This window comes from Pseudomonas sp. C7.1 (assembly GCF_056312395.1).
This window is the reverse complement of record NZ_JBWDTL010000003.1, coordinates 3123893-4029200: the sequence shown is the minus strand read 5'-3', so window position 1 is coordinate 4029200 and position 905308 is coordinate 3123893. Positions and strand designations below refer to the sequence as shown.

Sequence of the window (905308 nt, the reverse complement as noted above, 5' to 3'; positions counted from 1 at the left end):
ACGACGAAGACGGCCGTGTGCTGTTCTGCAGCTCGTTTTCCAAAACCCTGGCGCCCGGTCTGCGCGCTGGCTGGATTGCCCCAGGTCGCTACCTGCAACAGGTACTGCACCTGAAATACATGAACACCGGCATGGCCGCACAGTTGCCGCAATTGGCACTGGCCGAATTTATCGAGAACGGCCACTACGAACCGCATCTGCGGCGCATGCGCAGCCAGTACGCGCGCGGGCTGGAGATGATGACCGACTGGGTCAGCCGGTACTTCCCGGCGAGCACTCGGGTCAGCAGGCCGCAAGGCGGCTTTATGTTATGGCTTGAACTGCCGGTGGGCTTCGATAGTCAACGCCTGAACCGCATGCTGCTACCGCACAAAATCCAGGTCGCACCCGGCAGCATCTTTTCCGCCGCCGGCAAATACCGCAATTGCCTGCGCATCAACTACGCCGGCAAACCCACTCCTGAGCTTGAACAGGCCATTCGCCGAGCCGGCGAATGCGTGGCCGCGCTGCTTAGCGAACAGCAGATCGCCGAAACAGCGGCAGACGCCATGCTCACATCCTGGCGCTAGCCACCTCGCTAAACGCGCCGCGCTGAAACGCCAGCCAGACAAACACCGCCGCGCCAACCGCCATCAGAATCGGCAAGGCATGGCCGCTGACCCACTGGCTGGCGGCGCCGGTCGACAGCGGCCCGAGCAGGCAACCGGCGCCCCAGAGCAAGGCGATATGCGAGTTGGCGCGTACCAGTGCATCGTCGCGGTAACGCTGGCCGACCAGGATCAGTGACAGGGTATAGAGGCCGCCTGCGCTAGCGCCGAACAGCACCAGCACCACCCAGATCAGCGGCGTATGCAGCAATGACGGAATGCTCAGGCTCGACAGCAGCAGTACCACCCCGCAGCAACGGAACAGCGTCTGCCGTGGCACACGGTCGGCCATCCAGCCAATCGGCAGCTGCAAGGCGGCATCGCCGACCACCACCGCACTGACCATGATCAACGCCAGCTGCTGAGCAAAGCCTTCGCGCACCAGGTACACCGGCAGCAGGGTCAGCACCATGGCTTCGAACGCAGCAAACAGCACCACCGCCCAGGCAATCGCCGGCGAGGTGCGGCAAAACGCCAGGACGCCACGCCCAGACGCACTCTGCGCATCGACCTTGGGTGCGCCATCGCGGCCCAACAGCAGCAGGCTACCGCCCACCAGCAGCGCGGCGGAGAACCAGAAACCATGATCGCTCTCGGTGCCTATCAAGGTCAGCAGTAGCGGCCCACACAGCTGGCTCAAGGCAAAGCCGGTGCCGTACAGCGCCACCAGACGGCCACGCAGACGGTCTTCGACCAGCTGATTGATCCAGCTTTCGCCGAGTACAAACACCACAGTCAAGGAGACTCCAATCAGCAGACGCAGCAGCAGCCAAAGCGGATAGCTCGGCATCACGCTAAGCAGCGCCACCGACGCGGCGCTAGCCAACAGGCACAGCCGCAAGGTCTGCGGCGTACCGAACCAGCCGGCCAGGTGCCCGGTCAGCCGCGCGCCGAGCAACACGCCAACGGCCGGCATACCCGCCATCACGCCAATGGCAAAGGGGCCATAACCCCAGGCCTCGAGGCGAAACGACACCAGCGGCAGGGTCACACCCAGCGACAGCCCGACTATCACCACCGCCGCGCTGACGGCGAAATAGGTTGCCCACTTCATCTGCTCAACTCCCATCCCGTGGAGCCAATCACTCACGGCCCAGCCGCGCAAAAACCAACGGCCGAGCTCCTATTCAGGAACCCGGCCGCAGGTTTGGCTCATATAGCAGGCCCTGCCTGGGCCGACCTACACCAGTGCGACTTACAGCTTGATCCAGGTCGCCTTAATCTCGGTGTACTTGTCGAAAGCATGCAGCGACTTGTCGCGGCCGTTGCCGGACTGCTTGAAGCCGCCGAACGGCGCGGTCATATCGCCGCCGTCATATTGGTTGACCCACATGCTGCCGACGCGCAGCGCCTTGGCTGCCAGGTGCGCCTTGGACAGGTTGCTGGTCCAGATCGCCGCAGCCAGGCCATAAATGCTGTCGTTGGCGATCTGGATGGCTTCTTCGGTGCTGTCGAAGGCAATTACCGTCAGCACCGGGCCGAAGATCTCTTCCTGGGCGATGCGCATGGCGTTGTGCGCGTCATCGAAGATGGTCGGCTCAACGTACTGGCCGCCGGTCTCTTCCAGAGTGCGCTTGCCGCCGCAGAGCAGCTTGGCCTGATCCTTGTGGCCGGCGTCGATATAACCGAGCACGGCATTCAAGTGGCCAGCATCGACCAGTGCGCCGACCTTGGTGTCCGGGTCCAGGGCGTGGCCGGCTTTCCAGCCCTGCATGGCTTCCAGCACCATGGGCATAAATTGCTCCTTGATCGAGCGCTCGACCAGCAAGCGCGAACCGGCAGTGCACATCTCGCCCTGGTTAAAGCAGATCGCTGCCGCTGCGGCCTCTGCCGCAGCCTTGAGGTCCGGCGCGTCGGCGAAGACGATATTGGCGCTCTTGCCGCCCGCCTCCAGCCAGACGCGTTTCATGTTCGATTCGCCAGCGTAGATCATCAGCTGCTTGGCAATTTTGGTCGACCCGGTGAACACCAGGGTGTCGACATCCATATGCAGCGCCAGCGCCTTGCCGACGGTATGACCGTAACCTGGCAGCACGTTGAGCACACCCGCAGGGATGCCGGCATCTAACGCTAACTGCGCTATGCGCAGGGCAGTCAGCGGCGATTTTTCCGAGGGTTTGACGATCACCGAGTTGCCGGTGGCCAGGGCCGGGCCGAGCTTCCAGCAGGTCATGATCATCGGGAAGTTCCACGGCACGATGGCGGCAACCACGCCGACCGGCTCACGGGTCACCAGACCCAGCTCGTCGTGTGGCGTTGCTGCCACTTCGTCGTAAATCTTGTCGACCGCTTCGCCGCTCCAGCGAATCGCCCGCGAGGCACCGGGCACGTCGACACCCAGGGCGTCGCTGATTGGCTTACCCATATCGAGGGTTTCCAGCAGTGCCAACTCTTCAGCGTGCTGATCCAGCAGATCGGCGAAACGGATCATTACGCGCTTACGCTGCGCCGGGGCCATGCGCGACCAAACACCGGACTCGAAGGTGGCGCGGGCATCCGCTACGGCCAACTCGGCATCGGCCAGGTCACAGCTGGCCACCAGACCGAGCAAGCGACCGTCGACCGGGCTGATGCACTCGAAGGTGGCGCCGGAGACGGCGGCGCGGTATTGGCCATGAACAAAGGCGCGGCCTTCGATCTTCAGGTCTTTGGCGCGTTGCTCCCAGTCGGCACGAGTCAGGCTAGTCATTCGTACATCCTCTATCACGAGTAGAGCGCGGCAGCTTGGCCGCACGCGCTGTCAAAAATTTCGCAAGGCTTTACACAAGCCCAATCCTGCCGGCAACACTAAACCAGAGGCCTGCACACTTCCAATATTTTTTACAAAAACTGGCAAAGCCGCCTTGTTATGTGTGCTTTATTAAACATAGACTGCCGAAATCACCACCCCAACCAACAACAAGCCTGGCCTTAACAGGCGCTCAATCCCTACCGGACATGCTTATGAATATCGAAAAGATCGTCGACTTCGCCACCGCCACCACCACGCCCGAACCCTACCGCCCGGCGGCGGAAAAGGTGCTCCAGGGCGACCCCGCGCAAAGTGTGCGTAACCACTACGGCAGCCCGTGCGGCCAATTCAATGCGGGGATCTGGGAAGGCGATATCGGCCACTGGACCATCAACTACACCGAACACGAATACTGCGAGATTCTGCAAGGCGTCTCGGTGCTGCGCGACAAGGACGGCAACGCCAAGACCCTGCGCGCGGGCGACCGTTTCGTGATCCCGGCCGGCTTCTCCGGCACCTGGGAAGTCCTGGAGCCCTGCCGCAAGGTCTATGTGATCTTCGAGCAAGCCAGCAACTGATCGCTATTCATACGTCACCCCTTCGCCCGCCTTGCGCGGGCTTTTTATCGCCTGCCATCCCTGGCGGCCACCTTACCTAGGCTTACCAGGCCAAATCGCAGGCAAGAAAAAGCCCGCTATAAAAGCGGGCTTTTTCGGCAAGGAGCCAGATCAATTACTTGATCTTGCCTTCTTTGTAGATCACGTGCTTACGCACAACCGGATCGAATTTTTTAATTTCGATTTTGTCCGGAGTGGTGCGCTTGTTTTTGTCGGTAGTGTAGAAGTGACCAGTACCGGCACTCGAGATCAAACGGATCAATTCACGCATGACTTTCTCCTTAAACCTTTTCGCCGCGAGCGCGCAGCTCGGACAGAACGACGTCAATACCACGCTTGTCGATGCAACGCATGCCTTTGGCAGAAACGCGCAGACGCACGAAACGGTTCTCAGACTCGACCCAGAAGCGGTGATGCTGCAGGTTCGGCAGGAAACGACGACGGGTTTTGTTGTTTGCGTGGGAAATGTTATTCCCGGTTACCGGACCCTTACCGGTAACTTGACAGACTCTCGACATGCCTCAGCCCTCTAAAACCACATGCCCAACCCGGCATGGGTTGGCCGCTAATTATTCAATCTTGGCGCGCAGCGCCGCGTATCTCGAGGGTCTTACCGGCCGTACCTGAAAGCGCAAGAACCGGGCCCCTACAAAAGAGCGCTGCTTTATACCAGAAAGACCCCAGCACAACAAGGTTAAACGCACTTTTCCCGGCAGACGCCAACCTGCGATTACGGTGCCCAGGCCTGCCAGCAACGGCAATAGCGCAGATTGACCGCTCGTCGCCATGACTGATTGCCCTGCCGCCAGTTAATGGCCTAGGGTAAGAGCTGCGCCAGCGCACCCACCGCTATTCAGGAGTTTGCCATGCGTCTCGCCGCCCTCCCCCTGCTGCTCGCCCCGCTTCTTGCGCCCGGCGTGGTGCAGGCCAGTACGCTCAGCGTCTGCACTGAAGCCAGTCCAGACGGCTTCGACGTGGTGCAGTACAACTCACTGACCACCACCAATGCCTCCGCCGACGTGCTGATGAACCGCCTGGTGGATTTCGACGCAACCAGCGGCACCCTGCAGCCGAGCCTGGCGCAAGCCTGGGAGGTCAGCCCGGACGGCCTGAGCTACAGCTTCACCTTGCGCCCGGACGTGCAATTTCACAGCACCGAGTACTTCAGCCCCAGCCGCGCGCTGAATGCCGATGACGTGCTGTTCAGCTTTCAGCGCATGCTCGATCCGGCCCACCCCTGGCATAAGGTCGCGCCCAGTGGTTACCCCCATGCGCAATCGATGCAGCTGCCGAGCCTGATCAAGAACATCGACAAGACCGGCGAGCACAGCCTGCGCTTCAACCTTAATCGCCCGGATGCGACCTTCCTCGCCACCCTGAGCATGGGCTTCGCCTCTATTTATTCCGCCGAGTACGCCGCGCAACTGCTGGCCGCCGGCACGCAGGAAGCGCTCAACAGCCAGCCAATCGGCACGGGGCCGTTTATCTTCAAGCGTTTCCAGAAGGACGCCAGCGTGCGTTACAGCGCCAACCCGAGTTACTTCGCGGGCAAACCTGCGGTGGACAACCTGGTGTTCGCCATTACGCCGGACGCCAACGTGCGCCTGCAGAAGCTGCGTCGCGGCGAGTGCCATATCGCCTTATCGCCAAAACCGCAGGACGTGCAGGCCATCAGCGGCGATAACACCCTGCAGAGCGCCCACACCGCTGCCTTTATGACCGCCTTCGTCGGCATCAACAGCCAACACCCGCCGCTGGACCAGCCAGCCGTGCGCCAGGCGATCAACCTGGCCTTCGATAAGGCCAGCTACCTGAAAGCGGTATTCGAGAGCAGCGCCGAAGCCGCCAATGGCCCCTACCCGCCCAATACCTGGAGCTACGCCAGCGAACTGCCCGGCTACCCACATGACCCGCAGAAGGCCCGCGAACTGCTCAAGTCAGCCGGCCTGGCCGATGGTTTCAGCACCACCATCTGGACCCGCCCCACCGGCAGCGTGCTCAACCCCAACCCGAGCCTGGGCGCGCAGCTGCTGCAGGCGGACCTGGCCAAGGTCGGCATCAAGGCCGAGATTCGCGTGATCGAATGGGGCGAGCTGATTCGCCGCGCTAAAGCCGGCGAGCATGACCTGCTATTTATGGGCTGGGCCGGTGACAACGGCGACCCGGATAACTTCCTCACCCCACAGTTCGCCTGCGCCTCGCTCGAATCCGGGCTGAACTTCGCCCGCTATTGCGACCCGCAGCTGGACAAGCTGATCGCCGATGGCAAAAGCACCAGCGACCAGGCGCAGCGCAGCCAAATATATAAAGAAGCGCAGCAAATCATCCAGCAGCAGGCGCTGTGGCTACCGCTGGCCCACCCAACCGCCTACGCGCTGACGCGTAAGCAGGTCGAGGGTTATCAGGTCAGTCCGTTCGGTCGCCAGGACTTTTCTAAAGTGCGCCTGACACCTTAAAGCCAGCCGTACTCGGCCATCGACAGCGGCTCACCGTCGCCGACGATAAAGTGGTCGAGTACGCGCACATCCACCAGCTCCAGCGCCTCTTTCAGCCGACGGGTCAGCACCCGGTCGGCCTGGCTGGGTTCGGCGACGCCTGATGGATGGTTATGGGTCAAAATCAGCGCCGCTGCATTATGTGCGAGCGCACGCTTGACCACCTGCCGGGGATAAACGCTGGCACTGTCGATGGAGCCATGAAACAGCGCCTCGAATGCCAACACACGGTGTTTGGCATCGAGAAACAGGCAGCCGAACACCTCATGCGGCTCATGGCGCAGCAGCGCTTTCAGGTAATCACGCACGGCTTGTGGGCTTTCCAGCGCCGAGTCGCGGCGCAGTTGCTCGGCCAGGTGCCGACGCGCCATCTCCAGCACCGCCTGCAACTGGGCAAATTTGGCCGGTCCCAGGCCGAGGCGCTGACTGAACGACGGTAAATCCGCCTGCAGCAAGGCTCGCAGGCTGCCGAAATCGCCCAATAGATGGCGCGCTAGGTCAACCGCGCTCTGCCCGGCCACGCCTGTGCGCAGGAAAATCGCCAATAACTCCGCATCAGTCAGAGTCCCTGCGCCCTGAGCCAGTAATTTCTCCCGCGGGCGCTCTGCCGCAGGCCAATCACGAATACTCATCACACCTCCTTGTGTTTTATCAGACGCGACAAAGCGCCGCGCCAGAGTGCCGCAAAGCCAAGCCTGGCAAGCACTTGGCAGCGCTACTCCGCTGCAGGCTCTGTGCTATCGTAGCCCAACTTTTGCGCGGCGCCTGGCCTGGGGAGGTGCCGGCGTCGCGGTGTATATCCATCTTTTATAAAAGGCAGGCCTATGCAGCGGCTGTATCGGAAACGCATCATTGTTGGCGTGGGCGGTGGTATTGCCGCGTATAAAAGTGCCGAGCTGATTCGCCGACTCAAGGACCAAGACGCCGACGTGCGCGTGGTCATGACCAAAGGCGGTCGTGAATTCATCACCCCACTGACCCTGCAGGCGCTCTCCGGCCACCCGGTACACCTCGACCTGCTCGACCCCGAAGCCGAAGCGGCCATGGGCCATATCGAACTGGCGCGTTGGGCCGATCTGGTGCTGATTGCCCCGGCTACCGCCGACCTGATGGCGCGCCTGGCCCAGGGCGTCGCCGATGACCTGCTGACCACCTTGGTGCTGGCCACCGACGCCCCCGTCGCCCTGGCCCCGGCCATGAACCAGGCCATGTGGCGCGACCCGGCGACCCAGGCCAACGCCCAACTGCTGACCCAGCGCGGCCTGCACCTGTTTGGCCCCGCCGCCGGCAGCCAGGCCTGCGGCGATGTCGGCTTGGGCCGCATGCTCGAAGCCGAACAGCTGGTGCAATGCGCCGCTGACTGCTTCCAGCACCAGGCGCTGACCGGCAAGCATGTGTTGATTACCGCCGGTCCGACCCAGGAAAACATCGACCCGGTGCGCTATATCACCAACCACAGCTCCGGCAAGATGGGCTTTGCCCTTGCCGAAGCCGCCGCCGAAGCCGGCGCCAAGGTCACCCTGATCAGCGGCCCGGTGCACCTGCCGACACCTGAGCGAGTCACTCGCATCAATGTCACCAGCGCCCGCGACATGCTCGCCGCCTGTGAAGCCGTGATGCCTTGTGACCTGCTGATCGCCGCCGCTGCCGTGGCCGATTACCGCCCCGAAGTGGTCGCCCAGCACAAATTGAAAAAAGACCCGAGCAGTGGCGACGGTCTACTCCTGCAAATGGTGCGTAACCCAGATATTCTCGCCACCCTGGCAGGGCGCAGCGACCGGCCGTTCAGCGTCGGTTTTGCCGCCGAAACCGAGAACCTGCTGGAGTACGCCTCGCGCAAGCTGCGCGACAAGAACCTCGACCTTATCGTCGCCAATGACGTGGCCAACCCCAGCATCGGCTTCAACAGCGAAGAGAACGCCATCACCATCATCGACCGTGAGCTCCAGCAGAGCAGCTTCGCCCAGACCAGCAAAAGCAAGATTGCCCGCCAGTTGGTGAGCTTTATTGCCGAACGCCTGAATCGCAGCGAACGCCCACTCACCGACCACAGAGCCTGATATGCACGCCTTACAAGCCAAGATCCTCGACCCACGCCTGGGCGACGAATTTCCCCTGCCGCACTACGCCACCCCAGGCTCCGCCGGCCTCGACCTGCGCGCCATGCTCAAGCAGGAGCTGGTACTCGAACCTGGGCAAACCGTGCTGATCCCTACCGGCCTGTCGATCTATATCGGCGACCCCGGTCTGGCCGCGATGATCCTGCCGCGCTCGGGCCTGGGTCATAAGCACGGTATCGTCCTTGGCAATCTGGTCGGCTTGATCGACTCGGATTACCAGGGCGAATTGATGGTGTCCTGCTGGAACCGTGGGCAGAGCGCCTTCACCATCGCCATTGGCGAACGTATCGCCCAGTTGATTCTGGTGCCAGTGGTGCAGGCGCATTTCGAGCTGGTTGAACAGTTCGACGAGAGCCAGCGCGGCGCAGGCGGCTTCGGCCACTCCGGTAGCCATTGACTGACTTAATCTAATTGCAGGATGAATTGCCGAGGAGGCGCTGCATGAAACTCTTCAAGCGCACGGCCAAGGAGGCTGATGGGGCCACCCCCAACACCCAGCCGACCAGTGCCACCGCCAAACCCAAAGCGGCCAAAAACAGCCTCAACGCCCTGTTGCCCGGCGTGCTGGCGGCGGTTGTCGGCATCATCCTGGCCGGCGCACTGCTCTGGTTCGGCCCGCTTAACAGCGCCCATCAGCAGCAGCTGCAACAACTCAGTCAGGCCTGGGGTGGCGGCCAGGCGACGGTGCTGCACAAAGCCCTGCAGCAACTGAGTGCCGACACCCAGGCCGCCGCACGCAACCCAGAACTGCTGCAGGCTCTGCAAAGCCAAGACATCAACCAGATCCGCGCCGCCGAGCGCAACCTCAGCTATTGGCATGCTGTGGTCGATGTTCACCTCAACGCCCGAGGTCAGGCCGTGCAGGACATGAGCCGCAGCGCACCGATGAACTTTGCCGCACTGGACATGCTGCGCCGCGCAGAAAACGGCCAGACACCCGCCCCCGAGGCTTATAAGGTGGGCCAGCGCTGGCTGGTCTACAGCGCCGCGCCGTTGCGCCTGAGCGAAGGTGAGCCGCTGCATGGCACCCTGCTGCTGGCCGTCGACCTTGAGCGCCTGCTCGCCAGCCTGCCGGCGATGCCTGCCGAAATCGGCCAGATCCAGCTGATCCAGCAGTTCAACAACACCGCCGCCCAGGTCCTCGCCCAACGCGGCGACGCGCAAGGCACCGCACAAACATTCAGCACCGGCAACCCCAATTGGACCGTCAGTTTTACCCCCGGCCCATCGCTGACCCACTCAGTGTTCTCGCCGTTGCTGCTGGCCATCGCCGGGCTGCTGGCCCTAGCTGGCGCTATTGTCGGCCTGTATCTGCTGCAGGGCAGCCTACAACGTCATCTGCGCGCGGATGTGCTGCAGCTGGGGCAGATGCTCAAGGAACTGTCTGCCGGCAAGGCCGTCAAAGCGTTCAGCCTGAGCCTGCCCGCTTTGGATACCCTCGCGCAGAACCTCGCGCGCATGCCGCGCCGCGCCACTGAACAGGCAGCCACCCCAGCTGCCAGCCCAAGCGCAGCCAATCCGGGACTCACTGCCATGCAAACGCCCGCCAGCGCCATGGTCGCCCCTCTATTTCAAGACACGGACATCCTCGACATCGATATTCTTGACGAAGACCAGGACCTGCTCGGCCTGGATGAACCAGCACCTAGCCCGGTGCAGGCAAAAGCGCCCAAGCTGCCCGCAGACATCTTCCGCGCCTACGATATTCGCGGCGTAGTCGGCAAAACACTGAACGCCGAAACCGCTTACTGGATCGGCCGCGCCATCGGCTCGCAGAGCCTGGCCCAGGGCGAGCCGAATATCGCCGTCGGCCGCGACGGCCGCCTGTCCGGCCCGGAGCTGGCGCAGCAACTGATCCAGGGCCTGCTCGATTGCGGCTGTACGGTCAGTGATGTCGGCATGGTGCCGACGCCTGTGGTGTATTACGCCGGGCATATCCTCACCGGCAAATCGGCAGTGATGCTCACCGGCAGCCATAACCCGCGCGACTACAACGGCTTCAAGATCGTCATCGCCGGCGACACCCTGGCCAACGAACAGATCCAGGCTCTGAAAGTACGCATCGACAACAACGACCTGGCCAGCGGCGTCGGTACGGTCGAACAGGTCGATGTGCTAGAGCGCTACTTCAAGCAGATCCGCGACGACATCGCCATGGCTAAGCCCATGCGCGTAGTGGTCGATTGCGGTAACGGCGTGGCCGGGGTAATCGCCCCGCAATTGATCGAAGCCCTGGGCTGCTCAGTGATTCCGCTGTACTGCGAGGTCGACGGCAACTTCCCCAACCACCACCCGGACCCCGGCAAGCCGGAAAACCTGGTGGACCTGATCGCCAAGGTGAAAAGCGAGAAAGCCGACATTGGCCTGGCCTTCGACGGCGACGGTGATCGCGTTGGCGTGGTGACCAATACCGGCACCGTCGTCTACCCGGACCGTCTGCTGATGCTGTTCGCCAAGGACGTGGTGTCACGCAACCCCGGCGCCGACATCATCTTCGACGTCAAATGCACACGCCGCCTGACCCCACTGATCAGCGGCTACGGCGGCCGCCCGGTAATGTGGAAAACCGGCCACTCGCTGATCAAAAAGAAAATGAAGGAAACCGGCGCTCTGCTGGCGGGCGAAATGAGCGGGCATATTTTCTTCAAGGAGCGCTGGTTCGGCTTCGACGACGGCATCTATGCCGCCGCCCGTCTGCTGGAAATCCTCAGCCAGGACCGCCGCGACGCCGAGCACGTATTCAGCGCCTTCCCCAACGATATTTCCACCCCGGAAATCAACATCCAGGTCACCGAGCAGAGCAAGTTCAGCATCATCGAACGCCTGCAACGCGATGGCGTATGGGGCGAAGGCAATATCACCAACCTTGATGGTGTGCGCGTCGACTACCCTAAAGGCTGGGGCCTGGTACGCGCCTCCAACACCACACCGGTGCTGGTGCTGCGCTTTGAGGCAGAAACCGAAGAAGAACTCGAACGGATCAAGGAAGTCTTTCGCGCCCAGCTCTACAGCGCGGTACCTGACCTCGACCTGCCGTTCTGATTGATTAGCGAATTGCCTACTGGAGCCCCGCATGACCCTCGAACATGATGCCGCCACCAACGTCGCCAAGGTACTGTCCGAAGCGTTGCCGTATATCCGTCGCTTTGTCGGCAAGACGCTGGTGATCAAATACGGCGGCAACGCCATGGAAAGCGAAGAACTCAAGCAAGGCTTCGCACGCGACATCGTGCTGATGAAAGCGGTCGGCATCAACCCGGTGGTCGTCCATGGCGGCGGCCCGCAGATCGGCGATTTGCTCAAGCGCCTGTCCATCGAAAGCCACTTTGTCGACGGCATGCGTGTCACCGACACCGCCACCATGGACGTGGTGGAAATGGTGCTCGGCGGCCAGGTCAACAAAAGCATCGTCAACCTGATCAACCAGCACGGCGGCAGCGCCATTGGCCTGACCGGCAAAGACGCCCAGCTGATTCGCGCGAAGAAACTGACCGTGACCCGGAAGACACCCGATATGACCCAGCCGGAAATCATCGATATCGGCCATGTCGGCGAAGTCACTGGGATCAACATCGACCTGCTGAACATGCTGGCCAAGGGCGACTTTATCCCGGTGATCGCGCCGATCGGTGTCGGCCCGGATGGAGAGTCCTACAACATCAACGCCGACCTGGTGGCCGGCAAAGTGGCCGAAGCACTGAAGGCCGAGAAGCTGATGCTGCTGACCAATATCGCCGGCCTGATGAACAAGCAGGGCGAGGTGCTCACTGGGCTGACCACCGAACAGGTCGACAGCCTGATCGCCGACGGCACCATCTACGGCGGCATGCTGCCGAAGATCCGCTGCGCCCTGGAAGCCGTGCAAGGCGGCGTGACCAGCGCGCACATCATTGACGGCCGTGTGCCGAATGCAGTGCTGCTGGAAATCTTCACCGACAGCGGTGTGGGTACCCAGATCTGCAATCGCAAGCGTCACTAAGCTCAATAGAAACGCGAATCAGCCGGATAATCCTGGCTGATTCGCGCGCCGCAGCAATAGCCTACTGGTTGCGGCCCAGCAGTTCCTGGAGCCGATCACGGTCAGCATTGAAGCTGCTGTCCGCCTCTTTACGCGCAGCCTGGTAACGCAGGATGTCGCCCTTGAGGCGCTCTTGTTCGGCCTTCTGGTTATCGATCTGCGCCAACAGATGCGCCGGCACCGCTCGTCCGGCGCGCTCATGGTCGGCGGCCTGGCTCTGCAGATTAGCCTGCTGCGTACGCACCGACTGTAGATTGCCGCGCGCCACACCAATCAAACCATCCAGCTCGGCCAGCTTGCGCTCACGCGCGCGCTGGACATCTTCAGGTGTGCTGTACAGGCGCAGCAACTGCGCATCGGTGCTGGCGCGGGCCTTCTCGGCGAGGATGCGCCGCATCTCCTCCGGGCTGGGTGCAGGTGGAATCACCTGGATCACCCGCCCCTGGTCATTCAGCACTTCATAGCCTCTGCCGATATGCTCCGGCGGCACGCCCTGACGGCTGAGCACCGTGGTGCCTTTGTCATCGACGTAGCGGTACAAGTCAGCCGCACCCGCCACAACCGGCAGCAGTAGGCCTAGCAACAGCGAACAGCGGGTCAGGGCAGGTCTATGCATCAATGGAGCACCTTATCGGCAGGTTAGATTCCGTATTCGGCGCGGTAGGCTTGTACCGCTGGCAGATACTGCTTGAGTTCAGCATCCTCTGCCAGATATTCCAGTACCTGTTCGAGTGACACAATGCTCACCACCGGCATGCCATAGTCGCGCTCGACTTCCTGGATTGCCGACAGCTCGCCTTTGCCGCGCTCCTGACGGTTCAGCGCGATCAGCACACCGGCCGCTTGCGCGCCCTGCGCCTGGATGATCTGCATCACTTCCCGAATCGCCGTACCGGCGGTAATCACGTCATCAATGATCAGCACCCGGCCCGCCAGCGCTGCGCCGACTAGCGTGCCACCTTCGCCGTGGTCCTTGGCTTCCTTGCGGTTGAAACACCAGGGCATATCGCGCTGGTGATACTCAGCCAACGCCACCGCAGTGGTCGCCGCCAGTGGAATACCTTTATAGGCCGGACCAAACAACACGTCGAAGTCGATACCGCTGTCCACTACGGCCGCCGCGTAAAAACGCCCGAGCTGGGCCAAGGCCAAGCCGCTGTCAAACAGCCCGGCATTGAAGAAATAAGGACTGATACGCCCGGACTTGAGGGTGAACTTGCCAAAACGCAGAACCCCACGCTCGATGGCAAAACGGATGAAATCGCGTTGATACGCTTGCATGAAAAAGCCCCGGACCGCACGGTTTTGCTAGGAAATTACTTATTAGACACGAGCTCGGGTATCATACACGCACGTGATTTTTGGGGCCATTTATGCGGATCATCAGTGTGAACGTGAATGGTATTCATGCGGCAGTCGAGCGCGGTTTGCTCAGTTGGCTGCAAGCACAGAATGCCGACGTCATCTGCCTGCAGGACACCCGCGCCTCCGCCTTTGAGCTGGACGACCAAGCCCTCCAACTGGATGGCTATTTCCTCTATGCCTGCGATGCAGAAGTGCCCAGCCAAGGTGGCGTGGCGCTGTATTCGCGATTGCAACCCAAGGCGGTAATCAGCGGTCTGGGCTTTGAAATGGCCGATCGCTATGGGCGCTACCTGCAGGCCGATTTTGACAAAGTAAGTATCGCCACCTTGCTCATGCCTTCGGGGCAGCAAGGTGATGAGAGCTTGAATCAGAAATTCAAGTTTATGGACGACTTCACCCATTATTTGGACAAACAGCGCCGCAAGCGCCGCGAGTACATCTATTGCGGCTCGTTCTATGTGGCGCACCAGAAGCTCGATGTGAAAAACTGGCGCGACTGCCAGCAATCACCGGGCTTCCTCGCACCCGAGCGCGCCTGGCTGGATGAAGTGATTGGCACCATGGGTTATGTCGATGCGCTGCGCGAGGTCAGTCGTGAAGGCGATCAGTTCAGCTGGTGGCCGGACAGCGAGCAGGCTGAGCTGCTCAACCTCGGCTATCGCTTCGACTATCAGCTACTCACGCCCGGCATGCGCCGCAGCATCCGCAGCGCACGCCTGCCGCGTCAGCCTCGCTTCTCCCAGCACGCGCCGCTGATCGTCGATTACGACTGGATGCTCAGCGTATAACCCGTTCAACAGACAGCAAAAAGCCGGCAGATGTGCCGGCTTTTTATTATCCGCACAACGCTTATTTCACCAAGCGCCAGGCAAAGGGATACCGATACGCCTGACCTTCATTGGCCTTGATCCCGGCGATGATGGTCAACACCAACGCCGCGATGCTGACCAGCACCAGCAGCGGAAAACCGATCACCACCACCATCAGCAGGAAACACAGCAGCGCGGCCAAGGCCACACTGATCTGGAAGTTCAGCGCTTCCTTGCCTTGAGCATCGACGAACGGATCGAGATCCTTCTTGATCTGCCAGACGATCAACGGCCCAAGCAGGTTACCAAAGGGAATCACCAGCCCGAGAAAGGCGGCAAAGTGGCAGAACATGGCCCACTGGCGGGCTTCTGGTCCGGGAATCGGTTGTGGTGCTTGGGACTCGTCGCTCATGGTGCTTCTCCGTGCGTGATGGGCGTGGATTACAGCTCAATCAGTCAGCCAGAGCCGCTTGCTGCAGCTCGAACAGCTCAGTCATGCCTTTCTGCGCCAACGCCAACATGGCATTTAGCTCAGCCGGCTGGAACGGTGCGCCCTCGGCAGTGCCCTGCACTTCGATAAAGCCACCAGTGCTGGTCATCACTACGTTGAGGTCGGTTTCCGCAGCCGAATCTTCCAGGTAATCCAGATCCAGTACCGGCTCGCCCTGATACATGCCCACCGACACGGCGGCAATCATCTGCTTGAGCGGGTCGCCGCCTTTCAGGCCGCCACGCTTCTTGATCACTTTCAGCGCATCAATCACAGCCACCATGGCACCTGTGATGGATGCAGTGCGGGTGCCGCCGTCAGCCTGGATCACGTCGCAGTCGACGTACAGGGTGTTCTCACCCAGTTTGGACATATCCAGCGCAGCGCGCAGCGAACGGCCGATCAGGCGCTGGATTTCCAGAGTACGGCCGCCCTGCTTGCCACGGCTGGCTTCACGCTGGTTACGGTCGCCGGTGGCGCGCGGCAGCATGCCGTACTCGGCAGTCAACCAACCCTGGCCCTGGCCTTTGAGGAAACGCGGCACGCCCGACTCGACACTGACCGTGCAAATCACTTTGGTATCGCCAAACTCCACCAGCACCGAACCCTCGGCATGCTTGGTGTAGTTGCGGGTGATGCGAATCGAGCGCAACTGATCGGCGGCGCGGCCACTGGGACGTTTCATCTAGGAATTCCTGCTCTGAATAAAAAATCTGCCCGGTATTATAGGGCCGTAAGCCCGTAGCGGGTGTGTCGAATTGGGAGCGGCCGACGCACTGCGCTACAATCCTGCGCTTTCAGCTCCGACTTTTCCCGAGGTTCGCCCCATGATCCATAGCATGACTGCCTTTGCCCGCGCCGAGCAGGCCGGCGCCAACGGCACCCTGAGCTGGGAGCTGCGCTCGGTCAACCATCGCTACCTGGAACCCCATCTGCGCTTGCCGGAAAGTTTCCGCGACCTCGAAGGTGCGGTGCGCGAGGCCCTGCGCAACGGCCTGTCGCGCGGCAAAGTCGAATGCACCCTGCGCTTTAGCGATGACAATGCCGGTAAAGCCCTGCAAGTCGACCCGGAGCGTGCCGCCCAGCTGATCGCCGCCGCCGAGAGCGTAGCTGGCCTGATCAAGCAGCCCGCCGCACTCAACCCGCTGGAAGTGCTCGGCTGGCCCGGCGTACTGGTGGCCGATGCCGCCGATCCGCAGGCACTGAATCAAAGCGCCCTGAGCCTGTTCAGCCAAGCGCTGATCGAGCTGAAACAAAGCCGCGAGCGTGAAGGCAGTGAGCTGGCCAAGCTGCTTAATGAGCGCTTGGACAGCATCCTCGAACAGGTGGTCGCCCTGCGTGAACTGGTGCCGCAGATGCTGGCCGGGCAACGGCAGAAGATTCTCGACCGCTGCGCCGAAATGCAAGCTGAACTGGACCCACAGCGCCTGGAGCAGGAACTGGTGATACTGGCGCAGAAAAGCGATGTAGCCGAAGAGCTGGACCGCCTCAGCACCCACGTCAGCGAAGTACGCCGTGTGCTAAAAACCGGCGGCCAAGCCGGCCGGCGCCTGGATTTCCTGATGCAGGAACTCAACCGCGAAGCCAACACCCTCGGCTCCAAGGCTTTCGACACTCGCAGCACCCAAGCGGCAGTCAACCTGAAAGTGCTGATCGAGCAGATGCGCGAACAAGTGCAGAACATCGAGTAAGGCAAACCGCCACTGCTACTCTTCGAACAACGCTTTCCAGGATTGATCCATGAGCATAACCACCGGCACCCTTTACATCATTTCCGCCCCGTCCGGCGCGGGCAAAACCAGCCTGGTCAAGGCGCTGATCGACAGCGAGGCGCAGATCCGTGTCTCCGTCTCGCACACCACCCGCGCCATGCGCCAGGGTGAAGTGGATGGGGTGAACTATCACTTCGTCAGCCGCGAGCAGTTTCACGCCATGCTCGACAAGACCGAATTTCTTGAACACGCGGAAGTCTTCGGCAACCTCTATGGCACCTCGCAAGAATGGGTCAAACAGACCCTGCGCGACGGCTTCGACCTGATTCTGGAAATCGACTGGCAAGGCGCACAGCAGGTACGCCGGCTGATGCCGGAAGCCAAGTCCATCTTTATTCTGCCTCCGACCCAGGAAGCGCTGCGCCATCGCCTGACCAATCGCGGCCAGGACAGCGGCGAGATCATCGAGCGGCGCATGCGTGAAGCCGTCAGCGAGATGAGCCACTACGTCGAATACGACTACCTGCTGATCAACGATGATTTCGCCCACGCACTGAGCGATCTGAAGGCGATTTTTCGCGCCAATCAGCTGCTGCAAAGCCCGCAACAGCAACGCCACAGCGGCCTGCTCAGCGAGTTACTGGTCTGACTTATCGCACGGCGGCAAATCAAAGCTTCCCTTAATGCTGGTGATTTTTTAGACTATCCAGTCCGCTCGCCCATTTGGGCCCAGCTCTATTACGCATTTGCTACGAGGAACACCATGGCCCGCGTTACCGTCGAAGATTGCCTGGATCACGTTGATAACCGCTTTGAGCTGGTCATGCTCGCCACCAAGCGTTCGCGCCAACTGGCTACCGGTGGCAAAGAGCCGAAGCTGGCTTGGGAAAATGACAAGCCAACCGTAGTCGCACTGCGTGAAATCGCCGCTGGCCTGATGAGCTATGACGTCATCGCCCAAGACGATATCGTCGAAGAAGAACCACTGTTTGCTGCATTCGAGGAAGAGGCGAACGAGCCTCTGTAAGCCTATGCCGGGTCGACGTCGTCAGGCGCAGGGTCATCTGAATCGGCACGGGGAACGCCCATGCCGAGCATAGACGCCCTCGCCGACAGACTTTTGACCTACCTCGACGGCGACCAGGTCAACCTGGTGCGCCGCGCTTATTTCTACGCCGAACAAGCCCACGACGGCCAACGCCGCCGCAGCGGCGAAGCCTACGTCACCCATCCTCTGGCAGTGGCGTGCATCCTGGCTGATATGCACATGGACCATCAGAGCCTGATGGCCGCGATGCTGCATGACGTGATCGAAGACACCGGCATTGCCAAAGAAGCCCTGGACGCGCAGTTCGGCGAATCCGTGGCGGAACTGGTCGATGGGGTCAGCAAACTGACCCAGATGAACTTCGAGACCAAGGCCGAGGCCCAGGCTGAAAACTTCCAGAAAATGGCCATGGCCATGGCCCGCGATATCCGCGTGATCCTGGTCAAACTGGCCGACCGCCTGCACAACATGCGCACCCTGGAAGTGCTGTCCGGCGAGAAACGCCGACGTATCGCCAAAGAAACCCTGGAAATCTACGCACCGATTGCCAACCGCCTGGGCATGCACAGCATGCGCATCGAGTTCGAAGACTTGGGTTTCAAGGCCATGCACCCGATGCGCTCCGAGCGCATCCGCACAGCGGTCAAGCGTGCTCGGGGCAACCGTAAGGAAATCGTCAACAAGATCGAAGAGTCGATCACCCACTGCCTGGCCCGCGAAGGCATGGAAGGCGAGGTGATGGGCCGCGAGAAGCACCTCTACGGCATCTACCAGAAGATGCGCGGCAAGCGCCGGGCGTTCAACGAAATCATGGACGTCTACGCCTTCCGCATCATCGTCGACAAGGTCGACACCTGCTACCGCGTGCTCGGCGCCGTGCATAACCTGTACAAGCCCTTGCCCGGCCGCTTCAAGGATTACATCGCGATCCCCAAGGCCAACGGCTACCAGTCGCTGCACACCACGTTGTTCGGTATGCACGGCGTACCGATCGAGATTCAGATCCGCACCCGTGAGATGGAAGAGCTGGCCAACAACGGCATTGCCGCGCACTGGCTGTACAAATCCAACGAGGAAGACCAGCCCAAAGGCAGCCATGCCCGCGCGCGACAGTGGGTCAAGGGCGTACTGGAAATGCAGCAACGCGCCGGCAATTCGCTGGAATTTATCGAGAGCGTAAAGATCGACCTGTTCCCCGACGAGGTCTACGTGTTCACGCCCAAGGGCCGCATCATGGAGCTGCCGAAAGGCTCCACGGCGGTGGACTTCGCCTACGCCGTGCACACAGACGTCGGCAACACCTGCATCGCCTGCCGCATCAACCGCCGTCTGGCGCCGCTGTCGCAAGCATTGGAAAGCGGCTCGACGGTGGAAATTGTCACCGCGCCTGGTGCACGGCCAAACCCGGCCTGGTTGAGTTTTGTGGTCACCGGCAAGGCGCGCACGCACATTCGCCATGCGCTAAAGCTGCAGCGGCGCTCGGAATCCATCAGCCTTGGCGAGCGCCTGCTGAACAAGGTGCTGACCGGCTTCGACAGCCGTATCGACAAGCTCTCGCCCGAGCGAGTCAAGGCTGTGCTCACCGAATACCATCAGGACGTCATCGAAGACCTGCTGGAAGACATCGGCCTGGGCAACCGCATGGCCTATGTGGTGGCGCGCCGCCTGCTCAGCGACACCAACGAAGCCCTGCCGAGCAGCGAAGGCCCACTGGCGATTCGCGGCACCGAAGGCCTGGTGCTGAGTTACGCCAAATGCTGCACGCCGATTCCGGGCGATCCGATTGTTGGCCACCTGTCCGCCGGCAAAGGCATGGTGGTGCACCTGGACGGCTGCAAAAACATCGGTGAAATCCGCCACAACCCGGAAAAATGCATCCAGTTGTCCTGGGCCAAGGACGTGGTCGGCGAGTTCAATGTCGAACTGCGCATCGAACTGGAACACCAGCGCGGCCTGATCGCCCTGCTGGCCGGCAGCGTCAACGCCGCCGATGGCAATATCGAGAAGATCAGCATGGACGAACGCGATGGCCGCACCAGCGTCGTGCAGCTGGTGGTCAGCGTGCATGACCGCGTGCACCTGGCCCGCGTGATCAAGAAGCTGCGCGCCTTGGCCGGAGTAATTCGCATCACCCGTGCGCGCGCCTAACCGGCCAACACCAAAATTGCACAGCGTAATCAGCCGCCAGCTGTACTTTGACAGCCGCTGTGGCTTTCACCGAGCCTAGGCAATCTAACTGGCAGTGCGCCCATGCGTGCCGCCGTGTTTTTCCCATCAGCTTTGCAGGAGTTCCCATGAGCAAGAGCGTTATCACCAGCGACAAAGCCCCAGCCGCCATCGGCACCTATTCCCAAGCGATCAAGGCGGGCAACACCGTCTACATGTCCGGGCAAATCCCGCTGGACCCGAAAACCATGGAGCTAGTGGAAGGCTTTGAAGCCCAGACCGTGCAGGTCTTCGAGAACCTCAAGGCGGTGATGGAGGCGGCGGGCGGCTCGTTCAGGGACGTGGTCAAGCTCAATATCTTCCTCACCGACCTGTCGCACTTCGCCACCGTCAACGAAGTCATGGGCCGCTACTTCCAGCAGCCCTATCCGGCGCGTGCCGCCATCGGCGTGGCCGCACTGCCCAAGGGTGCCCAGGTCGAAATGGACGCTATTCTGGTTCTCGAATAAGTCCCTCGCGGGGCCGCTGCCCCGCCCTTCCCTCTTGAGGACGCCCCATGCGTTGCCTGTCTGTTGCTTTGCTCTCCGGCGTCCTGCTCAGCGGTTGCGCCACGCCTTCGCCCGATCCCAGCGGCACCTGGATCAACCAGGCCGCCATTGAAGCAGCCGTAGAAGGTGGCAGCCTACGCGAAGCTCTGCTGGCCTACGGTCCCAATCTGGAGTGGCAGCTCGACAATCCGCGCCAGCTGGCCAGCTTCAGCAATGGTTTCGAGCGCGGCGAAGGCCGTTTCGAACGCCAGGCCGATGGCCAGCTGCGCGTGCAGTTCTACGGTGACTTTCAGGAAAGCCTGAGCCTCAACGGCGATGAACTGGTTCAGGCGCAGAGCGACACCTGGCCGGAACAACGCTTTGTCCGCACACCCGTCACACCCGGCCTGCTTGCGCCACCGGGTAGCAGCTTCGAGCAAGCGTTGTACAGCGCTTACCTGGGCGGCACCTGGCTAATCAAGGAAGGCTTGGGCGAAGGCGGTCTGGTGCTGTTCCAGGCCGATGGCGGCCTGCAGGGCCTGCCAGGCGCGGACCGCTATGCGCTATGCCTGGCAGGTGACTGCGCGACCATGAGCGGTGAATTCGACAGCCTCTGGCTGCAACTGGGCGATCAGGGGCAAAGCTGGCTATTCGAGCGTGAAGGCGAACAAATGCGCGTTTTCGAAGCGCTCAACCGCTCACAGATCGATGAAATGCCCAGCTACTACAAAGGCCAGCAGCGCTGGCTGCTGGTCAAACGCTAGGCCGCACTGAACGCTAGCAGGCCGTTGAAAAACGCAGGCGAGGCAGGCAAGACAAGGCGCTGCGCCAGTAGCAGCCTCCGACTGGTCAAAGCGACCGAGGAAGCGAACTGGGCTCGCATACAAGTTTACTGGCTGTAAATGAGCATTCCGAGGCCGGTTTTAAGGCCGGCGCGGCCCCGACTCCAGGCTGCAGCAGCAGATCGAGAAGGTTCGCCAACTGCCCCGCGCCAAACAGCAGTTTGTGATGGAAATGCTCGACACGGTTATTCAGCAAACGGCGACATAAAAACCAGCAGCTAAAAAGAACCACAAAAAAGCCCAGCGATTAGCTGGGCTTAGGGCGTTGCTTTTTTAATTAAAAAGAACAGGCCGGCAATAAATTAAACAATCCAGCATTAACCGGCAGACCGATCAGTGCGGGTCAATGACCCGCGCTACCGGGCTCGGTCACCGAGGTGGAATGTTTAAATAAATCCGTCCCCTTTTCCCCTGCGGGGTTCACCTGCCCTACCAAGTTAAATATATATAGCTATCGCCACTACATAGCCAATAAACACCCATACACTAGCGGCGATAGAAAACATCAGTATGCTTTTTCGCCTCAATGCAATTACAAATGGTAGTAAGGCGATAATTGCAATCACCACCACAAAGACAATATCAACTATTGTTTTCTTTTCACCCCACATCATTGCCAGCGCATAGCATGGACCACTAAGGACGCTAACAGACAACCAAAGCCATCGACTAAATTCAAAAGACTGGGCTAGCTCTTGGCGAGCAACCAACATGCTCGCCAAAGCAGCCACAGCCACGACAGAAAAATATTTTGTGTTATTTATGCTTTTCAAAACGGTGTCGGAACCTTAGTGTTTGTAAGTCCATCTGCATAAGAACCGTCTGCAGGGCCATAGTAAAAGTGAGGAACAACATCCTGCCATATATGCAGTGGATTCCACGGGAAGGTGCCACCTGCATAATTGTGGGAGTAATTTTGCTCTCCATTAGAAACGGTATCGGGTAACAAATCTCCATTTCCATCATATTTACACTCCCAACCATTCGGCGCCCTGTACTTGCCTGTTCCACCATTATCCTGATCCCAGAAACCGCACTCTTTGGGTTCTTTCTGCGGGCAGGAATTATTTCTATTACGGTTGAAGTGCTCATCAGGAGTCGGGAAACCCCGACCGCCCCAATCCTCTAAAGCGAGTCCATAAGGATCAACATACCTAAGGGGATTTCCAGCTACATACCCATAGGTATTCAATCCCCCATTCAACCCAATCGGATCGCTTTCGACGTACCGCCCCGTCTCGGGGTCGTAATCGCGGAAGTAGTTGTAGTGAAGTCCACTTTCCTGATCGAAGTACTGTCCTGGAAAACGCAGGTTCATGGCCAAAGTACCGCTGGCTTGACCCACACCAAACGCATCCGACTGCCATTGCCAAATATTCTGTTGAGTTTGGTTGGTGGCCATACGCGGTGTATTCAGGTGGTCGCTGTGCAAGTAGAACGGCTCGCTGCTGGCAATAGCGCCTTGGCCGTCAAACGTGATGCTCACGCCACCCAGCGGCATGCTGTCTAGCCAAATGTAGTACTGAGCGCTAAGTTTGCTGCCTTGGCTGTTGAACTGCTGCTCTCCTAGCAACTGATCATCCGGCCCGTACAGAAAGATGGTGGTGCCTTGCGCGTTGCGTTTGTGGGTGCGTTGGCCCAAGGCGTTGTAGCGGAATTCAGCCACGGTGTTGCCGGCAAGCTTGACGCTGGTCAGGCGGTTTTGTGCGTCGTACTCCAGTTCGCGGTTGGTGCGATCCTGAGTCAGATTACCCACAGCATCGGTGACAACATCCTGTTCATCAAACTGGGTCAGGCGATTGCTGCCGCTGGCGTACTGGTAGGTTTGCAATGTGCTGGTTTGTGCTTCGCCATCGACGATTGGCGTGACGGTTTTGCCTGTCCGGTTGCCGACGGCATCGTAGCTATAAGACTGCTGACGATCAGCGCGCTGCTCAGCCGTCAGGCGATCAAGGGCGTCGTAGCTGTAATTGAGCTCACCCAGCAGGCTGCTGCTCAGGGAGGTGATGTTGCTGTTAGCGTCATAGCCGTAAGTGCTATTCCAGCCGGCTACGCCTTGCTGGAATAGGCGGTAGTCCTGATCGTAACTGCGGCTCAGGCTGACGCCGTTGCCCCAGGTAAGGTTATTGAGTGGACCGAAAGGCAGGTAGCTGATGTTGCTGGCCACCGCAAAAGGTTGGCCGCTCCCCACTCGTAATAGCACCTGGCTGACCTGGCCGGCGGCATTGCGCGGGTAAAGGACACTAAAACCCACTGGATAGTCGATGCGGGCTAGTTGGTTGGCCCCGTCATAGTCATAGCCAAGGCTGTCGTAGTGATCGCCATTGCTAAGCGCTACCGAACGTAGCTGGCCGATCAGGTTGCCACGCTCGTCATAGCTGTAGCCGAGCACACCACTGGCATCCTGTACGGCAGTTAGGCGACCAATACCTTTATTACCATCGGCAGTCATGTCGTAGTGGTACTGCACGTTTAGCGCTGGGCTGGCCGGATACTGACGACCGGTCAGGCGATTGAGTGCGTCATAGGTGTAGGTGGTGACCACACCACGCGCATCGGTTTTGCTGATGACGTTACCGGCTGCATCGTGACTAAAGGTTGTGGTGCCACTGTCCGGGCTGATCTGTTTGGTGAGGTTACCGAGGCCGTCGTACTGATACTGGGTGGTAACGCCACGCGGGTCTTGCACCTGGGTTAGGTTGTCCTGGGCATCGTACGCTAGGGCGGTTACGCCGCTGAGAGGATCGGTGCTGCTGACAACGCGATTAAGGGCGTCGTAGGCTTGGGTACTACTGTGCTGCTTGGGGTTGGTGCTGACCGTCGGGTTGTCGTTGAGGTCGTATTGTTGGGCGCTAGTTTGCCCGCCAGCACCGACCGAACGCAGCAGGCGACCGAGCTCGTCATACACCCAGGTTTGCTGCTGGGTGAGACTGCTAGAGGCATCCTTGAGATTCTGGGCAGTGCGATTACCCATGGCGTCGAGGCTGTACTCGATGGTTTCGCCGAGGTTGTTAGTGATTTTGGTCAGACGGCGCGCGCCATCCCAGGTGTAACTAAGCCAGCTGCCATCGCCCCGAATGACCTTGGTGATCAAGCCAACGGCGTCGTGTTCAAAACTGGTGGTGCTGCCAGCGGTACTGGCTGAAGCCAACCAACCTTGCGGCGTATAGGTAAGGCTGGTTTGCACGCCATTGGCGTCGGTAAGACTCTGCGGATTGCCATAGCTGTCGAAGTTGGACAGCTGGGTGATATGGCCAAGGGCATTGGTGACGGTTGTCAGGTGGCCTTGGGCGTCATAACCGTAGGTGGTGACATCCTGCACATCAGTGCGCGGGCCGTCGGCTGTTTCGATCAGACCAAGGCTGTTGTAGATGTAGCTCCAGTTGCGCTCGACTGCCTGGGCGTGGGACACGCCTAAAGAGGCTGCCAGAGCCAGGGCGAGCAGGCTCATACGATGCGAAGTATTCATTCGTCAGTTCCTTCTGATCAAAGCCCAGTGATGGTCTGGCTGAGCTGATTTCCTTGGGCGTCATACTCAAACTGCATCACGCGTCCCGGCTCGGTGATAGATACCGGCAAATAGAGGGTTGGGTGCCATTCGGTAGTGACCGTACGTGCTTGAGGTGTGCCGGAAGACTCTGTACGGGATACCTCCAGACCACGTGCGTTGTAGTCGTAGCTCGTGATGTAACCCTTATTGTCTGTTCGGGTCTTAATCAGGCCACGACTGTCATAGGTAAACGTCGAGTTGCTGCTCGGGCAGTTGGGGGAGGCAACACCTGCCAGAGCGGTGATGCGCTTGGCACCTGCAATCGTTTGAAAGGTGTAGGTGGACTGCTTGTTAAGCGGGTTTGTGATCGTGGTAGAGCCATTAGCGTTGTAGGTGAACAGGAACTTGTTCTGCGCACCATTCAGCTCATTTCTGATCACACGACCTTGGGCGTCGTAAGCCCACGTCACGTACCGGATGTTGCGTTCATCGGTGATGCCGGTCAGCCAGCCACCTTCACGGGCGTCCTCATAGTGGTAGGTACGCGCCAGGCTCTGCCCGCCTTGAGTGCGGGTCGCCTTAGTTACCCGGCCAGCGGTACTGTAGGTATACGCCACTTGATAGGTGCCGGCTGCCAGGGTGATCAGCCGTTTGGCGGTGTTGAATGTCAGTGTCATGGTTCTGCCGAGCGAGTCGGTGACCACAATATTGTTGGTGCCGTACACCAACGTCTCGTACGTGCCGTTAGCACGGTCGATTCGAGTTAACTGCCCTGCTGCGTTGAAATGCAGGTGTTCATTTCGCGTACTGTCATAGCGCCACCCGGAAGCAGTTTGCTCCAGACGGCCCAACTCCTTCGGTGAAGCAGTGACGGTCGTTCCGGAGACACTGAACAGGCTTTCTCGCCCGTCAATATCAACCAGCAGCACTTGGGTCGGTGAAGTCTTTAGCTTGGCCGAGTAGGTGTTCGTCCAGTTTGCCGTCTTGCTGTTGTAGTGACGTGCAAAATGCATCTGGGTGCCGGGAAGACCGGCGTAATCGACTTCGACCTGGTAGCTGTTTCCGTTAGAAACGTTAACAGGATCGGCTTTTAGCAAGCTCGGGATTGCTGGGCCGGCAAGCAGCCCATTGGCCGTTTGCACCGGGCAGGTGCCTGGTATGCTTGGATCGCCTAGACCAGGAGTCTCAGGACAGGTCAGCTCGGCAGGACGGTTATAGAAAACAGCGCCGGCGAACACATCAAAGTGAGTTTGCTTGGCAACGGCGTAACTGGTGGCCGGAACCCCATCGACTGACCCAGTAAAGTTGTCGTGCAGCAGCACGGCATGGGTCTTACAGATGTTGGGGAAAACCCGTTTCATGTTGGGGTTGCTAGTTTTAAGGGTTTCGATCATCTGGTCTGGCGTGTACCAGGCGCTATTTTCCAACCATTTGATGACCTTGCCACCAGAGCACCGAAGGGCTGCTATTTGGTAAAGATACTGCCCGGATCCGTTCGGTATTTGCGGAGCCGCATAGACTTCAGTCCCGAAGTAACTGACGCCTCCAGTTGTGCAGTTAGCGGCTGCAAATGAGGACTGATGAGCAAGGGCACAAGCTGAGAAAACGAGGGCGAGGCTGAGCCCGCGAGAGGAACGATCCATGTTCTGAATCCTGCCGTGGATAAGTTCGAGGTCTTAACGTAGAGCTAAGGAGCGGGTATTGCCATTAAGCAATTGAGTACAGGTGCTCAAAACGCATCATTGCCTGTGCACCAGGCGCTCGGGCTCGGCATAACCGCTGTGGACCTCCAGCGGATTTATCAGAGACCGGGTGCCGGCCGACAGGGCATGCAACTGGTAACCACCAACGCCCTGCAGGATAGCCCGACGGCAAAAGCATCGTGGCTGTGGCGCGCAAACGCCTGACCGGAAAAATCAGCATGAAACAGCTCCATGCCCGGCAACCAGACTTTGGCTAGCAGACGGTTGGCATCCGTGCTCACAACTGCGCCAGAATCGCCCGGTAACCTTCGCGGTAGCTCGGGTACTGCGGCGCCCAACCCAGAGCGCGGGCGCGGGCGTTGCTGCAGCGTTTGCTGCCGGAGCGGCGCACCCTTGAGTCTTCGGACCAATGGCTGACATCCAGCTGCTCGCGCAACCAGGCCACCACCTCATGCAGCGGCGCAGGCTGATCATCGACGCCGATATAGCAGTCATCCAGCGCCACACCACGGGCATCGGCCTGCAGCAGATAGGCCAGTAGCCCGGCCGCGTCATCGACATGGATGCGGTTGCCGTACAGCGGCGGCTCACTGGCCACCCGATAACCCTGGCGCACCTGCTTGAGCAACCATTCGCGGCCCGGGCCGTAGATGCCGGTGAGGCGTACCAGGCTAGCGGGCAGGCCGCTATGCAAGGCCAGCTGCTCAGCCTCGCGCATAATCCGTCCGGAGTAGCTGTCGGCTTCTGCAGGCGAGCGTTCATCCACCCACTCGCCGAGCTGTTGGCCATACACGCCACTGCTGGAGACAAACAGCAGGCGCTTGGGCCGCTGACCCTGTTGCGCCAGCCAACCGAGCACGCGGCGCAGGCCGTCGACATAAGCGGCGCGGTAACCGGCCTCGTCGTGTTCGGTGGCGGCCGCGCAATACACCAGATAATCCAGCGCCTCGCTCGGCCAGGCGGCCGGGCAGGCATCGGCATGCAGATCACCGGCAACCGGGCGAATGCCCTGTGGCAACAGCTGAATGCTGCGGCGCAGGCCGTACACCGTCCAGCCCGCAGCATTCAGCTGCTGACCCAGACGGCTGCCGACATCACCACAGCCGGCAATCATCAGTGTCTTACTCATCGTTGCGTATTCCTTAGGGTCTGTTGCTTATCAGGGCAACAGTGCCACCAAGCTGGCCTGTTGCACCAGCTCCAATAGCGGCTGCGGATACACACCGAGGAAGAACGCCAGCACGGCGACAAACAGCAGCATCATGCCGCCGGCGCGCTGCGCCCAGTTGAAGGGGGCATCGTGCCGGCGCAGGTTCGGCTCGACCATAAACAGGGTGACCATCACTCGCAGGTAATAAAACACGCCGATAGCACTGCCGATCACCAACGCACCGAGCAGCCACCATTGCTGCGATTGCACGCCGGCGGCGACCACGTAGAACTTGCCGATAAAGCCGGCCGTCAGCGGAATACCGGCCAGCGAGAGCATCATCACGGTAAGCACCGCAGTCAGATACGGGCGGCGCCAGAACAGCCCACGGTATTCGTACAACGCATCGCAATCGCGACCGTTGTAGGGCGTCGACATCAGGGTGATCACGCCGAACGCGCCGAGGCTGGTCAGCACGTAGGTGGCCAGGTACACGCCCACCGCTTCCACGGCCAGGCCCTTGCTGGCGATCAGCGCCACCAGCAGGTAGCCGAAGTGGGCGATGGAGGAATAACCGAGCAGGCGCTTGAGGTTGTTCTGCAACAGCGCCAGCAGGTTGCCGAAGATGATCGAGGCGATGGCAATCAGCGTCAGCAGGTCATTCAACCAGCCGCCTGCGGTGGCTGGTGACATCTGATACAGACGCAGCAGCACGGCAAATACCGCAACCTTGCTGGCCGTGGCGAGGAAGGCTGCCACCGGCGCCGGCGCGCCCTCGTAAACGTCCGGCGTCCACAGATGGAACGGCACCAGCGACAGCTTGAAGGACAGACCGACCAACATCATGCCCACGCCCAGCTGCGCCAGCATGCTCGGCAGGCCATCGGCGGCCAACTTGGCACCGATGCCGGCGAAGGTCAGGTTGCCCGATTCGGCATACAGCAGCGCCATGCCGAACAGCAGAAACGCTGAACCGGCGGCAGACAGCACCATGTACTTGATGCCGGCTTCCAGCGAACGCTTGTTGAAGAAGGCGTAGGCGATCATGCCGTAGGTCGGCACCGAAAGCAGTTCCAGGCCAATAAATAGGCCCGCCAGATGCTGCGCACTGACCAATACCAGGCCGCCAGCGGCAGACAGCAGCATCAGCAGGTACAGCTCTTCACGGTTGCCCGGGTAACCCTTGCCGGACTCACCGCCCAGGTAGGCGTGGGTCAGCGTCACGCAGGCCAGGGTCGCGGCCAGCACCAGGGCCATGTAGTAGCAGGCGAATTTATCCACCAGCAGCAGCGGCGTGACCTCGATCGGCGTGACGCCCAGGGCCGGCAGCAGCGACAGCAGCGCCAGGTTAAGGCCCAGCACCGAGAGGCCGAAGGTCATGGTGTGATTGCGCTTCCAGGCAATCGCCAGCATCACCACCACGGCGGTAGCGCTGGTGATCAGTAGCGGCAGCAGCGCGATAAAGTGTTGAGTCGTGAATTCCATACGCTACTTACCGGGCCGGAACAGGTTGATTGAGGGCGCTACCCAGCCACTGCTGCACGCCTTGCATGCTGGCGGCGGAGGTGTCGAGCACCGGCTGCGGGTACACACCGAGCAGGATCAGCAGCACAGCCAGGCCGAGCACCATGCTCAACTCGCGCAGCTGCAGGCCAGGCAAGGCGGTGTCGGCTTTGGCCGGGCCGAAGTAGGCGCGGTGAATCATGATCAGCGCGTAGACCGAGCCGAACACCAGGCCGGTGGCTGCAAACACAACGACCCACGGCGCACTCTGGAAGCTGCCAAGCAGAATCAGAAATTCGCCGACAAAGTTGCCAGTGCCCGGTAGACCCAGCGCCGCCGCAGCAAAGAACAGGCTCAGCGCCGGCAACCAGGGCATACGCGCCCAGATACCGCCCATCTCGCGCATATCGCGGGTGTGCAGGCGCTCATACAGCTGGCCGCAGAGGATAAACAGCGCCGCTGCGGACAAACCGTGCGCGAGCATCTGCACCACCGCGCCCTGCAGGGCGATCTCGCTGGCGGAATAGATGGCGATGAGCACAAAGCCCATATGCGACACGCTGGAGTAGGCCACCAGGCGCTTGATATCGGTCTGCGCGAACGACAGCAGCGCGCCGTAGATGATGGCGAACACGCCAAGCCACTGGGCAATCGGCGCAAACTCGGCCGAGGCATTAGGGAACAGCGGCAGGGCAAAACGCATCAGGCCGTAAGCGGCGGTTTTCAGGAGGATACCGGCCAGGTCCACCGAGCCTGCGGTCGGCGCCTGAGCGTGGGCATCCGGCAGCCAGGAGTGGAACGGCACCACCGGAAACTTCACCGCAAAGGCGATAAAGAAGCCGAGCATCAGGATGTACTCGGTGCCGGCGGCCATCTTGGTGTTGAGCAGTTCGGCGTAGCTGAAGGTCAGCACGCCGGTCTGGTCGAAGTGCACAAACACCAGGCCGAGAATCGCCAGCAACATGATCAGACCGCTGGCCTGGGTGAAGATAAAAAACTTGGTGGCGGCGGTGATGCGCGTCTTGCCGTCACTGCCACTATGACCCCAGAGCGCGATGAGGAAGTACATCGGCACCAGCATCATTTCCCAGAAGAAGAAGAACAGAAACAGGTCGACGGCGAGGAATACGCCGACCACGCCGCCGAGAATCCACATCAGGTTGAGGTGGAAAAAGCCGACGCGGTTCTGGATCTCGTTCCACGAACACAGCACCGAAAGCACACCGAGCAGGCCGGTGAGGCTGATCATCAGCACCGACAAGCCATCCAGCGCCAGATGAACGCTAATGCCGAAACGCTCGATCCACGGCACTTGGAACTCGGCCGCCCATTGCGGCGTAGCGCCCGGCCCATTACTAGGAGCGGGAGCCAGACTGAAATCACCAGTGGCCCACAGCCACAGGCTCAGGCCGAATAGCAGGGCCATGGTCAGCAGGGCGATCCAGCGCGGCAGAATGTTGCCGAAACGCTCGCACTGCCAGCACAGCAGGCCGCCGATAAAGGGGATCAGGATTAGCCAGGGCAGAATCATGACGGGCTATTTTCCTTAATTCAGAAACAGAAGAACGGCGAGCACCAGCACGGCGCCCCCGGCTATCGATGTGGCGTACCAGCGCACCTGGCCAGTTTCGCTACTGGCCAGCAGGGCATTACCGCCCCTTACCAGACGCGGAATCAGGCCAATGCTGCGGTCAATCGGGTCACGCCCGAGCAACCGGCAAAGCAACAGATACGGCTGCACAAACAGCTTGTCGTAAAGCCAGTCGAAGCCCCAGGCAGCAAACCACCAGGCCGAGAGGAAGCGCCCTGGCGCACTCTGCGCCACTGCGGTGGCGAAGCTGCGCTTGCCGAGAAACAGCAGCGCGGCGAGAACGATGCCGATGATCGCGATGGCCCCCGAGGCGATTTCCAGGCTGTGCTTGGCCTCGCCGCCGGCATGGCCGACGCTCTGCGGCAGCACGCCCGCCAGCGGTGGGCTGATCAGCGCGCCAATAAAGGTCGACAGTACGATCAGGGTTACCAGCGGCAGCCAGTGCGCGACGCCATGGCCGGCATGGGCTTCGGTCTTCTGCTCGCCATGGAAGGCGATAAAGATCAGGCGGAAGGTGTAGAGCGAAGTCAGGAAGGCACCGGTCAGGCCGGCATACAGCAGCCACTGATGACCGCTGGCAAAGGCTTCCCAAAGGATTTCATCCTTGGAGTAGAAACCCGCCGTGATCAACGGCAACGCCGCCAGGGCCGCGCCGCCGACGATAAAGCTGGCGTAGGCCAACGGCAGTTTCTTCCACAGACCGCCCATCTTGAAGATGTTCTGCTCATGATGGCAGGCGTTGATCACCGCACCGGAAGCGAGGAACAGCAGGGCTTTGAAGAAGGCGTGGGTCATCAGGTGGAAGATCGCTGCGTCCCAGGCGCCCACACCCAGGGCGAGGAACATATAGCCGATCTGGCTCATGGTCGAGTAGGCAAGGATGCGCTTGATGTCGGTCTGCACCAGCGCGGCAAAACCAGCCAGCACAAGGGTCACGCCGCCGACGATGCCGACCAGCTCGAGGATATCCGGGGTCAGCAGAAACAGGCCATGGGTACGAGCGATCAGGTATACACCGGCGGTGACCATGGTCGCCGCGTGGATCAGTGCCGACACCGGAGTCGGGCCGGCCATTGCATCGGCCAACCAGGTTTGCAGCGGCAGCTGGGCGGATTTACCCACCGCGCCGCCGAGCAGCATCAGCGTGGCGATCCACAGCCAGCTGTCGCCTTCCACATACTTCTGCGGCGCCAGCGCCATCAGCTCCTGAATATTCAGGGTGCCCAGATGGAGGAACAGGATAAACAGGCCGATGGCCATAAACACATCGCCGATACGGGTGACGATAAAAGCCTTTAGCGCCGCGTTGCCGTTGGCGGTGTGCTTAAAGTAGAAGCCGATCAGCAGGTAGGAGCACAGCCCCACGCCTTCCCAGCCGAAGTACAGCACCAGCAAGTTATCGCCCAGCACCAGCAACAGCATGCTGAAGATAAACAGGTTGGTGTAGGCGAAGAAGCGCGAGTAGCCCTCCTCCCCGCGCATGTACCAGCTGGCGAACAGGTGGATCAGAAAACCCACTCCGGTAACCACGCCGAGCATGGTCAGCGACAGGCCATCCAGGTACAGGGTGAAGCTCGGCGCAAAACCGGCCACGCTCATCCACTGCCACAGCACCTGGGTGAACACGCCGTCTGCTGGCGGATTAAGGTTGAACTGCAGGATCACCCAGGCGGCGGTCAGCGCGGACAGGCCCACCGAGCCAACACCAATCAGCGCCGAGAGATTTTCGGAGAAACGCCCGCGCGAGAAGGCCAGGAGAAACCAGCCCAGCAGCGGAAAGACACAGGTCAGCAATAGAAGGTTCATCCGCGCATCTCGCTGGCAGCGTCGACATCGAGGGTGTTGAAGCGGCGATACAGCTGCAACAGGATCGCCAGGCCGATACTGGCTTCGGCGGCCGCCAGGGTGATCACCAGAATAAACATCACCTGGCCGTCAGGCTGAGCCCAACGGCTGCCCGCCACCACAAAGGCCAGGGCAGTGGCGTTCATCATCACTTCCAGGCTCATCAAGATAAAAAGGATGTTACGCCGCACCATCAGACCAATCAGGCCGAGGCTGAACAGCACACCGGCCAGCGCCAGGCCGTGCTCCATGGGAATCGCATTCATGCCGTTGGCTCCTTGGCATCGTGACGGCCGAGGTGATAGGCCGCGACCAGCGCGGCGAGCAGCAGCATCGACGCCAGCTCCACCGCCAGCAGGTAAGGCCCGTATAGGGCGATACCGACCGCCTTGGCATCAATGGTCTGCAAGCCGAGGGCCGCGCCGCTGGGCGACTGGAACAGCACATAGAGCAATTGCCCCAGCAACAACGCCGAGAGAATCGCCGGGCCAGTCCAGATGCCAGGCGTCAACCACTGGCGCTCTTGCTCGACCGCCGCTGGGCCGAGGTTAAGCATCATCACCACGAAGACGAACAGCACCATGATTGCGCCAGCGTAAACGATGATCTCCAACGCACCGGCAAAGGGCGCACCGAGGGCGAAGAAGGTCATCGCCACCGCCAGCAGCGAGAGAATCAGGTACAGCAGGGCATGCACCGGATTGCTCGCGGTGATCACCCTGAATGTGGCCGCCACGGCAACGCCGGCGGCGAGGTAGAAAGCGAATTCCATATAGATCCTCTATATCTCCGTAGGAGTCTGTTAAGGCCGTCGCGAGCGCAGCTGAGACAAGGCGAAAACAGGCGAGGAAGCGGAGTGTACTTTTGTACATGAGCATTCCGAGTCTGTTTTCAACGCAGTATCAGCAAGCGCAGCAGGCATTAAACGGGCTCCTTAGGGCAGCAGGCCTTTGACGTTGATAGGTTCGGCTTCGTTTTGCGCGGCGCCTTTCGGCTTGCCGGCAATGGCCATACCGGCGACGCGGTAGAAGTTGTAGTCCGGGTTCTTGCCCGGGCCGCTGATCAGCAGGTCTTCCTTCTCGTACACCAGGTCCTGGCGCTTGAACTCGCCCATCTCGAAATCCGGGGTGAGCTGGATCGCCGTGGTCGGACAGGCCTCTTCGCACAGGCCGCAGAAGATGCAGCGCGAGAAGTTGATGCGGAAGAAATCCGGATACCAGCGGCCATCCGGCGTCTCGGCCTTCTGCAGCGAGATGCAGCCCACCGGGCAGGCCACCGCGCAGAGGTTGCAGGCCACGCAGCGCTCTTCGCCGTCGGGGTCGCGGGTCAGCACGATGCGGCCGCGATAGCGTGGCGGCAGGTACACCGCCTCTTCCGGGTACTGCAGGGTGTCGCGCTTGCGAAAGCCATGGCTGAACACCATGGCCATGCTGCGCAGTTGGGTGCCGGTACCGACCAGCACATCCCATATGTATTTGAACATTCTGTAGTTCTCCTTACTGGGCCGCGGCCAGCACAAGTGCGCCGGTCACCAGCAGGTTGATCAGGGTCAGCGGCAGGCAGAACTTCCAGCTGAAGGCCATAACCTGGTCATACCGTGGGCGCGGAATCGAGGCGCGCAACAGAATGAAGATCATGATGAAGAAGCAGGTTTTCAGGGCGAACCAGAAGAACGGAATCTGCGGCAGGATGCCAAACGGGCCGTGCCAGCCGCCGAAGAACAGCGTGACCAGCAACGCCGACACCGTGACGATGGCGACATATTCACCGACGAAGAACATGCCCCATTTCATCCCGGCATATTCGATGTGGTAACCGTCGGCCAACTCCTGCTCAGCCTCGGGCTGGTCGAAGGGGTGACGGTGAGTCACGGCCACGGCGGCAATAAAGAAGGTACAGAAGCCGAGGAACTGCGGAATGATGAACCACATGTTCTCGGCCTGGTAATCAACGATGTCGCGCATGTTGAACGAACCGACCTGGGCCACCACGCCCATCAGCGCTAGCGCCAGAAACACCTCGTAGGACACCGTTTGCGCCGAAGCGCGCAGCGCACCGAGCAGGGCGAACTTGTTGTTACTGGCCCAGCCGGCGAATAGCACCGCGTACACCGACAAACCCGCCATGGCGAAGAAAAACAGGATGCCGATGTTCAGGTCCGCCACGCCCCAGGTCGGGGTGATCGGGATAATCGCGAAGGCCATCAGCATGGCCGAGAAGGCAATCATCGGCGCGAGGATAAAGATAAATTTGTCGGCGAACGGCGGCGTCCAGTCCTCCTTGAAGAACATCTTGATCATGTCGGCCGCGATCTGAAACATGCCGAACGGCCCGACCCGATTGGGGCCGTAGCGGTCCTGCCACCAGCCCAGCAGGCGCCGCTCGACAAAGCTCAGCAGCGCGCCACAAACCACCACTACCAGCAGAATCACGATGGCCTTGAGCACGGCGATCAGCACGTCCAGCACTTCGGGGGTCAGCCAACTCATTGCGCGGCCTCCTCAATGCGGGTGACCACGCGACCTGCGACCAGCGCCGGCATACCCGCCAAGCCGACGGGCAAACCGACCACGCCGATGGCCAACTCTTCGGTGATCTGCAGCGGCAGACGCAGGGTCTGCCCCGCCACTGTCAGACTCAGCAGCGCGCCGTCATTCACGCCCAGCCGATCCGCTTCGGCCTTGGCCAACAGCGCGTAAGGTGCGGGAATGCGCTCTTGCAGCGGCGCGGCGCCGGCGGAGGTTTCCTCACTGCCGAACAGGTGATGCAGCGCCACGGCCTGCAAGGTGCCCGGCGCCGGGTTAAAGGCGGCCGGTACGCTAAACCACGGCAGCACTGTGCCTTTGGCTTCCAGCAGACGTACACCCGGATCGCCAGCGCGCAGATGGCCGCCGACTTCGTCTTGAAACTTGTTCCAGGCCTGCGGCGAGTTCCAACCTGGCGACCAGGCGAAGGGAATCTGCTGACGGTCTTCCTTACTGCCGGAATAGCCTTCCATGGAGAAGGCAAAGGCCGAGTCTTGGTCCTGCGGCTGACGCGGCTCGTGCACGCTGATATTGGCGCGCATGGCGGTGCGACCGCTGTAGCGGTGCGGTTCGCGGGCCAGCTTGAGGCCCTTGATGCGGAAGGTGGCGTTGGGCGCCGCTTCACCGATACGCGCCAGCAAGCTGTTGCTGGCAGCAACGGCAGCGGTCACCGCATCCAGCTGGGTCCAGTCGAGCGGCTTGCTTTGCAGGGTGCTGTGCAGGGCATGCAGCCAGCGCCAGCCTTCGCGAATCAGGATGTTGGCGTCGTAGTAGCTCGGCTCGAACACCTGGAAGAAGCGCTGAGCACGGCCTTCAAAGCTGACCAGAGTGCCATCGCCTTCGGCGAAGCTGGCCACAGGCAGCAGCAGGTGGGCTTTTTCACTGGTGGCGGTGTGCTGATGGTCGGCGACGATCACCACCTGCGCAGCCGCCAATGCGGCATCAACCTGGACCGCATCAGCGCGGCGGTACAGGTCATTTTCCAGCACGATCACGGCATCGGCCTGGCCGGACGTCAGCGCCTGCAGCGCATCATCGACGGACTTCCCTGCGCACTCTTCACCCAAAAGCAGCGCCAGGCCCATGCTGTTGGCTTCCGGCACCACCAGGCTGATGGAGGCGTTCTTTTCACGATTCTTCAGCGCGCTGGCGATATTGGCAGCTGCTTCGATCAGGCTCTTTTCGCCCAGAGAAGCACCCGCAACAATCAGCGGACGCTTGGCTTCTAACAGCGCATCGGCAATCAGCTGCACCAACTCGCCAACATCCGCATCCAGACCGTTAACCGCCGGTGCGCTCGGGTCGATGGCGTGGGCTACGGCGAAACCGATACGCGCCAGGTCGGTTGGGGCCGCGTGCACGCAGGCTTCGGCGATGTCATCCAGGCGGGTGGCGGTGACGCTGGCGATAAACAGCGGATGCAGCGCGTCCTGAGCGACGTTTTGCACGGCGGCCATGTGCCAGTCCTGAATTTTCATCGACGCAGCGATTTCAGTCGCTTTGCCCTTGACCGTCTGACGCAGGGCCAGGGCCATACGTGCGGCGGTCTGGGTCAGGTCTTCACCGAGGATAAACACCGCGTCGTGCAGCTCAACTTCACGCAGGGTCGGCACCGGCAGCGGGCCATTTTGAAGGATGTCGCGGATCAGGCGGATATTGTCCAGCTCACCCGCAGCGATACCGGAGTAGAAATTGGCCTCGCCGACCAGCTCACGCAGGGCGAAGTTGCTTTCCAGGCTGGCGCGCGGCGAGCCGATGCCGATTACGCGCTTGCCCTTGAGCAGCTCGGCGGCCTTGTCCAGCGCGGCGTCGATGCCGAGCTTTTCGCCACCCTCTTTATTCAGCAGCAGCGGTTGGCGTGGACGATCAGTGCGGTTGACGTAGCCGTAACCGAAGCGGCCACGGTCGCAGAGGAAGTACTGGTTTACATCGCCATTGAAGCGGTTTTCGATGCGCCGCAGTTCGCCGTAGCGCTCGCCGGGGCTGGTGTTGCAGCCGCTGGCGCAACCGTGGCAGATGCTCGGGGCAAACTGCATGTCCCACTTGCGGTTGTAGCGCTCGGAGTGGGTCTTGTCGGTGAATACACCAGTCGGGCAGACCTCGACCAGGTTGCCGGAGAACTCGCTTTCCAGCACGCCGTCTTCGACCCGGCCGAAGTACACGTTGTCGTGCGCGCCATACACACCCAGATCGGTGCCGCCTGCGTAATCCTTGTAGTAACGCACACAGCGGTAGCAGGCGATGCAGCGGTTCATCTCATGAGAGATAAACGGGCCGAGCTGCTGATTCTGGTGGGTGCGTTTGGTGAAGCGATAACGGCGCTGGTTGTGGCCAGTCATCACCGTCATGTCCTGCAGGTGGCAATGGCCGCCCTCCTCGCACACCGGGCAGTCGTGCGGGTGGTTGGTCATCAGCCACTCGACGACGCTGGCGCGGAACGCCTTGGACTCTTCATCGTCGATGCTGATCCAGGTGTTGTCGGTGGCCGGCGTCATGCACGACATGACGATGCGCCCGCGCGTGTCGTTTTCATCGGTGTATTGCTTGACCGCGCACTGGCGGCAGGCGCCGACGCTACCGAGCGCCGGGTGCCAGCAGAAGTAAGGGATATCGAGACCGAGGGACAGGCAGGCCTGCAGTAGGTTGTCCGCCCCATCGACTTCGAAATCTTTGCCGTCTACGTGGATAGTGGCCATGGTTCAGGTTTCTTCTTTGCCCACCGAAGCGGGCTTGGCTAATGGAATCACGGTGTGCTGCGGGGCCAGGTCAGTGGCCGCCAGAGCGCCATTTTTACGCGGGGACGAATTGCCCCGTCGTCGCCGGAGACGCCGAGCTGGCGATGCCAGCCTCAAACTCCGAACGGAAATACTTGATCGCACTGCCCAACGGTTCAACCGCACCCGGTGCATGGGCGCAGAAGGTTTTGCCGGGGCCAAGGAAATTGACCAGACCGAGCAGCGTGTCGATGTCCTGCTGCGTGCCTTGCTTGCGCTCCAGGGCGCGGAGAATCTTCACGCTCCAGGGTAGGCCATCGCGGCACGGGGTACACCAGCCACAGGATTCGCGGGCGAAGAACTCTTCCATATTGCGCAACAGCGAAACCATGCTGATGCTGTCGTCCACCGCCAGTGCCAGGCCGGTGCCCATGCGCGTACCGACCTTGCCGATACCGCCGGCATACATCAGCGCATCAAGGTGCTCGGGCAGCAGGAAGCCGGTGCCGGCACCGCCGGGTTGCCAGCACTTGAGGGTATAGCCATCGCGCATGCCGCCGGCGTAGTCCTCGAACAGCTCGCGGGCGCTTACGCCGAAGGGCAGCTCCCACAAGCCGGGGCTCTTCACCTTGCCGGAGAAGCCCATCAGCTTGGTGCCGTGGTCTTCACTCTCCGGGCGGGCCAGGCTCTTGTACCAGTCCACGCCATTACCGACGATGGCTGGCACGTTGCACAGAGTCTCGACGTTATTCACGCAAGTCGGCTTGCCCCACACGCCAACAGCAGCAGGGAACGGCGGCTTGGCGCGCGGGTTGGCGCGACGGCCTTCGAGGGAGTTGATCAGCGCGGTTTCTTCACCGCAGATATAGCGCCCAGCGCCGGTGTGCACGAACAGCTCAAAGTCGAAACCACTGCCGAGGATGTTCTTGCCCAGCAGGCCGGCGGCTTTGGCTTCCTCAATGGCGCGATTGAGATTGGTCGCAGCATCGACGTATTCGCCGCGCAGGAAGATGTAACCGCGATAGGCCTTGAGCGCCCGCGCGGAAATCAGCATGCCTTCCACCAGCAGGTGCGGCAGCTGCTCCATCAGCATGCGGTCCTTCCAGGTGTTCGGCTCCATCTCATCGGCGTTGCACAGCAGGTAGCGGATGTTCATCGACTCGTCGGCGGGCATCAGGCCCCACTTCACCCCGGTAGGGAAGCCAGCACCGCCACGGCCTTTGAGGCCGGAGTCCTTCACCGTTTGCACGATGTCGGCCTGGGCCATTTCGCTCAGCGCCATGCGCGCGGCGGTGTAGCCATTCTTCTGCTGGTATTCCTCCAGCCACACCGGCTGGGCGTCGTCACGCAGGCGCCAGGTCAGCGGATGGCTTTCCTCGCTGCGGGCGATCTTATTGGCCGGGCCGATGGAGGCCAGCGTTTGCATACTACTCATTGATAGGCCTCCAGCAGTTTGGCGACGCCATCAGGTTGCACGTCGCCAAAGGTGTCGTCGTCGATCATCAGCGCCGGCGCCTTGTCGCAGTTACCCAGGCAGCACACCGGCAGCAGGGTAAAGCGGCTATCGTGGGTGGTCTCGCCGAGGCCGATACCTAGCTGTTTGTGCATCTCGGCAACGACCGACTCATGACCACCGACATAGCAGGTCATGCTGTCGCACACGCGGATGATGTGACGGCCCACCGGCTGACGGAAAATCTGACTATAGAAGGTGGCCACGCCTTCGACGTCGCTAGCCGGAATACCGAGGATTTCGCCGATGGCATCGGCGGCGCCATCCGGCACCCAGCCACGGACCTTCTGCACGATTTTCAGCGCTTCGATCGACGCCGCGCGCGGGTCTTCGTAGTGGTGCATCTCGTGCTCGATGGCCGCCTGTTCGGCTTCGCTCAGAGCAAAACGGTCGGTTTGAATCAGGGTTGTCTGGCTCATATCAGCGGTCCACGTCAGCCATAACGAAGTCGATACTGCCCAGGTACGCAATCAGGTCGGCGACCATGCTGCCGCGAATCACCGAAGGGATCTGCTGCAGGTGCGGGAAGCTCGGCGTACGGATGCGCGTGCGGTAGCTCATGGTGCTGCCGTCGCTGGTCAGGTAGTAGCTGTTGATGCCCTTGGTCGCCTCGATCATCTGGAAAGATTCGTTGGCCGGCATCACCGGACCCCACGAGACCTGCAAGAAGTGCGTGATCAGGGTTTCGATGTGCTGCAACGTGCGCTCTTTCGGCGGCGGCGTGGTCAGCGGGTGATCGGCCTTGTACGGGCCTTCCGGCATATTGCGCAGGCACTGGTCGATGATCTTGATGCTCTGGCGCATCTCCTCCACGCGCACGATGCAGCGGTCGTAGGCATCGCCATTGGCGGCCAGCGGCACTTCGAACTCGAAGTTCTCGTAACCGGAATACGGCCGCGCCTTGCGCAGGTCGAAGTCGCAGCCCGTAGCGCGCAAGCCGGCGCCGGTAGTGCCCCACTCCAGCGCTTCCTTGGTGTTGTACTGCGCCACACCAATGGTCCGCGCCTTGAGGATGCTGTTCTTCAGCGCGGCTTTCTCATATTCGTCGAGGCGCTTGGGCAGCCAGTCAACGAATTCTTTAACCAGACGATCCCAGCCACGCGGCAGGTCGTGGGCCACGCCACCGATGCGGTACCAGGCCGGGTGCAGGCGGAAACCGGTGATGGCCTCGATCACCTTGTAGGCGCGCTGACGGTCGGTGAAGGTAAAAAACACCGGGGTCATCGCGCCGACGTCCTGAATATAAGTACCGAGGAACAGCAAGTGGCTGGTGATGCGGAAGAACTCGGCCAGCATGATGCGAATCACATCGACCCGCTGCGGCACGGTGATGCCCGCAAGTTTCTCCACGGCCAGCACGTACGGCAGGTTGTTCATCACCCCGCCGAGGTAGTCGATGCGGTCGGTGTAGGGAATAAAGCTGTGCCAGCTTTGGCGTTCAGCCATCTTCTCGGCACCACGGTGGTGGTAGCCGATTTCCGGTACGCAATCGACGATCTCTTCGCCGTCGAGTTGCAGGATGATGCGGAACGCACCGTGGGCCGAGGGGTGGTTGGGGCCAAGGTTGAGGAACATATAGTCCTCGTGCTCGCTGCCACGCTTCATGCCCCAGTCTTCCGGCTTGAAGCGCGCGGCTTCCTCTTCCAGCTGCTGCTTGGCCAAGGTCAGGCTGAACGGGTCAAACTCGGTGGCACGCGCCGGGTAGTCCTTGCGCAGCGGGTGACCTTCCCAAGTCGGCGGCATCATGATCCGCGTCAGGTGCGGGTGGCCGCTGAAGTGGATGCCGTAGAGGTCCCAGACTTCGCGCTCATACCAGTTGGCATTGGGCCAGATGCTGGTGACGCTGGGCACATTAAGGTCGCGCTCGCTCAGGGCGACCTTGAGCATAATGTCGCTGTTCCGCTCCAGCGACATCAGGTGATAGAACACAGTAAAGTCCGCACCCGGCAGCCCACGGCGCTGGGTGCGCAGGCGCTCATCGACGCCGTGCAGGTCGTACAGCATGACGTAGGGGCGAGGCAGGTTGCGCAGGAAGGTCAGGATCTCGACCAGCCGCTCGCGGGCCACCCACAACACCGGCATACCGGTACGGGTGCTCTGTGCAGTAAAGGCATCAGCGCCAAAACGGGAATTCAGTTCGACGACCACATCGTGGTCGTCTGCCTTGTACGGCGGTATGGACAGAATGCTGTCTGCAGTCATGGTCTCGGTCGCTATCGGTCGCTATCAGGCCTATCGGGCCTATCGATCATCGGCGTCAGTAGGCGGGCGGGGTCGTGCCCAGGCTTACACGTCGTCGGGGCTGCGCAGATTGGTTACGGCGATGCGTTCAGCGCGTCGCTGCTCTTTCTGCGACGGCATCTCGGCACGGTAAACCCCCTGATCACCGACGACCCAGGACAACGGCCGACGCTCCTGACCGATGGACTCCTGCAGCAGCATCAAGCCCTGCAGAAAGGCCTCGGGACGCGGTGGGCAACCGGGAATATAGACGTCGACCGGCAGGAACTTGTCGACCCCCTGGACCACGGAATAGATGTCATACATGCCGCCGGAATTGGCGCAAGAGCCCATCGAGATCACCCACTTGGGTTCCAGCATCTGCTCGTACAGGCGCTGGATGACCGGAGCCATTTTGATAAAGCAGGTGCCGGCGATGACCATAAAGTCTGCTTGACGCGGGGAGGCCCGGATAACTTCCGCACCAAACCGTGCCACGTCATGCGGCGCGGTAAAGGCGGTGGTCATTTCCACATAGCAGCAGGACAGGCCGAAGTTATACGGCCACAGGGAGTTCTTGCGCCCCCAGTTCACTGCGCCATTGAGTACATCGGCAAGCTTGCCCATGTAGATGTTCTTGTGGACTTGATCATCTAGCAGCGGGTCGGAAACAGTCTCCCGCTCGCCGACCGGATAGCGCTCGTTAGGCGCATCCGGATCAATCCGAGTAAGTTTGTAGTGCATCGCCAAAGCCTCATTGTTTTAGCTTCGCCTGCCGCTCACGACGGCCCTGGGGTGCCCAATCGAGCGCCCCGATCCGCCATAGGTAGACAAGACCTGCCAACAGAATTGCTATAAAGACTGTAGCTTCGATTAGCCCCGCCCAGCCGCTTTCGCGCACTGAAACGGCCCAAGCGAAGAGAAAGAGGGCTTCAACGTCGAAGATCACGAAGAGCATCGCGACCAGATAGAATTTGGCTGACAGGCGCAAGCGCGCGCTGCCGACGGGCAACATGCCGGACTCAAAAGGTTCGTTCTTGCTGCGGCCCCAGGCTTTGCTACCCAGCAAGCTGGACAGGCCAAGCATAAAGCCGATAAGCCCGAAAACACCGAGCAAAAACACAGCAAAAGCCCAGTTATGGGACATGGTCGTTACCGCATCAGGCATGCCGGTACTCCTTGGGTAAAAGGAACGGCTTGTATAATTTTATGGTGGCGAGCGCGACCCCCAAGCTGGGTCGCCCGCAAAGTATGGTCGCAATTCTATGCGCGCTACAAATTAGTAACTAATTATTTTATGTTCACAAAGCGACATAAATGCGTAGCCAATCGCCAAACCCCGTTCAACACATCAAGCACGGGGGCTGAACCGCATCAGCAGTTGGTTCCATTGAATACAGCCGCTATGCTTGGCTGCATCTCAATGGATAAAGACTATGACCCTCACCGAACTGCGCTACATAGTCACCCTCGCTCAGGAACAGCACTTCGGCCGCGCCGCCGAGCGCTGTCATGTCAGCCAGCCGACGCTGTCGGTGGGGGTGAAGAAACTCGAAGATGAGCTGGGCGTGCTGATCTTCGAACGCAGCAAAAGCGCAGTGCGCCTAACTCCGGTCGGTGAAGGCATCGTTACCCAGGCGCAGAAGGTGCTGGAACAGGCCCAGGGCATCCGTGAGCTGGCCCAGGCCGGCAAGAACCAGATGGCCGCGCCGCTGAAGATCGGCGCGATCTACACCGTCGGCCCCTACCTGTTTCCCCATTTGATTCCGCAACTGCACCGCGTCGCGCCGCAAATGCCGCTGTATATCGAAGAAAACTTCACCCACGTGCTGCGCGACAAGCTGCGCAATGGCGAGCTGGACGCGATCATCATCGCCCTGCCGTTCCATGAAGCCGATGTGCTGACCAAGCCGCTGTACGACGAGCCCTTCTACGCCCTGCTACCCGCCGGCCACCCCTGGGCCGCTATGAAAACCATCGACAGCAAGCTGCTCAATGACAAGAGTCTGTTGCTGCTCGGCGAAGGCCACTGCTTCCGCGATCAGGTGCTGGAAGCCTGCCCAACCCTGCGCAAGGGCGGCGAAGACAGCGCCAAACACACCACGGTGGAATCCAGTTCACTGGAAACCATCCGCCATATGGTTGCTTCGGGCCTTGGCGTGTCGATCCTGCCGTTCTCCGCCGTCGACAGCCACCACTACGCCCCCGGCGTGATCGAAGTGCGCCCACTCAGCGCGCCAGCGCCGTTCCGCACCGTGGCCATTGCCTGGCGCGCCAGCTTCCCACGGCCGAACGCCATCGAAGTGCTGACCGACTCGATCCGCCTGTGCTCGGTGGCCAAGCCACTGCCCAAGAGCCGCTAACACAGGCCATGACCGAACTGGCTGCGGTTTCTGTCACCGCGCTGAAAGGCGTGGGTGCGGCCCTGGCCGAAAAGCTCGCCAAGGTCGGCTTGGAAACCCTGCAGGATGTGCTGTTCCACCTGCCGCTGCGTTATCAGGACCGCACCCGCATCGTGCCGATTGGCGCGCTGCGCCCCGGTCAGGATGCGGTGGTGGAAGGCATCGTTGCCGGCGCCGATGTGGTCATGGGTCGCCGCCGCAGTCTGCTGGTACGCCTACAGGACGGCAGCGGCACCCTCTCCTTGCGCTTCTATCACTTCAGTAACGCGCAGAAAGAAGGCCTCAAGCGCGGCACCCAGGTGCGCTGCTACGGTGAGGTGCGGCCCGGCTCTTCGGGTCTGGAGATCTACCACCCGGAATACCGCGCGCTGTCCGGCAGCGAACCGATTGCCGTGGAGCAGACCCTGACGCCAATCTACCCGACCACCGAAGGCCTGACCCAGCAGCGCCTGCGCCAACTCAGCGAACAGGCCCTGGCGCGCCTCGGTCCGCATAGCCTGCCGGACTGGCTGCCACGCGAACTGGCCGACGATTACCAGCTCAGCCCGCTCGATCAAGCGATTCGCTATCTGCACCGGCCGCCTCCGGATGCCGACCTGGAAGAACTCGCCGAAGGTCGCCACTGGGCGCAGCACCGCCTGGCTTTCGAGGAGCTGCTGACCCATCAGCTATCGCTGCAACGCCTGCGCGAGAGCGTTCGTGCGCAGCAAGCACCGGCGCTGCCCCTGGCGAAAAGCCTGCCGCAGCAGTACCTGGCCAACCTGGGCTTTACCCCCACTGGCGCGCAGCAGCGGGTCGGCGCGGAAATCGCCTACGACCTCAGCCAGAGCGAGCCGATGCTGCGCCTGGTACAGGGCGATGTGGGCGCTGGTAAGACCGTGGTCGCTGCCTTTGCCGCGCTGCAGGCGCTGGAAGCCGGTTATCAGGTGGCGCTGATGGCGCCGACCGAAATTCTTGCCGAGCAGCACTTTATCAACTTCAGCAAATGGCTCGCACCGCTGGGCATTGAAGTCGCCTGGCTGGCCGGCAAGCTCAAGGGCAAGGCCCGCGTCAGCGCCCTAGAGCAGATCGCTGGCGGCGCTCCGATGGTGGTCGGCACCCACGCGCTGTTTCAGGATGAAGTACAGTTTCAGAAGCTCGCGCTGGTAATTATCGATGAGCAGCACCGCTTCGGCGTGCAGCAACGCCTGGCTCTGCGGCAGAAAGGCATCGGCGGGCGTATGTGCCCGCACCAACTGATCATGACAGCGACGCCAATCCCACGAACCCTGGCGATGAGCGCCTACGCCGACCTCGATACCTCAATCCTCGACGAACTGCCGCCGGGCCGTACCCCGGTAAACACCCTGGTGATCGCCGACAGCCGCCGCTTGGAAGTGGTCGAGCGGGTGCGCCTGGCCTGCAACGAAGGGCGCCAGGCCTACTGGGTGTGCACGCTGATCGAAGAATCCGAAGAGCTGACCTGCCAGGCCGCCGAAACCACCTTCGTCGACCTGACCGCAGCGCTCGGCGGGCTGAATGTCGGCCTGATTCACGGACGCATGAAGCCGGCAGAAAAGGCCGCGGTGATGGACCAGTTCAAACAGGGTCAGCTGCAGCTGCTGGTGGCCACCACGGTGATCGAAGTCGGCGTCGACGTGCCCAACGCCAGCCTCATGATCATCGAGAACCCGGAGCGCCTGGGCCTGGCCCAGTTGCACCAGCTGCGCGGGCGGGTCGGCCGGGGCAGCGCCGCCAGCCATTGCCTGCTGCTTTATCACCCACCGCTGTCGCAGCTGGGCCGCGAGCGCCTGGGGATCATGCGCGAGACCTGTGATGGTTTCGTGATTGCCGAAAAAGACCTGGAGTTGCGCGGCCCTGGCGAGATGCTGGGCACCCGCCAGACTGGCCTGCTGCAGTTCAAGGTCGCTGACCTGATGCGCGATGCCGACCTACTACCCGCCGTACGCGACGCCGCGCAGGCACTGCTGGAGCACTGGCCGCAGCATGTCAGCCCGCTACTTGAACGCTGGCTGCGGCATGGCCAACAATACGGGCAAGTGTGAACCTGCACACAGGACAACCGTCGCCTGCGCCGCATTTTACTCATCCCGCTGTTTATACTCGGGGTAATGCTACTTCTGCTGGATACCGCCATGACTGAACTTGCCCTAGCTACCGACACCGCCCCGCAGCCGCCAGCGGTGATTCTGCAATTGCTGGAGAAGCTCGGCCTGCCCTACCAAATCTGCCGTGATGTGCCCGGTCTGCCGGTCGCACAGCGTCTACAGGCGGTATTGCTGGATGACGCCGTGGGCGCGCTGCTGGTGCTCTATCCGCAGAGCCAGTTGCTCGATCTCAATCGCCTGACCGAACTGACCGGCCGCCAGCTGACGGCGGTCAAACCAGAGCGCCTGGAGCGCATGCTCGGCAAGCACAGCCTGAAAGTACTGCCCGGCCTGCCGCCGCTGACCAGCTCGCCATGCCTGTATGACGAGCGCCTGCTGCAGGTGCCGAGTCTGTATATCGAGTCCGGCCAGCGCGGCGTGCTATTGAAGCTGAACACCGAGGCCTTCAAAACCCTGCTGAGCAAAGCCAGCGCCGCACGTTTCGGCGAACCCCTGAGCAATATCCGCCTGAACCTCGACCGCCCGGACGATGACCGCGCCGAAATCACCCTGGCGGTACAAACCTTTACCGCGCGGCGCATCCAGCAACGCCTAGAAGAAACCATCGAGATTCCGCCGCTGCCCGAAACCGCGCAGAAGATCATCAAGCTGCGCGTCGACCCGGAGGCCACGGTGGATGACATCACCGGCGTGGTCGAAACCGACCCAGCGCTGGCCGCCCAGGTGGTCAGCTGGGCGGCCTCGCCCTACTACGCAGCACCCGGCAAGATCCGCTCGGTAGAAGACGCCATCGTCCGCGTGCTGGGTTTTGATCTGGTGATCAACCTGGCCCTCGGCCTGGCTCTGGGCAAAACCCTGAGCCTGCCAAAGGACCATCCACAACAGGCCACGCCGTACTGGCAACAGGCGATCTACAGCGCTGCGGTGATCGAGGGCCTGACCCGCGCCATCCCCCGCGCCCAGCGCCCGGAAGCCGGCCTGACCTACCTCGCCGGCTTGCTACACAACTTCGGCTATCTAGTGCTCGCGCATGTGTTTCCGCCGCATTTCTCGCTGATCTGCCGCCATCTGGAAGTCAATCCGCACCTGCCTTCCAGCTATATCGAGCAGCATTTGCTCGGTATCAGCCGCGAGCAGATCGGCGCCTGGCTGATGCGTTACTGGGATATGCCGGAAGAACTGGCCAGCGCCCTGCGCTTCCAACACGACCCCGAGTACAGCGGCGCGCATGCCACCTACCCGAACCTGGTGTGCCTGTCGGTCAGCCTGTTGCGCAACCGTGGTATCGGCGCCGGCCCACAGAGCGAAATCCCACAAAGCCTGTTCGACAACCTCGGCATCAGCCGGGAACAAGCCGAAGAGGCGGTGAGCAAGGTACTCACCGCTGAAATCGCGCTGCGCGAACTGGCGGCGCAATTCCACCCAGCACACTAAAGCTGCAGAAAACATAAAGGGGCCTACGGGCCCCTTTGTCGTTTCAGTCGAATGATTACTTCTTCAGCTGCGCGCGCCGTGCGGCGAACAGCTCCGGCAGCGCCTGCACGCTACCATCGAGCAACTGCGCCACGGCTGGCTGCTCATACAAGGCCGCATATTCAGCCAGCTTCTCACTGGGCATCTGCCGGTAGGCGTACAGCATAAAGGACTCCACCGCTTCAGCACTGGAAGCCCGCAACGCGTCTTCCTGGGCCTTGGTCTGCGTGCTCAGGGCCTTTTCGTCTATGGTCTCGCCACGGCCCTGCAAGGCCAGAAACGCCTGGGTCTTGCCAACCTCATAGCGCAACAGGGTGGCCAGGGCGGTGGTGTGTGCGGCGGCATCCAGTCGTCGCACCAGGGCCAGTCGCTCCTCACGCGGCGGGCGTTCGCCCAGTTGTTTACGATAGGCTGCCAGGCCTTCTGCACCACCCTCACCCACCGAGCGTTCGGCGGCGGTAAAGCCCTGCGCCAGCGGACTGTCCAGCAGATTCTTGGCCTGCTCCAGCTGGGCGTGATCGAGCTTGCTGGTCAGCTTCTTGGCCAGGTCCAGGCACAGGCCGTCGGCGGCAAACACCTTGGCCAACTGCGCTTGCTGTTTATCGCCCAAACCGCGCTGCACCAGCGGCGCGCTCTGTTCGCAAAGCAAACGAATGCCGGCCAGCTCGAATAACGGCGCAAAGGCTTCGGCTTTGGGAGGGGAGGCATGGGCAAGGGAGGTAGAGAACAGCAGAACACTCAGCAGCAGACGCATGGGCAAACTCTCACTAGGGCTATGCCCAGCCTAGCGAATGCGGTGCGCGCAGGCCAGCCCTGGCGCGCACCGCTGCGGATCAAGCAGCTTTTTTGGCGGCGTCTTTCTTTTTCGGCATCAGGTATTTGGTCAGGCCCTGGAACCAGATCACCAGCGCCGGGTTGCCCTGGATCTGGATGTCCTTGTTCTGAATGCCCTGCATAAATGCCAGCTGCTTGTTCTTCGCACTCATGGTGGCGAAACCGTAGGCGGCATCTTTGAAGCCGAGGGCAAACGCCGGCTCAGCAGCCGGGCCGCGCTTGCTGCTGATGCGCTGGTCTTTAACGATGAAGTGACGGGCAACTTTGCCGTCCAGGGTGTGCAGCTGGAAAACCATATCGCGGTCAACCAGTTGCTGTTGGAATGCCGGGTTTTCGCGGCTGGCCTTGGCCATCAGGCGACCCAGCATCCACAGAAGAAAACGAAATTTCATGCGCGAGGCCTCGCTAAGGATAGGGAAAAGGCGGCGCATTGTAGCGGGTTGCGGCGGGGACTACATCCGGCGAAAAGAAGGGCGTGCACAGGCTGGCCGGCTGGAGCAACCCGGAGCCGAGGACTCCGGGCTGAAGACTCAGTTGACCGCGTCTTTCAGGGACTTGCCCGGTTTGAAGGCGACGGTGTTGCTGGCCTTGATCTTTACCGGCTCACCGGTTTGCGGGTTTTTACCGGTGCGAGCACCGCGGTGGCGTTGCACGAAAGTACCGAAGCCCACCAGAGTGACGCTGTCCTTGCGGTTCAGTGCGTTGGTAATTTCTTCGAGTACCGCGTTAAGTACACGGTTTGCCTGATCTTTAGTCAGATCCGCCTTATCGGCGATGGCGGCGGCGAGTTCCGGTTTACGCATAAATGCCTCTTTCGGTTTTTGTTGTTGTATCCGGGCTGCTCTGCGCGAGCAGATACCAAGGCGCCACAACAGCTCTAGACTGCGGCAGACTGAAGGAGGATGGCATGCCATCCGGCCCTACGCCAGTCTTGTCCGACAGTTAAACCAGGCAATTTTGTGGCATATCCGACAGAACGACCGTCATTCAGGCCAAAAGCGAAGGCAGCAGCTTATTCAAGGCCAATTTATCCTGCACGGCCGTACCGGTGAGGGCGTAACCGAGCAGCGCACCGCTGCTGTCATGGCACAACGCCTTGATGTCGGCGCCGCTGCCCTCCACGCTCCATTCACCTTGCAAGCCGCGCGGTGGCGGCGATACCACCAGCGGGCAGACCGGGGTTTTTACCGTCACCGGCATCGGCCCGTAGCTCACCGCCGCTGGATTGCCGGCCAGGGTTTGCGCCAGGGCACGGGCGCTGGTCATCAGCGGCATCACGTAGAGCAGGTTGATCCCGTCGACCTCGGCGCAGTCGCCAAGGGCGTAGATATTGGCATGGGAGGTGCGCAGCTGACGGTCAACCACCACGCCACGATTGACCGCCAGGCCCGCCGCCGCCGCCAGGTCGATACGCGGGCGCAGACCTACGGCAGACAGCACCAGGTCGCACTCAATCAACGTGCCGCCGGACAAGTGCGCCTGCAGTGCATCGCCCTGGTGATTAAGGCTGGCTAGCACCGGCCCCAGGTGAAAACGCGCGCCGAGACCTTCCAGCCCCGCCTGCACGGCTGCGGCAGCCGCTGGATGCAGCAGGCCTGGCATCACCTGCTCACAGGGTGCGACCAACTCAACCTGATAACCGCCCAGGCTCAGATCATTAGCAAACTCGCAGCCGATCAGCCCGGCGCCCAGCAGCAGGACGCGCTGCTTGCCGGCAGCAGCCGTGCGAAAGCGCGCGTAGTCTTCAAGGTCGTTGATCGAGAAGATTGCATCGTCGGCATCGCCTTCCACCGGCACGCGAATCACCTCGGCGCCCACAGCTAGCACCAGGTCGCGGTAGGGCACAGCCTCTTCACCGATCCACAGCTGCTTGTGGCCGGGGTCGATGCCGCTGATACGGGTACGGGTGCGGATCTCGGCTTTAAGTTGATCGGCCATGGCGCCCGGCTCAGCCATGCTCAGGCCATCGGCATCCTTGTTCTTGGCAAACCCGGTGGACAGCATTGGCTTGGAATACGAGCGCCCGTCGTCGGCAGTGATCAGCAGCAGCGGGGTTTCGCTGTCGAACTTGCGAAATTCACGGGCCAGGTTGTAGCCGGCCAGGCCGGTGCCGATGATAACGACAGGTGCACTCATACTGCATTCCTCACACAGACCGCGCATTGCTGCGGCCGTAATAAATTTCGAAACGAGCGCAGCTCAACCGATTTCGATCATTTCAAAGTCCAGCTTGCCTACGCCACAGTCGGGGCAGAGCCAGTCTTCGGGGACATCCTGCCAGAGCGTGCCGGCGGCGATGCCGTCATCAGGCCAGCCTTGGCTCTCGTCGTAAATCAGTCCACAGACTACACATTGCCACTTCTTCATAACTACCTCAGGCGGATCACACGGCTATTGCGCCGGGGAAGCTACCGCATATGTGCAGGTGCGCCAAGCCGCGCGGCGATGAATAGCGTGCCATCGCGGCCAACCAAAGTCGGGTTTTGCCCGGCGTAGCGGCCAATCGACGCGGCCGGAGTCACCTGTCTGGCCGCAAGGGCCATGTTAGACTCGCGCACCTCTGCCTACGGTGAAACCTGCTCGTGTCCCACGCCGCCCTCGCCCATCCGCCGCGCTGGCTGACCGCCAGCCAACTGCACCCTGCGCCCACTGCTGCGGTACGCGACTGGCTGTTCAATGAGGATTCGCTGACGCGGCGGCTGACCGCGTTGTCGGCCGCTGGCTTTAGCGTCACCCCGCTGCAGGAAGGCTGGCAACGCCTGCGCAGCGATGAATGCAGCGCGCTGGGCGTGGTCAACGGTAGTCAGGGCTGGGTGCGCGAGGTGTATTTGCGCGGCCACGGCCAGCCCTGGGTATTCGCCCGTAGCGTGGCGGCGCGCAGTGCGCTGGAAGGCTCCGGCCTGGCACTGGAGCAACTGGGCAGTCGCTCGCTGGGTGAGCTGCTGTTCAGCGACCGCGCCTTTGAGCGTGGTGAGTTGCAGGTATGCCGCTACCCAGCGAACTGGCTGCCAGCGGAGGCCAGCAGCGAGCGTCTGTGGGCACGTCGCTCGTGCTTTAGTCGTGGCACGCTGGGGGTGCTAGTGGCCGAGGTGTTCCTCCCCGAATTCTGGGCCGCTGCCGCCATCGAACCGTAGGATGGGTTAGCCGCAGGCGTAACCCATCAATAAACCAGCACCACCCGCACCACCCGCACCTTGCACCGCATGGGTATCGCTGCGCTCAACCCATCCTACAACTGCCGTCTTCCCCCGTATAATCAGCCGCAACTCGCATGGAGACGCGCTCGATGTATACCCGCCTGCTGCATTCGCTCAATCGCCTGCACCCGCGCGCCTGGGACTTTATCCAGCTGATGCGCCTGGACAAGCCCATCGGCATCTACCTGCTGCTGTGGCCAACGCTGTGGGCCTTGTGGGTGGCGGCCGAGGGTGTGCCGAGCGCGAAGAACCTGTTTATCTTCGTGGTTGGCGTATTGCTGATGCGCGCCGCCGGCTGCGTGATCAATGACTACGCCGACCGCAACTTCGACGGCCACGTCAAGCGCACCAAGGCCCGGCCGCTGGCCAGTGGCAAGATCCAACCGCGTGAAGCGCTGATCCTGTTCGCCGTGCTGGTGGCGCTAAGCTTTGTGCTGGTGCTGTTTACCAACGCCACCACCATCTGGCTGTCGTTCGGCGGCCTGGCCCTGGCCGCCTGCTACCCCTTTATGAAGCGCTACACCTTCTACCCGCAGGTGGTGCTGGGCGCGGCGTTTTCCTGGGGCATGCCGATGGCCTTCAGCGCTGTGACTGGAGAGATGCCGCCGCCGGAAGCCTGGCTGCTGTATATCGCCAACCTGCTGTGGACGGTGGCCTACGACACCTACTACGCCATGGCCGACCGCGACGAAGACTTGAAGATCGGCGTGCGCTCCACCGCCATCCTGTTTGGCGATGCCGACCGCCTGATCATCGTCATCCTCCAGGGCCTGGCGCTGCTCTGCCTGCTGCTGGCGGCGGCACGTTTCGAGTTGGGCCTGTACTTCCACCTCGGCCTGCTGGCGGCGGCTGGTTGCTTTGCCTGGGAGTTTCACAAGACGCGCAACCGCAAGCCGATGGCCTGCCTCAATGCCTTTTTGCATAACCACTGGGCCGGCTTGGCGATCTTTATCGGCCTGGTGTTGGATTACGCTTTGCGTAGCTAGAAAGAAGCTTTGCCGCGCACCTGTCATATCGCTGCAATAATTCCGTTATCTAATGCAGCCCATTACAGCGAGATGACCCGAGGCTTGACCCATGGTTGGCAAGAACATCCTGATCGTCGATGACGAAGCACCGATCCGTGAAATGATCGCCGTGGCCCTGGAAATGGCCGGCTACGAGTGCCTGGAAGCGGAGAATACCCAGCAGGCGCACGCCATCATCGTCGACCGTAAACCCGATCTGATCCTGCTCGACTGGATGCTCCCCGGCACCAGCGGCATCGAACTGGCGCGCCGCCTCAAACGCGATGAACTGACCGGCGATATCCCGATCATCATGCTGACCGCCAAGGGCGAAGAGGACAACAAAATCCAGGGCCTGGAAGTCGGCGCCGATGACTACATCACCAAGCCGTTCTCCCCGCGCGAACTGGTGGCGCGCCTGAAGGCCGTGCTGCGCCGCGCCGGGCCGATCGACAGCGAAGGGCCGATCGAAGTCGGCGGCCTGCTGCTTGACCCGGTCAGCCACCGCGTCACCATCGACGGTAAACCCGCCGAGATGGGCCCCACCGAGTACCGCCTGCTGCAGTTCTTTATGACTCACCAGGAGCGCGCCTACACCCGTGGCCAGCTGCTTGATCAGGTGTGGGGCGGCAATGTGTATGTCGAAGAGCGCACCGTCGATGTGCATATCCGCCGCCTACGCAAAGCCCTAGGCGAAGTTTACGAAAACCTGGTGCAAACCGTGCGTGGCACGGGTTACCGTTTCTCCACCAAGAGCTAGGCCGCGCATCGGCATGATGCCCGGCAAACACGGATTGATTGGCGGATGAGTTTCAATTGAATCAAGACTGGCGCGGCTCCCTGATACGTCGCTTGTTGCTACTGGTCAGTGTCTGCCTGCTGCTCGGGCTGATCACCGGCGAATACGCCTGGACCCTGCTCATCGGCCTGGCCGGCTACCTCGGCTGGCACCTGCAGCAACTGCTGCGTCTGCACAAATGGCTGCGCACCCGCCAGAGTGACGAAGCGCCGCCCGATGGCTACGGCCTGTGGGGCGAAGTATTCGACAGCATCTATCACCTGCAACGCCGCGACCAGAAAGTTCGTGGCCGCATGCAGGCGGTGATTGATCGGGTGCAAGAGTCCACCGCTGCGCTAAAAGATGCAGTGATCATGCTCGACCGCGACGGCAACCTGGAATGGTGGAACATCGCCGCCGAGAAACTTCTGGGCCTGAAAACCCCACAGGACAGCGGTCAGCAGATCACCAACCTGGTGCGTGACCCGCGCTTTATCGAATATTTCGAGAACCACAATTACAACGAGCCGCTGGAGCTGCCCTCACCGGTCAGCGGCCGCGTACGCCTGCAATTCCATATCACCCAGTACGGCAACCGCGAACACCTGATGCTGGTGCGCGACATCACCCGGTTGTTCCAGCTAGAGCAGATGCGCAAAGACTTCGTCGCCAACGTCTCCCACGAGCTGCGCACACCGTTGACGGTAATCGCCGGCTATCTGGAAACCCTGCTCGATAACGTCGAGGACGTTAATCCGCGCTGGCTGCGTGCTCTGCAGCAGATGCAGCAGCAAGGCGGACGCATGCAGAACCTGCTCAACGACCTGCTCTTGCTGGCCAAGCTGGAAGCCACCGACTACCCCTCGGACAACCAGCCGGTGGCCGTCGATTTGCTGCTGCTCTCCATCAAGAACGACGCCCTGGCGTTGTCTGGCGAGCGCCATCACCGCATCAGCCTGGAAGCCGACCCACACCTCAAGCTCAAGGGTAGCGAGACGGAGCTACGCAGCGCCTTTTCCAACCTGGTGTTCAACGCTGTGAAATACACCCCGGATGAAGGTGAAATTCGCATTCGCTGGTGGTGCGATGAACAGGGCGCGCACCTGGCCGTACAGGATAGCGGCCTGGGCATCGAGGCCAAGCATCTGCCGCGCCTGACCGAGCGCTTCTATCGGGTCGACTCCAGCCGCGCCAGCAATACCGGCGGTACTGGCCTGGGCCTGGCCATCGTCAAGCATGTGCTGCTGCGTCACCGCGCGCGGCTGGATATTGCCAGCCACCTGGGCAAGGGCAGCACCTTCACCTGCCACTTCCCAACGCTGCAGGTGGTACGGCGCGGCCAGTAATCGCGGCCTGCTTGCAAAGCCGGCGATCAGCCCCCACCCTTTAGCGGTCATTCACTACCCGAACCCTCTATGGACCCCTCCACGAGTTACACCGCAGCCAGCTATTTCGCCGATTTCGGCCTCGTTCTCTTCGCCCTGTTTCTGGTGCTGCTTAACGGCTTTTTCGTAGCAGCCGAGTTCGCCATCGTTCGCCTACGCGCCACCAAGGTCGACGCCCTGGCCGAAGCGCATGGCTGGCGCGGGCATATCCTGCGCACCGTGCACAACCAGATGGACGCCTACCTGTCTGCCTGCCAACTGGGCATCACCCTGGCATCGCTCGGCCTCGGCTGGGTCGGCGAACCGGCCTTTGCCCACCTGCTCGAACCGCTGCTGGCGGGTATCGGCATCGAATCGCCGAAACTGATACATGGCATCGCCTTCTTCACTGCCTTCGCGATCATTTCCTACCTGCATATCGTGGTCGGTGAGCTGGCGCCCAAGTCTTGGGCCATTCGCAAACCCGAGCTGCTCTCGCTATGGACGGCCGTGCCGCTGTATCTGTTCTACTGGGCCATGTACCCGGCGATCTTCCTGCTCAACGCCAGTGCCAACGCCATTCTGCGCGTGGCTGGCCAGGGCGAACCGGGGCCACACCATGAGCACCACTACAGCCGCGACGAACTCAAACTGATCCTCCACTCCAGCCGCGCCAGTGACTCTAGCGACCAGGACATGCGCGTACTGGCCTCGGCCGTGGAGCTGGGTGAACTGGAAGTAGTGGACTGGGCCAACTCCCGCGAGGACCTGGTGTCGCTGCCGCTGGCGGCCGCACTGGACGAGGTATTCAGCGTGTTCCGCCGGCACAAGTACAGCCGCTACCCGATTTACGACGACACCAGCGGCGAGTATGTCGGCGTACTGCATATCAAGGACCTGCTGCTGCACCTGTCGCTGCTGGAGATGCTGCCCTCGGCGTTGAAACTGGCCGAGCTGATGCACCCCATCGAGCGCGTCGGCCGGCATATGCCACTGTCCACTCTGTTGGAGCAGTTCCGCACCGGCGGCTCGCACTTCGCCCTGGTCGAAGAGGCTGACGGCAAGGTGATCGGCTACCTGACCATGGAAGACGTGCTCGAAGCCCTAGTCGGCGATATTCAGGACGAACACCGCAAGGCCGAACGCGGCATCCTCGCCTACCAGCCGGGCAAGCTGCTGGTACGCGGCGACACGCCGCTGGCCAAGGTCGAACGCCTGCTCGGCGTCGACCTCGATCACGTTGAAGCGGAAACCCTAGCCGGGCTGATCTACGAAACCCTCAAGCGCATGCCCGAGGAAGAGGAAGTGCTGGAAGTCGACGGCCTGCGCATCATCGTCAAGAAGATGAAGGGGCCTAAGATCGTCCTGGCCAAGGTGCTCAAGTTGGATTGAGCATTCTCGCCACCTTGTAGGATGGGTTGAGTGGAGCGATACCCATCATCCCGTACCGATCTGGCTATTCACCACCCACCGCAAAGTTGGGCAGGCTGTTGACCGGCTGGGCGAAGTTGAAGGGAATCGATTCCAGCGCCAGGCCAACGTTGCGCTGCACCACGAAGTGCAGGTGCGGGCCGGTGCTGTTGCCGGTATTGCCGGAGCGCGCAAGCAGGCTGCCGGCACGCACGCGAGTACCTTCGCTGACCGCCACCGAACCCTTCATCAGGTGCAAGTAGACGCCCATGGTGCCGTCGTCATGCAGGATGCGCACATAGTTGCCGGACGGGTTGTTGCCGCGACCGCTCTGCCGATTCTCGGTTCTCACCACAATACCGCCGCGCGCCGCGACAATCGGCGTGCCTTCGGGCATGGCGATATCCATGGCGTAACGGCCTTTGGGAGTGAAGTGACTGTACTGGCCGTTGGCGCCCTGGGTCAGGCGGAACGGGCCGCCACGCCACGGCAGCGGGTAGCTCTTCTGCGTCGGCAGCAAGCGCGGATCACCCATGGCGTAGCGTAGCTTGGGGGTGTAACGCATGGGTTTGCTGGCATCGCGCGGGGCCAGGGTGGCCAGGCGGATATTGCTGCGTGGTGGTAACACCCAGCTGATCGGCTTATCCGGAACGCCCGTGACGTTGTCAGTGGCTTCCAGGCGTAGCTCGATCTGCACCGGGGCAAACAAGTCGTTGCGTACCAACAGGGTTTCACCGGCTTCGTGCTTCTTGGTTTCCAGCTTTACCTGGTTGTCCAGGCGCTCGACCATGCGGTCGCGAAACACGAACACCTGTGCACCGGGCGCGGCCTGGTCGGTATAGGTGACCACACCATTAGCATCGGTGTACTTATAAATAGTCAACGCCGCTGCCTGGCCGGCAAGGGTCAACAAACTGCAGAGAAGTATCAGACGCCCTAGCATAACGACTCAGATTTTATGATTTGTGTGTCCGGACCCTTGAGATTAGCAGCCGATCCCGCGCTAAGCGAACCGACGCGCCAGGGTTGTGAGCCATCTCGCATGCACCGGCAGAGCTGGGGTTGCTTAGGCGCCGGGGCTAAAGTGCTTCTGCGCGGTGCCCCGGGCGATCAGCCGGGAGATGTAGTCGAGCTTCTGCGGGTCACGGTCGACGAATCTAAAGGTCAGTTGCAGCCACTCGCTGTCCGGTTTCGGTTCGAAGGCCGCGACGGCATGCAGGTAGCCGTTTAGCCGTGCGGTTTCCGCCGCCTCGCCCTGCTCCAGATCGAGCACCGCGCTTTCCAGCACCTGCGGCAGCACCTCGGTGCGCTTGACCACCAGCAGTGCTTCCTTAAGGCTCAGCGCTTTGATCACGCAGGACATGGTGGCGCCGCCCGGCAAGCGCAACTGACCCTGCCCCCGCCCGCTGGGCGCGTTTGTAGCCGCTGCTTTGGCGGCAGGTTTACCGGCAAACGCGGCGGCAGCCGTTACGGCTGGTGCAGCCGACTTGGCCGTATCGGCTTTGCCACCGGTCAGGGCGGACAGCGAGTCGTTGGCAAAAGAACCGCTGCTGAGCATTTTCGGCGGTGCGCTGGACATCAGCGCCTGCAATTTGCCGGCGCGGCTGAGGGCCTTTTTCACCTTAGTGATCAGCTGTTCGCTGGAAAAGGGCTTGCCGATAAAGTCGGAAACGCCAGCCTGAATCGCCTGTACGACGTTTTCCTTGTCACCACGGCTGGTGACCATGATAAATGGGACGATCTTCAGGGCTTCTTGTTCGCGGCACCAAGTGAGCAGTTCCAGGCCGGACATTTCCGGCATTTCCCAGTCACAGAGAATCAGGTCAACCGGCTGGCGCGTCAGCATCTGCAGGGCTTTGCGCCCGTTGACGGCTTCCTCGATCTGGATACCTGGAAAGTGGTCGCGCAGTCCCTTTTTCACCAAATCGCGGATAAAGGTTGCGTCGTCCACTACCAGCACGCTGACTTTGCTCATCGGCCACTCCTGTTCTGATGGCCTTAAGCATAGTCATGGCTGCCAGCCAAAGGCCAACCGAAATACAGGAATTACCCCACTCTGCTGATTTTTTGCCCTGCGCGCCGCGCGTCAACGCGGCCCGCAATAGCCAGGCTCAGTTGCCCTTGTTGGCGCCCTGCACTTCTTCTTGCATGCGCTTGAGGCCCATGTGCTTAACGTCAGTACCGTGTACCAGGTAAATCACCAGCTCGGCGATGTTACGGGCGTGGTCACCAATACGCTCCAGCGAACGCAGGGCCCAGATGATATTGAGCACGCGCGAGATTGAACGCGGGTCTTCCATCATAAAGGTCACTAGCTCACGCAACGCACTCTTGTACTCGCGGTCGATGGTTTTGTCGTACTGGGCCACCGACAATGCCAAGTCGGCATCAAAACGGGCGAAGGCGTCGAGTGCTTCCTGCACCATCTTGCGCACCTGATCGCCGATATGCCGCACTTCCACGTAGCCGCGCGGAGCTTCGCCCTCTTCACACAGCAGGATCGCGCGCTTGGCGATCTTGGTGGCTTCGTCGCCGATGCGCTCCAGGTCGATCACCGACTTGCTGATGCTGATGATCAGCCGCAGGTCAGACGCCGCCGGCTGACGACGAGCGAGAATACGCACGCATTCTTCGTCGATATTGCGTTCCATCTGGTTTATCTGGTCATCGATCTCGCGCACTTGCTGAGCCAGCCCGGAGTCGGCGTCGATCAGCGCGGTGACCGCGTCGTTGACCTGCTTTTCGACCAGGCCGCCCATGGCCAGTAGGTGGCTGCGCACCTCCTCCAGCTCGACGTTGAACTGCTGGGAGATATGCTGGGTAAGGTTTTCTTTGTTGATCATGTGAAAATCCTGAGCAGAGTTTTGACTCCCCTCTCCCCCTTCGTTCATGAAAAGCGGGAGAGGGGCCGGGGGTGAGGGCCGCACCGTACGCGCATGCTCCCCCTCACCCTAACCCTCTCCCGGAAGGAGAGGGGGCTGATCGCCATCAGCCATAACGGCCGGTGATGTAATCCTCGGTCTGCTTCTTGGCCGGGTTGGTGAACAGGGTATCGGTATCACCGAACTCGATCAGTTTGCCCATGTACATAAACGCCGTGTAATCCGAGACCCGCGCCGCCTGCTGCATGTTGTGGGTAACGATGACGATGGTGTACTTGGATTTCAGTTCGTAGATCAGCTCTTCAACTTTCAGCGTGGAGATCGGGTCCAGCGCCGAGCACGGTTCGTCGAGCAGCAGCACTTCGGGCTGTACCGCCACGGTACGGGCGATCACCAGACGCTGCTGCTGACCACCAGACAGGCCGAGCGCCGACTCGTGCAGGCGGTCTTTGACCTCATCCCACAGCGCCGCGCTTTTCAGTGCCCATTCCACGGCTTCATCGAGCACGCGCTTCTGGTTGATTCCCTGGATGCGCAGGCCGTAGACCACGTTCTCGTAGATGCTCTTGGGGAAGGGGTTGGGCTTCTGAAACACCATACCTACACGGCGACGCAGCTCGGCCACGTCTTCGCCTTTGCGGTAGATGTTGGTGCCGTCGAGGTTGATTTCACCTTCCACTCGGCAGCCATCGACCAGATCATTCATTCGGTTAAAGGTGCGCAGCAGGGTCGACTTACCGCAACCGCTTGGTCCGATAAAGGCCGTCACACGCTGGTTGGGAATAGTCATCTTGACGTCGAACAACGCCTGCTTGTCGCCGTAGTACAGGTTCAGACCCGGCACGTCGATGGCCACGCGCTCGTTAGCCATATTCAGGCCCTGGCGGTCGCGGCCAAGGGCCGCCATGTCGATACCGCGTGTATGTGCTTCGTGCTGCATGGGATGCTCCCTACGCTAACAAATTCGTTAAGCCGTTGCGGCCAGCAGGCCGCAACGCGATGATTAATGATCCAGCGCCTTGTACTTCTCGCGCAGGTGGTTGCGGATATACACCGCACTGAAATTCAGGGTGGCAATCACGATCACCAGCAGCAGCGCGGTGGCGTACACCAGCGGTCGCGCGGCCTCGACGTTGGGGCTCTGGAAGCCGACGTCGTAGATGTGGAAGCCCAGGTGCATGATCTTCTGATCAAGGTGCAGATACGGGTAGTTGCCATCCAGCGGCAGCGAGGGTGCCAACTTGACCACGCCCACCAGCATCAGCGGTGCCACCTCACCCGCAGCGCGGGCCACGGCGAGGATCAGGCCGGTCATCATCGCTGGGCTGGCCATTGGCACCACCACTTTCCACAGGGTTTCCGACTTGGTCGCGCCGAGCGCCAGCGAGCCTTCACGTACAGCCCGTGGAATTCGCGCCAGGCCTTCTTCGGTGGCCACGATCACCACCGGCAGCGTAAGGATCGCCAGCGTCAGCGAGGCCCACATCAAGCCCGGCGTACCAAAGGTCGGCGCCGGCGCCGCTTCCGGGAAAAACAGACTGTCGAGCGAGCCGCCCAGCACATAGACAAAGAAGCCCAGGCCGAACACCCCGTAAACAATCGACGGCACCCCGGCCAGATTGTTTACCGCGATGCGAATCACCCGAGTCAGCGGGCCCTGCTTGGCGTATTCACGCAGATAGACCGCCGCCATGACGCCAAACGGGGTCACCAGCACGGCCATTAGCATCACCATTAGTACGGTGCCAAAAATCGCTGGGAAGATACCGCCCTCAGTATTTGCCTCACGCGGGTCGTCGCTGACGAACTCGCCAATCTTGGCAAAGTAGAAACCGACTTTCTGCAGTGTTGACATTGCATTGGGGCGATAAGCGTTAACCACTTTACTGAGGTTCAACTCCACCTCACGGCCATCGCTGACGCGCATCAGAATGCTGTCACGGGACAGCGCCTGGTTCAGCTCCGCCAGACGCACTTCCAGTTTCTTGTACTGCTCATCGAGCACCGCACGTTCTGCATCCAACTCCGCCTGAGCGGCAGCATCCAACCGGCCTTGCAGTTGCAGCTTGCGCGTGCCCAGACGAATACGCTCCATGCCGTAATTGATGGCACCGATCTCGCTTTTCTCAATCTGATACAGCTCACCATAGAGGTTCGAGGCGCGCGCCAGGCGCGCTTCAAGCGCGGGCCAGGCTGCATCACCCTCAGCAATCACTTGGCCCTGCTCTTTGACGGCTAGCAAGTTGCCATAAAAGTTGCCCCACTCGCGCCGCTCAATAGCCAGCAAACCCTCAGGCTTCTGGATGTCGTTCAACCACTCGGCCACCAGCCAGGTGAAGTCCGCACCGAACAACTCACGGTTACCGACCTTGAGCAGCTCACGGTTCATAAACTCCGGGCCATTCTCCACATCAACTGGCAGACCGGCACTGGATAAGCGGGCAGTTGGCACTTCTTCCATCTGCACCACTTCACCAATCAGAACCTTTGGTTCCTGACCGGGGATGCGGTACTCGGCCTGAATAATGTCCGCAGGCCAGAAGTGCACCAGGCCACGGCTGGCGATCACAAGCAGCAGGCCGATGGTCATGATGATGGTAATAGCAACCGCACCACCACTCATCCACACGCCAGGAGAGCCGCTCTTGACCCAGCCTTTAAGGGAATCACGCTTGATTGACATCGTTACTTCCTCAACTGCTTAGAGCGACGAATATTTAACGCGAAGGCGCTGACGCACCAATTCCGCCGCAGTGTTCATCACAAAGGTGAACGACAACAGCACCAGCGCCGCCAGGAACAGCACCCGGAAGTGCGTACCACCGACTTCCGACTCCGGCATTTCCACCGCCACGTTGGCAGCCAGGGTGCGCATGCCTTCAAAGATGTTCATTTCCATGATCGCCGTATTGCCGGTGGCCATCAGTACGATCATGGTTTCACCAACGGCGCGCCCCATGCCGATCATCAGTGCCGAGAAAATGCCTGGGCTGGCGGTAAGGATCACCACGCGGGTCAGGGTTTGCCAAGGCGTGGCACCCAGGGCCAGGGAGCCAAACGTCAGGCTCTTCGGCACGCTGAACACGGCGTCTTCAGCAATCGAATAGATATTCGGGATCACCGCAAAACCCATGGCGATGCCGACTACCAGCGCATTACGCTGATCGAAGGTGATGCCCACGTCATTGGCCAGCCACAACGGCATATTGCCGCCGAACAGCCAGTTTTCTAAATAGCCACTGATGAAGATCGAAAACCAACCAACCACCAACACCACGGGGATCAGCAGTGCCGATTCCCAGCCGTCCGGCACACTCAGGCGAATCCGCTCGGGCAAGCGGCTCCAGGCATAGCCGGCGCCAAGAATGGCAAAGGGCATAAATAGCAGCAGGCTAAAAATGCCGGGGAGGTGGTTTTCCAAAAATGGGGCGAGGAACAGGCCGGCAAAGAAGCCGAGAATCACCGTCGGCAACGCTTCCATCAGCTCGATCACCGGCTTGACCTTGGTGCGCATGCGCGGCGCCATAAAGTAGGCGGTGTAAATGGCTGCCGCGATGGCCAGCGGCGCCGACAGCAACATGGCGTAGAAAGCCGCTTTCAAGGTACCAAAGGCCAGTGGCGAAAGGCTCAGCTTGGGCTCGAAGTCCTCGCTGGCCGAAGTCGATTGCCAGACATGCTTGGGCTCGTCATAACTCTCGTACCAGACCTTTTCCCATAGCGAACTCCAGGACACTTCCGGGTGCTTGTTATCCACCACAAAGCGGCGCAGCGTATCGCCGTCCTCAACCATAATGCGATTGGCCCGTGGCGACAGCGCAATCAGCTCGCCTGGCTCAGCCACCTGCAGGGTTTTCAGCTTGCGTTCGGCGGTACTGTGGAATAACCCCATCTGGCCCTGATCATCCAGAGCAATAAAGCCTTTGCGGCGCTCTTCAGCTGCGATTTTGACGATAGGTGCATCATTCAACTGGAACTGGCGAATATGTTTGAACTGCGATTGACCGTCCGGCTCGCGAGCCATGAACCACTGACCGACACCACCCTTGGCATCACCCACCATCAGAGAAATGCCACCCAGTAGAAAGGTGCTGGTGGTGACACGGTTTTCACCGTCTTCTAGCAGCTTGTAGCGACCATTCAAGCTACGGGTGCGCAGGTTGATCACGTCCGCAGTGGCACGACCGTTGACCACGTACATCCACTGATGGCGCGAGTCGATATGAATAGCCTGAATCGGATCAGAAATCTGCGGCAGGTCCAGACGCTCTTCGCTAAGGCTGACCTCGCCGGTCATCATGTTCTCTTCGCGCCCCAAACCCAGCACATGCAATTGCTTACCGCTGGAGCCGGCTAATAGCAGACTGCCAGAGTTGACGCTCATGCCGATGCGCTCAATCGCACCGCCAGTCGCGTCGAGGGTGATGGGCTCTTCGCCGTAGGGGTACTCAATAAGCGGATTGACCGTCTTCACATCGTTCGGGTACGTGACTTTGTAGCTATGGGAGATCACCAGCGCCTGACCATTGGTCAGGCCCAGGGCCAAACGGCGGCTCCCCGGAATATCTTCGGCGTAGGACTGCACCGTCACGCCTTGCGGAATATTCAATCGCTGCTGGCTGATCAAGCTCGCGTCTTTGGTATTGAAAAAGCTGATATCGCCCATATCGGTAAGGCGCATGCCGACCTGGTTCTGCTCCTCTAGGGCCAGCAACAATGGCTTGCCCTGCTCCTCGCTGAGCCATACCGCCTGGTTAGCCTTGCGCTCTTCAATCGAGGCACCGGAGAACAGCGGAGCGACTTCATAGAACAGATAGAAGAAGATCAACGTGATGGCAACCAATACACCAAGGCCACCAATAGACACGTACCAACCGGTCAGTCGGTCCTTAAGGGCGCGCATGCGGCGCTTGCGTTTGAGCGTTGGCGTATTGAAATCAATGCCCAGGGCGTTCTGTTTTGGAGTCATGGCAGCTTCGGTCAAGTCGTTCATGCGCGACACCCTAACGGGATATTGTGACAGTCACATGACAGTGCAGTGACGAAAAAGCCCACCTGCATCACTGCATGCGGGCCTTAGGAATTCTTTGGGCAACAAAGCAGGCATGGCCCAGCGGGCCATGCCTATTCGGTATTACATACCCAGGTCTTTCAGAGCCTTCTCAACGACGCGAGCTGGCATCGGGATATAGCCGTCCTTCACCACAACTTCCTGACCTTCCTTGGACATCACCAGACGCACAAACTCGGCTTCCAGCGGGTTCAGCGGCTTGTTTGGCGCCTTGTTGACGTAAACATAGAGGAAGCGCGCCAGCGGGAACTTGCCAGCCACTGCGTTATCTTCGTCGGCCTCATAAGCGGTTTCACCGGCTTTCTTGGCCAATGGCACAGCGCGCACGCTGGAAGTCTTGTAACCAATGCCCGAGTAACCGATAGCGGTCAACGAACTGGAAACCGACTGCACCACGGAAGCCGAACCCGGCTGCTCGTTGACGTTAGCCTTGAAGTCGCCTTTGCACAGGGCTTCTTCTTTGAAGTAACCGTAGGTGCCGGATACCGAGTTACGACCGAACAACTGCATAGGCTTAGCGGCCCATTCGCCGGTCATGCCCACATCGCCCCAGGTCGCAACGTCTTTGGCATTGCCGCACAGCCGGGTGCTAGAGAAGATCGCATCGACCTGCTGCATGGTCAGCTCTTTGATCGGGTTATCCTTGTGCACATAGACCGCCAGGGCGTCGATGGCTACCGGGATGGCCGTCGGCTTGTAACCGTACTTTTCTTCGAAGGCTTGCAGTTCCTGGTCCTTCATCTTGCGGCTCATTGGGCCCAGGTTGGAGGTACCTTCAGCCAATGCAGGTGGCGCGGTGGAAGAACCGGCGGCCTGGATCTGGATGTTGACGTTAGGGTACTGACGCTTGAACTCTTCAGCCCACAGAGTCATCAGGTTGGCCAGGGTATCGGAACCGACGCTGGACAGGTTGCCCGACACGCCGCTGGCTTTTTGGTAGGCCGGCAGAGCCGGATCGACAGCAGCAACCGCAGTGGCGGTAGCCACGCCAGCGGCGACAAATGTCATGGCCGCCATCAAACGCTTAAGTTTCATGCCTTACTCCTGGAAAACTAGTGTTGGATTGAACGGGGCCAAGTATCTGTAGGCCGCATGACGACTCTATGTATGCAATGTGACAGTTAGATGAATGACGGCGCGTTTTCTCGCCATCCCATACAAAGGGCTGGAATGGCCAGTGGGCCGAGTGCCATGGTCGCCCTGCGACTGCCGAGTCGCTATACTCGCTGCGCACGCACTCCTGCGGGCCTGCTGGGCCCACCCGCGATAGCCGCAAAGCCTGACTCGCCGCCACCGCCAAGCCCCGCATTGAGCTAATAACAACCGCGCCGCGAGCCTATCCGATGCACGATTTCGAACAGGAAGACCCCATCCCGCAAGGCGACCTAGCTTTGCAGATCACCGCACTGCCGCGTGAAACCAACGGTTTTGGTGATATTTACGGCGGCTGGCTGGTATCGCAGATGGATTTAGCCGGCACCGCCATGGCCAGCAAGGTCGCGGGCGGCCGCGTCGCTACTGTAGCCATTGACCGCATGGCCTTTCTGGTGCCGGTGGCCGTGGGCGCGCAGCTGTCCTTCTATACGCAAACCGTGGAAGTGGGCCGCAGCTCGATCCAGATGCTGGTTGAGGTATGGAGCGACGATCCACTGTCCAGCGAATGGCGCAAGGTCACCGAAGCGGTGTTCGTGTTTGTCGCCATCGACGGCAGCGGCCGTACGCGCCCAGTGCCAGCACGGCGCTAGGGCGCTCGCTGGGCGCCTTGCTGCACAGCTAATAGCCCCCTGGCGCTTGCCCCCGAAAAACCCTGAAACATTTGCCAAAGCGTATATTCAAATCTGTAACCATTCCGTCATATCGGGCTTTTAATTTCTGCGCTGTTGCCAACCCACTACGCAGGAATAGCCATGAAAAAAATAACCCTGAGCGCCATGCTGCTGGCCAGCCTGTTCGCAGGTTCCGTTGTTGCCTCTGAATTCAACAAGCCTGGCTTCGTCACTGAAGTTGAAGATGGCCGCCTGTGGGTATTCCGTGAGGACTCGCAGGAGCTGAAAGACTTCAAAGAGCATGGCGAGCCGGCCAAGCAATTCACCGAAATCGGCACCGGGCCTAACGGCATGACCGTCAAAGCCGCCGATGAGCAAGCGCTGAAGGATTACCTGCAACTGTTGAAGAAGTAAGCACCCGCAACGAAAACGCCGGCTCAAGAGCCGGCGTTTTGCTTTCCGTGAAAAATCAGCCGCGGATGTTGTAGATGTCTTTTTCGTTCAGCTCGGCGTAGTCGTACAGGCGCTGCAGATAAGCCTTCTGCTGAGCCCAGACCTTGCTCGCCACCGGGTCGGCGGCGGCGCTGGCGTCGACCACTTCAGCGGCCACTTCCTTGAGCTTGGCCAGCACTTCGTCCGGCAGACGGCGTACTTCCACACCCTCACCTTTGAGCTGCTCCAGGGCCTCCATGTTCTTGGCGTTGTAATCGTCGAGCATGTCGCCATTCACATCACGAGCGGCGGCGCGGACGATAGCCTGCAAATCCGCCGGCAGGGTTTCCCAAGCCTTGATGTTGACATCCAGTTCGAAGGTCACGTTTGGCTCTTGCCAGCCCGGGGTGTAGTAGTACTTGGCGGCCTTGTGCAGGCCCAGGGCCTGGTCGTTGTATGGGCCGATCCACTCGGTGGCGTCGATGGCGCCGGTTTGCAGCGCAGTGAAGATTTCACCGGCCGGCATGTTGACCACGGTACCGCCCATCTTGGTCAGCACTTCGCCGCCCAGGCCCGGAGTGCGCATCTTCAGGCCCTTGAAGTCATCAACGCCATTGATTTCCTTGTTGAACCAACCAGCCGTCTGCACGCCGGTCGCGCCGCAAGCCATCGGTAGCACGCCGAATGGCTTGTAGGTTTCTTCCCACAGTTGCATGCCGCCGCCTTTGTGCAGCCAGGCATTCATTTCCTGGGCGTTGGGGCCAAACGGCAGGGCACAGAAGAACTGCGCGGCTGGCACTTTGCCCTTCCAGTAGTAAGGCGCGCCATGGCCCATTTCGGCGGTGCCACGGCTGACTGCATCGAACACTTCCAGCGCGGGCACCAATTCGCCAGCGGCATAGACTTTGACCTTCAAGCGGCCGTTACTCATTTCATCAACCAGCTTGGCGAAGCGCTCGGCACCGACGCCTACGCCGGGGAAGTTCTTCGGCCAGGAGGTGACCATTTTCCAGCTAAAGGTTTGGCTGCTCGCGCCTTCTTGGGGCTTGCCAGCGGTTTCAGCTTCTTGTTTGCAGCCGGCCAGTGCCGTGGCTGCAAGGCCTACGCCTGCTGCTGCGAGAATTTGACGACGTTTCATGCAAAGCTCCTTTTATTGTTGTAGTGGTATGACCACAGGATCGCTGCGGAACCACCGCGCCTGAGTAACATAGGGGGAAGTGACTCTCAAGCCTAGCGGATACGACTAAAGTTGTAGTGCCATTGCCGCACGCACACAGGCCTGCCTAGAATCGCCGGCCTGCCTGCCCACAACGCCCATAACCATAAGGACTCAAAATGTCCGATAAACCGCCTCTGCTGCTCGACCTTGCTCATCTGATTGATTCTTTTAACGCCCGTTTCGGCAAAGCCTGTGCCTGGCTGACCCTGTTCCTGGTGCTGGGTACCGCCATCGTAGTGGTCCTACGCTACGGTTTCGGCATCGGCGCAACCGCTCTGCAGGAAGCTGTGCTGTACGCCCACGCCCTGGTATTTATGGGCGCTGCGGCCTGGGTGCTGCAACGCAACGGCCATGTGCGCGTCGACATCTTCTACCAGAAATTCAGCCCCAAACGTAAAGCCCTGGTCGACAGCCTCGGCACCTTGTTGTTTCTGCTGCCGGTGTGCCTGTTTCTCGGCTGGTCCAGCTGGGATTACGTGACTAATTCCTGGTCGACCCTGGAAGGCTCCAGCGAATCGGGCGGGCTGAAATTCGTCTACCTGCAGAAGAGCATCATCCTGGTGCTGGTGATCAGCCTGGTCTTACAAGGACTCTCCGACTTAATCAAATTCGCCAATATCCTCACCGGCCGCCTGCCAGCCGTGGAGGTGAAGCATGGCTGAATTGATGGCAATTCTGCTGTTTATCAGCATCTGCGCGGCCCTGATGGCCGGCTATCCGGTGGCCTTTACCCTGGGCGGCGTGTCGCTGCTGTTCGCCGGTATCGGCATCCTCACCGGCACCTTCGATGGCGGTTACCTGAACGCCCTGCCTAACCGCCTGTTCGGCATCATGAACAACCAGACCATGCTGGCGGTGCCGCTGTTCGTGTTTATGGGGGTGATGCTGGAGAAGTCCAGGGTTGCCGAAGACCTGCTGGAGTCCATGTCGCGGCTGTTCGGCACCCTGCGCGGCGGTCTGGCGATTTCCGTGTGTGTGGTCGGCGCGCTGCTGGCGGCCTCCACCGGTATCGTCGGCGCCACCGTGGTCACCATGGGCTTGCTGGCCCTGCCAACCATGTTGCGCCGTGGTTATGACCCGGCGATTGCCACCGGCACCCTGGCCGCCACCGGCACCCTGGGACAGATCATTCCGCCATCCATCGTACTGGTGCTGCTGGGTGACGTGATGTCCAGCGCCTACCAACAGGCACAGCTGAAGATGGGCATTTTCTCACCGAAGACCGTCTCGGTCGGCGATCTGTTCGTTGGCGCGCTGCTGCCCGGCCTGCTGCTGGTGGGCATGTACATTCTCTACATCATCGGCGTAGCAATCCTGCAGCCGAAGAAGCTGCCTGCGTTACCGCAGGAAGAGTTGGGGCCAATCGAGTGGGGCAAGCTGATCAACGCCCTAGTGCCACCACTGCTGTTGATCGGCGCGGTACTCGGTTCGATCCTCGCCGGCTACGCCACCCCAACCGAAGCCGCAGCCCTCGGCGCACTCGGCGCCATGCTGCTGGCCTTCTACAAGGGCAAGCTGAACTTCGGCCAGCTGCGCGAAGTGGCCTACGGCACCACCGAAATCAGCGCCATGGTGTTCCTCATCCTGATCGGCGCCTCGCTGTTCTCCCTGGTGTTCCGTGGCTTCGGCGGCGAAGCGATGATCGAGGACATCTTCGCCCAGTTGCCCGGCGGCGTGCTTGGCGCGTTCTTCCTGGTGATGGTGGTGATTTTCCTGCTCGGCTTTATCCTCGACTTTATCGAGATCACCTTCGTGGTGGTGCCGATTGTCGGCCCGGTATTGCTGGCCATGGGCCTGGACCCGGTGTGGCTGGGCGTGATGATCGCGCTGAACCTGCAGACGTCCTTCCTCACCCCGCCGTTCGGCTTCGCGCTGTTCTACCTGCGCGGCGTCACCCCGGCATCGATACCCACCAGCACCATCTATAAAGGTGTGCTGCCGTTTATCCTGATCCAGATCCTGATGTTGGTGATTGCCTACCAGTTCCCGGGGCTAATCACTTGGCTGCCAGAGCAGGTATACGGCAAGTAAGCCAGGCTCCAGCCACAGAACGCCCGTCATTGACGGGCGTTTTGCTTTCTACGCGCAAGCTGCGCTCCAATAGCCCTCTTTATTACTATCTCTACGAGTACGCCGATGGCCAGATCCCACGTTGAACGCCTCGAACTGGACCAACTGACCTGTTGGCGTGCGCGCTATGGCGCCTATCAACTGCTGATCAGCCAGCAGGGCGCGCAGATCCTCAGCTACCAAGCAGATGACCAGCCGCCGTTGATCTGGCTCAGCGAGCAAGCCGCCTACAAGCGCGGCCAGGGCGTACGTGGTGGCGTGCCGGTGTGCTGGCCTTGGTTCGGCAGCCTGCAACGCAACCCGCAGGCGGTGCAGGCCATGCACCTGCAGCCAGACAGCGCGCCGGCCCACGGCCTGGTGCGCACCCTCGACTGGCACCTGCAAAGCATCGACAGCCGTGACGACGGTATTCACCTGGAATTCGTCTACAACAGCACCACCCAACCCCTGACCGACTGGCCCCACGCCGCCGAACTGCGTTTGTCCATTCGCCTGGATGAACGCCTGCATATCCAGCTAAGCAGCCGCAACCTGGGCGACGCGCCGCTAACCATCAGCCAGGCGCTGCACAGCTACTTTGCCGTCAGCGATGTTCGTCACGTCGCAGTCGAAGGCTTGCACGGCTGCCGCTATATCGAAACCCTGGAGGATTGGCAGCAACGCCAGCAGGAAGGCCTACTGCATTTCAGCGGTGAGACCGACCGCATTTACCAGGGCACTCCGGCGCAGCTGAGCATCCTCGACCGCGCCTGGCAACGACGCATCCAGCTGCACAGCAACGGCTCGAATTCGGCCGTGCTATGGAACCCCTGGACCGACAAGGCGCAACGCCTCTCGCAATTCGCCGCTGATGCCTGGCCTGGCATGCTGTGTATCGAACACGCCAACGTGCTGGATGACATCTGCGTGTTGGCGGCAGGTGAGCAACATCAGCTGAGCGTCAGTATCAGCAGCCAGCCGCTTTAGCAGCTTGCTCTACAGGTCGTCTTCCTGCACCACGCGCACCTGACTGGCCTCCAGCGCATACGCCGCATCCGCCAGTTCGTTATTGACCTGTTCGATCTTCAGCGTGCCACTGACCCAGAGTGGGTTGTAGATGTCTTCGAGCTCGATGCCTTTGGGGTAACGAACGAGTACAAGCTGGTTGGGTGGCGGTGGTGGGACGTGGATGCAGGCGCCGGGGTAGGGAACTAGGAAGAAGAGCGTGCTGCGGCCTTGGCTGTCGGTTTCCAGCGGCACCGGGTAGCCGCCGAGGCGGATGGGTTTGCCGTCGAAGGCGGCGACGGTTTTCGTCGAATACATCACTGCGGGCAGGTTCTGATTCTGCTGCTTGAGGCCGCCGGGGTTGTAAAAGCCGCTTTCCATCTCTGCGCCCTGGTGGCTGATTTCGGGCATGTCCTCCAGGGCCTGGCGGTCTTCCGGTGGCATCAGCTCAAGCCAATCGGTTTCCGGCAGTTCGGCGCAGGCCAGGGTGCTGATAAATAGCAGGGGTAACAGCAGATAGCGCATCGACGGGCTCACAAAGCAGCGGAGTGAAAGGGCATTAGTCCTTTCTGACAGCGGCGTAGATTACCAGCAGCACCACTGCGCCGGTCACTGCGCCGATAAAACCGGCGGTTTCGCCTACCTTGTAGATGCCCAGCGCCTGGCCGCCGTAGGTGGCGGCAATTGAGCCGCCAACACCCAGCAGGATGGTCATGATCCAGCCCATGCTGTCGTTGCCGGGTTTGATAAAGCGCGCGATCAGACCGACGATCAGACCGATAAAAATGATGCCGATAATGCTCATGCGAGCCTCCTCAAGTGAACGGTAGATTTTACGACCGTTGATCTGACCACAGGAAAAGCTGGCAGTTCGCTATTGCTCGGTCTCCGGCGGTGCGGCGCCGTAGCGGTGGTAGATGCGGGCAATTTCGCCACTCTCGCGCATGCCGCGCAGCATCTGCCCCAGCTGCTCGTAGATGACCGCTTTGTCGCCCTGATAATGGCGTTTAGACGCACCGTAATAATTACCGACGGACTGCTCGTACTGGTACTCGGCATAGCTGTAGTCGCTAAAGCCGATCTTGTGAAACTGCGCCTCAATGGCTTCAGCGTCCAGCACCACCATCACATCCAGGCGCCCGGCGCGAAACATCCCGGCCAGCAGGTAGTCATCAGTGGCCAGGCTTTTTTGCAGGCTGTTGTCGCCGTCAAACTGGTCGAAGTAGGCGGTGCCGCGCTTGACCCCGATCACCTTGCCATACAGGTCTGCATAGCTATGCAGGCTGGCCTCTTGGCCAGCTCTGACGATAAACCGGATGCTTTTGCGCTGGGAGCCGATTGCTGGCAGGTAGTGCACGTAGGCCGTGCGCTCGGCGGTAAACAGCACCCGTGGCACCAGGTCGATACGCCCGCTCTTGAGGTCTGCCAGGCTGCGAGCGAACGGTGCATAGCGCCACTCGATGCGCGCGCCGACACGTTGCGCGGCGGTGTCCAGAACCTCAATCAGCGGGCCGACGGGCAGCGAGTCGAGGGCCTGCATCTCCGGCGGGCGCTCGCGGTAATCAGCGCGCAACACTTGGTCGGCATGGCAAAGCGGCAGGTACAGCAAAGACAGCAGCAACAGATACTTCATGACGCAGCTCTTGTGTATGTCGTACGCAAGAGCTTAGTCACAAAGCCGGCTTCAGGCCTTGGCGATCAGCGCCTCGACCACGGCGATCTGCTGGTCCAGAGTCGCGCGGTCCTTGCAGCGCAGGGTGGCGTGGCCAACCTTGCGGCCGGCCTTGAAGGCCTTGCCGTAGTGATGCAGGCGGCAATCGGCGACGGCGATCACCTGCTCCACCGGCGGCACCACACCGATAAAGTTGAGCATCGCGCTCTCCCCGACCTTGGCGGTCGAGCCCAGCGGCAGGCCGGCGACGGCGCGCAGGTGGTTCTCGAACTGGCTGCACTCGGCGCCTTCGATGGTCCAGTGCCCGGAGTTGTGCACGCGCGGGGCGATTTCGTTGGCTTTCAGGCCGCCATCGACTTCGAAGAACTCGAAGGCCAGCACGCCGACGTAATCAAGCTTGGTCAGCACGCGGCTGACGTAATCTTCGGCCAGGGCCTGCAGCGGGTGATCGGTGCTGGCGATAGACAGCGCCAGCACACCGCTGTCGTGGCGGTTATGCACCAGCGGGTAGAAGCGCGTTTCGCCATCACGGGCACGCACCGCCACCAGCGACACTTCGCCGCTAAACGGCACGAAGCCTTCGAGGATGCACGGCACGCTGCCCAGCTCGGCAAAGGCTCCGACGACATCTTCAGCCTTGCGCAGGACCTTCTGGCCCTTGCCGTCGTAGCCCAGGGTGCGGGTCTTCATCACCGCAGGCAGGCCGATGCTGGCCACGGCGGCGTCGAGGTCGGCTTGCGATTGGATATCAGCGAAGTCCGGGGTGGGGATGCCGAGGTCCTTGAACATGGATTTTTCAAACCAGCGATCACGGGCGATGCGCAGGGCGGAGGCAGACGGGTACACCGGGACGAACTGCGAGAGGAAGGCCACGGTCTCGGCCGGTACGCTTTCGAACTCGAAGGTCACCAGATCGACTTCATCGGCCAGCTGACGCAGGTGATCCTGATCGCCGTAATCGGCGCGGATATGTTCGCCCAGCGCTTGCGCACAGGCATCCGGCGCGGGGTCGAGGAAGGCGAAGTTCATCCCCAGTGGCGTGCCTGCCAGGGCCAACATGCGGCCCAACTGGCCGCCACCGATTACACCGATTTTCATGGGTCGATCTGCTCCTGATGCTCGGGGCTACAACAAATGGGCTTAACCGCGTGGGTCCGGGTTGTCCAACACGGTCTCAGTCTGCTCCTGGCGGAACTGCTTGAGCGCGGCGTGGAAATGCGGGTGCTGGTGGCCAAGAATGCTGGCAGCGAGCAGCGCGGCGTTAATCGCGCCGGCCTTGCCTATAGCCAGGGTGGCGACCGGAATACCGGCGGGCATCTGCACGATCGACAACAGCGAATCGACGCCCGAGAGCACCGCCGATTGCACCGGCACGCCGAGGACCGGCAGGTGGGTCTTGGCCGCACACATGCCAGGCAGGTGGGCTGCACCGCCGGCACCGGCGATGATCACCTGAATGCCACGGCCTTCCGCCTGTTCGGCGTACTGGAACAGCAGGTCCGGCGTGCGGTGGGCGGAAACCACCTTCACTTCGTACGCAATGCCCAGCTTGTCCAGCATCTCGGCGGTGTGGCTAAGGGTGGACCAATCGGACTTGGAGCCCATGATCACGCCAACCAGTGCGCTCATCGTCGTGCCTCTTCTTCATCAAGTGCCCGTAGGCGCTGCAGAAACTAACAAGCCACGCTGGAGACCAGGCGTGGCTTGTTAGGGAATGAGTTATGGCGATGCGGACCGCCAAAGGCCGCGAAGTATAGCGTAAAGCCTGGGCTGGCGTGCACCCCGGTGCGCCGTTTGTCGCGGGCCGCCCGACGCGACGACAGGCTATCGCAGCACCGGGTGAGCGCCACGAGCAGACCTGGCGCACAAATCTCGGCTGTTGGCATGGTTATACTGGGCGCTCTTTTAATGACTAAGGACACCACCATGACAAGGCTGTCACTGCTACTCGCCACTTCGCTGCTCACCCTCAACGCCAGCGCCATTGAGCTGGCCAAATACCCGCAGGTATTCGGTGCCGGCAACGGCATCAGCGTGACCGTCGCACCCAGTAGCGATAACACGCAGGCCTTGGTTCAGGTCAGCGGCATCAACCACCCGCTGGATGAAGTGGTGTTGCTCACCATGATCAAAGACCGTGGCAACGATGAGCGCGATTACAGCACCACGCTTAACGGCAGCGCTTACAACATGCTGGTCAAGCGCCAGGGCTGGGGCGGCGAGCGCTTCCAGCTGTACCTGCCCAATACCGACGGTTTTGAGCTGGGCTTCGATGAAACCAAGAGTAAAGACGCCAAACCGGCCAACCTGCTGGCCTTGTACGAGCAGCAGAAGAAAAAGGGCATCCAAGACAAGCTGAGCCGCTTCGACCGCGAACAGCGCGTGAGCGACTTCAGCGCACAGCTGCAGCAAATTGACCAGGACGCCTCGAAAGCCTGCGGCACGCCACTGAGCACGGCAGTCGATTGGCAAGCCATTGATGACGACAAACTCAAGCGCCTCGGCGTGCCAAGCTTCTGCGGCGAAGTTGTTCGCCAGATGGCCAGCCTGTGCGAGAACAACGCAGATTTCAAAGCCCAGGCAGCAGAGCTGAAACCCGTACAGTGCAGCTTTGACGCGCAACTCAAATTGCGCGAAAGCGATGCCGCCCTACTGTTCACTACCCACGAAAAAGCACCAAACCAGGGCGACTTTATCAACGCATTCCTGCGTAATCGCTAATCTGCCCAGGCGGCTTATCTCGCGGCGTAAGCTAATTTCCGGCGAGTCGCCGTCAAAGGGTTGGCAGCTCTTTACGCCAACAGCCTGACAAGCTGTTGTCTATTTCAAGCCATGGGCAAGGGCATAGGCATGCGCCTCGCGCACCAGCCAGTCGCGCAGCAGCAACAATGCCGCCGACTCCAGCTTGCGCTCGGGGATCATCAGGTAATACGCCTTGTCGGTCGGCAGGCTCAGCGGTGCGGCAATCACCAGGCGCCCGTCATCCAGCTCACGGCGGATCAGAAACGGCGGAATCAGCGCCACGCCCATCTCATGCATGGCCGCCTGGGCCAGCATGGAGAACAGCTCATATCGCGGCCCGGCCATGTCCCACGCAGTATTCAGCCCCTGGGCGTTGAACCACTGCCGCCAGGCGTAAGGCCGGGTGGTTTGCTGCAACAGCGGCAGGCTGGCGATCTGCTCGGCACTTAGCTGTGCCTTATCGCCCAGTACCGCTGGGCTACACACCGGCATCGGGTTCTCGCCCATCAGCAGGTGCGCTTGGGTACCGGACCAATCACCATCGCCGAAGTACACCGCCGCGTCGAACTCAGTATCAGCAAACAGAAAGGGCCGCGTGCGGTTGGTCAGGTTGACCGTGATCTCTGGATGCAGCCGCTGAAAATCCTTCAAGCGCGGCAGTAACCATTGCGTGCCGAAGGTCGGCACCACCGCCAGCTCGATGCTCATTGCGCCCTGCTGGCCCATCACCGCCAGGGTGTCACGCTCCACCGCGTCGAGCTGGCCAGCCACTCGCCGCGCGTAGGATTGCCCGGCTTCGGTGAGCACCACGCCACGGCGCGAACGGCGAAACAGCTCGATATTAAGGAAGGCCTCCAGCGCGGCAATCTGCCGGCACACCGCGCCCTGGGTCAGGCTCAGTTCCTGCGCCGCCTTGGTAAAGCTCTGGTGCCGCGCGGCGGACTCGAACGCGATCAGGGCAGCGGTGCTGGGAATTTTGCGGCGCATCTGTGCGTCACTCTCACTTTGATTGATTAGATAGACTGGTCAAAGCTATCTCGAAGTGAGCAAAGCGCACAACTAGGTGCGTATTAGTCGTTTGCAGGCCCGTCACAAGCCGCCTAGGATCAATCCACGCTTAGCGGGTGCTTGTTCCCGCACCCTTATTGTTCTGATTCGAGGTTTTTCGCATGGCCAAGGCAAGCTTTAACTGGATCGACCCGCTGCTGCTCGACCAGCAACTGACCGAAGAAGAACGCATGGTGCAGGGCAGCGCCCAACAGTTCGCCGCCGACAAGCTGGCCCCGCGCGTGCTCGAAGCCTTCCGCCATGAGCAGACCGACCCGAAGATCTTTCGCGAGATGGGCGACACCGGCCTGCTCGGCGCGACCATTCCCGCCGAGTACGGCGGCAGCGGCCTGAACTACGTGTGCTACGGCCTGATCGCCCGCGAAGTCGAGCGCATCGACTCCGGCTACCGCTCGATGATGAGCGTGCAATCGTCGCTGGTGATGGTGCCGATCTTCGAATTCGGCAACGAAGCGACCAAGCAGAAATACCTACCCAAGCTCGCCAGCGGCGAATACATCGGCTGCTTCGGCCTGACCGAGCCAGATCACGGCTCCGACCCTGGCTCGATGATCACCCGTGCGAAAAAAGTCGACGGCGGCTACCGCCTGACTGGCGCGAAGATGTGGATCACCAACAGCCCGATCGCCGATGTGTTTGTGGTCTGGGCCAAGGATGATGCCGGCGAGATTCGCGGCTTCGTTCTGGAAAAAGGCTGGCAGGGGCTGAGCACCCCGGCGATTCACGGCAAGGTCGGCCTGCGCGCGTCGGTCACCGGCGAGATCGTCATGGACAACGTATTCTGCCCGGAAGAAAACGCCTTCCCCGACGTGCGCGGCCTGAAAGGCCCGTTTACCTGCCTCAACTCCGCCCGTTACGGCATCAGCTGGGGCGCGCTGGGTGCCGCCGAGTTTTGCTGGCACACCGCGCGTCAGTACACCCTGGATCGCAAACAGTTCGGTCGCCCGCTGGCGCAAACTCAGCTGATCCAGAAGAAGCTCGCCGACATGCAGACCGAGATCACCCTGGCCCTGCAAGGCTGCCTGCGCCTCGGCCGGATGAAGGATGAAGGCACCGCCGCAGTGGAAATCACCTCAATGATGAAGCGCAACAGCTGCGGCAAGTCCCTGGATATCGCGCGCATGGCCCGCGACATGCTCGGCGGCAACGGCATCAGCGACGAGTACGGCGTGGCCCGCCACCTGGTCAACCTGGAAGTGGTAAACACCTATGAAGGCACCCACGATGTGCACGCGCTAATCCTCGGCAGAGCTCAGACCGGCCTGCAAGCGTTCTTCTAAGAACCTGTTTACGATCTGCTGCGCGTCGGCCCTGCTGCGCTAAAACAGGCTCGGAATGCTCATGTACAAAAGTACACTCCGCTTCCTCGCCTGTTTTTGCCTTGCATGGCTCTAGCTCGCGAGATCGTAAGCAGGTTCTAAGCGACTTCGTAGGATGGGTTAGCCGCGCAGCGGCGTAACCCATCACTAGGCCCGATGGGTATCGCTGCGCTCAACCTGCGCGGTCCGCCCATCCTACATTTTGATCACCGAGGTTTCTCATGCCCGGCGCCCTATCCCATATCCGCGTACTCGACCTATCCCGCGTACTGGCCGGGCCTTGGGCCGGGCAGATTCTTGGTGATCTGGGTGCCGAAGTGATCAAGGTCGAACGCCCCGGCAGCGGTGACGACACCCGCCACTGGGGCCCGCCCTATGTGAAGGACAGCGAAGGTAACGACTCGCGCGAAGCGGCCTATTTCCAAAGCGCCAACCGCAACAAGCAGTCGGTGACCCTGGACTTCACCCAGCCCGAAGGCCAACGCCTGGTGCGTGAGCTGGTACAGAACTGCGATGTGCTGCTGGAGAACTTCAAGGTCGGCGGCCTGGCGGCTTACGGCCTCGACTACGCCACGCTAAAGGCCATCAACCCACGGCTGATTTATTGCTCGATCACCGGCTTTGGCCAGAACGGCCCTTACGCCAAACGCGCCGGTTATGACTTTATGATCCAGGGCCTCGGCGGACTGATGAGCCTGACCGGCAAGCCCGATGGCGAAGACGGGGCTGGACCGATGAAAGTCGGCGTCGCGCTCACCGATATCCTCACCGGCCTGTACGCCACGGTCGGCGTGCTGGCGGCACTTAACCAGCGCGAACAATCCGGTATCGGCCAGCATATCGATGTAGCACTGCTCGACGTACAGGTGGCCTGCCTGGCCAACCAGGCGATGAATTATTTGAACACAGGCGTCTCGCCCAAACGCCTGGGCAACGCCCACCCGAATATTGTGCCCTACCAGGATTTCCCCTCGGCCGATGGCAACTTCATCATCGCCGTGGGCAACGACGGGCAGTTCCGCAAACTGTGCGAGGTTGCAGACTGTGCGGCTTTGGCAGATAACCCGCGTTTTGCCACCAATAAGGCCCGCGTCGCCCACCGCGCCGAGCTGATCCCACTGCTGCGCCAGGCCACGGTGTTCAAGAGCACCGCCGAATGGATCGCCCTGCTGGAGCAGGCCGGCGTGCCCTGCGGGCCGATCAACGACCTGGCCCAGGTCTTTGCCGATCCACAGGTGCAAGCCCGTGGCCTACGCCTCGACCTACCCAACAGCCTGGGCAGCACAACGCCGCAAGTCGCCAGCCCGCTGCGCCTGTCCGAGACCCCGGTGGAATACCGCAACGCACCGCCGCTGCTCGGCGAACACACCGAACAAGTGCTGAACCGTCATCTGGGCTTGAGCGCCGAACAGATCGCTACGCTGCGTGAAGCGGGCGTGCTGTAACCGTCCGCTGAGCGAACGGCCTGCTGCCACGCCTAGGCAGTAGATGCTTCAGAGCACCTCAAGGTAGCGGCTCAACGCCATGGCAAAACATAACCTCGCAAAGCCATCCAGCGCAGCAGAGCCGCGCCAGACAGCAACCAAGCTTAAAGCCTGAGACTCATGCTGGGCTGTGTAAAATGCGGCAAAAATCGGCATGATGACGCTACTTACTGGGAATCATGTAGGATCTGCCGCAAAAGTCACGGACGCAGTCCCGCTCACTGTGCGCCAGGCTTTTAAGTCATGGATATTAATAACAATTAATGCGCTGACCGAACCAATGGGTACGGCGTAGAGGAGTTTTACGCGCAGCATGATCATCCTCGTGGGATCGAAAATCGATCAGGCCAGCATTCATGGCTCTCTCGGCAAACCGGAATACAGTTACTTTTTCCTGATGAAGGATTTCCTTCCGGCGCTCGAGCGCCTGGGGACTGTGCTGCCGGTAAAAAGCACCGATGAGATAGAGCGGTTGTGTGAGCAGTACAGGGCGGCCGGCGAAGAGGTGGTATTTCTCAGCTTCAGCCCGCCTCACCAAGTTCCGCTTGGCCTGAGCTGCCCAACCGTAGTGGTCTTCGCCTGGGAGTTCGACTCTCTGCCGTCGGTCGCCTGGGATGATAATCCGCAGAATGATTGGCGCTATGCACTGGCCAACCTGCAAGGGGCCATCTGCACCAGTCAGGAAACTGCCAGCCTGGTTAAACAAGCAATGGCTGAAGGCTTTCCGGTCATATCGCTACCAGCGCCTGTCTGGGATCGCTATAAAAGCCTTGGCGACGCGGACGTGTCATCCGCAGAGCTGGGCGAGCGGGTATTCCCATTCGTCGGCATCGTTATTGATAGCCCCATCTTGGGGCTGTCCGCCGATGGCTTGGTACGCAAGCCAAGCGAAGTACCGGTTGAACCCGAGCCTGAGCCTGAATCTGAATCTGAGCTTCCGCCACCACCAGGAGCGCTTACCCAGGCCTGGCAACTTAGCAAAGCGCTGTTTAAAGGCTGGTTGGAGGAAATTCGCCTCCCTCTGGAGTCCACTGAAGATATTGCCTCCACGACAGGGGCTTCAACACCTGCCGTTGCGCCAGTCGATAACGCAGAACCTGCAGAAGCACCGCCGTTGCACCTGATCAATGTCTCCGGCGTGGTCTACACAACGGTGCTCAACCCTGCGGACAGTCGCAAAAACTGGGTCGAGTTGATTACCGCCTTCTGCTGGGCATTCAAGGAGCGCGAGGATGCCACCCTGATCGTGAAAATGACCCATCACGATCTGGAGTATTACCGTATCGTATTGATCACCTTGTTATCGCGACTGGCCCCCTTCAGCTGCCGGGTAATTGTGCTGCATGGTTTTCTCGAGGATGAGCAATACCGTGAGCTTATAAAGGCATCGACCTATTACGTGAATGCTTCTTCCGGTGAGGGCCTGTGCCTGCCTCTTATGGAATTCTTGTCCGCCGGTAAACCCGGCATTGCGCCCGTGCATAGCGCTATGAGCGACTACATCGACGAGCAGTTGGCATTTCCCCTCAAGTGCTCGCTCGAGCCCTTTTGCTGGCCCCATGATCCTACGGGCGTGTTTATGACCCACCGGCATCGACTGAACTGGCAGTCGCTGGTCGAGGCTTACCAAGATAGCTATCAGGTTGCTCAATCGAAACCTGAGCATTACCGCAGCATGTCACAGCATGCTTTTAACAGAATGCAGGCATTCGCCTCTGTTGATGTAGTGGCTGTGCCATTGGAGGTTTTTTTGCGCGCGTTGGTACGTGATCGCAACAGCGAAACTCTCGCGCAACGGGAAGAGGGGATGCTGCCATGAAGTTCCTGGTTTACTCGGAAGTCACGGCTGCACGTATCGCCACGAGCATGGGGTTACCGGAGTACAGCTATTACTTCGTCCTGCGTGATTTTCTGCCTGTATTGAAAGCCATAGGCGATGTCCAGGTGGTCGAAGATCCCGCCCTGGAAGTCGATGCGCTCTATGATCAAGCCTGCGCAGCAGGTGAACGCTGTCTGTTCCTGTCATTCTCGCCACCCCAGAAGACTTTGTTGGGGCTGCGCTGTCCGACCCTTCCGGTATTTGCCTGGGAATTTGCCAGTATTCCTAATGAACACTGGCTGGATGAACAACAGCAGGATTGGCGGTATGTCTTGCAGGCTTGCGGCAGTGGCATCACGCACTCGCAGATGATCGTCGATGCTGTGCGCAAGGAAATGGGCCCGCAGTTCCCGATCGTGGCGATTCCTTCCCCGGTCTGGGACAAATTTGCCGCAATCAGGGCGCGGCCCGCCGAATTACCGCTCACCAGCGCTGTGACAATCAGCGTCCGTGCGGGAGTAGTGGTGGATAGCCACGACCCAGCATTAAGCCCCTACATCTTTGGTCAGCATGCGACGGCCAGAGTGGTACAGGCCATTCGCGAGCATGGACAAGCCATGGCGCGCCAACAACCCGCAGGGAGCGCCGTTGCGGCGCCCGCCACTCGCCGGCAATCACGCGCCCAAGTAACTCGACGCTATCTGGGCGAGTGGTACCTGAAGGTGCTGCGCGAAAACATGCCCTTTCTGCCCAACGCCAAAGAGAAATCACTTCCTCTGTTAGAGCTGGTTCGTGAAGACCCCGACAAGCGCTTAGAACCTCGCAACACCGTGGAGCCGCCGCACCCACTCGCCACGGGCGTCAAACCGCGAATGCCCGAGTGGCTGCCGGCTGACTCTGAACTGAAATTGTCTGGGGTGATTTTTACCGCGCTGTTCAATCCCTATGACGGCCGTAAGAACTGGGCCGATATGCTGACCGCATTCTGTGCAGCATTCCGCGACACCCCTGATGCCACGTTAGTGTTCAAGCTTGGGCATAACGAATATCTATCCGCCATGCACGACATGCTGATCTGGATGGCGCGCATGCCCCGCTTCAAATGCCGGGTAGTCCTGCTTCACGGCTATCTCGACGGCAGTGAGTTCGATGCCCTGATCCGGGCGAGCGCCTTCGCAGTTAATGCCTCCCACGGCGAAGGTCAGTGCCTGCCATTGATGGAGTTCCTTTCCTGCGGCAAACCAGCGATTGCACCCCGTCACTCGGCAATGGTCGACTACATAGATGAGGAAGTTGGGTTTGTTGTCGACAGCTGGCTGGACTCAACCGCTTGGTCCCATGATCCGCGCCTGGCTTATCGCACGCTGCGCCACCAGATCGACTGGGCATCTTTAGTTCGCGCCTACCAGGCGGCGTATCAATGCGCGAAAAACGACCCCGTGCGCTATCAACAGATGTCAGCTGCGGCCATCGAGCGCATGCGCGGCCACTGCTCCCGGCATGCTGCGCAAGAAGCGCTGTCCGCATTTCTTAAGGTGGATCAAAGGGTGAGCGCATGAGGCGGGTATTGGCCTGGTGGCATCGGCTGATCGGCGGTTCCACTTTGCCGAGCCCCCCCACGCAGGCGCAAGCTCCACTGCCCAACCATGTCGACTCCCGTGATTGCGGCTTGGTGGATGCGGTGATGGGAGGCTGGTTTCAGAATGCGACGGATGAATTATTCCGTGGTTTTCACATAGCAGCCGACGATGTCGTGCTGGACCTGGGTTGCGGGCATGGAGGTTCGACGTTGTTCTGCGCCAGACGCGGCGCGCACGTCATCTTCACCGATAGCGAGGCAGATAAGGTCGCAGCGTTGCGCGAAAAGGTCGGCGAGACACCGGCGCGGCAGGCTCAGGGTATCGTTTCCGACAGCTTACCGCTGCCCCTGGCAGACGGCCTTGCGACCAAGGTCATTGCGCTGGAAGTGTTAGAGCATGTCGAACAGCCCTTGGCGATACTCCAAGAGCTGGTCCGGGTTGGCCGTCCCGGTGCGCAGTATTTTATTTCAGTACCCGATCAGGCGAGTGAAGAGGCGCAGCGGACGGTGGCTCCAGCACTGCATTTCCAACAGCCTAACCATATCAAAGTGTATTCGCGTGAAGCATTTTCCGAGCTGGTGCAAAGTGCCGGGCTGATCATCGAGACGCGAGATTATTACGGCTTTTATTGGACCCTGTGGATGATGCTGTTCTGGGGCACCAAGCAGGCTGAAGGGCATGTGTTTAGCGGCGCAACCCACGACCAAATCGAAGCACCTTTTCATCCGTTACTGAACAGTTGGGCCACCCTCTGGCACGCAACTATAAATCTGCCAGGTGGCGAAAAGATCCGTGCGGCTCTAGATCAGTCCTTACCCAAAACGCAGATCATCCTGGCGCGCAAACCAATGCCCGGTGAAGGAATAAAATGAGCAAGCGAATCGACGACATCGAGATCTTGCGCGGTTTTGCTGTGCTCTTTGTGGTGCTGCACCATGCGCTGGGTAACTTATTCACATGGACCACGCCTGGTTTGGCACGCGTTGCCGTCTATTTCAGCGGCGGCTTTGGGGTCGACCTGTTTTTTGCCATCTCAGGATTCGTCATCGCCCGCGATCTGGTGCCACGACTGCAAGCGAGCAGCGGATCAGATACTGCATTCAGGATCACTGTTGCCTTCTGGATTCGACGCGCCTGGCGCTTGCTGCCATCAGCTTGGACGTGGTTGGCGCTGACCTTGTTGGCGGTGGTGCTATTCAATCAATCCGGGGTATTCGGTACCTTCCGCATCAACCTGGAAGCGACCGTGGCGGGAGTGCTGCAGGTGGCGAACGTGCGCTTCGCTGAGACCTTTGGGCGGAGCGATTATGGTGCCAGCTTCGTCTACTGGACCCTATCTCTGGAGGAGCAGTTTTATCTGGTTCTGCCTCTACTGGTGTTGATTTCTCGGCGCTTTTTGCCTTACGTGCTGATAGCCCTGGTGATTATCCAGCTTGTTTCGACTCGTACGTTGATGACGGTAATGTTTCGGACTGATGCAATTGCCCTCGGCGTTCTCCTGGCCATCTGGAGCCAACACAGCACTTACTTCGTGGCCCGACCTACGTTTCTCACGCGCACAAAGTGGATCGGTACAGCAGCTATGGCCGGGCTGCTATTTTGCATGGGCGTTGTGGGCTCGGAAGTGCTACATGTTGTTTCCTACAAATTCAGCTTGTTCGCCGTGCTATCGGTGCTGCTAGTCTGGATAGCCTCTTACAATCTTGACCTGTTTGTCCCTGCAAGACCTTTGAAACGGCTATTACTTTGGGTCGGGACACGCTCTTATGCCATCTACCTGATCCATATCCCTGCGTTTTTTCTAACCCGCGAGATCTGGTTCCGCCTACGCCCTGGAACTGTTCCAGGCGATGAATTTTTCTTCCAGTACCTACTCACAGCAAGCGCACTGATTATTCTTCTGAGTGAATTAAATTACCGCCTGATCGAAACGCCATTCCGCCAGCGCGGCGCGGCTATTTCCAAGCGCTTTCTAGCGGCAGAGTCAGGAGAAAATACTCAGCCTGAGCTTTCATACAACAAGACAAGGGCTAGCAATGATTAGCGCTATTAAGAATCTCTTCTGGCCATCCAGTTCGACCAGCATGAACAACCCCACAGCTAATGCCGTAAAACCCGAGGCATTGGTTAACGATTTCGCGCTAGTCGATGCCAGCATGAGTGGCTGGTTCAACACCGACACCGGAGAGCTACTTAAAGGGTTTCCAATACGCGCTGAAGATACCGTGCTAGATGTCGGTTGCGGGGAGGGGCCGTTCACCCACTTCTGCGCAAAGATGAAGGCCGAGGTCATCTTTGCCGACATCGATCCGCAACGTGTCAGCATGGTCGGACAATTGCTAAAAGACTCGCCTGCCCGCGCACTGCATCCTCTGGTTACCGACGGCAATCCCTTGCCATTACCCGATGCTCATGTCGATAAGGTGATCGCGATGGAGGTATTGGAGCATGTCGATGTCCCGTCAGATTTCATGAGGGAATTAGTGCGCGTAGGCAAGCCGGGCGCGCTGTATCTGATCACCGTGCCCGATGCGGCAAGCGAGAGCGTGCAGCAACAGGTTGCGCCTTCAGCGCACTTCGAAAAACCTAACCATATCAATATATTCAGTCGAGACGACTTTGAGCGACTGGTGCTCGATGCAGGCTTAGTAATCGAACGACGTACCTATTACGGTTTTTATTGGGCCGTATGGTGGGCATTTTTTTGGGTCTGCAAAAAAGATCTTTCCTCACCCGAACACCCGCTGTTGGATAATTGGGCTAGAACGTGGGCAGCCTTATTGGAAACACCAGGTGGCGAACAAGTGAAAAGCGCGCTTGATCGTGTGATGCCTAAAAGCCAGGCGATTATTGCGCGCAAACCGATGGCGTGTTGACGCGCTCTACTGCACCGCTTAGCTACCAGCCTCGCACGCTTTCCTAGTTCGAAAAGTTGCCATGCAGTATCAGCTGAGTTTATAAAGTATAGGAATTCCCAGTATGACACTCATTTCCTACGCACAGAATTTTGAAGATGTGGCCTTGTGGCGAACGCTACGGCTTTTTGGCCCCGGATTCTATATCGACATCGGCGCCAACCACCCAACGCGTGACTCAGTAACCCGTTCGCTTTACGAGCGCGGTTGGCGCGGCATTAATATCGAGCCAGTTCTCCACTACCATCAGGCTCTGTGTGCGGAGCGCCCTGACGACGTGAATCTATGCGTGGCGGTAGGTGATGAAGAAAATGAATTAGTATTTTTCGAGCAACCAGAAACAGGTCTCTCGACTCTTAATGTAGAGGTAGCAGAAAGACAGAAAGCTGAAGGTATTTCATTTATTCAGCGCACAGTCAAAACTCGGACACTTACCAGTATCTGCGAGGAGCATCTCAGCTCAGAAAAGCCGCTACAGTTCCTAAAAATCGATGTCGAAGGCTTCGAAGAGCACGTTTTGTGGGGCATGGATTTTCAAAGATGGCGCCCTTGGGTAATTCTGATTGAGTCTGCATTTAACATTGACCCACAATGGACGTCCCTGATTATTGATGCCGGCTATCAATTTGCATTATGTGACGGGGTAAATCGTTATTACGTTGCGCAAGAGCGGCTTGAGCTTCTTGTGCCGCTTTCTCTGCCGCCGAATATCTTAGATGGCTTTAAGCTTTGCAGCGGGCATTTACTTAGTTTTCCATTAGCAGAAACATCTACGACTCAGGCAGAGCTGAATTTTGCTCGGCAGCGTGCAGAATTTGCTGAGGAGAAACTAGCCGCAATTTATAGCAGTCGCTTGTGGGTGGTTGCAAGGCGGGTTACATCACTAAAGCGTATGTTGAAGCTCAAAAACAAAGAGGGGCGTAATGTTTAAAAATTTTGGCAACCTAAAAGGCAAGAAATTGCCAGTGCATACGCCGATAGGGCCACTTTTTTTGTTACTAAGCCTCGCTTTGCTCTTTGTCGAAGGTTGGACTTATAGCGAGCAGCTAGATGATGCATTTATTACATATAGGTATGCTGCAAATTTAGTAAATGGTAACGGATTGGTTTTTAACGTAGGTGAATATGTTGAAGGCTACACCAATCTGAGTTGGACTTTGTTGGTAGCGCTAGGCTTGCTGTTTGATTTTCCTGCTTGGTTAATAGGGCATTATTTGCAACTATTTTCTGCAGCATTATTGTTAATCGGTAGCTATAAGTACACGAACACTATTTTGCCTCGTGCTAAGTGGCTTGCCGGGTGCGTACCACTGGCGCTGTTAGCCTCAAATACATTCGCAACTTGGACGTCGTCTGGGTTAGAAACGCCGTTGTTCGCAGCGCTGGTTGTTTGGGCGTTTTATTTTTTCAATAAGAACAGAATGTTTGTAGTCTCTTTCTTGTGTGTGTTGGCTACTATGACCCGGCCAGAGGGCGGGCTGGTGGCTGTCATATTGATTTGCAGTAACTGGGTCGGCTCTGTTGCTTGTAGGCGGCCAACTTCTATGGCTGAACTCTTGCATATTTCGACCCCAGGATTACTGTTCACGCTTTACGTCACTGCGCACACTTTTTTTAGACTTTACTATTATGGAGACGTGGTGCCTAACACCTTCCATGCGAAGGTGGGTGGAATTCCCCTTGCTAGTGGCATTGGCTACGCTCGTAATTTTTTAGCGGACGGCTCTTTTGCATTGACGTTACCTGCAATTTTAGCGGCCATGTATATTCGAAAATTTCGAATAGCATTTTTTTACTCACTGCTGACAATTTCCTATGTAATATATATTGGTGGAGATGTCTTCAAGCTGGGTCGTTTCTTTTTGCAAGTATTACCGCTATTGATTGCAGGCTCTGTAGCTGCAGGAGCAGTCTTGTATTATAAGAGTAAAGTATTCGGGATTTTTATCTTGGTTAGCGTCCCGTGCTTTGCGCTGTTGTCCATGTATAGTACTTGGCCCGGCAGTATCGAATTTTATGGGTTAGTTCAGAAAGAGTTTCCTTCTTCTGCAAAGCGTGAAGCTGCCCGCAATCACGTTTTTTTTGACCCGCAGGATGCGCTGAAAGCTAAGGCTCAAGAAATAGCAGAGTTGACCCCGAGAGTAGAAGTAATAGCCTCTGTCGGCATAGGCAAGCTTGGGTTCTACTCAATGCATACTAAAATTTTAGATCTTGTAGGGTTGGTAGATAAGACAGTAGCTAAGAGCTCAAGAGTTATTCCTGCAACTTTGATCCTGCCGGGGCACCAACGGACTGACGCACCTTATATACTTGACCAACAACCAGATATTATATGGATCCCTAAAAAGCCAGAAGAAGACTCTCCCCGAGGTCTGACTTTGCCTGCCATGGAAGACTTGTGGCATCAAGAAAGACTGAAAAACGAATATTATTGGGATGAGCGCCTAAATTTTTATCGAAGAAAGTAAATCTTGAGCTCAATGTTCTGCAAGAACTCAGATGCAGTTGCGTTGCTTTATCCACAGTTATTATATTTGGTTATGCTATGGGCACTTTAGTACGCTTACGCTCAACAATGAGCTTTTCACTACTAGTATTAATATGTTTCGGGGGGACGTTTTTTCATGTGAGATATGGATATTCATGGCCTTCTAGCGGCCATGCTTTCGGATCTGATGATGCCTTTATCAGCTATCGATACGCGGCAAATTTATTTGCCGGCCATGGGCTTGTTTTTAATCCTGGCGAGACCGTTGAGGGTTATTCAAATTTTCTCTACGTTCTGCTGATGACACCTGGGATGTTATTGGGTTATGAGCGGATTTATTCATATAGCGTGCTGGTGAACTCCACACTTTTCTTTTTTTGTTGCGTGGTGCTTTCTCGAATAGTTAAACAGACTCTAGGAAGCATGTATGGTGTTATCGGCGGGGTAATGCTTGCGTTGACGCCTGCACTTTGGGTTAATGCCGCAACAGGCCTAGAAAGCGTATTAGTCCTGTTAATATATTTGTCAATGTGGCTGGTGTTGGCGCAGCCAAGTCCTAAATTAATAGTTTTGTGTTTGGTTTCCCTTGCGTCAATTCTGACCCGAGTTGATGGGTTTATCTTGCCGTTAATTACAGTAGGCGTGCTCTGGCTTACGGATAAACGGAGAGAAGCATATTGGTTGTTAGGCTTTGTTGTTATTAGTATGCTGGTTTATACGGCGGTGCGCATGTCCTATTATGGCGACTATATAGCTAATACGTACCATGCAAAAATAACAGGTGAGTTGTTTGGGCGCATCATAAGTGGCGGCCAGATATTATACCGGCAGGGTATTTTAAATGGCGTGTTTGTTTACGTTGCTATTACTGCGGCTGTCCTGTTGTTTTGTCGAGATGTTGTCGGTAGGAATTTATTTCCTTTAATTATTTTAGCCGTCACTCTGCTCTACTTCATCTATATTGGCGGGGATATCTACTATGAGCGATTTTTATTAGTTGTTTATCCTGTAGGTATATTCTTCACCTTAATTGCATCAAAAAAGATGAACTCAAATGCTTTAAAATCAGCATTCCCTTTAATCGCGCTGTCGGCTGCCTTTATTCTAATTTTTCAGGATGCAAGATTTTCATACCACGTCAAAACTTACGACATGTGGAATAATCTCGGTCGCTTTTTAGCCAAGGTAGATCCTGGATCACTTTTAGCTATTGATGCAGCGGGGAAAGTGCCTTATTACTCAGGACTTTCGACTTTAGATATGCTGGGACTAAATGACAGGCATATCGGACAGCGCTCAATGCCAATAGAACCGTTCATTGTGGGGCACGCTAAGTATGATGCAGATTATGTATTATCGAAACGCCCCACTTTGATCGCGGCGTGGGTGTTACAGGGGCAAGACTTACGCTGGGGTCTCACACGAGATAAATACGGCGCCAACTATGAAATTAAGTACTTAGTGAACTCACTTTTTGAAACTAAAGGCAATGATATTCTTGATGTTCAGGGGCTCTCCCAAGATGAAATTAATGACCTAATAACATCTGGATATAACTATGCTGTATTGGGGCGACGGGACCAGCTCAATAAAATGCCGCTGGTAAAATAAGAAATATTATATTCGGGTTACTTAATTGTTTCGCCGCTGCACTCTTTCTACATGCTTTGCTTACTGCTTAATCTGCTGCATGTCAGATTTTACAGACTGGCATGCGTTAATAGAGTAATTATTTGTAATTTTACGGCCGTGTAACCTGCACGGTTTTTCTATATATCGAAATGTTAACTCGGCAAATAGCAGACTGGATAAGCACCAGGCAAGAGTGAAAACAATAGCGGTAATTATTTGAGGTTCCTCGCTTAAATTCGGAGGGAAAAATAGTATTCTCAGTACGCAGTAAATTGGCCAGTGCGCGAGATATAGAGCGTAGGATCGGGAGCCTAACCAACTCAGAGCCCTCCCCGCAAGGCCTGATGGTGTTAGAGAATTTCCGCTAATACACAGAAAAACAAGCGCTGCGCCCACGAGAGAGATCAGGCCAATCGTAGACACCGGCGACTCTATATTCTCAACAAGTGAGGGCGTCGAGACTAAGGCTAGGATTAGAAGCATAAGAACCAAAGCCTTTTTTCTGCCGGCTGTGATGTACTTAATGGTGGCCAGTTTTTTGATTTTATCCCCATGCATTGCAAGTAGAACACCCCAGATCAATCCATCTGGACGTACATACCAGCCCAAGCTGAATACTGGTCGATGCAGGAAGAATAAAATTACAATAGATAAAAGCAGAATCAGTGTAAGTGCGCGCTTTTTTATAACTAATATCAGCAAGGGTAACAATAAATAAAACTGCTCCTCCTGAGATAGGCTCCAATAGACTCCGAGTACTCCAGCGCGACTGCAGAATTCGCCCCAGTGTATTGTGCCAATGCAGTACGCCCAGTAAAGGTTAGCGGTATTTGTGAATGCGGCAAGCGCATCCCTTAAAACTGTTTCGAGTGAGCCTATAAGTGGATGATTTTGCCAAATAGCAGCCATCGCAACGGGAATGCAAATCCACAGCCAAGCTGCCGGAAGCAAACGAAAGGACCGACGCACCCAAAAAGCCTTCAGATCGTTTTTCCAAGGCACCTGATTATCAAATTTGCACTTTACTGTCTGCAATAAGCCGGCAATCAAATACCCAGATACAACAAAAAACAAGTCGACGCCTTGCCACAATTGGAGGTGGGGCAGCCTGTCTACAAGTAAATCCCTTGTGAAATAAAGCAGATGAGAAGCTAGTACGAGAATAATCGCTAATGCTCTTAGGGATTCAATATCAATGTTTCGCTTTTTTTCGTGCATGCCAGGCAGCTCGCTAAATATTAATTATCGGAATATCCGATATGGCTTTTACAGGATATTTTTTATACAGTGCTGCATCTCATCTCAAAGACAGCTTACGAAACGCCATCGCTAATATTCTCGGATCTTCGTTGGCAGGTTTGTGTGCATCTGGCAGACGGAAGGTGAACGTATTCAACCCAGCGTTTAGCAGTTCTGGGGCGAAACTGAAGCGAATCTCCCGCTCCCCTCCGGCAAAGCGCCCTTCGTAAACTTGTTGGCCATTGAGCTCGATAGTAAGGGCTTGATTACCCAGAAAACCTGCCTGCAAATTGGCCTCACCGCTTAGGCTGTGCTTGCTAAGCATCAGGGTTAGGCTGGCATATTGTCCTTCACTCCAGCGAAAACCTGCTTCTAAGCCGTAAAAGCTTTTGAAGATCGCTTGGGCAGAGTCATAGGGAATGTCGATAAGGCCACTGAAGGACGGAAGTTTATGGCTGCGGAACTCAGCCAATCGTTCTTCGTGGCGACCTTTACTGTGGAGAAATTGGGGGTAGCGCCAATCGAATAAATATTCGGGGTATTGATCAACGTTGGGCTCGACGTTCCACTTCGAGCTGTAGGGATTAAATAACCCCTGATAGGTATTGATGTAGATGGCAAGCAGGCCGCTGACCATCAAAACCGCGTACATGGGACGTCTCTGCTGACCTAGCGCAGCCAAACTACTGAAAAGGCCCACGAAGAGGCCAGGCAAGGCATCGACCATCAAGCGAGCGCCGAAGGAGTAGCCTGCCCACCAATGAGGGAACTGGCTAATCGACAATAGATGGGCGAGCGGCCAAGCGAGGCTGATCAGGCTCAGCTTCGCCAAGGTCTTGTTTCGTGGCGCTAGCCTAATGGTCAAAAGTAGAGATAGCAGCAGGAAGGGCGAAAAAATCAATAGTCCGCGAGCGGGACTGAGCAGGTTGCCGTACAGGGCTGTTGCAAAGTCGCCGGCTTCCAAGCGCTTCGGTAAATAGTAGTCCGGCAGAATCTGTGCGAACTCGTGCAGGCTCCACCCCATAAAACCAAGCAGAAGCAGACCCAGGGTAACGCCTGCGAGCACTGCAGATTTTTTATCTTGAAGGAAGTAATACAGCAGCAGGAAGGGCGCCAGTAGCGCCAGGGTCGGCCGACAGAGATAGGCCAGAAACAAGCTCAACCCGATTAGCGCCGGAGCGAGTAAAGCCTCCGGTTGCCGGTGACGGAGCACCAGGAAGATAGCTGCACTGGAAAAGACCAAGGCGAAGTCATGTGACCACAGCGCGGTTCCCACCGTGCTCGCGAGTGAGCTACCGAACCAACAAAGCCCTGCCAATAGAATGCTTCCGATCTGGCGCAGGTAGAGCCTGGCGGTCTTGTAAAGGATGAAGGTGATAAGCAGGGCGGCCAGTGTGGCTAACACCATTTGAATAAGAGGCTCATCCTTGGTCATGTCGAAGCCAAAGGAATTAGCGATGGCCACAAAAGGCGTGCTGACTAGGGCGGTGCCAATGGGGAAGTAGTTATAGAAATGTCCGCCTTTACGGTGGATGACGTACCCATAGCTGTCGAGAAACGTCTCACCATAAGCATCAAGCTTCACGCTGCCATGCTGTGCTATGGCCTGACTAACCAGCAGTGTGCCGTGAGGGTCGCTACCGGTAGCATTTATTTTCTGTCCAGCGATCACCACCACGATCAGAAAGGCGAGAAGCCAGCCAAGCCAGCGATGGTTGCCGAGAGCGAGTTTGTTGCCGTCCCTATCGGTTCTAAAGAAGTGCTTTGGCATTTTTATTTTTGCTCTTGATGGCAATATTCGAACAGTTTCAGGAGTTCAAAAATAGATTGCTAAACGGATTTTATGAAGTGTTTTTGATAAGTGTCAAAAGGTGAGCGCTATGTGCCACTGGTCTGCCGCTATAGAATAATTGTATATAGCGGAAGCTGAACACATACTAAATTGAAGATTTGATCGTATTATTATTTTTTATCGGGATTAGTTGGTTGGGCTTGAATTAATTGGCTGCTAAATATGAGCAGCCCAATCAATAACGCAACAGCTAGGGGCATGAAAGTTCTGAATTCCTCTACTCTCGAGATAAGATAATGGCCAATTACAAACAGAGGGCATACCAAGGCTGTTGCCTGAATAATTTTAGGTTGCCACTTCCAGGAATAAAAAATGCAGGCCATTGGTACAAGTGAAACTAGGATAAAGGGTAGGTTTTGAGGGGCTAGATTCAGAATCTGCTGGGTATTGTAGGTGTATTGCCAAAATCCGCCCAAATAATCGCGGGGTCCTGAGTAGTGCTGAGCGATACCGGCAGCGATAGCGACAATTACACCGGAGAGTACGCTGGTTTCCAATACGGTGCGAGCGAGCGGGCGGCGAGCAAGTAAGCAAAATATAAAGTAGATCGGGGCAATAAATATAATGGTGGTCTTGATTGTTGCGCCAACGGCCGCAGTCAACAGCAGCCACCCAAAGCGGTTGCTGTCTATCAGGAGGAAACAGAGTGCAAAGATAAAAATATTAATTTCCTCGGCAGGTTGGATGTGCGCTAACGAGGAGAGGTTGTAAAACATGAAAAACAGAACAAGCGCAGTCAGGGATTTTTCGGTTGAGACAAAGCGAACTGCGAGAATGAACATTGCACCTCCGGCAAGTGCCAAAAAAGCAAAGCGCTCCAGTAGATAAGAATGAAGGATGCTCAAGCCGAGGCCCTGGTGCAGCGCCTCGGGAATCAAGAATGAAAGTACTCGCTGTTGCAGTGGCGATGGCGCTTGGCCTGTCATGTTGGCGTAATGCCAGCCGTCCCATGCGGCAAAAATGCCACCTGCCACTTTGACGTACTCAATCATAGATAGAAAACTGAGCAAGACAGACAGCGCTATGCCTATTATTAAAGGTCGATAACTCAGTGCTTGAGCAGTGCCGGCTGTATGAGTCTGCATGCTGATCTCCTGATGGTCGAGTTTGACCGTCACAGTGACAGCCTTTTGAAAAGTGCTTCGGGGATGTTTTTGATAACAGCCATGATCAGCCACCAGAATCCGGGCGTATAGAGCACGTCCTTCTTCTTCTCAAGGGCCTTGTCGATATCCTGAGCAACTTTCTCCGGTGTGGCCCACAGCGGACCTTTGGGAAAGGAAGCGGTCATTGGGGTGTCGACGAAGCCGGGTTTGATGGTAAGCACTTGCACGCCGCTTTTTTGCAGTCGGTTGCGCAAGCCCTGAAGGAAGATGCCCAGAGCACCTTTGGCGGTGCCGTAGATGTAGTTAGATTGTCGGCCGCGGTCGCCTGCTACTGAGCCGATCACGGCGATGCTGCCATGCCGTTGCGGCTCGAAGTGATTGGCTAGCAGTGTCAGCAGGGCAATGACGCTGAGGGCATTGGTTTGCAACTCCTGCAGGGTTAGCTCGACGCTTTGCTCACAGGCCTTTTGGTCGCTAAGGGTGCCATGTGCGATCAGTACCCGATCCAAGCCGTTTAGTTCGACTTTTACCTGTTCCAATAAGGCCTCATGAGTTTCCAGTGCGTTTGCCTCGAAGGGGGCGCAATGCACGGCTGCAGCGCCCCGGACGCGCAGATCCTGCGCCAGGCTCTCCAGGCGCGAACTGTTGCGCGCGAGTAAATACAGACTGTGCCCTTGGGCGGCGAAACGTTTGGCGCAGGCTTCGGCAATCGCCGAGGTGGCGCCGATGATCAGAATTTTTTGCATGGGTTTAGTCCAGGCCGAGCCGGCGCGATTGCAGGGAGGCGAATTTGCCGAGGGCGCCATAGTGGGCGCGAACTTCTTGGAATTGCTGCCAGTTGGGTTGGCTTTGTTTAAACGTGGCCTCACTCATGCGCGCATCTTTGGCCAGATACAGGCGGCCACCATAGGCCAAGACCATGCTGTCCAATTCGTCCAACAACTCCAGCAGGCCCGTCTCCAGTTTGAAGTCCAGCGCCAGGGTGTAACCTTCCATGGGGAATGAAAGCAGGTTGTTGTTGGCGACGCCGAAGGTTTTCAGTACGGCCAGGAAGGAGCCGCGATGGGAGGCCGAGATACGTTCAAGAATTGCGCGCATGCCTTGCAGGCCGGCGGCTTTGGGGATAACAAATTGATACTGTACAAAGCCCTGTTTGCCATACAGACGATTCCACTGCTGGATGCCGTCCAGCGGGTAGAAAAAACTCTCAAAAGATACCCGTTGTTTGGACTCTGGCTTGCGGATGCGTTGGTAGTACAGCTCGTTAAAGGCTTGTACGGAGTATCGGTTAAGCAGTGCGGCGGGCATGTCCGCAGGCACGCTCAGTGCTCGTTTTTTTGGCAGGAGCATTTGGCCGTCGCGGGCGTGCTCACCCACCATTAATAGTGAGCGGCCTAATGCCTGGCCTTTGGCCAGGCAATCGATCCAGGCCACTGAATAGGTGCTGGCGTTATGGGTCTCAAATAGCTCCAGCGCTTCTTCGAGGTTGGCGGCCTTGAAGGTGGTTTGGTGGACATAGGCGCTTTCGATACGCAGCAGACGTAGCGTAGCGGTCACGATTAGCCCGGTCAGGCCCATGCCGCCGCAGGTGGCGTGAAACAGTTCGGGGCGTTCAGTACGCGAACACTGAACCTGCGAACCGTCGACCAACACTAGCTCAATGCTGTCGACGTATTCGCTGAAGCAGCCATGCAGGTGATGGTTTTTACCATGTACGTCACTGGCAATTGCACCGCCGACGCTGACGAACTTAGTGCCGGGAGTGATGGGCAGAAACCAGCCGCGCGGGACAAATACATCCAGCAGCTCGCCTAGGCTGATACCGGTCGCGCAGGTCAGTAGGCCGCTTTGCGTATCGAAGCTGTGCAGGCGATTGAGGTGTCGCGTGCTGATCAGCGTATCGGCCAGCGCGCTATCTCCATAACTGCGACCCATGCCGCGACCAAGCACGGTCCCCTCTTCGCTCAGAATCGCTAAGGCTTCTGGCGTGGTCTGCGGCTGAATCAGTTGTGCGTCATGCAGTGGGTAGCGGCCCCAGCCGTGAGTCAGCATGTTGGTTGCACCTGTTGGCGAAATACAAAGCGTTTGTCCAGTTCGTACTTGGTCACATAACCAATTGCTAGACCCAGTACACCGCCGAGATAGCGCATCAAGTCATTGCCGAAAAATAGGTGAAAGGACAACTCGAGCCCCCAGAAGATGGCGGTAGTAATCACACCGGTGGAGGCGTACAGGGCGAAAATCTTGCCATCATGGGCTGCGCTCTCAGCCTTAAAGCTGAAAATGTAGCGTTTATCGAGGGCGTATTTAACAATTAAGCCAATGCCTGTTCCGGCAATGATCGACAGTGCGATAGCATGACTGCCGTTGTAGGCGAGCAGGAAACCAGCTTGCGCACCTATGTTGGTTGCTGTCGCGATCGCAGCAAGAAGCGCGTAGATAGCTGCCAGTTTCATAACTCTTCCCTAACACCCAGCCGAGGCAAATAGCATGCATGCTACCGTAGCGCCGCGCTCGTCTCTAGCGCAAATTCGTGGGATGTTCGCGTTGTTGCGCCCGCGCCAGTGGGTGAAGAATGTATTTGTTTTCGCCCCTTTAATTTTCGCGGGCGAGTTTCTCAAGCTGCAGTCCATCGAAAAAGTGGCGTTGGCGGCACTGATTTTCTGCGTGGCCTCATCGGCCACTTATATCCTTAACGATCTGACAGATATCGAGCGTGATCGTCGTCATCCGAAAAAATCCAAGAGCAGGCCATTAGCTTCGGGCCTTGTCTCGGTACCGCAGGCAATAACATTATTGCTGGTTTTATATGTTGCACTTTTGGCCGCCTGGCTTGTAATGCCTGCGGTACTTTATGTGGTGCTGGGATATTTGCTGCTTAACCTGGCTTACACATTCGTGCTCAAACATCAGCCGGTAATTGATATTTTCACGATTGCGATTGGTTTCGTCCTGCGCGTGTATGCGGGTGCCATGGCGTTGTCAGTGCCGGTATCGTCTTGGATGTTTGTTACCACGCTGTGCCTCGCACTGTATTTGGCGGCGGTAAAGCGCGGCCAAGAGCTTGCCAGTAACGGTAGTGACAGCCGCGAAGTACTGCAGCACTACACGCCGGCATTGATTGATCGCTATGCCCAAATGGCTGCCACCGGCGCTCTATTGTTTTACAGCCTGTTCGTCATGACTGCGCGTCCCGAGATGGTGATGACCATTCCGCTAGTGCTTTATGGGTTGTATCGCTACTGGTTCATTGTCGAGTCTAAAGACTGTGGCGAATCACCGACTGACGCCTTGCTGGGTGACTGGCAATTGCTGCTGACAGTCGCTATCTGGGGCGTTGTGTCTGCTGTTTCGATCTGGCCGGAGCAGCCGTTATGACGTTTGATATTTCATATGGGCTCATGCCCTTTGTCGCCTGGCTGCTGGCCGGTTGTAGCAAATTTGCCATCAACAGTATGCGTGCTCGGCGTCTAGCGTTCGATTTGATTGGCTATGGCGGAATGCCGAGTAATCACAGCGCCATCGTTTGCAGCATGGCGGTATTGATTGCTTTGCGCGAAGGTGTGGCGCATCCGGCGTTTGGTGTGGCCGTGACGCTGGCCTTTATCGTGCTGCTTGACGCTAATAGCCTGCGCAAACAAGTTGGCCTGCATGCGCAGGCTATCAATGCGCTGTCGACTGAGGAGCAGAAAGCTCCCCTGCGTGAGCGTATGGGACACAGTCGCGGTGAAATACTTGTAGGGTTGCTGGTTGGCGCTGTGGCGGCCTGGCTGGTGTGGCGCTGGTGTGGAAGTCTGCTCGGCGGGTTGTTGGCAGCCTTGGGTTGAGAGGAATCGCAGAGTGAAGAAGTTACTGGTAACAGGCTTAAAAGGCTTTGTCGGGCGCCATTTGCAGGCACTGCTTGAGGGGGCGGGGTCCTCTTGGCAGTTGCTTGAATCGCCGGCCCATAACCTGCTTGAGCCGGCCTCGCTGGATGCCTGGCTGCAGGATGAATGCCCAGATGCCGTTATCCACCTGGCCGGGCAAACTTTCGTGCCCGAAGCCTTCCGCGACCCAGCGCACACCTTGCAGGTCAATCTGCTCGGCACGCTCAATCTGCTGCAGGCTCTCAAGCATCGAGGCTTCAGTGGTACCTTCCTCTATGTCAGTTCGGGCGATGTATACGGCCAGGTTGCAGAGACTGACTTGCCAGTCGTCGAAACCCTGACACCGCAGCCGCGCAACCCCTATGCAGTGAGCAAAGTTTCCGCTGAACTGCTTTGCCAACAGTGGAGCTATACCGAGCCGTGGCGCATCATAGTGGCTCGCCCGTTCAACCATATCGGTGCGGGTCAGGGCGACTCTTTTGTGATCGCCAATATGGCCAGACAACTAGTTCGGGTGCGCCAAGGGTTGCAGCCACCGCATCTGGAAGTGGGCGATATAGACGTAACCCGCGACTTTCTGGATGTTAGGGATGTCATCGAGGCTTATCTACTGCTGATAGAACATGGCCGTAATGGCGAGATCTACAACGTATGCTCTGGCCAAGAACGTAAAGTTCGTGACCTGATCAGCGAGATGGCCGAGCTGGCTGGGGTGGAGGTGGAGTTGCTGCAAGACTCGGCACGAATGCGCAAGGCCGAACAACGGCGAGTTGTCGGCAGTTCAGAAAAACTACAAAAAGAGACCGGGTGGAAGCCTGGCGTCAATATCACGGAAACCCTGCGCAGAGTGCTCTCTGACTGGGAAGAAAGAGAACGACAATAAAATGACAAAAAGTGCATTGGTTACGGGTGTTACAGGCCAGGATGGCGCGTATCTGGCAAAACTGTTGTTGAGCAAAGGCTATGAAGTTCATGGCCTGGTGGCACGACGTAGCAGCGATACCCGCTGGCGCTTGCGCGAGCTGGGTATCGAGTCGCAGATTAGCTACCTGGATGGCGACTTGGCAGATGCCTGCTCGATTCAGCGCGCGGTGATCAAGGCCAAGCCACAGGAAGTCTACAACCTCGGCGCTCAGAGCTTTGTCGGCAGCTCCTGGGATCAGCCGGTGACCACCGGCATAGTCGATGGCCTTGGAGTCACCCACCTGCTTGAGGCAATACGCCAGTTCAGCCCAGAGGCGCGTTTTTATCAGGCCTCGACCAGCGAAATGTTCGGCCTGATCCAGGCCGAGCGCCAGGATGAAAACACCCCGTTCTATCCGCGCAGCCCCTATGGCGTGGCCAAGCTTTATGGCCACTGGATTACCGTCAATTACCGCGAAAGCTTCGGGCTGCACGCCTCCAGCGGCATTCTGTTCAACCATGAGTCGCCGCTGCGCGGCATCGAGTTTGTCACCCGCAAGGTCACCGACGCAGTAGCGCGGATCAAGCTGGGTAAGCAGCGGGAATTGCGTCTGGGCAATATTGACGCCAAGCGCGATTGGGGCTTTGCCGGCGACTATGTTGAGGCGATGTGGTTGATGCTGCAGCAAGACAAGGCCGATGACTATGTGGTGGCGACAGGCGTAACCACTACGGTGCGGGAGATGTGCCGCATTGCCTTTGCTCATGTGGAACTGGACTACCAAGAGCATGTGGTTATCGACCCTGCGTTCTTCCGCCCTGCGGAAGTGGAAGTGCTTTTGGGTAATCCAGGTAAGGCCGAGCGGGTATTAGGTTGGACGCCGAAAACCAGCCTCGAAAGGCTGATCCAGTCGATGGTGCAAGCCGATCTTAAGCGCGTGTCCAAGGAGTAGGTCCATGCTAGTTCCCGTGATCCTCTCCGGCGGCGCCGGAACCCGTTTGTGGCCGGTCTCCCGCGAAGGGCAACCCAAGCCCTTTATGCAGTTACCCGATGGTGAGTCGCTGCTGCAAAAGACCTATCGCCGGGCTGCCGAATTGGTCGCACAGGGTGGTGAAATAGTCACGGTGACCAACCGCGACTATTACTTTCAAAGCAAAGATCATTTTCTTGCTGCCAAGCTCCCCAGCCTCCACGCGCACTTTATTCTCGAGCCTTTGGGGCGCAACACTGCCCCTGCCATAGCGGCGGCGGCGCTGGTGATGCGTGAGCGCTACGGTGATGAGGTGATGATGGTGGTGATGCCGGCCGACCATCTGATCCAAGATGCTGAGGCGTTTATGGCGGCGGTTACACAGGCGTCCGCGCTGGCGGCGGATGGTTATCTGGTGACCTTCGGTATTCGTCCTACGGCACCCGAGACCGGCTTTGGTTATATCGAGGTGGGCACAGCTCTGGGTCAGGATGGCGCTGCTCTAGTCGAACGTTTCGTCGAGAAGCCCGACCAAGAGACAGCCGAGCGCTACCTGGCCAGCGGCACCTTTCTGTGGAACTCGGGGATGTTCTGCTTCACCGCCAGTACGCTGCTAGAGGAGCTCGCAACCCATGCCCCCGAGCTGCTCGAACTGGCCGCTGCCTGTGTGAGCGCAAGCCCAGCCCAGGATCTGGGCGCGGTGATGCAACAGGAACTGAATGCCAAGCACTTCGCGGCCCTGCCGGATATTTCCATCGACTATGCACTTATGGAGCGCTCAACCAAGGTCGCAGTGGTGCCTGGCGCCTTCGGCTGGAGTGATATCGGTTCCTGGGGAGCCATGAGCGATCTGGTCGAGCCGGATGCGCAGAACAATCGGGCGACGGGCGAGGCGATCTTTATCGACAGCCGCAATACCTTCGTACAGAGCGATGGCCGTCTGGTGGCCGCCGTCGGGGTAGACGACCTGATCGTCATCGATACCGCCGACGCTATTCTGGTAGCGCATGTTGATCGCGCCCAAGATGTGCGTCAGGTGGTCAAGCGCCTGAAAGACAGCAACCACGATGCTTACCGTCTGCACCGTACGGTGAGCCGACCCTGGGGTACCTATACGGTGCTAGAGGAAGGGCCACGTTTCAAGATCAAGCGGATCGTCGTCAAACCGAATGCCGCTCTGTCGCTGCAGATGCACCATCATCGTAGCGAGCATTGGGTCGTGGTGCAGGGGATGGCCAAGGTCACCAATGGTGAGGGTGCCCGCCTGGTCAACAGCAACGAATCCACCTATATCCCGGCCGGGCATAAACATCGCCTGGAGAATCCGGGGGTGATCGATCTGGTTATGATCGAAGTGCAGAGCGGCGAGTACCTGGGCGAGGACGATATTGTCCGCTTCGAAGATCAATACGGTAGGGCTCTGTAGTGGCCATCGGTATGGCGCGCGCGGTGTGGAATTATCGCGGATTCGTGCTGGGCAGCGTCAAGCGTGAGTTTCAGACGCGCTACCGTAACTCGTTGCTGGGCGCGACCTGGACCATCCTCAATCCGCTGTCGATGATCATCGTCTACACGGTGATCTTCTCCCAATTGATGAAAGCCCGCCTGCCCGGCGTGGATAACAGTCTGGCCTACGGTATTTATCTGTGCGCGGGGATTCTCGCCTGGGGCTTTTTCGCCGAGGTGATCGGACGTAGCCAGTCGGTGTTTCTTGAACACGCCAACCTGATCAAGAAACTCAGCTTCCCGCGGATCTGCCTGCCGCTAATCGTGGTGCTGAATGCCGGGGTCAACTTCGCGATCATCTTCGCGCTGTTTCTCGGCTTTCTATTGGTAACTCAAAACTTTCCCGGCTGGGCCATTCTCGGCGTGATTCCGGTGCTGCTGATTCAGATCGCCTTCTCCATTGGCCTGGGCATTATCCTCGGCGTGCTCAATGTGTTCTTTCGCGACGTTGGGCAATTCACCGGGATTTTTCTGCAATTCTGGTTCTGGTTTACCCCCATCGTCTATCCGTTGTCGGTTCTCCCCGAAGAGATTCAACCCTGGATCGCGATGAACCCGATGGTGCCGCTGATCTCTGCGTACCAGGGGATTTTTGTCTATGGCCAATGGCCTGACTGGTCTGCGCTTTGGCCGACTGCGCTGCTCGCGGCAGCACTGTGCCTACTGGGTATGCGCCTGTTCCGCAAACGCTCCGGTGAAATGGTGGACGAACTCTGATGGGCAGTATTCGCGTTAGCCAGCTGGGCAAGGCCTACAAAAAGTACCCCACGCGCTGGTCGCGCCTGGCCGAATGGCTGATCCCCTTTTCGCGGCCGCGGCACCAGCTGCACTGGGTGCTGCAGGACGTGTCCTTTCATGTTTACCCCGGCGAGGCGCTGGGTATTATCGGGGTCAACGGCGCGGGCAAGAGCACGCTGCTGAAAATGATCACTGGCACCACTCAGCCCAATGCCGGGCATATCCAGATCGAAGGCCGTGTCGCCGCGCTGCTCGAACTGGGCATGGGTTTTCACCCGGATTTCAGCGGCCGGCAAAACGTCTTTATGGCGGGTCAATTACTGGGCCTTAGCATGGAGGAACTGCATGCGCTGATGCCCGAGATCGAAGCCTTCGCCGAGATCGGTGAATATATCGACCATCCGGTGCGCACTTACTCCAGCGGCATGCAGATGCGCCTGGCCTTTAGCGTGGCGACGGCGCGCCGTCCGGATGTGTTGATCGTCGATGAAGCACTGTCGGTGGGCGACGCCTATTTCCAACACAAGAGCTTCGACCGCATCCGCGAGTTCCGCAAAGCGGGCACCACACTGCTGATTGTTTCCCATGACCGCCAGGCCATTCAGTCCCTCTGCGACCGCGCAATCCTGTTGGTCGGTGGCCAGTTGGCGCTGGAAGGCACGCCCGAGGAGGTGATGGATTTCTACAGCGCCATGTTGGCAGAAAAGGAGCAACAAACGGTGCGTCAGGAGCGCCTGGCAGGCGGTCAGATCCGCACCATCTCCGGTACCGGCGAGGCAGGTTTTGCTGATGTGGCCTTGATCAATGAACAAGGGCAGCGTATCGAAGTTGTCTCCGTCGGTAGCACGGTTACGCTGCAGGTGGTCGTTGATATCAAGGCCGATATCCCACGCCTGGTGCTGGGCTTTATGATCAAGGACCGCATGGGGCAGGCCATTTATGGCATCAATACCCATCGCCTGAATAAGCCGCTGGAAAATCTTAGGGCGGGTGAACAGGTGACTTACCGCTTCGAGTTTCCTGCGCGTCTGGGTAAGGGCAATTATTCCATCGCCTTATCGCTGTCACGTCTTGATTCGCACCTGGATACCAACTATGAGTGGCGCGATTTCGCCCTGGTATTCCATGTCATCAATATCCGCCAGCCGGACTTTGTCGGCTGCGCCTGGCTGGATTCGCACGTATTGATCGAGCGTACGTCGCCTTCGGCAATGCCTCAAATAACCAAAGGCTCGAAAGAAAACCATGCGCTTCCTGATTGAATGTACCTACGTCTACGAGCATCCGCAGGACAACTCCGGTATTCAGCGGGTCGTGCGCAATATTGTCAACAATCTGAATACGTTAGATGGCTCTGCCGAATGTATTCCGGTCATTCTTAAAAATGACAAGGTTTATAGCGTGACCCAGCTTAGCCCGCTTGCGGGGCAAGATGTGCGCGCGCGCGCGCAGACTTGGTTGTCGCGTCAGCATGACCGGCTGGGTCGCCTGCGCAATCGCATCTGGTTGGCCTACGGGCAGCGTGAGCGCAAGTGGCCGTTTCATCATTCGCCAGTGCTGCGATTTTTCTTGCGCTTGAACTGCAAGGCCCTCAGCTTTTGTTTGGCGCTACCGCAAAAGTTACTGGCTGTAGTATCGCTGAGCTATGTAGACAAATCGCGTGCATTTGAGATGGAGCCCCGGCCGGGTGACGTGCTGGTATTACTGGATTCGTCTTGGCATGCCGACTTCTTCCCAGTCGCCGAGCGGCTGCAAGAAGAAGGCATCGGTATTGTCTCGGTTATCTATGACCTGATTCCGCTGACCCATCCGCAATTTTGTGATGAGGGTTTGGTGCGCGTCTTCGAGCAATGGTTCGACTGGATTGCACGCACCGCCGACGGCTTCATTGCTATCTCACAGACCATCAGTGATCAGGTACGCAGCGAAGTGCAGTGGCGTCTGGGGCGTGATATGGCGGAGCAGCGTTGGTTCGATCATTTCCATCTAGGGAGCGAGCTTGATCAAGCACACCCTGGTGCTGTTGTGCGTCAAGATATACAACGCATGTGCGCAGCGCATTCGGTTTACCTGATGGTCAGCACTATCGAGCCACGGAAAAATCACGCCTATTTGCTTAATGCGTTTGAGCTCTTGTGGGATGAAGGCAGTGATGTGGCGTTGTGCTTTGTTGGCAAAATAGGTTGGAAGACCGAAAAATTGATCGAGCGAATCAAGCAACATCCGCAACTGAACAAGCGCTTGTTTATGTTCAACGATCTCAGCGATCGCGAGCTCGAATATTGCTATAGCCATTCCCGGGCACTGGTCTTTCCGTCCTATGTCGAGGGCTTCGGCTTGCCGCTGGTGGAAGCCATGCAGCGCGGTCTGCCGGCAATGGCCAGTGATATTCCAGTATTTCGTGAGATCGGTGGTGACACCATGGCTTATTTTGGCCTGTCTGAACCAGAGTCTTTGTGCCGACTGGTGCGTCGGTTCGAGGCCAATGGTCAGTTTCCTGCACCTCTTAGCTTAGATAACTGGTCTTGGCTGTCTTGGTGTGACTCCGCCATGCAGTTGATTGGCCGCGTTCAAGGGCAAACTGAGAGACAGTTGGAAAAGCGCGCCGGCACGAAAGCTTATGCCGACTTCGGTCGTCCTTAACGCCAGCATCCTGCGCGCGCCACGCACCGGCATCGGCCAGTATCTGGTCGAGCTGGTTCAGGCGCTGGCGGTCGATCCGGATCTGGAGCTGGAACTATTCAATGGCTGGAGCTGGCAGCTTGAGTTACCCGCCGCCGCACTACCGGGCTATCCCCGAGCGAGTGGACTGATCAAGCGCTGGGTGCCGAATGCCTATGCTTTGCGCCGGCTGATCGAGCAGCAGCGCTTTAGCCGCGGCTGTAATGGTGCCGATCTTTATCATGAGCCGAGCCTGTGGCCATTCGAGTTCGCCGGGCCTATGGTCATGACCCTGCATGACCTGACCCATGTGCACTATCCGCAAACCCAGCCGCGTGACCGCCTGGCCGAAATCGAACGGCGCATCGGGCCGGCGATTGAACGGGCGGGGTGCATTTTGGCGGACTCGCAGTTCGTCGCGGATGAAATTTGCCGGTATTACGGCGTAGCAGCCGAACGCGTGAGAGTCGCACCTTTGGGCTACGCGTCGCGCTTCCATCCCCGCCAGCCGGAGCAGTTGCAGGGCTGTTTGTCCGCGTTAGGGCTTGAGCCAGGCGGCTATTTGTTGTGCGTCGGCACCCTGGAGCCGCGCAAGAATCTGGTTCAGGCGCTGCGTGCCCATGCCTTGCTGCCCAAGGCCCTGCGCACACGTTTTCCCTTGCTGATCGCTGGCATGGCAGGCTGGCGCAGCGACTGTTTCGCCGCCGAGTTGCAAACGGCGTTGGCCAGCGGCTATGTGCGCCTGCTCGGCTACCAGAGTGACCAGGCATTGGCCGAACTGCTGGCCGGCGCGCGTTTGCTGCTGTTCCCGTCACTCTACGAAGGTTTCGGCCTGCCTGTGCTGGAGGCAATGGCCAGTGGCGTGCCGGTGCTGCTGTCGCCGCAAGCGGCCTTGCCCGAGGTGGCCGGCCCCGCCGGCATCTATCTAGAGGCGGGCGATGACCAGGGCTGGAGCGAGGCGATTATCCGTTTCATCGAGGATGACGCAGAGTGGCAACGGCACCGGACAATGGGTTTACAACAGGCGCAGCAGTTCTCCTGGAAACGCTGCGCAACTATCACTACTGCCGCCTATCGGCAGGCGCTGGAGCACTGAATGCGGATTCTGCACGTCTTCAAGACATACTTGCCGGAAACCGTAGGCGGTATCGAACAAGTGATCTATCAGATCTGCCAGAGCGGTATTGCCCACGGTATCGAGAGCCATGTGCTGACGCTGAGCGCCAACCCGGAGCCGCGTGACCTGATGCTCGCCGATCACCATGTGCATCGGGCCAAGCTGGATCTGCAACTGGCCTCCACCGGGTTTTCCTACAGCGTATTGGGTCGCCTGAAGGCGTTGGCCGCCGAAGCCGACGTGATTAACTATCACTTCCCCTGGCCCTATATGGACGTGCTGCATTTTGCTGCACGGATCAAGAAACCGACGGTGGTCACCTATCACTCGGACATCATTCGCCAGAAGCACTTGCTCAAGCTCTACCGTCCGCTGATGAACCGCTTTCTAAATAGCGCCGACCGCATAGTGGCGGCCTCGCCAAACTACCTGGCGACCAGCGATGTGCTGACGCATTACCGTGACAAGACCTCGGTCATCCCCTACGGCCTGGAGAAGGCAGCCTACCCGGCACCCTCTGCGCAATGCAGCGCGCAGTGGCGACAGCGTTTCGGCGAGCGCTTTTTCCTGTTCGTTGGAGTGATGCGCTATTACAAAGGCCTGCATATTCTGCTCGAGGCCTTACAAGGCACACCGTATCCGGTGGTGATTGTCGGTGCAGGCCCCCTGGAGTTGGAGTTACGTGCGCAAGCGCTGGCCTTAGGCTTGGTCCATGTGCATTTTGTCGGGCGTGTGGGCGATGAAGACAAGGTGGCTTTGTTACAGCTGTGTAGCGCCATCGTCTTTCCCTCGCATCTGCGCTCCGAGGCGTTCGGCATCTCCCTGCTGGAAGGCGCAATGTATGGCAAGCCGATGATCTCTAGCGAGATAGGCACCGGCACCAGCTATATCAACATTCATAACCAGACCGGCTTGGTAGTGCCGCCGAGCGACCCGTGGGCCTTCCGCGAGGCCATGCGCACGCTGTGGGAAAACCCCGCATTGGCGCAGCAGATGGGCCAACAGGCCGAGCGGCGCTATGAACAACTGTTTACTGCCGAACGCATGGGACAGCAGACAGCTGCGCTATACCGTGAGCTGCTAGAAAGCAAACAATCACCGACTTAGCTAGCAATCTTTCGCGCGGCTATTTCGACGACGAAAAACTAGCAATTGCTTACCGCTGACTACTCACTTTCCGTTGCACGGTAGGTCTGCATCTGATGCATGGGCGTGGTGGGCAACCCAATGAGACGCTGTCCTATATGGGCCAGTCGCTGTCCTTGCCCAATGCGTTGTGCGGCAGTGTTGTACTGAAGGTGAAGGCTTTGGGCCGCTCCGGCGCTGTCAGATTGGCCGCGCACCATACCTGCAGAAGTGCCGCAAGGGCTGCGCTGTCATCCTGGCCTTCGGCGGGCACGATAAAGGCTTTCAGGCGCTCGCCTTCAGCGGGGGACATCAGCCGAACAGCCGCTGCGGTAACCTCGGGCAAGCTCTGCAGGCGCTCGCTAATGCTGGCGGGGAACACATTGATTCCGCCGACCTGCACCGCTTTGTCGCGACGGCCTAGGGGGCGGAAATAGCGCTGATCCAGCCACTGCAGTTGGTCGTTCAGCGGATAGTCAACGCCGCTGACGCCTTCGCTCAGGGTGTCTCCGTGACTGCCGCGCTGCCAGCGCGGCAGCAGTTTGAAAGGCGCCTCGGGGTCGCTGCGCAGGCCGATCCCGGCGGTCTCACTTGAGCCGTATACCTCGATCATGCATTCGATGCCCTGCTGTTGCAGTTGGCGAATGATGCCGGGGTCACAGGGGCCGGTGGAGGTAATGGCAGTAACCCCCGGCGCAAAGCTGACGCCCTGGCGACTCAGTTGACCCCAGATAAACGGAAAACCGATCAGCACATCGCCCGCCTGCAGCTTGCGCTGGTTGATCAGTGCCATTGCCTGCGGGCCACGTATAACCGGCAGTTGCAGCCGCAGGGGCAGCAGTACGCTAAAGATAAAGCCATAAATATGGTGGCACGGGCTGAGCGCGATAATGCGCTGCGCCGGCTGCTCGGCGCCCGGACCAAGGTATTCGGCAAAAAAACCGGCCTCGTTGACCAGGGCATCCCACTGCTGCAGGCATTGTTTGGGGGTGCCGGTGCTGCCGGATGTGGCAAAGGTGAGGTTCTTGGAGCCGCGCTCGCGGGCGTTAACAACCAGCTCTGCCCACTCACCAAGGGTCTTGAAGCGCAGCAGGTAGTCTTCAAGACCGCTGTCATAGATGCTGAAGAAGGTGGCAACACGAGTAGCCAGGCTAAGCAGCTCCAGGGAGTCTGCGCCTATGGCAATCGGCTGCCGCTCAGGCTCAACAATGCCGTGCGCCTCACCGAGCAGAGTCGACGAATCCCAGCCCTGGCTACCTGTCTGGTGTGCGGACAGGTGACGCAGGGATTTTAGCTCTTCAGCGAGTAGTGAAACAATCACGGGCAGAATGCTGGCCTGATCTAGCTCAGGTCCGTTCAAGCTGACCCCGTCAAGTTGCTGAGCCATGGCCAGTGAATCACAGGCGCTTGACGAAAACCCAATAGGTGTCGCCGGTCAGGGCCTTCTTCATGTGCACTTTTACTTTGGTGGGCTTCATTTGGTAGTCGAATACATATTCGAACATCGTGTTGAGGCTGCCACTTTTTACGCCTTCGGCGAAACGGCCCTGGAACTCGGGGCGGTTGGTGCAAGGCGCCACATCACGGAAAAAGCTTTTGCCAATTACCTCGCTCGGCTTACGGCCGGTGATGTCACCTTCAGCAGCGTTGTACTGCAGGATTTTGCCGGAGGCATCGAGCTGAATGGCACCAAACGCCACCTTGTCGAGTTGCCCGGCGGTCATCTTGGAGAGGGTGTTTTCAATGTCGTTCGAACCGAAACTGACTAATTCCATGACGTGTTACCTCTAGGGCTATGCAGCGATTATGTTGTACAGCATGCTATATTTGTACAAGTCATGCAAAGCTATTTATGAGCCGTTTTCGCATGCATAGGTCCGTGGGCGGAAACCGCATGTTCGCTGTGCGCACCTAGCGCACATGCAACCCAGTCAGTTCTCGTGCTGCAGCACTTGCAGCGCATGGGCCAGGCTGGCCTTCGAGAACTCGCCCAGTTGACTGCCAACCTGACGACCTTCCGCGTCATAGAATAGCGTGCTCGGTAAGGCTGTCGAACCGACATGCTGGCCAAGGCGGCTGTTGCTGTCGAAGAGTAGGTTATCCAGGTTCAGGCCAGCGGCTGCCAGGTACTGATTGACCACAGTTGGTCCTTCACCTTGGTTGCCCGTGCACGACTGCCTCGGTTGCCCGCTGTATGTACAGGACCAGCCTTGGGGACTGCGCACCAATACCAATACCGCATGGCGAGATTACTCGCACAAGCTAAGGAGTCAGGTCGTAAACAACAGCCCCAAAGGCGCGTTACAACGGCCGGAAAAGACCAAGCGGCTGAGGGCGTGACACGCTACGCGCCTGCCTTGTCAGATAACCGCTTCGAGCGCCTTGAGTAGCTGCGCAATACTGGCCTCATTGCGCTTGTAGTACGTCCAAGGGCCAATGCGCTGTGAGCTGACCAGTTGGGCGCGCTGCAGGGCCGCCAGGTAGTTGGAGACAGTGGACTGCGAGAGCCCAACGCGTTCCTGAATGATGCTCACGCACACGCCAAATTGCTCGGGATTGGCTTCCTGTTCGGGGAAGTTTTCTCGCGGGTTCTTCAGCAAGTTGAGGATGGCTAGGCGGGTTGGATTGTCCAACGCCTTAAGCGCTTCGGTAACGTCAATGCTCATGGGCACGGCATACAGTGATTTTTCGCGACTCTACCAGATTGCGACTTGACCCGCTGCACGCCCTCTCACCGAGCGCGCGCAGCGGGGTTACTTAGCCCTGGTAAGCCGGGTAGTCGCTGTACCCGCGCTCAGTGCCGCCATACATGCTCGTTGCATCAACCTCGTTCAGCGGCCAGTCGTTGGCAATTCGCTCGGGAAGGTCGGGGTTGGCAATAAAGGGCCGACCGAATGCAACCAGATCAGCCCAGCCTGCCGTGATCGCTGCCTCAGCCCGTTGTGGGGTGTACTTTCCCGCATACAGGATGCGGCCACTGAAGGTTTCCCGAACCGCACGGCGGAAGGTTTCTGGTAACTCCGGGGCAGCGTCCCAGTCCGCTTCGGCCAATGACAGATAAGCAATGCCGACCGCCTCCAGCACCTTGATCGCCTCGATGTAGGTCTCGTGCGGGTTCTCTTCCACCAGGCCCAGGTACACGCGCTCTTCGTCAGTGCTGACGAACAAGGGGGCAAAACGCACACCCAAGCGATCGGCCCCCACCACATCGGCAACGGCTTGGGTTATTTCAGCGAGAAAGCGCAAGCGATTCGGCAAGGAGCCGCCATATTCATCCGTACGCACATTGCTGTGTGCCGAGATGAACTGATTGACCAGATACCCATTGGCGCAGTGCAGCTCCACGCCATCAAAGCCCGCTTCAAGGGCATTACGCGCCGCCTGCGCATAAAGCCGCACCAACTCTTTAACCTCAGCGGTGGATAAAGCCCTCGGGGTGGACGGCTCTGCTAAAGCCCCCGCACCGGGTGCGGTTTCAATGAAGACTTTAACGTTACGCGCCGGCAGCGCGGACGGCCCCACCGGCTCACCGCCATGTGGTTGCAGCGAGGTGTGGGATACCCGACCCACGTGCCAAAGTTGGGCAAAAATAACCCCGCCTTCGGCATGCACCGCCGTGGTGACTTTCTTCCAGCCTTCGATTTGCTCGGGGCTATAAATACCCGGTGTCCAGGCATAGCCCTGACCGCGTGGCTCGATCTGCGTGCCCTCCGTGACCATAAAACCGGCACCCGCGCGCTGGCCGTAATAAGTGGCCATCAGGTCATTAGCGATGTTACCCGGCTGAGAACTGCGCGAGCGAGTCAGGGGCGGCAACACGATGCGGTTGCGCAGCCAGTAAGGGCCAAGCTGAGTGGGGGTGAAGAGGGGTTCATGTGCCATTTGATTTAATCCATATATCGCGAATTATAGATATGCAAGGTTAAGATCATCACGCCTCGATGCGGCTCCCCAGCGGGGGATTTATCTGCCAAACCGACTGGCACGAGATGATGGATGGGGCGGCATTCTAATCGCCATATCGATAAATGCAAATATCTAGATTTCAGGTATCAGTGCTCAATTCCAAATTGAGCACTGCAGTGGTCAAAATGGTGTAGGTTCAAGGTGTTGGAAAAAGCGCTCATTTGACTGAAAAGGGAGTTCTAGACGAATTAGTTGCGGATTCCACGCCATTCGGACACTCAGCCCACGCTGATCCGGACACCTGTTCCACGGTCATCCGGACAGGCAGTCGGAGCGCAGCGACGCAGGATATGCATTGTTAGTCTGAGGTGCCCGGCGTCGTCAATTTCTTCGCCCGCCTGCGCATCGACTCTCCCTTCAGGTTGATCCGGTAGGCGTTGTGCACCAGGCGGTCGAGGATGGCGTCGGCCAGGGTCGGATCGCCGATCAGTTCGTGCCAGTTGTCCACCGGCATCTGACTGGTCACGATGGTTGAGCGTTGGCCGTAGCGGTCGTCCAGCAGCTCCAGCATGTCGCGGCGCTGTTCGGTGGTGAACGGTGCCAGGCCCCAGTCATCGAGGATCAGCAGGTCGGTCTTGGCGTAGCTGCTCATCAGCTTGACGAAGCGGCCGTCGCCATGTGCCAGGCCCAGTTCTTCCAGCAGCCGTGGCAGGCGCAGATAGCGCACGCTGCAGCCGTCCCGGCAGGCCTGGTGGGCCAGGGCGCAGGCCAGCCAGGTTTTGCCGACGCCGGTGGGGCCGCCGATGATCAGGTTGAGGCCGTCGCGCAGCCACTGGCCGCTGCGCAGTTGCAGGATCAGCGCCTTGTCCAGCCCGCGCGGGGCGCGGTAGTCGATGTCTTCGAGGCAGGCGTTGTGCTTGAGCCGGGCCTGGCGTAGGCGGCTGCTCAGGCGCTTGTCGTCGCGCTCGGTCAGCTCGCGATCGACCAACAGGCCGAGGCGTTCTTCGAAGCTCAGGCTGTCGATGTCGGGTGTTTTCAGTTGCTCGGCGAGGGCTTTGAGCATGCCGTGCAGGCGCAGGGTTTGCAGCTTGTCCAGGGTCGGGTGAGGCAGCATGGTGGGATTCCTTTGTTCAGTGGTAGTAGCCGGGGCCGCGCAGGTTGGCGTGGTCGTCCGGTAGTAGGGGTAGGTTCTGTTGAGCCAGCGGCAGGTTTTCCAGGCCTTGGCGCAGAATCGATTCGAGGCTTTTGTAGCTACAGGCACCGAGGCTTAGGGCGCGCTGGCAGGCGGCTTCCAGCCGTTCTTCGCCGTGGTGCTTGCCCAGGCGCAGGATGCCCAGGCAAGCGCGGTAGCCATGCTGCGGATGCACGCGCCGTTCGAGGATGTGGCTGATTACGCCGGCGGTGTTCGGGCCGGTCTGCTCGGCCCAGCGGATCAGCCGTTGAGGCGTCCACTCGGCATGCTCGCGATGGCTCTTGGGCATGTGCTCGGTCTGCGTGCTGTGCCGGCCTTTGTGCAGGGAGCGTACGTGGCTGGCCACCCGCTGGTTGGCGTGGAAGCACTCCACGGTGCGGGCCGTCAGACGCACCTCCAGCTGCTTCTTCACCAACTGGTAGGGCACCGAGTAGTAATGCCCATCGACCTCGACGTGGTAGTCGATATGCACCCGCGCCTTCTTCCACTCGGCATAGACGTAGGGCTGCTCCGGCAACGGGCGCAGAGCCGGGCGATCCAGGCTGGCGAAAGCCGCCTGGCGGGAGCCCGGTAGCTTCTTGAACGGCCGTTGGTTGAGTCGCTCCAGCAGCACGGCGATGGCCCGGTTGAGTTCGTCCAGGGAGAAGAACTGGCGATGGCGCAAGGCGGCGAGGATCCAGCGCTCGACCACCTGCACGCCGACCTCGGCCTTGGCCTTGTCGCGCGGCTTACGGGCCCGCGCCGGCACCACCGCCACACCATAGTGCTCGGCCAGATCGCGGTAACTGGGGTTGATGTCCGGTTCGTAGCGATGGGCCTTGCTCACCGCACTGCGCAGGTTGTCCGGCACCACGATCTCCGGTACCCCGCCGAGGAAGGCGAAGCAGCGGGCATGGGAGCCCAGCCAGTCGGGCAACTGCTGCGACCAGGTGGCCTCGGCGAAGGTGTAGCTGGAGGCACCGAGCACCGCGACGAACACCTGCGCCTGACGGATCTCGCCGCTGTGCCGGTCGATCACCGGCACCGTCTGGCCGGCATAGTCGACGAACAGCTTCTCGCCGACGCGGTGCTCCTGGCGCATCACCACATCCAGTTTGCCCTGCCAGGTCCGGTAGTGGTCGCAGAACCAGCTGTACTGGAAGCCCTGTGGCTGGCCCAGCCGATACTCCTGCCAGAGCAGCGCCAGGGTCACGCCTGGTCGGCGCAGCTCGGCATGCACCCAGGCCCAGTCGGGAGTTGGTCGTTGCTCAGAGGGGATCTCCGGCGGTGGCGGGAACAGGCGCCGCTCCAGCTCGGCGTCGGACAACTCAGTAGGGAGCGGCCAGGAGAGGCCGCAGGCCGTGAATCGGCAAAGGTAATCACCGGCACTGCTGTGACCTATGCCCAGACTGCGGGAGATCTTACGGACAGACAGCCCGCAATCGAACTTGAGGCGCAACACTTCACGGATTTTACGCATGGATAAACGCTCCACGACGACCTCTCTGCTTCGAAAAAGAGGCCAATGGTAGTGAATAAATCCTGCGTAGCTGCCTGCCAGAAAGTGTCCGGATGGCTGTGGAATCAGTGTCCGGATGCTCGTGGAATGGGTGTCCGGATCAGCGTGGAATCACTGTCCGGATGTGCGTGGAATGGGTGTCCGAGTCAGCGCGGAATCCGCAAATTAGTCGAGCCATTAGACATTCAGCTGGTTGTCAGCCAGCCCTGCTCTAGCCTGTAACTATATATAAATCAACGGATTAGCGGTAATACAGGTGGGTGGCGGCGAATGTCTAAATCCTGTGGGTTGGATATTGTTAGACATTTGCACCTGATGCCACGCTAGCCTGCCGCGGCAAGATGGGACAGGTACAAGGAAGCCGGCATAGTAAACAAGGCTAACGAATCGGCGCTGGAAGCGAACATCGAAAAATACCTGACCGGTTTGATCAGCCCAATCTATGCGCCATGTAAGTGGGCAAGACGCTGCAGTACCTGCTCGCAGCGCATCCGTCACCCATCGCGAAGCTCACGAAACGAAGCCCCTCCAGTTGGCAGTTGGGGTGACGACTACGTGGTTAGCTCAAACGCCAGCATGTTGGCAATACACACTTTTGGCCCAGCATTGGCTATGTGCCCTACGACAGTATGAGGTCGGTGGTTGGGGCCTTTTGCGTTCACGATCAAGTCTTGCGCACTCACTTGTGTGAAGCGCACATCTGCCCTCATGCAAGTTTCCGTTTCGTTCATCATGGAAATGGTTTGCGCAGGCTCAACGTAACCCAGTAGACCGACGACGCCATTGGTCTCATAGGGATCCATTGCACGGACAAAGCATCCGAAGCCTGCCTCACCAAGCAGATCATTTGCGATATCAGTTGCCGAACGAATGATCTTGGCTTCCATAGCGAATTGGAGTTGCAGCGCTGGATTAGCGGGGAAGAACACAAGGTCTGGACGCTTGGAACTCGACCCAGTAGCAATGTCGCTGGGGGCAGTGTGGTCGGCAATAACAAAAGCAATACTGATTCCCGGCACCAGTGTTTTGGCTCCCCCACGCTCTTGTAGTAAGCGCTGAGCTTCAATCGAGAGGTGGGCTGTAATGGCCGTTTCGGAGATGTTGGCTGGCGCTGCAGTTGCCCGCTTTCGCTTGGTTGTAGCACCGCGTGTTGCACAGAACTGTCCCCACCTAGTGGGCTGCACCAAGGCGTGATGCGCTGACAGAAGGACGTCGTAGCACTGTGTGACGAACCTTGCGACCGCTGATGCGCGATAGGGATTAAAGCCCGCATCAATCAGGGACCGATGAAGCTTTTCTGAGAAGTTTCCGGGGGTCATTGAGCAGCCAATAGAAGGTTCGCAACTCGCAGTGCATCGCCATACGCACGGTCAAGCGAAAAGTTGAGGAGCCCAGCTGGCTTGTAGACTTGTATTTGTCGCCCACCTTCAGTCCACATGACACGCGCTGAGTCGTGGAACTGAAACGCGGTCAAGTGGGCCGCTGGCGGCTTCGGCAGCGGCTCGGTCATGTCAATTACGACTCGAGCTGAAGAGTCGCCAATGCAACTCGAACTACAGCGTAGGAAAAGCGTGCCAAAGCTACCGTGCAAGGAGGCACTCAACACCGCCAAGTAGTCGTCAGGTACCTTGTCAATACGTTTGTTTGCATTGACAGGCGTGAGGCCATTTTCAAATTGAAGACGCATGTCAAGGTAGTCCTGCATGGCAGCTGCGACGTCCTGGACTTGCATTGCTGCCATAAGGTCCTGCGTGTCAGCGGCATCATCAGGTTGCAGGAAGTATTCCGGTCGAGGCACCGCAATCTCGTTCAAGTCGCGCCTCTCAACGCGAGTGCGATCCACCTGCCAAAGTTGTCCGAACAATGCGAATTGAAAACGTGCGAAGTCGCTCATCAGGAAGCGACCCAGTTTGGACAGCACAGTGGCGCGCTCAGTGAGCGTCAAATGGGCCGGGTTGTCTTTCCAGTAGATCACGTTCATTGACGAGTTGACTGCTAGAGGAAATCTGACCTTCAAGGCCTGGGCCAGGCTTCGCGAGACCAGCAACCGCTCGCCCTGAAACTTTTGGCGATGTTGTGCGCTGCAGGCTTTGAGCCTCTGTTCAGATAATTGCTTGGGATGACCCGCTAGCGTTGTGAATCCTTCACCGTATTTGGCGAAGTCGTTGATGCTGCAAATCTCGTCGGCGCATAAAAGAGTTCTTGCCGGCGTACTGCCTCCCGCCGACACCAGCCCCAACTGCACCAGCAATTCACCGAATGTGGTCGCTGTGCCTTGTGACACGGCTTGGCGTAGTCTGTTCTTTGCGGCGCGATCCAGGGGGCGAAGCGCGTAAGCATCGAAGATCTGCCCCTGATCACGAAAGACGAGGGCGCTGGGCATCCATTGCACGTCGGAGCAGTCGATCGCCAGCGTCCACATCGCCTTGGGCGTGAAAGGTTGAGTCCACAAAGCAGGCGAATAGAATGCTGTCCGGCTCGCATATGTAACTGCACGCGCAGAGACGAACAGCAAAGCAGCAGGCTGCTCCGCGTTTTCGAAAAGATGTCGACGCCATTGCGACAAATTGACGATGGCCCGAACATGGAATGTCTGCCCCAGCGCAGTTAGGAATGTCTTCGCGGAAGGGCTCGAAATCGACTTTGACGGCATGACGAGGCCCAGCACGCCGTCAGACTCCAGATAGCGCCTTAAGCTCAACCACGTTATATGCTCAGACGCTTCTTGGCCATCGACCGGGTCATCGCTGTCGACAGTGAAGGTTGTGACCCTCCCTAGTGGCTTCCAAGGCGGGTTGCCTGCCACGCATGTGAACTTGATCTCTTCAAAATGTCTCGGCGCACTGAAGAAGTCTGCCACCAAGATGTTCTTACCGATAAGAGGCGGGAAGACCTTCGGTCGCCGCCTCTCGGTAACGATGGCCTGCAACTCGGCCGGATCCGCGTACTCAAGGAGATTTAAATAAAGGCTGAATGCAGCTACTGCCGCTGCCGATGCAGCTTTCTCAACTCCGTAAATGCATTGCACTAGGATCTGGCGCAATTCTTCCATGGGAAGACGTTGCAGTCGACGCTCGACAAGAACGCGCTCAACGATCCGCCGGAAGGCAGCTACAAGAAAGACGCCGGATCCGGCAGTGGGATCCAGAACGCGTGAGTCCTTCGAGAACTCACGATCATCGTCAAGTCGATTGACGACGAAGTCCACGAGAAACGGTGGTGTGTAGACAACACCGTCGTTGCGCACGCTAGTGGGACTCTCGCTCCTCAGGAACTCCTCGTAAACCGCCGAGAGTGTCTCGATCTGGATCGCCGTTAGGTCAATTTCAAAGAGCTCAGTCTGCTCACCTCCCTTGTGCAGCGTTGTGCCTCCGCGCAGGTAATCGATCGCAAGATCAAGATGCTCTTGCCGGATTTTGAGTCGTTGATCGGAGTCCAATACAAAGACTGCACCGTTGAAGATGTCGTCGATCCGATCCTGCAGCGCCCAAAACTGGACGAGAGTGATTGCTGGTCGGGTGACATGCAATGAGCCGTCGACTGCGACCAGCCCTTGCGCCCACTCGCTGGGCATAACCCCTCGATCCAATAGGAGGAATGTATATAGGACGCGCCCGATCAGTCGGTTGACGATCGCGGCAGGAAGCTCTCCGCCCTTGATTGCGGAGGCCAGGCGTTTATGAAGATGCTCCAATCCTCGCAGCAAGCGCTTGTCCACTGTACCTGCCGACTGCAGCCTGAAATCGCGCCATTGCAGCGATGATCGCAGGCGCACTGCAGCGAAATCCTTGAGGTCAGAGCCTGCACTCATCTTCTCTAGATTATCGACGTCGGTAAAAACTACGAGTCTTGCCCAGTCGCCTTCAGACGCGAAATCAAAACCAGGACAGATAATGAAGCGCTTTTGGACTGCAATTATGAGCCACGGTGCGAGACCTTGACTCCATACCCATCGATGGTGTCGCCGTGCTTCCTCGACGCTATCGGCGTGAGCGAGGTAAACAATGGGAACGAATCGGCCGGTGGCCCTGTCACCAAATCCAGGCTCCCATGCGCCGAAACAGGCTTGCAGCTTGATCGCGTCCACAGCAGCGTGCAACGCATGAGCACTACCAACCGCCCGGGAAAAATCTGACGGTCCCTGAAGTAGTCCCTCATCGCCGGAGTAACCGAGCTTTCCGATAAGCCAGTCGATGTGAGTACTCACAGCAGCCCCCCGACCTGATGAGGCTCAGCAGCACCGTGACTACCGCCAGGTACCAAGAGGCATGACAAGTTGCTAGATATCGCTCCTAGTTGAATCCGCGCGAGGGATAACACCGAACCCCCCCAAAAACTGGGCACTATTGACGCCACGGTCAGCGGCCTCGCCAAGAAGGATAGGAGTGATGGCGCAGGTGCAAGAAGCCACTCCGACTTCGAATAGTTCGGCACAGGCGCGGGCCGAATGCACAGGTACTACGCAGCGAAGTCATTGATGGTCATCCCTGTCTTACCAAGATGGCGTCGAAACTCAGCGTAAAGCACTGATCCACCTAAGTAAATCTTATTATCCTGTGGAAGTTCCACCGGACTGTAAACGATGCTTAGCTCCATATGATGTCCTGTATGCATGCGCTGTAACTGCGGCCCTTTAAATTCACTGTAGAGGCTTTGCCATTGCAGTACCGATGACTTGGTTACCACGCCGGACTCTAAAGAATCTAGCCTCGAACTCAACAGGCACTCGCGCGTAAAGGCCTCAGCTGCGCCGCAACCTTCAACCGACAGGACCTTTGGGATCAATGACCCTTGTCTCACAGCATGCATTGACCGAGACAACCCACCGTGAAAACTGAATCGCTTTCATGATCAATCCCTCGTATTCGGAGATATCACAACTCAGTTTAGGCCACTGCAATAGTTAACTTAGAGAGAGCCAACTTAAAAGGCCCCGCTTGATCTCTCAAACGGGGCCTTTTCGTTACTGCTGCAGTCACGCTGCTGTCACCGTGTCTAAATTTACCGGGATGAAACAGCGTAACCTGCTGATTTATTTGGCGCACCAGGCGGGATTCGAACCCACGACCCCTGCCTTCGGAGGGCAGTACTCTATCCAGCTGAGCTACTGGTGCAGCGCGGGCGCAATCATACGCATGTCGCTGGCGGGCGTCCATGCTGCTGCCTTGTTCGCAATTCTGCACGGCAGCGGCCGACTAGCTGTCTAGCCATATAAGGCGGGTGAATACGTTCAATATCCCGTTAATTTTTTCGAACAGACTATTGCCCTTTGCCCTTCGCGACCCTAGGATTCGTTTGAGATTTCAAACGCTCTTGCTGAAAATGTGTGCAATTCCCGGTGAATGTTCATCCGCGAGGCATACATCAGCTGCAAGGGTGCACACACCGAACCGATACGCGCCGCTTGGCGGCGCACCCAGCGCACGTGCCGATACCAGGGTGTCGGATTAAGGAGACTGCCATGCAACTGAAAGACACCCAGCTGTTCCGTCAGCAGGCGTATATCGACGGCACTTGGCTGGACGCCGACAGCGGCCAGACCATCAAGGTCAACAACCCGGCCACCGGCGAAATCATCGGCACGGTGCCGAAGATGGGCGCTGCGGAAACCCGTCGCGCCATCGAAGCGGCTGACCGTGCGCTGCCGGCCTGGCGTGCGCTGACTGCCAAGGAGCGCTCGAACAAGCTGCGTCGCTGGTTTGAACTGCTGATCGAAAACCAGGATGACCTCGGCCGCCTGATGACCCTGGAGCAGGGCAAGCCACTGGCCGAAGCCAAGGGCGAGATTGTCTACGCCGCTTCCTTTATCGAGTGGTTCGCCGAAGAAGCCAAGCGCGTGTATGGCGACGTGATTCCGGGCCACCAGCCGGACAAGCGCCTGATCGTGATCAAGCAGCCGATTGGCGTGACTGCCGCGATTACCCCGTGGAACTTCCCGGCGGCGATGATCACTCGTAAAGCCGGTCCGGCCCTGGCCGCCGGTTGCACCATGGTGATCAAGCCGGCTTCGCAGACGCCATTCTCCGCCCTGGCCCTGGTTGCTCTGGCCGAGCGCGCCGGCATTCCGAAAGGCGTGCTGAGCGTGGTCACAGGATCAGCCGGCGATATCGGCAGCGAGCTGACCAGCAACCCCATCGTGCGCAAGCTGAGCTTTACCGGCTCCACCGAAATCGGTCGCCAGCTAATGGCCGAATGCGCCAAGGACATCAAGAAGGTCTCGCTGGAACTGGGCGGCAACGCGCCGTTTATCGTGTTTGACGACGCCGATCTGGATAAGGCCGTCGAAGGCGCGCTGATCTCCAAATACCGCAACAATGGCCAGACCTGCGTCTGCGCCAACCGTCTGTATATTCAGGACGGCGTGTACGATGCCTTCGCCGAAAAGCTGGTCGCCGCCGTGGCCAAGCTGCAGATCGGCAACGGTCTGGATGAAGGCACCACCACTGGCCCGCTGATCGACGACAAGGCTGTGGCCAAGGTTCAGGAACACATCGCCGACGCCCTGAGCAAAGGCGCGCGCCTGCTCGCTGGCGGCAAGCCGCATGCGCTGGGTGGCAGCTTCTTCGAGCCAACCATTCTGGTTGACGTGCCGAAGAATGCCGCCGTGGCCAAGGAAGAAACCTTTGGCCCGCTGGCGCCGCTGTTCCGCTTCAAGGACGAGGCCGAAGTGATCGCCATGTCCAACGACACCGAGTTCGGCCTGGCTTCGTATTTCTACGCCCGTGACCTGGGTCGCGTGTTCCGTGTGGCGGAAGCCCTGGAATACGGCATGGTCGGCGTCAACACCGGGTTGATCTCCAATGAAGTCGCACCGTTCGGCGGCGTGAAAGCCTCGGGCCTGGGCCGCGAAGGCTCGAAGTACGGTATTGAGGATTATTTGGAAATTAAGTACCTGTGTTTGGGTATCTAAGACATTGACCCGTAGGAGCCACGGGGACGCCTAGTCCTTGCTGGTGATCCGGCAGCCCCTGATCGCCAGCAAGCTGGCTCCTACCTTGTAGCTAGTGCAGCTTGCCGCCAGTAGCGGCGAATGAGGACATCATGAGCAAGACCAACGAATCTTTGATGCAACGCCGCACCGCTGCCGTTCCGCGCGGCGTGGGCCAGATCCACCCGATCTTCGCCGAATCGGCGAAAAACGCCACAGTAACCGACGTTGAAGGTCGCGAGTTTATCGACTTCGCCGGCGGCATTGCGGTGCTCAACACCGGCCACCTGCATCCGAAAGTGATTGCTGCGGTGCAGGAGCAACTGACCAAGCTGACCCACACTTGCTTCCAGGTGTTGGCCTACGAGCCTTACGTCGAGCTGTGCGAGAAGGTTAACGCCAAGGTGCCGGGCGACTTTGCCAAGAAGACCCTGCTGGTGACCACCGGCTCCGAAGCAGTAGAAAACGCCGTGAAAATTGCCCGTGCTGCCACTGGCCGCGCCGGGGTGATTGCCTTCACCGGCGGCTACCACGGCCGCACCATGATGACTCTGGGTCTGACCGGCAAGGTCGTGCCGTACTCGGCCGGCATGGGCCTGATGCCCGGCGGCATCTTCCGCGCCCAATATCCGTGTGAACTGCACGGCGTGAGCACCGATGACGCCATCGCCAGCATCGAGCGCATCTTCAAGAACGACGCCGAGCCGCGCGATATTGCAGCGATCATCATCGAGCCGGTACAGGGCGAGGGTGGTTTCTACGTCGCCCCGAAAGACTTTATGCAGCGCCTGCGCGCCCTGTGTGATCAGCACGGCATCCTGCTGATTGCCGACGAAGTGCAGACCGGCGCTGGTCGTACCGGCACCTTCTTCGCCATGGAACAGATGGGTGTTGCTGCCGACCTGACCACCTTCGCCAAATCCATCGCCGGCGGTTTCCCGGTGGCCGGTGTGTGCGGCAAGGCCGAATACATGGACGCCATCGCCCCTGGCGGTTTGGGCGGCACTTATGCCGGTAGCCCGATTGCCTGCGCCGCTGCCCTGGCCGTGATGCAAGTGTTCGAGGAAGAGCAGCTGCTGGATCGCTGTAAAGCGGTTGGCGAGCGCCTGGTTACTGGCCTCAAAGCCATCCAGGCCAAGCATAAGGCCATCGGTGATGTGCGCGCCCTCGGTGCGATGATCGCCATGGAGCTGTTCGAAGACGGCGATCTGCACAAGCCCAACGCCGCACTGACCGCCGCTGTAGTGGCCAAGGCGCGCGACAAGGGCCTGATCCTGCTGTCGTGCGGCACCTATGGCAACGTGCTGCGCGTGCTGGTACCGCTGACCGCCGAAGATGCCTTGTTGGATAAGGGCCTGGCGATCATCGCCGAGTGCTTCGACGAACTGGCGTAAGCGCAACTGCTGTATGGAAAACCCGCTGCGGCGGGTTTTCTTTTGCTCGGGATTATGTGGCGAGCGTTATTGGCTTACGTGTTGTGTCGCCTTATTCGCCCGAATGCAATCTGGGAGCGGTTGTTCAGGGCGTCGATCCCGCCGACGAGCGGGTTAATTCCGCCTCACTCAGCCGGGCATCGGCCAGCCCGGCAAGCGGTTGCGGATGGCCAATGCAGTAACCCTGGGCGTAGTCGAGCCCCAGGGCGCGCACGCAGTCCAGGGTGGTCTGGGTTTCGACGAACTCGGCCACGGTGCTCAGGCCCAGCTGGCGGGCGATCTGTTGCATCGAGCCGACCATGGCCTGGTTGATCGGGTCTTTCTCCAGACCGCGAATAAAGCTGCCGTCGATTTTTACGATATCCAGCGGCAGGTGGCGCAGGTAGGCGTAGGAGGCGAAGCCGCTGCCGAAGTCATCCAGCGCCACTTTCAGGCCCAGGCTGCGCAGTTGCTTGATCCACTGCGACGACACGCCCAGCTCGCCCAAGGCGACCATTTCGGTTACTTCAATGCACAGCTTGTGCGCGGGTAGGTTGTGTCGCAGCAGCTCACTGTGGAGCATCTCGTGGAAGTGCGCGTTAAGCAGCGAGGTGGCGGTCAGGTTGAAGTTCACCTGGGCCAGTTGCTGTACGTGCCTCGGATTGTCTGCCAGCCATTGCAGCAGGCGCATCACCACCCAGCGGTCGATAGCCCCAAGAAAGCCATAGCGCTCGGCAGCGCCGAGGAACTGCCCAGGGCTGACCCACTCGCCGCTGTGCGGGTCGCGGTAACGCAGCAGCACTTCATAGCGCAGGCCATCGCTGGCGTTCTGCAGCGCCACTACCGGCTGGTAGAACAACTCGAAATGGCCCAGCTCGATGGCCTCACGCAGGCGCGTGATCCATTGCAGCTGGCGCTGATGCTCCAGCAACACACCATCGGCCGGGTTGAACTGCTGCACGCGGTTACGGCCCAGATGTTTGGCCAGCTGGCTCGCGCTGTCGGCCCAGTTCAGTGCGGTTTCCCAGTCGCTGACGCCGCTGTCCAGCTCCAGCATGCCGATGCTGACCTGCACGCGGAATGGCCGCCCCTGCCAATTGAAGACGAATTGCTCGACGCAGAGGCGCAGGCTTTCGGCATGTTCCAGGGCTGCTTCGTTATTGATTTCACGCAGTAGCACGGCGAATTCGTCGCCACCGATGCGCGCCAGTTCGGCATGCCGTGGCAGGTGATGCAGCAGGTGGCTGGACAGCTGGCGCAGCAGCTGATCACCCGCCGAATGCCCGCAGAGGTCATTAACCTGTTTGAACTGATCCAGATCCAGGCACAGCATATGGCTGTAGCGCGGCTTGTTCTGGCCCTTGAGGCTTTCGCGCAACAGGCGCTCCAACTCACGGCGATTAAGCAGACCGGTCAGCGAATCATGGGCAGCCAGGTACTGCAGGCGCTCTTCCAGGGCGCGGCGCTCGCTGAGGTCGACCACGATGCCTTCGATGCAATCCTGGGTCGGCCGCAGGTGCAGTGATAGATAGACCCAATGGCTTTGCCCATCGAGCCCGTGAACCTGGCACTCCTGACTGATCGCTGGCTGCTCGTTATGCAGCTGCGCCACCTGCTTGGCCCATTGCTCGGCGCCCAATAGCTGCTGCATGGACGGCGCACTACTGTCCTGCTCAAGCCCCAACAGCGCGGCAAAACTCGGGTTGGTCTCAAGCAACGTGCCACTGCGGGTACAGCGGAAAATCCCCTCGCCACTGCTGCTGAACAGCGCCTGATATTGCTCCAGATTACCCAGCGCCTGGGCTTTGCTACGCAGCAGGGCACGGCGAATCTGCTCCAGCTGTTTATCAAGAATGCCGCCAAACAGCAGCATGCTCAGCACCGGCAGGTAGGCATGCATGTAATTGAAGCCCGGCGGCAGCGGAATCACCCCGCTGCGCCCCAACGGCACCAGCAACATCAGCAGCAGCGCCGAACTCCAGCACAGCAGGTAGCCGATGGCGTATGGCCGGCGCTGGCGCACGCCGAGGATCAGCAGCAACAGCTGGAACGCTCCGTTGAGCAGGATCAGCACGTTCAGCGTCTGGTAGGCGCGGAAGTGACCGTAGCTGAGCATGGTCCAGCCGCACACCAGCAGAGTCACGGCAAATAGCGCGTTGCGCAGATGACGCACGCGGCCCAGCGCAAGCTTCAGCGCACTGGCGAGAAACAGGCTGCTGAAGATCAGCATGCCGGGGTTGGCCAAGTTGGCCAGCTGGGTCGACAGCCATACCCACTGCGGTGCCAGCAGGCTGGTAACGCCATGCAGGCTAGCGTTGTACAGCGTCACACTGGCCACTGTCAGGCAGAACCACACCAACTGCGTCTCGCGCAGGGCGCTGTATTTCACTAGAAAGAACAGCGTCAGGCTGAGCAACGCACCCAGCAGCAGGCCGCTGCGCATCCAGTGCTCGGCCAGCAGCAGCGGGCTTTGCTCGGCCGCCACCAGCTGCATCGGCACACTCACCGCCGAGCCGCTTTGCACCCGCAGCAACAGGGTGTGCGGGCCTTCGCCGAGGCGCGGCAGGTTAAGCAGAAAGTGCGGCGATGGCGCGCCACGCAGAAGAAAATCGCGGTGGTCGCCGCTGTAGAACGGCGCGATCAGCCGTTCGCGGTCATACAGCCAGACTTCGATGTCGTCGAGAAAGGGCCGGTCGATGATCAGATCGAGGCGTTCGGCCACCGGCGCATCGAGGCGAAACGCCAGCCACCAGGCACTGGCCGAGTAACCCAGGCGCGGCACACCATCAACTAGCTTGCCCTCGCTGGCAATGCGCTGCTGCACCTCGCCGGCAGTCAGGTTGCCACTGGGGTCTTCCAGCACCAGGCTGGCGGGCACCTCAACCGGTTGCTTGAGCTGCTCGCTGCTCAGTGCCAGCAATGGCAGCTCGGCGTGCACCTGGGCGCTGCCCAGTGCAAAGCAGAGCAGCACAGCCAGCAGTGAAAGGTTGAGCAGACGGAACATCCTGTCGCCTCAATAAACTACGAGGTGCGCCAAGGCTCAGGGTGAACACCGCCCGCCGGTTCGGCGAGTTGACGCTCGGGAATTCTAGCTGAGAACGGGGGATTTGATTGCGCTGACGGTCTCACTCAGCTCCAGCAGCAGGCCGGTAATTTGCTCGGCACTCATGTTGAAGGGGTCGAAACGATCGCTGGCCGAATACTTCAGAAACAGCTCGCGGTTGGCCTGCTTGGCCCCGGCCCAGCCCATGCTCCAGTTGCTGTAGCGGCGCATGCTGATTTCCGCATAGTCGAGGATGGTCAGGTCTTTGTGCCGAGTGTCATCCGCCAGGCGGTTGTACAGGGCGTTTACTTCTGCACGCGGGCCTTCCAGCGCCTGCAGAAAGATATCGGCGTTGCAGCAGAGTATCCCGGTCAGCCCTTTACCTGGATTGTTGCGCTGCGAGCTGTCGAGAATCTCGCGGATCAGCTCGGAAGAAACACCATGACTGGCACGGCTAGCATAGGTAAGGCGGACTAACATAAACAGATCCTCGCAGGCGGCGGGCAGGGTAATAGCTGCAGATTCTGCATTATCTGTATAAGATTTGTATAACTAATTACGTAACATTCTTCTGCCTGCGCGCGTAACAAAAGCCCTCGGCCACTCTCTATAGTGACTACTTAGCGGCTGACTCGCTCAGCTGGCGCACCAGCACCAAGGAAACAGACACCGTGCATGCCATGCTTCCCTTGCTCGACCAACTGGCTTTTCCGGCAATCCGCCGGGGCCAGCTGGAAGCGCTGCAAATCAACCTGACCTACCGCTGCAACCAGCGCTGCCTGCATTGCCACGTCAATGCCGGGCCGACCCGCACCGAGGCCATGACTGACGAGAGCTTGGCCCTGCTGCATCAGGTGATTGACGCGCACCCGGTGCACACCCTCGACCTCACCGGCGGCGCACCAGAGATGCACCCGCGTTTTCGCGAGATCGTGCTGCACGCGCGCCGTGAAGGCCTGCGGGTGATTGACCGCTGCAACCTGACCATCCTCAGCGAGCCGGGTTATGAGGACCTGGCGCAGTTTCTCGCCGAGCAGGGCGTCGAAGTCAGCGCCTCCTTGCCCTGTTATTCACGCGATAACGTCGATAAGCAGCGCGGCGATGGCGTATTCGACGCCAGCATCAAGGGCCTGCAACAGCTCAATGCCCTGGGCTACGGCCAGCCCGGTAGCGGCTTGATCCTCAATCTGGTGTACAACCCCCAGGGGCCGAGCCTGCCACCACCGCAGGCGGCGCTGGAAGCCGATTACAAACGCCACCTGGCTGAGGACTTCGGCATCGTCTTCAACCACCTGCTGACCATCACCAACCAGCCGATTGCGCGCTTTGGCAGCACCCTGGTCAGCAAAGGCCAGTTTAACGATTACATGCAGCTGCTGCGTGACAGTTACAGGCCGGAAAACCTCGAGCCGCTGATGTGCCGCAGCCTGGTCAGTGTCGACTGGCAGGGCTATCTGTACGACTGCGACTTCAATCAAATGCTCGATCTGCCGCTGCCGCTGCCTGAGGTGATTGGTCGTGATCGGCCGCACCAGCGTGATCTGCTCAACGCATCGCTGGCGGGCAATTGCATCGTGACCCGTGATCACTGCTTTGCCTGCACCGCAGGGCAAGGCTCCAGCTGCGGTGGTGCGCTTAATGATTAACCGACCAGGCGTGCAGGCCGGCGCTGTACCCGTCAATTAAGGATTGATCCATGCAACCCACCAGTATCACCGGGCTGTTCTTCTGGGGCTTTCTGCTGGCTTACGGCGCGCTAATGCTGGCCTTGTCGCCGCGCGCGGTAACCCTGGGCGGCTTCTTTAATGGCGAGGACGGTCAGGGCCGCAGCGCGTCACCCTGGCTGATCACCTCCAGCATTTTTATCAGCTGGATCTTCGCCAAATCGGTGACCAACGCCGCCAATCTGGGGGCGACTTACGGCCTTGTCGGCGGCTTGGCCTATGCCATGTACTGGCTGTCGATCCCGCTCACCGGCTTTGTCATCTACCGCCTGCGCCGGCGCTATGCGGCGACTGGTCTGGTGAGCTTTTTGAGCAGCCATTACGGCCGTGGCGCGGCGCTGGCGTTTTCGGCGGCGATTCTGATCCGCCTGTTTAGCGTGAAAGAATCCATCTGACAGACGAGCGCGAACCTGCCGGACACCAGCAAAAAAACACTCGGGGGTGGTTTAGCTCGGCAGGTAGCCGAACTTCTCCAGTGCCCTGAGCCAGCGAGCTGAATTGCGTTTGACCGACAAGGCTTCATAGTCCAGGGCGCTGTCCCGGTAGTGTTCGCGCCGCTTGAGCATGTAGTAGACGGTACGTAGCAGTTTGTGAGCCAAGGCGATGATCGCGCGCTTGTAGCCACGTCGAATCACCAGTGCCTGGAACTTGGTTTTGAATACCGATGCAGTGCGGCTGGCCGAGTGCGAGAATTCGCATAACAACCGCCGCACATGAGCATTGCCCTTACGTATCTTTCCAGGTTTGTGTTTACCTGCAGACTCGTTGTTGCCTGGACAGATGCCCACCCAGGAGGCTAATCGATCAGCGCTACCAAAGGCGTCCATGTCACTGCCGATCTCAACGATGAGTAGCGCCGCGCCGATCAAGTCAACGCCGGGCAGGGTCTGCAAAAGAGACAGGGCATTGCGCTCGCTATCGAGTTCGCTGAGCAGGCGGGCTTCGAAACGGGAAATCCGCGCTTCAAGCTCTTCAATGTGCTGCATCAACTCGTCGAGCACAAAACAGTGGCTGGCCGTCGGTTCTCCTTGCAGCGCCTCGAACAGCTCTTCACGGCTGGCCTTCAGGCGGCGCGTGGCGAACTTGAGCACTTCGTGTACGGGCTGACCCGCAATGATCGCCTTGACCATGGCCCGCGCAGAACGCCCATGCAGGTCGCTCACCACGACGCCGAGACGCACCCCGCTGTCGCTCAACACCTTGTGCAAGCGGTTCTTCTCCGAGGCCAACTGGCTGACCAGCTTCTGCCGCTGCCTGGCAATCAGGCGCAACTCGCGCAGCTTGGCCGGCGGCACAAACGAGCCACGCAAGAGCCCAGCGCGCGCCAGGATCGCCAGCCAGTGAGCATCGGCTATGTCCGTTTTGCGCCCAGGTACATTTTTGACATGCCGAGCATTGACCACCTTGGCCCTGATACCCACCGCTTCCAGGGCCGCATAGGGGCTCTTCCAGTAAACGCCGGTGCTCTCCATCACCACATCGTCCGGCTGCAGAGCCGCTACCCACTCGGCCAGCGCCCGACGATCACGCTTGAACGCGCCAAACTGACGGTGCTCGACTGTGATGCGACCATCCGTCTCTTCAATCACCGCGCAGGCAGTGATCTGGGCCTGATGCACATCCAGTCCAACCACACGTTTATAAAGGGCAATCAATTCCATACCCCACCCCTCTGCTGTCTACACTCAAGATCGGGAAGGTGGCGGTGATCGAACTGAATGAGCCTGAAGGGAACAAGTCCCCAACGGCCTATTTAGCGTTCGCTCTCGAAAGAGGCAATCCGGGGTACGAGTCAGTTCGCTGGATCATGTTAACGACGGGGTGTCTCCGCCAAAAAAACTAGCGACCTCTCACCGCCACCTTCCCTATCTATAGCTCTCTTTCATCATCAGGGGTGGCGGGGCTGCCATGACTGTTAACGAGGTGTGGAGCAATACGGCGGTAGTCGGCGGTTACTACGGCGACTCCGGCAGCATCGAATTTATCGGCGCCGCTCTGCTGTTTACCGCCGTAACCCTGGCCTACAGCCTGCGCGACGGCCTGCGTAGCTCAATCCTCACCGATGCAGCGCAGGCGGCGATCTTCGTGATTGCCCTGGTTTGGGTGCTCGGCCTGGTGCTGCCGCAGCATTCGCCAAGTGAACTGGCCAGCACCAGCAATTGGGCGCTGAATGCCGGGGTGGATTTGCTGCTGGTCGCCGGCCTGCAGGCCTTTAGCTACGGCTTCCATGACCCAGTGCTGACTGATCGCGGCTTTATCAGCGAAGAGAAGACCATGCGTCGCTCCTTTGTGATCGCCGGCATTCTCGGCTTTATCGCCATCCTGGCCTTTAGCCTGATCGGCGTGCACGCCCAGCTGGTGGGCATCGCCGCCTCCGATAACGTACCCGCCGCCCTGGCCAAGAGCCTGGGCATCGGCGCGCTGCTGGTGATGACAGTGGTGATGGTTTCGGCTGCCGGTTCTACCCTGGATTCGACCTTCTCCAGCCTGGCCAAGCTGGCCGGGCGCGAGCTGCCGAAACTGGCCAGCCGTGACCTCGGGCAGAAAGCCATAGGCGTGGGCATGGCAGTGATGGTGGTGTTCGCCCTGCTCGGCAACCTGCCGATGATCGCCGGCACCGACATTCTCAAGGCCACCACCATCAGCGGCACCATGGTCATCGGTCTGGCCCCGGTGTTTGTCCTGCACGGACTGACCAGGCCGACGCGGCTGGGCTTTCACCTGAGTTTCTGGACTGGCCTGGGCCTGGGTGTGGCTCTGACCCTGGGCTGGATTCCGCAGAGTTGGGCCATCGGCGACGGCAAATATGCGCTGCTGCTCGGCACTAACCTCTATGGCCTGGGGCTCTGCGTGTTGGGTTATCTGCTGCCGGGCTGGCTGCTTACCGCCAAGCGAGGCGATGCCTGATGCGCGCCGGCCGCGACTGCCCGCTGGATTACCGCCTGGCCCAGGATGCGTTCAGTGGCGAGCCACTGTTCGACTGCGACGTGCTCTATGTGGTCGGCGGCCTGTATGGCAATCGCCAGGCCCTGGCGGCGTTAGAGCGGCGCCTGGCTGCCGAGCCCAATGCGCGGGTGGTGTTTAACGGTGATGCGCACTGGTTTGACCGCGACAGCGAAATCTTCCAGCACATCGAAGAAGGCCTGAGCCCGCACCTGGCCTTGCGCGGCAATGTCGAAACCGAGCTGGGCCGCGCCGATGCCAGCGGTGCCGGTTGCGGCTGTGCTTATCCAATGACGGTGGATGAAGCAGTGGTCGAGCGCTCCAATGCCATCCAGCAGAAATTGAACCAAACTGTAAAAGGCTTGCCGGGAATGGCCGAGCGCCTGGCCGCACGCCCGAGCACCGCGCTGGTCAGCGTAGCCGGGCAGCGCGTGGCGATCAGCCATGGCGACGAGCAATCCCTGGCCGGCTGGAACTGCTCGCGGGAATCCCTCAGCGAACCGGCACGCCAGCAGCAGCTGGATGCCTGGTTCGCCGCACATAAAGTGCAGGTATTGGCCACCAGCCATAGCTGCTCGGCCGTGGCGCTGAACCTTGAGCACGGCGCACTAATCAATAACGGCGCGGCCGGGCTGCCGAACTTTGCCGGCGGCCATTATGGCCTGCTGAGCCGTATCGCCAGCACGCCACACCCGGCAGCGCTGTACCGCTGCCAGCGCGATGGTTTGTTTGTCGAAGCCTTGGCGCTGAACTACGACCACACTGCTTTTCTCGCCGACTTCGACCGCCAGTGGCCTGCCGATAGCCCGGCGGCGTTGTCCTATCGTTCCCGTATTCTTGGCGCTGTGACGGATCAACCGAGCCACGCCATGTTGGCTGGTTTCAGCCTGTGCCAAAGCCTGTGCGCTCTGGAGGCGCTGACTGATGAATAGCCGCAAACTCGCCCTGATGGGCTTGATCCTCGCGCTGCTAGGCAGCTTCTTTGTCTTTGATATTGGCCAGTACCTCAACTTGGACGCGCTTAAGGCGCAACAGACAGCACTGAATGCTCAGGTAGCCGCGCAGCCCTGGCTGGCGGCTGGGGTGTTCTTCCTGGCCTATGTGGCGGTCACGGCGCTGTCCTTACCCGGCGCGGCGCTGATGACCCTGCTGGCCGGTGCGCTGTTCGGCTTGCTCGAAGGCTTTGTGCTGGTGTCGTTCGCCTCGACCCTAGGCGCCAACCTGGCCATGCTTAGCAGTCGTTTTCTGCTGCGCGATTGGGTGCAGACGCGTTTTGGCCAGCGACTGGCGGGCATCGATGCGGGCATCGAGCGCGAAGGCGCGTTCTATTCAAGGTGGATTACCGGGTGATCCCGCACTGCACCTTCACCGATCCAGAAGTGGCGCGTGTCGGCCTCTCGGAAACAGAAGCGCAGGCACAAGGCATCGTTTACGAGGTGACGCGCTACGGTATCGACGACCTTGATCGCGCGATTGCCGATGAAGCGGCCCACGGCTTTGTCAAAGTGCTCACCGTACCGGGCAAGGATAAAATTCTCGGTGTGAGCATCGTCGGCGAACACGCCGGCGAACTGCTGGCCGAATATGTGCTGGCGATAAAACATAACCTCGGACTCAATAAAATACTCGGCACCATCCACAGCTACCCGACCATGGCCGAGGCCAATAAATACGCCGCTGGGGAGTGGAAGCGCGCGCACGCACCGCAAGGATTATTACGCCTGGTCGAGCGTTTTCATAACTGGCGCAGAAGCTGATGCGCGCCCTGCTAATCACCCTGCTGCTGACCGCGCCACTGGCCCAGGCCGATAACCAACTAACACCCTGGACAGCCGGTCCGCCCAGCGGTGAATGGTCGACGCCCTGGAAGCTGGCGGACATTCCCAAGCTCAAACCGTCGCAACGCAGCCTGGTCGAGCAGGACGGTCAGCAGGTGCTGCGGATCAAGGCCGATGCCGCCGCCGGTGGCCTGCTGCATCCGCTGGATCTACCCGGCGCTCAGCCCTGGCAACTGAGCTGGCAGTGGCGCACTGAGCACAAACTGGAGCAGGCGCGCTTCGCCACCCGCGAAGGCGACGACTACGCCGCCCGGGTCTATGTGCTGCTGGATTACCCGTTGGATTCCCTGAGCTTTGTCACCCGGCAGAAGCTGCGCCTGGCGCGCACCTTTTTCGACCCCGAGCTGCCGGCGGCGACCCTCAGCTACGTCTGGGATAACCGTGCCGCACCCGGCACTCAGGCCCGCAGCGCCTACACCGAAACGGTGGAGATGATGGTGCTGCGCGGCCCACAAGCGCCGCTGGGACAGTGGCTGGAAGAATCGCGCGACCTGCGCAGCGACGCCATCGCCGCCTTTGGCAGCGCACCGCGCAAGATCCTCGGCGTGGTGTTTGCCGCCGACAGCGACAACACCGGTGAATCGGTCGAGAGCTACTTCGCCGCGCCGCAGTTGCGCGGCAAACCCTGACAGACGGCCGCGCAAGTCCGTACCATAGCCGCACATCGTTTGACCCATGGGTACATGCGTTTGAGCAATCACTATGACCTGCTATTGATTGGCGCCGGCCACGCCCACCTCGGCGTGCTGCGGCGCTGGGCCTTGGTTGAGCGGCCACCGGGGCGGATTGCCCTGCTCAGCGCCGGACCGGTGGCCTGGTATTCCGGCATGTTACCGGGGCTGTTGGCGGGGCGGCATCGGCCAGAGGATTGTCAGGTAGAGCTGCAGGCGTTGTGCCGCGCGGCCAAGGTCGAGTTGGTCATCAGCCCGGTGGAGAGCCTGTCCGCTGCCCAGCAACAAGTGCAACTGGCCAATGGGCAAACCCTCAGCGCCAGCTGGCTGTCACTGAATGTCGGCGCGCACGTTTCTGCACCAACGCAGCAGGGCGATGCCATGCAGCTGTTGGCGGTAAAGCCCTTCGCGGAATTTCTTGAGGGCTGGCAACGCTGGCAGGCTGAGCCGCAGCCTCTGGCGATTCTCGGCGGCGGCGCGGCGGGGGTTGAGCTGGCACTGGCCTTGGCCGGAAAGGTGCCGCAGCTGGCGCTGTTCTGCGCCGGCCATCTGCTCGATGGGTTATCAGCTGGCGTACGCTTGCGTGCCCTCGGTCATCTGCGCCAACGCGGCGTGTGGGTGCGTGAGGATTGCCCGATCAGCCGCATCGACAACGACTGCCTGTTCAGCGGCGACGAGCCGGTCTGGCGTGGCCGGCGCCTGTTGCTTGCCAGCGGCGCCAAGGCCTTTGCCTGGCCGGCGCACAGCGGGCTTGGCTGCGATGAGCAGGGCTTTGTGCTGATCGCGCCAACACTGCAGAGCTACACCCACCCGACCATTTTCGCCGTGGGCGACTGCGCCAGCCTACCCGGCGCGCGCAAGAGCGGGGTGTATTCGGTACGCCAGGGTCCGGTGCTTGCCACTAACCTGAATGCCGCGCTGCGTGGCCTGCCACTCAAGCGCTACCGTCCGCAACGGCAGAGCCTGGCCCTGCTGGCCACCGGCGACGGTGGCGCACTGCTGGACTGGCATGGCCACAGTGCCGGCGGGCGCTTCTATGGCCGCTGGAAAGATTTTCTCGACAAGGGTTTTATTCAACGCCATCGCTTATAAACGCTGATCCACCTGCGACCAAAGTGCCATGGCCGAATGCCGCCATGGGTGCTCGAATCAACCTCCCATCAAAGGTTGGCCGCAGGGAGCCTCACCCGCTATGGTCTATAGATTCGCCGACAGTGGCCGATTGCCTACCCAAGCATCTGCAGCTGCACGCACACCGGCTTCAGCAGGCATGGCCCGCCCACTCCACGGCGGCGCGCCACAGGCAGTTTCTGGTGGTGGTTCGACCAGAATAAAAATAATGAGGTTTGTCATGCGCTCTGCGTTTATTACCTATCCCAAGGCCTGCCTGCTGCATGCCATCGGGCTGGCCGGTTTGATGGTGATGTACCAGCAGATTCAGCTGCCGTGGTTTATCAGCATTCCGTCCTTTTTGCTGCTAGCCCTTTGGCCGTGGCTCGGGCCCTGGCAGCGCCAGCATGAGGCGCTACCTTCACCGGCCGAAGCACCGACCACCGCCTTCAGCAGCCTGAGCCAGAGCCTGTCGCGGCACACCTGCCACAATGCCCTGTCCGCCGCCGAAGTGGCACATGCAGCGCAGCAACTGGCCGACAAGCTGCAATCGCAGCTGGGCGCCACCGAGCAGATCAACCAAGCCGCCGAGGCCATCACCCACACCGAACAAGGCAACGCCCAACGCGCCGAGCAAACCCTGCTGGCGGCGCAGAGCGTGCGGCAGAACAGCAGCAACGGGCAGCAGGAGTTGCGTCAGGCGATAGACGCCATGCAACACCTGAGCACCCAGACCGCCACCAGCCGCGAGCTGATTGACGGCCTCAGTAGCCGCACCGAGCAGATCGAGAAAGTCACCCAGGTGATCCAGTCGATTGCCAGCCAGACCAACTTGCTGGCGCTGAATGCCGCCATCGAAGCAGCCCGCGCCGGCGATCTGGGGCGCGGCTTCGCCGTGGTCGCCGATGAGGTGCGCAACCTCGCCGGGCGCACCAGCAGCGCCACCGAAGAGGTTGGGCAGATCGTCAGCGATATCCGCCAGCAGAGCGCGGCGGTGGTCAGCCATATGCAGCAACAGGCCGAGCAGCTAACCCTGGCCGCGCAGCAGGTCGAGCACACTGGCGAGCAATTGCAGGGGATTGCCGAACTGGCGGTGGACGTGGAGAACCAGGTCAGCCAGATCGACAGCGGCACCCGGCAGAACCACGAACGCCTGGCCGAACTGTCCGTAGCGGTCGGCCAGCTGCGCAGCGATGTCAGCGACAGCGAAGGGCAGACCCGTCAGCTCAGCAGCGCAGCCGAACGTTTAGTCGCGCAGGCCGAAAGCGTCAGCGAACAGCTCGCCGAGGTCGGCCTGGATGACTACCACCAGCGCATCTACGACCTGGCCCGCAGCGCGGCGGCGCAGATTGCCGCGCAGTTCGAGGCGGACCTGCACAGCGGCCGCATCAGCGCCAGCGACCTGTTCGACCGCCACTACCAGCCGATCCCCAATAGCTTCCCGGCCAAGTACAAGACGCGCTTCGACAGCTATGCCGATCAGGTGCTGCCGGCGATTCAGGAGCCGTTGCTCAGCCAGCACGAAGGCCTGGTCTTCGCCATCGCCTGCACCGCCGAAGGCTATGTGCCAACCCATAACAAAGCATTCAACCACGCCCCCACAGGCGACCGCGCCGTGGACACCCTGAAAAGCCGCAGCAAACGCCTGTTCAATGACCGCACCGGCATCCGCTGCGGCAGCCACCAGAAGTCAGTCTTGCTACAGACCTATATGCGCGATACCGGCGAACTGATGCACGATCTGTCGGTGCCGATCATGCTCCAGGGCCGGCATTGGGGCGGGCTGCGCCTGGGTTACAAGCCGGAGCCTTGATCAGCCCCTTATGCCTGGCCTTGATAGGCACCATCACGACGTTCGAATTATCGCCAGCAGCCAACGTGCGTAAGCTACGCGCCTGTTTGCTCATCACGGCCTGCGCCTCAAGGAATACACCATGAATATCCTGATCGTATTGACCTCTCACGACCAACTGGGCAACACCGGACACAAAACCGGCTTCTGGCTGGAGGAATTCGCCTCGCCTTATTACGTATTCAAGGATGCCGGCGCGCAGCTAACCCTGGCCTCGCCCAAAGGCGGCCAGCCGCCGCTGGACCCGAAAAGCGATGAGCCGGATGCACAAACCGCCGCTACCGAGCGCTTCCGCGCTGATCCGGCGGCGCAGCACGCGCTCGCCAACACCCTGCCGCTGACCCAGATCAACGCCGATGACTACGACGCAGTGTTCTATCCCGGCGGCCACGGCCCGCTCTGGGATCTGGCCGAAGACCCGGCCTCAATTGCCCTGATCGAACGCTTCCAGGCACAGAACAAACCGGTAGCGGCGGTCTGCCACGCTCCGGGTGTGCTGCGTCATGTCAAAGCGGCCAACGGGCTGCCGCTGGTCAGCGGCAAGAAAGTCACCGGCTTTAGCAACAGTGAAGAGGCTGCGGTACAGCTGACCGACGTGGTGCCATTCCTGGTGCAAGATATGCTCATCGCCAACGGTGGTCATTACACCAGCACGAACGATTGGCAGAGCCATGTAGCGGTTGATGGCTTGCTTATCACTGGGCAAAACCCGGGCTCATCGGATGCCACCGCCGAAGCGCTGATTCACCTGCTCAAGCAGGCCTGAATCGCACGGGGTGAAGGGGTGTGAGCATGCAACTGAATGCCGACTTTACTCAGCGCGCCCTTATTCGGCCGGCCGACAGCCCTTGGCTGGCCTCGCCCATGCCCGGTGTGGAACGGCGCATGCTGGACCGCGTCGGTGATGAAGTGGCGCGCGCCACCAGTATCGTGCGCTACGCAGCAGGGTCACACTTCAGCGAGCATCACCACCCCGGCGGCGAGGAGTTTCTCGTGCTCGACGGGGTGTTCTCCGATGAACGCGGTGATTACCCCGCCGGCACCTATGTACGTAATCCAATTGGTAGCCATCACGCGCCCTTCAGCCGTGAAGGCTGCACCATCTTCGTCAAACTAATGCAGTTTGATCAGGCCGATAATCAGCTTGTGGTGATCGACAGCACACAGGCGCAATGGCGGCCCGGCATGGTGTCGGGCTTGCAGGTTTTGCCGTTGCACCAGCACGGTACTGAGCACGTAGCGCTGGTGCGTTGGGCACCCGGCACCACCTTCAATGCGCACCGGCACTGGGGCGGCGAAGAAATCCTGGTGCTCGAAGGTACCTTTCAGGATGAGGTCGGCGACTACCCCACCGGCACCTGGCTGCGCAGCCCGCACTTGTCACAGCACACGCCGTTCAGCGAAGCAGGCTGCCTGATCTGGGTGAAGACCGGGCATTTACCGGCCTAGCAGTCCGTTGGAAAACGTAGGCGAGGCAGGCAAGACAAGGCAAACGCCTGCGCCAAAACTAGTCAGCCCACCTGAAACGGGCTACCCGTTGGATAAAAGGTGCCGCCGCCGGAATAGTGAATCGTGCGCAGTTCGTCGTCTGGAAAATGCCAGCGGCCATTGCTGAACGCACGCTCGTCGGCATAGGCCGCCACCACTTCGGCGATAAACAGGTCATAACGCTGCTGGATGTGCGGCTCCTCGATCACCCGACACTCCAGGTAAGCCAGACAACCCGGAATGATCGGGGCCTGTACCACCTGGGCGCGTGCTTCGCCGATGCCGAAGGTGGCGAACTTATCGACATCGCTACCGCTGCACGAGCCTACGGCCAGGGTCAGCTCCGCCTGCATGCGCGAGGGCAGGTTGAGCACAAAGCTGCCGGAGCCCTCCAGCAGCGGGCGGCTAAAGGTGCTGCCATCCAGAACCAGCAGCACCTTGGGCGGATCGAAATCCAGCGGCATGGCCCAGGAAGCGGCCATCACGTTGCGTACCCCAGCATGCTCGAAGGTCACCAGCGTGGTCGGGCCATGGTTGAGCAGGCGGTCGGCGGATTTGGCCAGCTCCAGGTTCTTCAGATGGTTCATTGAATGGCTCAGGCAAAAAGTTCGGCGAGAAAGGTGCTGGCGACTTCAACATAGCGGTCGATATCGCCCTCGGTGTGGGCAAAGGATACCTGCGGACCGGCGGAAAGAATGCCATCCCAGATACCACGATTGGCCATAAACAAGCGCCGGCAGTCGATGAATTCGGCGTCCATCGACAGGTTGGCCTCGGCACCGTTGCGCGGCAGTTCGGCCGTCAGGCAGAAGCCCGAGCGCGGGCCGAGCTGAAATGCTTGCCAGGGCAGGTCATAGGTCGCAAAAGCCAAACGCAGGCCTTCGGCCAGGCGACGGCCGAGTTGTTCGATGCGCTGGTAATTGGCCGCCGTCAGCACCTGCTCCAGGCTGGCGCGGGCGACGCTCACCGCGAGGGCGGAGGCATACAGGGTGCCGCCGGTGGCCAAGCCAGGCGGGCCGATATCACTGTCGGTAAAGCGTTCCAGATGGCGGGCAATCTCTGCACTCATGCCGTACAGGGCAAACGCAATACCCGAACCCAGCCCCTTGCCGAGCACCACGAAATCGGGCTGCAAGCCCCAGGCACCGGTCAAGCCGCCATGGGCGAACTGAAAGGTATGCGCTTCATCCAGGCACAGCAGGCTGCCGTATTGCTGGGTCAGGCGGCGCACGCCCTCCAGGTAGCCGGGGGCGGGTTGCACCAGGGTGCAGTTGGTCAGCGCCGGCTCCGTCAGCACCAGGGCTACGTCACCTTTTGCCAACACCTGCTCCAGCGCATCCAGATCATTGAACGGCAGAATCAGGGTGTTGGCTGCACTGCCCTTGGCCAGGCCCAGCTGCTGATGCACCACGCCCTGTTCGCTTTGGCTGACCATGGTTTCGTCGATATGGCCGTGGTAATGGCCGTCGAAGATGACGATTTTCTCGCGCCCGGTTATATGCCGGGCGATACGCATGACCTCAACATTCGCCCCGGAAGCAGACAGGGTGAATTGCCAACAGGGCAGGCCGACCTGTTCGGCCAACAGGCGACCGACCACCACCGCGTCTTCGGTGGGCAGCAGAAACTGCGCGCCCTGGCGAACCTGACGGCTTACCGCCTCGACGATGGGGGCCGGGCCGTAGCCCATGGTCATACTCAGGTCGGCGACGTTGAAATCCAGGTAATCGTTGCCATCCACATCGGTAAACACCGCGCCGCTGGCCGAGCGAATAAAAGGCGGGCTGAAGCGGTTGAGCGAAATCATCCAGGCCATCGGTACGCCCTGTGGCATGAACTGACGGGTTTCTGCGCGCAAGGCCTGGGAACCCGGCGTGCGTTGTGCGAAGCACGCCTCTTCGCGGGCGCGCAAAGCTGCCAGACGAGAACGGTCGAAGGGGAATGGCGCATAAGAGGACATGGTGCAGATTCCGCAGGCTGGTAATCTGCCCACCTTAGTGAGCGCCGCCTCACGCGGGAACGCTCAGCAACGTGGAATGGCTATGCATAAATCGACGGACACCTCGGCAGATTGGGACCTGTACCGCTACTTTCTCGCGGTGCAGGAATGCGGCAGCCTCAGCGCTGCCGCTCGCCGCCTGTTGACCACACAGCCAACGGTAAGCCGCCAGATTGCGCGCCTGGAGCAGCAGCTGGGCACCAAGCTGTTTACTCGCTCGCCCGAGGGCCTGGTGTCGACCGAGGCCGCATTGCGCTTGCATGAGTCGGTGGTGGCGATGGCCAGTGCCGTGGCGGCCATCCAGCGCAGCGCGTTGGATGAGGGTGAAGCCGGCATCCTGCGCATCACGGTGCCCGAGGTGATTGGCGTGGAGGTGCTGACGCCGCTGCTGGCGGAGTTCCAGGCCAATCACCCGACGCTGCGCCTGGAGCTGTCGATTGCCGAGCACAACGAAGACCTGCTGCGCCGCGAAGCCGACCTGGCCGTGCGCATGCTCCGGCCACAACAAAGTGCCTTACTGGCACGAGGTCTGGGAAGCAGTCGGGTCAGCCTGTATGCGCATCGCGATTACCTGACACAACACGGCATGCCGCTCAGCCGCGAAGCATTAGCCACCCACCGGCTGATTGGCTACGACCGTCATCTGAACCTGCATGCGCAGTGGCAGGCCAAGGGTTTTCCACTGCCGATTGAGGCCCTGATGTTCCGCTCCGACTGCGCCATGGCACGCCTGGCAGCGCTGCGCGCAGGCGTGGGAATCGGCCTTTGCCATACCAGCCTGGCAACGCGTGAGCCCGAACTTGTGGCCCTGCCAGTCGAGCTGTTCAGTTTTGAGCTGGAGGTGTGGCTGGCGATGCATGAAGACCAGAGCCAGCGCCACGGGCTGCGTGCGCTGTTTGATTTTCTCGGCCAACGCCTGCCCCTGGAATTGCAGCTGACACGCTGATTCGCCATCAACCATAAGTCGGCTCGGGTCATGATTGTTTAGCCAGATGCAATCTGAATATGTGAAAAACACAATTTAACCAACAGTCGCCGGCGTGCGAGTCTGCCGGCATGAGTGAACCGATAGCCGACCTGCGCCGCGTCTTCCGCTTCTGCCTGTGCAAGGCCGAGAAGCGTTTTGGCCTGGATCGACTCAATCCGTTATTACCCGAAATCCTCGCCTTCTGGGCCCTGTGGCATTGCCGTCACGCGCGCCCGCCAGATGCCTTGCGCGTCACCCTCTGAATTGCCTTGCAGCCAGCAGCGCTGGTTGCCGACGCTGAGCCCTGTGCGCTCACGCCCCGCTAGTCGTACCCAGGAAGCTGCTTATGAACGCCGCCATCAAACTCGTCACGCCCGCCGCCGAGCGCTGCCCGTCCTACTACAGCGCCACCCTCAATGAAGAAACCGACTACCCGACCCTGCAAGGCGAGGTCAGCGTCGATGTGGTGATCATCGGTGGCGGTTTTACCGGCGTGGCGTCTGCCGTGGAGCTGGCCGAGCGCGGCCTGAAAGTCGCCATAGTCGAAGCCAACAAGATCGGCTGGGGGGCCACCGGGCGCAACGGCGGCCAGGTCACCGGCAGCCTGTCGGGCGATGCGGCGATGACCAAGCAGATGCGCAACATCTTGGGCGAGGAGGTTGAAGACTTTATCTGGCACCTGCGCTGGCGCGGCCACGCCATCATCAAGCAACGCGTGGAGAAGTACGGCATCCAGTGCGACCTCAAGCACGGCCATCTGCACGCGGCGATGAAGCCGGTGCATATGCAGGAACTGCAGGCCACCTACGCCGAAGCGCAGCGCCGTGGCATGGGCGCTGATGTGACCCTGCTCGACCGCGATGGCGTGCGCAGCCATCTGGCCAGCGACCTGTACAACGGCGCGCTAAAGAACACCCGCAATATGCACCTGCATCCGCTGAACCTGTGCATCGGCGAGGCCAAGGCCGCCGCCAGCCTGGGCGCGTTGATTTTCGAACATTCCGAGGTGCTGGAAATCATCCACGGCGCAACGCCAGCAGTGGTGACCGCCCAAGGGCGGATCAACGCCAAGCAGGTGCTGTTGGCCGGCGACGTGTACCACAAGCTGGAGCCGAAAAAGCTCAAGGGCATGATCTTCCCGGCCATGGGCGGCATCGTCACCACCGCGCCGCTGGGTGAGCTGGCGAAGGAAATCAATCCGCAGGATCTGGCCGTGTACGACTGCCGCTTCGTCCTCGATTACTACCGCATGACCGCCGACGGCCGCCTGCTATTCGGTGGCGGCTGCAACTACTCCGGGCGCGATTCGCGGGACATTGCGGCGGAACTGCGCCCCGGCATCGAACAGACCTTCCCGCAGCTCAAGGGCGTCGATATCGACTTCCAGTGGAGCTGCGCCATGGGCATCGTGATCAACCGCATTCCGCAGCTGGGCAAACTCTCGGACAATGTCTGGTACTGCCAGGGCTACTCCGGCCACGGCATTGCCACCACCCATATCATGGGCGAGATCATGGCCAACGCATTGACCGGCACGCTGGGCCACTACGACACTTTCGCCGCCTGCACACATATCAAGGTGCCGCTGGGGGATGTGTTCGGCAACCCGATGCTGGCCGCCGGCATGTGGTACTACCAGATGCTGGAAAAGCTGCGTTGAGGCTGCTGTTGCGCTGACGCATGAGTACAGCCCGCTGATCAGCTGCCGGAGCTCAAAGGCACCGGCAGCATTGAGTTTTTAATAATAATTATCATGTGCGCCTGCGTAGCCATCCGGCTGACCGGAGCTCACTGTGCCCGCCTCTGATTTTGACCTGTCCAAAGACCTCGACACCCTCTATCGCCAGCACCATGGCTGGCTGGAAAGCTGGCTGCGGCGCAAGCTGAGCGATGCCTTTACTGCGGCAGACCTGGCCCAGGACACCTTCGTCAGCGTTATCCATTCCGGCAAGGCTCATGAGATCCGCGAGCCACGGCCGTTTCTGGCGACCATCGCCCGCAGGTTGATCGCCCATCGTCATCGCCGCCAACGCCTGGAAGACGCTTACTTCAAGATGCTCGCCAGCCTGCCGGCAGAGGTTTCTCCTCCACCGGAAGAACAGCTGCAGGCGTTAGAAACCCTGCGCCAGATCGACTGCGCTCTCGACGGCTTGCCTAGCCGGGTCAAGGAAGCCTTCCTGCTCGCTCACCTGGAAGAACTCAGTTACGCCGAGATTGCCGAGCGCCTGGGCGTTTCCAGCAGTTCGGTGAAGCAATACCTGATGCGCGCGAACAAGCAGTACCTGTTCGCGCTGGCCGGTTGAGCACGGCCATGCGACAGAGCGACATTTATCTGGGCAACCACGTACAACCTCAGCTTGATGGCCCGGCGATCTGCGAAGTGGTAGCCGATCAGGCGGTGGAATGGCTGACTATGCTGATGTCCGGCGAATGCACCGAGCAGGAGCAACTGGCTTGGCGGGCCTGGCGGGCCGCCAACCCGGAACATGAGCGCGCTTGGTGCCATATAGAGACCATGACCGGAAGGCTCAAGACTCTGCCCGCCAAGAGTACCTACCAAACACTCTCGCCCTACGCCAGAGCGCACGACCCCAATAGCCGCCGCAACCTGCTGCGGTCGTTGTTTTGGGGAGGGCTACTGGCCGGCTCCGGGCTGCTAGCCAGTCGCACCAGCACCTGGCAGGAGCAGTTGGCCGACCATCGCACCGGCACTGGTGAGCAACGCACTGTGACACTGAGCGACGGCAGCCGGCTGACCCTAAACACGGCCACAGCGGTCGATCTACAGTTCGACGCACACACCCGCCTGCTGCATCTGCGCGCCGGCGAGATCATGCTCATCACAGCAACGGCCCAAGGCATGCAGCCCGTCGATCCGCGCCCGCTGGAAGTACACACCGCACATGGGCGCATCCGCGCACTGGGCACCCGCTTCAGCGTGCGCCAGGACGACGGTCACACCCAAGTGGCCGTGCAGGAGAGTGCCGTGCAGATCCAGCCCGCCAGAAGTCACCGTACTCAGGTGCTGCTGGCAGGCCAGCGGGCGGTTTTCAGCCCGAGTCATATCGACCCGCTGCGTGCTCTGAGCGACGCAGACCTAGCCTGGACCCATGGGCAAATCATTGCCGACGAGTTAGCCCTGGGCGACTTTATCGCCGAACTCGCGCGCTACCGTCCGGGCGTGCTGCGCTGCGACCCGGCGGTGGCTGGGTTGCGCTTGTCTGGGGTGTTCCCTGTGCACGACAGCCAGCGAATTCTCGCCACCCTGCCCAGCGTCTTGCCGGTGCGAGTTCGCTCACGCAGCCGCTATTGGGTGCTGATCGAAAAGGCCAGCTGATTCCGCCCGCCAGACGCGACCGAACAGTTGCAGAAAAATAATTTAGCGGCGTACTGACCGATTGCGATTCTCGCGACACCTACACAGCAAACCCTCATTTTGCTTTCTGTGTCAGGAGCCTCTATGCACCACCCAAACAGCCCCGCCGCTGCCAACCGGCGCGCCGCGCGCAAAACCCCAGGCCTGCCAAGTGCTCGTCTGCTGCTGGCGCTGACCTGCAGCCTGGCCCTCCAACAATGGCCAGGCGTGGCCCTGGCCGCAGCAACAGCGCCAGCCCAGCAGCAGGCACACCAAGCGTTCACGATTGCCGCCGGGCCATTGGCACCAGCGCTGCGCAGCCTGTCGAGCAGCGCCAACCTGCTGCTCAGCTTTACCGCCGAGCAGACTGCCAACAAGGTGACCCCAGGCATTCAGGGCCATTTCACAGCGCCCGAGGCACTGGCGGCGCTGCTGGCCGGCACCGGCTTGCAAGCCGAACAGGTGCAAGACGGCGGTTATGTGCTACGGCCGGTGCCAGAGCACAATCGCGACGCAGCGGCGCGCACCGAGCTGCCCGCCATGACCATTTCCGGCAAGGCCAGCCGTTACCAGAGCAGCGTGCCGGTGAGCAGCGCCACCCGCTCCGATGCCAACTCGCTGGATGTGCCGCAGACGGTTGATGCAGTGCCGGCAGCGGTGCTGCGTGATCGCGGCGCGCGCTCAATCAAAGAAGCCCTGGCCTACACCCCAGGCGTGACCAGCAGCACCGGCGAAGGCATTCGCGAGCAGTTCGTGATCCGTGGCTTCTCGGCCATTTCTGATACCTATGTCGATGGTATGCGCGATGGCGGCAATACCTTCCGCGATACCTTCAACCTGGAGCAGGTCGAAGTGGTCAAAGGCCCCAGCGGCGTGCTCTACGGCCGTGGCTCGGCCGGCGGTTTGATCAACCTGGTGAGCAAACGGCCACAGCCGCTCGCGCAGACTGACCTGGCCGCCAGCCTGGGTTCCTACGATGCCCGGCGCCTGACCCTCGATGTCAACCAACCGCTGAACGAAGCGGTGCAGGTGCGTATCAATGCCATGGCCGACGAAGGCAACTCGTATCGCGATGAGGTCTGGTACAAGAAAAACGGCCTGGCGCTGGCGTCCACCCTGCGCTTCAACGATGACATAACCCTCGACCTACGCGCCCAGCACCTGGCGGATGAGCGGGTGTTCGACGCCGGTATTCCCGGCATCAACGGCAAGCCAGCCGACGTTTCGCGCTCGACCTATTACGGCTCGGCCAACCCCGGCGACAACGACAGCGGCACCAGCGCCGACAGCACCTTCCAGGCCGACCTCAAGATGGACCTGAGCGACAGCCTGCAACTGCGCAACACCCTGAGTTATCGCACCCTGGACATGGAGCGCAACCAGACCACCATCAGCCGCCTGCTGCTCAACACCGCCACGCCCACCGTGCGCCTGTCGCGCAGCAACTTCGACAGCCAGCAGACCGACCTGGCCAACAAGCTGGAGCTGAGCAAGCAGGTCGATTGGCTCGGCATTCGGCACGAGCTGATGGTCGGCGCCGAATACGCCATCGAAGAGCGCGACACCCTGTCACGCGGTGGCGACCTGCCGGCGGCCTACAACCTGTCTGTGTATAACCCACGGCTCAAGACCGTGCCCTACAGCGCCGCCTCAGTGCGCCGCGATGGCATCTACGAGACCCATACCGCCGGTTACTACATCCAGGACCTGATGCGTTTCAACGAGCACTGGGTGATGCTGCTGGGGCTGCGCGAAGACCAGCTGGAGCGCGACTTCGACAACCGCGTGGGCAGTGATTACAGCCGGGAAGATGATTACCGCAGCCCGCGCGCCGGCCTGGTCTATCAGCCCAATGACTGGTCGTCCTACTACCTGTCCGCCTCACGCTCCTACCAGCCTGGCAGCGCCACCGGGATGATCGATCCCCGCAGTGCAATTCAGCCGCCGGAGATCACCACCAGCTATGAACTGGGCAGCAAGCTGCGCCTGAACGACGGCGCCCTGGAGCTGGGCCTGAGCCTGTTCCAAATCATCAAGGAAAACGTACCAACCCGTGATCCCAGTGACCCTACTGGCCCATCGTTGTATGTCGGTGAAATCACCGCTGAAGGCGTCGAGCTTTCTGCGCTCGGCGATCTCGGCCACGGTCTGAGCCTGCAGGGCGGGATCACCTACCTGGATGCGCGAGTGACCCAATCCAATAACACCACCGCACCGGCGATCACCCCGACGCAGCCGGCCACCCCGTTGGAAGGCAAACGGGCGGCCAACGCCCCACGCTTTAGCGCCACGCTGTGGGGCGTCAAGGAACTGGGTAACGGCTGGCGCGCCGGCCTCGGTGTACGCCACCAGGCGGATTCCTTCGCCTCAACCACCAACGCTGTGACCCTGCCAGCCTACACCGTACTGGATGCTGGGCTGTTCCATGAGCGCGGGCCGTGGGCATTTGCCCTCAACGCCCGCAACCTGGCCAACAAAACCTACTACGAGTCAGCCACCAATGACCTGGGCATCCTGCCGGGCGAACCGCGTTCGCTGCAGTTCACCACCAGCTACCGTTTTGAGTGAGGCCGCCATGCACCTGCGCGATGTTATCCAACCCACCGCGACGGCCAGCCACGTTGTCGGCCTGTGCGCGCTGGCCTACTTCGCCAGTGCGCAACTGGTCGGTCTAAGCGGCCTGTTAGCCTGGTGGGCCGGCATGCGCCAAGGCGATGCGGTGATGCTGGCGATCATGCTCGGCTTTATTTACCTGCTGGTGTTGCTGCTCTGGGCTTTTTCCCGCGAGCGCCGGCGTAACGCCTGGCTGTTGCTCGGCGGCATGAGTTTGCTGGCCTGGGGCACGCCACTGCTGATGCAGGGGCAAGCATGAAAACAGGATTTAGAAGCCGCATGGGCGAGCTGCACACCTGGGCCGGCGTGGTGCTTGGCACCTTGCTGTTCGCCATATTCTGGACCGGCAGCCTGTCGGTGTTTGACAAGGAAATCGACCGCTGGATGATGCCCAGCACTCGCCTGCACTGGGATGACAGCATGCAGCGGCCGTCGCTGGACCGCGACATTCGCCCGCTGCTGGAACAACGCGCAGCCAACTCACCGGTCTGGACCATTATCCTGCCCCTGGAACGCACGCCGTTTCTAACCCTCAGCTATGGCAGCGAGGAATCGCGCAAGAGCAGCCGCGACCTGTTCCACCCGATCACTCTTGAGCCGCTGGCCAAGCCGTTGACCCTGGGCGCCAGTGGCTTTATCTACCCCTTCCACCACAACCTGACGCTGCGCTACAAAAACATCGGTGCCTGGCTGGTAGGGATTGCCGGCATGGCCATGCTCTGCCTGTTGGTGTCCGGCGTAGTGATCCATCGCAAGCTGTTCAGCGAGTTTTTCACCCTGCGCCTGCACCGCGCCTTCGGCCGCAGCACCCTGGATGTGCATAACGTGGTCGGTGTGGCGCTGCTGCCGTTCCACCTGCTGATCACCCTGTCGGGGCTGATCATCGCGTTCGCCATCTACTACCCCGACGCGCCGCAGCAGACTTACCGCGAGCAGGTAAAAACGGGCGTCAGCGCCGAACGCGCCTTCCTCGGCGAAGCACTCGAGCGTATCCGCCTGCGGGCCGCCAAAGAGCCGGGTGAGCTGGCGCCGCTGGAACCCATGGTGGCCCAGGCTGAACAGCACTGGGGGCCGGGCTCGGTGTACCTGCTGCGGGTCAACAACCCCAAGGATGCCAACGGCAATGTGCTGCTGCGCCGCACCAGCCACAGCAGCGTGACCAAGGACATCGACAACTTCCGCTTTGCCAGCGTCAGCGGTGACGTGATGGGCCGCTTTCAGGCCTCGACCACGGTGAATACCTGGAACTTCATCGCCGGCCTGCATTACATCCAGTTCCGCCACAATGCCCTGCGCTGGCTGTACTTCCTCGGCGGGCTGGGCGGCTGTGTGGTGATCGCCACCGGGCTGTTCTTCTGGACCCAGGCCCGCCGTAAAAAGCAGCAGCGCCAAGGCCATCTCGGTGTATCGCTGCTGGATGCCCTGAGCATTGCCGGCGTGTGCGGGGTGATTCTCGCCACCCTGGCGTTCCTGCTAGCCAACCGCTGGCTGCCCATGCAGGAGCAACTGTTCGGCCTGGGCCGCGCCCGCGTCGAAGTGCTGAGTTTCTATGCCCTCTGGCTGCTCGCTACTGCCCATGCCGTAATGCGCGTGCTGCAGGACTCACGTCTCGGTTACCTGCACGCCTGGCGCGAGCAGTGCACGGCGATTGCGCTGCTGGCGGTACTGGCCGTAATCGCCAACTGGCTAACCACCGGTGACCACCTGCTGGCCACCCTGCGCAATGGCAACGGTCCGGTAGCAGGCACGGACCTGTGCCTGCTCGCTGCGGCAGCCCTTGGGCTGATGGCCGCGTACAAACTGCGTCGACATATACCGCAAGAACACGCTCTGGAGGCCGCCCGTGTCTGACGCCACCCTGTACTCGCTGTTGGCCCTGTTGCTGGCGGTGCTGGGCTGTGCCTGGCTCGCCCTGGCCTTGCCCAACCACTGGCGTCAGGTGCATCACGGCGTGCAACAGACGGCGGCGCGGCAAGTCGCTCTGCGCAGCGGCGCCAGCCTGATGCTCGGGCTGTCATTGATCTGTAGCCTGGCGGGGGATTCGCCGGCCATGGCCATCCTGCTGTGGCTGATGCTGCTCGGCGTCGCCACGCTGATCGTCGCACTGACCTTAAGCTGGCGCGCGCAATGGCTGGCCCTGCTCTGGCCAGCCCGGCATCAGGCGGAACGGTCAGCCGACTGAATAGCCGTGCTGCTTGCGGGCGAATTGCCTGACGCCGTGTCCGGCGCCTTATCGCGGTCATCAACAAAGGCCACCGCCTCCGAGCCATCGGCATTCAGCTGGTAGATCGCGTTCGGCTGGCCTTGCTCGTTGAAGAATACCTGGCCCAGCCCTGCGCCGTTCCACAGGCGCTCGCCGGCCTTGCTGCGCGAAGGAATGCGCGGCGTGACTTGCATGCGCCGACGCTTGGTCAGCCAGTTAAGCGGCGACCAGGGCGCGTAAAGCCAGCGGTTGAGGCGGTCGAACCAGTCGAGCAGGCGCGGCGGGAATTCGTTTTTCAGGCCACTGCTGGTGATTTGCCAGACTTGCGGCCCGCGTTTGCGCTGGCGGATCAGCACCTCGTAGACAAACGAATAATGCACGTCGCCGGAGAGAATCGTGTAGTTACCCGGCGTACGCGAGTGGCGGAAGATATTCAGCATCACTTTTGCCGCGCCACGGTGCGCCATCCAGTTTTCCGCATCGACCATCAACGGATGACCGGCCCAGCTGAAGACTTTCTGGATGGCCTCGATCAGCTTGACGCCGAACATCGGTGCGGGGGACACGATGATCGCCGACGGCTGATCGAGCAGCGCCTGCTGAAACTCGCACAGCGCTTCCCAGTCCAGCAGACCGGATGGCCGCTTGAGGTTGCGCTCGCTGCGCCAGCGCCGGGTACGGGTGTCCAGAACCACCAACGTTGGCGTGGTCGGCAGCACGAACTGCCACTGGTGAAAGCACAGCAGCGCATCGATCAGCGCGTCCTGCGGCGGGCTGTGCATATGGTTGGCGGCATCACGGCCCTCGGTCATCGCACGGATCATCTGCAGGGGCTTGGCGAACACATCCGGGTTGTTGCCCCAGCCCTGGCACAGCAGGTAGGCGATCAGCGCATTGCCGATGATGCGCTTGGAAAACGGGTGGCCGTAGGCGGTTTCCTCCCACTGGGCGGAGAGGTTCCAGTCATCGGTGATGTCGTGGTCATCGAAGATCATCAGCGTCGGCAGGTGGGCGAGGGCGCGGGCGACCTGGCCCAGGCCATTACGAAACGCCTCGATACGCCCACGCTCGGCCTGGTAGCGCGGCACTTCCTCGGCGCTCAGCGCGGGCATTTCCGCATCCAGCAACGTCCAGGGTACCGGCGACCAGACGAGCAGGTACATGGCCAGCACTTCGGCGCAGGTGACCAGATGGTTGTCGGCGCTGCTGGTGGTGAACACCGGCTTCTCCACCCCGCCGAAAAACCGCTCGCGCAGGGTGTCGTTGTTTTTCAGCGCTGGCAGCAACTCGGCGCGCTGGTAGTAGCTGGCCGGGTGCTGGTACAGCGCGGTGCTGTCATCGACTACCGCGCCTTCCAGATGTTCGCCGAACAGGCCCAGGCGTTCGATCACCTGGTGAATCGCCCGCAACATCGGCCCGCTGACGTCATCGGCGTAGATCTGGTCGCCGCTCATCAGCAGCAACGCCGGGCGCTGTTCGGGGGCATGCGCGTCGGCCAGCAGGCGGTCAGCGCAGAGCAGACCATCGGCAGCCGGGTAATGCGGCTTGCGGCAGGAACCGTGCAGCAGATGATCCAGCTGCGCGCGCAGAACAAAGTTGGCCTGGGTCGCACCGTCGTACAGCAGATGCGGCGCCCAATCGGCGATACCCAGCGCGGCCTGGCCGGGTTGTTCGATCAGCAGGTCGTAGTCGATCTGCACATCGCAGGGCAGCGGCGCCTCCAGCTTCAGGTCGATCAGGTGGATAAATGCCTGCTCGCCGACCTGAATCACCTGGCAGCTGTCATCAGCTAGCGGGAGGCGCTGCGGGCCTGCAGCTTCGCTGTGCGTAAGCTGCAGGCTCAGCGTGAGTGGTTGACTGCCGACCAGCCAGAGCACCAAGCGCTGCGCTTCCATGCGGCGCAGCAGCGGGCCGGCCAGTACCAGGGGCAGGTCAGTGGGGTCGGCAGTGGGTGTAACAGCGGTTATCGGCATCAGGACATCGGGCTCTGGTGGCATGCAGGTCGGCAATAGAGCGCCATTCTGCGCCACCGGTTCATTCTTTGCAGCCTGGCGGGCCGGTTTAGCTTACTGCGCCGCCTGGCGCAGGCGCGGCAGATCAAGGAGTTCGATCTCGCCATAAGTCAGGCGCAGGATGCCCAGGCTTTCCAGCTCCTTGAGGATCTGGTTGGTGGTTTGCCGGGAGATCGCCAGCATCAGCGCCAGCTGTTCCTGGGGCAGGTGCAGCACGCGGCGCGGCTCGCCTTCGCCGTAGTTCTCGACAATTAGCAGCAGGCGCCGGGCCAGTCGTGGGGCGGCGGGCAGCAGGCTCATCTCTTCCAGGGCGATAAAGGCCAGGCGCAGTTTGTGGCTCATCAGCAGGGCGATGTCGCGCCAGTACTGCGGCTGCTGTTCGAGCAGCGCCAGCAGGCGCGCCTGTGGCACCAACAGCAGAGTGGCGGGACCTTCGGCAAAGGCATCGTGGGTGCGCGGTTGGCCGTCAAACAGGGAAATCTCGCCAAACCAGTAAGGCGGCTCGACCAGGGTCAGTAGCGCTTCCTTGCCGGTGGCGCTGACCGCACCGATGCGCATGCCGCCCTCGACCACCGCATACAGGCCGCAAGGTTTGTCGCCCCGGCGAAACAGCACCTGGCCGGCCGCCAGCTGTTGTACCTGAGCAGCGGCCAGCAGCGCCTCCTGCAGGGCAGCGGGCAGGGCGCTAAACCAGTGACCCTGACGCAGGCGCGCCTGATAGCTGTGAGCGCTGTTCATCGACGGCAGCCTATTTGTCGGCTAGCTGACAGAGCGCTGCGCGGGCGGGGGTTCATGCTGGCCACCTGTCTTGCATAAGGAAAATAATAATGAAAACTCTGGTTGATCATCTGGCCCAATACGCGGCCTATCACCGCGACCCACGCAATATTCTCAGCCACTTTATCGGTATTCCACTGATCGTTGTGGCAGTCGCCGTGCTGCTGTCACGCCCCGGCTTTGAGCTGCTCGGCCTGTGGCTGTCCCCAGCGCTGCTGGTGGCGCTGGCTGCGGGGATCTTCTACCTGCGCCTGGACCTGCGTTTCGGCCTACTGATGGCGCTGCTGCTGGCGCTCAGTTTGTGGGCGGCTGCGGGCCTGGCTGTGCAATCGACGGCGGTGTGGCTCAGTAGCGGCATCGGCCTGTTCGTGATCGGCTGGATCATCCAGTTTGTCGGCCATTACTACGAAGGGCGCAAACCGGCATTTGTCGATGATGTGATGGGCCTGGTGATCGGTCCATTGTTCGTCGCCGCCGAAGCGGCCTTCCTACTGGGCCTGCGCAAAGAGGTCGAACAGGCCGTCGCTGAACGTGCCGGCCCGACCTGTATTCGCGAGAAGAAAGCCACGGCCTGAGGCAACCAAGATCTGTTAGTCCGTAGCCCGGATGCAATCCGGGAAGAGTTATGCGGCTCGCCCAAATTTCCCGGATTGCATCCGGGCTACAAAACGGCCGCCTACCTGGTTATATCCCTATCGCCGACGCGCAGCAGATCGTAGACGAACCTAGTACATCGCCATCCATTGCGTGGTCAGTGACCGTGTATGGCGATACACGGTGATCGGCGCAAATGGCCGGCCCGAGGCGCTTTGCAGGGCGCTGCTCTGGCTGTTGAGGTCGACCAGCGCGGCCTTGAGGTAATCCCAGCGGATTTTCAGCTTGCCGACTTGCGGGTCGGCCTTACCGTCCAGCACGGCCAGCTGCGCATCCACCGACGGCACGATCTTGCGTTCGTCCTGGCCTAGGTAGGTGTCGGGCTGCTCGCGGGCGGTTTCGAAATTGCCGAAGTAGGCGCGGCTGAGGTACTGCACCGAGAGGTATTCGAGCTTGGCGGACAGCTCGCTGTCATCCGGGCCGGCCAGCCTGCGGGTTTCTTCAAGCACGCCAAGCAGTGCTTTGCTGAGGTCCTCGGGGTAGCGCCAGGGCATATCATCTTCGCTTGGGCCGAAGGCTACGCCACGGCGAATCTGCACCACCAGCTCCTGATGGGCGCTGCGCAGGGCATCGCTGTTTTGCGGCAGGCTCTGCACCGCTGCGGCCAGGGCCTGCAGATCGGTTTCCAGGGCGTCCTGGTGTTTCTTTTGGAAACCCTCACCGCGTAACAGCATCAGGCTGCTGGTAACCCGGCTGGCCTGCACCTGCACCTGCTCCTGAGGGGTTACGGCCTGAGCAAAGGTCAGCGGCGAGAGGCCAGCCAACAGCCCGATAACTGCGAGCAATAGCGGGCGACACAGCGTTGTAGAACGCATACGTGGGGTGCTCCTTATTATTTTTGTGAGCAGTGCTGAACGAGGTCAGCTTAATACAAGCGCGCGCACAGGGTACTGCACTGAATTCGGGATAAAAGCAGCCTAAAGAGTGATTTCGTCGGAAAGATACGTCGATTCGGCCAGCTTGGTAGGCCGTGCAATCTGCTCACGCCAGCCTCAGCCAGCACTCAGCAGTGACACCGACTTGACCTGTGCCCACAGCAGCTGCTCGCGCTGGATCTGCAGGCGGTCGAAGGAGTAGCGGGTGATACGCGCGATCAGTTGCTCGCCACCCACCTGCACGCGCACCAGCACATGGGCCTGCTCGGCGACGTTGATCCAGTCCAGCACCCGTGCCGGCAACAGGTTGAGCACGCTGCTGTCCTCGGCCTGCTGCAAGCTCAGGCTGACATCGCGGGCCTTGATCTTGATCCGCACCGACTGACCCTGCGGCAGCGGCCCGTGAGGCAAGCGCAGGTTGATCTGGCTATCCGGCAATTGCAGGTAGAGCAGCCCGTAGGCATGGTCATGGGCGGTGACCACGCCATCGACCACCGCTTCGGCATCGTCCTCAAAGACAAACGGCAAGTCGGCGCGCAGTAGGGTTTCCTTTAGCGGGCCACTGGCGCTGACCTTACCGTCTTCCAGCAGCACCAGGTGATCGGCCAGGCGCGCCACCTCATCCGGCGAATGGCTGACGTAAACAATCGGAATCTCCAGCTCCTGATGCAGGCGCTCCAGATAGGGCAGCACCTCCTGCTTGCGCTTGAGATCGAGGGATGCCAGCGGCTCATCCAGCAGCAGCAGGCGCGGGCTGGTCAGCAGAGCGCGGGCAATGCCAACGCGTTGCTGCTCACCGCCAGACAGCTTGCCCGGCAAGCGTTCCAGCAGGTGCTCAATGCCCAGCAGCTCGACCGCCTGTTCCAGGGCAATCCGCCGCTGCGCTGCGGGGATGCGCTTCAAGCCGTACTGCAGATTGCGCCGCACGGTGAGGTGGGCAAACAGGTTGGCACTCTGAAACACATAACCCACGGCGCGTTGATGGGCTGGGACGAAAATGCCCTGGGCGCTGTCCTGCCACAGCTCGCCGTTAACCTGCAGATAACCTGCGCGCGGCTGATCCAGCCCAGCAAAGCAGCGCAGGCAGCTGGTCTTGCCCGAGCCGGAATGGCCGAACAGCGCGCTGACACCACGACCGGGCAGGTTCAGCTCAACATCCAGGGTGAAGTCGGCATGCTCGACCTTGAAGCGCGCGTGGATTTCGCCCAGTCCAGCGACTGTGCGAATCGCCGGATTGCGCCGCGCCAATGGCCAGATCATTGCCACACCCGCGTGCGGCTACGCCCGGAATAGAGGGCCAGCAGCACGATAAAGGAGAACAGCAGCATGCCACCTGCCAGCCAGTGGGCCTGGGCGTACTCCATGGTTTCCACATGGTTGTAGATCTGCACCGAAGCCACCTGAGTCTGGCCGGGGATATTGCCGCCAATCATCAACACCACACCAAACTCGCCCACGGTATGGGCGAAACCAAGAATCGCCGCCGTAACGAAGCCCGGTTTGGCCAGCGGCAACACCACCGTAAAGAACGCATCCCACGGCCCGGCGCGCAGCGTCGCCGCCGCCTCCAGCGGGGCACGGCCAATTGCCTCGAAGGCGTTCTGCAGCGGCTGCACGACAAAGGGCAGGGAATAGAACACCGAACCGATCACCAGCCCGGTAAAGGTAAACGTCAGGGTGCCAAGGCCGAGGCTCTGGGTCAGTTGGCCGATAAAGCCGTGCGGGCCCATGCTCACCAGCAGGTAGAAGCCGATCACCGTCGGCGGCAACACCAGCGGCAGCGCGACGATGGCGCCAATCGGCTGCTTCCAGCGCGAATCAGTGCGCGCCAGCCACCAGGCAATCGGCGTACCGATCAGCAGCAGCAACAGGGTGGTCAGCGATGCCAGCTCCAGGGTCAGCAGAACGGCGGCGAGATCGGCTTTAGTCAGTGGCATGGCTGCGTCCCTCTACAGCCTGTAGCCATAGGACTTGATAATCGCCGCCGCTTTTTCACCCTTTAGGTAATCCATAAAAGCCGCAGCAGCTGGGTTGTGCTCGCCCTGCTTGAGGATCAACGCATCCTGCCTGATCGGCGTATGCAGCTCAGCCGGCACGATCCAAGCCGAGCCGCTACTGAGCTGGCCGTTTTGATACACCTGCGACAGCGCGACAAAGCCCAGCTCGGCATTGCCGGTGGCAATAAAGTGCAAGGCCTTGGCGATGCTTTGCCCAGTCACCAGCTTGCCCTGCACGGCCTCGGTCAAACCGAGCTTACCCAGCACCTGGGTGGCCGCCAGACCATAGGGTGCGGTTTGCGGCTCGGCAATCGCCAGATGCCTGAATTGATTGGCCTTGAGTGCCGCGTCGCTGCCATCCAGATAGCCCGGCGTGGCCGACCACAGCACCAGCCTGCCGACCGCATAGGTAAAGCGCGAGCCGCTGACGCCCAGGCCTTCGCTGTCGAGCTTGGCCGGGGTGCTTACATCGGCGCTGAGCAACAGCTCGAATGGCGCGCCATGCTGAATCTGCGCATACAGCTGCCCGGTGGCGCCGAAGGAGGCGACCACGCTGTGCCCGCTGTCCTTCTCGAACTCGCTGGCAATCGCCTGCAGTGGCGCGGTGAAGTTGGCGGCCACGGCGACGTGAACCTGCTCAGCCAGGGAGTGACTGCTGAATACTAGGGCGGCGAATAGCGCCGCGATACGCGCGTGCATGGATAACTCCTGGGTGTGCGGCCACGAACAACGGCTACTCTACCTTCGCTATATCCCACGAGATACAGCGATTTGCGCAATAAGCCACTCGGCACAGCAACAAAAACAGGGTTGCCGAGATAATCGACAACCCTGTTACGCAGGCAGCAGCGCTGCGGGCTGAGCTGCATAAAGCCAATTACTGACTCACACTCAAGTAGCGCCCTGTTCAGCCCCGTTCACCCAGCGCCTTAGCTCAAGCCGATTTCCACCCGGTTACCCTGCAAGCGTACCGGCCAGGTGCGCAGCTGCTGCTCGGGGTATTCCAGGCAGGTGCCGTCTTCCAGGCGGTAGTGCTGTTTGTACAGCGGCGCAGCGATCACCAGGTCGCCTGCCAGACTGCCGACAATGCCTCGCCCAATAACGTTGGCACCGGACTTGGGGTCGCGGTTGTCCAGGGCAAACAGCTGCTTGCCACTGGCCTGGCCTGGCAGGTAGAACAGCGCGACCTGGGCGCCATCGACCCAGGCGACCACGCCGGAGTTGGCCACTAGGTCTTCAAGACCGCATACGGCGCGCCACTGCACGCTGGTGTGTTCGACTGTTGCGGTTGCGCTCGACTGGCCCATCAGACCACCTCCTCGGCTGGAATACGTTGCAGTTCGGCGGCGCTGATCGGGCGGCGCTGGCCGCGCTCCTCGACAAACTGGATACCCGGGTCACCGCCCTTTTGGTTGACGAAGGTGCGAAAGCGCTTGAGCTTCTCTGGGTCCTTCAGGGCGTTGGCCCACTCACATTCGTAGCGGTCGATCACCAGCTGCATCTGCGCCTCCAGTTCGGCGCCGAGATTGAGGCTGTCGTCGATGATCACTTCTTTCAGGTAATCCAGGCCGCCTTCCAGCGACTCGCGCCACACCGAGGTGCGTTGCAGGCGGTCGGCGGTGCGCACGTAGAACATCAGGAAGCGGTCGATGTAGCGGATCAGGGTTTCGTCATCCAGATCGGTGGCGAACAGCTCGGCATGGCGTGGACGCATGCCGCCGTTACCGGCCACATAAAGGTTCCAGCCGTTCTCGGTAGCGATCACGCCAACGTCCTTGCTCTGCGCCTCGGCACATTCGCGGGTGCAGCCGGAGACGGCGAACTTGATCTTGTGCGGCGAGCGCAGACCCTTGTAGCGGTCCTCCAGCAGCAGCGCCATGGCCACGCTGTCCTGCACGCCGTAACGGCACCAGGTGCTGCCCACGCAGCTCTTCACCGTGCGCAGCGACTTGCCATAGGCGTGGCCGGTTTCGAAGCCGGCGGCAATCAGCTCGGCCCAGATACCCGGCAGCTCATGCAGCTGTGCGCCAAACAGGTCGATGCGCTGGCCGCCGGTGATCTTGGTGTAGAGGTCGTATTTCTTCGCCACCGCGCCGATGGCCAGCAGGCCGTCCGGGGTGATTTCGCCACCGGGAATACGCGGCACCACCGAGTAGGTGCCGTTCTTCTGCATGTTGGCCATAAAGGTGTCGTTGGTGTCCTGCAGCGGCACCAGCGCGGGGTCGGTGATCGAGCGGTTCCAGCAGGAGGCGAGGATTGAGCCCACCGCCGGCTTGCAGATGTCGCAACCCACATGGCCACGGCCGTGCTTGGCCAGCAGGGTTTCGAAGGTTTCGATGCCTTCCACGCGAACGATGCCGTACAGCTCCTGGCGGGTGTAGGCGAAGTGTTCGCACAGGCTTTTGTCGACCACCACGCCGCGCGCGGTCAGCTCGTGTTCGAACACCTGTTTAAGCAACGCCGAACAGCCGCCGCAGCCGGTGGCCGCCTTGGTACAGGCCTTGAGGCCGGCGAGGTCGCCGCAGCCGGCATCAATGGACGAGCAGATCGCGCCCTTGCTGACGTTGTGACAGGAGCAGATGGTCGCGGTGTCCGGCAGGGCGTCGGCACCCAGCGCCGGCGCGCCTTCGCCTTGCGGCAGGATCAGGCAGGACGGATCGGCCGGCAGCGTGATGCCGTTCTGCACGTACTGCAGGAGGGTGTCGTAGTAGCTGTTATCGCCGACCAGCACAGCGCCGATGGCCTGTTTACCGTCGGCGGATACGACCAAGCGCCGGTAGCTGGCGTTGGCTTCATCGATAAAGCGGTAGCTGCGCGAACCAGCGGTGGCGCCGTGGGCATCGCCGATGGAGCCAACGTCGACGCCGAGCAGCTTGAGCTTGGTCGACATGTCCGCACCCATAAAGGGTTCGCTGTCTTCGCCACAGAGCTGGGTGGCGACGCTTCGGGCCATCTGGTAGCCCGGCGCAACCAGGCCGAAGATGCCGCCGTTCCACGCCGCGCATTCGCCGATGGCGTAGATGGCCGGGTCGCTGGTGCGGCACTGGCTGTCGATAGCCACGCCGCCGCGCGGGCCGAGTTCCAGGCCGCACTGCTTGGCGATGGCGTCCTGCGGGCGGATGCCGGCGGAGAACACGATCAGGTCGGTCTCCAGGAATTCTTCTCCGGCGAAGTTCATCCGGTAGCGGTACTCGCTGCCTGGGGTGATCGACTGGGTGCCGCGCGACAGGTGCACGCTGACGCCCAGGGCTTCGATCTGCGCCTTCAGCGCCAGGCCGCCGTGGTCATCCAGCTGCACCGGCATCAGCCGTGGGGCGAATTCCACCACATGGGCTTCCAGGCCCAGAGATTTCAGCGCGTTGGCCGCTTCCAGGCCGAGCAGGCCACCACCAACCACCACACCCCGGCGCGCGTTCTTGGCGGCGGTCTGAATGGTGTCGAGGTCGGCCAGAGTGCGGTAGACCAGACGCGAATCGCCTTCGGCGCCTTCAATCGGCGGCACGAACGGGTAGGAGCCGCTGGCCAGCACCAACTGGTCGTAGGGGAAGCTGCCTGCGGCGGTGATCACTTCGCGGCGTTCGCGGTCGATCTCCAGCACCGGCACACCCAGGTGCAGGCTCACACCCGGCGTCTGGTACAGCGCCGCGCCACTGAGGGCCAGGGATTCGGCATCGCGGCCAGTGAAATACTCGGAGAGGTGCACGCGGTCATAGGCGCGCAGCGGCTCTTCGCTGAAGACATGCACGCGGTACTGCGCCAGCGCGCCACGCTCGATCAGTTGCTCGACGCAATGATGGCCGACCATGCCGTTGCCGATGATGATCAGCCGCTGCTGGTCTGTGGAGGTATCTGTGCTGTTCATGGCATTTCCCGGCCGAAGCTCATCAGGTTTTTCTGCGGCAATAAAAAAGCGCCTGAAACCTTGCGGTTTCAGGCGCCTTTGCCTGTTCTGTGCGGTGCCTGCGAATGGCACCTGAATTACCCATTGCCTGTGCAGGCTAACGATCGCCATTGATCGAATGGGCGGCCCTGCTGTTGCGGGCTCGCTAGGGCTCATGCAGCGCTTGTGCCAGTTTCCGCGCAGTGGCCTGCAGCCCGCATAGCAACGGGCTGCAGGCGCTGATTGAGGGAACAGAAGCCGGCGCGATAAAGACCCAAAAAGAGGCGAGCAGAACAGCCTGCGCCCCATTATGAGTCGCGCAAAATCCGGCCAGCAGCCCCGCACACACCCCGCCAGGCCTTGCCGCGCGGGCATTCAAGCCGCCCTGACAAACCCTGGCGCGTGCCTTGCTATAGACCCACCCAGGTAATCAACGCTGATTGCCAATCCACGACAAAGACGCCGTGCCGCTCCCGTTTCGACGGAGGGTTGCATGGCGTTTTGCGTTTCAGGTGCAGGAGAGGGGTGTGGCGAACAAAACCGTGCGGAGTGTCTGTCCCTATTGCGGCGTCGGCTGCGGCATCGTCATGCAGGTGGAAAATGGCAAGATCGCCAAGGTCAGCGGTGACCAACAGCATCCGAGCAACTTCGGCCGCCTGTGCACCAAGGGCAGCACCTGCGCCCAGCCGCTGAGCGAATCCGGCCGCATGGAGCACGCCTACCTGCGCAGCGAACGTAACCGCGACCCGGGGCAAATCGGCATGGACGCCGCCATCCGCGCAGCCGCCGCCCGCCTGCGCGCGATTCTCGACGAACACGGCCCGGACGCCATCGCCCTGTATGTCTCCGGGCAAATGTCGCTGGAGGCGCAGTACCTGGCCAACAAGCTGGTCAAGGGTTACCTGGGCAGCAACCAGATCGAATCCAACTCACGCCTGTGCATGGCCAGCGCCGGCAGTGGCTACAAGCTGTCGCTGGGCGCCGACGGCCCGCCCGGCTCGTACCAGGATTTCGACCGCGCGGATGTGCTGCTGGTGATCGGCGCAAATATGGCCGACTGTCACCCGATCCTGTTTCTACGCCTGATGGCGCGGGTCAAGGCCGGCGCCAAGCTGATCGTCGTCGACCCCCGGCGCAACGCCACGGCAGACAAGGCCGACCTGTTTCTGCAGATCAAACCGGGCAGCGACCTGCTGCTGCTCAACGGCCTGCTGCACCTGCAGCACAAGAACGGCCACACCGATCCGGCCTTTATTAGCGAATTCACCGAAGGCTGGGAGGTCATGCCGGACTTCCTCGAAAGCTACACCCCCGACTACGTCGCCGCCCACACCGGGCTCAGTGAAGCAGCGATCCGCCAGGCCGCACGCTGGATTGGCGAAGCCGGCGAGTGGATGAGCTGCTGGACCATGGGCCTCAACCAGAGCACCCACGGCACCTGGAACACCAACGCCCTGTGCAACCTGCACCTGGCCACCGGCAAGATCTGCCGTCCCGGCAGCGGGCCGTTCTCCCTTACCGGCCAGCCCAACGCCATGGGCGGCCGCGAGATGGGCTATATGGGCCCCGGCCTGCCGGGCCAGCGCAGCGTGCTGGTGGACGACGACCGCGCCTTTGTCGAGCAGATCTGGGGCGTGCCGGCCGGCACCCTGCATACCCGCCTGGGCGGCGGCAGCGTGACGCTGTTCGAGGACCTGGCAGCCGGCAAGGTCAAAGCCTGCTGGATCATCTGCACCAATCCGGTGGCGAGCATGGCCAACCGTGGCAAGGTGATCGAGGGGCTCAAGGCCGCCGAACTGGTGATCGCCCAGGACGCCTTCCTCGACACCGAAACCAATCGCTACGCCGACATCCTCCTGCCCGGCGCGCTGTGGGCCGAAGCCGAAGGGGTGATGGTCAACTCCGAACGCAACCTGACCCTAATGCCGCAAGCCGTTGAGCCGCCCGGCGAGGCCATGGCCGACTGGCGGATCATCGCCGAAGTGGCCTGCGCCATGGGCTTTGCCGACGGCTTCAGCTACGAATCAGCCGAGCAGGTGTTCGAGGAAATCAAACGCTTCCACAATCCCAAAACCGGTTATGACCTGCGCGGCGCCAGCTACCCTCGCCTGCGCCAAACGCCGCTGCAATGGCCCTGCGCCAGTGAAGCGGGTGATGGGCGTATGCCACTGCGCTACATCAACGACGGAATCAGCCAGCATCTGCACATTCGCAAAGATGGAAGCACGCCGCGCCTGGCTTTTGCCACGCCCAGCGGCAGGGCGCAGTTCTTCCCGCGCCCGCATCTGGACCCGGCGGAAATGCCCGATGAGGATTTCCCCTTCGTGCTCAACACCGGGCGCCTGCAGCACCAGTGGCACACCCTGACCAAGACTGGCAAGGTCACCACGCTGAACAAGCTCAACCCCGGCCCCTTTATCGAAGTGCACCCGCAGGACGCCGCCACCCTCGGCGTGCGCGACCGCGATCAGCTGGAAGTGCGCTCACGGCGTGGCCATGCCGTGTTGCCGGTGCAGATCAGCGACCGCGTGCTGCCCGGCGGCTGCTTTGCGCCGTTCCACTGGAACGATGTGTACGGCGACAACCTGGCGATCAACGCGGTGACCAGCGACGCCATCGATCCCATTTCGCAGCAACCGGAATTCAAATTCTGCGCGGTCAGCCTGCGGCGTATCGAGCTGATCGCCCATCAACGCCTCTACTCGCCCGCCGCCGAGGCAGTCGACAGCGCTCGCCTATCTCACCCGCCCGAGGAACTCGCGATGTCGAGCATCGAAACCTTTGCGGCCCTGGTCGGCGTAGATTGCAGCGCGCCGCCGCCCCTCAGTGAGCGCGAGCGCACCTATATGGCCGGCTATATCAGCGGCCTGCGCAGCAACCCCAGCGGCGGTGTACCTAGCCTGCCAAGTCAGGCGCCCCTGGCCGAGCCTACCCGCCTGTGGCTCGACGGCATGCTCGCCGGAATCTTCAGCCGCGTCACGCCATCAACCTTGACCGAGAGCCCCGCAGTAACCCTGCTGTGGGCCTCGCAAACCGGCAATACCGAGGCGCTGGCCGAACGCCTTGCGGCGCACCTGAACGAGGCCGGGGTAGCCGTGGCACTGAGCTGCATGGCCGATTATCCGCCGGAAAAACTAACCAGCGCCGGATCGGTGCTGCTACTGAGCAGCACCTTCGGCGACGGCGATGCGCCGGACAATGGCCAGGCCTTCTGGAGCGCGCTGCAGAGCAGGGAGATGCGCCTGGAAAATCTGCGTTATGCGGTACTGGCGCTTGGCGACCCGAATTACGAGCAGTTCTGCCAGCACGGCAAAAACCTCGACCGTCGCCTGGCCGAACTCGGCGCCACGCCACTGCGCCCCTGCCTGGATTGCGACAGCGACTTCGATGACGCAGCCGCAAACTGGCTAAGCGAGCTGCTGCCGTTGCTGCGCCCAGCTGAAACGACAGCTGCACATAGCTCCGCAACCGAACCCGTCAGCACACAGCGGGTGAGCAAGGCCCAGCCACTGCCCGCGCGCCTGGCACTGAATCTGCGCCTGAACGCCGAAGGCGCGAGCAAGGACACCCGCCAGTTCGCCTTCGCCCTGGGCGACTCTGGCCTCACCTACGAAGCCGGCGATGCCCTCGGCGTATGGCCGCGCAACTGCCCGGAGCTGGTCGAGGAAGTGCTCGAACTGGCGCGCCTGGACGGTGAGCAAGTGGTCAAGCTGGCCAAGGTCGGCGAGCTGCCGCTGCGCGAGGCGCTGACCAGCCATTTCGAAATCGCCCGCCCAAGCAACGAGGCCCTCGCCCTGGTCGCCGAACGCAGCGCCAGCAGCGAGCTGCGCAGCCTGCTTGGCGAGCGCAAAGCCGAGCTGAAGGACTGGCTGTGGGGCCGCCAGCTGGCCGACGTGCTGCAGGCCTATCCGGCTGAACATTCGGCTGGCGAATTGCTGGGCAGCCTCAAGCGTCTGCAACCGCGCCTGTATTCCATCTCCTCAAGCCCCAAAGCGCATGCCGGCGAAGTGCACCTGACCGTGTCCACCGTGCGCTACGGCAAGCGCAAGGGCGTGGCCTCGACCTTTCTCGCCGACCGTGCAGATAACGTCGAGGTGCCGCTGTTTGTGCAGAGCAATAAATACTTCCGCGTGCCACACGATGGCGACGTGCCGATGATCATGATCGGTCCCGGTACCGGCGTGGCGCCGTTTCGCGGCTTCCTCCACGAACGCCGCGCGCGCGGCGATACCGGCAAGAACTGGCTGTTCTTCGGCGAGCAGCATGCGGCCAGCGACTTCTACTACCGCGACGAGCTAACCGCGATGCAGCACGACGGCCTGCTGACCCACCTCAGCCTGGCCTTCTCCCGCGATCAGACGCAGAAGATTTATGTGCAGGACCGTATTCGTGAACAGGGCTCCGAGCTTTGGCGCTGGCTGGAAGAGGGCGCGCAGCTGTATGTCTGCGGTGACGCCAGCCGCATGGCGCGGGATGTCGAGCAGGCACTACGCGATGTGGCGCGCGAGCACGGCGGTTTGAGCGAGGAAAAAGCCGCCGAACATATCCGCCGTTTGGCCGAGCAGAAGCGCTATCTGCGTGATGTGTATTGAGTAGGGTGGATCACGCTTCATCGATCCACCATTGCGGTGGACGTGAAAAGCGACGTCCGCCCTACGGACTTGCTGGCGATCAGAATCACCGTAGGGTGGGTTAGCGACGCCAAACTCCAAACAATCAGACGCCACCATCTTGGTGCGTCGCGTAACCCACCAGGCGATCTCCCTGTTACGGGGATCGCAGTAAGTAGGTTGGGTTGAGGAGCGAAGCGACGAAGCCCAACAGGCGATGGCCGGCGCAACACCGAGCCTGGGCCGGGCACCGCCGTTGGGCTTCGCGCAGCTCAGCCCAACCTACGGGACGGCACCAATCTCGCAATCAGGTAAACCGAACCGACATTTCATGGTTGGTCCTAAGCCTTGCGCCACACACTGGCCAACCAGGGCTGCTGCTCGCGCGGCAAGCCCGCCGGGCGGTAGTAATGCTGCAGTTCGCTAAAGCCGGCGGTGCTGAGCAACACGCGCCAGTTGGCCAGATCGTGATAGGCACCGTAGCGCTCGCCATTCCAGCCTTCCTGATTGTCACCACGGGGGTTGGAGCTAAACAGCACGCCGCCGGGTTTGAGGGTGGCATGCAGCTGCTTCAGCACCCGTGGCAGTTCCTGCCGGGGAATATGAAACAGCGAGGCATTGGCAAACACCCCGTCGAAGCGCTCCGCCGGCAGATCCAAGGCGAGAAAGTCCTGCTGCCAAGCTTCGCAGCCACTGTCGGCGCGGGCCATTTCGACAAAGCGCGCGCAGCCGTCCAAACCGACAGCGCTATGCCCCAGGGCGCTAAAGGTGCGCAGATCGCGGCCTGGGCCGCAGCCGAAATCGAGAATCTGGTAGGGCGCAGTCGCCTGAATATGCGCGAGCAGGGCGGCGATATTCTGGCTGACATCGTGCTCGCGGGTGCCCTCGCGAAAGTCTTCGGCACAGTCCTGATAATGGCGCAGGGTCAGTGTGCTGATTTGCGCCAGTTCGTCAGCGCTCAATCCCACGGCCTCAGCCCTCGGCCAGCAGGCGACGCAGTTCGGCCAACACCAGCGCGCTGGCCGGACGCACGTCGCGCCACAGGGCAAAGGCTTCGGCGGCCTGTTCGACCAGCATACCCAGGCCGTCCAGGGTACGCGCCGCGCCGTGCTCGGCGGCCCAGCGGTTAAAAGCGGTCTGCTGCTTGCCATACATCATGTCGTAGCACTGGGTATGGCCGGGCTGGATCAGACTCGGCGCAATCGGCGGCAACTCGCCGGCCAGGCTGGCCGAGGTGCCGTTGATGATCAGATCCACCGGCGCATCGATCCAGTCATAACCACTGGCAACCACCGGGCCCAGGTCGGCGAATTCACGGGCCAACTGCTCGGCTTTTTCTACCGTGCGATTGGCGATCACCAACGCCACCGGCTGCTCGGCCAACAGCGGCTCCAGCACCCCACGCACCGCACCGCCCGCACCGAGCAGCAAAATGCGTTTGCCCTTGAGGATTAGCCCGGCGTTCACCGTTAGATCGCGCACCAGGCCGGCACCGTCGGTGTTGTCGCCAAGCAGGGTGCCGTCGGCAAGCTTCTTCAGGGTATTTACCGCCCCGGCGCGTTGGGCACGGGCGCTGAGCTGATCAGCGAGAGCAAACGCCTGCTCCTTAAACGGCACGGTGACATTGGCACCCAAACCTTCGGCAAAGAACGCCCGGGCAAATTCGGGGAAATCCTCCAGCGGCGCAAGCAGGGCTTCATAACTCAGCTGCTCGCCGGTCTGCGCGGCAAATAGGCCGTGGATTAGCGGCGACTTGCTGTGGCCGATGGGGTTGCCGAATACGCCGTAGCGGTCCATGGAAAATCCTTTGTAAAAGTCGATAAGCCCGTAACAACGTAGGTTGGGTTAGCGGCGCACACGAACGCAAGAACGAAGACCATTTAACCCGCCGCGTAACCCAACAGAACGTCAGCAGGCGCAACGCATTGATGGGTTACGCCGCCGCACAAACCGCGCTGCGGCTTCAAGTACGATACGGGCGGCTAACCCATCCTACGGCCTAGCTCAGCCAGTTCGTAGCCCGGATAAAATCCGGGAGCGGTCGTCGAATTCCCCGGATTTCATCCGGGCTACGCAATTACGCTTTGGCCGAGAGCCAGTCACGATCGGTGAGGAAGTATTCAGTCAACCGCGCCTCTTCACTGCCCGGCTCCGGCTTCCAGTCATAGCCCCAGCGTACGTGGGGCGGCAGCGACATCAGGATCGACTCGGTACGCCCGCCGGACTGCAGGCCGAACAAAGTGCCACGGTCGAACACCAGGTTGAACTCGACATAACGGCCCCGGCGGAAGGCCTGGAACTCACGCTCGCGCTCGCCATAGGGCGTCAGTTTGCGGCGCTGCACGATGGGCAGGTAGGCCGCGATATAGGCATCGCCGATGGCGCGCATAAAGGCGAAGCTGGTGTCGAAATCCCACTGATTGAGGTCATCGAAAAACAGCCCACCAATGCCGCGCGGCTCGCCACGGTGCTTGAGGTGGAAGTAGCGATCACACCACTCCTTGAACTTCGGATAGACCTCGGCGCCGAAGGGCGCGCAGGCGTCGAAGGCGACCTGGTGCCAGTGCCGGCAGTCTTCTTCATTGCCGTAGTAGGGCGTCAGGTCGAAGCCACCGCCAAACCACCAGACCGGCTCTTCGCCTGCCTTTTCGGCACTAAAGAAACGCACGTTGGCGTGGGAAGTCGGCACGTAGGGGTTTTCCGGGTGGATCACCAGCGATACGCCGAGGGCCTCGAAACCGCGCCCGGCCAGTTCCGGACGGTGAGCGCTGGCCGAGGGCGGCAGGCTGTCGCCGAACACATGGGAGAAGTTCACCCCGCCCTTTTCGATCAGCGCGCCATTCTCCATCACCCGCGTGCGCCCGCCACCGCCGGCTGGCCGTTGCCAGGCATCCTCGAAGAATTCAGCACCGCCATCTTCGGCTTGCAGGGCAGTACAGATACGGTCTTGCAGATCCAGCAGGTAGGCTTTGACGGCCTCAGTACGGTCACTCACGGCGGCACCTTGAAAGCGGGTTAAGGCCAGGCGGCACGTGGCCGCAGGGAAAAAATGGGCGGCCAGCATAACACCAGCCACCCCATGGCCGCAGTTGACGGCGGTCAATGCAGACGATTGGATAACGGCACTTTTCTGCCCATGCGGGCATCATCCAGGCATTCAATTGCTAAGGAGCTCGAAAATGGCTAAGCGAATCCAGTTCAGCCGCCACGGCGGCCCAGACGTTCTCGACTACAGCGACTACAGCCCCGCCAGCCCAGGACCCCATGAGGTGCGGGTACACAACCAGGCCATCGGCCTGAATTTTATCGACACCTATTTCCGCAGTGGCCTGTACCCACCAGCGGCCCTGCCTTCCGGGCTGGGTAACGAAGGGGCAGGCATAGTCGAGGCCGTGAGCTCTGCAGTGAGCGGCTTTCAGGTGGGCGACCGCGTGGCCTATGCCACCGGACCGCTGGGCGCCTACAGCGAGCTGCATGTGCTGCCGGCGGAGAAGCTGGTGAAACTGCCGGATGCGATCAGCTTCGAGCAGGCCGCTGCGGTGATGCTCAAGGGCCTGACGGTGCAATACCTGTTGCGCCAGACGTTCCCTCTACAAGGCGGCGAAACCATTCTGTTTCATGCCGCCGCCGGCGGGGTTGGCTCCTTAGCCTGTCAATGGGCCAGGGCACTGGGCGTTAAGCTGATTGGCACCGTCAGCTCCGCCGAGAAAGCCGCGCGGGCCATGGAGCAGGGCGCCTGGGCGACCATCGACTACAGCCATGAGAACGTTGCCCAGCGCGTGCTGGAACTGACCGACGGCAAGAAGTGCCCGGTGGTCTACGACGGCGTCGGCAAGGACACCTGGGAAACCTCGCTGGACTGCGTGGCCCCGCGCGGCCTGCTGGTCAGCTTCGGCAACGCCTCGGGGGCGGTGAGCGGAGTCAACCTGGGCATCCTGGCGCAGAAGGGCTCACTGTTCGTCACCCGCCCAACCCTGGCTGGCTACGCCGACACACCTTCCCGGCTGCAAGCCATGGCTGACGAACTGTTCAGCATGATCGCCAGCGGCCAGCTGCAGGTGGAGATCAGCAACCGCTATGCACTCAAGGATGCCGCGCTGGCGCAGACGGCACTAAGCGCTAGGCAGACCACCGGTTCGACCATTCTGCTGCCTTGAAACTACGTAGCCCGGATGCAATCCGGGACGGTGTCGGCCATCCCCGGATTGCATCCGGGCTACGAGATAAATCGCAACCTAGGACGCCCTGACCACATCGCCCGTGATCAGGTCACGGATCAGGCTGGGGTTCTTGCGGCCACCCAAGGCGCCGCCAAGCACAGCATCCAGCTGACCGGGGAAGTATTGCTCGACACGTAAACGACTGCGCGCGGACGGACGGCCTGCCGGATTGGCCGAGGTCGACACCAGTGGCCCGGTCAGCCGGCACAGCGCCTGTACCTGCGGATGATCGCTAACGCGCAAGGCAACACTGTCATGCTGGCCGCTGATCCATTCGGGCAGCCGATGCTGATGTGGCACCAGCCAGGTGTTAGGCCCCGGCCAGCTGCCGGCCAGGCGCACCAGCCAGATTTCCGGCAGATCATCGAGAATAAAGTCGAACTGCTGGATATCGGCGGCCACCAGAATCAGCCCCTTGTGCACGGGCCGCTCCTTCAGCGCCAGCAAACGCTCCACCGCTTCGTCATTCCAGGGATCACAGCCCAGCCCCCATACCGCTTCGGTCGGATAAGCAATAACCCCACCATTGCGCACCACCTGTGCGGCCTGTTGTATCTGCCAGTTGCTGACCATTCACTGCTCTCCGCTAAACACTTGACGGGCAGTGTATCCAAGCCAAGACCCTGTTCAAGGTGTGCGGCCCACCCAGCGACCATTTTCGCAGACCACCTGCCCCTCCAGCTCCAGTTCGGTCAGCGCTGCCAACACCTCGGCCAACGGCAAACCGCTGGCGGCCACCAGCGCCTCGCTGCTGTGCGGCGCGGCATGCAGCAGGGCCAGCAAGGGGTGGCTGGGCGGCTGCTCTGGCTTTAGCGCTGTACTTACGGGTGGCTGCGCCTGCCAACCGCGCAGGGCCTGGAGAATATCCTCGATACTTTCCACCAGCGTGGCGCCTTCACGGATCAACTGATGGCAACCGCGCGCGCCGGGGTGATGGATCGAGCCGGGGATCGCATACACCTCACGGCCCTGTTCGGCGGCCAGGCGCGCGGTGATCAGCGAACCACTGGAAGGGCTGGCTTCCACCACCAGCACACCCACGGAAAGGCCGCTGATAATGCGATTGCGCCGAGGAAAGTTACTCGCCTGGGGCGGACAGTCCAGCGGCAACTCGGAGACCAGCGCACCACCACAGGCGACGATATCCGCCGCGAGTTTCTTGTGCCGCGCCGGATACAAACACTTCAAGCCGGTACCGAGCACCCCCACCGTCTTGCCGCCAGCATCCAGTGCGCCCTGATGGGCCGCGCCATCGATGCCCAGGGCCAAACCGCTGGTAATCACAAAGCCGCCAGCGGCCAGGCTGCGGGCGAAGCTCTGCGCGGTATCCAGCCCCGGCCGCGATGCGCGCCGACTGCCAACCATGGCCAGTTGCGGCTGCTCCAGCAGCGTCGGGTCACCTTCAATAAACAGTAGCGGCGGAGCATCCACCAGCTCGGCCAGCAACCCCGGATAAATCGCCTCATCCCACATCAGCAGGTGATGCGTATCGGCGTCCAACCAGGCCAGGCTTTGCGCCGCACGCTCACGCACCTCGGCGCTGCGCCGCCCGTCACTGCAGGCCTGCGGCAAACCCAGGGAGCGCCAGGCGCTGGCCGGCGCGCTAAGCGCGGCAGAGGCACTGTCGAAGGCACTGAGGAGTTTGCGAAAGCGCCGAGGCCCCAACTCCGGCAAGCAGTGCAAACGCAGACGGGCTTCCAGTTCAGCTGGAGAAACGGCAGGGGAAATAGCAGAGAGTAGCGACATCCGAATCATCCTTGATCGGTCGCGCCGCGTGGGCGGCAGGGGAATCTTACACGCATCGAGTAGGAGGCGGATTCACATCCGCCGTCCTCTCACACCACCGTACGTACGGTTCCGTATACGGCGGTTCCTGCCTACTGATAAACAACGTCAGCGAGCTTGGTTCCGTTGATGTGTCGCCTGTGGTATCTAAGCGCCCAGACCGGCCCTCGGAGCTTCCGGCTCCTACCTCCTGATGGTCTCGACCCCCGCTATGCGGAGTTTCTGCTTTACGCTCCAACAGAGATCACACCCGACTATCCACTCATGGCAGGTTCAGCCCTTCATTGCTCCGGTTTCGAGCAGCTACTACGGCCTCTGCTGACTTCTGTCGCCCATCCCGTCATCTCACGACGCCGGTAGCACTTGGCAGGCTAAACAGATCTCCCAGGGTAATTCGCGCGACCTTCCTGCTTATGCCTGTCGGATATACGTCGCAGCGTTCCGTGCAAGTATTGGGCTTTGACGATTATGGCCGTCTTACCCCGCTACGCCGCCTCTATCCGCTTCCTGTACGTCAGGCCAGCATTTTGCCTCGGGCTTCCTTCAGATTCGCAGTCACCCGCGACACCCTTGCCTCTGGCTAACACTTCCCCTTGCCGGGTGTGTAGAGGACTTTCACCTCCAAGTCGTCCGACTCACCACCACAGTGACCCGAACAGCGCCAGTCACGGCGCTACGCGCCATGCCTGGCGCACCATAAAAAGCCCCGCATTTGCGGGGCCTCTCGGTGTTACGGGTTACGCACTTTGTCCATGATCGCCAGTGAGCGAGACGCCCCCAGCACCAGGCCATAGCTGAGCTTGTCGTAGGTGCGGAACACCATCAGCAGGCCCGAACGTTCGTCCGGAATCTTCACCGACTCACCGGTTACGCGGTCACGTACGGTTTCACCGGTCTTGTAGATGGCCAGCACGTTGCCTTCACTCAGGCCGTCACGGACGCCCTTGTTGATAGTCACCACATCGAACTGACCAATCTGGGTTACACCGCGCGGCACATCAAGGATCACCCCGTTGACCTCACCAGCAGGTTCACTCGGCATAAAGGTCGAGTTGATGGCACGCTCTTCGGTAGGGAACAGGCGATCACCGAGGCGCACTTCTTGAGTCGAGCGGGTCAGCATCATAGTGCCAACATCGCCTTCCTCGGCAACGATCTCACCCGAGCCAATGTCGTCGGCGTTGATCCCGAGAAACTCTTTGGTCTCAGGGTCCGTGTAGGTTTTGCCCTGACGGAAGATGCCGTAGATCGGAGCGGACTCATCAAACACACCGCGGGCATATACGCGATCACCGGCGCCACTGACGACACGCTCGGCATTGCCAGCAACGATATAGGGCGCGCCCTGAAACTGCTCAGGGGTATCAACGATGCGGTTACTCAACAGGAAGCTGTTGATCGCCTCCAGCGGAATCGCCGGAATCGCCTCAGCCATCGGCGTGCTGCGTATCTGCGGCGACAGCTTGATGGTGCCGCGCGACTCGCCACGGTTAAGCATCAGGCGCGGCTGGCCATCGATATACACCAGGCTGAGTTGGTCGCCCGGATAAATCAGATGAGGGTTTTCCACCTGTGGGTTGGCGTGCCAGATTTCTGGCCACTTCCACGGCTGGCTGAGAAATTTACCGGAGATATCCCAGAGGGTATCGCCCTTGACCACGGTATAACGGTCTGGGTGACCGTTCTTGAGTTGCACGTCGGCCTGGGCCAAGCCACTTGCCGCAAGCAGCAGCAGGGCGAGTAGTGATTTCCTCATGCGGTGAATCCCTTTATTATGTGCCTTCACGTGGAGCGCCCTAGCGCCGCGACAAAACCCAGTCGTGCTGCGGCGTGAAGCCGTTTTTCAATGCTGCTCATCATCTTAGCAGCGGTTTTTGACTTTATTCCACAAGTGCATCACAAACGCATATGGCGATCCTGAATATCCTCGAATTTCCCGATCCGCGCCTGCGCACCATCGCCAAGCCGGTGGACGTGGTCGATGACGCCTTGCGTCAGCTGATCGATGACATGTTTGAAACCATGTACGACGCACCAGGCATCGGCCTAGCGGCGACGCAGGTCAACGAGCACAAACGTCTGGTGGTGATGGACCTATCCGAAGACAGGTCCGAGCCACGGGTGTTTATCAACCCCGAGTTCGAGCCGCTGACTGATGAAATGGATCAGTATCAGGAAGGCTGCCTGTCGGTGCCGGGCTTCTTTGAGAACGTCGACCGCCCGCAGAAGGTCAAGATCAAGGCGCTGGACCGCGATGGCCAGCCCTATGAGCTGATCGCCGAGGGCCTGCTTGCCGTGTGCATCCAACACGAATGCGACCACCTCAACGGCAAGCTGTTTGTTGATTACCTGTCTAATCTCAAACGCGACCGGATCAAGAAGAAGCTGGAAAAGCAGCACCGCCAGCAGGCTTGAGCCACACCTTTTAAAGGCGATGTCCCAATTACATGTTGTGCGCAGCTTTTGTAGGGTGGGTTAGCGACGCCAAACACTGCTCGATAATCCAAATGCGATAGCGGCGCGGCGCGTAACCCACCAGGCGATAGAATGCGTGCGTCGATGGTGGGTTACGCCGCGACCCGAGTAGCGTGATGCTTGGCAGTGCTGGCATGCGGCTAACCCACCCTACGAATTACCGCGCCCTAGAAGGCAACGCCGCACGATGCAACACACAACGGGTACATAGCCTTTTCAAAGGCTTGCTACGGCAAGCCTTTTTCTTTCTAGCAGTGAGAACCCATGTCTGAGTCTTTGCGTATTGTTTTTGCCGGCACCCCGGAATTTGCCGCCGAACACCTCAAGGCCTTGCTCGACACGCCACACCAGATCATTGCCGTGTACAGCCAGCCGGATCGCCCCGCCGGCCGTGGGCAGAAGCTCACGGCCAGCCCGGTCAAACAGCTCGCCGTGCAGCATGAAATTCCCGTGTACCAGCCACAGACCCTGCGTGACCCTGCTGCCCAAGCCGAGCTGGCAGCACTCAAGCCCGACCTGATGGTGGTGGTGGCCTACGGCCTGATTCTGCCGCAGGTGGTGCTTGATACCCCGCGCCTCGGCTGCATCAACAGTCATGCCTCACTGCTGCCGCGCTGGCGTGGCGCCGCGCCGATCCAGCGCGCGGTGCAAGCCGGTGATGCTGAGTCCGGCGTCACCGTGATGCAGATGGAAGCAGGCCTGGATACCGGGCCGATGTTGCTGAAAGTCAGCACGCCGATTGCTGCCACCGATACCGGCGGCAGCCTGCATGATCGCCTGGCCGCGCTCGGCCCACAGGCGGTGATCGAGGCTATAAGCGGTCTAGCCGCTGGCAACCTGGTCGGCGAAGTGCAGGACGACAGCCTGGCCACCTACGCCCACAAGCTGAACAAGGACGAGGCACGGCTGGACTGGAGCCGACCGGCCATTGAGCTGGAGCGCCTGGTACGGGCCTTTCATCCGTGGCCGATCTGCCACAGCACGCTCAATAGCGAAGCCATCAAGGTTCATGCAGCCGAGCTGGGCGAGGGCAGTGGCGCTCCCGGCAGTATTCTCGTTGCCGATAAGTCTGGCCTGACCGTCGCCTGCGGCGAAGGTGCGCTGCGTTTGACCCACTTACAGCTGCCCGGCGGCAAGGCGCTGAATTTCAGCGACCTGTATAACAGCCGCCGCGAGCAATTCGCCATCGGCCTGGTGCTCGGTCAATGAACCCACGTCTGGCAGCCGCCCGCGCCCTGGCCGTGGTGCTCAATGGCAAAGCCTCGCTAGGCAGCAGCCTGCCGCCGCTGCTGGATAAGGTCGAACAACGCGACCGGGGCCTGGCCCAGGATCTGGCCTTTGGCACCGCCCGCTGGCAGCCGCGCCTGGTGTTGATCGCGGAAAAGCTGCTGCAAAAACCCTTCAAAGCCGCCGACCGTGATGTCGAGGCGCTGCTGCTGATCGGCCTGTATCAGCTGTTCTATACACGCATCCCGGCCCATGCCGCCATCGGCGAAACGGTGGCCTGCGTCGACAAGCTGAAGAAGCCTTCGCTCAAAGGTCTGCTCAATGCAGTGCTGCGCAGTGCCCAGCGTGAGCATGAGGCGCTGCTGGCCGAGCTGGACCGCGACCCGGTACTGCACACTGCCCACCCACGCTGGCTGCAGAAAGCCCTAAAGGCTCAATGGCCAGAGCAATGGGAAACCATCTGCGCGGCTAACAACGCCCACCCGCCGCTAATTCTGCGGGCCAACCGCCGCCTCGGCAGCCGTGATGACTACCTGACCGAACTGCGCCGCGTCGGCTTTGAGGCCGAAGCCTGCACCTTTAGCCGTGACGGCATTCGTTTGCTGCAAGCCTGCGATGTCACCACCCTGCCGGGCTTTGCCGAAGGCCGGGTCAGCGTGCAGGACGAAGCGGCGCAACTGGCTGCCGAACTGCTCGATCTGGCCCCCGGCCAGCGCGTGCTGGACGCCTGCGCCGCGCCCGGCGGCAAGACCTGTCATCTGCTGGAAGCCGAACCCAAACTGGCCGGCGTAGTGGCGGTGGATCTGGAAGAAAAGCGCCTGGTGCGCGTGCGCGAAAACCTCAAACGTCTGGGCCTACACGCCGAGCTGATCGCCGCCGATGGCCGTGACCTGGCAGCCTGGTGGGACGGCACGCCGTTCCAGCGTATTTTGCTCGACGCACCCTGCTCGGCCACCGGGGTGATCCGTCGTCACCCGGATATCAAGCTGACTCGCCAGGCTGACGACATCCCCGCCCTGGCCAAGCTGCAAGGCGAACTGCTGGATAGCCTGTGGCAGACCCTGGAAGTCGGCGGCGTCCTGCTCTACGCCACCTGCTCGGTGATGCCTGCGGAAAACAGCGAAAATATCGCCGCCTTCCTGGCGCGCACCCCAGGTGCCCGTGAGCTGGATATTGCCGGCCCGTTTGGCATCAAGACGCCCCACGGTCGCCAGCTATTCCCGCAAGTAGACGGCCACGACGGCTTCTACTATGCCAAGCTGATGAAAATCGCTGCCGCTCCCCGTGCGGCTGAGGAACAGACTGCATGAAGATCATCATTCTCGGCGCCGGCCAGGTTGGCGGCACCCTGGCCGAACACCTGGCCAGCGAAGCCAACGACATCACCGTGGTCGACACCGACGGCGAACGCCTGCGTGACCTCGGCGACCGTCTGGATATCCGCACCGTGCAGGGCCGTGGCTCGTTCCCCACAGTGCTGCGCCAGGCCGGCGCGGACGATGCCGATATGCTGGTGGCAGTAACCAACAGCGATGAAATCAACATGATCGCCTGCCAGGTGGCCTACAGCCTGTTTCACACCCCGACCAAGATTGCCCGGGTACGTGAAGCGGCCTACCTAACCCGCAGCGGCCTGTTCAGCAACGAGTCGATCCCGGTCGACGTGCTGATCAGCCCCGAGCAGGTGGTGACCAACTACATCAAGCGTCTGATTGAATACCCAGGCGCCCTGCAGGTGATCGACTTCGCCGAAGGCAAGGCCCAGCTGGTGGCGGTGAAGGCTTATTACGGCGGGCCGCTGGTCGGTCAGCAACTGCGTCAGCTGCGCGAACATATGCCCAATGTCGACACCCGCGTGGCAGCGATCTTCCGCCGCAACCGGGCGATCATGCCCCAGGGCGACACGGTGATCGAAGCCGATGACGAAGTGTTCTTTATCGCCGCCAAAGCGCATATCCGCGCGGTGATGAGCGAAATGCGCCGCATGGAAGACGGCTACAAGAAGGTGGTGATCGCCGGCGGCGGGCATATCGGTGAGCGCCTGGCCGAGGCCATCGAAAGCCGCTACCAGGTGAAGATCATCGAGATGAACCCGGCGCGCTGCCGTTACCTTTCGGAAACCCTGGACAGCACCATCGTGCTGCAGGGCAGCGCTTCCGACCGCGATCTGCTGGTAGAAGAAAACATCAGCGACGCCGACATCTTCCTCGCCCTGACCAACGACGACGAGGCCAACATCATGTCGTCGCTATTGGCCAAGCGCCTGGGCGCGCGCAAGGTGATGACCATTATCAATAACCCGGCCTACGTTGACCTGGTGCAGGGCGGCGAGATCGACATCGCCATCAGCCCGCAGATGGCCACCATCGGCACCCTGCTAACCCACGTGCGCCGTGGTGATATCGAAAGCGTGCACAGCCTGCGCCGTGGTGCGGCCGAGGCCATCGAGGCGATTGCCCATGGCGACTCCAAATCCAGCAAGGTGGTCGGCCGTGCCATCGCCGATATCGCACTGCCGCCGGGCACCACCATCGGTGCGATCATCCGCAACGAAGAGGTGTTGATCGCCCATGACAACACAGTGATCGAGACGGGCGACCATGTGATCCTATTTCTGGTCGACAAGAAATATATCCGCGATGCCGAGCGGCTTTTCCAGGTCGGCCTGACATTCTTTTAGTGGCAAGCCGTACCCCGGATGAAATCCGGGGATACACGACACGATACCCCCGGATTGCATCCGGGCTACAAAGCAGGATCTGCCATGAGCACTGAAGCCCTAGAGAAGATGCTGGCCAAGGGCATGGACAACGCCCTGCTGCGCTTTGGCCTAGGTAAGGGTTATCTGGATGCGGCTGAGTTCGCCCTTGCTGCGGAGCATTTTCAGCACTGCGTGGCGTTCGATACACAGTATTCAGCCGCCTGGAAACTGCTCGGCCAGGCACTGAACAAACAGGGACTGCGCGATGAGGCGCGGGCGGCCTGGATGCAAGGCATGCGGGCGGCAGAAGAGAAGGGAGACAAGCAGGCAGAAAAGGAAATCAGCGTATTTCTCAAGCGGCTGGACAAGCCTGCCCGCTAATCGGCGTTCTGCTCGCTCTGAACAAAGCGCAGCCCCACACCCAGGGGTTCAACGCGCACCACTTCGAGGGTAAGAATCGGTGCTTCCATGGGCAAACCCTGCACCTGACCCTGAACCTGCTCACCCATAACGAGCATATTCTGCGCTTGATCCATCAGCACATAGACGCCGCATTCGGAAATATCCCGGGTACTCACCAGCAGTTCACCGTGAACCGGATGATCGATGCGCAGGCGCACTTTGAGAGGTGTACGGACATTCTGTCGCTGATTGCTCATGCTGCATCCATCCCGGTCGGTTTTTGCAGACTAGCCGAGAGCTGGTCGTACTAGCAAATCAATAGCTGCATGACCTATCACCGCGCAGGCTCAGTACCACTTGGCCTCGCCTTCCGGACGCTTCTTGAAGCGCTTCATGCTCCACATATATTGGCTCGGGTAGCTGCGTACATATCCCTCAATCACCTTACTCATTGCCGCAACGGCGGTTGGCGTATCGGTGCTGTACATCTCATCCGGCGCCGCTTCCAGGATGACCTTGAAGCCTGAGCCATCCGGCAGACGCAGCGCATGCAGGAACACCCCGCAGGCCTTGCCGCCACTCAACATGCCAGCCACAAACTTGCTGGTCAGCGCTTCAGTGCCGAGGAAGGGCACAAACACTCCCGCCGACAGACTTGGCTCGGGATCAGCCGGAATGCCCACCGCACCGCCTTTGCGCACTTCCTTGATGACGCTGAGGATGCCTTCCTTGGTCGACGGCGCAACACGGTTACCCAACTGCACACGCTGCTGGCGCAGCAAATCGTCGACCGCTTTGAGCTTGGGCGGACGGTAGAAGATGATCGGTTTGCACTGCGCGCAATAGAAGTGGTTGAGCACTTCCCAGTTGCCCAGATGGCTGGTGATGCCGACCACACCTTTGCCGCTGGCCAATGCCTGCTGCAGTACCTCCAGGCCTTCGACTTCACGCACCAGGTCGATGGATTTTTGCGCCGGCCAGATCCAGGCACAGGCGCTTTCGGTCAGGGTTCTGCCGATATCCATAAGGGATTGGCGCAGCAGACGCTGGTGCGCGGCTTCATCAAGCTCGGGAAAACACTTGCGCAGGTTGATGCTGGCAACGTCGCGTGAGCCGTTCGGCAGCTTCCACATCAACCAGCCAATCGCCGCACCAACGGCCTGTACGGCGCGCCACGGCAGCAGGGCGAACAAACGCAGAAAGCCCACCACCAAGGCACCTTTGAGCTTTTCCACAGGCAACTCCAGAGGTTAAAAGGGGGCTATTGTAACCAGAGGGCGTAGGTTGGTGCTGAGCACAGCGAAGCCCAACAGGGAGCCGTTTACGGCTCCGCTCGACAATTCTATAAATGTTGGGCTTCGCCGCTACGCGGCTCAACCCAACCTACGTCAGCTCGGCGTAGCGGTCACAGTCGGTGGTGTGATCCATGACCATGCCGGTGGCCTGCATATAGGCGTAGCAGATGGTTGGGCCGACAAAGGTGAAGCCGGCTTTCTTCAGTGCCTTGCTCATCGCTTCGGCCTCGGCGGTGACCGCTGGCACCTGGCCGCGCTCGCTAAAGTGGTTGATCTTCGGCGCACCGCCAACAAAGGACCAGAGCAGCGCAACCGGGTCTTCCTGCTTGAGCCAGGCCTGGGCATTCTTGCGCGCGGCCTTGAGTTTGAGGCGGTTGCGGATGATGCCGGGGTCCTGCATCAGGGTGTCTTCGATGTATTCGTCGGTCAGTGCCGCCAAGCGCTGCACATCGAAGCCGAACAACACCTCGCGATAGCGCTCGCGCTTCTTCAGCACCGTGATCCACGACAGGCCGGCCTGGAACCCCTCAAGCAGGAGCATCTCGAACAGGTGCTGCGGATCGTGCGAGGGCACGCCCCACTCTTCATCGTGATAGGCGATATACAGGGGATCATCGGTACACCAGAAACAGCGTGGCATGCGGGTTTTCCTAGGGTCTGAGCGTTTCATCGCGAGTCGAACAGGGCGGCAACAGGCACTAGGGTCTGCTACCGCTTCGTCGCGGCCGCGCCGGAGCCAGTTTTAGCGCGAGGCAAGGCACGAGATGCGAAGTTTAGCCCGTTAAATGAGCCATCGAGAAACGCAGTATCGCGCTAAAACTGGCCCGGCCCTGCGGGTTGCGCGAAAAATCTCGCCATGCGGTGTTGGAGGACTTGGCAAGGGAACAACCATTACCTGCGTCCTCCGCCTAGCCTGGCGAGATTTTTCGCGGCAACGCGGCTCGCGCCGAAACGGCAACAGACCCTAAGCTTCGGTATACTCGCGGACTTTCTGTCACCGCCAAAGTACGGGTGAAATTTGTGAGCCAGACTACGCCTGCCGTGCGCACCTTCCAAGACTTGATCCTCGCCCTGCAACAGTACTGGGCCGAGCAGGGCTGTGTGGTGTTGCAGCCCTACGATATGGAAGTTGGCGCGGGCACCTTCCACACCGCCACGTTTCTCCGTGCCATCGGCCCAGAGACCTGGAACGCCGCCTACGTGCAGCCTTCCCGTCGCCCGGCTGACGGCCGTTATGGTGAAAACCCCAACCGCCTGCAGCACTACTACCAGTTCCAGGTGGTGCTCAAGCCGAATCCGGAAAACTTCCAGGAGCTGTACTTAGGCTCGCTGAAAGCCATCGGCATCGACCCGCTGGTGCACGACATCCGCTTTGTCGAAGACAACTGGGAATCGCCAACCCTTGGCGCCTGGGGCCTGGGCTGGGAAATTTGGCTGAACGGTATGGAAGTCACCCAGTTCACCTACTTCCAGCAGGTGGGCGGCATCGAGTGCTACCCGGTGACCGGCGAGATCACCTACGGTCTTGAGCGCTTAGCCATGTATATCCAGGGTGTTGACTCAGTGTACGACCTGGTGTGGACAGACGGCCAGTTCGGCAAGGTGACCTATGGCGATGTGTTCCACCAGAACGAGGTGGAGCAATCCACCTACAACTTCGAACACGCCAACGTCGACAAGCTGTTCGAGCTGTTCGACTTCTATGAAAGCGAAGCCAACCGCCTGATCGAGCTGGAGCTGCCGCTGCCGACCTACGAAATGGTGCTCAAGGCCTCGCACACCTTCAACCTGCTGGATGCGCGCCGGGCCATCTCGGTGACTGCGCGTCAGCAGTACATCCTGCGTGTACGTGCCCTGGCCCGTTCGGTGGCGCAGAGCTACCTGCAAGCGCGGCGCAAACTCGGCTTCCCGCTCGCCGCCCCCGACCTGCGTGATGAAGTGCTAGCTAAGCTGGAGGCTGCAGAATGAGTACCCGTGATTTCCTGGTAGAACTGGGCACTGAAGAGCTGCCACCGAAAGCCCTGAAAACCCTCGGCGAAGCCTTCCTGGCCGGTATCGAGAAAGGCCTGAAAAGTGCCGGCCTGGCCTACAGCGCCACGCGCTATTACGCCGCGCCGCGTCGTCTGGCCGTACTGATCGAGCAGCTTGAAGAGCAGCAAGCCGATCGCACCCAGAACCTCGACGGCCCGCCCATCCAGGCCGCATTCGATAAAGACGGCAATCCGACGCAAGCCGCGCTGGGCTTCGCCAAGAAGTGTGGCGTTGAGCTGAGCCAGATCGACCAGAGCGGACCCAAGCTGAAATTCAGCCAGAGCATTCCAGGCCAGGCCGCTGCCGGCCTGCTGCCGGCTATCGTCGAAACCTCGCTGAACGAACTGCCTATCCCTAAGCGTATGCGCTGGGGCGCACGCAAGACCGAGTTCGTCCGCCCAAGCCAGTGGCTGGTGATGCTGTTCGGTGACGAGGTGATCGACTGCGAAATCCTCGCCCAGCAAGCCGGTCGCGTATCCCGTGGCCACCGCTTCCACGCCAACCACGAAGTGCGCATCAGCGCGCCGGCCAACTACGCCGAAGACCTGCGCAGCGCCTATGTGATTGCCGATTTTGCCGAGCGCCGCGATCAGATTGCTGCCCGTGTCGACCAGCTCGCTGCTGAGCAGCAGGGCACTGCCATCGTGCCGCAGGCTTTGCTGGATGAAGTAAGTGCCCTGGTCGAATGGCCGGTGCCGCTGGTCTGCTCCTTCGAGGAACGCTTCCTTGAAGTGCCGCAGGAAGCGCTGATCACCACCATGCAGGACAACCAGAAGTACTTCTGCCTGCTGGATGCTAACGGCAAGCTGCTGCCACGCTTTATCACCGTGGCTAACATCGAGAGCAAGGACCCGGCGCAGATCATTTCCGGCAACGAGAAAGTCGTGCGTCCGCGCCTGACCGATGCCGAGTTCTTCTTCAAGCAGGACAAAAAGCACAAACTCGAAACCTTCAACCAGCGCCTGGCCAATGTGGTGTTCCAGGCTCAGCTCGGTTCGGTCTACGACAAGGCCCAGCGCGTCTCCGTTCTGGCCTCCTTTATTGCTCAGCGCATCGGTGGCGACGCCATCCGTGCCGCGCGTGCCGGTATCCTCTGCAAGTGCGACCTGGCCAGTGAGATGGTCGGCGAATTCCCGGAGATGCAGGGCATCGCCGGTTACTACTACGCTAAGCATGACGGCGAAACCGAAGACGTCGCCCTGGCGCTGAACGAGCAATATATGCCGCGCGGTGCCGGTGCCGAGTTGCCGAGCACCCTCACCGGTGCCGCCGTGGCCCTGGCCGACAAGCTGGACACCCTGGTCGGCATCTTCGGCATCGGCATGCTGCCCACCGGCAGTAAAGATCCTTACGCCCTTCGTCGTGCGGCCCTTGGCGTGCTGCGCATTCTGATCGAGAAGCAGCTGGATCTGGATCTGGCCGATACCATCGCCTTCGCCATCCAGCAGTTCGGCGACAAGATCAAGGCCGCCGGCCTGGCCCCACAGGTGCAGGACTTTATCTTCGACCGGCTGCGCGCCCGTTATGAAGACGAAGGCGTGGATGTCGCCGTGTACCAGGCCGTGCGCGCCGTCAACCCGACCTCGCCGCTGGACTTCGATCAGCGCGTGCAGGCCGTGCAAATCTTCCGTGCACTGCCGCAAGCAGCTGCTCTGGCTGCGGCGAACAAGCGCGTGTCCAACCTGCTGAGCAAGGCCGAAGGCCAGGTGGCTGCCAGTGTCGAAGCGCACTACTTCGACAACCCCAGCGAGTTCGCCCTCAACGCGGCCATCCAGCAAGCCGAGCATGCGGTACGGCCACTGGCCGAAGCGCGGCAGTACAACCTGGCATTGAGCCAGCTGGCCAGCCTGCGTGAGCCGGTGGACGCCTTCTTCGTGGCCGTACTGGTCAACGCCGAAGACTCTGCCGTGCGGGCCAACCGCTATGCACTGCTGGCCAAGCTGCGCGGTCTGTTCCTCGGTGTGGCCGATATCTCGGTACTGGGCTAACGGAACGTAGGATGGGTTAGCCGCGTAGCGGCGTAACCCATCGTCTCACCGCATGGGTATCGCTGCGCTCAACCCATCCTACGATCCTCAACTCATCCTACAAAACTGTACCGCTATGAAACTGCTAATTCTCGACCGCGACGGCGTGATCAATTACGACTCCGACGCCTATATCAAAAGCGTCGCCGAATGGATTCCGCTGCCCGGTGCCATCAAAGCCATCGCGCGCCTGTCGCAAGCTGGCTGGACCGTCGCCGTAGCCACCAATCAGTCGGGGGTTGCCCGCGGCTATTACGACCTGGCCACCCTAGAAGCCATGCACGCGCGCCTGCGCGAACTGGTGGCAGCGCAGGGTGGTGAGCTGGGCCTGATCGTGCACTGCATCCATGGCCCGGATGAGGGCTGCGCCTGCCGCAAACCGAAACCCGGCATGCTCAAGCAGATTGCTGGGTACTATGGCGTAGCACTCCAGGGCGTCTGGTTTGTTGGCGACAGCAGCGGTGACCTGAGCGCCGCGCAGGCCGTCGACTGTCAGCCAGTGTTGGTAAAGACCGGCAAAGGCGAACGCACCCTGGCCAAAGGATTGCCAGCGGGCACCCTGGTATTCGATGATCTGGCGACGGTTGCCGATCAGCTTCTCCACTTATAAAGCAGGCGCTGCCTGCGACGGTAAAAGCTCCCATGTCGACAGTGCAGACCCTCAGAACCTTCCTCTTCTACCTGCTGCTGGCTTCCACCTCCTTCTTCTGGTGCACCCTCAGCGTCTTCGTCGCACCCTTTCTGCCGTTTCGTGCGCGTTACCGTTTCGTCAACCAGACCTGGTGCCGCTGTGCCGTCTGGCTGGCCAAGGTGGTGGTCGGCATCAAGTACGAAATCAAAGGTCTGGAGAATATCCCCCAGCAACCCTGTGTGATTCTCGCCAAACACCAGAGCACCTGGGAAACCTTGTTCCTCTCGGCACTGTTCGAACCCCTGAGCCAGGTGATCAAGCGCGAACTGCTGTATGTGCCGTTCTTCGGCTGGGCCATGGCCATGCTAAAGCCCATCGCCATTGACCGCAGCAATCCCAAGGCGGCGCTCAAACAGTTGGCCAAGCAGGGCCACGAGCGTCTGGAGCAGGGCGCCTGGGTGCTGGTATTCCCGGAAGGTACACGGATCGCTACCGGCCAGATTGGCAAGTTCGGTCGCGGCGGCGCGGCCCTGGCCGTAAATGCCAACCTACCCGTGTTGCCGATTGCCCACAACGCCGGGGAGTTCTGGCCCAAGCAGGGCTGGCGCAAAACCCCTGGCACCATCCAGGTCATTATTGGCCCAGCGATGTACGCCGAAGGCACGGGCCCCCGCGCCATCGCCGAACTCAACGACCGCGCCTTTGCCTGGGTCAGCCAGGCACAACGCGATATCGGCTCGCTGGATGCGCAAAATCAGCCGCTGCAAACCCAGGCATCGGCCTAGGCCAATTGTGGATAACCTGTGCATCAAATAGCGTCAAAGTGCTATTACGCGGCGTAACCAATTGATTTAGCGCGAGTTAATGCCTGAAATGGAATATCAGGCGATTGGGGATAAAAAGTGGCCTGTACCACCTGACCCGCCAGCGCCCCAATGTCGAACTGGTGCCGGTGTGGATCGCCAACCTTAACCGCGTCATGCCCAAGGGCAGGACGCGGCCGTTGCTGTGCTGGATCACCTCGTTTAGTTTCTGGCAGGCCGCCTAAATAGCCCTGACCGTCAACCTGCTGGGCTTCGCCGGTGGCTTGGTATGTTTCGCCGCGCCGATCTTCTTTCACTTCGTGAGGTATTGGTGGGTGCCGTTGGCTTAGCCAAACACCATCTCCAGACTATGCGGCTGGTTGACCCTATTGCAGTAACTTAGGGTCACACAGGCGCGGCAACAGTATCGCGAGCAAAGCGCCGTGACTTATCTGCTGACCCATACCAGCTGATCGTCGGAAAGCACCTCTTCACCGTTCCAGCGATAAGCACATAACTTCGCGTTAAGCGCATTGCTGCCCGCAACGCTCCAGTCCAAACAGGCAATATGATCGTTGATCAACTTGGGAACGCCGCTCATCCAGTAATGCCCGATAAACAGCGGCTTGATGCCGTCATAGCCCGGCTGCAGCTCCACGGGCACCGGCTCATGGGGAATTTGTGCAATCAACTCTGGCGGCACCATTGCCAGCTCCCGATAGGTGAGCCCGTCCTTGGTTTGCCACCAATAGGTGCGTGTACGCGTGCGCACATGGCCATCCTTGTCCTGGTACTCCACACCCGCTGGAAGCGGTATTTCCATGCCCTTGAGGATAGTTTCCAATGCCTCGTATGGCGCACTTCCTTCATGGCAAAGCGCCGCCCAGGACGCCTCCCTGACGCTGTTGCCCTCATCCATATAAGGGCCAAGTACCTCGATATGAGCAGGATGCCAGCAGGCGTGCACCACGCGTAGGCCGTCGAGATCAAGAAACAGAGGCAGAGTTTTGAACCAGGCTATGGCTGCCAGGTATTCGGGGGTACCTTCACCAATCTGATCCAGGAACGCCACATGTTGATGGCGATTCTTGCTGCTATGGGCGCGAAGAAACGCTCCGGGCCGGGCATCATCCGCAGTCGCCCAGGCAACGGCATTGAACTCATGGTTGCCCATCACCGCCAACGCATGACCAGCCTCAACCATCCGCTGCGCAATGTTGATCACTTCGACTTGCTCGGGCCCTCGGTCAACGAAGTCGCCAAGAAAAATCACTTTGCGCTGCGAATGCTGCCAAACCCCATCACGCTCGGCATAGCCAAGTTTGATCAACAGGCGCTTGAGCACTGCTGCATAGCCATGAATATCGCCAATGATGTCGTACATATGGGTTCTCCTAAATCGATGTATCGGCCTTGGTCTTTTTGCCATGCATCCTGGTTTAGAAATAGTCGCTTTCACGGACACCCCACAATCCTTCCCAGATAACGAAAAAACCCCGGAGACCTGTCGATCAACCGGGGTTTGTCAGCAGGGCAGTGGAGGACGTTAAAGTTGGCCTGAGCCACTTAACTTCTCCCACCTAAACAACTTGTCGACGGGCGACAAAGGTGTCATTCAAAGAATGGATAAAATCTATATAAATCAACGACTTATAAAATCGAATGGGCGCAATTATTGGCATGACTGAGCCACATAAAATGGCATTTTCTGTCGAAATGACCGCAATTAGTGTCATTTTCCGCAAGCCCCTGAAACGAGCCGCTCGCAGCACTACATTTCGGTAAGACAGCCTGCATGCTGGAGTCAGGCCTCAAGCCACGACCTGAATTGACAACCTGCCAATACTGAATAGCGTAGCGAGGTTCCAAGATCAACGGAATGCCCACCCGTCGCGGGCTTCGAGAACTCTTTCACTATCACCGGGACAGCGATCAGCTGACTACTTGATGCGCTCGGCAGCCTTCCGATAAGCCTGCTCACGCTCACGGCGATCAACCGCGACCACAAACACCACCACCTCATGGTCGATAACCTGATACACCAAGCGGTAGCCGCTGCTGCGCAGCTTAATCTTGTAGCAGTCCGGCAGCGAATGGAGCCGGTTGGCCTCGATGCGCGGATTGACCAACACCTCAACGAGCTTTTTCTTCAACTGCTGGCGAACAGTATCACCCAGCTTTTGCCACTCCTTCAGTGCCCGCGCATCAAACTCAAGGCTATAGGTCATCCAGCGCAACCTTCACGCGCTGAGGAGCGGCCAGGCGTTCACGAACTGTGGCGATTAACGCTTCATCTTCCTCGGTCATCAGCACGGGACGAAATGGCAGCTGTCCGCGCTCGGCCACATACTGCAAGGCTTGGCGCATCAGCTCAGAAGGCGTGACGCCAAGCTTTTCCAGCTCCTGGTAAGCACGCGCCTTAAGTTCATCGTCGATGCGGATATTGATGGACGCCATGGTGCGGCCCTCACTGTAATGACATTTGTATTTACAGTGACAGGGTAGCCGTCGTTTGGCAAGTGGGTTGGCACCCCGCCAGCAGTAGGCACCGACCAAGTGACGCCTGGCTGCGGCGCCACACCCCAGGTGCCCGGTAGCCACATAGCGTTGAAGGGGTCGCCAGCACCCTGTCCGCAGCGGGGCTGCCATTGAACATAGCGCCCGATATATGCACTGCATGGGGCGGGAATTTATTAACGTTTTTGTTAATAATTTTGCGCGTCACTTGAACTGCCCCCGGCTTTCCAGAGACCGCCCTCTCTCAGAAATGACTTCGCTTTGGGGCCGAACAGCCCGGCACAATAAAAAACCCGCCGAAGCGGGTTTGTACAAGCACAACGGGTCAGGTGAGATCTACCGTCGGAGCAGTCGGGCCGTACGCTTTAACCGCCGTGATACCACCATCACGTGCTTGAGCGGACGTATACATTTCACTCTTGCCGATTACCTGCCCATTGCTTGCGTGCAGGGTGAAGTAGTACTGGGAGTTAATGGACGTCAGCTTCTTGTAGTTGGCATCGTGTGGGGAGTTGGTCTTCACCGACTGGATACCATTCTGGCAGTTCGCCTTGGTGGTATACGCCAAGTATTGAACGGGAGCGCATCCAATGCGGTTATGCTCCGCTGGAACGGCTGGCTAAGCTCTGGTCGACCGCACCAGACATGGCTCAAGAGCTACTCGACGCGGTGCTGAGTAATCAACTTAAGCTGGCCGATCTAGAACCCTTGATGCGCGGCGATGCTCAACCGTTGCCAGACACTGACGCCGCCCGCCCCAGTCGCAACACCGCACAGAAATATGCACTGTTCTACCGACTGGAATCGTATTTTGATTCGTCAAAATTGCACCCCTTCGATACGTATAAAGGGCGCGTGCTCCGACGACGAGGCACGCTGGGCAGTCCGGGCGGCTACTACCTCTATGATGCACAGGGAGAACTAAAGTGCCTGGTGCTATGTATCCAGCCTAGCGCTTGGCGCGACCCGGCTACAGCTGCACGAGAGCTGTATGAGCATGCCCTCTCACAGCGTCACCGAGCGCCCACGATTTGGTTTGTGTTCCTGCGCGATAACGTGGTGCTTCAGCGTTTGGCGGAGCTGAGCCTTTACTGGGGGGGGCTCACCCTATGACAAAAAAGGCCACTGGTTGTTCTTATCGCACTTTATTGACAAAGACTATTTGAAGGTCTTGTTTGAAGACTACTTTGCTCAGCTCATTGGTCAGATTCAGGCAGGAGCTGGGCTGGTAGAAAAGGCGGAACTGTATTGTGCGCTGGAGTCGATGGATGGGCAGCCCGCTCCAGAATCTGAGCCTTTGCGACCGATTTACAAGCTGCCTGAGCCAGACAGAATCCGTACTTACCGCGAGATTGTTCAGGCACGAATTCAAGCAGCAGGCAAAGCTGCCTCGGCCACTCCAGAAGAGTTGCGCGACCGCTTGGGAAGTGAATTGGACATCTGACTCTTGGTCAATTGAGGCCGATCAGATTCGCCACTTCGCGTAATAGGACGTTATGGTCAATCAGACCCCGCAGCCGAACCAGGATCGGTGACCGCTCGACGAGCTGCGGTGACCGGCCTTCAGCCCTGCGCTATACCAGATCCCAGTGAACTGGCTGAGCAGGAGAGCAGGGGCGATGAAAAAGGCAGTTGAGCAGTGCACCTTGCAGGCGCTGGTCGAGACAGGAGCCGCACGTGAATTTCGCGTGCTTCGCGATGGTGATGACTGTCGGTTGGAGCTGCGCCTCGGCGTCAAATGGCTACCGGTGCACTCGCGACGTGAACCGGTTAGGCACTGGCGCTCGCTGACAGCGGTGGGACGGTTTTGCGAAGGGGTGGGGATCAAAGCGCTGACGGTAGAGCTTTAATTAGCGTCTCGAATCAGAACCGCTCAACGTTCTCCAACCTGATTAGTTCTAGTGTCTGGCCAGCAGCCAGTTCTCCCAATCTAAAAATCAGTCGTTTTACCGCACGCTCCAACCATTCCCGCTCAATATGCGAAAGCTCATCAAAGTCCGTCGACTGCGCTTTCCGAGCCGTCAAAGCACTACCTCGCTCGCTGCACAGATCGCCCATTTTCTTGCGCACTTCCATATCGATCTTAAACAGCTCACAGGCTTTTGCCCTGCCGCCACCCGCGATACTTTCCATGAGCGTTATGACGAAGTAAGCCATGGCCTGCAATGGCTCACGCCCACTTCGATACCCGAGCCATCGACGATAGGCATGCTGGGCGTACTCTGAGGCGCTAAAGTGCTCTGGTGGTTGAGGATAGCGACTGAGCGTGAGGTGGCAGGTAGCACTGGAGTTGAGGGTGACCACTGAACACCCTTCTAAAGTGACGGCCAGAGGCTCGCCTGGAGGGGGCGGGTCGCGATCAACCACATCTGCACGGCTGTACGTGAATCTGATCGTGCCTAGGTTGCGCTTGAGATCCGTCTCGATCTCCCATGCTCGAAGAAATCCGTCCATGGCCTGCCTGGCTTCCTGATCGCTGCAAAAATGCTCGGCAGGGACAACCTTCAATACCCCATCTACCAGAGAGAATTCTCCCAGGTGGTTCGAGAACGACAATGGCTCCGGATTCTCGTAGAAGATATCCTCGGTGGAACCTACCTTGAAGTACACCGCAGCTACATGTGGATCTCTCACGCTGCCCCCCTATCAGGTACCTTTGGGTGTCCAGACTAGCTGTCATCACGGGCTAGGGCAGATTCAGTGGGCCGTTGGGTTGCCCTTGATGGCCCAGTCGTTGGGATCATCGACGAACCTGCTCCAATTGTTTACGCACGAAAAGCTAACAGATCGACCCGATTACTCCAGGCCTCTATGGTTTCACCCACAACGACCAGGAGGTGCCCTATGTGGATGATCAGCTCAATTGATGCAGGATTGCTCGCAACAACCTTGGGTGGCGTATTTTGGTTGCTTGCCCGGATTGCCTACGGCCCAGCGGAATAACGCCCTCGCCTCTATGAGTAAAGCCAGATGGATAGCTCATCAAGGTTGCTGACCACAATCTGCTGGGCGCTGGCCTTGGTCTGCACTTTATGCGGATCAATCTGGTAGCGCTGTAGTACGTACTGCACCAGCGCCCCGCGAGTCGCCACTTTCAGCTGTCCGGCCTGCATCCCAAAGTCCACCTCGATGATGCTGCGTTGATCGGGTTTCAGCCGAGGATCAGGCTCTATCACCACTTCGACCTCACTATTCCAACCGTCATCCGCGTCGCAGCCTTGGTCGGACTCACCAAGCACGTCTAGCTCACCCCTGAAGCGACTCAAGACAAAGTCGCGGTAGTCGCGGTTCTTTTCGCAGTAGGCCCGCACGTGCCAGCGCATGCCGGTATAGACCAAGGTGTGCGGTGCGATCAGGCGTGTTTCGGCCACAGGGTTGGCCAAAGAAACATAGTCGCACTCCAGGCGAAGTCCCTCTCGGCAGGCACGCAACAGCGGACGCAAGACTTCAGGCCTAACCGAACGATCCGGCACATTCAGCACTTCGGTATGCGCGTAAGCCAGCGCTAAGCCTTCGATGTGAGGTGCCCGCTCGCTGTTTTGGTTCAGTAAATGCAAATAGGCACTGGCGCTGTCATCAATGAACAGCGGGCTGAATCGGCGACTGGGTACATAGCCTTTGATGTGCTTGTCGTAATCCAAGTTGCCGGGCGCGTAGTCAGCCAGATAGCTGTTGATGTCTTTCGAAGCTTGTTGCCGACTGATACCGAAGCTCTGCATCAAATGGCCCGTGGTCAGACGCCCTTCCCACAAAGCGACTGTCTCAATCAGTCGGTACCGTAGCGCCAGATCCCAACGGACACTGGCTATGGATTGCTTGCGTTTCATACGGGGCATCCTGCTCGGAAAGTTTACCTGTTCATGTAACCAATATTTCTATGTCGTCAAACCTTACATAAGGTGTTGCTGGCAGTTCAATTCGATCTGCGGAAATGTCACGGGAGACCACATGGAACCGTGGGTTTATGGAGAGCTAGTTATTCTCGCCCTCGCAGTCTCTGGGTTGATTTGCCTGGTCATGCAGCAAAAAAATCTGGCCGTCCACGCTCTGCTCACCGGCCAGACTCAAATAAGCGAGTTACGCCGCCGCACGATCATTGGGCTAGAGCATGAAAACGCAGAGCTGAAAGCCATGCTTCGAGCACACGAGGCTCAGTTGCTACAGCTCTCAAAGCGCATTGAGTCAAACGAGTACGCCCTGGCCAGTCAGACAAGAAATTAACGTTCTGATGGCTGTTTGCCTTTACCCACAAGGTCGGTCTGGATAATGTGATGGACGACACAGGCCACACCCCTATGAGGCAGTGCTAACCCTACGCGCCAAGATTTGCGCAGAGCTGGGCTGTGTCGTCACGGAGTCGGTATAGAAATGGATTGGGAATCGCTGTTAGACGAACTGTGGAGCTACGCTGCATCGGATCCAAATGAGCTGGAGACGAAGATCCGTTCGTGCCTAAAAGGTCACTCCTCGGAAGGCTTACTCCAAGCTATTTCGCTCCTGCTGACTCAGGGGCAACACGCCACAGCCAGAACACTTCTTACCGAATTCCTGAAAAGCCATCAGTCAGCGGATGATATCCAGCGCAGGCTTGAACTGATTCTTCATTTCAAAAAACATCGCGCCCCGCAGATGCTCTCGATCAAGAGCAAGCAACGCAGCAAAGAACTGTTCATAAAAGACGTAAACGACCTGGTCGCGTCTGGCAAATTGCAGGCTGCCGAGTCGCTTCTCCTGGAAGCCATTGAAACGGTTGAAGAACCTGACTTCCTAAATCTGCTCAGCCGTGTGTACATGCTGCAACGCCGCCCCATAGATGGGGCAAAGGCCATGCAGCGTGCCCTCCTTTTGAAACGCCAGCAGCAGGCCTTTGTCGAGATTGAGCCTGAAGAGTCGACAGACGACCTGCCAACAGACAGTGACCTGGCATTCCTCAATGACTCAGCCGAGCATCTGACGACCCTAGAAATCCCATCAGCTCCGACCAACAAGGCGTTGACCGCGACCGTCGATGATTCGCTAACCTTCATTCAGAACACGGCCTCTCAATACCCCTCTTTGAAAACTGACGGCTGGTGGGAGGGCCAATCAGAATCAACGCCATCTGAAGCCTCAACACTCCACGATGAGCCCAAAGCCGTTGACGCGCCTGATAATGCTACGGCGGCTATAAACGACTCCACCGATGAGCATTCGGTTGGGGATGAGAACGCTCAGCCCTCCGCGAAAAACATTCTCAAGCTTGCCCATCCACGAAAGGAGGCAGAGGCGGAAGAAGGGTTAGCCAAGGTCAAGATATTCAACAAATCAGGGCGCACACTTATCTCTGTCCAGCCAACAGGTTTGGGCGCTGAAGAGCCATCGAGTTCTGATGAATCACTATTAAATCCAGACGATTCAGCTGCGACATCGTCAACCCCGGAGGTTCCTGCTTCTGACCCCCAACCTCACGATCAAATATCAGACGAGAATGATGAGGACGAGGATGCTGAAGACCTCGCGCTGAGTGATCTAGAACTTAATATCCCGGTTTCCCCTCAGCTGCAATTGGGGCTTGAAGATCCTGAAGACCCCATCGACTTCGATCATGACTTACAGGATCTGTCGATTTACGAGCTTGGGGCTGAGCAGGAAGACGGTAACCAGAATGATGTCGACGACTTCCGTGACCTGGATGACGACTACGCGGCATACGCCTTTGACCCAGATGAAATCTTTGACGGTGAGGAAGCTTTCACTCCCGAACCCGAAGATTGGCTTACAGGCAAAATATCTCGCGAAGACCGTGCGCTCCAGAAAGCCGCTGAGTTGATCGGAAAGGCAAACTGGCCACTCAGCACGCTGGCTCTGATCCAACAAATTTTCGTCATGAGTGGCTGGGGACAGACTCGCCTAGCCCTTGAGAGAGAAATCGATAAAGGGCTCACTCCTGACGAGTTAATCCTGGCTGCTCATATCAAAGTGATCTGGTCTGAAAACGACATCTACTGGATCGCGTTTGATAAAACCGGCAGTAGCCGCCTTTCCCACTACGTACTGTCATGGCCGACAGCCTTGCTGATCGTCCGCTCTTTTGAGTCTCTGCCTCAGGTGGAGGAAATCGAGGTCTTCCTCGAAAACCTCTTTACATCTTGGTACGAGAACATTGCCTTGCGCCGCGCATTTAAAGCCTTTGGCAGGTATCTGTGGTTCCGGTTTGCCAATTTGGAAGGTTGCTTACCTGCCAATCAGCCCTTTGACTTCTGCGACCCTCACGAACTGCCTGCTGAGGAATACAGCGATCTGGGTCTGTGCGACACACTGGAGTATGAGAAAACCGAGATTCTTCGGGCCTATGGCGTATTTCAAACCAAACACCCGCAGGAGCCCGGTTGTTACTTCAGTGACAAGCCGCCAGTTGTAGTGGAAACACCACCGATCTTTCCCAAAAAGCGTTCAAAGAAACCAGCTGAAGAAGCTGAGATGCCTAGCGACATTGAGGCCGAGGAAGAGGGCATTGACGATGATATTGGTGAAGCATCGCCACAATGGTCAGCAGAGCCGCTCGCATCTGCTTTGCACGCACACAATCTCGACCACCCCTCGCCAAGCATTGAGCCGTAAGGATAAAGGACTAGCCCATGAAGCCCCTCAGACTTAACCACGTTCCAGGTTGCTGGGTCAGCCAAACATTACCCAGCGGACAGAGTGAGCGCCGGGGCATCGTCAAAATGGCCATTGCTAAAGAGGCCGAAGATCAGCTTCAGGTTCACTGGTTCAGCCCAGAGAAGAAGCTGGGCTATGTCGATGCATCTGCCGTGCGCTCGGGCTTTCAAAATGGCATGGACGTGGTCGACGAAACCCCTGGTAGCGGTGTTCGCTCACTAGGGCAGGGCGTCATCATGCAGCAGCGTACCTTGGCAGGCAGCGAGCAAGTATTGGTCGACTTTCCTGAGCGAGGTGAGCGCCATTGGCTGCCTTATCAATATCTACGTCAGGTGAAAGGCGTTAAGCATCGCTTTGTCACCGCCAGCAAAAGCGAAGCACACGATGCCGAGCGTATGCGCCTGCGCATGCTGGCCCATGCCATCAAAGTATGGAATGAAAACACCGGTGCCCTTTCCCACCTAGATATTGAGCCGCTACCTCATCAGATTCACTTGGTGCACCACATCCTCGCTTCCGGCAACTTCAACTGGTTGATCGCAGACGACGTGGGGTTAGGTAAGACCATCGAGACCGGCATGCTGCTGCATGCACTGCGGCAACGAGACCTGGTCAAACGCATCCTGCTGATTACCCCCGCTGGCCTGACCAAGCAGTGGCAGGAAGAGCTGTATCACAAGTTCAAGATCGAAGACTTCGAGATCTATGGCGAGGACTTCCGTATCAACGAACCCCGCCAGTGGAAGATGCACGACTGTGTTATCGGCTCCATGGATCGACTCAAGCAGGAAGGCCACCTGGAAAGTCTGCTCCAGGCTGAGCCTTGGGATCTGGTGATTTTTGACGAAGGGCATCGGCTCAGCCGCCGCCAGTACGGGCAAAAGCTGGACAGCTCTGAGCGCTATGACCTGGCGAAAAACTTACGCAGCCAAACCAAGCACATGCTCCTGTTGAGCGCGACCCCTCACCAGGGCATGCAGGACAAGTTCGTCGCACTGCTAGAGCTGCTTCGTCCTGAACGCCGTACCGAACTGATGGCGCTCAACCTGAAGCCTGAAATCCTTCACGACATGGTATTCCGCAACCACAAAGCCGACGTAACGGACGCAGAAGGGAACTTCATCTTCCAAGGTAAGATCACCAAGGCTTTGCAGGTGCCCAGTAGCCTGGAGTCCGTCGAGTTCGATAAAACGCTTCAGGACTATCTGCGCAAAGGCTATACCGCAGGTGAATTGCTAGGCCGCACCGGTAACGCCATTGGGTTCGTGATGACGGTTTACCGCAAACTGGCGGCCTCCAGCGCAGCGGCCATTCACCGGGCCCTGTGTAATCGCCTCCAACGCCTGCTTAACGATCAAGCAAACGGCACATCTGCTGACGAGCCCAGCGATGAGCGCTATCTGGGTGAGTGGGAAGAACAGTTCACCAGCGAGGCACGCGAGTTCTTCGCCGGCGAAGTGCAGCTGCTGAAAGACCTGATTGCTGAAGCCGCCGCGCTAAAGGCCAATGACCTTAAGCTGAAGCTATTTATCGAAGAAATCATCGGCAAAATTCATGCTGCCAATGCCGATGAGAAAGTGCTGATTTTTACCGAATACCGTACGACCCAAAGCTATCTGCGGGATGCCCTGGCCAACCAATATGGGCTCGACCAAGTCGAGCTGATCAATGGCTCCATGCAGCATGCCGAACGGCGTGAAGCCATCAAGCGCTTTGAAGAACAAGGGCGTTTTCTGATTTCGACTGAGGCTGGCGGGGAGGGCATCAACCTCCAGAGCAAGTGCCACATCATGGTCAACTATGACCTGCCTTGGAACCCTATGCGCCTTGTACAGCGCATTGGCCGTCTGTATCGCTATGGGCAGAAGAAGAAAGTCGTCGTGTTCAACATTCAGCAAACCGACAGCCTGGATCAGAATATCGTCGACCTGATGTATGAGCGAATCGACAGCGTTGTGACTGACCTGGCCGAGGTTCAACAGCATGAATTCAATGATGGCCTGAAAGACGAAATTCTCGGTCAACTGGCCGAGTTGATAGATGTGGAAGAAATCCTGCAACAAGCCACAAAACTCGGCATCGACCGAACCCGTGAGCGTATCGATGAGGCGCTAAAGCAGGCGCGTACGGCTGCCGCCAAACAACGAGAACTGTTTGTCCACGCTGCCACCAGCGACCCTAATGAGCTACGCGACGAGCTGGAAATCACCGTCGAGCATCTCTACAGCTTCGTCTTGGGCATGTTCGAACAACTGGGCATCGAGGTCGCGGAGCGCAGCCATAAAGAGCGGCTTTTGCGTATTCGATTATCCGAGCAGGTGATGCGTGACATGGGGCTTTCCCCCAAAGCTTCTCAACGCATGGACGTGACATTAGATCGCATGCTGGCAGCCAACCGGCCTGACACCCACATGCTCGACCTCAACTCCAAGCTAATGCAGTACCTGCTGGGTAAAGCCTGCGAGCACGACTTTGGCGGTTTGGCTGCGATGCTAAAAGAACCAGAGCTAGGAGAGGGTGCTTTGCTTGGAGCCATGCTGCGCTGGCAAGGCCCGCAGGGCAAACGCATGCGGCAGGAATTTGTGGCCATTCAGGTCAACGACGGCAAAGCCAAACTGAACCCTGCAATAGCCAGCCAATGGTTGCTGACATCTGCTGAGCACAGCACCCTGATCACAGATACTGAAGCCTCCAAATGGCTGTTTAAAGCAGCAGAAGAGATGGCTAACCAGCGACTGGCCGATGCCAGTAACCGCTACCTGATACCCGAGAATTTAGACTGGGCTGCCGCAGGCTGGACGCAGTCAGGTTAAGTCCTCCAAATCAGAACAAGGGGTAAGTCATGGCAATGGTCGGTGATCCTACGTTCGGATCGTGACAACCAATTCACCAATACGGACTAGCAGCGCATTCTGAATCGCAACACGCTGATCTGTAGCATGAGTGCTGTCGGGCATTGTGGCGACAACGTCGCCTGCGAAGGCTTCTTCGGCCAGCTCAAGCAGGAGCGTGTTGTCCATCAGTCGTATCGAACGCGTGATGAGGCTCGGGCGGATTTATTCGATTACATCATGCTGTTTCATAACCCACTAATGCGTCGTAGAGTCGCCCGACAAGATTTGAAGTTTTCAGCCCTTTTCAAGCCGTCCGTGAAAATGGGGTAGACCCCCTGTGCATGTACGTTATACGGAGTTTATTCGTGGAAGATTTGCTTAATGTATTTTTAGCTATCTTGGCCGCCAGCTGCGGATTCCGCGCTGACTCGGACACCCATTCCACGCACATCCGGACAGTGATTCCACGCTGATCCGGACACCCATTCCACGAGCATCCGGACACTGATTCCACAGCCATCCGGACACTTTCTGGCAGGCAGCTACGCAGGATTTATTCACTACCATTGGCCTCTTTTTCGAAGCAGAGAGGTCGTCGTGGAGCGTTTATCCATGCGTAAAATCCGTGAAGTGTTGCGCCTCAAGTTCGATTGCGGGCTGTCTGTCCGTAAGATCTCCCGCAGTCTGGGCATAGGTCACAGCAGTGCCGGTGATTACCTTTGCCGATTCACGGCCTGCGGCCTCTCCTGGCCGCTCCCTACTGAGTTGTCCGACGCCGAGCTGGAGCGGCGCCTGTTCCCGCCACCGCCGGAGATCCCCTCTGAGCAACGACCAACTCCCGACTGGGCCTGGGTGCATGCCGAGCTGCGCCGACCAGGCGTGACCCTGGCGCTGCTCTGGCAGGAGTATCGGCTGGGCCAGCCACAGGGCTTCCAGTACAGCTGGTTCTGCGAGCACTACCGGGCCTGGGCCGGCAAGGTCGATGTGGTGATGCGCCAGGAGCACCGCGTCGGCGAGAAGCTGTTCGTCGACTATGCCGGCCAGACGGTGCCGGTGATCGACCGGCACAGCGGCGAGATCCGTCAGGCGCAGGTGTTCGTCGCGGTGCTCGGTGCCTCCAGCTACACCTTCGCCGAGGCCACCTGGTCGCAGCAGTTGCCCGACTGGCTGGGCTCCCATGCCCGCTGCTTCGCCTTCCTCGGCGGGGTACCGGAGATCGTGGTGCCGGACAACCTGCGCAGTGCGGTGAGCAAGGCCCATCGCTACGAACCGGACATCAACTGTTGGCGCTGATGGAAAATTGACCCACCCTGCCGATTGAAATTTGACCCAGGGCGGATTGCTGATTTCTGCATCAGCAACTGTGGATAAGTCTATCAGCGCAGCTGCTCTTAATCCCCCCTCCGTCGATAGCCCAGTTCAGTTGTTTAAGACCTGCCACATGCAGTCATGCAGCAGGTCACCCTCTCGACATGCTCAGAACGGCTCGTCGTCCTCCGGCCGCTGGTCGCCCTTAGGTTTTCGTTCGCGTGCTTTGATCTTCGCCTGGGCCGCCAAGCTGCTGTGTTGCAAGCGGTAGGACTCGTTGCCCGTTTCGACGATGTGGCAGTGGTGGGTCAGCCGATCCAGCAGGGCTGTGGTCATCTTGGCGTCGCCGAACACACTCGACCATTCGGCGAAGCTCAGGTTGGTGGTGATCACCACGCTGGTGTGTTCGTACAGCTTGGACAGCAGGTGAAACAGCAGAGCACCACCGGCCTGGCTGAAGGGCAGATACCCTAGCTCGTCGAGGATGATCAGATCCATGCGCAGCAGTGCCTGGGCGATGCGCCCGGCCTTGCCGTCGTGCTTCTCGCGCTCCAGCAGATTGACTAGGTCAACCGTGGAGTAGAAGCGCACGCGCTTGCCGTGCAGGGTGATGCCGGACACGGCCAGCGCGGTGGCCAGGTGGGTCTTGCCGGTGCCCGGTCCGCCGATCAGCACCAGGTTCTGGGCGGTGTCGGTAAAGGCCAGGCTGGCCAGCTCTTTGATCAGGCGTGCGTCGGCGCTGGAGGAGCTGAAGTCGAAGCCGGCCAGATCGCGGTGCATCGGCAGCTTGGCCATGTTCATCTGGTGGCTCACCGAGCGCATGGCGCGATCTGTGTGCTCCTGTTGCAGCAGGTGTTCGAGCAACCATCTGGAGGACGCCGTTGCCGACTCGCCCTGGGCGATCAACTCCGCCCAGGCAGTGGCCATGCCGTGCAGGCGCAGTTCCTTGAGTTCAGCCATAAGATCACGCATGACCGATTTCCTCGGCATGGCTACGCAGGAGGTCGTAGCGCGCCGTGTTGGCGACGGGGGCTTCCTTGAGCGGCAAGTGGGTTTCGACGGTGGGCGGCGGTTCGCTCGATGTCAGCCGCGCCACGACATTGAGGATGTGTTCGGCGCTCAGGCTGCCGCTCTCAAGCACCAGCTCAACAGCCACCAGCACCGCATCGAGCCCGGCGACCGGTACGGCGGCCAGGACTTGCGCCATGATCCGGTCACCGCCGGCATGCCGCCCCAGGCCGTGCCTGAGCCGACGCAGCGGCGCTGGCAGATCGGCAAAGGGCGCGCCGTTGCGCAGCGCGCCGGGCTTGCGCTCAATCAGCGGGATGTAGTGCTGCCAGTCATAGCTGACCTGGTCGCGATCCAGTAAACGCGCATGGCTGGCAATCAACAGGTCATCGGCCACCACCTCAATCCGGGTCGGATACAGGCGGCTGCTGACCCACCGGCCGGCGCGCTCACAGGGCACCGAGTAGCGGTTGCGCCCCACGCTGACCAGGCAGGTACTGGAAACCCGCGCCGCACGCTCGACGTAACCGTCGAAGGCCGTGGGCATGGGCATCATTTCGGCCCGCTCCAACTCCAGCACCTCGGCCACACTGAGCCCGCCGTACTGCGGGTGCGCCAGCTCGCTCCAGAGTGCGCGGCAGCGCTGGCCGAGCCAGGCATTGAGTTCTTCGAAGGAGTGAAATTGGCCGTCCTGGGCGTCGAGCCAGATGCGTCGCCGGCTGTCTTGCACGTTCTTCTCGACGATGCCCTTTTCCCAGCCCGAGGCGACGTTGCAGAAGTCCGGGTCGAACAGGTAGTGCGCACACATCACCGCGAAACGCGCATTCACCGTGCGGCCTTTGCCCTTATTGACCTTGTCGACGGCCGTCTTCATGTTGTCGTAAATACCCCGGCGCGGCACGCCGCCCAAGGCGCTGAACGAGCGCGTATGCGCGTCGAACAACATCTCGTGGCCTTGGCTCGGATAAGCCACCAGCCAGAATGCACGGCTGGCGCAGAGCTTCAGGTGCGCCACCTGCATACGCCGGTAAATGCCGCCGATCAGCAAACCCTCTTCGCTCCAGTCGAACTGAAACGCCTCGCCCAGCGCAAAGGTCAGCGGCACAAAGGCGTGCAACGCCTTGCCCTGCTCCCCGCGCCAGGCACGGATAAACGCGGTGAGCTGGCTGTAGCCACCGTCGTACCCCTCGGCCTTGATTTGCGCCAACAGCGCCTTGGCACTGCGCCGCTGTTGCTTGGAACGCAGCGAGTCGGCCTTCAGCGCCTGCTCCAGCGTGGCGTGAAAAGCACTGAGCTTGTTGAATACCGCCCGGCGCTGGTACGCCGGCTGCTTCGCCTCGGGTGCTCTGACCCATTTGCGAATGGTGTTGCGCGCCAACCCGGTGCGCTTGGTTATCTCATGCAGCGACAGCTTGTCGCGAAAATACATCCGGCGAATTTTGCCCATCATTTCCATACTGATCACCCTGTGTTCTCCTGCTCAGAAATTGAGCAGAAGCAGTTGAACACCTGGGTCAGTTTTCAGTCGGCAGAACAGCCTCTACTGGGTCAGTTTTCGGTCAGCGGCAACAGCTAAGGCGCTACTTGAGTCTTGTGATCAGATAATTGCCAAGGCTAATAACAAAGCTGAACTGATACTCATTGAAGCGATATCAGTTCAATCTCAGGTTATTAGTGCTGCTAAGTCTAGGTCTGACTTTATGGATTTGAACGCAAGCACTGAGCGGGACTCGATTCTTGCGGAGGTAAAAGTTCAGAGTAACCACATTCTCAAACAGGCACTTGATAGAGCCAAGAGCGCAAAATTCTCTGCTGACGCAGCTGCTCTAATACTGGAAAGCCAGTTGAAGGATCTTGCCAATAGGGAAGAAAGGCTGCAAAGCGAGGTAGCATTGCACAATCAGGCTGTTGATGATTGGCAAACAGAAGAAGCTCTTTTTGAACAGCGCATGCAGCGATTAAGAAACGCCTATCGGGCTAAAAAAACAATCTACGATGCATTAGGTGCAGAAGTCGTAAGTCTACGGAACTCTCTTGGCTTTATAGAGTCGGGGCTTTATGAGCCCTTATTTAATTTTGATGAAAGCAGCCAGTACAGGGAACGAATCTCTGAAATCAAGTCTCGTCAGAAAGAGATTTTAAGAAATAAGTTGGCTGTTGTTTGCAATACTCCTTGGCGGCTAAATAATAGCATGGCGCAAGGTAGGGTAATGACTAGCAAGCAAATCAGAATTGCTCTCAGGGCATTTAATGGAGAGTCTGATGCTGCAATCGCCAAGGTACGCTGGAACAACATTGAAACAATGCTTAGTCGTATTGAGCAATCCAGAGAAGCCATCGACAAATTAACCTCGGTAAACCAGATAATTATTACGGACGAATACTATTCGCTGAAGGTTGAGGAGCTAAGGGCCACACACGAGTACAAGTGCAAGCAGAAAAGCGAGCGCGAGGAAAAATCTGAGTTGCTACGGGCCAAGAAAGAAGAAGAAAAACTGCGCGAAGATCTTGAACAAGCCGAAGAAGAGCAAGAGAAGTACGCGGAGCTGTTGGAGGCAGCGAGGTTGGAGGCCACCAAGCAAACGGGTATAGAGCTGGAGCTTTTCCAGTCCAAGATACAGGTATTGGAAAAAAGACTGTCTCAAGTGACCGAGGTTGTGGTGAGAGCACAGTCAATGGCTGAAATGACTAGATCAGGCTGGGTTTACGTTATTTCTAACGTGGGATCGTTTGGTGATGGTGTCGTGAAAATTGGCTTAACCAGAAGGCTCGATCCAGCAGATCGGGTTCGTGAACTGGGTACGGCTAGTGTCCCGTTTTTGTTCGACACACACGCAATGATTTTCAGTGAGGACGCCCCTTCCTTAGAGAGGGCGCTGCACAGTAGATTCCACAGCAGTCGTGTTAACACTGCGAATACAAGAAAATAGTTCTTTCGCGTTTCCTTGGATGAGGTGGAGCTTGCAGTTCAAGTACTAGCCCCAGATTCAACATTCTTTAGTGACATTGAGGCTCAAGAGTTTAAAGAAACCCAAGCGCTCAGGAATGCACGTCTGATCAGTAAGCCGCTGCCAGTGGAACCGGTATTCCCTGATGAGCTATAGGTGTGTCTACAAAAACTAGGGGCGATTCATTCAGCAGTTTCACAGCAGCTCTCTCATAAAATTCACTGGCCATTTTACCGGATGGTTTTGGTAGTAAGGACAAGGAGTAAGTCATGGCAACGCATGTCCCCTTCGCCAAAGCAGTCAACGCCGCAGAAGAGTGGGCATTTTCTCTGCTGAAAAACGCCCTTCCAGATCACTATTGGCTGCTAACCAATATCGAACTGCTGACAGAAACCGGTCAGGCAATGGAAATCGATGCAGTTGTTGTCGGTGACTGGGGCGTGTATTTGATCGACGTGAAGGGCTACAGCGGCACGCTAGAGGCGGGCAAGGACGTCTGGCTATTGGATGGTCGCCCTGTTGATAAAGCTTTGCGCAAGGCCAACCAGAACGCCCGTGTGCTCGCAGGCCGTATCGTAACCGAGCTGGAATCGGCTTGTATGCGCCGTGGTGTCAGGGTGTGGTACTTGTGACCGGCGACAAAGGTCATAGCATCTCGCTCATTAAAGATGAGCCTTCTCAACAAGTGTGGACACCAAACGGGATCATCAAGGCGTTAACCAGTGCTGAGGGGCTGACCGCTACCAAAGCCTACGAGTTGATCGATGCTCAGCGTGAACTTGTCCTCGCCACTCTTGGGCAATTGCGTCAGCAGATAGCCGAAAACAATAGATTCCAGCAGTACCAAAAAACACAGTGCCTGCTGGATCAGAATGGCCTTGAGCTATGGATGGCTGAATATCGCCTGGAGAACTGGAACTCCAAGTGGATGCTGAAAATCGTGAACCGCCCCAATTGCGAGAGCCAGGAGCGGCGCGAACAACTGCAAGCGCAATTGCGTGACGAGTTTCGGTTACTGCAAGAGCTGGCTGGCTTAACCGGCGTGACCTATAGCGCGCCGCTGATTGATGATGGTGAGCTGATGGTTCTGCCAATCAGCATGCCCAAAGGTAAACCGCTCTCGCTGGTTGATCTCTCGAAGCATTCCGAGGAATCAGCCAGATCGACGCTTATTTCTGCCTTAACAGCGATTCAAGGTATCCATCGCCGTGGCGCCACCCTGGGCAGGGTTTCCGTGAATTCAATCTATCTCACTGATGCGGGTGAGGTTTGCTTTATCGATGTCCTGAACAACCATAGCGCTGGCGACGATATCGACCTCATCTCCTCGCTGTTTAAGCCCTTGGTCGACACGCTTCATTTGGAAATCTCCGGAAGCAATGATGCAGAAGGGCAGGAGACCTCAGAGCGCCTATCACAGTTGATAGCGAACCTTATGAGCGAGCGAGCTTCAACTGCACTTGCGCCATCAGGCGCTCCTTTTGAGGCTGAGCCAGGAGCAGTTCTCGACAATCGTTATGAATTGGTCGAGCAGGTCGATGAGGATGCTTTCTCAAGCATCTGGCGATCTCGTCATGTCGCTGGACGCTTCGATTGCGCGGTTCAGATTTACGACGATGCAGATGAAGTTTGGGAGCTTGTGGCTGATCAATATCATCGGCTCGCTCAGATTTATCATCCCGCATTGGAGCGGGTATTCGATCTTGCTCGAATCCCTAACAGCGATGCTTACTTCATCAGTCGAGCATGGGCGAGTGGTGAGACGCTGTTTGACCAAGCGTCTATCAGTGCCGAGGAGTTCCGGCACTGGCTGGAGCAATTACTCGCGGGGCTTGGCTATCTACACAGACTGGGGTTCACCCATCGGAACATAACCCCGCTCAACATCCTAGTGGATGGCGCTCGGGCTACCTTGGTCGGCATGAGTTCCCTCCCAGCCGAAGATCGTCGAGTGGGTGATCTTCGATACAAATTTCCAGGCGTTATCGAGCAGGGCTGGTCTGCTTTTGCAGACTTGTATGCGCTTTGGACTTCATTGCTGGATGGCCTACAGCCCGGCCTATTGAAGCAAGCAGGGGGCGATCTTGAGCGTGCGATACAGCAAGCCACTCACCCTGCGCTCAATGATGGCCTGAAAGCCAAAGTAGCGAAGCTGCTGCACGAAGGCACTGAGTTCAATGCTGATGACTACGTCGCATGGTTTGGTTTGGACATCACTGCCCAGCAGACCAAAGATCTACCCGACGCGTTTGCCAAAAAATGGGGCATCAGCAAGGGCTACATGACGTTCTTGGTTGTGGACATGTTGAACGATCAACGGCCACGCATTCGTAGCCAATGGGTTATTGATGCATTGAGAACCAGGCGCATACCAGGAAACAAAGCTAACAAAGCCTCGATGAACTCAACCTTCAGCAAGATGAAATCTGCCGGGATCGTTGAGGAGTTCAAGACCAAGCACCGCCTGACTGAAGCTTTCTTGGCCAACTGGAACACCAGCCAGTAGCGACTTCAGGCTAAGCAAAAAGCCCCTGCGGACTTGCGTCAGCAGGGGCTTTTAGTTTCAAGCTACTGGCAAATTACTTTGGCCGAACCGCTTAACTTTGGCGGAATGGGCAAATAACTTTAGCCACCTCCAGCAGGTTGGCAGGTTGGCAGGTTGGCAGGTTGGCAGGTTGGCAGGTTGGCACAGCATGCGGTTCGTTTTGATGAAGCCGCAAGCGAGTCGCACCCGACTACCCATCATGATTTTTGAAGGCTGATGGGCGACGCTGTTTTGATCGGCTTAAATTGCCGCGCGTCACTAGCTCAAAAAATCTCCCAGAATTTGCACCCTCGAAAGCGAGATTTTTCGAGTTCTCCCTGTAGCTTCACTACATAAGCTGCTTACTGGTCACTACTAGGCTGTATCTAAAGTACTGACCCATAAAGAAAAACCCCGGCGCTAGACCGGGGTAGTGACAGAAATTGTCATGACAATAACTCGTTAAATCATGCCAATTAACCTGCCCCTCGACAACAACCTTAGAAATCCAAGTTAGACACCGCCAGTGCGTTGGTCTCAATAAAGTCCCTACGCGGTTCTACAGCGTCGCCCATCAGGGTGTTGAAGATCTGATCGGCAGCGATCGCGTCTTCGATACGCACCTTAAGCATACGGCGCACTTCTGGGTCCATGGTGGTTTCCCAGAGTTGATCCGGGTTCATCTCGCCGAGACCTTTATAACGCTGGATGCTGTGACGCTTGGTGCTTTCCGCCATCAGCCAGGCCAGCGCATCCTTGAAGGTAGTTACAGCCTTCTTGCGCTCGCCGCGCTGCACGTAGGCACCTTCTTCGAGCAGGCTGTTGAGCTGATCACCGAGGGTGGTAACGGTCTTGTAGTCGTTACTGGCGAAGAAGTCGCGGTTGAAGATGATGTAGCTGGAGACCCCATGGGAAACCAGTTCCACCTGCGGCAGCCAGAGGTGACGCTCCTGATCTTCGTGCAGACTGGTCTTGTAGATCAGACCGGACTTCTCCATACCTTTGAGACGGCCATCGAGCAGACCGAGCCATTGTTGCATGGCCTCTTTATCGGCCAACTGCTCGACTTCCACGCGCGGGATGTAAACGAAGTGCTCGGTGAGTTCCAGCGGGTAGAGGCGCGACAAACGGTTGAGGGTCTTCATCACCAGACGGTAATCGTTGACCAGGGTTTCCAGCGCCGCGCCAGACAAACCTGGCGCGCTTTCGTTTACGTGCAGGCTGGCGTCTTCCAGGGCCGACTGGGTCATGTATTCATCCATGGCCTCGTCGTCCTTGATGTACTGCTCCTGCTTGCCCTTTTTGACCTTGTACAGCGGCGGCTGGGCGATATAGATGTAGCCGCGCTCGACCAACTCCGGCAGCTGACGGAAGAAGAAGGTCAGCAGCAGGGTTCGGATGTGCGAGCCGTCGACGTCGGCGTCGGTCATGATGATGATGTTGTGGTAGCGCAGTTTGTCGATGTTGTACTCATCGCGGCCGATACCACAGCCCAGGGCGGTGATCAGGGTGCCGACTTCCTGGGAGGAAATCATCTTGTCGAAACGGGCTTTCTCGACGTTGAGGATCTTGCCCTTGAGCGGCAGGATGGCCTGGGTCTTGCGGTTACGGCCCTGCTTGGCAGAACCGCCCGCAGAGTCCCCTTCCACGATGTAGAGTTCGGAAAGGGCAGGGTCTTTCTCCTGGCAGTCGGCCAGTTTGCCCGGCAGCCCGGCGATATCTAACGCACCTTTACGGCGGGTCATTTCACGGGCTTTACGCGCCGCCTCACGAGCACGGGCGGCGTCGATCATTTTGCCGACGACGGCTTTGGCTTCGTTGGGGTTTTCCAGCAGGAAGTCGGAGAAGTGCTTGCCCATTTCCTGTTCGACCGCAGTTTTTACTTCGCTGGAAACCAGCTTGTCTTTGGTCTGCGAGCTGAACTTAGGGTCCGGTACTTTTACCGAAATGATCGCGGTCAGGCCCTCACGTGCATCGTCACCGGTGGTGGCGATCTTGTGTTTCTTGGCCAGACCTTCCTGCTCGATGTAGGTGTTCAGGTTGCGCGTCAAAGCCGAACGGAAGCCCGCCAGGTGGGTGCCTCCGTCGCGCTGTGGAATATTGTTGGTGAAGCACAACAGGTTCTCGTTAAAGCTGTCGTTCCACTGCAGGGCTACTTCTACGCCAATACCGTCTTCACGTTGGATGGTGAAGTGGAACACCTGGTTGACCGCAGTTTTGTTGACGTTGAGGTATTCGACGAAGGCACGCAAACCACCTTCATACTTGAACAACTCTTCCTTGCCTGTGCGCTCATCCTTGAGATAAATGCCTACACCGGAGTTGAGAAACGACAACTCACGCAAACGCTTGGCCAGAATATCCCAGCTGAAATGGATATTGGCGAAGGTGTCTGCGGAAGGCTTGAAGTGGATCTGGGTACCGGTAGTTTCTGAGTCACCAACGATGCGCATGGGCTCTTGCGGAACACCATGCACGTAGGTCTGCTCCCAGATATGGCCACTGCGGCGCACAGTGAGCAACAGCTGCTCGGAGAGGGCGTTTACCACCGAAACACCAACACCGTGCAAACCACCGGAGACCTTGTAAGAGTTGTCATCGAACTTACCGCCGGCGTGCAGCACAGTCATGATCACTTCGGCGGCAGATACACCTTCTTCCTTGTGTATATCCACCGGAATGCCACGACCGTTATCGCTTACGCTAACGGACTCATCCGGGTGAATGGTGATGGTGATATCGCTGCAATGACCGGCTAGGGCCTCGTCGATCGAGTTATCGACCACCTCGAATACCATGTGGTGCAGACCGCTTCCATCGTCTGTATCGCCGATGTACATGCCAGGCCGCTTGCGTACGGCATCCAAGCCCTTGAGGACCTTAATGTTATTGGAGTCGTACGTTTGGTTTTCGCTCATGCCTTCACTCCCGGTGGTCGTGGGTCTGGGTAATGCCACCATGTTCCACGTGGAACATGGCAACTGGCGTATCCGTGCGCCAGCCTTCCCTCAACAATTCATGGTCTACACAGGTGATAAACACCTGGCAGTGCAAGTCTTCCAACAATCGGCACAACGCACGGCGGTGCTGCTCATCCAGTTCTGACGGCAGGTCATCCACCAGATAGATACATTGACCGTGCTTGGCCTGATTGACTAAATGGCCCTGTGCAATGCGCAGGGCACATACAACTAATTTTTGCTGGCCGCGCGAGAGTATCTCGGCGGCATTGTGCGCCCCCAAACGTAGCCTTAAATCGGCACGTTGCGGACCTGCCTGGGTATGGCCCAATTGCTGATCGCGGGAGAGGGTAGAGGCAAGCACTGTATTGAGCTCACGCTCTTTATCCCAACCACGGTAGTAACTGAGGGTCAAACCTTGCAGCTCAACCAGCTCATTCAGGGTGCGTTCGAAAACCGGTTTCAGGGCCTGGATATAGGCACGCCGATAACCGTCAATTTCATCGCCGGCCAGGCACAATTCTCGGTCCCAGGCCGCCTGCGAAGCGGCGTCAAGTGTACCATGCCGTAGCCATGAGTTCCGCTGACGCAGGGCCTTCTGCAGGCGCTGCCAGGCGGGCAGAAAGCGAGGTTCCACGTGGAACACTCCCCAATCGAGAAACTGCCTGCGGATTTTCGGCGAACCCTCGAGCAGACGGAAACTGTCCGGATTGATCAGCTGCAGCGGCAAGGTTTCAGCAAGCTGTGCGGCACTGCGCGCATTCTGCCCGTCGATGCGGATCTGAAACTCGCCCTGGCGATCCCGCGAAATACCCAGATTGCTTTGCCGACCATCAGACATCTGCACCTGACCGAAAATCGTGCAGGCGAGCTGATCGTATTGAATAACCGGAAGCAGTCGAGTGCTGCGAAAGGAGCGCGCCAGACCCAGCAGATGAATGGCTTCAAGCAGGCTGGTTTTGCCGCTGCCATTGTCGCCGGAAAGGATATTGATACGCGGGGAGGGGGAGAGGGTCACCGGGTGCAGGTTACGCACCGCGGTGACGGTAAAGCGAGTAAGGGACATTCAGCGGTTACAGACGCATCGGCATAACAACATAGGAAGAATCGTCGTTATCGGCTTCCTGCACCAGGGCACTGCTGTTGGCATCGGAGAGAATCAGACGCACCTGGTCGGTGGTCATCACGCTCAGCACGTCGAGCAGGTAGCTGACGTTAAAACCGATTTCCAGCGCACTGCCGTTGTAGTCAACCGCGATCTCCTCTTCGGCCTCTTCCTGCTCTGGGTTGTTGGCCTGAATTTTCAGCAGACCGGATTCCAGTTGCAAACGAATACCACGGTATTTTTCGTTGGAGAGAATCGCAGTACGGCTAAAGGCTTCACGCAGGCCCTGACGATCTGCCACCACCAACTTGTCACCACCACGCGGCAATACGCGCTCGTAGTCAGGAAATTTACCGTCGACCAGTTTCGAGGTGAAGGTGAACTCGCCAGTAGTCGCGCGGATATGGTGTTGGCCAAGAACGATGCTGACGCTGCCGTCCTGTTCGGTGAGCAGACGCGCCAGTTCGAGAATACCCTTGCGCGGCACGATGACCTGATGACGCTCGACCTGCTCAATATCAGCGGCCATGGAGCACATGGCTAGACGGTGACCGTCGGTGGCGACAGCGCGAAGCACGCCGGTCTGCACTTCGATGAGCATGCCGTTGAGGTAGTAACGTACGTCCTGCTGAGCCATGGCAAAGCTGGTACGTTCGATCAGACGGCGCAGTTTGCTTTGCACCAGGTTGAAGGTCAGCGAACCTGGGCCTTCCTCAACAGTCGGGAAATCATTGGCGGGCAGGGTGGACAGGCTGAAGCGGCTGCGGCCGGCCTTGACCAGCAGCTTCTGCTCGTCGATGCGAATATCGATCAGCGCATCAGCCGGCAGGCTTTTGCAGATGTCCATCAGCTTGCGCGCCGGTACGGTGATCTCACCGGGTTGCGCAGGCTCTTCCAGAGTGACACGACCCACCAGCTCGACTTCCAGGTCGGTACCGGTCAGCGACAGCTGCTGGCCTTCAACCACCAGCAGCACGTTAGAGAGCACCGGCAAGGTCTGACGGCGTTCCACGACGCCGGCGACCAGTTGCAGAGGTTTCAACAAGGCTTCGCGTTGAATGGTGAAATGCATGGTCTAGTCCCTTGCCCTAGTGGAGTTGCGTATTTAGAACCTGCTTAAAGCCGACTTTAGCTGGTCTAAGTTGTCAGCGTACGCAGCAAATTCTTATAGTCCTCGCGGATGTCCGCGTCGGATTCCTTAAGTTCAGCAATCTTACGGCATGCATGCAATACCGTTGTGTGATCGCGCCCGCCGAAGGCATCACCAATTTCCGGCAGGCTGTGGTTGGTCAGCTCTTTCGACAAGGCCATGGCCACCTGACGGGGCCGCGCGACCGAACGCGAGCGGCGCTTGGAGAGCAGATCAGAAATCTTGATCTTGTAGTACTCGGCCACGGTGCGCTGGATATTGTCGATGCTGACCAGCTTGTCCTGCAGGGCCAACAGGTCCTTGAGCGATTCGCGGATTAGCTCGATGGTAATGTCCCGGCCCATGAAGTGCGAGTGAGCAATCACCCGCTTCAAGGCGCCTTCCAGCTCACGCACATTGGAGCGGATGCGCTGAGCAATAAAAAAGGCAGCATCGTGGGGCAGGTCGACTTTGGCCTGATCGGCCTTCTTCATCAGAATCGCCACACGAGTTTCCAGCTCAGGCGGTTCGACGGCTACCGTCAGTCCCCACCCGAAACGCGACTTAAGACGTTCTTCCAGCCCTTCGATTTCTTTCGGGTAGCGGTCGCTGGTGAGAATCACCTGCTGGCCACCTTCAAGCAAGGCATTGAAGGTGTGGAAGAACTCCTCCTGGGAGCGCTCTTTCTTGGCAAAAAACTGAATATCATCGATCAGCAGCGCATCCACCGAACGGTAGAAGCGCTTGAATTCGTTGATCGCATTCAGCTGCAAAGCCTTAACCATGTCCGCAACGAAACGCTCGGAATGCAGGTACACCACCTTGGCATTTGGGTTCTTCGCCAGCAGGTGATTACCCACCGCATGCATCAAGTGAGTCTTACCCAGGCCCACGCCGCCATAAAGGAACAGCGGGTTGTAACCGTGCTTGGGGTTATCCGCCACCTGCCAGGCAGCAGCGCGGGCCAGCTGGTTGGATTTACCTTCGACGAAGTTATCAAAGGTAAAGGTGCGATTCAGGTAGCTGGTGTGCTTCAAACCACCTTCGACCTGCACCGTGCGCTCAGTGCGTGCCGGCGCCTGCTGACTGGCCGCACCGGCCATGGGATCGAAGCTCGCCCGCGAGGGTTCGGCTTGTGCAGGGCTGGCTGTTGTTGGCACAACTGCAGTGGGTGCCGGCGTACGCGGCGCTGCGTTTGCTGTACTGACAGCCGCCGCACGCGATGCGGCGCTGCGTTTGCTGCCTATTAATAAGGAGAGCGCAGGGACCAGACCGTTGGTCCGTTCGCTAAGCAACTCAAGCAAGCGGCTGAGGTACTTATCGTTGACCCAATCGAGCACAAAACGGTTCGGCGCATAGACGCGAAGCTCGTCGCCTTCGGCTTCGACCTGCAGCGGACGGATCCAGGTGTTGAATTGCTGAGCAGGCAACTCATCGCGCAAAAGCTCGACGCACTGCTGCCAAAGTTCCACAGACACGGACTATCCCCTAAATCGCACGGCGCGAGGCAAAAAACAGCCGCCATTGTAGCCGCCGAGGCTTGAGTTATCCACATGTAAGCGTGCTTATGCGCAAGGAAAATCAACGTGTTATTAGCATTGAGGGCTTATAACGCATGGTGGATAAAGGCTGTGGATAACCGCCCGCAAGGTACTGGGATAACCCAGGGTAAAAACCGGTGGAAAACCCTGCTGTGGGTAAAATGGCATTCCATCCTCAGCTTGTGGACTGCTTCCACACAGCTGCAGCACGCCTTTTCGACAGACTTACCCTTGGCTGAACAACGCTAATCTATTGGCCTTCAAGCACTTATGCACAGATCGATGGCTAGCTAATAGTTACTAACATTACTAAACATCTTTAAATATTCTCTTCTTTATATTTCTTTATGCAGGAAAAGCTTGGTTGGAAATTGACCTGACCCTCGGGTTTCTCTAGAATTGCCGGTCTCTTAAAACGGGGGCCATTCCGGCCCGTAGTCGACCACCCAGGTACCGCCTCATGAAACGTACTTTCCAACCCAGCACTATCAAACGCGCTCGCACCCACGGTTTCCGTGCTCGTATGGCCACCAAGAACGGCCGTGCTGTCCTGTCGCGTCGCCGCGCCAAGGGCCGTAAGCGTCTCGCCGTCTAAATTTCGGTCTTGTGGTGAGTCGAGACTTCAGTCGGGAAAAGCGTCTGCTAACCCCCCGGCAATTCAAGGCAGTCTTCGACTCCCCTAGCGGCAAAGCTCCGGGCAAAAATGTCCTGCTGCTGGCGCGCAACAACGAGCTTGATCACCCCCGTCTGGGATTGGTAATCGGCAAAAAGAGCGTCAAGCTCTCAGTTGAGCGCAATCGCCTGAAACGCCAGATCCGCGAATCGTTCCGTCTCAATCAGGACAACCTGGTGGGATGGGACATCGTGGTGGTTGCGCGTAAAGGCCTTGGTGATTTGGAGAACGTCGAACTGGCTCGCCAGTTTGGCAAACTCTGGAAACGCCTCGAACGCAGTAAGCCAAGCCCGGAAGCCGTCGCAACACCTGGGGTGAACGACAGTCCCCATGCGTAAACTGGTTTTGCTTCCTATCCAGTTCTACCGCTACGCCATCAGCCCCTTGATGGCCAGCCACTGTCGTTTCTACCCAAGCTGTTCTTGCTACGCGCTTGAAGCCATTGAACATCATGGCGTCATGCGCGGTGGCTGGCTGACCCTGCGTCGGCTTGGCCGCTGTCACCCGTGGAATCCCGGTGGCTACGACCCGGTTCCCTGCGCCAAAACCTCCCGTTCCTCTTCGATGGCCGAATAATCATGGATATTCAACGCTCGATCCTGATCGTCGCCCTGGCAATCGTGTCCTATATGATGGTTCTCCAGTGGAACCAGGACTACGGTCAAGCTGCCCTGCCGACAGAAATTGCCGCGACCAGCAGCACTGTACCCGGCTTGCCGGATACCACTGCCACCCCCTCAACTTCAGCTGGCAGCGACGATATTCCGAGCGCCACCACTGCCGTTGAGCCAAGCGCCATCAGTGCTGCACCTGCTGCTACCGGCGATGAGCTGATTCGGGTTAAGACTGATGTGCTGGATCTGGCCATCGACCCACGTGGTGGTGATGTAGTGCAACTGCGTCTGCCGCAGTATCCACGTCGTCAGGATCGTCCGGATGTACCCTTCCAGCTGTTTGATAACGGTGGCGAGCGTACCTACCTGGCACAAAGCGGTCTGATCGGCAGCAACGCGCCGGACAAATCCAGCGGTCGTGCCCTGTGGAGCAGCGCGCAGAAAAGCTATGAGCTGGCAGACGGTCAGGAGCAGCTGCAGGTTGACCTTACCCTCAGTGAAGACGGCGTCAACTACATCAAGCGCTTCACCTTCAAGCGTGGTCTGAACGCTGAATGTTCCGCCAAGGAGCAGCAGCAGAAGAAACCCGGCTGCGTTGATCCTTCGTCCTATCAGGTGACCGTCAGTTACCTGATCGACAACCAGAGCGCTCAAGCCTGGAGCGGCAACATGTTTGCCCAGCTCAAGCGTGATGGCAGTGACGATCCGTCCTCCACCACTGCAACCGGCACTGCGACTTACCTCGGTGGCGCACTGTGGACCACCGAAGAGCCGTACAAAAAAGTGTCGATGAAAGACATCGATAAACAAGCCTTCAAAGAAACCGTTCAAGGAGGCTGGGTTGCCTGGCTACAGCATTACTTCGTCACTGCCTGGATCCCAAGCAAAGACAGCACTAACCAAGTACAGACCCGTAAAGACAGCCAAGGCAACTACATTGTCGGCTTTACCGGTCCGGCCATTCAGGTTGCTGCCGGCGCTCAGGGCGAAACAAGTGCCGTTCTGTATGCCGGCCCGAAATTACAAGGGCATCTGAAGACCCTGTCTCCAGGTCTTGAGCTGACTGTCGACTACGGCATCCTGTGGTTCCTGGCTCAGCCGATCTTCTGGCTGCTGGAAGTTATCCACAACCTGGTGGGCAACTGGGGCTGGTCGATCATATTCCTGACCATGGTCATCAAGCTGATCTTCTTCCCGCTGTCCGCTGCCAGCTACAAATCCATGGCGCGCATGCGTGCCGTTGCACCGAAACTCGCTCAGCTGAAAGAGCAGCACGGTGATGATCGCCAGAAGATGTCCCAGGCGATGATGGAGCTGTACAAGAAAGAGAAGATCAACCCGCTGGGCGGCTGCTTGCCGATCCTGGTGCAGATGCCAGTATTCCTTGCGCTCTACTGGGTGCTGCTGGAATCGGTAGAAATGCGCCAAGCGCCGTGGCTGCTGTGGATAACTGACCTGGCTATTAAAGACCCGTTCTTTATCCTGCCGATCATCATGGGCGCGACCATGTTTATCCAGCAGCAGCTCAACCCGACTCCGCCGGACCCGATGCAAGCCAAGGTGCTGAAAATGATGCCGATCATTTTCACCTTCTTCTTCCTCTGGTTCCCGGCGGGTCTGGTGCTGTACTGGGTGGTCAACAACGTCTTGTCCATCGCCCAGCAGTGGTACATTACCCGCAAGATCGAAGCCGCAGCCAAGGCCGCGGACGCCTAGCAGTGGAGCCTGTCTGGCTCCCGACTTCTAAGCTGTAACAAACGCCCCTTTTCAGGGGCGTTTTGCTATGTCGTATTCAGGAGAAGCGCATGCCACCCGTTGCTGAAACCATTGCCGCCGTCGCCACCGCCCAAGGCCGAGGCGGCGTGGGTATCGTGCGTGTATCCGGGCCGCTGGCCGGCACCTTGGCGCAGGCGATCTGCCAACGCGAGTTGCAACCGCGCTACGCCCACTACGGGCCGTTCTTCGCCGACGCCCAGCAGGTGCTGGATGAAGGCCTGGCCCTATACTTCCCCGGACCCAACTCCTTTACCGGTGAGGATGTGCTGGAACTGCAGGGCCATGGCGGGCCGGTGGTGCTCGATTTGCTGCTGCGCCGCTGTGTACAACTCGGCGCACGCCTGGCGCGCCCCGGTGAATTCAGCGAGCGGGCCTTTCTCAATGACAAACTTGACCTGGCCCAGGCCGAGGCGATTGCCGACCTGATCGAAGCCAGCTCCGAGCAGGCCGCGCGCAATGCCTTGCGCTCGCTGCAGGGCGAGTTCTCACGGCGCGTGCATGGCCTGACCGAGCGCCTGATCAGCCTGCGTATCTATGTTGAGGCGGCCATCGACTTCCCTGAGGAGGAAATCGACTTTCTCGCCGATGGCCACGTACTCAACCTGCTTGATGGCGTGCGCACAGACCTTGCCGGTGTACTGCGTGAGGCCGGCCAAGGTGCCCTGCTGCGTGACGGCATGACGGTGGTGATCGCCGGCCGCCCCAATGCGGGTAAGTCCAGCTTGCTCAACGCCCTGGCCGGTCGCGAGGCAGCCATCGTCACTGAGATCGCCGGCACCACTCGCGACGTGCTGCGCGAACATATCCACATCGATGGCATGCCGTTGCACGTGGTGGACACAGCCGGCCTGCGCGATACCGAAGATCAAGTCGAACGCATCGGCGTCGAGCGTGCGCTGAAAGCCATTGGTGAAGCCGACCGCATTTTGCTCGTGGTGGATGCTACAGCCCCCGAAGCCGACGACCCTTTTGCCCTGTGGCCAGAGTTTCTCGACCAGCGCCCTGATCCGGCCAAGGTCACCCTGATTCGCAACAAGGCCGACCTGTCTGGCGAGTCGGTGGTGCTGGAAGTCTGCAATGATGGCCACGTGACCATCAGCCTATCGGCCAAATCCACCGAGGGCCTGGACCTGCTCCGCGAACACCTCAAAGCCTGCATGGGCTATGAACAGACCTCTGAGAGCAGCTTCAGTGCACGCAGGCGCCATCTGGAGGCACTACGGCAGGCCTCCACCCATCTGGAGCATGGTCATGCTCAACTGACCCAGGCCGGTGCCGGCGAACTACTGGCTGAAGACCTGCGTATGGCTCAGCAAGCCCTGGGGGAAATCACCGGTGCGTTCAGCTCTGATGACCTGCTGGGGCGGATTTTCTCCAGCTTCTGTATCGGCAAGTAGGATGGGTTAGCGACGCAGGACACCTAACCTGCGAGCAACACAAGTCCTCCCGCGTCGCGTAACCCATCATGATGTGGCGCATTCCTGATGGGTTACGGCGCATCGAATCATGCGCTGCATCCGCAATTTCCTCCCTGCGCCTAACCCATCCTACGTAGCGACCCTATCTAAAACCTCATTTATGCCATCCAGGCAGGCTTTCGCCTGGGCGAAATGCGTACGTCAAACTACTTATTTATCCACCTAAGCCCTGTGGAAAACCCGGCCTAAGCCCTGCCTATAACCCGGTGATAAAACTGAGGATAAAAGGCCCTGTGGATAACCATCGGTTTCATCCACAGCTTGCGTACGGCAACTGAACAGGCAGATGGCAGGATCAGCACAGACTTTCAAAACGCTGTACACATTGAATCTATTGGCCTGTAGCAATCTATCCACAGAAAAGCTGTTACTAAGTAATAAACATATAAACAAAGCTTTATAAAAAATCTCTCTTTTATTCTCTATTAACCGACACACCGAAACAGAACCCAAACGAGCTGGCTATTTTTTGTGCAAAAGGCTTCTTTCACACCGGCTAAATCCCTATACTTGCCGCCTTTCCCGCTTTTCAACCCAAAAAGCCCCCCATTTCTCAACAGGCACGAGGTGCGTGGTGGATTTCCCTTCCCGTTTTCAGGTGATCGTCATCGGCGGCGGTCATGCCGGTACCGAGGCTGCGCTGGCAGCTGCACGCATGGGGGTAAAAACCCTGCTGCTGACCCACAACGTGGAAACACTCGGGCAGATGAGCTGCAACCCGGCGATTGGCGGGATCGGCAAGAGCCATCTGGTCAAGGAAATCGACGCCCTCGGCGGCGCCATGGCTGAAGCCACCGACAAAGGTGGTATCCAGTTCCGTGTGCTGAACAGCCGCAAGGGCCCAGCAGTACGCGCCACTAGGGCTCAAGCTGATCGTGTGCTGTACAAAGCGGCGATTCGCGAAACCTTGGAAAATCAGGCCAACCTGTGGATATTTCAGCAGGCAGCGGATGACCTGATCGTCGAAAATGGCGAAGTCAAAGGCGTTGTCACCCAGATGGGCCTGCGTTTCCTCGCGGACTCTGTGGTGTTGACCACGGGTACCTTCCTCGGTGGACTTATCCACATAGGCTTGCAGAACTACTCCGGCGGCCGCGCTGGCGATCCCCCCTCGATTGCCCTCGCACAGCGTTTGCGTGAATTGCCCCTGCGTGTAGGCCGTTTGAAAACCGGTACACCACCACGTATCGATGGCCGTTCGGTGGATTTCTCGGTGATGACCGAACAACCGGGCGATACGCCGACGCCGCTGATGTCGTTCCTCGGTCGCGCCGAACAGCAACCGCGCCAGGTCAGCTGCTGGATTACCCACACCAACGCCCGTACCCACGAAATCATCGCGGCCAACCTCGATCGTTCACCGATGTATTCCGGGGTGATCGAAGGCGTCGGCCCGCGTTATTGCCCGTCGATCGAAGACAAGATCCACCGCTTCGCCGACAAGGACAGCCACCAGGTATTTATCGAGCCCGAAGGCCTGAATACTCACGAGCTGTACCCAAACGGCATCTCCACCTCACTGCCGTTCGATGTGCAATTGCAGATCGTGCGCAGTATTCGTGGCATGGAGAACGCGCATATCGTGCGGCCTGGCTACGCCATCGAGTACGACTACTTCGACCCGCGTGATCTCAAGTACAGCCTGGAAACCAAGGTGATCGCCGGGCTGTTCTTCGCCGGGCAGATCAACGGCACCACGGGTTACGAAGAAGCCGGTGCGCAAGGTTTGCTAGCTGGTTGCAACGCCGCGCTGCGTGCTCAGGGCAAAGACAGCTGGTGCCCGCGTCGCGATGAGGCTTACATCGGCGTGCTGGTCGACGACCTGATTACCCTGGGTACTCAAGAGCCGTACCGCATGTTCACTTCGCGTGCCGAATACCGCTTGATCCTGCGCGAAGACAACGCCGACTTGCGCCTGACCGAGAAAGGCCGCGAGCTGGGCCTGGTCGATGACGTGCGCTGGGCGGCCTTCGAGAGCAAGCGCGAAGCAATCGTGCAGGAAGAACAGCGTCTGAAAAGTACTTGGGTACGCCCAGGCACCACCCAAGGCGATGCGATTGCCGCCCACTTCGGCACGCCGCTGACCCACGAATACAACCTGCTTAACCTGCTGGCGCGCCCGGAAATCGATTACGCCGGCCTGGTGACCATCACCGGCGGCGGTGTACTGGACCCGCAGGTGGCCGAACAGGTGGAGATCAAGACCAAGTACGCCGGTTATATCGACCGCCAGCAGGATGAAATCGCCCGCCTACGCGCCAGCGAGGACACCAAGCTGCCGCTCGATATCGACTACGCAGGCATTTCCGGGTTGTCCAAGGAAATCCAGCACAAGCTCGGCAACAGCCGCCCGCAAACCCTGGGCCAGGCCTCGCGGATTCCCGGCGTCACCCCGGCAGCGATTTCCCTGTTGCTGATCCATTTGAAAAAGCGCACTGCCGGTCAGCAGTTGGAGCACAGCGCCTGATGTCCGTTACCCCCCGTCACGCCGAAGAATTGAGCCAGGGCGCGCTTGAGCTGGGTGTCGAACTCAGCGCGCAGCAGCACGAACAGTTGCTGGCCTACCTGGCTCTGCTGATCAAGTGGAACAAGGCCTACAACCTCACCGCAGTACGCGACCCGGATGAAATGGTTTCGCGCCATCTGCTCGACAGCCTGTCCGTGGTGCCTTTTGTCGCGGCGGCTGGGGATAACTGGCTGGACGTTGGCAGCGGCGGCGGCATGCCGGGTATTCCCCTGGCCATCCTGTTTCCCGAGCGGCAGTTCACCCTGCTGGATTCCAACGGCAAGAAAACCCGCTTCCTGACCCAGGTTAAGCTGGAGTTGAAACTGACCAACCTGCAAGTTATCCACAGCCGGGTTGAAGAATTCACCCCGGCTGTGCCGTTCAACGGCATCTGCTCAAGGGCGTTCAGCTCGCTGGAAGATTTCAGCAACTGGACCCGCCATCTCGGTGATGGCAACACCCAGTGGCTTGCGATGAAAGGCGTGCACCCGGACGATGAGCTACAGGCCCTGCCGGCGGACTTTCGTCTCAGCGCCACCCATGTACTCAAGGTTCCCGGTTGCCAAGGTCAGCGCCATCTGCTGATACTGCGTCGCTCGGCTTAGGGGGAACGCAGCATGGCTAAGGTATTCGCAATCGCTAACCAGAAAGGCGGCGTGGGCAAAACCACCACCTGCATCAACCTGGCTGCCTCGCTGGTGGCGACCAAGCGCCGTGTGCTGCTGATCGACCTTGACCCCCAAGGCAACGCGACCATGGGCAGCGGTGTGGATAAGCATGGCCTGGAGCACTCGATCTACGATGTGCTGATCGGCGAATGCAACCTGGTCGAGGCCATGCAGTACTCCGAGCACGGCGGCTACCAGCTGCTGCCGGCCAACCGCGACCTCACAGCAGCCGAAGTCTCTCTGCTGGAAATGAAAATGAAGGAAAGCCGCCTGCGCTATGCCCTGGCGCCGATCCGCGAGAATTACGATTACATCCTGATCGACTGCCCTCCCGCGCTGTCGATGCTGACCATCAACGCCCTGGTCGCCGCTGATGGCGTGATCATCCCCATGCAGTGCGAGTACTACGCGCTTGAGGGCTTGAGCGACCTGGTCAACAGCATTCAGCGCATTGCCGAGCTATTGAATCCCAAGCTGAAGATCGAAGGCTTGCTGCGCACCATGTATGACCCGCGCATCAGCCTGACCAACGATGTGTCGGCGCAGCTCAAGCAACACTTCCCTGACCAGCTCTACGACGTGGTCATCCCGCGTAACGTGCGCCTGGCCGAGGCACCGAGCTTCGGTATGCCGGCGCTGGTGTATGACAAGCAATCCCGTGGTGCCATTGCCTACCTGGCGTTGGCCGGCGAACTGGTCCGTCGTCAGCGCGCCAGCGCCCACACTGCAACCGCATAAGGAAATACCCATGGCTTTGAAAAAACGAGGACTGGGACGCGGTCTCGATGCCCTGCTGGGCGGTACCAGTGTTAGCGCCTTGCAGGAAGAGGCCGCGCACGTCGACAGCCGTGAACTGCAATACGTGCCGCTGGACCTGATCCAGCGCGGCAAATACCAGCCGCGCCGCGACATGGACGCCACCGCCCTCGAAGAGCTTGCGCAGTCGATCAAGGCCCACGGCGTGATGCAGCCGATCGTGGTAAGGCCGCTGGCCGAGGGTCGTTTCGAGATCGTCGCCGGTGAACGCCGCTGGCGTGCCAGCCAGCAAGCTGGCCTGGACAAAATTCCTGCCATGGTCCGCGAACTGCCGGATGAAGCCGCCATCGCCATGGCGCTGATCGAGAACATCCAGCGCGAAGACCTCAACCCCATCGAAGAAGCCATGGCCTTGCAGCGCCTGCAGCAGGAATTCCAGCTGACCCAGCAACAGGTTGCCGATGCCGTGGGCAAGTCCCGTGTAACCATCAGCAACTTACTGCGCCTGATTGCCCTGCCGGAAGAGATCAAGATTCTGCTCTCCCATGGCGATCTGGAAATGGGCCATGCCCGTGCCTTGCTCGGTCTACCCGCAGAACAGCAAACTGAAGGGGCGCGACATGTTGTCGCACGCGGCCTCACGGTACGGCAAACCGAAGCACTGGTGCGCCAGTGGCTGAACAGCAAAGAGAAGCCGGCGACGGTGGTCAAGGCCGACCCGGATATCACCCGTTTGGAACAGCGTCTAGCTGAGCGCCTTGGCTCGCCGGTGCAGATCAAGCATGGGCAGAAAGGCAAAGGTCAGCTGGTGATCAGTTACAGCTCGCTGGATGAGCTGCAGGGTGTACTCGCCCACATTCGTTGAAACAATTGTTTCTGTAGTATTGCCAACCTGGGCACTACAGCAGGTTGATCGGCAACAGAGCTGCACCTATACTCGCCGCGCTGTTTTGTATGCTTCAAGTTGGTTAATTTTTGCAGCTTGAATCGGGGTGTCGCTGGCTTGGCTATTCGCAATAAAACGCCGTTTATCCAGCAACCCGGATTTCCTGTTCTGCTTGCGCAGGCAAGTATCTGCCTGCTGGTTGCCCTGCTTTTTGTTCTGGGCAAAGGGTTAACCGCAGGTTACTCGGCCTTATTGGGCGGCGTGATTGCCCTGCTCCCGAATGCGTTTTTTGCGTATAAAGCCTTTCGTTTTTTTGGCGCGCGTTCGGCAAGAGAGATTGTTCAGTCCATCTGGTCTGGGGCAATGGGTAAATGGATTCTCACAGCAGTGCTGTTTGCGCTGGTGTTTGTGGGCATTAGGCAGCTGGATATCGCGGCGTTGTTCGTCGGCTATCTGCTGGCTGTGGCGGCAGCCGCCAGTGCTCCACTACTGATAAAAAATTTCTGAAGCATTAGAGCGTTTGAGGCGTTTATGGCAAACACCCCGGCAGAGTACATCCAGCATCACTTGCAAAACCTGGTCTATGGCGAACATCCGGAGAAGGGCTGGATTTTGGCCCAGACTCCTGAAGATGTTGCGCAAATGGGCTTTTGGGCCGTTCACGTAGACACCATGGGTTGGTCGGTGTTTATGGGCCTGATTTTCCTAGCCTTCTTCCGTATGGCGGCTACCAAGGCCACCACCGGTATCCCGGGCGGCCTGCAGAACGTTGCAGAAATGTGCATCGAATTCGTCCAGGGCATCGTCAAGGACACTTTCCACGGCCGCAACTCGTTGGTTGCTCCGCTGGCTTTGACGATCTTCATCTGGGTTCTGCTGATGAACAGCCTGAAGTGGATCCCGGTTGACTACATCCCCGGCCTGGCTCATGCGCTGGGTCTTGAGTACTTCAAGATCGTTCCGACCGCAGATCCAAACGGCACCTTCGGCATCGCCCTGGGTGTGTTCATCCTGATCATTTTCTACAGCATCAAGGTCAAGGGTATCGGTGGTTTTACCAAGGAGCTGTCGTTTACTCCGTTCAATCACTGGGCATTGATCCCCTTTAACCTATTTCTCGAAATCATCGGCCTGCTGACCAAGCCTTTGAGCTTGGCTCTGCGTCTGTTCGGCAACATGTATGCCGGCGAAGTGGTGTTCATCCTGATCGCGCTGCTGCCCTTCTATCTGCAATTCGGGCTCAACGTGCCATGGGCGATCTTCCACATTCTGGTGATCCCGCTGCAGGCCTTTATTTTCATGGTGCTGACGGTGGTGTATCTGAGTGCTGCGCACGAAGATCATCATTGATAGCAACTTGATGCCAGTAACCTGTTCAACAAAAAACCTTAACTTTTGAAACTCCGGAGCTTTATTTATGGAACTCGTCTATATCGCTGCTGCCCTCATGATCGGCCTGGGTGCACTGGGCACTGGTATCGGTTTCGCCCTGCTGGGCGGCAAGCTGCTTGAATCCACCGCGCGTCAGCCTGAGCTGGGTCCAATGCTGCAAACCAAGACCTTCCTGATGGCTGGTCTGCTCGACGCCGTACCGATGATCGGTGTTGGTATCGCGATGTACCTGATCTTCGTTGTTGCTCCGGCTGCTGGTGCTTAATCACTTTCCAGTGTGATGTGGGATTCGCCTCGGTGGGTCCCCATAGCTGTGAAATTGACACCGCTCATACGAGATAGCACGAGGTAAATCGCTGTGAACATAAACCTGACCCTGTTCGGTCAAACGATTTCCTTCGCTATTTTCGTCTGGTTTTGCATGAAGTTCGTATGGCCGCCGCTGACCAGCGCCATGCAAGAACGCCAGAAGAAAATCGCCGAAGGTCTGGATGCTGCAGGACGCGCTGAGCGTGATCTGCATCTTGCCCAGGAACGCGCTGCTCAATTACTGCGTGAAAGTAAAGAGCAGGCCAGCGCAATCATCGACCGTGCGAATAAAACCGCTAATTCGATTGTTGAAGAAGCCAAGACCCAGGCTCGCACCGAAGGTGAGAAGTTGATTGCCGGTGCCAAAGCCGAAATCGATCTGGAAGTGAACCGTGCCAAGGATCAACTGCGTGCTCAAGTAGCGGTTCTTGCCGTTGCCGGTGCCGAGAAGATTCTCGAGTCTTCGATAGATGGCGCAGCACACAATGATTTGGTCGCAAAACTGGCCTCACAACTCTAAGCGAGGCAAGCGATGATCAATACCATTACGCTTGGCCGGCCTTACGCCAAAGCCGCTTTTGAGTTTGCCAGCGGTGCCGGTCAGGCTGATGCCTGGTTGGCGATGTTGTCTTTTTCCGCTGCCGCCGTGCAGACCCCGGAAGTAGCACAGCAACTGGCTAATCCAGCGCTGACCAGCGAGCAGAAAGTTAACATGCTGACTCAGGTGTGCAGTGGCCACGTTGATGACATGTTCATCAGCTACCTCGCCATCCTGAGCAGCAATGATCGTCTGTCGCTACTTCCGGTCATACTTGAGCAATTCACCGTTTTGAAAGCTGAAGCTGAAAGCACCCTCGACGTTGAGGTGCAAACAGCCTTCGAGCTCAGCGCGGAACAACTACAAACCCTGGCTGCCGCACTTTCCAAGCGGCTTGCTCGAACTGTCCAACCTAAGCCGGTTGTCAATGCTGCCCTTATTGGCGGCCTGTTGATCCGCGCGGGTGACCTGGTCATCGACAGTTCGGTACGCGGCAAATTGAACAAGCTGGCCGAAGCGTTGAAATCCTGATTTGAGGGAACTGGCATGCAGCAACTGAATCCTTCCGAAATTAGCGAAATCATCAAGCAGCGCATTGGCGCGCTGGATGTGACCGCACAAGCCCGTAATGAAGGCACCATCGTCAGCGTTTCCGACGGTATCGTGCGTATTTACGGCCTCGCCGACGTGATGTACGGCGAAATGATCGAATTCCCTGGTGGCGTTTTCGGTATGGCCCTGAACCTGGAGCAAGACTCCGTGGGTGCAGTGGTACTGGGCGCGTACACCACGCTCGCCGAAGGCATGAGCGCCAAGTGCACCGGCCGTATCCTGGAAGTTCCGGTTGGTCCGGAACTGCTGGGTCGCGTTGTTGATGCTCTGGGTAACCCGGTTGACGGCAAAGGCCCACTGAACAACGTCGCTACCGACGCGGTTGAGAAGGTTGCGCCGGGCGTGATCTGGCGTAAGTCGGTCGACCAGCCGGTGCAGACCGGTTACAAGTCGGTTGACGCCATGATTCCGGTTGGTCGTGGCCAGCGTGAGCTGATCATCGGTGACCGTCAGATCGGTAAGACCGCTCTGGCCATCGACGCCATCATCAACCAGAAGAACAGCGGCATTAAGTGCGTCTACGTTGCCATTGGTCAGAAGCAATCGACCATCGCCAACGTGGTACGCAAGCTGGAAGAAAACGGCGCGTTGGCTAACACCATCATCGTTGCTGCTTCCGCTTCCGAATCCGCTGCGCTGCAGTTCATCGCACCGTACGCCGGTTGCACCATGGGCGAATATTTCCGCGACCGCGGCGAAGACGCGCTGATCGTGTATGACGATCTGTCCAAGCAGGCTGTGGCTTACCGCCAGATTTCCCTGCTGCTGCGCCGTCCGCCAGGCCGTGAAGCCTACCCAGGCGACGTGTTCTATCTCCACAGCCGTCTGCTGGAGCGTGCATCGCGCGTATCCGAAGAGTACGTCGAGAAGTTCACCAATGGCGCTGTGACTGGCAAAACCGGTTCCCTGACTGCGCTGCCGATCATCGAAACCCAGGCGGGCGACGTTTCCGCGTTCGTTCCGACCAACGTGATCTCGATCACCGACGGTCAGATCTTCCTGGAATCGGCCATGTTCAACTCGGGCATCCGTCCTGCAGTTAACGCCGGTATTTCGGTATCCCGCGTCGGTGGTGCTGCACAGACCAAGATCATCAAGAAGCTCTCCGGTGGTATCCGTACCGCTCTGGCTCAGTACCGTGAACTGGCGGCATTCGCCCAGTTTGCTTCTGACCTGGACGAAGCCACCCGTAAGCAGCTTGAGCACGGTCAGCGCGTTACCGAGCTGATGAAGCAGAAGCAGTACGAGCCGATGTCCATCGCGCAAATGTCGGTATCGCTGTACGCCGCCGAGCGTGGCTTTCTGACCGACGTGGACGTGAAGAAGGTAGGTGCCTTCGAAGCGGCGCTGCTTGCCTACTTCAACCGTGATCACGCCGCTCTGATGGCGAAGATCAACGAGAAGGGTGACTTCAACGACGAAATCGATTCTGGCCTCAAAGCCGGTATCGAGAAGTTTAAAGCCACCCAAACCTGGTAACCGCAGCGGGGGCTTATGCCCCCGCCTGCTTGAACCAAAAGGTGTGAAATGGCAGGCGCAAAAGAGATTCGCAGTAAGATCGCGAGCATCAAAAGCACGCAGAAGATCACCAGCGCCATGGAAAAAGTGGCGGTCAGCAAGATGCGCAGAGCTCAATCGCGCATGGCTTCTGGTCGTCCTTATGCCGAGCGTATCCGTCAGGTTATTGGCCATTTGGCCCATGCCAATCCGGAATACCGCCACCCGTTTATGGTGGAGCGCGAAGTTAAGCGCGTCGGCTACATCGTGGTATCGAGTGACCGTGGTCTGTGTGGTGGTTTGAACATCAACCTGTTCAAGGCACTGCTGAAAAGTATGACCGGCTGGCGTGAAGCCAAGGTCGAAGCAGACTTCTGTGTTGTGGGCGGCAAGGGCGCGAGCTTTTTCCGCAGCTACGGCGGTAATGTGGTTGCAGCCATCAGCAAGCTGGGTGAAGAGCCTTCACTCAACGACCTGATCGGCAGTGTTAAGGTCATGCTCGACGCCTATAGCGACGGCCGAATTGATCGCCTGTATCTGGTGTCGAACAAGTTCGTCAACACCATGACGCAGAAACCGGAAGTGCAGCAATTGCTGCCGCTGGCCGCGACCGAAGAAGAAGGCGTGCAGAAAGGGCTGTGGGATTACCTCTACGAGCCTGATGCACAGTCGCTGCTTGATAGCCTGATGGTTCGCTTTATCGAATCCCAGGTGTATCAGTCCGTGTTGGAAAACAACGCGTGCGAACAAGCGGCCCGGATGATCGCGATGAAGAATGCTACCGACAACGCCGGTGACCTGATCAGTGGTTTGCAACTGGTCTACAACAAGGCGCGTCAGGCAGCGATCACCCAGGAAATTTCGGAAATCGTCGGCGGCGCTGCCGCGGTTTAAGAACGGTTCAAATATTCGAGGAACCAAAGATGAGTAGCGGACGTATCGTTCAAATCATCGGCGCCGTTATCGACGTGGAATTTCCGCGTGATCAAGTGCCGAATATTTATGAAGCGCTGAAAGTAGTCGGCGCCGAAACCACCCTGGAAGTTCAGCAGCAGCTGGGCGACGGCGTGGTACGTACCATTGCGATGGGTTCGACCGAAGGCCTCAAGCGTGGCCTGAATGTCGACAGCACCGGTGCAGTAATCCAGGTTCCGGTCGGGGTGAAAACCCTGGGCCGGATCATGGACGTACTGGGTAACCCAATCGACGAAGCCGGCCCGATTGGCGAAGAAGAGCGTTGGGGCATTCACCGCCCAGCACCTTCCTACGCTGAGCAGGCGAGCTCCAACGAACTGCTGGAAACCGGCATCAAGGTTATCGACTTGGTGTGCCCGTTCGCCAAGGGCGGTAAAGTAGGTCTGTTCGGTGGTGCCGGTGTAGGCAAGACCGTAAACATGATGGAACTGATCCGTAACATCGCCATCGAGCACAGCGGTTATTCCGTGTTCGCCGGTGTGGGTGAGCGTACTCGTGAGGGTAACGACTTCTACCACGAGATGAAGGACTCCAACGTTCTCGACAAGGTAGCCCTGGTTTACGGTCAGATGAACGAGCCACCAGGCAACCGTCTGCGCGTCGCACTGACCGGCCTGACCATGGCCGAGAAATTCCGTGACGAAGGCCGTGACGTACTGTTGTTCGTCGACAACATCTACCGTTACACCCTGGCCGGTACTGAAGTATCCGCACTGCTGGGCCGTATGCCTTCTGCAGTGGGCTATCAGCCGACCCTGGCCGAAGAAATGGGCGTTCTGCAAGAGCGTATTACGTCGACCAAGACCGGTTCGATCACCTCGATCCAGGCCGTATACGTACCTGCGGACGACCTGACTGACCCAAGCCCGGCGACCACCTTCGCCCACTTGGACGCCACCGTCGTACTGTCCCGTGACATCGCTTCCCTGGGTATCTACCCAGCGGTCGATCCACTCGACTCGACGTCGCGTCAGCTGGATCCGCTGGTTATCGGCCAGGAGCACTACGACACCGCTCGCGGCGTACAGTACGTGCTGCAGCGTTACAAAGAGCTGAAGGACATCATCGCGATCCTCGGCATGGACGAGCTGTCTGAAGAAGACAAGCTGCTGGTATCCCGTGCTCGTAAGATTCAGCGCTTCCTGTCCCAGCCGTTCTTCGTGGCAGAAGTATTTACCGGTTCGCCGGGCAAGTACGTTTCCCTGAAGGACACCATCGCTGGTTTCAGCGGCATTCTTAACGGCGACTATGACCACCTGCCAGAGCAGGCGTTCTACATGGTTGGCGGTATCGAAGAAGCCGTCGAAAAAGCCAAGAAGCTGTAATCGGTGCGCCCGGCAACGGGCGCTCACGTGAGGTTAGATATGGCCATGACAGTCCATTGCGATATCGTCAGTGCGGAGGGAGAAATCTTCTCCGGCCTGGTGGAAATGGTGATCGCACACGGCAACTTGGGCGACCTGGGTATTGCACCCGGCCACGCGCCTCTGTTGACCGATCTCAAGCCAGGTCCCATCCGCTTGATCAAGCTGGGTGGCCAGGCTGAGGTGTTCTACATCTCTGGCGGCTTCCTCGAAGTCCAGCCGCACATGGTGAAGGTCCTGGCCGACACCGTGCAGCGTGCTGCCGACATCGACGAAGCGGCCGCTCAGGAAGCTCTCAAGGCTGCTGAGAAGGCATTGCACGAGAAAGGCGCGGAGTTCGACTACGGTTCCGCAGCCGCTCACCTGGCTGAGGTTGCAGCTCAGCTGCGTACCGTCCAGCAGTTGCGCAAGAAGTTCGGCGGTTAATTCCGACGCTTCATCGCAAACGAGTAAAAGGGTAGCCTTGGCTACCCTTTTTCTTTGCCTGCTGTTTTTACCTTTTCAGTTGGCCGGGCTAGGGATTTAGCCCGCCTTCGTCTGCCTGGAATCCGCTCTTATGTCGCTCGATATCGTTATCCTCGCCGCCGGCCAAGGCACTCGTATGCGTTCCGCCTTGCCGAAAGTCCTGCACCCGGTTGCTGGCAAAGCCATGCTTGGCCATGTGATAGACACCGCCCGCCAGCTCAAGCCGCAAGGTATACATGTGGTGATCGGCCATGGCGCGGAACGGGTGCGTGAGCAACTGGCGGCGGATGACCTGAACTTTGTGCTGCAGAGCGAGCAGCTCGGCACTGGCCATGCGGTAGCCCAGGCGCTGCCGGGACTGACTGCCGAGCGCGTGCTGATTCTCTATGGCGATGTGCCGTTAATTGAGGTCGAGACGCTGCAGCGCCTGTTGCAACAGGTCAGCGAGCAGCAGCTGGGGTTGCTCACAGTCAATTTGAATGACCCGACTGGCTACGGCCGAATCGTGCGCGATGACAACGGCGTGGTTAAAGCGATTGTCGAGCACAAGGACGCCAGCGCTGATCAGCGCCTCATCAGTGAAGGCAACACCGGCATCCTCGCCGTACCGGGGAAAAAACTCGGCGACTGGCTCGGCCGACTGTCCAACAGCAACGCCCAGGGCGAGTACTACCTCACCGACGTGATCGCCATGGCCGTGGCCGATGGCCTGGTGGTTGCCACCGAACAGGCAGCCGACGAGCTGGAAGTGCTGGGTGCCAACGACCGTATCCAGCTCGCTCAGTTGGAGCGCCACTATCAATACCGCGCCGCGCGCCGGCTGATGGTAAAGGGCGTGACCCTGATCGACCCGGCCCGCTTCGATCTGCGCGGTGAAGTCACAGTGGGTCGTGATGTCACCATCGACGTCAATGTGATCCTCGAAGGCAAGGTGGTGATCGAGGATGGTGTGCAGATTGGCCCGAACTGCGTGATCAAGAACTCGATTCTGCGCAAAGGTGCCATCGTCAAAGCCAACAGCCATCTGGAGGGCGCCGAAATGGGCGAGGGCGCCGATTGCGGTCCGTTCGCGCGTCTGCGTCCGGGTTCAGTGCTGGGCGCCAAAGCCCATGTGGGTAACTTCGTTGAACTGAAGAACGCCAAGCTGGGCGAGGGCGCCAAGGCCGGGCACCTGAGCTACCTGGGCGATGCCGAGATTGGCGCGCGGACCAATATCGGCGCCGGCACCATCACCTGCAATTACGATGGCGCCAACAAGTTCAAGACGGTGCTGGGTGAGGACGTGTTTATCGGCTCCAACAGCGCTCTTGTGGCTCCGGTGACGCTGGGCGACCGCGCCACCACCGGCGCGGGTTCGGTGATTACCGGCGATGTGCCGGACAACACCCTGGCCGTCGGCCGCGCCAAGCAGCGCAATATCGAAGGCTGGAAGCGCCCCGTTAAGAAGTGATGCCGAGTAGGGCGGACATGGCGCAGCCTTTTCCGCCGTCACAGCGCACTGGGTGGACAAGCCTTCGGCATGTCCACCCTACGTCGATTACCACTTGACGAATAACTTCGTTTAGGTTTTGATTCGCGCCATTATCTTTCGAATCGAAACTTAGCATGTCGAAACGCAACACTCTGCAACGTCGCCATACCATTCTTGCCCTGCTCGCCGAGCAGGGTGAGGTGAGCGTGGATGAATTGTCGAAAGCGTTTTCCACCTCCGAAGTGACTATTCGCAAAGACCTCGCGGCCTTGGAAAAAAGCGGCCTGCTGCTGCGTCGTTACGGCGGTGCAGTGCCCATGCCGCAGGAGCTGATCAGCGATATCCAGCCGATCTCCCAGTACAAGCAGGCCATCGCCCGCGCCGGAGTGGCGCGGATTCGCGAACATGCGCGGATCATCATCGACAGCGGCACCACCACCGCAGCGATGATCCCGCAGCTCGGCCACAAGCCCGGCCTGGTGGTGATGACCAATTCGTTGAACGTGGCACGCGCCATCAGCGAACTGGAGCATGAGCCAGTGTTGCTGATGACCGGCGGCACCTGGGACCCGCATTCTGAGTCGTTCCAGGGCCAGGTCGCCGAGCAGGTGCTGCGCTCCTACGATTTCGATCAGCTGTTTATTGGTGCCGATGGCATCGACCTGAACCGTGGCACCACCACCTTCAATGAACTGCTTGGGCTTAGCCGGGTGATGGCGGATGTGGCCCGCGAAGTGGTGGTGATGGTCGAGAGCGACAAAATCGGTCGGAAGATTCCCAACCTGGAGCTGCCCTGGAGCGGCATCCATACCCTGATAACCGACGAACGCCTCAGCCCTGAGGCCCGTGAACAATTGACCGAGCGCGGCATCAAGCTGATCTGTGCGGCTGTTGAAACTTAAGGAGAAGACTATGTGTGGAATTGTAGGCGCAGTCGCCGAACGTAATATCACCGCCGTGCTGGTTGAAGGCCTCAAGCGCCTGGAATACCGCGGTTACGACAGCGCCGGCGTGGCGTTGCTGACAGATAAAGGCGACCTCGACCGTCGCCGCCGCGTCGGCAAGGTCAGCGAGCTGGAAAGCGCGCTAACCGCCGAACCGCTAGCGGGCCGTCTAGGCATCGCCCACACCCGCTGGGCCACCCACGGCGCGCCGAGCGAGCGCAATGCCCACCCGCATTTTTCTGGTAAAGAGCCCAGCCAGGCGCTGGCGGTGGTGCATAACGGCATTATCGAGAACCACGAAGAATTGCGTGCCCAGCTCAAGGACCAGGGTTACGTATTTAGCTCCGATACCGACACTGAAGTGATCGTGCACCTGCTCGATCACACGCTGAAAACCCAACCGGACCTGACCGCAGCACTGAAAGACGCAGTCAAGCAACTGCACGGTGCCTACGGCCTGGCGGTGATCAGCGCCAAGCAGCCGGATCGCCTTATCGCCGCACGCAGCGGTAGCCCGCTGGTGGTCGGCTTGGGTCTGGGCGAGAACTTCCTCGCGTCCGACCAACTGGCCCTACGCCAAGTCACCGACCGCTTTATGTACCTGGAAGAAGGCGATATCGCCGAGATCCAGCGCGACAGCGTGCAGATCTGGGACGCCTCCGGCCAGCCGGTGACGCGCGAGAGCGTGCAATACCACGAAGGCGCGGAAGCTGCGGACAAGGGCGAGTACCGCCACTTTATGCTCAAGGAAATCCATGAGCAGCCCAAGGTCGTGCAGCGCACCCTGGAAGGTCGTTTGGGTAGCGACCATGTTCTGGTCCAGGCCTTCGGCCCACAGGCTGCCGAGCTGTTTGCCAAGGTACGCAACGTGCAGATCGTCGCCTGCGGCACCAGCTACCACGCCGGTATGGTCGCCCGTTACTGGCTGGAAGGCCTGGCCGGGATTCCCTGCCAGATTGAAGTGGCCAGCGAGTTCCGCTACCGCAAGGTGGTGGTGCAGCCGGACACCCTGTTTGTCAGCATCTCCCAGTCCGGCGAAACCGCCGACACCCTGGCCGCGCTGCGCAACGCCAAGGAACATGCGCCCGGTCAGGGCGGCTACCTGGCTAGTCTGGCCATCTGCAACGTCGGCATCAGCTCGCTGGTGCGCGAATCCGACCTGACCCTGCTGACCCAGGCCGGCCCGGAAATCGGCGTGGCCTCGACCAAGGCCTTCACCACCCAGCTGGTTGCGCTGATGCTGCTGACCCTGTCCCTCGGTCAGGTGCGCGGCACTCTGGATAAAGGCCTGGAAGCCGAGCTGGTCGACGAACTGCGCCGCCTGCCAACCCGCCTGGGTGAAGCCCTGGCCATGGACAGCGTGGTGGAGAAAGTCTCCGAGCTGTTCGCCGAGAAGCACCACAGCCTGTTCCTCGGCCGTGGCGCGCAGTACCCGGTGGCGATGGAAGGTGCGCTCAAGCTCAAAGAAATCTCCTATATCCACGCCGAAGCCTACCCAGCTGGCGAGCTTAAGCACGGGCCGTTGGCGCTGGTCGACAGCGATATGCCGGTGGTCACCGTTGCGCCGAACAACGAGCTGCTGGAAAAGCTCAAATCCAACCTGCAGGAAGTGCGCGCCCGTGGCGGCGAGCTGCTGGTGTTTGCCGACGAGCAGGCCGGTATGAGCAACGGCGAAGGCACCCACGTGGTGAACATGCCGCATATCCACGACGCCCTGGCGCCGATCCTCTACACCATCCCGCTGCAGCTGCTGTCCTACTACGTTGCCGTGCTCAAGGGCACTGACGTTGACCAGCCGCGTAATCTGGCCAAGAGTGTAACGGTTGAGTAAGCAGGAACCAGCTGATGCGGCGTGAAGATATACAGAGCAAGCAGGCCCAGGGCGTGGTTTTTGATACCCATATCATCGCCAACCCGGCCAACACCCGGGAATGGATCGTGCTGTTGAAGAAAGGCGCGGGCACCAGCTTCTTTCTGGTCGATGACCAGGAGCAGGTGGAGTCCTTCGCTGACCTCAATGGGTTGATTGAAGAGTTACGCCTACTCGGTATCAAAGGTGCGGAGATTCATCTCTAACAGGCTGTACACCAGGGTCATTCAATGCCCATTAAATACGCGAGAAGTCTGACGGGCCGCACTCGCAGTACGGCTGCCAACCGGCATCTAGGCTTTGCCCTGGCCTTTGTTGCTGGCGCGATCAATGCCGGTGGCTTTCTTGCCGTACAGCAATACACCTCGCACATGACCGGTATTGTTTCGGCCATGGCCGACAATATCGTTCTGGGCGCTTATGGCCTGGTGTGGAGTGGCCTTGGTGGTGTGCTGTCGTTTCTGTTAGGTGCAGCCTGCTCAACGGTAATGATCAATTACGCGCGCCGCCGCCAGCTGCATAGCGAATATGCCCTGCCATTGTTGCTCGAAGCCGCACTGTTGCTGTGTTTTGGTTTTCTTGGCGCGTCGCTGGCACAGATTACCGGCTTGTTTGTACCGCTGACGGTGATGCTGCTGTGCTTCATCATGGGCCTGCAGAACGCGCTGATCACCAAGCTTTCCAGGGCTGAAATCCGCACCACCCATATCACTGGAATCATCACCGATATCGGTATCGAGCTGGGCAAGCTGTTCTATTGGAATCGTAGGTGCGGTCCCGATATTGCTCGGGTGATGGCCGACCGTCAGCGGTTGTGGTCACTCAGTCTTTTGGCGCTGAACTTCTTTCTCGGTGGGGTGATCGGCGCACTGGGCTTCAACCACTTGGGTTATATCGCTACCGTGCCGCTGGCCTTGCTGCTGGTGTTATTGGCCAGCGTCCCGGCGCTGGATGATTTGCTGCTGCTCACACGGCGCTTACTGCGCCGATAAGCTTGGCCGACTGCCTGCAGCTCAGTCTTCTGCCGATCTGAACAGGTGCCGATGCTCGGCGTTGTACAGCGCCGAGTCGGCGAACTGTTCGGCGTGCAGCACGCGACCGACAAGGATCAGCGCGGTGCGGCGAAAGCCCTTGGTGCGTACTTGTTCCTCGATGGTGGCCAGGGTGCCGCTGACCCAATCCTGATCCGGCCAGCTGGCGCGATGGACCACGGCAATCGGGCAATCCGCGCCGTAATGCGGCAGCAATTCAGCGACTATCTTGTTCAGATGCACCACGCCCAGGTGGATAGCCATGGTTGCGCCGTGGCGGGCCAGGTCACCCAGTGCTTCGCCCTCGGGCATGTTCGACTTGCTCGCGTAGCGGGTGAGTATCAGCGTTTGCGATACCTCAGGCAGGGTCAGCTCGCTTTCCAGTAGCGCGGCGCAGGCGGCGGTGGCGGTGACGCCGGGAATGATCTCAAAGGCAATGCCCAGCCGGCGCAAGTGGCGAATCTGCTCGCCAATTGCGCCATACAAAGACGGGTCGCCGGAGTGTACGCGGGCCACATCCTGGCCTTGGTCGTGGGCCTGGCGGATCAGCTCGATGATTTCATCCAGGTGCAGCTCGGCGGTGTTGATCACCAACTCAGCGCTGTGGCCTTCGAGCACTGCTGCCGGCACCAGTGAGCCGGCATAGAGAATCACCGGGCAGCTGCGCAGCAGGCGCTGGCCTTTGACGGTGATCAGCTCGGGGTCGCCGGGGCCGGCGCCGATAAAGTAGACGGTCATGGCAATTCCTTGGGTGCAATCGACGCCAAGGCGCAGGTGGCGCTGGCGTTACGTTTTTTTTCGCCGAGCAGACGGGCCGGTTGGCCGCCCAGGCGTTCAGCCAGGGCCAGGGCGCAGGGTTCGGCGACGGCAGGGCTGCCGGTGGCGGCCAGGGTGAGCGGCGAGCCTTGCACGCGGTACTGATAGGGCAGCAGTTCTTCGGCGCTAAAGCAGCTCAACTGCAAGCCGAGGCGCTGAGCCAGAGCCAGCAGTCCCGGCTCGTCACGTTTGTGCGCGATGCTGGCCAGTCCGGCCACGTTATCCACAGTCAGGCCATGGGCCTGCAGGCCGTGAACCAGCAATGTGGATAAATCTTCAACGCTGCAGCCGCTACGGCAACCAAGCCCAGCGACCACTTGAGTGGCGGCAGCGGGACGAGTATCGGCAGGGCAGATCATCATCTAAAAGCGCTCGGTGAATGCGGCGGCGTAGCTCAACATGGCGGCCGGCAGTGGTCAACCGCGATTGACCGGCCGCCATGGCCTGCGTAGCCTTGTCGCGTTCGAGGTTCTTCGTGGGCATACCCATGAAGCTAAGAGGGAACAAGGTTGATGCCTTGGCTGCCCCCGCAACTGTAAACGACTCGTCCCCTTGCGTTGTTCTGCCGCTCAAGCGCTGCAGCACAACAGCCACTGCGTCAGCGCGGGAAGGCGAAGGGCATAGCCGGCGCATCTACGCCAGCCCGGTCGTGAGCCAGGAGACCTGCCTCGTCACGTTTTCGACAACCGGGCGGGGTGATCCGGTGGTGTTGGCTGACGCCCCGTGGCTGTCATGTCTGTGCCGCCTCCTGCTCGTCTTTCTTTCGACGTCATGCAGGACTCGCCATGCAAACCCTCGGCAAACTTCCCGTCACCATCGTTACCGGCTTTCTCGGCGCCGGCAAAACCACGTTGCTGCGTCACCTGCTGGCCCATGCCGGTGGCCGGCGTATCGCGGTGATCGTCAACGAGTTTGGCGAGCTGGGTATCGACGGCGACCTGCTCAAGCAGTGCTCCATCGGTTGCAGCGAAGAAGAAGCCAACGGCCGTGTCTTTGAGCTGGCCAACGGTTGTCTGTGCTGCACCGTGCAGGAAGAGTTCTTCCCGGTGATGCGCGAGCTGGTGGCGCGTCGCGGCGACCTCGACCATATCCTGATTGAAACCTCCGGCCTGGCTCTGCCCAAGCCGCTGGTGCAGGCCTTTAATTGGCCGGAAATTCGCAACGCCTGCACGGTGGACGCGGTGATCACTGTGGTCGACAGCCCGGCGGTGGCCGCCGGCACCTTCGCGGCTTTCCCGGAGCAGGTTGATGCGCAGCGCAAGCTCGACCCGAATCTGGACCACGAATCGCCGCTGCACGAGCTGTTCGCCGACCAATTGGCCAGCGCTGACCTGGTGATCCTCAATAAGGCCGACTTGCTCGATGCCGCTGCGCTGGCTGCGGTGCGCGCGGAAGTGGCCGAGGAGCTGCCGCCGGCGGTGAAAATCATCGAAGCCCGTGGCGGCGAGCTGCCGCTGGATGTGCTGCTGGGTCTGAATTGTGAGGCCGAGCTGCATATCGAGGGCCGCAAAACTCACCATGATCTGGAAGGCCATGAAGACCACGATCACGACGAATTCGCCTCGTTCCACGTGGAACTACCGGAAGCCGAGGAAGCCCGTTTGCTGCAAGCGCTGAAGGATGCGGTCAGCAAACACGGCATTCTGCGCATCAAGGGTTTTGCCGCGATTCCCGGCAAACCTATGCGCCTGCTGCTGCAAGGCGTCGGCCAGCGCTTCGACAAACACTTCGACCGCGCCTGGCAGGCCGATGAGCCGCGTATCACCCGCCTGGTGGTGATTGGCCAGCAGCTTGATCAGGCGGTGATTGAGGCCGAGCTGCAGGCGGCGTTGGCCTGATAGGAATGTGGGAGGGGCTTTAGCCGCGACTGGGCCCGATACGGCTCGCGGCTAAAGCCCCTCCTACGAGAAAAGCGATCATGCATCTACTCCGCACCCAACCCGGCAGCCAGGTCCCGGCTGACAGCATCGCCGACCTCGGCCAGACCCCGGCCGAGCTGGTGATTCTGTGCACCGGCGATTCGCAGTTGTCGCTGCTGGCCGAGGTGGCGCGGCAGCTACCGGCGGACTACCCCAGCCTGCGCCTGGCCAGCCCGGCGCAACTGAGCAATCACGCCTCGGTGGATCTGTATGTCGAGCAGGTGCTGCAGCACGCCAAGGTCATCCTGATTGCCGTGCATGGCGGCGTCAGTTACTGGCGCTACGGCATCGAGCGGCTGGTCGAGTTGGCCGAGCGTGGCGCGCGGGTAGCGATGATGCCCGGCTGCGACAATCCCGACCCGGAGCTGATGGGCCTGAGCAACGTGCCGGCCGCTGAGTGCGAGCGGCTCTGGCAGTACCTGCGCCAGGGCGGCGCGCAGAATGCTCGGCAGCTGTTCAATTGCATCGCCAGTCACTGGCTGCAGCGAGACTATGCCTGGGGCGAACCGCAGCCGTTGCCGCGCGTTGGCCTGTATCACTCGCAGCATGCCACCCCGGAGCTGGCTGACTGGCAAGCTAATTGGCAAGCGGCTGCACCGGTGGTGGCGCTGCTGTTTTATCGCACCCAAGTGCAGGCGGCGAACACCGGCTTTATCGATGTGTTCTGCCAGCGCCTGCAGGCCCAAGGCCTTAATCCGCTGCCGATTGCCGTGGCCAGCCTTAAGGAAGCCGCTTGCCTGAGTCAGGTCGAGGACTGGCTGGACGAGACCGACTGCGCGCTGATTATCAACACCACCGCCTTTGCCCTGTCCAACCCGGAGGCACCGAGTGCACGGCCCTTCCGCCGGGATATTCCGGTGCTGCAGGCCATCTGCGCGCTGGACAATCTCGAGCAGTGGCAAGCCAGTGCCCAGGGCCTGGGTTCCCGCGATCTGGCCATGCATATCGTGCTGCCCGAGCTGGATGGCCGGCTGATTACCCAGCCGATCAGCTTCAAGGGCCTGGCCTGGCGTAGCGAGCGTAGCCAGAGCGATGTGGTCTGTTATCAGCCAAACCTGCCGGGGATGGATTTTGTCGCCGCGCTGGCGCGCAACTGGATGGCCCTGGCGCGCAAAAGCAACGCTGACAAGCGCATTGCCCTGATCCTCGCCAATTACCCGACCCGCGACGGGCGCATCGGTAATGGTGTGGGCCTGGATACGCCGGCGGCGGCGCTGAATATCCTCAAGGCGCTGCAGGCCCAGGGCTACCCTGTGGATAACCTGCCGGCGAGCGGTACGGCGCTTATCCACCAGCTGCTGGGCGGGGTGACCAACGACCTTGATAACCTCGACCTGCGGCCCTGCGCGCAAAGCCTGACTCTGGCCGACTACCTGGCGTTTTTCCATAGCCTGCCTGAGGTTAACCAACAGGCGGTGCTGGCGCGTTGGGGAAGCCCGGAGCAAGATCCGATGTTCCGTAGCGGCCGGCTGATGATCGCCGGCCTGCGCTTTGGCCTGACCTTTGTCGGCATTCAGCCGGCGCGTGGTTATCAGGTCGATGCGGCGGCGGTGTATCACGACCCCGACTTGGTGCCGCCCCACGGCTACCTGGCGTTTTATTGCTGGATTCGTACGGCATTTGCCGCGAATGCCGTGATCCACGTCGGCAAGCACGGCAACCTGGAGTGGCTGCCGGGCAAGAGCGTGGGGCTGTCCGAGCAGTGCTGGCCGAGCGCGATTCTTGGCCCGCTGCCCAACGTCTACCCCTTTATCGTCAACGACCCCGGCGAAGGCGCCCAGGCCAAGCGGCGTACCCAGGCGGTGATCATCGACCACCTGATGCCGCCGCTGACCCGTGCCGAAAGCTACGGGCCGCTGCGCGATATCGAGCGCCTGGCCGATGAGTATTACGACGCCAGCCAGCTCGACCTGCGCCGCGCTGCCGAGCTGCGCGGCGAAATTCTGCTCAAGGTGCGCGAAGCCAGCCTGGACCGCGAACTGGGCCTGCAGCTCAACGAAGACCCTAACAGTTGGCTGCCGCAACTCGACGCCTACCTGTGTGACCTCAAGGAGTCGCAGATCCGCGATGGCCTGCATGTGTTCGGCGAATCACCGGCTGGCACCCTGCGCCGCGACACCCTGCTGGCGCTGCTGCGTATTCCCCGTGGCGATGGCCTGGGCGGCAACGCCAGCCTGCTGCGCGCCCTGGCCAGCGATCTTGCGTTGGCCTTCGACCCGCTCGACTGCGACATGGCCGCGCCCTGGAGCGGGCCGCGTCCGGCGGCGTTGCAGGCTGTGGATAACAGTGCCTGGCGGACCACAGGCGACAGCCGCGAGCGCCTGGAATTACTGGCCTTGCAACTGATTGAGGACGCCGCGCGGCCCGCCATGGGCGCCGCCAGCCAGCAGGTGCTGCACAGCCTGCGTGATCAGGTCGCGCCGCTGCTCGATGCCTGCGGCCCTGCAGAAATGCACGGCCTGCTCGCGGCGCTGGATGGGCGCTTTGTCCCCGCTGGGCCGAGTGGCGCGCCCAGCCGTGGCCGGCTGGATGTGCTGCCCACCGGGCGCAACTTCTTTACCGTCGATGTGCGCAACCTGCCCACGCCGACTGCCTGGCGCATCGGCGTGCAGGCGGCGGATCGGCTGCTGGAGCGGCATCTGCAGGACCACGGCGACCATCTGCGTCAGCTTGGCCTGTCGATGTGGGGCACGGCGACCATGCGCACCGGCGGCGATGACATGGCCCAAGCCCTGGCGCTGCTCGGCGTGCGCCCGGTGTGGCAGGCCGGCAGCCAGCGCGTCGAGCGTTTTGAAATCATGCCCCTGGAGCAACTGGGCCGTCCGCGTGTAGACGTGACCCTGCGCGTGTCCGGCTTCTTCCGCGATGCCTTTAGCAACCTGATTCGCCTGTTCGATGAGGCGGTGCAGGCGGTGGTCGACCTCGATGAGCCGGAAGACATGAACCCACTGTCGGCGCGGGTCTGGCGCGAATCCCTGGCCCTGCAGGACAGTGGCCTGGACGAATTTGAGGCGCGTAAACAGGCGGGCTGGCGGGTGTTCGGCAGCAAACCGGGCGCCTATGGTGCCGGCGTGCAGAACGCCATCGACCAGCGCCTCTGGGAAACCCGCGCAGACCTCGCCGAGGTGTACCTGAACTGGGGCGGCTATGCCTACGGTGCCCACAGCGAGGGCGCCCCGGCGCGCGCGCAGTTCGCCGAGCGCCTGGAGCAGATGCAGGCGGTGCTGCACAACCAGGACAACCGCGAGCACGACATCCTCGATTCCAACGACTACTACCAGTTCCAGGGCGGCATGCTCGCGGCGGTGGAAACCCTGCGCGGGGCCAAGGTGGCGAGTTATCACGGCGACAACAGCCAGCCCGATAACCCACGCATCCGCACCCTCAAGGAAGAACTCAACCGGGTGGTACGCGCCCGCGCCGCCAACCCCAAGTGGATCGACGGCATGAAGCGCCACGGCTACAAGGGCGCGTTCGAGCTGGCGGCGACCATCGACTACCTGTTCGCCTTCGACGCCACCAGCGAACTGGTCGACGACCACCAGTACGCCCTGCTCACCGATACTTATTTGCTCGACAAAGACACCCGCGACTTTATCCAGCAACACAACCCCGGCGCCCTGCAGGATATTCTCGAACGCCTGCTCGAAGCCCAGCAACGCGGCCTCTGGCAGGAGCCGGGGGAGTACCGTGAAGCGCTGGAAAATATGTTGATCGACAGCGAGGAAGCATGAATCGACGCGTTCCCGTTGATCCCGTAGGGTGGGTTAGCCGCTTGTCGCCATTTTCAAACATCACGCCTTTCGGGGTGCGGCGTAACCCACCATCGGCGCAACGCATACCATCGTCTGGTGGGTTACGCGGCGCGCCACTGTCGCATGCGGGTTCCCGTCCGGCGTTTCGCGTCGCTAACCCACCCTACGCACCGCTCTTCGCCCTTACGGATGCCTGCCATGACCGATAGCCATTTCCCCCTCGCCGCCGTGGTCGGCGCCGATGACTTGAAACTGGCGCTGTCTCTTGCGGCCATCGACCCGGCGATTGGCGGCGTGCTGATCGAAGGGCCGCGCGGCATGGCCAAATCGACCCTGGCCCGTGGTTTGGCCGATCTGCTCGATGGCGGACGCTTTGTCACCCTGCCGTTAGGCGCGAGCGAGGAGCGCATCGTCGGCACCCTCGATCTCGACGCCGCCCTGGGCGAAGGCCGCGCGCAGTTCAGCCCCGGTTTACTGGCCAAGGCCAATGGCGGCGTGCTGTATGTCGATGAAGTCAACCTGCTGCCCGATCACCTGGTCGACCTGCTGCTGGATGCCGCCGCCAGCGGGGTAAACCACGTTGAGCGCGACGGTATTTCCCATCGCCATGCCGCGCGTTTTGTGCTGATCGGCACCATGAACGCCGAGGAAGGCGAGCTGCGCCCGCAACTGCTCGACCGCTTCGGCCTTAACCTGGCCCTGGATGCCCAGCCGCAACCGGCCCAGCGTGCCGAGATCGTCCGCCGTCGATTGGCGTTCGATGCCGATCCCCAGGCATTTCTGGCGTGCTGGCAGAGTGAGCAGAACGCGCTGCGCGAGCGCTGCCAAAGTGCCCGTGCCCGGCTTGCGGCGATACCCCTGGATGACGCCGCTTTGGAGCAGATCAGCCAGCGCTGCTTCGCCGCCGCCGTCGACGGTTTGCGTGCCGATTTGGTCTGGCTGCGCGCCGCCCGCGCCCATGCCGCCTGGCGCAGTGCTGAGCGCATCGAGCTTGTTGATATCGATGCGGTGGAAGATTTCGTGCTGCGTCACCGTCGCCGGCATACTCCGCCGCCGGCGGCGCAGCCGCCACAGCCTCAGCCCGAATCCTCGCCCAGCAATAGCGCACCCAGCGAGCAGCCTCAAGGCGAAGGCCAGTGGGGCGAATTACCCGCCCAGGCGCAGAGCGCAGGCCCCCGGCGTGAACCGCCGCGCTGGGCAAAAAAGCCCTAGGCATCCGCCCGCGCACAGCCCCAGGCGCGGATGCCCGGGCCGCTCCCGGTACACTCGGCGGTGGTCGTAACGGTGCCAGTCGCAGTGGCGCGGCGGGTTGTATCGACTGGTCTGCGAGCCTGCTTAAAGGCCGCCCACGCAGTCGGCAGGATCTGCTTTTACGCCCCCGCAGTGCCAGGCCGTCCGAACTCTGGCTGGTAATCGTCGATGCCTCGGCCTCGACCCGTCGCCATGGCGCGCTGAGCAAAGCCAAGGGCTTGCTCAGTGAAGTGTTCGAGCAGGCCCGCCGCCAGCGTGCGCGCCTGGCCGTTTTGCACGCCACCGGCCGTCAGGCGCAGTGGCTGTGGCAAGGGCAGAAAGCCTCCCAGGCGTTGCAGCAGTGGGTGGCTGAGTTGGGCGCAGGCGGCGGCACACCGCTGTTTGATGCCTTGCAGCAGGCCGCCGACTGGCAAGCGCGGCGTCAGCGCCTGCACCCGGCCGAGCGCCAGCGTTTGCTGATCATCACCGATGGCCGCCTGCGCGACTGGCCGGTGTTAACCCCGAGCGCCTGCCCGGCGCTGCTGGTGGATATCGAAAGCGCGCCGATCCGCCTCGGCCGCGCGCGCCAATTGGCTGCCGAACTGGGCGCCGACTACCGACATATCGATTCGCTGCCGGTTGTAGCCGGCAGCCTGGAGACAGCCTTATGAAAATCCTGTTGATAATCGGCATCGGTGCCGGTGACCCGGACTACCTGACGGTGCAGGCGATCAACGCGCTGAACCGCACGGACGTGTTCTTTCTGATGGACAAGGGCAGCGCCAAGGACAGCCTGATCGGCCTGCGCAAAACCATCTGCGAGCGCTTTATCCAGGGCCGCGACTACCGCTTCGCCAGCGCCGACTGCCCGGAACGGGTGCGTGATGTGCCGGACTATCGCGGCAGCGTGGTGGATCTCAATCAGGATAAGCAGCAGGTGTTCGAGGGCATGATCCGCGAGCAGCTGCGCGACGGCGAAACCGGCGCTTTTCTGGTCTGGGGCGACCCGGCGCTGTACGACAGCACCCTGCGTATCGTCGAACAGATCGTGGCCAACAGCAGCGAGCAGATTGCGTACGAAGTGATCCCCGGCATCACCAGCCTGCAAGCCCTGGCGGCCAAGCATAAGGTCTGCTTTAACAGCATCGGCCAGGCCTTCCAGATCACCCCGGCGCGCCGTCTGGCCGAAGGTGGCTTTCCCGAGGGCGTGGACAGCGTGCTGGTGATGCTCGACGCCCAGGACACCTATCAACGCTTTGTCGACCAGCCCATGCACATCTATTGGGGGGCGTATATCGGCACCCCGGATGAAGTGCTGATCGCTGGGCCACTAAGCGAGGTCGCGGAGACCATCCGCAGCCGCCGCGCGCAGCTGCGTGAGCAGCATGGGTGGATTATGGATAGCTATTTGCTGCGTAGAAGTGGCACGAGCTGAGGCCGTTACGAAAAGCGCGACGCTTCCAGCGACACCGGAAGCCACTCAACAGAAAGTGATGAAAAGTGTCACTTTCTGTTGAGTTATAAATTTATTGTAGAAATGGCTAGCAGTAGAAAGCTAGTGAATTCATATATGTAGATATTTACTTAGAGAATTTTTTATTACATATTCTTTCGCGTTTAAAACTGCTTCTTCCAGAACAGGAATTCCAACGGAACACTGAACTTTCTTGAATCCAAATTTTGCGTAATTTTTATAATAGCCAAGAATCATCTCAATAATAGATATTTCTTCTTCTGTAAACTTTACAGATCCTTTCATGGTAAATCTCTTACCAATAAATCTATGGAGATTCATTAGGTCTTCGCCATTAGATGAGACTAAAAATCCCATAATTTTTTCTTTACCTATAATCTCAAGTACAGGAACGTCAAACTCGCTACTTGATTTCATAAGTATATGCGGATTTTTCTCCCACCTTTCTAATTCAGATTTAATTCTATCAATTTTCGTAAGATAATCTTTTGAAAAAATTATTTCCCCGATTAATTTTTTTATCTTTTCAGGGCACTCATCTATGCGGTATGTATAAATGTCTTCAGGAGCTAATGCATGAGTTCTGGTTTTAATACCATTAATAAATATTGTTAATCCGGAAATTATTTTGGTTTCAATATGGTTTTGATCAAGAGGTACTCCGCCATGGGAGTGGTCAAAAAATAATATGTTTATTGCAGAGACAAGTTGGGAGTAATTATATATGCCTGGTTTTGGGTTGCTAATAAATTCAAGAGTATCTTCATAACGAGTGATATATTCATTTTCGGAAATATTACGCCGTTCACCTAGGAAGCTAATAATGTTTTCAGGGGGTAGTATGTCTGCACTATCTGAACGGTTAAGTAGAAAGTCCTTAAGTTTTTCTATTTCAATAAGTCCTGAGTCGATATAGTTGTATGCAAAATCAAATGAATATCTATCACATAAAAATTCTGGAAGTGTATCTATGAAAATCTCTTCATCACTCAGATCTTCCTCTGTTTTTCCTCCGTATGATTTAGCAGTATAAATATGAACTCGGATGCTTGATATTCCGGCAGCCATATTTCTGAGCAAGGTATCACTGCGGCCATTAATATAAACGATCAGTCGTGCTAAAAATAAAAATTGATATAAGGCACTTTTTGCTTTCTGATCTATATCGTCGCCGAGTTCTTGGAGCTCTCCGTGTATGCTTCGAATTGAATCAAGCGCTATATGAATAGCCCTTATGTTATTCACATCAAGCGCACGCGCTACCTCTTGGAAAAGACTTTCATCAATGCGTAAATCCTCAGCAAAGTCTCGGTCTAGCAAACTAAATGAGTATTCGAGCGCTTTTTCTGGTGGAACAGCTAGCCTAATAGCCTTCCAAACGTTTTTTTCATAATTTCTGTCAAACACGGTCTTGGATGGAAGCTGCTTCTCATCAATTAATATTATGGCTTTCCGGTTGTTCAACTCAACGAAGTAATTTACTTCGCTCCAAAGCTTATATTTATGGTCTTCAGGCACCCTGTCGATATCATCAAAACAAAAAACGTAGTCCTGAAGTCCCTGTACTACACGCTTTTTAACTGCGCCCCCAAGGGCTATTATTGCGGCGCTTATAACACCACTTTTCCCGGTATCACAGGTTATTTCTGAGAATAGTGATGTGAGAATATTTTTTGCACTATCTTTTCCCGAGTCATCAATATCCCGAATTCCTACCATTTCTTCAATTACAAAATCATCTAGGCTTTTTTGAGCTACTCCGTATGAATATAGGGATACATATAATTTATTAAATTTTAGTTGGTCAAGTATTGGAGCGATTTCATTATGGTAGATATGTGTTTTACCGCTCCCCCACTCGCCAATTATTACTAATGCTCCCGGTCGCTTTGAAGACATGTATTCCCGAAGTGTTTTTTCCCAATTATATGGATATGTCTGCATACGCCACCTGAAATATAGATATTGGCTTTTGGTTACTATGTAAAAATAAGTGAGCAGAAAGGAGATGTATAATGTCCAGTTATAGTAGCTCACAGTAGGGATTAAGCACTGCTATATCATTAGCTGCCGACAATGCATCGCTTTTTGAGAGCCACAATCCCTGATGGGTATCGCAAGCTCAACCCATCCTACAGCTGCGGATAACTCCTCGGCGTATACACCCACTCGCCGCCCTCGGCGCGGGGAAGCGGCAGGTTTGGCTGGAGCCGATTATTACCAGGGTGCGCATATCGACCATCTCTGGGGTGAGTTCGCCCAGCGTCAGGGTGCGCAGGGTTTCGCCGGGGCGGCCGATGTCGCGGCCGAGCACCACGAGGGTTTCCGGGGTGCGTTGCTGGCGGACAATGTCCAGGGCAGAGCCGAGCTGCCAGGGGCGGGCTTTGGAGATGGGGTTGTAGAAGGCCATCACCAAGTCGGCGGCGGCGGCATGGGCCAGGCGCTTTTCGATAATCGCCCAGGGCTTGAGGTTGTCCGACAGGGAGATCAGGCAGAAGTCGTGGCCCAGCGGTGCGCCAGCCTTGGCGGCGGTGGCCAGGGCAGCGGAAACGCCGGGGAATATCTGCAAGTCGACCCGCTGCCATTCGGCGTCGCTCGATTCATGCAGCGCTTCCAGCACGGCGGCGGCCATGGCAAATACGCCGGGGTCGCCGGACGACACCACCACCACGCGCCGACCGCTGGCGGCCAGCTCAAAGGCATGGCGGGCGCGCTGCATTTCCTCGCGGTTATCGGTGCAGTGGCGCACCTGCTCCGGGCGCAGTGGGCCGGCCATCTTGATATAGGTTTCGTAGCCGAGCAGGTCTTGCGCTTCATCCAGCGCCTGGCGCGCAGCGGGCACCATAAATTCGGCGGCACCGGGGCCGAGGCCGATCACCGTCAGGCGACCACGGGGGCGGCCGAGTTGCGCAGCGTGTATCGGCGCAGCGGCCAGCAGCAGGCGCAGGTTGGTGTGTTGGCTGTGCAGCGGCGGCAGTTGCGTGTCGTCGTCGATAAAGCGCAGCGGCAGTTTGAGCTGTGCGGCGAAGTGGTGCAGTTCGGCATTGGCCATCAGCTCTGGCGCGGCCAGCAGGCAGGCCAGGCTTTGCCCAGCCAGGTTGCTGCTGTGCAGCGCCTGTTGCAGCTCGCTAAGCAATTCGGCGCTGGCGCGTTCGACCCATACGGCCACCTGTTGTGGGTGGATCAGCAGTTCGTCTGTATTGGCCGCACGGCTATGCGGGCTGATATGGATCACCCGTACGGCTTTGTCAGCTACAGGCAGTTTGGCCTGAGCCAGCCAGGGCGCATCGCCTTCGATCCGCACCGGCTGGCCACCGAGCAGGTCGCTGACAAAGCCTTTGCCCTGTTCCAGGTCGGCCAGCACATAGCCAGCCGGCGGCTCCAGCAGGCAGGTGCCGAAACGCAGTTCGCCGCTGGTAGTGATCGCCGCGCTGACCTGCAGGTGCGCGGCAAGCTCACGCGCCATCCGGTTGACCCCACCGAGGCCGCCAAGCAGCGGCACCACGGCGCTGCCATCTTCGGCCACGGCCAGCACTGGCGGTTCGCTGTCTTTCTCACCGAGCACGGCGGCCAGGCTGCGAATCACGATGCCGGCGGCGCACAACACAATCAGCGGTGTGCCGGCGCGGTAGAGCGCGCGCAGGGTGTCGCCGAAGTCTGCATAAGTGCGCTCGACGTCCGCCACTCGGCTGTGCAGGCCGTGGATCTCGGCCTGGGGATAAAGCGCTTGGATACGCCGCGCGCAGGGCAGTGCGGAGGGGCCGAGGATGATGATGGCGGGGGCGGTGGTCATGACGGTTCCATCTGTTCTGTGGCAGTGGGTAGGGTGGATGACGCTGTTTTCATCCACCATCGCGGTTGGTGGATGGGTGAAGCGTCATCCACCCTACGGTCTGCGTACGGGCGGAGTAGGTTGGTGTTGAGTGCAGCGAAGCCCAACATAGGCGTTGGTGGCGTTTTGTTGGGCTTCGGCGCTGCGCTTCTCAACCCAACCTACATTTCTGCTAACCGCGCCATTTCTCGCCGGGAATCACGATCATCGAGAAGTACGGCGAGGACATCGGCTCCACTTCATCCAACGGTACGATGCGCTGGTTGCCCATGGTCGCGCGTTCGACGTAGTGGGCGCGGCCGTCAATGCCCAGCTCTTGCAGCACGCGGCGGACTTTCTCGAAGTTACGCCCCAGCTTCATCACCACGGCGGCTTCGGCGTCGCGTAGGCGCTGCTTGAGTTCATCTTCCGGCAGCACACCGGAGAGCACGCTCAAGCTCTGGTTGCGGTACACCAGCGGGGTGCCGAGCACCGAGGCGCAGCCGAGCATGGAGCACACGCCGGGCACCACTTCCACCTCGTAACGGTCGGCCAGGCGGTCGTGCAGGTACATGTAGGAGCCGTAGAAGAACGGGTCGCCTTCGCAGATCACCGCGACATCGTGGCCAGCATCCAGGCGGGCGGCGATCTGCACCGCGCAGGTGTCGTAGAAGTCGCTGATCACATCTTCATAGCTGAGCGGCGCGGCGAGCTTTTCCGTGGTCACCGGGTAGACCAGCGGCAGGCGCTGCTGCGCGTCGGTGAGGTGCTGCTCGATGATGCCGAAGGCGTTGCCGCCATGGCCTTTGTTGGCTTTAGCCTTGGCCACGAAGTAGCCGACCACCGCCGCCGATTGCAGCAGGCGCAGGGCCTTGAGGGTGATCAGCTCGGGGTCGCCGGGACCGACGCCGATGCCGAGCAGACGGCCTTTTTGTACCGTCATCATTCCACCTCCGTGGCCAGGGCGTTGACCGCCGCCACCGCCATGGCGCTGCCGCCACGGCGGCCACGCACGATCACATAGGGCACGCCACGGCTGTCTGCGGCGAGGGCGTCCTTGGATTCCGCCGCGCCGATAAAACCCACCGGCATGCCGATAATCAGCGCCGGTTTCGGTGCGCCGGCGTCGAGCATTTCCAGCAGATAGAACAGCGCGGTAGGAGCGTTGCCGATCACCACTACGCTGCCTTCCAGGTGCTCGCGCCAATGTTCCAATGCGACGGCCGAGCGGGTATTGCCGATTGCGCGGGCCTGCTCAATCACGCCGTCGTTATGCAGGGTGCAGATCACCGGGTTGTTGGCGGCCAGGCGCGGGCGGGTGATGCCTTCGGCGACCATCCGCGCGTCGCAGAGAATCGCTGCGCCCTTGGCCAGGGCTGCGCGGCCGGCAGCACCGGCACCAGGGGAGAAACGCAAATCCTGCACCACATCGACCATGCCGCAGGCGTGGATGACGCGTACGGCGAGCTTTTCCAGGTCCGCCGGAATCGCCGACAGATCAGCCTCGGCGCGGATGGTGGCGAAGGACTGGCGGTAGATTTCCTGGCCGTCGCGGATGTACTCAAGCATCGCTGTTTCCTGTTGCGCAGTGGGCGGCGAACCAGTCGCCGGCCTCGTCGATAGTCATGGCGCTGGCCTGCAGCTGGCCGAAACCGGCCGCCTTGGGCGTGCGTTGATAGAGCTGGTAATACCCGGCGCTGCTGGCCAGCAAGGTAAAGGGTGCCGTGTGCGCGGCGGCGCAGGAGCGCGGGCAGGCGCTTAGATGTACTTGCGGCCGGGCGCTGATGGCGCGCAGGCGCTCGGCCAGGTGCAGGGCATCGGCTTTGCTGTCGGCCAGGCCCTTGGCGCAGGCGGTTGAGCCGGTGCAGGCGATTAGCTGGCCAAGTGGTTCCTGCGCATCTGTGAGCAGGCCGAGTTCGGTCAGTGCGTGCAGCAATCGGTCTGCTGATTGCTCGGGGATATTCGGCAGCAGCAAGCCCTGCCAAGGCGTCAGGCGCAGGTTGGCATCGCCCTGCTGCTCAGCCAGATCGGCCAGGGCGCGCAGTTGCGCGGCGTCGATCCGTCCCAGGGGCGCACCTGCGGCAACCATGCACAGACCGCTTTGCAGCTGTGGATAAATGCCCATCGGCGCGCGTTGGCTGGTTGCAGTGCGTTGCCAATTGCTCGGCGGCGCTTGTATGGCAAAGGGCAGGCGCGTTTGCAGTTGTTGCAGCAGTTGGCTGGGCGGCATCACGGCAAGCAGCTGGCGCATACGGCTGTGTTCGTTGCCGGCCAGATCGAGAAACAGCCTAAGTAGTTGTTCGATGAATACGGGTGTCTGCTCGACGTCGATCACGCCCAGCGGCCTATCCCCAGGGCAGCCGGCCAGGCCAAACACCAGTCGGGCCGGCGATCCCGGTAGGGCGCTAAGCCAGATGTCGTGGGGGTGTTCGAGCATCGCCAGGGCTTCGCCGCCGTCCAGCTGAATGGCAAATTTGGCCGACAGCCCATGCAGCGTCGGGGTATTCTGCAACAGGTCGAGCAGCGCGGCGGCCAGCGGGCGGGTGTCGAGCAGGGCCTGCGGATCGAGGCCGGCTGCGGGGCTAAGTAGCAGGTTGCGCACATCGTCGGCGGCCGGGTTGCTCGGGCCGAGGCCGGCGGCGAGCAGGCGTTCGATCAACTCGTCTTGCTGGCCTGGCAGTACGCCACGAATCTGCAAATTGCTGCGGTTGGTCAGCTCCAGCACACCGCTGGCGCAGCGCTCGGCCGCCTCAGCGATAGCCCGTGCCTGTTGGCTGCTAAGCACGCCGCCGGCCAGCTTGATCCGGCAGATGCCACCGTCCAGCGCCTGCACGATACGCAGCAGGCCGGGGCACGCGCTTGGGCGTGGGGCGGGCAGATCGGCAAAGACTTGATGGTCGCGCAACGGTTTCACCAGCTACTACGACGCGGCGACCGAACCAGCGAAATCCGCCCACAGGGGATTTCATGGCATCGGTACACCCCGCCCGATGTTGGCACTCGCGACTAGCGTCGTCGGCAGGTCTCCTGGCTGACAGGTCATCATCTGGCGCGGCCTTCCCGGTTTCCCAGTGGCACAGTGGCGGCAGACTCGCTGTTTACAGTTGCGGGGGCAGCTCGGTCACGATTGGCAGATCGCTCCGGATTCCCTCTTAGGCCCCTCGCACCATGGCGGTGGGCACCGACGAAGACTGTATTATGCCCGCTTTGTTTGATGCGCTGACACCCTAGCTTGTCGGGCGGGGGCAGAGGAGTGGGTATGACGGCCTGGTTAACCCTGGTGGGCATTGGTGAAGACGGTTACGCCGGGCTGGGTGAGGCAGCGCGCCAGGCGCTGGGCGAGGCGCAGTGGATTGTTGGCAGCCCACGGCAGCTGGCGCTGTTGCCCAGCGATCTGCCAGGGCAGCACGAACGCTGGCCCAGCCCCTTTAGCCTGGAGCCGGTAATGGCGCGGCGCGGGATGCCGGTGTGTGTACTGGCCAGCGGCGACCCGTTGTTCTATGGCGTGGGTGCGAGCCTGGCGCGGCAGCTGCCGGCGGATGAATTGCGGGTGTTCTCTGCGCCCTCATCCGTCTCACTGGCTGCTGCTCGCCTGGGTTGGCCACTGCAGGACGTGACGGTGCTGTCGCTGGTGGCGCGGCCGTTGGCGGCGCTGCAGGCGCAGATTTTCCCCGGCGCGCACTTGCTGCTGCTGAGCAACGACGGCGACAGCCCGGCAGCGGTGGCTGAGTTGCTGCGTGCACGCGGTTTCGGCCCCAGCCGTTTGACCGTGCTGGAGCATCTGGGCGGCAATCAGGAGCGGCGCATCGACGGGTTGGCCAGTGACTGGGCGTTGCCGCGCGTTGCCGATCTCAATCTGCTGGCGGTCGAGTGCGTGGCTGGCACCGATGCACGACTGCTGCCGCTGACGCCAGGTTTGCCGGATGACGCCTATCTGCACGACGGTCAGCTGACCAAGCGCGACGTGCGTGCAATCACCCTGGCGCGCCTGGCCCCGCAACCCGGCGAGCTGCTCTGGGATGTCGGCGCCGGCTGCGGCTCCATTGGCATCGAATGGATGCGCGCGCACCCCAGCTGTCGGGCGTTGGCGATTGAGGCTGATGCCGGTCGTCAGGCGCATATTCAGCACAACCGCGATGCCCTCGGCGTGCCCGCGCTGCAACTGGTCGCCGGCCGTGCGCCCGAGGCATTGGCCGGCTTGGCTGCGCCGGATGTGATCTTTATCGGTGGCGGCGTCACCGTGCCTGGCGTGCTGGAGCAGTGCTGGGCCAGCCTCAAGCCGGGCGGGCGTTTGGTGGCCAATGCGGTGACCCTGCAAAGCGAAGCGGCGCTGGTGGCCTGGCGCGAGCAGGTGGGCGGCGAGCTGACCCGCATCAGCGTGGCCCAGGCACAGCCCCTGGGCGGTTTCGACACCTGGCGCAGCGCCTTGCCGATTACCTTGCTGGTGGTGCGCAAGCTGTGAGCCCGCGCATTCTGCTGTTGGGCGGCACCACCGAGGCGCTGCGTTTGGCCCGCCGTTTAAGTCCCGAAGCCATCTACAGCCTGGTCGGGCTGGGCCGGGTGCCGGATGACTTGCCCTGCCAGGTGCGCGTGGGCGGCTTTGGTGGAGCCGAAGGGCTGGCGGGGTATATCCGCGAGCAGGGCATCGAACTGCTGTTGGATCTGACCCACCCCTATGCCGCACAGATCAGCGCCAATGCCGCCCGCGCCGCCGAGCTGAGCGGGATTGCCTGCTGGGCGCTGCGCCGCCCCGGCTGGCAGGCCGGCGAGGGTGATGACTGGCGTGAAGTGGATAACTGGGCCGGTTTGGTCGAAGCCCTGAAGGATTTCCGCCGTCCGCTATTCACCCTCGGCCGCGAGCCGCTGGAGCATCTGCATGAGATTCCCCTGCATCAGCACTGGACCGTCCGCTGCCTAACGGCCCAGCAAGCCGTGCCGCGTGCCGAGATTATCGGCGCGCGGGGGCCGTTCGCGCTGGACGAGGAGCGCGCGCTATTCGCCCGTTTGCGCACTGATGTGCTGATCAGCAAGAACAGCGGCAGCCAGTCCACCGAGCCAAAACTGCAGGTGGCGCGGGAGTTGGGTTTACCGGTGTTGTTTTTACGGCGGCCGAGTTTACCGAGTGTGGAGCGCGAGTTTGTCAGCCTCGAAGCGCTGGCCGAGGTGCTGCAGTTGTAGAGCGAGCAAGGTAGGGTGGATGACGCTGTTTTCATCCACCATTGCAGTTGGTGGATGGGTGAAGCGTCATCCACCCTACGCCTAACCCCCTGCTAGACTGCCGCCCCGCTTTGGAGGCTGCCATGACCACGCCCGTTTCGCCCTACGCCCGCATTCTGTTTGTCGGCCCGGACCTGGCTGAGGGCTCGTTTGCCGAGCTGTTTCGCCGTCGTCTGGTTGAGTTGCGCGGGGAAGCGGCGCTGGCCGATATCGTCGACACCAGCGCAGGCTATGCGCCGCTCTGGCAGCGCGTGGCCGAGTGTGAGCGGCCGCTACTGGTGATCGATCTGGAGCCTGCGAGCAGCAGCCCGCACCTCGATTGGCTGCGTAGCGAGCTAAGTCAGCAGGCCAACCCCGAGCAGCTGTTTGTCGCCAGTGCGATGGGCCAGGCCGAGGGCTTGCCAGTGGAGGCCGCTTGCGCGCTGATCGAGCACCCCGAGCTGCATCTGCCCTGCGTCGGTGTGGCTGCTGTGCCGGGGCATCACGCCTGGTCGCAGATTCCGCCCCACGCCCAGCGCCTGCTGTTGTGCAACGGCCCGCGCTGCACCCGGCGTGGTGCGCTGGACCTGTGGAAATCCCTGCGCCAACGGCTCAAGGCCGCCGGTAAACTGGAGTGCGAGGGCGGGGTGCATATCACCCGCAGCCAGTGCCAGTTCCCCTGCGATCTGGGCCCGACGGCCAGCCTTTATCCAGCCGGTGAGTGGTTCCGCGTGCGTGATGAAGCCGAGCTGATCCGCCTGGTCGATGAGCGGCTGGTGGCGGGTCGCCCGGTGCCCGAGCTGCGGATTGATCAGGGCTGAGTCGCTACGCCATGCATGGTGGACAAGCTTCGCGTTGTCCACCCTACGTTTGCTGCAGCCATTGTTTGCCCCGCACAAATTGCCGCTAAAGCGGGATGCCGCCCGCACCTCCCACAGATGTAAAGCCTCGCCCTTGAGCGGCTGGTCTTGTCGAGCTGATGCCTTGACTTGTGCTGGCGCGGATGGTCATATCCGCGCCGTTTCAGGTGTCTTACGCCGCCGTGCGTAAGGTTAAACGGGAAGTCGGTGCGCCCTTTGGGCTAGTCCGACGCTGCCCCCGCAACGGTAAGCGAGCGACGTTGTCATGATGCCACTGTGCACTTTGTGCATGGGAAGGCGATGACGTCATGACCCTCGCGAGCCCGGAGACCGGCCTGATTCTTAGGGATGTTGTGCGCTGCCCATGATGCAGCGGCAACTCCCAACTGTTTGGCAACCCGCGGTGGGCGGGCGTTGACGCCGATCGTGGGTGCCTGCGCGCCCGTGTTTTGCTGTTGCGCGTTTCCATCGGGATTGCCGTGCCTATCCCTTTTGCGATGGAAGCATCATGGCGCGCTATCCCCTGTCTCAACTCTCTGTTTCCCTTGCCCTGTGCCTGGCCGGTACGGCTGTGGCGGGCGAATCTCCAGTCAATCTGCCGGCCACGACCGTGCAGGCCAAGGCTGCTGCGGAGGGTGCAAGCGATCTGCATACGCCCACCAGCAGCGGTTCGCGTCTGGGCCTGAGCGCCCTGCAAACCCCGGCCAGCACCAGCAGCCTGAGCGGCGCGCAGGTGCGCGGGCGCAACAACCTCAGCGTGCAGGACGCGGTCACCCGCACCCCTGGCATCAGCAGCATCGGCAGCCCCGGCAATGGCGGCACCGCGCTGTCGGCGCGCGGGTTTACCGGGCACAGCGCGACCATGCAGCTGTACGACGGCACCCGCCAGTACGTCGGCGCAGGCACCGTGACCTTCCCGGTCGACACCTGGTCGGTGGAGCGCGTTGACGTGCTGCGCGGCCCGGCGTCGGTGCTTTACGGTGAAGGCGCGACCGGCGCGGTAATCAACGTGGTGCCGAAAAAGCCCTTTGCCGGCGCCATCAGCAACCAGCTGCGCCTCGGCTACGGCAGCGATGACCGTCGCCAGGCCGCGCTGGACAGTGGCGGCTCGCTGACCGATACGCTGAGCTACCGCCTCAACCTCAATCAACAGGCCAGCAATGGCTGGGTCGATGATGGCGAGTCGCAGAGCCAGGCGCTCAGCGCGGTCCTGCGCTGGGATGCCAGCGATGCGCTGAGTTTCACCCTGTCCCATGATCAGGGCGATCAGGACCCGCAGCGTTACCTAGGCACACCGCTGGTCGCCGGCCAGTACCGCGAGAGCCTGCGCGAGCGTAACTACAACGTCGCTAACGCCGAAGTTCGTTACAACGACCAGATCACCCGACTGGTCAGTGACTGGCGCATCAACGACGCGCTGACGGCCAGCAACCAGCTGTACTACATAAAAACCCAGCGCTACTGGCGCAATGCCGAGTCCTACCGCTGGCAGCCGGGTGACCAGGTCAGACGCAGCGATTTCTACGAGATCAAGCACACCCAGGAGCAGGTCGGCGACCGTCAGACCTTCACCCTGGAGCACGCGCTGTTCGGCCTCGACAGCCGCACCGTGGTGGGCGTGGATTACAACCGCATTCACTTCGCTCGCCAGCATGATTTCGCCAGCAGCTTCACTGATACAGTGCCGCTTGCCGGCTCCAGTGGCGGCCAGTACCAGAGCACCGACCCGCTGGGTTATGGCCCGCGTGAGCGCAACCTGGCGCGGCAATTCTCGCTGTTCGCCGAGAACCGCACCCAGCTGACTGAGCGCCTGTCGCTGGTCAGCGGCGTGCGCCGTGATCAGGTGCATATCCAGCGCGATAACCTGCTGACCGACAGCAGCGCCGACCGCAGCCTGACGGGCGACAACTGGCGCGTCGGGTTGGTCTTCGAGGTCACGCCCGAGCTGTCGCTGTACGGCCAGTACGCCACCAGCACCGAGGGCGTCAGCAACCTGCTGACGCTTAATCCGAGCCAGCAGCAGTTCGACCTGAGCGAGGCCAAGCAGACCGAAATCGGCCTTAAGCAGGCGTTCTGGAATGGCCAGGGCGAATGGACGCTGGCCGCTTACCACATCGTCAAGGAGAAGCTGCTCAGCCGCGCCACCCCGACCGCGCCGACCGAGCAGATCGGCCAGCAGTCTTCCGATGGTCTGGAAGCCACCTTGGAACTGGCCCTGGGGCAGGATTGGCAGGTCTCGGCCAACGCCGCGTTTGTGCGCGCCGAGTACGACGACTTCACGGAGGCCGGTGGCGATCGCAGCGGCAATCGACCCACCAACGTGCCACGGCGCACCGCCAACCTGTGGCTGAGCAAGGCGCTGAGCGAGCAGGTGCAGGTCGGTATCGGCGCGCGTTATGTCGATTCGCGCTACGCCGACACGGCGAACAATGTGGAGGTGCCGAGCTACACCCTGGTCGATGCCACTATCGGCTGGCAGGTGCTGGCGGATGTGCGTTTGGGCCTAGAGCTGAACAACCTGTTCGACCGCCAGTACGCCACCACCGGCAGCAGCGATGGCCAGCAGTGGTACCTGGGCGCGCCGCGTTCGGTGTTCGTCACTGCCGATTACCGTTTCTGATGGCGCGCTTGCAGATCAGCGACTTGGCCTGGTCGCCCAATGGAGAGCAGGTGTTGCTCGACGGCATCGAGCTAGCGGTGGGAGACGGCCAGCTGGTCGGTCTGCTCGGCCCCAACGGCAGCGGCAAGACTAGCCTGCTGCGCTGCGCCTACCGCTTTCAGCGGCCCGATCAGGGCCGTGTCGAGCTGGACGGCGAAGCGCTGTGGAGCCGTTCGCCGCGCTGGTGTGCGCAGCGGGTGGCGGTGGTGTTGCAGGAGTTTCCCCAGGACTTCGGCCTCACTGTGGCCGAAGTCGCCGCCATGGGCCGCACGCCGCACAAGGGCCTGTTTGATGGCGATGACCAGGCCGATCTCGCCCTAATCGAGCAGGCGCTGGCGCGGGTGGGTTTGACTGAGCACAAGCGCCAGGCCTTCGCTTATCTCTCCGGCGGCGAGAAGCAGCGCGTGCTGCTGGCCCGCGCGCTGGTGCAGCAGCCGACGCTGCTGATTCTCGACGAGCCGACCAATCACCTTGACCCGCGCTATCAGCTTGATCTGCTGCGGCTGATCAAAACCCTCGGCCTGGCGACCCTGGCCAGCTTCCATGACCTCAACCTGGCGGCGGCCTTCTGCGACCGCCTGTATGTGCTCGACCACGGCCGCATGGTGGCCAGCGGCACACCGGCCGAGGTGCTGACCGAAGCGCTGCTGGCCGAGGTGTATGGCGTGCAGGCGCTGGTCGACCTTCATCCCCTCGCGGGGCACCCGCGTATTACCTGGATCAATCCATGAACAGTTTTCTGCGTTACGCCCTGTGCCTACCATTGTTGGGCGCTGCCCTGTCCGCCCAGGCGGTTACCGTCACCAGCTGCGACCGTCAGCTGACCATCGAGCAGCCGCCGCAGCGCGCAGTCAGTCAGGACATCAACCTGACCGGCATGCTCCTGGCCCTCGGGCTGAAATCGCGGATGGTCGGTTACAGCGGCATCAGCGCCTGGAAAACCCCCAACCCCGAGCTGATGGCGCAGCTGGCTGATTTGCCGGAGCTGGCCGCGCGGCAGCCGTCGCTGGAAAACCTGCTCAACGCCGAGGCGGATTTCTTCTTTGCCGGCTGGAACTACGGCATGCGTGTGGGTGGTGAAGTCACCCCGGCGAGCCTGGCGCGTTTCGGCATCCCGGTGTACGAGCTGAGCGAGTCCTGCGCCCATGTCATGCCACGCCGAGTGGCCAGCCTGGAGGATGTCTACAACGACCTGCACAACCTTGGCCGCATCTTCGCCGTTGAGTCGAGTGCCGAGGCGCTGGTGCAGGGCATGCAGCAACGGGTGGCGGTGGTGCGCGCCCGCCTGGCGAACAGCGGCCCGGCGCCACGGGTGTTTCTCTACGACAGCGGCGAGGAAAGCCCCTTTACCGCCGGCCGCCTGGCCATGCCGCAGGCGCTGATCGAAGCCGCTGGCGGGCGCAATGTGATGGATGAGCTGGCCGCGAGCTGGGTGCGGGTCGGCTGGGAAGCGGTGATCAGCAGCGACCCCGAGGTGATTCTGATCGTCGATTACGGCGAGCGCAGTGCGGCGCAGAAACGTGACTTCCTGCTGCAGCACCCGGCCTTGCAGGGGCTGACGGCGATCCGTGAGCAGCGCTTTGTGGTGCTGCCGTACCTGGCCGTCACGCCGAGTATGGAAAACGCCGCCGCCATCGAAACCCTGGCCGCCGCGCTGCACCCGCAGGCGTTCGGCCAATGATTCGCAGCCCACACGCTTACCGCCTGTTACTGCTGTTGCTGGCTTTGGCACTGGCACTGTCCTGCGCCGCCTCCCTGGGCTTTGGCGCAGCGCCAGTGCCGTTGGCGCAGGTGTTGGAGATTCTCGGCCAACGCCTGTTTGATCTGCAGCCGACGCAGGCCGTGAGCAGTGCCCAGGACAGCATCGTCTGGCTGATCCGCGCGCCACGGGTGGTGCTCGGTGCGTTGGTCGGTGCCGGGCTGGCGCTGGTCGGCACGGCGCTGCAGGCGGTGACGCGCAACCCTCTGGCCGACCCGCATCTGCTCGGGGTCAGCTCCGGCGCGGCTTTGGGTGCGGTGATTGTGGTGCTGTATCTGGGTGAATTTATCGGCCTGCTCAGCCTGCCGCTGGCGGCCTTTATCGGCGCGCTGGTGAGCATGCTGCTGGTGCTGGCGATTGCCAGTCGCGGTGGCCGGCTGGAGAGTGATCGCCTGCTGCTGGCTGGGGTGGCGGTGTCGTTTGTGATGATGGCGGCGAGCAACCTGCTGCTGTTTCTTGGCGACCATCACGCCGCCAGTTCGGTGATCTTCTGGATGCTCGGCGGCCTTGGTCTGGCGCGCTGGGAACTGCTGTGGCTGCCGGCGTTGTGCCTGGCGCTGGCGGTGCTGCTGTTGTTGGGGTTGGCGCGGGCGCTGAATGCGCTGATGGCCGGTGAACACAGCGCGGTCAGCCTCGGTCTGGAACCACGCCGGGTGCGCCTGTTGGTGTTTGTTTGCGCTTCGCTGCTGACCGGGGTGCTGGTGTCGCTCAGTGGCGCGATCGGTTTTGTCGGGCTGATCCTGCCGCATGTCGCACGCTTTCTGGTGGGGGCCGAACACCGTCGTCTGCTGCCGGTGAGTGCGCTGCTTGGCGCGCTGTTTCTGGTCTGGGTGGATGTCGCCGCGCGCACCTTGCTGGCGCCGCAGGACCTGCCCATCGGCATCGCCACGGCGGCGATTGGCGGGGTGTTTTTCGTGGCGTTGTTGCGTCGACGCTAGGAGCCTGTCGGGCTTTTCCGCAGTAGAACAGTGTCAAGTCCGACAGGCTCCTAGACGCGGGTGGACACGCCATGCGCTGTCCACCCGCAATGCCTGCGCTTGAGCGTCTTAGGCCTCTGCCCTGCGCTGCTCCTTGATCCCGTAGAACACGCAATACAGCACTGGCAGCACCACCAGGGTCAGCAGGGTGGCGAAGCCCAGGCCGAACATGATCACCACCGCCATGCTTTGGAAGAAGGCATCGGTGAGCAGCGGGCTCATGCCCAGGATGGTGGTCAGGGCGGCCATGGCCACCGGCCGTACACGGCTGATGGAAGCCTCTTCCACGGCCTGCAGGGCATCCTTGCCGCTGGCCAGCTGCAGTTGGATTTCATCCACCAGAACGATGCCATTCTTCACCAGCATGCCGCTCAGGCTGAGCAGGCCGAGTAGGGCCATAAAGCCGAAAGGGATGCCGGTGATGAGAAAGCCCAGGGTCACGCCGATCATCGCCAGCGGGACGGTGAGCCAGATCACCGCCGCGCGTTTGAACGAGTCAAACAGCAGGATGGTGATCATAAACATCACCAGGTAACCCAGGGGCAGGCTGCCGAATACCGCTGCCTTCGCGTCGCGGGAGCTTTCGTACTCGCCGCCCCATTCCAGGCTGTAACCCTCGGGCAGGGCGATGGCTTCGATCTGTGGCTTGAGGCGCTGGAACAGCTGGGCCGCGGTTTCGCCACTGAGCAGCGCCGGGTCGGCCTGTACGGTGAGGGTGCGCTTGCGGTCCAGGCGCATGATCAGCGGGTCTTCCCACTCGGTATTGAAACCCAGTAGCACCTGTTCAATGGGCAGGTAACCACCCCGGGCGTTGCTCCACACCTGCAGGTCGTTGAGGCTGTCGGCATTCAAGCGTTCGTTGTCCGGTGTGCGCGCCACAATCGGCAGCAAGCGGGTGCCGTCGCGGTACAAGCCGACATTCATGCCGGAGAAGCTCATGCGCAGCAGGTCATCCAGCTCGCTTTTGTCCACTCCCAGCTCGCGGGCGCGGGCTTCGGCGAATTGTGGGCGGATCAGTTTGGTGCGCTCATGCCAGTCGTGCATCACCGCATTGGCCACCGGGTCCTGGCGCATCAGGTGACTGACTTCGCCACCCAGGCGGCGTAGCACGTCGGGGTCGGGGCCGCTAAAGCGCGCCTCAATCTTACTGTCGTTGCCGGGGCCGAGCATCAGCTGCTTGAACTTGGGCTTGATCTGCGGGTACTGCTCGGCAACGTGCTGTTCCAACTGATTGATCAGCGGCTCGATGCGTTCCAGGTTGTCGGTACGCACCAGCAGCTGGGCATAGTTGGGGTACTGCTTTTGCGGCGCGTAGGTGAGGATAAAACGCAGCGCGCCCTGGCCGATGGTGCTGCTGACGGCGGTTACGCCTTCCTGCTTAAGCACATGTTGGTCCAGCTCAGTTACCAGCTGCTCGGTGTAGCGAATGTCCGTGCCTTGCGGCAGCCACAGGTCGATAAAGAACATCGGCGTGTTGGACGGCGGGAAGAAGCTTTGCCGTACGTTGCTGAAGCCGGCTATGGCCACCACCAGCAGCACGCTCAGTAGCCCCAGGGTCAGGCTGCGGCGCTGCAAGGCGAAGTCGAGCAGGGCGCGATAGGCGGTGAAAATCACCCCGCCGTAGGGGTCGCCCTGGCTCTGGCCGGTCAGCGTCTGGTCATCACGGAAGAACAGGCTGGCGAAGAACGGCGTTAGCGTGATGGCGGTGACCCAGCTGAGCAGCAGGGAAATCATCAACACCTGGAACAGCGACAGGCAGAATTCGCCCGTGGAGTCGTCGGACAGGCCGATGGGGGCGAAGGCGATGATGGCGATCAGGGTTGCGCCGAGCAGTGGCAGGTTGGTCTGCTTGACGATGGCCCGCGCCGCTTCCAACGTGCTTTGCCCGCGCTGGCGGCCGACCAGAATACCTTCGACCACCACAATGGCGTTGTCCACCAGCATGCCCAGGGCAATGACCAAGGCTCCCAAAGAAATACGCTGCAGCTCAATCCCCAGCAGGCGCATAAAGATAAAGCTGCCGAGCACCGTCAGGGCCAGGATCAGGCCGATCAGCAGGCCGCTGCGCATGCCCATAAACACCAGCAGCACGACAATCACGATGACCACAGAGGCCACGAAGTTGAGCACGAAGCCCTGCACCGAAGAATCAACTTCGGCGGCCTGATCGTAAAACACCTGCAGCTGCATCCCGGCCGGGCGCTGGTTGTCTAGCTCGGCCAGACGCGCATTCACCGCAGCACCGACATCCACCACGTTGATCTTGGGCGCAAAGGCAATGCCCAGGGTCAGCGCGGGCTGCCCGTTCATGCGGTAGAGGTTGCCTGGGGTTTCGCTGAAGCCGCGGCTGACCTGGGCAATGTCGCCCAGGGTGATCTGCTGCGAGCTGCCGGGGTCGCTGATGATCAGCCGTTCCAGCTCGCGTACATCCTGAAATTCCCCAGTGGGGTGCAGGCGGATGGACTCGCTGCCAACCAGAATCCGGCCAGCATTGGACACCACGTTCTGCTGGCTCAACACCTGCGCCAAACGCTGCGGTGCGATGCCCAGGGCGCTCATCTTGCTGCGTGAGATTTCCACCTGCACCTGTTCCTGGCGCGCGCCGGCCAGCGTCACCTTGCCCACGCCCGGCAGTAGCACCAGCTCACGCCGCAGGTAGTCGGCAAAGTCACGCAGCTCCTGGGCGCTGTAGCCCTCGCCGGTAACCAGCAGGAAGAAGCCGAAGACGTCACTGAAGTCATCGCGCACCTGGGGCGGGTTAACCCCCGGCGGCAGGTTGGGTTGCAGGTCGTTGATCTTGCGCCGCAGCTCATCCCAGATTTGTGGAATTTCGTCGGCCTTGTACTGGCTGTGCAGCTCCAGGCTGATCTGCGACAGCCCGGCGCTGGAGATCGAGGTGATTTTTTTGATCGAGGGCAGCTGCTGGATGGCATTTTCCAGCGGGTAGCTGACTTCCTCTTCCACCTGCTGCGGCGAGGCACCGGGATAGCTGGTGATGACCATGGCGTTTTTCAGGGTGAAGGCGGGGTCTTCCAGACGGCCGATGCCGAGAAAGGCCATCAAGCCGCCAATGCCCAGCACCAGGGTGACCAGCCAGCTGGTGACGCGGCGCTGGATAAAATAACCGGCGATATCCATTTACAGTCCCCGCTCGCGTACCCAGGGACGAACAGCCTGGCCTTCTTCCAGCTCAGCGCCGCCCACGGCGACGATCTGCTCACCGGGCGTCAGCCCGCTCAACACTTCAATGCCGTCGTGGGTCAGCTGGCCAACCTCCACGGCGCGAGCACTGAGGCTCAGCCCCGCCTCGGTTTTATTCACCAGCCACACCTGCTTGGCCGTGGCCGGCCCGTTGTCGGCACTGAACACCGCCTCGACGGGAACCAGGATGCGGGTGTCGGGGGTGCGCTCAATTTGCGCAAAGTCGACTTTGACGGTGGCGCTCATCCCGGGCAGCAGGTTGAGTTCCGGCGGGCGCGGAATCGACAGGGTGACCTGATAGGTCAGGGTTTTTGGGTCTGGCTGGGTGCTGTGTTCCTTGTACACCGCCTCAAACTCGCGGCCCGGCAGGCTGTCCAGGGTCACGCTGGGGTGGTAGTCGGGGTTTTCTTCCCGGCTGCGCAGGTTGGTCAGTAGGTTTTCCGGCAACTGGAATAGCACATCCAGCATGTCGCCGCTTTGCAGCGTGGCGATGGGCTGTTTGGCCTGCACCACCTGGAAGTTATCCACATAGGTGCTGGCCACCACGCCATCAAAGGGCGCGAGGATCTGCGTGTAGTCCTGCTCCTGGCGCGCCAGGTTGAGCGCTGCCAAGGCTGAGTCCAGGGTGGCTTTGCGCTGGTCGTACTCGGAGCGCGAAATCATCTGCCGTTTATAGAGTGTGGCAATGCGCTGGAATTGCGCATTGGCCAGGTCATAGCTGGCCTGACGGTCACGCACGCGCAGGCGCTGGTCGGTGTCTTCGATGCTGGCGATCAGCTGGCCGCGTTTTACCTGCTGGCCTTGCAGCACGTTGAAGGTCTTCAACTGCCCGGCGATGCGGAAGGACAGTTCAGCCTCGTTGGTGGCCTTCAAACGTGCCGGAAATTCGCGCAGGCGCTGGCCGACGGGATCTTCCACGGTGAACAGCTTGACCAGGCGCGGTGCCTGTTCCTGAGGTGCGGGGGGCTTATCGCAGCCGGTCAGTAGTACAGCTGGCAGGCACAGATAGAGGAGGGGGCGAAGGTTCAAGATGACTATCCCTGACAGCGACAAGATCAATAGAAGATCGCACCCGATCGGGTGCGTATGACCGACATTCTAGGGGCAAACGCGGGCTATCTCCATGTGCCTGGCTGACATGCCGCTGAAGCCGGCGACCTGCCGAGTCGCCATGGCTTAACATGGCGCATCTTTCTCCGGGATTCTCGTCATGCCCAAATGCCAGGCCGCTCCCGCGCGCAGTTGTGTGAGCAGCAGGGCCGAATTATTGATGGCTATCTGCTGGGTAGAAACGAAGCGAACTGAGGCTCTCACAAAAAGCACGACAAATTGCGCGACATTTTTTCTTGAGGTGCGACACTTTCAGCGACATATTAGTGTCGTGCTTTTTGTCGTGCCATTGCAAAGCGTGACAGTTGGCCGTCGATTGCTTTGCCCAGGGATCTGTCATGACCAATTCTAATTCCCGACTGGATAACCAGCTCAACGCCATCGAAACGCTGATCGCCGAGCAGCGCGACGGTATCGGTATTGCCGAGCTGGAGCAGCGTTTGGCCCAGCGTCTGTCCCTGACCCTGAACCGGCGTACCTTGCAGCGTCGATTGGAAAACCTGCTTGCGCACAAGCGCATCCTTTCCAGCGGTGAAAGTGTTGCCTTGGTCTACAAGAGCGTTCCTCACGACACTGCTACCGAGGTATCCGAGCCGCGAGCAGTCGCCGATGCCTATGATGTCGAGCTGTACGTGCCGGTTTCCCCGGCCGGCGCGCAAATCCGCGATCTAGTACGCCGGCCGTTAATGCATCGCCGCCCAGTGGGTTACCAGCACGCATTTCTTGAGAATTATGAGCCTGGGGTGAGCTTCTATTTGCCGGAGTCGCTGCGTGCGCAACTGCATGAGATCGGCCGCACCGCGCGGGCCACGCGGCCTGCCGGCACCTATGCCAGAGATATCTACAATCGCCTGCTGGTGGATCTGTCTTGGGCATCATCGCGTCTGGAGGGCAACACTTACAGCCGTCTGGATACGCAGAACCTGATCGAACTCGGGCAGGTGGCGCAGGGCAAGGATGCCCAGGAAACCCAGATGATCCTCAACCACAAAGCTGCCATCGAGATGCTCGTCGAGGATGTCGATCAGGTGGATTTCAACCCCTTCACCTTTAAAAACCTACATGCAATTCTCGCGGAAAACCTGATGGCCGATGAGCAGGCCTGCGGGCGCTTGCGTCGCCGCCCGGTGGAAATTTCCGCCACCGTATTTCAGCCGCTCGCCTTACCCCAGGTGCTGGAAGACTGCTTTATTGAGCTTCTGCGCAAGGCGGCGGCCATTACCGATCCCTTTGAGCAGGCATTTTTCCTGATGGTGCAGCTGCCCTATTTGCAGCCATTCGAGGATGTCAACAAACGGGTATCGCGTATCGGCGCAAACATCCCGTTGATCCGCCATAACCTCTGCCCGCTGTCCTTTATCGATGTGCCGGAGCGTGCCTATGTGGAAGGCATTTTGGGTGTCTATGAGCTGAACCGCATCGAGTTGCTGCGCGACGTATTTGTCTGGGCCTACGAGCGCTCATGCCAACGCTACCTGGCCATCAGCCAGAGCATGAGTGACCCCGACCCATTGCGGATTCGCTACCGGACGGCGCTGATCGAGGCCGTGCAATGGGTGGTCAAGCAGCGCCTGGCACCCAGCGCGCAAGTGATCAGGCAACTGGCCCAGGAAAAAGCACCGGTCGAAGATCAGGATGCTTTCGTTCAACTCCTCAGCAGTGCCCTCAAGCACCTACACGAAGGCAGCGTGGCCCGTTATCGGCTGAGGTATTCGGAGTTTTTGGCCTGGCAGCCGGTTAGGGATGGGGTGGCAGGCGCTGGTTCGGCAGGCTGATCGCCGAAGGATCTTGTGCAGTACATACACTACCTTCACTGTCGCGATCTTATGTACCTCTGCCCCTACCGAGAGCAAGCCTATGTTTTCCCATATCTGCATTGGCGTGAGCGATTTTCCGCGAGCACTGACCTTCTACCAGCCGATCATGACGCTGCTGGGTATCGAGCTGCGTTTTATCGACGAGCACAAACCCTGGGCGGCCTGGCAATCCAAGCCGGAGCCCCGGCCGCTGCTGCTGATCGGCAAACCCCATGATGGTGCCCCGCATCACCCAGGCAACGGACAGATGGCGGCGCTGTTGGCACAGAGCCGGGCCGAGGTCGAGCAGGCTTATCGGCTGGCGCTCAGCCACGGCGGACGCTGTGAGGGGCCACCGGGGCTGCGCGCCGAGTACCACCCGGACTACTACGCGGCCTACTTTCGCGACCCGGACGGCAACAAGCTCTGCGTGGTCTGTCATGAGCCTGAGTGAGGGGCCATTTCGCACCGGGTTTTGTGGGCGCTCGGCAGGGCCAGGCCCATCCTGCGGCTGTGGGTAACGCCGGGGGCAGCTGATCGGGTGCCTAGGAGCCTGTCGGACTTAACCCGAAAAGGAATGACAGCGCGGGTTTAGGTCTTTGATTGCTCGGGGTCGTTCTTTCTAAGCATCCGAGTTGACTATCGCGAACCCAGGCGGTCCGTTCGTGCACCTGAGCAGCTGCCTGGACGCGGGTGGGCGTACTTTTCGGCCGCGTTACATCGCGCGTAGCACATGCAAACGCTTGATGTTCCAGGCCATGGTCACCAGGCTCCATTCGCCCTGGGCGTTGGCCAGGCCGCGCATGCTCATCTGCCGCCAGCCCATCACTCGCTTGATGATGCCAAACACCGGTTCGACCGTCTGTTTGCGTAGCCTGTACAGCGCTCGACCTTCTTGCGTGCTCAGTCGGTGAGCCATCTGTTCGACTGGGTTACTCGTCTGTGGTAGCGGCGAGTCGGTGGCAAAGCGCTCCAGTACCGGGGTGTGGTGCGACTCGCGTTTGAGCGCCAGAAGCGGTTCGACCTTGGCTTCGTGGCAGGCGCTCACGTTGGCCTGGCTGAAGAAGCCGCTGTCCGCAATCAGGCTTTTCACCTCGCCTAATTCGGCGGGCAAGGTGGCTATGCGCTGTAGCGTGGGAACCACTTCGCGCTTGTCGTTGCAGGCCTGGGTTACATGCTGTGTGACCACCAGCATCGTCTCGGTGTCGACCCCGGCTTGAGCGTTATAGCTCTGCTCGAAGCCGCCACCGGAGACGGGCATGATGCGTGACTCTTCATCGGTCAGATTGACTTGATCGCTGTCTTTGGGGCCCGCTGCGGGCGGTTCTGGATCCTTGCCGCGTGGTTTCTTTCCAGCCTTGCGCTGGGCCTCACGCTTGGCCGTCTTGGCCTCGAATTGCTGTTGCTCAATGGCGTGTCGCTCAGCTGCACGTTGCTCGATCTTCGCTTTGGCCTGGGCTATCGCGCTGAGCCGATCTTCGCGCCGGGCAATCTCCGCCGGCACATCCATGCCATCGGGTACGGCGGCGCAGTCGCTGTTCTCGGCCAGCGCCAGCAACTGCTGGACCTCCTGGCGTAACTGCGCCTCGATCTTGTTGGCGTGCGCCCAGGACAAGGCCTTGTGCTTACTGGCGTTGGCCTCGATCTTGGTGCCGTCGAGAGCGATATGACCGAGCTTGAGCAGCTTCATCTCGCGCGCCAGCATCAGCACCTGGACGAACAGCGATTCAACCTGCTGCCGGAAACGTCGACGGAACGTAGCCAAGGTGTCGTGATCGGGGTGGGTGTTGGCCGCCAGATAACGGAACGCTACCGAGTCATAGGTCGCGCGTTCGATCTTGCGGCTGGAGTGCACGCCATTGGCGTAGCCGTATATCAGCAGCCCCAGGAGCACGGCCGGATGGTGGGCAGCTGAACCCCGCCCCGCATACTGCCCAGTCAGCTCGCTCAAATCGAGTTGCTCGATGACCTCGACCACGAACCGCGCCAAGTGATCCGCCGGCAACCACTCGTTCACCGAAGGCGGTAGTAAATACGCAGTGTCTCGGTCAGCAAGGACAAAACGGCTCATCAGCGGGGCTCTCGATTGCAGGGCCTTGATTGTCGCGAATACTTTCAGCGCAAGGAAGAGTCAGAAAGTCCGACAGGCTCCTAGGCCCGGCCTACGTGCCGCGCTCTCCATCTGGCTGATACGGTGGTGAAGCCGGCGACCTGCCGAGCAGCCATGGCTTAACATGGCGCATCTTTCTCCGGGATTTTTTCATGTGCGAACATCAGGGCCGCTACCGGGTGTTGCTGATCGTCCTGCTGATTCTGCTAGGCCTGCTGGCGAGCATCTGGCTGGCCGGGCGTTATGCCGAGCAGCGCGCCTGGCAGGAGCGCAGCGTCGAGGCGCGCGGGCAGTTGCAGCTATATGCGCAATCGATCCACACCCTGGTTGAGCGCTTTCGTTCGGTGCCCGAGGTGCTGGCGCTGGACAGCGATATCAAGTCGCTGCTGCGCGCGCCGACGGACAATTTGCTGCGCGGCAAACTCAATGAGCGGCTGGAGCAGCTCAACGCCGCCGCTGGCTCCAATGTGCTGTACCTGCTCAACGACCAAGGCGAAACCCTGGTAGCCAGTAATTGGCGCGACTGGAGCAGTTTTGTCGGCAACAACTACGCCTTCCGCCCGTATTTTCAGGATGCTCTGCGCCAGTCTTCCGGGCGCTATTTTGCGGTGGGCGTGACCACCGGCATTCCCGGTTATTTCCTTTCCCATGCGGTGCGTGACGACAACGGCGTGGTGCTCGGGGTGCTGGTGGTTAAGCTGGAGCTGGAAGAGCTGCAGCGTGAATGGGTCAGCCAGCCCGGTGTGCTGCTGGTGGCCGACAGCTACTCGGTGGTGATCCTCAGCAACCGCCCGGCCTGGCGTTTTCTCGCCCTCGACGGGTTGAGCGAGCAAGCCCGCGCCGAGCTGGTGGAGGTGCGCAAATATGCCGAACAGGCGCTGCAGCCGCTGGCCAGCACGCTGCGCCGGCAGATCGACAGCGGCAGCCAGTGGCGACGAGTAGACGGCCCGGATGGCTCGCGTGATTACCTTTGGCAGCGCCAGCCCCTGGATGACGAGGGCTGGACCCTGCACCTGCTGCATGAGCCGAAAACCCTGGTCGACAGCGTGCGCAGCTACCGCCTGGCCGCCGCCGGAGTGTGGATGACCCTGGCGTTTCTGCTGCTCTACCTGGCCCAGCGGCGCAAGACCCAGCGTTTGCAGGCGGGCATTCGCGAGCGTCTGGAGCGTGAGGTGGCGCTGCGTACCGCCGAGTTGCGCGAGGCCCAGGAGGGCCTGGTGCACGCAGCAAAGATGGCCGCGCTGGGGCAGATGTCGGCGGCCATGGCCCATGAAATCAACCAGCCGCTGACTGCCATGCAGATGCAGCTCGGCAGCCTGCGCCTGTTGCTCGACAGCGGTCGCCAGGACGATGTGCGCGAAGGGCTGCAGCGCATCGACGGCCTGCTGCAACGCATCGCCGGGCTCACCGGCCACCTGAAAACCTTTGCCCGCAAAAGCCCAGCCGGACTCAGTGAGCGTCTGTGTCTGAGCGATGTGCTGGAACAGGCGCTGCAACTGCTGGCGCCGCGCCTGCGCAGCGAGCAAGTGCAGCTGCACAGCGAGATCGACACCGAGGCGCGGGTGTTGGGCGATGCCATTCGCCTGGAGCAGGTGCTGCTCAATCTGCTGAATAACGCCCTGGATGCCATGGCGCCTGTTGAGTCGCGGCAGTTGCAGATCCGCATCGAGCGCCAGGGCGAGCAGTGCCTGCTGAGCATCGCCGACAGCGGCGGCGGGATTGCTAGCGAGGCGCTGGGGCATGTGTTCGAGCCGTTCTTTACCACCAAGCCGGTGGGCGCCGGGCTGGGCCTGGGTTTGGCGGTGTCTTACGGAATCGTTCGCGAACTGGGCGGCAGCCTGGAGGCGGCCAATGGCGAGCAGGGCGCGGTGTTTACCCTGCGTCTGCCGGCAGCGCCGAATGCGTAGTGCGGGTTATTTCCCGGATTTTATCCGGGCTACACTGCCGCCGATTGATTAGGAGGTGATATGACCGGGCAGGTAATAGTTGTCGACGATGAAGCAGCGATCCGCGAGGCGGTGCAGCAGTGGCTGGAGCTGTCCGGCTTTCGCGTGCAGAGTTGCTCGACGGCGCAGGCCGCGTTGGCGCTGGTCGACCGTGATTACCCCGGCATCATCATCAGCGATGTGCGCATGCCCGGCACCGATGGCCTGCAGCTGCTCGACAGCGTGCTGGAGCGTGACCGCGACCTGCCGGTGATTCTGATCACCGGGCATGGCGATGTGCCGATGGCGGTGCAGGCGCTGCGCCAGGGCGCGTATGACTTTATCGAAAAACCTTTTACCCCAGAACGCCTGCTCGACAGCGTACGCCGCGCGTTGGACAAGCGCCGCCTGGTGTGTGAAAACCGCCAGCTGCGTCAGCAGTTCGCCCTCAAGGACCATATCGAGGCGCAGCTGCTCGGCGTATCAAAGCCGATGGAAACCCTGCGCCGGCAGATTCTCGAACTGGCCGGCACCTCGGTAAATATTCTTCTGCGCGGCGACACCGGCAGCGGCAAGGAGCGCGTTGCCCGCTGCCTACATGATTTCAGCAACCGCGCCGGCAAGCCGTTTGTGGCGCTGAACTGCGCGGCGATTCCCGAGCACCTTTTCGAGAGCGAGCTGTTCGGCCATGAAAGCGGCGCTTTTACCGGCGCCCAGGGCAAACGCATTGGCCGTATCGAGCATGCCGACGGCGGTACGCTGTTTCTCGATGAGGTGGAAAGCCTGCCGCTGGCCCAGCAGGTCAAACTGCTGCGCGTATTGCAGGAGAAAACCCTTGAGCGGCTCGGTTCCAATCGCAGCATTCAGGTCGATTTGCGGGTGATCAGCGCGGTCAAGCCGGACCTGCTCGACGAGGTCAAGGTCGGGCGTTTCCGTGAAGATCTGTACTACCGGCTGAACGTCGCCACCCTGCGCATTCCGCCGCTGCGCGAGCGCCGTGAAGACATTCCGCTGCTGTTCGAACACTTCGCCAACCAGGCCGCGCAGCGCCATGGCCGTGAGACACCGAGCCTGCCGCCCAGCGAGCTGACCCGGCTGCTCGGGCATGATTGGCCGGGCAACGTACGTGAGCTGATCAACGCCGCCGAACGCCACGCCCTGGGCCTCTGCGGCGGTATGGAGAGTGGCGATGGCCTGCCGCAGCAATCGCTGGCCGAGCAGATGGAAGCCTTCGAGGCGCAATGCCTGCACCGCGCCCTGCAGCATTGCCAGGGCAATATCGCCCAGGTGATGGCGCTGCTGCAGCTGCCGCGCCGCACCCTTAACGAAAAGATGCAGCGCCACGGTTTGCAGCGCAGCAGCTATCGGCCGGTCGGTAGCAGCGACGAGGATTGAACGCACGCGCACAGCTCGTAGCCCGAATAAGCCCTGCCGCAATCCGGGATCGCAACTCCCGGATTGCGCTGCGCTTATCCGGCTACATTCGGGCCTTCAGCAGACTGGATGGTTAGCCGCAGCGATATCCATGGTGTCCAGGCATGGTGTAGGTCGCTGTGTGTCTAACCTGGGCGACCCCAACCATCCGCGAATCAGCCATTTCGTTGATAGATGATCTTCTTGGTGCCGCCGTCGCAGCTGCCGACCACCATATTGGGGTCTGTAGCTTCTTCGTTGGGTACGATTTCCAGGGTGTAGCTGGCAACGCCGGCGGCCTGGATTTTCACTTCAATCTCCGCACGCAGCACTTCGCAGGGCTTGGGTGCGGCCAATACGCTGGTGCTGAGTAGGCCAAGCAGCACGGCCAGGGTGAATTTGTTCATTGCATTGCTCCTTTTGCGTGAACAGAAATTACAGGTGTTGGAGTGGCTTTTCGGTACGTAAGTTCTAGGAGCCCGCAGATAACTCAGCCAAGGCTTGATGCCGCTCGGTTGCGGGCAGTTTGCCCAGCGCTGCGACACGCTGATAGAAGCGCGGCCAGTCGCGGTCAACCTGCTCGAACAGCGTGGAAAAGGCCGGCACCCATTGATCATAGAGGCCAAACGGCAACAGCTTGGCGTTGTTGATTGGCGCGTTAATCCAGCCGTCGTAACGCCCGCGACCGTCCCACTCGCGCGTGCTTAGCGCATGGTATTCGGCACGCAGGCGGGCGAACTCGGCTTGTTTGCTGCTGCGCATCTGCGTTGCTGGCAGGTCGCTGGCATACAGCTGCTGCAGCCGTGCACGGCTGGCGAGCACCAGGGCAATAAACTGTTCGCGCTGCTGTTCGTCTTGCGGGTCGCTGGGTTGCAAGCCGTGCTTGGTGCGCCATTGGCGCAGGCCTTCACGCTCGACAAAGCTGGCGAAGGATTCGTTGAACGCGGTGTCGTCGGCCACATACAGCTGCTGGTGCGCCAGTTCGTGAAAGATCACCGCCACCAGACGCTCATCGCTCCAGCGCAGCATGGTGTTGAGTATCGGGTCATCGAACCAGCCGAGGGTGGAATAGGCCTCGACACCGCCCATATAAGTATCCAAGCCCTGCTTTTTCAGCAGTGCTGCCGAACCACGTGCGCGGCCTTGGCTGTAGAAGCCGCGATAGGCCACGCAACCGGCGATGGGAAAACAGTGCAGCTCGGGCGACAGGGAAAATTCTGGGGTGGCGAAGACATTCCACACCACAAAGGGCCGCTGGATATCGGCATACATGCGGTAGCTGTCGTTGTCGGGCAGGGCTAACTGAGCGCTGGCAAAATCCCGCGCTTGCTGAGCAAGGGCCAGGCGTTGCTTGAACTCAGGGTCGGCCGCCGGGTCTGCCAGCAGCTCAGCAATCGGCTCGCGCGCCTGCAGCAGTTGCAGGTGCCCGCCGGCCAGATGGCTGTAGTAATCCAGGGTGCTGCAGCCGCTGAGCAGCAGCGTGGCGGCCAGCGGAACCCAGCGCCAGAGCAAGGCGTCGAACATTGATCAGTACCCGTGAGTAAACAGGCTGTCACGCTAGCGTATTGGCGTTGCTGCCTCCAGCACGGGATCGGCGTAGGCTAACGGTTGTTGCGATTGGTGGAGGTGTTTTATGCGTTATCTGGCTTTGCTTGGCGGTGTGCTGGTACTCAGCGCCTGCGCTTCGCCCGTGCCATCGCCTGACCCAAGCCAGGCCTGGGTTGAGCTGCGCAGCCATGCCGGCACACTGCTGATGGCGGATCGGCTTGATGGCCAACGTTTGAACGATGGCCGCTACTTCCAAGTGCCAGCCGGTGCCCATGAGCTGCAGGCGCGCTTTCAGTTTGAGGTGAACAGCGGCGGTGGCCTGGATGGCACCTATGAGCCGCGCCAGGTGACCTGCGAGATTCGCGTTCGGCATGACAACTTCATCGCGGGCCAGCGCTACCGACTGGAAGCCAGACCCATGCAGATGAAGGCACAGGCCTGGCTCTATGATGGGCAGCGCAATGTGCTGGCGCGGGGTAAGGTACTGCGCTGCGGCACGTTCTAAGAACCTGCCCACGATCTGCTGCGCGTCGGCCCTGCTGTGTTAAAAACAGGCTCGGAATGCTCATGTACAACAGTACACTCCGCTTCCTCGCCTGTTTTTGCCTTGCAGTGCTCTAGCTCGCTAGATCGTGAGCAGGTTCTGAATTAGAGGCTGCTATCGAGCAGCGCCTCCAGGGTGATCTCGGCGTTCAGCACCTTGGACACCGGGCAGCCGTTTTTAGCGGTTGCCACGGCTTTCTCGAAGGCCGCACGGTCGGCGCCGGGAATTCGCGCTTTGAGCGTTAGGTGCACGGCGGTGATGGCAAAGCCGCCATCCTGTTTGTCGAGGGTTACTTCGGCGCTGGTTTCGATGCTTTCGGCAGTCATTCCGGCCTCGCCAAGCTCCTTGGACAACGCCATGGAGAAACAGCCGGCATGGGCGGCGCCAAGCAGTTCTTCCGGGTTGGTGCCCGGCTGCCCTTCGAAGCGGGTATTGAAGCCATAGGGCGCGTTTGCCAGGGCGCCGCTCTGGGTTGAGATCGTGCCTTTACCGTCCTTGATGCCACCTTGCCAATGAGCTGAGGCTGTCTTTTTCATCCGGATACTCCAGTGCGTGGGTTATAGGGTTGAGAGCAGGCCGGGGCGGCACAAGTTCGAAAAATAAGTTCTAACGCAGCTGGGCGAGCAATTCGAAGGCATGCAGGCGGTCGGCAAAGTCATACAGGTCGCAAGTGAAGATCAACTCATCGGCGCCGGTCTGCTCCAGCAGCACTTCCAGGCGCGCACGGACCTTGTCCGGTCCGCCGATCATCGCCATGCCGAAAAAGCTGCTCACCGCCTCTTTTTCATGGGGCAGCCACAGACCTTGCATGCTGGTTACCGGCGGCTTCTGTACCAGGCTCTGGCCACGAATCAGGGCGAGGATGCGCTGGTAGGCCGAGGTGGCCAGGTATTCGGCTTGCTCGTCCGTGTCGGCGGCAATCAGTGGTACGCCGAGCATCACATAGGGCTTGTCGAGCACCGCCGAGGGCTTGAAGTGACTGCGGTAGACGCGAATCGCCTCATGCATATAGCGCGGCGCGAAGTGTGAGGCGAAGGCGTAAGGCAGGCCTTTCTCGCCGGCCAGTTGAGCGCTGAACAGGCTGGAGCCGAGCAGCCAGATCGGCACATTGGTGTCGGTGCCGGGCATGGCGATCACTCGCTGATCCGGCGTGCGCGGGCCGAGGTAGCGCTGCAACTCTGCAACATCCGCCGGGAAGTCGTCGGCGCTACCAATCCGATCGCGGCGCAGGGCCTGTGCGGTGAATTGGTCTGCGCCAGGCGCGCGACCCAGACCCAATTCGATACGGCCGGGGTAGAGCGTAGCCAGGGTGCCGAACTGCTCAGCGATCACCAGCGGCGCATGGTTGGGCAGCATTACCCCACCCGAGCCCAGGCGAATCTTCGACGTACCAGCTGCCAGATAACCCAGCAATACGGCGGTGGCCGAACTGGCGATGCCATCCATATTGTGGTGTTCGGCTACCCAGAAGCGCTCAAAACCCAGGCGCTCAGCATGCTGCGCCAGTGCCAGGGAGTTATGCAGGGCCTGGGCGGCGTTGCCGTCGTCCCGCACTGGGGCAAGATCGAGGGTGGAGAATTTGCTCTGTGCGAGTGCGCTCATCGGGCTGCCTGTGGGTTATCCGTGCGTTCGGGCGCCACAAAGCGCCAATACCTGAGTTAGATAGTGGGGCTTATTCTGCAGATTCCAAGGGACAAGGTGCGTGGGGTGGGTACATCTGCGGCCATGTGTGACATGACCGCATGCGTATGGATTCAGCTATTGCTTAGGCGAAAGCCGACCTTCAGGGTGACCTGATAATGCCCGACCTTGCCATCAACGATATGCCCGCGAGTTTCCATCACTTCGAACCACTCCAGGTTGCGGACGGATTTGGCGGCCTCGGCCAGGGCATTTTCGATGGCGTCTTCGATACTGACTGTCGAGGAACCGACGATTTCGATTTTCTTGTAGGTGTGATGATCGGACATTGCAGCTCTCCTAGGTGACTGAACAGGCGGGTCATGTCATTGAGTCCCGCCCGCGAACGCTAAAGTTCAGATTAGTCGCACTTGGCCTGCCCGCTTGTTGATGCTGCTGGCTAGCGCTCCAGCTCCTTGCGCAACCACTGCGCCAGGCGTTCGGCGCGGTTATCGCGGCTGCGTATTGGCACCCAAAGCGCTAAGCGTGCGCTGGTTTCGACAAAGCCCCAGGGCGCGACCAGCCGCCCGGCGGCCAGGTCGTCGGCCACTAGTTGTTGCGGCGCGATGGCCACGCCCAGGCCCGCAGCAGCGGCTTCCAGCAGGTAGTAGAGGTGTTCGAAGCCCTGACCGAGCTTTAGCGCGGCGGGGTCCAGGGTGTTGCTGGTGGCCCAGCTGGGCCAGGCTTGCGGGCGGGAGCTGGTGTGCAGCAAGGGTTCGTTGAGCAAGGCAGCGGGTGGCGCCTGATGCAACTTGGCGAAGTGCGCATAACGCGGGCTCAGCACCGGGCCGATGCGCTCGGCGGCCAGCTCGAACACTTGCATATCCGCTGGCCAGGGTGGCTCGGCGAACCACAGGGTTGCGTCCACACCGCTGCGGCGGGGGTCCAGATCGCCCTCGCTGGCGGACAACTGTAGACGCAGTTCTGGCAGCTCGCGGTTGAGCCGATCCAGGCGCGGAATAAACCAGCGCGCTAACAGGCTGCCCGGGCAGGCCAGCACAAACGGCGCATCGGCCTGGCCCTGTTGCAGCTCGGCGCAGGTGCTGCGCAGGCGGCTGAATAAGTCGGCGCTGACATCACGCAGGCGAATGCCCGCATCTGTGAGTTTAAGGCCACGACCTTCCTTGCTGAACAACGCCACGCCCAGGTGATCCTCCAGGGCGCGCACCTGTCGACTGACCGCGCCGTGGGTGACGTACAGTTCATTGGCGGCCTGGCTGATGCTGTTCAAACGGGCGGCTGCTTCGAAGGCACGCAAGGCATTGAGCGGCGGAAGGTCTTGGTTCATTTGTGAGTTTTCCTAACAGGTTGCGGCGATCTTATCGCTTTTGCTGAGCGGGCCACAGCTTTATCCTGTGCCCATAGCAGTAGGAGCGGGCCATGCCCGCGAACCGCGCCCATTCACCTGCAGGAGAACACCATGACTTCCTTCCGCACTGGCCCAGACGCCAACGGCCTGTTCGGCTCGTTCGGCGGCCAATATGTTGCCGAAACCCTGATGCCGCTGATCCACGACCTGGCCGCCGAGTACGAGAAAGCCAAGCTCGACCCCGAGTTCCAGAAGGAACTGGCCTACTTTCAGCGTGATTTCGTCGGCCGGCCGAGCCCGTTGTATTTCGCCGAACGCCTGACCGAGATGTGCGGCGGGGCGAAGATCTACTTCAAGCGTGAAGAGCTCAATCACACCGGCGCGCACAAGATCAACAACTGCATCGGCCAAGTGCTGCTGGCCAAGCGCATGGGCAAAAAACGCATCATCGCCGAGACTGGCGCCGGTATGCATGGCGTGGCCACAGCCACCGTCGCGGCGCGTTTCGGCATGGAATGCGTGATCTTTATGGGCAGCACCGACATTCATCGGCAGAACGCCAACGTGCTGCGCATGAAGTTGATGGGCGCCACCGTGGTGCCTGTGGTCGCTGGTACCGGCACCCTGAAAGATGCGATGAACGAAGCCCTGCGCGACTGGGTGACCAATGTCGACACCACCTTCTACATGATTGGCACCGTGGCCGGCCCGCACCCGTACCCGGCGATGGTCCGCGACTTCCAGGCGGTGATCGGCAAGGAAACCCGCGACCAAATGCTCGCCCAGGAAGGTCGCCTGCCTGACAGCCTGATCGCCTGCATCGGCGGTGGCTCGAATGCCATTGGCCTGTTCCACCCCTTCCTCGATGACAAAGACGTGAAGATCATCGGCGTAGAAGCAGCCGGTCACGGCATCGAAACCGGCAAACACGCGGCCAGCCTGAACGGCGGCGTACCGGGCGTGCTGCATGGCAACCGCACCTTCCTGCTGCAGAGCGACGACGGCCAGATCATCGATGCCCACTCGATTTCCGCCGGCCTCGATTACCCCGGCATCGGCCCGGAACACGCCTGGTTGCATGAGGTGGGTCGCGTCGAATACACCTCGGTGACCGACACCGAAGCCCTGGAAGCCTTCCATATCTGCTGCCGCCAGGAGGGCATCATCCCAGCCCTGGAAACCGCCCATGCCCTGGCTGAAGTATTTAAGCGTGCGCCCAAGCTGCCCAAGGATCACCTGATGGTGATCAACCTGTCCGGGCGAGGCGACAAAGACATGCAAACCATCGTGCACCACATGGAACAACAGGAGAAGCACGCATGAGCCGCCTGCAAAGCCGCTTTGCCGAGCTGAAAGAACAGAACCGCGCCGCCCTGGTGACCTTCGTCACTGCTGGCGACCCGAACTACGACGCCTCCCTGGCCATCCTCAAAGGTTTGCCGGCAGCGGGTGCCGATGTGATTGAACTGGGCATGCCCTTCACCGACCCGATGGCCGACGGCCCGGCGATACAGCTGGCGAACATCCGCGCCCTAGAAGGCGGCCAGGACCTGGCCCTGACTCTGCAGATGGTCCGTGAATTTCGTGAAGGCGAGCAGGTCACGCCGCTGGTGCTGATGGGCTACTTCAACCCGATCCACAAGTACGGTGTCGAGCGCTTTATTGCCGAAGCCGTGGCCTCGGGCGTCGACGGGCTGATCGTGGTCGACCTGCCGCCGGAGCATAACGTCGACCTGTGTGATCCGGCCCAGGTCGCGGGTCTGGACTTTATCCGTCTAACCACTCCCACCACCGACGACAAGCGCCTGCCTAAGGTGCTTAACGGCAGCTCCGGCTTCGTCTATTACGTCTCGGTAGCCGGTGTGACCGGCGCTGGTTCGGCCACCTTGGATCATGTTGAGCAGGCTGTTACTCGCCTGCGTCGCCACACCGATTTGCCGCTGTGCATCGGCTTTGGCATCCGCACGCCGGAACATGCCGCGACTATCGCGCGACTGGCCGAAGGTGTGGTGGTGGGTTCGGCGCTGATCGATCAGATTGCCAATGCCACCAGCACTGAGCAGGCGGTGGACGGCGTGCTTAGCCTATGCAACCAGCTGGCTGAAGGTGTGCGCGGCGCGCGTAGTTAATCAGCCATAGGTTGTTAGGGTAGGGTGGACATGCCGTAGGCTTGTCCACCTTGCAAGCGGCGGACAAGGCTCTGCCATGTCCACCCTACGCGGCCAAGATTTCTACTCATGCTTGTAGCTTGTGGCTACTTCCCGTCCAATACCGCGTTCCTTTCCTTTGAGTCTCGCCATGCCACGCCCGCCTATCGCCCGCAAACCCCGCGCCAGTAGCCAGAGCCGCATCGCCGGCATTCTTGCCGCTGCCCGCGAGCTGTTGGCTGAGCAGGGCGTGGCCAGTCTGTCGATCTACAGCGTGGCCGAGCGAGCGCAGATTCCGCCGTCTTCGGTGTACCACTTCTTCGCCAGCGTACCGGCATTGCTGGAAGGGTTGACGGCGGATATTCACGGGGCGTTTCGCGCCTGTTTGCAGGCGCCGATTGAGCATGCGCAGTTGCGTGACTGGCGTGACCTGTCGCGTTTAGTAGAGCAGCGTATGCTGGCGATCTACGCCGCCGATGCCGCCGCGCGGCAGCTGATTCTGGCGCAGCACGGCCTGGCGGAAGTGACCCAAGCGGATCGGCAACACGACATCGAGCTGGGCCAACTGATGCAGCAGTTGTTCGATCGTTATTTTCCCTTGCCGCAACTGCCGGACGATGTGGATGTGTTCGCCCTGGCCATGGAGCTGGGCGATCGCGTGTATGCGCGCTCGGTACAGCTGCACGGCGAAATCACCCCGCGCATGGCCGAGGAAGGCATGCGGGTGTTCGATGCTTATTTGGGGTTGTATCTGCCACCGCATTTGCCGAAACGAGCCTTGTCCGAGCGGATTACCGTCAGACAAGATTCGTAGGGTGGGTTAGGCGCTTGTTGCATAGCTAAGGGCTGACGCGTATGTGGCTGCGCCGTAACCCACCAAATGAGCTGATGCCGCTTGGTGGGTTACGCAGCACTCGCGTACCGCAATCTTTCGTAAGCCATGTGCTGGGTGCTGCTAACCCACCCTACAAAAGCGCCAAGTCCTACAGCGCCTTTTCAAACACCTGCGAGTTGCGCTGGAAGTTGTACAGCGAGGCGCGGGCGGCTGGCAGGCGGTCGACGCTGCTGGGCATAAAGCCGCGCTCGCGGAACCAGTGGGCGGTGCGGGTGGTGAGTACGAACAGGGTTTTCAGGCCCTGGGCGCGGGCGCGGTCTTCGATGCGTTCGAGCAGCTCATCACCACGGCCGCCGTGGCGGTAGGCTGGGTTGACCGCCAGGCACGCCAGCTCGCCGAAATCCGAGTCGGCAATCTGATACAGCGCGGCGCAGGCGATGATCAGCCCTTCACGTTCGACGATGCTGAACTGCTCGATCTCGCGCTCCAGCACCTCGCGTGAACGGCGCACCAGAATGCCCTGGTCTTCCAGCGGAGTGATCAGCTCCATCAGCCCGCCGACATCCTCGATGGTCGCCTCGCGTAGCGATTCGAACTGCTCCTGAGCCACCAGGGTGCCGTTGCCGGTGCGGGTAAACAGCTCGCTGAGCAGCGCGCCATCCTCTGTATAACTGACGATATGGCTGCGCCGCACCCCGGCCTTGCAGGCTTCGGCGGCGGCATCGAGCAACTCGCCCTGGTAGCTGTTGCCCAGGCGTTGCAGATGCGCCGGCACCTGTTGTGGGCGCAGTTCGCGCACCAGCTTGCCAGCTTCATCGAGCAGGCCGCATTCGGCACCGAACAGCAGCAGCTTGTCGGCGTCCAAGTCGATGGCGGCGCGGGTGGCGACGTCTTCGCAGGCCAGGTTGAAAATCTCCCCGGTGGGCGAATAACCCAGCGGCGACAGCAGCACAATGCTGCGCTCATCCAACTGGCGGTTGATGCCCTTGCGGTCGATGCGCCGCACTTCGCCGGTGTGGTGATAGTCGACGCCATCGACCACGCCAATCGGCCGCGCGGTGACAAAATTGCCGCTGGTGATGCGCAGGCGCGAGCCCTGCATCGGCGAGCGCGCCATGTCCATGGACAGGCGCGCTTCGATGGCAATGCGCAGCTGGCCAACGGCGTCGATCACGCACTCCAGGGTCGGGCTGTCGGTGACCCGCAGGTCGCGGTAGTAGTGTGGCGTCAGGCCGTTTGTCGCCAGGCGCGCCTCGATCTGCGGGCGCGAACCATGCACCAGCACCAGGCGTACGCCGAGGCTGTGCAGCAGCACCAGGTCGTGAACGATATTGCCGAAGTTCGGATGGGCAACGCCATCGCCGGGCAGCATCACCACAAAGGTGCAGTCACGGTGGGCATTGATATAGGGCGAAGCGTGGCGGAGCCAGTTGACGTGGTCGTGCATTGCTTGAAGAACCTGTGTCGAATACGGAACGCATGGATTGGCGCGGCGATGGGCATGCCCACCCTCATCCGGCGCTACGCGCCACCTTCTCCCGGGGGAGAAGGGGATGGGAGGACGTTGCTGCGCAACTTGCTGTTGATACGAGGCAGCCGATAGCAGCGGGAGTTATCGTCGCAGTTGGGGCAGCTTCACGCGTTCTCTCCTCCGGATGACTCAGGTTGTTTGGCTTGCAGGCAGTAATGTTCAATCAGCTGTTGCAGCAGACGCACGGTAGGCTGCAAACGTGACATTTCCAGGTATTCGCCCGGCTGGTGGGCGCAGTCGATATCACCGGGGCCGAGCACCAGGGTTTCGCAGCCAAGCTGCTGAAGATAAGGCGCTTCGGTGGCAAATGCCACTGCGGCGGCGCTGTGTCCGGTCAGGCGTTCGGCAATGCGCACCAGCTCACTGTCGGTGCTCTGCTCAAAGGGCGGCACGCTGGGGAACAGCGGGGCGTAGTCGATCTTGACCTGATGTTGCTCGGCTAGCGGCTGCAACTTCTGCCGAATCGCCGCGCGCAGCACTTCCGGCTGCATGCCCGGCAGCGGGCGTAGGTCGAATTCCCGCGAGCACTGGCCGCAGATGCGGTTGGGGTTGTCGCCGCCATGGATGCAGCCGAAGTTCAGGGTTGGCTGCGGCACGCTGAATTGCGCGTTGTTGTACTCGCGCTGCCATTGCGCACGCAGGCCGCGCAGCTCCAGCATCACGTCCTGCATCGCTTCCAGGGCGCTGTGGCCAAGATTGGGATCGGAGGAATGGCCGCTCTGCCCGAGGATATCGATGCGCTCCATCATGATGCCCTTGTGCAGACGGATGGGCTTGAGGCCGGTTGGCTCACCGATCACTGCCGCGCGGCCCAGCGACCGTCCAGCCTCCGCCAGGGCACGGGCGCCGGACATCGAGCTTTCTTCATCACAGGTGGCGAGAATCAGCAGCGGTTGTTGGAAGCGCTGCTCAAGCAAGGGCTGTACGGCTTCGATGATCAGGGCGAAAAAGCCCTTCATATCGCAACTGCCCAGGCCCACCCAGCGACCATCGACTTCGGTGAGCTTGAGTGGGTCGGTCTGCCACAGCGCGGCGTCGAACGGCACCGTATCACTGTGCCCAGCCAGCACCAGGCCGCCAGAGCCGCTGCCATAACTGGCGAGCAGGTTGAATTTGCCGGGGGAAACTTGTTGCACGTCGCAAGCGAAACCAAGGTCGCCGAGCCAGCTCGACAGCAGTTCGATCACCGCGCGATTGGACTGATCCCAATGGGCCTGGGTGCAGCTCACCGACGGCGCGGCGATCAGGGCAGCGAATTGCTCTTTAAAGGAAGGCAGGGGCATCGGTCATCTCCGCAAGCGAGGCCCATCATAGGGCCATCGCTTGCGCAGATAAAACCGCTACGGGCGTTTAAAGGAAAATGCCGCGCAAGATATAAAAGAAGAAGATAGCCAGCGCAGCGCCCACCGGCAGGGTGATCAGCCAGGACATAAAGATCTTGCCGATCACGCCCAGGTTCAATGCGCCGATACCGCGCGCCAGGCCTACACCGAGTACCGCACCCACCAGGGTGTGGGTGGTGGACACCGGCAAGCCAATGGCCGAAGCGCCGACCACGGTGGTGGCGGTGGCCAGCTCGGCGGCGAAACCACGGCTTGGGGTCAGCTCGGTGATCTGCTTGCCGATGGTGGCGATCACCTTGTAACCATAGGTGGCCAGGCCAATCACGATACCCACCGCGCCGAGCAGCAGCACCCAGGCCGGCAGCGCCGCCTTGGCGCCCACCGCCTCGCCGCCGGACTGGATCACCCCGACAATCGCTGCCAACGGGCCAACAGCGTTGGCCACGTCGTTGGAGCCGTGGGCGAAGGCCATGGAGCAGGCGGTAAAGATCATCAGCACGGCGAAGACTTTCTCCACGCTGGCGTAGTGGAAGTCCTTATCGGCTTCGACGTCGATCTTGATCCGACTGAGCAGGGCGATACCCAGCAGCATCACCAGCGCGCCGATAACAACGGCGAGGAGGAAGCCCTCGCCGCCGGACAGATGCAGGCCGACGTGTTTGAGGCCTTTGGTCACGGTCATGATGGTGACCATAAAACCGGTGGCAAACATATACAGCGGCACGAAACGCTTGGCGTTGAGGAAGGGTTGATCAGTGTCGATAATCAGCTTTTGCACGCTGACAAACAGGCCGAAGGCGACGCAACCGGACAGCACCGGCGACACCACCCAGCTGGCCACGATAGGGCCAACGCCGGCCCAATGCACCGCATCCATGGATACGCCGACCGCAGCAAAACCAATTACCGCGCCAACGATGGAGTGGGTGGTGGAGACCGGCCAACCGCGAGTCGAGGCAATCATCAGCCAGGTGCCGGCCGCCAGCAGTGCCGACATCATGCCCAGCACCATCAGGTCCGGGGTGATCATCGACGCATCGACGATGCCGCTCTTGATGGTTTCGGTCACCTCGCCACCGGCCAGGTAGGCACCGGCAAACTCGAAGACCATGGCGATCAGGATCGCCTGCTTGATGGTCAGTGCGCGTGAGCCCACCGAGGTGCCCATGGCGTTGGCCACGTCGTTGGCGCCCACGCCCCAGGCCATGAAAAAGCCGAAGAGACAGGCAAGCAGCAGCAATACGAGGCCGTAGTCCGCAATCAGAGACATAAATAATTAATCCATGACAATTAAGTGGTGGCTTCCAGAAAGGACACTGGCGCTTAACGCGCCAGCAGTTGTTCCAGTCGGTTGCCGACACGTTCGGCACGATCGGCTACGTCGCCGATCCATTCGATGATCTTGTAGAGGAACATCACATCGACAGCGGGAAGGTCCTTCTCCAGTTTGAACAGCGCACGCCGCACCTCGATTTGCATCGTGTCGGTGTCGCGTTCGATCTGCTCCAGCTCCATGACCATGGATTCAACCAGTGCTGCTTCACGGCCACCGAAGCCGGTTTCCAGCAGTTCGTCGAGTTCGTTCATGGCTTTCAGCGCCTGGGCGCTGGCGTCCACGGTGCGCTGTACAAAGGCCCGCATCAGTGGCTGCAGCGCCTGCGGAATGGCCATTTCACGACCCAGCATCAGGCCGGCGATGTCCTTGGCGCGGTTGGCGACTTTGTCCTGTACACTCAGCAGCTCAAGCAGATCTGAGCGCGGTACGGGCAGGAACAGGCTCTTGGGCAGGTGCAGACGCACGCTTTTCTTGAGCTTGTCGGCCTCATGTTCGAGGTTAGCCATTTCCTGTTGTACCTGTTCCACCTTGGCCCAATCTTCAACCATCACGGCTTCGAAGAAGGGCACCAGATTGGCTGCGCACTCGTGGGCTTTGGCAAAGTGTTTTTGCATCGGCCCAATCGGTGAGCGGCCAAACAGGCTGGCAAATGGATTGACTGGCATAGGGTGAACCCCGGCGTTAAGAAGGCGGCAAGTATACGGATCAGTCCGCAGGCTCGCCAGCGCAGGTAATCGGACTGTCACAATTTCATAGTAGGCGTTGATTCCCATCATCATGAACAAAGAAACTGAAATCAAACTGCGGGTTAGCCGTGCAACCCTGGCCGCCCTGCGTGATCACCCGTTGCTGAAAAAGCGCAACAAGAGTGGTTGGGAGCAGCGCGAACTGTTCAATCAGTACTTCGATACCCCTGAGCGTGACCTGGCTGCGGCCAAGGTGGCCCTGCGCGTGCGCCGCGACGGCGAGCAGTTTATCCAGACCCTGAAAACCCGAGGGCAGAGCGTGGCCGGTTTGTCCGAACGCAATGAGTGGGACTGGAACCTGGCCAAGGCCAAGCTGGACCTGAAAAAACTCGATGACAGCTGCTGGCCAGCGGCCTTGGCCGAGCTGGACAAGAAGCAGCTGGTGCCGATTTTCACCACCGACTTTATTCGCGAGAAGGCGGAAATCGCCTGGGGTCGCGGCAAGGCCAAGGTGGTAATCGAAGCCGCGCTGGACCTGGGCAAGGTGATTGCCGGCGAAGGCGAAGAAGAAATCTGCGAGCTGGAGTTGGAGCTGCGTCAAGGTGAGCCTGAGGCGCTGCTGGAGCTGGCCGCAGAGCTTGCCGCCGACCTGGCGCTGATGCCCTGCGACATCAGCAAGGCCGAGCGTGGTTACCGCCTGTTCGATGCCAGCAGCTACAGCCTGAGCTTACCGGCGCCGAGCCTGAGCGCAAACACCAGCCTGGATGACGGCGTTGCGGCATTGGCCTGGCACCTGCTCGGCAGCAGCCAGCGCCTGGCTGAGCAGTACCGCTTCAATGGTCACTGGCGTTTGCTAGTCGACTGGCTGGAGCAACTGATCGGTCTGCGTGCGCTGCTCGGCAGCCTTGGCCAAGCCGCGCCGCGTGCCAGCAGCCATGCCCTGCGCGAACTGCTGGATGCCTTGCTGCTGGAATGGCGCCCGCGCATCCTGGCTGGCCAGGACGATGACAGCCTGCGCAAGAATGCCCCGGCGCTGTTCGCTGCTGAACTGCAAGGTAATCGCTGGGGCCTGTTCTCGCTGAACCTGTCGCGCTGGCTGCTGGCCCGCAGCTGGACTGCTGAACGCAATAACCGTGGCAATCGTCAGGGTGCTGCGCCGCTGGGCAACTGGCTGCCGACGCTGATTGCCGATGAAGGCGCCGCTCTGCAGCTCAAGCGTTATGTGCAACAGCCGGAAGACCTGGCCGAACAGCTGCCGCGTATCGAACGCCTGCTGGTCTGGCTGCACCTGGCTCGCGGCGTGCTGGAGGTGCCTGAGGTCGACCGCCTGTATGGTGAGCTGAATAAGCTGGCTGAACTGGCCACTCTTCAGGCAAGTCGGGCTATCGAGCCAGAGGTGCTGGATGCGCGCAAGGCGCAGCTGATTGCCATTGGTTCGCTGAAAGCCTGGCGTCAGTTGGTCAAGTAACTACCGCTGTGTGTAGGAGTCAGCTGCCTGGCGATGCTGTTGATCTGCGGATCGCCAGCCAGCTGGCTCCTACAGCCGCTAGCCCGGATTAAATCCGGGCGCCTCTCGCATCACTCAACTGCCATCACGAAAGCGCGTCCATACGGCATCGCGGGTAGCGCTGTGCTTTTCCGGCAGGGTTTCCAGCGGGTGCAGGCGGCGCTTGGTGTCGCGGTCCGGGTAGAGGTCGGGCTGGTTACGCAGAGCCTGGTCGAGAAACTCGCGGGAATCGGCATTGCCGCTGGGGTACAGGGTTTCTGCGGTGATCAGCGCGGCGACCTTGGGCTGCATCAGGTAATCGATAAAGCGGTGCGCCAGGTCGGGGCGCTTGGCGCTGCTGGGAATTACCAGGTTGTCGATAAACAAAATCGAGCCTTCGTCCGGCACCAAAAACCGCACGGGTTGACCCGCATCCGCTGCTGCCAGCGCATCGCCAACCCAGGCCATGGCCACGCACAGCTTGCCCTGGTTGAGGTCATCGATATAACGCTCGCTGTCGACATAACGCAGGTTTGGCCGCAGGCCATCCAGCACCTGGCTGGAACGCTCGATGCGGCTCGGCGCGCTGCGTGCCAGGCTGCGGCCCTGGTAGTTGAGCAGCAGGGTCAACGTCTCATCGGGTGCATCCAGCACGCTGATGCCGCAACCGGCCAGGCGCGAGCTTTGCTCTGCATCGAACAGCAGGCTCCAGCTATTGGGCAGTGGCCCGCCAAAGGCGGCTTCGGCCTGTGGCGTGTTGATCGCCAAGCCCACAGCGCCCCATAGATAGGGCAGCGCATGGCGGTTGGCCGGGTCGAGGGCGACCAGGGTGCTGAGCAGCTGTTTGTCGAGGTGCTTGCGGTTGGGCAGCAGGTTGAAATCCAGCGGCTGCAGGGTACCGTTCTTGATCATTGCCGGCAGGGCGTCGTGCGACGGCACAGCGACATCAATGGCTTCACCGCTGGCCAGGACCGCCTCCAGCTCTTCGGCGGTGCTGAAGGTGTGATAGTCGACACGGATGCCGGTTTCGGCCTCGAAATCCTTTAACACCTGCGGGGCGATGTAGTCATTCCAGTTGTAGACGCGAATCACCTCCTCGGCACTGGCCAGCAGCGGCGTCAGGGCAAACAGCAGTGAAGCAAATAGGCGAGGCATGGAGATCTCCTGAATCGGTTGATGTCGCGTCAGCAGGAATTCGTGGCGCAGCGTGCCCGTCATCGCGCCGAGGCGTGAATAAGCGGTAGGGCTGCGTAACGCGCGGAATAGAAAACGCCGGCTCAAAGGCCGGCGTTGGGTATTGCATCAAACCGTGTGCAAGTACCAGTTGTATTCGAGGTCGGAGATCGAGTTTTCAAACTCGGCCAACTCGCTCTCTTTACAGGCGACGAAGATATCGATGTATTTCGGGTCGATATAACGCGCCAGCACTTCGCTGTCGTCCAACTCGCGCAGGGCATCGCGCAGGTTGTTTGGCAGGCTTTGTTCGTTCTGCTCGTAGGAGTTGCCTTCCACCGGTGCGTTAGGCTCGATCTTGTTGGTCAGGCCATGGTGAATGCCCGCCAGTACCGTCGACATCAGCAGGTAAGGGTTGGCATCGGCGCCGGCGACGCGATGTTCGATGCGCACGGCATCGGCCGTGTCATTGGGTACGCGCAGCGCGACGGTGCGATTGTCGATGCCCCAGCACGGCGAGTTCGGCACATAGTACTGCGGTCCGAAGCGACGGTAGGAGTTGACGTTCGGGCAGAGGAAGGCCATCGAGGCCGACATGGTTTCCAGCACGCCGCCGATGGCATGGCGCAGGGAATCGTTCTGTACCGGGTCGTCGCAGGCGAAGATGTTGTTGCCCTGCTTGTCGAGAATCGAGATATGCACGTGCAAGCCGTTACCCGCCTGATTGGGGTAGGGCTTGGCCATGAAGGTGGTGTCCATCTCATGGTCGTAGGCAATGTTCTTGATCAAACGCTTGAGCAGCAGTGCGTGGTCGCAGGCCTTGATCGGGTCGGCGACGTGGTGCAGGTTGACCTCAAACTGCGCCGGGGCGCTTTCCTTGACGATGGCGTCGGCAGGGATGCCCTGCTCCTTGGCGCCTTCGAGGATGTCCTGCAGACACTCGGCGTATTCGTCGAGGTCGTCGATCAGGTACACCTGGGTCGACTGTGGGCGCTTGCCCGACAGGGGCGACAGCGGCGGCTGTGGGCGACCGTTCACGTTGGCTTGGTCGATCAGGTAAAACTCGATTTCAAAGGCGGCGCAAATGGTAAGGCCCATTTCGTCGAACTTCGCAACCACCTGGCGCAACACTTCCCGAGGGTCGGCGAAAAACGGCTGGCCTTCCATTTCATGCATGGTCATCAACAGTTGCGCGGTTGGGCGCTTCTGCCATGGCTCATTGCACAGGGTGTTGGGGATGGGAAAGCAGACCCGGTCGGCGTCGCCGATATCCAGACCCAGGCCGGTGCTTTCCACCGTCGAGCCGTTGATATCCAGGGCGAATAGAGACGCCGGGAGATTGATGCCGCGCTCGTAAACCTTATGCAGGCTCGCACGCTCGATACGCTTGCCGCGCACCACACCATTCATATCTGCGATCAGAAGGTCGACGAACAGGACCTCAGGATGTTTCTTAAGGAACGCGTTCGCTTCATTAAGCTGAACGGCACGCGGGGGTACCGACATGATGCAACACCTTTTTTGTTAAAAATATCAATCATTCAACTGCACGGGTGTGAGTCAATCTTAAACACCAGATGCTGTCAAGAGAGGCGCACTTTGCCCCAAAAGGGGGCTCGATGGCCAGTTTTAGGGCATTGCAGGGCAATGCCGCCCTTCTCAAAGCCTTGCCTACCGGGGTGCTCAGTCGGGTGTGTTCAATTTTTTACATGTCTATTGTGAAAAAAAATGAACAAGGCTAAGCTCGCTCGAAACCCATAACAGCAATAAAACGGGTGTCTCATGTCGCGCCAGCCGATTATCGGCGTTAGTGCCTGTACCAAGCAGATCGGGCACAACATCTACCACACCGCAGGCGATAAATACGTGCAGGCCATCGTCCAGGTGGTTGGCGGTATGCCAGTGATCATTCCCGCACTGGGCGAGCAGCTTGATCAAGCTTACCTGCTTCAGCACCTCGATGGTCTGGTGTTTACCGGCTCACCCTCCAACGTTGAGCCGCACCACTATGCTGGCGACGCCAGCGAACCCGGCACCGCCCATGACCCGGCGCGTGACAGTACAACCCTTCCCTTGATTAAAGCAGCAATCGCCGCCGGTATCCCGGTGCTCGGCATCTGCCGTGGCTTTCAGGAGATGAACGTAGCTTTTGGCGGCACCCTGCACCAGAAGGTGCAGGAGGTCGAAGGCTATATGGATCACCGTGAGCCCGAAGGGCTGCCGGCGGATCAGCAATATGGCCTGCGTCACGCGCTGCATGTGCAGCCGGGCGGGCTGCTCGCCGGCATCGGCTTGCCGGACGAGATACAAGTCAACTCCATTCATGGCCAGGGCGTTCAGCGTCTGGCGCCGGGCCTTCGCGTAGAAGCACTGGCGCCTGACGGGTTGATCGAAGCCTTCTCCGTCGAAGGTGCTAAAAGCTTCGCATTGGGGGTGCAATGGCACCCTGAATGGCAGGTACGATCCAACCCGAATTATCTCGCCATCTTCCAGGCCTTTGGTGAGGCTTGCAGGAAGACGGCGGGGCAACGCTGAGCCGACTATATATAAGCCGGCTCTCACCAACCCTGAGGTCTCTATGAGCACCAAATTAGACCAGCTTTCGAGCTGGCTGAAAGAACGCAAAATCACCGAAGTTGAATGCCTGATCAGCGATCTTACCGGCATTGCCCGTGGCAAGATTTCGCCGACCAACAAGTTCCTCGACGAAAAGGGCATGCGCCTCCCCGAGAGTGTGCTGCTGCAGACCGTGACCGGCGACTACGTCGAGGACGACATCTATTACGACCTGCTCGACGAGGCGGACATCGACATGTTCTGCCGCCCGGACGAGAACGCTGTGTTCCTGGTGCCCTGGGCCATCGAGCCGACTGCGATGGTGATTCACGACACCTTCGACAAGCAGGGCAACCCGATTGAGCTGTCGCCGCGCAACATCCTCAAGAATGTGCTCAAGCTCTACGCCGACAAGGGCTGGAAGCCAATCGTCGCGCCGGAAATGGAGTTTTACCTAACCAAGCGCAACAGCGACCCAGACTTCCCCCTGGTCGCACCGATGGGCCGTTCCGGTCGCCCGGAAGTCGGTCGGCAGTCGTTCTCCATTGATGCCGCCAACGAATTCGATCCGCTGTTTGAAGATGTTTACGACTGGAGCGAAATCCAGGGTCTGGACCTCGATACGCTGATCCACGAAGACGGCCCGGCGCAGATGGAAATCAACTTCCGTCATGGCGAAGCCCTGCACCTGGCCGACCAGATCACCGTGTTCAAGCGCACCATGCGTGAAGCGGCGCTCAAGCACGATGTGGCTGCCACCTTTATGGCCAAACCGATCACCGATCAGCCGGGCAGCGCGATGCACATTCACCAGAGTGTGGTGGACATCAAGACCGGGCAGAACCTGTTTTCCAACGCCGACGGCAGCATGAGCGAACTGTTTATGCACCACATTGGCGGCCTGCAGAAGTACATCCCCGAGCTGTTGCCGCTGTTCGCGCCGAACGTCAACTCGTTCCGCCGCTTCCTCCCGGATACCTCGGCGCCGGTGAACGTTGAGTGGGGCGAAGAGAACCGCACCGTGGGCCTGCGCGTGCCGGAAGCCAGCCCGCAGAACCGCCGTGTGGAAAACCGCCTGGCCGGTGCAGATGCCAACCCCTATCTGGTGCTCGCCGCCTCCCTGCTGTGCGGCTACATGGGCATGGTCGATGGTCTGACGCCCAGTGCTCCGGTCAAGGGTCGTGGTTATGAGCGGCGCAACCTGCGTCTGCCGATCACCATCGAGCACGCCCTGGAGCGCATGGAGGCCTGCAAGGACGCCGAGAAGTACCTGGGCGACAAGTTCATCCGTGGCTATGTCGCGGTGAAACGCGCCGAGCATGAGAACTACAAGCGGGTTATTAGCTCCTGGGAACGTGAGTTCCTGCTCCTGTCGGTGTAACCCTCGGGCGGCTGGTGCGGGCGATCCCTGCGCCCGCCGCCCCAAAGAATTTTTATCGGGCTGCAATACGCAGCCCGTGTAATCAAGGTGTCGTTATGAACAGTCAAGTGACCAACCCGAAAACGCTTGAGTGGCAGGCCATGAGCCGTGAACACCACCTCGCGCCGTTCAGCGATTTCAAACAGCTGGCAGAAAGTGGGCCGCGCATCATCACCAAGGCCGACGGCGTGTACCTGTGGGACAGCGAAGGCAACAAGATCCTCGATGCCATGGCCGGGCTCTGGTGTGTGGCCATTGGTTATGGTCGCAAGGAACTGGCAGACGCCGCCGCCAAACAGATGCAAGAGCTGCCCTACTACAACATGTTCTTCCAGACCGCCACGCCGCCGGCGCTGGAGCTGGCCAAGGCGATTGCCGACTTGGCTCCACAAGGCATGAACCATGTGTTCTTCACCTGTTCGGGCTCGGAAGGCAATGACACCATGCTGCGCATGGTGCGCCATTACTGGGCCATCAAGGGCCAGCCAAACAAGAAGGTGATCATCAGCCGCATCAACGGCTATCACGGCTCCACCGTGGCTGGCGCGAGCCTGGGCGGCATGACGTACATGCACGAGCAGGGCGATCTGCCAATTCCGGGCATTGTGCACATCCCGCAGCCGTACTGGTTCGGCGAGGGCGGCGATATGAGCCCCGAAGAGTTTGGTATCTGGGCCGCTGACCAGCTGGAAGCGAAGATCCTCGAAGTTGGCGAAGACAACGTCGCCGCCTTTATTGCCGAGCCGATCCAGGGCGCGGGCGGTGTGATCATCCCGCCGGACAGCTACTGGCCGCGCATCCGCGAAATTCTCGCCAAGTACGACATTCTGTTTGTCGCCGATGAGGTGATCTGCGGTTTTGGCCGTACCGGCGAATGGTTCGGCAGCGACTATTTCGGCAACACGCCACACATGATGACCATCGCCAAGGGCCTGACCAGCGGCTATATCCCCATGGGCGGGTTGATCGTGCGTGACGATATCGTCGAGGTGCTCAACCAGGGCGGCGACTTCAACCACGGCTTCACCTATTCCGGGCATCCGGTGGCCGCTGCGGTGGCTCTGGAAAACCTGCGCATTCTGCGTGAAGAAAAGATTGTTGAGCGGGTCAAAGTAGAAACGGCACCGTATTTGCAAAAGCGTCTACGTGAGCTGGCTGATCACCCGTTGGTCGGTGAAGTGCGCGGCGTTGGCATGTTGGGCGCCATTGAGTTGGTGCAGGACAAAGCCAGCCGCACGCGTTTCGCCGCCGATGTCAGCGTTGGCATGGTATGCCGCAAGCACTGCTTTACTAACGGTCTGATCATGCGCGCGGTGGGCGACACCATGATCATTTCGCCGCCGCTGGTGATCAGCTTTGCTGAGATCGATGAACTGCTGGACAAGGCCCGTAAATGCCTCGACCTGACTGCTGCAGAGGTGCTGGTTTAAGGTCTAATAATCTTTGGTTTCAGATGCTTACGTCTGAATGTTGTCAACCGAGGTGTGACCTTGCCAGACTGCGCTAATGCGTAGGTCAGGCTCACCGGAAGGTGCTGCAGAGGGCTGCGCATCTACCGGAAACGACTACAACAACAGGAGCTGTACGCATGAACACATTCGGCAAAACCCTTCTCGCGTTGTCCCTTGCTGGGGCCGTAGTAAGTGCCGCACACGCGGATGACAAGGTCCTGCACGTTTACAACTGGTCCGATTACATCGCAGAAGACACCATCGACAACTTCCAAAAGGAAACCGGTATCAAGGTCGTCTACGACGTCTTTGACAGCAATGAAACTCTGGAAGCCAAATTGCTGGCCGGTAGCTCCGGTTACGACATCGTCGTGCCGTCCAACCCATTTCTGGCCAAGCAGATCAAGGCCGGCGTTTACCAGAAGCTGGATAAATCCAAGCTGCCAAACTGGGAAAATCTCGACAAGAACCTGCTCAAGGCCCTTGACCCGAGCGACCCAGGCAACCTGTATTCGATTCCCTATATGTGGGGCACCATCGGTATTGGTTACAACGTCGATAAGGTTAAGGCTGCGCTCGGCACTGACGCGCCGGTCAACTCCTGGGACTTGCTGTTCAAACCGGAAAACATCGCCAAGCTGAAAGAGTGCGGTGTGTCCTTCCTGGATTCGCCGACTGAAATTCTCCCGGCTGCGCTCAACTACCTGGGCTTTAAACCGGACAGCACCGATGCCGGCGAGCTGAAGAAAGCCGAAGAGCTGTTCCTCTCGATTCGTTCCTCGACCGCCTACTTCCACAGCTCCAAGTACATCGGCGACCTGGCTAACGGCAACATCTGCGTAGCAATTGGCTACTCGGGCGACCTGTACCAGTCCAAGTCCCGTGCTGAAGAAGCCAAGAACGGCGTGAACATCTCCTACAGCATCCCGAAAGAAGGTGCTGGCAGCTTCTTCGACATGCTGGCCATCCCGGCTGATGCGAAAAACGTCGAAGCCGCTCACGTATTCCTCAACTACCTGATGAAGCCAGACGTCATGGCCAACATCACCAACTTCGTGCAGTTCCCTAACGGTAACGCTGCGGCCACCCCGCTGGTTGACGAAGTGTTGCGTAACGACCCGGGCATTTATCCGGACGCGGCCACCATGGCCAAGATCTACACCTTCCCAGATCTGCCCGCCAAAGTGCAGCGCACCATGACGCGCAGCTGGACCAAGATCAAATCGGGTCAGTAATGCCATAACGGCAAGAGGCCATAGCCCTAACGGTGTGCGGCGGGTTGCTCCGCCGCATTCACCCACAACAATAAGGAAGCTCCTATGCGTCGTCCCCCACTTCTGGCCGGCCTGCTGGCCGCCGCCGTCAGCATCAGCGCCGTGCAAGCCGCCGAGCCTGTGGTCAAGGTCTACAACTGGTCTGACTATATTGGCGAAACCACCCTGGCCGACTTCCAGAAAGCCACGGGCATCAAAGCCCTGTACGACGTGTTCGACTCCAACGAAACCCTGGAAGGCAAACTGCTGGCGGGCCGTTCCGGCTACGACATCGTGGTGCCGTCCAACCATTTCCTCGGCAAGCAGATCAAGGCGGGCGCGTTCCAGAAGCTCGACCGCAATCAGCTGCCGAACTGGCAAAACCTTGACCCGTTGCTGCTCAAGCAGCTGCAAGTCAACGATCCCGGTAACCAGTATTCGGTGCCATACCTGTGGGGCACCAATGGTATTGGCTACAACGTGGCCAAGATCAAGGAAGTGCTCGGTGTCGACGAAATCGACTCCTGGGCCACCGTGTTCGAGCCGGAAAATATGCAGAAGCTCGCCAGTTGCGGCGTGAGCTTTCTCGACTCGGCCGATGAGATGATTCCGGCCGTGCTCAACTACATGGGCCTGGACCCCAATACCCGGAGCGCCGACGACTACGCCAAGGCCGAAGCCAAACTGCTGACCGTGCGCCCTTACGTGACCTACTTCCATAGCTCCAAGTACATCGGTGATCTGGCCAACGGTAATATCTGCGTTGCCGTCGGTTTCTCCGGTGACATCCTGCAGGCCGCTGATCGCGCCGAAGAGGCGGGCAAGGGCATCGAAATCGCCTACAGCATCCCCAAAGAAGGGGCCAACCTGTGGTTCGACATGCTTGCCATCCCGGTGGATGCCAGCAACCCGAAAGAGGCACACGCCTTTATCAATTTTCTGCTGGACCCCACGGCTATTGCCGGGGTTAGCGATTACGTCGGTTATGCCAACCCCAACCTCAAGGCGGGCGAGCTGATGGACCAGGACGTGCGAAACGACGAGTCGGTGTATCCGCCACAAGCGGTGCTGGACAAGTTGTTTATCTCGGCGGAGTTGCCGGTAAAAGTACAACGCCTGATGACCCGCAGCTGGACCAAGGTCAAGTCGGGCCAATAATTTTAAACCGCCCGGCCAGCGTGGCTGGGCGCTACTTTTTTGCGGGAGTTTTGGTAATGGCAGTTGCTTCCAGTGCCTATAAGAAAGTGCTTGAAGGCGATCAGCAACCGAAAGAGGTGTTGGTCAAGATTGAGCGCGTCACCAAAAAATTTGATGAGACGATTGCCGTAGATGATGTTTCGCTGACCATTAACAAGGGTGAAATCTTCGCCCTGCTGGGTGGTTCGGGTTCGGGTAAATCAACCCTGCTGCGCATGCTTGCTGGTTTCGAGCGGCCTACCGAAGGACGGATCTTCCTCGACGGCGAGGACATCACCGATCTGCCGCCCTACGAGCGGCCGATCAATATGATGTTCCAGTCCTACGCGCTGTTCCCGCACATGAGCGTGGCTGACAACATCGCCTTCGGCCTCAAGCAGGACAAAATGCCCAAGGCAGAAATCGACGCCCGCGTTGACGAAATGCTCAAGCTGGTGCACATGAGCCAGTACGCCAAGCGCAAGCCGCACCAGCTCTCTGGTGGTCAGCGCCAGCGTGTGGCGTTGGCGCGCTCGCTGGCCAAGCGGCCTAAACTGCTGCTGCTCGACGAGCCCATGGGCGCACTGGACAAAAAGCTGCGTTCACAGATGCAGCTTGAGTTGGTCGAGATCATCGAGCGCGTCGGCGTAACCTGCGTCATGGTGACCCACGACCAGGAAGAGGCCATGACCATGGCCCAGCGCATCGCCATCATGCACCTAGGCTGGATCGCTCAGATTGGCAGCCCGGTCGACATTTACGAAACCCCGACCAGCCGCCTGGTCTGCGAATTTATCGGCAACGTCAACCTGTTCGAAGGCACTGTGGTCGAGGACATGGAAGATCACGCGCTGATCGACAGCCCTGATCTTGAACGCAATATTTACGTCGGCCACGGGGTTAATACCTCGGTGCAGGACAAGAGCATCACCTACGCCATCCGCCCAGAAAAAATGCTCTTCAGTACCGAACAGCCGGGCTATGAGTACAACTGGTCACGCGGCACCGTGCACGACATTGCTTACTTGGGCGGCCACTCAGTGTTTTACGTGCAGCTGCCGAGCGGCAAGATCGTCCAATCATTTGTCGCCAACGCTGAACGGCGTGGCGCCCGGCCTACCTGGGACGATGAAGTCTACGTCTGGTGGGAGGACGACAGCGGGGTGACATTACGCTCATGAATATCAGCCGAAGCATCAGCCGCCGTATGCCCAAGGGCCGGCACCTGGTAATCGGGGTGCCCTTCCTCTGGCTATTCCTATTCTTCCTGCTGCCTTTCATCATTGTGATGAAAATCAGCTTTGCCGAAGCCGATGTCGCCATCCCGCCGTACACCGAGGTGTTCAGCTGGGTGGACAACACCTTCACCCTGATCGTTAACCTGAGTAACTACATCTTCCTTAGTGAAGATGCGCTGTACCTAGCGGCTTACTTAGGGTCCTTGAAAATAGCCGCTATCAGCACGCTGCTCTGCCTGTTGATTGGCTTTCCCATGGCCTATTCCATCGCGCGGGCCGACAAAGCCAAGCAAATGGTCTTTCTGCTGCTGATCATGATGCCGACCTGGACGGCGATCCTGATCCGTGTGTATGCCTGGATGGGCATCCTCAGCAACAACGGCCTGCTCAATGGCTTTTTGATGTGGCTGGGGGTGATCAACGAACCGCTGCAGATCCTCAACACCAACCTGGCGGTGTACATCGGTATTGTCTATTCGTACCTGCCGTTTATGATCCTGCCGCTGTTCGCCAACCTGGTAAAACACGACCAGAGCCTGCTGGAAGCCGCTGCCGACCTGGGGTCGAGCACCTACAACAGCTTCTGGAAAATCACCGTGCCGCTGGCCAAGGGCGGCATCATCACCGGCTGCATGCTGGTGTTTATCCCGGTGGTGGGTGAGTTCGTGATTCCTGAGCTACTCGGTGGCCCGGAAACCCTGATGATCGGCAAGGTGCTCTGGCAAGAGTTCTTCAACAACCGCGACTGGCCGGTTGCCTCCGCCCTGGCAGTGGTGATGCTGGCGATCCTGATCATCCCGATCATTCTGTTTAACCGTCACCAAGCGAAAGAAATGGAGGGCCGGCCATGAAGCGTTTTAGTTTCTCCAACTTTATGTTGTGGGCCGGTTTTGCCTTTATCTACCTGCCGATGCTGATCCTGGTGATCTACTCGTTCAACGAGTCGCGCCTGGTAACGGTTTGGGGCGGTTGGTCGGTGAAGTGGTACGTCGGCCTGCTCGACAACACCCAGCTGATGAACTCAGTGATGCGCTCGCTGGAAATCGCCTGCTACACCGCGATTGCCGCCGTTGCGCTGGGCACTATGGCCGCCTTCGTGCTGACCCGCGTCACCCGCTTCAAGGGCCGCACGCTGTTCGGTGGCCTGGTCACCGCACCGCTGGTCATGCCTGAGGTGATTACCGGTCTGTCGTTGCTGTTGCTGTTTGTGGCGATGGCCCAGTTGATCGGCTGGCCGGCTGAGCGCGGCATCATGACCATCTGGATCGCCCACACCACCTTCTGTTCGGCCTATGTGGCCGTGGTGGTGTCGTCGCGCTTGCGTGAGTTGGACCTGTCCATCGAAGAAGCGGCCATGGACCTCGGTGCCAAGCCGTGGAAGGTGTTCTTCCTGATCACCATCCCGATGATCGCGCCCTCGTTGGCGGCCGGCGCAATGATGTCCTTTGCCTTGTCGCTGGACGATCTGGTACTCGCCAGCTTCGTCTCCGGTCCGGGTTCGACCACCTTGCCGATGGAAGTTTTCTCCGCCGTACGTCTGGGCGTGAAGCCGGAAATCAACGCAGTGGCCAGTCTGATCCTGTTGTCGGTGTCCTTCGCTACCTTCCTGGTGTGGTTCTTCGCCCACCGTGCCGAAGAAAAGCGCAAGAAAGCCCTGCAGCAAGCCATGGATGAGTCCACCGGCGCGCACTTGCAGAGCGGTCCGGACAGCCGTCGTGACCCATCCCAGGTGCATGCCTGAGCGGATTAAGCGCTAAACCCACAAGGGCCACATCAGTGGCCCTTGTGCATTGTGTTCAGCGTTGTGCGGCGCTCGCCAGTCATCCCTGCCGTGAGCTTAAGCCTCTGCAGGCATAGGTGGATGACGCTTTACCCATCCACCAGCCCTGCAATCGTGGTGGATGAAAAGAGCGTCATCCACACTACAGCTCCCCGATACGTCGGGATGAGACGAGGCTATGCGCCCTGGCGCTTGATGCGTAGCGCCAGCAGGAAGATAAGCGTGGCTGCGATCACCACGCTATCCATGATGATCGCCGCAGCGGCCTTGCCGAAAAACGCCTGGCCATACACCAGCACCAGGGTGACGAAAATTGCCTTGCTCGCTGCCGCGATGAACGCGCAGAAGGCGCGGTGTTTTTCGTTAAGCGCGCCATAAATCAGTATCACGCCCATCAGGCCAACCAGCGCCGACCAGCTGCGAATCACGATGGATTCCAGCTGACCGGTAAACGAGACCCCAAACATCGATTCAAGCGCAGCCTGCGGCGCGAACAGGCCGTAGAACATGCTGGCGGTGAGTACGCCGGACACCAGCATCAGCCATTTGAAGTTCCCTAATACAAAATTCATACGTTCCCTCGTCTGTGTTGTGCTTGGGTGCGCTGGCGCTCAGCGTAGATCGGGGTGCTAGCCGCAAGGCCGCTGTTTAATCATAGCGATGTAGTCGTTCAGTGTTGCAGTTGTGCGAGCTTTAGCGGCCCACTTCGCCGCTTTCCAGCTTGCGCCACAGCAAGCGTACGGACGCCTTGCGCACCAGGGCGCAGCGGTACAGGCGGATTTCCAGCGGCGCTTGCCACTGCTCATCGCCGCACACCACCAACTCGCCACGGGCCAGCTCAGCGGTCACGCTCAGCCGTGGCACCCAGGCCACGCCCATGCCCTGCAAGGCCATGCTTTTCAGGCTGTCGGCCATCGCCGTTTCGTACACCGTGGTCGAACGTAGCGCGCGTTGGCGCAGTAGCAGGTTGACCGAGCGACCGAGAAAGGCACCGGCGCTGTAGGCCAGCAGCGGCACACTCTGGCCACTGTTGAGATCGAACAGCGGCGCGTCGTCTTCGCTCACCGCGCACACCGGGAGCATTTCTGTGCGGCCCAGGTGCAGCGAGGGGAAGATTTCCGGGTCCATCTGCAGCGCGGCATCCGGGTCGTAGTAGGCGAGGATCAGGTCGCAGGCGCCTTCACGCAGCGCATGCACCGCTTCACCGACGTTGGTCGCCACTAAGCGGGTGGTCAACGGTAACCCCTCACGGCGCAGGCGGGCGATCCACGCGGGGAAAAACCCCAGGGTCAGCGAGTGTGCGGCAGCAATTTGCATCACCTCACCCTGCTGGCCTTCAAGGTTATGCAGGTGACGCACCACCTCGCCCAACTGCTCGACCATGCTCCGTGCGGTGACCAGAAACAGCTGGCCGGATTCGGTCAGCTCGATGGGCATGCAGGCGCGATTGACCAGGGTCAGGCCGAGCATGTTTTCCAGGCTGCGGATGCGCCGACTGAACGCTGGCTGGGTAACAAAGCGCTTTTGCGCCGCCTGGGAAAAACTGCGGGTGGCGGCCAGGGTGACAAAGTCTTCCAGCCATTTGCTTTCCAGGTTCATCCCAGGCTCCCGATGATTTGCACAATGCGTAGGGCGGACATGCCGCCAGGCTTGTCCGCCGTTTGGCGCCGTGGTGGTGGACAAGGCTTCGTCATGTCCACCCTACGCCCGCCGACAATTCGGCGTCACACCGACATTATGCCGATTATGCATGACCCAGCGCTTAACAGCATTGGCCAGCCTCAGGCTGCAGACGCCAACATATGCGGCATCGCGGCTTTTGCCGTATCCCCAAGAGATAGCACTCATCATGTCCGCTGCTGCATCTACTCGCCTCGAAAAAGACCTGCTCGGCACCCTCGACGTTCCCGCTGACGCCTATTACGGCATCCAGACCCTGCGCGCCGTGCAGAACTTCCGCCTGTCTGGCGTGACCCTGTCGCACTACCCGAAGCTGGTGGTGGCCCTGGCCATGGTCAAGCAGGCCGCCGCCGACGCCAACCGCGAGCTGGGCCACCTGTCCGCCGCCAAGCACACGGCGATCAGCACCGCCTGCGCACGCATTATTCAAGGCGAGTTCCATGACCAGTTCGTGGTCGACATGATTCAAGGCGGCGCCGGAACCTCGACCAACATGAACGCCAACGAAGTCATCGCCAATATTGCCCTCGAAGCCATGGGTTTCGAGAAGGGTGACTACAAGCAGCTGCACCCCAACAACGATGTGAACATGGCGCAGTCGACCAACGACGCCTACCCCACCGCCATTCGCCTGGGCCTGCTGCTCGGCCACGACAGCCTGCTCACCGCGCTGGACAAGCTGATCCAGTCACTGTCAAAAAAGCAGCTGGAGTTCAGCCACGTACTGAAAATGGGCCGCACCCAGCTGCAGGACGCCGTGCCCATGACCCTTGGTCAGGAGTTCCGCGCCTTCGCCACCACCCTGGGTGAAGACCTGCAACACCTCAAGCTACTCGCGCCAACCCTGCTCACCGAAGTGAACCTGGGCGGCACCGCGATTGGCACCGGCATTAACGCTGACCCGCAGTACCAACTGCTGGCGGTCAAACGCCTGGCGATTATCAGCGGCCAGCCGTTGACCCCGGCCGCCGACCTGATCGAAGCCACCTCGGACATGGGCGCCTTTGTGCTGTTCTCCGGCATGCTCAAGCGCACGGCGGTGAAGCTGTCGAAGATGTGCAACGACCTGCGCCTGCTGTCCAGCGGCCCACGCACCGGCATCAATGAAATCAACTTGCCGCCGCGCCAGCCGGGCAGCTCGATCATGCCCGGCAAGGTCAACCCGGTGATCCCGGAAGCGGTCAATCAGGTGGCCTTCGAAGTGATAGGCAACGACCTGGCGCTGACCATGGCGGCCGAAGGTGGCCAGCTGCAGCTGAACGTGATGGAGCCGCTGATCGCCTACAAGATCTTCGACTCGATCCGCCTGCTGACCCGCGCCATGGATATGCTGCGCGAGCTGTGCATCGACGGCATCACCGCCAACGAAGCGCGCTGCCGCGAGCTGATGGAAAACTCCATCGGCCTGATCACCGCGCTCAACCCCTATATCGGCTACGAAAACGCCACGCGCATCGCCAAGGTGGCGCTGGAAACGGGCCGTGGCGTACTGGAGCTGGTGCGCGAAGAGCAGCTTTTGGGCGACGCCGAGCTGGCCGACATCCTGCGCCCCGAGAACATGATCGCTCCACGCCTGGTGCCGCTCAGCGCTTAACAGGCCGTATTAACCAAGAGGCGCACAGCGCCTCATTCCCTCAGGGATGGCTGCGGCCATCCCTTTTTTATGCGCACAGCATGATCCAGGCCGTTCTGCTTCACCCAGACGATGCTGGCGCCCCTCGCTCAGCAGCTGCCTTGCGCATCCGTGTAGGCTAGGTGCCTTAAACCGCCTAGCTCAGGAGCATTATGCGATGAAGCGCCCACGCAACCCCTTGCGCATCAACGCGCTGGTATTCGCCCTGCTGGCGATTTTATTACCCGGCCACTTGGCCTGGGCCCAGACCGACAGCATCGCCTCTGCCGACCCAGCAACCGCTGCAACTATCGAAGCAGAAGCAACGGAGAGCGATGACAAAATACGAGCCCGAATCGAAAACATTTTTGCCGAACTGGAACCGCTGCGTGGCGTGACGGTGTATGTCGGTGAAGGGGTGGTCATTCTCGGCGGCGAGGTCGCCAATGAACAGACTGCGCAGCAAGCGGAACGCCTGGCCAGCAGGCTCGCCGGTGTGGTCACAGTCACCGACACCATGAGCCGCACCCTGGCCGTGGGCGATAACGTGCGGCCGGTGCTTGAGCGCATGCGCATGCAGAGCCTGAGTTTTATAAAAGCCCTGCCACTCATTGGCCTGGCGCTGCTGGTGTCAACAGCCTTCATCTTGCTTGGCAGCTTTTTGGCGCGCTGGCAGTCACTGTGGCGAAAACTGGCGCCCAATGCCTTTCTAGCCGATTTGCTCGCGCAAGCGGTCCGCGTTGTCATCCTGTTGCTGGGTATTATCCTGGCGCTGAATTTATTGGGCGCTGCGGCCGTTATTACCACCATACTCGGCGGCGCTGGGGTCATCGGCCTGGCCATTGGCTTTGCCGTGCGCGATACCGTGGAGAACTACATCTCCAGTGTGATGCTGAGCTTGCGCCAGCCATTCCGCGCCAAAGATCACGTGATCATCAACAACATCGAGGGCATCGTCGTGCGCCTCACCTCACGCGCCACGATTTTAATGACCCTCGACGGCAACCATATGCGCATCCCCAATGCGGCGGTGTTCAAAGGCATCATCCTTAATTACTCGACCAACCCGGAACGGCGCTTTGAGTTCGAACTCGGCGTAGATGCCGACGATGACCCAGTGGCCGCGATGCAGGCGGGCCTGAGCGCCATCAGTGGCCTTGAGTTTATTCTGCAAGACCCCGAGCCCGATGCGCTGATCAAAACGGTGGGCGACTCCAATATCGTGCTGACCTTCTACGCCTGGATCGATCAGCGCCAAACCAATTTTGCCAAAGCCCGCAGCCTGGCCATTCACGCCGCCATGCGCGCGCTGGAGGCGCAAGGCTTCACCTTGCCGGAGCCGATTTACCGTTTACGCTTCGACTCCGCAGTCAATACAGCGCTGGTTGCTGCGCTCGATAGCAAGCGCTTCAGCATCGCCCCGGCTGCAAACCATGACGTTAAAGAACAACGCCCAGCCCGCCGCGTTGAGCAGGGTGATGGCGTGCTGGATGTCTCCCCGGACAAACACCTGGAAGAGAAAGTGGAGGCGGAAATCCAATCTGACCCAGGCAACGACCTACTCAACAAGAATGTGCCCCATGAATAACGCCGTCTTTGGCTAAAGACCGGCTGCTAACGCAGAGAACGCGGTGGACTGTGCCGGTAAAAGTCGCCGCAATTGCACCTTATCCAGCACTGCGCCGCGCGCTAGGATGCGGCCTCGCCGCCGGAGTTCCGCCATGTACACACCACCTGCATTCCGCCAAAACGACCTCGCCCTGCTGCATCAGCAGGTCAACGCCTGCCCATTGGCAACGCTGGTCACCCAGGGTGCAAGCGGCCTACAGGCCAGCCACCTGCCGCTCTTGCTAGCCGCAGACGAAGGCGAATTCGGCACCCTCTATGGCCACTTCGCCCGAGCCAACCCGCACTGGCGCGAGCTACTGCAGGGCGAAACCCTGGCCATCTTCCAGGGGCCGCAGGCCTATATCAGCCCCAACTGGTATCCGAGCAAGGCAGAACACGGCAAGGCGGTACCCACCTGGAATTACATTGCCGTGCATGCCCATGGCCGGGCACGGCTAATTGATGATGACGAAGGCCTGCTGCAGCTGGTCAGCCGCCTGAGCGCAACACATGAGGCGGGGCGCGAGCGACCTTGGGCGGTCAGTGATGCGCCGCGCGACTATATCGATAGCATGCTGCGCGCCATCGTCGGCTTCGCCCTACCGATCCAGCGTATAGAAGGCCAATGGAAGCTCAGCCAGAACCGCACGGACGCTGACCGCGACGGGGTTTATAAAGGCCTTAGTACCAGCCCTGTTGTCGCGGATCAGGCACTCGCGGCACGCCTGCGCTAAGCGGCGGAGCCTTACTCAATCTCAAACAGCCCATTGCGAATCTGCGCACCGGCCAGACGCTGGCGGATGTCGGCGTCGATACGCAAGTCATCCGGGCTGTAGAGCATCACCTGGCGGTAGGCATTGACCCGGTTGATGTCGTTGCCGAGAAACTCCCAAACCACGCGGGTGCAGGCAGGGGTGCGCAGGTCGCCGCTGGACACGCCGGTTTTCAGGCCGTTAAGGCGGGTGATACGGCTCTTGAAGCTTGGGATCAGGATGGTTTGGCTCATTTCGTTGCCGGTCAGCGACTCGTAGTCGATCAGAAACAGCCGATCCTGCAGGTAGAACGCTGCGCCAAGGTAACGGCAGCGTACCCAGTCTTCAGCCTTGCCCGTATCGGCGCGCGACGGTTCCTGGCGCTCCTGGCGCTCGAACAGGAAGCTGCCGCGCTCCTCGCGCAACTGCACCAGCGACAGCAGAATCTGCCCCGGCACCGACATGCAGTTGGCGTATTCAAAGTAGTAGCCGCAGTAACGCGACAGGCTGCTGGAATATTCGCCGAGGGGCTGAAATAGCTCCAGCAGCGGATCGCTCGGCAGTCGCGCTTCCGGATTGCCGCTGCGCGCACCAATCAGGTCGGCAAACTGCTCGGCCGGTAGGCTCAGTTCATAGGCCTCGACGCCGAAAAAGTCGCAGATGCGTTTGAGGTTATAAGCCGTCGGGCGGCTCTGTGCGCTGAGGTATTTATTGAACTGGGCGCGATTGATCGCAAGCTTGCGGCAAACCTCGGCAATTGACCGGTAATGGCTGCATAACAGCTTTAGATTGGGCCCTAGATGGTCGGACATGACGAGTTTCCTGGTGATGCGAGCGGCGCGATTCTAGCATCAACTCGCATCAGTTCGCCGCCATCCGCGAAATTGCACCACAGGCGCGTCTGCACAACCATTCGGCCCCGCCCATATTTCCCTCACAAAAGAACAAGAGAGACCTCACGCCATGCTCGATATTCTCAACGACCTGATCTGGAGCAAGCTCCTAATTGTGATGCTGATCGGCCTTGGTCTGTACTTCACCATCGCCTCGCGTTTCGTCCAGTTCCGTTACTTCGGCAGCATGTTCCGCATCTTCAGCGAGGCCTTCCAGCGTCAGCCTGGCCAGCTCAGCTCGTTCCAGGCGCTGATGCTATCGGTAGCCGGTCGCGTCGGTGCCGGCAACATCGCCGGCGTCTCGGTGGCGATCATGCTCGGCGGCCCGGGCGCGATTTTCTGGATGTGGGTCGTGGCCCTGGTCGGCATGGCCACCAGTTACTTCGAGTGCTCCCTGGCGCAGCTGTACAAGCGCCGTGAAGACGACGGCACCTATCGCGGTGGCCCGGCCTTCTACATCCAGCACGGCCTCGGTCAGCGCTGGTTGGGCATTGTGGTGTCGATCCTGCTGCTGGTGACCTTCGGCTTCGGTTTCAACGCCGTGCAGTCCTACACCGTGGCCAGTTCGCTGCATGACACCTTCGGCCTGCCGACCTATATCAGCGGCCTGGCTCTGACTGTGGTGATCGGTCTGATCATCTTCGGCGGCATCAAGCGCATCGCCAAGTTCTCCGACGTGTTGGTGCCGGTGATGGCCTTCGTCTATATCGCCATGGCTCTGCTGGTGATCGGCCTGAATATCGAGGCGGTTCCGGCCACCCTGGCGCTGATCGTCAAGAGCGCCTTCGGTCTTGAACCGGCCTTTGCCGGCGGCATAGGTGCAGCGATCATCATGGGCGTGAAACGCGGCCTGTTCTCCAACGAGGCGGGCCTGGGCAGCGCACCGAACGTCGCCGCCGTTGCCGAGGTCAAGCACCCGGTGGCCCAGGGCATCGTGCAGTCGCTCAGCGTGTTTATTGACACCATCATCCTGTGCAGCTGCACCGCGCTGATCATCCTGCTTTCCGGCGTCTACCAGCCGGGCATGGAAGTTTCCGGGGTAATCCTGACCCAGACCGCCGTGGCCAGCGTGGTCGGCGAGTGGGGCAGGGTGTTCATTACCGTGGCGCTGCTGCTGTTTGTGTTCACTACCCTGATCTACAACTACTACCTCGGCGAAAACGCCCTGGGCTTCTTCAGCAAGAAGCGTGCACCGGTGATGGTCTACCGCGTGCTGGTCGTGGCCCTGGTACTCTGGGGTTCGGTACAGGACCTGGGTACGGTGTTTGCCTTCGCCGACGTGACCATGGGCCTGCTGGCCATCTGCAACCTGATCGCCCTGGCGCTGCTGTTCAAGGTCGGCCTGCGCCTGATGCGCGACTACGACAGCCAGATGAAAGCTGGCATAGCGTCGCCGGTGTTCGATGCGAAGAACTTCGCCGATCTGGACCTCGACCCGGCCGTCTGGCCAAATACAGCGCCTAGCGCCCCGGCCAATCATGCGGAAATCGGCAACAGCGTGCACCAGCGCTAAGCCGCTGCAATTGCTGTGATAAACAGGGGGCTAAGCCCCCTGTTTTCTTATAAGAACAATGAAAGTACGGAGACCCCCTGATGGGTTGTGAAAAACTTCTGGTGCTTTACACCGGCGGCACCATCGGTATGCACATGAGCGCCACGGGCCTTGCCCCGGCGTCCGGCTTCGATGAACGCCTGCGCCGTCAGCAAGTGCTGGAGCCCCAGCCGCTGCCGCAATGGACCTTCCGCGAGCTGCTGCCGCCAATCGACAGCGCCAATATGAACCAGCACAACTGGTTGGCGATGGTCACGGCCATTCACGCCGGTATCGAGCAGGACGGTTGCGACGGTGTGCTGCTGCTGCACGGCACCGACACCCTGGCTTACAGCGGCGCCGCCCTGAGCTTTCTGCTGCTGGGCTTGCCGGTACCGGTCATTCTCAGCGGCTCGATGCTGCCGGCAGGCGCCGAGGGCAGCGATGCCTGGGGCAACCTGTTCGGCGCCATGCGCGCACTGCACGCCGGCGTCACGCCAGGTGTGTACCTGTATTTCAATGGTGCGCTGCTGCATGGTGCGCGGGTCAGCAAGCTGCGCAGTGATGCCTTCGACGCCTTTGACGTGCTGCCGCGCCAGCGCCAGAGCCCGCGCGCCGAGAGCATTCCGGCGAATATCGACTACCGCCAACCGCGTCAGCCGGTCAATCTGGCCGTGCTGCCGTTCTATCCGGGCATCCAGGCAAGTCATCTGCGCGCCTTGCTAGGCAGCGGCGTACAGGGCCTGCTGCTGGAATGCTACGGCAGCGGCACGGGCCCGGCGGACGACACCGAACTGCTCGACGTGCTCAAGGCTGCGCATAAGCGCGGCGTGGTCATGGCTGCGATCAGCCAGTGCCCGCACGGCCATGTCGAATTCGGCGTGTACGCCGCCGGCAGCCAGCTGGCCAGCTCCGGGCTAATTTCCGCCGGCGGCATGACCCGCGAAGCGGCCCTGGGCAAGTTGTTCAGCCTGCTCGGCGCGGGCCTGAGCCAGGCCGAGGTGGAACACTGGTTTGCGCTGGATGTCTGTGGTGAACGCGCCGATTGAAGCGTCCGCCCTTACAGCTAAGCTGTAAGGGCTTTACCTCGCTAAGGAGTTTGTCAGCATGCCGATTCGCATTCCCGTCGAAATCCGCCCGGTAACGACCGACGACCATGCCGTCTGGCTACCGCTGTGGCAGGGCTATCAGCGCTTTTATATGACCGAGATTGCCGCCGCAACCAGTGATATCACCTGGCAGCGCTTCCTCGATCCGGCCGAGCCGATGCACGCTGCTCTGGCCTGGCATGACGGCCAGGCCATCGGCCTGGTGCACTGGATCTACCACCGCTCAACCTGGACCACCGGCGACTACTGCTACCTGCAGGACCTGTTTATCGCCAAAGACGTGCGCAGCAGCGGCGCAGGGCGCAAGCTGATTGAGCACGTTTACCGCGAAGCCCAGGCACACGGCTGCTCACGCACCTACTGGCTGACCCACGAGAGCAACAGCCGCGCCATGCTGCTGTACGAGCGCATCGCCGAGCGCTCGGGGTTTGTTCAGTACCGCAAAGTCTTTTAAAGACTCTGCCCCAATGCATGCTGCGAGGCGATAAAGCGTAGATTGGGTCGGGCGGCGTTCCGTTGAGGAGCGCAGTGGCGAAGCCTAACGATCTATGCAACGCCTGTTGGGCTTCGCTGCGCTCAACGCCAACCTACCGATTGCATGCAACACGCAATCCTGTGCTCTTGCCGCAGGCAGATTACGGCGTTATCTTTTGCGCCACGCCCGGCCACCTGCGCCGGCCGCGTACCTGGATCAGCAGACAGGGTAAACACTGAGCTGGCTAACCTGAACCCACCTTCAGAGGAGCCAACTCAATGGCTGCTACCCGTATCTGGATCAAAAACCCCCTCGTTATTTTCACCGCCGCCCATCCCTCCAACAGCCTCGACGCCGCTGGTGGCCTGGTGATTGAAGGCGGTGTGATCAGCGAACTGCTCAAGGCCGGCCATCAGCCGTCCCGCCCCTGCGATCAGACCTTCGATGCCCGCGAGCATGTGGTGCTGCCAGGGCTGATCAACACCCACCACCATTTCTACCAAACCCTGACCCGCGCCTGGGGCCCGGTGGTCAACCAGCCGCTGTTTCCCTGGCTGAAAACCCTCTACCCGGTATGGGCACGCTTGACCCCGCAGAAGCTCGCCCTGGCCAGTAAAGTCGCCCTGGCCGAACTATTGCTGTCCGGCTGCAGCACGGCGGCGGATCACCACTATCTGTTCCCCGGCGGCCTGGAAAACGCCATCGACGTACAGGTCGAGGCCGTGCGTGAACTGGGCATGCGCGCCATGCTTACCCGTGGTTCGATGAGCCTCGGCGAAGCCGATGGCGGCCTGCCGCCGCAGCAGACCGTGCAACAGGGCGAAGTGATCCTGGCCGACAGCCAACGGCTGATTCAGCACTATCACCAGCGCGGCGACGGCGCACAGATCCAGATCGCCCTCGCGCCCTGCTCGCCGTTTTCGGTCACCCAGGACATCATGCGCCAGAGCGCCGAGCTGGCCGAAGAGCTGGACGTGCGCCTGCACACCCACCTGGCGGAAACCCTCGACGAAGAAGACTTCTGCCTGCAGCGCTTCGGCCTGCGCACCGTGGATTACCTAGACAGCGTCGGCTGGCTCGGCCCGCGCACCTGGCTGGCCCACGGCATCCACTTCAACCCGGAGGAAATTGCCCGCCTTGGCCAGGCCGGCACCGGCATCTGTCATTGCCCAAGCTCGAATATGCGCCTGGCCTCAGGCATCTGCCCGACCCTCGACCTACAAGCCGCCGGCGCACCCATCGGCCTCGGCGTGGACGGTTCGGCGTCCAACGATGCCTCGAATATGATCCTCGAAGCGCGCCAGGCCCTGTATATCCAGCGCCTGCGTTACGGCGCCGAGAAGATCACCCCGGAATTGGTGCTGGGCTGGGCCAGCAAAGGCTCGGCCAAGCTGCTCGGGCGCACGGACATCGGCGAGCTGGCGGTGGGCAAGCAGGCCGACCTGGCCTTGTTCAAGCTGGATGAGCTGCGCTTCTCCGGCAGCCACGACCCGCTTTCCGCGCTGCTGCTGTGCGGCGCCGACAAGGCCGACCGGATGATGATCGCAGGCACCTGGCGAGTCATCGACGGGCAGATCGAAGGCCTGGATGTCGCGCAATTGATTGCCGATCACCGCCAGGCGGCGAAGGAGCTGATTGCGGGTTGATGCATCTGTAGGAGCGGGCCATGCCCGCGATCCATTTCGCGGGCATGGCCCGCTCCTACGGCGGCAGTTAAAACACCGACCAGCCGATCCGCTCGCTCAGCAACTCCAGCGCTTTAATCCCGGCCAGGGAATTGCCCGCAGCGTTCAGCTCAGGTGACCACACGCACACGCTGAAACGCCCCGGCACTACGGCAACGATACCGCCGCCGACGCCGCTCTTGCCCGGTAGGCCGACCCGGTAGGCGAAGTTGCCGGCCTCGTCGTAAAGGCCGCTGGTGGCCATGATCGCGTTGACCTGCTTGCACTGCCGCGCGCTGAGAATCTGCTGGCCGCTGTGCTTGCAGAAGCCGTCGTTGGCGAGAAAGCCGAACGCCCGCGCCAGGTCGACGCAGCTCATGCGCAGCGCGCAGTAGCTGAAATAGCTGCGCAGCACCGCCTCCACATCGTTGTGGAAATTGCCGAAAGACTGCATCAGGTAAGCCGCCGCCGCATTGCGCGCACGGTGCTGGTATTCCGAATCGGCCACCCGGCTGTCCACCGCCACCAATGGGTTGCCGGCCAGCCGGCGGACGAAGTCGCGCAGCGACGGTACCGGCGCGGCGAAGCGTGACTGATTGATATCGCAGATCACCAGGGCACCGGCATTGATAAACGGATTACGCGGCCGGCCACGCTCAAACTCCAGCTGCACCAGCGAATTGAACGGCTGGCCAGACGGCTCATGGCCCAGGCGCTGCCAGATATCCTCGCCGGAATGCTGAATCGCCTGCACCAGGCTGAACACCTTGGAAATGCTCTGCACGGAAAACGCCGTTTCGGTATCGCCGGCGCAGAACAGCTCGCCATCGTTGCTGTACACCGCAATACCCAGCTGATTGGCCGGTACATCGGCCAGCGCCGGGATGTAATCGGCCACTTTTCCCTGCCCGATCAGCGGGCGGACTTGATCCAGAATTTCATTCAACAGCGCTTGCATGCTCAGGCTCACCCCAATGCCCGAGCGCACCTCGGACGATGGCAGGTAGACGCTTATCGAGTGGAGCCGATCACATCCAACAACAAACCCGGACTGCGCTGGCGCTTGTTCGGGCTACCTCGCCCGCTGTAGCCCAGATAAGCCCTGGCGCAATCCGGGAGGGTTCGGCTGCCGGCTAGAACTTCTCAGAACGCAACACGTCCACCTGAGCCAGGTAGCAGATCATGGCGAAGTTGGCGTAGTAGCGCGCCTGCAGGTGGGCGGCGATACGTTCGGCGATATCGCGGGTGCAGATGATTTCCACGCGGATATTGCCTTCAGTGTCCCAGCCGGCGCTGCGCACGCCGCGTCCACCACGGCCACGGGCGTCGGAGATGGTCCAGCCCGGCGCGCCGAGCTGTTCCAGGTCAGCCACCAGTTTCTTCTCCAACGCGGCTTCGCAAATTACGGTGAGCAAGGTACGGATATGCGCGTCCATTTCAGAGCCCCCAGGCCATCAGCTGTTCGGCCAGCATCAGGTACAACGGGATGCCGACGATGATATTGAAGGGAAAGGTAATACCCAGCGACGCCGTCAACGACAGTGACGGGTTGGCCTCGGGCAAGGCCAGGCGCAAGGCCGCCGGCACGGCGATATAGGACGCCGACGCCGCCAGCGTAGCCAGCACCGCTGTACCGCCCAAACTCAGGCCCATAAAACGACCAAGCAAGGCGCCGATCAGCGCGCCCAACAGCGGCATCAGTAGGGCGAAACCAAGCAGGCGCAGGCCGAACTGCCTGAGCGAGCCGAGCTGCCCGGAAGCGATCAGGCCCATTTCCAACAGGAACAGCGCCAGCACCGGCTTGAACATGCTGGTGTAGAACGGCTCCAGCGGCTTGATCGCTTCCTTGCCGGCAATCGCACCGATGATCAAACCACCGAGCAGCAGCATGATGCTCTTGCCGAGAAAAATTTCCCGGCCCAGCTCGCCCCAGTCGGTGTCGCGAGCAATGCCCTTGGCCAACAGAATGCCGATCAGGATCGCCGGAATTTCCAGAATGGCGACAAACAGTGGCATATAGCTTTCAAACTCGATGCCCTTGGCCAGCATGTAAGCCACCACCACGGCGAAGGTACCGGCGCTGACCGAGCCATAGTGCGCCGCCACCGCTGCCGCGTTAATCCGGTCGAACCCGAGACCGCGCAACACGGCAAAGGCCAGCAGCGGCAAGGCCACACCCAACCCTAACACCAGCCCCGCCTGGCCGAGCAACTGCCAGCTGGCCTGCTCGGCCAGCTCCACACCGCCGTGCAGACCGATGGCCAGCAGCAAAATGATCGACAGGGTTTCGTACAGCGCCGGCGGTAGCTTCAGCTCGCTTTTCAGCAAACCGGCCAACAGACCGAAGACAAAGAACAGCACCACCGGATCCAGACTCACCGCGCATTGCTCCTATATTGAAGGCTATGTACCCATTGCGTGTTGTGAGGCGATAAACCGTAGGTTGGGTTGAGGAGCAAAGCGACGAAGCCCAACGAAACATGCCACTGCCTATTGGGCTTCGCTGCGCTCAACGCCAACCTACCCGCATGCGCTCGCCCCGACTCGCCCCGACTCGCGTCGGGGTGCACGGCGCGCACTACCCATGGATGCAACACCTAACTGGTACATAGGCATATTGAATGGCTATTGAGACGCCCGCCGCGTCACACCGGCTCGAATAAAAGGTCATGCCCCCACCACGCGTTGTGCTGATACCCGCAGTTTTGCCCAGTGTTCTGCTGAAACAGCGGAACCCTGAACAAAGGGGCATAACCGAAAAAAAGGAGCCGTAAGGCTCCTAGGGAACTCAGGCACTTGGCCCGAAACCCTTGCCAGCGCCGCTTAACAGCCGCGCCAGCGGTGTAAAAAGAAGCCCCAAAAAAACCATTCAAATGCCTGTTCAAACAGCCGGGGCTTCCGAGGTTAACCTTCGATTTCCACCAGTACATCACCCGGATTGACCCGGTCGCCTTTGGTCACATGTACCGCTGTTACGGTACCGGCAATCGGTGCCTGCACTTCGGTTTCCATCTTCATCGCTTCGCTGATCAGCACGGCCTGGCCGGCCTTGACCGCGTCGCCGACCTTAACCAGCACATCGACGATATTGCCCGGCATGCTGGTGCTGACATCGCCCGGTGCGCTGGCCTGTTTGCGCTTGCTACCGCTGCCCGCAACGAAATCATTCAGCGGCTCAAACACCACTTCTTCCGGCATGCCGTCGATGGACAGGTAGAAGTGGCGCTTGCCGTCGCTCTTCACGCCGACACCGGTGATGTCGACGCGATAGCTTTCGCCGTGCACGTCCACCACAAACTCGGTCGGCACACCTTCACCGCCCGCCGCAGCGACGCCGCCAACTTCGGGAATCGGCAGCAGCACTTCCGGGGTCAGGGTGCCGGCGGCGCGCTCTTCGAGGAACTTGCGCCCGATGTCGGGGAACATGGCGTAGGTCAGCACGTCTTCTTCGGATTTCGCCAGGCTGCCGATTTCTTCACGCAGTTTGGCCATTTCCGGCTTGATCAGGTCAGCCGGACGCCCTTCAATCACTTCTTCGCTACCAATCGCCTGCTTGCGCAGTTGTTCGTTGACCTTGCCAGGCGCCAGGCCGTAGCGGCCTTGCAGGTACAGCTTGACCTCGTTGGTGATGGTTTTGTAACGCTCGCCGGCGAGCACGTTGAACACTGCCTGGGTGCCGACTATCTGCGAGGTCGGGGTGACCAGCGGCGGGAAGCCGAGGTCTTCGCGCACCCGAGGGATTTCCGCAAACACTTCATTGATGCGATTCAGCGCGCCCTGCTCTTTGAGCTGGTTGGCCAGGTTGGACATCATCCCGCCCGGCACCTGATTGACCTGTACGCGGGTATCCACGGCGGTGAATTCGCTCTCGAACTGGTGGTACTTCTTGCGTACGGCGTGGAAGTACAGACCGATCTCCTGGATCAGCGCCAGGTCCAGGCCGGTGTCATAAGGGCTGCCTTTGAGGGCGGCGACCATGGACTCAGTACCCGGATGGCTGGTGCCCCAGGCGAAGCTGGAAATGGCGGTGTCGATATGGTCGGCGCCAGCTTCAATCGCCTTGAGCTGGCACATCGAGCCCATGCCGGCGGTGTCGTGGCTATGGATAAACACCGGCAGGTCGACTTCGGCCTTCAATGCCTTGACCAGATCAGCGGTTGCGTAGGGCGTCAGCAGTCCGGCCATGTCCTTGATCGCGATGGAGTCGATGCCCATGGCCTGCATGGCCTTAGCCTGCTTTACGAACGCCTCGACGGTGTGCACCGGGCTGGTGGTGTAGGCAATAGTGCCCTGGGCATGTTTGCCGGCGGCTTTCACCGCTTCGATGGACACACGCAGGTTTCGCACATCGTTCATCGCATCGAAGATGCGGAACACGTCGATGCCATTGACCGCTGCCTTGGCGACAAAGGCGCGCACCACGTCATCGCTGTAGTGGCGATAACCGAGCAGGTTCTGCCCGCGCAGGAGCATCTGCAAGCGGGTGTTAGGCAGGCCGGCCTTGAGTTTACGCAGACGCTCCCAGGGATCTTCCTTGAGGAAGCGCACACAGGCATCGAAGGTCGCACCGCCCCAGACTTCCAGCGACCAGTAGCCGACTTTATCGAGCTTGCCGCAGATCGGCAGCATGTCGTCCAGGCGCATGCGCGTGGCGATGATCGACTGATGGGCATCACGCAGGATGGTGTCGGTAACGGTGATTTTTTTGCTCATGTTCTCTGCTCTCCTGTAGCCCGGATGCAATCCGGGGCCGCAGCTTCCCGGATTTCATCCAGGCTACGATTCGTTAAAGGCCGGCGTGGGCAGCAATGGCGGTGGCGATGGCGATGGCCAGGTGCGACGGGTTGCGCTTGATTGAGTACTCGGTCAATTCCGGGTGCGACTCGACGAAACTGGTGTTGAACTGGCCGCTGCGAAATTCCGGGTTGCGCAGAATTTCCTGGTAATAGGCGGCGGTTGTTTTCACACCCTGCACGCGCATGTCATCCAGGGCACGCAGGCCGCGATCCATCGCCTCTTCCCAGGTCAGCGCCCAGACCACCAGCTTCAGGCACATGGAGTCGTAGTAGGGCGGAATGGTGTAGCCGGTGTAGATCGCCGTGTCGGTGCGCACACCGGGGCCGCCGGGGGCGTAGTAACGGGTGATCTTGCCGAACGAGGGCAGGAAGTTGTTCTTCGGGTCCTCGGCGTTGATGCGGAACTGCAGGGCGAAGCCACGGTGAATGATGTCTTCCTGCTTGACCGACAGCTCAAGCCCAGAGGCGATGCGGATCTGCTCACGAACAATGTCGATACCGGTGATTTCCTCGGTGATGGTGTGTTCCACCTGCACCCGAGTGTTCATCTCCATAAAGTACAGCTCGCCATCCTCGGCCAGCAGGAACTCCACGGTGCCAGCGTTCTCGTAACCCACGGCCTTGGCCGCGCGCACCGACAGGTCACCGATATAGGCGCGCTGTTCAGGGGTCAGCTGCGGGCTGGGGGCGATTTCAATCAGCTTCTGATTGCGGCGCTGGATCGAGCAATCGCGCTCGAACAGGTGCACGGTGTTGCCGAAGCTGTCGGCGAGGATCTGCGCTTCGATGTGCTTGGGATTGACGATGCATTTTTCCAGAAATACCTCGGCGCGGCCGAAGGCCTTGGTCGCCTCGGAAATCACTCGCGGGTAGGCCTGCTCCAACTCATCGCGGCTGTTGCAGCGGCGGATACCACGCCCGCCACCGCCGTTGGTGGCCTTGAGCATCACCGGGTAGCCGATGCGGTCGCCTTCGCGCAGCGCCTCGGCGATATCTGCCACGTTGCCTTCGGTGCCTGGGGTGCAGGGCACGCCGGCAGCAATCATGCTGCGCCGCGCCTCAGTCTTGTCGCCCATGCGGCGGATCACTTCCGCCGACGGGCCGATAAACTTGATCCCACGTTCGACGCAGATGTCCGCCAGTTCGGCGTTTTCCGAGAGAAAGCCATAACCGGGATGCAATGCATCGCAGCCGGTTTCCACCGCCAGATTGACCAGCTTGCGCGGGTTCAAATAGCCGGCCAGCGGATCGGCACCAATACCATGGGCCTCATCGGCACGTTTGACGTGCAGGGCGTGGCGGTCGGCATCGGAATACACCGCCACCGAACGAATGCCCATTTCGGCACATGCTCGTACGATGCGTACGGCAATCTCACCGCGATTGGCTATCAGGATTTTCTTGATCACGAGCCAGCATCCTCGATCACGTGAGCAGGCAACCGATAACACCGGTCGACGTGTGACCGTACGTCATGTAGCGGTCAGGCGCCCACGCTACGCCGGCTTGGTGATTAACCAAAATCAATAATTATTGGGTTAGGCATTAGCTAAAGCTTATAGTTGAGCTTGATCGACTCTGCCACACAGGTGTAAATCGTGCGTAAGTCATTGCTGCGTATGACATTTCGTCAGCTTCAAGTATTCCGCTCGGTGTGCAGCCACCTTTCCTATAGCCGCGCTGCAGAGGAAATGGCCCTGACTCAACCGGCGGTGAGCCTGCAGATTCGTCAGCTGGAGGAGCTGATCGGCCAGCCACTGTTTGATTACGTCGGCAAAAAACTCTACCTGACCGAGGCCGCCGATCTATTGCAGCACGCCAGCGCGGATATTTTCGGCCGCCTGGAAAGCCTCGACATGCAGCTGGGCGATCTGCAGGGCTCACTGCAGGGGCAGCTGAGCCTGGCCATAGAATCCAGCGCTAAGTACTTCGTTCCGCACCTGTTCGCCGCTTTTCGCCAGCAATACCCGGAAGTCAACTTACAGCTGGTGGTCACCAATCACACCCAGGCGCTCAAGCGGCTGAACGCCAACCGTGATGACCTACTGATCATGTCGCGGGTGCCGACTGACATGAACCTGGAGTTTTTGCCCTTCCTGAATAACCCGATCATCGCCGTAGCGCCGCCCGATCACCCGCTGTGCATGCGAGGCCCACTGAGCCTGCAAGACCTCACCGCCTTTCCGCTGCTGATCCGCGAAGCCGGCTCCGGCACACGCCAGGCCTGCGAGGAGTATTGCCACCAGAAACGCGGGCACTTCGCCCAGACGTTGGAAGTCGGCTCCATGGAAGGCCAGTGCGAAGGGGTCATCGCCGGCCTTGGCCTGGCGTTACTGCCACGCCACGCCGTGCGCCGCGAGCTGGAGTGCGGCGCCCTGCGCGAACTGCCGGTTAGTGAGCTGCCGTTACTGCGCAGCTGGTGCCTGGTGCACCCGCGCGGCAAATACCTGTCACCGGTGGCCCAGGCGTTTTTCGCTTTCGTGCGCGATCAACGCAGCCTGATCAACGCCCTGGCTGAACGCTTTGCCGAACCAATCGGCGACGTTACTCCCAGGCATACAACCAGCCCACCGCATTGACCCGCCCTTCATTGAAGGCCACCAGTAACTGATCATGCTCGCCGCGCCAGTGATAGCTCCACAGCAGCGGCCCTGGATTGCCCTGCCAATCCGTGCGGCGCTGCCAGTCGGCGTAGTCCGCCTGATTGATCGTGACCTTGGCATCCGGCTCGCCCAGCAGCGCCAGCACAGCCGGTGTATCGCTGCGCGCAGCCAACACCTCGGCGGCCAACGCCTGCATCAGCTGGTGCTTACGGCCTTGCCAGGCATCCAGATCCTGGCGCCACTCGCCTCCGGCAAAATGCCCCTGAGACTGACGCAACTGTGCCCACTCGCTCGCCATTGCCTGCGTCTTATCGGCGCCGAGCGGCTGAACTTCGCCTGAAGCACAGCCCACAGTCAGGCCGAAGGCCATCAGCAAAATGCCAATACGCAACCCGTTGATTCCTTGCATAAACCCCTCCCTTGCGGTTTCGACATGTAGCCAGTAGCCATCATTTTCGCGGACATCGTGTCGGCTATATGTCGTGAAAATACGAAAAACGACAGCGATCTACGAAGAAATTGACAGCGTGCAAAGTGCCTTCTAAGTTCCTTTGCACTCTTGTACCAGATCGGCCGGCCTCTCATAACAAGATGTTTAAGGGGTATGCAGTAGCGCCAACGCATTCGGCATCAAGAGCTTCCACTGCCAAACATCCCTCGCCCTCCACAAGGGGGCAAAAAAACACACACCGCTCCTTACCAGGGGCGGATAAACAATAAGTGAAGGATAGGAATCTCGCGAATGAGAAAGCGGAAGTTAACCCTCGCCATCAGTGCCAGCATCACCGCACTCTGCATGCTCAGCACGGTTCAGGCGCAGGCCCACCCCCAAGAAGACTTTATGCTGCTGGAGCAGGAAAAAGCCGCCAACCAGGTGTACAAGGCATTTTTCCCCAACGAAGACCTTGCCCGTAAAGCGGCCATCAGCTTCCACGGTCAGTTGCTTGAATCACACTATGAACAGGGTTACCTGATCATGGAGCTGACCGAGGAAGAGCAGGAAAAACTCGCGGTCTTCGGCTTTACCTTCGAACCGGCCACCGCGTTTATTGCCAAGCGCAATGAAATCCTCACCCTGATCCAGAACCGCCTGCAACAGCGCAGCCTGAAAAGCGCAACGGCGATGAGTGACGTAAGCCTGGCCAGCATCCCCGGCTACGCCTGCTATGAAACCCTGGAAAGCACTTACAGCGTGGCCAGCGGCATGGCCAGCCAGTTTCCGGGTATTGCCGAATGGCTGCTGGTTGGCCAGACCTGGGAAAAGCTCAACGGCCAGGGCGGACACGACATTGGCGTGCTCAAGCTGACCAACAAAGCCATCACCGGCACTAAACCCAAGCTGTTTATCAACAGCGCAATTCATGCCCGCGAATACACCACCGCACCGCTGGTCCTGGATTTCGCCCGCTGGCTGGTCAACGGCTACGGCACCGATGCTGACGCCACCTGGATTCTCGATCACCACGAGGTCCACTTGATGCTGCAAACCAATCCGGACGGCCGCAAGAAGGCCGAAACCGGCCTGTCCTGGCGCAAAAATGCCAACCAGAACTACTGCGGCGCCAACAGCAACAGCCGTGGCGCCGACCTCAACCGCAACTTCACCTTCGGCTGGAACAGCACCAACGGCCAAGGCTCCAGCGGCAACGCCTGTAATGACACTTACCGTGGCCCCAGCGCGGGCTCCGAACCGGAAATCCAGACCCTGGAAGCTTATGTGCGCAGCCTCTGGCCAGATCGTCGCGGCCCCGGCAAAAATGATGCAGCGCCAAGCGACACCAGCGGTATCCACCTGGATATCCACAGTTACAGCGAACTGGTGCTGTGGCCGTGGGGCGATACCAGCCAGGCGGCGCCCAATGGCACCGCGCTGCAAACCCTGGGGCGCAAGTTCGCCCTGTTCAATGGCTACGCGCCGCAGCAGTCAATCGGCCTCTATCCAACCGATGGCACCAGCGATGGCATTAGCTATGGCGAACTGGGTGTTGCCGCCTACACCTTCGAACTGGGCACGCAGTTCTTCCAAAGCTGCACGGTCTACCAGAACACCATCAAACCGAAAAACCTGCCCGCACTGATCTACGCGGCCAAGGTTGTTCGTACGCCCTACATCACTCCAGGCGGCCCAGACATCAGCAACCTTGCACTGAGTGGCAATGCCTCCAGCGGTGTACCGGCCGGCACCCTGGTGACCCTGAGTGCGACTGCAAGTGACCTGCGCTTCAGCACCCGCAATGGCACCGAGCCCACGCAGAATGTCACCGCTGCCGAGTACTACATTGATAAGGCGCCCTGGGAATCTGGCGCTCAGGCCATGCCCTTGCAGCCTCTGGACGGCAGCTTCAACGGCAAGACCGAAGGCCTGAGCGGCAGCATCGCCACCACCGGGCTGCAGCCTGGCAAGCACACCGTGTATGTCCGCGCGCGGGATGCATCCGGCACCTGGGGCGCGGTCTCGGCAGCATTTCTGGTGATCGGCAGCGGCACGCCGCAGCCGAACTACTGCAGCGCGGCCAGCGGCAATGCCAACGAAGAGTGGATCAGCCAGGTCAGCTTCGGCAGCTTCACCCGCAGCTCAGGCGCCAGCACCTACAGCGACTTCACCGAACCGCGCATTGGCCAGGTGGTAAACCTGCAGCGGGGCAGTAACAGCCTGCGCCTGACGCCGCAGTTTGCCGGCTCGACGTACAACGAGTACTGGAAGGTATGGGTCGACCTGAATAAAGACGGCGACTTCACCGACGCAGGTGAGGAACTGTTCACCTCCGCGCGCGCGCTCAGCACGGTAGTGAATGGCAACCTGGTGATCCCCGCAGGCGCCGCTACCGGGAAAACCCGTATGCGCGTAGCCATGCGCTACAACACCGCGCCCGTGCCGTGCGGCACCTTCAATTACGGTGAAGTGGAGGATTACACCGTCAATATCGAGTAAGGCCTAGCAGCCTGGGGCCGTGGTAAAACGGCTCCAGGCTCGCTTCCAACCCTCGCGTATTCAGCGCGCCGACGCTGTCGCGCCTTTCTTAGACCCCGCCTGCAGACTGTGCAGGTAGCTGGTCGCGATCAACTCCGGAAAATCGATCAACTCATGCTGCAGCTGACGCTGCTCGGCATAGCTTTCAATCGCGCGGCGGTATTCCATACGACGCTGGTCCAGCAGCTTGCGCCGGGTCTTGGCGTCGCTGTTTTCGTGAGACTGCGGTTTATCCAGATAGCCAGACATAGGGTGCAACTCCCAAGCTGAATAAGGGGAGTACCAGCATCTGCTCTGGATATGACGCTTTGATGGCCGCGCGATAACGGGGCGATGAATCCAGCCGCACAACGTCGTAGCCCGAATAAGCCCTGGCGCAATCCGGGATCGCAGCCCCCGGATTGCGCTGCGTTTATCTGGGCTACAGGTGATGTTATCGGCGGAATTTCGCTTATTCAGGTTTTTGCAGTGGCGGATTTCCGCTTGTTACGGCGTGCCAGATGGCCGTCTAGCGCAGCGAACCGCTCTAGCGCGGGCTTTTCTTTCGCTGGCACGGCATCTGCTATAGCTCTTGTCAGCCAGGCACTCGATTGCCTCGCCATCTATAAGAAAGACAAGAGGTGAACCCCATGTACTGCCCCGCAGCACCTGCGCGCCTGTCGCGTCCGGCATCAAACGCCCATCTCTTGTGCGCTCGGCTCAGGCTGCGCGTGAGCCTCTGCTCCTTTTCGCCCTTGCGTTAGTTCCGGCGCTGCATCGCCGCCGGTGTGGCGTGCAGCGTCTACAGTGAAAACCTCTGCATAAATCCATAACAACGACGGAGATTCTTCCATGCGAATGACCAAACGTTTCAGCCTGTTTGCTGCTGCCGCAGCCTTTACCGCAAGCACTGCGGTACTCGCCGCCCCGACCTTTATCAACGTGCTGACCGGTGGCACCAGCGGTGTGTACTACCCGATTGGTGTGGGCCTGTCGCAGCTGTACAGCACCGGTATTGATGGTTCGAAGACCTCGGTACAAGCCACCAAGGCCTCGGTGGAAAACCTCAACTTGCTGGAGGCCGGTCGCGGCGAGCTGGCCTTCGCCCTCGGTGACTCGGTCGCCGATGCCTGGAACGGCGTGGAAGACGCCGGCTTCAAGGCCCCACTGAAAAAGCTGCGGGCCATCGCCGGCACCTACCCCAACTACATCCAGATTGTCGCCAGCAAGGAATCCGGCATCGCCACCCTGGCTGATCTAAAGGGCAAGCGCATCTCCGTTGGCGCGCCGAAATCCGGCACCGAGCTCAACGCCCGCGCCATCTTCAAGGCCGCTGGTCTGAGCTATGAAGACATGGGCAAGGTCGAGTTTCTGCCGTACGCCGAGTCGGTTGAGCTGATCAAGAACCGTCAGCTGGATGCCACCCTGCAGTCCTCGGGCCTGGGCATGGCGGCGATTCGTGACTTGGCTGCGACCCTGCCGATCACCTTCGTGGCCATTCCGGCCGAAATCACCGCGAAGATCGACAACGCTGCCTACCAGGCAGCCTCGATTCCAGCCGGCACCTATGACGGTCAGGACAGCGATGTGCCGACCGTGGCTATTCAGAACATTCTGGTCAGCCATGACGGCGTATCCGAAGAAGTGGCCTATCAGATGACCAAACTGATGTTTGACAACCTTGAGCGCCTGGGCAACGCCCACTCGGCGGCCAAGGACATCAAGCTGGAAGGCGCCGCTAAAGGCCTGCCGATCCCGCTGCATCCGGGTGCCGAGCGCTTCTACAAAGAAGCTGGCGCACTGTAAGGCTATTGAAGGGTTGGCCGGGTAGGATGGTGCGAGTTCGTAGGATGGGTTAGCCGCGCAGCGGCGTAACCCATCGAACGATGATAGAGGCGAGCACCTTGCAGCATGGGTATCGCTTCGCTCAACCCATCCTACGGATTACCCAGGCCACCCTATTTTTAGAGCTACGAATAAAACCGGCGTGCCCGTCACGGCAGGTTTTGTTGGCGACTCTTGTGCTATCGACGTTGTAACGAGGGTGTGACCTTCATGAGTGAGCAAAACCAAGGCCTCGCCGGCAGCCCCAGCGATTGGCCAACAGCGCTGTTTTATGTCGCGCTGCTGTTTTCCATCTTCCAGATCATCACTGCGGCCTTCCACCCGGTATCCAGCCAGATTCTGCGTGCCGTGCATGTGGGCTTTCTGCTGCTGGTGGTGTTTCTCTGCTTTCCCGCCCGTGGCAAGGAGCAGCCCTGGCAGCCGATGGCCTGGCTACTGGGCCTGGCCGGCATGGCCACGGCGTTCTACCAGTGGTATTTCGAGGCTGATCTGATTCAGCGTTCGGGTGATCTGACCAGCAGCGACATGGTCGTCGGCCTGGTGCTGATCGTGTTGGTGTTCGAAGCCGCACGGCGGGTGATGGGCATCGCTTTGCCCTTTATCTGCGCGCTGTTTCTGGCCTACGGTTTGTTCGGCCAGTACTTGCCGGGCGACCTGATGCACCGTGGCTATGCCATCGACCAGATCGTTAACCAGTTGGCCTTCGGCACCGAAGGGCTGTACGGCACGCCGACCTATGTATCGGCTACCTATATCTTCCTGTTTATCCTGTTCGGCGCGTTTCTTGAACAAGCCGGGATGATCAAGCTGTTTACCGATTTCGCCATGGGCTTGTTCGGTCACAAGCTCGGCGGCCCGGCCAAGGTATCGGTGGTGTCGTCAGCGCTGATGGGCACCATCACCGGCTCCGGCGTGGCCAACGTGGTCACCACCGGCCAGTTCACCATCCCGCTGATGAAGCGCTTCGGCTACAAGCCGGCGTTTGCCGGCGGGGTGGAAGCGACCTCGTCGATGGGCAGCCAGATCATGCCGCCGATCATGGGCGCGGTGGCCTTTATCATGGCCGAGACGATCAATGTGCCGTTCTTCGAGGTGGCCAAGGCCGCGCTGATTCCGGCGCTGCTGTACTTCGGCTCGGTGTTCTGGATGGTTCACCTGGAAGCTAAGCGCGCCAACCTGCGCGGCCTGCCGAAAGAGGAATGCCCGAACCCTTGGGCGGCGGTGAAGCAGCGCTGGTACCTGCTGATCCCGCTGTTCATCCTGATCTACCTACTGTTCTCCGGACGCACGCCGCTGTTCTCCGGGATGGTCGGCCTGGCGCTGACCGCCATCGTGATTCTCGGTTCGGCGATCATCCTGCGGGTGTCATCCAAGGTCATGCGTTTTGCCTTCTGGATCGCCCTGGGCGTGCTCTGCGCCGGCTTCTTCCAGCTTGGCATCGGCGTGGTGTTCGGCGTGGTCGCGCTGCTGGTGGCGGTGTGCTGGTTTATCAAAGGCGGGCGCGACACGCTGATCATTTGCCTGCACGCCCTGGTGGAAGGTGCACGGCATGCCGTACCGGTGGGCATCGCCTGCGCCCTGGTCGGGGTGATTATCGGTGTGGTCTCGCTGACCGGGGTGGCCTCGACTTTCGCCGGCTATATCCTCGCCATCGGTCAGGACAACCTGTTCCTTTCGCTGATCCTCACCATGCTCACCTGCCTGGTGCTCGGCATGGGCATCCCGACCATTCCTAACTACATCATCACCAGCTCGATTGCCGCGCCGGCGCTGCTGGAGCTGGGCGTGCCGCTGATCGTCTCGCATATGTTCGTGTTCTATTTCGGCATCATGGCCGACCTCACGCCGCCGGTGGCGCTGGCCTGTTTCGCAGCCGCCCCGATTGCCAAGGAGAGCGGCCTGAAGATTAGCCTGTGGGCGATTCGCATCGCCGTGGCCGGCTTCGTCGTGCCGTTTATGGCGGTGTACGAGCCGGCATTAATGCTGCAAGGCGATAGCCTGTTGGCCACCCTGTATGTGGTGATCAAGGCGCTGTTGGCCATCGGCATCTGGGGCGTGGTGTTTACCGGTTACCTGCAGGCCAAGCTGAGCTGGTGGGAGCGAGTGCTGGGCTTTGCCGCCGGTGCTAGTTTGATTCTGGCCACACCGATGAGCGATGAGATCGGCTTCGCCCTGGCGGCGCTGTTTATCGCCCAGCACTACTGGCGTGCCCATCGCGCCCAGGTGGCCACGGCGTGATCGGTCTGTGCCTGGGTTTGGCGGGCGCGGTGTGGGCAGAAGTGGCCACGCCCAGCTTCACCCTGGCCTGGACGCACACGATTGAGAAGATTCGTTGGGAAGAGGATTACCGCGTGACGCCTGAGGGCTTGCTCCTTGGCGAGGCGCGGGTCAAGGGTTCCGGGGCCGGCATGGAGATTCCAGACGGCGCCGAACTGCGCGAGGGCAGCTGGCATTACCAGCGTCAGCTACCCCCCTTGCAACCACTGCGTTTGGGGCGAACCCCCGAGGCAGGGGATTATCAACTGTGTTTCAACCAGCGTTGCCACTCAATGAGTGAATGGCTCGGCCCGCCACAAGCGACCCAGCCGGCGCTGGAACTCTGGAGCTGCGAGCAAAGCTCCCCGGCCGCCTCGGCGGCAGGCCAGGACGACGGCTAAGGCTGCGTTCGCTCCCAGGGCCACAAGCCCTGGTTGTTGTAGAGGAGAACCCCCATTTGGCGCAGCCGGTGGGGGTTTTGTTCATGTGTAGGTTGGTGTTGAGCGCAGCGAAGCCCAACATGGGTGGCTGGACTTGTTGGGCTTCGTCGCTGCGCTCCTCAACCCAACCTACCTTGCTTCGTCGCTCTGCTCCTCAACGGAACGCCGCCCGACCCAACCTACCCCCTAAGCAGGAAGCCGATGACCTACACCACCTATTACCTGGACATGCAGCACCCCGAGCAGATCCGCGCCAAGCCACTGCCAGCCGAACTGAGCGTGGTCGAATGCCAGCTCAAGCAATTTCCACTCAACCGCTTTCTCTACCAACTGGTCGGAGGCCCCTGGCAGTGGACGGAGAAGCTGGAGTGGAGCGACGCGCAGTGGCGCGAGCTGATCGAGCAGCCCAATCACCGCACTTGGGTGGCTTATCACCAAGGCGCCATCGCCGGTTACTACGAGTTGCTGCGCGATGCTGACGATGCGGTGGAGATTCTTTATTTCGGTTTGGCCGAGGCCTTCTTTGGCCTGGGCTTTGGCGGCCCGCTGCTGACCCACGCCCTGCAGTCCGCCTGGGCCTGGCAGGGCACCACAAAGGTCTGGGTGCACACCTGCACCCTTGATCACCCCAGCGCCCTGGCCAACTACCAGGCGCGCGGTCTGCGTATCTATCGTGAGGAGGTCGAGGCGGGCGCTTCGTAAGAGGGTCTAGCTTGCAGGGTCGCCCACCTATTACAGGCGTCGCTCATGCACGCTGGGTGGCGGCGGATTGTGAGACGTTGCGGCCGCAGTAAGCAGCCGAGGTCACTGCCCGTTAAGCGGGTCGCTGATGCCGTGGCGTTCCTTCAGTGTTTGCACCAGTTCGGCCTGGCTGGTGAGGAATGCGTCGAACTGCTCAATCACCTCGGGATGGTTGATGCTCGACAGGAAGTAGTGGTCATCCTGATAGGGCAGGCTGGGGTCGAATACCAGGGCGTTCGCGCTGTTATAGAGCTGATGGCGTACCACTTGCGGGTTGAGGTAAACGCCGTCGATCCGGTCGCTCATGGCCATGGCCAGCAGTGAGTCGATCTGGTTGGCCTGGATCAGCAGAATCTTGCCGGCCTCGATCTCATCCAGATACGGCCAGGGGGTAAAGCCGCGTTGCGTGCCGAGGCGCAGTAGGCGTGCTTTGCCCTTGCCGAGAAACTGCGGTTTGACCAGCACACCGTCGGTGGCCGGCGCCGCCGTTTGGCTGAAGTACACCTTGTGGCCTTGTTTCAGGTCGGCGTTCCAGCGCGGGTTGTCCGGGTATTTGAAATCCACCCGGCCGTTGAGAAAATCGCTGAGCAGGCGTCGCACCGGCAGCGGCTGGTAGATAAATTCATGGCCCTGGTGCGCCGCAAAGGCGTCGAGCAGCTCGCGGCCATAGCCCAGGTACTGGCCATCCTGCACGTTGGAGTAGGGCAAGTAGGGCTGCAATTCGACCCCGACCTTGAAGGTCTCGGCCTGTGTCAGCGAGGCCAGGGTAAGGGCTAGGCAGGCCAGCAACGTCAGCAATGCTCTCATCAGCGACATCTCGAACAACGACCCTGAGCAGGCCATAGGCCAACCATAGCTAATTGCCCCGCTCTACGGGAGGCAACGTGCCGATAAAATCTGACCAGGCAGGGCAAATAACCACTCCATAACGGGCTGCAATGGCCGCCAATACTGGCGCTGCGCCTGCACGTATCGACCATGGCTGTTACCCTATACCCCGCAGCCGCCAGTTGGGTGGCTGTACGAATAGGGCAATCCGTCCTCGTGCGCGCAATGCGTGCCACACGCCAAAGGAGCATTCCATATGGAAAAAGACCCTTCGTCTGACACGACCCCGCAACCAGAAGCGGTAATTCTGGACGGTATCCCCGCCCCCTCGGGCGAGGCTAATCTGATCGACACCGACTACGTCATCGGTCAGGACAACATCAAGGGACAGTTTTTGTTTTCCCTCGACATTCACGGCAAGGTTTTCAGCATTTCGGCACTGGCCATCATGCTGTTTGTGGTGCTGACCCTGGCCCTGCAAAACCAGGTAGAGCCGTTGTTCAGCGCCATGCGCGGCTGGCTCACCCACCACCTGGCGTGGTTCTTTCTCGGTTCGGCAAACATCTTCGTGCTGCTCTGCCTGGGCCTGATCGTCTCGCCGCTGGGCAAGGTGCGCCTCGGCGGTATGGATGCCACGGCGGATTACAGCTACGTCGGCTGGTTTTCCATGCTGTTCGCCGCCGGCATGGGCATTGGCCTGATGTTCTACGGCGTGGCCGAGCCGATGTCGCACTTCTCGGCGGCCATGGGCGGAGTCAGCGTTGGTGAAGACGGTTTACGCACCGACTGGGCGCCCCTGGGCGCTGCTGCCGGTAATGCCGAAGCGGCTGCGCGCTTGGGCATGGCCGCGACCATCTTCCACTGGGGCCTGCACCCCTGGGCGATCTACGCCATCGTCGCCCTGGCGCTGGCGCTGTTCTCCTTCAACAAGGGCCTGCCGCTGTCGATCCGCTCGATCTTCTACCCGATTCTCGGTGAGCGCGTGTGGGGCTGGCCGGGGCATATCATCGACATCCTCGCGGTGTTCGCCACCCTGTTCGGCCTGGCCACCTCACTCGGCCTTGGCGCGGAACAGGCAGCAGCCGGCCTGGACAAACTGTTCGGCATCGCTGCCACCGACACCAGCAAGGTGCTGTTGATTATGGGCATCACCGGCATTGCGTTGCTGTCGGTGCTGGCGGGTTTGGACAAGGGCGTCAAGCGCCTGTCCGAGCTGAACATGGGCCTGGCCATTGTGCTGCTGCTGTTCGTGATCATTGCCGGGCCGACCCTGGCCATCCTCACCGGCTTCTTCGACAACCTCGGTGCGTATCTGCAACACCTGCCGGCGCTGTCCAACCCGATTGCCCGTGAAGATGCCAACTTCAGCCAAGGCTGGACGGCCTTCTACTGGGCCTGGTGGATCAGCTGGTCGCCATTTGTGGGCATGTTTATCGCCCGTGTCAGCCGTGGCCGCACCGTGCGCGAGTTCCTGATCGCCGTGCTGTTGGTGCCGTCGCTGGTATCGGTGCTGTGGATGACCGCCTTTGGCGGCACTGGCATCAGTCAGCTGGTCGGTGACGGCTTTACCGGCGTGCAGGACGCTGCCCTGGAGCTGAAGCTGTTTGCCATGCTGGCGGAACTGCCGTTGGCGGAGATCAGCTCGTTTGTCGGCATTCTGCTGGTGATCGTGTTCTTCGTCACCTCGTCGGACTCCGGCTCCCTGGTGATCGACACCATCACTGCCGGCGGCAAGGTCAACGCACCCGTGCCGCAGCGGGTGTTCTGGGTGATTATCGAGGGCATCATCGCCATCGCCCTGCTGCTCGGCGGCGGGTTGGTGGCCTTGCAGGCCATGGCGGTGTCGACGGGGTTGCCGTTTACCATCGTGCTGTTGGTGGGCTGTATTTCCATCGTCAAAGGCCTGATGAGCGAACCGCGCTAAGCATTGCTGTATGAGTCGTACAAGAGCGCGCCTTCGGGCGCGCTTTTTTACGCCCACGGGTTGTGCCGGTTGACACCCGTAGGAGCGGCCCATGGCCGCGATGCTTTGCTTTGTTTTGCACCCACAACATTGTGCGCGCAGATGGATTGTGAGGGGGAGGGAGGCCGCGCATGGATCAATGTGAGCACATGACTGCATGGGTGCATTAAACTTATAGCCTTGATATTGTGCTGTATGTTTATACAGCCTTCTGGGGATGTGTGATGAGATCAGTGGAGCTATTCGCAGGAGCGGGTGGTCTGGCCATGGGCTGCGAGATAGCAGGATTTGAGCATCTCGCGGTCGTAGAGTGGGACAAGTGGGCTTGTGACACTGTGAGAGAGAATCAGCGTCGTGGTTATCCTCTGCTTGCGAGCTGGAATCTACACGAAGGTGATGTCCGCACGTTTGATTGGAACTCTGTTCCTCAGGGCATTGAGCTTTTAGCGGGTGGCCCTCCGTGCCAGCCTTTCTCTATAGGCGGTAAGCACAAGGCCCAGGCTGACAAGCGCGATATGTTTCCGGCTACGGTCGAGGTAATTCGGAGATTAAAGCCGAAAGCGTTCATCGTTGAGAACGTCAAAGGGCTAACCCGTGCGACCTTCGCGAATTATTTCCACTACATTCAGCTCCAGCTTGAGTTTCCTGAGTTGCCTCCAATCGGTGATGAGGATTGGAGTACGCATCTGAAACGCCTTCAGGAGGAGAGAACCTCCGGTAGAGGTAAGGGCATAGGCTTGACGTACAACGTGGTGCCTACCTTGGTGAACGCGGCGAACTATGGTGTGCCGCAGAAGCGTGAACGTGTCTTCCTTATAGGCTTTCGAGACGATCTTGGTGTTGAATGGTCATTCCCGGAGCCTACACATAGCTACGAGGCTTTACTTCACGATCAATGGGTCACGGGTCTCTATTGGCAACGCCATGGCCTGAAGAGGCCTGACATAACTGCAAAGATTGCCAGTAAGGTTGAAAAGCTTCGGCAGGCAAAAGAGCCTTTGACCACGTTGCCTTGGCGGACAGTGAGAGACGCTATCTTCGGCTTACCAGATCCTCGCTCTCGTGAGGCTGCCAAGTTCCCCAATCATCTATTCCAAGACGGCGCGAAGGTTTATCCAGGGCATACGGGTAGTCCTTTGGATTTACCTGCTAAGACCCTCAAGGCTGGAGGGCACGGCGTTCCGGGTGGTGAAAATATGTTGGTCCGCGATGACGGCAGTGTGCGTTATTTCACCGTGCGTGAGAGTGCACGTATTCAAACCTTCCCCGATGGCTTCAGTTTTCACGGAAGCTGGGGTGAAACAATGCGACAACTAGGAAACGCGGTGCCAGTGCTGTTGGCGCAGCGTGTAGCTTCAAGCGTGGCTGAGAAGCTTGCAATAGCAGAGCTGAGCAAACTAAAAAATATAAACACAGTAAAGAAAAGGGTTAGCGCGTGACAGGGAACGTTATTCCGTTCAATCCATTGGACAAAAAGAATCTGGGCGCAAGTGTCGCCGAGGCATTGCTGACCAAGGAAGTTCATCCTTTAGGAGATCTACCGGTTTTTGAAGGGGCAGGGATCTACTCGATTTACTACGTGGGCGATTTTGCGCCCTATTCACAAGTGTCGAGGCTCAACTGTGATGGTCGGTTTATGTTGCCCATCTATGTGGGTAAGGCCGTTCCTCCCGGCGCACGGATGGGGGCGAGCTTGGAGCTTGCTGCAGGCAAAGTGCTTCATAAGCGTCTGAAAGAACACGCCGAAAGCATTAGGGCCGCGGAAAATTTGAACATCGAGGATTTCTACTGCCGTTTTCTGGTCGTGGACGACATCTGGATTCCTCTTGGTGAGTCGCTGATCATTTCGCGCTTCACGCCGCTTTGGAATTCGCTGATTGATGGGTTTGGTAACCATAATCCGGGAAAGGGGCGTCATGCAGGCATGCGTCCTCGATGGGACGTCCTGCATCCAGGGCGTGAGTGGGCCATGCGTTTAGCTGAGCGATCGGAGACTCAGGCCCTGATTGCCCAGGACGCGGAGACTTATCTTCGGGTATTGCCTGCATGCCTCTCCGGGCAGTTCATTGAGGCTGAAGGGGAGTAGTTTCCGCGAGCCGCGCGCCAAGAGCCGGTCAGTAGGCAACAGCCGAAGGGTGAGCGAAGCAAAACCCGGATGCAGGGGCGCAACCAGAAACATCAGCACACGCGATGGTGTGTCGAAAACACATCGACGAAATGGCCAAATGATGGGTATCGCGCTGCTCAACCCATCCTACGTTCCTCGCTACTGCTGCTGGCGTCGCAGCCATTCTGCCGCCACGTCGCCCATTGTTTTGGGCGTCCCATCTTTTATCCAAGCCATAAATGCGCGACTAAATTGGAAGCCAGGGCCGCAGGCTTCCGTCAAAAACCGGCGAACATTTTGCGTGTTTCGATAGGTCGTGGTGATCGGTGTTGCTGCCGTTATCGTGTCGCTGTGCCAGTCGAAACTATTCATCCTGAATTCTCGAAGTGGTAAATGCGGGTGGGTTAATTAGATGGCTTGTTCAGCTTACAAATCAATCGTGGTGGTTTGTGCCGCTCACGTCGTTCCTGAGTAAATGCCTCAACTCCACAATTCCCCCACCGGCGTATCCACCGAATACCGCGTCGCCACCTGCGCTTGCAGCAATTCAGCGGTAGCCAGTGCATCAGTCAACGCATGGTGCGCCTGGTATTGCGGCAGGTTGTAGCGCAAGCGGCTGTCCGCCAAACGAATCGACACCGGCTGGCGGCCCAACAAACGCCCCAGCCAGCCGGGCTGGCGCTTGGGGTAGAGGCGCGCTTCCAGCTGCATGGTGTCGATCACCGGGAACTGCAAACCTTCACCCACTTGCTGACGCAGCGCCTGGTCGAGAAAGCTGCGCTCGATATTGCGGTAGTGCACCACCATCACCTTGCCGGCCATGGCGGTCAGCAGCTCGTCGAGGATTTGCCCCAGGCGCGGGGCGTGGCGGATGTCGGAGTGGGTGATGTGGTGGAAGGTCACCGATTCGTCGCTCAGTTCGCTGGCGGGTTTGACCACCCAGTAACGCGCAGCGCCGCAGCGGATGCGCTGCAGGCTGAAGGGCAGCAGGCCAAGGCTGACGATGGCGTGCTGGTTGGCATCCAGGCCGGTGGTTTCCACGTCCAATGCCAGCAGCGGCACTTGCTCCAACGGGGTGTCGGCGGTTACGCAGCCGGCCTGGTAGAAGGCCTGCAGGCGAGGGTCCGTTGCGCTGGCGGCGAGTTCGCTAAAGCGCGCGGCCCAGTCCAAAGGGGCGGGCGCCGTCACAGGCTTTTGCCCGGTTGCGCGGGGTAGCGAAAGCGCAGGAATTTCTGCGCGTTGCTGAGCACGCCAAAGGCTTCCTTGAGGTTGTGCCGGTCACTGGCGGAGACTTTTTCCGGCTCGATGTAGTTGTTTGGCTGCGCACCCTCGGCAGCGGCCATGGCTTGGTGGCGAGCGCGTACCAGGCTGAGAAACTCCAGGGCGTAGCGCAGCTGGCTGATGGCCTCGGGCTGCAGCAGTTTGGTTTTGCCGATGGCGTCGAGGCGCTCCAGGGAGTTCTGCGCTTTGCTGCCGCAGGCCAGGGCGTGCACGCGGATCAGGTCGGTGAGCGGCGCGGTGCCACGGCCTTTGAGGTTGATGATGTTCTTCTGTTGGCCGTCGGTTTCCATCACAAAGGTGCGGAAGAAGCCCAGCGGCGGCGTGCGGTTGAGGGCGTTGCGCGCCAGGGCGGCAAGGAAGGCCGGGTTGCTGCTGGCCTTCTGCGCGAGCAGGTCTTTGAGATTTTCCACCAGTTCGATCTCGCCATACACGCCGTCGAGATCAAAAAAGATGCAGCTGTGCAGCAGGGTTTGCGGCTTGGGTTTGTCGATCCACTGGCTGAAGTAGCCGCGCCAAACACTTAGCGGCTGCCGCCACTGGGGGTTGCTGGCCATGATGCCGCCCTTGCAGTAGGTGTAACCACAGGCGGCCAGGCCGTCGCTGACAAACTGGGCGAGGGCGGCGAAGTAGGCGTCGTGCTGCGCGGGGTCGAAGCGGTCGTCGAGCACCAGGGCGTTGTCCTGGTCGGTGACCAGCAGCTGTTCGTCGCGGGCCATGGAGCCGGCGACCATAAAGCAGTAGGGCACCGGCGGCGGGCCGAGTTTTTGCTCGGCCAGTTCCAGCAGGCGCTGGGTAAAGGCGCGACCGATGCCGGCCATGGCGCTGCCGACCATATGCGCGGTGGCTTGCTCGTTGACCATGCGTACGAAGGTGGCGCCCAGGTCCGGCAGTAGGCTTTGCAGGCCGGCGACGTCGGGCTGGTTGAAGATCGAATTGACCAGATACAGGCTGCTTTGCGACTCGTAGCGGATGATGTCGCTAAGGCTGATCAGGCCGATGGGCCGACGCCGCTGCACCACCGGCAAGTGGTGGATGTTATGGCGCAACATGCACAACATGGCGTCAAACACGCTGTCATCGGCCTGGATAGTGACCGGGTTGGGGGACATCACCTGGCTCACCGGCGCGCTGCTTGCAAGCCCTACGGCAAGCACGCGGGTGCGCAGGTCGCGGTCGGTAAGGATGCCGACCATGGCGGCGCTGGCGGTGTCGCCGTCGACAATCACCAGCGAGGACACGCTCTGCTCGGTCATCAGCTGGGCAGCCTGTTGCACCGGGGTGTCCAGGCTGACGCAGACCGGCAGGCGGGAGATCAGCTTGCTGACCTTGAGCTGAACCAGTTCGCTGGCCTGGCCCTGGCTTTCCACCGCCGATTTAAGTCGTGACTGGCCTTCGGCCTCGACGAAGTCGGCAAAGCCGTCGTGCTCTTCGCACAGCTGGGCGAACACGGTGGCGGGGATAAAGTAGATCAGGCTGTCTTCAATCGCCCGCGCCGGGAAGCGCACCTTGTTGCTGCGCAGCAGGCCGGCCTGGCCGAAGAGGTCGCCTTCGCTCAGGCGGTTGTACAGCTCGCCGCTACGCCGGTAGATTTCCACCGCGCCGCTGCGCACGTAGTGCAGCTCATGGATGGCCGCGCCGTAAAGGAGGATGTCCGTGCCGGCCTTGAAGTAGGCCACCTCGACCTGGCGGGCGATGGCGTCGAGGCTGTCGTCGGGCAGCGCATCGAAGGGCGGGAAGCGCTGCAGGTGGTCGCGGATTTCCAGTAGCTCGATCTGCATGGGTGGCCTCGCAGTAACAGGCACTAGAGGATACGGCGATTGCCGGGTGCTGTCCGCCCTGCTGGCGTTACTGGGTGTGGCGGCAGCGGAAAAAGCCAAGCATGGCTTCACGGGCTAGCGTGTGTCGGCGTCATGTTGACCCCGTAGTCAACTATCTGGTTGGCTACACTTGCTCTGTGCTTGGCAGGTATTGGCTGTTGCATTTTTTGCACACAAACGCTGCTGCAGCCCAATGAAACAGCACATTATCCCGTAAATGCTGGTGCCGCCGTTGATCTGATGGCGCTGTATTTATCTCAGGAATGAATAAGCCCCGTTTTACCCCTGTAAATTCGCTACAGGCCATGCTGAAAAAGGGCTGCGAGGAATTAGCTGTCTGTAAGGTCATGCAGTGACTTGTAGTTATCACAAGGTTTTACTTCATAACGCCTTGAAGGCTATGGCTATCGCCTGCAAAATGCCGCGCCCCGCCATGTGCAACTGTGCCTGAGCGGGTTTGTGCTGATCCTCCCTAATGCCCGCGTGCCATCCGCAGTGCGCCGGTTCACAAAAAAGATCACGCAGGAGAATTGAAGTGCACATCGGTGTTCCTCTCGAAACCCATGCTGGTGAGACGCGCGTTGCCGCAACTCCCGAAACCATCAAGAAGCTGATCGGCCAAGGCCATCAGGTGACTGTACAAGCCGGTGCTGGCGTTAGCGCGAGCATTCCGGACAGCGCCTATGAAGCGGTTGGTGCGGCTATCGGTAACGATGCTGCTGCCTTTGGTGCCGATCTGGTGCTGAAAGTGGTTGCCCCGACCGATGCCGAGCTGGCGCACATGAAAGCCGGTGCCGTATTGGTGGGCATGCTCAACCCGTTCAGCAACGAGACCATCGCGCGCATCAATGCTCGCGGCGTGACCGCCTTCGCCCTGGAGGCTGCCCCACGCACCTCCCGTGCGCAAAGCCTGGACGTGCTCAGCTCCCAGGCCAACATCGCCGGCTACAAAGCCGTGCTGCTGGCTGCGCACCACTACCCGCGCTTTATGCCGATGCTGATGACCGCTGCCGGTACCGTGAAGGCCGCGCGCATTCTGATCCTCGGTGCTGGCGTTGCCGGGCTGCAGGCCATCGCTACGGCCAAGCGCCTGGGTGCGGTGATCGAGGCCTCGGACGTGCGTCCGGCGGTGAAGGAGCAGATCGAGTCCCTCGGCGCCAAGTTCGTCGACGTACCGTTCGAGACCGATGAAGAGCACGAATGCGCCCAGGGCGTGGGCGGCTATGCCCGTCCGATGCCGGCGTCATGGATGGAGCGTCAGGCCAAGGCGGTGCACGAACGCGCCAAGCAGGCCGATATCGTTATCACCACCGCGCTGATCCCAGGCCGCAAGGCACCGACCCTGCTGCATGCCGCCACCGTGGCGGAAATGAAGCCCGGCTCGGTGATCATCGACCTGGCTGCAGCGCAAGGCGGCAACTGCCCGCTGACCGTCGCCGAGCAGGTGGTGGTGCAGCATGGCGTGACCATCGTCGGCCACAGCAACCTGGCGGCCCTGGTGCCGGCCGATGCTTCGGCGCTGTACGCACGCAATCTGCTGGACTTCCTCAAGCTGGTTATCGACGGCGAAGGCAAGTTCCACCTCAACCTTGAAGACGACATCGTTAGCGCGTGCCTGATGTGCCGCGACGGTAACGTCGTGCGCACTAACGGCTAAGGGGAGCACCGCTCATGGATATGATTTCTGACGGCATCTACAACCTGATCATCTTTGCGTTGGCCATCTACGTGGGCTACCACGTGGTGTGGAACGTGACCCCAGCGCTGCACACACCGCTGATGGCAGTGACCAACGCGATTTCCGCAATCGTGATCGTCGGCGCCATGCTGGCCGCTGCGCTGACCGTGACCCCACTGGGCAAAACCATGGGCACCCTGGCGGTGGCTTTGGCTGCGGTTAACGTGTTCGGTGGTTTCCTGGTGACCCGGCGCATGCTGGAAATGTTCAAGAAGAAAGCGCCGAAAGCGGCAGTGGCTGCCAGCAAGGGAGATAACCACTGATGAGCATGAATCTGATCACTGTTCTCTACCTCGTCGCCTCGATCTGCTTTATTCAGGCACTCAAAGGCCTGTCGCACCCGACTACGTCGCGTCGCGGCAACCTGTTCGGCATGGTCGGTATGGGCCTGGCAGTACTGACCACCGTGGGCCTGATCTACAAGCTCGGTAGCGAGTTGGCGCTGGAAGGCATCGGCTACGTGCTGGTTGGCCTGCTGGTCGGCGGCACCGTCGGTACCGTGATGGCCAAGCGCGTAGAAATGACCAAGATGCCGGAGCTGGTCGCCTTCATGCATAGCATGATCGGCCTGGCTGCGGTGTTTATCGCCATTGCCGCCGTGGTTGAGCCGCAGTCGCTGGGTATCGTTGCGGCGCTGGGCGATGCGATTCCGGCGGGTAATCGTCTGGAGCTGTTCCTTGGTGCGGCCATCGGTGCCATTACCTTCTCCGGTTCGGTAATCGCCTTCGGCAAGCTCTCGGGCAAGTACAAGTTCCGCCTGTTCCAGGGCGCACCGGTACAGTTCAAGGGCCAACACTGGGTCAACCTGGCCATCGGCCTGGCGATTCTTGGCCTGGGCCTGGTGTACACCTTCACCGGTGACATCACCGCCTTCGCCATCCTGGTCGCGTTGGCCTTTGTGATCGGCGTGCTGATCATCATCCCGATTGGTGGCGCGGACATGCCGGTTGTGGTGTCGATGCTCAACAGCTACTCGGGCTGGGCGGCGGCCGGTATCGGCTTCTCGCTGAACAACTCGATGCTGATCATTGCTGGCTCGCTGGTGGGTTCTTCGGGCGCGATCCTCTCGTACATCATGTGTAAGGCGATGAACCGCTCGTTCTTCAACGTGATCCTCGGTGGTTTCGGTGGCGCGACTGAGGCTGCTGGCCCAGCCGGTGCTCAAGAAGCCCGCCCGGTGAAATCCGGTTCGAGCGACGACGCGGCCTTCCTGCTGACCAACGCCGACACCGTGATCATCGTTCCGGGCTACGGCCTGGCGGTGGCCCGTGCCCAGCACGCGCTGATGGAGCTGGCGGAGAAGCTGACCCACCGTGGCGTGACCGTGAAGTACGCGATCCACCCGGTTGCCGGTCGTATGCCGGGTCATATGAACGTACTGCTGGCCGAGGCTGAAGTGCCTTACGAGCAGGTGTTCGAGATGGACGACATCAACTCCGAGTTCGGCCAGGCCGACGTGGTGCTGGTGCTCGGCGCCAACGACGTGGTCAACCCGGCCGCGAAGAACGACCCCAAGTCGCCAATCGCCGGCATGCCGATCCTCGAGGCCTACAAAGCCAAGACAGTGATCGTCAACAAGCGCTCGATGGCCAGCGGCTACGCCGGTCTGGACAACGAACTGTTCTATATGGACAAAACCATGATGGTCTTCGGCGACGCCAAGAAAGTCATCGAAGATATGGTTAAAGCGGTCGACTAACTCTCGCCGCAACGTTGTAGGAGAAGCCCGGCTCAAGAGCTGGGCTTTTTTCTGCCTGCTTGATCAGGAAAGTGTTTTTGCCAAGGAGAAATTTGAAAAACAGGTCAGTTGTCACAGGAGTGCAATCTACAACTGTACCTATCCGTATTCACTGGATTAAGGCTATTTGTGCAGGTTTTTTATCTGCTTCTATGCCATTTTTAGGCTAAAGCACTTATGGCCAGTACAGTTGTTTGCAAAAAAGACAAAACAGTTACAAAGCAAACTATCTATTTGTGCTGCAATTTCATCCAGCTGTGGCTACAGCGAAGCGGGGGCAGCGGCAATAATTCTCCCATCGCAACACACCACTGACCCGCCATAAGCGGAAGGATGACTACCATGGAACGTACCCTCAGTTCCGACCTGCTTTTTGATCACAGCCAATCCACCGGCTCCAGCGCTCTGCCGCTGCGTATGCTCGCTTCTGTTCTGCAATGGCAGCGCCGCATTGTTAGCCGCCGCCAGCTGGCTCGCCTAGACTCCCGTCTGCTGGCAGATGCCGGTATCAGCGAAGCACAGCGTCACGCTGAACTGAGCAAGCCTTTCTGGCGTTAACTGCTGCCAGACACCGATTTCTGCTCCTCCCTTTATGGGATTTTTGAAAGCTCCAGCGCTTTGCGTGCTGGGGCTTTCTTTTTATCTGTCGGTGAAAGTGTCCAGGCCATTGTCTGACTGCAACAGTCTGCTGTACTGCTAAGCGGTACAGTTCTTATAAAAATCTAACTGCGCCATAACAATTCTGGTGCGCTGTCTCTGCACCTGCTGCCTCCTCCCACGCACCATAGGCTGCCCTCTTCTGTCTCTGACAAGGAATTACGCCATGGAACGCACACTCAAACATCAGCCCCCGCAGAGCACTCAGGTAAATCCCCCGCTCTGGTTACGCGCCTCTGCAGCACTCTGTAGCTGGCATCGCAACCTGCGCACCCGCAACCAGCTGGCGCGCCTCGATAGCCGCCAGCTGGCGGACGCGGGAATTACTGAGGCGCAGCGGCAGGCCGAGCTGGAAAAGCCGTTCTGGCGCTGAGCAGCTTGGCAACCAACCTTTACCGTCGCGGTCTACACTGAACCCAGCCTGTCTGTTGGGCCTTTTCGGGAGTGTGGATATGAATGTGATCAAGACGTTGAGCCTTGCGGCATTACTGGCGCTTGCCGGCACGGCAAGCGCCAGTAGCTTTGTGGTCACCACCGATGCGGTGGTAGGGGCGGTCGGGGCGACTGCTGAGGCAAGCTCGGACGTGTCCTCGTCCTTTAACGATGACAAGATCGTGCTGGCCGCGCGTGCCGATGCCGCCGCTTTTGTCGCCAGCCAGGGCGACATACGTGGGGTGCGCCTGGAGGCTGCCCTGCAACATATCCGTCAGCAGGTACCGACGCTGCAAGGTGACGATATGCAGTTGGCCTCGGCCATTCTTAGCTTGTAACTGATGTTGCGTTCTTGCTGAGCGGTGCGGCAAAACTGCTTGGTAGAATGCCCCCTAAAGCCCCTAATGGGCTGATGTCTGATTTGGAGATACATATGCGTACTATCTTGCTCGGTATCGTCGCTGCAATTGCCCTGCTCAGCGCCACTGCCCAGGCGCAAACCCTGGTTGCCAGTAGCAACATCGTTATCAACGCGGTAGCCCGCTCCTTCGACTTCACCTCGGATACCACCACCTCGGTGCGTGATTCTAAAGTCGTGCTTGCGGCGCGCGATGACGCTGCCAGCTTTGTCGCCAGCCAGGGGCAGATTCGTGGCGCGCAGCTGGAAGCCGCTCTCGGCACCATCCGCAGCCAAGTGCCTGAAGCGCAAGACGCTTCCGACCTGGTATTGGCCGAAGCCATCCTGGCACTGTGAGTTGGCCGCGTGCCTGGCTGCTTGTGCTGGCGTTACTGGCCAGCACCTGCAGCCAGGCCGAGTTGCGCCTGCAGCTAGCGGACGCCGAGCTCAGCCCTGCTGAGCGTCAGGCCAGCCAGCAATTGTTGCAGGAAGCACTGGCTGCCTTGCCGCCACAGCTCAAACAGCAACTCGACCGCCGCGTCAGCGTGCGCTGGCGCAGCCTGCCCGCGCAGGTCTATGGCCGCGCCGGGCGGTTCAGCGGCATTGAATTAAATGCCGCGTTGCTGCCAGGTTTGATCGACGGCAGCAGCGCCACCACCCTGACCTCACGCCCCCATGGCACTGTGCGCCGCGAACTGCTGGCGACTGTGCTGCACGAAATTACTCATCTATATGACCGCGCCCAGCTCTGGCTGCCGGCAGACCGGCAGCTGCAGCGCCAGTGCCGGCAACGTGAACAGAGCCTTGGCGTCGTCGGCCTGCCGGATCACTGTCGCGGCCAAACGGCGCGGCGCTTTACCCTAAGTGATGATCCCTTGCTGCTCGACCTGGCTGGCTGGCAGCAACAGGTCGGTCGCCGTGGCGCCCGGGATGAGGAGAACCATCAAGTCGCGCGCAGCCCGGACAGCTACGAGCTGAGCAACTCCCGTGAGTTTCTCGCCGTCAACATGGAGTACTTCCTGCTCGACCCCAGTTACGCCTGCCGCCGGCCCTCCTTGGCGCGTTACCTGGGAGCGCATTTCGCCTGGGCACCGGCGAGCCAGCAGCCTTGCGCCGAAGGCCTGGCCTACCTGAATGCCGGGCGCGACTTCGCACGCCAGCCGCTGGGTAGTATCGATCCGCAGCGGGTCTATGAGGTGGATTACTTGTTAGCTGAAGCCAACGATGCGCTGGCCAGCCGCTGGGGCCACAGCATGCTACGCCTGGTGATCTGCGCGCCTGGCCGTCCGCGTGGTCCAGATTGCCGGCTGGATCTGCAGGAGCACCTGGTGCTGTCCTACCGCGCCTTTGTTGGCGATGTGCAGCTGTCTAGCTGGGATGGCCTGACCGGGGTTTATCCGTCGCGGCTTTTCGTCCTGCCGTTGGAACAGGTGATCGATGAATACACCAAGGTTGAGCTGCGCAGCCTGGCCTCGGTGCCGCTCAAGCTGGACCGCACTCAGCTGGAGCAACTGGTTACCCGCGCCGCCGAGCAACATTGGAGCTACGACGGCGACTACTGGTTTATCTCCAACAACTGCGCCGTGGAAACCCTCAAGTTGCTGCGCAGCGGCAGTCAACATCCGCGTTTGCATGCGCTCGACAGCATCATGCCCAACGGCCTGCTCGACACCCTGGTAGCCCGTGATCTGGCCGACCGCAGCGTACTGGCCGACGCCGCTGAGGCGCTGCGTCTGGGCTATCGCTTCGACTCGTTTCGTGACCGCTACCAGGCCATGTTCAGCGTGCTGCAGGCGCGGCTGCCGATTGTGCAGGCGCAGGTCGAGGACTGGCTGACCCAGCCAGCCGAGAAGCGTCAGCCCTGGTTTGCGCAAGCTGACCTGCGCACCAGTGCCGCCCTGTTGTTGCTCGAACAGGCGGCGCTGCGCCGGCAACTGCTATTGGCTCAGGATGAACTCAAGCGCCGCTACCTGAGCGGGCGTGATGGCGTTGATCCCACACTGAACAAGGCCGGCGGTGCGCTGCAGCAGATCCTCGCCAATAGCGGCTTTCTCAGTCGCCCGGCCGAATTGCTTGAGGGCGGCTACGGCCTGCCGCAGCGCGCCGAGTGGCAGCGCCTGGAAACCGAAAGCCAGGCGCGCCAGCAGCAGCTGCGCCAGCTCAGCGACAACCTCGATCAGGAAGTACGCACCCTGCTAGAGCCGGCGCGCCTGGCTGAACTGCAAGCCACTGAAACCAACCTGACGCAGCTGGGTACGCATCTGCGCGCGCTACACAAGGCCGCCGGCGGTCTGCAGTTGCCTTGAACGTTAACCTCAAGGTTTGCAGTGGGCCGGCGGCAGCACGTCTTTGGCCGCCTGATTGGTCATCATCTGCACCTCGGCCGCGTTGCGCGCGGTGAACACCTGACCGCCAGTGGCAGCAGCCAAGCAGTTGCCCGCCCCGGTGCCGAGAATATCCACCACATTGATCTTCAGGTGCGGCTTGCGGCGTGCCAGCGATTGCGCCACGGCGCAGGGGTCCTGACGGCAGCTTTCGCCGCCGTCTGAAACCACCAGCATGATCGACTCACGGTTAACCCCGTCGAGCATCTGTCCGGCCTTGGCAATGCCATCGGCCAGTGGCGTGCCCTGTACCGGGCGAATGCCGTTGAGGCGCGAGATCAGGCTGCTGCGCTGGCTCGGGGTGAAGAAGCCGACACTGCGCGCGCCCGGACAATCCTCCACCAGCACCAGGCCGGCGTTCACGTCGCTGGGCAGCTGTCGCACCACCGCAGTAGTGGCTTCTCGGGCGGTGGTGATGCGCTTCGGCTCACGGAATATCCGCTGCATGGTGTTCGGCGCGTTGCTGCCAAGTAGCAGTTGGGTGGCGATATTGGCCACGCCCTGCATCATGGCGGCCTGCTCGATCTCCTTCTCGGTGGCGAGCATGCTGATATCCATGGAGCCGGATGCATCGAAGACGATGACCATTTCCGGGGCCAGCTCTTTCGGGCGTTGGTCCGGGCAAAGATTTTTGGCGTTGGTGATCAGCTGCTCTTTGCAGTTTTTCGCCAGGTTGTCCTCAACCTGTTTGCGCAGGGCGGCGTTGTTCTTGAGCAGGGGCTCATTTCTCTGCATGTTCTGCAGCGCCTTGCAGTCGCGGGCGATGCCGTCGATGCGCTTTTTCAGCAGCTCGGCCGGGTCTGGCTTGGGCTCGGGTTTGGGTTCCGGTTTCGGCGGTGGCACCGGCTCTGGTTCTGGCACTGGTTCAGCGACAGGTTCAGGCTCCACGGGCTCTTCGGCAACCGGTTCCTCTACAGCAGGTATCACAGGCTCTGCTTCGGCTTCTACTACCGGTTCTTGCGGGGCGATAGGCTCTTGCGCCACGGGAGGCTCTACCGGAGGCACCGGCTCTGCCTTGTCGCGACAAAACAGCCACCACCAGAGTGCGGCCAGCAGGGCCAGTAATAGCAGTGCCAGTAGCAGCCACAACCACCAGCGGCGTTTACGTGGCGCTTGCGCGCTGCTTTCAATCAGCGGCGTAGCAGCTCCCGCAGCCGCTGTGGCGGCCGCCAGCGATGGGGGTGGTGGCGGCGGTTGGCCGCCGCCCCAGAAGGTCACCAGCGGCTGGCCGTTGAGTGAATACAGGGTTGCGGTGTCTGGGTAGCTGGCCGCCTGACGCAGCAACGCTGCCTGGCGCACACCGTCGCCGCCCTGGCTGTCCAGTTGTTTGGCCAGTGCCTCGATGGAGGTCAGCCGCTCGTTGAGCAGATGGCGCACCTGCTGCTGCTCGCCCTCACTCAACTGGTTGAAGGGCAGCGGCTGGCCGCCGAGATCCGAATACCACTCAACGATATCGCCGTCTGCCTGCTTCGGTTTGGCGAACAGCGCGGCGGTGCTGGGCGGTAGATGACGACGCAGGATTTGCGTCAGTTCGCCATAGCCGGTGAGTGCATCTGCCGCGCTGCGGGTTTCGGTGGACAGGCGAGAGATGCGCTGCATGGTGTTGGCTTACCTGCTGGAGGGTTCAGTAAAAACCCGCCAGCGGGTTAACCGGCAGGCGGGCAGTAACGTGAGGGTCAACGCAGGCCAAGATCGCCTTCAAGGCTGGACACCTTGTTACGTAGTTTTTGCAGTTCATGCTGCTTTTGCAGCACGGCTGGATTGTCCTGTTGGTTGATGCTGTTCAGGTCTTTCTCAATACCTGCGATCTCAGCTTCGATGTGCCGGTTCCCCTTGGCCCTGCCTTTCAGTTCACTGAGTAAGGCGGTAAGGGACCTGTTGAGTGCCGCGTACTGTTGCTGCTGGCTTTTCACATCGCCTCGAACCGCTGATTTTTCCAGCTCAATCGACGCATACACCTCGCGGAACAGCTGGTTGGTCTTTTGCTCATCGAGAAGCACCTGCTCCTTCTCATCCACTCGTTGTGAGTAGACCCCCTGGGTGTTGCAACCAAACTTGGTGGCAAACCCGGCGTTGGCATTACGCGGGTCACACTGTTGTGCGGTGACTGCACAGCCGCCAAGCGTAGCGGCGGCGCTGATTAGGATAAAAGCGCGTGCGAGAGACATAGCGACTATTCCTTAGCCCAGTTGGATGGAAGAACGTTGCTGATAGAGCTGATCGATTTCCGATTCCAGCTGGGCAACCTGCTTGTGCATCTTGTTGATTTCAGCATCCAGGGTGTCGGTGCGGGCACCGCTGTTGCGCTCAGCTGCTGCGACTTTTACCCACTCCTGTTGCTTGGAGCGCACATCGGCCAGGGTTTTTTTCAGGTAGCGGGTGTTGGCATCAATATCGGCAATCTGCTGCTGGGCCTGGGCGCGCTGAAGCTTGTTGCTGGCAATGTCTTGCTTGATGTGTTGAATCTTGCGCTTATCGTCGGCGATTACCCGGCGAGCGGTGTCGCTGAGAGCCATCAACTCTTGATTGTCCTTGCGCACGTCGGCAATGGTCGCATCGAGACGATCCTCGGCGTTGGCGTATTTGCTGCGCTGATTATCCAGGTAGTAGTTGGCGCCCATGCCGACGCCGCAGCCGACCAAACCGGCGGCAATCATGCATTGGGTTTTTTCACTGGGGTTGCCGAGTTGGCAGGCCAGTGCGCCGACCAGTGCGCCGCCGGCGCAGGCTTGCCACCCCGACTTGCTAAAGAACTGAGCCGAGTTGCTGTTGACCAGGCGTGGGTCTGCCGGAGCGGAGCTGCTGGTGCCGGTGGTCTGGCATCCCGTCAGCACCAGGAGCAGGCTCACGGTGGCCAGTTTCATGGAGTTGCCCAGCAAGGTTACTGCGTTCATGTCTGCGTCCTTGGTTAAATCGATTTGCAGGAGTCTAGCCACTGGCTGCGTGCCACTTTGCCGTTTTTCATGTAGGCCGAGAGGTTTTTCCAGTGGTTGTTCAGGTAGTCACGGAGGTTGCTTTTACTGCGTGCGGTCATCTGCTGAGCGACCATGCTCACCTGCGGCTCGATGGTGGACGGGGTGTAGTTGAGCCCTGTGCTGACGACGCTGTCGGAGTAGTAGTTGAGCATGAAATCCAGCACCTTGCGGTGTCCTTCCAGCTGCTCCTTGCGTGCTTCGCAGCGGCTGGCCGGTTCCTCAGTGTTGGCGCCACAGCTGCGCTCGAAGTTGCCCTCAAGGGTATCCAGAAACAGGCCATCGTCTTTCAGCTTAGTGCAGAGGAACGCGCCCAGCTGCAGCTCTGAACGAATCGCCTGATCGCGTTGCTCATCGCGGGCCTGGCTGTTGGCGCGCAGGTCGTTGCGCAGTTTTTCCAGCTGCTGCTTGAGCGCATCATCTTCGACTGTGTTGGCGATACTGCTGATCTCAGCGACCGGGTCGGCACTTTGCGCCTTGCTCTCGGCGGCTTTGCCGGCAGTCGGGGTACCCAGTTTCTTCCAGTCCTGCTCGACCTGCTTGATGCGCTCGCGGGAGGTCAGCACCGGCGCCACCAGGGCCAGGCGCACACCGCCGGTTTTCAGTTTGGTCTGCGCGCTGGCGCTGGCCCCTCCGGCAGAATAGTACGGCTGCTCCTGACGCAGGGCGGTGCGCAGCTCGGCTTGCGGGATCAGGTAGTTGCCACCGCGTACGATGTACCCGCCGGCCTGGCCATGCTGGCGGTCCAGCTTGTTCAGGCGGAAGGGTTCGAAAAGCATTTCATCGACGTTACCCAGCACGTCATGCAGGCCCAGCGGGTTGGGCTTAAGCAAACCGGTGAACTGCAACTTGCCGTTGGCCGATTGCGCACCAGCAAACCAGGCGTAACCGCCCAGCCCGCCTTCCGGGGTGGGGAAGCGGATGTCGCGAAATTCAGCCTGCGAAACGGCCATGCCGCCACGGGCGGCAAACTCCCACTCAGCTTCGGTGGGCAGACGCAAAAAGCCGGCGGCGCCGTCTTCCTTGGGTAGTTTGGCGGGCGCATGCTTGCGCAGCCAGAGGCTGTATTTATCGGCAAAGGCGGTGGCGTCGAACCAGCTGATGCCTACTTGCGGCCGGCGCAGCTTGGCCGAAGGTGTAGGGCATGTGTCATTCATCACCGCCTGATACTGCAGCTCATTGAGCTCGTACTTCGCCAGCAGGTAATAGCGCCCCGGTGCCGGCTTCTGCACCGTAAAGCTGCCGGCGATAAAGCTCGGTCGGGCTTGCTCGATATAACCCCATTCATCGCTGTCTTGGCCCAGGGTCACGCCGTAGTCACCCATCGGGCTGACCACAGGCACCTGTACTTTGCGCAGGGTCAGGGCGCCTTCGCAGGGCATGGGCAGGATGACGTCTTCATCGGCCGGTTTGGGGTTGTAGTACTTTTCTTCCCAGGCGGCCTGGGCGTTCAGGCTGCAGGTGGCCAACAGCATGCCGAGCACCAGCGCTGTGCCGCCTGCGTTAGCAGGCCGTTGAAAAACTACCTGCGTTGCCATCGCGGCGTTAAAAACAGGCTCAAAATGCTCATTTACAGCGCGTAAACTGCGCTTTTTCGCCTGTTTTTGCCTTGCGCTGGCTGCCTCGCCTACGTTTTTCAACGGCCTGTTAGAGGTCACGCAGGCTTTCAGCCGGTTGAATGTGAATTGCACGAAAACCTCCTACAGCCGCCACCAGAATGGCGAGTAGTAATGCGCTGGCGAAGGCCAGCAGAATATGAATATTTTCCAGCTTGCAGACAAAGCCATCGCCCGCCAGGTTATTACCCAGCGCGTTGTTGAACACGCTACTGCCGATCAGATACGCCCCGTAGCCAAGGACAAAGGCCAGGCAGGTCAGCAACGCCGCTTGCACCATGATGTACAGCCCGGCCGCCGAGCGCTGGAAGCCCAGCAGGCGCAGCAGGGCGAGGTCTTTGCGTTTGCGGTCGATGTTGGCCAGAAAGGCCCCAACCAGTGAGGCGACGCAGCCGATCACCGCTGTCCAGGCGATCACCGCGAAGATCAGCCCGAGCACATGGCTGATGGCTTTGACCGATTCGATCTCGGCGGCGCGGGTGCTGCTTTCAATCCGTTGGCCTTCCAGGCTGGCGGCGATTGGGGCTACATCGTCGAGACCCTGCGCGTAAATCCGTGCCCGGGCGTAGCGTTCACGGACGGGTGCCGGTGTACCGCTGTCGAAACCAAATTGCGGCACCGCGTAGCCGTCGCGAAAATTTTCCATGGCCACCAGCAGGTCGAGGTGGACCAGTACGGCCGGGCGGGTAAACAGGTTGTTTTCCAGCACGCCGCCGACGGTCACTGCAACCTCGCCGCGTTCGTTGTTGCCTTCCAGCTTGCGCAGTACCAGCAGGCGAATTTGATCGCCGCTTTGCACGCCGAGCTTGCTTGCTGCGCTGGCGCTGAGCAGCACCTGTTGCTGAGTGGCCGGCGCCGGCAAGGTGCCGATCAGTGGATCACCGCTGGCGCTGGGGATGACTTCGGCGTTGGCGACAAAATGCTGGTTGTCGCGCATCAGGTCGGCGGTGGTATTCAGCGAACGGGTCAGCGGAATGACGAAGCCGACACCTGGCTGGCTGCGCACCTGCTCGAACCAGTCACTGGCGAGGTTGTAATTGCCCAGCATGCGCACTTCCAGATTGCGCGGGTCACTGAGCAGTTCGTTATTCAGTTGCGACACCACGCCATGCTTGAGGCCGAACAGCAGCAGCAGCGGCGCGATCACTGCTACCAGTGAAGCGACGATGCACAGCGAGACCTTGCGGTCGTGCCACAGGTCGCGGGCGGCCAATTCGACCAGCAGAAGCAGGCTGGGGCGTCGTTTAGACGGCGTCATGGAACACCGTGCCTTTGCCGTCTTGCAATGTGCCGACGATATTGCGGATGCCGCAGTCGCGCACCAGATCCCAGTCGTGGGTCACCAGCAGGGCGGCGATCTGGAAGCGTTGGGCGATCTCGATGATCAACTCGAACAGGCTGCGCGCTTGGTGCGGGTCCAGGGCCGCAGTGGGCTCATCGGCCAGCAGCAGGTCCGGCTCGTGGGCGATGGCGCGGACGAAGGAGGAGCGCTGGCGTTCGCCGATGGACAACTGCGCCGGGCGCTTATCGAGCAATGTTTGCAGGCCCAGGCGCGCAATGGCTTCTTCCACCCGTTCGCTTTTCGTCGGCAGGCCGAGCATGCGCCGGGGCAGTTCGATGTTCTGCCGTACCGTGAGAAAGGGCAGCAGGCCGCCCGTCTGCAGGACAAAGCCGAGGCGTTGCGCGCGGATGTCCGCCAGTCGCGATTGGTGATCGGCCTGCACCAGCGCCGCCACATCCATGCCATCGGCATCACCTAACTGATAACGACCGAGCTGTTCCGGGCGCAGGATCAGGCCGATCATTTCCAGCAGGGTGCTTTTGCCACAGCCGCTGGCACCGGTGATCGCCGCCACCTCGCCGCGCGCAAGCGTCAGGCGTGGCAAGCTGATGCGGTAGTCGGCACCGCGACGGATGCTCATGTCCTCAAGCTGCAGCATGGCTTACGGCAGCGCCTCAAGTGGCACGGGATAAACGTGCTCACGGGCGTCGCTGCCCGCTGCCAGCGACACCCAGCGATCAGCGTCGGCGTTGTAGCGCTGGTAGTACTTGAGCTTGGTGTTGAGGCGGCGGATGAATTTCTCCTGGTCGAGCCCTTCCATGCCTTTCCAGGTTTCCTCGTCCAGGCTCAGCACGTCGCTGAGGTACGGCAAGCCGTCGAGGTACTCGGCCATCAGGCCCATGTCAGCCACCTTGATGGTTTTGTCCTTGAGCTGGTTCGGGTCTTTACCCATGGTGGCGGCCACCGAACGCAGGCGCTCGAACATGTCGTTGGGCGAGATCAGCCCTTCGTTGGCGGCATCGGCGATCTGTTTGACCACATCGCTGAGGTCGCTCAGCTGGCTCTTGGTCATCAGCACGCGCACATCGGTGGTGGGCACGTTCTGCTGGACGAAGTCGCGGTCGCTGATCCAGGCCTGGAATACCGGTGGCGCGCTGGCGCCGGTTTTCTCGCCGAGGTAGGCCAGGCGCATGGCGTGACCGAGCAGTGCGGCGTCCGCAACGATGGCTTTGTCCGTTGCGTTGTCGCCCGCGTATTTGGTGTCAGCCCCCAGCGCACTGCCAGCGGCCATATCGCCCCGGTAGGCAGCTTTCACCTGGGCGGTGATGGCGTCGCCGAGGCTGTCGACCATGGAGCCGAAGCTGTCGACATTGCCGGCATCCACCGGGTAGTACAGCGGCTTGTTGAGGAAGGCGTTGGTTGAGAGGTCGGTGTACTGCGCTTCGGCGGACGCGTGATTCTTCGCCCCGCTCGGGGTTTTCAGGTGCAGGCTGTAGATCGCCACGCCACGGTATTTGGCTTCCAGGCGCACCTGCTCGGCGCTAAGGCCGGTGCTGGAGAGTTTGTTGTCACCGTCCAGTGCGCCGGCATCGGTGACCAGCACGATGTAGCGCGCGCCAAATTCGTTCCATTTCACCTGATCCAGCGCCTGCATCACGCCGGCGTAGGTGTCTTCATCAAAGCTGCTGCTTGAGGCGCTGGCCTGTTTCAGTTCGGCCACTTTGGCGAGGAAGTCCTTGCCGTCTTTTACCGTGCTCGGGTCAACGAACATCTTGCTGGTGTATTCCAGTTGCGGCACCGCTTTGGTGCTGGAACGGTACGCCACCAGGCCGAACTTGACCTGATCAAGCAGTTTTTCCTCTTCGACCTGGCCGTAGATGCGTTTTACCGCCTCACGGGTGCGGTCGATGTAGGGACCCATGGAGATGGTCGAGTCGATTACGAACACCACCGCAGCGCTGAAGCCTTTCAGGGTATTGGCTTCGTTGGCTGCGGTTTTGCTGGCGTCGGCTTCGCTCTTGTCGGCGGACTCGGCGCTGACTGAGGCGACGTTCAGCAGGCGCACCTGAAAGCCTTTCTCGGTGTACACCTCTTCGGCATCCAGTACGGGTAGCAGGTAGAAGTTTTTCGCCAGATCCACCGCGTAGTCCGGCTCGCGGGCGACTACGGCTGGGTCGCGGCCCTTGTCTTTCATGTTGCGCAGGATCGGCTTGAGCAGCGGTGCTGGATCTTCCTTGGCGAACAACTCTTCCAGCTTGGCCTTGTCCTTGAAGAACAGCAGCGGATCACGCCCGGCTGGGTTGGTCAGGGCCAGGGTCATCTGCATCTTCCAGTCCACTGCGCAGTCGCCCTTGATCCAGCCGACGGTCTTGCCGTAGCTGTCGGGGCCGACTTTCAGCCATTCGGCGTTGCCAGATTTCTCACGCTGATAGACGTAGAAACGAGTAAACGCTGGCTGAGCCTTGCCGCTGCTGGCGCCGGCGCTGTCAGCAAGCTGGCAGCTGGGCGTGGTTAGCACGCGCTGGTAGAGGGTCTGCTTGCCTGCCTGCAGCAAGGGTTTGTCGTTGGCCATTACGGGCGCCGCCAGGCTGCTGAGCAGCAAGCCGGTAATCAGGGGCAGGTTGAATGGGCGTAAAGTCATTTGCTCAGTGCCTCCAGGCGTTCGCTGGCCTGCTTATTGGACGGATCGTTGTTCACCGCAATTTCGTACCAATAAGCCGCTGTTTCAGCGTCGGCCGCTTCGATGCAGCCACTGCTCTTGAAGTGTTCCGGGTCGTATTCGCGGGCATAGGCGAAGGCCACGGCGGCATCACCGGCTTGCGCCTTGTGCGCGTAAATACGCTGGACCACACCGCAACGCTTGGCCTCTTTGGCAGCGTTGATGATCGCGAGGACCTGCTCGCTACTCGGGTTGGATTTCAGGCAGGCCTGGATAAATACCAGATCATCCCTCCCTTCACCCAGCGCTTCGGGGCTACATGGCACTGCATTGCCGCTGTTGGTTGTGCTGCTGACACTCGTTGTCGTCGCGCCGGGTGTGCGCAGGAAGAACCACCAGGCGGCTGCCGCCAGCGCGGCCAGTAGCACCACAATCAGCAGAATCAGCCACAGCTTGCTGCCTTTTTTCTCGGGGGCTGCGGCCGGTTGGCGAGGCTCGGCGATGATCGGTTCTGGCTCAGGCTCCAGATCAAGCGTCAGCTCGGGTTCCGGCTCAGGCTCCGGCAGGGGCTGCGGCTCGGGCTGCGGCTCGGGCTGCGGGGCAGGAGGCACGATGACCTGCGCTGGGCGCTGGGCGCGTTTTTCATCGTTGAGGGAGTTACCGGCGGCCATGGACGAGAGGATGGCGCCGATGATCCGCACCACGCCCTTGTCGCTGCCATCCGCGTTGCGCAGTTGCAGCATGTAAGCCATTTGCGGGTCTTGCATCAGCGGGTCGATCAGCCAGGGGCCGACTTCGCCGTTGAGCGCGTCATCGTTTAGGCTCAGGCTGTCGACGGGATGCCATACCGGGTTGCCGTCCCACTGGTCATTGGCGGCCAGATAGTGGCCGTCCTGGTTGCGCTGCACCGTCAGTTCGAGGCCGTCCGTGTCTTGCGCCCAGCCATGGATGGTCAGTTCGCCGTGACCGGGCTGGCCACTCTGCGCGGCCTTGAGTTCAATTCTGAGCATGAGTTATTCCGTCCGCTTAGCGTGCAGGGTGGCCAGCACCTTGCCCAACGCTTCGTTTTGTTGCGGTGTGATTTCCCGCCCGGCGCTGTGCCCGGCGTTGTCTTCGGCAATCTTGCTTAGGGCCACCAGCCAGTCACCGACGTAATTGCGGCTGTGCTCCAGGGGCTGTGGCGTTAGTTCAGGCAGTTTGCCGGGGGCAATGACCGGTGGGGCCTGGAACAGTTTGGCGCCATGTTCGATGCGGCTATCTGGGCGCAGTTCCAGCGGCATGTCGATAAAACCCAGCCAGCCGATAAAGTCGCCCAATACGGTATTGACGGTGAGCACCTGACGCCCAGCCAGTTGCTCGCGTTTGGTGCCGATCTGCTCAATGCTGACGATTTTGCGCAGGAGGCGTTCTTGCAAATTGAGGCGGTTGGCAGCCGTGACCAACTCATCGACCAGCGCTTCAACCGCAGGCTTGGTAAAGCCTAAGAAGGTCAGCAGGCGCACGTCTTCCGGCAGGTGACGCAGGTGGCTGATCCACTCGCGCAATACGGCCTGGGCAAAGCGCGCATCGCTGCCAGTAGAACGCAAGGTACTGTTGGCTGCCGGCGCAGCCGGTACATCGCCGAACAGGCTGAAGCCGTCATCACTGGCGAAATCACTCCCCAGGTTAAGCGCCCCGCCGCTGGCGGGGCCATCCACGGTTGGTTGACTCGCGGTTGGCTGCGCATCGTCTTCGCCTGCATTCAGGTAGAGGCCGCGCAGCAGGTCGTCCGGCAGCTGCATTTTCTGCAGCAGTTCACCCAGCAACACACGGCGCGGCCAGATGACTTCGAAGACCTGTTGCGCGATTTTGCGCTTCTTCTCCAGCTCGCCAGCCCCTTCGGCCTGGAACCAGTGGCCGAGGCGGCTATCGAGCAGGTGCACGACTTCATCCAGCTGCTCGCGGATACGGCCAAGCTTCACTTCACGCAAGGCCACGCCGTGCAGGTACTGACTGATCCGGCTCATGCCGCCGTCGTTCAGTTCCAGCATCGCATCCCAGGCTTGCACGGGTTGATGGATATGCCGCTGCACGGTTTCGTCTTCAGCGAAGGTGCTGCGCATCAGCGCCAGTGAGCTTTCAGACGCGGCGTTGAGGCCGGTTTCGTTGCCGTCCAGCACATCGAGGAAGGTCACCTTCATGCGCGGCTTGCGTACCAGGAAGGTGTTGTTGAACGGCTGATTGTCTGTCCACTCTTGCAGCCAGGGGTATTGGCCGAAGCGTTCGAGCATGGTCATCTTCATCATGCCGCCGCTACCCCAGCCCAGGCGCAGCAGGTCTTCACCCTTGTCCAGGTCGCTGGTGATGCGCATGTCGAACATGGTGATGGCCCACAGCAGGCCGGGTTTGCGCAGGGCGCGCTCGTCCGGTTTGGCGCCTTGGGTTTTCTCGATCCAGCGGGTCAGTACCGGGCCAACAGCGGTGACATCCGACTGTTTATTGGACGGCGTGCAGACGATCAGCACGTTCATTTCCTGGCTGTCGGTGTAACGCTCGAACAGGTAGGCCACTTTGCCGCGCAGAATCAGCTGCGCCACCGGGCTGGCTTCGTCACTGCTGACGGCGCGGCGCACATCGTCCAGCGACTCCACTGAGAGGCGGCCGCGATAGCCGGGGAAGTCGAGCAGATCCACCTGCTCGAACAGTGGTTCACTGGTCGGCTCCACCAGCGGAAACACCAGCTCGGCGGTCAGCACCGCGAGTTGCGCGAGAGTCAGCTCTACCGGCGCTTGCAGTTCGCCGTTGGTAAACGGGCGCACGCTGACCGGCTTGTCGCTGTCACGGCCAAGGCGTTCCAGCATGTCGACGTTCATGATGCTGTCGGCCTGCGACAGACCTTTGTCGGTCTGCCGTACGAGGGCATCGAGCGGTGCGAATACGCGGTCGACGTTGCCCAGCCGGCTCAGGGTCTTAGCGAAGCTTAGGTAAGCCTCGCTGAGTTCACTGATTTCACCCCAGAAGATCGAGAACAGTTTGCTGCGGTCGTCCAGGCTCAGCCACGGCGCGAGTTCCACCGCCGTCGGCCAGTAATAGCCGGCCAGGCCGGAAATGGACGCCGGGAAGTTGTCTTGCAGGTAATCCCATAGGGCGACCACGTCATCTTCGCTGACCCCCGGCACCTGGCTGTGCTGGCGACGTTTGCCCAGGTCTTTGAGCAATTGGCGGATGGCACTTTCGTCGAGGCGATAAAGCACCTTCTCGGTGTTGAAGTCGTTAAAGAAGGAGTTGGCCAGCACCTTGGCCACTTCCACCTCGGCAAACAGCTTCAGTTCCAGCGGAAAGTCGTCCGGGCCGGGGCGCGCGGTGCGGCTGAAGCGGGTGACCAGCCCTGTCGCTTCCTTGCCGCCGCCCGGCGGGTTGACGTGGGTGAGAAAGTCCAGCCGGCTGCCGCCAAAGTCGGTTTCCAGCTTGCCATTGGCGCCAGCGGCCAGGGTCGAGATCAGGTAGGACTTGCCGGCCTGGGACAGCCCGAAGAAACCCACGGTCATCGGCAGGCTGGACACAGCGCCCAAACGGTCGGCGGTGTTGCGCACACGGCGCAGGCTGAGGATCAAGTCGTCTGCTTCGTTATCCAGGCGCGGCGCGCTGCGACGCACGTCGTTGATCCAGCGAATCGCATCGCCGGCACCCGTGTGAATGGCAGACCAGTGTTGAGTCAGTTGCTCAGGCGAGTTACTCATTTGCGAAACACGCTCCCGCTGTCCAGCCAATAGTGCGACTCACCCAGCCCGGTATCGGCCAGGGTGTTGAGCCGTAGACGAATCTGCGTGCGGCTGATCGAGCCGCTATCGGACTCGGCACTGAGAAGCTCGAAGCTCTCACTGCCTTCGGCCAGGTCGCGCGAGGCTTTGATGCCCAGGCGCACTTTCAATACCTGCCCTTGGGCGGCCACTTTCTCGCGCAGCTTCTGGTTTTCGATGCTGAGGATGTACAACGGCGCTGCGGACCAGCGCTCGTCGTCCAATTGGCGGAAACCCAGGCGCAGGGTGCCGCGCATCTCGAAGGTTTGATCCGGCAGTTGGTAGTGCGGGTCATCCAGGTCGATGTCACGGAAGTAGACGTTGCCGTCCTTGATCACGTTGTTGTTATCCAACAACCCCAGGTGCTTCAGCGTCGAGTACGGCGTGAATGCCGCCGAGCGGAAGAAGAAGTTGGGCAGGCGCAGGCTGCGGCTGAGCAGGCACAGCATGGCGCCGACCGCTGCGGTGGTTTTCGGGTCTTCAATACGATCAAGCTTGTTGAACGGATACCAGCCGCCGGTGCGGTACTGGTTCAGCGGCAGGATGCGTCCGGGTGGCAGCGGCAGCAACTTGCGGAACAGCGCCTGCACGCCCGGCAGGCGTGAAGGCCGACCGGTCAGCAGGAGCACGTCACAGGGGTAGCTGTAGACCACTTCGCACAACGCCTTGATGGTTTTGCCGATGTTCATGCGGTCAGTAATAAAGGCTTCGTGAATGCGCCGCAGGTTTACGTTCAACGCCACGTCCAGCAGGCTGAATGGGTTGCTGCCCGCGCCCAAATAACGACGCACCGCTCCCGCTACGTAGTCCAGTACATCGTCGGTGGGGCGCTCCTCGCCCAGCAGTTCACCGAAGGTGCCGCTGACCAGGGTGCCGGCATCCAGTGGGTCGTACTGCTCGTAAGCTTTGAGCAGACGCAGGCCAATCGGGCTGAACAGTTGCAGGGTGAGTTGCTGGCGCAGCACGCCGTCCTGCACGGTGAGTGGCTCGTTACCGACCAGTTTGGACAACAGCGCGTCCGGGTTATCCACGCCGGCCTGGGTCAGCGCTGCGCTGAGGGCAGGTAGAACGAACTGGCGTATCACGTCGAGCAGAATGTCGTCACCGGCCACCTTGAAGCCGTCACGAAAGCGCTGCGAGGGGGTGATGTAGACGTTGCTGCCCACGCCATCATCGAGGCGGTATTCGGTGATCACCAGGTCTGTAGTGCCGCCACCGATATCGATTGAGCCGATGGTCAGGCGATCTTTATGCGGCTGATCCGGACGTGCCATGGCGGCGAAGAATTCTTCCGGACGGCCGGCAAAGTTGTTCTGGGTCTCGTTGAACAGGTACACCACTTGGCCGCAGGTGGCTTCGTCCCATTGCACGTGTACTTCCGGCAGGAACGGCCAGGCGGTTTCGCGGCTCTTGGCATCCTTGATAGTGATCGGGTCATCCTCCGGGTGCCAGCCGAGGCTTTTCCATACCAGACCGATGGCCTGCTCCATGCATTTGGCGAAGATCTCTCGCTCAGGCTTGGGCATGGAAGGTGGCACAGTGAGAATGATCGAACGCAGATGGCGCGGTACCCGCGAGTGGCTCATGCGCAGGCGCTGGGATGGGCTGTTGATCTGCATCAGCGCCTGGGCCAGCACTTCGCAGAGCATGAAAGTCATCAACGAGCTGCGCGAGTAATGCGGGTGGAACACCGGCATGCGCTCATCGAACGGTAGGTTGTAGAGCGCCTGACCTTTTTCATTGATCAAGCTGGCGACTGGGGCAGCGGTGGCGTGGGGTTCGCTGTCGGCTTTGACGTAAGCGCAGTTGAAGCGCCAGCCTGGCTCGTAGTTATCTTCATCCCACAGGTAGCGCTTCGGGCTGGACAGGCCGGTGGACCCTTCGGTGCCACGACGGCGGCTGGCCAGGCGTCCGGCTTCGCGGCCGACACGGGCGATGGTCGGCCACTGGAAGGCTTCGCGGCGGCCACTCTGTACCGAGAAATGATCCTTGCCAAACACGGCCTGGGCGAACTCGATGCGGCTCTCGAAGGGTTCGGGGTAGACGTGCTCGGGCTGGGTCAGGTCGCGTAGCTCCAGCTCGTAGCGCTTGCTCAGGCCGTCGTTTTCCTGCGGGTGGTCTTCGATCAGGATGCCGCAGGTGCGCGAGTTACCGACGTCCAGCACCATGTCTACGGGGATGGCTTTGTGCAGGTCGCTGTCGCGATTGGACACCACTTTCATCTCTGGCACGGTCAGGGACGTGCCGAGAAGGTGTAAGAGGTTGAGGTAGTGCGCCTGGTGGTACAGCTCCTGGCATTCGCTTTCGATGTCATCCAGCTGCATGCGAGTGGGCGGTAGTTGTGCCTGCTCGCTGAACACTTCGCGTAGCCAGTCGTTGACCCAGTTGAGGTCGAGGAACCAGCCCATTTCGTTGGCCTGATGGGCCAGGGCGAAGGCTGCGCCGGCGCGCACGTCATCGCTGGTCGGGGCCAGGTAGGCGGTGTCGCTGCGGCTGGTGAAGACCTTGGTATCGAACGCCAGGGTTACGCGGTGGGTGTGGCCGTCCGGGTCTTCGCCGGGCTTGAGCTCAACGATGCGCACTCGCGCCCAGTTGGACGGGCCGTCGTCAAAGCGCCGTGGCGGGCTGAAGCGGAAGAAGGGCAGCGGCAGCCACAGACCTTTGAGCAGACGTATCGATTGATCCACTGCCACGCTGTAGGCCGGGCTCACCGCCTGGCCAGGAGCAGCCGGATGGTAGAACTGGCTGCTCCGGTCATCGAACAGCAGGCGGGCCAGCGGGCCGTCTTGGTGCTGACGAACGAACTCGCCGGGCAATTCGCGGCGCAGTTCCAGGGTGACAGGGAAGTCCAGAAACTGGACGCCACTGCCCATGATCAGCGTGATCTTTTCTTCGTAATCCGTTCTTTCTGGAAACATAGTGCTGTTCTTCCGCCCCTGTTCTTTCGCCTTGCAGGCCGTTTAAAAACTACCTGCGTTGGCAATACTGCGTTAAAAACAGGCTCGGAATGCTCATTTACACCAGTAAACTCCGCTTCCTCGCCTGTTTTGACCAGCCGGAGGCTGTTACTAACGTAGCGCCTTGTCTTGCCTGCCTCGGCTACGTTTTTTCAACGGCCTGCTAGGCGCCGGATCTCAGCTGGCTGAGGTCCGGCGGTGTTGCCATCCATTCCGTAAACAGGTCAGGTGCGCCTGCCGGCTTTTTGTTTAATACACGGTCACGCCCGTTAAGGTTCGCCTTGTCGCATCGACATGGGGAACTGCTGATTCTCGTAGTTGCCGGAGCAATCCGCAGCGCTACGGCTGTCCGGGCTGCAGGTCACTTCCGGCAGTTTGTAACTGCTGCCGTCATTGCAGGCCGCTTGGCCCTGATTGTTGATCGCCAGTTTGCCGCCCTGCATGGCGGCGTTAACGGTTCCAGAACATTCAACACCATCACCGCGACGCACTTTGACCTGACCTTTGCCGTCCTTGAAGTCGTACTCCAGCTGCATCGGTTTGCCGGTTTGCGCATCCTGAATCCCGGCTCCGGCTTTCCAGTTGCCATTGAGGAATTCGGTGGAGCCGGTTTCCAGCGCTTGCGGCGGAATGCTCAGGTCTTGAGGTACGTCGCGGCCGGGTGGCTGTTTGCGCGGCTGTGGTTGACCTGTTTCGGGGTCAACTGGCGGCGGTTGCTCGCCGGGTTCTTCACCGGCTGGTGGCGTCGGCTCTTCGGCGCCGGGTTCTTCGCCAGAAGGTTCTTCACCAGGGGCGGCGGGCTGCTCACCTTCATCGGTAGGCAGTTGCCCATCAGGTAATTCGCCTTGCGCTGATTGCTCGCCTGGTAACTGTCCGTCGATGCCGTCCTGGCCCGTGACCACACCGTTTACCCCACCCAGATTGACGTTGGGCAGGTCCACGCTACGCACCTCTGGAAAGCCTGGCAGGTCGAGTTGGTCCAGGCCCAGTGGCAGCGGCACGTTCGGCGCACACGCGCGCAACAAGAACAGCAGTAACAGGAGTAATAACAGCAGGGGTAACAGCCACAGTAGCCAACGCCACCAGGGGCGCTTGGCCTCTATTACTGGAGCAGCAGGTGGTGCGGGGCTAACTGGCGGCGCTAGCGGTGCCGCAGTGGGCACGGGCGGGCGCAGGCAGAGCAGCGGATCGTGGTCGTAGGTGCCGGCGGTATCGGTAAAGCCCCAGAAGGAAATGACCGGTTTGCCGTTGACGAGGTAAACGTGATTGCTGTCAGGAAAGTGGACGGTTTTTTCCAGCAGGCGGCCGAAAATCTGCTTCTCGCGGCTCTGTACGTCATTGCGCATGCTGGTGCTGGTGCTGCCCAGTTGCGCGTGCATGGCCTCAAGCTGTTGGTAAGCGTCGCTGCGTTCTTCAGCGGTGGCGGCGGACCACGGCACCACATCGCCTTCGTCGGGTGCATACCAGTCGATGCGGTCGCCGGTTTGATTGGGTTGGGGAATGGCCAAGCAACTGGCGGCCTCGCGGCCCATCTTCAGGCGAATCGCTTCGCGCAGTTGCAGCGCGGCGGTGTACACCGGCTGGCCATCGACGCCGAGCGCCTTGAACTCCTGAAGGTTCCCTGTGCGAAGTAATGCCCCCGGCATGTGCGGTTATCCTTAGCCTAGATGGTCGTGAGATGCGCGAATCGCCGTACAGCGCGATTTAGCCTGCTCATCATGTCGGAACTGCTGCGTATTGTCAGCGCCGTGAAAAAAGCCTTTTGGAATCAAGGTTTACAGGTCCGACTGGTCACAAAATGTGACACAGGCGATGTTTTTAGGGAACGCTTTTCTGCTGATACGCTGCGTCTCTTGTCCGCTGCTGGGGCGTTTTTGATGAGAACGCTGTGCGTCAATTCGTAGGCGGTCAGTGTGCTTTATTCGATGATCTCCTGCTTTTCTTCCGGCAGGTTAGGGTCGAGGTGCAGCCATGTCAGGCGGCTTTGTACCCAGATATGCCGATCTGCCGGGGCCAATTCAGGCTGATCCAGGGTGGCGATGGTGATATCCAGGCTGTGCGGGCTGAGTGTGGTGAACAGCGTCAGGTGCGCGCCGCAGGTTGGGCAGAAACTGCGCGTGCAACTGGTTGACGAGGCGTATTCGCGGGCTGTGCCGGCCAGCCAGCGAAAGCTTGCCAGCGGCACAGTGACCCAGGTAGTGACGATGCCGCCGCTGCTGCGCCGGCAGATGCTGCAGTGACAGTGCGCGATGTCGCGCAGCGGCGCCTCGAACTGATAGCGCAAGGCCCCGCACTGGCAGCCACCTTGGTGGATATCGGACATAAGGCGTTCTCGTCGTGACGGTGTAAGCGCGCGCCGTTTTTGGCACTGCTTAGCGCGGGGTTTGGCATAGAGAAAGCCGAGCCGCGCGCATGATTTTAGCTCGATGTTTGGCATAGCCGCAGATTAACCCGCCCCCCCGCCTACAAACTGCGGCACGACTTCCAAGTAGCGCCCCCCAGGCCCCGCAATAGCATGAACCCGCAACCCCATAATCTGGGCCATCGGTATATGCAGCTCATTACCCACAGCAGTAGCGCCGATGTTCTGCCCCATAGCGCCCACTCCATCAAATCCAGCAGAGCATTTCAAAACCAGCTGGCTCGCTGCGGCTGTTGGCCATGCGACGACTGTAAACTCCAGTACGTGCCTTGAAGGTACATTCGGCAACATCAGAACAAACTGGCCTCCCGGCCCTTCACCAACCTCGAATACCTCAACCCGGCCAGCGGTCATCGGCACATCAAGCTGGCCGGCCTCGGTCAACTCATGAAAGGTGTGCACGCCAATCGGGTGGCCCCAGTCTGCTGCCGTTGAAGTACCGTTCGATATGTAGTGAAAGCCTGAAACCAGATCGACGTAGTGGGCCGCTATTGAAGGCGGTGCCCCTGTTGGCGCGCCATTGCCACTCGCCACGTGTTGTACTTCAGCCATCATGTATCTCCTTGTGTAGCAGGGCTAGACCCAGTTGATAACGGAACTCGTAGGAACCTGCGTCAGAGCCGCGCCGGTGCGTGAGTTGTAAGAGCCGCGTAGGCTGGACGTCGGGAAGCCCACAAACTGCTGAGCCGTGCCGGACTTAAACCCCGTAGGGCTGTAAGCGTTTTGCACACTGCATATCGATGCCGGGCCGGACATCGTCCAGAGCGCAAGTAGCTTGTTTGAGTAGAGGTGCAGCCCTGCATATGCTCGGGCAAAACGCGGCCCGCCTAGCTCAAGGTAAGCCGACGGAGGCGATTGAGATTCAAGCAAAGTCCCAACAACAAGCGGCGCGAAGCCATCGTTCCGAATGGCTCTGTCTAACGGCTGTAGGCCGGTACTGGGTAGGTTGCTGCCTATGCCCTGCGCGCCATCCTGATCAACCTGTTCGCTGTCCACTTCCAGCACAACGTCAACCGTGGTGCGGAACTGCGCCACCCCAACCTGGTTAAGTGTGTCGCCGCGCAGCTCAAACGACACATCTGGGTTTGTGCTGCTAAACAGCTCCGGTCCGGCTCTGTAGTTCAGCTCTCTGCGCAACTCTGCCTCAGCGATAACAGCGCCGTTGAGGCTCAGGGTTTGCTTGATAACCTCGGTGGTAGTGCGGTTGATGTTGAACGAAACACTCCCCGCAAAGTACTCCGTGTCAAGCAGGGGCGAGCCCAGATTGGGGATCGGCGAGCCGTCGTCTGCAAAATAGGAGTTCACATTTGATTTTTCAGTGATGCCGGATGCGCTAATGCTAAAAACCGTATTGGCGGTCACCTCATTACTGCCGCCGCGTTCAAGCAATTGCACCTCGCCATCATCGTCAAACCAGGCGGCGATCACTGTGCTGCCATAATCCCAACGCACCACCCCATCGCGGGCGCGCCAGTTAATTGGCCATATCACAATATCCGGCGCATCTTCAGGAGTCACCACGGCTGCGGCGTACGTCACGCGCGGCGTCGTTATTGCACGCCCCTGATACTCGGCAAAAAACTCGGGGCCGTTATCGGTCTCAACCCACACGCCATCCAATAGCCCAACCGATTGCGCGTTCTGGCCCACTCTTGCCCGGTATTCATTCCACTGCACATCGTACTGCGTGCGGCTCGGAGCTATGGGCGCGCTGAGATACTCAAGTTCAGCAGTAAACACCTCATCCACTCGCGCTATGCGCACTAAAAAAAAGTCGGGTCCATAGCCAGTGGCGCGGAATATCGCCGCATCGCCACGGCGGGAGACGTCCGCCAGCTGCATTTGATCGGGCAACATAGCGCCAGTGACACCACCAGGAACCTCCGGATATAGGGTGACCGGGACTGCATCGTCGGGTGCCTGTAGCGACACAATAGACACCTCCACCCGGCGGCCCGTCGGGCCACCCGATACCCCCCTGATGCCCACAAAACAGCACTTTCCAGGTGCCTCGGCATAGATGAAACGAGCAGCCGCCTGCAGCTGATCAGCCACCTTTGACACCTTGCGCCATTCAACGCCATGGACGTAACCGGCACTCCAGCAAAGAATGTCCACCGGCCAGCTCCAACCGCGAGCCTCATCTGCCAGCGCTTCCTCGGGGGAACGAACAGCGCCAGGCGCATCAGGCACCGTTAGCAGCCAGTTGTCCCCGTTCTGCGGTGAGTTAATTTCGACCGTGGCACCGTTCGGCAGGGTCAGCTCTCGCCCACGTACAAGACCATGACAGGGGAAGCCAAAGGCTCGATAGTCAGGGAGGGTCAGCTCGATATCGATCATGGTTCGCCTTTCCCTCCGCCCGGAGTGGCCTTGACTGGGCGTTTAGCAAAGCGAATCTCGCCAACCTCGCCGTTTGCGTCGTGCATCGTGATGGCGTCGACCTGCGGCAGCTCCAGCGCGACCAGCCCGTCCGTTGTAATCAGCACGGTTGAGCTGTCGTGATACGTCCGGGCGTACTCGGCGGTGTCACCCACGCTACCCTCAATAAGCGGCCAGGAAATTCCGCCGGCACCTGTCGGTGGGGCAACATAGGGCACGCTGACTCGCTTACCAGCACGCGCGCCGCGACGGGCAGCGACGGGCAGCCCCTCGCGGCGCTCCGGCTGCAACAGGCCCTGCAGGTCACTGATTAGCCGCTGATAATTCATGCAACCTCCATTAAAAGTTGGTCGCTCGGTAGCACAACGGGGTATGTATGCTCGCGCGTTGCCTCGGTCGGGTCACGATGCTCGGCCGCGATATCCGGCGTTGTGATCTGCAAACGGCGGGGGTGGCTTTCCGAACTGGGTGTTTCCCAGCCGTAGTTGCCGGCGAATCCGTCGATATCTTCGCTGTACGGGGGCGACGCGGGCCGGCCGCCCAACTGGGTCGCCAGTTGGGCAATGGACTCGGGCGGCTCGCCAAAATCGAATACAGCTCGGGCCGGCAAGGTGAAGCCAGCACCGGTCGCAACTTGGCCAACGCGGGTCAGCGCCAGCTCTAGTTCGGCCACGGCCTCGCCGCTGTCGTGATCCCAGCGCACGGCCCCGCGCCGCAGCTTGCCTTTTGCGCGCATGCCGAGCGCCTCGACCTGGACGGTATGCACCAGGTCGAACACGTCATCGGTGACCGGCACTTGGAATGCCAGGCGGCTCTGGCGGTGGCTGGCATGCATGCGCGTTTTCTCAAGGGCGAATGCGGTACGTAGGAGGTTCTCGCGGCGGGCCGGCTCGTCCTCATCAAGAATCCAGTCGCCCAGTTCGTCCTGCACCGCCGTATCGGGACGCGGGCCTTCCTCGTCTTCCCAGGCACCGCCGTCAAACTCGACCTCGTCGGAGTGACGGGCCGACCCACCGCGCATGCCGTAAGCCGCTACGGAGCCGGGAACCTCCAGCGCCAGCTTGTAGACTTCGGTCAGCGTCTGTGCCACGCGGGCACCCACACGCGCATTGAAGGCCAGCATATGCGGGTCGGCAGTAAAGCGGTTGCCCCAGGAACCGCCATTGCCGCATGGGTTGGGCATCGAGTGCGGCAGCGCCTCGTAGGTAAGCCCAAGCGTCGTCCAGTTTGCTTGATCGAGCGCCCCGGTCAGCATGCTCACGGTCGGTAACTCGGTGTCGTCGCCCAGCCAAACGCAGAACGACCCGGCCGGGTGCTCCCAGGCGAAGGTGTACTCGCGGTGGCGCAGGCGCTGGTAACGGTACTCGACTGTTAGCTCCACCCGGTTGATCAACTGATCGGCAGTTGCCAGATTGAGCTGCAGCGAGCCGTCAATGATTTCGTCGGCGGTGAAGCGGTAGTGTGCTGCCGGTGCAGCCTCCCACTCCGTCAGACGGAACTGGCCTTCAGCGCTGCAATCGAGCGACAGTGCGCGAGTGCTGAGCAAGTTAGCGGCGTAGCGTTCGGGGTCGTCGATCTGGCCGAACACGCCCTCGGCATAGTCGCCCGGCACCAGGGCGGCGATCTGCTCAGCAGTCATAGCAGCCAGACGCCGCTGGCGCTGACAGGTGGCTGTCATGGTGAGCACCTGGCTGGAAATATCGACGCTCGGCTGCATGGCCTCGCCGGTAAACCACAGCGCCTGCGCGGCGACCAGGTCACCCTCCAGACGTTGGTGATAAAAGGTCACTGGCTGCCCGGTGAAGGCGTCCGGCTCAAATACGCCCGGCTCGGGCAACAGTCGCAGCGTGCAAAGTCGGCTGCCCGACTCTTCGAACTCGATACTCGCCACGCCTGTCAGCCTGGCGGACACGTCTTCGCTACCGATCTGCACGCGCAAGCGCCAGACCTGATTGTCTGGCACGGTCACCACCTGGCTGACCGATGGCGGCCAGGTATTGAGCGAGGCGGTGTTAAGGGCGCTGAGACCGAGCATGCTTAGCCCCCCACCAACACATTGCTGGCCTGATCGACAAGGAGATTGCCGGCCGCGTCCGTCAATGCGCCATCCGGCCCCGGCTCGGGATCGGTGCCACCGTCTTGCTCCAAGGCTTCGACTCTGGCCGTCAGCGCCGCAAGCTGGCTGACCAGGTCGTGCAAGGCACCTGCGGTCAGTTCGATGAATACCGCACTACCGGCCGGCCACTCAGCGGCGGCCGTCCCCTCCTGGGCGCGGTCGATTGTCAGCACGCCTCCCGCCTGGGCCGTCACCGTGACGATTTCCCAGGCGCTACGTGCCGCATTGGTCAGCGTCACCTTGTACCAGGTGCCATTACCGAAGCTCAGTAGACCGGCCGCTGAGACAGGTACTGTCATCTGCTCGGCACCGGCCGGGAGCGTTGCGCTCAGCCCTGTTTGCCAATGGTTGATAAATCGCTGCATCACGCCTCCCGCGCGTCAAAAGACCAATCGACCAGCTCGCGACTGTCGTCTGTTTCGGTAACCGGCCCATCGGTGAGCACCATCAGTCGAGGCAGCCAGCCAACCCGGTACGCGCGGGCACCGGGGATCGGCGCTACGTTGGCCAGGTTGCCGTCCAGCACCAGGCTGGTATCGACCCAGCCGCTGCCCACGGCGGCGATTGCCCAGGGCTGTTCGTCCGGGCGGCGGTGCTGCGCAGACGGCAATTCGTAAACCAGTCCCGTCCCCCCACCCACTTGGGGGCAACGCACAGCAGCTCCAGTGGGCGGCTGTAGTCGAGCGACTCAAGGGCTGGGTCGAGATGGCCGGTGGCGCTGATCGAAGTAGCCGTCTTGCGCCAGTGGGTTTGTTTGACGCCTCGGCCGCTGGCCATACGCAGCTCGCGGCTGCCGCCAAAGGATTCGTAGCGCTGCCGGATCGGTCCGGAGTGCGGCAGTATCTCGATGCCACCGAGGACGAGCGGGACAATGTGCTCAGTCATTTCCGACGCATTCCTACCGTGCCGTGCATCAGGCGTGCGCGTTCCAGATCGTCTTGGAAGCGCTGCACTTCGTTCGGTGTACCTTCCAGGGCATAGGAACCGCCCCATGGCATGGCCAAATTGAGCGGCTGGCGTTCGCCCATGCGCTCCAGACCCTGCGGCAATGCGGGGAAGTCGGGCACGAATGGCTCGCGGCCCGGCAGCTCGCCTGTGCGGTTCATGTAGTCGAGGTTTGCCGCGCCCAGGCGCTGGGCCGAGCGGGCGTTGAGCATGAATTCTTTACGCGATGCGGCGACCAGGACGCTGTCACTCACCGTGCTACCGGGGCCGTCGATCCAGCCACCCGTGGCGCGTTTGATCGGTTTGCCGGTGATGATTTCTGCAGCCTGGTCATTAGCTGCGCCGGATGCTTTCGCGGCATCTGCTCCCGCGCCGATGTAGTTGACCGGGATCACCATGTACTTTTTCAGGCGCTCGGCCAGCTCTTTGGCCTGTTGTTCCAGGTACTCGGCGGACTGCTCGAAACCCGTAAACTCGATATTGATTCGCTTGAATGCCTCGGCCTGGGCCAGCAGCTCATCCATGCCTGCCTTGATTTCGTCCACCCTCGCCTGAGCATCGATGCGCTCGACGTCGGCTTGCATGCCCTCCAGGGCCTTGGCCTCGTCACCGATCTTGGCCAACTCGGCGGCAATGCCTGCAAAGCCATAGCTATTGGCCCCTGCTTCTTTCAGCTCGCGCAGGATCTCGCCTGCCTCGCGAGCCTGGCGAATAGCCTCCTCAGTGTCGCCCGCCACCAGCGACTGGCGCGCGCCTGCCTTCAGTGCTGTTACGTCGCCGAACTCGGCCGGACCGTCATCAGCAGCCGGGGCGCGCATATCCTTGACGAGCTGCTCGAACTCTTTTGCCAAGTCCGCGCGAGACTTCATCGCGGCCTGGGTTTTCTGGTTGGCCGCTTCTAACTGTTTGTTGGCCGCTTCGTAAGCCAGGATTTCTTTGCCCAGCGCGTCCTGGATGTTTTTGAGGTTGTCGGCCTTGATCTTGGCTACAGCTGCCGAATGGCGACCCTCGGCGGCCTCGCGCTCGGCGTGCTCATCTTTGATTGCGCCCAACGCCTTGCGGTAATCACTGGCCCTGCGCTGTGACGCCAGCGCGTCCTGGTTGATTTCGTCGGAGGTGTCCTGCCGGCTGATCAACTCGCCCTGGGCGCGGTAGTGTTCCTCGGCCAGGCGCAGGCGCTCGGCATACGCTTTGCGCTCGGCATCGGTCATGCGGGCCAGCGACTCGGCCGGCAGAATCACCGCATCGGCATACTCGGTGGTTTTCGTCACTGTGGCCTGCAAGCTAGCCTGGTAATCGGCCTGGCTTTTTTGCAGCTCGCGGATGCCATCAATGGTGTCGTACAGCTCGACCAGCTTGCCGCCCGTCCAGGCGACCACGCCCAGGGCCAGTGCGCCCTTGGCCAGCTTGGCCACGTCCGCCAGGTTCTTTAGTTTGGGGATCAGGCCAGTTGCCTCAATGCCCATCGCCCCCAGCGCGGCACGGCCTGCGCCGCTCACGGCGGGCAGCTTGCCCAAGTGCCCGCCTAGCAGCAGCAACGGGTTTATCAACCCGCGTACCGCTAACCCGAGCGGCACTACTACGGTGGCCATAGCACCCACTGCCAGCGTGGTATTCCGGACGGCGGGATCTAGCTGGGCGAAAAATGCGGCAACTTCTACCGCACTTTGTCCCAGGCGTAACAACTGCTGCGCAAGGTCAACCAGCCCTTGGGAGACTTGCGGATCGCTGATAGTGGCAGCCAGATCATTGATCGCCTGAATCAACCCACTGGTATCAGCACCGGAAAGCGCCTTGCTTACTGCATCGCGCAGCCGGGTCATGGCTGCGCCCACGGTGTCTGGCAGCCCCTGAGACTCGGCGCGAATCACATCGAACTGGCTAACCAGCGCGTCGGTTACCATTGCTGCAGTTAGCTCGCCCTCGGCTGCCATCTTGCGAAGCGCACCGATAGGCACGCCCAAGCCCGCAGCCAGCGCTTGCATAAGGCGTGGTGCCTGCTCGGCCACACTGTTGAATTCGTCACCGCGCAACGCCCCGGCTCCCAGTGCCTGGGCAAACTGAATTACGCCATTTTGTGCCTCGGCGGCCGTCGCACCGGACACGCGAAACGACAGCGCCACGGTTTCCGTCAGCTTGAGAATGTCGTCCTGACTACGCCCCGCCTCTTTCAGTGGCCGGCTGATACGGCCGTAAAGGGTCACCAGAGAGTCAACCGGCGCAGCACTGCGCTGTGCGATGCCCTCCAGGTTGGCCAAGGTGCTGTTGAACTCTTCTTGTGAGCTGGTGGCCAGGCGCAAGCGTCCAAGCATGGACTGGTACGCATCCACGGTAGTGGTCAGCCCCTCGATACCCCGCAGCGCCGCCGCCATGCCGGCATAGACCCCGACAAAGGCCACAGCCCCCGCCATGCGGGCTTGCCCTAGGGCAGCTGTCCAACCATTGGTTTGAAATACCAGTTCGGCGGTACGCTGGCGTAGCCGCACCTTGGCCTGCGCCAATTCGGCCAGGCTCAGCCCGCCTTGGGTGGCTAACACGCGGTACTGCTGTTGTAGCGCCACGACCTCGTTGCGGATCTCGCGGTGTGGTCGCACGTTCAGCGCCTGGCGCGCACCGGCAATGCGCGCTTGCTGGTCAGCGGCCTGGCTCGCTTGTGCCAAATCAGCCGCTAAACGCTTCTGCTCACTACTCAGGCGGCTGGTATCCACCCCCGCGCTTTTCAGCGCGCCGGACAACTGGGCGAGCTGGCCTTTTTGCCCGGCAATGGCCTGCTCCATTGCCCGCGCTTCGCCCGTCATTGCGCGGTAGGCTTGCTGCTGCGCCCTGGTGGGCTTCTCGGCGCGGACCAGTTCATCGGCAAGCTCGCGGATGCGTGCGCGGGTTGCGTTGAGTTGGGCCTGGTTCTCAGCTAGGCTGGATTGCATATCCCGAAAGGCATTGATCTGCCCTAGCGGCTGCTTGAGGCGTTCCACCAACTCTTGATAGCCGGCACGAAAGTCCTGCAACTGACGGCGACCATCGCGGGCATCGACTGAAATGGAGAGGCGTACATCACTCATGGAAACAACCCTGATTATGCTGGTGTTGGCACTGCTGCTGTTTTACTGGCCGGCTGCATTCATCGGCGCGGCGCTGCTGATCGCTGCTATCGGCCTGTTGGTTGCGCTGGTCGGGTTTTCTCTGCCCAAACTTCATTAACGTCCTTTTTGCGCCGCCTCGGCCGCGCTAGTCGCTTCATCCAACGCCGCTAGCCAGGTGCCCCAGGGGTAACTCCATAACTGGGTGTGGCCGTGCCGGATCAGGGCGCTGGCGTTTCGTTCAAGTCGTTTGAGAGCCGTTCCAGGAGCCGTTTTCCGGTCTCTGTGATTCGCTCCCTTAGGCCGAAAAAATCCTTGTTTACCTCCCGGCAAGCATCAAACAGCTCGCGCACCTGGTTGGGTGTCAGGCTGTCCAGGTCGTTTTGCTTCACATCCGTCATGGCCATCAGGTCGGCCAGGCTGATTTCGGCAATCAGGGTGTCGCCCACCAGGTCGTCACCCGCGCCATCGGCGGTGCGCTTCAACCAGGCGCGAATCTCACCCACGGTCAGCTCGCGCACGGTCACGCTCAACGCGCCGAGGGCAAGGGTCTTTGTCAGGGTCATGCTCATAACCAAAGGCTCCAATGCCGGGCCTGTGCGGCCCGGCGTTGCGGGTGGGTTTAAAGGAAGGTGGCGCGCCAGAAAGGCGACTCACCAGCCGGGCGCGTCGGGTCGGCCAGCACCTCACCCTTGCTCAGCAACTTGCCGGGGTTCTCGCCATCGATCAGCGCCAGTTCCTCGGCGGGCGGTGCCTTCCAGCGGTGAATCTCGACAACTACCGGGCGGCCGCTTTCGGCTTCGTTAAGGCCGTCGAATACCAGACGGTACTCGGCACCGGCTTCTACCAGCGGTTCAATGCGCGTGGCCTGGGTGCTGGTGTAGGCGATGGTGGCCGGGGTCGGCGCGGTGATGACCGCGCTGTCCTTCGGTACGCTCAGGCCGGCCGCCGAAACATTCACCGCCGACAGTGCAATCGGGGTGCTGTCGCTGGTTTTGGTCAGGGTGATCGACTTAGGGCCTGGAAACTCGGTCATGCTCAGACCACCCGGCTGCAGCACGATGGGTTCGGCGGTCACCGTTTCGGGCGGCAGGTCAATAATCTTGCCCTGCAGCACCATGGCGAGGTTTTCCTCGGGCCATTCCTGCATCTGCACGTCGAGCGTGATGCCATCCAGGGTGTCCAGGGTGGCGAGGTTGCCGCCACCCGGTTTGCGGTGTTGCTTCCAGGCCATCTGGTTGGAACGGTTGGCGAACTTGAGCGTTTCAACGTCGCCCAGGTCGCGCAGCGGTGCGTCCACAACGCCCAGGCGCTGGGCGTGAACAACGCCAACGCCCTTAAATACTCGTGGCTGTGCCATGGTCACTTACCCTCTACGTGTTCGCCGACCTTGAAGGTTTCGACGATAAGTTTTGCGTCCGCCTCGGACACGGGAATAACCGCGCCCTTGGGGTGTTTCTCGCCGGCATGGCGGTGGCCGTTATCGCTGGTGATCTTGACCTTCACCTTGGCTGGCTCGGCTGGTTTCGCCTTGTCTGCGGCTTTTGCTTCAGTTGCCATGTGCCCCTCCTAGCGGGTGCGTGGGTGTTCAAATTTCACCGGCCAGGTCAGCACCCAGGCGGCGGTGCCGGCTTTATCCAGCCCGGCGTGGTAAAGGTTGGCGGCGCGCACATCCTTGGCGTTGATGCTGTCCTCAAGCGCCAGGCCGCATCGGCTGCCCGGCAACGCTGCCTGTAGGGTGCTGGCCACCTGCAGCACATTCAGGGCACGGGGTAGGCCCTTGGCATCACCGGCCAGCACCACCGCAACGGCGTGCCCGTAGGCGATCAACTGACCACGGCCATTCAGTTCAAACTTGAGCCCTTCCAGGGCAATGCGGCAGGCGCGGGCTTTGGTTGCGTAGCGCTCCAGGTCGGCCGGGCTGAACCGCCCGCCATGCAGCGCGACCTCAACCTTGGGCGTAACGCCCTGGTACAACTCAGCGGTCCAGGCTTCGATGCCTTGCAGCACCTGGTCAGCGGTTAACTCAGTCATTGGCCAGGCTCTCTAGGTAGTCATCAATCAAACCCACAACGTCATCGCGATCCTGGCCTTCCAGGCCCAGGAACTCGCGCTGCTCGATCCCTCGGTCTGGGTCGCCGTACTGGTGTGTGGCCGCATAAATCAGCGGGCTACCCACCAACACGCTGTCGCCCTGCACCTCGTACGTGATGCTGTCCAGCAGGTGGCCATTGCCTTGCAACAGGCTCTGGCCGCTGTGCCGGGTTTCGGCGTACTCGGGCGACCAGTCCGGCCATCCCTGGCCGCCTGGGCTGGCTTTATCAACCGCAATGCGCCGCCGCGTCTGGCTCTCGACCTCTGCGCCGATCCCTTCCAGGAGCGGCGCGGTGTCCAGTTGTGCCAAGCGCTCCAGCCGGCCAGCCAGGCGTGGTTCAAACGCTAGGTTGGTGCTGATGGCGGCCCCAGTCACAGCAGGTCACCAAAGCGCTTGGGCTGGCTTTCAAACCAGGCCTCGCCGCTGCTTGCCTGCTCGGGCGGGGTTGGCAGGCCAAGGCCTGCGTCACCCGATGCCACCCGACGCAGGTAGCTGATGGCGTCCTCATAGCGCTTGCGCTTGTCCTCGGTCAGCGCACCGCCCTCGCTCGAAAGCAGGTACAGGGCGATATCGCCGACCAGGCCGGGGAAGCGCTCAGGCACCACCGGCAACGGCAAGCGATGCTTGGCGCTGACGTAGCTGTCGATTTCGGCACTGGCGCGGGCCAGTGCGTCCTCAACCACCAGAGCATCAATCACCCCGTCATCATCACGGTCGGCCACCAGCAGCACGGCGTTTTCGCCGTACTGCTTGATAAAGCCCGCCAGGGTTGCGTAGGCCATGGGTTAAGCCTCGCCGCCCTGAGGGTCAGCTGGCGGCGTGTCGTCTTTCTGCTCGCCGTCCTTGGAGGCAGGTGGAGGCTCAGTAGCGGGGGCCGCTGCGGGTTTAGCCGCTGCCTTGGCGGCCGGCTTTTTCGCGGCTGCTTTGGCACTGCCTCCAGCCTTGGCCGCTTTCGCGGCTGGGGCCTTCGCGGGCTTGGCCGCTGCCGCTGGTTTGGCATCCTTGCCAGGGTCAGCCGAGGTAGAGCCACCAACAGCGTCCGGCTCGGCCAGCTCACCATCGAGCAGCTCAACGGTAAGCACCGGGTCGGCCTGCAAACGCTCCAGCTCGGCCTCGGTAAAGCGGTCGGCCGGGTGATCGGTGGCGACTTTGCTGTGGGCGATGCCACAGCGGCGGAAGCCGTCCAGTTTCGAGGTGATACGAATGATCATGGCGGCGACCCCTTATGCGAGCCACGGGCAAACGAGCACCTTGGCGGTGTGATACCACTCGTTGCCGTCGTCGGTATCCTTCTCCAGGAGCTTGCGCGCGGCACCTTCCAGGCGCGGCGGAACCACCAGCAGGTTTGGCGTAATGCCTAGCGGGCGGCCACCGTCTGCCTTGAACTCACCCATAGCGGCGCGGGCGCTGCCATAAAACTCACCGGTAAGAGGCTGACGCGAGGCGTAGGCCATCTGCCAGAAACCAAAGCCGCCGTTGTTACGGGCACGCACGCCATGCACGTATTCGTCATGGTCAAAGACGTGATCGCTCTTGGTCGGGTCGGTTTTGCTCTCAAGCTCAGGCTTGATGCGCTCCTGGTAGATCAGCGGCTTGATGGCGCGGGTGGTATCCAGCAGGAACCACGCAGGGCCAGGGCTAGCGCCGGGAATATCGACGTTGCTGACCGACTCGGCCGAGCCTGTGCCGTCAACTTCCGGGAATACCGGGTGGTCGGTGTCGAAGAAATTCTGGCCGTCAAAGCACAGCGTGCTAAAGCCCGCGGCCAACAGGGCAAACATCAGTTCGTCCGGGTGGCTAGCAGCAGCGCGGCCCATTTCCTCGAACATCGGGCGGTAAATGCCTGCGGCGTCGTCTTCAATGGCGGTGCGTGGAACGGCCACGGTGCCTTCAAATTTCTTGTTGGTGATGGAGTAGCCGTGGGCGGCCATGTCCTTGAGAACACGCGCGCCAATCCATTCACGCAGTTTCGGGAACTGGCCTAGCCAGCCGTAAGTGTTGCTCGCAGTGGTACTGGGCACCACCGTGGCAATTTCTTTGAACAGACCTGGCGCAGACGCCAAGCCGCGTTGGTAGTCAGCGCGGTAGCCGACAAACAATGCTTGCAGCAGTGCGGGGGTTACAACGGCCATTATTTAGCCTCCGGGTTGATCAAGCTGAGGTATTCCGCCTCGGACATACCGAGCAGGCGCGCGGCATCCTTTTGCTCGGAGTTGAGAGCAGTGGTGGTTTTTGGCAGCTCATCACTGAGCACCTGCTCGGTGACGGATGGCGCGGCTTTTACGAACTCGCGGAAGCGCTCCAGACCGCCTTCTTGGTTACACGCTTTGACGTGGTAATCCTTGGTGGCAGGGGTGATCTTGCCGGCCTTGAGCGCGGCGGTGATCTCGCTATTGATGGCGGTTTCCAGCTCTTTTTCGTCGCGCTGGGTCAGGGCCTGCTCGGCGTTTTTGGCGCGTTGCTCCAGGGCGTTGTAATCGCCACGCGGCACAAACAGTTGCAGGGACGGGGATTTCTCGCTGTTCAACGCCGTTTCTTTGGCATCTTTAAGCGCTTGAATTGCCGCCACGGCTTGTTCCTCCGTGGCGTTTTCAGGCAAGCCGAGGGCTGCCCGGATGGCTTCTGTGAGCATCGGGGGTTTCTCCATTGATGGGACTTGTTCGGCGTTAAGCGCCTTGATCAACAGATTCGGCTTGTTGGTTAGGCCGAAACTGGAGAAGCGGTGAATGCGCCCGGTGTCGTCATAGGTGAAGACGGGCGACAGGTAGCGGTATTCGCGTTCGCTGATGGCGTTGCGGGCTTTGGCCGTCCAGTCCACGCGGGCTTCAAGCGCGCCGCGCTCATTTACCCGGTACTCCCGCGCCCAGCCGGATGCCGGGGCATCATCGCCCTGGGGGGCTTTCAGCTCGGTGGCGTGCAGGTAGTCAAACGGCAGGTCAGCTCCCTTGCTATGCGCCAGGGTGTTGGCCATTACTTCGGCCGGGTCATACGTCCAGGTGCGGCTGTCGCGGCCAACTACGGACGGGCCAGGCGGCAGCACCTCGACCCATTCAGGCACATCAGCGCTCAGCTCAAAACAGAGGGCTGTGGAGGTGGCGCGATTGTGGGGGGCGTTTTGTGTGTTCATGCCGCTAGTTTCGGCGGCATGACGGGGGCGGGATTAGAGGAAGGGGTTCAGTAACTGGCTAGGGCTGGTAAGCGGGGCGTTACGCCGTCTGCGATCCGGCAAGGGCTGCCCAGGCTTCGGGTATGGCAGCGGGGTTTTCTTGAACCTGGCTCGCCAGCCTGGCTTGATCAGATAGATATAACGGAACTGCAACAAGTTCCGGCGCACAGCACGGTGCAAATTGCCCCGCAAGTACTCCCCACGCTGGCCAGCCTTCTTGTGCGCAGTGAGCAGCATTGGGTGATAGGCCTCACCGTCCAGCTCATAGAAGCTGGTGCGGTGGTGGCCCAGGTACAGGAAATTGGCCGCCTGGTACACCACGCCCCAGCCACCACAGCGCTCATCAGCAAACGATTGCACCCAGGCCACCTTTGGGCAGGCCCGCTTGATGAACTTGAACGCATAGCTCAGGGCGCGGCTTTCGCTGTTGCGCGGTGCTATGTCATCCAGCCACATACGGTTTAGCTCCAGGTACTGATCAACCTGGGTGCCTGCCACGATCTTCTGCGCACCGGCCACCGGGTTTAGCGCATAGCCAAACTGCAACACGCCGCGCATCACGCCCTCGACCCATACCCCTAAGTGGATATAGGAGTTCATAACGATGCGGCCTGAATAGTGATTGGCAATGATGATGCGGTTTGCCTCGGCGCGCGGGATCAACGCGATATAGAAGGCGCTGCATCCAAAGCCTGCAAGCGCCAACTGGCCATTGAAATAGCCGACCTGGTCAGTGGTCGGCGGTGTGTACTCACCCGGCTGGGCTGGGTGATGGTCTTTCTTTGTCGCCATGAGCTACCTCGGATCGAGGCGCTCTAAGGCGCTCTGGATTCGGGCAGCTCACGGCTGTCTGACTATTGATGACCCGGCAACGCGGGCACTTGATTTGCAACAAAGTGAAGCCAGCGGCTTTGGCCAGTAAACGGCCACAGCCACCGCAGCGAATATCAATCACGGCAAGCCTTTAACTGTATGTCTAAACAGTGTTAATTTGCCCGCGCTTCGTCGACGAGGCGGGGGCCTTAGCTGGGCTTGCAGGCTGGTTCTGCGGTTCGGCGGCCGGCCAAGGTGGTGGAACACCTCGGCCGGTCGGCCCTTTCTTATGGCCGCTAAGGGCGGCCAGCCTTTCTAGTTGTTCTTCACGCCACTCAAGGCGTCCCCCGATACTGCGTTCTCCTTTAGTTCGCCCAGCAAGTGCGAGGCGTGTTCCTTCGATATTGCATACCAGCGTCTCTCGCCTGAACGATCACAAGGGGCGTTAGACCCCCGTTAGAAACGCAAAACGCCACCAACCCCACACCTTGGTGGCTCCCTCGCCGCCAAACAGCGCTTAGACGGCGTTTTAGGCGGTGTTAGTTTCCGGCTGTTTTTCTTCCAGGAGCTGCTGTGCTCTGGCCTTCCTGGACACGGCTCCGGGGTTGTAGTCCCAGCCTGGCTCGATGCCTTTGGGCACGCTGACTACCTGGCCGGTGCGTTGGTTTATGTACTCCTGCATGCCCAGGTCGGGCGCTTCGGTCATGTACTTGCCAGTGCCAATAAGGCGCTCGGCCTCGCGCTTGCTGATCTGGCGCACCCAGCACTTGCAGCCCCAGCCGTTGGGTGGAAAGTGCGACTGCCACCACGGGTGGTCAGCTGGCAGGATGATCCCGGCCCAGCCCACATGCTCTGGCCGGTGCTCGCGGCTTGGCCCCAACTGGTACAGCAAATAAGGCTGCGTTGCCGTGGTGCGCTCGATGCGCTGCCACTGGCCGGCCGCATGAGCCTGGCGCAGGTTTACGTCATAGATGGTGCGCAGGCGGCGCGGGCTGCCCAGTTGCACCTCGCGGGTTTCGCCACTCAGCGGATCGAGAAGCTCACCACGGCCCCACCAACCCAGCTTCTCCAGCAGCGGCTGCAACTCACGCTTGAACTGGGCAAAGGCCTGACCTGACTCGATCATTTCATCGACGTGCGAGCGGATCGCTTCCAGGATGTCCAGGCGCATGGCCTTGGCCACCGTCCAGGACGTGGCGTGTTCCTCGGCCCATACGTCGCGGTGATCAAAGCCGACCTTGATACCCTTGGCGCGGAAGTACTCCAGCGCATCCTTTGGCACTGGTACGGGCACATGCTCCTTGGTTGGGCCACTCACAGTGCGTCGCCTGCATCGCCTTGGCCGCGCGCCTTAAAGGCCGCGCGGGCGAGCTGCTCGATCAAGACGCTATCGTCCATCTGCTCAAGCAAGCCGGCCAGGCCAGCGCGGAAGGCATCGAAGTCGTCAGAGTCCTTGGCCAACTGCAACACCGGATCAAGCACCGGCCGCATCACAGGCACCCAGTCGGCGGCCGCCTCATCTACAAGCATGTCCAGGCTGTCGCGGGGCTTCTGTTCCTGGTTGAGCGCCTGGCGGTGGCCACCGCATCGCTGGGCAGCTGCAGCGCTGTTCGGTATTGAGGGCAGGTGCTGCAACTGGCTGCTGGCCCGTAGGCTTGAGCAGCTGCGCGCCATCAGCCGGGGCGGATAGGCCGAACCGCCCCAGAATCGCCGACTGCTCGACTTGCAGACCGCGATCAATAAACGGCGTCAGGGCATCGGCCAGGGCCTTCAAGTCCTCTGGCTCTGTGACCTGGAATGCGACGCTCGGGTAGTTTTCCTGAGGGCCGAAGTTGTGATCGACAAACACGCGCACCAGATCGCGGTTGATCGTTGCGGCCAGTTGCTTGGCGTCGGCCTTGAGAATGTCGAGGCGCACATCGTTGTGCACGGTGGCCTGGCTCTGGCTCGACCCATCATCGGTGGTCATGGTCTGGCCGAGTACGGCCTTACTGACTTGCCTGTCCAGCCACTCGGCCAGGCGCGCGAACAGTTCGGCACCGCCTGTTGAGTTGGCGATCTCCTGAAACTCGATGAGCATTTCTTTCGGCAGCACGGCCGCCGCGTCGGCGGCGAGCTGGGCCACTGCGCGACGTAGCACGGCAATATCGTCCGGCTTAGCACCTGGGCCATAGCGGCCAATGCGCAGCGGCATGCCAAACAGCTCGGTGTAGCGCATCCAGTCCTTGAGGCTGAATGCCTTGCACATATACGACACGGCCACCAGGCGCGCCAACCCGCCACGGATCGGCAGGCCCGACTTTAACTTGGGGATATGGATAATCATCCGGCCGGGCGGAATCTCGCGACCTTCGCCGGCTTCCTCACGGATCAGCAGCTTACGGCCGGTCAGTTTGTCGAACTGGAACCAGCGCGGGTCACGGTGATCGTATTTCACCGGCCACAGCTGCTCGCCTTTCAGCTCCCAGCCGGGCTCTACAGCCGAGAAGCCTTTACCCAAACCATCGAGCAGATCGCTCACCAGGTCGGAAAACTCCGGGGCATCTACCAGCTTGCGCACAGCGTCGGCGATTTCCTCTGACCGGGCATCCTCGCCACCGGCCTCAACACTGACCGGCACGCCCGCTACAGCCCGCTTACGGGTGCCCAACACCGAGGCATAGTGCAGGTCTTTCTCTTCCATCTCTTCGGCGAGTACCAGGTACTCCAGGATGTCGCCGGTAGCAGCGTTCTGCAGGATGGTGCGCAGGCGCGCCGGGTCGAGCGACGACGATACCGAATCAACGCCCCAGGCCTGGTGAACGCCGGTTGTAGTGGCCTGGATCACCTCTTGCAGCATGGACTTTTTCGGGAACGGCTTACCGCTCGCGTCCAGGATTGGCGACTCATCCATTACAGAACACCTCCAGCCGCCCAGGTATTCACCGGGTCGGCGTTGTCATCATCGAATCCGGGTTTGTTGTTGCGGTCAGGGCGCACGGGTTCATAGCCATAGCTTTCAACTTCAAGACGTGTGGCGGCATAACCCAGTGCCAAAGCAATCGCGGCGTCGCCGTGGCGCTGGCCACCTTCGCCCTGGGTGCGGCTCTTACCGAGCTTGAGGATGCCGTCGATCATCTGCAGCGCTCGCAAGTCATCGAGCACCAGGGCATCGCGCGGTATCTCCAGCAAGGCGTCCTCAAAAGCCGCCTTAAACGCTGGCATGTTGTCCATATACCAGCGGTCGGAGAGCTTCACTTGCTGGATGCAGCCGCCATAACGGTGGCCAGCGGCTTCGGCCAGATACCCGCCGTTGCCGGTGGCATCCATGGCCCCACCCATCAGGCGTGGTAAGCGGTCGACGATGTAGAACAGCACCTGTTCCTGTTGGCGATACGGCATATTGCGCAGCTCGACCAGGAACGGCACACGGCAACGCAGATCGAGGCCGACCGCATAGGGCGCGATCACAGTCAGGTCGCCGGTACGGCCGAAGTCTTCACCAAAGGCATGCAGCTGCTGCGGATCGAGTAGCTTGAGCAGGGGCAGCAGCTCGCGCTCGCACCAGTCACGAATCTCGGCCTCACGCAGGCGCTCATCCCAGTGGGTGAACTCATCCGGCATTTTCAGGCGCACCACTGGCGCTTCGACCATGCGCGACTCGACCAGGGCGCGCGACAGTGCAGCGCCTGCCGACTCGGCCGGGATGCAATCCAGCTCCTCGGCCGCACCGTCGCCATAGAACGCATACACATCAGCGACCCAGGCGTCCTCGGCGGCCTGCGTCCACTCTTTACCCAGGCGCATGCACACGCGCCGGTACAGCCCATGGGCCACCGCATCGCGAAAGGTAATGCGCTGCACCACGCCCTTGCGCTTACCCGCGCGGATGTCCTGAATCAGGGTGTTAAAGGCGTTCTTCACCCCGTTATGGGTCGAGATAACGCGCAGCTGGCCGCCCCAGATCAGCAGCGCCAGGGCGGCTTTTAGCACTTCATCAAGCTGTTCGTGGAATGCCGCCTCATCGAGCACCACCCGACCTTGTCGACCGCGCAGGTTGGACGGCCGGCTGGTCAGCGCCACGATACGGTGGCCGCTGCCTGGGAAGGCAATGCCGAACGTTTTGATGTGCTTGTCGCCATCCTCCCAGATGCCTTCCTCAATTTCGCTGGCGGCGTGGTTGAACATCCGCGCCCACATTGCACAGGCCTGGATGTACTCAATGGTCATGTCCTGGTTGTAGGCGATGTAGTAGGTATTCATCCCGCCCGCGTCCTTGGCCGAGGCGGACAGCAGCACATCGTCTGCCGCTTCGGCCCAGGTGAGGCCGGTGCGCCGGCTTTTCTCGATGACCACCAGCGGGCCTTGCTCGGCGAGCCACTCCTGCTGGTACGGCAGCAGGACGGCCGGCACATCCAGGTCGGCGGTATTGGGGATTTGCTCGGCAAGGTTCACTTGGCCACCCCAAGGATCTCACGGCGCATCTCGGCCACGGTATCGGCGGTGAGGCCTCCTTTTTTGGCGATCTTCTCCACGGCATTAGCGGCGACTTCGGCACGCTCACGCACCTCGGCTTGCCATTTTTTCTGCACAACGGATGCGCGGCCCAGCTCGGCCACGGCCTTGGCCATCTTCGCCAGATCGACCTTGCCGTCCTGAGCCATAAGGCTGTTGAAAATCTGTTCCTGCACCAGGCGCATCAACGCTTCGTTGACTGCACCCTCATCATCAGGGGCGGCCGCTACCATGGCTTTTGCCTGCTCGCTGGCTGTCCTCAACGCGGCCAGGCGGCCTTCGAAGTTCTGGCCATATTCGTGCAGCGCTGATTTGCCGATGCTGTGGCCGCGCTCAGCCAAGGCAGAGGACAGCAGCTCGTATTGGCTGAAATTGTTCTCGATCAACGCCTGGTCAAGCCACGCCTTTACCTCGGGCGGGAGCGCCAGCACCTTGCTTCTAGGTGGCATAGGTCAAGCGCTCCAGTATTTTTCCGGGCGAGCAATGCCTGCATTGCATTCGATGGTGTACTCGGCGATATCCACTCCATAGTGGGTCAGGCCACAGACCCACGGGCCGGACGGCTGTTTCTTCAGCGTTACCAGGCGGCGGTCGTGCAGGTAGTCCAGCTCGCGGCGCAGCTCCAGCTGCGTGGCGTCTGGATAGATTCCCTGGATGGTAGACAGCACCACCGCCTCATGCGGGTCAACCGGGCGCGAGGTATTCAGGGTCAGCAGGATGTACCAGCGCAGGGTTTCCCGGCGTGCTTTGGCTGCATCGATCATTGCGCGTTCCTTTTGAGCAGGATGTTTTCAAACTTGAGCGCCAAGCCATCCAGCTTGGCCTCGATCACAGACTGGCCACGCACCCAATCCTCGCGCCGGACATATTCCAGCGGCAGTTCAGCCTTGAAGTGGAGGAACGCGCGGTCCAGTTTCTGCAATGCTTCCGCGTCCTTGTCCTGACGCTGCAATACCTTGGCGAAGCTATCTTCCCAGTGTTGGCTGGCGATCTTTCGCGCCTCATCCTGGCCAGCGAAACGCTCACCAAGACGCTTCTCGAACTGCCAGAGCAGCAACTTGACCAGCCCGGTGATGATCGTGGCGAACACACCCATCAACGTGGCGGCGGTGCCTAAATCCATTTGCATCAGTGCGTCTCCTGTACGGCATCAATCAGAAGGTCAAGCTGCGCGGCGGTGTTGCGGCACTGCTCGGCGTAGCGAGTGTGGTGCTCCAGGACGTCGCGCTGGCTGATGCCTGAATCGAGTTGCTCAGCGGCTCGGCCTTCGGCGACTTGCGCAGCAGCTCGGCCGGTATCTGAGGCCGTGGGCATTCCGGGGGCGGCGGCTCCGGTTGCTTCGTCATAAACGCGCACCCAACCAGCAGTGAACACGCAAGCAGGCAGAGGCTTAGGCGGCGCGTCGAGGGCGTCACGATAGAGGTCGTTAACACGGGCAATCTCCCCTGTAAGGCGGTCTGTGGTTTTTCGGTGGGTGCGCTGCTGCTCGGCCAGGTCGGCGGCTAGCTTGTCGTTGTGGGCTTGCTCTTCCTGCAGGCGTTTGGCGGCTGCTTTGGCACTGGCGGCAGCGCGGCGGGTCATATCAAGTTGCGCCCCTGCATGCTCCAGACGCAGCTGTTCTAGGGCCAGCGCGCCGTCACTTTTGGCTTGGGCATGCCCCTGGTCGTAGGCATCTTGCAGAGCTGACAGAAAGAACGAGAGTGCAAGAAGTAATAGGCCAAGCCCCAAGCCTGCCTTGAACCAGGTCGAGCTGAAAGCGCTCATAGGCCCGCCTCACAAAGCTTGCGCTCGGCCGCACGGCGAAGCACTAGCCCACCCAGTTTGCGACCACCGGCGCTCACCCAGTAACTGAGCTGTGCGCAGGCTGGCTGGATACGGCCAGCCTGCAGATGCAGCAGCAGGGTCGAGTGGCGGCCACTCTTGAGCCAGACAAAGCCGTCTTTTACGCCCGGTTTGCCGGGGCCGACGTTGTAGATAAAGGACAGAAAGGCCGCGATGCTTTTGATATCCATGCTCGCGATAACCTTGATGGGCACCCAGCGTTCAAAAACCTCCGCTGCCTCCTGGAGCGCGAGCTGGGTTTTCTGGTCGCACTCGGCATCTGTCGCCACGTCGCCAAGGCGCACGCCATACGTCCAGCCCTCACAGATTGTCGGGATGCCTACAGGGTCGAGGTACGCCAGCAGGTTGCGACCTTCGTAATGGGCGACAACGGGTGTGGCGGCAACGATTGCCAGCGCGATGCGGCTTTTAATGCCCACGGGGTGCACCTCCGATCAGCGCGCGTAGCTCGGCCAGGCGCTGATTGCCGAACTCAGGCGCGGAACTGGTGTGGTGAATGACGCTGTTTTTGGCTTCGCGACGGGGGGCCGCTGCTGGCTTTTCGCGTGCGCTTTGCGCGCGACGGTCGATGTGTGCCCGGTAGCTCTTGACCTTGGCAAAGCCAATCCGCACGTATTCCTCTACCAACGGCCGCAACTCGGCTGGGCAGCGCTCCATCATCAATTGGCGCTGCGCCAACACCGGCTCGGCCAGAATGGCGGCGGCCAGGTCGCGCGGGTTGGGCTGGGATACGGGGGCTTGAATGTTCATGCCGCCATAGTCGGCGGCATGAGAGGGGAGGCTTTAGAGGATGGGGTTCAGCGGTGCGGCTAGGGTTTATGGCCGGATTGATAGCTGGAGCGTGCACAACCATTGCTGTCATAACTTACGTGAGTGACAGCAAGGTACTTATCTTTCCAGTAGGTGCTGCTACCGGCACCCTGCGCGCCATCATTGTTGGGCTTGCCATACATGCTTTCCACATCCTTGCGAGTCATGCCAGGCACCACCTCGCCACGCACTTTCGCGGTGCGTAGATCGCGATCAGACAACCCTGTAGAGCAAGGGGGCGGCGCGACTGATCCACCCACCACCGTAACCCCTCCAGAGGTAGGCCGGGGGGCTCGCATATCATCGGCCAGTTGCTTGAACTCCTGGCGCAGTAAGTCTCGCCGACTGCCTGGCTCCGGTGCCATCGTTGACGGTGTGCTGCTACCACTGGGGGCAGCATTGTGAGCCCGCACCACATCGGCCAGCACCTTTCCGTCCGGGCACTGCTGCTGAGTAAATGTCACTTTTCCTGAAGCATCCACACATTTGAACACGGTGGCCGCTTGAGCCGGCAGCGCTGTACAGCACAGTAGAGCAAGCAATAGACGCATGGTTCCCTCCTTAACAGTCAATGCAACTTTAACGCGAGACCCCTCGCAACCCAAGCAGGCGGCTAATCGAACAACCCTGATTGGCTGCTGCTCAAAGGCTGCTTGAGAATAATCCAGACGCGGCGATCACTCAGACGATACGTGCGGGCGAGCTCTGCAACCACCGTATTAGCGGAAACACCGTCACGCACAGCCTGTTCAAACTGGCGATGCATTTCAAGATCGCGCAACCGGCGTAGTGCCACGTCACACCGGGGAATGTACACATCATCACGCTCTGGCATGAGTTGTGTCAGCCGTTGCGCGGCCTCTTCGCCCACAATATCGGCCAAGGCGGCAACCCGCGCCTGCCCCGATGGGCCAAAGCCTTTGGCAAAGAACCAGGACGTGCCGCCAATTTCGTCTACCAGCTTCATCGCCGCTGGTAGCCCTGCAATGTCGGCAATACGGCGGACAGTCTCCGGCAACAACTCGCGTACCTGCTCAATATTCACTGTACAGGCCTCCCGTGGCGTTTGGCATCGTAGGTCAGTGCAGCAATCAGGCGGCGCAGCTGGTCGGCGTCGCACCACTCGACACGCTCAACCTTGAACATGCGCAGGGCCATCGCATCGGCATAGCTCCAGGGGCGATTAGCTTCGGCTAGGAAGGCCTCGATCTTGGATACCTGGGCGGCACGGTCAGGTGCTGGCTTGGGGGCTGCGCGTCGGGCTTTCTTCGCAGGGGCTGGCTTAAAGCCCAGGCGCTCAAACTCGGCCAGAACCTCACTGGTCTGACGCTTGTCCAGGTCTTTTGCCGAACGCACGCGGGCAATGCGAAACAGCAACGCCCGGTAGGTGTCGTCATCGAGGCCGAGCTGCTGCTTGGCAATATGGATTTTAGCCAGGCTCATTGCAGCCGCCCGCGACGCTTCAGAACTGACGGAGTTTCGTAGTAACACGCCTTGCAATGGGCGGCTAAGCCGTCCTTTCTCCGCGTTTCCCGGAAAAAGAACTCTTCGTCAGCAGGCCAGTATTCACTGCACTTGCTGCATAGCTTTTCCGGGCCATACCAGGCGGCTCGTTGAGTGGGCGTCGCATAATCGGCAGGTTGAACATTCATACCGGGTTCCTCGGGTTCATGGCATCGCGGAATGCCTGCGGGTCGCGCCTGGCCATGCCCGCCATGTAGCGGGTCATAAGCGTTATCACTTCCTCGACTTCCTCATACTCACCAACCTGCTGCATCAGCGCCCAGTCGGCACGGGTGCCCCGGTAGGTGGTCAGTTTTGTCACTTCCGCGCCCACACGCTCTCGATGCGCCGCGTCGCGGTTGCGCTTGTCCTGTTGGCGGTCGGCATCCTGCTTGCGGATGCGCTCCGTCCGTTTTGTCTTACTCATCTTGGCTGCTCATCAGTACCGGGCAACCACACCCGGCAGACCGTCGCCCTGGTGGGCGAGGTTTCGCTTAGTGCAGTGCTAGTGGCGCTTGCCCCTGGACACCATGGTTAAGCTGTACATCGCTGGCAGCACATAACCCAGCAGCTGCATCGTCCATGGCGCGCTGGCTCAAAGCCTTAGTTTTGGCATTGCGATCCACCGTCTTGCCCTTCTCGATCTCGGGGTGGTGCTTGAGCATGTACGCATCAGCGGCAGGCGATGGCTCAGCCCCTGCGAACTCGGAGACCTTGGAGCTGACTCCCCACACCCAGGCCTCGCAGAACTGATCGGCGCGCTTGGTTTTGGTTGTCGACTTACAGCGCTTGAGCGCCGTGCCGATGTAGTCGCGACGCGCCTGGCGTACCTGACGTAGCAACACTGCCATCGTGTAACTGGCCAGCTCGGCCATTTCACCGATAAAGCGCCACTCACCGAGTCCAGCCATAAACAGCAGGCGGCAGGCATAGGCTTTAGCCACCGTGCCGGCCAAGTTCGCCTCCCACTGCACGGGCTTCATTTTCGAGCCGCTCCGGGTGCCGTGCTCCTCGATGTCGATCATGTCCACGTCCGACTGTTCGAGCTGGTACTTCTCCATCAGCGCGCGGGCCTGGCGCATTGCTGCAGCGGCTTCGTGCGGGTTGCTGCTATTGGCCAGGCTCAAGCACTTCTTGATCTTGTCCAGGGCTTTCTTGTGATCCATGTTGCTCTCCGTACTCGGCTGCTCATCAGTACCCAGCAACCACGCTGGGCAGACCACCACCGGCTAGGCCGGGGCGGTTTCGCTTAGGGGTTCAGTGCGTCCTCCAGGGCTTTGCCGGTGGCCAGCTTGACCGTGACTTTGGCCGGGATCTCGATGGCCGCGCCGGTTGCCGGGTTGCGACCAGTACGGGCGGCACGCTGGCTGGCCTTGAGTTTGCCGAGACCGGGCAGCGGCACGTCGCTCCCGGCTTTAAGGGTGCGGGTGGCGATGATGGACAGACGGTTAAGCACCGCCTCGACTTGGGTTTTATTGATCGGCGTACCGCTTACACCCACTTCCTGGGTGATGGTGTCGATCAGGTCTTTTTGCGTCAGTTGCATGGTGATTCCTCGCTTAGTGCAGGGTTGGTTTGGGTTCGGTGGTAGTTGCATTGCGCTTGGCCTGGCACTTCGGGCACTGGCACGGCCGCTTGGCTGCCTTGTTCAATATTCCTTGGGCGACCTCGACCAGGCCTTTGGCGAGCAGCGCCGCTGCCGTTTCTTCGCCGCTGCCTTCGTGACGGATGGAAATGCCACCGTCCAGGTCGTTGATGGTGATGGTGTGTTGAGCCATGGCGTGGGCCTCCTAGCGTTGGTGTTTGAAGCTGATGTGATAATCGCGAGCCCTTTGGCGCACGGTCTTTTCGGTCATGTGCAGCTGCTTGGCGATCCACTTTGGCGGCTCGCCCAGGGCTGCGCGCGCCATGATCTGCGCGGCCTGCTTGGTTTCTAGGTCGCTGCTCGGCTCTGGTGCTGGCTCAGCCTGCGGCTTAGCAGGCTCAACCGTTGCAGGTGCCGTTGATGCTGGTGCCGCCTGGAACAGGTGGGCGTAGACAGGCGTCTTCTCGGCGTTGATGACGAATACCGCTGGCGCATCGCTCATCTGGTAGCCGATCTGCTCGATCTTTCCGCCATTGGCCAGAAACGCCTGGGTTGCCTGTTCAATGCGCAGTGCCTCGTTTTCCAGATGCGCGGAACGCTCCGGCAGTGGATCGTTGTGAGTTTCGTTGTAGCGCTGCATTCAAGCCCCCAGTGCCCGGAAACCCGGCCCATTGCGTTCGCCCAGGTACTGGATGTAGCGAGCAAGAGCGGTCATCCCTTCACGCTGACTCGCTGCCTCAGGGACACCAGGCACGAACAGCGTTTCGTTGTCGTGACGAGATAAGCGCGCCGTGACCTCGATGGTGTCGCGGACCTTTTGGTCTGTGCCCGTGGCGATTCCGATGGCTCCATCGGGCACAGACGAGCCGAACTGGATGTGCCCGGAGGCGAAGCAATAGGCGATGACTTTGGCGGTACTGGGCTTAGGCTCGACGGCTTGAGCCAGGTATTCGATACCATCACGTGGGTGGTACGGGTTGCTGTGCTTCTCACCGTCCAGCTTGATCAGCAAGTGCGAGCCGCTGGCGCCGGTAATCGTTCCAGGCTTGCCGTAGGCATTGACCCGGCCGCCTTTTTTGGCCGCGACGTGGTAGTTGGTGCGGATGTATTCCAAGCTCATGTTTAGTCCTCCTCGGAACGCAGGCGCTCAAGCAATTCGGCCGCTTTCTCAGCCTTCGGGCCAGTGATAACCGTCACTAGGTAATCGCTACCGCTGTTCAACTCCAGGTGCACTACGTCGAAGACATCCGCCTCGCTTTTTTCAGCGTCATCAAGCAGATTGAGCAAAGAGGTGCTCGGCCAGGTCATTTTCGTCAGAAGTCCCATCTCACACCCCCGCAATATCAAGGCTGACCGTCTTGTAAGCCCCGTCTTGCTGGCGCTCCTGCACTCGGACATAGATCGCTTTGCCAGATACGGCCAGGCTGTCCTTGACCGCCTCCATGGCCTTTTTCCACTCGGGGTCATCGATCTCTATCCGCATCATTTCGGCAACGCGGGAAACGCTGATTTCGCCCTGGCGATTGAGGCGAAATGCATTGGTAGCGATGGTGACCAGGTGCTTGTTCGATTCATCGCTCCAGGAGCGGATGCACTCGAATACCTTGGCCTTGGCGACCTCCATTTCCTCTGTGTAGGTGATGCGGTCTGCGGAGACCCGTTGCACCCTGTAGCTGCCATCAAAGCTCGTGAGCGTGACGTTGCCCTTCGGCCCGCCAAGCTTCATGTCGTACTTCTCGCCCGCGATGCTGATGAGGTCATCAATATCAGCCAGGGCTTTGGCTTTCAGCACCTTGAGTGCGGCGCTAAGGGTCACTGCCATGGTGGCGATTTCGGTCACAACTCCATCGCGCAGCTTGTCCTGCTCTCGGATCTCGGTTTCGTGCACCAAGCCGCCTACGGCGTTGCGCACCCAGCCTTCGGGGATCTGAATTTGTTGTGCTTGCATGTAATTGTCCTCAGTGAAAAGTCAGGTCGATGCCAGCCGGGGCGGCGGTGTTCAGGTTGTCGCGGTAGCTGATGGGTTCGCGCCATTCCAGAAATACGCCCTGAAACAGCGCGGTGAAGGCGGTGCTGCCCGCCGTTGCGCGGCGTGTGAGCCCAAGCACCTGGCGCTGGCTCACCAGACGGCGGCCGGCTTCGTGGTCGATTTCCAGGCGGTTGCCCTGCAGGTCAATGCGGTGCAGGCGTACGCCCTGGCGCTGTAATTCGCGGCAGGCTTGGTTGAAGTTGGCGACCTGGGCGCGGTGGTCCTTGGTAAGCACTTTCAACGGCCGTTCAGTGGATGCGTGCATGGGCGTTCTCCTGGGCGGTGCAGGTGGGGTTGTTTGCGCAGAACTGGCAGGCGCGCCAGTGCTGCATCGCGCTGGGGTTGTGGGTTGGCGCTGCTTTTTCGCGGTAGCTTTGGCACTGCGAGCTGGTGACAACCTCGCCCAGGGCCACACATTCCAAGCGGCCAAGCACGTCCATCACACGGCGCTCTACGCCGGCCGTGCTGGGTGATGGGTAACGGTTGGCCAGCACCAGGCTTACGGCGGTGCGGCTCATGCCGATGCGCTGACCGGTTTTGGTCATGTTGCTGCGGGCCACCTCGGCCCCCAGCAGTTGCACAAACAGCGGGGGCTGCTCGCCCCAGGCTTCAAGGCGGACGGCGTTCATTCGACCACCTCGGCTGGCTGGCGATAAACCACTTCACCCAGGTTGGGATCGAACACCTGACCAACGCGCTGGATCATCGGCGGTCGTGGGCCGGTGTCTGCACCATGGGCCAGGCGGTAGCGCGCCATGGTCGCAGGAGTGCCGGGCTTACCGACCACAACCAGCACCAGGTACTCGGCTTTATGCAGCCATTGCAGGTAAGACCTGGCCGTGTTCAGGCTCACGGCCTCGCCGCAGGCAAGGGTGCTCTGCACCAGGTCGCGGGCGTCCACTTCACGCAGGATGCGTAGGCTGCGCCACATGGCCTCGACCCCGCGCCCTTGAGTGTTGAGCGTGCCGTCGCGGTTGAGCTTCGGTGCTTCGGCTCCTACGTCCTTTTGCAAGGTGTAGGTCGCAGCAGCGTAAGTTTTGCCGTACTTCAGCACGTAGCCACCAGCAATCAGGCAACGCAGGAAGGTCAGCACGGTGTCGTCTTCAACCTTTGCTGCTCGGGCCAGGCTGTACACGCTGGCACCGTCACGGCACTCGCGCAGGGCTTCCCAAATGCGCTGGCGGTTGCTTTTGCCGCCCAGCATTTGCAGGTCAGCGGGCTTGCGTCCTGTCGCCATTACACCCCCCTCCGTGGCGGCTGACCGTTGTACCAGCCACGCTTAGCCCAGGTGGCCAAGTCCATGCTGTTCAGACCCAGCGCCTGGGCTTCGCTGTGGACGCGGTACAGGTTGACCGCCACGCGGCGCAGGCAGCCTTTGACCTCGCGGTGCAGGTCGGCCAACAAATCGTCAGCCATGCTCACTTTCGGGTAACTAACGCGGGCCAGTTGTTGCACATCCACTGTCGTGGCAGGTTGGGCTGGTACCCACTCCAGCACGCGGTTATGCAGGCGCTCCAGCTTGGCCAGGCTGGCGGGCACGCGCTCTTCACCGATCAGCACGATGGTGCCCTGGCTGGCGTTATAGAGGTCGGTCAGGACGTTGGCGGCGGCCTTGTCCAGCAGGTACTGCACGTCATCAACAATCAGCGGGCGACCGCTGCGGCTGAGTTGCTCGGCGATCTGGTCAACCATCTCGCTCAGGGTGCGCCCTGGCAGGATGCCCATGTCGCGCAGGATGGCCAGCAGAAAGGCCTTTTTTGTCCAGGTGTCGCGGCACTCAACGTAGTATGCGCGGTGTTGGTTCGCCGCCCAGGTGGCAGCCACCGACTTACCAAGGCCGCTGGCCGCATACATCACGATCAAGCCTGGCAAGCCCTGCGGACGCAACATGGCGCGCTCGATGGCGCTGGCCAGCAGGCCCACATTGGTCAAAGGTACGATTTTAGAAACACTCATTGTTGTAGCTCCCTTGGTCAAGCGCGGGCCTGTTCGTCCGCGAATTCATACATGCGTTGAATGGATTTGAAGTCTTGGTGCTTGGGGTAGTTGGCGTGCCAACGCGCTTCGTCGTCGGTCAGTTCGCCGCCAGTGGCCTGGCGTCCGTCGAGTTCTTCCCAGAGGCGGTAGCGGGCCATGGAGTCGCCGGGAATCACGAACTCCGGCTCGGCCTGCCCCAGTCGGGCGGTGTATTCCTTGGCCTCGACTAGGCGCTGCTGGTAAATCCCGTCATCGGAGGTAGGCCGCTCAATCACGCGCACCTCGACCTCTTTGCCGGTGAGCGTTTCGCCCTTGGTGCCCAGTCGTGCCAGTTGGCCCTTGATGCGTGTGTCCTGTTTACGCTCAAGCTTGGTGAACACGGGGCGCACATTGCCGTTGAGTACGGCCTCACCAATGTGTTCGCCGTCCAGGCTGAAAATGCCCACTTGCTTGGCATCGCGGTAATCCCAAGCAACGCGTACTTGCTCGCCATGCAGGGCCACCAGATCCTGGAGAAAGTAGATGCCGCCGTTAATGCGCACCTGGCCTCGGTCAACAAACCGCACTTCTTGCGGCCGCGTCAGCGAGGTCACCAGGTCAAGCGATGCTGTCAGCGGCTCGAAACCTTCCATCACGGCTGCGGCCCAGGCTTCGTTCGGCGTTTGGTGGCGCACCCTTCCGGTCTGCGGGTCGCGGGTTTTCGGCAGGCCACGGTGTGGATGGTCGTTGTAGGCATCCAGGGCGGCAGCCAGGCGCGGCCAGAACTCGAACAGGGTGGGGATTTCTTTCGGCTGCTCACCGGCCTTGAGTGCCTTGCGGCTGATGCGGTGCACGCGAGTACCCGCCTGCTTGTCCATATCAGCACCGATATAGCTGTCGAATTCTTTCGCCAGGCGCACCAGGATGGTTCTGTGCGAGCGCTCGATAACGCCACGGGCTTGGCTGTTGTAGGGCAGTGCGTTGGTCATGCCACCACCCAGGCGGTCAATCACCTCACGCACCTGGGCGTTGTCGAAGCCCGACCCGTTGTCCACGTAGAACTCGCGGAACATGCCGCAACGGGCAATGCCGCTGCACAGCATGTCCAGCGTGGCCAGCGCCGACTCGGCCAGGTTGATGGCGTAGCCCACGACGCGGCGGGTGCGCCAGTCCAGGCAGGTGGTGATCTCTGGCCGGAAGGCTTTGCCGGTTCTCGGGTCAATGACCTCGGCGTCGAACTTATGGCCGTCCGCCACCCATACATCATTCGGCCACAGGTGGTCGCTGCCCAGGCGGTGGAATGCCTGGAGCGACTTCAACTCCTGCGGGCTCATGCGGCCGGCTTCGCGAGCCTCGGGGCTAAGCTTGGCCAGAAACCGCCGCACCGCATGAATGCTCGGGCAGCCTGGATTCTCAGCGCTAAACGCGGCATAGGCAGCTTCGGCACTGGGCTTTTGTGGACGCTGGTAGTGTTTGAGGAAAGCTGGGGCCCAGGTCGGCATGCTCATATCTGGCTTGCGCCGGGCCGGTGCCAGAGCAATCTCGCCATGCTTGCGAAAGTCCGCTAGCCAGCGCTTGAGGGTGCGCTCACTGAGGCTGCGGTCAGGGTTCTTGCGGTCGTTGGCACGCTCAACACGCTCAGCCAGGTAGGGGCTAAGCTGCCCATCACGGGCCAGGCCGACCAGGGTCATGATGGCCCGTTGCTGGCTGACCATCTGGCTCATGCGCTCAAGTTCGCGAATGATCGACACCCGCGCACCCATCACATCGCGCTGATCATCATTTAAACGTGACGCTGAAACAGCATCACGCTTTGGAATATTGAGCGTATGCACAACGGCAGGAACGGCAGCCTGCGGTTGTTCCTGCTGCACCAGGCGAGCCAATAAGCCGGCCTGAGTCTCGGCAGGTAACACGGCGAAGGAGTACTCAACTGCACGACTACTTCCGATGCGGCGTTGCCCCTCCCATCCAGAGCGATCAGCAGCCTTCTTAACGCCCCGTTCTGTACCTGGCATGCCCGGCAGGCCGGCCAGTTCCTGGGCGGTGAACCACTTATGCATGGTTGGTCACCTTGGGTCGCCGAAAAAGCTCGTTTGGCTCAGCCAGACGGCCACGGCGGGCCAGCTCGTAGTCACTGATAACCGCACAACCCTTGTCGTCCGGACCGGAGAGGCCGACCCAGTCAGGGTTGTGAATATGATTCTTGGCTGGACGGCCTTTGCCCTGAGCCGGTGTGCGACCCTCGAAGCGTGCGCGGTACTCCGCTGTGCCAAAGTTCTCGCGAATCAACAGCCAGGTGCCTGGTTTGAGCAGTGATGGCTTCATTGCTGCTCCCCCATACGCCGCTTGAGTTCGCGCGCCTGGCGCGCCGACTCATCACGGGTACGCTCCAGGCGGCCCAGTTCAGCCAGCAGAGCATCACGCCCATAGGCAACCCGGCCACCGCGCAGCGCCACTTGCCAATCAGTCAGCAAATGGCTGGCGCACACCTCTTCAAGCAACGTCGCTCTATAAAAAGGCAGGTTGTGGTCAGTGCGTGCCGGACTGGCCCAGGCGTCGAGCATGTTCTTGCTCACGTCGTCGCCACTCAGGCGCGACATGCGGGCGGCAATCTCATAGCGATCAAGCTCGGAGCCTTTCAGCATTTCGCTGACCTGCTCGCTAACCTGGGCGGCATAGTTGCCGCAGCCCGGCACAGTCAAAACCGCGCGGGGTACTTCAAAGATGTCTAGCGTGCGGTCGTCTTTTCCGTGACGCATGTCTAGGCCTCCGTGCCGGTTTTACGGTGCGAAACAGGAACGTAACGGCTATCCTTGGCGCACTCGGTACAGTGATACGCCATCAAAGATTCGGCCCGGTTCGGCCGTTGGCGCAGTGGCGTGCCATCCAGGTTCCAGCGCTCGGGCCAGAGCTGCATCGGCTTCACGTCCAAGCGCTCGGCGATGGCCCGCTCTATACGCGGATACGGCGCATGCTTCACCGCGCGGATAGCCCGGTCGGTAATATCGAGCTGGCGAGCCAGCTCGGCGGGGGCGCATCCATGGATGCGCAGTTGGTACTTGATCCACTCCCAACGCTGGGCTGGGTCGCGTGGCATTTCGGCAATGTTCATCGGTAACAACCATCTTGGCGGGTGGTTTTTTTAGGCTGTCTAACTGCCTGTTACGGATAAACATAGCTAATCAGCTTTGTATGTTCAAGCTAAAAAGCTAGTTCCGAATGATTTTTTCGCTACACAGATAGAGCGAGTTGGCTAACCACAATGAAATCAGATAGTTACGATCAGTCGGAACCTTCAGAGCTGGAAGTCAAGGCAGTTCCGTTTAGTCCAGAAGCCATCGGAACCCGAATTGAGGCGCTCGCTGCTCGTGTTGGTGGAAAGCGAGAGCTAGCCAACCTGTCAGGCATACATGAAACACAGCTATACAAGTACATCAAAGGTGCTAACGCCCCAAGCATCGCAGTGGCTGTGGCGCTCGCCCATGCAGGCAATGAGAGTCTTGACTGGCTTCTACTGGGTAAAAAAGGCGCATCAGCGACATCACTCACGGCAATCGACGAAGATGCATATGCCTACGTCCCCCTCTACGATGCCCGCTGTAGCGCAGGCAGTGGCGCATGGAACGAGCGCACCCGTGTCCTGGTGCAGCTGTCATTCACGCGCTATAGCCTGCGCAAGAAGGGCCTGACGCCTGCTGACCTGGCGTGCCTGCGCGTTGATGGCGACTCAATGACCGGGCTGCTGGATGACGGCGACACGGTCATGATCGACCAAAGCCGCAACACCCTTGAGGGTGAGGGTGTTTATGTAGTGATGCTTGATGAGCACCTGTATGCCAAGCGCTTACAGCGCCAGTTTGATGGCTCGGTGCTGATCATCAGCCACAACAAGGAATACCAGCCTATGACCGTGCCCAAGGATCGCCTGGCCGAGCTGCACATTGTCGGCCGCGCGGTTTGGGCAGGCGGCTGGCTGATTTGATGCGCCGCATGGAGCTGTGCCATAACCGCCGCGAAATCCGCCCAAATGGCAGTTTTCCAGTTTTGGCACTGTTCCGGCCCGCCACCCACCGCCTGCCGCCCGCAACCCCGCGCCATACTTGGTCCGCCGCCATCACCCGGCTATATCCGCCATCTTCCGGCCGACTCTCCGGGCTATGCCAATACTCCCACTAACTCACAGACGGACAGGTAAAGCAGCCTAGCAGGCCGTTGAAAAACGTAGGCGAGGCAGCTGAGACAAGGCGAAAACAGGCGAGGAAGCGGAGTTTACTGGCTGTAAATGAGCATTACTCGTTTCACTCGCCCTTCGGGCCGCGCTAAAGCGCGTTAGCCACAAGTGGCTTTCCGAGCCTGTTTTCAACGCAGTATCAGCAACGTAGGTAGTTTTTCAACGGCCTGCTAATACCGACATCGACCTTGCGTCACCCCCCTGCGGCTGCTCAAGATGGCGGCTTGCCTGGGGCTGGAGGTTGCCGTGCTGGAGTTGTTGTTGGCCTTGTGGCCGTTGTTCGCCTTGATCGTCGCCGGGTATTACCTGCGCAGCTGGGCCTTCCCCAGTGAGGCGTTTTGGCCGGGTGCCGAGCGGCTGAACTACTTCATTCTGTTCCCCGCGTTGTTGTTCAGCAGCCTGGCCACGGCGCCACTGGATAACCCGGCGTTACCGCGCCTGGCGTTGGCCGTCTTGCTGGCGCTGGGCATTGCCTGGTTGGCGCTGTTGCTGGTGCGGCGCGTGCGCGGTTGGCCGGCGGGGCGTTTTGGGGCCTTTAGCCAGGGCGTTCTGCGTTTTAATACCTACCTTGGCCTGGCGGTGGTTGGCAGCTTGTTTGGTCAGGAAGGCCTGACCCTGGCGGCCATCATGCTGGCCTTGATGGTGCCGACGGTGAATGTGCTGTCGGTCTGGTCGCTGACCGCCGAGCGTGGCGTCAGTGCGCGCAGTCTGTTGCTGCCAATCCTGAAAAACCCGCTGATCCTGGCTTGCTTCGGTGGTGCCCTGGCCAACTTCAGCGGCCTTGGTCTGCCGGGCGGCAGTGATCGTCTGCTTAGCTTGTTGGCCGCAGCCAGCCTGCCGCTTGGTCTGCTCTGTGTCGGGGCGGCGCTGAAACCGGAACAGCTGGGCGGTGAGATTCCAGCCCTGCTCAGCAATAGTCTGCTGCGCCTGTTGGCCATGCCGATGCTGGCCTGGGCGGTGGCCTATGGCTTGCAGTTGCCGGCGATGGAAAGCGCGGTTCTGGTGCTGTTCTTTGCCCTGCCAACTGCGCCGACGGCCTATGTATTGACCCGCCAGCTGGGTGGCGATAGTCATTTGATGGCTGGCATCATCACCCTGCAAACCCTGCTGGCGGCGGCCAGTTTGCCGTTGTTATTGCTGCTGGTAGCGGGTTGATTCAGGTGCCGCGTAAGGTCAGGCAGACGCTCGGCGCTTGGTGATCTCCATAAATTACTGTATTTATGTACAGTAATTTATGGAGTCAGCCCATGCCTGTTTCTCTGCCGCCGCGCGGTCGCGGTACTGCCAGTAACCCGCATAACCGTTTTGCCCCACAGCGGATTATCGCCAGCGATGACGGTTGGCTTCAGGAAGTGCCGCCCAGCCGGGCGACCGAGGTGCGCAGCGAAACCGCGAAAAGCATCATCACCCGCAACCAGTCACCGGACCTACCCTTCGACCGCTCACTTAATCCCTATCGTGGCTGCGAACATGGCTGCATTTATTGTTATGCCAGGCCCAGCCACGCCTATTGGGACCTGTCGCCGGGGCTGGATTTCGAAACCAAGCTGATCGCCAAGACCAATGCCGTGGCGCTGCTCGAACAGCAGCTGAGCAAGCCGGGTTATGTCTGCGCGCCGATCAACCTGGGCTCCAACACCGATCCCTATCAACCAATCGAGCGTCAGCAACTGCTGACGCGCAACAGCCTCAAGGTGCTGCTCGACTACCGTCACCCGGTAACCATCATCACCAAGGGTTCGCTGATTCTGCGTGACCTCGACCTGCTTACTGAGCTGGCGCAGCAGCGCCTGGTGGCGGTGATGATCAGCCTGACCACTTTGGATGATGAACTCAAACGCATCATGGAGCCGCGCGCTGCGGCACCGGCGGCACGCCTGCGGGCGATTCGCGTGCTGCGCGACAACCGCATTCCGGTGGGTGTGCTGTGTTCGCCGATGATCCCGATGATCAACGACATGGAGCTGGAGCACTTGCTGGCAGCGGCCAAGGACGCTGGCGCACAGAGTGCCAACTACATGCTGCTGCGCCTGCCACGCGAAGTTGCGGCGCTGTTCGAGGAATGGTTGCAGGCGCATTACCCGCAGCGTGCCGAGCATGTGCTTAGCCTGATTCGCCAGAGCCGTGGCGGCGCGCTGTATGACAGCCGCTTCGGTCAGCGGTTTCGCGGGGAAGGGGCCTTTGCCGAGTTGCTCGCGCAACGTTTTGCCCTGGCCAGCAAGCGCCTGGGCCTGCAGCAGCGCGAGGCGTTCAACCTCGATTGCACGCGCTTTTGTCCGCCAGGTGGCCAGCTGGCGCTGCTTTAAGTTGCTGTCAGGATCCTCGAAGGTAACACTGGGTATGTGACTCGCTAGCGGCCTTGGCTGTCGTTTTAGCAGCGTTTATTCAGGTTTACAGAGGCCGCAAACATGCCATACAAGCATCAGTTGATCCCGCTGCAAGGGCGTACAGGTACTGAGAGTGCCGAGGAAGCTCTGCGGAGCATCATTGATGGCTTCAAACGCTTTCGTAGTGAGATCTTTCCGCAGCAGGAAGAGCTGTTCAAGAAGCTCGCCACCGCACAGAACCCGCGCGCGATGTTTATCACCTGCGCCGACTCGCGGGTGGTGCCTGAGCTGATCACCCAAAGCTCGCCGGGCGACCTGTTCGTCAACCGCAACGTTGGCAACGTGGTGCCGGCCTATGGGCAGATGATGGGTGGGGTTTCCACCGCGATTGAGTACGCGGTGGTGGCGTTGGGCGTGCAGCACATCATCGTCTGCGGTCACTCCGACTGCGGTGCGATGAAAGCCGTGCTGGCCCCCGAGACCCTGGATAGCATGCCGACTGTGAAGGCCTGGCTGCGCCACAGCGAAGTGGCGCTCAAGGTGGTCGAGGCGAACTGCGGCTGTGAAGGGCATGACCGGCTGGGCGTTCTCACCGAGGAGAACGTGGTGGCCCAGCTCAATCACCTGTGCACCCACCCTTCGGTGGCGGCGCGGGTTGCCAGCGGCCAGCTATTTATCCACGGTTGGGTGTATGACATCGAAACCTGCGATATCAAGGCTTACGATGCGGAGAAAGGCGAGTTCCGCTTGATCGGCGACAGCCCGCTGCCGATGGCGACGCCCCGCGCGCGTTATTTGCCGAGTTAGCCAGCGCGTCGCGAAGCGCCGGAGGAGGGAGCGCTACCCGCAGCAGCAGAGGGTTAAGTTCGCTCTCTCGCCTGCTAACCCACCGCGCGGGTTTCATCCAGCTGCAGCTCAACCCCGAGCTGCCGTGACAGGCACGGCCAGCGCTGCCAGGCGGCGTCGGTCTGTGGGTTGTGCAGGCGCTCGCGGTAGGCCTGCACCGAGTCCTGGGCAAAGCTGGTGTCGTCGAGCATGCCGTCGACGGCATGGTGTACGGCCTCATCCAGCTGGTTGGCAAAAGTTTCGCCGATCAGTTGGTGGGCAATCAGATTGGCCACCGTAGTATCCAGCGGAATCAACGGCGCGCCCAAGTGTGCGATGTAGCGGTCATTCACTTCCTCGACCAGGCGATGGGCCAGATAGGCTTCATCAAGCAAACCCTCCAGTCCTTCATGGCCGGCCATCAGTGCGGGCGGTTGCAGGAAGAATTGCTCAGCAACCTTGAGCACGGGTTTGATCTGCGCCTCAATCCCGGCTTCCTGCGACACCTGGTGAGCGGCCTGCAACAGCTCCGGCACCTGCTCGATATAAGCGCTGACAAAACGCTGCAGCACACCTTGAGTGTCTTCGTTGGGCAGGCGGATGGACGGGTGCAATTGGTCCAAGTGTGCCTGCATCTGACTGGCTAGGTGACCCGTACTGGCTTCATGTTGGTGCGCGCGCTGGATCAGTGTGTGCAAAGCGGCGATGTTCATGACTGCTCCTGAAGTGAGGACATGGGCGAGAACCTTAGCTGGTTGAGCGCATCGGCTAAGACCCGATTGTCATAATTATTAAACAGTTATGCGAGTCGGCTATATGTCGCACTCACCGCCCCGGCCTATCCCGCGTCAGCCGCGGTCTCTAGCGCGTGCCTTGCAGTGCGTTGCTCATTTCGGCTTTCGCATTGCCAGGTGCAAGTCCGTGTCTATACTCGAACTCGAAAGGCAGTACCTGATAGCTCCGAATCGGCTGTGGCATGGACAGCTCTCGCAGACATTTTCCACCGTGAAGATGTGCGAAGGCTGAGCCACTGAACGATTCGGCGGGATAACAAGAACAATTAAGGGGAACCCGCAATGATGCGACATCCACGAGTCTGGATGGGCCTCCTGTTGTGGTTGGTATTCAGCTCGGCACACGCCAGCTGGGGCGTCAATATGACGCCGGGTGCCACCGAGGTCAGCCGCTCAGTATTTGATTTGCACATGACCATCTTCTGGATCTGCGTCGTGATCGGCGTGATCGTGTTCGGCGCGATGTTCTGGTCGATGCTCGTTCACCGTCGCTCCACCGGCCAGCAGCCGGCGCATTTTCATGAAAGCACTACGGTCGAGATCCTCTGGACGGTCGTGCCGTTGGTGATTCTGGTGCTGATGGCGATACCGGCGACCAAGACCCTGATCGAGATATACGACTCCAGCGAGTCGGAGCTGGATATCCAGATCACCGGTTACCAGTGGAAGTGGCATTACAAATACCTGGGTGAGGACGTCGAGTTCTTCAGCAGCCTGACCACGCCCAAGGATCAGATCAACAACAAAGCCACCAAGGGTGAGCACTACCTGCTTGAGGTGGACGAGCCGCTGGTGGTGCCGGTTGGCACCAAAGTGCGCTTTCTGATCACCGCCGCCGATGTAATCCACTCCTGGTGGGTACCGGCCCTGGCGGTGAAGAAAGACGCCATCCCCGGCTTTATCAACGAATCCTGGACGCGCATCGACGAGCCCGGCATCTACCGTGGCCAGTGCACCGAGCTGTGCGGCAAGGACCACGGTTTTATGCCCGTGGTGGTCGAAGCCAAGTCGAAAGAGGACTACGCCGCCTGGCTGGCCGAGCGCAAGCAACTGGCTGCCGCCGAGAAAGAGCTGACCAGCAAAGAGTGGACCATGGACGAGCTGATGGTGCGTGGCGAGAAGGCCTACAACACCGCCTGTGTAGCCTGCCACCAGGCCAATGGTGAAGGCCTGCCGCCGATGTTCCCGGCGCTGAAAGGCTCGGCCATCGCCAAGGGAGAGGCCAAAGGGCATATCGATATCGTGGTCAACGGCAAGCCGGGCACCTCGATGGCCGCCTTTGGCAAGCAACTCTCGGAAGTCGATATCGCCGCGATCATCACCTACGAACGCAATGCCTGGGGCAATGCGGTAGGCGATATGGTCACGCCGAAAGACATCCTCGCGTTCAAACAGGCTCAGGAGTAAGGACATGAGTGCAGTGATCGATCCGGGCCACGCTGGCCACGGTCATGCCGGACATGACCATCATCACGGCCCGGCCAAAGGCCTTATGCGCTGGGTGTTGACCACCAACCACAAAGACATCGGCACCATGTACCTGTGGTTCAGCTTTGCCATGTTCCTGCTGGGCGGCAGTATGGCCATGGTGATCCGCGCCGAACTGTTCCAGCCGGGCCTGCAGATTGTGCAGCCGGAATTCTTCAACCAGATGACCACCATGCACGGCCTGATCATGGTCTTCGGTGCGGTGATGCCGGCTTTTGTCGGTCTCGCCAACTGGATGATTCCGCTGATGGTCGGCGCGCCGGATATGGCTCTGCCGCGGATGAACAACTTCAGCTTCTGGCTGTTGCCAGCGGCGTTCGGCATGTTGATCAGCACATTGTTTATGGAGGGCGGCGGACCCAACTTCGGCTGGACCTTCTATGCGCCGCTGTCGACGACCTATGCGCCAGAATCGGTGACCTTCTTTATCTTCGCCGTGCACCTGATGGGCATCAGCTCGATCATGGGGGCGATCAACGTGGTCGCCACCATCCTCAACCTGCGCGCCCCCGGCATGACCCTGATGAAGATGCCGCTGTTCGTCTGGACCTGGCTGATCACGGCTTTTCTGCTGATCGCGGTCATGCCGGTACTGGCCGGTTGCGTGACCATGATGCTGATGGACATCCACTTTGGCACCAGCTTCTTCAGTGCCGCCGGTGGCGGTGATCCGGTGTTGTTCCAGCATGTGTTCTGGTTCTTCGGCCACCCCGAGGTGTACATCATGATCCTGCCGGCATTCGGCGCGGTCAGTGCGATCATCCCGGCCTTCGCGCGTAAGCCATTGTTCGGCTACACCTCGATGGTTTATGCCACGGCGTCCATCGCCTTTCTGTCGTTTATCGTCTGGGCGCACCATATGTTCACCGTCGGCATTCCGCTGACCGGTGAGCTGTTCTTTATGTACGCCACCATGCTGATCGCCGTGCCAACCGGGGTGAAGGTGTTCAACTGGGCCAGCACCATGTGGCGCGGTTCGATGACCTTCGAAACGCCGATGTTGTTCTCCGTGGCCTTCGTCATCTTGTTCACCATCGGCGGTTTCTCCGGGCTGATGCTGGCCATCGCCCCGGCGGACTTCCAGTACCACGACACCTACTTCGTGGTGGCGCACTTCCACTACGTGCTGGTGCCTGGGGCGATCTTCGGCATCTTCGCCTCGGCCTACTACTGGCTGCCGAAGTGGACCGGGCATATGTACGACGAAACCCTCGGTAAGCTGCATTTCTGGATGAGTTTCATCGGCATGAACCTGGCGTTTTTCCCGATGCACTTTGTCGGCCTGGCCGGCATGCCACGGCGTATCCCGGACTACAACATGATGTTCGCCAACTTCAATATGGTGTCGAGCATCGGCGCCTTTATGTTCGGCGCCACCCAGTTGCTGTTCTTGTTTATCGTCATCAAGTGCATCCGTGGTGGCAAACCGGCCCCGGCCAAACCCTGGGATGGGGCTGAGGGGTTGGAGTGGACGGTGCCTTCACCCGCCCCGTATCACACCTTCACCACGCCACCTGACGTGAAATAGGGAGCCGACCGATGAGCGAAGCCCTGTCGACCCGCCGCCTGGTTATCCGCCTGCTACTGGTGGTGGTTGGCATGTTTGGCTTCGGCTTCGCTCTGGTGCCGATCTATGACGTGATGTGCCAGGCCTTCGGCATCAACGGTAAAACCGCCGGTGCCTATGAGGCGGGGCTGCAAAGTACGGATGAATCGCGTCAGGTGCGGGTGCAGTTTCTTGCCACCAACTCAGCCGAGATGGTCTGGGAATTTCGCCCGCTGGCCGATGAGCTGACGGTCCATCCCGGCCAGAGCACCGAGATGGTCTATGTGGCCTACAACCCCACGGACAAACCGATGACCGCTCAGGCTATCCCTAGCGTGGCGCCGTCCAAGGCGGCTGCCTACTTTCACAAAACCGAATGCTTCTGCTTTACCCAGCAGGTACTGCAACCCGGTGAGCGCATCGAAATGCCAGTGCGCTTTATCGTCGATAGAGACTTACCGGCCGATGTTCGCCACCTGACCCTGGCTTACACCTTGTTTGATGTCACCGCGCGCAAACCGGCGGTGGCGCAAGCGACCCTTATCCGGGCGACTCCATAAGGAGAACAATAAATGTCGAGTCACGAAACTCACGAAAATTATTACGTCCCGGCCCAGAGCAAGTGGCCGATCATCGCCACCCTGGGCATGCTGTTTTCGGTGTACGGCGTGGGCACCTGGTTCAATGATATGAAGGCTGATCGCGCCGACTCCAACGGCCCGCTGATCTTCTTTATCGGCGGCCTGTTTCTCGCCTATATGCTGTTCGGCTGGTTCGGCAATGTGATCAAGGAAAGCCGCTCCGGCATGTACAGCCCGCAGATGGACCGCTCGTTTCGCTGGGGCATGAGCTGGTTTATCTTCTCCGAGGTGATGTTCTTCGCCGCGTTTTTCGGCGTACTGTTCTACGTGCGTACCTGGGCGGGCCCTTGGCTGGGCGGTGAGGGCGACAAAGGGGTGAGCAACATGCTCTGGCCGGGGTTCGAATACACCTGGCCGCTGCTCAATACCCCTGATCCCAAGCTATTTCCTGCCCCCAGCGGTGTGATCAGCGCTTGGGGCTTGCCGCTGATCAACACCATTTTGCTGGTCACTTCCAGCTTCACCCTGACCTTCGCCCACCACGCGCTGCGTAAGAACCACCGCAAACCGCTGACTCTATGGTTGGCGCTGACGGTGATTCTCGGCATCGCTTTTCTGGTGCTGCAAGTCGAGGAATATATCCACGCCTACAGCGAATTGGGCCTGACCCTCGGCTCGGGTATCTATGGCGCGACCTTCTTTATGCTCACCGGCTTTCACGGCGCTCACGTAACCCTGGGCGCACTGATGTTGAGCATTATGCTGATTCGGGTTATTCGCGGGCATTTCAGCCCCGAGCAGCATTTCGGTTTCGAGGCGGCAGCCTGGTATTGGCACTTTGTTGATGTGGTGTGGATTGGACTGTTCGTCTTCGTTTATGTGATCTGACGAAACTTACCAGGTGACGTGCGAGACCAGTTGGCCGCTGTAGAAGCCCCAGGTAATAAGGGCAACGGTCAGGGCGGTAAGGCTCACGCGCACAGTCAGCGCGTTGGCCACCCGGGAGGTTTTACCTTCGTGCTTGACCAGAAAGAACAGGCCACTGAATAGGCTGACCAGAGTAGCCAGTAGTAACAGGACGATCGCGGCTTTGAGCATGCGTGACTCCCAAGCGGAACTTCGGGGGAAGGGAAATGTGCTTCAGCTGCAGTATAGCCAGCTTGTACAGGGCTTTAGGGAGGTCGCGATGAGCGCCTTCCGTCCTGGCTGGCTGCCTAGCGTACTGGTGCTGTTGTTGTTTCCCTGCCTGATCGCTCTGGGCTTCTGGCAGTTGGCGCGAGCCGAAGAAAAGCGTGAACTGTTGGCCGTACATCAGGCCCAGCAACTGGCTGCGCCGATCAGCATTGATGCGCTGGAGCAGCAATCCAACCCGGCTTACCAGCGTGTGCAGCTGCAAGGCTTCTTTGATGCGCGGCATACCCTGTTGCTGGACAACCGTACCCGCGACGGCAAAGTCGGCGTAGAGGTGCTGCAACCTTTCTATGATCAGGCCAGCGGCCTCTGGCTGCTGCTCAATCGCGGCTGGCTGCCCTGGCCGGACCGGCGCATTACGCCAACCTTCGCCACCCCGGATACGCCGCTGCGCCTGCAGGCCACAGTGTATGTGCCACTGGGTGAAGCCTTTCAACTGCAGGGTGCGCAAGCAACTACCGGTTGGCCGCGGCTGGTCAGCGAGGTCAAACCGGAGGCCCTGTGGCAGCAACTGGGGCGCGGTGGCCTAAATTATGAGGTGCGCCTCGAGCCGGGCCCCGCGTCCTTTCAGAGCGATTGGCCGGTGATCGCCATGAGCCCCGACAAACACCTTGGTTATGCCGTGCAATGGTTCGCCCTGGCGGCGGCCTTGCTCTGCCTGTTTATCTATTTAGGCCTATCTAATAACGCGCGGGAGACTCGCCATGAACCCAGCCACCGCTCTGCCTGATGCCTTGCCTGACGTGTCGCCCAGCCAGCGTCGCCGTGGGCGGCTACAACTGATCCTGATTCTGGCCGTGGTGATCGGCCCGATGATCCTCGCCAGCGCCATGTATCAGTGGCGCTTCTGGGTGCCGGAAACCCGCAGCTACCACGGCGAACTGATCGGCACCGGGCAAACCCGCGCCGACCTCGGCGTGGTCGGTGCCGATGAGCAGCGCTGGCAGTTGCTGGTGACCGTGCCGGATGTCTGCGATGCCGCCTGCAAGGAGCTGATATTCCTCGCCCGCCAGGTACATATCGGTCTAAACCGTGATGTGAGTCGCGCGGCCCATGGCCTGGCGTCTGTCCAGCCCATCGCCGACGACTATGACGCCCAGCTGCGCCGCGAATATCCGCAGCTGGCGCGCTATCAGCTGCAGCCGGAGGCCTACGGCAAGACCGCCGGCTCCGCCTCCGGCGCGCAGCTGTGGATTATCGACCCGCGCGGCAATCTGGTGCTGCGCTATGACGCCACCAGCAAGGGCAAGGCGATTCTCAATGATCTGCGGCATCTGCTGAAAATCTCGCAGATCGGCTGACTCGTAGGATGGGTGAAACCCATCGGCGCGGTGATGGGCTGCACCCGTCCTACGAATCAATAAGGAGCTTCTTGATGGCTAAGCCCGGTTACCGTTTTGCCCTGTTCGCCACTGCGTTGGCGGTCGTGGTGGTGCTGCTCGGTGCCTATACCCGCTTGACCCACGCCGGCCTCGGTTGTCCGGACTGGCCCGGCTGCTACGGCTTTATCGGCGTACCGATGAGCGAGCACAAACAGACCCTGGCCGAAGCGCGCTTCCCTGACGCTCCGGTCGAGGTCGCCAAGGGCTGGTACGAGATGATCCACCGCTATTTTGCCGGTGCCCTGGGGCTGGTGATTCTCGGTCTGGCGGTGCAGGCGTGGCGCCGCCGAAGCGAGGTTAATCAGCCGCTGAAACTGCCGCTGTTCTTACTTGCTCTGGTGACCCTGCAGGCGGCCTTCGGCATGTGGACGGTGACCCTGAAACTCTGGCCACAAGTGGTTACGGCGCACCTGCTCGGCGGTTTCGTCACCCTCAGCCTGCTGTTTTTACTGACGCTGCGCTTGTCCGGCAAAGCGGCTGTTCTGGCCAATATTCCCGCACGACTGCGCAGCCTGGCGGCACTTGGTTTGCTACTGGTTATCGGGCAGATAGCCCTCGGTGGCTGGGTCAGCAGTAACTATGCGGCGGTGGCCTGCGTCGATCTGCCGACCTGTCATGGCGAATGGTGGCCAGCGATGGACTTCGCCAATGGCTTTCACCTGACCCAGCATATTGGCCCCAACTACCTCGGTGGTCAGCTCGACAGCGACGCGCGCACCGCCATTCATATGACCCACCGCATTGGCGCGCTGCTGGTAACCCTGGTGCTGCTGCTGTTGGCCTGGCAACTCAAGCGTCATGGTCTGGCGCGCTTGGCCGGGTTGCTGGTGCTGGCGCTGGCTGTGCAGATCAGCCTGGGCATCAGCAACGTGGTGTTTCATCTGCCGCTGCTGGTGGCGGTGGCGCATAACATCGGCGGAGCCGCTCTGCTGCTGACCCTGGTGCTGATCAATTATCGGCTGCGCAGCCGCGTACGGCTGGCATCCCCGGTGACAAGCGCGCAGGCTGGTTTTGCCGCGCTGCCCGGCAAATAACAAGAACAATCGAGGAGAGACCCTATGGCTACTCTAGCGCGCGAACACCAAGCCCACGCCGGCTGGCGTGATTACCTGGAACTGACCAAACCCAAGGTCGTGGTGCTGATGCTGATCACCTCACTGGTTGGCATGTTCCTCGCCACCCGAGCGGGGGTTTCCTGGCAGATTCTGATCTTCGGCAACCTCGGCATTGGCCTGTGCGCCGGTGCGGCGGCGGCGGTCAACCATGTGGTGGACCGGCGCATTGACTCGATCATGGCGCGCACCCTCAAGCGTCCGGTCACCTCAGGGCGTATCTCGCCCACTGCCGCGCTGGGTTTTGCCCTGCTGTTGGCGGTGGCCGGGATGGCGCTGCTACTGACCTTCACCAACGAGCTGGCGGCCTGGCTGACCCTTGCGTCACTGCTGGGCTATGCGGTGCTGTACACCGGTTTTCTCAAGCGCGCCACACCGCAGAATATCGTTATCGGCGGCCTGGCAGGCGCCGCGCCGCCGCTGCTCGGCTGGGTCGCCGTGACCGGGCATATCAGCGCCGAACCGCTGCTGCTGGTACTGATCATCTTCGCTTGGACGCCGCCACACTTCTGGGCCTTGGCCATCCACCGCAAGGAGGAGTACGCCAAGGCCGATATCCCCATGCTGCCGGTGACCCACGGTGAGCACTACACCAAGGTACATATCCTGCTGTACACCTTGGTGATGTTCGCCGTAACCCTACTGCCGTATGCCATCCATATGAGCGGGCTGCTCTATCTCGCCTGCGCTGTGCTGCTGGGTGGGCGCTTCCTGTACTGGGCGGTGGTGCTGTACCGTGACAGCAAACCGCATGCGGCGATCAACACCTTCAAATACAGCATCTGGTATCTTTTCGCGCTTTTTATCGCCCTGCTGGTCGATCACTATCTGATTATGTAGAAGCTACTGCGCTCGGTTCTGCTGCGTTGAAATCAGCCTCGGAATGCTCATGTACAACTCGTACACTGCGCTTCCTCGGCTGTTTTCGCCTTGCATAACCGTCGCTCGCGACGCTTCTAAATGACCAGACTCTGCTGTTAAACCTGTAATCGTTGGTGCCATGACCCGAAACCAGATCACCGTTTTTGTTCTCGTTGCTATCGTTGCCCTGGTGTTGGGCCTGACCGTCAACAAGGTATTGAGCAGCAAGGGCCAGGGTGACCCGACCGTGCTGCTCGATGCCGGCATCGTTCTGCTGCCACAGAGCCGCAGCCTACCGGAACTGAGCCTGACCAATCAGGATGGCCAGACGGTGGCGGTTGATCAGCTCAAGGATCAGTGGAGCTTGCTGTTCTTCGGTTACACCTTCTGCCCGGACATCTGCCCGGCTACACTCGCCCAGCTGCGGCAGCTGCAGGGCCAGCTGCCGCCGGAAACCCTGGCCAAGCTTCGCATCGTACTGGTCACGGTTGACCCCAATCGCGACACGCCGGAGCAGTTGAAGAAGTACCTGGATTATTTCGACGCCGGCTTTATCGGCCTGACCGGCGAAGAAGCGACCATCCAGAAGCTCGCCAACGGCGTCAGCATTCCGTTTATCCCGGCCGACACCAGCAAGGAAAACTACACCGTCGACCACAGCGGCAACCTGGTGCTGATAGGCCCAGATGGCAAGCAGCGCGGCTTTATTCGCGCGCCGATCAACAACGCCAAGTTGGCCGCGCAACTGCCTGGTCTGCTCAATGCGGTGAATTGACTTGATGGCAACGCATGACCGAATACCGGGTAGCTACCGTTCAGGCGGGATCTACTTCTTTACCCTGACCCTTGCTCCGCGCCCAGCGCGGCCGGCCCTGGACTGCCTGCTTGAGTGCCTGTGCAAGGCCCCCTAAACGACAAACCCCGCACGGGGCGGGGTTTGACAGAGGGTGCAGCTAACGCGGCGTCTTAGAATGCTGGGACTACGGCGCCTTGATACTTCTCAGCGATGAAGGCCTTCACTTCGGCGCTGTTCAGGGCCTTGACCAGCTTTTGCAGGGCGGCGTTGTCCTGGTTGTCGGCACGCGCGACCAGGATGTTGACGTACGGCGAGTCGTTGCCCTCGATGATCAGCGCATCCTTGGTCGGGTTGAGCTTGGCTTCCAGGGCGTAGTTGGTGTTGATCAGCGCCAGGTCGACCTGGGTCAGCACGCGCGGCAGAGTAGCCGCTTCCAGCTCACGCACCTTGATGGTTTTCGGATTCTCGACGATGTCTTTCGGCGTGGCGAGGATCCCGGCTTCCGGCTTCAGGGTGATAAGCCCGGCCTTCTGCAACAGCAACAGGGCGCGGCCGCCGTTGGTGGCGTCATTCGGGATCACCACGTTGGCGCCTTGCGGCAGGTCGGCTAGAGCTTTGTGCTGGCTGGAGTAGGCGCCGAAAGGCTCGACGTGCACGCCGGCAACGCTCACCAGTTCGGTGCCACGGCTCTTGTTGAATTCGTCCAGGTAAGGCTGGTGCTGGAAGAAGTTGGCATCCAGGCGCTGTTCGGCAACTTGTACGTTCGGCTGCACGTAGTCGGTGAAGACCTTGATGTTCAGCTCAACGCCTTCTTTGGCCAGAGCCGGCTTAACAAATTCGAGGATTTCCGCGTGCGGTACGGCAGTGGCGGCGACGCTCAGGCTTTCGGCCTGGGCAGAAAAGGCTGCCAGGGCAGCGAATGCAGCGATTAGTTTTTTCATCGTAAAGCTCCTTGTGGGATTGGTTTGAGGCGGTGGGTCGCCGCGATATGTCAGGGTAGGAGTCAGCTTGCTAGCGATCTGTTGTGCTGAAAATCGCCAGCAAGCGGGCTCCTACAAAAAATGCTTATTTTCTGGAGAAGTGCACCACCAGCTTGTCGCCGACGGTTTGTAGAATCTGTACCAGCACCAACAGCAGGATCACCGTCACCGCCATTACGTCCGGTTGATAACGCTGATAGCCATAACGCACCGCGAGATCACCCAGGCCGCCGCCGCCGATCAGGCCGCTCATGGCGGTGTAGGACACTAGGGTAATGGCGGTCACGGTTATGGCCGCGATGATGCCGGGCAGCGCCTCGGGTAGCAGCGCATTGACCACGATCTGCCGGGTGGTTGCCCCCATCGCCTGGGTCGCCTCGATAATGCCGCGATCAACTTCCCGCAGCGCGGTTTCCACCAGGCGTGCGAAGAATGGCGTGGCCCCGACTACCAGCGGCGGAATGGCGCCGGCGACGCCCAGCGAGGTGCCGGTGACGATCACCGTGAAAGGGATCATCACGATCAGCAGGATCACGAATGGCACCGAACGCAGGATATTTACCAGCAGCGAGAGAAAGCCGTAGAAGGCCTTCTGTTCGAACATTTGCCGTGGGCTGGTAAGGAATAGCAGCACGCCCAACGGCAGGCCGAGCAGCACGGTAAATAGCATGGAGCCGCCGAGCATGCTCAGGGTGTCCAGGCTGGCGTAACCGATTTCCGCCCAATCAACGTTGGGTAACAAACGAGTCAGTAGGGCGTCCATTAGCGCAGCACCTCCAGATGCACGTCGGCGGCTTCAAAGCGCGCCAGCGCGGCGTCCAGATCGCCGCCGGTCAGGGCCAGGGTCAACTGGCCGTAGGGGGTGTCCTTGATACGGTCGATGCGCCCGGCGAGGATGCTGTAATCCACCCCAGTCTCGCGGGCCACGGTGCCCAGCAGCGGCGCATAGGTGGCCTGGCCCTGGAAGGTCAGGCGCAGGATGCGCCCGGCGACGTGGGCAAAGTCATCGCGCTGTTCGTTCTCGTCGATCTGCTCGGCTTCCTGCACAAAGCGTTTAGTGGTGGCGTGCTGCGGGTGCAGAAACACCTCGGCCACAGTGCCGGACTCGACGATCACGCCGGCATCCATTACCGCCACGCGGTCGCAGACGCGGCGAATCACATCCATCTCGTGGGTGATCAGCACGATGGTCAGGTTCAGCTCGCGGTTGATCTCGGCCAGAAGCTGCAACACCGAGGCGGTGGTTTGCGGGTCGAGGGCGCTGGTGGCCTCGTCGCACAGTAGGATTTTCGGCTCGGTGGCCAGGGCGCGGGCGATGCCGACGCGTTGTTTCTGCCCGCCAGAGAGCTGCGCCGGGTACTTGTTAGCGTGGTCCTGCAGGCCGACGCGGGCCAGTAACTCGGTGACGCGGGTATTGATCGCGCTGCGCGGCAACTCACCGGCAAGCTTCAGCGGCAGGGCGACGTTGTCGGCGACGGTCTTGGATGACAGCAGGTTGAAGTGCTGGAAGATCATCCCGACCTGCTGACGGAAGCGGCGCAGGCCATTGGCGTCGAGTGCAGTGACGTCTTCACCGTCGATCTCGATGCGTCCGCCGGAAGGCTCTTCCAGGCGGTTGATCAGGCGCAGCAGGGTGCTTTTGCCGGCGCCGGAGTGACCGATGATGCCGAACACTTCGCCCCGGGCAATCTGCAGATCGCTCGGTTGCAACGCGGGGATGTCCTGACCACTGACGCGATACGCCTTGTGGACCTGGTGAAAGTTGATCACGGGATAAACCTTTTGGGTTTTCGGGCTGCCGGGTAGGCCGAAACGGCGGCTAGTCTACCCGGCGCTGGTTAGGTCGCAAAAATCTTTGTAGACCTATGGTTATAGCCAAATTGCATTAGCTGTCTGGCTGTTCTGGGCAGTGTAGCCAGCACTAATGCAAACGACCGGGCAAGCCCGGTCGTGGTCGCCGCGCCGCGCGTTTAACGCTGCGGGCTGAGCACCAGCTGCGGCACCTGAGCGGGTTTGATCACCTGGCTTATGCGCGGGCTGAAACTCGGGTCCAGGCGCTTGATCCGCGCATTGAGCAGGGACGCGACCCAGGGGAAATCCTTGGCCTGACGTACTTCAATACGCACCGCGCAATTGAACGCGACCATATCCGCCGCAACGCCGTCGAGCAGGCTGCGCAGGCGCTCGTTGTCCAGGTTATCCAGCATTGGCATGGCGATCACGCTGCTGAAGGCGGCGGGGTCGATCAGCCGAGCCTGCGGTTTGGCCGGTGCAGGCGCTTTGGCTGGCGGGGTATTCGGCAGCTGAGTGGCCTGAATCGCGGCGGCCTGACGTTCTGCAGCCAGACGCAACTGGCGCGCCTGTTCCAGGCGTGCGGCTTCGGCGCGGGCATCGGCCTGTTCAGTCGCACGGCGCTGCTGTTCGGCGGCGGCCAGTTTGGCTTCGCGGGCTTGGGCGATGGCGCCATCCAGGCCGGTGGTCAGCGCCGGTGCTTGCGGCATCAGGCTGCGAGCGCGGCTCAGGGCTTTGGTGGCGTTGTCCAGATCGCCGGCCTGCAGGGCTTTCTGGCCTTGGTGCAGATGGGCTTCGGCGAGCTGGCGCTGGTAGTGCTCAAGGCGCGTATCACCGGCAGCGCGTTGCTGCAGGCTGCCGAGCTGGCTTTCAGCGTTGCTCAGGTCGCCGCTGGCAAGGCTTTGATCAAGCTGGCGAAAGGCGCTGACCAGATCATCCACCGGCAGGTTGGCCGGCTGCGGCGGTGCGCTTTGGCAGCCAGCGAGCAGCAGAACCAGAAATGGCAAAAAATTACGAAAAGCCGACGTTTTCATTACTGCGCGTCTCGAATTGTGCAAAAAACGCGCAAGTTTACACTGCGCTGCCTGACACAACCAATCTTTCAGGCTGTGCGCCGTGGCAGGCTCCGGGTGGGTTAGCAACGCCATGCCCCGTACTTCCAGGCACCGCCCCTTTGGCGCTTCGCGTAACCCACCAGGCGATCTCCCGTGTTGCGCCGATGGTGGGTTACGGCGCAACGCCAAATCGCACAGGCCATCTAGCTTGTAACAAGCGCCTAACCCACATACGAGAAGCCGTTTAACCGCAGGTTTCAGGCGGTGCGCCGTGGCAGGGCAAAACTCAGTAAAAACAGTGTGGCTGCGCTGACCACGATGGACGGCCCGGCCGGGGTGTCCTGAAACCAGGACAGGCTCAGCCCGCCGCACACCGCGACGATGCCCAGCAGGCTGGCGCCGAAGGCCATCTGTTCCGGGGTGCGCGCATGGCGCTGGGCGGCAGCGGCGGGAATGATCAGCAGGGAGGTGATCAGCAGCACGCCGACGATTTTCATCGCCACGGCGATTACCACGGCGATCAACAACATCAGGCTCAGGCGAATCGCCGCCACCGGCAGGCCTTCGACCTTGGCCAGTTCCTCATGCACGGTAATCGCCAGCAGCGGCCGCCACAGCAGGGCCAGCAGCACCAGCACCAGCGCGCTGCCGCCGATGATCCAGGCCAGATCAGTGGGGCCGACGGCCAGCAAGTCGCCGAACAGGTAACCCATCAGGTCGATGCGCACATCCCGCATAAAGCTCAGCACCACCAGGCCCAGGGACAAAGTGCTGTGGGCGAGGATGCCGAGCAGGGTGTCCGAAGCCAGCGGCTGGCGGCTTTGTAGGGTCACCAGCAGCACGGCCAGCAGCACGCAGCCGACGGTTACCGCGAGGGTTGGGCTGACGTCGAGCATCAGACCGAGGGCGACGCCTAGCAGCGCTGCATGTGACAGGGTATCGCCGAAATAGGCCATGCGCCGCCACACCACAAAGGAGCCCAGTGGGCCGGCAACCAGCGCCAGGGCGAGGCCGGCGAGCAGGGCGTTGAGCAGAAAATCAGCCATGCTTGCAGCCATCTCCGTGGATATGCGGTTTTACTGGGCCTTTGATGCTCAGGCCGGCAGCGGCTTCGCTGACCACCGCGCCGTGCAGGTCGTGAGCGTGGTCATGGTGGTGGGTGTAGATCGCCAGGCTCTTGGCGTCCTCGCCGAACAGCTCGACAAAGGCCGGGTCGAAACTGACCTGCTCCGGATGCCCGGAGCAGCAGACATGGCGATTGAGGCAGACCACCTGGTCGGTGGTGCTCATCACCAGGTGCAGGTCGTGGGACACCATCAGCACGCCGCAACCATGACGGTCGCGCAGTTGGGTGATCAGCCGATACAGCTCGGCCTGGCCGGCAACATCTACGCCTTGCACCGGCTCATCCAGCACCAGCAGTTCCGGCTTGCGCAGCAGGGCGCGGGCCAGCAGCACGCGCTGTAGTTCGCCGCCAGAGATGCTTTGCAGTGGGCTATCGATCACCTGTTCGGCGCCGACTTCTGCCAGCGCTGCCTGCACATCGCTGCGCGTAACGCCCGGCACCAAGCGCAGAAAACGCAGGACCGAGAGCGGCAGGGTGGCATCCACATGCAGCTTCTGCGGCATATAGCCGACGCGCAGTTTGGGCTTGCGCCAGACGCTGCCTGTATCAGGCTTGAGCAGACCAAGTACGGCGCGCACCAGGGTGGTTTTGCCGGCGCCGTTGGGGCCAATCAGGGTGACGATTTCGCCGGGTTTTACGCTCAGCTGCACATCCTGCAGCACGCTCTGCCCGGCGAAAGTCACGCCCACTCCAGCGAGACGGATCAGGGCGTCGCTCATGCAGGCTCCTGGCAGCCTGCACAGAGGCCGACCACTTCCACTGTCTGGCTTTCCACGGCGAAGCCGACATCGGTCGCGCTGTTGATAATGGCGTCGCTGATCGTTGCCTGTTCCAACTCGATGGCTGCATTGCAGCCTCGGCAGATCAGAAACTGACCCTGGTGGGCGTGTTCCGGATGGCTACAACCGACAAAGGCGTTGAGGGAGGCGATGCGGTGCACCAGGCCGTTTTCCAGGAGGAAATCCAGCGCTCGGTATACCGTCGGCGGCGCGGCGCGGCGGCCGTCTGCATCACTTAATACGCCGAGGATGTCATAGGCGCCCAGCGGCTTGTGGCTGGCCCAGACCAGCTCCAGCACGCGTTTGCGCAAGGTAGTCAGGCGCAGCCCTTGGCGCGTGCAGATGCTTTCCGCCTCGGCCAGGGCATGGCTGACGCAGCGGGAATGGTCGTGTGGGCGTGAGGCCAGCGGTGCTTGAGTCATGGGCAACGACGAATAAGTTAAGAGACGTTATTATATTACCCGTTCCTTCCCGCTTGAGTGCTCCCCGTGTTGCGTCTTTTTCCGGCTTTAGGCCTGTTGTTGATCAGTTTTTCCCTGAGTTTCGCGGTCCAGGCCCAGTCTCAAACCCAGCTGCGCGTGCTGACCAGCATCAAGCCGCTGCAGCTGATTGCCGCTGCCGTGCAGGACGGTGTTGGCCAGCCCGATGTGCTGTTGCCGCCGGGCGCTTCGCCGCACCACTATGCGCTGCGCCCCTCCGATGTTCGCCGCGTGCGTGACGCCGACCTGCTGTATTGGATTGGCGCGGATCTGGAGAGCTTCCTGCCGCGCGTGCTGGCTGGCCGTGATAAACCCAGCGTGGCGGTGCAGGATGTGCCGGGTATGTCCCTGCGTCATTTTGGCGAGAGCGAAGGGCAACACGCCGAGCATCAGGATGATCACGCCGACGCCGACGCCGACGCCGACGCCGACGCCGACGCCGACGCCGACGCCGACCAGCATGACCATGCGCACCGCCCCGGCAGCCTGGATGCCCATCTCTGGTTACTACCGGCCAATGCCCGGGTAATTGCTGGCAAGATCGCCGCCGATCTGGCGCAGGCCGACCCGGCCAATGCCGCGCGTTATCAGGCCAATACCGAGGCGTTCGGCCAGCGTCTGGATGCGCTGGATCAACGTTTGAAAACCCGTCTGAACGGTCTGGCTGGCAAGCCCTACTTCGTTTTCCACGAAGCGTATGACTACTTCGAGGCCGCCTATGGCCTCAAACACGCCGGCGTGTTCAGCGTGCTCGGCGAGGTGCAGCCCGGCGCCCAGCATGTCGCCGCCATGCGCGAGCGCCTGCAACACGCCGGGCCGACCTGCGTTTTCAGTGAGCCGCCATTTCGCCCACGCCTGGCGCAAACCCTGACCGCCGGCCTGCCGGTCACCCTGGCTGAGCTGGACACCATGGGCGGCGCTTTGCCGGTGGATGCAAACGGCTATGAGGCCTTGCTGGAAAACCTGGCGGGTGAGCTGGCTGGATGTCTGGAGGCGCTGTAGGTCGGGTTGAGCTGCGCAGCAGCAAAGCCCAGCGATAGTGGGCTCTTGGGATTGTTGGGCTTCGCTCCGCTTAGCCCAACCTACGCATCAGCACTTTTTAGAACGCAAATGGCAGCGCCAAATCGACCTGCTGGCGTTGCGCCAGGCGTCGTTGGAATTCCGCTGGGTCATGGATCAGCACTTCTTGCCCGGCGAAGGACTCGGCGGCGATCAGGCGTGACAACCAGAAGCGCACACACGCGATGCGCAGCATGGCCGGCCATAGCTCGGCTTCTGCCGCCGTAAATGGCCGCAGCCCGGCATAGGCGCCGAGCAGCGCTTGCGCGCGTTTGCTGTCCAGGCTGCCATCGGCACAAGAGCACCAGTCGTTCAGGGCAATCGCCAGGTCATAGAGCATCGGTCCCGAGCAGGCGTTGTAGAAGTCGATCACCCCGGCCAGGTGGTTGCCGTCGAACAGTACGTTGTCGCGGAACAGATCGGCATGCAGGTTGGCCTGCGACAAGGCGAGGATGCGCGGTTTGAGTGTGTGGATTTCCGCCAGCGCGTCGCGTAGCAGGGGCAACTGATCAGGGGGCAGCTGCAAGGCTAGGCTCGGTCCTTCGGCGAGCATCCAATCCAGACCCCGATCACTCTTGCGCGGCAGCGGCTGATTGTGCGTGGCCAGGTGGATGCGCGCCAGCAGTGCGCCGACTTCCTGGCAGTGATGCGGATTGGCTTCGTGTACATGCTTGCCGGCCAGGCGCGGCTGGAGCAGCGCCGGCTTTTGCGCCAGGCTGCGCAGCGCCTCGCCGCTGACCGTGCGCAGGGCGTACGGCACCGGCAGGCCGGCGTCGTGCAGCACGTCGAGCAGTTCGATAAAGAACGGCAGGTCGGCACTTGGGCCGCGCTCGATCAGGGTCAGAACGAATTCGCCCTGTTCCAGGCTGACGAAGAAATTGCTGTTCTCGCTGCCCGCAGCAATGCCCTGGAAGTCGCGCAAACGACCCAGGCCATAGGGGGCGAGAAACACCTCGAGCTCGTGGCGCTCAAGCGGGGTAAACACCGACATTACAGAACTGCCTTCTTACCAGCTGAAAATTTCCCAGGCCGGAATCAACATATCCGGGCTGTCCGAACGGACGAAGTTGCCATCGCTGCCATCGGCGCGTACCAGAAAGTACGGTTTACCGCCTTTGGGGATGACCTTGACCGCGTAGAGAAAACCGTTGACCCGGTATTCATGGATGGTCTTATCGCCGTCCTGGCGAATGGTTACGTCCGGGTCGGCCGAAACCGGGTCTTCGGCGTGGGCGACCAGGGTGGTGAATGCCAGCAGGCTGGCGAGCAACAGGCGATTGAGTGCGCGCATGATAACCTTGTCCCTTTGATTCCAATGGTGCGGCCATTCTACCGCCGCCCCCGCCGAAAAGGTTGATCCTGCTCATGAGCCAAGCCCCTCTCGTTCTGGTTGACGGTTCGTCTTACCTTTACCGTGCCTTCCACGCGCTGCCGCCGCTGACCACCTCCAAGGGCTTGCCCACCGGTGCGGTGAAGGGCGTGCTGAACATGCTTAAGAGCCTGCGCAAGCAGTACCCGAAAAGCCCGTTTGCCGTTGTATTCGACGCCAAGGGCGGGACTTTTCGCGACGAAATGTTCGCTGACTACAAGGCTAATCGTCCGTCGATGCCTGATGAGCTGCGCGTACAGGTCGAGCCGCTGCATGCCAGCGTCAAAGCCATGGGTTATCCGCTGCTGTGCGTCGAGGGCGTTGAGGCCGATGACGTAATCGGCACCCTGGCCCGTCAATGCGCGGCCGAGGGGCGCGATGTGGTGATCTCCACCGGTGACAAGGACATGGCCCAGCTGGTTTGCCCGCACGTTACGCTGGTCAACACCATGACCGGTAGCGTCTACGACATCGATGGCGTGAAAGCGAAATTCGGGGTCGGTCCTGAGCTGATCATCGATTACCTGGCGCTGATGGGCGACAAGGTCGACAACATACCTGGCGTGCCGGGCGTCGGCGAAAAGACTGCGTTGGGCCTGCTGGTCGGGGTCGGTGGCGGCCTGGATGTGCTCTACGCCAACCTCGATAAAGTGCCGGAACTGCCGATCCGTGGCGCCAAGACCCTGCCGGCCAAACTCGTCGAACATAAGGACATGGCGTATCTGTCCTACGCCCTGGCGACCATCAAACTGGATGTGCCGCTGAATATCGCCATCGAGTCGCTGCACCCGGGCGAGATGGACGTAGCTGCACTGGTCGAGCTGTACGCCGAGCTGGAATTCAAAACCTGGCGCGATGAACTGCTGCGCAGCAATCCAGCCCCGGTGGCGAAGGCTTCTGTCGCAGCGCCTGGCGATGATCTATTTGCCTTGGCCCCCAGTGCTAATGCTGCCGCTGCACAGGCCGTTGAAGCGCCGACAGTCGAAGCGCCAGCTACTGAGCAGCCCACGGCGGCGGCTCTGGGCGATTACCTGTGCATTCTCGATCAGGCAGAGTTCGACAAATGGCTGGAGAAGCTGCGCAACGCCGAGCTAATCGCCTTCGACACTGAAACCACTGGCCTGGACGCACAAAAGGCCCAGTTAGTCGGCCTGTCCTTTGCGGTCAAAGCGGGCGAAGCGGCCTATATCCCGGTCGCGCACTCCTATATGGGCGTGCCGACTCAGCTTGATCGCGATACGGTGCTCAAGGCGCTAAAGCCGATTCTCGAAGACCCGAACAAAGCCAAGGTCGGTCAGCACGCCAAGTACGACATCAATATCCTCGCCAATGCCTCGACGCCGATCCATGTGCAGGGTGTGGCCTTTGACACCATGCTCGAATCCTATGTGTTGGATGCCACCGCGACCCGCCACGATATGGACAGCCTGGCGCTCAAGTACCTGGACCACAGCAATATCCGCTTCGAGGACATCGCCGGCAAAGGCGCCAAGCAGCTGACCTTCGACCAGATCGACCTGGCCCAGGCCGCGCCCTATGCCGCCGAAGATGCCGACGTAACCCTGCGCTTGCATCAACACCTGTGGGCCAAGCTGTCGGCTGAACCGAGCCTGGCTAAGGTGCTGCAGGAAATCGAAATGCCGCTGGTGCCGGTGCTGGCGCGCATTGAGCGCCAGGGCGCGCTGGTGGATGCCAACTTGCTCGGCCTGCAAAGCAACGAGCTGGGTGAGAAACTGGTGGCCCTGGAGCGTCAGGCCTTCGAGATTGCTGGGGAGGAATTCAATCTGGCTTCGCCCAAGCAGCTCGGCGTGATTCTTTACGAGAAACTCGGCCTGCCGGTGATCAGTAAAACCGCCAAGGGTCAGGCCTCAACGGCTGAAGCGGTGCTCGCCGAACTGGCCGAGCAGGACTTCGAATTGCCCAAGGTACTGATGCAGTACCGTACCCTGAGCAAGCTCAAGAGCACCTACACCGACCGCCTGCCGGAGCAGATCAACCCGCGCACCGGACGCATCCACACCAGCTATCACCAGGCCGTGGCCGCTACCGGGCGTTTGTCGTCCACCGACCCGAATTTGCAGAACATCCCGATCCGCACCGCCGAAGGCCGGCGTATTCGCCAGGCCTTTGTCGCGCCGAAGGGCTACAAGCTGCTGGCGGCGGACTATTCGCAGATCGAGCTGCGCATCATGGCCCATCTGGCCAAGGACGAAAGCCTGCTGGATGCCTTCCGCCACGGCCGCGATGTGCACAAAGCCACGGCCGCCGAGGTGTTTGGTGTACCGCTGGATGAGGTCACAGGTGATCAGCGCCGCAGCGCCAAGGCGATTAACTTCGGTCTGATCTACGGCATGAGCGCCTTTGGCCTGGCCAAGCAGATCGGCTGTGACCGCAAGCAGGCGCAGGCGTATATCGATGTGTACTTCGCCCGCTATCCCGGCGTGCTGGCCTATATGGAGCGCACCCGCGAGCAGGCGTCCGAGCAAGGCTATGTGGAAACCCTGTTTGGCCGTCGCCTGTATCTGCCGGATATCCACGCAAAGAACCAGGCGCTGCGCAAAGGCGCAGAACGCACCGCGATCAACGCGCCGATGCAGGGCTCCGCAGCGGACATCATCAAGCGCGCCATGGTCACGGTGGACAACTGGTTGAGCGAATCCGGCCTGGATGCCAAAGTCATCCTGCAGGTGCACGATGAGCTGGTGCTTGAGGTGCGCGAGGATCTTGTCGAGCAGGTGCGCGAGCAGATCAAGCCGCTGATGGGTGACGCCGCTGCGCTGGATGTGCCGCTGCTGGTGGAAGTGGGAGTAGGCGATAACTGGGATGAAGCCCATTGATTGTTGTCAGCAGCCTCGCTGCAGCGCCCAGGCGGCGGGCGCTAAAGGCGCATGAGTATCAATAAGGTTCTGCTTATAACTAATTAATTCCGTAGCAAGCCTGAACTTTGCTTTGGCTTGGCCACTCAGAGTTTGTGAATGGCCTAGACAACCATTCGATGCTCCTTTGTTGTGTTAAGTGTTGGCAGATTCTGGACCCCGCCCTAGCGGTTCAGATGTTGAACCCCGAAACTTCCCTCCCCCATAAGAGGTTTCGGGGTTTTTTTATGACTGCCAGCCAACGAGCGCGCTCATCAGGCGTCGGTTTCTTCGTCATCCGGCAGGGCAAACTCGCCCAGTTGCATCCACTGTGCGAGTACTTCCTGGGCATCTTCGATGCCAATGCGCTTGGGTGCGGAGAACAGCTGGATGCTCACGCGGTCGCCCCAACGCTGGTGAATGTCCTGGCGCACCTTGAGCAAAGTGGTTTTCGCCGCACCAAAAGCCAGCTTGTCGGCCTTGGTCAGCAGGATGTGCATGGGCATTTCGCTGGCGGCGGACCAATCGAGCATGAGGATATCGAACTCGGTCAGCGGCTTGCGGATATCCATCATCAACATCAGCCCGCGCAGGCATTCACGGCTGCCGAGGTAGGCTTCCAGGTGTTTTTGCCAATGCAGTTTCAGCGGGATCGGCACCTTGGCGTAGCCATAACCCGGCAGGTCGACCAGGCGGCGCTCTTCGTCGAGTTTGAAGAAGTTGAGCAGCTGAGTGCGCCCTGGCGTCTTCGAGGTACGTGCCAGGCTGGCGTGGGTCAGGGTGTTCAGCGCGCTGGATTTACCGGCGTTGGAGCGCCCGGCAAAGGCCACTTCATGGCCGAAATCTTCCGGGCACTGGTCAACTTTGGCCGCGCTGATAAAGAAAGTAGCCTGTTGGCACAGACCGATAATGGGGTTCTTGGCTTGCATCTGGGTATCCGTGAGGGCGAGCGTAGGGTGGCGTTACAGGCGCGATGCCCTTGCGACATTTGCGCGCAGCCTGCTTGTTGGTGCGTAGTGCGGCAAGCTGCGTCGTTTCAGTTTCAATGACGCCAGTATATAATGGCGCAGATTTTGTGTGCGCTTTCTACCGCTGTTGGATAAGTGTTCACGGGAACGATTTAGATCATCTGCCCACAGAAAGCAGTACGTTCCCCTCCCTGATGAGGTTGATCTGATGAAAAACTTGCTGATTGCAGCCAGTGTATTGATGCTGTCGTTAAGTGCTCAGGCTGCGCAGGACCCAGAAGCCGTCTACGCGCGGTCTTGTGGGGTGTGTCATAACGGGGCGATCCCGACTGCGCCGCTGAAAGGCGACAAAGCTGCCTGGGAGCCACGCCTGGCCAAGGGCATGGATGCACTGGTACTGAGCGTTACCAATGGCTTGAACGCTATGCCGCCACGCGGATTGTGCATGGATTGCACGGCCGAGGATTACCAAGCGGTCATCAAGTTGATGACCGAGTAAGCCCGGCTTATAAACTCTTTCTCTTAGCCGCAAATTGGATTAGCTGATGAACAAAGTAATCGTGAGTCTGCTGTTGACCCTGGGCATCACCGGTCTGGCACATGCCGCAGGCAATGCTGAAACCGGTCAGGGTAAGGTTGTTGTGTGTGGTGCTTGCCATGCTGCCGATGGTAATAGCGCTGCGCCGAACTTCCCGAAACTGGCTGGTCAAGGCGAGCGTTACTTGCTCAAGCAGCTAAATGACATCAAGTCTGGCGCACGTCCTATTGTGGAAATGACCGGCTTGCTGGATAACATGAGCGACCAAGATCTGGAGGATATATCGGCCTACTACGCCAGTCAGCAGATGAGCGTTGGCGCCGCCGACCCGAAACTGCTTGAGCGTGGCGGCGAGTTGTTCCGTGGCGGCAAACTGGCTGAAGGCATGCCTGCCTGCATCGGCTGCCATTCGCCGAACGGCGCTGGCTTGGATGCTGCTGGTTACCCGCAGTTAGGTGGCCAGCACGCAACCTACATTGCCAAGCAGCTGACTGACTTCCGCGAAGGCAACCGCACCAATGACGGCGACAGCATGATCATGCGTTCCATCGCCGCCAAGCTGAGCAACAAGGATATCGAAGCGGTCTCCAGCTTTATCCAGGGTCTGCATTGATCGGTTAACACCGCGACATGTCGTAATAAAATAGGGTGGCTCAGGCCACCCTTTTTCGTTGTGGCCATCGCTACAATGCACGGAACCCCAGTTTGCTTCGCGGGTCGAACTTCGGTTCGTCATCACGCACCGTCTATAGCCAAGGAGTAACGCATGCGTAACCTCATCCTCAGTGCCACTCTCGTCACCGCCAGCCTGTTTGGCCTGAGCGCTCATGCCGAGCCGATTGAAGCGGGCAAGCAGTATGTTGAGCTGAACAACCCGGTTGCGGTTGCCAAGCCCGGCAAGATCGAAGTGGTGGAGCTGTTCTGGTACGGCTGTGGCCATTGCTACCAGTTTGAAGAAACCATCAATCCGTGGATCGATACCCTGCCGAGCGATGTCAACTTTGTGCGCATCCCAGCCATGTTCGGCGGCATGTGGAACGTCCACGGCCAGCTATTTATCACCCTTGAGGCGATGAAAGCCGAGCACAAGGTGCATGCTGCAGTGTTCGACGCTATCCATGTGCAGGGCAAGAAGCTCGCGACCCCAGAAGAGATGGCCGACTTCCTGGCGGCCGAAGGTATCGACAAGGACGCCTTCCTCAAGACCTACAACTCCTTCGGCGTAAAGAGTCAGCTGGAAAAAGCCAAGAAACTGGCCATGGCTTACCAGATCACTGGCGTGCCGGTGATGATCGTCAATGGCAAATACCGTTTCGACATCAGCAGCTCGGGCGGTCCGCAACAAGCACTGCAAGTAGCTGATCACCTGATCGCCAAAGAACGCGCCGCGCAGTAATCGGCGTGCGCGGATAACGCGTAATGCTCAGGCGCTGGCCAGCCAGACGAGCGATTGACCTGTGCGATCCACGGGTCAATCCCGGTTGCGTGCCAGCGCATGACTGGCCGCAGAATGGCAGCCTGCGGCTGCTCAGCTTCAATATTCAGGTCGGTATCAGCACCCAGCGTTACCACCATTACCTGACGCGCAGCTGGCAGCATGTGCTGCCGCATGCCGGGCGCAGCGGCAATCTGCAACGGATTGGCGACTTGCTCGGGGACTTCGACCTGGTCGCGCTGCAGGAGGTCGATGGCGGCAGCCTGCGTTCGGGCTACGTCAACCAGGTCGAACACCTCGCCCACCTCGGCGCCTTCCCTTACTGGTATCAGCAACTCAACCGCAACCTTGGCCGCCTGGCGCAGCACAGCAATGGCGTGCTCAGCCGTTTGCGTCCCAGTTTGCTGGAAGATCATCCGTTGCCCGGCCCGCCCGGCCGTGGCGCGATGTTGCTGCGCCTGGGCGAAGGGCCGGACGCGGTTGCCGTGGTGATGATGCACCTGTCCCTTGGCGCGCGCACTCGCACCCGTCAGTTGGCCTATATCCGCGAACTGCTGAGTGGCTATCAGCACTTGGTATTGATGGGCGATATGAACACTCATGCCAATGACCTGCTGCAGCATTCGCCGCTGCGCGATCTTGATCTGGTGGCGCCGCAGATCGAGGCGACCTTCCCCAGCTGGCGGCCGCAGCGCTGCCTTGACCATATTTTGCTAAGCCCAGGCTTGCCGCTGGAGCGCTGTGAAGTGCTGTCACAGCCGATTTCTGATCACCTGCCGGTGGCCGTACAAATTCGTTTACCCACTTCGCTCTATAGGCCGGCAACGCCTATGCTGATTGAGCCTTAAACGTGGATAGCAACCATGACTGACGATGCCCAGCGCTGGAAAAGCAAGTACCTGGAAAGCCTGGAACAACAAGAAAAGCTCGAACGCAGCTGGGATGCCCGGCTCGACCTGCTGAGACGCGGCCTCGTGCGCAGCTCGCTGGCCGCCGAGGGCAGTGACAAGTCGGTCGACCAATGCATGCAGGAACTGCGCGATATTCTGCGTCGCGACGATATCGATGCCGGTCTGTCGGCGCTTATTCCGCGCCTGGAAAAAGCCGTGCTGGACTCGGAAAAGCGCCGTCAGGATCGCGTCGAGCAGAACATCTCCGGGGTCACCAGCCTGACCGACCAACTGCTCGCGCTGGATCCGCCACGCGAGGTACGCAAGGCGCTCAAGCAGTTTGCCAAGCGCATCGAGGAGCGCGCCAGCCAGCCGCGCGAACTGCCGGCGCTGCTCAGTGAATTGAGCAGTCTGCAGCAGCAGGCTCTGGCGGCGCTTGAGGGTGAGGCTAGCCCCGCGCGTCCGGGTTTCTTGCAGCGGCTGTTTGGTGGCAAGGAGGCTGTGCCCGGCAGCCCTGCTGGCAACGATGCTGCGGAGGCCGCTATGCCGCCCGCAGCTCCTGCTCCGACTGTTGCCGCGCAGCCTGAAGCCACAGCACCGGCTGCTGAAGCGCCGGTAAGCCCGAGCAATGATGCGTCGGGGTTTGTAGCACCTGTCACACCAAGCTCGGCGTCAGAGCCACAGCCTGCAGCGCCAGTAACGCCCAGCCCCGCAGCGACGCCTGCAGCTGCTGCCCCCATCCCGGGTGCCGGTGATCCAGCCTACGCTCTGCCGGAAATCCCCGAGCCGGGTTATAGCGCCGTCGCCCCACATATCGGCGAAAGCCTGATGGGTCTGCTCGCTGAGCTGGAGCTGCCAGAACGCCATCAGCCGCAGGGAGAGGCATTGCGTCAGCGCGTGCAGGGTGGCCTGAACTGGTACGAGTTGGTGTCAGTGCTGGACGATCTGGCGGTGCTGGTGCTGGCCGTTACTGACAGCGGTCAGCGCGAATTTGCCACTTACCTGAAGCAGCTCAACGAACGTCTGGCGGCGTTTCTCGGCACCCTCAGTGAGGCCCATGAGGGCTACAGCGAGTCGGTGGAAAGCGCGCGCACCTTCAATCAGGAACTGCGCGAGCAGGTCAGTGGCTTGCAGGCCAGCGTGCAGGATGCGGTCGATCTGCCGACCCTCAAGCAGTCACTGGAGGCGCGCCTGGAAGGGTTGCTCGGTACTGTTAGCGCACACCAGAAACACCGCGACGGTCATGAGAAAGAAGTAGCACAGCGTCTGCAAAACCTGACCCAAAAGGTCGCCGATATGGAGCAGGAAACGCAGGGCCTGCGCGATCACCTCGAAGAACAGCGGCAAAAAGCCCTGATTGACCCGCTGACAGGCCTGCCCAATCGTGCCGGTTGGGGCGAGCGCCTGGAGCTGGAGATGGCGCGCTGGAAGCGCTATGGCGGCGAGTTGCTGCTGGCGGTGCTGGATATTGATCACTTCAAGCGGATTAATGATGGCTACGGCCATCTGGCCGGCGACAAAGTGCTGAAGATCATTGCCGGCGAGCTGGCCAAGCGCTTGCGTAAAACTGACTTTATTGCCCGTTTTGGCGGTGAGGAGTTTGTCCTGTTGATTCCCTCAACGCCCATGGACGGCGGTCACCAACTGTTGCAAACCCTGCTCGATGGCGTCGAGCAGTGCCCATTTCACTTCCGTGGTGAGCGCGTGACCATCACCCTGTCGGCTGGCCTGACCGCCTTTGCCGGTGAGGAAGGCAGCGACAAGGTGTTCGAGCGCGCTGATCAGGCGCTGTACCGCGCCAAGAGCGGTGGGCGTAACCGAGTGGAGCTAAGCTAGCAGGCCGTTAAAAAACGTAGGCGAGGCAGCCAGCGCAAGGCAAAAACAGGCGAAAAAGCGGAGTTTACGAGCTGTAAATGAGCATTTTGAGACTGTTTTTAACGCCGCGATGGCAACGCAGGTAGTTTTTCAACAGCCTGCGAGCCCGACTCAGGCCACGGCGTGCAGATAAGGCTTCCAGCTCTCTGGAATGCTCTCCAGTTGTGGGTAACCGAGGCTGCGCAGATGCCCGCCGGCGAGCAGGAAAGGTGTATGCCGCAGCGCCTGTGGCACATCGCGCAGCTCCGGTAGCCAAAGGCTGATGTACTGCGCCTCGGGGTCGTATTCACGGGCCTGGCGCAGGGCATTGAACACCCGGTTGTGCCGTGGATCGTTGCCCACGCCGGCTAAATAGGCCCAGTTGCCCCAGTTGCTGGCTGGGTCGTAATCGATCAGGTGTTCCTCGAACCAGGCTGCGCCGTGGCGCCAATCCTGCTGCAAATCATTGATCAGGTAGCTGGCGACCACCTGACGGCCGCGATTGGACATAAAGCCGGTGGCGGCCAGTTCGCGCATATTGGCATCTATCAGCGGCATGCCTGTGCGCCCGTGCGCCCAGTCCTGAAAACGCTGATCCAATTGTTGCGGCGCGCGCTCGGTGGCTTTCAGGCCGCCGGCTTTGAACAGTGCGCTGCCGTGGCGTGTGAGGGTCCAGCGGAAGAAATCCCGCCAGAGCATTTCGACCCACAGCCAGTGGGTCGAATCGTTGCGTTTGTACTGCGCCTCATGCCGACGCAATTCGGCTACCACACGCCGTGCGGACAGGCTGCCGTTGGCCAGCCAGGGCGAGAATTTCGACGAGTACTCGCTGCCGATCATGCCGTTGCGGGTGTCCTTGTACTGCCGCACGCCTTGGGTTTTCCAGAGGTAGTCCCGCAACCGGCTCAGCGCAGCGGGTTCGCCACCTGAGAAGGGGAAAGCACTGGCGGGTACGCTGAGCGGTTCGCCCAGACCCAGCAGGGTCAGTGTCGGCAACGGTTGCATCAATGCCAGCGCGCCATCGGGCAGCCCCGGTAACCGGTCAGGCGCTTGCCGTGGCTGGAACACCTTCAGGCTTTCTTCCACCAGGCTGCGGAATTGGCTGAATACGTGCGGCAATTGCTCGACAGCGAAGGGCAGTTCATCTGTGCGCAGCAGGTTGTTGGCTGGGGCTTGCTGCAGCGCAACGTCGCCAAGACGACGGGCCACGCGCACCACCTGGGCGCGTTCGTCCGGGGCGATTTCCTCCAGGGTCAGCACCTGGTTCAGATTGAACTGGGCGACCAGCTGGGGAATTGCCTGTTCCGCCGCGCCGATAACCACCAGCAGGTGCGAGCCGCGCTGGCGTAATTCGCCTTCCAGTGCCACCAGGCTTTCCAGGAGAAAGCGCGCACGGTGTACGCCCATACGACGCATGCCGCGTTCGTTGGGCTGCAGCAGCTCGGGGTCCAGGACATATACCGGCAGCAGGCATGCGGCGGTCAGGCCCGCTTGCAGCGCGGGGTGGTCATCAAGGCGTAGATCCTGTTTAAACCACAGCAATGCGCGCATGGTGTTGATCTCCCGGTTGGGGCAAAGTTGTACAAAGTCAGTGCTTGTACAGCTTTAAGCTTAGCACTGCCATTCGTGCCTCGTCCAAGCAATGGACCAGCGTGGAGGTTCTATTGGACCAAAGGCGTTTTCTATATCGATAGACACTAAACTCTGCCGATCTGTTGAGGAGTAGCTATGGAAATTTTCGGCATCGCCGCGTTGATCTTTCTGGTCACCGACCCCTTCGGCAATATCGCCATCTTTATTGCCGCGCTGAAAAACGTGCCGGCCAAACGCCGTCTGTGGGTGGCCGCGCGCGAGCTGTTGTTCGCCTTGGCGCTGCTGCTGCTGTTTCTTACCTTTGGTGACAAAGTGCTCAGCGCTCTGGGCCTGTCGCGGGAGGCAACCGCGATTGCCGGCGGTATCATCCTGTTCGTGATCGCCATGCGCCTGATCTTCCCTGGCCCGCAAGGGGTGTTGGGTGATGTGCCGGATGGCGAACCGATGCTGGTGCCGTTGGCCACCCCGGCGGTGGCCGGCCCTTCCGCTTTAGCGGTGTTGATGACCCTGCGCAATACCCATGACGGGCCGCTCTGGGAACTCTACGCCGCCGTGCTGCTGGCCTGGGCGGCGACCGCATTTATTCTGTTGCAGGCTTCGTTGCTGCAGCGTTTTCTCGGACCTCGCGGGTTGACCGCAGTGGAGCGACTCATGGGCATGTTATTGATCATGCTCAGCGTCGACATGCTGCTGGATAACCTGCAAAGCGTGTTGCATATCAGCCCATGAAAGTTCTGTGTCTAAGTTTTCTGGTTTTATTGCTGGCAGGTTGCAGCAACGGTCTACGCATCGACGACAGCCATACCGCCAGCGGGCAAAACAGCCGCGTGCAGTACATCGTGCTGCACTACACCTCCACCGATATGGCGCGTTCGCTGCAACTGCTGACCGAGACCGAGGTCAGCAGCCATTACCTGATCGGCGAAGCACCGCCGACCATCTACCGCCTGGTCGATGAAAACCGCCGCGCCTGGCATGCCGGCGACAGCCAGTGGCAAGGGCGCACCTGGCTCAATGGCACGTCGATTGGTATCGAGCTGGTCAACCAGGGCTTCTACGACACCCCCAAGGGCCGCTACTGGCAGCCTTTCGCGCCAGCGCAGATTGATGCGCTGATCGTGCTGCTCAAGGACATCATGCAGCGCCACCAATTGCCGCTCGGCAGCATCATCGCGCACAGCGATGTCGCGCCGCAGCGCAAGGTTGACCCCGGCCCGCTGTTCCCCTGGAAGCGCCTGGCCGATGCCGGCCTAATGCCCTGGCCAGATGCCGCCGCCGTGGCGCGTCAGCAGGCGCTGTTCAGCACCAGTCTGCCAAGCGTGCAGTGGTTTCAGAAGCAGCTGGCGCGCCAAGGCTACGCGGTGCCCAGGCATGGTGAGCTGGACCAGGCTACGCGCAATGTGATCGCCGCCTTGCAGATGAAATACCGCCCGGCGCGTTATGACGGCGAACCGGATGCCGAGACAGCGGCGCTGCTGGTGGTGCTTAACCGCCCGGCATAAGCGATTCAGACCGGCAGCGCGACATAAAACTGCGCACCCTGGCCTACGCGTGAGTGCACGCCGATTTGCCCGCCATGCAGTTGGACGATCTCCTTGCACAGCGCCAGGCCTAGGCCGGCGCCGCCTTTCTTGCGGCTGACCTGAATAAAGGGCTCGAAAATGCGCGTCTGCTGGTGAAAGGGGATGCCCTCGCCATTATCCTCCACGCTAAGCACCACCCGGTCATCCTGTTGCCGCGCCTGCAAACGGATCTGCCCGCCGGGATGGCTGTGGCGCAGGGCGTTGCCAATCAGGTTGTCGAGCACCCGTTCGATCTGCAGTGGATCGATTTCGACGTCCGGCAGTTGGCCATGTACCTCGCAGGCGAGGTTGATCTGCAGCTCGGCGGCCTGGGCGCTGAAGCGTTGCTGGGTCTGTTGCAGCAACGGGCCCATAGCGCAGACGGAGAGTTCCAGGGTTTGCAGGCCGTTCTGGTAACGCGAGAAATTCAGTAGGTCGTTGATCAGGCGCAGCAGGCGCTGCATTTCCTCATCCACGGTATTGAGTAGATCGGCCTCGCGGGTTTCGGCGCTGAACTGCAGACGCTCCTGCAGCAGCGAGAACGCCATCAACATTCCGGTCACCGGGGTGCGCAGCTCATGCGAGGCACGCAATACGAACTCGCTGCGTACCCGCTCGAAGGCACGTTGCTCGGTGACATCACGCAACACCATCACCGCGCACATAAACCGCCCTTCGCTGTGGTTAACCCCCGACAGGCTGTAGGCCAGCAAGCGGTTTTCGCCGTCGATCTGCACCTGTAGGTCGTCCAGAGCTTCGTCCAGGCTTTCGCCCTGCAGCACCCGGTGCAGCTGTTCGGCCAGATCGGCGCGACTTAGGGCCACATCCAGGGTCTGTCCCAGCTGCTCGTCGCCCCAGCTCAGTTGGCGCTGGGCCACTGGGTTGATGTGCTCGACCCGGCCGGCGCAATCGAAGATCAACAGGCCGTCGTCGATGCTGTCGAGTACCGCCTGTAGGCGCTGTTGCTCGGCTTGCAGGGCCTCGACATCGCTGTTCTTGAACTCGCGCAGGGCCTCGGCCATCAGACCGAAACGCTGGCTCAGGGCAGACATTTCGGCCTCCGGGCTCAAGGGCAGAGTGACCTGGAAATCCCCCTGGCCGATCTGGTCGGCGGCCCGCGCCAGCGCCTCAATCGGTTGGCCGAAGCGTTGGGCGATGCTGTGTGCGGTGACAAAACCGATCACCAGCACCGCCAGGCCGATCATCCCGAGCAGGCCGGCGATCAGCCAGGCGCGCTCCCGCGCGCGGCTTTCTTCGTGTGTTGCAGCGTCGACGTAGTGCGCCTGCACCGCGTTGATGCGGTCACGCAGGGCTTCAATGGCGCGGCCAAAGCTGTCATTGCGCAGCAGCTCGCGGCGCACGGTCAGGGGTTTGGCCAGCAGGTCATCGAAGCTGGCGTAAGCCCGTTCAACTTCGGCAATCGCCTGGCGGTCGCGGTCATCGGTGGCGCTGTCGGTGGCCTGTTGCAGCCAGAGCTTGAACTGCTGATCGGAGGCTTTCAGGGCCTCGCGGTCGAGGTCTTCGGCGAGCAGCATAACCACCTGTTTGCCCAGCTCCTGGCGCAGGCCCAGGCCGGCGTCGATGATCTGCAGGTTACGGGTCATCGCCTGGCTCTGCACCTGGGTCAGTTGCAGCACGCTGAACATGCCCAGCAGCAGGCCAGCCAGCGCGACGGTAAGCAGTGCGCTGCTGCTGATAAACAGCCGGCTGCGCAGGTTCACAGGCTGAGCTGCTTGCGTTTGCGGTACAGGGTCGAGGCATCAATGCCGAGGGTTTTCGCCGCCTGGTCGAGGTTTTCGCTGTTGGCCATCACGGCGCTGATATGGGCTTTTTCCAGAGCCTCCAGGCTCAGCTGGTCACCGATCTGTGGCGCGTGGTGGCTGGCTTGGGCGTTCAGCCCCAGGTGGCTGACCTGCACCAACGCTTCGGTGCAGATGATGCTGGCGCGTTCGATCACGTTACGCAGCTCACGGATATTGCCTGGCCAGGTGTAACCGAGCAGCGCTTCGCGCGCCGCCTCGCTGAAATTGCGCGCAGGCCGTGCGTACTCGACGACAAAGCGCGCCAGAAAACGCTCGGCCAGGTCGAGGATGTCCTCGCGGCGCTCGCGCAGTGGCGGCATGGTCAGGGTGATGACGTTGAGGCGATACAGCAGGTCTTCGCGAAAGCGCCCTTGATGAACCATTTCATCAAGGTTGAGGTTGGTTGCCGCGAGAATTCGCACATCGGCCTGGCGAGTCACCGGGTCGCCAATGCGTTCGTATTGTTTGTCCTGAATAAAACGCAGCAGTTTGGGCTGCAGGGGTAAGGGGAAGTCGCCGATCTCGTCGAGAAATAGGCTGCCGCCATCGGCCTGGTTGACTCGGCCCAGGGTGCTTTCGCTGGCACCGGTAAAGGCCCCACGGTTATGCCCGAACAGCTCGCTTTCCATCAGCTCGGCGCTTAGCGATGGGCAGTTGATGGTGATGCAGGCTTTTTTCGCGCGCTTGCTCCAGCGGTGAATGGCCTGCGCCAGCTCGCCCTTGCCGGTGCCGGACTCGCCGAGAATCAGGATATTGGCATCGGTGTCGGCCACCTGTTTGGCTGTTTGCAGCACCGCCATCAGCGCCGGGCTCCGCGAGTCGAGGCCGTCACCGGGCTTACGCACATAGCCTTCCAGTCGCTCCAGGCGCTCGATCAGCTGGCGTGCTTCCAGTTGTTTGGCCGCAGCCAGGCGCAGCTGCTCGGGGCTGCAGGGCTTGACCAGATAGTCCGCCGCCCCGGCCTGGATGGCATCCACTGCAGTGTCTACCGCCGAGTGTGCAGTAACGATCACCACCCGCATCCAAGGAGCCTTTAGGCGCATTTGCGCAAGCACGTCCAGGCCATCGTCCGCGCCCAGGCGTAGGTCGAGAAAGCACAGATCAAATACCTGGCGCAGCAGCAGGGCATCGGCCTGTTCCGCGCTGCTCGCGGTACTCACCTGGTAACCCTGATCTTCCAGGCAATAGCGGAAGGTGCGCAGGATGGCGGTCTCGTCATCCACCAACAGAATGCGGCCCAGGCTGTGTTCCTCTGTGCTTGCGTGCATAGCCATCTCCTTGTTGTCCCTACACAGTTACTGCGTGCACAGGCTTAGTCCTCAGCGCGTCGTGCAAGTTGCACGGCCGTTCTGCGGCGATCATGCAAGGTGCAAGTATGAAGGCTCGATGATTATCTATAAGTTATTGATATTTATGGGTTTATTGAGTTCATGAAAGCTGGCATGGCGCTTGCGATCTATCTGTATCGGCAGCGACAAACGGCTGCTTGCTTGATCGTTATCTATTTGGAGAGACTGCCATGCATCAACTTAAAACTCTGGCCCTGGCCACTGCGACCGCCGGCCTGATCGGCTTGGCTCCTTTCGCTGCCTATGCAGCCGAAGGCGATACCAGCCGTGAGCTGAGCGAGGCGCGCCAGGAAGGCTCGATCTGGACCGCGTTTGCTCTTAACCGCCACCTCAATCCCTTCACCATTGATGTGGATGTGGAGAACGGCAGCGCCAAGCTGACCGGCAAGGTTGAAACCGACGTTGATCGTGACCTGGCCGAGCAAATTGCCCTGGGTATTGACGGGGTGAAAAAGGTCGACAACCAGCTGACCCTCGACCCGACCTTTGAAGCCAAGGCCAGTGCCGAGCCGAACCTGTCGCAGCGTTTTGACGACGCGACCCTAGTGGCCACGGTTAAATCCCAGCTGCTGTGGAACAGCAATACCGAAGGTCTGGACATCAACGTTAACGCGGTCAACGGCAAAGTCAGCCTGATCGGTAGCGCGCAGACCGCCGAAGCCAAGGAGCTTGCTGGTCGTTTGGCGGCTAACACCGATGGCGTGCGTGAAGTGAACAACCAGCTGATCGTCAGCGCCACTGACAGCGTCGCTGCCAAGACGCAGAACGCGGCCGATGACACCGCTGTGGCGATCAGCGATGCCTGGATCACCAGCAAGGTGAAAATCGAGCTTTATCTACAGCCGCAACCTCGACGGTCTGGATATTTCGGTCGACACCCAGAAAGGCATGGTCCGCCTCAGCGGCAGCGTAATGAGCAACGCTGAGAAGCAACTGGCCGTTGAGACCGCACGCAACATCCGTGGTGTGCGCGGCGTCGACGCCGATGCGCTGCGCGTAGCCAGCTGATCCATCCGGGCAGCGACCATACCGGTCGCTACCTGTTGTCTGAGGCTGCCTTAGCAGCCGCTACAACTCACAGGAGAACCACCATGACTGACACCATCGAACAGCTCAACGAACTGATCGAAATTACCCGTGACGGCCAGCGCTTTTACCAGCACGCCCACGATGAAGTGAAAGATGTGCGCCTGCAGGTGCTGTTCCGCGACATGTCGCAGAGCAAGAGCGAGCTGATCAGCGCACTGTCGGTAAAAGTTGCCGCCAACCAGGAAACGCCTGCCAGCGGCGGCACTTTCGTTGGCAAGCTGCGTCAGGTTTACGCCGACACCAAAGCCAGCCTGGTCAGCGACACCGAAGGCACCTACGTGGCGCAGCTGGAAGAAGCTGAAGACCGTATCCTGCATGCCTTCGAGGATGCACTGGAAGGCGCCGAGCCGGACTTGCAGGCCCTGCTGACTGCAGAAATGCCAAAAGTGCGCGCCAACCATGACCGCATGCGCGCCCTGAAACAGTCCATGCAGTAAGCCCTGCCCAGTGTGGCCTGTGCCGCACTGGGTTTACCGCGCTGCGGCGCACACCTGAGCAACCAAGGAGTTTCGCCATGCTGAGTTGGGCCATTACCTTTCTGATTATCGCCATCATCGCCGCAGTTCTGGGCTTCGGTGGTATCGCGGGCACCGCCGCAGGTATCGCGAAAATTCTTTTCGTGGTGTTTCTGGTGCTGTTTATCGTCTCGTTCATCATGGGCCGTCGTCCACGTGGATAAAGGCGTTGCAATGACCATCAAGACGCTGCTTGCCGCCCTATTGCTGGGCGGCAGTGCGGCGGCTTGGGCTGCGGACACCGATGGCCAATTCCGCCTCAATGAGCTGTTCTCCAGCGACCCTGTTTATCAGCAAAGCTGGCGCGAGTTGGTGCAAGAGGAAATCCGTCTGCCTGACTGGGTGATGAACCTCAGCGGCACCGCCAGCCCCATGCAGGGCCTCGATGATGACGGCGACAAATACCTGGTTGGCCAGCTGTGTGAAACGCACAACTGCTTTAACCAGCGCCTCTACGTAGCCTTCAGCTGGGACAAGGAGGACGCCTACGCCCTCTACGTGCAGCTGCCCGACGGTTTGCCGACGGACAAGGCACCCAGCCAATACGCCACTCTGCGCTGGCTCGGCGACCCGGATGAAGCCATTCAAAAGTTGTTGCAAGAGCAACTGAGAAGTGACCCTAATTGGTATTAGTGGTTGTATGGCTCGCGGCTCACGCGAGCCTTACCGGTTAACCCCACCCCAGCTTCACTAAGCCGCGCTATCATCGCGCCCATTGATCTGGGGGAGAGATGGCATGCTCAATTGGCTTTGGCTGGGGTTTTTCGTGGTGGCGGCGCTTGCCGGCCTGTCGCGCTGGTTGTTGGGCGACGATCCAGCGGTGTTTGCTGCGATGGTCGAAAGCCTGTTCACCATGGCCAAGCTCTCGGTCGAGGTTATGGTGCTGTTGTTCGGCACCCTGACCCTCTGGCTCGGGCTGCTGCGCATCGCCGAGAAAGCCGGTCTGGTCGATGCCCTGGCGCGGGCGCTCGGCCCGCTGTTTGCGCGGCTGATGCCGGAAGTACCGCGCGGCCATCCGGCCCTCGGCCTGATCACCATGAATTTCGCCGCCAATGGTCTGGGCCTGGATAACGCCGCCACGCCGATTGGCCTCAAGGCCATGCGCGCCCTGCAAACGCTCAACCCCAGCAGCACCACGGCAAGTAACGCGCAGATCTTGTTTCTGGTGCTCAACGCCTCGTCGTTGACCCTGCTGCCGGTGACCATCTTTATGTACCGCGCCCAGCAAGGCGCACCTGACCCGACTCTGGTGTTTCTGCCGATCTTGTTGGCCACCAGTGCCTCGACCCTGGTCGGCCTGCTGTCGGTGGCGCTGATGCAGCGCCTGCGCCTGTGGGACCCGGTGGTGCTGGCGTACCTGATCCCCGGCGCGCTGTTGCTCGGCAGCTTTATGGCCGTGCTGGCCACTATGTCCGCCACGGCGCTGGCGGCCCTCTCGTCGCTGGCCGGCAACCTCACCTTGTTCGGCATCATCATGCTGTTTTTGCTGCTCGGCGCGCTGAAGAAGGTCGCGGTGTACGAGGAGTTTGTCGAAGGTGCCAAAGAAGGCTTCGACGTGGCCAAAAGCTTGCTGCCCTACCTGGTGGCGATGCTCTGTGCGATTGGCGTACTGCGAGCATCCGGCGCGCTGGAGTTCGGCCTCGATGGCATTCGCTGGCTGGTCGAGGTGTTCGGTTGGGATACGCGCTTTGTCGAAGCGCTGCCCACCGCGTTGGTCAAGCCGTTCTCCGGCAGTGCAGCGCGCGCCATGTTGATTGAAACCATGCAGACCCAGGGCGTGGACAGCTTTGCTGCGCTGATCGCCGCGACCATCCAGGGCAGTACGGAAACCACCTTCTATGTGCTGGCCGTGTACTTCGGCGCGGTCGGTATCCAGCGCGTACGCCACGCCGTGGGCTGCGCGCTGCTGGCCGAGTTTGCTGGCGTGGTGGCGGCGATTTTCGTCTGCTACTGGTTCTTCGGCTAAGTGTTCGGCAACGATCTGCTGCGCGTCGGCCCTGCGGCGTTAAAAACAGGCTCGGAATGCTCATGTACAACAGTACATTCCGCTTCCTCGCCTGTTTTTGCCTTGCAGGACTCTAGCTCGCGAGATCTCAGATTGGGTTAGCTACGTTATTCCACCACGCGGAAGCGTTGTAGCCGCGTTGGGCTTCGTCGCTTTGCTCCTCAAGGCCACCCTGCCTGCTACTCCACCACCTTAAACCGCAGCACGCCAATCATCTGCCCGGCTTCGGTGAGCACCTGCACCTGCCAGCGGCCTACGGCGTCGGTGGGGAAGTTCTGTTTGTGGGTCCAGGCGCGATAGCCTTCTTTGCGCCCACCGTGAATATTCAGGGCGATGCGCTCGACTTCGCCGCCATCGCGGCGCCATACGTGATAAATCCGCTCATTCAGCCCGCGCGGAGCATTGATCGCGGTGTAGGCGAACAGGCCCTGGCTGCGCAGCTGCGCCACGCTCAGTTCCTTGATGCTTTCGCCGGGCGTGCGATTCTGGTTATCGAATTCGCTGGTTACCGCCACCTCGGTCAGCCACAGGGTTGCCGGCGGCACCCAGGTGCGCGCCAGCCAGCCGCCCGCGCCAATCGCCAAGGTCATGCCGACCAGCAACAGGCCGCGCCACCAGCGCTGCACGGTGATGATCGCGAACAGCGAAGGGAAGGACAGCAGCACCGCCGCTGCCAACGCCAGTTGGTAACTCTGCGGGGTGTTCAGCTTGAAAATAATCGGCAGCGCCGTGAGCAGCACGGCGAACAGCGCCAGGGTGTGATAGGCCAGAAACAACCAGCGCTTGGGCGCCAGCCAGCGGTAGTACAGCGGGTCGATGATCGAAACCAGCGCAGCGCAGGCCAACAGGCCGCTGAACAGCAGCTGGCCGCTGTTCCAGGTGGTGGTAATAAAGAAGAATGGCAGAACGAAGAACAGGCTCTCCTGGTGGATCATCTGCGTCGCGTAGCGCAGCAGGGGCGGTGGCAGCTCGAAGCCGAACCACTTGGCAATGCGCTCGCGCAGGATGTTTTCCAGAATCAGCCACAGCCAGCTGATCAGCATTACCAGCGCCAGTATCTGTGCCAGCTTGGCCTGGCGCTCGACCAGCAGAAAGCTCGCCAACCCCGAGGCAAAGCCAAAGATCGCGACCAGCCCAGGGTTGCGCTGAATCAGCGCCACCAGCTTGAAGATCAGTTGTTTCAGCGCAGGCATAAAGTGACTCGAAGTAGGCAACACATGGGCTCTACTCGCCAGGCGTATGTGGGCATGCCCAGAGCGTATTCTAGGGCGCAGAGCATAGCGCGCCCAACGCACAAGGGCATACGCATCTGTCGCCTTTAGCATGCTGTTTGGCCAGCCTGGCCACTGCCATCGCGCCATCCGCTGGATAGTCTGTAATGGGCAACCACAGTCGCTAGAAACGCAGCCGTTGCGCCATCGGACCGCGCTACGTTATGGAGGGCCACATGCGCGTATTGATCACAGGTGCCGCCGGTTATATCGGCCAGCAACTGCTTAACCAACTGGCCGTTCAGCAGCCGCAGTGGATGCTGATTGCCGCCGATATCCGCCCGCAGAACCGCGCGGGAATGAAGCTGAATATCGAGCCGGTACTGCTCGACATCAGCAACGCTGCCGCCGTGGAAGACTGCGTGGCTACCTGGCAGCCGCAGGCGATTGTCCATCTGGCCTCGGTCGTGGCTCCGCCGCCCGGCATGAGTGAGGCGCAGGTGCATGCCATCGATGTCGACGGCACCCAGGCGCTGATCCAGGCCGCTGTGGATCTAAGCGACGGCTCGCAAATCATCCTCTTCTAGCAAAGCTTCTGGGGGGGTATGTATAAACTCGTCCCATGGGAACACTCAACGCCATTGCTCTATGTGGGCTACTGCACCGAGTGCGTGCTAGACAAAAATTATACTGATGCCGCTTTGAGCGAGTAACCTTCAACGACCGAGTTCACAGAGCACCGAAATGTCCGCTAAACCCCAGCCAGAACCCCAGCAAAATCATCTTCTGGCAGCCTTGTCACCCGAGGTGCAAACGCGTTTGTTCCCTTACCTGGAACTGGTGAAGCTGCCGCTGCGTGCAGTTTTGTATGAGTCCCGGCGGCCGATGCGTCACGTTTACTTTCCCACTGACGCCATCATCTCGCTGCAGTACGTGATGGAAAACGGGGCATCAACCGCGATCCTAGTGGTGGGCAACGAGGGGTTGCTCGGCATCAGTTTGCTTATGGGCGGGGAAAGCACACCAAGCCGGTCGCTGGTACAGAGCGCCGGTTATGCCTATCGGCTCCCCAGGCAGCGAGTGAAAGAGGAGTTCAACCGCCACGGCCAGCTGTTGATGCTGATGCTGCGCTACACGCAGGCATTGATTACGCAAGTCGCGCAAACCGCAGTCTGTAACCGGCACCACTCTATCGACCAGCAGCTCTGCCGCTGGCTGCTGCTTTCCATGGATCGCCTGTCACATAACCATTTGACCATGACCCAAGATTTCATCGGCAATATGCTCGGCGTTCGCCGCGAAGGCGTCACCCAGGCTGCGTTAAAACTGCAGCAGCTCGGCGTGATTTCATATTCGCGCGGACTGATCAAGGTGCTTGACCGGCCGAAACTTGAAGCGCTGAGCTGTGAGTGCTATTCGGTGGTTAAAGCGGAAACAGATACTCTGCTTAACTACATGCCGCAGCGCCAAGTGATCACTGATACCGATACCATCCCCACCGCGACGCTGCCGACGCAGTAGTGTTTTTGTGATCAAAGCCGCCGCATGGCTGGGGAAACCCAGCCGTTGCTGCTTATTGGCAAGCCATACGACGCTATGAACCCAGAGATTCAGGCCAAGTTTGATAGTTACCCAATAGCGGCTAAGCAGCAGCTTGAGCGTGTACGCGCGCTGATTCTGGCCATTGCCGCTGAGTACAAGCTAGGCGACGTCGCGGAAACGCTGAAGTGGGCTGAGGCCAGTTATTCGGTCAAGGGTGGTTCGCCGATTCGCATCGACTGGAAGGCTAAACAGCCGGATGCGATCAAGGTGTTTTTTCACTGCCAGACGCGCCTGGTGGCCACCTTCAGGGAAATTTACCGCGATGCGTTCGCCTATGAGGGCAACCGAGCTGTTGTGATCCCCCTGGACACCGATATTGAGCAGTTGCCGCTCAGGCAGTGCCTGCTGCTGGCGCTGCAGTATCAGGGCCTGAAACACTTGCCATTGCTGGGCGCTTAGGCTGACGGGTCGTCTATCAAGCGCCCTATCCATCCTCAATAAATCCGAGACAAACATGGAAGTCAGAAAATCCGCGCGCTTATTAATCGTCGATGCCGATGGCCGACTGCTGCTGTTTAACTACAAAGACGAGCATCAGGCGCCCTTCTGGGCGACTGCGGGGGGTGAGCTGAAGACAGGGGAAAACTACCGGGCTGCAGCCGTCCGCGAGTTGTATGAAGAAACCGGGCTTAGGCTGGAAATCGGTGCGCTGTTGAAAGAGCGCGATGAGGTGTATGCCGTAGCCCGCTCGGTGCCGGCCAGATGGCTTGAACAGTACTTTCTGGTGGAGTGTCCGGCTAATGCGTCGGTGTTTGCCGCCGACTGGACGGAGGAAGAGCAGAGCACGATTCAGAAGTGGCAGTGGTGGGATCTGGCGCAGTTGCAGCAAGCACCGCCGTCACTCTTGAAGCCTGAATGGCTGCCAGAGTTGCTGCAATCCATATTGCTCGCTCGTCAGTCCTAACCCGCACCGCGCAAGACTTCCCGCTGAAAACCCGGATAATGGCCGCCATTCGTTTAGCCCGTATTCTGGTAACCCCGCATGGAAATCAAGGTCAAGTTTCTCGACAACCTCCGACTTGAAGCCAAGTTCGATGACTTCACGGTGGTGGCTGACCAGCCCATCCGTTACAAGGGCGATGGCTCGGCACCGGGCCCGTTCGATTACTTTCTGGCATCTTCAGCACTGTGCGCGGCGTACTTTGTGAAGCTGTATTGCGATACCCGCAATATCCCCACCGATAACATCCGTCTGTCGCAGAACAACATCGTTGACCCGGAAAACCGCTACCAGCAGATCTTCAAGATTCAGGTCGAGTTGCCGGCGGATATTTCCGAGAAGGATCGCCTGGGCATTCTGCGTTCCATCGACCGTTGCACGGTGAAGAAGGTGGTGCAGGCCGGGCCGGAGTTCGTGATTGAGGAGGTGGAAAACCTCGATGCCGATGCCCAGGCGCTGCTGATGCCGGCGCTGACGGCTGGCGAGGGTACGCGCATCCTCGGCAAGGACCTGCCGCTGGAAGAAACCATCGCCAATATGTCGGGCATCATGGCCAAGCTCGGCATGAAGATTGAGATCGCCTCGTGGCGCAATATCGTGCCCAACGTGTGGTCGCTGCATATCCGCGATGCGCATTCGCCGATGTGCTTTACCAACGGCAAGGGCGCGACCAAGGAAGGCGCGCTGGCCTCAGCACTGGGCGAGTTTATCGAGCGGCTGAACTGCAACTTCTTCTACAACGATCAGTTCTGGGGCGAGGACATCGCTAATGCAGCGTTTGTGCATTACCCGGACGAGCGCTGGTTTAAACCGGGGCCCAAGGATGCACTGCCGGAGGAAATTCTCGACGACTACTGCCTGGCGATTTACAACCCGGACGACGAGCTGCGCGGCTCGCACCTGTACGACACCAACTCCGGCAACACCCTGCGCGGCATTTGTTCGCTGCCGTTTGTGCGCCAATCGGATGGCGAGGTGGTGTACTTCCCCTCCAACCTGATCGAAAACCTCTACCTCAGCAACGGCATGAGCGCCGGCAACACCCTGGCCGAGGCGCAGGTGCAGTGCCTGTCGGAAATTTTCGAGCGCGCGGTAAAGCGCGAAATTCTCGAAGGCGAGCTGTGCCTGCCTGACGTGCCGCAGGAGGTGCTAGCCAAGTACCCGGCCATCCTCGCCGGCATTCAGGGGCTGGAAGCTCAGGGCTTCCCGGTACTGGTAAAAGACGCCTCATTGGGCGGTGAATTCCCGGTGATGTGCGTAACCCTGATGAACCCGCGCACCGGCGGCGTATTCGCCTCGTTCGGCGCGCACCCAAGCTTTGAAGTGGCGCTGGAACGCAGCCTCACCGAGCTGCTGCAGGGCCGCAGCTTCGAGGGCCTGAATGACCTGCCGCCGCCGACCTTTGAAAGCCAGGCACTGATGGAGCCAAACAACTTCGTCGAGCACTTTATCGACTCCAGCGGCGTGGTGTCGTGGCGCTTCTTTAGCGCCAAGGCGGATCACGAATTCGTTGAGTGGGACTTCTCCAGCGCAGGCGATGCCAGTGAAAAAGAAGGGGCCAATGCCGAGGAAGCCGCGACCCTGTTCGGCATCCTCGAAGCCATGGGCAAAGAGGCCTATATGGCGGTGTACGAGCACCTGGGTGCCACGGCCTGCCGCATCCTGGTGCCGGGCTATTCGGAGATCTACCCGGTCGAGGACCTGATCTGGGATAACACCAACAAGGCGCTGCTGTTCCGCGCGGACATCCTCAACCTGCAGAGCCTGAATGATCGCGGCCTGAAATCCCTGCTGCGCAATCTGGAAAACAGCGATGTCGACGATTACACCGATATCACCACGCTGATCGGCGTCGAGTTCGACGACAATACGGTGTGGGGCCAGCTGACGATTCTTGAGCTGAAGCTGCTGATCCACCTGGCGCTGAAAAAGTACGACGACGCCAAGGAACTGACCGAGGCCTTCCTGCAATACAACGACAACACCGTCGAGCGCGGCCTGTTCTATCAGGCGTTGAACGCGGCGCTTGAAGTGCAGCTGGACGACGAGCTGGAGATGGCCGACTTCGAGCCGAACTTCCGTCGTATGTTCGGCAAGGAGAAGATGGATGCGGTGCTGGGCTCGCTGGACGGCAGCGTGCGCTTCTACGGCCTGACGCCAACCAACATGCAGCTGGAAGGGTTGGACCGCCATCTGCGCTTGATTGAGAGCTACAAGAAGCTCCACGCGGCACGGGCCAAGGCAGCGAATATCGGCTAAGACGCGGCAAGGGCAATACGCCCGAGAGGTGCACAATGGTACTGACAGAGCACGAGTGGTCGCGGGTCATCGAAATGGCCTGGGAAGATCGCACGCCGTTTGAGGCGATTCACAGCCAGTTCGGCCTCAGTGAGGCGCAGGTCATCGCCCTGATGCGCCGCAGCCTAAAAGCCGGCAGCTTCAAACTCTGGCGCGCCCGCGTCAGCGGCCGGCAGACCAAACACCTGCAGCTGCGCGACCCCAACGTCAGCCGCGGCTACTGCCCCACGCAATACAAACAGCGCTAGCGCTGATGCCTGATGAGGTGCGGCTTGCGCTGCACCGTGTGGGGGGCTTTAGCCGCAATGGGTGCTGCTACCCGGCCTGGCGCCCCTCAAGGGCGATGAAGTCGGGTTTGTCGCGCACACAGCATTGCGGGCAGTTGTAGTCGTCAGGCAGGTCGGCAAACGGGGTGCCCGGTGCATAGCCGGTGTAGCTGTCGCCTAATTGGCTGTCGTAAACAAACCCACACTCCGGACATTCATGTCGGCTCATGCGGCCTCCTGCTGTGTGGCCATCTGCTCAGTTTGCAAGCCGTATTGGCGGATCAATTGCTCACGTTTGGCGGGTAGGAAGTTGATGCGGCTGACGTCACCGTCCACTGCAGCGATCAGGCAGGGATTCATCAAACGGAACCAAATCGGCGGCACATAGGCTGCGAGGAACATGCCGAAGTAGCCGGAAGGCAGGCGCGGCAAGTCGGGAAAGTCACGCAACGCCTGGTAGCTGCGGGTGGGGTGCGCATGGTGGTCAGAGTGGCGCTGCAAGTGGAACACCACCAGATTGGACACAATGTGGTTGCTGTTCCATGAATGACGCGGCTGACAGGCTTCATAGCGGCCATTGGGCAGCTTTTTGCGCACCAGGCCGTAATGCTCAATGTAGTTCGCCGAGGTCAGCTGGAACGCGCCCCAGAAGGCGACCAGCAACAGCACCGGCACCATCGCCGGGCCAAACAGGGCAATCAGGCCGCCATACAGGGCCAGCGTCACCAGACCCGCCTGGACAATTTCATTGCCCAGGCTCCACGTTGAGCGGCCCTGACGCTGCATGCGCTCGGCTTCCAGGTCCCAGGCGCGGAAGAATGCACCCGGCAGTTCACGGAACATAAAGCGATAGATGCTTTCGCCCATCTGTGAAGAGGCCGGATCTTCCGGGGTAGCCACATGCCGGTGATGGCCACGGTTGTGCTCGATGGAGAAGTGTCCGTAGCCGCCCAGTGCAGTGTTGAATAGGCCCACTTTGCGGCCCAGCCAGTCCTTTTTATGGCCCAGTTCGTGACTGAGGTTAAGGCCAAAGCCCAGCATCGAACCCGTCACCACTGCCGTCGCCAGCCAGCTGTACCAGGGCAGCTCATGGGTGGCGAGGAAGATGCAGTTGAACAGCATGCCAAACCACAGCACAGGCACCACGGCGTAATTGATCGCGCGGTAATAACCGTCGGCCTCAAGCGCCGGCACGGCGGATTCCGGCGGGTTGCTCAGGTCTTCGCCAAGGAGTTTGTCCAGCAGCGGTACGCCGATGTAGAAAAATGCCAGCGCGCCAAAGAACCACAGCTGACTGGTTGCGCCCAGCAGATGCGCCAACGGCCCGATAATCACAGCCACCGGGGCCACCACTGAGAGCAGCCAGGCATAGCGTTTGCGGTCACGGAAGAGCGTTGGGTCGGCGAGGGTAGTGGGCATAACGGCACTCATACAAAACTCCTTGGTTTTTGTTGTGAGCCTAGGATGCGCTGTACGATTGTCGGACAATACCGTTTACGCGGGCAGAATATCGTCATATGGTGCCAATTCGCCGGGTCACGCTTAACGCCAGCACAAGGTCGGGGTGTGTTGCGCCTGGCGTCTGATCAATTGTGTGGCCGCCGCGCCGCGCGCGGCCTATGCGCTCAACCACCTCTGCGGAGTCGCCTCATGTCCGACGCTCAAGCTTGGCTGCAACCTTGCGTGCATCCGGTGTATGCCCGCCTGCTGTGTGCCGAGTTGCGGCGCGCGGGCTTTGAACCGGCGCAGATCGTCGATGGCACGCGCCTGGATTGGACGGCGCTGCACAGCGACAACCGCTTTCTCAGCTTTGCCCAGTTCCGCCGTTTGGCCTTACGCGGGCTGGCGTTGAGTGAGTGCCCCTGGCTGGGCTTGCGGGTGGGCACCAGCACCCAGCTCTCGACCCACGGCGCACTCGGCGTATTGGCCATGGCCAGCCCGACCGTGGCACAGGCCCTGCTGGCGGTGCAGCGCTTCACCAGCTTGCGGGAGAATTTCGCTACCTTCAGCATCGAACAGGGCGAGTACCTCACGCTGCACCTGCATGAAACGGTGCAGAGTGAGGATATTCGCGAGTACGTGCTGGGGCACATGGTCGCGGGCATGCTCAACCTGCTGCACACCGTCAGCGGTCAAGCGCTGAGCGAGCACATCAGTATTCACTGGCCGTTTGCCGAACCGCCGTGGGCCGAGGCCTACCAGGCGCTATGCCCGCAATCGACATTCGGTGCCACGCAGTTGCGCATGCAATTACCGTTGTCGCTGCTTGACTGCCCCAGCCTGGCCAGCGATGCCGAAGCCTACCGCCTGGCTTTGCGCGACTGTGAGCATCAGCTTAAACAGTTGAAGGGCGGCAGCATCAGCCAGCGTATTCACCAACGCCTGCTGAGCTGTGACGGTTGCTACCCGACACTGGAACAGATGGCAGGGGTTGAATGCATGGCTGCACGCACGTTGATTCGTCACCTGCGCGAGGAAGGCGTCACCTATCAGCAGTTGCTCGACAGCGTGCGCGAAGAATTGGCCTGCTGGTTGTTGCTGCACAGCTCAATGAGTGTGGAGGCCATCGCCGAACGCCTGGGCTATCAAGACACCTCAAACTTCAGCCGCACCTTCCGCCGCTGGCTGGGCGGAACCCCGCGTGATTTTCGTCAGGGGCAAACGCGGGGCTAAAACATGCTCCGCCGCCTGCTAGGTCGCTGGACGGCAGCGTACGCTTCTATGGGCTGACGCCGACCAATATGCAGCTGGAAGGGTTGGATCGGCATCTGCGGCTGATTGAGAGCTACAAGAAGCTCCATGCAGCGCGGGCCAGGGCGGCCGCTGTATCGGATTCAGTATATGGGATGCATGTTTGAAGACATGCTTAGCCGTTGTGGAGGGCATGCCCGCGATTCGCACGCATGGCGTGCGCCTACAGGCTTGCGACAGTTGAACTCTGTCGCAAGCCTAGGGTTTGCGAGTTTCCTGCAGCTTGGCCAGCAAGGCTTCGGTTTTTGCCAACTGCTCGGCTTCGCTGAGCTGCGGGTTGTCCAGCACGCTGTCGAGCTGTTCGATCAGCTCGCTTTGCCGGTTGATCCGTTCATCCAGCTGTTCCAGTTTGCGCTGGTTGTGCCAGCTCCACAGCGCCAGGGCGCAGGCGGCCAGTACCACGGCGGCTAGCACGATCATCGTCAGAGTATTCATCGCGGCTCCAGGGTTTTGCGCATCAGCATGCGCGGCAAAATAACAGTGCCGCGCGTCAACGTCTGTGCCTGCTCCGCAGAAAATCCCTGGCCGGCAAAGAATGGCTGCGCCACCAGGCTGGCTTCGGTAAAGACCGATGTTGCCCCAGCGGCTTTTACGCACGGTTCTGCGGCCGTATACAGTATTGCGACTACACCTTGCTCAAGTCGCTTAAGACGCGTTTCGGCTGGTGCGCGAGGTTAGGATTTCTTCTTGCACAGGCTTTTCAGGCGTTGGCTGGCGCGTTGTACGGCGGCCATTTTCTCCGGGCGCTTCATGCGCTTCCACTGTTTGATTTCGGCCTTGCTGCGCCCGCAGCTCAGGCACAGGTCGCCGCTCAACTGGCAGACGGAAATACAGGGGTTCTCAATCTCTTTAGCCATGCTTCAGCGCTTGCTCGAACGCTGGCGCGCCAGGCGCTGTTGCCAGTTGCCGTCATCGACGCGCAGGCACTGTTGTTCGTTGTCGAAGTGCACATGGGCGGCCGGCGTTTCGAGTGCAATCTCGGCAGCCTGCAAGGCAGCTGCGGTGAGTGTCTGCATCAGGCGATCCTGGCCCTTGGCGATGGCGGCGTCCTGTTCGGCCTGGCTGGCGAATATCCAGATCACTCGCAGGCTAGCGGGGAAGCGTTGGTAATCGACGTCATGGGTCAGCCACTGGAAGCCGACAATTTCGGCCTTGCCGGCTTCGCAGGCGTCGGTGAGGGTCGCGGCCAGTGTCCGTTCGATCCGGCTTTGCTCGCGCTTGGTCAGGCTCATGGGGTTCCTTGCGGGTGTGGGGCGGCCGTGCAGGATAACGCCTGGCCAACAGGTTTATGCAGGTTGCTAAGCGGTGCACCGCCAGCAACCTGCTGATCAGGCTGTCGCGTCCTGACCGGGCATACGGGCCTCAGTGCTTAGCCGTGCGACCCGTTCAGCGAGCGCCAGGCTGCCCAGGTTGTCGCCGGCGCGGCTGCGCAGGGTGACGCGGCCTTGGGCTTTTCCTGCTCACCGATCACCAGCAGGTAGGGCACTTTCTGCAGCGTGGCTTCGCGGATCTTGTAGCCGATCTTCTCGTTGCGCAGGTCGGCTGCCGCACGCAGGCCGGCGCGTTTGAGCGTGGCGAGTATTTGGCGGGCGTAGTCATTCTGGCCTTCGGAGATGGTCAGCACGGCGGCCTGTTGCGGCGCCAGCCACAGCGGGAACAGGCCGCTGTACTGCTCGATCAGAATGCCGGTTTTGCACATTGATAGCTCACATAAACCAGCGGTACTCCCGCGCACTGACTTCCTGCATAAACGCCAGGTGATCCTGGCGCTTGTTCTCGCAGTAGACCATGACAAATTCCTCGCCCAGCCCCTGATTGACCACCGGGTGGTCGCGCATGGCGCTGACCGCGCCGAGCATGTCCTGGGGGAAGTCGATGCCGCTCTGGCGGTTGTCGTTAAGCGGCGCAATTGGCTCTTTACCCGCATCCAGGCCGTGCTCCATACCGGTGAGGATCGCCGCCAGCACCAGATAAGGGTTGGCGTCAGAACCGGCCAGGCGGTGTTCGATGCGCAGGTTTTTGCCGTCTGACTCAGGTATGCGGATACACGCATCGCGGTCCTCATAGCCCCAGCTGGCGCGGCTGGCGGCGTTGACCATGGCGCCGTAGCGGCGGAAGGCGTTGTGGTTGGCAGCGAAGATCGGCATGCAGTGCGGCAGCAACTCCAGGCAGCCGGCCACCGCATGGCGAAGCGGGCGTTGTTCATCGGCAGCCAGCAGATTGTGGCCAGCGGCGTCGTACAGGCTGACGTGCACATGCATACCGCTGCCCGGTGCGTGCAGGTAGGGCTTGCTCATAAAGCTGGCGCGCTGGCCGCGCTTGAGCGCCACGCCACGGGTGCTGCGGCAGAACAACGCGGCCCAGTCGGCAGCGCGCAGGCCGTCATCGCAATGGCCGAAGTTGATCTCGAACTGGCCGGGCCCAAGCTCGGCGGTGATCACGTTGGCGTCCACGCCCTGTTCATTGGCGGCGTCGACAATCTCGTGCAGCACATCGGAGAAGCGCGACAGGCGCTCGATATGCATATTTGGCTGGTCGTCTTCATCACCGCACAGCGGGTCGCGGGGGAACTGCGGCAGGCCGTCTTGCAGCTTGCGGTCAAACAGATAGAACTCCAGCTCGAACGCCACCACCGGGCGGATACCGCGTGCGGCCAGGCGCTTGAGCACACGGGCGAGCACTTCGCGCGGTTCGAACTCGATGGGCGCTTGCGTGCCATCGGAACTGATCAGCATCTGCCCCAGGGGCTGGCTTTCCCAGCGTACTGGCTTGAGGGTGCCGGGGATCAAGCGGCGCGGCGCGTCCGGGTCGCCGTCGTTAAAGCAGTAGTCGCCAATCGGGTGCAGGCCGCCTTGTACGCCGAGCAGCACGCAGTTCTGCGGGATTTTCAGCGGGCTGCCGGCAGCGACCTTCTCCAGCATGTCGATGGGGTAACGCTTGCCGTAGAAATGCCCGGGAATGTCCAGGCTGATCAGGTCGACATAGCGCACCTCGGGGTGGGCGGCGCGGAAGGTGCGGACTTCGCTGAGCAGGTCGGGGAATGCTGTTGTTATTGTCATGGCGGTTATCTGCGCGGGTTAGTTAAAAACCCAAAGCACTCGTGTGGGTAAATCGGAAAGGTTGGCGTAGCGAAACTGCGCGTGCGGCGGCAGCTGGAAGCTGTCATTCGGGCCGAGGGTGACCGGCTCGGCGCCTTCGCCATACCAGATGGTCAGCTCACCTTCGAGAACAAAGCCGCCCTGTTCGGAGCTGTCGTTCAAATGCCCATCGCCGCTGGTGGCGCCGGGCTGCAGATGGCTTTCGAGCATGGAGAAGCCGCCGGCCATGGTCGGCGAGGCCAGCACGTCGGTGATGCCGCCGGCGTAATACAGCGTGCGGCGCTCGCCGGGACGGGTGACCCAGGGCACGGCGCGTGGCTTGCTCAGGCTGTAGAAGTAGGTGGTCGGCACGCCGAGGGTTTCGCTGATGGCGGTGAGGTCGGCCACGGTCGGGCGCGACAGGCCGCGCTCGACCTGGGAGAGGAAGCCCACCGAGCGGTCGATACGCGCCGCCAGCTCACCCAGGGTGAGGTTCTTGTGCTTGCGCAGGTCGCGGATCAGGATCGCCAGACCTTCGACTTCTTCCTGCATGTCCATGGGGTTGCCTTATGGCGTAGCCCGGATGCAATCCGGGGAGGGTGGTCCCGGATTACATCCGGGCGACGGGTTCAAATCACGTCACGCAGGCGATACCACGCCTTGCCCACGGCTTCGATCGGCGCGGCGAGCAGGTCGCCGCCGGGGAAGCGTGGGTTGCTCAGGCCCTGATACAGCTCAAGCAGGTCGGCGTCACCGAGGATCGCATCGCTGACTGCGCGGGCGGCGGCCAGGGTCGGCAGGATGCCGTGGCCGGAGAAGCCCTGCAGCCAGTACTTCTGCCCGTTGCGGCCGACATCCGGGGTGCGGTGCATGGTGCAGTCGATATGTCCGCCCCAGCCGTAGTCGATCTGCACGTCGCGCAGTTGCGGGAACACTCGCTCCAGATAGGGCCGGGTGGCCGCAGGCACGTCAGCCGGGATGCCGCCCAGGTAGGTGCAGCCGCCGCCGAACAGCAGGCGGTTGTCTGGGGTGACGCGGAAGTAGTCGGGCACGAACTGGTTGTCGATGGCACAGGTGCCGCGCGGGAACAGCGAGCGCGCCAGCTCTGGGTCCAACGGTGCGGTGGCGACCTGGTAGGAGCCGACCGGCAGCAGGCGTTTCGCCAGTTGCGCATCGAGCTTGTCGATATAGGCGTTGCAGGCCAGCACCAGCACGTCGCTGCGCACCTCGCCCTGTTCGCTGCGCGCCACATAACCGTCGGCCGTCTCTTGGTAGCTCAGCGCCTTGCTTTGCTCGAAGATTTTACCGCCGGCCTTTTCGATGGCATCGGCCAGGCCCTGGGCCAGTTTCAGCGGGTTGAGGTGGGCGGCGCCGCTGTCATGCAGGGCGGCCAGGTAGCGTGGGCTGGCGATCCACTCGGGCAGTTCATCCTTGGGGATAAAACTCAGCTGCGAGTAGCCGTATTTTTGCTCGGCTTCTTCCAATCCTTCCTGTAGCTGGCGCACGCGGCGCGACAGCACGGCGGTGTAGATCGCGCCGGTGCGGTAGTCGATATCGAAGTTGTGCCGCTCGGGCAGCTCGCGCATCTCCTCGGCGGCCCAGACCATGCTGTCCCACAGGCGGCGGGCGCGCTCTAGCCCCAGGGCCTTCTCGAACGGCGGCATATCGCAGGACCAGCCCGGCAGCGCCTGGCCACCGTTGCGCCCGGAGGCCGCCCAGGCCAGGCGGCTGGCTTCCAGCACGACCACCTTCTTGCCCGCCAGGGCCAGGCGCAGCGCGGTGTGCAGGCCGCTGAAGCCACCGCCGATAATCAGCACATCACACTGCAACGCTTCCTGCAGGCGCGGGCGCAGGGGGATCGGACCTGGGTAGGTGCCGGCGTAGTAGGTGCCGATATGCTGGGCGGATTGTTTGAACATGGCGCGCCTCATGAAATTCTATTTAAATAATTTCATGAAAATCTACGCGATAAATTTCATAAAGCCAAGTTTGGCTGCGACTACATGTGGGAGGTGCTTTAGCGGCCAGCTTTAAGTCGCGCCGACTAGCGCACCTGGTTACGCCCACCGTTTTTCGCGGCGTAGAGCGCGCGGTCGGCTTTATCCAGCAGGTCGTCGGCCCCCCCTGGTGCGTCTTCGGTGCAGGCGATGCCGGCGCTTAGGGTTACCGAGAACTGCTGGCCTGCGGCGATAAAGTGCAGCTCGGCAAAGCGCTGGCGAATTTCATCGAGAATGCGTAGCGCTTGGTCCGCTGGGCAATCCGGCAGCACCACGAGAAACTCCTCACCGCCATAGCGGCCCAGGCTATCGATGCGCCGCAGGCGTTGGCGCAGCAGGTTGGCCAGTGCGCGAATCACGTTGTCGCCAGCGGCATGGCCGTAGCTGTCGTTGACCTTTTTGAAAAAGTCGATATCCAGCATCGCCACGCTGGCCGGCTTGCCGCTGCGCTGCGCGCGCTCCAGTTCGACCGCCGCCTGCTCCTTGATATCGGCATGTTTGAGCAGCCCGGTTAGGCTGTCGCGGGATAACGCGTTACTCAGTAGGCGCGCGCGCTGGGCGCGGGAGAACACGGCGGCGACTAGGGCGTTGTCGGAAATCGGTTTGGTGACGAAGTCATCGCCGGCCTTGATCAGGGCGTTCATCTGCCGGGTGATGTCGGTTTCCGCCGATAGGTAGATGATCGGCACGCGCAGCCAGTCATCGTTCATGCGGATGATCTGCGCCAGCTCAGGGCCGGTGCAGTCGGGCATGCTCACGTCCAGCAGCACCACCTCGGGGTTGAAGCTGCGCATGCAGGCGAGGATATCTGACGGCTCGTGGAGCATCTCCACCAGCATATTGGCACCGCGCAGAATTAGACTAAAGCGGCTGGCCAGTTCGCGGTCGTCGTCGATGATCAGCACTCGGTACGGCTCGCCCTGTTGCAGGGCAAAGCAGCGCTCTAGGCGATTTTCCAGCTGTGGGATGTCCACCGGCTTGGTGAAAAAACCCATGGCGCCGACTCGCACGGCTTCAAGGTAGGTGGCGAAATCATCCTGGGTGGTGATCACCAGCAGCGGCAGTGGCTCATCCAGGCGTTGTTGCAGGTCGGCGGCATACTCCAGGCCGGTAAGGCTCTCGTCGGGCAGGTTGACGTCGACGATCAGCGCATCGGGCAGTTGCTGCTGCAAGGCGTCGTCGAGGTCGGCGATGCGGGTGAAGTGCTCGGCGTGGTAGCCGAAATTGTTCAACGTCAAGCGCATGTTTTCGCCAATCGCCAATTGGTCTTCGAGGATATAGATGCGCCGAGCGCTGCTGTTCGGCCGTGGTGGCTTGACCGCATGGGTGGCCGGTTCCTGGCTGCGTTCGGCCTGGAATTGCTGGCGTGCCAGTTGCTGCAGGCTGTGGCTGAAGTCTTGCAGGCTCTGCTGTTCCTTCTGCAGGGTTTCCAGCCATTGATCGGCCTCTTGCTCCAGCTCGCGGGCGCGCTGGCCGAGGCTGCTGAAACCGAAGGTGCCAGCGGCGCCGGCCAGTTTGTGCAGTTGGTCACGCAGGCTCTGCAAATGTTGCAGCTGTTCCTGCGGGTCGGCGGTGTGCAGCAGGCGTTCGGCGTTCTGCGCAAGGGCCGGTAACTCTTCCTGCAGACGCAGGGCGAAGGCATTGCTCAGTTGCTGCAGATGCTGCTGCAGCTCATCGGAGGCGCTCTTACCTTTACTCATGGGCCAGACTCCAGATTTTGCGCACCTGCGCGGCCAGCTGCATCGGGTCGAAAGGTTTGATGATCACATCGCGGGCACCGAGGCTGCGGTAATGGGCGATTTCCGCCGGTTGCACCTTGGCGGTCATAAAGGCTACTGGCACCTGCGTGATGTCGATCAGCCGGGCGATGCGCACCAACGTCTGCGGGCCGTCCATGTCCGGCATCATTACGTCCAGCAGGATAAAGTCTGGGGCAAAGCCTTGCAGCTGGTCCAGGGCGTCCTGGCCAGATGAGCAACTGAGCACCTGGAAGCCGCCGACGGCCTCCAGCGCCAGCTTGGCCACGGCCTGAATCGAGGGGTCGTCCTCGACGTGCAGGATGCGCTGTAGGGTTTGTTGAGGGTTTGTCACGGTAGTTTATGCATGCCGGTTGTCCTCGGGGTTGGCGGACGATTCGGGCGCCGCCTCTAGGGCTAGGGTAGTCAGTTCGAACCAGAAAGTCGCGCCGTGGCCGGGGGTTGAGTCGAAACCGATCTGCCCGCCCATACGTTCAATGATTTCTTTGCTGATCGCCAGACCCAGGCCGGTACCGCCTTTCTTTCGCGTGTCGGTGGCGTCTGCCTGGGAGAATTTGCTGAATATCTGCGTCTGGAAGCTTTCTGGTACACCGGGGCCATGGTCGGTCACGCTGACGCGGATGCGCGTGTCATGCTGCTGCACGCGAACATCGACGGTCTGACCCTGCGGCGAGAACTTCGCCGCATTCGACAGCAGGTTGGCCAGCACCTGGGTCAGGCGCAGTTTATCGACCCGTACTCGGGCGAGGGTGGCCGGGCCTTGCAGTCGTAATTGCACCTGGTAGTGGTTGGCGTACGGCTGGTTTTCACCGATGGCCTGTTCCAGCAGCGGCTGCAGCGCTTCGTCGTGCAGCTCGAAGAGCATTTTGCCGGCCACCAGTTTGTCCATATCGAGCAGGTCGTTGATCAGCAGGTTGAGGCGCTGGCTGTTGTCCTGGGCGATCTGCAGCATCTGCTGCATGCTCGCCGGCACCGCGCCCAAGGCGCCGCCGTTGATCAGACCGAGGGAGCCGGCAATTGCGGTCAGCGGAGTGCGCAGCTCATGGCTGACGGTGGAGACAAACTCGTTCTTCATCCGCTCGATGCGTTTGCGCTCCTCGATATCGCGGATCACCGCAATAAAACGCCGCTCGCCCTGGTGGCTGATCTGCGAAATAGCCAGCTCGATGGCGAAGGTCTCGCCGTTCTTGCGCATGGCGCTCAGCTCAATTTCCTTGCCGAGCATTTGCTGGATACTGGTTTTCAGGAAGTGGCTGAGGTGGCGCGCACGCATCGAGCTTTGCGGCTCGGGTATCAGCAGCGTTACCCGGTGTCCGGAGACCTCCAGGTGGCTATAGCCGAAGATGTGCTCGGCGGCGTGGTTGAAGGTTTCGATATAGCCCTGCTGGTCGAAGGTGATGATCGCATCGAGCACGTTATCAAGTAGCGTACTTAGGTAGTCTTCACGCTCGCGGATGGCCATTTCAGTTGCGATGCGTTCGTTGAAGTCTTGAATTTGTGCGACGAAATGCACCGGTTGATTGTCGCTGTCGCGCACCAGCGCCACGCTGAGCAAGACCCAAATAATACTTCCCTGGCTGTCCAGGTAGCGTTTCTCCATCTGGTAGGTGTTGATCTCGCCAGCCAGCAACTCTTCGATATGCAGCAGGTCGGCATCCAGGTCGTCGGGGTGGGTGATCTGCTGGAAGTTGCTGCGCAGCAACTGCTCGCGGCTATAGCCGAGCATTTCGCAGAGCACTTCATTGACCTCCAGCCACTGCCCTTCCAAGGACACCAGGGCCATGCCCTGGGGGGCCATGCTGAAGGCGCTGCCGAAACGCTGCTGGCTGAGGCGCAGCTGATCCTCCACGGCCTTGCGGTCGCTGATGTCCCAGATAAAACCGGACACCCATTGCAGTTCGCCATGGCTGTCGTATTCGCCACGGCCTTTTTCCCGCACCCAGACGCTGTGACCATCGGCGTGCAGCAGGCGGTAGGTCAGCTCGAAGGACTCCTGGCGTTCGATGGCGGCCACCGCGCGGAAGGTGATCGGCAGATCGTCGCGGTGCACAATGCTGGAAAAGCTGCGTACGCGGTTGTTGATAAAGTCGTTGGCCGGGTAACCGCTGAGCACCTGGATTTCTTCACTGAGGTAGCTCATCGACCAGCTTTCATCGTTACGGCAGCGGTACACCGCGCCTGGCAAGCTGCTGACCAGGCCGCGAAAGCGGCTCTCGCTTTTTTGCAGGGCGCGGGTGGTCTGCTGCAGGTCACTGATGTCACTGGCGATGCCCAGGTAACCCGTGATCACGCCGTCAGCATCATGCATGGCGCTGACGGTGAGGTTGACGATGCGCTGTTCGCCATTCTTGCGTCGGTAGGTCCACTGGCGGGTTTCCGGCTCGCCCTGATCGGGGAGGTAGGTAAACACTGCAAAATCGCTGACTGCAGTGCCCAGTTGTTGGCTTAGCTGGCGGCTGCGGGCCTGTATTTCCTCGCTCAGGTGGAACCTTGCGGGGCTGTGTAGGCCAATCACTTCCTCGCTGCGATAACCCAGCAGGCGTTCGGCACCAGAGTTGAACAGGGTGATCAGGCCGTCGCGGTCGGTGGTGATGATGGCTACGCCGGTGGCTGAGTCGAGTACCGCTTGCAGAAAGCGCCTCGCCTCGCGGGTCTCCTGTTCATGGATCATGCGTTCCAGGGTGGTGCCGACCCAGCGGGCGAACAGGCGCATAAACTCTTCGTCGGCATCATCAAATGGCGTATCGCGCGCCTCGCTTGAGGTGAAGCACAGGGTGCCAAAGCGCTGGCCAGCGACCCAGATGCTGGTGCCGATATAGCTTTCCAGGGCGAACAATGAGTAGCAGGGGTGCGCGGCATATTCACTCTGGCCCATGGCGGCAATGGTCAACACATCGTTGCTGCACAGGGTGAGGCTGCAATAAGTATTGCCGAGCGCAAAGCACTGGCCATCCTGCAGGGTTTCGGGCGGCGACACCTGAACTTTTACCTGGTAGGTGTCTGCCTCAATCTGGCTGATGATGCCGATGGGCATGCCATAGAACTTGGCACCCAGCTGCAGGGCTTGGCGCAGCTGTTCATGGCTACTGATCCTGGGCAGTGCCGCAATCTCATTGAGTGCGCGTAAGGCGGCTTGCTGGCGTTGTATGCGTCGCTGGGTCTGGGCGCGTTGGCTGTCACGGCGCAGGGCATCGAGCAACTGGCCGAGGGTGGTCAGCAGCGGTTGTAGTTGGGCGGCAAATTGTTCGTTGTAGCCGCCTTCGCGGTTGGCCAGGCCGAGCATGCCGAGCAACTCGCCGTTGGCATGAATAGGCAGGCCGGCAAACGCTTGCAGCGGCGGATGCCCCGGCGGCAAACCGGCGCTTTGTGGGTGGTTGGCCGGGTCGTTGCTGATCAGCGCCTGGCCGCTGCGGATCACCTGGCCGAACAGGCTGTTGGGGTTGCGAAACTCTAGGCCCTGCGGCGCATGGGCGTCGTAGAACGCACGGCTTTGTGCATCCCAGGCGATATTGCTGATGGCGAAGGTACGCAGGAAGGGCGCGCCTGCTTCGTCATGGCGGATTTCACCAACAAAGCCGAACTGGCTGGCGCTGACCTCAAGAATCCGCTCGAGCAGGGTGTTAAAGGCCTCGCGCTGGTTATCCGCGTTGATATAGGCGGCCTGAATCTGGGTGATCAATGCCAGCAGCTGGCGCGACTCTTCGCTTTGCTGGTGCTTGTTTTGCAACTCGGCGTGATGGCGGCGCATGGCCCTCTGGCTGCTGTGCCGGGTGGCTTGCAATAGCAGCAGTAACAGCATTTCGGCGGCTAGCCAGGCCAGCAGCCACTTGACCACCAGCCAGCGTTCTTCGTGTTGATGCATGCTGTACAGCGTCGTGATATCGCGCCAGGTCAGGGCCATAACGGCGCTGTTCGCCTCGGCCTGATAGCCGTTCAAGTGCACTTGGTTGAGTAGATAGGTACGGCCTTGATCATCCAGCAGCTTGAAGGTATTGCCTGCTTCCGGCGCCGGTAGGCGATGTTGCGCCTGCCAGTTCTGCACCTGCACCTGGGAAAAGCCCGCCAGGTGCCAGTAGTCGCGATCAGCGTGCGGAGCGCGCAGCATCTCACCGCTGCTGCCTGGCGCTTGTGCCTGGCGTTTGAGCAGCAGGGCCACCCCGGCCCCCAGCTCGCGGTCCAACTGTTGCAGGTTGCCCAGCACATCCAGGCTCACCTCTAACGCGCCGACATTAAGGCGGCCACCCCTATTCTTGTCGATTTGCAGTGGCACGATGGCGCGCATGCTCAGTGTTTCACCCTCCACCGTTAGGCCTGCGTTAGCCGATGCCTGGCTCAGGCTGTCCAGCAACATGGGCCGTTGTGCGGCGGGAAAGTCGGCAAACCACTGCGGCTCATGCACCCGCAGTAGTACTTCGGCCGTGGGCGCCAGGTGGATATACAGGGCGAAGGGGCGAATGCCTTGCAGGTTGCGCCAGCGCGGGGCGAGGCGGGTGTACAGCTGGTTGCGAATGGCACTCAGGCTTTGTGCATCAGTCGGCTCAGTGCTTTGCAAAGCATGGGCTTGGCGCACCAGCTCGACCAGCCAGGCGTCGGCGGCGATGGTCTCGGCCAGCAACTGCGCCTGTTGCTGCAGCTCCTGCTGGTTGTTGCGCAGGGTCAGGCTTTGCAGCTCATGCTGTTTGGCGATTTGCAGATTCCACTGCGTTTCACGCTCGTTCAGGGCAAAGCCACCGAGCACGCTGAAGAAGATCGCCAGACCCAGGCTACCGAGGCCGACGATCCAGGGGATCGTGCTGGACTTTACGTCTGTTTGCATCAGGTGGCCCGAGGGTGTCTGCTGGGTGTGCTACTCATACACTGCGCTGCGCTGTTGCACCAACAGCTTGGCCAGTTCTGTTGCCGGTTGCGGATGACCAAAATAGTAGCCTTGAGCATGCCCGCAGTCGAGTTGCTGGAGTAACTCGACCTGCTCGGGCTGTTCGCTGCCCTCAGCCAGCACCTTGAGCCCAATGCTAGCGCGCGGGCGTTCGAGTCAGTCAGAGCCGCATCGGGGGTTGTCCATGATGGGCCGATTAGTCCGGTTTCTGATGTCGATAAGGGGGCGGCACTCTTATGCAAAAGACCAACTGGTTTTCTGATCCGGGTCAGGGATAATGGTTGCCGGCCTGTGCTAGAAATAGACAGCGTCTTTCCTTCTGCACGAGGCACACGACCCATGTGGTACAACGGTTTTCTTGATCTGTCGGTCTGGCAGCTGATCGCAGTCACCCTGCTGATGACGCACGTGACCATCGTCAGCGTCACGGTTTATCTGCATCGCTACTCGGCGCATCGCGCGCTTGAATTGCACCCAGCGCTGAAGCACTTCTTCCGCTTCTGGCTGTGGCTGACCACGGCGCAGAACACCCGCGAGTGGACTGCAATCCATCGCAAACACCACGCCAAATGCGAAACCGTCGATGACCCGCACAGCCCGGTGATCAAGGGTCTGAGCACCGTGCTGCGTACCGGTGCCGAGCTGTACGCCGAAGAGGCGAAGAACCCGGAAACGCTGCGCATCTACGGCAAGAACTGCCCGGAAGACTGGATCGAGCGCAATGTTTACTCACGCTTCCCCATGGCTGGTATCAGCCTGATGGCGGTGATCGACCTGGCGCTGTTTGGCGCTGCAGGCATCACCATCTGGGCGGTCCAGATGATGTGGATTCCGGTCTGGGCCGCAGGCGTGATCAACGGTCTGGGCCATGCTGTTGGCTACCGCAACTTCGAATGCCGCGATGCCGCGACCAATCTAGTGCCTTGGGGCATCCTGATCGGCGGCGAAGAACTGCATAACAACCACCACACCTACCCCAACAGCGCCAAGCTGTCGGTGAAGGCGTGGGAGTTCGACATGGGGTGGTTCTGGATCAAGCTATTCAGCCTGTTCGGTCTGGCCAAGGTGCAACGCGTTGCGCCCATCGCCCATCGGGTAGAAGGCAAGCGCAGCCTGGACATGGACACCGCCATGGCCATCCTTAACAACCGTTTTCAGATCATGGCGCAGTACCGCAAGTTGGTGATCGCACCGCTGGTGCAGCAAGAGCTGGCCAGGGCTGATGCCTCGGTGCGTCACCACTTCCACCGTGCCAAGCGTTTGCTGTCGCGTGAGCCGAGCCTGCTCGATGAAACCCACCAGGCGCGTATCCAGCGCGTGTTGGAGCAAAGTCATGCGCTCAAGGTGATTTACGAGAAGCGTCTTGCCCTGCAGCAGATCTGGGTGAAAACCAGCGCCAATGGCCACGATATGCTCGAAGCCATCAAGCACTGGGTCAGTGACGCCGAAGCCAGCGGTATTCAGTCGCTGCGCGAGTTTGCCGAGCAGCTGAAAACTTACTCACTACGCCCGGCTGGAGCCCTCTGACACCCCGGTGTTGCTCAAGCCCGCCACTTGGCGCAATGCAGTATTAGCAACGCAGGTAATTTTTCAACGGCCTGCTAAGCGGCGGCTAAGCGCGATTGTCCCCTCTCCCTTCTCCCCAGTCCCCGCTCCCTCAAATGGGAGAGGGGTGCGAAACGCCCATATTCGCGGCGACGGCTAGGTTCGCTGGTTTAGCGGCAAGTGTTTTTTAGCCGTGAAAGCTTACCCGGCAAGCCGCATATCATCGTCGGCATCGCCGAAGACCTCACCGAAAAGAAACAGCTGGCAGGCGAGGTGCGCCGCCTGACCTTCAGCCACGAGGGCACAACCTTCGGCTTGACCCTGAGTCAGGGCCTGACCAACCTGCAGCCTGAAGACACCAGCCTGGATGCCTTGTAGCGCGTTGGCATGTTGCTGGATAGATGGGGTGGCGATAACCCGCCTGTTTGCTTTTTGCCATAGGCGACAAACCGCTTATTGCCTCTTTGCCAGGCGTTCATAAGTCCGCTGTTAAACCTGAAAAACCGTGTACTAGAGGCACTGGTTGGCCGTTTTTGGCAGCTGGCACAGTATCTGCCTAGGGCTCAGCGCATAACGGCCTGGATTATCGGCCGACAATAAAAATGAAGAGACCTGCGCCATGATTTTTACCTGTCCGCTGCTATGTCCTCATCTCCCAGTTCGCGCTGACTGCCTTCACGCGCTCACCTGATTTTTGTATTGCACAGCCGGCCCTGACGGCGGCGCTCGTTCGCCTGCCTGGCCTGCAATACATCCCGAATTCGGTGCGCGCCTGCCGCTTCACTCGCTGAAGACAGTACCCGCGCCGATGTGCAACCCACACACAACTGGAGAACACATAATGAAAAAGACCTCCCTGGCCCTGGCCGTCGCCGCCAGCACCCTGGGCTTGTCCCTGAGCCAAGTCGCCCACGCCGATTTTATTGGCGACAGCAAAGCCACTATCGAAGCGCGTAACTTCTACTACAACCGTGATTTCCGCGAAGACGCTGGTCCGCACAAATCTGAAGAGTGGGCTCAAGGTTTTATCCTGCGCGCTAACTCCGGCTTCACCGACGGCACTGTGGGCTTCGGCGCTGACGCCATCGGTATGTTCGGCTTCAAGCTGGACTCCGGTGACGGCACCGCGGGCAGCGGTCTGCTGGTTCCGGATATCTCGTCCAAAGGCTCGCAAGATAACTACTCCGGTCTGGCAGTCGCGGCCAAGGCGAAGATCTCCAACAGCACCCTGCGTGTCGGCCAGATGCAGTTCAAGAACCAGGCAATTGCCTCCAGTGATGGTCGTTTGCTGCCGCAAATTTTCCGCGGCGGTAACCTGGTATCCTAGGAAATCGACGGTCTGACCCTGGATGCCGGTTACCTCGATGAGGTCAACAACCGCAACTCGCAAGACTATCAAGACATGACCCTGAACACCTATGCCCACAGCGGTATCAGCTTCAAGGGTGGCAGCAGTGCGAACAATACCAACGAGTTTGTCTTTGCCGGTGGTAGCTACAAGCTCACCAAAGACCTGACGGCTGGTTATTACTATTCCAACCTGGAAGATCTGTACAAACAGCATTCCTTTAATCTGGTGCATGTACTGCCGTTGGGTGACAAGCAGAGCCTGAAGACCGACGTGCGCTATGCCCGCTCGACCGATGACGGCCTGAGCAATGTCGATAACAAGGCCTTCGGTGCGATGGTTACCTACAGCCTGAGTGCCCATAAATTTGGTCTGGGCTACCAGAAAATGAGCGGTGACACCGGTTTCGCCTATGTCGGCGGTACTGATCCGTTCCTGGTCAACTACGTGCAGATCGGCAATTTCGCTGCCAAGGACGAGAAGTCCTACCAGGCACGTTATGACTTCGACTTCGCTTCTGTTGGCGTGCCTGGTCTGACCTTTATGACGCGTTTCCTGACGGGCGATAACATCGACCGTGGCCGCAACGTTTCCGAGGGTAAGGAGCGTGAGCGCAACACCGAACTGATGTATGTATTCCAGGATGGCGCCCTGAAGAATCTGGGTGTGCGCTGGCGCAATGCCACCGTGCGCAACAACTTCAGCCGCGACATCGACGAAAACCGTCTGATCGTCAGCTACACACTGCCACTGCTCTGATTGTGGTGGTCTCAGGCTGAGCTGTTGCATCCAGCTCGGCCTGAGCAGCATAAGAAGCCCGGACTCTGTTCCGGGTTTTTTGTGGCTGGCGTCTGGTGCTTGCCATTCAATATATAAAAGAATAGATTGTTTTTATCTTAACTGAGCTGCTTGTCATGACGCCTGAACAACCGCCAATCGATATTCAGCAACTGCGTGCCAATGCCGATGCGGCGGGGCAGTTGCTCAAGGCCCTGGGCAATCCGGATCGCCTGTTGCTGCTGTGTCAGCTGTCCCAGGGCGAACGCAATGTCAGCGAGCTGGAAACACTGCTGGGCATTCAACAGCCGACGCTGTCGCAGCAGCTGGCGGTGTTGCGCCGTGAGGGCCTGGTAGAAACCCGGCGCGAGGGCAAGCAGATTTATTACCGCATCTGCAGTCCAGCCGCGCTGGCGGTGATCAATACCTTGTATCAGCTGTTCTGCGCCGGTGAGCATTGATGACTATCGACTGGTACAACTTCACGCCCTGGAGCGCCCTGGCCGGTGGTGCGTTGATCGGCCTAGCCGCCAGCCTGTTCGCCGTACTAAATGGCCGGGTTGCCGGCATCAGCGGTCTGCTCGGCAGCTTGCTGGAGCGTGGTGAAGGGTGGGGCGAAAAGGGCCTGTTTCTGCTGGGTGTACTGCTCGCGCCGCTGTTCTGGCAGCTATTTACCCGCTTGCCCGAGATTGAGATTCACAGCAGCTGGCTGGCGCTGATGGTTGCCGGGTTGCTGGTCGGTGTCGGCACCCGCTATGGCACCGGCTGCACCAGCGGGCATGGCGTTTGTGGCTTATCGAGGTTGTCGCCGCGCTCACTGGCCGCAACCTTGAGCTTTATGGCTGCCGGGTTCGCCACGGTGTTTATCCTGCGTCATCTGCTGGGGGCTTGAGCATGCGCAAACTGATGGCCTTTCTCGCCGGTGTAGTTTTCGGTATCGGCCTGCTCACCGCAGGTATGGCCAATCCGGCCAAGGTGCTGGCGTTTCTCGACCTGGCCGGCGCTTGGGACCCTTCATTGGCGTTGGTGATGGCGGCGGCAATTGGCGTGGCGTTTTTGCCCTTCAGTTGGGCGCGCTGGCAACGCAGCAGCCTGCTCGGTGCGCCGATGCAGTTGCCGAGCAAGCGCGAGCTGGACCGCCGGTTGATCGGCGGCAGCCTGTTGTTCGGTATCGGCTGGGGTATTGCCGGCATCTGTCCGGGTCCGGCTGTGGCGCTTCTGCTCACCGGTCGCTGGCAGGTGCTGCTGTTCGTGGCGGCCATGCTGGTGGGCATGCTGCTATTTGCGTTGCTGGAGCGTCGTACTGCTGCATCTGGGCGGGCGTTGTGAGGCGTGTATCAATATCTTCTGGAGGCTCCGTGGCGGCGACTATTCAAGCGTTTTTCGATGAGGCCAGCTCAACCTACAGCTATGTAGTGAGCTGCCCGGTCACCGCGCAGTGCGCCATCATCGACTCGGTGCTGGATTACGACGCGGCTGCCGGGCGCACCGCTACGGTCAGTGCCGACCGGCTGATCGCCTACGTGCGCGAGCAGAACCTGAGCGTGCAGTGGCTGCTGGAAACCCATGTGCATGCCGATCATCTATCGGCCGCGCCCTATCTCAAGGCTGCTTTGGGTGGGCAGCTGGCAATCGGCGAGCAGATCCGTGTGGTGCAGAACACCTTCGGCAAGCTGTTCAATGCTGGCCGCGAATTCGCCGTCGATGGCCGCCAGTTCGACCAGTTATTCAGCGATGAGCAGGCGTTTCAGATCGGCTCGCTCAACGCCCGTGCCCTGCACACGCCAGGGCATACTCCGGCCTGCATGACCTACCTGATCGGCGATGCGGCGTTTGTTGGCGATACTCTTTTTATGCCGGATTACGGCACCGCGCGTTGCGATTTCCCCGGCGGCGATGCGCGTGCGCTGTACCGTTCGATTGCCCGGCTGTTTGCCCTGCCAGGCAGCACCCGCTTGTTTATGTGCCACGATTATCTGGCGCCGGGGCGCGAGCAGCACCGCTACCAGACCACGGTGGCCGAGCAGCGCGCACACAATGTGCATGTGCAACAGGGCGTTGACGAAGAGGCCTTTGTCGCCATGCGGCAGGCCCGCGATGCCAGCCTGGGTATGCCGGCGCTGATGCTGCCGGCAGTGCAGGTGAATATGCGCGCCGGCCATCTGCCGCCCGCTGAAGACAATGGTGTGCGTTATCTCAAGGTGCCGTTGAATGTTCTCTAGCTGGCCGCTGCTGAATACCTTGCGCAGTTATGACCGCGACCAGGCTGGTCGCGATCTGCTCGCCGCCTGCCTGGTCTGCCTGCTGCTGGTGCCGCAGGCGCTGGCCTATGCGCAGCTGGCCGGATTGCCGGCGGTGGCGGGGTTGTACGCGAGCATTCTGCCGCTGGTTGTGTATGCCTTGATCGGCGCTAGCCCTGGGGTGGCGCTGTCGTTTGGCCCGGTGGCGGTGTTGTCGTTGATGACTGCAGCGGCGTTGGCTCCGCTGGCGGCTGTGGGTAGCGCGGCCTATCTGGTGGCAGCCACCACCTTGACTCTGCTGGTCGGGGTATTGCTGTTGCTGATGGGCCTGCTGCGCATGGGCTTTGTCGCCAATTTTCTCAGTCATCCGGTGATTTCAGGCTTTGTCAGCGGTTCGGCCATGCTGATCGCCGTCAGCCAGGTCAAGCACCTGTTCGGCGTACGCGCCGATGGGCTGACCCTGTTGCAGGTGGTGCCCGCGTTGTATGCACAGTTGCCGGCGGTGCATCTGCCGACGCTGTTGCTAGGCCTGGGCAGCCTGGCGTTGCTGGTGCTGCTGCGTAATCTTGGGGTGTTCCGCTTAGCTGAAGCCCTGGTGCTGCGCATCCGTCAGTTGAGCGCATTGCTGCTGATGCTGCTGGCGATGGCCCTGGGCGCAGTGCTGCAACTGGAAGCCTATGGCGTGCGCGTGGTCGGCACGGTGGCGGCGGGTTTGCCACCACTGGCGCTGCCGAGTTTGGAGCTGAGCTTACTGCGTGAGTTACTGCCGGCTGCGCTGCTGATCGCCCTGGTGGGTTTTGTCGAGTCGGTGTCCATCGCCCAGAGCCTGGCGATGCGCAAGCGTCAGTCGATCAAGCCGGATCTAGAACTGCTCGGCCAGGGCGCAGCCAATATCGCCGCTGCCTGCAGTGGCGGCATGCCGGTGGCTGCGAGTTTCTCGCGTTCGGCGCTGGCGGTACAAAGCAATGTAGCTACGCCGCTGGTTGGGGTGTTTGCCGCTGCGCTGATGCTGGCGGCGGTGCTGGGCTTGGCACCGTTGCTGCAGCATCTGCCGCAGGCAGTGTTGGCGGCGAGCATTATTGTCGCCGTAGTGGGGCTGATTGATTTATCCGGCTTGCGCCGCACCTGGCGCTACTCGCCGCAGGAAGGGATGGCGCAGCTGGCAACGCTGGTTGGCGTGCTGTTATACGGTGTTGAGGCCGGCATTCTGCTTGGTGTCGGCCTGTCGTTGCTGTTGTTTCTCTGGCGCACCAGCCGGCCGCATATGGCGGTGGTCGGTCAGCTGCCGGGCAGCGAGCATTTCCGCAATGTCGAGCGCTACCAGGTGGTGGAAAGCGCCACGGTGCTGTCGCTGCGGGTCGATGAAAGCCTGTACTTCCCTAATGCCCGCTACCTGGAAGAGCGCATCGCGGCGCTGATTGCCCAGCGCCCCGGCGTACGCCATCTGGTGTTGATGTGCTCTGGGGTCAACCAGATCGACGCCAGCGCGCTGGATACCCTGGAAGCAATCAGCGAGCGCCTACAGGCTGCCTGCGTGCAGCTGCACCTGGCGGAAGTGAAAGGCCCAGTAATGGACCGGCTGCAGCGTTCGGACTTCTTCGAGCGCTTCAACGGGCATGTCTTCGTCAGCCAGTACCAAGCCTTGCGTACCCTGGATGTGGAAAGCACAGCGCGGGCCATGCGCTCGCAATAAAACTGGGCTAAATCTTAATGGCGGCTTGTCGATAAGCTGTTTGGGTCAGGGATGTAACTTATTGCCGCGTGCCCTGAACACATATTGCTCTTCCTGAGGCCCTTCACATGTTCGGATCACAGCTTCGCAGTGAGTTGCAGCAGTGCCAGCTGCAACTGGCAACCAGTCAGCAGGTTATAGGCGCCATCCGGCAAACCTTCGCCATGATCGAGTTCACCGCTCAGGGCGAGATTCTCGATGCTAACCCGCCATTTCTCGCAACCATGGGCTATCGCCTGGAGGAGATTCGCGGTCAGCATCACCGCATGTTCTGCAGCAAAGAGCAGGTGGTGAGCTCGGCTTATGCGCAGTTCTGGCGGCGTCTGGCCGATGGTGAGAGCTTCAGTGACCGCTATATGCGCATTGCCAATGGTGGCCGTGAGATCTGGCTGGAGGCCAGCTATCTACCAGTGCGCGATGCCCAGGGAAAGGTCGTCAAGGTGATCAAACTGGCCGCCGACATCACCGAGCGTATGCATGCCGAGCATCAGCACGAGAGCTATTTGAATGCGATCAATCGCTCGATGGCAGTAGTCGAATTCAACCTGGCAGGAGAGGTGCAAAGCGCCAATGACAACTTCCTCAGCACTATGGGTTACAGGCTTGATGAGATTCGTGGCAAGCATCATCGTTTGTTCTGTATTCATGAAGATGCCAACAGCGATGCCTACCGCAGCTTCTGGCAACGATTGACGCATGGTGAATTGTTTTCCGGGCGCTTTAAGCGCGTCGGTAAAAGCGGGCAAACGATCTGGCTGCAGGCCACCTATAATCCGCTGTTCGATCCCAGCGGGCGGCAGTACGGGGTGGTCAAGTTTGCCAGTGACATTACCGAGCAGGTCGAGCAACGTCAGGCGGAATCCGCTGCTGCCCGTCTGGCCTATGAAATCGCACGGCAGACCGGCAGCAGTGCCGACGCCGGTAGCGAGAGCGTCAGAGAGACGGTGCATGCTGTACGTAGTGTGGCGGATGAGCTGGTGCAGGTGGCGCAACGGATTGAAGCCCTTGGGGCGCAGTCAGAACGCATCAGCAGCATTGTGCAGGTGATTCGCGGGATTGCCGAACAAACCAACCTGCTGGCCCTCAACGCAGCCATCGAAGCAGCGCGTGCCGGCGAGCAGGGGCGCGGTTTTGCGGTGGTGGCCGATGAGGTGCGCAACCTCGCCGCACGCACCAGCCAGGCCACGGTGGAAATCAATGAAGTGGTGCGCCTCAACCACGATCTGGCCTTGCAAGCGGTCGGTGGCATGGAGGGCAGCAAGTTGAAGGCCGAGCAGGGGGTGCTGCTGGCCAATAAAGCCGGCGAGGTGATGCTGGAAATCCGCGATGAAGCGCAGCGCGTGGTGGATGCCATTGGGCAGTTCACCCAGACCATGCAGGATTGAATAACGCCTGGCCCGCGCCAGGCGTTGTTCAGCAGTTGGCAGCCCATGCTCCTGCCTGGTTAAAGCAGCAACAGGGTAGCGAGGCCTAGAAAGGCAAAGAAGCCGACAACGTCGGTCACCGTCGTCAGAATCACGCTACCGGCCAGCGCCGGGTCGATCCCCATGCGGTGCAGCACTAATGGAATGCCCCAGCCGGATAATGTGGCGCAGAGCAGGTTGAGCAGGATGGCTGCGCCGAGCACTGCGCCAATCCCCCAGTTGCCAAACCACGCGACCGCCAGCAAGGCGATGACCACGGACCAGAGCATGCCGTTGAGGATGGAGATGCCCAGTTCGCGATTGAGCAGAATGCGAATGTTGCCCTTCTGCACCTGGCCCAGCGCCAGGCCACGGATGACCAGGGTCAGGGTCTGGCTGCCGGCGATACCGCCCATGCTGGCCACGATTGGCATCAGTACGGCGAGGGCCACCAGCTGTTCCAGCGTTGCCTGAAACAGGCCAATGACCCAGGCGGCGCCGAAGGCCGTGATCAGGTTGATGCCCAGCCACAAGGCGCGGCGGCGAGCGCTGACCAGCACTGGCGCGAAGATGTCGGCCTCGTCGTCGAGGCCGGCCATCTGCATCAGGGCGCGGTCGGAGTTCTCGCGAATCAGGTCGATCACATCGTCCACGGTGATGCGCCCGAGCAACCGGTTGTGTTCGTCGACCACCGGCGCGGAGAGCAGGTCGTGGTCCTGAAACAGCCGGGCGACTTCGCTGCTGCTGGTGGTTACGGTGATCCCTGCGATGTCGTGATGCATTAAATCGCTTACGCGCTGGCCGAGATCAGCCGTGACCAGTTCGCTCAGGCGCAGGGCGCCCTGGTAATGGCCCTTACGGTCGACCACCATCAGCATGTCGGTTTGCGGCGGCAGTTTTTCCAGCAGGCGCAGGTAACGCAGCACGGTGCTGGCCTTGACGTCGGCGCGGACCAGGATCGGGTCGGCGTTCATCAGGCCGCCGGCCGAGTTCTCGGGGTAGCTCAGCATCGACTCGAGCTGTTGGCGCTGCGCCGCGTTGCTGGCATGCAGCAGTTTGCTGCCGAGTTCGCCGGGCAGGGTCTGGATCAGGTCGACGCGGTCATCCAGCTCCAGCTGTTCGGCTGAGGCGATCAGGTCTTCCAGGTCCAGTTCCAGTGCCAGTGCACCACGGATTTCGTCGTGCAGGTAGGTCAGCACTTTGCCGGTGCGCTCGGTCTCGAGCATGCTCCAGGCGGCGCGCCGCTCGACGGGGGGCAGGGCTTCGAGCAGGCCGGCGACCTTGGCTGGGTGCATGTGCTGGAGCAGCTTGCCAACCCGCTTGAGTTTGCCCAGGGCCAGCGCCTGGCGTACGGCCTCCAGGTGATTGACGCTGGCCCCGGGGCGCTCGCTCTCCGGGCGTGGCGGCAGTGGGTCACTCGCGTCGCCGGCCAGCTGAGCAATCAGCTCCAGGCTGAGGTGGGGCAGGATGCGGCCTTCCAGGCCCGACTCGATCTGCTGCCAGAGGCTCTGGCGCTGGCGCGTGTCGAGCATCTCCAGCAGTGCGGCAATCTTGCCGGGGTGCATGCGTGCCAGCAATTTACGCACGCGCTTGTTCTTACCGCTGGCGAGTGCCTGGGTAATAGCCTCGCTTTCTGTGCGGTTGTGTTGGGGCTGATGCTCGTTGGGTTCTGCGGGAGTTGGCTTCATGGGCGCAGACTATCATCTGCAAGCGGTCAATTGCCTCCCCCAGCCGGTGCTTATTGGCTTAGTTAAACACCGGCTGGGACCCTATCAGGCCTGTTGCGGGGTGGGTTGCTGCTGGGTGATGCAGTGGATATTACCGCCGCCCAGCAGAATCTCCCGGCCTGGCACCATTACCACGCGATGCTCGGGGAACAGGTGACGCAGAATGGCCTCGGCTTCGGCATCCTTGGGGTCGTCGAATTTGGGCGCGATGATGCCGCCGTTGACGATCAGGAAGTTGACGTAGGAGCCAGCCAGGCGGATCGACGGATCACGCTCCTGGGAGCCTGCCGCCAGATCGACGCCGGCACACTCTTCATCGCTGGCATACAGCGGGCCTGGAATCGGCATCTTGTGCACGATCAGTTGACGGCCCTTGGCATCGCGCACGCTTTCCAGCACGCGCATGGCTGCCTGGCAGCGCGGATAGTTGGGGTCGGTGGCGTCGTCGGTCCAGGCCAGCAGCACTTCGCCGGGGCGCACGTAACAGCAGAAGTTGTCGACGTGGCCGTCGGTCTCGTCGTTGAACAAGCCGTCCGGGAGCCAAATCACGCTGTCGATGGCCAAGTGGTCGGCCAGGTACTGCTCAATCTGCTCGCGGTTCAGGTGCGGGTTGCGGTTGGGGTTGAGCAGGCATTCTTCGGTGGTGATCAGGGTGCCTTCGCCATCGACATGGATCGAGCCGCCTTCGAGGATCAGCTCATCAGTGCGATAGCGCGCGCAGCCTTCGGTCTGCAGAATCTTGCGTGCCACCTGATCATCACGCACCCAGTTGGCGTACAGGCCGCCATTCAGGCCACCCCAGGCGTTGAACGCCCAGTCCACACCGCGCACTTCGCCGCTGTTGTTGGTGACGAAGGTCGGCCCGGTGTCGCGCACCCAGGCGTCGTCGGTGGTGATTTCCACCACACGGATATTGCTGTGGGCCAGGCGCTCGCAGGCGTTCTCGTACTGGCCGGCGGACACGCACACGGTTACCGGTTCGAATTCGGCAATTGCCCTGGCCACTGCGGTAAAGGCGGCTTGTGCAGGCTTGCCGCCCAGGCGCCAGTTATCCGGGCGCTCGGGCCAGACCATCCAGGTTTGGCTGTGGCTTTCCCATTCGGCGGGCATGCGAAAGCCGTCTGCGCGTGGGGTAGTCGTCAGGGTTGTCATAAATTCACCAAAGCAATGAGCGGGGGCGGATGGGTATTAACGCTGCACGTCGCAACCCATCGTACGAGGCGGTTTTACTCGCAGGCCAGGTGGCCGTCGAGGGTTTTTAGTGGGCCGTAAAGGTTCGGGCGGCGATCACGGAAGCTGCCCCAGGCGCTGCGGATATGCTCCAGCTGATCCAGATCGAAGCTGTGCATCAGCACCGCCTCATCGCTTTCGTTGGCTTCCTGCACCTTGGCGCCGAACTGGTCGGCGATAAACGACGAGCCATAGAAGTTGATGTGGTAGTCGCCCTGGTCTTCGCGGCCGATGCGGTTGCTGGCAATCAGCGGCATCAGGTTAGCGCCGGCGTGGCCCTGTTGCACGCGCTGCCAATGGTCGCGCGAACTGATGCTCGGGTCATGCGGCTCGGTGCCGATGGCAGTCGGGTAGAACAGAATCTCGGCACCCAGCAGCGCCATGCTGCGCGCGCACTCGGGGAACCACTGGTCCCAGCAGATGCCCACGCCGATTTTGGCGTAGCGGGTGTTCCATACCTTGAAGCCGGTGTCGCCGGGGTTGAAGTAGTACTTCTCGTGGTAGCCGGGGCCGTCCGGAATATGGCTTTTCCGATAAATCCCGAGGTTGCTGCCGTCGGCGTCGATGATCGCGATGCTGTTGAAGCGTGCGCGGCCGGCCAGTTCGTAGAAGCTGATCGGCAGGACCACCTGCAGCTCCTTGGCGATTTTCTGGAAGTGCAGGATCGCCGGGTTGCTCTCGGTTGGAGTGGCCAGCTGCAGGTAGTCCGGGTTTGGCTTCTGGCAGAAGTATGGGGCCTCGAACAGCTCTTGCAGCAGGATGATCTGCGCGCCCTTGCCGGCGGCCTGACGCACCAAGCGCTCAGCGTTGGCGAGATTCGCGGCGGTGTCCCAGGAGCAAGCCATCTGGGTGGCGGCGACGGTAACGATACGGGGCATGGTTTGGCACCTCAAGAGCAGTTGGGGCGGTCATCTGACACTAGCAGAGGCCGGCGACTGTGCCATGCCTCGCTGGCGAGTGATGGCAGTGGATGGCCTATTTATATCCGATAAAAATCGGCTTTAAAAGTAAAATATAAGGCTCTGTTACTATTGCGTGCTGCGAGGTGATAAACCGTAGGCTGGGTTAAGGAGCGCAGCGACGAAGCCCGGCGGGCTATGCTATATGCCAAATTCTGTTGGGCTTCGCTGCGCTCAGCACCAACCTACCGATTGCATGCAACACGCAATGGCGTGCATAGCCAAATATAGAGCCGGCAACGAGAGTTTTTCGATTTTTATCGAATAAAAATCGAGTTGTGTCGCTTGGATAAAGCGAGCGCCGATCAAAGGCAAGGCGAAACGCCGCCGCGCAGACTGAAGTGCTGCGGGCGTGAACGGGTTGTGTAGGGGGGAGGGGGGTAGAGCGAGGGGCTAGGCGCTATAGCGTTTGTGCAGCTCGAATTGCTCGTGGCCGTCATCCCAGCCGGCTTCCCAGGCGGCGATCAGCACATCAGCGGCGAGCCCGCGTGGGGTTTTTACTTGTCCGGTCAGCCCTGCCATATAGCCCTGTTGGTAAGCCTTGTTGAGGCTCTCCAGGCTCCAATGCTGGTCATCTTCCGTGTTGAGGTCGGCGCAGGCCATGGCGGCAGCTCGCAGTGGATTTACCGGTGTAATGCTAGCCGCATCGCCTGGGCAGGGCTGCGCCGTTGATCCCACTTTTGCCACCGCTGGCGGTTTATGTGATGCAGTTGGCGAAATGCCGGCTGCTGTCTTTAGCCGGCACTCCGCCATGCCGGCGATTCGCACGCATGGCGTGCTCCTACAGGTTTGCGGTGAACCCTGGCGTCAGTTGGCCATGGCCAGAATGCTGGCCTGATAGGCCGCAGCAAAACTGTCGAAGTCGCCTTCTTCCTGGGCTTCCAGTTCGGCCTGGTCCTGCAGCGACTGGGCGGCGCGGGCCTCGAAGGCCGCTTGCTGCTCGGCGCTTAGCGGCTGGCTGCGGAAGTAGTCGGCGTGCAGTTTGCTCTGGCGCAGGGCGAACTCGGTAAAGCTCAGGCCCTGTTGCAGTTGCGCGAGCACCTGGGCGGACGGCGTTAGGCTGACGTCGGCAACCTTGGCCTGTTGTGCCTGCAAGGCCAGGCTGTGGGCGTTGTCGCCCTGGTTCTGGTCGAGCAGTTCGGCCAGCGGGCGGATTTGTTCGAGCAGCTCACTGGCCCAGACCTGCAGCACCACCGGCTGGCCATTGCGTTGCAGATGCAGGCCCGGCCGGCGACCTTCTTTGACCACAGCCAGGAAGTTGTCGGTGCAAGCATGACATTCGCCGCTTTCCAGCAACGGGCTGTCAGCCAGCGCGCAGAACAGCAGGAAGGCGTCGAGGAAGCGCGACTCGGTCAGATCAATACCCAGCGGCAGGAACGGGTTGATGTCCAGGCAGCGCACTTCCACGTACTGCACGCCACGGGCCATCAGCGCCTGGATCGGCCGCTCGCCGCTGTAGGTCACGCGCTTGGGGCGGATATTGGAGTAGTACTCGTTCTCGATCTGCAGGATGTTGGTGTTCAGCTGCAACCACTCGCCATCCTTCTTCGCGCCCATTTCCACGTAGGGCGGGTAGGGCGTGCCAACGGCCTGGCGCAGGCTGTCGGTATAGCTGACTAGGTCGTTGTAGCAAGGCGTTAGGCCGGCCTGGGCGGTGCTCTGGTAACCCAGGTCGCTCATGCGCAGGCTAGTGGCATAAGGCAGATACAGGGTTTCGCCGTCAAGCTCCTGCAACTGGTGCGGGCGGCCACGCATAAAGCCTTTGTGCAGCGCTGGCGAGGCACCGAACAGGTACATCAGCAGCCAGCTGTAGCGGCGGAAGTTACGGATCAGCGCGATATAGCGCGCCGACTGATAATCCTGCGCGCTGCGCGTATCGCCTTCAGCCTGTTGCTGCAGTTGCCACAGCGCGTCCGGCAGGGAGAAGTTGTAGTGGATGCCGGCGATGCACTGCATGGTCTTGCCGTAACGCAGGGCCAGGCCCTTGCGGTAGACGTACTTGAGCTCACCGATATGCGAGCTGCCATAACGGGCGATAGGGATCGTCTCTTCGTCCGGCAGGGCGCAGGGCATCGACGGGCTCCACAGGTATTCGCCGTCCAGCTTGCTGTAGGCGAAACGGTGGATCTGCTCCAGATCGGCCAGGGTCGCTGCCGGGTCCGGCTCGGCCGGGGTGATGAATTCCAGCAATGATTCGGAATAGTCGGTGGTGATCTGCGTGTGGGTCAGCGCCGAGCCGAGTGCGGCCGGGTGCGGGGTCAGCGCCAGCTGGCCGTCACCATCGACGCGCAGGCATTCGCGCTCGATGCCGTGCAGGCACTGGGAAAGCAGGGAGAGGTTGGCGCGCTCGCCAAGCTGGGCCAGGCGGCGGTTTAACAGGTCGCTCAAGATTGCATTCCTTCACGCATCGGTCGCCAGGATATGGGGGCGAAGGGCGTGCTCTACAAGGGGTCGAGAAAACCGGTTTTACCGGTCGATAACGCTTTATAACCCGGCGCGGGTGAAGAGGGTTATAGCTGGGCGCTGTGCTTTTGCGTCAGGGCGACGCGTTGTCGTGGATGTTTAGTCCGTAGATGGGGCGAGCGCAGCGATACCCACCACGCAATGGCAAATTCGGCGCTTAATCCAGCGCGCGGGCTAGCTGAATCAGCTCATCGCGCCAGGCGGCCGCTGCCGGCAGGGCCAGAAAGTACGGATTAAGCAACGACTCACGCGCCTCATAGGTCAGCGCATCACCCTTGAGCGTCAGCACCTCGCCACCTGCCCCTTCCAACACACCTTGAGCGGCAGCGGTGTCCCACTGCGAGGTCGGTGCCAGGCGCGGATAGCAATCAGCATTACCTTCGGCCAGTTGGCAGAACTTCAGCGAACTGCCGACATTGGCCAGTTGCAGATCACCAAAGCGTTCGCTCAACCCGGTGAGCAACGCTTCCTGCGCCGGGCTGGAGTGGCGTTTGCTAGCCACCAGGGTAAAGGCCTCCTGCGGAGCGAGGCGCACGCTGATTACCTCGCTGACACCCGCTGCATCTTCACGCCAGGCACCCAGGCCGGCGCCGCCGTAATAGCACTGGCCGGTAGCCGGGATGCCGACCACGCCGAAGACCACGCGGCCCTGCTCAATCAGTGCGACGTTGACGGTGAACTCCTCGGAACCGGCGATAAATTCCTTGGTGCCATCCAGCGGGTCGACCAGCCACCAACGGCTCCACTGCGCGCGCTCGCTCAGGGCAATATCGGCTGCTTCTTCGGACAGCACCGGAATCTCTGGGGCAAGGGTCAACAGGCCATCGTTGAGAATATGGTGGGCGGCCATATCGGCGGCGGTCACCGGCGAGGCATCGGCTTTTTCATTCACCGTCACATCGGCGCGCCAGTGCGGCAGGGTCCCAGCGCCGGCCTGGCGAACCAGTTCGATCACGGCAGGAATCAGCGGATGGCTTATGGTTTGGCTCATACCTTGGCTCATGGTTTAAAGATCCCACGCTGAGTCAGCACATCGCGGGCCAGGTAGAGCGCGGCCAGGGCGCGGCCTTCGGTAAATTGCGGATGCTGGATCAAGCTCGACAGCTCGCGCAAGCTGGTCTGGTCGACGCGCATCGGCTCCGGCTCATCGCCCGGCAGGCGTTCCTCATACAGCCCCGAGGCCAGCACCACCTGAATCTTCTGGCTCATATAGCCTGGCGACAGGCTTAGCTCTGCCAGCAGTTCCAGGTGCTGCGCGCCAAAGCCGGCTTCTTCCTTGAGTTCGCGGTTGGCCGCTTCCAGCACATCCTCGCCCGGCTCGATCAACCCCTTGGGCAGTGACAGCTGGTAGTCATCGGTGCCGCCGCAATACTCCTCGACCAGCAACGCATGCTCGTCATCGATCATCGCCACTACCATCACCGCGCCATAGCCTGCGCCTTTGCCCACCAGTCGCTCATAGGTGCGCTCCACGCCGTTACTGAAGCGCAGTTGCAGCTCCTCGACCCGGAACAGGCGGCTGCTGGCGACGATTTCGCGGGCGAGTACGGTGGGTTTCTGACGCATGGGGCGGCTCCTGGGCAGGACATAGCGGGTTATCATAACGCGGCTTTTCCTATTATCTGCGTAGGAGATTGCGCGATCACGACGCCCACGGCGCAAATCGCGACTCCCTGCACATCAGCCCGAAGAACTGCGCATGCCCTTGTTGCCCTGGAACGCCATCGACACCGTCCTGCTGGATATGGACGGTACCCTGCTCGACCTGCACTTCGACAACCACTTCTGGTTGCAGCACCTGCCGCAGCGCTATGCCGAGCATCACGGCATCAGCCGCGCGCTGGCCGAAGCCGAACTGCTGCCGCTGTTTCGCGAGCACGCCGGCACGCTCAACTGGTACTGCACGGATTTCTGGAGCCGCGAGCTGAAGTTGTCGATCCGCGACCTCAAGCGCGAAGTGGCGCACCTGATCGCCCTGCGCCCGGACGCCGACACCTTTATTCAGGCCCTGCGCCACGCCGGCAAACAGGTGGTGCTGATCACCAACGCGCACCGCGATTCGCTGTCGCTAAAGCTGGAGCGCATCGAATTGGCGCCCTATTTCGACCGACTGATCAGCTCCCACGACTATGGCTTCCCCAAGGAAGACCAGCAGTTCTGGCACGCCCTGCAGCAGGACATCAGCTTCGATCCGGCGCGCAGCCTGTTTATCGATGACAGCCTGCCGATCCTGCGTAGCGCCGGGCGTTTTGGCGTCAGCCACCTGCTCGCCGTGCGCCAGCCCGATAGCCAGGCGGCGCCGAAGGACACCGAGGAATTTGCTGCCGTGGAGGATTACCGCGAACTGCTGCAAAGCCTGTAGCCCGGATGTAATCCGGGGCAGGTACCACCAAACCGCCCCGGATTTCATCCAGGCTACGGATTGGCAGGCGAAGCGCTCTACTCCGGAATACGCAGTACCTGGCCCGGATAGATCTTGTCCGGGTGGCTGAGCATCGGCTTGTTAGCTTCAAAGATTTTCGGGTAGTCATTGGCGTTGCCGTATTCGGCCTTGGCAATCGCGCTCAGGGTGTCGCCCTTTTTCACCGTGACAAAGCGCGCCGCCGGAGTCGGTGTGGTCACGCTGATATGGTCCTCCACTTCGGCCACGCCAGCGACGTTGCCCAGGGCCAGCAGGATTTTCTCCTTCTCTTCCTGACTAGCCACTTCACCTTGGACAATAACTTTCTCACCCTCGACGCTGACCTGAATATTCGGGTTACCCAGGCCCACCTTGGCCACGTGCGCAGTCAGTGATTCGGCCGCCTGGGCTTCCTGGCCGACCAATGATTCCCAGAGTTTCGTACCGGCTTCTTTGACAAAGGCAAACAGACTCATAAGGCTTCCTCTTATTCCATGGAAAGTGGCCGGGCGACAGCGCCCGGAGCCAGAAGTCTAGACCCTGATTGATGACAAAGGTGCCACACCCTGTGCTGTCGCTGCAGGCCGCACCATTGGCGGTATTCAGCGCCTAGCGGCTCGCAACTGCCTGCTAGAATCGGCAAAACCCTGGGCGTTGAAGGATTCACGGTGGATATCAAACAGCTGAAATTCCTCATCGCCCTGGATGAAGCCCGCCACTTCGGCCAGGCCGCCGCGCGTTGCCATATCACCCAGCCGACCCTGTCGATGCGCTTGCGTCAGCTGGAAGACGAACTGGACCTGGAGCTGGTGCATCGTGGCCAGCGTTTCGAGGGATTCAGTGCCGAAGGTGAGCGTATCCTCGCCTGGGCACGTAGCCTGATGGCCGCGCACGATGGCCTGTATGCGGAAGCAGCCGCCTGCCGTGGACAACTGGTCGGCACCCTTCGCCTGGGCGTGGTGCCGCTGGCCGGTTTCGATCCGATGCGCCTGGTGCAGTTCTTTGCCGAACAACATCCTGGGCTGCGTTTTCAGCTGTTTGCCTTGAGCAACGAGGAGATTCTTGAACGCCTGGGGCGCAATCAGCTCGACCTAGGCCTGTCCTACCTCGACCGCCTCAACCCTGAGCATTTCGACAGCCTGGAGCTAGCCGAGACGCGCATGGGCCTGCTGTATGACCGCCGGCATTTCCAGTTCACCCGCCCGGCGCTGCGCTGGGAAAGCCTGATCGACCTGCCGCTGGGGCTGCTTTCGGCCGGCATGCACTTTCGCCAATCCATCGACCACAGCTTCCGCTCCCGTGGCCTGACGCCCAACCCACGACTGGAAACCGATGCCGTGCATCAACTGCTGCAAGCGGTCAGCGCCGGGCTGTGCTGCGCGATCATGCCGCTCAACGGCGGCTTGGCCGAGTTCACCGAGCACTTGGCGCTGACGCCCATCGAAGATGCCCATACCCTCGCCCCACTGGGGTTGATTCTGCGCCGCAGCGCGCCGCGCTCGGCACTGGCCGAAGCCTGCTTTGCCGAAGCGCTAGCGTTGCTGCAAAAGGCAGCGCTTACCCCGTAGCCCGGATGAAATCCGGGGAGTTGGGTCAAGGCCACCGCCGATGCCCTGGATTGCATCCAGGCTACGAATTCAACCCATCCAGCACGATAGACAGCATCGATCACACTATCGGCAATGGCGATTAGACGTGCCTTTATCAGCGGCCTAGGATGATTGAGTTATTTCGCCGCAGGGAGCCGCCCATGCTCCGCAACGTCGCTCGTACCCTTTACCTCGATGCGTTCAACCCGCCCACTTCCAGCGCTGGTTATAGCTACGCGGCGCTCGACCAAACTGCGCAAAGCGCCGACGCCGTGCTCGCCCAAGAGTGCGCCCTAGCGATCAGCTACAACGGCATCAGCCACAGCGTGATGATGGTCTCGCCCAGTGATCTTGAAGACTTTATCTACGGTTTCAGCCTCAGCGCCGGCCTGATCGATAGCTTCGATGAGATCTACGATATCCGCCTCCAGCAGCATGACAGCGCCATCCACGCCGAGGTGCAGGTTAGCAACCGCGCGTTCTGGGCGCTCAAGCAGCAACGTCGCACCCTGGCCGGCAACAGCGGCTGCGGTCTGTGCGGGGTCGAAGCGCTGGAACAAGCCCTGCCGCACCTGCAAAGCCTCACGCCCAGTCCGCTGCCAGCAGCCGCCCACCTGCAAGGCCTGCGTTCGCGAATTCACACGGTACAGACCATGGCCCGGCATAGCGGCGCAGTGCATGCCGCGCTGTTTGTCGACGGCAAGGGGCAGATCCGCCTGTGCCGCGAAGATATCGGCCGACATAACGCCCTCGACAAGCTGCTTGGCGCCCTGCATCGCGAAGGTAAAGACCCGCGCCAGGGCTTTGCCGTGGTGACCAGCCGCTGCAGCCTGGAGCTGATTCACAAGGCCCTGCGCGCCGGCATCGGCACCCTGGTCAGCCTGTCCGCGCCGACCACCCTCAGCGTGCAGTGGGCGCGCCAGCACAACCTCAACCTGATCCACCTGCCCCAGCACAGCGCGCCACGAGTGTACAGCCCAGCCGCACCCGGAGTCGCCCGCTCATGAGCCTGCAACCGATCAAGCCACGCTATAAACCCTACACCGGCGCTGCCGCCGGTTGGGGCGCGCTGCGCAGCGTGACGCACTTTTGGCTGGACAGTAAGCAGCCGTTCAAAAACCTGCGCGCCTTGCTCAAAACCAACCAGCACGGCGGCTTCGACTGCCCTGGCTGCGCCTGGGGGGATTCGCCGGAGGATGGCCGCATCAAGTTCTGCGAAAACGGCGCCAAGGCGGTCAACTGGGAAGCCACCAAGCGCCGCGTGGATGCCGCCTTCTTCGCCCGCTACAGCGTCAGCCAGCTGCGCGAACAAAGCGATTATTGGCTCGAATACCAGGGCCGCCTGACCGAACCGATGCGCTATGACAGCGCCAGCGATCATTACCGGCCGATCAGTTGGGACGCCGCATTCGCCCTGATCGCCGAGCACCTCAAGGGCCTCGAAAGCCCCAATCAAGCCGAGTTCTACACCTCCGGCCGCGCCAGCAACGAGGCGGCTTATCTGTATCAGCTGTTTGTCCGCGCCTTTGGCAGCAACAACTTTCCCGACTGCTCGAACATGTGCCACGAAGCCAGCGGCGTAGCCCTCGGGCAAAGCGTGGGGGTGGGCAAGGGCAGCGTGACCTTCGCCGACTTCGAACACAGCGATGCGATCTTCGTGCTCGGGCAGAACCCCGGCACCAACCACCCGCGCATGCTCGAACCGCTGCGCGAGGCGGTGAAACGCGGCGCCCAGGTGGTGTGCTTTAACCCGCTGAAGGAGCGCGGTCTGGAGCGTTTCCAGCACCCGCAACATGCCCTGGAGATGCTGGCTAACGGCTCCGAGCCGCTCAACACTGCGTTCTTCCGCCCGGCCCTGGGTGGCGATATGGCCGCCCTGCGCGGCATGGCCAAATTCCTCCTGCAGTGGCACCGCGAAGCGCTGGCTAATGGCGAACCGGCGGTGTTCGACCTGGCGTTTATTGCCGAACACACCGCTGGCGTGGACGATTACCTGGCGCTGCTGGATGCCAGCAGCTGGGATTCGTTGGTCGAGCAATCCGGCCTGAGTCTGGACGAACTGAAACACGCCGCCCTGCTTTACCGCCGCGCCGAGCGGGTGATTATCTGCTGGGCCATGGGTATCACCCAGCACCACAACTCGGTGGCGACCATTCAGGAAATCGCCAACCTGCAGCTGCTACGCGGCAACCTCGGCCGCCCCGGCGCCGGCCTGTGTCCGGTGCGCGGCCACAGCAACGTGCAGGGCGACCGCACCATGGGCATCAATGAGCGCCCAACCGCAGCTTTTCTCGACGCCCTGGAGCAGCGCTTTAACTTCCAAGTGCCGCGCGCGCAGGGCCACAACACCGTCGAGGCGATTAACGCCATGCTCGACGGTCAGGCCAAGGTGTTTATCGGCCTTGGCGGCAACTTCGCCCAGGCCACCCCGGACAGCCCGCGCAGCCACGCAGCGCTAAGCCGCTGCGCGCTGACCGTGCAGATGAGCACCAAGCTCAACCGCAGCCACCTGACCACCGGTACGTACGCGCTGATTCTGCCGTGCCTGGGGCGCACCGACATCGACCACCAGGCCGGCGGCCCGCAGGCGGTGACCGTGGAGGACTCGTTCAGCATGATCCACGCCTCCTACGGCCAGCTCGAACCGCTTTCGCCACAGATGCGTTCGGAGCCGGCGATCATCGCCGGTATCGCCAAGGCCACCCTGGGTGATCATCCGGTGGACTGGGACGCGCTGATTGCCGATTACCGGCGCATCCGCGAACTGATTGCCGAGACCATCCCCGGTTTCAGCGACTTCAACCAACGCCTGCAACACCCCGGCGGCTTCTACCTGGGCAACGCCGCTGCCGAACGACGCTGGCTCACCCCTAGCCACAAGGCCAACTTCAAGGCCAACCCGCTGCCCGCCGACCTGCTGCCGCCACAGGTGCGCAGCACCGGGCAAACGCCGGACCTGATCCTGCAGACGCTGCGCTCCCACGATCAGTACAACACCACCATCTATGGCCTGGACGACCGCTACCGTGGGGTCAAAGGCCAGCGTCAGGTGCTGTTCGTTAATGAGGCGGACATCCTGCGGCTGGGCTTTCAGCCGGGGCAGCAGGTCGACATCCAGTCCATCTGGGATGACGGCATCGAGCGCAAGGTCGTCGGCTTTACCCTGCTGGCCTTCGACATTCCCGCCGGCCAGGCCGCCGCCTACTACCCGGAAGCCAACCCCCTGGTGCCGCTGCAGAGCTATGGCGCGGGCAGCTTTACCCCAACTTCGAAGTACGTGGCGATTCGTTTGCAGGCGCATAACGCCGAAGCGCGCATTCTTTGATGCGGGTGTATGGCGATGATCACCGCGCGACCAGTGGCAGGGAATTTTTCGGCAAAACGCCCTCTAAGACTGTGCGCGGATAATTCGTCTTTTAAAAATAAAGGCCTAGGTCCGCACACCCATTTAGTCGAGAAGGTCTGCCGTATGCGTACATTATTTTCAGCATTGCTGTTCAGCGCTCTGGCCTCCCCCCTTGCCTTCGCGGGCGATACCGGCAAAGTCGCCATTGGTGGCGGTGTGGGCGGCGCCCTGGGCAATGTGATCGGCCAGCAAGTTGGTGGTAGCACCGGCGCGGCGATTGGCGCGGGCCTGGGTGGCGCAGCGGGCGGGGTAATTACCGCGCGCGACGGCAGCAAGACCGAAGCTGCACTGGGCGGCGGCCTGGGCGCGGCGGGCGGCTCGGTACTGGGTAACAAGGTCGGCGGCAGCACCGGTTCGACCATCGGCGCAGGCCTGGGCGGCGCAGCCGGTGGCGCGCTGGCCAACGAATACGCCGGTGGCAGCGAACGTGATCGCGGCCACGACAACGGCAAGAAACACAAAAAGCATAAAAAGAAAAAACACCACTAAGTACCGAGTGCTGACAACAAAAAGCCGCTTATTAAAAAGCGGCTTTTTGTTTATCTGGGAAGGCTGGAAAGCTCGCCGCTAAAGCGCCTCCTACAAAGTCGGCGCCATCAACAACACCGTAAGCGCCGCCCGCAGGTTCTCGGGAATGCTCACCGGGCGGTTGCTGTTGCGGTCGACGAAGACATGCACAAAGCGCCCCGCCGCACAGGCCTGGTCTTCATCCGCTTTGAACACAGCTAACTCGTACTGCACTGAACTGTTGCCCAGCTTGCCAACCCGCAGGCCAATCTCGATGCGCTCGGGGAAGGCGATGGAGGCGAAGTAATCGCAGCTGGAGCTGACCACAAAGCCCACCACCTCGCCGTTATGGATATCCAGGCCGCCAACTTCGATCAGGTAGGTATTCACCGCGCTGTCGAAGAAGCTGTAGTAGGTGACGTTGTTAACGTGTCCGTAGACGTCGTTGTCATGCCAGCGCGTGGTGATTGGCTGGAAGTGCCGGTAATCGCTGCGCAGATGTTGGGGCTGGTTCATTTGGAGTCCTTGTAATGAGCGGAGATCTGCAAGCGTTCCTGCTTTTGTAGGAGCGGGCCATGCCCGCGAATTTCAGTGGCGCGTTGATCGCCAATCGCGGTCAAGGCCGCTCCTACGCGTCGAGAACGCTTACAGAGACAAAACGGCCTTAATAAGCCACCTGGTAGATGGCCAATGCATGGGCTTCGGTCATTTCCCGTGGGTTATTTACCAGCAAGCGCTGTTGCTGCATGGCGTCGCGAGCCAGGGTCGGCAGCATGCCCTGCGGCACGCCGGCATCACGCAGGCGTGTCGGCAGGCCGCTGCGCACACTGAAATCGGCCATGGCACCGATAAACTGCTCGGTCTGCTGCAACGCGCTACCCGCGCGCAGCTGCTCACCCAACACCAGCGCTGCCAGCTCGGCATACAGCGGCGCGGCCGCATTGGCGTTAAAGCCCAGCACATGCGGCAAAACCAGGGCATTAGACAGGCCGTGGGGAATATGGAAGTGCCCGCCCAGCGGATAAGCCAGGGCATGCACCGCTGCCACCGGCGCGTTGGCAAACGCCTGGCCGGCTAGGCAGGAGCCCAGCAGCATGGCCTGACGCGCCTCGCGGTTGCCGCCGTTATGCACCACTTCATCCAGATTGGCCGCCAGCAGGCGCAGCGCTTCGCGGGCCAGCAGGTCGGATAGCGGGTTCTTTTTCAGCGCACTGGTATAGGCCTCGATGGCATGCACCATAGCGTCGATACCGGTGGCGGCGGTGACCGCCGGCGGCAGGCCGAGGGTCAGTTCGGCATCGAGCAGCGCCAGGTCCGGCAGCAGCAGGGGGGATACCACGCCCATTTTGCTGGTTTCGCCGGTGGTGATAATGGAAATCTGCGTGACTTCCGAACCGGTGCCGGCGGTGGTTGGCACCAGGATCAGCGGCAAGCGCTGACCCCGGGCATTGCCGACGCCATAGATCTGCGCCAGCTCCTGGCCACAGTCGGGGTGCGCCAGCAGCGCCACCAGCTTGGCCACATCCATCGAACTGCCGCCGCCAAAACCAACGATCAGCTGCGCCTTGAGCGCCTTGGCCTGTTCAACCGCCGCCAGCAGAATGGCTTCGGGCGGGTCAGCGACCACCTGATCGAACACCTCGACCGTCAACTCCGTGCGGGCAAAGCCTGGCAGCACATCCGCCAGTAAGCCGAGCTTGCTGATACCCGGATCGGTGACGATCAGCACCCGTTGCGCGCCGCGCTCGCGGCATAACTCGGCCAGACGTTGCGACGCGCCGATCTCGCAGAGAATTTGCGCGGTGGTGGCAAAGCTAAAGGGCAGCATGGGGCGTCCTCTTGTTGTTATGTAACTTTCATATAGGAGCCAGCTTGCTGACGATAGTGGCATGGATCGCCAGCACGCTGGCTCCTACACAGTGCAGCGCACGCGCCGTTCAACCGTCAACACTGGATGAGTGAAACCCTGCAACTGGCCCTGCGCCGCGATCACCCCCTGGCCAGCGCGACCCGGCGCTGCACTGGCTGATCGAGCAGGCTCTACTGGTCGCCCAACGCTGATCACCCGGCAGCCGCACACAGCCTTCCTATACTGACGGCTACTGTCGTGCAGCCTTGGGGAATTGATTATGTTGAAATCGGCTTTGGCACTGCTGCTAGCGCTGCTGGGCACACTGGCCCAGGCCAATAATTTGGACATCGTGCTCCTCGACAAGCAGGGCAAACCACTTAGCGATGCGGTGCTCTGGGTTGAGCCAGGGCCAACGCAAACTCAGCCTGCCAAAGCGCTGATGGATCAGAAAAAACGCCAGTTCACCCCCTATATCCTGCCAGTGCAGGTGGGCACTACGGTGAGCTTCCCCAACTCCGACCCGATCAACCACCACGTCTACTCCTTCTCGCCGGCCAAGCGCTTCGAGCTGCGCCTGCACCAGCAGAAGGCCGCGCCCCAGGAGATGCGTTTCGACCAACCCGGCCTGGTCACCCTGGGCTGCAATATCCATGACTGGATGCTCGGTTTTATTCTGGTGCTCGACACACCCTGGTTCGCCCAGACCGACAGCCAGGGCAAAGCCCGTCTGCAATTCGATGCCGCCACCGGGCAAACCCTGCACCTTTGGCACCCACGCATCGCCGACCCGCAGGAAGGCATGAGCCGCGCAGTACCCAGCGACGGCGCGCTGACCTGGCAACTCACCCGCGCGCTGAAACGCGACCCACGGCCCAAAGCGCCCGCCATGCGGCCACAGGGCAAAGGCGGCTACGTGCCATGACCCTACGCGGTAAGATTCTCGGCTTCTTTCTGCTGTTGTTGCTGGCGGTGATGGTTTTGCTGCTGGCGCTGGTCTACCGCTCCACCTACCAGCACACCCTGAGCCAGGTGGCCGGGCAGTTGAACTTCGCCCATGCAGTGCTAAGTAACGAGCTACAGAGCCGCCGTCAGGCGCAGAGCGCCATGGCTGACCTGATCGCCAAGGACTTTACCCTGCTCGGCGAAATCGCCGACCTGATCGCCAGCCCGCAGCAGGAGGCGCAATCACTGTCCGCCGCGCTGGAGTCGTTTACCTCGCGCAGCCAGGCCAACTTTGCCCTGGTCAGCGCACCCGAAGGGCTGATTCTGGCAGGTACCAGCGGCGAATTGCTGCCCGGCGCCGCGCTGCCATGGGATGACCTGCTGGATGAGGACGAGCCGCAGAGCGCAGAGCGCCTGGTAGTCTTCGGCGAGCGGGTGCTGCATATCAACGCCACGCCGATCTTCGCGCCGCGACCCAACCTGATGGGCTGGCTGTTGATGGCCTTCGAGCTGGACGACCAAGCCACCGCGCACCTGGCCCGCCTCAGTGGCGCTGACGTGGCCCTGCTCGACGGCAGCCCCGGCCAGTACCGGGTACTGGCCAGCAATCTGCCTGCGCTGCCACGGGCCGAGCTGGCCAGTCAGCTGCTGCCGAATGCCGAGGGCGTATTTCGCTTCGAATTGCAGGGCCTGGAGCAGGTGGCCCTGCGCGCCCCGCTAAGCGGCACCAGCGGTGGCCTGCAGGTGCTGCTGATGCGCTCGCTGTCCGCCGAGCTGGCCGATTACCAGCCGCTGCAATGGCAACTGGCAGCCATCTTCGCCATTGCCTTGCTGCTCGCTGGCCTCGGCGCCCTGTGGATCGCCAATACGGTCAGCCGCCCGCTAAGCCAAATGGTCGACACCGTGCGGCGCATCGCCAGTGGCGACTATCAGGCGGCGATGCAGGTGCCGGCCACCCAAGCCAGTGGTGAAATCGGCTTGCTGGCCCGCGAGTTCGTCGCCATGCAGCAAGGCATTGCCGAGCGCGAAACCACCATCAGCTTTCTCGCCTACCGCGACCCGCTGACCGAACTGGCCAACCGCAACCGCTTTGTCGCCGAGCTGCAACAGGCCATCGCCCAGGCATCAGGTGGCGAAGGTGTGGCGGTATTGCTGATGGACCTGGACAACTTCAAGGACCTTAACGACACCCTCGGCCACGAGGCCGGCGACCAGTTGCTCTGTCAGCTCGCCGCACGCCTGCAGGCGCTGCTGCGCCCAGACGAACAACTGGCGCGCCTGGGTGGCGACGAGTTTGCCCTGCTGATTGCACGCTGTCAGCCGGGCCAGGTTATCCCCGCCGCCGAGCATTACCGCGCCGCTCTGCGCGAGTCCTTCGCCGTGCGCGGCATCAGCATGACCCTCAACGCCACGATTGGCATCGCCCTGTATCCGGATCATGGGGAAAGCGCCGGCAGCCTGCTGCAGCATGCCGAAGTGGCGATGTACCTGGGCAAGGCGCAGCGCTCGCCCTACGCCCTCTACCGCCCGGAACTGGACCGCCACAGCCTGCTGCGCCTGGCCCTGATGAGCGAATTAAAAGGCGCGGTGGAAGGTGGCCAGCTCAGCCTGTACTTCCAGCCCAAACTGAATATCCGCGCACGCAGCCTGTATGGCGTGGAATGCCTGGTGCGCTGGATTCACCCGGTACACGGCTTTATTGCGCCGGACGAATTTATCCCCCTGGCCGAACAGACCGGCAACGTCTGCGCCCTGACCCGCTGGGTGGTGCGCACCGCCGTGGCGCAGAGCCGTGCCTGGCAGGAGCAGGGGTTGGATCTGAAGACCGCGATCAACGTCTCCGCACTGGACCTGGCCGATGCGCAGTTTGCCGGCTTTATCGCCGCGCAACTGGCCGAGCATGGCGTCGCGCCGGGCAGCCTGGTGGTGGAAATCACCGAGAGCGCGGTGATGGCCGACCCGGAGCTGGCCATGGGCCAATTGCAGCAGCTGTGCGAACTTGGCGTGCAGCTATCAATCGACGACTACGGCACCGGCTACTTCGAGCATGGCCCAGCTCAAGCGCCTGCCGGTACATGAGCTGAAGATCGACAAATCCTTCGTCCAGGACCTGCTAAGCAACCCCGATGACGACATCATCGTCCGCTCGACCATCGAACTGGGCCACAACATGGGCCTGAAGATAGTCGCCGAAGGGGTGGAAACCGAGGGCATTCTCGACCGCCTGGACCAGCTCGGCTGCGATGTCGCCCAGGGCTACTTGCTCAGTAAACCGCTACCGCCAGCGGCCTTTGCCGACTGGCTGGCGGCGACCCAATGGCAACTGCCGCGTCATACGGGTTGATACAAACAAAAATGGCGGGCCACAAAAAAGGCCGCTGCCGATCATCGTGATCGGCAGCGGCCCGGGAAAGTGGTGGAGCGCAGGTTAAAACGCGTTATCACCAATCAACATCCCGTGCACAACCATATAGGTCTTGCGCCCGGACTGCAGGGTCAGCGGGCTGCGCTCGGCGATCACCCAGCCTTTGGCCAGCAGTTTGTCGATATGCGCCCGCAGTGCTGGCAGGTAGCGTTGTTCTTGCTGAAGCGATTCCATTCTGCTCATCCTCTAGAGGACTCCTCTGTGACAACAGCCAGAATCACCTGGCTCATTCATCCGTGATCTCAGTCACAAAGAATAGTGGCCCTGTGCCTGCTTCTAAAGCGGCAAATGGCCACATCTCTGTAAGCATAATGCGCCAAGCAGCCATAGCGTTTGGCTTACATTGTTTTGCAGTTTAGACAGCGGTGGCTGTAGCGGCTGACTCGCCGACATGCGGTGAACTGAACTCCAGGTAACCGTCCTCAACCTTGCCATAACGCAGCAGCGCCAGATCCAGCAGGTAATTCTGATAGAGCTTCCACGGCGCGCGATCACCCTGACTGGGGATCTTGTCCGCTGCGCGTTTGATATAGCCGCTGGCCAGGTCGAGGAACGGCGCATTTTTAACCTGCCGCGCCGTGTCACGCGGGGTGCATTGGCGCATGCCGTTGGCATCCATATGGTTGATCAGCCGGCAGAAGTATTCGCTGGAAAGATCCGCCTTGAGCGTCCAGCTGGCATTGGTGTAACCCAGCACCACGGCGGCATTGGGCAAATCACGCAGCATAATGCCGCGATAGCCCATGCTCTTGGCCGCATCGAAGGGTACGCCATCCACTGCCACCTGCATGCCGCCAAACAGCTGCAGCTCCAGGCCGGTGGCGCTGATAATCACATCCGCTGGCAGCTCCTGACCGGACTTCAGGCGGATGCCCTTGGCGGTAAAGCCATCGATATGTTCAGTCACCACTGAGGCCTTGCCCTGGCGCAGTACCTTGAACAGGTCGCCATTGGGCACAGCACACACCCGCTCATCCCAGGGTTTGTAGTGCGGGCTGAAGTGGCGCATGTCGAAGTCCTTACCCAACTGATGCCGGGCCATACCGAGCAAGGCTTTGCGCACCAGGCTGGGGAAGGCTTTGGACAGTTTGTAGAAGCCCAGCTGCACCGCCACGTTGCGCGTGCGCGCCAGGCGGTAAACCCAGGTTTCCGGCAGGAAACGGCGCAGGAAGGCGGAAATCGGATCGCCCTGGGGCAGGCTCACTACATAGGTCGGCGAGCGTTGCAGCATGGTCACGTGCTTGGCTTTGTCGGTCATCGCCGGCACCAGGGTCACCGCCGTCGCGCCGCTGCCGATTACCACCACGCTCTTGCCGCTGTAGTCGAAGTTATCCGGCCACAGCTGCGGGTGAATAAATTCGCCCTGGAACTGTTCGCGGCCTTTGAATTGCGGGGTATAGCCCGCTTCGTAGCGGTAATAGCCGGTGCACATCAGCAGGTGCTGGCAGCTCAGCTTGATCGGCTCAGGCTCGTCGCCGCGCTGCACCTGCAGGGTCCAGGTGGCGCGCTCGCTGCACCAGTCGGCCTTGAGCACCTTGTGCTGAAAGCGGATATGTTCCTGGATACCGTTTTCCTGCGCGGTTTCCTCGATATAACTGCGGATCGACGGGCCGTCGGCAATCGCCAGCGGGTTGGTCCAGGGTTTGAAGTTGTAGCCGAGGGTGAACATGTCCGAGTCGGAACGGATGCCCGGATAGCGGAACAAGTCCCAGGTGCCGCCGAGAGCCGCACGGCCTTCGAGGATGGCGAAGCGTTTGCCGGGACAGTGCTTCATCAGGTGGTAGGCCGCACCAATGCCGGACAGGCCGGCACCAATGATCAAGACGTCCAGATGTTCGGCAGACATGGGGGCTCCTCAGGCTTTTTCTTATGGTAATGCCCGCCAGATTCACCCCCAATAGCGCGTTTGTCATCCAACCTTTAGTGGTGTGATCAGGCGCAGGCTGACCACAGTTATGGCTGAAGAATGACCAAAACGCTCAGAGATCTGCCCAGTAATCAGAAGCTGTTGCGCAACACCACTTCGTTAAACGGCAGCTTGCCGATGCGCGGCTTGGGCTCGATGGTTTTCTTGCCGACGGCGACCATCAGGGCGATCACATGGTTGGCCGGCAGCTTAATCAGCTTGGCCACCGCATCGAAATCGAAGCCGTCCATTGGGCAGGAATCCAGACCTTTGCCGCGTGCGGCGAGCATCAGGGTCTGCGCCATCAGGCCGCAACTGCGCATGGTTTCATCGCGCTGCACCTGTGGTTTGTCGCGGTAGTAGGTGTCGATGGCGCCAGCCATATAGGCCTGCACTTCTTGCGGAGCGCCGTCCCAAACACGGCCGACATCCTCCTGCCAGCTGTCGAGCTTGGCGCACACCACCACCAGCATCGACGCATCGGTCACCTGCGCCTGACCCCAAGCCACTTCGCGCAGCTGCTGACGTTGCGCCGGATCGCCGACTTCGACCAGGCGCACGTGCTGCAGATTGAACGCCGATGGCGCGAGCAGGGCCAGTTGCAGCAGCTCATCCTTCTCGGCGTCACTCAGGGTAAATGCCGGGTCATAACCTTTGACGGCGCGGCGGCTGCGGATGGCTTCATCGATATGCATGGGGGTTCCTTGTATACAGGGTGGGAAAGGCCGCAATGCTAGGCACTTGCCATGGGTAAAGCCAAACGCCTTTACCGATAACAATCATCGATACAGACGATTCGAGTCGACCGCCTGTTAAAATCGCCGCCTCGCCAAATCGACCGCAGCCCATGACCCCAGACGCCCTCGCCACCCTGCAGCAACACCTGCTCGACGCCCTGACTGCGCCGCCCAATGAAACCCGCCGCCTGTTTCACGGCCGTGGCCGCTGCTGGCCGGGGCTGGAGCAGGTCACCGTGGATTGGCTGCAGGGCGTGCTGCTGGTGGCGCTATTCAAGCCGGTGAGCGATGCTGAACTGACCGCATTGCAGCAGATGCTGCTCGACCTCGGTCAATCCGTCGCCTGGCAGCAGAGCGGCGCACACAGCCTGTTGCTGCAACAGCGCTACCTGCCCGAGAGCCCGACCCTGTGGCTACTCGGCGAGCAGGTTGAGCACTGGGATATTTGCGAGCACGGTCTGCACTACCGGCTCGATCTGGGTAAAAAGCAAAACAGCGGGCTGTTTCTCGATATGCGTTATGGTCGCCAATGGGTGCAGGCGCAGGCGGTGGGCAAGCGCGTGCTCAACCTGTTCGCCTACACCTGCGGCTTCTCGGTGGCGGCGCTGGCCGGCGGCGCGCGTCAGGTGGTCAATCTGGACATGGCCAGGGCCGCGCTCAGCCGGGGTCGCGATAATCACCGGCTAAACCAGCACGACCTGAGCCAGGTGGTGTTTCTCGGCCACGACCTGTTCAAGTCCTGGGGCAAGGTGGGCAAATATGGCCCCTATGACCTGATCATCATCGACCCGCCGTCCTTCCAGCGCGGCAGTTTTGTGCTGAGCAAGGACTACCCGAAGGTCCTGCGCCGTCTGCCCGAGCTGTTGAGCGCGGACGGAGTGGTACTGGCCTGCAGCAATGAGCCAGAAATCGGCCCGGATTATCTGATCCAGACCATGGCCAGCGAAGCGCCGAGCCTGCGCTTTAGCGAGCGTCTTGCAAACCCACCGGAATTCCCCGACAGCCAGCCGGACAGTGCCCTGAAGGCCCTGGTATTTCATCAGGGCTAAAGCGAGCGTATGTGGTGCATGGCGAGAGCAGCATTGGGGCTGTCCTGGAGACGACCTGCAACTGCCTGCAAACGCAGCCCCTTCGCCCAGGCTGATGGGCAAACTGCGTGCTACCTTGAAGAGGGCCTGTTGGTTTATTCCCGCCGCTTGCCCGATCCGGAGATGCTTTATGTCCAGTCTTTACCGCTTGGTCACCCGCAGTGATTTTGACGGCCTGGTGTGCGCCGCCCTGCTCAAACACCTCAACCTGATCGACGACATCCTCTTCGTCCACCCCAAGGACATGCAGGACGGCAAGGTGGCGATCACCAGCAACGATATCACCACCAACCTACCCTACGTTCCCGGCTGTTACCTGGCGTTTGACCACCACCTCAGCGAAACCATCCGCAACCAGCCGGCGAGCAATCACCTGATCGATGCCGATGCGCCCTCGGCAGCCAGGGTGGTGTGGAAGCACTACGGCGGCCACGACGCCTTCCCGCGTGACTGGGACGAAATGATGGAGGCTGTGGACAAGGCCGATGCCGCGCAATTCAGCCGTGACGAAATCCTCGACCCGCAGGGCTGGGAACTGCTGAGCTTTATCATGGATGCACGCACCGGCCTCGGCCGTTTTCGCGACTTCCGTATCTCCAACTACCAACTGATGATGCAGCTGATCGACTTCTGCCAGACCCACGGCATTGCTGAAATCCTCGAATTGCCGGATGTTGATGAGCGCGTGGCGCTGTATCTGGAGCACCAGCGCGAGGCCAAGGCGCAGATCCAGCGCTGCGCCACGGTCTACCACAACCTGGTGGTGCTGGATCTGCGCAACGAGGAGACCATCTATGCGGTCAACCGCTTCGTCATCTATGCGCTGTACCCGCAGTGCAATATCTCGATCCACGTGATGTGGGGCGTTAAACAGCAAAACACCGTGTTCGCCATCGGCAAATCAATTCTCGACCGCAGCTCCACTACCAATGTCGGCGAGCTGTGCCTGAGCTATAACGGCGGCGGCCATGCCAACGCCGGCACCTGCCAGGTGGCCAACGAGGATGCCGAAGCGGCGCTGCGCGAGCTGATCGCTGAAATCACTGCTGACGGTTAAACCTAGATATAGCGCAAGCAGGCTGGGCGTAGCCTCGGCTAGAAGGTTAAGCTGTGTGCCATGAGCACAGCCCCCTTTATCACCCCGCTTGAATCCAGCCGCACGGATGCGCCCTTTGGCTTGCGCATCGGCGGCGACTGGACGCTGCCTCACTACGCCAGCCTGGAAACCGAGGTGCTGGCACTGCGCGGCACGCTGAACAGCGCCGCCAGTATCGACCTGCAAGACCTTGGCGCGTTGGACACCGCTGGCGCTGCGCTGCTGGTGGAATTGCTTGGCAGCCAACGCCTGGCGCAACTGGCCAATGATGCACCGGGCCTGGCCAGCGAGCGCCGCACGTTGCTGCAGACGGTTGGCAGCGCGATTGCGGATGCCGGCGATGCACTGCCAACCAAACGTATCCCCGCCTGGCGCGAGGTTTTCGGGCAGATCGGCCAAGCTGTGGAAGAGCTCTGGCAGCAAGGCGTGGCGCTGCTCGGCTTTATCGGCATGACCCTGGCGGCGATGTTCGCCATCCTGCTGCGCCCCGGCCGCTGGCGCATCACTTCGCTGGTCGCACATCTGCAACAGAGCGGCCTGAATGCCGTGCCCATCGTCGCCCTGCTGACCTTTCTGGTCGGCGCGGTGGTGGCCTTTCTCGGTGCCACGGTGCTCGCAGACTTTGGCGCGAGCATCTACACGGTCGATCTGGTAGCGTTCTCCTTTCTGCGGGAATTCGGCGTGCTGCTCACCGCCATTCTGATGGCCGGACGCACTGCCAGCGCCTTTACTGCGCAAATCGGCTCGATGAAGGCCAACGAAGAAATCGACGCCATTCGCACCCTCGGCCTCAACCCGCTGGAGCTGCTGGTGCTGCCACGGGTGTTCGCCCTGCTGATCGCTCTGCCGATCCTCACCTTTATCGCCATGCTCAGCGGCATCCTCGGCGGCGCAGTGGTCTGTGCCCTAAGCCTGGATATCTCGCCGGCCATGTACCTGACCATGCTGCAGGAAAATATCGCCCTCAAACACTTTCTGGTGGGCATGGCCAAGGCGCCGGTATTTGCTTTTCTGATTGCCGTGATTGGCTGTCTGGAAGGCTTCAAGGTCACCGGTAGCGCGCAATCGGTGGGCGAGCGCACCACCTCCAGCGTGGTCCAGTCGATTTTCGTGGTGATCGTGCTCGACGCCCTGGCGGCGCTGTTCCTGATGGAGATGGGCTGGTGACGGGCGAAGCGATTATCGAAGTACGCAACCTGGTCAACCGCTTCGGCGCGCAGACCGTCCACCAGGACCTTGATCTGGACCTGTACCGCGGCGAAGTGCTCGGCGTGGTCGGCGGCTCGGGCACCGGCAAGTCAGTACTGCTGCGCAGCATTCTCGGCTTACGCGCTGCCAACTCTGGCACCGTACGGGTATTTGGCGAGGAACTGCTGAGCCTGTCACCCGAGCAGCGCTCGCAGCTGGAGCGGCGTTTCGGCGTGCTCTATCAGCGCGGCGCGCTGTTTTCCTCGCTGACGGTGACCGAAAACGTCGCTCTACCGCTGCTCGAACATGCCGGTCTCACACGCGCTGCCGCCGAACGCCTGGCCCAGGTCAAACTGGCGCTGGTTGGCCTGCCGCGCGACGCTGGCGACAAATATCCGACCGAACTGTCCGGAGGCATGATCAAGCGTGCCGCTCTAGCCAGGGCGTTGGCCCTAGAACCGGACATTCTGTTTCTCGACGAACCCACCGCCGGGCTCGACCCGATTGGCGCGGCGGCCTTCGATCAATTGATTCTGACCCTGCGTGATGCACTGGGCCTCAGCGTGTTTCTGGTTACCCATGACCTGGATACGCTCTACACCATCTGCGATCGGGTGGCCGTATTGGCGGAAAAGCGCGTGCTAGTAGCCGATAGCCTCGACGTCGTAGCCGCCACCGACAACCCGTGGATACACGACTATTTTCACGGCCCGCGCGGACGCGCAGCCGAACAGGCCGCCAACCGCGCGCCAGGGAGCAACTGAATGGAACCGCGTGCCCACCACGTATTGATTGGCCTGTTTACCGTGCTGATGGTTGCCGCAGCACTGGGCTTTGCCATGTGGCTGAACTCAGCTAACTCAGAGAGTGAGTTCAACGATTACGAGGTGATCTTCGAAGAGGCGGTCAGCGGCCTGTCCCAGGGCAGCGCCGTGCAGTACAGCGGGATCAAGATCGGCGATGTGATTAGCCTGAGCCTGGACAAGGACGACCCACGCAAGGTGCATGCGCATATCCGGGTCGGCGCCAACACGCCGATCAAGGAAGACACTCGCGCGCGCTTATCGATCACGGGCATCACTGGCGCGGCGCTGATCCAGCTGCACAGCGGCACCCCAGAGAGCCCCTTGCTCAAGGGGCAGGGCGGACAGAGGGCGCAGATCATCGCCGATCCGTCGCCTTTGTCACGCCTGATGGCCAACGGCGAGGACCTCATGATCAGCATCACCAGCCTGCTTGAGCGTGCCAATCAAGTGTTCTCCCAAAACAACGTGAGAAGCATCACGCACACCCTGAAAAACATCGAGCAGACCAGCGCCAGCGTCGCCGAGCAGCGCGACGAACTGCGCCTGGCCCTACAGCAGATCAGCAGCGCCAGCCACGAAGCCGCCGAGCTAATGCGTAACGCCAACCAGTTGGTCAACACCGATGGGCGCGCCGCCTTTGCCAATGCCAACCGCATGCTGGCTTCCCTGGAACGCAGCAGCGGCCAGGTGGAAAGCATACTCAACAGCAACCGCGAGGCCATCGATGGCGGTCTGCAAGGTTTCAACGAGCTCGGCCCGACCATTATCGAATTGCGTGAAACCCTCAGCACCCTGCGTTCATTCGCCCGCCGCCTGGAGGAAGATCCAGCCGGCTACCTGTTGCGCAGCGAAACCATCAAGGAGTTTCAACCATGAGTCGTCTTCGCTTGCTCGCCGCCCTGCTGCTGATCGGCAGCCTGGCCGCCTGCTCGGTCTTGCCGAAAAGCCAGGCGCTGAGCATCTACCGCCTGCCCGCCAGTAGCCTGCCCAGCCATGACGCCAATGCTGATTGGGCGCTGCGAGTGAACAAGCCCTACAGCAACCAACTGCTCGACAGCACGCGGATTGCTGTATTGCCGCCGGGCGACCAGATTAGCGCCTACCAGGGCGTGCGCTGGAGCGACCGCGCACCGCTGCTGCTGCGAGACCGGCTGATCGATGCCTTCCTCGACGACGGCCGCCTCAAGGCCGTGAGCAGCGATGAGAGCCGCCTGCAGGCCGACCTTGAGCTGGACGGCGACTTGCGCGCCTTTCACAGCGAATACCAGAACGGCCGCCCGACCGCGCGCATCCTGTTCGAAGCGCGCCTGGTGCAGAGCGGCAGCCTGCGCATCCTCGCCAGCCGGCGCTTTGAAGTCAGCCAAGCGGCCAGCGACACCTCGGTGCCGGCGGTGGTCAACGCCTTTGGCCAGGCTGGCGATCAACTGGCACGCGATGTACTGGAATGGACCGTGCAGCAAGGCCAGGCAACGCAAAAAGCAGTGAACTGAGCAGTTTTAGCGAGGGCGAACCATGGACACGTTTATGCAAGCGGCCATCGACGAAGCCCGCCAGGGCCTGGCGGAAGGCGGTATCCCGATTGGCTCGGTGCTGGTGCATAACGGTCAGATTATCGGCCGTGGCCACAACCGCCGCGTGCAACAAGGCAGCGCCATCCGCCACGGCGAGATGGACGCCCTGGAAAACGCCGGCCGACAAAGTGCGCAGACCTACCGCGAATGCACCCTCTACACCACCCTGTCGCCCTGCGCGATGTGCAGCGGGGCGATCCTGCTGTATGGCATCCCCAAGGTGATCATCGGCGAAAACCAGACCTTTCTCGGTGAAGAAGCGCTGCTACGCGAGCGCGGCGTTCAACTCGACGTGCTGCACAACAGCGAATGCCTGCACATGATGCAAGGCTTTATCGCCGCCCAGCCGACGCTGTGGAGCGAGGATATCGGCGAGTAGAGCTAGTGCTGCTGCGCTATCAACCACTCACGCACCTCGGCATAGGGATAATCTTCCAGCGCGGCAAAACCGCCGAGCTGGCGCGCCTTGAGCTTGGTAAACAGCGGCACGCTGATACCGCAGAGAAAGCGCGTCAGGCATTCGGCGCTCGGCTGACTGCCTTTGAGTTCCTGGTGTTTGCGCACAAAGCCGTCGCATAGGCTACGCACATCCTGCTCCGCCAGCGGCGGCAAGGCCGGCGGCTCGGGTAGGAGGGCAACTTGGCCCTGACACACCGAGCAATGGCCGCACTGCTGCGGCGAGTTGGCGTCACCAAAATAGGCGGCCAGGCGCTGGCTCAGGCACTGCTCGCTGGCAAACAGCGTGAGCATGGCGTGGATGCGTTTGATCTCGCTGGCTTCCTGCTGGCTGAAATAGCTGTGTAATTCGGTGCTCAAGGCCGCCGGATCAAAGCCTGGGTCGAGCAGCGCGTAGACCTCGGTCATCTGCTTGCTTTCCAGTTCGACCCAGCCCTTTTCCTGGAAGTAATCCAGCGCCTTGATCACCCGCCCGCGCTCGGCCTGATGCTGCTGGTAGAGCTGGTCGAAATCCACCGTGCACCAGGTACGGGCACGCTGTGAGGTGCTGATCAGTGCCTCGACGAACTGCCGTCGCTCGCCGTCGAACTTCTCCAGCAGCGCTTCGGGCTCCAGCAGATATTTGAAGCGATACTCGGCGAAATAGGCATAACGCGGGGCGATGATGCCGCGTAGCTCCAGCTGCACCAGCAGGGTTTTCAGCGGCAGCTGGCGGATATTGCTCTGCTCGGAAAGCTGGTTGAGCATCAGCTCCCACTCGCCACTCTGACTGCTGCCTAGCAACTCATCCAGCACGCAACGAATGCCCTCCAGCTCCGGCGTATCGCCGTAAACGAAGTTTTCCAGCACGTTGAGGCTGTCGCGGTTAGCCAGCACCAGGCAATCGGAGGACTGGCCATCGCGCCCAGCCCGTCCGATTTCCTGGCTGTAGTTTTCGATGGATTTGGGCAGATCGAAGTGCAGCACATTGCGGATATCCGACTTGTCGATGCCCATACCGAAGGCGATGGTGGCGACGATGCAGTTGATCTGCCCGGCCATAAACTGGCGCTGAATCACTTCGCGCGCCTCATGGGCCATGCCGGCATGGTAGGCGCTGGCGGGGATGCCGCGCTGGCTCAGGCGCGCGGCCACCTGCTCGGCAGTCTTCTGCTGAGTGACGTAGACAATGCTCGGCTGCCCGGCTTTGGCGCCCAGCCACTGCTCAAGGCGGCGCTGCTTGTCGGCGCCACTGACCGGCTCCACCAGCAGGTTGAGGTTGGCGCGATAGAAGCCAGTGGTGACCACGTCATCGGCGGCGATAGCGAATTTCTTCTGCATGTCGGCAATTACTGGCGGCGTGGCTGTGGCGGTCAGCAACAGCACCTGAGGGATGCCGAACTGGCGCTGGTAGTCCGGCAGCTTGAGGTAATCCGGGCGGAAGTTATGCCCCCACTCGGAGATACAGTGGGCCTCGTCAATCACCAGCAGGGAAATCGGCACCTGGCTGATGAAATTGCGAAAACGCTCATTCTTCAGGCGCTCGACCGAGATCATCAGAATTTTCAGCTCGCCGGATTTCGCCCGCGCCATTACCTCGCTGGCCTCCTCGCGACTTTGCGCCGAGTCGATGCTGGCGGCGCTGATGCCACGGCCATGCAGAAACGCCAGCTGATCCTGCATCAGCGCCAGCAAGGGCGAAACCACCAGAGTCAGGTGCGGCAAATGCAGCGCCGGCAGTTGGTAACACAGCGACTTGCCCGAGCCGGTGGGAAAGATCGCCGCCGCCGAACGGCCCGCCAGCACAGCAGTCACCACCCGTTCCTGACCGGGACGCAGTTGCTGAAAGCCAAACACACGCTCAAGGGTACTCATAGCTGTCACTCCATCGACCGCTCCAGCGGCAAACAATGATTAATTCCTACAGGCCGCGCTGCTATTGCCAATCCAACTAACACCCACGGCAACACAGGCGTACATTTAAACCATGCAAACAAAAAAGGAGAAGAGTATGCAGGTATCTGGTTTCAGCGGCAGCTTGTCGATTGCCCACTAGATCGCTCAAAACCCAGGCCAGATGGCTGCGCAGCATAGGCCCCGGTCAAACCGGAGTAGCTGACGTAGCGGCCGGCCGATGCGTAATCTTGCGGGAAGATCTCAGGCTTGCCGTCAGTTGTGCCAAACCATAGACCTAACGCTGCCATACAACTCGAAAGCGCCAGCGGTCACCCGCGACATATCGACACCTACCTGGCAGTAGCCAGTCATGCAAAAGTCGACAGTTGCAGGCAAAGACCCTGGAAATCGCCTGAGTTGCCAACCCCGATAGTGCTGTGGCCCGAGACAACCATAGAGCAACATCCAAGGCCGTGCAGAGCGGCCACCTGAGCAAATGAGCAACATGCAATACGCGCAAACGTGCTTGATCTGTTAGCAGATATGCACCCAAAGCCGCCTCCGGGCGGCTTTTCCGTTTTTCTTGCAGCGACAAAGCACCGTGGGAGGGGCTTTAGCCGCGACAAGCACCTTAAAAGCTCGCCGCTAAAGCGCCTCTTATCAAAAAAAATAACTCATTGTTTTATATAGATAAATTAAATCCGCATAACGACCTGTAGGAGCGGGCCATGCCCGCGAAACGCATCGCGGGCATGGCCCGCTCCTACAGGTACCTACAAGCCGAAAGACGCAATTGCCCCCAGTTTGCTGCGCGACAGCGCGGCGTCTGGACGACGGGGGATCTCCTACAGGTTATCGCGATAAATTCCATGCATAAAAAAACCGCCGATCAAGGCGGTTTTTTCAATGCAGCAGTTACAGCTTAGAGCTGCGGGCCGGCGTTTTTGATGGCCTCGCTTACGTCGAACTTCTGGAAGTTTTCGATAAACAGCTTGGCCAGGCCTTTGGCGGCTTCATCGTAGGCGTTCTGGTCTTCCCAGGTGTTGCGTGGGTTGAGCAGGTTGGTTTCAACGCCTGGTACCGATTTCGGCACGCTCAGGTTGATGATAGGCAGCAGCTCGGTTTCGCTACCGATCAGCGCGCCGCTCTGGATCGCAGCGATCACACCACGAGTGGTCGGGATGTTGAAGCGCTTGCCAACACCGTAGCCACCGCCAGTCCAGCCGGTGTTAACCAGGTAAACCTTGGAGCCGAAGCCCTGGATGCGCTTGATCAGCAGCTCAGCGTACTCGCCAGCCGGGCGCGGGAAAAATGGCGCGCCGAAGCAGGTGGAGAAGGTCGACTTGATGCCGCCGCCGCTGCCCATTTCGGTGGAACCGACCAGCGCGGTGTAGCCGGAGAGGAAGTGGTAAGCCGCTTGCTCTTCGTTGAGGATGGACACGGGCGGCAGTACGCCCGTCAGGTCGCAGGTGAGGAAAATTACTGCGTTCGGTTCGCCGCCGAGGTTCTTCTCGCTGCGCTTCTCAACCAGCTCCAGCGGATAGGCTGCGCGGCTGTTCTGGGTCAGGCTGTCGTCGGCGTAGTTGGGTACGCGATTTTCGTCGAGGACGACGTTTTCCAACACGGCGCCAAACTGAATGGCTTTCCAGATCACCGGCTCGTTCTTCTCGGACAAGTCGATGCACTTGGCGTAGCAACCGCCTTCGATGTTGAACACCACGCCCACGCCCCAGCCGTGCTCGTCGTCACCGATCAGGTAACGGCTTGGGTCAGCCGACAGGGTGGTTTTGCCGGTGCCGGACAGACCGAAGAACAAGGTCACGTCGCCTTCTTCACCGATGTTGGCCGCGCAGTGCATCGGCAGCACGTCGGCGTCCGGGAGCAGGAAGTTCTGCACGCTGAACATGGCTTTCTTCATTTCACCGGCGTAACGCATACCGGCGATCAGGACTTTCTTGGCGGCGAAGTTAAGGATCACGCAGCCATCGGAGTTGGTGCCATCACGCTCGGGCACGCACTCGAAGTTGGCGACGTTGAGCACTTGCCATTCGTCCTTGCCAGCCGGGTTGTACTGCTCCGGGTTGATAAACAGGCAACGGCCGAACAGGTTCTGCCAAGCGGTGGCGGTGGTCATCTTGACCGGCAGGTAGTGCGCGTCGGCAGACCCTACATGAACGTAGGAGACGAAGCTGTCCTGGGCGTCGGAGAACGCCTGAACGCGATCCCACAAGGCATCGAACTTGTCAGCCGGGAACGGACGGTTGATCGCGCCCCAGGCGATTTTCGCCTCGGTGCTCGGCTCTTGCACGATGAAGCGATCAGCCGGCGAACGACCCGTGCGATGGCCTGTGCGTACGACCAGGGAGCCGTTGGCGGCCAGCTCGCCTTCACCGCGACGAAGGGCTTCTTCGACCAGTTGGGCAGCGCTGATGTCGGTGTACACGGCGTTGTTGGCTTGCGTCATGTGGGTCCCCGTCGGCCAAACGGCCGAGTCTTCCGAACGTTTTGTAGTAGAAAATCGAGCACTACTACAGCGAAAAAAGTGCGCCGGATTATGCCAGAAAAAGCCGGCTGCGGGTGCAGCCTCTGATCAGCCCGGCGCGGCTTGCGACAGTTTGCCTCAGTGGCGAGTATCCGATGGCGCATCCGTGTTGCCATCAATAAACAGCTGCAGCACATCGGCCGCATCGAACAGATAACGCTCATTGCAGAACTGGCAATCAATTTCTACGCTGCCGCCATGCTCCTGCACCAACGCTTCGGCATCGGCCTGGCCGAGGCTGATCAGTGCCCGGCTGGAACGCTCACGCGAGCAGCTGCAGCGGAACTGCAGTGCACGCGGATCAAACAGGCGCAGCGCCTCCCGGTGATACAGACGGTGCAGCAGGGTTTCGTTATCTAAGCCCAGCAGCTCTTCGGCCTTCAACGTATCGGCCAGGGCCATGGCGTGCTGCCAGCTGGCCTCGCGCTCATCGGCTTCCTTCAGGCGATCAGCCGGCAACTGCTGCAACAGCAGGCCGCGAGCACGCTGACCGTCGGCGCTGAGCCAAAAACGCGTAGGCAATTGCTCAGAGGTGGCGAAATAATTGGTCAGGCAATCGGCCAGGGTGTCGCCCTCTAGGTCGACAATGCCTTGATAACGCTGCCCGGATTTCGGGTCAACGGTCATGGCCAGCACGCCGTCGGGCATCAATTCGCGCAAGCTGGCATCGGCAGTGATCTGCTCGGCATGGTAACGGGCGATACCGCGCAGCTCGCCTTCGCTAGAGCATTCGACCATCAGCAAGGGCACGGCGCCGGAGGAGCGTGCCTGGAGGATCAGCAGGCCTTCGAATTTCAGCGTGCCGATCAGCAAGGAGGCGGCGGCCAGCAGCTCACCGAGCAGCTGGGCGACCGGCTGCGGGTAACTGTGTTTGGCCAGCACATGGCTGTAGCTGTCGGTCAAGCCGACCAGCTCACCGCGAATATCGCTGTCGTCGAACAAGAAGCGTTGGGAAAAATCAGACATGCCAACTTCACTGAATGTGACTCGGCCCGCGATTTTAGGCGCAAACGCCCATCCGACCAAGCGCCTCTTATCTATCGGCGCTGCGGGAGAGGCTATCGACGCGCGCAAGCGGCCTCTGCTACTCCTCGGCCGTCCAAGGATGGCGCAGTCCGCCGTCTTGCCTATCATTGAAATTGTGCATCTGCCGACGCTGCTTCTTGCTCGGCCGACCATCGGTTTGCATGCCCAGCGCTCCCGCCTTGCGCTGTGCGGCAGCATGCTCGCGACGCTCGATGCTTTCAGCGGTTTCGGCATACAACGCCTGCGCCTCGGGGGCGCCACGGCGCACCGCCGACAGCGCCTGGACCACTACGCTACGCTCATCAACGCCGATGCGGATCACATACTCGTCGCCCACCCGGGGCTCCTTGCCCGGCTTGCAGCGCTCGCCGCGATGGTGAACCTTGCCGCCCTCGATAGCGGCCTTGGCCAGGGCGCGGGTCTTGAAGAACCTCGCCGCCCATAGCCATTTATCCAGGCGTATCTTGTTGTCGTCTTTATCGTTCATCTGATCCCCACTCAAGCCCGCTGTGCAGGCGGACATTTTGCCTGATGCAGTTGTCATAAGAGCCAACTAGAATGCCCGCAATATCTGGAGAGCCGCCTAACTGTGAAGACTTTCGACCAACTTGGCGTCATCGGCCTGCGTGAATGGATCAACCTGCCGGAGCTGGGCATGGTCGGCTTGCGCGCCAAGATCGATACAGGGGCCAGCACCTCCTGTCTGCATGCCAGCGATATTCAGCCGTTCGACCGCGATGGCGAGCCTTGGGTGCGGTTTAATGCGCACCTCGGCACGCTGGTGCAACGGCGCCATCGTTGCGAAGGGCAGTTGGTTTCGCTGAAGACCATCAAGAGTTCCAATGGCCACGTACAGTCGCGTTATGTGATCCGTACTAATCTGACCCTGGGCGAACGCGAGTGGCCGGTTGAATTCACCCTGACCTGCCGCAAGACCATGCGCTACCGTGTGCTGCTCGGTTCCAAGGCGCTGATTGACGGGCAGCTATTGGTCAACCCGGCGCTTACCTACGTACAAAACAAACCCACCCTCGCTGACTCCCCTGGTGCCCAATGAAGATCGCCGTGCTGTCGCGCAACCCGCGCCTGTATTCCACCCGACGTCTGGTCGAAGCCGGGCAGCTGCGGGGCCACGAAATGGTGGTGATCGACACCCTGCGCGCCTATATGAATATCGCCAGCCACAAGCCGCAGATCCACTATCGCGGCCAGCCGCTGGAGGGCTTCGATGCGGTGATCCCGCGCATCGGTGCCTCGGTGACCTTTTACGGCTGCGCAGTGCTGCGCCAGTTCGAGATGATGGGCGTGTTCCCGCTCAACGAGTCGGTAGCAATCGCCCGCTCGCGCGACAAGCTGCGCTCGCTGCAACTGTTGTCCCGCCGTGGTATCGGCCTGCCGGTGACCGGTTTCGCCCACTCGCCGGATGACATCACCGATCTGATCCAGATGGTCAACGGTGCGCCGCTGGTGATCAAGGTGCTGGAAGGCACCCAGGGCATCGGTGTGGTGCTGTGCGAAACAGCAACCGCTGCCGAGTCGGTGATCGAGGCCTTTATGGGCCTCAAGCAGGACATCATGGTGCAGGAATACATCAAGGAAGCCGGCGGCGCAGATATTCGCTGCCTTGTGGTCGGTGACAAGGTGATTGCGGCGATGAAGCGCCAGGCCAAGCCCGGCGAATTTCGCTCCAATCTGCACCGTGGCGGCAGCGCCAGCCTGATCAAGATCACTCCAGAAGAGCGCATGACCGCGATACGCGCGGCCAAGGTGATGGGCTTGTCAGTGGCTGGGGTGGATATCCTGCGCTCCAACCACGGGCCACTGGTGATGGAAGTGAACTCATCTCCCGGCCTAGAAGGCATCGAAACCACCACCGGTAAGGATGTGGCCAGCCTGGTGATCCAGCACCTGGAAAAAAACAGCGGTCCGAACCTGACACGCACCAAAGGCAGGGGGTGAGCCGGATCACAACAGGAAGCGGTAGGATGCCGAAACGCAGACTCAAGCCTATAGCTGATGTTGCTGCATCCAGGCCTGGAAATCCGCCTCTTTCAGCGGCCGGCTAAAGTGATAACCCTGGCCCAGCGAACAACCATGCTGGCGTAGGCAGTCGAGCTGCCACTGACTTTCGATGCCTTCGGCCACGCACTCCAGGCCCAGATTGCGGGCGATGACCAGGATGGTCTGCACCAGCATCAGGCCGCTGCCGTCTTCACCGTCCATGTCCCAGGTAAAGCTGCGGTCGATCTTCAGGCGATCCAGCGGCAGGCGCTTGAGGTAGGTCAGTGAGGAATAGCCGGTGCCGAAATCATCAATGGCGAAACGTACACCCAGCGCCTTGAGCGCCTGCATATTGCTGATGCACTGCTCAACCTCTTCCAGCAGCACACCTTCGGTGATCTCCAGTTCCAGCGCCGTGGCTGGCACCTGATGGCGTTGCAGGCACTCACTGATGCGCGCCACACAATTGCGCTGGCGCAGCTCGCGCGGGCTCAGGTTGACCGCCAGCACCAGCTGCGGCCACTGCGCTAACCAGCGCGCCAGCGCGGCGCACGCCTGCTCCAGCACCCAGGCACCGAGCTCCTCGATCAGGCCGGTTTCTTCGGCCAGCGGGATAAAGTCGCCAGGCATAATTTCGCCGCGCTCCGGGTGCACCCAGCGCAGCAGTACTTCCGCTCCCGCAATGCGCCCGGTGGCCAGCGCCAGTTGCGGCTGAAACACCAGGTACAGCTGATTGCGCTGCACTGCCTGGCGCAGTTCGCCTTGCATCTGCAAACGCTGGTCGATGGCTGCCTGCATCTCCGGCGCAAAAAAGTGCAAGGCGTTGCGCCCGCCCTGCTTGGCCCGGTACATGGCGGTGTCCGCCTGCTTCAGCACGTCGGCGGCCAGTTGGCTACCAAAGGGGTGCAGGGCGATGCCGATACTGGCGCTGATCGATAGCTCATGACCGTCGATCCAGCAGGTGCCCACCAAGCTTTTCAGCAGCTTTTTCGCGGTGATCGCAGCCGCTTCCGCTGCCTGCTGCGGGTTGCTATCGAGCCCTTCGAGCAATACCACGAATTCGTCGCCGCCCATGCGCGCCAGGGTGTCTTCAGTGCGCAAGCTGCTGGCCAGGCGCGCTGTAACTTCACGCAGCAGGCCATCGCCAACCAAATGGCCGAGGCTGTCGTTGACTGTTTTGAAGTGATCAAGGTCGATAAACAGCAGCGCGCCCAGGGTGTTTTCGCGATGCTCACGCTCCATCGCGTGCTGCAGACGGTCGAGCAGCAGACGCCGATTGGGCAGGCCGGTGAGTTCGTCGCTGAACGCCAGCCGTTCGATCTCGCGCTGATAACGCTGGCGCTCGGAAATATCGGTAACGCTGCCGCGAATCAGCACCGGCTCACCGGGCATACGCACCAAGCGGACCTCACAAGGAATCTGCCGACCCTTGCTGTCACTGTGTAACCAGTCGAATACCGGGGCCTCGCCGGCCATCGCGCGCTGTAGATAAAACTGACCAAGGTCGGCGGTCAGCTGGCCGTCCGCCTGCTTGACCGGGCTGAGATCAAATACACGCTTGCTGGCGATGTCTTCACGGCTATAGCACAGCAGGCGCAGGGCGTTGTCGTTGCATTCGACCAGGGTGCCGTGCAGGTCAAACAGCATGATCGCCTCGGGCGCATTTTCGACAATGGTGCGGTAGCGCGCCTCAGCCTGTAGGCGCTCGCTGATGTCCTCGACCAGCAGCAGAAACATGCGCACCCGGCCGGTGGCATGACGTACCGCGCGCAGGCTGACGCGGGTATGCACCACGCTATCGTCGGCACGACGAAAGCGCTTTTCCAGTTCAAAGCCTTCGCGGCTGCCGCTGATTACCTGGTCGAGCAGCGGCTGCTCGACCAGCAGATCATCGTCCAGCGAAAGTTCTTCCCAGCTACACGCCAGCAGCTGTTCGCGCGAACGCTCAAGAATGCTGCAGAGCTTGTGATTGACCTCCTCCCAGGCGAAGTTCGGGCTGGTCAGGGCCATGCCGATCAACGGGGCTTCGAAGAACAGGCGCTGACGCTCATCACGCTCGCGCAGTTGTTGCTCGGCATATTTGCGCGCGCTGACATCCTGCAATGCGCCATATACCCGCACCAGCTCGGCACCGTCGTGTTCACTGATGCCACGGATACGTAACCAGCGCGTCTTGCCCTTGGCGGTCAGCAGGCGTACCTCAATGTCGAATTGCTCCAAGCCATCAATTAGTTGCTGCAGCACCTGCTCGGCCAGCGCGCGGCCACTGTCATCCAGGTAACTCAGCGCCTCATTCAGGTCCGGTGTGCCGTTCTTGGGGTCAAGTTCGTAGATACGAAAACAGCCCGCACTCCAATCCATATTCTGCTGCGGCATGTTCAGTACCCAGCCGCCAAGGTTGGCGATATGCTCGGTCTGGCTGAACAGATAGCTCTGCTTGAGCAGTTCGTCACTCTGTGAGCGCACCTGGATGGCCAGCTGCTCGCGGGCGGTCACATCGCTCTGCAGGGCGACAAAATGGCTGATGCCCTGGTCATCGCGCATTGGCGCGAGGGTGAACTCATTCCAGAACTGCGGGCCGTTCTTGCGGTGGTTGCGCACCACTGCATCACAACCCACGCCATCGCGTACGGCTTGCTGCAAGCGGCTAACACCCTGCTGTTGCTGGTCGTCACACAGCAGAAAATCCCAGTTGTTGCCCAGGATTTCTTCACGGCGGTAGCCCGTGAGGTGTTCAAACGCTGGATTGCAGTAGATCAACGGCAACGCCTGCTGGCGTGCATCGGCAATGACTACCCCCAGCGGACTGGCCTCCAGCGCCAGGTTGGCCAGCGCCAGTTGCTGCTGCATCTGTGCGCTACGCGCCAGCGCCTGGCGCAAGTCACTCAGGCTGCGCCCCACCAGCAGGGTGGCGAGCATAAACAGCAGCACGCTGAAGTGCAGTTCCAGGCGCTCCGGTTCGAGCCAGGCCGCGCTATTCACCAAGCCGCGCAGCAGCGGCAAAATCAGCACCATCAACACGCTAAACAGCGCACCACAAACGCCGCCGGCAAAGCCCCAGACCAACGCCAGGCCGAGCATCATCACGCCAATCAGGGGCAGATTTAGGGTCAGCGGTAATACCCCAAGCAGCCAGGGCATGCCGATTAACAGCAGCACCAGCAGCGGCCAGGGCGGTAATTGGCGCAGCGCCTCAGGAATCTGCTCGTAACCGTCGGGCACCGTTGCCGCCAGCCAGCGGCGGCGACGCATCCAGGGTGTCAGGTAAGCCAGCAAGGGGATGGCGATGGCCAGGGCGGTGAGGCTATCGGCCAGCCACAGGGTTATGCTGCCCGACAGCAACTCTTCTAGCGGCGCGTGGCCGAGCAGCCAGAGGTTGCCCTGCACCCCCAGCGCCACAGGAATGATCGGCAAGAGCACGCCGAGCAGCATAAAACGCAGCAAATGGCTGAGGTCGGGTAACGCCGGGTCAAACGGCCGCAACCGCAGCAGCAGCCAGGCCAGCGCCACACCGAGGGTTTCTGGGAAGGCATAGAGCGGCGCCCATTGCCACGGCAAATCCCAGAGGGGGATCGACAACATGGCGTTGAGGTACACCGCTAGCAACACTCGCGGTCCCCACCACAAGGTAAACACCAGCGCCAAGGCAAAGGGGGGATACCAGAGCGCCGCCCCGTCGGTGAACTGGGTCGCCAGGGAAAGCCAGGTGGCCAGATGAAGCAATGGCAGCGGCAGCAGCCAGGTCCATCGAGAGAGGCGGTGTGGAACTGCAGGCATGCTGACCTCATGTCATCGCGCTGCTACAGCATAGTTCAGCGCAACAGCGGCAGCATGCCGGGGTTTTCTTATACGGCGTCGCGCGGCAACAGCAGCCCCAGTGGGAGGCAAACCCGCGCTTCCAGCCCGCCACCGGAGCGGTTGCGCAACTCGACACTGCCGCCATGTAACGCAGCAATACGCTTGACGATGGCCAAGCCCAGCCCAGCACCCTGACCGCCACGGGCGCGGTCGCCACGGATAAAGGGGTTGAAGATACTGCCCAGCTCGGCCGGATCGATGCCCGCACCGCGGTCCAATACACTCAACACCACATAAGGCGCGCTGTGATCACTAGACAGGGAAACCGCCACTTCCACCGCATTGCCGCCGTAGCGCAAGGCGTTTTCGATCAGGTTGACCAGCAAGCGCTTGAGTGACACCCGCCGCAACGGGAAGGCTGGCACGGGTTCCAGGCACAGGCGCACCATTTCCTGCTTCTGGTTGTAGGGCGCGACCACCTCACGAATCAACTCAAGCAGGTCGAGCTGCTCCAGCGGCTCGTCGCGGCCATCGCGGATAAAGGCGAGGAACTGGTCGAGGATCGCATCCATATCCTCAATATCGCGCACCATGTCTTCGGTCAGTTCCGAGTCGGTATGCAGAAACTCCATGGACAAGCGCAGGCGGGTCAGTGGCGTACGTAGGTCGTGCGACACCCCCGCGAGCATCAGCTCACGCTCGCGGGCCGCCTGTTCGACGTCTTCGGCCATCTGGTTGAAAGCGCGGTACACCTCGGCCATCTCGTTCGGCGTATCACTGACCGGTAGACGCACACTGCGGCCCTTACCGATCTGCCGGGCAGCAAAGACCAGGCGCTTGAGCGGGGCATTAAGTTGGCCTACGAAAATCCACGCCGCCGCCGTCGACAGCAAGCCGATGGCGAGGAACCAGCCCAGCACGCTCCAGATCTTCTGCCCACGCAGTGGGTGCGGATACAGCGGTACCCGCAGCCAGTCAGCGCCCAGCGCCGGCGCATGCACCCAAAGCGCCGGCGGGCTCTTGGCACGCACCCGCACCTCGGTGTCCGGACCCAGTTCGGTCTGCATCTGCCGGGCAAAAATCTCGCTATACGGCCAATGCTGCTCGGTGGCGGGCACCAGCTCGTGTGGCACACGCTTGAGCCCGGCCGCTTCGGCGATGGTGGCGCGGTCTTCCGGGTCTGCCGCCCAGTAAGCGCGCAGGGTCAAGGCCGCGCCGTGGCTGTACTGGCGGTCGACCAGCACGTCCTCGTTCATCATCAGATAAACCAGGGTCAGCGCCTTGGAAAACAGCACCACGATCAGCACCAGCCACAGCGTGCGGGCGAAGAAGCTTTGCGGGAACCAGAGTGGGGTTTTCATCACAACTCGATGTAGGTTGGGTTGAGGCGCGCAGCGACGAAGCCCAACGCAAGGCTTGTGAACAGAGCGTTGGGCTTCGCTGCGCTCAGCTGCAACCTACAAATCACTTATTGCCATCCGGAACAAACACATAACCCACACCCCAGACCGTCTGGATATAGCGTGGCTTCGATGGATCCGGCTCGATCAGCCGGCGCAGGCGGGAAATCTGCACGTCGATGGAGCGCTCCAGGGCGTCCCACTCGCGGCCACGGGCCAGGTTCATCAGCTTGTCGCGGGTCAGTGGCTCGCGGGCGTGCTGCACCAGGGCCTTGAGCACGGCGAACTCGCCGGTGGTGAGCATATGCACCTCGTCACCCTTCTTCAGCTCGCGGGTGGCCAGGCTCAGCTCGTACTCGCCGAAACTCACGCTTTCATCTTCACTACCCGGCGCGCCCGGTACTACCGGCGCCTGCCGACGCAGCACCGCCTTGATCCGCGCCAGCAGCTCGCGCGGATTGAACGGCTTGGCCAGGTAATCGTCGGCGCCCAGCTCCAGGCCCTGAATACGACTGGCCTCGTCGCCCTTGGCGGTGAGCATGATGATCGGCACCTGGTTATTCGCCTCACGCAGGCGGCGGCAGGCGGACAGACCGTCTTCACCCGGCAACATCAGGTCGAGTACCACCAGGTTGAACAGTTCGCGGGCCAGCAGACGGTCCATCTGCTCGACGTTTTCCACGGCGCGCACGCGGTAGCCCTGCTCGTCGAAGAAGCGCTCAAGCAGACGACGCAGACGGGCATCGTCATCGACGATGAGGATTTTTTCGCCTTCAGCGGGAAGTGCAGTGCTGCTCATTCAGGGCTCCTTGTCCGGGTTGTCCGGGCATCCGCCGGGCGCGGACGCGCTGGCAGTGTGCAATGGCCGGCATTATGGCTCAGGAGCCGCAGCCGACGTGCAGCCCATTGTTAGCAGATTTTTCCCCGACGGGTTCCCGGTGCACTGCCGGGCAGTGTTTATAATGCGCGGCCGTATCGACATGGCAGTCGCGCAGCGACAACCTCAATCTGTCCTTCTCCCTCTCAGGAGAAGGTGGCGCGCAGCGCAGGATGAGGCAAACCACGCCGACTCAACTGAATTTTCGCGCGCCATGCCGCCGGCATGACCGCCCTGTGGGTAGCTTTTTATATGCTCAGCATCAACAACCGCATCGCCGAAGAACTGGGCGTACGCCCGCAACAGGTCGCCGCCGCCGTGGCGCTGCTCGATGAAGGCTCCACCGTGCCGTTTATCGCGCGCTACCGTAAAGAGGTCACCGGCAGCCTCGACGACACCCAGCTGCGCAACCTGGAAGAGCGCCTGCGCTACCTGCGCGAACTCGACGAGCGCCGCGCCAGCATCCTCGCCAGCATCGAGGAGCAGGGCAAACTGACCGCAGAGCTTGCCCGCGAAATCAACCTGGCCGAAACCAAGACCCGCCTGGAAGACCTCTACCTGCCGTTCAAACAGAAGCGCCGTACCAAGGGCCAGATCGCCCTCGAAGCCTGCCTCGGCGAACTGGCCGACGCCCTGTTCAACGATCCGAACCTGACACCAGAAAGCGAAGCCGAGCGTTTTATCGATGCTGAAAAAGACTTTGCCGACATCAAGGCCGTGCTCGAAGGCGCCAAGTACATCCTCATGGAGCGCTTCGCCGAGGACGCCAACCTGTTGGCCAGCCTGCGCAGCTACCTGAAAGACAACGCTATCCTCAGCGCCCGCGTGGTCGCCGGTAAAGAGAACGAAGGCGCCAAGTTCCGCGATTACTTCGAGCACGACGAAAAGCTTAAAGGCGCGCCATCGCACCGCGCCCTGGCGATCTTCCGTGGCCGTAACGAAGGCATTTTGAGCGCCAGCCTGAAAGTCGGCGACGAAATCCCCGGCGCCATGCACCCGTGCGAAGGCATGATCGGCGAGCGCTTCGGCATCAGCGCCCGTGGCCGCGCCGCCGACAAGTGGCTGGGCGAAGTGGTGCGTTGGACCTGGAAGGTCAAGCTCTACACCCACCTGGAAACCGACCTGTTCGGCGAGTTGCGTGAAGGCGCGGAGAACGAGGCGATCAACGTGTTCGCCCGCAACCTGCACGACCTGCTGCTGGCCGCGCCGGCAGGCCCACGCGCGACCCTGGCGCTGGATCCGGGCCTGCGCACCGGCTGTAAGGTGGCCGTGGTCGATGCCACCGGCAAGGTGCTGGAAACCGCCACGGTTTACCCGCACGCGCCGCGCAACGACTGGGACGGCACATTGGCGACCCTGGCCAAACTGTGCGCCAAGCACGCGGTTGACCTGATCTCCATCGGTAACGGCACCGCCAGCCGCGAGACCGACAAGCTGGCCGCCGACCTGATCAAGAAACTGCCCGGCCTGCAGCTGACCAAGGTTATGGTCTCTGAGGCTGGCGCTTCGGTGTATTCGGCCTCGGAGCTGGCCGCCAAGGAATTCCCGGATATGGACGTATCCTTGCGCGGCGCGGTGTCCATCGCCCGTCGTCTGCAGGACCCGTTGGCCGAGCTGGTGAAAATCGACCCGAAATCCATCGGTGTCGGCCAGTACCAGCACGACGTGTCCCAACTCAAGCTGGCGCGCTCGCTGGATGCGGTGGTCGAGGACTGCGTAAACGCCGTCGGCGTGGATGTGAACACTGCTTCCGCCGCGCTGCTGGCGCGCATCTCCGGGCTGAACACCACCCTGGCGCAGAATATCGTCGCCTACCGCGACGCCAACGGCGCGTTCAACAGCCGCGCCGAGCTGCTCAAGGTGCCGCGCCTGGGCGACAAGACCTTCGAACAGGCCGCCGGTTTTCTGCGCGTAATGAACGGCAGCAACCCGCTCGACGCCTCCGCCGTGCACCCGGAGACTTACCCGCTGGTGCAACGCATCGCCTTGGATACCGGCCGCGATATCCGCTCACTGATCGGCGATGCAGGCTTCCTAAAGCGCCTCGACCCGAAAAAGTTCACCGACGAAAAGTTCGGCCTGGTGACCATCGGCGATATCTTGAGCGAACTGGAAAAACCCGGCCGCGACCCGCGCCCGGAGTTCAAGACTGCCGAGTTCCAGGAAGGCGTGGAAACCCTTAACGACCTCAAACTGGGCATGATGCTCGAAGGCGTAGTGACCAACGTCACCAACTTCGGCGCCTTCGTCGATATCGGCGTGCATCAGGACGGCCTGGTGCATATCTCGGCGCTGTCAGAGAAGTTCATCAAGGACCCGCACGAAGCGGTCAAGGCCGGCGACGTGGTCAAAGTCAAGGTTATGGAAGTGGACATCCCGCGTAACCGCATCGCCCTGAGCATGCGTATGGGCGACACCCCAGGCGAGAAAATCGAAGGGCCGCGTGGCGGGCAATCCCGTGGCGGCAAGCCGGCCGGCAATGCGCCGCGCAGCGAACGTCATTCCAGCCAGGAAAAACCGGCACCGGCCAGCGGCGGCATGGCGGCGCTGTTTGCCAATGCCAAGCAGCTGAAGAAGTAGGCCACCAGAACCCACAGAATGGGGCGGGCCGCGTAGGTTGAGGTGCGCAGCAGCGATACCCCTCACAGCCGGATGGGTATCGCGCGGCTCAACTCTCCGGCCCTGTCTTGCCTGCCGTAGCAGGCCGTTGAAAACAGGCTCGGTAAGCCGCTGCGGCTAACGTGCTTGAGCGCGAGCCGAAGGGCGAGTGAAACGAGTAATGTTCATTAACAGCTCGTAAACTCAGTTTCGCCTGCATTTTCAACGGCCGGTTAGTGGCCCCAGACCTTAAAGGTCCCGCGTAGGTCGGTGATATCACGCATTTCAATGCTACCCAGACGGCTCTCGCCGACGTACATATCGGCCGCTATTCGCACACGGATGCGCTGCGCCGGGATGCCACTGGCTACCAGTTGATCATTGATGGTGGTGAGGTCGGGCAGGGTCAGCTGCAGCTGTTGTTTACCGCTGGCGTTGGTGACGATATCGATCTTCAGGGTGGGCAGGTTGACGCCGAATATCGGCAAGGTTAGCCCCAGTTGCGCGGCGCCGAAGGCAAAGCTGCCGCCGGAGCCGTTCGGGCAGCTGGCTGGGGTGGTGCAGCCATTGTCGATCTTCACATTGCGCAGCGAGGCGTGGCCGCCATCATCTGTCCAGCGCACCTGGCTGATCGTTGCCAGCACATCGGCGCGGATGCTGATGCCGGCCTGCCCGCTGATCTCGCTCAGGCTCTGGTTATCCATTGGCAGCAGGGCCGCCTGGCCCGGCAGGGCGTAGACCGCAAGGCTGACAGCGAGTGATAGAGCTACGGTGCGAAGGGGGCGATGCATGGGGGCGTCCTCGGCTGGAGTGCTGAGAGTCTGTGCCTGGCCTGGCACGCGCGCCATCGGGGCAGGGCGCTTCCCGCCGAAGGATAGGCCGGCGTTGTGTGCGGATGGGGTTGCCTGTGTGAAGCGCTCGGCAATCTGTCCGGCAACCCGTCCCTTTGATCGGCGGCCGGCAAGCGCAGTAACCTGGCAGTGTTACGGCAGGTGACTGAATGAGAGTGAGCGATGGCGCTAACGGCTGCCGAGGTGGTGTTGCGTGAGCTTGAAGCCTGAATCACCTAGCAAGTAGGTTGGGTTGAGGAGCAACGCGACGAAGCCCAACGATGCAGGCTGAGTTCTGTTGGGCTTCGCTGCGCTCAACGCCAACCTACACAGCGCCGCACCGCTCGGCTGAGCAGTTGTTTAAATTGCTATCAACAAAAAGGGAAGCCGAAGCTTCCCTTTTCGTATCTCAGCAGCGCTTAGAACAGTACGCGGCTACGGATAGTGCCTTTAACGTGCTGCAGTTTCTCCAGCGCCAGGTCGGAGTAATCGGCGTCGACGTCGATCACCACGTAGCCAACCTTGTCGTTGGTCTGCAGGAACTGGCCGGAGATGTTGATGCCGTTTTCGGCGAACACGTTGTTGATCTCGCTCATCACACCCGGAATGTTGGCGTGGATGTGCAGCAGGCGGTGCTTGCCCGGGTGCGCCGGCAGGGCCACTTCGGGGAAGTTGACCGAGGACACCGAGGTGCCGTTGTCGCTGTACTTGACCAGTTTCTCGGCCACTTCCAGGCCGATATTGGCCTGGGCTTCAGCAGTCGAGCCGCCGATATGCGGGGTCAGGATCACGCGATCCAGGCCACGCAGCGGGCTTTCGAACTCTTCGTCGTTGGACTTCGGTTCGACCGGGAACACGTCGATGGCGGCGCCGATCAGGTGCTCGTCCTTGATCGCGGCGGCCAGGTGCTCCAGCTCCACCACGGTACCGCGTGCGGCGTTGATCAGGATGCCGCCCTTTTTCATGGCACGGATTTCCTTCTCACCGATCATCCACTGGGTGGATGGCAGCTCGGGGACGTGCAGCGAGACGATGTCGCACATGCCCAGCAGATCGTGCAGCTTGGCCACTTGGGTGGCGTTACCCAGCGGCAATTTGGTGACGGTGTCGTAGAAGAACACCTGCATGCCCATGGCTTCGGCAAGGACCGAGAGCTGGGTGCCAATGGAGCCGTAACCGACGATACCCAGCTTCTTACCGCGGATTTCGAAGGAGTTAGCCGCCGATTTGATCCAGCCGCCACGGTGGCAGGAAGCGTTTTTCTCGGGGATACCGCGCAGCAGCAGGATGGCCTGGGCCAGCACCAGTTCGGCCACCGAGCGGGTGTTCGAATACGGCGCGTTGAATACGGCGATGCCGCGTTCGCGGGCGGCGTCCAGGTTGACCTGGTTGGTGCCGATGCAGAAGCAACCGACCGCGACCAGGCGCTTGGCGCAGTCGAAGACTTCGGCAGTCAGCTGGGTGCGCGAGCGGATACCGATAAAGTGCGCGTCGGCGATCTTTTCTTTCAGCTCGTCGTCGGAGAGTGCGCCCTTGAGGTACTCGATGTTGGTGTAACCAGCGGCCTTCAGGGTGTCCACTGCATTCTGGTGGACGCCTTCAAGAAGAAGGAACTTGATCTTGCTCTTGTCGAGAGAGGTCTTGCTCATCGGAGTACCTGTTGTCCCAAAAATGGTGTCAGGGAAGGGTCAGCGGCGAGGGCTGACTGCACCCGCAGATCGGCGCGGGGGCACGATTCACGGGGGCGTATGCTAGCATACGAGCCCCGCGAAGCACCTACCCTGGCAGATGAAGCGTGCTCAGGGTGACCATGAATCGTTTGAGAGTTTGAGAGTTTCAAAGATGACCAACCCTGCGCTGATCGAAGAGCTGAAGACCCTGGTTGAGCCCGGCAAGGTGCTGACCGATGCCGATTCCCTCAACACCTACGGCAAGGACTGGACCAAGCATTTCGCCCCGGCCCCCTTGGCGATTGCCTTCCCCAAGAGCATCGAGCAGGTGCAGGCCGTTGTCCGTTGGGCCAATCAGCACAAGGTCGCATTGGTGCCGTCTGGCGGTCGTACCGGCTTGTCCGCTGGCGCTGTGGCGGCCAATGGCGAAGTGGTCGTCGCCTTCGACTATATGAACCAGATTCTCGACTTCAACGAATTTGACCGCACCGCCGTGTGTCAGCCCGGTGTAGTGACCAAGCAGCTGCAGATGTTTGCCGAGGACAAGGGCCTGTACTACCCGGTGGACTTCGCGTCGGCCGGCTCCAGCCAGATCGGCGGCAATATCGGCACCAATGCCGGCGGCATCAAGGTGATTCGCTACGGCATGACCCGTAACTGGGTGGCTGGGCTGAAAGTGGTCACCGGCACCGGCGAACTGCTGGAGCTGAACAAGGACCTGATCAAGAACGCCACCGGCTACGACATGCGCCAGCTGTTTATCGGTGCCGAAGGCACCCTGGGTTTCGTCGTCGAGGCCACCATGCGCCTGGACCGGGCGCCAAAGAACCTCACCGCGATGGTGCTCGGCACCCCGGACTTCGACTCGATCATGCCGGTGCTGCACGCCTTCCAGAACAAGCTGGATCTGACCGCGTTTGAGTTCTTCTCGGACAAGGCCCTGGCCAAGATCATGGCCCGTGGCGACGTGCCTGCGGCCTTCGAAACCGAGTGCCCGTTCTACGCCCTGCTGGAATTTGAAGCCACCACTGAGGAAGTCGCCGAGGCAGCCCTGGCCACCTTCGAGCATTGCGTCGAGCAGGGTTGGGTGCTCGATGGCGTGATGAGCCAGAGCGAGCAGCAGCTGCAGAACCTGTGGAAGCTGCGCGAGTACATCTCGGAAACCATCAGCCACTGGACGCCGTACAAGAACGACATCTCGGTCACCGTGTCGAAAGTGCCGGCGTTTCTGCACGATATCGACGCCATCGTCGGCGAACATTACCCAGACTTCGAAATCGTCTGGTTCGGCCATATCGGCGACGGCAACCTGCACCTGAATATCTTGAAGCCGGAGAACCTGTCCAAGGATGAGTTCTTCGCCAAGTGCGCCACGGTCAACAAGTGGGTGTTCGAGACCGTGCAGAAGTACAACGGCTCGATCAGCGCCGAGCACGGCGTGGGCATGACCAAGCGTGATTACCTGACCTACAGTCGCTCGGAAGCCGAGATTGGCTATATGAAGGCGATCAAGGCGGTGTTTGATCCGAACGGCATCATGAACCCAGGCAAAATCTTCCCGGTTTGATCCCGTAGGGCGCACCCGCCCTACGCTGCCAGGCAACGCGTGATACCTGTAGGAGCCAGCTTGCTGGCGATGCTTTCATTGAAACGATTTGCCGGATCGCCAGCAAGCTGGCTCCCACAAAGAGCTGCACACCGCATTCCCATAAGGAGTCGCCCATGAGCTACCAGCACCACTATATCGACGGCACCCATATCCACTTTCCCATGGGCAAGGTGGTGTGCATCGGCCGCAACTACGCCGAACATGCCAAAGAGCTGAACAACCCGGTGCCCACCGAGCCGTTGCTGTTTATCAAGGCTGGTAGCTGTGTGGTGCCGCTGGACGACGGCTTTAGCCTGGTTGAGGGTAAAGGTGATGTGCATTTTGAAGCGGAAATCGCCGTGCTGATCGGCAAGCCGCTGTCGCGCACGCCGAATGCCGAGGAAGTGCGCGACGCTATTTCCGGCTTCGCTCCGGCCCTTGACCTAACTCTGCGTGACCTGCAGGCCACGCTCAAAGCCAAGGGCTACCCGTGGGAAACCGCCAAGAGTTTCGACGGTGCCTGCGTGCTGGCGCCGTTCGTGCCCGGTGATGCGGTGGAAGACCTCGCCGATATTGGCATCCGCCTGAGCATCAACGGTGAGGTGCGTCAGGACGGTAACAGCCGCGACATGCTCAATCCGATTCTGCCGATGATCCAGCACATCTGCGGTCACTTCAGCCTGCAGCCGGGCGATGTGATCCTCACTGGCACACCAGTCGGTGTCGGCCCACTGAATAAGGGTGATGAGCTGGTGCTGGAGCTGGTTGGTCATAGCCGCTTCGCCAGCCGCGCGCTGTAACCGTAAAGCCTGAGTTGCCATCTTGATAAGGGCACCTGGAGGTGCCCTGTGGCCTCGCGGCGTAACAGAAACTTAAGGGTTGCTCTCTAGTCTGATAGCCATCGTTCTGATGAGTTGTGTGCGATGTCGATCTGGGTTGCTCGGCTGGTGCGTCTGCGCTGGCTAATTGTGCTGCTGTTACTGCTCACAGTGGCTTTGCTAGTGGCGAATTACCGTCACTGGGACGATCGCCTGTCCTTCTGGTTTCAACAGCAACAGGTGGAAGTTGCCGATCAGCAGGCGAGCATCTGGTAGCCAGGCTATAAGGCCGTGCTGCAGGGTAAGCCGCTACAGGGGCTGGAAGGCGACGAGGTCTCTGGGTTGACCTACAGCCCCGACAGCAACACGCTGTTCACCGTAACCGGTAAGCATCCGCAGCTGATTGAGTTGACCCTCAACGGTGAGGTGATGCGGCGCATCGACTTACATGGTTTTGCCAATCCCGAGGGCGTGGAGATGCTCGCTGGTGGCCGCCTGGCGATTATCGATGAACGCAAGCGTACCCTGACTACCTTCAAGCTCGGCGCATTGACCCGCAGCCTGGAGTTTGCGGATCTGGCGTCCTTCGATCTGGGCTTTGCCGATGCGGGCAACAAGGGCTTCGAGGGCATCGCCTGGGATTCGCGCAACGAGCGCGTGCTGCTGGGCAAGGAGCGTGGCCCGCTGGGGCTGTTCAGTCTGCCGTTTCCGGGCGAAGACGGCGCCGCTGGCGTTCTTCAACCGATGACTTCCGGGCATCTATTTCTGCGCGATATTTCCTCGCTGACGTACGACGCCCGCACCGGTCATGCTCTGGTGCTCTCGGATGAATCGCGCCTGCTGCTGGAAGTGGACGAGCAAGGTGAGCCGGTCAGCTTTATCAGCCTGAGTCACGGTATGAATGGTTTGCGCGGCGGCATTGAGCAGGCTGAAGGGGTGACCATGGATGCGGCCGGCAATATCTATATCGTCAGCGAGCCCAACTTGTTCTATGTGCTGCGCAAGGAGCCGGCTAGTCCGCCCGACGTTGATTAAGCTTGGCTTAAGCGCCGATTAAGCCTGGCTTCAGCTAAGCCCTCTACTCTGGCCCCATCACCTAACTGATTAGAGGGTTACCCCATGAAGCGTTTCACGTTGGCTCTGCTGCTGGTTCCACTGTTCTCCACCGCCGCGATGGCCACCGGTTACACCGGCCCAGGCGCCACCACTCAGGTCACTACCGTGGCTGCGGCGTTGGATGCCGCCGATGACACCCCGGTGGTGCTGCAAGGGCAGATCGTCAAGCGCCTGCAGGATGAGTTGTACGAGTTCAAGGATGCCAGCGGCACCATCAATGTCGAGATCGACGATGAGCATTGGCCAGCCCAGGCCATTTCCGAAAAGGCCGTGGTCAAGATCACGGGTGAAGTCGACCGTGACCTGACCAGCCGCGAAATCGATGTCGAGCACCTTGAGTTGGTTAAATAAGTCACACCATCAACTACCCACGCCAGCCCGAGGCCCTGCTTCGGGCTGGCGTCGTTGTGTTGCCCGTTACTGATTGTGAGTGAGTAGCCATGCGAGATCATTTCACCCTGAAACGCCTGATGTTGAGCGTTGTTGTGCTGGCGTTGCTGCTGTTGGGCTTGTTCGCTCAAGAGTACCGTTTGTTTGAGCGGGCCTGGTTCAATGTGCAGCAGGCGGGCAGCAAAAGCCTGTCAGCAGAGCGCGACATACTGTTGTCGGGCTATCAGGTGGATATCGAAGCCAAGGTGATTGAAGGGCTGGATGATGATGTATCGGCGCTGACCTACGACCCGGACCGCAATAGCCTGTTTACCGTGACTAACCAGAAGCCACAGCTAATTGAGCTGTCGCTGGATGGCGAACTGCTGCGGCGTATCGACCTACATGGTTTTGGCGATGCCGAGGCGGTCGAGTACATCAGCCAGGGCTTGTATGTGATCAGCGATGAGCGCGAGCAGCGTTTGATCAAGGTACGGGTGGATGATGCCACCACCGAGCTGCATGCCGATCAGTCGCAACAGTTCTCGCTGGGTATCGGTCTGAATGGTAACAAGGGCTTTGAAGGGCTGGCCTACGACTCGGTTGGCCAGCGCCTGTTTGTCGCCAAGGAGCGAGACCCGATACGCATCTACGAGATTCACGGCTTCCCCCAGCGCGATCCGCAGCAACCCTTCGCCGTGCATGTGGTGGATGATCAGAAGCGCGATGCCGGGCTGTTTGTGCGTGATCTCTCCAGTCTGCAGTTCGATGAGCGCAGCGGCCATCTGCTGGCGCTGTCCGATGAGTCGCGTCTGGTGCTGGAGTTGAATGTCGAGGGCAAGCCGATCAGCAGTCTGTCGCTGCTCGGCGGGCGCAATGGCCTCAAACGCGGCGTGCCCCAGGGCGAGGGCATCGCCATGGATAATCAGGGTGTGCTCTATCTGGTCAGCGAGCCCAATCTGTTTTATCGCTTCAAGAAACCAGATGCTTAGCGCGTGACGTGAACGCTGCAGCTGTTGGTTGCAGCAGGCGCGCGGTTTTCCATTCGAAACCCAGGGTCAAGCCGATGGCCGCGCAAGCCAGGCCGCCGGCCAGTCCCCACCACACGCCTTCTGCGCCCCAACCCAAGGGGAAGGCCAGCGCCCAGGCCAGTGGCGCGCCGACTGCCCAATAGCAGCCGAGGCCGACCCAGAAGGTGGTCTTGGCGTCTTTGAGGCCGCGAATCGCGCCCATGGCGATGGTCTGGATACCGTCGACGCTGACCATGCGCTGGTGGCTGGCGCGCCTGTCACGTTATCGCCTGCTCAGCGCCAGTGAAGTGCAACTGACCAGCGCCTGGATGGACGTAGACAAGGTGGACTTTCTGCATGAGCCGTTCGACTGCGCCGTGCTGCTGAGCGAGGGCGGCTTTCCGGAGGAGTGGGAGAGCACCGAGTTGTTCGCCGAATGGCTGATTCCGGTGTGCGCACCTGAAGCCTTGAGTGAGCAAACCTGGGATCTGCCGCGCCTGCAGGCCGCCGAGCTGCTGCATCCCACTCCGGATCGCCGTGACTGGCGGCAGTGGCTGCAGGCCATGGGCCTGGCCGATCAGGTGCTGCTCAAGGGCGGCCAGGTCTTCGATACCCTGGAGCTGGGCATGGTGGCGGCGGCGCGCGGTTATGGCGTGTCGATTGGCGATCTGGTGTTGGTCGCCGAGGATGTCGCTCAGGGCCGGCTCGGCCTGCCCTGGCCCAGCGCGGTGCCCAGCGGTTGCAGCTATTACCTGGTATGGCCCAAAGCGCGCCGAGGTCAGGAGCGCTTTGAGCGTTTGCGCGATTATCTGGTGGCCGATGTGGCGGCGATGCAGTTGCCCGTGGTCGAGCGGGTTGAGAGTTGGGTGCGTTAGCAAATCGTCGTCTAGGGCGTAAAAAATATTGGACTATCGTTTGACGACCTAAACAGATTAACGTTTTTAAAACAGAAGGTTACTGCTCTTTTTGGATTGAGTTCCTTGCTACTCGCTGTCTGATTTCTTAACAATTCGCGTGTATTTGTTTGACATATTTTACGGCTTTGGCAGACTGACTCCAGGTTTGTGACTGCCAGGTAAGCGTTTCTCGCGCACCTGCTGCCTCTGCGGTGGGCATCTAGACAGGCGCAATCAGCCGTAAAACAGAAGGTGCGCGAAAGCCGTCAGCCCTTCTGCACAACAACGGCAGCCAATCCCGGCTGCTCCAAGGTGATGTATGTCCAACAACAATACGAAACAGCGCCCAGGCGCGCGTAAACCGGTTGTCCTGATGTCCATGGGCGCTCAAGAGCGCAAAGGGCATGCCTATCAAGTCATGACCCACAAATACATAACTCCCCTGGTCGAGCTGTCTGGCTGTGTGCCGCTGCTGGCGCCTAGCTGCTGCGGCACCGATGACATCGAGCAGTACCTGTCGATGGTCGACGGCGTGTACCTGACCGGTGCTGGCAGTAATATCGATCCGGCCCTTTACAGCCAGGAAAACCTGACCCCAAGTAAGGGCCAGGATAAGGACCGCGATCTGTTCGATATTCCACTGATTCGCGCCGCACTGGCCCGTGGCCTGCCGCTGTTCGCGATCTGCCGTGGCATGCAAGAAATCAACGTGGCCCTGGGTGGCAGCATCCACCAGAAGGCCTATGAAGTGCCGGGCTTCAACGACCACCGCGAAGATTCGAGTACCTCGGTCGCCGAACAATATGCCGACCGCCACAGCGTGCGTGCGCTGCCCGGCAGCTGGTTTGCCGAGCTGATGGGGCATGCGGATTTTCCGGTCAACTCGCTGCACGGCCAGGCGGTTGATACGCTGGGCGAGGGTGTCGAAGCCCTGGCTCACGCCGAAGATGGCCTGGTCGAGGCGATTCACCTGCCAGGCGCCGAGCAGTTCACCCTGGCGGTGCAATGGCACCCCGAGTGGCAGGCCGCGCAGAACCCGCACTCGGTGAAGATCTTTAAGGCGTTCGGTGATGCCTGTCGTGAGCAGCTGGCCCGCCGCGACCAGTAAGCACGCAGCTGAAATAAAAGAAGCCCCGCATATGCGGGGCTTCTTTATGGGTATGTCCCAAGATCGTGTAGCAGGCCGCTTCAACCCTCCAGCTCGCGGTGCATCACATAACAGTCCACCAACCCACGCCGTGCATGGCGGTAGGCGTTGGGCAGGGTGCCGACGATGGTGAAGCCGTGCTTTTGCCACAGCGCTACCGCCGCTTCGTTGGTCGACACCACGCTGTTGAACTGCATGGCACTAAAGCCCAGTTCGCGTGCCGCCTTCAGTGAGTGGGCGCATAACGCGCCGGCCACGCCTTGGCCGCGCGCTGCGGGGGCGGTCATATAGCCGCAGTTACACACGTGATCGCCGGGGCCGGCGGCGTTGGTTTTGATGTAGTAGGTGCCGAGGATCTGGCCATCGCGCTCGGCGACAAAGGTGGCGCGCGCCAACTCGACCCACAGTTGCCAGGCACCTGCGCGGTCCATGTGCGGGTCGAAGGCGTAGGTTTCCTGGGCCTGGACTACGTCACGGATGATCGGCCAAACCTGGTCGAAGTCGGCGGCAGTGATCGGGCGAATGTTCAGCGCAACGCTGCTCATTGCCCGTAGCCCTCGGCCAGGTGCTGGTCTTTCAACCGCACGTAGTTGTCGGCGCTGTAGCGGAAGTAGCTGCGCTCCTTCTCGCTCAACTCGCGGGCCTGCTTGGCCGGGCTGCCGACGTACAGGTAGCCGCTTTGCAGATGGCTTCCCGGCGGCACTAGGCTGCCGGCGCCAAGCATCACTTCGTCATCAATTACCACGCCATCCATGATGATGCTGCCCATGCCGATCAGCACTCGATTGCCAATGTTGCAGCCGTGCAGGGTGACGTTATGGCCAATGGTTACATCGTCGCCGATATTCAGCGGGTAGCCGCGCGGGTTGAAGGGCCCGGCGTGGGTGATGTGCAGCACGCTGCCGTCCTGAATGCTGCTGCGCTCGCCAATGCGGATGCTGTGCATGTCGCCACGGATCACCACCAGCGGCCAGACCGAGCTGTCCGCGCCAATCTCTACATCGCCGAGCACCACGGCCGAGGCATCGACAAAAGCCCGTGGGCCGAGCAAAGGGGTGAACTGTTGGTAAGTACGAATCGCCACGATAGAAACCTCTTAGGCTGCGCCTGGGCTTGATTGTAACTAAGATGGCACCCATGTTCAGGACATGCGCGCTGTTTTGTCGACGGCGGTGTCCACTCAAGCCTGCCCCTGGGAGCCTTTTGCGCCCGCCAGGGTCACAGCTGCAAACCCATTCCGTTACAGGTGAACTGTCGTGACTGCCAACAACCCACTGCTGCAAACCTTCGATCTGCCGTCCTATGCCGCCATTCGTCCGGAACATGTCGAGCCGGCGGTGGACAGCATTCTTGCCGATAACCGCGCGACCCTGAACCGGCTGCTTGAACAACAGTCTGGCACACCTAACTGGGATGGCCTGGTACTCGCGCTGGACGAGCTGGGCGCTCGCCTGGGCCAGGCCTGGAGTCCGGTCAGCCACCTGAATGCGGTGTGTAACAACGCCGAACTACGCGCCGCCTACGAGGCCTGCCTGCCCAAGCTGTCGGCGTATTACACCGAGTTGGGACAGAACCAGGCGCTGTTCCAGGCGTATCAGGCGCTGGCCGAAAGCCCTGCGGCCGCCGGTTTCGACGTGGCGCAGAAGACCATTCTCGAACACACCCTGCGCGACTTCCGCCTGTCCGGTATCGATCTGCCGGCGGAGCAGCAAAAGCGTTACGGCGAGATCCAGATGAAGCTCTCCGAGCTGGCCAGCACGTTCTCCAACCAACTGCTGGATGCTACCCAAGCCTGGACCAAGCACGTCACCGACGAGGCTGCTCTGGATGGCCTGACCGATTCGGCCAAAGCGCAGATGCAGCAAGCCGCAGAGGCCAAGAACCTGGAAGGCTGGCTGATCAGCCTGGAGTTCCCCAGCTACTTCGCGGTGATGACCTACGCCAACGACCGCGCGCTGCGCGAAGAGCTGTACGCCGCCTACTGCACCCGCGCCTCCGATCAGGGCCCGAATGCCGGGCAGAACGACAACGGCCCGGTGATGCTGGAAATCCTCGCCCTGCGTCAGGAGCTGGCCAAGCTGCTGGGTTTTGCCAACTACGCCGAGCTGAGCCTGGCCAGCAAGATGGCCGAGACCACCGATCAGGTGCTGCACTTCCTGCGTGACCTCGGTGTGCGCGGCAAGCCGTTTGCCGAGCAGGACCTGCGCGAGCTGCAAGCCTTCGCGGCCGAACAGGGCTGCAGCGATCTGCAAAGCTGGGATGTGGGCTACTACAGCGAGAAGCTGCGCGAGCAGCGCTACAGCATTTCCCAGGAAATCCTGCGTGCCTACTTCCCCATCGACAAGGTGCTCAGCGGCCTGTTCGCCATCGTCGAAAAGCTTTACGGCATTCAGATCAAGGAGCTGTCCGGCTTCGACACCTGGCACCCCGATGTACGCCTGTTTGAGATCAGCGAAAACGGTGCCCACGTCGGGCGCTTCTTCTTCGACCTCTACGCCCGCGCCAACAAGCGCGGCGGCGCCTGGATGGACGGTGCGCGGGATAAACGTCGTTCGGCCCAGGGTGAACTGATCAGCCCGGTGGCCAACCTAGTGTGCAACTTCACCCCAGCCGTCGGCGGCAAGCCAGCGCTGCTGACCCATGATGAAGTCACCACCCTGTTCCACGAGTTCGGCCACGGCCTGCACCACCTGCTGACCCGCGTCGAGCATGCCGGCGCCTCGGGCATCAACGGCGTGGCCTGGGATGCCGTGGAGCTGCCAAGCCAATTTATGGAGAACTGGTGCTGGGAGCCGGAAGGCCTGGCGCTGATCTCCGGCCATTACGAGACCGGCGAGCCGCTGCCGCAGGACCTGCTGGACAAGATGCTGGCGGCGAAGAACTTCCAGTCCGGGCTGATGATGGTGCGCCAGGTCGAGTTCAGCCTGTTCGACTTCGAACTGCACGCCACCCACGGCGACGGCCGCAGCGTGCTCGACGTACTCGAAGGCATCCGCGCGGAAGTCTCGGTGCTGCGTCCGCCGGCCTACAACCGCTTCCCCAACAGCTTCGCGCATATCTTCGCCGGCGGTTACGCGGCCGGTTACTACAGCTACAAATGGGCCGAAGTGTTGAGCGCCGATGCGTTCTCCAAGTTCGAGGAAGAAGGGGTATTCAACAGCGCCACCGGCCGCGCCTTCCGTGAGGCGATCCTGACCCGTGGTGGCTCGCAGGAACCGATGGTGCTGTTTGTCGACTTCCGTGGCCGCCCGCCCTCCATCGACGCCCTGCTGCGTCACCTCGGCCTGAGCCAGGAGGCCGCATGACAGAGACCACAGCCAAACGCTTTATCGCTGGCGCGGTCTGCCCGGCGTGCAGCGAAATGGACAAAATCCAGATGTGGAATGTCGACGGCGTGCCGCACCGCGAATGCGTGGCCTGCGGCTACGCCGACACCCTGGATGAACGCGGCAACTCGGTGCCGCGCGAACTGCCGACGCGGGTCAATATCAGCGCGCTAAAACCCAAGGCTGCCAACCCCAAGGTGCAAGTTGTGCAGTTTTTTCCTAATCCCAAGCTGAAGAAGCCGAGCGAATAAACAAATCGCCAAGGCGCAGACCATAAAAAATAGCTGGCCGGCGTAACCCTATTACGCCAGTTCAAGGCGTAGCGCGCTCGCTCTGCTGCAGGTTGCGCTCAAGCAGGCGCTGGTAATCGCCACTGGCGCGCAGTTGCGCCAAGCCCTGATTGAACTGCGCGATGATCACCGCCGCCTGTGGGTGACTGCGCGGCACGATCAGGTGCAGGGTGCTGCTGCTAATGGCGCTACTGGAGCGGCGAAAACGTTCGATAGGCGCCCCGGTCAATTGCAGCGCGGTTTCACCCAGGCGCCGGTCGGAGATAAAGAAATCATCGCGCTTCATCAATAGCAGGCGTGCGCATTCATTCAGCCCAGCCGGGGAGTGCCGCTTTAACTGCCCATCATCGAGCAGCTGCTGAATGATCGGTGGCGGCTGCCAGCCCAGCGGATAGCACAGACGGCGCCCCTGCATGCTGGGTACATCGTCGACCTCAATCGCCTCGCCTGCGCGGCTGAAAATATGCTGCTGGGCGACAAACAGCGGCTCCGAATAGAGAAACGCCTCCTCACGCGTTGGGGTGCGTACATAAGGAAAAGTCGCGTCGTAATTGCCGCGCAAGGTTTTTAGATAGCCGCGATTCCACGGTTGCCAATCCAGGCTGCTGTCGATATTGCTGCGCTGCAACGCCGCCCGCACCACCTGGGTAATCATGCCACCCTCAGGCAGCGCCTGACCGGTAAAGGGCGCGTAATCATCGCCGGTGACCAGGCGCAGGTCGGCGGCCTGGGCGCTGGTGCATAGCAGCAGGTTTAAGAACAGACAGGTAAGTGTTCGAATGCGCATTGCGCCTCAACCTTAGCGGTCAGCACCGCGGCGGATCGTAAAACTCAGGAATTGCTTTCGCAGTGTAGGCGCTCAAACGGATCACAAGGCAGCCCACAGCAGCGTCAGCGAAGGTACTGACGGATCACGCCCAGCAGAAAAACCAACATACCCAGCCCAAATGCCAACAACGCGATAATCGGCCCCCAGTGACCGACCAAAGCCTGCAAGCCCTCCAGTAGCAGGCTGCTCACGTATGTCTTGCGCCCTGATGCGCTGGGCACATAAACACCCTGCAGCCAGGTTTCGTAAGCACCGTACATGGGCAGCAGGCACAGCGGCAGCAGCAACAGGCATAACCAGAACCCTGTATTGCTGGAGCCAAATAAGGCTTTGCGGCGGTAGCCTTCTTGAATCAACTTAAAGCTGCAAAGCGCGGCATAGGCCACGCCAGCAAAAAGCAGATAACGCTGATAACTACCGGGGCTTCTCCATAGCCCAAGGCTGGCGAAACATCCCAGCGGCAAAAAGAGCAGGGTCCATATCGTCAGAAAAACGTACTTCATACGGTCCTTAGAAAAGCGTGAACTGGCTGTAGCTATCTGCTGCGAATGGCTGCGGCTTTGTTGTTAGGGGGATTGTGGCCAGTCGCTCTGCCAACCCCGCCGCCCGCTCGGCGCGGGTGGCCACGGCTTCACTCAGTCGTGCGGGCAGTGCCCAGATTTCTACCTTGTGCTTGGCGCGGGTGATGCCGGTGTAGAACAGGCTGCGGGTTAGCAATGGGCTGGGTTGTTCGGGCAGGGCCAGCAGCACTTCGGAAAATTCCGAGCCCTGGCTTTTGTGCACGGTCATGGCGAAGGCGCTGTCGTGGCTGGGCAGGCGGGCCGGGGCGAAGGGGCGGTAGCCGTCTTCGCCCTCGAAGAAGACCCGCAGGCCGTATTCGGTATGCAGGCAGATGCCGATATCGCCATTGAACAGGCCGAGGGCGTAGTCGTTCTGTCGCACCATGATTGGCCGGCCGACGTACCAGCGCTCGCGGCTGGCGACCTGGCTGCGGCGTTTGATCCGTGCCTCCAGCGCTTCGTTGATGCCGGCCACACCCCAGGCCCCTTCGCGCTGGGCGGTCAGCGCGCGGAAGGTGTTGAATGCGGCGAAGGTTGCGGCAGGATCGCCGGTTTTTGCCGCAGTGATAAAGGGCGCGTAGCCCTGATCGAGGCGATCCAGCAGATCGGCTGGCGTCGGCGCGGTATTCCAGGCCAGATCCTTGCGGTCTTCCTTGAGCAGGTTAAGGGTGCCGGCGACATCGCCGCCGTTGATCCGCCGTGCCAGTTCGCCGATACCACTATCGCCAGCAAAGCGGTGGCTGTGAGTCAGCAGTACCACGGCATCGCCAAGCTGCGAGCTTGGCTGGCTGACCGGCACCTGTTGGCCGGTAATACGTTGCAGCTCGCTGGCGGCCTGGGTATCGAAGCCCCGCCCCTCACAGAGTTCGGCGAATACCGCGCCGGCTTCCACTGCGCAGAGTTGGTCCTTGTCGCCGAGCAGAATCAGCCGCGCGCTGGGCGGCAGGGCGTCGAGCAACTTGGCCATCAGCGCCAGGTCGACCATCGAGGCTTCGTCCACCACCAGCACGTCCAGCGCCAGCGGGTTGGCCGCGTGATGGCGCACCTGGGGGCTGTCGCCTCGGCTACCGAGCAAGCGGTGCAGGGTGCGAGCCTCGTCCGGCAGCGCCACCTTGATCGCCTCGCTGACCGGCAGTGCAGCCTTGGCATTGCGAATCGCCTCGGCCATACGTGCCGCCGCCTTGCCGGTGGGTGCGGCCAGGCCGATGGCTAAATGTTCGCACCCTGGCTGCTCAAGCAATGCCGCCAACAGACGCACCACGGTGGTGGTTTTGCCGGTACCGGGGCCGCCGGAGATCACTGCCAATTTGCGCCGCACCGCTTGCGCGGCGGCCAGGCGCTGCCAGTCGGGTTGCTGCTGGTTGAAGGCAAATAGTCGGCTTAGGCTTTCACTCAACTGCGCCTCATCAACCACCGGCAGATCGGCCGCACGCGCTAACAGCTGCTCGGCCAACTGCCGCTCGTAGGCCTGATAGCGCGCCAGGTAGAGGCGGCCGTGTTCGAGAATCAGCGGGGTGAAATCGCCATCACCGCCGACCAAACTTGAGGCCTCAAGTTGCGCCTGCCAGTCGCTCAGGGCAGGCAGGCTGAAGGCGTGATCGGGCCAGGGTCGCCGCCCGGCCAGGCGCGCGAGGGGCAGGCAAACATCGCCCTGATCCAAGGCCGTACAGAGCAATGCCGCCGAGGCCAGCACCAGCGGCAAAGCGCCGGGGTCGAGACGTTGCAGGCTATCGACCAGAGCACGCTCCAGCGGGCCAAGGGGTAGATCAGGCAGCATAGCGATACCCCTGGGTAGGGTGGACATGGCGCAGCCTTGTCCACCGTTGACAACCGAGATGGCGGACAAGCCTTCGGCATGTCCGCCCTACGGACTGTAGGTTGGGTGGAGCAAAGCGATACCCAACAGATACGCAACATGCTTGGTGATGGGTATCGCTACGCTCAACCCATCCTACAAAAGCAGCCATCACACCTCTCCTTCAAACAGCTTATCCAGCGCATCCAGCAGGTCATCACTGGGCCGCGAGAAATACACCCCGGCGCTCGGCATGCCACGCAGAAACAGGTAGTAAGCCCCGCCCAGCTGGTCATTCTGGAAGTCGTCTAGACGCTGACGCAGAAAACGCCGCAGCGCCACCAGGTAGATCAGGTATTGCAGGTAGTAATGCTCGGCGGCCAGGGCTTGCAGCAGGCGTTCGCCGCTGTAGTAGCTGGCGTCCGGGCCGAGCCAGTTGGATTTGTAGTCGGCGATATACCAGCGCCCGTCGTGCTCGAAGGTCAGGTCGATAAAGCCCTTGAGAAAGCCCTTGAGGCTGTCGAATTCCAGCCGCGCCGCTGCCTCGCGCATCGGCGCGGCCAGGCCATGGGCCGGATCGCAGAGAATGGCACGCAGGCGCTGCACATCCAGCCCGGCCAGGGGAAAGGTAAAGCCCAGTTCGGGCAGGCGTCGCGCCGGGTTGAGGCCGGCGAGGCACAGGCCCTGGCCATCCAGATCGGCGTCGATCACCTGCTGCAGTTGCTCAAACGCTACCGCACTCCAATCACTGCTAATGCCATGGCCGCTCAGCCCCGGTTCAATCAAGTCAGCCAGCGCGGCCTTGCCGCGCGCCCAATCTTCGAGAATCGCGTGCAGGCAGGTGCCGGCCCGTGCGCCACGGGGGAAGGCGAAGAAGCCGCTGCCCGGTTCGCTGGCGTCGGGCATGACCAGGCCGTCGCGATCTGGCGCTTCCATATGCATACCGGCGGCTAACCCGGAGAAGCTGCCGACCCGCCAGGCGCTGTGCAGGCCGCGCTGCAGGGTGGCCAGTTGTTGCGGTGCCGGCGCGCGTTGCTCGCCGGCGGCGCTGGCCTCACTGGCGCGCAATGGCTGCAGGGCCATATGGCCTTGGCTGCTGGCGACCAACTGCTCGATCTCGCCGCGCAAACCTTGCGGAGTGAGACTCTGAAAGTGGCTGGCCAGCTCGGCCAGGGCATCGTCGCCCGGCAATTCGCGGCCGTGCAGCAGCCAGGCCAGGGCGCTGCTGTGCAGGCCGCTCTCGCTCAGGCTGCCGTCTTTCTTCGCCTTGCAGTCCACCGGCCCCCAGTGCAGCCACAGGCGATCCCGGGCGCGGGTCAGGGCCACATAGGTCAGGCGCAGGCGTTCGGCGAAACGCTCATGGCGGGCGCGTTCGCGGTGCGTGTCGAATTGCTCGCCGCCTAGATCGAGCAGCGGCGTGCCATCGTCGGCGTGGCAGCTGATGTCCTCATGCTGACGCAACAGCGCGCCGTCCCACAGGTAGGGGCAGAACACCAACGGGTATTCCAGGCCTTTGGAGGTGTGGATGGTGACGATTTGCACCCGCTCGGCATCGCTTTCCAGGCGCAGCAGGGCCTCTTCGCCGTGAGCCTCGGCGCTGCGCTGGGCGTTAAACCAGCTGAGCAGCTGCTCCAGCCCCGGCCGTTGCAGGCTTTCGGTTTGCAGCAGTTCGGCCAGGTGCAGCAGGTTGGTCAGGCGGCGCTCGCCATCCACCAGCGCCAGCAGTCGCTGGGCAACGTGCTGCTCATCCAGCCAGGCGCGGAAGGCACGCATAAAGCCCTGCTGCTGCCACAACTGGTGGTAGCGCTCAGCGGCTTCGCGTTCATCGTCCCAGGCCTGGGCATTGTCCTGACAGGCCGCCAGATCCGCCGCGCTGCGCCCCAGCAAACGGCTGGCCAGGGCATAACGTAACGCGCCCTCGCGACCCGGCTCGGCGTAGGCAGCCAGCACCGCAGCCAGCTCGGTGGCCTCTTCGCTGTGCCAGACGTTTTCCTTGCCGCGCCGCACGCTGGGCACGCCACGGGCGGCCAGCTCGGCGGCCACTTCACTGGCTTGACGGTGGCTGGCGACCAACACGGCGATATCGCCACCTTTGAGCGGCATGCGTGTGTTGTCTTGTGCAAAATACGCCTCGCCACGGCTGCTGGCGCTTAGCACCGCAGCGATACGCCGCGCCGTGTCTCGCGCCACTAATGCGCCGGCTTCGCCCTTGCCCAGGTGTTCGTTATCCAACCAAACCAGCGCCAGCGGCGCGTCTTGCTCACCCTCTACCGCAGGCAGCACCAGCTGCGCCCGCGCCTTGTCACTGGCCCCGACCTGCGGGTAATCCAGGCCCTGTTCGGCAAAGGGCATGGGCCGCTTGAACAGCTGGTTGAGCGCGGCGATCAGCTCAGGCGTGGAGCGGTGGTTGGTGGCCAGGCTGTATTGCCGCGCGGCTTCGTCGCGGGCCTTGAGGTAAGTCGCTAAATCCGCGCCACGAAATGCATAGATGGCCTGTTTAGGGTCCCCCACAAAACATAAGTCGCCGGCGTCCTGATAGATGCGGTGAAACACCTGGTACTGCACCGGATCGGTGTCCTGAAACTCATCGATCAGCGCCACCGGGTACTGTGTGCGCAGGGTGCCGGCTAGGTGCTCGCCGCCCTCGCCGTAAAGCGCCTGACGCAGCTTGTTGAGCAAGTCATCGAAAGCCAGCAGCCGTTGCGCCGCCTTGCGTGCGGGCAGTTGCTCGTTGAGCTGGCCGATCAGGCGTACCTGCAAGTCGATCAGCCGCTGCTCGGCCTCGGGTTGCGCCGCGTCCAATGCATCGCACAGCTCCTGCAACGCGGCCGCCAGTGGGTTGGCCGGTGCGTCTTGATCCTTCTTGCTGGCCTTGATCAGCCCCTCGCGAGACAGGCGGCGGTGCGCCTCGGTCTTGCTGAACAGCGCAGCGGCATCGCTGAAATAGCCATCCAGTTCGGCCTGCCAGACGCCCAGCTTGGCCGGGTTGCACATATTGCTCTTGAAGCCGTCGAAGGCCTTGAGCTGCGCCAGCCAGCCGGCGCTTTCACTTAGCCACAGGCGCTGCGCCTGCTGCCAGGCGGCGCGCAGAGCGCTCATCTCACTGCTGGCACCAGGCTGCGGCTCAATGCGCAGATAGGGCTTGCCCAAGTGATTGCGCAAACGCTGGCGCAGGACCTGCGGGGTAATCTTCTGCTGCACCAGAAACGCCGCCCACTCCGGCTCGGCGGCGGCCAGCTCATGGCGCCACAGATCGGCGAGCAACGCGTCGAGAATCTCGCGGTCGTCATGGGTCAGTTCGTTATCGAAATCGCCACCGGCCTCGAACGCGGCGTCCTGCAACGCGCGCTGGCAGAAGCCGTGGATGGTGAAAATCGCCGCTTCGTCAAAACCATGCACCGCCAGCAGCAAGCGCCGATGGCTGGCAGGGTCCGGGTACTGGGCGTGCAGGCGATTGAGCAGCGCGTCACTGCCGGGGCCGTTGTTATACACCGCCAGCAGCTCGGCCAGACGCTTACGAATACGCTCGCGCAGCTCGGCGGTGGCAGCGGTGGTAAAAGTCACCACCAGGATCTGGCTGACGTTGAGCTGCTTCTCCAGCAACAGGCGGGCGTACAGCGCAGTCAGGGTCCAGGTCTTGCCGGTACCGGCACTGGCTTCGATCAGCGAGCGACCGGTGAAGCTGTCTTGCAGCAGGTCTAGGCTCATACGCCCAGCCCTTGCGCCGCTGTCACCAGGCAGCAATTGCTATCAATCATCACGCAGGTTCTCTCCGGTCAAGATCGCGTTGAGCCCCAGGTTGATATAAAAGTTGCAGCGTCCGACCTTGCGCTTCTCGACAAAACCGCTGGCAGCCAGCGCATCCAGGTACTTGGTGGCCGTCAGCCGAGACACCTTGAGGTCACGCACGATGAATTCGATCTTGGTGTAGGGGTGGCTGAACAGGTTGTTGATCAGGTCCTGGCTGTAGAACCTGTGCTGGTCTCGAATCCGGTGTTTGTAGTCCATCAGCACCTGCTTGATGGCCTGGATGGTGCCTATTGCCTGGTGCGCCGTTTCCTCAATGGCTGCGAGCATAAACAGTACCCAGGCCTCCCAGCAGTCCTCTTCCCGCACCGCCTGTAGCAAGCGGTAGTACTCAGCTTTGTGCCGCACTATATAACGGCTCAGGTAGAGCACAGGGATATCCAGCAGCCCACACTTGAGCAGGTAGAGCACATTCACAATGCGCCCGGTGCGGCCATTGCCGTCGTAAAACGGGTGAATGCTCTCGAACTGGTGATGAATCAACGCCATCTTCACCAGCGGGTCAGCATCGAAGCTCTGGTCATCGTTGATGAACTGTTCCAGGTCGCGCATCAGCTCGACCACCTCGGCGGCCGACTGTGGCGGGGTATAAACGACCCGGCCATAACCATCCTTGAGCGTGGTCCCCGGCAAGCAACGCAGGCCAGCATTGTTGCGCTCCAGTTCAGTCTGAATCTCGATGATCTGGTTGGTGGTCAAAAGGCCGGTCTTGCAGACACCGGCATAACCGATGCGCAGCGCCTGTCGATAACGCAGCACTTCTTTGGCCGCTAAGTTGTCACCTGACTCGGGGAACGCATCATCGCGGAACAAGTCGTCATGGGTGGTGACGATATTTTCGATGGCGGAGCTGTCCTTGGCCTCCTGCATACCCAAGGTATTGATCAGGATGCCTTGGTGCGGGATGGACGATGCCACCCCCTTGAGCTCGGCCAGCACCCGACTAGTCGCGTTAAGCCTTTTCAGGATGGCGCGGATCTCGAAACGCTCGGGGGCGAGGTTCTGTAGCGCCTGCATATCAGTCTTCCTAGGTTCATCATGTGTAGAGCAAATAGTCGTTTGCTATACGGGTCAAGCACTATCTGTATAGAAATCGCTATTTTCTATATAGATCAAGAAGCATCTGTATAGGGAGCGCCGGCTTCGCTGCAGATCACGCCAGAGCATTTATCTATCTGACGCACTCATCACTCCTCCTCATCCGCCATCAGGGCGTCCAGCGCCGGGCCGTAGAGTTGTTCGGCGAGCGCTTCGAAGCGTTCGTCCAGCGGCTCGCGGTCGCGGAAGGCCAGGGCATTCCAGGGGTCCTGGCCTTCGCCGGTCATGTAGTCGTTGCCGTGCCACATCACCCGCGCTTCGCTGCGCGCCGCGTCAATCGGCTCCTTACGGCCGGGCTTGCGCCATTTCTGGGCGAAGCCGTAGCTGCATTTGGCGAGTACCGGCAGCGGCTCGCACAGCGCACTTTTGTAGGCGTGCAGCCAGGGTTCGAGCAACGCCAGCGGGTTGGCTAACGGCCCAAGGCGCCATTCGCTTTTTGGCGAGAGCAGGCGGCTGTCGCGGGCGATGCCGGGCGGCGCGGCGCAGTTGAGCAGCAGATGACGCAGCCAGAACGGCGCCAACTCCCAGGCGCCCAGATCGCGCAGGCGGTAGTCGAACAGGCCCGCGCTGGTTACGCCATCCAGCCAGCCGTGGATGCGCACGCCGGCCAGTTCCAGGTCCACCAGCAGTGGCTGCGGCGCATCCTCCGGGCGCTCGTCGAACAGGGTCGGGGCGAAGGCGCGGATCGGCCCGCGAATCTGCCCCCAATGCGCCTGGCCCAGCTCGCCCACCGGCAGCCAGCCCGACGCGGCGGCCACGGCACGCTCCTGGCGCTCGCTCCAACCCTGTTCGATGGCCTGCAACGCCAGCTGACGCAGACCGTGCTGGCTGGTCCACTCGACGCTAAAGGGCTCGTCGCCGGCCAGGGCTTCCTCGCCCTCGGCCAGGCGCAGGCCGAGGCGCTGCTCCAGCAGATAGCGCGCCGGGTGCTTGAAGCAGTGGATCAGTTGGCTGGGCTCGATGCTTAGCGGAGCGTCGCCCGGCCCGTCCTGATTCGGCTCGCCCAGCACACTGGCAAAGGGCGCGGGTGACTCGACGGCCTGGCTCAGACGCTGGGCAGCGCGGAACCAGGGCGCAGCAAAGCCGGCATGGCGGTTGCCGGCGAAGTTGCCGGGGGCGAAAGGCTGCAATGGATGATGGTGGGTAATCCGCGCGCTGGCGTTTTGCTCTGTGGTCGATACAGCAGTCAGATCGACCACATCCAGCAGCTCGCTGACCAGCACCGAGGGCGGCAGTTCGGCGTTGCTGCGCGGGTCGCGGCCGACATAGCTGAGGTACAGGCCGCCACGGGCCGAGAGCAGAGTTTCCAGCAGCAGATAACGGTCATCCAAACGCCGGGCGCGGTCGCCACGCCGGGGTTTCTGACTGATCAGGTCAAAGCCAGCAGCTGGCGTGCGCCGTGGCAACGCACCGTCATCCAGGCCGAGCAGGCAGACCAGGCGAAACGGCAGGCTGCGCATCGGCACCATGGTGCAGAAGGTCACCGCGCCGGTGAGAAAGCCGGAGGCCGCGCTGCCTTGCTCCAGCGCCGCAGTCAGCTGCTGGCGGATCAGCGCCAGCTCAATGGGGCGCTCAACGCCCGAGGCGTCGCCCTGTTCCTTGAGCGTCGCGCAGGCCTTGGACAGCAGCAACAGGGTGTCGCCGGCCTCGCGCTCATCGAACAGCTGATCGATCAGCCCTTGCAGAGACTCGGCCCACTCAGCCAAGGCGCGCGGTCGATGCAGACTCTGCGCCAGTACAGTCAGACGCTCGACAAAGCCGACCAGGCGCCCGAGCAGTTGTGCCCGACCGCCTTCCAAAGCATCCAGCGGCCAGCTGGCACCCAACAGTGGCGCGGCCTGGCCGGCAAGTTGCGGCGGTGCGGCAAAGCCCAACAACAGGCGATCCAGCCCTTGCCGCCAGGTAAAGGCCGCGTCGGCGGGCAGGCCCAGCTGCTCGCGGTGCGCGCCGTCACGGCCCCAGCGCACCCCGGCGTCGCGCAGCCAGTCGCGTAGCAATGGCAGGTCTTCCGCCTCAATGCCGACACGGCAGGCAATGGCTGGTTGCTCCAGCCAGGCGAGAATCTCTTCGGCAGCAAAGCGACTGTCCGGTAGCGCCAGCAGGTTGAGGAAGGCCTCGATCAGCGGGATTTCCGCGCGCAGGCTGCGGTCAGCCAGGCTGAACGGAATGCGTGGCACGCCCTCTCTGGGCGCGAAGACGGCCTTGATATAGGGCGCGTAACGCTCGATGTCCGGGGTCAGCACCACCACCTGATCCGGGGTCAGCGCAGGCTCGGCGGCAAAGCGCGCAAGTAGCTGGTCATGCAGAATTTCCACCTCGCGCAGTGGCGAGTGGGCGACGTGCAGCTCCAGCGAGCGGTCATCCTCGCGCAGCACCAGACGCTCGTCCGGCTGGCGAGTGCGCAGGCGCAGGATGTCGTTCTGCAGCGCCTGCAGCAGGCTGGCGTCATGCAGGTCGTCATCTTCGGAATACAGGCCGATTTCCTGACTGCCTTCGCTGGACGCCAGGCTGAACAGGCTGTCGAAGAAATCGCGGCCCTGCTTGCCCAGGCTGGCCAATAGCGGATGGCCGACATCCAGATACCAATCGTCTGGACTGGTCTCTTGATTAGCCGCTGCGCTTTGGGGTTGCCACGCCAGCTCCCGAATATCGCGAATCTCGCCCCAGGCTTCGCGGCACGGGTTGAGGGCGAAGAGGATCACCTGGGTATGCCGCGCCAGGCCTTCGAGCACGCGCATATGGTGCGGCGGCAGCGAGCTGATGCCGAACACCAGCACGCGCTCGGGTAAACCAGGGATGGGTTCGGGGTTGTACAGGCGGGCGAGCAACTCTTCCAGCAGCCGCGCGCGGTGCGGATGGCCGTCTTTGGTCAGCTCGCGCCAGAGCAGCGCCTGCCAGGCTTCATCTGGGCCAAGATCAAGCAATTCATTGCGTTCCCAGCTGGCCAGCCAGTCGTCGCGATAGAGCAGGTATTGGTCAAATACGTCGGCGATCTTGACGGCAAGTGACAGCCGTCTGCGCTCGTCACCGCCTTCCAGGTAATGCGCCAGGCGCGGCGCTTCGCTCAGATGGGCCGGCTCGCACAACCAGTCATACAGCCGCCAGCTCAAACTGCTGGGGCTGAATGCCGATTGCTCCGGCAACTGACCCAGGCACAGGCGCGACATGTCCCAAACAAACTTGGCCGGCAGTTGCACCTCCAGCTGCATGGCAATGCCCTGCTTGCGCGCTAGCTCCAGCGTCAGCCAACGCCCCATGCCCTGGCTCGGCACCACCACCAGCGCCGGCGCAAAAGGCTCGCGCATCGGCGTGGCAAGCAGCGTGGTGGCCAGCTCGCCAAGGGTTTCCAGGTCAGGGGCGTGATAAAGCGTCAGCATCGATGGGCATCCATTCTGTAGCGGGCAAGGTTATCAGCTCACGCAGCGTGGCGGGATTGCGCGATAGCCTGTGTCGCGCGCTGGCGCAGAGCGCCAACCCCAGCTAAAGCTAAATACAGGGTCTGCGCTTCTACAAGATGGGCCTTTATAACGAGTAAAAACCACGCGTCATGCTGCAACCGGGCTGACGCGCCAGGGAGCAGCCCTATGCTCACCCTACTTAACCTTCTCTCCGCCGTCGCCTTGCTGATCTGGGGCACCCATATCGTGCGTACCGGCATCCTGCGGGTTTATGGCTCGCACCTGCGCAAGGTGCTTAGCCATAACGTCAGCAAACGCCCGCTGGCGTTTGCCGCCGGCATCGGCGTGACCGCGCTGGTGCAGAGCAGCAACGCCACCGCGCTACTGGTTACCTCGTTCGTTGCCCAGGGTCTGATGGCACTGACCCCGGCACTGGCGATCATGCTCGGCGCTGATGTCGGCACGGCGCTGATGGCACGGGTGCTGACCTTCGACCTGAGCTGGCTAAGCCCGCTGCTGATCTTCCTCGGAGTGATCTTCTTTCTCTCGCGCAAACAGACCCGCGCCGGCCAACTCGGCCGCGTGGCAATCGGTTTGGGGCTGATGCTGCTGGCCCTGGAGCTGATCGTCGCCGCCGCCACGCCGATCACCCAGGAGCAAGGCATCCGCGTGCTGTTCGCCTCGCTGACCGGCGACCTGCTGCTGGATGCTTTGGTAGGCGCGCTGTTTGCGCTGATCTCCTACTCCAGCCTGGCCGCCGTGCTGCTCACCGCAACGCTGACCGGTGCCGGCTTGATCAGCCTGCCGGTAGCCATTGGCCTGGTGATTGGCGCGAATATCGGCAGCGGCGTGCTGGCCTTTCTCAACAGCAGCCTGCAAACCCCGGCCGGGCGCCGCGTTGCCCTGGGCAGCCTGTTGTACAAACTGATCGGCCTGCTGCTGGTGATGCCGTTTCTCGACCCGCTGGCCAACTGGCTGGACAGCCTGAACTGGCGTCCCGAGGAGCTGGTGATCGCCTTCCATCTGCTCTACAACAGCCTGCGCTGCCTGCTGATGCTGCCCACGGTCGGGCTGATGGCGCGCTTCTGCAACTGGTTGCTACCGGATCGCCCGGATGAAAACGGCGTCGCCCGCCCACGCCATCTCGACCCCACTGCGCTGTCTACGCCCAGCCTGGCGTTGGCCAATGCGGTGCGGGAAACCCTGCGCATCGGCGACCTGATCGAGACCATGCTCAGCCACCTGCTGGAGGTTTTACGCGGCGGGCAAACCGCCTTGGGCAAGGAGTTGCGCCGCCTGGATGACGACGTCGATGCGCTCTACAGTGCGGTCAAACTCTACCTGGCGCAGGTGCCGCGCGAGGTGCTGAGCGAACAAGACAGCAGGCGCTGGGCGGAGATCATTGAGCTGGCGGTGAATCTGGAACAGGCAGGCGACATCATCGAACGCATGCTCGGCAAAGTGCAGGATCAGAAAACCGCGCAGCGCCATTCGTTTTCAGACAGCGGCCTGGAGGAACTCGCCGCCCTGCACGCCCAACTGCTGGCCAACCTGCGCCTGGGCTTGTCGGTATTTCTCTCCGCCGACAAAGAAAGTGCGCGCCAGCTGCTGCGCGAGAAACGCCGCTTTCGTGCTCAGGAGCGTCGTCTGGCCCACGCCCACGTAAGCCGCCTGCATCAGCAGGTGGTGCAAAGCATCGAAACCAGCGCCCTGCACATGGAGCTGATCGCCGATATGAAACGCCTCAACTCGCTGTTTTGCGCCAGCGCCTATGTGGTGCTGGAAAGCAGCGAGACAGGTGCTCTGCATCAAGAGGACGGCGGCGCGGAGTAATGCCATCGGCTAAATTGGTCTATACCGCCCAACATTAGTTGGGTTGAGGCAAGCCAGTGCAGGGGCTTTAAGTTGGAGTGCGGCATTGCAACAGTTTTGCCATCAATGCCCGCTAATACTGCTCAACTCCAACAACAAAAGAGCGCCTCCCTATGAAAACCCTCACCTCCCTGGTCGTTGGTCTAGGCCTGGCTTTTAGTGCCAGCCATGCCAGCGCCTGGTCGCAACCTACACACAAAAATATCGTCAAGGACGCCTTGGCCTTCCTCAACTCGGCCCATGCTACGCCCGAGATGAAACGCGCCTACCAGTTTTACGTCGGTGCAGCCGGTAGCGAAGCCCGCGCCGGGGAAATTCTCGGCCAAGCGGCCTATGACGTCGATGACTTCCAGGACACCCGTCTGGGCGGTTGGTGGGTCGGCTACGAGCACGCGCCGGTGTATGGCGCTGCAGCCTCCATCGTCAACTACACCTCCTATTGGCACTTTATCAACATGGCCCGCCAGGGCGACGCCCACGGCAACGACCACGGCGGTTACGACTACCGCTACCGCAAGGTGGATGGCAGCTGGAGCGGCGATGTTGACTGGTACGCCATGGTTTACCTGTACAACCGCGAGCTGAAGAAGAGCGACTTCGACACCACCGAAGCACATTACCGCCAGGGCACTTCCTCCAACTGGCAGAAGCACTACGGCGACTTCCAGACGGCGGCCTTCCAGCCCATCGATAACCTGGCCAAATACTGGTTTGATCAGTTCAAGAACGCCCCGTCGCTGCAAACCATCGGCTACTCATTGCACGCCACTGGCGATGTCGCGCAGCCGCACCACGCCTGGGTCACCTCGGGCAACGGTCACTCCGGCTGGGAAGGTTGGGTGGACGATCATTACTTCAGCGAAGGCCTGAACAATATCGCTGCGGTGGCCAGCCGAGTTGGCAGCTATGACGCACAGAAGCCGATCCGCGATTTGATCACCCAAACCGCCCAGGTCGCCTACCAGCGCCCCGAGCCGCTGTACGACACCAGTTACGCCACCCGCCTGCGGGTAGCCAAGGAACTGATTCCGGAGTCCATCGCCCTGACCGTCAGCGTGCTGACCAAGGGCGCCAACACCTTCTACGGCCAGGGTGGCCTGTAAGGTGCGCGCGCTCATCCAGCGCAGTTTGCTGGTACTGGGGCTGGCCGGCATCTGCCTGTCAGCCCTGGGCAGCCAGGACATGCGCATCAACGGTGAACGCCTGCCCGGCAAAAGCATCGTCCTGCTGGAGCAGGCCATGACCCGGGTCAAATTCAATACCGACCTGCGCCTGCTGCGCACGGGCCTGGCAGAAAACCACCTGCTGGCCCGTGAGGTAGAAGCCGAACTGACTGCCAAATACAGCAGCGATCTGGATGCTTTGGTCGAGCGCGAGGCAAGCAACCTGATCGAACAGGTTTACGGTCGCCAGTTCGAGCACGACGTACGGCCCTTCCTGCGCCAACCGCAAGCACTGAGCAGCGCGCGCCTGCGCCAGGTGCTGACGACGCAGACCCAAGGCGTTGTGCTCGATAGCCTGCAGTTGAGCCCCCAACAACAGGCCGACGCCGCGCAGGTGCAACTGATCAGTTGGCAATTCCCCGGTCAGGCTGAACAGCGCCTGAACCTGCTGGAGCTGTATCAGGGCGACAACGTGCAAGGCCGGGTGGAACTGCAGCAGGGCAACTTGGTGTACCTGGCCGAGCAGGTGCGTCAGCACGCGCTGCGCGACTACCTTTGGTATCAGCTGGGCCAGAAGGGGTTCAGCGCGGACGAACAGGCCGGCATCCGCCAACTGGTGCGCGACAAATTGATCCGCCACAAATACCTGCACCAGCTTGGCCTGCACAACGACTTCCACCATGAGACCGCCAGCCTCAAGCAGCGTGCCCGCCAGGTCAGCGATGCGGATGCCGAGGCTTACTACCAGCGCAACCTGCAGCTCTACCTGAACGTTGCCCAAGTGCAAGCCAGCCATATCCGCCTGGCCGATCAAGCCAGTGCCGACCGGGTGTATGCCGAACTGCAAAAGAGCCTGAACTTCAATGAGGCCGTGCGCCGCTACTCACTGGCCGAAAGCAAAAGCCACACACCGCCCGGCGACCTCGGCCTGATTCGCCCGCAGGACGCGCAGCTGGATTTTCTGCGCAAGACCGCCCTGCTGCAGAAAGCCAATAGCATTTCCCAGCCGATGCTGATCGACGGCGCGTTCGAGATCGTCCAGGTACGCAGTCGTGAGGATCGACAGCTACCACTCAGCGACCCCAGCGTGCGTTATGAGGTCAACCAGGCCGTGGCCAAGGAACAGCTGACCCAAGCCTTCCAGGCCCGCGTCGACGCTCTGCTGGCCAACGCCAAGGTAGAAGGGCTATGAAGGCCTGGCTCGGCATCGGCCTGCTCGGCGTGATAACTGCGGTGACCATCGTCGTTGTACGCACGCCCCAGGCCGACACCGCGCCAACCGTTGCGCCCCAAACGGCAACGCCACCCAGCACACCCATTCACTTGCCAGAGATGCCCGCCGCGCTGCCGGCACCGCAACCAGTAGCAATCCCAGCGTCTGCAGAAAAACCTGTGGAAGCGCCGCCCAGTGAGCCGCACCTGAATGCCCAGGAAGCGCAAATGCTGATCCAGCTAATGGCTGACCAGGGCGACCCTCGTAGCCCGGCCCTCGGCCAACTCAAACCGCGCCAACCCGCATCCGCCGCACAACTGGCCGACCCGGCGCAGTACAGCGCCTTCGAAGACCAACAAACCCGCGACCAGATCATGGCCTACGCCAGCGGCGTCCAGCAGATCCCCGCCATCCGCGAACGCATTGAACAAGCCGCCCAGTCCGGCGAGCGCAGCCAAACCGAACTCGATGAAGCCCGCGCCGCGTTGGAGCAGCTTGAAATGTTGCAGAGCAAACTGCAGAGGGAAAGGCCGGAGTTGTTGCCGGGCGGTAATGCAAACCCAGTTTCGCCGTGAAGCAACTCACCACAAACAGCAAAGGCAGCCGAGGCTACCTTTGTTGTTAAACACGGCCGAGCATCCGCCGCTTAGGCTTCTAGCTTACGTCGGCGACGCTGCAACCAGACCACCAGGCCGAACAGCAGGAAGCCGGGAATCCACATCAGTTCCTTGGTCCAGCGGTCCGTCGGGGCGCGGACCTTGAGGATTTCCTGATCGAATTCCAGGCCTGCTTCGGCTGCAGGGCTGCCGAAGGTGACGCTGTCGACCAGCACCTTGCCGCCCTCTTCATAGATCAGCAGGCCGAGTTTCTCCAGGCGCTCTTCGCCACTGACACCTTCCGGTACGGGCAGCAGCAGGCTGAACTCGCGGGCATCGCCCACCGCATCCTCACCTTTGATGCGCAAGCGCAGCTGGCTGCCATCGCTCACATCACCCAGAGCTTGGGCCAGTTGCGCAGGCGGGATGTCGCGGTAAGGGTCGTGCACGATGTCCATCCAGAAGCCCGGACGGAACAGGGTGAAGGCCACCAGCAACAGCAGCACGTTCTCGTACCAGCGACTGCGCACCAGGAAGTAACCCTGGCTGCCAGCGGCGAAGATCAGCATGGCGACGGTGGCGATGATAAAGATCAGCACGCCGTGCCAGAAATCTACGTCGATCAGCAGCAGGTCAGTGTTGAAGATAAACAGGAACGGTAACACCGCCGTACGCAGGCTGTAGTAGAAGGCCTGAATCCCGGTCTTGATCGGGTCGCCCTTGGATACCGCCGCAGCAGCGAACGAGGCCAGGCCCACCGGCGGCGTCACGTCGGCCATGATGCCGAAGTAGAAGACGAACAGGTGCACCGCGATCAGCGGTACGATCAAGCCGTTCTGCTGGCCAAGGGTGACGATCACCGGCACCAGCAGGCTGGACACCACGATGTAGTTGGCGGTGGTTGGCAAGCCCATGCCCAGCACCAGGCTGAAGATCGCCGTGAGCACCAGCATCAGCAGCAGGTTGCCCATCGACAGCAACTCGACCAGATCGGCCAGCACCAGACCAACCCCGGTTTGCGACACCGCGCCGACGATAATACCCGCCGCAGCCGTGGCAATACCGATGCCGATCATATTGCGCGCGCCGGCAATCAGGCCTTCGCGCAGGTCGATCACGCCATCCATAAACGAGCCGTGGGCATGGGTGCCATCGGTACGCAGCCAGGTCAGCAATGGGCGTTGAGTGAGCAGAATGATCACCAACATTACACTGCCCCAGAAGGCCGACAGGCCGGGGACAAGCGCTCGATCATCAGGCACCAGACCAGCACCACCACTGGCAGCAGAAAGTGCAGGCCAGAGAGCAACACGGCGCGGGTTTGCGGCAGTTTGTCGAGCGGCGCGTCCAGATCTTCGGCGGGCAGCACCGCTACGCTGGCGGCGATTTTCAGCAGGCCCAGGTAGACCAGCGCCAGCAGCGCGCCGATACCCGGCAGAGCGTATTCCCCCAGCGCCGGCTTGAGCCAACCAAGGCCGTAATACACCGCCAGCGACAGACCGCTGATCAGCGCCGCACCAAAAGCGAAGCCGGTCAAACGACGTAGCCAGGGCTTGGGCTGATGCCCTTGCACCGGCTGCAGGCCGAGCTTGAGCGATTCCAGGTGGACGATATACAGCAGCGCGATATAGGAAATCGCCGCCGGCAGGAAGGCGTGTTTGATGATATCGACATAGGGCATGCCGATGTATTCGACCATCAGAAAGGCTGCGGCTCCCATCACCGGCGGCATGATCTGGCCGTTGACCGACGAGGCCACCTCCACCGCGCCGGCCTTCTCGGCCGAGAAGCCTGTGCGTTTCATCATCGGAATGGTGAAGGTGCCGGTGGTGACCACGTTGGCAATCGACGAGCCGGAAATCAGCCCGGTCAAACCCGAGGCCACCACGGCCGCCTTGGCCGGGCCACCCCGAAAGTGGCCGAGCATGCTGAAAGCCAGCTGAATAAAGTAATGCCCCGCGCCCGCGCGCTCGAGCAAGGCGCCGAACAGCACAAAGAGAAATACAAAGCTGGTGGACACACCCAAGGCAATGCCGAACACGCCCTCGGTGGTGATCCACTGGTGGTTGGCCATGGCATTAAAGCTGACCCCACGGTGCGCCAGCATTCCCGGCATATAGGGGCCGGCCAGGCTGTAAACGAGGAACAGCAGGGCGATGATCGCCAGTGGCGGGCCAAGCACCCGGCGGGTGGCCTCCAGCAGCAACGGGATACCGATGCACGCGGTGAGCATGTCTGCGGTGGTCAGGCTGCCCGGACGCAAAGCCAGCTGCTGGTAGAAGATAAACAGGTAGGCGGCGCTGGAGGCAGCGACCAAGCCCAGGGCGATATCCAGCAGCGGCACGCGATCCCGCGGCGAGCGCTTGAACGCCGGATAAGCGAGAAACGCCAGCAACAGGGCAAACGCCAGGTGGATAGAGCGGGTTTCGGTGTCGTTGAACACGCCAATACCGAACACGAATGGCAAGGGCGAGGCGATCCACAGTTGAAACAGCGACCAGAGCAGAGCCAGGCCGGTGATCACCTGGGCCATGGCACCCAGCGGGGTGCGCGCACCGACATCCTGGGCGATCAGTTCTTCGGTGGACAGTTGCTTGTCATGCATGGGCTGAACCTGCATTCGAGAGTACGGAAAACGGCAAAACCCGCAGCCTTGCAGCTGCGGGTTTGCTTATTTGGAAACACTAGTCCGTTTGCACGGGCAGTCACGTAGCCCGAATAAGCCTAGGCGCAATCCGGGCAACGCGATCCCGGATTACGCTGACGCTTATCCGGGTTACATCACAGGCTAGAGCCAGCCGCGCTCTTTGTAATAACGCACTGCGCCTTCGTGCAGCGGTGCGCTGAGGCCGACTTTGATCATGTCTTCTTCTTTCAGGTCGGCAAATGCAGGGTGCAGACGCTTGAAGCGATCAATGTTGTCGAATACCGATTTAACCAGCTGGTAAACCACTTCCGGGCTGGCCTTGGCCGAGGTGGAAAGCACCGCCTTGCCGCCAATCGATGGAGTTGGCGCGTCGTTGCCCTTGTACACGCCGCCGGGGATATCGGCCTTGGTGTAGTAGCTCTTCTCAGCCAGCAGCTTGTCGATTTGCGCACCGGTCACTGGCACCAGCACCGCGTCGGTGGTGGTGGTGGCTTCCTGGATCGCGCCATTCGGATGACCGACGAAGTAGGTCATCGCGTCGATGTTGTTGTCGCCCAGGGCAGACGCCTGCTCAGCCGGCTTCAACTCGGAGGCCAAGGAGAACGCAGAGCGGTCCCAGCCTTTGACCTGCATGATTTCTTCCAGGGTGTCGCGCTGACCGGAACCAGGGTTGCCGATGTTAACGCGCTTGCCTTTGAGGTCGTCGAAGCTGGCGATCTTGGCGTCACGGCGAGCGAGGATGGTAAACACCTCACTCTGCAGCGAGAACACCGCGCGGATGTCCTCCATCGCGCCTTCGCTCTCGAACGGCGCAACGCCCTTCATCGCCTTGAACTGGTGGTCCGACTGCATGATGCCGAAATTGAATTCGCCACTGCGGATGCCGTTGACGTTGGCCACGCCGCCGCCGCTGGCTGGGGCGTTGCACTTGATGCCGTGTTCAGCAGCGCCGCGATTGAGGAAACGACAGATCGATTGACCGGCAACGTAGTAAACGCCGGTTTGACCACCGGTGCCGATAGTGACGAATTTCTCTTCGGCCTGTACGGCGCTGCTCAGGGTAATACCCGCGAGTGCAGCCGACAGGGCCCATGCCAGGGATTTACCTTTCATGGGAGTTCTCCTTTTCTGTTTATTGTTGAACCGGTCGCACCTTTTGAGAACGCCCGGCAGGACAAGAGTCTAACCGCTTAGTCACAGGTTGCGCGGAGTAATACCGGTAGCCCAGGTAACCAAGTGTTTAGCTAGACGTCTCAACCCTACCGCCAGGCCACAGCTTTGGGCAGAATCAGGCCATGCCCAAGCACGCACTCGACTCGCAACACACCTCGGTCAGCGCCAGCCATTACCCTCGCGGTGCTGCATGCCGCCAGCCGCCTGGGCGTTGACCGCGCCCGTGTGGTGGCTTTGCTCGGTGAGCAACTGGCGCGCCATCTGCACCTGAGCGAACGCACCCTGCAACGACGCCTGGCCGATGAAGGCTGCAACTACCAGCAACTGCTTAACGACACCCGCCAGCAACTGGCCGAACAACACTTAAGCACCGACGACTTACCCGCCGCAGAAATCGCCCTGCTGCTGGGCTACTCGGAACGCAGCGTGTTCTTCCGCGCGTTTCGTCAATGGGCTGGCCTGACGCCGGGTGAATATCGGGCTCGACAAAAGCTCCAATAGCAACTTGTTAGTCCCTGGCAGTGGATACCGTTGTCAGTCAAGAAAGAACTTCGCCGAATTAGGGTCTTACGTTATTTGCGTTAAGCAGTGAATACTCTTTAAGTTCTGCTTCAATGAATGCAGAGATCATGGCGCGATAAACGCTTTCTGCCACTTTTGGATTAGCCCCTTGCTCGTGTGCAAGTGCTATAACTTTTGAAATGACTTGCTCAACCCGGGTGGGAGCTTTAACTTCATCAGTTGTCTTTTTAAAGGATGCGGCTTTAGCAACAAATGCTCCGCGCTTAGCGAGCAATGCCACGATTTCTCGATCTATATTGTCGATATTCTCGCGAACTTCATTAAGTGAGCTACAGCTGATTTCCATGTGCGGCGTACTCTAATTTTTGATCAGAAACCTAACGTTTGGTTAAGGGGCGGGCTTTAGCCCGTCCTAGCGAGCGATCTGAGCCAGTTGTTAGATACTTTGTGTGCGGTCTTCGTTGTGGTGCCATATACGAAGAATAACGACAGTTTCTGTGTGAGCTGAATAGCGGATTATGTATTTTCCGAAAACTGCGTCGCGAATAACTTTTGGGCTTGGAGCAAGCTCAACAGCGCGGCCCATTTCTGGAAATAGGCAAAGATTTTCGATGCGGGCAAAGAGCTCTGCTGCAGCGCGAGTAGCAGCAAGAGGATCTTTCTCTGCTATGAATTCGCGGAGCCGAACGAGGTCTGACACAGCGTTTTCTGAGTAGACCGGCCTCATTGACCAGCCTTCGGTGGCGATAGCTCATTGGCGGTGCCCCAACTTTTGAGCCAAGCATTCACTGCTTCGCCGGAAACGACCTTGCCTTGTGCCACTGACTCCATTGCGTGCAGTGTTTCCTGCCACCGGGTCTGCTCCAGCTCCTGGCGCTCAAAAAACTCTCTAAGCGCCTGATTAATAAGCCAACTTTTACTTCTTTGAAGCTTTTCTGCCATAGCCTCAAGATTTTCTTCGAGCTCTGGTTGAAGCCGGACGGTTGTGACGCTCATAAGAATGCCCTCAATACTGTTGAATGCAATGTATTACATAGTATTTATAGGGGCAACTGGGCGCGACGCGCGGCGGGGCTTTAGCCCGTCCCAGTGAGCGCAGCGAACGATTTGAACCAGTTGTTAGGCCTGGCCTGCTCGACACGGTAGCCGCCGCAACGCAGAAAGAAAAGGCAGACGACGCACAATCGAAAGACGGACGCTGTAAGTTAATTGTTACGGTTCCCGGCATAAACCAACTCCCTTTAATAATGCCACTGACTAAGCGATTTACTAACGACGCGGTGTTGGGATTAGAACCAACCAGAGATGAATTTCCGGAGGCTGCCTAACGTTTGGTTAAGGGGCGGGCTTTAGCCCGTCCCAGTGAGCGCAGCGAACGATTTGAACCAGTTGTTAGGCCTGGCCTGCCCGACACGGTAGCCGCCGCAACGAAGAAAGAAAAGGCAGACGACGCACACTCGAAAGACGGACGCGGTAAGTTAATTGTTACGGTGCCCGCATAAACCAACTCCCTTTAATAATGCCACTGGCTAAGCAATTTACTGACGACGCGGTGTTGTGAATAAAACCAACCCAAGATGAATTTCCGGAGGCTGCCTAACGTTTGGTTAAGGGGCGGGCTTTAGCCCGTCCCAGTGAGCGAAGCGAACGGTTTGAACCAGTTGTTATATGCATTACTCGAAGTTTTCGGCGACGCTTGAAAAATATGACATTGAAATTATTACACCTGTGCCAACTGTTAGGACATAACCTATAAATAAGTCAAAACCACCTATAACGCCTAGGCCAAAAAATGGTGTTAAGACTCCAGATGCAATAACTGAAATTAGAAATAATTTACGGCCCCATTTTTTGAGCTGGTGGATACCTACAAGAGAAACCAATGTGATTCCAGCGATGAAGTAAGGGAAAGGGCCGTAAATATTTAGCTGCCCTCCGTATCCATTCCAGCTTAAGGCATCAAGTGTTTCTTGATCGTACATGAGATGCCATATGTATGGCATCAAGACATATGCCAAATACAATAGGAATACTGCTGCGACAATTTTTTTAAAGAATCCCTTCATTTATTCCTCGACTGCATATAACGTTTGGTTAAGGGGCGGGCTTTAGCCCGTCCCAGAGAGCGCAGCGAACGATTTGAACCAGTTGTTAGGCTTGGCCTGCCCGACACGGTAGCCGCCGCAACGCAGAAAGAAAAGGCAGACGACGCACAATCGAAAGACGGACGCGGTAAGTTAATTGTTACGGTGTCCGGCATGAACCAACTCCCTTTAATAATGCCACTGACTAAGCGATTTATTGGTAAGCGCTCCATAAACCCCACCTTCAAATGATCCCGGCACGACCCGATGCTGTGCTCCCGATATCTTTCTGGAGCCAGCTCATGATGCGTCCCGACCCCAGGGTCAAAGCCGTTTACCTCTATCCCAAGCCAGTCGATTTCCGCAAATCAATCAATGGTCTGGCGGCCCTGGTCGAGCTGGATATCAAGGTCGCGGTATTCGACCCTGTGTTGTTCGTCTTCCTCAATCGCACGCGCAACCAAGTGAAAATCCTGTACTGGCACCGCAACGGCTTCTGTCTGTGGCTCAAGCGTTTGGAGGCTGAGCGGTTCAAGACCAAGCCGGATGCGGGTGATGAAGCCATTGAGCTGACGGTGCGCGAGTTGAACCAATTACTGGAGGGCATCGACCTCTGGGGCAACCAACCGCACAAGGTACTGACGCCCCGTTTCGTCACGTGAGCCGGTATAATCCACGGCATGATTTCCATGCCCGAAAGCCTTCCTGACGATCCTATTTTGCTGAAGCAGCTTCTGCTGTCGCTGCATGAACAGGTGTTTGCAAAAGATCAGGAGATGCTGGTTAAGGACGGACAGATCGAGCACCTACGTGAACAAAACGCACTGCTGATCCAGCGCTTGTTCGGCCGTAAATCCGAGCAAAGTGCCATCCTGACTCGCCGCAGCTGGAGATCTTCAACGAGGCCGAAAGCCTCGCCGAAGCGGCGCCTGAAGCTCCGGCCGCTGAGGTCGAAGAAGAGGACGTCGCGCCGACCAAGCGTCGTGGTAAGCGCAAGCCGTTGCCGGCCGAGCTGCCGCGCGTCGAAGTCGTCCATGAGCTGCCCGAGCACGAACTGACCTGCGCCTGCGGTTGCCGCAAGCAGGTGATCGGTGAGGAAACCAGCGAACAGCTGGACATCATCCCGATGCAGATCCGGGTGATCAAACACATCCGCAAGACCTATGCCTGCAAGGGCTGCGAAACCGCCCCGGTGACCGCCGACAAGCCAGCCCAACTGATCGAAAAGAGCATGGCCAGCCCCAGCGTGCTGGCGATGTTGCTGAGCACCAAGTATGTCGACGGCACGCCGCTGTATCGCTTCGAGAAAGTCCTCCATCGACATGGCATCGACATCCCCCGCCAGACCCTGGCGCGCTGGGTGATCCAGTGCGGCGAACAGTTGCAACCGCTGCTCAACCTGATGCGCGACACGCTGCTGGACTACCCGGTGCTGCACTGCGACGAGACCCGTGTACAGGTACTCAAGGAGCCGGGGCGCGAGCCGAGCAGCCAATCCTGGATGTGGGTACAAACCGGCGGCCCGCCGGACAGGCCAGTGGTCCTTTTCGACTACACCACCAGCCGTGCGCAGGACGTACCGCTGCGCCTGCTCGACGACTACCGTGGCTACCTGATGACCGACGACTACGCCGGCTACAACGCCGTGGCTGCGCAAGCGGGGATCGAGCGCCTGGCCTGCTGGGCGCATGCGCGGCGTAAATTTATCGAAGCGCAGAAGGTACAGCCCAAGGGCAAAACCGGGCGGGCCGATGTCGCGCTGAGCCTGATCAACAAACTGTACGGGATCGAGCGCGACTTCAAGGACGCCAGCGCCGAACACCGTCATCAGGGCCGTCAACAGCACAGCTTACCGATCCTCGCTCAACTCAAGGTCTGGCTGGAGAAAACCCAGCCCCAGGTTACGGCGCAGAACGCCTTGGGCAAGGCGGTGAACTACCTAGCCAGCAACTGGAGCCGGCTTGAACGCTACGTAGAAGCCGGCCACCTGCCGATCGATAACAACCGCGCCGAGAACGCCATCCGCCCCTTCGTAATCGGCCGCAAAAACTGGCTGTTCAGCGATACGCCCAAGGGCGCCACCGCCAGCGCGCAGATCTACAGCCTGATCGAAACCGCCAAGGCCAACGGCCAGGAGCCCTACGCTTACCTGCGCCACATCCTCGAACGCCTGACACTGGCCAATACCGTCGAGGACTACGAAGCGCTGCTGCCGTGGAACTGCTCGCCAGCCCCAGCCTCCTGAAAACAGACCTTGTCCTGACGGACGCGGTTTATGGAGCGCTTAGTGCGCCAGTTAAAGCTGGCGGAGGATAGTCGATGAAAGTTCGATACTGGTAAGAAATGGCGAATCAACCAGACCCCGAGTCATGCATGTTGCACCGTGAGGTGCAGGGTGAAGCGTTGACAGGGGAAACCGATGGGCCAGCCATTGAGCCGCGTAATCACAAGTTCGGGATGCCGACGCTGTTAAGCGAAGCAGAAGGCAACACGGAGCATGGCGTTTTACGCCAGTCATGCTCTGATCCCGCGCGGTCGGAGACCCTGTGCACGTCGGGAAGTCCTTCGCACAGAAACTGGGAGATCTCAGCGGTGCCCGGTGCGCAGGCACCGGGCGGAGCAGGAAAGGCCAAAAGCCATAACCCTGCTGTTCACGTCGCTGAGAAGTCGGATACGTCCGTAGTACCTGAGAAGCCATCGAACAAAGGGCCTGGCCCTGCGGAGATAGTGGAGGAAAGGGGCGTAGCCAAGGGAAACACCGATAAGAACCCCGTGCCCCGGACACTGAGCCGGATCAGTTGCACGTTGATGGGACTTGAAGGTGTACGTGAAGCAGCCCGAAGGAACAAGGGCATGCAGTTCACGGCGTTGCTGCACCACATCACACCGCAGTTATTGGCGCAGAGCTTTTATGCCCTGCGCCGAGATGCCGCGGTGGGCGTGGACGGCATGTCGTGGCGAGAATATGAGGAAGGTCTTCTCCAGCGGGTAACCGTTTTGCACGCAAAGCTCCACAGCGGAGCCTATCGGGCAACACCATCGCGGCGGGTCTACATTCCCAAAGCCGATGGCAGGCAGCGCCCGTTGGGCATTGCCTCTTTGGAGGACAAGATCGTACAACAGGCGGTTGTTACCGTTCTAAATGCGATCTATGAAGAGGACTTCCTGGGATTCTCGTATGGGTTTCGACCGGGACGCAGCCAGCACGATGCGCTGGATGCGTTGACGGTCGCGCTGAAGGGTCAGAAGGTGAACTGGATATTGGATGCGGATATCACGTCGTTCTTTGATGAGATCGACCATGAATGGATGCTGATGTTTCTGGGACACCGGATTGCAGACCGGCGCATGCTCGGACTTATCTGCAAGTGGCTTCAAGCGGGTGTAATGGAGGATGGCCGTAGGGTGGCTGCGACCAAGGGGACTCCCCAAGGTGCAGTGATATCGCCGTTGCTGGCGAATATCTATCTTCACTACGTGCTGGATCTGTGGGCAAGGCAGTGGCGCCAGCGGCATGCCCGTGGCGATGTGATTGTCGTGCGTTACGCGGACGACAGCGTGGTGGGTTTCAGGACGCAATGGCAGGCTCAGCAGTTTCTGGTGCAGTTGCAGGAGCGGTTGGCCAGGTTCGGATTGTCCCTCAATGCCTCGAAAACACGACTGATTGAGTTTGGTCGTTTTGCTGCGAGAAATCGTAGGGTACGAGGTCTAGGCAAACCGGAGACGTTTGACTTCCTGGGCTTTACGCACTGTTGTAGTACCAACAGAAGCGGTGGTTTTCAAATTCTGCGACTGACGGTCAAGAAGCGAATGCGTGCGACGCTGCTGGCTATTCGGGATGAGCTGAAGCGTCGACGCCACGAGTCTGTTCACGTCGTAGGTCAGTGGCTCACCCGGGTGGTCAGGGGCTACTTCAACTACCACGCGGTGCCGGGGAACCTGATACGTCTTGGCGGTTTTCGTTCGGCGGTTTGCCGTCTATGGCGGCAAGCCCTCATGCGACGCAGTCAGCGTAATAGGCTCCAATGGTCACGCTACGGTCGCCTCGCCGACCTCTACATACCTAAACCCAGAAATGCACATCCGTACCCTGAGGATCGCTTCGCGTCACATACCCAAGGCAGGAGCCGTATGCGGTAGTTCCGCACGTACGGATCTGTGCGGGGGGCGGCAGGTAACTGCCGTCCCTACCGCGACCAGTGCTTTCAGGTTTGTGGCTTGGAGTATAGCGCCTCAATAACCGGTGTGGCTTTGCTGCGTCCGGCACCAAAGACGCAGAGTTAATGGACTGGTTGAGTCCTAATATTTGAAGTCGTAGAAATACAAAGCCCTTGCAATTAATGACTTATCTATTGCCATTTCATTTTCGTAATTAATGCAGGAATTCGACTTTTCCCCGCTAGATAGATAGACCTTACAGATATTATGGTGAGCATCTTCGTTGTATTGCCCAGCCAGTCTCGCCTCATTAATTGTTAGGAAAGATAAATAGACAGATAGGAGTAGTGGTCCTGTAGCCCCGAGCACTACTTTATGATTTTTTTCACTAGAATTATTCAAAATATCTGTATGGGCATTGTTTAACTTGATGAGGCTAAGTCCGCCAAGCATGAAAGTGGCTATTATGCTAAGTAATAGTATAGGGAAATTTAATTCGTTAACCGTTACCTTTAAACCGCTAAAAAATAGAGCTTTTACCAAGCCTCCAATAACACTTGCGAATAATATGAAAAGCCCTAAGTAGAGGAGTTTGGTTGCTTTTTTATGGACTTTTTCGCTAACTTCGATTTCGCTGGTATTAGGTGGTTTCTTCAAAACGAAAAGCGACTTTATATACGACATTTCTGCTCCTGGTTGTTAGGTTTAATGACTTCCTATGGACCTAACGTTTGGTTAAGGGGCGGGCTTTAGCCCGTCCCAGCGAGCGCAGCGAGCGATTTGAACCATTTGTTAGACGCTCGGATGTACGCATAATTTAAAGCACCGCTTTCCTGCTTGTAACGCGTTACGCGATGAACCTGGCGAAACGCAATAAATTTAATGTTTGCACTGCAACTGAAAAACCACGATTTCAACGTGCCTCAATGGCAAGCGGCGTAAGCACAGCAACCGCAAGACTAAACCCGAGAAAGCCCCGAAAGCAATCGTGCGGCCTTACGAACAACAATTACGCAACGAACGAAACGCGATAAATCCAATGTTTGCAATTTAACGACCTGAGCGCGGTGTTGAAAAATGCCACAAATATAACGGGCGTCCGTTCAGCCAATACACATTTCAAACTGTGAAAACCTCGCAAGAAAACGTGCGTTGTTACGAGGGTACGCGTTACCAAAAAGCAATTTAAAAGCACTGTTGTCTAACGATTAAGCTAAGGGGCGGGCTTTAGCCCGTCCCAGCGAACGAAGTGAGCGATTTGAGCGTCTTGTTAGGCGACTTTTCTGCTAAACCTGAGCAAGAACCGCATGAACGAACTGTTCAGTGTTTGCTATCCAGCCATTGAGTGTGACAGGTGCGATCGAGGCAACCTTATGATTGCCTCGGCCCGGGCTTTGATTGGGATTAGCGTCTGCGCGATGAACAATCTGATGACGGCGTGACATGGCTTGTTCAAGTAAGGCCATGTGCTGCTGAATGGGTGCAACATCTAGACCGATTGATTCAAGCAACTGAAGGACTTCTCTTCGATTATTGTAGTTGGATCGCTCCAGACTTGCGTCTGTTGATTCCTTTATGACTGCATCGATTGTTTTTCCTCGGTGAGTCGCAAGCTCCCCGAGATTAAATTTTGTTGCCGATCCGCCAACAAGAGCAATTTTTTCTAATACCGTTGCGCTTGCTTGAGAGAGCTTCCAATATGCCAAGCTTCGCAACACATCCTCAAGCGCTGCGTGCAATAAGACTGTTGCTGCGCGCAGTACGTCTGTAGTTTGATGCCCCCTTCGACCACCACCTTGCCCGGACAAGTGATTCGTATAAATAGACACAAGGTTTCGCACGCGCTCAAGGTTGAGCTCGAATCGTTCTTCGATGATTGGACGCATAAAGACCCTTTATGTATGTTGCCTAACGTTTGGTTAAGGGGCGGGCTTTAGCCCGTCCCAGTGAGCGCAGCGAACGATTTGAACCAGTTGTTAGGCCTGGTCTGCCCGACACAGTAGCCGCCGCAACGCAGAAAGAAAAGGCAGACGACGTACAGTCGAAAGCCGAACGCGGTAAGTTAATTGTTACGGTATTCGGCACAAACCAACTCCCTTTAATAATGCCACTGACTAAGCGATTTATTGGCGACGCGGTGTTGTGAATAAAACCAACCCAAGATTAATTTCCGGAGGCTGCCTAACGTTTGGTTAAGGGGCGGGCTTTAGCCCGTCCCAGTGAGCGAAGCGAACGGTTTGAACCACTTGTTAGGCGTTTCATTTGATAGGCATTGATAGTGGGCCACACCACATAACAGTATTGCAAACAACGGTTTGATTTATAAAGTAGCCAACCAGCAGACCGCATAGACCCATTGAGAAAGATGTATATGGCAGCTTTATGAATTTCCTCTTTGCTGTTACTGCTGCTAAAAGGACACCAACAATAGCGCCTGGAAGTGAGGAAACATGGCCTAACCCTAGCAGACCCTCAGGATGTGATGAACTCCAATTAACCGACATTACACAGAGCAGCGTTATGGCAATTCCTAACGACGCGCCTGTAAGAAAGAACGGTGCGGGTCGAATAACTGCGCATAGGCTCAAAATAATAGCTGGAACAGTGAGGTAGTACCAAAGACCTAAATACAGCGCATCACCCTTTATGATGGTGATGAATATAACTAGTAACGAAATCAATGCTGCTAGAAAAATGTCATTCGAACGTGATGGATGCATTGAAAGGCCTAACGTTTGGTTAAGGGGCGGGCTTTAGCCCGTCCCAGTGAGCGAAGCGAACGATTTGAACCAGTTGTTAGGCTGATTACATAGCCGTCATGGGAGTGCTCTATAGCTCTGCTTTGGCAGGCAAGTAACTATATTTTTTATAACGATGATATAGAAATAATATAAAAGAAAATGTGAATAGCGAGAATTTAATTGTGTAGAAAGACTGTAGATTAATAGAGCTTGGGTCGATAGAGTTTCTGAAGTCGGCAAATAGAAAAAGTGCTCCAATAGTTAAGATGAGTCCGTAGAACACTACGCCAGCTTCAGTGTGATCTTCATGGTAATTTTCTAGTCGTTGTCTTTTTACTTGATCACGAAGAGCCTCGACAAGGAAAAATACCATAACAAAGCTCCACTCAGCCTTCTGGTGTATTGAGTCGTGAGCGCCGCTAATGGCAAGTATGAAAAAAAATAAGAGCAGTGGGGCAAGGATGAGAATTGCATCGGCAAATGCTAGTGCTTTTGGGTCACGTTTTGGTGGGGCGGTTTCTTTCATTGTTTTAGCCTAACGTTTGGTTAAGGGGCGGGCTTTAGCCCGTCCCAGTGAGCGAAGCGAACGGTTTGAACCAGTTGTTAGGTGCATTGCTGCTCATAGGCATGGCACCAAAACAACATGGTTTGAATGCTTTTAAGAATGTCTTCGTCTTCAATGTCAGGTAGAAAATCGCTTAAGAAATTAATGACTACGTGGGAACCAAAAATTTTGCACCAATACCATGGCAGTTCTTCAATGCTGTAATCCCATAAATTTGCCGCAGCATAAACTGAGCCGTCTAGCGCAATTGGTGATGTAGGTGCTACTTCTAGTAATAGTGTGCCTGCAGTCTGTTGGCGTTGAAATTTATTCTCTTGCAAAGACGGGTCGTAGAAGAAAGAGAAAAGCCCAAAAAATACTTCGTTATTAGGCGCATCTTTGCAATAGGCGATGAGCTTTTTAAGTTGCTGCGGGTTTGACGAGCCAAAATTATCTGCCACGTCGCTTATGGTTTCTATGATTTTTTGGCGATCCCGCATATTGGATATGCACCTAACGTTTGGTTAAGGGGCGGGCTTTAGCCCGTCCCAGAGAGCGCAGCGAACGATTTGAACCAGTTGTTAGGCCTGGCCTGCCCGACACGGTAGCCGCCGCAACGCAGAAAGAAAAGGCTAACGCCGCACAGTCGAAAGTCGGACGCGGTAAGTTAATTGTTACGGTGCCCGGCATAAACCAACTCCCTTTAATAATGCCACTAACTAAGCGATTTATTGGCGACGCGGTGTTGTGAATAAAACCAACCCAGGATGAATTTCCGGAGGCTGCCTAACGTTTGGTTAAGGGGCGGGCTTTAGCCCGTCCCAGAGAGCGCAGCGAACGATTTGAACCAGTTGTTAGGCCTGGCCTGCCCGACACGGTAGCCGCCGCAACGCAGAAAGAAAAGGCAGACGACGCACAATCGAAAGACGGACGCGGTAAGTTAATTGTTACGGTGCCCGGCATGAACCAACTCCCTTTAATAATGCCACTGACTAAGCGATTCATTGGCGACGCGGTGTTGTGAATAAAACCAACTCAAGATTAATTTCCGGAGGCTGCCTAACGTTTGGTTAAGGGGCGGGCTTTAGCCCGTCCCAGAGAGCGAAGCGAACGATTTGAACCAATTGTTAGGCCTATGGACGCCAACTATGGTTGTTTGGGCTATTAATAATGAAGTTATTGTTTCCGAAGGCAGTGTTTTTATCAAGTGTGATTCTGATTTTTATTGGATTCTTTAGACGATCTATTTTAGGTTCAGCTTTATAAAGGGACGGAGCATAAATTTCGGAGACTCCGGTATCGGGAAGATATACTCGAATAGACAATCCTTCATTACTAGACCCTATCAAAGTATCACCAGAGGTATTTGAAATTTCAGGCACTAAGTAGTATTTAGCCCCATCTGCGGGGGAGGTTATCCATGCTACTGCATTAGGCTGATTTGGTGGCCAATTGAGCCACCCTGTCATGTTTGTTAAGTCATATGCTGGAAAGCCGTTTGGAAGTAAAACAGCAATTTGACCATCACGTTGCGGGTGCAACTCCACTGTAAAGATGCCGGCCTCCACCTCTTTCGTGAGGTCGTCATAGTCAATAATTGCTGCTCTGACATCTGCGATGTCTCCGCCCCTTACTAGTATCCAGCCCTGCGCTGGAATAAATTCATAACCAGCCGATTGGCTGCTTGAGCCAACAAGAAGAGCAGTAATAAGATATTTAAGATACGAAGACATTCGGTAGGGCCTAACGTTTGGTTAAGGGGCGGGCTTTAGCCCGTCCCAGCGAGCGAAGCGAGCGATTTGAACCAATTGTTATGCATTTCTAGCTGAACAGGCCAGCAATTGCACTTGCTATGCCTTCGATGACTGCCACGACCCCGTCGATCATGGCTTCGAAGGTGCCGATTACTATTTCCAGAATTCCCTCGTCGCTCTGGACAAGAGGTGCAGCTGCTCCGGCAACGGAAATAGCCATAACCGCCATAGCAACAGAGTTGAAGCCCATAACCATAATGTAGATTGCAGAAACCATGAGCAGAACCGCACAAAGCGAATTAAAGGCCCTCAGCAATTTTGACCGTTTTACTTTCTTTTTCATTGCAACCCCGTTTGTTGCTGGATGCCGAATTTCTGAATATGCATAACGTTTGGTTAAGGGGCGGGCTTTAGCCCGTCCCAGTGAGCGAAGCGAACGGTTTGAACCAGTTGTTATGTGCCCTTTGCGAGGCCAAAGGAATATGCGCCTAGTGGAAAACTGGTTCCGTCCTCGTGAATTAACTTTCCGCCCTTTTCTATGAAGCCATGCAGTAAGTTCAGAATGAGGCTTGATGCTAGGCAAAGCGCTTGAAATGAGCCGCCACCATGAGCCTCATGCAAGCGTTTGTATAGTGGCTCAAGCGATACCGGGCATGCCCACTCGTCGATATCTTCTTGTCCCTCTACGGGGTATGGCTTACCAATTTTTGCAAGAATCTCGATTCTCTCTCCATTGGGGCTTATCCCAATAATTTTCATGCTTGCAATAAGATCTTTCATGCCTGCCTAAACCTCATACTCAATGAAGTCCCATGGGATTTCTTTTTTGAAAATTTGGATAGAATCTTCCATTAGATCAAGTGAAATTGATCTCTTTGAATACTGTTACTGTGCGAGTTTTTTCCGTGTCGTCCCGGAATATTTCAACGATCAACTCGTTGTTTCTGTAAATTTCGACACCAATACCGTCGCGAGTGCTTACATCGCTCGCTACTACAACCCTATCTTTTAGGAGCGGCATCGAACCCCCTTGGGTACATAACGTTTGGTTAAGGGGCGGGCTTTAGCCCGTCCCAGAGAGCGAAGCGAACGATTTGAACCAGTTGTTAGGCCTGGCCTGCCCGACACGGTAGCCGCCGCAACGCAGAAAGGAAAGGCAGGCACCGCACAGTCGAAAGTCGGACGCGGTAAGTTAATTGTTACGGTGCCCGGCATGAACCAACTCCCTTTAATAATGCCACTGACTAAGCGATTTATTGGCGACGCGGTGTTGTGAATAAAACCAACCCAAGATGAATTTCCGGAGGCTGCCTAACGTTTGGTTAAGGGGCGGGCTTTAGCCCGTCCCAGTGAGCGCAGCGAACGGTTTGAACCAGTTGTTATATTTCCCCTAGCGCAATACGTGCGTCATAGAGTTTCTTATATTCTTCAAGACCGATGACTAAATTCCTTTTTATTTCGTCTGCCGAGCCTTTGCATACTCCACGCTTTGCCGACTCTAAAACAGACTCATTATCCAATGCTTCTATAGTTAACTCGCCAGGCGAAGGTGTGATGCCTTTTCCGTGATATTTTTCTCTGACTTTATCGTTGCTATGGCCAATGCTTGATAATTGCCCGATTAGTAAGACGTCTAGAACTTCTGAGATTTTTTCACTTAGCTCTTTTTCACATCCAAACTTAACGATTTGCGTATGGAGAAACCAAAAATCTGCAAGCCTTGTATCGACCGTGCTATCGCTCCCCCAGCCACCTGGATAGCGCTTTGCTAAACTGAGAAGAAATCTAAATGTCTCTGTTCTTGCAGCTTTAAGCTCAATTATTGTTCTTTCAGCATCTTTCTTTACCTCTTTGAGCTTTACGATATTTCCGGCAATTGAAAATTCTTGAACCTCGGATGAAAAGGAAATGACCAGCCCCAACACTGCAAAAGCAACAACAAATGCTATGAATTCACTGCCTGAGAACTTTCCTTGATTCAGGAGATAAAATCCAAGCAATGCGCTCGCTGAAAATAACATGAGGCCTATTGCGGATAGTATTATTCTCAAGCGATGCGCTCCAGTGAAGGAATATAACGTTTGGTTAAGGGGCGGGCTTTAGCCCGTCCCAGAGAGCGCAGCGAACGATTTGAACCAGTTGTTAGGCCTGGCCTGCCCGACACAGTAGCCGCCGCAACGCAGAAAGAAAAGGCAGACGACGTACAGTCGAAAGCCGAACGCGGTAAGTTAATTGTTACGGTATTCGGCACAAACCAACTCCCTTTAATAATGCCACTGACTAAGCGATTTATTGGCGACGCGGTGTTGTGAATAAAACCAACCCAAGATTAATTTCCGGAGGCTGCCTAACGTTTGGTTAAGGGGCGGGCTTTAGCCCGTCCCAGTGAGCGAAGCGAACGGTTTGAACCAGTTGTTATGCATTGTGCGCAATTTTTGTTGTGTTAAAGCCTTCTTCTGATGTGGGCTCCATGAAGTATTTTGTAACCCGCTCAAACATCTCTGCTGTATCCGTTGCTTCTCTTTCAGGCTGTTCTGTTCGTCTTTTTTTGATCTGCTTAAGGCAGCTTCATTTGTTATGTCGATATATATCAAATTGTGCGGTGCTTGGATCTCAGAGAAAATACCCCGAAGCCAATTTCTTTGGGAAATAGTATTGGCGGGGAAATCCATTACGACATTAGTGCCTAAGGACAAAATGGATTGAACAAGTTTCTTAATCTGGGGCTTGAGTTGGTTGGAGTATTTAATGTAGTCATCCAACGATGAGATTTTATTTGGGTACAGTGATGAAAGCCATTCATCTTCCGAAAGCAATACTGCATTACAGTTCTGCGCGATTTCTCTAGCTTTGGTAGATTTTCCCGCTCCCATTTTTCCGCAGAAAAAAGTCAACATTCCTTTGTTCATAGCTGCCCTCTGTCTTTATGCATAACGTTTGGTTAAGGGGCGGGCTTTAGCCCGTCCCAGTGAGCGAAGCGAACGGTTTGAACCAGTTGTTAGCGGTGGTACGGATCGTTCTATTCAGCTTCAATTGACTCAGATGACCAGGTGGTTTTCGACTTTGGGTCATAGACTGACCATGTTGAAAAAATGGCGTTATGTGAAAAGCCAATTGAAACCATGTATTCGACCCAGCCAAGCCATTGTTCTTGAGTGAACTCATTGCCGTATGGACGTGTTGTTCCCTTAATCAAAACATAGTCGCTATCATTCGATGGTGATAGCTCAAGGGTGTAATTTTCAGAAAGAGCATTTATCAATTCACCAGCTCCAGTTTCGGAGCTTGAAAAGAAAACGAAATCCAACGCTGCAACTGTATTTTCAGTGAAGCCATCAGCTTTCATTGTTGCCCAAAGCACGTGCGCTTCAGCCATTCTGCGTTGAGATATGTTTTGTTGATATGAGTTCATATCTTCTCCCTGCGAGGCCTGTAGTTGTGCAGAAATTAAAATTATCAGTGTAGCGATGATGGTGCGCATGGTTTACTGCTAACGTTTGGTTAAGGGGCGGGCTTTAGCCCGTCCCAGTGAGCGAAGCGAGCGGTTTGAACCATTTGTTAGCAGACGGTGCATCGGGAAATTAAAGCAGGTGCTGTGATATATGTTTTGATATTTCTACTATTGCGGCGTTTCCAGTGAATTCGAATTTTAGTTTGCCTACAGAAGAGAGGTATATCTCTAGCTCGGAGTCGAGGTCAAAAGTTCCTGAGGTTTCCACCGAGTAAGCAACAATATTTTTGTAGGGAATTGATGTGTAGTCTTTTTTGCTGCCGGTTAACCCTTGGACATTAATGGCAATTATTCTTTTAGTTGTAAACACTACGCCATCGCGCATTGACTTGTATGAGTCAATGATTTTCTCGTTTTCTAGCAATAGCGCAGTCACTTTCTCAGCGTATTCGCTATTTTGCTTAAGCTTGAAGAAACCTTTGTTGTTGAAGTCGATCATGCTTATTCCCTGTTCTGCTAACGTTTGGTTAAGGGGCGGGCTTTAGCCCGTCCCAGTGAGCGCAGCGAACGATTTGAACCAGTTGTTAGGCCTGGCCTGCCCGACACGGTAGCCGCCGCAACGAAGAAAGAAAAGGCAGACGACGCACACTCGAAAGACGGACGCGGTAAGTTAATTGTTACGGTGCCCGCATAAACCAACTCCCTTTAATAATGCCACTGGCTAAGCAATTTACTGACGACGCGGTGTTGTGAATAAAACCAACCCAAGATGAATTTCCGGAGGCTGCCTAACGTTTGGTTAAGGGGCGGGCTTTAGCCCGTCCCAGAGAGCGAAGCGAACGATTTGAACCAATTGTTAGGCCTATGGACGCCAACTATGGTTGTTTGGGCTATTAATAATGAAGTTATTGTTTCCGAAGGCAGTGTTTTTATCAAGTGTGATTCTGATTTTTATTGGATTCTTTAGACGATCTATTTTAGGTTCAGCTTTATAAAGGGACGGAGCATAAATTTCGGAGACTCCGGTATCGGGAAGATATACTCGAATAGACAATCCTTCATTACTAGACCCTATCAAAGTATCACCAGAGGTATTTGAAATTTCAGGCACTAAGTAGTATTTAGCCCCATCTGCGGGGGAGGTTATCCATGCTACTGCATTAGGCTGATTTGGTGGCCAATTGAGCCACCCTGTCATGTTTGTTAAGTCATATGCTGGAAAGCCGTTTGGAAGTAAAACAGCAATTTGACCATCACGTTGCGGGTGCAACTCCACTGTAAAGATGCCGGCCTCCACCTCTTTCGTGAGGTCGTCATAGTCAATAATTGCTGCTCTGACATCTGCGATGTCTCCGCCCCTTACTAGTATCCAGCCCTGCGCTGGAATAAATTCATAACCAGCCGATTGGCTGCTTGAGCCAACAAGAAGAGCAGTAATAAGATATTTAAGATACGAAGACATTCGGTAGGGCCTAACGTTTGGTTAAGGGGCGGGCTTTAGCCCGTCCCAGAGAGCGCAGCGAACGATTTGAACCAGTTGTTAGGCCTGGCCTGCCCGACACGGTAGCCGCCGCAACGCAGAAAGAAAAGGCAGACGACGCACAATCGAAAGACGGACGCGGTAAGTTAATTGTTACGGTGCCCGGCATGAACCAACTCCCTTTAATAATGCCACTGACTAAGCGATTCATTGGCGACGCGGTGTTGTGAATAAAACCAACTCAAGATTAATTTCCGGAGGCTGCCTAACGTTTGGTTAAGGGGCGGGCTTTAGCCCGTCCCAGTGAGCGCAGCGAACGATTTGAACCAGTTGTTAGGCCTGGTCTGCCCGACACAGTAGCCGCCGCAACGCAGAAAGAAAAGGCAGACGACGTACAGTCGAAAGCCGAACGCGGTAAGTTAATTGTTACGGTATTCGGCACAAACCAACTCCCTTTAATAATGCCACTGACTAAGCGATTTATTGGCGACGCGGTGTTGTGAATAAAACCAACCCAAGATTAATTTCCGGAGGCTGCCTAACGTTTGGTTAAGGGGCGGGCTTTAGCCCGTCCCAGCGAGCGCAGCGAGCGATTTGAACCAATTGTTAGGCCTCCATTAGCTATTGAGAACTGAGTGGTACTCAACATCTAAGGCGCTCCAGTGTTGACCTTTTACATCTACATAAATAGATGTGCCATCTTTTTTGGCTGGATGAGAGGTAGGATTTTCTTGAAGTATTACATCCCTTGCAAGCAACTCTTTGTCATAAAAGAAAGTTACCTGGCAGATGCTCCCGTCCTCTAGCAGAAGACCAGCAATATCTTCGTTGTTTGGGGATATAAGTTTTATTTCTGCAGCGGGCATATGGGTTTCCTAGAGTCTAACGTTAAATAGACACCAAATGGTGTGATACCTCTGCTGCATTTGGTGGATAACCTTCCTTGTGCCCTTTGCTATCTCTATCTAGGCTGAGCAATGCAGCGGTCGGGTGACCGTATAAGGAGTTATGCACCATGGATGGCAAGCCTCGTTTGCTCGATCAGGTTCGTGAGCAGATTCGTTTGAAACATTACTCGATTCGCACTGAGCGAGTCTATTGCGAGTGGATCAGGCGATTTATTCGTTTTCACCAGTACCAGCATCCGTCGGAAATGGGGGCGGCGGAGGTGGAGGCTTTTTTGTCTGATCTGGCGGTGCGGCGCAATGTGTCAGCTTCGACGCAGAATCAGGCACTGGCGGCGTTGCTCTTCCTTTATAAACAGGTGCTTAAACTGGAGTTGCCCTGGCTGGGGGAGGTGGTGAGAGCGAAGAAGCCGCAGCGTTTGCCGGTGGTGTTGAGTGTCGAGGAAGTGCAGGCGGTATTGGCGCAGTTGCAGGGCGAGCTATGGTTGATGGCCAGTTTGTTGTACGGCTCGGGCATGCGCTTGATGGAGGTGGTGCGTTTGCGGGTCAAGGATGTGGACTTCTCCAGCCGGCAGATTTTGGTGCGCGATGGCAAGGGGGCGAAGGATCGAGTTACGGTTCTGCCGTTGCGTTTACTTGAGCCGTTGAAGCGTCAGTTGCAACTGGTGAAGGCACTGCACAATGCGGAGTTGTTGGCTGGGCGTGGCGATGTGTATTTGCCTGATGCGTTGGCGCGCAAGTACCCCAAGGGGCCTTGGGAGTGGGGCTGGCAGTATATGTTTCCGGCGCAGGGGCTGTCGGTCGATCCGCGCAGCGGTGTGCAGCGGCGTCACCATGTTGATGAGAAGCGCTTGCAGCGGGCCTTCAAGAGTGCGCTCAGGGCTACAGGGATTGCTAAGCTGGCCACGCCACATACGCTGCGCCATTCCTTTGCCACCCATCTGCTGGAGAGCGGTCAGGATATTCGCACGGTGCAGGAGCTGCTTGGCCATGCGGATGTGAAGACCACAATGATCTACACCCATGTGCTCAATCGCGGGGCCTTTGCCGTTTTGAGCCCCCTGGATCGCTCATAAGACCACGCGGTGGCTTCAGCGGTAATAGCTATCCCAGCGCTTGTTGCGAAATTTATTGTGGGGCGCGAGCTGTTTTCTCAGGGCGAAGAACGCCGGCGTGTGCGGGTAGGCACAGATCGACATAAGGTGCAGCAAAATGAGTGAGTTGTTTGCATCGCCCTTAATGGGTCACCGAGGGAAATTAACGATTGGAACCAGGTTTTCCGCCCAGGTGTGATGAGCATTTTCTCCCATAGACTCTAGGGCGGAGGTCATAAACTCAATAAATACCCTGACTTTGGCCGGCAGGTAATCGCGTTTGGGATAAATCGCAAATACGCCATTATCCGGCTGTGGAGGTCTGTAGTAGGGATAAAGCGAAACCAAAGCCCCGCTGTCCAGGCCCTGTTTCGCCAGAAAGTGCGGAAGTTGGGCAAATCCCAAGCCGTCTGCGCACATATGCGCCATGGCCTCCCCGTCATCGGTGATATGCCGTCGCTCTAATTCAAACGGCAGGTATTCGCCGTGATGGTTCGGTAGATATATGGGCTGGAGCTGTTTTGTCTCCTTGATACGAAAGCCAATCCAGCTGTGTCTGTAAAAAACATCGGCGTGCTGCGGTGTGCCTTGCGCGTCTAAGTAATGCGGTGATGCGCAGATCAGAAAGTCCATTGGGCTGAGCCGTCGGGCCACTAGGCGGCTGTCTTTCACGTAGCCGGTACGCAGGGCGATATCAATGTCGTTTTCTATCACGTCGGCGTGTAAGTCATTGATCTCAAACTCTAGTTGTATCTCTGGGTAACGCTGGCAGAACGCGTGTAGCAGGGGACGCACATAGAGGTGGCCGTAACAGGCGGCCGAGTTGATGCGCAGGGTGCCGCAGGGCGAATCATTCAGGTGTCGCAGTTCGTCTTCGCAGGAGCTGAGGTCTTGCAGCAGCTTGCGTACTGTGTCGGCATAGTTCTTTCCTGCCATGGTTATGCGCAATTGCCGGGTGGAACGTTGAAACAGCGTCAGCTTCAGTTGTGCTTCCAGGCGGGCGATGGCCTTGCTAACGGTGGACGGGTCGCTGTCACAAATCTTCGCCGCTGCTGCGAAGCTGCCGCCATCACAGGTGGCCAGGAATATTTCTAATAAGCGCAATTTATCCATGACTTAGTGGCACATGCAGTTTGTCTATGGGCGGAGCGTAGCATGACAACTCGTGAATAGTATTCACGACTCATAGGGCGGGCGACCTATTTTCTTATGGTTGGCGCAGCATAAGAATTCAACAACCAGCGACAACCAACCCATTTGGATGAGGCGCTATGTTGAATAATAAATCCACCAATAATTTGTTTGTTTATTTGGCCATGGCATTTGTCACCATGACCGGACTTTCCTATATCAATTTCCTGCCGGGCGTGGTGAGTGCGTTAGCCGGTGCTATCGGCTTTAGTGATGTTGAAGCCGGGCAGATTGTCGCGCTCAACGGCTATGGTGGTTTGCTTGGTAGTACACTTGCGATTTTTTTGGTACGTCGGATTCGTTGGCAATTTGCCGTTTTTATAAGTTTGGCAGTGTTGGCCTTAATTGATAGTGCCAGTGTCTGGATTGATGCCTACGAGACAATGCTTGTTTGGCGGTTCGTTGCCGGGGTCTTTGGCGGATTTAGCCTGGGTGTTGCGTTTGCCGTGCTTGCCCGGTTGGGCAACCCTGATCGGGCCTTTGGCAGTTTGTTATTTATACAGTTCAGTGTTGGTTCTCTGGTTATTTATCTGTTGCCAACGCTTGAAGCGGCCATCAATGCGCATGCAGTGTTTTATGTCATGGCCGGCTTGGCGTTGTTGAGCCTGCTGTTTGTTCTTCTGTTGGCAAAAGTCCCGCTTAACCACTATTCAAACGGGTACTCCGCGTTGTCGCCTGGGGAATATCGGTCTGCATTCCTAATGCTTTTGGCGATCATGCTCTATCAAATTGCGGCCAGTGCGATCTGGGCATATGTTGGGCTGATTGGTCTTGCTGCGGGTATCGCCGCAGATCCCGTCAGTGCCTATATTGCGGTCACAGGCTTGCTGGGCCTGCTAGGCGCGATGGTGCCGGTGATTAATGGCACGCGTTATGGCCGTTTGCCTTGGTTGTTGGCAGGTGTCGCATTGTCGGTACTGGCTGCGCTACTGTTGATCTTCTCGGCGCACAGTATTCTTTATGTGCTTGCAATGGCTATGTTGTTTATATCTTGGCCTGCAGTGCAGTCGTATTTACTGGCAGTTACTGCAGCACTGGATGGCAGTGGCAGACTTGCAACTGTTGCCGCCGTTATTTCGTTTGTTGGTTTGGCGACAGGGCCATTGTTGGCTTCTGGGTTGCTGGATGACGGTAATTATTCAGTAATGCTTTTCACCTGTGCGCTGATATTTCTGCTGAGCGGTTTTTGTCTGCTCAAGCCGGTGCGTGCCCAAGAGCCTTCGAGTACGGGAATACTATTGTCTGAATGTAAGTGAGCAGCCGAGACGTATGCCTGTACTAATCGCCTATGTGTCTATAGGCGCCTAATTGACTGCCTGATTAAACTCGCTAAAGGGGAGGTGTAAGATGATTCGTTATGCATTTAATAAAATGTTGCTGGGATTCAAGCATCGTTATAACTACGACGTGGGTTATCAGCAGGATATTTTGCAGGCAGACTTGCTGGCGTTTCTGAAGTTTATGGGTTTGCAAACCATGTCTGCACACGCGGGTGAGCTGCCTGTCGGGCCGCTGTACGCCGCGAGAATACGCGCGATTATCTGGGATGATTGTGGGCCGTGTACGCAGTTGGTGGTCAATATGGCGCTGGAGGCGAAGTTGGAGCCGGCGCTTGTGCGGGCGCTAATCGATCGAGATTTGCATAATCTGCCCACGGACCTCGCCTTGGTGGTGCGTTTTACTGAGCAGGTTCTGGCGCATAACCCCGAGGCGGACGAGCTGCGTGAAAAAATCCGGGCCTTGTGGGGTGATAAAGGGCTTATCGCCATTGCTTTTGCCATTAGCTCATACCGGGTTTACCCGGCCCTGAAATACGCCCTGGGCTACGGTAAAGCCTGCAGCCGGATTCAGGTCAATGAGTCATTCCTGAGCCCCAGCCGTGAGTCTGTTTTGGTTGAGGGGGTAAAGGGTGTTTAACACATACATCACGCCAATTGCCGTGCTGCTCGGCCTGGCCGCATTGGGCAACGGTGTCTTTATGACGCTGGTTCCTGAAACCTGGTATTGGTTGGTGCCTGGGGTGCCGGACCGGGGGCCGTTCAACCAACACTTCTTGCGTGACATCGGCATGCTTTACATGCTGATCGGCGTCGCGTTTATCTATGGGGCGATTTACCTGCGCCATAGGCTGACATTGTGGTCGATGCCAACGGCCTGGCTAGTGGGCCACGCACTCTTTCATATATGGGAGGTTTTTGTTGGTATCTGCGGGCCTGAATCGCTGCTTGAGGATTTCGCCGGTGTAACATTGCCGGCCCTGGTGGCGTTGGGGCTGCTTTATTCGAGCAGCAAGGGCCGGGCAGATGAGTAGGCCGCTACTGGCTCTGCTGCTGCTCAGCGTGGGAGTGGCGTTGGGCGCAGGAGCGACTTTCGTTGTCCCCCGTCCGGCTGTGCCGCAAGCGATAGAGTGGCTGAGTACAGCGCGCAGTTTGGCAACGTTCAGGCTTGAATCCGATCAGGGCGCATTTACCAATCAGTCTCTGACAGGGCGCTGGACCATTGTGTTGTTTGGTTTTTTACACTGTCCGGAGATATGCCCGACAGGGCTGACGCAGATGGCAACGTTAGCGGCTCGTCTGGGCGAACGTGCGGGCGGAACCGACATCGCCTTTGTATTCATCTCGGTTGATCCGGGGCGCGACTCGGTGGCTGAGGTGGGGACGTTCGTCAGGCACTTCGACCCGTCATTGCGCGGGGTGACGGGAAGCGAAGAGCAATTGGCTCGGCTTGCCAGCAGCCTGGGTATTCAGTTTGTAGTTTCACCTGCTCCGGGTCGTTATACGGTTGCTCATTCGCTCACTTTTTCAATTGTGGACCCGCAAGGCAACTTCACCGGGCGCTTCCGTCCGGGGTTTGATGCGATCCAGCTGACAAGGGAGCTGAGTTTCAAATTCTGATGGAGCAGCGCGAGCATATGGTTTCCCACAGAAAGCACGAGGCCTGGCCACTGCTATCACTGGCTTGAAATCAGTCTGCCGGGCTTTGCCGCAGTCGATAGTAAAGGCTATGTACCCATTGCGTGTTGTGAGGCGATAAACCGTAGGTTGGGTTGAGGAGCAAAGCGACGAAGCCCAACGAGACATGCCACTGCCTGTTGGGCTTCGCTGCGCTCAACGCCAACCTACCCGCATGCGCTCGCCCCGACTCGCGTCGGGGTGCACGGCGCGCACTACCCATGGCATGCAACACCTAACTGGTACATAGCCATAGTAAAACCCACTGGCATTGGCCGGCGTGGCGATGCTCATGCGCTCGTTTGGTGCCGCCGACGGTGAGGACGGGGCTGACCAGGGGAGGGCTCAGGCTTCTGGTCGCTTATGGGCGAAGAATCAGCTGGCTGCGGCTATTGGCCTTGATCGCCTCGGCATCCAGGTGCATGGGCACATACTCGCCGCGCATATAGCGCTCGGCCTGGTCTTTATAGTGCTTATCGAACAGCACGCCACTTTGCCCGACGGGGTTGATGCCCAGCGCCGTGCTGGCGTCGGCCATATCGATCAGGCGACGGGTCGAGGGGCCGTAGACCACTGGCCAGGGCGCCGGGCCGACCGAGTGTGACAGGTTGTTCGGCGTTTCATGGCCGCCCGGTGCGGAGAATGGGCCGACGTTGAACAGTTTATCCAGCGGCTTCTGCTGGCCCAGCGGATGGCTGTGGGTGAGGGTATGGGCGCTGCCCCAGGCCCATTGAGTGGCATCGTTACCCAGGGTGTTGCGCAGATGTGCAAGGCTGGCCTGCCAGGCGGTTTTTACGGTATCGGATCGGCTTTCTACTGCGTCGCTGCCGCGTTTGTCCCACCAGGGCGAGCTGGCATCGGCGGCCAGGCGCGGCAGGGCGCTGTCGAGCACGCGGGTTTGCAACAGGTTGGCGAAGAAGGCGTCGCCCAGCTCGTCGGCCATTGCTGCAAATGTCAGCTGATAAACCAGCTGGTTGAACAGCGTGGCAGCGGTGGCATCGAGCGTGTGTTGGCCATCCCAGCTCAGCAGTTGCTCGACCAGCGCTTGCTCCTCGCTGCCGTTGGCGGCGGCGCGCAGGTCGGCGGTCAGCGGAGCAAGCAGGCGTTGTGGGTAGCCAGTGCCAGGGTCGAGTTGCAGGGCCTGGCTGTTGTTCAGGTCCCACTTCACGCTGTTGTCACTAAGCCGCTCGTTTAGGCGCTGGCCACGGTCGGCCAGGTTGTAGTAGCCGGGAATCGCCATGCCGGTCGGCGACAGGGGCTGATAGTTGGCCGAGAGGATATAGCCGCGCGCCGGGTTTTCTTCCTGTGGGTTGGCGCTGAAAGGGTAGTAGCCATCCTTCTCCGCCTCGCCGCTGGCGCCGTCGAGGATAAAGCTCGGGTTGACCCCGGCCGGGCGGCGCGGCAGTTTCGCCGCCGCCCACCAGCCGATATCGCCCGTGGCATTGGCCCACACCACGTTCAGCCCCGGTGCCTCGATATGCTCGACGGCTGTGCGGGCCTGCTCCAGCGTGGCGGCGCGGTTGAGCTGGTAGAAGCCGTCGAGGATCGGGTTCTCGGTTTCCAAAAACGCCCACCACATGGCAATCGGCGTGCTGCCGACGGTTTCACCGAGAGCGCTGTTGATCAGTGGGCCGTGTGGCGAGCGGCGAATGGTCAGGCTGACCGGCGCGGCGTCCTTGACGGTGATTTGCTCGACGCGGCTTTGCAGCTCGACCCACTGGCCGCGATACCAGACCTGGTTGGGATTGGCCGGGTTGGTTGTCTCGGCGATCAGGTCGAGGTCGTCGTTCTGGAACATGGTCAGGCTCCAGGCGAAGTCGCGGTTATGGCCCAGTGATGCCACCGGGTTGAGCGCCTGGTGGTGGCCGTACAGGCTGAAACCGGGGTAGCTCAGGTTGGCCTCGTACCACACCGACGGCACGGCGAAGCGGATATGCGGGTCGCCGGCCAGCAGTGGCTTGCCGCTGGCGGTACGGCTACCGGATATGGCCCAGGCGTTGCTGCCCTCGAACTGCGGCAGGCCGGCATTCAGCAGCGCGGCGTGGCTCAGCTCGGCAATGGCGTTGAGGTCCTGCCAGTCTCCGGCGGCGAGGTTCTGCCCGACCACGCCCTGCGGGTGCCAGTCGAGATCAAAGACCTTGAGGTGGTCGGCGCCCAGTTGATCGCGGATATGCGTCAGCACCGGCTCAGTACGGAAAGCCGCCGCAAAGCTGTAAGCCATATAACCGGCAACGCTGAGGGTGTCGGCGGTGGTGAACGGGCGCTTGTCGATGCCCAGCACGTCGAACTCGATGGGGGCTGGGTGGTTGGCCTGGTACTGGTTGATGCCATCCAGGTAGGCCTGCAGCGCCTGGCTCGCCGGGGTATTCATGTCCATCTTCGCCGCGTAACGGTCGGCGTGCTCGCGAATGCCCAAGGTACGAAATAGGCGGTCGGTGTCCACCAGCGTGCTGCCGAGAATTTCCGCCAGCTCGCCACGCGCCAGGCGCCGCAGAATTTCCATCTGGAACAGCCGGTCTTGAGCGTGCACATAGCCCAGGGCGCGGTACATATCGGCCTCGTTCTGCGCCTGGATATGCGGCACGCCGCGCTCGTCGTAATCCACCGTGACCGGCGCCTGCAGTGAACTCAGGCTCAGCTCGCCAGCGCGTTGCGGCTGCTTGCTGTCGATATACCAGTAAGCGCCGGCGGCAGTGGCGGCGACTAATACGGCAAGGACGGTCAGGGTGCGTTTCATGGATGTTCCTTGTTATAGGTTTTATCAGCGCCGCCATTGTGCGGACGGATTGCGGTGCTGGCATTGACCAAATACGGCAAGAGTGAAAGTCTTTGGTCAATCAAAGGAAGGTGTATGAATCAGGACCCGCATAACAGCATCGCCAGCGCGCTGACCCATTCCTCGACCCTGCGCCGCTTGCTGTACGAGGCGCTGGCGGAGCTGGGCCTCGACCCAACTGACACCTATCGCCAGGCCTATCAGGGTGTGGTGCTGGCGCCGCCGCTGCTTAATGCTCGCGAGGATCACGACAATGCGCCGCGCTTCTGGCAGGCGCTGGCGGGCATCAGCGGCGATGTGGATATCGGCCTGCATCTGGGCGAAACCATGCAGCCACGGCCGCTGGATGTGGTGGGTTACCTGCTGCTGGCCAGCCGCGACTTGGGCCAAGCACTGGAGGGTTTTGTGCGTTTTCAGCACATTCTTTCCGGTGGCTTTGCCGCGCGCCTGGAGCTGGATGGCGAGCATGTGCGGCTGATATTCGACCTCAATTACCGTGGCGTTGGCTCGCTGCGCCAACAGATGGAATGTTTGGCGCTGTTGCTGCAGAAAATGCTGGCGAGCATCAACAACGACGGCAGTTTTCGCCTGACCGGGCTGGATTTTCGTCACCCCGCACCGCGCCGGTTGAGTGAGCATCGCCGCCTATTTGGCCTGCTACCGTGCTTTGCCCAGGCGCATGACGCGCTGATCTTCCCGCGTGCCTGGCTTAGCCGGCCATCGCGCAGCGCCAACCCACGGTTGTTCGCGGTGCTCTGGGCGCAGGCCGAAGTGGAGCTGGCGGAGCTTGAGGAAAACCAGTTGCTCAACCGGGTGCGCTACTGGCTGGAGGTCAACGTGGGCGTGCAGCTGTGTGACCTGCCGCGCTGCGCCAAGGCTTTGGGTTACAGCGTTGGCAGCTTGCAGCGAGCGCTGGCCGAACAGCAGCAGAGCTTTCGCCAACTGCACGATGAGGTCCGTCGCCTGCGGGCCCAGGCCCTGCTCGACAGCGGCCTGGCCATTCGTGAAGTGGCGCGAGCCTGTGGCTTTGCCGAGCTGTCGCCGTTCTACCGCGCGTTCAAACGCTGGCAAGGTGCGACGCCGCAGGGCTTTCGCCGACAGTCGGGTGCGGGAATGGCTCGGCCAGACTGATCTAGCCTTTCTACACAGACCTGAGGTAGTGGTTATGTGGCGAATGATGGCAAGTGGAGTGTTGGCGCTGCTGGTGATGCCCTGCCTGGCGGCGCTTCCGGTGCAGATTTGTCTGGGCGACAGCAACGAGTGGCCGCCCTTCACCTATTGGCAGCGCAGCGATGGCGAGGTGGACCGCAGCCGTTTGACCGGGTCGGCCAGCACCTTGGTGCTGGAGATTCTGCAGCGTTTGCAGCTGCCCTATGAGGTGCACTACATGCCCTGGGCGCGGGTGCAGCAGGAACTGGCGGATTTTGCTGAGAAGGGCCGCTGCGAGCTGACCTGGGATGCCAGCTACAACGCCGAGCGCGCTGCCTACGCGCATTACAGTGCGCGCCTCTATGCAACGCGGCTTGGGCTGTTCTATTCCGCTCAGCGTTTTGCCGAAGTGCCGTTACCCGCCTTGCTACAGAACCTGCAGCCGTATCGGGTGTGCGGGGTGATTGGATACAACTATCAACCGTTTGGCCTGGGCGAGCCGATCCAGCGCTTCCCCGGCATTCAGCAGAACCTGGATATGCTGCAGCGTCAGCGCTGCGACTTCTTCCCCAGCGAGATTGAGCCGTTATATGGCGGCCTGGCACTGGGTATTTATCAGGGGCATGAGCAGCTGCGGCATGTTCCATTGGTCGCCAATAAGGAGTTTTTCCTGCTGGTCAGCAAGGGCTCTGCGCGGGGTGAACGTCTGGTCAGCCAGTTCGATCAGCAGCTTAAACAGCTGCAGGCCAGCGGTGAGGTGCAGCAGATCTTTCAGCGCTTTACGCCGGATGGTCTGAAGTAGTCAGTTGCTCTGCCAGTCGCAGAAACAGCCCACCGCCAAGGTGTTGCTGGCGTTCACCGGGCGTTCTTCAATCAGTGCGTCGAGAATCGGCTCGATAAAGCTGTTGCTTGAGGTGCAGGTGGCGCCTTCGCTGTACGGGCCAAAGTAGGCCAGTTGGCCGTTGCGGTCCCAGATTGCCACCGCCGGGCTGGCAGGGATTTGTGAGCTGCCCGCCAGTTCGGCCAGAGGCTGTAGAGCGCTCAGAGTGCTGGGTAGTTGGCCGCTGCTGCCGGGCTTTTGTACGGCATAAAAGCTCACGCCCTGGGGGCCGAAGCGTTCGATCAATTCTGCCAGGTGCTGTTGATTGCCAATATTGCACGGGCAGGCGGGGTCCCAGAAGTGCACCAGACGGATCGGCCCCGGGCCGGCCAGTTCTTCTGGCAGACGCAGTTGTTCACCGTAGAACAACGCGGTCTGTTCGCTGAAACTACGCAGGTAGCGCGCCTCGTACCACCAGTAGGCAGCGAGCATAGCGGCGGCCCAGAGCAGAATCAGCAAGCTGGCGAGAAGGGTCTTGCGCGTGGGTCGAGTCATCGGCGGTCTTCAGCAAACAGGCGCGCAGCTTGCCATGACTGGCGCGACAGCTGAATATCCGCAGCCTGATTGCATGAGCCTGGATGGCTTGTCACCACCCCGCATGATTAATGGAAACCCTATGCCAGAGCCGTTTCAGCCGGAAAACCTGATTGCCAGTCTGCGACCCTTGGCCGCAGCCGTTGCCCTGTCACCGGCCGAACAGGCATACCGGCAGTTCTACGGCTTCAGCGACGCGCTGGCGAAGCGCAGCCGCATGGGCACGATTCAGGCGGCTGGCTACCAGGTCGCCGTACAGGCCTGGTGGCCTGAGCAGCCGCGCGCAACGCTGGTACTGCTGCATGGTTACTACGACCACGTTGGCTTGTATCGCCATGTGATCGAGTGGGCGTTGCGCATGGGCTTTGCCGTACTGGGTTTCGATCTGCCGGGGCATGGCCTGTCCAGCGGCGTGCGCGCCAGCATCGACGATTTTGCTGAGTACCAGAGGGTGCTGCAGGCAGTGCTGGCTGAAGCCGCCGCGCTAGAGTTGCCGCAGCCCTGGCATCTGTGTGGGCAGAGCACCGGTGGGGCGATTCTGATCGACTACCTGCTGACCGGCGCACCGGGCGCGGAAATTGGCGAAACCATTCTGCTGGCTCCACTGGTGCGTCCGCGCGCTTGGGGTTGGTTGCAGCTCAGTTACCGTGTGATGCGCAACTTTGTCAGCGAGATTCCCCGGCGTTTCAGCGTCAACTCCAGCGATGCGGCGTTTATCGACTTTGTCCATCACCAGGACCCCCTCCAGCCGCGCAACCTGCCGACCGCTTGGGTCGGCGCGCTCAGCCAATGGGTGCCGCGCATCGAGGCAGCGCCGCGCAGTGCGCGCAGCCCGCTGATCATTCAGGGTGAGGCAGATATGACCGTGGCCTGGCAGCACAACCTTGAGGTGTTGCAGGACAAGTTCGCCGCCCCGCAGATTCTGCGTCTGCCCGAGGCGCGGCATCACCTGGCCAATGAAGCGCCGGCCTTGCGCCAGCGCTATTTCGATTTTTTGACCGAGCGTCTGGCGTAGGTTGGTATTGAAGGGCAGCGCGACGAAGCCCAACGACTGCAACGGATCGTCGAGCGGAGTGTCATGCACGCCATGTTGGGCTTCGCTGCGCTCAACACCAACCTACGTGGATTTGGCTCAGATCCCGCGCGGTGCCGGGGCCAGTGCTGCACTGCTCTGACCAACGGCCAGGCCGCTGCGGATGGCGGCCAGCGCGGCCTGGTAGTAGCGCTTGCCGGTTTCTGACTGGGCAAAACTGACAAATTCCTCCAGCTCCGGATCACTCAGCTCGCGGTAGACGTGCAGCAGGGTGTTATCCAGATCCGCGCCGATCTGCTCCATCAGGCGCTGGCGCTGACCATTGAGCATGGCATGGGCGCTGTCGCCACCGAGCAGGCCGGGGAGCATCTGGCTCAGGCTGTCGGCGGCCACACCGGCCAGCGCCAGGCTAACCTCGGCGCCGGCTTCTTTGGCCGGCAGGGCCTGGGCCAGATGGCGGATCAGCAGGCGGCGGGTGGCGCTGGCTTCACTGCGCGGCAGGCCGTTGGCGTAGCGTGCCAGCTGATCACTGCGGGTAGCGAGCAGTTCGGCGTCGACAACCTTGCGGCCCAGTGGTGACTGGAAAAACTGCAAGGCGCTGCTTGGCTCGCCGAGGCTGTCGCGCAGTCCCTGTTGGGTCCGTTGATCCACCGCAGCGGCGGCAAAACGCTGGTTGCTGTTATTCACCAACGCCTGGTGCACCGCCGGTGGCAGGCTGCTGCGATAGCGTTCCTGGGCGGCCTGCAGGGCATCGCTGAAATGCATGCGCTGCTGCGGCCAACCGGCCGCTTGATACAGCTGCAGGTAATCGTCGGCGAGGGCGGGCAGGCTGAGCAGCAGGGCCAGTACAACGGAAAGGGCGCGCATAGGGACTCCATAGGGGGCGGCTATTTTCTGCGGCATAGCGATGCTTGTCGAGGTTCGGCGAGGCTGTGAATCAATCGATCACAGGCTGGTAGAATCGCCGGCATGACGACTGATACCCACACCGCCTGCCTGACCCGCATCGTTGACGACCTCGCCGAACACGGCTGGTCGCTGCAACCGCAGTTCATGCCACAAGCTCTGACCCTCGAACTGGCCGAAGAGTGCCGTAAACGTGCCGCGCAAGGTGCATTGGCACCCGCCGGCGTCGGCCGTGGCGCGCAGCAGCAGATTCGCGAAGGGGTGCGCGGCGACCATATCCAGTGGCTGGAAGCCGGCCAGGCTGAGGCCTGCGATCAGTACCTGCAGGCGTTTGATGAGCTGCGCGTGGCGCTGAACCAGGGCTTGTATCTGGGCCTGGAGGACTTCGAGGGGCACTTCGCCCTGTATCCGCCGGGCGCGTTCTACCAGAAGCATGTGGATCGCTTTCGTGATGATGATCGCCGCGCGGTGTCGGCGGTGTTCTACCTCAACGAGGACTGGCAGGCTGAGCAGGGCGGCGCGCTGCGTTTATATCTGCCGAATGGCGAGACCCGCGATGTATTACCTCAGGCTGGCAGCCTGTTGCTGTTTCTCTCCGCCGATATGCCCCACGAAGTATTGCCGGCCACCCGCGATCGGCTGTCGCTGACCGGCTGGTTTCGCCGGCGGGGTAATGGGCCGCTTTAGGCTGGACTAAGCGAGACCCTGGGGCGGGTTAGTCGCAGGCTTAACCCATCATCGGCGCTCAGCCGAGCATATCGCCGTAGCGCTCGTCCTTCTTGAACACCAGCGGCTGGGCGAAGCCCGGCACTTTGATCTGCTCACTGTTGATCTCGATCTGCTGGTCGTCGATCAGGTCGTTGCCGAAGTTGTAGATAATCCCCAGATCGCCCAGCAGCGCTTGCGCGTCGTAGGCCTGGGCCGCCTTGCGTGTGGCTTCGCGGCGCTGCAGGTAGGTGGCAAAGGCGGCTTCGCCGTGGCGCTTGCGCAGCATGCGTTCGGCAACATGCGGGGCCAGCAGCAGGGCGCTGGCGTTGTTGCCGCCAAAACCCTTGGAGTTGATAAAGCACAGGTCCAGCTGCTCGGGGGCGCGGGCGCGATCCTGGGTGGCGAAGCTTAGGTGTTGCTGGTGTACGTCGTCGGCCACCGTGTCGATGGTTTTGATACCGGGGATGATGCCGTACTTGAAGCTGCCCAGGGCGGAGATCAGCTGATCGCCGCTGGCGGTGGCCAGGGAGTGGCCGACAAAGGCTTTCACTGCTGTGACCGGCCATTGCTCGATGGCGAAGGCGCCGGCGATGCGGTCGAGGATTGCCGATTCGGTCACCCGGTTGGCCGGGGTGCTGGAGCCGTGAGCATGCACAAAGCTGCGCTCGCGCACCGCGTCGATGCCCAGCAGTTGCACGGCGCTGGCCACGGCCTTGGCTACGGTCAGGTAGTTGCCGGGGCCGGGGGCGGAGATGGATTTCTTGAAGCCGTCGGCGTTGATAAACACATCCGGCACTGCGCCGTGGATATCCGCGCCCAGTTCCAGGGCCAGCTCGTCGTCCATCAGCACCACGAACTGGCAGGCTTCGGCCAGGGTAAAGCCGCAGTTGTCGCCAAATGGGCGGCTGGCGCGGCGGAAGTCTACCTCGCTGTCGCTCTGGGCCACGGCCTCCTTGCCTTCGATCTGGCGCAGGCCATCTTCGGTGGCCAGGGCACCCATGGCGCCGTAACCCTCGATACATTCCTGGTTGATCGGCGCTTCGCTGCTGCCGACGATGACCACGCGGGATTTGCCGCTGCTGATCTGCTCGATGCCTTTTTGCAGGTTATAGAGGAAGGTGGCGCAGGCCCCGGTGATGCTGCCGGTGGTGCCGACGCTGCCCAGCACATAGGCGTTGATAAAGTCCGCAGGCATGGTGTTAAGGCCTAAGGCCAGCTGCTTGGCGGTAACGCGACCGCCCTTGAGGCGTGACTGCATCAGGCCGCCGAAGCCATTTTCATCAAGCTGACTCATGATGCAGCTGGCGAACACCGCCACTTCATCCGGCGCTACATGCTGCATGATGGTCTGCCACTCGATGCCGGTGGCGCGCAGGGCGTCGGTCACGCCGACAATGGTCATGGCCAGGCCGCGCGGGTGAAAGCGCGCGTTGTACAGCTCGCTCGGCTCGAAGCCGGTGGGCAGCTGGCCGGCGGATTTCACCGGCAGGGCGCGGTAGCTGTCGACCTTGAATTCGCAGTTGTCGTGCAGGGTCACCAGCACTTCGCTGGCGTTCAGCTCGTCCACCGTCCAGTCGCTCGGCAGCGGCTCGGGCAGGTGTTTGCGCAGGGTGATAAAACTCAGCGGCTGGCCGGCGGTGGCGCTGATGTCGATGGTTTTTTGCCAGTGCGCGGCATCGGTGTCCAGGTGCTGTTTTTCGATCCGTCGCACCAGGGTCGAGGCCAGAATCTGCTCGGCAAAGCGGCTGTCGATCTCGGCCAGGCTCAGGCTGTTGCCTTCTTGATCCTGATAGTGACCATCGACCGCCTTGACCAGCTTCATCATCACCGCCAGGCCGGCTAGGGTCTGCTGGCGCGTTGGGGTGTCCATGGACTCGATCACGGTGCGGCGGAAGCCATGGTGGAAGGAGCTGCGCCCGGCCGCGTTATAGCCACCAAAACCAACGATCACAGGTAAACGTGAAGTCACTCGATAACTCCTTGAAAAGAGGGCGCCAGACAAACCGAGATAAAGCTATGGAGGCTTGTCACGCAGGCTCTTAAAGCGCTCTGTGGCGGCTATTACGCCGCGAGAAAACGTCCTGCATGGCTGTTCGGATGCCTATGCTGACGTGATTGCTGACTTGCAAGTCACGGTTTCGACCAAGGTAGCGCATCGCTAAAACCACATGGCTGTTATGGTTTCTCCGTATAAAGGCCCAGCTGGAGAACAACAAATGCACAGCGTCAATCCATACGAATACGGCATGCCGCGCGATGCGGCAAATTTTCAGGCGCTTAGCCCGCTGAGCTTTCTTGAGCGCGCTGCCAGCGTTTACCCGCAGCGTCTGGCGCTGATCAATGGCAGCCTGCGCCAGACCTGGGGCGACACCTACAGCCGTAGTATTCGTCTGGCCTCGGCGTTGGCCCAGCGCGGCATCGGCCTGGGCGATACGGTGGCGGTGATTGCACCCAACGGCCCTGCGATGTTCGAGGCGCATTTTGGCGTGCCGATGTGCGGCGCGGTGCTGAATGCCATTAACAGCCGCCTGGATGCCGAAGCTATCGCCTTTATCCTGCAGCACGGCGAAGCCAAGGTGCTGCTGGTGGACAAGGAGTTCGGCGAACTGGCCCAGCGCGTGGTCGGCCATTTGCCGCAACCGCCGCTGGTGATCGGCATCGATGATCCAGAATATGCCGAGGGTCTGCTGATTGGTCAGCTGGATTACGAGACGCTGCTGGCCGAGGGTGACCCTGACTATGCCTGGCAGTTGCCAGCCGATGAGTGGCAGGCGATCTCCCTCAACTACACCTCAGGCACCACTGGTAATCCCAAGGGCGTGGTCTATCACCATCGCGGTGCGCACCTGAATGCGCTGTCCAACGCCATGTGTTGGGACATGAGCCGCTTCCCGGTGTACCTGTGGACGCTGCCGATGTTCCACTGCAACGGCTGGTGCTTCCCCTGGGCGCTGGCCGCTTATGTTGGGGTCAATGTGTGCCTGCGCCATGTGCGCGCCGAAGTCATCTACCCGGCGCTTGCCGAGCATGACGTCGACCATTTCTGCGGCGCGCCCATCGTGCTGAATATGCTGGCCAATGCCGCAGATGATCTAAAAGCGCTGAAGACTCGCCCGGTCAAGGTACTGACCGCCGGTGCTGCGCCACCCGCTGCGGTAATCGAAGCCATGGAAGCCTTGGAGTTTCGCGTCACCCACGTTTATGGCCTGACCGAAACCTACGGCCCCAGCGTGGCCTGCGAATGGAAAAGTGAGTGGGACAGCGAAAGCCCAGAGCAGCGCGCCCGCCTGAAATCCCGCCAGGGCGTGCGTGCGCCGCTGCTCGACGGCCTGATGGTGGCAGACCCCTATACCCTGCAACCGGTGCCGAAAGACGGCCAGACCATCGGCGAGATCATGATGCGCGGCAACGTGGTGATGAAGGGTTACCTTAAAAATCCCTCGGCCACCGCCGAGGCCTTTGCCGGTGGCTGGTTCCACTCCGGCGACCTGGCGGTGTGGCATGCCGATGGCTATGTGGAGATCAAGGATCGCAGCAAGGACATCATCATCTCCGGCGGCGAGAACATCTCCTCCATCGAGGTGGAAGACGTGCTGTATCGCCATCCGCATATCCTCGAAGCCGCCGTGGTGGCCATGGCTCACGCCAAATGGGGCGAAACCCCCTGCGCCTTTGTCACCCTAAAGCCGGGTGTCGAGCTGACGGCCGAAGATGTGATCGCCTTCTGCCAGCAGCGTATGGCACGTTTCAAGGTACCGGGCTGCGTGGTGTTTACCAGCCTGCCGAAAACCAGCACCGGCAAGGTGCAGAAGTTTGTTCTGCGCGAGCAGGCCAAGCAGTTGGCCGCGCAGCAGGCGGTGGCCTGACGCCCCGACTTCAGCCTGCGGCGCAGGGTAGGGCTGAAGGCACTTGTTACAGCTTTGAATAAATGACGAGTTGAGAAGCTAAATGCTATTCACTAGTATTTGGCACCTTAACTCGTCTATACCAAGAGGCACTACACCATGCAGATAAGCAAAGGCTTGTTCGCCGCACTCTCTCTCTCCGCGCTCGCCAGCACTGCGCAGGCCGCCGATGAGGTAGTGGTTTATTCCTCGCGTATCGACGAGCTGATCAAGCCGGTATTCGATGCCTACACCGCCAAGACCGGGGTCAAGGTCAAGTTCATCACCGACAAGGAAGCGCCGCTGATCGCCCGCCTGAAAGCTGAAGGCGAAAACACTCCAGCCGACCTGCTGATCACCGTGGACGCCGGCAACCTCTGGCAGGCCGAGCAGGAAGGCGTGCTGCAACCGACTAAATCCGAGCTGATCAGTGCCAATATCCCGGCCCAATACCGCTCCAGCACCGACAGCTGGACTGGCCTGTCGCTGCGTGCGCGTACCATCTTCTATTCCACCGAGCGGGTAAAACCAAGCGAGCTGAGCACTTACGAAGCCCTGGCTGACAAAAACTGGGAAGGCCGTTTGTGCCTGCGCACCAGCAAGAAGGTCTACAACCAGTCGCTGACCGCCACCCTAATCGAAGCCCATGGCGCGGCCAAGACCGAAGAAATCGTCAAGGGCTGGGTCAACAACCTGGCCACCGACGTGTTCGCCGATGACACCGCGCTGCTGCAGGCCATCGACGCCGGTCAGTGCGACGTCGGCATCACCAACACCTATTACTATGGCCGCCTGCACCAGCAGCAGCCTGACCTAAAAGTGAAGCCGTACTGGCCAAACCAGAACGACCGTGGCGTGCATGTCAACCTGGCCGGTGCCGGCGTAACCAAGCACGCGCCGCATGCCGCTGAAGCGCGCAAGCTGCTGGAGTGGATGACCACTGAAGAAGCGCAGACCATCTTCGCCGGCGTTAACCAGGAGTTCCCGGCTAACCCGGCGGTCGCACCGTCCAAGGAAGTGGCTGCTTGGGGCACCTTCAAGGCTGACTCGATTGCCACCGAAGTGGCCGGCAAGCGCCAGGCTGAAGCGACCATGCTGATGGATCGCGCTGGCTGGAACTAAGAACTTAATCACGATTTGCTGCGCGTCGGCCCTGCGGCGTTAAAAACAGACTCGGAATGCTCATGTACAAAAGTACACTCCGCTTCCTCGCCTGTTTTTGCCTTGCAGGACTCTAGCTCGCGAAATCTTAAACAGGTTCTACGGCCTGCACAGGCCTTCAGCTCGTAGGATGGGTTGAGCGCAGCGATACCCATCGCATCCAAACACGATGGGTATCGCCGCTACGCGCCTCAACCCATCCTACGCCGTTATACTCCACGCCCCGGCTTAGCCCGGGGCGTTGTGTTTTTGTCTTGAGGACTCTGCGTGGCCCATCCTGCCCAGCGCCGCTGGTACCCCATTGCCTTTGCCGTCGCCTTGCTGGTGCTGCTGCCGCTGAGCGTGCTGATGTTCAGCTGGCATGAGGTTGACCAGCAGATCTGGGCGCACCTCTGGCAAACCCAGTTGCCGCGCTTGCTTGGCAATACCCTGATGTTGGTTCTCGGCGTTGGTGTTGGCGTGACGTTGCTCGGGGTTAGCCTGGCCTGGCTCACCAGCCTTTGTGAGTTCCCCGGTCGGCGCTGGCTGGACTGGGCGCTGATGCTGCCGTTTGCCATTCCCGCTTATGTGCTGGCGTTTGTGTTTGTCGGCCTGCTGGATTTCGCCGGCCCGCTGCAGACCCTGCTGCGTGAGTGGTTCGGCAGCGGTGTGCGCTTCCCCCGCGTGCGTTCCACCGGCGGGGTGATTATCGTGCTGGTGCTGGTGTTCTACCCCTACGTCTACCTGCTCGCGCGCAATGCCTTCCTGGCCCAGGGTAAGGGCTTGATGGAAGCCGCGCGGGTGCTCGGCCTGAGCCCCTGGCGGGCGTTCTGGCGTGTCGCTCTGCCGATGGCGCGTCCGGCGATTGGGGCTGGCCTGGCCCTGGCTATCATGGAAACCCTGGCGGATTTCGGCGCGGTGGCGGTGTTCAACTTCGATACCTTTACCACCGCGATCTACAAGACCTGGTACAGCTTTTACAGCCTGACCAGCGCTACCCAGCTGGCCAGCCTGTTGCTGCTGGCGGTGATGCTGGTGCTCTATGGCGAGCGTCGCGCGCGCGGTGCTGTGCGTCCGGTGAATGAGCGTGCACGCAGTCAGGCGTTGTATCACCTCACGGGCGGCAAGGCGCTGGCCGCCAGCGCCTGGTGCTGCCTGGTGTTTGCCTGCGGCTTTGTGATTCCGCTGCTGCAGCTGATTGTCTGGTTCTGGCAGCGCGGCCGTTTCGATCTGGATGAGCGTTACACAGCGTTGATTCTGCACACCCTTTACTTAGGTGCGATGGCAGCGCTGATCACCGTCAGCGTGGCACTGCTGCTAGCTTTCGCCCGGCGTATGGCGCCAACCCGGCTGATGCGCTCCACCGTTGGCCTGGCCAACCTCGGTTATGCCTTGCCCGGCTCGATGCTGGCGGTGGCGATTATGCTGGCGTTCAGTTACCTGGACCGTGAACTGGTGATTCCGCTGTCCAGCTGGCTGGGCGGCGCGGGCAAGCCGGTGCTGCTCGGCAGCCTCTCGGCGTTGCTGCTGGCCTATATGATTCGCTTTATGGCGGTGGCCTATGGGCCGCTGGAAAACAGCCTGGCGCGTATTCGCCCGTCCTTACCGGAAGCCTCACGCAGCCTCGGTGTCGGTGGCGTTGGGCTGTTCTTCAAGGTGTACCTGCCGTTGCTGGTGCCGGGGGCGCTCTCGGCGGCGCTGCTGGTGTTTGTCGATGTACTCAAGGAAATGCCCGCCACCCTGTTGATGCGGCCCTTTGGCTGGGACACGCTGTCTGTGCGGGTGTTTGAAATGACCAGCGAAGGCGAGTGGGCGCGCGCCGCGCTGCCGGCCCTGACCCTGGTGCTGGTCGGCCTGTTGCCGGTGATTCTGCTTATTCGCCGTTCGGCGCGGCGCCACGGGTAGGATGGGTTAGCCGTGTAGCGGCGTAACCCACCAGGTACCCTCAGTACAGCCAAGACCAAGATGACCGCCCCCAGTGTTGCGGCTACAATGCGCGCCATTCGCAGTGGCCAATCATCTTGATAGCCCGTGCCAGCGCCCGATTTTCTGGGCTCAGCCAGGTTGCCGCTGCACTGTCCAGCCCGCAAGGAGACACTGATGGGACAGCGCACACCGCTCTATGACCTGCACCTTGCTTTGGGTGCCAAGATGGTTGACTTCGGCGGTTGGGACATGCCGTTGCACTATGGCTCGCAGGTCGAGGAGCACCATCAGGTGCGGCGCGACTGCGGGGTGTTCGATGTGTCGCACATGACCGTGGTGGATGTCAGCGGCAGCCAGGCCAAGGCCTATCTGCAGCACCTGCTAGCCAACGACATCGAGCGCCTGCAAAGCATCGGTAAAGCCCTCTACAGCGGCATGCTCAACGAGCAGGGTGGGGTGGTGGATGACCTGATCGTCTATCTGACCTGCTCCACTAATAAAGAGCAGGGTTACCGCGTGGTGGTGAATGCTTCGACCCGCGACAAGGACCTGGCCTGGATGCACCTGCAAAGCGTCGACTTCGACGTGCACGTGCAGGAACGTGCCGATCTGGGCATGCTGGCCATTCAAGGCCCGCATGCACGCAGCAAGACCGTCGAGCTGGTCAGCCAGTCCCGCGCCAACCTGATTCAAAGCCTCAAGCCGTTCGAAGGTCAGCCCGATGGCGACTGGTTTATCGCCCGCACCGGTTACACCGGCGAAGACGGCCTGGAAATCATGCTGCCGGCCAGCGAAGTGGTGGCCTTCCTCAATGAACTGGTCGGCGCCGGTATCTCCCCGATTGGCCTCGGCGCGCGCGACACCCTGCGCCTGGAAGCCGGGATGAACCTGTACGGCCAGGACATGGACGAAAGCGTTACCCCGCTGGCGTCCAATATGGCCTGGACAGTGGCGTGGGAGCCAGCCAGCCGTGGTTTTCTCGGCCGCGCTGCGCTGCAGAAGCAAAAGGCCGAAGGCGTCGCCTCCAAACTGGTTGGCCTGGTGCTGGAAGAACGCGGCGTGCTGCGTGCGCACCAGGTGGTACGGGTTGAAGGCGTTGGCGAAGGCGAGATTACCAGCGGCAGCTTCTCGCCGACCCTGGGCAAGTCCATCGCCCTGGCCCGCGTGCCGGCAGCGACTAACGAACGTGCCGAGGTGGAAATTCGCGGCAAGTGGTACCCGGTGCGCGTGGTTAAGCCGATGTTTGTGCGTAACGGCAAGGCGCTTATCTGAGCTTTGATCTGGCCATGGATGGTCGAAAACGCCCGTTTTGCAACGGTGCGCTAGGTTTTTAAAGACTTTCTTTCGGTATGGCCAAGGCCTGCTAAATTTCCATGGCGGCGTGGTCGCCGTCATGTCAGATGAGGAACGACACATGAGCAATATCCCCGCCGATCTGCGTTACGCCGCTAGCCACGAGTGGGCGCGCCTGGAAGCCGATGGCAGCGTTACCGTAGGCATTTCTGATCACGCCCAGGAAGCTCTGGGTGATGTGGTATTCATCGAGCTGCCGGAAGTCGGTAAGACCCTGAATGCCGGTCAGGAAGCCGGGGTGGTGGAATCGGTCAAGGCCGCGTCCGACATCTACTCGCCCGTTTCCGGTGAAGTGATCGCCATCAACGACGGCCTGGCCGACAGCCCGGAAAGCGTCAACAGCGACCCCTACGGCAGCTGGTTCTTCAAGCTCAAGCCAAGCGATGCCAGCGAGCTGGACAAGCTGCTCGATGCTGCTGCCTATAAGGCCACTGCTGACAGCGACGCATAAGGTTCATGGTTAAACGACAACGCCCCGCAATGCGGGGCGTTGTCGTTTACAGCGTTGGCGATCAGTCTGGTTGTATGGCGACGACTTGCAACACCACGCCCTCCTGGCCCATCACGCGCACAGGTGTGCCGGCCGGCAGTTCGGGACCGTTGACCAGCCATAGCGAGTCGCCAGCCTTGATTTTGCCGCGTCCGCCGTTGATGGCTTCATGCAGAACAAAGGTGCGGCCGACGAATTCACTGCCGCGCTGGTTTAGCCCCGGTTGGTCGGAAGGTTTGGCAGCGCTGCGCTGGCGTTGCCACCAGAACACTGCCGTCAGAATCGAGAGCAAGCCAAAGAGGATGAACTGCGCAGCCCACGGCAGGCCGGGGAAGATAAAGGTCAGCAGGCCGACGCTGGCGGCGGCCAGGCCGATCCAGAGCAGGTAGCCGCCGGCGCCGAACACTTCGAGAATCAGCAGCAGGGTGCCGAAGGCCAGCCAGTTCCAGTACGACAGGTGCTGTAAAAAGTCCCACATGGTTTAACCCTTCTTCTCACCGAAGGTGGCTTTGACAATTTCGCTGATGCCGCCCACTGCGCCAATTACCTGGCTGGCCTCCAGCGGCATCAGAATGACCTTACTGTTGTTGGCGCTGGCCAGTTGGCCGAGGGCTTCGATGTATTTCTGCGCGACGAAATAGTTGACCGCCTGCACATTGCCCTGGGCGATGGCTTCGGAAACCATGCGCGTGGCTTCGGCTTCCGCCTGGGCAGCACGTTCGCGTGCTTCGGCTTCGAGGAAGGCAGCCTGGCGCTGGCCTTCGGCCTTGAGGATGTCGCCCTGCTTCTGCCCTTCGGCAGTCAGAATGGCGGCGGCGCGCAGGCCCTCGGCTTCGAGAATTTGTGCGCGCTTGATCCGTTCGGCTTTCATCTGCCCGGACATGGCAGCCATCAGGTCGGCGGGCGGGCTGATGTCTTTGATTTCGATACGGGTGATCTTGATGCCCCAAGGCGCGGTGGCTTCATCGACGGTGCGCAGCAGTCGCTCGTTGATCGCATCGCGCTGGCCGAGCATGGCGTCCAGTTCCATGGAGCCGAGTACGGTGCGGATATTGGTCATCACCAGGTTGCGGATGGCGTGTTCGAGGTTGTTCACCTCGTACGCCGCCTGGGCCGAGTTGATGATCTGGAAGAAGCAGATGGCGTCGATCTGCACCGTGGCGTTATCGGCAGTGATCACTTCCTGTGGTGGAATATCCAGCACGTTTTCCATCACGTTGAGCTTGCGGCCGATCTTGTCCATCACTGGCACGATGATGTTCAGGCCTGGCTTGAGGGTGTTGGTGTAGCGGCCAAAGCGCTCCACTGTCCATTCGAAGCCCTGCGGTACGACTTTGAAGCCCATAAAAACGATGGCGACGGCGAGGCCGACAAAAAGAAAAATGACGCTGCCGATTTCCATGTGGTGTAGCTCCTAGACGGTTTTGAGTCTGCGTATTAGCTGTTTAAGTATCTAAGCACAGTTGGCGTTGGCGCGGCTGTCGATGCCGTTGCAGAGTGCGCCGATCAACGGTCATGGCTGCCGATCAGCGCACGCTTGGTGCCAGAGCTTTGACCAGGCGCGCATCGCGGGCGTAGATGTCCGGGTAGTAGCGCAGGGCGCCGTCCTTGCTGGCTTCGACCGTCCAGTAGGCAATCAGCAGCGGCGCTGGATGCTGCAGGCGGTACTGCTGTGTTTCACCGCTGGCGATGCGCGCTTGCACGGCGTTCAGCTCATCCGGGGTGAGCAGCCAGGCGAGCAGGGTATCGACGGCCTCAACCCGCACGCAGCCGGAGCTGAAGGCGCGCGGCGCCTTGCTGAACAGCTGCTGGCTGGGCGTGTCGTGCAGGTAGACCGCGAATGGATTGTCGAAGCGCACCGCGACGCGGCCGAGCGGGTTATGGCTGCCGGCCGACTGGCGCAGGCGAATCGTGCCGGGGTTTTCCCAGTCGATGCTGTGCGGGTCGAGCAGGTTGCCGTCGCGGTCGAGCACGCTCATATGCTGGCGTTCCAGGTAGCCGATGTCGTCACGAATGGCTGGCAGTTTGTCTTCGCGCAGGATGGTCGGCGGCACGGTCCAGGTTGGGTTGAGGGTCAGTCGCACAATGCTTGAGGCGAGCTGCGGCGTTTGCCGCTCGGCGCGGCCGACTTGGGTGCGTGTACGCCACAGCAGCTGGTTATTGCGCCGCACCTGAATTTCGGCGGCTGCGACATTAATCAGTACTTCGGCATTGCCCATGGTGTCGGCCAGCCAGCGCAGGCGTTCGAGATTGGCGCGCAGTTGTTCGCGGCGCAGCGGTGCGCTGATATTCAGCTCGGTCAGGCTGGCGGGGCCAAGAATGCCATCTGGGTTAAGGCCGTGGTCGCGCTGGAAATTCTCCAGGGCGCTTTGCGTGGCCAGGTCGTAGGTGTTGCCCAGTTCTTCTGGCGGTGACATCAGGTAGCCCTGGGCGATCAGTCGTGCGCGTAATGCTGGCACTCGCGCATCCTGACTGCCTGGCTTGAGCTGTGGGCCGCTGGCGAGCGTCGACCACGCCTGTAGCGGCAGCAGGCGTTGTTGCGCGTAGGCGCTACGCAGCCGCTGGTACTGCACGGTGGCAGGCCTTGCGCTGGCAAAGGCCTGGGATGGCGTATGCAGATGTTGCATGGCCAATGAGAGGGTCGCCAGTTGCGGGTCCGGGTTGGTTTGTCCGGGTGCCTGCCACAGCGGTTCCAGGCGTTGTTGCAGCAAACGGCCACGGCGCAGGTGCAGCAGGGCCTGCAGGTAGCTGTGGCTGGTCAGCAGGTCGGCGCAGTCGCGCTGCAGGGCGGGGCTTTCTGCGGTCAGGCTGGGTAGCAGGTATTCACTTGGCTGCAGTCCGTCATCGGCTAATTGCGCCAGCTGCTCGCGCAATTGCAGCAGTTGCTCACCGCTCTGCCAGGCGGGTTGGCCGTCGCGTTGTTCATAAAAAGCCTGGAGCAGGTGTTGAGCATTCTCGTCTAGGCTTGTCGGCAGTGGGTTGCACTGCTGCGTCAGCTGAGCCAGTAAAGGGCGCAGATCGGCGCGGGTGGTAAAGGGCTCATCGGCGGCATTAGCGACCAATGGCAGGGTGAGCAGGGCGGCGCTCAGGTAGAGTGTGCGTTTTTTGAACAATCAACTGCTCCATTCCATGGGCTAAGAACAACGTGGTCGCAGCCAGTATAGGCGGGCGATGGTTGGATCTTGTGACAGGACGTCCAAGGCTACTAGAGGTATTTGCGCAATGTTTGGACGTCTTGGCAGATTCTGTGTGATTGGATTTTTGCTTGCTTGTATGCCGCTGTCGGCGACCGCCACCGAGCAGGATAGCCTGCTTAGGGATCTGGCGCGGATTGCCCCTGAGCTTAATAGGCAGGCGTTGCAGCATGCTCTGGCGGCGATGCAGTGCGCGGTCAATCATGGTGCTGACCCTGCGCGTCGCCTGGCCGTAATCGATTATTCGCGGCCTTCTACTGAACGGCGTTTGTGGATCTTCGATCTGCAGCGCAAGCGTTTGCTGCTGCGCGACTTTGTCGCTCATGGGCGTAAGTCGGGGGAGAACTTCGCCGAGGCGTTCTCCAACCGTCTGGGCAGCCATCAGACCAGCCTGGGGTTATTCCGCACCGCTGAAAGCTACAGCGGTAAGCACGGTTATTCTCTGCGTATGGATGGCCTGGAACCTGGGCTGAATGATCTGGCCCGCGAGCGGGCCATCGTGATCCACGGCGCCGGTTATGTGAATCCGCGCTGGGCGCAGAAGCATGGCCGGATCGGCCGCAGTCTGGGCTGCCCGGCGGTGCGCCCGGAAGTGGCGCGGATGGTGGTCGATCAGCTCAAGGGCGGGCAGTTCCTTTTCGCCTGGCATTCCAATCAACGCTGGCTGAAAGCCTCTGCCTATCTGGACTGCAAGCCGCAGCGGGTGGCGGCGCTGAGTCGTGCTGGAGAAGGCTGAGAGCCTACTCATGATCTCGCGAGCTAGAGCCATACAAGGCGAAAACAGGCGAGGAAGCGGAGTTTACTGCTGTAAATGAGCATTCCGAGCCTGTTTTCAACGCAGTAGGGCCGACGCGCAGCAGATCATTAAGGTTATTTCTGCTCGCTCTGCGGGGTAACCCGCAATACTTCCTCAATAGTGGTCAGGCCAGCGGCGACCTTCTGTGCGCCGGAAAGGCGCAGGCTGCGCATGCCTTCCTTGAACGCATGGCGGCGCAGGGCAACCAGGTCGGTGTCGGCGGTGATCAGCGGTTTCATCGCATCGTTGATCAACATGATTTCATACACCCCGGCGCGGCCACGGTAACCGGTGTCGCGGCATTCCAGGCAGCCTACAGCACTGCATGCCTGAGTCGGCAGTGGCGCACTCCAGGGTTTGGTCAGGCTCTGCCAGCCGTCTTCATCCAGTGTCTGCGGTGCCTTGCAGTGCGGACACAGGGTGCGCACCAGACGCTGCGCCATCACGCCAAGCAGGGTGGATTTGAGCAGGTAGTGCGGCACGCCCAGTTCCAACAAGCGGGTGATGGCGCTGGGGGCGTCGTTGGTGTGCAGGGTCGACAGCACCAAGTGGCCGGTGAGCGCCGCCTGGATCGCCATCTCGGCGGTTTCCAGGTCGCGAATTTCGCCGACCATGATGATGTCCGGGTCTTGGCGCATCAGTGCACGCACGCCGCTGGCGAAGGTCAGGTCGATGTTGCTCTGCACCTGCATTTGGTTGAAGGCCGGTTCGATCATCTCGATGGGGTCTTCGATGGTGCATAGGTTGACCTCGCTGGTCGCCAGTTTCTTCAACGTGGTGTACAGCGTGGTGGTCTTGCCCGAACCGGTTGGGCCTGTGACCAGGATGATGCCGTTGGGCTGGCTGGTCATGTATTCCCAGCGGCGCAGGTCATCGGCGGAAAAGCCCAGTTGGTCGAAGCTTTTCAGCAGCACTTCCGGGTCGAAAATCCGCATCACCATTTTTTCGCCAAAGGCGGTGGGCAGGGTCGACAGCCGCAGCTCCACTTCACCGCCGTCTGGGGTCTTGGTCTTGACTCGGCCATCCTGGGGTTTGCGTTTTTCTGCAACGTTCATCCGCCCGAGGCTTTTCAAGCGGCTGACGATGGCCATGGTCACCTGGGGCGGGAATTGGTAGACGGTGTGCAGCACGCCGTCGATACGAAAGCGCACGCTGCCCTGCTCGCGGCGCGGCTCGATATGAATATCGCTGGCGCGCTGGGTGAAGGCGTATTGGAACAACCAGTCAACGATATTGACGATATGTGCGTCGTTGGCGTCGGGTTCCTGATCCTGAGCGCCGAGGTTGAGCAGTTGCTCGAAGTTGCCCACGCCGCTGATCTTAGTGTCGCCGGCCGAGGCGCCGCTGACCGACTTGGCCAGGCGGTAGAACTCCACGGTAAAGCGCTGGATATCCGTCGGGCTGGCCACCACGCGCTTGATCGGACGCTTGAGCACATGGGTGAGGTTGGCTTCCCAGCTGTTTACCAATGGCTCGCTGCTGGCGATGGTCACGCTGTCGCTGTCCACCGCCACAGCAAGAATCTTGTGGCGCTGGGCGAAGGCGTAGGACATCAGCGGGGTTATGGCGGCGACATCGATCTTCAGTGGGTCGATGCGCAGGAAGGGCTGGCCGCATTGCTCCGCCAGCCAACTGGTCAGCCCTTCCAGCTCAAGCTTTTTGCCTGGATTTTTCAGGTCATCGAGTTGCTGGGCGGCAAGAAACTCCAGCGGGTGCTGCTTATTGTTGACGGCGCTGCGGCGGATCGCCAGGCACTGTTCGGCATTGTCTTGGTCGGTTCGGCCTTGGACGACCAGCTCACGCAACAGATCGGCGAGCTCCAGCTGGCGATCATGGGCGGACGAGGCAAATGCAGACATAGAACTCCCTGATGATCCTGAACACTAAGCAGGCCGTTGAAGAACTACCTGCGTTGACAATACTGCGTCAAAAACAGGCTCGGAATGCTCATGTACAAAAGTACACTCCGCGTCCTCGCCTATTTTTTCCTTGTCTCGCCTGCCTCGCCTACGTTTTCAACGATCTGCTAAGCAGGCCAGCAGCATGACGCCAAGGGCACGGACTGTCTGCCGACTTAATCCAGTTTTGCACAGTCGCCGAATATTGCTGCTCTGGGTGTCAGGCGCGTTTCAGCGTTTTTACACCGTCGGCTGTGCCGAGCAGCAGCAGATCGGCCGGGCGGGCAGCGAACAGACCATTGGTGACCACGCCGACGATGGCATTGATCTGCGCTTCCAGTTCGGCCGGGCGGGTGATGGACAGGTTGTGCACATCGAGAATCACATTACCGTTATCGGTCAACACGCCTTCGCGGTACACCGGGTCGCCGCCGAGCTGCACCAGTTGGCGGGCAACGTGGCTGCGCGCCATCGGGATGACTTCCACCGGCAGGGGGAAGTTGCCCAGTACCGGCACCAGCTTGCTGGCGTCGGCGATGCAGATAAAGGTCTGCGCCACGGCCGCAACGATCTTCTCGCGGGTCAGGGCTGCGCCGCCGCCCTTGATCAGGTTGAGGTGCTCATCGCTCTCGTCAGCACCGTCGATATAGAACTCCAGGTCACTGACGTTGTTCAGCTCATATACCGGGATGCCGTGTTCTTTGAGGCGCGCGGCGGTGGCTTCGGAGCTGGCCACTGCGCCGTCGAAATCAAATTTGTGCTTGGCCAGAGCGTCGATAAAACAGTTGGCGGTGGAGCCGGTGCCGACTCCGATCACACTCTTGGCGTCGAGTTTGGGGAGAATAAAGTCGACGGCAGCCTGGGCGACGGCTTGCTTGAGTTGATCCTGGTTCATCATGGGGCCTGGCGTGGGAGTGAGGAAAGGCGCGAATTATAGCGCGGCTGGGCCGCCAGCGGACCTGAGGCGGGAAAACCCTGTGCGTTATGTGGTCGATCTGCGCAACCCTGGGGTAGACTCGCGAACTCCCTGAAAAGCCGCCTGCGATGCCCGCCATGCTCGAACAGTACGTCAAAAAGATCCTCACCTCGCGCGTCTATGACGTGGCGGTGGAAACCCCGTTGCAAGCCGCCAATCAGCTTTCCGAGCGCCTGGGTAACCAGATTCTGCTCAAGCGCGAAGACCTGCAGCCGGTGTACTCGTTCAAGATTCGCGGTGCCTACAACAAGCTGACGCAGCTCTCGGCTGAAGAGCAGGCGCGCGGCGTGGTCACCGCCTCGGCTGGCAACCATGCCCAAGGCCTGGCGCTGGCGGCCAAGGTGCTGGGCGTTAAAGCCACCATCGTGATGCCCAAGACCACCCCGGAGATCAAGGTTCAAGGCGTGCGCTCACGCGGCGGCAAGGTGGTGCTGCATGGCGACAGCTTCCCCGAAGCGCTGGCCTACTCGCTGAAGCTGGTGGATGAAAAGGGCTACATCTTTATCCACCCCTACGATGACCCGCACACCATCGCTGGCCAGGGCACTATCGCCATGGAAATCCTTCGTCAGCAGCCCGGCCAGCTCGACGCGATCTTCGTCCCGGTGGGCGGCGGCGGGCTGATTGCGGGTATCGCGGCTTACGTGAAATACCTGCGCCCGGAGATCAAGATCATCGGCGTCGAACCCGACGACTCCAACTGCCTGCAAGCTGCCATGGCTGCTGGCGAGCGCGTGGTGCTGTCGCAGGTCGGGCTGTTTGCCGATGGCGTGGCCGTAGCGCAAATCGGCGAGCACACCTTTGCCGTCTGCAAGGACTATGTCGACGAGGTGATCACCGTCAGCGCTGACGAGATGTGTGCGGCGATCAAGGATATCTACGACGATACCCGCTCAATCACCGAGCCGTCCGGCGCACTCAGCGTCGCCGGGATCAAGAAGTATGTAGAGCGTGAAGGCTGCCGCGGCCAGGTACTGGTCGGCATCGACTCGGGGGCCAACGTCAACTTCGACCGCCTGCGCCATGTCGCCGAGCGTGCCGAGCTGGGAGAAAAGCGCGAAGCGATCATCGCCGTGACCATCCCCGAGCAGCCTGGCAGCTTCAAGGCCTTCTGCGAGGCTATCGGCAAACGCCAGATCACCGAGTTCAACTACCGCTACCACGAAGATAAAGCCGCGCACATCTTCGTCGGCGTGCAGACCCATCCGGACAGCGATCCGCGTGCCGCGCTGGTGCAAGGGCTGCGTGATCAAGGCTTCCCGGTACTGGACCTGACCGATAACGAACTGGCCAAACTGCATATCCGCCATATGGTCGGCGGCCATGCGGCAGCGGTGCCGGATGAATGTGTATACCGCTTCGAGTTTCCCGAGCGGCCGGGCGCGCTGTTTAATTTCTTACAAAAACTCGGTGGCCGCTGGAACATCTCGATGTTCCACTACCGCAACCACGGCGCTGCTGATGGTCGCGTAGTGGCGGGCCTGCAAGTGCCGCAAGCGGAGCGTCATCTGGTGCCGGCGGCGCTGGAAGCCATCGGCTATCCCTATTGGGATGAGAGCGATAACCCGGCGTACACACTCTTTCTTGGATAAGCCGGAAACCCGGTAGGACTGAATCGATGGAACATTACCCACTGCTAAAAATGCTGCACATGTTGCCCGGCATCCTCTTGCTGGTTGGCGTGCTGGTGCATCTGTTTATGCTCTGGAAAGCTTCGCGCAGTGGCGATGCCACTGTTCTGCAACGCAAGCTCAAGCGCACCCGTCTGATCAGCATGCCAGTGCTCGCCCTGCTGGCCCTGAGCCTGCCTGTAACCGGTTGGTTGCTGGTTGACCTTATCGGTTTGCCGCTGAGCCAAACCTGGCTGTTGTTCAGCAGTGTGCTGTTCGGCGTGCTGATGGTGGCCGGTTTGTTGCTGGCGGGCCGCTTGAGTGCCTGGCAAGCCCTGAATGGCGCGCCGGCTCCCAAACGCCTGCTGGGTTTTTGCGCCGGCTATGCGGGGCTGATTGTGTTGCTGCTGCTGGTGATCATGGGCCTGATGGGCGCCAAACCGGCCTGAGCAAGAACCCCAATAAAAACGCCGCCTGATCAGGCGGCGTTTTTATTGGCGCCGTAGGACAATGAGATGGACTCCTCCCTCCTACGGCGTCTATGCGCCAGACTGAGGTTGTCACAACCAAACAGCCACGAAGGGAGGAGTCACCATGAAACTTAAGCGAATCGGCATCGATTTGGCAAAACAGGTTTTTCAAGTTCATGGCGTCGATAGCCACGAGCAGGTGAAGTGCCGTAAGCAGCTCAAGCGTTCACAGATGCTGGATTTCTTCCGCCAACAAGAGCCGTGCCTGGTGGCGATGGAGGCCTGTGGTAGTTCGCATTACTGGGCGCGCGAGCTAGGCAAGTTGGGGCATGAAGTGCGGTTGATTGCGCCGCAGTTCGTCAAACCCTACGTCAAGAGTGGTAAGAACGACGCCAACGACGCGGAGGCGATTTGCGAGGCTGCCAGCCGACCCACGATGCGTTATGTCGCGGTGAAGAGTGCCGACCAGCAAGCTGGGCAGTCGGTGCACCGGATCAGAAGCCGGTTAATCAGGGCGCGTACAGCGTTGGTTAACGAGATACGTGGCTTGCTTGGCGAGTTCGGTTTGGTTGCGAGTCGCCAGGGAATAGCGGCCACCCGCGCGTTGCTGCAGCAGGCGCTGGACGAACACCAGACATTACCGGGCGAGCTGCACGAAATGCTGGAGCTCTTGCGTGATGAGCTGCAGGGACAGGATGAGCGAATCAAACAGCTGGACGGCATGCTTCACCGTCAGGTTAAGACGGATGAGCGTGTCCAGCGTTTGCTGCAGGTGGAGGGCGTTGGCCCGATCAGCGCGACTGCCGTGGTGTCTGCAGTGGGTGATGCACGGCAGTTCAGTTCGGGCAGACAGTTCGCGGCCTGGCTGGGATTAGTGCCGAGCCAGCATTCAAGTGGCGGCAAAGAACGTCTGGGGCACATCAGCAAAAAGGGTGACTGTTACCTGCGCACGTTATTGGTCCATGGCGCTCGTGCGGTGCTGAAGACCTGTAAGGAAAAGACGGATCGACGCAGCACCTGGCTGCAGCAGTTGCAGTGTCGACGCAACACAAATATCGCCACGGTCGCCTTGGCGAACAAGAATGCCCGGATCATCTGGGCGATCCTCAGCAAGGGGGAAGACTATCAACCTGCTGAGGCGTAAACCTGAAGTACCCAAGCAGGAATGAAGTGACACCGTAGAAGATCCACCACGATTGCACAGTGACATGCAGTGATGACGAACCGGTCGAGCCGGCATGTGTAAAACCTGCTTTACCCACAGGCCCTCTGTAAACCAAGGCCGCTAGGGCGATCAGGAACACATGAGCGGATATTCATCATGGCTCAAGGCACCCAACGCCTTATCAGAAGCCGGATATACGGAAGCAGTCGTACCTAGGTTCGTTGGATGTGTATTTCACTGGCAAAACGGGAGGAGTCCATATATGGGTTGAGCGCAGCGATACCCATCAATACAGCGGCTTAGCGCAGCGAAATCACCGGCCAGCCGCGTTTTTCGGCCTCGGTGCGCAGTTTCGGATCGGGGTCGACGGCGAAGGGGTGGGTGACTTGCTCCAGCAGCGGCAGGTCGTTCATGGAGTCGCTGTAGAAGTAGCTGTCGTTGAGGTTCAGGCCGCTGTCTGCCAGCCAACGGTTAAGGCGGGTGACCTTGCCTTCCTTAAAGCACGGCACGTCGGTGGTGCGCCCGGTGTAGCGGTCGTCCGCCATTTCGCATTCGGTGGCCAGCAGGGTGTCGACACCCAGGCGCGTGGCAATCGGCGCGGTGACGAAGCGGTTGGTGGCGGTGATGATCAGCAGCTTGTCGCCAGCTTCGCGGTGTTCGGCCAGCAGCGCTTCGCCCTTGGCGAGGATGATCGGCTCGACGCAATCGCGCATAAACTCGCGGTGCCACTGCTCCAGTTGGACCATTTCCGTGCGGCCGAGAATTTCCAGGCTGAAATTCAGGTAGTCGGTGATGTTCAGTTGGCCGGCCAGGTAGTCCTGATAGAACGCATCGTTGCGCGCCTTGTAGGCGATGCCGTCGAGGATGCCGCGTTCACACAGGTAATCACCCCAGGCGTGATCGCTGTCGCCGCCGAGCAGGGTGTTGTCGAGATCGAATAAAGCCAAACGCACGGGAGCACCTATCATCGCAAGGGTCTGAGGGCGCTGAGGATAACGGCTTTTATAGGTCATTCCTATTACGCGCCCCGCTCGCGTTGCTGCTGCCGCGGCCTTTGTGGAACAATGCCCGCATGTCTTAAATTCAGGCGTTTACGAGGTTGTGTGCCGTGATCGATTCCGATGGTTTTCGCCCCAATGTCGGCATCATTCTGACCAATGATGTCGGCCAGGTGCTGTGGGCGCGTCGGATAAACCAGGACGCTTGGCAGTTCCCGCAAGGCGGGATCAATGACCATGAGTCGCCGGAAGAAGCGCTGTACCGCGAATTGAATGAAGAAGTAGGCCTGGAACAGCAGGATGTGAAAATTCTCGCCTGCACCCGGGGCTGGTTGCGTTATCGTCTGCCTCAGCGCTTGGTGCGCACGCACAGCCAACCGCTGTGCATCGGGCAGAAACAGAAGTGGTTTCTCCTGCGTTTGACCGGCGCAGAAGATCGGGTGCGCATGGACCTGACCGGCAAGCCGGAGTTCGACGGCTGGCGCTGGGTCAGTTATTGGTACCCGTTGGGCCAGGTGGTGACATTCAAGCGCGAGGTTTATCGTCGCGCCCTTAAGGAACTCGCTCCGCGCCTTTTAGCGCGGGACTGACACAGGCTAGAGCCAAGCATGCTCAATACGCTGCGCAAGATTGTCCAGGAAGTAAATGCCGCCAAGGACCTCAAGGCGGCGCTGGGCATTATCGTGCAGCGAGTGCGCGAGGCCATGGGCAGCCAGGTGTGCTCGGTCTACCTGCTGGACCCGGAAACCAATCGCTTTGTGCTGATGGCCACCGAGGGCTTGAACAAGCGCTCCATTGGCAAGGTCAGCATGGCTCCCAACGAAGGCCTGGTCGGCCTGGTCGGGACCCGCGAAGAGCCGCTGAACCTGGAGAACGCCTCCGAACACCCGCGCTACCGCTACTTTGCCGAAACCGGTGAGGAGCGCTACGCCTCCTTTCTTGGGTCGCCGATCATCCACCACCGCAAGGTGATGGGCGTGTTGGTGATCCAGCAGAAGGAACGTCGCCAGTTCGACGAGGGTGAAGAAGCCTTTCTGGTGACCATGAGCGCCCAGCTCGCCGGGGTTATCGCCCACGCCGAGGCCACGGGCTCGATCCGTGGTCTGGGGCGGCAAGGCAAGGGCATTCAGGAAGCCAAGTTCGTCGGTGTGCCGGGCTCGCCCGGTGCGGCTGTGGGTACGGCGGTGGTGGTATTGCCGCCGGCTGACCTGGAAGTGGTGCCGGATAAAACTATCGATGACATCGCCGCCGAGCTTGCGCTGTTCACTAGCGCCTTGGAAGGCGTGCGCAGCGACATGCGCGCGCTCTCGGCGAAGATGGCCAGCCAGCTGCGCCCCGAAGAGCGCGCGCTGTTCGACGTCTATTTGATGATGCTGGAAGACGCCGCCCTGGGTAACGAGGTGGTCAAGGTCATCCGGACCGGCCAGTGGGCCCAGGGTGCACTGCGTCAGGTGATCGGCGAGCACATCAACCGTTTCGAGTTGATGGACGACGCCTACCTGCGCGAGCGCGCCAGCGACGTCAAAGACCTCGGTCGGCGCTTGCTCGCCTATTTGCAGCAGGCGCGACAGCAGACCCTGGTCTACCCGGACAACTGCATTCTGGTCAGCGAAGAGCTGTCGCCGGCGATGCTGGGCGAGGTACCGGAAGGCAAGCTGGTCGGCCTGGTGTCGGTGCAGGGCTCGGGTAACTCCCATGTGGCGATCTTTGCCCGCGCCATGGGTATTCCCACGGTCATGGGTGTGGTCGACCTGCCGTACTCGAAGATCGACGGCATTCAGCTGATCGTCGACGGCTACCACGGCGAGGTGTTCACCAACCCCAGCGAAGTGTTGCGCAAGCAATACGCAGAAGTGGTCGAGGAAGAGCGCCAGCTGGCCCAGGGCCTCGATGCGCTGCGTGCCTTGCCGTGCGAAACCCTCGATGGCCACCGCATGCCGCTATGGGTCAACACCGGCCTGCTCGCTGATGTAAAGCGTGCCCAGGAGCGCGGGGCCGAAGGTGTTGGCCTGTACCGCACCGAAGTGCCATTTATGATCAAGGAACGCTTCCCCAGCGAGAAGGAACAGCTGGCGATTTATCGCGAACAGCTGGCCGCCTTCCACCCGCTGCCGGTGACCATGCGCAGCCTGGATATCGGCGGCGACAAGGCGCTGAGCTATTTCCCGATCAAGGAAGAAAACCCCTTCCTCGGTTGGCGCGGCATTCGCGTGACCCTCGACCACCCGGAAATCTTCCTGGTGCAGACCCGCGCCATGCTCAAGGCCAGTGAAGGCTTGAACAACCTGCGCATCCTGTTGCCGATGATTTCCGGGATTCAGGAGTTGGAAGAGGCACTGCACCTGATTCACCGCGCCTGGGGTGAAGTGCGCGATGAAGGCACCGATGTGCCGCTGCCACCGGTTGGTGTAATGATTGAAATTCCGGCGGCGGTTTATCAGGTGCGTGAACTCGCCCGCCAAGTCGACTTCCTCTCGGTCGGCTCGAATGACCTGACCCAATATCTGTTGGCCGTGGACCGGAACAATCCGCGCGTCGCCGATCTCTACGACTTCCTCCATCCTGCCGTGCTGCAAGCGCTGCGTATCGTGGTCGATGGCGCTCATGCCGAAGGCAAGCCGGTGAGCATCTGCGGTGAAATGGCCGGTGATCCGGCATGCGCCGTGTTGCTGATGGCCCTGGGGTTTGATGGCCTGTCGATGAACGCCACCAACCTGCCTAAGGTGAAGTGGTTGCTGCGCCAGATCAGCATGGGCAAGGCCCAGGAGTTGCTGGCGCAGATCATGACCATCGACAGCCCGCAGGTGATCCACAGCACCCTGCAACTGGCCCTGCGCAACCTCGGCCTGGGCCGCATGATCAATCCTGCGTCGGACATCCAGGCGTGAGCGCACGCCGCTCGTGCTGAGCCTTATCGATCACCCTCTGGCCTTGCGCCAACTGGCCACCCTGCGCCTGTCGGCAGCCAGTGCGCTGGTGCGTCAGGGGCAGAGTGTGTGGGTGCTGGCCGACGATGCGTTGGTGCTGCAACGCTACAGCCTGAGCGGTGACTTGCAGGCCGAGATAACCCTGTTGCCGGGCGAGTTGCCCGCCGATGCCAAACCGCGCAAGCGCCTTAAGCCGGATTTCGAAGCCTTGTTGCTATTGCCTGATGAGCGCCTGTTGGCGCTGGGCTCGGGTTCGACCAAGCGCCGCTGTCGCGGTTGCCTGGTTGAGGCGGGCAACGTGCGCGTTATCGATCTCAGTCCCTTGTATCAGGCGCTCGCGGAGCACTTTCAGGACCTGAATATCGAAGGCAGCGTGGTCTATTGCCAGCAGTTGCTGCTGGCACAACGCGGCAATGGCCGTGGTCGGGAAAATGCCCTGGTGTTGCTCGACTTGCCCCAGGTGCTGCGTGATCTGCAGGACGGACAGCTAAGTGCCGCCGCGCTGCAGCGCATTGTGCCGTTGCAATTGCCCGAGCTGGACGGCGTACCGTTAAGCCTGACCGACCTCAGTGTGACGCCCAGTGGCGCGTTGTATTTCACGGCCACGGCGGAGGCTACCGATTCCAGCTACCTGGACGGTGCCTGCGTCGGCAGCGTGCTTGGACAGTTGGATGCGCAGTTGAGCATCGTCGAGCTGAGCCGCCTGGCGCCGGTGGTGAAGATCGAGGGACTGGCCTTCCAGGCCGATGGTCGACCGCTGCTGGTTGCCGATGCCGACGATCCGACGATTGCCTCGCCGCTGTTTGCCCTTGATGGGTTTAGCGAGCCCGCCTGACGCGACTGAACTGCCTCAACACTGCAAAACCACTTCGCCCAGACAACAGCCATTGCTGCCGAACGTGCGCTCGGCCAGCACGCGGCTGCCGTCGGCATTGACGATCAAGGCGGTGCTGGCGCGGGTGCCATAAGTGTTGCTGGCAATAAACACGCTTGAAAGCAGGCGCTCGCCAGTCAGGCCGATGCCGGTTTGTGGCAGTTCAGCGTCCGCTGCGCGCGTGGGGTCGACCAGCAGCTTGAACAGCATCTGTGGTTGTGGCTCATGCAAGCCGTTGTGCAGTGCCTGTTTGGCCCGCTGCAGCTTGGGCCAGGGCGTATCCAGGTCGGCATTCGACAGGCCGTGCACGCCTTCGGCCAATGGCGTGGCGCGTCCTGTCAGGGAGTTGAAATGCCAGAGCTGCTGACTGTCACCCAGTAGCAGATTAAAGCCGCTGTAATGCCGGCGCTGCTCGTTCAGGTTATGCAGAAAACCCTCGACGCTGTGGCTACCGGAAAGAAAGGCCACTGGCAGCTCGCCCCGTGAGCGGCCGCCTTGAGCCTGGCCGGGGTCGCGAATATTGGTCAGGGCGGCAAAGCGCCCGTTGGGGCCGACGCCCAGCCAGGTGCCGCCGGCCTGCAGGTCGCGCCCGGCAATCACTCCGGGTACATCGGGCCATTCGGCCAGGGGCTGGCTGGGGCGCTCGTAGAACTCATCACGGTTGGCGGCCAGCAGCAACGGCTGGGCATGGCCCGGTCGCCAGGCCAGGACGATCAGGCACATGGATTAGCTCCTTAACTTCGCCAGCACGCCGGCGCTGTCCAGTTCGTGGCCCAGGTGCAGGCGTACCTTGCGCGCGCCGCAGCCGAGGCCGAGTTCCAGCAGAATGCGTTCCTCGACTTGCGACAGACCACCTTCCAGGCGCTCCAGCGGTTGAATCAGCAGTTGCGGTGGGCGGCTCAGACGCAGAAAGCGCTTGTGCAGCAGTTCATCAATGCCGCGCTGCAGCAGTTGCTGCGCCGCAGCAAAATCCGCCACCAGCAGGCGTTGGTTGCTGAACGCCGGATCAGCCTGCAGGTGCAGCGCGCGGCCACTTTGCAGATGCGTCAGGTGCATCTGGTTACAGCTCAGCTTCAGGTACAGGGTCGGGCGCATGCTGGTCTATTCCACAAGCGATGCTGGCACTTTACGCAAAGCCTGAGCGGACATCCATCGCCCAAAGTAGAGTCCGGCCCTGTGCATCCGTTACCATGCCGGATTGTTTGCGGGGGTGCTGATGGAACTGCTGCTGTATTTGGCCCTGGGGGCTGCCGCTGGAACGCTTGCCGGGTTATTTGGTGTGGGCGGCGGCATTATCATCGTGCCAGTGCTGGTGCTGAGTTTTGCCGCCCAGGGCTTTGATCCGTTGATTCTGACGCACCTGGCGGTGGGCACGTCGCTGGCGACCATCATCTTCACCTCGGTCAACTCAGTAATCGAACACCAGCGTAAAGGTGCCGTGTTGTGGCCGGTATTTGCCTGGATGACCCTGGGCATTCTGCTCGGTGCCGGGCTGGGCGCAATGACCGCAGCGGCGATTCAGGGGCCGCTGCTGCAGAAGATCATCGGTGTATTCGCGATCATTATCGCGGTGCAGATGGCCCTGGAACTGAAACCCAAAGCCAGCCGCACTGTCCCAGGCAAGCCGGCACTGACCCTGGCCGGTGGCGTGATCGGCTGGGCTTCGGCGATTTTCGGGATTGGTGGCGGCTCGCTGACGGTGCCGTTCCTGACCTGGCGTAGCGTACCCATGCAGCAGGCGGTGGCCACGTCTTCGGCCTGCGGTCTACCGATTGCCCTGGCCAGTGCCCTGAGTTTTATCTGGCTGGGCTGGGATAAGCCCGCGCTGCCGGAGTGGAGCCTGGGCTTTGTCTACCTGCCAGCGCTGTTGGGGATCGCCATTCCCAGCATGTACTTTGCCCGTGTCGGCGCGCGCCTGGCGCACAAGCTGTCACCGCGCCTGCTTAAACGTCTGTTTGCCCTGCTGCTGTTTAGCGTGGGCCTGAGTTTTCTGATCTGAGGAACTGAAATGCTGCCTTACCCGCAGATTGACCCGGTTGCACTGGCCCTTGGCCCGCTGAAAATCCATTGGTACGGCTTGATGTACCTGATCGGCATCGGCGGTGCCTGGTGGCTGGCCTCGCGCCGGGTTAACGCCTTCGCGCCAACCTGGAACAAGGAAAAGCTCTCCGACCTGGTTTTCTGGGTCGCCATGGGCGTGATTCTCGGTGGTCGTCTGGGTTATGTACTGTTCTACGATCTGGCTGCTTATATCGCCGAGCCGGTGCGCATGCTGCGCATCTGGGAAGGCGGCATGTCGTTCCACGGCGGGCTGATCGGCGTGATGCTGGCCACCTGGTGGTTCGGCAAGCGCAACAACAAGAGCTTCTTCGAGCTGATGGACTTTATCGCGCCGTTGGTGCCGATTGGCCTGGGCGCCGGGCGCATCGGCAACTTTATCAACGCCGAGTTGTGGGGCAAGGCCACTGACGTGCCGTGGGCGATGATCTTTCCCACCGACCCGCAGCAACTGGCGCGGCACCCCTCGCAGCTGTACCAGTTCGCCCTGGAAGGCGTGGCGCTGTTTGCCATCCTCTGGTTCTACTCGCGCAAACCACGCCCGACCATGGCGGTGTCCGGCATGTTTGCCATGTGCTACGGCATCTTCCGCTTTATCGTCGAATTCGTCCGTGTGCCGGATGCCCAGCTCGGTTACCTGGCGGGCGGCTGGCTGACCATGGGCCAGGTACTCTGCGTACCGATGGTGCTCGGCGGCCTGGGCCTGATCGCCTATGCCTACAAACGCCAGGCGGCGCAGGAGGCCGTGCAATGAAACAGTACCTCGACCTGATGCGCCTGGTGCGCGAGACCGGCACGTTCAAACAGGACCGCACCGGCACCGGCACTTACAGCATTTTCGCCCACCAGATGCGCTTCAACCTGGCTGACGGCTTCCCGCTGGTGACCACCAAGAAGTGCCACCTCAAATCCATCATTCACGAGTTGCTGTGGTTTCTCCAGGGCGACACCAACATCAAGTACCTGAAGGACAACGGCGTGCGCATCTGGGACGAGTGGGCCGACGAAAACGGCGACCTCGGCCCGGTGTACGGTTACCAGTGGCGCAGCTGGCCGGCGCCGAACGGCGAGTCGATTGATCAGATCAGCAAGCTGATCGAGATGATCAAAAAGAACCCGGACTCGCGCCGCCTGATCGTCTCCGCCTGGAACCCGGCGCTGGTCGAGCAGATGGCCCTGCCGCCGTGTCACGCGCTGTTCCAGTTCTATGTCGCCGACGGCAAGCTCAGCTGCCAGTTGTATCAGCGTTCGGCGGACATATTTTTGGGCGTGCCCTTCAACATCGCCAGCTACGCGCTACTGACCTTGATGGTTGCCCAGGTCTGCGGCCTGCAGCCAGGTGATTTCATCTGGACCGGCGGCGACTGCCACCTGTACGCCAACCATCTTGAGCAGACTGATCTGCAGCTCTCCCGCGAGCCGCTGCCGCTGCCGGTGATGAAGCTCAACCCCGAGGTGAAAGACCTGCTGGCGTTCACGTTCGAAGACTTCGAACTGGTTGGCTACCAGGCGCATCCGCATATTCCGGCGCCTGTGGCGGTGTAACCCGGCCCAAACAGTAGCCCGGATGCAATCCGGGGCGTTTATCGTCGGTTAACCCCCCCCCGGATTTCATCCGGGCTACGACAACTCCGCTGCCAACCGCTGCACCTGCTCCTGGCGTTCGCTGTCTTCCAGTTGTGCGCCGGGGTTAAGCGATGACCATTCGGGGTGGGCGCGGGCTTTTTGCAGGGCGTCCGGCAGTTTGCCTTCGCGCCAGCTGGCGTCATGCGGGGTGCTCAGGTTGATGGCCTCGACGGCGGCGTGGCCGCGTGCTTCCAGGGCTTGCAGTAGCAGTTGCTGGCGCAGGGCGAGCAGGCGTAATACGGCGTCATCCACGGTAAGCTCGCGTTGGCCCTTGAGTTTGCCTTTCAGCCGCGCGCCATAGCCGCGCAGGGTCTGCGCGCTGCCGCCAATCACCGCACCGATCAGTGCTGCTGCGCCGAGGGTAATGCCGCCGACCAGCAGATCGACGCCGACGCCGGTGGCCGCGCCAGCGGCCATGCCGCCACCGACTTTGACGCCGAGTTGTTTTAGAGTTTCCGGGTTGAACAGATCATCGCCCCAGCGGCCGTCGAGCAGCGGCAGGTCACTGGCTTTGGCGTCGTCCTGGCGGAAGGCATACAGGCGCAGCAGGGCTTCCACACAGCGTTGTTCACGCTGGCGAATGGCCTGGTGCAGCTCGCGGATGGCGCCCTGTTCCAGTACGGCTTGCGCCGCAACGCTACGGCGGCAGGCGGCGCAGTCCAGCAGCAGTTCGGCGATCAATCGCGCGGCGCTGCTTTTGCGCAATTGGCGTTGTGCCTGGTGATCGTCAATCAGCCGTTGCAGTTGCGGGCGGGCCTTTTCCTGCAGCAGCGCCAGGCTGTCGTACAGGCGGCGTTCGCCATCCAGCGGCGGCGCGACGCTGTCGAAACACACCAGAGCATGTAAGCCCAGACGCGCCAGGGCGTCGCGCCAGTCCTGCTCGCGGTGCTGGCTGCTGCTGACGAAGTTGAGCACAGGCAGCAGCGGCCGGCCGCACATGCTCAGCACGGCCAGCTCATCACGGTATTTGGCCAGCACCGGCTCGCGTGCGTCGATCACGTACAGGCCGGCGCCTGAGGCTTGCAGTTGGCGCAGCACCTTGGCTTCCTGCTCGAAACGCTGGCGCGCTTCGCTGCCATCGAGAAAGCGCGCCAGCCGAGCCGGGCCGTCCAGGCGTTCGCCGGGGCGATCCAGGCGTTCCAGATAGTCGAGCAGGGCGATAGCGTCTTCCAGGCCGGGGGTGTCGTACAGCTCCAGCAGCGCCTGGCCGTCCACCGATAGCCGCGCGCCCTCGACGTGGCGGGTGGTGCTGGGGCGGTGGGATACCTCGCCAAAGCCGACATCACGGGTCAGGGTGCGCAACAGTGAGGTTTTGCCGACATTGGTGTGGCCGACCACGGCGAGTTTGAGTGGATGGCTCACATTGCCTCTCGTAGCCCGGATGAAATCCGGGAGCTTGCTTCGCGTTGTTGATAGTCCCCGGATTGCATCCGGGCTACGGGTTTAGTCATGGCCATGCTCCAGCCAACTGAACGGCGCGCTGTCGCTATAAGGCAGTTGCAACTGTTCCAATGCCCTATGCCAGTCGCCCAAACGCGCGCTGTCCAGCGCTTCGCCGGGTGGTGGGGGTAGCAGCCAGATACGCGTGGCGGCTGCGCTGCGCGCCAGTTCGCCAAGCAGCGCCAGGCTGCCGCGATCCGGCGAGCGGCGTGGGTCGCAGGCAATCAGCAGGCGTGCCGGTGGGAAGCGATTGAGCTGGTCGAGCAACTGGTTGCGCTGCTCGCGGCTGTCGATCACCCCGGCATCGCCGATGCCTTTGGGCAAAACAGGTGGCCAGCTGCGCTGTGGGTCCAGCTCGATAGCGACCAGCAGCGCGCCCTGGCTGCCTTCGGTAAGGCTGCCGGCTTGCGGTTGATGCAGCTGCGCTGGGGCGGCATCGCATACGCCGAGGCGCTCGCTGCTCGGTTGTAGGCGTTCGCGCAACAGGCTGTAGCCGGGCAGGCTGAGGTCCAGGCTGAGCGCCGCACAGCCCCGGCGCCAACGCCATAGGCAGAGCAGCAGCAGGCCCAGGCGTGGCAGTACGCCGTAGATCAGCACTGCACCAATCAGCCAGACGGCCCAGCTCTGGCGCACCAGTTCAGTGTTGTACACATCACTGGTGCTGGCGTGGATCATGGCTACCGTTGGCGCGCTGAAGCCCAACGCCCGTGGCAGCACGCTCAGGGCATTGGTGATGGCAACGAAAGTATCGGCACCGAGGAGGGTGCTCTCCCAGACAAAGCCGTAACGGCGGGTGGTCAGCAGGGCCAGCAGGGTCAGCAGCGCAGTCAGCAGGGTCAGCAGCCAAAAGCCCTGCACCAGCACGCCCAGGCCCCAGCGGCTAAGGCGTTGGCGTTGCAACATCAACAGCAGGGCCGGCGCCAGTTGCGCGGCCTGGGCATCGCGGGCAAGTTTGGCGCTCAGCCACAACCACAGATGGCCGAGAACACCTGCGCTGTCGCGGCTTAGCAACAGGCCCAGCGCCCAGCCCAGCAGTAGAAGCAGGTTCAGCCCGAGCAGGCTGCCCAGGGCCCAGAACACATTGACCGGGCGCAGGCCATCTCCCAGCGCTGCCACCGCCAGGCCGCTGCCGCTAAGAATGGCCAACAGCACTAGAAACAGTCCGGCCAGGCGTGCGCCTTGTAACCAATGCTGCAGCGCGTGCACCTGGCCATCGCGTTCGGCGAGCAGCCAGGCGCGGGTCTGGATACGTTCGTCGAGTGCGCCCCCCTGGGTCTGGGCGCGGCGGTTAGCTTCGCTGTCTTCCAGCGGGCCGGCATGTTCCTCGCGCAGGCGGATGGTTTCAGTTAGCCAGAGGCGGTGCAGCGTGTTGGGGGTGGTGGCGGTCACACGGCGTCTCATCGATCAGGTCAGGGGTTGAGCATAACCGCTGCCGCCGTGTAGGGCTAAATCCGCTCTGCTTCAAGGCTTTGCGCGTAAGCGCACGGCGATGTCCGGCTGGTCGATAAACAGGCCGTCGATGCCTGCATCGAGAAACAGCTGAATTTCTGCCGCGCTATCGCCGCGTGCCTGTGGGTCGCTGCCATTACGCAGGTTGGCCGGGAGAAAGTTGTTTTCCGCGCGGAAGGTGTAAGGGTGCACCTTGAGCCCTGCGGCGTGGGCGTCGCGTACCAGAGTCGTGGCGCTGGTCAGATTGCCGTTGGCGTCGCGGGGGATGATCTGGCCTTTTTCCGGGCCGATACCAGCGGCATAACGGGCAATGGCGGCGAGGCCTGCGGGCGTGGTCATTTGCGCATAGCTCAGGTCGCTGCCCAGCACGTGTTGGTCATAGGGCTGGCCTTCGACCCACAGCAGCTGCACCAGGCGCAGCGGTGTCATGCGGCGCAGGGCCTTGAGGTTCTCGACCTCGAAGGACTGGATATACACCGGTGCCTTGGCGCTGTTATAGCCGTTTTTCTTCAGTAGTTTGACCAGCGGTTTCTCCAGGCCCAGGCCGAGTTGCTGGAAGTGAGTCGGGTGCTTGGTTTCCGGGTACAGGCCGATTACTCGCTGCTGGCTCAGTTGCAGGCTTTTCACCAGGTCGATGATTTCCTGCAGGGTGGGGATGCTGAAGCTGCCGTCCAGGCGGGCGTTGCCTGGACGAATCTGCGGGATGCGCTCGATGGCGCGCAGGGTTTTCAGTTCAGCAAGGGTAAAGTCTTCGCTGAACCAGCCGTTGAGGCTCACGCCATCGACCGTCTGGGTGCGCTGGCGGTTGGCGAATTCGGGACGTTGGGCAACATCGGTGGTCAGGTCCAACTGGTTGTCGTGGCGGGCGACGAGTTGGCCGTCTTTGCTCATCACCAGGTCCGTCTCGATATAGTCGGCACCTTGCAGGACTGCCAGTGCGTAGGCCGCCAATGTGTGCTCAGGCACATAACCGCTGGCGCCTCGGTGGGCGATGATCAGTGGTTTGGCGTCGCCTCTGGGCTTGCCGTGGTGGCTTTGCGGCTGCTGCCGGGCCCAGTCGATGGCGGCCTGTACGCTGTCGGCCTGGGCCGGACTGGTGATGGCCAATAGTGGAGCCAGTAAGCTGGCGCAGAACAGGGTGCGGAATGTTTGGTACATGGCGGCGTCTCCTTGCGCGGGGTGGAAGTGTAAGCCTGCCTGGCTAACGGTGACGGTTCGACGACAGCCTGGCAACCGCCGCATGACAATGCCCGAACCTGTGCGCGGGTTGGCAGCGCCAAAGGTGGGCTGCGAGGTGCGCTAAGCCTCTGTTATGCTCGCGGCCATGAACAAGACTCTCCCCCTCAGCCTGATCGCCGCCCTCGCAGAAAACCGCGTGATCGGCCGCGATAATCATTTGCCCTGGCACTTGCCGGCAGACCTTAAGCACTTCAAGGCACTGACCTTGGGCAAGCCAATAATCATGGGTCGCAAGACCTGGGATTCTCTCGGTCGGCCCTTACCGGGCCGGCTTAATCTGGTGGTCAGCCGTCAGCCCGGTTTGCTGCTGGAGGGCGCAGAAGTGTTTGGCAGTCTCGAAGCCGCGATTGAGTGTGCTAATGCCTGGGCCCGTGAAGAGGATGCCGAAGAGCTGATGCTGATTGGCGGTGCGCAGTTGTACGAGCTGGGCCTGGCCCAGGCTGAGCGCTTGTACCTGACCCGCGTCGGCATCAGCCCCCAGGGCGATGCCTATTTCCCCGAGTTTGCCGAGGTTGACTGGCACTTGTCCTCGGCCATCGAGCATGCGCCGGGGCAGGAAGCGCCTGGGTATGTGTTCGAAGTGTGGGATCGCAAATAGCCCGTTCGGGCTGATCTTTCCAGCGCCGACTTGACGTGCGCCAAGGCGGGCGTTTTCGCGGCTATTTAGCATAGGGCGTTGCGAGGCAATGAGGCCTAAGATTAGGCCCAAGATGAAGCCCAAGATTAGGCCCAATGGGCCCTGCCAATGCCTGTTGGGCTTCGCTGCGCTCAACGCCAACCTACCTATGGCATGCAATAACTAACGTAGCCTTTTTCCAGGCCGCTACGCCGTTTACTTCTGTTCCACCTCTACAGGTTGTTCTTTATGCATGATGCTGATGCCGATCACGCTGCGGATTCCACGCCATTCGGACACTCAGCCCACGCTGATCCGGACACCTGTTCCACGGTCATCCGGACAGGCAGTCGGAGCGCAGCGACGCAGGATATGCATTGTTAGTCTGAGGTGCCCGGCGTCGTCAATTTCTTCGCCCGCTTGCGCATCGATTCGCCCTTCAAATTGATCCGGTAGGCGTTGTGCACCAGGCGGTCGAGGATGGCGTCGGCCAGGGTTGGATCGCCGATCAGTTCGTGCCAGTTGTCCACCGGCATCTGGCTGGTCACGATGGTCGAGCGTTGGCCGTAGCGGTCGTCCAGCAGCTCCAGCATGTCGCGGCGCTGTTCGGTGGTGAACGGTGCCAGGCCCCAGTCGTCGAGGATCAGCAGGTCGGTCTTGGCGTAGCCGCTCATCAGCTTGGCGAAGCGGCCGTCGCCATGGGCCAGGCCCAGCTCTTCCAGCAGCCGCGGTAGGCGCAGGTAGCGCACGCTGTAGCCGTCCCGGCAGGCCTGGTGGGCCAGGGCGCAGGCCAGCCAGGTCTTACCGACGCCGGTCGGGCCGTTGATGATCAGGTTGAGGCCGTCGCGTAGCCACAGACCGCTGCTCAGCTGGAGGATCAGCGCCTTGTCCAGCCCGCGCGGGGCGCGGTAGTCGATGTCTTCGAGGCAGGCGTTGTGCTTGAGCCGGGCCTGGCGCAGGCGGCTGCTCAGGCGCTTGTCGTCGCGCTCGGTCAGCTCGCGGTCGACCAGCAGGCCGAGGCGTTCTTCGAAGCTCAGGCTGTCGATGTCGGGCGTTTTCAGTTGTTCGGCGAGGGCTTTGAGCATGCCGTGCAGGCGCAGGGTCTGGAGCTTATCTAGGGTTGGATGGGGCAGCATGGTGGGGTTCCTTGGGTTCAGTGGTAGTAGCCGGGGCCGCGCAGGTTGGCATGGTCGTCCGGTAGCAGGGGCAGGTTCTGTTGAGTCAGCGGCAGGTTTTCCAGGCCTTGGCGCAGGATCGATTCGAGGCTCTTGTAGCTACAGGCACCGAGGCTCAGGGCGCGTTGGCAGGCGGCTTCCAGCCGCTCTTCGCCGTGGTGCTTACCCAGGCGCAGGATGCCCAGGCAGGCCCGGTAGCCATGCTGTGGATGCACGCGCCGTTCGAGGATGTGGCCGATCACCCCGGCGGTGTTCGGGCCGGTCTGCTCGGCCCAGCGGATCAGCCGTTGCGGCGTCCACTCGGCATGCTCGCGATGGCTCTTGGGCATGTGCTCGGTCTGCGTGCTGTGCCGGCCTTTGTGCAGGGAGCGTACGTGGCTGGCCACCCGCTGGTTGGCGTGGAAGCACTCCACGGTGCGCGCCGTCAGACGCACCTCCAGCTGCTTCTTCACCAACTGGTAGGGCACCGAGTAGTAATGCCCATCGACCTCGACGTGGTAGTCGATGTGCACCCGCGCCTTCTTCCACTCGGCATAGACGTAGGGCTGCTCCGGTAAAGGCCGCAGGGCCGGGCGATCCAGGCTGTCGAAAGCCGCCTGGCGGGAGCCCGGTAGCTTCTTGAACGGCCGTTGGTTGAGTCGCTCCAGCAGCACGGCGATGGCCCGGTTGAGTTCGTCCAGGGAGAAGAACTGGCGATGGCGCAAGGCGGCGAGGATCCAGCGCTCGACCACCTGCACGCCGACCTCGGCCTTGGCCTTGTCGCGGGGCTTACGCGCCCGCGCCGGCACCACCGCCACGCCATAGTGCTCGGCCAAGTCGCGGTAGCTGGGGTTGATGTCCGGTTCGTAGCGATGGGCCTTGCTCACCGCACTGCGCAGGTTGTCCGGCACCACGATCTCCGGCACCCCGCCGAGGAAGGCGAAGCAACGGGCATGGGAGCCCAGCCAGTCCGGCAACTACTGCGACCAGGTGGCCTCGGCGAAGGTGTAGCTGGAGGCACCGAGTACCGCGACGAATACCTGCGCCTGGCGGATCTCGCCGCTGTGACGGTCGATCACCGGCATCGTCTGACCTGCGTAGTCGACGAACAGCTTTTCGCCGACGCGGTGCTCCTGGCGCATCACCACATCGACCTTGCCGGCCCAGGCCCGGTAGTGCTCGCAGAACCAGCTGTACTGGAAGCCCTGTGGCTGGCCCAGCCGATACTCCTGCCAGAGCAGCGCCAGGGTCACGCCTGGTCGGCGCAGCTCGGCATGCACCCAGGCCCAGTCGGGAGTTGGTCGTTGCTCAGAGGGGATCTCCGGCGGTGGCGGGAACAGGCGCCGCTCCAGCTCGGCGTCGGACAACTCAGTAGGGAGCGGTCAGGAGAGGCCGCAGGCCGTGAATCGGCAAAGGTAATCACCGGCACTGCTGTGACCTATGCCCAGACTGCGGGAGATCTTACGGACAGACAGCCCGCAATCGAACTTGAGGCGCAACACTTCACGGATTTTACGCATGGATAAACGCTCCACGACGACCTCTCTGCTTCGAAAAAGAGGCCAATGGTAGTGAATAAATCCTGCGTAGCTGCCTGCCAGAAAGTGTCCGGATGGCTGTGGAATCAGTGTCCGGATGCTCGTGGAATGGGTGTCCGGATCAGCGTGGAATCACTGTCCGGATGTGCGTGGAATGGGTGTCCGAGTCAGCGCGGAATCCGCAGATCACGCCGAGCCGGATCGTATTGCCGCGATCTTTATCCGCCACCCGCTTTGGGAAGATGGCCTGGCGCTGCTCATGGGCACGGCCATGGTTGCGTTGGGGATCACCCTTTACAGCCAGGCCGGCCTGCTGACTGGCGGCACAGTGGGGCTGGCCTTTTTGATGAAGTATTTACTCGGCTGGCCGTTTGGCCTGGTGTTCTTTTTGATCAATCTGCCGTTCTACGCCTTGGCCATCTGGCGCATGGGCTGGCCCTTCACGTTGCGCACCTTCTGCGCGGTGGGGATGGTCTCGCTGTTGGCCGAGTTGACCCCGCAGTGGATTGGCTTCACCCACCTGAACGTGGTGTATGCCGCGCTGTTCGGTGGTTTTGCCATGGGGCTGGGACTGCTGATGCTGTTCCGCCATCGCGCCAGCCTCGGCGGGGTGAATATCCTCGCGTTGTATCTGCAGGAGCGCTTCGGCCTGCGCGCCGGCAAGGTGCAGATGAGCATTGATGTGCTGATCGTGATGGGCGCGGTGATGGTGGTGCCGCTGGACAAGGTGGCGCTGTCGATCCTCGGCGCGCTGGCGCTGAATATGGTGCTGGCGATCAACCACCGCGCCGGGCGCTATATGGGCGTGAGCTGAGGGTTTTAGACCGTCTATATGCACGTTAGATGTTAGGTGCGAAGGGTAGTGGGTGCCGTGCACGCGCGTAGGTTGGCGTTGAGCGCAGCGAAGCCCAACAGGCAGAGGCATGCTTCGCAGGGCTTCGTCGCTTTGCTTCAACGGACTGCCGCTCGCCGCAATCTATGGCTTAAGCAACACGCAATGGCGACATCACCTTTAGCTCGGCCAACTCACATCCAGCACCCGTACGAATACACGCTGGCGCTCCTCATCGTTCAGTAAGGCTTCGAGCCGGGCTTGCAACTCTTGCGCGGACTTGGGCTTCTTGCCGCCGTCCAGAGTGGCGGGCATTGGGTGTTTCGCGTCGTTGAACCAGAGCACCAGATATATTCCATAGCCTCGGGATTTAGGTGCATTGGTGTATTGCGCTATCAACTGGCTACGCAAGGCCTTCCAGAGATCACGGTGGCTGTCGCGCTTGATCTCGATGGGCAGAGTGAGCTGATTGCGATAGTCCAGGTAAAGGTCGGCACGCTTGTCGCCTGCGTGATCAGCTTCTGGATTGATGCCAATGCCATGAGCACTCAGCCGGGGGCGTGTAACAGTCAGTAGATAATCACGACAACGGTTTTCAGCCTGTGGCGTCGATGAATCGATCCAGAACTTGTGCAAGCCGTCATCATTAGCGTGCCTTAAGTCATGCGAGATCTCATCGAGATAGCCAAGGCAAAGTGCTGCCAGGTCTGCGTTGTCGGCTGGCGCTCGGTTGGCGAGGACGCTGGCTACGGATTCGACAGTGGAAAACCTGAACTGCTCTTCGCGACGTTTACTGTGTTGCTGGTGCAAGGTGTCTTGAATCTTGTAGCGCAGTTGCTGCAGCGCGGGCTGCTCAAGCAACTGCTGGAGAATTTTCTCCGCTTCGGGCGTGGTGCTGGCGCCAAGCATGTCGATCATGCTGCGTACCTGATCGGCGCGTTGCATTGATTCGCTGACGAAACCACTCGCTCTTTCGAAGTCGGCGCTGGGTGTGATGAGTTCGACCAAGCGGCCCAGTGTGTATTCGGGGATCGTTGAACTACGTATTCGGCTGGTTCGCCTTTCACAGAGATATTCTGCGGCCAGCGCAGCACGGGTATTGGACTTGCCAATATGAAGCCAGAGTTGTTTCTCGTAGCGCTCCGGCTCCAGCAGCAATGCAAGGCTATACCAGAGGGTTTTTTGTGCACTGTCCATGCCTTTCAGCGTGAGCTTGTGTTCAACCAGAGGTTTTAATTGAGCTGCGGCCTTGGCATGTAGGACCTCCAGCAGTCGCTCAAGGGTGCTCAGTTGTTCTTTTTTCGCGCGCAACGGAAAACTCTTCAGTATCTCGGGAGCAGCGAGTGCTGCAACCTGATCGAATGCATCGCTTTGGCTGATCAGGTAAACCATCTCAAGCGACGTATCACCTTGCTTGAGTGCGGCGGTGGCGTAGCGGATGAGCAGGTTGGCAAACAGTGCAGGCCGCTGTCGGGCGGTTTGGGCAAGCCACTCCTGCAGCTCCAGATGAACAGTGGAAATCCGGAAAGCCAATAGTTGTTCGGTAAGCGTGTCAGGTAACGCCAAAACCTGAGCTGAGTCTTCTTCCCACAAGAGCTGTAAGCCGAGCAGGCAGGCCTGACTGATCCTGTAACGCTGCTTTTTTAAATAGAGCGCGATGATTTCATCAGCGCTCGGCAGATCGGTTCGTTGCAGGCTGAGTTTGAAGCCAGACTCTGCAGCGTACATCAGGCGGTTGCCAAGATCGCTGTAATTGGCGAAGCGTTCGCTAATGGTTTCTCCGTGGATGTCGGAGAAATGGTTTAGCCAAACGCCAGAGAGGTGATCGAGCACATGTGCCGGAGCTGCACCTGAGGCAATTTTGGGCAGATGGGGAGCCGCTTCGATAGCGCGTCGGTGCCTATCCTCTGCTGCCTTCTGTTGCTTTTGTAGTTTTCTGGCTGAGTTTTTCAGGCGCCACTCGGGAATTTCCCAATAGAGATATTTCTCCAACCAAGGTGCGCGTGTGGGGTTTTGACACATCCATTCTGCAAACGCCTCTAGCGATAAGCCTTGGGAGCCCCGCTGAAACTGAAGGGCCTCTACAGCATTTAGCAGATGCCGGCGTGATATGACTTCGTCCGTAGAAGAGGCCATCTCCAAGTGCCACATGCCTATGTCCGCAGGTGGTTCGCTACCGTAAAAGCGTGGCGAGTGCAGAGGCTGAGTAGATTCCCGTTCAATGCAAATGGCGAGTACACCCTTATATCGATCTGGGTGCTTTGCAAGCCAATCTCTAATTTGGGGGATAGAGTCGTCGTTCTGAATAACATAGGGATCTGTATTACGGCCTACGCCCAACCATGTGAACAACTCAGCATTAGAGGCTGCGTCGCCCCATCTCGCTAGAACTTTAGCGACTAACGAGCTTAGTGCTACAGGCTGCTCTTCATCTTCGTACTCATCGCATTGAGCATTTATTCGATGTGCAAAACCATTTAAAAGCGCTTTTAAGTGATGATCAGGTGCAGTTTTTTCTAACTCATATTTCCAGAAGAACCGGTAGTGCCCAACCATACTTGCTTCTTTGGCCGGGTGTAGGTATTGCAGGAGCTCATCAGCTTCAAGGTAGTCTGGGTATAAATGAATTAGAAGCCTGCCAAGAAGTTCATCATCAGGGTCCTCTACCTGGTTCGTGTGAATATCTACCAAAAGACCTTTGGCATCGGTAGGACTACAGAGTTTGAACCATGCTTTCAAAGCTCCACTGCGAAGCCTTAGCCATAAGCTGGCATCTTTGATTACCGATAGCAGCGTCTCTGCCAATTCAGGCATGGCTGCGCCGTGCTGGAGGATTTCCAGCACACAATCCATATGCGACAGGGCGGCCTCATCGCGATTTTTGTTTTGCAGAATGGCGCGGAAGTCGTCGTCCAGTTCTGGATCAGCCAATGCGCCGAACGCTTCCTGGTCATGGTGCAGGTGCCAGCGAAAACCCGGAAAGGCTTCGGCCTGTTTGCGTAAGGCTTGCAGCAAAAGGCGTTTGTCTGCCTCGACAAAAGGGCAGGCATCGCCGTAGAGCACGATGCCCAAGGGGTCGATATCGATCAACCTGTGCCTGGCAGTTACGCTGCATTGCGCCAACCAGGCGAACAAGCCCCGTAGATCGGCCACTACGCCACCGTCATAGCCAAGTAGCAGGTTAAGTAGACGTCCTAGAGGAAGCAGGTGTTTGTCGAGCTTGTTAGCCAGCCAGGCGGCAGCCAGGTATTCGGCCACGCTACGGTGACAGGGGATTAGTTGTTCATCATTATTTTGGCCTGAAAGAATAAACAGACTGCTTTGCAGGGCACGCTCGGCGGCTGTCGAATCTTCTGGCGATAGCTGTTGGACAGTGGGGAATTCGTCGTTGCCAGCTTCTTCATCCCGTGCAATACCGCTCTTGCCTGCCAGCAGCAGGGTGGCAAAGAGTTGCCCGGCGGCCTGCATGATTGTCTTGTCATCAACAGCATTGTTTCTCTTGTGGCTGCGGTGGCGACGGTCGTTTTCATGAGCGAGCTTCTCGCAAGAGAGTTGGTAAACCTCCTCCCTGCTTTTGGGCCACTGCTCTGCCCGGATTGCCTTGGCAATAAGACCTAGCGTCTGGGGATTGTTCAGCAGCGGTTTGATGCCGTGTCGCTCAGCCAGTGCCACGAAAACATCTGGATCTGCCACCCCATGGTTAAGCTGTAGGATCTCGCGGATATCGCTATCTGTCAGAGGTGAGAGTTGCAGGGTAAGCAGCTTGCCATCCGGGCTCAGGGTCTGCAGATCGGCTTTGTCCATCGAGCCGAGCCAGTCGGCCGCTCGGCAAGATAGGCGGAACGCAGGGCAATCAAGCTGACGCAACTGATTGGCGATGCGTAGTGCCAGGCTATCTGTACCAGAAGCACGGGCCTCATCCATGGCATCAATGAACAGCGTTTTACCGCGCCAGTGTGGTGGTATGGGGTGACTGTTGATAAAAGTACTGGCCGTGAGGAATTCGCCGCCCGTCTCTTTGGCTTCCATTTTCAGCGCTTCGCTTTTACCGGCACCCGGCTCGCCGAGTAACACCCAGGCGGGCGTCTGGCGGAAATCGCTCAGCGGTTGTTCTGCTTGCGCTCTTTCTTCATCGTTGTGAAGGGGGCGTACCTGACGGACTACGGATTTCATCGCTATTCCAGCCAATGGCTGGTCGGATAGGAGAGAAATTCGGCCAGAGAGACGCCGCCCTCGCCGACGATCAGTGCGCGCGCGTGGGGGTAGTGGCTGCTGAAGCGTTCCAGTCCTTTGGGCTTGGCGAACGTCTTGCCGCTCTTGACCTCAATGGCCAGCAGGCGCTTGCCGTCGTGCAGGATGAAGTCGACTTCGTCCGGGCTTTCGCGCCAGTACTGCACCTGGCAGTTATCGCCGGCGCTATTGCATAGGTGAGCGCCTACAGCGCTTTCCACCAGCCTGCCCCAATGTGAGCGGTCGGCTTGGGCCTCGGCGAAGCTGTAGCCACTTAATGCCGAGATCAGTGAGGTATTGAGGGCGTTGAGTTTGGGGCTTGAGCTGCGCTGGCGGTGTTGTTCGCCGGCATATTTGCTGAGGCCTTGGAGCAGGCCAGCATGCCCCAGCAGGTTGAGGTAATGGGCGAGGGTCACGGTATTGCCGGCATCCTGCAGTTGGCCCATGAGCTTGGTGTAGGAAATGATCTGGCCGGAGTAGTTGCAGCTGAGCTCGAACAGGTTCTTCAGCAAGGCCGGCTTATCCACGCGGGTCATCTGCAGGATGTCTCGCTCAATGTTCGGGTGGATCAGGGTGCCGCGAATGTAGTTTCGCCAGCGCGGCTCATCGTTGATCAGTCGGGCGCTGCCGGGGTAGCCACCGAAATACAGATATTCGTCCAGGGATAGATCGAAGGCTTCCTGCATCTCGGCATAAGACCAATGGCTCATGGCGATGGTCTCGAAGCGTCCGGCCAGGCTTTCGGTCAGCCCCTTTTGCATCAGCCAGGGCGATGAGCCCAGCAGGATTACATGCAGATTGAGCCCGGCGGCGCGGTCGGCGTCCCATAGGCCTTTGACGACCTCTGACCAGCGCGGGATCTTCTGGATTTCGTCCATGGCCAGAACGTACGTCTGGCCCTCCGGCAGCGCCTTGGCTTCGGCGCGGGCGCGCAACCAGTGCTGGACGATCCATTCGCTTGTGGGGGCTTCCCCCGCAATACCATAGGCGCTGCTGGCATCTCCCCCAAAGCTCTGGGTATCAAGCGGCTGATCCGTGGCCACGAAGCTGTGTGGATAGCGGAGCAGAACAGTTCTGACCAGGGTGCTTTTGCCTACTTGGCGCGGGCCGGCGACCACGATGATGAAGTTTGGAACCTCCCCCAGGCGTTGGTGCAGAAGGTCAGACTGAGAGCGCTCGAAAGGCATAGTTAAATCACTGAGTAAATTTACTCAGTGATTTAAGTCGGATCTGGTGTGCATGGCAAGTCGCAGGCCAGAAAAGAGTTATCCGCGTCACTCGACGCTGCTGGTCTTGCAGATACTGCAGGGCCAAGCAGGCTGGTAATTGAAATGATGTGGATAGCGCTGACCAGATGGATGCACTACATGCCGTTTGTCCTCATTCCCCCTTGAGCAAGCCAAGCAGCGCATCAGCATCTACCTTGGCGCTTATTTCGCCGCCTTCCAGCAGGCTGTCGGCGAGGTCGCGTTTGCGGCCGTGCAGGGCGACGATTTGTTCTTCGATGGTGTTTTCCGTGACCAGGCGGTAGATGGTCACCGGGCGTTGTTGGCCCATGCGGTGGGCGCGGTCGCTGGCTTGGTCTTCCACGGCGGGGTTCCACCACGGGTCGAGGTGGATCACGTAATCGGCGGCGGTGAGGTTGAGGCCGCTGCCGCCGGCCTTGAGACTGATCAGGAAGATGTCGCCCTCGCCGGCCTGGAAGGCATTGACCCGCTTCTGTCGCTCTTTGGCCGGGGTGGCCCCATCAAGGTATTGATAGCTGATGCCCTGCTCATCGAGCCAAGCACGGACGATGCTCAGGTGGTCGACGAACTGGCTGAATACCAGGGCCTTGTGGCGGTTCTCCAGCAGCTCAGTGACGATCTCCCCGAAGGCTTGCAGTTTGCTGCCCGCCAGCGTGCTGCCGGGTAACACCAGTGAAGGGTGGCAGCAGAAACGTCGCAGGCGGGTGATCTCTGCCAGAACCTGGAAAGGCTTGCCAGCATCCGGGTCGAGCTGGTTGATGCTCTCCACTGCCTGCTGGCGCAGGGCTTCGTACTGGTGCACTTCGTCGGCGGAGAGCGGCACCTTGTAGGTGATTTCGGTGCGCGCCGGCAGCTCGTCGAGCACCTGGCTTTTCAGGCGGCGTAGGATAAACGGCTGGATCAGTGCTTTGAGTGCCCGCCGCGCGCCGGCATCGCCCTGCTCGATGGGGTTAGCGAAGCGCTGGGCAAAGCTGTCCTGGCTGCCGAGCAGGCCAGGGTTGATAAAGCGGAACAGGTTCCACAGCTCGCCCAGGTGGTTTTCCAGCGGGGTGCCGGTGGCGATCAGGCGGAAGTCGGCCTGCAGGCCCATGGCCGCCTGGGAGCGTTTGGTCTGGGCGTTTTTAATCGCCTGGGCTTCGTCCAGTACCACGCTGGTCCAGTGTTGAGCGGTGAAGGCGGCGCTGTCTTGTTGCAGCAGGCCATAGCTGACGATCACCAGATCCAGCGGGCCGAGGCCTTCCAGGTTGCGGTTTTGCTGGTAGTCGTGGAGCTTGAGGGTCGGCGCGAAGCGGCTGCTCTCGGCGTGCCAGTTGAGCGCTACCGAAGTGGGCGCTACCACCAGCTGCGGGCCAGAACCTGCGCGCAGCAGGAGCAGGGCCAGGGTTTGTACGGTCTTGCCCAGGCCCATGTCGTCGGCCAGGCAGGCGCCGACGCCCCAGTGGGCCAGGCGCGCCAGCCAGGTGAAGCCTTCCTGCTGGTAATCGCGCAGCTGCGCCTGCAGGGTGCTGGGGAGCTTGGGTTGATAGCTGCGCAGCGATTCAAGTTTGTCCAGGTGCGCCTGCCACTGGGCGCCGGCCTTGAATTCGCCGACTTCGCCGGCCAGATCGGCCAGTAGCGGCGCGCTCAGCGGGCTGAGGCGGGCGCCCTGATCGGTGACCTTGTCGGCCAGGTGGGCCAGTTCGCTCAGGCGCTTGTGCAGGGTGTCGCTGAGTGCCAGCCAGTCATGCTCGTTGAGCTTGAGGAAGCGCCCAGGGCTGGCCTTGATCAGCTCCAGCAACTGGCGCAGCTGCAGCACCTTGCCATCGTCGAGCTGGATTTCGCCCTGCAACATAAACCAGTCGCCCTGCTGCTTGAGGCCGAGCTTGAGTTGGCTGATGCCGGGCTTGGCCTTGATGCGCATTCGCTCGCCTTCCGGCCACACGCATTGCAGGTGTTGGCCATCCAGGGCGTGCAGTTCGCTGAGTACTTGCAGGGCGTCCTCGGGTTCTTCCAGTTGCCATTCCTGGCCATCGCTCTCGGCCAGAGCCAGGCCGGGGCAGCTCTCTAGCACATGCTGCAGAACCTGGCGCTCGGCACTCAGGTCGCGGCAGACCTGCACGGCTTTGCCGTCTTGTTCTCCCATCAGGTTTTCCGCGCCCTGGCCGGGGCGGCACCAGCTACCTTCGGCCAGTGGCCGCACTAGCAGTTGGAGGCGCAGACCGGCCTGCAGGGGCAGCAGGTGGGCGTAAAGGGTGGCGTCGGCGGGGAGCTGTTCGAGGTGGCCGGCCAGCTCGGGAATATCCGAATGAATCGGCAGCAGCGGGGCGATGGCGCCAATCGCCTCGACCAGTTGCGCCTTGGCCGACTGGGGCACGCTCAGGCCGTCGCCGACGATATCGGCGATCTGCTGCAACTCGCGGCTGACCGGATAGATCACCAGGCGGGTTGGGGTTTCCTTGTGCAGCATCAGCCCATCCTGCTCGCCGATACCGGCAGGCTCCAGGTGCAGATTGATTTGTTCGCCCTGCACCTGCAGGCGCAGGCTGGCCTGACCGCTTTGCAGGTCGATGCGCACGTCTGGGGCATCGCTCCAGTACAGGGCCGGATGGCCGACCAGGCGTGGCAGCGCCAGTTCGGCCGGCAGCTCGTAGTGGACGCCGCCGTAATAGGCGTGGCTGCTTTGGATCATGCGGATGGCCTGGCGATCCTGCTCGCAGAGGAAATCCATGGCATCGCCTTCTTCCACCAGGCGTCTGAGCGCCACGGCGCGGCCCTTGCTCCACTGGCCTTTGGCGCTGAGCTTTTGCTCACGCGGCTCGACGTTATTCATATAGCGGTTGAGGCTGATAAACCAGGCCAGGCGCGAGGTCTTGGCGACGGTTGAACTGCTCGCAGCCTTGCCCGGCTTGAGCAGGCTCAGGGCGGTGAGGGCGTGCTGCCAGGTTTCCTGGCGCTGGTAGAGATTGACTAAAGGTTGCAGACCGGCGCTTTGGTGCAGCTCGGCGAGTTGCCGGGGCTGGTTGAACTGCGCCGCCAGCAACGCATCGAACTCTGCCGCCAGCCAGGCGTAGCCCTGCGCACCGAGTTCATCACAGTAGTCCTGCAAGCGTGTTTTCCAGGCGTTCTGGCGCGCCAGCGGTTCGTCCAGCCAATACAGCGCTAAAGCCTGGAGCAACCCGTGCAGGCCGTTCAGGCTCTGTGGAAGCTGCTGCAGGCTGCCCTGCAGAGCCAGGTTATTACCCTGAAAGCGCTCATACAGGTGCAGCAGGCCGTTATACGCCGGCCCATAGCCTGAGCGCATGCCGCTATCCAGGGCCTGGGCGAGTTTGGCCGATTGACGCTGCTCGGGCATGCCGATCAGGGCCAGACTATATAGAGCATTGAGGGTAGGCGGCAGGTCGATTTTGCGTTTTTTGGTCTGCTTGCGTACGTCCTTCAACCAGGCGTCGATCAGCGTCACCACGGCCTCGGTCTGCCCGCTTAACAGGTGCTGGATGGCTTGTTGCATCATCTCCAGGCCATGCTCGCCGAGCTTTTCCAGGGTCTTCCAGTCGCCGCGCCAGAAAGCCTGCAGCAATAGCTGCAGGCCCAGGGTGGTATCCAGCGTACGGGTGGTGAAATGTGCCAAGCCCAGTTGGTAGGCCTGGCCGACCGGCATCAGCGGGGCGTTGCGCAGGGCCAGGAAGTCTTCCAGCAACAGCTGACGTGCCTGTTGCGCGAGACATTCGAATACCTGCTGGCCGGCGGCGTCGCTTTGCAGGATGGTGAAGGGATGCAGCTCGAGCTGCTGAGCTCTGGAAAGCTGCTGGGAGAAGTGCAGCAGGGATGCTGGCAATAACGTGCTGTCGGGGTTGAGCAGGGCCAGCCAGAGTGCCTGTAGCGCATGCCCTTGGTTGGGGGGTTGCCAAGGTTGCAGTGCTGGCAGGTCGAGCTGAAGGCAATGCAGCCAGGCGTTGCACTGGCTGTGCTGAAGCAGACGCTGCAACACCAGGGTACGTTGCTGGGCGGGCAAGCAGAACAGCTCTCCGGTGTTGCGCCGTTCAATGATCAGCCAGCCAAGTTTTCCCAAGGAGTCGAGCAGAATGGGCAGCTTGCCTGCGTCCAGCAGTTTGCCTTTGTCGTCCTGGACGTTCATCGCCCTGAGCGGTTTGAGCAGCGCCGTTTTGCCCTTGCCGGGAAAAGCAGTAACCAGGGCGAAGAGCACGGCCTGGCAGTTGTCGGGGAGGGAGTCGAACGTTAGACGGACGGCGCTCATGGGGTTCCTTAGCGGAGAGGCTGGCTGCAGTGTGCGGATTTTATCCGGTGCGGGTGAGCTCTGTGCAAGCAAAGGCGCCGACGGCGCAATGGCTAGAGCCGATGTCTATTTGCAATGCTTGTGTACTCGTAGGGCGGACATGCCGAAGGCTTGTCCGCCATTTCGGGCGCCAACGGTGGACAAGGCTTCGCCATGTCCACCCTACAAGAGCTCCGTTGCTTGGCTCAAGCGAGCGGCATTGCGGTCGTGCGAGTCTGTTAAGGCACCAATTTTTCCAGCAGCGCCTTGTCGCGCACCGCGCCCTTGTCGGCGCTGGTAGCGAGCAGGGCGTAGGCTTTTAGCGCTGTGGTGACTTTGCGTGGACGGCTTTCCACCGGTTTCCAGCCCTTTTTGTCCTGCTCGTGGCGGCGGTGAGAGATTTCCTCATCGCTGACCAGCAGGTTAATAGTGCGTTCGTGGATATTGATCAGGATCTTGTCGCCTTCGCGCACCAGGCCGATAGCACCGCCTGCGGCGGCTTCCGGCGAGGCGTGGCCAATCGACAGGCCGCTGGTGCCGCCGGAGAAGCGGCCGTCGGTGAGCAGGGCGCAGGCTTTGCCCAGGCCTTTGGATTTCAGGTAGGACGTCGGGTAGAGCATCTCCTGCATGCCTGGCCCGCCTTTCGGGCCTTCGTAGCGGATGATGACGATGTCACCAGCCTGCACTTCGTCGGCGAGGATGCCGCGCACGGCGCTGTCCTGGCTTTCGAAGATTTTCGCATTGCCTTCGAAGACATGGATCGACTCATCCACCCCGGCGGTTTTCACCACGCAGCCGTCGAGGGCGATATTGCCGTAGAGCACGGCGAGGCCGCCTTCCTGAGAATAAGCGTGCTCGACGCTGCGGATGCAGCCGTTTTCACGGTCGTCATCCACTGTGTCCCAGCGGGTGCTCTGGCTGAACGCGGTCTGGGTCGGGATGCCGGCCGGGCCTGCGCGGAAGAAGGTGTGCACGGCTTCATCGTCGGTCTGGGTGATGTCCCACTTGGCGATGGCCTCGGCCATAGTCTTGCTGTGTACGGTTGGCAGGTCGGTGTGCAGTAGGCCACCACGGGCCAGGGAGCCGAGGATGCTAAAGATCCCCCCGCTCTATGCACGTCTTCCATGTGGTACTTCTGGATGTTCGGCGCGACTTTGCACAGCTGCGGCACTTTGCGCGACAGGCGATCGATATCGCGCAGGTCGAAGTCGATTTCGCCTTCTTGGGCGGCGGCCAGCAGGTGGAGGATGGTGTTGGTTGAGCCGCCCATGGCAATGTCCAAGGTCATGGCGTTCTCGAACGCCTTGAAGTTGGCGATATTGCGCGGCAGCACCGACTCGTCGCCCTCGCCGTAATAGCGTTTGCACAGCTCAACGGCGGTGCGGCCGGCTTGCAGGAACAGCTGCTCGCGGTCGCTGTGGGTGGCCAGGGTCGAACCGTTACCCGGCAGGGCGAGCCCTAAGGCTTCCATCAGGCAGTTCATCGAGTTGGCGGTGAACATGCCAGAGCAGCTGCCGCAGGTCGGGCAGGCGCTGCGCTCGTATTCGGCGACGGTCTCGTCGCTGGCCGTATCGTCGGCGGCGATCACCATGGCGTCGACCAGGTCCAGGCCGTGGCTGGCCAGCTTGGTCTTGCCGGCTTCCATCGGCCCGCCGGAAACGAAAATCACCGGGATATTCAGGCGCAAGGACACCAGCAGCATGCCGGGGGTGATCTTGTCGCAGTTACTGATGCAGACGATGGCGTCGGCGCAATGGGCGTTGACCATGTACTCCACGGAGTCGGCGATGATCTCGCGGCTCGGCAGCGAATAGAGCATGCCGTCGTGGCCCATGGCGATGCCGTCATCGACCGCGATGGTGTTGAATTCCTTGGCCACGCCGCCGTGTTTTTCGATCTCGCGGGCCACCAGCTGGCCCATGTCCTTCAGGTGCACATGGCCGGGCACGAACTGGGTGAAGGAGTTGGCGATGGCGATGATCGGCTTCTTGAAGTCTTCGTCCTTCATCCCGGTGGCGCGCCACAGGGCACGAGCGCCGGCCATATTGCGGCCATGGGTGGAGGTCTTCGAGCGGTAATCAGGCATGGCGGATTCCTGGATTAATCAGGTGTCGGGTTATGTGCGAGTGCCTGTGGCCGATAACGCACGGCAGGTAACCGTTGGTTTGGCGTGCGGGGCGAAGCGGGGGATTACCGCTCACCCGGCCAGGACTTACAAGCCCGCCGGAGGGTAGTTGGCGAGAGATGCTGCGATTCTACGCCGCTCGGTGCGATGGTGGAACAGACCCTGGTAGCCCGGATGTAATCCGGGGCGATTTATCGGCCTGCTAGCTCCCGGATTGCATCCGGGCTACTGGGATGCTGCAAGGGCGTCCTGGCTTATTCGATCAGCTCAATTCCACGCAGGCGTTCGGCGCGGCGGCGCAGTAATTCGATGGTGACCAGTAGGGCGATGGATACCAGGATCAGCAGGGTGGCGATGGCGAGGATGCTTGGGTTGATCTGCTCGCGCAGGCCCGAGAACATCTGCCGGGGGATGGTGCGTTGCTGCGGGCCGGCCATAAACAGGATCACCACCACTTCGTCGAACGAGGTGATAAAGGCGAACAGCGCGCCGGAAATCACCCCTGGGCGGATCAGCGGCATGATGATGTCGAAGAACACCCGCAGTGGCGTGGCGCCCAGGTTCAGGGCGGCGCGCGCCAAGCTGTAGTCGAAGCCGGTAAGGGTGGCGGTCACGGTGATGATCACGAAGGGTGTGCCCAGCGCCGCGTGGGCGATGATCACCCCGAGGTAGTTACCGGCCAGGCCCAGGTCCGAATAGAAGAAGAACATCCCGGCGGCGGTGATGATCAACGGCACGATCATCGGCGACAGCAACAGCGCAGTAATCAGCCGGCGCATCGGCATATCGTCGCGGGCCAGGCCCACCGCCGCACAGGTGCCCAGCACGGTGGCGATCAGGGTGGCGCAGATGCCGATGAAGAAGCTGTTCTTGATCGCCAGCAGCCATTTGTCATCGCTGAAAATGGCGCTGTACCAGCGCAGCGAATAGGCCTCGGGCTGGAAGGTGAGCATGCCTTCGGTAAAGCTGAAGAACGGCTCGACGTTGAACGACAGCGGGATGATCACCAGGATCGGCATGATCAAAAACAGCAGTACCAGCCAGGAGCTGGTCTTCAATAACCAGGCGCCGAGGTGGTGCCAGAAACCGTAGTAGGCGGGAATTTTCATCGTCTGTTCCTTAGCCCAGTTTGATATTGCTGGCGCCGACAAAACGGTCGTACAGCCAGTACAGCAGCAGGATTAAGCCGAGCAGCAGAGAGCCCAGCGCGGCGGCCAGTTCCCAGTTGTTCGAACGTTGCATGTGGAAGGCGATGATGTTGCTGATCATCTGCCCATCGGTACCGCCGACCAGCGCCGGGGTGATGTAGTAGCCGACCGAAATAATAAAAACCAGCAGCGCGCCGGCACTCAGCCCCGGCAGGGTCATGGGGAAATAGATCCGGGTGAAGGCCGGGATCGGCCGCGCACCGAGGGATAGCGCTGCGCGCAGGTAACTGGGATCGATGCCGCGCATCACGCTGTACAGCGGCAGAATCATAAACGGCAGCAGGATATGGGTCATCGCCACCACGGTGGCAAACGAGGTGTAGAGCATCTCGATGGGTTGGCCGATGACGCCGATGCCGAGCAGGAAGGAGTTGATCACCCCGTTGGTCTGCAGCAGGGCGATCCAGGCCGTGGTGCGCACCAGCAGTGAAGTCCAGAATGGCAGCAGCACCAGCACCAGCAGCAGGTTGGCGCGGTTCTCCGGCAGGCCGGCCAGGTAGTAGGCCAGTGGGTAGCCGAGCAGGGCGCAGAAGACGGTGATGACCAGCGCCATGCTCAGGGTCTTGCTGTAGAGCTGCAGGTAGATCTGCGTGTCTTCGCGCACCTGAATGCCGTGCTCCTGATGCAGTTCCAGGTCGAGCGCGGTCAGGTAGTAGTCATAGGTGTAGGGTTTGCCCGCGCGCTGAATGGCGAACCAGATGTCCGGCTTGTTCCAGTTGCGGTGCGACTTGAGCAGGACATCGGCGCCCTCTTGCTGCAGTTGTGCGTCTTGCAGGCGGCTGAGCTTGCGCGCGGTGGCCTTGACCACGCTGGACATACCCGCCGAGGCGCGGTTGAACTCTTCGGCCAATTTGCCGGACTGGCGTTCTTTGGCCAGGCTGTGCAGCTCCTGGGCGAACACGCTCAGGGTCTGTTGATCGGGTGTGGCTTTGCCGTCCCAGCGTTGCAGCTCGTGCAGGGTCAGCGGAATCAGTACGGCCACCGTAGGGTGGTGGACGCTGCGCCAGAGCATGCTGGCAATCGGTGCGACGAAGGTCAGCAGGATAAACACCAGCAGCGGCACGACGAACAGAAAGGCGGTTAGGCGTTTCTTGTTGCGGGCGCTGGAGGCCTGGCTGGCTTCGGTAGTGGTTAGGGAGGACAAACGGACTTCTCCGGTTGTAGGGTGGGTTAGCCGCGCAGGGCAACGACCTCGTCAGGCGAGGTCGTTTCTATGCGCGGCGTAACCCACCGAGCGGAATCAGGGGTGCCTCACTGGTGGGTTACGGCGCAACAAGTCCTGCGTGCACCGACAGGGCTGTACCATGCGCCTAACCCACCCTACGGACGGTTTTTACTTCAACAGCCACTCGTTGAATTTTTCACCGAGAGATTCGCCGTAGTCAGCCCAGAAGTCCGAACCGGCCTGGATGCCTTTGCTTAGGTGAGCAGTTGGCAGGTGCGGTGCGGCGCTCTGGTCAGCCAGCGGCATGGAGGATTTGCGGGTCGGGCCGTAGGCTACGTCCGGCATGCCGGCCAGCGGGGTGGAGCCGGTGGCGTAGGCGATAAACTTCAGTGCCAGGTCCTTTTTCGGCGAGCCTTTGACGATGGCCCAGGCGTCGAGGTCGTAGACGTGGCCGTCCCAGACGATAACGAAGGGTTTGTTTTCCTGGCGGATGGCGTCATAGAAGCGGCCGTTGGCCGATTGCACCAGCACCGCGCCGCCATCGTTGAGCAGTTGTGGCGCCTGTGACCAGGAGTCAAACCAGACGATGTCATTCTTGATGGTGTCTAGTTTGGCGAAGGCGCGGGCCTGGCCTTCTGGGGTCGACAGCACGTCGTACACTGCGCCTGGCGCGACGCCGTCAGCCAACAGCGCCCACTCCATGTTTACCTGCGGGCGTTTGCGCAGTGCGCGTTTGCCGGCGATTTTGTTGGTGTCGAAGAAGTCGGTGATGCTCGCGGCCTTGGTGTCACCAATGGTTTTCTCGTTATAGGCAAATACCACCGACCAGACGATATTGCCGACCGCGCATTCGCTGGCCAGGGCCTCGGGAATAAAGTCCTTATTGGCCGGTACGCCGTCGATACCAGCAGGCAGAGTGCTGTGGTCAAGGGTTTCCAGTAGGCCTTCGGAACAGGCGCGTTCAAGGTCGATCACTTCGAAGTCGACTACATCCCACTGGATATTGCCGGACTCGACCTGGGCTTTGATCTCGGCCACACCGCCGGTGTAGTCCTCGAACAGGACCTTGACTCCGGCTTCCTTCATAAAGGGATCGACCACATGTTTCTGCTGGGCCGCGCCATAGGCACCGCCCCATGACACGACCGTTAGGGATTCTTGCGCACTGGCGGCGAAACTTGCCGTGCCCAGGGCGGCGGCAAGGGCGAAGGTGGAAAAGCGGGTGGTCAGTGTTCTAGCCATGCTGTGCTCCATTGCTTCTGTTTTTAGTTATGAGGTCAGGTTGGTGTGGCGGGACGATCCAGGGCCTGGCTGTCTTGCGGTAGCCAGGCCAGGGCGACTTCTTCCTTGGCGCTGAGTTGCGGGGCGCTGCTGTCATTCATGTTCTTCACCACCAGCTCGGTGCCGCCTGCGGTTTCGAAGTGGTAGCGGATGTATTCGCCGACGTAATGCCGGGTGACGAAGCGCGCCATCACCTGGTTGCCAGTGCTGCCGAGGCGCTCGGTAAAACTGAGTTTTTCCGGGCGGATCGATACGGTGGTTGGTAGGCCGACTTGCGTGCAGTTGGCTTTTAGTGAGCTGACCAGGCCGCCATCTTCCAGGCGCACTTGCACGCTGTCCTCATCAACGCTTTCGATTACGCCCTTGAGCTTGTTGCTCTCGCCAATAAAGTCGGCGACGAATAAATTGGCCGGGCGCTCGTAGAGTACGTGGGGCTGCGCGCACTGCTGGACGATGCCGTTGTTGAACACGGCAATGCGGTCGCTCATGGTCAGCGCTTCGGTCTGGTCGTGGGTCACGTAGATCACGGTGAAACCGAGCTGTTCGTGCAGGCGCTTGATCTCGAACTGCATCTGTTCGCGCAGTTTCTTGTCCAGCGCGCCGAGGGGTTCGTCCATCAGCACGATGTCGGGGGCGAAGATCAGTGCGCGGGCCAGGGCCACGCGCTGGCGTTGGCCGCCGGAGAGCTGGCCGGGGAAGCGGTTGCCGAAATCCAGCAGCTCGACCAGCGACAGGTATTCATCGACCTTGGCCTGAATGACGTCTTTGGGCTGTTTGCGGATTTTCAGCGGGTAGGCGAGGTTTTCGCGCAGGGTCATATGCGGGAACAGCGCGTACTGCTGGAACACCATGCCGATATTGCGCTGATAAGGCGCGATGCTGGTGACCGAGCGGCCGTTGATCAGGATCTCGCCGCTGGTTACGTCCTCGAACCCGGCGAGCATCATCAGGCAGGTGGTTTTACCCGAGCCGGACGGGCCGAGCAGGGTGATAAATTCGCCCTTGGCCACATCCAGGTTGAAATCCTTGACCACTAGATTTTTGTGGTCGTACGTCTTCTTGACGTTGGTGAATTGCAGGAACGGTTTGTCCCCAGCCAGGTCAGCCATACCCCTCCCCACATGTGCTCTGAACAGACAGCGGCTTGTGGCCGTTATCTGCATACTTGAATGCGTGTGCCCGTTTCAATGCTGTAACGGGTACTTGTTTGAATATTCAAGTTAGGCAAGCACTGTGCCAGCCCGCTGCGGCACATCGCGAACGCGGCAGTGCTGGGGTCTTAGCCTAGTCCAGACGCGGGGTTGCGCCAGATGGGTGTGGGGAGTGGTAACAGCGCGGGAGAGAAAGAAGCACCTGCCGAGACGCGCTCGACAGGTGCGGGTGCTCAGCTATTGGGCAGCAGGCGCACGGTCAGGCTCTTGATATAGCGGGTCTCATTGATGGCCGGGTGTACCGGATGATCCGGACCCTGGGCGCCGCGTTCGAGCAACTGGATATTGCGGTCCAGGTGGCGGGCGCTGGTCAGCAGGATGTTCTGCAGGTTGTCTTCTTCCAGGTGCATGGAGCAGCTGGCGCTGATCAGGATGCCGTCCTTGTTGAGCAGGCGCATGGCCTGTTCGTTCAGGCGGCGGTAGGCACCTTCACCGTTCTTCTGGTCTTTCTTGCGTTTGATAAAGGCCGGTGGGTCGGCGACGATCACATCGAAGCGCTCTTCCGAGGCTTTTAGCTGTTTCAGCGCCTCGAACACATCGCCTTCGACGCAAGCGACCTTATCGGTAAGGCCATTTAGCGCAGCGTTGCGTTCCACGCCGTCGAGGGCGAAGCCGGAGGCGTCGACGCACATCACGTCGCTGGCGCCGAACGCCGCCGCTTGCACACCCCAACCGCCGATATAACTGAACAGGTCGAGCACACGCTTGCCTTTAACGTAAGGCGCCAGGCGCGCGCGGTTCATGCGGTGGTCGTAGAACCAGCCAGTCTTCTGGCCTTCGATCACCGGCGCTTCGAACTTCACGCCGTTCTCTTCCAGGGCAACCCACTCAGGCACTACGCCAAACGGGGTTTCCACATAACGCGCCAGGCCCTCGGCGTCGCGGGCGGCGGAGTCATTCTTGAGCAGGATGCCGCTGGGTTTGCACACCTGGATCAGTGCGGCGAGTACGTCGTCCTTATGGCGCTCCATCGTTGCAGAGGCCAGCTGCACCACCAGAATGTCGAAGAAGCGGTCGACCACCAGGCCCGGTAACAGGTCGGAATCGCCGAACACCAGGCGGTAGCAGGGCTTGTCGAACAGCCGCTCGCGCAGGCTCAGGGCGACGTTGATACGGTGCACCAGCAGCGACTTGTCCAGCACATGCTTGACGTCCCGTGACAGCAAGCGCGCGCAGATCAGGTTGTTCGGGCTCATCGCGACGACGCCCAGCGGCTTACCGCCGGTCGCCTCGAGGATGGCTTGATCGCCCGCAGCAAAGCCGCTGAGCGGTGTGGCGGCGACGTCGATTTCGTTGCTGTAGACCCACAGATGGCCGGCGCGCAGGCGTCGATCGGCGTTGGCTTTCAGGCGCAGGCTGGGCAGGGACATGCTGGGGACTCCGGAAAAAGAGCGGAATTATAGCGGGTTCATAAGGGGCGCGTCGGTTACAAAAGTCACCTGTGGAAGTGCCGGGGGTTTAGCTAGACTGTGCGTCACTTCTCATTCCGGTTGTCCCTGTCATGTCCCAAGAGCTTTCCGCCGAATATATCCAGCAAGTGCTGCAAGGCATCAGCGTGCCACCGCAGCCGCAGATCATGGTGGATTTGCAGATGGAGCAGGTGATGCCCAACCCTGACCTGCGCGCTATCGCCAAGCTGATCGGCCAGGACCCAGGCCTGTCCGGCGCACTGCTGAAACTGGTGAATTCGCCGTTCTTCGGCCTGACCAACCGCATTGCCTCGATCCAGCAGGCGGTCAACCTGCTGGGCTGCAACACGGTGATCAACCTGATCAATGCGCAGTCGATCCGTGGCGAACTGACCGATGAGGCCATCGTCACCCTCAACCGTTTTTGGGACACCGCCCAGGATGTGGCCATGACCTGCCTGACGCTGGCCAAGCGCATCGGCTACCACTCGCCGGATGAGGCTTACACCCTCGGCCTGTTCCACAACTGTGGGATCCCGCTGATGATCAAGCGCTTCCCCAATTACATGAGCGTGCTCGAGGAGGCCTATGCCAGCGCCACCGGCGAGTGCCGCGTGGTGGATACCGAGAACCGTCTGCTCAACACCAACCATGCGGTGGTCGGCTACTTCACCGCCAAGTCGTGGCACCTGCCGTTGCACCTGTGTGAGGCGATTGCCAGCCACCACAACGCCCTGGCGATTTTTACCGAGGATTCCAGCCGCGATGCGCAGCTGAAAACCCTGCTGGCGATTCTGAAAATGGCCGAGCACATCTGCGCCAGTCATCGCGTATTGGGTAACCAACCGGATGATTTTGAATGGCAGAGCATCGAACAGCTGGTGCTGGAGTATGTCGGCCTGTCCGGTTATGACTTCGAGAACCTGCGCGAGAGCATTCGCGACCTAGGGGCGAGTTAGCAGGCGCGCTAGCCTGCCTCGTCGCTGCGGGGCGATCCTGCTAAGGTAGGCGCCCGCTTGAATTGCTCAGCTGATCACTCGCTATGCCAGAACTTCCTGAAGTAGAAACCACTCGCCGTGGCATCGCGCCGTTCCTTGAAGGCCAGCGCGTCAGCCGGGTAATCGTGCGCGAACGGCGTTTGCGCTGGCCGATACCCGAAGACCTTGATATTCAGCTGTCCGGGCAGCGTATCGAGTGCGTCGAGCGGCGCGCCAAGTACCTGCTGATCAAGGCCGAAACCGGCAGTCTGATCAGTCATCTGGGCATGTCCGGCAGCCTGCGTCTGGTCGAGGCGGGTTTGCCGGCGGCCAAGCATGAACATGTGGATATTGAGCTGGAGTCTGGCCTCGCCCTGCGCTACACCGATCCTCGGCGCTTCGGCGCGCTGCTGTGGAGCCGTGATCCGTTGAGCCATGTGCTGCTCAGCAAGTTGGGGCCTGAGCCCTTAACCGAACTGTTCGATGGCGAACGCCTGTTTCAGCTGTCCCGTGGCCGCAGCATGGCGATCAAGCCCTTTATCATGGATAACGCGGTGGTGGTGGGGGTGGGCAATATCTACGCGAGCGAGGCGCTGTTTGCTGCGGGCATTGATCCACGCCGTGAGGCCGGTTCCGTGTCGCGAGCGCGGTATCTGACGCTGGCCGATGAGATCAAGCGCATCCTCGCCCACGCCATCGAGCGCGGCGGCACCACTCTGCGTGACTTTGTCGGCGGCGATGGTCAGCCTGGGTATTTCCAGCAGGAGCTTTTTGTTTACGGGCGCGGCGGTGAATTCTGCAAGCACTGCGGCAGCACCCTGCGCGAGGTCAAACTGGGTCAGCGCGCCAGCGTTTACTGTCCGCGCTGCCAGCGCTAAGAGCGCTGTTTACGATCTGAGGCGACAAATTCGGGTTTTACCGACCCCTTTTATGCCGAAAAAACCTGAGTACGCCTTTTATGGCGATTGACGGCCGTCACGCTGACAATTATCAATGCGCTGTTATAGTTAGCTTTACCGCCTCCTAATAGCTGAAGGATCGCCCCATGAAACTGTTCCGCTCAACCGCTGCTGCTCTGGCGCTGACCACTGGCCTGCTGGCGCTGCCGGCTTATGCTGACGTAGCGCAGCAGAACAGCAGTGGCGACCCTCTTTATACGGCTAACGCGCCAAAAGCGTTTTCGATGATTGGTGATCTGCTGATTGCCCGGCCCTTGCTGATTGGCGCAACCGCTATCGGTGCTGTGGCTTTTGTTGTGAGCCTACCGTTTACTGCGGCGTCTGGCGGTATTGGCGAAGCCGGCCATGCCCTGGTCGTTGAGCCTGGCAAAGAAGCTTTTGTGCGTTGCCTGGGCTGCACCACTAGCGGCTATAAGCAGAACTGATGCTCTATCGCTTCAGGGCTGCTGCAGTATTTGGCTTGGCAGCCCTGAGAATTTCTGGCCTGACGTCTCTGTGATTCGCATTACTGCGGTCTGGCTGGTGTGACCACCGCAGTACCGATCCCGCGCGGATCGCTTGCCGCTTTAACCTTCCCGCCTTGTTTGTCCCAGTACAGCACCTGCTGATTGCCGTACTGCCTGCCGGTTGATTTCAATTGATGCCCGAGCGCTTCTAGTGCCGTTATTTCTGCTGGGCTGAATGTAGTCGGCTCATGCTCGATCAAGTCCGGGCGGAACTGGTGGTGATAGCGGGCGATGCTGGGCCAGCGCTCGATAGGCTGCTGATTCAGGTACTCCAGCATCGCCAGCAGCACCATGCTGGGAATCCGGCTGCCGCCCGGTGTGCCGAAGCTGGCGAAGTCCTCGGTGCTTTCGATAAAGCTTGGGCTCATGCTCGACAGCGGCCGTTTACCGGCGGCGATGCTGTTGGCCTGGCTGCCCCTCAGGCCGTAGGCATTACTGCCTTGTACATCGGCTGCAAAATCATCCATCTCATTGTTCAGCAGCACCCCGGTGCCGGGTGCGGTAAAGGCTGCGCCGAATGGCAGATTGACCGACAGCGTCGCCGCCACCGCATTGCCCTCGGTATCGAGCACTGAGAAGTGGGTGGTGTGATCGCCTTCCTGCCAGGTTTTGCTGGGCGGCAGGCTGTCACTCGGCGTGGCGCGTTGCGGGTCGATGCCACTGGCCAGCTGTTTCAGGTGCGCCGGTGCCAGTAGGTGTTGCGTTGGGTTGCGGACAAAATCCGGGTCACCGAGCAGGCCGCGATCCCGGTAGGCGCGGCGCAGGGTCTCCACCACCAGGTGAGTGCGTTGCACGCTATCAGCCTGCTGCCAGGGCAAGTGCTGCAGCATCAGTAGGCTTTGCCCCAGTGCGATACCGCCAGCTGACGGCGGTGGCGCGCTGATCAGCTCGCGTCCCTGATTTAGCGCTACGCGCAGCGGCTGGCGTTCAACGATGCGGTAGTCGGCCAGGTCCTGAAGGGTCCAGATGCCGCCGGCATCATGCACGGCCTTGACCAGCTGTTTTGCCACCGATCCTGCGTAAAAACCCTGAAGCCCCTGTGTGCCCAATTGCTCCAGGGTGCGGGCCAGCTCTGGCTGGCGCAGCAGGCCGAACTCTTCGGGGATTGCGCCTTTGTCGAGGAAAATTCGCGCGGTTTCCGCATCCTCACGCATGGCTGCGAGCCGCCAGCCCACGCGCTCCCGATAAATCCGGTCGATGCTGACACCGCTGCGTGCCAGGCGGATGGCCGGTGCCAGTGAGTCGCGTAGCGGCAGGCGGCCAAAACGCTCGGCCAGTTCTACCAGCGCAGCCGGCAGGCCAGGAATGGCAGCGGCCAGCGCGCCATTTAGTGAAAGGGTCTTGCTTATCTCGCCGTCGACCCGATACAGGTCGGCATGTGCCGCCTGGGGCGCACGTTCGCGCGCATCGAGAAAGCGGTAGGTGGGTGATTCGCCGGCTTCGCGCAGCAGAAAGAAACCGCCGCCGCCCAGGCCGGAGCCGTAGGGTTCGACCACCGCCAGCGCGGCGCTGATGGCCACGGCTGCGTCAAAGGCGTTGCCGCCCAGCGCCAGGGTTTCCTGAGCGGCCACGGTGGCGGCGGGGTGCGCGGTGGCAATGGCGATGCGTTCAGGCTGGGCTGCGGCCTGCAGCTCAAGGGCGCAGAGTAGAGCAAGCGCACCGAGCAGGGTGTGCCAGGGGCGGTGGCCGCAGATTAGGCGGCCGGTCTTCATGCTTTACCGGTAATGATTAGATACTTCTGCATCAACTCACCCTTGCTCTCGACATTGTTTTCATCGAGTGGGATGCAATCGACCGGACAGACCTGCTGGCACTGCGGCTCGTCATAGTGGCCCACGCATTCTGTGCACAGATTAGGGTCGATTTCGTAAATTTCCTCGCCTTGGGAGATCGCAGCGTTCGGGCATTCAGGTTCGCAGACGTCGCAGTTGATGCAGTCGTCGGTGATGATCAGGGACATGACGCACTCCTGCTGCACCCTCTTGGGCACAGCCACAAAACTTGGGGAAGCAATGCGCAAATTGTGCCCCATCAGGGCCGCGCATGCACGCGGCCATGGCTCAGTGCTTGAAACGTTCGGTCAGCGCGGCGGCCACCGCCGGGTGCACGAAGTTGGAGATATCGCCGCCCAGGGCGGCGATTTCGCGGACCAGGGTCGAGGAAATAAAGGAGTATTTTTCCGACGGGGTAAGAAACAGGCTTTCCACATCTGGGGCCAGTTGGCGGTTCATATTGGCCAGTTGGAATTCGTATTCAAAGTCCGATACCGCGCGCAGGCCGCGCAGAAACACGTTCGCACCTTGTTCTTTGGCGAAGTGCGCGAGCAAGGTGGAAAAGCCGACTACTTCAACGTTGGGCAGGTGTTGGGTGACTTCCCGGGCCAGCTCGACGCGTTGTTCCAGGCTGAACAGCGGGTTCTTCTTCGGGCTAGCGGCGACCGCAATGATCACGCTGTCGAACAGCCGCGCGGCACGCTCGACCAGGTCGCCGTGCCCCTTGGTGATGGGGTCGAAGGTGCCTGGGTATAACACTCGATTCATCGTGACGTCCTGGCGGGTCCGTTGGGGAATCGGATGGTAGCGCAGCGTGCCGCAGCGGCCAAGTCGGCCGCCGGCTATCGAGCAGATTCACGGGCGCAGAACGGCCCGAGAATACCGCGCCATCAGACGTGCTTGAGGCGCTCGGCGAGCTTTGTCGCCAGTTTCGCGGTCAGGCCGTAGATCGACAGCTGCGGGTTGGCGCCGATACTGGTGGGGAACAGCGAGCCGTCATGGATCGACAGGTTGCTCAGTTGATGGTGACGCCCCAGGCTGTCGGTGACGGCTTGCTGCGGGTCTTCGCCCATGGCGCAACCGCCCATTACGTGGGCGCTGCCCAGGCGAGTGCGGTATAGCTCCAGGCTAAGGTTGTCGATCAGGCTTTTCGCCTCGGCCAGGGTTTTCACGTAGCCGGCGTCGGCGTGCAGCGGTAGCACTGCGCGGGCCCCGGCGGCGAACTGGATCTCGGCCATGGTATGGAAGGCGCGGCGAACGCCATCCCAGGTGTAGTCAGTCATTTGGTAATCGAGTACTGGGCTGCCGTCGCCGCGCAGTTCCACGCGTCCTTCGGCGCTGTCTGGGTGAAAGCCGTCGCGCAGCAGGGCCAGCATCACGTTGGTATTGGGCAGTTGCTCCATGCGCATGGCGTTGTCGATGCCGAAGCGGCCGAGCAGGGTGGCGGTCAGCGCGGGTTGTAGCGGCGGCACTTCGAGCTTGTAGGACAGGCGCCCAGCGGTGCCGTCATCCCATTGGAATTGGTCGGAGTAGACCGACTGCGGCGCGCCGTAGAAGGGGTTGATCACCTGCTCGAACAGCGCGGCGGAGAAGTTCACCAGGTGCAGGTAGGTGCGTTTACCGGCGCGTTCATGCGGGTCGGGTGCGTTCGAGCGTAGGAGAATCCCCGGTGTATTGATGCCGCCACCGGCGAGCACGTAATGCTTGGCCTTGACCGTGATCGTGCGGCCATTGGGGGCGACGCTGCGTTCGTCCATGCCCAGGCATTCGATGCCGGTGACCTTGTCGCCTTCGATCAGCAGGCGTTCGGCGCGGGCGAGATAGAGCAGTTCGCCGCCCTTATCCAGGGTCGCCGGAATGGTGGTGACCAGCATTGATTGCTTGGCGTTGGTCGGGCAGCCCATGCCGCAGTAACCGAGGTTCCAGCAGCCGCGGACGTTGCGCGGAATCGTCTGCCACTCGTAGCCGAGCTTGTCGCAGCCGCTGCTGATCACTGCGTTGTTGGCGTTCGGCGGCACGGCCCATGGCGCTACGCCCAGGCGCTGCTCCATCTGCCCGAACCAGGGGGCCATTTCCTCAGGGCTGTGGCCTGTGACGCCGTGCTCCTTGGCCCAGTGTTCCAGGGTTGGCGCGGGCGTGCGAAAACTTGAGGTCCAGTTGATCAGCGTGGTGCCGCCGACCGCACGACCCTGCATGATGGTGATCGCGCCATCCTTGCTCATGCGGCCGATGCCTTCCTGGTAGAGGCTGGCGTAGGCCTTGTCTTCGAGCATCTTGAAGTCGTCGCTGGTCTTCAGCGGGCCTTCCTCGATCAGCAGCACTTTGAAGCCAGCCGCGCTGAGGATTTCTGCGGTAGTACCGCCACCCGCGCCACTGCCGACGATGGCCACATCGGCTTCCAGGGTCAGGTCGCTGTCCAGGCGCGAGCCGTTGTAAGTCTTCCAGCCACGGGCCAGGCCTTGCTTGAACAGATCGGGTACAGGCATTGCGGATTCTCTTGTTGTACTGGGCTGGTGTGGCGGTTGGGTGATGGGTATCGCTGCGCTCAACCCATCCTACGTGCTCTGTTTCTAATGTTTGCACTGCAACAACGGCATAGCCGACGCGCAGCAGGTCGTGGTCAAACAGTCGGAGGGCCGGGGTAGCCGCAATGCGCCCACGACTCGGCTCGGCTATACCAGCTCATCATCACCAGTTGCAGCAGCGAGGCGTGGCCCATTTTCAGAAGGCCAATCGAGCTGTTTTGCCAGCGGTCGAGAAATGCTCGTACGTCAGTAGGCGATGCGTTTTCCCAGCTGCCCCAGACGCCGGTCAGTGGGCCACGGGTGAGCGGCATGGCGAGCACATCGAACAGCTGCACGGTCAGCTTGAGCAATTCCGGCGAGAGGTGATTAAGGCTGTAGTCGAGGTTGGCGAGGGTGCCCGCCACTGCCTGCGGCATTTTCTCGGTCGTTACTGCGCCGGCCAACATTACCGGGATCAAGGCATTCAGAAAGGCCAGATCGGATTCGCGGATCACGGCAAAGCCAGCTTTCGGCGTACTCGCCGAACAGCCGCTGAGGCTGGCGGTCAGCCCCGCCGTGGCGAGAAAGGCCGAGCCCATCAGGCCGATCTTGAGCAGGCTGCGCCGATTCAGGGCCGGCGCTTCAAGCGTGGTGTTGTGCATTTATTGTTATCACCCATATAGGCTTCCGTAGGAGCGGGCCATGCCCGCTCCTACAGATGGAGGGGTTAGCGAACGAACAGCTTGTACACCAGCTTCTGCAGGGCTTTGCCGTAAGGTGGGTAGATCAGCTTGGCGGCATTGAAGCGCTGCTTGATAAATACGCCCTTGGCCTTGCTGAATGTGAGGAAGCCTTCATGGCCGTGGTAATGGCCCATGCCGGAGGGGCCGACGCCGCCGAACGGCATATCGTCCTGGGCTACGTGCAACAGAGTGTCGTTGAGGCACACGCCGCCGGAGTGGGTCTCGTGCAGTACGCGCTGTTGCTCGCCCTTGTCGTAGCCGAAGTAGTACAGCGCCAGCGGTCGGTCGCGCTCGTTGATAAAGGCGAAGGCATCTTCCAGCTTGTTGTAGGGGATGATCGGCAGCAGCGGGCCGAAGATCTCGTCCTGCATCACCTTCATTTCATCCGTCACATTCAGCAGCACGGCATACGGCATGCGCCGGCCCTGGGCTTCGGGGTACAGCGAGATAATGGTCGCGCCCTTGCTCTCGGCATCCTGCAGGTAGCCATTGAGGCGCTGCTGCTGACGCTCGTTGATGATCGCGGTGTAGTCCGGGTTGTCCTTGAGTTGCGGGTAGAAACTCTGCACCGCATTGCGGTAAGCCTCGACAAAGCCCTCCACGCGGTCTTTCGGCACCAGTACGTAATCCGGTGCCACGCAGGTCTGGCCGGCGTTCATGGTCTTGCCGAAGGCGATGCGTTCGGCGGCGTCGCTCAGCGGTACGGAGGCCGAGACGATAGCCGGGGACTTGCCGCCCAGCTCCAGAGTAACTGGGGTCAGGTTCTCGGCGGCGGCGCGCATCACGTGTTTGCCGATGCTGGTGGCGCCGGTGAACAGCAGATGGTCGAACGGCAGTTTAGAGAAGGCCATGCCGACTTCTGCCTCGCCCAACACCACGGTTACCAGATCTTCGGGGAAGACTTTAGCCAGCAGGTCCTTGACCAGCTGCGAGGTGGCCGGGGTCGATTCGCTCATCTTGATCATCACCCGGTTGCCGGCGGCCAGCGCGCCGACCAGCGGGCCGATGGCGAGAAACAGCGGATAGTTCCACGGCACGATCACCCCGACCACGCCCAGCGGCTGGTAGATGACCTTGGCCGAGGCCGGCATAAATTGCATGCCGACGCTGCGCCGCGAAGGTTTCATCCACTTCTTGATGCGTTTGCTCGCGTAGTGGATGCCGTGCAGGCTGGGCATCAGCTCGGCGAGCAGGGTTTCGTCGGCGCTGCGGTTGCTGAAATCCTGGCTGATGGCGCTGATCAGCGCGTCACGTTCATTGCTGAGCAGCTCGCTGAGAACTTTCAGCCACTGCATGCGCTGTTCCGCCGAAGGCATAGGGTTGGCCTTGAACGCCTGACGCTGCCGGGCAAAGCTGCTCTCCAGTTGGCTGAGCTGCTGTTGGCTGCGTTGCAGGCTTTGTTCCAGGCTTTTATCAAAGACGGCGACGTCGGCGACCATGGTGTTGCTCCTCGGCATTCCAGCAATGCAGTGCGTCAGATGAGCTGAGGCTGCTGCAGAAAAGGTGTGCTGGATTTTTAGAGCAATTACTCTAATCTGTCAAATAGCATGGCGTGGTCTGCCGACAGACGCAGCCCAACGAAAAGTTAGCGCATGTTTCCACGGCTTTTCCCGGTAACACTTCTGGTGTTTCTGCCTGTACCTTTTCCGAGCTTTTGAGCCGAGATCGAGTCGTTATGTCAGCCCCACTGAAAACCCGCGAACGCATCATTCAGGAGAGCCTGGCGCTGTTTAACGCCCAGGGCGAGCGCAGCGTTACCACCAACCATATCGCCGCGCACCTGGGGATTTCACCGGGTAACCTGTACTACCACTTCCCTAACAAGCAGGCGATCATCGCCGAGCTATTTACCCTTTATGAAAGCCAGGTGGATACCTTTTTGCGCCGCCCCGAGGGCCGCGCGCTGACGGTGCAGGACAAGACCTTCTATCTGGAAGTGTTGCTTGCGGCCATGTGGCACTACCGCTTTCTGCACCGCGACCTGGAGCACCTGCTCGACAGCGACGCTGAATTGGCTGAGCGCTACAAGCTGTTCTCACAACGCTGTTTACAACGTGCGCAGGACATTTATCAGGGCTTTGTCGAGGCCGGCATCCTGTTGATGAATGCGCCGCAGATCGAGGCGCTGACCCTCAACAGCTGGATCATCATGACCTCCTGGGTGCGCTTTCTCTGCACCACTCGCGGCAACCCCGGCGACCTCAGTGAAGAAATGCTGCGCCGTGGCATCTATCAGGTGTTGGCGCTGGAGGGCGGCTATATCACGCCCAGTGCACGTGAGGCGGTCGAGGCGCTGTACGCCAAGCTGCATGTGCCGCTAGAGCAGGTGATCTGAATAGTACTTGGCTTCGATGGGGTGGCAGGTTGCGCCTTTGGGTGGGTTAGCGGCGCATGCCCCCGTGTAACCCTGTACAGCTGGTTTTGCGCGCCGCGTAACCCACCATTGCGTTGGTCGGGATTGCGCGTGGTGGGTTACGCCGCGCGCAGAAAGCGTTTCGTTTGCTCGTGCAGCGCTCTGCGCGGCTAACCCACCCTACAGTGGCATAGTGGCCCGTTCGGCTAGCCACTGCGGAATACGTCGCTCCAGGTAATAACCCGGTTTGCCCAGGCTGCCTTCGACAAAGCCGACATGGCCGCCGTGGGCGTGCAGCTCGAATTCGATGCTGGGTGACAGTTCGCTGGCTTCGGGCAGGCTGTGGGGGAATACAAAGGGGTCGTCTGCCGCCTGGATAATCAGCGTGGGCGTTTCGATCTGACCGAGGAAGTAGCGGCTGGAGGCGCGGCGGTAGTAGTCCTCGGCATCAGCGTAGCCATGCAGCGGCGCGGTGATACGGCCGTCGAAATCCCAGAAGGTGCGCATATTGTCCAGCGGGCCGAGTTTTTCCAGGGTGGATAGGCGGTCGCTCATGCCCTGGTGGGCGAACAGGCGCTGTTTGTCCTTCACATAGGCCACCATCTCGCGCATAAAGTGGCTCTGATAAACCCTGGACAAGCCCATGCCGATGCGGTCTGCGCACTGATCCAGACGAAACGGCACCGACACCGCCGCTGCGCCCTGCAACTGGCTGTCCGCCCCCGTTTCGCCGAGGTACTTGAGCAGCACATTGCCACCCAGCGAATAGCCCACGGCATACAGTGGCGCCATCGGCCGTTGGGCACGCAGGTGGCGCACGGTTTCCGCCAGATCCTCGCTGGCGCCGGAGTGATAACCCCGCGCCAGCAGGTTCGGTTCGCCGGAGCAGCCGCGCCAGTTCAGCGCCACGCTGGCCCAGCCTTGGGCCGCCAATTGCCGCTGCAAACCCAGCACATAGAGCGAGCTGGATGAGCCGGTCAGGCCATGCAGCACCAGTACCAGCGGTGTGCTGGCTTCATGCGGGCCGTGCCAGTCCAGATCAAGAAAGTCGCCATCTTCCAGCCACAGACGTTCGCGCGTGCGCTCAAGCTTCGCCGGCCGGCGACACATCGGGTTCCACAGGGTTTGCAGATGGGGGCCGGGCAGCCACCAGGCGGGTTTGAAGGCGTTGCTCATGGGTTAATTGTCCAGCGTGTTCAGGTGTGCCTGCCCGGTGGGTGTCAGCCGGTATTGTTGCAACCGGCTATTGGGTTTGTCGGGCAGGGTGTATTCGATCAGGTTGGTGGCCAGAAGTTGACGTACTGTCTGGTTGAGTGGCCCGGAGATACTCTTTTGCCCCAATGCGCTAGAAAGACTCGCTTTGCTCGCTGCGCCACTCAGTAGGCAACGCAGCACGCGGACTTCCAGCGACTCTGGCTGTGACTCTGGCTGCGAGTCTGGCTGCGAGTCTGGCTGTGAGCCTGTACCCGATCCCGTCAGCGCCTGGAAGCTGCCGGCGCCTATGGCGATGCTCGGCAGCATCACCGTCACGCGGAAGATCGACTCCTCGCTGAGAATCGGGTCCTGGCCGCCGAAGGCGCGGGCGTACTTGAACAGGTTGCGCACCCCGGAGCCCAACTCCTCGGCCCACTGCATTTCACGGAATACCCGGGCGATGGCAGGGTTCTTAGGCGACGGGGCGAAGTCGTCCGGGCGCAGTAAGCCGATGCCGTGGGGGTTATTACTGTTCTCGGTGATCACCCGGTCACGCTGGATAATCAACTTGGCCGGGAACGGATTGAGGTACTCACGGTGGATCAACAGGTTGGCCACCACCTCGCGAAAGATCCGTTCACGCAGGCTGACACGCTGATTGCCTTCCAGGTAGAAGGGGTCGGCGATGTGCTTGCCAACAAAGGCCATCAGCCGGTCGTAGCTTTCCAGCAGGTTGGTGCGGATATCGTCACGGTCGTCGTAACGGTCCAGGTCGTGCACCCGCAGGATGGCGTCGGTGCGGTGATGCGGCACCACGCCCAGCACCACCTCGTCGCGGCCGAACAGCAGGGCACCAGCCATGGAAATGCCTTCCTCGCCGGTCTGGTAGTCGCGCTGATACAGCCGCGCGCTTTTCAGCAGCTCTAGATCATCCAGCTCGGCCCAGGGGTGGCCGCTGCGCTGCAAGCGCACGTTATGCCGCACTCGTTCGATCAGGTCGCTGCGCAAGTCCTCCAGACGAATAAACGGGAAGATGCGGTTCTCGCTGTAGCTCACCTGCTTGCGCAGATAAAGCTCGCTCAGTAACTGGCTGTGGCCGGTGATATCGAAGTCGCCATCCTCGTTGCGGCTAAATACCCGGTTATTGCAGCTGTGCACCTGGGAGCTTTCCGGCACGCTGAGTACCAGCACAATCTGCCCATCCAGCTCCAGCTGTTCGGGCACCAGCTGCATCGGCGGGTTGATCTTCTGCGCGTTGTGCAGGGTATTGACCAGGTCCTTGCGCATTTGCGCCACGGCCTCGGGCTTGATACCGGTAACACTGCCGTCATCCGCCGCGCCCAGCACCAGGGTGCCGCCGCGCTGGTTGAGGAAGGCGCAGATGGTCTCGTACACATCACGGTTCAGCGCCTCGCGGGCGCGCTTGAATTCGACCGTCAGGCCTTCGCCTTCCTGTAGTACACGCGTCAAATGCTGCGGCGTCATGGCTATGCCTGGCCCGTACGCTGCCACAGCGCGTAATAAACCTGTCCGGCCTTCTGCTCGCGGTGCAGGCGCCAGTTGCCGGGCATGCCGAGGCTGGATGGTGGGTTTTCACTTTCGGTGTAGACCCAGGCATCCGCCGCCAGCCAACCGTTCTGCTCGAGCAGGGTGCAGGCCGGCAGCAGCAGGTTTTGGTTAAACGGCGGGTCGAGAAAGGCCAGGTCGAACGGCGTTGCTGCCGGATTCTGCAGGTAGAGCAGGGCGTCGGTCTGCTGCAGCTGGCCGTTGTCGCAGTTCAGCGTTTGCAGGTGGCCGCGTAGGCTGGCGATGGCGGCTGGGTTGAGGTCCAGGGCCAGGGCGCTGCCGGCGCCACGCGACAGCGCTTCGAGAAACAGCGCGCCGCTGCCGGCAAACAGGTCGAGCACCTTGGCGCCCTCGACATAGGGCGCCAGCCAGTTGAACAGCGTCTCGCGTACGCGGTTGGGCGTCGGCCGCAGCCCGGCGGCCATGGGGAAGTTGAACTGGCGCGAGCGCCATTGCCCGCCGATGATCCGCAGTTGGCCATCGCCACTATGGGCGGGGTTGGCTTTTGGCGGTTTGGGTCGCTTGCTCATCAGTGCTCCGGGACGCCAGAAGGTTGTTCGGCGGGGCTGTCGGTGGGCGGTGGCAGTTCTTGCTGCGCCACAGTCGGGCCGGCAGTGACGATCACCAGGGCTTCGGGATTGAGGTGTTTGGCCATGGCGGCCTTGACCTGCTCCACGCTCAGCGCCTGCACATCGCGCATAAAGTCCTCCAGGTAACTCAGCGGCAGGTCATAGAAACCCATGGAGCCGAGCTGACCGACGATGGCGGCATTGCTGGCGGTGGACAGCGGGAAGCTGCCGGCCAGCTCGCGTTTGGCGTTGTTCAGCTCATCAGTGGTCGGGCCGTTGGCGATAAAGTCGGCCAGCATGCTTTTGACCAGCTGCAGGGTGCCGTCGCTGAGTTCGGCGCGGGTCTGCAGGTTGATCATAAAGGGGCCGCGCGCCTGCATGGCGCTGAAGCCGGAGTAGACGCCATAGGTCAGGCCGCGCTTTTCGCGCACTTCGGTCATCAGGCGAGTGCCGAAACCACCGCCGCCGAACACCTGGTTGCCCAGGTAGAGCGCGGCGTAGTCCGGGTCGCGGCGGTCGATGCCGAGCTGGGCGATCATCAGGTGGGTCTGGTTAGACGGATACTCGATGTGCTGCAGACCGGCTTTCGGCTCGTCCGGCTGGGCGATGCGCGGCAGTGCAGGGCCTTTCGGCAGGGCGGCGGACACCTGGCTGGCCAGGGCTTCGGCGTCGCTGCGCGAGAGGTCGCCGACCAGCGCAATAATCGCGTTATTGGCGGTGTAGGCCTTGGCGTGGAAAGCCTGCAGCTGTTCACGGCTGATGGCCGGGATGGACTCGGCATTGCCGTCGCTTGGGTGCGCGTAAGGGTGTGTGCCGTACAGCCGCTCGAACAACGCCAGGCTAGCCAGTTTGCCGGGGTTCTGCTTCTGGTACTCGAAACCGGCCAGCAACTGGTTTTTGATCCGTGCCAGGGCGTCGTCCGGGAAGGTCGGTTGGCCGAGCACCTGATTGAACAGCTGCATGGCCGGCTCGCGTTTGTCCGCCGCACTGAGGCTGCGCAGGCTGGCGATGGCCATGTCGCGGAACGCGCCGTTGCCGAAGTTGGCGCCGAGGTTTTCAAAGCCGGCGGCGATTGCGCCGACATCCTTGCCCGGTACGCCTTCGTTGAGCATGGCGTTGGTCAGCATGGCCAGGCCGGCGGTGCCGTCGTCATGGCTGCTGCCGGCGGCAAAGGTCAGTTGCAGGTCGAACATCGGCAGCTCGCGGGCTTCGACGAACAGCACCTTGGCGCCTTCGGCGGTCTGCCAGGTCTGGATATTCAGATCACGGCGGCTGGGTGGCTGATCGCCAAGGGCGGTCAGGGATTCGATGCTGGTCGATTCGGCAGCCGGGCCCGCAGTTGGGGTTGGGGTTGGGCTGCTATCCGGGCGGTTGATCACCAGGGCCAGCAACGCCAGCAGTATCAGTAGCGCCAGGCCGAGCAGGCCGTAGCGCAGGCCATTGCGCTCACTCATTGCGCTTCTCCTCAGGCAGAACATGGGCGACGCTTAGGCGGTCGCGGGTAAAGAAGGTGCTGGCGGCTTGCTGGATATCGGCCGGGGTGACGGCCTCCAGTTCGGCCAGTTCCTGATCGATCAGCTGCCACGACAGGCCGACGGTTTCCAGCTGGCCGATGGCGGTGGCCTGGCTGGTGATCGAGTCACGCGCGTAGACCAGGCCGGCAATCACTTGTGCACGCACGCGGGCCAGTTCCTCGGCACTTGGCGGGGTGTTTTTCAAATCCTCCAGCTCGCGCCACAGGCCGGCTTCGACCTGCTCCAGGGTCTTGCCGGTCTGCACGTTGGGCGTGGCGGAAAGAATAAACAGGCTGTCGCCACGGGAGAAACCGTCGTACCAGGCAGAGGCGCCGGATACCAGTTCCTCACCACGTTCCAGGCGGGTCGGTAGACGGGCGCTGTAGCCGCCATCGAGCAGCGCAGCGGCCAGACGCAGAGCATGTACTTGTCGCGGCTGTTCGGCGGTGGCCAGGCCCGGCACGTTAAAGCCCATCATCAGGCTCGGCAGCTGGGTTTTCAGGTACAGGGTGATACGACGCTCGCCCGGTGCGACCAGCTCACGCGGTATTTTCGCCGGGGGCACGTTGCGCTTGGGGATGGCGCCGAAATAGCGCTCGGCGAGCGTTTTTACCTCGGCGACGCTGACGTCGCCGACCACCACCAGGGTGGCGTTGTTTGGCGCGTACCAAGCCTCGTACCAGTCGCGCAGCTCTTCGACGGTCATGCGTTCGAGGTCGGCCATCCAGCCGATGGTGGGCGTGTGGTAACCGCTGGCCGGGTAGGCCATGGCCTTGAAGCGCTCGTAGGCCAGGCTCGACGGTTTGTCATCGGTGCGCAGACGACGTTCCTCCTTGATTACCTCGATTTCTTTGGCGAACTCATCGGCTGGCAGTTTGAGGCTGGTCAGGCGGTCGGCTTCCAGTTCCAGGGCGACGGCCAAGCGGTCGCGGGCCAGCACTTGGTAGTAGGCGGTGTAATCGTCGCTGGTAAAGGCGTTTTCTTCGGCGCCCAGCTCGCGAAGGATGCGTGAGGCTTCGCCGGGGCCGAGCTTACGGCTGCCCTTGAACATCATGTGTTCGAGGGCGTGGGACAGGCCGGTCTGGCCCGGCGTCTCGTAGCTGGAGCCAACCTTGTACCAAATCTGGCTGACCACCACCGGGGCGCGATGGTCTTCGCGCACGATGACCTTGAGGCCATTGTCCAGGCTGAATTCGTGAGTGGGTTGGGTTTCTGCGGCCAGGGCCAGCAGCGGTGTACAGAGCACGCCGAGCAGCAGGGCTGCAGTGCGTTGGGCAATCATATGCATGGATTATTGACCTGTCGGACGGGCCCGCTTGGTCTTAGCGTCGGCGGGCGCGGAGGTGCTAGGATACGCATCCGTTTTACTGGCGACCACGCCTGCTAAAGCTTCTGATTGTTACCGCGTGCACTCTTCAGCTTTTAATGTCGCGTGAATAATGCTTTTCAGAGCCTGTAGCCTGCGCGTCGCACCTTTGAGATAGCCGTCCTCCATGTTTGGTTCCAACGACGACAAGAACACGCCCGCGCCTTCTGCCCCGGCCTCTGCAGAGAAACCTGCAGAGAAACCTGCAGAGAAACCTGCAGAGAAAAAAGACCTGTTCGGCTGGCTGCGCAAGAAGCCGCAAGCACCGACCAACCCTGAGCCACAACCGGCGCCGGTTAGCGAGCAGCCGGTTGTTCCGGCTGCTCCTGCTGCTGAGGCCGCCGAGCTCGCACCTTCGCCCGTCACGGCGGCAAGTGAAGTCGCTGCGCCCGTTGAGTCGCCAGTTATTGTTGCTGAGGTCGCGGCCGAGCCGCAGCCTGCTCCGGTTGCTCCGGTTGCTCCGGTTGCTCCGGTTGCTCCGGTTGCTCCGGTTGCTCCGGTTGCTCCGGTTGCTCCGGTTGCTCCGGTTGAGCAGGCCGCTGCCGCCATTCCCGCGCCGGCTGCAACCAGCGCAGCGAGCCCGCAGCCACGTCCCTCGCGCTTTCGTATCAATGCCGGCAGCGAAGTGCTGCATGCGCATATTGAAGTGCCTGCGGTGGTTGAGCCGGTTATCGAGCCGCCTGTGGTCGTGCCTGCAGCCGTGCAGCCGGTCGCCGCGCCGGTTAAAAGCGCCGAGGAAAGCCGTGCCGGCTTTCTCGAACGCCTTAAGCAAGGCCTGTCGAAGACCAGCGCCAGCCTCGGCGAAGGCATGGCCAGCCTGTTTCTCGGCAAAAAGGTTATCGACGATGACCTGCTGGAAGACCTGGAAACCCGTCTGCTGACCGCTGATGTGGGCGTCGAGGCCACCACCGCGATCATCGGTAACCTGACCAAGCGCGTGGCGCGCAAGGAGCTGGCCGACAGCGGTGCGCTGTACAAGGCCCTGCAGGATGAGCTGGTTGCGCTGCTCAAGCCGGTCGAGCAGCCGCTGAAGATCGATAGCAGCAAGCAGCCCTATGTGATTCTGGTGGTCGGCGTAAACGGCGCGGGCAAAACCACCACCATCGGCAAGCTGGCGAAAAAACTGCAGCAGGATGGCAAGAAAGTCATGCTGGCTGCCGGTGACACCTTCCGCGCCGCGGCGGTGGAGCAGTTGCAGGTGTGGGGTGATCGCAACCAGATTGCGGTGATCGCCCAGCACACCGGCGCCGATTCCGCTTCGGTTATTTTCGATGCGGTGCAGGCGGCCAAGTCGCGCGGCATGGACGTGCTAATCGCCGACACCGCTGGTCGTCTGCACACCAAAGACAACCTGATGGAAGAGCTGAAGAAGGTCCGCCGGGTAATCGGCAAGCTGGATGACACCGCCCCGCACGAAGTGTTGCTGGTGCTGGACGCCGGCACCGGGCAGAACGCGATCAACCAGGCCAAGCAGTTCAATCAGACGGTCAACCTCACCGGCCTGGCGCTGACCAAGCTGGACGGCACCGCCAAGGGCGGGGTGATCTTTGCCCTGGCCAAGCAGTTTGTATTGCCGATTCGCTATATCGGGGTGGGCGAGGGCATTGATGACCTGCGCACCTTCGAGGCCGAGGCCTTCGTTCAGGCGCTGTTCGCGGAGAAATAGGATGATCAAGTTCGAGCAGGTCGGTAAACGCTACGCTAACGGCCATATCGGGCTGCACGAGCTGAGCTTCCACGTGCGCCGTGGCGAGTTTCTCTTCGTTACCGGCCATTCCGGGGCGGGCAAGAGCACCTTGCTGCGCCTGTTGCTGGCGATGGAGCGGCCAAGCAGCGGCAAGCTGCTGCTGGCCGGTCAGGATTTGTCGCATATCACCAATGCGCAGATCCCCTTCTTGCGCAGGCAGATCGGCGTGGTGTTCCAGAACCATCAGCTGTTGTTCGACCGCAGCGTGTTCGACAACGTGGCGCTGCCGCTGCAGATTCTCGGTCTGTCCAAGGACGAAATCGGCACCCGTGTGCGCACTGCGCTAGAGCGTGTGTCCCTGGCCGAGAAGGCCGAGCAATCCCCTGGCGACCTGTCTACCGGCCAGCAACAGCGCGTCGGTATTGCCCGCGCCATCGTGCATCGCCCGGCTTTGCTGCTGGCGGATGAGCCCACCGGTAACCTCGACCCGCGTCTGGCGGCCGAAATCATGGGCGTGTTTGAAGACATCAACCGCCTGGGCACCACCGTGTTGATCGCCAGTCACGACTTGGCGCTGATCGCGCGCATGCGCCACCGCATGCTGACTCTGCAGCGCGGCCGCCTGATCGGCGACGGGGAGGCCGCATGAGCGCCACCCGTATGCCACCTCCGCAACCGGCGCAACGCGTCGGTGCCGCGCCGAAGAAGTCCGAAACGCCGACACCGGGCGACGACGGCCCAAGCTTTTCCCAGCAGCTGCATGCCTGGCTAGAAAGCCATCGCGCCAGCCTGGTAGACAGCCTGCGCCGCCTGGGCAAGCAGCCGGTGGGCAGCTTTTTTACCTGCCTGGTAATGGCTGTAGCCCTGAGCCTGCCCATGGGCCTGGCGTTGCTGCTGGATAACGTCGAGCGTCTGGGCGTGTCCTGGCAGCGCGCGGCGCAGATCTCCCTGTTTCTGCAGATCGACGCCACGGATGCCCAGGGCCAGGCGCTGCGTGAGCAGATCGCTGAGATGGATGATGTGGAAGAGGCCGAGTGGATCAGCCGTGAACAGGCCTTGGCCGAGTTCCAGCAACAGTCCGGCCTCGGCGAAGCGCTGAAAGAACTGCCGGATAACCCGTTGCCTGGAGTGATTGTGGTCACGCCGCAGCAAGTCGACAAAGTCGCTCTGGAAGCCCTGCGTTTGCGCCTGGCCGAATTGCCGCGAGTGCAGCAGGCGCAGCTGGACCTGCTCTGGGTCGAGCGCCTGAGTGCCATGCTCAAGCTGGGTGAGCGTTTCGTCTTTGGCCTGACCCTGCTACTGGTGATGGCGCTGCTACTGGTGATCGGCAATACCATTCGTCTGCATATCGAGAACCGCCGCACCGAGATTGAGGTGATCAAGCTGGTTGGTGGTACCGATAGCTACGTGCGGCGGCCCTTCCTTTATATGGGCACGCTGTACGGTTTGGGCGCGGGCCTGCTGGCCTGGTTGCTGCTGGCTTATGGCCTGGGCTGGCTGAATGACGCCGTGGTGCGCCTAGCCGGTTTGTACGGCAGCGACTTCGCCCTTGCAGGCGTGCCAGTAGCCGATGGTCTATCCCTGCTGCTCGGCGCGGTGCTGTTGGGCTATATTGGCGCCTGGCTGGCGGTCGCACGGCACTTGAGTGAACTGGCGCCGAGGTAACGCGAAGTCGCGTTGCGACGACCTCCTTATGACCTTCTCCCTCCGGGAGAAGGTGGCGCGAAGCGCCGGATGAGGGATGTCTGTGATAACTTATTGTTTTGCTTGATATTGACTATGTGTAAAGGAACTTGTACCTCGGTATAAAGTCCCATAGGGCAGTGTTAGACTGCTCCACGATTCGTAAGTCGGAGGATTCAAATGTCCACTTCTTTGCAACCTGTTCATGCTCTGGTTCCGGGTGCCAACCTGGAGGCGTATGTGCATGCGGTAAACGGCATCCCGCTGTTGACCCCCGAGCAGGAGCGTGAACTGGCGGAAAGTCTCTTCTACAAACAAGACCTCGAAGCCGCCCGGCAAATGGTCCTGGCTCACCTGCGTTTTGTTGTGCATATCGCCCGCAGCTACTCCGGTTATGGCCTGGCCCAGGCCGACCTGATTCAGGAAGGCAACGTCGGCCTGATGAAGGCGGTCAAGCGCTTCAACCCGGAAATGGGTGTGCGCCTGGTGTCGTTCGCCGTGCACTGGATTCGCGCCGAGATCCACGAGTTCATTCTGAAAAACTGGCGCATCGTCAAAGTCGCCACCACCAAGGCGCAGCGCAAGCTGTTCTTCAATCTGCGCAGCCAGAAGAAGCGTCTGGCCTGGCTGAATAACGACGAAGTGCATGCCGTAGCCGCAAGCCTGGGCGTTGAGCCGCGTGAAGTGCGTGAGATGGAAAGCCGCCTGACCGGCCATGATATGGCCTTCGACCCGGCTGCCGAAGCGGACGACGAAAGCGCCTTCCAGTCGCCAGCTCATTACCTCGAAGACCACCGCTACGACCCGGCGCGTCAGCTGGAAGATTCCGACTGGAGCGACAGCTCCACCGCTAATCTGCACGAAGCGTTGGAAGGTCTGGATGAGCGCAGCCGTGACATCCTTTACCAGCGTTGGCTGGCCGAAGAGAAAGCCACGCTGCATGACCTGGCCGCCAAGTACAACGTATCGGCCGAGCGCATCCGTCAGCTGGAAAAGAACGCGATGAACAAGCTCAAGGGCTCGATTGCCGCGTAAATCGCGCTACTGTCAGAAGCCGCACCCAGGTGCGGCTTTTTTCTGCGTGTGCCAGGGGAAATCTCGATGAAATTACCGCCCATACGTCCACAGCACTGGCTGATCTTTGCCGTGGTTGCCGCCCTGTTCTTTGCCTGGGGTGCGTGGCTGATGCGTCCGCAGCCGGCCGCGCAACCTTTGCCCTGGCTGTTCGAGTGGCAGGAACAGGTGCTTACGCCGCTGGCCGATGATCGCCTGAGTCTGGTGCACCTGCACGATGCTCTGGATGGCGAGCTATGGCTGCAGCCCAATCTGGACGGCGCACGCCTGCTGTATCGCGGTGAACTGCAGGATGCTGATGGTAATTGGTCGCTGGAGGCGGAGGTCGGTCTGGATAACGCCGAACGCGAAAGCCTGCTGGCTGCAACCGGGCTAAAACCGACGGATAAGGAGCAGCCGTTGAGCAGCCAGCTGTTGGTGCCATTGGCCAATCGCCCGATTATTGCGCTGACCCTGTTACCACCGGCTCCGCTGGACGCTGCGCGACTCGCCGCGAGTATCGGTCAGCCGCGCCTGACCCTGGAGCTAGCGGAAGGCCAAGCCTGGGTCTATCCCGAGCTGGGCATGACCGCGCACCTGCAGGACGACGAGTTGTACTTCCTCTATGCCGTGCCGCGGCATCTGCTTAAACAGCGTTGAGTTAAACGCCCTTTAACCAGCTCGGCCACCATTCGGGGCGGCTGGGTTGCAGGCGGTTGAGGTAGTGGCTGCCGCCCAGTTGCCACATCTGCTGGCGAATCCAGCTGGCCCGGCGACTGATACGCGCGCTGGGGCGGCTGGCGCTCCATCCGCGCGGGTTGGGCAGTACGGCGGCCAGCAGGCTGCTTTGTTGGCGCGACAGGTAGGGCGCTCCGACCTTGAAATGATGCCGCGCCGCTGCTTCGGCGCCGAACACACCATCGGCCCATTCGGCGCTGTTGAGGTATACCTCAAGAATCCGCTGCTTGGGCCAGAGCGCCTCAATCAGGCCGGTAAACCACACTTCCATACCCTTGCGCAGCCAGCTGCGACCGGACCAGAGAAACAGGTTCTTCGCCACCTGCTGGCTGAGGGTGCTGGCGCCGCGCAGTGAGCCGCCTTGCTGGTTGTGCTCCAGAGCGGCCTGGATGGCTGCGACGTCGAAGCCCCAGTGCTCAGCGAACTTCTGATCCTCGCCGGCGATCACCGCCATCTTCAGATCGTCCGGCAGTTCACTCCAGGGCCGCCAACTGCGCTGCAGATCGATGGGCTGGTCGTTTAGCCAGGATTCGACCTTGCGCTCGACCATCAGCGCCGTGCCGGGTGGCGGTACCCAGCGCAGTAACAACACCAGCAGTACCGAGCCGAGGATCAGCCAGAGCAGGAGTTTGAGCAGGCGACGGAAGAGGGATCGAAACATGCGTGCTTGGCCAGGGTGATTTTGCCGGCCATTATAGCCAGCCCTGTCTTTATAGCTGGAGTGATGCATGGCTCGTCTGTGGTTATTGCTGTCCGCCTGTGCCGGTTTTACCGGTGTTGCCCTCGGTGCTTTTGCCGCGCATGGCCTGAAGAGCCAACTGACGCCGGCCTATCTCGCGGTATTCCAGACAGGCACGCACTACCAGCTGATTCACGCGCTGGCGCTGTTCGGCGTAGGCTTGCTGGCCATGCTGCGACCGACGCCGCTGGTTAATTGCGCCGGTGCGCTGTTTACCCTGGGTATCGTGCTGTTCTCTGGCAGCCTGTATGCCCTGACTTTGAGCGGCATCAGTGCGCTGGGCATGGTCACGCCCTTCGGTGGCGTGGCGTTTCTCGCCGGCTGGCTGTCTCTGGGGCTGGCGGCCTGGAAGCTCGGCGGGCGCCATAACGCTTGACCCGTAAGTCAGAAAGCACGCCGGGCGGCAGCCTTCAGCCTTGGTCAACGCCCATGATCAGGCTAGAATGCCGGCCCTTTTCCCAGTTTTGACCGACCCGTCATGCATATTCAGTTAAACGGTGAAGCATTCGAGTTGCCCGACGGTGCCACCGTCGCTGGGTTGATCGACCGTCTGGATCTGGCTGGGCGCCGCGTGGCGGTTGAGCTCAATCTGGATATCGTGCCGCGCAGCCAGCACGCCACCACCGCCTTGCGCGAGGGTGACCAGGTTGAAGTGGTCCACGCTATTGGCGGTGGTTGATCCCCGCTCATCGGTTTATCGCGTTCTGACTGCCGCCCACCTTTACGAGGATTACCCATGAGCCACGTTCCCAGCGACAAGCCCTTTACCCTGGCCGGCCGTACTTACCAGTCGCGGCTGCTGGTCGGTACCGGCAAGTATAAGGACATGGAAGAAACCCGCCTGGCCATTGAGGCCTCAGGGGCCGAGATCGTGACCGTGGCGGTGCGCCGGACCAATATCGGGCAGAACCCGGGCGAGCCGAACCTGCTGGATGTGATCTCGCCGGACAAGTACACCATCCTGCCGAACACCGCTGGTTGCTACGATGCCGTTGAGGCGGTGCGTACCTGTCGTCTGGCCCGCGAGCTGCTCGACGGCCACACGCTGGTCAAGCTGGAAGTGCTGGCCGATCAGAAGACCCTGTTCCCCAATGTGATCGAAACCCTCAAGGCCGCCGAAGTGCTGGTCAAGGACGGCTTCGACGTGATGGTCTACACCAGCGATGACCCGATCATCGCCCGCGAGCTGGCGGCCATGGGCTGCATCGCGGTCATGCCACTGGCCGGTTTGATCGGCACCGGTCTGGGCATCTGCAACCCCTACAACCTGCGCATCATCCTCGAAGAGGCTACTGTTCCGGTATTGGTCGATGCCGGTGTTGGCACCGCGTCCGATGCCACCATCGCCATGGAGCTGGGCTGCGAGGCGGTGCTGATGAACAGCGCGATTGCCCACGCGCAGAACCCGATTTTGATGGGCGAGGCGATGAAGCACGCCATCATCGCCGGGCGTATGGCCTACCTGGCCGGGCGCATGCCGAAAAAACTCTATGCCAGCGCCTCGTCGCCGCTGGATGGCCTGATTAAGTAGCGAGCACAGCATGACTGAATTGCAGCAACAGCCTGAGCCGGCTGAAGACACCTCCAAGCATCGCGCGATCAAGAGTTTCGTGATGCGTGCCGGGCGCATGACTGAAGGCCAGCAGCGCGGCCTCGATCAAGGCTGGCCGAAGTTCGGCCTGAAGCTGGAAGACGGCTTGCGTGATTTCGACCAGGTGTTTGGTCGCAGCGCGCCGCGTACCTTCGAAATCGGTTTCGGCATGGGTCATTCCACTCTGGAAATGGCCGCCGCTTCGCCCGAGCAGGACTTTATCGGGGTGGAGGTACATCGGCCGGGTGTCGGCGCACTGCTCAACGGCCTGATGATGCAGAACCTCAGCAATATGCGCGTCTACAGCTGCGATGCGATGGACGTGCTGCGCACCTGTGTGGCCGACGCCAGTCTGGATCGGGTACTGCTATTCTTCCCAGACCCGTGGCATAAGGCCAAGCACAACAAACGGCGTATCGTGCAGCCGGCGTTTGCAGCGCTGGTGCGGCAGAAGCTCAAGGTCGGCGGTGTGTTGCACATGGCCACCGATTGGCAGCCCTACGCCGAGTACATGCTGGAAGTGATGAGTGTGGCCCCCGGTTACCAGAATCAGGCCGAAGACGGCCAGTATGTGCCGCGCCCGACGGAGCGCCCGACCACCAAGTTCGAGCGCCGTGGCGAGCGCTTGGGGCATGGCGTATGGGATCTGAAGTTCCAGCGCATCGACTGATTGATTCACGCGCTGAGCTATCGGCGCAGCAAGACCATAAGCACAAGGACGATTGCACAAGATCGGAATAATCCGGCGCCCGCCAGGACGGCTCCTCACCAAGACGGCATATAAAACCGGGCAGCACTGCCCTGGTCATAAAAACAGCAGCCTGCCTCTGGCCAGGCTGCGAGGAGATCGCTGTGTTGAGAACGCTTTCAATTCTGCTGCTGGCTACGTGCGCGTTACAGGCACAGGCCAAAGTCGACAGTACCCAGGCTGCACGTCTGGGGCAGGACCTGACCCCGCTGGGCGGCGAGCGCGCGGGCAATACCGCTGGCACCATTCCGGCCTGGGACGGTGGCCTGGCGCAACCGCCGGCCAACTACCAACCGGGCATGCACCACCCTGACCCCTACAGCGCCGATGCGCCGTTGTATCAGATCAACAGCCAGAACCTGGCGCAGTACCAGGCGCAGCTGCCGGCGGGCCTCAAGGCATTGCTGGAGAAGAATCCGGATTACTTCCTGCGGGTATTTCCCACCCGTCGCAGCGCGGCTGCGCCGCAGCGCATCTATGACGCTACGCGTTTCAATGCGCAGACCGCCGAGCTGATTTCCGGCGGTAATGGTGTCGCCGGTGCCGCCGCCGGTATCCCGTTCCCGCTGCCTAAAACTGGTCAGGAAGCCATCTGGAACCACATCATGCGTTACCGTGGCGATCAGATCAGCTTTGTCACCAACCAGGCGGCAGTGTTGTCCAGCGGTACTTACACCCTGCTCAAGCTGGAGCGTGACATTTACTTCCTTTACGGTCGTGAAGGCGTCACTCCGCAGGATTTGGACAACACCCTGTTCTACTACAAGTACACGGTAGTCGCACCGTCCAAGCTGGCCGGCTCCGCGTTGGTGGTTCAGGAAACCCTCGACCAAATACTGGCGATCCGCAAGGCCTGGCGTTTTAGCCGTGGCGAACGCCGCGTGCGCCGCTTACCGATGCTAGCCTATGAGTCTGCACAGCCAGACACTTACGGTATGGCTAGCGCCGATCAGGTTGATTCCTACAACGGTGCACCGGATCGTTACGAATGGAAGCTGGTCGGCAAGCAAGAAATGCTGGTGCCATACAACAGCTACGCCGTGCACCAGAAGGGCATTCCCTACGAAAACATCCTGCGCAGCAACACCGTCAACCCGGAACTGCTGCGCTACGAGCTGCACCGTGTGTGGGTGGTCGAGGCCGAGCTGCGCAAGGGCTTTAGTCATCCGTATGCCAAGCGGCGCTTCTATATCGACGAGGACAGCTGGCAGATTCTTGCCGCTGATCTTTACGACAAGAGCGGCGAGCTGAACGGCGTGCAGGAAAGCCACCCGATCAGCTATTACGACGTGCCGATGTTCGGCAGTACCCTGGAGACCATCTACGACTTCAAAGGTAAGCGTTACTTTGTCGACGGCTTGGATAACAACGAGTCGATGTACAACTTCAACGCCAAGCTGAGCCCGCGTGATTTCACCCCGCAGGCGCTGCGCCGCGAAGGTAACTGATTATCACGGGCACTGAAAAAACCGCCTCTTCGCAGGCGGTTTTTTATGGGGGGCGACTACCGTGAAGCGACCGTGCATGGCTGCTTTACCAATGTAGGTGGTTATGCTGATGCCAAGCTGCAAGCTTTTAGTCGCGGACTGGCGCCTGGCTAAGCAGCCCTGATGCGATGGGGGTGGCGGCAGCCGTAAGCGGCTGTGTGGGTTTATCCGGGAAGTGCAGGCTCTCACGGCGGCCATGACGGCGCAGGGTGACATGCTGGCGTTGCACGCTGTTGAGGATCACCCCTGGGGCGATGGTGGCGCCGACCATAAAACGTGCAGGTGGTAGGCCGGCCTGGCCAATAATGGCGCTGGAGCGGCTGCTTTGTGGATGATTGAAGGCGGCCATCAAGGTCAGCTGCAGGGCGGTGGCCGGAGCCGGGCCGCTACTGTCGAGCAGAGGTGTACCGAACAGCCCCGCCAACTGCTGCTCATCTATAACCGTCTGCACCGGGGCTTGCTGCACAGGCATCAGGTTGATCGGGCTATGCAGTAAGCGCCAAAACGCCGCGCCCTGGTAAGCGAGGCTAATACTGCCGGCCAGTAGAAGCAGCAGGCACAGCCCCGTGATCAGGTGCTCCGGGGCGACTGGCAGGCCTGGTTTACGGGTATTCAACATGGCTATTGCTCAATGAAAAAACCCACGGTTGCTGACGCAGCCATGGGTTTTGGTGGTGCCGGGGTTTTACAGCTTGCCGATGCTCACGTTATCGATAAACAACGACTGTCCGCGTTGTGTACCCAGAATCAGCAGATCGGCGCGGCGCAGGGTGCCTGCAGGCAGTTGCACCTCATGCTGCAACTTGCTCCAGCTGCCGCCACGGGTGGAGCGCTGGCCAAGTGGCAGGTACTGGCCACGACCATTGCCATCTTCGACATACAGGTAGGCGTAGGCGATGGCGCTGACCGCACTGCTACGGCCAATGCTCAGGTCGGCCGAGACGCGATAGCGATTGCCTGCCTGGACATTACCGAGCAGGCTGACGCTTGCACCAGAGCCTTCATACTGGCGCTGATAGGCTTCCAGGGCCTGGCGGCTGCCGTTGGCGAACGTGCTGGCGCGGGCGCTGCCATGGAAGCCGGACCAGCCACCCATACCGTTCTCGAAGTTCCAGCCGAACTGGGTTGGCGCAGGGGGTACAGGCGGCGCGGCAGCCTGGACTTCCTGCAGTTCGACTTCATCAACCAGCAGGCTGCTGCCGCTGTCGCTCCAGATCGCCACATACAAATTGCGCACGTTGCTTGGCGTTGTGTAGGTGAAGGTTTTTTCCAGGCGGCTGAACTCGTTACCGGTCACGGACAGGTTGACCGTCTGTTCGGCGCTGTAGGTAAAGCGCCCATCGGTGCTTTCCTGCAGGATCGCCACGCGCACGTTTTCACGGCTGTCGCGGGCCTTGAGCATGGCCTTGGCTTTCAGGCGATATTTCGCGCCGGCAGTCAGGCCAGTCACTGGTGTGGCCAGTACGTTGAAGGACTGCGCTTCCATTTGCAGCGCATTGTCGCGGCAGTTCAGGGCCACATTGACCAGGCTCAGCTGCGCCTGACCGAACAGCGCCCGCCAGCCTTCGTTGCTGTTGAACTCGCCGTTGCTGACCAGGCCCTTGAGCGCAGGCTTGCTGCACCAGGGTAGTTCGGCCGGTGGCGTGGTCGGGTTGCCGGTGCCGGGGTTAGTGGTGATTGGCACCTGGGTGGCGCGGAAGGCGGTGATCTGGGTTGCCATGGCGTTCAGCGCGCGCACCGCGTCGGAGCGGTCTGGCATACCGCAGGGCTGGTTGGCGCAGTCGGCGTCATTCAACCGTGGGTTGGAAAATACCGGTGCCTGACGGCGCGCGCCGAAGACCTGCGGGTAGGCCATGATGGTGCTGAACTGGCCCTGGACGCCGTAGCCACGGCTCCATTCGTGGGTGCCATTGTGGCCGTTGGCGTTGTAGTAGCCTTCCTGCTGGTCCTGCTCGTAGGAGTGGCGCAGGCCCATATTGTGGCCTGCTTCATGGGCAAAGGTGCTGAGGCTGCAGTCGACGCCGGTCAGGCCATAGGCCATTTCCTTGGCGCCGCTGTTGAAGCGGTCGCTGTTCTTCGTGCCGGTGCCCATCCAGGCGATGCCGCAGATGCCATAACCCTGGCCTTGGGTGGTGCGGTTGATCAGCTGCACCACGTCGGCGCCGTATTGCTCACGCAGGCGTTTCACCTGGGCGTCGTCGGTGAACTTGTTGAGGTTGGCGCCGGACACGTCGTAGTAGTTGGCCCAGTTGAGCAGCTGCTTATGCACCAGGCGCAGGCGAATATTGATGCCACTTTTGGCGTAGGCCGTGTTGGTGTATTCGATATAGCTGGCGATACGTGCGTCGATATCGCGGCCGTTGGGCAGGCTCTGCGCGTCTTTGGTGTAGAGCACCATGATGTCGACGGTTTGCGGGTTGGCCTGGGCGCTATGGGCGGTCAGGGCCAGTGCGAGGGCGGAGAGCCATTGCACTTTCTTCATATCAGCGTTCCTTGTGCGATTTGAGTAAGAAGGTGATCAGCCCTGGGCGGGCGGTGGCAGCGGGGCCAGTTCTTTATGGTCGTAGTGCAGGTGGTCATTGGGATCGGCCCGCATTACCAGCTGGTTTTCATCGGTGATCACCGTCTTGCCGGTGGCGTTATCGATGATGATCGACAGGCTGCCGTCGAGCGTGGCGACGGTGATATGGGTTTCCAGCGCGCCCTTGACCAGGGTCATGCTTTCCACCTCATCGCCATCGATCAGGCTGCCTTGCCATACGGCGCTGCCGGCGGTGTTGCGGGTTTCGCCGAGGGTGGCGCGGGTTGGGCTGCTGTGTCCCGGTAATGCCAGGGAAACCACCTGACCGACCGTCAGGTTGTTGAGCTGCTCTGGGTCAATCTGGGTCAGGTGCTGGGTGATGCCATTGCTCTCGGTTTCCTGCAGCGACTGTGCGTCCCAGAGCGTGGCTTGCAAGGCGCGGGTGTTGGTTGCGGCTGGCTTGGCTTGCAGGGTGGAGACGCCGCTTGCGCCTTGGCGGGCTGGCAGGTTGGCAGGTTGCGCGGCTGGGCTTGCGTTGGGCGTAGGTGATTTACCGTCGGGGGTGTTATTCGATGCCGCTTGGCTTGTCTTTGGCTCAAGGTCAGCCGAGAGCACGACCCCCAAGACGCCGCCGACAATGGCGGTGGCGACTGCGGCTGTAATCCAGCGTTTTGACATGCGACTGCTCCATTAGTCTGGAAAGTTGAAGCAGCGCAGTCTAGGTAGAGCTTTCGCGGTTATTCGCTATGCAGTTCACAAGCAGACGTTGTGGGCCGGAGCAGCTTGATTAATTTGGACGTTGGTCTCAAATCCAGGGTGTGCCACGTCTCGTTTGAAATGGGGCACAGTTCCAGGCGGCTCGCTTATGCCGTTGCTGCGCGGCGCAGCAACGCTATTGTGCTTACTCGGGCATAGCGCTGGCGCCGCGCTTAGGCAGCTGTTCCGGCAGGGCATCCAGGGCTTTGAGCGCCACCTCGCGGCTTGGATAGCTGCCATAGAGCACGGCATAGCGGGTTTCCCCGCCCTTATTGCGTTCGGCCAGGCGCAGCGGCTGTTTGGGATGGCGCTCAAGCAGGGCCTGCATAAATTCGCGGTTACTGCCTTCAACCAGTTGGATGGTGTGGCGGCGCGCTGCAACCTTGGGTTTGCTTTCGCCACCACGGCCATCACCGAGGGTGCTGGGGTCAACAGGTTTGGGGGCTTCGATCAGGGTTTTGCTCGGTGTAGCCGGGATGGCTTTTGCCGGCTGGCGCAGGTCGGTCGCGGGCGTCTCAATGCCCTGATCGAACAAGGCATGGGCCTGCTGCGGTAGATGGTCATAACCGTTAGCCTGGCCGAGCAGGCGCAGATCGCGGTATTTACCCAGGCTCAGGTTGGCCAGGCCGACGCCGTCGCGCGCGACGGTCGGGCGCAGAAATATCATCAGGTTGCGCTTTTGCCGGGCTTCGCGGGTTGAACGGAACAGCCGGCCGAGCCCCGGTATATCGCCGAGCAGCGGCACCTTGCTCTCGCTGCTGGTGATGTCGTCCTGAATCAGGCCGCCGAGCACAATCACCTGGCCGTCATCGGCCAATACGGTGCTTTTGATTGAGCGTTTGTTGGTGACCAGATCCACCGCCTGGGCATTCAGTCCGGTGCTTGGGGCGATGGAGGAGATTTCCTGCTCGATCACCAAGCGCAGGGTGGCGCCTTCATTGATATGCGGGGTGACCTTGAGGGTCACGCCGATGTCCTTGCGTTCGATGGTGGTGAAGGGGTTGCTCGAACCTGCAGCGTCGGTGGTGTAAGAGCCGGTTTGGAACGGCACGTTCTGCCCGACCAGAATTTCGGCGGCCTGGTTGTCCAGGGTCAGCAGCGTGGGGGTGGAGATCAGGTTGCTTTTACCGGTCGAGGACAGTGCGGTGATCAGCGCGCCGAAGTTGTCGTTACCGACCCCGAAAATCGCCCCGTTGGGCAACGCCTTGGCCAGCTCGGCAGGGTTCTCGCTGGCGATGGCGCCAAGCAAGGTGCCGACCGATAGCCCGGTATTGCTGAAGTTGACGCCGCCCAGGCCGCCACCGTTGCGGCCATCGATGGCCCATTGCACACCGAGGGCGTCATTTATATCGCCGGACATCTCGACGATGGCCGCCTCCACCAGCACCTGGGCACGGGGTATATCCAGTTGGCGCACCAGGTCCTCGAACATGTTGACGATATCGGCTTCGGCCATGATGACGATGGCATTAAGGCTTTCGTCGGCGCGAATCATCAGCTTCAGCGGTGCGGCGTTTTCACTGCCCTGGCTCTGGCTCAGGTTGTCGCCAAAATCGCCGAGGGTCTTTGCCATTTCCTTGGCATCACCATGGCGCAGGCGGATAACGCGGGTATTGGTCGAGCGCGAGCTGGGCGTGTCGAGGCTCTGCGCCAGCTTCAACAGGCGCGCGCGGGCGTCGCTGGGGCCGAGCAGCAATAGGCGATTGGCGCGGGTATCGGCAATCACCTGAGCACCGCTGGCCTGGGCGTTTTTCAGTGAGCTGTTGATCACCGCCGCCAGCTCGTGGACCCAGGCATGGCGCAGGTCATAGACGCTGAAGTCGTCCTGATTCTGGCTGTCCAGCTGACGGATGATTTCGTTTATACGGGCGATATTGGCCGGGGTGTCGCTGATGATCAGGCTGTTGGATGACGGCACAGCAGCCAGGTGACCATGGTTGGCCACCAACGGGCGGATCAGCGGCAGCAGGTCGTTGGCGGCGCCATGCTGCACTTGCAGCACGCGGGTTTCCAGGTTGCCGCGACTGCCGGCGGTGGTCTTGGCCTCGCTGCTGGGGATGATGCTCAGCTGATTGCCCTGCGGCATCACGGCGAAACCATGGGTGCTCATCACCGAGAGGAACAGCTTGTAAACCTCGGCGATATTCATCGGCTGCTGGGCAATTACGGTGACCTGACCCTTTACCCGTGGGTCGATGATAAAGGTCTGCCCGCTGATGCTGGAGATCTGCTCAATAAAGTCGCGAATCTCCGCGCTTTGCATGTTGATGGTCCAGCTGTCTTCGCTCTGCGCAGGGGGCTCGGTCGACGCATTGGTCTGACTGGCGATGCTCAGTAGCAGGATGGTGTGCAACAGCAGTAGGCGGAACAGATGGCGCAGGGCAGGCGTGATCATGGCAAGGGCATCAGTATGTGTGGCCGTAATGCACTGCCGCAGCTGACGCAAGGTCGGGCAAGGGAAGGCTGGAGGCGCTGTTCGGACGGGAGAAAACGGCTGCAACCAGCACTGCGAGCAGTGTTGGGGACGCAAGGCTAATGAAAAAAGCCGGCGTATGTTGAGGTGTGATGGCGATCTGCGATGATCGTCACAGTCAGTCGGCGATTTGTTGCCAAGGCGTGATGCGCGCTTCAGTTGGCCGTTGCACTTGCAAGCAGGAACCCGTAGCCAGGTTCCGGAGCAGTTTGTCAGCAGCCTAATTACGGTCGGCCAGGATGCCGACGATAAAGAACACCAGAATCAGCATCGGCGCCAGGGTGAAGTTGTTAAACAAACCCAGACCCTTGGCCAGGTACGGCGTGGCGAAGACGATAAGCAGGCCGTAGCCCACCGCACAGAGCAGCACGAAGATCAGCGTGCGCAAGATAAAATTCATGCTGCTGGTATTGCGCTGCACCCAGGTGTTGATGCCGGGGCCGAACAGCACCAGCAGGGTGGCCATGATCGCCAGGGATATGTCGTAAAGGTGGCTGCGGCTCCAGCGCGACAAGGTGACGATCAGGTCGAGTAGCAGGTCCATCAGGTTTCCTTAGCCATGTTGGCGCATGCGTCAGGGTAGAAAGTGTTGCAGCAGGTCGTTGAGAAACAGCTGGCCTTCGCGGGTGGCGCTCAGACGAGTCGGATCGCTGTGCAGCAGACCGCGCTGCTCGGCCTCCAGGCGCGCGGCAGCGAGCTGGCTGAGCGGCAGGCCGGTGCGCTGAGTGAACAGCTCGCTGGCGACGCCGTCAGTGAGGCGCAGCACATTCATCAGAAATTCGAAGGGCAATTCATCGGCGCTAAGGGCGCGCTCGCCAGCGTTGAAGCGCTTGCTGATGTCGAGGTAGTCCTTGGGCAGGCGGGTTTTCCAGCTACGGCTGATGCTGCCGTCCGGGCTGCTCAGTTTGGCGTGGGCGCCGGCGCCGATGCCGAGGAAGTCGCCAAAGGTCCAGTAATTCAGGTTGTGCCGCGCCGCTTTACCCGCCTGCGCGTAGGCCGAAACTTCGTACTGCATGTAGCCTTCGGCGGCCAACAGGGCTTGGCCGGCCTCCTGAATGTCCCAGAGAATATCGTCCTCGGGCATCACCGGCGGCTGGTTCCAGAACACCGTGTTGGGCTCCACCGTCAGTTGATACCAGGACAGGTGCGTCGGCCCCTGGGCGATGGCGATGCGCAGGTCGCTCAGGGCATCCTCGATGGATTGGTCCGGCAGACCGTGCATCAGATCCAGGTTGAAGTTGTCGAAGCCGGCGGCGCGGGCCATGTCCGCTGCGTGCACAGCTTCATTGCCATCGTGGATGCGTCCCAGGGCGATCAGCTTGGGCGCCTGGAAACTCTGCACGCCAATCGACAGGCGATTGATGCCGAGGCGGCGGTAGTCGCGGAACTTGGCTTGCTCGAAGGTGCCGGGGTTGGCTTCCAGGGTGATTTCGATATCGGCGGCAAACGCCACTCGCTGCTCCACGCCCTCTAGCAGGCGGCCGAGGGCCTTGGCGGAAAATAGGCTGGGGGTGCCGCCGCCGAAAAAGATCGAGCTCAGCGGGCGGTTATAAACCTGCGCCAAATCGGCATCCAGGTCCGCCAGCAGGGCGTCGACATACTCTTCTTCAGGCAACGTTGGCCCGGCGGAGTGGGAGTTGAAGTCGCAATAGGGGCACTTCTTCACGCACCAGGGGATGTGGATATACAGCGCGAGAGGCGGCAGCTCGAAGCCGCTTGTGCTCTCCTCTCCCTCTGGGAGAGGGGCCGGGGGGAGGGTTCTGGGTTCACACCAAACCCAGCCGCTGTTTCAGCAGGGCCATGGCGCGGGCGCGGTGGCTGATCTGGTTTTTCTCGGCTGCCGGCAGCTCGGCGCTGGAGCAGTCGCGCTCGGGCACCCAGAACAGCGGGTCATAGCCAAAGCCTTCCACGCCTTGCGCGGCATGCAGTATGCGTCCGTGCCAGAGGCCTTCGCAGATGATCGGCAGTGGGTCGTCGGCATGTCGCACCAGAGCCAGGCAGCAGACGAACTGCGCGCCGCGTTCAGCATCCGGTACATCCTTCAGCACCTCAAGCAGCTTGGTGTTATTCGCGGCATCGCCTTGACCATCGGCGTAGCGCGCCGAGTAGATGCCCGGCGCGCCGCCGAGAAAGTCCACCGCCAGGCCCGAATCGTCGGCCAGCGCCGGCAGGCCTGACAGCCGCGCGGCATTGCGCGCCTTGAGGATGGCATTTTCGATAAACGACAGGCCGGTTTCTTCCGGCTCGACCATGGTGAACTCGCCCACCGAGCGCACGCGTACGCTGCTGCCGAGCATGGCTTGCAGCTCTTTGAGTTTGCCGGCGTTGTGACTGGCCAGCACCAGTTCGTTGAAATGCATCATGTATTCAGCGCCATCATTCGTCTGGGAAGACTTCCTGGTTGAAATTGAAGCTGTGCGCCGCGCCATCGGCAGCGCGCACGTTGATGGTGAAGCGCAGCAGTTCGCGCTGGGTGAAGTTGAATTGCGCCAGATAATAGATGGCAGCGCCCTCGTTGACCTGCTTGAAGGACAGCGGCTGGCTGCGGCCGACCAGGTCCTTCACTTCGCCGCTGACGCTGGCGCTGCTGGCGGTACCGGCCTTGAGCACGGAAATGTTCACCACGCCCTGGGTCTTGCTGCGTACCAGGCCGTTGGCAGCGGCGACATCCGGCTGCAGAAAGCCGGAGTTGAAGGCGATGTAGTGCACGTCGAGATCGCCGAAGCTTTGCTTGCGTTCGGCAAGCGCCGGCAGGCTCAGGCACAGGGCGATAAACAGTAGTGCGATGCGACGCATAGGGTTCTCCAGATAGACGGCGGCCTACGATAAGGCCGCTTAATTGGCATCCTGGGCGCTCGGCCCGCTGATCCGGTAAATGCCGATCTCACCTAACAGATTAGGCCAGATACGGCTGGCCCAGCCATGCCGGTGGTCACGGTCCACGGCCAGGCGGTCCATGACTTTCGCGCCTTGGTCATGACACAGCTTTTCGAAGTCTTCGAAGGTGCAAAAGTGGATATTCGGCGTGTTGTACCAGGTGTAGGGCAGGAAGTCCGAGACCGGCATGCGGCCCTTGCTCGCCAGGTACCAGCGGCAGTGCCAGTGGCCGAAGTTGGGAAAGGTAATGATGCAGGTCTTGCCGACGCGCAGCATCTCCGCCAACACCCTGTCCGGGTAATGCAGGGCTTGCAGCGACTGGGTCATGACTACCACGTCGAAGCTGTTGCTGGCGAAGTTGCCCAGACCTTTGTCGAGGTCCTGTTCGATCACGTTGACGCCCTTGCTGACGCACTGGGCAATGTTGTCCGCATCGATTTCCAAACCGTAGCCGAACACCTGCCTGTGTTCGGCCAGCCAGGCCAGCAGCTCGCCATTGCCGCAACCCAAGTCGAGCACACGGCTGCCAGCGGGAATCCACTCTTGGATGATGTCGAGATCCGCGCGCATGGTTACACCTTAATCCGTTTCATATAGCTGTCGAATGCCTGCAGGTAGCGCGGGATCGGCATCAAAAAGGCGTCGTGACCCTGAGGTGCATCGATTTCCAGGTAGCAGACGTTTTTTCGCGCAGCGGTCAACGCATCGACAATTTCCCGCGAGCGCGCCGGCGAGAAGCGCCAGTCGGTGGTGAAGGACATCACGCAGAAGTCGGCGCTGACGTGGGCCAGGGTCTTGGCCAAGTCGCCGTCAAATGCTGCAGCCGGATCGAAGTAGTCCAGCGCTTTGGTCATCAACAGGTAGGTGTTGGCGTCAAAGCGGCCGGAGAATTCTTCGCCCTGATAGCGCAGGTAGCTTTCCACCTGAAACTCGACGCTGTGGAAGTCGTAGTTGAGCTTCTCGCTCTTTAGCCCCCGGCCGAATTTCTCACCCATGGCGTCGTCCGACAGGTAGGTGATGTGGCCGACCATGCGCGCCAGCATCAGCCCGCGCTTGGGGATCACGCCCTGTTCCTGGAAGTGCCCACCATGAAATTGCGGGTCGGTGAGGATCGCCTGGCGCGCCACTTCGTTGAAGGCGATGTTCTGCGCCGACAGCTTGGGCGCCGAGGCAATTGCCAGGCAGTGACGCACGCGTTCGGGGTAGCTGATGGTCCATTGCATGGCCTGCATGCCGCCCAGGCTACCGCCGATCACCGCTGCCCACTGCTGGATACCGAGGTTGTCGGCCAGCCGCGCCTGGCTGTGCACCCAGTCTTCTACGGTCATCACCGGGAAGTCGGCGCCGAAGGGTTTGCCGGTCGCCGGGTTGATGCTGCTGGGGCCGGTGGAGCCGTTGCAGCCGCCGAGGTTGTTCAGGCTGACCACGAAGAACTTGTTGGTGTCGATCGGCTTGCCGGGGCCGATGCAGCTGTCCCACCAACCCGGTTTACGGTCTTCTGCGCTGTGATAACCGGCGGCATGGTGGTGACCGGACAGGGCGTGGCAGATCAGCACGGCGTTGCTGGCCGTGGCATTTAGCTGGCCGTAGGTTTCGAAGACCAATTGGTAGTCGGCCAGGCTGCGCCCGCAGGCCAGCGCCAGAGGTTCTGCGAACTGCACAACCTGCGGGGTTACCAGGCCAACAGAGTCTTGGGGAAAGGCAGTCGACATCGACCCTGCTCGCAATAAAGGAAGAGCCGCAGTCTAAAGAGCGCCGCCCCAGGCGGCAAGAACAGTGCTAGGTTCCGCTAGGAATGCATTGTTTGATCTGTAATGCCCACTCGGGAATTTCGCTATCCGCTGCGTACGTTTTGCAGAGCATTCCTTCACGGGTGCGAAATAGAAGACGGGGATCTTGATCGTTGACCGAGTTGTCGTAGACATAAAGTCGATCAACTAAAGCGGCCAGAGCCACGCAGTTGGCAATGGATTTTGTGTAGCGCGCGACAATCTTACTGATGGGGACCTCATGGCCACCATCCATGTAGCGGTATGTGATCCGATAAGCATTGATAGCAGGGTGAGAGGTACTGACGAAGAACACTCTGACAAAGAATCCAGCGTCTGCAGCGCGCTGGATAAAATCGAGCTTGTCTTCGGTGGATAGGACTGTTTCAAATGCCAGGCTGCGCTTCTCGACTAAGCATTGTTCGCGCAGGCGTTCTGATTTCTCGGCGGCCTGTTTGAACGCGTCCTCCGAGTTCCAGCCACCAAACTCATCCTGCGCAATTTCATCTGGGTTTACGAAGGTGCAGTCAGATAGCCAATGGTGTTTGCGCAGCATTTCAGTGATGGATGTTTTGCCGGAGCCATTAGGGCCGGCAAACACTAACAGCTTGGGTCTGACTTCAGGCATTGCGCTGCGTGCGCGCAGCCTTGGGCTTATGCTTGGCTTTGATCGCGCGTGCCAATGATTCGGTAAGCAGGCTGTCTACGCGAGCAACCCTGTTATGGGCTGTTTGACGTACTTGCGACATTAGCTTGGAGAGCTGCACGTCACTTGGGTCGTCTTGGCTCGCAACCAAGTCAAAAGAGCTATTCATTTTCAGTACCCCTCAAGCATCTTTCCTACACGTCAGCATAAGAGCTTCATTAGTGAAAGCCAACAGCGCTATTCGCCGACGCTGTGCGCGCGTGCGGCCCCAGGTAGGTTGACCACTTTGCCCTGGCGCTGCACGGGGGCAGGGCGGCGCAGGATGCGCAGCATCTCGTTGGCCTGCGCCAGTTGTTGTTCCAGTTCGCTGCTGTAGCGCGCGAGTTGCTGGCCACGCTGGCGCGACTGCTGGGTTTCCTGGGCTAGGGCCTTGAGGCGCAGCATGTGGGTTTCCAGCAATTGCTTGTGTTCCAGGGTGTGTTGCATCAGTGGCATCAGCGCATCGCTGGCCCACTGCTCGGCTTCCTGGCGCATGCGTTGGTGCAGGCCGATCACCTCCTGCACCAGGGTGGCGAAGAAGCGTTTGGTCAGGCTGCGCTGTTCGGTCAGCAGGGTTTTCAGCTGCAGGCGGAACTGGTCGGCCTTGGTCTGCTGCTGCTTGAGTTCACGCAGGTAGCGCTTGATGTTGAACTGCGGGGCATCGACGCCGTGCAGCGGGTTCTCTTCGTTATGCCGGCGGTAGATGGCCGCGACCATCTTGTTGGCCATCTCGGCTTCCTGCGCCAGGTTGTGCAGGTCCTGCTCCACACTACGGAAGAAGTGCAGGATGGCCTGGTTGATGCCCAGGGTGGTCCAGCTGCCGGTGAGGTTCTTGCGCACCTTGTTCAGGTGTTCGTCCAGGCGTTCGCTGCGCGAGGCGTGACGCAGCAGGTCGCCCTGACGCTTGAGCAGGCGCTGGTTGGTTTTCAGGCCAAGCAGGCGTTTGTGGTGCTGGCTGTGGTCTTCCTTGGTCTTGGCAGTCAGCTCGAACAGCATCTGGCCGTTGTCGTGCTGGTGGTTGCTCAGCAGCGCTTGCTGTTCGTTGACCTTTTCCAGGCGCAGGTTGAGCACATGCTGACTGTTCTGCAGCAGCTTCAGCACCTGATTGACCACGCGGTCTTCGAGCAGGCGTTCCTTCTGCGCGATGATACGCTCGCAGAGCAGGTTCTCCAGGTTGCTCATCTGGCTGCGGGCCAGCAGCTCCGGGTCCTTGCGCACCTTGGCCAACATTGCTTGCTTGGCCGATAGCGGCAGTACGTCCTCAACGCGGATGCCGAGCTGGCGCGCGGTGCTGGTCTGGATCTGGCGGATGGCGTTCTGCACAAAGGCCTCGCCGGCCAGGTCATCCCAGAGCACGTCGATCTTGTTCAGCACGGCAAACAGGCTGGTCTGGGTGTCTTCGTCGAGTTGGCGGATATGTTGCTGCCACACGGCCATATCGCTGGCGGTCACCCCGGTATCAGCGGACAGCAGGAAGATGATCGCCTGGGCGTTGGGCAGCATCGACAGGGTCAGTTCCGGTTCGCTACCCAGGGCGTTCAGGCCGGGGGTGTCGAGGATGCGCAAACCCTGGCGCAGCAGTGGGTGGTCGAAGTTGACCATGGCGTGGCGCCAGGCTGGTACCAGCACTTCGCCGCGCTTATGGGTGCTTTCCAGCATGTCCGGGTGAAAGCCTAGGGCAATCGCCTGTTCGACCGGCATGGGTTTGGTGCGCGCAACCTGGACAAAGGCCTGGACCATATTGTCCGGGTCGCTGAGGTCCAGCGGGATATTCACCCAGTGCCGGGGAATACGTTTGAACTGCGCCACGCTGGCCTCGGACACGCGGGTCTCGATGGGCAGCAGGCGAATATAGGAGCGTTCCGAGCGTGGGTCGAAGAACAGCTCGGTGGGGCACATGGTGGTGCGCCCAGCCTGGGACGGCAGCATGCGCTGGCCGTAGGAGGAGAAGAACAGGCTGTTGATCAGCTCGGTCTTGCCGCGCGAGAACTCGCCGACAAAAGCCAGGGTGATGTGGTCGGTGCGCAGCAGCTTCAGCGCGCGCTCAAGCTTGGCTTCTACGGCCTCGGAGTTCAGCCGATTAGTCACCAGCCAGCTGCGGTAGCGGGTGATTTCGCGCATCAGCTCGCGCTTCCAGGTGACGTAAGCATCGACCTGCTGACTGAGACGTTCCATGCTCATCCTGGCTTTCCTCCGGTTGGCGCATCCATTGTGGGGCGACTGGGGCTATACGGCACCCAGGTTAAGTCGGGCACACATTGAACAATGCCGCACAGCGAGAACATGCGGCTGGTAACGCTTCAAAGCCTGTGGAATTACGCCAGAGCCACGACGTTCGTGGATTGACCTGTCTGGCATTATGCGGGTCGCAGCCATGGCGTCAATTGCAGGTTGTCGCACGCCCGCCTTATGGTCGGTCAGGGTGACCAGGCGGTCATGGCCGGCCGCTGGGAGCAGGCCTTTGCCGTCCCAGCGTCAATGCACTGTCAGACCGCCAAACTTAGGCCTTTGTACATGCCGGTCATGATCGCCAGGTTGCGGATCACCAGCATGTCGATCAGGTTGAGCAGCAGAAACGCGACGATTGGCGACAGGTCCAGCCCACCCATGCTTGGCAGGATGCGGCGGATCGGCGACAGCAGCGGTTCACAGATCTGGTTGATCAGCATGGCGGTGGGGTTATGGCTGCCCTGGGCGACCCAGGACAGGATCACACTGATGATCAGGGCAAAGAAGAACACCTTGAGAAACAGTGCGGTGACGCCAATGATCGACCACACCAGCAGTTGCAGCGGATTGTCCAGGCCATAACCTAGCAACAGCAGGGTCACGGCCATCAGCAGCAGTTGCACCAGTATCGCCAGCACCAGCGAGGCTAAATCAAGGCCGGCCAGGCTCGGAATGATTTTGCGCAGCGGTTTCAGCAGCGGGTGGGTGGCGCGCACGATGAATTGGCTGACCGGGTTGTAGAAGTCTGCCCGCACCAGTTGCAGGATAAAGCGCAGCAGCACGATCAGCAGGTACAGACTGCCAATGGTCTGCAGGATATAAACGGCGGCGGTGTTGAGTCCGATCATTTTCGTTCCTTATTGGCCGAGTTGTTCGGCCAGCTCGGCAGAGCGGTGGGCGGCGGCGTTCAGGGCTTTTTCGACCAGGGCTTCGAAGCCATCGGCCTGAAAGGTGTTGATCGCTGCTTCGGTGGTGCCGGCTGGTGAGGTGACCCGGCGGCGCAGTTCGCTGGCTTCGACATCGCTGGCCACGGCCATGCGCGCGGCGCCAAGGGCGGTGTGCAAGGTCAGCTGGGCGGCGGTTTCACGCGGCAGGCCGAGTTTCTCGCCGGCGGCGGTCATGGCTTCGATCAGCAGAAAGAAATACGCCGGGCCGCTGCCGGACACGGCGGTCACGGCATCGATCTGTTCTTCCTTATCCAGCCACAGCGCCAGGCCGACGGCGCTAAGCAGTTGTTCGGCCTGTTGGCGTTGGGTCGGCGAAACCTGCGCATTGCCGTACAGGCCGCTGACGCCCTGACGCAGCAGCGCTGGGGTGTTGGGCATGCAGCGCACGATGGCGCGCGGGCCCAGCCAGTTTTCCAGGCTGGCGCAGCTGATGCCGGCGGCAATCGATACCACCAGTTGCTGCTCGCCGATATGCGCGGCCAAATCCAGACACACTTCTTTCATTACCTGCGGCTTGATCGACAGCACGATCACGTCCGCACCCTGAATCGCTTCGGCATTGCTGGCAAAGGTTTCAATGCCATGCTCGGCGCTGATCTTGCTGCGCTGTTCGGCGCCACGGTCACTGGCGCGAATGGTGCTGGCGTCGATGCCCTGGGCACGTAGGCCGCCGATCAGGCTGGCGGCCATATTGCCTGCGCCAATAAAGGCAATGCGGGGAGTGGTCATAACGGGCTTCCTTAATAAAGCTGAAGACAAACTCAATCAGTTGCTGCTGTAGTCGCGTGCGCCGAACAATGCGGTGCCGATGCGCACCCAGGTCGCGCCTTCGGCAATCGCCGCTTCCAGGTCATGGCTCATGCCCATGGACAAGGTGTCGAGGCTCAGGTTCAGGCCTTGCTGCAGCTCGCGCAAGCGGGCGAAGGCGGCGCGTTGCTCGTAGGGGTCATCAGTAGGCTCGGGGATTGTCATCAATCCACGCAGGCGCAGGTTGGGCAGTTGTGTAACCGCTTGTGCCAGGGCCGTTAGCTCATCTGGGTTGCAGCCAGATTTGCTGGCCTCACCGCTGACATTCACCTGCAGGCAGATATTCAGCGCTGGCAGATGGGGTGGACGCTGATCAGACAGGCGCTGGGCAATTTTCAGACGATCCACCGAATGCACCCAGGCGAAGTGCTCGGCGATGGGTTTGGTTTTGTTGGATTGGATCGGCCCGATAAAGTGCCAGGTCAGCGGCAGATCGCTCAGTTCGACCTGCTTTTCCAGGGCTTCTTGCAGGTAGTTCTCGCCAAAATCGGTGGCGCCGGCGGCAAATGCCTGGCGAATCGCCGCCGCCGGTTTGGTTTTGCTCACCGCGAGCAGGCCAACAGTCGCACAATCTCGCTGCGAGGCTTGCGCCGCCTCACGGATGCGCACTCCGACCTTTGCAATATTCTCTGCTATCGTGGACATTACTTGCGCCCGCCGCCTGGGTTTTGCGGCATTCTACCTGCTTGTCTGTCATTAGGGAGTCCCATGGATATCACTGAATTGCTGGCCTTCAGCGCCAAGCAAGGTGCATCGGACCTGCATCTCTCCGCTGGCCTGCCTCCGATGATTCGGGTCGACGGTGATGTTCGCCGGATCAATTTGCCTGCGCTGGACCATAAACAGGTGCATGCACTGATCTACGACATCATGAACGACAAGCAGCGCAAGGATTTCGAGGAGTTCCTCGAGACCGACTTTTCCTTCGAAGTGCCGGGCGTTGCGCGCTTCCGGGTTAACGCCTTCAACCAGAACCGTGGTTCTGGCGCGGTATTCCGCACCATTCCGTCGAAAGTGCTGAGCATGGAAGACCTCGGCATGGGCGAGATCTTCCGCAAGATTTCCGATGTGCCGCGCGGCCTGGTGCTGGTGACCGGGCCGACCGGCTCGGGCAAGTCGACCACCCTGGCGGCGATGCTTGACTATATAAACAGCAACAAATACCACCACATCCTCACCGTCGAAGACCCAATTGAATTCGTGCACGAATCAAAGAAGTGCCTGATCAACCAGCGTGAGGTGCACCGCGACACCCTCGGCTTCTCCGAAGCCCTGCGCTCGGCGCTGCGCGAAGACCCGGACATCATCCTGGTTGGTGAGATGCGTGACCTAGAAACCATCCGCCTGGCCCTGACCGCAGCGGAAACCGGTCACCTGGTGTTCGGCACCCTGCACACCACCTCGGCGGCCAAGACCATCGACCGCGTGGTCGACGTATTTCCGGCCGAAGAGAAATCCATGGTTCGTTCCATGCTCTCCGAGTCGCTGCAATCGGTAATCTCACAGACCCTGCTGAAGAAGATTGGCGGCGGCCGCGTGGCAGCCCACGAAATCATGATTGGCACCCCGGCCATTCGTAACCTGATCCGTGAGGACAAGGTGGCGCAGATGTACTCGGCGATCCAGACTGGCGGCTCGCTGGGTATGCAGACCCTCGACTCTTGCCTTAAGACCCTGGTTTCCAAAGGCATCGTCAGCCGCGAAGCGGCGCGTGAGAAAGCCAAAACGCCAGAAAATTTCTAAATCGACAGTACCCAGCGGGCAATCGCCTGTCGGGTTTAGCCCAGCGGCAATCCACGCGCCTGCCGCTGGCTTTTGCATAACCGCGTGATGCACATGGGCGAACAACGATGGAATTCGAAAAACTGCTGCGCCTGATGGTGGAAAAGGGCGGCTCCGACCTGTTTATTACTGCGGGCGTGCCGCCGTCGATGAAGGTCAACGGCAAGATCATGCCGATTACCAAGACCCCCATGTCGCCGGAGCAGACCCGTGAAACCGTGCACGCGGTGATGAACGAGCAGCAGCGCCGCGACTTTACCGAAAACCACGAATGTAACTTCGCCATCAGTGCTCGTGGCGTTGGCCGTTTCCGTGTGAGTGCCTTCTACCAGCGCAACCTGGCCGGCATGGTGCTACGACGTATCGAGACCAATATCCCGACGCTGGACGAGCTGAAACTGCCGGAAATCCTCAAGAAGCTGGCCCTGACCAAGCGCGGCCTGGTGCTGTTTGTTGGTGCGACCGGTACCGGTAAATCGACTTCCCTGGCGGCGATGATTGGCTACCGCAACAAGAACAGCAGCGGTCATATCATCTCCATCGAAGACCCGATCGAATATATCCACCAGCACCAGAGCTGCATCGTCACTCAGCGTGAAGTGGGTATCGACACCGAGTCCTTCGAAGTGGCGCTGAAAAACACCCTGCGCCAGGCGCCGGACGTGATTCTGATCGGTGAGGTGCGTACCCGCGAGACTATGGATCACGCCGTGGCCTTCGCCGAAACCGGTCACCTGTGCCTGGCCACCCTGCACGCCAACAACGCTAACCAGGCGCTGGACCGCATCATCAACTTCTTCCCGGCCGACCGGCAGAACCAGGTGTGGATGGATCTGTCACTCAATCTCAAAGCCATTGTTGCTCAGCAACTGATTCCGACCCCAGATGGCAAGGGCCGCCGTGCGGTGATTGAGGTGTTGATCAACACCCCGCTGGCTGCCGACCTGATCCGCAAGGGCGAGGTGCACGAGCTCAAGACGTTGATGAAGCGTTCCACCGAGCTGGGTATGCAGACCTTCGACCAGGCGCTGTACAACCTCTACAGCCAGGGCGAGATCACCTACGAGGATGCGCTGCTGTATGCGGACTCGGCTAACGATCTGCGCCTGATGATCAAGCTCGGCTCGGAAACCGATGGCGATCACCTGAGCAGCATGGCCCAGGGCTTGTCGCTGGAAATCAGCGAGGACGATCCGGGTCGGCGTTTCCGCTGACTGCTGGCGGCTTCGCGCGGGTGTGGCGAATGCGTTTGCCGTCCTGGCGCGATACCGCTTCGGCTTGGCCATCGCGTTGTGCGCCGGCGCGGGCCTGGCTCATCAGCTGCGGAATCAGTAGGCCTTCCGGCAGATTCTTCCAGAAGCGTACCGGCATGCTGGTTTCCAGTGCGCTGCGATTCAGTCGCGCCGGGTTAAAGGTGCTGCCGTAATAGGCCAGCCATAACGCTTCTCCCTCATCTTCGGGCGCTTGCGCCAGGCGTTGCCACTCACTCGGGCATGGGCGCTGGTAGTGCAGGCGCTGGCCATCCCAATACACCCCGTCATCCGGTGTGGCAATCAACCAGCGAGTGCGCCCTAGGCGCTCGGCAAAGTGTCCGCTGGCGCTGGGCAGAATGTCATGGGCGGGTTCATGCCAGGCCACCAGCTGTGGTCCTTCGGCGTTTTCCGGGCGCGGATGAAAGCGCAGAAAGGCATGCAGATGGTGGGCCTCGCGGCGCACTGCCTTGAGTCGTTTATGCAGCTGGCTGCCGTCGGCATCCCCCGCCAGCATGGCGGCGCGATCACCCTGGGCAACCCGCCAGAGAATTCGATAGAGCAGGCTCCAGCGATCCTCGACGCAAAAGCGTGCGGCGCTCTGCAACAGTTCAAGCAGCTGTTTGGGGATGCGCGGCGCAGGGCTTGTCACGGTGGGACTGAGGTTTATCGGTGCCTGGTCGAACAACCCACCGCTGTCGCCATCGCCCAGCCAGGTGACTTGGTGCGGCGGCACGCCCTGCTGCAATAGGCTTCTGGCGACCTCGCGCCAGCCGGCAAAACTGCCGTCGAACTGCGCGCCGTGCATTACCACAGCGCCATCTGTGCGGGCGTTTCACTGAGCTGCTGACGCAACAGCAGGGATTCACGGCTGGCCTGCAGGGGCCGGTAGTCCTGGGTGACGATAAAGGGTTTGGCTTTCTCCAGGGCGCAGCGCAGGCGCGTTAGGTCCTCGAAGCGGATGCGCTTCTGTCTGCGCAGTGCGACCAGGCGTTTCGCGCTGAGCACGCCGATCCCCGGCACGCGGGCGATCATCGAAGGTTCCGCGCGGTTGAGGTCGACCGGAAAATGCTCGCGGTTGTTCAGTGCCCAAGCCAGTTTCGGGTCAATATCCAGGGCCAGATTGCCGGGGCCGCTGAGCAGTTCGTCCACCGCGAAGCCGTAGCCGCGCAGCAGAAAATCGGCCTGATACAGGCGGTGCTCGCGCAGCAAGGGCGGTGCTTCGAACGGCACGGTGTTCGGGCTTTGCGGGATTGGGCTGAACGCTGAGTAGTAGACCCGGCGCAGGCGGTAGTCGCCGTAAAGCGAGGCGGCGGTGTGCAGGATGGTGCTGTCATCGGTGGCGTCGGCACCAATGATCATTTGTGTGCTTTGCCCTGCCGGGGCAAAACGCGGCGCGCGTTTTTCCGCGCGGGCTTCGCTCTCGCCTTGATGAATCGAGTGCATGGCCTGTTTGATGGTAAGCACCTTTTTCTCCGGAGCCAGGCGAATCAGGCTGCTCTCGGTGGGCAGTTCGATATTTACGCTAAGGCGGTCGGCGTAGCGCCCTGCTTCGGCGATCAACAGCGGGTCGGCGTCGGGGATGGTCTTGAGGTGGATATAGCCGCGAAACTCGTGCTCTTCGCGCAGCAGTTTGGCCACGCGAATCAGCTGCTCCATGGTGTAGTCGGCCGAGCGGATGATCCCGGAGCTGAGAAACAGCCCGCTGATGCAGTTGCGCTTGTAGAAGTCGAGGGTCAGGGTCACCACTTCTTCCGGGGTAAAGCGCGCGCGTGGTACGTCACTGGAGCGGCGGTTGACGCAGTACTGGCAGTCATACAGGCAGAAGTTGGTCAGCAGGATCTTCAGCAACGCCACGCAGCGCCCGTCCGGGGTGAAGCTGTGGCAGATGCCCATGCCGTTGGTCGAGCCGATCCCGCTTTTGCCTTTGGAGCTGCGGTTGGGCGCGCCACTGCTGGCGCAGGAGGCGTCGTACTTGGCGGCATCGGCGAGGACAGTGAGTTTTTCGATCAGCTGCATGGGTGTGCCTGGTTAGCTGTTTATGCATACAGTATTTAGCAATACTGAGCAGGCTTCAAGCGCTGATATGGCACTGCGTACAACGGATTTCCCCGGGCGGCGAACCTTGCGTAGAGTGTGGCGTCAAAGTCCTATCAATCCATGAGGAGACACATATATGCAGCGACAGGATACCCACAGTAAACTTATCGGCTATCTGCTGTGGATTTTCGGCTTTCTAGGTGCGCACCGTTTCTATTACGGCAAGCCGGTGACCGGGACCATTTGGTTCTTCACCTTCGGCCTGCTGTTTATCGGCTGGATCATCGACTTGTTTCTGATCCCGGCGATGGATCGCGAAGCTGATTTGCGTTTTACCGCAGGTGATACCGATTACAACGTGGCCTGGATTCTGCTGACCTTCCTCGGCATTTTTGGGGTGCACCGCATGTATCAGGGCAAGTGGATCACCGGGATCATCTACTTGTGCACCGGTGGCCTGTTCCTGATCGGCGTGTTGTATGACTTCTGGACGTTGAACTCCCAGGTGTCGATCAAGAACGCTGAGCGCTCGTAGGGGGCGGTTTCGTAGGGTGGGTTAGCCGCGCTGATTATGGCCTAGCGGGCAACGCGATTTGCGCGAGCGGCGTAACCCACCACGCGCCATCCGATCCACCGCAACGGTGGGTTACGCGGCGCGCCAATACCGCTTCGTCTGCATAGGTCGGTGCTCAGCGCCGCTAACCCACTCTACACAAGCAGAAGCCCGAGAATGGCGGGCTTCTTCGTTACGTGTGTGGCTCAGGCCTTATAGCTGATATGCCCATCCACCAAGGTGTAGCGCACGGCACCCGGCAGGCAGTGGCCGATAAACGGGCAGTTGGCGCCTTTCGAATACCAGCTTTCACCCGCCAGAGTCGAAGCCTGTGGGTCAAACAGCAGCAGGTCGGCGGGTGCGCCTACGCTTAGCTTGCCAGCGGGCAAGCGTAGCGCTTGCGCTGGGCCGCTGCTCAGGCGGGCGAGCAGGGTGGGCAGGTCGAGCAGGCCGTCCTGCACCAGGCTCATGGCCAGTGGCAGCAGCAACTGCACGCTGCTGATGCCCGGCTCGGTGGCGCCGAACGGTGCCAGTTTGGCGTCGCGCTCATGGGGCTGATGGTGGCTGGAAATGGCCGAGATCACCCCGCTTTTCACGGCCTCGCGCAGGCCGTCCCGGTCGGTCGCGGTGCGTAGCGGTGGTTGTACGTGATAGAGGCTGGAGAAGTCGATCAGCGCCTCGTCGGTGAGAATCAGCTGGTACAGCGCCACATCGGCGGTTACCGGCAGGCCGCGGGCCTGGGCGGCGGCGATCAGCTCGGCGCCGCGGGCGCTGGTCAGTTGGCTGAAGTGCGCGCGCACACCGGTCTGCTCGACCAGTAGCAGGTCACGGGCCAGGGCCACAGTTTCCGCGCTTTCCGGAATACCCGGCAGGCCGAGGAAGCTGGCGGTGGCGCCTTCGTGGGCCAGGCCTCCTTCGGCCAGATCAAAGTCCTGAGAGTGGAAAATCACCGTCAGATCGAAGGTCGCTGCATATTCCAGCGCGCGGCGCAGGGTGCGGTTATTGCGAAAGCTGTCCAGGCCGTTGCCGAAGGCCACGCAGCCGGCGTCACGCAGCGCAACGAGTTCTGCCAGCTGCTCGCCTTCCAGGCCCTTGCTCAGCGCACCGATGGGGAACACCTTGGTGTGCCCGGCCTCGCGGGCGCGGTCTAGGATCAGCTCGGCCACGGCCGAGGTGTCCAGCACCGGTTTGGTAAACGGCGGGCAGCACAGGCTGGTGACGCCGCCGGCGGCTGCGGCCAGGGTTTCCGTGGCGATGCTGCCTTTGCGGCTATAACCCGGCTCGCGCAGGGCGACGTTAAGGTCGACCAGGCCAGGAGTGACGATCAGGCCTTGAGCGTCGATGCTCTGCTCGGCGACGAAACCGCTCGGCGCCTGGCCAATGGCGCTGATCTTGCCGCTTTCTATATAGATATCAGCAAGCTGGTCGAAGCCGCTGCTGGGGTCGATAACACGGGCACCGAGGATACGGATGCGCATCAGTTTTGCTCCTCGGCATCTAGGTTAAGTTGGCGTTGTGCAGTTTGCCCGCTCATGGCCATGGACAGTACGGCCATGCGCACGGCGATACCGTAGGTAACCTGGTTGAGAATCACTGACTGCGGGCCGTCGGCCACCGCCGACTCGATCTCCACGCCACGGTTGATTGGCCCTGGGTGCATCACCAGGGCATCCGGCTTGGCCAGTTTGAGGCGTTCTTCGGTGAGGCCGAATAGGCGGTAAAACTCGCCCTCGCTGGGCAGCAGGCCGCCGGTCATGCGCTCGCGCTGCAGGCGCAGCATGATCACCACGTCGACGTCCTTGAGGCCTGCGGCCATGTCGCTGTAAACCGTCACGCCGTATTGCTCGATGCCCACCGGCAGTAGGGTTTTCGGTGCGATTACGCGAATATCCGGGCAGCCGAGGGTTTTCAGTGCGAGCATATTCGAGCGCGCCACCCGCGAATGCAGGATGTCGCCGACGATGGCCACCGAGAGGTTTTCGAAGCTGCCTTTATGCCGGCGAATCGTCAGCATATCGAGCATGCCCTGGGTCGGGTGGGCGTGCCGGCCATCGCCGCCGTTGATGATCGCCAGGTTCGGGCACACGTGCTCGGCAATAAAATGCGCGGCGCCGGAGTCGCCGTGGCGGACGACGAAGATGTCGGCGGCCATGGCTTCCAGGTTGCGCAGGGTGTCGAACAGGGTTTCGCCCTTGCTGGTGGAGCTGGTCGACACGTTGAGGGTGATCACGTCGGCGGACAGGCGCTGGGCCGCCAGCTCGAAGGTGGTGCGGGTGCGCGTGGAATTCTCGAAGAACACGTTGCACACGGTCTTGCCGCGCAGCAGCGGAACTTTCTTCACCGCCCGCGCGCCGACTTCGAGAAAGGAATCGGCGGTGTCGAGGATTTCCGTCAGCAGCTCGCGGGGCAGGCCGTCGAGGGAGAGGAAGTGGCGCAGTTGGCCTTGGTCATTGAGCTGCAGCGGGCGCTTGGCATCCATGGGAGTCATCGCGATCATTCTCAGTTGGCCAGCGTCTGGAGTTCGAGGGTCAGTGGCGTGGGGCCGGACAATTTTACCCGCTGGTCGCCGTCCAGCGACAGGGTTGCACCGACCACGTCCGGGCGGATCGGCAGCTCGCGGGCGTTGAGGTCGAGCAGGCTGACCAGGGTCACGCTGGCTGGGCGGCCGTAGTCGAACAGCTCGTTGAGTGCGGCGCGGATGGTGCGGCCGCTCATCAACACGTCGTCGATCAGCACCAGGTGTTGGCCCTCGACCTCAAACGGTAGTTCGGAAGGCTGTACCTGCGGGTGCAGGCCATTCTGGGTGAAGTCGTCACGGTAGAAGGACACATCGAGAATGCCCAGCGCGTCGTCGCGGTCAAGGGCTTCGAGCAGCGCCTGGGCAACCCAGACGCCGCCAGTGCGAATGCCGATAAAGCGCGGCTCGCTGATCTGCCGTTGGTTCAGGTGGCGGGTCAAGGCGACGGCCATTTGCGGTAGTAGTTCGGCCGGGTTGGGTAAGCTCATGGCAACACTCCAGGTGCAATCTTAGTGGGGGTTAGCCCAGGCAATTTTCTTCTAACCAGCCCTGCAGTAAGAGAGCTGCGGCCAGGGCGTCAACCGGGCGCTCGCGGTAGCCGCTGTTCTGCCCTTGCTGCAGGCGCTGGCCCTTGGCTTCGTAGGTGGTCAGGCGTTCGTCGTGGGTGTGCACGGGCAGGTTAAAGCGGCCGTTAAGGCGGCGGGCGAATTTCTCGGCGCGCTCGCTCATCTCGCTTTTCGTGCCGTCCATATTCAGCGGCAGGCCGACGACGATGGCATCCGGCTGCCACTCCTTGATCAGCGCTTCGACTTTCTGCCAGTCCGGCACACCGTTTTGCGCCTTGAGGATGCACAGCTCGCGGGCTTGACCAGTGATCACCTGACCGACCGCGACGCCGATCTGCTTGGTGCCGTAATCGAAGCCCAGTAACAGGCGCAGTTCGGCCATCAGGCGTGCCCGGCTTGTGAGGTGAGCAGGCTGAGGTTGACGCCCAAGCGCGCAGCGGCGGCGTTCAGGCGTTGGTCAAAGGGCAGTTCGAAGAGAATGCTGTTATCGGCCGGGCAAGTCAGCCAGGCGTTATCGGCCAGCTCGGTCTCCAGTTGCCCGGCTTCCCAGCCGGCGTAACCGAGGGTAATCAGGTATTTGTCCGGTCCGGCGCCATCGGCAATGGCGAACAGCACGTCCTGCGAGGTCGACAGGCCTAGCTCGCCCAGTTCCAGGGTGGCCTGAAACTGCGGGCCGCTGGGGTGCAGGACAAAGCCACGGTCGGTCTGCACCGGGCCGCCGGTAAAGATTGGCAGGCTCTGGCAGAGCACGGGCGGTTCGTCGTCTGGGCGCAGTTGTTCGAGTACGTCAGCCAGGTTGAGACCGTTGGGCTTGTTGATCACCAGGCCCATGGCGCCGAACTCGTTGTGGTCGATGATGTAGGTAACGGTCTGCGCAAAATGCGGATCGGCCATGTGCGGCATGGCGATCAGGAAATGGTGCTTGAGGTAGCTGGGGCTGGCGTCTTTCATGGGCGTTAGTTTCAGGCTTCAGGCCATTGGCTTCAAGCGCGACGCAGCATCGCTGGGTAAAAGACTGTCTAATCAGTTGCTCGACAGGCGGTCGCCACGCTCGAAGCGCCAGGTGCGGATGATTTCCAGGCGGTCGACATCGGCCAGGTCGCCAGTGAATGGGGCGAATGGCGCGGCCAGGCGCACGATGCGCAGGGCGGCTTGGTCGAGCGTGCGTTGGCCGGAGGATTCCAGCACCTGCACTTCGTACAGGGTGCCGTCGCGGTTGATCGACACCAGCAGGCGCAAGCTGCCGTAGATGCCCTGACGACGCGCTTCATCCGGATAGTTGAGGTTGCCGACCCGCTCAACCTTCTTGCGCCACTCATCCTTATACCAGGCGCCTTTGTCGCGCATGGTGGAGGCGGCGTTGAGGCGGTGGATCTTCGGCCGTTTAGCGTACTGCTGAACTTCCTGGGCCAGCTCGGCCTCCAGGCTGGCGATTTCTGAAGACAGTTGCGCGCTGTCGAACACCGGCGCTGGTCGGGCTTGCGGCGTGGGCTTGGCTTCTTCGCGTTTGACTGGGGTTTTCTGCTGTTGCGGGGCGCGAGTGGCGACGGCGGCCTTGGGTGCTTGCTGGCGCACTGCGGGCTGCTGCGGCGCTGCGGGCGGGGTGACGCGCTTGACCTCGGTATCCTGAAACAACGCCTGCTCGGTGGTTTTCGGCGCAGCCTTGTGTTCCAGGGTGCCGCTGCCTTGCTGGTTATCCTGGGCGAGAAAGTCGGCTTCTTTGGGCTTTTCTTCGCTTTTGAACGTAGAGAGGGTGATTTCCAGGGTTTTGCTGATCTGGCTCGGCTCGGCCAGGCTAAAGCCTAAGCCGAGGATCAGTGCGGCATGCAGCACGGCAGCGAGGAACAGGGTAAAGCCCAGGCGGTCCGCCGGCTGTACGCCGGCGCTGGAAAGTTCAGAGAGTTGGGCTGCTGCGTTCATCGCGTGTCGGGTCTGCTCAGGTTGCCGCGCAGTCTGCCGAGGGCGCATGGAAAAGTCTATGAAGCACTGCGCGCATTGAGCTTCTCGGCAATCTTGTCCATCAGCTGTTCACCGATGCGCGTATCGAAGGCGGCGTCGATCTCGCGAATGCAGGTCGGGCTGGTGACGTTGATCTCGGTCAGGTGCTCGCCGATCACGTCCAGGCCGACGAACAGCAGGCCTTTCTCGCGCAGGGTCGGGCCGACTGCAGCGGCGATTTCACGGTCACGCTCGCTCAGTGGTCGGGCTTCGCCGCGTCCGCCGGCGGCGAGGTTGCCGCGTGTTTCGCCGGCCGCCGGAATGCGTGCCAGGCAGTAAGGCACCGGCTCGCCGTCTATCATCAGAATGCGCTTGTCGCCATCCTTGATCGCCGGCAGGTAGCCCTGGGCCATAATCTGCTGCTGGCCGTGGTTGGTCAGCACCTCGAGAATCACCGAAAGGTTGGGATCGCCCTCGCGATGACGAAATATCATCGATCCGCCCATTCCATCGAGGGGTTTGAGAATGATGTCACGCTGCTCTTTGGCAAACTCGCGCAGAATGTCGGCCCTACGGCTGACCACGGTCGGCGGTGTGTATTGGCTGAACTGGGTGGCAAAGTACTTTTCATTACAGTCGCGCAGACTTTGCGGGCGGTTGACCACCAGAACGCCTGCCTGCTCGGCTTGTTCCAGCAGATAGGTGGAGTAGACAAACTCGTTATCGAAGGGCGGATCCTTACGCATCAGGATCACGTCCAGCTCGCTTAGCGCGATATCCTGCTCATTACCCAGTTCGAACCAGCGCTGTGGGTCGTTGTATACGCTAAGCTCTGAAAGTCGAGCGCGTGCTTGGCCCTTGGCTTGATAAAGATCTTTCTGCTCCATATAGAAGAGGGTCCAGCCGCGCGTTTGGGCGGCCAGTAACATGGCCAGCGAGCTGTCCTTCTTGAAGGCGATCTGGGCGATGGGGTCCATGACAATGCCGAGGCGGACGCTCATGACGGTGTTCTCCGTAAATTGGCGGCGATCAAAGTGTGTGAAGACGTGATGTGGCGCCAGGGTGGCGCTGACAAGTCGGGTGGTCAAGGAAAAACCTTGGCCCCACTCGGCTTATAGATTGCATCTGGAGAGTGTGCTAAAAAGGCCCGACGATTGGGTTGTAGCCCATCGGTGACAGGGCCTCAGGCGCATTGATATAACGCAAAAATAACGACTCACCGAGGCGATGGTAGGGCAAAAATGGAACAGCATTCCAAGGGTTTGAGGGTGATGGTGATCGACGATTCGAAAACGATTCGTCGTACCGCGGAAACCCTGCTGAAAAAGGTGGGCTGCGAGGTGATTACCGCAGTTGACGGCTTCGATGCTCTGGCAAAGATCGCCGATACCCATCCGAACATCATCTTTGTCGACATTATGATGCCGCGGCTCGATGGCTATCAGACCTGCGCCTTGATCAAGAACAACAGTGCTTTCAAATCCACTCCGGTGATCATGCTGTCTTCCAAAGACGGTTTGTTCGATAAAGCCAAGGGGCGCATAGTTGGCTCCGATCAGTACCTGACTAAGCCCTTCAGTAAAGAAGAGCTGCTCGGTGCGATCAAAGCGCATGTGCCTGACTTTGTACCGGTGGAGCAAGCATCCTGACGCCTGGCTGAACAGCTGAGCGCCTTTTTAAAGTATTGGGAAACACCATGGCTCGAATTCTGATTGTTGATGACTCGCCGACTGAAATGTACAAGCTGACCGCCATGCTGGAAAAGCACGGCCATCAGGTACTCAAGGCGGAAAATGGTGCCGACGGCGTTGCCCTGGCACGCCAGGAAAAACCGGACGCTGTGTTGATGGATATCGTCATGCCAGGCCTCAATGGCTTTCAGGCGACTCGTCAGCTGACCAAGGATGCGGACACTAGTCACATCCCAGTGATCATCGTCACCACCAAAGATCAGGAGACCGACAAGGTCTGGGGCAAACGCCAGGGCGCGAAGGATTACCTGACCAAGCCAATTGATGAAGAAACCCTGGTTAAAACCTTGAATGCGGTATTGGCCGGCTAAAGCCGGGTCAGTCCGCAATTTAAAAAGAATAAGGCCGCAGCTGGCATGTCGGACGCGCAAACACCTTTTCAAACCCTTCAGGATATCGACAGGCTCTGTCGTTCGCTCGCTGCCGGCTTGCCTTCGCAGCAAGCGGTCGTGCAGACCTGGAGCGGTATCGGCTTTCGCATGGGCGAACGCTTTTTCGTCGCGCCCATGGGCGAGGTTGGCGAGGTGTTGCATGAGCCACGCCATACCTTGTTACCTGGCGTGAAAAACTGGGTCAAGGGCGTGGCCAACGTACGTGGTCGCTTGCTGCCGGTGATGGATCTGTGCGGTTTCTTCGGCAGTGAGTTGTCGCCACTGCGCAAAAAACGTCGAGTGCTGGTGGTTGATCATCAGGAAGTCTTTGCCGGCCTCACGGTCGATGAAGTGTTCGGCATGCAGCATTTTCCTGTGGATACCTTCTCCGAGCAGCTGCCGCCGCTCGAGGCGTCCATAGCACCTTTTATCCACGGAGTATTTCAACGTGAACAGCCCTGGTTGGTGTTCAGCCCACACGCGCTGGCCCAGAACTCGGGTTTTCTCGACGTGGCGTATTAACAGTTTATCGGTGGGGTCGGCATTGCCGGCCTTTTGGCGTTACATGGGAACCGTAGTGCGGTCGGTCCAGGCGGGGGCCAGTAAATGAAAAAACTAAATGCAGGTAATTTGTTAGCAGGTGCGCGTAGTAGCACATTGATCGCAGGGCTGTTTATTGTCCTGATCGTTTCGATCGTGCTGTTGTTCGCCAACTTCGCCTACATCAACACCCAATCCAACTACGACACGGAGTACATCGGCCACGCCGGTGAGCTGCGCGTACTGTCCCAGCGTATCGCGAAAAACTCCACGGAAGCGGCGGCTGGTACAGCCGAGGCCTTCGCCTTGCTGCGCGATGCGCGTAACGACTTCCAGACTCGCTGGGGTTATTTGACCGACGGTAACGAGGAAACTGGGCTGCCTGCAGCGCCGGAATCCCTGCAGCCACAGATCGCTGTGGTGCAGCAAGACTGGGATACGCTGCGGCAAAACACCGACGCCATCCTTGCCAACGAGCAGACCGTACTGTCGCTGCATCAGGTAGCGGCCACCCTGGCGGAAACCATTCCGCAGCTGCAGGTCGAGTACGAAGAAGTGGTCGACATCTTGCTGGAAAGTGGTGCGCCGGCAGCTCAGGTCTCGGTAGCTCAGCGTCAATCCTTGCTGGCAGAACGTATCCTGGGCTCGGTAAACAAAGTGCTCGCCGGCGACCAGGACTCGGTGCAGGCTGCTGACATGTTCGGCCGTGATGCCAGCCTGTTCGGTCGCGTATTGAGCGCGATGCTCGAAGGCAACGCTGCCATGGAAATCTCCCAGGTAAGCGATGCAGAAGCCCTTGAGCGGCTGGCGGAAATTTCCGAGCTGTTCGAGTTCGTATCCGGTTCGGTGGACGAGATTCTCGAAACCTCGCCTGAACTGTTCCAGGTGCGTGAATCTGCCAACGTGATCTTTACCGTTTCGCAGACGTTGTTGGACAAGGCTTCCGAGCTGGCAGTCGGTTTTGATGATCTGGCCACCGGTCGTGCCATCAACACCCTGATCGGTTATGTGCTCGGTGCTCTGGCGCTCGGTTCGATCATCCTCATCGGTCTGGTGATGGTGCGCGAAACCAACAGTCGTCTGGCGTCTACCGCCGAGAAGAACGAGCGTAACCAAACGGCGATTCTGCGACTGCTCGACGAAATCGCCGACCTCGCAGACGGTGACCTGACTGTAGCCGCGACGGTAACCGAGGATTTCACCGGTGCCATCGCTGACTCCATCAACTACTCCATCGACCAACTGCGTGATCTGGTAGCCACGATCAACCTGACCGCCGTTCAGGTAGCCGGTGCAGCTCAGGAAACCCAGGCCACGGCGATGCACCTGGCCGAGGCTTCCGAGCACCAGGCCCAGGAAATTGCCGGTGCTTCTGCGGCGATCAACGAAATGGCCGTGTCGATTGACCAGGTATCGGCGAACGCCTCGGAGTCCTCCGCGGTAGCGGAACGTTCCGTAGCCATCGCCAACAAAGGCAACGAGGTGGTGCATAACACCATCACTGGCATGGATAACATCCGTGAGCAGATCCAGGACACTTCGAAGCGGATCAAACGCCTTGGTGAGTCGTCCCAGGAGATCGGTGACATCGTTAGCCTGATTAACGACATTGCGGACCAGACCAACATCCTCGCACTGAACGCCGCGATCCAGGCCTCCATGGCCGGTGATGCAGGCCGAGGCTTCGCCGTGGTAGCGGACGAAGTACAACGCCTTGCGGAACGTTCTTCTGCTGCAACCAAGCAGATCGAAGCGCTGGTTAAGACGATTCAGACCGACACCAACGAAGCCGTTATCTCGATGGAGCAAACGACTTCCGAAGTGGTGCGCGGTGCTCGTCTGGCGCAGGACGCCGGGGTGGCACTGGAAGAGATCGAGAAGGTATCGAAAACCCTCGCGGCCCTGATTCAGAACATCTCCAACGCTGCTCGCCAGCAGGCATCTTCGGCGGGCCACATTTCCAACACCATGAACGTGATTCAGGAAATCACCTCGCAAACCTCCTCTGGTACCACCGCAACCGCCAAGAGCATTGGTAACTTGGCCAAAATGGCCAGTGAGATGCGTAAGTCGGTATCCGGCTTTACCTTGCCGGGTGGGGAGCAGGCTTAATCAGGTGCTGCGCGGTAGGCTGAAAGGCCTATCGCGCAAAGGATTATGGCCGTGAGTGAGGGGCACGACATGCAGTCAGGCGTCTGGGCCTTGCAGCCTCTTGCAGACATGACAGCCACGGAGTTCCGTGACTGGCAGACGTTGCTTGAGGAGCGTACCGGGGTCGTTCTCAATGAACGGCGGCGCGCGTTTCTGCAAACCAATCTGAGTGCGCGGATGCGCGAGCTGGGCGTAATGGATTACGCCACGTATTACCGGCAGGTAACCGATGGTCCCCGCGGTGCGGTGGAGTGGTCGACCCTGCTGGATCGGCTGACTGTGCAGGAAACCCGTTTCTTTCGTCATCGCCCTTCCTTTGACGTGCTTGAAAGCTATTTGCGCGAGCGTTTGCAGCAGGGCATGACGCAGCCATGGGAGCTGTGGAGCGTGGGCTGTGCCAGTGGCGAAGAGCCGTATTCGCTGGCCATCAGTGCGGCCGAGGTGCTGCGCGAAAGTGAACATCCGGATCATTTTGGGGTAACAGGCACCGATATCAGCCTGAATGCCCTGAGCAAGGCGCGCGATGGCCAATATGGCGCGCGTCGCCTGGAACAGTTGGATGCCGACCTGTGCCAACGTTACTTCCTGGCCCAGGATGATGGCCGTTTCAAAGTGGTGCCGAATCTGGCCGCGCGCGTGTGTTGCGCCCGGCTCAATGTGCTGGAGCTGGCCAAGGCACCGATGTCCGGTATGGACGTTATTTTTTGTCAGAACTTGTTGATCTATTTTCGTCGCTGGCGTCGCCGCGAGATCCTCAACCGCTTGGCCGAGCGCCTGGTGCCTGGGGGACTGTTGGTGGTGGGAGTGGGCGAAGTAGCAGGTTGGCAGCATCCGGAGTTGATCCCGGTGGCCGACGAGCGAGTGCTGGCGTTTACCCGCAAGGGATAAGGCAGAGCCAAGTTTATGAGTGGAGTGGCTATGGGTGATCGGCACGATTATGTCGCCCTGGAATGGGTTAAGGGCGAGATCGCGGAAACCCTGAAGCAGGCGCGTCAGGCGCTGGAGGCGTTCGTCGAGAACCCCCAGGACGCTACGCGTATGCGTTTCTGCCAGACCTATGTGCATCAGGTGCTCGGCACCTTGCAGATGGTCGAGTTTTTCGGCGCGGCGCTGCTGGCTGAGGAAATGGAACAGCTGGCCGGCGCCTTGATCGACGGCCGGGTGGCCAATCAGGGCGAAGCCCTGGAAGTGCTGATGCAGTCGATTCTGCAGCTGCCGGTGTACCTTGACCGTATCCAGACTGCTCGTCGCGACTTGCCGATGGTCGTGTTGCCCCTGCTCAACGACCTGCGCGCTGCGCGTGGGGAAAAGCTGCTCTCGGAAACCAGCCTGTTTGCTCCGGATATGTCCGGCCGCACGCCAGCGCTGCCCCATGAAACCATTGATCAGCTGCGTACCGCCGAACTGCCGGCGTTGCTGCGCAAGCTGCGGCAAATGCTGCAAATGGCCCTGGTCGGGGTGATCCGCAACCAGGACCTGCCGACCAATCTGGGTTATATGGCGCGGGTTTTCGCGCGCCTGGAAAACCTCTGCAAGGACTCACCGCTCGGCCCGCTGTGGCAGATCGCCTCGGGCGTGGTCGAAGGTCTGGCCAACGGCAGCGTGGCTAATGGCACCTCGATTCGCACCTTGTTGCGTCAGGTGGATAAAGAACTCAAACGCCTGCTCGAACAGGGCGCCGATGGGCTTAACCAGGCCGCTCCTGACGAGCTGAGCAAGAACCTGCTGTTCTATGTGGCCAAGTCGTCGGCGCAGTCGCCACGTGTGCGCAACCTCAAAGAGCAATACCGCCTCGACGATGCACTGCCGGACAACGATGTAGTCGACGAAGAACGTGCCCGCCTGGCTGGTCCGGACCGCGACGCCATGCGTTCTGTGGTCGCCGCACTCTGTGAAGAATTGGTGCGAGTCAAGGACAGCCTCGATCTGTTCGTGCGCAGCGACCGCACTCAAGTCGCCGATCTGGATGCGCTCGCCGCACCGCTCAAGCAGATTGCCGACACCCTCGCGGTGCTGGGTTTCGCTCAGCCGCGCAAAGTGATTGTTGACCAGCTCGATGTGGTCAACGGTCTGGCCAAGGGGCAAGGCGAGCCGAACGATGCGGTACTGATGGATGTTGCCGGTGCTTTGCTGTACGTCGAAGCCACCCTGGCCGGTATGGCCGGCCCCGCGCAGGATGGTGGCCGTGAAGAGAGCCATCTGCCGACCACCGATGTGGCGCAGATTCATCAGCTTGTCATTAAAGAGGCGCGCAACGGCCTGGAGCAGGCCAAAGACGCGATCATCGAATTTATCGCCTCGCAGTGGAACCACGAACACCTGGCCCGCGTGCCCGATTTGCTGACGCAGGTGCGTGGCGGCCTGGCGATGATCCCGCTGCAGCGTGCCGCCGATCTACTGAATGCCTGCAACCGCTATATCCAGGAACAACTGCTGGCGCGCAAGGCCGTGCCCAACTGGCAGAACCTTGACACCCTGGCGGACGCCATTACCAGCGTTGAGTACTACCTCGAACGCCTGGCTGAAGACCACGCGAGCCAGGGCGACTTGATTCTCGACGTGGCCGAGGAAAGCCTGGAAAGCCTGGGTTATCCGCTGAAAGAAAAACCATCGATTCTCGACCGCATAGAGCCGCCCCTAGAGTCACCTGTAGAGTCCTTCGCGCCACTGGCCGATCCGCTGGACGATATGGAAGTGCTCAGCGCCGAACCGGAGCAGCCAGCTGAGATTGAGCCGAGCCTGGATCTGGCGGACGACTTCAGTGCCGAGTTTGCCGATCTGGAAACGACGGCGATTGAAGCGCCATCCGGCGAGGCAGATTGGCTTACTGAAGCGCCGGCTGCCGACCTTGAGTTGGTTGATTTCAATATTGATTTGCCCGACGCCGAGCCCCTGCCGCTGGCTGACATTCAACAGGAACAGCCGTTTGCCGGCGAAGAGCTGCAGCTCGGCAGCTTTGAACTGGATGAAAGCGATAGCCCTGCCAACTGGAATGATGCCGAGCTGGCCGCCCTCGAGTTACCTGAGGTCGAGCTGCCCAGCGTCCCGCCGAGCGAAGAGCCTGCGCAACCTGCCGCAGAAAAAGCCCTATCGATGGCCGACGTGATGGCCGCTCCAGTGCAGGCCATCAACCCGCCGGCTCACGATGTGCCGCCAAGCTTGTTGCCGCCACCGGCTGATGAAGAGCCAATTGATGAAGAGCTGTTGGAAGTCTTTACCGAAGAAGTGGGTGAAGTACTGGAAACCATCGCCGAGTACTTCCCGCAGTGGTGCGCCGACACGGACAACAAGAACGCTCTGAGCGAAATCCGCAGGGCCTTCCACACCCTCAAGGGTAGCGGCCGCATGGTTCGCGCTCTGGTTATCGGCGAGCTGGGCTGGTCGATTGAGAACCTGCTCAACCGCGTGCTTGATCGCAGCATTCAGCCGGGTGCCGAAGTGCAGCAAGTGATCGCCGATGTGGTCGCGCTGATGCCGGCCCTGGTCGATGAGTTCGCCAATAAAGCGCAACGTCAGCGTGATGATGTTGACCATCTGGCCGCGACGGCGCATGCCTTGGCTAAAGGCCGAAGCCTCCCAAAACCCCAAGCCCCGGTTGAGCTGGTAGCGGAGCCCGAGGGCAGTCCAGTTGCTACCACCGAAGTTGTTGAGGATGACGACGGGTTAGATCCGCAGTTGCTGGAGATTTTCCGCAACGAAGCAGAGATGCATCTCGATACCCTGGTTGGTTTCCTGGCTGACTGTGCCCAGGAGCTGCCGCAGCCCGTCACTGACGACCTGCAGCGTGCCTTGCACACCCTCAAAGGCAGCGCCTCGATGGCCGGCATTCAGCCGGTGGCGGAAATCGCCTCACCGCTGGAAAAGCTGGTCAAAGAATTCAAAACCAACCTGATCCCGATGGATCTGGCTGAAGCGGAGCTGCTGAGCAGCGCCGAGAAACTCTTCCGCCTGGGCCTTGAACAGCTGGAAAGCCAGCCCCTGGCGGTTCTGCCGGGTGCTGCCGAGTTTCTTGAGCGCGTGCAAAAACTGCACAGCGACCGCCTCGAACACGCCGAAAACAGCCGGCAGAGCGATCAGGGAGAAAAACGCGATCCGCAGATGATCAGCATCTTCCTCGCCGAAGGCATGGATATCCTGCTGGACGCCGAAGACCTGCTGCGCAAATGGCGCGCGCACCCATCCGAGCGTCAGGAACTGAGTTCTTTGCTGGACGAGCTGACCACCCTCGGCCGTGGTGCCGAGATGGCCGAGCTGCCGCAGATCGATGAGCTCTGCGAAGCCTTGCTCGACCTCTATGGTGCGGTCGAAGAAGGTCGCCTTGCGGTTAGCGAACGCTTCTTCAGCGAAGCCGAGCAAGCCCACGAAGCCCTGATTGGTATGATGGATCAGGTTGCAGCCGGTCTGCAGGTTAGTGGTGCGCCAGAGCGAGTGATCGCGCTGCGCAATCTGCTGGACGAGGCGCTGGACCCTAACACCCTGGCCCTGCTGTCCAACAACGGTGATGCAGGTATCGAGATTGTCGAGCTGGCCGACGCCACGGCTGCACTGGAAGAACTCAGCCTGGCCGAGCCGGATGAGTCGATCGAGCCGCTGGAGCTGGATGCGCCGGATGTTGAAGAGCTGCCAGCGCCTATCGAGGCCGTCAGCGAACCACTGGCCGAACCGCCGGCTGCTTCGTTGTACGAATCGCTCGATGAAGAAATGGTGTCGATCTTCCTCGAAGAGGCGGTCGATATTCTGGAAAGCGCCGGTCAGGCGCTGGATCGCTGGTTGGCCGACCCGGACAACAAAGCCGCGCTGTCCTCGTTGCAACGTGACCTGCACACCCTCAAGGGTGGTGCACGCATGGCTGAGATTCGCCCGATTGGCGATCTCGCACACGAGCTCGAATCCTTGTATGAAGGCTTGGTTGATCGTCGCTACAGCTTCTCGCAACCACTGGCGAGCCTGCTGCAGCAAAGCCATGACAGCCTAGCGCAACTGCTGGAGCAGCTGCAGGCACGCGCCGCCATGCATTCGCCGCTGGAGCTGATCGATGCTATTCGCAGCTTCCGCCAGAGTGGCGGGCAAAGCTTGCCAGTGGCCCCAGTTGTCTCCGAGCCTATTGCCGAAGCCGAAGCCGAAGCCGAAGCCGAAGCCGAAGCCGAAGCCGAAGCCGAAGCCGAAGCCGAAGCCGAAGCCGAAGCCGTGCCGATAGTTGAGTCGTTCGATCTGGCAGAGCCTGAGGCTGCTGAGCTGCCGGAGATAGAAGAAGAGATCGATCTTGGCATGCTGGCCGATGCGCCGCAGGAGTCACTGGTCGAGCCTGCCGCTGAAAGCGAAATCGAATGTGCTGAAATCCCCGATGTTGAGCCCGAGCCCGAGCCCGAGCAGGCCGCTGTTGCTGCGCCTGCCGTATTAGATGACGAGCGCGATCAGGAACTGGTGGACATCTTCCTTGAGGAAGGTTTCGACATCATCGACAGTGCCGGTGCGGCATTGCAACGCTGGATGGGCGACGTCAATAACAGCCTGGAGCTGGAATCGCTACAGCGCGATCTGCACACCCTCAAGGGTGGTGCACGTATGGCCGAGATCCGTGAAATCGGTGACCTGGCCCACGAACTTGAATTCCTCTACGAAGGCCTTGGCCAAGGGCGTTTGCGCGCCAGCCAGGACCTGTTCACGCTGCTCCAGGGCTGTCACGACAGCCTGGCCGAAATGCTTGAAGCGGTACGCGACAAGCGCGAGGTGCCAAGCGGCGATGCGCTGATCGAAACCATCAAACGCTTTCGTGCTAACCCGGATGAGCAACTGAGCATGCCGTCTGCGGTGGCTCTAAAGGCTGCCGAAGCCCAGCAGGATGACGATGCCGAATCCGACATTCTCGACATCTTCCTTGAGGAAGGTGATGACCTGCTGGAAGCCATGGAAGTCTCGATCAACCGCTGGGAGGCTGACCGTGAGGACGGCGCTGCCATCGACGATATGCTGCGCGTTTTGCACACCCTCAAAGGTGGTGCGCGTTTGGCCGGGCAGAAGCGTCTGGGCGACCTGACCCACAGCCTCGAGCAGCACCTGACCGAAGCGCAAGCTCAGGGCGCGCCTTGGCCGCAGAGCCTGTTTGTCGATGTGCAGTCCGGCTTTGAAGGCTTGCAGCAAGAGCTCGACGCGCTGCGTCAGCGCCTGAATGACAGCCTAGTGAGCGATACGGCTAGCCAGCAAGCGCCTGTGGCAGTGGCCGAACCAACCGCGCGTTTGCCGGAACTGAGTACGCCGATTGTCGCGGCCAGTACCATGCCGGCTCAGGAGCTGGTGGCCAAGGTGCTGCCGTTCGTCCGTCGCGCTGAAGAAGCGGCGCAGGAAGCCGCCTCGCGTCGTGCGCCGCAGGAGCTGGTCAAGGTGCCAGCCGAATTGCTCGAAGGCCTGGTCAACCTGGCCGGTGAAACCTCGATTTTCCGGGGTCGAGTCGAGCAACAGGTGAGTGACTTCGGTTTCACCCTGAGTGAAATGGAAGCCACCATCGACCGCGTGCGCGACCAGTTGCGCCGCCTCGATACCGAGACCCAGGCGCAGATCCTCAGCCGTATTGAGGCTGAAGCCGAGCGGATGGGTTATGAAGATTTCGACCCGCTGGAAATGGACCGTCACTCACAGTTGCAGCAGCTTTCGCGCGCACTGTTTGAGTCCGCTTCCGACTTGCTCGACCTGAAAGAAACCCTGGCCGCGCGTAACCGCGATGCGGAAACCCTGTTGCTGCAACAGGCGCGGGTCAACTCTGAACTGCAGGAAGGCTTGATGCGCACGCGCATGGTGCCTTTCGACCGTCTGGTGCCGCGTCTGCGGCGTATCGTGCGGCAGATTTCCGGTGAGCTGGGCAAGCAGGTCGAGTTTGTTGTTGGCAACGCCGATGGCGAGATGGACCGTACCGTACTCGAACGTATCGTCGCGCCGCTGGAACACATGCTACGCAACGCCGTCGATCACGGCATCGAAGTTGCCGATGTGCGTCGCGCTGCCGGCAAGCCCGAACAGGGCACCATTCGCCTGGGGCTGGGTCGTGAGGGGGGCGATATCGTCCTGACGCTTTCCGACGACGGCGGCGGTATTCGCCTGGACGCGGTCAGACGCAAGGCCATCGAGCGCGGCTTGATGGATGCCGACTCCGACCTGACTGACCACGAAGTGCTGCAGTTTATTCTTGAGGCCGGTTTCTCCACTGCCGAGAAGGTCACGCAGATCTCCGGGCGTGGTGTGGGTATGGACGTAGTCCACTCCGAGGTCAAACAGCTCGGCGGCTCGATGAGCATCGAGTCGATTCCGGGCACCGGCACCACCTTCACCATTCGCCTGCCGTTTACCGTGTCGGTCAACCGCGCGCTGATGGTGCTGTCGGGTGAAGACCTCTACGCCATTCCGCTGAACACTATCGAAGGCATCGTGCGGGTTTCTCCGTACGAGCTGGAAGCCTATTACGCGCCGGATGCACCACGTTTCGAATACGCGGGGCAAAGCTATGAGCTGCGCTACCTGGGCGACCTGCTGAACAACGGGCAACAGCCCAAGTTGGTCGGCCAAAGCCTGCCGCTGCCGGTGATTCTGGTGCGCTCCAAGGAGCACGCCGTGGCGGTGCAGGTCGACTCCCTGGCCGGTTCGCGCGAGATCGTGGTGAAGAGCCTCGGCCCACAGTTCGCCGGTGTGCACGGGATTTCCGGTGCGACCATCCTCGGTGACGGTCGCGTTGTGGTCATTCTCGATCTGCTGGCGACCATTCGTGTTCTGCATGCGCATTTGCTTACTCAGCTGCAGCCGCGCCAGCTCAAGCAGTCGGCGACGGCGGCGGAGATTGAAGCAGACCGGCCGACCCTGGTTATGGTGGTCGACGACTCGGTCACCGTGCGCAAGGTCACCAGCCGTCTGCTCGAGCGTAACGGTATGAACGTGCTGACCGCCAAGGACGGTGTCGATGCCATCTCGCAGCTGCAGGAGCGCAAGCCCGACATCATGCTGCTGGACATCGAAATGCCACGCATGGACGGCTTCGAAGTGGCAACCCTGGTGCGCCACGATGAAGGCCTGAAAGACCTGCCGATCATCATGATCACCTCGCGTACCGGTGAAAAACACCGTGAGCGGGCCATGAGCATCGGCGTCAATGAGTACCTTGGTAAGCCTTACCAAGAATCCTTGTTGCTTGAAACCATTCAGCAACTGGTGGGCCGCCACCCGGTAAATCGCAATGACTGAGAAAACTGCAGCCCGTATTGCGGTGATTGCCGATACCTCGCTGCAGCGCCACGTGCTGCAGCAGGCGTTGACCGGTAGCGGCTATCAGGTGGTGATGAACAGCGACCCGGCGCGTCTTGATCAGGACACCCTGAACGCTTGCGAAACTGATCTGTGGCTGGTTGATCTGGCCCAGACGGATGACTTGCCGTTGGTCGACAGTTTGATGGAAAGCGCCTCGGCCCCAGTGCTGTTTGGTGAAGGCCACGCACCTGAGCGTCATTCGGAAAACTACCCACGCTGGGAGCGCCGCCTGTTCGGCAAATTGAAGAAGCTGGTTGGCGATCCGTCTCAGGCCGTTGGCCCGAGCCTGGAAGCCTTGCTGACTGAAGCGCAACGTCCGCCTCGTTTGGATCTGCCGGCCGCGCTGGCAGATACCCCGTTGGTGGCCGGTGAGACGGCGCGTCAGGTGTGGCTGCTGGCAGCCTCCCTGGGCGGTCCTGCAGCAGTAAAAGCCTTTCTCGATGCCTTGCCGGGCGGTCTGCCGGTGGGCTTTGTGTATGCCCAGCATATCGATGCGAGTTTCGAGAGCGCACTGCCACAAGCGGTGGGGCGTCACAGCCAATGGCATGTGAATCCGGCGCGGCATGGCGACGCGGTGCGTTGCGGTGAAGTGGTGGTGGTGCCCATCAGCTATGAGCTGGGTTTCAGTGATGACGGCCAGATGCAGATTTGCGAACGCGGCTGGCCAGAACCCTACAGCCCGTCGATTGACCAGATGATGCTCAACCTGGCTCAGCACTATGGCGCGCTGAGCGGTGTAATCGTCTTTAGTGGCATGGGCAGCGACGGCAGCGCCGCAGCCGCCTATGTGCGTCGCCAGGGCAGCGTGATCTGGACTCAACGCGCCGACAGCTGCGCCAGCCCGAGCATGCCGGACAGCCTGCGCGAAGGCGGCTACAGCAGCTTTAGCGGCGACCCACGTGAGCTGGCCGAAGCCCTGGTCAATCACCTGGCCGAGCAGTGCCGATAATCCGGGGCGTTGCCCTGTACAGGAAATTTTCATGAGCCAAGCCGTCGCCACGCAGAACAGCGCCAACAGCCTTACAGGCCTGTTGATGCCGCTGACTGACCGTACTTTGCTGCTGCCCAACGTGGCGGTTGCCGAGCTGATTCCTTATCGCGCGCCGCAGGTCAGCGCGGGCATGCCTAGCTGGTTTCTCGGGCAAATTGCCTGGCGCGACCTGCGCCTGCCGCTGCTCTCGTTCGAGGCTGCATCGGATGGTCAGGTCAGCGTTAGCCCAGGCTCGCGCGTAGCAATAATCAACGCCCTCGGCGGTCGCCCGGCGGTGAAGTTTATTGCCGTGCTGGTACAGGGTATTCCACGCTCGATCAAGGTCGGCGCCGAACTGGTGCGCGCCGACGTTGCCCTGTCGCCGCTGGAGCTCGACGCGGTGCAGTTTGGTGACGCGGTGCTGAAAATCCCGGACCTGGTCGGTCTGGAGCAGAAGCTGGCAGACGCCGGCTTGATCTGACCGATAACAAACAAAAAAGCCCGCGTTTGCGGGCTTTTTTATGGTGCGCCAGGCATGGCGCGTAGCGCCGTGACTGGCGCTGTTCGGGTCACTGTGGTGGTGAGTCGGACGACTTGGAGGTGAAAGTCCTCTACACACCCGGCAAGGGGAAGTGTTAGCCAGAGGCAAGGGTGTCGCGGGTGACTGCGAATCTGAAGGAAGCCCGAGGCAAAATGCTGGCCTGACGTACAGGAAGCGGATAGAGGCGGCGTAGCGGGGTAAGACGGCCATAATCGTCAAAGCCCAATACTTGCACGGAACGCTGCGACGTATATCCGACAGGCATAAGCAGGAAGGTCGCGCGAATTACCCTGGGAGATCTGTTTAGCCTGCCAAGTGCTACCGGCGTCGTGAGATGACGGGATGGGCGACAGAAGTCAGCAGAGGCCGTAGTAGCTGCTCGAAACCGGAGCAATGAAGGGCTGAACCTGCCATGAGTGGATAGTCGGGTGTGATCTCTGTTGGAGCGTAAAGCAGAAACTCCGCATAGCGGGGGTCGAGACCATCAGGAGGTAGGAGCCGGAAGCTCCGAGGGCCGGTCTGGGCGCTTAGATACCACAGGCGACACATCAACGGAACCAAGCTCGCTGACGTTGTTTATCAGTAGGCAGGAACCGCCGTATACGGAACCGTACGTACGGTGGTGTGAGAGGACGGCGGATGTGAATCCGCCTCCTACTCGATACGCTGAAGTAGACCTTAGAAATCGCCCCACAATTGCTGCGCCACGCTTAACGCCACCACCGGCGCAGTCTCCGTGCGCAGCACGCGCGGGCCTAGGCGGGCGGCGTGGAAGCCCTGGGTCTTGGCCAAGGCGACTTCGCTGTCGTTCAGGCCGCCTTCCGGGCCGATCAGAAAGGCCAGTGACTTAGGCTGCGGGTGGCTGGCCCAGGGTTCGGCGACTGGGTGCAGCACCAACTTGAGTTCGGCGGTTACCTGCCCCAACCAATTCGTCAGGCTGATGGGCGGGTGAATGATCGGCAGCACCGAGCGGCCACATTGCTCGCAGGCGCTGATTGCCACCTGGCGCCAGTGCGCCATGCGTTTGTCGGCGCGTTCATCCTTGAGGCGCACTTCGCAGCGCTCGCTGATGATCAGGCTGATTTCATTGGCGCCCAGTTCGGTGGCTTTCTGAATCGCCCAATCCATGCGCTCGCCGCGCGACAGACCCTGACCCAGATGGATATGCAGCGGTGATTCTGCCTGGCCGGCAAAGGCTTCGCGCAATTCCACGCGCACGCTTTTTTTGCCCACCTCGATCAACTCGCCGCTGTATTCCTGGCCGCTGCCATCGAACAGTTGTACTGCATCACCCACGGCATGCCGCAGCACGCGGCCAATATAGTGGGCCTGAGCTTCCGGCAGCTCATGCTGGCCGAGGGAGAGGGGGGCATCGATAAAGAAACGAGAAAGGCGCATGGATTGATCGCTGCAGCGGCACAGTTGAGGCGGCAAGCTTAACGCCTCAGGCATGCCGCATACAGCCGGCTAGGAGCCTGTCGGACTTAACCCGAAAAGGAATGACAGCGCGGGTTTAGGTCTTTGATTGCTCGGGGTCGTTCTTTCTAAGCATCCGAGTTGACTATCGCGAACCCAGGCGGTCCGTTCGTGCACCTGAGCAGCTGCCTGGACGCGGGTGGGCGTACTTTTCGGCCGCGTTACATCGCGCGTAGCACATGCAAACGCTTGATGTTCCAGGCCATGGTCACCAGGCTCCATTCGCCCTGGGCGTTGGCCAGGCCGCGCATGCTCATCTGCCGCCAGCCCATCACTCGCTTGATGATGCCAAACACCGGTTCGACCGTCTGTTTGCGTAGCCTGTACAGCGCTCGACCTTCTTGCGTGCTCAGTCGGTGAGCCATCTGTTCGACTGGGTTACTCGTCTGTGGTAGCGGCGAGTCGGTGGCAAAGCGCTCCAGTACCGGGGTGTGGTGCGACTCGCGTTTGAGCGCCAGAAGCGGTTCGACCTTGGCTTCGTGGCAGGCGCTCACGTTGGCCTGGCTGAAGAAGCCGCTGTCCGCAATCAGGCTTTTCACCTCGCCTAATTCGGCGGGCAAGGTGGCTATGCGCTGTAGCGTGGGAACCACTTCGCGCTTGTCGTTGCAGGCCTGGGTTACATGCTGTGTGACCACCAGCATCGTCTCGGTGTCGACCCCGGCTTGAGCGTTATAGCTCTGCTCGAAGCCGCCACCGGAGACGGGCATGATGCGTGACTCTTCATCGGTCAGATTGACTTGATCGCTGTCTTTGGGGCCCGCTGCGGGCGGTTCTGGATCCTTGCCGCGTGGTTTCTTTCCAGCCTTGCGCTGGGCCTCACGCTTGGCCGTCTTGGCCTCGAATTGCTGTTGCTCAATGGCGTGTCGCTCAGCTGCACGTTGCTCGATCTTCGCTTTGGCCTGGGCTATCGCGCTGAGCCGATCTTCGCGCCGGGCAATCTCCGCCGGCACATCCATGCCATCGGGTACGGCGGCGCAGTCGCTGTTCTCGGCCAGCGCCAGCAACTGCTGGACCTCCTGGCGTAACTGCGCCTCGATCTTGTTGGCGTGCGCCCAGGACAAGGCCTTGTGCTTACTGGCGTTGGCCTCGATCTTGGTGCCGTCGAGAGCGATATGACCGAGCTTGAGCAGCTTCATCTCGCGCGCCAGCATCAGCACCTGGACGAACAGCGATTCAACCTGCTGCCGGAAACGTCGACGGAACGTAGCCAAGGTGTCGTGATCGGGGTGGGTGTTGGCCGCCAGATAACGGAACGCTACCGAGTCATAGGTCGCGCGTTCGATCTTGCGGCTGGAGTGCACGCCATTGGCGTAGCCGTATATCAGCAGCCCCAGGAGCACGGCCGGATGGTGGGCAGCTGAACCCCGCCCCGCATACTGCCCAGTCAGCTCGCTCAAATCGAGTTGCTCGATGACCTCGACCACGAACCGCGCCAAGTGATCCGCCGGCAACCACTCGTTCACCGAAGGCGGTAGTAAATACGCAGTGTCTCGGTCAGCAAGGACAAAACGGCTCATCAGCGGGGCTCTCGATTGCAGGGCCTTGATTGTCGCGAATACTTTCAGCGCAAGGAAGAGTCAGAAAGTCCGACAGGCTCCTAGGTAGGAACACTTAGCCCGGATCGCGAAAGCCGGGGTAGTTGGCATTGCCTTGCGCCACGCTGACCGAGGTGCGGGTGGCGATATCGATGCCTTCGCTGGCCACTTCGGCGAGAAAGTCGATCTGCTCTGGGGTGATCACATAGGGCGGCAGGAAATACACCACGCTACCCAGTGGCCGTAACAACGCACCGCGCTCAAGGGCGTGCTGGTAGACCTTGAGGCCACGACGTTCCTGCCAGGGGTAGGCGGTCTTGCTGGCTTTGTCCTGCACCATTTCGATGGCCAGGGCCATCCCGGTTTGGCGCACTTCGGCGACATGCGGGTGGTCGGCCAGGTGCGCGGTGGCGCTGGCCATGCGTGCGGCGAGGGCCTTGTTGGCTTCGATCACATTGTCCTGCTCGAAGATATCCAGGGTCGCCAGGGCGGCCGCGCAGGCCAGCGGGTTGCCGGTGTAGCTATGCGAGTGCAGGAAGGCGCGCAGGGTCGAGTAGTCGTCGTAGAAGGCCTGGTACACCTCGTTGGTGGTCAGGCAGGCGGCCAGCGGTAGATAGCCGCCCGTCAGGGCTTTGGACAGGCAGAGGAAATCCGGGCGGATGCCAGCCTGCTCGCAGGCGAACATCGTGCCGGTGCGGCCGAAGCCCACAGCAATCTCGTCATGGATCAGGTGCACGCCATAGCGGTCACAGGCTTCACGCAGCAGCTTGAGGTAGATCGGGTGATACATGCGCATGCCGCCGGCCCCCTGGATCAGCGGCTCGACGATGACCGCCGCCACTTCATGACCGTGTTCGGCCAGGGTTTGCTCCATATGGGCGAACATGGCGCGCGAATGGGCTTCCCAGCTTATGCCCTCGGGGCGGTGGTAGCAGTCAGGGCTGGGCACCTTGATGGTGTCGAGCAGCAGCGCCTTGTAGGTGTCGGTAAACAGTGCAACATCGCCCACCGACATCGCCGCGATGGTTTCGCCGTGGTAGCTGTTGGAGAGGGTGATAAAGCGCTTCTTCGCCGGTTTGCCGACGTTGAGCCAGTAGTGAAAACTCATCTTCAACGCGACTTCGATGCAGGACGAACCGTTGTCGGCGTAGAACACCCGGTCCAGTCCCGCCGGGGTCATCTTGACCAGGCGCTCGGACAGCTCGATCACCGGTTGATGGCTGAAGCCGGCAAGGATCACATGCTCCAACTGGTCAACCTGATCCTTGATGCGTTGATTGATCCGTGGGTTGGCATGGCCGAACACGTTAACCCACCATGAGCTGACCGCGTCGAGGTAGCGCTTGCCGTCGAAGTCTTCGAGCCACACCCCTTCGCCGCGTTTGATCGGCACCAGGGGCAGTTGCTCGTGGTCCTTCATTTGCGTGCAGGGGTGCCAGAGCACGTTCAGGTCACGCTGCATCCACTGGTCGTTAAGGCTCATCGCTCTACTTATTCCTCGGCTCGCAATCATCTGCGCCAAGCCTATCAGAAGCACTACCGGGGATGGACGGCACAACTGCGCGCGATGACCGAGGCTGCCCGCTGATCCCCTTTATCCTGCCGTTTGTAGTCGGGCTGCTGAACTTTGCCGGGTGCCGCTAGACTAATTCGGCTAAGTTAAAGGATCACATAACGCATCGTATTTCTCGATATTTCAAAGCAAAAATTTCCGCTTTTAGTCGATAGATTTGTTGTTAGTCTTGCTCCGCTCGCGGTCCTAGTCCTTCTTTCGGAAAGTTCTCAATGCAATGGCGCAATAGTTCTTCTCACTACGGCTTGGTCAGCATTTTTCTGCACTGGTTGGTAGCCGTGGTGGTCTTCGGTTTGTTTGGCCTGGGCTACTGGATGGTCGGCCTGGACTACTACAGCAGTTGGCGGCAGACCGCACCGGACCTGCACAAAAGCATTGGCCTGCTGCTGTTTACCGTGATGCTCGGTCGCGTGCTGTGGCGCTGGTTTAGCCCGCCACCGGCGAGTTTGCCCAACCACGGGCGGATGACCCGTCTGGCCAGCAAGTTGGGCCACAGCTTTTTATACCTGGGGTTGTTTGTGCTGATGATTTCCGGCTACCTGATTTCTACGGCAGACGGTCGCGGCATCCCGGTATTCGGCTTGTTTGAAGTACCGGCGAGCCTGACCAGTATTCCTGATCAGGAAGACGTCGCCGGGCTGGTGCATGAATACCTGGCGTGGACGCTGGTGATCTTTGCCGGTATTCATGCCCTGGCTGCCTTGAAACACCACTTTATTGATCGCGACCGTACGCTTACGCGGATGTTTGGTCGCTAGTTCTGTTTGTTTTTCCGGGGCTGGATAGGCCCCACCCCACACTCACAAGGAGTATGCCCATGTTGAAGAAAACCCTCGTAGCCCTGGCACTTGGTGGCGCATTGATCGGCGCTGGTCAGGCGATGGCGGCCGATTACGCCATCGACAAGCAAGGCCAGCACGCCTTCGTTAATTTTAAGATCAGCCACCTGGGCTACAGCTGGCTGTACGGCACGTTCAAGGATTTTGACGGCAGCTTCAGCTTCGACGCCGCCAAACCGCAGGACAGCAAGGTCAACGTGACGCTGAACACTACCAGCGTCGACACCAACCATGCCGAGCGCGATAAGCACATCCGCAGCGGTGATTTCCTCAACGTAAGCAAGCACCCAACCGCGACCTTCGCCTCCAGCGCCGTTACGTCCACCGGCGAAGGCACTGCCGATATCACTGGCGACCTGACCCTCAACGGCGTGACCAAGCCGGTGGTAATTGCCGCCAAGTTTATCGGTGAAGGCAAGGACCCATGGGGCGGCTACCGTGCTGGCTTCGAGGGCAGCACCACGCTGAAGCTGAAAGACTTCGGCATCACCAAGGACCTGGGCCCGGCTTCGGAAAGCGTCGAGCTGATCATCTCGGTTGAAGGTGTGCGCCAGTAGGTTGGGTTGAGCGCAGCGATACCCATGTCGGTGGCGTGAGCCGCTGCGATTAGCACCAACAAAAACGCCGCCCTAATGGACGGCGTTCTTGTATGCGGCTAGCTGACTATGACTCTTCGCGGTTGCGCGTCAGCAGGGCCGGCTTTTCGCCGCGCGGACGTGCGCTCGCCAGTTCGTCGAGCTGCTCCGGTGTCGGGAAGCGGTCCAGGCGCGAGCCCTTATGCACGATCACCGGTTGCTTGTCGTTGGGTGCCTTCGCGGGACCTTCGCGGCGTGGCAACTCGTCACGATTCAGTGAGGTGGTGCGGGTGTCACGCGGCGGACGTGCACGGCCGGAACCATTACGGCCCTGACCGCCTTGGCCGCCAGAACCTGCGCCCTGACGACGGCCTTGTGCACCTGCGCCAGCGCCAGCATTGGCACCGCCGCCATTGCTGCGCGGCGGCTTGGCTGGACGAGCACCCAGACCGACGCCATTGCTGGCGCTCGGACCGCTTGGCGCTGCAGGCGTACCGGGCCGACGGCCACGGTTCTGCTGCTTGTTCTGGTTCGGGCTGACATAGTCGGCACGGTTGCCGAAATTATCGATTTCATCGTCGCGGAACTCATCCGGCGCACGGTCCGGAGGTAATGCGGGTACGGCCGGCGCGGCAGCGCGCCCCGAGGACGAGTTGCGCGGCTGTTGGCTGCGGCCGCCCTGAGGCTTGGCTGCGCGGCTGTGTTCCTTGCCGCTGTCCTTGCCTTTATCCTTGCGCCCACCGCCATGGCGTTCGCCTTCCGGCTTGGCGCCGCGTGGTTGACGTGGCTTCTGTGGCTCACGCACTTCCGGGCGCTCGGCCTCGACGGTGCTGGCGTCAAAACCGAGCAGATCGCCGTCGCCGATCTTCTGCTTGGTCATGCGCTCGATACCCTTGAGCAGCTTCTCTTCATCCGGTGCTACCAGGGAGATCGCCTCACCGCTGCGGCCCGCGCGGCCAGTACGGCCGATACGGTGCACGTAATCTTCTTCGATATTCGGCAGCTCGAAGTTGACCACGTGCGGCAGCTGGTCGATATCCAGGCCGCGGGCGGCGATATCGGTGGCCACCAGGATGCGTACATTGCCGGCCTTGAAGTCAGCCAGAGCCTTGGTGCGGGCGTTCTGGCTCTTGTTGCCGTGGATCGCCACAGCCGGCAGGTTGTGCTTGTCGAGGTACTCGGCCAGGCGGTTGGCGCCATGCTTGGTACGGGTGAACACCAGTACCTGTTCCCAGGCACCAGCGGTGATCAGGTGGGCGAGCAGGGCGCGCTTGTGGCTGGCCTGGACACGGAACACACGCTGTTCAATGCGCTCAACCGTGGTGTTCGGCGGCGTCACTTCGATGCGTTCCGGGTTGTGCAGCAGCTTGCCGGCGAGATCGGTGATGTCTTTCGAGAAGGTCGCCGAGAACAGCAGGTTTTGGCGCTTGGCCGGAAGCTTGGCGAGGACCTTCTTCACATCATGGATAAAGCCCATGTCGAGCATGCGGTCGGCTTCGTCGAGGACGAGGATTTCCACATGCGACAGGTCGATGGCGCGCTGGTTGGCCAGGTCGAGCAGGCGACCGGGGCAAGCCACCAGTACGTCGACGCCCTTGGCCAGGGCCTGCACCTGCGGGTTCATGCCAACGCCGCCGAAGATGCAGGCACTGACGAATTTCAAATCGCGGGCATACAGCTTGAAGCTGTCATGCACCTGGGCGGCCAGTTCGCGGGTCGGGGTCAAAACCAGGACACGCGGCTGTTTTGGGCCGTGACGCTGTTCGCGATCCGGGTGACCGTTGGGGAACAGTCGCTCAAGGATCGGCAGGGCAAAACCGCCCGTCTTACCTGTACCCGTCTGGGCTGCAACCATCAGGTCGCGGCCTTGCAACGCGGCGGGGATGGCCCGCTGTTGCACTGGAGTGGGTTGGGTGTAGCCGGCAGCTTCGACCGCACGGACTAATGCCTCGGAGAGACCGAGGGAAGCAAAGGACATGTGTAATCCTGTCTAGTGAGGGCGTCGCCCTATGGGGTGTATTGCCTGGCTTGAATCGCGCTTGGGGGGCGCAATCCCGTCCGGTACTGCTGACCTCTGGGGTCTAGCATCCGGGCGCAAGCCTGGCGGGAAGGCCCGAGTATAACAGAGCGGCCGGTCTGTGCGAGCGTCTGCCTGCTCGGTGGTCGCGCGTCGTTGCCAAGCCTGCAACGACGCTGGTTTGCCGGTTTAGCTGGTCAGTTTGTAGCAGGGCACATAGGCGCTGTTGCCCGGCAGCTTCATCCGGTGCTGGTCGACGAAGGCCTGCAGCAGTTGGTCGAGTTGCAGCATGATGTCGCGATCACCGGTGATCTCGTAGGGGCCGTACTGCTCGATCAGGCGAATGCCTTTGTCCTTGACGTTGCCCGCGACAATCCCGGAGAACGCCCGGCGTAGGTTGGCCGCCAGTTCATGCACCGGCTGCTCGCGGGTCAGCTTGAGGCTGGCCATGTTGGTGTGGGTTGGCTCGAACGGGTGCTGGAAGCTTTCGTCGATCTTCAGCAGCCAATTGAAGTGGAAGGCGTCGTTGTGTTCACGGCGGAACTGTTTGACTGCCTTGATCCCTTCGGCCATTTCCCGGGCAACCTGTTCGGGGCCGTCGATGATAATGCTGTAGCGCTGCTGCGCGGCTTCACCCAGGGTCGCGCCGATAAACTCATGCAGCTGCTCGAGGTAGGCGGCGGCGCTGCGTGGCCCGGTCATGATCAGTGGGAAAGGGATGTTCTGGTTGTCCGGGTGCATCAGGATGCCGAGAAAATACAGCAGCTCTTCGGCTGTACCTGCGCCGCCAGGGAAGATGATGATGCCGTGTCCGACGCGGACGAAAGCTTCCAGGCGTTTCTCGATGTCCGGCAGGATCACCAGCTCGTTGACGATCGGGTTGGGCGCTTCGGCGGCGATGATCCCCGGCTCGGTCAGACCCAGGTAGCGGCCGTGCACGTTGCGCTGTTTGGCGTGGGAAATGGTCGCGCCTTTCATCGGCCCTTTCATCACGCCAGGGCCGCAGCCGGTGCAGATGTCCAGGCTGCGCAGGCCCAGTTCGTGGCCGACTTTTTTGGTGTATTTGTATTCTTCGGTGCTGATCGAATGGCCGCCCCAACACACCACGATCTTTGGCTCGACGCCAGCGCGCAGGGTGTGGGCGTTGCGCAACAGGTGGAAGACGTAATCGGTGATGCCCTGGGAGCTGCCGAAATCGATACGCTGGTTTTCCAGCTCACTCTGGGTGTAGACGATGTCGCGCAGGGCGCTGAACAGCATCTCGCGAGTGCTGGCGATCATCTCGCCATCGACGAAGGCGTCGGCGGGGGCGTTGAACAGCTCCAAGCGAATGCCGCGATCTTGCTGCAGGATGCTGATTTCGAAGTCCGGGTAGGCTTCCAGAATGGTCTTGGCGTTGTCACTGTGCGAGCCGGTGTTGAGGATCGCCAGGGCGCACTGGCGGAACAACGCGTAGACGCTGCCGGAACCGGTTTCGCGCAACTGCTGCACCTCACGCTGCGAGAGGGTTTCCAGGCTGCCTTTGGGGGTGACTGAGGCGTTGATGGTTTTTCTGCTGACCATTGTGCAACTCCATGGTGGTCTGAGCTTCAAGCTATGCAGGGTTGACCTTGTGGTCAAGTCGGCGTCGGTGTCGAGTCGCTGCAGGATATGTCTGAGGCAGGGTGCTCTGTTGAAGTCACAGGCTGGAAGAGGATGTACCGCTGGATGATGCCCATGGCGCGCTCGGTGCCATGGACGAGGTATCGCCCCTCAGCGTGGCAGCTGGAGGTTATTCCAGATCGCCAGGCTCGGCTCGGCCTGGTTCATGCTGTAGAAGTGCAAACCCGGCGCGCCGCCTTGCAGCAGGCGCTCGCACATTTCAGTGATGACCTGCTCGCCATACGCCTGGATGCTGTCGGTATCATCACCGTAAGCTTCCAGTTGCTTGCGCACCCAGCGCGGAATTTCCGCACCGCAGGCGTCGGAGAAACGCGCCAGCTTGCTGTAGTTGGTGATCGGCATGATGCCCGGCACCACCGGGATATCCACACCCAGCTTGCGCACGCGCTCGACGAAGTAGAAGTAGCAGTCGGCGTTGAAGAAGTACTGGGTAATCGCGCTGTCCGCGCCGGCGCGGGCCTTGCGCGCGAAGTTGGCAATGTCGTCTTCGAAGTTGCGTGCCTGCGGGTGCATTTCCGGGTAGGCGGCCACTTCGATATGGAAGTGATCACCCGTTTCTTCGCGGATAAAGCTGACCAGCTCGTTGGCGTAACGCAGCTCGCCGCTGGCCATGCCCATGCCGGAGGGCAGGTCACCGCGCAGGGCGACGATGCGCTTGATCCCGGCGTCCTTGTACAGGGTCAGCAGCTCGCGCAGCTCGGCTTTGGAATCTCCAACGCAGGACAGGTGCGGGGCAGTGCTCACACCGACATCGTTGTTTAGCTGCAGCACGGTGTTCAGCGTACGGTCGCGGGTGGAGCCACCGGCACCGTAGGTGCAGGAGAAGAAATCGGGGTTGTAGCCCGCCAGCTGGCGCGCCACATTCATCAGTTTTTCGTGCCCGGCTTCGGTTTTGGTGGGGAAGAACTCGAAGCTGTAACGGCGTTCTTGGGACATAGGAATTACCAAACGTAGGCGTAGGGTGGGTTAGCGCCGCATGCCATCTGAGTGAAGGTTCACTGTGGTGCTGGAGCGGCGCGTAACCCACCAGAATGTTCGGTGGGTTACGCCGCTGCGCGACTAACCCACCCTACGGTCTTGTGGCGTTATCAGTAGCGGTAAGCATCCGGCTTGAACGGGCCTTCCACGGTGACGCCGATGTAGTCGGCCTGGGTCTTGGTCAGCTGCGTCACCACGCCGCCGAAGCCTTTGACCATTTCCAGGGCTACTTCTTCGTCGAGCTTCTTGGGCAGCACTTCCACGGTCAGGCGCTCGGCTTTCTTGTCGGTCGACAGGTCAGCGAATTTCTGCTCGAACAGGAAGATCTGCGCCAGTACCTGGTTGGCAAACGAACCGTCCATGATCCGGCTCGGGTGGCCAGTCGCGTTGCCCAGGTTTACCAGGCGGCCTTCGGCCAGCAGGATCAGGTAGTCATCGTTGTGCGCATCGAAGCTGCCGCTGCCTGTGCGGTGGATCTTGTGCACCTGCGGCTTAACTTCTTCCCATGCCCAGTTCTTGCGCATGAAGGCGGTATCGATTTCGTTGTCGAAGTGGCCGATGTTGCACACGACTGCGCGTTTTTTCAGCGCCTTGAGCATGTTCGAATCGCAGACATTGACGTTGCCGGTGGTGGTCACCAGCAGGTCGATCTTGCCCAGCAGGGCGCTGTCGATGCTGGCGGCGGTGCCGTCGTTGATGCCATCGATAAATGGCGAAACCACTTCGTAACCGTCCATGCACGCCTGCATGGCGCAGATCGGGTCAATTTCGGTAATGCGTACGATCATGCCTTCCTGACGCAGCGACTGCGCCGAGCCCTTGCCCACGTCACCGTAGCCGATCACCAGCGCTTGCTTGCCGGACAGCAGGTGGTCGGTGCCGCGCTTGATCGCGTCGCTCAGGCTGTGACGGCAGCCGTACTTGTTGTCGTTCTTGCTCTTGGTCACCGAGTCGTTGACGTTGATGGCCGGGATTTTCAGCTCGCCCTTGGCCAGCATGTCCAGCAGGCGGTGTACGCCGGTGGTGGTCTCTTCGGTGACGCCGTGGATGCGTTCAAGCATCTGCGGGTATTTCTTGTGCAGAATCTCGGTCAGGTCGCCGCCGTCGTCGAGGATCATGTTGGCATCCCACGGCTGGCCATCCTTGAGGATGGTCTGCTCGATGCACCACTCGTACTCTTCCTCGGTCTCACCCTTCCAGGCGAATACCGGGATGCCGGCAGCAGCAATGGCGGCAGCAGCTTGGTCCTGCGTCGAGAAGATATTGCACGACGACCAGCGAACTTCGGCGCCCAGTGCAGTCAGGGTTTCGATCAGCACGGCGGTCTGGATGGTCATGTGGATGCAGCCGATGATTTTCGCGCCTTTGAGCGGCTGCTCACCGGCGTATTTGCGGCGCAGGCCCATCAAGGCTGGCATTTCGGACTCGGCAATGATGGTTTCGCGACGGCCCCAGGCAGCCAAGGAAATGTCGGCGACTTTGTAATCGTTGAAATCAGCAGGCGTTAGTACAGCGCTCATAAATGAGTTCTCCATTCGTTTGTGTCGAATGGGCGCCGTTGGTGCGTATGGTTAACGCCCTATCCGAGCCTGACAAATCCCTGCTGGGCAGAGTTTGCTGCAGCGCCCCTCGGACAGGTGGCGGGAGCAACCAGAGCTGTGCCGGTTGCGTGATGCTGGCGGAGTATAGCCAGCCTGGCGCATAAGCCCAAGGCTTTCTGTCGGGCGAATTGGCTGTTGCGCCGTGCGTTCTGGCCAGTTCAGCCATGGTCTTTGTGTTGCATCTGGGACAGTCTGCAAGCCTCACTGTCTCAGCCTCTGGAGCCTTCATGACCCTTGCCTATTGGTGCGTACTGATCGCCATCGTCCTGCCTTACCTGGCCACTGGCAGTGCCAAGTTTCTCGGCGCCGGTTACGGGCCGCGCGCCAACAGCGACCCGCGTGCCTTTCTCGCCGGGCTGGACGGCTGGCGCAAACGCGCCAACAACGCTCAGCTCAACGGTTTTGAGGTGACCCCGGCGTTCGCTGCAGCGGTAATCATCGCCCACCAGGCCGGCGGCGCCGAGCAGGGGCTGCTGGATCAGTTGGCGATTGCTTTCGTGGTCAGCCGGGTGGTGTATTTCCTCTGCTATCTGGCCGACTGGGGGCCGATCCGTTCGCTGGTGTGGTTCGCCGGCATGGCGCTAATTGTCAGCTTGTTTGTGGTCTCCGCTTAACGTCTGCGGGCCAGCGCCCGTGCAGGGTTTGGCATCTGCGGCAAAACACCACGCTTGGCCGGTGGTTGGCGGGTGGCGATACTGTCGCCCGTTATCCCTCCGGTTGTTGGCATTGAAGGTGTTATGAAGCTTAAAACCCTGTCTCTGGTTGTACTGGCGCTGGCTGTAAGTGGTTGCGGCGGTGTTGACCCCAATTCGCCGCAAGGCCAGCGCCAGAGCATTTTCAAGCAGATGCTCAAGGTCAGCGAAGACCTCGGCGGCATGCTGCGCGGGCGTCTTGCGTTCAAGGAGCAGACATTTGTCGAGGGCGCTGCCAAGCTTGATCAACTGACCCGCACGCCCTGGCAGCACTTCCCGCAGGTGCGTGAAGACGACGAGGAAAGCCGCGCCAAGGATGACGTGTGGCAGCGCCAGGCGCGTTTTCAGGAACTGGCCCAGGCCATGGAAGCCAGCACCGCTGCGCTGGTCGCCGCCACTGCTGCGCGACCGTTGAGGCCGGAGGCGCTAGCTGCGCCGATGCAGCGTGTCGAGGACAGCTGCAAGGCGTGCCATGAAGAGTTTCGCGCTTTCTGATTGGGCGCTCAGAATCCCGCTATTTTTGCCTCGCGCAGTTGCGCACGCAGGGCCAGTACTTCCGGGTGTTGAAAAAACGCCAGCAGCTGCGCTGCTCGTTGCGTGCCGATGCCGGGTTGGCGTTGCCAATCGGTGCTATTGCGTTGCGCTAGGGTGTCCCAGTCGGCGTCCAATGTCACGTTGCCTGGCACACCCAGCGCACGCAGCCAGGCGTGCTGCGGGCGCTGGCGGGCTAGGTTGAAGCTCTGTTGCAGGGCGCTGGCGCTGCGTGGGCCCAGGCCTGGAATGCTCTTCAGTTGCTCAGTGGAGAGGTGCAGCCAGTCGAGCAGGCTGTCGAGCTGCTGCGCGTGCAGCAGCTTTTCCCAAGTGCCGGGCCCCACGCCCGGCAGCGCCAGACCCTGTTTGCTGCTGAGCCAGGCCAGGCGTGCGCGGAACTGGCCGGCGCAGGCCGGAGTGGCGCGCCAGCAGCTCAGTGGGTGATAGGCCGCAGGGTCAGGAACTTGCAGTGCGGCGCGTTGCTGGGTGCGCCAGAGCACGCTGTCCAACACCGGAATGGTCAGCCCGGAAAGGCGGATCACCACTTGGTCACCGGGGCGAATATCCAGAGTCTGCCAGCGTCGCAGCGAGCTAGCGCTGACATATTCGACACGCCGGTCATCCAACTTTACCGGCTGCACGCGCAGCACCGGGGTGATACGCCCGCTGCGACCGATACGAAAGTCCACCGCCTGCACCACCGCCAATGCCTGGCTCACCGGGTACTTCCAGGCCACCGCCCAGTGCGGCGGCTCGGCCTGCCAGCGCGCGGCCGCCGGGCGTTGCCCCTGGCGCAGCACCACACCATCTGTGGCGAAGGGCAGGGCGCTGTTGTACCAGTGCTCGCGCCAATTGGTGGCTTGCTCCAGGCTGTGGATTGGCTGGCTGAACTGCTGGCTGTCTGTAAAGCCCAGCTCAGTCAGTTGCTGCAGGCGCTCTGGCATCAGTGCGGGGCCGTCGGGCCAATCCCAGACAAACAGGCGGATGCCAGCGGCTTCCTCGGTGCTCAGCGCCTGTCTATTCATCAGCCCGGCGACCTTGCTGCGCGCGCCCAGGCCTCCGGATTTGTGCTGGATGTGCGCGGGCAAGCGCCAATACAACTCGCCCTGCAGCACCAGACTGAGCGGCCTGGGTAATTGCGTAGGAATGGCTGGCAGGTGGTGGGCGTGGGCTGTCCAGTCCTGACCCTCGCGACCATCGCCACGGCTGATCAGCTGCTGCAGTTTGCCGTCGCGATAAACCAGGCTGACGGCGACCCCATCGACCTTGGGCTGAACCCACACATCTTCACGACTGGCGATCCAGGCTTGCGCTGCCTGGCTATCACTCAGCTTGCGCAGCCCGGTATGCGCGGTTGGATGGGGCTGGGAACCGTTGCTGGTGCTGAGTGGGTCGGCAGTAGTGAGTGCAATGTCAGGAAAGCAGGCACGCCAGCGCTGCAGATTGGCGCTGGCCTGGTCATATAGCTCATCGGCGATAGGACTCTTTCCCAGGCGGTGGTAGGCGTCGTCCCATGTCGCAATCTGCGCGGCAAGGGGCTGGATCTCGCGCAGCGCTTCGGTGCTGGTCCAGTCGGGACAGGGGGCGGCCAGCAGGGGCAGGGTGAATAGCAGGGTCGATAGCGACAGCAGGATCGGTTTCATGGCGGAGCATCCTTGCTCAGCTGGGGGTGGCTAGAGTCTAGACCATGACAGTCAGCGTCCCTGTTTGAGCTGTTCCGTCGCATCCGCTCGTGCGACGTAATGCACTGACTTTCCTTCTCGGGTAGGGGCGAGTGCTTTCATTTGTGTCAACAGCTGAAGGTCGGCTCGGGCAGTGTTTTCGGTAACGCCAAAGGTGTTTTTGATCTCCTTTACGGTGAAAAGCCTTCCCGGGCTTCTGAGCACTTTGCGCAGCAATTGGCCTTGGCGGTAGTTGAGGCGATTGCTGATGCCGCTCTCGTCGAGCCAGGCCATGGTCTCGAAATATTCCTGCTTTTGGCGCTCCAGGTAGGCGAGGAATTGATTGACCGCTCGCCGAATGATTCCAGCCTGATAAACGATGAAATAGGTTAGGTCGAAGTCGTCGCTTTCGGTGAATAGATAGGCTTCACCGTATTGGATAGGGGCCTCTTTCAGTAGCGCGCTGATGGATATGTACTCGAAAGGCCAGTAGCCCTGCTTGAGCATAAACCAGTAGAAGATCGCTCTAGCAGTACGGCCGTTGCCATCGGCAAAGGGGTGTTCATACCCCAGCATGAAATGCAGGATGATGGCTTTGATGGCGGGGTGAATAAAAGGCCGTCCTTCCAAACCATCATGGCGGGTATTGGCGAACTGGCAGAGCGTTTCCAGGCGGTATGGTAACAACTCGAATGCTGGAGGTTGGTGGACGGTCTCGCCGTCGCGCCCCTGGACCACGATGTCGTCATTCTGCCTGAGTTGGCCTGGTTGCACGTTTGGGTTTTCCGTTGCATCGGTGGCCAGAGCATGGAAATGGCACATCAGTTCGAGTGACAGTTCATCGTGGCTCCGGCGTTTGGCCTCCTTCATCAAAATGAAGTTATTGAAGATCATCCGCTCGTCTTCGCTGCGTGGGGCGCGCTCGTTTTCCAACATGGCCTTGGCCACTTTGCGCGTGGTTGCGGCCCCTTCCAATTGAGCACTGGATATGGCCTCTTCCATCATCAAGGACTCGACCAAATATCGGTTGCGTTCGGGCTGGCTGGCCAGGGCGCTGTCGTGTGCGTTCAAAAGTGGGGCACATAGTCGGTCGATAAGGTGTAGGGCACCTTCCAGAGCATCTGGGATGCAGTAGCGGAACGGTTCTCCATTCTCCGCAAGCAAATCCATGTCGCGCAGTAGCCCCTTCCTGGCCATTTTTACTGCGGCCCATGCGACTTCCGGGTCCGCTCCTGCTGGAACACGGCGCTTAAAGTCTTCCCAGTGTAAGTAGCGGCCTTTTGCGTCTACCGCTTTGAATTGGTCGAAGACGTGAAGAACCTCACCGGTTCTCTCCAGTAAAGTTCTTTCAGAATCAGGAGTTGATACTTTTCTCATAAGTAGAAACGCAAAATTTAAAAATTGCGTTTAGCTTCGTCCTGTCATGCTGTCTTGTCAACGATCTGCCTATCAACAAAAAGCCCCGCGCGTGGCGGGGCTTAGTGTGTTGCTTTGGACTTACAGGCCTGCAGCAGCGCGGAGGTCTGCGGCTTTGTCGGTCTTTTCCCAGGTGAAGGTGGTGAAGCTGTCGTCGCCGACAGTTTTCTGCTTCGGCGTGCGGCCGAAGTGGCCGTAGGCCGCAGTTTCCTTGTACATCGGGTGCAGCAGGTCGAGCATCTTGGTGATGGCGTAGGGGCGCAGGTCGAACACTTCGCGCACCAGCTTGATGATCAAGTCGTCCGCCACCTTGTTGGTGCCGAAGGTGTTGATCGAGATCGAGGTCGGCTGGGCTACGCCGATGGCGTAGGACACCTGAATTTCGCAGCGCTCGGCCAGGCCGGCAGCGACGATGTTTTTCGCCACGTAGCGACCGGCGTAGGCAGCCGAGCGGTCAACCTTGGATGGGTCCTTGCCGGAGAACGCGCCTCCGCCGTGACGGGCCATGCCGCCGTAACTGTCGACGATGATCTTGCGCCCGGTCAGACCGCAGTCGCCCACCGGGCCGCCGATCACGAAGTTGCCGGTCGGGTTGATATGGAACTGCGTGCCTTTGTGCAGCAGCTCAGCCGGCAGGGCGTGCTTGATGATCAGCTCCATCACGCCTTCACGCAGGTCCGCCAGCGACACTTCCGGGTTGTGCTGGGTGGACAGCACCACGGCGTCGATGCCGACCACTTTGCCGTTCTCGTACTGGCAGGTGACCTGGGATTTCGCGTCCGGGCGCAGCCACGGCAGCAGGCCGGATTTGCGTGCTTCGGCCTGGCGCTCGACCAGGCGATGGCTGAAGCAGATCGGCGCAGGCATCAGCACGTCGGTTTCGTTGCTGGCGTAGCCGAACATCAGGCCCTGGTCGCCTGCGCCTTGGTCTTCTGGCTTGGCGCGGTCGACGCCCTGGTTGATGTCCGGGGACTGCTTGCCAATGATGTTCAGCACGCCGCAGGTGGCGCCGTCGAAGCCGACGTCGGAGTTGGTGTAGCCGATGTCGCAGATCACGTCACGGACGATCTGCTCCAGATCGACCCAGGCGCTGGTGGTGACTTCACCGGCAACGATGGCGACACCGGTCTTGACCAGGGTTTCCACCGCCACGCGGGCGTGTTTGTCCTGGGTGATGATGGCGTCCAGTACCGCGTCGGAAATCTGGTCGGCGATTTTGTCCGGGTGGCCTTCGGAGACGGACTCGGAGGTAAAGAGGGAGTATTCGCTCATCGTGCGGGTTCCTGTTGGTTGCCGGTAATTGCAGCCCGTAGGCCATGAATTAGTGAAGGTTTGGCGAAGTGCCGCACCTGAATCTGAAAGCCATTGCGTAGGCCCACATACAGGCTTTCGCAGGTGTTGAGGCCAGCCGCGATGGCCCAGCGGGCCAGGTCGTCTTGTTCGAAGCCCAGCCACAGGTCGCCGCAGGCTTCGCGCGCCCAGCTCTGGTTGTGGCTGCACAGCTCGGTGATCAGCAGGCTGCCGCCGGGTTTCACGCGCTGCGCCAGCTGCTTGAGCGCCTCGGCGGGCGCAGCGAAGTGGTGCAGTACCATATTCAGCACCAGGCAGTCGGCGGCCGGGTAGTCGTCCTGCAGGGCGTCGGCCAGCTGCAGTTGCACATTGCCCAGGCCTTCCTCGGCGCAGCGCATACGTGCCAGTTCAAGCATCGCCGCGCTGTTGTCGAGGGCCAGTACCTGCTGAAAGCGCCGCGCCAGTTCCGGCAGAAAGGCGCCGTCGCCAGGGCCGATTTCCACGGCGCTGGCGTCACGGGCAAAGCCCAGGGAGTCGAGCAGGGCCAGCGCGCTGTCGCGGTACTGCGGCAATCCTGCGATCAGGTCCTGCTGCGCCTGGAAGCTCGCCGCGCTGCGGGCGAAGAACGCCTGGCTGGCGGCGGCGCGTTGGCCGTGTACTTGGGCGATGCGTTGCTGCACCTCGGCGGGTAGCGACAGCTGGTCGACTTCGTCGAGTAGTGCGGCATGCAGGCGGCTGCCCAGCTGTTCACCCTGGGCCAGGGCGCGGCGGTAGAAAATCGCATTGCCTTCGCGGCGGGTGGCCACCAGCCCGGCTTGCGCCAGGACCTTGAGGTGATGGCTGATGCCGGATTGGCCTGTGGCGAAAATCTGCGCCAGCTCCAGTACGCCGAACGAGTCGTTGGCCAGGGTGCGCAGAATATTCAAGCGCAGCGCATCACCGCTGGCCTTGCACAGGGCAGCGAGGGCGTCGACCGGCTCAAAGGCCAAATGGGAGGCGCGCATATTCATAGGCTGGGCAGTCTAGTCGGTCACTTTTTATCCAGCAAGGGCAATATCAAAAAGTTTTGATATTGCCCTTGCTGGGCGTTAAAGCCAGAAAAGCTCGGCCTTACGACTATCTGTCATTGCCCCGACCGGCCCGCTAAGCGAAAATGGCCGCCTTTTTCGACCCCCAGTTGCCCAAGCAGCCCGTAGGAGATTCAGTAATGCCCAGCCGTCGTGAGCGAGCCAATGCCATTCGTGCCCTGAGCATGGATGCCGTGCAGAAAGCCAACAGCGGCCACCCCGGTGCCCCGATGGGTATGGCGGATATCGCCGAAGTGCTGTGGCGCGACTACCTCAAGCACAACCCGAGCAACCCAAAATTCGCTGACCGTGACCGCTTTGTGCTGTCCAACGGCCACGGCTCGATGCTGATCTACTCGCTGCTGCACCTGACTGGCTACGACCTCGGCATCGAAGACCTGAAAAACTTCCGCCAGTTGCACAGCCGCACCCCGGGCCACCCGGAATACGGCTACACCCCAGGCGTGGAAACCACCACCGGCCCGCTCGGTCAGGGCATCGCCAACGCCGTCGGTTTTGCTATCGCTGAGAAAGTGCTGGGCGCGCAGTTCAACCGCGACGGCCACCAGATCGTTGACCACTTCACCTACGCCTTCCTCGGCGACGGCTGCATGATGGAAGGCATCAGCCATGAAGTCTGCTCGCTGGCAGGCACCTTGGGCTTGGGCAAGCTGGTTGCGTTTTATGACGACAACGGCATCTCCATCGACGGCGAAGTGCACGGCTGGTTCACCGACGACACCCCGGCGCGCTTCGAAGCCTACGGCTGGCAGGTGATTCGCAATGTCGACGGCCACGACGCCGAAGAAATCAAGATCGCCATCGAGACCGCGCGTAAGACCAGCGACCGTCCGACCCTGATCTGCTGCAAGACCACCATCGGCTTTGGTTCGCCGAACAAGCAGGGCAAGGAAGAGTGCCACGGCGCACCGCTGGGCAACGACGAAATCGCCCTGACCCGCGCCACCCTGGGCTGGAACCACGGTCCGTTTGAAATCCCGGCGGAGATATACGCCGAGTGGGATGCCAAGCAAGCCGGCGCTGCTGCCGAAGCCGAGTGGGATCAGCGCTTCGCTGCCTACGCTGCCGCTTATCCAGAGCTGGCCAGCGAGTTCAAGCGCCGCGTCGCCGGTGAGCTGCCTGCCGATTTCGCCGCCAAAGCCGCTGCTTATATCCAGGAAGTCGCCGAGAAGGGCGAAACCATCGCCAGCCGCAAGGCCAGCCAGAACGCCCTGAACGCCTTTGGCCCACTGCTGCCGGAGTTCCTCGGTGGTTCGGCTGACCTGGCCGGTTCTAACCTGACCCTATGGAAAGGCTGTAAGGGTGTGTCGGCTGACGATGCGTCCGGCAACTATATGTTCTACGGCGTGCGCGAGTTCGGTATGAGCGCAATCATGAACGGCATGGCCCTGCACGGCGGCTTCGTGCCGTACGGCGCGACCTTCCTGATCTTTATGGAATACGCGCGTAACGCGGTGCGCATGGCCTCGCTGATGAAGCAGCGCGTGCTGTTCGTGTTTACCCACGATTCCATCGGTCTGGGCGAAGACGGCCCGACCCACCAGCCAATCGAGCAACTGGCCAGCCTGCGTGGCACGCCGAACCTCGACACATGGCGCCCATGCGACGCCGTGGAATCGGCGGTGGCGTGGAAGTACGCTATCGAGCGTAACGACGGCCCGTCCGCACTGATCTTCAGCCGGCAGAACCTGCCGCACCAGCCGCGCGATGCTCAGCAGCTGGCTGATGTCGCTCGCGGCGGTTATGTATTGAAGGACTGCGCCGGTGAGCCGGAGCTGATCCTGATCGCTACCGGTTCGGAAATCGGTTTGGCCGTTGCCGCTTGCGACAAACTGACCGCTGAAGGCCGCCAGGTGCGTGTTGTATCGATGCCGTCCACCAGCGTGTTCGATGCGCAGGACGCCGGCTACAAGCAGGCCGTGTTGCCGGTTCAGGTAGGCGCGCGTATCGCCATCGAAGCCTCGCACGCGGACTACTGGTACAAGTACGTCGGTCTGGAAGGCCGCATCATCGGCATGACCACCTTCGGTGAGTCGGCCCCTGCCCCGGCGCTGTTCGAGGAGTTCGGCTTTACCGTCGAAAATATCCTGGAAACCGCAGCTGAGCTGCTGGAAGCCTGACTCCGTAGGATGGCGTTGAGCGAAGCGATACCCATCAATCGGTTGCGATGGGTATCGCCAAGCTCAACCCATCCTACGACCGCTCCCCATCGAGATCTCCATGCCCAAGCGCCCCTACAGAATCGCCCTCAACGGCTACGGCCGTATCGGCCGCTGCGTGCTGCGCGCGTTGCATGAGCGCGGCGCGGGGGCGCAGCTGGAAATCGTTGCGCTGAACGACCTGGCCGACCAGGCCAGCATCGAATACCTGACCCGCTTCGACTCCACCCACGGGCGTTTCCCCGGTGAGGTGCGGGTCGACGGCGATTGCCTGCATATCAATGGCGACTGCGTGAAAGTGCTGCGCCAGGCCACGCCAGAAGGGGTCGATTGGGCCGCACTGGATATTGATCTGCTGCTGGAATGTTCCGGCCAGTACACCAGCCGCGCCGCTGCCCAGCGCTTTATCGATGCTGGCGCGCCGCGCCTGCTGCTGTCGCAGCCGATGGCCAGCGAAGCGGATATCGATGCCACGGTGGTTTACGGGGTCAATCAGGATTGCTTGAGTGGCCACGAGCTGCTGGTATCCAACGCTTCCTGCACCACCAACTGCGGCGTGCCGCTGCTCAAGCTGCTGAATGAAACGGTGGGCATCGACTACGTGTCGATCACCACTATTCACTCGGCGATGAACGATCAGCCGGTGATCGATGCCTACCACCACGAAGACCTGCGCCGTACGCGCTCGGCCTTTCAGTCGGTGATTCCGGTGTCCACTGGTCTGGCCCGTGGTATTGAGCGTCTGTTACCGGAACTGGCCGGTCGTATTCAGGCCAAAGCTATTCGGGTGCCGACGGTCAACGTCTCGTGCCTGGATATCACCTTGCAGACTGCCCGCGATACTTCGGCGGCCGAGATTAACGCGGTACTGCGTCAGGCGGCCGAGAGTGGCCCATTAAAAGGCTTGCTGGCCTACACCGAGCTGCCCCACGCCAGCTGCGATTTCAACCACGACCCGCATTCGGCGATTGTCGATGGCAGCCAGACCCGGGTTTCCGGCCCGCGCCTGGTCAATCTGTTGGCCTGGTTCGACAACGAATGGGGCTTTGCCAATCGTATGCTCGATGTCGCCGAACACTTCCTTTCCCTGACTACTCCTGCTGCTGTGAAGGACTGAATTAATGACCACGCCGTTTGTAAAAGTAGCGAAGATGACCGACCTCGACCTCGCCGGTAAGCGCGTGCTGATCCGCGAAGACCTCAACGTGCCGGTAAAAGATGGCGTGGTGAAGAGCGACGCGCGCATCCTCGCCGCACTGCCGACCATCAAGCTGGCGCTGGAGAAGGGCGCGGCAGTAATGGTCTGCTCGCACCTGGGGCGCCCAGCTGAAGGAGAGTTCAGTGAGGAGAATAGCCTCAAACCAGTCGCAGCCTACCTGAGCAAGGCCCTGGGCCGTGACGTACCGCTGGTTGCGGATTACCTGGATGGTGTTGAACTCAAGGCCGGCGAGATCGTGCTGTTCGAAAACGTTCGCTTTAACCAGGGCGAAAAGAAAAACGCCGACGAACTGGCCCAGCAATACGCCGCCCTGTGCGATGTGTTCGTCATGGATGCCTTCGGCACCGCCCACCGCGCCGAGGGCTCGACCCATGGCGTGGCCAAGTTCGCCAAGGTGGCCTGCGCCGGCCCGCTGCTGGCGGCTGAACTGGAGGCGCTGGGCAAGGCCCTGGGTAACCCGGCCAAGCCAATGGCTGCGATTGTTGCCGGCTCGAAAGTGTCGACCAAACTCGATGTACTGAACAGCCTGAGCCAGATCTGTGACCAACTGATCGTCGGCGGCGGCATCGCCAATACCTTCCTCGCCGCTGCCGGTTTCCCGGTCGGCAAATCGCTGTATGAAGCCGACCTGGTCGACACCGCCAAGGCCATCGCTGCCAAGGTCAGCGTGCCGTTGCCGGTCGATGTGGTCGTCGCTAAAGCCTTTGCTGAAGACGCCGAAGCCACTGTCAAGCTGGTGGCTGATGTGGCTGAAGACGACATGATCCTGGATATCGGTCCGCAGACTGCCGCGCAGTTCGCCGAGTTGCTGAAATCGGCGAAGACCATTCTGTGGAACGGTCCGGTAGGCGTATTTGAGTTCGAGCAGTTCGGCAACGGCACCAAGGTGCTGGCCCAGGCTATCGCCGAAAGTCCGGCGTTCTCCATTGCGGGCGGTGGCGACACCTTGGCGGCCATCGACAAATACGGCGTCGGCGCTCAGATTTCTTACATCTCCACTGGCGGCGGTGCGTTCCTCGAGTTCGTCGAGGGTAAGGTGCTGCCGGCCGTGGAAGTGCTTGAGGCGCGCGCCAATGACTAAGCCGATCATCCTGCTGGCGTTGCTCAGCCTGCTTGGCGCCTGCGTCAGCCAGCCAGTACCGTCGGATAACTGGACGCGCTGGGTTTGCGACAGTCAGGCGGAAGTACTCTGGCGCTTAGCCGATAGCAAGGGTGAGGCGGTGGATGTGCGCTTGAGTGGCGGCGATATCGTCTATCGCCTGACCCAGGAGTCCGCCGGTTCGGGCGCGTTGTACAGTGACGGCTCACTGTCTTTCCATACCAAGGGTGAGCAGGGGGTGGTTTACTGGACCGCCAGCGATGAGCTGATCGGCCGTGGCTGCAAGGCGCCTTAGGTAACGACTTGAATACAGGCCAGGCTTACGCCTGGTTTTTGCATGAACTGAACAGCGCTTGCCCCTTGCGGCAGGCTTGCACGATTAACGAGCCCCATCGGGAGAAAGAACACCATGGCACTTATCAGCATGCGCCAGATGCTCGACCACGCCGCCGAATTCGGCTACGGCGTGCCGGCCTTCAACGTCAACAACCTCGAGCAGATGCGCGCGATCATGGAAGCGGCCGACAAGACCGATTCCCCGGTGATCGTCCAGGCTTCCGCCGGTGCGCGCAAATACGCCGGTGCGCCGTTTCTGCGTCACCTGATCCTGGCTGCTATCGAAGAATTCCCGCATATCCCGGTGTGCATGCACCAGGACCACGGCACCAGCCCGGATGTCTGCCAGCGCTCGATCCAGCTGGGCTTTAGCTCGGTAATGATGGACGGCTCGCTGAAAGAAGACGGCAAAACCCCGGCCGACTACGACTACAACGTCGCCGTCACCCGGCAGACCGTAGCTTTTGCCCATGCCTGCGGTGTGTCGGTGGAAGGTGAGTTGGGTTGCCTGGGCAGCCTGGAAACCGGCATGGCCGGTGAAGAAGACGGCGTTGGCGCCGAAGGTATTCTTGATCACAGCCAGATGCTGACTGACCCGGAAGAAGCCGCTGACTTCGTCAAGCAGACTCAGGTCGATGCCCTGGCCATTGCCATCGGCACCAGCCATGGCGCCTACAAGTTCACCAAGCCGCCAACCGGCGACATTCTCGCCATCGACCGCATCAAGGCGATCCACGCGCGCATCCCCAACACCCACCTGGTGATGCATGGTTCTTCGAGCGTGCCGCAAGAGTGGCTGGCGATCATCAACCAGTACGGCGGCGACATCAAAGAAACCTACGGCGTGCCGGTCGAAGAAATCGTCGAAGGCATCAAGTACGGCGTGCGCAAGGTCAATATCGATACCGACCTGCGTCTCGCGTCCACCGGTGCCATGCGCCGCCTGATGGCTGAGAACCCGAGTGAGTTCGACCCGCGCAAGTTCTTCGGCGCTACCGTCACCGCCATGCGCGACATCTGCATCGCCCGTTACGAAGCCTTCGGCACCGCCGGCAACGCCTCGAAGATCAAACCGATCTCACTCGAAGGCATGTTCCAGCGTTATGCCAAGGGTGAGTTGGCCGCCAAGGTTAATTAATGACTATGTGCCTGTTACGTGTTGAGTCGTCCCGAACAGCTGTACGATGCATGAGGCGCGGTAATACGTAGGGTGGGTTAGGCGCATAACCACGGTGCACCTGTTAATAGATCAATCCGTTGCGCCGTAACCCACCATTGCGGTCTACCGACAAACCGTAATGGTGGGTTACGCAGCGCTGGAATTGCGTGGAGCCCCTCTAAAACCAGCCCCAGCGCCGCTAACCCGCCCTACAAAGGCGGCCTGCAACACAGTACTGGTACATAGCCTAATTTATTCCGTTGCTGTATTGAGAGCCCCGCCGGCGAGGGGCTTTTTGTTGTCTGGGAGCGTGATGCATAGCCTTGCCGTGTGACGGTTGAGCCGCTGCTGCAGATTTATCGCAGTTACCTGGCGGACCAGTCCTGTGCCTTTAGCGCGGCCTTGTGTCGTTTTGGTTAGTCTAGGCTTTGGCCGGCAAGCGGGCGAGAAACGCCAGAATCGCCCATTTGTGTGCTCGGTAAAACCATGTAAAACACCTGGCGCATGCCGCTCGGTGTGCTGGTCCATACTCGGGCCACCGTCGCCTTTGGAAGTCCGCCTGCATGCCGAGTAAATCCCGCACACTGCTGTACTTCCTCCTCGCTGTTCTGCTAGCAAGTGTGATGGGCAGCGTGCTGCAGACGCAGTTCAATCTGGCCAACCTACAAGCACTCGGTGCGCCGATGCCGCTGGGCGTGCGGGTGCAGACCACTTGCCTGGACCTGCTGGGCTTTAGCCCGACCTTCGCGGTGCTGGTGATCCTCGGTTTTATCTTTGCCTTGCCGGCTGCGAGCTGGTTGGCGCGCGCCTGGCCGATGGGGCGTTGGCTGTTGTTTGCCCTGGCCGGGGCCTTGGCGGTGCTGGGGGCAATGGCGCTGGCCAATGCGCTGCTGCCGATGCCAACGCTGATCGGGGCCAACCGCACGCTGGCCGGCACCCTCGGGCTGATGGCCTGCGGTAGCCTGGGCGCACTGTTATTTGCCGTGTTGGCGCGGCGTTCGTCGGCTGCGTAATCCTGATTTATCTCTCTGTGAGCAAAAGGCCCGAACCATGCTGAATACCTCCCGCGCCCTGTTGTTGCTTGGTCTGCTTGGCAGCAGCCTGGCGCACGCCATGGATTACCGCATCGAAACTGTGACCGAAGGCCTGGAGCACCCCTGGTCGCTGGCCTTTCTGCCGGATGGGCGCATGCTGGTGACCGAGCGGGTCGGTCGCCTGCGCATTATCGAGGCCAATGGCAGTCTCAATCCGCAGCCGGTAGGCGGCGTACCCGAGGGCTTTGTCGCCGCGCAAGCTGGGCTGATGGAGGTGCTACTTGACCCGGAATTCGCCAGTAATCAGCAGCTCTACCTGAGCTACGCCTCCGGCACCACTCAGGCCAACAACACCCGGCTGAGCAAGGCGCGCCTGGTCGATGGTCAGCTGCAGGATCTGCAGGTGTTGTTCAGCGCGCAACCAGCCAAAGCCGGTGCCGCGCACTACGGCGGGCGCATGGCCTGGTTGCCGGATAACAGCCTGGTGCTGACGTTGGGTGATGGTTTTGACCTGCGCGAGCAGGCCCAGGACCCGAGCAACCATATCGGCAAGATCGTGCGCCTCAACCGCGACGGCAGTGTGCCTAAGGACAATCCGCTGGTAGGCCAGGCCGGCGCTGCGCCGGAGATCTACAGCCTGGGCCATCGCAATGTGCAGGGCATCGTCTATGACAGCCAGCTGCAGCGCCTGTACAGCCACGAACACGGCCCTCGCGGCGGTGACGAGCTGAACTTGATTGAGCCTGGCAACAACTATGGTTGGCCGCTGATCACCTTCGGCATCGATTACACCGGCGCGCAAATTTCGCCTTACACCGAACTGCCCGGCCTGCAGCAGCCCTTGTTGCAATGGACGCCCTCGGTGGCGCCGTCGAGCCTGACCCAGTACCGCGGCGCGCTGTTCCCGCAGTGGCAGGGCGATCTGTTTGCCTCGACCCTGGCCGAGCGCAGCGTGCGTCGCATTCGCCTGCATGACGGCAAACTGGCCGGTGAAGACGTACTGTTCGAAGAGCTTGAGGAGCGTATTCGCGACGTGCGCGGTGGCCCAGATGGTGCGCTGTACCTGCTCACCGACAGTGCCGAAGGTCGGCTGCTGCGGGTGGTGCCGAGTCAGTAACTACGCCGAATGGCGCCAAAAGTCGCACCCGGGCGCGTGCGGCTTGCGGCATAATCTGCGGCCTTACCGTGCCGCGTCACCTCGACCATGACTCCGCTTAAATACCTGCAAGGTTACCCGGCCCAGCTGCAAGACAAGATTCGCCAGCTGATTGCCGAGCAGCGCCTGGGTGATTATCTGGCGCGCTCTTACAGCGGCAAGCACGCGATTCAAAGCGATAAGGCGTTATACGCCTATATCCAAGGGCTCAAGCAGGAGCACCTGCGCAATGCCCCGGCCATCGACAAGGTGCTCTACGACAACCGCCTCGACCTGACCCACCGCGCTCTCGGCCTGCATACGGCGATCTCGCGGGTGCAGGGTGGCAAGCTCAAGGCGAAGAAGGAAATCCGCGTGGCCTCGCTGTTTCGCGAGGCCGCACCGGAGTTTCTGCAGATGATAGTGGTGCACGAACTGGCGCATCTAAAGGAGGCCGAGCACAACAAGGCCTTCTACAAACTCTGCGAGTACATGCTGCCGGGCTATCACCAGCTGGAGTTCGACCTGCGGGTTTACCTGACTTGGCGCGAACTGCCGGGAACGGCCAGCGAATTGTCAGCCCCGCAGCAGTAAATTCAGTTGATCAACCACCTCAGCCCATTCGGCGTCGGCCAGCAGCTGTTGGCGGAGAAAGTCTGCCTGAGCTGGGTCCCAGAACGGCGCATCGGCCAGGCGGCAGTCTTCCGGCAAGGGTGAGTGGCGCTTGATAAAAAGGTCGATGCTGATCGGGTCATGCTCTAGACCCAGTTGCTGGAACAGTGTTTCGAGCTCTTGAACGTTGGCTTGCATAGCGGTCTCCCTGAAAGCTATCGGCTGATAGCCCTTTAATCGACCGACAGACGCGCCAACAGTTGCATGGCGGAGTGTTACCTGACGGGCACGGTTGCCGCTTGCGTGCCTGGATGACCTGCTAGGCTGGCAGATACCTCCATCCCATGGCTGAGGCCGCTAGCCCATGTATTCGAGCTTTTTGCGCAGGCTGTTGCTGGCATGTTGCTGCGCGCTATTGAGCGCCCCCCTGGCAGCGCGTGAGTTGTTAGCTGTAGGCAGCAGCTTTCCTGGCGTGTTCGAGCAGCACGGCAGCGGCTATAGCGGCCTTGCCACCAGTGTGTTGCGCCAGGCGCTAGAGCCACTGGGCTATCAGGTGCGCTTCGAACTGCATCCCTGGGCCCGCGCGCAGCACATGGTGGCGCGCGGAGAGGGCGATATTCTCATCGGCCCCTACAAGAACGCCGCGCGCGAGCAACTCTTCGCTTTCTCCGCTCGCCCCTTCTACCGTGATCACATCGTCTTTTACTGCCAGCGTGGCAGTCTGTTGCGCTGGCTCGGCGACTATCAGCAACTGTTCGGCCGGCGCATTGGGGTGGTCCGTGCCTGGGCCTATGGTGCGCGTTTCGACAGTCGGCGCGAGCAGCTCGAGCTGGTTACCGTGGACAGGGTCGAAATTGGCCTGAAGATGCTCGTTGCCGATCGTCTGGATTTATTGGCCAGTAATCAGCGCAATACCCAGCCGATGCTTTTGGCGTTGGGGCTGGCTGACAAGCTCGAGCAGCTTGAAACGCCTATCGACCTGCAGGACGGCTACTTCGCCTTTCCCCGCGATGAGCGTTACCGGCTTTTGCGTGAGGAGCTCGACCGCGCGCTGCAGCAGATGATCGAACAAGGCCGGTTGGCGCAGTTGGCTGCCGACTGGCAGGTGGAAGTTCCTTAAACGACTCGCGTAATTTCCAACAGTTGCACACCACTGGCCAAGCGCAGGGTCACTTCGTCGCCAATGGCCTTGCCGAGCAGGATCTGCCCTAGGGGCGCCTGCGGGCCGATGACCTGCACGGTCTGGCCGTCCAACTGCAACTTCATCGCCGCGCCGTCCGGGCCGAGGAATAGGCATTGGTGGCGGTCTTGGTCATCGCTTAGCTCGATTAACGCGCCAAGTTGAATGCCCAGTTGCGGATCGAAGCTGCGTAACACCAGCTGCTTCCAGTTCGCCAGTGTCTGGCGAATAGCGGCTGCGCGGCGTGCTTGTCCGGTGGCCAGGTAGGAGGCCTCCAGGCCTAGGGTGTCGTATTTGTTTTCGGCGATGTTTTCTTCATGGGTCGCCGTTTCGTAGGCGGTTAGCGCCGCCTGTTGGGCCTGCAGCAGGTCATCTTCGAGGCGGGCAATTACCTGTTGCAGCAGTTCGGTCTTGTTCATGGCGGGCACTTTCTGGGCAGGCGTGCAGGGTAGCGGAAAAGCGCCAGGCAGTTTAGCTGCGTGGTTTGAGCAGATGTGCGGCCAAGGTGCGCAGCGACCCCAGCTGGCGGCAGATCAGCGCCAGCTGGGTTTGCAGCAGGCGTTGTGCATCGTCGAGGTCGTCGCTGAGCTGCTCCAGCTCCGCAGCCAGCTGCTCTTCGGCGTCACTGTGGATGGCAACCGGGCGCTCCTCGTTCAGGCAGCTGGCAATTTCCTCCAGGCTGGCCGCCAGCTGGCTGGCGCTGGTCAACAGCGGGTTGTCGCTGCCTTCCAGGCGGGTTTCGCCACGGTGCGCGCCGAGGCCGGAGAGGTAGCTCAAGAGGGTGTGCGACAGCACCAAAAAGCGAAAGCCGATATCCGCCTCCTTACGAAAGTGCCCCGGCTCCATCAGCATATTGCCCAGGGTGGTCGATAGCGTAGCGTCGGCGTTGTGCGCATTGCGCCTAGCCAGACGGTAGGTAAGGTCGTCGCGCTTACCGCTGGCGTACTGGGCGATGATCTGCTGCAGGTAGCGGCTGTTGCAACTCAGGGTGCTGGCGAGCAGGCGGTTCAGGCGGCGGCCCTGCCAGTCCGGCAGTATTAGCAGCACGGCCAGGCCGGCGATCAGGCTGCCGAGCAGGGTGTCGACCAGGCGCGGGATAAACAGCCCATAACCATCGCCGACCTGGTTGAAGCAGAACAGTACCAGCAGGGTGATGGCGGTGGTGGCCAGGGTGTAGCGGCTGCTGCGCAGGGCAAAGAACACCACCCCGGCGACCACCGCGAACAGCGCTTGCACCAGTGGGTTGGGGAACAGGTCGAACAGCGCCCAGCCCAGCAGTAGGCCGAGCACCGTGCCGCTGATGCGCTGCACCAGCTTGAGCCGGGTTGCGCCGTAGTTCGGCTGGCAGACGAATAATGTGGTCAGCAGAATCCAGTAACCCTGGGTAGGGTGAATCCAGTGCAGCATGCCGTAACCAGCGGCCAGGGCGATGGACAGACGCAGGGCGTGGCGAAACAGCAGCGAGGTAGGCGTCAGCTGTAGGCGCAGGCGTTCCCAGACATCCTTGAGTGATTGTGGCTCGCGGTCGAGCAGGCTGCTGTCCTGCTGTTCAGCCATGGCGTCGGGGTTGCTGGCGTTGCCCAGCAGTGCATCCAGGCTGCGCAGGTTGCCGGCCAGTGCGCCGAGCGAGCGCAGCAAGTGTCGCCAGGCCGGGTTGCTCTGCACGCGAAGGTGTTCGAGGGAGTCGTGCAGGTCGTCCAGCGCCTGGCGGCACAGCGCGCGGTACTCGAACGGCTGGCGCAGCTCGATTGCCTGGGCCAGGCGCTGGCAACCCTCACCATGCAGGCGCAGCAGGCGCTGGCAGCGGAACAGCACATCGCTGTGGAAGAACGCCTCGGCCAGCTCGTTGTAAGGGTAGTGCGAGGAGCTGGCGCGTTCGTGAATGTCCTGGGCGAGGAAGTACAGCTTCAGGTAGCGGCTGACCTTCGGCCCCGGCCGGCCGTTGCCGACCCGGTGCAGGATGATTTCCTTGGCCGCATTCAGCGCCGCCACCACCCGGCCATTCTGCTTGGCCAGGGCCAGGCGGCGTTCTTCCACATCAAGCTGGCGCAGTGGTTCGAACAGCGCGGCCTTGAGGTTGAGGTATTGGCCCAGCTCACGAAACAACCGCGCCAGGCTGTGCTGCACCGGCTGGTTGGCGAACAGCGCATTCCACAGCACCGACAGCAGGCCGTACCAGGCCGCGCCCGTTACCAGCAGTAGCGGCTCCTGCCAGAGGCCGGCGGCGCCGCCGCGTTGTTCCACGCCGATCATGCTGTACACCGCGAGAATTAGCGTGGCAGCACCGAGGGTGGCGTAACGCTCGCCGAGTGCGCCGAGCATGGTCAGGGCAAAGCTCGACAGCGCCAGGGCGCAGACGAACAGCCAGGGGTAGGGAAAGAGGAATTCCACTGCATAGGCCGCCACGCTGAAGCAGCCAAGGGTCACCAGCAGTGCGACCAGGCGGCCCTGCCAGCTGTCGTCGGTCTCGGCCAGGGCGCTGGCGATGACCCCGAGAAACAACGGGATCAGCGCATGCATCCAGCCCTGCGACCAGCACAGCAGCAAGGCCCCGCTCAAGGCGATAAACACCCGCAAGCTGTAGCTGAATTTGTCCTGGGCCCAGAGGCGACGAAGCGAGTGGCGCAGCGCAGTGGACGGCATGGCCCGACCTTGATCAACCTTAACAGGTAGCAGCCTAACGGAGTCTGTGTTGACTTGGCAGCAGCAAGCGGCGCTCCAGCAGATTAAAATGTGGTGCCGACCAGTTGTGTGATGTGAATCACCGGGGCCAGGCTACGCTGAAACTATCCGCTCATTCGCGAGGCATCTGCCGTGTTGTACACCTGTGTGCGTGGATTGCTCGCGTTGCTGCTGGTCAGCCTGCTATGTGTAAGCCTGCAGGCCCAGCCGCTGCGGCTATACACCGAAGAGTACCCGCCGATCAACTTCAGTGAGAACGGCAAGCCTACCGGGCTGGCCACTGAGGTGGTGCAGGCCATTATGCAGCGCACCGGGCAGAACGCGCCGATTAGCGTGGTGCCCTGGGCGCGGGGTTATCAGGAGGCCTTGACTCGACCCAACATCGGCCTGTTTGTGACCATGCGCACCCGTGAGCGCGAGCAACTGTTCAAGTGGGTGGGCCGATTACTCGCAACGTCACCAGCTTCTACGCGCTGCGCCGTTCCTTTTTATCGATCAGCCGTATTGAAGAAGCCCGCGAGTACGGCGAAATTGCCGTGCCGCGTGACTGGTATAGCCACCAGCGCCTGCTGGCAGAGGGTTTCAGCAACCTCACCCCGGTTACCGGGCCTGCGCAGGTGGTGAACATGCTCAAGCGCGGGCGAGTCAAACTGATGGTGCTGGATAACCTCAGCCTCAATGCGTTATTGGCGCAGGGCGATATCCAGGGCGATGAAGTGCAGTTGTTGTTCAACTTTATGCACAGCGACAGCTATATCGCTTTTTCCCCGCAGACCGATGACGCCCTGATCAGCCGCTGGCAACGCGAACTCGACACGATGAAGAGCGATGGCAGTTTTGCCGCGATCCACCAGAAGTGGCTACCGGGTGAGCCGTTACCGCCACTTGAATCATCGCCCGCGCCTTGAACCTTCAGACGTATTGGGCCGCCGCGTAGCCCGAAGCCCAGGCCCACTGGAAGTTGAAGCCGCCCAGATGGCCGGTGACATCCAGCACTTCACCGACAAAATACAGCCCTGGTGATTTCAGTGACTCCATGGTTTTCGACGACACCTCGCGTGTGTCGACGCCGCCTAGAGTGACCTCGGCGGTGCGGTAGCCCTCGGTGCCGGCTGGCACTAGCTGCCAGTCGCCGAGCTGCTCGGCAATCGCCTTGAGTTCGGCGTGGGTGTACTGCTTCATCGGTTTGGAGGCGAACCAGTTGTCCGCCAGTAGCCCAGCCATCTTCTTGGTAAACAGCTCGGCAAGTAGGGTTTTCAGCTCGCTGTTGGGGCGTTCGCGTTGCTGCTGTTCCAGCCACTCGGGCAGGTCGATATGCGGCAGCAGGTTGATGCTGATGGCATCCCCAGGTTGCCAGAATGAGGATATCTGCAGAATCGCCGGGCCGCTGAGGCCACGGTGGGTAAACAGGATATTTTCCTTGAAGCTCTGCCCATTGCAGCTCACTAGGCAGTCTTCCACCGAAGTGCCGGATAACTCGTTGCACAGCTCTTTAAGCTGCGGCTCGGTGATGGTGAACGGCACCAGGCCGGCGCGGGTCGGCAGCAACTCGTGGCCAAACTGCTTGGCCACCTGATAGCCGAAACCGGTTGCGCCGAGGGTTGGAATCGACAGCCCGCCAGTGGCGATCACCAGCGACTCGCAGCGCACCGTGCCGGCACTGGTCTGCAGCTGGTAGCTGCTGTCCCGTTTGCTGATCTCGCTGACCGAAGTGTCCAGGCGCAGGTCGACGCCGGCTTCATCGCACTCGCTGAGCAGCAGGCCGAGGATGTCGCTGGCCTTGTTATCGCAGAACAGCTGGCCGAGTTTTTTCTCGTGATAGGGCACGCCATGCTTAGCCACCAGGCCGATAAAGTCCCACTGGGTGTAGCGCGCCAGTGCTGACTTGCAGAAGTGCGGGTTTCCCGAGAGAAAATTGCTCGGCTCGCAATACATATTGGTGAAATTACAGCGCCCGCCGCCGGACATCAGGATCTTCTTGCCCGCTTTGTTGGCGTGATCCAGCAACAGCACCTGACGCCCGCGCGCGGCAGCGGTCAGCGCGCACATAAGCCCGGCGGCACCGGCGCCGATAATCACGACCTGGGGTGTAAGCACAGCCATTTCCTCAACCTGCGACAGCGCCAAGGCTGGCGCAAAACAGCGCGCATCTTAGCCTATGGTCAACGGGGTGTCCTCCGGCCTGGTGACCACCGCTTTGACCTGCGCCGGTTACACCACCAGCTATGCCCAGGTGCTCTGGGGGCGGGTAAAAACGGTTCCGGCGCGGCCACGAATGAAGCGTCAACAGACCCTGGCTACTGCCAGCAATTACGCCCGCGGCCCTGGTTCTTGGCCTGATACAGGCGTAGGTCGGCCTGATGCAGCAGGCTTTCCAAATCGTCCGGGGCGCCATGGTAGATGCCGGCGCTGAAGCACAGCGGCGGTGCGCCGATGGCGTATTTGAGGCTGGCGCAGTGGTTGCGCAGTTGGTCGAGAGCGTCGCTCAGGGTTGCGGCATCCTGCTGGCTGACCATGGCGAACTCTTCCCCGCCCAGGCGGCCGAGCAGGGCGTCTGGGAATGTAGCGGAAAATGCTCGGGCGAAACCGATCAGCGCTGCGTCGCCGCTGGCGTGGCCGTGTTCGTCGTTGATCCGTTTGAAAAAGTCCAGGTCGAGCATCGCCACGCTAAGGTCGCGGCCGCCCGAGCGCGCTTGCTGGAACAGTTGCTGGCCGTGCTCGTAGAACGCGCGGCGATTGTTCAGCCCGGTGAGGGCATCGAACTGCGCGGCCTGCTTGAGCGCGCGCAACAGGTCGCGGCGTTCCAGGGTCGACATTACCCGGCAGTTGAGTTCTTCCGGGCAGAAGGGTTTGCGCAGAAAGTCGTCGGCGCCGTGCTTGATAAATTTGGCGCTGAGCGAGCCCTTGGTGTCGGCGGACAGGCCGAGAATGATCAGCTCGTGGCGTTTCATTTTTTGCCGCAGCAGTTTTACCAGCTCAAAACCGCTGAGCCCCGGCATGCTGTGGTCGACCACCAGCAGGTCGATATCCGGTTGCTCCTTGAGGATGCGCAGGGCTTCGTCGCCGTCGCAGGCTTCGAGAATCTGGTAACGATGCGGGGTCAGCACGTGGCGAATATAGTGGCGGGTGGCGTCGGAATCTTCAGTGATGAGGATCTTCACCTCGCTGTTGCTTTCCAGGCGGTGCAGCAAGCGGAAGGCGTACTCATAGGAGTGTTGGCTTTCCTTGAGCACATAATCGACCACGCCCTTGAGCAGCATCTGGTCGCGGCGCTGCTCGTTGTAGGTGCCGCTGAGCACGATGCAGGGCAGGTGATAGCCCATCACCACGTCGACGATCTCACCGTCCGGGGCGTCCGGCAGGTTGAGGTCGACGATGGCGGCGAAGAACAGCTCAGCGGAAGTTTCCAGCATCACCTGGGCTTCGCCCATGGAGGCGCAGAAGATCGGCTGAAAGCTCGCCTCCTTGCGAAACAGATGTTCGAGAATCTTCAGCACCAGTGGGCTGTCTTCGATCACCAGAATATTGCGCAAGGGGAGGCTCCTCTGTCGCTAGCTGCATCACTGCGGCCGTCTGTTTAGCTCATATGGCAACTATAGGGTGCGAATGCGCAGTGTGCGGCCCTTGATTTTGCCTTCACTCAAACACTTGAGCGCTTGCATGGCCACGACACGTTCAACAGCGACATAGGCCTGGAAGTCGAAGATGGCGATTTTGCCGACCTGCGCGCCGGGGATGCCCGCTTCGCCAGTCAGGGCGCCAAGAATATCGCCGGGGCGCAGTTTGTCTTTACGCCCCGCGCCGATGCACAGGGTGATCATCGGCGGCTGCAGCGGCGCGCCGCCCTGGTGCTTCAGGCTGCTCAGCGGATGCCAGTTGAGCGGCGCTCGCTGCAGAGTTTCGATGGCCTGGGCGCGATGGCCTTCGGCGGGGGCAACCAGGCTCATGGCCAGACCCTTTTCGCCAGCGCGACCAGTACGACCGACGCGGTGAATGTGAATTTCCGAGTCACGCGCCAGTTCGACGTTGATCACCATGTCCAGTGCATCGATATCCAGACCGCGTGCGGCTACATCGGTAGCCACCAGCACCGACAAGCTGCGATTGGCAAACATTGCCAGCACTTGATCACGGTCGCGTTGCTCCAGATCACCATTCAGTGCAGCGGCTGAGATGCCCTTGGCGGTGAGATGGTCGACCACTTCCTGGCACTGCTGCTTGGTAAAGCAGAAGGCCACGCAGGATTGCGGGCGGTAGCAGTTGAGCAGCTTGACCACTGCTTCCATGCGTTCTTCCGGGGCGATTTCGTAAAAGCGCTGCTCGATCTGGCTGTCGTCGTGCATGGACTCGGCCTTGACCTGCTGCGGGTCGCGCATAAAGGTCGCCGAGAGTTGCTTGATGCCAGTCGGATAGGTGGCGGAGAACAGCAGGGTCTGCCGGCGTGTTGGGGTCTGGCCGATGATGTCGGCGATGCTGTCGTAGAAACCCATGTCGAGCATGCGGTCGGCTTCATCGAGCACCAGGGTATTCAGGCCGTCGAGCTTCAGCGTGCCCTTGCTTAGGTGCTGCTGGATGCGCCCCGGCGTACCGACGATGATCTGCGCGCCGTGTTCCAGCGAGCCGATCTGCGGGCCGAATGGCACACCACCGCACAGGGTAAGAATTTTGATGTTGTCCGCCGAGCGTGCCAGGCGGCGCAGCTCTTTGGCGACTTGGTCGGCCAACTCGCGGGTCGGGCAGATCACCAGCGCCTGACAGCCGAAGAAACGCGGATTGAGCGGGTTGAGCAGGCCGATGCCGAAGGCGGCGGTCTTGCCGCTGCCGGTCTTGGCTTGGGCAATCAGGTCCATGCCCTTGAGCATTACCGGCAGGCTCTGCGCCTGGATCGGGGTCATCTCGCTGTAACCGAGGGACTCGAGGTTCGCCAGCATGGCGGGAGAAAGCGGCAGAGAAGCGAAAGCGGTGTTGGTCACGGTACAGGCCTGCTAAACGAAATGGCGTGCAGTGTAACAGCTAGCTGGGGCGGCTTAGCTCTAACGGTCGGCCGGTCCACCTGAACTGGAATGTGCGGTTTTAATGTAAGAGCCAGCTTGCTGGCGATGCCTTGATCCGCTGATCGCCAGCAAGCTGGCTCCCACATAGGCTAGAACAGATCGATCGGGTCGACATCCAACGACCAACGCACGGCGCGGCCGCTGGGCATCTGTTCCAGCGCGTGCATCCAGGTGTTGAGCAGGCGGTGCAGCTGTGCGCGGGCGTTGGCCTGCACCAGTAGCTGAGCGCGATAACGGCCGGCGCGGCGCTCCATCGGTGCGGGTACCGGGCCGAGCAGCTCGATGCCACTGAGTTTTAGCTCGCCCAGGAGCAACTCTGCTTCCGTACAGGCGTCGTCGAGAAAGCTTTCTGCCTGCCCCGGCTTATGCGCCTCGGCACGCAGCAGGGCGAGGTGGCAGAACGGCGGTAGGCCGGCACCGCGCCGTTCGCTGAGGGCCTGTTCGGCGAAGGCGAAGTAGCCCTGTTCGGTCAGCTGCACCAGTAACGGATGGTCGGCCAGGTGGCTCTGGATAATCACCCGGCCCGGCTCTTCGGCGCGGCCGGCACGGCCGGCCACCTGGACGATCAGCTGGGCCATGCGCTCGCTGGCGCGGAAGTCCGCCGAAAACAGGCCGCCGTCGGCATCGAGAATCGCCACCAGGGTGACGCGCGGGAAGTGGTGACCTTTTGCGAGCATCTGGGTGCCGACCAGGATGCACGGCTCACCGCGCTGCACGGTGTTGAACAGGGTGGTCATGGCCTCCTTGCGCGAGGTGCTGTCGCGGTCGACGCGCAAGACCGGCACGCCGGGGAAGAGAATCTCCAGGCGTTCTTCGGCGCGCTCGGTGCCGGCACCGACCGGGCGCAGGTCGACGTTGTTGCACTTCGGGCAATTGCTCGGTTGGCGCTCGACGTGGCCGCAATGGTGGCAGCGCAGTTCACGCGAGCGTTGGTGCACGGTCATCCGCGCATCGCAACGCGGGCATTCCGACAGCCAGCCGCAGTCGTGACACAGCAGGGTTGGGGCAAAGCCACGGCGGTTGAGGAATACCAGCACCTGCTGGCCGGCCTGCAGGGTCTGGCCGATGGCCTGCTGCATCGGCCCGGAGATGCCGGAATCCAGCGGCCGGCTTTTTACATCCAGGCGCAGAAAGCGCGGCTGCTTGGCGCCGCCGGCGCGCTCACGCAGGTGCAGCAGCGCGTAACGGCCGCTGTGGGCGTTGTGCAGGCTTTCCAGCGAGGGTGTGGCCGAGCCCAGGACGATCGGGATGTTTTCCTGGTGGGCGCGCACCACTGCCAGATCGCGCGCGTGATAACGCAGGCCTTCCTGCTGCTTATAGGAGGCGTCGTGTTCTTCATCGATGATGATCAGCCCCGGTCGCTGCATCGGGGTGAACAGCGCCGAGCGGGTGCCAATGATGATGTCGGCCTCGCCATCGCGCGCCGCCAACCAGGCATCCAGGCGCTCGCGATCATTCACCGCCGAATGCAGCAGGGCGATGCGCGCGTTGAAGCGCTGCTCGAAGCGCGCCAGGGTCTGCGGGCCAAGGTTGATCTCCGGAATCAGCACCAGGGCCTGCTTGCCGGCCTCCAGGGTTTCGCGGATCAGCTGCAGGTAGACCTCGGTCTTGCCGCTGCCGGTGACCCCGGCCAGGAGAAAGGCGTTGAAGCTGCCGAAACCCGAACGGATTGCTTCGCTGGCTGTGCGCTGTTCGGCGTTCAGCGGCAGTTCCGGTTGCGCCAGCCAGTTGGCGTGGCGCTCGCTCGGTGCATGGCGGCGCACGTCGACCTTAACCAGGCCCTTTTCCAGCAGCAGGTCGAGGCTGTCCTTATTTAGCTGCAGCTTGCTTAGTAGTGGATGAGCGACGCCGTGGGGATGCTGGGCCAGGGTTCTTAGCGCGTCACGCTGGCGAGGGGCGCGGCTCAGGCGTGGATCATCAAGCTGCGCGCCCTGCGTGACCGACCAGAAGCGCTGCTGGCGAACTTCCGCCGGTTCGCCCTGGCGCAGCAGCACCGGCAGCGCCCAGCTCAGGGTGTCGCCGAGGCTGTGCTGGTAATACTGCGCGGTCCACAGGCACAGCTTGAACAGCGCGGGCGGTAGCGGCGATTGGGCGTCGAGCAGTTGCAGGGCGGGCTTGAGTTTGTCTGCGGAGATTTCGCTGTGCTCGGTCACCTCGATAAGTATGCCGATCATCTCGCGTCGACCAAAGGGCACACGCAGCCGCGCACCTGGCTGCAAGGCGCTGCGCGGCACACCGGGCGGGGCACGGTAGTCGAACAGGCGTCGCAGTGGCGAGGGCAGGGCGAGGCGCAGAATCACGTCGGGCACGCAAAGGCTCCAGTGGCGAGGCCGCGATCTTAGCATGCAGCCAGTCGACGGCCGGCCTTGCGTCGCTGCGGTGCTCTGGTATTATCGCCGGCCTAATTCCGTGCGGTACCTGACAATAGTGTTTGGTGGCGGCACGACAGCCCTGAGGAATCACCATGAAAGCCGATATCCACCCGAACTATGTAGCCATCACCGCCACTTGCAGCTGTGGCAACGTGATCGAAACTCGCTCCACCCTGGGCAAAGCGCTGAGCCTGGACGTGTGCAACGAGTGCCACCCGTTCTACACCGGCAAGCAAAAAATGCTGGATACCGGCGGCCGTGTTGATCGCTTCAAGCAGCGTTTCGGCATGTTCGGCGCCAAGCAGTAAGCTTGCGCGCAGCGACGCAGACCCCCATGGGTTGCATCGCCCTACTGAAAAAGGCGTCCCTTGTGGGCGCCTTTTTCGTTTTCGGCGTTTATGCAGGCGCCGCCCTGGCGTTCTGCCCGGCGCCGGGCAACGTGCCCAGCGTCAAGGTGCAGCGCGTGGTGGATGGCGACACCCTGCGCCTGGTCGATGGGCGCAGCGTGCGTTTGATCGGTCTAAACAGCCCGGAGCTGGGTCGCCAGGGTCGCTCTGCCGAACCCTTCGCTGAAGCCGCACGCAAACGCTTGCAGGCTCTGGTGACAAGCAGTGATGGGCGTATCTCGCTGCAGCTCGGCCAACAGGCCAAAGATCACTACGGCCGTACCCTGGCGCACGCCTATGATAGCCGTGGGCGTAATCTTGAGGCGCAGTTGCTCGCTGAGGGCCTAGGCTATCTGGTGGCTGTGGCGCCTAATCTGGCGTTGGTGCAGTGTCAGCAGGCTGCCGAGCGTAGAGCCCGGCAGGCGCGTGCCGGGCTCTGGCAGCGTTCGCCGGTGCAGGCGCCCAAGCAATTGAAAAGCGGCGGTTTTGTCCTGGTTCAGGGGCAGGTCCAGCGTGTCGAGCGTAATGGCGGCGGGTTGTGGCTGGAAATGGGCGATTCGCTGGTGCTGCATATCGCGCCCCGGGCGTTGGGCAACTTTGATCTGCGTGCTGTCCAAGGGCTTGCAGGGCGCAAGGTCGAGGCTCGTGGCTGGGTGATTGACCGCGCCAAACGTGGCGGTTTGCGCGCGGGGCAGGCGCGCTGGATGCTGCCGTTGACCGACAAGGCCATGTTAGAGGTGTTGCCATGATCCTGCGCGTACTGACGTTACTCCTCCTGCTGCAATTAGCGGGTTGCGCAGTTAATCCGGCCGCCGGTCGTAGCAACTTCGTGATGATGAGCGAACAGCAGGAACTCGATCTCGGCCTCCGGCCAGTAGGAAGTCAATCGCGAGGCCTTTCTCCCGTCTCTGCAAGGGCTGCTGAATAACCTCTACTCGTCAGGTCAGCCATGTGCTGGCGACTGGCTGAAAGTCGTGCGATAGGGCCTGCGTGCGCATACGGACTTGCCAGTCTTGTGCAGCTGTATACAACTTGCGTATCCTCGGCCGCCTGCCTGTTCAACAGCCCAAAGCGGAAATGCCAACATGTCTGATTTGAAAACAGCCGCTCTCGAATATCATGCCCACCCCCGTCCGGGTAAGCTGAGTGTCGAGCTAACCAAGCCCACCGCAACCGCACGCGATCTGTCCCTGGCCTACAGTCCGGGCGTCGCTGAGCCTGTGCGCGAAATCGCGCGTGATCCGGAGCTGGCGTACCGCTATACCGGCAAAGGCAACCTGGTGGCAGTCATTTCTGACGGCACCGCGATTCTGGGGCTTGGCGACCTGGGCCCGCTGGCGTCCAAGCCGGTAATGGAAGGTAAAGGCGTGCTGTTCAAGCGCTTTGCCGGTATCGATGTATTCGACATCGAAGTCGAGTCTGAGAGCCCGCAGGCCTTTATCGACACCGTACGTCGTATTTCCATCACGTTTGGTGGCATCAATCTGGAAGACATCAAAGCCCCTGAGTGCTTTGAAATCGAACGCACGCTGATCGAACAGTGCGACATTCCAGTGTTCCACGATGACCAGCACGGCACCGCTATTGTCACTGCAGCCGGCATGCTCAACGCCCTGGAAATCGCCGGCAAGAGCCTGCCGCAAGCCAAGATCGTCTGCCTGGGCGCTGGTGCTGCCGCCATTTCCTGCATGAAGCTGCTGGTGAGCATGGGTGCCAAGGTCGAGAACATCTTCATGATCGACCGCAAAGGCGTGATCCACGCTGGCCGCGACGACCTGAACCAGTACAAGGCGGTATTCGCCAGCGAAACCGACAAGCGCACCCTGGCTGACGCGCTGGACGGTGCTGACGTATTCGTCGGCCTGTCGGGTGCCAACCTACTGGCGCCGGAAGACCTCAAGCGTATGGCGCCGAGCCCAATTGTGTTCGCCTGCTCCAACCCGGACCCGGAAATCAAACCGGAACTGGCCCATGAAGTGCGTAATGACGTGATCATGGCCACTGGTCGCTCCGATTACCCGAACCAGGTCAACAACGTATTGGGCTTCCCCTTTATCTTCCGTGGTGCCTTGGACGTTCGCGCGACCCGCATCAACGAAGAAATGAAGATCGCTGCAGCCCTGGCCCTGCGTGACCTGGCCAAGCTGCCGGTGCCGCAGGAAGTCTGTGACGCCTACGGTGGCATCGCCCTGTCGTTCGGCCGCGAATACATCATTCCAAAGCCGATGGACCCACGTCTGATCACTGTGGTCTGCGATGCCGTGGCCAAAGCTGCGATTGAAAGCGGTGTGGCGACTCTGCCCTATCCGAAGCACTACCCGCTGCAGTCGGTAAACGACGTGTTCAACGGCTAAGCGTTCAGCTCAAGAGCAATAAAAAACCCGCTTCGGCGGGTTTTTTATTGGCGCAATTTTGCGCTTTTCAGGCTGTCGCTATAGGCGTCTAGTCGTTTAGAACAGGTCGATTGGCGCGGACTCATCAGCCGGTAGCGGGCTACCCGGTATATACGTGCCTGGCTCAAACTCGCCCATGGGTGGCGGCGAGTCTTCACTTTTGAACAGCTCGAAATAGGCGTTCGGCGTATCGGGTGTGGCCGCACGGCCGCTGTGTGGGTCGATGCGTAAGGTTAGCAGGCCTTCGGGTTCTGCCAGCGAGTGACTCGGCTTGTCCTTCAGGGCAGCGGCCATATAGCTCATCCAGATCGGCAGGGCCACGGTGCCGCCATACTCGTTGCGGCCAAGGCTTTCTGGTTGATCGAAACCGGCCCAGACCGTGGTGATGTAGTCCGCGTTATAGCCGGAGAACCAGCTGTCTTTCGACTCGTTGGTGGTGCCGGTTTTTCCTGCAAGGTCATCGCGGCCCAGGGCCATGGCACGGCGACCAGTGCCGCGCTTGATCACGTCCTGGAGCATGCTGGTCATGATGTATGCAGTGCGCTCGTCGATGATCTGCTCGGCAAGCACCGGCTCCGATGGTGCTGGCTGCTCGCCGACGCTGAGTTGCACGGCGTTGCTATGTTCTGCGCGCTGGGCAATGCCGGTCGGGGTTTGCGCGGGGTTGGCATTGAACAGCTGCTTGCCAGTGCGGTCTTCGATCCGTTCGATCAAATAAGGCTCGGTCTTGTAGCCGCCGCTGGCAAACACGCTCCAGCCCTCGGCGATTTCCATTGGCGTGAGGCTCGCGGTGCCCAGCGCCAGGGATAGATTAGGCGGCAGGTCCTTCTTCTCGAACCCAAAGCGCTCGATATAGCTCAGGGTGCTGGTGATGCCGAGGTCCTGCAGTAGGCGAATGGATACCAGGTTGCGCGAGCGGTACAAGGCTTCGCGCAGGCGGATCGGGCCGAGGAAGGTGTTGTTGTCATTCTTCGGTCGCCATACCTGCGACAGTGCATCGTCAGCGAACACAATCGGCGCGTCATTCACCAGGGTGGCGGCGGTGTAGCCTTTATCCAGCGCGGCGCTGTACACAAAGGGTTTGAAGCTCGAACCCGGCTGGCGCTTGGCTTGTGCAGCGCGGTTGTAGTTGCTCTGCTCAAAGGAGAAGCCGCCGACCAGGGCGCGAATGGCACCATTATTCGGATCCAGTGATACCAGGGCACTTTGCGCTGCGGGCAGCTGAACGAAGCGCAGGCTGCCGTCCTCCTGGCGTTGCACGCGGATCATGTCACCGGTCTGGCTGACATCGGCGGGCTGCTGCGGGCGGGGGCCTAGGCTGTTGGTATTCAGGAATGGGCGCGCCCATTTCATGCTGTCCCAGGCTACGGCGTGTTCTTCTCCGTCACGCAGCAGGACCATGATCCCGCTTTTTTCCACGCCTGTGACAATGGCCGGCTCCAGGCCGCCGAGAGAGGTTTGCTTGTTTAGCTCAATCTGCCAATTTTCCTTGGCCATGCCTGGCAGTCGGCTTTCCGGGCCGCGATAGCCGTGGCGCTGATCGTAAGCAATCAGGCCTTCGCGGACTGCCGAATTGGCGGCGAGCTGCAGCTCGCTGGAGACCGTAGTGGTGACGTTAAAGCCATCGGTATAGGCCTCGCTGCCGTATCGCCCGACCATTTCAGCGCGCGCCATTTCGGCGATATAAGGCGCTACCAGTTCGGGCGTTGGGACGTGGTAGCTAACATTAATTGGCTCGGCGAGTGCTTCTTCGTAGCGCTGCCGGTCTATACGACCAAGACTGTGCATGCGTCCGAGAATCCAGTCGCGGCGCTCCATCGAACGGGTTGGGTTCACCAGGGGGTTGAAGCGTGAAGGGGCTTTTGGCAGGCCGGCAATCATGGCCATTTGGGCAAGGCTAGCCTCGCGAATAGATTTTCCGTAGTAAACCTGGGCGGCAGCCTCGATGCCGTAGGCGCGGTTACCGAGGTAAATCTTGTTCACGTAAAGTTCAAGAATTTCGTTCTTACTGAGCTCCCGTTCAATTTGCAGAGCTAGAAGTATCTCGTTGATCTTGCGCGAAAAACTTCTTTCGCTAGTGAGGAAGAAGTTCTTCGCCACCTGCATGGTAATGGTGCTGCCGCCGGTTTGAATTTGCCCGCTTTTCAAGATTTGCGTTGCAGCGCGCATCAGGCTGGTAAGGTCGACGCCATAATGGTTGGCAAAATTGTCGTCTTCGGCTGCCAGTAAGGCGCTGATGAAGTCCTGGGGGATATCCGCAAAGGCGATTGGCGAGCGCCGCATTTCCCCAAATTCGGCAATCAGCTTGGCATCGCTGCTATAAACGCGCAGGGGAATCTGCAGCTGAATGCTGCGCAAAGATTCGACGGATGGGAGGCTAGGGCTAAGATAGAGGAAGGCCCCGCTGAAACTGAGCACCAGGCCACAAAAAGCGGCGAGGCAAGACCAGCAAAAAAAACGCAAAAGACGCATCAAGATTTTTGGATTTCCAGATAAAAGAACGGGTTAAGCGAAACGCAAGGTTAAAAGAGAAAAACTGATCACATTATAAGCGGTTTTTTTGCTGGGTAGCCATTTGCGCTTCTGTCAAGACTGTTATTTAATGTGAAAAAACATAAATAGTCCGTAAGTCGCGGATGCCAATAGGAAATCGGTCGTGCTAGGGCTCTTCAATAAGAAAGCGAATACGCTACTCGGGATCGATATCAGTTCGACCTCCGTCAAGCTCCTCGAATTGAGCCGCTCCGGAAGCCGCTACAAGGTAGAGGCTTACGCAGTCGAGCCGCTCCCGCCAAACGCGGTGGTCGAAAAGAACATCGCCGAGCTGGAAGGAGTGGGGCAGGCCCTTTCACGCGTGCTCGCCAAAGCCAAAAGCGGTGTAAAAACTGTGGCAGTAGCGGTGGCGGGTTCTGCGGTGATTACCAAGACCATCGAAATGGAAGCTGGGCTTTCTGATGATGAGCTTGACAATCAACTGAAGATTGAGGCCGACCAGTACATCCCCTATCCGCTGGAAGAAGTTGCCATCGACTTCGAGGTGCAGGGTGTGTCCGCGCGCAATGCTGATCGTGTCGAAGTGCTGCTTGCCGCTTGCCGCAAGGAGAACGTTGAAGTCCGCGAGGCGGCTTTGGCACTCGCCGGCCTTACCGCCAAAGTGGTCGATGTTGAGGCTTATGCGCTTGAGCGGGCATACGGACTGTTGATTGATCAGCTTGGTGGCGATCGTGATGAGCTGACCGTTGCGGTTGTCGATATTGGCGCAACCATGACCACGCTCAGCGTCCTGCACAACGGTCGCACTATCTATACCCGTGAGCAGCTGTTTGGCGGTAAACAGCTCACCGAAGAAATTCAACGTCGTTATGGCTTGTCCGTGGAGGAAGCTGGTCTTGCCAAGAAGCAGGGCGGCTTACCGGATGACTATGACAGCGAAGTGCTGCAGCCATTCAAAGAGGCCGTGGTTCAGCAGGTTGCTCGCTCCCTGCAGTTCTTCTTCGCCGCAGGTCAATTTAATGATGTCGATTACATCCTGTTGGCTGGCGGCACCGCGTCTATTCCAGATCTTGATCGTTTGATTCAGCAGAAAATCGGTACCCAGACATTGGTTGCCAATCCATTCGCTGAAATGGCGCTGAGCGGCAAGGTCAACGCTGGGGCGCTCGCCAGCGATGCGCCAGCCTTGATGATTGCCTGTGGTCTGGCGATGAGGAGTTTCGACTAATGGCGCGGATTAACCTTCTACCCTGGCGCGAGCAACTACGCGAAGAGCGCAAGCAGCGCTTTTTGGTAACGCTTGCTGGTGTCTTTGTTGTGGCTGCTGGCGCTGTATTTCTCGGCGATCAGTATCTCAGTGGGGCAATAGAGCAGCAGAATGCCCGAAATGAATTTGTTCGTAAGGAAATTACTGTTCTTGACACGCGAATTAAAGAAATCAGTGAGCTGAAAACCCGTCGTCAACAGCTTCTTGAACGAATGAAAATTATTCAGGATTTGCAGGGCAATCGGCCGGTTATTGGGCGCGTCTTCGATCAGCTAGTTAGAACCCTGCCAGATGGCGTGTATTTTACGGGCGTGAAGATGACTGCAAAGAATATTGCAATCGTTGGCGCAGCCGAGTCAAACAATCGTGTATCTAATTTGATGCGTAATCTCGATTCTTCTGGTTGGTTAACTGCTCCAAATCTGACTGAGGTGAAGTCTGTTACGGCGGGTGCGGTTGATCAGGCAAATATATTTAAGCTAAGTGTTCAGCAAACCCTACCTGAGCTGACGACAGAGGAGGCTAAGCAATGAGCCTTAGTGATTCGCTGGAAGGTCTGCGCAAAATTGACTTTAGCGATCTTGATTTTAATAACGTTGGTTCATGGCCTGCAGCAGTAAAAGTTATTGCTGGTTTTGTCTTGTTTGTAGTTATTGTGGCTTTGGGTTACAACTTTCACTTGAAAGACCTACAGGCTCAGTTGGAAATGCAGCAGAGCCAAGAGGTGTCCCTTAAAGAGCAGTTCTCCAGTAAAGCCTACCAGGCAGCTAATCTAGATGCATATAAGGAACAGATGCAGGAAATGGAGGTTTCGTTCGGCGCTTTATTAAAACAGCTGCCCAGTGATACTGAGGTTCCGGGTCTGCTGGAAGATATTACTCGGACAGGCTTAGGCAGTGGTCTGGAGTTTGAAGAAATAAAGCTTTTGCCCGAATCTATGCAGCAGTTTTACATAGAGCTCCCGATTCAGATAAAAGTAGTGGGTACTTATCATGATCTTGCTACTTTTGTTAGTGGTGTGGCGAGCTTGCCTAGAATTGTTACCTTGCATGATTTTGATCTTGTCCCGGTTGAGGTTGATGGGGTTACAACACTGAGGATGAGTATCTTAGCGAAAACGTATCGTTATAACGATAAAGGGGTGGCGAAATGAAAATTTATTTACCCTTTCTGTTTTTTTCTGTTTTGTTGGTTAGCGGTTGTGGCGCTAGTCGAGACTTTTCTGATCTGCAAGCTTATATGGACGAGGTGCGTGCCCGCCCTAAGGGTTCAATTGAGCCGTCACCGAAATTTCAGCCATATGAAAGTTTTACTTATGGAGCTGCTTCCCTGCGCAACCCCTTTCAGCCGCCCGTAAAAATTGATTTGGCTAGTCGCCAGAAAGGCTCAGTTGATGTCAAGCCTGATGAGTCAAGGGTTAAGCAGTTTCTCGAGGACTTCAATATAGAAACGTTCCAGATGGTTGGGACGTTAGCCAATGACAGTGGCACCTTTGCTTTGATTGGCGGCTCCAGCGGCGTTCACCGGGTACGCGTGGGTGACTATTTGGGCCGTAATCACGGCCGTATTTTGGCCATTGATGATGCAAGAATTGATGTTGTTGAGATTGTCCCAGATGGTGAGGGCGGTTGGTTGGAGCGCCCGCGCAGCCTCTCCCTTAAGGAGCGCTCTTAATTGAGTGAATTAGCTATGAAGAAAAATAATCGGTCTGCCCAACGGAACCTTCTAATGAACAGCTCTTTTTCGCGCCTTAGCCATTCTCTATTGGCAGTATTTTTCTCACCTTGTCTATTGGCCGCTGATTTGCAAGCACTTGATGTGGCTGCGTTGCCTGGCGATAGAGTGGAGTTGAAGCTGACTTTTGATGAGCCCGTGCTTGCACCCCGAGGCTATACAATCGAGCAGCCAGCGCGAATCGCTCTTGATTTGCCTGGTGTTGCAAACAAGCTAGGCGTGAAGAATAAAGAGCTTGGTGTGGGCAATGCACGAAGTGTGACTGTGGTTGAGGCTAAGGATCGCACCCGTTTAATTATCAATCTTACTGATTTATCGCCATATAGCACTCGGGCTGAAGGTAATACGCTTTTTGTAGTTGTGGGGGAAGGTACCAGGCCCACGCCTGCTGCACTTTCGCAGGCAATTGCTCCTGTTTCTGCGCCTTCAAAAATTTATGCATCGCAAGAAAGAGCCATTAGTAATATAGATTTTCAGCGGGGTGAGCAGGGCGAGGGTAATGTTGTTATTACATTATCTGATGCATCTGTGAACCCTGACATTCAGGATCAGGGCGGTAAAATTCGATTGAATTTTGCTAAAACACAGCTCCCCGAAGCGTTGCGCGTTCGTCTGGATGTTAAGGATTTTGCAACGCCAGTGCAGTTTGTGAGCGCTGCAGGTTCTAATGGTCAGGCAAGTATTATTATCGAGCCGACAGGTAGTTATGATTATCTTGCCTATCAAACAGATAATAAGTTGACGCTAAGCATCAAGCCTTTGACCCAGGACGAGGTCGACAAGCGTAAAAGTGAGAGCTTTGCCTACACAGGCGAAAAGCTTTCTTTGAATTTTCAGGATATTGATGTTCGCTCGGTGCTGCAGCTAATTGCTGATTTTACTGATTTGAACTTAGTGGCCAGTGATACTGTCAGTGGCAATATTACCCTGCGCTTGCAAAACGTGCCTTGGGATCAAGCCTTGGACTTGGTTCTAAAAACGAAAGGATTGGACAAGCGTAAGGTCGGTAATGTGCTGTTGGTTGCTCCGGCTGACGAAATCGCCGCACGCGAGCGTCAAGAGCTTGAATCGCAGAAGCAGATTGCCGAGCTGGCTCCTTTGCGTCGGGAGTTGATGCAGGTTAATTATGCGAAAGCATCGGATATGGCTAAGTTATTTCAGTCCGTAACAAGTGCGGATGGCACTGCAGATGATCGAGGTTCTATAACTGTAGATGATCGTACTAACAGTATTATTGCCTACCAAACACAAGATCGTATTGATGAACTCCGTCGTATCGTTGCCCAATTAGACATTCCTGTGCGCCAGGTCATGATTGAGGCGCGTATCGTGGAAGCCAACGTGGGTTATGAAAAGTCCTTGGGTGTTAATTGGCGCGGTGCCAGGGTCGGGGATGGTAATTTTGTTGCGGGCGGACGCAGTAACGCCCGCCCCGGCTCGCCGGGTTATGGTCAGAACGCAGGAGTTCAAAATCCATTGCCAGCGCTTGGTAACTTTGTTGATCTTGGCGTGGCTGGCTCTTCCGGTATAGGTATTGGGTTTATTACCAATAACACCATTCTTGACCTTGAGCTATCCGCCATGGAAAGCACAAATAATGGCGAGGTGGTTTCTCAACCAAAGGTTGTGACGTCCGATAAAGAAACTGCCAAGATTATCAAGGGCACAGAAATTCCTTATCAGGAAGCCTCTTCCAGTGGTGCAACGAGTACCTCATTCAAGGAGGCGGCGCTGTCGTTAGAAGTGACGCCGCAGATCACGCCAGATAATCGCATTATGATGGAAGTCAAGGTTACGAAAGACGCACCTATAGGTGCGGGTGATGGTGTTCCTGCAATCGACAAAAATGAGGTGAATGCCAAGGTTCTTGTCAATGATGGCGAAACCATTGTGTTGGGCGGTGTGTTCAGTAATACCCAGGTTAAAGATGTTGAAAAGGTGCCTTTCTTGGGTGACTTGCCCTTTGCTGGGCGGCTTTTCCGTAGTGACGTTGTTCGGGATACTAAGACAGAGCTGCTTATCTTTATCACCCCGCGCATCATGAACAACCAAGCCATCGCGGTGGATCGTTGATTCAGTGCGAAACTTGATCCTCGTTGGCCCGATGGGGGCTGGTAAAAGTACCATCGGGCGTTTGCTTGCTAAAGAGTTGCGGTTGCCGTTCAAAGACTCTGATAAAGAGATTGAGCAGCGTACGGGTGCGGATATTCCTTGGATCTTTGATGTTGAGGGTGAGCAGGGGTTTCGTGAGCGTGAGCAGGCGGTAATCGCAGAGCTTTGTGATGTGAACGGTATGGTTTTGGCCACCGGTGGTGGCGCGGTTGTGCGTGCAGAAAACCGTGTTGCCCTAAGGCGTGGTGGTCATGTGGTTTATCTGCATGCATCCGTCGAGCAGCAGGTTGATCGTACTTCGCGTGATCGCAATCGTCCGCTGTTGCGGGCGGTAGATCCGGGTAAGGTTTTGGCTGATCTGTTGGCTGTTCGTGATCCGCTCTACCGTGAAATCGCTGATGTGGTAGTCGAAACCGACGAGCGTCCGCCTCGTTTGGTGGTGCAAGAGATCCTTGAGCGTCTTGAGGCGCTTTCTCCCCGTTAAAGCGCAGGCTGAACTGCGCTATCCTAGGGCCCTTTTTAACCTGGGGGCTTTATGCAAACTCTTCATGTCGATCTTGGTGAGCGCAGCTACCCGATCTATATCGGTGCTGAGCTGTTGTCCCGCGATGATTTGTTGGCGGCGCACATTGTGGGTCGGCAAGTCGCGATAGTGACCAATGAGACAGTTGCTCCCCTTTATCTTGCTGCGCTTGAGCGTTCGCTTGCAGGGTACGCCGTTACCTCCATAGTTTTGCCTGATGGCGAGAGTTATAAGACCTGGGAAACTCTGCAGCTGGTTTTTGATGGATTGCTCGGCGCACGGCATGACCGGCGCACGACTGTTATTGCGTTGGGCGGCGGAGTAATTGGTGATATGGCGGGGTTTGCTGCGTCCTGTTACCAGCGCGGTGTGAACTTTATCCAGGTGCCGACCACGCTGCTGTCGCAGGTCGATTCATCGGTTGGTGGCAAAACCGGCATCAACCACCCATTAGGCAAGAACATGGTGGGTGCCTTTTACCAACCGCAAGCCGTGTTGATTGATACCGCCACGCTGGCTACCTTGCCTGCGCGTGAGTTGTCTGCTGGTTTGGCTGAGGTGATCAAATACGGTTTGATCTGCGATGAGCCATTCCTATCCTGGCTTGAGGAGCATATGCCTGCATTGCGTGCCCTTGATCAGGAGGCCCTGACCGCAGCAATTGCTCATTCCTGTGCGGCCAAGGCTCGTGTTGTCGCAGCGGATGAGCGCGAATCGGGGGTGCGCGCCACGTTGAATTTGGGTCATACCTTCGGTCATGCCATCGAGACTCATCAGGGCTATGGCGTCTGGTTGCATGGTGAGGCAGTGGCGGCTGGCACCGTTATGGCGTTGGATATGTCCGAGCGCCTTGGCTGGATTAGTGCGGCTGAACGTGAGCGCGCCGTTCGGTTGTTTGTTGCTGCGGGCTTGCCGGTTACTCCGCCTGAGGATATGACGCCTGAGGACTTTATGGAGCATATGGCGGTCGACAAGAAGGTCCTTGATGGCAAGCTGCGCCTAGTGTTGTTGCGCGGCTTGGGTGAGGCGGTTGTAACCGGTGATTTTCCCCGGGAAATTTTGAATGCCACGCTGAGCGCAGATTATGCGACGCAGCTGGCTCAGCTTAAAAATTAACGAGTGTCCCATGACCAGTCTGCATGCTGACGAGGCGTTTCTCGATCATTACCACTTTACTCACGACCCCTTTGCTTCTCGGGTACCGGGGTTCAAGTTTTTTCCGGCGCAGCGTAAGCCGGTGCTGGGCCAGCTGCATCACCTGGCGCGCTATAGCCAGCTGTTGCTGGTGGTCAGTGGCCCGGATGGCAGTGGTAAAACCCTGCTGCGCCAGGCGCTGGTAGCCAGTACTAATAAGCAGGCTGTGCAGAGTGTGGTGGTGTCCGCCAAGGGTGCTTCGGACCCTGCAAGCATTTTGCGTCAGGTCGCGCAGGGGCTGCAGGTGCAGCGGCCGGAGTTGCCGGCCATTCTGGCGCAGGTCGGGCAATTAGCGCTGACCGGGCAGGAAGTCTACGTGCTGGTTGATGATGCCGAGGATCTCAGTGATGCGGCGCTGACCAGCTTGCTGAGTCTGGCTGTCGGCAATGCTGAAGGTCGCCCTCATGTTTTCCTGTTTGCCGATTCGCAGCTGCTGCCACGCCTTGAGCATGTGGCGGCGGGCGATGAGTGCTTTCACGTCATCGAGTTGCAGCCTTATAGCGAGGATGAAACGCGCGAGTATCTGGCTCAGCGTCTTGAGGGGGCGGGGCAGGGTATTGAGGTTTTGAGTGATGAGCAGATTGCGGATATTCATGAGCAGTCTGCTGGTTGGCCAGGGGTAATCAATCAGGTCGCGCACGAGTCGTTGGTTGAAGCAATGCTGGCGCAGCGTGGCGCGGCGAGTCGTGGAGGTTTTGCTTTCAACTTGCCGCGCAAGCATTTGCTGGCTCTGTGTGTGGTGGCTATCGGTGTGCTGGCTGCCTGGTTTATGCAGGGGCGAGTGGTTGAGGATGTTGAGGCGCCGGTAATTGCACAGTTGCCACTCGGTGAAGCGCCTCCGCCTGCGGTGGTTGCGGAACCGGCCGCTCCTGCTGCTGCGGTTGCACCCGCGATTCAGTTCGAGGGTGCCAATCAGCCACTGCCGCTGCCTTTAGTGGGTGAGGCGCAGCCCGTTATTCGTGAGCCTTTGGCGCAGGCGGCTAGTTTGAGTGGTGCGGAAGAAGCTGATGCTGCGGGTGCTTCAGGTGCTGCGGATGTCGCGCCTGAGCCGGCTGCGGCGGCAAGTGCTCCGGTTGCGCCTGTGGTGTCTGAGCCGGCCAGGGTTGCACCTGTGGTTGCTCCGCCGGCTGCGCCGGTGGTCAAGCCGGTTGCGCCAGTGGTGGCCGCAGTGCCGCCGCCAATTAAGCCACAAGCACCGGTCGCTGCGGTCAAACCTGCCGCTGGTGGTGATTGGTATGCCGCGCAGGCGGGTTCGCGTTATACCCTGCAGATTCTCGGGGCTCGATTGGAAAGTGGTGCGCAGGCTTTTGTAAAAGCCAATGGTGCGGACTACCGCTATTTCAAGAAGCAGCACCAGGGTAAGCCGCTGTATGTGGTGACCTATGGCAGCTTTGCCACGCGTGATGCGGCGCAGGCGGCCTTGCGGGCCCTGCCTGTCAAGGTTCAGGCTGGTAAGCCTTGGCCGCGTAACTTCGCGGGCATTCAGCAAGAGATTGCCCAGGCGCGCTAGCTGATACACTTCAGCGCTTGCGCTGACCGGTCGGTCGCTACCACGACCTTCCGGTCTTATCCTTCGTTTTCGCGACATATTTTTTCACGGCTTCGTCACTAAGGTTTGTGACGGCCTAGGTCGGTATGTACAATGACTGCCCTTTCGCCTGCGCAAAGCTGGGGTTTAGTCCTGCGCGCATGGTAAGTGGTTGAATTAGAAAGTAATTGCCTTGTGATAGGCCGTCTGGTGAGAGTCCCTATGAAAGCAGGTTTGTACCGTCCTGATGAGTTCAAGGATAACTGCGGCTTCGGCCTTATCGCCCATATGCAGGGTGAGGCTAGCCATCACCTGCTGCAGACCGCGATTGAAGCCCTGACATGCATGACCCACCGTGGCGGGATCAACGCCGACGGTAAAACCGGTGACGGTTGCGGTCTGCTGATCCAGAAGCCTGATGCTTTCCTGCGGGCCATGGCCCAGCAGCACTTTGCTGCCGAACTGCCCAAGCAGTACGCCGTGGGCATGGTGTTCCTCAACCAAGACCCGGCTAAAGCCGAAGCCGCCCGCGAAAACATGAATCGCGAGATCCTCGCGGCTGGCCTGAGCCTGGTCGGCTGGCGCAAGGTGCCAATCGACACCAGCGTGCTCGGCCGCCTGGCGCTTGAGCGTCTGCCGCAGATTGAGCAGGTGTTTATCGGCGGCGAAGGCCTGTCCGATCAGGAATTTGCGATCAAGCTGTTCAGCGCTCGCCGCCGCTCTTCGGTGGCCAACGCCGCTGACAGCGATCACTACATCTGCAGCTTTTCGCACAAGACCATCATCTACAAAGGCCTGATGATGCCGGCCGACCTGCAGCAGTTCTACCCAGACTTGGGTGATGAGCGCCTGCAGACCGCCATTTGCGTATTCCACCAGCGCTTCTCCACCAACACCCTGCCGAAGTGGCCGCTGGCTCAGCCGTTCCGCTTTCTGGCGCACAACGGTGAAATCAACACCATCACCGGTAACCGCAACTGGGCGCAGGCACGTCGTCCTAAGTTCGCGAACGACCAAATCTTTGATCTTGACGAGCTTGGCCCGTTAATCAATCGCGTGGGTTCTGACTCTTCAAGCATGGACAACATGCTTGAGCTGATGGTCACCGGCGGCATCGACCTGTTCCGTGGCGTGCGCATGCTGATTCCGCCAGCCTGGCAGAACGTTGAAACCATGGACGCCGACCTGCGCGCGTTCTACGAATACAACTCCATGCACATGGAGCCCTGGGATGGTCCCGCCGGTGTGGTACTCACCGATGGCCGCCATGCCGTGTGCCTCCTCGACCGTAACGGTCTGCGTCCGGCGCGCTGGGTCACCACCAAGAATGGTTACATCACCCTGGCCTCGGAAATCGGTGTGTGGAACTACGCACCCGAGGACGTATTGGCCAAGGGCCGCGTCGGTCCGGGGCAGATTCTCGCGGTGGACACCGAAACCGGGCAGATCCTCGGCAGCGACGATATCGACAACCGTCTGAAGTCGCGTCACCCCTACAAACAGTGGATGCGCAAGAGTGCCCAGCGCATTCAGGCGACCCTGGAAGACCGCGACCATGGTTCGGCGTTCTACGACGTCGACCAGCTCAAGCAGTACATGAAGATGTACCAGGTCACCTTCGAGGAGCGTGATCAGGTGCTGCGTCCGCTGGGCGAGCAAGGTCAGGAAGCAGTCGGCTCCATGGGTGACGACACGCCGATGGCGGTTTTGAGCCAGCGCGTGCGCTCGCCCTATGACTATTTCCGTCAGCAGTTCGCTCAGGTCACCAACCCGCCGATCGACCCGCTGCGTGAAGCCATCGTCATGTCGCTGGAGATCTGCCTCGGTGCCGAGCGCAATATCTTCGAAGAGTCGCCAGAGCACGCCGCACGGGTGATTCTCAGCAGCCCGGTGATTTCGCCGGCCAAGTGGCGCGCCTTGATGAACCTGGATCGCCCAGGCTTCGAGCGTCAGCTGATCGACATGAACTACGATGAGTCGCTTGGCCTGGAAGCCGCCGTGCGCAATATGGCCGATCAGGCTGAAGAAGCCGTGCGCGCCGGTAAGGTGCTGCTGGTTCTGTCTGACCGTCATATCGCCCCAGGCAAGCTGCCGGCCCACGCCTCCCTGGTTACCGGTGCAATTCACCACCGTCTGACCGAGAAAGGTCTGCGTTGCGACTGCAACATCCTGGTCGAGACCGCCACTGCCCGCGACCCGCACCACTATGCCGTGCTGCTCGGCTTCGGCGCCTCGGCGGTTTACCCGTTCCTTGCGTATGAAGTGCTGGGCGACCTGATTCGCACCGGCGAAGTGCTGGGCGATCTGTATGAAGTGTTCAAGCACTACCGCAAAGGCATCTCCAAAGGCCTGCTGAAGATCCTGTCGAAGATGGGGATCTCCACCGTTGCGTCCTACCGTGGTGCGCAGCTGTTTGAAGCGGTCGGCCTGGCCGATGGCGTCACCGAGCTGTGCTTCCGGGGTGTGGCCAGCCGCATCAAGGGCGCGCGCTTCGTCGATATCGAAAACGAGCAGAAGCTGCTGGCGGCCGAAGCCTGGAACGCGCGTAAGTCGATCCAGCAAGGTGGTCTGCTCAAGTTCGTCTATGGCGGCGAGTACCACGCCTACAACCCGGATGTGGTCAACACCCTGCAGGCGGCTGTGCAGCAGGGCAGCTACGAGAAGTTCAAGGAATACACCACCCTGGTCGACACCCGTCCGGTGTCGATGCTGCGCGACCTGCTGCAACTGAAGCTGGCCGATCAGCCATTGGCGCTGGATCAGGTTGAGCCGCTGGGTGAGATTCTCAAGCGTTTCGACTCCGCCGGGATTTCCCTCGGCGCGCTGTCGCCAGAAGCCCATGAAGCCATTGCCGAGGCGATGAACCGCCTGGGCGCGCGCTCAAACTCCGGTGAGGGCGGCGAAGACCCGGCCCGTTACGGCACCGTGCGCAGCTCGAAGATCAAGCAGGTGGCCACCGGCCGTTTCGGCGTGACCCCGGAATACCTGGTCAACGCCGAAGTGCTGCAGATCAAGGTGGCCCAGGGCGCCAAGCCTGGCGAAGGCGGCCAGCTGCCGGGCGGCAAGGTCAACGGCCTGATCGCCAAGCTGCGTTACGCAGTACCGGGCGTGACCCTGATTTCGCCTCCGCCCCACCATGACATCTATTCCATCGAAGACCTGGCGCAGCTGATCTATGACCTTAAACAGGTCAATCCGGCTGCGCTGGTGTCGGTCAAACTGGTGGCGGAAGCCGGTGTCGGCACCATCGCCGCCGGTGTGGCCAAGGCCTATGCCGACCTGATCACCATCTCCGGTTACGACGGTGGTACCGGCGCATCGCCGCTGACCTCGATCAAGTACGCCGGTGCGCCGTGGGAACTCGGCCTGGCCGAAACCCACCAGACCCTGCGCGGCAACGACCTGCGCGGCAAGGTGCGGGTACAGACCGACGGCGGCCTGAAGACCGGCCTTGACGTAATCAAGGCCGCCATCCTCGGTGCCGAAAGCTTCGGCTTTGGTACTGCGCCGATGATCGCCCTGGGCTGCAAATACCTGCGTATCTGTCACCTGAACAACTGCGCCACCGGCGTGGCCACGCAGAACGACAAGCTGCGCAAGGATCACTTCATCGGCACGGTCGAGATGGTGATGAACTTCTTCACCTATGTCGCCGAAGAAACCCGCGAGTGGCTGGCCAAGCTGGGCGTACGTAGCCTGGAAGAGCTGATCGGGCGTACCGATCTGCTGGAAATGCTGCCGGGCGAAACCGCCAAGCAGGGTCATCTGGACCTGACGCCGCTGCTCGGCAGCGACCACATTCCGGCCGACAAGCCGCAGTTCTGCCTGGTTGACCGCAACCCGCCGTTCGACGAAGGGCTGCTGGCCGAGAAGATGGTCGAGCTGGCTAAGCCTGCAATTGAGGCTGCCAGCGGTGCCGAGTTCGAGCTGGACATCTGCAACTGTGACCGTTCCATCGGTGCCCGTGTTTCCGGCGAAATCGCCCGTAAACACGGCAACCAGGGCATGGCCAAGGCGCCTATCACCTTCCGCTTCAAGGGCACTGCGGGCCAGAGCTTCGGTGTGTGGAACGCCGGTGGCCTGAACCTGTACCTGGAAGGCGACGCCAACGACTACGTCGGCAAGGGCATGACCGGCGGCAAGCTGGTGATCACCCCGCCGAAAGGCAGCCCGTTCAAAACCCAGGACAGCGCCATTATCGGCAACACCTGCCTGTACGGTGCCACTGGCGGCAAGTTGTTCGCCGCTGGTACTGCGGGCGAGCGTTTCGCCGTGCGTAACTCCGGTGCGCACACCGTAGTGGAAGGCACGGGCGACCATTGCTGCGAATACATGACTGGCGGCTTTGTCTGCGTACTGGGCAAAACCGGCTACAACTTCGGTTCCGGCATGACCGGCGGTTTCGCCTACGTGCTCGACCTGGATAACAGCTTCTACGACCGCGTTAACCACGAGCTGGTGGAAATTCAGCGGATCAACAATGAGTCGATGGAGGCTTACCGTAGCCACCTGGAGCGCGTGCTTGTCGAGTACGTCCAGGAAACATCGAGTGAGTGGGGCATCAACCTGCTGGAAAACCTGGACGACTACCTGCGCAAGTTCTGGCTGGTCAAACCGAAGGCGGCAAGCCTGAAGTCGTTGCTCTCCAGCACCCGTGCCAACCCGCAATAAGAATGCGCCTGAAGTGGTTTGATGAGGTATTGCAATGACTGAACGTCTGAATAACGACTTCCAGTTCATCGAAGTCGGGCGCAAAGACCCGAAGAAGAAACTGTTGCGTCAGCGTAAGAAAGAGTTCGTCGAGATCTACGACAACTTCAAACCTGCGCAAGCGGCCGACCAGGCGCACCGTTGCCTGGGCTGCGGCAACCCCTATTGCGAATGGAAGTGCCCGGTGCACAACTTCATTCCCAACTGGCTGAAGCTGGTGTCCGAGGGCAATATCCTCGCCGCCGCTGAACTGTCGCACCAGACCAACACCCTGCCGGAAGTCTGCGGCCGCGTGTGTCCGCAGGACCGTCTGTGCGAGGGTGCGTGCACCCTGAACGACGGCTTCGGCGCGGTGACCATCGGCTCGGTGGAGAAGTACATCACCGACACGGCCTTCGCCATGGGCTGGCGCCCGGATATGTCGCGCGTGGTGCCGACTGGCAAACGCGTTGCGGTGATCGGTGCCGGCCCTGCTGGCCTGGGCTGCGCCGACGTACTGGTGCGCAACGGCGTGACCCCGGTGGTGTTCGACAAGAACCCGGAGATCGGTGGTCTGCTGACCTTCGGTATTCCCGAGTTCAAGCTGGAGAAGAGCGTGCTGAGCAATCGCCGCGAAGTCTTCACCGGCATGGGCGTCGAGTTCCGCCTGAACACCGAGATCGGCACAGACATCACCATGCAGCAACTGCTGGATGAGTACGATGCCGTGTTTATGGGCATGGGCACCTACACCTATATGAAGGGCGGCTTCCCCGGTGAAGACCTGCCGGGCGTTACTGATGCGCTGGATTTCCTGATCGCCAACGTCAACCGCAACCTCGGTTTCGAGAAGAACGCGGAAGACTTTATCGACATGAAGGGCAAGCGCATCGTCGTCCTCGGCGGCGGCGACACCGCGATGGACTGCAACCGCACCTCGATCCGCCAGGGCGCCAAGTCGGTGACCTGCGCCTATCGCCGCGACGAAGAAAACATGCCGGGCTCGCGCAAGGAAGTGAAGAACGCCAAGGAAGAAGGCGTGAAGTTCCTCTTCAACCGCCAGCCCATCGCCATCGTTGGTGAAGACAAGGTTGAAGGCGTGAAAGTGGTCGAGACCCGTCTCGGCGAGCCGGATGCCCGTGGCCGACGCAGCCCCGAGCCGATCCCCGGTTCCGAGGAAATCATCCCGGCAGAAGCCGTGCTGATCGCCTTCGGCTTCCGCCCAAGCCCGGCTGCCTGGTTCAGCGATTTCAAGATCGAAACCGACAGCCAGGGCCGTGTGGTCGCGCCGGAGCAGAGCCAGTTCAAGCACCAGACCAGCAATCCGAAGATCTTCGCCGGTGGCGATATGGTGCGCGGTTCTGACCTGGTGGTCACGGCGATTTTCGAAGGCCGTAATGCCGCCGAAGGTATCTTGGATTACCTCGGGGTCTGACCTGTTAATGCCGGCGTAGGATGGGTTGAGCGCAGCGATACCCATCATGTTTTTGATGGGTAACGCCTTCGGCTAACCCATCCTACGTCCGTCCGCGACAAATTGACCCTATAGACAAAAGGCACGGCGCTCGCCGTGCCTTTTGTTTTGTGGTCTGCGAAAATGCCCGCACTTTTTTGCTGCCTTCCATGTCTCGGGAATTGTTATGACCGCCCTGAAGAACGACCGCTTCCTTCGTGCTCTGCTCAAGCAACCTGTCGACGTCACCCCGGTGTGGATGATGCGTCAGGCCGGTCGTTACCTGCCGGAGTACCGCGCCACTCGTGCCAAGGCCGGTGATTTCGTCAAGCTGATGAAGAACCCGGAACTGGCCTGTGAGGTCACCATCCAGCCGCTGGACCGTTACCCGCAGCTGGACGCAGCAATTCTGTTCTCCGATATCCTGACCATCCCCGATGCCATGGGCCAGGGCCTGTATTTCGAAACCGGCGAAGGCCCGCGCTTCAAGAAGGTCATCAGCAGCATGGCCGATATCGAGGCGCTGCCGATTCCTGATCCGGAGCAGGATCTGGGCTACGTGATGGAGGCCGTACGTACCATCCGCCGCGAACTGAATGGCCGCGTGCCGCTGATCGGCTTTACCGGCAGCCCCTGGACCCTGGCTACCTATATGGTTGAAGGCGGCTCGTCGAAGGACTTCCGCAAGTCCAAGGCCATGCTCTACGACAATCCGCAGGCCATGCACGCGCTGCTCGATAAGCTGGCGCAGTCGGTCACCGCCTACCTCAACGGCCAGATTAAAGCTGGCGCGCAGGCGGTACAGATCTTCGATTCCTGGGGCGGTTCGCTGTCGGCGGCGGCCTATCAGGAGTTCTCCCTGGCCTATATGCAGAAGATCATCGACGGCCTGATCCGCGAGCACGACGGCCGCCGGGTGCCGGTGATTCTGTTCACCAAGGGTGGCGGCCTGTGGCTGGAATCCATGGCCGAGACCGGCGCCGAGGCCCTGGGCCTGGACTGGACCTGCGATATCGGCAGCGCCCGTGCCCGCGTCGGTAACAAGGTGGCGCTGCAAGGCAATATGGACCCGAGCGTGCTATACGCCAACCCGGCGGCGATTCGTGCCGAAGTCGGGCGCATCCTAGCCGCTTATGGTCATGGCAGCGGCCAGGTGTTTAACCTCGGCCACGGCATCACCCCGGAAGTCGATCCTGCCCATGCCGGTGCCTTCTTTGAAGCAGTGCATGAGTTGTCGGCTCAGTACCACAACTAGTTACGTAACTTGTAGGAGCGGCCCATGGCCGCGAAAGCGTTAGCGAGGGCATGGCGGAGTGCCGCCCAGCCGCTCCTACGGCGCGCATAAGACAAAGGCCGCATAAGCGGCCTTGGTCTTTAGTGCGAGTCTCAAGGCTTTACGCCGATTGCAGCGCGCGCTGTAACGGCGCCGGCTTATTTGACATTGGCCAGGTTTCCCTTGAGCGCTACGCCCGCCATGATCGCGCCAGCGTGGCATTCGTACTTCTGGCTGTCTTTGTACTCGACGTTCTTGTAGTTGCTGGCCAGATCAACCACGGCGTTGGCACCGGCGGCCTTAGCGGCGTTCTGGAAGGTGATCAGCGCCGACTGCAGTGCCCAGGAGCAGGCGCCCTCGTCAGTCTTGTTGAAAGCGTTGGTCTTCTTGCTGGTGGTGACGCCGGATTTGACCACGTTGACCGCGCCGGCTGGCTTGTTGCCCGCCAGGTAGAACTTCACGCTACCGTCGAGGCGGCCGGCATTCAGGGCTTCCTGCACAACCGCGTCGAACGGCAAAAAGTGAGTGGTGTCACGGGCCTGACTAACGGCTGGCAACAAGCTCAGGCAGGCTGCAGCAAGGATCCAGTTCTTGGCTTTCATCGGGTGACTCCTTTCTTGTGAGTTTCTGGTCAGGGTATTGCGCAAAAAATCAGTGTAATCCGGCTGCTTCTGAGGGCTCGTTCAATGTCTTGCGAGCTAGAGCCATGCAAGGCAAAAGCAGGCGAGGAAGCGGAGTTTACTGCTGTAAATGAGCATTCCGAGCCTGCTTTTAACGTAGCAGGGCCGACGCGCAGCAGATATTGAACAGCCTCTCAAGCCCAGCGTTTGAAGATCAGCGACGTATTCACCCCGCCAAAGGCGAAGTTGTTGTTCATCACGTACTGATGGCTCATCTGGCGGAATTCACCGCGCAGGTAGTCCAGCTCGCCGCAGGCCGGGTCGATATTGTCCAGGTTCAGGGTTGGCACATAGCTGTCTGAGTTCATCATTTCGATGCTGAACCAGGACTCCAGCGCGCCGCAAGCCCCCAGGGTGTGGCCGAAGTAGCTCTTCTGCGAGCTGATCGGCATCTGGCTGCCGAACAGTTCCTGAGTGGCCAGAGTTTCCGCCACATCGCCCTGCTCGGTGGCCGTGCCGTGGCCGTTGACGTAACCGATGGCGGAGGGCTGCAAACCGGCATCCTGCAGTGCCAGTTGCATCGCCCCGCGCATGGTCGCCTGCACCGGTTTGGTGGCGTGCTGGCCGTCGGAATTGCAGCCAAAGCCGACGATTTCGGCATGGATGGTCGCGCGACGGGCCAGGGCGTGTTCCAGCTCTTCGAGGACCAGAATGCCGGCGCCTTCGCCGATCACCAGGCCATCGCGGCCGCTGTCGTAGGGGCGTGGCGAGGTGTGCGGGGCATCGTTTTTCAGGCTGGTGGCGTACAGCGCATCGAAGACCATGGCCTCGGTGGGGCAGAGTTCCTCGGCACCGCCAGCGAGCATCATCGGTAGGCGGCCGAACTTGATCGCCTCATAGGCGTAGCCAATGCCCTGGCTGCCGCTGGTGCAGGCGCTGGAGGTGGGGATCAGGCGGCCCTTGAGGCCGAAGAAGATGCTGATATTGGCCGCCGTGGTGTGCGGCATCATGCGGATATAGGAGTTGGCATTCAGGCCGTCGGCCACCGAGTTGAGCAGCATATTGCCGAAGGCCTTGATCTCCTCGGTGCTACCGGTGGAAGAGCCGCAGGCTACGCCCATCCGACCGTCCTTGATCGACTCGTCGCCGAGCAGGCCGGCATGCTCCAGAGCACGCTCGGCGGCGTACACCACCAGCTTGGAAACGCGGCCCATGCTGCGGGTCTGCTTGCGGTTCCAGTGCTTGGGTTGCACGAAATCATCCACCGGGCCGCCGAGGCGGGTGTTCAGCTCACTGAATCTGTCCCACTCGTGCATGTAGCGGATGCCGCTCTTGCCGGCCTTGAAGTTGGCCTCAATCGTTGGCCAGTCGCTGCCCAGCGAGGTCACGCCGCCCATGCCGGTGACTACCACCCGTTTGCATCCGCTCATCAGCACAGCCCGCCGTTCACTGCGAGGACCTGGCGGGTAATGTAGGCCGCCTCCTCGGACATCAGAAAATTCACCGCGCCGGCCACTTCTTCCGGGGTGCCCATGCGCTGCGCCGGGACCATCTTGAGGATTTCCTCGACCGGCACATCGGCATCGAGAATCTCGGTATCGATCAGCCCCGGCGCCACGCAGTTGACCGTGATCTTGCGCTTGCCCAGCTCGATCGCCAAGGCCTTGGCGGCGCCGATGATGCCGGCCTTGGAGGCGCTGTAGTTGACCTGGCCGCGGTTGCCGATCAGCCCGGACACCGAGGTGATGCAGACGATGCGCCCGGCCTTGCGCCGCCGCACCATGGGCATGGTCAGCGGATGCAACACGTTATAGAAACCGTCCAGGTTGGTGCGCATCACGATGTCCCAGTCGTCCTCGGAGAGCGCCGGGAAGGCACCGTCGCGGGTCAGGCCGGCGTTGCACACCACGCCGTAATAGGCACCGTGTTGCTCGACATCGACTTCCAGCGCTTCGCGGCAGGCGGCGCGGTCGGAGACGTCGAACTGCAGGATGCGCGCCTGCTGGCCCATCTCAACAATTTGCGCCTGCACCGCTTCGGCTTCCTCGCGGCGGGCGCGGCAGTGCAGCACGATGTCATAGCCGCTCTTGGCCAGGCGCAGGGCAATCGCCCGGCCGATGCCACGGCTGGAGCCTGTGACCAGAATGGTTTCGCTTATGGCTTTGCTTTCGCTCACGGCTGCTTGTTCGCTCATGGCTGCGTTCCCTCAAATTCTTCCTGAAGATAGCTGGCCACCTGGGGTGGGCGGAATACGTTAAGGCGGGCCAAGGCCTCGATGCCGGGGCCGCGCAGCTGGCATTCGAATACGCCCATGCCGTTGTCATCCTGCAGCGAGCGGCTGGCGTGGATATGCAGCAGGCTGCCTGCCGGGAAGCGTTCGACGTTGCACTCGTACTTGCGCGTGCCGAGCAAAAAGCCCAATTCCACTGGCTCACCGCGCAGGCGCGCCTGGCAGCCGGCGTAAGCGGCGACGCTTTGCGCCATCAGTTCGATGCCAACCCAGGCCGGCAGGCTGCCGTCTTCCAGATTAAACAGCCCGCCGTCGCGCACGCAAAGCTGGGTTTCGATGTCCTCGTCGCCAAAACGCAGCACCTGATCGATCAGGATCATATTGGCGGCGTGGGGGATCAGTTCGGCGATTGGCCATTGGCTCATGCGGGTTCTCCTGGCGCTTCGCTCTGTTCTTCACTGGGCTCTTCACCCATCTCTTCACTGAGAATCAGGCTGATATTGTTGCCGCCAAAGGCGAAGGAATTGCTCATCAGCCGGCGTGGGCGGCTATTGCTCAAGCGGGTTCCGGGCTGTACCAGGTTTAGCGCCGGCAATGCCGGGTCAGCCTGGCCGTCCCACAGGTGCGGGGGTAGCAACTGCTCTGGGTTGTGTGGGCTGAGGGTCAGCCAGCAGAAGGCGGCTTCCAGCGCACCGGCGGCGCCGAGGGTGTGGCCGACCATGGGCTTGCTGGATGAGCAGGGAATCCCGTGCGGGAAGATCGCCTGTACGGCCTGGCTTTCCATGGCGTCGTTGTGGGTGGTGGCGGTGCCGTGCAGGTTCAGGTAGTCGACCTGATCGGCGTTGATTCCGGCAGCCGTTAGGGCTTTGCGCATCGACGCCTGGGCACCGAGGCCATCGGGCTGCGGTGCGGAAATATGGTGGGCATCCGAGCAGGCACCGACGCCGAGGAGGGTGATTGCTAGAGCACTGCGGGGGCCAGGTTCTTTGGTCATAAGAAAGAGTGCAGCACCCTCGCCGATATTGATGCCATGGCGATTAACCGAAAACGGATTGCAGCGCTCGGCCGAGACGGCTTCCAGGGCGGAAAAGCCGTTGAGGGTCAGGCGGCACAGGCTGTCCACGCCGCCACAGATCACCGCATCACACACGCCTAGGTTAAGCAGACGCTGCGCGCTAAGCAGCGCCCGCGCTCCGGACGTGCAGGCGGTGGAGATGCTAAAGCACGGCCCGCTCAGGCCCAGCCAGTCACTGAGAAAGTTCGCCGGTTCAGCCAGTTCCTGCTGGGCGTAGTCATAGTGCGCCGGTAACGCGCCCTCTTTAAGGTAAGTGGCGATGCTTCGGCTGGCTTCTTCGATACCCGAGGTGCTGGTGCCGAGGACTACGGCGATACGTTCGGTGCCAAAGCGCTCAATCGCGGCGCGCACTTCTGGCTCAATCTCAAGTGCGGCGGCCAGCAGTAGTTGATTATTGCGGCTCGGCGGATGGCCCGGCAGCCCCGGTAACTCAGGCAGGTCGCCAGGCACGGCGCCAACGGTCAGCGACCGCTCGGCCACCCAGCCGGTTTGCGCCTGCATACCGCTGCTATCGCCGGCAAACAGCGCTGTCGCCACCGCCTGCTTGCCTTGGCCGAGGGCGCAGTTAAGGCCCAATGCGTTGAGGTAAACCGCCATCAGGGGATCTCGTGGTCGGCGAGGGTATAGATTCGGTAGCTCAGGGTCTCACCCTGGCGCAGGGTGAAGTCCAGGGGCGCGCGATAGTCGATCAGCCAGTGCGGGTGCAGTCGGCGCTGCCCGTCAGGCAGTTGCACCCAGACGCCGGGCGCATAGCTGTCAGACAAGGCCTCGGTGGGCGTCAGGGCAAACAGCAGGGCCGCGAACAGCTCCTTTGCTTCCTTATTGGGCGGCAACACGCCATCGGCGCGCCAGCCGCCATCTTCCAGCAGTTGTCGCGCCAGGGGCATGCCGAGGGGGTCGAACAGCGACCAGCGCAGTGCCGATTGCTCGGTTTGCACCACCAGCCACCAGGTCTGTTTGTCGTCGCCTTGCTGGCGTTCGACGCGCAGCGCGGCGGGCAGGGGGGCGCCAAATATAGGTGCGCTCAATATAGGCGGGAGTTTCAGTGGCAGCGGCGTTTGGGTTGCGCAGGCGCTCAGTAACAGGACTAGGCCAAGTAGGGCGATACGTTTCATACAGGGGTTACCTCCAGCGGCTTGCGTGCCACCACATTGACCAGGGTTTCATTGCGTTGACCGACCGGCTTGGGCTTTAGCAGCCCCCAGCGTTCCAGCAGGCCGAAGTCCTTGGAGCGGCTCCACCACAGATAGGGGTAGGAGATATTCTGGGTTGCGAACGTGAAGCCCTGGCTACGCAGCATCTGTAGATAGCCTTCGGCGCTTTTCTGCACATGCATGGGGTGGCGGAATAGCCAGCGGATCACCCAGGTGTCGATGTAGTACTGGGTGGACTCGGCAAACAGCAAGCGGCCGCCCGGCTTGAGCACACGCCAGAATTCGGCCAGCGCCTGCTCCTGTTCGACCAGATGATGAAAGGTCTGGTGGCAGAACAGCAGGTCGACGCTGGCATCTGGCAGGTCGATGGCCGCGCAGTCGCTGGCGATCAATTGCACATCCAGGCCCAGGCGTGCCGCTTCGGCGCGGGAGCAGTCGAGGCTGTGCGGGTCGGCATCCAGGCCGATTATCCGCGCCGGTGCAAAGGCCGCATTGAGCAGACCGAAAGACTTGCCCTGGCCGCAGCCGGCATCCAGCAGTACCGGCGCTTCTGGCAGCGGGCCGGCAAACAGGCCGCGCAGGTCATTGATCGCCACACGCAGCACATGGTGCTGCCAGACGTGGCTCTGCAAGAACCAGAAGCCGAAGCGGGTTTCCTCGACGTAGGTGGAAGCCGGGTTGTTCATGATGGTCCTTATCAATTAGCTGCGCAGAGTTCGGCAAGCACCCGCAGGCGCCGCTTGGGTTCGGCGACATAGGGGTTTTTCTCATCCCAGGCGTAGCCGGCGAGGATCGAGCTGATCATCCGGCGGATTTCCGGCTGGGCCTTCTCGAAATAGATCACGTCTTGGAAGCTGCCGTCGTACCAGCCCTCGACATACACGCGGAAGGTGTCGACGCCGCGCTTAAGCGGGATGGCAAAGTCCTGCTCCCAGTCCACCGTCTCGCCGCTGAGCTGACGGTGCAACAGACCGGCGGCCATGCTTGCCGAGCGCATGGCAATGGTCACCCCGGAGCTGAACACCGGGTCAAGAAATTCGGCGGCGTTACCGAGCAGCGCAAAGCCTGGGCCGTGCAGGGTTTTCACGTTGGCCGAGTAGCCGCCAATGCTGCGCGCCGGGGTGTCCCATACGGCGTTTTTCAGCACCTTGTGCAGGCTAGGAGTCTCTTCGATAAATTGCTTCAGACAAGCATCCAGATCCGCCGGGCGCCCCTCGTAGCGTTTGGCATCGGCTACCACACCGACCGAGCAGCGGCCGTTGCTAAAGGGGATGGTCCAGAACCACACATCGCGCAGAGTCGGGTGGGTAGTGATGAGGATTTTCTCGCGGTCGAAACCGCTGCCTTCGCTGCGGTCTTCGACATGGGTAAACAGCGCCTGGCGCACCGGGAAACTTGACGGTGTGTCGAGGTCGAGCAAGCGCGGCAGCACGCGGCCGTAGCCGCTGCCGTCGAGCACAAAGGCGCATTCCACCTGATACTCATGGCCGTCGGCCAGACGCCGCACGCTGAGGCGCGGGCACTCGCCGCTAAAGTCGACGGCGAAGATTTCCTCTTCATAGCGGATTTCCACGCCCTGCAGTTCGGCCTGGTCTGCCAGCAGTTTGTCGAAGTCGGCGCGCAGCACTTGATAGGTCGAACCCTGGCCTTTGGTGAAGGTGTCGCGGAAATCAAACTCGGTATAACGCTCGCCCCAGCCAAAGGCCGCGCCATGCTTGGTCTGAAAGCCCGCCGCATGCACCGCGTCGAGCATCCCGGCTTCTTCGACGAAGTCCAGGCAATGCGACAGCAGGCTCTCGCCAATCGAGAAACGCGGGAAGCGCTGGCGCTCCAGCACCAGCACGTCATGGCCATTGCGCTTGAGCAGCGCCCCGGCAATCGCCCCGGACGGGCCGGCACCTATGACTACAACCCGGCGTTGTTCGACTTCAAAAGACTTCATAGCGGCTTTTGCCTCAGGGACGGTCATATGGGCGCCGGTCGGAACCGGCATCAGGTTGTGTTGGCGCATGCCGATAGTCGTTTGTACGGGCGGTAGCCCAGGGCGCGAGCAGAAAACAGAACAGCAGGCCCAGGCTGATCGCCAGGCCAAAGTTGGCAATCGCCGGGGTGTCGCTGATCAGCAGCAGGCCGAACGACAGCCAGCTGGTTAGCGCCGAGAGCAAGGTGCCGAGCAGGCTGACCGCCGGCCCGCCGATGTTTTCGCGCATCAGAATGGCGTAATCGACGCCGATGGCGGTGATCAACAGCAGGCCAAACAGGCTGAACAGGGTCAGCGGCTGGCCCAGCCAACCCAGGCAGGCCAGCGCCGCTAGCGCCGCCAGCAGCGGCAGGCACACCACGCGTAGCGCGCCGCCGAGGCCGAACGGCAGGCACAGCAATAACAGGATGGCGATTGAGGACAGCAGTTTCAGCTCGGCGGCGCTCAGTTGGGTGGCGCTGAATAGCGCGTTGAGCTCACTGATCCGATCAACCAGTTGTACCCCCGGTAGGCCCTCGACCAGCGGTTTGAGTTCGCTGCTGTTGCTAAGCCCTTGCAGGCTGACCAGTCCGGCCACGCCGTTGTCGTTGGCTCCAAGCCACAAGGGTCGCCACGCCTCGCCCAGGGGGCTGGCCAGGGCTTGTTCAAGGCCGGCCTGATTGTTTTGCTGGAGTTCCAGTAGTTCGTTCTGCAGCGCGGTTGGCGGAATACCTAGATCGAGCAGCGGCTGCCAGTGCTGCGGCAGCTCGTTCAGCGCCGCGCGCAATTCCTGCAGCTGGCTATCCGGAGCGACCAGTTGGCTGAGTGCGCGGTAGTCACGCAATTGACCGTTCTGCACCGCCTGATCCAAGCGCTGGCTTAGCGCCGCCTGACGCTCCAGCAACTGCTTCGGGGTGGCGGCGCGCACCAGAAAGAATTGGCTGGTGGGCTGTTGCCCGGTCAGCTCGGCGATGCGTTGGGCTTCGGCCAGTAGTTGCGGTTCCTTGCCCAGCCACTGGCGAAGATCATTTTGCGTATGCAGCTGCCATAGGCCGCCAGCACAGAACAGCAGTAGCAGTACGAGCAGCGGCGCGCTACCGGTCTTGGCCAACAGCCGTGCCCGACCGGCCAACAGGCGTTGGCTCAACCTCAGCAACTGCGGCGATGGGCTTAGCCGCAGGCCGCGCAACCAGGCCGGCAGCAGACATACCGAGCAGAGGTAGGCGGCGATCAGCCCGGCGGCGGAGAACAGCGCGACCTGGGTCAGCGCCGGAAAGGGGGTAAAGGCCAGCGCCAGGTAGCCGATCAGGTTGGTGCCCAGGCTCAGGCTCAGGCCCGGCAGGGTGGCGCGTAATGCGCCCCAGCTGGTCCAGCCGTCCGCGCCTTCGGCGTTGCTCCAGCTTTTACTTAAATAGTGCTGCGGGTAATCGGCTGCGACCCCGACCAGGCTGGCACCCAGCACCAAGGTCAGGGCGTTGATCTGGCCGAACACCAGCACGCAGGCGGTACAGCCGGCGAGCAGCGCCATACCAATCGGTAGCAGGCTGACCAACACCCGCACGCGGCGAAAGGCCAGCAGCAACAACAGCAAGGTGCCGAGGGTGGCGCCGCCGCCAATCAGGCTGATCTCGCGGGTGGCCTTGGCCTGCCCGGCAGCGGCGTACAACACGCCGCCGGCCGCCAGCAGTTGCCCGCCGGCTGTTTCGACTTGCGCGCGGGTAGCGGCAACCTGGGCGGCAATCAGTGGCGGTTCCTGCATATCGAAGGCGCTGCCCTGGGCGCTGGCGCGCAGCAGGGCCCAGGTCATACCCGGCTCTTCCAGCAGCAGCGCGCCGCTGCTGAGGTCCGCCTGGATGCGGCTGCCAGGATTCAGCGCCTGTTGCGCGCGTACGCCAAGGCCCAGCCAATCCTGCTCGATGGGCAACAGACTAAAGCCGGCGAAGGTGTCGAATAGTTGGGCGGCGCGTTGTTCGACCAATTGTTGCGGTTGTTTCAGCAGCAGCTGGCGATCTGCCGTCGGCAGCAGGGCCAGGCGGTTACTGCGCAGGTAATCGCGCAGCACAGCAAGGTCGCTGTCGACGCTCCATTGCACCTGGGCGAAACGCCCACTGCTGCGCCACTGCTCGCCCACTTGCTGCGCCAGGGCAATCGCCTGCTCGCGCTGCGGGTGACCGATCAACAGCAGCAGGTCGCGGTTGAGCGGCTCCTGCATGCGCTGCTCGGCCTGCTGCACCAGCTCATCGCCACTGCCAGCGGGCAGTAGCGCGAGCATATCCGCCGCGACGGGCGGGCCGTTGCGCCACTGCCAGGCAGCAAGCGCCAGCAGAGCCGCAAGCAGCAGCAGAAAGCCGCGTGGCAGCCAGTGTTCACTGCGCATGCGTTCACCTGGCAAAGTCGCGTTGCTCCTGCTCACTCAAAGCCTCGCCGGCCTGGCTTTCCGGCAGGCGCAGCACGCTGCGGTCGCCCTGGGTTTCATGCAGCTCGATACGCTCGACCAGGGCACCGCCCTCGATCTGGATGCGGCTGAAAATCTGCTTGAGCAACATTGAGTTTGGCACCAGGCGCAGTTGCCAGGCCTCGGCGGTGCCGCTGAGTTGCAGCTGGAAGTCTTTGGCCAGGCCGCTATGGTCGCCCTTGAGCACGGCGAGAAACAGCCGGCTTTGCTGGGCAGCGACATCCTGCCCCGGTTGCTGTTGCCAGCCGCCGGGCGTGCGCTTGGCGATGCCCTGGCCGTCGATGCGGTAATCCTGCTTGAGCGGGCTTTGCAATTGCCAGAGCAGGCCCAGGTCACGGCTCAGGACGAACTGGCCACGACTGGTCAGCGGCTGCGGCAGGGCACGCAGGTGCTTTTCCTGAATCAGCGGGCCGCGCACCACGGCAGGCTTGGCCAGCTGGGCGCTAAGCTGATCGAGGTCGAAGGCATACGCTGGGGGCGTGAGAAGCAGCAAGAGCAGCAGTAGCCCGGATGCAATCCGGGACGCGTTCTCCGATCGTACACCGCTCCCGGATTGCATCCGGGCTACGAGGTTGGCACCGCGTTGGGTATCGCAAAGCTCAACCCAACCTACGGGGTTGAGTGCGCGGCTTAATCCGGGCCAAAGACTGTTCACGCCAACACCTTCTCAACGGCTTCAATCAACACCTTGGGCGAGGCGAACTGCATTTCGCGGGTGGCGATTTCCACCGCCACCTGCACGCTGCTGCCACGTGTCATGCGCTCGCCGCTGGCGGCATCGCTGATCAGGTAGTTGATCTTCAGGCGGTTTTCCCACTCCACCAGATCGGCGCGCACGATGATCTTCTGGCCAAACTGCGCGCCACGGATATAGCGCAGCTGCAGGTCGATCACTGGCCAGGCGTAGCCGGCGTCGCGCATTTGCATGTAGTTGTGGCCGAGTTTGTCGAGCAGGGCGCAGCGCGCTTCTTCGAAGTATTTGACGTAGTGGCCGTGCCAGACCACTTCCATCATGTCGACATCGAAGAACGGCACCTGCAGTTCGATCTCGGCTTGTAATACACCTTTGCTACGCATGCTGGGCTCCTCCGGATTGGGCCTGCTTCCGTAGGAGCCAGCTTGCTGGCGATGCTTTTGCGTGCGGCTGGATCGCCAGCAAGCTGGCTCCTACACAGGCGGATCGGCGTTTACGCATAGAGCCTCCAATGCTGCGCACGGATGCGCACCAGGCACAGACGCAGCTCGGCTTCCAGAGCGCGGTCTTCGATCACCGGGTGGAAGTCCACGGCCAGCTGTTCGCGCATGGCCGCAACCGGAGCCGGGATATGGTTCTTGCCGTCGCGCTGACGCAGCCACACGCCCTGGTTGGCGGCCAGCAGAGTGGCGGCGGCGACCTGTTCGGTCAGCTCCAGGCTGCGCAGGGCGTCGCGCGCGGCGATGGTGCCCATGCTGACTTTGTCCTGGTTGTGGCATTCGGTGGAGCGCGAGAACACGCTGGCCGGCATGGTGTTTTTCAGGGCTTCGGCGGTCCAGGCACTGGTGCCGATCTGCACGGCCTTGAAGCCGTGGTTGATCATTGCACTAACGCTCGGCGCGCCGGACAGGTTACTCGGCAGGCCGTGGTTGTAGCGGGTGTCGACCAGCAGGGCGAGCTGGCGGTCGAGCAGGTCGGCGACGTTGCCCACCAGATTCTTCAGGCTGTCCATGGCGAAGGCGATATGCCCACCGTAGAAGTGCCCGCCGTGCAGCACGCGTTCGGCTTCGGCGTCGATCAGCGGGTTGTCGTTGGCGCTGTTCAGCTCGATCTCGATAAATTGACGCAGCAGACCCAGGCTATCGGCCAGTACGCCGAGCACATGCGGCGCGCAGCGTAGCGAGTAGCGGTCCTGTAGGCGGTGCAGCGGCGCGGTCGGCGCGTCGATGGCCAGGTCCTGACGCAGCCAGGCGGCGACCTGCATCTGCCCCGGGTGCGGCTTGGCGGCGAACAGGCGCTCGTCGAAATGCTCCGGGTTGCCTTCCAGTGCTACCACGTTAAGCGCGGTGATGCGCGTGACCAATTTCAGCAGGTAGTCGGCGCGCGAATAGGCTTGGCAGGCCAGGGCGGTCATTACTGCGGTACCGTTCATCAGCGCCAGGGCTTCTTTTGGGCGCAGGGTCAGTGGCGTCCAGCCGAGTTCCTTATGCACATCGGCGGCGCTGCGGCGCTCCCCCTTGAACATCACCTCGCGCTCACCGCTGAGGGTGGCGGCGACATAGGACAGCGGCGTGAGGTCACCGCTGGCGCCCACCGAGCCTTCTTCCGGAATCAGCGGCAGAACGTCGTATTCGAGAAAGGCCTGCAGGCGTTCGAGCAGCTCTACGCGCACGCCGGAAACGCCCTGACACAGCGACTGTAACCGTGCGGCCAGCACGGCGCGGGTGGCCGGCTCATCCAGCAGCTTGCCCAGGCCGCAGCCGTGGAAGGTGTACAGGTGACGCGGCAGCGCCTCGACCTGATACAGCGGCACGGCCACCACGCAGGAGTCGCCGTAGCCGGTGGTGACGCCGTAGATCACGCCTTCTTTGTCCAGCAGGCTGTCGAGAAAGCGCGCGCCCTTGGCGATTTTTTCGCGGTAGGCGGCATCGCTTTGCAGCTGCGCCGGGGCGCTGCGATTGGCCAGGGCGACAACCTGCTCGATGCTCAAGGGGCGCTCGCCAAACACGATGGGATCAGGCTGATTTGTCGTCATCTTCATTCCAGAACGGGTAGAAATTGAACCATTGCAGGGGCGCATCCAGGCAGCGTTGCGCGAGTTGGTCGGCATAGCGCTGGGTCCAGTGGCGGATCACCGCGTCCCGTTCGCTGCGCTTCCAGTACAGGCGCTCGGCGAAGGGTTCGATGATCACCTGATAGCGTTTATCAATTTTCAGGCAGTGAATCAGATTGACCGGGCATTGCAGTAACCCGGCCAGCAACCACGGGCCTTGCGGGAAGGCTGCGGGTTTACCGAGGAAGTTCACGTTGACCTTGCGGCTGCCCTTGAGCGGCACGCGGTCGCCGGCAATCGCCAGCCATTCACCGCGCTCCAGGCGCTCGGACAATTGCAGCATGATCGCCGCGTCCAGCTCACTGACCTGAATCAGCCGCAAATGACTAGAGCCGGCCTCGCCGAGCAGGCGGTTGAATTGTTCGGCATGTTTGGTGTGTACCAGCACATTCATGGTCACCTGCTCGCCGAGTTCGGCCAGGGCGCGACAGACTTCCAGGTTGCCCAGGTGCGCGGCCACCAGCATCTGCCCACGGCCTTGTTGGTGTAGCTGGACGCAGGCGTTGCTTGGGTCGATCAGGGTCACCTGTTCCAGGCCGAGTTTGCCGTTCCATACATCGAGCTTGTCCAGCAGGGTGTCGGCGAAGCTCATAAAGTGGCGGAACACGCTGTGCCGGGTCGGCTGCAACTCGGCGCGGCCGCTCCAGTTAGCCAGGTTGCGCTGGTACTGGCGGATGCTACGCCGCGCCTTGGCGCCGAACAGGTAGAAATACAGCACGATCAGGTACAGCAGCGGGCTGATCAGCCGGCGGCCGAGCAGGCGCGCCAGCCAGGCGGTGAATTTCATCAGGATAAAACTGCCGCGCTCGCGCTGCCCGGCCCAGTGCTGCTGGCCACTCATGCGCGCCACCTGCGCCAGAGAATCTGTGGGGCGCGCAGCAACATGCCGAAAAACAGCTTGGCGTGCATCTTCGAGATCAGCGCGTTGTCGTGCCACAGGCGAAAGTGCGACAGGCCATCCAGCGGGTAATGCACCTTGGTCGGCAGCCAGTGCATGGGCTGATTACGCCAGGCCAGGCGCACCAAAACCTCGGTGTCAAAATCCATGCGTTTGCCGATATCTACCGCGTCGATCAGCGCCAGGGTGGCCGGCAGCGGATACACGCGAAAGCCGCACATGGAGTCGCGGATGCTCAGCGATAGAGTGTTGATCCACACCCATACGTGGGTCAGGTAACGCGCGTAAAGGCGGCCTTTCGGCACGCTCTCGTCGTACTGCGGGTAGCCGCAGATCAGCGCCTCCGGGGCGGCTTGTGAGGCGTTGATAAAGTGAGGCAGATCGCTGAGGTCATGCTGGCCGTCGGCGTCCACCTGCAGCGCATGGCTGAAACCCAATCGAGATGCCTCACGCAGCCCGGCCATTACCGCGCCGCCTTTGCCCTGGTTGACCGGCAGGCGTACCAGATAGGTGTCGGGCTGTGTGGCCAGCTGATCCATTACCGCCGCGCAGGCCGAGCTGGAGGCATCGTCCACCAGCACGCAGGGCAGGCCGGCCGCATGCAGCGCGGCAACCACCACGGGCAGCGCGTGTTCGTGGTTATAGACCGGGATTACTGCGCAGGGCTTATGCATGGCAATGCTCTACACGGATGGTAGGCATGGGCTGTGCGTAGGTTGGTGCTGAGCTTGCGAAGCCCAACGACCAGCGCCGCCAATGTTGGGCTTCGTGCCTCAGCGCCAACCTACACAAGCCATTCATTGTGCGGGCTCCAGCTCCGTAGGATGGGTTGAGCGCAGCGATACCCATCGAACCCTTGTTGGGTATCGCTGCGCTCAACGCCAACCTACCAAAGCGGATCATTGTGCTGGCCCCAGCAAAATCCGCCCGGACGAGCAGGGGGCTTCGCCATTGCGGAAGGCGAAGTACAGCTTGCCGCGTGCGGTGTCGAAACGCAGGGTCAGTTGCAGCTGATCGCCGGGGCGCACCAGTTGCTGGAATTTCAGCACTTCCATGCCGCTAAAACGTGGCGGCAGGTCTTTGATCAGGCTGCGCGCCAGTTGCTGCGCCCAGTCAACCTGGACCACGCCGGGCAGTACCGGGGTTTGCGGGAAGTGCCCGGTGAAGTGCGCCAGGTCTAGCGGCACCACCAGTTCCAGCTGCCACTCGCCGTCTTGCTCCACCGCTGACAGCGGCTCCACCTGGGTTGGCCGTGGTGCTGCCAGCAGTGCTTCGACCGTGGCCTGGACCAGCTTGCCCTGATTGTTGTAGGCTATGTCTAAGTTAACTGTTGCGATGGTCTAAACTGAGTTGTGATGTCTCCGAATGCGAGGGATTGATCATGAAAGCGATTCAGTTTTCACGGTGGGTAGCCCAGCTGCCCACCCTAACGCCAGAGCAGCGTCGTCAGTTGAGCACCAGCCTTTCACATACCGGCGTGCTTACGCAGGACGTAATCAAAGCCCCCAGCCACTGCCCACATTGCCAGTCCAAAGAACTGCGCCCGTGGGGCACCAGTGGCGACCTGCCTCGGTATCGCTGCAAAGCGTGTGGCAAAACCAGTAATGCTCTGACGGGCACTCCTATGGCGCGATTGAGAAAGCGTCATCTGTGGCAAGACTATGCCGAGGCGTTGACCCAAAGCCTGAGCGTACGCAAGGCCGCAATCCATTGTGGCGTCAGCAAGAACACGGCTTTCCTGTGGCGGCACCGGTTTCTCTCTCGAATTGCTGATCACCAGGCCCGGCATGCATCGGGCATTGTCGAGGCGGATGAGACCTTCTTCCTGGAGTCCTTCAAGGGCCAGAGAGAGCTGCCCCGCCCACCTCGTAAGCGCGGTGGAAGTGCCAAGCGGCGCGGGTTGTCTGCCGAGCAGATCCCAGTGTTGGTGGTGAGAGATCGTAGTGGCCAGCAGGCTGACTTCAAGCTGGAAAAGCTTGATGCACGCCACGTCGGGGAGCGACTGCGCCCGCTGATAGACGCGGACGCGATTCTTTGCACCGACAGCGCAGGTGTCTATGCCCACTTTGCCAAAGCAGAGGGCATTACTCATCGACCGATAAACCCGAGTCAGAAACGCCGAGTTGATGGCGCTTTCCACATCCAGAACGTGAACGCCTACGATAGTCGGCTCAAGAGCTGGATGATTCCTTTTCATGGTGTGGCCACCAAATACCTGACGAATTATTTAGGCTGGCGGCGCCTGCTTGAACGCTACAAAACGCAGCTCAACCCGTTGATTTGCTTGGGTGAGTCGCTGGGATATAGGGCCACGCAACAGTTAACTCAGACATAGCCTTGTTGTAAGGCAGCTGGGCGAGCAGCCGCCAGCGCCGGGGCAGGGCGATGGCTTGGCAATGGTCGGCCAGGTGACGGCGCAGGGTTTCGGTGACGGTCTTGCGCCCCTGGTTGCGCAGCGCATGCAAGCCGGCCGCGCTCAGGACGACCAGCGCGCCGAGGTAGGCGCGGCCTTCCTGTATCACGCCGAGGCGTGCATCGCTCAGCCATTCGTGGCTGCTTAGCGCCTGTTCGAGCATGGGCAGGGAAATGCGCTTTTCTTCCAGCTTGATAACCCGGTCCAGGCGACCGCGCAGGGCAAAGCGGCCATCGGCCTGCAGCTCCACCGCATCGGCGGTCTGCTCGCGGTGGCCGACCGGCAGATAGGACGAGGTCAGGTGCAGCGCACTTTCGCTGTTCTGCCCCAGTTCCACCCCGACAAAGGGCGTCCACAGCTCACCGCCCTGACGCCAGGCGATACCGCCGGTTTCCGAGCTGCCGTAGATTTCCGTGGGCCATTGGCCGAGCAGATTCTGCAGTTCGGCAGCGGTTTCGGCCGGCAGCGCGCCGCCGGAGGAGAACACCTGGCGTACCGCACGCAGCGCCGGCCAGTTAAGGTTGTCGCCCATGCGCTTGAGCAACGCCGGGCTGGCGACCCAGGCAAAGCCATTGGCGAATGTCAGGCTTTCGCGCTGCAAGTCTTCGGGGAATGGCTGGGCGCGGCGCAGAAAGACGCGGCCGGCGCACAGCGGCCAGAGCACGCGAAACAGCAGGCCGTAGATATGCTGGGTGGCGACGCTGCCGAGGATGGTCGCGGTGCCCAGCTGCTCGCCCCACAGTTGCTCCAGGGCGGTGACTTCATTGGCCAGCTGACGCAGGGATTTGTCGATCAGCTTGGCTTCGCCGCTGGAACCAGAGGTGCACAGGGTTAGTCGGCACTGGTCGAGATCGAGCGGGGCGGGCTGCAGCGCAACGCTTTCGGGGTTAAGCAAACCGTCGAGATTATCCAGCCACAGGTCGCACTGCGTACCTATGCGCTGGCGGGTTTGCGCCTGGGCATCGGCCGGCAGCAGTACGGCGATGCCGGCGCGCCAGGCGGCCAGCAGGGCGATAGCCAGTTCACCGGCATCATCCAGGTACAGCGCCAGGCGTTTTACGCCACGGCCTTGCAGCTCGGCGGCCAGTTGCAGGGCGTGTTGGCGCAGCTGGGGCTGATCCATATCCGCAGTTACTGTGCGGCCTGGGTGGGCTTCGAGCAGCAGGTGCTCGAGGGGCAGCCAGTTCATTCATGTCTCCTTACATGCTGGCGCACCAGCCATTCACCGGCAAACAACAGGCCCATCAGCCCGTAGGAAATCAGCCCGGTGTAGAGGGTCCACCAACTCAGCGGCGCCCAGAAAATTAGCGCCACCACCACCAGGCCGTTGGCCAGGAAGAACCAGGCCCAGACGGCGGTAACCAGACGTGTGTAGCGGATCGCCACGTCCGGCAGTTGCGGCTCGGTCAGGCGCGCCAGGCGTTCGATCAGTGGTGGGCCGAACTTCAGGCTCAGGCCGAATAGCGCCAGCAGCAGGCCGTTGAGCAGCACCGGATACCAGCGCAGCAGCTCAGGCTCACCGGCCAGGCCGAGCAGCAGGCAGAAGCCCAGGGCCACGGCAGTCATCCAGCGGTTGCCCGGCTTGCCCCATTGGCTTAGCGCACGCACCAGCCACAGGCCGCCAAGCACGGCGGCGAACAGGCGTGGCGACAGGTGCTCCATGCCGTAGTACACGGCAAAGGGGTAGATCAACCCGGCCAGCAGCAGGAGCAGGCCCAATAGGCGACTCATTATTCGTTGGCTGGGGCGTTGACCAGTTGCAGCACCGCCTCGACCACGTCACCAACGGTGCGCACAGCCTTGAACTCTTCGGCCGCAAGTTTTTTGCCGGTCTGGCGCTTGATATGGTCGATCAGGTCCACGGCATCAATGCTATCGATTTCAAGGTCCTGATAGAGGTTGGCTTCCGGCGTAATACGTTCGGCGTCCAGCTCGAACAGCTCGACCAACGCATCGCGCAGGGTGTCGAAAATCTCTTCACGGGTTTGCATCGGTGGCTTCCTCAGGCGGTCTGTTGCGATGACACGAATGCCGCCAGGCTGGCTACGTTGGCAAAGTGCTTGCGGGTATCTTTGGCTTCGGCGTCGATCTTGATGCCGAAACGTTTCTGGATGGCCAGGCCGAGCTCCAGGGCGTCTACCGAATCCAGGCCAAGGCCTTCACCGAACAGGGTCAGGTCGGCGGCGATGTCCTCGGCAGCCATGTCTTCGAGGCCGAGGGCGTCGATGATCAGGTTCTTAATCTCCAGCTGCAAATCGCTCATCTTTGGCGAGCTCCTTCATAAAGTGTTGGTGCAGAAAATCGTTGAGTTTGCGTGAGGCTATCGGCGGCGGCCCCATGGCATTGAATTGTTGTGGGTCGATATCCTCGCCTACGCGCAGACGGATGTGAAAACGGCGCGACGGAATGCTGTACCAGGGCTCGGCCTTGGTCAGGGTGGTGGGGCTGACGCTGATGACCACCGGGGTGACGATGCGCGCGCCGCGAATGGCGATAGCTGCGGCGCCACGGTGAAATTCCGGTGCCTGCCCCGGTGTGGTGCGCGTGCCTTCGGGGAAGATCACCAGGGTCTGGCCGCTTTGCAGGGCGCCTGCCGCCTCATCAAGCATATCCATGCTGCCGCTGTTGCTGATGTAGTGGGCCGCGCGCAGGGGGCCGCGCATGCTGGGGTTATCCCACAAGCTTTGTTTGACCACGCAGTTGGCATCGCGAATAAAGGCGATCAGCACCACCACGTCAATCAGCGACGGGTGGTTGGCGATGACCATCTGTCCCGGCTGGCCGAGGCGTTCGATACCTTCGACCTCGTAGGTCAGCACGCCGCTGCGGTACATAAAGCGCACGAACAGGTAGAAGGTCTTGCTTACTACCGCGCGGGCGCGGGTGCGCCGGTTCAGGGCGTCGCCGGGTAGCAGGGCCAGCAGCGGGAAAATCAGTATGCGCAGCAACACGCCGCCGATGCCGAACAGGCTGAAGCTCAGGGCCGTGGCAATCAGCCGCCAGACATAGGGCGCGCTGTAACGGCTCAGACCTTGCTGCGTGACCAGATCCATTGTCGGCTCTTCCAGTGGTGCTGCAGGGTCGGCTGGTCGCTGCACAGGGCGCGGACCAGGTTAAGGGCGTGGGGCCACTCACTGCCTGCGCCGTCGGCGCGGCTCAGGTGCAGCTGCCACTCATCGCCCGGCGTCAGCAGCAGGCCAACGGCATAGGGAAACGGCACGTCATCGATAAAAGGCGTGTAAAGCGCGGGCGGGGTTTCCTCGGCAATCACCAGTAGCACTGCAGGCGCGCCGTCGTGGAGCATGCCGCAGGCTTCCAATATGGCGTTTTCCAGGCCATCGCCGGCGCCGGCAATGGCGGTCATTTCGCTGTGATCGCCGCGCTGGATCGACCACAGCCCGATGATCGCGTTATGCACCGAGAGGCTGAACTGGGTCGGCGATAGCGGCTCGCCGTGCGCCAGGTCGGTGAGGATAGCCAGGGTGCGTGGGGTTTCGCCATGCCGGCTGGCGAATACCATGGGCAATTGTGGGTGCGCTTCGGCCAGCGGCCAGGCGACATGGAAGGCCATCCGCGCCAGACGGCTCAGGCGCCGGCGCTGCATGGCCGGCAGCGCGCTGACATCCGGTTGCTCACCGGCATCGATCAGGCGCGACGGTGCCTGATGCCAGGCGCACCAGTCAGCCGTGCTGTCCAGGCCAGGGGCCCAGGCACGCCATTGTTCGATCCTGAAATGTGTCACGCGGTGGGGGTCCGTGTCGGCTACAGCCAGTCGCAACCAGTGAAGGGCTCGGCAGCAGGTGTGGCGAAGTGCTGGCATTATCCAGACCGTACGGGCCATGCGCAAATCCGTGGCTTATCGTTCTGACCGGAGGCGGCGCGGATTTGCCGAAAATCTCGCCCTTGTCACGTAGTTTGCATAGAATCCGGGACCATTTCGGGGTTTATGCGGGATTCAGGGGGTATTTCATGCGGCGCGTGATCTTCAATCAGAAGGGCGGTGTGGGTAAGTCCAGCATTGCCTGCAACCTGGCCGCAGTGAGCGCCTCCCAGGGCTATCGCACGTTGCTGATCGACCTGGATGCCCAGGCCAATTCGACCCATTACCTCACCGGCCTGACCGGTGAGGACATCCCCATGGGCATTGCCGAGTTCTTCAAAGGCACGCTGAGCAGCGGCCCGTTCGGGAAAAAGAGCGGCGTGGATATCTACGAAACGCCGTTCGACAACCTGCATGTGGTCACCGCCACCGCCGAGTTGGCCGACCTGCAGCCCAAGCTTGAGCAGAAACACAAGATCAACAAGCTGCGCAAACTGCTCGAAGACCTCAGCGAGGATTACGAGCGCATCTACCTCGACACTCCGCCGGCGTTGAATTTCTACACCGTGTCCGCCTTGATCGCCGCCGACCGCGTGCTGATCCCCTTTGACTGCGACAGCTTCTCGCGTCAGGCGCTCTACGGCCTGCTGCGCGAAATCGAAGAGCTCAAGGAAGACCACAACGAGGGGCTGGAGGTTGAAGGCATAGTGGTCAACCAGTTCCAGCCGCGCGCCACCCTGCCGCAGCAGTTGCTTGACGAGTTAATTGCCGAGGGCTTGCCGGTGCTGCCGGTCAACCTGATGAGCTCGGTGAAGATGCGCGAATCGCACCAGGCCTGTACGCCGTTGATCTACCTAGACCGCAACCACAAGCTGACCCAGCAGTTTGTCGAGCTGCATGACCTGCTTAATAGCGCTGACTGAGCCGCGCCCGGAAAACAGAAAAGCTGCCTAGGAGCCTGTCGGACTTTCTGACTCTTCCTTGCGCTGAAAGTATTCGCGACAATCAAGGCCCTGCAATCGAGAGCCCCGCTGATGAGCCGTTTTGTCCTTGCTGACCGAGACACTGCGTATTTACTACCGCCTTCGGTGAACGAGTGGTTGCCGGCGGATCACTTGGCGCGGTTCGTGGTCGAGGTCATCGAGCAACTCGATTTGAGCGAGCTGACTGGGCAGTATGCGGGGCGGGGTTCAGCTGCCCACCATCCGGCCGTGCTCCTGGGGCTGCTGATATACGGCTACGCCAATGGCGTGCACTCCAGCCGCAAGATCGAACGCGCGACCTATGACTCGGTAGCGTTCCGTTATCTGGCGGCCAACACCCACCCCGATCACGACACCTTGGCTACGTTCCGTCGACGTTTCCGGCAGCAGGTTGAATCGCTGTTCGTCCAGGTGCTGATGCTGGCGCGCGAGATGAAGCTGCTCAAGCTCGGTCATATCGCTCTCGACGGCACCAAGATCGAGGCCAACGCCAGTAAGCACAAGGCCTTGTCCTGGGCGCACGCCAACAAGATCGAGGCGCAGTTACGCCAGGAGGTCCAGCAGTTGCTGGCGCTGGCCGAGAACAGCGACTGCGCCGCCGTACCCGATGGCATGGATGTGCCGGCGGAGATTGCCCGGCGCGAAGATCGGCTCAGCGCGATAGCCCAGGCCAAAGCGAAGATCGAGCAACGTGCAGCTGAGCGACACGCCATTGAGCAACAGCAATTCGAGGCCAAGACGGCCAAGCGTGAGGCCCAGCGCAAGGCTGGAAAGAAACCACGCGGCAAGGATCCAGAACCGCCCGCAGCGGGCCCCAAAGACAGCGATCAAGTCAATCTGACCGATGAAGAGTCACGCATCATGCCCGTCTCCGGTGGCGGCTTCGAGCAGAGCTATAACGCTCAAGCCGGGGTCGACACCGAGACGATGCTGGTGGTCACACAGCATGTAACCCAGGCCTGCAACGACAAGCGCGAAGTGGTTCCCACGCTACAGCGCATAGCCACCTTGCCCGCCGAATTAGGCGAGGTGAAAAGCCTGATTGCGGACAGCGGCTTCTTCAGCCAGGCCAACGTGAGCGCCTGCCACGAAGCCAAGGTCGAACCGCTTCTGGCGCTCAAACGCGAGTCGCACCACACCCCGGTACTGGAGCGCTTTGCCACCGACTCGCCGCTACCACAGACGAGTAACCCAGTCGAACAGATGGCTCACCGACTGAGCACGCAAGAAGGTCGAGCGCTGTACAGGCTACGCAAACAGACGGTCGAACCGGTGTTTGGCATCATCAAGCGAGTGATGGGCTGGCGGCAGATGAGCATGCGCGGCCTGGCCAACGCCCAGGGCGAATGGAGCCTGGTGACCATGGCCTGGAACATCAAGCGTTTGCATGTGCTACGCGCGATGTAACGCGGCCGAAAAGTACGCCCACCCGCGTCCAGGCAGCTGCTCAGGTGCACGAACGGACCGCCTGGGTTCGCGATAGTCAACTCGGATGCTTAGAAAGAACGACCCCGAGCAATCAAAGACCTAAACCCGCGCTGTCATTCCTTTTCGGGTTAAGTCCGACAGGCTCCTAGGCAGCTTTTTTGTTGGCTATGTACCAGTTATGTGTTGAGTCGTCCCGAACAGCTATAGGGTGCATGAAACGCGGTAATACGTAGGGTGGGTTAGGCGCGAACCGGGATCAGGCAAACCCCATCGACTCTCAACGCGCCGTAACCCACCATGGCGGTCTACCGACAAACCGCAATGGTGGGTTACGCGGCGCTCGAATTGCGTGGAGCCCCTCTAAAACCAGCCCCAGCGCCGCTAACCCACCCTACAAAAGCGGCCTGCAACACAGTCTTGAGACAGAGCCTTTTTGTTGGGGCTGAGTAAGCAGGGTGGGTTACGCCGCTGCGCGGCTAACCCACCCTACCGAACGACGTAAATATCGCAGGGCGCCTTGTGCAGGAAGTGCTGCGCCAGGCTGCCGAGCAATGCTTGCGACAGTGCGCTGCGGCCGTGGCTGCCGAGTACCAGCAGTTCGGTGTTGGTACTTTTTAGGCGCGCTTGCAAGCTGCGCAGGATGCCGCCTTGCTCCACCGAGTGGGTCAGGGTTGGGCCTTTTTCCGGCAGGTTCTGCGCTTCATCTTCCAGCAACTGATTGATCAGTGCTTTTTGCGTGGCCAGTTGCGCTTCGACCTGCTGCCGCGTGCCCTTATCTGGTTCGAAGACGTGCAGGGCATGCAGCTCGGCAGCTTCTGGCAGCAGGCGATAAGCCTCGCCGAGGGCGCTGCAGGCGCAAAGCGAGAAGTCGATGGCAGCCAGGGCGCGTTCATACGGGCGCGAGTTGTTACGCGCGACCAGCAGCAACGGCACCGGGCAGTTGCGCGCAATACGGTCGAGGCTGGTGCCGGAGAAGAAGTCGTGGCGTTGGTGATGGCCGCCGAGTACCAGCAGGTCGCAACCCAGTTCGTTGAGCTGCTGCAGCACCACTTCCGAAGGTTTGATGCCGGTGCGGATCAGCAGCAGGCTGCCGGGCGGGGCGTACTGGGTCAGGCTGCGATCCAGGGCCTGTTTGGCCTGCTCATGTTCCTGGCTGCTTTTGCTCGGGTCGAGTACATGCAGGATGGTCAGTTTGGCGTTGAACTGCTTGGCCAGCTGGGCGGCGCGGCACAGCGCTATATCCGCAGTGTCGCGCAGGTCGTGGGCGATAAGAATGTGTGTGGGCATGGTCGGCTCTCTCCTGCCGATACCTGTCGGCAAATTTATTGTGGCCTCGAGTCGTAGCTAGATTTTTGACCAAGGGCAAGGTCAGCCGTCAGTGTGCGCGTAATTGATAGAGGCCGCGACTCTCGACCACTACTTCACCACTGTCATCGGTCAGCTGCAACTGTAAAACATACTCGGCTTTACCGCGTTCTGTTGCCTGCTTTTGCAACTGCTGGATTTCTTCCGCGCCAAGGCGTGCCTCAACCCGAATATCGCCGGTCGCCGGGCGGCGAAAGCGCAGGTTCATTTCTTTGACGATGGGGTAAAAACGCTGGGCATCGAAGCTGGTAAGAAACAGCGCGCCGCCGGGGATTTCCGCCAGGGTGAACAGCGCACCAGCGTACATGCTGCCGATATGGTTCTGATTGCCGCTCAGGGGCATGCACAAGCGCACGTGGCCAGCTTCCAGTACTTCGGCCCTGAGCCCACTGCGTTGGACAAAGGCGATCTGTTCTTCAGTGAGCTGGCGCACCAGTTCGATAGGCATCGTCATGCTTGGCTCCGCGCGTATTGTTGTGCGGCCAGCCTAAAGGTTGGTCGATGGCAGGGTAATGACCGCGAGGCCAGCGTTCGATTGACCGATCCGCTCAGATACCCTGCTGGCGCAACCAGCCGAGCAATTGCGGCAGCGCACCACTTTGCCGGGCGATTTCGACGCCGCCCTTGAGCAGAATCAGCGTGGGAATGGAGCGGATGCCCATCTCCGCCGACAGCTGCGGGTTGGCTTCGCTGTCCAGCTTGCTCAGGCGGCAATGGCCTTGCAGCTGCCGGGCGGCTTGTTCGTAGATCGGCGCAAAGCTGCGGCAGGGGCCGCACCAACTGGCCCAGACATCGATCAACAGCGGCAGGTCACCCTTGTTCTGCGCGTCGAAATTGGCCTGGGTCAACTCGAAGGGCGTGCTTGGCAACACCTCGGCCTTGCAGCGGCCACAGCGCGGCGCATCGCTCAGGCGCTCGGCGGGAATACGGTTGAGGCCGTTGCAGTGTGGGCAGGGGATAAGTAGGGGATTGGACATGGGCGACTCCAGAGGCGGTATCACTAATCTGGAGTCGCTTGCGCGAATATCAAGGGCGATCAGCTCGCGGCGGCGTCCAGCGCCTGGGCCAGGTCGGCGAGGATATCGTCGCTGTGCTCGATGCCAATCGACAGGCGCACCATGTCGCGCGGCACGCCGGCCTTTTCCAATTCCTCGTCATTGAGCTGGCGGTGGGTAGTGGAAGCCGGGTGGCAGGCCAGCGATTTGGCATCGCCGATATTGACCAGGCGCACCACCAGCTTGAGCGCATCGATAAAGCGCGCGCCGGCTGCCTGGCCGCCGACGATGCCGAAGGAGAGGATCGAGGCTGGTTTGCCGCCGGTGTAACGCACGGCCAGCTCGTGCTCAGGATGATCCGGCAGGCCAGCGTATTTCACCCAGGCGACCTGCGGATGGTTCTGCAGGTAATGGGCGACCTTCAGGGCGTTCTCGCAGTGGCGCTCCATGCGCAGGGCCAGGGTTTCCAGGCCTTGCAGGATCAGGAAGGCGTTGAATGGCGACAGTGCTGCACCGGTGTTGCGCAGCGGCACCACACGGCAGCGGCCGATAAAGGCTGCTGGGCCGAAGGCCTCGGTGTAGGTCACTCCGTGGTAGGACGGGTCCGGCGTATTGAGCAGCGCAAAGCGCTCTTTATTGTCGGCCCAGGGAAACTTGCCGGAATCGACCACGATGCCGCCGATGCTGGTGCCGTGGCCGCCGATGTATTTGGTCAGCGAGTGCACGACGATGTCCGCGCCATGCTCAAACGGCCGGCAGAGAATCGGCGTGGCCACGGTGTTGTCGACGATCAGCGGTACGCCATGGCGGTGCGCAGCGGCAGCCAGAGCCGCGAGGTCGACGATATTGCCGGCTGGGTTGCCAATGGATTCGCAGAACACCGCCTTGGTGCGTTCGTCGATCAGCGCTTCGAGGGCGGCGATGTCGTCATGGGCGGCGAAGCGGGTCTGGATGCCAAAACGCGGCAAGGTGTGGGCCAACAGGTTGTAGGTGCCGCCGTAGAGCTTGGCCACCGAGACAATATTGTCGCCAACCTCCGCCACGGTCTGGATCGCGTAGGTGATGGCGGCCATGCCCGAGGCCACGGCCAGTGCGCCGACGCCGCCTTCCAGCGCCGCCACGCGCTCTTCGAGCACGGCGTTGGTCGGGTTCATGATCCGTGAATAGATATTGCCGGCGACCTTGAGGTCGAACAGGTCGGCACCGTGCTGGGTGTCATCGAAGGCAAAGGAGCTGGTCTGGTAGATCGGTACCGCCACCGCCTTGGTGGTTGGGTCAGGGCTGTAGCCGGCGTGGATGGCCAGGGTTTCCAATTTCATGGGCGCGTTCCTTCAGGGCAGATTGAAGGTTGCCAGCATGGGCAAAGCAGCAAGGCCCGGTCAATGCGCAGGAGTTGGGTTAGATCGATATATTCACAGCTTATGTCGTCAGACCGGTGTCAGCGGAAAGAACCAGGGAATCACGAAACTGGCCACCACCCACAGCAGCAGGTTGAGCGGGATGCCGACCTTCATAAAATCGGTAAAGCGATAGCCACCGGCGTTATACACAAAGGTGTTGGTCTGGTAGCCGATGGGCGTGGCGAAGCTGGCGCTGGCGGCGAACATCACCGCGACCACAAAGGCGCGCGGGTCAACGCCCAGGTGCTGGGCCATGCCGATGGCAATCGGGGTGACCAGCACGGCGACGGCATTGTTCGACAGCATCTCGGTAAGGATCGAGGTAAACAGGTAGATAAAGCTCAGCATCAGCAGCGGGCCGGCCCAGGGCAGCCAGCCCATGAGGTTCTGCACCAGCAGGCTGACCAGGCCGACCTTGTCCATGGCGATGCTGATGGCCAGCATGCCGAAGATCAGGCTGAGGATCTTCCAGTCCACCGCCTTGTAGGCGTCTTCCACGTCTAGGCAGCGGGTGGCCAGTACGGTCACCGCGCCGATGATCGCCAGGCCCTCGATGGGCATCACGCCGAAAGCGGCGAGGAGCATCACCGCCAGGGTGGAGATGATCGCAATCGGCGCCTTGTCGCGGCGGAAGGCACGTTCCTGCACGGCGTTGAGGCTGATCAGTTCGCCATTGTCGGCAAAGCGCTTGATCTGCGCCGGGGTGCCTTCCACCAGCATCACGTCGCCAAACTGCAGCTCGAAATCGTCGAGGTTGCCCTGGATGTTCTCGTCCTGGCGGTGCACGGCGAGCACGGCGATGCCATAGCGCGCGGTCAGGTCGAGGTCGCGCATGGGCCGGTGGCTGTAGCGCGAGTTGCGCCCGACTATGGCCTCGGCCAGCACCACGTCATGGCTGCTGATGGTCTCGAAGGCGTCGCTGCGGTTGAAGGTCAGATGGCCGCTTTCGCGTAGCTCCACCACATTCTTGACCTGACCGTGCAGCACCAGGCGATCACCGCTGACCAGCAGGGTGGTGGCGCTGGGCTCGGTCAGCTCCAGGTCCTCGCGGAACAGCTTGAGCACCTGCAGGCCGCTGCCGCCATTCAGGTTGGCCTCGTGCAGAGTCTTGCCGATCACCGGGGAGTCGTGGGGCACCAGCAGTTCGGTCATAAAGGTGCGGTCCAAATCCGGGCGCAGCTGCTTGGACAGGGTCTCGCGTTCGGGCAGCAGGTGGCGGCCGATGGTCAGCAGGTAGAGCATGCCCACCGTGGCCAGGATCAGGCCCGCGCCGGTAATCTCGAAGATGCCGAAAGGTGCCAGGCCGGCCTTACGCGCCACGCCGTCGACCAGGATGTTGGTCGAGGTGCCGATCATGGTCAGGGTGCCGCCGAGGATGGTGGCGTAGGACAGCGGGATCAGCAGCTTCGACGGAAAAGTGCCGGCGCGCCGCGCCAGGGCGATGGCCACCGGGGTGAGAATGGCCACCACTGGGGTGTTGTTCAGGCAGGCGGAAATCACCAGGGCGGTTAGGGTCAGACCGGTCAGTACGCGAACCGGGCTGGTGCCCACCAGATTGCCCAGCCAGTTACCCAGGGCGTCGATGCAGCCGGTGCGCTCCAGCGCGGCGGAGAGCACGAACATGCAGGCGATGGTCACTGGCGCCGAGTTGCTCAGCACGCTGAGCACTTGCGCTGGCGTCAGCAGTTGGGTAATCAGCAGCGCTGCCACGGCGATGGCGGCCACGATGTCCGGGCTCCACTTCTCACGCACAAAAGCGTACAGCACCCAGATCAGCAGGGCGCCGACAAACAGCAGGGGCAGAGGAAGAGAGTCCCAGAACATGAACATCCTTAGCGCGAGGTACCGGGCGCGCCGATTCCAGACGGGGCGGCCACGCAAGGCGGAGAAGATAAGGGTTGCTGCTTAGAGAGTCTAAGAATGTTTGGAAAGGTTTATATGCCTTTTCGGTTTAATAGATAAGGCTGTACCGCCCGCTCTAGCGCGCCCTGTACCTGTGCGTTGGGTCGCTGGCCGATTAGGCTCAAAGCTTTGGTGAGCGGGAGGTTATATGCGGCAGCTAGGCATTCTGGGTGGCATGAGCTGGGAGTCCACGGCCAGCTATTACCGTTTACTCAACCAGGGTGTGCGCGAACAACTGGGTGGTTTGCATTCGGCGCCCTTGCTGCTGCATTCAGTGGACTTTGCCGAAATCGCCGCGCTGCAGCAGCAGGGTGATTGGCTGGCAGCTGGGCAGGTGCTGGCGCAGGCGGCTCAGGGGCTTGAGCGGGCGGGAGCTACAGCCTTGCTACTGGCCACCAACACCATGCACAAGGTGGCGCCGGCCATTGAGGCGGCGGTGCAGATTCCCCTGCTGCATATCGGCGATGCAGTTGGCCAAGCCCTGCAACGTCAGGGCGTGCGCCGCGCGGCCCTGCTCGGCACGCGCTTTACCATGCAGGAGGATTTCTATCGCCAGCGCCTGGCCGAGCGTTTTGCCATCGAGGTGATTACCCCGAATGCTGCGCAGATGACGGAAATCGACCGGGTGATCTTTGCCGAGCTATGCCAGGGCCAATTTCTGCTGCCGGCGCGGGCGTTCTATCTGGACTGTTTACGCGCGCTGCAAGATCAAGGCGCCGAGGTGGCGATTCTTGGCTGTACGGAGATCGGTTTGCTGCTTGAGAGCCTGGACGCGCCGCTGCCGTTACTCGACAGCGCCGAGCTGCATGTGGCCATGGGGTTGGAGTGGATGTTGGGGGGGTAGGTTGGGTTGAGGAACCTGCGACGAAGCCCAACGATAACCGGGCGGAGCGCTACGCGCTCCCTGTTGGACTTCGCAAGCTCAACCCAACCTACGACGAGCAGCTGATTTCCAGGTGCTTGCCCCATTCCGGTGGCCGTTGGGCGTAGCGTTCGAAGCCGGGTTGTTCGTCGAAGGGCCGCGACAGCACCTGATTCAGCTCGCGCACGGGGGCGTAGTCGCCCTGTTCGGCGGCGGCGATTACTTGCTGGGCCAGGTAGTTACGCAAAATGTATTTGGGGTTGGCGGCGTGCATGCGCGTGCGCCGTTGCGCTTGGTCGTCGCCATCCTGGGCGCTGCGCGCCAGGTAATCAGCGGTCCAGGCGTCGAAGCCGGCCAGATCGGTAAAGTCATCACGCAGGCGTGCCACCGCTTGCGCCGCCGGGCTGTCGCCGAGTTCGCGGAAGAAAAGAGTGTAGTCCACCGAGCTGCTCTGCATCAGTTGCAGCAGGCGTTGCACCAGGGCTTCGTCGCCCTCATCGGCGCTGAGTAGGCCCAGGCGTTTGCGCATCAGATCGAGGTAATGCGCTTGGTACAGCGGCAGAAACAGACCAAGGGTTTCGCGCAGCGCTTCTACATCAACCAGCGGCACCAGGGCCTGCCCGAGGGCGGCGAGGTTCCACTGGGCAATCGGTACCTGATTGCTGAAGCTGTAGCGGCCCGTGTCATCGGAATGGTTGCAGATGTGCTGGGCGTCGAAATCATCGAGAAAGGCGTAGGGGCCGTAATCGAAGGTGATGCCGAGGATCGACATATTGTCGGTGTTCATCACCCCATGGCAGAAACCGTAGGCCTGCCAATAGGCGATCATCGCCGCATTGCGCTCGATAATCTCGCGGAACATCGCCAGGTAGGGCTGCGCCTGCTGCAGGCAGTCGGCGTAATGCGAATGCAGCACATGCTCGGCCAACTGCTTAAGCAACTCATGTTGTTGGGTGTAATAGAAGTATTCGAAGTGGCCGAAGCGCACATGACTGGGCGCCAGACGCAGGACCATGGCGGCGGTCTCTTGTTTTTCGCGCCACACCGGGGTGCTGGAGCCGGTGACGCACAGCGCTCGCGAGCTGGGGATGCCGAGGGCGTGTAGGTGTTCGCTGGCGAGAAACTCGCGGATTGATGAGCGCAGTACGGCGCGGCCGTCGCCCATGCGCGAGTAGGGTGTTTGCCCGGCGCCTTTCAGGTGCAGATCCCAATACTCGCCGGCGTTGTTGACCACCTCACCCAGCAGCAGGCCACGGCCATCGCCCAGGCGCGGGTTGTAACCGCCAAACTGATGCCCGGAATAGACCATGGCGCGCGGCTCGGCCTCGCTCCACAGCTTGTGCCCGGCAAAGATCTGCGCGAACACCTCGCTGTCGGCCTCACTTGGGTCGAGGTCGAGCAACGCCATGGCGGCGGTGCTGGCGACGATCAGGCGTGGCTCGGCAATCGGTTCGGGCAGTACCTCAGTCGAAAAAGCATCGCCGAGGCGGGCGAAGCGATTGTTGAAAGTCAGCTCGGTTAACGACTTCAAGGCGGGGCTCCAGGCAATGGCGCCGCCGAGCCATGGCTCGGCGGCGGGTGGTCGGTGGCCCTGTTTTGCGCGCTGTGCGAGCGCCAGGCCCGATATTTACTGAGGGTCGGGCGTGGGCTCTGTGGGCAGGGCAGGTGTGGTTGGCGTGATGGGGTCCTGTTCGGTACTGGGCTGCTTGCTTTGGGTGGTTTCGCCCGTGCCCAGGTTGAGCTCCAGACCCTGCAGGTTCTTCACCATGACCTCGACCTGGTTGAAGGCCATCTCGACGTTGTGCTCGCGGAAGCTCAGGGCGATGCGGGTGAGAATCTCATCGGTGGAGGCGTTGCGGTCGACCAATTCGCGCACGTGGAAGCGCAGTTCGTAGTCGAAGGTGCTGGCGCTGATGGTCAGGAAGAACAGCAGCGGTTCGGGGTCGCGCAGCACCCGTGGGTTTTCCGTGGCGGCCTGCAGCATGAGCTTGCGCGCCAGAGGCAGATCGGTCTCGTAGGCCACACCGATCTTGATGATCACCCGGGTTACGGTGTCGTTGAGTGACCAGTTGATCAGTTGATCGGTGACGAAGGTCTTGTTTGGCACGATGATTTCTTTGCGGTCGAAATCGGTGATGGTGGTGGCGCGGATACGGATCTTGCTGACCGTACCGGACAGGTTGCCGATGGTCACCACGTCGCCAATGCGTACCGGGCGCTCGAAAAGGATGATCAGGCCGGAGATAAAGTTGGCGAAGATCTCCTGCAAGCCGAAGCCCAGCCCCACCGACAGCGCGGCGACCAGCCACTGCAGCTTGTCCCAACTAACGCCGAGGGTCGATAGGGTGGTGACAAAGCCGATGGCCACGATCAGATAAGACAGCAGCGTGGTGGTGGCATACGCGCTGCCCTGGGCCAGCTTTAGCCTGGAGAGCACCAATACTTCCAGCAGGCCGGGTAGGTTGCGCCCCAGCGCTATGGTGACGCCAACGATGACCAGCGCACCGAGCACGTCGCTGAGGCTGATCGGCACCAGGGTGGCGGCATCACCGGTGCCGCTGCTGTATTCGTACAGGGCGATATTGTCGAGGTAGGCGAATACCGAGATCAGGTCCGCCCACACCCAGTACAGGCCGGCGATAAAGATGCCGAGCAGGGCCAGGCGAATCAGTCGCAGCGATTGCTGGTTGACCTGCTCGATGTCTAGGGTCGGCTCTTCAACCACGATCTCCGTGCCTTCGCCATGCTCCTTGCTCTGCGCTTGGCGTTTGGCTGTGGCGCGCTGGTAGGCCAGGCGACGTGCCGCTACGCCCAAACCACGGACGAAGGTGGCCTCGATAATCAGCCAGATCACCAGCAGGTAGAGGGTGTTGATCAGGCGGTCACTGAGTTTCAGTGCGGTGTAGTAGTAGCCGAGGCCGACCGCGACAATCAGCGCTAATGGCAGCAGGCTCAGGGCTATGCCGATCAGCATGCGGAAGGCCGAGGCATGTTCGCGCGCGGGGCCGGTAAGCAGCAGCTTGTGCAGCAGCCAGACCATCAGCGCGTAGCAGGTCAGCACCACGGCCAGGCCTATCACATCATCACCTAGGCTAGCCGGCTGATGCCTGGCAATCGTCACCACGGTCACCAGGGCCATGACCACCAAGCCTAGACGGCGTACCTGGCGATGCAGAAAGGCCACCTGTGGGCGACCCCAGCGGAAGTGCAGCTCGGCCACGCCGCCGTCAGCCAGGATGCGATACAGGGTGTAGAACACCAGCCAGGCTTGGGCCATCTGGAACAGCGCCTCGCCTAGGTTGACGTTCTGCCCGCGGGCGTCCATTTGCAGGGCAAAACCGCACAGCGCCAGGAACAGCGTACCGGGCAGTGCCAGCAGGACGTTGAGCATGATCGCCATGGGTGTGTGTAGCTGGCTGTCACGTTTGAAGTGGCCAATGTCCTTATGCAGCTCAGCGAGCTTGCGATACAGGTAGCTGCGCCGCCACAGCAGTACGGCGATCAATAGCAGCAACGGCAGGAACAGCAGCGGTCGCTCGGTTAGGCCGGCGCCCAGTTGACGCAGGTTGGAGCCCCAGGGCAGTTCGGCTATCTGTCGTTCCAGCAAGCGCGGTACGGATTTGAACCACTCCAGGTCCAGCGGTTTGTTGCTGGGGATCCAGAACATCTGCTCGTCGAGGGTGGCGCGCAGGTTTTCGGCAGTGGTTTTCAGCTGTTTCTGACTCAGTTGCAGGGTGATCGACTCGTTAAGTAGGGCGTTCAGCTCACTATTGAGGCGGTCGATCAGCTCGCGGCGGGTGTCGATGATTGCCAGCAGGTCGGTGCGCAGGCCCTGGTCATTGGGCTGGTCGGCCTTGGTTCGAAGCAGGGTGTCGACATACACGCTGGGGTTGTTGATGGCTTCACGTTGCTGGTTGAGTTCGAACTGGTACAGGCGCAGGTCGGCGATCTGGTCAGGCAGGCTACTGTCGATTTTCAGCGTTGGCAGGGCCTGCTGCTGCTTATAAAGGATGCGCGAAAGCAGCAGGCTGCCCTGCAGCACGCTGATCTGCTCCTCCAGGGCCTGATCGCTCTGGTTCAGGCTGTCGAGTTGCTGCTTGGTTTGCAGGTTCAGGCGGGTCAGCTCATTGAGCCGGTCGGTGGTGCGCAGCAGATAGTCGGATAGCTTCAGGTTGAGCGTGCTTTCCTGCGCCAGCAGGTTGTCGGTGCCGGCTTTTTCAGCTTCGCGAGCTTGTTCGGCGAGGGTTTGTTCGGACAGGTTGCGACGTTTTTCGTTGATCAGGTTCTGCAGGTCGAGCAGCTCCTTTTCGAGGCGTTTAATGCGCTCATCCAGTAGGCTTTGGCGGCTGTTGCCCAGGTCCTGCAGCAGGTTGTTACCGGCCAGCTCCTGACGGCGCAGCTGGGTTTGCGCATCCAGCTTGGCCAGTTCGGCATTCAGTTGGTCGCGGCGCTCGCTGCTCAGCGGTTTGTTGGTTTCACGGCCGCTTTTCAGGATGCTGTTAATTTTCTGGCTGCGGGTTTGGTTGCTGCTGATTTCTGCCTGCGCGCGTTCCGGGCGGGTCTGCGCGGTGATCACCAGACTGTTGGCGTCGATGATTTGCTTCTGCCACTCGTTGAGCTGTGCGTTACGGTCAGCCAGCAGTTGTTCGAGCTGCGGCAGCGTACTTTTGCCATAGCGCAGGCTGACCTGGGTAGGTGTGCTGTTTTTCAGCCGCTCGTAATCGCGCTGTGCCTCGCCAATCAGTCGTGGGGCTTGCTGCAGCTGCTTCTCAAGGTCGCTCAGGCGTTTCTCGTTGTCGGCTTTCTCGTCCAGCAGCGCCAGGGTTTTCTCCAGGGTCTGCTTGGCCGCCAGCTGGTCGGCTTCCGGCAATTTGCGCTCGGCCAGATTATCCAGGCTGCTTTGTACGTCAGCGCGGCTCGGTGGCTCGGCGGCATGCAGCAATGGGGCGCTTAGGCACAGCCCGAGCAGGGCGACGACAAGATAAGTGCGAAGAGAGGGCATAGTGACGATCATTGGCTCGAAAAGAAGCTGAGTTTAGAGGAAGAGCCCAGGTCCTGGGCGACTCCCTTCGGGGAATCTGACGCCGACCTTGCGGATCTTGTTCCCTTCCATGGCCGCCACCGTCCAGGTCAGGCCTTGCCATTCCACCTGGTCCCCGATCACCGGTTCGCCGCCAATCTCATGGGCAATAAAGCGCCCCAGGGGCTGTTGGCCATCGTGCTCATCCAGCTGCAGGCCGTAGAGCGCTGCCACGGCCGCCAGTTCGGCATCGCCTTCGAGCACGAAGTCACCAAAGAAGCGCAGGTCCTGACCGCGTGTTGGCGCCTGGCTGAACAGTTTGCCGAGGGCCGGCAGGTCCTGCTCATGGCCGACCACGCAGAGCAGGTCACCGGCATTCAGGGTGGTGCTGCCGGAGGGGTGCAGTAGCTCCTTGCCCCGGAATAGTGCGGCGATGCGCGTGCCTTCGGGCATTTTCAGCTCGCGCAGGGGCGCGCCGATGCACCACTTTTCCGCCCCCAGGCGGTACATAAACAGCTCCCACTGGCTGGTCGGGTGAACGTCCAGGCCGGCGCGCGACACGGGCGCCGGCTCCGGCGGTACGGTGACGCGTAGCAGTTTGGCCGCCCAGGGCAGGCTGGTGCCTTGCAGCAGCAGTGAGACCAGGACAATAAAGAAGGCCACATTGAAGAACAGCTGAGCATTCGGCAGGCCCGCCATCAGCGGGAACACCGCAAGAATGATCGGCACCGCGCCGCGCAAGCCCACCCAGGCGATAAAGGCGCGCTCACGGTCATGGAACGCCCTGAAGGGCAGCAGGCCGATGAAAATCGACAGCGGCCGGGCGAACAGGATCATCCACAGCGCCAGGCCCAAGGCCGGCAAGGCAATTGGCAGCAGCTCATGCGGGGTGATCAGCAAGCCGAGAACCAGGAACATGCCGATCTGCGCCAGCCAGGTTAGGCCGTCAAGCATATGCAGGATGCCGTGGCGCGAGCGGATCGGCCGGTTGCCCAGCAGCAGGCCGCACAGGTAGATCGACAGAATGCCGCTGCCGCCGACGGCGGTGGTGATGGCGAAGATGATCAGGCCGCCGCTGACCACCAGCAGCGGATACAGGCCATTGGCCAGTTCCATGCGGTTGATCAGGTTGAGCAGCAGCCAGCCGCCACCGAGGCCGAACAGCGCGCCGATGCCGAACTGTTGCAGCAGCTGCAGCAGCAGGTTCCAGCTTATGCCGTCCTGGCCGCTGGCGAGCATGGCGATCAGAGTGACGGTAAGGAACACCGCCATCGGGTCGTTACTGCCGGACTCGATCTCCAGGGTGGCGCTGACCCGTTCGTTAAGGCCGCGCCCGCCGAGCAGGCTGAATACTGCGGCGGCATCGGTGGAGCCGACGATGGCACCGATCAGCAGGCCTTCCATCCAGGTCAGGTCGAATAGCCAGGCCGCCGCTACGCCCGTCAGGCCGGCAGTAATCAATACGCCGACGGTGGCCAGTGAGAGCGACGGCCACAAGGCCACGCGAAAGCTCGATACCCGCGTACGCATGCCGCCATCGAGCAGGATGATGGCCAGCGCCAGGTTGCCGACCAGGTAGGCCAATGGGTAGTTATTGAAGACGATGCCGCCAGGGCCGTCGGTGCCGGCGAGCATGCCGACGCCAAGAAAGATCACCAGAATGGGGATGCCGAAGCGCGAACCAAACGCGCTGACCAGGATGCTCATTGCCACCAGAACACCACCGATCAAAAACAGATTGTTGATGGTGCTGGCATCCAAGGCGCGTACTCCGTGCGGGTTGGTTAACGTGCCACTATGCATGGCGCGTGCCAGAGATTCTAACCGCTGCCTTCGAGCAACGCTCAAAAAAAACGCCCCGTGTTCAGCGGGGCGTCAGCATTTGCGTAGCCCGGATGAAATCCGGGGGTGGCCGCACAAACTGCTCCCGGATTACATCCGGGCTACGTCGTTGTCAGCTTTGAGCTTCTTAGAACCAGGCGTCCTGCATGCTCAGGCATGTATCGTCGCGGGCTTCGAGGATGGCCAGGTCGTGGTGGCAGCTCGGCACTTCCCAGGTCAGGAAATAGCGCGCGGCCTGCAGCTTGCCCTGGTAGAAGTCGACATCGCTGGCATCGCCCTTGCTGTTATTGAGGCGTGCCAGGCCTTCTTCGGCGCGGATCGCCTGTTCCAGCCAGCGCCAGCCGATCACGGTATGGCCGAATACCTTGAGGTACAGCGCCGAGTTGGCCAGGCCTTCGTTGACCTTGCCGCTCATCAAATCGCCCAGTAGTACCAGGGTTACCGTTTGCAGGCGTGCCAGCAGATGCTCCAGCGGCTGACGCAGGGCGGTCAACGAGGTATGGGCTTCGGCGCGCTGGCAGGTGCCGTGGATCAGCTTGAGCAACTGTTTGAGCGCCGCGCCGCCATTCATCGACACCTTGCGCCCGAGCAGGTCGAGGGACTGGATGCCGTGGGTGCCTTCGTGGATCGGGTTGAGACGGTTGTCCCGGTAGTACTGCTCCACCGGGTAATCGCGGGTGTAGCCGTGGCCGCCGAGAATCTGAATGGCCAGCTCATTGGCCTTGAGGCAGAACTCCGAGGGCCAGGATTTGACGATCGGCGTGAGCAGGTCGAGCAGCTCCAGGGCGATACGGCGCTTCTCTTCAGTTTCCAGCGTCAGGGTGTCGTCGAACAGCCGCGCCGCGTACAGGCCGAGGTCGAAGGCACCTTCCACATAGGCTTTCTGGGTCAGCAGCATGCGCCGCACATCGGCGTGCTCGATGATTGCCACCTGGCCGGAGGTCGGGTCCTTGCCATCGGGCAGGCGGCCTTGCGGGCGTTGGCGCGCGTAGTCCAGCGAGTACAGGTAGCCGGCGTAGCCGAGCATCACCGCGCCCATGCCGACACCGATGCGCGCCTCGTTCATCATCTGGAACATATAGGCCAGACCATGGTGCGGCTTGCCCACCAGATAGCCGACGCAGCCGTCGTTATCGCCCCCCGCGTTATCACCAAAGTTAAGTGCAGTGGAAGTGGTGCCGCGCCAGCCCATCTTGTGGAACAGCCCGGCCAGCACTACGTCGTTGCGCTTGCCCAGGCTGCCGTCGTCGTTGACCAGGAACTTCGGCACGATAAACAGGCTGATGCCTTTAACGCCCGGCGGGGCATCCGGCAGTTTGGCCAGCACCATATGCACGATGTTTTCGCTCAATGGATGGTCGCCGCCGGAGATAAAGATTTTGTTGCCCTTAACCCGGTAAGTACCGTCGGCGCGAGGCTCGGCTTTGGTGCGAATGTCCGACAGCGAGGAACCGGCATGGGGCTCGGTCAGCGCCATGGTGCCGAAAAAACGTCCATCGATCATCGGCTGCAGGAAGCGTTGCTTCTGCTCATCGCTGCCGAAGGTCTCGATCAGATTGGCCGCACCCATGGTCAGGAACGGATAGGAGGTGGTCGCCGCGTTGGCCGATTGGAAGTGCGCAAAGCAGGCCTGCGACAGCAGGTTGGGCAGCTGCATACCACCAACCTCGAACTCGCGGGTGGCATTGAGAAAGCCCGCTTCGAGGAAGGCGTCCACCGCCGGTTTGACCTCGGGGATCAGCACCGCCGCTCCGTCGACATACTCCGGCTCATGTTCGTCGTTCTTGCGGTTATGCGGGGCGAACAGGTTTTGCGCGATGCTGCGGGCGGTGTCGATGGCCGCATCAAAGGTTTCGCGGCTGTGCTCGGCGAAACGCTCGCGCTGGGTCAGGCCTTCGGCGTCCAGCACTTCATACAGCTCGAAGGCCAGGTTGCGGGAACTGAGCAGGGACTCGGACATGGGTATACCTCCAGTTGCGATGGGCCGAGTCTAAGCAGCCGCGCGTGCTGCTCCCAGCACTATCAATAAGCGTGATAGAGGCTTAGCTAGCAAAGCCACGGGCCAGTTCGACTGTGAGCTCGGCGGCGCCGATGCTCTTGCAACCACTGACATTTTGCCCGGCCCACAGCGGTGAGAAGTCGCCGCTGCCCTGGCTTTCCGCTTTGGCCCGTAGCGGCGCAATGGCCGCCGTTGCCAGGGGGAAAGTGGGTGCCAGCGAGCTTATTGGCCCCAACTCACGCATCACTCGGTTGACGATGCCGCGTGCCGGACGGCCGCTAAACAGATTGGTCAGGGCGGTGTGCTGCGCAGCCGGACTGTGCAGAGCGGCGCGGTGGATGGCGCTGGTGCTGGCCTCATCGCAGCACAGGTAGGCGGTGCCGATCTGCACCCCAGCCGCGCCGAGGGCCATGGCCGCGCGTACGCCTTGCGCGTCGGCAATGCCGCCGGCGGCGATAACCGGCAGCTGCACCGCCTGGACGATCTGCGGCAGCAGGGCGAAGGTGCCGAGCTGGCTGCTTAGTTCATCGGTGAGGAACATGCCGCGATGGCCGCCGGCTTCCAGGCCCTGGGCGATAATCGCATCGGCGCCGTTGGCTTGCAGCCACAGCGCTTCCTCGACCGTGGTCGCCGAACTCAGCACCTTGGCCCCGCAGGCCTTGACCCGTTCCAGCAGCTCGGCCGACGGCAGGCCAAAGTGGAAACTCACCACCGCAGGGCGAAACTCATCGAGCAGATCGGCCATTTCGGCACTGAACGGCAGACGGCCGGGGCCACTGGCGATAGTCGCTGGGTCGATGCCCAACTCGGCGTAGTAAGGGCTTAGGGTCTCGCGCCAGGCGGCTTCGCGCGTGCTGTCGACTCTTGGCGGGGTGTGGCAAAAGAAGTTCAGGTTGTAGGGTTTGCTGGTTTTTTCGCTTAGCGCCTGCAGCTCCTTACGCAAACCGGCGGCGTCGAGCATGGCGCAGGGCAGCGAACCCAGCGCGCCGGCATTCGATACGGCAGCGGCCAAGCCATGCAGCTGCACGCCGGCCATCGGCGCCTGAATTAGCGGTAGCTCAATGCCCAATAGGTCTTGCAGTTGCATGTCGGCTCTCCTTTGCCAGACGAATCAACGGCCACCGTACTTATCCATCTGGCGCATGGCAAATGCCGTCATCCTGCGGCCCTGTTAAACTGCCCGGCCACAGGAGCCCGCCCCGATGAACTACCGCCACGCCTTCCATGCCGGCAACCATGCCGATGTGCTGAAACACTACGTCCTCAGTCGCCTGATCGCCCTGCTGTCACGTAAGGAAGCGCCGTTCGCCTACCTCGACAGCCATGCCGGTATTGGCCTGTATGACCTGCGCGGCGACCAGGCCAGCCGCACCGGCGAGTGGTTGGAAGGCATCGCGCGGCTATGGCAGGCCACTGATGTGCCGGACCCGCTATTGGATTATCTGGAAGTGGTCCGCGCGATGAACCCCGATGGCGAGCTGCGCCATTACCCCGGCTCACCGGAGCTGGCGCGCCTGCTGACCCGCGAGCAGGACCGCCTGCACCTGAACGAGAAACACCCGGAAGATGGCCGCCTGCTCAAGGAAAATATGCGCGGCGACCGCCGCGTCGCGGTGCACCTGGGTGAAGGCTGGTATGTGCCGCGCGCCTTGTTGCCGACCCGCGAGAAGCGCGCGCTGCTGCTGATCGACCCGCCGTTCGAGCAGGTCGATGAAATGGAGCGTTGCGCCGAGTCTCTAAGCGAAGCCATCGGCCGCATGCGCCAGGCGGTGGTGGCGATCTGGTACCCGATCAAGGACCTGCGTCAGCTGCGGCGCTTCTACAGCGACCTGCAAAAGAGCAAGGCACCCAAGCTGCTGCGCATCGAACTCTATGTGCACCCCACCGATGAAGCCGCGCGGCTGAACGGCTCCGGCCTAGTGATCAGCAACCCGCCATGGGGCCTGGAAGACGAACTCAAGCAGATCCTGCCCTGGCTCGCTCAACTGCTTGGGCAGAGCCAGGGCGGCTGGCGTATGGATTGGTTGATTGAGGAAAGCAGCGGCAGCTAGCGGCCCTGCGTAGGCTCAACGAAGTAAGTGAGCTGCTGGCGCGGATTAAGGTACTCCAGCGTCTCACGCGGGTCGAACGGGTTGGCGATGCACGCTAGGCGAGCACTTCTAGGGTCAATGTGACGGGCTAAACCACCACGTCGACACTATTGCCCAGATTAGGCGGATTGCTCGGTGTGCTGGCTGGTGTGGCTGCCTGCACCAGGCTGCCGATGCTGGCAGCCTGTAGCTCCAAGGTCTTGCGCAGCAACAGCAGTGAGGCCAGGGCAGAGGCCTGTGCCGCTGCCTGGGTGGACACCTGATTGGTCAGGCTGCTGAGTTCCATCGTGCTATTCCTCTATATCAGCCCGGTAGGCAGGTTCCTGTTCCACCCAAGCCGCAATAGCCGCCAGGATTTTTTGCCAGGTACTGCTGGTGATAGGCCTCAGCGTAGTAGAACGGCGGCGCCTCACGCACTTCGGTGGTGATGGCGCCGAAACCGGCTTTGCTCAATTCGGCCTGGAACTGCGCCTGCGTGCTCTTTGCTGCCGCCAGCTGTTCAGCGCCGTAGCAGTAGATCGCTGAACGGTACTGGCTGCCCGTGTCGTTACCCTGGCGCATGCCCTGGGTCGGGTTGTGCGCCTCCCAGAATACTTTCAGCAGCGCGGCGTAGCTGGTGACTTGCGGGTCGAATATGACCAGTACCACTTCGGTGTGGCCGGTCAGGCCCGAGCAGGTTTCGTCATAGGTCGGATTTGGCGTGTGGCCGCCGGCATAGCCGACCGCCGTGCTCCATACACCCGGTTGCTGCCAGAAGCGCCGCTCGGCGCCCCAGAAACAGCCCATGGCAAATACCGCCTGCTCCAGGCCTGCAGGAAATGGCCCCTGCAGTGCATTGCCATTAACGAAGTGCGCGGCGGGCACCGCCATGGCTTCGGTACGACCGGGCAGGGCTTGCTCGGCGCTGGGCAGTTCGAGTTTGTGGGCGAGAATTTGTGAACGCAGAACCATGAGCCATTTCCTCAGCAGAAGCATGTGTGTCATAGACCGTCAAAGGACAAGCTTGTTACAGCTAGCCTCGGTTTGGATAGCGTTTAAGGCTTTCCAGCAGGTCGCGGCTGGCGATGGGTTTGTCGAATAGGTAGCCCTGGCCGATGTCGCATTGCTGGCGCCGGAGAAAGTTGAGCTGCGCGGCTGTCTCGATGCCTTCAGCCACCACCTTGAGTTTCAGGTTGTGCGCCATGGCGATCACTGCGGAGGTGATTTCCATGTCGTCCTGGTTATCCGGGATGTCCTTGATAAAGCTGCGATCGATCTTGATCACGTCGATGGGGAATTTCTTCAGGTAGCTGAGTGAAGAATAACCGGTGCCGAAGTCGTCCATGGCCAGGGTCAGGCCCAGGCTTTTCAGGCGGCTGAGCTGCTGGCGGGTGTCGTCGGTGGCTTCCAGCAGCAGGCTTTCCGTGAGCTCAAGCTCAAGCAGGGCTGGGTCGAGCTGCTCCTCATGCAGGATGGCGGCGATCTCGCCAACCAGGTCCGGGTCGGAAAATTGTTTGGGTGAGAGGTTGATGGCCATCTGCAGCGGCTTGTAGCCAATCGCGATCAGTTGCTTGCTCATGCGGCAGGCCTGGCGCGTGACCCACTTGCCGATGGGGATGATCAGTCCGGTCTCTTCCGCCACGCTGATAAATTTATCCGGGTTGATCATGCCCTTTTCCGGGTGGTGCCAGCGCAGCAATGCTTCCAGGCCCATCAGCCGGCCGCTCTTCAGGCACAGCTTGGGCTGGTAGAAGACTTCCAGCTCGTTCTGCATCAGCGCGCGGCGCAGGTTACTCTCGACGAATAGCTTGTAGTGCGCCTCGGCATTGAGCGCGTCGGTAAATACCTGCAGCTGATTTTTGCCGTTGGCCTTGGCTTTGTGCAGGGCCAGGCCGGTGTGCTTCATTAGGGTCTGCGGATCGTTACCGTGCTCGGGCGCGTAGCCCAGACCAATGGAGCCGGTGACGCTGATCAGTTGGTTGTCGACGAATAGGGGTTTGTCCAGGGTGTGCAGCAGCTTCTGCGCCACCAGTTGGCTGTCGGCCTGGTTGGCCTCAAGGAGCACGGCGAATTCGTTGCTGGCAAAGCGCGCCAGCACGCTGCTGGGGGGCAAGGTGTTTCGCAAACGGCGCGCCAGGCTGACCAGCAGTTTGTCGCCGGTCTGATGGCCGAGGCTGTCGTTGATCCGCTTGAAGTTGTCGATATCCACCAGCAGCAGGCTGATCGGCTTACCGGGGTGTTCGCTGAAGTGGCGCTCCAGCGAACGGATAAAGGCGTAACGGTTACCCAGCCCAGTGAGGTTGTCACGAAAGGCCAGGCGCTCGATATGCTGCTGCGCCTGCTTGCTCGCGGTAACGTCTTCGTAGATGCCGATGTAGTGAGTCAGGCTGCCATCGTCGGCATATACCTTGGACAGTGACAGTTGCCCCCAGTAGGGGTCGAGGTTCTTGCGGCGGCTCTTGAATTCACCCTGCCAGCTGTTGTGTTTGGCCAGGCTGGAACGGGCGTCGAACAGCAGATCGCTGAGGTTCTCTAAGGCGGGGATTTCTGACAGGCGGCGGCCCTGAACTTCGCTGGCGCTGTACAGGGTGATGGCGGTAAAGCTCGGATTGACGTACTCCACCAGGCCATCACGGTCGAGCAGGATAAAGGCGCTGGAGCTCTGCTCGACGGCGCGCTGGAACAGGTACAAGGCATTGGTCGCGGTGCGGCGTTGCTGGTTGGTCAGCACTTGGGCGTACTGGTCTGCTAGTTCGCCGGCAAAAGCAATTTCATCCGGTTGCCAGGTGCGTGCAGGGCCAATGTGCTCCATACACACTACGCCCACCACCTCGCCGTCGATACGAATGCCCGCATCGAGCATCGCGGTGATGCCCATGGGCCGTAAATAACTATCGCTAAGCTCGCGTGTGCGTGGGTCCTGATGCACATCATGCGCATCCAGGGCGCGGCCGCTGTGCAGTGCCTGTAAGTAGGCGGGGTAGGGGCTGGCGTCAATGTCGGCTTGGTCGATATGACGGCCCTGGTCCTGTTGGTACAGGACCACCGATTGCAGCATATGTTGATTGAGGTTCCAGATGCCGGCACGGCTGACGCCATACAGTTCGCAGGCACTTTTGCTGATCAACTCGGCGGCTTCACGCAGGGGATCGCTGTCGCCGTAATGGTGGCGCGCGAGGGTGACGATCAACTGTTGCTGGGCTTGTGTGCGTTGCTGCTGCGCCAGCAGCTCGGCCTGGCTACGCTCATAAAATTCCAGGGTCTGTGGCGAAGGGGCGCTCTGCTCGTCCAATACCAGCAGGTAGCCGCGCAGTAGATGCCGTCCGCGTTGCTTGAAGGCTTCGCCCACTTCCATCAGGGTCAGGCTGCCGCGCGGGGTGTGCAGGCGATACTGCACGCTGTAGTGCCGCCGGTCAGTCAGCTGTTGCGCAATGCTGTCGTGCAGTTGGTGGCGAACCGCAGGCTCCATCAGGCTGGCGTAGGGCGCATCGAGTAGGGAGCAGAGTTCGTGAGCCGGCAAGCCAAACTGTTGTTCGCAGCCTGCGTCGAGGTACAGCAGCGCCCAGCTGGCTTCATTCAAGCGCTCGAAACGCAACAAGCCAAGGCGCGATGGCACTGGCAACTGCGTCACAACCTCGGCCGCTAAACGACTCGCGGCATCGGGATGGCTTTTCATTCAGTGGCTGGCTTCCAGTATGCTGATTGAAGCGGCAAACGACTCACTTCATTTATAGCGTCGGGTAAGGGTGCATCATGCAATTGCGACTGACAAGAGAACTAATATCCGCAGTGCTGCTGAGCAGCTGTATGGCCACCTCAACGGTATTCGCCGCTGAGCCGGACACGGGGTTGAGCAGTGCCGAGCAAGGCAATTATCTGCTCGAACTCAAGCGCCTTTATCTGACCCAAAACGACCGCCAGGCGCTGTTGGCACATTGCAATGATCTGCTTAAAACCTACGCCCTGCGCGCCGCCTATCAGGTCGGTCAGGCGCAGCGTCAGGATCTGCTGTATCAGCTGCGTCAGGGCGAGTCCGGCGAGCTGTTGCTGCGTGAAGAAACCCGTGGCCAGCAGGGCACTGATATTGCCGTGCGTAACCAGCGCGTACCGCTGTTTGGTGTCGACCCCTTCGTGCGTTACGAGTGCCCGACCAGCGGTATCAGCTGCGTGCTGCACAACCCCAGCGACGGCAGCCCAATGCTGACCATCATGCGCGATCACAAGGGCACCGCCGAACTGGCCAAGGCCCTGAGCTTTCTGATTCGTAATCTGCAAAAAGGCTGATCGCCGTCCTCATTTTTTGCCGCTGCTGTAAAGCTAAAAACCCCGCCTGAAGGGGCGGGGTTGAGGGTACGAGCGTGGCTGCTCGAAAGTTGTTGCGTTACAGCAGCATGGTGCGGATGTCCGCCAGTACGTCACCCAGGCGTTTGGTGAAGCGCGCCGCAGCGGCGCCATTGATCACCCGGTGGTCGTAGGACAGCGACAGCGGCAGCATCAGCTTGGGCTGGAAGGCTTTGCCATCCCAGACCGGCTGGATGGTGGCCTTGCTCACACCGAGAATCGCCACTTCCGGCGCGTTGACGATCGGCGTAAAGCCGGTGCCGCCAATGTGGCCGAGGCTGGAGATGGTGAAGCAGGCGCCCTGCATGTCATCAGCCGACAGCTTTTTGCTGCGCGCTTTTTCCGCCAGCGCGGCGGCTTCGGCAGCCAGCTGTAGCAGGCTTTTCTGGTCGACGTTTTTGATTACCGGTACTAGCAGGCCATCCGGGGTGTCCACGGCAAAACCGATGTGCACGTACTTCTTGCGGATGATCGCCTTGCCGCTCGGCGCGAGCGAGCTGTTGAAGTCCGGCAGTTCCTTGAGCAGGAAGGCGCAGGCCTTGAGCAGCAGCGGCAGCACGGTGAGTTTGACCCCGGCTTTTTCCGCCACGGCTTTCTGCGCGACGCGGAAGGCTTCCAGCTCGGTGATATCGGCCGAATCGAACTGGGTCACGTGTGGCACGTTTAGCCAGCTGCGATGCAGGTTGTTGGCGCCGACCTGCATCAGGCGGGTCATCGCCACTTCTTCGATTTCACCAAATTTGCTGAAGTCCACCACCGGGATCGGTGGGATACCGGCGCCGCCGGTTGCGCCGGCAGCCGGTGCTTCCTTGGCCTTCTGCATCATCGCTTTGACGTACGCCTGCACGTCCTCCTTGAGCACGCGGCCTTTCGGCCCGGTGCCTACTAAGGCTGACAGCTCAACACCCAACTCACGCGCCAACAGGCGCACGGCCGGGCCAGCGTGCACTTTGGCGCCATCACGCTTGGGTGCTGCGGTAACGCTGGCGGCTGCTGCAGCCAGTGAGGCAATCGCGCTGACTTCAGCGGCGACCGCCGGATGCGCGCCGGCTGGCACCTTGTGTACATCACTTGCAGGTGCAGCTGCCGCAGTTGGGGCCGTAGCGGCCGGAGCTGCTGTGCCTGCGACTTTCAGCTTGAGGATAAAGTCGCCGGTGCCGACTTCGTCCTCCAGTTTGACGCTGATGCTTTCCACCACGCCGGCAGCCGGCGAGGGAATTTCCATGCTGGCCTTGTCCGACTCCAGGGTGATCAGCGACTGGTCGACGTCGACCGTGTCGCCGACCTTGATCAGGATTTCGATGACCTTGGCTTTGCCGTCCGAGCCGATATCCGGCACATGCACGTCCTGCACGCTGCTGGTGGCCGTAGCGGCGGGCGCAGCAGGTTCAGCAGCCGGCGCAGGCGCTGCAGCGGCTTTTGGCGCTTCAGTCGGTGCGGCTGCAGGCGCCGGAGCGGCGGCGCTGTCGACTTCGACTTCCAGTTCGAGCATGTCGTCGCCTTCTTTCAGGCGGTCGCCCAGCTTCACTTTCAGGCTCTTGATCACGCCAGCCTTGGGGGCCGGTACTTCCATGCTGGCCTTGTCCGATTCGAGCGTCAGGATGCTCTGGTCGGCTTCGATACGATCACCGACCTTCACCATCAGTTCGATGACTTCACCCTCACCACCACCGATGTCGGGTACGCGGATTAATTCGCTCACAGTGCGTCTCCTTAGCAGTCCAGTGGGTTGCGTTTGTCCGGGTCGATGCCGAACCGGACGATGGCTTCGGCCACCACTTTCGGCTCGATATCACCTCGGTCAGCCAGCGCTTCGAGCGCAGCCAGCACGACCCAGTTGCGGTCTACTTCGAAAAAGTGACGCAGCTTCTTACGGCTGTCACTGCGGCCGAAACCGTCAGTGCCGAGCACCTTGAACTCTTTGCTCGGGACCCACTGACGAATTTGTTCGGCGAACAGCTTCATATAGTCGGTGGAGGCGATGACTGGACCTTTACGGCCGCTCAGGCACTCTTCCACGTAGGTCTGCTTGGGCTTCTGGCCCGGGTGCAGGCGGTTGCTGCGCTCCACGGCCAGGCCGTCACGGCGCAGTTCGTTGAAGCTGGTCACGCTCCAGACGTCTGCCGCGACGTTGAACTCGTCACGCAGGATCTTCGCTGCTTCGCGCACTTCGCGCAGGATGGTGCCGGACCCGAGGAGCTGCACGTGGTGCGCGGCTTCCTTCTTGTCCTCTTCGAGCAAGTACATGCCCTTGATGATGCCTTCCTCGATACCGGCCGGCATGGACGGCTGCTGGTAGGACTCGTTCATCACGGTGATGTAGTAGAAGACGTCCTGTTGCTGCTCGGTCATCTTCTTCATGCCGTCCTGAATGATCACCGCCAGCTCGTAGCCGTAGGTCGGATCATAGGTGCGGCAGTTGGGGATGGTCGCTGCCAGCAGGTGGCTGTGGCCGTCCTCGTGTTGCAGGCCTTCGCCGTTCAGCGTGGTACGCCCGGCGGTGCCGCCGATCAAAAAGCCTCGGGTGCGGCTGTCGCCAGCGGCCCAGGCCAGGTCGCCAATACGCTGGAAACCGAACATCGAATAGAAGATGTAGAACGGCAGCATCGGCTGGTTGTGGCTGGAGTACGAGGTGCCGGCGGCGATGAAGGAGCTCATGGCGCCGGCTTCGTTGATGCCTTCTTCGAGGATCTGGCCCTTCTTGTCCTCGCGGTAGAACATCACTTGGTCTTTATCCACCGGCTCATACAGCTGGCCGACCGAGGAGTAGATACCGAGCTGACGGAACATGCCTTCCATGCCGAAGGTGCGGGCTTCGTCCGGGATGATCGGGACGATGCGCGAGCCGATGTCCTTGTCCTTGACCAGCTGCGCGAGGATGCGCACGAAGGCCATGGTGGTGGAGATTTCACGGTCGCCCGAGCCGTCGAGGATGGCCTTGAGGGTGTCCAGCGGCGGCGTTGGGATGCTGAAGCTCTTGGCCCGACGCTGCGGTACGAAACCACCGAGGGCTGCGCGGCGCTCGCTCAGGTAACGGGCTTCGGCGCTGCCTTCTTCTGGCTTGATGAACGGCAGGTTTTCCAGCTCGTCGTCTTTGACCGGAATGTCGAAACGGTCGCGGAACTGCTTGAGGCTGTCGACATCGACCTTCTTGGTGTTGTGCGCGGTGTTCTTCGCTTCACCGGCGCCGGTGCCATAACCCTTGACGGTTTTGGCCAGGATCACAGTCGGCTGATCCTTGTGGTTGACCGCCTGGTGGTAGGCCGCATACATCTTGTACGGGTCGTGACCGCCACGGTTGAGCTTCCAGATCTCGTCATCGGACAGGTCGGCGACCATCGCCTTGAGTTCCGGCGAGTTGAAGAAGTGCTCACGGACGAACGCGCCGTCCTTAGCCTTGTAATTCTGGTACTCGCCGTCGATGACTTCGTCCATACGACGCTGCAGGATGCCGTCGACGTCCTTGGCCAGCAGCGGGTCCCAGAAGCGGCCCCACACGACCTTGTTGACGTTCCAGCCACCGCCACGGAACACGCCTTCGAGTTCCTGGATGATCTTGCCGTTGCCGCGCACTGGGCCGTCGAGGCGCTGCAGGTTGCAGTTGATGACGAAGATTAGGTTGTCCAGTTTCTCGCGGCCCGCCAGGGAGATCGCGCCGAGGGATTCCGGCTCGTCGCACTCGCCGTCGCCCATAAAGCACCAGACCTTCTGCTTGCCGGCCGGGATAAAGCCGCGCGCTTCCAGGTACTTCATAAAGCGCGCCTGGTAGATCGCCTGAATCGGGCCCAGACCCATGGATACGGTCGGGAACTGCCAGAAGTCTGGCATCAGCCAGGGGTGAGGGTAGGACGACAGGCCTTGGCCATCGACTTCCTGGCGGAAGTTGTTCATCTGCTCTTCGGTGATGCGGCCTTCCATAAAGGCACGGGCGTAAACGCCGGGGGAGGCGTGGCCCTGGAAGAAGATCAGATCGCCGCCGTGCTCTTCGGTAGGCGCCTGGAAGAAGTAGTTGAAGCCGATGTCATACAGGGTCGCCGAGGACGCGAAGCTGGAGATGTGGCCACCCAGGTCCGAATCTTTCAGGTTGGTGCGCATCACCATGGCCAACGCATTCCAGCGCACCAGCGAGCGAATGCGGCGTTCCATAAACAGGTCGCCAGGCATGCGTGCTTCGTGGGTCAGCGGGATGGTGTTGCGGTAGGGCGTGGTGATCGCATACGGCAGCTGTGAGCCACTGCGGGTGGCCAGCTCGCCCATACGGGTCATCAGGTAATGTGCGCGGTCTTCACCCTCGTTATCGAGGACGGACTCAAGGGCGTCCAGCCATTCCTGGGTTTCGACGGGATCGAGGTCTTGCATGGCTTGCTCCAGGGCTCAAAGGCTTCCAGAATCGGAGGCCAGGGTTCGTGGCCGACTTCGTGAGTGGCCGCGTGAATTCTTGGATTGACCGGGGGTAGGACCGGCCGCGTGTAGTTTTACTACATTCTGGCGCCGATTTCAGCCTTTTGGATACAATCTTTGGTAGTAAAACTACAATTATTTTTCTGCCAGTGATTCGACCCGCTACAGAGTGGGCGGTGCCATCCATGATCGCTGCACTGACAGATCGCTAAAAAGGATAGACCATGAGCCTGCCCGCGCTGGCCTCTTTGCCTGCTGCCTTGTCACCCCTTGCACTGCGTGCCGAGCAGTCCCTGCTGCACGTATTTGCCAGTCTCCCCAGCGAGGCGGCTGCGGCTTTCGCGAGCTGGCCGAGCGCGCGACTTGAGACGTTGCAGCGGGTGGGCGCCGCCAGTGATTTCGTGGTGCAGCAAAGCCTGCGCGACCCGCAGATGCTGCTCGATCTGGCCGCCAGCGGTGAACTGGAGCGCAGCCTGGTGGCAGGCGAACTGCGTGGCCAATTGGCCCAGGCGCTGGAGAAGTGCGCCGATGACGATGAGCTGGGGCGTCGCTTGCGGCGTTTTCGCAACCGCCAGCAGCTGCGCATCATCTGGCGCGATATCAGTCGCCAGGCCGACCTGATCGAAACCTGTCGCGACCTGTCCGAGCTCGCCGATGCCTGTATCGACCTGGCCTATCAGTGGCTTTATCCAGGCCATTGCACGCAGTTCGGTACGCCCATTGGTCGGCTCAGTGGCCAGGCGCAGCATATGGTGGTGCTGGGTATGGGCAAGTTGGGCGCCCATGAGCTGAACCTGTCGTCGGACATCGACCTGATCTTCGGTTACCCCGAAGGCGGCGAAACCGAAGGGGTGAAGCGCCCGCTGGATAATCAGGAATTCTTTATCCGCCTCGGCCAGAAGTTGATCAAGGCGCTGGACATGATCACCGTCGACGGCTTCGTCTTCCGCACCGATATGCGCCTGCGCCCTTACGGCTCTTCCGGTTCGCTGGTGTTCAGCTTCAATGCGCTCGAGCAGTACTACCAGGATCAAGGGCGCGATTGGGAACGCTACGCGATGATCAAGGCGCGGGTGGTTGGCGGCGATCAGGTCGCCGGTGCGCAGCTGCTGGAGATGCTGCGGCCGTTCGTCTACCGGCGTTATCTGGATTTCTCGGCCATTGAAGCGCTGCGTGGGATGAAGCAGCTGATTCAGCAGGAGGTGCGGCGCAAGGGCATGGCCGAGAATATCAAGCTGGGTTCTGGCGGCATCCGCGAGGTGGAGTTTATCGCCCAGGCTTTCCAGCTGATTCACGGCGGACGCGACCTCAGCCTGCAGCAGCGCTCGCTGTTTGCGGTACTCAATACCCTGCGTGATCAGGGTTACTTGCCGGCGGCGGTGACCGATGAATTGCGCGACGGCTATGCCTTTTTGCGTTACGCCGAGCATGCGCTGCAGGCCATTGATGACCGGCAGACGCAGATGCTCCCGGACAACGATCAGGGCCGCGCGCGTGTGGCCTTTATTATGGGCTTCGACAGCTGGCAGGCCTTCCATGACCGACTGATGCACTGGCGTGGGCGGGTTGACTGGCACTTCCGCCAGGTGATCGCCGACCCTGATGAAGAGGAAGGCGGCGAGCCGGTTGAAGAGGCCGTGGGCTGCGAGTGGTTGCCGCTCTGGGAGGATGTGCAGGACGAAGAGGCCGCGTGCCGGCAGTTGGCCGAGGCCGGCTTTGCCGCGCCGCAATCGGCCTGGCAGCGTCTGGCTGGGCTGCGCAACGGCAATCAGGTGCGCGCCATGCAGCGTCTCGGTCGCGAGCGTCTGGATGCCTTTATCCCGCGCCTGCTGGCGCAGGCGGTGGAGCATGAAAATCCGGATCTGGTGCTGGAGCGCGTACTGCCGCTGATCGAAGCCGTGGCCCGGCGTTCGGCCTACCTGGTGCTACTCACGGAAAATCCCAGCGCGCTGCAGCGCCTGCTCACCCTGTGTGGGGCCAGCCCGTGGATTGCCGAGCAGATCACCCGCTTCCCGCTGCTGCTCGATGAGTTACTTAATGAAGGGCGGCTGTTCAAACCGCCGCTGGCCCCCGAGCTGGCTGCCGAGCTACGTGAACGGCTGATGCGTATTCCCGAAGAGGATCTGGAGCAGCAGATGGAGGCGCTGCGCCACTTCAAGCTGGCGCACCGACTGCGTGTAGCCGCCTCGGAAATTGCCGGCACCCTGCCGTTGATGAACGTATCGGACTATCTGACCTGGCTGGCCGAGGCGATTCTCGACCAAGTGCTAGCCCTGGCCTGGCGCCATACGGTGAGCAAATACGGCGCGCCACGCCGCGCCGACGGCAGCATCTGCGATCCGGATTTTGTGATTGTCGGCTACGGCAAGGTCGGCGGCATCGAGCTGGGCCATGGTTCAGATCTCGACCTGGTGTTTATCCACGACGGCGACCCGAATGCGGAGACCGATGGAGCAAAATCCATCGACGGCGCGCAGTTCTTCAATCGTTTAGGCCAGCGCGTCATTCATCTGCTGACCGCCCAAACCAACTCCGGTCAGCTTTACGAAGTGGATATGCGCCTGCGCCCGTCCGGTGCGGCAGGGTTGTTAGTCAGCTCACTGGGCGCCTTCGAGCGCTATCAGCAGGGCGAGGCCTGGACCTGGGAGCATCAGGCGTTGGTGCGGGCGCGGGTGCTGGTCGGCTGTGCGCGGGTCGGCAAGGCCTTCGAGGCTGTGCGCGCCGGCGTGTTGGGCCGTGAGCGCGATCTGGCCACGCTGCGCAGTGAAGTCAGCGAGATGCGCGCGAAGATGCGCGACAACCTCGGCAGCAAGGCCACGGCGGCTGGCACCGCAGCGAATGCCTTCGAGGCCGCCGCACTGTTCGACCTCAAGCAGGACGCCGGTGGTATCGTCGATATTGAATTTATGGTGCAATACGCGGCCCTTGCCTGGTCGCGCCAGTACCCGGAATTGCTTGAGTTCACAGACAATATTCGCATTCTGGAAGGGCTGGAACGGGTCGGCTTGCTGCCGGGTGAAGATGCCCGCTTGCTGCAGGACATCTACAAGGCCTACCGCTCGGTGGCGCACCGCCAGGCTCTGCAAAAGCAGCCAGGGGTGGTCAGCGGTGAGCAGTTTGCCGATGAGCGGCGTACGGTGATGCGCATCTGGCAGGAACTGGGTTTGAGCTGAAGCAAGCTGAGCTGACTATAAGGATGCCGGGCACCCAGGGTGGCCGGCCAATGTTGTACCAATCGAGTTTGAGGAGCAGGCAATTATGTCGATGGCCGATCGTGATGGCGTGATCTGGTATGACGGCGAGCTGGTGCCGTGGCGCAATGCGACCACCCACGTGCTGACCCATACCCTGCACTACGGCATGGGCGTGTTTGAAGGCGTGCGCGCCTACAACACCCCGCAAGGCACGGCGATTTTCCGCCTGCAAGCGCACACCGACCGCCTGTTCGACTCGGCCCATATCATGGGCATGAAGATTCCGTTCAGCAAAGACGAGATCAACGAAGCCACCCGCGCCGCCGTGCGTGAGAACACCCTGGAAAGCGCCTATATCCGCCCGATGGTGTTCTACGGATCTGAAGCCATGGGCCTGCGCGCCAGTGGCCTGAAAACCCAGGTGATAGTGGCAGCCTGGAGCTGGGGCGCCTATATGGGCGACGAAGCCCTGCAGGTCGGTATCAAGGTGCGCACCAGCTCCTTTACCCGCCACCACGTCAACATCTCGATGACCCGCGCCAAGGCCAACGGCAACTACATCAACTCGATGCTGGCCCTGCAGGAAGCCATCTCCGGTGGTGCCGATGAAGCCCTGCTGCTAGACCCGGAAGGCTACGTGGCCGAAGGCTCAGGGGAGAATATCTTCCTGGTCAAGAATGGCGTGATCTACACCCCGGAAGTGACCTCGTGCCTCAACGGAATCACCCGCAACACCATTTTGACGTTGGCGGCCGAGCATGGCTTGGACGTGGTCGAGAAGCGCATCACCCGCGATGAGGTGTATATCGCCGATGAAGCCTTCTTTACTGGTACTGCCGCCGAAGTCACGCCGATCCGCGAAGTCGATGGCCGCCAGATCGGCGCAGGCCGTCGCGGACCGATCACTGAGAAGCTGCAAACCGCTTATTTCGATCTGGTCACCGGTAAAACCGATGCCCACGCCGAGTGGCGCACCCTGGTCAAATAAGCCGCCTGCTTCGTAGGATGGGTTGAGCGCAGCGATACCCATCACGCGACAAAGGCTGGGCTGAGCGTTAAGTCTGTCCGGGAGGCGAAAGCCTCCTTGGTCGTTTCTGGAATTGGCATGAAAATACTGATCGTTGGCCCCAGCTGGGTGGGTGACATGGTGATGGCGCAGACGCTGTTCCAGTGTCTGCAGCAGCGCCACCCCGGCTGCGAGATCGATGTGCTGGCCCCCGAGTGGAGCCGGCCGATTCTCGAACGCATGCCTGAAGTGCGTCAGGCCCTGAGCTTTCCGCTCGGTCACGGCGTGCTGCAGCTGGCCACGCGGCGCAAGATCGGCAAATCCCTGGCGGGCCAGTATGATCAGGCGATTCTGCTGCCTAATTCGCTAAAGTCCGCATTAGTGCCGTTTTTCGCCGGTATCCCCAAGCGTACCGGCTGGAAGGGTGAGCTGCGCTACGGCCTGCTCAACGACATCCGCACGCTGGACAAAGACCGCTACCCGCTGATGATCGAGCGCTTTATGGCCCTGGCTTTCGAGCCCGGCGCTGCATTGCCGCAGCCTTATCCGCGCCCGGCCTTGCAGATCGACGCGCAGAGTCGCGACGCCGCCCTGGCCAAGTTCGGCCTGAGCCTGGATCGTCCGGTGCTGGCGCTGTGCCCAGGGGCCGAGTTCGGTGAAGCCAAGCGCTGGCCGAGCGAGCATTACGCCAAAGTCGCAGAGCTGAAGATCCGCGCCGGCTGGCAGGTGTGGATTTTCGGTTCGAAGAATGATCACCCGGTCGGTGAGGACATTCGCAGCCGACTGATTCCCGGCCTGCGTGAGGAGGCGGTAAATCTGGCCGGGGAAACCAGTCTGGCTGAGGCCATTGACCTGCTGTCCGCTGCCGGTGCCGTGGTGTCGAATGACTCCGGGCTGATGCATGTGGCCGCTGCGCTAAATCGTCCGCTGGTGGCTGTCTACGGCTCGACCTCGCCGGGCTTTACCCCGCCGCTGGCCGAGCAGGTGGAGATTGTCCGCCTGGGTCTGGAATGCAGCCCGTGCTTCGAGCGCACCTGTCGCTTCGGTCATTACAACTGCCTGGGCCAGCTCAAGCCGCGCCCGGTGATCGAGGCGCTGGATCGCCTGGTCAGCGACCCGGTTGAGGTTGAATAGCTTGCGGGTACTGTTGATCAAGACCTCTTCGCTGGGCGATGTGGTGCACACCCTGCCAGCGCTGACCGATGCGGTGCGGGCGATTCCTGGCATTCAGTTCGACTGGGTGGTGGAGGAGGGTTTTGCCGAGATCCCGGCCTGGCACCCCGCCGTGGCGCAGGTGATCCCGGTGGCCATTCGCCGCTGGCGCAAGCACCTCTGGCAAACCTTTAAAAAGGGTGAGTGGAAGCGCTTTAAGCAACGTCTCGGCGAAACCAAATATGACTTGGTGATTGATGCTCAGGGTCTGCTGAAAAGTGCCTGGCTGACCCGTTACGTCAAGGCGCCGATTGCTGGTCTTGATCGTGATTCCGCCCGCGAGCCACTGGCCAGTCGCTTCTATAACTGTGCCTATGCTGTGCCGCGCGACCAGCACGCGCTCGAACGTACCCGTCAGCTATTCGCCCAGGCGCTGGGCTATGCGCTGCCGGCCGGTGTTGGTGACTACGGCCTTAATCGTGCGCAGCTGGCGGATCAGTCGTCACAACCCTATGTGCTGTTTCTGCATGGCACCACCTGGCCGAGTAAGCACTGGCCGGAAGCCGACTGGCGCGAGCTGGCCGAGCAGATGAGTGCGCAGGGCTGGGCCGTGCGTCTGCCCTGGGGCAATGAAGCCGAGAAGGCGCGCGCCGAACGGATTGCTGCCGGCATTGAAAACGCCGCAGTGCTGCCCAAATTAAATCTTGCTGGTGTGGCTAAGGTTATCGCCGGGGCCAGTGCCTGCGTGGCGGTGGATACCGGTCTTGGCCACCTGGCCGCTGCGTTGGATGTGCCGAGTATTTCCCTGTATGGCCCAACCCTACCGGGGCGCGTGGGTGCCTATGGTCGTGGTCAGGTGCACCTGTGCGCCACCGGGCCGAATGCTGGCTTGGGTGATCGCCACAAGCCCTGCTTCGACGGTCTAGATGCCGAACGCGTGGCTACGCAATTGCAGGCCCTGTTGCTGGCCGAGGATGTCGTCTGATGCAGCTCGCTTTTATTCTCTACAAATACTTCCCCTTCGGCGGCCTGCAGCGCGACTTTATGCGCATCGCCCTGGAGTGCCAGGCGCGCGGCCATGCCGTTCGCGTTTACACACCGATTTGGGAAGGCGAAGTGCCTGCGGGATTCGACGTGGTGGTCGTGCCGGTCAAGGCGCTGTTCAACCACAAACGCAATGAAAAACTCACAGCCTGGGTCGAGGCCGATCTGGCCAAGCGCCCGGTGGATCGGGTAATCGGCTTCAACAAAATGCCCGGCCTGGATGTCTACTACGCCGCCGATGGCTGCTATGAAGATAAAGCGCAGACCCTGCGCGCGCCGATCTACAAGCGCTGGGGCCGTTACAAACACTTCGCAGATTACGAGCGGGCGGTGTTCGCGCCTGAGTCGAAAACCGAGATTCTGATGATCTCCGAAGTGCAGCAGCCGCTGTTTATCAAGCATTACCACACCCCGCGGCAGCGCTTTCACCTGCTGCCACCCGGCATCGCTCAGGACCGCCGCGCGCCGGTCAATGCCGCCGAGATTCGCGCCGAGTTCCGCGCCGAGTTCAAGCTGGCGGATAACGACCTGCTGCTGGTGCAGATAGGTTCTGGCTTCAAAACCAAGGGCCTGGATCGCAGCCTCAAGGCCCTGGCTGCTTTGCCGCGCGAGCTAAAACAGCGCACCCGGTTGATCGCCATCGGCCAGGACGATCCGCGTTCGTTCCAGTTGCAGGCTAAAGCGTTGGGCGTGTCCGATCAGGTGCAGATTCTCAAAGGGCGCAGTGATATTCCGCGTTTCCTGCTGGGTGCTGATCTGCTGATCCATCCGGCCTACAACGAAAACACCGGTACCGTATTGCTGGAGGCGCTGGTCTCCGGCTTGCCGGTGCTGGTGACGGATGTCTGTGGCTATGCCCACTACATCGCCGAAGCGGATGCCGGGCGGGTGTTGGCTAGTCCTTTCGAGCAGGACAAGCTCAATCACCTGCTCGCCGATATGCTGGCCGACGATCAGCGCCGTGCGTTCTGGAGCCGCAACGGTCTGGCCTATGCCGACAGTGCCGACCTGTACTCCATGCCGCAACACGCAGCTGATGTGATCCTGATGGAGAAGCGCGTATGAGAGCTCTGTGTGTTGTAGGAGCCAGCTTGCTGGCGATGCTCTTGTGCTGCCTGGATCGCCGGCAAGCTGGCTCCTACAGGAAGTTCCCATGCACCTGACCCTCAACGATCCGTTCAAAACCCTTTGGGCCGGCAAGGACCCCTTTGTCGCGGTCGAGGCCCTGCAAGGCCAGGTTTATCGCGAGCTGGAAGGCCGCCGCACGCTGCGCACCGAAGTCGATGGGCGCGGTTACTTCGTCAAGATTCACCGTGGCATCGGCTGGGGCGAAATCGTCAAGAACCTGCTCACCGCCAAACTGCCGGTGCTCGGTGCGCGACAGGAATGGCAAGCCATTCAGCGCCTGACTGAGGTCGGTGTCGCCACCATGACCGCCGTGGCCTATGGCGAGCGCGGCAGCAACCCGGCAGCGCAGCATTCCTTTATCGTCACCGAAGAACTGGCGCCGACCACCGACCTCGAGCAACTCAGCCTGAACTGGGCGCAACAACCGCCCGAGCCACGGCTCAAATGGGCGCTGATCAAGGAAGTGGCGAACATGGTCGGCAGCATGCACCGCGCGGGGGTCAACCACCGCGACTGCTATATCTGCCACTTTCTGCTGCACACCGATAAGCCGGTAACCGCCGATGATTTTCGCCTGTCCGTGATCGACCTGCACCGCGCCCAAGTACGCAGCCAACTGCCCCTGCGCTGGCGCAACAAGGACCTGGCCGCGCTGTATTTCTCCGTGCTGGATATCGGCCTGACTAAGCGCGACAAGCTGCGTTTTCTGAGCACTTATTTTGCTGTACTGAAAGGGCAGCAGCCATTGCGTCAGGCGCTCAGCGCCGAGCACGCGCTGCTGGCATGGCTTGAGCGCAAGGCGGATGCGCTGTATGCGCGCAAACAGCGTTATGGGGATGCGCTGTGATGGCGGGTTGGACTCTCGATCCGCAGTACCAGGCGCTATCTGCTGACTTCGGTGATTTGGATGCAGTGTTCGCCTTGCAAGGGGAGCGTCTGACTAAAGACCCACTATCCGAAGTCATTCGTGTCGAGCGCGGCGGTGTGCGCTATTACGTCAAGCGATACCGGGGTGCGGGGAAAGGCTTACGCCGCTATATCGGTCGGCCTCGGGTTAAAGCCGAATGGCAGAACCTGAAGAATTTCGCCAAGTGGGGCATCCCTACGGCGCCGATTGTCTGCTACGGATTGGAGCGGCGTCTGGGCACATTTGTGCGCGGTGCTTTGATTACTCGTGAGCTGGATCGCACCGAGGATCTTGCACTGTTGGCTGAGCGGGATGACCCGCGCTTGCGTGATAGCGCTTGGGTAGGCTCTGTCAGTTGCCAATTGGCACGTTCAACACGTGTGTTGCACGATCATCACTTCACCCATAACGATCTGAAGTGGCGCAACCTGCTGGTCAATGACCAGGGAAAGCTGTTTTTTATTGACTGCCCGACCGGCTCATTCTGGTGGGGGCCGCTTCTGCGTTACCGCATTATCAAGGACTTGGCCTGCCTGGATAAGATTGCCAAGTACAAGTTGTCGCGCAGCCAGCGCCTGCGTTTCTACTTGCAGTATTGCGGGCATGAGCGCTTGAGCTGTAAGGACAAGCGGCGGGTGCGACAGATCGTGAAGTTTTTCGAGGGCAGGGAATGAGCGACTTTATTGCGGCGCAGGATCGCGCCTTGCTTGAGCGGTATGGGCTGACCAGCTTCGGCGCGTTATGGGCGCTGCAACTTGAAGCGGTGGATGAGCCCAATACCGAGCGCGGTGGTTGGAGCAGTGTGTATCGGCTGGATTTGGGCGAAGCAGCGTTTTACCTCAAGCGGCAGAGTAATCATCTGACTCGTAGCCCGCTGCATCCCTTTGGTGAGCCAACCTTTACCCGCGAATTTCGCAATATTCAACGTTATGCGGCGCTGGGCATTCCCGCGTTGCAGGCGGCGTTTTTTGCCGAGCGTAAATTGCCGGGTGAGCGTCGTGCGGTGCTGCTGACCCGCGCCCTGGATGGCTGGCAGGATCTGGATGCCTGGTTAACCGGCTGGGCCGCACTCGACGAGACCCGTCGTGTGGCGATTCTCAAGGCCTGCGGTGAGCTGGCGCGGCGTCTGCACCAGGCAGGGCAGATGCACGGCTGCTTTTACCCCAAGCATATTTTTCTGCGCGAGACCGCTATCGGCTTCGACGCGCAGTTGATTGACCTGGAGAAAACCCGTCCGCTGTTGTTCGGTCAGCGTGATCGGGTAAAGGACCTGGAGCCACTCTTGCGCCGCACCAGTGTGTGGAGTGAGGCAGACGTTCGCGTGCTACTGACGGCCTATCTTACGGGGGGTGCTGGTCTCGCTGATTGGAGTGCGCGCCTCGGTGCGCGCAGTCGTCACAAGGTGGCACGTCGATGAACGTGGCGGGGCTTCGTCAGGCAGGGCGCTCGCCAGCATTGCCGCTGATCATCGAGTTGGCTGATGCAGCGGGCTCGGCTGAACTGACTCTGCAACGGCTGCTGCGTGTGTTGCCCGGGCAGCGTTATGTTGCCCAGGCCGAATGGCGCGGCCGGCCTGTACTGGCCAAGTTGCTGGTCGGTGACAAGGCCGCGCGCCATTTTCAGCGCGAGCGTGATGGTGCGCGCCTGCTGGCCGAGCAGGGGTTGAATACGCCGCAGTTGCTGGCGGAGGGGTTGCGTGAAGGTGAGGGTGGCTGGCTACTGTTCGAGTATTTGGGTGGCGCAGAGAGCCTGTGGGATGCCTGGCGCGCCGTGGAAGGCCAGCTGCTGTTGAGTGCTGATCAGCAGGCGGTGTTGGCCGATGCGTTGGTTAGCATCGCGCAGATGCACGCCAAAGGACTGTGGCAGGCCGATCTGCATCTGGACAACCTGCTGCGGCATAACGGCCAGCTCTTCGTTATCGACGGTGGTGGTGTGCAGGTCGAAATGGCCGGCCAGCCACTGTCACGCGGCAAGGTGCTGGAAAACCTTGGGGTGTTCTTTGCCCAGCTCCCAGCCGAGTTGGCGCCCTTTATCGAAGAGCTGCTGGTGCATTACCTGCTGGCCAACGGTGAGCATGCGTTGCCCCTGGAGGCGTTGCTCAAGGAAGTGGACAAGGTACGCAAATGGCGTATGCGCGATTATCTGCGCAAGGTTGCCCGCGACTGCAGCCTATTCGCTGCAAAAATCGGTGCGTTCGGCCTGCAAGTGGTGCGTCGCGACAACCAGGCCGAGCTGCAGCCGCTGTTGGATAACCTGGATCTGCTTACCGAGCAGGGCCATATCTACAAAACCGGCGGTGCGGCCACCGTGGCACAAGTGCAGTTGCAAAGCCGGCCGCTGGTGGTCAAGCGTTACAACATCAAAAACCTGGCTCATTGGCTCAAACGCTTCTGGCGACCCAGTCGCGCCTGGCACAGTTGGGTTGAAGGCAACCGCCTGCAGTTGTTGGGCATCGCCACCCCGCAGCCATTGGCCGTGCTAGAGCGGCGATGGTGCTGGCTGCGCGGGCGGGCCTACCTGATTACCGAATACTGCGGTGGGCAGGATATAATCGCGCGCTTTCAGGCGTTCCAAGACGGAGCACCCCCGGAAAGCGACCTGTTGGCACTGGATCGTTTGTTCGCCGCCTTGCTGCGCGAGCGCATCAGCCATGGCGATTTCAAGGGGCACAATCTGCTTTGGATTGAAGGGCGGGATGAGGCTCCTGGCCACTGGTCCCTTATCGACCTAGACGCCATGCAGCAACACCGCAGTGCGCGCAGTTTCGCCAAGGCTTATGCCCGCGACCGCGCTCGTTTTCTGCGTAACTGGCCTGCCGATTCGTCGCTGCACCAGTTGCTCAACCAACGTATTCCGCTGACGCCCGCCGTCGGCTCAGCAGACTAAAAGAGGCAAAACCAGTGGCACTGACCATTCTCGGCCTGTCCGGCGCCCTTAGCCATGACCCTTCCGCCGCCCTGTATATCGACGGCAAACTGATCGCGGCCGTCGAAGAAGAGCGCTTTGTGCGCGACAAGCACGCGAAAAACCGCATGCCCTACGAATCGGCCAAGTTCTGTCTGGAACAGGCCGGAATCAAACCTGCCGACGTCGATGTGGTGGCGATTCCGTTTGCACCAATCAGCATCTTCGAGAAGGCTCGCTGGCAGTACGCAAAGCGCTACTGGTATGCGCCGGACCGCGCGCTTGATGCGATTCTGATGGGCAATCGCCGTTACAAGCGCTACTACAAGCACATTCAATGGTGCCTGCAACAGCTCGGTTTCGATCTGAAGAAGGTCAAGATCGAGCCGGTCGAGCACCACCTGGCCCACGCCGCCAGTGCCTACCACTGCTCGGGCTTTACCGAGAAGACCGCGATCCTCGGCATCGACGGCAAGGGCGAGTACGCCACCACCTTCTTCGGCTACGGCGAGAACGGCAAGATCCACAAGATCAAAGAGTTTTTCGACCCGGATTCGCTCGGCGGCCTGTACGGTGCGATCACCGAGTTCCTCGGTTTCGAGATGCTCGATGGCGAGTTCAAGGTGATGGGCATGGCCCCTTATGGCGATGCTAGCAAGTACGATTTCTCGCGCCTGGCCACGTTCGAAAATGGTGAGCTGATCATCAACACCGAGTACGCCAACGTTATCGGCCTGCGCCGCTATAAAGAAAACGGCAAGGGCTTCTACTTCTCCAAGAAGCTGATCGAGTGGCTGGGGCCCAAGCGCCAGGGCGATATCGCCGACGACCCGTACATCCACTACGCCGCCAGCATGCAGGCGCTGTTCGAGAAGCTGGCGCTGCAGATGATGGAGCACTACCTGGGGGACATCATCCGCGAGACCGGCAAAATCGCCTTCGCCGGCGGCTGCGCGCTGAACGTCAAACTCAACCAGAAGATCATCGCTCGCGATGATGTGAAGGAGCTGTTCGTTCAACCGGCTTCCGGCGACGCCGGTACCGCAGTGGGTGCTGCCGCTTACATCTCGCACCAGCGCGGCGTGCCGGTGGAGAAGATGGAGCACGTCTACCTCGGCCCGTCCTACTCCAACGAAGACGTGATCGCCGCCTGCGTGCGCCACCCAAGCAAACCGGTGTTCAAACGCATCGACAATATGCCGCAGCGCATCGCCAAGATCATGGTCGACGCCAACCCGGTGGCCTGGTTCCAGGGCCGTATGGAGTTCGGCCCGCGCGCCCTCGGCGGTCGCTCGATCATCGGCTGCCCGAGCGTGCCGGGCGTGGCGGATCGGATCAACGAGCAGATCAAGTTCCGCGAGCGCTGGCGCCCCTTTTGCCCGTCGATGCTCGATACCGTCGGCCCGCAGATGCTCAAGGTCGATCACCCGAGCCCGTTTATGACCTTCACCTTCGAAGTCAACGAAGAGTGGAAGACTCGCGTTGGCGAAGTCGTGCACGAAGACGGCACCTCGCGCGCCCAGGTGCTCAAGCGCGAATACAACCCGCGCTACTACGACATGATGCTCGAGCTGGAGAAACTCACCGGCAACGGCGTGTCGCTCAACACCTCGCTTAACCGCCGTGGCGAGCCGATGATCTGCTCGCCCACCGACGCGTTGAACATGTTCTACGGCTCCGACCTGCAGTACCTGATCATGGAAGACATCCTCGTGGTCAAGGACGGCAAGGATTGGTATGACAATGTCTGAGGCGACTGGCCATCGTCTGGCTGAGCGAGCTAGCGCAGGGCTAGGCGAGCGGCGCCGAGGAAGCGGAGTTTACTGTGGTAAATGAGCATTCCGAGGCGGCGCTCAACAACGCCCTGCCGACGCGTAGCCAGCCAGAGTCGTGGGTTTTGCAGTTCTGCCACGGCTACGACGGCCCCTTCCTTGACTGTGCGCGGCAGTACGCCGCGCTCTTTGTCGGCACGCCTTACAAGGTCTGCACCGTCTACCTGACCGGCAAACCGAGCGCGGAAGTCGAGCAAGGCTCAGCGTCTGACGAGGTGATTTTCCTCGATTACTCCAGCCGCGACGTGCGTGGCCTTAAGCTCAAGGCGATCCGCGACCTCAAGCGTATCGCCGCTTCGCGCGACTTTAAATTCTGTATCGCCCATCGCTTTAAGCCCATCTACGTCGCTTTGCTGGGCAGCGATCTTCCAGTGATCGGCGTGCATCATGCATTTGGTGACTACAAGCGGCGTACGCGTCAGCTGTTTGCCAACTACTTCCGCAAACGCCTGGCTTTGCTCGGGGTTTCCAATGCTGTGCGCGATGATATGCGCGCCTGCTTGCCGAACTGGGCGCCCGAGCGTATCGAGACGCTGTACAACCGTATTGATATTGCTGCGGTGCAGGCTGAGCAGGTGTCTCGCGAAGCAGCACGTAAGCATCTGGGGCTGCCACAGGATGCCTGGGTGGTCGGTAATGTTGGCCGTCTGCATCCAGATAAAGACCAAGCCACACTGATCCGTGGGTTTGCCCAAGCTTTGCCACAGCTCCCTGCAGAAAGCCTGTTGGCGATTATGGGCAGTGGTCGTCTGGAGGCTTCACTCAAGGCCTTGGCTATTGAGTTAAGCGTGAGCGATTCAGTACGCTTTCTTGGCCAGGTGGCGAACGGGCGCAACTATTTCAAAGCGTTTGATGTGTTCGCACTGACTTCAGATCATGAGCCGTTCGGCATGGTGTTACTGGAAGCAATGGCGGCTGGGGTGCCGGTGATTGGGACTGACTGCGGTGGTGCGTGTGAGGTAGTCGAGGGTGTGGGGCAGTTGTTTCCGTTGGGCGATGTCGACGCCCTTGCTGAGTGTATGAAGTGGCCTCAGCTCTTATCAGTTGAAGATTTGGAAAAAGTGCAGCAATTTGGTTTTTATAAGCTTAGAAATAATTACTCGGATCAGGTGGTTGTTTCTGATTTTTTGCGGTTTTTGCAGAGTGCATCGTGATGAAGTCTCCCCCTAGTATTATTTTTATTATTCCTTATTTTGGTCGTTGGCCATTCTGGATGCCGTTTTTTATTGAGAGCTGTCGGGTGAATCAGGATGTCAATTGGTTGCTGATTAGTGATTGTGAGGAGTTGCCGGATTTGCCGTGTAATGTTGAATTAAGGAAAAGTAGTTTCGTAAATTACTGTGCCTGGGTTTCAGGTCGACTGGGGTTTAATTTTTCTCCTAGCAATCCGTATAAACTTTGTGATCTGAAACCAGCCTATGGTTACTTGCATGAGCAAGACGTAGCAGGCTATGACTATTGGGGGTTCAGTGATCTTGACCTCATTTACGGCAACCTGCGTGCTTATTTCACTGAGGCGCGCTTGAACAAGTTCAAGTTTTTTTCTACCCATGAGCGTCGCGTTTCAGGACACCTGTGTTTATTACGTAACGAGCCTGAGTTTCGAACGTTATTCTGGAAAATTAGGGATTTTAAGTCGCGTGTGCAGGATGATAGAAATCATGCGCTAGATGAGGGGGGCTTTACTCGGCTCTTTCTCTGGCGCAAGAACTTTCCAAAACCGCTTTTTAATTTTGTCGGTTGGTTTAATTCACTTCGACGGAATGCTGAATTTGTAGAGGCCTTTAGTACTCCCAATGGTTCGCGTGCATGGATTGATGGCTCTCATGATTATCCTGCCTATTGGCAATGGCAGTCGGGACGCTTGACGAATGTTAAAGACGGGGAGCGAGAGTTTCCATATTTACATTTTTTACATTTGAAGAAAAATTCATGGAAAGACATCGATCATTTGAGTAGCCAAGCAGTTGTAAGTTTATCACGCACGCACAGTTGGATGATAAGCGAGAGCGGGTTCCAGGCGGCAGTAGCTAGCCGTGGAGCGTAATCCCTGGGCAGAAAAAGCGCAGTTGCTGGACCGCTATCGCTGGTTACTGCTGCGTGAGCGCCACGGCATACTGGGTAGTACCTTGCGTTTCGCCCGCGAGGCTCTGGGCGATTGGTGGTTTGGTGTGCGTGCCAAAAAACGACTGGCGACCATTGTTGTCGCTGGCGCCTGCGACTTCTTGCTACTGCAATCGGCCCCCAAGGTTATCGCCTTCCAGCGCAAAAAATTATTGATCGAAGAGTTGCGCGGCCGCGGTCACCATCTGATCGAGACAGCTTTACTGGAGCCGAAACAGATACTGCGGCAGCGGTTGTTAAAGGTGCCGCCTTTTATCGTGCCAACCCGCTACTTCGGTCTGGCGGCTTATGCCGAATGGCTGGTCGAGCATCACCAGCCGCGCATCCTGCTCAATGACCGCAATGGCAGCCTATATGCGCCATTTCTGCGTTTGTCGCTAAACGCCCGTCAACGTCTGTTGGTGCATCTTGCCCATGCCTCGACCGTGGAGAGTTCGCGGCGTTTGGGCATGAATGATTACGACTATTATTTCCTGTTTGGGCAGGGTTCTCTGGAAGCGCTGCAGGCGCGGACATTGCGTTTTGGTAGTTCGCAGGCGGTGCTGGCGGGCTCGCATATGATCGACAGTGCCTATGATCTGCCGCCGGCTGAGCAGTCCCTGCGTACTGTGCTGATTCTCGGCGTTGGTCCGGATAAAGAGAAGGAAGCAGGTTATCAGTCCACATACGCGCTGCTGCGTGACTGGGCCGCCGCGCATCCTGAGTACCAGGTTTTGGTTAAGGCCCACCCACGCAGTCAGGTGCCGTTCTGGCAGCAAGCCGCTGCTGAGTTGACTAACCTGCGGATCTTATCCGCCGACTGCACATTGGCCGAGGCTTTGGGGCGTGCTTCATTGGTGATCAATATCATGTCCAATGCGGTGATCGAGGCCGCTCTGGCGCAACGACCGCTGATCTATGTAAATGCCAGCGGCGAGCCAGATATCTTTGCTCAAGACGGTTTTTTCGGCGAGCGTGTCGAGTGTGCTGACCAGTTGCAGCAAAGAATTGCGGACATTGCGGCTGATTACACGGGGAGTCTGCAGCAGTCGGCCCGCTTTGCCGACTACCATCTGGCTCAGGGTATCGCGGGGCTTGAACGGACATGTGCTTTGCTCGAATGCCTGCTGCGCAATAGGCATATCGACAGTCAGCCTCTAGTGCAGTGTCTGGTTGCTGAGTAACTACTAAAAAGGGTCTGCCGTTTGAGTGATGTTATGACCGAATTGTGTTTTGAGCGTGCATTCGTTATCAACCTCGATCACCGTGCCGATCGTTGGGCGAAAATGACAGAGAACCTGGCGCAGGTCGGTATTTCCGCTGAGCGTTTCTCCGCCATCAGTGTTCGTGACCTAGTCGATGATCAGCCATCTGTTGCGCTCAAGCGTTTTCTCCAACGAGTCGATGGTCCAAGCGCCGCTGCAGAGCACAAGCTGCAGACGACCTGGGCGTGTATGCACAGTCATCTGGCGATTATTCGTATGGCGCGTGACGCTGGCTGGTCGTCGGTGCTGATTCTTGAAGATGACTGCGAGTTTGAGCCTTATACCCCTGTCGTGCTTAATCGGGCATGCAGGCAGTTGCAGGGGCGCGACTGGGACGTGCTGTATCTCGGCGGTACATTGAAAAAGGGCGGCAAGAAAACGGCTGTTTCCGCCAATCTCTGGGACGTCAGTCGTATCCGACTGGCTCATGCTTATGTGGTTAACGCCAGTCTCTATGAGCGAATTCTTCGCGAGGCTCCGGAGTCGGGATTACCGCTCGACTGGTACTACTCGGAAGTCCTACAAGCCTCCGCCAATACCTTCATGGTGCGGCCGACCCTGGCGCATCAACGCTTATTTGATATGAGTGATATTGAGCAGGTCGAGCGTAAGCCTAAATACAAGACACGCCAGGCGTTGCGGCGCTGGTGGGCAAGAATGCGTTACGGTCGCTCGTCGTACTAATGGAGCAACTATGACTCATTTATTGCCAAGCATTGAAATCAATGAAGGTAACCTATTCGCTAGGTAGTGGAAATATTAGTGGTGAACTTAACCGTTGGTTATGACCTGCAGTACAGCATGACGATGGGGGCCGATGACGCGCCTCTTAGCGATCATTTCCAGATGTTTTTCAGTCACTATGGTGAGTCGGCATGATCCCACGAAAAATCCACTACTGTTGGTTCGGCGGTAAATCGTTGCCTCTGCAGGCTAGGCGCTGCCTGGCCTCTTGGGCTTATCATTTGCCGGACAATCAGGTGGTGCGTTGGGACGAGCGAAGTTTTGATGTCAACGCCCATCCATTTGCTGCGGCGGCTTATGCAGAGGGGCGCTACGCTTTTGTTTCCGACTATGCACGCATGCGCGTTCTTGAGGAGCATGGCGGCATTTACTTGGATGTTGATGTTGAAGTACGCGCGCGGTTTGATGATTTGCTTAACCTGCAATTATTTATTGGTACTGAAGATCAGCAGCGCTTCGCCACGTCGATTATTGGTGCACAGGCCGGGCACTGGTTGCCGCAGCATATGCTGTCGTTCTACGACAGGACGGAGTTTGATGTGACGCGGCTGTCTGAGTTGGTGAACGTCAATGAAGTCAGTCGCCTACTGCTCAAGCAGGGGTTTACCGGCGGCGGCGACGACGAGTTGCGTGGGCAGGAGCGTGTGCTTGCTATCGGTATGCTCGCCGACGCACGGGGGGCTGCCCCGCAAGGGATGAAGCCAATTGCGCGGCATTTTTACGCAGGCAGTTGGCGCTTACGCAGCGATAAGGGGGCCCTAAGTCGCATTGCGCGTGGGCTGCGCAAGGTGCCTGGGCAAGTTGAGGCATGGCTTTATTTGCAATGGTACAGAGCCGGGGCTTACCTCAAGTAGGCTGAGTTCTACAGGCTATTGAGGTTGAAATTTGCCCTGGATAGGTTCGATTTATTTAGTGGCCTTGCTGACGGCCTTGTAAGCGGCCATCAGTTCTTCCCATGGGAAATTATGCACGTTGCGTCGCTGCAGGTAGTTGTACAGGTGCTGGAAGTTGCGGCGAACCAGCATGCGTCCTAGCGGTCGGCCTTTGAAGCGAATATCGAGAAAATCGATTAGGCCGAAGTCGTCATTCGGGGTGCGCAGGACGTTGCCCAAATGCAGTGAGCGGAAGTAGATGCCGCGCTGATGCAAGCGGTAGATATAAGCGGCCAATTGCGGCAGTAGTGAGTCGAACTGTTCACGGCTGTCGCGAAAAAGACGGTCCAATGGCTGACCTGCGAGTGGTTCGTAAAGGCATGCGCTGACAAGCTTTCTGCGGTCGATCCAGCATATTTCGCAAATGCTTGGTGTCTGGATACCTGCCGCCCGCAAACGACTGGCGCGATCACTGAAGCGTGCCGCGTCCGGGCGTAGGCGGGCAAGCAAGGGCAGGCGGCGACTGCGGAAGATTTTCAGTAAGTTGCCATCGGCGAGGCGAATTACCTTGGCTCCATGGCTGTCTTTTTCCAGTACCTCGCCGTGGCTCAGCCAATCTTGGAATTCTTTCGCTGTTACAATCCGCATCTTATTTCTCTAGTCGTCGTACGAGGCGTGCCGAATGGCCAATTCTAACCAGCAATCGAGTATCAAGGTTTATTTGCGGTTGCTGAAATACGTGGTCCCTTACGCGGGCCTGTTCGCCATCAGTATCTTGGGCTTTTTGATTTTCGCGTCCACCCAGCCGATGTTTGGCTACATCCTCAAGTATTTTGTGGATGGTTTGGCCAATCCGGACGCCAGCTTCTTCGCGGCTGTACCCTACCTGAAAGATGTTCCATTTTTGGTCAACCTGAAGCTTATGCACGTTGTGCCGTTGCTGATTGTGTTGATTGCACTCTGGCAGGGTATCGGCTCCTTTCTGGGCAACTACTTTCTGGCTAGGGTCTCGCTTGGGTTGGTGCATGACCTGCGGGTGTCATTGTTTAACAACCTGCTGGTGTTGCCTAATCGTTATTTTGATACCCACAACTCGGGCCATCTGATTTCGCGGATCAGCTTTAACGTGACCATGGTCACGGGTGCTGCCACCGATGCGATCAAGGTAGTGGTGCGCGAGGGCATGACGGTGATTTTCCTGTTCGCCTCGCTGTTGTGGATGAACTGGAAGTTGACCCTGGTGATGCTGGCGATTCTGCCGTTGATTGGTCTGATGGTCACCAGTGCCAGCCGCAAGTTTCGTAAACAGAGCAAGAAAATCCAGTTGGCCATGGGCGATGTGACCCATGTGGCATCCGAGACGATTCAGGGCTATCGGGTTGTCCGCAGTTTCGGCGGCGAGTCATATGAGCAGACGCGCTTTCTCAGTGCTAGTAACAGCAACCGGGAAAAACAGCTGCGCATGACCAAGACCGGTGCGGTGTATACGCCGATGTTGCAACTGGTGATTTACAGCGCCATGGCGGTTCTGATGTTTCTTGTGCTGCTGATGCGTGGTGATGCTTCGCCGGGTGATCTGGTGGCCTATATCACCCTGGCTGGCCTGCTGCCCAAACCGATTCGCCAGCTGTCCGAAGTCAGCGCCACGGTGCAGAAGGGCTTGGCGGGTGCCGAAAGTATTTTCGAGCAGTTGGATGAGGATCAAGAGGTCGACCACGGTACCGAAGAGCGCGCACGCGTTAGCGGTCGTCTGGAAATACGTGATCTGAGCTTCCAGTATCCAGGTGCCGAAAAGCCGGTGCTCAATAACATCTCCTTTGTTGCTGATCCTGGCCAGATGGTCGCTCTGGTTGGGCGCTCGGGCAGTGGCAAGTCGACCCTGGCCAGCCTGATTCCGCGTTTCTACCACCATGAGCAGGGGCAGATCCTGCTCGATGGCCTGGATGTCGAGCAATACCGTCTGCGCAACCTGCGTCAGCATATTGCGCTGGTGACTCAGCATGTCACCCTGTTCAACGACACCGTGACCAATAATATTGCCTACGGTGACCTGGCCGACGCGCCGTTTGAGGATGTGCGTAAGGCTTCTGAAGCGGCTTACGCGGCTGAGTTTATTGAGAAGCTTCCGGAGGGTTATGCAACCCTGGTCGGCGAGAATGGCGTGCTGCTCTCCGGCGGTCAGCGCCAGCGTTTGGCAATTGCCCGCGCGCTGCTGAAGAACGCACCGCTGCTGATTCTCGATGAGGCCACCTCCGCGCTGGACACCGAGTCGGAACGGCATATCCAGGGTGCGCTGGATGAGGTGATGAAGGGGCGGACTACCCTGGTCATCGCGCACCGTTTAAGCACAATCGAGAAGGCCGACCTGATCCTGGTGATGGATCAGGGGCAGATTGTCGAACGCGGCACTCACAGCGAGTTGTTGGCGTTGAACGGTTATTACGCACGGCTGCATGCGCGCGACTTCGTTGAAGTCGAAGACCTGGTCGTGGAGCCTGATGCCTGATGCTCAGTCATATACGCGCCTGGCGTGAGCGTGGCTGGACGCCGGTTGATGCCGCCACTTATGCCGATGCCTGGCAGCGCTTCGGTGGCAGCGTAGCCACCCATCCGCAGGTCATTGAGCGTTTGGCGGGGCTTGCCTGCTTGCCAGTGCGCTATCTGGGTTGGCTTGAGCGGGGTGAGTTGCGCGCTGCGATTCCGACCTGGGGTCGCCATCTGGCCTTGTCCAAGGATGTGCTGAAACAGCAGGGCAAGCGCGGCTTGTTCGATTTGGGTAATGCCGAGATCATCCTGCCGCTGGCGAGCGACGCGCGTGTAGCGTTGCGCCACAAGGTGCGCTATCTGTCGGCTCTGAATGCCGAGCAGGTGCTCGGTCGACATGAGCAGCCTGAAGGCCTGGCCCTTGCTCGCGAGCCCGAGGAATACAGCAAGAAATTCCGCTATAACCAGCGTCGTGAGCAGCGTTTGTTAGAGGAGGCGGGCGGGGTGATTCGGCCAATGCTGGAGCTCTCGGCTGCCGAGCAAGCAGTGATTTATGCCGATCTGTTTCAGCGCCGCTGGGGTTTTGAGGCGACCGGCAAGGCGCATTTGGCCGAGGTGTTCAGCCTGATGCGCGACTTTATGACTGGTTCGCTGATCTACCTCAACGACCAGCCGGTAGCGATCCAAGTGCTCTACCGCGTCGAGGCGCCGCAGTGGGTCAGCCTGGAATACATTAACGGCGGCGTTGATCCGCAAAATCGCGAGTTCAGCCCCGGCAGCGTGCTCAGCTTTATCAACACCCAAGCAGCCTGGGCTGAGGCTCGGGCTCTCGGCAAACCGCTGCGTTACTCCTTTGGCCGGGCCGACCGCGAATACAAAGATCGTTGGTGCAATCGCATGCCGGTTTATCAGGTCTGATATGTCTGGACGCAAGCAAACCCTGCTCAAGCAACATCGTCAGCAAAAACGCATTGCGCTATTGGTGGCACTGGCGCTGTTTTGCCTGCTCGGTGTGTTTGTCGCCTGGTGGTGGGTACCGTTGCTCCTGCTGGTGGGCTGGGTGGCCCATGAGGCGTGGTTTGCCGATCATCTGTTTTACGCGCCGTACGACGACTACAGCTATGTATTTGCAGCAGATGTGCCCACCTTTTCCGGGCGTATCGAGGCGGGCTGTCTGGGTCTGGATGGCGATATTGGCGCTGCCGATACCCTGATATTGCAGGTGCAGCTCAAGGCCGGCTGGCTTGGGCGTTGGCTGGACCCCTATGTGCTGATCGGCAGCGACCGTCAGGATTTTGAACGGGGCGTGAACGGCCGTCGCTACCTCAACCTGTCCGGCCAGCAGGATGCGTTGGTCGACGGGACGCTGCGGCTGCGCGGTCGCTTCTGCCGCATTGAGCCGACAGTCACTCTGTTTGCCTTGAGCAATCCGGATTATGCCGAGCAGCGCCTAATGGTGATTGCGCCGCATGCCGACGACGCCGAGCTTGCCGCCTTTGGCCTGTATAGCCGTGCGCCTGATGTCAGCATCGTCACCCTGACTCAAGGCGAAATAGAGGCCGAGGCTTATCAAGCCCTCGGGCTGGATCAAGCAGATGCCGCTCGACTCAAGGGGCGCCTGCGCAGCTGGGATAGCCTGGCCATTGCGCTCTGGGGCGGCGTACCGCAAAGCCAGTGCCTGCAACTGGGTTATTACTGCCTGCAGTTGCCGGCGATGCAGGCGCAGCCCGAGTCAGGCTGCGGTTCGCGCGAGTCGGGCGAGGGGGATATTCGCAGCGTACGCGCCGCTAATTCAATCCAGCTGCCAGGCGATGCTGATGGCGTGCCCAGCTGGCGCAATCTACTGGCTGATCTGGTGGCTGCCCTTGAGCACTTCCAGCCTGAGGTGGTGGTGACGCCGCACCCGCAGCTGGACCCGCACAGTGATCATGTGGCCAGTACCCAGGCGCTGCTAGAAGCGATTGAGCTGAGCAGCTGGAAACCGGAAACCTTGTTGCTGTATGCCAACCATCTGCACGACAACGACCGCTGGCCCATGGGCCCGGCGGGCTTTGGCATTGCACTGCCGCCGGCGATTGAAGCGCTGCCAGCGGATGGCCTATGGAGCCCGAGTCTGGATGCCGCGCAGCAACTGGATAAGGCCATGGCCTTGGCCATGCAGCACGATTTACAAGGCGCATTGCCGCTTAAACGACGCATCCGCCGGTTGATCCAGCGCCTGCTGGTCGGGCGGCGCTGGCCGGCAACCGGTGAAGATGAGTTCTTTCGCAAGGCGGTGCGCCGCCATGAACTGTTCTGGGTGCGTACGCTCGGCGGCTAGCCGGTGTATTTACCTACCAATGTTATGATTTGCGGCGATTCGTTTTGGCCGCTTCTGGAGTGTTTATGAAATTGTCCATGCCGCGTTTCGACCAGGCTGCCGTTTTGGTGGTAGGCGACGTTATGCTCGACCGTTATTGGCATGGCGGCACCTCGCGGATTTCTCCGGAAGCGCCGGTGCCGGTGGTCAAGGTCGAGCAGATCGAGGATCGTCCGGGCGGCGCGGCTAACGTTGCGCTAAACATCGCCGCCCTCGGCGCACCGGCTACATTGCTCGGCGTGACCGGGCAGGATGAGGCCGCTGAAAGTCTGCGCAACAGCCTGCAGGCAGTTGGCGTAAAGACCTTTTTCCAGACGATCAAAGATCAGCCCACCATCGTCAAATTACGGGTGATGAGTCGTCATCAGCAACTGCTGCGCATGGACTTCGAAGAGCCGTTCCGCACCGACAGCGCTGCTCTGGCCACCAGCGTTGAAGCGCAACTGGACGGCATCAAGGTGCTGATCCTCTCGGACTACGGTAAGGGTGCCCTGCAAAACCATCAGGCGCTGGTGCAGCTGGCGCGCAGCAAAGGCATTGCGGTGCTGGCTGATCCCAAGGGCAAGGACTTCTCCATCTATCGCGGTGCCAGCCTGATTACCCCAAACCTGCACGAATTCGAAACCATTGTCGGCCATTGCCACGATGAAGCCGAGCTGGTGGCCAAGGGCGCAGCCCTGATGGCCGAGCTGGCGCTGGGTGCGTTGCTGGTGACCCGTGGTGAGCATGGTATGACCCTGTTGCGCCCAGACTACCCAGCGCTGCACTTGCCGGCGCGTGCTCGCGAAGTATTCGATGTGACCGGCGCTGGCGATACGGTGATTTCCACTCTGGCCGCCAGTCTGGCCGCCGGTGAAGAACTGCCGCATGCCGTCGCCTTGGCCAACCTGGCTGCTGGCATTGTGGTTGGCAAGCTCGGTACCGCTGCTATTAGCGCACCGGAGCTGCGCCGGGCGATCCAGCGTGAAGCGGGCTCCGAGCGTGGCGTGCTGAGCCTCGATCAACTGCTACTGGCCATTGAAGACGCCCGCGCCCATGGCGAGAAGATTGTCTTCACCAATGGCTGCTTCGACATCCTGCACGCTGGGCATGTGACCTATCTGGAGCAGGCCCGCGCTCAGGGCAATCGACTGGTGTTGGCGGTGAATGACGATGCCTCGGTCAGCCGCTTGAAAGGCCCAGGTCGGCCGATCAACGCGGTGGACCGTCGTATGGCCGTGCTGGCCGGTCTTGGTGCGGTGGATTGGGTGGTGAGCTTTAGCGAAGACACCCCGGAGAATCTCATTCGCGCGGTCAAGCCGGACGTGTTGGTCAAAGGCGGCGATTACGGCATCGAGGGCGTGGTTGGCGGCGATATTGTCCGCGCCTATGGCGGCGAAGTTCGGGTGCTGGGGTTGGTGGAAAACAGCTCGACCACCGCTATAGTCGAGAAGATCCGCAGCAATTAACCCTCGTCCTGCGACTGGCTGTTGTGCCAGTCGCTGGCGTCGGCGCGGTCATAGGCGCTTGCCCTGACCGCGCGCATCATCTCTGGCATCCCCCGTATGGAGCGAGATGCCATGACTTCCGATGTACAGGGCCGTGCCCTGGCAATATTGAATCGCGTCGCCCAGGCAGACTGGCCGGACCGCTTGAAGCTGCGTAAACCCTTCGAAAAACTGATCTACACCGGTAGCCGTGCCAGCTTTCGTGCGGCGGCGCAGCGTGCGGGCAAAGTTGCCAGGCTGCCGCGCCCGGCCGATCCCGATGCCTTGTTCGATCTGTCGCTATCCGATGAGCAGCAGATGCTGGTAGAGATGCTGCAAGCCTTCGCCAGTGAAGTGCTGCGCCCGCTGGCCCATGATGCCGACGAGCAGGCCGTGCTGCCTGCTGCCTTGCTTAACCAGGCCCATGAGCTGGGGCTGACCCACTACGCGGTGAGCGAAGCCCAGGGCGGTATGGCGGGCGAGCGCACCACCCTGAGTAATGCGCTGATTGCTGAGGCGCTGGGCAAGGGCGATCTGTCCCTGGCAGCCGCGTTATTGGTGCCGCTATCGGCGGCCAACTGCATTCGTCGTTGGGGCAATGCGGCGCAGCAAGCGCGATGGCTGTCGGCGTTTGTCGGTGAGGAGCCAGCGCCAGTAATGGCCATCGCGGTCAATGAACCGACGCCGCTGTTTGACCCGCACAAGCTGGCGACTCGGGCGCGCAAGCGCGGCAAGCATTACGTGCTCAGTGGTGAAAAGTGCTTGGTGTTGCGCGGCCTGGATGCCAGCCAGTTGATCATCGCCGCACAGGCAGCGGATGGCCCGGCGTTGTTTATTGTCGAGGCCGGCGCCAAAGGTCTGCAGCGCAGTCCGCAGCCGGCCATGGGCCTGAAGGCCGGCAGCACCGCGCGTGTTCGGCTCAATGGCGTGAAGGTGTCGGCTGAGGCGCGCCTGGCCGCTGAGTGTTTCAATTACCAGAGTTTTCTCGATTATGCCGGCCTGGCCTGGTGCGCCTTGGCTGTGGGTACGGCGCAGGCGGCGCTGGATTATGTAGTGCCGTACTGCAATGAGCGCGTGGCCTTCGGTGAGCCGATCAGCCATCGCCAGGGTGTGGCCTTTATGGTCGCCGACATGGCCGTTGAACTCGATGCCATGCGCCTGATGGTCTGGCGTTCGTGCTCGCGCGCCGAGCAGGGCTTGTCGTTCCAGCGCGAGGCTTATCTGGCGCGTCTGCTGTGCAGTGAAAAGGCCATGAAGATCGGCACCGACGCTGTGCAGTTGCTCGGCGGCCATGGCTTTACCAAAGAACATCCAGCCGAGCGCTGGTACCGCGATTTGCGTGCGCTGGCAGTCATGGCCGGCGGCCTCCAGCTCTAAGGGCGTAGCCAATGAACTTAGAAACCCCCAAGAAATTCCGTGGTTTGGTCAATCAGGCCCATCAGGTGGCGGAGAACTATTTCCGTCCAATTTCACGCAAATACGACAAGGCCGAGCATGCCTATCCCAAGGAGCTGGACCTGCTCGCGGCGCTGCTCGATGGCATGAACGCAGGCTCGCCGGACGCCATCGGTGCCACTTCGGCGAGTAAGCGAGGCGCGGCCCGCGAGCAACAGGAAGGCATCAAGAATGGCGGCAATCTATCGGCCCTGCTTGGGGTGATGGAGCTGTGCTGGGGCGATGTTGGCCTGTTGCTGGCCATGCCGCGTCAAGGGCTGGGCAATGCGGCGATTGCCGCCGTGGCCAACGATGAGCAGCTGGCGCGTTTCGGCGGCACCTGGGCGGCCATGGCGATTACCGAGCCAGGCTGCGGCTCAGACTCGGCGGCGATCCGCACCACGGCGATCAAGGACGGCGATTACTATGTGCTCAACGGCGAGAAGATCTACGTTACCTCCGGTGAACGTGCCGACGCGGTGGTGGTGTGGGCCACCCTGGACAAGAGCCTTGGCCGCGCGGCGATCAAGTCATTTGTGGTGGAGCACGGCACGCCGGGCATGAGTGTCACCCGTCTGGAGAAGAAGCTCGGCATCAAAGCCTCAGACACCGCCGCGATCAGCTTTAGCGATTGCCGAGTGCCAGCGGCCAACCTGCTCGGCAACCCGGAAATCGATGTGCAGAAGGGCTTTGCCGGGGTGATGGAAACCTTCGATAACACTCGCCCGCTGGTCGCCGGAATGGCGGTGGGCGTGGCCAAGGCGTCGCTGGACCGCACCCGTGAACTGCTGAAGAAGGTCTGCAAGCTGGATTACCGAACGCCACTGCTCAGCGTCAGCCATGCCGAGGCGACCCTGTACCGCCTGGAAGCTGAATGGGAAGCCGCGCGACTGCTGACCCTGAAAGCCGCCTGGATGGCCGACAACAAGCTGCCCAACTCCAAGGAGGCGTCGATTGCCAAGGCCAAGGCCGGGCGGGTGGCCAACGAGGTGACGCTGAAATGTGTCGAACTGGCCGGTGCGCTGGGTTACGGCGAGGATGAGTTGCTGGAGAAGTGGGCGCGGGACTCGAAGATTCTCGACATCTTTGAGGGCACTCAGCAGATCCAATTACTGATTGTCGCCCGACGTTTGCTGGGCAAGAGCTCGAGTGAATTGAAATAGCTTGTCACTCGTAGGATGCAATCCGGGGGCCGTTTTGCCGGAGGCGGGGTTCCCCGGTTTTCATCCGGGCTACAACGCTTGCAGAGCCAGCCAATCCTTCCAGCGAATACGCTCATCGCGCACCAGCCAGCCATCCTGTGGCGCAAAGCTTTCGGCCAGCCACAGGCCGCGAGTGCTGGCGGGTGATAGCTGGCCCTGCTTCAGGGTCAGCAGCTCGGCGGTCGGTCGGCCCTGGTCTAGCGGAATCAGAAACAGATCGGGGCGGGCGCGGTCGAGGCGGGCGATCAGTTGGCCGTCGTGCAGATGCTCATCGACATGCAGCAGGCTGAGTTGACGCGCCTCTTTGGGCAGGTCCAGGCGCAGGTCGTACACCAGCTGCAGCGAAGCGGTTGGCAGATGCACGTAGGCGCGTGGGCGTTCGAGCAGCTTGAGGTTGCCGCATTGCACCGGCCGCGCCGCGCCGGACAGCGAGCTGAGGTTGAAGTGCGCGGTTTCCCGGTAGCGTAGGCTGTTTTGGTAGGGCGTCGGCAGCCAGGTGTCACCAAAGCGTCCGCTCAGCCAACCTTCCGGGGTTTCCAGCAGGCACTCTTCGGCCACTTCCTGAATGGCGGTAAGCAGCGGCAGGTTGAGTTCGTGGGCCGGCACGTAGCCGGAGATCAGCTTGAGCACCACATCACCACGGTCGGCACGGCGTTGGCGTACCAGCACCCAGTATTCGCGGCCCTGCCAGCAGAGGGTCAGGCGCACCGAAACACCCAGATTGGCCAGCTCTACGGCAAAGCGCTGGGTATCAGCCACGCTGACCGGTTTGCGCTTTTCCAGCATCTGCGTGAAGTTCAGCGGCATGCCCAGGCCCTGGTAGCTCAGGCCTTCCGGGCTTGCTTCGACAAACATCTGGAGGGTCTTGAAGGTGCTCGGGTCTTTGCGGATCAGGGTGCGCGGCATGGCAACTCCTCGCGGGTATCGGCGTGGGCATGGCCTGAGAGCTTGGCACAGATCGTCGGGTGAGAGCCGTCAGGCAATATCCTGAATTACAGCGGCGGCCGTTGCGACGTTATGTGCCAGGTGCTGCGGGTTGATGGTGCCGATGATTGCGCTGGTGGCTGCCGGGTGGCCGAAGATCAGCTCGAAACTGGCGCGTACCGGATCTGCGCCCGCCAGGCAGGCGTGACCGCTGGCCAGGGCCTTCTTGATCAGGATGCCTTTGCCGTGCAGTTCGGCGTAGTCGAGCACGGCCTGCTCGGCTTGCTCGTTGAGGTTGTAGCTAACCATCGCGCAGTCACCGGTTTCCAGGGCCAGCAGGCCGCCTTCGACGGTTTTACCGGAGAGGCCGAAGCCGCGAATTTTGCCCTCGCGTTTAAGCTCAGCCAGGGTTTCGTACACGCCGCTGTTACGCAAAATCGCCACGTCGTTGCCGTCTGAATGCACCAGCACCAGGTCGATAAAATCGGTTTCCAGGCGCTTGAGGCTGCGCTCCACCGAGAACCGCGTGTGCGCCGCGCTGAAATCAAAATGCGACTGACCGTTGTCGAACTCTTCACCGACCTTGCTGACAATCACCCACTGCTGGCGCTGGCCGCGCAACAACGGGCCGAGGCGGGTTTCGCTGGTGCCGTATGCCGGTGCGGTATCAATCAGGTTGATACCCAGATCATGGGCCTGGGCCAGCAGTTCGCGGGCGGCGGCGTCATCGGGGATAGTGAAGCCGTTGGGGTATTTCACCCCTTGGTCACGGCCCAACTTAACCGTGCCCAGGCCCAGCGGCGAAACCAGCAGTTCAGTGGCGCCCAGGGGGCGATGCAGGTTGTGCAGACTGTGCAGGGGATGCATCAGAACAGTTCCTCCCAGGCGGGTGGGGCTACGGTTGGGCGCGGCAGCGCGGGCAATGGCGCGTGTTGTGCCGGCTGAATGCGGTCACGGGCCAGTGCCGCCAGCACGCGGTCGGCAAAGTCCGGGGCTAATGCCAGTTTAGTCGGCCAGCCGACCAGCAGCTTGTCTTGCTCGTGCAGGAAGGCATTGTCTGGACGGACCAGACCGGATTGCGCCGGCTCGGCGCGCTCCACCCGCAGCGTCGCCCATTGCGCGGCGGACAGATCAACCCAGGGCAGCAGCTCGGCCAGCTCTTTCTGCGCGGCCTGGATTTGCGCCGCTTCATTGCGGGCCACACCATCAGCTTCGGCTAGGTCGCCACCCAGATACCAGACCCATTGGCCATCGGCGGCCGGGTGGGTGGTGATGGTGACGCGCGGCTTCGGCCCGCCGCCCAGGCAGTGGGCGTATAGCGGCTTCAGCGTTGGACCTTTTACCAGCGCCATATGCAGCGGGCGAAGCTGCTGGGCTGGCTGGCTCAGGCCAAGACTGCTGAGCAGTTCGGCATTGCCGCGACCGGCGCTAAGGATGATGCGTTGTGCGCGAACCTCGCGGCCATCAACGGTCAGTCCGACCAGCTCACCATTTTCCCGCAGCGGTTCGATGCGCTCGGCAGCCAGCAGGCCATCGCCGGCCAGCTCGCTGAGACGGCTGATCAGGCTCGGTACATCCAGCACCAGTTCGGCCAGGCGGTAGACCTTGCCCTTGAACTTAGGGTGTTGCAGGGCGGGTGGCAGCTGCTCGCCCTTGACCTGATCAACACGGCCGCGCACGGCCTTGCTGGCGAAGAAACTGGTGATATTGCCGGCCAGGCTGCCGGGCGACCACAGGTAGTGCGCATCGGACAGCAGACGCACGCCCGTGAGGTCCAACTCACCGTTGCCGGCCAGGGCCTCACGCCAACGCCGTGGCATATCGGCGATGGCTTCGGAGGCTCCGGTCAGCGCGCCATGTAGCGCGTACTTGGCCCCGCCGTGGATGATGCCCTGGGATTTCACGCTCTGCCCGCCGCCAAGCTGGGCGCTTTCCACCAGCAGCGTGGCGAAACCCTGGCTGCGCAAACGCGCGTTCAGCCAAAGGCCGGCGATACCGCCGCCGACGATCAAAACATCAGTGCTTAATGCCTGGGACATGCAGGTGTCTCACCGGGGAAAACAGGTGCGCAGTATAACGGCAGCCGATCGCGCTAGGGTCAGTGTCCGGTGCTTTGCGAGAACAGCTGAATCACCACCACACCGCTGACGATCAGGACCATGCCGAGGATGGCCGGTAGGTCCAGCTTTTGCTGGTAGAGAAACACAGCCGCGATGCTCACCAGCACGATGCCCAGGCCTGCCCATACTGCGTAAGCGACGCCGACCGGGATGGTCTTCACCACCAGGCTGAGCATCCAGAACGAGATGGTGTAGCCGACCACGACCAGCAGCAGGGGCAGGGGTTTGTTGAAACCATCCAGGGCCTTCATCGAGGTAGTGGCGATGACTTCGGCAGTGATGGCAATAGCGAGGTAGAGATAGCCGCCCATGATGTGGCCTCCTTGGTGGTCTGGTGGCCATTCTAGTGATCTGGCGGATGGGATAAAGTGATTGCCTATCTGATTTGGAGATGGGTTATGCAGTGGAGCCTGGAGCAGATTCGTCTGTTTGTCAGCGTCGCCGAGGGCCAGTCGTTCTCCGCCGTGGGCCGACAAATGCAGCGCGCCCAATCGGCGGTGAGCAATGCGATTGCCCTGCTGGAGGCTGATCTTGGCGTGCGTCTGTTCGAACGCAGCAGTGGCCGTCAGCCACGCTTGACCGATGCTGGCGCGGCCCTGCTGGAAGAGGCGCGTGAGGTGCTGCGCCAGTGTCAGCGCCTGGAAGGCCGTGCGCTGGGCCTGGTGCGTGGGGAAGAGGTGCGCCTGCGTCTGGCCCAGGATGAAGCCATGCCCTATCAGCCGGTGCTCGACAGCCTGGAGGCACTGGCGCAGCAGTTCCCGTTGCTGGAAGTGCAGTTGGCCAGCGGCGCCCAAGGGGATGTGGCGCGTAAGCTGCTGGAGCACCGCGCCGACCTCGGTTTACTGTTCCACCATGAGCACATGCCTGATGCCCTGGAGCGTCAGCGCCTGGGCACCATCGAGATGGTTACCGTGTGCGGGGCAGGGCACGCCCTGGCGGGGGCCGGGCATGTCGACCGGCGTGAGCTGGCGCGCCATCGGCAACTGCTGATGACCCCGCAAGACAGTCACTATCCGGGTGGTGAGCAAATCAGCCCCTCGGTGTGGCGCACCGACAGCTTCTACACCATGGCCGAACTGCTGATGCGTAACCTGGGCTGGGCCTGGCTGCCGCGCCATGTGGTGCAGTATCCGACCTACCAGAGCCAGCTGGTGGAGCTCAGCAGCGACTGGACGCCGCCACCGCTGGTGGTGGAGCTGGTCTGCCGTCGCGATGAGGCGCTGGGGCCGGCGGCGTTGTGGCTGGCTGAGTGTTTTGCCCAGCACTTGCAAGTGGCTGATTGAAGCAAGCCTGCGCCTGGCTCGACGATAGTGGCCAAAGTGCATAAGCTGCGCGCCATGAATAGAAGCCTCTACACCTTGTTGTTCCATCTCGGCCTGCCGCTGGTGGCCGGGCGCTTGGCTTGGCGTGCCTGGCAGGCGCCGGCCTACGCCAAGCGCGTAGGCGAGCGCTTTGCCTTCGGTTTGCTAGCGCTAAAACCCGGAGGGATCTGGCTGCACGCCGTATCGGTGGGCGAGAGCATCGCCGCCGCGCCGCTGGTGCGTGAGCTGCTGGCGCGCTATCCCGATCTGCCAATCACCATCACCTGCATGACCCCGACTGGCTCGGAGCGTATTCAGGCCATGTTCGGCGGCAGTGAGTACGCCGGGCGGGTGCAGCATTGCTACCTGCCGTATGACCTGCCCTGGGCGGCGGCGCGTTTTCTCGATCAGGTACAGCCCAAGCTAGCGGTGATTATGGAAACCGAGCTGTGGCCCAACCATATCCACCAGTGCGCCAAGCGCGGCATCCCCGTGGCACTGGCCAATGCGCGGCTGTCCGAGCGCTCGGCGCGCGGTTATGCGCGCTTTGCCAAGCTGACCGCGCCGATGCTCGCCGAGCTGGACTTGCTTGCCGTGCAAACAGCGCTGGAAGCCGAACGCTTTCGCAGCCTGGGTGCGCGCCCTGAGTGCGTTGAGGTCACCGGTTCGATCAAGTTTGATCTAACCATTGATCCGGCGTTGCTCACCCGCGCCGCTGCCTTGCGTGAGCAATGGCAGGCTATGCAGCGCCCTGTGTGGATCGCCGCCAGTACCCATGCAGGCGAGGATGAAATCGTCCTCGCCGCCCATCGCGAGCTGCTCAAGCAGAATCCTGATGCGCTGCTGATCCTGGTGCCGCGCCATCCCGAGCGTTTCAATGCGGTGTTCGAGTTGTGCCAGCGGCAAGGCTTTAGCACGCGGCGCCGTTCCACTGGCGAAGCGCTGCTGGCGAGCGATCAGGTGCTGCTCGGCGACACCATGGGCGAGTTGCTGTTTCTCTACGCCCTGGCCGATATCGCCTTTGTCGGTGGCAGTCTGATGGCCAATGGCGGGCATAACCTGCTGGAACCGGCGGCCCTGGGCAAGCCTGTGTTGAGCGGGCCGCACCTGTTTAACTTTCTGGAGATTGCCGCGCAGCTGCGCACGGCGGGCGCGTTGAGTGAGGTGGCCGATGCCGACGGTCTGGCCCAGCGAGTCGCGCAACTATGGCGCGAGCCTGAAACGGCGCAGGCCATGCGTACTGCCGGATTGGCGGTGATGCAGGCCAATCAGGGGGCGCTGGCGCGTTTGTTGGCGGGCTTGGGGCGGTTGCTGCAGGGCGAGTCTCAATAGTCGGTGGAGGCGCCTACAAATGCTTGTTCCATAAAAAAGCCCGCTAAATTCAGCGGGCTTTTTGGTTTTGCTCAACTCAGTACTGCGGGTTACCGCGTAGCTGAGCTTCGGCGGCCTTCGCCAAGTCTGGCGGTAGGAAGTCCTCATCCGGGTTGTAGTCGGACTTCAGGTACTGCTCCAGGGCGGCCAGGTCGTCCGGGCTGAGGGTGCCGGCGGCCTGCTTCAAGCGCAGGTTGTTGAGGATGTAGTCGTAACGCGCGTTGTTGTAGTTGCGCACCGAGCCGTACAGCTGGCGCTGGGCGTCGAGTACGTCAACGATGTTACGCGTACCGACCTGGTAGCCGATTTCGGTGGCTTCCAGGGCGCTTTGGTTGGAGATGATCGACTGCTTGCGCGCTTGCACGGTTTCCACGTCGGTATTTACCGCGCGGTGCAGGTTGCGGGTGTTCTGCACCACCTGACGGCGCAGGCTTTCACGCAGTTGCTCAGTCTGGTTCAGGCGCTGGTAGGACTCGCGCACTTGCGAGCTGGTCAGGCCGCCGCTGTACAGCGGGATATTCAGTTGCAGGCCAATCGAGCGTTGTTCGACATCACCGCTGAAGCGCGCCTGACCGGGTGCGCCGGAGTTGCTGAAGCCGAGGCTGTCGTTGTCGCCCTTCTGATAGCTGGCTACCGCATCCAGGGTCGGAGCGTGGCCGGATTTGCGCTGGCGCAGGGTTTCTTCGGCGGCTTCAACGGCGTAGTTGCTGGCTTGCAGGTTGAGGTTCTGCGCGGCGGCGGTATCGACCCAGGCCTTGGCGTCGTTCGGCGTTGGCGCGAGGATCGGCAGGCTGTGCTCGATGCCTTCCAGTGCGGCGAAGTCGCGGTTGGTCAGGGTGATCAGGGCCTCGAAGGCGTCTTCAACCTGTTGCTGGGCGATGATGCGGTTGGCACGGGCAGTGTCAAAACCAGCCTGGGCTTCCAGTACATCGGTCTTATCCGACAGGCCGACATCGAAGCGCTCGTTGGCTTGGTCCATCTGGCGCTTGAACGCCGCTTCTTCGGCCTTGGTCGAGGCCAGGTTGTCCTGGGCGCGCAGTACCGCGAAATAGGTTTCGGCGCTCTGCAGAATCAGGTTCTGCTCGGTGGCTGACAGCTCCAGCGCGGCTTGCTCATTGCTCGCTACGGCTGCTTGCAACTGGAACCAGCGGTCAGCGCGGAACAGCGGCTGGCTCAGGTTGGCCTGGTACACCATGCCGCTGCGCGAGCTGGTGTTGGCCGGTGAGTCGATCTGGGTGCGGGTGTCGCTCAGGTTGGCGCCTGCAGACAGGCTAGGCAGCAGACCAGCGCGGGCCTGGGGCACCACTTCGCTGCGCGCTTCATAATCTGCACGGGCGGCGGCCAGGTCGGCGTTGTTGGCGGCGGCTTCCTGGTAAACCGTGACCAGGTCAGTTTTGGTGGACAGCGGGGCTTGTTCAGCAGCCCAGGCCATTCCGTTGGACGCGGCGGCCACAGCGAGAGCCAGAGAGAGTCTGCGCAACATGGGTGTGATCCTGATTTTGGCGGTAATCGGCAAGGCTATAGGGGCGCTGCCTAGAGGGTCAAGATTTGTCTGGGGTTGAGTGAGTGTAGATTGCAACAATCCATAGTGCTTCCTGCGTGTCGGGATATGTGCTGCGGCTGCTTTCGTCACTTTCCGACGCGTGGGTCGTGAGGGATTGACTCCCGAGTTGGTTTTATTGGCTGGGGTTGATTAGACTGGCCGCGTTCTTGTCGGGGTGCCCCAATTGCGGGGCTGAGATTGGCAGCTGCCGGATCCCGTTGAACCTGATCAGGTTAAGGCCTGCGTAGGGAACAAGATGTGCTCGCCTTTTCCCTGGCGAGCCTCTGGCACCGCCCCAGGTGCGCCTTGCGCCGCTCATTTATCTCCAGGTTCGCTCCGACATTTCAGCCCTGGAGAGCCGCCGATGAGCACACAAGAAAAAAACCTCAATCCGATTCTGAGTGAGTCAGCCCAGGTCGATCAGCAGTCGATCCAACCCTTCCCGCGTTCGCAGAAAATCTATGTGCAGGGCTCGCGCCCGGACATTCTGGTGCCGATGCGCGAAATCAGCCTGGACGTAACACCTACAGACTTCGGCGGCGAGATCAACGCGCCTGTGGTGGTCTACGACACCTCCGGCCCGTACACCGACCCCAACGTCATTATCGACGTGCGCAAGGGCCTGGCCGATGTGCGTTCGCCGTGGATCGAGGCCCGTGGCGACACTGAACGCCTGCCTGGCCTGAGTTCCAATTTCGGCCAGCAGCGCCTGGCCGATGCCGAGCTGACCAAGCTGCGTTTCGCCCACGTCAACAACCCGCGCCGGGCCAAGGCCGGCGCCAACGTCAGCCAGATGCACTACGCGCGCAAAGGCATCATCACCGCCGAGATGGAATACGTCGCCATCCGCGAAAACATGAAGCTGGAAGTGGCGCGCGAAGCCGGCCTGCTCGAGCAGCAACACGCCGGCCACAGCTTCGGCGCCAGCGTGCCGAAAATTATCACCCCCGAATTTGTGCGTGACGAGATTGCCCGCGGCCGCGCGATCATCCCGGCCAACATCAACCACACCGAGCTGGAGCCGATGATCATCGGCCGTAACTTCCTGGTGAAGATTAACGGCAATATCGGCAACTCGGCGCTGGGTTCGTCCATCGAAGAAGAAGTGGCCAAGCTGACCTGGGGCATTCGTTGGGGCTCGGACACGGTCATGGACCTGTCGACTGGCAAGCATATTCACGAAACCCGCGAGTGGATCATTCGCAACTCGCCCGTGCCAATCGGCACCGTACCGATTTACCAGGCTCTGGAAAAAGTCGGCGGCGCGGCCGAAGAGCTGACCTGGGAATTGTTCCGCGACACCCTGATTGAGCAGGCCGAGCAGGGCGTGGACTACTTCACCATTCACGCCGGCGTGTTGCTGCGCTATGTGCCGATGACCGCCAAACGCGTCACCGGTATCGTTTCGCGCGGTGGTTCGATCATGGCCAAGTGGTGCCTGGCGCACCATAAAGAGAACTTCCTCTACACCCATTTCGAAGACATCTGCGAAATCATGAAGGCCTACGACGTCAGCTTCTCGCTGGGCGATGGCCTGCGTCCGGGTTCGATTGCCGACGCCAACGACGAAGCGCAGTTCGGTGAGCTGGAAACCCTCGGCGAGCTGACCAAGATTGCCTGGAAACACGACGTACAAACCATGATCGAAGGCCCTGGCCACGTGCCGATGCAGCTGATCAAGGAGAACATGGACAAGCAGCTGGAATGCTGCGATGAGGCGCCGTTCTACACCCTCGGCCCGCTGACCACTGACATCGCACCGGGTTACGACCACATCACCAGCGGCATCGGTGCGGCGATGATCGGCTGGTTCGGTTGCGCCATGCTCTGCTACGTCACGCCCAAGGAGCACCTGGGCCTGCCGAACAAGGATGACGTGAAGACCGGCATCATCACCTACAAGATCGCCGCCCATGCCGCTGACCTGGCCAAAGGTCATCCGGGCGCGCAGATTCGCGACAACGCACTGAGCAAGGCGCGATTTGAGTTCCGTTGGGAAGACCAGTTCAATCTCGGTCTCGACCCCGATACCGCACGCAGTTATCACGACGAAACGCTGCCCAAGGACTCGGCGAAGGTGGCACACTTCTGCTCCATGTGCGGGCCGAAGTTCTGCTCGATGAAGATCACCCAGGAAGTTCGCGTCTATGCTGAAGAGCAACGCATCGCCGCACTCGACCTGGATGCTGAGGCGGGCATGCAAGCCAAGGCGGAGGAGTTTAAGGCGCAGGGTGGGCAGCTCTATCACAAGGTGTAATAGAGCTTCTGCTGCACCCTGTTTCGGTGCAGCATAGGATGTAACCAGGACGGGCCTTCGGGCCCGTTTCTGTTAATCAGGGGGCGTTATGCAACGAGAAGATGTCGAAGTGATCGAGCGCGAGGCCTGCTTTAGCGGCTTCTATAAGCTTGATCGGCTGCGTTTGCGCCATCGCCAGTTTGCCGGTGGTATGGGGCCTACGCTTACCCGCGAGCTGTTCGTGCGCCACGATGCTGTGTGCGTTTTGCCCTATGACCCGCAGCGCGATTGCGTGGTGTTGATCGAGCAATTCCGCGTTGGCGCGCTGGAGAAAAGCGCTAATCCCTGGCTGATAGAGCTGGTCGCCGGCTTGATCGACAAGGACGAAGAGCCAGAAGAGGTCGCGCGTCGCGAAGCCATCGAAGAGGCCAATTTGCCGCTGACCTCGCTATGGCCGATCACCCAGTACTACCCATCACCCGGCGGCTCGGATGAGCGCGTGCACCTGTTTGTTGGGCGTTGTGACAGCGAAGGCGCCGGCGGTGTGCATGGTTTGGCGGAAGAAGGCGAGGATATTCGCGTGCACGTCTGGCCTCTGGAGGATGCTCTGGATGCGGTCAAGGATGGGCGGATCGACAATGCTGCCAGCATCATCGCGCTGCAGTGGCTGGCGCTGAACCGCGCCGAAGTGCGGGGGCTTTGGTCGTGAACCTGCTGCGCGAGCGATATCGGGTCGACCTGGTCGAGCTGCAAACCGCTTGCGAACTCAACTATGTGCGTTTGCTGCAGTTGCTGCCGGACATGCGCGACAACCCGCAGACTCGCCGGGTGGCCCTGAGTCAGGGCGAGCAGCTGCTTGGCGTGCTAGCCCTGGAGGTGCTGGAAACTTGCCCCTATACCTCGACTGTCGAGGTGCGCCAGGAGCACAGCCTGTCCTGGCTGCCGGTGCCGCGTCTGGAGGTGCGGGTCTATCACGATGCGCGCATGGCCGAGGTGATCGGCACCCAGAGTGCGCGGCGCTTTCACGGCATTTATCCTTACCCCAATGCGGCCATGCACCAGCCAGACGAGAAGACCCAACTCAATCTGTTTCTTGGCGAATGGTTAAGCCATTGTCTGGCTTGTGGCCATGAGTTGGCGCCTATTCGCTAGGCTCGATTGCCGGGTTGTCTAGTTCGTCAGATTTACAGCGGGCGATCTGTGATCTATTCCTCTTTCACGGGTTTACCGCCCGCAGGGCTTGCCAGCATAATTCACGCATTCCGCTCAAGGAGAAGGTCTTGCCGGGCGTGCCGACTAAAACCACTGCTGTTGCTCGTTCGGTACTGCTGGTGCAGTTATCCGACAGCCATCTGTTTGCCGACGGGGCAGGCAAGCTATTGGGCATGGATACCCAGGACAGCTTGCAGCGGGTGATTGAGCGTGTGCTGCAAGAGCAGCCGCATATCGACCTGATGCTGGCCAGTGGCGACCTCTCGCAGGACGGCAGCGCTGAGTCCTATCAGCGTTTCCGCGAGATGACCGCTGCCATCCCCGCGCCCGCGCGCTGGTTCCCCGGTAACCATGATGAAGTGCCTGCCATGCAGGCTGCCTGCGTTGGCAGCGATCTGCTGGAGCCGGTGATCGATCTCGGCAACTGGCGCGTGACCCTGCTCGATTCTTCGATTCCAGGTGCTGTGCCCGGTTACCTTAGTGAGCAGCAGCTTGCCTTGCTGGAGCGTGCGCTAAGCGAAGCGCCGGATCGCCATCACCTGATCTGCCTGCATCACCATCCGGTGTCCATCGGCTGCAAATGGATGGAACCCATTGGCCTGCGTAACGCGGATGCCCTGTTTGCCGTACTGGAGCGCTTCAGTAATGTGAGTGCAGTGCTTTGGGGGCATATCCACCAAGAGATCGATCTGCAGCGTGGGCCGATTCGCTTGCTGGCCTCGCCCTCGACCTGTGTGCAGTTCGCCCCAGGCAGCGAGGAGTTTCAGGTCGATAAAACCGCGCCGGGCTATCGCTGGCTGCGTCTGTTCGACGATGGCCGTCTGGAAACCGGCGTGTCGCGGGTGACCGGCATCGCGTTCGAAATCGATTACACCATCAAGGGCTATTAAGCTCTTTGCAGTGCTCGGCTAACCGGTTGCAGTCGGTCGCCGCAACCGGTTAGCCTCGCGCCCCATGACCACATCCATTCTCTATATTCACGGGTTTAACAGCTCGCCGGCATCGCTCAAGGCCAGCCAGTTGTCGCGCGCCATGGCGCAGCTTGGCCTGGCCGAGCAGCTGCGCGTGCCGGCCGTGCATCACCATCCGCGCCAGGCGATTGCCCAGCTCGACGCGCTGATTGCCGAGCTTGGTCGCCCTGTACTGGTTGGCAGCTCCCTGGGCGGCTACTATGCGACCTTTCTGGCTGAGCGCCATGGGTTGCCGGCGCTGTTGATCAATCCCGCCGTGCGCCCGCACCTGCGTTTTGATGGCTACCTGGGTCCGCAGAAGAACTACTACAGCGATGAAACCTGGGAGCTGACGGCTGAGCATGTCAGCGCCCTGGCTGAGCTGGATGTACTGGCGCTGCAAGACCCGGCGCGCTATCAGGTGTGGCTGCAGACCGCCGACGAAACCCTCGATTACCGCGATGCCCAGCGCTATTACCGTGCCTGCGCGCTGCGTATCCAGGCCGGCGGCGATCATGGCTTCCAGGGTTTTGCCGAGCGTTTGCCGATGCTTTTCGCTTTCGCCGGTATTCCTTGCCATCTGTGGCAGGATATCGACTTTTCCGTATCCATTTGACGAACAAGAGACCCCATGGCCCAGCAAGGTTCAAGCTCTTACAACGCCGATGCCATCGAAGTCCTTTCCGGCCTCGACCCGGTGCGCAAACGCCCGGGCATGTACACCGACACCAGCCGGCCTAACCACCTGGCCCAAGAAGTCATCGACAACAGCGTCGACGAAGCGCTGGCCGGGCATGCCAAATCGATTCAGGTGATCCTGCACGAGGACAACTCCCTGGAGGTGCTTGACGACGGTCGCGGCATGCCGGTGGACATTCACCCGGAAGAGGGCGTGCCAGGGGTCGAGCTGATCCTTACCAAGCTGCATGCCGGCGGCAAGTTCAGCAACAAGAACTACCAGTTCTCCGGCGGCCTGCACGGCGTGGGCATCTCGGTGGTTAACGCCTTGTCGACCAGCGTGATCGTCACGGTCAAGCGCGATGGCAACGAATACCAGATGAGTTTTGCCGACGGCTACAAGGCCAGCGACCTGGCCGTGGTCGGCACGGTAGGCAAGCGCAACACCGGCACCAGTGTGCATTTCTGGCCGGATGCCAAGTATTTCGACTCCTTCAAATTCTCCGTCAGCCGCCTTAAGCATGTGCTCAAGGCCAAGGCCGTACTCTGTCCGGGGCTGAGCGTCAGCTTCGAAGACAAGGCCAGCGGCGAGAAAGTCGAGTGGATGTATGAGGACGGCCTGCGCTCTTACCTGGTGGACGCGGTCAGCGAATTTGAACGGTTACCCAATGAACCCTTCTGCGGCAGCCTGGCGGGCAACAAGGAAGCGGTGGATTGGGCGCTGCTGTGGCTGCCGGAAGGCGGCGATGCGGTGCAGGAAAGTTACGTCAACCTGATCCCCACGGCGCAGGGCGGCACCCACGTCAACGGCCTGCGCCAGGGTCTGCTGGATGCCATGCGCGAGTTCTGCGAATTTCGCAGCCTGCTGCCGCGCGGGGTCAAGCTGGCTCCGGAGGATATCTGGGAGCGCATCGCTTTTGTTCTGTCGATGAAGATGCAGGACGCACAGTTCTCCGGGCAGACCAAGGAACGCCTGTCGTCCCGTGAAGCGGCCGCCTTCGTTTCCGGTGTGGTGAAAGATGCCTTTAGCCTGTGGCTTAACGGTCACCCGGAACTCGGTCAACAGTTGGCTGAACTGGCGATCAGTAACGCCAACCGTCGCCTCAAGGCCGGTAAGAAGGTTGAGCGTAAACGCATCACCCAGGGCCCGGCACTGCCTGGCAAGCTGGCTGACTGCGCCGGGCAAGATCCGATGCGTTCCGAGCTGTTTCTGGTGGAAGGTGATTCTGCTGGCGGCTCGGCCAAGCAGGCGCGCGACAAAGAGTTTCAGGCGATCCTGCCGCTGCGCGGGAAGATTCTCAATACCTGGGAAGTCGATGGCAGCGAAGTGCTGGCCAGCCAGGAGGTGCATAACATCGCCGTGGCGGTTGGCCTCGATCCGGGTTCTAGCGACCTCTCTCAGCTGCGCTACGGCAAGATCTGCATCCTCGCCGACGCCGACTCCGATGGCCTGCACATCGCTACCTTGCTCTGCGCGCTGTTCGTTCAGCATTTCCGTCCGCTGGTGGATGCCGGCCATGTGTATGTGGCGATGCCGCCGCTGTACCGCATCGACCTGGGTAAGGAGATTTTCTACGCCCTGGATGAAGCCGAGCGCGACGGTATTCTTGACCGTTTGGTAGCCGAGAAGCGCCGTGGCAAACCGCAGGTCACCCGCTTTAAAGGCCTGGGTGAGATGAACCCGCCGCAGCTGCGCGAAACCACCATGGACCCCAACACCCGTCGTTTGGTGCAGCTGACCCTGGACGACTACCCCGGTACTCAGGAAATGATGGACATGCTGCTGGCCAAGAAGCGTGCCGGTGACCGTAAATCCTGGCTGGAATCAAAGGGCAACCTGGCCGAGGTGTTGCTCTGATGCGGAGGCTACTGGCTACCTGCCTATTACTCTGCTCACCCTTGCTGGCGAGCGCGGCGACACTGGAGGAGCTGAAGCTGCTCAACGAGCAAGCGGTCAGTGGCGTCACGGGCGGCAACTTGTCCGGGTTAGCCTGGTGTGATGGCGCGCTGTGGGCTGTTTCCGACCGCGATGATCAGCAGCTGTATCGCCTGGAGTCCGCTGAGTCGCAGTGGCAGGCCACGGCCGAGACCTTTGTTGCGCCGCCTGCGCCGGATGTGCGTTTGCCCTGGGGGCTGCGCATGCGCAGCTGGGCTGCGGGTCTGCTGCGCGGCGGTGAGCTGGATTTCGAGGGCATCAGTTGCGACGCCGCCGGTAATCGCTATCTGGTCAGTGAGGCCAAAGCCGCCGTGCTGCAGTTACCGGTTATGGGCGAGCCCAACTGGCTGAAACTGCCCAAAGGCCTGCTACGCCAGGCACGCGCCAGCGGCATGTTGTTGCACTACAACTCGCTGTTTGAAGGCATTGCCGTCGATCCGGCCGGTGAACGTCTGTATCTGGCGGCCGAGCGCATGCGCCGTGGTGTGCTGGTGGTGCATAAGCAACAAGCCGTCTGGCGTTGCACCGGTGGCTGCGTGCTGTTTAGTGAGTCGGGCACGGAGCCGGCGCCTGAACAGCTGGGTGCCAAAGAGCAGCCACGGGATTTTTCCGGCCTGGCCTTGCATAACGAGAAGCTCTTCTCCCTTGAGCGTCAGGCTCACCGCATCTGCCGGCGCGGCCTGAGCAATGGGCAGGTCGAGAAGTGCTGGTCGTTTGCCGCTGAGGCGCTGACCCCAGAGCGGCTCTATTCGCCGTCCTATGGTCTGGCTGAGGCACTGTGGGTGGATCAGGACGGTGCCTGGATCGGTGTTGATAACGGCCGTTTCAGCCGCTCCGACGGTGAGTCGCGGCCGATTATCTGGCGCTTTGCCGCTCCCAAAGGCGGCTGGGGCAGCAAGCCGTGAGCGAGCAGCCTGCGGGCAAGCGGGCCGGGCGGGTGATGCTGGTGCTGGCCTGGGGCGCTGCGTTACTGCTGGCGACCAAGTTCTTCGGCGACTGGGAAGATGCCCAGCGCAACCCCAATCAGGTGCCGCAATCCTTGCGTGGCGATGATTTTATCGAAGTGCAGCTGGCCAGCAGTCGTCAGGGGCATTACATGGCGGGCGGGCAAATCAATGGTCAGGCCGTGACTTTCCTGCTGGATACCGGGGCTACTCAAGTCGCTGTGCCGCAGCAGTTGGCGCGCAATTTGGGCCTGCAGCCTGGGGCGGCGGTCATGATCAATACCGCCAATGGCAGGGCCACGGCGCACCGCACCCGCCTGGACAGCCTGCATTTGGGTGACATTGTTCTGCGTGATGTGGCGGCGCTGATCGCGCCGGGCATGGATGGCGACGAAGTATTACTGGGCATGAGTGCCCTCAAACAACTGGAATTCAGTCAGAAGGGCGGCACCCTAGTGCTGCGCCAATCCACTTTGCAATGAGGCACGCATGAGCGACACCCTCGATTTAAGCCTGGACGGTGTTGAACGCCGTTCCCTTGCCGATTTTACCGAGCAGGCTTACCTCAATTACTCCATGTACGTGATCATGGACCGTGCCCTGCCGCATATCGGCGACGGCTTGAAGCCCGTGCAGCGGCGCATCGTCTACGCCATGAGCGAGCTGGGCCTGGACGCCGACTCCAAGCACAAAAAATCGGCGCGTACCGTTGGTGACGTGCTCGGCAAGTTCCACCCCCACGGCGACAGCGCCTGCTACGAAGCCATGGTGCTGATGGCCCAGCCATTCAGCTACCGCTACACCTTGGTCGACGGCCAGGGTAATTGGGGTGCGCCGGACGATCCGAAATCCTTCGCCGCCATGCGTTACACCGAGGCGCGCCTGTCGCGCTATGCGGAAGTGTTACTCACCGAGCTGGGCCAAGGCACCGTTGACTGGGTGCCGAACTTCGACGGCACCATGAATGAGCCGGCCACTTTGCCGGCGCGCCTGCCGAACATTCTGCTCAACGGCACCACCGGTATCGCCGTGGGTATGGCCACCGACGTGCCGCCGCATAACCTGCGCGAGGTCGCGACGGCCTGCATTCGCTTGCTGGACGAGCCGAATGCCACGGTCGAGCAGCTCTGTGAACACATTCTCGGCCCGGACTACCCAACCGAAGCGGAAATCATCACCCCGCGCAGCGACCTGCTGAAAATCTACGAAACCGGCAAAGGCTCGGTGCGTATGCGCGCCGTGTACCGCGTCGAGGATGGCGATGTGGTAGTCACCTCGCTGCCGCATCAGGTCTCCGGGGCCAAGGTGCTGGAGCAGATTGCCGCGCAGATGCAGGCCAAAAAGCTGCCGATGGTCGCCGACCTGCGCGATGAGTCGGACCATGAGCACCCGTGCCGTATCGTCATCATCCCGCGCTCCAACCGGGTGGATGCCGATGAGCTGATGCAGCACCTGTTCGCCACCACCGAGCTGGAGTCCAGCTACCGGGTCAACACCAATGTGATTGGCCTCGATGGCAAACCCTCGGTCAAGGACCTGCGCACCCTGCTCACCGAGTGGTTGCAGTACCGCGTTGGCACCGTGCGCCGTCGCCTGCAGTTCCGTCTGGACAAGGTCGAACATCGCTTGCACCTGTTGGAAGGTCGCTTGATTGCCTTCCTCAACCTCGACGAAGTGATCCGCATCATCCGCACCGAGGACTCGCCCAAGCCCGTGCTGATGGAGCGCTTCGGCCTCACCGAGATTCAGGCTGAGTACATCCTTGAAACCCGCCTGCGCCAGCTCGCGCGGCTTGAGGAAATGCAGATTCGTGGCGAGCAGGACGAGCTGGCCAAGGAGCGCGACAAGCTGCTGGCTCTGCTGGGTAGTGAGACCAAGCTGAAGAAGCTGGTGCGTCAGGAGCTTCTGGCCGACGCCGAGAAATACGGCGACAACCGTCGTTCGCCCATCGTTGCCCGCGCCGAAGCCAAAGCGCTGAGCGAAACCGAGCTGATGCCGACCGAGCCGGTCACCGTGGTGATCTCGGAAAAAGGCTGGGTGCGTTGCGCCAAGGGCCACGATATCGACGCCACCGGTCTTTCGTACAAGGCTGGCGACGGCTTCAAGACCTCAGCGCCAGGCCGTTCTAATCAATATGCGGTGTTTATCGACTCCACCGGGCGCAGCTACTCACTGGCGGCCCATTCACTGCCATCCGCCCGTGGCCAGGGCGAGCCGTTGACCGGCCGCTTGCAGCCACCGCCGGGTGCGACTTTCGAGTGCGTGCTGCTGCCGGACGACAACGCGCTCTATGTGATCGCCTCCGACGCCGGCTACGGTTTTGTGGTCAAGGGTGAAGACCTGCAAGCCAAGAACAAAGCCGGCAAAGCACTGCTTAGCCTGCCTTCCGGCGCTCTGGTGGTGCCGCCCAAGCCCTTGGCTAACCGCGAAGAAGACTGGCTGGCGGCGGTGACCACCGAAGGCCGCCTGCTGCTGTTCAAGGTCGCGGATCTGCCGCAACTGGGCAAAGGCAAGGGCAACAAGATCATCGGCATCCCCGGAGATCGGGTCGCTTCGCGTGAGGAATACCTCACCGATCTGGCGGTGCTGCCGGTCGGGGCGACCCTGGTATTGCAGGCCGGCAAACGTACCCTGTCGCTCAAGGCCGATGACCTGGAGCACTACAAAGGTGAGCGCGGGCGGCGGGGTAACAAGCTGCCGCGCGGCTTCCAGCGCGTCGACAGCTTGCTGGTCGAAGCCCTGGGTTAAGCGCTTGACGCATGCCGGCACAGTGCTGCGCTGGAGTCGCGAGCGGCTTTCAAGGATGATACGCGGCCGTAAGGCGGGTCACGCAAGCGGCCCGCCGGCACCCACTGTGTATGCACACCGGCAACCTGGCCGGCTGGATGAGAGAGATGACCGTACTGCGTTTTCCTGGAATTCTGTTGCTGGCCGGCGTGCTTGGTCTGGCAGGTTGCACACACTATCAGCAGGCACCGTTATACCAACTGGATAGTGGTGATATTCGTGTGCCTGCAGCTGAACAGGGTATTGCTGTGCTGCTCGGGCCGGTGGCGATTGCCGATTACCTGCAGCGCGATGCGTTGTTGCAGCGCCAGGTCGATGGCAGTCTGATTGCCGCAGATGATGCGCGCTGGGCCGGCAGCTTGGCGGCCGATATCGATCAGCAGCTACTGCGCCAGCTGGCTTCGCGCTTGGATAGCCAGCGCCTGGTGCTGGCGCCGGCCGCCGCCGGCTTTGTGCCGCAGGTGCGCCTGGACCTGTCGATTACCCGTTTTGATTCAGGCCCGCAGCGTCCGGCTGTGCTGGAGGCGCAGTGGCGACTGGCGGGTGCCGATGGCAAGTTGCTCGATGGGCGTTTGGTACGTCTGGAAGAGGCCCACAGTGGCACCATCGTTGATCAGGTAAGGGCGCAGAGCTGGCTGGTGCAACAGTTGGTTGAGCAATTGGCTGTAGCCGTGGACGTTCACGGCAAGCCTGTGCCGGTAGCGCCCGCGCCGCGCCGTAAACCAGCGCCGGCAAAGCCTACGCCCCCCGCGCCGCGTATCCCGGTGTTTGAGCCGATGCGTGATGAAGGCGAAGTGTTCCGCTTCTAAGTGCCGCCCACAAAAAGCCCGCCAATCAGGCGGGCTTTTTGTGGGGTCGGATTAATGGTTTTCGTGCATACGCGCCAGTTGGCGCTCCAGCAGCGATGGGTAGGGTTCCAGCAACCGCTCTACACAGCAGGCGCCTTGTGGGCTGGCGATGGCGCGAATGCGCGCGCACTGGCTGACCCGCGCGTCGTCAGCAACGCTGCGCTCGACCAGCAGCAGGTTGCGGCTGTGCTGTGACAGCGCCAGGGCGTTCTGCGTCGTCTCGCTAAGCAACAGGTCGCCCTGGCTGAGGTCCCTGAGGTTTTCGCCCAGCGTCAGGCCAAGCTGCAGTTGCAGGGTGATGCCGCTGTCCGCCACTTCGATTTGCAGAGCATGGCCGAGTGCGCGCATCAGTTCGCCGCAGCAGATGGCGTGGGTTAGGTAGTCCTCACCAATATCCAGCTGGTGAAACAGCATCAGGCTGCTGCCATCGCTGAGGGTGTGCAGCTCGCCCTGATACAGGCTGGCAGCCCGGTCCAGGCAGTCACGGTAGCGTTGCAGCAACTCCATCAGGCGGGTGCGCGGCAGGCGCCGTAGTTGTTCCTGCGCGCCCAGTTGGATCGCCAGTACGGCGCTGGGCTGGGGCTGCTGTATTGCGGGTACAGTCGCTACTACAGGCGCAGGCTCGTCGTCATCGCGCAGCTCTGAGAATGGATCATCCACTGCGCTGTCGGCGTAGGTCTCAGCGCTGTCGTCCAGGGACTCAACAGCCTCGTCCTGTTTATCGAAGCGATCATCGTGCAAGTCACGCACTTCGAAGTCCGGCTCATCATCGAACGATTCAGGCAGGTAGTCGTCATCGTCCTGGGCGACTGGCTCGTCGTCGTAGAACGGCTCTTCGTCTTCTTCTGGCAGTGCAGGTTTTTCCGCTACCAAGCGCGCTTGCAGCTGGCGCGCCAGGTCACCGATTTCATCCTGGCGGCCGGCGCCGGGCGCCGGATCATCCGGGTCACGCAGCCAAACGCGTAGCTGCAGCAGTGGCGTGGAAATATGCCGTCCCAGGCGCATGCTCAAGGACAGGGTCAGAGCCAGCAGGATCAGGCTGAGGATGCCCATACTCTGCAGGCTGATGGTCATCGGCTGCTGAAACTGCTGCATATCCAGGCTGATGCGCAGCTGCCCGGCGATTACCTCCTGGAAGGTGATCGGCGTTGAATACAGCCCCTCGGTTTCCCCGAGCATGCTCTTGCTTGGGCGTGAACCTGACTCAGCAAGAATGCGGTTGTCCACGCTGTAGATGGCGGCGTGGGCTACCAGCGGGTTCTTCACCAGGTTGTTGAGCAGCACGTTGAGGCTGAGGATGTCATTGGACACCAGCAGCTCGGTCGCCGAGGCGGCCGTCTGGGTAATCAGGCTGGTGCCCAGGGCTTCGGCCTGCTGCTGCATGGCATGCTTGAACTGCATGCCGATCACCCAGGCATAGATCACCAGGGCCAGGGCCACCAGCAACAGGCTATGGCTGACAATGCGCAGTGCCAGGGGGATGCGCCGTTGGCGCAGGGCCTGGAACAGCAGCAAAAAGAAATTATCGGGCTTTACGGGGGCGGGCCGGTTCACAGAGCTCGGCTCATGTCGACTTTAGTTGGCGCGCAGTATAGCGGTGCCCCCGCAGTGGGCAAAGCGCTGTGCGTGGCTGTTTGGCGGTGAAAATGGGTAGAATGTGCGCCTTTGTGCGGCGTGTGACCCGTTCCGCAAGCCGCTGCCCCTGACGCTGTACTGGAGACCGAGCCTTGCGCGAAATCGTCCTGATCAATATCACCGGCGAAGATCGCCCCGGTTTGACTGCCGCCATCACCGGCGTACTGGCCCAGGGCGGGGTGAATATCCTCGATATTGGCCAGGCGGTGATCCATGACACCCTGTCGTTCGGCATTCTGGTGGAGATTCCGGATACCGAGCGCGCCTCGTCGGTGCTCAAAGACATCCTCTTTACCGCCTACAAGCTTGATCAGCAGGTGCGCTTTACTCCGGTATCGGAGGCGGACTACCAGCAGTGGGTCAGCGGTCAGGGCAAAGCTCGGCATATCGTCACCCTGCTAACCCGTAAGGTCACCGCCGAGCAGCTGCAGCGCGTCAGTGCAATTACCGCGCGCTATGATCTGAATATCGACCATATCGACCGTCTCTCCGGGCGTATGCCGTTGGATGTGCCGGCCGAGCAGGGCAAAGGCTGCATCGAGTTCTCGGTGCGTGGCGAGCCCGCCGATCCGGCGGCCCTGCGCGCCGAATTTCTCAGCGTGGCGCAGGAGCTGAACGTTGATATCGCGTTCCAGCGCGACTCGCTGTTCCGTCGTAATCGCCGGTTGGCGGTGTTCGATATGGATTCGACGCTGATCGAGGCCGAGGTGATCGATGAGTTGGCCAAGGCCGCTGGCGTCGGCGAGCAGGTGGCGGAGATTACCGAGCGCGCCATGCGCGGTGAGCTGGATTTTGCCGCCAGCTTCCGCGAACGCCTGGCGCTGCTCAAGGGATTGCCAGAAACGGTATTGGCCGACATCGGCGCTTCGCTGCGCCTGACCGAGGGCGCTGAAACCTTGTTCAGCGAGCTGCGCCGTCTGGGCTACAAAACAGCGATCCTCTCCGGCGGCTTCACCTACTTTGCCAAGCAGCTGCAGGCCAAGTTGGGCATCGACTATGTGTTCGCCAACGAGCTGCAGATCGTCGATGGCCGGGTCACCGGTGTGGCGGTCGAACCGATTGTCGATGCTCAGCGCAAGGCTGACTTGCTGCGCGAGCTGGCGGCCAAGGAAGGGCTGCGCCTGGAGCAGACGATTGCCGTGGGCGATGGCGCCAATGATCTGCCGATGCTGGCGATTGCCGGCCTGGGTGTGGCGTTCCGCGCCAAGCCGCTGGTCAAGCAGTCGGCCAAACAGGCAATCTCGACCCTGGGTCTGGACGGCATTCTTTATCTGCTGGGCTTTCGCGATCGCGACGGCTTGGAGTAAATCGCAGGCAAACAAAAGCCGCCCTCGGGCGGCTTTCTTGTACCTGTACTGCTTACTCGTCGCCAGCCGAGAAGTCGTAATCCATCGACTGGCTCGGGCCCTGCAGGTAATGCCCCTGGATATAGTTGACCCCGGCTTGCCAAAGCGTAGCCAGCACGCTGGCGCTCTCGACGAAGGGCACGATGGTCAGTTTGGCTTGGGAGTGCAGGCTGGCCAGCAGGGTTTTCAACGCTTCTTGATTATCTGCATTACTCAGGTCCTGGGAGAAGGAGCTGTCGACTTTGACGAAGTCGATATGCAGGTGCTTGAGCGTGTTGAACGGATTTAGCGAGCAGCCGAATTGGGTGATGGCGGATTTGCAGTGCAGCTCGTGGAGGCCTTGGGTGATGGCCTTGGCTTGTTTCAGGTAGGCAATGGCGTCCGGCTCGCTGAACTGGAAGACCAGTGAGTCCGACGGCAGGCGTGCAGCTTTCAGGGCCACGCTGAGCCACGGCAGCAGGGTCTGGTCCTGCAGGCTGGCCGTCGACAGGTGTACGAACAGGCGGGTGTTGTGACCTTTGCTGCGGTGGTCGGCGAGCAGTTTGATCGAGTTGAGGATGACCCAGCGGTCGATCTTCTCGGCAAGCCCTGCATCTTTCGCTGCGTTGAACAGTTCGGTTGGCGCAATTTCCTCGCCCTGCGGGCCGATCAGGCGCAGCAGCGCCTCGTAATGCTCAAAACTGTCGCCGCGCAGGCTGATGATTGGCTGGAACAATAGGCGGAAGCTGTTCTTCTCCAGCGCCTGCTGAATCATTGCGACGATGTTGCCGCGGTTCGCCGCTGCGGCCAGCTCATCCGCCGGGTTGAAGATCTTGATCGCATTGCCATCGCTCAACTCGTCGGCGCAACGATGCGCGCGGTCGACCACTTCCTGAGCCTTGGCGGTTTTCTCGTTGAGCCCGGCCACACCAATCGACAGGGTGCTTTGCACGGTGCGGCCGCTGACGTCGAACAGGTGGCCTTCGACTTTTTTCAGCAGGCTGTTTAGCTGCTCGCGAGTACTTTCTGGGTTGACGCCGGGTTGCAGTACGGCAAATACGTCATCACCAAAGCGTGCCAGTTGTGCGTCGGCGCTGAAGTACGCACGCAACAGGTTCGCCAGGTCTGTGAGCAGGATGTCGATGTCCGCGAGGCCGATATCGGCAAGCAGGCTGGCGTAGCGATCTACCCGGATGTAGGCGAGGCTAGACGGCTGTCCGGCATTCACCGCGCGTTCGGCAGCGTTATCCATCAGCTCGAGGAAGTGGGTGCGGTTGAACAGGCCGGTCACCAGATCCTGGCTGCTGATCTCGCGCAGTTTTTCTTCCAGTTCAGCGTTGCTGGTTTCGGCGCGAATCACCACCTGGATGCAGGGCTCGCCATCGTAAGTGGCGGGGGAGAAGCTCATCTGTGCCGGGAAACTTTGGCCATTGGCCTTGATACCGGCACAGTTGAGCTCGGCACTGCCTTCGGCATTTTGATAGTTTTTCAGGAAGTCCTTGAAGCTGGACTGGTCGCTGCTGCCGATCAGGTCGATCATCGGCATGCCTTCCAGTTCGTCGGCATCTTCGTAAGCGAACAGCTCCAGGTAAGCGCGGTTGGCGTAGATGTGCATGCCATCGTGTACGTAAGTGATGGCATCGACGGAGCTGTCGAGCAGCAGTTGGCAGCGTTTTTCCGCTTCGCGCAGCGCCACTTCAGAGGCGCGACGGGCGCGGCGTTCTTCCAGGTTGGCCAGTTCGCGCTTGGCGACCAGCACCAGGCGCTCGTCTTCGCCTTGCGGCAATGCGTCCTGGGCGCCGAGCATCAGCGCTTCGGTGATGCTGTCGGAGTCGTTGTCGGCGAGCAGCTGAATGACCGGAATATCTTTGGCCTGGCGACGGATCGCGCCAATCGCTTCACTCGGCGCAAGTTGTTCGCTGCTCGGCGCGCAGATCAGCAGGTCCCAGCTTTGCTGCAGGGCCTCGTTGAGGTCGTCGCTGGAACTCAGGCGATGCACGCGAGTTGCCCGCCCAGCATTACGGAACAGGCTGACCAGGCGCTCGGCCTCGTTCTGCGAGTCTTCGAGTATCAGTAGCCGAATGGTTTTTTTTTCAATGGCCATGGTGTGGTATCAAATCTGCGCTGAACGGGCGCGAAAAGGCGACAAAAGGGAGTGCGTCGGCAATCTACAGTGACTTCCAGAGTGAGTCAAAGTCTTCCTCCCCGCCCTGCGTGCGGCCTTTCGGTGCTGTGACAGGCTTCCCGTGCTCACTGCCTATCTGCTCGACGCCACGGTATTCGAACTGGTTGAAACTGCCAGTGCTGGTTTGCCGGCGGCTGAGCACTGCACGGTGTTCGTTGCCATTGAGATTGATGCTGACCTTGCTGCCTTCCTGAAATGGCAGGCGCGCGGCGATCAGGCTGGCCGGTCTGGAAATGGCGCTGATTTCTGGCAGCAGCAGGGCCCGCAGGTACTGGCTGTTATGCTCGGCCTTGCGCACCAGCTGCAGGCCGCAGGCCTGGGCGTGCGGAGCAATGAGTTCGATACCCATTTGGGTGCCGCCGCCACGCACTTGGCGAATCCAGCGCACTACAGCAATGCTCCAGCCTTGTTGTGGCTGGCCTTGTACGCCAAGCAGTTCGCCGGCCTGGAGTTGGCTGGGTACATCTTTCGGCCATGACAGGCAGTAGCCGCCAGGGCTGATGTTGACGATGGCTACTTCGTAAGTCGGGTAGTTCTCGACTTGATGGCTTTCGGCGCTCCCGCCGTTCATGTCTGGTTGATCGTATTGAATTTCTTCAAAGGGAAGGCCGTTTTCCCATTGGTTGCTTTTTTGCGCATCAAAGGCGTTCGACCAGATATCCGGTACGCCGGGATCGGCCTTGAATACCGCTGCATTGGTCGTTACCGCTAGCTGCAGTACTTCGTTGAACGGGCGTTTGCCGGCCAGGTAGAAATGCAGTGCGCTCATGCCGATGCACAGGGTCAAGGCGCCCTGGCCTTGGCTACGCTGGAAGGTGCGCTCGGCGATATCGCCCCAGGCGGCGGCCAGGTGCTGCAGCATGTCGTGGCTGAAGCCTTCGGGGACGCTCAGGCGCGATTGGTCGAGGTTCTCGGCTGGCAGCAGCAGGTGCTCTTTGATGGCATCTACCAGTTGGCTGGGATCTACGCCTACCGCCTTGTGCAGCTCGCTCTGCTGGAACAGCGAGATGTAGCGGGGTGGACCATCTTGTTGCGGGGCAACGGCAAACAGGCTGGAGGGCGCGTCGCCCGCCTGCAGAGTGACCAGCGCGCTCCAGGGTTCGAGCCCTTCGGCCAGGCGCGCAATCGCGCTCTGGCGCATCTGGTTGCAGCGTGCGCAACCGAGCATCAGGGCAATTATGTAGCTTTGCTCGGTGCTCAGGCCTTGGGTGCGTAGGGCCTGGCTGTCACGAATCATGGTTTTTTGCAGGCCTCGCGCCAGAGCCATCTGGTACAGCTGGTGCAACTCAAACCAGAGTCCTTCAGGAACCGGGCAGTACAGTTGACTGGCGCGAATCAGTGGGCCGCATAGGCTGTGGATGGCGCGCTGCAAGGCAACAGCAAACATTTGGTGGTGTTCGCGGGGGTGCGCAGCCAGGTGTGAGGCGATCAGCTTGTAGCCGATGGCCAGGTGGTTCTGCAGGGCCTGGCATAGGTTGGCGACCTTGCGCGGCCGTTCATCAAGGACGATGGCTTGGTTAAGGAAGTGTTTTTCTAATTGCTTGCAGACGAAATAGATTTCCGGGCGGAGGATCTCCAGCAAATGCAGGCGATTTTCCGAGGGAGTCAGCAGTTGGTTGAGTTCCACCAATGCCTGATAAAGCAGGCGCGCGGTTTCACCGATATTGGCCTTGGGCAGGCCATCGACCCATTTTTTTAGATCGCGAGGGCTGGCTTCGCAGAATGACAGGCTTTGCTTATCCGGCGTGGTGATGCGCAGGCGCAAGTGAGAATTCTGTTTATCCATCTAAATCGGATACTCCAGCACACGGGCAAGACAAATCAGTCTAGGAATTATGTTTCGACTTTAGCAGCATCTCGCGCCTCCCGCAGCCATGGCCTTGGCGGGTTGCCAAGCTGGTGCGGCATGCAAACCATCTGGAATTAATTGTTGTGACTGGTTTTCATGGGCAGAGGTTCACGCCGATCAGTTGTCCCGGCACTGTCCGCATGGACTGACAGTACCGGCTTTGGCGGGTTAGCCGCGTGGTGCGGCGAGGCGCTGACCCATTTGCACCGGGCTGTTGGCGGCCAATTCTGCGGCCCATTGCACCTGCTCAGGGCCAAACAGCACGATGGCGGTGGAGCCCAGCTTGAAGCGCCCGAGCTCTGCGCCTTTTTCCAGCATGATTGGCGCGCGTGCCGCTTCGTCGTAACTGAATGTTTTCAGCGTGCGTTTTGGTGGCGTGACCAGGCCCGCCCAGACGGTTTCGATTGAGGCCACGATCATCGCACCAACCAGTACTACAGCCATCGGGCCGCGCTCGGTGTCAAACAAACAGACCACACGCTCGTTGCGTGCGAACAACTCGGGCACATTCTCTGCGGTGGTCTGGTTGACCGAGAATAGCCGGCCTGGCACGTAGACCATTTCTTTCAGCGTGCCGGTCAGCGGCATGTGCACGCGGTGGTAATCCTTGGGTGAGAGGTAAATGGTGGCGAAATCACCGCCCATAAAAGCTGCAGCGCGCTGGCTGTCGCCGCCCAGCAATTCGATCACGCTGAAGCTGTGGCCCTTGGCCTGGAATACCCGGCCTTGTTCGATTTTACCCAGCTGGCTGACTGCGCCATCGGCCGGGCAGAGCACTGCGCCGGGGCTGCTGTCGAGCGGGCGGGCGCCGTCTTTCAGGGCGCGGGTAAAGAAGTCATTAAAATGGGCAAAGGCGGTCAGGTCTTCGACCTGAGCTTCGCTCATGTTGACTTGGTACTGCTTGGCAAACCAACTGATCAGGCGGTTCTTGAACCAGCCCGCGCGGCATTCAGCGGCGCAGCCGATTAGGTGCGAGAGCAGGTGATGCGGCAGCAGGTACTGGCTGAGGATAAACAGACGATCTTTCATTGGCGTTCCTTAAAAAGGGTTGACGGTCTGCGGGTGCTTAGCAGGTAGTTTTTCAACAGCCTGCTAACGCTCGACCGGAGTGTCCGGGTGGTTGCCCCACTCGCCCCAGGAGCCGGCATAGGCCTTTACCCGTGGATAGCCGAGGAGCTTGGCGACCAGGTAGGTGAAGCCGGAGCGATGGTGGGTTTGGCAGTGGGTGATGATTTCTTTTTCGGCGGTGATACCGAGGCTGTTTAGCTGTGCCTGGATGTTCTGGCGAATACGCAGCGCGCGCGCGGGGTCCATACCTGCGGTCCATTCGAAGTTGATGGCGCCAGGGATATGCCCGGCTTTTTGCGCCAGGACTTTCTCGCCGCTGTATTCACTGGGTGCGCGGGCATCCCAGATGGCCAGGTCGGCGGCGCCGAGGCGGCTTTGCAGGTATTCGCGAGTGGCTGTAGGTGCCGGATCGATGCTCAGGCTAACGGCTTGCGCGCCCGCTTGCGGCACTGCCGTGCTGAACTCGCGTTCTTCTGCCAGCCAGGCCTGCAGGCCGCCGTCCAGATAGTGGTAGCGCGTGTGGCCAATCACATCTAGCAACCAGATAAAGCGTCCGGCCCAGCCGCCGCCTTCATCGTCATACACCACGTAGACTGCACCGGGGTTATGCCCCAGTTCGCCGAACAGTTGCTCAAGTTGTGCTTGCTCCGGCAGCAGACCGGGTGCCGGCGGCTGGCCCAGCTGAGTGCGTTTGGGGTCGACAAAACGTGCGCCGGGGATGTGCCCGGCGGCGTAGCGCGCGCTGCTGGTCAGGTCGACCAGGATCAGCTCGGGCGCATTCAGGCGGCTGGCCAGTTGCGCGGGTTCGATCAGCAAGGGCAACTCAGCGAAGGCGGTCATGCCGGGCCTCTTTTGGCGGGGAAGGGACGGATTGTAGCGGAAAGCCTAGCGGCTGCGGCTGGCAAAGCTGGCCAGGGCGCGCTCAATGCATTGCACGGTTTTGCCGAAGCCCTGCACGCTGGTATCGCTTAGCGCCCGGCCGCCCTGGTCGGCTAACAGCAGCATGATCACGCGGTTGTTGCTGGCGATGGAGCGGATCAGCAGGTGTTCGCTGGGGAACAGGCTTTTCAGCGAGCCGGGCAGCATCGCGGAAAACTGCGCGATGTTGGCCGGGGTCAGTTTGAGTTGTGCCGGGGCGCTGAGCAGGCGGCGCAACACTTGGCTTTGCTGCGGGTCAAGGCTGAGGCTGGCGGCGGCTTTGTCCAGGCCGCTCTGCTGCTGAGTGATCAGGCGCGTGTGGTTGCGGTCGGCCAGCAGAATCAGCACACGCTGCATACCGCAGGCCTGGATGGCTTGGTTGGCGCAGGCGGTGAGCTGCAGCACATTGGTAAATGCACTGGGTTGGGCGAGCAGTTGCGCGCATTGCTGGCGCCACTCGCTGACGACAGCAGGCTTGGGCTGCTCGACTGTGGCTTGCAGGTGCCGCGCCTGCCACGGCCAGAGCAGCGCTTCGGCCGGGTGCCAGAGGTCGTTGCCGGGAATTTGCCGGGCGCTGCTGACGGCGTTCTGGTGCAGCAATTGCTGCACGTTATCGAGCGGCAGTTGCAGGAATAAACCGGTCAGGCGCTGCCAGCGCAAGCTGTGCGCGCTGTTCCAGGCGTAGTGCGCAGAAAGCGCCAGGCCGTTGGCCAGCAAAATGCTGTTAGCTGGATGAGTCAGCCAGCGGCGCAGGTTGTTGTCGGCGTCGAGAATTTGCTGCTGGTGTAGTGGGTGCTCATTGTCGCGGGCGATATGCAGCGCCTTGACCAGCAGGCGCCGGTCGCTGACCAGCAGGCGATAACCTTGGGTGATCCATTCCGGCAAATGCCACTGCTCACTTAGGGCCAGGCACAGCTTCAGCAACGGCACGCCCAGTAATTCCTTTTCGACCTTGGCTGCCGCCTCACCCTTAACCAGCACGCGCTGCTCCCAGACCTCGAACAGCTCAGGATGGGCGGCGAGCAGGGTCCAGATCGGTGCAAGAAACAGCAGGCTACCCCAGTGCACTTCCTGCCATAGGCGTGCCAGGCGCCCGGCAAACAGACCGTTGGCCTGGTGGCTAGCATGCTGGCTGATCAGCTGGATTTGCCTGAGCGCTTTGGGCAGCTCCTGCTCGGGGAGGGCAGGCAGCTGATGGAGTAGATCTTCGGTGCGCTTAATGCCGAGGCGGTTGATAGCGGCTTCGAGGCTTTCGGTCTGCTCGCTCAGCCCGCTGCTTTTGCGGTTGGCTTCACGCAAGACGCTGAGTGCCAGCGCTGGGCAGCCCTGCATCAGGTCTGCCAGCTCACGCATCGAGCGATTACTGTCTGCCAGGGCGCGGCGCAGTTTTTCTTGGCTGTCGATGGAGGCAGGCAATAGTTGGCTGTCCAGCTGCTTGAGCCAGTCTGTCAGGGTGCGCGGATAGTGGGTGGGCTTTGGCATGGGGGTTGAGACAAGCTGGCTTTTGACCTTAACTGGCTATAGTCTCGCGCAAAACTTCCGATAAATAGAAGGGTTGTTTTGCAAAGCCCCTTTCTACCCTCTCTGGCAAGTCTCTTTCTATGGCAAAAATCATCGGCATCATTGTTGTATTCGCCAGTGTGTTGGGCGGCTTTATCCTCTCCGGCGGCCAGTTCATGTCGTTGGTCCATCCCTTCGAGGTGATGATCATCGGAGGTGCGGCACTGGGGGCTTTTCTGCAGGCCAACCCGGGCAGCGCCTTTATGCATGTGTTCAAAAAGTCGCTGAGCATGTTCAGCTCGCGCTTTACCCATGCGTACTACCTTGATGTGCTCAAGCTGCTTTACGAGATTCTCAACAAAAGCCGCCGTGAAGGCATGATGGCCATTGAGGCCGACGTCGAAGACCCCGCTGCCAGCCCGATTTTCAGCAAGTTTCCTGGCATCCTGAAAGACCAGCAGATGACAGCTTTTATCTGCGATTATCTGCGCATCATGTCGTCTGGCAACATGGCGCCGCATGAGCTTGAGGGGCTGTTCGATATGGAAATCGCCAGTCTCAAAGAAGAGATTGAGCACCCTGCGCATGCCGTGGCCAAGGTGGCCGACGGTATGCCGGCCATGGGGATCGTGGCGGCGGTGCTGGGCATTGTGATCACCATGTCGATTCTCGCCGAGGCCGATAACGCAGAGATTGGTGAGAAGGTCGGTACCGCTCTAGTAGGTACCTTCCTCGGGATTCTGGCGTCCTATGGCTTTTTCGGTCCGCTGGCCGGTTCGCTGGAGCATGATGCCAAGGAAGAGTTGAACGTGTACGAAGCGATCAAGGCCGGCCTGGTGGCCTCGGCCTCGGGTATGCCACCGTCGTTGGCTGTGGAGTTTTCCCGCAAGGTGCTTTATCCAGCGCATCGTCCTAGCTTCGCAGAGCTTGAACAGGCCATGCGTGGGAGCTAAGACACAGCATGGAAAATAACCAGCCGATTATCGTCAAGCGAGTTAAAAAGGTTGCTGGCGGCCACCACGGTGGTGCCTGGAAAATTGCCTTTGCTGACTTTGCCACGGCGATGATGGCGTTCTTTATGGTGATGTGGTTGATGACCACGGCAACGCCGGAGCAGAAAAAACTGATATCCGGCTACTTTCAGGACCCTGTCGGATTCTCGGAAAGTGCCAGCCCCTATGTGATTGACCTGGGCGGTACGCCCACGCCCTCGCCTGATCGCACCCTCAATGATCAGCCTCAGGAAGAAAAGAGCCCGGCCGAGGACGCGCAGGCGGACGTAGATAAGTTGCAGGCCGAGTCGATAGCCGAAGAAGTCGAGCGTGAGCGCTTGGAGCTGTTGCTGCAGGAGCTGCAGAACAAGGTTGAAGAAAACCCTCAATTGCAGAACTTCAAGGATCAGATTCTTTTCGAGATCACCCAGGATGGCCTGCGTATCCAGATCATGGATGCTGCGAATAGGCCGATGTTTGCCTCCGGTAGCGCGCGCTTGCAGCCCTATTTCGAAGACATTCTGCTGGCCATGACTGACACCATCGCCGCAGTGCCGAACAAAATCAGCGTCAGTGGCCATACCGATGCGGCGCCCTTTGTCGGGCGTGGTGGCTACGGTAACTGGGAGCTGTCCTCTGATCGCGCCAATGCGGCGCGGCGTGTGCTGATTGCTGGCGGCTATGACGATGAACAAGTGGCGCGGGTGGTCGGCTACGCGTCCTCGGCCTTGTTTGACCGGGAGGCTCCGCTCAATCCGGTCAACCGGCGTATCGATATTGTGGTGCTGACCAAGAAAGCCCAGCGCGCCATCGAGGGCGAACAGAGTGATGCCACCACAGGCGATGCGCCTGCAGAGCCAGGCGCTGAACCTGTGGTGCCGGATACAGCTGCGCCAGCCGCGCCAGGCGATCCCTTGCCCGGTGCGCAGTTGCGCGAGCGCTTGAATATCTTCGAGGAAGGCGTGTTGCAGTTCGATCAGCCCGCTGAATGAGCTGCGCTGCAGGCAAAGGGCCGCGATATATCGCGGCCTTCTTGTTGATGTGTCTGCCCTTCCTGGCTGACACCCTACGGGCCGTCGCGGCGCGACGTTAAAAATCGCTCCCGGCGATTTTCTCAGTACTCGGCTTCTGGCAGGCTAGCCAGGATTTGCCGGTAACTGGCCATGCGCTGCGGGTGCAGGCGACCGTCTTCCAGGGCTTTGAGTAGGGCGCAGCCCGGCTCGCGGTCGTGTTTGCAGTCGCGAAAGCGGCATTGGCCGATCAGGTCGTGAAACTCGATAAAGCCCGCTTCGACATCGTCGCGGCTGACATGCACCAGGCCGAATTCGCGAATACCGGGTGAGTCGATCAGCTCGCCGCCGCCGGGGAAGTGGAACAGGCGTGCGGTTGTGGTGGTGTGAGTGCCCAGACCGGATTGCTCCGAAAGCGGACCCACGCGGGTGTCGACATCGGGTAGCAGGCTGTTTACCAGCGAGGATTTACCCACCCCGGACTGCCCCACAAACACACTGACATGCCCGTCAAGCTGCTGCTTGAGTTGCTCCATGCCGTCACCCTGATGCGCCGATACCTCCAGCAGCTGATAACCCAGCTGACGGTAAACGCCGAGCATGGCGTTAAGTGCCACAGCGTTTTGCTCATCAATCAGGTCGGCTTTATTCAGCAGTAATAGGGGGCGGATACCGGCGTGCTCGGCAGCCACCAGGTAACGGTCGATCAGGTTGGCGTGTGGCTCAGGCAGCGGCGCGAAAACAATCACGAGCAAATCGACGTTGGCCGCTACCGGCTTGAGCTGGCCGCGAGGGTCCGGGCGACAGAGTTCGGTGCTGCGCGGCAGTTGCGCGACGATTACGCCAATGCCCTGGTTGCCGGCGCGCCACACCACTTGGTCACCGGTGACCATGGTCGGCAGGTTGGCGCGTAGGTGGCAGCGAAATACCTGGCCGGCCAGTTCGCCATCCAGTGCTTCAACTTCGATCTGCACGCCGAAGTGAGCGATCACCAGGCCGGTTTGTTCCGGGCCGAGGTCACCGCCCTCAAGCGTTTGTACAGCCTGCGACTCGCGCTTGGCGGCGCGGGCGGCACGCTCGCCCTGGATTTTTTCGATACGCCAGTTTTGCCGGCGGTTGAGTTGGCGTTTGGCCATGGGTCTTCCGAGAGTTGAATTGAGCAATAATCGGTCGCGAGTCTAGCACGGGCTGCCTATTGAGCTGCTGGCGCGGCTAAACTGCGGCGCATCATCGGTCTGATGGTTGAGGGGTCTGCATGCTGCGCGTTGTTCGCCAATACCCGGCGTTGCTGGCTTTTTTTGCCCAGTTGGGCGCGACCTTGCTGATTGGCCTGGCGCTGTATCTGACGGCCCAGCTGTCGCCCTGGCGGCCGACCTGGTTGGCTGCCGGCCTCTTACAAGGCTTGCTGGCGGCCACGCTGGCGCGCTACCTCGGGCTGTCGCGCTGGTGGTGCGGGTTGAACCTGCTGTTCGTCCCGGCACTGCTGCTAGCCAGTGGTGCGCCGCTGCCGTCCTGGGTGTTTCTAGGCGGCTTTGTTTTGCTGTTGCTGCTGAACTGGAACAGTTTTGGTGAGCAGGTGCCGCTGTACCTGACCGGTTCCGGCGCGCGCCGCCAGCTGTGTGCGTTGCTCAGCGAACAGCCCGCCTCGTTTCGCTTTATCGACCTGGGTTGCGGCCCGGCCGGCACCTTGCTGAGTTTGGCTCGCCACTATCCGCAAGCGCAGTTTGTCGGGGTGGAGACCGCGCCGCTGTCTTTTGCCATCGCCTGGTTGCGCGCGTTGCCACGGCGCAATTGCCAGATTCGCTACGAAAACCTCTGGCGCAGCAACCTATCTGCGTTCGATGTGGTGTATTGCTTTCTGTCTCCTGCGCCGATGCCCGAGCTGTGGGTCAAGGCCTGCGCGCAGATGCCTGCCGGCAGCCTGCTGATCAGCAACACCTTTGAGGTGCCGGGGCAGCCGGCGGATCAGCAGATCGAGTTGCACGACTGGCGCAAGTCACGGCTTCTGTTGTGGCGCATGGGCGGCTGATTTATTCGTTAAACTGTCGGCCTTAGCCGAGGAGCCCCGCATGCAAAACCCGCAGAACCTGATCTGGATCGACCTGGAAATGACTGGCCTGGAGCCCGAAACGGACGTCATCATCGAGATGGCCACCATCGTCACCGACAGCGACCTCAACATCCTCGCCGAAGGCCCGGTGATTGCCGTGCACCAGAGTGATGAGCTGCTCGCCGGTATGGATGAGTGGTGTACCCGCACCCATGGCCAGAGCGGGCTGACCCAGCGCGTACGTGAAAGCACGATTGGCCCGGCCGAAGCGGAGGCCATGACCATCGCCTTTCTCGAACAGTGGGTGCCGAAGGGCAAGTCGCCGATCTGCGGCAACAGCATCGGCCAGGATCGGCGCTTCCTTTACAAATACATGCAGAACCTGGAAGCCTACTTCCACTACCGCTATCTCGATGTCTCGACTCTGAAGATTCTCGCCGGCCTATGGGCGCCGCAGGTCAAAGAGTCATTCCACAAGCAAGGCACGCACCAGGCGCTGGACGATATCCGTGAGTCGATTGCCGAGCTAAAGCACTACCGCCAGCACTTCCTCAAGGTGTGAGGGGCAGCGAAGAGGTCCTGGGGTTCGATCGCCGGTAGGTTGGTGCTGAGCGTAGCGAAGCCCAGCATTTGCTGGTATGGCATTTTGGGCTTCGGCGCTGCGCGCCTCAACCCAACCTACGGTCTTGGTGCCGTGCCAGTGCCCACTCAACGTGCTCGCGCACCAGCTCGGACGGATGCTCGCGGCGTGCCTTTAGTGCTTCCAGTACCGGGATGCTGGAGGGCGCGTTGCCCAGGCCTACAGCCAGGTTGCGCAGCCAGCGCTCGTAGCCGGCGCGGCGCAGCGGTGAGCCTTCGGTACGGCTGAGAAACTCCTCCTCACTCCAGCAAAACAGTTCGGCCAGCTCGGCATTGTCCAGGCTGTGGCGCGGCTGGAAGTCGCCCTGGGTTGTGGGTTTGGCGAAGCGGTTCCATGGGCAGACCATCTGGCAGTCGTCGCAGCCGAACACCCGGTTGCCGATGGGCGCGCGCAGCTCAAGGGGGATCGAGCCCTTGAGTTCAATGGTCAGGTAGGAAATGCAGCGCCGCGCATCCAGCACATAGGGGCCGACAAAGGCGGCGGTCGGGCAAATATCCATGCAGGCCGTGCAGCGCCCGCAATGTTCGCTGGCGTGGGGCGGGTCCACTGGTAGCGGCAGGTCGACAAACAATTCGCCGAGAAAGAAGTAGCTACCGGCCTTGCGGTTAAGCACCAGGGTGTTCTTGCCGATCCAGCCGAGCCCGGCCTGTTCGGCGATGGCCTTCTCCAGCACTGGCGCGCTGTCGACAAAGGCGCGGTAGCCGAATGGGCCGATCTGCTGCTGAATGCGTTCGGCCAATTGTTGCAGGCGTTTACGGATCAGCTTGTGATAATCGCGGCCCAGGGCATAGCGCGACACGTAGGCTTTTTCCGGCTGAGCAAGGCGCTGCGCCATCTGCGTGTCGCCGGGCAGGTAGTCCATGCGCAGCGACACCACGCGCAGAGTGCCGGGCACCAGTTCATCCGGGTGGGAACGTTTGCTGCCGTGGGCGGCCATATAGTCCATCTCGCCCTGGTAACCGGCGTCCAGCCAGCGCTGCAGGTGCGCTTCGTGTTCACCCAGTTGCACATCGGCAATCCCGACCTGTTGAAAGCCCAGCTCGCGGCCCCAGTCTTTGATCGACTGGGCGAGGGCGGCAAGGTCAAGGGTGTCAGTGTTCATATGAGGGCGGGTAACCGGGGCGCAGGTGAGTATAATTCTGCCAGACATCGGAGCCGACGCATGCTGCATTCGCCTGACAATTTTCCTCTGCCGCTGTACAGCGCCGCACAAGTGCGCGAGCTGGACGCGCGATTGATCGCTGCCGGCACGCCGGGTTTCGAGCTGATGAGTCGCGCTGCGCATGCCATCTGGCGTGCCCTGCGCCGACGCTGGCCGGATGCGGGCGTGCTGACGGTGCTGGCCGGACGCGGCAACAATGCCGGTGACGGCTACCTGGTGGCGGCCCTGGCGCTGCGTGCGGGCTGGCGGGTGCAGGTGTTGGCGGTGGGTGATGCGGCGCAGTTGCAGGGCGATGCCGCTCTGGCCCGTGATCAGGCGCTGGCAGCCGGGGTGGCGGTGCAGCCTTGGCGCGAGTGCGCCGAGCTGCACGGCGTGGTGCTTGATGCCCTGCTAGGCACGGGCCTGCAAGGGGCAGTGCGCGAGCCCTATGCCCAGGCTATCCGCCTGTTAAATGTCAGCGCTCTGTCGGTGCTGGCGGTGGATATTCCCTCCGGGCTCTGCGCAGATACTGGTCAGGTGCTGGGTGTGGCGGTACGTGCAGAGCTCACGGTAACCCTGATCGGGTTGAAGTTGGGCCTGTTTACCGGGCAGTCGGCGGATTATCGGGGCGAGTTGCAGTTTGATAATCTCCAGGCCGACGCGGCCCTGGTTGCGGCCCAGGCCTTTACCGCTCAGCGCCTGACGCCGGCCAGTCTGCCGCAGTTACCGGTGCGTTCGCCCATCGTACACAAAGGCCAGTTGGGCCATGTGCTGGTGGTCGGCGGGGACCGTGGCTTTGCCGGGGCTGGTCTGCTGGCGGCGCAAAGTGCGCTGCGCGCGGGTGCCGGGTTGGTCAGTCTGGCGACCCGTTGTGAGCATCTGCCTGCTGCGCAAGCACGCTTGCCCGAAGTAATGGCCGCTGGAGTGGCCTCGGCCAATCAGCTGCTGGCGCTGGGTGCCAATGCCAGTGTCTGGGTGGTTGGGCCGGGTCTGGGGCAGGGCGCTTGGGGGCGCAGCTTGTTGTCGGCGGCTGCGGCCAGTGATGCTGTGCAGGTCTGGGATGCCGATGCGCTGAACCTGTTGGCGCAAGCGCAGGTCCAGTTACCAGCGCTTGCCGTGCTGACGCCGCACCCCGGCGAAGCGGCGCGCTTGCTGGGGATCAGTACGGCCGAGGTGCAGGCGGATCGGCCGGAGGCGGCCCGCGCCTTGGCTCAGCGTTATCATGCAGTGTGCGTATTAAAAGGCGCAGGTAGCCTGATTGCCGTACCGGATGGCGGCTTGTGGTTGTGTGATCGCGGCCATCCATTTATGGCCGGTGCCGGCTTGGGCGATGTGTTGGCTGGGTTTATCGGCGCCTTATTGGCTCAAGGGCTGTCAGCGCTTGAGGCGGCTCAGCTGGCGGTTTATCTGCATGCGTGCGCCGGCGAGCAGTTAGCGCAGCAGGGCCGTGGCCTTGCGGCCAGTGATTTGTGTGGAGTTATTCGTCAATTGTTGCAGGAGCAGTCTGCGTGTCTGAATTAGAACTGTTTGCCGCCGATGAAGAGGCAATGCTGGCGTTGGGGGCGCGCATCGCCGAGGCGACTGGCGGTGTTGGCGTGATTTATCTGCATGGCGATCTTGGTGCCGGCAAAACGACCCTGTCGCGCGGGATTATTCGTGGCCTGGGCCATGTTGGTGCGGTGAAAAGCCCGACCTTTACCTTGGTGGAGCCCTACGAGATTGGCGCGTTGCGCGCCTTTCACTTCGACCTCTACCGTCTGGTCGATCCCGAAGAACTGGAGTTTCTCGGCATTCGTGATTACTTCGAAGGCGATGCCTTGTGCCTGGTCGAGTGGCCGCAGCGCGGCGCAGGCGTTTTGCCAAAGCCTGACCTGGACATTACCATTAGCCCGCATGGGGCCGGCCGGGCGCTGCGTTTGCAGGCGCAGGGCGAACGTGGCACCACCTGGTGCGCCGCTTTGGCCGTCGGGGCATGAATCATTTGTGGGGTTGGTTATGCGCATAGGCGCGCGTTTCATCGCAATTGGAGTGGCATTGTTAGCCCTGGCTACTGATGTAATGGCCGCTTCGGATGTGCGCAGTGTGCGGCTGTGGCGTGCACCAGATAACACCCGTCTGGTGTTTGACCTGTCCGGACCGGTGCAGCACAGCGTGTTTTTGCTGTCCTCGCCCAATCGCATCGTGATTGATGTCAGCGGTGCCAAGCTGGCGACCAGCTTCGATCAGCTAACCCTGAGCAACACCCCGATCACCGGCGTGCGCTCGGCGCAGCGCACGCCGCAAGACCTGCGTGTGGTCATCGACCTGTCCTCTGCGGTAACGCCGAAGAGCTTTACCCTGGCCCCCAATCAGCAGTACGGCCATCGCCTGGTTGTCGATCTGTTTGACCAGCCAAGCGGTGCGGCGCCCAGCCTGCCTACCACTACTGTGGCGACTGCGCCGCAAGTGCCAGTGACGCCGACTCAGGCACCGCCCAAGCTGACGCCAGTGCCGAATGGCAAACGCGATATTGTGATTGCCATCGATGCGGGCCACGGTGGCGAAGACCCTGGCGCGCTGTCGCCGGTCAAAGGCCGGTATGAAAAACATGTGACCCTGGCGATTTCCAAGGAGCTGCAGCGGCAGATCAATGCCGAGAAGGGCTTTCGCGCCGAGCTGGTGCGTACCGGCGACTACTTTATCCCGCTGCGCAAGCGCACCGAGATTGCCCGCAAGAAGGGCGCTGACCTGTTTGTGTCCATTCACGCCGATGCCGCGCCGCGAGCGGCGGCCTTTGGTGCCTCGGTGTACGCGCTGTCGGATCGTGGCGCCACGTCTGAGACCGCGCGCTGGCTGGCGGACTCTGAAAACCAGTCGGACCTGATCGGCGGCGCTGGCAATGTCAGCCTGGACGACAAGGATAAGATGCTCGCCGGGGTGCTGCTCGACCTGTCGATGACCGCCTCGCTGTCATCCAGTTTGAATGTCGGCAACAAGGTGTTAGGCAATATGGGCCGGGTTACGCCGCTGCATAAGCGGCGGGTCGAGCAGGCCGGCTTTATGGTGCTGAAATCGCCTGACATTCCGTCGATCCTGGTGGAGACCGGGTTTATCTCCAACCCCAATGAAGCCCGCAAATTGTCCACCGCCAGCCACCAGCAGGCCCTGGCACGCTCGATTGTCACGGGCGTGCGGCAGTTTTTCCATGAAAATCCACCGCCTGGAACCCACGTGGCCTGGCTGCGTGATAACGGCAAAATCACCCTCGGTCCGCGCGAACATGTGGTCAGCTCTGGTGAAAGCCTGGCGCTGATCGCCCAGCGTTATCAGGTCAGTCTGGCCGTGCTGCGCAACGCTAATTCGTTGAAAAGTGATGTGATCAAGGCCGGTCAGCGTTTGCAGATCCCCGCGACTGCTCTGGCTGCGCAGCCATGAGCAGTCATGAGCCGTCAGTGAGAGAGACCGCGCGTATCCAGCTGCTCAGCCCACGGCTGGCGAACCAGATTGCTGCGGGTGAGGTGGTCGAGCGACCGGCCTCGGTGATCAAGGAACTGTTGGAAAACAGCCTGGACTCCGGCGCCAAGCGCATTGAAGTGGATGTCGAGCAGGGCGGCGTTAAGCTGCTTAAGGTGCGTGACAACGGCAGCGGCATCTCCCCGGATGATCTGCCCCTGGCGTTGGCGCGCCATGCCACCAGCAAGATTCGCGAGCTGGAAGACTTGGAGCAGGTGATGAGCCTGGGCTTTCGTGGCGAGGCGCTGGCGTCGATCAGCTCGGTGGCGCGCCTGACCCTGACCTCGCGCACCGAAGGTGCCGAGCAGGCCTGGCAGGTGGAGACCGAAGGGCGCGATATGCAACCACGGGTACAACCTGCGGCGCACCCGGTCGGCACCTCGGTGGAAGTGCGCGACCTGTTCTTTAATACGCCGGCGCGTCGCAAGTTTCTCAAGACTGAAAAAACCGAATTCGATCATCTACAGGAAGTGATCAAGCGCCTGGCCCTGGCGCGTTTCGACGTGGCTTTCCACCTGCGCCACAACGGCAAGACCGTGCTCGGCCTGCACGAAGCGCCGGACGAGCAGAGCCGCGCACGGCGGGTGGCCTCGGTTTGTGGGCCGGCGTTTCTTGAGCAGGCGCTGCCCATCGATATCGAGCGCAACGGTTTGCACTTGTGGGGCTGGGTTGGCTTGCCGACGTTCTCCCGCAGCCAGGCGGACCTGCAGTATTTCTATGTGAACGGGCGCATGGTGCGCGACAAGCTGGTCGCCCATGCGGTGCGCCAGGCTTACCGCGATGTGATGTTCAACGGCCGTCATCCGACCTTTGTGCTGTTTCTGGAAATCGACCCCTCGGTGGTCGATGTCAACGTGCATCCGACCAAGCACGAAGTACGCTTCCGCGATGGCCGAATGGTGCATGACTTCCTCTACGGCACGCTGCACCGTGCGCTTGGCGAGGTACGCCCGGAAGATCAACTGGCGGCACCGGCGACGGTCAGCGAGATGCTGCGCCCTACCGGTCAGGCTGCTGGCGAGTTTGGTCCGCAGGGTGAAATAGGCTTGGCCGCTAGCCTGCTGCAACCTGCGCCCAGCACCTCGGTGTGGCGCTCACCCGGTGCCGGTTATCAGGGCGCGCGTCCGGAAGCGGCGTTGCCAGCCGCCGAAGCTCAGGGCGCCTATCGTGAATTTTTCTCGCCGATGGCCACTGCGCCAGCTCCAGCGGGCTTGCCGGATGCCCAGGGTGATATTCCACCCTTGGGCTACGCCGTCGCTCAGCTCAAAGGCATCTATATTCTCGCCGAGAACGTTCAGGGGTTGGTGGTGGTGGACATGCACGCCGCCCATGAACGCATCACCTACGAGCGGCTCAAGGTGGCCATGGCCAGTGAAGGCCTGCGTGGCCAGCCGCTGCTGGTGCCGGAGTCGATTGCCGTGAGCCAGCGTGAAGCCGACTGCGCCGAAGAGCATGCCGAGTGGTTCCAACGCCTCGGTTTTGAGTTACAGCGTTTAGGTCCGGAAACCCTGGCGATCCGCCAGATTCCCGCCCTGCTCAAGCAGGCCGAGGCGACACGCCTGGTGCAGGATGTGCTGGGGGATCTGCTCGAATATGGCACTACCGACCGTATTCAGGCGCATCTCAACGAGCTGCTCGGCACCATGGCCTGTCACGGCTCTGTGCGCGCCAACCGGCGCCTGACCTTGCCGGAAATGAACGCCTTGCTGCGCGATATGGAGCACACCGAGCGCAGTGGCCAGTGCAACCATGGGCGTCCGACCTGGACGCAGATGGGCATGGATGATCTGGACAAGCTGTTCCTGCGGGGGCGTTAAGTGAGTAGTCCATTGCCGCCGGCCATCTTCCTGATGGGGCCGACTGCGGCCGGCAAGACCGATCTGGCCATCGAGCTGGCGCGGGTGCTGCCGTGCGAGTTGGTCAGCGTCGATTCGGCGTTGATCTACCGCGATATGGACATCGGCACCGCCAAGCCGGATAAGGCCACGCTGATTGAGTTTCCTCATCGGCTGATCGATATCCGTGACCCCGCCGAGAGTTATTCAGCGGCCGAGTTTCGTGCCGATGCTCTGGCGGCCATGGCTGAGATCACTGCGCGCGGGCGTATACCGCTGCTGGTGGGCGGCACCATGTTGTATTTCAAAGCACTGCTCGAAGGCTTGGCTGAAATGCCCAGTGCCGACGCGGCGTTGCGCGCCGAGCTAGAGGCGCGCGCCCAGGCCGAAGGTTGGGCGGTGCTGCATGCCGAGCTGCATGCGGTCGACCCCGAGTCAGCTGCGCGCATCCACCCCAATGACCCGCAGCGCTTGATTCGCGCCCTTGAGGTCTATCACCTGAGCGGGCAAAGCATGACCGCTCATCGCCTGCGCCAGGCGGCAGAAAATACTGCCTGCGGCGCATCGGCGGCGCGGCAATTCCCCTATACTGTGGCGCAATTGGCCATTGCCCCGGCGCAAAGGCAGCTGTTGCACGAGCGAATTGCCCTGCGATTTCGCCTGATGTTGGAACAGGGGCTGGTTGCCGAGGTCGAACGCCTGCGTCAGCGAAGTGACTTGCACGTTGGGCTACCGTCTATACGTGCGGTGGGTTATCGCCAAGTCTGGGATTATCTGGACGGCAACCTCGACGCTGAACAGATGCAGGAGCGCGGCATTATCGCCACGCGCCAGTTGGCCAAGCGACAGTTCACCTGGTTACGTGGTTGGCAGCAGGATGTGCACTGGCTCGATAGCGCCGACTGCGACAATCTGCCGCGTGCCTTGAAATACCTGGCAGCGGTCTCCATATTGACCTGAGATCTTGCCGTTGGCCGTCTATCCTTGGGGGTATGACGGCTTTAAGCCGTTCGTTGGGTTACTAAAATTATTGAAAATTGATCCTTAAAGGAGTGCGGCACATGTCAAAAGGGCATTCGCTACAAGACCCTTACCTGAATACCTTGCGTAAGGAACGCGTCCCGGTTTCTATTTATTTGGTTAACGGCATCAAGCTGCAAGGCCAGATCGAATCCTTCGACCAGTTCGTGATTTTGCTGAAAAACACTGTCAGCCAGATGGTCTATAAGCACGCCATTTCCACTGTTGTGCCTAGCCGTCCGGTGCGTCTGCCGAGCGCCAGCGAAACCGAGCAAGCTGAAGCTGAGCCTGGTAACGCCTGATTTAGGAGGCTGCATTGTTCTTCGAGCGCCATGAAGGTGGAGAGCGGGCCATTCTGGTTCATCTGGACGGCCAAAATTCCGAGGCGCGCGAGGATCCGCAGGAGTTTCAGGAGCTGGCCATCTCGGCCGGTGCTGAAACTGTCGCGTTCCTCAGTGTTCCGAGTAATCGGCTGACGGCCAAGTACCTGATCGGCAGTGGCAAAGTTGAAGAGCTGCGTGATCAGGTCAAGGCCGTTGAGGCTGACCTGGTTATCTTCAATCACGTCCTCACGCCCAGTCAGGAACGTAACCTTGAACGTGCTTTTGAGTGTCGAGTATTGGACCGTACCGGTTTGATTCTCGACATTTTTGCTCAGCGTGCGCGTACCCATGAAGGCAAGTTGCAAGTCGAGCTGGCCCAGCTTGATCACATGAGTACGCGGCTGGTGCGCGGTTGGACTCACCTTGAGCGGCAGAAAGGCGGTATCGGTCTGCGCGGTCCGGGTGAAACCCAGCTGGAAACCGACCGCCGTTTGCTGCGTGTGCGGATTCGCCAGATCAAGCAGAAGCTGGAAAAGGTGCGCAGCCAGCGTGAGCAGGCGCGGCGCGGCCGTCAGCGTGCGGATATCCCTTCGGTATCGTTGGTGGGTTACACCAACGCGGGCAAGTCGACCCTGTTCAATACCTTAACCACCTCGGACGTTTACGCGGCTGATCAGCTGTTCGCCACCCTCGATCCCACTCTACGTCGCCTGGAGTTGGATGATCTGGGGCCGATTGTGCTGGCCGATACCGTGGGCTTTATTCGGCATTTGCCGCACAAGCTGGTTGAGGCTTTCCGCGCGACGCTTGAGGAGTCGAGCAACTCCGACCTACTGTTGCACGTGATCGACTCTCACGAGCCCGAGCGCGATCAGCAGATTGAGCAGGTGTTGGCGGTGTTGGGCGAGATCGGTGCCCATGAACTGCCGATGCTTGAGGTGTATAACAAGCTCGACCTGCTTGAGGGCGTGGAGCCGCAGATTCAGCGCGATGCCGATGGCAAGCCGCAGCGGGTCTGGCTGTCGGCGCGTGACGGGCGTGGTTTGCCGTTGCTGCGTCAGGCCATTGCCGAGCTGTTGGGTGATGACCTATTTGTCGCTACATTGCAGCTGCCGCAGCGCCTTGGGCGTTTGCGTGCACAGTTCTTCGCCTTGGGCGCGGTACAGAGCGAGTCGCATGCCGAGGACGGTAGCAGTCTTCTGGCCGTGCGTTTGCCGCGCATCGAGCTGAATCGGCTGGTTAGTCGTGAAGGGTTGAAGCCGCAGGAATTTATCGAGCAACACACTTTGCAATAAAGCCTGCATCAGCGACTTTGCCGCTGGTTGCATGCATTCTGTAGCATTGGCGGGCGCGCCGTGGGCGCGTCTTTGCTTTATCAGATGGAGAGCGCTATGGCTTGGAATGAGCCGGGTGGCAACTCGAATAATCAGGACCCATGGGGTGGCCGTAAGAACGGTGATCGCAAGGGGCCGCCGGATATCGATGAGGCCTTCCGCAAGCTACAGGAGAGCCTGAATGGGCTGTTCGGTGGCGGCAAGAAACGAGGCAGCGAGACTGGTTCGGGCAATGGCGGCGGCTTCGGCTTGCTGTTCGTGGGCCTGGGGCTGCTGGCTGCGGTCTGGCTGTACAGCGCGATCTACGTCGTTGATGAGCAGGAGCAGGCCGTGGTGCTGCGCTTCGGCAAATACTACGAGACAGTCGGTCCGGGCCTGAATATCTACTTCCCGCCAATTGATCGCAAGTTCCAGGAAAACGTCACCCGCGAGCGTGCTTACAGCAAGCAGGGGCAGATGTTGACCGAGGACGAGAACATCATCGAAGTGCCGTTGACCGTGCAGTACCGGGTCAGCAACTTGCAGGATTTTGTGCTCAACGTTGATCAGCCGGAAGTCAGTCTGCAGCATGCGACCGACAGCGCCGTGCGCCATGTGGTGGGTTCCACCGAGATGGACCAGGTGCTGACCGAAGGTCGCGAGCTGATGGCCAGTGAGGTCAAGGAGCGCTTGCAGCGTTTCCTCGACAACTACCGCACCGGTATCACGGTGACTCAGGTCAACTTGCAGAGTGCGGCGGCGCCGCGCGAAGTGCAGGAAGCCTTCGATGACGTGATCCGCGCCCGTGAAGACGAGCAGCGTGAAAAGAACCAGGCGGAAACCTACGCCAATGGCGTGGTGCCCGAGGCTCGTGGTCAGGCGCAGCGCCTGATTGAGGATGCCAGCGGTTACCGTGATGAAGTGGTTTCCCGAGCGCAGGGTGAGGCGGATCGCTTCACTGCATTGGTCACTGAGTACCGCAAGGCGCCAGAGGTGACTCGTGAGCGTTTGTACCTGGATACCATGCAAGAGCTGATGACTAATACCAGCAAGGTGCTGGTGACTGGTGATAAGGGGCAGAACAACCTGCTTTATCTGCCGCTCGACAAGATGATTGATGGCCGCAGCACATCTGCGCCTAGCTCGATATCCGGTGCTGCGAGTAGTGCGGATGCTGGTTCGCGGGTAGCCATTGATCCGCGTCAGGTTGAACTGCGTACAAGGGAGAGCCGTTGATGAGCAATAAATCGCTGATCGCCCTTATTGTTGGTGTGGTGCTGGCGCTTGTCGCCTGGAATAGCTTCTATATCGTGTCGCAGACTGAGCGCGCGGTGCTGTTGCAGTTCGGTCGTATCGTGCAGCCGGACGTGCAGCCGGGCCTGCATGTGAAGATTCCGTACGTCAACCAGGTGCGCAAGTTCGATGCGCGTCTGATGACTCTGGATTCCACCAGCTCGCGTTTCCTTACCCTGGAAAAGAAAGCGCTGATGGTTGATGCCTTTGCCAAGTGGCGAGTGCTGGATGCTGAGCGCTTCTACACCGCGACTTCCGGTATGAAGCAGATAGCTGACGAGCGTCTGGCGCGTCGTCTTGAAGCGTCGCTGCGTGACCAGTTCGGTAAGCGCACCCTGCATGAGTCGGTGTCCGGTGAGCGCGATGCGCTGATGGCAGATGTGACCGCCTCCTTGAATCGGGATGCGCAGAAAGAGCTGGGTATCGAGGTGGTGGACGTGCGCGTCAAAGCCATCGACCTGCCGAAAGAAGTTAACCGCAGTGTGTTTGATCGCATGAGTTCCGAGCGTGAGCGTGAAGCGCGCGAGCACCGCGCTAAGGGTAAGGAGCTGGCCGAAGGTATTCGCGCCGACGCCGACCGTCAGCGTCGTGTGTTGCTGGCCGATGCCTACCGTCAGGCGGAAGAGCTGCGCGGTGAGGGTGATGCCCAGGCTGCGGCGATCTATTCCAAGGCCTATGGCATGGACCAGGAGTTCTACTCGTTCTATCGCAGCCTGAGGGCTTATCGCGAGAGCTTCGCCGATAAGCGTGACGTGCTGGTGCTGGATCCGAGCAGCGACTTCTTCCGCTATCTGGAAAAGTCCAAGCCTTAAGTCATCACCCCGGCGGGCCGCCGCCGGGGTGATCCTTGTGGAAAACGTGGTATGCTGCGGCAGCCGGGAAAATCCCGGCTTTTTTGCGTCTGTGGGAAGCATGTGGCAGGAATTGGGCATCGCGTTGTGTCTCGTCCTGGTGCTGGAAGGCATCCTGCCCTTCCTGTGTCCGCGTCATTGGCGTGACATGCTTTTACAACTGATGCAGTTGTCTGACAGGCAGCTGCGTCTGCTGGGGTTGGCCAGCATGCTGCTGGGCACAACCGTTCTTTATTGGCTTCACTGAAGGCTTGTGCCGCCCGGTTCAAGAGGGGAATGGCGAAATGGCAACGCTAGACCGCTGGCTGCTGCCAGATGGCATCGAAGAAGTACTGCCACCGTACGCAGGGCGTATTGAAGTGGCGCGCCGCCAGGTGCTGGATCTGTTCCAGCGCTGGGGCTATGAATTTGTGGTCACCCCGCATATCGAGTACCTGGAATCGCTGCTGACTGGCGCGGGCCAGGACCTGGATCTGCGCACCTTTAAGGTGACCGACCCGCTGTCCGGCCGGCAGATGGGCTTTCGTGCCGACATCACGCCGCAGGTGGCGCGCATCGATGCGCATACCCTGCGCCGCGAAGGGCCGAGCCGTCTGTGCTACGCCGGTAGCGTGGTGCATGCCCAGCCGCGTGCGCTGACCACCTCGCGCAGCCCGATTCAGTTGGGCGCCGAGCTGTATGGCGACGCTAGCCCTGCCAGTGATGTGGAAGTGATCAGCCTGCTGGTCAATACCCTTGAGTTGGCGGCGGTGCCGGATGTGCACATGGACCTTGGCCATGTCGGTATCTATCGCGGTTTGGCGCGCGCCGCCGCGCTGTCTGGCGAGGTCGAGCAGCAGCTGTTCGATGCGTTGCAGCGCAAGGCGATGGATGAGGTTGCCGAGCTTACTGAAGCCTTGCCGGATGACCTGCGCAAAATGCTGCGCGCGCTCAGCGAGCTGTGCGGTGGCCGTGAGGTGCTGGATCTGGCCCAGGCCTGCCTGGTCGATGCGCCGGATGATGTGCATGCCGCGCTAGATGACCTGATGGCGATTGCTGATGCGCTGAGCCTGCGCTACCCGGAGTTGCCGCTGTACTTCGACCTGGGCGAGCTGCGCGGCTATCACTACCACACCGGTGTGGTGTTCGCGGCCTTCGTTCCGGGTGTGGGCTATGCCATCGCCCAGGGCGGCCGCTATGACGACATCGGCGCCGACTTTGGTCGTGCCCGTCCGGCGACAGGCTTCTCCACCGACCTGAAAACCCTGGTTAGCCTGGGGCAGATGCAGCTGGGTGAAGAGCCGGCCGGTATCTGGGCGCCGGATAACCATGATGTGTTTTTGTGGCAGGCAATTGTGCGCTTGCGCCAGGACGGTCAGCGCGTGGTTCAGGCGTTGCCTGGGCAGGTCGCGGCTGACGCCGGGGCGGTAGGCTGTGATCGTCAGTTGCTGTTGCGTGATGGCCGCTGGCAGTTGGCTGCGCTGACAGCCTGAGTGGTCGTGCGAAAAGTTTCCGTCGGCTATGACCGGCATCAAGTTTGCGAAGAGGGTTAGTGTTATGGGTAAGAATGTCGTAGTCCTGGGCACCCAGTGGGGCGATGAAGGCAAGGGCAAGATCGTCGACCTGCTGACCGAACAGGCTGCAGCTGTTGTGCGTTATCAGGGCGGTCACAATGCTGGTCATACCCTGGTGATCGACGGCGAGAAGACCGTTCTGCACCTGATCCCCTCCGGTATCCTGCGCGAAAACGTGCAGTGCCTGATCGGCAACGGCGTGGTGGTCGCGCCCGATGCGCTGATGCGTGAAATCATCAAGCTGGAAGAGAAGGGCGTGCCGGTACGTGAACGCCTGCGTATCAGCCCGTCCTGCCCGCTGATTCTGCCGTACCACGTAGCCCTCGATCAGGCCCGCGAGAAAGCCCGTGGCGATGCCAAAATCGGCACCACTGGCCGTGGTATTGGCCCGGCTTACGAAGACAAAGTAGCGCGTCGCGGCCTGCGCATTGGTGACCTGTTCCACCGTGAGCGTTTCGCCGCCAAGCTCAGCGAGCTACTGGATTACCACAACTTCGTACTGGTCAATTACTACAAAGAGCCGGCCATCGACTTCCAGAAGACACTCGACGAGTGCATGGAATACGCCGAGCTGCTCAAGCCGATGATGATCGACGTGACTGCTGTGCTGCACGGCATGCGTCGTGAGGGCAAGGACATCATGTTCGAAGGCGCCCAGGGTTCGCTGCTGGACATCGATCACGGTACCTACCCCTACGTCACCAGCTCCAACACTACTGCAGGCGGCATCGCCACCGGCTCTGGTTTCGGCCCGATGTACCTGGATTACATCCTTGGTATCACCAAGGCCTACACCACCCGTGTTGGTTCGGGCCCGTTCCCGACCGAACTGTTCGACGAGACCGGCGCGTTCCTCGCCAAGCGTGGCCACGAGTTCGGTTCCACCACTGGTCGCGCCCGTCGTTGTGGTTGGTTCGATGCGGTGATCCTGCGTCGCGCCATCGAGATCAATAGCATCTCCGGCCTATGCCTGACTAAGCTCGACGTGCTCGATGGTCTGGAAACTATCCGTATCTGCGTCGGCTACAAAGACCAGAATGGCGATGTGCTAGTCGATGCGCCGACCGATGCGGACAGCTACCTGGGGCTGCAGCCGGTGTACGAAGAGCTGCCAGGCTGGAACGAGTCGACCCTGGGCGCGAAAACCTTGGAAGAGCTGCCAGCGGCTGCGCGTGCTTACATCAAGCGTGTGGAGGAGTTGGTCGGTGCGCCGATTGATATCGTCTCCACCGGGCCGGACCGCCACGAGACTATTGTCCTGCGCCATCCATTTGCCTGATAGTCACCGGCAGTGCACAGGGGGTCGCCAATTGGCGGCCCTTTGTCATTTCTGCTTCACGTAAAAATATCCGAGCTAGCCTTTATAAATCAGTTTGCCCGCCGTTATAGGCATTACCGTTGCCAGGAGTGTCTGCCGTGTTTGCCATTATTTCTGTGTTGCGCAGTCGCCTGCTGTTGCCGGTGTTTCTGGCGCTGGGCGTAGCCCTGCTGGTGCAGGTTGTTGTGGCGGTGGCGTTGACCCGTACCACGGTGGCGACGCTTGAGGCTGATCTGGCCAAGGGCATGCAGGCCGATACGGCGCGCCTGGTGGATGAGTTGGCCAAAGCTAGCGATGAGGTGCGTGGCGGTCTGGACAGTCTTTCCTCTAGCACCCAGGCGCAGCTGGCCAAAGGCCTTTCAGCCCGATTGGCCGAGGAGCAGGCGCAGATTCGCGGCGTGCTAGATAGCAACCTCAAGCGTTCGGCTGACGAGTTGGCGCAGCTGCTCTCATCGGTTGCGCCGAAGGCGATCTGGGACGCCGATGTGCCGGCGCTGACCGAGTTGGTGCGCGGCGCTCACCGCAATCCTGAGGTGTTGTTTGCGGTGTACCTCGATGCACAAGGCGCGCGGCTGACGCGTCACCTCAATCGACAGAATTCTCGTGTGCGTGCGCTGATGGCAAAAGGTGAAGGCGGTGGCGCGCTGGATAAGGTGTTGCAAGCAGCCGCCAATGATCCGGGTGTGTATATCGCTGAAGCGTCGATCAGTCCGATGGGCTCAGATATTGGTAAGGTCCTGTTGGGGGTTTCCACTGCGTCGGTGGATGAAGAGTTGGCAAAGCTGGATCAGCGCTTCGTCAGCCTGATCGACAGCAGTGGGCAGCTGGTTTCCGACAGTTTGAGTGGCGCGGCAACCAGCAGCGCGGATGCCTTGGCAGCGCGATTGAGTGTTGCGCGTGAGGCGGCTGGCGCAATGGAGCAGAGCAGTCGCAAGGTGGTGCAGCAGGCGGCTGCCAGTTTGCGCTGGAACATCAGCATGGGCCTGGCGGTGGTAGCGCTGTTGATTCTATTGGTGTTGGCGCTGGTGCTGGGGCGGCGAGTGGTCAGCAAGCTACACACCTTGATTGCGGTGCTGAATGACTGGGCGGCGGGTGAGGGTGATCTGACACGTCGGGTCGAGCTCAATAGTCGCGATGAAATTGGTGATATGGCGGCGGCGGTCAATCGCTTCGTCGCCAAGCTGCAGCCGATTGTGCGTGAGGCGGGCGAGGTGGCGTCGCTTACCGGACAGGAAATCGGCAATCTGGCCTCACGCAGTGCGGCGGCCGAGTCGGCTGCCGGGCGTCAGCGCGATGAAGTGGCGGGCAGTCTGCAGGCGCTGGCGGAAATGGCCGGTGAGGCACAGGCGGAAAGTCAGGCCATGCGCGAGGCGCTGCAGCGCGTTGGGGCGATTCGTCAGGCGGCAGATGACAATGCCGCGATTGCGTTGCGTGTGGGCGGCTCGATTGAAGAGCTGGTGCGGCGTGTGGAAACCGGTGCGGCAGTTATCGAGCGGCTGGCTAAGCAAAGTGAGCAGATTGAAGTGGTGCTGACGGTGATCCGCTCAATCGCCGAACAAACCAATCTCTTGGCCCTGAATGCGGCAATTGAAGCAGCGCGCGCGGGTGAAAGCGGCCGTGGGTTCGCTGTAGTGGCGGATGAGGTTCGCGCGCTGGCCAGTAAGACGCAGCAGTCCACCGGCGATATTCAGACTCATATCGGTGCGCTGCAGCAGGGCGCACGCGAGGCGGTTGAGGCCATTGGTCAGGCTGGCAAGCAGGCGGATCAAGGCCTGGTGGCGTTACGCGAAAGTGCGCGGGTACAGCAATCGGTGCGTGAGGCGGTGGAGGAGGTGCATGGCGCAATCAACATCGCGACCGAGGCGGCAGCACATCAGGCTGAGGGGGCGGATGCGGTGCGTGGGCGCGTCGAGGTGATTCATGTCGAGGCGCAGCGGGCGGCGGAGGCGGTGGCGGCGACGGCAAATAGCGGTCGGGTGCTGGATGGTTTGGCGAAGAAGCTCAAGGCCAGTCTGGGGCAGTTTCGCGTTTAAGCCGATTCAGGGCGGGCGCGTCTAGTCGCCCGTCGAGTTGGTCGCAGCCAGCTGTGTTAAATCGCAGGTAATAAAAAACCGAGCCAGTGGCTCGGTTTTTTGAATTGGTGCCCAGGAGAAGACTCGAACTTCCACGACCGTAAGGTCACCAGCACCTGAAGCTGGCGTGTCTACCAATTTCACCACCTGGGCATTGATTGCAAAACTTGCTTATTTGCGATCAACTACAACTCGGTTAACTTCGTTTCCCGTCGTTGTGGCGCGCATAATACGGACCGAGTTTTTACTTGTAAACCCCTGTTGTTAAAAAATTTTATTCTGTGTGCCGGGCTGACCTGGACAGTGGTTTCGCGCTTCAATAGGCACATGGCAAACCGAATTTGTGTAGATAAGGTGAATTACCTCTAATGGCCGATTGGCAATCCCTCGATCCCGAGGCCGCTCGTGAAGCGGAAAAATACGAAAACCCCATTCCAAGTCGCGAACTGATTCTGAAACATCTGGATGAGCGCGGTTCTCCAGCAGCTCGTGAAGAGTTGGCCGATGAATTTGGCATGGCTACGGAAGAGCAGCTTGAGGCGCTACGTCGTCGTCTGCGCGCCATGGAACGCGATGGTCAGCTGATTTATACCCGGCGTGGCACCTATGCCCCGGTCGACAAGCTCGACCTGATTCTGGGCCGCGTCAGCGGGCACCGCGATGGTTTTGGCTTTCTGGTGCCGGACGACGGCAGCGATGATCTGTTCCTGAGCCCTGCGCAAATGCGCTTGGTGTTCGATGGTGACCGTGCGCTGGCGCGGGTTTCCGGACTTGATCGTCGGGGTCGTCGCGAGGGTGCTGTGGTTGAAGTGATTCACCGCGCTCACGAAAGCATCGTCGGCCGCTATTACGAAGAAAGTGGCGTCGGCTTTGTTGTCGCGGACAACCCGAAGATTCAGCAGGAAGTGCTGGTGACGCCAGGGCGTAATGCCGGCGCCAAGCAGGGCCAGTTCGTTGAAGTGAAAATCACCCACTGGCCGACCACGCGCTTCCAGCCCCAGGGTGATGTGGTTGAGATCGTCGGTAACTATATGGCGCCGGGCATGGAAATCGATGTTGCATTGCGCAGCTACGATATTCCTCACGTCTGGCCGGACGCGGTCGTCAAGGAGGCGCACAAGCTCAAGCCGGAAGTCGAGGAGAAGGACAAGGAGAGGCGCATCGATCTGCGCCATCTGCCGTTCGTCACCATCGACGGTGAAGACGCCCGCGACTTCGATGACGCCGTGTACTGCGAGAAGAACGGCAGCAACTGGCGGCTGTTCTCAGGCGGCTGGAAGCTCTATGTCGCCATCGCCGACGTATCGCACTACGTGAAAATCGATTCAGCGCTGGACGCCGAGGCTCAGGTGCGTGGCAACTCGGTGTACTTCCCGGAGCGGGTTATCCCGATGCTGCCGGAAGAGTTGTCCAACGGTCTGTGCTCGCTCAACCCGCATGTTGATCGTCTGGCCATGGTTTGCGAGGTCAGTATCTCGAAAACCGGCAAGATGACCGATTACCAGTTCTACGAAGCGGTGATCCACTCCCACGCGCGCCTGACCTACAACAAGGTCAGTGCCATGCTCGAGCAGCCCAAGGGCAGTGAAGGCAAGGCGTTGCGCAGCGAGTACAAAGAAGTGCTGCCGCACCTCAAGCAGCTGTATTCGCTGTACCAGGTGCTGTTGGCTGCGCGCCATGAGCGCGGCGCCATCGACTTCGAGACCCAGGAAACCCGGATCATCTTCGGCGCTGGGCGCAAGATCGCCGAGATTCGCCCAACCCAACGCAACGATGCGCACAAGTTGATCGAAGAATGCATGCTGGCCGCCAACGTGGCCACCGCCGCCTTTATGCAAAAGCATGAAATTCCGGCGCTGTATCGCGTGCACGATTGCCCGCCACCGGAGCGTGTGGAAAAGCTCAAAGCCTTCCTCGCTGAGCTGGGCTTGTCCCTGCATCGTGGTAAGTCCAAGGATGGTCCGTCGCCCAAGGACTACCAGTTGCTGCTGGAAAGCATTCGTGAGCGCCCGGATTACCATCTGATCCAGACCGTGATGCTGCGCTCGCTCAGTCAGGCGGTGTACAGCGCGGATAATCAGGGCCACTTCGGTCTGAATTACGAGGCCTATGCGCACTTTACCTCGCCGATCCGTCGCTACCCGGACTTGCTGATCCATCGGGCGATCCGCAGCGTGGTCCGTTCCAAGCTCGACACTCCGCACGTCAAGCGTGCCGGTGCGGCGATCATGCCGCGAGCGCGGATCTACCCTTATGACGATGCGATTCTTGAGCAGCTTGGCGAGCAGTGCTCGATGTCCGAGCGCCGTGCCGACGAGGCAACCCGCGATGTGGTGAACTGGCTCAAGTGCGAGTTTATGAAGGATCGCGTCGGCGAAACCTTCCCTGGGGTGATCACGGCTGTTACCGGCTTTGGTCTGTTCGTCGAGTTGAAGGACATCTACGTCGAGGGTCTGGTGCACGTCACCGCATTGCCGGGCGATTACTACCACTTTGACCCGGTGCATCACCGCCTGGCGGGCGAGCGCAGTGGTCGCAGTTTCCGCCTGGGCGATAGTGTTGAGGTCAAGGTCATGCGCGTCGATCTGGACGAGCGCAAGATCGACTTCGAACTGGCTGAAGGTAAAACGCCAGTGCCGGCCGGTCAGCGTCGTGGTGGTTTTGAATCGGCGGCGGGTAAAACCGGGCGTCGCGGCGAGCGTGCCGCGCCAGGTAATGCTGATGTAGAGAAGAGTCGTGCCCTGAAAAAATCGCTGCTCAGTGATTCGAAGAGCAAGACCGGTAAAAGCTCGGTGAAAGGTGAGTCGCCCAAGCCAGCCAGCAAGGCTGGTAAGCCAGGCGCGCATCGCAAGGGCGCGCCTGCAGGTGGTGCGCCGGCGTCTAGCGGTGCACGCAAGCGTAAGGCGAAGTCATGAGTCAGCTGGAAAAAATCTACGGCGTGCATGCCGTAGAGGCGTTGCTGCGTCATCATCCTAAGCGGGTCAAGCAGATCTGGCTGGCTGAAGGGCGTAACGACCCGCGGGTGCAAGTGCTGTTGGCGCTGGCGGCGGATGCACGAGTTGCAGTCGGCCAGTGCGAGCGCCGCGAGATGGATGCCTGGGTCGAGGGTGGCGTGCATCAGGGCGTCGTCGCTGATGTCAGCCCCAGCCAGGTCTGGGGCGAGGCGATGCTTGATGAGCTGCTTGACCGTACCGAGGGTGCGCCCTTGTTGCTGGTGCTTGATGGCGTGACCGATCCGCATAACCTAGGTGCTTGCCTGCGTACTGCCGATGCGGCCGGTGCGTTGGCGGTGATTGTGCCGAAGGACAAATCCGCCACACTCAACGCCACCGTGCGCAAAGTCGCCTGCGGTGCGGCGGAAGTGATTCCGTTGGTGGCGGTGACCAATCTGGCTCGTAGCCTGGAGAAGCTCCAGCAGCGCGGTTTGTGGGTCGTAGGTACGGCCGGTGAAGCTGAGATGGAGCTGTACGATCACGACCTGACCGGGCCGACCGTATTGATCATGGGCGCCGAAGGCAAAGGCATGCGCCGCCTGACCCGCGAACACTGCGATTACCTGGTCAAGCTGCCGATGGCGGGCAGCGTCAGCAGTCTCAACGTGTCGGTGGCCACAGGTGTGTGCCTGTTTGAGGCATTGCGTCAGCGCAAGGCTGGCGGCAAGAAGTAACTGGGTGGCGGCACCCCAGGGGGGGCGCTGCTGTTGCTCCCTGAGCAGGCCGTAGGTTGGGTTGAGCTTGCGAAGCCCAACGCAGTCGCGGTCTAAGCGGTCGAGCGGAGTGCTGCGCCCTCCCTGTTGGGCTTCGTCGCTGCGCTCCTCAACCCAACCTACTCCCTCTGTTCGGCCTGCGCGTTGTTCAAATAATCACCAGTTCACCTTGCGTGTAGCGGGGGGCTTCAATAGAATGTCGCCCCTTGCCGCGACGGCAGGCGCTTTTGCGCCTTTCTGTTTCAGCAAGACAAACAAGTGAAATTCACTCCTTGCCTGACCGCATTTGGCGGCAGGCTACAACCCGTAAGGAGCATTTATGCGTCATTACGAAATCATCTTTCTGGTTCACCCGGACCAGAGCGAGCAAGTCGGCGGCATGGTTGAGCGTTACACCAAGCTGATCGAAGAAGACGGCGGCAAGATTCACCGCCTGGAAGATTGGGGCCGTCGTCAGCTGGCCTATGCAATCAACAATGTTCACAAGGCTCACTACGTGATGCTGAACGTTGAGTGCACCGGCAAGGCCCTGGCCGAGCTGGAAGACAACTTCCGTTACAACGATGCCGTGATCCGTAACCTGGTCATCCGTCGCGACGAGGCCGTTACTGACCAGTCCGAGATGCTCAAGGCCGAAGAAAACCGCAGTGAGCGCCGTGAGCGTCGTGATCGTCCCGAAGGCTCTGACTCTGCCGATGGCAATGACAGTGACAACAGCGATAACGACAGCGACAACGCTGACGAGTAATCCACGGATCTATTGAGGAGCCACTCTCATGGCACGTTTCTTCCGTCGTCGTAAATTCTGCCGTTTTACTGCAGAAGAAGTGAAAGAGATCGATTTCAAAGATCTCAACACGCTGAAAGCTTACATCTCGGAAACCGGCAAGATCGTTCCTAGCCGTATCACCGGTACTAAGGCTCGTTATCAGCGTCAGCTGGCTACCGCTATCAAGCGCGCCCGCTTCCTGGCCCTGCTGCCTTACACCGACAGCCACGGCCGCTGAGACCGGATGGTCGACAAGAAGTAAGGGATAAATTGCATGCGCGCCTTAGCTGAATTCATTATGCGCGGCCGTATGCAGGCCACTCTCGTAGTGGTGGTTTCTGCGGCGTTGCCGCTGTTGTTCTGGTTAAGTGCTGCCGCTGGAAGCCTGGTGCTTCTGCGGCGCGGTTGGAGTGATGCCATTGGCATCCTCGCCTGGGCTCTGCTGCCGGCCATTGGCTGGTGGTATTTCGGTGAGCCGCGCACCCTATTGGTGTTGCTCGGTGCGCTGGGATTGGCGTTGTTGTTACGCGCCAACCTGTCCTGGAATCGTGTGCTGCTGTGCAGCGTGGCATTGGGCTTGGTGTATGGGCTGGTCTTGGGTGCGGTGTTCCGCGAACCCATCGAGGCAATGGCGCTTGAGCTGCAAAAGCTTATGCCGCAAATGCTCGAAGGGGTCCACCAACAGATGTCGGTGGATGAGCGAGCGCGACTGGATAGCCTGATTGCACCGGTACTGACCGGATTGATCGCGGCGTTGTTGCAGATAGTCAGCTTGTTGAGCCTGATGCTTGGGCGCTTCTGGCAGGCGCAGTTGTATAACCCGGGTGGTTTTGGCCGCGAATTTCGCGCGCTGCGCCTCCCGACCCCGCTGGCGATGTTGCTGCTGGTTGGCATGCTGTTGGGGCCCAATCTGGGTCCGCAAATGGCCATGTTGACGCCGTTGTGCAGTGTGCCGTTGGCGTTTGCAGGCATCGCCCTGTTGCATGGGATGGTGGCGCAAGGTCGGCTAGGTAAGTTCTGGCTGGTCGGGTTGTACATCACGTTGTTGCTGTTTATGCAGCTGACTTATCCGTTATTGGTGATTTTGGCCATTGTCGACAGTCTGCTTGATTTTCGTGGTCGCTTTGAGCGCAAACAAGGCTCGGGCCCCACGAACGGTGAAGGTTAAAAGTTAAGAGGTTATTACCAAATGGAACTGATCCTGCTGGAAAAAATCGCCAACCTGGGCAACCTGGGCGATAAAGTGAATGTTAAGTCCGGTTACGGTCGTAACTTCCTGCTGCCGAAAGGCAAAGCTACCGCTGCTACCGCCGCAAACGTTGCTGCGTTCGAAGCGCGTCGCGCCGAGCTGGAAAAACTGGCTGCCGAGAAGAAAGCGTACGCTGAATCCCGCTCTGCCCAGTTGGCTGAACTGGAAGTCACCATCACCGCTACTGCGGGCGATGAAGGCAAACTGTTCGGCTCCATCGGTACTCACGACATCGCTGAAGCCCTGACCGCCTCCGGCGTTGAAGTGGCCAAAGCTGAAGTGCGTCTGCCGAACGGCACCATTCGTCAACTCGGCGAATACGACGTGGCCGTGCACCTGCACAGCGACGTTGAAGCAACCGTACGGGTTGTCGTAGTAGCAGCCTAATCGGCCAGCCGGCAGGCTGGGTGACAACGTAGCGAGCGAAGGTTAGACAAGGCGAAATCGGGCGAAAAAGCGCAGTTTACGTGTTGTAAATGAGCATTTTGAGCCTGATTTCAACGCGGTATAACCGAGCGCAGTAGTTGTCACTCAGTCTGCCAAGCGGGCTTGCACTTAGGTGCAAGCCCGCTAACAATCAGGCACGACATCGCGCAAGCAATGTCGTGCCTTTTGTTTTGTGAACACAGAATTTTGCCCCGAGCCTTATGAACGACATCAGCCTGCCCGAACAGTACGACCTGCAAACCTCCGCCCTGAAGGTGCCACCGCACTCGATCGAGGCAGAGCAAGCCGTGCTGGGTGGCCTGATGCTCGACAACAATGCCTGGGAGCGGGTGCTTGATGCTGTGTCCGATGGCGACTTCTATCGGCATGACCACCGCCTGATCTTTCGCGCAGTTTTCAAGCTGGCCGAGCGCAATCATCCCTTCGACGTGGTGACGGTGTCCGAGCAGCTGGACCAGGAAGGGCAGCTGTCGCAAGTCGGCGGTCTGGCCTACCTCGGTGAGCTGGCGAAGAACACGCCGTCGGTGGCCAACATCAAGGCCTATGCGCAGATCATTCGTGAGCGCGCCACCCTGCGCCAGTTAATTGGCATCAGCGGTGAAATTGCCGACAGCGCCTATATGCCGCAAGGCCGTACAGGTGCCGAGATTCTCGATGAAGCCGAGCGGTTGATCTTCCAGATCGCCGAGGCGCGGCCGAAAACCGGCGGCCCGGTGGGGATCAACGATATTCTGGTTAAGGCTATCGACCGCATCGATACCCTGTTCAACAATGGCGATGCGATCACCGGCCTGTCTACCGGCTTTAACGATCTAGATGGTCTGACCAGCGGCCTGCAGCCGGCCGACCTGATCATCGTCGCCGGCCGACCGTCGATGGGTAAGACCACTTTTGCCATGAACTTGGTGGAAAACGCGCTGATGCGCAGTGACAAGGTGGTGATGGTGTACTCCCTGGAGATGCCGTCCGATTCCATCGTTATGCGTATGCTCGCCTCGCTCGGGCGCATCGATCAGACCAAGGTGCGTGCCGGCCGCCTGGATGACGATGATTGGCCGCGCCTGACCAGCGCGGTCAACCTGCTCAACGACCGCAAACTGTTTATCGACGACACCGCCGGTATCTCGCCTTCGGAGATGCGCGCGCGCACCCGGCGTCTGGCCCGCGAGCACGGCGAGATTGGCCTGATCATGGTCGACTACCTGCAACTGATGCAGATTCCCGGCTCCAGTAGCGACAGCCGGGTCAACGAGATCTCGGAAATCTCCCGCTCGCTCAAGGCCCTGGCCAAGGAATTCAACTGTCCGGTGATCGCCCTGTCGCAGCTTAACCGTGGCCTGGAGCAGCGCCCGAACAAGCGCCCGATCAACTCCGACTTGCGTGAATCCGGGGCAATCGAGCAGGACGCCGACATCATCATGTTCGTTTACCGCGACGAGGTGTATCACCCCGAGACCGAGTACAAGGGCGTGGCCGAGATCATTATCGGTAAGCAGCGTAACGGCCCGCTGGGTACCGCGCGCCTGGCATTTCTCGGCAAATACTCGCGCTTCGAGAACCTCGCGCCGGGTAGCTACCAGTTCGACGACGAATAACGAGGTCGCGAGCAACGGACCTTGTTGCCGCGCCAGATCAATAAAAACGGGCGGCCAGTGGGTAAACTGGCCGCCCGTTTTGTTTTAGGACATCCCGCCCATGCGCCCGCTTGTTGCCACCATTGACCTGTCTGCCATCGTCCATAACTACGCCGTGGCCAAACGCTGTGCGCCGGGGCGGCAGGCGTTTGCGGTGGTCAAGGCAAATGCCTACGGGCATGGCGTGCGTGAGGTGGTGACGGCCCTGCACGATGTGGCCGACGGCTTTGCCGTAGCCAGCCTGGAAGAGGCGGCCGAGGTGCGGGCGCTGCACGGAACGGCGCGGATTCTGTTACTTGAAGGTTGCTTCGAGCCCGACGAGTACCACTTCGCTGCGCAGCTGGGTCTGGATGTGGTGCTACACAGCGAGCAACAGGCGCAGCAGTTGCTCGCTGCCAACCTGGCACGGCCGTTGAATGTCTGGCTGAAACTGGACAGCGGCATGCACCGCCTTGGGTTCAACGCCGCTGCAGTGCGTGAGTGGCATGGCCGTTTACAGGGCGTGGCGCAGGTGGCCGAGCTGAATCTGCTCAGTCACTTTGCCTGCGCCGATGAACGCGGCAGCGAAACCACCGAGCTGCAGCTTGAGCAGTTCCTCGATCTGCTGGATCTGGATTTCGCCCAGCGCTCGCTGGCCAACTCGGCAGCGATTCTGACCATTCCGGCTGCCCACATGGATTGGCTGCGGCCCGGCATCATGCTCTACGGCGCCACGCCTTTTGCTGACTTGGGCGTTGCTGAATTAGGCCTGCGCCCGGCCATGAGCCTGACCGCGCAGCTGATCGCCTGCCGAGATGTGGCGGTGGGTGAAACGGTTGGCTATGGCGGCACCTGGCGCGCCGAGCGGCCGTCGCGTATCGGCACGGTGAGTTGTGGTTATGCCGATGGCTACCCAAGGCATGCACCGGCTGGAACCCCTGTGGTCATTCAGGGCCAGCGGGTAGCGTTGGTCGGGCGGGTTTCTATGGATATGCTGGCCGTCGACCTCACCGGTCTGCCTACTGCAGCAGTGGGCGATGCAGTCGAGCTGTGGGGCTCGCAATTACCCGTGGATGAGGTGGCGCAGGCCGCTGGCACCATCGGCTACGAGTTGCTCAGTAAGGTCACTGTGCGGGTGCCGAGGCGCTATCGGCAAAACTGAGTCGGCAAACCTGCCGTGCGCCGCCAGGTCCGGCGCATGCGTTGGTGCCCATGGCGCATTGACCAGGGCGCATCTAGGGTTGTGTCAAAGCCATTAAACCTAGCGCTCAAGTCGGATTTGGTTAAATTTTGTGCTATATTCCGCGCCCGCGATTTTCCATCCTGTTCGCCACCGCCGGTCACTTTCCATGCCCATGCAAGCCGCCAAGCCGTTATTCGATTATCCAAAGTACTGGGCCGAGTGTTTCGGGCCGGCGCCTTTCCTGCCGATGAGTCGGGAAGAGATGGATCAGCTTGGCTGGGACAGCTGCGACATCATCATCGTTACCGGTGATGCCTATGTGGACCACCCCTCGTTTGGCATGGCGATTATCGGCCGCCTGCTGGAGTCCCAGGGCTTTCGCGTTGGCATCATCGCCCAACCGAACTGGCAATCGAAAGACGATTTCATGAAGCTCGGCGAGCCGAACCTGTTCTTCGGCGTCGCGGCCGGCAACATGGATTCGATGATCAACCGCTACACCGCCGACAAGAAGATCCGCTCGGACGATGCCTACACCCCTGGCGGCCTGGCCGGTAAACGCCCGGATCGTGCCAGCCTGGTCTACAGCCAGCGTTGCAAAGAAGCCTATAAAAACGTGCCCATCGTGCTCGGCGGCATCGAAGCCTCGCTGCGCCGCATTGCCCATTACGACTACTGGCAGGACCGCGTGCGCAACTCGATCCTGATCGATGCCAGCGCCGACATCCTGCTGTACGGCAACGCCGAGCGGGCCATCGTCGAAGTGGCTCAGCGCCTGTCCTACGGCCACAAGATCGAAGACATCACCGACGTGCGCGGCACCGCGTTTATCCGCCGTGACACGCCGCAAGGCTGGTATGAGGTGGACTCCACCCGTATCGACCGGCCGGGTAAGGTCGACAAGATCATCAACCCCTACGTCAACACCCAGGACACCGAAGCCTGCGCCATCGAGCAGAGCAAGGCGCCGCTAGAAGACCCGAACGAAGCCAAGGTTGTGCAGCTTCTCGCCAGCCCACGGATAACCCGCGACAAGACGGTGATCCGCCTGCCGTCCATGGAAAAGGTGCGTAACGATCCGGTGCTGTACGCCCACGCCAACCGCGTGCTGCACCTGGAAACCAATCCCGGCAACGCCCGCGCCCTGGTGCAGAAGCATGGTGAGGTGGACGTGTGGTTCAACCCGCCGCCCATCCCGATGACCACCGAAGAGATGGATTACGTCTTCGGCATGCCTTACGCCCGCGTGCCGCACCCGGTCTACGGCAAGGAGAAAATCCCGGCTTACGAGATGATTCGTTTCTCGGTGAATATCATGCGTGGCTGTTTCGGCGGCTGTACCTTCTGCTCGATCACTGAGCACGAAGGCCGCATCATCCAGAACCGCTCGGAAGAGTCGATCATCCGCGAGATCGAAGAGATCCGCGACAAGGTGCCGGGCTTTACCGGGGTGATTTCCGACCTCGGCGGGCCGACCGCGAACATGTACCGCATCGCCTGCAAGAGCCCGGAAATCGAGTCCGCGTGCCGCAAGCCGTCGTGCGTGTTCCCCGGCATCTGCCCGAACCTGAACACCGATCACTCGGCCTTGATTCAGCTGTACCGCAGTGCCCGTGCGTTGCCTGGCGTGAAGAAGATTCTGATCGCCTCGGGCCTGCGTTACGACCTCGCCGTGGAGTCGCCGGAGTATGTGAAGGAGCTGGTCACCCACCACGTCGGCGGCTACCTGAAGATTGCCCCGGAGCACACCGAGGAAGGCCCGCTGAATCAGATGATGAAGCCGGGCATTGGCAGCTACGACAAGTTCAAGCGCATGTTCGAGAAGTACTCGAAAGAGGCGGGCAAAGAGCAGTACCTGATCCCCTACTTTATCGCTGCGCATCCGGGCACCACCGACGAAGATATGATGAACCTGGCCCTGTGGCTCAAGGGCAATGGCTTCCGTGCCGACCAGGTGCAGGCCTTCTATCCGTCGCCAATGGCCACCGCCACGGCCATGTACCACTCGGGCAAGAACCCGCTGCGCAAGGTCAGCTACAAGAGCGACGGCGTCGCCATCGTTAAAAGCGAAGAGCAGCGCCGCTTGCACAAGGCCTTCCTGCGTTACCACGACCCGAAAGGCTGGCCGATGCTGCGCGAAGCGCTGACCCGCATGGGCCGCGCCGATCTGATCGGGCCGGGCAAGAATCAGTTGATCCCGCTGCACCAGCCGGCTACCGACAGCTACCAGAGCGCGCGCCGCAAGAACTCGACGCCAGCCGGTAGCCACAAGGTCGCCAAGGACACCCCCAAGAGCAAGCCGATGCTGACTCAGCACACCGGCCTGCCGCCGCGTGACACCGGTGCCGCGTGCGGTAACCCCTGGGACAAGCGTGAGCAGGCCAAAGCGGCCGCGCAGGTGCGTAACCAGCAGGCGGCCAAGGAACGCGCCGATGCCGCTAAAGGCAAAGGCAGGAAGCCCGTGAAGAAGCCCGCCGTACCGCGCTGATCGGGACGCAAAGATGCATCGGCGATGCGGCTCAGTCTGAAGCGTCGTCCTTGCTTGGCTGTGCCCTTCTAGTGAGGGCATTCTTCCTCGGTCCCGGCATCAAGGCGTGCGCAGAAAAGGCAATTTGCCAGTATTGGCGGAACTCCTGCCCGCTGGCCTGCTCGAACACGCTGACCCCGCCCTGCTTGTTCGAGGATTGCATCTTGAAAACAATAACGTCTTCCTGCGCCTTTGCCCTGGCCCTGTATAGCGCCAGCAGCTCTTTCGCCTTCGCGGCCTCCGCCCTTGCCGACGCCGGAGCCGCTGCGTTGCCGCTTACCGCCGAGTATGCGAATGATCCCAGCTTGCGCGGCGAAGTCGGCCCTGAGCAGCGCAATGTGGCGGTGCTGCGGGTACAGATTCTGCTTGATCGCGCGCGCTTCTTTCCTGGTGAGGTGGATGCCGGTTTCGGCACGAACACCCGTATCGCCATTAGCGGCTTTCAGAAAAACAACGGTCTGCCCGCCACGGGTGCCATGGACGAACCAACCTGGGCGGCACTGAACACGGATAGTGAGCCGGTGTTGGTGGGCTATACGCTGACCGAGGCCGATGTCGGCGGTCCATTTGTCGAGATTCCTGCTGACATGATGGCGAAGGCCAAGCTCGCGGCCTTGGGTTATCAGAACGTGGCGGAAGCGCTCGGCGAAAAATTCCACACCAGCCCTGCGCTGCTGGCAGAGCTTAATCCGGGTAAGGACCTGGGGCGGGTCGGCGAGGAGATCGTGGTGCCGAATGTGGCCTCGGCAGCGCCCCTGGCCAAGGCCGCGCGAGTGGTGGTCGACAAGTCCGACTCGACCGTCACCCTGTACGATGCAGCGGATGTGGTTATCGCCCAGTTTCCCGCCTCCACCGGTAGCGGGCACGATCCGCTGCCGCTCGGCGAGTGGAAGATTCTCGGTGTGGCGCGAAACCCCGAGTTCAAATACAGTCCCAAACTGTTCTGGGACGCCAATCCCGCCCATTCCAAAGCGACCATCGCGGCAGGCCCGAATAATCCTGTCGGCTTAGCCTGGGTTGCCCTGTCCAAGCCGCATTACGGTATTCACGGTACTCCGGAGCCGTCGAAGATAGGCAAGACTGAATCTAACGGTTGCATCCGCCTGACCAACTGGAACGTTGAGGCTATGGGCTACTCAGTTTCGCCTGGGCTGACTGCCCTTTTGCAAGAGTAAGCAGGCGCCTATGAAGAGCATTCTGATATTCGTTGTCGGTGCCCTGGTGGGTGCTTTCGGCCTGTTTTACGTGCTGCAGGGCGAGCGGCTGCCCGCTCTCGTGGCGCTTGTTCCGCCTCCTGCCGCCAGCGCGGCCGAAACCGTGCAGCCTAGGGATGCGGTTTTACAACTTGCGGTGCTGGAAACTGCGGAGGACGCCAGTGACGCTGAGCTGCTGACGGATGAGCCCCTAGTGCAACACCCGGTTGCGCCAGAGCCTATTGCCCCTGAGCTGTCGCCTGCTCCTGACTCGCTGGAGCCGGACGCCAGTACGGACATTCCCGCTGAAGCATTGCCGACACATCCCGGCGATTTACTGATTCCCGTGGCGGGCGTTGTCTCGACGCAACTGCAAGATACCTTTTACGATATGCGCGGCACCGAGCGGCGCCATGAGGCGGTGGACATCATGGCGCCGTTGAGGACGCCGGTGTTCGCCGTCGATGACGGCACATTGGTTAAGCTCTTCGACAGCAAGCCGGGCGGGCTCACGCTCTATCAGTTCGATACGAGCGCCACCTTTGCGTATTACTACTCGCACCTGGATGGCTATGCGGCCGACCTGGTCGAGGGGCAGGCGATCAAGCGTGGCGATCTGATCGGCTATGTCGGTGCTACCGGCAACGCCAACCCGCTGGCCCCGCACCTGCATTTCGCGGTTTTTGTACTGGGCCCCGAGAAGCAATGGTGGAAAGGCACTGCAATCAATCCTTTCCCTCTGTTCGAGCGTTAGGCCGCATGACATAGCGCCGCGCCCATCCCGCCTTAGCCGTAACGCTTCTTCGCTTCGATGGCCAGGCCGCTGCCGATGCTGCCGAAGGTGTTGCCTTCCACATGGCGAGCGTTGGGCAGCATCGCCGCGACGCTCTGGCGCAAGGCCGGGATGCCGCTGGAACCGCCGGTGAAAAACACCGTATCGACCTGCGCCACACTCACGCCAGCATCGCTCAGCAGCTGGGTGACGCTGGCGCGCACGCGCTCTAGCAGTGGTTCGATGGCCCCTTCAAACAGCTCGCGGGTCAGTTCGGCGACCAGGCCGTCTTCCAGGCGGGAGAGGTCGATGGGGCGCGCCTCTTGCTCGGTGAGGGCGATCTTGCTTTCCTCTACCTGCATCGCTAGCCAGTGGCCGTCGCGCCGTTCAATCAGCTTAAACAGGCGGTCGATACCGGTCGGATCGACGATGTCGTAGCGCATGCTCTGCAGTTGGCGCTGCGACTGCGCCGAGTACACCGCGTTGATGGTGTGCCAGGTGGCCAGATTCAGGTGGGTGCTAGTAGGCATGGGCGCATCACTTTTCATCCGGCTGCCGTAGCCGAACAGCGGCATCACGCCGGCCAGCGACAGTTGCTTGTCGAAGTCGGTGCCGCCGATATGCACGCCGCCAGTGGCGAGGATGTCGTCATGCCGATCTGCCACGCTGCGCCGCTCCGGTGCCAGGCGCACCAGGGAAAAGTCCGAGGTGCCGCCGCCGATATCGACGATCAGCACCACCTCTTCCTGGTTGATGCCGGACTCGTAGTCGAAGGCTGCGGCAATCGGCTCGTACTGGAACGATACGTCCTTGAAGCCGAGCTTGTGCGCGACCGCTACCAGGGTGTTCTGCGCTTCCAGGTCGGCCACCGGGTCATCGTCGACGAAGAACACCGGGCGACCCAGCACCACTTCCTCGAACGGGCGGCCGGCGGTGTTTTCCGCACGCTTTTTCAGCTCGCCGATAAAGAAGCCGAGCAGGTCTTTGAACGGCAGAGCGCTGCCCAGCACCGTGGTTTCGCTTTTTAGCAGCTTTGAGCCCAAGAGGCTTTTCAGCGAGCGCATCAGGCGGCCTTCGTAACCTTCCAGGTATTCCTGCAGGGCCAGGCGGCCATACACCGGGCGGCGCTCCTCCATATTGAAGAACACCACCGAGGGCAGGGTGATTTTGCCGTCTTCCAGGGGGATCAGGGTCTCAGCATCGGGGCGTAGCCAGCCGACGGTGGAGTTGGAGGTACCGAAGTCGATGCCGCAGGCGCGGGCGGGAGTGGAGGAGGTCATGCGGCGCGCTGTTCCTGAATAAGTACCGGGAGTTTTCGGGCGTCCTGTGGCGACGGCCTGGAGAGTGACTGTCGTGAAGGCCTGGCCGCAAAAATGGCCGCGCATTCTATGCGAGTGTGCGGCGCAATGCTGCCCCCGGTTATCTGGTGTGTGTCCGGTTCAGGGTTGTGGCGGGTTATCCGGAGCGGTGCGGTGACTCTGCCACTGCGTCCATTCGAAGCCCAGCACCACCAGCAGCGACAGGGCGAACGGCAACAGCAGGTAGAAACAGCGGAACACGATCAGCGCGGCGAGTACGTCAGCCGCCGGCAACTCGGGCATCGCCGCGAGGAAGGTCACTTCCAGTACGCCTAGGCCGCCAGGCGCATGGGACAGCAGCGCCAGCGAAAACGAGGCGAGGAACACGCCGAATACCACCAGGTAGCCGGGGTTGTGTTCTGCCGGCAGGGCGAAGTAGATGATCGCTGCAGCGCAGCCCAGTTCCAGTGGGCCTGCCAGCAGCTGGCGGCCGACAATTCCCAGGCGCGGGTATTCGAGATGAAATTTGCCCCAGTGCCAGGGCTTGAAGTGGCGCCAGGAGCCGAGCACATAGAGGGCGACCAGTAGCAGCAGGAGCCCGCCAATGATCTCCGATACCAGCGGCGAGACGTTGGCCACGCGGTGGATCAGATCCGGCTGCAGCACCAGGACGCAGCCGCTAGCGAGGAGGGTGCCGAGAACAAAGGTGAAGGAGCAGAACACGATCAGGATGCTGATTTCCTGCGGCGTCATGCCTTTGCTGCGGTAGGCGCGGTAACGCACCAGCGCGCCGGAGAACACCGAGGCGCCAATGTTGTGGGCCAGCGCATAGGTGGTGAAGGAGCATAGGCTGATAAAGCGCCAGGAAATCTTTTTGCCCAGGTGAGCCAGGGCGATGCGGTCGTACCAGGCCAGGGCGCTATAGGCGCCCAGGGTGGCGGCTGCGGCCAGCAGCCAATCCCTACGCGCAATGGCGCGCAGGCTGTCGGTGATTTCATCCAGGGAAATAGTGCGCACCTGGTGATAGAGCAAGTAGCACGACAGCAGCACGGCGCCGAGACCCACCAGGGTCCAGGCCAGATCGCTCCTTTTCATCACGGATGCAGCTCCACTGAGGTCACTCCTTCGCTCTGCGCAGCCCTCGCACACGCCTGTGCAAGGGCTGCGCAGTATCACGGAGGCATGGCCGATGCTCAACCTCGGACTTGCCGTTGGCGTTACGGCGTGTGTCGCGCATGGCGTAACTCAGCTCCAGCCGAGGGTCAGGGCTGCCAATACAGCATAGCGGGCGGTTTTCGCCAGGCTGACGATCAGCAGGAACACCCACAGGCGTTCGCGCATCACCCCTGCGACCAGGGTCAGCGGGTCGCCGATGATCGGTACCCAACTGAGCAGCAACGACCAGCGCCCATAACGCGCATAGCCGCGTTGCGCCTGTTGCAGGCGGGCATCGCTGACCGGGAACCAGGATTTGTGGCGAAAGTGTTCGAGATAGCGGCCGAGCAGCCAGTTGAGCAGCGAACCGAGAATATTGCCGACGCTGGCCACCGCCAGCAGCGCCCAGGGCGAATAGGCGCCGCTGAGCAGCAGCGCCACCAGCACGCTTTCCGACTGCAGTGGCAGCAGTGTGGCAGCGCCCAGGGCCGAAATAAACAGGCCCAGGTAGGCCGAGAGCGTCAGCATCTGTGGCGCGCCGGATCGAGTGGCTTAGGGCTGCTTTTCCTGCTCGGCATTGGCCATCACGTCTTCCAGCTTGAGGCCGGTGAGGCCGTGGATGGTGCGCCACAGGTAATAGAAGATGGCCATCAGCATGATCATCGAGGGGATCGCGATCATCGGGTAGCTGAGCAGGTTCATCCGCCCCAGTTCGGCGTTGAAAGCTTCGCTGCCGGCTGGGCTGATCACGATCCACTTGGCCAGCACGTAGTTCATCGCCGAGGAGAAGAAGAAGGTGCCGCTCAGCCAGTAGGTGGCCCTGAGCAGGCGGGCTTCGAACTGTTCGGTATTGCCGGCTTGTTCCAAGCGCTCATGGATCTTGTCGACGTTGAGCACGGTTTTGTTGAACAGCATGGTGCGGATCAGCGGAAAACGCGTGCGGGTCGATACCAGCACGGCGATACCGATCAGGCCGGGGATCGCCGCTTCCTTGATCGCCAGCCACTGGTTGTCCAGTTTCAGCAGGCCGATGCCGCCGGTAAGCAGCACGCTGACCAGGCCGAGCAGGGCGATAAAGTTGAATTTGCGGTACTTGAGCAGCTCGAAGCTGCCCCAGCCCAGCGGGAAGGCCAGTGCCAGCATCAGCGCGCCGTCGGCACCCAGTCGGCTCTCGCCACTGAGTTTCATCAGAATCAGTGAGGGAATCAGGATGCTGACCAGCAAATCGATCAGCGGACGGGGTTTGTGCGTGGCCTGAGTGCTTTGCGTGGTATCGGTCATATCATTCAAGGTGCAGGAAAGAGACGCGATCATCGCCTGCTTGAGCGGCGGCTACCAGCCCAGCCGTCGCCTGGAGTGTGAAAAAGTGTGAGGTGCAGCTGTATGGCGCGGTTTTCTGGCGGATAACCGCTAGTCCTGTGCCCGGCCAGGCTAATAGCCTGATGCTAAAGTGAGAGCACTAGCAGACCGTTGAAAAATGTAGGCGAGGCAGCTGAGGCAAGGCGAAAACAGGCGAGGAAGCGGAGTTTACTGGCTGTAAATGAGCATTCCGAGCCTGTTTTCCACGCAGTATCAGCAACGGAGATAGTTTTTCAACGGCCTGTTAGCTCTACGGTGACACCTGAGCGCTGTTGGGACTGATGCATGCTGCTGTATGTGCATCGCCAGGTTTGAGGAGTGATGCTTATGTACAGCAGATGCCAATCGAAGTATGTGCTGCTATTTGTTGTGTTGACCAGCTGGGCTACTCAGGCGTTAGCGAAGGACTGTATCGGTGTGGTGGCGGCAGGTGTTCTACCCTTCTGGGAGCAGGTGGAAGTCGGTGCGCGGCAGGCAGGCATCGAGCTTGACTTGAATGTGTATTTTCGCGCCCCCAGCCATGAAGGGCGCGTGCAAACCCAGCTGCAGATGATCAACTGGATGCTGGCGCATGGCTGCAAGGCGCTGGTTGTCGCCCCAGGCGGCCCCGAGATAGCCCCGCGTGTGCAGCAATTGGCGGATAGCGGCATCAACACCGTGTATTTCGACCGTGATCTGCCTGGCAGTGCAGTGCGCGGCGTGGTTGCTACTGATAACTTCCGCGCCGGCGTGCAGGCCGGCCAGGCCCTGGCTGTGGCGCTTGGTGGGGTGGGGCAGGTTGCGCTGTTGCGCTTGAAAGCCGGCGTGCCCTCGACCAGCGACCGTGAGCGCGGTTTTCGTCAGGGCGCGGAGCAGGACGGGTTGAGCATTCTGGTGGACACCTACATCGGCGACGACAGCCAAGCGGCGGTGAATGCCTTGCGTGAGCAGTTGCCGCAGTTGGTGGGCGTGTTCACCCCCAACAGCACCAGTACACGGGCCGCTCTGGCAGCACTGCGCCGGCTCGGCAAGGCCGGGGAATTACTGCATATCGGCTTCGATGCGGATCCTCTGTTGATTGAGGCGCTGAGCAAGGGCGAGGTACACAGCCTGATGGTCCAGCAAGCACATGCCATTGGTTATCAGGCCGTGCAACTGGCTGCGCGAAGTATGCGTGGCGAGCTAGCGGCGCAACCGGTGAATATCGCGCTGCAGGTGCAGCAGGTAAGTCGCGAGAACCTGGCGCAATGGCAGCGGGTGCGGGAGATGGAGTCGACGGCCAAACCATAGCCTTTCGCGCTGATTTGCCGCAGAGCGGCGCTGGCTGGTGTGTCAGTAGCCGTTTATCATCCGGCGACTCGGCCTGTTGTTCGTATGTTTTGCACTTATTCCATGAGTTTAGGCCCAATGCGGTTGACGTCCTGGTTCGTTGTGTTGTTGCTTGGCTGCTGCCCATCGGCGCAGGCGGCCGAGTTACGCCTGTATACCGAGGAATACCGACCGCTGAGCTATATCGAAGATGGCAAGCTGACCGGCATGGCCGTGGAAGTGGTCGAGTTGTTGATTCAGCGTACCGGGCAGGAGGCCCGCATCGAATTGGCACCTTGGACGCGTGGTTACCATCAGGTGCAGCGTGAGGCCAACACTGGCTTGTTTTCTACAGTGCGCACCGCCCGGCGCGAAGCGTTGTTCCAATGGGTCGGGCCGATTGCCCGCGGGCACACCAGCTTCTATGCGCGACGCGGTGCTGGGTTAAATGTGCGTACGCTGAAGGATGTCGAGCGATTTAGTACTCTGGCGGTGCCCAAGCAGTGGTATTCCTACGAATACCTCAGCGACAGTGGCCTGAAAAACCTTTACGGCGTGCCGACGCCCCAGCACATGATGAAAATGTTCAAGCACGGCCGCATCGAATTGCTGGTGGCCAACAACCTGGCCCTGGATGACATGCTTGCGCAGCAAGGCATGCGTCGTGATGAGATCGAGTTGCAGTTCACCTTTATGGGCAACAACTCCTATATCGCTTTCTCGAACAACACTGATCCCTCTCTGGTGCGTCAATGGCAGCTGGCCCTCGATGAGCTGCTGCGCGACGGTAATCTGGAGCGCATTCACCAGCGTTGGTTTGCCCAGCCCTTCTCCATGCCCGCGTCTGTCGAACGCTGAGCGCGGTAACGCGACTTGCCCGGCTCTGAGCTAGTCTGAAGCCAGTACCGGGAGAACCCACTTTGCTAAAACCATGCTGCACGCTGATGATCTGGCTGCTGCTTTGCCTGGCGGGGCCTGCGTTTGCCGAATTGCATTTGTTTACCGAAGAAGCGCCGCCGACCAGCTTTAGCCGCGATGGCGAGCTGCAGGGGCTGGCAGTAGATGTGGTGCGCGTGCTAATTGAGCGCACCGGCGACCCCGGCAAGATCGAGCTGCTACCCTGGACACGCGGCTATAACCTGGCTCAACAAAAGCCCAATACAGCGATCTTCTCCACCGTGCGTACCCCGGAGCGTGAGGCCAAGTTTCAGTGGGTCGGCCCTCTGCTGATCGGCACCACCAGCTTCTACTCGCTTAAATCGCGCAACCTGCGTTTCGACAACTTGCAGCAAGCCGCCGAGAGTGGCCCGCTGGCCGTGCCGAAACAGTGGTACACCTTTGAAACCTTGAGTGCGCGTGGCTTCAAAAATCTCTACGGGGTTACCAGCGCGAAGAATATGGTGACCATGCTCAAACATGGGCGGGTGCAATTGATTGCCGCTGAAGACCTGACCCTCAAAGATGAGCTGGCCAGTGGCGGTTTGCAGCCGGAGCAGGTACAGGCGCACCTGCCCTTTATGCGCTCGGCCTACTACATCGCCTTTTCCCCGCAAACCGATGCGGCGCTGGTTGAGCGCTGGCGGCGCGCCCTCGATGACATGCACAAAGACGGCAGCTTCGCGCAGATCTTCCGTCGCTGGCTGCCGCATGCCGAGTTGCCGACGGCCACCGAATAGTCTGCTGCGCCTGTTGTGTCGTTCTTATCTCGCGGAGCCTGCTTATGCCGACCCCACGTCTTGTCCTGCTTGATCTTGCTGCGCGCGCACAGCTATTCGGCCATTTGGCGGCCATGGAAAAAGCTGGCGTGCCGATCGAGCGCGCATTGCTCAGTGCGCAAGTGCCGCCGCGCGCCAAGGCTGCACTGGCCAGCCTGCAAACACAGATTGCCAGCGGTAGCGATATGGCCAGTGCCGGGTTGCGCAGTGGTTTGTTTACCCCGCTGGACAGCACCCTGCTAGGCGCGGCCCAGGCCAGCGGCTGCCTGGCGGCGGTTTATCAGCGCCTGGCCGAGCGTTACGACCATCGCGCGCAACAGGCCGCCGCCGTGAAGTCGCGCCTGCTGATGCCGGCAGCGGTGCTGGTGCTGGCGCTGTTTATCCAACCGCTGCCGGCGTTGGTCGGCGGTCAGCTGAGCATCATCGGTTATTTGTGGGGTGTGCTCTGGCCTTTGCTGGCGCTGGGGGCGCTCTATGCGTTGGGGCGTGGGCTTTATCGGCGCCGTGAGCACGCGCCCGCTGGCGCGGCCTCGCCTCTCGATGGTCTGTTGGCGAGTGCGCCGATTCTCGGCCCTGCATTGCTGCGGCGGAATCTGCGCGACTTTTTCGATAGCCTAGGGCTGATGCTGGAGGCCGGCATGCCCATGTTAGACGCCTTGCCCAATGCCTGTGCGGTGATCAGCCATGCGCCGCTGCGCAAACGCTTCAGCGCTGTGCCGCTGGCTATTCAGCGCGGGCAAAGCCTGGCTCAGGCATTGGCGTCTATCGACTTTCCCGGCCAGGGTCTAGCACTTGGCATGATTCGCACGGGCGAGGCCAGCGGCACCTTGCCGGCCAGCCTGCTCAACTACGCCGGGGGGAAACCCTTAAGCTGGATAGCCTGACCGAACAGCTGGCCACCTGGCTGCCGCGTTTGCTGTATGCCGGGGTGATGCTGTGGATGGCCTATGGGCTGCTTACGGGCGCAGGTTTTGGGCCGCGCATGCCGGCAGAGCTTACGATCTGCTGCGCGTCGGCCCTGCGGCGTTAAAAACAGGCTCGGAATACTCATGTACAAAAGTACACTCCGCTTCCTCACCTGTTTTTGCCTTGCAGGTCTCTAGCTCGCTAAATCGTAAATATCGTCTCAAAGGCGCAAGGAGTTGTTCACGGACTGAAAGGCGGGCGCAAGGTTGTTGGTCGACTATGTAGTTTTGCTACATGACGAGTTTTGTAGTTTTGCTACATAATCCCTTGCTCAGAATTGACCATGAACGATGGTGCACCCCATGCAAAGAGCCTCGCATCACGACCTTCGCGCACAATTTCGCGCGCTTCTTGCTTCGAATAGCTGTTATCACACCGCTTCCGTATTTGATCCCATGGCCGCGCGAATAGCCGCTGACCTGGGCTTTGAAGTCGGCATTCTGGGCGGTTCTGTAGCTTCACTACAAGTTTTGGCCGCCCCTGATTTCGCCCTGATTACCCTCAGCGAGTTTGTCGAGCAGGCCACCCGAATTGGTCGCGTCAGCCGCCTGCCGGTGATCGCCGATGCCGATCACGGCTATGGCAATGCGCTCAATGTGATGCGCACCGTGGTCGAGTTGGAGCGCGCCGGGATTGCCGCGCTGACCATCGAAGACACCCTGCTACCCGCCCAATTCGGCCGTAAATCTACCGACCTGATCAGCATTGATGAAGGTGTCGGCAAAATCCGTGCGGCCCTGGAAGCGCGTGTTGACCCGGATCTGGCGATCATCGCCCGCACCCACGCCGGCGTGCTGGAGGTCAGTGAGGTGATTCGCCGCACTCAGGCTTACCAGGCGGCCGGTGCCGATGCTATCTGCATTGTCGGCATCGAGGATTTCGCCCACCTGGAGCAGATTGCCGAACAACTGAGCGTGCCGCTGATGCTGGTCACCTACGGCAACCCCAAACTGCGCAACAACGCGCGCCTGGCCAGCTTGGGTGTGCGCATTGTGGTCAACGGCCATGCGGCCTACTTCGCGGCGATCAAGGCCACCTATGACTGTTTACGTGAGCAGCGCGGCGGCGATGCCAGCGACCTTACCGCCTCCGAACTGGCGCTGAAGTACACCCTGCCCGAAGAGTATTTCGTCTGGGCCGAAGAGTTTATGAATGTGAGGGAGTAGTGCATTCCGCCGACTGGCAGCGCTTGTAAAATCACCTGTCGAGGCTCATACCTAGCACAGCGTTAGGTATACCGAATGGGAGGTTGTGATGGCCGGTGGCTGGGCAAATGACGGCGCGGTACAGGAACAGATCGACAGCAGCATCGAGGACGCCATTCAGCGTGCCCGCCGCCAGTTGCCGAGCGGCGAGAGCCTGAGCCACTGCGAGGAATGCGACGCCGCTATTCCTGAGGCGCGGCGCAAAGCCATCCCCGGCGTGCACCTGTGCGTGGCCTGCCAGACCGAGCACGACCAGGAGCAGGCCAAGTTCAGCGGCTATAACCGCCGGGGTAGCAAGGACAGTCAGCTGCGTTGAGGGTGTAGATGGTTGTTGTTGGGCTTCGCCGCTTCGCGGCTCAACCGCAACCTACGGGGTGTGGTGTTGGGCTTCGCCGCTTCGCGGCTCAACCGCAACCTACAGGTGGTGTGCGTAGGTTGTGGTTGAGCGCAGCGAAGCCCAACGTGGTTTTTCTCCTATAGATCTCCCTTTAGCGATGAAGGGCCGCCCCAATCCGGCGTTATCAGGCCTTGGCGCACATAGCGGTGAATGGATGAGTAGGGCCAGTCAATGGGGTGTTGGACATGGCCGTGCTTGACCGGATTGAAGTGGATGTAGTCGATATGCTGCTGCAGATCCGCCTCATCACGGATGCAATGCTCCCAATAGCGTCGCTGCCAGATGCCGCGCTCACGTTTAAGGTGGCGTGATAGCGAAATACATTCACCAGGTTCTATCTGGCGGCTGAAACCAGGCTTGATCAGGGCCCAGCGAGTCGGGTAATCCAGGTCGCCTTCCGGTAGTTGCCAGATGCAATGTAGATGGTCAGGCAGCACCACCATTGCCAGGATATTGAAGGGATGCTTGTCACGAACCCGGCGAATGCTCCGGCGCAGCGGCTCAATATAGTCCGTCAGCAGTGTTTGGCTGCGGTCGGCGAGCGCGACCGTAAAGAAGTAAGTGCCGCCCGGCACCCAGGCGCGTCGATAGTGCATATTCACCGTCCTTGGTGAGGGGGACGCCTTGAGTGTAGACCGGTGTTTATCGGTTGCCTGGGTGTTGGGCTTCGCCGCTTCGCGGCTCAACCCAACCTACGCACACACTAGTAGGTTGTGGTTGAGCTCAGCGAAGCCCAACATCGGCAGGCCAATTAGTGTGTAGGTTGTGGTTGAGCGCAGCGAAGCCCAACGCAATAGCCGGCTTAAAATAGAAAGTAGCGCTGCGCCATCGGCAGCACGTCCGCCGGCTCGCACCAGAGCAATTGGCCATCGGCCTTGACCTGATAGTTCTGCGCGTCCACTTCGATGTTGGGCAGGTAGTCGTTGTGGATCAGGTCGGTCTTTTTCACGTCACGGCAGCCTTTGACCACGCCGATTTTCTTCTTCAACCCCAGCTGTTCAGGCACGCCGGCATCGAGCGCGGCCTGACTGATAAAGGTCAGGCTGGTGGCGTGCAGGCTGCCGCCGTAGCTGGCGAACATCGGGCGGTAATGCACCGGTTGCGGCGTGGGGATCGAGGCGTTGGCGTCGCCCATCAGGCTGGCGGCAATCGCCCCGCCTTTGAGAATCAGCGTGGGTTTGACGCCAAAAAACGCCGGACGCCAGAGTACCAGGTCGGCCCACTTGCCCACTTCGATGGAACCCACTTCATGGCTGATGCCGTGGGTGATCGCCGGGTTGATGGTGTACTTGGCGATATAGCGTTTGACCCGGAAGTTGCTGTTGCCGGGGCCGTCGCCTTCCAACGGGCCGCGTTGCTTGTGCATTTTGTCGGCGGTCTGCCAGGTGCGCGTGATCACCTCGCCAACGCGGCCCATGGCCTGGCTGTCGGAGCTGATCATGCTGAACGCGCCGAGGTCATGCAGGATGTCCTCGGCGGCGATGGTCTCGCGGCGAATACGGCTTTCGGCGAAGGCCACGTCCTCGGCGATGCTCGGATCAAGGTGGTGGCAGACCATCAGCATGTCCAGGTGTTCGTCGATGGTGTTGCGGGTAAACGGCCGGGTCGGGTTGGTCGAGCTGGGCAGCACATTCGGGAAGCCGCAGGCCTTGATGATGTCCGGTGCGTGGCCGCCACCGGCACCTTCGGTGTGGTAGGTGTGGATGGTGCGGCCCTTGAAGGCGGCCAGCGTCGTCTCGACAAAGCCGGACTCATTCAGGGTGTCGGTGTGGATTGCCACCTGCACGTCGAACTGATCGGCCACGCTGAGGCAATTGTCGATGGCCGCCGGGGTGGTGCCCCAGTCCTCGTGCAACTTGAGGCCGATGGCACCGGCCTTGACCTGCTCGATCAAAGGCTCCGGCAAGCTGGCGTTGCCCTTACCGGTAAAGCCCAGGTTCATCGGGAAGGCGTCGGCGGCCTGCAGCATGCGCGCCATATGCCAGGGGCCGGGGGTGCAGGTGGTGGCGTTGGTGCCGGTGGCCGGCCCGGTGCCGCCGTCGATCATGGTGGTGACGCCGCTCATCAAGGCCTCTTCGATCTGCTGCGGGCAGATGAAGTGGATATGGCTGTCGATGCCGCCAGCGGTGAGGATCATGCCTTCACCGGCAATCACTTCGGTGCCTGCGCCAATGGCGATGGTCACATCGGGCTGGATATCCGGGTTGCCCGCCTTGCCGATGGCGGCGATACGGCCTTCTTTGAGGCCCACGTCAGCTTTGACGATGCCCCAGTGGTCGATGATCAGCGCGTTGGTAATCAGGGTGTCGACCACATCGGCGGCGCACAGTTGGCCCTGGCCCATGCCGTCGCGGATGACCTTACCGCCGCCGAATTTCACTTCTTCGCCGTAGGTGGTGAAGTCTTTCTCAACCTCAATCCACAGCTCGGTATCGGCCAGGCGCACCTTGTCGCCGACGGTGGGGCCGAACATGTCGGCGTAGGCTTGGCGGGAGATTTTCATGTTTGTCCTATCCGTAGGATGGGTTAGCGGCGAAGCGGCGTAACCCATCAATGTTTGGTTCGGTTTTGGCGATGGGTATCGCTTCGCGCCACCCATCCTGCCCAGACGTTACAGCTCGCCCATTACCCGTCCGGCAAAGCCGAACACGCGGCGCTGGCCGGCCAGATCGACCAGCTCGACGTCGCGCGACTGCCCAGGCTCGAAACGCACGGCGGTACCGGCCGGGATATTCAGGCGCATACCGCGCGTTATGGCGCGGTCGAACGTCAGCGCGTCGTTGGTCTCGTAAAAGTGGTAGTGCGAGCCAACCTGAATCGGTCGGTCGCCGCTGTTGGCCACGGTCAGGCTGATAGTGCGACGGCCGGCGTTGAGCTCGATTTCGCCGTCCTGAATCTGGTATTCACCGGGAATCATGGGTGTGGCCTCGATAGGATTTTGTAGTAAATGGCATTTGCGCGGTACTGCCCGTCAGGGCCGCACGCATAGTCAGGTAGCCCGCCGATGCAGGTGTAGCCCAGGGCCTGGTAGAAGGCTTCGGCGTCGCTGCCGGCTTCGGTGTCCAGGTACAGCAAGCCGCGTTGCAGCTCGGCCGCTTCGCCTTCCAGGCGCTGCATCAGGTGGTTGGCGATGCCACGGCGGCGGGCGTTGCTGTGCACTAGGAGTTTCTGCACTTCGGCGCGGTTGAGGCCATTGGGCTTCTGGCACAGCACCAGTTGCACGCTGCCCAGCACCTGGCCCTGCTCGTGGGCCAGCCAGAGCATGTGAGTGCCATCGCGCAAGCCGGCCAGGACCTGGTCGAAGTAGGCGTGGGCCGCGTCAGCATCCAGGTCCGCGAGAAAGCCCACTGAGGCGCCATGGGCGACGGAGTCGAGCAGCAGGGCCTGCAGGCCTTGGCGATAAGGCTCAAAGTCTGCCGCGTCAAGGCGCTTGATGCTCAGCATCAGAGCGCACTCCTTTCGGGGCTAAGCATCAGTTGCATAAAGGTCAGGTCGAGCCAGCGGCCGAACTTATGGCCTACTTGCGGCATTTTTCCGGTGGTGACAAAACCGAGGCGTTCGTGCAGGCGGATCGAAGCGCTGTTGCCGCTCTCGATGGCGGCGACCATAACGTGCAATTTGCCCCGTCGAGCGCGCTCTATCAGCGCCCGCATCAGCAGCGGGCCGAGACCTTGGCCGCGTTGGTCGCTACGCACATACACCGAGTGCTCGACGGTATGGCGAAAGCCTTCGATGCTGCGCCAAGTGCCGTAACTGGCATAACCGACGACTGCGCCGCTGGCGTCGCGGGCGACCAGTACCGGGAAGCCGGTGGCGTGGCGCTCGTTAAACCAGGCCTGGCGGTTGGCGAGATCAACTTGGGTCTCGTTCCAGATCGCCGTGGTGTTGAGCACGGCGTCGTTGTAGATGGCTAGGATGGCGGGCAGGTCGGCGGCTGTGGCGTCTTGAATAATCATGCTTATGCAATCGGCTGATGAACGGTTACGAGCTTGGTACCGTCGGGGAAGGTGGCTTCGATCTGGATCTCGGGGATCATTTCCGCGATGCCTTCCATGACCTGATCGCGAGTCAGCAGGGTGGTGCCCAAATGCATCAGCTCGGCCACGGTCTGGCCGTCGCGCGCGCCTTCCAGCAGCGCGGCGCTGATATAGGCCATGGCTTCCGGGTAGTTGAGTTTTACCCCACGGGCCAGGCGCCGTTCGGCCACTAGGCCTGCGGTGAAGATCAGCAGTTTGTCTTTTTCGCGCGGGGTTAAATCCATCGTTCAAGTGCTCCAGATTCTTGGGGGGACAGCGCTGCGGCCGAATAAAGCCGGGCGCAGCAGGTGCCAGAGTGCGATTAGCCAGGCGCGGGCATGTAGGGCCTCGTCGGCCAGGCAGCGGGCCACCAGCAGGCCGGGTAATTGGGTCAGGTCGCCGCGCACTGGGGTACTCAGGCTGCGGCAGTGTTCAAGTAATTCGTTGTCGATTTCGCCACTGATCAGCAGCGTGGCAAACACCGGCTGGCCGTTCAGGCCGATGGGCGAGTCGAGCAGGCCGTCGCCGCCGACCACGCGCTGGCGTTCGTGCCAGAGCAGTTGGCCGTCGCGGCGGATATTCAGTTGTGCTTGAAAGTGCCCAGCGTCGAAGCGTTCGCCGCTGGCCGGGCGGCCGAGGGCGACGATATCCCAGTAGAGCAGCTTGGCATCGCCGAGCAGTTCGATATCGGTGGTGAGTTCAGCCTGGGCCGCAGCGTAGACGATGGTTTCCTGGGGTAGCCATTCCAGGGTGGCACCGGCTTCCACGCGCAGCTTGAGACGCTGGTAAGCCGGGCCGGCGGCGCGGTACCACTTGGCCGCGCCGGGGCTTGTTAGTTGCGCCCAGGCATTGCTGCCGACCGTAGCCGAAATATCCAGGCGATCACCACCGGCTATGCCGCCGGGTGGATGGACGATGATGTGTTGGCACACCTCGGGCCCTTCGGCATACAGGTGCTTCTGCACCCGCAACGGGCCTTTATGCCGGCGCAATGTCGGCCGCGTGCAATCACCGTCACGGCCATAACCCAGCTCCAGCTCGGCGTGCCAGCTGGGGGTGAATAGAGCAGTGGGTACGGGTGCGTTCATAGTTGGCTTTGTCTGGGGAATGGGCTTTTGCTGTTCTGTAGGAGCGAGCTTGCTCGCGAATTGCAATCGCGAGCAAGCTCGCTCCTACAGGTTGTTCTCAAATCGCCACCAGGCCGCGAACGCCATCGGCCTCCATAGTTTCGCCACGGCCCTGCTGGACGATCTCGCCCCGGCTCATCACCAGGTACTGGTCGGCCAGCTCGGCGGCAAAGTCATAGAACTGCTCGACCAGCAGAATGGCCATATCGCCGCGCTCGGCAAGCTTCTTGATCACCACGCCGATCTCCTTGATCACCGAGGGCTGGATGCCTTCGGTGGGCTCGTCGAGGATCAGCAGGCGCGGTTTGCTGGCCAGTGCGCGGCCGATGGCCAACTGTTGCTGCTGGCCGCCGGAGAGGTCGCCGCCACGGCGTTGCTTCATCTCGCGCAGCACCGGGAACAGTTCGTAGATAAATTCCGGCACCACTTTGGCTTCGCTGCCGGGGAAGCGTGACAAGCCCATCAGCAAGTTCTCTTCCACGGTCAGGCGGCCGAAAATTTCCCGGCCCTGGGGCACGTAGGCGATGCCGGCGTGCACGCGCTGGTGCGGTTTGAAGGTGATGATCGGCTGGCCTTCCCACTGCACCGCGCCCTCTTTGGCAGGGATCAGGCCCATCAGGCATTTCAGCAGGGTGGTTTTGCCCACGCCGTTGCGTCCGAGCAGGCAGGTGACTTCGCCCACGTTGGCTTCGAATGACAGACCACGGAGAATATGGCTGCCGCCGTAGTATTGGTGGAGTTGTTGGACTTGCAGCATGTCGATGTCCTTGTGCTCTTCGTAGGTTGGGCTGAGCGCAGCGAAGCCCAACATGTGTGACCCAGGTATTGCGTTGGGCTTCGTCGCTGCGCTCCTCAGCCCAACCTACAAAGCTTTACCGGCCCAGATAAACCTCAATCACCCGCTCATCGTTCTGCACCTGTTCCAGCGAGCCTTCGGCGAGCACGCTGCCCTGGTGCAGGACGGTGACGTGGTCGGCGATGGAGCCGACAAAGCCCATGTCGTGCTCCACCACCATCAGCGAGTGCTTGCGCGCCAGCGACTTGAACAGCTCGGCGGTGAACTCGGTTTCGGCGTCGGTCATGCCGGCCACCGGTTCATCGAGCAGCAACAGTTGCGGGTCCTGCACCAGCAGCATACCGATCTCCAGAAACTGCTTCTGGCCGTGGGACAGCAAGCCGGCAGGGCGCTGACGTGAGGTATCGAGCTTGATCGTCTGCAGCACTTCATCGATGCGGTCTTGCTGCTCGCCGGTCAGTTTGGCGCGCAGGCTGGCCCATACCGATTTATTGGTTTTCTGTGCCAGCTCCAGGTTCTCGAATACGCTGAGTGCCTCGAACACCGTGGGCTTCTGGAACTTGCGACCGATGCCGGACTGGGCGATTTTCACTTCGCTCATCTGGGTCAGGTCGAGGGTTTCGCCAAAGTAGGCGACGCCGTTGTCCGGGCAGGTCTTGCCGGTGATCACGTCCATCATGGTGGTCTTGCCGGCGCCATTGGGGCCGATGATGCAGCGCAGTTCACCGACGCCGATATACAGGGTCAGGTTGGTCAGGGCCTTGAAGCCATCGAAGCTGACGTTGATGTCTTCAAGGGTCAGGATGGTGCCGTGACGAACGTTCAGGCCCTTGCTGGCCAGGGTGCTGGCACCAATTGCATCGCGGCCGCTGCCAGCTGGGTCAAAGGCGGGTTCGAGCATAAAGTCGGGGGCCGGAGTGGCGCGCATCATTGCTCTCCTTTTTTACGAAGAAGGCCAATCACGCCTTTCGGTAAGAACAGGGTTACGACAATGAACAAGAAGCCCAGAGCAAATAGCCAGTACTCGGGGAAGGCCACGGTAAACCAGCTCTTCATGCCGTTGACCAAGCCAGCGCCGAGCAGCGGGCCGATCAGCGTGCCGCGCCCACCGAGGGCGACCCACACGGCGGCTTCGATGGAGTTGGTCGGCGACATTTCGCTGGGGTTGATAATGCCCACTTGCGGCACATAGAGCGCGCCGGCCAAGCCGCAGAGCACGGCGCTAAGCACCCAGATAAACAGCTTGTAACCGCGCGGGTCGTAACCGCAGAACATCAGGCGGTTTTCCGCATCGCGCAGCGCCGTCAGCACCCTGCCGAACTTGCTGCGGGCAAGCCGCCAGCCCAGGTACAGGCTGGCCACCAGCAACACCACGGTGGCAAAGAACAGCACCGCGCGGGTGTGCGCCGAGGTGATGTCGAAACCCAGAATCGTCCTGAAATTGGTAAAGCCGTTGTTGCCGCCAAAGCCGGTTTCGTTACGGAAGAACAGCAGCATGCCGGCGAAGGTCAGCGCCTGGGTCATGATCGAGAAGTACACGCCCTTAATCCGCGAACGGAAGGCGAAGAAGCCGAACACCAGGGCCAGCAAGCCCGGCGCCAACACCACCAGGCACATGGCCCAGAGGAAGTTGTCGGTGCCGACCCAGTACCAAGGCAGCTCGGTCCAGGCCAGGAAGCTCATAAAAGCGGGCAAGCCATCACCGGCCGCTTCGCGCATCAGGTACATGCCCATGGCGTAACCGCCGAGGGCAAAGAACAGGCCGTGGCCCAGGGACAGCAGGCCGGCATACCCCCAGACCAGATCGAGCGCCAGGGCGACGATGCAGTAGCAGAGGATTTTGCCGACCAGGGTCAGGGTGTAGGCCGACACATGCAGGGCGTTGTCCGCCGGCAGCAGGTGCAGCAGCGGCATGGCCAGCAGCACGGCGAGTACCAGCAGGCCGATGGCGATGGATACCTGCGGGCCGAGCTTGGCGCTGGCACGCGCCAATAGTGTTTGGTTGAGTGGCATGGTCATCAGTTGATCACCCATCCTGTCGCGGCAAATGAGTGTTGGCTCGAAGTGAGCTCGTCAGCCTGTAGGAGCGCGCCATGCGCGCGAACAATGGCTGCGACGCGGTCGCAGGCATGGCCAGCTCCTACGGTTTCAATGCGGCTAATCTGGCTCAATCGATCACCCGTCCTTTCAAAGCAAACAGACCTTGCGGGCGTTTCTGAATAAACAGAATGATCAGCGCGAGGATCAGGATCTTGCCGAGTACGGCACCGATCTGCGGTTCGAGAATCTTGTTGGCGATGCCCAGCCCAAAGGCCGCCATCACGCTGCCAGCCAACTGGCCGACACCGCCGAGCACCACCACCAGGAAGGAGTCGATGATATAGCTCTGGCCGAGGTCCGGGCCGACGTTGCCGATCTGGCTCAGGGCCACGCCGCCGAGGCCGGCGATACCGGAGCCGAGGCCGAAGGCGAGCATGTCCACCCGGCCGGTCGGCACGCCGCAGCAGGCGGCCATATTGCGGTTCTGGGTCACGGCACGCACGTTAAGGCCCAGGCGCGTCTTGTTCAGCAGCAGCCAGGTCAGCACCACCACAAACAGGGCGAAGCCGATAATCACGATGCGGTTGTACGGCAGCACCAGGTTCGGCAGCACCTGAATGCCGCCAGACAGCCAGTAAGGGTTGGCCACTTCGACGTTCTGCGCGCCGAAGATCACCCGCACCAGCTGGATCAGAATCAGGCTGATGCCCCAGGTGGCAAGCAGGGTTTCCAGCGGGCGGCCGTAGAGGTGGCGAATCACCGTGCGTTCCAGCGCCATGCCGATAGCCGCTGTGACGAAGAACGCCACCGGCAGCGCCACCAGCGGGTAGAGCGCCAGGGCTTCCGGGGCGAAACGCTGGAACAGCACCTGCACCATATAGGTGGAGTAGGCGCCGAGCATCAGCATCTCGCCGTGGGCCATGTTGATCACCCCGAGCAGGCCGAAGGTGATGGCCAGGCCCAGCGCCGCTAGAAGCAGAATCGAACCGAGCGACAGGCCGCTAAAGGCCTGGCCGAGCAGTTCGCCGATCAGCAGTTTACGTTTAACCTGGGTCAGGCTGGTTTCGGCGGCCGTACGCACCGTTGGGTCACTTTCTACGGCCGGGTCGAGCAGGGTTTCCAGGCGGGTGCGGGCCAGCGGGTCGCCGGTTTCACCGAGCAGGCGCACGGCGGACAGGCGAATGGCCGGATCGCTGTCGACCAGCTGTAGGTTGGCCAGAGCCAGGGTCAGGGCATCGCGCACGCCGTCGTCGGTTTCGCTGGCGACTTGGGCATTGAGCAGTTGCAGCTGGGCTGGCTTGGCACTCTTCTGCAGGTGCTGGGCGGCAGCCAGGCGCAGCGCCGGGTCGTCGGCCAGCAGTTGGTGGCTGGCCAATGTGGTGGCGGTCAGGCCGCGCAGGCGGTTATTCAGGCGCAGCTTCTTCGGTGTTTCGACCGGATGTGCGTCGCCTTCTGCGGGTTGATACGCACCATTGAATTCGATAAAAGCATTTTTCGCGCTGTCGGCGGCTACGCGGCCTTGTTGCAGGGCTTCGATCAGCGGCAGGCGCGCCGCATCCGGTGCAGCCGACCAGCTTTCCAGCAGGCTGGCCTGCTTGGCCGAGCTGGCGGCGGCAAAATCGCTGGCATCACCAGCGTGGGCGATCACTGGCAGCAACAGCGCCAGTGACAGCAGGAGTCGGTACAGGGCAGTGGGCATAAGGAACAGTCCTTCGATTACGGTCGTAGCCCGGATGCAATCCGGGACGGCCTTTCCCGGATTGCATCCGGGCTACTGTAGGCGCGAGCTTGCTCGCGATCGCGGTTTACCAGGACAATCGCGTCGCTTTGATCGCCAGCAAGCTGGCTCCTACAGATATAGGCGGGGCTAGGCCCGTCGGATCAGTTCGACTTCACCGCGTAATCCGGCTTCTTGTCGTTGCCTGCGATATACGGGCTCCATGGCTGCGCACGGACTGGCCCTTCTGTCTGCCACACCACCGAGAACTGACCATCTTCCTGCACTTCACCGATCATCACCGGCTTGTGCAGGTGGTGGTTGGTTTTGTCCATGGTCAGGGTGTAGCCGCTCGGTGCGGCGAAGGTTTGGCCGTACATGGCCTCACGCACTTTATCGACGTCCGTGGTGCCGGCTTTTTCTACGGCCTGGGCCCACATGTGGATGCCCACGTAGGTGGCTTCCATCGGGTCATTGGTCACCACGGTGTCGGCGTTCGGCAGGCTCTTGGCCTTGGCGTAGGCTTTCCAATCGGCAACGAATTTGGTGTTGACCGGGTTTTCCACTGACTGGAAGTAGTTCCAGGCGGCCAGTTGGCCTACCAGCGGCTTGGTGTCGATGCCGCGCAGTTCTTCCTCTCCGACCGAGAAGGCCACCACCGGAATATCGGTGGCTTCGATGCCCTGGTTGGCCAGTTCCTTGTAGAACGGCACGTTGGAGTCGCCGTTGACGGTGGAGATCACTGCGGTTTTGCCGCCAGCCGAGAACTTCTTGATGTTGGCCACGATGGTTTGGTAGTCGCTGTGGCCGAACGGGGTGTAGACCTCTTCGATGTCTTTTTCCGCTACGCCTTTGCTGATCAGGAAGGCGCGCAGGATTTTGTTGGTGGTGCGCGGGTAGACGTAGTCGGTGCCGAGCAGGAAGTAGCGCTTGGCCGCGCCGCCGTCTTCGCTCATCAGGTACTCAACTGCCGGGATGGCTTGCTGGTTTGGCGCCGCACCAGTGTAGAACACGTTGGGCGACAGCTCTTCGCCTTCGTACTGCACGGGGTAGAACAGCAGGCCGTTGAGCTCTTCATAGACCGGCAATACGGATTTGCGCGACACGCTGGTCCAGCAGCCGAAGGTCACGTCGACCTTGTCCTGGGTCAGCAGTTGGCGACCGCGCTCGGCGAACAGCGGCCAGTTCGAGGCTGGGTCGACTACTACCGGCTCCAGCTGCTTGCCGAGTACGCCGCCCTTGGCGTTGATTTCGTCGATGGTCATCAACGCCATGTCTTTCAGCGAAGTTTCCGAGATGGCCATGGTGCCGGACAGCGAGTGCAGAATGCCGACCTTGATGGTCTCGGCGGCTTGCACGGTGAAGGGGAACAAACCGCTTAACAGCAGGGCGCTGGCGGCGAGGCTGGACTTAAGAAGAGGGCGACGCTTCATTGTTATGGCTCCATGCGCAACTATTGGAAGGGACCAAAAGGGTCGCCAGGCCAGTCGCAGAATCCGTGCCAATCATTGCAGAGCCTTGTTCTAGAGAGCCTTGTACCTTGTTGGTGGAGATCTTTTGGGATTCGGATGCGCTGCTTTGGTGCGGCTAATGCGCTGAAGTGCGGCTTGGGTGCACCCCCGCACCAGTTTAGAGCTCCAGGTAATTCTTCACCCCGGTAAAGATGATCTGCGCGGCCAGGGCGCAGACGAACAGCCCCATCAGCCGGCTGACGATTTGCAAGCCCTGATCGCCGAGCAGGCGTTCGAACTGGTTGGACATATACAGCACCACACCCACTGTGAAGCTGGCCAGGGCGATACCCAGCACCGCCACGGCCTTATCGCCCCAGTCCGGCTGGCTGGCGCCCATTAACAGCAGCGCACCGATGGTGCCAGGGCCGACGGTAAGCGGGATGGTCAGCGGCACGATGGTCACGTCCTGCTGTACGTTGTCGCTCTGTACCACCGATTTGCCCTGGGCCATGCCGAGGGCCGAGATAAACAGCACGCTGCCGGCACCGATGCGGAAGGCGTCGATGGTGATGCCGAACAGGGTGAAGATGTGCTTGCCGAACAGGTACAGCAGCACGCTGGCGATCAGTACGCCGAGGGCGACTTTCCAGGCCAGGCGCTTGCGCTCCTTGACCGTGTAGCCGCGGCTCAGGCCGATAAAGCACGACAGTACGAAGAATGGGCTATAGAGCACCAGCAGTTTCAAATACAGGCTGAACAGCACGGACGCCATGGAAAGGACTCGTCTCGTTAAATAAGGGTGGCAGGGTAAGCGTCTAGCGGCTGCCGGGCAATAATCGTTAGGAAGGCAGGGCGTCGCGCTGGCGGCGGATTTCCCGCTCGGCAACCCAGTGCTCGATCAGCTCGCGCAGTTGCGACATTTCCACCGGCTTGGACATATGCCCGTCCATGCCGACCTGGCGCGCGCGCTCCTTGTGCTCATTGAGGATATGCGCGGTCAGCGCCACCACTGGGGTGCGCGAACGCTGTTCGGCGGCCTCCCAGGTGCGTAGCTGCTCGGTGGCGGAGAAGCCATCGAGCACCGGCATTTCGCAGTCCATCAGCACCAGGTCGTACTGCTGGGCCTTCATCGCGCTGAGGGCTTCCTCGCCGTTGCTGGCGGTGTCGGGCTGCAGATTGAGTTTGCCGAGCATGCCGCGGATCACCTTGGTGGAGATAGTGTTGTCTTCGGCCACCAGAATGCGGAAATCATTGGGCACGTTCAGCGGCGCGCTGACCGGCGTTGGGCTGAACATGGGTGAGTCGCTTTTGCCGCGCTGCGCCAGCTCATCGGCCAGGGTGGTTTTTAGGGTGTAGCCGGCCACCGGCTTGGCCAGGATGCGTTTGATCCCGGCGTTGCGCGCGATGATCTTGCTTGGCGCATTGCTGATGCCGGTGAGCATGATCACCAGGATGTCGTGGTTGAGGTTGGCGTCTTCCTTGATCCGTGCGGCCAACTGCATGCCGGTCATGCCGGGCATGTCCTGATCAAGCAGCACGGCATCGAAGTATTCACGCAGGTGCGCTTTGGTGCGCAGCAGGGCCATGGCCTCTTTACCCGACGGCACGGCGCTGACCTGCATGCCCCAGGCGCTGCACTGCTGCACCAGGACCTTGCGGCAGGTGTCGTTGTCGTCCACCACCAGCAGGCGTGCGCCTTGCAGTGAGGCGTCGAGATCGGCCGTCGGTTGTTCCAGGCGGGTGGCGTCCAGCGGCAGGGTCAGCCACAGGGTAGAGCCTTGGCTGCCGCCGCTCTGGATGCCGAACTCGCCGTCCATCAGGCGCACCAACTGGCGGGCGATGATCAGGCCCAGGCGACCGCCGATTTTGGACGCGGCGAGGAAGTCCTTGCTGTGCAGTTCGGCATTCAGCAGCGCGTCGCGTTCGCTGGCGTCCAGCGGCTTGCCGCTGTCCTGCACGGCAATGCGCAGGCGCGGTTGTTCGGTGTTGGTGTCGAGGGCCACGACCAGGAGGATCTCGCCTTCGTCGGTTTGTTTAAAGGCGTTGTCCAGCAGGCTCAGCAGG

At 60.6% G+C, this 905308-nt stretch carries 804 protein-coding genes, 2 tRNA genes, 2 other RNA genes, 25 pseudogenes and 5 riboswitches (2 of these 838 cut by a window edge); of the genes and pseudogenes, 407 read left to right on the top strand and 426 right to left on the bottom strand.

Going from position 1 to position 905308, the window contains the following annotated elements:
- A protein-coding gene (locus AC0T4W_RS22220) for an aminotransferase-like domain-containing protein (RefSeq protein WP_476322968.1) crosses the window boundary here: on the top strand, positions 1-569 show its 3' portion. It extends 895 nt beyond the left edge of the window; 569 of the gene's 1464 nt are visible here — the last part of the coding sequence; the start codon falls outside the window, past its left edge; the stop codon is at positions 567-569.
- Here AC0T4W_RS22220 and AC0T4W_RS22215 read toward each other — a convergent pair.
- Positions 553-1701: an MFS transporter gene (locus AC0T4W_RS22215; protein ID WP_476322965.1), complete on the bottom strand. Its 1149-nt coding sequence runs from the start codon at positions 1699-1701 to the stop codon at positions 553-555. The genes AC0T4W_RS22220 and AC0T4W_RS22215 overlap by 17 nt on opposite strands.
- A gap of 141 nt (positions 1702-1842) precedes the next feature.
- The gene (locus AC0T4W_RS22210) at positions 1843-3336 is read right to left on the bottom strand and encodes an aldehyde dehydrogenase (RefSeq protein ID WP_476322962.1); all 1494 of its coding nucleotides are present in this window, start codon (positions 3334-3336) and stop codon (positions 1843-1845) included.
- Positions 3337-3590: 254 nt separating this feature from the next.
- On the opposite strand from AC0T4W_RS22210, the gene AC0T4W_RS22205 reads away from it, so the two are divergent.
- Positions 3591-3956, top strand: coding sequence for a cupin domain-containing protein (locus AC0T4W_RS22205; protein ID WP_476322959.1), 366 nt, complete (start codon positions 3591-3593; stop codon positions 3954-3956).
- Between the two features lie 154 nt (positions 3957-4110).
- Here AC0T4W_RS22205 and rpmG read toward each other — a convergent pair whose 3' ends face one another.
- Both rpmG and rpmB read right to left on the bottom strand, forming a co-directional pair.
- Complete coding sequence (gene rpmG, locus AC0T4W_RS22200; protein WP_007894709.1) at positions 4111-4266, bottom strand: 50S ribosomal protein L33; 156 nt, start codon at positions 4264-4266, stop codon at positions 4111-4113.
- A gap of 10 nt (positions 4267-4276) precedes the next feature.
- Positions 4277-4513, bottom strand: a complete 237-nt coding sequence (rpmB, locus tag AC0T4W_RS22195) for a 50S ribosomal protein L28 (RefSeq protein ID WP_090240685.1) — start codon at positions 4511-4513, stop codon at positions 4277-4279.
- A gap of 348 nt (positions 4514-4861) precedes the next feature.
- Here rpmB and AC0T4W_RS22190 point away from each other — a divergent pair, with 348 nt between their 5' ends.
- On the top strand, positions 4862-6451 hold the full coding sequence (locus tag AC0T4W_RS22190) for an ABC transporter substrate-binding protein (protein WP_476322955.1): 1590 nt from the start codon (positions 4862-4864) through the stop codon (positions 6449-6451).
- Here the strand turns inward: AC0T4W_RS22190 and radC are convergent.
- Positions 6448-7122 carry a RadC family protein gene (radC, locus tag AC0T4W_RS22185; RefSeq protein WP_274087036.1) on the bottom strand — a complete coding sequence of 225 codons (675 nt, stop codon included), beginning with the start codon at positions 7120-7122 and terminating at the stop codon, positions 6448-6450. The two genes, AC0T4W_RS22190 and radC, sit on opposite strands and share 4 nt — an antisense overlap.
- A gap of 192 nt (positions 7123-7314) precedes the next feature.
- Between radC and coaBC the strand changes: the two genes are divergently transcribed.
- Genes coaBC through argB form a run of 4 tightly spaced genes read left to right on the top strand, consistent with a single transcriptional unit; the run spans position 7315 to position 12589 of the window.
- On the top strand, positions 7315-8550 hold the full coding sequence (gene coaBC, locus AC0T4W_RS22180) for a bifunctional phosphopantothenoylcysteine decarboxylase/phosphopantothenate--cysteine ligase CoaBC (RefSeq protein ID WP_476322951.1): 1236 nt from the start codon (positions 7315-7317) through the stop codon (positions 8548-8550).
- Between the two features lies 1 nt (position 8551).
- On the top strand, positions 8552-9007 hold the full coding sequence (gene dut, locus AC0T4W_RS22175; protein ID WP_476322948.1) for a dUTP diphosphatase: 456 nt from the start codon (positions 8552-8554) through the stop codon (positions 9005-9007).
- Between the two features lie 44 nt (positions 9008-9051).
- Positions 9052-11652 carry a phosphomannomutase/phosphoglucomutase gene (locus tag AC0T4W_RS22170; RefSeq protein WP_476322945.1) on the top strand — a complete coding sequence of 867 codons (2601 nt, stop codon included), beginning with the start codon at positions 9052-9054 and terminating at the stop codon, positions 11650-11652.
- A 31-nt stretch (positions 11653-11683) separates the two neighbouring features.
- Positions 11684-12589, top strand: a complete 906-nt coding sequence (gene argB / locus AC0T4W_RS22165) for an acetylglutamate kinase (protein ID WP_476322942.1) — start codon at positions 11684-11686, stop codon at positions 12587-12589.
- 61 nt (positions 12590-12650) lie between these two features.
- On the opposite strand, the gene AC0T4W_RS22160 is transcribed toward argB, so the two are convergent.
- Positions 12651-13244 carry a DUF4124 domain-containing protein gene (locus AC0T4W_RS22160; protein ID WP_476322939.1) on the bottom strand — a complete coding sequence of 198 codons (594 nt, stop codon included), beginning with the start codon at positions 13242-13244 and terminating at the stop codon, positions 12651-12653.
- Between the two features lie 23 nt (positions 13245-13267).
- The gene (gene pyrE, locus AC0T4W_RS22155; protein ID WP_476322936.1) at positions 13268-13909 is read right to left on the bottom strand and encodes an orotate phosphoribosyltransferase; all 642 of its coding nucleotides are present in this window, start codon (positions 13907-13909) and stop codon (positions 13268-13270) included.
- A gap of 92 nt (positions 13910-14001) precedes the next feature.
- Between pyrE and AC0T4W_RS22150 the strand changes: the two genes are divergently transcribed.
- Positions 14002-14781, top strand: coding sequence for an exodeoxyribonuclease III (locus tag AC0T4W_RS22150; protein ID WP_475249260.1), 780 nt, complete (start codon positions 14002-14004; stop codon positions 14779-14781).
- Between the two features lie 61 nt (positions 14782-14842).
- Here AC0T4W_RS22150 and AC0T4W_RS22145 read toward each other — a convergent pair whose 3' ends face one another.
- Complete coding sequence (locus tag AC0T4W_RS22145; RefSeq protein WP_476322932.1) at positions 14843-15214, bottom strand: DUF4870 domain-containing protein; 372 nt, start codon at positions 15212-15214, stop codon at positions 14843-14845.
- A 40-nt stretch (positions 15215-15254) separates the two neighbouring features.
- Complete coding sequence (rph, locus tag AC0T4W_RS22140; protein WP_090379746.1) at positions 15255-15977, bottom strand: ribonuclease PH; 723 nt, start codon at positions 15975-15977, stop codon at positions 15255-15257.
- Positions 15978-16119: 142 nt separating this feature from the next.
- Between rph and AC0T4W_RS22135 the strand changes: the two genes are divergently transcribed.
- From AC0T4W_RS22135 to AC0T4W_RS22110, 6 genes are all read left to right on the top strand, one after another.
- Positions 16120-16983 (top strand): YicC/YloC family endoribonuclease, encoded by an 864-nt coding sequence (locus AC0T4W_RS22135; RefSeq protein ID WP_476322928.1) that lies wholly within the window; start codon positions 16120-16122, stop codon positions 16981-16983.
- Positions 16984-17032: 49 nt separating this feature from the next.
- A complete protein-coding gene (gene gmk, locus AC0T4W_RS22130) occupies positions 17033-17653 on the top strand; it encodes a guanylate kinase (protein WP_476322925.1) in 621 nt (206 codons plus the stop codon).
- 114 nt (positions 17654-17767) lie between these two features.
- Entirely contained in the window at positions 17768-18031 is a 264-nt protein-coding gene (gene rpoZ / locus AC0T4W_RS22125) for a DNA-directed RNA polymerase subunit omega (protein ID WP_090250565.1), read from the top strand.
- 60 nt (positions 18032-18091) lie between these two features.
- Complete coding sequence (gene spoT / locus AC0T4W_RS22120; protein ID WP_476322921.1) at positions 18092-20200, top strand: bifunctional GTP diphosphokinase/guanosine-3',5'-bis pyrophosphate 3'-pyrophosphohydrolase; 2109 nt, start codon at positions 18092-18094, stop codon at positions 20198-20200.
- Positions 20201-20346: 146 nt separating this feature from the next.
- Complete coding sequence (locus tag AC0T4W_RS22115; protein WP_476322918.1) at positions 20347-20727, top strand: RidA family protein; 381 nt, start codon at positions 20347-20349, stop codon at positions 20725-20727.
- 47 nt (positions 20728-20774) lie between these two features.
- Positions 20775-21509 carry a hypothetical protein gene (locus AC0T4W_RS22110; protein ID WP_476322915.1) on the top strand — a complete coding sequence of 245 codons (735 nt, stop codon included), beginning with the start codon at positions 20775-20777 and terminating at the stop codon, positions 21507-21509.
- A 515-nt stretch (positions 21510-22024) separates the two neighbouring features.
- Here the strand turns inward: AC0T4W_RS22110 and AC0T4W_RS22105 are convergent.
- The 18 genes and pseudogenes from AC0T4W_RS22105 to AC0T4W_RS22020 form a co-directional block, all read right to left on the bottom strand.
- Positions 22025-22360, bottom strand: a complete 336-nt coding sequence (locus tag AC0T4W_RS22105) for a hypothetical protein (RefSeq protein ID WP_476322912.1) — start codon at positions 22358-22360, stop codon at positions 22025-22027.
- The gene (locus tag AC0T4W_RS22100) at positions 22357-25056 is read right to left on the bottom strand and encodes an RHS repeat-associated core domain-containing protein (protein ID WP_476322909.1); all 2700 of its coding nucleotides are present in this window, start codon (positions 25054-25056) and stop codon (positions 22357-22359) included. Before AC0T4W_RS22100 ends, AC0T4W_RS22105 begins: the two co-directional genes overlap by 4 nt.
- Before the next feature lie 17 nt (positions 25057-25073).
- Entirely contained in the window at positions 25074-26720 is a 1647-nt protein-coding gene (locus AC0T4W_RS22095; protein ID WP_476322907.1) for a DUF6531 domain-containing protein, read from the bottom strand.
- Positions 26721-26822: 102 nt separating this feature from the next.
- A pseudogene (locus AC0T4W_RS22090) lies at positions 26823-27013 on the bottom strand (AraC family ligand binding domain-containing protein); the annotation flags it as partial.
- Between the two features lie 44 nt (positions 27014-27057).
- The gene (locus AC0T4W_RS22085) at positions 27058-27909 is read right to left on the bottom strand and encodes an SDR family oxidoreductase (protein ID WP_476322904.1); all 852 of its coding nucleotides are present in this window, start codon (positions 27907-27909) and stop codon (positions 27058-27060) included.
- 30 nt (positions 27910-27939) lie between these two features.
- Positions 27940-29415, bottom strand: coding sequence for an NADH-quinone oxidoreductase subunit NuoN (gene nuoN, locus AC0T4W_RS22080; protein WP_476322902.1), 1476 nt, complete (start codon positions 29413-29415; stop codon positions 27940-27942).
- A gap of 7 nt (positions 29416-29422) precedes the next feature.
- Positions 29423-30964, bottom strand: coding sequence for an NADH-quinone oxidoreductase subunit M (gene nuoM / locus AC0T4W_RS22075; protein ID WP_476322899.1), 1542 nt, complete (start codon positions 30962-30964; stop codon positions 29423-29425).
- A gap of 15 nt (positions 30965-30979) precedes the next feature.
- On the bottom strand, positions 30980-32830 hold the full coding sequence (nuoL, locus tag AC0T4W_RS22070; protein ID WP_476322896.1) for an NADH-quinone oxidoreductase subunit L: 1851 nt from the start codon (positions 32828-32830) through the stop codon (positions 30980-30982).
- A complete protein-coding gene (gene nuoK, locus AC0T4W_RS22065) occupies positions 32827-33135 on the bottom strand; it encodes an NADH-quinone oxidoreductase subunit NuoK (RefSeq protein WP_476322893.1) in 309 nt (102 codons plus the stop codon). The genes nuoL and nuoK overlap by 4 nt, the downstream gene beginning before the upstream one ends.
- Positions 33132-33641 carry an NADH-quinone oxidoreductase subunit J gene (nuoJ, locus tag AC0T4W_RS22060; RefSeq protein WP_090250589.1) on the bottom strand — a complete coding sequence of 170 codons (510 nt, stop codon included), beginning with the start codon at positions 33639-33641 and terminating at the stop codon, positions 33132-33134. Before nuoJ ends, nuoK begins: the two co-directional genes overlap by 4 nt.
- Before the next feature lie 162 nt (positions 33642-33803).
- Entirely contained in the window at positions 33804-34352 is a 549-nt protein-coding gene (nuoI, locus tag AC0T4W_RS22055; protein ID WP_090240728.1) for an NADH-quinone oxidoreductase subunit NuoI, read from the bottom strand.
- Between the two features lie 13 nt (positions 34353-34365).
- Complete coding sequence (gene nuoH / locus AC0T4W_RS22050) at positions 34366-35358, bottom strand: NADH-quinone oxidoreductase subunit NuoH (RefSeq protein ID WP_476322889.1); 993 nt, start codon at positions 35356-35358, stop codon at positions 34366-34368.
- A complete protein-coding gene (nuoG, locus tag AC0T4W_RS22045; protein WP_476322887.1) occupies positions 35355-38090 on the bottom strand; it encodes an NADH-quinone oxidoreductase subunit NuoG in 2736 nt (911 codons plus the stop codon). The genes nuoH and nuoG overlap by 4 nt, the downstream gene beginning before the upstream one ends.
- A 94-nt stretch (positions 38091-38184) precedes the next feature.
- Positions 38185-39534 (bottom strand): NADH-quinone oxidoreductase subunit NuoF, encoded by a 1350-nt coding sequence (gene nuoF, locus AC0T4W_RS22040; RefSeq protein ID WP_476323837.1) that lies wholly within the window; start codon positions 39532-39534, stop codon positions 38185-38187.
- A 5-nt stretch (positions 39535-39539) separates the two neighbouring features.
- Complete coding sequence (gene nuoE, locus AC0T4W_RS22035; RefSeq protein WP_476322884.1) at positions 39540-40040, bottom strand: NADH-quinone oxidoreductase subunit NuoE; 501 nt, start codon at positions 40038-40040, stop codon at positions 39540-39542.
- Position 40041: 1 nt separating this feature from the next.
- The gene (gene nuoC / locus AC0T4W_RS22030; protein WP_476322881.1) at positions 40042-41823 is read right to left on the bottom strand and encodes an NADH-quinone oxidoreductase subunit C/D; all 1782 of its coding nucleotides are present in this window, start codon (positions 41821-41823) and stop codon (positions 40042-40044) included.
- An 84-nt stretch (positions 41824-41907) separates the two neighbouring features.
- A complete protein-coding gene (locus AC0T4W_RS22025) occupies positions 41908-42585 on the bottom strand; it encodes a NuoB/complex I 20 kDa subunit family protein (protein WP_476322878.1) in 678 nt (225 codons plus the stop codon).
- A 10-nt stretch (positions 42586-42595) separates the two neighbouring features.
- Complete coding sequence (locus tag AC0T4W_RS22020; RefSeq protein WP_090250607.1) at positions 42596-43009, bottom strand: NADH-quinone oxidoreductase subunit A; 414 nt, start codon at positions 43007-43009, stop codon at positions 42596-42598.
- Positions 43010-43277: 268 nt separating this feature from the next.
- On the opposite strand from AC0T4W_RS22020, the gene AC0T4W_RS22015 reads away from it, so the two are divergent.
- From AC0T4W_RS22015 to AC0T4W_RS22005, 3 genes are all read left to right on the top strand, one after another.
- Entirely contained in the window at positions 43278-44204 is a 927-nt protein-coding gene (locus AC0T4W_RS22015) for a hydrogen peroxide-inducible genes activator (RefSeq protein WP_476322875.1), read from the top strand.
- An 8-nt stretch (positions 44205-44212) separates the two neighbouring features.
- Complete coding sequence (recG, locus tag AC0T4W_RS22010) at positions 44213-46288, top strand: ATP-dependent DNA helicase RecG (protein ID WP_476322872.1); 2076 nt, start codon at positions 44213-44215, stop codon at positions 46286-46288.
- Between the two features lie 90 nt (positions 46289-46378).
- Positions 46379-47785 (top strand): HDOD domain-containing protein, encoded by a 1407-nt coding sequence (locus tag AC0T4W_RS22005; RefSeq protein ID WP_476322869.1) that lies wholly within the window; start codon positions 46379-46381, stop codon positions 47783-47785.
- Positions 47786-47840: 55 nt separating this feature from the next.
- On the opposite strand, the gene AC0T4W_RS22000 is transcribed toward AC0T4W_RS22005, so the two are convergent.
- The 5 genes from AC0T4W_RS22000 to AC0T4W_RS21980 form a co-directional block, all read right to left on the bottom strand.
- Positions 47841-48578 (bottom strand): hypothetical protein, encoded by a 738-nt coding sequence (locus tag AC0T4W_RS22000; RefSeq protein ID WP_476322866.1) that lies wholly within the window; start codon positions 48576-48578, stop codon positions 47841-47843.
- Between the two features lie 79 nt (positions 48579-48657).
- Positions 48658-49050 (bottom strand): helicase, encoded by a 393-nt coding sequence (locus AC0T4W_RS21995; RefSeq protein WP_476322864.1) that lies wholly within the window; start codon positions 49048-49050, stop codon positions 48658-48660.
- Between the two features lie 138 nt (positions 49051-49188).
- On the bottom strand, positions 49189-49461 hold the full coding sequence (locus tag AC0T4W_RS21990; protein ID WP_090250753.1) for an HU family DNA-binding protein: 273 nt from the start codon (positions 49459-49461) through the stop codon (positions 49189-49191).
- 184 nt (positions 49462-49645) lie between these two features.
- A complete protein-coding gene (locus AC0T4W_RS21985; RefSeq protein WP_476322861.1) occupies positions 49646-50794 on the bottom strand; it encodes an NAD(P)/FAD-dependent oxidoreductase in 1149 nt (382 codons plus the stop codon).
- 63 nt (positions 50795-50857) lie between these two features.
- Entirely contained in the window at positions 50858-51025 is a 168-nt protein-coding gene (locus AC0T4W_RS21980; protein WP_090250760.1) for a rubredoxin, read from the bottom strand.
- Positions 51026-51240: 215 nt separating this feature from the next.
- Between AC0T4W_RS21980 and AC0T4W_RS21975 the strand changes: the two genes are divergently transcribed.
- From AC0T4W_RS21975 to AC0T4W_RS21955, 5 genes are all read left to right on the top strand, one after another.
- Positions 51241-51792: a chorismate--pyruvate lyase family protein gene (locus AC0T4W_RS21975; protein WP_476322858.1), complete on the top strand. Its 552-nt coding sequence runs from the start codon at positions 51241-51243 to the stop codon at positions 51790-51792.
- 152 nt (positions 51793-51944) lie between these two features.
- Positions 51945-52841, top strand: a complete 897-nt coding sequence (ubiA, locus tag AC0T4W_RS21970; RefSeq protein WP_476322855.1) for a 4-hydroxybenzoate octaprenyltransferase — start codon at positions 51945-51947, stop codon at positions 52839-52841.
- A gap of 91 nt (positions 52842-52932) precedes the next feature.
- Positions 52933-53622 (top strand): phosphate regulon transcriptional regulator PhoB, encoded by a 690-nt coding sequence (phoB, locus tag AC0T4W_RS21965; RefSeq protein ID WP_476322852.1) that lies wholly within the window; start codon positions 52933-52935, stop codon positions 53620-53622.
- A gap of 56 nt (positions 53623-53678) precedes the next feature.
- Positions 53679-54986, top strand: coding sequence for a phosphate regulon sensor histidine kinase PhoR (gene phoR / locus AC0T4W_RS21960; protein ID WP_476322849.1), 1308 nt, complete (start codon positions 53679-53681; stop codon positions 54984-54986).
- A 69-nt stretch (positions 54987-55055) separates the two neighbouring features.
- Positions 55056-56396, top strand: coding sequence for a hemolysin family protein (locus AC0T4W_RS21955; RefSeq protein ID WP_476322846.1), 1341 nt, complete (start codon positions 55056-55058; stop codon positions 56394-56396).
- 64 nt (positions 56397-56460) lie between these two features.
- On the opposite strand, the gene AC0T4W_RS21950 is transcribed toward AC0T4W_RS21955, so the two are convergent.
- From AC0T4W_RS21950 to AC0T4W_RS21920, 7 genes are all read right to left on the bottom strand, one after another.
- Positions 56461-57357 carry a peptidoglycan DD-metalloendopeptidase family protein gene (locus AC0T4W_RS21950; RefSeq protein WP_476322843.1) on the bottom strand — a complete coding sequence of 299 codons (897 nt, stop codon included), beginning with the start codon at positions 57355-57357 and terminating at the stop codon, positions 56461-56463.
- Between the two features lie 123 nt (positions 57358-57480).
- Entirely contained in the window at positions 57481-58389 is a 909-nt protein-coding gene (locus AC0T4W_RS21945) for a response regulator (protein WP_476322840.1), read from the bottom strand.
- 136 nt (positions 58390-58525) lie between these two features.
- Positions 58526-59257 carry a phosphate signaling complex protein PhoU gene (phoU, locus tag AC0T4W_RS21940; protein WP_476322837.1) on the bottom strand — a complete coding sequence of 244 codons (732 nt, stop codon included), beginning with the start codon at positions 59255-59257 and terminating at the stop codon, positions 58526-58528.
- A 145-nt stretch (positions 59258-59402) separates the two neighbouring features.
- Positions 59403-60236: a phosphate ABC transporter ATP-binding protein PstB gene (gene pstB / locus AC0T4W_RS21935; RefSeq protein WP_476322835.1), complete on the bottom strand. Its 834-nt coding sequence runs from the start codon at positions 60234-60236 to the stop codon at positions 59403-59405.
- Positions 60237-60299: 63 nt separating this feature from the next.
- Entirely contained in the window at positions 60300-61979 is a 1680-nt protein-coding gene (pstA, locus tag AC0T4W_RS21930; RefSeq protein WP_476322832.1) for a phosphate ABC transporter permease PstA, read from the bottom strand.
- Between the two features lie 18 nt (positions 61980-61997).
- Positions 61998-64286, bottom strand: coding sequence for an ABC transporter permease subunit (locus AC0T4W_RS21925; RefSeq protein WP_476322830.1), 2289 nt, complete (start codon positions 64284-64286; stop codon positions 61998-62000).
- A gap of 141 nt (positions 64287-64427) precedes the next feature.
- Positions 64428-65399 carry a PstS family phosphate ABC transporter substrate-binding protein gene (locus AC0T4W_RS21920; RefSeq protein WP_476322828.1) on the bottom strand — a complete coding sequence of 324 codons (972 nt, stop codon included), beginning with the start codon at positions 65397-65399 and terminating at the stop codon, positions 64428-64430.
- Between the two features lie 308 nt (positions 65400-65707).
- On the opposite strand from AC0T4W_RS21920, the gene AC0T4W_RS21915 reads away from it, so the two are divergent.
- Both AC0T4W_RS21915 and AC0T4W_RS21910 read left to right on the top strand, forming a co-directional pair.
- On the top strand, positions 65708-66109 hold the full coding sequence (locus tag AC0T4W_RS21915) for an acyl-CoA thioesterase (protein ID WP_160342913.1): 402 nt from the start codon (positions 65708-65710) through the stop codon (positions 66107-66109).
- A gap of 162 nt (positions 66110-66271) precedes the next feature.
- The gene (locus AC0T4W_RS21910) at positions 66272-66544 is read left to right on the top strand and encodes a hypothetical protein (protein ID WP_476322825.1); all 273 of its coding nucleotides are present in this window, start codon (positions 66272-66274) and stop codon (positions 66542-66544) included.
- 55 nt (positions 66545-66599) lie between these two features.
- Here AC0T4W_RS21910 and AC0T4W_RS21905 read toward each other — a convergent pair whose 3' ends face one another.
- Positions 66600-67700, bottom strand: a complete 1101-nt coding sequence (locus tag AC0T4W_RS21905) for a TRAP transporter substrate-binding protein (RefSeq protein ID WP_476322822.1) — start codon at positions 67698-67700, stop codon at positions 66600-66602.
- A 197-nt stretch (positions 67701-67897) separates the two neighbouring features.
- Between AC0T4W_RS21905 and AC0T4W_RS21900 the strand changes: the two genes are divergently transcribed.
- The 3 genes from AC0T4W_RS21900 (at position 67898) to AC0T4W_RS21890 (ending at position 70817) form a co-directional block, all read left to right on the top strand.
- Positions 67898-68443 carry a TRAP transporter small permease subunit gene (locus AC0T4W_RS21900; RefSeq protein ID WP_476322819.1) on the top strand — a complete coding sequence of 182 codons (546 nt, stop codon included), beginning with the start codon at positions 67898-67900 and terminating at the stop codon, positions 68441-68443.
- Positions 68436-69812 carry a TRAP transporter large permease gene (locus AC0T4W_RS21895; RefSeq protein WP_476322816.1) on the top strand — a complete coding sequence of 459 codons (1377 nt, stop codon included), beginning with the start codon at positions 68436-68438 and terminating at the stop codon, positions 69810-69812. The genes AC0T4W_RS21900 and AC0T4W_RS21895 overlap by 8 nt, the downstream gene beginning before the upstream one ends.
- A gap of 105 nt (positions 69813-69917) precedes the next feature.
- Complete coding sequence (locus AC0T4W_RS21890; protein WP_476322813.1) at positions 69918-70817, top strand: D-hexose-6-phosphate mutarotase; 900 nt, start codon at positions 69918-69920, stop codon at positions 70815-70817.
- Positions 70818-70826: 9 nt separating this feature from the next.
- On the opposite strand, the gene AC0T4W_RS21885 is transcribed toward AC0T4W_RS21890, so the two are convergent.
- The 5 genes from AC0T4W_RS21885 to purE all read right to left on the bottom strand — a co-directional run bounded on the left by AC0T4W_RS21885 (position 70827) and on the right by purE (position 74136).
- Positions 70827-71360 carry a DUF3299 domain-containing protein gene (locus AC0T4W_RS21885; protein ID WP_476322811.1) on the bottom strand — a complete coding sequence of 178 codons (534 nt, stop codon included), beginning with the start codon at positions 71358-71360 and terminating at the stop codon, positions 70827-70829.
- A 34-nt stretch (positions 71361-71394) separates the two neighbouring features.
- Positions 71395-71640: a GlsB/YeaQ/YmgE family stress response membrane protein gene (locus AC0T4W_RS21880; RefSeq protein ID WP_476322808.1), complete on the bottom strand. Its 246-nt coding sequence runs from the start codon at positions 71638-71640 to the stop codon at positions 71395-71397.
- 69 nt (positions 71641-71709) lie between these two features.
- On the bottom strand, positions 71710-72468 hold the full coding sequence (locus AC0T4W_RS21875) for a substrate-binding periplasmic protein (RefSeq protein WP_476322805.1): 759 nt from the start codon (positions 72466-72468) through the stop codon (positions 71710-71712).
- Positions 72469-72519: 51 nt separating this feature from the next.
- Complete coding sequence (locus AC0T4W_RS21870; RefSeq protein WP_476322802.1) at positions 72520-73605, bottom strand: 5-(carboxyamino)imidazole ribonucleotide synthase; 1086 nt, start codon at positions 73603-73605, stop codon at positions 72520-72522.
- A 42-nt stretch (positions 73606-73647) separates the two neighbouring features.
- Entirely contained in the window at positions 73648-74136 is a 489-nt protein-coding gene (purE, locus tag AC0T4W_RS21865; protein WP_476322799.1) for a 5-(carboxyamino)imidazole ribonucleotide mutase, read from the bottom strand.
- A 297-nt stretch (positions 74137-74433) separates the two neighbouring features.
- Between purE and AC0T4W_RS21860 the strand changes: the two genes are divergently transcribed.
- Positions 74434-75228: a hypothetical protein gene (locus AC0T4W_RS21860; protein ID WP_476322796.1), complete on the top strand. Its 795-nt coding sequence runs from the start codon at positions 74434-74436 to the stop codon at positions 75226-75228.
- Between the two features lie 99 nt (positions 75229-75327).
- On the opposite strand, the gene AC0T4W_RS21855 is transcribed toward AC0T4W_RS21860, so the two are convergent.
- A complete protein-coding gene (locus AC0T4W_RS21855) occupies positions 75328-76236 on the bottom strand; it encodes a LysR family transcriptional regulator (protein WP_476322793.1) in 909 nt (302 codons plus the stop codon).
- Between the two features lie 182 nt (positions 76237-76418).
- On the opposite strand from AC0T4W_RS21855, the gene AC0T4W_RS21850 reads away from it, so the two are divergent.
- Both AC0T4W_RS21850 and AC0T4W_RS21845 read left to right on the top strand, forming a co-directional pair.
- Entirely contained in the window at positions 76419-77597 is a 1179-nt protein-coding gene (locus AC0T4W_RS21850; protein ID WP_476322790.1) for an acyl-CoA dehydrogenase, read from the top strand.
- Positions 77598-77857: 260 nt separating this feature from the next.
- Entirely contained in the window at positions 77858-79081 is a 1224-nt protein-coding gene (locus tag AC0T4W_RS21845) for a CaiB/BaiF CoA transferase family protein (protein WP_476322787.1), read from the top strand.
- Between the two features lie 48 nt (positions 79082-79129).
- On the opposite strand, the gene AC0T4W_RS21840 is transcribed toward AC0T4W_RS21845, so the two are convergent.
- Both AC0T4W_RS21840 and AC0T4W_RS21835 read right to left on the bottom strand, forming a co-directional pair.
- Complete coding sequence (locus tag AC0T4W_RS21840) at positions 79130-79276, bottom strand: hypothetical protein (protein WP_476322784.1); 147 nt, start codon at positions 79274-79276, stop codon at positions 79130-79132.
- Between the two features lie 21 nt (positions 79277-79297).
- Positions 79298-79435, bottom strand: coding sequence for a hypothetical protein (locus AC0T4W_RS21835; RefSeq protein WP_476322781.1), 138 nt, complete (start codon positions 79433-79435; stop codon positions 79298-79300).
- Between AC0T4W_RS21835 and AC0T4W_RS21830 the strand changes: the two genes are divergently transcribed.
- The 8 genes from AC0T4W_RS21830 (at position 79434) to AC0T4W_RS21795 (ending at position 89533) form a co-directional block, all read left to right on the top strand.
- Positions 79434-80939 (top strand): glycosyltransferase, encoded by a 1506-nt coding sequence (locus AC0T4W_RS21830; RefSeq protein WP_476322778.1) that lies wholly within the window; start codon positions 79434-79436, stop codon positions 80937-80939. The genes AC0T4W_RS21835 and AC0T4W_RS21830 overlap by 2 nt on opposite strands.
- Entirely contained in the window at positions 80936-82498 is a 1563-nt protein-coding gene (locus AC0T4W_RS21825) for a glycosyltransferase (protein WP_476322775.1), read from the top strand. The genes AC0T4W_RS21830 and AC0T4W_RS21825 overlap by 4 nt, the downstream gene beginning before the upstream one ends.
- An 8-nt stretch (positions 82499-82506) precedes the next feature.
- On the top strand, positions 82507-83391 hold the full coding sequence (locus AC0T4W_RS21820) for a methyltransferase domain-containing protein (RefSeq protein WP_476322772.1): 885 nt from the start codon (positions 82507-82509) through the stop codon (positions 83389-83391).
- Positions 83388-84563: an acyltransferase family protein gene (locus AC0T4W_RS21815; protein ID WP_476322769.1), complete on the top strand. Its 1176-nt coding sequence runs from the start codon at positions 83388-83390 to the stop codon at positions 84561-84563. The genes AC0T4W_RS21820 and AC0T4W_RS21815 overlap by 4 nt, the downstream gene beginning before the upstream one ends.
- On the top strand, positions 84556-85395 hold the full coding sequence (locus AC0T4W_RS21810) for a class I SAM-dependent methyltransferase (RefSeq protein WP_476322766.1): 840 nt from the start codon (positions 84556-84558) through the stop codon (positions 85393-85395). The genes AC0T4W_RS21815 and AC0T4W_RS21810 overlap by 8 nt, the downstream gene beginning before the upstream one ends.
- A gap of 103 nt (positions 85396-85498) precedes the next feature.
- Positions 85499-86365: an FkbM family methyltransferase gene (locus tag AC0T4W_RS21805; RefSeq protein WP_476322763.1), complete on the top strand. Its 867-nt coding sequence runs from the start codon at positions 85499-85501 to the stop codon at positions 86363-86365.
- Positions 86358-87902 (top strand): hypothetical protein, encoded by a 1545-nt coding sequence (locus AC0T4W_RS21800; RefSeq protein ID WP_476322760.1) that lies wholly within the window; start codon positions 86358-86360, stop codon positions 87900-87902. Before AC0T4W_RS21805 ends, AC0T4W_RS21800 begins: the two co-directional genes overlap by 8 nt.
- 77 nt (positions 87903-87979) lie before the next feature.
- Positions 87980-89533, top strand: a complete 1554-nt coding sequence (locus AC0T4W_RS21795; RefSeq protein ID WP_476322757.1) for a hypothetical protein — start codon at positions 87980-87982, stop codon at positions 89531-89533.
- A 60-nt stretch (positions 89534-89593) separates the two neighbouring features.
- On the opposite strand, the gene AC0T4W_RS21790 is transcribed toward AC0T4W_RS21795, so the two are convergent.
- The 6 genes from AC0T4W_RS21790 to AC0T4W_RS21765 all read right to left on the bottom strand — a co-directional run bounded on the left by AC0T4W_RS21790 (position 89594) and on the right by AC0T4W_RS21765 (position 96207).
- Entirely contained in the window at positions 89594-90772 is a 1179-nt protein-coding gene (locus AC0T4W_RS21790; protein ID WP_476322754.1) for an acyltransferase family protein, read from the bottom strand.
- 79 nt (positions 90773-90851) lie between these two features.
- Entirely contained in the window at positions 90852-92564 is a 1713-nt protein-coding gene (locus AC0T4W_RS21785; protein ID WP_476322751.1) for a hypothetical protein, read from the bottom strand.
- A gap of 191 nt (positions 92565-92755) precedes the next feature.
- Positions 92756-93730, bottom strand: coding sequence for a hypothetical protein (locus AC0T4W_RS21780; RefSeq protein ID WP_476322748.1), 975 nt, complete (start codon positions 93728-93730; stop codon positions 92756-92758).
- 29 nt (positions 93731-93759) lie between these two features.
- Positions 93760-94497 (bottom strand): SDR family oxidoreductase, encoded by a 738-nt coding sequence (locus tag AC0T4W_RS21775; protein WP_476322745.1) that lies wholly within the window; start codon positions 94495-94497, stop codon positions 93760-93762.
- A 4-nt stretch (positions 94498-94501) separates the two neighbouring features.
- The gene (locus tag AC0T4W_RS21770; protein ID WP_476322742.1) at positions 94502-95803 is read right to left on the bottom strand and encodes an FAD-binding oxidoreductase; all 1302 of its coding nucleotides are present in this window, start codon (positions 95801-95803) and stop codon (positions 94502-94504) included.
- On the bottom strand, positions 95797-96207 hold the full coding sequence (locus AC0T4W_RS21765) for a GtrA family protein (protein WP_476322739.1): 411 nt from the start codon (positions 96205-96207) through the stop codon (positions 95797-95799). Before AC0T4W_RS21765 ends, AC0T4W_RS21770 begins: the two co-directional genes overlap by 7 nt.
- A gap of 34 nt (positions 96208-96241) precedes the next feature.
- On the opposite strand from AC0T4W_RS21765, the gene AC0T4W_RS21760 reads away from it, so the two are divergent.
- Genes AC0T4W_RS21760 through AC0T4W_RS21715 form a run of 10 tightly spaced genes read left to right on the top strand, consistent with a single transcriptional unit; the run spans position 96242 to position 106620 of the window.
- Positions 96242-97129 carry a decaprenyl-phosphate phosphoribosyltransferase gene (locus AC0T4W_RS21760; RefSeq protein ID WP_476322736.1) on the top strand — a complete coding sequence of 296 codons (888 nt, stop codon included), beginning with the start codon at positions 96242-96244 and terminating at the stop codon, positions 97127-97129.
- Complete coding sequence (locus AC0T4W_RS21755) at positions 97126-97578, top strand: divergent PAP2 family protein (protein WP_476322733.1); 453 nt, start codon at positions 97126-97128, stop codon at positions 97576-97578. The genes AC0T4W_RS21760 and AC0T4W_RS21755 overlap by 4 nt, the downstream gene beginning before the upstream one ends.
- A gap of 13 nt (positions 97579-97591) precedes the next feature.
- Complete coding sequence (locus tag AC0T4W_RS21750) at positions 97592-98500, top strand: GDP-mannose 4,6-dehydratase (RefSeq protein WP_476322730.1); 909 nt, start codon at positions 97592-97594, stop codon at positions 98498-98500.
- Position 98501: 1 nt separating this feature from the next.
- The gene (locus AC0T4W_RS21745; RefSeq protein ID WP_476322727.1) at positions 98502-99473 is read left to right on the top strand and encodes a GDP-mannose 4,6-dehydratase; all 972 of its coding nucleotides are present in this window, start codon (positions 98502-98504) and stop codon (positions 99471-99473) included.
- Between the two features lie 4 nt (positions 99474-99477).
- Positions 99478-100917 (top strand): mannose-1-phosphate guanylyltransferase/mannose-6-phosphate isomerase, encoded by a 1440-nt coding sequence (locus AC0T4W_RS21740; protein ID WP_476322724.1) that lies wholly within the window; start codon positions 99478-99480, stop codon positions 100915-100917.
- The gene (locus AC0T4W_RS21735; RefSeq protein WP_476322721.1) at positions 100917-101714 is read left to right on the top strand and encodes an ABC transporter permease; all 798 of its coding nucleotides are present in this window, start codon (positions 100917-100919) and stop codon (positions 101712-101714) included. The genes AC0T4W_RS21740 and AC0T4W_RS21735 overlap by 1 nt, the downstream gene beginning before the upstream one ends.
- Positions 101714-102997 carry an ABC transporter ATP-binding protein gene (locus AC0T4W_RS21730; RefSeq protein WP_476322718.1) on the top strand — a complete coding sequence of 428 codons (1284 nt, stop codon included), beginning with the start codon at positions 101714-101716 and terminating at the stop codon, positions 102995-102997. Before AC0T4W_RS21735 ends, AC0T4W_RS21730 begins: the two co-directional genes overlap by 1 nt.
- Positions 102981-104378, top strand: a complete 1398-nt coding sequence (locus tag AC0T4W_RS21725; protein ID WP_476322715.1) for a glycosyltransferase family 4 protein — start codon at positions 102981-102983, stop codon at positions 104376-104378. Before AC0T4W_RS21730 ends, AC0T4W_RS21725 begins: the two co-directional genes overlap by 17 nt.
- On the top strand, positions 104356-105492 hold the full coding sequence (locus tag AC0T4W_RS21720) for a glycosyltransferase family 4 protein (RefSeq protein WP_476322712.1): 1137 nt from the start codon (positions 104356-104358) through the stop codon (positions 105490-105492). The genes AC0T4W_RS21725 and AC0T4W_RS21720 overlap by 23 nt, the downstream gene beginning before the upstream one ends.
- Positions 105493-106620: a glycosyltransferase family 4 protein gene (locus AC0T4W_RS21715; RefSeq protein WP_476322709.1), complete on the top strand. Its 1128-nt coding sequence runs from the start codon at positions 105493-105495 to the stop codon at positions 106618-106620.
- Between the two features lie 133 nt (positions 106621-106753).
- On the opposite strand, the gene AC0T4W_RS21710 is transcribed toward AC0T4W_RS21715, so the two are convergent.
- The 10 genes and pseudogenes from AC0T4W_RS21710 to AC0T4W_RS21665 form a co-directional block, all read right to left on the bottom strand.
- The gene (locus AC0T4W_RS21710; RefSeq protein ID WP_476322706.1) at positions 106754-108025 is read right to left on the bottom strand and encodes an AMP-binding protein; all 1272 of its coding nucleotides are present in this window, start codon (positions 108023-108025) and stop codon (positions 106754-106756) included.
- A 10-nt stretch (positions 108026-108035) separates the two neighbouring features.
- The gene (pyp, locus tag AC0T4W_RS21705) at positions 108036-108413 is read right to left on the bottom strand and encodes a photoactive yellow protein (RefSeq protein ID WP_476322703.1); all 378 of its coding nucleotides are present in this window, start codon (positions 108411-108413) and stop codon (positions 108036-108038) included.
- A gap of 156 nt (positions 108414-108569) precedes the next feature.
- Positions 108570-108800 (bottom strand): annotated as a pseudogene (locus AC0T4W_RS21700) (TlpA family protein disulfide reductase); the annotation flags it as partial.
- 198 nt (positions 108801-108998) lie between these two features.
- The gene (locus AC0T4W_RS21695; RefSeq protein ID WP_476322700.1) at positions 108999-109304 is read right to left on the bottom strand and encodes an ArsR/SmtB family transcription factor; all 306 of its coding nucleotides are present in this window, start codon (positions 109302-109304) and stop codon (positions 108999-109001) included.
- A 91-nt stretch (positions 109305-109395) separates the two neighbouring features.
- Entirely contained in the window at positions 109396-110520 is a 1125-nt protein-coding gene (locus AC0T4W_RS21690) for an alkene reductase (protein ID WP_476322697.1), read from the bottom strand.
- A 382-nt stretch (positions 110521-110902) separates the two neighbouring features.
- Positions 110903-111658, bottom strand: a complete 756-nt coding sequence (istB, locus tag AC0T4W_RS21685) for an IS21-like element helper ATPase IstB (RefSeq protein ID WP_476315508.1) — start codon at positions 111656-111658, stop codon at positions 110903-110905.
- A 16-nt stretch (positions 111659-111674) separates the two neighbouring features.
- Positions 111675-113195 (bottom strand): IS21 family transposase, encoded by a 1521-nt coding sequence (gene istA / locus AC0T4W_RS21680; RefSeq protein ID WP_476322694.1) that lies wholly within the window; start codon positions 113193-113195, stop codon positions 111675-111677.
- 590 nt (positions 113196-113785) lie between these two features.
- Positions 113786-114553, bottom strand: coding sequence for a hypothetical protein (locus tag AC0T4W_RS21675; RefSeq protein ID WP_476322691.1), 768 nt, complete (start codon positions 114551-114553; stop codon positions 113786-113788).
- Positions 114550-117441, bottom strand: coding sequence for an HsdM family class I SAM-dependent methyltransferase (locus tag AC0T4W_RS21670; protein ID WP_476322689.1), 2892 nt, complete (start codon positions 117439-117441; stop codon positions 114550-114552). The genes AC0T4W_RS21675 and AC0T4W_RS21670 overlap by 4 nt, the downstream gene beginning before the upstream one ends.
- Before the next feature lie 830 nt (positions 117442-118271).
- A tRNA-Arg gene (locus AC0T4W_RS21665) sits at positions 118272-118348 on the bottom strand.
- 347 nt (positions 118349-118695) lie between these two features.
- On the opposite strand from AC0T4W_RS21665, the gene gabD reads away from it, so the two are divergent.
- Both gabD and gabT read left to right on the top strand, forming a co-directional pair.
- Positions 118696-120144, top strand: coding sequence for an NADP-dependent succinate-semialdehyde dehydrogenase (gene gabD / locus AC0T4W_RS21660; RefSeq protein ID WP_476322686.1), 1449 nt, complete (start codon positions 118696-118698; stop codon positions 120142-120144).
- Positions 120145-120275: 131 nt separating this feature from the next.
- Complete coding sequence (gene gabT / locus AC0T4W_RS21655; protein WP_476322683.1) at positions 120276-121556, top strand: 4-aminobutyrate--2-oxoglutarate transaminase; 1281 nt, start codon at positions 120276-120278, stop codon at positions 121554-121556.
- A gap of 124 nt (positions 121557-121680) precedes the next feature.
- Here gabT and AC0T4W_RS21650 read toward each other — a convergent pair whose 3' ends face one another.
- Both AC0T4W_RS21650 and AC0T4W_RS21645 read right to left on the bottom strand, forming a co-directional pair.
- Positions 121681-124578, bottom strand: a complete 2898-nt coding sequence (locus AC0T4W_RS21650; protein WP_476322680.1) for an EAL domain-containing protein — start codon at positions 124576-124578, stop codon at positions 121681-121683.
- An 84-nt stretch (positions 124579-124662) separates the two neighbouring features.
- On the bottom strand, positions 124663-125097 hold the full coding sequence (locus tag AC0T4W_RS21645) for a BLUF domain-containing protein (RefSeq protein ID WP_476322677.1): 435 nt from the start codon (positions 125095-125097) through the stop codon (positions 124663-124665).
- A 200-nt stretch (positions 125098-125297) separates the two neighbouring features.
- Between AC0T4W_RS21645 and arsS the strand changes: the two genes are divergently transcribed.
- Both arsS and AC0T4W_RS21635 read left to right on the top strand, forming a co-directional pair.
- Positions 125298-126263, top strand: a complete 966-nt coding sequence (arsS, locus tag AC0T4W_RS21640; protein ID WP_476323834.1) for an arsenosugar biosynthesis radical SAM (seleno)protein ArsS — start codon at positions 125298-125300, stop codon at positions 126261-126263.
- A 50-nt stretch (positions 126264-126313) separates the two neighbouring features.
- Complete coding sequence (locus AC0T4W_RS21635) at positions 126314-126736, top strand: hypothetical protein (protein ID WP_476322674.1); 423 nt, start codon at positions 126314-126316, stop codon at positions 126734-126736.
- Positions 126737-126787: 51 nt separating this feature from the next.
- Here the strand turns inward: AC0T4W_RS21635 and AC0T4W_RS21630 are convergent, their stop codons facing one another.
- Positions 126788-128002, bottom strand: a complete 1215-nt coding sequence (locus AC0T4W_RS21630; protein ID WP_476316702.1) for an IS110 family RNA-guided transposase — start codon at positions 128000-128002, stop codon at positions 126788-126790.
- 247 nt (positions 128003-128249) lie between these two features.
- Between AC0T4W_RS21630 and AC0T4W_RS21625 the strand changes: the two genes are divergently transcribed.
- The 9 genes and pseudogenes from AC0T4W_RS21625 to AC0T4W_RS21585 all read left to right on the top strand — a co-directional run bounded on the left by AC0T4W_RS21625 (position 128250) and on the right by AC0T4W_RS21585 (position 136204).
- Positions 128250-129248 (top strand): sodium:solute symporter, encoded by a 999-nt coding sequence (locus tag AC0T4W_RS21625; RefSeq protein WP_476322671.1) that lies wholly within the window; start codon positions 128250-128252, stop codon positions 129246-129248.
- Positions 129248-130216, top strand: a complete 969-nt coding sequence (locus AC0T4W_RS21620) for a hypothetical protein (protein ID WP_476322669.1) — start codon at positions 129248-129250, stop codon at positions 130214-130216. Before AC0T4W_RS21625 ends, AC0T4W_RS21620 begins: the two co-directional genes overlap by 1 nt.
- Positions 130209-130634 carry a TVP38/TMEM64 family protein gene (locus AC0T4W_RS21615; protein ID WP_476322666.1) on the top strand — a complete coding sequence of 142 codons (426 nt, stop codon included), beginning with the start codon at positions 130209-130211 and terminating at the stop codon, positions 130632-130634. The genes AC0T4W_RS21620 and AC0T4W_RS21615 overlap by 8 nt, the downstream gene beginning before the upstream one ends.
- Positions 130613-131041 (top strand): annotated as a pseudogene (locus tag AC0T4W_RS21610) (pyridine nucleotide-disulfide oxidoreductase); the annotation flags it as partial. The gene AC0T4W_RS21615 and the pseudogene AC0T4W_RS21610, both read left to right, overlap by 22 nt.
- Positions 131041-131751 carry a DUF3047 domain-containing protein gene (locus AC0T4W_RS21605; protein ID WP_476322663.1) on the top strand — a complete coding sequence of 237 codons (711 nt, stop codon included), beginning with the start codon at positions 131041-131043 and terminating at the stop codon, positions 131749-131751. The pseudogene AC0T4W_RS21610 and the gene AC0T4W_RS21605, both read left to right, overlap by 1 nt.
- A 60-nt stretch (positions 131752-131811) precedes the next feature.
- Complete coding sequence (locus AC0T4W_RS21600) at positions 131812-132885, top strand: FAD-dependent oxidoreductase (RefSeq protein ID WP_476322660.1); 1074 nt, start codon at positions 131812-131814, stop codon at positions 132883-132885.
- 28 nt (positions 132886-132913) lie between these two features.
- Entirely contained in the window at positions 132914-134716 is a 1803-nt protein-coding gene (locus tag AC0T4W_RS21595; protein ID WP_476322657.1) for a methyl-accepting chemotaxis protein, read from the top strand.
- A 121-nt stretch (positions 134717-134837) separates the two neighbouring features.
- Entirely contained in the window at positions 134838-135521 is a 684-nt protein-coding gene (locus AC0T4W_RS21590; protein ID WP_476322654.1) for a type 1 glutamine amidotransferase domain-containing protein, read from the top strand.
- A gap of 26 nt (positions 135522-135547) precedes the next feature.
- On the top strand, positions 135548-136204 hold the full coding sequence (locus AC0T4W_RS21585) for a cupin domain-containing protein (RefSeq protein ID WP_476322651.1): 657 nt from the start codon (positions 135548-135550) through the stop codon (positions 136202-136204).
- 62 nt (positions 136205-136266) lie between these two features.
- On the opposite strand, the gene AC0T4W_RS21580 is transcribed toward AC0T4W_RS21585, so the two are convergent.
- Both AC0T4W_RS21580 and AC0T4W_RS21575 read right to left on the bottom strand, forming a co-directional pair.
- A complete protein-coding gene (locus tag AC0T4W_RS21580; protein ID WP_476322649.1) occupies positions 136267-136830 on the bottom strand; it encodes a flavin reductase family protein in 564 nt (187 codons plus the stop codon).
- A gap of 8 nt (positions 136831-136838) precedes the next feature.
- Positions 136839-138203, bottom strand: coding sequence for a transaminase (locus AC0T4W_RS21575; RefSeq protein WP_476322647.1), 1365 nt, complete (start codon positions 138201-138203; stop codon positions 136839-136841).
- A gap of 82 nt (positions 138204-138285) precedes the next feature.
- Between AC0T4W_RS21575 and AC0T4W_RS21570 the strand changes: the two genes are divergently transcribed.
- The 9 genes from AC0T4W_RS21570 to AC0T4W_RS21530 all read left to right on the top strand — a co-directional run bounded on the left by AC0T4W_RS21570 (position 138286) and on the right by AC0T4W_RS21530 (position 147359).
- Positions 138286-139188, top strand: coding sequence for a LysR family transcriptional regulator (locus tag AC0T4W_RS21570; RefSeq protein ID WP_476322645.1), 903 nt, complete (start codon positions 138286-138288; stop codon positions 139186-139188).
- A gap of 110 nt (positions 139189-139298) precedes the next feature.
- Positions 139299-139472, top strand: a complete 174-nt coding sequence (locus AC0T4W_RS21565) for a hypothetical protein (protein WP_476322642.1) — start codon at positions 139299-139301, stop codon at positions 139470-139472.
- 83 nt (positions 139473-139555) lie between these two features.
- Complete coding sequence (locus tag AC0T4W_RS21560) at positions 139556-140869, top strand: NAD(P)/FAD-dependent oxidoreductase (RefSeq protein WP_476322639.1); 1314 nt, start codon at positions 139556-139558, stop codon at positions 140867-140869.
- A gap of 133 nt (positions 140870-141002) precedes the next feature.
- Positions 141003-141512 carry a sigma-70 family RNA polymerase sigma factor gene (locus tag AC0T4W_RS21555; protein ID WP_476322636.1) on the top strand — a complete coding sequence of 170 codons (510 nt, stop codon included), beginning with the start codon at positions 141003-141005 and terminating at the stop codon, positions 141510-141512.
- A gap of 8 nt (positions 141513-141520) precedes the next feature.
- The gene (locus AC0T4W_RS21550; protein WP_476322633.1) at positions 141521-142546 is read left to right on the top strand and encodes a FecR domain-containing protein; all 1026 of its coding nucleotides are present in this window, start codon (positions 141521-141523) and stop codon (positions 142544-142546) included.
- 123 nt (positions 142547-142669) lie between these two features.
- Entirely contained in the window at positions 142670-145132 is a 2463-nt protein-coding gene (locus AC0T4W_RS21545) for a TonB-dependent receptor (RefSeq protein WP_476322630.1), read from the top strand.
- 7 nt (positions 145133-145139) lie between these two features.
- Complete coding sequence (locus AC0T4W_RS21540) at positions 145140-145436, top strand: hypothetical protein (protein WP_476322627.1); 297 nt, start codon at positions 145140-145142, stop codon at positions 145434-145436.
- Positions 145433-147028 carry a PepSY-associated TM helix domain-containing protein gene (locus tag AC0T4W_RS21535; RefSeq protein WP_476322624.1) on the top strand — a complete coding sequence of 532 codons (1596 nt, stop codon included), beginning with the start codon at positions 145433-145435 and terminating at the stop codon, positions 147026-147028. Before AC0T4W_RS21540 ends, AC0T4W_RS21535 begins: the two co-directional genes overlap by 4 nt.
- Positions 147021-147359, top strand: coding sequence for a DUF3325 domain-containing protein (locus AC0T4W_RS21530; protein WP_476322621.1), 339 nt, complete (start codon positions 147021-147023; stop codon positions 147357-147359). Before AC0T4W_RS21535 ends, AC0T4W_RS21530 begins: the two co-directional genes overlap by 8 nt.
- Here the strand turns inward: AC0T4W_RS21530 and AC0T4W_RS21525 are convergent.
- Together AC0T4W_RS21525 and AC0T4W_RS21520 are read right to left on the bottom strand one after the other, a co-directional pair.
- Positions 147335-149353: an alkaline phosphatase D family protein gene (locus tag AC0T4W_RS21525; RefSeq protein WP_476322618.1), complete on the bottom strand. Its 2019-nt coding sequence runs from the start codon at positions 149351-149353 to the stop codon at positions 147335-147337. The two genes, AC0T4W_RS21530 and AC0T4W_RS21525, sit on opposite strands and share 25 nt — an antisense overlap.
- A gap of 93 nt (positions 149354-149446) precedes the next feature.
- Positions 149447-150130, bottom strand: a complete 684-nt coding sequence (locus AC0T4W_RS21520) for a Crp/Fnr family transcriptional regulator (protein WP_476322615.1) — start codon at positions 150128-150130, stop codon at positions 149447-149449.
- Between the two features lie 89 nt (positions 150131-150219).
- Here AC0T4W_RS21520 and AC0T4W_RS21515 point away from each other — a divergent pair, with 89 nt between their 5' ends.
- A complete protein-coding gene (locus tag AC0T4W_RS21515; RefSeq protein WP_476322612.1) occupies positions 150220-150744 on the top strand; it encodes an Mpo1 family 2-hydroxy fatty acid dioxygenase in 525 nt (174 codons plus the stop codon).
- Positions 150745-150894: 150 nt separating this feature from the next.
- Here AC0T4W_RS21515 and AC0T4W_RS21510 read toward each other — a convergent pair whose 3' ends face one another.
- From AC0T4W_RS21510 to nirB, 6 genes are all read right to left on the bottom strand, one after another.
- Entirely contained in the window at positions 150895-151638 is a 744-nt protein-coding gene (locus tag AC0T4W_RS21510) for a hypothetical protein (RefSeq protein WP_476322609.1), read from the bottom strand.
- A gap of 177 nt (positions 151639-151815) precedes the next feature.
- Positions 151816-152958, bottom strand: a complete 1143-nt coding sequence (gene modC / locus AC0T4W_RS21505; protein WP_476322607.1) for a molybdenum ABC transporter ATP-binding protein — start codon at positions 152956-152958, stop codon at positions 151816-151818.
- On the bottom strand, positions 152955-153635 hold the full coding sequence (gene modB, locus AC0T4W_RS21500) for a molybdate ABC transporter permease subunit (protein WP_476322604.1): 681 nt from the start codon (positions 153633-153635) through the stop codon (positions 152955-152957). Before modB ends, modC begins: the two co-directional genes overlap by 4 nt.
- Before the next feature lie 12 nt (positions 153636-153647).
- Complete coding sequence (modA, locus tag AC0T4W_RS21495) at positions 153648-154394, bottom strand: molybdate ABC transporter substrate-binding protein (RefSeq protein WP_476322601.1); 747 nt, start codon at positions 154392-154394, stop codon at positions 153648-153650.
- Positions 154395-154624: 230 nt separating this feature from the next.
- Complete coding sequence (gene nirD / locus AC0T4W_RS21490) at positions 154625-155002, bottom strand: nitrite reductase small subunit NirD (protein WP_476322598.1); 378 nt, start codon at positions 155000-155002, stop codon at positions 154625-154627.
- Positions 155002-157557 (bottom strand): nitrite reductase large subunit NirB, encoded by a 2556-nt coding sequence (nirB, locus tag AC0T4W_RS21485; RefSeq protein WP_476322595.1) that lies wholly within the window; start codon positions 157555-157557, stop codon positions 155002-155004. Before nirB ends, nirD begins: the two co-directional genes overlap by 1 nt.
- Positions 157558-158102: 545 nt before the next feature.
- On the opposite strand from nirB, the gene AC0T4W_RS21480 reads away from it, so the two are divergent.
- Positions 158103-162167 carry a molybdopterin-dependent oxidoreductase gene (locus AC0T4W_RS21480; RefSeq protein WP_476322592.1) on the top strand — a complete coding sequence of 1355 codons (4065 nt, stop codon included), beginning with the start codon at positions 158103-158105 and terminating at the stop codon, positions 162165-162167.
- 359 nt (positions 162168-162526) lie between these two features.
- Here the strand turns inward: AC0T4W_RS21480 and AC0T4W_RS21475 are convergent, their stop codons facing one another.
- The 3 genes from AC0T4W_RS21475 to hemF form a co-directional block, all read right to left on the bottom strand.
- A complete protein-coding gene (locus AC0T4W_RS21475; RefSeq protein WP_476322589.1) occupies positions 162527-163153 on the bottom strand; it encodes a class I SAM-dependent methyltransferase in 627 nt (208 codons plus the stop codon).
- A 4-nt stretch (positions 163154-163157) separates the two neighbouring features.
- Entirely contained in the window at positions 163158-163982 is an 825-nt protein-coding gene (gene aroE / locus AC0T4W_RS21470; protein WP_476322586.1) for a shikimate dehydrogenase, read from the bottom strand.
- Between the two features lie 280 nt (positions 163983-164262).
- Positions 164263-165180 carry an oxygen-dependent coproporphyrinogen oxidase gene (gene hemF / locus AC0T4W_RS21465; RefSeq protein ID WP_476322583.1) on the bottom strand — a complete coding sequence of 306 codons (918 nt, stop codon included), beginning with the start codon at positions 165178-165180 and terminating at the stop codon, positions 164263-164265.
- A gap of 184 nt (positions 165181-165364) precedes the next feature.
- Between hemF and AC0T4W_RS21460 the strand changes: the two genes are divergently transcribed.
- Positions 165365-166342 (top strand): NADPH:quinone reductase, encoded by a 978-nt coding sequence (locus AC0T4W_RS21460; RefSeq protein ID WP_476322580.1) that lies wholly within the window; start codon positions 165365-165367, stop codon positions 166340-166342.
- A 78-nt stretch (positions 166343-166420) separates the two neighbouring features.
- On the opposite strand, the gene tsaC is transcribed toward AC0T4W_RS21460, so the two are convergent.
- The 3 genes from tsaC to AC0T4W_RS21445 form a co-directional block, all read right to left on the bottom strand.
- Positions 166421-166978: an L-threonylcarbamoyladenylate synthase type 1 TsaC gene (gene tsaC, locus AC0T4W_RS21455; protein WP_476322577.1), complete on the bottom strand. Its 558-nt coding sequence runs from the start codon at positions 166976-166978 to the stop codon at positions 166421-166423.
- A gap of 54 nt (positions 166979-167032) precedes the next feature.
- Positions 167033-168151 (bottom strand): DNA-processing protein DprA, encoded by a 1119-nt coding sequence (gene dprA, locus AC0T4W_RS21450; RefSeq protein ID WP_476322575.1) that lies wholly within the window; start codon positions 168149-168151, stop codon positions 167033-167035.
- Between the two features lie 769 nt (positions 168152-168920).
- The gene (locus tag AC0T4W_RS21445) at positions 168921-169946 is read right to left on the bottom strand and encodes a LysM peptidoglycan-binding domain-containing protein (RefSeq protein WP_476322572.1); all 1026 of its coding nucleotides are present in this window, start codon (positions 169944-169946) and stop codon (positions 168921-168923) included.
- A 152-nt stretch (positions 169947-170098) separates the two neighbouring features.
- On the opposite strand from AC0T4W_RS21445, the gene def reads away from it, so the two are divergent.
- The 5 genes from def (at position 170099) to AC0T4W_RS21420 (ending at position 174974) form a co-directional block, all read left to right on the top strand.
- Positions 170099-170605 carry a peptide deformylase gene (gene def / locus AC0T4W_RS21440; RefSeq protein ID WP_476322570.1) on the top strand — a complete coding sequence of 169 codons (507 nt, stop codon included), beginning with the start codon at positions 170099-170101 and terminating at the stop codon, positions 170603-170605.
- Between the two features lie 324 nt (positions 170606-170929).
- On the top strand, positions 170930-171874 hold the full coding sequence (gene fmt / locus AC0T4W_RS21435; RefSeq protein ID WP_476322567.1) for a methionyl-tRNA formyltransferase: 945 nt from the start codon (positions 170930-170932) through the stop codon (positions 171872-171874).
- A complete protein-coding gene (gene rsmB, locus AC0T4W_RS21430; RefSeq protein WP_476322564.1) occupies positions 171871-173202 on the top strand; it encodes a 16S rRNA (cytosine(967)-C(5))-methyltransferase RsmB in 1332 nt (443 codons plus the stop codon). The genes fmt and rsmB overlap by 4 nt, the downstream gene beginning before the upstream one ends.
- Entirely contained in the window at positions 173199-174572 is a 1374-nt protein-coding gene (trkA, locus tag AC0T4W_RS21425) for a Trk system potassium transporter TrkA (protein ID WP_476322562.1), read from the top strand. Before rsmB ends, trkA begins: the two co-directional genes overlap by 4 nt.
- Before the next feature lie 84 nt (positions 174573-174656).
- Complete coding sequence (locus tag AC0T4W_RS21420; RefSeq protein ID WP_476322559.1) at positions 174657-174974, top strand: hypothetical protein; 318 nt, start codon at positions 174657-174659, stop codon at positions 174972-174974.
- Here AC0T4W_RS21420 and AC0T4W_RS21415 read toward each other — a convergent pair.
- The 3 genes from AC0T4W_RS21415 to AC0T4W_RS21405 form a co-directional block, all read right to left on the bottom strand.
- Positions 174971-175252: a PilZ domain-containing protein gene (locus AC0T4W_RS21415; RefSeq protein ID WP_476322557.1), complete on the bottom strand. Its 282-nt coding sequence runs from the start codon at positions 175250-175252 to the stop codon at positions 174971-174973. The two genes, AC0T4W_RS21420 and AC0T4W_RS21415, sit on opposite strands and share 4 nt — an antisense overlap.
- Before the next feature lie 90 nt (positions 175253-175342).
- Positions 175343-176230, bottom strand: coding sequence for a lysophospholipid acyltransferase (locus AC0T4W_RS21410; protein WP_476322554.1), 888 nt, complete (start codon positions 176228-176230; stop codon positions 175343-175345).
- Between the two features lie 148 nt (positions 176231-176378).
- The gene (locus AC0T4W_RS21405) at positions 176379-176930 is read right to left on the bottom strand and encodes a DNA-3-methyladenine glycosylase I (protein WP_476322551.1); all 552 of its coding nucleotides are present in this window, start codon (positions 176928-176930) and stop codon (positions 176379-176381) included.
- A 380-nt stretch (positions 176931-177310) separates the two neighbouring features.
- Between AC0T4W_RS21405 and glyQ the strand changes: the two genes are divergently transcribed.
- From glyQ to AC0T4W_RS21380, 5 genes and pseudogenes are all read left to right on the top strand, one after another.
- Positions 177311-178258 (top strand): glycine--tRNA ligase subunit alpha, encoded by a 948-nt coding sequence (glyQ, locus tag AC0T4W_RS21400; protein WP_339409334.1) that lies wholly within the window; start codon positions 177311-177313, stop codon positions 178256-178258.
- On the top strand, positions 178255-180309 hold the full coding sequence (glyS, locus tag AC0T4W_RS21395; RefSeq protein WP_476322547.1) for a glycine--tRNA ligase subunit beta: 2055 nt from the start codon (positions 178255-178257) through the stop codon (positions 180307-180309). Before glyQ ends, glyS begins: the two co-directional genes overlap by 4 nt.
- Before the next feature lie 115 nt (positions 180310-180424).
- Positions 180425-180958 carry a D-glycero-beta-D-manno-heptose 1,7-bisphosphate 7-phosphatase gene (gmhB, locus tag AC0T4W_RS21390; RefSeq protein ID WP_476322544.1) on the top strand — a complete coding sequence of 178 codons (534 nt, stop codon included), beginning with the start codon at positions 180425-180427 and terminating at the stop codon, positions 180956-180958.
- A 32-nt stretch (positions 180959-180990) separates the two neighbouring features.
- Positions 180991-181764, top strand: a complete 774-nt coding sequence (locus AC0T4W_RS21385) for a lysophospholipid acyltransferase family protein (RefSeq protein ID WP_476322541.1) — start codon at positions 180991-180993, stop codon at positions 181762-181764.
- A 221-nt stretch (positions 181765-181985) separates the two neighbouring features.
- Positions 181986-182132 (top strand): annotated as a pseudogene (locus tag AC0T4W_RS21380) (phosphatidate cytidylyltransferase); the annotation flags it as partial.
- Between the two features lie 98 nt (positions 182133-182230).
- Here the strand turns inward: AC0T4W_RS21380 and AC0T4W_RS21375 are convergent.
- The 4 genes from AC0T4W_RS21375 to AC0T4W_RS21360 form a co-directional block, all read right to left on the bottom strand.
- Positions 182231-183241, bottom strand: coding sequence for a metallophosphoesterase (locus AC0T4W_RS21375; RefSeq protein ID WP_476322538.1), 1011 nt, complete (start codon positions 183239-183241; stop codon positions 182231-182233).
- Between the two features lie 481 nt (positions 183242-183722).
- Positions 183723-184010: a type II toxin-antitoxin system RelE family toxin gene (locus AC0T4W_RS21370; protein ID WP_476322536.1), complete on the bottom strand. Its 288-nt coding sequence runs from the start codon at positions 184008-184010 to the stop codon at positions 183723-183725.
- Positions 184000-184239: a type II toxin-antitoxin system RelB/DinJ family antitoxin gene (locus AC0T4W_RS21365; protein WP_003284884.1), complete on the bottom strand. Its 240-nt coding sequence runs from the start codon at positions 184237-184239 to the stop codon at positions 184000-184002. Before AC0T4W_RS21365 ends, AC0T4W_RS21370 begins: the two co-directional genes overlap by 11 nt.
- A gap of 385 nt (positions 184240-184624) precedes the next feature.
- Complete coding sequence (locus tag AC0T4W_RS21360) at positions 184625-184867, bottom strand: YegP family protein (protein WP_476322532.1); 243 nt, start codon at positions 184865-184867, stop codon at positions 184625-184627.
- Between the two features lie 77 nt (positions 184868-184944).
- On the opposite strand from AC0T4W_RS21360, the gene AC0T4W_RS21355 reads away from it, so the two are divergent.
- The 3 genes from AC0T4W_RS21355 (at position 184945) to AC0T4W_RS21345 (ending at position 186149) form a co-directional block, all read left to right on the top strand.
- Positions 184945-185412 carry a hypothetical protein gene (locus AC0T4W_RS21355; protein WP_476322529.1) on the top strand — a complete coding sequence of 156 codons (468 nt, stop codon included), beginning with the start codon at positions 184945-184947 and terminating at the stop codon, positions 185410-185412.
- Between the two features lie 16 nt (positions 185413-185428).
- Entirely contained in the window at positions 185429-185743 is a 315-nt protein-coding gene (locus AC0T4W_RS21350) for a hypothetical protein (protein ID WP_476322526.1), read from the top strand.
- A 175-nt stretch (positions 185744-185918) separates the two neighbouring features.
- On the top strand, positions 185919-186149 hold the full coding sequence (locus tag AC0T4W_RS21345) for a hypothetical protein (RefSeq protein ID WP_476322523.1): 231 nt from the start codon (positions 185919-185921) through the stop codon (positions 186147-186149).
- Between the two features lie 13 nt (positions 186150-186162).
- Here AC0T4W_RS21345 and AC0T4W_RS21340 read toward each other — a convergent pair whose 3' ends face one another.
- Both AC0T4W_RS21340 and AC0T4W_RS21335 read right to left on the bottom strand, forming a co-directional pair.
- A complete protein-coding gene (locus AC0T4W_RS21340) occupies positions 186163-186933 on the bottom strand; it encodes a hypothetical protein (protein ID WP_476322520.1) in 771 nt (256 codons plus the stop codon).
- A 320-nt stretch (positions 186934-187253) separates the two neighbouring features.
- Positions 187254-188126, bottom strand: a complete 873-nt coding sequence (locus tag AC0T4W_RS21335; RefSeq protein WP_476322518.1) for a helix-turn-helix transcriptional regulator — start codon at positions 188124-188126, stop codon at positions 187254-187256.
- Positions 188127-188247: 121 nt separating this feature from the next.
- Here AC0T4W_RS21335 and AC0T4W_RS21330 point away from each other — a divergent pair, with 121 nt between their 5' ends.
- The 5 genes and pseudogenes from AC0T4W_RS21330 to istA (AC0T4W_RS21310) form a co-directional block, all read left to right on the top strand.
- Positions 188248-188520 (top strand): hypothetical protein, encoded by a 273-nt coding sequence (locus AC0T4W_RS21330; protein ID WP_476322515.1) that lies wholly within the window; start codon positions 188248-188250, stop codon positions 188518-188520.
- A 147-nt stretch (positions 188521-188667) separates the two neighbouring features.
- Positions 188668-190899 carry a hypothetical protein gene (locus AC0T4W_RS21325; RefSeq protein ID WP_476322512.1) on the top strand — a complete coding sequence of 744 codons (2232 nt, stop codon included), beginning with the start codon at positions 188668-188670 and terminating at the stop codon, positions 190897-190899.
- Positions 190900-191336: 437 nt separating this feature from the next.
- On the top strand, positions 191337-193754 hold the full coding sequence (locus tag AC0T4W_RS21320) for a DEAD/DEAH box helicase (protein ID WP_476323831.1): 2418 nt from the start codon (positions 191337-191339) through the stop codon (positions 193752-193754).
- Positions 193755-193796: 42 nt separating this feature from the next.
- Positions 193797-194105, top strand: a pseudogene (locus AC0T4W_RS21315) (IS3 family transposase); the annotation flags it as partial.
- A 282-nt stretch (positions 194106-194387) separates the two neighbouring features.
- Positions 194388-195056 (top strand): annotated as a pseudogene (gene istA / locus AC0T4W_RS21310) (IS21 family transposase); the annotation flags it as partial.
- Positions 195057-195251: 195 nt separating this feature from the next.
- Here the strand turns inward: istA (AC0T4W_RS21310) and istB (AC0T4W_RS21305) are convergent.
- Entirely contained in the window at positions 195252-196055 is an 804-nt protein-coding gene (gene istB / locus AC0T4W_RS21305; protein ID WP_476314408.1) for an IS21-like element ISPst3 family helper ATPase IstB, read from the bottom strand.
- The gene (gene istA, locus AC0T4W_RS21300; RefSeq protein WP_476315011.1) at positions 196048-197547 is read right to left on the bottom strand and encodes an IS21 family transposase; all 1500 of its coding nucleotides are present in this window, start codon (positions 197545-197547) and stop codon (positions 196048-196050) included. The genes istB (AC0T4W_RS21305) and istA (AC0T4W_RS21300) overlap by 8 nt, the downstream gene beginning before the upstream one ends.
- 244 nt (positions 197548-197791) lie before the next feature.
- On the opposite strand from istA (AC0T4W_RS21300), the gene AC0T4W_RS21295 reads away from it, so the two are divergent.
- The 3 genes from AC0T4W_RS21295 (at position 197792) to AC0T4W_RS21285 (ending at position 201545) form a co-directional block, all read left to right on the top strand.
- On the top strand, positions 197792-199021 hold the full coding sequence (locus tag AC0T4W_RS21295) for an SNIPE associated domain-containing protein (protein WP_476322509.1): 1230 nt from the start codon (positions 197792-197794) through the stop codon (positions 199019-199021).
- A gap of 287 nt (positions 199022-199308) precedes the next feature.
- Positions 199309-199671, top strand: coding sequence for a nuclease-related domain-containing protein (locus AC0T4W_RS21290; RefSeq protein WP_476322506.1), 363 nt, complete (start codon positions 199309-199311; stop codon positions 199669-199671).
- Positions 199668-201545: a serine/threonine-protein kinase gene (locus tag AC0T4W_RS21285; protein WP_476322503.1), complete on the top strand. Its 1878-nt coding sequence runs from the start codon at positions 199668-199670 to the stop codon at positions 201543-201545. The genes AC0T4W_RS21290 and AC0T4W_RS21285 overlap by 4 nt, the downstream gene beginning before the upstream one ends.
- A 518-nt stretch (positions 201546-202063) precedes the next feature.
- Here AC0T4W_RS21285 and gyrB read toward each other — a convergent pair.
- The 4 genes from gyrB to dnaA form a co-directional block, all read right to left on the bottom strand.
- Positions 202064-204481, bottom strand: a complete 2418-nt coding sequence (gene gyrB / locus AC0T4W_RS21280) for a DNA topoisomerase (ATP-hydrolyzing) subunit B (protein ID WP_476322500.1) — start codon at positions 204479-204481, stop codon at positions 202064-202066.
- A 4-nt stretch (positions 204482-204485) separates the two neighbouring features.
- Positions 204486-205589, bottom strand: a complete 1104-nt coding sequence (gene recF / locus AC0T4W_RS21275; protein WP_476322497.1) for a DNA replication/repair protein RecF — start codon at positions 205587-205589, stop codon at positions 204486-204488.
- 7 nt (positions 205590-205596) lie between these two features.
- The gene (gene dnaN, locus AC0T4W_RS21270; protein WP_476322494.1) at positions 205597-206700 is read right to left on the bottom strand and encodes a DNA polymerase III subunit beta; all 1104 of its coding nucleotides are present in this window, start codon (positions 206698-206700) and stop codon (positions 205597-205599) included.
- A gap of 65 nt (positions 206701-206765) precedes the next feature.
- Entirely contained in the window at positions 206766-208235 is a 1470-nt protein-coding gene (gene dnaA, locus AC0T4W_RS21265; RefSeq protein ID WP_476322491.1) for a chromosomal replication initiator protein DnaA, read from the bottom strand.
- A 523-nt stretch (positions 208236-208758) separates the two neighbouring features.
- Between dnaA and rpmH the strand changes: the two genes are divergently transcribed.
- The 23 genes from rpmH to AC0T4W_RS21150 all read left to right on the top strand — a co-directional run bounded on the left by rpmH (position 208759) and on the right by AC0T4W_RS21150 (position 230084).
- Positions 208759-208893, top strand: coding sequence for a 50S ribosomal protein L34 (gene rpmH / locus AC0T4W_RS21260; protein ID WP_002551315.1), 135 nt, complete (start codon positions 208759-208761; stop codon positions 208891-208893).
- Between the two features lie 11 nt (positions 208894-208904).
- The gene (rnpA, locus tag AC0T4W_RS21255; RefSeq protein ID WP_370692692.1) at positions 208905-209309 is read left to right on the top strand and encodes a ribonuclease P protein component; all 405 of its coding nucleotides are present in this window, start codon (positions 208905-208907) and stop codon (positions 209307-209309) included.
- Positions 209302-209547 (top strand): membrane protein insertion efficiency factor YidD, encoded by a 246-nt coding sequence (yidD, locus tag AC0T4W_RS21250; protein ID WP_275960026.1) that lies wholly within the window; start codon positions 209302-209304, stop codon positions 209545-209547. Before rnpA ends, yidD begins: the two co-directional genes overlap by 8 nt.
- 2 nt (positions 209548-209549) lie before the next feature.
- Positions 209550-211301, top strand: a complete 1752-nt coding sequence (gene yidC / locus AC0T4W_RS21245; RefSeq protein WP_476322487.1) for a membrane protein insertase YidC — start codon at positions 209550-209552, stop codon at positions 211299-211301.
- An 89-nt stretch (positions 211302-211390) separates the two neighbouring features.
- The gene (gene mnmE / locus AC0T4W_RS21240; RefSeq protein WP_476322484.1) at positions 211391-212758 is read left to right on the top strand and encodes a tRNA uridine-5-carboxymethylaminomethyl(34) synthesis GTPase MnmE; all 1368 of its coding nucleotides are present in this window, start codon (positions 211391-211393) and stop codon (positions 212756-212758) included.
- Positions 212759-213413: 655 nt separating this feature from the next.
- Complete coding sequence (mnmG, locus tag AC0T4W_RS21235) at positions 213414-215306, top strand: tRNA uridine-5-carboxymethylaminomethyl(34) synthesis enzyme MnmG (protein ID WP_476322481.1); 1893 nt, start codon at positions 213414-213416, stop codon at positions 215304-215306.
- Positions 215306-215950 (top strand): 16S rRNA (guanine(527)-N(7))-methyltransferase RsmG, encoded by a 645-nt coding sequence (gene rsmG / locus AC0T4W_RS21230; RefSeq protein ID WP_476322478.1) that lies wholly within the window; start codon positions 215306-215308, stop codon positions 215948-215950. Before mnmG ends, rsmG begins: the two co-directional genes overlap by 1 nt.
- Before the next feature lie 12 nt (positions 215951-215962).
- A complete protein-coding gene (locus tag AC0T4W_RS21225; RefSeq protein ID WP_476322475.1) occupies positions 215963-216751 on the top strand; it encodes a ParA family protein in 789 nt (262 codons plus the stop codon).
- A 10-nt stretch (positions 216752-216761) separates the two neighbouring features.
- The gene (locus AC0T4W_RS21220; protein WP_476322472.1) at positions 216762-217634 is read left to right on the top strand and encodes a ParB/RepB/Spo0J family partition protein; all 873 of its coding nucleotides are present in this window, start codon (positions 216762-216764) and stop codon (positions 217632-217634) included.
- A 138-nt stretch (positions 217635-217772) separates the two neighbouring features.
- A complete protein-coding gene (locus AC0T4W_RS21215) occupies positions 217773-218162 on the top strand; it encodes a F0F1 ATP synthase subunit I (protein WP_476322470.1) in 390 nt (129 codons plus the stop codon).
- Between the two features lie 24 nt (positions 218163-218186).
- The gene (gene atpB / locus AC0T4W_RS21210) at positions 218187-219005 is read left to right on the top strand and encodes a F0F1 ATP synthase subunit A (protein ID WP_475249544.1); all 819 of its coding nucleotides are present in this window, start codon (positions 218187-218189) and stop codon (positions 219003-219005) included.
- A 67-nt stretch (positions 219006-219072) separates the two neighbouring features.
- Positions 219073-219312, top strand: coding sequence for a F0F1 ATP synthase subunit C (atpE, locus tag AC0T4W_RS21205; RefSeq protein WP_475249542.1), 240 nt, complete (start codon positions 219073-219075; stop codon positions 219310-219312).
- Between the two features lie 93 nt (positions 219313-219405).
- Positions 219406-219876 (top strand): F0F1 ATP synthase subunit B, encoded by a 471-nt coding sequence (locus AC0T4W_RS21200; protein WP_325506903.1) that lies wholly within the window; start codon positions 219406-219408, stop codon positions 219874-219876.
- A gap of 12 nt (positions 219877-219888) precedes the next feature.
- A complete protein-coding gene (locus AC0T4W_RS21195; protein WP_476322465.1) occupies positions 219889-220425 on the top strand; it encodes a F0F1 ATP synthase subunit delta in 537 nt (178 codons plus the stop codon).
- 15 nt (positions 220426-220440) lie between these two features.
- On the top strand, positions 220441-221985 hold the full coding sequence (atpA, locus tag AC0T4W_RS21190; protein WP_476322462.1) for a F0F1 ATP synthase subunit alpha: 1545 nt from the start codon (positions 220441-220443) through the stop codon (positions 221983-221985).
- Positions 221986-222033: 48 nt separating this feature from the next.
- On the top strand, positions 222034-222897 hold the full coding sequence (gene atpG, locus AC0T4W_RS21185) for a F0F1 ATP synthase subunit gamma (RefSeq protein WP_476322459.1): 864 nt from the start codon (positions 222034-222036) through the stop codon (positions 222895-222897).
- A gap of 29 nt (positions 222898-222926) precedes the next feature.
- Positions 222927-224303 (top strand): F0F1 ATP synthase subunit beta, encoded by a 1377-nt coding sequence (atpD, locus tag AC0T4W_RS21180; protein WP_325506912.1) that lies wholly within the window; start codon positions 222927-222929, stop codon positions 224301-224303.
- Positions 224304-224342: 39 nt separating this feature from the next.
- Positions 224343-224768 carry a F0F1 ATP synthase subunit epsilon gene (locus AC0T4W_RS21175; RefSeq protein ID WP_476322455.1) on the top strand — a complete coding sequence of 142 codons (426 nt, stop codon included), beginning with the start codon at positions 224343-224345 and terminating at the stop codon, positions 224766-224768.
- Between the two features lie 130 nt (positions 224769-224898).
- Entirely contained in the window at positions 224899-226257 is a 1359-nt protein-coding gene (glmU, locus tag AC0T4W_RS21170) for a bifunctional UDP-N-acetylglucosamine diphosphorylase/glucosamine-1-phosphate N-acetyltransferase GlmU (RefSeq protein WP_476322452.1), read from the top strand.
- A gap of 155 nt (positions 226258-226412) precedes the next feature.
- On the top strand, positions 226413-227180 hold the full coding sequence (locus tag AC0T4W_RS21165; protein WP_476322449.1) for a DeoR/GlpR family DNA-binding transcription regulator: 768 nt from the start codon (positions 226413-226415) through the stop codon (positions 227178-227180).
- A 10-nt stretch (positions 227181-227190) separates the two neighbouring features.
- Positions 227191-229053 carry a glutamine--fructose-6-phosphate transaminase (isomerizing) gene (gene glmS / locus AC0T4W_RS21160; RefSeq protein WP_476322446.1) on the top strand — a complete coding sequence of 621 codons (1863 nt, stop codon included), beginning with the start codon at positions 227191-227193 and terminating at the stop codon, positions 229051-229053.
- A gap of 14 nt (positions 229054-229067) precedes the next feature.
- Positions 229068-229298 carry a hypothetical protein gene (locus tag AC0T4W_RS21155; protein ID WP_476322444.1) on the top strand — a complete coding sequence of 77 codons (231 nt, stop codon included), beginning with the start codon at positions 229068-229070 and terminating at the stop codon, positions 229296-229298.
- 24 nt (positions 229299-229322) lie between these two features.
- Positions 229323-230084, top strand: a complete 762-nt coding sequence (locus AC0T4W_RS21150; RefSeq protein WP_476322441.1) for a YoaK family protein — start codon at positions 229323-229325, stop codon at positions 230082-230084.
- A 21-nt stretch (positions 230085-230105) separates the two neighbouring features.
- On the opposite strand, the gene cobM is transcribed toward AC0T4W_RS21150, so the two are convergent.
- Together cobM and AC0T4W_RS21140 are read right to left on the bottom strand one after the other, a co-directional pair.
- The gene (cobM, locus tag AC0T4W_RS21145; RefSeq protein WP_476322438.1) at positions 230106-230861 is read right to left on the bottom strand and encodes a precorrin-4 C(11)-methyltransferase; all 756 of its coding nucleotides are present in this window, start codon (positions 230859-230861) and stop codon (positions 230106-230108) included.
- The gene (locus AC0T4W_RS21140; protein ID WP_476323828.1) at positions 230858-231298 is read right to left on the bottom strand and encodes a cobalamin biosynthesis protein; all 441 of its coding nucleotides are present in this window, start codon (positions 231296-231298) and stop codon (positions 230858-230860) included. The genes cobM and AC0T4W_RS21140 overlap by 4 nt, the downstream gene beginning before the upstream one ends.
- A gap of 90 nt (positions 231299-231388) precedes the next feature.
- A riboswitch (cobalamin riboswitch) is annotated at positions 231389-231624 on the top strand.
- A 100-nt stretch (positions 231625-231724) separates the two neighbouring features.
- On the opposite strand from AC0T4W_RS21140, the gene cobW reads away from it, so the two are divergent.
- From cobW to cobF, 5 genes are all read left to right on the top strand, one after another.
- Entirely contained in the window at positions 231725-232777 is a 1053-nt protein-coding gene (gene cobW, locus AC0T4W_RS21135) for a cobalamin biosynthesis protein CobW (RefSeq protein WP_476322435.1), read from the top strand.
- A gap of 80 nt (positions 232778-232857) precedes the next feature.
- A complete protein-coding gene (cobN, locus tag AC0T4W_RS21130; RefSeq protein ID WP_476322432.1) occupies positions 232858-236592 on the top strand; it encodes a cobaltochelatase subunit CobN in 3735 nt (1244 codons plus the stop codon).
- 219 nt (positions 236593-236811) lie between these two features.
- The gene (locus AC0T4W_RS21125; protein ID WP_476322429.1) at positions 236812-237825 is read left to right on the top strand and encodes a magnesium chelatase ATPase subunit I; all 1014 of its coding nucleotides are present in this window, start codon (positions 236812-236814) and stop codon (positions 237823-237825) included.
- Between the two features lie 2 nt (positions 237826-237827).
- Positions 237828-238514 (top strand): vWA domain-containing protein, encoded by a 687-nt coding sequence (locus AC0T4W_RS21120; RefSeq protein WP_476323825.1) that lies wholly within the window; start codon positions 237828-237830, stop codon positions 238512-238514.
- On the top strand, positions 238511-239278 hold the full coding sequence (gene cobF, locus AC0T4W_RS21115; RefSeq protein ID WP_476322426.1) for a precorrin-6A synthase (deacetylating): 768 nt from the start codon (positions 238511-238513) through the stop codon (positions 239276-239278). Before AC0T4W_RS21120 ends, cobF begins: the two co-directional genes overlap by 4 nt.
- 129 nt (positions 239279-239407) lie before the next feature.
- Here cobF and AC0T4W_RS21110 read toward each other — a convergent pair whose 3' ends face one another.
- The 5 genes and pseudogenes from AC0T4W_RS21110 to cobG all read right to left on the bottom strand — a co-directional run bounded on the left by AC0T4W_RS21110 (position 239408) and on the right by cobG (position 246033).
- Complete coding sequence (locus AC0T4W_RS21110) at positions 239408-241261, bottom strand: P-loop NTPase fold protein (protein ID WP_476322423.1); 1854 nt, start codon at positions 241259-241261, stop codon at positions 239408-239410.
- A gap of 188 nt (positions 241262-241449) precedes the next feature.
- Positions 241450-243110: pseudogene (gene cobJ, locus AC0T4W_RS21105) on the bottom strand (precorrin-3B C(17)-methyltransferase).
- Between the two features lie 211 nt (positions 243111-243321).
- Positions 243322-244074, bottom strand: a complete 753-nt coding sequence (locus AC0T4W_RS21100) for a precorrin-2 C(20)-methyltransferase (RefSeq protein ID WP_476322420.1) — start codon at positions 244072-244074, stop codon at positions 243322-243324.
- Positions 244071-244697: a precorrin-8X methylmutase gene (locus tag AC0T4W_RS21095; protein ID WP_476322417.1), complete on the bottom strand. Its 627-nt coding sequence runs from the start codon at positions 244695-244697 to the stop codon at positions 244071-244073. The genes AC0T4W_RS21100 and AC0T4W_RS21095 overlap by 4 nt, the downstream gene beginning before the upstream one ends.
- Positions 244690-246033, bottom strand: a complete 1344-nt coding sequence (gene cobG, locus AC0T4W_RS21090) for a precorrin-3B synthase (protein WP_476322414.1) — start codon at positions 246031-246033, stop codon at positions 244690-244692. The genes AC0T4W_RS21095 and cobG overlap by 8 nt, the downstream gene beginning before the upstream one ends.
- A gap of 95 nt (positions 246034-246128) precedes the next feature.
- A riboswitch (cobalamin riboswitch) is annotated at positions 246129-246329 on the bottom strand.
- A 58-nt stretch (positions 246330-246387) separates the two neighbouring features.
- Here cobG and cbiE point away from each other — a divergent pair.
- The 7 genes from cbiE to AC0T4W_RS21055 all read left to right on the top strand — a co-directional run bounded on the left by cbiE (position 246388) and on the right by AC0T4W_RS21055 (position 254540).
- Positions 246388-247590 (top strand): precorrin-6y C5,15-methyltransferase (decarboxylating) subunit CbiE, encoded by a 1203-nt coding sequence (gene cbiE / locus AC0T4W_RS21085; protein ID WP_476322411.1) that lies wholly within the window; start codon positions 246388-246390, stop codon positions 247588-247590.
- Positions 247587-248306: a cobalt-precorrin-6A reductase gene (locus AC0T4W_RS21080; protein ID WP_476322408.1), complete on the top strand. Its 720-nt coding sequence runs from the start codon at positions 247587-247589 to the stop codon at positions 248304-248306. The genes cbiE and AC0T4W_RS21080 overlap by 4 nt, the downstream gene beginning before the upstream one ends.
- A gap of 122 nt (positions 248307-248428) precedes the next feature.
- Positions 248429-249145, top strand: a complete 717-nt coding sequence (locus AC0T4W_RS21075; protein WP_476322405.1) for a (2Fe-2S) ferredoxin domain-containing protein — start codon at positions 248429-248431, stop codon at positions 249143-249145.
- A gap of 187 nt (positions 249146-249332) precedes the next feature.
- Positions 249333-249537: riboswitch (cobalamin riboswitch) on the top strand.
- Positions 249538-249692: 155 nt separating this feature from the next.
- Positions 249693-251804 carry a TonB-dependent receptor gene (locus tag AC0T4W_RS21070; RefSeq protein ID WP_476322402.1) on the top strand — a complete coding sequence of 704 codons (2112 nt, stop codon included), beginning with the start codon at positions 249693-249695 and terminating at the stop codon, positions 251802-251804.
- On the top strand, positions 251804-252574 hold the full coding sequence (locus AC0T4W_RS21065) for an ABC transporter ATP-binding protein (RefSeq protein ID WP_476322399.1): 771 nt from the start codon (positions 251804-251806) through the stop codon (positions 252572-252574). Before AC0T4W_RS21070 ends, AC0T4W_RS21065 begins: the two co-directional genes overlap by 1 nt.
- Positions 252571-253524 carry an ABC transporter substrate-binding protein gene (locus AC0T4W_RS21060; RefSeq protein WP_476322396.1) on the top strand — a complete coding sequence of 318 codons (954 nt, stop codon included), beginning with the start codon at positions 252571-252573 and terminating at the stop codon, positions 253522-253524. The genes AC0T4W_RS21065 and AC0T4W_RS21060 overlap by 4 nt, the downstream gene beginning before the upstream one ends.
- Positions 253521-254540 (top strand): FecCD family ABC transporter permease, encoded by a 1020-nt coding sequence (locus tag AC0T4W_RS21055; protein ID WP_476322393.1) that lies wholly within the window; start codon positions 253521-253523, stop codon positions 254538-254540. The genes AC0T4W_RS21060 and AC0T4W_RS21055 overlap by 4 nt, the downstream gene beginning before the upstream one ends.
- 108 nt (positions 254541-254648) lie before the next feature.
- On the opposite strand, the gene AC0T4W_RS21050 is transcribed toward AC0T4W_RS21055, so the two are convergent.
- On the bottom strand, positions 254649-257717 hold the full coding sequence (locus AC0T4W_RS21050; protein ID WP_476322390.1) for an efflux RND transporter permease subunit: 3069 nt from the start codon (positions 257715-257717) through the stop codon (positions 254649-254651).
- A complete protein-coding gene (locus AC0T4W_RS21045; RefSeq protein WP_476322387.1) occupies positions 257718-258809 on the bottom strand; it encodes an efflux RND transporter periplasmic adaptor subunit in 1092 nt (363 codons plus the stop codon).
- Positions 258810-259228: 419 nt separating this feature from the next.
- Here AC0T4W_RS21045 and AC0T4W_RS21040 point away from each other — a divergent pair, with 419 nt between their 5' ends.
- Positions 259229-260665: a Fic family protein gene (locus AC0T4W_RS21040; protein ID WP_476322384.1), complete on the top strand. Its 1437-nt coding sequence runs from the start codon at positions 259229-259231 to the stop codon at positions 260663-260665.
- A gap of 82 nt (positions 260666-260747) precedes the next feature.
- Positions 260748-261140 (top strand): VOC family protein, encoded by a 393-nt coding sequence (locus AC0T4W_RS21035; protein WP_476322381.1) that lies wholly within the window; start codon positions 260748-260750, stop codon positions 261138-261140.
- Positions 261141-261401: 261 nt separating this feature from the next.
- On the opposite strand, the gene AC0T4W_RS21030 is transcribed toward AC0T4W_RS21035, so the two are convergent.
- Positions 261402-262757: an IS1182 family transposase gene (locus tag AC0T4W_RS21030; protein WP_476315485.1), complete on the bottom strand. Its 1356-nt coding sequence runs from the start codon at positions 262755-262757 to the stop codon at positions 261402-261404.
- 191 nt (positions 262758-262948) lie between these two features.
- On the opposite strand from AC0T4W_RS21030, the gene AC0T4W_RS21025 reads away from it, so the two are divergent.
- Positions 262949-264703, top strand: a complete 1755-nt coding sequence (locus AC0T4W_RS21025) for a sensor histidine kinase (RefSeq protein ID WP_476322378.1) — start codon at positions 262949-262951, stop codon at positions 264701-264703.
- 60 nt (positions 264704-264763) lie between these two features.
- On the top strand, positions 264764-266116 hold the full coding sequence (locus tag AC0T4W_RS21020) for a sigma-54-dependent transcriptional regulator (RefSeq protein ID WP_476322375.1): 1353 nt from the start codon (positions 264764-264766) through the stop codon (positions 266114-266116).
- A 194-nt stretch (positions 266117-266310) separates the two neighbouring features.
- On the opposite strand, the gene AC0T4W_RS21015 is transcribed toward AC0T4W_RS21020, so the two are convergent.
- Together AC0T4W_RS21015 and AC0T4W_RS21010 are read right to left on the bottom strand one after the other, a co-directional pair.
- Positions 266311-266541, bottom strand: coding sequence for a DUF1161 domain-containing protein (locus AC0T4W_RS21015; protein WP_476322372.1), 231 nt, complete (start codon positions 266539-266541; stop codon positions 266311-266313).
- A 64-nt stretch (positions 266542-266605) separates the two neighbouring features.
- Positions 266606-267658, bottom strand: a complete 1053-nt coding sequence (locus tag AC0T4W_RS21010; RefSeq protein ID WP_476322369.1) for an aminopeptidase — start codon at positions 267656-267658, stop codon at positions 266606-266608.
- A gap of 109 nt (positions 267659-267767) precedes the next feature.
- Here AC0T4W_RS21010 and AC0T4W_RS21005 point away from each other — a divergent pair, with 109 nt between their 5' ends.
- Positions 267768-268187 carry a PA0061/PA0062 family lipoprotein gene (locus tag AC0T4W_RS21005; RefSeq protein WP_476322366.1) on the top strand — a complete coding sequence of 140 codons (420 nt, stop codon included), beginning with the start codon at positions 267768-267770 and terminating at the stop codon, positions 268185-268187.
- 143 nt (positions 268188-268330) lie between these two features.
- Here AC0T4W_RS21005 and AC0T4W_RS21000 read toward each other — a convergent pair whose 3' ends face one another.
- The 4 genes from AC0T4W_RS21000 to AC0T4W_RS20985 form a co-directional block, all read right to left on the bottom strand.
- A complete protein-coding gene (locus AC0T4W_RS21000) occupies positions 268331-268762 on the bottom strand; it encodes an OsmC family protein (protein WP_476322363.1) in 432 nt (143 codons plus the stop codon).
- Between the two features lie 70 nt (positions 268763-268832).
- Entirely contained in the window at positions 268833-269828 is a 996-nt protein-coding gene (locus AC0T4W_RS20995; RefSeq protein WP_476322360.1) for an LLM class flavin-dependent oxidoreductase, read from the bottom strand.
- Between the two features lie 152 nt (positions 269829-269980).
- On the bottom strand, positions 269981-270196 hold the full coding sequence (locus AC0T4W_RS20990; protein WP_476322358.1) for a dodecin: 216 nt from the start codon (positions 270194-270196) through the stop codon (positions 269981-269983).
- 110 nt (positions 270197-270306) lie between these two features.
- Positions 270307-271194 (bottom strand): LysR family transcriptional regulator, encoded by an 888-nt coding sequence (locus AC0T4W_RS20985; RefSeq protein ID WP_476322355.1) that lies wholly within the window; start codon positions 271192-271194, stop codon positions 270307-270309.
- A gap of 132 nt (positions 271195-271326) precedes the next feature.
- Between AC0T4W_RS20985 and trpB the strand changes: the two genes are divergently transcribed.
- The 3 genes from trpB to AC0T4W_RS20970 all read left to right on the top strand — a co-directional run bounded on the left by trpB (position 271327) and on the right by AC0T4W_RS20970 (position 274176).
- The gene (gene trpB / locus AC0T4W_RS20980; RefSeq protein WP_476322352.1) at positions 271327-272538 is read left to right on the top strand and encodes a tryptophan synthase subunit beta; all 1212 of its coding nucleotides are present in this window, start codon (positions 271327-271329) and stop codon (positions 272536-272538) included.
- Complete coding sequence (trpA, locus tag AC0T4W_RS20975; RefSeq protein WP_476322349.1) at positions 272535-273344, top strand: tryptophan synthase subunit alpha; 810 nt, start codon at positions 272535-272537, stop codon at positions 273342-273344. Before trpB ends, trpA begins: the two co-directional genes overlap by 4 nt.
- 169 nt (positions 273345-273513) lie before the next feature.
- On the top strand, positions 273514-274176 hold the full coding sequence (locus AC0T4W_RS20970) for a TetR/AcrR family transcriptional regulator (RefSeq protein ID WP_476322346.1): 663 nt from the start codon (positions 273514-273516) through the stop codon (positions 274174-274176).
- A gap of 169 nt (positions 274177-274345) precedes the next feature.
- Here AC0T4W_RS20970 and argA read toward each other — a convergent pair whose 3' ends face one another.
- The 4 genes from argA to AC0T4W_RS20950 all read right to left on the bottom strand — a co-directional run bounded on the left by argA (position 274346) and on the right by AC0T4W_RS20950 (position 279072).
- Positions 274346-275644 carry an amino-acid N-acetyltransferase gene (gene argA / locus AC0T4W_RS20965; protein ID WP_476322343.1) on the bottom strand — a complete coding sequence of 433 codons (1299 nt, stop codon included), beginning with the start codon at positions 275642-275644 and terminating at the stop codon, positions 274346-274348.
- 188 nt (positions 275645-275832) lie between these two features.
- Positions 275833-277011: an acetylornithine deacetylase gene (gene argE, locus AC0T4W_RS20960; RefSeq protein WP_476322342.1), complete on the bottom strand. Its 1179-nt coding sequence runs from the start codon at positions 277009-277011 to the stop codon at positions 275833-275835.
- 67 nt (positions 277012-277078) lie between these two features.
- Complete coding sequence (locus AC0T4W_RS20955) at positions 277079-278341, bottom strand: inorganic phosphate transporter (RefSeq protein ID WP_476322340.1); 1263 nt, start codon at positions 278339-278341, stop codon at positions 277079-277081.
- Between the two features lie 53 nt (positions 278342-278394).
- Positions 278395-279072 (bottom strand): TIGR00153 family protein, encoded by a 678-nt coding sequence (locus AC0T4W_RS20950; RefSeq protein WP_476322337.1) that lies wholly within the window; start codon positions 279070-279072, stop codon positions 278395-278397.
- 112 nt (positions 279073-279184) lie between these two features.
- Here AC0T4W_RS20950 and AC0T4W_RS20945 point away from each other — a divergent pair, with 112 nt between their 5' ends.
- Complete coding sequence (locus AC0T4W_RS20945; protein WP_476322334.1) at positions 279185-280561, top strand: CYTH domain-containing protein; 1377 nt, start codon at positions 279185-279187, stop codon at positions 280559-280561.
- Positions 280562-280675: 114 nt separating this feature from the next.
- Here AC0T4W_RS20945 and AC0T4W_RS20940 read toward each other — a convergent pair whose 3' ends face one another.
- Together AC0T4W_RS20940 and AC0T4W_RS20935 are read right to left on the bottom strand one after the other, a co-directional pair.
- Positions 280676-281734 carry a polyamine ABC transporter substrate-binding protein gene (locus AC0T4W_RS20940; RefSeq protein ID WP_476322331.1) on the bottom strand — a complete coding sequence of 353 codons (1059 nt, stop codon included), beginning with the start codon at positions 281732-281734 and terminating at the stop codon, positions 280676-280678.
- A 147-nt stretch (positions 281735-281881) separates the two neighbouring features.
- Positions 281882-283258 (bottom strand): glutamine synthetase family protein, encoded by a 1377-nt coding sequence (locus tag AC0T4W_RS20935; RefSeq protein WP_476322329.1) that lies wholly within the window; start codon positions 283256-283258, stop codon positions 281882-281884.
- A 276-nt stretch (positions 283259-283534) separates the two neighbouring features.
- On the opposite strand from AC0T4W_RS20935, the gene AC0T4W_RS20930 reads away from it, so the two are divergent.
- The 8 genes from AC0T4W_RS20930 to AC0T4W_RS20895 all read left to right on the top strand — a co-directional run bounded on the left by AC0T4W_RS20930 (position 283535) and on the right by AC0T4W_RS20895 (position 292587).
- On the top strand, positions 283535-284287 hold the full coding sequence (locus tag AC0T4W_RS20930; RefSeq protein WP_476322326.1) for a gamma-glutamyl-gamma-aminobutyrate hydrolase family protein: 753 nt from the start codon (positions 283535-283537) through the stop codon (positions 284285-284287).
- A 43-nt stretch (positions 284288-284330) separates the two neighbouring features.
- The gene (locus AC0T4W_RS20925) at positions 284331-285689 is read left to right on the top strand and encodes a glutamine synthetase family protein (protein WP_476322323.1); all 1359 of its coding nucleotides are present in this window, start codon (positions 284331-284333) and stop codon (positions 285687-285689) included.
- A gap of 95 nt (positions 285690-285784) precedes the next feature.
- The gene (locus AC0T4W_RS20920) at positions 285785-287158 is read left to right on the top strand and encodes an aspartate aminotransferase family protein (protein ID WP_476322320.1); all 1374 of its coding nucleotides are present in this window, start codon (positions 285785-285787) and stop codon (positions 287156-287158) included.
- Between the two features lie 158 nt (positions 287159-287316).
- Positions 287317-288414, top strand: coding sequence for an extracellular solute-binding protein (locus tag AC0T4W_RS20915; RefSeq protein WP_476322317.1), 1098 nt, complete (start codon positions 287317-287319; stop codon positions 288412-288414).
- Between the two features lie 84 nt (positions 288415-288498).
- A complete protein-coding gene (locus AC0T4W_RS20910) occupies positions 288499-289590 on the top strand; it encodes a polyamine ABC transporter substrate-binding protein (RefSeq protein WP_476322314.1) in 1092 nt (363 codons plus the stop codon).
- A gap of 56 nt (positions 289591-289646) precedes the next feature.
- Complete coding sequence (gene potA / locus AC0T4W_RS20905; protein WP_476322311.1) at positions 289647-290789, top strand: polyamine ABC transporter ATP-binding protein; 1143 nt, start codon at positions 289647-289649, stop codon at positions 290787-290789.
- Between the two features lie 26 nt (positions 290790-290815).
- A complete protein-coding gene (locus tag AC0T4W_RS20900; protein WP_476323822.1) occupies positions 290816-291697 on the top strand; it encodes an ABC transporter permease subunit in 882 nt (293 codons plus the stop codon).
- Positions 291694-292587: an ABC transporter permease subunit gene (locus AC0T4W_RS20895; RefSeq protein WP_476322308.1), complete on the top strand. Its 894-nt coding sequence runs from the start codon at positions 291694-291696 to the stop codon at positions 292585-292587. The genes AC0T4W_RS20900 and AC0T4W_RS20895 overlap by 4 nt, the downstream gene beginning before the upstream one ends.
- 215 nt (positions 292588-292802) lie before the next feature.
- Here AC0T4W_RS20895 and AC0T4W_RS20890 read toward each other — a convergent pair whose 3' ends face one another.
- Both AC0T4W_RS20890 and AC0T4W_RS20885 read right to left on the bottom strand, forming a co-directional pair.
- Complete coding sequence (locus AC0T4W_RS20890; RefSeq protein WP_476322305.1) at positions 292803-293198, bottom strand: hypothetical protein; 396 nt, start codon at positions 293196-293198, stop codon at positions 292803-292805.
- A 121-nt stretch (positions 293199-293319) separates the two neighbouring features.
- Positions 293320-294225, bottom strand: a complete 906-nt coding sequence (locus AC0T4W_RS20885; RefSeq protein ID WP_476322302.1) for a LysR substrate-binding domain-containing protein — start codon at positions 294223-294225, stop codon at positions 293320-293322.
- Positions 294226-294475: 250 nt separating this feature from the next.
- Between AC0T4W_RS20885 and AC0T4W_RS20880 the strand changes: the two genes are divergently transcribed.
- The 3 genes from AC0T4W_RS20880 to AC0T4W_RS20870 all read left to right on the top strand — a co-directional run bounded on the left by AC0T4W_RS20880 (position 294476) and on the right by AC0T4W_RS20870 (position 298260).
- Positions 294476-295900 carry an aspartate ammonia-lyase gene (locus tag AC0T4W_RS20880; RefSeq protein ID WP_476322299.1) on the top strand — a complete coding sequence of 475 codons (1425 nt, stop codon included), beginning with the start codon at positions 294476-294478 and terminating at the stop codon, positions 295898-295900.
- A gap of 196 nt (positions 295901-296096) precedes the next feature.
- Positions 296097-297506 carry a mechanosensitive ion channel family protein gene (locus tag AC0T4W_RS20875; RefSeq protein ID WP_476322296.1) on the top strand — a complete coding sequence of 470 codons (1410 nt, stop codon included), beginning with the start codon at positions 296097-296099 and terminating at the stop codon, positions 297504-297506.
- A 133-nt stretch (positions 297507-297639) separates the two neighbouring features.
- The gene (locus AC0T4W_RS20870) at positions 297640-298260 is read left to right on the top strand and encodes an FMN-binding negative transcriptional regulator (RefSeq protein ID WP_476322293.1); all 621 of its coding nucleotides are present in this window, start codon (positions 297640-297642) and stop codon (positions 298258-298260) included.
- A gap of 11 nt (positions 298261-298271) precedes the next feature.
- Here AC0T4W_RS20870 and AC0T4W_RS20865 read toward each other — a convergent pair whose 3' ends face one another.
- Complete coding sequence (locus AC0T4W_RS20865) at positions 298272-299090, bottom strand: helix-turn-helix domain-containing protein (protein WP_476322290.1); 819 nt, start codon at positions 299088-299090, stop codon at positions 298272-298274.
- Between the two features lie 151 nt (positions 299091-299241).
- Between AC0T4W_RS20865 and AC0T4W_RS20860 the strand changes: the two genes are divergently transcribed.
- The 4 genes from AC0T4W_RS20860 to AC0T4W_RS20845 all read left to right on the top strand — a co-directional run bounded on the left by AC0T4W_RS20860 (position 299242) and on the right by AC0T4W_RS20845 (position 303932).
- Positions 299242-300684, top strand: coding sequence for an alanine/glycine:cation symporter family protein (locus AC0T4W_RS20860; protein WP_476322287.1), 1443 nt, complete (start codon positions 299242-299244; stop codon positions 300682-300684).
- An 80-nt stretch (positions 300685-300764) separates the two neighbouring features.
- Positions 300765-301751 carry an asparaginase gene (locus AC0T4W_RS20855; protein ID WP_476322284.1) on the top strand — a complete coding sequence of 329 codons (987 nt, stop codon included), beginning with the start codon at positions 300765-300767 and terminating at the stop codon, positions 301749-301751.
- A gap of 58 nt (positions 301752-301809) precedes the next feature.
- Complete coding sequence (locus tag AC0T4W_RS20850; RefSeq protein ID WP_476322281.1) at positions 301810-302265, top strand: N-acetyltransferase family protein; 456 nt, start codon at positions 301810-301812, stop codon at positions 302263-302265.
- 299 nt (positions 302266-302564) lie between these two features.
- A complete protein-coding gene (locus tag AC0T4W_RS20845) occupies positions 302565-303932 on the top strand; it encodes an 8-oxoguanine deaminase (RefSeq protein ID WP_476322278.1) in 1368 nt (455 codons plus the stop codon).
- 67 nt (positions 303933-303999) lie between these two features.
- Here AC0T4W_RS20845 and glsB read toward each other — a convergent pair whose 3' ends face one another.
- The 5 genes from glsB to AC0T4W_RS20820 form a co-directional block, all read right to left on the bottom strand.
- Positions 304000-304908, bottom strand: coding sequence for a glutaminase B (gene glsB, locus AC0T4W_RS20840; protein WP_476322275.1), 909 nt, complete (start codon positions 304906-304908; stop codon positions 304000-304002).
- Positions 304909-305083: 175 nt separating this feature from the next.
- Entirely contained in the window at positions 305084-305386 is a 303-nt protein-coding gene (locus AC0T4W_RS20835) for a P-II family nitrogen regulator (RefSeq protein WP_476322272.1), read from the bottom strand.
- A gap of 1 nt (position 305387) precedes the next feature.
- Positions 305388-306329, bottom strand: coding sequence for a sodium-dependent bicarbonate transport family permease (locus tag AC0T4W_RS20830; RefSeq protein ID WP_476322270.1), 942 nt, complete (start codon positions 306327-306329; stop codon positions 305388-305390).
- Between the two features lie 525 nt (positions 306330-306854).
- Complete coding sequence (gene oadA, locus AC0T4W_RS20825; protein WP_476322267.1) at positions 306855-308663, bottom strand: sodium-extruding oxaloacetate decarboxylase subunit alpha; 1809 nt, start codon at positions 308661-308663, stop codon at positions 306855-306857.
- A gap of 73 nt (positions 308664-308736) precedes the next feature.
- Positions 308737-310155 carry an acetyl-CoA carboxylase biotin carboxylase subunit gene (locus tag AC0T4W_RS20820; RefSeq protein WP_476322265.1) on the bottom strand — a complete coding sequence of 473 codons (1419 nt, stop codon included), beginning with the start codon at positions 310153-310155 and terminating at the stop codon, positions 308737-308739.
- 189 nt (positions 310156-310344) lie between these two features.
- Between AC0T4W_RS20820 and AC0T4W_RS20815 the strand changes: the two genes are divergently transcribed.
- On the top strand, positions 310345-311325 hold the full coding sequence (locus AC0T4W_RS20815) for a LysR family transcriptional regulator (RefSeq protein WP_476322263.1): 981 nt from the start codon (positions 310345-310347) through the stop codon (positions 311323-311325).
- Here AC0T4W_RS20815 and AC0T4W_RS20810 read toward each other — a convergent pair.
- Complete coding sequence (locus AC0T4W_RS20810) at positions 311291-311758, bottom strand: hypothetical protein (protein ID WP_476322260.1); 468 nt, start codon at positions 311756-311758, stop codon at positions 311291-311293. The genes AC0T4W_RS20815 and AC0T4W_RS20810 overlap by 35 nt on opposite strands.
- Positions 311759-312091: 333 nt before the next feature.
- On the opposite strand from AC0T4W_RS20810, the gene AC0T4W_RS20805 reads away from it, so the two are divergent.
- Positions 312092-314281 (top strand): M14 family zinc carboxypeptidase, encoded by a 2190-nt coding sequence (locus tag AC0T4W_RS20805; RefSeq protein WP_476322257.1) that lies wholly within the window; start codon positions 312092-312094, stop codon positions 314279-314281.
- Between the two features lie 60 nt (positions 314282-314341).
- Here AC0T4W_RS20805 and AC0T4W_RS20800 read toward each other — a convergent pair whose 3' ends face one another.
- A complete protein-coding gene (locus tag AC0T4W_RS20800; RefSeq protein WP_476322254.1) occupies positions 314342-314569 on the bottom strand; it encodes a PA3496 family putative envelope integrity protein in 228 nt (75 codons plus the stop codon).
- A 582-nt stretch (positions 314570-315151) separates the two neighbouring features.
- On the opposite strand from AC0T4W_RS20800, the gene AC0T4W_RS20795 reads away from it, so the two are divergent.
- The 4 genes from AC0T4W_RS20795 (at position 315152) to AC0T4W_RS20780 (ending at position 319542) form a co-directional block, all read left to right on the top strand.
- A complete protein-coding gene (locus AC0T4W_RS20795; protein WP_476322251.1) occupies positions 315152-316105 on the top strand; it encodes a TAXI family TRAP transporter solute-binding subunit in 954 nt (317 codons plus the stop codon).
- A gap of 249 nt (positions 316106-316354) precedes the next feature.
- Positions 316355-318382: a TRAP transporter permease gene (locus AC0T4W_RS20790; RefSeq protein ID WP_476322248.1), complete on the top strand. Its 2028-nt coding sequence runs from the start codon at positions 316355-316357 to the stop codon at positions 318380-318382.
- A complete protein-coding gene (locus AC0T4W_RS20785; RefSeq protein ID WP_476322245.1) occupies positions 318379-318801 on the top strand; it encodes a DUF1850 domain-containing protein in 423 nt (140 codons plus the stop codon). Before AC0T4W_RS20790 ends, AC0T4W_RS20785 begins: the two co-directional genes overlap by 4 nt.
- Before the next feature lie 240 nt (positions 318802-319041).
- Positions 319042-319542, top strand: a complete 501-nt coding sequence (locus tag AC0T4W_RS20780) for a GNAT family N-acetyltransferase (RefSeq protein WP_476322242.1) — start codon at positions 319042-319044, stop codon at positions 319540-319542.
- Between the two features lie 102 nt (positions 319543-319644).
- Here AC0T4W_RS20780 and AC0T4W_RS20775 read toward each other — a convergent pair whose 3' ends face one another.
- Positions 319645-320388: a substrate-binding periplasmic protein gene (locus AC0T4W_RS20775; protein WP_476322239.1), complete on the bottom strand. Its 744-nt coding sequence runs from the start codon at positions 320386-320388 to the stop codon at positions 319645-319647.
- Positions 320389-320665: 277 nt separating this feature from the next.
- Between AC0T4W_RS20775 and AC0T4W_RS20770 the strand changes: the two genes are divergently transcribed.
- The 3 genes from AC0T4W_RS20770 (at position 320666) to AC0T4W_RS20760 (ending at position 324458) form a co-directional block, all read left to right on the top strand.
- On the top strand, positions 320666-322333 hold the full coding sequence (locus AC0T4W_RS20770) for a BCCT family transporter (RefSeq protein ID WP_476322236.1): 1668 nt from the start codon (positions 320666-320668) through the stop codon (positions 322331-322333).
- Between the two features lie 263 nt (positions 322334-322596).
- Positions 322597-323811 (top strand): DNA cytosine methyltransferase, encoded by a 1215-nt coding sequence (locus AC0T4W_RS20765; protein WP_476322233.1) that lies wholly within the window; start codon positions 322597-322599, stop codon positions 323809-323811.
- Positions 323808-324458 (top strand): Eco29kI family restriction endonuclease, encoded by a 651-nt coding sequence (locus AC0T4W_RS20760; RefSeq protein ID WP_476322230.1) that lies wholly within the window; start codon positions 323808-323810, stop codon positions 324456-324458. Before AC0T4W_RS20765 ends, AC0T4W_RS20760 begins: the two co-directional genes overlap by 4 nt.
- A 180-nt stretch (positions 324459-324638) precedes the next feature.
- On the opposite strand, the gene AC0T4W_RS20755 is transcribed toward AC0T4W_RS20760, so the two are convergent.
- From AC0T4W_RS20755 to AC0T4W_RS20745, 3 genes are all read right to left on the bottom strand, one after another.
- A complete protein-coding gene (locus tag AC0T4W_RS20755) occupies positions 324639-324851 on the bottom strand; it encodes a DUF6434 domain-containing protein (protein ID WP_476322227.1) in 213 nt (70 codons plus the stop codon).
- A 108-nt stretch (positions 324852-324959) separates the two neighbouring features.
- Positions 324960-325667, bottom strand: coding sequence for a 3'-5' exonuclease (locus AC0T4W_RS20750; RefSeq protein WP_476322225.1), 708 nt, complete (start codon positions 325665-325667; stop codon positions 324960-324962).
- Positions 325664-327538: a DUF294 nucleotidyltransferase-like domain-containing protein gene (locus AC0T4W_RS20745; protein WP_476322222.1), complete on the bottom strand. Its 1875-nt coding sequence runs from the start codon at positions 327536-327538 to the stop codon at positions 325664-325666. Before AC0T4W_RS20745 ends, AC0T4W_RS20750 begins: the two co-directional genes overlap by 4 nt.
- A 574-nt stretch (positions 327539-328112) precedes the next feature.
- Between AC0T4W_RS20745 and AC0T4W_RS20740 the strand changes: the two genes are divergently transcribed.
- The 8 genes from AC0T4W_RS20740 to AC0T4W_RS20705 all read left to right on the top strand — a co-directional run bounded on the left by AC0T4W_RS20740 (position 328113) and on the right by AC0T4W_RS20705 (position 334845).
- Positions 328113-329234, top strand: a complete 1122-nt coding sequence (locus AC0T4W_RS20740; protein ID WP_476322219.1) for a Re/Si-specific NAD(P)(+) transhydrogenase subunit alpha — start codon at positions 328113-328115, stop codon at positions 329232-329234.
- 14 nt (positions 329235-329248) lie between these two features.
- Entirely contained in the window at positions 329249-329578 is a 330-nt protein-coding gene (locus AC0T4W_RS20735) for an NAD(P) transhydrogenase subunit alpha part 2 (protein ID WP_476322217.1), read from the top strand.
- Positions 329578-331014, top strand: coding sequence for an NAD(P)(+) transhydrogenase (Re/Si-specific) subunit beta (locus AC0T4W_RS20730; RefSeq protein ID WP_476322216.1), 1437 nt, complete (start codon positions 329578-329580; stop codon positions 331012-331014). Before AC0T4W_RS20735 ends, AC0T4W_RS20730 begins: the two co-directional genes overlap by 1 nt.
- Positions 331015-331395: 381 nt before the next feature.
- The gene (locus AC0T4W_RS20725; RefSeq protein ID WP_476322214.1) at positions 331396-331611 is read left to right on the top strand and encodes a DUF1127 domain-containing protein; all 216 of its coding nucleotides are present in this window, start codon (positions 331396-331398) and stop codon (positions 331609-331611) included.
- A 265-nt stretch (positions 331612-331876) separates the two neighbouring features.
- A complete protein-coding gene (locus AC0T4W_RS20720; RefSeq protein WP_476322212.1) occupies positions 331877-332083 on the top strand; it encodes a DUF1127 domain-containing protein in 207 nt (68 codons plus the stop codon).
- Positions 332084-332162: 79 nt separating this feature from the next.
- Complete coding sequence (locus AC0T4W_RS20715) at positions 332163-332480, top strand: DUF2388 domain-containing protein (RefSeq protein WP_476322210.1); 318 nt, start codon at positions 332163-332165, stop codon at positions 332478-332480.
- A 95-nt stretch (positions 332481-332575) separates the two neighbouring features.
- A complete protein-coding gene (locus AC0T4W_RS20710) occupies positions 332576-332896 on the top strand; it encodes a DUF2388 domain-containing protein (protein WP_476322207.1) in 321 nt (106 codons plus the stop codon).
- Positions 332893-334845 (top strand): DUF7844 domain-containing protein, encoded by a 1953-nt coding sequence (locus AC0T4W_RS20705; protein WP_476322204.1) that lies wholly within the window; start codon positions 332893-332895, stop codon positions 334843-334845. The genes AC0T4W_RS20710 and AC0T4W_RS20705 overlap by 4 nt, the downstream gene beginning before the upstream one ends.
- 9 nt (positions 334846-334854) lie before the next feature.
- Here the strand turns inward: AC0T4W_RS20705 and AC0T4W_RS20700 are convergent, their stop codons facing one another.
- The 19 genes from AC0T4W_RS20700 to AC0T4W_RS20610 all read right to left on the bottom strand — a co-directional run bounded on the left by AC0T4W_RS20700 (position 334855) and on the right by AC0T4W_RS20610 (position 361109).
- Complete coding sequence (locus AC0T4W_RS20700; RefSeq protein ID WP_476322201.1) at positions 334855-336522, bottom strand: vWA domain-containing protein; 1668 nt, start codon at positions 336520-336522, stop codon at positions 334855-334857.
- Positions 336523-336599: 77 nt separating this feature from the next.
- The gene (locus tag AC0T4W_RS20695; protein ID WP_476322198.1) at positions 336600-337091 is read right to left on the bottom strand and encodes a hypothetical protein; all 492 of its coding nucleotides are present in this window, start codon (positions 337089-337091) and stop codon (positions 336600-336602) included.
- Positions 337092-337103: 12 nt separating this feature from the next.
- Positions 337104-337817: a hypothetical protein gene (locus tag AC0T4W_RS20690; RefSeq protein ID WP_476322195.1), complete on the bottom strand. Its 714-nt coding sequence runs from the start codon at positions 337815-337817 to the stop codon at positions 337104-337106.
- Between the two features lie 14 nt (positions 337818-337831).
- Positions 337832-339370, bottom strand: coding sequence for a formylglycine-generating enzyme family protein (locus AC0T4W_RS20685; protein WP_476322192.1), 1539 nt, complete (start codon positions 339368-339370; stop codon positions 337832-337834).
- Between the two features lie 172 nt (positions 339371-339542).
- Positions 339543-340769 (bottom strand): ABC transporter permease, encoded by a 1227-nt coding sequence (locus AC0T4W_RS20680; RefSeq protein ID WP_476322189.1) that lies wholly within the window; start codon positions 340767-340769, stop codon positions 339543-339545.
- On the bottom strand, positions 340756-341451 hold the full coding sequence (locus AC0T4W_RS20675) for an ABC transporter ATP-binding protein (RefSeq protein ID WP_476322187.1): 696 nt from the start codon (positions 341449-341451) through the stop codon (positions 340756-340758). The genes AC0T4W_RS20680 and AC0T4W_RS20675 overlap by 14 nt, the downstream gene beginning before the upstream one ends.
- A 3-nt stretch (positions 341452-341454) precedes the next feature.
- Complete coding sequence (locus AC0T4W_RS20670; RefSeq protein ID WP_476322184.1) at positions 341455-343434, bottom strand: vWA domain-containing protein; 1980 nt, start codon at positions 343432-343434, stop codon at positions 341455-341457.
- Complete coding sequence (locus AC0T4W_RS20665) at positions 343431-344462, bottom strand: hypothetical protein (protein ID WP_476322181.1); 1032 nt, start codon at positions 344460-344462, stop codon at positions 343431-343433. The genes AC0T4W_RS20670 and AC0T4W_RS20665 overlap by 4 nt, the downstream gene beginning before the upstream one ends.
- Positions 344463-344465: 3 nt before the next feature.
- A complete protein-coding gene (locus tag AC0T4W_RS20660; RefSeq protein ID WP_476322178.1) occupies positions 344466-347171 on the bottom strand; it encodes a putative virulence factor in 2706 nt (901 codons plus the stop codon).
- Positions 347168-350149, bottom strand: coding sequence for a virulence factor SrfB (locus tag AC0T4W_RS20655; protein WP_476322176.1), 2982 nt, complete (start codon positions 350147-350149; stop codon positions 347168-347170). The genes AC0T4W_RS20660 and AC0T4W_RS20655 overlap by 4 nt, the downstream gene beginning before the upstream one ends.
- A gap of 308 nt (positions 350150-350457) precedes the next feature.
- A complete protein-coding gene (locus AC0T4W_RS20650) occupies positions 350458-351834 on the bottom strand; it encodes an SrfA family protein (RefSeq protein ID WP_476322173.1) in 1377 nt (458 codons plus the stop codon).
- 272 nt (positions 351835-352106) lie between these two features.
- Entirely contained in the window at positions 352107-352511 is a 405-nt protein-coding gene (locus AC0T4W_RS20645) for a GFA family protein (RefSeq protein ID WP_476322170.1), read from the bottom strand.
- A gap of 123 nt (positions 352512-352634) precedes the next feature.
- Entirely contained in the window at positions 352635-353162 is a 528-nt protein-coding gene (locus AC0T4W_RS20640; protein ID WP_476315895.1) for a hypothetical protein, read from the bottom strand.
- Positions 353163-353186: 24 nt separating this feature from the next.
- Positions 353187-354950: a hypothetical protein gene (locus tag AC0T4W_RS20635; protein ID WP_476315897.1), complete on the bottom strand. Its 1764-nt coding sequence runs from the start codon at positions 354948-354950 to the stop codon at positions 353187-353189.
- A complete protein-coding gene (locus AC0T4W_RS20630) occupies positions 354947-355318 on the bottom strand; it encodes a hypothetical protein (protein WP_476315900.1) in 372 nt (123 codons plus the stop codon). The genes AC0T4W_RS20635 and AC0T4W_RS20630 overlap by 4 nt, the downstream gene beginning before the upstream one ends.
- On the bottom strand, positions 355315-357024 hold the full coding sequence (locus AC0T4W_RS20625; protein WP_476318886.1) for a hypothetical protein: 1710 nt from the start codon (positions 357022-357024) through the stop codon (positions 355315-355317). The genes AC0T4W_RS20630 and AC0T4W_RS20625 overlap by 4 nt, the downstream gene beginning before the upstream one ends.
- A gap of 2 nt (positions 357025-357026) precedes the next feature.
- A complete protein-coding gene (locus tag AC0T4W_RS20620; protein ID WP_476315906.1) occupies positions 357027-357404 on the bottom strand; it encodes a hypothetical protein in 378 nt (125 codons plus the stop codon).
- Positions 357405-357469: 65 nt separating this feature from the next.
- Entirely contained in the window at positions 357470-357760 is a 291-nt protein-coding gene (locus tag AC0T4W_RS20615) for a hypothetical protein (protein ID WP_476315908.1), read from the bottom strand.
- A 226-nt stretch (positions 357761-357986) separates the two neighbouring features.
- The gene (locus tag AC0T4W_RS20610) at positions 357987-361109 is read right to left on the bottom strand and encodes a tape measure protein (protein ID WP_476322168.1); all 3123 of its coding nucleotides are present in this window, start codon (positions 361107-361109) and stop codon (positions 357987-357989) included.
- Between AC0T4W_RS20610 and AC0T4W_RS20605 the strand changes: the two genes are divergently transcribed.
- Entirely contained in the window at positions 361108-361248 is a 141-nt protein-coding gene (locus tag AC0T4W_RS20605; RefSeq protein WP_476315914.1) for a hypothetical protein, read from the top strand. The genes AC0T4W_RS20610 and AC0T4W_RS20605 overlap by 2 nt on opposite strands.
- A gap of 100 nt (positions 361249-361348) precedes the next feature.
- On the opposite strand, the gene AC0T4W_RS20600 is transcribed toward AC0T4W_RS20605, so the two are convergent.
- The 43 genes from AC0T4W_RS20600 to AC0T4W_RS20390 all read right to left on the bottom strand — a co-directional run bounded on the left by AC0T4W_RS20600 (position 361349) and on the right by AC0T4W_RS20390 (position 384535).
- Entirely contained in the window at positions 361349-361699 is a 351-nt protein-coding gene (locus AC0T4W_RS20600; protein WP_476318884.1) for a hypothetical protein, read from the bottom strand.
- A 50-nt stretch (positions 361700-361749) separates the two neighbouring features.
- Positions 361750-362487 (bottom strand): phage tail tube protein, encoded by a 738-nt coding sequence (locus tag AC0T4W_RS20595; RefSeq protein ID WP_476315920.1) that lies wholly within the window; start codon positions 362485-362487, stop codon positions 361750-361752.
- Between the two features lie 2 nt (positions 362488-362489).
- On the bottom strand, positions 362490-362687 hold the full coding sequence (locus AC0T4W_RS20590) for a DUF7210 family protein (RefSeq protein ID WP_476315923.1): 198 nt from the start codon (positions 362685-362687) through the stop codon (positions 362490-362492).
- Positions 362688-362696: 9 nt separating this feature from the next.
- Entirely contained in the window at positions 362697-363161 is a 465-nt protein-coding gene (locus AC0T4W_RS20585) for a hypothetical protein (RefSeq protein WP_476319117.1), read from the bottom strand.
- The gene (locus AC0T4W_RS20580) at positions 363154-363597 is read right to left on the bottom strand and encodes a phage virion morphogenesis protein (protein ID WP_476315929.1); all 444 of its coding nucleotides are present in this window, start codon (positions 363595-363597) and stop codon (positions 363154-363156) included. Before AC0T4W_RS20580 ends, AC0T4W_RS20585 begins: the two co-directional genes overlap by 8 nt.
- Positions 363594-364004, bottom strand: a complete 411-nt coding sequence (locus AC0T4W_RS20575) for a gp436 family protein (RefSeq protein WP_476315932.1) — start codon at positions 364002-364004, stop codon at positions 363594-363596. Before AC0T4W_RS20575 ends, AC0T4W_RS20580 begins: the two co-directional genes overlap by 4 nt.
- 3 nt (positions 364005-364007) lie before the next feature.
- Entirely contained in the window at positions 364008-364433 is a 426-nt protein-coding gene (locus AC0T4W_RS20570; RefSeq protein ID WP_476315935.1) for an HI1506-related protein, read from the bottom strand.
- A gap of 12 nt (positions 364434-364445) precedes the next feature.
- Positions 364446-365354 carry a Mu-like prophage major head subunit gpT family protein gene (locus AC0T4W_RS20565; protein ID WP_476315938.1) on the bottom strand — a complete coding sequence of 303 codons (909 nt, stop codon included), beginning with the start codon at positions 365352-365354 and terminating at the stop codon, positions 364446-364448.
- Positions 365354-366349 carry a phage protease gene (locus tag AC0T4W_RS20560; RefSeq protein WP_476315941.1) on the bottom strand — a complete coding sequence of 332 codons (996 nt, stop codon included), beginning with the start codon at positions 366347-366349 and terminating at the stop codon, positions 365354-365356. The genes AC0T4W_RS20565 and AC0T4W_RS20560 overlap by 1 nt, the downstream gene beginning before the upstream one ends.
- 33 nt (positions 366350-366382) lie before the next feature.
- Positions 366383-367180: a Mom family adenine methylcarbamoylation protein gene (locus tag AC0T4W_RS20555; protein ID WP_476315944.1), complete on the bottom strand. Its 798-nt coding sequence runs from the start codon at positions 367178-367180 to the stop codon at positions 366383-366385.
- Complete coding sequence (locus tag AC0T4W_RS20550) at positions 367140-367343, bottom strand: Com family DNA-binding transcriptional regulator (protein ID WP_476315947.1); 204 nt, start codon at positions 367341-367343, stop codon at positions 367140-367142. The genes AC0T4W_RS20555 and AC0T4W_RS20550 overlap by 41 nt, the downstream gene beginning before the upstream one ends.
- Before the next feature lie 387 nt (positions 367344-367730).
- A complete protein-coding gene (locus AC0T4W_RS20545) occupies positions 367731-368519 on the bottom strand; it encodes a phage head morphogenesis protein (RefSeq protein ID WP_476315951.1) in 789 nt (262 codons plus the stop codon).
- Complete coding sequence (locus AC0T4W_RS20540) at positions 368516-368731, bottom strand: hypothetical protein (protein WP_476315953.1); 216 nt, start codon at positions 368729-368731, stop codon at positions 368516-368518. Before AC0T4W_RS20540 ends, AC0T4W_RS20545 begins: the two co-directional genes overlap by 4 nt.
- Positions 368718-370094: a DUF935 domain-containing protein gene (locus AC0T4W_RS20535; RefSeq protein WP_476322165.1), complete on the bottom strand. Its 1377-nt coding sequence runs from the start codon at positions 370092-370094 to the stop codon at positions 368718-368720. The genes AC0T4W_RS20540 and AC0T4W_RS20535 overlap by 14 nt, the downstream gene beginning before the upstream one ends.
- Positions 370094-371635 carry a hypothetical protein gene (locus AC0T4W_RS20530; protein ID WP_476315959.1) on the bottom strand — a complete coding sequence of 514 codons (1542 nt, stop codon included), beginning with the start codon at positions 371633-371635 and terminating at the stop codon, positions 370094-370096. The genes AC0T4W_RS20535 and AC0T4W_RS20530 overlap by 1 nt, the downstream gene beginning before the upstream one ends.
- Positions 371632-372144 carry a DUF3486 family protein gene (locus AC0T4W_RS20525; RefSeq protein WP_476315961.1) on the bottom strand — a complete coding sequence of 171 codons (513 nt, stop codon included), beginning with the start codon at positions 372142-372144 and terminating at the stop codon, positions 371632-371634. Before AC0T4W_RS20525 ends, AC0T4W_RS20530 begins: the two co-directional genes overlap by 4 nt.
- A 3-nt stretch (positions 372145-372147) precedes the next feature.
- Positions 372148-372459: a hypothetical protein gene (locus AC0T4W_RS20520; protein ID WP_476315964.1), complete on the bottom strand. Its 312-nt coding sequence runs from the start codon at positions 372457-372459 to the stop codon at positions 372148-372150.
- Positions 372456-372824, bottom strand: a complete 369-nt coding sequence (locus AC0T4W_RS20515; RefSeq protein WP_476315967.1) for a hypothetical protein — start codon at positions 372822-372824, stop codon at positions 372456-372458. The genes AC0T4W_RS20520 and AC0T4W_RS20515 overlap by 4 nt, the downstream gene beginning before the upstream one ends.
- Positions 372824-373459, bottom strand: a complete 636-nt coding sequence (locus AC0T4W_RS20510) for a DNA-packaging protein (protein WP_476315970.1) — start codon at positions 373457-373459, stop codon at positions 372824-372826. The genes AC0T4W_RS20515 and AC0T4W_RS20510 overlap by 1 nt, the downstream gene beginning before the upstream one ends.
- Entirely contained in the window at positions 373456-373956 is a 501-nt protein-coding gene (locus AC0T4W_RS20505) for a lysozyme (RefSeq protein ID WP_476315973.1), read from the bottom strand. The genes AC0T4W_RS20510 and AC0T4W_RS20505 overlap by 4 nt, the downstream gene beginning before the upstream one ends.
- Complete coding sequence (locus AC0T4W_RS20500) at positions 373946-374287, bottom strand: hypothetical protein (RefSeq protein WP_476318869.1); 342 nt, start codon at positions 374285-374287, stop codon at positions 373946-373948. Before AC0T4W_RS20500 ends, AC0T4W_RS20505 begins: the two co-directional genes overlap by 11 nt.
- 59 nt (positions 374288-374346) lie before the next feature.
- The gene (locus tag AC0T4W_RS20495) at positions 374347-374898 is read right to left on the bottom strand and encodes a DUF4124 domain-containing protein (RefSeq protein ID WP_476315979.1); all 552 of its coding nucleotides are present in this window, start codon (positions 374896-374898) and stop codon (positions 374347-374349) included.
- Between the two features lie 62 nt (positions 374899-374960).
- Positions 374961-375392: a Mor transcription activator family protein gene (locus AC0T4W_RS20490; RefSeq protein ID WP_476315982.1), complete on the bottom strand. Its 432-nt coding sequence runs from the start codon at positions 375390-375392 to the stop codon at positions 374961-374963.
- Positions 375389-375790 (bottom strand): gp16 family protein, encoded by a 402-nt coding sequence (locus AC0T4W_RS20485; RefSeq protein ID WP_476315985.1) that lies wholly within the window; start codon positions 375788-375790, stop codon positions 375389-375391. The genes AC0T4W_RS20490 and AC0T4W_RS20485 overlap by 4 nt, the downstream gene beginning before the upstream one ends.
- On the bottom strand, positions 375787-375999 hold the full coding sequence (locus tag AC0T4W_RS20480; RefSeq protein ID WP_476315988.1) for a hypothetical protein: 213 nt from the start codon (positions 375997-375999) through the stop codon (positions 375787-375789). The genes AC0T4W_RS20485 and AC0T4W_RS20480 overlap by 4 nt, the downstream gene beginning before the upstream one ends.
- Complete coding sequence (locus AC0T4W_RS20475; RefSeq protein WP_476315991.1) at positions 375996-376277, bottom strand: hypothetical protein; 282 nt, start codon at positions 376275-376277, stop codon at positions 375996-375998. The genes AC0T4W_RS20480 and AC0T4W_RS20475 overlap by 4 nt, the downstream gene beginning before the upstream one ends.
- Positions 376277-376346, bottom strand: an RNA gene (locus AC0T4W_RS20470) — hammerhead ribozyme type II. The genes AC0T4W_RS20475 and AC0T4W_RS20470 overlap by 1 nt, the downstream gene beginning before the upstream one ends.
- A complete protein-coding gene (locus AC0T4W_RS20465; protein ID WP_476315994.1) occupies positions 376345-377016 on the bottom strand; it encodes a DUF2786 domain-containing protein in 672 nt (223 codons plus the stop codon). Before AC0T4W_RS20465 ends, AC0T4W_RS20470 begins: the two co-directional genes overlap by 2 nt.
- Positions 377017-377028: 12 nt before the next feature.
- Positions 377029-377101: hammerhead ribozyme type II (locus AC0T4W_RS20460), an RNA gene on the bottom strand.
- Positions 377100-377396 (bottom strand): HU family DNA-binding protein, encoded by a 297-nt coding sequence (locus AC0T4W_RS20455; RefSeq protein WP_476315996.1) that lies wholly within the window; start codon positions 377394-377396, stop codon positions 377100-377102. Before AC0T4W_RS20455 ends, AC0T4W_RS20460 begins: the two co-directional genes overlap by 2 nt.
- Before the next feature lie 13 nt (positions 377397-377409).
- Positions 377410-377628 carry a hypothetical protein gene (locus AC0T4W_RS20450; RefSeq protein ID WP_476315999.1) on the bottom strand — a complete coding sequence of 73 codons (219 nt, stop codon included), beginning with the start codon at positions 377626-377628 and terminating at the stop codon, positions 377410-377412.
- Between the two features lie 12 nt (positions 377629-377640).
- Entirely contained in the window at positions 377641-378075 is a 435-nt protein-coding gene (locus AC0T4W_RS20445; RefSeq protein WP_476322164.1) for a hypothetical protein, read from the bottom strand.
- Positions 378076-378555: a hypothetical protein gene (locus tag AC0T4W_RS20440; RefSeq protein WP_476322161.1), complete on the bottom strand. Its 480-nt coding sequence runs from the start codon at positions 378553-378555 to the stop codon at positions 378076-378078.
- Between the two features lie 2 nt (positions 378556-378557).
- Positions 378558-378761 (bottom strand): hypothetical protein, encoded by a 204-nt coding sequence (locus AC0T4W_RS20435; RefSeq protein ID WP_476316008.1) that lies wholly within the window; start codon positions 378759-378761, stop codon positions 378558-378560.
- Between the two features lies 1 nt (position 378762).
- Positions 378763-379383, bottom strand: a complete 621-nt coding sequence (locus AC0T4W_RS20430) for a DUF3164 family protein (protein WP_476322159.1) — start codon at positions 379381-379383, stop codon at positions 378763-378765.
- Between the two features lie 10 nt (positions 379384-379393).
- Complete coding sequence (locus AC0T4W_RS20425) at positions 379394-379729, bottom strand: hypothetical protein (protein ID WP_476316013.1); 336 nt, start codon at positions 379727-379729, stop codon at positions 379394-379396.
- Positions 379713-380093, bottom strand: a complete 381-nt coding sequence (locus AC0T4W_RS20420) for a hypothetical protein (RefSeq protein ID WP_476322157.1) — start codon at positions 380091-380093, stop codon at positions 379713-379715. The genes AC0T4W_RS20425 and AC0T4W_RS20420 overlap by 17 nt, the downstream gene beginning before the upstream one ends.
- Positions 380090-380701 (bottom strand): hypothetical protein, encoded by a 612-nt coding sequence (locus AC0T4W_RS20415; RefSeq protein WP_476322154.1) that lies wholly within the window; start codon positions 380699-380701, stop codon positions 380090-380092. The genes AC0T4W_RS20420 and AC0T4W_RS20415 overlap by 4 nt, the downstream gene beginning before the upstream one ends.
- The gene (locus AC0T4W_RS20410; protein ID WP_476316021.1) at positions 380701-381420 is read right to left on the bottom strand and encodes an AAA family ATPase; all 720 of its coding nucleotides are present in this window, start codon (positions 381418-381420) and stop codon (positions 380701-380703) included. The genes AC0T4W_RS20415 and AC0T4W_RS20410 overlap by 1 nt, the downstream gene beginning before the upstream one ends.
- 17 nt (positions 381421-381437) lie before the next feature.
- Positions 381438-383483, bottom strand: a complete 2046-nt coding sequence (locus AC0T4W_RS20405; protein WP_476322152.1) for a DNA-binding protein — start codon at positions 383481-383483, stop codon at positions 381438-381440.
- A complete protein-coding gene (locus AC0T4W_RS20400) occupies positions 383476-383748 on the bottom strand; it encodes a hypothetical protein (RefSeq protein WP_476322149.1) in 273 nt (90 codons plus the stop codon). The genes AC0T4W_RS20405 and AC0T4W_RS20400 overlap by 8 nt, the downstream gene beginning before the upstream one ends.
- Complete coding sequence (locus AC0T4W_RS20395) at positions 383745-384182, bottom strand: hypothetical protein (protein WP_476322148.1); 438 nt, start codon at positions 384180-384182, stop codon at positions 383745-383747. Before AC0T4W_RS20395 ends, AC0T4W_RS20400 begins: the two co-directional genes overlap by 4 nt.
- A 2-nt stretch (positions 384183-384184) precedes the next feature.
- Positions 384185-384535, bottom strand: a complete 351-nt coding sequence (locus AC0T4W_RS20390) for a helix-turn-helix domain-containing protein (RefSeq protein ID WP_476322145.1) — start codon at positions 384533-384535, stop codon at positions 384185-384187.
- A gap of 150 nt (positions 384536-384685) precedes the next feature.
- On the opposite strand from AC0T4W_RS20390, the gene AC0T4W_RS20385 reads away from it, so the two are divergent.
- From AC0T4W_RS20385 to AC0T4W_RS20370, 4 genes are all read left to right on the top strand, one after another.
- Positions 384686-385405 carry an XRE family transcriptional regulator gene (locus tag AC0T4W_RS20385; protein ID WP_476322143.1) on the top strand — a complete coding sequence of 240 codons (720 nt, stop codon included), beginning with the start codon at positions 384686-384688 and terminating at the stop codon, positions 385403-385405.
- 465 nt (positions 385406-385870) lie between these two features.
- A complete protein-coding gene (locus AC0T4W_RS20380) occupies positions 385871-386809 on the top strand; it encodes an AEC family transporter (RefSeq protein ID WP_476322140.1) in 939 nt (312 codons plus the stop codon).
- A 92-nt stretch (positions 386810-386901) separates the two neighbouring features.
- Positions 386902-387960 carry a PA0069 family radical SAM protein gene (locus AC0T4W_RS20375; protein ID WP_476322137.1) on the top strand — a complete coding sequence of 353 codons (1059 nt, stop codon included), beginning with the start codon at positions 386902-386904 and terminating at the stop codon, positions 387958-387960.
- 102 nt (positions 387961-388062) lie between these two features.
- The gene (locus tag AC0T4W_RS20370; protein ID WP_476322134.1) at positions 388063-388788 is read left to right on the top strand and encodes a carbonic anhydrase; all 726 of its coding nucleotides are present in this window, start codon (positions 388063-388065) and stop codon (positions 388786-388788) included.
- 74 nt (positions 388789-388862) lie between these two features.
- Here the strand turns inward: AC0T4W_RS20370 and AC0T4W_RS20365 are convergent, their stop codons facing one another.
- Positions 388863-389519: a hypothetical protein gene (locus AC0T4W_RS20365; protein ID WP_476322132.1), complete on the bottom strand. Its 657-nt coding sequence runs from the start codon at positions 389517-389519 to the stop codon at positions 388863-388865.
- A 363-nt stretch (positions 389520-389882) separates the two neighbouring features.
- Here AC0T4W_RS20365 and coxB point away from each other — a divergent pair, with 363 nt between their 5' ends.
- Genes coxB through AC0T4W_RS20345 form a run of 4 tightly spaced genes read left to right on the top strand, consistent with a single transcriptional unit; the run spans position 389883 to position 394103 of the window.
- A complete protein-coding gene (coxB, locus tag AC0T4W_RS20360; protein ID WP_476322130.1) occupies positions 389883-391007 on the top strand; it encodes a cytochrome c oxidase subunit II in 1125 nt (374 codons plus the stop codon).
- 4 nt (positions 391008-391011) lie between these two features.
- Positions 391012-392616: a cytochrome c oxidase subunit I gene (gene ctaD, locus AC0T4W_RS20355; RefSeq protein ID WP_476322127.1), complete on the top strand. Its 1605-nt coding sequence runs from the start codon at positions 391012-391014 to the stop codon at positions 392614-392616.
- An 11-nt stretch (positions 392617-392627) separates the two neighbouring features.
- Positions 392628-393194, top strand: a complete 567-nt coding sequence (locus AC0T4W_RS20350) for a cytochrome c oxidase assembly protein (protein WP_476322124.1) — start codon at positions 392628-392630, stop codon at positions 393192-393194.
- A 12-nt stretch (positions 393195-393206) separates the two neighbouring features.
- A complete protein-coding gene (locus AC0T4W_RS20345; RefSeq protein WP_476322121.1) occupies positions 393207-394103 on the top strand; it encodes a cytochrome c oxidase subunit 3 in 897 nt (298 codons plus the stop codon).
- A gap of 6 nt (positions 394104-394109) precedes the next feature.
- Here AC0T4W_RS20345 and AC0T4W_RS20340 read toward each other — a convergent pair whose 3' ends face one another.
- Positions 394110-394313: a twin transmembrane helix small protein gene (locus AC0T4W_RS20340; protein ID WP_476322118.1), complete on the bottom strand. Its 204-nt coding sequence runs from the start codon at positions 394311-394313 to the stop codon at positions 394110-394112.
- 88 nt (positions 394314-394401) lie between these two features.
- Here AC0T4W_RS20340 and AC0T4W_RS20335 point away from each other — a divergent pair, with 88 nt between their 5' ends.
- From AC0T4W_RS20335 to AC0T4W_RS20315, 5 genes are all read left to right on the top strand, one after another.
- The gene (locus tag AC0T4W_RS20335; protein WP_476322115.1) at positions 394402-395136 is read left to right on the top strand and encodes an SURF1 family protein; all 735 of its coding nucleotides are present in this window, start codon (positions 394402-394404) and stop codon (positions 395134-395136) included.
- Positions 395111-395707 carry a hypothetical protein gene (locus AC0T4W_RS20330; RefSeq protein ID WP_476322112.1) on the top strand — a complete coding sequence of 199 codons (597 nt, stop codon included), beginning with the start codon at positions 395111-395113 and terminating at the stop codon, positions 395705-395707. Before AC0T4W_RS20335 ends, AC0T4W_RS20330 begins: the two co-directional genes overlap by 26 nt.
- A 74-nt stretch (positions 395708-395781) precedes the next feature.
- Positions 395782-396822 (top strand): COX15/CtaA family protein, encoded by a 1041-nt coding sequence (locus AC0T4W_RS20325; RefSeq protein WP_476322110.1) that lies wholly within the window; start codon positions 395782-395784, stop codon positions 396820-396822.
- A gap of 24 nt (positions 396823-396846) precedes the next feature.
- Complete coding sequence (gene cyoE, locus AC0T4W_RS20320) at positions 396847-397740, top strand: heme o synthase (RefSeq protein ID WP_476322107.1); 894 nt, start codon at positions 396847-396849, stop codon at positions 397738-397740.
- Between the two features lie 160 nt (positions 397741-397900).
- Positions 397901-398536 (top strand): SCO family protein, encoded by a 636-nt coding sequence (locus AC0T4W_RS20315; protein WP_476322104.1) that lies wholly within the window; start codon positions 397901-397903, stop codon positions 398534-398536.
- 191 nt (positions 398537-398727) lie between these two features.
- Here AC0T4W_RS20315 and AC0T4W_RS20310 read toward each other — a convergent pair whose 3' ends face one another.
- The 7 genes from AC0T4W_RS20310 to AC0T4W_RS20280 all read right to left on the bottom strand — a co-directional run bounded on the left by AC0T4W_RS20310 (position 398728) and on the right by AC0T4W_RS20280 (position 404710).
- Positions 398728-399498, bottom strand: a complete 771-nt coding sequence (locus tag AC0T4W_RS20310) for a MetQ/NlpA family ABC transporter substrate-binding protein (protein WP_476322102.1) — start codon at positions 399496-399498, stop codon at positions 398728-398730.
- Between the two features lie 124 nt (positions 399499-399622).
- The gene (locus AC0T4W_RS20305; RefSeq protein ID WP_411178192.1) at positions 399623-400300 is read right to left on the bottom strand and encodes a methionine ABC transporter permease; all 678 of its coding nucleotides are present in this window, start codon (positions 400298-400300) and stop codon (positions 399623-399625) included.
- Complete coding sequence (locus AC0T4W_RS20300) at positions 400300-401307, bottom strand: methionine ABC transporter ATP-binding protein (protein WP_476322098.1); 1008 nt, start codon at positions 401305-401307, stop codon at positions 400300-400302. The genes AC0T4W_RS20305 and AC0T4W_RS20300 overlap by 1 nt, the downstream gene beginning before the upstream one ends.
- A 200-nt stretch (positions 401308-401507) precedes the next feature.
- The gene (locus tag AC0T4W_RS20295; RefSeq protein WP_476322095.1) at positions 401508-402362 is read right to left on the bottom strand and encodes a PA5502 family lipoprotein; all 855 of its coding nucleotides are present in this window, start codon (positions 402360-402362) and stop codon (positions 401508-401510) included.
- A gap of 278 nt (positions 402363-402640) precedes the next feature.
- The gene (gene znuB / locus AC0T4W_RS20290) at positions 402641-403429 is read right to left on the bottom strand and encodes a zinc ABC transporter permease subunit ZnuB (RefSeq protein ID WP_476322092.1); all 789 of its coding nucleotides are present in this window, start codon (positions 403427-403429) and stop codon (positions 402641-402643) included.
- On the bottom strand, positions 403422-404228 hold the full coding sequence (gene znuC / locus AC0T4W_RS20285) for a zinc ABC transporter ATP-binding protein ZnuC (protein WP_476322090.1): 807 nt from the start codon (positions 404226-404228) through the stop codon (positions 403422-403424). Before znuC ends, znuB begins: the two co-directional genes overlap by 8 nt.
- Positions 404225-404710 carry a Fur family transcriptional regulator gene (locus AC0T4W_RS20280; RefSeq protein ID WP_476322088.1) on the bottom strand — a complete coding sequence of 162 codons (486 nt, stop codon included), beginning with the start codon at positions 404708-404710 and terminating at the stop codon, positions 404225-404227. The genes znuC and AC0T4W_RS20280 overlap by 4 nt, the downstream gene beginning before the upstream one ends.
- A gap of 66 nt (positions 404711-404776) precedes the next feature.
- On the opposite strand from AC0T4W_RS20280, the gene znuA reads away from it, so the two are divergent.
- Positions 404777-405769 carry a zinc ABC transporter substrate-binding protein ZnuA gene (gene znuA, locus AC0T4W_RS20275; protein WP_476322086.1) on the top strand — a complete coding sequence of 331 codons (993 nt, stop codon included), beginning with the start codon at positions 404777-404779 and terminating at the stop codon, positions 405767-405769.
- A 97-nt stretch (positions 405770-405866) separates the two neighbouring features.
- On the opposite strand, the gene AC0T4W_RS20270 is transcribed toward znuA, so the two are convergent.
- Together AC0T4W_RS20270 and AC0T4W_RS20265 are read right to left on the bottom strand one after the other, a co-directional pair.
- A complete protein-coding gene (locus tag AC0T4W_RS20270) occupies positions 405867-406817 on the bottom strand; it encodes a homoserine kinase (RefSeq protein WP_476322084.1) in 951 nt (316 codons plus the stop codon).
- A gap of 15 nt (positions 406818-406832) precedes the next feature.
- Positions 406833-407117, bottom strand: coding sequence for a DUF2782 domain-containing protein (locus tag AC0T4W_RS20265; RefSeq protein ID WP_275959918.1), 285 nt, complete (start codon positions 407115-407117; stop codon positions 406833-406835).
- 74 nt (positions 407118-407191) lie between these two features.
- On the opposite strand from AC0T4W_RS20265, the gene polA reads away from it, so the two are divergent.
- Complete coding sequence (gene polA / locus AC0T4W_RS20260; protein ID WP_476322082.1) at positions 407192-410032, top strand: DNA polymerase I; 2841 nt, start codon at positions 407192-407194, stop codon at positions 410030-410032.
- Between the two features lie 293 nt (positions 410033-410325).
- Here polA and yihA read toward each other — a convergent pair whose 3' ends face one another.
- Entirely contained in the window at positions 410326-410979 is a 654-nt protein-coding gene (gene yihA, locus AC0T4W_RS20255) for a ribosome biogenesis GTP-binding protein YihA/YsxC (RefSeq protein WP_476322080.1), read from the bottom strand.
- 247 nt (positions 410980-411226) lie between these two features.
- On the opposite strand from yihA, the gene AC0T4W_RS20250 reads away from it, so the two are divergent.
- From AC0T4W_RS20250 to AC0T4W_RS20230, 5 genes are all read left to right on the top strand, one after another.
- Positions 411227-411517 (top strand): c-type cytochrome, encoded by a 291-nt coding sequence (locus tag AC0T4W_RS20250; RefSeq protein WP_476322078.1) that lies wholly within the window; start codon positions 411227-411229, stop codon positions 411515-411517.
- Between the two features lie 46 nt (positions 411518-411563).
- The gene (locus AC0T4W_RS20245; RefSeq protein WP_476322076.1) at positions 411564-412169 is read left to right on the top strand and encodes a c-type cytochrome; all 606 of its coding nucleotides are present in this window, start codon (positions 411564-411566) and stop codon (positions 412167-412169) included.
- Between the two features lie 153 nt (positions 412170-412322).
- Entirely contained in the window at positions 412323-412952 is a 630-nt protein-coding gene (locus AC0T4W_RS20240; RefSeq protein WP_476322074.1) for a thiol:disulfide interchange protein DsbA/DsbL, read from the top strand.
- A gap of 23 nt (positions 412953-412975) precedes the next feature.
- Positions 412976-413839: an endonuclease/exonuclease/phosphatase family protein gene (locus AC0T4W_RS20235; RefSeq protein ID WP_476322072.1), complete on the top strand. Its 864-nt coding sequence runs from the start codon at positions 412976-412978 to the stop codon at positions 413837-413839.
- 15 nt (positions 413840-413854) lie between these two features.
- Positions 413855-415717 (top strand): sensor domain-containing diguanylate cyclase, encoded by a 1863-nt coding sequence (locus tag AC0T4W_RS20230; RefSeq protein WP_476322070.1) that lies wholly within the window; start codon positions 413855-413857, stop codon positions 415715-415717.
- A 150-nt stretch (positions 415718-415867) separates the two neighbouring features.
- On the opposite strand, the gene AC0T4W_RS20225 is transcribed toward AC0T4W_RS20230, so the two are convergent.
- On the bottom strand, positions 415868-417286 hold the full coding sequence (locus tag AC0T4W_RS20225; protein ID WP_476322068.1) for a DASH family cryptochrome: 1419 nt from the start codon (positions 417284-417286) through the stop codon (positions 415868-415870).
- A gap of 177 nt (positions 417287-417463) precedes the next feature.
- On the opposite strand from AC0T4W_RS20225, the gene AC0T4W_RS20220 reads away from it, so the two are divergent.
- Together AC0T4W_RS20220 and AC0T4W_RS20215 are read left to right on the top strand one after the other, a co-directional pair.
- Complete coding sequence (locus tag AC0T4W_RS20220) at positions 417464-418057, top strand: MarC family protein (protein ID WP_275959909.1); 594 nt, start codon at positions 417464-417466, stop codon at positions 418055-418057.
- Positions 418054-418830: an N-acetylmuramoyl-L-alanine amidase gene (locus AC0T4W_RS20215; RefSeq protein WP_476322066.1), complete on the top strand. Its 777-nt coding sequence runs from the start codon at positions 418054-418056 to the stop codon at positions 418828-418830. Before AC0T4W_RS20220 ends, AC0T4W_RS20215 begins: the two co-directional genes overlap by 4 nt.
- Before the next feature lie 5 nt (positions 418831-418835).
- On the opposite strand, the gene AC0T4W_RS20210 is transcribed toward AC0T4W_RS20215, so the two are convergent.
- Both AC0T4W_RS20210 and algB read right to left on the bottom strand, forming a co-directional pair.
- Positions 418836-420611 carry a KinB sensor domain-containing domain gene (locus AC0T4W_RS20210; RefSeq protein WP_476322064.1) on the bottom strand — a complete coding sequence of 592 codons (1776 nt, stop codon included), beginning with the start codon at positions 420609-420611 and terminating at the stop codon, positions 418836-418838.
- Positions 420608-421960: a sigma-54-dependent response regulator transcription factor AlgB gene (algB, locus tag AC0T4W_RS20205; protein WP_476322062.1), complete on the bottom strand. Its 1353-nt coding sequence runs from the start codon at positions 421958-421960 to the stop codon at positions 420608-420610. The genes AC0T4W_RS20210 and algB overlap by 4 nt, the downstream gene beginning before the upstream one ends.
- 251 nt (positions 421961-422211) lie before the next feature.
- Between algB and AC0T4W_RS20200 the strand changes: the two are divergent.
- The 5 genes and pseudogenes from AC0T4W_RS20200 (at position 422212) to AC0T4W_RS20180 (ending at position 425611) form a co-directional block, all read left to right on the top strand.
- Positions 422212-423049, top strand: a pseudogene (locus AC0T4W_RS20200) (BON domain-containing protein).
- A gap of 83 nt (positions 423050-423132) precedes the next feature.
- Positions 423133-423567 (top strand): PA2169 family four-helix-bundle protein, encoded by a 435-nt coding sequence (locus tag AC0T4W_RS20195; protein ID WP_476322060.1) that lies wholly within the window; start codon positions 423133-423135, stop codon positions 423565-423567.
- Between the two features lie 77 nt (positions 423568-423644).
- On the top strand, positions 423645-423809 hold the full coding sequence (locus tag AC0T4W_RS20190; protein ID WP_476322058.1) for a DUF1328 domain-containing protein: 165 nt from the start codon (positions 423645-423647) through the stop codon (positions 423807-423809).
- 10 nt (positions 423810-423819) lie between these two features.
- The gene (locus tag AC0T4W_RS20185; protein WP_476322056.1) at positions 423820-424278 is read left to right on the top strand and encodes an inhibitor of vertebrate lysozyme family protein; all 459 of its coding nucleotides are present in this window, start codon (positions 423820-423822) and stop codon (positions 424276-424278) included.
- Positions 424279-424381: 103 nt separating this feature from the next.
- Entirely contained in the window at positions 424382-425611 is a 1230-nt protein-coding gene (locus tag AC0T4W_RS20180; protein ID WP_476322054.1) for a nucleoside recognition domain-containing protein, read from the top strand.
- Between the two features lie 218 nt (positions 425612-425829).
- Here AC0T4W_RS20180 and AC0T4W_RS20175 read toward each other — a convergent pair whose 3' ends face one another.
- The gene (locus AC0T4W_RS20175) at positions 425830-426843 is read right to left on the bottom strand and encodes a DUF5924 family protein (RefSeq protein WP_476322052.1); all 1014 of its coding nucleotides are present in this window, start codon (positions 426841-426843) and stop codon (positions 425830-425832) included.
- 254 nt (positions 426844-427097) lie between these two features.
- On the opposite strand from AC0T4W_RS20175, the gene AC0T4W_RS20170 reads away from it, so the two are divergent.
- The 6 genes from AC0T4W_RS20170 to AC0T4W_RS20145 all read left to right on the top strand — a co-directional run bounded on the left by AC0T4W_RS20170 (position 427098) and on the right by AC0T4W_RS20145 (position 431949).
- Positions 427098-427448 carry an NAD-dependent epimerase/dehydratase family protein gene (locus tag AC0T4W_RS20170; RefSeq protein WP_476322050.1) on the top strand — a complete coding sequence of 117 codons (351 nt, stop codon included), beginning with the start codon at positions 427098-427100 and terminating at the stop codon, positions 427446-427448.
- A gap of 157 nt (positions 427449-427605) precedes the next feature.
- Positions 427606-428382 (top strand): Crp/Fnr family transcriptional regulator, encoded by a 777-nt coding sequence (locus AC0T4W_RS20165; RefSeq protein WP_476322048.1) that lies wholly within the window; start codon positions 427606-427608, stop codon positions 428380-428382.
- Between the two features lie 24 nt (positions 428383-428406).
- On the top strand, positions 428407-428862 hold the full coding sequence (locus AC0T4W_RS20160) for a DUF1801 domain-containing protein (RefSeq protein ID WP_476322046.1): 456 nt from the start codon (positions 428407-428409) through the stop codon (positions 428860-428862).
- Positions 428863-428917: 55 nt separating this feature from the next.
- Positions 428918-429367: an NUDIX hydrolase gene (locus AC0T4W_RS20155; RefSeq protein ID WP_476322045.1), complete on the top strand. Its 450-nt coding sequence runs from the start codon at positions 428918-428920 to the stop codon at positions 429365-429367.
- Positions 429368-429445: 78 nt separating this feature from the next.
- Positions 429446-431662 carry an OsmC domain/YcaO domain-containing protein gene (locus AC0T4W_RS20150; protein WP_476322043.1) on the top strand — a complete coding sequence of 739 codons (2217 nt, stop codon included), beginning with the start codon at positions 429446-429448 and terminating at the stop codon, positions 431660-431662.
- A gap of 35 nt (positions 431663-431697) precedes the next feature.
- Entirely contained in the window at positions 431698-431949 is a 252-nt protein-coding gene (locus tag AC0T4W_RS20145; protein ID WP_476322041.1) for a TIGR03643 family protein, read from the top strand.
- Between the two features lie 67 nt (positions 431950-432016).
- On the opposite strand, the gene AC0T4W_RS20140 is transcribed toward AC0T4W_RS20145, so the two are convergent.
- Positions 432017-432196 carry a rubredoxin gene (locus AC0T4W_RS20140; RefSeq protein ID WP_476322039.1) on the bottom strand — a complete coding sequence of 60 codons (180 nt, stop codon included), beginning with the start codon at positions 432194-432196 and terminating at the stop codon, positions 432017-432019.
- Positions 432193-433398, bottom strand: a complete 1206-nt coding sequence (locus AC0T4W_RS20135) for an alkane 1-monooxygenase (RefSeq protein WP_476322037.1) — start codon at positions 433396-433398, stop codon at positions 432193-432195. Before AC0T4W_RS20135 ends, AC0T4W_RS20140 begins: the two co-directional genes overlap by 4 nt.
- A gap of 219 nt (positions 433399-433617) precedes the next feature.
- On the opposite strand from AC0T4W_RS20135, the gene AC0T4W_RS20130 reads away from it, so the two are divergent.
- Positions 433618-434640, top strand: coding sequence for an AraC family transcriptional regulator (locus AC0T4W_RS20130; RefSeq protein ID WP_476322035.1), 1023 nt, complete (start codon positions 433618-433620; stop codon positions 434638-434640).
- A gap of 23 nt (positions 434641-434663) precedes the next feature.
- A pseudogene (locus AC0T4W_RS20125) lies at positions 434664-434825 on the top strand (hypothetical protein); the annotation flags it as partial.
- 91 nt (positions 434826-434916) lie between these two features.
- Here AC0T4W_RS20125 and AC0T4W_RS20120 read toward each other — a convergent pair.
- The 11 genes and pseudogenes from AC0T4W_RS20120 to AC0T4W_RS20070 form a co-directional block, all read right to left on the bottom strand.
- Entirely contained in the window at positions 434917-435153 is a 237-nt protein-coding gene (locus AC0T4W_RS20120) for a hypothetical protein (protein ID WP_476322033.1), read from the bottom strand.
- A 239-nt stretch (positions 435154-435392) separates the two neighbouring features.
- Positions 435393-435575, bottom strand: a complete 183-nt coding sequence (locus AC0T4W_RS20115) for a DUF1289 domain-containing protein (protein WP_476322031.1) — start codon at positions 435573-435575, stop codon at positions 435393-435395.
- 3 nt (positions 435576-435578) lie between these two features.
- Positions 435579-435950 (bottom strand): hypothetical protein, encoded by a 372-nt coding sequence (locus AC0T4W_RS20110; protein ID WP_476322029.1) that lies wholly within the window; start codon positions 435948-435950, stop codon positions 435579-435581.
- Positions 435951-436046: 96 nt separating this feature from the next.
- Positions 436047-436405: pseudogene (locus AC0T4W_RS20105) on the bottom strand (His/Gly/Thr/Pro-type tRNA ligase C-terminal domain-containing protein); the annotation flags it as partial.
- A 19-nt stretch (positions 436406-436424) separates the two neighbouring features.
- Positions 436425-437771 (bottom strand): glutamine synthetase family protein, encoded by a 1347-nt coding sequence (locus AC0T4W_RS20100; protein ID WP_476323819.1) that lies wholly within the window; start codon positions 437769-437771, stop codon positions 436425-436427.
- A 24-nt stretch (positions 437772-437795) separates the two neighbouring features.
- Entirely contained in the window at positions 437796-438353 is a 558-nt protein-coding gene (locus AC0T4W_RS20095) for a helix-turn-helix domain-containing protein (protein ID WP_476322027.1), read from the bottom strand.
- Positions 438354-438424: 71 nt separating this feature from the next.
- Positions 438425-439714: an NAD(P)/FAD-dependent oxidoreductase gene (locus AC0T4W_RS20090; RefSeq protein WP_476322025.1), complete on the bottom strand. Its 1290-nt coding sequence runs from the start codon at positions 439712-439714 to the stop codon at positions 438425-438427.
- A gap of 125 nt (positions 439715-439839) precedes the next feature.
- The gene (locus AC0T4W_RS20085) at positions 439840-441492 is read right to left on the bottom strand and encodes a diguanylate cyclase (protein WP_476322024.1); all 1653 of its coding nucleotides are present in this window, start codon (positions 441490-441492) and stop codon (positions 439840-439842) included.
- A complete protein-coding gene (locus AC0T4W_RS20080) occupies positions 441485-441883 on the bottom strand; it encodes a response regulator (protein ID WP_476322022.1) in 399 nt (132 codons plus the stop codon). The genes AC0T4W_RS20085 and AC0T4W_RS20080 overlap by 8 nt, the downstream gene beginning before the upstream one ends.
- A gap of 6 nt (positions 441884-441889) precedes the next feature.
- Entirely contained in the window at positions 441890-446365 is a 4476-nt protein-coding gene (locus tag AC0T4W_RS20075; RefSeq protein ID WP_476322020.1) for a PAS domain S-box protein, read from the bottom strand.
- 30 nt (positions 446366-446395) lie between these two features.
- Positions 446396-446560, bottom strand: a complete 165-nt coding sequence (locus AC0T4W_RS20070) for a hypothetical protein (protein ID WP_476323816.1) — start codon at positions 446558-446560, stop codon at positions 446396-446398.
- A gap of 204 nt (positions 446561-446764) precedes the next feature.
- Here AC0T4W_RS20070 and desA point away from each other — a divergent pair, with 204 nt between their 5' ends.
- From desA to AC0T4W_RS20020, 10 genes and pseudogenes are all read left to right on the top strand, one after another.
- Entirely contained in the window at positions 446765-447952 is a 1188-nt protein-coding gene (gene desA, locus AC0T4W_RS20065; RefSeq protein WP_476322018.1) for a delta-9 fatty acid desaturase DesA, read from the top strand.
- Between the two features lie 198 nt (positions 447953-448150).
- Positions 448151-448348 (top strand): hypothetical protein, encoded by a 198-nt coding sequence (locus AC0T4W_RS20060; protein ID WP_476322016.1) that lies wholly within the window; start codon positions 448151-448153, stop codon positions 448346-448348.
- A 463-nt stretch (positions 448349-448811) separates the two neighbouring features.
- Positions 448812-450077, top strand: a pseudogene (locus AC0T4W_RS20055) (OprD family porin).
- Positions 450078-450232: 155 nt separating this feature from the next.
- Positions 450233-450556 (top strand): ArsR/SmtB family transcription factor, encoded by a 324-nt coding sequence (locus AC0T4W_RS20050; protein ID WP_476322014.1) that lies wholly within the window; start codon positions 450233-450235, stop codon positions 450554-450556.
- Positions 450556-450987 carry a YeeE/YedE family protein gene (locus AC0T4W_RS20045; protein WP_476322012.1) on the top strand — a complete coding sequence of 144 codons (432 nt, stop codon included), beginning with the start codon at positions 450556-450558 and terminating at the stop codon, positions 450985-450987. Before AC0T4W_RS20050 ends, AC0T4W_RS20045 begins: the two co-directional genes overlap by 1 nt.
- A gap of 2 nt (positions 450988-450989) precedes the next feature.
- Positions 450990-451424 carry a DUF6691 family protein gene (locus tag AC0T4W_RS20040; protein ID WP_476322010.1) on the top strand — a complete coding sequence of 145 codons (435 nt, stop codon included), beginning with the start codon at positions 450990-450992 and terminating at the stop codon, positions 451422-451424.
- Positions 451425-451453: 29 nt separating this feature from the next.
- Positions 451454-452317, top strand: a complete 864-nt coding sequence (locus AC0T4W_RS20035) for an MBL fold metallo-hydrolase (protein WP_476322008.1) — start codon at positions 451454-451456, stop codon at positions 452315-452317.
- On the top strand, positions 452307-454028 hold the full coding sequence (locus tag AC0T4W_RS20030) for a SulP family inorganic anion transporter (protein ID WP_476322006.1): 1722 nt from the start codon (positions 452307-452309) through the stop codon (positions 454026-454028). Before AC0T4W_RS20035 ends, AC0T4W_RS20030 begins: the two co-directional genes overlap by 11 nt.
- A gap of 107 nt (positions 454029-454135) precedes the next feature.
- A pseudogene (locus AC0T4W_RS20025) lies at positions 454136-454912 on the top strand (PAS domain-containing protein); the annotation flags it as partial.
- A gap of 99 nt (positions 454913-455011) precedes the next feature.
- Positions 455012-455452 (top strand): methyl-accepting chemotaxis protein, encoded by a 441-nt coding sequence (locus AC0T4W_RS20020; RefSeq protein WP_476323813.1) that lies wholly within the window; start codon positions 455012-455014, stop codon positions 455450-455452.
- Between the two features lie 59 nt (positions 455453-455511).
- Here the strand turns inward: AC0T4W_RS20020 and mgtE are convergent, their stop codons facing one another.
- The 7 genes from mgtE to nudE all read right to left on the bottom strand — a co-directional run bounded on the left by mgtE (position 455512) and on the right by nudE (position 463415).
- Positions 455512-457158, bottom strand: a complete 1647-nt coding sequence (gene mgtE, locus AC0T4W_RS20015) for a magnesium transporter (protein WP_476322004.1) — start codon at positions 457156-457158, stop codon at positions 455512-455514.
- Between the two features lie 84 nt (positions 457159-457242).
- Complete coding sequence (aguA, locus tag AC0T4W_RS20010) at positions 457243-458349, bottom strand: agmatine deiminase (protein WP_476322002.1); 1107 nt, start codon at positions 458347-458349, stop codon at positions 457243-457245.
- Between the two features lie 74 nt (positions 458350-458423).
- The gene (gene aguB / locus AC0T4W_RS20005) at positions 458424-459305 is read right to left on the bottom strand and encodes an N-carbamoylputrescine amidase (RefSeq protein ID WP_476322000.1); all 882 of its coding nucleotides are present in this window, start codon (positions 459303-459305) and stop codon (positions 458424-458426) included.
- 474 nt (positions 459306-459779) lie between these two features.
- Complete coding sequence (rmf, locus tag AC0T4W_RS20000; RefSeq protein WP_476321998.1) at positions 459780-459989, bottom strand: ribosome modulation factor; 210 nt, start codon at positions 459987-459989, stop codon at positions 459780-459782.
- Between the two features lie 204 nt (positions 459990-460193).
- Positions 460194-461774: a glutamate--cysteine ligase gene (gene gshA, locus AC0T4W_RS19995; protein ID WP_476321996.1), complete on the bottom strand. Its 1581-nt coding sequence runs from the start codon at positions 461772-461774 to the stop codon at positions 460194-460196.
- A 232-nt stretch (positions 461775-462006) separates the two neighbouring features.
- Positions 462007-462840: a 3'(2'),5'-bisphosphate nucleotidase CysQ gene (cysQ, locus tag AC0T4W_RS19990; protein WP_476321994.1), complete on the bottom strand. Its 834-nt coding sequence runs from the start codon at positions 462838-462840 to the stop codon at positions 462007-462009.
- Positions 462841-462848: 8 nt separating this feature from the next.
- Positions 462849-463415, bottom strand: a complete 567-nt coding sequence (gene nudE / locus AC0T4W_RS19985) for an ADP compounds hydrolase NudE (RefSeq protein WP_476321992.1) — start codon at positions 463413-463415, stop codon at positions 462849-462851.
- 133 nt (positions 463416-463548) lie between these two features.
- Between nudE and yrfG the strand changes: the two genes are divergently transcribed.
- A complete protein-coding gene (gene yrfG / locus AC0T4W_RS19980; protein WP_476321990.1) occupies positions 463549-464211 on the top strand; it encodes a GMP/IMP nucleotidase in 663 nt (220 codons plus the stop codon).
- A 77-nt stretch (positions 464212-464288) separates the two neighbouring features.
- Here yrfG and lysM read toward each other — a convergent pair whose 3' ends face one another.
- A complete protein-coding gene (gene lysM, locus AC0T4W_RS19975; RefSeq protein ID WP_476321988.1) occupies positions 464289-464726 on the bottom strand; it encodes a peptidoglycan-binding protein LysM in 438 nt (145 codons plus the stop codon).
- 192 nt (positions 464727-464918) lie between these two features.
- On the opposite strand from lysM, the gene AC0T4W_RS19970 reads away from it, so the two are divergent.
- The 4 genes from AC0T4W_RS19970 (at position 464919) to AC0T4W_RS19955 (ending at position 469734) form a co-directional block, all read left to right on the top strand.
- Entirely contained in the window at positions 464919-465818 is a 900-nt protein-coding gene (locus AC0T4W_RS19970; RefSeq protein ID WP_476321986.1) for a LysR family transcriptional regulator, read from the top strand.
- Between the two features lie 182 nt (positions 465819-466000).
- Positions 466001-466846, top strand: coding sequence for a formate dehydrogenase accessory sulfurtransferase FdhD (fdhD, locus tag AC0T4W_RS19965; RefSeq protein ID WP_476321984.1), 846 nt, complete (start codon positions 466001-466003; stop codon positions 466844-466846).
- Positions 466843-469164, top strand: a complete 2322-nt coding sequence (locus AC0T4W_RS19960; RefSeq protein WP_476321982.1) for an FdhF/YdeP family oxidoreductase — start codon at positions 466843-466845, stop codon at positions 469162-469164. The genes fdhD and AC0T4W_RS19960 overlap by 4 nt, the downstream gene beginning before the upstream one ends.
- A 144-nt stretch (positions 469165-469308) precedes the next feature.
- Entirely contained in the window at positions 469309-469734 is a 426-nt protein-coding gene (locus AC0T4W_RS19955) for a glycine zipper domain-containing protein (RefSeq protein ID WP_476321980.1), read from the top strand.
- Positions 469735-469824: 90 nt separating this feature from the next.
- Here AC0T4W_RS19955 and AC0T4W_RS19950 read toward each other — a convergent pair whose 3' ends face one another.
- Together AC0T4W_RS19950 and AC0T4W_RS19945 are read right to left on the bottom strand one after the other, a co-directional pair.
- Positions 469825-470268: an acyl-CoA thioesterase gene (locus tag AC0T4W_RS19950; RefSeq protein WP_476321978.1), complete on the bottom strand. Its 444-nt coding sequence runs from the start codon at positions 470266-470268 to the stop codon at positions 469825-469827.
- Positions 470269-470416: 148 nt separating this feature from the next.
- Entirely contained in the window at positions 470417-471580 is a 1164-nt protein-coding gene (locus AC0T4W_RS19945) for an iron-containing alcohol dehydrogenase (protein ID WP_476321976.1), read from the bottom strand.
- A gap of 301 nt (positions 471581-471881) precedes the next feature.
- On the opposite strand from AC0T4W_RS19945, the gene AC0T4W_RS19940 reads away from it, so the two are divergent.
- From AC0T4W_RS19940 to AC0T4W_RS19930, 3 genes are read left to right on the top strand one after another with little or no spacing between them, the layout of a single operon-like run.
- Entirely contained in the window at positions 471882-472526 is a 645-nt protein-coding gene (locus AC0T4W_RS19940; RefSeq protein WP_476321974.1) for a methylamine utilization protein, read from the top strand.
- Positions 472523-474625 carry a putative bifunctional diguanylate cyclase/phosphodiesterase gene (locus tag AC0T4W_RS19935; RefSeq protein ID WP_476321972.1) on the top strand — a complete coding sequence of 701 codons (2103 nt, stop codon included), beginning with the start codon at positions 472523-472525 and terminating at the stop codon, positions 474623-474625. Before AC0T4W_RS19940 ends, AC0T4W_RS19935 begins: the two co-directional genes overlap by 4 nt.
- Positions 474594-474890 (top strand): EAL domain-containing protein, encoded by a 297-nt coding sequence (locus tag AC0T4W_RS19930; RefSeq protein WP_476321970.1) that lies wholly within the window; start codon positions 474594-474596, stop codon positions 474888-474890. The genes AC0T4W_RS19935 and AC0T4W_RS19930 overlap by 32 nt, the downstream gene beginning before the upstream one ends.
- Positions 474891-474974: 84 nt before the next feature.
- Here AC0T4W_RS19930 and AC0T4W_RS19925 read toward each other — a convergent pair whose 3' ends face one another.
- The 3 genes from AC0T4W_RS19925 to AC0T4W_RS19915 all read right to left on the bottom strand — a co-directional run bounded on the left by AC0T4W_RS19925 (position 474975) and on the right by AC0T4W_RS19915 (position 477572).
- Positions 474975-475145, bottom strand: coding sequence for a hypothetical protein (locus AC0T4W_RS19925; RefSeq protein ID WP_476321968.1), 171 nt, complete (start codon positions 475143-475145; stop codon positions 474975-474977).
- A gap of 181 nt (positions 475146-475326) precedes the next feature.
- A complete protein-coding gene (locus tag AC0T4W_RS19920) occupies positions 475327-476817 on the bottom strand; it encodes a flavin-containing monooxygenase (RefSeq protein WP_476321966.1) in 1491 nt (496 codons plus the stop codon).
- Positions 476818-476969: 152 nt separating this feature from the next.
- A complete protein-coding gene (locus tag AC0T4W_RS19915) occupies positions 476970-477572 on the bottom strand; it encodes a nitroreductase family protein (protein ID WP_476321964.1) in 603 nt (200 codons plus the stop codon).
- Between the two features lie 152 nt (positions 477573-477724).
- Here AC0T4W_RS19915 and AC0T4W_RS19910 point away from each other — a divergent pair, with 152 nt between their 5' ends.
- The 7 genes from AC0T4W_RS19910 to AC0T4W_RS19880 all read left to right on the top strand — a co-directional run bounded on the left by AC0T4W_RS19910 (position 477725) and on the right by AC0T4W_RS19880 (position 483742).
- Positions 477725-478663: a class I SAM-dependent methyltransferase gene (locus AC0T4W_RS19910; RefSeq protein ID WP_476321962.1), complete on the top strand. Its 939-nt coding sequence runs from the start codon at positions 477725-477727 to the stop codon at positions 478661-478663.
- Between the two features lie 169 nt (positions 478664-478832).
- Positions 478833-479759, top strand: coding sequence for a hypothetical protein (locus tag AC0T4W_RS19905; RefSeq protein ID WP_476321960.1), 927 nt, complete (start codon positions 478833-478835; stop codon positions 479757-479759).
- 60 nt (positions 479760-479819) lie between these two features.
- Positions 479820-480965, top strand: a complete 1146-nt coding sequence (locus AC0T4W_RS19900) for an MlaE family ABC transporter permease (protein ID WP_476321958.1) — start codon at positions 479820-479822, stop codon at positions 480963-480965.
- A complete protein-coding gene (locus AC0T4W_RS19895; protein WP_476321956.1) occupies positions 480962-481750 on the top strand; it encodes an ABC transporter ATP-binding protein in 789 nt (262 codons plus the stop codon). The genes AC0T4W_RS19900 and AC0T4W_RS19895 overlap by 4 nt, the downstream gene beginning before the upstream one ends.
- The gene (locus tag AC0T4W_RS19890; protein WP_476321954.1) at positions 481751-482668 is read left to right on the top strand and encodes an MlaD family protein; all 918 of its coding nucleotides are present in this window, start codon (positions 481751-481753) and stop codon (positions 482666-482668) included.
- Positions 482665-483282, top strand: coding sequence for an ABC-type transport auxiliary lipoprotein family protein (locus AC0T4W_RS19885; RefSeq protein ID WP_476321952.1), 618 nt, complete (start codon positions 482665-482667; stop codon positions 483280-483282). The genes AC0T4W_RS19890 and AC0T4W_RS19885 overlap by 4 nt, the downstream gene beginning before the upstream one ends.
- 22 nt (positions 483283-483304) lie before the next feature.
- Complete coding sequence (locus AC0T4W_RS19880; RefSeq protein ID WP_476321950.1) at positions 483305-483742, top strand: nucleoside deaminase; 438 nt, start codon at positions 483305-483307, stop codon at positions 483740-483742.
- 2 nt (positions 483743-483744) lie between these two features.
- Here AC0T4W_RS19880 and AC0T4W_RS19875 read toward each other — a convergent pair whose 3' ends face one another.
- The 4 genes from AC0T4W_RS19875 to AC0T4W_RS19860 form a co-directional block, all read right to left on the bottom strand.
- Positions 483745-485673: a RecQ family ATP-dependent DNA helicase gene (locus AC0T4W_RS19875; protein ID WP_476321948.1), complete on the bottom strand. Its 1929-nt coding sequence runs from the start codon at positions 485671-485673 to the stop codon at positions 483745-483747.
- A 943-nt stretch (positions 485674-486616) separates the two neighbouring features.
- Complete coding sequence (locus tag AC0T4W_RS19870) at positions 486617-488158, bottom strand: phosphoenolpyruvate carboxykinase (RefSeq protein WP_476321946.1); 1542 nt, start codon at positions 488156-488158, stop codon at positions 486617-486619.
- Positions 488159-488314: 156 nt separating this feature from the next.
- A complete protein-coding gene (hslO, locus tag AC0T4W_RS19865) occupies positions 488315-489202 on the bottom strand; it encodes an Hsp33 family molecular chaperone HslO (protein ID WP_476321944.1) in 888 nt (295 codons plus the stop codon).
- A 118-nt stretch (positions 489203-489320) separates the two neighbouring features.
- A complete protein-coding gene (locus tag AC0T4W_RS19860; protein ID WP_476321942.1) occupies positions 489321-489749 on the bottom strand; it encodes an RNA-binding S4 domain-containing protein in 429 nt (142 codons plus the stop codon).
- Positions 489750-489851: 102 nt separating this feature from the next.
- Here AC0T4W_RS19860 and rimB point away from each other — a divergent pair, with 102 nt between their 5' ends.
- Together rimB and rimK are read left to right on the top strand one after the other, a co-directional pair.
- Positions 489852-490319 (top strand): retropepsin-like aspartic endopeptidase RimB, encoded by a 468-nt coding sequence (rimB, locus tag AC0T4W_RS19855; RefSeq protein WP_476321940.1) that lies wholly within the window; start codon positions 489852-489854, stop codon positions 490317-490319.
- Positions 490316-491221, top strand: a complete 906-nt coding sequence (gene rimK / locus AC0T4W_RS19850) for a 30S ribosomal protein S6--L-glutamate ligase (RefSeq protein WP_476321938.1) — start codon at positions 490316-490318, stop codon at positions 491219-491221. Before rimB ends, rimK begins: the two co-directional genes overlap by 4 nt.
- Before the next feature lie 48 nt (positions 491222-491269).
- Here rimK and AC0T4W_RS19845 read toward each other — a convergent pair whose 3' ends face one another.
- The 3 genes from AC0T4W_RS19845 to ompR all read right to left on the bottom strand — a co-directional run bounded on the left by AC0T4W_RS19845 (position 491270) and on the right by ompR (position 497260).
- Positions 491270-495040, bottom strand: a complete 3771-nt coding sequence (locus AC0T4W_RS19845; RefSeq protein WP_476321935.1) for a bifunctional diguanylate cyclase/phosphodiesterase — start codon at positions 495038-495040, stop codon at positions 491270-491272.
- A 68-nt stretch (positions 495041-495108) separates the two neighbouring features.
- Positions 495109-496422, bottom strand: coding sequence for an ATP-binding protein (locus tag AC0T4W_RS19840; RefSeq protein ID WP_476321933.1), 1314 nt, complete (start codon positions 496420-496422; stop codon positions 495109-495111).
- 103 nt (positions 496423-496525) lie between these two features.
- On the bottom strand, positions 496526-497260 hold the full coding sequence (gene ompR / locus AC0T4W_RS19835; protein ID WP_275960265.1) for an osmolarity response regulator transcription factor OmpR: 735 nt from the start codon (positions 497258-497260) through the stop codon (positions 496526-496528).
- 330 nt (positions 497261-497590) lie between these two features.
- Here ompR and AC0T4W_RS19830 point away from each other — a divergent pair, with 330 nt between their 5' ends.
- Entirely contained in the window at positions 497591-499918 is a 2328-nt protein-coding gene (locus tag AC0T4W_RS19830; protein WP_476323810.1) for a Tex family protein, read from the top strand.
- A gap of 251 nt (positions 499919-500169) precedes the next feature.
- Here the strand turns inward: AC0T4W_RS19830 and AC0T4W_RS19825 are convergent, their stop codons facing one another.
- Both AC0T4W_RS19825 and serA read right to left on the bottom strand, forming a co-directional pair.
- Positions 500170-500727 (bottom strand): DUF6160 family protein, encoded by a 558-nt coding sequence (locus tag AC0T4W_RS19825; RefSeq protein ID WP_476321931.1) that lies wholly within the window; start codon positions 500725-500727, stop codon positions 500170-500172.
- 458 nt (positions 500728-501185) lie between these two features.
- Positions 501186-502415 (bottom strand): phosphoglycerate dehydrogenase, encoded by a 1230-nt coding sequence (serA, locus tag AC0T4W_RS19820; protein ID WP_476321929.1) that lies wholly within the window; start codon positions 502413-502415, stop codon positions 501186-501188.
- A gap of 193 nt (positions 502416-502608) precedes the next feature.
- Between serA and AC0T4W_RS19815 the strand changes: the two genes are divergently transcribed.
- The 5 genes and pseudogenes from AC0T4W_RS19815 to AC0T4W_RS19795 all read left to right on the top strand — a co-directional run bounded on the left by AC0T4W_RS19815 (position 502609) and on the right by AC0T4W_RS19795 (position 507319).
- Positions 502609-504003, top strand: a complete 1395-nt coding sequence (locus tag AC0T4W_RS19815) for an FAD-binding oxidoreductase (protein WP_476321927.1) — start codon at positions 502609-502611, stop codon at positions 504001-504003.
- Between the two features lie 155 nt (positions 504004-504158).
- Complete coding sequence (locus AC0T4W_RS19810; protein ID WP_476321925.1) at positions 504159-504824, top strand: fumarylacetoacetate hydrolase family protein; 666 nt, start codon at positions 504159-504161, stop codon at positions 504822-504824.
- A gap of 123 nt (positions 504825-504947) precedes the next feature.
- Positions 504948-505877, top strand: a pseudogene (locus tag AC0T4W_RS19805) (SdiA-regulated domain-containing protein).
- An 84-nt stretch (positions 505878-505961) separates the two neighbouring features.
- Positions 505962-506309 (top strand): NirD/YgiW/YdeI family stress tolerance protein, encoded by a 348-nt coding sequence (locus tag AC0T4W_RS19800; protein WP_476321923.1) that lies wholly within the window; start codon positions 505962-505964, stop codon positions 506307-506309.
- Between the two features lie 89 nt (positions 506310-506398).
- Entirely contained in the window at positions 506399-507319 is a 921-nt protein-coding gene (locus AC0T4W_RS19795) for an SdiA-regulated domain-containing protein (protein WP_476321921.1), read from the top strand.
- On the opposite strand, the pseudogene AC0T4W_RS19790 reads toward AC0T4W_RS19795, so the two are convergent.
- A pseudogene (locus tag AC0T4W_RS19790) lies at positions 507300-507581 on the bottom strand (NorM family multidrug efflux MATE transporter); the annotation flags it as partial. The gene AC0T4W_RS19795 and the pseudogene AC0T4W_RS19790 overlap by 20 nt on opposite strands.
- On the opposite strand from AC0T4W_RS19790, the pseudogene AC0T4W_RS19785 reads away from it, so the two are divergent.
- Positions 507577-508212: pseudogene (locus tag AC0T4W_RS19785) on the top strand (LysR substrate-binding domain-containing protein); the annotation flags it as partial. The pseudogenes AC0T4W_RS19790 and AC0T4W_RS19785 sit on opposite strands and share 5 nt — an antisense overlap.
- Before the next feature lie 340 nt (positions 508213-508552).
- Entirely contained in the window at positions 508553-509341 is a 789-nt protein-coding gene (locus tag AC0T4W_RS19780) for a gamma-glutamyl-gamma-aminobutyrate hydrolase family protein (RefSeq protein WP_476321919.1), read from the top strand.
- A gap of 80 nt (positions 509342-509421) precedes the next feature.
- On the opposite strand, the gene AC0T4W_RS19775 is transcribed toward AC0T4W_RS19780, so the two are convergent.
- Both AC0T4W_RS19775 and AC0T4W_RS19770 read right to left on the bottom strand, forming a co-directional pair.
- Complete coding sequence (locus AC0T4W_RS19775) at positions 509422-509925, bottom strand: N-acetyltransferase family protein (protein WP_476321917.1); 504 nt, start codon at positions 509923-509925, stop codon at positions 509422-509424.
- Entirely contained in the window at positions 509922-510464 is a 543-nt protein-coding gene (locus tag AC0T4W_RS19770) for a gamma carbonic anhydrase family protein (RefSeq protein WP_476321915.1), read from the bottom strand. Before AC0T4W_RS19770 ends, AC0T4W_RS19775 begins: the two co-directional genes overlap by 4 nt.
- A 172-nt stretch (positions 510465-510636) precedes the next feature.
- On the opposite strand from AC0T4W_RS19770, the gene prlC reads away from it, so the two are divergent.
- Together prlC and AC0T4W_RS19760 are read left to right on the top strand one after the other, a co-directional pair.
- Positions 510637-512685 carry an oligopeptidase A gene (gene prlC, locus AC0T4W_RS19765; RefSeq protein ID WP_476321913.1) on the top strand — a complete coding sequence of 683 codons (2049 nt, stop codon included), beginning with the start codon at positions 510637-510639 and terminating at the stop codon, positions 512683-512685.
- Positions 512682-512957, top strand: a complete 276-nt coding sequence (locus AC0T4W_RS19760) for a YheV family putative zinc ribbon protein (RefSeq protein ID WP_476321911.1) — start codon at positions 512682-512684, stop codon at positions 512955-512957. The genes prlC and AC0T4W_RS19760 overlap by 4 nt, the downstream gene beginning before the upstream one ends.
- Before the next feature lie 61 nt (positions 512958-513018).
- On the opposite strand, the gene AC0T4W_RS19755 is transcribed toward AC0T4W_RS19760, so the two are convergent.
- The 6 genes from AC0T4W_RS19755 to recC form a co-directional block, all read right to left on the bottom strand.
- Positions 513019-513783, bottom strand: coding sequence for a substrate-binding periplasmic protein (locus AC0T4W_RS19755; RefSeq protein ID WP_476321909.1), 765 nt, complete (start codon positions 513781-513783; stop codon positions 513019-513021).
- A gap of 104 nt (positions 513784-513887) precedes the next feature.
- Complete coding sequence (locus AC0T4W_RS19750; protein ID WP_476321907.1) at positions 513888-514328, bottom strand: hypothetical protein; 441 nt, start codon at positions 514326-514328, stop codon at positions 513888-513890.
- A 7-nt stretch (positions 514329-514335) separates the two neighbouring features.
- Positions 514336-516162, bottom strand: a complete 1827-nt coding sequence (gene recD / locus AC0T4W_RS19745; protein WP_476321905.1) for an exodeoxyribonuclease V subunit alpha — start codon at positions 516160-516162, stop codon at positions 514336-514338.
- 189 nt (positions 516163-516351) lie between these two features.
- A complete protein-coding gene (gene recB / locus AC0T4W_RS19740; protein ID WP_476321903.1) occupies positions 516352-519888 on the bottom strand; it encodes an exodeoxyribonuclease V subunit beta in 3537 nt (1178 codons plus the stop codon).
- A gap of 42 nt (positions 519889-519930) precedes the next feature.
- Positions 519931-521004 (bottom strand): Fic family protein, encoded by a 1074-nt coding sequence (locus AC0T4W_RS19735; RefSeq protein WP_476321901.1) that lies wholly within the window; start codon positions 521002-521004, stop codon positions 519931-519933.
- 170 nt (positions 521005-521174) lie between these two features.
- Positions 521175-524462, bottom strand: coding sequence for an exodeoxyribonuclease V subunit gamma (gene recC / locus AC0T4W_RS19730; protein WP_476321899.1), 3288 nt, complete (start codon positions 524460-524462; stop codon positions 521175-521177).
- A 207-nt stretch (positions 524463-524669) separates the two neighbouring features.
- Between recC and AC0T4W_RS19725 the strand changes: the two genes are divergently transcribed.
- From AC0T4W_RS19725 to AC0T4W_RS19710, 4 genes are all read left to right on the top strand, one after another.
- Positions 524670-526316, top strand: a complete 1647-nt coding sequence (locus AC0T4W_RS19725; RefSeq protein ID WP_476321897.1) for a Na/Pi cotransporter family protein — start codon at positions 524670-524672, stop codon at positions 526314-526316.
- Between the two features lie 152 nt (positions 526317-526468).
- Positions 526469-527458 (top strand): hypothetical protein, encoded by a 990-nt coding sequence (locus tag AC0T4W_RS19720; protein WP_476321895.1) that lies wholly within the window; start codon positions 526469-526471, stop codon positions 527456-527458.
- A gap of 1 nt (position 527459) precedes the next feature.
- Positions 527460-528710 (top strand): peptidylprolyl isomerase, encoded by a 1251-nt coding sequence (locus tag AC0T4W_RS19715; RefSeq protein WP_476321893.1) that lies wholly within the window; start codon positions 527460-527462, stop codon positions 528708-528710.
- Complete coding sequence (locus AC0T4W_RS19710; protein WP_476321891.1) at positions 528707-529306, top strand: hypothetical protein; 600 nt, start codon at positions 528707-528709, stop codon at positions 529304-529306. The genes AC0T4W_RS19715 and AC0T4W_RS19710 overlap by 4 nt, the downstream gene beginning before the upstream one ends.
- A gap of 71 nt (positions 529307-529377) precedes the next feature.
- On the opposite strand, the pseudogene AC0T4W_RS19705 reads toward AC0T4W_RS19710, so the two are convergent.
- Positions 529378-531932 (bottom strand): annotated as a pseudogene (locus tag AC0T4W_RS19705) (TRAP transporter permease).
- 183 nt (positions 531933-532115) lie between these two features.
- Positions 532116-533087: a TAXI family TRAP transporter solute-binding subunit gene (locus tag AC0T4W_RS19700; RefSeq protein ID WP_476321889.1), complete on the bottom strand. Its 972-nt coding sequence runs from the start codon at positions 533085-533087 to the stop codon at positions 532116-532118.
- A gap of 279 nt (positions 533088-533366) precedes the next feature.
- Here AC0T4W_RS19700 and AC0T4W_RS19695 point away from each other — a divergent pair.
- Positions 533367-533648, top strand: a pseudogene (locus tag AC0T4W_RS19695) (helix-turn-helix transcriptional regulator); the annotation flags it as partial.
- A 58-nt stretch (positions 533649-533706) separates the two neighbouring features.
- On the opposite strand, the gene AC0T4W_RS19690 reads toward AC0T4W_RS19695, so the two are convergent.
- The 4 genes from AC0T4W_RS19690 to AC0T4W_RS19675 all read right to left on the bottom strand — a co-directional run bounded on the left by AC0T4W_RS19690 (position 533707) and on the right by AC0T4W_RS19675 (position 535735).
- Positions 533707-534015, bottom strand: a complete 309-nt coding sequence (locus AC0T4W_RS19690; RefSeq protein ID WP_476321887.1) for a chorismate mutase — start codon at positions 534013-534015, stop codon at positions 533707-533709.
- A 90-nt stretch (positions 534016-534105) separates the two neighbouring features.
- Complete coding sequence (locus AC0T4W_RS19685; RefSeq protein ID WP_476321885.1) at positions 534106-534396, bottom strand: type II toxin-antitoxin system RelE/ParE family toxin; 291 nt, start codon at positions 534394-534396, stop codon at positions 534106-534108.
- Positions 534393-534665 carry a CopG family ribbon-helix-helix protein gene (locus tag AC0T4W_RS19680; protein WP_476321883.1) on the bottom strand — a complete coding sequence of 91 codons (273 nt, stop codon included), beginning with the start codon at positions 534663-534665 and terminating at the stop codon, positions 534393-534395. The genes AC0T4W_RS19685 and AC0T4W_RS19680 overlap by 4 nt, the downstream gene beginning before the upstream one ends.
- Before the next feature lie 677 nt (positions 534666-535342).
- Positions 535343-535735: a hypothetical protein gene (locus tag AC0T4W_RS19675; RefSeq protein WP_476321881.1), complete on the bottom strand. Its 393-nt coding sequence runs from the start codon at positions 535733-535735 to the stop codon at positions 535343-535345.
- Between the two features lie 320 nt (positions 535736-536055).
- On the opposite strand from AC0T4W_RS19675, the gene tnpB reads away from it, so the two are divergent.
- From tnpB to ltrA, 3 genes and pseudogenes are all read left to right on the top strand, one after another.
- Positions 536056-536415 (top strand): IS66 family insertion sequence element accessory protein TnpB, encoded by a 360-nt coding sequence (gene tnpB / locus AC0T4W_RS19670; RefSeq protein WP_476316920.1) that lies wholly within the window; start codon positions 536056-536058, stop codon positions 536413-536415.
- A gap of 18 nt (positions 536416-536433) precedes the next feature.
- Positions 536434-537998, top strand: a pseudogene (gene tnpC, locus AC0T4W_RS19665) (IS66 family transposase).
- Between the two features lie 128 nt (positions 537999-538126).
- Complete coding sequence (ltrA, locus tag AC0T4W_RS19660) at positions 538127-539893, top strand: group II intron reverse transcriptase/maturase (RefSeq protein WP_476321879.1); 1767 nt, start codon at positions 538127-538129, stop codon at positions 539891-539893.
- Positions 539894-540052: 159 nt separating this feature from the next.
- Here ltrA and AC0T4W_RS19655 read toward each other — a convergent pair whose 3' ends face one another.
- The 13 genes from AC0T4W_RS19655 to AC0T4W_RS19595 all read right to left on the bottom strand — a co-directional run bounded on the left by AC0T4W_RS19655 (position 540053) and on the right by AC0T4W_RS19595 (position 550747).
- Positions 540053-540595, bottom strand: coding sequence for a hypothetical protein (locus tag AC0T4W_RS19655; protein ID WP_476321877.1), 543 nt, complete (start codon positions 540593-540595; stop codon positions 540053-540055).
- Between the two features lie 602 nt (positions 540596-541197).
- Positions 541198-541797, bottom strand: coding sequence for a HEPN domain-containing protein (locus AC0T4W_RS19650; protein WP_476321875.1), 600 nt, complete (start codon positions 541795-541797; stop codon positions 541198-541200).
- Positions 541798-542740: 943 nt separating this feature from the next.
- On the bottom strand, positions 542741-543178 hold the full coding sequence (locus tag AC0T4W_RS19645) for a hypothetical protein (RefSeq protein ID WP_476321873.1): 438 nt from the start codon (positions 543176-543178) through the stop codon (positions 542741-542743).
- A gap of 77 nt (positions 543179-543255) precedes the next feature.
- Positions 543256-543696: a hypothetical protein gene (locus tag AC0T4W_RS19640; RefSeq protein WP_476321871.1), complete on the bottom strand. Its 441-nt coding sequence runs from the start codon at positions 543694-543696 to the stop codon at positions 543256-543258.
- A gap of 633 nt (positions 543697-544329) precedes the next feature.
- Entirely contained in the window at positions 544330-544929 is a 600-nt protein-coding gene (locus AC0T4W_RS19635) for a hypothetical protein (RefSeq protein ID WP_476321857.1), read from the bottom strand.
- Between the two features lie 88 nt (positions 544930-545017).
- Entirely contained in the window at positions 545018-545293 is a 276-nt protein-coding gene (locus tag AC0T4W_RS19630) for a hypothetical protein (RefSeq protein WP_476321869.1), read from the bottom strand.
- Between the two features lie 110 nt (positions 545294-545403).
- Entirely contained in the window at positions 545404-545730 is a 327-nt protein-coding gene (locus AC0T4W_RS19625) for a hypothetical protein (RefSeq protein WP_476321867.1), read from the bottom strand.
- Between the two features lie 599 nt (positions 545731-546329).
- Complete coding sequence (locus AC0T4W_RS19620) at positions 546330-547001, bottom strand: hypothetical protein (RefSeq protein ID WP_476321865.1); 672 nt, start codon at positions 546999-547001, stop codon at positions 546330-546332.
- A 321-nt stretch (positions 547002-547322) separates the two neighbouring features.
- Positions 547323-547859, bottom strand: coding sequence for a P-loop nucleotide/nucleoside kinase family protein (locus AC0T4W_RS19615; RefSeq protein WP_476321863.1), 537 nt, complete (start codon positions 547857-547859; stop codon positions 547323-547325).
- Positions 547860-547969: 110 nt separating this feature from the next.
- The gene (locus AC0T4W_RS19610; protein ID WP_476321861.1) at positions 547970-548431 is read right to left on the bottom strand and encodes a hypothetical protein; all 462 of its coding nucleotides are present in this window, start codon (positions 548429-548431) and stop codon (positions 547970-547972) included.
- A gap of 100 nt (positions 548432-548531) precedes the next feature.
- On the bottom strand, positions 548532-548900 hold the full coding sequence (locus tag AC0T4W_RS19605; protein WP_476321859.1) for a PH domain-containing protein: 369 nt from the start codon (positions 548898-548900) through the stop codon (positions 548532-548534).
- 363 nt (positions 548901-549263) lie between these two features.
- Positions 549264-549863 carry a hypothetical protein gene (locus AC0T4W_RS19600; protein WP_476321857.1) on the bottom strand — a complete coding sequence of 200 codons (600 nt, stop codon included), beginning with the start codon at positions 549861-549863 and terminating at the stop codon, positions 549264-549266.
- A gap of 635 nt (positions 549864-550498) precedes the next feature.
- Positions 550499-550747 (bottom strand): hypothetical protein, encoded by a 249-nt coding sequence (locus AC0T4W_RS19595; protein WP_476321855.1) that lies wholly within the window; start codon positions 550745-550747, stop codon positions 550499-550501.
- 149 nt (positions 550748-550896) lie between these two features.
- Between AC0T4W_RS19595 and AC0T4W_RS19590 the strand changes: the two genes are divergently transcribed.
- The gene (locus AC0T4W_RS19590) at positions 550897-551862 is read left to right on the top strand and encodes an integron integrase (protein ID WP_476321853.1); all 966 of its coding nucleotides are present in this window, start codon (positions 550897-550899) and stop codon (positions 551860-551862) included.
- A 168-nt stretch (positions 551863-552030) separates the two neighbouring features.
- On the opposite strand, the gene AC0T4W_RS19585 is transcribed toward AC0T4W_RS19590, so the two are convergent.
- The gene (locus tag AC0T4W_RS19585; protein ID WP_476321851.1) at positions 552031-552993 is read right to left on the bottom strand and encodes a LysR family transcriptional regulator; all 963 of its coding nucleotides are present in this window, start codon (positions 552991-552993) and stop codon (positions 552031-552033) included.
- Positions 552994-553151: 158 nt separating this feature from the next.
- On the opposite strand from AC0T4W_RS19585, the gene AC0T4W_RS19580 reads away from it, so the two are divergent.
- The 4 genes from AC0T4W_RS19580 (at position 553152) to AC0T4W_RS19565 (ending at position 555968) form a co-directional block, all read left to right on the top strand.
- Positions 553152-554327, top strand: a complete 1176-nt coding sequence (locus tag AC0T4W_RS19580) for an MFS transporter (RefSeq protein ID WP_476321849.1) — start codon at positions 553152-553154, stop codon at positions 554325-554327.
- A 91-nt stretch (positions 554328-554418) separates the two neighbouring features.
- Positions 554419-554988 (top strand): hypothetical protein, encoded by a 570-nt coding sequence (locus tag AC0T4W_RS19575; protein WP_476321847.1) that lies wholly within the window; start codon positions 554419-554421, stop codon positions 554986-554988.
- Between the two features lie 22 nt (positions 554989-555010).
- Complete coding sequence (locus AC0T4W_RS19570) at positions 555011-555382, top strand: hypothetical protein (protein WP_476321845.1); 372 nt, start codon at positions 555011-555013, stop codon at positions 555380-555382.
- Complete coding sequence (locus AC0T4W_RS19565; RefSeq protein WP_476321843.1) at positions 555375-555968, top strand: SCO family protein; 594 nt, start codon at positions 555375-555377, stop codon at positions 555966-555968. The genes AC0T4W_RS19570 and AC0T4W_RS19565 overlap by 8 nt, the downstream gene beginning before the upstream one ends.
- Before the next feature lie 418 nt (positions 555969-556386).
- On the opposite strand, the gene AC0T4W_RS19560 is transcribed toward AC0T4W_RS19565, so the two are convergent.
- Complete coding sequence (locus AC0T4W_RS19560; protein ID WP_476321841.1) at positions 556387-558762, bottom strand: penicillin acylase family protein; 2376 nt, start codon at positions 558760-558762, stop codon at positions 556387-556389.
- A 114-nt stretch (positions 558763-558876) separates the two neighbouring features.
- Here AC0T4W_RS19560 and AC0T4W_RS19555 point away from each other — a divergent pair, with 114 nt between their 5' ends.
- Together AC0T4W_RS19555 and AC0T4W_RS19550 are read left to right on the top strand one after the other, a co-directional pair.
- Entirely contained in the window at positions 558877-559932 is a 1056-nt protein-coding gene (locus tag AC0T4W_RS19555; RefSeq protein ID WP_476321839.1) for an AraC family transcriptional regulator, read from the top strand.
- A 34-nt stretch (positions 559933-559966) separates the two neighbouring features.
- Complete coding sequence (locus tag AC0T4W_RS19550; protein WP_476321837.1) at positions 559967-560752, top strand: substrate-binding periplasmic protein; 786 nt, start codon at positions 559967-559969, stop codon at positions 560750-560752.
- Here the strand turns inward: AC0T4W_RS19550 and AC0T4W_RS19545 are convergent, their stop codons facing one another.
- Positions 560753-561325 carry a DUF6436 domain-containing protein gene (locus AC0T4W_RS19545; RefSeq protein ID WP_476321835.1) on the bottom strand — a complete coding sequence of 191 codons (573 nt, stop codon included), beginning with the start codon at positions 561323-561325 and terminating at the stop codon, positions 560753-560755. It lies immediately after the preceding gene.
- A gap of 121 nt (positions 561326-561446) precedes the next feature.
- Here AC0T4W_RS19545 and bipL point away from each other — a divergent pair, with 121 nt between their 5' ends.
- A complete protein-coding gene (bipL, locus tag AC0T4W_RS19540) occupies positions 561447-562379 on the top strand; it encodes a phospholipase BipL (RefSeq protein WP_476321833.1) in 933 nt (310 codons plus the stop codon).
- Positions 562380-562496: 117 nt separating this feature from the next.
- Here the strand turns inward: bipL and AC0T4W_RS19535 are convergent, their stop codons facing one another.
- Positions 562497-563264 carry a hypothetical protein gene (locus AC0T4W_RS19535; protein WP_476321831.1) on the bottom strand — a complete coding sequence of 256 codons (768 nt, stop codon included), beginning with the start codon at positions 563262-563264 and terminating at the stop codon, positions 562497-562499.
- A gap of 102 nt (positions 563265-563366) precedes the next feature.
- On the opposite strand from AC0T4W_RS19535, the gene AC0T4W_RS19530 reads away from it, so the two are divergent.
- On the top strand, positions 563367-563990 hold the full coding sequence (locus AC0T4W_RS19530; RefSeq protein ID WP_476321830.1) for a 2OG-Fe(II) oxygenase: 624 nt from the start codon (positions 563367-563369) through the stop codon (positions 563988-563990).
- Positions 563991-564048: 58 nt separating this feature from the next.
- Here the strand turns inward: AC0T4W_RS19530 and AC0T4W_RS19525 are convergent, their stop codons facing one another.
- Complete coding sequence (locus AC0T4W_RS19525; protein WP_476321828.1) at positions 564049-565980, bottom strand: beta-ketoacyl synthase; 1932 nt, start codon at positions 565978-565980, stop codon at positions 564049-564051.
- 247 nt (positions 565981-566227) lie between these two features.
- On the opposite strand from AC0T4W_RS19525, the gene AC0T4W_RS19520 reads away from it, so the two are divergent.
- The 5 genes from AC0T4W_RS19520 (at position 566228) to gcvH (ending at position 572765) form a co-directional block, all read left to right on the top strand.
- Positions 566228-567877, top strand: a complete 1650-nt coding sequence (locus AC0T4W_RS19520; protein ID WP_476321826.1) for an acyl-CoA synthetase — start codon at positions 566228-566230, stop codon at positions 567875-567877.
- Positions 567878-568015: 138 nt separating this feature from the next.
- Positions 568016-569017: an extracellular solute-binding protein gene (locus tag AC0T4W_RS19515; protein ID WP_476321824.1), complete on the top strand. Its 1002-nt coding sequence runs from the start codon at positions 568016-568018 to the stop codon at positions 569015-569017.
- 306 nt (positions 569018-569323) lie between these two features.
- The gene (locus AC0T4W_RS19510) at positions 569324-570940 is read left to right on the top strand and encodes an ABC transporter permease (protein ID WP_476321822.1); all 1617 of its coding nucleotides are present in this window, start codon (positions 569324-569326) and stop codon (positions 570938-570940) included.
- A 195-nt stretch (positions 570941-571135) separates the two neighbouring features.
- Positions 571136-572233 (top strand): glycine cleavage system aminomethyltransferase GcvT, encoded by a 1098-nt coding sequence (gene gcvT, locus AC0T4W_RS19505; protein WP_476321820.1) that lies wholly within the window; start codon positions 571136-571138, stop codon positions 572231-572233.
- A gap of 142 nt (positions 572234-572375) precedes the next feature.
- The gene (gene gcvH / locus AC0T4W_RS19500) at positions 572376-572765 is read left to right on the top strand and encodes a glycine cleavage system protein GcvH (RefSeq protein WP_476321818.1); all 390 of its coding nucleotides are present in this window, start codon (positions 572376-572378) and stop codon (positions 572763-572765) included.
- Between the two features lie 61 nt (positions 572766-572826).
- Here the strand turns inward: gcvH and AC0T4W_RS19495 are convergent, their stop codons facing one another.
- From AC0T4W_RS19495 to AC0T4W_RS19485, 3 genes are all read right to left on the bottom strand, one after another.
- Positions 572827-573282, bottom strand: a complete 456-nt coding sequence (locus AC0T4W_RS19495) for an NfeD family protein (protein WP_476321816.1) — start codon at positions 573280-573282, stop codon at positions 572827-572829.
- Between the two features lie 3 nt (positions 573283-573285).
- Positions 573286-574206, bottom strand: a complete 921-nt coding sequence (locus tag AC0T4W_RS19490; RefSeq protein ID WP_090380173.1) for an SPFH domain-containing protein — start codon at positions 574204-574206, stop codon at positions 573286-573288.
- Between the two features lie 124 nt (positions 574207-574330).
- The gene (locus AC0T4W_RS19485) at positions 574331-575917 is read right to left on the bottom strand and encodes a L,D-transpeptidase family protein (protein ID WP_476321813.1); all 1587 of its coding nucleotides are present in this window, start codon (positions 575915-575917) and stop codon (positions 574331-574333) included.
- Between the two features lie 109 nt (positions 575918-576026).
- On the opposite strand from AC0T4W_RS19485, the gene AC0T4W_RS19480 reads away from it, so the two are divergent.
- Positions 576027-576734 carry a murein L,D-transpeptidase catalytic domain family protein gene (locus AC0T4W_RS19480; protein ID WP_476321811.1) on the top strand — a complete coding sequence of 236 codons (708 nt, stop codon included), beginning with the start codon at positions 576027-576029 and terminating at the stop codon, positions 576732-576734.
- Between the two features lie 134 nt (positions 576735-576868).
- On the opposite strand, the gene tfpB is transcribed toward AC0T4W_RS19480, so the two are convergent.
- Positions 576869-578653, bottom strand: coding sequence for a type IV pilus assembly ATPase TfpB (gene tfpB, locus AC0T4W_RS19475; RefSeq protein ID WP_476321809.1), 1785 nt, complete (start codon positions 578651-578653; stop codon positions 576869-576871).
- 259 nt (positions 578654-578912) lie between these two features.
- Positions 578913-579587 (bottom strand): ribose-5-phosphate isomerase RpiA, encoded by a 675-nt coding sequence (gene rpiA, locus AC0T4W_RS19470; RefSeq protein WP_476321807.1) that lies wholly within the window; start codon positions 579585-579587, stop codon positions 578913-578915.
- A 158-nt stretch (positions 579588-579745) separates the two neighbouring features.
- On the opposite strand from rpiA, the gene ilvA reads away from it, so the two are divergent.
- From ilvA to AC0T4W_RS19455, 3 genes are all read left to right on the top strand, one after another.
- Complete coding sequence (ilvA, locus tag AC0T4W_RS19465; protein ID WP_476321805.1) at positions 579746-581260, top strand: threonine ammonia-lyase, biosynthetic; 1515 nt, start codon at positions 579746-579748, stop codon at positions 581258-581260.
- Between the two features lie 26 nt (positions 581261-581286).
- On the top strand, positions 581287-581727 hold the full coding sequence (locus AC0T4W_RS19460) for a DUF2269 family protein (protein WP_476321803.1): 441 nt from the start codon (positions 581287-581289) through the stop codon (positions 581725-581727).
- 145 nt (positions 581728-581872) lie between these two features.
- The gene (locus tag AC0T4W_RS19455; protein ID WP_476316403.1) at positions 581873-582892 is read left to right on the top strand and encodes an IS110 family RNA-guided transposase; all 1020 of its coding nucleotides are present in this window, start codon (positions 581873-581875) and stop codon (positions 582890-582892) included.
- Between the two features lie 320 nt (positions 582893-583212).
- Here the strand turns inward: AC0T4W_RS19455 and AC0T4W_RS19450 are convergent, their stop codons facing one another.
- Positions 583213-583866, bottom strand: a complete 654-nt coding sequence (locus AC0T4W_RS19450; protein ID WP_476321801.1) for a histidinol-phosphatase — start codon at positions 583864-583866, stop codon at positions 583213-583215.
- 155 nt (positions 583867-584021) lie between these two features.
- Here AC0T4W_RS19450 and AC0T4W_RS19445 point away from each other — a divergent pair, with 155 nt between their 5' ends.
- The 3 genes from AC0T4W_RS19445 to AC0T4W_RS19435 are packed head-to-tail and all read left to right on the top strand — an operon-like array spanning position 584022 to position 587673.
- Positions 584022-584501: an RNA pyrophosphohydrolase gene (locus AC0T4W_RS19445; protein ID WP_090251327.1), complete on the top strand. Its 480-nt coding sequence runs from the start codon at positions 584022-584024 to the stop codon at positions 584499-584501.
- Positions 584502-584519: 18 nt separating this feature from the next.
- Positions 584520-586799 (top strand): phosphoenolpyruvate--protein phosphotransferase, encoded by a 2280-nt coding sequence (ptsP, locus tag AC0T4W_RS19440; protein ID WP_476321799.1) that lies wholly within the window; start codon positions 584520-584522, stop codon positions 586797-586799.
- Positions 586800-586812: 13 nt separating this feature from the next.
- Positions 586813-587673 carry a DUF6929 family protein gene (locus AC0T4W_RS19435; protein WP_476321797.1) on the top strand — a complete coding sequence of 287 codons (861 nt, stop codon included), beginning with the start codon at positions 586813-586815 and terminating at the stop codon, positions 587671-587673.
- A gap of 15 nt (positions 587674-587688) precedes the next feature.
- Here the strand turns inward: AC0T4W_RS19435 and AC0T4W_RS19430 are convergent, their stop codons facing one another.
- On the bottom strand, positions 587689-588435 hold the full coding sequence (locus tag AC0T4W_RS19430) for an NRDE family protein (protein ID WP_476321795.1): 747 nt from the start codon (positions 588433-588435) through the stop codon (positions 587689-587691).
- A gap of 3 nt (positions 588436-588438) precedes the next feature.
- Positions 588439-588807, bottom strand: coding sequence for a hypothetical protein (locus tag AC0T4W_RS19425; protein WP_476321793.1), 369 nt, complete (start codon positions 588805-588807; stop codon positions 588439-588441).
- Between the two features lie 121 nt (positions 588808-588928).
- Here AC0T4W_RS19425 and AC0T4W_RS19420 point away from each other — a divergent pair, with 121 nt between their 5' ends.
- Genes AC0T4W_RS19420 through AC0T4W_RS19410 form a run of 3 tightly spaced genes read left to right on the top strand, consistent with a single transcriptional unit; the run spans position 588929 to position 591315 of the window.
- On the top strand, positions 588929-589711 hold the full coding sequence (locus tag AC0T4W_RS19420; protein WP_476321791.1) for a sulfite exporter TauE/SafE family protein: 783 nt from the start codon (positions 588929-588931) through the stop codon (positions 589709-589711).
- Between the two features lie 9 nt (positions 589712-589720).
- Positions 589721-590524 (top strand): prolipoprotein diacylglyceryl transferase, encoded by an 804-nt coding sequence (gene lgt / locus AC0T4W_RS19415; RefSeq protein ID WP_311089646.1) that lies wholly within the window; start codon positions 589721-589723, stop codon positions 590522-590524.
- Positions 590521-591315, top strand: a complete 795-nt coding sequence (locus tag AC0T4W_RS19410; protein ID WP_476321789.1) for a thymidylate synthase — start codon at positions 590521-590523, stop codon at positions 591313-591315. Before lgt ends, AC0T4W_RS19410 begins: the two co-directional genes overlap by 4 nt.
- 75 nt (positions 591316-591390) lie before the next feature.
- On the opposite strand, the gene AC0T4W_RS19405 is transcribed toward AC0T4W_RS19410, so the two are convergent.
- The 3 genes from AC0T4W_RS19405 to AC0T4W_RS19395 form a co-directional block, all read right to left on the bottom strand.
- Positions 591391-592758: a GTPase/DUF3482 domain-containing protein gene (locus AC0T4W_RS19405; protein WP_476321787.1), complete on the bottom strand. Its 1368-nt coding sequence runs from the start codon at positions 592756-592758 to the stop codon at positions 591391-591393.
- 81 nt (positions 592759-592839) lie between these two features.
- Positions 592840-594237 (bottom strand): DUF2868 domain-containing protein, encoded by a 1398-nt coding sequence (locus tag AC0T4W_RS19400; RefSeq protein WP_476321785.1) that lies wholly within the window; start codon positions 594235-594237, stop codon positions 592840-592842.
- 60 nt (positions 594238-594297) lie between these two features.
- A complete protein-coding gene (locus AC0T4W_RS19395; protein ID WP_476321783.1) occupies positions 594298-595443 on the bottom strand; it encodes a glycerophosphodiester phosphodiesterase in 1146 nt (381 codons plus the stop codon).
- A 154-nt stretch (positions 595444-595597) separates the two neighbouring features.
- Here AC0T4W_RS19395 and AC0T4W_RS19390 point away from each other — a divergent pair, with 154 nt between their 5' ends.
- Positions 595598-596122, top strand: coding sequence for a dihydrofolate reductase (locus AC0T4W_RS19390; protein ID WP_476321781.1), 525 nt, complete (start codon positions 595598-595600; stop codon positions 596120-596122).
- 398 nt (positions 596123-596520) lie between these two features.
- On the opposite strand, the gene istB (AC0T4W_RS19385) is transcribed toward AC0T4W_RS19390, so the two are convergent.
- Positions 596521-597276, bottom strand: coding sequence for an IS21-like element helper ATPase IstB (gene istB / locus AC0T4W_RS19385; RefSeq protein ID WP_476321779.1), 756 nt, complete (start codon positions 597274-597276; stop codon positions 596521-596523).
- Positions 597277-597293: 17 nt separating this feature from the next.
- Positions 597294-598814 (bottom strand): annotated as a pseudogene (gene istA, locus AC0T4W_RS19380) (IS21 family transposase).
- A gap of 172 nt (positions 598815-598986) precedes the next feature.
- Between istA (AC0T4W_RS19380) and AC0T4W_RS19375 the strand changes: the two are divergent.
- Positions 598987-599646, top strand: a complete 660-nt coding sequence (locus AC0T4W_RS19375) for a YitT family protein (protein WP_476321777.1) — start codon at positions 598987-598989, stop codon at positions 599644-599646.
- A 198-nt stretch (positions 599647-599844) separates the two neighbouring features.
- Here the strand turns inward: AC0T4W_RS19375 and AC0T4W_RS19370 are convergent, their stop codons facing one another.
- The 9 genes and pseudogenes from AC0T4W_RS19370 to AC0T4W_RS19330 form a co-directional block, all read right to left on the bottom strand.
- Complete coding sequence (locus AC0T4W_RS19370) at positions 599845-603837, bottom strand: NACHT domain-containing protein (protein ID WP_476321775.1); 3993 nt, start codon at positions 603835-603837, stop codon at positions 599845-599847.
- 2 nt (positions 603838-603839) lie between these two features.
- The gene (locus AC0T4W_RS19365) at positions 603840-605081 is read right to left on the bottom strand and encodes an ATP-binding protein (protein ID WP_476321773.1); all 1242 of its coding nucleotides are present in this window, start codon (positions 605079-605081) and stop codon (positions 603840-603842) included.
- Between the two features lie 193 nt (positions 605082-605274).
- Positions 605275-609375 (bottom strand): DEAD/DEAH box helicase, encoded by a 4101-nt coding sequence (locus AC0T4W_RS19360; RefSeq protein ID WP_476321771.1) that lies wholly within the window; start codon positions 609373-609375, stop codon positions 605275-605277.
- Positions 609376-609632: 257 nt separating this feature from the next.
- Positions 609633-611479: pseudogene (gene ilvD / locus AC0T4W_RS19355) on the bottom strand (dihydroxy-acid dehydratase).
- 293 nt (positions 611480-611772) lie between these two features.
- Complete coding sequence (locus AC0T4W_RS19350; protein WP_476321769.1) at positions 611773-612627, bottom strand: ABC transporter permease; 855 nt, start codon at positions 612625-612627, stop codon at positions 611773-611775.
- Positions 612628-612637: 10 nt separating this feature from the next.
- The gene (locus AC0T4W_RS19345) at positions 612638-613870 is read right to left on the bottom strand and encodes an ABC transporter permease (protein ID WP_476321767.1); all 1233 of its coding nucleotides are present in this window, start codon (positions 613868-613870) and stop codon (positions 612638-612640) included.
- A gap of 189 nt (positions 613871-614059) precedes the next feature.
- Positions 614060-615133, bottom strand: coding sequence for an ABC transporter substrate-binding protein (locus AC0T4W_RS19340; RefSeq protein WP_476321765.1), 1074 nt, complete (start codon positions 615131-615133; stop codon positions 614060-614062).
- A gap of 35 nt (positions 615134-615168) precedes the next feature.
- Positions 615169-616281 (bottom strand): ABC transporter ATP-binding protein, encoded by a 1113-nt coding sequence (locus tag AC0T4W_RS19335; RefSeq protein WP_476321763.1) that lies wholly within the window; start codon positions 616279-616281, stop codon positions 615169-615171.
- A 275-nt stretch (positions 616282-616556) separates the two neighbouring features.
- A complete protein-coding gene (locus AC0T4W_RS19330; RefSeq protein WP_476321761.1) occupies positions 616557-617753 on the bottom strand; it encodes a class I SAM-dependent rRNA methyltransferase in 1197 nt (398 codons plus the stop codon).
- 185 nt (positions 617754-617938) lie between these two features.
- Here AC0T4W_RS19330 and AC0T4W_RS19325 point away from each other — a divergent pair, with 185 nt between their 5' ends.
- The 3 genes from AC0T4W_RS19325 to AC0T4W_RS19315 all read left to right on the top strand — a co-directional run bounded on the left by AC0T4W_RS19325 (position 617939) and on the right by AC0T4W_RS19315 (position 620153).
- A complete protein-coding gene (locus AC0T4W_RS19325; RefSeq protein WP_476323807.1) occupies positions 617939-618751 on the top strand; it encodes an HDOD domain-containing protein in 813 nt (270 codons plus the stop codon).
- A gap of 83 nt (positions 618752-618834) precedes the next feature.
- Positions 618835-619647: a bifunctional DNA-formamidopyrimidine glycosylase/DNA-(apurinic or apyrimidinic site) lyase gene (mutM, locus tag AC0T4W_RS19320; protein WP_476321760.1), complete on the top strand. Its 813-nt coding sequence runs from the start codon at positions 618835-618837 to the stop codon at positions 619645-619647.
- A gap of 167 nt (positions 619648-619814) precedes the next feature.
- Positions 619815-620153 (top strand): multidrug transporter, encoded by a 339-nt coding sequence (locus tag AC0T4W_RS19315; RefSeq protein ID WP_476321758.1) that lies wholly within the window; start codon positions 619815-619817, stop codon positions 620151-620153.
- Positions 620154-620233: 80 nt separating this feature from the next.
- Here the strand turns inward: AC0T4W_RS19315 and ggt are convergent, their stop codons facing one another.
- From ggt to AC0T4W_RS19285, 6 genes are all read right to left on the bottom strand, one after another.
- Positions 620234-621946 carry a gamma-glutamyltransferase gene (gene ggt, locus AC0T4W_RS19310; RefSeq protein ID WP_476321756.1) on the bottom strand — a complete coding sequence of 571 codons (1713 nt, stop codon included), beginning with the start codon at positions 621944-621946 and terminating at the stop codon, positions 620234-620236.
- On the bottom strand, positions 621943-622194 hold the full coding sequence (locus AC0T4W_RS19305) for a YfhL family 4Fe-4S dicluster ferredoxin (protein ID WP_476321754.1): 252 nt from the start codon (positions 622192-622194) through the stop codon (positions 621943-621945). Before AC0T4W_RS19305 ends, ggt begins: the two co-directional genes overlap by 4 nt.
- 100 nt (positions 622195-622294) lie before the next feature.
- Complete coding sequence (coaD, locus tag AC0T4W_RS19300; RefSeq protein WP_476321752.1) at positions 622295-622774, bottom strand: pantetheine-phosphate adenylyltransferase; 480 nt, start codon at positions 622772-622774, stop codon at positions 622295-622297.
- A gap of 122 nt (positions 622775-622896) precedes the next feature.
- Positions 622897-624492, bottom strand: a complete 1596-nt coding sequence (locus AC0T4W_RS19295) for a GMC family oxidoreductase (RefSeq protein ID WP_476321750.1) — start codon at positions 624490-624492, stop codon at positions 622897-622899.
- 134 nt (positions 624493-624626) lie between these two features.
- Positions 624627-625172, bottom strand: coding sequence for a twin-arginine translocation pathway signal protein (locus AC0T4W_RS19290; protein WP_476321748.1), 546 nt, complete (start codon positions 625170-625172; stop codon positions 624627-624629).
- Positions 625173-625237: 65 nt separating this feature from the next.
- The gene (locus tag AC0T4W_RS19285; protein WP_476321747.1) at positions 625238-626692 is read right to left on the bottom strand and encodes a coniferyl aldehyde dehydrogenase; all 1455 of its coding nucleotides are present in this window, start codon (positions 626690-626692) and stop codon (positions 625238-625240) included.
- A gap of 236 nt (positions 626693-626928) precedes the next feature.
- On the opposite strand from AC0T4W_RS19285, the gene AC0T4W_RS19280 reads away from it, so the two are divergent.
- Positions 626929-627588 carry a TetR/AcrR family transcriptional regulator gene (locus AC0T4W_RS19280; RefSeq protein WP_476321746.1) on the top strand — a complete coding sequence of 220 codons (660 nt, stop codon included), beginning with the start codon at positions 626929-626931 and terminating at the stop codon, positions 627586-627588.
- Positions 627589-627786: 198 nt separating this feature from the next.
- Here the strand turns inward: AC0T4W_RS19280 and AC0T4W_RS19275 are convergent, their stop codons facing one another.
- The 5 genes from AC0T4W_RS19275 to AC0T4W_RS19255 are packed head-to-tail and all read right to left on the bottom strand — an operon-like array spanning position 627787 to position 633737.
- Positions 627787-628782 carry a hydrolase gene (locus AC0T4W_RS19275; RefSeq protein WP_476321744.1) on the bottom strand — a complete coding sequence of 332 codons (996 nt, stop codon included), beginning with the start codon at positions 628780-628782 and terminating at the stop codon, positions 627787-627789.
- A 3-nt stretch (positions 628783-628785) separates the two neighbouring features.
- Entirely contained in the window at positions 628786-630285 is a 1500-nt protein-coding gene (locus AC0T4W_RS19270) for an RNA-binding domain-containing protein (RefSeq protein WP_476321742.1), read from the bottom strand.
- Positions 630286-630287: 2 nt separating this feature from the next.
- Positions 630288-630896, bottom strand: a complete 609-nt coding sequence (gene rsmD / locus AC0T4W_RS19265; protein WP_476321740.1) for a 16S rRNA (guanine(966)-N(2))-methyltransferase RsmD — start codon at positions 630894-630896, stop codon at positions 630288-630290.
- On the bottom strand, positions 630896-632389 hold the full coding sequence (locus tag AC0T4W_RS19260) for a M16 family metallopeptidase (RefSeq protein WP_476321738.1): 1494 nt from the start codon (positions 632387-632389) through the stop codon (positions 630896-630898). The genes rsmD and AC0T4W_RS19260 overlap by 1 nt, the downstream gene beginning before the upstream one ends.
- A complete protein-coding gene (locus AC0T4W_RS19255) occupies positions 632382-633737 on the bottom strand; it encodes a M16 family metallopeptidase (RefSeq protein WP_476321736.1) in 1356 nt (451 codons plus the stop codon). The genes AC0T4W_RS19260 and AC0T4W_RS19255 overlap by 8 nt, the downstream gene beginning before the upstream one ends.
- Positions 633738-633942: 205 nt before the next feature.
- Between AC0T4W_RS19255 and ftsY the strand changes: the two genes are divergently transcribed.
- The 5 genes from ftsY to AC0T4W_RS19230 all read left to right on the top strand — a co-directional run bounded on the left by ftsY (position 633943) and on the right by AC0T4W_RS19230 (position 638898).
- Complete coding sequence (gene ftsY, locus AC0T4W_RS19250) at positions 633943-635481, top strand: signal recognition particle-docking protein FtsY (RefSeq protein ID WP_476321734.1); 1539 nt, start codon at positions 633943-633945, stop codon at positions 635479-635481.
- 1 nt (position 635482) lies between these two features.
- Positions 635483-636151 carry a cell division ATP-binding protein FtsE gene (ftsE, locus tag AC0T4W_RS19245; RefSeq protein WP_476321732.1) on the top strand — a complete coding sequence of 223 codons (669 nt, stop codon included), beginning with the start codon at positions 635483-635485 and terminating at the stop codon, positions 636149-636151.
- Entirely contained in the window at positions 636148-637167 is a 1020-nt protein-coding gene (gene ftsX, locus AC0T4W_RS19240; protein WP_476321730.1) for a permease-like cell division protein FtsX, read from the top strand. Before ftsE ends, ftsX begins: the two co-directional genes overlap by 4 nt.
- Positions 637168-637365: 198 nt before the next feature.
- Positions 637366-638220, top strand: coding sequence for an RNA polymerase sigma factor RpoH (rpoH, locus tag AC0T4W_RS19235; RefSeq protein ID WP_167143438.1), 855 nt, complete (start codon positions 637366-637368; stop codon positions 638218-638220).
- A 66-nt stretch (positions 638221-638286) separates the two neighbouring features.
- Positions 638287-638898 carry a hypothetical protein gene (locus AC0T4W_RS19230; protein WP_476321728.1) on the top strand — a complete coding sequence of 204 codons (612 nt, stop codon included), beginning with the start codon at positions 638287-638289 and terminating at the stop codon, positions 638896-638898.
- A 1-nt stretch (position 638899) separates the two neighbouring features.
- On the opposite strand, the gene mtgA is transcribed toward AC0T4W_RS19230, so the two are convergent.
- On the bottom strand, positions 638900-639637 hold the full coding sequence (gene mtgA / locus AC0T4W_RS19225) for a monofunctional biosynthetic peptidoglycan transglycosylase (protein ID WP_476321726.1): 738 nt from the start codon (positions 639635-639637) through the stop codon (positions 638900-638902).
- Between the two features lie 67 nt (positions 639638-639704).
- Between mtgA and AC0T4W_RS19220 the strand changes: the two genes are divergently transcribed.
- From AC0T4W_RS19220 to AC0T4W_RS19200, 5 genes are all read left to right on the top strand, one after another.
- Positions 639705-640091, top strand: coding sequence for a DUF423 domain-containing protein (locus AC0T4W_RS19220; RefSeq protein ID WP_476321724.1), 387 nt, complete (start codon positions 639705-639707; stop codon positions 640089-640091).
- A gap of 102 nt (positions 640092-640193) precedes the next feature.
- Complete coding sequence (gene thiS, locus AC0T4W_RS19215; protein ID WP_275960366.1) at positions 640194-640394, top strand: sulfur carrier protein ThiS; 201 nt, start codon at positions 640194-640196, stop codon at positions 640392-640394.
- 57 nt (positions 640395-640451) lie between these two features.
- Positions 640452-641246, top strand: a complete 795-nt coding sequence (locus tag AC0T4W_RS19210; protein ID WP_476321721.1) for a thiazole synthase — start codon at positions 640452-640454, stop codon at positions 641244-641246.
- Positions 641247-641256: 10 nt separating this feature from the next.
- Complete coding sequence (gene trmB, locus AC0T4W_RS19205; protein WP_476321719.1) at positions 641257-641976, top strand: tRNA (guanosine(46)-N7)-methyltransferase TrmB; 720 nt, start codon at positions 641257-641259, stop codon at positions 641974-641976.
- Between the two features lie 182 nt (positions 641977-642158).
- Positions 642159-643502 (top strand): DUF1329 domain-containing protein, encoded by a 1344-nt coding sequence (locus tag AC0T4W_RS19200; RefSeq protein WP_476321717.1) that lies wholly within the window; start codon positions 642159-642161, stop codon positions 643500-643502.
- Between the two features lie 127 nt (positions 643503-643629).
- Here the strand turns inward: AC0T4W_RS19200 and AC0T4W_RS19195 are convergent, their stop codons facing one another.
- The 15 genes from AC0T4W_RS19195 to AC0T4W_RS19125 form a co-directional block, all read right to left on the bottom strand.
- A complete protein-coding gene (locus AC0T4W_RS19195) occupies positions 643630-644160 on the bottom strand; it encodes a type II secretion system protein N (RefSeq protein WP_476321715.1) in 531 nt (176 codons plus the stop codon).
- A gap of 66 nt (positions 644161-644226) precedes the next feature.
- A complete protein-coding gene (mep72, locus tag AC0T4W_RS19190; RefSeq protein ID WP_476321713.1) occupies positions 644227-646023 on the bottom strand; it encodes a biofilm-associated metzincin protease Mep72 in 1797 nt (598 codons plus the stop codon).
- 36 nt (positions 646024-646059) lie between these two features.
- A complete protein-coding gene (gene bamI / locus AC0T4W_RS19185) occupies positions 646060-646740 on the bottom strand; it encodes a biofilm-associated metzincin protease inhibitor BamI (RefSeq protein WP_476321711.1) in 681 nt (226 codons plus the stop codon).
- A gap of 223 nt (positions 646741-646963) precedes the next feature.
- Positions 646964-649213, bottom strand: a complete 2250-nt coding sequence (gspD, locus tag AC0T4W_RS19180) for a type II secretion system secretin GspD (RefSeq protein WP_476321709.1) — start codon at positions 649211-649213, stop codon at positions 646964-646966.
- Positions 649214-649511: 298 nt separating this feature from the next.
- Positions 649512-649835, bottom strand: a complete 324-nt coding sequence (locus tag AC0T4W_RS19175) for a DUF3392 domain-containing protein (RefSeq protein ID WP_476321707.1) — start codon at positions 649833-649835, stop codon at positions 649512-649514.
- A 30-nt stretch (positions 649836-649865) separates the two neighbouring features.
- Positions 649866-650996 (bottom strand): radical SAM family heme chaperone HemW, encoded by a 1131-nt coding sequence (gene hemW / locus AC0T4W_RS19170; protein WP_476323804.1) that lies wholly within the window; start codon positions 650994-650996, stop codon positions 649866-649868.
- A gap of 61 nt (positions 650997-651057) precedes the next feature.
- Complete coding sequence (gene rdgB / locus AC0T4W_RS19165; RefSeq protein WP_476321705.1) at positions 651058-651654, bottom strand: RdgB/HAM1 family non-canonical purine NTP pyrophosphatase; 597 nt, start codon at positions 651652-651654, stop codon at positions 651058-651060.
- A 13-nt stretch (positions 651655-651667) separates the two neighbouring features.
- The gene (locus AC0T4W_RS19160; RefSeq protein ID WP_476321703.1) at positions 651668-652087 is read right to left on the bottom strand and encodes a DUF4426 domain-containing protein; all 420 of its coding nucleotides are present in this window, start codon (positions 652085-652087) and stop codon (positions 651668-651670) included.
- 39 nt (positions 652088-652126) lie between these two features.
- Positions 652127-652738 (bottom strand): methionine biosynthesis protein MetW, encoded by a 612-nt coding sequence (gene metW / locus AC0T4W_RS19155; RefSeq protein WP_476321701.1) that lies wholly within the window; start codon positions 652736-652738, stop codon positions 652127-652129.
- A 2-nt stretch (positions 652739-652740) separates the two neighbouring features.
- Positions 652741-653880, bottom strand: a complete 1140-nt coding sequence (metX, locus tag AC0T4W_RS19150; protein WP_476321699.1) for a homoserine O-succinyltransferase MetX — start codon at positions 653878-653880, stop codon at positions 652741-652743.
- A 67-nt stretch (positions 653881-653947) separates the two neighbouring features.
- A complete protein-coding gene (locus tag AC0T4W_RS19145) occupies positions 653948-654565 on the bottom strand; it encodes an ATPase (protein ID WP_476321697.1) in 618 nt (205 codons plus the stop codon).
- A gap of 255 nt (positions 654566-654820) precedes the next feature.
- A complete protein-coding gene (locus tag AC0T4W_RS19140) occupies positions 654821-656803 on the bottom strand; it encodes a dynamin family protein (RefSeq protein ID WP_476321695.1) in 1983 nt (660 codons plus the stop codon).
- A gap of 305 nt (positions 656804-657108) precedes the next feature.
- Positions 657109-657699 carry a YggT family protein gene (locus AC0T4W_RS19135; RefSeq protein WP_476321693.1) on the bottom strand — a complete coding sequence of 197 codons (591 nt, stop codon included), beginning with the start codon at positions 657697-657699 and terminating at the stop codon, positions 657109-657111.
- A 9-nt stretch (positions 657700-657708) separates the two neighbouring features.
- Positions 657709-658527 (bottom strand): pyrroline-5-carboxylate reductase, encoded by an 819-nt coding sequence (proC, locus tag AC0T4W_RS19130; protein ID WP_476321691.1) that lies wholly within the window; start codon positions 658525-658527, stop codon positions 657709-657711.
- A gap of 36 nt (positions 658528-658563) precedes the next feature.
- Positions 658564-659250 (bottom strand): YggS family pyridoxal phosphate-dependent enzyme, encoded by a 687-nt coding sequence (locus AC0T4W_RS19125; RefSeq protein ID WP_476321689.1) that lies wholly within the window; start codon positions 659248-659250, stop codon positions 658564-658566.
- A gap of 63 nt (positions 659251-659313) precedes the next feature.
- On the opposite strand from AC0T4W_RS19125, the gene AC0T4W_RS19120 reads away from it, so the two are divergent.
- Entirely contained in the window at positions 659314-660348 is a 1035-nt protein-coding gene (locus AC0T4W_RS19120) for a type IV pilus twitching motility protein PilT (protein ID WP_090240439.1), read from the top strand.
- 107 nt (positions 660349-660455) lie between these two features.
- On the top strand, positions 660456-661601 hold the full coding sequence (locus AC0T4W_RS19115; protein WP_476321687.1) for a PilT/PilU family type 4a pilus ATPase: 1146 nt from the start codon (positions 660456-660458) through the stop codon (positions 661599-661601).
- On the opposite strand, the gene AC0T4W_RS19110 is transcribed toward AC0T4W_RS19115, so the two are convergent.
- A complete protein-coding gene (locus AC0T4W_RS19110; RefSeq protein WP_476321685.1) occupies positions 661567-662445 on the bottom strand; it encodes a TIGR03915 family putative DNA repair protein in 879 nt (292 codons plus the stop codon). The two genes, AC0T4W_RS19115 and AC0T4W_RS19110, sit on opposite strands and share 35 nt — an antisense overlap.
- Entirely contained in the window at positions 662445-663656 is a 1212-nt protein-coding gene (locus AC0T4W_RS19105) for a putative DNA modification/repair radical SAM protein (RefSeq protein ID WP_476321683.1), read from the bottom strand. The genes AC0T4W_RS19110 and AC0T4W_RS19105 overlap by 1 nt, the downstream gene beginning before the upstream one ends.
- Positions 663657-663813: 157 nt before the next feature.
- Here AC0T4W_RS19105 and AC0T4W_RS19100 point away from each other — a divergent pair, with 157 nt between their 5' ends.
- Positions 663814-664212: an NINE protein gene (locus tag AC0T4W_RS19100; protein ID WP_476321681.1), complete on the top strand. Its 399-nt coding sequence runs from the start codon at positions 663814-663816 to the stop codon at positions 664210-664212.
- Positions 664213-664436: 224 nt separating this feature from the next.
- Here AC0T4W_RS19100 and AC0T4W_RS19095 read toward each other — a convergent pair whose 3' ends face one another.
- The 7 genes from AC0T4W_RS19095 to gshB all read right to left on the bottom strand — a co-directional run bounded on the left by AC0T4W_RS19095 (position 664437) and on the right by gshB (position 670253).
- Positions 664437-665708 carry a dihydroorotase gene (locus AC0T4W_RS19095; RefSeq protein WP_476321679.1) on the bottom strand — a complete coding sequence of 424 codons (1272 nt, stop codon included), beginning with the start codon at positions 665706-665708 and terminating at the stop codon, positions 664437-664439.
- Entirely contained in the window at positions 665708-666718 is a 1011-nt protein-coding gene (locus AC0T4W_RS19090; protein WP_476321677.1) for an aspartate carbamoyltransferase catalytic subunit, read from the bottom strand. Before AC0T4W_RS19090 ends, AC0T4W_RS19095 begins: the two co-directional genes overlap by 1 nt.
- An 11-nt stretch (positions 666719-666729) precedes the next feature.
- Positions 666730-667236, bottom strand: a complete 507-nt coding sequence (gene pyrR / locus AC0T4W_RS19085) for a bifunctional pyr operon transcriptional regulator/uracil phosphoribosyltransferase PyrR (RefSeq protein ID WP_476321675.1) — start codon at positions 667234-667236, stop codon at positions 666730-666732.
- A 31-nt stretch (positions 667237-667267) separates the two neighbouring features.
- Positions 667268-667696: a Holliday junction resolvase RuvX gene (ruvX, locus tag AC0T4W_RS19080; protein ID WP_476321673.1), complete on the bottom strand. Its 429-nt coding sequence runs from the start codon at positions 667694-667696 to the stop codon at positions 667268-667270.
- Entirely contained in the window at positions 667696-668265 is a 570-nt protein-coding gene (locus tag AC0T4W_RS19075) for a YqgE/AlgH family protein (protein ID WP_476321671.1), read from the bottom strand. Before AC0T4W_RS19075 ends, ruvX begins: the two co-directional genes overlap by 1 nt.
- Before the next feature lie 72 nt (positions 668266-668337).
- The gene (locus AC0T4W_RS19070) at positions 668338-669234 is read right to left on the bottom strand and encodes a TonB family protein (RefSeq protein ID WP_476321670.1); all 897 of its coding nucleotides are present in this window, start codon (positions 669232-669234) and stop codon (positions 668338-668340) included.
- A 56-nt stretch (positions 669235-669290) separates the two neighbouring features.
- Positions 669291-670253: a glutathione synthase gene (gshB, locus tag AC0T4W_RS19065; protein WP_476321668.1), complete on the bottom strand. Its 963-nt coding sequence runs from the start codon at positions 670251-670253 to the stop codon at positions 669291-669293.
- A 240-nt stretch (positions 670254-670493) separates the two neighbouring features.
- Here gshB and pilG point away from each other — a divergent pair, with 240 nt between their 5' ends.
- From pilG to AC0T4W_RS19025, 8 genes are all read left to right on the top strand, one after another.
- Positions 670494-670901, top strand: coding sequence for a twitching motility response regulator PilG (gene pilG, locus AC0T4W_RS19060; protein ID WP_476321666.1), 408 nt, complete (start codon positions 670494-670496; stop codon positions 670899-670901).
- A gap of 47 nt (positions 670902-670948) precedes the next feature.
- Positions 670949-671314, top strand: a complete 366-nt coding sequence (gene pilH / locus AC0T4W_RS19055) for a twitching motility response regulator PilH (protein ID WP_476321664.1) — start codon at positions 670949-670951, stop codon at positions 671312-671314.
- 45 nt (positions 671315-671359) lie between these two features.
- A complete protein-coding gene (locus AC0T4W_RS19050) occupies positions 671360-671896 on the top strand; it encodes a chemotaxis protein CheW (protein ID WP_476321662.1) in 537 nt (178 codons plus the stop codon).
- An 84-nt stretch (positions 671897-671980) separates the two neighbouring features.
- Positions 671981-674026 carry a methyl-accepting chemotaxis protein gene (locus AC0T4W_RS19045; protein WP_476321660.1) on the top strand — a complete coding sequence of 682 codons (2046 nt, stop codon included), beginning with the start codon at positions 671981-671983 and terminating at the stop codon, positions 674024-674026.
- 69 nt (positions 674027-674095) lie between these two features.
- On the top strand, positions 674096-674953 hold the full coding sequence (locus AC0T4W_RS19040) for a protein-glutamate O-methyltransferase (protein ID WP_476323801.1): 858 nt from the start codon (positions 674096-674098) through the stop codon (positions 674951-674953).
- A gap of 30 nt (positions 674954-674983) precedes the next feature.
- The gene (locus AC0T4W_RS19035) at positions 674984-682291 is read left to right on the top strand and encodes an Hpt domain-containing protein (protein ID WP_476321658.1); all 7308 of its coding nucleotides are present in this window, start codon (positions 674984-674986) and stop codon (positions 682289-682291) included.
- Positions 682284-683303 (top strand): chemotaxis protein CheB, encoded by a 1020-nt coding sequence (locus AC0T4W_RS19030; protein ID WP_476321656.1) that lies wholly within the window; start codon positions 682284-682286, stop codon positions 683301-683303. The genes AC0T4W_RS19035 and AC0T4W_RS19030 overlap by 8 nt, the downstream gene beginning before the upstream one ends.
- A 31-nt stretch (positions 683304-683334) precedes the next feature.
- Positions 683335-683805, top strand: coding sequence for a chemotaxis protein CheW (locus AC0T4W_RS19025; RefSeq protein ID WP_476321654.1), 471 nt, complete (start codon positions 683335-683337; stop codon positions 683803-683805).
- 738 nt (positions 683806-684543) lie between these two features.
- Here AC0T4W_RS19025 and AC0T4W_RS19020 read toward each other — a convergent pair.
- The 3 genes from AC0T4W_RS19020 to AC0T4W_RS19010 form a co-directional block, all read right to left on the bottom strand.
- On the bottom strand, positions 684544-685263 hold the full coding sequence (locus AC0T4W_RS19020) for a 16S rRNA (uracil(1498)-N(3))-methyltransferase (protein ID WP_476321652.1): 720 nt from the start codon (positions 685261-685263) through the stop codon (positions 684544-684546).
- A 239-nt stretch (positions 685264-685502) separates the two neighbouring features.
- A complete protein-coding gene (locus AC0T4W_RS19015) occupies positions 685503-686858 on the bottom strand; it encodes an IS1182 family transposase (protein ID WP_476315485.1) in 1356 nt (451 codons plus the stop codon).
- Between the two features lie 94 nt (positions 686859-686952).
- Entirely contained in the window at positions 686953-688359 is a 1407-nt protein-coding gene (locus tag AC0T4W_RS19010; RefSeq protein ID WP_476321650.1) for an adenosylmethionine--8-amino-7-oxononanoate transaminase, read from the bottom strand.
- 302 nt (positions 688360-688661) lie between these two features.
- On the opposite strand from AC0T4W_RS19010, the gene AC0T4W_RS19005 reads away from it, so the two are divergent.
- Positions 688662-689207 carry a cytochrome b gene (locus AC0T4W_RS19005; RefSeq protein WP_476321648.1) on the top strand — a complete coding sequence of 182 codons (546 nt, stop codon included), beginning with the start codon at positions 688662-688664 and terminating at the stop codon, positions 689205-689207.
- Positions 689208-689266: 59 nt separating this feature from the next.
- Entirely contained in the window at positions 689267-689845 is a 579-nt protein-coding gene (locus tag AC0T4W_RS19000) for a YceI family protein (protein ID WP_476321646.1), read from the top strand.
- 106 nt (positions 689846-689951) lie between these two features.
- Here the strand turns inward: AC0T4W_RS19000 and AC0T4W_RS18995 are convergent, their stop codons facing one another.
- The 4 genes from AC0T4W_RS18995 to ahcY form a co-directional block, all read right to left on the bottom strand.
- Positions 689952-691841, bottom strand: a complete 1890-nt coding sequence (locus tag AC0T4W_RS18995) for a DEAD/DEAH box helicase (RefSeq protein WP_476321644.1) — start codon at positions 691839-691841, stop codon at positions 689952-689954.
- A 228-nt stretch (positions 691842-692069) separates the two neighbouring features.
- Entirely contained in the window at positions 692070-693443 is a 1374-nt protein-coding gene (gene ppnN / locus AC0T4W_RS18990) for a nucleotide 5'-monophosphate nucleosidase PpnN (RefSeq protein WP_476321642.1), read from the bottom strand.
- A 189-nt stretch (positions 693444-693632) separates the two neighbouring features.
- Positions 693633-694478, bottom strand: coding sequence for a methylenetetrahydrofolate reductase [NAD(P)H] (metF, locus tag AC0T4W_RS18985; protein WP_476321640.1), 846 nt, complete (start codon positions 694476-694478; stop codon positions 693633-693635).
- Positions 694479-694630: 152 nt separating this feature from the next.
- Positions 694631-696040 (bottom strand): adenosylhomocysteinase, encoded by a 1410-nt coding sequence (gene ahcY, locus AC0T4W_RS18980; protein WP_476321638.1) that lies wholly within the window; start codon positions 696038-696040, stop codon positions 694631-694633.
- A gap of 23 nt (positions 696041-696063) precedes the next feature.
- Positions 696064-696157: riboswitch (S-adenosyl-L-homocysteine riboswitch) on the bottom strand.
- A 191-nt stretch (positions 696158-696348) separates the two neighbouring features.
- Here ahcY and AC0T4W_RS18975 point away from each other — a divergent pair.
- On the top strand, positions 696349-696735 hold the full coding sequence (locus tag AC0T4W_RS18975) for an MAPEG family protein (RefSeq protein WP_476321636.1): 387 nt from the start codon (positions 696349-696351) through the stop codon (positions 696733-696735).
- Between the two features lie 123 nt (positions 696736-696858).
- Entirely contained in the window at positions 696859-697308 is a 450-nt protein-coding gene (locus AC0T4W_RS18970; protein WP_476321634.1) for a c-type cytochrome, read from the top strand.
- A gap of 8 nt (positions 697309-697316) precedes the next feature.
- Here AC0T4W_RS18970 and ligB read toward each other — a convergent pair whose 3' ends face one another.
- From ligB to AC0T4W_RS18950, 4 genes are all read right to left on the bottom strand, one after another.
- Complete coding sequence (ligB, locus tag AC0T4W_RS18965; protein ID WP_476321632.1) at positions 697317-698987, bottom strand: NAD-dependent DNA ligase LigB; 1671 nt, start codon at positions 698985-698987, stop codon at positions 697317-697319.
- A gap of 51 nt (positions 698988-699038) precedes the next feature.
- A complete protein-coding gene (locus AC0T4W_RS18960; protein WP_476321630.1) occupies positions 699039-700382 on the bottom strand; it encodes a Fic family protein in 1344 nt (447 codons plus the stop codon).
- A gap of 120 nt (positions 700383-700502) precedes the next feature.
- Positions 700503-701693 (bottom strand): methionine adenosyltransferase, encoded by a 1191-nt coding sequence (gene metK / locus AC0T4W_RS18955; protein WP_476321628.1) that lies wholly within the window; start codon positions 701691-701693, stop codon positions 700503-700505.
- The gene (locus tag AC0T4W_RS18950; RefSeq protein WP_476321626.1) at positions 701690-702721 is read right to left on the bottom strand and encodes an ArsR/SmtB family transcription factor; all 1032 of its coding nucleotides are present in this window, start codon (positions 702719-702721) and stop codon (positions 701690-701692) included. Before AC0T4W_RS18950 ends, metK begins: the two co-directional genes overlap by 4 nt.
- A gap of 197 nt (positions 702722-702918) precedes the next feature.
- Between AC0T4W_RS18950 and tkt the strand changes: the two genes are divergently transcribed.
- The 8 genes from tkt (at position 702919) to AC0T4W_RS18910 (ending at position 711534) form a co-directional block, all read left to right on the top strand.
- Entirely contained in the window at positions 702919-704919 is a 2001-nt protein-coding gene (gene tkt, locus AC0T4W_RS18945) for a transketolase (RefSeq protein ID WP_476321624.1), read from the top strand.
- A 100-nt stretch (positions 704920-705019) separates the two neighbouring features.
- A complete protein-coding gene (gene epd / locus AC0T4W_RS18940; protein ID WP_476321622.1) occupies positions 705020-706075 on the top strand; it encodes an erythrose-4-phosphate dehydrogenase in 1056 nt (351 codons plus the stop codon).
- A gap of 4 nt (positions 706076-706079) precedes the next feature.
- Entirely contained in the window at positions 706080-707258 is a 1179-nt protein-coding gene (locus AC0T4W_RS18935; protein ID WP_476321620.1) for a phosphoglycerate kinase, read from the top strand.
- Complete coding sequence (locus AC0T4W_RS18930; RefSeq protein ID WP_476321617.1) at positions 707251-707571, top strand: MliC family protein; 321 nt, start codon at positions 707251-707253, stop codon at positions 707569-707571. The genes AC0T4W_RS18935 and AC0T4W_RS18930 overlap by 8 nt, the downstream gene beginning before the upstream one ends.
- Before the next feature lie 114 nt (positions 707572-707685).
- Complete coding sequence (gene fba, locus AC0T4W_RS18925; RefSeq protein WP_476321615.1) at positions 707686-708750, top strand: class II fructose-bisphosphate aldolase; 1065 nt, start codon at positions 707686-707688, stop codon at positions 708748-708750.
- Between the two features lie 584 nt (positions 708751-709334).
- On the top strand, positions 709335-709784 hold the full coding sequence (locus AC0T4W_RS18920) for a hypothetical protein (RefSeq protein WP_476321613.1): 450 nt from the start codon (positions 709335-709337) through the stop codon (positions 709782-709784).
- Positions 709785-709821: 37 nt separating this feature from the next.
- Positions 709822-710922: a PQQ-dependent sugar dehydrogenase gene (locus tag AC0T4W_RS18915; protein WP_476321611.1), complete on the top strand. Its 1101-nt coding sequence runs from the start codon at positions 709822-709824 to the stop codon at positions 710920-710922.
- An 87-nt stretch (positions 710923-711009) separates the two neighbouring features.
- Entirely contained in the window at positions 711010-711534 is a 525-nt protein-coding gene (locus AC0T4W_RS18910; protein WP_476321609.1) for a YgjP-like metallopeptidase domain-containing protein, read from the top strand.
- On the opposite strand, the gene AC0T4W_RS18905 is transcribed toward AC0T4W_RS18910, so the two are convergent.
- Positions 711517-711750, bottom strand: coding sequence for a DUF2789 domain-containing protein (locus AC0T4W_RS18905; protein ID WP_476321607.1), 234 nt, complete (start codon positions 711748-711750; stop codon positions 711517-711519). The two genes, AC0T4W_RS18910 and AC0T4W_RS18905, sit on opposite strands and share 18 nt — an antisense overlap.
- A 217-nt stretch (positions 711751-711967) precedes the next feature.
- Here AC0T4W_RS18905 and AC0T4W_RS18900 point away from each other — a divergent pair, with 217 nt between their 5' ends.
- Positions 711968-712672: a substrate-binding periplasmic protein gene (locus tag AC0T4W_RS18900; RefSeq protein WP_476321605.1), complete on the top strand. Its 705-nt coding sequence runs from the start codon at positions 711968-711970 to the stop codon at positions 712670-712672.
- Here AC0T4W_RS18900 and AC0T4W_RS18895 read toward each other — a convergent pair.
- Both AC0T4W_RS18895 and yccS read right to left on the bottom strand, forming a co-directional pair.
- Complete coding sequence (locus AC0T4W_RS18895; protein WP_476321603.1) at positions 712669-713151, bottom strand: GreA/GreB family elongation factor; 483 nt, start codon at positions 713149-713151, stop codon at positions 712669-712671. The genes AC0T4W_RS18900 and AC0T4W_RS18895 overlap by 4 nt on opposite strands.
- Positions 713152-713203: 52 nt before the next feature.
- Entirely contained in the window at positions 713204-715375 is a 2172-nt protein-coding gene (gene yccS, locus AC0T4W_RS18890; protein WP_476321601.1) for a YccS family putative transporter, read from the bottom strand.
- A 171-nt stretch (positions 715376-715546) separates the two neighbouring features.
- On the opposite strand from yccS, the pseudogene AC0T4W_RS18885 reads away from it, so the two are divergent.
- Both AC0T4W_RS18885 and AC0T4W_RS18880 read left to right on the top strand, forming a co-directional pair.
- A pseudogene (locus tag AC0T4W_RS18885) lies at positions 715547-715783 on the top strand (ABC transporter substrate-binding protein); the annotation flags it as partial.
- Between the two features lie 62 nt (positions 715784-715845).
- On the top strand, positions 715846-716322 hold the full coding sequence (locus AC0T4W_RS18880; protein ID WP_476323858.1) for a substrate-binding periplasmic protein: 477 nt from the start codon (positions 715846-715848) through the stop codon (positions 716320-716322).
- A gap of 4 nt (positions 716323-716326) precedes the next feature.
- Here the strand turns inward: AC0T4W_RS18880 and AC0T4W_RS18875 are convergent, their stop codons facing one another.
- From AC0T4W_RS18875 to AC0T4W_RS18860, 4 genes are all read right to left on the bottom strand, one after another.
- Complete coding sequence (locus AC0T4W_RS18875) at positions 716327-717517, bottom strand: BaiN/RdsA family NAD(P)/FAD-dependent oxidoreductase (RefSeq protein ID WP_476321599.1); 1191 nt, start codon at positions 717515-717517, stop codon at positions 716327-716329.
- 194 nt (positions 717518-717711) lie between these two features.
- Complete coding sequence (locus tag AC0T4W_RS18870; protein WP_476321597.1) at positions 717712-718947, bottom strand: diguanylate cyclase domain-containing protein; 1236 nt, start codon at positions 718945-718947, stop codon at positions 717712-717714.
- 60 nt (positions 718948-719007) lie between these two features.
- Positions 719008-720387 (bottom strand): ATP-dependent RNA helicase DbpA, encoded by a 1380-nt coding sequence (gene dbpA / locus AC0T4W_RS18865; protein WP_476321595.1) that lies wholly within the window; start codon positions 720385-720387, stop codon positions 719008-719010.
- 170 nt (positions 720388-720557) lie between these two features.
- On the bottom strand, positions 720558-722777 hold the full coding sequence (locus AC0T4W_RS18860) for a primosomal protein N' (RefSeq protein ID WP_476321593.1): 2220 nt from the start codon (positions 722775-722777) through the stop codon (positions 720558-720560).
- Between the two features lie 155 nt (positions 722778-722932).
- Between AC0T4W_RS18860 and rpmE the strand changes: the two genes are divergently transcribed.
- The 4 genes and pseudogenes from rpmE (at position 722933) to AC0T4W_RS18840 (ending at position 725580) form a co-directional block, all read left to right on the top strand.
- The gene (gene rpmE, locus AC0T4W_RS18855) at positions 722933-723148 is read left to right on the top strand and encodes a 50S ribosomal protein L31 (protein WP_296216777.1); all 216 of its coding nucleotides are present in this window, start codon (positions 722933-722935) and stop codon (positions 723146-723148) included.
- A 26-nt stretch (positions 723149-723174) separates the two neighbouring features.
- On the top strand, positions 723175-723975 hold the full coding sequence (locus AC0T4W_RS18850; RefSeq protein ID WP_476321590.1) for a thermonuclease family protein: 801 nt from the start codon (positions 723175-723177) through the stop codon (positions 723973-723975).
- Positions 723972-724097 (top strand): annotated as a pseudogene (locus AC0T4W_RS18845) (hypothetical protein); the annotation flags it as partial. The gene AC0T4W_RS18850 and the pseudogene AC0T4W_RS18845, both read left to right, overlap by 4 nt.
- A gap of 214 nt (positions 724098-724311) precedes the next feature.
- Entirely contained in the window at positions 724312-725580 is a 1269-nt protein-coding gene (locus tag AC0T4W_RS18840; RefSeq protein ID WP_476321588.1) for a malic enzyme-like NAD(P)-binding protein, read from the top strand.
- A gap of 96 nt (positions 725581-725676) precedes the next feature.
- Here AC0T4W_RS18840 and AC0T4W_RS18835 read toward each other — a convergent pair whose 3' ends face one another.
- Entirely contained in the window at positions 725677-728094 is a 2418-nt protein-coding gene (locus tag AC0T4W_RS18835; RefSeq protein WP_476321586.1) for a penicillin-binding protein 1A, read from the bottom strand.
- 181 nt (positions 728095-728275) lie between these two features.
- Between AC0T4W_RS18835 and AC0T4W_RS18830 the strand changes: the two genes are divergently transcribed.
- The 11 genes from AC0T4W_RS18830 (at position 728276) to hemE (ending at position 743867) form a co-directional block, all read left to right on the top strand.
- Entirely contained in the window at positions 728276-729340 is a 1065-nt protein-coding gene (locus AC0T4W_RS18830) for a pilus assembly protein PilM (protein ID WP_476321585.1), read from the top strand.
- Positions 729340-729912: a PilN domain-containing protein gene (locus AC0T4W_RS18825; protein WP_476321583.1), complete on the top strand. Its 573-nt coding sequence runs from the start codon at positions 729340-729342 to the stop codon at positions 729910-729912. The genes AC0T4W_RS18830 and AC0T4W_RS18825 overlap by 1 nt, the downstream gene beginning before the upstream one ends.
- On the top strand, positions 729909-730532 hold the full coding sequence (pilO, locus tag AC0T4W_RS18820) for a type 4a pilus biogenesis protein PilO (RefSeq protein ID WP_476321581.1): 624 nt from the start codon (positions 729909-729911) through the stop codon (positions 730530-730532). The genes AC0T4W_RS18825 and pilO overlap by 4 nt, the downstream gene beginning before the upstream one ends.
- Entirely contained in the window at positions 730529-731053 is a 525-nt protein-coding gene (gene pilP / locus AC0T4W_RS18815; RefSeq protein ID WP_476321579.1) for a type 4a pilus biogenesis lipoprotein PilP, read from the top strand. The genes pilO and pilP overlap by 4 nt, the downstream gene beginning before the upstream one ends.
- Positions 731054-731107: 54 nt before the next feature.
- On the top strand, positions 731108-733186 hold the full coding sequence (locus tag AC0T4W_RS18810) for a type IV pilus secretin PilQ (RefSeq protein ID WP_476321577.1): 2079 nt from the start codon (positions 731108-731110) through the stop codon (positions 733184-733186).
- A 4-nt stretch (positions 733187-733190) separates the two neighbouring features.
- Complete coding sequence (aroK, locus tag AC0T4W_RS18805; protein WP_476321575.1) at positions 733191-733709, top strand: shikimate kinase AroK; 519 nt, start codon at positions 733191-733193, stop codon at positions 733707-733709.
- 51 nt (positions 733710-733760) lie between these two features.
- Positions 733761-734864 (top strand): 3-dehydroquinate synthase, encoded by a 1104-nt coding sequence (gene aroB / locus AC0T4W_RS18800; RefSeq protein WP_476321573.1) that lies wholly within the window; start codon positions 733761-733763, stop codon positions 734862-734864.
- A 10-nt stretch (positions 734865-734874) separates the two neighbouring features.
- Positions 734875-736452, top strand: coding sequence for an AAA family ATPase (locus AC0T4W_RS18795; protein WP_476321571.1), 1578 nt, complete (start codon positions 734875-734877; stop codon positions 736450-736452).
- A gap of 240 nt (positions 736453-736692) precedes the next feature.
- Entirely contained in the window at positions 736693-741141 is a 4449-nt protein-coding gene (gene gltB / locus AC0T4W_RS18790) for a glutamate synthase large subunit (RefSeq protein ID WP_476321569.1), read from the top strand.
- 34 nt (positions 741142-741175) lie between these two features.
- Positions 741176-742594, top strand: a complete 1419-nt coding sequence (locus AC0T4W_RS18785; RefSeq protein WP_275960459.1) for an FAD-dependent oxidoreductase — start codon at positions 741176-741178, stop codon at positions 742592-742594.
- 205 nt (positions 742595-742799) lie between these two features.
- Entirely contained in the window at positions 742800-743867 is a 1068-nt protein-coding gene (gene hemE / locus AC0T4W_RS18780) for a uroporphyrinogen decarboxylase (protein ID WP_476321567.1), read from the top strand.
- Between the two features lie 176 nt (positions 743868-744043).
- On the opposite strand, the gene AC0T4W_RS18775 is transcribed toward hemE, so the two are convergent.
- The 15 genes and pseudogenes from AC0T4W_RS18775 to AC0T4W_RS18705 form a co-directional block, all read right to left on the bottom strand.
- A complete protein-coding gene (locus AC0T4W_RS18775; protein ID WP_476321565.1) occupies positions 744044-744487 on the bottom strand; it encodes an excinuclease in 444 nt (147 codons plus the stop codon).
- Positions 744488-744699: 212 nt separating this feature from the next.
- Positions 744700-745935, bottom strand: a complete 1236-nt coding sequence (locus tag AC0T4W_RS18770) for a beta-ketoacyl-ACP synthase (protein ID WP_476321563.1) — start codon at positions 745933-745935, stop codon at positions 744700-744702.
- A complete protein-coding gene (gene fabG, locus AC0T4W_RS18765) occupies positions 745935-746663 on the bottom strand; it encodes a 3-oxoacyl-ACP reductase FabG (protein WP_476323798.1) in 729 nt (242 codons plus the stop codon). The genes AC0T4W_RS18770 and fabG overlap by 1 nt, the downstream gene beginning before the upstream one ends.
- A gap of 32 nt (positions 746664-746695) precedes the next feature.
- Positions 746696-747160: a hotdog family protein gene (locus AC0T4W_RS18760; RefSeq protein ID WP_476321561.1), complete on the bottom strand. Its 465-nt coding sequence runs from the start codon at positions 747158-747160 to the stop codon at positions 746696-746698.
- Positions 747157-748407 carry a beta-ketoacyl-[acyl-carrier-protein] synthase family protein gene (locus tag AC0T4W_RS18755; RefSeq protein WP_476321559.1) on the bottom strand — a complete coding sequence of 417 codons (1251 nt, stop codon included), beginning with the start codon at positions 748405-748407 and terminating at the stop codon, positions 747157-747159. Before AC0T4W_RS18755 ends, AC0T4W_RS18760 begins: the two co-directional genes overlap by 4 nt.
- Positions 748407-748925: a hypothetical protein gene (locus tag AC0T4W_RS18750; RefSeq protein WP_476321558.1), complete on the bottom strand. Its 519-nt coding sequence runs from the start codon at positions 748923-748925 to the stop codon at positions 748407-748409. The genes AC0T4W_RS18755 and AC0T4W_RS18750 overlap by 1 nt, the downstream gene beginning before the upstream one ends.
- Positions 748922-749650 (bottom strand): class I SAM-dependent methyltransferase, encoded by a 729-nt coding sequence (locus AC0T4W_RS18745; RefSeq protein WP_476321556.1) that lies wholly within the window; start codon positions 749648-749650, stop codon positions 748922-748924. The genes AC0T4W_RS18750 and AC0T4W_RS18745 overlap by 4 nt, the downstream gene beginning before the upstream one ends.
- An 11-nt stretch (positions 749651-749661) precedes the next feature.
- Complete coding sequence (locus AC0T4W_RS18740; protein ID WP_476321554.1) at positions 749662-750906, bottom strand: NAD(P)/FAD-dependent oxidoreductase; 1245 nt, start codon at positions 750904-750906, stop codon at positions 749662-749664.
- Between the two features lie 13 nt (positions 750907-750919).
- Positions 750920-753301: an MMPL family transporter gene (locus tag AC0T4W_RS18735; RefSeq protein ID WP_476321552.1), complete on the bottom strand. Its 2382-nt coding sequence runs from the start codon at positions 753299-753301 to the stop codon at positions 750920-750922.
- A gap of 4 nt (positions 753302-753305) precedes the next feature.
- Positions 753306-753938: an outer membrane lipoprotein carrier protein LolA gene (locus AC0T4W_RS18730; protein ID WP_476323795.1), complete on the bottom strand. Its 633-nt coding sequence runs from the start codon at positions 753936-753938 to the stop codon at positions 753306-753308.
- Positions 753939-754030: 92 nt separating this feature from the next.
- A complete protein-coding gene (locus AC0T4W_RS18725; RefSeq protein WP_476321550.1) occupies positions 754031-754456 on the bottom strand; it encodes an acyl-CoA thioesterase in 426 nt (141 codons plus the stop codon).
- Between the two features lie 110 nt (positions 754457-754566).
- A complete protein-coding gene (locus AC0T4W_RS18720) occupies positions 754567-756108 on the bottom strand; it encodes an HAL/PAL/TAL family ammonia-lyase (RefSeq protein ID WP_476321548.1) in 1542 nt (513 codons plus the stop codon).
- A complete protein-coding gene (locus AC0T4W_RS18715; protein WP_476321546.1) occupies positions 756089-757027 on the bottom strand; it encodes an LpxL/LpxP family acyltransferase in 939 nt (312 codons plus the stop codon). Before AC0T4W_RS18715 ends, AC0T4W_RS18720 begins: the two co-directional genes overlap by 20 nt.
- Positions 757024-757758 (bottom strand): glycosyltransferase family 2 protein, encoded by a 735-nt coding sequence (locus AC0T4W_RS18710; protein ID WP_476321544.1) that lies wholly within the window; start codon positions 757756-757758, stop codon positions 757024-757026. The genes AC0T4W_RS18715 and AC0T4W_RS18710 overlap by 4 nt, the downstream gene beginning before the upstream one ends.
- Before the next feature lie 225 nt (positions 757759-757983).
- Positions 757984-758391: pseudogene (locus AC0T4W_RS18705) on the bottom strand (3-hydroxyacyl-ACP dehydratase FabZ family protein); the annotation flags it as partial.
- A 74-nt stretch (positions 758392-758465) separates the two neighbouring features.
- Here AC0T4W_RS18705 and AC0T4W_RS18700 point away from each other — a divergent pair.
- Entirely contained in the window at positions 758466-759419 is a 954-nt protein-coding gene (locus tag AC0T4W_RS18700; protein ID WP_476315460.1) for an IS1595 family transposase, read from the top strand.
- Positions 759420-759423: 4 nt separating this feature from the next.
- On the opposite strand, the pseudogene AC0T4W_RS18695 reads toward AC0T4W_RS18700, so the two are convergent.
- From AC0T4W_RS18695 to AC0T4W_RS18670, 6 genes and pseudogenes are all read right to left on the bottom strand, one after another.
- Positions 759424-760686: pseudogene (locus tag AC0T4W_RS18695) on the bottom strand (AMP-binding protein); the annotation flags it as partial.
- Positions 760683-761228: a COG4648 family protein gene (locus tag AC0T4W_RS18690; protein WP_476321542.1), complete on the bottom strand. Its 546-nt coding sequence runs from the start codon at positions 761226-761228 to the stop codon at positions 760683-760685. The gene AC0T4W_RS18690 and the pseudogene AC0T4W_RS18695, both read right to left, overlap by 4 nt.
- Entirely contained in the window at positions 761228-761488 is a 261-nt protein-coding gene (locus tag AC0T4W_RS18685; RefSeq protein WP_476321540.1) for an acyl carrier protein, read from the bottom strand. The genes AC0T4W_RS18690 and AC0T4W_RS18685 overlap by 1 nt, the downstream gene beginning before the upstream one ends.
- Before the next feature lie 11 nt (positions 761489-761499).
- Positions 761500-761760: a phosphopantetheine-binding protein gene (locus AC0T4W_RS18680; protein WP_090249897.1), complete on the bottom strand. Its 261-nt coding sequence runs from the start codon at positions 761758-761760 to the stop codon at positions 761500-761502.
- Positions 761735-762550 (bottom strand): lysophospholipid acyltransferase family protein, encoded by an 816-nt coding sequence (locus AC0T4W_RS18675; protein WP_476321537.1) that lies wholly within the window; start codon positions 762548-762550, stop codon positions 761735-761737. The genes AC0T4W_RS18680 and AC0T4W_RS18675 overlap by 26 nt, the downstream gene beginning before the upstream one ends.
- Positions 762523-763239: a beta-ketoacyl synthase chain length factor gene (locus AC0T4W_RS18670; protein WP_476321535.1), complete on the bottom strand. Its 717-nt coding sequence runs from the start codon at positions 763237-763239 to the stop codon at positions 762523-762525. Before AC0T4W_RS18670 ends, AC0T4W_RS18675 begins: the two co-directional genes overlap by 28 nt.
- Before the next feature lie 227 nt (positions 763240-763466).
- Here AC0T4W_RS18670 and AC0T4W_RS18665 point away from each other — a divergent pair, with 227 nt between their 5' ends.
- Both AC0T4W_RS18665 and AC0T4W_RS18660 read left to right on the top strand, forming a co-directional pair.
- On the top strand, positions 763467-764240 hold the full coding sequence (locus AC0T4W_RS18665; protein ID WP_476321533.1) for a ParA family protein: 774 nt from the start codon (positions 763467-763469) through the stop codon (positions 764238-764240).
- A gap of 111 nt (positions 764241-764351) precedes the next feature.
- Positions 764352-765707 (top strand): IS1182 family transposase, encoded by a 1356-nt coding sequence (locus AC0T4W_RS18660; protein ID WP_476315485.1) that lies wholly within the window; start codon positions 764352-764354, stop codon positions 765705-765707.
- A gap of 507 nt (positions 765708-766214) precedes the next feature.
- Here AC0T4W_RS18660 and AC0T4W_RS18655 read toward each other — a convergent pair.
- The 5 genes from AC0T4W_RS18655 to AC0T4W_RS18635 all read right to left on the bottom strand — a co-directional run bounded on the left by AC0T4W_RS18655 (position 766215) and on the right by AC0T4W_RS18635 (position 771312).
- Positions 766215-767015, bottom strand: a complete 801-nt coding sequence (locus AC0T4W_RS18655) for a universal stress protein (protein WP_476321531.1) — start codon at positions 767013-767015, stop codon at positions 766215-766217.
- Between the two features lie 88 nt (positions 767016-767103).
- Entirely contained in the window at positions 767104-767547 is a 444-nt protein-coding gene (locus AC0T4W_RS18650) for a YiiD C-terminal domain-containing protein (RefSeq protein WP_476321529.1), read from the bottom strand.
- A 94-nt stretch (positions 767548-767641) separates the two neighbouring features.
- Positions 767642-768070, bottom strand: coding sequence for a thioredoxin TrxC (gene trxC, locus AC0T4W_RS18645; RefSeq protein WP_476321527.1), 429 nt, complete (start codon positions 768068-768070; stop codon positions 767642-767644).
- Between the two features lie 59 nt (positions 768071-768129).
- On the bottom strand, positions 768130-769407 hold the full coding sequence (locus tag AC0T4W_RS18640; protein ID WP_476321525.1) for a bifunctional O-acetylhomoserine aminocarboxypropyltransferase/cysteine synthase: 1278 nt from the start codon (positions 769405-769407) through the stop codon (positions 768130-768132).
- 108 nt (positions 769408-769515) lie between these two features.
- Positions 769516-771312 carry an SLC13 family permease gene (locus AC0T4W_RS18635; protein ID WP_476321523.1) on the bottom strand — a complete coding sequence of 599 codons (1797 nt, stop codon included), beginning with the start codon at positions 771310-771312 and terminating at the stop codon, positions 769516-769518.
- 226 nt (positions 771313-771538) lie between these two features.
- On the opposite strand from AC0T4W_RS18635, the gene AC0T4W_RS18630 reads away from it, so the two are divergent.
- Positions 771539-772234, top strand: a complete 696-nt coding sequence (locus AC0T4W_RS18630) for an aspartate/glutamate racemase family protein (protein WP_476321521.1) — start codon at positions 771539-771541, stop codon at positions 772232-772234.
- Between the two features lie 88 nt (positions 772235-772322).
- Here AC0T4W_RS18630 and selO read toward each other — a convergent pair whose 3' ends face one another.
- From selO to AC0T4W_RS18605, 5 genes are all read right to left on the bottom strand, one after another.
- Positions 772323-773783, bottom strand: a complete 1461-nt coding sequence (selO, locus tag AC0T4W_RS18625) for a protein adenylyltransferase SelO (RefSeq protein WP_476321519.1) — start codon at positions 773781-773783, stop codon at positions 772323-772325.
- A gap of 96 nt (positions 773784-773879) precedes the next feature.
- Positions 773880-777254 carry a mechanosensitive channel MscK gene (gene mscK / locus AC0T4W_RS18620; RefSeq protein ID WP_476321517.1) on the bottom strand — a complete coding sequence of 1125 codons (3375 nt, stop codon included), beginning with the start codon at positions 777252-777254 and terminating at the stop codon, positions 773880-773882.
- 33 nt (positions 777255-777287) lie between these two features.
- A complete protein-coding gene (locus tag AC0T4W_RS18615; RefSeq protein ID WP_476321515.1) occupies positions 777288-779033 on the bottom strand; it encodes a potassium/proton antiporter in 1746 nt (581 codons plus the stop codon).
- A 208-nt stretch (positions 779034-779241) separates the two neighbouring features.
- Positions 779242-781074 (bottom strand): acyl-CoA dehydrogenase, encoded by a 1833-nt coding sequence (locus tag AC0T4W_RS18610; protein ID WP_476321513.1) that lies wholly within the window; start codon positions 781072-781074, stop codon positions 779242-779244.
- A gap of 82 nt (positions 781075-781156) precedes the next feature.
- Positions 781157-782200, bottom strand: coding sequence for an NAD(P)H-dependent flavin oxidoreductase (locus tag AC0T4W_RS18605; RefSeq protein ID WP_476321511.1), 1044 nt, complete (start codon positions 782198-782200; stop codon positions 781157-781159).
- 115 nt (positions 782201-782315) lie between these two features.
- On the opposite strand from AC0T4W_RS18605, the gene AC0T4W_RS18600 reads away from it, so the two are divergent.
- A complete protein-coding gene (locus tag AC0T4W_RS18600) occupies positions 782316-783164 on the top strand; it encodes a 23S rRNA (adenine(2030)-N(6))-methyltransferase RlmJ (protein ID WP_476321509.1) in 849 nt (282 codons plus the stop codon).
- A gap of 127 nt (positions 783165-783291) precedes the next feature.
- Here the strand turns inward: AC0T4W_RS18600 and AC0T4W_RS18595 are convergent, their stop codons facing one another.
- The 3 genes from AC0T4W_RS18595 to AC0T4W_RS18585 all read right to left on the bottom strand — a co-directional run bounded on the left by AC0T4W_RS18595 (position 783292) and on the right by AC0T4W_RS18585 (position 786858).
- Positions 783292-783489, bottom strand: coding sequence for a putative motility protein (locus AC0T4W_RS18595; protein ID WP_476321507.1), 198 nt, complete (start codon positions 783487-783489; stop codon positions 783292-783294).
- Between the two features lie 17 nt (positions 783490-783506).
- Positions 783507-784154, bottom strand: a complete 648-nt coding sequence (gene msrA / locus AC0T4W_RS18590; RefSeq protein ID WP_476321505.1) for a peptide-methionine (S)-S-oxide reductase MsrA — start codon at positions 784152-784154, stop codon at positions 783507-783509.
- Positions 784155-784215: 61 nt separating this feature from the next.
- Positions 784216-786858, bottom strand: a complete 2643-nt coding sequence (locus tag AC0T4W_RS18585; protein ID WP_476321503.1) for a sensor domain-containing protein — start codon at positions 786856-786858, stop codon at positions 784216-784218.
- A gap of 131 nt (positions 786859-786989) precedes the next feature.
- Here AC0T4W_RS18585 and AC0T4W_RS18580 point away from each other — a divergent pair, with 131 nt between their 5' ends.
- Entirely contained in the window at positions 786990-787466 is a 477-nt protein-coding gene (locus AC0T4W_RS18580; RefSeq protein ID WP_476321501.1) for a hypothetical protein, read from the top strand.
- 97 nt (positions 787467-787563) lie between these two features.
- On the opposite strand, the gene aceF is transcribed toward AC0T4W_RS18580, so the two are convergent.
- Both aceF and aceE read right to left on the bottom strand, forming a co-directional pair.
- Complete coding sequence (gene aceF, locus AC0T4W_RS18575) at positions 787564-789225, bottom strand: dihydrolipoyllysine-residue acetyltransferase (RefSeq protein WP_476321499.1); 1662 nt, start codon at positions 789223-789225, stop codon at positions 787564-787566.
- An 11-nt stretch (positions 789226-789236) separates the two neighbouring features.
- Positions 789237-791882 carry a pyruvate dehydrogenase (acetyl-transferring), homodimeric type gene (gene aceE / locus AC0T4W_RS18570; RefSeq protein ID WP_476321497.1) on the bottom strand — a complete coding sequence of 882 codons (2646 nt, stop codon included), beginning with the start codon at positions 791880-791882 and terminating at the stop codon, positions 789237-789239.
- A gap of 266 nt (positions 791883-792148) precedes the next feature.
- On the opposite strand from aceE, the gene glnE reads away from it, so the two are divergent.
- The 15 genes from glnE to AC0T4W_RS18495 all read left to right on the top strand — a co-directional run bounded on the left by glnE (position 792149) and on the right by AC0T4W_RS18495 (position 810057).
- Positions 792149-795097 carry a bifunctional [glutamate--ammonia ligase]-adenylyl-L-tyrosine phosphorylase/[glutamate--ammonia-ligase] adenylyltransferase gene (gene glnE / locus AC0T4W_RS18565; RefSeq protein ID WP_476321495.1) on the top strand — a complete coding sequence of 983 codons (2949 nt, stop codon included), beginning with the start codon at positions 792149-792151 and terminating at the stop codon, positions 795095-795097.
- Positions 795098-795182: 85 nt separating this feature from the next.
- The gene (locus AC0T4W_RS18560; RefSeq protein ID WP_476321493.1) at positions 795183-796106 is read left to right on the top strand and encodes a branched-chain amino acid transaminase; all 924 of its coding nucleotides are present in this window, start codon (positions 795183-795185) and stop codon (positions 796104-796106) included.
- A 117-nt stretch (positions 796107-796223) separates the two neighbouring features.
- Positions 796224-797258, top strand: coding sequence for a lipopolysaccharide heptosyltransferase II (gene waaF / locus AC0T4W_RS18555; protein WP_476321491.1), 1035 nt, complete (start codon positions 796224-796226; stop codon positions 797256-797258).
- 1 nt (position 797259) lies between these two features.
- Positions 797260-798261, top strand: a complete 1002-nt coding sequence (waaC, locus tag AC0T4W_RS18550; RefSeq protein WP_476321489.1) for a lipopolysaccharide heptosyltransferase I — start codon at positions 797260-797262, stop codon at positions 798259-798261.
- Positions 798261-799385, top strand: a complete 1125-nt coding sequence (locus tag AC0T4W_RS18545; RefSeq protein WP_476321487.1) for a glycosyltransferase family 4 protein — start codon at positions 798261-798263, stop codon at positions 799383-799385. The genes waaC and AC0T4W_RS18545 overlap by 1 nt, the downstream gene beginning before the upstream one ends.
- 88 nt (positions 799386-799473) lie before the next feature.
- Positions 799474-800295: a lipopolysaccharide core heptose(I) kinase RfaP gene (gene rfaP, locus AC0T4W_RS18540; protein WP_476321485.1), complete on the top strand. Its 822-nt coding sequence runs from the start codon at positions 799474-799476 to the stop codon at positions 800293-800295.
- A complete protein-coding gene (locus AC0T4W_RS18535; RefSeq protein WP_476321483.1) occupies positions 800295-801029 on the top strand; it encodes a lipopolysaccharide kinase InaA family protein in 735 nt (244 codons plus the stop codon). Before rfaP ends, AC0T4W_RS18535 begins: the two co-directional genes overlap by 1 nt.
- Positions 801026-801772 (top strand): lipopolysaccharide kinase InaA family protein, encoded by a 747-nt coding sequence (locus AC0T4W_RS18530; protein WP_476321481.1) that lies wholly within the window; start codon positions 801026-801028, stop codon positions 801770-801772. The genes AC0T4W_RS18535 and AC0T4W_RS18530 overlap by 4 nt, the downstream gene beginning before the upstream one ends.
- On the top strand, positions 801769-803241 hold the full coding sequence (locus tag AC0T4W_RS18525) for a lipopolysaccharide kinase InaA family protein (protein WP_476321479.1): 1473 nt from the start codon (positions 801769-801771) through the stop codon (positions 803239-803241). The genes AC0T4W_RS18530 and AC0T4W_RS18525 overlap by 4 nt, the downstream gene beginning before the upstream one ends.
- 14 nt (positions 803242-803255) lie before the next feature.
- Positions 803256-805010 (top strand): carbamoyltransferase family protein, encoded by a 1755-nt coding sequence (locus AC0T4W_RS18520; protein WP_476321477.1) that lies wholly within the window; start codon positions 803256-803258, stop codon positions 805008-805010.
- Between the two features lie 113 nt (positions 805011-805123).
- Complete coding sequence (locus AC0T4W_RS18515) at positions 805124-806245, top strand: glycosyltransferase (protein ID WP_476323792.1); 1122 nt, start codon at positions 805124-805126, stop codon at positions 806243-806245.
- Positions 806245-807138 (top strand): DUF6625 family protein, encoded by an 894-nt coding sequence (locus AC0T4W_RS18510; protein ID WP_476321475.1) that lies wholly within the window; start codon positions 806245-806247, stop codon positions 807136-807138. Before AC0T4W_RS18515 ends, AC0T4W_RS18510 begins: the two co-directional genes overlap by 1 nt.
- Entirely contained in the window at positions 807128-808378 is a 1251-nt protein-coding gene (locus tag AC0T4W_RS18505) for a capsule biosynthesis protein (protein ID WP_476321473.1), read from the top strand. The genes AC0T4W_RS18510 and AC0T4W_RS18505 overlap by 11 nt, the downstream gene beginning before the upstream one ends.
- Before the next feature lie 33 nt (positions 808379-808411).
- Complete coding sequence (locus AC0T4W_RS18500) at positions 808412-809143, top strand: glycosyltransferase family 25 protein (protein ID WP_476321471.1); 732 nt, start codon at positions 808412-808414, stop codon at positions 809141-809143.
- A 191-nt stretch (positions 809144-809334) separates the two neighbouring features.
- Complete coding sequence (locus AC0T4W_RS18495) at positions 809335-810057, top strand: glycosyltransferase family 32 protein (RefSeq protein ID WP_476321469.1); 723 nt, start codon at positions 809335-809337, stop codon at positions 810055-810057.
- Between the two features lie 51 nt (positions 810058-810108).
- Here AC0T4W_RS18495 and AC0T4W_RS18490 read toward each other — a convergent pair whose 3' ends face one another.
- The gene (locus AC0T4W_RS18490; RefSeq protein ID WP_476321467.1) at positions 810109-810723 is read right to left on the bottom strand and encodes a lipopolysaccharide kinase InaA family protein; all 615 of its coding nucleotides are present in this window, start codon (positions 810721-810723) and stop codon (positions 810109-810111) included.
- A gap of 34 nt (positions 810724-810757) precedes the next feature.
- Between AC0T4W_RS18490 and msbA the strand changes: the two genes are divergently transcribed.
- From msbA to AC0T4W_RS18460, 6 genes are all read left to right on the top strand, one after another.
- The gene (msbA, locus tag AC0T4W_RS18485) at positions 810758-812581 is read left to right on the top strand and encodes a lipid A export permease/ATP-binding protein MsbA (protein WP_476321465.1); all 1824 of its coding nucleotides are present in this window, start codon (positions 810758-810760) and stop codon (positions 812579-812581) included.
- A complete protein-coding gene (locus AC0T4W_RS18480; protein ID WP_476321463.1) occupies positions 812581-813477 on the top strand; it encodes a GNAT family N-acetyltransferase in 897 nt (298 codons plus the stop codon). Before msbA ends, AC0T4W_RS18480 begins: the two co-directional genes overlap by 1 nt.
- A gap of 1 nt (position 813478) precedes the next feature.
- On the top strand, positions 813479-814879 hold the full coding sequence (locus AC0T4W_RS18475; protein WP_476321461.1) for a PIG-L deacetylase family protein: 1401 nt from the start codon (positions 813479-813481) through the stop codon (positions 814877-814879).
- Positions 814880-814944: 65 nt separating this feature from the next.
- On the top strand, positions 814945-816366 hold the full coding sequence (gene hldE, locus AC0T4W_RS18470; RefSeq protein WP_476321459.1) for a bifunctional D-glycero-beta-D-manno-heptose-7-phosphate kinase/D-glycero-beta-D-manno-heptose 1-phosphate adenylyltransferase HldE: 1422 nt from the start codon (positions 814945-814947) through the stop codon (positions 816364-816366).
- 111 nt (positions 816367-816477) lie between these two features.
- Entirely contained in the window at positions 816478-817761 is a 1284-nt protein-coding gene (locus tag AC0T4W_RS18465) for an acyl-CoA dehydrogenase family protein (protein ID WP_476321457.1), read from the top strand.
- Positions 817762-817772: 11 nt separating this feature from the next.
- A complete protein-coding gene (locus tag AC0T4W_RS18460) occupies positions 817773-818981 on the top strand; it encodes an acyl-CoA dehydrogenase family protein (RefSeq protein ID WP_476321455.1) in 1209 nt (402 codons plus the stop codon).
- Between the two features lie 69 nt (positions 818982-819050).
- Here the strand turns inward: AC0T4W_RS18460 and AC0T4W_RS18455 are convergent, their stop codons facing one another.
- The 4 genes from AC0T4W_RS18455 to AC0T4W_RS18440 form a co-directional block, all read right to left on the bottom strand.
- The gene (locus AC0T4W_RS18455; protein WP_476321453.1) at positions 819051-819926 is read right to left on the bottom strand and encodes a metal ABC transporter ATPase; all 876 of its coding nucleotides are present in this window, start codon (positions 819924-819926) and stop codon (positions 819051-819053) included.
- A 69-nt stretch (positions 819927-819995) separates the two neighbouring features.
- A complete protein-coding gene (locus tag AC0T4W_RS18450; protein ID WP_476321451.1) occupies positions 819996-820811 on the bottom strand; it encodes an aldo/keto reductase in 816 nt (271 codons plus the stop codon).
- The gene (locus AC0T4W_RS18445) at positions 820811-821983 is read right to left on the bottom strand and encodes an NAD(P)/FAD-dependent oxidoreductase (RefSeq protein WP_476321449.1); all 1173 of its coding nucleotides are present in this window, start codon (positions 821981-821983) and stop codon (positions 820811-820813) included. Before AC0T4W_RS18445 ends, AC0T4W_RS18450 begins: the two co-directional genes overlap by 1 nt.
- Positions 821984-822042: 59 nt before the next feature.
- Positions 822043-822375: a DMT family transporter gene (locus AC0T4W_RS18440; protein ID WP_476321447.1), complete on the bottom strand. Its 333-nt coding sequence runs from the start codon at positions 822373-822375 to the stop codon at positions 822043-822045.
- An 87-nt stretch (positions 822376-822462) separates the two neighbouring features.
- On the opposite strand from AC0T4W_RS18440, the gene AC0T4W_RS18435 reads away from it, so the two are divergent.
- Positions 822463-823347, top strand: coding sequence for a LysR family transcriptional regulator (locus AC0T4W_RS18435; protein ID WP_476321445.1), 885 nt, complete (start codon positions 822463-822465; stop codon positions 823345-823347).
- Between the two features lie 54 nt (positions 823348-823401).
- Positions 823402-824697: a lipid IV(A) 3-deoxy-D-manno-octulosonic acid transferase gene (waaA, locus tag AC0T4W_RS18430; protein ID WP_476321443.1), complete on the top strand. Its 1296-nt coding sequence runs from the start codon at positions 823402-823404 to the stop codon at positions 824695-824697.
- 76 nt (positions 824698-824773) lie between these two features.
- On the opposite strand, the gene AC0T4W_RS18425 is transcribed toward waaA, so the two are convergent.
- Positions 824774-826219, bottom strand: coding sequence for a TolC family outer membrane protein (locus tag AC0T4W_RS18425; protein ID WP_476321441.1), 1446 nt, complete (start codon positions 826217-826219; stop codon positions 824774-824776).
- Between the two features lie 221 nt (positions 826220-826440).
- Positions 826441-826547: riboswitch (TPP riboswitch) on the top strand.
- A gap of 96 nt (positions 826548-826643) precedes the next feature.
- On the opposite strand from AC0T4W_RS18425, the gene thiC reads away from it, so the two are divergent.
- The 10 genes from thiC to AC0T4W_RS18375 all read left to right on the top strand — a co-directional run bounded on the left by thiC (position 826644) and on the right by AC0T4W_RS18375 (position 837831).
- The gene (gene thiC, locus AC0T4W_RS18420) at positions 826644-828536 is read left to right on the top strand and encodes a phosphomethylpyrimidine synthase ThiC (RefSeq protein WP_476321439.1); all 1893 of its coding nucleotides are present in this window, start codon (positions 826644-826646) and stop codon (positions 828534-828536) included.
- Positions 828537-828624: 88 nt separating this feature from the next.
- Positions 828625-829224 carry an NUDIX domain-containing protein gene (locus AC0T4W_RS18415; RefSeq protein WP_476321437.1) on the top strand — a complete coding sequence of 200 codons (600 nt, stop codon included), beginning with the start codon at positions 828625-828627 and terminating at the stop codon, positions 829222-829224.
- Complete coding sequence (locus tag AC0T4W_RS18410; protein ID WP_476321435.1) at positions 829215-829667, top strand: DUF1249 domain-containing protein; 453 nt, start codon at positions 829215-829217, stop codon at positions 829665-829667. Before AC0T4W_RS18415 ends, AC0T4W_RS18410 begins: the two co-directional genes overlap by 10 nt.
- 128 nt (positions 829668-829795) lie before the next feature.
- On the top strand, positions 829796-830617 hold the full coding sequence (cpdA, locus tag AC0T4W_RS18405) for a 3',5'-cyclic-AMP phosphodiesterase (protein WP_476321433.1): 822 nt from the start codon (positions 829796-829798) through the stop codon (positions 830615-830617).
- Between the two features lie 64 nt (positions 830618-830681).
- Complete coding sequence (locus tag AC0T4W_RS18400; protein ID WP_476321431.1) at positions 830682-831293, top strand: YqiA/YcfP family alpha/beta fold hydrolase; 612 nt, start codon at positions 830682-830684, stop codon at positions 831291-831293.
- A gap of 15 nt (positions 831294-831308) precedes the next feature.
- Positions 831309-833213, top strand: coding sequence for a DNA topoisomerase IV subunit B (gene parE, locus AC0T4W_RS18395; RefSeq protein WP_476321429.1), 1905 nt, complete (start codon positions 831309-831311; stop codon positions 833211-833213).
- Positions 833213-834196: an esterase-like activity of phytase family protein gene (locus AC0T4W_RS18390; RefSeq protein WP_476321427.1), complete on the top strand. Its 984-nt coding sequence runs from the start codon at positions 833213-833215 to the stop codon at positions 834194-834196. Before parE ends, AC0T4W_RS18390 begins: the two co-directional genes overlap by 1 nt.
- Positions 834193-834717: a retropepsin-like aspartic protease family protein gene (locus AC0T4W_RS18385; protein WP_476321425.1), complete on the top strand. Its 525-nt coding sequence runs from the start codon at positions 834193-834195 to the stop codon at positions 834715-834717. Before AC0T4W_RS18390 ends, AC0T4W_RS18385 begins: the two co-directional genes overlap by 4 nt.
- A gap of 7 nt (positions 834718-834724) precedes the next feature.
- Positions 834725-836983 (top strand): DNA topoisomerase IV subunit A, encoded by a 2259-nt coding sequence (parC, locus tag AC0T4W_RS18380; protein ID WP_476321423.1) that lies wholly within the window; start codon positions 834725-834727, stop codon positions 836981-836983.
- A 146-nt stretch (positions 836984-837129) separates the two neighbouring features.
- Positions 837130-837831: a PqiC family protein gene (locus tag AC0T4W_RS18375; protein ID WP_476321421.1), complete on the top strand. Its 702-nt coding sequence runs from the start codon at positions 837130-837132 to the stop codon at positions 837829-837831.
- A gap of 51 nt (positions 837832-837882) precedes the next feature.
- On the opposite strand, the gene AC0T4W_RS18370 is transcribed toward AC0T4W_RS18375, so the two are convergent.
- Positions 837883-839424 carry an AhpA/YtjB family protein gene (locus AC0T4W_RS18370; protein ID WP_476321419.1) on the bottom strand — a complete coding sequence of 514 codons (1542 nt, stop codon included), beginning with the start codon at positions 839422-839424 and terminating at the stop codon, positions 837883-837885.
- A 173-nt stretch (positions 839425-839597) separates the two neighbouring features.
- On the opposite strand from AC0T4W_RS18370, the gene serB reads away from it, so the two are divergent.
- On the top strand, positions 839598-840812 hold the full coding sequence (gene serB / locus AC0T4W_RS18365; RefSeq protein WP_476321417.1) for a phosphoserine phosphatase SerB: 1215 nt from the start codon (positions 839598-839600) through the stop codon (positions 840810-840812).
- Between the two features lie 52 nt (positions 840813-840864).
- On the opposite strand, the gene AC0T4W_RS18360 is transcribed toward serB, so the two are convergent.
- The 5 genes from AC0T4W_RS18360 to AC0T4W_RS18340 all read right to left on the bottom strand — a co-directional run bounded on the left by AC0T4W_RS18360 (position 840865) and on the right by AC0T4W_RS18340 (position 848332).
- Entirely contained in the window at positions 840865-842934 is a 2070-nt protein-coding gene (locus AC0T4W_RS18360; RefSeq protein ID WP_476321415.1) for an EAL domain-containing protein, read from the bottom strand.
- Between the two features lie 64 nt (positions 842935-842998).
- Positions 842999-844801: a molecular chaperone gene (locus AC0T4W_RS18355; protein WP_476321413.1), complete on the bottom strand. Its 1803-nt coding sequence runs from the start codon at positions 844799-844801 to the stop codon at positions 842999-843001.
- A gap of 231 nt (positions 844802-845032) precedes the next feature.
- The gene (gene asd / locus AC0T4W_RS18350) at positions 845033-845893 is read right to left on the bottom strand and encodes an archaetidylserine decarboxylase (RefSeq protein WP_476321411.1); all 861 of its coding nucleotides are present in this window, start codon (positions 845891-845893) and stop codon (positions 845033-845035) included.
- A 63-nt stretch (positions 845894-845956) separates the two neighbouring features.
- Positions 845957-846772 carry a rhodanese-like domain-containing protein gene (locus tag AC0T4W_RS18345; protein ID WP_476321409.1) on the bottom strand — a complete coding sequence of 272 codons (816 nt, stop codon included), beginning with the start codon at positions 846770-846772 and terminating at the stop codon, positions 845957-845959.
- 45 nt (positions 846773-846817) lie between these two features.
- Complete coding sequence (locus tag AC0T4W_RS18340) at positions 846818-848332, bottom strand: HDOD domain-containing protein (RefSeq protein WP_476321407.1); 1515 nt, start codon at positions 848330-848332, stop codon at positions 846818-846820.
- A 119-nt stretch (positions 848333-848451) separates the two neighbouring features.
- Between AC0T4W_RS18340 and motA the strand changes: the two genes are divergently transcribed.
- Both motA and motB read left to right on the top strand, forming a co-directional pair.
- Positions 848452-849303, top strand: coding sequence for a flagellar motor stator protein MotA (motA, locus tag AC0T4W_RS18335; protein ID WP_476321406.1), 852 nt, complete (start codon positions 848452-848454; stop codon positions 849301-849303).
- An 8-nt stretch (positions 849304-849311) separates the two neighbouring features.
- Positions 849312-850334: a flagellar motor protein MotB gene (motB, locus tag AC0T4W_RS18330; RefSeq protein WP_476321404.1), complete on the top strand. Its 1023-nt coding sequence runs from the start codon at positions 849312-849314 to the stop codon at positions 850332-850334.
- 122 nt (positions 850335-850456) lie between these two features.
- Here the strand turns inward: motB and rsgA are convergent, their stop codons facing one another.
- Positions 850457-851488 (bottom strand): small ribosomal subunit biogenesis GTPase RsgA, encoded by a 1032-nt coding sequence (gene rsgA, locus AC0T4W_RS18325; protein ID WP_476321402.1) that lies wholly within the window; start codon positions 851486-851488, stop codon positions 850457-850459.
- Between the two features lie 119 nt (positions 851489-851607).
- Between rsgA and AC0T4W_RS18320 the strand changes: the two genes are divergently transcribed.
- Together AC0T4W_RS18320 and orn are read left to right on the top strand one after the other, a co-directional pair.
- Entirely contained in the window at positions 851608-852381 is a 774-nt protein-coding gene (locus tag AC0T4W_RS18320) for a class I SAM-dependent methyltransferase (protein WP_476321400.1), read from the top strand.
- A gap of 40 nt (positions 852382-852421) precedes the next feature.
- Positions 852422-852964 carry an oligoribonuclease gene (orn, locus tag AC0T4W_RS18315; protein WP_476321398.1) on the top strand — a complete coding sequence of 181 codons (543 nt, stop codon included), beginning with the start codon at positions 852422-852424 and terminating at the stop codon, positions 852962-852964.
- A 106-nt stretch (positions 852965-853070) separates the two neighbouring features.
- Here orn and queG read toward each other — a convergent pair whose 3' ends face one another.
- Positions 853071-854144, bottom strand: a complete 1074-nt coding sequence (queG, locus tag AC0T4W_RS18310) for a tRNA epoxyqueuosine(34) reductase QueG (RefSeq protein WP_476321396.1) — start codon at positions 854142-854144, stop codon at positions 853071-853073.
- Between the two features lie 60 nt (positions 854145-854204).
- Here queG and AC0T4W_RS18305 point away from each other — a divergent pair, with 60 nt between their 5' ends.
- From AC0T4W_RS18305 to AC0T4W_RS18240, 14 genes and pseudogenes are all read left to right on the top strand, one after another.
- Complete coding sequence (locus tag AC0T4W_RS18305; RefSeq protein ID WP_476321394.1) at positions 854205-855704, top strand: NAD(P)H-hydrate dehydratase; 1500 nt, start codon at positions 854205-854207, stop codon at positions 855702-855704.
- Positions 855692-856159 carry a tRNA (adenosine(37)-N6)-threonylcarbamoyltransferase complex ATPase subunit type 1 TsaE gene (gene tsaE, locus AC0T4W_RS18300; protein ID WP_476321392.1) on the top strand — a complete coding sequence of 156 codons (468 nt, stop codon included), beginning with the start codon at positions 855692-855694 and terminating at the stop codon, positions 856157-856159. Before AC0T4W_RS18305 ends, tsaE begins: the two co-directional genes overlap by 13 nt.
- An 82-nt stretch (positions 856160-856241) precedes the next feature.
- Positions 856242-857597, top strand: coding sequence for an N-acetylmuramoyl-L-alanine amidase (locus AC0T4W_RS18295; protein ID WP_476323789.1), 1356 nt, complete (start codon positions 856242-856244; stop codon positions 857595-857597).
- A gap of 17 nt (positions 857598-857614) precedes the next feature.
- A complete protein-coding gene (mutL, locus tag AC0T4W_RS18290) occupies positions 857615-859492 on the top strand; it encodes a DNA mismatch repair endonuclease MutL (RefSeq protein WP_476323786.1) in 1878 nt (625 codons plus the stop codon).
- 33 nt (positions 859493-859525) lie between these two features.
- Complete coding sequence (gene miaA, locus AC0T4W_RS18285) at positions 859526-860470, top strand: tRNA (adenosine(37)-N6)-dimethylallyltransferase MiaA (protein WP_476323783.1); 945 nt, start codon at positions 859526-859528, stop codon at positions 860468-860470.
- Positions 860471-860571: 101 nt separating this feature from the next.
- A complete protein-coding gene (gene hfq / locus AC0T4W_RS18280) occupies positions 860572-860832 on the top strand; it encodes an RNA chaperone Hfq (RefSeq protein ID WP_090249679.1) in 261 nt (86 codons plus the stop codon).
- A gap of 14 nt (positions 860833-860846) precedes the next feature.
- The gene (gene hflX, locus AC0T4W_RS18275) at positions 860847-862148 is read left to right on the top strand and encodes a ribosome rescue GTPase HflX (protein ID WP_476321390.1); all 1302 of its coding nucleotides are present in this window, start codon (positions 860847-860849) and stop codon (positions 862146-862148) included.
- A 96-nt stretch (positions 862149-862244) separates the two neighbouring features.
- A complete protein-coding gene (hflK, locus tag AC0T4W_RS18270) occupies positions 862245-863402 on the top strand; it encodes an FtsH protease activity modulator HflK (protein ID WP_476321388.1) in 1158 nt (385 codons plus the stop codon).
- Positions 863402-864271, top strand: a complete 870-nt coding sequence (gene hflC / locus AC0T4W_RS18265) for a protease modulator HflC (protein ID WP_476321386.1) — start codon at positions 863402-863404, stop codon at positions 864269-864271. The genes hflK and hflC overlap by 1 nt, the downstream gene beginning before the upstream one ends.
- A gap of 100 nt (positions 864272-864371) precedes the next feature.
- Positions 864372-864557, top strand: coding sequence for a DUF2065 domain-containing protein (locus AC0T4W_RS18260; RefSeq protein WP_476323780.1), 186 nt, complete (start codon positions 864372-864374; stop codon positions 864555-864557).
- A 37-nt stretch (positions 864558-864594) separates the two neighbouring features.
- Positions 864595-865782, top strand: coding sequence for an ATP phosphoribosyltransferase regulatory subunit (locus AC0T4W_RS18255; protein WP_476321384.1), 1188 nt, complete (start codon positions 864595-864597; stop codon positions 865780-865782).
- Between the two features lie 64 nt (positions 865783-865846).
- Entirely contained in the window at positions 865847-867142 is a 1296-nt protein-coding gene (locus tag AC0T4W_RS18250) for an adenylosuccinate synthase (RefSeq protein ID WP_476321382.1), read from the top strand.
- 284 nt (positions 867143-867426) lie between these two features.
- Positions 867427-868356: pseudogene (locus tag AC0T4W_RS18245) on the top strand (HAMP domain-containing protein); the annotation flags it as partial.
- Positions 868330-869214 (top strand): methyl-accepting chemotaxis protein, encoded by an 885-nt coding sequence (locus AC0T4W_RS18240; protein WP_476323777.1) that lies wholly within the window; start codon positions 868330-868332, stop codon positions 869212-869214. The pseudogene AC0T4W_RS18245 and the gene AC0T4W_RS18240, both read left to right, overlap by 27 nt.
- Before the next feature lie 105 nt (positions 869215-869319).
- Here the strand turns inward: AC0T4W_RS18240 and AC0T4W_RS18235 are convergent.
- Positions 869320-869406, bottom strand: a tRNA-Leu gene (locus tag AC0T4W_RS18235).
- 215 nt (positions 869407-869621) lie between these two features.
- On the opposite strand from AC0T4W_RS18235, the gene rnr reads away from it, so the two are divergent.
- From rnr to AC0T4W_RS18180, 11 genes are all read left to right on the top strand, one after another.
- Positions 869622-872168 carry a ribonuclease R gene (gene rnr, locus AC0T4W_RS18230; protein WP_476321380.1) on the top strand — a complete coding sequence of 849 codons (2547 nt, stop codon included), beginning with the start codon at positions 869622-869624 and terminating at the stop codon, positions 872166-872168.
- Complete coding sequence (gene rlmB, locus AC0T4W_RS18225; RefSeq protein ID WP_476321378.1) at positions 872165-872920, top strand: 23S rRNA (guanosine(2251)-2'-O)-methyltransferase RlmB; 756 nt, start codon at positions 872165-872167, stop codon at positions 872918-872920. The genes rnr and rlmB overlap by 4 nt, the downstream gene beginning before the upstream one ends.
- A gap of 358 nt (positions 872921-873278) precedes the next feature.
- Entirely contained in the window at positions 873279-873707 is a 429-nt protein-coding gene (gene rpsF / locus AC0T4W_RS18220; RefSeq protein ID WP_476321376.1) for a 30S ribosomal protein S6, read from the top strand.
- Between the two features lie 28 nt (positions 873708-873735).
- Positions 873736-873966, top strand: a complete 231-nt coding sequence (gene rpsR, locus AC0T4W_RS18215) for a 30S ribosomal protein S18 (protein ID WP_069519637.1) — start codon at positions 873736-873738, stop codon at positions 873964-873966.
- Between the two features lie 36 nt (positions 873967-874002).
- Positions 874003-874896: a hypothetical protein gene (locus AC0T4W_RS18210; RefSeq protein WP_476321374.1), complete on the top strand. Its 894-nt coding sequence runs from the start codon at positions 874003-874005 to the stop codon at positions 874894-874896.
- A gap of 21 nt (positions 874897-874917) precedes the next feature.
- The gene (gene rplI / locus AC0T4W_RS18205; RefSeq protein ID WP_476321372.1) at positions 874918-875364 is read left to right on the top strand and encodes a 50S ribosomal protein L9; all 447 of its coding nucleotides are present in this window, start codon (positions 874918-874920) and stop codon (positions 875362-875364) included.
- A gap of 260 nt (positions 875365-875624) precedes the next feature.
- A complete protein-coding gene (gene dnaB / locus AC0T4W_RS18200) occupies positions 875625-877019 on the top strand; it encodes a replicative DNA helicase (RefSeq protein ID WP_476321370.1) in 1395 nt (464 codons plus the stop codon).
- A gap of 100 nt (positions 877020-877119) precedes the next feature.
- Entirely contained in the window at positions 877120-878199 is a 1080-nt protein-coding gene (gene alr / locus AC0T4W_RS18195) for an alanine racemase (RefSeq protein WP_476321368.1), read from the top strand.
- A gap of 193 nt (positions 878200-878392) precedes the next feature.
- On the top strand, positions 878393-880708 hold the full coding sequence (locus tag AC0T4W_RS18190) for a YgiQ family radical SAM protein (protein WP_476323774.1): 2316 nt from the start codon (positions 878393-878395) through the stop codon (positions 880706-880708).
- A 203-nt stretch (positions 880709-880911) separates the two neighbouring features.
- Positions 880912-881922, top strand: coding sequence for a L,D-transpeptidase family protein (locus AC0T4W_RS18185; RefSeq protein WP_476321366.1), 1011 nt, complete (start codon positions 880912-880914; stop codon positions 881920-881922).
- Between the two features lie 10 nt (positions 881923-881932).
- Positions 881933-882694, top strand: coding sequence for a M23 family metallopeptidase (locus AC0T4W_RS18180; RefSeq protein ID WP_476321364.1), 762 nt, complete (start codon positions 881933-881935; stop codon positions 882692-882694).
- Positions 882695-882726: 32 nt separating this feature from the next.
- On the opposite strand, the gene AC0T4W_RS18175 is transcribed toward AC0T4W_RS18180, so the two are convergent.
- From AC0T4W_RS18175 to AC0T4W_RS18160, 4 genes are all read right to left on the bottom strand, one after another.
- Entirely contained in the window at positions 882727-883992 is a 1266-nt protein-coding gene (locus AC0T4W_RS18175) for an Hsp70 family protein (RefSeq protein ID WP_476321362.1), read from the bottom strand.
- 159 nt (positions 883993-884151) lie between these two features.
- Positions 884152-885105 carry a lysylphosphatidylglycerol synthase transmembrane domain-containing protein gene (locus AC0T4W_RS18170; protein ID WP_476321360.1) on the bottom strand — a complete coding sequence of 318 codons (954 nt, stop codon included), beginning with the start codon at positions 885103-885105 and terminating at the stop codon, positions 884152-884154.
- Positions 885106-885255: 150 nt separating this feature from the next.
- Complete coding sequence (locus tag AC0T4W_RS18165; RefSeq protein WP_476321358.1) at positions 885256-885693, bottom strand: YqaA family protein; 438 nt, start codon at positions 885691-885693, stop codon at positions 885256-885258.
- 24 nt (positions 885694-885717) lie between these two features.
- Positions 885718-886446, bottom strand: a complete 729-nt coding sequence (locus tag AC0T4W_RS18160; RefSeq protein WP_476321356.1) for a VC0807 family protein — start codon at positions 886444-886446, stop codon at positions 885718-885720.
- 405 nt (positions 886447-886851) lie between these two features.
- Here AC0T4W_RS18160 and AC0T4W_RS18155 point away from each other — a divergent pair, with 405 nt between their 5' ends.
- The 6 genes from AC0T4W_RS18155 (at position 886852) to AC0T4W_RS18130 (ending at position 892013) form a co-directional block, all read left to right on the top strand.
- Positions 886852-887793 (top strand): substrate-binding domain-containing protein, encoded by a 942-nt coding sequence (locus AC0T4W_RS18155; RefSeq protein ID WP_476321354.1) that lies wholly within the window; start codon positions 886852-886854, stop codon positions 887791-887793.
- 117 nt (positions 887794-887910) lie between these two features.
- A complete protein-coding gene (locus AC0T4W_RS18150) occupies positions 887911-888669 on the top strand; it encodes a substrate-binding periplasmic protein (protein WP_476321352.1) in 759 nt (252 codons plus the stop codon).
- An 86-nt stretch (positions 888670-888755) separates the two neighbouring features.
- The gene (locus AC0T4W_RS18145) at positions 888756-889487 is read left to right on the top strand and encodes a substrate-binding periplasmic protein (protein WP_476321350.1); all 732 of its coding nucleotides are present in this window, start codon (positions 888756-888758) and stop codon (positions 889485-889487) included.
- Between the two features lie 44 nt (positions 889488-889531).
- Positions 889532-890410 (top strand): type II secretion system F family protein, encoded by an 879-nt coding sequence (locus AC0T4W_RS18140; protein WP_476321348.1) that lies wholly within the window; start codon positions 889532-889534, stop codon positions 890408-890410.
- 384 nt (positions 890411-890794) lie between these two features.
- Positions 890795-891658 (top strand): isocitrate lyase/PEP mutase family protein, encoded by an 864-nt coding sequence (locus tag AC0T4W_RS18135; protein ID WP_476321346.1) that lies wholly within the window; start codon positions 890795-890797, stop codon positions 891656-891658.
- A gap of 88 nt (positions 891659-891746) precedes the next feature.
- Positions 891747-892013, top strand: coding sequence for a DksA/TraR family C4-type zinc finger protein (locus AC0T4W_RS18130; protein ID WP_476321344.1), 267 nt, complete (start codon positions 891747-891749; stop codon positions 892011-892013).
- 158 nt (positions 892014-892171) lie between these two features.
- Here the strand turns inward: AC0T4W_RS18130 and AC0T4W_RS18125 are convergent, their stop codons facing one another.
- The 14 genes from AC0T4W_RS18125 to AC0T4W_RS18060 form a co-directional block, all read right to left on the bottom strand.
- Complete coding sequence (locus tag AC0T4W_RS18125; RefSeq protein WP_476321342.1) at positions 892172-892690, bottom strand: REP-associated tyrosine transposase; 519 nt, start codon at positions 892688-892690, stop codon at positions 892172-892174.
- Between the two features lie 206 nt (positions 892691-892896).
- Complete coding sequence (ureC, locus tag AC0T4W_RS18120) at positions 892897-894597, bottom strand: urease subunit alpha (protein WP_476321340.1); 1701 nt, start codon at positions 894595-894597, stop codon at positions 892897-892899.
- A gap of 108 nt (positions 894598-894705) precedes the next feature.
- On the bottom strand, positions 894706-895011 hold the full coding sequence (locus tag AC0T4W_RS18115) for an urease subunit beta (RefSeq protein ID WP_476321338.1): 306 nt from the start codon (positions 895009-895011) through the stop codon (positions 894706-894708).
- On the bottom strand, positions 895008-895538 hold the full coding sequence (locus AC0T4W_RS18110; RefSeq protein WP_476321334.1) for a GNAT family N-acetyltransferase: 531 nt from the start codon (positions 895536-895538) through the stop codon (positions 895008-895010). Before AC0T4W_RS18110 ends, AC0T4W_RS18115 begins: the two co-directional genes overlap by 4 nt.
- Positions 895538-896050 (bottom strand): N-acetyltransferase family protein, encoded by a 513-nt coding sequence (locus AC0T4W_RS18105; RefSeq protein ID WP_476321332.1) that lies wholly within the window; start codon positions 896048-896050, stop codon positions 895538-895540. The genes AC0T4W_RS18110 and AC0T4W_RS18105 overlap by 1 nt, the downstream gene beginning before the upstream one ends.
- Positions 896051-896052: 2 nt before the next feature.
- Positions 896053-896355 (bottom strand): urease subunit gamma, encoded by a 303-nt coding sequence (gene ureA, locus AC0T4W_RS18100; RefSeq protein WP_476321330.1) that lies wholly within the window; start codon positions 896353-896355, stop codon positions 896053-896055.
- 3 nt (positions 896356-896358) lie between these two features.
- Positions 896359-897198 carry an urease accessory protein UreD gene (locus tag AC0T4W_RS18095; RefSeq protein WP_476321328.1) on the bottom strand — a complete coding sequence of 280 codons (840 nt, stop codon included), beginning with the start codon at positions 897196-897198 and terminating at the stop codon, positions 896359-896361.
- A 97-nt stretch (positions 897199-897295) separates the two neighbouring features.
- Positions 897296-897994: an urea ABC transporter ATP-binding subunit UrtE gene (gene urtE / locus AC0T4W_RS18090; RefSeq protein WP_476321326.1), complete on the bottom strand. Its 699-nt coding sequence runs from the start codon at positions 897992-897994 to the stop codon at positions 897296-897298.
- Positions 897995-898109: 115 nt separating this feature from the next.
- Positions 898110-898961, bottom strand: coding sequence for an urea ABC transporter ATP-binding protein UrtD (urtD, locus tag AC0T4W_RS18085; RefSeq protein ID WP_476321324.1), 852 nt, complete (start codon positions 898959-898961; stop codon positions 898110-898112).
- Complete coding sequence (urtC, locus tag AC0T4W_RS18080) at positions 898961-900052, bottom strand: urea ABC transporter permease subunit UrtC (RefSeq protein ID WP_476321322.1); 1092 nt, start codon at positions 900050-900052, stop codon at positions 898961-898963. Before urtC ends, urtD begins: the two co-directional genes overlap by 1 nt.
- 148 nt (positions 900053-900200) lie before the next feature.
- A complete protein-coding gene (urtB, locus tag AC0T4W_RS18075) occupies positions 900201-901772 on the bottom strand; it encodes an urea ABC transporter permease subunit UrtB (RefSeq protein WP_476321320.1) in 1572 nt (523 codons plus the stop codon).
- Between the two features lie 182 nt (positions 901773-901954).
- Positions 901955-903223, bottom strand: coding sequence for an urea ABC transporter substrate-binding protein (urtA, locus tag AC0T4W_RS18070; RefSeq protein WP_476321319.1), 1269 nt, complete (start codon positions 903221-903223; stop codon positions 901955-901957).
- A gap of 196 nt (positions 903224-903419) precedes the next feature.
- A complete protein-coding gene (locus tag AC0T4W_RS18065) occupies positions 903420-904016 on the bottom strand; it encodes a MarC family protein (RefSeq protein WP_476321317.1) in 597 nt (198 codons plus the stop codon).
- A 67-nt stretch (positions 904017-904083) separates the two neighbouring features.
- On the bottom strand, positions 904084-905308 hold the final stretch of the coding sequence (locus AC0T4W_RS18060) for a hybrid sensor histidine kinase/response regulator (RefSeq protein WP_476321315.1). The gene runs 1556 nt beyond the window's last position; the window shows 1225 of its 2781 coding nt (coding positions 1557-2781); its start codon lies off the right edge, out of view; its stop codon occupies positions 904084-904086.

What these genes read in the sequence shown, in the direction of transcription:
- motA (WP_476321406.1), top strand. Translation starts at nt 848,452, where the DNA reads ATGGCAAAAATCATCGGCATCATTGTTGTATTCGCCAGTGTGTTGGGC.
- AC0T4W_RS21695 (WP_476322700.1), bottom strand. Translation starts at nt 109,304, where the DNA reads ATGAGCATTGACGTTACCGAAGCGCTTAAGGCGTTGGACAATCCAACC.
- AC0T4W_RS19260 (WP_476321738.1), bottom strand. Translation starts at nt 632,389, where the DNA reads ATGAGTGAGCGCAATGGCCTGCGCTACGGCCTGCTCGGCCTGGCGCTA.
- AC0T4W_RS20955 (WP_476322340.1), bottom strand. Translation starts at nt 278,341, where the DNA reads ATGTCTCTGATTGCGGACTACGGCCTCGTATTGCTGCTGCTTGCCTGT.
- AC0T4W_RS18065 (WP_476321317.1), bottom strand. Translation starts at nt 904,016, where the DNA reads ATGGCGTCCGTGCTGTTCAGCCTGTATTTGAAACTGCTGGTGCTCTAT.
- waaF (WP_476321491.1), top strand. Translation starts at nt 796,224, where the DNA reads ATGAAAATACTGATCGTTGGCCCCAGCTGGGTGGGTGACATGGTGATG.
- nirD (WP_476322598.1), bottom strand. Translation starts at nt 155,002, where the DNA reads ATGGGCCAGTCGAGCGCAACCGCAACAGTCGAACACACCAGCGTGCAG.
- AC0T4W_RS19335 (WP_476321763.1), bottom strand. Translation starts at nt 616,281, where the DNA reads ATGGCTGACCTGGCTGGGGACAAACCGTTCCTGCAATTCACCAACGTC.
- AC0T4W_RS21910 (WP_476322825.1), top strand. Translation starts at nt 66,272, where the DNA reads ATGAAAAAAATAACCCTGAGCGCCATGCTGCTGGCCAGCCTGTTCGCA.
- AC0T4W_RS22020 (WP_090250607.1), bottom strand. Translation starts at nt 43,009, where the DNA reads ATGCCTGATGCGGTAACGACCATGTCCCATAACTGGGCTTTTGCTGTG.
- AC0T4W_RS18240 (WP_476323777.1), top strand. Translation starts at nt 868,330, where the DNA reads ATGGCGGCGGCGGTCAATCGCTTCGTCGCCAAGCTGCAGCCGATTGTG.
- AC0T4W_RS20215 (WP_476322066.1), top strand. Translation starts at nt 418,054, where the DNA reads ATGAAAGTTCTGTGTCTAAGTTTTCTGGTTTTATTGCTGGCAGGTTGC.
- gmhB (WP_476322544.1), top strand. Translation starts at nt 180,425, where the DNA reads ATGAAACTGCTAATTCTCGACCGCGACGGCGTGATCAATTACGACTCC.
- znuC (WP_476322090.1), bottom strand. Translation starts at nt 404,228, where the DNA reads ATGAGCGACGCCCTGATCCGTCTCGCTGGAGTGGGCGTGACTTTCGCC.
- AC0T4W_RS20665 (WP_476322181.1), bottom strand. Translation starts at nt 344,462, where the DNA reads ATGCTCAGAATTGAACTCAAGGCCGCGCAGAGTGGCCAGCCCGGTCAC.
- AC0T4W_RS19680 (WP_476321883.1), bottom strand. Translation starts at nt 534,665, where the DNA reads ATGAGCGTCACAACCGTCCGGCTTCAACCAGAGCTCGAAGAAAATCTT.
- AC0T4W_RS20030 (WP_476322006.1), top strand. Translation starts at nt 452,307, where the DNA reads ATGTTCTCTAGCTGGCCGCTGCTGAATACCTTGCGCAGTTATGACCGC.
- yrfG (WP_476321990.1), top strand. Translation starts at nt 463,549, where the DNA reads ATGCCCTTGTTGCCCTGGAACGCCATCGACACCGTCCTGCTGGATATG.
- alr (WP_476321368.1), top strand. Translation starts at nt 877,120, where the DNA reads ATGCGCCCGCTTGTTGCCACCATTGACCTGTCTGCCATCGTCCATAAC.
- AC0T4W_RS20835 (WP_476322272.1), bottom strand. Translation starts at nt 305,386, where the DNA reads ATGGACGCGCATATCCGTACCTTGCTCACCGTAATTTGCGAAGCCGCG.
- fmt (WP_476322567.1), top strand. Translation starts at nt 170,930, where the DNA reads ATGTCTGAGTCTTTGCGTATTGTTTTTGCCGGCACCCCGGAATTTGCC.
- AC0T4W_RS21370 (WP_476322536.1), bottom strand. Translation starts at nt 184,010, where the DNA reads ATGACCTATAGCCTTGAGTTTGATGCGCGGGCACTGAAGGAGTGGCAA.
- AC0T4W_RS18490 (WP_476321467.1), bottom strand. Translation starts at nt 810,723, where the DNA reads ATGCGGATTGTAACAGCGAAAGAATTCCAAGATTGGCTGAGCCACGGC.
- AC0T4W_RS22170 (WP_476322945.1), top strand. Translation starts at nt 9,052, where the DNA reads ATGAAACTCTTCAAGCGCACGGCCAAGGAGGCTGATGGGGCCACCCCC.
- AC0T4W_RS18305 (WP_476321394.1), top strand. Translation starts at nt 854,205, where the DNA reads ATGCTGCATTCGCCTGACAATTTTCCTCTGCCGCTGTACAGCGCCGCA.
- AC0T4W_RS18320 (WP_476321400.1), top strand. Translation starts at nt 851,608, where the DNA reads ATGCTGCGCGTTGTTCGCCAATACCCGGCGTTGCTGGCTTTTTTTGCC.
- urtC (WP_476321322.1), bottom strand. Translation starts at nt 900,052, where the DNA reads ATGACCATGCCACTCAACCAAACACTATTGGCGCGTGCCAGCGCCAAG.
- AC0T4W_RS22210 (WP_476322962.1), bottom strand. Translation starts at nt 3,336, where the DNA reads ATGACTAGCCTGACTCGTGCCGACTGGGAGCAACGCGCCAAAGACCTG.
- AC0T4W_RS18760 (WP_476321561.1), bottom strand. Translation starts at nt 747,160, where the DNA reads ATGAGCCAATGGCCAATCGCCGAACTGATCCCCCACGCCGCCAATATG.
- glyS (WP_476322547.1), top strand. Translation starts at nt 178,255, where the DNA reads ATGAGTACCCGTGATTTCCTGGTAGAACTGGGCACTGAAGAGCTGCCA.
- AC0T4W_RS18920 (WP_476321613.1), top strand. Translation starts at nt 709,335, where the DNA reads ATGCCGAGTAAATCCCGCACACTGCTGTACTTCCTCCTCGCTGTTCTG.
- AC0T4W_RS20145 (WP_476322041.1), top strand. Translation starts at nt 431,698, where the DNA reads ATGGTACTGACAGAGCACGAGTGGTCGCGGGTCATCGAAATGGCCTGG.
- AC0T4W_RS19860 (WP_476321942.1), bottom strand. Translation starts at nt 489,749, where the DNA reads ATGAACGATAAAGACGACAACAAGATACGCCTGGATAAATGGCTATGG.
- parC (WP_476321423.1), top strand. Translation starts at nt 834,725, where the DNA reads ATGAGCGACACCCTCGATTTAAGCCTGGACGGTGTTGAACGCCGTTCC.
- AC0T4W_RS20315 (WP_476322104.1), top strand. Translation starts at nt 397,901, where the DNA reads ATGACCCGAAACCAGATCACCGTTTTTGTTCTCGTTGCTATCGTTGCC.
- cbiE (WP_476322411.1), top strand. Translation starts at nt 246,388, where the DNA reads ATGACGGCCTGGTTAACCCTGGTGGGCATTGGTGAAGACGGTTACGCC.
- metX (WP_476321699.1), bottom strand. Translation starts at nt 653,880, where the DNA reads ATGTCGACTGCCTTTCCCCAAGACTCTGTTGGCCTGGTAACCCCGCAG.
- AC0T4W_RS19115 (WP_476321687.1), top strand. Translation starts at nt 660,456, where the DNA reads ATGGAATTCGAAAAACTGCTGCGCCTGATGGTGGAAAAGGGCGGCTCC.
- ahcY (WP_476321638.1), bottom strand. Translation starts at nt 696,040, where the DNA reads ATGAGCGCTGTACTAACGCCTGCTGATTTCAACGATTACAAAGTCGCC.
- AC0T4W_RS18425 (WP_476321441.1), bottom strand. Translation starts at nt 826,219, where the DNA reads ATGTTGCGCAGACTCTCTCTGGCTCTCGCTGTGGCCGCCGCGTCCAAC.
- ftsY (WP_476321734.1), top strand. Translation starts at nt 633,943, where the DNA reads ATGTTTGGTTCCAACGACGACAAGAACACGCCCGCGCCTTCTGCCCCG.
- ruvX (WP_476321673.1), bottom strand. Translation starts at nt 667,696, where the DNA reads ATGGCCGAACTGCGCCTGTTACTGGGCTTCGATTACGGCACCAAGCAG.
- istB (WP_476315508.1), bottom strand. Translation starts at nt 111,658, where the DNA reads ATGCTGCCTCACCCGACCCTGGACAAGCTGCAAACCCTGCGCCTGCAC.
- cobF (WP_476322426.1), top strand. Translation starts at nt 238,511, where the DNA reads ATGAAAATCCTGTTGATAATCGGCATCGGTGCCGGTGACCCGGACTAC.
- fba (WP_476321615.1), top strand. Translation starts at nt 707,686, where the DNA reads ATGGCACTTATCAGCATGCGCCAGATGCTCGACCACGCCGCCGAATTC.
- thiS (WP_275960366.1), top strand. Translation starts at nt 640,194, where the DNA reads ATGCATATTCAGTTAAACGGTGAAGCATTCGAGTTGCCCGACGGTGCC.
- AC0T4W_RS18580 (WP_476321501.1), top strand. Translation starts at nt 786,990, where the DNA reads ATGGCCACCTCAACGGTATTCGCCGCTGAGCCGGACACGGGGTTGAGC.
- AC0T4W_RS19285 (WP_476321747.1), bottom strand. Translation starts at nt 626,692, where the DNA reads ATGGTCGCCGACGTCGCCGTCTTTGATAAAAGCCTGGAACAAAGCCTG.
- AC0T4W_RS18535 (WP_476321483.1), top strand. Translation starts at nt 800,295, where the DNA reads ATGGCGGGTTGGACTCTCGATCCGCAGTACCAGGCGCTATCTGCTGAC.
- AC0T4W_RS20645 (WP_476322170.1), bottom strand. Translation starts at nt 352,511, where the DNA reads ATGTCCGATATCCACCAAGGTGGCTGCCAGTGCGGGGCCTTGCGCTAT.
- pilP (WP_476321579.1), top strand. Translation starts at nt 730,529, where the DNA reads ATGAAAATTTATTTACCCTTTCTGTTTTTTTCTGTTTTGTTGGTTAGC.
- AC0T4W_RS20945 (WP_476322334.1), top strand. Translation starts at nt 279,185, where the DNA reads ATGAACAAAGAAACTGAAATCAAACTGCGGGTTAGCCGTGCAACCCTG.
- AC0T4W_RS18545 (WP_476321487.1), top strand. Translation starts at nt 798,261, where the DNA reads ATGCAGCTCGCTTTTATTCTCTACAAATACTTCCCCTTCGGCGGCCTG.
- atpA (WP_476322462.1), top strand. Translation starts at nt 220,441, where the DNA reads ATGCAGCAACTGAATCCTTCCGAAATTAGCGAAATCATCAAGCAGCGC.
- AC0T4W_RS19350 (WP_476321769.1), bottom strand. Translation starts at nt 612,627, where the DNA reads ATGAAAATTCCCGCCTACTACGGTTTCTGGCACCACCTCGGCGCCTGG.
- AC0T4W_RS19430 (WP_476321795.1), bottom strand. Translation starts at nt 588,435, where the DNA reads ATGTGCCTGATCGTCCTGGCCTGGCGACCGGGCCATGCCCAGCCGTTG.
- metW (WP_476321701.1), bottom strand. Translation starts at nt 652,738, where the DNA reads ATGCGCGCGGATCTCGACATCATCCAAGAGTGGATTCCCGCTGGCAGC.
- AC0T4W_RS19955 (WP_476321980.1), top strand. Translation starts at nt 469,309, where the DNA reads ATGCGTACATTATTTTCAGCATTGCTGTTCAGCGCTCTGGCCTCCCCC.
- AC0T4W_RS21720 (WP_476322712.1), top strand. Translation starts at nt 104,356, where the DNA reads ATGCCGACTTCGGTCGTCCTTAACGCCAGCATCCTGCGCGCGCCACGC.
- AC0T4W_RS20885 (WP_476322302.1), bottom strand. Translation starts at nt 294,225, where the DNA reads ATGAACCTGGAAAGCAAATGGCTGGAAGACTTTGTCACCCTGGCCGCC.
- AC0T4W_RS19685 (WP_476321885.1), bottom strand. Translation starts at nt 534,396, where the DNA reads ATGAGGCCGGTCTACTCAGAAAACGCTGTGTCAGACCTCGTTCGGCTC.
- AC0T4W_RS21095 (WP_476322417.1), bottom strand. Translation starts at nt 244,697, where the DNA reads ATGCTTGAGTACATCCGCGACGGCCAGGAAATCTACCGCCAGTCCTTC.
- AC0T4W_RS21925 (WP_476322830.1), bottom strand. Translation starts at nt 64,286, where the DNA reads ATGAACGACTTGACCGAAGCTGCCATGACTCCAAAACAGAACGCCCTG.
- AC0T4W_RS18600 (WP_476321509.1), top strand. Translation starts at nt 782,316, where the DNA reads ATGAACTACCGCCACGCCTTCCATGCCGGCAACCATGCCGATGTGCTG.
- AC0T4W_RS20410 (WP_476316021.1), bottom strand. Translation starts at nt 381,420, where the DNA reads ATGAGTGTTTCTAAAATCGTACCTTTGACCAATGTGGGCCTGCTGGCC.
- AC0T4W_RS20865 (WP_476322290.1), bottom strand. Translation starts at nt 299,090, where the DNA reads ATGTCCGACCATCTAGGGCCCAATCTAAAGCTGTTATGCAGCCATTAC.
- coxB (WP_476322130.1), top strand. Translation starts at nt 389,883, where the DNA reads ATGATGCGACATCCACGAGTCTGGATGGGCCTCCTGTTGTGGTTGGTA.
- AC0T4W_RS19560 (WP_476321841.1), bottom strand. Translation starts at nt 558,762, where the DNA reads ATGAAACGCACCCTGACCGTCCTTGCCGTATTAGTCGCCGCCACTGCC.
- AC0T4W_RS21945 (WP_476322840.1), bottom strand. Translation starts at nt 58,389, where the DNA reads ATGAGCAAAGTCAGCGTGCTGGTAGTGGACGACGCAACCTTTATCCGC.
- AC0T4W_RS19595 (WP_476321855.1), bottom strand. Translation starts at nt 550,747, where the DNA reads ATGCCCGCTGCAGAAATAAAACTTATATCCCCAAACAACGAAGATATT.
- AC0T4W_RS20565 (WP_476315938.1), bottom strand. Translation starts at nt 365,354, where the DNA reads ATGGCCGTTGTAACCCCCGCACTGCTGCAAGCATTGTTTGTCGGCTAC.
- mscK (WP_476321517.1), bottom strand. Translation starts at nt 777,254, where the DNA reads ATGCCCTCTCTTCGCACTTATCTTGTCGTCGCCCTGCTCGGGCTGTGC.
- AC0T4W_RS20685 (WP_476322192.1), bottom strand. Translation starts at nt 339,370, where the DNA reads ATGCTGTTGGCCACCTGCAGCCTGAACGCCCAGGCCGCCTGGGAAGAA.
- AC0T4W_RS20585 (WP_476319117.1), bottom strand. Translation starts at nt 363,161, where the DNA reads ATGACTGAGTTAACCGCTGACCAGGTGCTGCAAGGCATCGAAGCCTGG.
- AC0T4W_RS18750 (WP_476321558.1), bottom strand. Translation starts at nt 748,925, where the DNA reads ATGAAACGTATCGCCCTACTTGGCCTAGTCCTGTTACTGAGCGCCTGC.
- AC0T4W_RS21780 (WP_476322748.1), bottom strand. Translation starts at nt 93,730, where the DNA reads ATGCAGACTCATACAGCCGGCACTGCTCAAGCACTGAGTTATCGACCT.
- AC0T4W_RS18495 (WP_476321469.1), top strand. Translation starts at nt 809,335, where the DNA reads ATGATCCCACGAAAAATCCACTACTGTTGGTTCGGCGGTAAATCGTTG.
- AC0T4W_RS18635 (WP_476321523.1), bottom strand. Translation starts at nt 771,312, where the DNA reads ATGTTCTGGGACTCTCTTCCTCTGCCCCTGCTGTTTGTCGGCGCCCTG.
- AC0T4W_RS20730 (WP_476322216.1), top strand. Translation starts at nt 329,578, where the DNA reads ATGAGCATGAATCTGATCACTGTTCTCTACCTCGTCGCCTCGATCTGC.
- ligB (WP_476321632.1), bottom strand. Translation starts at nt 698,987, where the DNA reads ATGAAACCGATCCTGCTGTCGCTATCGACCCTGCTATTCACCCTGCCC.
- AC0T4W_RS20605 (WP_476315914.1), top strand. Translation starts at nt 361,108, where the DNA reads ATGGAAACAACCCTGATTATGCTGGTGTTGGCACTGCTGCTGTTTTAC.
- thiC (WP_476321439.1), top strand. Translation starts at nt 826,644, where the DNA reads ATGAGCACACAAGAAAAAAACCTCAATCCGATTCTGAGTGAGTCAGCC.
- AC0T4W_RS20445 (WP_476322164.1), bottom strand. Translation starts at nt 378,075, where the DNA reads ATGCAGCGCTACAACGAAACTCACAACGATCCACTGCCGGAGCGTTCC.
- AC0T4W_RS18960 (WP_476321630.1), bottom strand. Translation starts at nt 700,382, where the DNA reads ATGAGAAAAGTATCAACTCCTGATTCTGAAAGAACTTTACTGGAGAGA.
- AC0T4W_RS19615 (WP_476321863.1), bottom strand. Translation starts at nt 547,859, where the DNA reads ATGAACAAAGGAATGTTGACTTTTTTCTGCGGAAAAATGGGAGCGGGA.
- AC0T4W_RS19735 (WP_476321901.1), bottom strand. Translation starts at nt 521,004, where the DNA reads ATGCAGGCGCTACAGAACCTCGCCCCCGAGCGTTTCGAGATCCGCGCC.
- AC0T4W_RS21540 (WP_476322627.1), top strand. Translation starts at nt 145,140, where the DNA reads ATGCACCTGCGCGATGTTATCCAACCCACCGCGACGGCCAGCCACGTT.
- atpB (WP_475249544.1), top strand. Translation starts at nt 218,187, where the DNA reads ATGGCAAACACCCCGGCAGAGTACATCCAGCATCACTTGCAAAACCTG.
- AC0T4W_RS20930 (WP_476322326.1), top strand. Translation starts at nt 283,535, where the DNA reads ATGTCGCGCCAGCCGATTATCGGCGTTAGTGCCTGTACCAAGCAGATC.
- AC0T4W_RS19600 (WP_476321857.1), bottom strand. Translation starts at nt 549,863, where the DNA reads ATGTCTTCGTATCTTAAATATCTTATTACTGCTCTTCTTGTTGGCTCA.
- AC0T4W_RS18685 (WP_476321540.1), bottom strand. Translation starts at nt 761,488, where the DNA reads ATGCAAACCCGTGAAGAGATTTTCGACACCCTGCGCGATGCGTTGGTC.
- AC0T4W_RS21580 (WP_476322649.1), bottom strand. Translation starts at nt 136,830, where the DNA reads ATGAACCATCTGAAGAACCTGGAGCTGGCCAAATCCGCCGACCGCCTG.
- dut (WP_476322948.1), top strand. Translation starts at nt 8,552, where the DNA reads ATGCACGCCTTACAAGCCAAGATCCTCGACCCACGCCTGGGCGACGAA.
- AC0T4W_RS18660 (WP_476315485.1), top strand. Translation starts at nt 764,352, where the DNA reads ATGAGCCGTTTTGTCCTTGCTGACCGAGACACTGCGTATTTACTACCG.
- AC0T4W_RS18975 (WP_476321636.1), top strand. Translation starts at nt 696,349, where the DNA reads ATGACCCTTGCCTATTGGTGCGTACTGATCGCCATCGTCCTGCCTTAC.
- fdhD (WP_476321984.1), top strand. Translation starts at nt 466,001, where the DNA reads ATGCTCCGCAACGTCGCTCGTACCCTTTACCTCGATGCGTTCAACCCG.
- AC0T4W_RS19780 (WP_476321919.1), top strand. Translation starts at nt 508,553, where the DNA reads ATGTCCAACAACAATACGAAACAGCGCCCAGGCGCGCGTAAACCGGTT.
- AC0T4W_RS21675 (WP_476322691.1), bottom strand. Translation starts at nt 114,553, where the DNA reads ATGACCCCCGGAAACTTCTCAGAAAAGCTTCATCGGTCCCTGATTGAT.
- AC0T4W_RS18770 (WP_476321563.1), bottom strand. Translation starts at nt 745,935, where the DNA reads ATGAGCGGATGCAAACGGGTGGTAGTCACCGGCATGGGCGGCGTGACC.
- AC0T4W_RS18190 (WP_476323774.1), top strand. Translation starts at nt 878,393, where the DNA reads ATGCAAGCCGCCAAGCCGTTATTCGATTATCCAAAGTACTGGGCCGAG.
- AC0T4W_RS20775 (WP_476322239.1), bottom strand. Translation starts at nt 320,388, where the DNA reads ATGAGAGCATTGCTGACGTTGCTGGCCTGCCTAGCCCTTACCCTGGCC.
- queG (WP_476321396.1), bottom strand. Translation starts at nt 854,144, where the DNA reads ATGAACACTGACACCCTTGACCTTGCCGCCCTCGCCCAGTCGATCAAA.
- AC0T4W_RS19425 (WP_476321793.1), bottom strand. Translation starts at nt 588,807, where the DNA reads ATGCGCCCGACCCTGTACCTGAAGCTGAGCTGTAACCAGATGCACCTG.
- AC0T4W_RS21920 (WP_476322828.1), bottom strand. Translation starts at nt 65,399, where the DNA reads ATGAAACTTAAGCGTTTGATGGCGGCCATGACATTTGTCGCCGCTGGC.
- AC0T4W_RS21845 (WP_476322787.1), top strand. Translation starts at nt 77,858, where the DNA reads ATGCCCGGCGCCCTATCCCATATCCGCGTACTCGACCTATCCCGCGTA.
- AC0T4W_RS19960 (WP_476321982.1), top strand. Translation starts at nt 466,843, where the DNA reads ATGAGCCTGCAACCGATCAAGCCACGCTATAAACCCTACACCGGCGCT.
- AC0T4W_RS19050 (WP_476321662.1), top strand. Translation starts at nt 671,360, where the DNA reads ATGTCGGACGCGCAAACACCTTTTCAAACCCTTCAGGATATCGACAGG.
- hldE (WP_476321459.1), top strand. Translation starts at nt 814,945, where the DNA reads ATGAAATTGTCCATGCCGCGTTTCGACCAGGCTGCCGTTTTGGTGGTA.
- AC0T4W_RS21915 (WP_160342913.1), top strand. Translation starts at nt 65,708, where the DNA reads ATGCACGATTTCGAACAGGAAGACCCCATCCCGCAAGGCGACCTAGCT.
- istA (WP_476315011.1), bottom strand. Translation starts at nt 197,547, where the DNA reads ATGGAAATGATGGGCAAAATTCGCCGGATGTATTTTCGCGACAAGCTG.
- AC0T4W_RS19945 (WP_476321976.1), bottom strand. Translation starts at nt 471,580, where the DNA reads ATGCTGCCCTTTAGCTTTGCCACCACCGCGCAAATTCTCTGCGAGATC.
- AC0T4W_RS20225 (WP_476322068.1), bottom strand. Translation starts at nt 417,286, where the DNA reads ATGCGCGCATTGCTGTGGTTTAAACAGGATCTACGCCTTGATGACCAC.
- coaD (WP_476321752.1), bottom strand. Translation starts at nt 622,774, where the DNA reads ATGAATCGAGTGTTATACCCAGGCACCTTCGACCCCATCACCAAGGGG.
- polA (WP_476322082.1), top strand. Translation starts at nt 407,192, where the DNA reads ATGAGCCAAGCCCCTCTCGTTCTGGTTGACGGTTCGTCTTACCTTTAC.
- ilvA (WP_476321805.1), top strand. Translation starts at nt 579,746, where the DNA reads ATGCTCGAACAGTACGTCAAAAAGATCCTCACCTCGCGCGTCTATGAC.
- rnr (WP_476321380.1), top strand. Translation starts at nt 869,622, where the DNA reads ATGGCCGATTGGCAATCCCTCGATCCCGAGGCCGCTCGTGAAGCGGAA.
- AC0T4W_RS21525 (WP_476322618.1), bottom strand. Translation starts at nt 149,353, where the DNA reads ATGCCGATAACCGCTGTTACACCCACTGCCGACCCCACTGACCTGCCC.
- AC0T4W_RS19725 (WP_476321897.1), top strand. Translation starts at nt 524,670, where the DNA reads ATGCTCACCCTACTTAACCTTCTCTCCGCCGTCGCCTTGCTGATCTGG.
- argB (WP_476322942.1), top strand. Translation starts at nt 11,684, where the DNA reads ATGACCCTCGAACATGATGCCGCCACCAACGTCGCCAAGGTACTGTCC.
- AC0T4W_RS22205 (WP_476322959.1), top strand. Translation starts at nt 3,591, where the DNA reads ATGAATATCGAAAAGATCGTCGACTTCGCCACCGCCACCACCACGCCC.
- AC0T4W_RS18400 (WP_476321431.1), top strand. Translation starts at nt 830,682, where the DNA reads ATGACCACATCCATTCTCTATATTCACGGGTTTAACAGCTCGCCGGCA.
- parE (WP_476321429.1), top strand. Translation starts at nt 831,309, where the DNA reads ATGGCCCAGCAAGGTTCAAGCTCTTACAACGCCGATGCCATCGAAGTC.
- AC0T4W_RS21290 (WP_476322506.1), top strand. Translation starts at nt 199,309, where the DNA reads ATGGCAACGCATGTCCCCTTCGCCAAAGCAGTCAACGCCGCAGAAGAG.
- AC0T4W_RS20150 (WP_476322043.1), top strand. Translation starts at nt 429,446, where the DNA reads ATGGAAATCAAGGTCAAGTTTCTCGACAACCTCCGACTTGAAGCCAAG.
- AC0T4W_RS19625 (WP_476321867.1), bottom strand. Translation starts at nt 545,730, where the DNA reads ATGAAAGATCTTATTGCAAGCATGAAAATTATTGGGATAAGCCCCAAT.
- AC0T4W_RS20880 (WP_476322299.1), top strand. Translation starts at nt 294,476, where the DNA reads ATGTCCGCTGCTGCATCTACTCGCCTCGAAAAAGACCTGCTCGGCACC.
- AC0T4W_RS21575 (WP_476322647.1), bottom strand. Translation starts at nt 138,203, where the DNA reads ATGTCCTCTTATGCGCCATTCCCCTTCGACCGTTCTCGTCTGGCAGCT.
- aceE (WP_476321497.1), bottom strand. Translation starts at nt 791,882, where the DNA reads ATGCAAGACCTCGATCCCGTCGAAACCCAGGAATGGCTGGACGCCCTT.
- AC0T4W_RS20340 (WP_476322118.1), bottom strand. Translation starts at nt 394,313, where the DNA reads ATGCTCAAAGCCGCGATCGTCCTGTTACTACTGGCTACTCTGGTCAGC.
- AC0T4W_RS21895 (WP_476322816.1), top strand. Translation starts at nt 68,436, where the DNA reads ATGGCTGAATTGATGGCAATTCTGCTGTTTATCAGCATCTGCGCGGCC.
- AC0T4W_RS20850 (WP_476322281.1), top strand. Translation starts at nt 301,810, where the DNA reads ATGCCGATTCGCATTCCCGTCGAAATCCGCCCGGTAACGACCGACGAC.
- gyrB (WP_476322500.1), bottom strand. Translation starts at nt 204,481, where the DNA reads ATGAGCGAAAACCAAACGTACGACTCCAATAACATTAAGGTCCTCAAG.
- AC0T4W_RS22110 (WP_476322915.1), top strand. Translation starts at nt 20,775, where the DNA reads ATGCGTTGCCTGTCTGTTGCTTTGCTCTCCGGCGTCCTGCTCAGCGGT.
- AC0T4W_RS19105 (WP_476321683.1), bottom strand. Translation starts at nt 663,656, where the DNA reads ATGCAGCTGATCGAAAAACTCACTGTCCTCGCCGATGCCGCCAAGTAC.
- AC0T4W_RS18715 (WP_476321546.1), bottom strand. Translation starts at nt 757,027, where the DNA reads ATGAGTGGCCAGCAGCACTGGGCCGGGCAGCGCGAGCGCGGCAGTTTT.
- AC0T4W_RS20790 (WP_476322248.1), top strand. Translation starts at nt 316,355, where the DNA reads ATGAGTGAGCAAAACCAAGGCCTCGCCGGCAGCCCCAGCGATTGGCCA.
- AC0T4W_RS22190 (WP_476322955.1), top strand. Translation starts at nt 4,862, where the DNA reads ATGCGTCTCGCCGCCCTCCCCCTGCTGCTCGCCCCGCTTCTTGCGCCC.
- argA (WP_476322343.1), bottom strand. Translation starts at nt 275,644, where the DNA reads ATGCACGACCACGTCAACTGGCTCCGCCACGCTTCGCCCTATATCAAT.
- AC0T4W_RS20655 (WP_476322176.1), bottom strand. Translation starts at nt 350,149, where the DNA reads ATGTTTCCAGAAAGAACGGATTACGAAGAAAAGATCACGCTGATCATG.
- AC0T4W_RS20935 (WP_476322329.1), bottom strand. Translation starts at nt 283,258, where the DNA reads ATGTCGGTACCCCCGCGTGCCGTTCAGCTTAATGAAGCGAACGCGTTC.
- rpmH (WP_002551315.1), top strand. Translation starts at nt 208,759, where the DNA reads ATGAAACGTACTTTCCAACCCAGCACTATCAAACGCGCTCGCACCCAC.
- hslO (WP_476321944.1), bottom strand. Translation starts at nt 489,202, where the DNA reads ATGTCTGATTTTTCCCAACGCTTCTTGTTCGACGACAGCGATATTCGC.
- AC0T4W_RS22135 (WP_476322928.1), top strand. Translation starts at nt 16,120, where the DNA reads ATGATCCATAGCATGACTGCCTTTGCCCGCGCCGAGCAGGCCGGCGCC.
- istA (WP_476322694.1), bottom strand. Translation starts at nt 113,195, where the DNA reads ATGCGTAAAATCCGTGAAGTGTTGCGCCTCAAGTTCGATTGCGGGCTG.
- AC0T4W_RS19100 (WP_476321681.1), top strand. Translation starts at nt 663,814, where the DNA reads ATGCAGCGACAGGATACCCACAGTAAACTTATCGGCTATCTGCTGTGG.
- AC0T4W_RS21985 (WP_476322861.1), bottom strand. Translation starts at nt 50,794, where the DNA reads ATGAGTGCACCTGTCGTTATCATCGGCACCGGCCTGGCCGGCTACAAC.
- AC0T4W_RS18415 (WP_476321437.1), top strand. Translation starts at nt 828,625, where the DNA reads ATGCAACGAGAAGATGTCGAAGTGATCGAGCGCGAGGCCTGCTTTAGC.
- AC0T4W_RS19040 (WP_476323801.1), top strand. Translation starts at nt 674,096, where the DNA reads ATGCAGTCAGGCGTCTGGGCCTTGCAGCCTCTTGCAGACATGACAGCC.
- AC0T4W_RS20440 (WP_476322161.1), bottom strand. Translation starts at nt 378,555, where the DNA reads ATGAGCTTGGAATACATCCGCACCAACTACCACGTCGCGGCCAAAAAA.
- AC0T4W_RS21870 (WP_476322802.1), bottom strand. Translation starts at nt 73,605, where the DNA reads ATGAAAATCGGTGTAATCGGTGGCGGCCAGTTGGGCCGCATGTTGGCC.
- AC0T4W_RS21715 (WP_476322709.1), top strand. Translation starts at nt 105,493, where the DNA reads ATGCGGATTCTGCACGTCTTCAAGACATACTTGCCGGAAACCGTAGGC.
- AC0T4W_RS21840 (WP_476322784.1), bottom strand. Translation starts at nt 79,276, where the DNA reads ATGCCGATTTTTGCCGCATTTTACACAGCCCAGCATGAGTCTCAGGCT.
- AC0T4W_RS20155 (WP_476322045.1), top strand. Translation starts at nt 428,918, where the DNA reads ATGGAAGTCAGAAAATCCGCGCGCTTATTAATCGTCGATGCCGATGGC.
- AC0T4W_RS18755 (WP_476321559.1), bottom strand. Translation starts at nt 748,407, where the DNA reads ATGGCGGTTTACCTCAACGCATTGGGCCTTAACTGCGCCCTCGGCCAA.
- AC0T4W_RS18155 (WP_476321354.1), top strand. Translation starts at nt 886,852, where the DNA reads ATGTACAGCAGATGCCAATCGAAGTATGTGCTGCTATTTGTTGTGTTG.
- AC0T4W_RS21050 (WP_476322390.1), bottom strand. Translation starts at nt 257,717, where the DNA reads ATGGATATCGCCGGTTATTTTATCCAGCGCCGCGTCACCAGCTGGCTG.
- trpA (WP_476322349.1), top strand. Translation starts at nt 272,535, where the DNA reads ATGAGCCGCCTGCAAAGCCGCTTTGCCGAGCTGAAAGAACAGAACCGC.
- AC0T4W_RS21155 (WP_476322444.1), top strand. Translation starts at nt 229,068, where the DNA reads ATGCGGCGTGAAGATATACAGAGCAAGCAGGCCCAGGGCGTGGTTTTT.
- AC0T4W_RS18465 (WP_476321457.1), top strand. Translation starts at nt 816,478, where the DNA reads ATGACTTCCGATGTACAGGGCCGTGCCCTGGCAATATTGAATCGCGTC.
- AC0T4W_RS18110 (WP_476321334.1), bottom strand. Translation starts at nt 895,538, where the DNA reads ATGCTGAGCATCAAGCGCCTTGACGCGGCAGACTTTGAGCCTTATCGC.
- AC0T4W_RS20480 (WP_476315988.1), bottom strand. Translation starts at nt 375,999, where the DNA reads ATGAATGTTCAACCTGCCGATTATGCGACGCCCACTCAACGAGCCGCC.
- AC0T4W_RS19900 (WP_476321958.1), top strand. Translation starts at nt 479,820, where the DNA reads ATGAGCACAGCCCCCTTTATCACCCCGCTTGAATCCAGCCGCACGGAT.
- AC0T4W_RS20560 (WP_476315941.1), bottom strand. Translation starts at nt 366,349, where the DNA reads ATGAACACACAAAACGCCCCCCACAATCGCGCCACCTCCACAGCCCTC.
- recD (WP_476321905.1), bottom strand. Translation starts at nt 516,162, where the DNA reads ATGCTGCCTGATCTACCCCTTGGCCCGCTGGAGCGTGCTCTGGTCGAT.
- AC0T4W_RS20630 (WP_476315900.1), bottom strand. Translation starts at nt 355,318, where the DNA reads ATGAATTATCAGCGGCTAATCAGTGACCTGCAGGGCCTGTTGCAGCCG.
- AC0T4W_RS19825 (WP_476321931.1), bottom strand. Translation starts at nt 500,727, where the DNA reads ATGCATCGCCCCCTTCGCACCGTAGCTCTATCACTCGCTGTCAGCCTT.
- AC0T4W_RS20715 (WP_476322210.1), top strand. Translation starts at nt 332,163, where the DNA reads ATGAATGTGATCAAGACGTTGAGCCTTGCGGCATTACTGGCGCTTGCC.
- nuoN (WP_476322902.1), bottom strand. Translation starts at nt 29,415, where the DNA reads ATGGAATTCACGACTCAACACTTTATCGCGCTGCTGCCGCTACTGATC.
- tfpB (WP_476321809.1), bottom strand. Translation starts at nt 578,653, where the DNA reads ATGTCTGCATTTGCCTCGTCCGCCCATGATCGCCAGCTGGAGCTCGCC.
- AC0T4W_RS19145 (WP_476321697.1), bottom strand. Translation starts at nt 654,565, where the DNA reads ATGCCTGAAGTCAGACCCAAGCTGTTAGTGTTTGCCGGCCCTAATGGC.
- AC0T4W_RS18475 (WP_476321461.1), top strand. Translation starts at nt 813,479, where the DNA reads ATGTCTGGACGCAAGCAAACCCTGCTCAAGCAACATCGTCAGCAAAAA.
- AC0T4W_RS19000 (WP_476321646.1), top strand. Translation starts at nt 689,267, where the DNA reads ATGTTGAAGAAAACCCTCGTAGCCCTGGCACTTGGTGGCGCATTGATC.
- AC0T4W_RS21835 (WP_476322781.1), bottom strand. Translation starts at nt 79,435, where the DNA reads ATGCTGCGCGTAAAACTCCTCTACGCCGTACCCATTGGTTCGGTCAGC.
- AC0T4W_RS20110 (WP_476322029.1), bottom strand. Translation starts at nt 435,950, where the DNA reads ATGAGCCTGACCAAGCGCGAGCAAAGCCGGATCGAACGGACACTGGCC.
- AC0T4W_RS21830 (WP_476322778.1), top strand. Translation starts at nt 79,434, where the DNA reads ATGATCATCCTCGTGGGATCGAAAATCGATCAGGCCAGCATTCATGGC.
- AC0T4W_RS20745 (WP_476322222.1), bottom strand. Translation starts at nt 327,538, where the DNA reads ATGCAGATCGAGCTACTGGAAATCCGCGACCACCTGCAGCGCTTCCCG.
- AC0T4W_RS19490 (WP_090380173.1), bottom strand. Translation starts at nt 574,206, where the DNA reads ATGGAAATCGGCAGCGTCATTTTTCTTTTTGTCGGCCTCGCCGTCGCC.
- pyp (WP_476322703.1), bottom strand. Translation starts at nt 108,413, where the DNA reads ATGGAATTAGTCAGTTTCGGTTCGAACGACATTGAAAACACCCTCTCC.
- rlmB (WP_476321378.1), top strand. Translation starts at nt 872,165, where the DNA reads ATGAGTCAGCTGGAAAAAATCTACGGCGTGCATGCCGTAGAGGCGTTG.
- gmk (WP_476322925.1), top strand. Translation starts at nt 17,033, where the DNA reads ATGAGCATAACCACCGGCACCCTTTACATCATTTCCGCCCCGTCCGGC.
- tnpB (WP_476316920.1), top strand. Translation starts at nt 536,056, where the DNA reads ATGATGCGTCCCGACCCCAGGGTCAAAGCCGTTTACCTCTATCCCAAG.
- AC0T4W_RS20600 (WP_476318884.1), bottom strand. Translation starts at nt 361,699, where the DNA reads ATGAGCATGACCCTGACAAAGACCCTTGCCCTCGGCGCGTTGAGCGTG.
- AC0T4W_RS21690 (WP_476322697.1), bottom strand. Translation starts at nt 110,520, where the DNA reads ATGGCACATGAACCCCTCTTCACCCCCACTCAGCTTGGCCCTTACTGG.
- AC0T4W_RS18775 (WP_476321565.1), bottom strand. Translation starts at nt 744,487, where the DNA reads ATGAAAGCCAAGAACTGGATCCTTGCTGCAGCCTGCCTGAGCTTGTTG.
- AC0T4W_RS21405 (WP_476322551.1), bottom strand. Translation starts at nt 176,930, where the DNA reads ATGCCACGCTGTTTCTGGTGTACCGATGATCCCCTGTATATCGCCTAT.
- AC0T4W_RS21795 (WP_476322757.1), top strand. Translation starts at nt 87,980, where the DNA reads ATGGGCACTTTAGTACGCTTACGCTCAACAATGAGCTTTTCACTACTA.
- AC0T4W_RS19090 (WP_476321677.1), bottom strand. Translation starts at nt 666,718, where the DNA reads ATGACTCCCATGGATGCCAAGCGCCCGCTGCAGCTCAATGACCAAGGC.
- yidC (WP_476322487.1), top strand. Translation starts at nt 209,550, where the DNA reads ATGGATATTCAACGCTCGATCCTGATCGTCGCCCTGGCAATCGTGTCC.
- rpoZ (WP_090250565.1), top strand. Translation starts at nt 17,768, where the DNA reads ATGGCCCGCGTTACCGTCGAAGATTGCCTGGATCACGTTGATAACCGC.
- AC0T4W_RS22000 (WP_476322866.1), bottom strand. Translation starts at nt 48,578, where the DNA reads ATGCGTCTGCTGCTGAGTGTTCTGCTGTTCTCTACCTCCCTTGCCCAT.
- AC0T4W_RS20695 (WP_476322198.1), bottom strand. Translation starts at nt 337,091, where the DNA reads ATGTCTCTCGCACGCGCTTTTATCCTAATCAGCGCCGCCGCTACGCTT.
- AC0T4W_RS18585 (WP_476321503.1), bottom strand. Translation starts at nt 786,858, where the DNA reads ATGAAAAGCCATCCCGATGCCGCGAGTCGTTTAGCGGCCGAGGTTGTG.
- coaBC (WP_476322951.1), top strand. Translation starts at nt 7,315, where the DNA reads ATGCAGCGGCTGTATCGGAAACGCATCATTGTTGGCGTGGGCGGTGGT.
- AC0T4W_RS19125 (WP_476321689.1), bottom strand. Translation starts at nt 659,250, where the DNA reads ATGTCCACGATAGCAGAGAATATTGCAAAGGTCGGAGTGCGCATCCGT.
- AC0T4W_RS18130 (WP_476321344.1), top strand. Translation starts at nt 891,747, where the DNA reads ATGGCCGGTGGCTGGGCAAATGACGGCGCGGTACAGGAACAGATCGAC.
- modA (WP_476322601.1), bottom strand. Translation starts at nt 154,394, where the DNA reads ATGCACGCGCGTATCGCGGCGCTATTCGCCGCCCTAGTATTCAGCAGT.
- AC0T4W_RS20330 (WP_476322112.1), top strand. Translation starts at nt 395,111, where the DNA reads ATGAACCCAGCCACCGCTCTGCCTGATGCCTTGCCTGACGTGTCGCCC.
- AC0T4W_RS20540 (WP_476315953.1), bottom strand. Translation starts at nt 368,731, where the DNA reads ATGCTTGTAGATGAGGCGGCCGCCGACTGGGTGCCTGTGATGCGGCCG.
- AC0T4W_RS20345 (WP_476322121.1), top strand. Translation starts at nt 393,207, where the DNA reads ATGTCGAGTCACGAAACTCACGAAAATTATTACGTCCCGGCCCAGAGC.
- AC0T4W_RS19645 (WP_476321873.1), bottom strand. Translation starts at nt 543,178, where the DNA reads ATGAAAGAAACCGCCCCACCAAAACGTGACCCAAAAGCACTAGCATTT.
- AC0T4W_RS22145 (WP_476322932.1), bottom strand. Translation starts at nt 15,214, where the DNA reads ATGAGCGACGAGTCCCAAGCACCACAACCGATTCCCGGACCAGAAGCC.
- AC0T4W_RS21355 (WP_476322529.1), top strand. Translation starts at nt 184,945, where the DNA reads ATGGCTCAAGAGCTACTCGACGCGGTGCTGAGTAATCAACTTAAGCTG.
- AC0T4W_RS19655 (WP_476321877.1), bottom strand. Translation starts at nt 540,595, where the DNA reads ATGTCGTATATAAAGTCGCTTTTCGTTTTGAAGAAACCACCTAATACC.
- AC0T4W_RS20305 (WP_411178192.1), bottom strand. Translation starts at nt 400,300, where the DNA reads ATGGACGCCCTACTGACTCGTTTGTTACCCAACGTTGATTGGGCGGAA.
- AC0T4W_RS19750 (WP_476321907.1), bottom strand. Translation starts at nt 514,328, where the DNA reads ATGAAGTACGTTTTTCTGACGATATGGACCCTGCTCTTTTTGCCGCTG.
- gltB (WP_476321569.1), top strand. Translation starts at nt 736,693, where the DNA reads ATGAAAGCAGGTTTGTACCGTCCTGATGAGTTCAAGGATAACTGCGGC.
- AC0T4W_RS21110 (WP_476322423.1), bottom strand. Translation starts at nt 241,261, where the DNA reads ATGCAGACATATCCATATAATTGGGAAAAAACACTTCGGGAATACATG.
- AC0T4W_RS20090 (WP_476322025.1), bottom strand. Translation starts at nt 439,714, where the DNA reads ATGTTCAAACAATCCGCCCAGCATATCGGCACCTACTACGCCGGCACC.
- AC0T4W_RS19535 (WP_476321831.1), bottom strand. Translation starts at nt 563,264, where the DNA reads ATGCGCGCCCTTTCCGTTGTACTGGCCCTGCTGCTCAGCCTGCCCGCC.
- spoT (WP_476322921.1), top strand. Translation starts at nt 18,092, where the DNA reads ATGCCGAGCATAGACGCCCTCGCCGACAGACTTTTGACCTACCTCGAC.
- AC0T4W_RS20595 (WP_476315920.1), bottom strand. Translation starts at nt 362,487, where the DNA reads ATGGCACAGCCACGAGTATTTAAGGGCGTTGGCGTTGTTCACGCCCAG.
- AC0T4W_RS18455 (WP_476321453.1), bottom strand. Translation starts at nt 819,926, where the DNA reads ATGCCGCGCACCCTGATCCGCAAAGACCCGAGCACCTTCAAGACCCTC.
- AC0T4W_RS18665 (WP_476321533.1), top strand. Translation starts at nt 763,467, where the DNA reads ATGCGGCGCGTGATCTTCAATCAGAAGGGCGGTGTGGGTAAGTCCAGC.
- AC0T4W_RS19135 (WP_476321693.1), bottom strand. Translation starts at nt 657,699, where the DNA reads ATGATCGGACTCAACACCGCCGCCGTTTATATCCTGCAGACCATTGGC.
- AC0T4W_RS21775 (WP_476322745.1), bottom strand. Translation starts at nt 94,497, where the DNA reads ATGCAAAAAATTCTGATCATCGGCGCCACCTCGGCGATTGCCGAAGCC.
- asd (WP_476321411.1), bottom strand. Translation starts at nt 845,893, where the DNA reads ATGAAAGATCGTCTGTTTATCCTCAGCCAGTACCTGCTGCCGCATCAC.
- AC0T4W_RS22025 (WP_476322878.1), bottom strand. Translation starts at nt 42,585, where the DNA reads ATGCACTACAAACTTACTCGGATTGATCCGGATGCGCCTAACGAGCGC.
- AC0T4W_RS20675 (WP_476322187.1), bottom strand. Translation starts at nt 341,451, where the DNA reads ATGCTGCAGCTTGAGGACATGAGCATCCGTCGCGGTGCCGACTACCGC.
- AC0T4W_RS19815 (WP_476321927.1), top strand. Translation starts at nt 502,609, where the DNA reads ATGACCAACCCTGCGCTGATCGAAGAGCTGAAGACCCTGGTTGAGCCC.
- AC0T4W_RS20795 (WP_476322251.1), top strand. Translation starts at nt 315,152, where the DNA reads ATGCGAATGACCAAACGTTTCAGCCTGTTTGCTGCTGCCGCAGCCTTT.
- AC0T4W_RS21990 (WP_090250753.1), bottom strand. Translation starts at nt 49,461, where the DNA reads ATGCGTAAACCGGAACTCGCCGCCGCCATCGCCGATAAGGCGGATCTG.
- AC0T4W_RS20640 (WP_476315895.1), bottom strand. Translation starts at nt 353,162, where the DNA reads ATGGCTGAAGTACAACACGTGGCGAGTGGCAATGGCGCGCCAACAGGG.
- AC0T4W_RS18795 (WP_476321571.1), top strand. Translation starts at nt 734,875, where the DNA reads ATGACCAGTCTGCATGCTGACGAGGCGTTTCTCGATCATTACCACTTT.
- epd (WP_476321622.1), top strand. Translation starts at nt 705,020, where the DNA reads ATGCCCAAGCGCCCCTACAGAATCGCCCTCAACGGCTACGGCCGTATC.
- gabT (WP_476322683.1), top strand. Translation starts at nt 120,276, where the DNA reads ATGAGCAAGACCAACGAATCTTTGATGCAACGCCGCACCGCTGCCGTT.
- AC0T4W_RS20050 (WP_476322014.1), top strand. Translation starts at nt 450,233, where the DNA reads ATGACGCCTGAACAACCGCCAATCGATATTCAGCAACTGCGTGCCAAT.
- AC0T4W_RS19495 (WP_476321816.1), bottom strand. Translation starts at nt 573,282, where the DNA reads ATGTGGGACTTTTTACAGCACCTGTCGTACTGGAACTGGCTGGCCTTC.
- AC0T4W_RS20230 (WP_476322070.1), top strand. Translation starts at nt 413,855, where the DNA reads ATGACTGACGATGCCCAGCGCTGGAAAAGCAAGTACCTGGAAAGCCTG.
- AC0T4W_RS22085 (WP_476322904.1), bottom strand. Translation starts at nt 27,909, where the DNA reads ATGAGTAAGACACTGATGATTGCCGGCTGTGGTGATGTCGGCAGCCGT.
- AC0T4W_RS21030 (WP_476315485.1), bottom strand. Translation starts at nt 262,757, where the DNA reads ATGAGCCGTTTTGTCCTTGCTGACCGAGACACTGCGTATTTACTACCG.
- AC0T4W_RS20045 (WP_476322012.1), top strand. Translation starts at nt 450,556, where the DNA reads ATGACTATCGACTGGTACAACTTCACGCCCTGGAGCGCCCTGGCCGGT.
- AC0T4W_RS20500 (WP_476318869.1), bottom strand. Translation starts at nt 374,287, where the DNA reads ATGAACATTCAAGCCCCCGTATCCCAGCCCAACCCGCGCGACCTGGCC.
- def (WP_476322570.1), top strand. Translation starts at nt 170,099, where the DNA reads ATGGCGATCCTGAATATCCTCGAATTTCCCGATCCGCGCCTGCGCACC.
- AC0T4W_RS21060 (WP_476322396.1), top strand. Translation starts at nt 252,571, where the DNA reads ATGAACAGTTTTCTGCGTTACGCCCTGTGCCTACCATTGTTGGGCGCT.
- proC (WP_476321691.1), bottom strand. Translation starts at nt 658,527, where the DNA reads ATGACCACTCCCCGCATTGCCTTTATTGGCGCAGGCAATATGGCCGCC.
- AC0T4W_RS20900 (WP_476323822.1), top strand. Translation starts at nt 290,816, where the DNA reads ATGCCCAAGGGCCGGCACCTGGTAATCGGGGTGCCCTTCCTCTGGCTA.
- AC0T4W_RS20710 (WP_476322207.1), top strand. Translation starts at nt 332,576, where the DNA reads ATGCGTACTATCTTGCTCGGTATCGTCGCTGCAATTGCCCTGCTCAGC.
- rsmB (WP_476322564.1), top strand. Translation starts at nt 171,871, where the DNA reads ATGAACCCACGTCTGGCAGCCGCCCGCGCCCTGGCCGTGGTGCTCAAT.
- AC0T4W_RS21620 (WP_476322669.1), top strand. Translation starts at nt 129,248, where the DNA reads ATGCGCGCCGGCCGCGACTGCCCGCTGGATTACCGCCTGGCCCAGGAT.
- AC0T4W_RS21995 (WP_476322864.1), bottom strand. Translation starts at nt 49,050, where the DNA reads ATGAAATTTCGTTTTCTTCTGTGGATGCTGGGTCGCCTGATGGCCAAG.
- AC0T4W_RS20140 (WP_476322039.1), bottom strand. Translation starts at nt 432,196, where the DNA reads ATGAGCCGACATGAATGTCCGGAGTGTGGGTTTGTTTACGACAGCCAA.
- AC0T4W_RS19810 (WP_476321925.1), top strand. Translation starts at nt 504,159, where the DNA reads ATGAGCTACCAGCACCACTATATCGACGGCACCCATATCCACTTTCCC.
- AC0T4W_RS21900 (WP_476322819.1), top strand. Translation starts at nt 67,898, where the DNA reads ATGTCCGATAAACCGCCTCTGCTGCTCGACCTTGCTCATCTGATTGAT.
- AC0T4W_RS19910 (WP_476321962.1), top strand. Translation starts at nt 477,725, where the DNA reads ATGACCCCAGACGCCCTCGCCACCCTGCAGCAACACCTGCTCGACGCC.
- cobW (WP_476322435.1), top strand. Translation starts at nt 231,725, where the DNA reads ATGCAAACCCTCGGCAAACTTCCCGTCACCATCGTTACCGGCTTTCTC.
- AC0T4W_RS20910 (WP_476322314.1), top strand. Translation starts at nt 288,499, where the DNA reads ATGCGTCGTCCCCCACTTCTGGCCGGCCTGCTGGCCGCCGCCGTCAGC.
- AC0T4W_RS18935 (WP_476321620.1), top strand. Translation starts at nt 706,080, where the DNA reads ATGACCACGCCGTTTGTAAAAGTAGCGAAGATGACCGACCTCGACCTC.
- istB (WP_476314408.1), bottom strand. Translation starts at nt 196,055, where the DNA reads ATGCGTGATCTTATGGCTGAACTCAAGGAACTGCGCCTGCACGGCATG.
- AC0T4W_RS21150 (WP_476322441.1), top strand. Translation starts at nt 229,323, where the DNA reads ATGCCCATTAAATACGCGAGAAGTCTGACGGGCCGCACTCGCAGTACG.
- rpsR (WP_069519637.1), top strand. Translation starts at nt 873,736, where the DNA reads ATGGCACGTTTCTTCCGTCGTCGTAAATTCTGCCGTTTTACTGCAGAA.
- AC0T4W_RS20235 (WP_476322072.1), top strand. Translation starts at nt 412,976, where the DNA reads ATGCTCAGGCGCTGGCCAGCCAGACGAGCGATTGACCTGTGCGATCCA.
- AC0T4W_RS21415 (WP_476322557.1), bottom strand. Translation starts at nt 175,252, where the DNA reads ATGAGCAATCAGCGACAGAATGTCCGTACACCTCTCAAAGTGCGCCTG.
- AC0T4W_RS19930 (WP_476321970.1), top strand. Translation starts at nt 474,594, where the DNA reads ATGGCCCAGCTCAAGCGCCTGCCGGTACATGAGCTGAAGATCGACAAA.
- nuoE (WP_476322884.1), bottom strand. Translation starts at nt 40,040, where the DNA reads ATGAGCCAGACAACCCTGATTCAAACCGACCGTTTTGCTCTGAGCGAA.
- AC0T4W_RS22160 (WP_476322939.1), bottom strand. Translation starts at nt 13,244, where the DNA reads ATGCATAGACCTGCCCTGACCCGCTGTTCGCTGTTGCTAGGCCTACTG.
- AC0T4W_RS19255 (WP_476321736.1), bottom strand. Translation starts at nt 633,737, where the DNA reads ATGCATATGATTGCCCAACGCACTGCAGCCCTGCTGCTCGGCGTGCTC.
- AC0T4W_RS21785 (WP_476322751.1), bottom strand. Translation starts at nt 92,564, where the DNA reads ATGCCAAAGCACTTCTTTAGAACCGATAGGGACGGCAACAAACTCGCT.
- metF (WP_476321640.1), bottom strand. Translation starts at nt 694,478, where the DNA reads ATGTCCCAAGAACGCCGTTACAGCTTCGAGTTCTTCCCCACCAAAACC.
- atpD (WP_325506912.1), top strand. Translation starts at nt 222,927, where the DNA reads ATGAGTAGCGGACGTATCGTTCAAATCATCGGCGCCGTTATCGACGTG.
- arsS (WP_476323834.1), top strand. Translation starts at nt 125,298, where the DNA reads ATGCTTCCCTTGCTCGACCAACTGGCTTTTCCGGCAATCCGCCGGGGC.
- rsmD (WP_476321740.1), bottom strand. Translation starts at nt 630,896, where the DNA reads ATGAGCAAGCGACCCAAACCGCCAAAAGCCAACCCCGCCCATAGTGGC.
- AC0T4W_RS21345 (WP_476322523.1), top strand. Translation starts at nt 185,919, where the DNA reads ATGAAAAAGGCAGTTGAGCAGTGCACCTTGCAGGCGCTGGTCGAGACA.
- AC0T4W_RS19830 (WP_476323810.1), top strand. Translation starts at nt 497,591, where the DNA reads ATGCTCAGCATCAACAACCGCATCGCCGAAGAACTGGGCGTACGCCCG.
- AC0T4W_RS18950 (WP_476321626.1), bottom strand. Translation starts at nt 702,721, where the DNA reads ATGAATATGCGCGCCTCCCATTTGGCCTTTGAGCCGGTCGACGCCCTC.
- AC0T4W_RS21800 (WP_476322760.1), top strand. Translation starts at nt 86,358, where the DNA reads ATGTTTAAAAATTTTGGCAACCTAAAAGGCAAGAAATTGCCAGTGCAT.
- rpmB (WP_090240685.1), bottom strand. Translation starts at nt 4,513, where the DNA reads ATGTCGAGAGTCTGTCAAGTTACCGGTAAGGGTCCGGTAACCGGGAAT.
- AC0T4W_RS19905 (WP_476321960.1), top strand. Translation starts at nt 478,833, where the DNA reads ATGTCCAGTCTTTACCGCTTGGTCACCCGCAGTGATTTTGACGGCCTG.
- AC0T4W_RS21730 (WP_476322718.1), top strand. Translation starts at nt 101,714, where the DNA reads ATGGGCAGTATTCGCGTTAGCCAGCTGGGCAAGGCCTACAAAAAGTAC.
- AC0T4W_RS19070 (WP_476321670.1), bottom strand. Translation starts at nt 669,234, where the DNA reads ATGAACGCAGCAGCCCAACTCTCTGAACTTTCCAGCGCCGGCGTACAG.
- AC0T4W_RS19875 (WP_476321948.1), bottom strand. Translation starts at nt 485,673, where the DNA reads ATGAGTACCCTTGAGCGTGTGTTTGGCTTTCAGCAACTGCGTCCCGGT.
- AC0T4W_RS20860 (WP_476322287.1), top strand. Translation starts at nt 299,242, where the DNA reads ATGCTCGATATTCTCAACGACCTGATCTGGAGCAAGCTCCTAATTGTG.
- mgtE (WP_476322004.1), bottom strand. Translation starts at nt 457,158, where the DNA reads ATGAAGCCAACTCCCGCAGAACCCAACGAGCATCAGCCCCAACACAAC.
- AC0T4W_RS19610 (WP_476321861.1), bottom strand. Translation starts at nt 548,431, where the DNA reads ATGCGCACCATCATCGCTACACTGATAATTTTAATTTCTGCACAACTA.
- AC0T4W_RS20800 (WP_476322254.1), bottom strand. Translation starts at nt 314,569, where the DNA reads ATGTCTGGCTATCTGGATAAACCGCAGTCTCACGAAAACAGCGACGCC.
- atpG (WP_476322459.1), top strand. Translation starts at nt 222,034, where the DNA reads ATGGCAGGCGCAAAAGAGATTCGCAGTAAGATCGCGAGCATCAAAAGC.
- AC0T4W_RS20365 (WP_476322132.1), bottom strand. Translation starts at nt 389,519, where the DNA reads ATGAACATCGCCGCTTTGCACACACTGATCCAGCGCGCGCACCAACAT.
- AC0T4W_RS18250 (WP_476321382.1), top strand. Translation starts at nt 865,847, where the DNA reads ATGGGTAAGAATGTCGTAGTCCTGGGCACCCAGTGGGGCGATGAAGGC.
- AC0T4W_RS19030 (WP_476321656.1), top strand. Translation starts at nt 682,284, where the DNA reads ATGACTGAGAAAACTGCAGCCCGTATTGCGGTGATTGCCGATACCTCG.
- rimK (WP_476321938.1), top strand. Translation starts at nt 490,316, where the DNA reads ATGAAGATCGCCGTGCTGTCGCGCAACCCGCGCCTGTATTCCACCCGA.
- AC0T4W_RS21035 (WP_476322381.1), top strand. Translation starts at nt 260,748, where the DNA reads ATGTTTTCCCATATCTGCATTGGCGTGAGCGATTTTCCGCGAGCACTG.
- AC0T4W_RS18525 (WP_476321479.1), top strand. Translation starts at nt 801,769, where the DNA reads ATGAACGTGGCGGGGCTTCGTCAGGCAGGGCGCTCGCCAGCATTGCCG.
- AC0T4W_RS21330 (WP_476322515.1), top strand. Translation starts at nt 188,248, where the DNA reads ATGGAACCGTGGGTTTATGGAGAGCTAGTTATTCTCGCCCTCGCAGTC.
- AC0T4W_RS19140 (WP_476321695.1), bottom strand. Translation starts at nt 656,803, where the DNA reads ATGAGCATGGAACGTCTCAGTCAGCAGGTCGATGCTTACGTCACCTGG.
- AC0T4W_RS18725 (WP_476321550.1), bottom strand. Translation starts at nt 754,456, where the DNA reads ATGCGTAGCAAAGGTGTATTACAAGCCGAGATCGAACTGCAGGTGCCG.
- rdgB (WP_476321705.1), bottom strand. Translation starts at nt 651,654, where the DNA reads ATGATGCATTTCAACGAACTGGTGCTGGCCAGTCACAACGCCGGCAAA.
- rpsF (WP_476321376.1), top strand. Translation starts at nt 873,279, where the DNA reads ATGCGTCATTACGAAATCATCTTTCTGGTTCACCCGGACCAGAGCGAG.
- ppnN (WP_476321642.1), bottom strand. Translation starts at nt 693,443, where the DNA reads ATGGTCAGCAGAAAAACCATCAACGCCTCAGTCACCCCCAAAGGCAGC.
- AC0T4W_RS21740 (WP_476322724.1), top strand. Translation starts at nt 99,478, where the DNA reads ATGCTAGTTCCCGTGATCCTCTCCGGCGGCGCCGGAACCCGTTTGTGG.
- lysM (WP_476321988.1), bottom strand. Translation starts at nt 464,726, where the DNA reads ATGAGTCTGTTTGCCTTTGTCAAAGAAGCCGGTACGAAACTCTGGGAA.
- aguB (WP_476322000.1), bottom strand. Translation starts at nt 459,305, where the DNA reads ATGCCCCGTATCGTTACCGTCGCCGCCACCCAGATGGCTTGCTCCTGG.
- AC0T4W_RS21165 (WP_476322449.1), top strand. Translation starts at nt 226,413, where the DNA reads ATGTCGAAACGCAACACTCTGCAACGTCGCCATACCATTCTTGCCCTG.
- AC0T4W_RS18145 (WP_476321350.1), top strand. Translation starts at nt 888,756, where the DNA reads ATGATCTGGCTGCTGCTTTGCCTGGCGGGGCCTGCGTTTGCCGAATTG.
- recB (WP_476321903.1), bottom strand. Translation starts at nt 519,888, where the DNA reads ATGAGCCTAGACCTGCTGCAAGACAGCTTCACCGGTCGCTCGCTGATC.
- AC0T4W_RS18605 (WP_476321511.1), bottom strand. Translation starts at nt 782,200, where the DNA reads ATGCAACTGCAAGACCTATTGGGCATTGAGCTACCGCTAATTCAGGCG.
- AC0T4W_RS19550 (WP_476321837.1), top strand. Translation starts at nt 559,967, where the DNA reads ATGTGGCGAATGATGGCAAGTGGAGTGTTGGCGCTGCTGGTGATGCCC.
- AC0T4W_RS20855 (WP_476322284.1), top strand. Translation starts at nt 300,765, where the DNA reads ATGGGTTGTGAAAAACTTCTGGTGCTTTACACCGGCGGCACCATCGGT.
- AC0T4W_RS19515 (WP_476321824.1), top strand. Translation starts at nt 568,016, where the DNA reads ATGCAGATAAGCAAAGGCTTGTTCGCCGCACTCTCTCTCTCCGCGCTC.
- AC0T4W_RS18745 (WP_476321556.1), bottom strand. Translation starts at nt 749,650, where the DNA reads ATGAACAACCCGGCTTCCACCTACGTCGAGGAAACCCGCTTCGGCTTC.
- AC0T4W_RS20610 (WP_476322168.1), bottom strand. Translation starts at nt 361,109, where the DNA reads ATGAGTGATGTACGCCTCTCCATTTCAGTCGATGCCCGCGATGGTCGC.
- AC0T4W_RS20940 (WP_476322331.1), bottom strand. Translation starts at nt 281,734, where the DNA reads ATGCCTCGCCTATTTGCTTCACTGCTGTTTGCCCTGACGCCGCTGCTG.
- ftsX (WP_476321730.1), top strand. Translation starts at nt 636,148, where the DNA reads ATGAGCGCCACCCGTATGCCACCTCCGCAACCGGCGCAACGCGTCGGT.
- rpmG (WP_007894709.1), bottom strand. Translation starts at nt 4,266, where the DNA reads ATGCGTGAATTGATCCGTTTGATCTCGAGTGCCGGTACTGGTCACTTC.
- AC0T4W_RS18680 (WP_090249897.1), bottom strand. Translation starts at nt 761,760, where the DNA reads ATGAGCGATTTGCAGCTGGAGATTAAGAACCTGATCATCGACGCCCTC.
- AC0T4W_RS19305 (WP_476321754.1), bottom strand. Translation starts at nt 622,194, where the DNA reads ATGTCCCTGATCATCACCGACGACTGCATCAACTGCGACGTCTGCGAA.
- yccS (WP_476321601.1), bottom strand. Translation starts at nt 715,375, where the DNA reads ATGCCGTCCACTGCGCTGCGCCACTCGCTTCGTCGCCTCTGGGCCCAG.
- istB (WP_476321779.1), bottom strand. Translation starts at nt 597,276, where the DNA reads ATGCTGCCCCATCCAACCCTAGATAAGCTCCAGACCCTGCGCCTGCAC.
- ftsE (WP_476321732.1), top strand. Translation starts at nt 635,483, where the DNA reads ATGATCAAGTTCGAGCAGGTCGGTAAACGCTACGCTAACGGCCATATC.
- hflC (WP_476321386.1), top strand. Translation starts at nt 863,402, where the DNA reads ATGAGCAATAAATCGCTGATCGCCCTTATTGTTGGTGTGGTGCTGGCG.
- AC0T4W_RS19890 (WP_476321954.1), top strand. Translation starts at nt 481,751, where the DNA reads ATGGAACCGCGTGCCCACCACGTATTGATTGGCCTGTTTACCGTGCTG.
- nuoC (WP_476322881.1), bottom strand. Translation starts at nt 41,823, where the DNA reads ATGACTGCAGACAGCATTCTGTCCATACCGCCGTACAAGGCAGACGAC.
- nuoM (WP_476322899.1), bottom strand. Translation starts at nt 30,964, where the DNA reads ATGATTCTGCCCTGGCTAATCCTGATCCCCTTTATCGGCGGCCTGCTG.
- AC0T4W_RS20520 (WP_476315964.1), bottom strand. Translation starts at nt 372,459, where the DNA reads ATGATCGATGCAGCCAAAGCACGCCGGGAAACCCTGCGCTGGTACATC.
- AC0T4W_RS19420 (WP_476321791.1), top strand. Translation starts at nt 588,929, where the DNA reads ATGGAACTGCTGCTGTATTTGGCCCTGGGGGCTGCCGCTGGAACGCTT.
- lgt (WP_311089646.1), top strand. Translation starts at nt 589,721, where the DNA reads ATGCTGCCTTACCCGCAGATTGACCCGGTTGCACTGGCCCTTGGCCCG.
- AC0T4W_RS18690 (WP_476321542.1), bottom strand. Translation starts at nt 761,228, where the DNA reads ATGAGTCGCCTATTGGGCCTGCTCCTGCTGCTGGCCGGGTTGATCTAC.
- phoB (WP_476322852.1), top strand. Translation starts at nt 52,933, where the DNA reads ATGGTTGGCAAGAACATCCTGATCGTCGATGACGAAGCACCGATCCGT.
- AC0T4W_RS18850 (WP_476321590.1), top strand. Translation starts at nt 723,175, where the DNA reads ATGGGTTGCATCGCCCTACTGAAAAAGGCGTCCCTTGTGGGCGCCTTT.
- AC0T4W_RS21560 (WP_476322639.1), top strand. Translation starts at nt 139,556, where the DNA reads ATGAACGCCGCCATCAAACTCGTCACGCCCGCCGCCGAGCGCTGCCCG.
- AC0T4W_RS18460 (WP_476321455.1), top strand. Translation starts at nt 817,773, where the DNA reads ATGAACTTAGAAACCCCCAAGAAATTCCGTGGTTTGGTCAATCAGGCC.
- cobN (WP_476322432.1), top strand. Translation starts at nt 232,858, where the DNA reads ATGCATCTACTCCGCACCCAACCCGGCAGCCAGGTCCCGGCTGACAGC.
- gabD (WP_476322686.1), top strand. Translation starts at nt 118,696, where the DNA reads ATGCAACTGAAAGACACCCAGCTGTTCCGTCAGCAGGCGTATATCGAC.
- AC0T4W_RS18510 (WP_476321475.1), top strand. Translation starts at nt 806,245, where the DNA reads ATGAAGTCTCCCCCTAGTATTATTTTTATTATTCCTTATTTTGGTCGT.
- rpmE (WP_296216777.1), top strand. Translation starts at nt 722,933, where the DNA reads ATGAAAGCCGATATCCACCCGAACTATGTAGCCATCACCGCCACTTGC.
- AC0T4W_RS19800 (WP_476321923.1), top strand. Translation starts at nt 505,962, where the DNA reads ATGAAGCGTTTCACGTTGGCTCTGCTGCTGGTTCCACTGTTCTCCACC.
- AC0T4W_RS19460 (WP_476321803.1), top strand. Translation starts at nt 581,287, where the DNA reads ATGGAACATTACCCACTGCTAAAAATGCTGCACATGTTGCCCGGCATC.
- AC0T4W_RS21015 (WP_476322372.1), bottom strand. Translation starts at nt 266,541, where the DNA reads ATGAACAAATTCACCCTGGCCGTGCTGCTTGGCCTACTCAGCACCAGC.
- AC0T4W_RS19580 (WP_476321849.1), top strand. Translation starts at nt 553,152, where the DNA reads ATGTTGAATAATAAATCCACCAATAATTTGTTTGTTTATTTGGCCATG.
- AC0T4W_RS20400 (WP_476322149.1), bottom strand. Translation starts at nt 383,748, where the DNA reads ATGAAGCCATCACTGCTCAAACCAGGCACCTGGCTGTTGATTCGCGAG.
- tsaC (WP_476322577.1), bottom strand. Translation starts at nt 166,978, where the DNA reads ATGGTCAGCAACTGGCAGATACAACAGGCCGCACAGGTGGTGCGCAAT.
- nuoG (WP_476322887.1), bottom strand. Translation starts at nt 38,090, where the DNA reads ATGGCCACTATCCACGTAGACGGCAAAGATTTCGAAGTCGATGGGGCG.
- AC0T4W_RS21725 (WP_476322715.1), top strand. Translation starts at nt 102,981, where the DNA reads ATGCGCTTCCTGATTGAATGTACCTACGTCTACGAGCATCCGCAGGAC.
- cyoE (WP_476322107.1), top strand. Translation starts at nt 396,847, where the DNA reads ATGGCTACTCTAGCGCGCGAACACCAAGCCCACGCCGGCTGGCGTGAT.
- AC0T4W_RS19175 (WP_476321707.1), bottom strand. Translation starts at nt 649,835, where the DNA reads ATGGACCTGCTACTCGACCTGATCGTCACCTTGTCGCGCTGGAGCCGC.
- AC0T4W_RS18135 (WP_476321346.1), top strand. Translation starts at nt 890,795, where the DNA reads ATGCAAAGAGCCTCGCATCACGACCTTCGCGCACAATTTCGCGCGCTT.
- AC0T4W_RS19575 (WP_476321847.1), top strand. Translation starts at nt 554,419, where the DNA reads ATGATTCGTTATGCATTTAATAAAATGTTGCTGGGATTCAAGCATCGT.
- urtE (WP_476321326.1), bottom strand. Translation starts at nt 897,994, where the DNA reads ATGCTGCAAGTCCAACAACTCCACCAATACTACGGCGGCAGCCATATT.
- AC0T4W_RS20135 (WP_476322037.1), bottom strand. Translation starts at nt 433,398, where the DNA reads ATGAGTGCCGTTATGCCCACTACCCTCGCCGACCCAACGCTCTTCCGT.
- AC0T4W_RS21005 (WP_476322366.1), top strand. Translation starts at nt 267,768, where the DNA reads ATGCGTTATCTGGCTTTGCTTGGCGGTGTGCTGGTACTCAGCGCCTGC.
- AC0T4W_RS18895 (WP_476321603.1), bottom strand. Translation starts at nt 713,151, where the DNA reads ATGAACAAGACCGAACTGCTGCAACAGGTAATTGCCCGCCTCGAAGAT.
- modC (WP_476322607.1), bottom strand. Translation starts at nt 152,958, where the DNA reads ATGATCTGGCCATTGGCGCGGCGCAATCCGGCGATTCGCACAGTCGCT.
- AC0T4W_RS18720 (WP_476321548.1), bottom strand. Translation starts at nt 756,108, where the DNA reads ATGACGACAAATCAGCCTGATCCCATCGTGTTTGGCGAGCGCCCCTTG.
- AC0T4W_RS20185 (WP_476322056.1), top strand. Translation starts at nt 423,820, where the DNA reads ATGACCATCAAGACGCTGCTTGCCGCCCTATTGCTGGGCGGCAGTGCG.
- AC0T4W_RS20495 (WP_476315979.1), bottom strand. Translation starts at nt 374,898, where the DNA reads ATGCGTCTATTGCTTGCTCTACTGTGCTGTACAGCGCTGCCGGCTCAA.
- AC0T4W_RS19360 (WP_476321771.1), bottom strand. Translation starts at nt 609,375, where the DNA reads ATGAGCGCCGTCCGTCTAACGTTCGACTCCCTCCCCGACAACTGCCAG.
- AC0T4W_RS21040 (WP_476322384.1), top strand. Translation starts at nt 259,229, where the DNA reads ATGACCAATTCTAATTCCCGACTGGATAACCAGCTCAACGCCATCGAA.
- AC0T4W_RS20085 (WP_476322024.1), bottom strand. Translation starts at nt 441,492, where the DNA reads ATGAGTAAAGGTAAGAGCGCCTCCGATGAGCTGCAGCAGCATCTGCAG.
- AC0T4W_RS20395 (WP_476322148.1), bottom strand. Translation starts at nt 384,182, where the DNA reads ATGCGTCACGGAAAAGACGACCGCACGCTAGACATCTTTGAAGTACCC.
- AC0T4W_RS20915 (WP_476322317.1), top strand. Translation starts at nt 287,317, where the DNA reads ATGAACACATTCGGCAAAACCCTTCTCGCGTTGTCCCTTGCTGGGGCC.
- AC0T4W_RS18630 (WP_476321521.1), top strand. Translation starts at nt 771,539, where the DNA reads ATGCGGCAGCTAGGCATTCTGGGTGGCATGAGCTGGGAGTCCACGGCC.
- AC0T4W_RS18150 (WP_476321352.1), top strand. Translation starts at nt 887,911, where the DNA reads ATGCGGTTGACGTCCTGGTTCGTTGTGTTGTTGCTTGGCTGCTGCCCA.
- AC0T4W_RS19605 (WP_476321859.1), bottom strand. Translation starts at nt 548,900, where the DNA reads ATGATCGACTTCAACAACAAAGGTTTCTTCAAGCTTAAGCAAAATAGC.
- miaA (WP_476323783.1), top strand. Translation starts at nt 859,526, where the DNA reads ATGGGGCCGACTGCGGCCGGCAAGACCGATCTGGCCATCGAGCTGGCG.
- AC0T4W_RS20870 (WP_476322293.1), top strand. Translation starts at nt 297,640, where the DNA reads ATGTACACACCACCTGCATTCCGCCAAAACGACCTCGCCCTGCTGCAT.
- AC0T4W_RS20455 (WP_476315996.1), bottom strand. Translation starts at nt 377,396, where the DNA reads ATGCAACTGACGCAAAAAGACCTGATCGACACCATCACCCAGGAAGTG.
- bamI (WP_476321711.1), bottom strand. Translation starts at nt 646,740, where the DNA reads ATGTCAAAACGCTGGATTACAGCCGCAGTCGCCACCGCCATTGTCGGC.
- dnaN (WP_476322494.1), bottom strand. Translation starts at nt 206,700, where the DNA reads ATGCATTTCACCATTCAACGCGAAGCCTTGTTGAAACCTCTGCAACTG.
- mutM (WP_476321760.1), top strand. Translation starts at nt 618,835, where the DNA reads ATGCCAGAACTTCCTGAAGTAGAAACCACTCGCCGTGGCATCGCGCCG.
- AC0T4W_RS20755 (WP_476322227.1), bottom strand. Translation starts at nt 324,851, where the DNA reads ATGAATAGTTTCGACTGGCACAGCGACACGATAACGGCAGCAACACCG.
- AC0T4W_RS19565 (WP_476321843.1), top strand. Translation starts at nt 555,375, where the DNA reads ATGAGTAGGCCGCTACTGGCTCTGCTGCTGCTCAGCGTGGGAGTGGCG.
- AC0T4W_RS19530 (WP_476321830.1), top strand. Translation starts at nt 563,367, where the DNA reads ATGACGACTGATACCCACACCGCCTGCCTGACCCGCATCGTTGACGAC.
- AC0T4W_RS18295 (WP_476323789.1), top strand. Translation starts at nt 856,242, where the DNA reads ATGGCCGCTTCGGATGTGCGCAGTGTGCGGCTGTGGCGTGCACCAGAT.
- AC0T4W_RS19455 (WP_476316403.1), top strand. Translation starts at nt 581,873, where the DNA reads ATGAAACTTAAGCGAATCGGCATCGATTTGGCAAAACAGGTTTTTCAA.
- AC0T4W_RS18610 (WP_476321513.1), bottom strand. Translation starts at nt 781,074, where the DNA reads ATGTCCGAGTCCCTGCTCAGTTCCCGCAACCTGGCCTTCGAGCTGTAT.
- AC0T4W_RS19555 (WP_476321839.1), top strand. Translation starts at nt 558,877, where the DNA reads ATGAATCAGGACCCGCATAACAGCATCGCCAGCGCGCTGACCCATTCC.
- AC0T4W_RS21645 (WP_476322677.1), bottom strand. Translation starts at nt 125,097, where the DNA reads ATGTTAGTCCGCCTTACCTATGCTAGCCGTGCCAGTCATGGTGTTTCT.
- AC0T4W_RS18930 (WP_476321617.1), top strand. Translation starts at nt 707,251, where the DNA reads ATGACTAAGCCGATCATCCTGCTGGCGTTGCTCAGCCTGCTTGGCGCC.
- AC0T4W_RS18710 (WP_476321544.1), bottom strand. Translation starts at nt 757,758, where the DNA reads ATGCATAAGCCCTGCGCAGTAATCCCGGTCTATAACCACGAACACGCG.
- AC0T4W_RS19330 (WP_476321761.1), bottom strand. Translation starts at nt 617,753, where the DNA reads ATGTCCCTGCCCAGCCTGCGCCTGAAAGCCAACGCCGATCGACGCCTG.
- AC0T4W_RS20575 (WP_476315932.1), bottom strand. Translation starts at nt 364,004, where the DNA reads ATGGCCTACGCAACCCTGGCGGGCTTTATCAAGCAGTACGGCGAAAAC.
- AC0T4W_RS18970 (WP_476321634.1), top strand. Translation starts at nt 696,859, where the DNA reads ATGAAGCTTAAAACCCTGTCTCTGGTTGTACTGGCGCTGGCTGTAAGT.
- urtD (WP_476321324.1), bottom strand. Translation starts at nt 898,961, where the DNA reads ATGCGCGCCACTCCGGCCCCCGACTTTATGCTCGAACCCGCCTTTGAC.
- AC0T4W_RS18450 (WP_476321451.1), bottom strand. Translation starts at nt 820,811, where the DNA reads ATGCATCCCCTGCACAGTCTGCACAACCTGCATCGCCCCCTGGGCGCC.
- AC0T4W_RS20270 (WP_476322084.1), bottom strand. Translation starts at nt 406,817, where the DNA reads ATGTCGGTGTTTACCCCGCTTGAGCGCCACGAGCTCGAGGTGTTTCTC.
- AC0T4W_RS21010 (WP_476322369.1), bottom strand. Translation starts at nt 267,658, where the DNA reads ATGTTCGACGCCTTGCTCTGGCGCTGGGTTCCGCTGGCCGCCACGCTG.
- AC0T4W_RS20765 (WP_476322233.1), top strand. Translation starts at nt 322,597, where the DNA reads ATGAGATCAGTGGAGCTATTCGCAGGAGCGGGTGGTCTGGCCATGGGC.
- AC0T4W_RS20175 (WP_476322052.1), bottom strand. Translation starts at nt 426,843, where the DNA reads ATGCCTGCGCTGAAACAACTGATCTTCAAGCTGGTGGCGCTGATTCAG.
- AC0T4W_RS20325 (WP_476322110.1), top strand. Translation starts at nt 395,782, where the DNA reads ATGGCTAAGCCCGGTTACCGTTTTGCCCTGTTCGCCACTGCGTTGGCG.
- AC0T4W_RS19885 (WP_476321952.1), top strand. Translation starts at nt 482,665, where the DNA reads ATGAGTCGTCTTCGCTTGCTCGCCGCCCTGCTGCTGATCGGCAGCCTG.
- AC0T4W_RS21420 (WP_476322559.1), top strand. Translation starts at nt 174,657, where the DNA reads ATGAGCACTGAAGCCCTAGAGAAGATGCTGGCCAAGGGCATGGACAAC.
- AC0T4W_RS18140 (WP_476321348.1), top strand. Translation starts at nt 889,532, where the DNA reads ATGCCGACCCCACGTCTTGTCCTGCTTGATCTTGCTGCGCGCGCACAG.
- AC0T4W_RS20990 (WP_476322358.1), bottom strand. Translation starts at nt 270,196, where the DNA reads ATGTCCGATCATCACACCTACAAGAAAATCGAAATCGTCGGTTCCTCG.
- AC0T4W_RS19370 (WP_476321775.1), bottom strand. Translation starts at nt 603,837, where the DNA reads ATGAAATCCGTAGTCCGTCAGGTACGCCCCCTTCACAACGATGAAGAA.
- cysQ (WP_476321994.1), bottom strand. Translation starts at nt 462,840, where the DNA reads ATGAGCCAAACCATAAGCCATCCGCTGATTCCTGCCGTGATCGAACTG.
- AC0T4W_RS20590 (WP_476315923.1), bottom strand. Translation starts at nt 362,687, where the DNA reads ATGGCAACTGAAGCAAAAGCCGCAGACAAGGCGAAACCAGCCGAGCCA.
- AC0T4W_RS21220 (WP_476322472.1), top strand. Translation starts at nt 216,762, where the DNA reads ATGGCTTTGAAAAAACGAGGACTGGGACGCGGTCTCGATGCCCTGCTG.
- AC0T4W_RS21075 (WP_476322405.1), top strand. Translation starts at nt 248,429, where the DNA reads ATGACCACGCCCGTTTCGCCCTACGCCCGCATTCTGTTTGTCGGCCCG.
- glsB (WP_476322275.1), bottom strand. Translation starts at nt 304,908, where the DNA reads ATGCAAGCGCTGTTGAATGAAATTCTGGATCAAGTCCGCCCGCTGATC.
- AC0T4W_RS19545 (WP_476321835.1), bottom strand. Translation starts at nt 561,325, where the DNA reads ATGACTCGACCCACGCGCAAGACCCTTCTCGCCAGCTTGCTGATTCTG.
- pyrE (WP_476322936.1), bottom strand. Translation starts at nt 13,909, where the DNA reads ATGCAAGCGTATCAACGCGATTTCATCCGTTTTGCCATCGAGCGTGGG.
- AC0T4W_RS21875 (WP_476322805.1), bottom strand. Translation starts at nt 72,468, where the DNA reads ATGAAGTATCTGTTGCTGCTGTCTTTGCTGTACCTGCCGCTTTGCCAT.
- AC0T4W_RS20895 (WP_476322308.1), top strand. Translation starts at nt 291,694, where the DNA reads ATGAAGCGTTTTAGTTTCTCCAACTTTATGTTGTGGGCCGGTTTTGCC.
- AC0T4W_RS20390 (WP_476322145.1), bottom strand. Translation starts at nt 384,535, where the DNA reads ATGAACATTGCCGAAATGCCACGCGACCCAGCCCAGCGTTGGGAGTGG.
- trkA (WP_476322562.1), top strand. Translation starts at nt 173,199, where the DNA reads ATGAAGATCATCATTCTCGGCGCCGGCCAGGTTGGCGGCACCCTGGCC.
- AC0T4W_RS19005 (WP_476321648.1), top strand. Translation starts at nt 688,662, where the DNA reads ATGCAATGGCGCAATAGTTCTTCTCACTACGGCTTGGTCAGCATTTTT.
- aroE (WP_476322586.1), bottom strand. Translation starts at nt 163,982, where the DNA reads ATGGACCGCTACGGCGTATTCGGCAACCCCATCGGCCACAGCAAGTCG.
- AC0T4W_RS21635 (WP_476322674.1), top strand. Translation starts at nt 126,314, where the DNA reads ATGCAACCCACCAGTATCACCGGGCTGTTCTTCTGGGGCTTTCTGCTG.
- AC0T4W_RS21070 (WP_476322402.1), top strand. Translation starts at nt 249,693, where the DNA reads ATGGCGCGCTATCCCCTGTCTCAACTCTCTGTTTCCCTTGCCCTGTGC.
- AC0T4W_RS21175 (WP_476322455.1), top strand. Translation starts at nt 224,343, where the DNA reads ATGGCCATGACAGTCCATTGCGATATCGTCAGTGCGGAGGGAGAAATC.
- AC0T4W_RS20805 (WP_476322257.1), top strand. Translation starts at nt 312,092, where the DNA reads ATGAGAAAGCGGAAGTTAACCCTCGCCATCAGTGCCAGCATCACCGCA.
- AC0T4W_RS19630 (WP_476321869.1), bottom strand. Translation starts at nt 545,293, where the DNA reads ATGAAAAAGAAAGTAAAACGGTCAAAATTGCTGAGGGCCTTTAATTCG.
- AC0T4W_RS19915 (WP_476321964.1), bottom strand. Translation starts at nt 477,572, where the DNA reads ATGCATATCGATGAAGCCATCCGCAGCCGCCGCGCCGTCAAAGGTTAT.
- znuB (WP_476322092.1), bottom strand. Translation starts at nt 403,429, where the DNA reads ATGGCTGATTTTCTGCTCAACGCCCTGCTCGCCGGCCTCGCCCTGGCG.
- AC0T4W_RS20310 (WP_476322102.1), bottom strand. Translation starts at nt 399,498, where the DNA reads ATGAAAAAACTAATCGCTGCATTCGCTGCCCTGGCAGCCTTTTCTGCC.
- AC0T4W_RS20425 (WP_476316013.1), bottom strand. Translation starts at nt 379,729, where the DNA reads ATGCACGCATCCACTGAACGGCCGTTGAAAGTGCTTACCAAGGACCAC.
- AC0T4W_RS20995 (WP_476322360.1), bottom strand. Translation starts at nt 269,828, where the DNA reads ATGAGCGCACTCGCACAGAGCAAATTCTCCACCCTCGATCTTGCCCCA.
- AC0T4W_RS19795 (WP_476321921.1), top strand. Translation starts at nt 506,399, where the DNA reads ATGCGAGATCATTTCACCCTGAAACGCCTGATGTTGAGCGTTGTTGTG.
- AC0T4W_RS20985 (WP_476322355.1), bottom strand. Translation starts at nt 271,194, where the DNA reads ATGAACCAAGACCTTCCGCCGCTCAATGCCTTGCGTGCCTTCGAAGCA.
- AC0T4W_RS19710 (WP_476321891.1), top strand. Translation starts at nt 528,707, where the DNA reads ATGAAGGCCTGGCTCGGCATCGGCCTGCTCGGCGTGATAACTGCGGTG.
- AC0T4W_RS21905 (WP_476322822.1), bottom strand. Translation starts at nt 67,700, where the DNA reads ATGAAACGTCGTCAAATTCTCGCAGCAGCAGGCGTAGGCCTTGCAGCC.
- AC0T4W_RS21805 (WP_476322763.1), top strand. Translation starts at nt 85,499, where the DNA reads ATGACACTCATTTCCTACGCACAGAATTTTGAAGATGTGGCCTTGTGG.
- AC0T4W_RS20450 (WP_476315999.1), bottom strand. Translation starts at nt 377,628, where the DNA reads ATGGCTCAACACACCATCACCATCAACGACCTGGACGGTGGCATTTCC.
- AC0T4W_RS19640 (WP_476321871.1), bottom strand. Translation starts at nt 543,696, where the DNA reads ATGCGGGATCGCCAAAAAATCATAGAAACCATAAGCGACGTGGCAGAT.
- nuoJ (WP_090250589.1), bottom strand. Translation starts at nt 33,641, where the DNA reads ATGGAATTCGCTTTCTACCTCGCCGCCGGCGTTGCCGTGGCGGCCACA.
- atpE (WP_475249542.1), top strand. Translation starts at nt 219,073, where the DNA reads ATGGAACTCGTCTATATCGCTGCTGCCCTCATGATCGGCCTGGGTGCA.
- AC0T4W_RS21335 (WP_476322518.1), bottom strand. Translation starts at nt 188,126, where the DNA reads ATGAAACGCAAGCAATCCATAGCCAGTGTCCGTTGGGATCTGGCGCTA.
- AC0T4W_RS22095 (WP_476322907.1), bottom strand. Translation starts at nt 26,720, where the DNA reads ATGGATCGTTCCTCTCGCGGGCTCAGCCTCGCCCTCGTTTTCTCAGCT.
- AC0T4W_RS18650 (WP_476321529.1), bottom strand. Translation starts at nt 767,547, where the DNA reads ATGACGATGCCTATCGAACTGGTGCGCCAGCTCACTGAAGAACAGATC.
- phoU (WP_476322837.1), bottom strand. Translation starts at nt 59,257, where the DNA reads ATGATCAACAAAGAAAACCTTACCCAGCATATCTCCCAGCAGTTCAAC.
- AC0T4W_RS20625 (WP_476318886.1), bottom strand. Translation starts at nt 357,024, where the DNA reads ATGCTCGGTCTCAGCGCCCTTAACACCGCCTCGCTCAATACCTGGCCG.
- glnE (WP_476321495.1), top strand. Translation starts at nt 792,149, where the DNA reads ATGAGCCTGCCCGCGCTGGCCTCTTTGCCTGCTGCCTTGTCACCCCTT.
- AC0T4W_RS21125 (WP_476322429.1), top strand. Translation starts at nt 236,812, where the DNA reads ATGACCGATAGCCATTTCCCCCTCGCCGCCGTGGTCGGCGCCGATGAC.
- hemE (WP_476321567.1), top strand. Translation starts at nt 742,800, where the DNA reads ATGACCGCCCTGAAGAACGACCGCTTCCTTCGTGCTCTGCTCAAGCAA.
- AC0T4W_RS21850 (WP_476322790.1), top strand. Translation starts at nt 76,419, where the DNA reads ATGGCCAAGGCAAGCTTTAACTGGATCGACCCGCTGCTGCTCGACCAG.
- AC0T4W_RS19410 (WP_476321789.1), top strand. Translation starts at nt 590,521, where the DNA reads ATGAAACAGTACCTCGACCTGATGCGCCTGGTGCGCGAGACCGGCACG.
- AC0T4W_RS20280 (WP_476322088.1), bottom strand. Translation starts at nt 404,710, where the DNA reads ATGACTCAAGCACCGCTGGCCTCACGCCCACACGACCATTCCCGCTGC.
- AC0T4W_RS21755 (WP_476322733.1), top strand. Translation starts at nt 97,126, where the DNA reads ATGACGTTTGATATTTCATATGGGCTCATGCCCTTTGTCGCCTGGCTG.
- AC0T4W_RS21650 (WP_476322680.1), bottom strand. Translation starts at nt 124,578, where the DNA reads ATGTTCCGTCTGCTCAACCTTTCACTGCTGGCTGTGCTGCTCTGCTTT.
- AC0T4W_RS18180 (WP_476321364.1), top strand. Translation starts at nt 881,933, where the DNA reads ATGAAGAGCATTCTGATATTCGTTGTCGGTGCCCTGGTGGGTGCTTTC.
- trpB (WP_476322352.1), top strand. Translation starts at nt 271,327, where the DNA reads ATGACTTCCTTCCGCACTGGCCCAGACGCCAACGGCCTGTTCGGCTCG.
- AC0T4W_RS18345 (WP_476321409.1), bottom strand. Translation starts at nt 846,772, where the DNA reads ATGACCGCCTTCGCTGAGTTGCCCTTGCTGATCGAACCCGCGCAACTG.
- AC0T4W_RS21810 (WP_476322766.1), top strand. Translation starts at nt 84,556, where the DNA reads ATGATTAGCGCTATTAAGAATCTCTTCTGGCCATCCAGTTCGACCAGC.
- AC0T4W_RS19590 (WP_476321853.1), top strand. Translation starts at nt 550,897, where the DNA reads ATGGATGGCAAGCCTCGTTTGCTCGATCAGGTTCGTGAGCAGATTCGT.
- AC0T4W_RS22005 (WP_476322869.1), top strand. Translation starts at nt 46,379, where the DNA reads ATGACTGAACTTGCCCTAGCTACCGACACCGCCCCGCAGCCGCCAGCG.
- rpoH (WP_167143438.1), top strand. Translation starts at nt 637,366, where the DNA reads ATGTCCACTTCTTTGCAACCTGTTCATGCTCTGGTTCCGGGTGCCAAC.
- AC0T4W_RS19845 (WP_476321935.1), bottom strand. Translation starts at nt 495,040, where the DNA reads ATGCCTGCAGTTCCACACCGCCTCTCTCGATGGACCTGGCTGCTGCCG.
- AC0T4W_RS21515 (WP_476322612.1), top strand. Translation starts at nt 150,220, where the DNA reads ATGAAAACTCTGGTTGATCATCTGGCCCAATACGCGGCCTATCACCGC.
- AC0T4W_RS20620 (WP_476315906.1), bottom strand. Translation starts at nt 357,404, where the DNA reads ATGACAGTACCTGTCTCAGCGGCCGGTCTACTGAGCTTCGGTAATGGC.
- AC0T4W_RS20465 (WP_476315994.1), bottom strand. Translation starts at nt 377,016, where the DNA reads ATGGATCACAAGAAAGCCCTGGACAAGATCAAGAAGTGCTTGAGCCTG.
- ptsP (WP_476321799.1), top strand. Translation starts at nt 584,520, where the DNA reads ATGCTCAATACGCTGCGCAAGATTGTCCAGGAAGTAAATGCCGCCAAG.
- AC0T4W_RS20925 (WP_476322323.1), top strand. Translation starts at nt 284,331, where the DNA reads ATGAGCACCAAATTAGACCAGCTTTCGAGCTGGCTGAAAGAACGCAAA.
- recC (WP_476321899.1), bottom strand. Translation starts at nt 524,462, where the DNA reads ATGCTGACGCTTTATCACGCCCCTGACCTGGAAACCCTTGGCGAGCTG.
- mep72 (WP_476321713.1), bottom strand. Translation starts at nt 646,023, where the DNA reads ATGAAGAAAGTGCAATGGCTCTCCGCCCTCGCACTGGCCCTGACCGCC.
- hflK (WP_476321388.1), top strand. Translation starts at nt 862,245, where the DNA reads ATGGCTTGGAATGAGCCGGGTGGCAACTCGAATAATCAGGACCCATGG.
- AC0T4W_RS21980 (WP_090250760.1), bottom strand. Translation starts at nt 51,025, where the DNA reads ATGAAGAAGTGGCAATGTGTAGTCTGTGGACTGATTTACGACGAGAGC.
- metK (WP_476321628.1), bottom strand. Translation starts at nt 701,693, where the DNA reads ATGAGCGAATACTCCCTCTTTACCTCCGAGTCCGTCTCCGAAGGCCAC.
- rmf (WP_476321998.1), bottom strand. Translation starts at nt 459,989, where the DNA reads ATGGCCTGCGCCGACCTCAACACGGAAGATGACCAGCATTGGAGCCTG.
- rsmG (WP_476322478.1), top strand. Translation starts at nt 215,306, where the DNA reads ATGTCCGTTACCCCCCGTCACGCCGAAGAATTGAGCCAGGGCGCGCTT.
- AC0T4W_RS18260 (WP_476323780.1), top strand. Translation starts at nt 864,372, where the DNA reads ATGTGGCAGGAATTGGGCATCGCGTTGTGTCTCGTCCTGGTGCTGGAA.
- AC0T4W_RS20250 (WP_476322078.1), top strand. Translation starts at nt 411,227, where the DNA reads ATGAAAAACTTGCTGATTGCAGCCAGTGTATTGATGCTGTCGTTAAGT.
- urtA (WP_476321319.1), bottom strand. Translation starts at nt 903,223, where the DNA reads ATGAAGCGTCGCCCTCTTCTTAAGTCCAGCCTCGCCGCCAGCGCCCTG.
- AC0T4W_RS21385 (WP_476322541.1), top strand. Translation starts at nt 180,991, where the DNA reads ATGTCGACAGTGCAGACCCTCAGAACCTTCCTCTTCTACCTGCTGCTG.
- AC0T4W_RS20385 (WP_476322143.1), top strand. Translation starts at nt 384,686, where the DNA reads ATGAAATCAGATAGTTACGATCAGTCGGAACCTTCAGAGCTGGAAGTC.
- AC0T4W_RS19400 (WP_476321785.1), bottom strand. Translation starts at nt 594,237, where the DNA reads ATGAGACGCCGTGTGACCGCCACCACCCCCAACACGCTGCACCGCCTC.
- AC0T4W_RS18105 (WP_476321332.1), bottom strand. Translation starts at nt 896,050, where the DNA reads ATGATTATTCAAGACGCCACAGCCGCCGACCTGCCCGCCATCCTAGCC.
- ctaD (WP_476322127.1), top strand. Translation starts at nt 391,012, where the DNA reads ATGAGTGCAGTGATCGATCCGGGCCACGCTGGCCACGGTCATGCCGGA.
- AC0T4W_RS20405 (WP_476322152.1), bottom strand. Translation starts at nt 383,483, where the DNA reads ATGCATAAGTGGTTCACCGCCCAGGAACTGGCCGGCCTGCCGGGCATG.
- AC0T4W_RS20810 (WP_476322260.1), bottom strand. Translation starts at nt 311,758, where the DNA reads ATGCAAGGAATCAACGGGTTGCGTATTGGCATTTTGCTGATGGCCTTC.
- AC0T4W_RS18560 (WP_476321493.1), top strand. Translation starts at nt 795,183, where the DNA reads ATGTCGATGGCCGATCGTGATGGCGTGATCTGGTATGACGGCGAGCTG.
- AC0T4W_RS19095 (WP_476321679.1), bottom strand. Translation starts at nt 665,708, where the DNA reads ATGCGCATCCGTATCCTCGGTGCCCGTGTTATCGACCCCAGCAGCGGC.
- AC0T4W_RS20415 (WP_476322154.1), bottom strand. Translation starts at nt 380,701, where the DNA reads ATGGCGACAGGACGCAAGCCCGCTGACCTGCAAATGCTGGGCGGCAAA.
- AC0T4W_RS22215 (WP_476322965.1), bottom strand. Translation starts at nt 1,701, where the DNA reads ATGAAGTGGGCAACCTATTTCGCCGTCAGCGCGGCGGTGGTGATAGTC.
- AC0T4W_RS21510 (WP_476322609.1), bottom strand. Translation starts at nt 151,638, where the DNA reads ATGCGTTCTACAACGCTGTGTCGCCCGCTATTGCTCGCAGTTATCGGG.
- AC0T4W_RS18165 (WP_476321358.1), bottom strand. Translation starts at nt 885,693, where the DNA reads ATGCTGACGCTCTCGGCCTACCTGGGCCTGTTTATTTCGGCCCTGGGC.
- nudE (WP_476321992.1), bottom strand. Translation starts at nt 463,415, where the DNA reads ATGCGTCAGAAACCCACCGTACTCGCCCGCGAAATCGTCGCCAGCAGC.
- AC0T4W_RS18255 (WP_476321384.1), top strand. Translation starts at nt 864,595, where the DNA reads ATGGCAACGCTAGACCGCTGGCTGCTGCCAGATGGCATCGAAGAAGTA.
- AC0T4W_RS21195 (WP_476322465.1), top strand. Translation starts at nt 219,889, where the DNA reads ATGATCAATACCATTACGCTTGGCCGGCCTTACGCCAAAGCCGCTTTT.
- AC0T4W_RS19950 (WP_476321978.1), bottom strand. Translation starts at nt 470,268, where the DNA reads ATGAACCAGCCCCAACATCTGCGCAGCGATTACCGGCACTTCCAGCCA.
- AC0T4W_RS19675 (WP_476321881.1), bottom strand. Translation starts at nt 535,735, where the DNA reads ATGAAGGGATTCTTTAAAAAAATTGTCGCAGCAGTATTCCTATTGTAT.
- recF (WP_476322497.1), bottom strand. Translation starts at nt 205,589, where the DNA reads ATGTCCCTTACTCGCTTTACCGTCACCGCGGTGCGTAACCTGCACCCG.
- pyrR (WP_476321675.1), bottom strand. Translation starts at nt 667,236, where the DNA reads ATGAGCTTACCCAACCCGGCCGAACTACTACCGCAAATGGCCGTCGCC.
- AC0T4W_RS18095 (WP_476321328.1), bottom strand. Translation starts at nt 897,198, where the DNA reads ATGAACGCACCCGTACCCACTGCTCTATTCACCCCCAGCTGGCACGCC.
- AC0T4W_RS21055 (WP_476322393.1), top strand. Translation starts at nt 253,521, where the DNA reads ATGATTCGCAGCCCACACGCTTACCGCCTGTTACTGCTGTTGCTGGCT.
- AC0T4W_RS21225 (WP_476322475.1), top strand. Translation starts at nt 215,963, where the DNA reads ATGGCTAAGGTATTCGCAATCGCTAACCAGAAAGGCGGCGTGGGCAAA.
- AC0T4W_RS21585 (WP_476322651.1), top strand. Translation starts at nt 135,548, where the DNA reads ATGCAACTGAATGCCGACTTTACTCAGCGCGCCCTTATTCGGCCGGCC.
- msrA (WP_476321505.1), bottom strand. Translation starts at nt 784,154, where the DNA reads ATGGTTCTGCGTTCACAAATTCTCGCCCACAAACTCGAACTGCCCAGC.
- orn (WP_476321398.1), top strand. Translation starts at nt 852,422, where the DNA reads ATGCAAAACCCGCAGAACCTGATCTGGATCGACCTGGAAATGACTGGC.
- AC0T4W_RS19120 (WP_090240439.1), top strand. Translation starts at nt 659,314, where the DNA reads ATGGATATCACTGAATTGCTGGCCTTCAGCGCCAAGCAAGGTGCATCG.
- ltrA (WP_476321879.1), top strand. Translation starts at nt 538,127, where the DNA reads ATGTTGCACCGTGAGGTGCAGGGTGAAGCGTTGACAGGGGAAACCGAT.
- AC0T4W_RS19035 (WP_476321658.1), top strand. Translation starts at nt 674,984, where the DNA reads ATGGGTGATCGGCACGATTATGTCGCCCTGGAATGGGTTAAGGGCGAG.
- AC0T4W_RS18810 (WP_476321577.1), top strand. Translation starts at nt 731,108, where the DNA reads ATGAACAGCTCTTTTTCGCGCCTTAGCCATTCTCTATTGGCAGTATTT.
- AC0T4W_RS20720 (WP_476322212.1), top strand. Translation starts at nt 331,877, where the DNA reads ATGGAACGCACACTCAAACATCAGCCCCCGCAGAGCACTCAGGTAAAT.
- AC0T4W_RS19275 (WP_476321744.1), bottom strand. Translation starts at nt 628,782, where the DNA reads ATGAGCAACGCCTTCAAACCCGCCTGGTGGCTGCCCGGCCCCCATCTG.
- AC0T4W_RS20180 (WP_476322054.1), top strand. Translation starts at nt 424,382, where the DNA reads ATGCTCAATTGGCTTTGGCTGGGGTTTTTCGTGGTGGCGGCGCTTGCC.
- AC0T4W_RS20875 (WP_476322296.1), top strand. Translation starts at nt 296,097, where the DNA reads ATGAAGCGCCCACGCAACCCCTTGCGCATCAACGCGCTGGTATTCGCC.
- ureA (WP_476321330.1), bottom strand. Translation starts at nt 896,355, where the DNA reads ATGGATTTAACCCCGCGCGAAAAAGACAAACTGCTGATCTTCACCGCA.
- AC0T4W_RS19390 (WP_476321781.1), top strand. Translation starts at nt 595,598, where the DNA reads ATGCTCGCGGCCATGAACAAGACTCTCCCCCTCAGCCTGATCGCCGCC.
- AC0T4W_RS22100 (WP_476322909.1), bottom strand. Translation starts at nt 25,056, where the DNA reads ATGAATACTTCGCATCGTATGAGCCTGCTCGCCCTGGCTCTGGCAGCC.
- pstB (WP_476322835.1), bottom strand. Translation starts at nt 60,236, where the DNA reads ATGCAGCACGAAGCACATACACGCGGTATCGACATGGCGGCCCTTGGC.
- AC0T4W_RS19395 (WP_476321783.1), bottom strand. Translation starts at nt 595,443, where the DNA reads ATGTACCAAACATTCCGCACCCTGTTCTGCGCCAGCTTACTGGCTCCA.
- AC0T4W_RS21630 (WP_476316702.1), bottom strand. Translation starts at nt 128,002, where the DNA reads ATGGAATTGATTGCCCTTTATAAACGTGTGGTTGGACTGGATGTGCAT.
- AC0T4W_RS21815 (WP_476322769.1), top strand. Translation starts at nt 83,388, where the DNA reads ATGAGCAAGCGAATCGACGACATCGAGATCTTGCGCGGTTTTGCTGTG.
- AC0T4W_RS18175 (WP_476321362.1), bottom strand. Translation starts at nt 883,992, where the DNA reads ATGACCTCCTCCACTCCCGCCCGCGCCTGCGGCATCGACTTCGGTACC.
- AC0T4W_RS20485 (WP_476315985.1), bottom strand. Translation starts at nt 375,790, where the DNA reads ATGAGCCTGGCTAAAATCCATATTGCCAAGCAGCAGCTCGGCCTCGAT.
- AC0T4W_RS20650 (WP_476322173.1), bottom strand. Translation starts at nt 351,834, where the DNA reads ATGCCGGGGGCATTACTTCGCACAGGGAACCTTCAGGAGTTCAAGGCG.
- AC0T4W_RS18910 (WP_476321609.1), top strand. Translation starts at nt 711,010, where the DNA reads ATGACTCCGCTTAAATACCTGCAAGGTTACCCGGCCCAGCTGCAAGAC.
- AC0T4W_RS20040 (WP_476322010.1), top strand. Translation starts at nt 450,990, where the DNA reads ATGCGCAAACTGATGGCCTTTCTCGCCGGTGTAGTTTTCGGTATCGGC.
- pilG (WP_476321666.1), top strand. Translation starts at nt 670,494, where the DNA reads ATGGAACAGCATTCCAAGGGTTTGAGGGTGATGGTGATCGACGATTCG.
- AC0T4W_RS22015 (WP_476322875.1), top strand. Translation starts at nt 43,278, where the DNA reads ATGACCCTCACCGAACTGCGCTACATAGTCACCCTCGCTCAGGAACAG.
- nuoF (WP_476323837.1), bottom strand. Translation starts at nt 39,534, where the DNA reads ATGCAAACGCTGGCCTCCATCGGCCCGGCCAATAAGATCGCCCGCAGC.
- AC0T4W_RS19920 (WP_476321966.1), bottom strand. Translation starts at nt 476,817, where the DNA reads ATGTCTGCCGAACATCTGGACGTCTTGATCATTGGTGCCGGCCTGTCC.
- glmS (WP_476322446.1), top strand. Translation starts at nt 227,191, where the DNA reads ATGTGTGGAATTGTAGGCGCAGTCGCCGAACGTAATATCACCGCCGTG.
- argE (WP_476322342.1), bottom strand. Translation starts at nt 277,011, where the DNA reads ATGCCCCTGCCTTCCTTTAAAGAGCAATTCGCTGCCCTGATCGCCGCG.
- AC0T4W_RS20115 (WP_476322031.1), bottom strand. Translation starts at nt 435,575, where the DNA reads ATGGCTAAAGAGATTGAGAACCCCTGTATTTCCGTCTGCCAGTTGAGC.
- AC0T4W_RS19480 (WP_476321811.1), top strand. Translation starts at nt 576,027, where the DNA reads ATGTTTGGACGTCTTGGCAGATTCTGTGTGATTGGATTTTTGCTTGCT.
- AC0T4W_RS19210 (WP_476321721.1), top strand. Translation starts at nt 640,452, where the DNA reads ATGAGCCACGTTCCCAGCGACAAGCCCTTTACCCTGGCCGGCCGTACT.
- AC0T4W_RS19840 (WP_476321933.1), bottom strand. Translation starts at nt 496,422, where the DNA reads ATGAAAACCCCACTCTGGTTCCCGCAAAGCTTCTTCGCCCGCACGCTG.
- dprA (WP_476322575.1), bottom strand. Translation starts at nt 168,151, where the DNA reads ATGTCGCTACTCTCTGCTATTTCCCCTGCCGTTTCTCCAGCTGAACTG.
- nuoI (WP_090240728.1), bottom strand. Translation starts at nt 34,352, where the DNA reads ATGTTCAAATACATATGGGATGTGCTGGTCGGTACCGGCACCCAACTG.
- AC0T4W_RS21860 (WP_476322796.1), top strand. Translation starts at nt 74,434, where the DNA reads ATGACAAGGCTGTCACTGCTACTCGCCACTTCGCTGCTCACCCTCAAC.
- AC0T4W_RS21890 (WP_476322813.1), top strand. Translation starts at nt 69,918, where the DNA reads ATGGCCAGATCCCACGTTGAACGCCTCGAACTGGACCAACTGACCTGT.
- AC0T4W_RS19880 (WP_476321950.1), top strand. Translation starts at nt 483,305, where the DNA reads ATGGACACGTTTATGCAAGCGGCCATCGACGAAGCCCGCCAGGGCCTG.
- AC0T4W_RS21295 (WP_476322509.1), top strand. Translation starts at nt 197,792, where the DNA reads ATGGATTTGAACGCAAGCACTGAGCGGGACTCGATTCTTGCGGAGGTA.
- AC0T4W_RS18160 (WP_476321356.1), bottom strand. Translation starts at nt 886,446, where the DNA reads ATGACCGATACCACGCAAAGCACTCAGGCCACGCACAAACCCCGTCCG.
- AC0T4W_RS19230 (WP_476321728.1), top strand. Translation starts at nt 638,287, where the DNA reads ATGAAATTACCGCCCATACGTCCACAGCACTGGCTGATCTTTGCCGTG.
- AC0T4W_RS20475 (WP_476315991.1), bottom strand. Translation starts at nt 376,277, where the DNA reads ATGAGTAAGACAAAACGGACGGAGCGCATCCGCAAGCAGGATGCCGAC.
- AC0T4W_RS19340 (WP_476321765.1), bottom strand. Translation starts at nt 615,133, where the DNA reads ATGGCTAGAACACTGACCACCCGCTTTTCCACCTTCGCCCTTGCCGCC.
- AC0T4W_RS20770 (WP_476322236.1), top strand. Translation starts at nt 320,666, where the DNA reads ATGGAAAAAGACCCTTCGTCTGACACGACCCCGCAACCAGAAGCGGTA.
- AC0T4W_RS20890 (WP_476322305.1), bottom strand. Translation starts at nt 293,198, where the DNA reads ATGAATTTTGTATTAGGGAACTTCAAATGGCTGATGCTGGTGTCCGGC.
- nuoK (WP_476322893.1), bottom strand. Translation starts at nt 33,135, where the DNA reads ATGAATGCGATTCCCATGGAGCACGGCCTGGCGCTGGCCGGTGTGCTG.
- AC0T4W_RS20265 (WP_275959918.1), bottom strand. Translation starts at nt 407,117, where the DNA reads ATGCGCGCACTCAATCGCCTGTTGCTCGCCAGCCTGCTGGCATTCACC.
- AC0T4W_RS20570 (WP_476315935.1), bottom strand. Translation starts at nt 364,433, where the DNA reads ATGATCATTCGTATCACCTCGAAACTGGACGGCTTCCGCCGCTGTGGC.
- AC0T4W_RS20430 (WP_476322159.1), bottom strand. Translation starts at nt 379,383, where the DNA reads ATGCAAGCACAACAAATTCAGATCCCCGAAGGCTGGGTGCGCAACGCC.
- serA (WP_476321929.1), bottom strand. Translation starts at nt 502,415, where the DNA reads ATGAGCAAGACCTCTCTCGACAAGAGCAAGATCAAGTTCCTTCTTCTT.
- AC0T4W_RS20920 (WP_476322320.1), top strand. Translation starts at nt 285,785, where the DNA reads ATGAACAGTCAAGTGACCAACCCGAAAACGCTTGAGTGGCAGGCCATG.
- AC0T4W_RS21460 (WP_476322580.1), top strand. Translation starts at nt 165,365, where the DNA reads ATGGCTAAGCGAATCCAGTTCAGCCGCCACGGCGGCCCAGACGTTCTC.
- yihA (WP_476322080.1), bottom strand. Translation starts at nt 410,979, where the DNA reads ATGCAAGCCAAGAACCCCATTATCGGTCTGTGCCAACAGGCTACTTTC.
- AC0T4W_RS18445 (WP_476321449.1), bottom strand. Translation starts at nt 821,983, where the DNA reads ATGTCCCAGGCATTAAGCACTGATGTTTTGATCGTCGGCGGCGGTATC.
- AC0T4W_RS20780 (WP_476322242.1), top strand. Translation starts at nt 319,042, where the DNA reads ATGACCTACACCACCTATTACCTGGACATGCAGCACCCCGAGCAGATC.
- AC0T4W_RS19195 (WP_476321715.1), bottom strand. Translation starts at nt 644,160, where the DNA reads ATGTTGAATACCCGTAAACCAGGCCTGCCAGTCGCCCCGGAGCACCTG.
- modB (WP_476322604.1), bottom strand. Translation starts at nt 153,635, where the DNA reads ATGCCACTGACTAAAGCCGATCTCGCCGCCGTTCTGCTGACCCTGGAG.
- urtB (WP_476321320.1), bottom strand. Translation starts at nt 901,772, where the DNA reads ATGCCCACTGCCCTGTACCGACTCCTGCTGTCACTGGCGCTGTTGCTG.
- pilO (WP_476321581.1), top strand. Translation starts at nt 729,909, where the DNA reads ATGAGCCTTAGTGATTCGCTGGAAGGTCTGCGCAAAATTGACTTTAGC.
- AC0T4W_RS18530 (WP_476321481.1), top strand. Translation starts at nt 801,026, where the DNA reads ATGAGCGACTTTATTGCGGCGCAGGATCGCGCCTTGCTTGAGCGGTAT.
- AC0T4W_RS20725 (WP_476322214.1), top strand. Translation starts at nt 331,396, where the DNA reads ATGGAACGTACCCTCAGTTCCGACCTGCTTTTTGATCACAGCCAATCC.
- AC0T4W_RS21590 (WP_476322654.1), top strand. Translation starts at nt 134,838, where the DNA reads ATGAATATCCTGATCGTATTGACCTCTCACGACCAACTGGGCAACACC.
- AC0T4W_RS20735 (WP_476322217.1), top strand. Translation starts at nt 329,249, where the DNA reads ATGGATATGATTTCTGACGGCATCTACAACCTGATCATCTTTGCGTTG.
- AC0T4W_RS20635 (WP_476315897.1), bottom strand. Translation starts at nt 354,950, where the DNA reads ATGATCGATATCGAGCTGACCCTCCCTGACTATCGAGCCTTTGGCTTC.
- AC0T4W_RS18825 (WP_476321583.1), top strand. Translation starts at nt 729,340, where the DNA reads ATGGCGCGGATTAACCTTCTACCCTGGCGCGAGCAACTACGCGAAGAG.
- aroB (WP_476321573.1), top strand. Translation starts at nt 733,761, where the DNA reads ATGCAAACTCTTCATGTCGATCTTGGTGAGCGCAGCTACCCGATCTAT.
- ggt (WP_476321756.1), bottom strand. Translation starts at nt 621,946, where the DNA reads ATGAAGACCGGCCGCCTAATCTGCGGCCACCGCCCCTGGCACACCCTG.
- rplI (WP_476321372.1), top strand. Translation starts at nt 874,918, where the DNA reads ATGGAACTGATCCTGCTGGAAAAAATCGCCAACCTGGGCAACCTGGGC.
- AC0T4W_RS19365 (WP_476321773.1), bottom strand. Translation starts at nt 605,081, where the DNA reads ATGCCTTTCGAGCGCTCTCAGTCTGACCTTCTGCACCAACGCCTGGGG.
- AC0T4W_RS19940 (WP_476321974.1), top strand. Translation starts at nt 471,882, where the DNA reads ATGTTGAAATCGGCTTTGGCACTGCTGCTAGCGCTGCTGGGCACACTG.
- AC0T4W_RS20350 (WP_476322124.1), top strand. Translation starts at nt 392,628, where the DNA reads ATGAGCGAAGCCCTGTCGACCCGCCGCCTGGTTATCCGCCTGCTACTG.
- AC0T4W_RS18125 (WP_476321342.1), bottom strand. Translation starts at nt 892,690, where the DNA reads ATGCACTATCGACGCGCCTGGGTGCCGGGCGGCACTTACTTCTTTACG.
- AC0T4W_RS20075 (WP_476322020.1), bottom strand. Translation starts at nt 446,365, where the DNA reads ATGCAAACAGACGTAAAGTCCAGCACGATCCCCTGGATCGTCGGCCTC.
- AC0T4W_RS21625 (WP_476322671.1), top strand. Translation starts at nt 128,250, where the DNA reads ATGACTGTTAACGAGGTGTGGAGCAATACGGCGGTAGTCGGCGGTTAC.
- pilH (WP_476321664.1), top strand. Translation starts at nt 670,949, where the DNA reads ATGGCTCGAATTCTGATTGTTGATGACTCGCCGACTGAAATGTACAAG.
- AC0T4W_RS21020 (WP_476322375.1), top strand. Translation starts at nt 264,764, where the DNA reads ATGACCGGGCAGGTAATAGTTGTCGACGATGAAGCAGCGATCCGCGAG.
- AC0T4W_RS19700 (WP_476321889.1), bottom strand. Translation starts at nt 533,087, where the DNA reads ATGAAAGGTAAATCCCTGGCATGGGCCCTGTCGGCTGCACTCGCGGGT.
- AC0T4W_RS18210 (WP_476321374.1), top strand. Translation starts at nt 874,003, where the DNA reads ATGCGCGCCTTAGCTGAATTCATTATGCGCGGCCGTATGCAGGCCACT.
- AC0T4W_RS18435 (WP_476321445.1), top strand. Translation starts at nt 822,463, where the DNA reads ATGCAGTGGAGCCTGGAGCAGATTCGTCTGTTTGTCAGCGTCGCCGAG.
- gcvT (WP_476321820.1), top strand. Translation starts at nt 571,136, where the DNA reads ATGGGACAGCGCACACCGCTCTATGACCTGCACCTTGCTTTGGGTGCC.
- bipL (WP_476321833.1), top strand. Translation starts at nt 561,447, where the DNA reads ATGCCAGAGCCGTTTCAGCCGGAAAACCTGATTGCCAGTCTGCGACCC.
- AC0T4W_RS19690 (WP_476321887.1), bottom strand. Translation starts at nt 534,015, where the DNA reads ATGGAAATCAGCTGTAGCTCACTTAATGAAGTTCGCGAGAATATCGAC.
- AC0T4W_RS21595 (WP_476322657.1), top strand. Translation starts at nt 132,914, where the DNA reads ATGGCCGAATGCCGCCATGGGTGCTCGAATCAACCTCCCATCAAAGGT.
- gcvH (WP_476321818.1), top strand. Translation starts at nt 572,376, where the DNA reads ATGAGCAATATCCCCGCCGATCTGCGTTACGCCGCTAGCCACGAGTGG.
- AC0T4W_RS20670 (WP_476322184.1), bottom strand. Translation starts at nt 343,434, where the DNA reads ATGACTTTACGCCCATTCAACCTGCCCCTGATTACCGGCTTGCTGCTC.
- gshB (WP_476321668.1), bottom strand. Translation starts at nt 670,253, where the DNA reads ATGAGCGTCCGCCTCGGCATTGTCATGGACCCCATCGCCCAGATCGCC.
- AC0T4W_RS20195 (WP_476322060.1), top strand. Translation starts at nt 423,133, where the DNA reads ATGACTGACACCATCGAACAGCTCAACGAACTGATCGAAATTACCCGT.
- AC0T4W_RS20970 (WP_476322346.1), top strand. Translation starts at nt 273,514, where the DNA reads ATGCCACGCCCGCCTATCGCCCGCAAACCCCGCGCCAGTAGCCAGAGC.
- AC0T4W_RS19025 (WP_476321654.1), top strand. Translation starts at nt 683,335, where the DNA reads ATGAGCCAAGCCGTCGCCACGCAGAACAGCGCCAACAGCCTTACAGGC.
- AC0T4W_RS19295 (WP_476321750.1), bottom strand. Translation starts at nt 624,492, where the DNA reads ATGCCTGTACCCGATCTGTTCAAGCAAGGCCTGGCCCGTGGCTGGAAG.
- AC0T4W_RS18340 (WP_476321407.1), bottom strand. Translation starts at nt 848,332, where the DNA reads ATGCCAAAGCCCACCCACTATCCGCGCACCCTGACAGACTGGCTCAAG.
- AC0T4W_RS21065 (WP_476322399.1), top strand. Translation starts at nt 251,804, where the DNA reads ATGGCGCGCTTGCAGATCAGCGACTTGGCCTGGTCGCCCAATGGAGAG.
- oadA (WP_476322267.1), bottom strand. Translation starts at nt 308,663, where the DNA reads ATGAGCAAAAAAATCACCGTTACCGACACCATCCTGCGTGATGCCCAT.
- AC0T4W_RS18375 (WP_476321421.1), top strand. Translation starts at nt 837,130, where the DNA reads ATGACCGTACTGCGTTTTCCTGGAATTCTGTTGCTGGCCGGCGTGCTT.
- AC0T4W_RS21520 (WP_476322615.1), bottom strand. Translation starts at nt 150,130, where the DNA reads ATGAACAGCGCTCACAGCTATCAGGCGCGCCTGCGTCAGGGTCACTGG.
- AC0T4W_RS20380 (WP_476322140.1), top strand. Translation starts at nt 385,871, where the DNA reads ATGGCGGCTTGCCTGGGGCTGGAGGTTGCCGTGCTGGAGTTGTTGTTG.
- AC0T4W_RS19075 (WP_476321671.1), bottom strand. Translation starts at nt 668,265, where the DNA reads ATGAAAGACGCCAGCCCCAGCTACCTCAAGCACCATTTCCTGATCGCC.
- AC0T4W_RS21885 (WP_476322811.1), bottom strand. Translation starts at nt 71,360, where the DNA reads ATGCGCTATCTGCTGTTACCCCTGCTATTTATCAGCACCCTGGCCTGC.
- AC0T4W_RS20435 (WP_476316008.1), bottom strand. Translation starts at nt 378,761, where the DNA reads ATGGGACTTCTGACGAAAATGACCTGGCCGAGCACCTCTTTGCTCAAT.
- AC0T4W_RS20535 (WP_476322165.1), bottom strand. Translation starts at nt 370,094, where the DNA reads ATGGATGAGTCGCCAATCCTGGACGCGAGCGGTAAGCCGTTCCCGAAA.
- AC0T4W_RS19755 (WP_476321909.1), bottom strand. Translation starts at nt 513,783, where the DNA reads ATGCGCATTCGAACACTTACCTGTCTGTTCTTAAACCTGCTGCTATGC.
- AC0T4W_RS21745 (WP_476322727.1), top strand. Translation starts at nt 98,502, where the DNA reads ATGACAAAAAGTGCATTGGTTACGGGTGTTACAGGCCAGGATGGCGCG.
- AC0T4W_RS20160 (WP_476322046.1), top strand. Translation starts at nt 428,407, where the DNA reads ATGGCTGGGGAAACCCAGCCGTTGCTGCTTATTGGCAAGCCATACGAC.
- AC0T4W_RS21365 (WP_003284884.1), bottom strand. Translation starts at nt 184,239, where the DNA reads ATGGCGTCCATCAATATCCGCATCGACGATGAACTTAAGGCGCGTGCT.
- nuoH (WP_476322889.1), bottom strand. Translation starts at nt 35,358, where the DNA reads ATGAGTTGGCTGACCCCCGAAGTGCTGGACGTGCTGATCGCCGTGCTC.
- AC0T4W_RS19775 (WP_476321917.1), bottom strand. Translation starts at nt 509,925, where the DNA reads ATGAGCAGCGTTGCGCTGAACATTCGCCCGATCACTGCCGCCGACTTC.
- hfq (WP_090249679.1), top strand. Translation starts at nt 860,572, where the DNA reads ATGTCAAAAGGGCATTCGCTACAAGACCCTTACCTGAATACCTTGCGT.
- AC0T4W_RS20510 (WP_476315970.1), bottom strand. Translation starts at nt 373,459, where the DNA reads ATGAGCGCTTTCAGCTCGACCTGGTTCAAGGCAGGCTTGGGGCTTGGC.
- AC0T4W_RS19010 (WP_476321650.1), bottom strand. Translation starts at nt 688,359, where the DNA reads ATGAGCCTTAACGACCAGTGGATGCAGCGTGACCTGAACGTGCTCTGG.
- AC0T4W_RS18905 (WP_476321607.1), bottom strand. Translation starts at nt 711,750, where the DNA reads ATGCAAGCCAACGTTCAAGAGCTCGAAACACTGTTCCAGCAACTGGGT.
- AC0T4W_RS20700 (WP_476322201.1), bottom strand. Translation starts at nt 336,522, where the DNA reads ATGCAGCGCATCTCTCGCCTGTCCACCGAAACCCGCAGCGCGGCAGAT.
- AC0T4W_RS19020 (WP_476321652.1), bottom strand. Translation starts at nt 685,263, where the DNA reads ATGCGCCTTTCTCGTTTCTTTATCGATGCCCCCCTCTCCCTCGGCCAG.
- AC0T4W_RS19290 (WP_476321748.1), bottom strand. Translation starts at nt 625,172, where the DNA reads ATGCACAACACCACGCTTGAAGCGCCGGCCCTGAATCGGCGCAGCCTG.
- AC0T4W_RS18170 (WP_476321360.1), bottom strand. Translation starts at nt 885,105, where the DNA reads ATGAAAAGGAGCGATCTGGCCTGGACCCTGGTGGGTCTCGGCGCCGTG.
- AC0T4W_RS19650 (WP_476321875.1), bottom strand. Translation starts at nt 541,797, where the DNA reads ATGCGTCCAATCATCGAAGAACGATTCGAGCTCAACCTTGAGCGCGTG.
- AC0T4W_RS20335 (WP_476322115.1), top strand. Translation starts at nt 394,402, where the DNA reads ATGAGCGCCTTCCGTCCTGGCTGGCTGCCTAGCGTACTGGTGCTGTTG.
- AC0T4W_RS18735 (WP_476321552.1), bottom strand. Translation starts at nt 753,301, where the DNA reads ATGCGCAGTGAACACTGGCTGCCACGCGGCTTTCTGCTGCTGCTTGCG.
- AC0T4W_RS19270 (WP_476321742.1), bottom strand. Translation starts at nt 630,285, where the DNA reads ATGACGCCGCAGCATTTGACGCGTGTACTACAGGAAGGCGAAGGCCTG.
- AC0T4W_RS21320 (WP_476323831.1), top strand. Translation starts at nt 191,337, where the DNA reads ATGCGCCTGCGCATGCTGGCCCATGCCATCAAAGTATGGAATGAAAAC.
- AC0T4W_RS18360 (WP_476321415.1), bottom strand. Translation starts at nt 842,934, where the DNA reads ATGGCCATTGAAAAAAAAACCATTCGGCTACTGATACTCGAAGACTCG.
- AC0T4W_RS21770 (WP_476322742.1), bottom strand. Translation starts at nt 95,803, where the DNA reads ATGCTGACTCACGGCTGGGGCCGCTACCCACTGCATGACGCACAACTG.
- AC0T4W_RS21550 (WP_476322633.1), top strand. Translation starts at nt 141,521, where the DNA reads ATGCGACAGAGCGACATTTATCTGGGCAACCACGTACAACCTCAGCTT.
- AC0T4W_RS21565 (WP_476322642.1), top strand. Translation starts at nt 139,299, where the DNA reads ATGAGTGAACCGATAGCCGACCTGCGCCGCGTCTTCCGCTTCTGCCTG.
- AC0T4W_RS21100 (WP_476322420.1), bottom strand. Translation starts at nt 244,074, where the DNA reads ATGATGACGGTACAAAAAGGCCGTCTGCTCGGCATCGGCGTCGGTCCC.
- radC (WP_274087036.1), bottom strand. Translation starts at nt 7,122, where the DNA reads ATGAGTATTCGTGATTGGCCTGCGGCAGAGCGCCCGCGGGAGAAATTA.
- AC0T4W_RS18390 (WP_476321427.1), top strand. Translation starts at nt 833,213, where the DNA reads ATGCGGAGGCTACTGGCTACCTGCCTATTACTCTGCTCACCCTTGCTG.
- AC0T4W_RS18915 (WP_476321611.1), top strand. Translation starts at nt 709,822, where the DNA reads ATGCTGAATACCTCCCGCGCCCTGTTGTTGCTTGGTCTGCTTGGCAGC.
- AC0T4W_RS20165 (WP_476322048.1), top strand. Translation starts at nt 427,606, where the DNA reads ATGTCCGCTAAACCCCAGCCAGAACCCCAGCAAAATCATCTTCTGGCA.
- AC0T4W_RS20950 (WP_476322337.1), bottom strand. Translation starts at nt 279,072, where the DNA reads ATGCCAGTCAATCCATTTGCCAGCCTGTTTGGCCGCTCACCGATTGGG.
- AC0T4W_RS21955 (WP_476322846.1), top strand. Translation starts at nt 55,056, where the DNA reads ATGGACCCCTCCACGAGTTACACCGCAGCCAGCTATTTCGCCGATTTC.
- AC0T4W_RS18675 (WP_476321537.1), bottom strand. Translation starts at nt 762,550, where the DNA reads ATGGATCTGGTCACGCAGCAAGGTCTGAGCCGTTACAGCGCGCCCTAT.
- AC0T4W_RS20555 (WP_476315944.1), bottom strand. Translation starts at nt 367,180, where the DNA reads ATGGCGACAAAGAAAGACCATCACCCAGCCCAGCCGGGTGAGTACACA.
- AC0T4W_RS19760 (WP_476321911.1), top strand. Translation starts at nt 512,682, where the DNA reads ATGACAGAGACCACAGCCAAACGCTTTATCGCTGGCGCGGTCTGCCCG.
- algB (WP_476322062.1), bottom strand. Translation starts at nt 421,960, where the DNA reads ATGCACGCAAGCACAGAGGAACACAGCCTGGGCCGCATTCTGTTGGTG.
- AC0T4W_RS19015 (WP_476315485.1), bottom strand. Translation starts at nt 686,858, where the DNA reads ATGAGCCGTTTTGTCCTTGCTGACCGAGACACTGCGTATTTACTACCG.
- AC0T4W_RS20660 (WP_476322178.1), bottom strand. Translation starts at nt 347,171, where the DNA reads ATGAGTAACTCGCCTGAGCAACTGACTCAACACTGGTCTGCCATTCAC.
- AC0T4W_RS19520 (WP_476321826.1), top strand. Translation starts at nt 566,228, where the DNA reads ATGCACAGCGTCAATCCATACGAATACGGCATGCCGCGCGATGCGGCA.
- AC0T4W_RS21790 (WP_476322754.1), bottom strand. Translation starts at nt 90,772, where the DNA reads ATGCACGAAAAAAAGCGAAACATTGATATTGAATCCCTAAGAGCATTA.
- AC0T4W_RS21765 (WP_476322739.1), bottom strand. Translation starts at nt 96,207, where the DNA reads ATGAAACTGGCAGCTATCTACGCGCTTCTTGCTGCGATCGCGACAGCA.
- AC0T4W_RS19160 (WP_476321703.1), bottom strand. Translation starts at nt 652,087, where the DNA reads ATGCGTCGCATCGCACTACTGTTTATCGCCCTGTGCCTGAGCCTGCCG.
- AC0T4W_RS18730 (WP_476323795.1), bottom strand. Translation starts at nt 753,938, where the DNA reads ATGCAATCCGGGAGCGGTGTACGATCGGAGAACGCGTCCCGGATTGCA.
- glmU (WP_476322452.1), top strand. Translation starts at nt 224,899, where the DNA reads ATGTCGCTCGATATCGTTATCCTCGCCGCCGGCCAAGGCACTCGTATG.
- AC0T4W_RS21140 (WP_476323828.1), bottom strand. Translation starts at nt 231,298, where the DNA reads ATGATCTGCCCTGCCGATACTCGTCCCGCTGCCGCCACTCAAGTGGTC.
- AC0T4W_RS20295 (WP_476322095.1), bottom strand. Translation starts at nt 402,362, where the DNA reads ATGAAAACGTCGGCTTTTCGTAATTTTTTGCCATTTCTGGTTCTGCTG.
- AC0T4W_RS18700 (WP_476315460.1), top strand. Translation starts at nt 758,466, where the DNA reads ATGAAAGCGATTCAGTTTTCACGGTGGGTAGCCCAGCTGCCCACCCTA.
- AC0T4W_RS21545 (WP_476322630.1), top strand. Translation starts at nt 142,670, where the DNA reads ATGCACCACCCAAACAGCCCCGCCGCTGCCAACCGGCGCGCCGCGCGC.
- purE (WP_476322799.1), bottom strand. Translation starts at nt 74,136, where the DNA reads ATGAGCGCACTGGTTGGCGTGATCATGGGCTCCAAGTCCGATTGGTCC.
- AC0T4W_RS21880 (WP_476322808.1), bottom strand. Translation starts at nt 71,640, where the DNA reads ATGAGCATTATCGGCATCATTTTTATCGGTCTGATCGTCGGTCTGATC.
- AC0T4W_RS20515 (WP_476315967.1), bottom strand. Translation starts at nt 372,824, where the DNA reads ATGCAAATGGATTTAGGCACCGCCGCCACGTTGATGGGTGTGTTCGCC.
- AC0T4W_RS21855 (WP_476322793.1), bottom strand. Translation starts at nt 76,236, where the DNA reads ATGCGCCGCAAAATTCCCAGCACCGCTGCCCTGATCGCGTTCGAGTCC.
- aguA (WP_476322002.1), bottom strand. Translation starts at nt 458,349, where the DNA reads ATGACAACCCTGACGACTACCCCACGCGCAGACGGCTTTCGCATGCCC.
- recG (WP_476322872.1), top strand. Translation starts at nt 44,213, where the DNA reads ATGACCGAACTGGCTGCGGTTTCTGTCACCGCGCTGAAAGGCGTGGGT.
- dnaB (WP_476321370.1), top strand. Translation starts at nt 875,625, where the DNA reads ATGAACGACATCAGCCTGCCCGAACAGTACGACCTGCAAACCTCCGCC.
- AC0T4W_RS20240 (WP_476322074.1), top strand. Translation starts at nt 412,323, where the DNA reads ATGCGTAACCTCATCCTCAGTGCCACTCTCGTCACCGCCAGCCTGTTT.
- AC0T4W_RS20525 (WP_476315961.1), bottom strand. Translation starts at nt 372,144, where the DNA reads ATGCCACCTAGAAGCAAGGTGCTGGCGCTCCCGCCCGAGGTAAAGGCG.
- cobM (WP_476322438.1), bottom strand. Translation starts at nt 230,861, where the DNA reads ATGACCGTCTACTTTATCGGCGCCGGCCCCGGCGACCCCGAGCTGATC.
- trxC (WP_476321527.1), bottom strand. Translation starts at nt 768,070, where the DNA reads ATGTCCAATCCCCTACTTATCCCCTGCCCACACTGCAACGGCCTCAAC.
- AC0T4W_RS20095 (WP_476322027.1), bottom strand. Translation starts at nt 438,353, where the DNA reads ATGGACATGCAGGAAGAAGTCGAAGGTCTGGCGATCCTGATCCGCGAC.
- AC0T4W_RS21535 (WP_476322624.1), top strand. Translation starts at nt 145,433, where the DNA reads ATGAAAACAGGATTTAGAAGCCGCATGGGCGAGCTGCACACCTGGGCC.
- AC0T4W_RS21710 (WP_476322706.1), bottom strand. Translation starts at nt 108,025, where the DNA reads ATGGCTCAGCAACTTGACGGGGTCAGCTTGAACGGACCTGAGCTAGAT.
- ompR (WP_275960265.1), bottom strand. Translation starts at nt 497,260, where the DNA reads ATGAGCAGCACTGCACTTCCCGCTGAAGGCGAAAAAATCCTCATCGTC.
- AC0T4W_RS18875 (WP_476321599.1), bottom strand. Translation starts at nt 717,517, where the DNA reads ATGGCTGTGCTTACACCCCAGGTCGTGATTATCGGCGCCGGTGCCGCC.
- AC0T4W_RS19110 (WP_476321685.1), bottom strand. Translation starts at nt 662,445, where the DNA reads ATGCACGGCGCGCAGTTCGACGGCAGTTTTGCCGGCTGGCGCGAGGTC.
- AC0T4W_RS18595 (WP_476321507.1), bottom strand. Translation starts at nt 783,489, where the DNA reads ATGGAACTCAGCAGCCTGACCAATCAGGTGTCCACCCAGGCAGCGGCA.
- AC0T4W_RS19315 (WP_476321758.1), top strand. Translation starts at nt 619,815, where the DNA reads ATGAAACTGTTCCGCTCAACCGCTGCTGCTCTGGCGCTGACCACTGGC.
- AC0T4W_RS20845 (WP_476322278.1), top strand. Translation starts at nt 302,565, where the DNA reads ATGGCTGCTACCCGTATCTGGATCAAAAACCCCCTCGTTATTTTCACC.
- AC0T4W_RS20370 (WP_476322134.1), top strand. Translation starts at nt 388,063, where the DNA reads ATGCCATACAAGCATCAGTTGATCCCGCTGCAAGGGCGTACAGGTACT.
- pstA (WP_476322832.1), bottom strand. Translation starts at nt 61,979, where the DNA reads ATGTCAATCAAGCGTGATTCCCTTAAAGGCTGGGTCAAGAGCGGCTCT.
- AC0T4W_RS18995 (WP_476321644.1), bottom strand. Translation starts at nt 691,841, where the DNA reads ATGTCCTTTGCTTCCCTCGGTCTCTCCGAGGCATTAGTCCGTGCGGTC.
- AC0T4W_RS21950 (WP_476322843.1), bottom strand. Translation starts at nt 57,357, where the DNA reads ATGCTAGGGCGTCTGATACTTCTCTGCAGTTTGTTGACCCTTGCCGGC.
- nuoL (WP_476322896.1), bottom strand. Translation starts at nt 32,830, where the DNA reads ATGAACCTTCTATTGCTGACCTGTGTCTTTCCGCTGCTGGGCTGGTTT.
- AC0T4W_RS19280 (WP_476321746.1), top strand. Translation starts at nt 626,929, where the DNA reads ATGTCAGCCCCACTGAAAACCCGCGAACGCATCATTCAGGAGAGCCTG.
- AC0T4W_RS19045 (WP_476321660.1), top strand. Translation starts at nt 671,981, where the DNA reads ATGAAAAAACTAAATGCAGGTAATTTGTTAGCAGGTGCGCGTAGTAGC.
- AC0T4W_RS20130 (WP_476322035.1), top strand. Translation starts at nt 433,618, where the DNA reads ATGTCCGACGCTCAAGCTTGGCTGCAACCTTGCGTGCATCCGGTGTAT.
- AC0T4W_RS19635 (WP_476321857.1), bottom strand. Translation starts at nt 544,929, where the DNA reads ATGTCTTCGTATCTTAAATATCTTATTACTGCTCTTCTTGTTGGCTCA.
- gspD (WP_476321709.1), bottom strand. Translation starts at nt 649,213, where the DNA reads ATGATCACGCCTGCCCTGCGCCATCTGTTCCGCCTACTGCTGTTGCAC.
- ubiA (WP_476322855.1), top strand. Translation starts at nt 51,945, where the DNA reads ATGTATACCCGCCTGCTGCATTCGCTCAATCGCCTGCACCCGCGCGCC.
- mtgA (WP_476321726.1), bottom strand. Translation starts at nt 639,637, where the DNA reads ATGTTTCGATCCCTCTTCCGTCGCCTGCTCAAACTCCTGCTCTGGCTG.
- AC0T4W_RS18785 (WP_275960459.1), top strand. Translation starts at nt 741,176, where the DNA reads ATGACTGAACGTCTGAATAACGACTTCCAGTTCATCGAAGTCGGGCGC.
- AC0T4W_RS21605 (WP_476322663.1), top strand. Translation starts at nt 131,041, where the DNA reads ATGCGCGCCCTGCTAATCACCCTGCTGCTGACCGCGCCACTGGCCCAG.
- AC0T4W_RS18740 (WP_476321554.1), bottom strand. Translation starts at nt 750,906, where the DNA reads ATGAAGTCTTTTGAAGTCGAACAACGCCGGGTTGTAGTCATAGGTGCC.
- AC0T4W_RS18840 (WP_476321588.1), top strand. Translation starts at nt 724,312, where the DNA reads ATGTCTGATTTGAAAACAGCCGCTCTCGAATATCATGCCCACCCCCGT.
- AC0T4W_RS19925 (WP_476321968.1), bottom strand. Translation starts at nt 475,145, where the DNA reads ATGGAATCGCTTCAGCAAGAACAACGCTACCTGCCAGCACTGCGGGCG.
- AC0T4W_RS18355 (WP_476321413.1), bottom strand. Translation starts at nt 844,801, where the DNA reads ATGGATAAACAGAATTCTCACTTGCGCCTGCGCATCACCACGCCGGAT.
- AC0T4W_RS20690 (WP_476322195.1), bottom strand. Translation starts at nt 337,817, where the DNA reads ATGAACGCAGTAACCTTGCTGGGCAACTCCATGAAACTGGCCACCGTG.
- AC0T4W_RS18640 (WP_476321525.1), bottom strand. Translation starts at nt 769,407, where the DNA reads ATGAAATTGGAAACCCTGGCCATCCACGCCGGCTACAGCCCTGACCCA.
- trmB (WP_476321719.1), top strand. Translation starts at nt 641,257, where the DNA reads ATGACTGAATTGCAGCAACAGCCTGAGCCGGCTGAAGACACCTCCAAG.
- waaA (WP_476321443.1), top strand. Translation starts at nt 823,402, where the DNA reads ATGAATAGAAGCCTCTACACCTTGTTGTTCCATCTCGGCCTGCCGCTG.
- AC0T4W_RS21000 (WP_476322363.1), bottom strand. Translation starts at nt 268,762, where the DNA reads ATGAAAAAGACAGCCTCAGCTCATTGGCAAGGTGGCATCAAGGACGGT.
- AC0T4W_RS22115 (WP_476322918.1), top strand. Translation starts at nt 20,347, where the DNA reads ATGAGCAAGAGCGTTATCACCAGCGACAAAGCCCCAGCCGCCATCGGC.
- AC0T4W_RS20245 (WP_476322076.1), top strand. Translation starts at nt 411,564, where the DNA reads ATGAACAAAGTAATCGTGAGTCTGCTGTTGACCCTGGGCATCACCGGT.
- AC0T4W_RS18480 (WP_476321463.1), top strand. Translation starts at nt 812,581, where the DNA reads ATGCTCAGTCATATACGCGCCTGGCGTGAGCGTGGCTGGACGCCGGTT.
- AC0T4W_RS20190 (WP_476322058.1), top strand. Translation starts at nt 423,645, where the DNA reads ATGCTGAGTTGGGCCATTACCTTTCTGATTATCGCCATCATCGCCGCA.
- potA (WP_476322311.1), top strand. Translation starts at nt 289,647, where the DNA reads ATGGCAGTTGCTTCCAGTGCCTATAAGAAAGTGCTTGAAGGCGATCAG.
- AC0T4W_RS20375 (WP_476322137.1), top strand. Translation starts at nt 386,902, where the DNA reads ATGCCTGTTTCTCTGCCGCCGCGCGGTCGCGGTACTGCCAGTAACCCG.
- AC0T4W_RS19720 (WP_476321895.1), top strand. Translation starts at nt 526,469, where the DNA reads ATGAAAACCCTCACCTCCCTGGTCGTTGGTCTAGGCCTGGCTTTTAGT.
- tkt (WP_476321624.1), top strand. Translation starts at nt 702,919, where the DNA reads ATGCCCAGCCGTCGTGAGCGAGCCAATGCCATTCGTGCCCTGAGCATG.
- AC0T4W_RS21760 (WP_476322736.1), top strand. Translation starts at nt 96,242, where the DNA reads ATGCATGCTACCGTAGCGCCGCGCTCGTCTCTAGCGCAAATTCGTGGG.
- AC0T4W_RS20680 (WP_476322189.1), bottom strand. Translation starts at nt 340,769, where the DNA reads ATGACGCCGTCTAAACGACGCCCCAGCCTGCTTCTGCTGGTCGAATTG.
- desA (WP_476322018.1), top strand. Translation starts at nt 446,765, where the DNA reads ATGTGGTACAACGGTTTTCTTGATCTGTCGGTCTGGCAGCTGATCGCA.
- AC0T4W_RS19870 (WP_476321946.1), bottom strand. Translation starts at nt 488,158, where the DNA reads ATGACGCAAGCCAACAACGCCGTGTACACCGACATCAGCGCTGCCCAA.
- AC0T4W_RS21445 (WP_476322572.1), bottom strand. Translation starts at nt 169,946, where the DNA reads ATGAGGAAATCACTACTCGCCCTGCTGCTGCTTGCGGCAAGTGGCTTG.
- AC0T4W_RS19585 (WP_476321851.1), bottom strand. Translation starts at nt 552,993, where the DNA reads ATGGATAAATTGCGCTTATTAGAAATATTCCTGGCCACCTGTGATGGC.
- AC0T4W_RS22150 (WP_475249260.1), top strand. Translation starts at nt 14,002, where the DNA reads ATGCGGATCATCAGTGTGAACGTGAATGGTATTCATGCGGCAGTCGAG.
- ureC (WP_476321340.1), bottom strand. Translation starts at nt 894,597, where the DNA reads ATGAAAATCTCCCGCCAAGCCTACGCCGACATGTTCGGCCCCACCGTC.
- rpiA (WP_476321807.1), bottom strand. Translation starts at nt 579,587, where the DNA reads ATGAACCAGGATCAACTCAAGCAAGCCGTCGCCCAGGCTGCCGTCGAC.
- nirB (WP_476322595.1), bottom strand. Translation starts at nt 157,557, where the DNA reads ATGAACAGCACAGATACCTCCACAGACCAGCAGCGGCTGATCATCATC.
- AC0T4W_RS18655 (WP_476321531.1), bottom strand. Translation starts at nt 767,015, where the DNA reads ATGCCCACACACATTCTTATCGCCCACGACCTGCGCGACACTGCGGAT.
- AC0T4W_RS18440 (WP_476321447.1), bottom strand. Translation starts at nt 822,375, where the DNA reads ATGGGCGGCTATCTCTACCTCGCTATTGCCATCACTGCCGAAGTCATC.
- AC0T4W_RS21570 (WP_476322645.1), top strand. Translation starts at nt 138,286, where the DNA reads ATGCATAAATCGACGGACACCTCGGCAGATTGGGACCTGTACCGCTAC.
- AC0T4W_RS21825 (WP_476322775.1), top strand. Translation starts at nt 80,936, where the DNA reads ATGAAGTTCCTGGTTTACTCGGAAGTCACGGCTGCACGTATCGCCACG.
- AC0T4W_RS21325 (WP_476322512.1), top strand. Translation starts at nt 188,668, where the DNA reads ATGGATTGGGAATCGCTGTTAGACGAACTGTGGAGCTACGCTGCATCG.
- motB (WP_476321404.1), top strand. Translation starts at nt 849,312, where the DNA reads ATGGAAAATAACCAGCCGATTATCGTCAAGCGAGTTAAAAAGGTTGCT.
- rph (WP_090379746.1), bottom strand. Translation starts at nt 15,977, where the DNA reads ATGAAACGTCCCAGTGGCCGCGCCGCCGATCAGTTGCGCTCGATTCGC.
- AC0T4W_RS21615 (WP_476322666.1), top strand. Translation starts at nt 130,209, where the DNA reads ATGAATAGCCGCAAACTCGCCCTGATGGGCTTGATCCTCGCGCTGCTA.
- AC0T4W_RS18500 (WP_476321471.1), top strand. Translation starts at nt 808,412, where the DNA reads ATGACCGAATTGTGTTTTGAGCGTGCATTCGTTATCAACCTCGATCAC.
- rsgA (WP_476321402.1), bottom strand. Translation starts at nt 851,488, where the DNA reads ATGGCCAAACGCCAACTCAACCGCCGGCAAAACTGGCGTATCGAAAAA.
- AC0T4W_RS20120 (WP_476322033.1), bottom strand. Translation starts at nt 435,153, where the DNA reads ATGAATACTCTGACGATGATCGTGCTAGCCGCCGTGGTACTGGCCGCC.
- AC0T4W_RS20220 (WP_275959909.1), top strand. Translation starts at nt 417,464, where the DNA reads ATGGAAATTTTCGGCATCGCCGCGTTGATCTTTCTGGTCACCGACCCC.
- msbA (WP_476321465.1), top strand. Translation starts at nt 810,758, where the DNA reads ATGGCCAATTCTAACCAGCAATCGAGTATCAAGGTTTATTTGCGGTTG.
- AC0T4W_RS20170 (WP_476322050.1), top strand. Translation starts at nt 427,098, where the DNA reads ATGCGCGTATTGATCACAGGTGCCGCCGGTTATATCGGCCAGCAACTG.
- yidD (WP_275960026.1), top strand. Translation starts at nt 209,302, where the DNA reads ATGCGTAAACTGGTTTTGCTTCCTATCCAGTTCTACCGCTACGCCATC.
- rfaP (WP_476321485.1), top strand. Translation starts at nt 799,474, where the DNA reads ATGCACCTGACCCTCAACGATCCGTTCAAAACCCTTTGGGCCGGCAAG.
- AC0T4W_RS21025 (WP_476322378.1), top strand. Translation starts at nt 262,949, where the DNA reads ATGTGCGAACATCAGGGCCGCTACCGGGTGTTGCTGATCGTCCTGCTG.
- AC0T4W_RS19375 (WP_476321777.1), top strand. Translation starts at nt 598,987, where the DNA reads ATGGGTGTCCGAGTCAGCGCGGAATCCGCAGATCACGCCGAGCCGGAT.
- AC0T4W_RS20420 (WP_476322157.1), bottom strand. Translation starts at nt 380,093, where the DNA reads ATGAACGCCGTCCGCCTTGAAGCCTGGGGCGAGCAGCCCCCGCTGTTT.
- AC0T4W_RS19935 (WP_476321972.1), top strand. Translation starts at nt 472,523, where the DNA reads ATGACCCTACGCGGTAAGATTCTCGGCTTCTTTCTGCTGTTGTTGCTG.
- AC0T4W_RS19220 (WP_476321724.1), top strand. Translation starts at nt 639,705, where the DNA reads ATGGCTCGTCTGTGGTTATTGCTGTCCGCCTGTGCCGGTTTTACCGGT.
- AC0T4W_RS18115 (WP_476321338.1), bottom strand. Translation starts at nt 895,011, where the DNA reads ATGATTCCCGGTGAATACCAGATTCAGGACGGCGAAATCGAGCTCAAC.
- mnmE (WP_476322484.1), top strand. Translation starts at nt 211,391, where the DNA reads ATGCCACCCGTTGCTGAAACCATTGCCGCCGTCGCCACCGCCCAAGGC.